We start from the raw sequence: 922,746 nt of genomic DNA on the forward strand, positions 1-922,746 counted from the left end.
AGTACCAGTGTGGGGGATCTCCCTCTCAGGACCCCTACCCATCGTTGCCTTGGTAAGCCGTTACCTTACCAACTAGCTAATGGGACGCATGCTCATCTTTCACCGATAAATCTTTAATATATAAATGATGCCATTCATATATACTATAAGGTATTAATCCAAATTTCTCTGGGCTATCCCTTTGTGAAAGGTAGATTGCATACGCGTTACGCACCCGTGCGCCGGTCTCTGCTCCCTAAGAAGCATACCCCTCGACTTGCATGTGTTAAGCCTGCCGCTAGCGTTCATCCTGAGCCAGGATCAAACTCTTCATCGTATATTGTGTGCTTGAATTGCTTCAAGCTATTGTTATTCGACTAAATTCTAGTGGTTTTTTCAAATCTTTCGATTCTATTACTCTTTATTCTTTTGTCTTGAAATCTCTTTCAAAACGGCTGTCAATTCAATATGTCTAGGAACGTGTTCTTCTTTTTTATAAACTGAATTCTATTCAGTTTCTTTACTCATCGTAACACTCATTAAAGTGTTTCTCAAAGCGGGTGCAAAAGTGCAACTTCTTTTCTTAACCGGCAAGAAATATTTGAAGTTTTTTTTGGAAATTTTTACCTCCTTTTACTTCTTCTTTTCTTATCAGTTTATCAAGGAACTTACCTGTTTTGCGGGGTGCAAATGTAACAAGCGTTTTCTAATCTCACAAGCTTTTTTGAATTTTTTTCGAAAATAAATTCTCTAGTTTAATTCGTATTACTTGTCAGTTTGTTAAAGAACGTCTGCGTTGTTGCGGGTGCAAAAGTAGCCCCTTTATTCGCTTTATCAAGCTTTTTTAAAGCTTTTTTTTGACGTTTTCTTAACTTTATCTTTAAATCCCTGAAAACATGTGTCTTGAAACGAAACTATTTTCCTCTCCCCGGCCCTCTATGAAGGAGAGGGTGACTAAATGGATAAAAAACATGGATGTTATTATGTATAGACAGTAGAAATATAACATTCTAAGCACACAGCCCACTCCTATACATACAAGGTAACACATAAGTAATGTTACTCAGATTTCTCCTTTGTCGAAATGACAAGCTCTATTGAAACGCTACCCGCGTTAGGGATAGCAGCGGAAAGACCGCAGTCCCGCCTTTTTTTTGCGGGACGAGGACTTGAAGCGCATAGCCCGACCCATTATAAAAAAAGAGGCAACTACACATGATGATAATTGCCTCTTTTTTTATAATGGGGAACGCCCAAATAACTATTTAATCAAAACGTATGGCTTTCACCGGTGAAATTTTGGTTATTATGTAGGAAGGAATTAATAATACAAAGAAACAAACGGCGACTGTGAGCAAATTCAATAAAAGGATGTATCCCCAATTTAAATAGACCGGCGCTTGATTGACATAATAGTTTTCGGGATTCAACTGGATTATACCGAATTGCTGCTGGATTAACAATAACGAAATACCAATTAAGTTTCCCCAGAACAACCCTCTCACTATAAGGTAAAAGGCATTGTAAAGAAATATTTTGCGAACTGACCAATTATTGGACCCTAATGCTTTTAAAATACCTATCATTTGGGTTCGCTCCAGGATAAGTACTAAAAGTGCGACAACCATATTAATGGTAGCAACAAGTATCATGACTACTAATATAACAATGATATTGAAATCAAATAACTGAAGCCACTCGAATATGTAACTGTATTTTTCGATTATGGTTTTACTATCCAGTGTTGACGATGTTTGTTCATAGACTTGTTCTCCAATAGACTTAATATTATTAAAATCATTTACAAAAACTTCAAAAGCACCTACCTGATCTGGCGCCCATTTATTAATGCGCTGCATGTGGCGAATGTCGCCAATTACGTAGGTAGCATCGAATTCTTGAAAACCGGAGTTAAAAATTCCTTTGATTTGAAATCTTCGGATGTTGGGTAATTGATTTTGACTTTCCTTTATAAAGAATGTATTGAAGGAATCGCCTACTTTTAAATTCAATCTATTTGCAAGGAATTGTGAAATCAATACTTCTTGATTGACATTTTTTGAAAAATCAGGAAGTTTTCCAGAAACCAGATACTCCTTTATATTATCCCATTTATAATCACTACCCACTCCTTTGAAGATGATTCCCTCAAAAGCAGTTTCGGTTCTGATAATTCCGGCTTTACTAGCGATAGCCTGAACATGACTTACTCCAGAAACAGCTGTGAATTTTGGATAAAAATCTTGTTTTTTAGAAATTGGAACTAATGTGACTTCGGATTGATTGTTGTCGTAATTCGAAATAATGATATGTCCGTTGAAAGCGGAAATTTTTTCTCGGATCTTTTGCTGTAACCCTATCCCAGTCGCTACCGAAACAATCATCATAATCATACCAATCGCAATTGCCGAAATAGCAATTTTTATAATTGGAGCAGAAATGCTACTTTTATAATCTTTAGCAGTGATGAGTCGTTTGGCTATGAAATATTCTAAATTCAATTTGATTCGATTTCTAATTTGGATTTGCTTCGCCAGTTCGCGTCGCTTGTGCCAAAAATACAGTTAAAACACGAATTACACTAATTGGCATTAATTTTATTTGAACCTATACATATGATCCCATTTTTCAAAATATCGCTTTATTTTGTATCTTTAATAATCATTTCGACTTCATGTTCCGCTAGAAAAAAAGATTTAAGAGGAAATGTAAAATCGGATTTAGAAAATAGTAAAAACAATTCAGCAATAGAAATAAAGACTGGAGCCGATAATTATGACAAATATCTACCATTATTAAAGCACAAGAAAATTGGAATTGTAATTAACCAAACCGGAATTCTCTCCAACAAAACACATTTAGTAGATTTTCTTTTAGAAAAAAACATTGACATTCAGAAAATATTTGCACCCGAACACGGTTTTCGCGGCACTGCAGATGCAGGTGAACATGTAATTGATGGAAAAGATTCAAAAACTGGACTCGCTATTATTTCATTGTATGGTGACAATAAAAAACCGAAATCAGAGCAACTGGCTGGCATTGACCTTATGGTTTTCGACTTGCAAGATGTTGGAGCGCGATTTTACACTTATATTTCTTCGTTACATTATATTATGGAGGCTTGTGCCGAAAACAATATTCCGCTGATAATTCTTGACAGACCAAATCCTAACGGAAGTATTGTTGACGGACCTGTTTTAGAAACCGCATTTTCAAGTTTTGTAGGCATGCATCCAATTCCTTTGTTACACGGAATGACCATTGGCGAATATGCTAAAATGATAAATGGACAGAAATGGCTGAAGAACGATGTGCAATGTAAACTGACCGTAATTCCATGTATTAATTACAACCGAAAAATAAATTATAGTTTACCTGTAAAACCTTCGCCAAATATCCCGAATGATCAAGCCGTAAATCTATATGCTAGTTTGTGTCTTTTTGAGGGCACGAATGTAAGTGTGGGGCGCGGAACTGAAAAACAATTCCAAATTTACGGCTCTCCTTACCTGCCAAAAAATGGCTTTAGTTTTATTCCGAAACCAAATTTCGGGGCTCAAAATCCAGTTTACAATGGTATCGAATGCTATGGAGATGATCTATCAAAACATTCAAGAGTAAAACAATTAGAATTAAAGTGGTTAATTAAAGCCTATCAAACCACAACCGACAAATCAAAATTCTTCAATCCCTTTTTTACAAAATTAGCAGGAACTAAAAAACTGCAACAACAAATAGAAAATGGAATATCCGAAAAGGAAATCAGACAAAGCTGGCAGAAAGGACTTATCGAGTTTAAAGAAATGAGAACGAAATATTTGATTTATTAGTCCCCAGCCCTATCCAAAGCTGAGGAGGCCAGACACAAATGTATTATTGTAAACATTAAATTACAGAGGTAATTTCTTTTTCATTTCCTCTACAATATTGAAAGCAGCCGGGCATATCGCTACGTTTTTCAACGTTAAATCCGTGATTTGCTGAAACTTTTTTCGATCTGTATGCGGGAATTCTCTACAAGCTTTAGGACGCACATCATATATCATGCACGCATTCTCATTATCAAGAAAAGTACAGGGTACGCTTTGCAACACATAATCCCGGTCTTCATCGATTTGAAGGTATTGCTCAATAAATTGTTGTGGCTTTTGGCGTAGGTATTTTGAAACACGCTCAATGTCGGCATCCGTAAATAAAGGTCCTGTCGTTTTACAACAATTGGCACACTTTAAACAATTCGTTTTCTTGAATTCGGCATCATGCAAATCTTGCATCACGTAATCTAAATTCTTTGGTGTCTTCTTTTTCAGCTTGTCGAAATACTTTTTGTTTTCGATATGCTTATCTTTGGCTTCTTTAGGAAGATTGTTTATAATCGTATTCATTCGTAGCTTTGTTTTTCGGTTATTCGATAAAACATTCTGCGAAATTACTTAAAACAAATCAACTAATAACCAAATTAACACAGCAACTCTAATGAAAGACCTTTTTGGCAAAGCCATACTTGATTTTCAAACCAATAATTCTCCCGAAGATTTAATAACGGAAACCACTATTTCTGAAGAAGACGAAATGAGCGTCGCCTATTTGTTTCGTTCTTACGATGAAATGCCACAAATGGAACAAAAAGCGTTACAACTTGCCAAAGGTAAAATCCTGGATGTAGGTTGTGGTGCAGGAAGTCATAGTTTATCTTTGCAAAACGAACGCAATTTAGACGTTACTTCTATCGATATTTCTTCGAATGCTATTCAAGCGTGTACCCTTCGCGGACTTAAAAAAGCGAAAGTTCAGGATGTACTGACATTAGAAAACGAGAAATACGACACGATACTCCTATTGATGAATGGTGCTGGAATGTGCGGAAAACTGAAAAACATCCCAAATTTCCTTTTAAAACTAAAATCATTATTGAATCCTGGCGGACAAATTTTGTTGGACAGTTCAGATATAATTTATATGTTTGATGATGATGATGAAGACGGCGGAAAGTGGATTCCTTCCCAAAATGAATATTATGGCGAAATTATTTTTAATATTTCATACAAAGGCGAGAAGGAAAAACCATTCGATTGGATGTTTATTGATTATAACACTTTACAAAATGCTGCTTTAGATAATGGATTTCAATGTGAGTTGATTCTTGAAGGCGAACATTATGATTATTTAGCAAAACTTTCAATTTAAAAAGACCAATTACATATGGAAAATTCAGCACTGGAAAAATTACGTTATCCCATTGGGAAATTTGTTCCGCCGGAAAATTATTCAACCGAATATCTCCATAATAAAATAGCAGCAATCGCAAGTTTCCCAGAACGATTAAAAAAAGAAGTGATTAATTTAACCGAGGAACAACTAGAGACACCATACCGCCAGGATGGTTGGACGATTCGTCAAGTAATTCACCATTGCGCCGATAGTCATATGAATTGTTTCCTTAGAATCAAATGGACATTAACTGAGGACAAACCTGTAATAAAACCTTATTATGAAGATCTTTGGGCGGAATTACATGATAATTTGATGATGCCCATTCAGCCCACACTTTCATTCCTGAATGGATTGCACTTCCGTTTAGCTTATTTAATGAATAGTCTTACCGAAGCTGATTTAGAAAAGTCCTTTATTCATCCGGAACATAACACAACATTTCAATTGAAGACAATAATTGGAACCTATGCTTGGCATGGAAACCACCACTTAGCACATATCATCGAATTGAAAAAACAAAAAGGCTGGTAATTTTAGGAGCTATTTCCAGCTATTCGCTATATCTTTTTTGTCCCATAAAAAAATGAGACAAAAAAGGATGCCGCTGCTATCTGGGCTAGAGGATAGGATTATAAGAAATAACTGAACTATTCATTAATTCAAGACCCCAAACAACAATTAGTTATTTGGGGTTTTGAAGTTTTAAGGAATATTCAAATATTTATGTGTTTGCAGCGAGACGCGCCATTTAGGATTTTTCATTACATAATCAACAATTAACGGAGTCATTTCTTCTTTTTTACTCCATTCTGGTTGAAGGAATAAAATAGCATTATCATTGACTTTTTCTGCTTGCTCTTCGGCAAAAATAAAATCATGTTTGTTGTAAATGATTACTTTTAGCTCGTGTGCATTATCATAAACCGTTTGAGTTGGCAATTTATTCTTCTTTGGAGACAAACAAATCCAATCCCATGTTCCTGTCAAGGGATATGCTCCTGAAGTTTCTATGTGAACTTTTCTACCATTTTGCTTGAGTTTTTGCGTTAACAAACTCATATCCCACATTAAAGGTTCTCCACCAGTAACCACAACAGTTTCTGAATACTTGCTCGCATTAGAAACTATCACATCAATTCCAGTAGGAGGATGTAATTCGGCATTCCAGCTTTCTTTAACATCACACCAATGACAACCAACATCACATCCGCCTATTCTAATAAAGTATGCGGCTGTTCCTGTATGAAATCCTTCTCCTTGAATGGTGTAAAATTCTTCCATCAAAGGGAGCATTGCGCCTTTATTAACTTCTAATTGTATTTCTTTTGATAACATTATTTAATTTTAAAGTGCAAAGATAGTTAATTAGAAAATGAGTAATTTGAAATTTGGAAAATGCTTGCCGAAAAATTACTATTAACAGCTACTTGCCCGATAAAAACGGCAACCTTTTTTAATCCATTTTTTGACCTAAAAGCAAAGCGAATAGCGCGACTAATCACACCAACCAATCCTAACGAATATACTCAAAAAAAAAAAAAAAACCGATAGTTCTTTAGGAGCTATCGGTTTTAATATTTAAAAAATTCTTTTATTTCAAAGTTTGCAATGATTTAGTAGCATACTCATTTGTTGGATCCAGGGCAAGGGTTTTGTTAAAGTATTCAATCGCCTTAGCTTTGTTTGTATTAGCATAACTTGCTGCCGAGTTATTATAAGACTCTATAACTTTTGCTTTTACTGCCTTTTTTTCTATTTCTTCAGGACCTTTATCAGTAACCACTTTGATATAATCTTCATAATATTTCACCATCATGTCATCTTTTTCCAACAATCTATTAGTTCTTGCTCTAAAGATATAAGCATCCTGAGTAGCAGGAGAAGCTTCAATAACATTTCCAAAAGCTAGGTCAGCTTTTTGCAATGCAATAGGATCAGGTTTCACAACATCTTTTCTAGTATTGTCATAATATAATGAGTTTCCTAAATAAAAATTGTCAAGTAAATAATTTCTAGATTCTTTATTCATTACAGCAATTTCATAAATCGCACCTGCTTCTTTGAATAGTCTTTGTTCATACAATTTCTTTCCTATATCAGCTAGATTATTAGTGATTGTAATTTCCATTTCAACAGCTTTCTTAACATCTAAAATACCATTATTAAAAAGAGTTGGGTCAACTGTTTTACCATCAGCACTTATTGCCTTTTGAATTTTCGCAAAACCTAAATATTGATAATCAACGGCAAGTACTTTATTTCCAGGATTTCCAATGAAACTTTCTAATGATTGAATTGCCACATCAGCATTTCCATTTTCATATGCTGCGAAACCTAAATAACGTAAAATTCTAGGATTTACTTTATCTAATTCTTTCATTTTATTAGCTTCAATTTCTAATGCTTTATAATCACCGGCTAAGATTAAAAAGTCAGCATGACGCATACGAGAGGCCAAAGAATAATCTGTCAAACTCATGTATTTTTCATAAAAATCTAATGCTTTTTGAAGGTAATCTTTACTTTTAGATGGTTCATTTCTTCCCCATAAGTAATAAGTCTCGGCTAATTCACGGTAAACTGGTCCGTAATTTGCATTTGTAGCAATTACATTATCATAAGCTTTTACCGCTTCAGTATATGCTTTAGCCCCTTTCAGTAATACCCCTAACTGCATTTTTGCTCTTATCAAAGTTGGATCAACTTGAAATGCATCACGATAAGCTACGTAAGCTTCATTCTGATTTTTATCACCATAAAAAGCATTTCCTAATTCAAGTAGAACTTGCCCATCTTGAGGATTATTAATTTTGGCTCTACTTAAAACAGATAGTGCACTTTTATAATCAGGTTTATTCGCAGCCATGTAAGCTTTGGCGATGTAGATATATTCTTCTACATCTTTCTTTTTCATATCTTTGGAAGCCAAAGCAAAATTAGCTTGTGCAGCAACAACATTTCCATTGTCTAAATCCAATTGACCTAATCCAATATAATTAAGTTTAGCACTTTCAGTACCACTCAATCCTTTTTGAAAATAGATTTTAGCACTGTCCGATACGTTTTGTGTAAGATAAACATTCCCTAAAAGAAAAGCCGCTTTTCCATTAGATGGTTTAGAATTTATAATTGATTTTAAAATCGATTTTGCACTATCGAATTGTTCTGCGTCAATTGCTTTCTTTGCCTGATTCAAATCTTGAGCTTGACTTACGGTTACCGAAGCCAATAAAGCAACACTAAAAAATTTAAATTTATTCATCTTTAATTGTAGTTAATTTATTTTTTATCGTTTTCAATTTGTTTTCTAATTTTAATATTCCTGCTGGGTATACGAACAGGAAGCAAACCAGATTTTAAAATTATTCTTTGTCCAATATCCCCTGCAACGAATGAAGCAAAGCCCATTCCTAAACCTGAATATCCTTGACAATTGATTATGTACAAATCGCGTGCCAAAGTGTACTTGCCTTCGGCTATATTATTTTGGGAAGGAGTGTAGGACTTATCACTTTTATCTCCTATTACGCCTAAAGTATTTACATTATCGACAAATTTTTGCATCGCTGGCATAGGTTGAGAAAGCCAATTAACTCCTACGACCCCAATCATACCATCATTTTCAGAGACATATTTAATAACGTCATCATTAGTTTTAAATGAAAAAACACCTTTTTCAGGTATTGCGTTTAATCCTGCAAGTGAGTTCATATATCTTACTGTGCTAGAATTTGGGTTATCAAAGACCAATCCTTTAATGGATGCAACTTGTTTTCCTTGCATAAACTTTATAACATCTTTCAACGCTACAATAGTATCCTTATTATTTTTATTAGAGATAAAAGCAATTGCGTCTGTAGCAAACACTGTTACTTTAGGAATAATTTTTCTCTGATCAAAAATACTAAGTTCCTTATTTGTCAAATTTCTTGACAAAATAGCAATTGCCGCTTTTTTGTTAAATAAAGAATTAACTGTTTCAGATTCTGATTTTGAAATAAGTTTTATTTTAGCTTCATAATTACTTTCAAAAACGGCTACTTGATCTTCAACAATAGGAGTCAAAGTTTCATCAACATAGATCGTTGTAGTGCCTTTAATAATGGTTTCCTTCTCTTTTGAACTATTAGCTTGATTACAAGCAAACAATAAAAAAATTACTGCAAAAAAAATAAAATACGGAAGTTTAATATAATTTTTCATAATCTAGTTTTTATTATCATTTATAATTCGAAAAAATCTTATAGAAGAGTATACGATAAGTAAAACACCAAAAGCAATTCTATAAGTAGGTTGAATTGTTAAAGGAAAATTCTTCATAAAGATAATCAATAAACCTAAAACGAGATAAACTAGAAAAAACAAAATTCCTAAAACAAGAAGAAATCGCTCTTTAAGCGATTTCTTCTTAATATTATTTACTATGTTATTTAACATTATTCTGCAGTTTGAATAGTAATAGGAAGAGAATAAAGTACTCTTACTGGTTTACCATTTTGCTCTCCAGGTTTCCATCTAGGACATTTGTTTAATACACGGATAGCTTCTTTTCCCGTACCGTAACCAATATCTCTGATTACTTTGATGTCAGTTAATGAACCATCTTTTTCTACAACAAAAGTAACATAAACTTTACCTTTTAAGCCTTCTTCTTCTGGAGTTTGATAATTTTTACCAACATATGCGTAAAACTTTTCCATTCCTCCTGGAAAATCTGGTTTAACCTCGATACCTGCAGTATTATAAATTTGATTATCCTCAGCAATTACTGCACTCGGACCATTACCAACTGGCTCAACAGATAATTCAGCATCTGGATCTCCTTTAATAGTTTCAGCACCTAGTTTTTTGTCTTTTATTTCAACAATTTTTGGTGGCTCTTCAGTAACCTCATCTGCCTTAGCTACAACTGGCTTAACAAATTTAACCTGATCGACTTTTGGAGGAGGAGGAGGAGGAGGAGGAAGATTCTTTTTAACTTCTTCTTTCTTAGGTGGCAACTTTACCGTAGTAATTTTAGTATCTAAAACCTCGGAATCATCTGAAGTATTAGGAATAAGACTCATGATAAGCGGGGCACTGACAGCAAGAGCGAAAACAATTGCGCCAAGCACAAGAGCTTTAACCATAGTCTTGTTATTTGATTTTCTTAGCTCATAAGCGCCATAGGCCTTATTACGACCTTCGAATACAATATCAAGCCATTGGTTTGTGAAAATATCTAATTTCATTTTTCTTAGTTATTAGGTTATTAAGTAATAAGATAAATCTTATTTACCTTCTAACAATTTTTGTTCCTCTGGAGTAAAATCATTTACAATTGCATAAGTTGGAACGTCAACAATCGCCATTTCATCTAGAATATCTACTAAATTGCGGTAATTTGATTTTTTGCTTGGTTTGATAATTACAATCATTCCTTTATCTTTCTTACCTGTGTATTCTAAAACTGATTTTTTTCTCTTCAATAATTCTTTACGAATCCCTTCTTTACCATAAGAAATATCGCTAGGACCAGCTATTGGAGTTGCCAATAAGCCCATATAATATGTCATTTTATCATTATCACCTAATAATACAGTCATAGTACGGTTCTCATCAACTTTAATTGGCTTTTCCTTCTTTTCATCGTCTTCTTTATCCGGCAAACCCAAAGGCATTGATTGTGGTTTAGATAGCGTAGTTGTTAGCATAAAAAAAGTAATTAACAAGAAAGCTAAATCCACCATAGCAGTTAAATCTACTTTTGAATTTGATTTTTTACTTCTTACTTTTCCACCTTTTTTGCCACCACCGTCGCCAGTATTTAATTCAGCCATTTTAGTGTATTTTTTTTAGTTTTTTTCTTTTGCTCTTAAACCCGTAACTAAGTTGAAGCTATTGATTTTTTGATCTTGTAAAATATCCATAACTTTTAATATAGCTGGATATTCTTCTTTTGCATCACCTTTTATAGCAAACTGCAATTCCTTGTCATCGACCTCAATATTTGCTATACGTGCATTGTAGATCCATTCTTTCAATTGATTATCAAGTGAATCTTTAGGAATACCCGGCTGCAACCCTTCTTTACTTCGCTCAGCGGTTTTCATTGCAATAAGCTGCTTTAAATTAGAAATTGGAACACCAATTCCTTCCATTAATGCAAATTTTGATGATTCATCATCTGTAAATGCAACACCGTATTTTTGCCCCATCAACTCAAGTGTTCTTTTACGAACTTCTCTACCTTTCAAGTCAAAAAATACTTTTCCTTTTCCAACAGTAATAGTCGCTAAATCCGTATCCGGCAACTTTGACTGAACTGTTGAAGCAGGCGTATCTACTGGTAACGCTTCTGGAATCTTAGCTGTAGCTGTCAAAATAAAGAAAGTCAGCAAAAGAAAAGCCACATCACACATAGCGGTCATATCAATAGACGCTGCTTTTTTGGACATTTTTATAGCCATTAATATATTTTTTTACATTTATAAGAAAATAGCTCTTTCAAAAAGACTGCTATTTTCTTACAAACTAAATTATTAATTATTTTTGTGTACTTCTGTAGTGTCTGTAAGTATTTACAATTGTATTACCTGCCTCATCAATAGAATAAGTCAAAGTATCAATTTTAGAAGTAAAAAAGTTGTAAGCAACAATTGCTAATGCTGAAGTAGCAATACCTGTTGCAGTGTTGATCAATGCTTCAGAAATACCGTTTGCAAGCGCAGCTTGATCTGGAGTTCCAGCAGCAGCCAAAGCACCAAATGCTTTAATCATCCCAGTTACTGTTCCTAACAAACCAGCAAGTGTTCCTAGTGAAACTAAAGTAGAAAGAATAGTCATGTGTTTTTCTAACATTGGCATTTCTAATGAAGTAGCTTCTTCAATTTCTTTGTGGATAGTTTCAGCAGCAGCTTCGCTATCTAAACCTTCTTTTTTAACATCTTGATATTTTAACAAAGCTGATTTTATTGCATTTGCTACAGACCCTTTTTGTTTATCACACAAAGCAATAGCTCCATCGATATCCCCTGTAGTAATGTTTCCCTGAACATTTTTCATAAACTGATCAAGATTTCCTTTACCAGAAGCTTTTGAAATTACTGCAAAACGCTCAAATGAAAACACAATAACCATTAACAAACATCCCAATAAAATAGGTACGATAGGACCTCCTTTATATACCATTGCTAAATAATTCCCAGGGATTGGGTGACCTGTGTTGACACCACCTTCAAAGTTAGCACCATTACCCATTATAAAATTCCAAATTATCCATCCAACAAAAACACATGCTACAATAATGATTCCTGAAATCATTCCTCCACCTTTTGAACCGTTTTCTTTTTTAACGTTTGCCATTTTTTTTAATTTTAATAGTTTTAAATAATTTAAACTTTTAGTTATAATAAACTTGTAGTGGAGCAAATTTATATTTTTAGTTTAAATAAAAAAACTTTTTTTAATTTTATTATAATTAATTTTATTCCCAACAAATATTCGTTGATTTAAAATTTGCATTTATATCAAAATTCACAAGTTAATTAGCTATTTCATAAAAAAAAACACACTGTTTTATGATATATTAATATAATATTTCAAAATCTAGATTGAAACAGTTGAAAATATTTTTTTTTATTATTAACAGTAAAAAAGCACGAAAACTGCAGTTAACACTTTATTAATAGATATTGTAAAAATTTATACCTTACAAATGATTTAAATTTATCCTTATTATGAGCAGAAAAGAAGATTTTATACAACATATAAATAATGGCTATATTTCTAAAGGAGAAAGCCTTATTTTGGGCGGAGCGATGCTTGACGGAGAGGCTTTGGCTGATACTCCTGTAAAAATACCATTAAAATCCTTGAACAGACATGGATTGATTGCCGGAGCAACTGGGACTGGAAAAACTAAAACTATTCAAGTACTTTCAGAACAGTTATCCTCCTTTGGAATTCCTGTACTAATGATGGACATAAAAGGAGATTTTAGCGGAATTGCAAAAGAAGGGGAAGAAAAACCTTTTATTATTGAACGCCATACTAGAATTAACATCCCTTACAGTGTGTCAAGCTTTCCTGTTGAACTATTGACCCTATCAGAACAAAACGGAGTTCGTCTTCGCGCAACAATATCGGAGTTTGGACCCGTATTGTTTTCTAGAATATTAGGATTGAATGATACCCAAGCCAGTGTAATAGCAGTAATTTTTAAATATTGTGATGATAACAAAATGCCTATATTGGATCTTAAAGACATTAAAAAAATAATTAATTATATCACTGAAGAAGGAAAAGAAGGAATTTCAGCTGATTACGGGAAAATTTCTACTTCAACTACCGGGATTATTCTTAGAAAAATAGTTGAATTGGAACAACAAGGAGCTGACTTTTTTTTTGGAGAAATGTCTTTTGACATTCATGATTTAATGCGCATTGATGAAAATGGCAAAGGGTATGTGAATATCTTGCGTTTGACTGACATTCAGGATAAACCAAAATTATTTTCGACATTTATGTTGAGTTTGCTGGCTGAAATCTACCAACGAATGCCTGAAAAAGGAGATGTGGACCAACCTGAATTGGTGATTTTCATTGATGAAGCCCATTTAATATTTAATGAAGCCAGCAAAGCATTATTAGAACAAATAGAAACAATCATAAAACTCATTCGTTCGAAGGGAATTGGGATTTATTTTATTACCCAAAATCCTATGGATATACCAAGTGGTATTTTGGCACAATTAGGTTTAAAAATACAACATGCCTTAAGGGCTTTTACGGCAAATGACAGACAAGCGATAAAACAAACAGCCGATAATTATCCAACATCTGAATATTATAAAACCGATGAAGTATTGACTAGCCTTGGAATTGGAGAAGCCTTAGTTACCGCACTGAACGAAAAAGGAATTCCTACTCCGCTTGCAGCAACAATGATGCGTGCACCTATGAGCAGAATGGATATTTTGACTGAAAGTGAGATTCAAGAAATCAATGCTAAATCGAAACTGGTAAAAAAATACAGCGAACTTATTGATCGCGAAAGCGCTTACGAAATGCTCAATAAAAAAATCGCTGGTATCGAACACGAAGCTACAGAACAAGAGCAAAAAAAAACAACTGAGAAAGAAGCAAATAGTGGTCCAAGTACAGCAACTGTTGTAGGGAAATCCGTTTTGAAAGTATTGACAAGTGCTACTTTTATAAGAGGCGCATTTGGTATTTTAACAAAAATGTTCAAAAAATAAATTCTGCATACCCTTTTAGAATTAAATTTCTTAAAGCGTATTTCAAAAATAATATTAAAAATGAAAAAATATTTTATTCAAAAAACACCTTTTGTAGTTCCTACAACAGACGGTAAATTAATAGAAGAACATCACGGAAATGCAACCACAAACAATCCTGAAATTTCAATCGCACACATGATTGCTCCACCTAAGTGGAGTGAACCTTTCCAAACCCCCGAATTTGAAGAATACACCTATATTATAAAAGGAAAAAAGCAATTTATCATTGAAGATGAAATTGTTATTCTTGAAGCTGGCCAATCTATAAAAATTGAAAAAAACACTCGGGTGCAATATTCTAATCCTTTTAACGAACCGTGTGAATATATTGCTATTTGCAAACCTGCTTTCGATTTCACAAAAGTACACCGTGAGGAATAAGCACCGGCACAAGAGCGAAAAAACCATCTTAAAAACTATTGTAACAACTCCAAAATTTTATTCTCAACTACTTCGCTATTCCAAATTTTATCAATATTTTCCATTTTTAAAACTTCCTCCATAATAGCATTTTGATAGTCCCCAATCGCTAAAGCTTCGGCATAAGGACGATCACTAAAAGTTACTCTGCTATAAAGCGGAATCCATTTATCAGGATGTTTATCCGAAAATGATTTCTCAATTTTCTTTTGCAATAGGAATTTTTCGTCAGCTGTTTTGGAACTCATTTCCATAAAATTACGATATGAAAGTTCCGCAATCGCATCCGCATTTGGTTTACGGGATTTTTGATATTCCGAAAAAATGATTTTCCAGTCGTCGCCGTACTTTTCAATCATTTCATAAAGTATAGAAATATCTTCAAAACCTGCGTTCATTCCTTGTCCATAAAAAGGTACAATCGCATGGCATGCATCGCCAATTAAGGCAATTTTATCTTCATAAGTCCAAGGATAACACTTCATAGTTACCAAGGTACTCGTTGGGTTTTTGAAGAAATCTTCGGTCAATTTTGGAATCACATCAACAGTATCCGGTAAATTCTTTTCAAAGAAAGCTTCCACTTCTTTTTTATTTTTCAACGAGGTAAAAGAATTTTCCCCTTCAAATGGCATAAATAAGGTACACGTAAAACTACCATCTAAATTAGGTAATGCAATCAACATGTATTCGCCTCTAGGCCAAATATGAAAAGAATTCTTGTCTAATTTATGAGTTGCATCCGAATTTGCTGGAATATTTAATTCCTTATATCCTATGGGTAAAAATTCTTGTGAATAATCAAACATACTTTGACGTTGCATGCGGTGGCGAATTCTAGAAAAAGCGCCATCAGCACCAAAAACCATATCGTATTTTTTGTCTTCCCAAGCACCTCTTTCGGTTTCACCAATATGTAAAGTCGCATCGTCTAAGGTTACATCCCAAATTTTATGTTCAAAAAAGAATTGGGCTCCTGCGGCTTCCGCCAAATCAATCATCTTCCTATTCAGAGTTCCTCTCGAAATCGAATAAATAGATTCTCCTTCTTGTCCATAATTTTGAAAATTAAGTTTGTCTACAAGATGAATCGCCCGCTTATCCATAGGAATAGCAATTTCGCGCACCGCATCTCCCACTCCAACACCGTCCAGCGCTTTCCAGCCTCGGTTAGACATCGCTAAATTAATGGAACGGCCGGAGAACTCAATTTGTCTAATATCTGGACTTCTATCATAAACATGAACGACATGCCCTGCTTTACGAAGGTAAATAGCTAATAAAGATCCGACTAATCCGGAACCTACAACCGCTATTTTTTTGGGAGTTTGCATTAATTTCTTATAAAAAGTTAGGCAAAATTACTGATTTATTATTTTAAGAACTTTAAAAACTATTCTTTTTTATGCGGAATAAAGACCAATTTTGTTGAAGTTCTAACGATTTCCCTCTTGTTTAGTTTCATTCTTCTAAATTTTCCTGCATTGTATAGCTCTGCCTGATCACTATAGTGTGCACTAAATGGATTTCCGGATTGTCCCGTTGGTAGTATACTCCAGCTGTTTTCTATATCAGAAAAATCAATAATTCTTCTCGTAGAAGGGCCAGCTGAAACCTTATAATTACCATTTTCTGAAAATCCAAACATTTGATTATTGATTACCTCATTTGAACCTGAAACTTCAAAAGGCCCTACGTTAAAAAAATTTCTTAGCACCTCTATTTTTCCTAATGGGTGCTGATGTTCCAGCGTATGCACTTTATTCCAAGTCCAAGCCGGAACTGCATTTCCCAATTGTTTTTCTAAATCCGAAATAGCCTCTTTAAACGATTGTGACAGAATTTGACTTCTGGTTTCTTTTATATTTTTACTGGCAATATTGTCCCACCAAAGTGACACTGGATTTGCCATTTGTTTGGCAATTATTTGTTTCATAATATGAGTTGCCATAAATTGCTTAAAATGAACTTCTTCAAGTTCGTCTTCAAAAGTATTTTTCAAATACAAATAAACCCATTTATTATAAATCGTTGGTGATACATCTCCAAGATTATTAGATCCATTCCAAATTTTCAGAATATCGATCGCTTTTTTTTCGTTTTTAGAAAGTGTATTATAATTAACACACGAAATTAAAGTTCCAACTACTTCTGGAGCGACTGATGAAGTATTATCAAAAATCATTTTACTGACAGATTTTTTATCCCAATCTGATTTTGGGTTTAATAATTGCGTAATTCTTTTAGCTCTGTCTTCGGGAAGATAATAGCCAGGATACAAAAACCCATCAATTGGTTCGGGTTGATTATTAGCAGAATAAACATAATTCCAATTAGGATTCACCGCCGAAGGGTTTTTGGAGAAATCCAAATATTCAGCAATATCATCTTTACCATTGGCCCCATCCAGAATAAAATTAGTATTTACGCCTTTATTGTGTTTGTATAATTTCCCGGTTGCCCACCAAGCCACATTACCTTTGGCATCACCGTACATGATATTCAGTCCCGGCGCAGCTATTAAAGCTACTCCTTTTTGGAAATCGGTTATATTTTTAGCATGAGAAAGTCGGTATACCGCATCGAGTATCTGAATGGGTTGTTGTGTATAAATCCACGACATCGCAACTGGTTTATTTTTATTTAAACCATCAATTAAATCATTCATAATGGGACCATGACAGCTCACTTTTACATTCAAAACTACATCAACACTGTCTTTTACTTTTATAATTTTTTTTCTAATTTCATACGCATTGAAACCATTTGGCATTTTGTAAGCATTAGCATCTTTTGGATTATTTTCTTCTTGGTAGAAATCAATATCATCATTTTCAAACATCGTCAAACCATATGCATATTCACGATTGTGACCCAACAAAGGATACGGAGTTCCTGCCAAATAAGAGCCATACAATTCAAAATCAGGCGCTATAATATGTGCTTCATACCAAGTTCCCGGTTGCGAAAAACCAATATGTGGATCATTCGCAAAAATAACTTTCCCCTTTTTGGTTTTCTTCGGAGCTATAACCCAACTATTACTCCCAATAAAGGGAGGAATTGGTGATTGATCTAAAAGCGAAGCTATAGACTTTCCAATAGCGATATATTCTTGTGGAGTTTCTTTGGCATTTTTAATTCGGGTGCTATTGAAAGAACTATCAGTTCCAAAATCCTTTAGATACTCCATTCCGTATTTATTCCGAATATCTGTCAATAATGGATCCGTTTTTTGAGCCATCGCAAAACTAAAAGACATGTATCCAAAAATATTATAAACATCTTTTATGGTGAATTTCTTTTTTTCAACCCCGAATAAACTGAATTCTACTGGTGTTTTTCCCTCCTCCATGTATTGATTAATTCCATCCAAATAAGCAATCGTCAATTGATAACTTAGACTATTTTTATCCAATGCCGCAATCGCTTTTTGAGAAGCCTCTTCGATTCCGAGACCCGCAAAAAAGACATCATTTTTCAACGTTACCGAACCAAAAATCTCTGACAATCGTCCCGGAGCAATGCGTCGCATCAATTCCATTTGCCATAATCGATCTTGTGCATGTACATAACCCAAAGCTTCCATAGCATCCTTTGAGTTATTGGCATAAATATGAGGCACTCCAAATTCATCAAAATATACCGTTGTTTCTTTCTGAATATTTTTCAGTTTTACTTTACCCTCATATTTAGGTTTTAGATAAAAACCATAAACAATTAAAGTTATTATTATAATCATTACTACTGAAAGTAAAACCAGAAGGATTTTTTTAAGTTTTTTCATTTGGAAAAATTGGTAAACAAATATAGGATTTGAAAGTTATTTTAAATTATTTATTTTCATTGCTTTTGGATACTAAAATGTTGTTTTACAATTATTTTGTTTAGTTTGTTTTGTATTTTATTAAACAAAAAAAGTATATTTGTTTTAAATTTAAATAGATATGAAGCACATTTCTAGAGAGGCTATTACTCAAATGGAGAAAATCGCAAGATTGAACTTAATCAATTCTTGCACTGGATACAAATCAGCTAATTTAATTGCTACAAAATCCATCGAAGGAAAAACTAATGTGGCAATTTTTAGCAGCATTACTCATTTAGGCAGCAATCCTGCACTAATTGGATTTATAATGAGACCTACAACTGTTCCCAGAGATACGTACAAAAATATAAGAGAAACTGGATACTTTACGGTGAATCACATAACTGTTGACATGATTGAAGATGCACATCACACTTCGGCAAATTATGAATTAGGAGTTTCCGAATTTGACAAAACGAATCTTGAAGAAGAGTATAAAAATAATATTGAAATCCCTTTCGTAAAAGGAAGCCCTGTCCAGCTGTATTGTAAATATGTAAATGAATATTACATCAAGGAAAATGACACGATTCACGTTATTGCTTCGATTGAAAGTTTATTTTTTGAAGAGGAATTAGAACATAAAGATGGTTGGTTGCAGATTGACAAAGGAAATGTTGTGGCGTTAAATGGACTTGACGGGTATTGTTTACCCAAATTAGTAGATCGCTTCCAATATGCTCGAAAAGAAATGCCTACTGTTTCGTTTTATAAAAAACAACAATGAAAACACTTCGGTTAATCCTTGGCGATCAGTTGAATGCAAAGCATTCCTGGTTTCATAAAAATGACAAAAACATCATTTACGTCCTGGCCGAAATGCGTCAAGAAACGGATTATGTAAAGCATCACATCCAGAAAGTGGTGGCGTTTTTCTTGTCGATGAGGAATTTCTACTCAACGATACTCGCTCTGGGTCACCAAGCCGTTTATTTTCAAATTACAGATCCTGATAATCCACAAGATCTGGAAAAGATCATTGCTGCTTGTATCCAAAAATATGACATCAAAAAATTCGAATACCTGTTACCCGACGAATATCGACTAGACGAGCAACTCAAGACGATTTGTGCTAATCTTAAAATAGCGTCAGGAGTTTTTGATACCGAACATTTTTACACCACGCGCCACGAACTCTCTGATTTTTTTGAAGGTAAAAAACTATTGTTGATGGAGAATTTCTATCGTACTATGCGCAAGAAACACCATCTGTTAATGGATGGTTCTACTCCTGTAGGGAATCAATGGAATTTTGATGCGGATAATCGAAAAAAATACAAAGGAGAAGTACCTGTTCCATCAGAGAAAAATTTTCATAAAAACGCATCTGAAGTAGCTTCTCAAATCCAAGAAGCCGGTATAATTACTTTTGGAAATATTACTGAAACTGATTTCAGCTGGCCTACTTCCCGTGAGGAATGTTTGGAGGTTTTGGATTATTTCTGTAGGAATTTATTAAAACATTTTGGCGATTATGAAGATGCGATGCACACAGATGAAAAATTTCTGTTCCATTCTCGTTTGTCGTTTGCAATGAATAGTAAAATGCTTTCTCCAAAAGAAGTTCTGGAAACCGTTATTGCTTTTTATCATAAAAATGAATCTGAAATTTCCATCTCACAGGTAGAAGGATTTGTGCGACAAATTTTAGGTTGGCGCGAATACATTCGTGGAATCTATTGGAAAGAAATGCCCAATTATGCACAACTGAATGCTTTGGAAAATCACAATAAATTACCAAATTTCTTCTGGACAGGAAAAACTAAAATGAATTGTATGAGCCATGCCATCAATCAGAGTTTAGACGAAGCGTATGCACATCACATTCAACGCCTCATGGTGATAGGGAATTTTACCTTGCTGACACAAATTAATCCTGATGAAGTAGATGCCTGGTATCTTGGCGTTTACATTGACGCCATAGAATGGGTAGAAATGCCCAACACTAGAGGCATGTCACAATATGCAGATGGCGGAATTATTGCGACTAAACCGTATGTTTCCTCCGGGAGCTACATCAATAAGATGAGTAATAACTGTGCGAAATGCCATTACAATGTAAAAGAAAAATTTGGAGATAAAGCATGCCCGTTTAACACCTTGTATTGGAATTTTCTGGATGAAAAAAAAGAGTATTTCAAAGGAAACCAACGTATGGGTATGATGCTAAATTTATTAAAAAAAATGGATCCTGAAGAATTATACAAAATCAAAGTAAAAGCTAATGCCATTATTGAAGATATGGACTCGCTTTAAATGGAAACTACCCCCTAAATAAAAAGAGTGTTTAAATTCTATTTGAACTTAAACACTCTTATTGTACTATAGAATACATTTATTCATTCTTACTCCCATCTATAATTGCACCTGTCCCTGCACCAACTCCAGCGCCTGCAATACCACCAATTATAGCACCTTGAACTTTTTTCTTACTTATGATTGCTCCTGTTGCTGCACCAACACCAGCACCAATTACAGCACCTTTAGCCGTGCTGCTCCAGCCTTTCCTTTTTGTGGTAGTAGCTGTTGTTGTCGTGGTAGTCGTTCTAGGGGCTTGTTGATTAACAACAATAACTTCTTTTTGAGTTTCTATCTTTGCTGCTTCTATTTTAGCTATTTCAACCTGCATGGAATCAATAACGCGTTGTTTCTCTATTTCAACTTTCATAGAATCCACGGAAACTTGTTTGGCTTTCTGAACATCCATTTTTCCTTGATTTTGACAAGAAACAATAACAAGAGAAACTAGTATAAAATATAATGCTTTCATGATCTTAATTTTTTAAAATTACTAAGTCTACAAAGAAATACTAAAACCTTCTTGTAAAACTTATAGAATTCAAACTATTTCTTATATAATTCTGGCAACCGTTACCTTAAAATTCCTGCTTTTAGAATTTGTCCAAAACGATAGATATCTTCAAAAGAAGTATACAATGGAACGGGAGCTAATCGAATTACATTTGGTTCGCGCCAATCAGTAATCACACCATGCTTCATTAAATAATCAAATAAACTACGACCTTCTCCATGAAGCAATACGGATAATTGTGAAGCCCTTTCAGAGGGATTAGCAGGAGTAATTATTTCGAAAGTACTGTTTACTTCTTTGTCTATTTCTTTTAGTACAAACTCTAAATACGAAGTTATTTTATCCCTTTTTAAAATTAAAGCATCCATTCCTATTTCGTCAAATAATTCAATTGATGCTAAATAAGGCGCTAGAGAAAGTATTGGAAGATTACTTATTTGCCAACCGTCGGCCCCATGAATTGGATCAAAAGTTTGTTCCATCTTGAAACGGCGTTCTTTATTGTGTCCCCACCATCCTGCAAATCTTGGCAACTCTGGATTGTTATGGTGTATTTCGTGTACAAAGCATCCTGAGGCATTTCCTGGCCCGGAATTCATATACTTGTAACTGCACCAAGCAGCAAAATCTACCTTCCAATCGTGAAGCTCCAATTTTACATTTCCGGCAGCATGCGCTAAATCCCAACCAACATAAGCACCCGCTTTATGACCAGCTGCAGTTATTGTTTTCATGTCAAAAACTTGTCCCGTATAATAGTTAACACCACCAATTAAAACCAAAGCCAACTCCTCTCCTACTGCTTCAATTTTTGCCAAAACATCTTCTAAGCGAATGTTGTGTTCGCCTTCGCGACGCTTGATTTCAACAATAGCCTCTTCGGGTTTGTACCCGTGGAAATGCACTTGACTTTGAAACATATATTGGTCCGAAGGAAATGCTTTCTCCTCACAAATAATTTTATATCTGGTTTTTGTAGGTCGATAAAAAGAAACCATCAACAAATGAAGATTAACCGTTAAGGTATTCATCACGGTAACCTCACTTGGTAAAGCACCCACAATTTTACTCAAGGGATTAGCAAAACGTTCATGATAGTCCCACCATGGTTTTTCACTATAGAAATGACCTTCAACAGCCAAATTCGCCCAATCATTCATTACCTCATCAACATAGGCTTTACTACGTTTAGGCTGTAATCCCAATGAATTTCCAGTAAAATAAATTACCTTTTCACCCTCGATCCTAGGAAAAATAAATTCATCCTGATACTTATATAATTGATCTTGTGAATCCAGTAGTTTTGCAAATTCAAGAGTATTTTGAAAAGTCATATTTTGTGTTTTGTTTTGTAAAAGTAGTAAAAAAAGACAAATGGATCAGAGACTTTATCCTAGTGACCCGACCTATGCCGTTAAAATTACGAATGAAAAAAAATAGTTTCCGATTACTATATTGAATTAAAAACCAAATCTTTATTTAAGTACATTTGATTGATTTTAATAGTATAAAACAAAAAATCTCGCCAGTACTGACGAGATTTTGTTATTTGTAAAATCGGTTTCTAATTAGATAATCAACATCGCGTCACCGTATGAGTAGAATTTGTATCCTTCTTGGATCGCTTCTGCATAGGCTCTTTTCATTAAATCATGTCCACAGAATGCTGAAACCATCATTAATAAAGTTGATTTTGGCGTGTGAAAATTAGTAATCATACACGTTGGAATTGTAAATTCATGTGGAGGAAAAACGAATTTATTTGTCCATCCGTCAAAAGGATTCAATGTATTATTTGAAGACACCGAGCTTTCTACCGCACGCATAGAGGTAGTCCCTACGGTACAAATACGTTTCTTTTTAGCTTTGGCTTCATTTACAATATCACAAGCTTCTTGAGTAATTTTTAATTCCTCAGAATCCATTTTGTGTTTTGATAAATCCTCAACCTCAACTGGATTAAAAGTCCCTAGACCAACGTGAAGTGTTACTTCAGCAAATTTAATTCCTTTGATTTCCAATTTTTTCAATAACTGCTTCGAGAAGTGCAATCCTGCAGTAGGTGCTGCAACAGCTCCTTCTTCTTTAGCATAAATCGTTTGGTAACGTTCCGCATCTTCCGGCGTTACGTCTCTTGAAATGTATTTTGGAATTGGAGTTTCTCCTAGTTCTGTTAATTTATTTCTGAATTCTTCATAAGAACCGTCGTAAAGGAAACGCAAAGTTCTTCCACGTGAAGTGGTATTGTCTATAACTTCAGCAACTAACGAATCATCATCCCCAAAATATAATTTGTTTCCGATTCTAATTTTACGCGCTGGATCAACCAAAACATCCCAAAGTCTTTGCTCAGAGTTTAATTCTCTAAGTAAAAAAACTTCGATTCTTGCTCCTGTTTTTTCCTTATTTCCATACAAACGTGCGGGAAAAACTTTAGTATTATTCAAAATTAAAACATCACCGTCATCAAAATAATCGATAACATCTTTGAACAATTTGTGTTCTATGGTTTGCTTCTTACGATCAATAACCATTAGACGTGATTCGTCTCTGTTTTCAGCTGGATATTCAGCAAGAAGTTCTTTTGGTAAATCGAATTGAAAATGTGATAATTTCATTTGATAAAGTTATGAGTTATGGATTATGAATTATGTCCTTCAGGATGACAATCTTAATCCGAGTGTGCAAATATACGATTGTGAGATAGGCGTTGTCAAGTGTTTTGCTGTTTATTTTCAAAAGCGGCTGATTGACTACCCTTTACAACTCTTATTTTTCTGAAATTTCGAAGCCTAAACTTTTTAAATCATTCCAAAAATCAGGATATGATTTTGAAACTACTTCAGCATTTTCGATGATTATTGGCACTTTCAAAGCTAATGGTGCAAATGCCATCGCCATTCTGTGATCATTATAGGTAGCAATTGTTACATTATGATTGATTTCGTCTGAGGCCAAAAGCGTCAAACTATCATTGGTAACGGATATACTGGCTCCGAGTTTTGTTAGCTCAATTCGAAGCGCTTCCAGTCTGTCTGTTTCTTTAATTTTCAACGTATGAAGGCCTGTAAGATGGCAACCAATTCCTAACCCAAGGCAGGTAACTACTATCGTTTGGGCAATATCTGGGGTATTGTTGAGTTCAAAATTTACAGTTTGAGGAATAAAACCCGCTTGTTTGGTAAGAGTCATTTTATTTCCTACAAAATGCGTATCAACACCCATTTTTTTGTAGATTTCAACCAACCCAGAATCGCCCTGCAAACTAGTTTCTTTATAACTTGTCAATGAAACGGAAGCACTTTCGGCCAAAGCAGCCAAACTAAAAAAGTAAGAAGCAGAACTCCAATCGGATTCTACGGTCATTACTTTCGATTCCACTTCTTGTTTTGGATAAACCGTAATTACATTTCCTTCAAAACTGGTTTTAATATCTAAATCATTCAATAAAGCCAAGGTCATTTTGATATAAGGAATGGAAGTTATCTCACCCACTAAAGTAATTTCGATGCCGTTTTCCAGTTTTGGCGCCACTAATAACAATGCCGAAATGTATTGACTGCTTACATTTGCAGGAATGTTAACTTTAGAGGCCGTGATTTTTTGTCCTTTGATTCGAATAGGCGGATAACCAACTTCATTTTCATAAGAGATTTGCGCGCCTAATTGTTCCAATGCTTCCACTAAAACTTTTATTGGACGCTCTGTCATTCTTTGCGAGCCAGTCAAGACCACTTCTCGGCCCTCGTTAACCGCAAAATAAGCCGTTAGAAAACGCATCGCCGTGCCCGCATGATGAATGTCAACTATTTCCTCATTTCCTTTCAATGCTTTTTGCATCACTTCACTATCATCTGAGTTCGAAGTATTGGCCAAAGTAATATTAGGAAACAACGCCTGTAACAATAACAGTCGGTTGGTTTCGCTTTTTGAGCCGGTAACTGCAATTCGAGCTTGTAAATCAGATTGGGAAGTTTGTAACAGTAAATTCATGTTTTTAATTATGAGTTATGAATTATGAGTTATAGCTTTCGCTTTCGACTCAAATAATTTAGGGTGGCAATTTACCACTACTCGTTCACAATTCATAATTTACAATTCACAAATTATTTAAGTTTTTCGTTGTTTTTGTGACGGTCTTTGTCACGAATAGATTTTAAATCCATTTTCTTATCGAAAGCGGCTTGTAAATCAATTCCGGTTTGATTTGCCAGACACATAACCACGAAAACCACATCGGCTAATTCCTCGCCAAGGTCTTTGTTTTTATCGCTTTCTTTTTCGGATTGTTCTCCATAACGACGGGCAATGATTCGGGCGACTTCCCCTACTTCTTCGGTAAGTTGCGCCATATTGGTAAGCTCATTAAAGTACCGAACGCCATGTTCTTTGATCCAAGTGTCAACGTCTAGTTGGGAATTTTTTAAATTCATCTTATTCTTTATTTTTACTGTCAATTTGTATTGTTACCGGTCCATCATTCAACAAAAGCACCTTCATATCTGCACCAAAAACTCCCGTTTGCACTTTCTTCCCCAACTCTATTTCCAGACGTTTTACAAAATTTTCATACAACGGAATAGCTACTTCTGGTTTTGAAGCTTTTATATAGGACGGACGATTTCCTTTTTTCGTTGAGGCGTGAAGTGTAAATTGACTCACTACAATGATGTCGCCATTTATATCTTTAACAGACAAATTCATGACATCGTTTTCATCGCCAAAAATGCGGAGATTTGTAATTTTACCAACCAGCCAACTGCTGTCTTCCTGCGTATCGGCATCTTCAATACCAACTAAAACCAACAGTCCTTTTTGGATATCGGCTACAACTTTTTTATCTATGGTTACTGAAGCCGTGGAAACTCTTTGAATTACAACTTTCAAAATAATGGTGAATTATGAATGGTAAATTATGAATGGTAAATATTCATAATTATTATTTTTTAAATTATTTTTAGTTGAAACAACAATTGAAGCTAACATTTTTTAATCCCAGCTATATCAGAGTTTAAAGACTGAAATTGAGATTGTTTCAAATATTCAGATTGAAAAAACCAACCAATAATGAAAACTATTCTCTTGTTTTATCACTAATTATTCGGTCTTCATTATGAATATCAGTACGGTAATTTTCATCATCCCCTTCTAGAATCTTAAGATAACTTCTATAACGGGACCAAGCAATTTCGTCTTTTTCCAAAGCTGCTTTAATGGCGCAATTCGGCTCGTCTTTATGCAAGCAATTATTAAACTTACACTGATCTTTCAATTTGAAAAACTCAGGAAAATAACCGCTCACTTCTTCTTTTTCCATATCTACAATTCCAAAACCTTTGATACCGGGTGTATCGATGATTCTGGCATCAAATGACAAATCATACATTTCTGCAAAAGTCGTCGTGTGTTGTCCTTGTTTGCTAGCTTCAGAAATTGTTTTTGTTTTTAGATGCAACGAAGGTTCCATCGCATTTACCAATGTTGATTTTCCAACACCGGAATGTCCGGAGAACATACTTACTTTGCCAATCATCATTTCTTTCAACTCCTCGATTCCTTTCATTTCAGTAGAAGAAACGCGCAAACATTTATATCCAATTTCCTGATAGACATGCTGCATATACAACTGCTCATCAAGCGTGGCTTCGTCAAAAGTATCTATTTTATTAAAAACCAATATCGTTTCAATTCCATATGCTTCAGCAGTAACCAGAAAACGGTCAATAAAATTAAAGGTAGTTGGCGGATTATTAATGGTCACTAACAAGAAAACCCGGTCAATATTCGAAGCAATAATATGCATCTGATGGGATAAATTCACTGATTTCCGAACGATATAATTCTTCCTGTCATGAATTTTATGAATGGTTCCCGTAACCACATCTGATGTTTCTTCGAGTTCATAATCCACAATATCACCTACAGCAATAGGATTGGTACTTTTGATTCCTTTAATTCGGAATTTCCCTTTCATACGGCATTCGATAAAATCACCTTGTTCAGATTTTACGGTGTACCAACTTCCTGTAGATTTGTATACTAGTCCTGTCATTTTTCAATTTACAATTTACGAATTCGATTTTTTAATTTAAAACCTTAGACTTTGCAAAGATAAAGGATTTTTGATTGAAGATTAACGATTTTAGATTTCAGATTTAAAATCTAAGACTCTACGAAGATAAAGGATTTTTAATATTTGATATTAGAAGACTCTAAAAACAAAAAAATCCCAAAACATAACGTCTTGGGATTTCATGAAATTTAAATTCTGATCACCGATATCTAAAATCAGAAATCGTTAATTTTCAGTCCTAAATCATTTTATGCATTCAACACTTTTTCTTGGTGACCAATACTTTCTTGGTGAATGTTTTTGAATAATTTAACTATAAATTCTTCTGTCAATCCTTTTTTTCCACCTTCCAAAATCATTTTTTCTTGGATTTCATTCCAACGATTGTTTTGCAATACTGCAACGTTGGCGTCTTTTTTCACTTGACCAATTTCGTCAGCAACTTTCATACGTTTCCCTAACAATTCCAATAAATTAGCATCCAAAACATCGATATTCGCTCTCAATTTTGTCATTTTATTGGTAAATTCATCTGATGCATCGTCATGTTTTCTCACTTTCAAATCTTTGAAAATTTGTTTCAAAGCGTCTGGTGTTACTTGTTGCGCAGCATCACTCCAAGCATTGTCTGGATCATTATGCGTTTCGATAATCATACCGTCATAATTCAAGTCCAATGCTTCTTGAGTCACTTCAAGAATCATCTCACGATTTCCTGTAATATGAGATGGATCAATGATTAATGGTAAATCAGGAAATTTACTTTGCAATTCGATAGCAATCTGCCATTCTGGAATGTTTCTGTATTTTGTTTTTTCGTATGTAGAAAACCCTCTATGAATAACTCCTAAATTCTTGATTCCAGCAGCATATAAACGCTCAACTCCACCCAACCATAAAGCCATATCTGGATTTACAGGATTTTTAATCAATACAATTTTATCAGTACCTTTTAATGTATCAGCAATCTCTTGAACCGCAAATGGATTTGCAGTTGTACGAGCACCAACCCATAATACATCAATATCATGTTCCAAAGCTAATTTACAGTGCGCTGCAGTTGCTACTTCAGTTCCCATTAGCAAACCTGTTTCAGCTTTTGCTTTTTGCAACCATTTCAATCCTATTTCTCCAACACCTTCAAATCCTCCCGGACGTGTTCTTGGTTTCCAAATTCCTGCTCTAAAAACACTCACATCTGAATCTTTCAATTCATGTGCAATTTTCAATACTTGTTCTTCTGTTTCAGCACTACAAGGTCCTGCGATCACAAATGGATGAGTCAAATTGAATTCATTCAACCAATTTCTCATTTCTTTCTTGTTTTCCATCTTTTCTAATTTTTACTTTTTTTTTATTTTATTCTGTGTTGTTCTCTTTTACTGTAACCTGCTCCTAAAACTTCGGGATAATGCTGGTTACTTTTTTATGTTTATCCCGTTTAATATTTCTTTTATTTTATTCACACTTTGCATTTCATTGTAAATCGCATCGTAATCTTCTTTTTCTAATAATTCCTTAAACTTTGATAAATTAGAAATATACTCCTCCAATGTTTTCACTACTTGCTTCCTGTTTTGTTTAAAAATAGGCGTCCACATTGCCGGTGAACTTTTGGCCAAACGAACTGTACTTTCAAAACCAGAACCGGCCATATCAAAAATATCCTGTTCGTCTTTCTCCTTATTGATTACCGTTTTCCCAAGCATAAATGCGCTGATATGCGATAAATGCGACACATAAGCAATGTGTTTGTCATGTGATTTCGGATCCATATAACGAATTCGCATTCCCATAGCAGTAAAAAGTTGCAACGCTTTTTCCTGTAATTTGAAAGTCGTTTTCTCCACCTCACAAATAATATTCGTCTTCCCTTGAAACAATCCTTTTAGCGCTGCCGATGGTCCTGAAAACTCCGTTCCTGCAATAGGATGCGTTGCAATAAAATTTCTTCTCTTAGGATGATTGGCAACCGCTTCGCAAATAGGCGTCTTTGTCGAACCTACTTCAAAAACAATTGTAGCCTCACCAATAACATCCAGTACTTTTGGCAAAACACTTAATGCAACGTCAACCGGAACAGAAACGATTACAAAATCTGCATCAACTAAATCATCAAATGTCGCACCAGCATCAACAACTCCTAAAGCTATTGCTTCCTGCAGATGACTTTCATTAGTATCGATTCCATAAATTTTGGCTTCCGGATGCAGTGCTTTAATGTCCAATACCATTGAACCGCCTATCAATCCTATTCCTATTACGTGTATATTCATGTATTAAAATCTATCAATTGCCTCTTGTACTTTTTCCTCTTTTACACAAAGTGCAAATCGTATATATCCTTCGCCATTACTACCAAAAATGGTTCCCGGCGTAATGAAAATAGATTTATCATATAATATATCATCAATAAATTGCTCCGCCGATGTGATTCCTTCCGGCAATTTTGCCCAAACAAATAATCCAACACCTTCCTTATATACTTTACATCCTAATTTCTCTGCCAGTTGTTCAGTTAGAATTCGACGTTTTCTATAAATCGCATTCATCGATTCAAACCAAGTCTTGTCACTTTTCAAAGCTTCAATTGCTCCTTTTTGAATCCCGTAAAACATACCGCTATCCATGTTGCTTTTCACTTTCAGTACGGCATCAATACAAGCTGCATTTCCTAAAACCATTCCAACTCTCCAGCCTGCCATGTTAAAGGTCTTGCTTAAAGAATTCAATTCTAGAGCCACATCTTTTGCACCTTCCACTTGTAACAAACTCATCGGATTGCCATTCAAAACAAAACTATATGGATTGTCGTTGACTAATAATAGCTGATGTTTTTTGGCGAAAGCCACCAATTTTTCAAATAACTGTAAACTTCCTCTTGCTCCTGTTGGCATGTGCGGATAACCAATCCACATTATTTTCACTTTTGATAAATCTAATTTTTCCAAAACTTCAAAATCCGGCTCCCAATTATTTGCTTCTTTTAGATCATAATAAACTGGAACTGCTCCCACTAAATTCGTCACCGAAGTGTACGTTGGGTATCCTGGATTTGGTATTAAAACATGATCTCCTTCATTCAAGAAAGCCAGCGAAATATGCATAATTCCTTCTTTCGAACCCATCAAAGGCAAAATCTCAGTATTTGGATTCAACGCGACTTGAAAATTGTTCTGATAAAAATCAGCCATTCCCTTTCTCAATTCCGGTAACCCTTGATAACTTTGATATTGATGGGCACTTTCTTCTTGCATCGCCAGCACTACTGCATCAACAACTGCTTGTGAAGGTTGTAAATCCGGACTTCCAATTCCCATATTGATAATTGGTTTCCCTTCAGAAGCCAATTGTCTTACTTCTCTCAATTTTGAGGAAAAATAGTACTCTTCAATTATATCCAGACGTTTCGCTGTAGTAATCATGGTTTTGTATTTTTATATTCGCCTAAAACTTTAAAGTATTCGGCCATAATGATCAGTAATGCTTTTGCTTTAGCATAATCTTCGTATTTTTCGAAAGTAACATCCACAAAAAAGGAATATTTCCAAGGGGTTTCTATTTTTGGTAACGATTGTATTTTGGTTAAATTCAATTTACAATCACTCATTACATTTAAAACTGCCGCTAAACTTCCGCGTTTGTGATCCAATTCAAATTTGATAGAAGCTCTGTTTATTTCGTTTTCTTCCACAAATGAATTCTCCTTTTTAATAATAACAAATCGGGTCATGTTATTATTTATGGTCTGGATTTCCGGAGCTAAAATTTCTAATTCATACATTTCTGAAGCCGTTTTACTCGCAATTGCTGCTATTCCTTCCAACTGATTTTGATGTATTCTTCTGGCTGTTTCAGCAGTATCTTTGTCTTCAACTAATTTTATGTTTGGATATTTTTTCAAGAATTCCATACATTGTAATAAGGCCATCGGATGCGAATGTACTTCTAGAATATCTTCCATTTTTTGACCTTTCAACGCCATTAAATTCTGATGAATATCCAAATAATGTTCTCCAATGATGTGCAAATTATTTTTGTCAATTAAGGCATAATTCGGAATAATTGGTCCCGCAATAGAATTTTCTATAGCCATAACTGCCTGATCAGATTTTCCAGACAATAAACTGTCTACCAATTCTTCAAAAGACAAGCACTCATCTACTTCAACATTCTGATAGTAATAATCTTGTGCCACCTGATGATGGAAAGAGCCTTTTATACCTTGTATTGCAATCTTAGTTCTCATTCTAAGTTATTATTTAATTTTTTAAATGAAATTTACATAAATCATGATGTGTGTTCTTATCAATTTTTGTCATGCTTATTTCATATATACTCAAAAAAAAATCCTGATTTTCATCAGGATTGTATATTAGTTTTATTTGTTTGTTGTTTTTCAAATAACCATAGCACAATCCCTTACTTCCTAAAGAAGAAATAATAAGTGTTGCTAAAGTAAAAACGGTTATTAGACATTGTATTCTCTGTTTTTTAATAATTTCTATGCAAATGTATAACTTATTTCAAGTCAACCAAAAAAAATATTTAATTTTATCTAACAAAAAAAGAATTCTTTGTAGAACCTGCTTTATTTTGCTAAATATATAAAAAAAGCACTCATAAACCACTGCTTATTACCAATTTGAAAATGGATTTTTAGGAAAACCCCGTGCGAAAAATAATTTAAGCAGCTAAATTCACCGAGAGCCATTTTTTTCCCTCCGCTATTCGGGTTACCAGCATAGCCGAAACCAAATCTCCATTTGCATTCAATAGCGTCGCCATAGGATCTACAAGGGTCCCCACAATCATCGCCGCGGGCAAAGCTTGCTCCATAGGAAATCCATACACCGTTATTGCCAAGATTTCTCCTATATATCCCCCGTTTGGAATTCCGCCTTCTACTACTGAAACAATTACTGTAATTCCTAGCGCCATTAGCAACGTATTTGGATCAGTGAAATCTTTACCAAACATCGCAAAAATAACTGCAATTTTTATAATAGACGACATACTCGAACCATCTTTATGCAGTGGCGCACCTAATGGAATAACTACATTACTTATATGACTCGGAATATTCATGCGTTCCGCTCCCTCCAGATTGGCTGGAATTGTCGCAATACTGCTGCAGGTTCCCAATGCGGTCAATGATGGGGTTATATTATTTTTCCAAAAAATAGTGAACCCTTTTTTTCCACCAGCCATAAAAGCATACAGACTAAAAAACACTACGAAATAAAAAGCACAAACTGCATAATACAACCCCAAAGGCTTGGCATAAGCGCCAAACAACTGGGGTCCAAAAATCCCAACCTGATACGCAAAATAAGCACCCAGCCCTATTGGCGCCGTTTTCATAATCATGTGCAACAATTGTTTCATCACTTCGTTTCCTGAATTCAAGAACCGACTAAAATCTTTCCCTTTTTCACCAGAATTCAAGCTGGCAAATCCTATTAAAAAAGAAAATATAATGAGCGCCAACATATTCTTACGAGATAATAATTCAAAGAAATCATTGGCGGTAAGTAACTGTGTGATTTGTGTACCCGCTGAACTCACCTCAACAGATTCTAATGGGAGTTTAGAAGTAATTATATCTTGGTGAATAGGAAAAAGCAAAACACCGATAATCATCAAAATTGCTGAAATCAGTACCGTACTTAGAAAAACACTCATCACAATTCCAAATAATTTCCCAAGTTTTTCTGTTTTTTCTAAATTGGCAATTGAGGATGCAATGGTAAAAAATATCAAAGGAATTATCGCCGTAAACAGTAAATTTAGAAATATATCGCCCAAAGGTTTAATCACTTCTACTCCTTTTCCAAAAACTAAACCCAATATACTTCCTACCAGAATTCCGCCGAGTAGCAATAAAATACTTTTATAGTTTTTCAAGAAACTGCCCGATTGTATATTTTTAAAATTCATATTTATATAGTTTAAGGTAAATATATAAATCTAAAGGAGAATATCCTCTTGCTTAGTAAACTTTGACGAAGGTCTTTTATTTATTGAGATACAAAAACAATAAATCAATGATTATTCTGTTTACTTTTGCAATAAATAAAATTCCATGTCAATAGAAGTTAATAACATATCTAAAAGTTATGGTGCCCAAAAAGCACTGGATAACATTTCATTTTCCATTAATAAAGGAGAAATTGTTGGTTTTTTAGGTCCAAATGGAGCCGGGAAATCGACTTTAATGAAAATATTGACTACCTATATTAATGCCGATGAAGGTATTGCACTAGTAAATGGAAATGATGTAAACAGCCAACAAAAAGCCGTTCAGCTTTCTATAGGTTATCTTCCGGAACACAATCCATTGTATTTAGATTTGTATGTGAGAGAATATTTGGCTTTTAATGCCGATGTCTATAAAGTAGCTAAATCCCGAATTGAAGAAGTGATTCAACTGACCGGCTTAAGTACCGAAAGTCATAAAAAAATAGGGCAATTATCTAAAGGATATCGGCAACGTGTGGGCCTTGCCAATGCGTTATTGCACAATCCCGATGTTTTGATTCTCGATGAACCAACCACTGGTTTAGACCCGAATCAATTAATGGAAATACGTAATGTGATTAAAAACGTGGGGAAAGACAAAACTGTTTTCCTCTCTACACATATTATGCAGGAAGTGGAAGCGATTTGTGACCGTGTGATCATCATTAATAACGGTAAAATTGTTGCCGATAAAAAATTGGACAACTTAATTTCAGAGGGCAAAGAACAGGTTATTGAAGTAGAATTTGACTATAAAATCGAAGAACAAGCTATTGCTAAAATCGAAAATCTTATTTCTTATAAAAATACGCACGACATGATTTGGGAATTAACTTTTAAAGCTGACAAAGACATGCGTCCCGCTGTTTTTGACTTTGCGAACGCAAATGGCTTAAAAACGCTGCAACTCAACCAAAAGAATAAAAACTTGGAGGCTGTTTTTAGAGAGATTACGAAGTAGTGGTGTTAGTTATTGTAGATAAAAAAGCTCGTTTAAATCAATTTTAAACGAGCTTTTTTCATGAAATACGATTGGAAATTAAAAAACTTGACTTGCTATTTGTCGAATATTTTCTGATTTCCCCATAGAATAATAGTGCAACACCGGAACACCGGCAGCTTTCAATTCTATAGATTGTTGAATTGCCCATTCGATTCCAACTTGTCTGATGTCAGCATTATTTTTGCATTGATCTACCGCATGAATCAAATCTTCAGGCAAATCGATTCTAAAAATTTGTGGTAATACTTGTAAGTGTCTTTGCACTGCAATAGGCTTAATACCCGGAATAATAGGAACTGTAATCCCCATTTCTCTGGCTTTGGCGACAAACTCGAAGTATCTTGCATTGTCAAAAAACATTTGAGTTACCACGTAATCAGCACCTGCTTCTACTTTTTCTTTCAGTCTTTTTAAATCGGAAATTAAGGAGGGAGACTCCAAATGTTTTTCTGGATAACCTGCTACTCCAATACAAAAATTGGCTTTGTTATCAATATCCATCACATCATGCAAGTACTTTCCGCAATTCAACTGATTAATTTGTTTGACCAAATCAACTGCAAAATCATTACCTCCTTCTTTGGGCACAAAAGACTGCTCGTGCTTCATCGCATCACCACGCAATGCCATCACATTATCAATTCCTAAATAATGACAATCCACTAACATATACTCGGTTTCTTCTTTGGTGAAACCACCGCAAAGTAAGTGAGGAACGGTGTCTACAGTGTATTTATGTTTTATGGAAGCACAAATCCCAAGTGTTCCAGGACGCATTCTGGTTAGCCTTTTATCTAATAAACCATTGCCTTTATCAACATAAATATACTCCTCGCGAGAAGTAGTAACGTCTATAAATGGCGGTTTAAATTCCATTAATGGATCAATATTATCGTATAATTCCTGAATACTTTTGCCTTTTTGGGGCGGAATAATTTCAAAGGAGAATAAGGTATTTCCTTTGGCGGCTTCTATATGTTGTGTTACTTTCATTCTACAATTATGAGTTATAAATTATGAGTTATGAGTGAAAAATCTGAAATAAAAATTCGTTAATCAACAATCATAAATCAATTAATCTGCTATATTCGGGTTCAACCATTTCATGGCTACTTCGGTTGGAATACTTCTTCGTTTAGCATAATCAATAACTTGGTCTTCTTTTATTTTTCCAAGTCCAAAATACTTACTCTCCGGATTCCCAAAATAATACCCAGAAACGGATGAAGCCGGCCACATCGCCATACTTTCGGTCAAAGTCACTCCAATTTCTTCTGCAACATTTAGTAATTTCCAAATCGTTGGTTTTTCTAAATGGTCGGGGCAAGCCGGATAACCTGGCGCCGGACGAATCCCTTTGTAATCTTCAGCAATCATAGCCTCTGTACTCAAAGTTTCATCTGATGAATAGCCCCAAATTTCTTTTCGCACTTTTTCATGCAAATATTCCGCAAATGCTTCCGCAAAACGGTCTGCTAATGCTTTCACCATAATCGAATTGTAATCATCTAAATCTCTTTCGAATTCAGCCGCCCACTCATCAACACCAAAACCTGTAGTAACACAAAATACACCCATATAATCGGTTTTACCGCTGTCTTTCGGAGCAATAAAATCAGATAAAGCGATATTTGGAGCTCCTTTTGTTTTTTGTGATTGCTGACGTAACGTTAAGAATTTCTCTAACACTTTTCCGTTTTCATTACTCAATTCAATATCATCATCGTTGATTTGATTCGCTGGAAAAATTCCGTAAATTCCTTTAGCAGTCAGTTTCTTTTCTCTTAAAATAACTTCCAACATTTCATTGGCATCCGCAAAAACGGAAGTAGCTTGCTCACCAACAACAGTATCCGTTAAAATAGCAGGATATTTCCCGAACAATTCCCATGTTCTAAAAAAAGGCGTCCAGTCAATATAAGGAACCAAAACATCTAAATCGACTTCGATTGTTTTTACCCCAATAAAATTGGGCTTCATTGGGGTGTAAGTGTCCCAATCTAATTTTAGTTTATTGACACGAGCTTGCTCAATAGTCAAGAAATTTTTATCGCGCGAACGATTCAAAAAGGTCTCTCTAAAAGCATCATAATCAGCCCTGACGTCGCTTGCATATATCTTTCTATCCTTGTTCAATAAATTTCCGGCAACCGTTACGGCTCTCGAAGCATCATTTACATGAATAACAGTTTCTCTGTATTGCGGTGCAATTTTCACAGCAGTATGCGCTCGTGAAGTGGTTGCTCCACCAATCATTACAGGGATTTTTATGTTTCGCTTGTCTAATTCTTTAGCCAAATAGACCATTTCGTCCAATGATGGCGTAATTAATCCGCTTAATCCAATAATATCGACGTTGTGCTCAATTGCTGCTGCAATGATTTTCTCCGGCGCAACCATCACCCCTAAATCTATGATTTCATAATTGTTACAGGCTAAAACAACCGAAACAATATTTTTTCCAATATCATGTACATCTCCTTTTACAGTCGCCATTAAGATACGACCTGCAAAACTCGAAACTCCATCTTTTTCAGCTTCAATGAAAGGCAGCAAATAAGCTACTGCTTTTTTCATTACTCGTGCTGACTTTACCACTTGCGGCAAAAACATTTTACCTGAACCAAATAAATCTCCAACGACATTCATTCCCGTCATCAAGTTGATTTCGATAACTTCGATAGGTTTTACAGCTGCCAATCGGGCTTCTTCAACATCTAATTCTATAAATTCATCGACTCCTTTTACTAACGAATGTGTCAATCGTTCCTGAATGGTACCTGAACGCCATTCCTGTACCGCTTTTTCATTATTCTTTACATCGCCTTTTACATTTTCGGCAAAGTCCAACAATCTTTCGGTGGCATCATCCCGTCTGTTTAGAATTACATCTTCAACACGTTCCAAAAGTTCCTTTGGAATCTCATCGTAAATAGAAAGCATTTCAGGATTTACGATTCCCATCGTCATTCCGTTTTGAATAGCGTGGTATAAGAAAACCGAGTGCATCGCTTCCCGAACCGTGTCATTTCCTCTAAACGAGAACGAAACATTACTTACCCCTCCACTAATATGTGCATGCGGAAGATTTTCTCTAACCCATTTCGTACCTCTAAAGAAATCCAATGCATTCTCACGGTGTTCTTCCATTCCTGTTGCTACTGGAAATATATTCAAATCGAAAATAATATCCTGCGGAGGAAAACCAACTTTGTTTACCAAAATATCATACGAACGTTGGCAAATTTCTACCCGGCGTTCGTAATTATCAGCTTGTCCCGTTTCATCAAATGCCATAATAATTGCCGCAGCACCATACCGCTTAATCAATTTGGCATGATGAATAAATTGTTCCTCGCCTTCTTTTAAAGAGATCGAGTTTACGACGCTTTTTCCTTGCACCACTTTAAGTCCCGCTTCGATAATATCCCATTTCGAGCTATCAATCATGATTGGAACTCTGGAAATATCAGGTTCGGCAGCGATTAAATTCAGGAATTTTGTCATGGCATATTCACCATCCAGCATTCCTTCATCCATATTAATATCGATGATTTGCGCGCCGCCTTCCACTTGTTCTTTAGCAATACTAAGTGCCTCTTCGTATTTTTCTTCCTTGATTAATCTAAGGAATTTTCTAGAACCGGTAACATTCGTTCGTTCACCAATATTTACAAATACGCTTTCCGGCGTAATAATTAAAGGCTCTAATCCCGATAATACAAGGTTTCTTCTCTTTTCTGCGTGTGCCATTTTGTTTTATTTAATCCTTGCACCGTTTCAAAAACCGTGTAAGTCTAGCTTTTTTTGTTTATTTCTACCTTTTTTTAAAACGTGTAGTTCGTTTTGTTTCTTATTATTTTGGGCGTGACCCAAGGGTCGGGCTATTCGTTGCAAGCCCTCGACTAATTCCGTCCCGATAGCTATCGGGACTTCATTTGTCTGTGGGCTTTTCACTGCTATCCCTCACGCAAAACCCTGCATGCTATTACTATTCTTTTTACCCTCACCAACGGAATAAATTCCGTTGCTACAAAATGGGTCGTTCCTACGGAACTCGTACTTCGCTAGCGCGAGCGTCCCGCTCATGCCTATTCTAAATTATAATTCTATTATTCAAACCCTTTTTATCTTGTCTTTGTTTCTGGTTACGAGCTAAGGTATTTAATTATAAAATAGATCAAAAAAACAACTACCAAATCCAACGATTCCTATCACAATAAATAATAACCCTGATAAAAATACTTTCAGTTAAGTTGCAAAAAGCATGTCATCTCTATCATACTTATAAAACTCATTTTTTAAACAAATAACAACTCCAACTAAACAGAAAAATATCCCAGTAATTAATTTTAATATTGGATATATCGAAAAGATGTCTTCTTTCATTTTTAATTTTTTAATCCCTTTTATACCCTTAAAGCTAAAATTACAACTAGAAATCCTGTAATTTCATCCTATTCAACTATCCTGCAAGGTTTACAAAACCTTGTAGGTCTGTTTTTCCATTCACCACTTTCTCAATTTATACCTACAAGGTTAAAAAAAACCTTGCAGGAAAACTACTTTTCTGGCACGAGTAAAAACTCGCGTTAGTTAGTTGTTAGTTAGACGCGATAAATAGCGTCTTTACATTACATTGTCGCCGTTGAAACCCTTGGTTTATAATCCTTAGCGATATCAGCAATCAACTTGATATGTTCTGGCGTTGTTCCGCAACAACCCCCTATGATATTTACTAAATTATCGTCTAAATATTCTTTGATGAAAGCTTGCATCTGTTCTGGTGTTTCATCGTACTCCCCAAATGCATTTGGTAATCCTGCATTAGGATGTGCCGAAACGTTGAATGAAGTGTTTTGAGACAAGGTTTGCAAATATGGTTTTAATAAATCGGCTCCTAAAGCACAATTAAAACCAACACTCAACAATGGAATATGCGAAACCGAAACTAAAAAAGCTTCCACGGTTTGACCAGAAAGTGTTCTTCCTGATGCATCGGTAATTGTTCCGGAAACCATTATGGGAATGTCAATATTGCGTTCATCTTTGACTTCTTCGATCGCGAAAAGTGCCGCTTTGGCATTTAAAGTGTCGAAAATGGTTTCTACCAACAGTAAATCACTTCCTCCGTCAATCAAGGCTTCCACTTGTTGTTTGTACGCAATACGCAAATCATCAAAAGTTACTGCTCTATAACCCGGATCATTTACATCTGGCGACATACTTGCCGTTCTGTTTGTTGGTCCAATTGAACCGGCCACAAAACGAGGTTTCTCTGGATTTTTTGCTGTAAACTCATCGGCTACTTCACGGGCAATTCGTGCCGATTCGTAGTTGAGTTCGTAAACAACATCTTCGAGATGATAATCTGCCATTCCAATAGTGGTACTTGAAAACGTATTGGTTTCAACGATATCAGCTCCCGCTTCAAAATAGGCTGCGTGTACCGCACGAATAGCTTTCGGCTGCGTGATTGACAATAAATCGTTGTTCCCTTTTAAGGAATGTGGAAAATCTTTGAAACGTTCTCCACGAAAGTCTTCTTCGGAAAAATTGTAACGTTGTAACATCGTTCCCATTGCTCCATCGAGTATGAGTATGTTTTTTTTAATGGCTTCTTGAATACTCCCCCTAACCCCCGAAGGGGGAACTCCAATACTGTCTTTTATATGTTCTGACATATCTTGTTTTTTAAATATAATATGGTTTGGTTTGATTGTTGCAAAAACAACAATTAATCACCCTTTAGCCCCGATTGCAGCGCTATCCTTTTTTTATTTTACCCTATTAGGGCTTTGAACCCTAATAGGGTGAAATAAAAAAAGATATAGCGGAAAGCGGGAACAATGACGGCAAAAATTGCGCCAATCATTCGCTCCAAATACTGAAATAAATTCAGTTAGTAAATATCGATATGTTTGTCAAGAAAAGGTTTGAGAAATACTGTGGAAGTACTCTTGTGTTATCTATCTTAAATGCTGAAAAAAACCAGAATAAAGTAGAATGTAGCACCTTCTTTAAAGATAAAGGGTTGCTAAGGTTTCATCGGGTCTTTCCCTCCGCCTTTCGTGATAACTTTCAATAAAAATAGGAACACTGCAAAGTAAAGACATAGCGTTAATACTTGCAAGTATTAACGCTATATTTTTTTACTAGTTATATTATGGCTTTTACCACTGCTTTGGGAGCCTCTTTACGAGTTCCATCGAATCCGTCAACACCAGAAACTGTTGTATATTTCAATACATATTTCTTACCTGGATTGATGATTTGGTATGCTGCCTGACACATTAAAGTCGCTTCGTGGAATCCACAAAGAATCAATTTTAATTTTCCCGGGTATGTATTAACGTCACCAATGGCAAAAATTCCCGGAATATTCGTTTGATAATCCAATGCATTATTTACTTTGATTGCATTTTTTTCAATATCCAATCCCCAGTCTCCTATAGGACCTAATTTTGGCGTTAATCCAAAAAGTGGAATAAAATAATCCGTTTCGATAGTACGGTGCGCACCATTTTCCTCGATATCAATTGATTCTAAATGTTCGGCTCCATTCAAACCAATTACTTCCGCAGGCGTAATCATTCTTATTTTTCCTAAATCTTTCAATTCTTGTACTTTTTCAACAGAATCTAAAGCTCCTCTAAATTCATTTCTACGGTGAATCAAAGTCACCTCAGAAGCAATTTTAGACAAGAAAATACTCCAGTCCAAAGCGCTATCTCCACCACCGGCAATTACAACTCTTTTGTCTCTGAATTTCTCCGGGTTCTTAATGAAATATTTTACTCCTTTATCTTCGTAAAATTCGATGTCTTCGATAAGTGGTTTTCTTGGTTCAAAACTTCCTAATCCACCAGCAATCGCCACAACCGAAGCATGAAATTTTTTCCCTTTATTTGAGGTTACAATAAAACTTCCGTCTTCTTGTTTTTCTATAGTTTCTGCACGTTCACCAAGTGTAAAACCAGGCTCGAATTGTTTGATTTGTTCCATCAAGTTATCAACTAAATCACCCGCTAATACTTCAGGAAATCCTGGAATATCATAAATAGGTTTTTTTGGATACAATTCTGAAAGTTGTCCGCCCGCTTGTGGCAGTGCGTCTAAAATATGACATTTTAGCTTTAACAATCCTGCTTCAAAAACTGCAAATAAACCTGTTGGTCCGGCTCCTATAATTAATATGTCTGTTTTAACCATTTTTTTATTCTTTATATGTGTAATTATGCTAAACTATTTACTGCAAATTAACGATTGATTTTTACTGTTTTTAATGGCAAATATCATTCGTTACTTAGTGGCTCTTTTAATTCTTTATTTTTTAACGTTTCAGTGATTTCGTTCATTTTTTGTACTTTTTCCTCGAAATTCCCCTTCAGCGTTTTGCGATATTCATTTAGGTTTTCGACCATTTTATTAATATCGTCCGGAATTATTTCTTCGAAAAACTCCCGTAATCTTTTGGCTGTCGTCGGAGATTTCCCGTTTGTTGAAATGGCTATCTTGACATTTCCTTTGGTTACAATTCCACCCAAATAATAATCACATAATGGCGGTGTATCGGCAATGTTGCAAATCAAATATCTTTTTCGACACAAGTCGAATACGCGTTTATTAACTTTCAAATCATCGGTACAAGCAATAACCATGTGCCGTTTGCGTAGCATCCAGCGATTGAATTTTCTAGTTGTCAATTTCACAGAAGGATGTTTTTCTACCAATGCTTCCAATTCTGGCAAAAACTTTGGAGCTACGACCTCAACATTTGCATTGGGGCTGGATTTTAGCATAAACGATAACTTTTCTAAACCTACATTTCCTCCGCCTACAATAAGTACATTGAGGTTGTGTAATTTTAAAAATATTGGATATAATTCGTTCCTTTCCATTACTATCTTATTTTCTTCTCCCCAACCCACTCCGAAGGAGAGGGAGCCAGAGCTTGAATAATTTATACTTATTTTTTACGCAATGTCACTTAAAATAAATTCTTCGTAAAATCCTTTTAACTTACTACTTTCTTTTACCACTTCTCCAATAACAATTATTGCTGGTGAACTTAACTTATTCATCGCTACAACTTCTTGGATAGTGTTAATCGTTCCAAATCCCCCTTTTTCTTGTGGAGTAGTTCCGTTTTGAATAATCGCAACTGGAGTTTCGCCTTTGGATTCTTTTTGAAATAAAGAAACAATTTGCGATAGCTTACTCATTCCCATCAAAATCACAACTGTTGCTGATGATTGTGCTGCTAGCGCTACATCATTCGACAAATTCCTATCGGAAGTTGTACCTGTAATTACCCAAAAACTTTCGGAAACGCCTCTTTTTGTCAAAGAAATTCCTTGATAAGCGGGAACTGCAATTGCCGATGAAATTCCGGGCACCACAAATGTAGGGATTCCAAAACTTTCTGCATATTCTATTTCTTCGCTTCCACGACCAAAAATAAAGGGATCTCCCCCTTTTAACCGAACCACATTTCCATACGTAAGCGCATTGTCTACAATCAACTGATTGATTTGGTCTTGCGAATATTCATGTGCGCCAATTCTTTTACCCACAAATATTTTTATGGCCGTTTTTGGTGCGTGATTCATTATTTCTTCATTGGCCAGCGCATCATACAAAACCACGTTCGCTTCAGCAAGTGCTTTAACTCCTTTCAGAGTAAGCAAATCTGGATCGCCAGGACCAGCACCCACTAAAGTTACTTTTGGTTGTATTGTATTATGCATCAGCTAAATCTTTTGCTCTGTATTTTTCTATTTTATCAAAAAACGCAACTCCTTCTTGAATGTATTTTTGTGCAAATTCTGCCGAAGGCTCATTCGCTTTGATTTGATAAACTAACTCTTTAAAGCTTGAGTCCAATTCTATTTTTTTGCTTTCGATAAAAACAGTATCAAACAAATCGATAATTCCAGCGTGGTGATTTGTTTTTTGGTTTTCGGCCAGTAAAATTGCTTTGGCACCGTTTACAAAACCTGCGTAGGCTAAATAAATAGCATCCGCCCATTTTTCATCTTCAAAAGCTTCTTGTGCAAAAGTCATTTTATCTTTGGCTTCTAATATTAAAGTAGCCACTAAATCAATTACTACACCCGCGCATTCTCCTACTCCAACTGCTTTTACGTAGTTATCGGCATTTCCCCAATCTACAAAATCAGCTTCGGTAAGGTTTGTTATATCTGCTAATGGTTTCAAAAACTCATAGAAATATTTCTCTCCCTTGGCATCATAATAATTCAAGAATGATTGTCCGTTTCCATTGGCATCAAAATCATTTAAGATATAACGCAACGCATCGGGTCCTCTTCTACTTGGAATTTTAATCACTTTATCCGAAAATCTTCCGTTTCCGTTTCCTAAATTCCCTCCGCCCAATAATACCTGAAGTGCTGGAGCAACTAGTTTTCCTGCATTGATTGACATTCCTTGGAAACCAATTTCTGACATATTGTGTTGTCCACAAGCATTCATACAACCGCTAATTTTTATGGCGATTTGTTGGTTGTTGCTGTATTGTGGGTATTCTGTTTTTAATACTCTTTCTAATTCATCTGCAATACCAGTACTACTTGCGATACCTAAATTACACGTATCTGTTCCCGGACAAGCCGTGATATCTCCAATAGTATCATATCCTAAAGCAACAAAATCCAATTTGGCTAATTCTTGGTAAAAGAACGCTAGATTTTCTTCTTTAATATTACGTAAAACGATGTTTTGTCGTAATGAAAAACGCAATTCGTTAGCACCATAATTTTTAATCAAATCGGCTAATAATTTTGCTTTGTCTGTATAGAAATCTCCTAAAAGTACTTTGATACCAATAGCAACATATCCAGTTTGTTTTTGTGCAATCACATTCGATTTTTTCCAAGCTTCAAAAGCTTCAACATCCTCGATCGTTACTGCTGGTACTGCCAATAAAGGTTCAGTAATTGGGCCTTCAAAAGCGGTAGTATCTATCTCGTAAGTATGAAAAGGCAATGCTTTTTTCTCTTCGTCAACCAAACGCAAAAACTCTTCACGACCCAAGTCCTTGATTAAGAACTTCATACGTGCTTTCAAACGTTTTGCTCTTTCTCCGTAACGGTCAAAAACTCTGATTATTCCTTCGGCAGTTGGGATAATTTGGTTCACCGGTACAAATTCTGAAAGCAATTCAGCGTGACTTGGTTGAGAACCTAAACCACCGGCAAACATTATTTTGAACCCTTTTTCGCCATTTACAATTTTTGGAATAAATCCTAAATCATGCAAATAACTCAAAGCGGTATCTTTATCTGAAGAGGAGAATGATATTTTGAACTTACGTCCCATTTCTTGACAAATTGGGTTACGCAATAAATATTGAAACAAACCGTGTGCATAAGGCGACACGTCAAAAGGTTCGTCAACATCTACACCCGCTAATTCGCTTCCAGTAATATTACGCACGGTGTTTCCACACGCTTCTCTCAAAGTGATATCATCTTTGGCTAATTCTGACCAAAGTTCAGGTGTTCTGTCTAAACTCACATAGTGAATTTGAATATCCTGACGGGTTGTAATGTGTAAACGTCCTGTCGAATATTTATCAGACACTTCAGTAATACGCTTCAATTGTTCGCTAGTCACTTTTCCGTATGGTAATTTAATACGAATCATTTGCACGCCTTCTTGACGTTGACCGTAAATACCACGTGCCAAACGAAGACTGCGAAAACGCTCATCGTCAATTTGTCCACTTCGGAAGGAATGAATTTTTTTCTCTAAATCTATAATCTCTTTTTGGACTATCGGGTCTTCAATTTCGGTTCTAAAACTTTGCATCTTCTTTAGCTTTTAGCTATTGGCTTTGGGCTTTTAGCTGTTAATCTATATCTTTTAACTTATTTATTTTTTTAGCAAAAGCTAAAATTATTTTATAAAACCAACGCCAGCTGTTGTATTGGTTGCAGCATCTATTAAGATGAAAGCTCCGTTAGATTTATTATCAGTGTAAGCATCAAAATAAATGGCTTTGCTCAATTTGATAGTTACTTCTCCAATTTCATTTATCGCTAATTGAGTCGCTGGAGTTGTTCCTGAATAATCGGTTGCGATTACGTTTTTTACACTATCAATTTTTGCCAAAACTCTATTGCTGTTGTGTTGCACATAATATTTTGCACCTGCCACTAATTTTTTACTGTCCATCCAACAAACAGTTGTTGTGATGTCTTTTTCAATTTTAGGAAGTTCATTCGATTTTACAATCATATCGCCTCTGGTTACATTGATATCATTATCTAATTCGATAGTGATAGAAGAACCAGCCGTTGCTTCATCAAATTGTTTATCAAAAAAGTGAATATTCGTTACGGTAGATTCTGTTAAAGAAGGAAGCACCGTTACAGCATCTCCTACTTTAATAGTGTTCCCGTATAATTTACCGGCATACCCTCTAAAATCGTGATATTCCTCTGTTTTTGGTCGAATTACTGTTTGAACAGGGAAACGTGCGATTCCGTTTTCGTAGATATCATTTGGTTCCAATGATTCCAAATGTTCCAAAACCGTCTGTCCGGTGTACCAAGGCATATTCTCCGATTTATCGGCAACATTACCACCATTGATTGCACTTAGCGGAATGTAACTTACATTTTGTTCTTTGAAAGCACTTTTTGCATTTAATGCCTGAAAGTCTGCTTTGATTTTATTGTATACTTCTTCTGAATAATCAACTAAATCCATTTTGTTTACCGCAACAATCACATCTTTTACTCTCAATAAATTATTGATAAAAAAGTGACGGTAGGTTTGCTCAATAACTCCTTTACGAGCATCAATCAAAATGATTGAAACTTGTGAAGTTGAAGCTCCGGTAACCATATTACGTGTATATTCAACGTGACCCGGAGTATCGGCAATAATGTAACTTTTCTTTGCAGTCGAAAAATAAATATGAGCCACATCAATCGTGATTCCTTGTTCTCTTTCAGCAACCAAACCATCGGTAGCCAATGAGAAATCTAAGTAATCGTATCCTTTTTGCTTACTGCTTTTTTCTATTGCTTCAATCTTATCTGTAGTCAACGATTTTGTATCGTACAATAATCTTCCGATTAAGGTGCTTTTCCCGTCATCCACACTTCCTGCTGTTGCTATTTTTAAAACTTCCATTTTATATTGAGTTTAAATTTTAAAGTTTAAAAACTTTAAAACTCTTGTTTTTTTTATACTTGCTTACTAATTTTTAAAAATCAAATTCTAAAAATAACCTTGTTGTTTTCTTTTTTCCATTGCAGCTTCAGAACGTTTATCATCAATTCTGGCTCCTCTTTCAGAAATAGTCGAAGATCTAATTTCGCCAACTACTTCTTGAATAGTCGCTGCATAAGAATCAACAGCAGCAGTACAACTCATATCTCCAACAGTTCTAAAACGAACAATTCTTTCTTGAATTTCTTCATCTTCTTCTTGGTAAACAAAAGGAGAATGTGACCAAATCATACCGTCTCTCAGGAATACTTTACGTTTGTGTGAAAAGTAAATAGATGGAATTTCGATTTGCTCTTGTTCAATATAACTCCATACATCTAATTCAGTCCAGTTTGAAATTGGAAAAACACGAACGTTTTGACCATTTTCAATTTTTCCGTTCAAAAGATCAAATAATTCAGGACGTTGATTTTTTTCGTCCCATTGACCAAAATCATCACGAACCGAGAAAATACGTTCTTTGGCTCTTGCTTTTTCTTCATCTCTACGCGCACCACCAATACAAGCATCAAATTTGAATTCTTCAATAGCATCCAAAAGTGTTGTTGTTTGTAAACTGTTTCTGCTTGAATATTTACCCGTTTCTTCCACTACTTTACCTTCGTCAATAGCATCCTGAACATTACGAACGATTAATTCTAATCCTAATTCAGCTACCAATCTGTCTCTAAATTCAATAGTTTCCGGAAAGTTATGTCCAGTATCTACATGTAACAATGGAAAAGGAATTTTAGCAGGGAAAAAAGCTTTCTGTGCTAAACGCACCAATGTAATCGAATCTTTTCCACCAGAGAAAAGCAAAACCGGTTTGTCAAATTGAGAAATTACTTCTCTAAATATGTATATCGCTTCGCTTTCTAAAGCGTTTGTTTTTAATATTGAACTCATTTTATTTTTATTTATTCAAGGATTGAAAAATTCAAAAATTGAAAGATTGTTGTATTAATTTTAATTATTTTTGGTGTAACCCACATTCTTTATGACTCGATTCCCATGACCATCTTCCTGCTCTGATATCTTCCCCTTCGGCTATGGCTCTTGTACAAGGTGCGCAACCAATGCTCACAAATCCTTTTTTGTGCAATGCGTTTTGAGGCACATTATTATCATCAATATATTTTTGAACTTCGGCCAAAGTCCATTTCAACAATGGATTAAATTTGATGATATCAAAATGGGCATCGTATTCAAAGGCTGCCAAATCATTTCTGTTTTCTGATTGTTCTGCTCGTAAACCGGTAATCCAAATTTGATTCCCTTTTAATGCCTTAGTTAACGGAGCCACTTTTCGAATAAAACAACATTCTTTTCTATTCTCCACTGATTCATAGAAACTGTTTGGACCTTTTTTATTTAACAACTCTTCCACCGCAGTTGTTTCTGGAAAATAGGTTTTAATGTCTATTTTATATTTTTTTAGTGTTCTATGAAAAACATCATACGTCTCTTGAAATAATCGTCCGGTATCCAAAGTAAAAATGGTAATCGGCAAATCATCTTTAGCAATTAAAGCCGTAATCACTTGGTCTTCCTGTCCAAAAGAAGTTGAAAAAACTACTTTATCTTTGTATTCGTTAGCCAAAAAAGCAAGCGTTTCCTCAATGGAAAAATCTTTTGTTTTACCTAATAAAGTATTTACTATCTCTGTGCTCATCTTATTTTTGTTTTCCTCACCTACCCCTTAAAAGCGGGATTGATTTTTATTTAAACCTAATACCCTATCGGTTTAGTAGATTACTATACAAAAGTACTACTTTTTTCTAAATTACAAAATAATATTTGGCTTTTTTACATTAAAATCAACAACAAACTATACGTTTAAGATGTTTTAGAAAGTATATTAAATTTCGCCCCTTTAATTATCTTTCAAAAGCAAACCATATCTCACTTATGACTAGTATAATTTTGCTTTTTTTAAATAAATTTCATAAAGTCTACCATTTCTATAGGATAATTATAAAATAGTTTTTATTTTTGTCAAAAAATATTTTATGGATTTTCAATTAGGATTAATTGTTGCAGGTTTATTAGTTGGATTTATAGTTGGATTGACTGGTGTGGGAGGCGGATCTTTGATGACTCCAATTTTACTATGGTTTGGTATTCCGCCAACAACTGCTGTTGGAACCGATTTATTGTATGCAGCTTTTACTAAAATGGGCGGTGTATATATACATCACAAAAAAAAGAATATTAATTGGGCTATTACAGGTTGGCTATCTTTAGGCAGTGTTCCTGCAGCTCTACTGACTTTGTGGATACTCGATAGACTAAAAACAGATATTACAGAAATAAATCTCGTAATAAAATATAGCTTGGGCTGGGCGCTACTTTTTACTTCGATAGCCATTTTGTTCAAAAAGAAACTCTTAGTATTTTCTCAAAAACATGCTGGTGATAAATTTCATAGTCAGAGTAAAACTCAGAATGTATTAACCATTGCTATTGGTATAATGCTGGGAGCAACTGTGACCCTGACGTCGATAGGAGCTGGTGCTTTAGGCACCGTTACTTTATTTTTCTTGTACCCACTTTTACCAACTCCTCGATTGGTTGGAACTGAGATTGCTCATGCAGTTCCTTTAACTCTTGTTGCAGGGATAGGACACGCCTCAATGGGAAATTTAGATTTAGGACTTTTAGGACAGTTATTAATTGGATCACTTCCTGGAATTTTTATAGGAAGTATGTTGAGTGGAAAAGTACCCGATTTGTTTCTTAGAAATGCCATAGCGATAATGTTATTTTTCGTAGGATATAAATTGGTTTTTTAGGTTTATGATTAAAAAAAAACAGCCTAACAATACATTTTCGAACATATTAGCTCAAAAAAATGACCTTCTCATTGTAATTAGCACAATGAGAAGGTCATTTTTTTTAAGCTTTTTTTATTTAGAACGAGATAGACTAAAAAGCAATATCTGCCAAGGTATTATTTTCTAATATCATTAAAGTATTATCCCGAACTTCCATCATTAATTTCCGAACGGCACACAAGGATTCATCTTTACAATCGTCGCATTTTTCGTAAAAGTTATGGCTTGCGCAAGGCAACAAAGCAATTGGACCTTCTAGAATTCGGTACACTTTTGCCATATTAATATCCTTTGGATCTTTGATAAGATAGTATCCTCCACCTTTCCCTTTCTTAGCTCCAAGAAAACCAGAATGACGTAAAAGCAATAAAATACTTTCTAAAAACTTAACAGAAATTTGCTCTGCCTTTGCAATATCAGCAATAGCGACAGGAGTTTGATCTTCTTGGCGAGCCAAAAAAGTCAAAGCTTTTATTCCGTATTTAGTCTTTTTTGAAAGCATTTTAAAAAGATTGAAGATTAAAGATTTTTAAATTCAGATTTTAAAGTAATCTGAAGTCTACATATCTTTTATTGTAATAACAAAAATATACTTTTTGATTTAAGAATAACAAATGGAGATTAACGATTTTTGACATTTACTAAATCTGAATTCAAAAATCGTTAATCTTCAATCTAAAACCTCTAAGAAAGCGCTTGTTCTAGATCAGCAATTACATCTTTCACTGTTTCTAAACCTACTGAAACACGTACCAAACCATCAGTTATACTCACTGCCAAACGTTCTTCAACCGATAATTTACTGTGTGTTGTAGAGGCTGGATGCGTTACAATTGTTCTCGTATCACCAATATTTGCCGAAAGGGAACAGAGTTTTATTTTATCCAGAAATTGTCGTCCTGCTTCTATTCCGCCTTTAATTTCAAAAGCAATAATATTGCCTCCCAAAAGCATTTGTTTTTTGGCAATTTCATATTTTGGATGTGATTTCAAAAACGGATATTTCACGCTGTTCACATTTGGATTATTTTCTAGAAATTCAGCTACTTTCAAAGCATTTTCGCAATGTTTTTCGACACGAACTACCAATGTTTCTAAACTTTTGGATAAAATCCAAGCATTGAATGGGGATAACGCAGGTCCAGTATTTCTAGAAAACAAATAAATTTGACGAATCAAATCTTCGCTACCAACAGTTACTCCGCCCAAAACTCTTCCTTGACCATCAATTAATTTGGTAGCTGAATGCACCACTAAATGCGCTCCCCATTTTATAGGTTGTTGGATATAAGGTGTTGCAAAACAATTGTCGATAATCAATATCAAATTGTGTTTCTTGGCAATTGCTCCCAATAACTCCAAGTCTATAATATCCACCGCAGGATTCGTAGGCGACTCGGCATACAAAATTTTGGTATTTGGTTTAATGAAACTCTCAATAGTTTCTGGCTTATTAATATCAAAATACGAGGTTTCGATATTCCATTTTGGGAAATAGGTCATAAACAAAGCGTGCGTAGAACCAAAAACACTACTTGCAGAAACAATATGATCCCCTGAATTCAACAAAGCTGCAAACGTAGAATATACCGCAGCCATTCCTGTTGCAAAAGCATAACCGGCTTCAGCACCTTCCATTTTGCAAATTTTATCTACAAATTCTGTAGTGTTAGGATTGCTAAAACGACTGTAAATATTGCGATCTTTTTCTTCTGTAAAAGAGGCGCGCATGTCTTCGGCATCTTCAAATACAAAACTTGATGATAAATACAAAGGCACGGAATGCTCCTGATATTGCGATCTTTCTAATTGGGTACGGATGGCTTGGGTTTCAAAACCAAAATCTTGTTCGTTCATTTTTATTTTTTAGTTTAAAGTTTAAGTTTTAAAGTTGTTGGAATCGAAAAACACCAATACCTTTTATTTAAACTATAATGATTTATTATTCAAAACTACTTTATAATGTATCGTTGCGTTTGGTTCTAATGTTTTTGAAACCGAACAATATTTCTCGAAAGAAAGTTGCGCAGCTCTTGCTGCTTTTTCTTCATTAATTGGACCTTCCAGATAAAACACAACATGAATATCCTTGAATGGTTTTGCCTCTCCTACTTGAACGCGCTCTCCTTCAACCTCAGCTTTGAAAGAAGTAATTTCTTGTCTTTGTTTTTTAAGTATCGAAATCATATCAATAGCGCTGCAACCCGCAACACCCATCAATACTAATTCCATTGGACTTGCACCCATATCATTGCCGCCAAATTCAGGACGACTATCTACATTAACAATATGTCCACGTTCGTTTTTTAATTCAAAGTGAAAGTTGTCGTTTACTCTGTCTAATGTTATTTTCATCTTTTCTTTTTTTTATATCTTAAATCAAAAATCGTTACCCGAGCCTGAAAGAGCGAACAGGCGAAGCAATCTGCAATCTTAAATCATTACCCTTTATCCGATAATCTCAAAATATCTCCAAAAACACCTCTTGCAGTTACAGCTGATCCTGCGCCTGCACCTTGAATTACAATGGGTCTGTCACCATACGATTCGGTGTAAATTTCAAAGAAAGAGTCAGAGCCTTTCAAACCGCCCAAAGCCGTATCCGAAGGTACCGAAACTAATTTCACTTCAAGATTTCCTTTGTCGTTTTGCAAATCACCTGATAATTCGCCTATGTATCGCAACACGTGATTTGGTTTTTGTGCTGCCTTAATTTTATCATAAATAGGATCAAACTCCTTCAGTTTATTTAGGAAATCAGCAACATCACCTTCACGTAAATGCTCCGGAATTAAATTCTGAATATTGATTTCTTCAAATTCATTTTGCAAATCCAATTCTCTTGCCAAAATTAATAATTTTCTACCAACATCATTCCCACACAAATCTTCTCTTGGATCTGGCTCGGTATATCCATTATCAATCGCTTCTTTCAATATTTCACTAAACGGCACTTCTTTTGCAGAAAAATTATTAAACAAATAACTCAATGTTCCTGAAAAAACACCTTTGATTTTTGTGATATTTTCTCCAGAAAGGTGCAATAATTTTATCGTGTCTATCAGTGGTAATCCCGCTCCAACATTGGTTTCATACAAATAACTCTTTTGATTGTCCGCTAATACTTTTCGTATTTTTTTATAAAAGCTGTAGCTTAATGTATTCGCCACTTTATTAGAAGAAATCAAATCGAAACCATTCTCTATCAAAGGAATATAATTTTCGACAAATGCGGCACTTGCTGTGTTATCAATAGCAATTAAATTCTCTAAGTGATGCTCATTTGCGTAAGCGATAACATCATCAATTGTATACGAAAACCCATTGTTCTGGATTTCATTTTTCCAATTTGGAGTGACGCTATTTTTATTTAAAAGCACATTTTTAGAATTTGCAATTGCAAAAACATTCAGTTTTATATCTTTTCTTTTCTCAATAGCTGCAGCTGATTCCAGTATTTGGTTAATCAGAGTTCCACCTACTAATCCATGTCCAAAAATGGCAATATTAATTTTCTTAGAAACTCCAAAAATCTCCCCATGAATCACATTTAACGCTTTGTGAAGCTGTGATTTTTTAACCACTAAACTCACGTTTTTACCCGTAACCGTGTTATTGAAAAGTATAGGAACAATTTTATTTTTTATCAATGCCGTGTAAGGCTTATGGAACGTGCTTAAATCCTGCCCAATGATAGAAATCACCGAAACATTATCAGTAACCGTGATTTTATTCACATCCTTCGAGTAGAAATCATTTTCGAATTCTTTCTCTAGTTCAATCATTGCTTTTGTCGCTTTATCGGCATCAACTACTAACCCGATTCCTCTTTCCGAAGAACCTTGAGAAATAATACTTACGCTGATATCATTGTCGCCCATCACTCTAAAAATACGAGCATCAACACCCGTTTTTCCTAGCAAACCTCTTCCTTCCAGATTTACCAAGGACACATTTTCAAGAACTGAAAGTGTTTTAATTCCTTCTTTGTTAGAATCAGAAGTAATTAATGTTCCTTTATTTTCGTGATTGAATGTATTTAAAATTCGAAGCGGAATGTTTTTTTCCAATAAAGGAATAATCGTTTTGGCATGAAGAATCGTAGCTCCAAAATTAGCCAATTCATTCGCTTCGTTAAAAGTCAAATGGTCTATTTTTTTAGCATCAGGAACTAAATCCGGGTTGGCGGTATAAATCCCGTCAACATGCGTATAATTCTGTAGTTCTTCTGCATCAATATAATTAGCAATTAATGACGCAGTATAGTTACTCCCGTTTCTTCCTAAAGTAGTTGTGTCGTTTTTACTATTTGAACCAATAAATCCAGTAACAATATTTATGGTTGTTCCGTTATTTTGTTTGAAATAATTGATTACGTTTTTCTTCGAAACTTGTTCTAGAGGTTGTGCGTCTCCAAATTTTGAATCCGTTTTTATCAATTCACGTGAATCAGTAAAACGTGCATTTACTCCATTTTTAATTAAAATAGCCGTCAGTAATTTCGCAGAAAGCAACTCTCCTTTTGAAAGCACCTGATCTTTAATTTTATTACTGTAATCCCCTATTAAACTTACGCCTTCAAAAAGTTTTTCCAGCACATTAAACTCTTCAGACAAATCAACTTCCTGATAATCGTCTTGCTGGTATTTTTTGAAATCTTCAAATAGTGTTTTATAATTACCATTTTTAGAGGCAACTCCTAAAATTTCTTCCAATTCGTCTGTAGCATTTCCTCTTGCCGAAACTACTATAGCAATTTTTTCTCCTTGACTTACTTTATCAGTAATAATAGCAACTACTTTGTTAATTCCCTCGCCATTCGATAAAGATTTACCTCCAAATTTTAATATTTTCATTGTGTATTTTTTTATATGGTGTCACTCCTAAAAAATGGACGCCAGCAAATTATCTAATTGTTTGTATTCTATCAAAAAAGCATCATGTCCGTGAATGGAAACAATTTCTTGATAGGTGATATTATTTTTATATTTTTTTAATTCTTCATAAGTTGCTCTATTTTCACTTACCGTAAAAAACAAGTCTGAATCGATTCCAATAATGTGGATAGTAGCTTCAATTTTGGAAGCAATTGATTCAAATGAACCGCCATTTCGAGTTATATCTATTGTTTTAAGCAATTGATTCATCATTTTATAAGACGAAATTTGGAATCGTTTTTGGAGTTTTTCACCGTGATGACACAACCAGCTTTCAACATTAAAAATGGCTAATTCCGCATTAGTAGTTCTCTGAAATTTAGACTTGAAGGATTCTGGAGTTCTATAACAAAGCATCGCATGAATCCGAGCATCTTCAATAGGTTTCAAAGAATTATTGAGAATTTGCTCCTGCAAAAAGCAATTGGCAATCAACCAATCTGTCGATTTCCAATCGGTTGCAATAGGAATTAAATGTTGTGTGATTTTTGGTTCCAAAGCTGCTATTTCCCATGCAAGACCACCTCCTACTGAGCCCCCAATAATTGCATAGAATTGTTTGATTTCAAGGAAGTGAATCCCTTGGATAAAAATTCTGGCAATATCTCTAGTGTTAAAATCCAAGTAGTTTTCAATGATGGTATCATCAAAACCATTTCCGGGAACGTTAAAAGCCAGTACCGTGTATTTATTTGTGTCTATGGTTTTCTTTTCACCAATCAAATCATTCCACCAACCGTTTTCTCCCACAACTTGGGAATTCCCAGTCAATGCATGGTTTACCAAAACTATTGGAGCTGTATGTAAAGCTAGACCAAAAACTTGAAAACTTAAGTTTAGGGTAGCATAAAAAGCCCCACTTTCAGTGGTGAAATTTTGTAATGTGATAGGTGTTGGTTTATTTTCCAATTTCAAATCTTTTATGATTTTTGATTTGTGTCTGGAAATATTAGAAAGAAAGCTAGAAGTAAACTAGAAGAATTCTTAGTGTTATCTTTCCTTTAGCTTCTGAAAAAATTCAGAACAAAGGTAGAATGCAGCACCTTCTTCGATTTACCGAAGGGTTGCTAAGGCTTCATCGGGTCTAATCCCTCTGCCTTTCTTTATAACATTTCAATACGTTTTTGAACTTAAAGGCACAAATTAACTACTATTTTTTTTAACAACCAAATTTTATGTGAATTGATTCTAATTGTTTCATTGAAAGTCAATCTAGAAAAAGCAACTCACAATTGTCTTTTCAACGAAGGAAGAATCCCATTAAGTAGATTTTACCCTTCGCCGAAACAACAACTTTTAGTACGAATATCAAAACTGCTATTCAAATTCAATTTTTTAAATAAAAAGCTCTTCATTTTCTTTTGAATACATTAAAAATAGCAAAGAATTTGATACTTTTTTTTGGGTTAAAGAATCATTTTTTGATATTTCAAATCTTGGATGAATCAATTCGTTTCTTGAATCGGTACCGTTTTCTGTTTTGTTGCTGAAATTAATTTTCTTTAGCAACCGAAAGGTTCTTGGGAAATATTTTGCTGCACTCATAATTATAAGATATTAGATGTTATTTTTATTTTTAATTAGTTATGATTCTGAAACAATTCAGAATGAATGAAAAAACCTTTTTAGATACATATCCAAAAGGGTTTTAAGTTGTGTTATAAACTTATACTTTTGGAATCAACTGACATGAATACACATAATGACATTGGCAAAAAATCTATTTTTGACCTTCGAATTATTTGGTTTTTGTTGCTTTAAAGTATTCATTTTATTCTTGTTTTTTTGTTTAAAAATTACGCTCGATCGATTTAAAAAAAAAGCCTCCCGTTATCCGGGAGGCTTTTGCTATATAAATTTTTGATTTAAAATTAAGCAATATGCAACCCGCAGGATTTATCCTGAATGGCTTTTGACATATTGCACACATTAAATATCATCTTTCTGTTTTTTCTTATAACAAATATGCTAATTATTTTTGAATTTTCCAAATAAATTTTTAAAAAACACAAAGAAAAACGAGCCCAACATTTCCTTTTACATTTATATAAGTAGATCAAAAGATTTATCAGCAAAAAAAAGTTAAGATTAATTTGCAATTCAAAATCGTTTCATACATTTGCACCCGAATACAAGAGGAAAAATTTGAACTGATTGCAACCTCTTCATAATGAAACGAATTCATTATGAATACTGAGAATTTTTCAGTAGAAAAAATGCTAAAGCAGAAACTCTTCTTTAGTCCTTTTCAGCAATTATTTTTTCTCGCTTAATTTTAAACTAATAATTATTATGGCCTATTTATTTACGTCAGAATCTGTAAGCGAAGGACATCCAGACAAAATTGCAGATCAAATTTCAGATGCGTTAATCGATAACTTTTTGGCATTTGATGCTGACTCAAAAGTAGCTTGCGAAACTTTAGTAACTACTGGTCAAGTAATTTTGGCTGGTGAAGTAAAATCAAACACCTATTTAGACGTACAACAAATCGCTCGTGAGGTAATCAGAAAAATTGGTTACACTAAAAGCGAATACATGTTTGAAGCCAATTCTTGTGGAATTCTTTCTGCTATTCATGAACAATCTGCCGATATCAATCAAGGGGTTGACAGAAAAAACCCTGAAGAACAAGGTGCTGGAGATCAAGGAATGATGTTTGGTTACGCTACTAATGAAACTGATAATTACATGCCATTGGCACTTGATTTATCACATAAATTATTGCAGGAATTAGCCATTTTAAGACGTGAAAACAACGAAATCACTTATTTGCGTCCAGATGCAAAATCTCAAGTAACGTTAGAATATAGCGATGATAACAAGCCAACTCGTATTGACGCTATTGTAATCTCAACACAACATGATGATTTTGATGAAGAAGCTACAATGTTAGCAAAAATCAAAAAAGACATCGTTGAAATTTTGATTCCAAGGATTATTGCTAAAAATCCTGCACATGCACATTTATTCAATGATAAAATCCAATACCATATCAATCCAACTGGGAAATTCGTAATTGGAGGACCACACGGAGATACGGGACTTACAGGAAGAAAAATCATTGTGGATACTTACGGTGGAAAAGGGGCTCACGGTGGTGGAGCATTCTCGGGAAAAGATCCAAGCAAAGTGGATAGAAGTGCTGCTTATGCAACTCGTCATATTGCTAAAAACTTAGTGGCGGCAGGTGTTGCTGACGAGATTTTAGTACAGGTTTCTTATGCAATTGGTGTTGCAAAACCAATGGGTATTTTTATCGATACGTACGGAACCTCAAAAGTGAATTTAACCAATGGTGAAATTGCCAAGAAAGTAGAAGCTATTTTTGATATGCGTCCTTACTTTATCGAGCAACGTTTGAAATTAAGAAATCCTATTTACAGCGAAACTGCTGCTTACGGACATATGGGACGTACGCCAGAAACGGTTACTAAAACTTTCTCTGCTCCAGGTGGAAACGAAAAAACGGTTACTGTTGAATTGTTTACTTGGGAAAAATTAGACTTTGTAGCCCAAGTTAAAACAGCTTTCGGATTATAAGAATTACTATTCTATTTATACTAAAGACCCAGCTCAATTGAGCTGGGTCTTTATTTTAGCAATATACCTATCCAAAAACACAGCAAGTAGAAAAAATTTAACTTAACAGTAAAAACTAATAATTTTGCGTTTTTTTTGTAATTTGCTTCAATTATGAGAAACCTGAATCTATTCTTCTTCTTTACTACAATCTCGATTGCATTCGGACAAAACCAAAAATTACTATCTTCCAAGATAAATCACGTGACCATTGATGCTGATCAATTTTTAGGATACGATCAATTTGGATATTATTATACCCTTAAAAACAATGTTTTTTCTAAAATAAAAGACACCGAGACTCTAGAGTATAAGAACATTTCTTTGGGCAAAATCACGAAAGTAGATTTACTGAATCCATTGAAAATTGTTTTGTTCTACGAAAATTTTAATACCGTTATCTTACTTGACAATCAACTGAACGAAACTCAAAAAATAAACTTTTCAGAAAATACTATACCAATAGTTGCGACCGCTATTGGAATAGCTTCTCAAAATCAATTATGGGTTTACAATAGTTTGAACCAACAAATTGGACTTTATGATTATTTAAAAAAAGATTACAAAACCATTTCTACTTCATTTCCGGAAAGCATAAAATATTATCAATCTGATTTTAATACTTTTCATTGGATCGATAAAAAAAACAATTGGTACTCCTGTGACATTTTTGGAAAAATAACAAAGAAGGAAAAAATTTCTGATTTTGATTCGATAGAAATCATCAGTGACAACCAATTTATCATTTCAAAAGACTCAATTCTAACTATTGACAATGAAAAGAATCAAAAATTAGAAATTGAAATTTTAGAAAAAACGTTTAAAAAATTCTGCTACAAAGACCAAATTTTATCTATTTTTACATCAGAAGGAATTACAAATTATAAAATCATAATACCGTAATGCACATAGCAGTAGCAGGAAACATTGGATCAGGAAAAACAACATTGACGCGCTTATTGGCAAAACACTTCAAATGGGAACCTCATTTTGAAGATGTTGTCGACAATCCTTATTTAGATGATTTCTATCATCAAATGGAGCGTTGGTCGTTTAATTTACAAATTTATTTCTTGAATAGTCGATTTCGTCAAGTGATGCAAATTCGCGAAAGCGGCAAAAAAATAATTCAGGACAGGACAATCTATGAAGATGCACATATTTTTGCTCCCAATCTTTATTCGATGGGTTTAATGACGAATCGTGATTTTCAGAATTATTCGGCTCTTTTCGAATTAATGGAATCATTGGTAAAACCTCCCGATTTATTAATTTACTTAAGAAGTTCTATCCCGAATTTAGTAGGGCAAATTCATAAACGCGGTCGAGAATATGAAAACTCGATTTCAATTGATTATTTAAGCCGTTTGAATGAGCGCTATGAAGCTTGGGTCCATACGTATAGCAAAGGAAAATTATTGATTATTGATGTTGATAATATTAACTTTGTCGACAATCCTGAAGATTTAGGAACTATATTTAACCGCATCGATGCAGAGTTACACGGGTTATTTTAGAGAAAAACAATACGATAAATAAAATGCCTCACAAGAATTAATTGTGAGGTATTTTGTTAATCATATTTCTGGTTAATTATTTCAAGGCATCGATTTTCGTCTGAACTTCATCTTCAGTCCCTTCAAATTTTTGAATATCTACTTTACCGTTTATGGTTGTTTTAACTGTAGCTTTTACTTTTCCGTCAATATTAGTTTTTTCAATGGAAACTTCTTTAGAAACTGCGCCATTTAACGCTACAGTAGCATTCATATGATCACACGTTTTACTTGTACAGCCTTTTGCTATGCATTCCTCTTTGGACATTGAAGCACACATATCAGAAGTATCGCAACAAGAGGCGCTATCAGAAATAGTAGTACTTCCGTTACCTAAAATTGGTGCAATTACAAGACCAATTAAACAAGTCAATTTGATTAATATATTCATAGAAGGCCCCGAAGTATCTTTGAATGGATCGCCAACCGTATCTCCAGTTACTGCTGCTTTATGCGCATCAGAACCTTTGTACGTCATTTCACCGTTAATTAACACTCCTGCTTCGAAAGATTTTTTAGCATTATCCCAAGCACCACCAGCATTGTTTTGGAAAACTGCCCAAAGCACTCCAGATACAGTAACTCCCGCCATATATCCTCCTAACATTTCAGCAATTAACTGGTTATTCTCTCCATAAACTAATTTACCTAGTAGTACAATTGCTATTGGAAAACCAATGGTCAAAACTCCAGGCAACATCATTTCACGTAAAGCGGCTTTGGTCGAAATATCAACACATTTAGCATATTCTGGTTTTCCGGTCCCTTCCATAATTCCTGGAATCTCCCTGAACTGACGACGTACTTCATACACCATATCCATCGCTGCTTTTCCAACAGAATTCATCGCTAAAGCGGAGAAAACTACCGGTATCATTCCACCTACAAATAGCATCGCTAATACTGGGGCTTTGAAAATATTAATACCGTCAATTCCTGTAAAAGTGACATACGCTGCAAATAATGCTAATGATGTCAATGCAGCTGAAGCAATGGCGAAGCCTTTCCCGGTTGCAGCGGTTGTGTTGCCTACGGAATCTAAAATATCCGTTCTTACACGAACTTCTTTTGGTAATTCACTCATTTCGGCAATACCACCAGCGTTATCTGATATGGGTCCAAAAGCATCGATTGCTAATTGCATAGCCGTTGTTGCCATCATCGCTGAAGCCGCTAAAGCTACGCCATAAAATCCTGCTAAAGCATAGGAAGTCCAAATGGCAGCAGCAAATAATAAAACCGTTGGAAAAGTAGAAATCATTCCAGTAGCTAAACCTGCAATTACATTGGTTCCCGCACCAGTACTTGATTTTTGAACAATCGCCATAACGGGTTTCGTTCCTAATCCTGTATAATATTCCGTGACTGATGAAATGACTGCTCCAACGATTAATCCAACAAGAGTCGCATAAAAAACTCTCAAGGAAGAAATATCTTGAATCCCTTCTCCAAAGAAATTCATTTTCATCGTTTCCGGCAACATATATTGTACTAAAAAGTAACATGCTACCGCAGTTAATACGATAGAAACCCAGTTTCCAATATTTAATGCTTTTTGAACTTGAGCTTCTTTTGCATTTTCATCCGATATTTTTACCAGCATCATACCAATGATAGAAAATAAAATTCCAAAACCCGCAATTGCCATTGGCAGTAAAATAGGTCCGATTCCACCAAAAGCATCATCAATTTTTCCTCCCATGTCTTTAATAACATAATTACCCAGCACCATGGCTGCCAAAACTGTTGCTACATACGACCCAAATAAATCGGCACCCATCCCGGCAACGTCACCCACATTATCACCCACATTATCGGCAATTGTAGCAGGATTACGAGGGTCATCTTCAGGAATTCCAGCTTCCACTTTACCAACTAAATCAGCACCCACATCGGCAGCTTTTGTATAAATACCACCACCAACACGAGCAAACAAAGCAATAGATTCCGCTCCAAGAGAAAAACCTGCTAAGGTTTCCAACACTTTGGTCATATCTTCAGATGAAGTCCAAACCCCACCCATAAAAAGATTAAAGAAAACAATAAAGAATCCTGTTAAACCCAGAACGGCTAAACCGGCAACACCTAATCCCATTACTGTTCCACCGCCAAAAGAAACTTTTAAGGCTTGTGGCAAACTCGTACGGGCAGCTTGAGTGGTTCTCACATTAGTTTTTGTTGCTATTTTCATTCCCATATTTCCTGCGAAAGCGGAGAAAAAGGCACCAAAAATAAAAGCTACTACTATTAATATATTTGTTGTTTGGAATAAGAAAGACATTCCCGCTAAAACAATACTTGCACCAACAACAAAGAAAGCTAATAACCTATATTCTGCTTTAAGGAATGCTAAAGCACCTTCGTAAATATAATCTGAAATCTCTTTCATCTTACCATCTCCAGCGTCTTGTTTTAACACCCAAGCTCTTTTGACCCACATGAACAGAAGTCCTACAATTGCCATAATTATTGGCACGTAAATCATTATTGTATTCATAAATTTCTTTTGGTTTTTGGTTAGTATTAATACTGTTACGAAACGAATTTAAACAAAAAAGCAATACTCCTAACGGAATATTGCTCTTTTTGTAAAAATTATAGGTGAAAATTATTTAATACTAAATAATCCTTCTGGTTTGTTTTCGATTGCATCAAAACGATCCGTACACTCTTTGATAATCGCTTTTGCTTCGCTCAAATCTCCCCAACCTTCTACATCCACTTGTTTGTTTTCAAGGTCTTTGTATACTTGGAAGAAATGCTCAATTTCTTTTAATAAGTGTGGATTGATATCTGATAAATCGTTTAATGAATTCCAAATTGGATCAGAAACCGGTACACAAATAATTTTCTCATCCGGTCCTTTATCATCTGCCATGTGGAAAACCCCAATTGGTTTCACTTCTATAACACATCCAGGAAAAGTTGGTTCATTTATCAATACCAAAACATCCAATGGATCTCCATCTAAAGCTAAAGTTTCAGGAATAAATCCGTAATCAGCCGGATACATCATTGAAGAGAATAACATTCTATCAAAACGCATTCTTTTGATTTCGAAATCGTACTCATACTTATTTCTACTTCCTCTTGGAATTTCGATAAGAACATCGAAAGTGTTTATTTTGTCTGCAGTCATTTTAGTTTTCTTTTCTATATTTATGGGTGCAAAAATAAGTAAAGAATCCCTTTCAACAATGAAAAATTTAGGTTATCTGTTGATTAAATTGTAAGAAACAGCACTTTAGTAAACCACCGTTCGATTTCTTTTGTTCAAATAATGATGCCACAAAAGATAGGTCGCCACGGAACGATACGGGCTCCATTTTATAGTATGGACTTCCATATCTTCTTTATTGTGAATATCCAACAATTCTTTTATCGTATTTACTACCGCAATATCTCCCAATGGCAGCAAATCTGGTGCTTGAAGACAAAACATTAAATAGATATCAATGGTCCAGTTTCCTATTCCTTTGATTTTGATAAGTTCTTCTCGAACTTGCTCCGCTGTTTTGGCTGGCAAACTTTCTAAATCAATCTCTTTATTTAGTATTGCTGTTGACAATGCTTTGATATAAGACGTTTTTTGACGGCTTACGCCAAGAGTTCTAAATTCTTCATCCGATAAATTAAGAAATACCGCAGGTTCAAAGTTTTTTTCTTTGGCCTTTAACTTTAAAAAAGTCGCTTTGGCTGAATCTATAGACACTTGTTGTTCTAGGATTAACAATACCAAAGTTTCAAATCCTTCAGGTCTTATGGGAATAGTTGGCATCCCATATTTTTCAATAATTACTTTGAAAATAGTGTCTTTTTCTAAAAGGTATTCAATAGCTTTTTGCATCGTTTTATTTTTTTTAGCCCAGATGGGAACGGCATCCTTTTTATAAGGCGATTTTATTTCGCCTTATAAAAAGATATAGTGTACAGCTGGAAATAGCTTCAAATAAAAAAAGTACAATCGAATCTGAAACAAGTTTCCATTAGAAAAAGAATCCAAACGATCCTTTTACAGAGAAACGATTGGTATCCGGTGTAGTTACATAACTCCCCCTCCAAGCGAAGTCAATACGGAATACTTTGAAAATATTACCAACACCCGCATGGTATTCCCAATATACATTGTCAGGCGAATTATACGCTAATCCAGAAGCATTAATCGCTCTATTAGCATCTGATATTGTTCCATAAACTCCCTTTACCCCAATAATTTCCCTCCAATTGAGTTTTCTCATAAATGGAATTCTAGAAAACAATCTTCCTTGAAAATTATGATTCCATTGTAGTGTGGTATATTGATCCGATATAAACTCATAATAATTGAGGTTGCTAAAGGTGCTTTCGTTCGAGAAAAAGGTTTGGTTTCCTGGAATAACACTCATAAGCCCCAAAGGAATGGTGCCAAAGGTTTTCCCAACTTCAAGAATAATATTAGACCGTCCCAAAGGTCCTATTATTATAGGTTGTTTGTAATACAATTGAATCTTTTCATATTTAAAATCACTATTCAATAACCCTTTAAATCCGTGACTGTAATTGACAAAAATTTCGGTAAAAGGACTGTCTACATTATCTCTTTCTACGGCAAAACCAATAGTCTTCCTTTTTGGCGTGTAATCTATCCGAAGATTAAATTCCGATTGTCTCACATCGCTTTTAGTCATTGTTTGAGCTGCATCTGTATAGTAATCTAAACTAAATGTAGGCGACGCCGATTCTAAGGTTCGATATGAAAACCCGGTTTGAAAGGTTAGGTTTTTAACAGGTTCTATTTCTAAACCAACCGTGCTTAAATTAATGTTGGTCAGTTTACCATTACTCCCCGAAGAAAAAATCGTTGAGGAGGCATTACTTCGGCCCAAGACATCCGTTGATGAAGTCAAACTCGAACCTATTTGCTCTATGTCACGCCGGTTTCCTCCAGATAAAATAAGTCGGTTTTTCTTATCCACCATCCATTTTCCAGAAAACCCGTATTTAAATTTATCATCTTTAAAGCCATAAGCGGTATAGCCTTGTAAGCGCCAGGTATCAGCTGTACCAAAATAAGTTCTTGCCCCACTGCGCAAACGAACACCTTCAACTTCATTGTATCCAAATGTCGAAAAAATAGGACCATAATCGACATGACCAAATTGCACATAACCACTGGCCAGAACCATTACTGAACTAGTTATTTGTTTGAATTTTTTAACGCTCTTCAAAGTGTCAAGCATTTTATAAACGCCCAATTCATCTTTACTCAAGTTTTCAAAACGGTTCTCACTCCAAAAATCATCTGATTTATCGTAAACCGATTTATCAACATAATTAACCTCCTCTTTATAAAACGAAACCGGCTTCTCCTTATTAAATTCGTGGTTTCTGTAGAAAGAGGTTCGCTTTCCATAAAGTCCTTTTGATTTTTCTTTTTTGTTTAAAGCAAAATCCGACATCATATAATCTCGAGTCAAAAGAAAAATAGAATCATTCATTACTTCGAATTCCTGCTCTAAATAAATATCTTTTATCCAGTTGATGTTGGCACTTTTTGTAACCGCCATGTTAATTTTTTTGATAGCAAATGTGGAATCATTTACCCAAAAATCACCTTTAAAAGTCAATTCGTTTTTACGTCTTGGATAAAAAATAATATTATAACACCATTTTTTATCAACAACCGCACTATCTCTTAACACATAATTATAAACGTCAACGCCAGTAGTAGATAGCGGACTGGTAAAACTTTTATCAAAAAAAGTAAGGTGGTTTTCATAGACATTATAATCCGAATACAAATCTTTCACAAAAGTCAAAATTTGTTGATTTCCTTCAAAACCAGAGGTTTTATTGGCTTTCATTTTCTCTTTTACCTTCTTCAATTTATTATCCCCATACACATCATACAAAGATTCATTTATAAAAATAGGCAAATAGGTTTTCCCTGTAATCTTGGAAGTATCTACTTGATTAAAAATAAACTCCATGCCTTTGAAAAGCTTATTTTTCATAAAAGCACTATCAATGGTATTCATGTCAAACTCTACCTTCTCGTACTTTTCCATTTGGTATTGTGCAAATAAATTCAACCCGTTTTTACGCTTGTGTTCCCAAATTTTTCTAAGAATATCAAGTGCCGGATTATTTTTTTTAGACGTTTTACCAGTAAAAATCACTACTTCTTTGAGAGTTTCGGCTTCGTTTAATTGAATTTTAAAATTGTAATTCACCAGTTTATTTAAAGTAATCTCCTTCTCAGAAAAACCTACTGACGATATTAATAAGGTGTTATAGGTTTTGGCGGACTCGATGTAAAAACGCCCATCTTCATTCGAAACTACGCCTTCGTTTGAATCTTTAAAAACAACATTGGCAAAAGGAATGGGCTGATCTGTTTTGTCAACCACAATGCCGCTAACTTTTGTTTGTGCAAAAAGGATATTTGCTGAAACAAACAAAAAATATAGGATATATAAGTAACGTTTTTTCATAATCATTCAAAAAAAAACTCCATCAAATAAACAATTGATGAAGTTTCAAATATAGGTATTTAGAAATCTAGATTATTCTATAATTCACTGTTGACTGTTAAATTTTATTTAAAAATAAAATTTTAAAAAAATCTATTTTTTATACAATACTTTTTTAACTGCTTTTATAACATCACCTGCATTAGGCAACCACTCTTTCAGCAATACTGGAGAGTAAGGCGCTGGTGTGTCAGCCGTAGTGATACGCTGGATCGGTGCATCCAGAAAATCGAAAGCACGCTCTTGAACCAAATAAGTAATCTCAGAAGAAACACTTGCAAAAGGCCATGCTTCTTCAAGAATAACCAATCTGTTTGTTTTTTTAACCGAAGTCAGAATCGTTTCAAAATCCAAAGGACGAACCGTTCTTAAATCGATAATTTCACAGGAAATTCCTTCTTTGGCTAATTCATCTGCGGCGATATAGGCTTCTTTGATGATTTTTCCAAAAGACACGATAGTTACATCAGTCCCTTCACGTTTAATGTCCGCAACACCAATTGGAATAGTATATTCACCATCTGGAACTTCTCCTTTATCACCATACATTTGTTCTGATTCCATGAAAATCACAGGATCATTATCACGAATGGCTGATTTTAATAATCCTTTAGCATCGTAAACATTCGATGGAACTACAACCTTAAGACCTGGAGTGTTAGCAAACCAGTTTTCAAGTGCTTGTGAGTGTGTCGCTCCTAACTGTCCTGCCGAAGCCGTTGGTCCACGAAAAACGATTGGCACATTGAATTGTCCACCAGTCATCTGACGCATTTTGGCTGCGTTATTTATTATTTGGTCAATCCCCACTAAACAGAAATTGAAGGTCATATATTCAACAATTGGTCTGCAACCATTCATTGCTGAACCTACTGCAATACCGGTAAAACCAAGTTCCGCAATCGGAGTGTCTATCACTCTTTTTTCGCCAAATTCAGCAAGCATTCCTTTAGATGCTTTGTAGGCACCATTATATTCAGCAACTTCTTCACCCATTAAGTATATGGACTCATCGCGACGCATTTCTTCACTCATCGCTTCACAAATAGCCTCTCTAAATTGTATAGTTCTCATAGTTGTATGTTGTATATGTGTAATTTTCGAAAAGCAAAAATAAATATTTTAAACCACTTAAAAGCATAAATCACTTTAAAATAATCAGGAGCTATTTCCGGCTATACGTTATATCTTCCTGTGGTTAAAGGAACCACAGGAAGGATACCGCTGCTATCCGGGCTACGAAATCGATATAGCATGTAGAATTTGCACATTTCAAACAATTTATCCTATCTTATGTGGAAGTTAAACGACAAACTGAAAGCAACATTTTGATTTCTTTTTGTTGGTTTTTTTTCATTAATTCATTCGAATTAATAAACAATCAATCGCTTATTTAAAAAAAGGTTCGCTTACATAACAAAACAACGAAAACGTAATAGTATTAAAAAATATTATGCATGCATAATAAATTATTCGGATTATTATTCTAATTTTGTGGAACAAATTTCGAATAATAAAATCAATACTTATGAAAATATTAGTTTGCATCAGTCACGTTCCTGATACTACTTCAAAGATTAACTTCGTCAATGGTGATTCTGAATTTGACACTAACGGTGTACAATACGTAATTAATCCAAATGATGAATTTGGTTTGACACGTGCTATTTGGTTTCAAGAACAACAAGGAGCAACCGTTACAGTTGTCAATGTTGGAGGACCAGAAACCGAACCTACTTTAAGAAAAGCATTAGCAATAGGCGCAAACGAAGCCATTCGAGTAAACGCAACTCCTACAGACGGCTTTTTTGTTGCCAAACAACTTGCCGAAGTAATTAATAATGGAGCATACGACGTTATCATAGCCGGGAAAGAATCCCTTGATTATAATGGCGGAATGGTACCTGGAATGATTGCCGGAATCCTGGGTTATAACTTCCTAAATTCTTGCACAAGCATTACTGTTGAGGGAACTAATGTAAAAGCAGTTCGAGACATTGACGGCGGAAAAGAAACAGTAAGCACTACTTTACCTTTAATCATTGGTGGACAAAAAGGATTGGTTGAAGAAAAGGACTTGCGTATTCCTAACATGAGAGGAATTATGACGGCAAGAACCAAAGTATTAACTATCCTGGAACCAGTTGAAGCTTCAGTAAACACAAAAGCGGTGAAATTTGAAAAACCAGCGCCTAAATCAACTGTGAAATTAATTTCCCCTGACAATTTAGATGAATTAATTAATTTATTACACAACGAAGCAAAAGTGATTTAATGTTTTGATTGCTGACTGAAGATTAACGATTTTTGATTGCTGATTGCTGATTGCTGATTGCAAAAAAAATCTAAAATCTTAGTCTAATTTCTTAAATCAAAATTCTAAAATCGTTAATCTAAAATCTAAAATCATTATGTCAATATTAATATATGCAGAATATGCAGAAGGAAAATTTAAGAAAGTAGCTTTCGAATTAGCTTCTTATGCAAAAAAAGTAGCCGAATCATTAGGAACTACAGTTACAGCCGTAACCGTAAATGCTGGAGATGTTTCGGAATTATCAAAATATGGAGTAGACAAAGTTTTAAAAGTAAACAACGATAAATTATCAGGATTTACTGCAAAAGCATATGCGGACGTAATCAAACAAGCGGCTCAAAAAGAAAGTGCTAAATTGATTTTACTTTCATCTACCACTGACAGTATATACCTTTCATCCCTTGTGGCAGTAGCTCTGGAAGCTGGATTTGCGTCAAATGTGGTAGGTTTACCAGTCAGCACGGCACCTTTTCAAGTTAAAAGAAATGCCTTTTCAAACAAAGCTTTCAATATTACCGAAATTGCTACTGATGTAAAAGTGCTTGGTCTTGCTAAAAACTCCTATGGTGTTTTTGAAAATGCTTCCAATCTAACCGAAGAAGATTTCAACCCAACAATTGGAGACAATGATTTTGGTGTAAAAGTTGAATCTGTAGAAAAAGTTTCTGGAAAAGTATCCATCGCCGATGCAGATATAGTAGTTTCTGGGGGACGTGGATTAAAAGGACCTGAAAACTGGGGAATGATTGAAGAATTAGCTGCGGTACTTGGTGCTGCAACTGCTTGTTCAAAACCAGTTTCAGATTTAGGATGGAGACCTCACGGAGAACACGTAGGGCAAACAGGAAAACCCGTTGCCACAAACTTGTATATTGCAATCGGAATTTCAGGGGCCATTCAACACATTGCAGGAGTCAATTCTTCTAAAGTAAAAGTAGTAATCAATAGCGATCCTGAAGCTCCTTTCTTCAAAGTAGCAGATTACGGAATTGTAGGGGATGCTTTTGAAATTGTTCCTAAATTAATTGAAAAATTTAAAGCTTTTAAAGCACAACAGTCATAATTCAATAAATCTCTTCAAATTGCTGTCAAAAAAAAAGAAATTGTATCTTTGCTTTTGGGCAGCAATTTTTTTGATTAAAAAAGTGCACCTAATTTTTTTATTAAAAAAATAAGTACATCGTACTTTCCCATTTTAACAACTATGAGCTTAGTTAAATTATCCATAAAGGGGATTTCATACAGTCAAACCCAAAACGGAGCGTATGCGCTGATTTTGAATGAAGTTGACGGTGAACGAAAATTACCTATTGTCATAGGTGCTTTTGAAGCCCAATCTATTGCAATAGCTTTAGAGAAGGAAATCAAACCACCACGTCCTTTGACACATGATTTATTCAAAAATTTTGCTGAGCGTTTTGATATTATTGTAAAACAAGTCATTATTCATAAACTGGTAGATGGTGTTTTTTATTCCAGTATCATTTGTGAAAGAGATAAAATTGAAGAAATAATAGACGCACGAACATCCGATGCTATTGCTTTAGCATTGCGTTTCAATGCGCCAATTTATACTTATAAAAATATCCTGGATAAAGCTGGAATTTATTTGAAAGCAAATCCTTTGGAGGCCAATAAAGATTCTCAGGAAATAGATGATGTATTGTCTAATCCGGAAACCTTTGGTCATGAAGAAGAAACCAATCAATCAGGACATACGTATTCCAAACACAGTTTACAAGAATTGAATGAGTTACTAGATCAAGCTGTAGAACATGAAGATTACGAAAAAGCGGCTAAAATTAGAGACGAGATTTCAAAAAGAGAAGCGTAATTCATTTAATTGATTATTACCATCTATTTCCCGATTAAACTGTAACTGATTATCCGATTAACCCCCAAATAAAATGAAGCAATATTTAGATTTAGTGCAACACGTAATGGAAAACGGTTGTCAAAAAGGAGATCGAACAGGAACAGGAACAAAAAGTGTGTTTGGTTATCAAATGCGTTTTGATTTAAGTGAAGGTTTCCCAATGGTTACCACCAAAAAATTACATCTAAAATCTATAATTTACGAATTGCTTTGGTTCCTTAAAGGCGACACAAATATCAAATACCTTCAAGAAAATGGAGTAAAAATTTGGGATGCCTGGGCAGATGCCAACGGAGATTTGGGCCCTGTTTATGGTCATCAGTGGCGTAACTGGAATAGCGAAGAAATAGATCAAATCAGCGAACTTATAACAGAACTAAAAACCAACCCAAACAGCCGTAGAATGCTTGTTTCAGCTTGGAATCCTTCTGTACTTCCCGATACAAAAAAGTCTTTTGAGGAAAATGTAGCCAATAACAAAGTAGCGTTACCACCATGCCATGCCTTTTTTCAATTCTATGTTTCCGAGGGCAAATTATCCTGTCAATTATACCAACGAAGTGCCGATATTTTCTTGGGCGTTCCATTTAACATTGCTTCCTATGCATTGTTAACTATGATGATTGCACAAGTTTGCGCATTAGAACCAGGCGAATTTATTCACACTTTTGGTGATGCCCATATATACAACAATCATTTTGAACAACTGGAATTACAATTGTCCCGCGAACCAAAACCATTACCAAAAATGATTTTGAATCCTGAGATTAAAAATATTTTCGATTTTGATTTTGAAGATTTCACTCTTGAAGGTTATGAACCACACGCCCTTATAAAAGGAAGCGTAGCAGTCTAAAACAACATTTATTTAAGTTCAAACGGCAACAAATAAAAAATTAGTTTCATATACTGCATCCCAAACAATACCTAACTTTTGGGATGCAGTATATGAAACGGATTTTTTTATATTGATTAAATAGATAACACGCTATTCTCAGCACCAGCGAAATCATTCCACACAAATGAATCTGCTTCTGGCTCGTTAATGAACTCTCCATCTATTACGTATTTAAACTGATAAGACGCGTCTTTGTTTAAGTCGTAAGTTGCTTTGAAAGTTCCATTCTTCAATTTACTTAAAGCGCCTTCGGCTAAATTCCAATTATTAAAATCACCAACAACTGATGCTGATGTCGCTTGCTTTGCTTCTACTGAAAATGTAACTTTACAAACTGGTTTTGTTTTTACAAATTGTTTCTTTATTGACATAACTATTTCATCTTTAGAATTATGAGACAAAGAAAATAAATTCAAGTGAACTTTCAACAAAAGACATGAAGTTTTAGCATAATAATACAAATAATGTTAATTTTTAAATAAAATCGTAATTATCTTAATCTAAAACTTTATATCCTAAATAAGAAAACGTTTTCTTACTAAATAATCATCAATCAAAATAGTGCCTTTACAAAATAAAATTTATCTTTATAATCAAAATTTAACCTATGGAAAAACATCAACATGAACAATATGAGTATGCTAGACGCAGAATTAAGCAAAAAAAAAGACTCTATTTCCATTTTGTTTTACTCCTTTTAGGAAGTTTCTTTTTATTTATATCCAATAAATTTTTTGGAATTGATGTAGATTCTGACAGGTATATTTGGGGAATAACGATATGGCTTTTTATTTTCATTTTGCACTTTATAAAAGTATACATTACCGATCGTTTCATGAATAAAGATTGGGAAAGAGAACAAATAGACCGACTGGTTACACTTCAACAAAAAAAAATTGATCAATTGGCAACAAAAATCAACGAAGAATCCGCTATCTAAAATTAAGAGAACTATGATAATAATGATTGCGGCTGTAGCCGAAAATAACGCACTTGGAGAAAACAATAAATTGGTTTGGCATCTTCCTAATGATTTCAAAAGGTTTAAAACACTTACTTCAGGACATCATATTATAATGGGCAGAAAAACTTTTGAAAGTTTCCCAAAACCATTACCTAATCGAACTCACATTGTCATATCTAGGCAGAAAGATTACCATCCTGAAGGTTGTATTGTAGTAGATAGCATGGAAAAGGCCTTGGCAATTTGTCCAGAAAACGAAAACTCTTATATTATTGGAGGAGGAGAAATTTACACTCTGGGGCTGCCTTTTACTGACAAGATCGAAATTACAAGAGTTCATAATAGTTTTGAAGCAGATGCTTTTTTTCCTGAAATCGATCTTGAAAAATGGGAAATTACAGAATCTGAATTTAATAAAAAAGACGAAAAACACCTTTACGATTATACCTATCAAACTTTTTTCAGAAAAATCACTTAGATTTTTAACTTAAATTTACGTAAGTTTTCACACAAACAATTAAGATAGAATCATGTGAGTATAAGAAATGATAGTTTTGTATCCTTTTGAAGTAAAATATTCATTAGGATTTTCAGCTGTAATTGCCATCACAAAATCGCCTCCCCAAGCGCCAAGGCTTTTGACTACACCATTAAAATCCGGGAATAAAGATTCTTTAATAGTTTGCATTTCCAAAATATTACTCATTTCCAATTCGTGTTTTTCTATCGCTAAAGCAAATGATTGAAGCGTAGTGGCTTTTAGAACTTCTAAAGTTGTTTTGTCATTTAAAACAATAGTTCCGGATAGATTGATTTTTTTATTGATATTGTATGAAGCGATAGCATTCTTGCTACTTTGTTTTTTATTGAGATATATAAAATAGATGTTATCTGTAAATGTTGGGTTAAAGATTACTTTTTCAACAATAGGTTTTCCCTGTTCTAAATGGTATAAAATAGGAGTGTCATTTTGAGCACACGCAATATCATACCCGCTACCTCCAAAACTGTTTTTAAGCAGCGTAAAGGCATCAATTTGCAGCCATTGCGCAATATTGTTTATCAAAGTGGACGAGGTACCCAAACCCCAGCTTTTAGGGAATCCAAGTTCAGTGCTGATCGTGTATCCTTCGGAATTAGTAATGAAATCAGGATTTAATACAAAAGCTTCGTGTAAAATAGCTGTCAATGTAGCTTTAACGGATTCGCTTTCTGATTTTTTTTCATTTGAAATATCCGAAAATGAAATGCTGTCTTCAAACCAAATGCTACCATCAGCATCGTAGCTTTTCCAGATGATTTCTTTGTTGGTTCCTTTTCTTACAATCAGGTTTTGCCCCAATTTTGTCGGTAATGCAAAAGCTTTTGCACCATCTAAAACAAGATATTCACCTGTAATTAAAAGTTTTCCGTTGCTGTAGAATGTTTGTTTCATTTTTCTATTTTAACCCTTTCAGAGTTTTGAAATCCAGTAGGGTTGTCGAAAGTTAAAATTAGTTTCTTAAATTTTCAATAAAATCAACTACTGCACTATGTGAAATAGTATTTTTCTTGAAATATTTATGGATCAAAATTCGTTCCTCATCATTGGCTTCAAACTGATTGATGATGTTGTTTAAATGCATTTTCATGTGCCCTTCCTGAATTCCAGTAGTTGTCAAGGAGCGCAAAGCGGCAAAATTTTGTGCCAAACCGGCTACCGCGACCACTTGCATTAATTCCTTAGCAGATGGGTTTTCAAGCATTTCTAACGCTAATTTTACTAATGGATGCAAAGAAGTCAATCCACCCACTGTACCCAAAGCTAACGGTATTTCTAACCAAAAAGTAAATATTCCATTCTCTATTTGGGCATGTGATAAGCTGGTATATTTTCCATTTCGTGCGGCATAGGCGTGAATTCCAGCTTCTACTGCTCGGAAATCATTACCAGTAGCGAGTACAACTGCATCGATGCCGTTCATTATTCCTTTGTTATGCGTTACGGCGCGGTACGGTTCTACTTCGGCAATTTGAACTGCTTGTATGAAACGTTCCGCAAATTGCTGTGGATTTTGAATATGCTTTTCTTTTAAATCTTCAACAGGACAAGAAACCTCGGCTCTCACGAGACAATTAGGAACATAATTAGAAAGAATGCTCATTACTATTTGAATGTTTTTCTCCATCACAGAAAATAATTCGTAAATCGATGCTTCTTCTCTTAATGTTTTGGAAAATTGCTCTAAACACGAATTAATAAAATTAGCACCCATACTATCTTTGGTTTCAAATGTAGCATGAAGTTGAAAATAATTGGGCAATAAATCAGTTTTGTCTTTCAGGACAATATCAAGAATTCCACCGCCACGTTTTTGCATGTTTTTTGTGATGGATTCTGTTTCTAAAAAAAACTTAGCTTTGATTTGAACAAAAAATAATTTCAGTTTTGAAACGTCGCCTTCGAAAATAAAATGAACCTGACCAATTTTTTCGGTATTGATAACAGTCGCTTTAAAGCCGCCTCGGGTGGACCAAAATTTTGCAGTTTTTGAAGCAGCAGCAACAACTGAGCTTTCTTCAATTGCCATCGGAATGGCACTGTATTTGTTATTAATTAGGAAATTTGGAGCAACTCCTAGTGGAATATAGAAATTGGTTATCGTATTTTCTATGAATTCATCGTGTAATTTCTGTATTTTTTCATCTGAATTCCAATAGTTTTTAAGTAATGCTATTGCTTCAGAAGGAGTTGAAAAGTATTCTTTGGCAATCCAGTTTATTTTTTCTTCTTTGGATAATTTAGAAAATCCTGCTACGGCGTTATTCATTCTCAATAGATTATAATATATATAGGCGCAAAGATACGCTTTTAGCCGTTTTGTTTACTATCAGATTATCCTCAATAAATGGGTGTGTTTAATATTGTTTTTAACATTTAACACATCAAATGTGAAATAATTGTAAATTTTTCACTAAAATTGACGGTTTTTATATTCAGATAAAAATCGAGAAATGGTACTGATAAAAAAATAACAATATTGAATTAAAATGATGCCTCTTGGCGTATAACATATTTCCAAAATTTAATATCATCTAAATATGAATTCTAACAAAATTACGGCCTTACTTTTATTCTTGTGTTTTACTGTTTTTGGCCAACAAAAAATCACAATTGAGGAAATCTTTAATGGCACTTTTACTGCTAAGGGAATGGATGAATTACAGTCCATGAAAAATACCAATCAATATACGGTATTGAATTCTAACCAAATTTCAGGAAACACACAAATTGATTTATATGATTTTGCAACTTTAAAAAAAGTAGCTACACTTATAGATACAAAATCTCACAAAGATTTATCTAACGGCATTGATAGTTATACGTTTGATGCTTCTGAAAAAATGATTTTGTTAGCGTGTAATACCAATAAGATTTTCCGTCATTCTTTTACTGCCGATTATTATTTGTACGACATAGGGACGAAACAATTAACAAAGTTATTTGATTTTCAAATCCAGGAACCTACATTTTCGCCAGATGGTAAAAAGATAGCGTATGCAAAAGAAAACAATCTTTATGTATATGATTTAGCTTCAAACAAATCGACACCTATTACTACAGACGGAAAGAAAAATAACATAATCAATGGAATTACGGATTGGGTTTACGAAGAAGAATTTGCTTTCGTAAGAGCATTCGATTGGAGTAAAGACAGTGAAAAAGTGGCTTATATTCGTTTTGACGAAAGCCAAGTTCCTGAATTCTCCATGTCTATATTTGGAAAGGATTTATATCCTAAAATCGAAACATTCAAATATCCAAAAGCGGGTGAAAAAAACTCGTTAGTGTCATTGCATATTTATGATGTTAACAGCAACGCAACCAAAAAAGTAAATCTTGAAAATTACAATGATTTTTATATCCCAAGAATAGAATGGACAAACGACGCCAATGTTTTGTCTGCGAAAGTATTGAACCGTCATCAAGACAACTTGGATTTGTTATTTGTTGATGGAACAACTGGAGCAACAAAAGTGGTTTTAAATGAAAAAGACAAAGCTTATGTAGATTTTACCGATACTGATAACCTTACTTTTTTGAAAGACAATAGTTTTATTTGGACTAGCGAAAAAGATGGTTTCAATCATATTTACCTTTATGATAAAACGGGAAAATTAAAAAAACAAGTAACCAAAGGAAACTGGGAAGTGACTTCTTATTATGGATTTGATGAGAAAACGAATACTGTTTTTTATCAATCGGTAGAGAATGGATCGATTAATAGAGATGTTTATAGAATAGGCCTTGACGGAAAAAATAAAGTGCGTTTGTCTAAAAATGTGGGAACAAGCGCCGCCACTTTTAGTCCTAATTTCCAATATTACATCAATACGTTTTCTAGTACTTCGCAAGCATCAATTTATACTTTGAACGAAGCCAAGACGGGGAAACAAATCCAAGTTATTGAAAACAACGAAGCGTTATCAGCAAAACTAAAACCATACAGCTTACCTGTTAAAGAATTTTTTGTTTTGAAAACTGAAAAAGGAAATGAGCTGAATACTTGGATTATGAAGCCAAAAGATTTTGATTCTACTAAGAAATATCCAGTTTTTATGGTTCAATATTCCGGCCCTGGTTCACAGTCTGGAGCCAATCAATGGAATGCTTCCAATGATTATTGGGCTATGATGTTAACGCAACAAGGTTATATTGTGGCTTGTGTTGACGGTCGTGGAACAGGTTTTAAAGGTGCCGATTTTAAGAAGGTGACCCAAAAAGAATTAGGGAAACACGAAGTGGAAGACCAAATTGATGCAGCGAAAGTTATAGGAAATTACTCTTTTGTTGATAAATCTAGGATTGGAATTTGGGGATGGTCTTACGGAGGTTTTATGGCTTCTAATTGTATTTTGAAAGGAAATGATGTTTTCAAGATGGCAATTGCGGTGGCTCCAGTTACGAGTTGGAGGTTTTATGATAGTATTTATACCGAACGTTACATGCAGACACCTCAAGAAAATGCGAGTGGTTACGATGAAAATTCTCCAATAAATCACGTGGATAAACTAAAAGGGAAATTTCTTTTAATTCACGGTTCTGGTGATGATAATGTGCATGTCCAAAATTCGATGCAAATGATGGAAGCACTAATTCAAGCCAATAAACAATTTGATTCTCAAATATATCCTGATAAAACCCATGGGATTTCAGGGGGTAAAACCAGAATTCAATTGTATACTAAAATGACAAATTTTATAAATGAAAATTTAGGAAATAAAATTGTTTCAGACAAAGACACAATTTGATTGTCCAATCTTTAAAATAAAAGCCAGAATTAAATTGTAATTAAAATGACTAACTTTATCAAAGAAAATTTATAACCCAATTTTATGACACACGACTTATCGAATAAAAAAGATTTTTTTGGACATCCAAGGGCACTTTTTATATTGTTTTTTACAGAAATGTGGGAACGTTTTTCGTTTTATGGAATGAAAGCGCTTTTAATTTTCTATTTAACACGATACCATCTTTTTTCTGATACCAGTGGGAATTTATTAATAGGAAGCTATGCCGCCTTGGTATATGCTGTACCAGTAATTGGAGGTTTTATTGCAGACCGATATTTAGGCTTTAGAAAAGCGATAGTTTTTGGTGGAATAATGCTTGTTCTAGGACATATAGGAATGGCTTATGAAGGAAATGCAGCGACACAATCGGTCACCGGAGAAATTACTAGAGACGATGCAGCCTTACAAATATTTTATTTTTCGTTATCATTAATAATCGTAGGAGTTGGTTTTCTTAAAGCTAATATTTCTTCATTAGTTGGTGAATTGTATCAAATAGGAGATAAAAGAAGAGATTCTGGTTTTACATTATTTTATATGGGGATTAACTTAGGATCGTTTTTAGCTACTATAATTTGTGTTTGGCTCGGAGAAACGTACGGTTGGAGCTACGGATTTGCAGCTGCTGGTGTAGGAATGTTTTTTGGATTATTGACTTTTATCTCTGGAAGAAAATTGTTGATGGGAAAAGGAGAGTCAAAAGTCCCGGAATTCTTAGAAAAAAAATCTTTTGGATTGAAAAACGAATGGTTAATATACTTAGTTAGTGTTTCATCAGCTTTGCTATTTTGGCAAATGGTACAACGACATGAAGTAGTTTCTAATTCATTAATGATTGCTGGTGCAGTTTCATTTATTTATATAATTTATTACAGCATCACTCAATTGGATAAAAAAGCAAGAGAGCAATTAATTGCATTAACAATTTTAATCGTTTTTACAGTAATTTTCTGGGCATTATTTGAACAAGCATATACTTCGTTAAATTTATTTGCGGATCGGATTTTAGATAGAACGATCTTTGGTTACACAATCTCTGCGGGACAATTTTTAAGCTTTAACGCCTTGTTTATTATTTTATTAGCCCCAGTTTTTGCTTGGCTGTGGGTGAAACTCGGTAAGTACAATCCAAATACTGCAGTGAAATTTTCAATAGCTTTATTGTTTGTAGGATTAGGTTTTGGTTCTTTAGTTTTAGGGATTGGTTTGTCAGGTTTAGGAAAGGTGGCTATGGTTTGGCTAATTCTTACCTACTTTTTGCATACTTGTGGAGAATTATGTTTGTCACCCGTTGGGCTTTCAGCAGTTACTAAATTATCTCCTGTAAAAATAGTTGGGTTCATGATGGGAGTCTGGTTTTTGGCAACAGCCAGTTCTGAATTTATTGCTTCAATTCTAGCCAATATTGCCTCAGTAGATACATCAAATGGTACGGCACCGGATTTAAATTTAGCAAAACAGAGTTACTTAACGCTTTTTGAATATTTATTTTATACTGGATTAGGTTTCGGAATTATTCTTTTAGCACTTTCACCAGTAATCAAAAAATTAATGCACGGAGTGGACAAAGAATTAAACAATTAATATTATGAGTGAAAACACTACAGATCAATTTTTTAAGAGTACCGTTCTAGGGCATCCGGCGGGATTATTCGTTTTATTCTTTACTGAGATGTGGGAGCGATTTTCATTCTACGGAATGCGTTCTTTATTAATATTGTTTTTGACTACTTCTTTTACAGACGGAGGTTGGGAATGGACAAGAGAAAATGCATCCGCTTTATTTGGTTCTTACGTTGGTCTTGTTTATTTGTCAACAATGTTAGGAGGTTATTTTGCTGATAAAGTGATCGGTTTTAGATGGGCAGTCGTTGTCGGTGCAATTTTAATGACATTGGGTCACGCTTCTATGGCGCTTGAAACAGAATTTTCTATTTATTTAGGATTGGTTTTATTAGTTTTTGGAAACGGATTTTTCAAGCCTAATATGACTTCCATTGTATCTGAAATGTACAAAGACCGTCCGGAGAAAAAAGATGGAGCTTATACGTTGTTTTACATGGGTGTCAATGCTGGTGCTTTCTTTGGAATATTGCTTTGTGGCTATTTAGGGGAAAAAGTAGGATGGAGTTATGGTTTTGGTCTTGCCGGAATTTTTATGTTCTTTGGAATGTTACAATTTTGGTTGTCTCAAAATATCTTTGGCGATATTGGTTTAAAACCAAGTGCCGCAAGTAAAGCTAAAGCTGAGGCTTTGGATACTGATAAACGAAATCCATTTACACCTTGGCAACTTGGAATTATTGCGCTATCATCAATTTTAGGATTATTATGGATTTTAAATGATCCTGCTTCAAAAATTTCAGGAGGCAAAATAAATATTTTTTCTTTTCTTGGTGAAAACGGAAACGCAATTGCTATAGTTTCAGCTTTGCTTTTATTTATTATTCTATTAATTTACAGATTTACGCAATATTCAAAGATCACTAAAGAGAAATTAATCGCAGTAACATTTTTTGCCTTTCTAACAATTTTCTTTTGGGCCATTTTCGAACAATCACCCAACAGTTTAACCATTTTTGCTAATGATTATACGGATCGAATTTTAGTTGGGAATTGGAGCGTAGTGTTTTTAGTGGTTAATTCAATGATTACAATAATGCCATTAGTTATAATTACTTGGGTATTGTATTTGTTGTTTAAACAGACGTTCAAATACTATGCGGTGGCAAATATTATTTTGAGTGTAAGTTTTATTATAATATGGGCAATCGCAATTTGGATGTTGACCAAAGATTATTACACTGCAGGGTATTTATCTTTATCGGATTCCACTTTGGAATCATTAAAAATTGCAAAAGTAACAACTCCATTAACGGAGGTTCCCGCTACTTGGTTCTCCACATTAAATTCGTTGTTTATCATTTCATTAGCTCCATTGTTTTCAAAATGGTGGGAAAGTAAATACAATCCTTCCGCAAATTTAAAATATGGCATCGGAATGGGATTATTAGCGATTGGAATGGCATGTGTTGCTTGTGGTGCAAGTGGTATTGAGGCAGGTGCTAAAACAGCGTCGGTTAGTATGATTTGGCTTATTTTGGTATATCTTTTTCATACAATGGCAGAATTGTGTATCTCGCCAGTAGGGCTGTCTTATGTTAGTAAATTAGTTCCTGCAAGAATGATTGCATTTATGTTTGGAGTTTGGTATCTTGCAGTAGCAATTGGTATGAAAGGAGCGGGTATGTTTGGTGAGAATATTGATAAAATCGCCAACGAACATGGATTAAGTTATTTCTTTTGGATGTTGACAATAATTTCAATTGTTGTAGCTTTATTCTCTATTTTAATGACTCCTGTAATTAAGAAATTAATGCACGGTGTTAGGTAAATTTTAGGCACTATTATTGATTAAGTAATTATAAAAACATAAAAGATGAAGAAAATAATTGTAGGAGCATTTCTGTTTGTTGCTTCATATGCTGTTCAGGCACAAGAATTAGTGTGGGAAACCAATGTCAAAAAGGCAATGGAAGTTTCTAATAAAACCAAGAAACCAATGTTACTGTTTTTTACAGGTAGCGATTGGTGTGGTTGGTGTATTCGATTGCAAAAAGAAGTTTTGAAAACCCCAGAATTTGCTGCTTGGGCAAAGGAGAATGTGGTTTTGGTTGAATTGGATTATCCAAGAAGAACACCACAGACACCTGAAATTAAAACTCAAAATAATGAATTACAGCAAGCTTTTGGTATTCAGGGATTCCCAACTATTTATTTTGCCAATAGCACTAATAAAGAGGGGAAAGTAAATTTTGAAGGGTTAGGAAGTACCGGTTATGTTGCTGGCGGCCCAACGGCCTGGTTAGCTGTAGCTAATGGAATTCTGAAAAAGAAATAATTTTCAATTTAACGTATAGCATCCCTTTTCACTAATTGCGTGAAAAGGGATTTTTTGTTTGTTGGAAGTTGCTTTCCAGTATTTTTGTACTTTTTTATAATTTGATGCATCAGCGACAACCATTTTAGGTTGTACGTATTGAAATAAACGGTCTAAATTTATTTTTGGAGATTGTGTCAGTAACAAAATATCAGGTTTTATGTTTTTTGGATAAATCCCTAAACTATCCAAAATCAGAATTTTTTTTCCATTAAAAAAAGCGGCGTTTGGAATTCTTTTTTTAGCTCCCAAAGTGCTGAAATTCCCCACTAAATAAGAGTTTAGAATGTTATTTTTTAGAGAAGCTTTCAAAATACTGTCATTAGCATACAAAGTAACTTCTTCTCCGTTTCGCTCCGTAATCAGTGTGTTTTTTTTGGAATTGAAAACTATCCATTCTTTTTGGTTTTGTACATCCGATACGTTTTTTATATATGAAATTTGTAAAACGATTATCGAAATTAAAGCCATTACCAATTTGGTGAAACTTGGCTTTTTGAACCAAAGGATAGTAGTTATTATTAATAAGTAGAAACTAATTAAAAAATTTAAATTGAATGGGATGTTTTGAATTATAAATTGTTCCAGCGACGCAATCGAATTGATAATTTTATTCAAATAAAAGACACTCCACTCCAATGGTTTGGAAAAAAATAAAGGAACGTATCCGAATGCAGCCAGTACCATGACCAAAACGCCTAAAATCATTATGAGACTCAGCAATGGAATGATAATTAAATTGGTCACGAAGAATAAACCTGGGAATTGATGGAAATAATAGATGCTCAACGGTAAAGTACCAATTTGCGCTGCAAAGGAAACGGTGAGGATGTCCCAAATGTATTTCAAAACTTTATTTTTTGGCAACCAAATAGAAGCTAAAAGTGGTTGAACCCAAATGATAAAAAATAAAGCGATATAGCTCAATTGAAATCCAACATCAAACAAAAAGGTAGGTTGAAAAAGTAAAATAAGCAACATAGATGCCAATAAGGTGTGGTAAATATTTACACTTCTGCCTAAATGGCTACCTACTGCGATAAACGAAAACATAACCACAGAGCGAACTACAGATGGCGATAAACCAGCGATTAATCCAAATAAGGATAATGAAGCGAGGATAAGAATTAACTTGATGAAAGCGCCTTTTTTAGTATTAGGTAATGGTTTGAGTATAAAAGTCACAAAAAGCAATATGAATCCGATATGCAATCCCGAAACTGATAAAATATGTACCGCACCAGCAAATTGATAATCCCGAATAATTTCTGGAGAAATATCCTGTTGTTGTCCCATAATCAATGCAACTGCTACATTTAATTCGGTTTTATGGAAGTTACTTTTTTCTAAGTTATCAATGATTTTTGTCCTTAATCTGGACGTGTAATACCAAATGTTCTTTTCCATTTCAGAACTTATACTCATCTCTTCAACATCAGCATAGAGTTGGGCATAGATTTGTTTGTTCTCTAAATATTTGCTGTAATCAAATTGGCTGGGATTATTTGGCGGACTATTTTTATATAAAATGCCATTAATTCGTAGTTGAGTTCCAATTTCAAATCGACGCTTCAAACTGTCTTTACTGATATTAAGGAGTATTCTTCCAGAACTTTCTGTTTGATCAATGCGGTTAACAATTGCAACATAGCGATCATTAAAAGTAGAACTTTTTAATTTTTCACGCAGCGTGACTGATAATAAATATGGTTTTTCGAAAATAGAATCATAATGAATATAATTACTTTTCTTAAAATAATCGGTGTGCACAATTAGAGTTGTAGCTCCGATAAAAAAAGAAACGAGATAAGTAGAAATACCAAAATAAGTGTTTTTTGTATAATTTTTTTTGGATAAAAAATAAAAAAAGATAAAAGTGTTGACGGAAATAAATAGTAAGACAAAAACAATTTTAGGTTCCGGTTTTAAATAATAGGCCTGAAGAATCCCTAAAATGAAACCAAACGTGATTCTCGCTAAAGGAAATTGTAGCACTTTCATTTTTCTAAAGTACAAATTTTTTAGTAAGAAATAGCTTTATTTTTTTACAATAAAATGAACAGAATATTTATCGAATAATTCTATTCACTTGGGCAAATGAACTTTGATAATAAGGCTCTTTTGTTGAGGAAATTATTACGCCTCGGGAAGTAGAAGAGTGAATAAATTTCACATTATCGTCAGAAATGTCAATGACCATTCCTACATGATTAATTTGAGATTTTCTATTGGTTTTAAAAAATATTAAATCTCCTTTTTTAATATTATCACGGTCAATGATTAACCCCAATTTAGATTGTTCTAAAGAGGAGTGTGGTAGCTGAATTTTATAGGAGTTAAAAACGAAATAGAGCAGTCCAGAACAGTCAAAACCTGCTTTTGTAATACCTCCACTTTTATATTTGACACCAAGATTTTCAGAAGCGGAATGAATTAATTGCGCTATTAGATGCCTTGTTCTCTCTGTATTTACTTCAGTATTTTTTGAAGGAATAATTACTGAAGTTGATTTACATGCCGTAAAAAAAATAAGAATCAATAGAAGGTAAAGCAGGTGTTTCAAAGAGTTGTTTTTTTTAATATTTTAAAAGAATTGGAATCATTGTAAATCAGCTACAATTAATTTTGCTGTTTTTTCGCTGGCTCCTATTCCGCCAAGTTTTGCTTCTAGAACGTTATATTTCTCGAAAAGTTGTTTGCGATGATTCGATTCCAGAATTTTTTTCAGTTCTTCCCGAATGCGTTTCGTTGTACAGTCTTCTTGAATTAATTCGGTGACCACTTCCTCATCCATGATCAAATTCACTAACGAAATATATTTTAAAGTAATAATTCGTTTTGCAATTTGATAAGAGGCCCAGCTCCCTTTATAGCAAACTACTTCAGGAACTTTAAAAAGTGCTGTTTCCAGCGTTGCAGTTCCTGATGTAACTAATGCGACAGTAGCATTTTGCAATAAATCATACGTTTTATTGGATATGAATTTTATATTTTCATTGGATATAAACTTCTCATAAAATGAATATTCCTGACTTGGAGCGCCTGCAATGACAAACTGATATTCTGGGAAATCATTTACAACACTTAACATCACCGATAGCATTTTAGTGATTTCTTGTTTTCTACTGCCAGGTAGAATTGCAATAATGGGTTTTTCGTCTAATTTATTTGCGCTTCTAAAAGCGGTAGCTTCGATTGGGATTTGGTTATGGATTGCGTCAATCAATGGATGACCTACAAATTCAACAGGAAAATGATGTTTGTCTTCGTAAAAAAATTTCTCAAAAGGTAAAATCACATACATTTTGTCTACATCTCGTTTTATTTCAGTAATTCGGCTTTCTTTCCATGCCCAAATTTGGGGTGAAATATAGTAATGGGTTTTGAAACCCAATTCTTTTGCCCATTTTGCAATTCGTAAATTAAAACCGGGATAATCGATAAATACTAGTACATCCGGTTGGAATTTCAGAATGTCTTTTTTACATATTTTGATATTGCTTAAAATAGTTTTCAAATTGAAAATTACTTCAATAAATCCCATAAAAGCCAATTCGCGATAATGTTTCACCAAAGTTCCGCCAACGTTTTGCATCAAATCACCGCCCCAAAACCGAATGTTGGCTTTAGGATCTTCTTTAAAAAGTGCTTTCATCAAATTAGAACCATGTAAATCCCCTGATGCTTCTCCAGCTATAATGTAGTATTTCATGTATTTATGTTTTGGAGTTTTTCAATTTTTTAGTGTCAGTAATAAATTCAGAAACCTTTCTGTCAAATTTTTTATAATTCACATAGGCCTGACTATTGTTATTTTAAATAAATAAAGACACAAGTGTCATAATAATAACTGCTAAAATCACACCTCGCGCCATGAGTTCTTTATTTAATTTGAGTAAAATGCCAAAAGCTACTAAATCTAGAATGGATCCCAGAGTGATTATTTTTCCCAATTTTCCTTCTGATTTCATGATATGCATTCCATTGATAAAGTCAAATTCAGTGAACAAAGTGATAAAAAGATAACTACCTAATAGTGAAGCTAAAATTCCGATTATAAATCCAGTTAATAAATCTATTTTATTCATTCCAATTCCAAGTGTTAAGTTGTTGTGTCGCATGATGCGCGGTCAAGTCAAACTGGACTGGAACAATTGAAATATATCCGTTTTCTAAAGCCCATTCGTCAGTGTCTTCGCCATTGTCCTGGTTCACAAACTCACCGGTAAGCCAATAATAATCTTTGCCTTGCGGGGTTTTCCGTTTATCGAATTTTTCCATCCAAACAGCTTTGGCCTGACGGCAAATTTTGATTCCTCGGATGTCTTTTTCTTTCAATTTTGGAAAATTTACATTCAAAATTACTCCTTCAGGTAATTTATTTTCAAGAACTTCCAATGTTATTTTTCGAATAAATGACTTTATTTCTTCAAAATTAGCATTCCAATCATAATCTAATAAAGAAAATCCAATAGCTTGTATTCCTTCTATACCGGCTTCAACAGCTGCACTCATAGTTCCGGAGTAAATTACATTTATAGAAGAATTGGAACCGTGATTGACACCAGAAACGCACAAATCAGGTTTTCGTTTCAAAATTTCGCTGACTGCAAATTTCACACAATCTACAGGAGTTCCAGAACAACTGTATTCTGTTATGGCATCGTCTTCTTTCGAAATTTTATTTAGATACAGCGTGTCATTAATGGTAATTCCATGACCTGTTGCGCTTTGCGGTGCGTCTGGAGCAACAACAACAACTTCTCCTATTTCTGCCATTACGGCTATTAACGCCCTAATTCCCGGAGCAGAAATTCCATCGTCATTTGTAACTAATATTAAGGGCTTGGAGTGTTTTGTCATTTTATGTTTTAAGAAAGGATTTCTAATTAAAATATTTAAATAGCAAATGTAGTCACACAAAACCGTAATTTATAACAAAGAAAATAAAATTTGTCAACTTAGAATATTTAACCTAGATGAAAAAAAACAATTTTATATCTTTAACAAAAAATTATGCAGCCCTTGTTATACTTGGCATAGTTTTTACCGTAATTTAGTTTAAAAATTGATGAATACTATTATTGACTTTATGAAAAGAAATTATAAAATACTTCTTGTTGTTGTTTGTCTCTCAGCGACACTGTTTGCATTTAAAATTAATGCATCAAAGGAAGAAGATCCAGATAAAGATAAGTTGTTATTGGAATTATTAACCTTTGTAATTCAAAAAGGGCATTATAATCCTGCAGCTATAGATGACACTTTTTCCAAAGGAATTTACAAAGATTACATTCAAGCTTTAGATCCTTCTAAACGATTTTTCCTGCAGTCCGATATCGATGAGTTTTCGAAATTTGAAACGCAATTAGACGATGAATTGTTAAATAAAGATTTGACGTTTTTCAATCTTACGTATGATCGTTTGATGAAAAGAATGGAAGAAAGTAAAAAGATTTACAAATCGGTTTTGAGTCAACCTTTCGACTATAAATCGGATGAGAGTTTTAATACGGATTACGAAAAAGCACCTTATCCCAAAGATGTTAAAGAACTTACCGATAAATGGCGTAAACAAATCAAATTGTCAACGCTTTCGTCTCTTACCGATCGTTTAAAAATCCAAGAGAATAAAAGTAACGGTATTGTAGAAAAAGAGGCGAAAGATACTTTGGATCTATTGAAACAAGAAGAGACACTTAAAGTTGATCCGATTAATTCAGATAATGCTAAAAAAGATGAAATAATTGATACCGGTAAGCCAAAAACTTTTGTGGAGCTAGAAAAAGAGACTAGAGAAAGTGCTTTAAAATCTTTGGATGAATATTTTGGTTTCATGCAGGATTTAGACAGAAATGATTGGTTCTCTGTATACATCAATTCTATTACGTCACGTTTTGATCCGCACACTAATTATTTTGCACCAGAAGAAAAAGAACGATTTGATGTAAGTATCAGTGGGAAATTAGAAGGAATTGGAGCCCGTCTTCAAAAGAAAAATGATTTCACTGAAATTTCAGAACTTATTTCTGGGGGTCCAGCTTGGAGAGGAAAACAACTTGAAGCAGGAGATTTGATTATGAAAGTTGCTCAAGGAAATGCAGAGGCTATTGATGTTGTAGGAATGCGCCTTGACGATGTTGTTAAAAAAATTAAAGGGCCAAAAGGTACTGAAGTCCGTCTTACAGTAAAAAAAGTAGATGGAACGATTAAAATTATTTCTATTACTAGAGATATAGTTGAAATTGAAGAGACTTATGCTAAATCAAGTATCGTTAATAAAAACGGATTGAAATATGGGGTTATTTATCTTCCAAAATTCTACATTGACTTTGAAAATAAGGACGGAAGAGATGCAGGAAAAGATATCGCTAAGGAAGTAGAACGTTTGAAAAGCGCAGGGGTAAATGGTATTGTATTGGATGTACGCGATGATGGTGGAGGTTCATTGTCAACAGTTGTAGATATTGCAGGCTTGTTTATTGAGCAAGGGCCAATTGTACAAATTAAGTCTGCTGGCAGAAAGAAAGAAGTATTGTTTGATAAAGATAAAAAAATTGAATGGGACGGTCCATTGGTAATCATGGTTAATAGTTTTTCAGCTTCTGCTTCCGAGATTTTGGCAGCTGCAATCCAAGATTATAAAAGAGGAATTATCATTGGTAGTAAACAAACTTATGGTAAGGGAACCGTACAAAATGTAATTGATTTAAATCAATTTGTTCGTAATAGTGCTGTGGGTGATTTAGGGGCCGTAAAAACGACTACTCAAAAATTCTATAGAATTAATGGTGGTTCTACGCAACTTGAGGGAGTCAGCAGTGATATTGTTATGCCAGACAGATATGCCTATTTAAAAATGGGGGAACGTGATGTAGACAATGCTATGCCATGGGATAAAATCGACCCTGCGGAATATAGTTTATGGAATAAAAATGCAAATTTTAATCAAGCAATTTTAAATAGTAAAAAAAGAATTTCCCAGAGTTCACAATTCCAATTGATTGAGGAGAATGCTAAATGGATTGATAGCAGAAGTGAGGATAATACTTATAGCTTAAATATCGAAAAATTCAAAATGGCTCAAAGTGAAATTGAAGAAAAAGCTAAAAAATACAAACCTCTTTCTCAATATAAAAATTCCCTCATATTTACTTCTCTTCCATATGAAATTGCAGAGGTGAATAAAGACGTCGCTTTAAAAGAAAAAAGAGACAGATGGCATGAAGCTTTGTCTAAAGATATTTATGTTGAAGAAGCATTAAATGTATTGGATGATTTGCAAACTAAAACGGTCTTGAAAAAAAACACCTCTATTCCTACTAAATTGAAAAAAGAAAAATTAGCGAGATCATAAGGATCATTTTTTAATTACGTAGTTATTGAATGTACTAAAAAAACGTTCCAGAAATTCAAATAAGAATTTTTGGAACGTTTTTAGTTTATTGTATTTTTATTATATTTGATTTTTTTCTTCTTACAAAAGAATAGAGCCCTTCGTTAGGATGCTTTAAAAAGGAATTAAAGCAATTTTGATGTTATAAAAACATTCCCAAGATTTATCGGTTTTAAGTAAGCTTTTGAAGGTCCGTTTATTAGTTTTTTATTTTATCAAAGTGACCAGCGGAAGCTCTTGACAAAATAATTAAAAAACTTTAACGAGCTGAGAAACTTGAAATGAATAGCAGGATTAAGCTTCTAATACTTAAATCTTTTATTTACCACTCGTTTACTTTATTGGCATCCATTTTTATAAATATAAAAAGTAAAATTGTAAAGCCCCAAAGACCGGATCCACCGTAAGAAAAGAAAGGTAGCGGCACCCCAATTGTTGGAAATATACCTGCAACCATTGCGATGTTTACAAAGAAATGAATGAATAAAATTCCCGCAACACAATACCCATAGACTCTACTGAATTTCGTTTTTTGTCTTTCGGCTAAGTATATTAATCTTAAAAATAAACCCACAAAAAGGCCGACAACTACTAATGAGCCAACAAATCCCCATTCTTCGCCTACTGTTGTAAAGATATAATCAGTGTGTTGTTCCGGTACGAAGCCTCCTTTAGTTTGTGTACCTTCAAGAAAGCCTTTTCCTAGCCAACCACCTGATCCTATTGCTATTTCCGATTGATTTGTATTGTAACCAATCCCTTTCATGTCTACCGACTTCCCCAATAAAATATTAAAACGGTCCCTGTGATGTTGTTTGAAAACATTTTCAAATACGTAATTAACCGATAAAACGAATCCTGACATTAAAACGAATAAAATTCCGCTTAATAGCATATTTCTATCCGACAATCTAGATTTGAAATATACAATAACGATTACAATTAATGCGATTAAAATGACATATTGCGGCTGTAATATTAACGTTAGTACAAATAAAAGAATGGTTATAAAGCCAGTCCAGACATACCATGAAGGAAGGCCTTCGCGGTATAAAACAATGATGAATATGCTGTAAATTAACGCACTTCCAGGATCTGGCTGAGGCAATATGAGCATGACCGGTAAAAACACAATTGCTAAGGCTTGTATTTGGCGGTTAACATCCTTTAAATTAATTTGCGTGTCACTTAAATATTTGGCTAAAGCCAATGCCGTAGCAGCTTTAGCAAATTCAGAAGGTTGGATTGTGAAGCTTCCAATACCGTACCAACAACGTTGTCCGGCGATGGTTTTTCCGAATACAAATAATCCTGCCAATGATAATAGAGAAATACCAAAAATGATACTTGCATATTTTTCGTAAAATTTACCGTCTACAGAAAGGACAATGAATATTAATGGAATAGTTAATACAATGAATATAAGCTGCTTTTCATACGTATCTTCCATTGAAGATAATGAGGAAGAGTAAATGTTCAACCAACCCATTATTACTAATAAGCTATAGATAATGATGCATATCCAATCAAGATTGTTCGTTACGCTTTGGTTTTTCATTTGAAATAGTATAGTGTATTAGTTTTCTTTAGTTGTATCAATTATAACTGGAGCAAGAACAGGGACAACTGCGTTTTTACTTTTCAAGATAGAATCACTTCTTCTCAATTGTAATTTTACAATTTCAGAAAGACCACCTAGTTTAGCATATTGCCCTTGTAAACTGGTATTCAAAATTCGGGTTTCTAAATCCGTTCTTGTGATTTTTTTTCTGAGGTATTTCTCAATCATTAAACTGGCAATCGGACCAGCTATCGTTGCTCCAAAACCACCATTTTCCACTAAAATAGCTATGGCAATTTTCGGGTTATCCTTTGGCGCAAAAGCAACAAAAATGGAATGGTCTTTTAATTGTTCTCTTTTACCATTTATTTTGGCAAAATTTTCGGCGGTTCCCGTTTTTCCACAAATATCAATTCCTTCAACTCTTAGAGAACTAGCTGTACCTAAATTGTACACATCAAATAAACCACTAATCATTGGTTTGTAATACCTTTTATCTATTGTGGTAACATGTTTAGTAGTGAATTTTTTATCAATTTTTTGACCTTCAATTTTTTTTATAATGTGAGGTGTATAATAATATCCTTCATTAGCAACAGTAGCCATCATATTAGCAAGCTGTATTGGAGTCATTAAAACTTCTCCTTGTCCTATAGCATTAGATACGATTGTGGTACTGCGCCAGCCGCCGTTAGGATAGATTTTTTTGTATGTTTTTGAATCAGGAATATTCCCTTTTTTACCAGTTGGTAAATCATATCCCATGAATTGTCCTAAACCAAAGCTTTTTACGTGATTGCTCCAAACATCAACAGCATAAGCCGGCTTTGCATATTTGTTTATAGTTAACATATAGGCACTAGCAAAATAGGTGTTACAGGAATTGTAAATACCATTATGCAATTGATGCGGTCCAAAACCGTGGCATTTCATGAATCGGCCTCGCGCATAACTAAAACCGTGGTGACACATAAAAGTGGACTGTTCGTTTACTACGCCTTCTTGAAGTGCAACAAGCCCAGTTAGTATTTTAAATGGAGATCCAGGAGGATATTCGGCTAATAATCCCCTGTCATAGAGCGGTTTTGCAATAGAATCATGATACAATAAGGTGTAGTTTTTAGATCGCTGCCTTCCTACAAGTATTCCTGGGTCATAAGATGGAGCGGTAACAAGAGCTAGTATTTCGCCAGTTTTTGGTTCAATAGCAACTATTCCTCCTCTTTTGTTGATCATTAATTCCTCACCATACTTTTGAAGTTCGGCATCAATCGTAAGGTTTATATCTTCTCCTTGAACCGCAATAGTATCATATCTGCCTTCTTTGTAAGATCCAATTTCTCTATTATATTTGTCTTTTTGGAAATATTTTACACCTTTTATTCCTCGTAAGATATCTTCATAACTTTCCTCAACTCCTTGTCTTCCAATTAAATCTCCACTATTGTAATATGGATTTTTTGCAACTAATTTCTCGTTGACTTGAGTAATAAATCCAAATACATTGGCACCAAAATCTACTTCATAATCCCGTAGCGAACGTTTTTGAAAATAGAAACCTTCATATTTTCGAATTTTTTCTTGAAAGGCAGCAAATTCACTTTTGTTTAATTGAGGTAAAAAAACCGATGGTAATCTTGGGCTATATACCTTGGCTTTTGCCATTCTTTTTATAAAATCCTCTTTTGTAATGTCTAATAGGAGACAAAATTCTGCAGTGTCTATTTCTTTTACATCTCTTGGAATAACCATGATATCATAGGAAGCCTGGTTGGCTACTAATAATTTACCATTTCGATCATAAATATAACCTCTTTCGGGATAGTCATATTTTATTTTTATAGCATTATTGTCTGATTTTAGTTTGAACGAATCATCTATAATTTGTAAATAAAATATTCGTATCACTAGCAATGATGCTGCAACAATGATTAAGGAAGGCAGCAATAATTTTCTCATCTTTTGTTTGGCTTAATAAGATATATTATTATAATGCAAATTAGGATTGTAAATAGTGTACTCAATAATGCTCGAAGTAAAATATCCAAGATAAAGCTAAATTGGAAGGCTTCAAGTAGAAATAAAACAAAGTGATGAATTACAACCGACATTAATATAAAAGAGAACCGTTCGGGAGTTAAAACATCATTTAATTTAACGGTTTGATATTCGTAGCTCAGCCCAAATGAAAATTTAAAAATATAGGGTCTAAAATAAGCTAGAATGATACATGCTGTGGTGTGTATTCCTCCAGAATTACTGAACATATCCATAATGAGACCCAGTAAGAAACTAGCGATCAATAATCCAGATTTGTTGCCATTTACAGGATATAGTATTATAAAAAGCACATATGGAAATGGACTTATATAGCCCAAAAAATTCATGTTATTGAAAATGATAATTTGAACTGCCAATAACAGAACAAAACGGAAAATATTGACTAACAAAGTGCTATTCATCTTTTTTTCCTTTTTCTAAATTAATAAGTTCATCACGATTTTTACTTTTTATGATATAAACGTGACCTAAATTTGTCATATCATTAAAAAGTTTTACATCCAATGTGTAGTAGTTAGTTTGATTGTCAATATAAATTTTATCAATGGTCCCAATGTTAATATTTTCCGGAAATATAACTGATTGTCCACCAGTTACAATTGTATCACCTTTTCTGATAGCTGCCAATCTTGGCACATCTATCAGTTGAACAAAACCGGTACTTTTTCCATTCCAAACCAATGAACCAAAATGATTTGATTTTTTAATCTTTGCGTTAATTTGGGATTTTTTATTTAAAATACTGACTACAGTTGCATAATTTGGTGAAGTATTGTCAATAATTCCAACAATTCCTAAACTGTTTATCACACCCATATCTGATTTCAAACCTTGCAATTCCCCTGAATTCAAGGTTAAGTAGTTTTCGTAAACATTGTATGAATTGTGTATTACTTTAGAAACGATGATATCTTCTGCTTTTACGCCTTTTAAACTATCTAATTTTTGTATTGCAGTTGTATCTTTACGATTAAAGAGAAGACTTTTTAATTCCGCATTTTCTAGGGCTAGCGCATCGTTTTGAGTTTTTAAATTCAAATACTCATTTACTGAATTAACTTTTTCATAAACGCCCCCACTTAAAAAGTTTGCAGAACTAATTATTTTACTTCTATGAAAAGAATGGGATTGAATGGTGAGCACCAATGAAATACCCAAAAGCAGCAAAAACAGTAATCTATTACTGTTTTTAAATATAAAATTAAATATTTGCTGCATGTATTATTGGTTATTTTGTTTCAGGTTTTATTCTTAAATTTCTATTTGCAAAACTATAAGGAAGCTAAGCGTATAGAATTATTTAAAACCTTATTTTATCAAGATACTTTTAAATTTTGAAAGGTTTTTCAGTGCCATTCCAGTTCCTCTAACTACTGCTCTTAATGGATCCTCAGCTATATAAACAGGTAAATCTGTTTTTTGTGAGATTCTTTTATCAAGACCTCTTAACATAGATCCTCCACCTGCAAGATATATACCTGTATTGTAAATATCTGCTGCTAATTCTGGAGGAGTTTGAGATAAGGTTTCCATTACAGCATCCTCAATTCTTTGAATTGATTTGTCTAATGCTTTTGCAATTTCACGGTAGGATACTTCTACTTGTTTTGGTTTACCGGTAAGTAAATCTCTTCCTTGAACTGACATGTCTTCTGGAGGAGTTTCTAAGTCTTCAATTGCGGCTCCAATTTGGATTTTTATTTTCTCTGCAGTACTTTCTCCAACAAAAAGATTGTGTTGGGTACGCATGTAATATACAATATCATTTGTAAAAACATCACCGGCAATTTTTACCGATTTGTCACATACAATTCCTCCTAATGCAATAACAGCAATTTCAGTTGTCCCACCACCGATATCAACAATCATGTTTCCTTTAGGCTGCATAATGTCAATTCCAATACCAATAGCTGCTGCCATAGGTTCGTGTATCAAATAGACTTCCTTCCCGTTTACTCTTTCACAAGATTCTTTAACTGCTCTCATTTCCACCTCGGTAATACCGGAAGGAATACAAACAACCATTCTTAATGCGGGAGTAAACATTCTTTTCTTTAATGCTGGTATGCTTTTTATAAACATACTGATCATTTTTTCCGAAGCATCAAAATCAGCAATTACACCATCTTTCAGCGGTCTTATCGTTTTAATGTTTTCATGTGTTTTTCCCTGCATCATGTTGGCTTCTTTACCAACAGCAATGATTTTACCTGAAACTCTATCACGAGCAACTATTGAGGGGCTGTCAATTACGACTTTATCATTATGTATGATTAAAGTATTAGCGGTACCAAGGTCTATCGCGATATCCTCGGTCATGAAATCAAAAAATCCCATAAGTTTTTTAAGGGTTAAAAGTTATAAATTTGTGACGGGCAAAGTTAAACAAATTAATGTTTAAAATGACGAGTTCCTGTAAATACCATTGCAACTTTATTTTCATTACAATAATTAATACTCAATTCGTCTTTTATTGATCCTCCTGGTTGAATTACAGCTGTTATGCCAGCTTTTTTTGCTATTTCCACACAATCTGGAAAAGGGAAAAAAGCATCGCTTGCCATAGACGCACCATGTAAATCAAATCCAAAAGTTTTTGCTTTTTCAATGGCTTGTAATAGGGCGTCAACTCTTGATGTTTGCCCGGTACCTGATGCAATAAGTGTACCATTTTTCGCAAAAACAATTGTATTTGATTTTGTGTTTTTACAAATTTTGGAAGCAAATATTAAATCCTGAACTTCTAGTTCAGTTGGCGCTTTAACAGTAACGGTTCTTAACGCTTCTTTATTGTCGGTTATGCTATTTCTTTCTTGAACTAAAATCCCGTTTAAGCAAGTTCTTACTTGTTTTTGAGGTAAAGCTACTTCGTTTTGAACTAATATAATTCTGTTTTTCTTCTCCTGTAAAATAGCAGTAGCTTCAGTGTCGTATTCCGGAGCAATTACTACTTCACAAAATAATTTGTTTATTTCTGCCGCAGTCGCTACGTCAATTTTAGTATTGGAAATCAACACACCTCCAAAGGCTGAAGTTGGATCACAGGCCAATGCAGCATTGTAAGCCTCACTAATAGTCTTCCTAGTTGCTAAGCCACAAGCATTATTGTGTTTCAATATTGCAAAAGTAGGGCCGTCATTTTTAAATTCATTAATCAAATTCACCGCAGCATCTACATCTAATAAGTTGTTGTATGACAATTCTTTTCCGTGTACTTTTTTGAACATAGCATCAAAATCTCCAAAGAAAAATCCTTTTTGATGTGGATTTTCTCCATATCGCAAGACTTGACCGTGAGCAATACTTTGTTTGTAAACAGTTTCGTCAGTATTGAAATAATTGAAGATTGCTGTATCGTAATGTGATGAAACATGAAATGCTTTTGTAGCCAATAATTTTCTGTTTGCAAGAGTAGTAGCTCCGTTTTGATCTGTGATCAAATCCAAAAGCAAACTATACTCTTCAACCGAAGCCACGATTACAGTGTCTTTAAAGTTTTTTGCGGCAGCACGAATCAATGAAATACCGCCAATGTCAATCTTTTCAATACTATCTGATTCACTTGCTCCTGAGGCAACTGTTTTTTCAAATGGGTATAAATCAACTATCACTAAATCAATTTGCGGGATATTGAACTCTTGCATTTGTTGCACATCACTGTCGTTATCTTGACGGTTCAGGATTCCTCCAAAAACTTTTGGATGTAAAGTTTTCACTCTTCCACCAAGAATAGAAGGATATAAAGTTACATCCTCAACAGGAACCACAGGGATTCCTAAATTTTTTATAAAATCTTCGGTTCCTCCAGTAGAGTAAAGTATAACATTTTGTTCGTGCAGTTTTCTTATAATTGGCTCAAGACCTTCTTTTGAGAATACCGAAATTAATGCCGATTGAATAGTTTTTGTTGTGTTCATTGTGTAGTTATAATTATAAAGTGCAAAAATAGTTTTTTTTTGATTATAAAATTCAATGAATTTGTGTAACATTATTTTTAAAAAACATACCTATGGATAGGTGTATTTTTATTAAGTTTATGAATTAAATTTTTAGAAATTTACTTTAACGCAAAAAAGATTTTATGTTAGTTTATCTTCGATTATTAAAAGAAAGTTTTGGTTTTGCAATGAATGCTTTACAAAACAATAAATTAAGAACCTTACTTTCTTTACTAGGGGTTACAATTGGTATTTTTTCAATAATAGCAGTACTTGCGGCAGTAGATTCTTTAGACAGGAAAATCACTAAAGACTTAAGCAGCCTAGATAAAAACACTATTTATTTAATGAAATTTTCTTTTGGCCCTTCAGATGTTCCACAATGGAAGAGAGAGCAGTTTCCAAATGTAAAGTATGATGAATACACTTACATGAAAGGAGTTATGACTAACACAGACCAAATGGGGTACCAAATTTTTACCAAAAGAGAATCTATAAAATATGATTCAAAAACGGTAAGTGATGTCAATATTGTTCCCGTTTCATATGAATTCATAGACATTCAAGGGTTGGAATTTCAAGAAGGGAGATTTTACACTGAGTCTGAGGCTAATTCCGGAGCTACAGTAATTGTTCTGGGAAATGAAATTGCAAAATCATTATTTGAAAATACCGAACCTATCGGAAAAAATGTGCGTTTGTATGGAAAACGTTTTACCGTTATTGGTGTTTTGAAAAAACAAGGTGCTGGATTGTTTGGGGATAGCGATGACACCTCTGCTTTTATTCCAGTAAATTTTGTTCGTCAACTATATGGCGACAATAACACTTCATTGACAAACGTAATCATTTTTAAGCCTGAAAGCGGGGTTGATATGGCAGCTTATAAAAGCGAAATATCTCAAAAATTAAGAAGTTATAGAGGTTTGAAGGCAGGAGAAATTGACAACTTCTTTGTTAATGTGTTTTCTGGATTTACTGATTTCATTGATGGCATTTTAGGTCAAATGAATCTTGTGGGTTGGATTATCAGTGGATTTTCTTTGCTTGTAGGCGGTTTCGGAATTGCTAATATTATGTTTGTTTCAGTAAAAGAACGTACCAATTTAATAGGAATACAAAAATCATTGGGTGCCAAAAATAAATTTATATTGTTTCAGTTTTTATTTGAAGCCGTAATACTATCCGTAATTGGTGGGGTGATTGGACTTTTATTAGTTTGGATAATTTCAATGGTTTTAACAAAAGTATTAGAATTTGAATTTGTTTTAGGAATGGGGAATATTCTTTTGGGAACTGGTTTGGCTGCTTTGATTGGATTGATTTCAGGAATCTTGCCAGCCATTGCGGCATCAAAACTAGATCCAGTTGAAGCTATTAGAACGGGAATGTAATTTTTAAAGAAGAATCTAAAATTTATATAAAAACGGCTTTCAAAATTATTTGAAAGCCGTTTTTTATTTGATTGCATCTTAAAAGATAAAACTTGAATTACATAAAAAAATCTCGATTACTCGAGATTTTCATTTATCTGATGTTGTTGTTTTGAATCAAATCAATGTACAAATTAATCTTGTCTTTCAATTCTTTTCTTGGCGTTATAAAGTCTAAGAAACCATGTTCAAGAAGAAACTCAGCAGTTTGAAAACCTTCCGGTAAATCTTTACCTGTAGTGTCTCTTACCACTCTTGGTCCAGCAAATCCAATTAACGCACCTGGTTCAGAAATATTAATATCTCCCAGCATTGCATAGGAAGCGGTTGTTCCTCCAGTTGTTGGATCCGTACATAATGAAATGTAAGGTAATTTTGCTTCGGCAAGTTGAGCCAGTTTAACGGATGTTTTAGCTAACTGCATCAAAGAATAGGCTGCTTCCATCATTCTTGCCCCACCAGATTTAGAAATCATTACAAATGGTAATTTGTTTTGAATTGCGTGATCGATTCCTCTTGCGATTTTTTCTCCCACTACAGCTCCCATAGAACCGCCAATAAAAGCAAAATCCATACAGCAAATTACTAATTCTTTTCCCTTGGATTTTCCAACTCCAGTACGCACTGCATCCTTAAGTTTGGTTTTTTCCATAACATCTCTTAACCGGTCTGCATATTTTTTTGTATCTACAAAATGCAAAGGATCTTTAGAGGTCATGTTTTTATCTAATTCAACAAATTCATTGTTGTCAAATAAAATTTGGAAATATTCTGCACTTCCAATTCTAACATGAAAACCATCTTCGGGACTTACGAATAAGTTACGAGCTAGTTCATCGGCATCAATAATTTTTCCAGTTGGAGATTTGTACCAAAGCCCTTTTGGAATGTCCATCTTGTCTTCAGTAGCGGTAGTAATCCCTTTTTCTTTTCTTTTAAACCAAGCCATTTTTCTAGTGTTCAGTGTTCAGTAATCCGTTCCTGTAGTTTCTGGTTTAGATTTCAAATCCCGATGGCTACATCGGGATTTGAAAACTTTAAACTTAATTTTATTATAGTGTATTCACATTGTTTAAGTCAGCAAATGCTTGCTCAAGTCTTGTGTTGAAGGTAACTTCACTTTCACGCAACCATTTTCTTGGGTCGTAATATTTTTTATTTGGAACATCAGCACCTTCTGGGTTTCCAATTTGAGTTTTCAAATAGTCAATATTTTTAACCATGTAATCACGGATACCTTCGGTAAATGCAAATTGCAAATCAGTATCAATATTCATTTTTATTACACCATAGCTGATACCTTCTCTGATTTCTTCCAATGTAGAACCTGAACCACCATGGAAAACGAAATCTACCGGATTAGCTCCTGTATTGAATTTGTTTTGTACAAAATCTTGAGAATTTTTTAAGATTTTCGGAGTCAATTTTACATTCCCTGGTTTGTAAACACCGTGAACGTTACCAAAAGCTGCTGCAATTGTAAATCTAGGACTTACTTTTGAAAGTTCTTCGTAAGCGTAAGCTACTTCCTCAGGTTGTGTATATAATTTTGAGCTATCAACATCAGAATTGTCAACACCATCTTCTTCACCACCAGTGATTCCAAGTTCGATTTCAAGTGTCATTCCCATTTTGCTCATTCTTTCTAAGTAGCCTTTGCAAATTTCGATGTTTTCTTCGATAGGCTCTTCAGATAAATCAATCATATGAGAAGAGAATAATGGCTTTCCTGTTTTAGCAAAATGTGCTTCTGAAGCGTCTAATAAACCATCAATCCAAGGTAATAATTTTTTTGCACAATGGTCAGTATGTAAAATTACTGTTGCTCCGTAAGCTTCCGCCAAAGTGTGAATGTGTAATGCTCCTGCAATTCCACCAGCGATAGCTGCCTTTTCACCTGCATTAGAAAGTCCTTTTCCTGCATTAAATTGCGCTCCTCCGTTAGAAAACTGGATGATAACTGGCGCATTTAATTTAGCTGCAGTTTCAAGCACACCATTGATGGTATTTGATCCCGTAACATTTACTGCCGGCAATGCAAATCCTTTTTCTTTAGCATAGTTGAAAATTTCCTGTACCTGATCTCCTGTAGCTACGCCCGGTTTTATGTTGTGTGCCATTGTAATTCTTTTTAGTTGTTTTTTAGTTTTTAGTTTGCAAAAATAAGAATTAATTAGCATTAGAATGGATAATTTATTCCAAAATTTAAAACAGAGTGTCCAAAATTGTATTCTCGAAACCATCGTTTGTTAGTTTCATTGGCCGGATTGTACGTTTTAAATCCTAAATCAAATCGAATTACAAAAAAGCTTAAATCGTATCGCAACCCAAATCCGGAGCCTAAAGCGATGTCTTTTAAATCGTTTAGATTCTTAAAGGTAGACTTTTCATCCGTTACATTATCAAGTACATTCCAGATATTTCCGGCATCGGCAAAAAGAGCTCCTTTAAGACTACCCAATACTTTAAATCTAAATTCGCCGCTAATGGCAATTTTCATATTGGCTTCATTAAAATCATTTGTAGCACCACTGCGTCCCGGACCTAAACTATAAGGTTGCCATGCTCTGTTGTCATTCGAACCACCAGAAAAATAACTTCTTGAAAATGGAACGTTAACCGAATTGCCAAAAGGCATTGCGATTCCAAAGAAAGTTCGAACAGCAAAAACTTTCTCTTTCGTTAAATCCCAGTGTTTGATGTAGTCGAACTCCGTTTTTATATATTCTGAATATTCTAAATTAAATATGTCATAATTGTTGTTTGAATTTTTAGAAAAATTTGCCGTTTTCGAAAGTAAGGATAATAAAGTTCCAGCAGATTCGATTTTTGTTCTGAAGAGATAAAAGTTATTGTCCAGCACATCTGTTTTGGTAGTTTTAGAGAAGCTATAACTTGTAGCCAGAATAAAATCATTCTCGGTAAGTCTAACTCTTCGTTCTTCGATGCTTTTCACGTTTTTATAATTTTCATCTGATGACACTAATGACGTATTTCCATTCAAAACATCATTAGTGAATCCTAATGTTCCCTCTTCGATTATCAAATCTTTATCAATGGGATTATTAAAATAGTCTGGATTTGTATTATACGTTTTTCCAAGATCATTCAATGCATTGTAAGAAGATCGATACACATTGAAATAATTTTGTGGATTTAGATTCCGTACAAATTGTACGTTAAAAAGATCAAAACGAGCCGTATTGTTTCTCTTTGGCGTCCAATTATAAGATAATGCTCCGGTAAAATTCTCTTTGTCCAAACCAATATTTCTTTGCTTTGCGAAACCTGCCGTAATAAGAGTGGAAGGGATCATGCTTTTTGGAATGATTTTTTCAGTACCATAAGGCATAAAAATTCTTGGAAAACTTAGTTTTAAATCCAATCCATATTCTGAAACATTAAAAAAGGTATTGTTGGGATTTGCTAAATCTTTTGAGGAACCTATATTTCCACGAGCGGCAATTTCCAATGTTTCGGCACCATTAAAAACGTTTCTTATGGTTTCTGAAACGCTTAATCCTATACCAATATCTTGAATGTTAGAATGGGTAACATCTAGTGTGGTTCCAAAACTATATTTTTTTCTTGGAGTAAGATATACTTTTGCAATTAGGGATTGGGCGGTTGAGTCTCTGGGATCAACTTCATATTGAATCGATGGGTAATTAAAAATTTTCAGATTATTCAAATAACGAGTCGTAAGCACCGTTTTATAATCGGCAAATAATGTCCCTTTTGTAATAAAAATAGCATTTGTAATAGCACGAGGTTTATATTTTATTTTTTTGCGACCGTACAAATTAAAATTTTTATAGGAAATACTATCAGTTATCTTTCGGTCATTCCCATTTGGCAAATAATCGGTATAAATATTTACATCACTTATTTTATATAACTTGAAAGGTTCTGTTTTAGTGGAATCTTGTTGTTGATAAGAATAATTATTGATGATCAAATTTACATCTGCTTTATTTTCTTTTTTAATGGTGTCTAAATCAAAAGTGATATAGTTAGGTTGAAAATAATACGCGCCATTATTTCTAAAGTTAGTGGTAATTCTGTTTTTTTCATCTTCAAAATCGGCAGTTTTATATTGCACTCCTGACTTAATTAAAGTTTTAGACTTATTTATTTCATACAATGAGTCGAGTGCCGGAGTCAAAATGGTTGTAGTTACTGTATCCAATAAATAAGGCTCTTGTGTCGTTATAGCATATTTAATTTCGGCTCTTTTTGTTTTTAAAGTGTCAATTATGTAGCTGGCTTTAACGTTAAAATAGCCATTATTAAAGTAATAATACTTCAATCGTAAAATTGATTTGTCAGTTTTTGTTTGGTCAATAATCACAGGCGCTTCACCCGTTTTTTTTAGAAAATCATGAATTCCATGGTATAAAAATGATTTTCCGAGTCGATCAACTTGTTTCGCAGAAACCCAATTTGATTGTCTTTTGTATTTTTCGGGATTATTTGTAAACTTAGCTTGGTAAGTGGAGTCTGGATTTAGATTAGCCAAATTATACAAATTCAAACGCAAACGAAATCCCAATAATAAGGTACTATTTGGTTTTTGATACAATTGATTAAAAACAATTTCTTCTTTTGTTTTCTTGTTATTTACTAAAACTTCGTTTTTAGTAAGCAATAGTTTACCTTCTGGAACTCTTTTTTCAGCGTTACATGCGCATATAAATGTTGCAATTAGAATAAATGCTGTTATTTTTGTAGAAATGTTTTTCAAGTGTTCTAAAATATTTAATTCAAAAGTACATTATTTTATGGTTAGTAAAAACCAAATAAAACTTATAACGAGTTTACAGCAAAAAAAATATAGATTCACCAACAAATTATTTTTTGCTGAAGGCGTAAAAGTAATTCAGGAGTTATTGCACTCAAATTTTGAGCTGGAACATTTGTACACGACACAAAATGATTTTGAAGAAGTTTCAAATGAAAAAAAAACGGGTATTGATGTTAATGACTTAAAAAAAATAAGTGCTCTTTCAACACCGAATTCTTGTTTGGCAGTTTTTAAAATACCAGTTGAGAAAAAAATGATTGAATCTGGATTGATTCTCGCACTTGATAACATTCGCGATCCGGGGAATTTAGGTACGATACTGCGATTGTGTGACTGGTTTGGTATTCATCAATTAGTCTGTTCTAAAGAAACGGTTGATATTTACAATCCAAAAGTAGTTCAAGCTACAATGGGCTCTATTGCAAGAGTAAATGTTAGTTACATAGATTTGAATACTTTTGTAACGCATACTAAATTACCTGTTTTTGGGACTTTTATGGATGGAGAGAATATCTACAAAACCAGTTTGCCCCAGCAAGGCATCATCATTATGGGAAATGAAGCCAATGGAATTTCATCTGAAATTGAAAAACTAGTTCAAAACAGACTTGCAATTCCTCGTTTTGGAGAAATTCAAAAGACAGAAAGTTTAAATGTAGCTACTGCAGCGGCAATTATTCTTAGTGAATTTAGAAGAAATTCTTAATGAAATTTTTAAAAACAATTGATTTTAATGAAACGTGAAATTGATAAAAACAGCTCTGGATTTTATTGACTCTATGTTGCCAGTCCAAGGACTATTAGGGTCTTTGTCTCTAATAAGTTCATCTTTAAGACCAAAAACACCTCTTATCGAAGGAGAAAATATAAAGTAAGGGGAGAAGAAATCGATACCCAAGCCCATTTCATAATTTGTTGTCCAAGGTTTTACTCTAAAACGCTGTGCTGAATTATCGTCTATTGATTTTGAATTGCTAGATAAATTTAAGGTTGTAGACAATCCTCCCACAACGTATGGACGAATATTTCCGGTTCTAAGCGATAAGAATTTTAATAGTAATGGAAAATGAATATAAGTACTGTTTACTTCTCTCAGTATATCTTTTTTTGCTGTAAACCCAGGGTAATACAAATCTCTTTTAGTATAATACAAACCGGGTTCAAATCGCAAACTGATATATTCATGAAGTTTTAAATCCCCAACAATTCCCACATTAAAACCAGTTGTTTTCTTTACTTGAATATCAGGTCCAACGGTTTTATAATCAATTTTAAAATCATAAGAATTGAAGCCTAAAAAATATCCAAAATAGAGTCTTTTATTTTGAAAATTCTCCAAGTTAATTATAGGATCCTTACTAAACATGTTTTTATTAAACTGTGCGAATCCATTGAGATTGAAAGTTAATAAAACTAAAATAATTATTTTTTTCATCTTATTTTTTAGAAGCAGAATAAATGGTGGCCACGCCAAATGTTTGTGGCATTGCTATAACATCTATAAACCCAATTTTTCTTAATATATTGTTTAATACTTCACCATAAGGAAAAACAGCTGAAGATTCAGATAAATAACCATATGCTACATTATCTTTGGAAAATAATTTTCCTATTAGTGGCAGTATGTTTTTACTGTAAAAAGTATACCCTTGTTTGTAGGGGGTTTTTTCAGGCACAGAAGTTTCTAAAATTACAAAAACACCCTTTGGCTTCAAAACTCTTAAAATTTCAGACAAACCTTTTTCGAGAGTTTCAAAATTTCTTACACCAAAAGCAACTGTGATGGCGTCAAAATAATTATCCTCAAAAGGCATGTTTTCTGAGTCACCTAAAATCATTTCTATCGTATTTGATAAATTCTTTGCAACAATTTTTTTCTGGCCAACTTCAAGCATACCTGCAGAAATATCTAATCCTATGATTTTTTCAGCGTTAGTTTGCGCCATCAAAATAGCTAAGTCACCAGTCCCTGTTGCAATATCCAGAATTATTTTTGGATTGGACTTAGTAACAATTTTCAAAACTTTTTTGCGCCATTTGATATCAATACCAAAAGAAATGACCCGATTAAGATTGTCATAATTTCCAGATATGGTGTCAAACATTTTTGCAACTTGTTCTTTTTTGCCTAACGTTGAATTTTTATAAGGCGTTATGTTTTTCGACATTTTTTTAATTTTTACAAATATAATACAAAGTGTACAAACTAAAAATCAGTTTCTGTATTAGCGTTAAACTTTCTTTTGCGTAGAAAAAGAGTATTAAATTTAATGTTTGAAAGTAATTATAGATTCTTTACACTGAATCGTAAATATCACTAAAAGTGGGTATTGCAACAAATGTTTTTATAGTTCAATTTTACATTATAATTTTTAAACTATTTATCAATGACTAAGAGGGATTCAATGATCCAAATCAAATGGTTGTTTCTTGCGTTAACAATTTCATTTGTTCTTGTGAGCAGTTTTGAAACTACTATTTTACAAAATGGTATTGTATTTAAAGCGCAACATACGTTCTTAGGATTAAATTTGTTTTTGGAAATCTTGATTTTCTTCGTCTTTAGTACCTTCGTGGTATTTGGTATTAAAGGCTTTTTTGAAATGTACTCTCATAAATCATCAAATGTTGTCATCTCTATATCTGGAGTGTTACTAGTATTTGTGATTTTTATTTTGAGTTATCAAATACTGTTTCAAGAATAGATCAGTTTCCCCTATCATTGTTAAATAAAGAGGCTGTCCGAAAAGACAGCCTCTTTTATTTAAGTCAATTTTGGTTTATTTATGCTTTATTGAATAGTTAGAATCTATCATTAAAACTACTCGAAGAGGTTAGTCAATTCGTTTCAGAAGCTAAAAATAGATCTAAAATTGTACAAATGGACTTTTGCTACCCATTTAGAAAAGTTGTAAGTAAAAGCAATTAAGCCAAATTCAATATTTACTTTGATAAATTTGGTTAATGTAAAACATTTAAACCCCTTGTTTTTTAATATTTCCAAAAACGGATTCTGGTCCGATTTTCGAGTTTGCTCAATCCGACATATTACAAGAAATGAAAAAATCAACTTTGTTGCTTTAAAATAGTCAGTAATCTCTTTCTTCCATAGCCAGTAGGTTATTAATAGCTAGAAAGTTCCACTACTATGGTATTATGAGATAATATCAGGGATTTCTACTTTTTCAACAACAGAATCCATTAATATATTGGAATGATTTTCTGAGATTAAATCATTTAAATTCCATGAAAAAAGTTATTGTTAAAAAAAGGGATAATACTTGAAAATGGCTATATAATCCTTGTTTTTAGTAGTTATAAATACTAATACTCCAATTAATAAACAAAAAAAAACTGTCCGAAAATTACTTTTCTGACAGCCTCTTTTATTTTGAACAACAATTACTTATATCTAATTAGTAATTGAATTGTTTTCTATTGTCTTCAATTTTAGCATTCGCTTTCAATGCAGGAATAACTCTATTTACATCTGAAGCGCTTTGTGATTTCAATTTAGCTACATAGGCTTCATGACTTTTTAAAACTGGTGCTTTTACTGTGCTTATGTTTTTCACAACATACACACCTGTATTCCCTTCAATTGGAGCTGACAATTTATTAGCTGACAATGCAAAAGCATTTCCAACAACTTTAGGCTCTTGACCCGCACCAACTAACATTGGGTTTTCCATTGTAACAGCAGTAGCTTGTTGTACAGCTGAACCCGTAGCTTTTGCAATTACTTCTAAAGAAGTTCCTGTCATTTTAGCTTTGATCAATTCTGCTTTTTTCTTGTTTTTAAGAATTGGCTCCACATAAGGTTTGGCTAAAGTGATTGACACTAGACCAGATTTATCAATACTTTTGACTTTTGCAATAACATGACCAAGATTAGCCACTTCAAATCTTTTTACAGCACCAACTTTAGCGTCATCTTCAAATGCCCACCTAACTATTGTTCTTTGGTTTCCTAATGGGCCAAAAGTTTCATCCATTGCTTTAACAGTAACCGGAGCGGCTATTGTCAGTTTCAGGTCTTTTGCCACTTTTGCAAAATCGGCATCAGCAGCATCCATTTCAAATTTAGTTGCTTGTGAGAAAATTTTATCTGAAGTTGCTTCTGAAGCTTCAATTTTTTGCGCTACTGTAGCTAGACGAATTCCGTCTTGTTTATCTGTAATTTTGATAATGTGAAATCCGAAAGGTGTTTCAACTAATCCAATATTGCCAATTGAATTATTGAAAACGAAATCGTTAAAAGGTTTTACCATTTGGTTTGGGCCAAAATAACCTAAATCACCACCCTGTTGTGCTGATGAATCATCCGAATTAGTGAAAGCCAACATTAAGAAACTATCTGGATTTGCATTCACCTGAGCCAATATTGCTTCTGCTTTCGCTTTAGCTTGCTCTTTATTCCTTTTTTCTTTTTGATTAGGAACTTGTGTTCCTTCATAACTAATTAAAATGTGACTTGCTTTTGCATTTACACCTAATTTTTTACCCATAGATTTTGAAATACAATAGTATTTTCCAAACAGATAAGGCCCATATACTTCTCCTGGAGCAAGATTAAACAATCTATCCGCATCAACTGCAGGCAAATCTTTCTTAGCAACATAAGTAGAATCATAAGGGACATCTGAATTTGAGTTTACAAATTCGATATTATTTGTAGCATTTTTAAATCCTGGCAAAGTATCGTTTTTACCTTTAGCTTGATTATAAACCACACTTCCAGATAATAATCCGTTAATTTTAGATTTAACTTCATTCTCATCAGTAACTGAAGCTTTGTCTTCAATCAAAACATATTCTATTTCACGAGATTCATCTGCTTTGTATTTTTTCTCATTTTTCTTCATGAAATCTACAATCTCAGCATCTGTAACTTTAACTTCACTGTCTTTAATAGTAGAATATAAACCTGCAACGTAAGCAAAATTTACTTTATTAGCTTCCATTTCATATTTCAACTTTCCTTCGCTTTCAGTAGTATAAACCGCTGCTTTTATCAAAGTATTGTAAATTTGATATTTAGCATTCAACTCCGCATCTTTTTCTCTGTCTTTCAAGTATTGTCCTTGAGCTGGATTTGATTTAAAATATTCTTTGAATTTTGCAATATCAAACATACCTGCTGCATTCAAGAATAATGGATTTTTACCAATGTTTTCATCCCCTTTTAAAACCTCCAATAAGTGTTTTTCACCTACTCTTAATCCTAATTTATCAAATTCAGAAGTCAGTAACGCTACAGAAACTTCTTGATCCCAAACTCTGTTAGCTGCAGCCGTAGCAGTAATTCCTTCTTGACTTTTCTCAACATTGCTTACTTTGACTCTGAAATCTTCAAATGCGATGTCTTTTCCATCAATACTTCCTACATCCTTTGTGTTTTGACCAAGGCCACCTTTACCGATAAGATCTTGAATTATAAATGCAAATAATGCAATAGCAATAGCTGCTATTAATAAGGCGGAACGTTGTCTAATTTTTGCTAAAACTGCCATTTTTATTGTTGTTAATTTTTATATTCAGTTTGCGAAAATACAATTATCTAATTAATAATTATAGTAGTAGCGTTTTATTTTACAAGAAATTTCAATTTTCTAAAAAAAATCAGTCTCTTAGCGACATTTTAACTAATTCTATTTTCTTGTTTGTGGCTTCTTCTATTATAAAATGAAAGTTTCCTATGGTAATTACAGCTCCTTTTAGAGGAATTTCTTTGGTGTGGTCCACTATAAAACCACCCAGTGTACCGTAAGAATCGCTTTCTGGAATATGAAGCTTATAGGTCTGATTTAAATACTCCACATCGAGTCGGGTAGAAAATACATATGTATCGTCTCCTAGTTCATTTTCAATCAGCTCTTCTTCTGAATCATGTTCATCTTCTATTTCTCCAAAAAGTTCTTCTACAATATCTTCTATAGTGATAATTCCGGAAGTTCCCCCGTATTCATCCAAAACTACCGCTACGCTTTTTCTCTTTTTGGTCAACAAATTCATCGCATCTTTAATGTAAATTGTTTCAGGGACAAATTCAACAGAAATTACAATTTCTTTGATGGTATTCGGTTTTTTAAACAAGTCAAATGAATGTACATATCCAACAATATCATCTAATGAATTTTGATAAACAACAATTTTAGAATAACCAGTTTCAATAAACACCTTATTCAACACCTCAATAGAATCATATAAATCAATTGCTACGATTTCAGTCCTGGGACTCATAACATCCCTTGCTTTTACACCTGAAAATTCCAACGCATTTTGAAAAATTTGGATTTCAGAATCAACCTCTTCATTATCTTCAACGGTACTCATTTGTTCCGTAATATAATTTCCTAGTTCCACTTTACTAAAATAAAGCTGCGCTTGATCCCCTTCCGTTTTAAAAAATTTTCTCAAAACAAAATCAGAAACCCAGATAAAAAAAGTAGAAATGAAATAAAACAAGATGTAAAAAACATATGCCGGAACAGCAAAAAACTTTATTAATGTATTGGCATAAATTTGAAAAAACACTTTAGGCAAAAACTCTGCAGTAATCAAAACAATTAGTGTAGAAAGCAATGTCTGAAGAAACAAATTCAATAAACTTGAAAAATGAAATCCCAAAGTTTCAATCCAGTTCATTAATAATTCCCCCATAAAAAACCCATAAACGACTAATGCTATATTGTTTCCAATAAGCATGGCCGCTATAAATTTAGAAGGCTTTTCGGTGAGTTTTGTGAGTATTTCAGAAACGAAATTATCTTGTTTTTTTTCTATTTCAAGATAAATTTTATTGGAAGAAATGAAAGCGATCTCCATTCCTGAGAAAAAAGCACATAATATTAGACACAGTATTATAATACTAATTTCCATGTGCTAGGATTTTTTATTTCGTTCTTCAAATTTTTTAGCAAATTTCATTCGGAAGAAAAACATAAAAATTGCTAATCCTGCTATAAGAAAACTCAACCAGGGTGTCGACTCAGTCCCATTCAACTTTGTAACTCCATCATAAATGAAGTATGCTCCAAAAACAAGGTAAATGTAAGGTGTGTATTTTAAGTAGCTCATACTATAGTTTTATAAAAATTTATTCGGCTGTTTGAATCTCGCCGGTTATTCTTTGCGAATTAATCACTTTAAAATCTTTACTAAAATCGATTCCCTGACCGTTTGACGTTCCTTTAATATCAGTAAATTTAAACTTTTTTTCAGTAAAAAACCATTCATTTTTTTGATCGTAGTACAATTGTTCCGTTTCCATGATCTGACCGTTTTCCGATTTTATTTTCACCTTTCCCTGTAAATCAATAATACCGGTTTCTTTGTAAGAAACAGCATAATTTGAGGTTATAAATGTTTTTTTAGCTTTGTTATCATACAAAGTAACATTAATTCCTTTTGGAAATTCAGTAAACGGAAAATCTACACTTGAGAAATCTAACATTTTAGGGCTAACCAAAATCGCTTTAATCAGTCCCGAATCAGTATATTTCAAGTTCACATTATCAGCATCACCACTGGGAACAAACTCAGAAAAGTTTATTTTTTGCACCTCTTTAAAATTACTTTCACACCCAAAAAACAGAGTCACAGTGAAAACTGTGACTATTGGAATGATTCTATATTTTTTTAGTAAAAGCATATCCTGTACTTAAAAAAGCAGTTTAATTGTATATATATACTCGATTAGAGTTTTAGTTGAATTTTCGTTTATCAAACCATTTGTCATTAAGAGAAAAACCAACACTAAAATTAGCATAATTTTCTTGAATCAAATTTGCATTTGTAGTTCCTCTTTTTCCTAATTCGAAACCTAAATTTATATTGGAGAAACTTCCAGTTATAGGAAGTCCTAATCCAAGAGTTAATCCCATATCATTTATAGATTGAGAATTAATCATTAGACCTGTTTTTTCATATTTAATTCCCCCTCTATAAACAATTCTTTTTGCATAATTTGTAAACGAATTATAATTAGGAATGTAATAACCCCCTAAACTAACACTACCATATCTTCCATAACCAACATTACTTGCTTTATTATAGCTATTTTCCTGACCTGAAGCTTTTTGATATGAAATTTTTCCACCAATAAGCCATTTTTTTGCTTCTCCAATTCCAGCAGCAAATGCTATTTTGCTAGGCAATTTTACATCCATTTCTGTTTTTTGATCTGCAAGAGCATCTACAACTGCTACATTAAATTCCGAGTTATATACTACAGTTGCTATGTTTCTGGTATTTTGAGAAGTTAAAGTTCCTTGTACAGTATAATTTAAACTTGAGTAAGCCGTTAATTTTTTACTTATTTTAGTTTGGTACATCGCTCCAATATTAAAATTCACACCAGATAAATCTGCAGTATTCAATTCGCGAGTTCCCACCGGAACATTCGTAAGAAATTCTAAACTATTGGTTTCAATTTTACCAAAATTATAATGCACATCAGCACCAACACTGAAATTAGGAGCTATTTTATAACCTGCTCCCAAAAAAACTTTATTCAAACCGCCCATTCCACTTAAACGTCTGCCTGTTGCTCCTTCTTCTGAAGACAATGACTCAATTTTATAACCTACCGAAGAATAAGGAATCAATCCAAAACCTATTCCCAATTTACCTAAAGGCAAACCAATAGCTAAATAATCTAAAGTTGTTCGACGAGCACTAGCTGATCCTGAATTACTTTTTAAGTCTTTTGTACCATAAGTACCTCCCAAAGAAAAAGTAGTTAATTTCAGATTTGAATAACTGGCTGGATTTTCTAAATTGATATGAATACTATCCTGCTCAACTGCTACACCTGCCATAGAACGATTTTCGAGTGTTCCTTTGAATCTTATGTCGCCAATTCCGTAAAAAGAATAAGGGGATGAAGTTCCTTCTTGAGCAAAAGATATAAGTGAAAAAAGCAAACAGGCGCTTATTAAAAGTTTTTTAATCATTTTTAATTTTATATTGAAATGTTTGGTTCAAACTTTCTAAAAGAAAATTTGAATTGGCAAATATGGTATTTTTTAATCGTTTAGCCAAAAATTCTGTATCACCACCCGTTAAAATTATTATAAAATTTGAATACCGTGCCCTGTATTCATCGATGAAACCGTCAATCTCATATACTAACCCATTTGCCACACCAGAATGAATAGATTCAGAAGTTGATTTTCCAATCAAATCCTTCGGGTCTTCTAAAGGCAACAGAGGCAATTTCGCAGTATAGTTATGTAATGATTCGTACCGCAATCGCAATCCTGGAGTTATAGCTCCTCCAAGATAATTATTGTTCTCATCTGTAAAATCAAAGGTTACACAAGTCCCTGCATCAATAACCAATCGGTTCTGATTAGGAAACTGTATCGTTGCTCCTGCCGCAAGAATCATCCTGTCAACTCCTAAAGTTTTAGGGGTAGCATAGCAATTAATAAAAGGGAAAGGATTTTCATGGGATATAAAATGGACTTTTAAATCATTTTCAAACTCCAAAAATGATTGTTTTTCGACATCTCCTACGGACGAAACGACTAAATCCGTTATTTTTTTATATTTTTTTAAAATATTATGAATATTTTTTTGGAGCTCATTTTTAACAAATACAAAATTTTCCACGAGTATATCACCCTCAAATACAGCAGCTTTAATTCTGGTATTTCCGACATCAATGGCTAGAATCATATTTTATTTTTTGATGTTGCAAAGATACGAATTGATTTTTTTTAAAAATTGTTTTGGATAAACTAAAAATCATTCTATATTTGCACCCGCAACAGCGAGGTACCTTAGCTCAGATGGTAGAGCAATGGACTGAAAATCCATGTGTCCCTGGTTCGATCCCTGGAGGTACCACAAAACCCGAATAGAAATATTCGGGTTTTTTGTTTTTAATCTATTTTTGAAAATGCATTATTATTATATTCTATATTCAAAATCAGTTAATAAATTCTACATCTGAGAAACGCACAACATTTATAAAAGAATTATAAAACACAATAAGAATCACTACTTAGAATCCTTTACAAAATTGCTAATGATTGGGAATTAGTTCTTCTCTTTAGAGGAAGTCCCTTTTCTTGAAAAATGTATAAAGAAAATAAAAAGCCGAATTTTAGCAAAAAAAATTTCAGCAATTCCTCCACTCTGACAGATGTTCTAACAAAAGGGAAATAATAAGTGTCCCAGATTCTCCCGATCCCAAAGCTTTGGGAGGGGGCCGGAAGTAGAACAAAACCCGAATAGTCCTTCGGGATTCAGGTTTTGTGTTTTTATACCTTTTTCAAAATACCTTACATCTTCTCCAATCAAGAATTTACACCAAAGACAGGAGCGCATTTTCAGTTTTAACCACCATGACAGTCCCAAACCTTTTCTGCTATTTCAAAAGAAAGCTTACGTCTCTCTTTGTTTTGAAAAATTATTTCACCAAAACCCTCTTGGATTCTGAAAACGAAACGTTTCCTACAAAGGGCTTTACTAAAAACGCACCCATAATTCAATAAAAATAAATGTTTCGTATTTTTTTTCTAATATTTTTGCGAAATTCAAATAACAATAGTTGCTAAATTTATATATTTATGCAAAATTTATATATATGGAGCTTTTATCCTGTCCGAAATGCCAAGGAAACCAAATAATAAAAAGTGGCATAATCAATAGTAAACAAAGGTATTTATGTAAAAAATGTAACTATTTTTTTACGGTTAATAAAATTGGCAAAAAGATAGATGAATACTATGTTATCAAAGCACTACAACTCTACTTGGAAGGCTTGAGCTTCCGTGAAATTGAACGAATTATTGGAGTTTCCCATGTAACGGTCAGCAACTGGGTAAAAACCTACAATATAAAAAAACCTTCTCAAGCCAACTACCACCCAACCTATAAGATTTTTAACCACTTAGAACTGGTAGAATACTTAAAAAACAAACAATTGTTATCCGGAGCAGGTATGATCATTACCGAACTTGGAGACAAGTTTATGCTTATTAAATGGGAGCGATTCAAAGATTAACTATAGTAGTTTACATAAAAATATAGTAAACTTTTTTTCTAGAATTAAATAACTGAATTTGCGGGTTATTAACCAACCATTCAATAACCAAACCTTATTTATGAAAAAAATGTTTTTTACAGCGGCAATATTGTTATTGTCTCTAGAAGGATTTTCACAGGGCTCCACCGATTATGGTAGCGGAATGAAATTCAACTTGAACGAAGATGGTTCAAAATACATGCGGTTTATAGCCTGGAACCAAATATGGTTTCGTTCCAGCCAAATGAACCCAGGAACAATGATTGGAGGCGAATCGGCTTCCACTGGAACGGATATCGGAAACAGACGTTTGCGCTTTCTAGCGTATTCCCAAATATCCAAAAGATACATGATTGTAACCCACTTTGGTATCAACAACCAAACCTTTACAAATGGAGGTGCCGCAGGATCTTCAGGAACTGGCGGGTACGGAGCCGGGAAAAAGCCAGGAATATTTTTCCATGATGCCTGGAACGAATACGCCTTAGTTTTACCTGAAAAAGACAAGAAATTCAGTATGACTTTGGGTGGAGGATTGCATTATTATATGGGATTATCCAGAGCTACAATGGCCTCTACATTAAACTTTCTAACAATTGACGCCCCAATTTTTAACTGGCCATTAATTGAAAATTCTGATCAATTTGCCAGACAAATGGGTTTATTTGCAAAAGGTAAATATGGTAAACTAGAATACCGGTTAAGTTACAATAAACCATTTGCAACTAACTTAACGCCTACAAATGTGACTGTAGCGGATAATGCTGTAGCAGTTGACAATAGTGGAAATACCAAATGGTCTAAGGCGGGGTATTTCGAATACCAATTTTTAGAGCAAGAAGCTAATATACTCCCCTATAAAGTGGGAAGTTACCTTGGAACTAAAAAAGTTTTCAATATTGGTGCGGGATTTTACACAGCTCCTGACGCCACTAAATCCTCCGTTAATAACACCATTAGCAAACACAACATCAATCTTTTTGCCGCAGATGTTTTCCTAGATTTACCCGTTGGAAAAAAAGAAAACAAAATGGCTGTAACTGGATATAGTGTTTTCTACGATTACGATTTTGGACCAAATTATTTACGTAATGTAGCCATTATGAATATTGGTTCTGTTGACCCTAACTTTACAGGAAATAGAGCAATGGCTGGACCTGGAAATGCACAAGCTACCATTGGATCAGGGAATATTTGGTACACACAAGCTGGGCTTTTATTGCCCAGCAAAGCAGCCAAGCCTAAAGTACGCGTACAGCCATTTGGAGCTTTTACCTATAAAAATTTTGATGCTCTAGATCAGTCTAGCACCCAATTTGACCTTGGAACGAACTTCTTCTTGGACGGACAACACGCTAAAATCACAGCACAATACTCCACAAGGCCCGTATACACTACTCCCTCTACTATCTCAGGATCAAAAGGGGAATTCGTAGTACAACTACAAATCTATCTTTAACTAATAATAATTTTTAAAAAAAATGAGTACAAAATCAACAAAAGGAATCTGGAAAGTCATCTCGGCTTCCTCCATGGGTACAATGATCGAATGGTATGATTTCTACATCTTTGGAAGTTTGGCAGTTGTAATTTCAACCAAATTTTTCCCTTCAGACAATCCTACTGCAGCTTTCTTATCTACACTGGCAACATTTGCAGCCGGGTTTGTAGTTCGTCCGTTTGGAGCCCTTTTCTTCGGAAGATTAGGTGATTTAATTGGTCGTAAATATACCTTCATGGTTACGTTATTGTTAATGGGTGGCGCCACGTTCTTGATTGGGTGTATCCCAAGTTATGAAACTATTGGGTTTATGGCTCCTTTATTAGTATTAATTCTTCGATTGTTACAAGGTCTTGCGCTGGGTGGTGAATATGGTGGAGCTGCAACTTATGTAGCTGAGCACGCACCAGTAGGACAAAGAGGGTATTGGACTTCTTGGATTCAAACTACGGCAACGGTTGGATTGTTTATCTCTTTGATGGTTATTTTAGCCACAAGAAACATTCTTACTCCAGAACAATTTGACGAATGGGGTTGGAGAGTTCCATTTTGGGTTTCTATAATCATGGTATTTGTTTCCTATTTGATTCGAAAAAATATGGACGAATCACCCGTTTTTGCTAAAGCCAAAGCGGAAGGAAAAACAAGTACAAATCCATTGAAAGAGAGTTTTGGAAATCGTTACAATTTGAAATTTGTATTATTAGCATTATTTGGTGCTACTATGGGCCAGGGAGTTGTTTGGTACACAGGCCAATTTTACGCGATGAACTTCATGAAAACAGTAATGTCTATTGATTCCTCACAAGTCGATACTTTACTTGGAATTTCATTAATCCTTGGTACACCATTTTTTATTCTTTTTGGGTGGTTAAGTGATAAAGTTGGTAGAAAATACATTATGATGGGTGGTATGCTACTCGCCATCCTATTGTACAGACCTATTTACAAAAGCATGTACGAAACCACATCAGTAAAAAACAAAACTGAAATGGTAGAAAAAACAACTCTAATCACTGAGTTGAAAGAAAACAAGAAACAAACGATGGATTCTATTTACACCACAAACAAGGAGTTTGCTGATGGAACCACTTTGCTGGAAGTGAAAACCGTATCTTTAGAAAACGGTAAGGCTATGGTAGTAGATGGCAAAGCAAAAGTAGAAACCAAAACAACAATTAAAATTAACACTGCCGATCAATGGGCTTTGATCTTTTTAGTATTCGTACAAGTACTGTTTGTAACTATGGTTTACGGACCAATTGCAGCATTCTTAGTTGAAATGTTCCCTGTTAAAATTAGATATACCTCTATGTCGTTGCCATATCATGTAGGGAATGGAATTTTTGGAGGTTTACTTCCTGCTATTTCGACTTATTTTGTCATCAATGCAAAAGAAGCAGGAGATCCAGAATTTTATCTTGAAGGACTCTGGTATCCGATTGTAATCGCTTCCATCTGTTTTGTGATTGGAATGGTTTACATTAAAAATAAAGACAAAAACACTCACATTTAAAAAACGCAATTATGAATCAAATAAAAAGAATTTTAGGATTAGTTTGGATTGCATTAGCAGTTGCTGCTGCCTATTTTTGCATCTTCACTTTTGGATTGCCAAAATTTATGTCAGGCAAACAAGAAGATTTAGTATTCGGAATTATTATCCTTTTCATCCTTACACCATTAATAGTGTTAGGATTAGGCACCTTTGGGTATTATGCCCTGATGGGAGATTACGATGAAAAAAACAATTAATTAAATCAATTCCTAAAAACAATCTCTGCATTCATTTGTAGAGATTGTTTATTTTTTTACGATGAGAAAAAGACATGAACAAAAGTTGGTTATTCTTTCGGTGTTAATTCTATTAGCATTGAACATTCCGCTTTTGCTGTTATTTGACAGTTCAAAACCACTTTTTGGTTTCCCCATAATTTACCTCTACATTTTTTCGGCATGGTTATTTTCAATTGCTATTACGTACTTAATCATAAAAAGGTATTATGAATAGTATATGGCTTTTATTGATTTTAGCACTTTATGTCTCCATTTTATTTTACATAGCACATTGGTCCGAAAAAAGAAAACATTCTAAATGGACAAACAATCCTTATGTCTATTCCTTCTCACTAGCGGTTTATTGTACGGCCTGGACCTACTATGGCAGCATAGGTGTAGCGGCAGATACTGGATTGGGCTATTTGCCTATTTATTTAGGACCCATTATTATTATACCTACCTGGATGATAATCCTGAAGAGAATTATTCGAATTTCGAGAGTAAATAAAATCTCAAGTATTGCAGATTTTATTTCTTTACGATACGGAAACAGTCGATTTCTAGGAGCATTAGTCACAATGGTTTGTATTTTTGGAATAGTTCCTTATATTTCTTTACAACTAAAATCGATTTCAGATACCTTTCATATTGTTAGCAAAACGCAATCAAGCGATAATATTTTTACTGACACTACCACTTACGTTTGTATCGCTTTAGCGTTATTTGCTTCCTATTACGGAACACGTTATGTTGACGCCTCCGAAAAAAGACGCGGTATCGTAACCGCGGTAGCGATGGAATCCATCTTAAAGTTAGTTTTCTTTCTAATGATTGGCATCTACGTCACTTTCTTTGTATTTGATGGATTTGATGATATTTATCAAAAAGCGGCTGTCCTTAAAGATTTCGACAAAAAAAATACGATTGGCGGGATTACAAACGGAATCAACTGGTTCTTTCTTTGTATTCTATCCATGTTTGCTATTTTTCTTTTGCCACGACAGTTTCACGCAGCTATTGTTGAAAATAATAAAGAGAGTCATATCCGAACAGCAATGTGGCTTTTTCCATTGTATTTGTTACTTTTTAATGTATTTGTTTTCCCAATTGCCTGGGGAGGAAACATTCTATTTGAAGGGCAAGGACACAATTCCGACACGTATTCCTTATTAATCCCGCAATATTTCAATAATAATACACTAACTGTTTTAGTGTTTCTAGGAGGATTTTCGGCTGCCATATCGATGATTATCGTTTCTTCGATTGCATTGGCCACCATGCTAAGCAACAACTTATTAATTCCGTATGGATTTATAGGTTCGCTCCAGAATTCTTCTCAGGAAAAAAACAACAAGAGGATCTTAATTAGCAGAAAAATAGGGATTTTTTCCCTTATTATTTTGGCGTATGCCATTTATAGAATTTTCATTCTGGACTACTCTTTGGTATCTATAGGCTTAGTCGCATTTGTAGTTATAGCCCAACTGGCTCCCTCTTTTTTTGGCGCTATATTCTGGAAAAGAGGCTCTAAAAAAGGAGCAGTAACGGGTATTATTCTTGGTTTTCTAACCTGTTTCTACACCCTTTTAATTCCGTATGCTGTTGGGATAACTGAATCCACAAGCCTGTTTATTCAAGAAGGACCTTGGGGAATTGAATTACTAAAACCTTTTCAACTTTTTGGATTGGATTATTTAGAACCTATACCGCATGCTGTTTTTTGGAGTTTGCTAATTAATATGATGAGTTATATGGCCATTTCCGTAAGTTTCAAGGGAAATTATAGAGAACGCAATTATGCCGAAATGTTTGTAGATATTGACAAATACATTACCAACCACGAAAATGCTTTTGTGTGGAAAGGAACCGCTTACATCTCAGATATTCAAAAAGTGTTGCAACGATTTCTAGGCGAAGAAAGGACAAAACGCGCCCTTACAATATTCAATTCAAAATACAATATTGATAACAATATTACCACCGCCGATGCGCGTTTTATAAAGTTTGCAGAAAATCTATTGACCGGACACATAGGCACGGCTTCCGCCAAAATATTAATATCGAGTGTGGTCAAAGAAGATAAAATAAGTTTGCCCGAAGTATTGCGAATTTTAGAGGAATCCAAAGAAAACATCATCATTAACAAGAAGTTGACAGACACTTCGAATGAATTAAAAAAAATATCGGAGCAACTCAAAAATGCGAATCAGGAATTAGTAAACAAAGACATTCAAAAAGATGAATTTCTGGATACAGTTACCCATGAATTGAGGACTCCGATAACCGCCATCCGTGCAGCAAGTGAAATCCTTCATGACGATGATGACATTCCCGAAGAGTTAAGAAAGCAGTTTTTGCAAAACATCATTTCGGAGTCGGATCGATTGAACCGTCTGATTGATAAAATTTTGGATTTAGAAAAATTTGAAACCGGAAAACAAAAGATTTATTTGTCCAAAAACAACATTACAAAAACGATAAAAAACACATTGAATTCTGTACAACAATTAATAAAAAACAAAAATATTAATATTGAATTCGATAATTCTAACAAAGAGATAAAAGCTTTTTATGACGAAGAACGAATCATACAAGTCATTCATAATTTAGTTTCGAATGCTATAAAATTCTGTTCGGAAACAAATGGAAAAATAGTGATTTCCATTAACGAAAATAAAGACAATATCGAAGTCAGAATACACAACAACGGCAAAGGAATTAAGAAAGAAGATTTTGAAGCCATTTTTAATAAATTCTATCAATCCCGAAATCAAAACGTAAAAAAACCAATTGGAAGCGGACTGGGTTTAGCCATTTGCAAACAAATTATCGAACATCACAAAGGTAAAATTTGGGCTGAGGATAATGTAGTCGAAGGAGCGACCCTCATTTTTACATTACCCAATTATAATACAGCTGAAAAATAATTAAAAAGATGAAGAAGATTTTAATTGTAGATGACGAACCAAACATTGTAATGTCACTGGAATATACTTTCAAAAAGAACAATTTTGAAGTTTTCATAGCGCGAGACGGTCAGGAAGCACTGGATATTTTAAAAAAACAACTTCCGGATGTCATTATTCTGGATGTCATGATGCCCATGGTGGACGGTTTCGCCACATTGGAACAAATAAAAAAAGACGAAAGGTTACAGCATTGCAAAGTCATATTTCTTTCGGCAAAAAACAAGGAAAAAGATATTGAAAAAGGACTTTCATTAGGAGCCAATTTATATGTTGTAAAGCCCTTTTCAGTTAAAAAACTAGTCGATCAAGTTCATAAATTAATGCAATGAGAAACACCTTCAACACAATGACAGACAAGGAAATTTATAAGGGCCGGATTGAGTACCCAGAAAAATTATGGGCACATTATCAATCGCTACAAGAAAAAATTAACCTGGTTCGACACCAAATTGGAGCTGTTGCTTCGTTGAGAAATGTTGTAATTATTCAACGTTTACCAAAAATAAGGTCGGGAAGAAAATCCTCTGTAAACTGATGCGCAGTATTACTGATGGCGAGGAATACCAAATTCACGAATCCATTGTGGAGGAAATCAGTGCACTATTAAAAAAGTATAAAATAGGTGTTTAAAATATTAAAAATTTACCAAAATCATGAGTTACTACAAAATAAATAATTTAGAAGAATACTTTAAACATTACAAAAAATCAGTTCGTGAGCCAAGAAAATTTTGGGACAAAATTGCTTCTGAAAACTTTACTTGGTACCAACAATGGGATAAAGTTGTCGATTTTAATATGGCTGAAGCCGAAATTAAATGGTTTACAGGTGCCAAAGTAAATATTACTAAGAACTGTATTGACAGGCATCTTATTAAAAAAGGAGATACAACTGCGATTATTTTCGAACCTAATGATCCGAAGGAAGAAGCCTTGCATATTTCCTACAATGAACTGCACCAACGTGTTTGCAAAATGGCAAATGTGTTGCGAGAGCAAGGCATTCAAAAAGGAGATCGTGTTTGTATTTATTTACCAATGATTCCTGAATTAGCCATAACTACTTTGGCTTGTGCCAGAATTGGCGCTATCCATTCGGTTGTTTTTGCTGGATTTTCGGCTTCAGCAGTAACCGCCAGAATAAATGACAGCGATTGCAAAATGGTCATCACCTCAGATGGAGGTTATCGTGGTAACAAAACCATTGATTTAAAAGGAATTATTGATGAATCTTTAATTAATTGTCCTGGTGTTTCGAATGTTTTGGTAGTAAAAAGAACTAATACTTCGGTAAATATGAAAGAAGGCCGTGACCAATGGTTGCAACCGCTTTTAGACGAAGCTTCGGATAATAACGTCGCAGAAATCATGGATGCCGAAGACCCATTATTCATACTTTATACTTCTGGTTCAACCGGAAAACCTAAAGGAATGGTGCATACCACTGCAGGCTACATGGTTTATACCGCCTACACATTCAAGAACGTTTTTAACTATGAAGACAATGATATTTTTTGGTGTACCGCTGATATCGGTTGGATTACAGGGCATTCCTATATTCTTTATGGCCCATTATTGAATGGTGCTACAACGGTTATTTTTGAAGGCGTTCCCTCCTATCCTGACTTTAGTCGTTTTTGGGAAGTAATCGAAAAACACAAAGTAACACAATTCTATACTGCTCCAACAGCTATTCGTGCTTTGGCAAAAGAAAGTATCGACTATGTTCAAAAATATCCTTTAAAATCTCTCAAAGTAATTGGTTCCGTAGGAGAACCCATTAACGAAGAGGCATGGCACTGGTATAATGACCATGTTGGAGATAAAAGATGTCCCGTTGTGGATACTTGGTGGCAAACCGAAACCGGAGGCATTATGATTTCGCCAATTGCATTTGTGACCCCAACCAAACCTACGTACGCTTCTTTACCATTACCAGGAATTCAACCTGTATTAATGGATGAAAAACGCAATGAGATTGAAGGCAACCAAGTAACTGGGAGTTTATGTATTAAATTTCCTTGGCCTGGAATTGCCAGAACCATTTGGGGAGATCATCAACGGTATAAAGATACCTACTTTTCTACCTTTCCAGGCAAATATTTTACTGGTGATGGCGCTTTGCGGGATGAAGTAGGCTATTACAGAATTACGGGTCGAGTAGACGATGTGGTTATCGTTTCAGGACACAACTTGGGAACTGCTCCAATTGAAGATGCCATTAATGAGCATCCGGCAGTTGCCGAATCAGCGATTGTAGGATTCCCACATGATATAAAAGGAAATGCCTTATATGGTTTTGTAATTCTAAAAGAAACCGGTGAATATCGAGACAGAGAAAATCTGACCAAAGAAATTAATCAACAAATATCTAACAGCATTGGACCTATTGCGAAGCTGGATAAAATTCAGTTTGTTTCCGGTTTACCAAAAACCCGTTCGGGTAAAATCATGCGTAGAATTCTACGTAAAATAGCTGAAGGAGATTATTCGAATTTTGGAGACACCTCAACCTTGTTGAATCCAGAAATTGTCGAAGAGATCCAAAACGGTAAAATTTAAATTTTAATTGTGGTTGAAAACTGCTTCATTAATGAAGCAGTTTTTTTTATAAAAAAAACTGTCTTTTTACAGACAGCTTTTCAAATATTAAAACAAACACCATTTATTATTCTTTGATGAACTTCATAGTTTGAGTCCTATTATTTTCATCGTATGCCTTTACAATATAAAGTCCTTGATTCAAATCACTGACAGAAAATTGATGTCCTGCGGATTGATCTCCATCAAAACTTTTCACCAATTGTCCTGTAATTGAAAAAACTTGAACTTTTGAAGTATTCGTATTTAAAGTGAAATAATTATTGGCAGGATTTGGGTACAACAAAATTGTCGGCGTTTTTTCATAATCCGCAATTGCCAAAGCTGCTGTTTTATTTCCATAAATTCGGTATCCTCCTGCTGGGATTGTTATTGGATCATTGACATTACTAACGGTAATCGTAGTGTTATCCATCAAATTATACCATACCCCTGTATATGGAAATCCAGTAGCCACATTTTGAGTGATTACATTAAAATTTGCTAAGATCAATACATCTTTGAGTTGGCTTGATGCCAAAGCACTATTGGTAATTTTGATATTTGGATATAGAGAACTGGTATTTGCCATGGTTGCTGTTCCTGAAAAAACAGCCTCTACTGTTTTCATAGTAATCATTTTAGCCCAATCGTTGTAAATTGTACTTCTGTTCGTATCACCAAGCCAATTACTTGCCCATTGCGGTTGTGGTTTAGTATCTAACTTACAATCTCCTGAGATTGCATCTGAAGGTGAATTAACACTTCCATTATTACAAGTAAAAATAGACGATTCCCACCCTAATTCTCCAAATTGCCAAATCATTTTTGGCCCTGGGACTAACAATGAAACAGCCCCTAAGGCAGACATTCTTGACAATGCCACATTTAATGTTTTGACATTATGGGCCGCATTTGTACTATTGCCAAATTGTAAATTTTTGTACATCAGGCGTTCCTCATCATGACTCTCAGCATAACCCATCAATCTATTTGCGGTAAAACCATGGCTGGAACTATTCATACGAGAAATATTTCCGGAATACCCCATAGACAATTCATTGTATGGGCCGGTCATTATTCCCCACATCATAATCCCTTTGCTTGGTGTTTCGTTTAATCGGTAATTGGCCCAAAGTTGTTCTTCATCATCATTCCCTAAGTGTTCAAAAATAGTATAATGTGTTGGGTCTAAACTCCAAGAATAATCAGCATATTTTCGCAATACATCTACTCGATCTTGTTGTTTAACCCCGGTACAAGCTTCTTGACCACCAGCAACATTGGCAGGGCAGTTCTGAGTAAATCCTTTGGTTAAATCCCAACGAAATCCGTCAATTTTATATTCTTCCACCCATTGTTTAATGACACGCTGCACATAGTTTTGTGTTCTCGGCTGTTGATGGTTAAAATCCTCACCCACACTATAACTGTGCATAGCTGTGGTGTTAAAATAAGGATTTTCAACCGAAGGAGATCCCCAACCATCCCCATCAGGATCATTCATCCACATGCGTAGCATAGGGTTCCTTCCAAAAGCATGATTCAATGCCACATCAAAAATAACGGCAATCCCGTTTTTATGGCATAAATCAATAAATTCTTTTAACTTATCAGAAGTACCGTAGAATTTATCTAAAGCCATGTGAAAAGAGGTATTATAACCCCAACTTTCGTTTCCTTCAAATTCCATTACAGGCATTAATTCAATCGCATTTATTTTCAAATTTTTGAAATAATCGATTTTATTAATCAAGTCTTGATAACTTCTATTAGCATCAAAATCCCGGACCAATAATTCATAAACAACCAGTTTTTCTTTGGCTGGTTTAATAAAATTAGTTGTTGCACTACTCCAGGAATACGGCGCTTGCCCAGTTTGTAAAACGGTTACTTCTCTTTCCTGTCCAACTGGATATACCGGAAGATTTGGATATTTTACCGATGAAATCCCTGGATCATCAAAAGGGGATAAAACCAAAGTGGAATAAGGATCCGCAGTTTTCACTAAAGAAGGTGTTCCTGCAATAGGAGTAGCATCAACTACCCAATACTGATAGGTATAATTTGTACCTGAAACCAATCCGGTTAATTCTAACCAAAACTTACCCGAAGCAGGATCCTTTTTCATCGCAAAAGAACCTGTAGGCTGCCAATTGTTGAAACTTCCTGATACATAAACAAAATCTTTAAAAGGCGCATCTAGCACTAAAGTCGCTTTTGTAGCATCAGCAGTATTATAATTAATTCCGTCCAATAATCCCGCAGACATCCCTTCATTAATACTACCCGGATTAACAATTGCACTGAACTTTTTAGTAATCAACGTGATTCCCTGAGTAACCTGCAATTCGTAATTTTGATTCCCGATAATATTTGTATGATTGAAACTATAACTAGATGTACTAGTATTGGTATTGATAGTGTTTCCGTTTGCTTTCAATACATAGCTCGCATTTCCGCCTGTATTAGTAGCACCAATACTCAAACTTCCACCTGAAGCAATAATTGTTGCGCTATTTTCGGCAGGTGCTGTTAGGTTAACTTGATATGCGCCAACTTCAACAAAGTTGTCTTGGGATTTTTTATCTCCTGTTCCATCCTTTGCTTTGACAAGAAATCCTATTCTCCCAATTCCGGTTCTATTATAAAAGGCATTTGGAGTAAATGTTTTAACATAGGTATCTGAAGCTGAAGTGTAAGTAAACCTGTTTGCCTCGTTAGAAGCAGTCCAAGAACCATTTGTTGGACAGTCAACGCTATTGGCATCATTGATATCTAAAGACCAAGTCCATAAATATAAAGAATGATCGGTAATTCCCCAACTTGCTTCATTTACACTACTTCCAGCAATAGTTATCGTAATGGATGTTGATTCTTCAAAGGGATTAGGACTTATAGTGCTAGTTACTGTTTGTTGCTGAGCCAAGGAGATCAGTGACCAGAAAAGTAATAATAAAAGTATAGTTTTTTTCATAGCTATTTGGTTTTATAAAAAAAGGGCTATCCATGAGATAGCCCTTTTTACAGTAAAAAAATACTAGTTTTTTGTAAGCGAATATTTGTAATTTCTAGGAGAGCTTAAATCTAAGGTAATGGTATAATTTCCAGCAGAAGGAACTTTGATGTTATCGCTATTCAATTCTAATGTTCCATCAGCACCCTTATCACCATAATTAATGTCCCAAGCATTGTTGGCTCTAAATTTCATCTCTTTTTGAGTAAGATTTGCAGTAAGAGTCCATACTTTAGCTGTTTTGTTGTAAGTCATAGCAGTACTATTGTCCCATCCTCCAGGAGTTCCATCTCCAATGATTCCCCATAAAGTTGCTGTTGCTTTGTATGTTAATTTCTCTGTATCAACTACAATTTGATAATAACCAGCAGTTGGAATTTTAAAATTAGCTCCCTTCGGATCTAAAGTTCCAACAGTTGCTCCAGCACCAAATTCACCCTTCCATTCCGGAAAGCTTGTAAACTTATATTCAGCGTTAGCATCATTAAAATTAATATATCCTTCAAAATCTACTTTACCAAATCCTGAAGCAGAAAGTTGAGGAGACGTAGCGGGATCCCAATCTTTAGGATAACCTGAAGCAGCAGCATAACCACCAGGAACCCATAATTTAGGATTTTCTGTGGTGTAAGCGGTAACAACAATCCCTATTACACTAGAATACATGGCAGGTAAAGTTCCGGCAGTAGCTTTCACTCTCACTTCAAATTCAATTGGAGAAAAAGGAGTCGCTTTTAATACCAATGCAGCTCCATTCATAGACTCTACAGAAACAGAAACTTGATTTTCCGAAGGCAATGCACTTCCTATTTCTTTAGGCGTTTTAAATCCATTTCCTTTTTTATCCATTTCAACTACATAATTCACTTGAACATCTCCACCAAAATTAGCTGATTTCCAAGTAAAACGTTCTGCTTGTGCAGTAGCATTTTCTGGTTTTAACACATATCCAGCACCCGCGGTTGGAGCAGTCAACATTGGAGAATTTATTCCTTCGATAACAGGTCTGTCTTGTACATCTTCAACGCTGCAAGACAAAGCAACTACTGCAAATAAAGCAATTATTGATTTAGTTATATTTTTCATTTTTATTAATTTTTTAAAATTATTTAATATCCTGGGTTTTGTCGTAATTTATTATTTGATGCTAACGCTGTAGCAGGAATTGGAAACAAATCTCTAAACGCTTGCGTTGGAGATCCACCAGCAGATCCACCTTTGAAAGGCCATAAGTAGCTTCCGCCAGAAAATTTACCAAAACGAACTAAATCCGTTCTTCTTTGTCCTTCCCAGTGCAACTCTCTAGCTCTTTCATCAAGAATAAAATTTAAGGTTAATTCACCTTGAGTTACCGTAGCTCCTTTGGCTCTTGTACGCAATGCATTAACATACGTTACTGCAGTAGGAAGTGTTCCGCCCGCTCCTCTAACAGCACATTCAGCATACATTAAATACGCATCCGCTAAACGGAAAATTGGAAAATCAGAATCAGAGAAATTCCCTGCTTTATCTGAACCTTGTTTCCCATTCACATCAACATTTTTAAATTTTTGAATGGCATATCCATCGGTAAAAGATCCAATGTTTTTGATTTCTTTAGTTTGCCCGTTAGTGTAAAATTTCCCACGTGTATCCGTTGTATTGGGTGTAAATTTATCGACAAAGGCAGCAGTTGTTCTAATTCCAGCCCATCCACCATTAATTCCAAATTCACTTGCATTCATACTTCCTCCTACTGCCGCATGCGTCAAGAAAGTCGTTCCTCCATAAGTTTGGGTATGAATACCATCAAAACCTATAGCAAATATGAATTCGTTTTGAGCACCGTTCTTGTCATTATCAGCAAAAAACAATTGGTTGTAATTGGTATGCAAAGCATATCCTGATCCAATCACTTTAGTGATTAATGGGACTGCACCTGCGTAGTTATCGGTTCCAATATATACCTTAGCATTCATATACAATTTCGCCTGTAGCATCCAAGCCGCAGCTTGATCTACACGATAGGCTTCGTTTGTTTTTGGCACTTTCAATTCACTAGAAATTGCTGTTAATTCCTCATCAACAAACTTGTATAGTTCTGCTCTAGTAGCATATTCCGGATAAAAGAATGTGCTTGGAGAATTTTCAGTAACTAAAGATCCACCACCAAACATATCGATTAAGTGCCAATACGTCAATGCTCTTAAGAAACGTGCTTCTGCTCTGTAGGTTTTAATTTCTGCTATTAAACCCGCATCAAGACCTCTAGAAGCTAATTTCTCATCCGTAGTTTGTCTTAAAAACTCATTACAGTTTACAATTTGAAAAGAGAACCGTGCAAAAGTAGCTGTGATAAAACGGTCCAAAGAAGTCCATGTTTGAGAATGAAGATCTTTAATAGTTCCATCATTCCACCCAATAACTGCTTCGTCTGTAGTCAATTCTTGCATTAACCAAAATCCTCTGATATACTGACTTTCTCCTTCATCAATTCCGGAGATATCTGGAGATCCAGCTGCAGTTTGACCTGAAGTGGCAAATCCTGCATATAATTTAGCTAGATTTTGTTTGTACGATTCTGGGGTGCTAAAAAACTGCTCTCCCGGAATGGCATTGACACTCTCAGGAGCTTGGCTCAAATCATTTGTACAGGAAGGGAATGCCATCACCAACAGTAACAAAGAAATACCCAATAATTTTATTTTTGTCTTTTTCATTTTCTTGTTATTTGTATTAGAAATTAACGTTTAAACCTAACGTAAAAGTAATTGGTCTTGGGTATAAATTGTTATCAATACCACCCGAAATTTCAGGATCTATACCGGTGTAATCCGTAAACAACAAAACATTTTGAGCTCCTAATGTTAGTTTAACTAACGAAGTAGCATTTGCTTTTTGATTAAAAGTATAGCCAACACTTACGTTGTCTAGTCTAATAAACGAAGCGTCTTGAATGTAATAATCCGATTCGAATCTTTTTGTATCCTGAGTAGTAAATCCCGTTTCTAAAAGATTGGCAACACCATTAGACAAATCCGTCTCTCTTATTAATATATTTTGGGAAGAGCCCTTACTCGAATCTACGTTGTTGTAATTGTAATTACCCCACGATCCTCTCCAAGTCATTGCCATATCAAAATTTTTATATACTAAATTTGTATTCAAACCGAAAAAAACATCAGCAGCTGGTTTATGAAAACGGTATTTATCTTGCTCCGTAATAAGACCATCTTGGTTTCTGTCAATGTAGACACCATCAATAGGTTTTGCATCGGCTCCGTAGGCTTGTTCATACACATAATAAGAATTAGGAGAATAACCCACCTGGTGATTTTGTATGGTATTTCCAGTAGCTCCTGCATAACCACCTACATTAATGCCGGGAGTGTTGTCTAAAACTGTTGTCAGTTTAGTGATTTTAGAATCTTGAAACGTTACATTTCCTCCTAAACTCCATTCAAAATTATCCGTTTTAAAAGGCACTATTTCAGCAGCCAATTCGATTCCTTTATTTTCTATTGTTCCAATGTTATAATTGTCATAATTAGAGAATCCAAAAAATGATGGGTTCTGTGTGTACAATAATAGATCTTTTGTAGTTCTCTGATATAAATCAACACTACCATTGATTCTGTTATTTAAAAAACCATAATCAAGACCCACATTAGCGGTTGTAGTCTCTTCCCATTTCAGGTTACTGTTGTAAGGTTGTGGTCTAAATGTATTGTAAAATGCATTCCCAAATTGATATTGAGCAGCACTGTTAGACACTAAATACAATGGAATAGAAGGATAGCTTACTCCAATATCTTGTTGTCCAGTTACTCCCCATCCTCCTCTAATTTTTAAAGTAGATACACTAGCCACATCTTTCAAAAAGCTCTCTTCGTTTACTTTCCACGCTACAGCTACAGCTGGGAAATTTGCCCAACGATTCGATTCCGTAAATCTTGAAGTACCATCGCGTCTGTAAGACAAGGTTAATAAATATTTATCAGCGATTGAAATATTAGTTCTGGCAAAAAAGGACTGCAAGTTTACACGTGATGGGAATGACACCACATCAACAGTTGTTTTATTTTCAAAATTATAAGAAGAACCACCATTTGTATCTCTAAAATCCTGATACGAATACCCTCCAGTTACATCAAAAACAGTATTAATCGACTCTACTTTTTTGTTGTAATTCAAATACAAATCCATTAATTTATTGAATCTTGAATTTGTATTTTCATACGTATTATTGAATCCAGATCCTGGAACTCCATTTAAATACTTAGCATCCGTATTACCATAAGATCTACCTCTTAATTCATCATAACCAAAATTAGCTACTGCTTTCAACTCTGGCAAAAAATGTAGTTTATACTCTGTTTGGATATTTCCAATGCTTCTATATGAGGTTCCGTAGTTATTTTGTTGCTCAATTAATGATAGTGGATTTCTACCAGCCAATTGATTTAGTTCTTCCTTTCCATTATTGATGGAATACCATTCGTAATAATTACCATCAGATGCTCTTGTGACTCTTTGTGTTGGATCATAACTAATTGCTGCGCCAATTGCACCACGATTACTATAATTATTTTTTAGTAAAGACGTGTTATTGTTTACTTCAATTTTCAAATGATTGTCTAGAAAATTTCCGGTTACATTAACTCCTAAAGTTGATCTTTCCAAGTTATCTCTTTTCAGTATACCATTCAAATTAGTATATCCTACAGAAGCTCTGTACACTATTTTATCCACTCCACCACTCAATGCGATATTGTGATCTGTACCAATAGCGGTTCTAAAAATCTCATCTTGCCAATCTGTATCTGCATTGCCCATCAAAGCTTGTTGAGCAGGCGTCCCATTTGCATTGACAAAAGCTCTAAATTGAGTACTTGACAAAGCATCCACTTTATCTACTATTTCAGATACTTGAAAATTTCCATTATAATTTACTTTCATCTCACCAGCTTTACCTCTTTTAGTGGTAATGATAATTACCCCGTTTGATGCACGAGAACCATAAATAGCAGTAGCCGAAGCATCTTTCAATACTGATATTGATTCGATGTTATTCTGATTGATAGTTGTCAATGGATTTCTACCACCAGTTATACCACCTGCAGCAACAGGCACACCATCAATCACATATAAAGGATCGTTGTTTGCAGATAAAGAAGATCCACTTCTAATTCTAATAGTTGCCCCTTCTCCTGGAGATCCACCTCCATTGATGATTTGCAATCCAGCAACCTTTCCTTGGATCATTTGATCCGCAGAAGTTACAGGCCCTTTATTAAAATCTTTTGCTGTCAAAACGGTCACTGCACCTGTAGCATCTTTCTTTTTAACTGTTCCGTAACCTACTTGGATTACAACTTCTTTTAATTGATTAGCATCTTCTTCTAAAGAAACGTTTAATGATTTTTGGGCAGCATAATCCACAACAATATTTTTATATCCGATATAAGAAAACACGACTTTATCGCCTCTCTTAACATTTGACAACTGATATTTACCATCAAAATCTGTTGAAACACCATTTACGGCACCTTGTACATTTACATTTACTCCCGGAATTGGCTGTCCTGATGCTTTGTCAAGAACAACACCATTAAGAGTATTCTGAGCAAGAATACTAAAAGGCAGTAACAGTAATAAAAATAACAACTTTTTATAAATTGTTTTCATACTTTTTGTTTAAATTAATTTGAATTTTGATTGTTTAAGTTTTAATTTTACTTCGAATTTCAAAATTAAGTAAATATTAACATGTCCGACAGCAGTACTTTTCAATTAACTTACGAAAACGTGATAGTGTTGAAAACTTTGTGTTTTACAGTGACATTTACTGAGAAAATTACAATAAATAAAAAAAAATCTTACCTTTATTACGAATTAAATAGTGCAACAGTATTAACATGAAAAGAAAAGTCACCCTTAAACAAATTGCAAAAGAGCTTGACGTATCCATTTCAACAGTTTCAAAATCGCTTAGGAACAGTCCCGAAATAGGGGAAGAAACTAGACTAAAAGTTCAGGCATTTGCCAAATTCTACCATTACAAACCCAACAATATTGCACTCAGTTTAAAAAACAGAAAAACAAAAACTATTGGGATCATTATTCCGGAAATAGTGCATCATTTTTTTTCAACCGTTATTAATGGAATCGAACAGGTTGCAAATGAAAACGGGTACAGCGTCATCATCTGTTTGTCAGATGATTCCTTTGATAAAGAAGTACTTAATATGGAAATGCTTGCTAACGGGAGTATCGACGGATTCATTATGTCGCTTTCAAAAGAAACCCAATTCAAAGGTGATTTTCATCATATTACGGAAGTTATCGATCAAGGAATGCCCGTTGTAATGTTTGACAGAGTTACCAATGAAATTCTTTGCGACAAAGTAATAATAGACGACAAACTTGCCGCATACGAAGCAGTTCAAAGTCTAATTGATAAAGGAAGAAAAAAAATCGCTCTTGTTACAACTGTTGATTATGTAAGCGTAGGCAAACTCCGAACTGATGGTTACGTAAAGGCCTTATTAGACAATGACATACCATTCGATGAGAACCTAATCATTAAAATTGAAAATGTAGACACTTGCGAAATCACCATTGGAAAATTATTGGAAGATAAAGCCATTGATGCCGTATTTGCAGTCAATGAACTTTTTGCAGTAACTATAATTAAAACTGCCAATAAAATAGGACTCAATGTCCCTCAAGATTTGGCTGTAATTGCCTTCACAGACGGAATCATTTCTAAATATTCTACACCAACCATCACAACTGTAAGTCAAAGTGGAATAAAAATGGGAAATCGAGCAGCAAAAATGCTTATAGAAAGATTAGAAGCAGAGCAGGAGGAAGAGGATGAAGAAAACTATAAAACAGAAGTTATTGAAACCCATTTAATCGAAAGAGAATCTACCAATTAACAAACCGTATTCTCTAATTTATTCATTACTACAACCTTGTAGTTACTAATCTTTTACTTTATTTGTTTCTAAAAAGTAAAAGATTAGAATAAATTTTTATATTTACCCCTCAAAGCTTTTACTTTTACTTCGAAAATAAGATAAGTTTTGATAAGCAAAGCGCTTATCGTATAATAATTAAATTACGATAATGGAAAAGCGTAAATTAAGTTTCTGGCAAATTTGGAACATGAGTTTCGGTTTCTTAGGAATCCAATTTGGTTTTGCACTGCAAAACGCAAACACTTCAAGAATTTTTGAAACATTAGGTGCAAAAGTTGATGAAATCCCTATTTTATGGATTGCAGCTCCTGTAACCGGTTTGATAATCCAACCGATAATTGGTTATTTTAGTGATCGAACTTGGACAAAATTAGGCCGACGCAGACCATATTTTTTGGTCGGTGCTATTTTATCGTCGGTGGCTTTATTTATAATGCCCAATTCCCCATCTTTATGGATCGCCGCAGGAACTTTATGGATGATGGATGCGTCTATCAACATTTCGATGGAACCTTTTCGCGCCTTTGTAGGCGATAATCTACCCGAAAATCAGCGTACTTTAGGTTTTGCCATGCAGAGTTTTTTCATTGGACTGGGTGCCGTTGTTGGTTCGTTACTCCCTTATGTTTTTACGAACGTTTTTGGTGTAAGCAATACTGCAGCAGAAGGAATTATTCCTGATTCCGTAAAATGGTCCTTCTATATAGGAGGAATTGTTTTTTTATTGGCGGTACTGTGGACTATTTTTAAATCTACTGAATATTCTCCCGAAGAATTACAAGCTTTTGAACAAAAGGATAAGGATTCTAAAGATGTAGCTCCAATTGAAAAAGAGTCTGAAACTAAAGCTAATATCAAAAGACAATTCAATTTAGGATTTGTAATGACTTTATTAGGAAGCGTCATTTCGTTTATTATTTACGAAAATGAACTTACTAAAGAACTATATATTTTATTTGTCGGATTAATTTTTATTGGTATTTTATTCATGCTTACTGCCAGACTTAGAATAGTTCAAATAAAAAATGGATTCACCATCATCATGACCGATTTACTGAACATGCCCACCACAATGAAAAAATTGGCTTGGGTTCAATTCTTTTCCTGGTTTGCGCTTTTCTCCATGTGGATTTACACTACGCAAGCCGTTACCCAACATATTTTTGGAACAACGGATACCACTTCAAAAGTATATAATGACGCTGCTGACTGGGTATCTGTACTTTTCACTGTTTATAACGGAGTAGCCGCTGCTGTTGCTTTCTTATTACCGGTAATTGCAAAAAAAGTGGGAGTTCGATCCACACATTTATTGGCCCTATGCTCTGGTGGTGTAGGACTGCTTTCTATTTATTTTATTGGAGATAAATATTTATTACTAATTCCAATGTTTGGAGTTGGTATTGCATGGGCTAGTATTTTATCAATGCCTTATGCTATGTTATCGGGTGCTTTACCAGCTGCAAAAATGGGCTATTACATGGGCGTTTTTAACTTTTTTGTAGTTATTCCTCAAATTGTAGCCGCAACCATCTTAGGTTTTATTGTCAAACAATTTTTTCACAACGAACCTATTTACGCATTATTAATTGGCGGCGTATCGATGATATTTGCCGGATTACTTACACTTAGAGTAAACAACAGAACAAAAATTGAAATTCATGAATAATAAAAAAGCATTCATATTTGACCTCGACGGAGTGATTGTAGACACCGCAAAATATCATTATTTAGCTTGGCAAAAAATCGCAAATGAATTAAATATTGATTTCACACTGGAACATAACGAATTATTAAAAGGAGTCAGCCGTGTGCGTTCTTTGGATATTATATTAGAATTAGGAAAAGTGGAAGCTTCGCAAGAAGACAAGGACAAATGGTTATTTCAAAAAAACGAGGATTATTTATCCTATTTGGTTGATATGAACGAAAGCGAAATACTTCAGGGAGTTTTTCCCGTTTTGAAGTTTCTTAAAGAAAAAGGTCAACCGATCGCATTGGGTTCTGCCAGTAAAAATGCCAGACCAATTTTAGAAAAAACAGGAATACTATCCTATTTTGATGCTATTGTAGATGGAAATGATGTTACCAATGCTAAACCAGATCCAGAAGTTTTCCTGATTGCAGCTAAATTATTAAATATAAATCCTGAAGACGCTATTGTTTTTGAAGATTCAGTTGCTGGTGTTCAAGCGGCAAATATTGGAAAAATGACGAGTATAGGAATTGGTTCAGCAACGGTGCTGCACGAAGCAAAATACATCTTTAACAATTTTACGGAAATAGACACCAACTTCATAGAAGATTTAATTAAAGAATAGAGTCTAAAAGAAACAAGATTCAAAAAAGTAAAAAAAAGATTGTCTTCGCATCACAACAATTTTTAAATTAGAAAAAATGAACCAAGATTATATAAAACCAGACAACTGGTCTATCATAGAAGAAGGATTTGATGTAGAAAGTGTGAAATCATCTGAGAGCCTGTTCAGTATTGGTAACGGTGCCATGGGGCAACGTGCTAATTTTGAAGAAACCTATACTGGAAAAACATTCCAGGGAAGTTATATTGCAGGAATTTATTATCCCGATAAAACCAAAGTAGGATGGTGGAAAAACGGTTATCCGGAATATTTTGCCAAGGTATTAAATGCCCCAAACTGGATTGGAATCGACATCGAAATCAACGGAGAAAAACTGGATTTGAATACCTGTTCCGAAATCAAAAACTTTCGCCGTGAATTGAACATGAAAGAAGGTTGGTACAATCGTTCTTTTGAAGCGACTTTAAAAAATGGAACGGAAATTTCGGTAAACATTCGTCGTTTTCTTTCTATAGTTTTGGATGAAGTTGGAATTATTAATTACGAAATTATTCCCTTAAACAAAGATTCAAAAATAATTTACAAACCGTATATTGACGCTGGTGTAACCAATGAAGATGCAAACTGGGAAGAAAAATTCTGGGAACCGCTTGACGTGAAAAAATCTATAAATGAAGCTTTTGTAACGGCTCAAACGTTTAAAACACATTTCAAAGTAACTACTTTCATGCAAAATAGTATTTTGTCTAATGACGAAAAAACAGCTATTTCTCCTTCCAATATTGATGCAACTTCCGATAAAATTCAATTCAGTTATGATGTAATTGTGGCTCAAGGACAAAAATCATCCATCCAAAAAATTGGTGGTTATACCGTTTCATTGAATCATGAAAATACAATTACCGCTGCGGAGAAAGTGATTCAATCTGCGTTAGGAAAAGGATACAATCAAATGTTGCAAGACCAAATCGATGCTTGGGCAAAAATTTGGGAAATGTCAGATATTACAATTGATGGCGATGTAAAAGCACAGCAAGGAATTCGTTTCAATATTTTTCAGTTAAACCAAACCTATTTAGGAAAAGATTCCCGTTTAAATATTGGACCAAAAGGATTTACCGGAGAAAAATACGGCGGATCGACTTATTGGGATACCGAAGCCTACTGCATTCCGTTTTACATGGCTACCAAAGATCAAGAAGTAGCTCGAAATTTATTGACCTACCGCTACAATCAATTGGACAAAGCCATTGAAAACGCTGCCAAATTAGGATTTACTAACGGAGCGGCTTTGTACCCAATGGTAACCATGAATGGCGAAGAATGTCATAACGAATGGGAAATTACTTTTGAAGAAATTCATAGAAATGGAGCCATCGCATTTGCCATTTATAACTTTTACAGATACACTGGCGACTATAGTTATATCCCTGAAAAAGGACTGGAAGTATTAATAGGAATCGCTCGTTTTTGGCATCAAAGAGCCAATTTTTCGACTAATTTAAACCAATACGTAATTCTTGGTGTTACAGGTCCAAACGAATATGAAAACAACGTAAACAATAATTTCTACACCAATTATATTGCCAAATGGTGTCTGGAATATACCTACGAACAAATTCAAAAAGTGTCTTTAGAATATCCTTCGGATCATAAAAGAATTTCTGAAAAAGTAAAAATCTCGGATTCCGAATTACAATCTTGGAAAAAAGTTTCGGATAATATGTACTTCCCTTTTTCGGAAGAACATAATGTATACTTGCAACAAGACGGTTTCTTAGACAAAGAATTAGTTCGAGTAGCTGATTTAGACAAAAGCCAAAGACCAATCAATCAAAAATGGTCTTGGGACAGAATTTTGCGTTCTCCATATATCAAACAAGCCGATGTTTTACAGTGTTTCTATTTCTTCGAAGATCATTTTTCGAAAGACGAACTAAAAAATAATTTTGAGTTTTACGAATCATTTACGGTTCATGAAAGTTCACTTTCGCCTTGTGTGCATTCGATCCAGGCCGCTTTATTAGACAAAATGGATATGGCGTATACCTTCTATTTGAGAACTTCCCGTCTTGATTTAGATGATTACAATAAAGAAGTGGAAGAAGGGTGTCATATTACATCTATGGCCGGAACCTGGATGAGTATCGTGGAAGGTTTTGGCGGAATGAGAATTAAAGAAGACAAACTTCATTTTTCTCCAAAAATTCCAAAAGAATGGAACGCATATTCCTTTAAAATCAACTTTAGAAATCAAATTCTGACAGTAGCTATTAATCATGAGGAAACCATTTTCTCAATTGATGGTAATAAAGAATTAGCGATAATAGTGAATGGCAAGAACGTAGTAGTTACTACTGAAAATGCAGTTACGGTATAAAAGACAATTGTTAGAACTTGTAGTTACTCTATCATTTGACCCTGAACCTTGTTTGGTTCACAAACAATCCCAATAAATATTGGGATTGTTTAATTGATTAGCACGCTCTAAAGTCTTTTGGCCATTGCAAATTTAACAGCTATAAAAAAATATTAAATAACAAATAAAATCGGTTCGTTTCCGTTTATAAATATGTGCTTACTAAAAAAAATAACCTTATTCCTGTTTTTTATGTCTTTAACTTCAAATGCTCAAATTGACAGAGTTGAACCGCCATTTTGGTATGCGGGCATGAAAAATCCAGAATTGCAAATTATGTTTTACGGTAAAAACATAGCAGAATACCAAGTTACGGTTTCTAATGCTATTAAAATCACAACTATTAAAAGGACAGAAAATCCTAACTATATTTTTGTTACCATTGATACAAAAAAAGTATCGGCTACTGATTTAATTTTTACTTTCAAGAGTAACAATAAAGGATCGTTCACGCAAAAATATACTTTAAAGAAAAGAAGAGATAATTCAGCGCAACGCAAAAGTTACGATGCTTCGGATATGATCTATTTACTGATGCCGGATCGTTTTGCAAATGGAAACAGGAATAACGATAGCGAAAACGCCACCACAGAAAAATACAATCGCGAATTACCCGTAGGAAGACATGGTGGCGATATTGAAGGGATTATAAAAAACCTGGATTACATTTCCTCATTGGGCGCAACAACGATATGGAGTACGCCACTTTGCGAAGACAATGATGCTGCGTTTTCTTATCATACTTATGGTCAATCTGATGTTTATAAAATAGATCCACGTTACGGGACTAATGAAGATTATGTACGATTGTCTTCTGAAATGCATAAGAAAAACATGAAATTAGTGATGGATTATGTGACTAATCATTGGGGAATTGAACACTGGATGATGAAAGATTTACCAACCCGTGAATGGATCAATCAATTTGATAAATATACCCAAACCAATCATAAAAGAACCGTTATTCACGATACGCATGCGGCAAAAATTGATACAGAAACATGCCTTAATGGTTGGTTTGCCTCATCAATGCCTGATTTAAACCTGTCAAATCCTTTGGCCTTAAAATACTTGATTCAAAATGCAATTTGGTGGATTGAATATGCTGATTTGGATGGATTTAGAGTAGATACGTTTAATTATTCCGACCCAAAAGGAATTGCAAAATGGACAAAATCGGTTACTGATGAATACCCAAATTTCAATATTGTAGGTGAAGTTTGGATGCAAAGTCAGGCACAGATATCCTATTGGCAAAAAGACAGCCCAATAAGTAAAATACAAGACTACAATTCCAATTTACCAAGTGTAATGGATTTCACCCTATTTGAGGCAACCAGTAAAGTATTCAATGAGGATGACGGTTCTTGGGACAAAGGGATGATCAAATTGTATGATAATTTCAGCAATGACTTTCTTTATCCCAACACCAACAATATGTTGATTTTTGTCGAAAATCATGATACCAATCGTTTTAATCAGACTTATGGTAATGATATCAGAAAATATAAAATGGCAATGGCTTTAATGGCAACAGTTCGCGGAATTCCACAATTATACTACGGCAGTGAAATTGGCATGGCTGGTGACAAAGGAAAAGGCGATGCTGATATTCGCCAAGACTTTCCAGGTGGTTGGGAAGGTGATAAAAACAATGCGTTTATCAAAGAAGGAAGAACCACGGGACAAAGTGACTATTTTGATTACACATCTAAATTATTTAATTGGAGAAAAACAAAATCGGCAATCCATTTTGGGAAGATGACACATTACATTCCTGAAAACAATGTTTATGTTTATTTTAGGTATAATACTACTGAAACTGTTATGGTTCTCATGAACAACAGCAATGAAACTCATACCATAAATATGAATCGTTTTAAAGAAAACATCAAAGATTTTAAAACCGGAAAAGATGTAATTTCAGAATTAACATTTGATATTACAACCGACATACTAATTGAACCAAAATCGGTTTTGATTTTAGAACTGAAGTAATTTAAATCCTGTAAGGCATATAACAAAATATAAAAGTTCAAAGAAAAAGTAATAATCACTCAAACTTAAATGAACTTATAATTCTTATATGTTTCAAAAAAATCAATCATTTAATTATAAAAAATGAAAAAATATTCAATTCCGTTTTTACTATTAACCATAACAATTTTAAGCAGTTGTTCCAGTACAAAAACTGTTTCTGAGAGTGCTAAAACGCCTTTCGTTTGGGAAGGAGCGAATGTTTATTTCCTAATGACAGACCGTTTTAATAATGGTGATGCTGCAAATGACATAAGCTTAAACCGGACCAAAACAGCAGGAAAACTTCGTGGATTTGAAGGCGGTGACATCAAAGGAATTTCGGAAAAAATTGACGAAGGCTATTTTGACAAACTGGGAATCAATGCCATCTGGTTTACACCAATAGTGGAACAAATTCACGATGGCGTAGATGAAGGAACGGGATTAAGTTATGGATTCCATGGGTATTGGGCCAGAGATTGGACAAACTTGGACCCTAATTTTGGAACCAAAGAAGATTTGGCTGCACTGGTCGAAAAAGCGCATGCACACGGAATCAGAATTATTCTTGATGGTGTGATCAATCATACCGGACCGGTAACGGCTGAGGATACGGTTTGGCCGAATGACTGGGTAAGAACGGGACCAACATGTGATTACAAATCATTTGTGAATACTACCGTTTGTACTTTGGTCGCAAATCTTCCGGATGTAAAAACAGAGAGCAATCAAGATGTCGCTTTACCTCCTTTTTTAATCGAAAAATGGAAAAAAGAAGGACGTTACGAACAAGAAATAAAAGAATTAGATGCGTTTTTTGCTCGTACAGGTTATCCGAGAGCCCCAAAATATTACATCATCAAATGGTTGACCGATTATATTGCCGATTACGGAATTGACGGCTACCGAGGCGATACTGTGAAACACACTGAGGAAACGGTTTGGGCTGATTTCAAATCCCAATGCAACTATGCCTTTACAACTTGGAAGAAAAATAATCCGACAAAAGTTTTAGACAACAATTCTTTTTACACCATTGCGGAAGTTTATAATTATGGAATCAGCGGTGGGCAAACTTTCGATTTTGGAGATAAAAAAGTAAACTATTACCAAAATGGATTCAATAACATGATCAATTTCGAATTCAAATGGGATGCTCAAAAAGATTATGAATTTATATTTTCCAAGTATTCTGACAAGTTGAATAATGAACTGAAAGGATATAGTGTTTTAAACTATTTATCTTCGCATGATGATGGTGGACCATTTGATGCAAAACGTGTCAAAAGTGAAGAAGCAGGGACAAAATTATTACTGAGTCCAGGACTTTCACAAGTCTATTATGGTGATGAATCTGCGCGTTCATTAGTAGTTGAAGGAACTCAAGGCGACGCAACCTTGCGTTCGTTTATGAATTGGGATGCCATTCAAACGAACCCGGAAACACAAAAAACATTGCTGCATTGGCAAAAATTAGGTCAATTCAGAAAAAATCATCCTTCTGTAGGAGCCGGAATTCATAAGCAAATTTCACCTAAACCCTATACTTTTAGTAGAGCTTTTACTAAAGGAAGTTATTCTGATGCTGTAGTCATTGGTCTGGATTTACCGATTGGTAAAAAAGAACTCGCCGTCGGTTCCGTTTTTAAAGATGGAGCTAAAGTAAGAGATGCATATTCTGGAAAAACAAAAATTGTTTCTGACGGAAAAGTTTCATTTGACACTGATTTTTCATTATTATTAATTGAAAATCAGTAATATTTAGATTTTTATTTTCATAAAAAAGGGATTGTCTAAATTTAGACAATCCCTTTTTTATGAAAAACAATCTTTATTTTTTGGTAAAATCTCCAGCGTAAATTAATACTAACTTTTTCCTATCAAAATAGTTTCTCAAAGCTGCATTTACTTTATCTACATTCAACGCTTTTACTTTATTTTCATAGTCCGAATAATCCGTAAACGTTTTATTTTGATCTAAATATTCTCTTAATTGCCGAACTAAAAACTCATCGGTTCCAAGCATTGTTTGTCGCTGTTGCAACCACGATTTTAGTGAAGCATCAAATTCTACTTTTGTAAAACCCTTATCCAATGCTTTCTGAATTTCGTCTTTCAAGGCATTGTCTAATTTATCTTTAAACAATGGATTAAAGAAAGCGTAAACGCCCCAGCTACCTGTCTTGTCAATACCACTTCCGGAAACAAAAGAACCCGCACCATAACTCATCCCCTCTGCTTCACGCAACCTTTGCGGTATTCTGGAAGAAAGAAAACCACCTCCAAGCAATTCATTGGCCATATCGACGGCTGGATAATCCGGTTCGTTGATACCAATATTCAAATTAATTTTCCCAATAACAGCGGCATTGGTTTTGTCATTCACCTGAATTGTTTTATCCACCGATTTCACATCAAAATATTGCGTGGCAATTCTTGAATAAAGCTCTTTTGAATTCCAATTATCCAAAGTTTTAGTCATAAATTCTTTGATACTTTTTTTATCGATTCCACCTACAAATGAAGTGATACTATTATTTCCGTTATAGAAATCTTCGTAATACTTTTTCACGTCATCCAGTGTGATTTTACTTAATTCAACTAATTCTTCATCAACTGTTTTTGAATAATAGGGATGCGATCTTGGATACAATGCAGTTTCTTTCTCAACAGCTTCGCTGGCTAGTGACTGTGGTTCATTTTTGGAGGATTCCAACTCACTTTTAGTTTCTAATTTCATTTTTTCAAATTCAGAAGCATCAAATAACGGATTCCTTAAAATATCATCAACAAGAATTAAAGCCTTGTTTAAATTCTCTTTATCAGTACTCAATCTCAAATACATTCTATCCACAGTTGCTTGTAAACTCAAATTAATTTTATATTGATCTAATTGGTCATTAATGACACTTTTACTTCTTGTCTTCGTACCTAATTTAAGCATTTTGGCAGTTAAGTTAGCTATTAGATCTTTCCCTTCAAGTGCTTTTATATTTCCTATTCGAAGCATAATTCGGGCTTCAATTTTATTTCCTTTGGAAGGTTTTTCAAGTAATGCATATTTTCCTCCTGATGCTAATTTTCCTATTTCTGTCATTTTTAAAATATTACCGACAGAGGTCTCAAAAGTAGCCTTATTCATCTCTAAAGCTTTCCCTCTATATTCTTTTGTAAGAGCTGTAATGTCAGGAGTATCACTTACTTTTACACGTTCTGTATTATTTTCAGGCAGGAATCTTCCCCAGGTTCGGTTGCTTTGTAAATAATATTTTTTGGCAACATTTTGAATATCGGCAAGTGTCAATTTTTCAACATTATCTCTATCAATAAAGAATAAACGCCAATCTCCTGCACCAATATTTTCTGTCAATGCAATACTTAAATTGATTGTTTTATTGTAAGTGTTTTCAAATTGTTTCAACAATTCATTTTTGGCTCTTTTCAAATCATCTTCCGTGAATATGATTTTTGGAACGGCATTCATAGTTTGAAGAAAAGCATTTTGAGCCATTGTTAAATCTTTATCTTTAGGGATTTCACATTGAAAATAACTAAAACCGGGATCTCTCAAAGTCCTGGTATAGCCATACACACTAGTTGCAAGTTTCGTTTCGATCAAAGCTTTATACAAAACACCCGAAGGATTATTGGAAAGAATTGAAATCAAAGCATTGTTGGCAGCATATTCTTTGTCCGAAAAACTGGGCGTATGATACGCCATTGCTACATACTGAATATCGCCGTTTCTTTTTAACTCCACAAAACGCTCTCCATCTTGGGCTGGTTCTACAGTATAAGTTTGTTCAATAATTTGGTTGGATTTCGGGATAATCGCAAAATACTTTGAAATCAAATCCAATGTTTTCTTTTCATCAAATTTTCCCCCAACTATTAGTGTCGCATTATTGGGCTGATAGTATTTTTTGTAGAAGTTTTTAAGAGAAGATGCCTGAACTCTTTCGATATCTTCTTTGCTTCCTATCGTCGAATTCCCATAATTGTGCCATAAAAAAGCCGATGAAATAATCCTTTCTTCCAGAACACTCGAAGTAGAATTCTCCCCTATTTCAAACTCATTTCTAACTACCGAAAATTCAATGTCTAAATCCGATTGCAAAATAGAAGATGTTACCATTCTATCCGCTTCCATTTCTAATGCCCAATTTAAATTTTCGTCTGTAGCAGGTAGAATTTCATAATAATTTGTTCTATCACTCCAAGTAGTCCCATTTGCTATTGCTCCTTTATCGGCAATCGCTTTTTTTATTTCACTAAATTTTGACGAACGTTTAAACAACATATGTTCCAATAAATGGGCCATTCCAGTTTCGCCATACCCTTCATGTCTTGAACCTACATTATATACAATATTCACTACAACATTAGATAGTGCGGCATCAGGAATCAAAAGAATTCTTAGCCCATTTGGTAAGCTATATTCTTTAATTCCTTCAACTGAAGTAACTAACTTTGGTATCTGTGCAAAACTTGTCTCTAGAAACAATCCTATAAAAAGAATCGCCAAAATACTTTTTTTCATAAATGGTTGTTTTTAAGCTGGTTCAAAACTATTGTTTTTAAATTTTAATGTAAATATCTTATTATTCTTTCATTAACCCGTTTTTTTTTTATAAAAATCAACATTTTAAAGCTTTAACTTAAAAAATTGTTCTTTTTTTGTAATGAAAAAACACTCCATGAAAAAGATTGGTCATCGTGGCGTCAAAGGTTATGAACCGGAGAATACATTAGTTTCTTTCCAAAAAGCATTAGACATGCATTTAGATGGGATTGAACTCGATGTACATCTTAGTTCGGATGATGAATTAATGGTTATCCATGATGAAACAATTGACAGAACGACTAATGGAAAAGGTTTTGTAAATAAACTATCTTTGCGCGAATTGAAGACTTTTCGAATTGAGGACAAGCACCAAATTCCAACGCTCAAAGAAGTATTTGATTTGGTAAACCAAAACTGTTTTATCAATATTGAATTAAAAAAATATGATACCGCAGAGAAAGTCGTTTCACTCATCGAAAAATTTGTTGTTAAAAAAGAGTGGAAATACGACCGCTTTTTGGTCTCCAGTTTTGATTGGAATGCCTTACAGCAAGTGGTATTTTTGAATGATAAAATTCCAATTGGCGTTTTAACAGAAACTAATCTCGATTTAGCTCAGGCTTTCGCCAAATTTATTCAGGCGGAATCCATCCATCCTCATTTTCATTTATTGACAAAGGAAAATACAGCACAAATGCAGAAAAAAGGATTGCAGGTTTTCCCTTGGACCATTAATGAAATAGAAGACATACAAAAAATAAAAGCATTCAACGTAAACGGAATCATCACTGATTTCCCAAATAGAATATGAACCAGAATTTCGATATAATAATAGTTGGCGGAGGCGCAGCAGGTTTTTTTACGGCAATTAATATTGTAGAAAAAAATCCAAAGTTGAAAGTAGCCATTTTAGAACGCGGTACCGAAGTACTGAACAAAGTTCGCATTTCCGGCGGCGGAAGATGTAACGTAACGCACGCTTGTTTTGAGCCTAATGAATTGGTGAAATTTTATCCGCGCGGAGAAAAAGAATTACGAGGTCCTTTTCATCAGTTTTGTTCCGGCGATACGATTGAATGGTTCGAGAAACATGGGGTAGAATTAAAAATTGAAGCAGACGGACGCATGTTTCCAGTTTCGAATTCCTCGCAAACGATAATTGATTGTTTCCTGAAAGCCACACAAAAACTGGGAATTGCTGTGCTTACGGGACAAAGTGTACAATCCATTTTTAACAAAGAAAACACATGGAAAATAGAAACCCAAACTGAAAATTATCTTGCCGAAAAACTAATTCTAGCCACAGGAAGTAATCCTAAAGTATGGGAAATGCTACAAAATTTTGGACATGCGGTTGTCAGTCCGGTCCCTTCCCTATTCACTTTCAACATTAAAGATGCAAGAATAAAAGAATTACCCGGAGTTGCGGCACAAGTTACCGTAAAAGTAAAAGACACCAAACTCACATCAACAGGGCCTTTATTGATCACACATTGGGGAATGAGCGGTCCGGCGATTTTGAAATTATCCGCTTGGGGTGCTCGAATCTTGCATGACAAAAATTATCAGTTTACCATTTTCATAAATTGGCTTAATGATGCTGACAAGGAAGATATTGAAAAAAAATTAAAAGAATTAAAACAAGAACACGCTAAGAAATCAGTTTCAAAAAAATCTCCTTTCGAGTTAACAAACCGATTGTGGGAAAGTTTAGTACTCACTTCAGGAATAGAAACTGAAACTAAATGGGCTGATTTATCAAAAATTCAATTGCAGAATCTTGCGAATCAACTCACGAATGGCACTTTTCAAGTGAATGGAAAAAGTACGTTTAAAGAAGAATTTGTAACTGCGGGTGGAATCGATTTAAAAGAAATCAATTTCAAAACCATGGAAAGCAAATTAAACGAAAACCTTTATTTTGCTGGGGAAATCGTCAATATAGACGCCATTACTGGTGGATTTAATTTCCAAAATGCTTGGACAAGCGGGTTTATTCTTGCAAACAACATATAAAAAAAGCTCTCAAATGAGAGCTTTTTAAGTTTTATTTTTTTCCACCAATATGAGTATCTTGCCAATGTCTCAGCTCTTTCCATTTTCCTTCGAAGGCTAATTTTGACTGAAGCGGCCAAGTTTTCGGATCATGAACTACAAACCGTTCTCCAGACTTGTCCAAAATTTCCTGACATCGATTAACGGAAGTTTCTGAAAGTACTTCCCAAGTTGAAATTCCATTTTCATGGAACAGTTCTTCAATTTTTGGACCAATTCCTTCAATGATTTTTAAATCATTTTCTTTTACTTTCTCTCCAAAAACAGAAGACGCTAAATCCGTATCAAAAGGAACATAAGCCCCTATAAGTCCAGAATTAAGTACATGTGGTGCAACGAAGCTGCTGCTTTTAGCTTTTAAAGTTGATAACTCAGCCTTTAGCTTAGTCGATTTGGCTCTGCAATTGTCTAATTCTAACTGCAAGGCGCTTGTATTATCTTTTGCTGAAGAAAGTATTTTTCCAAGCAAATAGCCTAATACTGCACAAATTAAGCCTACTCCAACCGGGATTATTATACTAGATGAATACATAATTATAATTTATTAAGTTAGTTTGTTAGTCTATTTTAACAACAGATCGTGTGTTTTAGTTTGACCTTTTTCGGTTTAACTATCCTAAATAATCATTCACAAAATCAGTACGTTCCTGTCCGAAAAAGCTTTCAGAGAATAAACTACCAGATTAACTGAATCTGCAACAGGAAGGAGATACTTAAAGTAATTTTTTAAAAAGTCGGAAACTATCTTGTGTACTGAAGTCTATTCCATTTCCTTTTGAGGAGAATACATAAGATAAAAAAATAAAACAAACATTCACATTACTCAAAGTTACTAAAAATCAATTACTTATATTGAAAAAACAGCAAAAATAATTTAACCTATTTTATCTATTCAACCACCAAATACTTCCATTTAAAACGGCAGCAAAACTTACCCAAGCCAAATACGGAAGGAATAAATAACCCGCAATTTTATTGATTTTGGCAAATTGAATGTAGGTTTCATATATCATTAACCATAAAATAACAATCTCTAAACCAGCAAGCATAGGGTTATGCAATCCAAAAAATAAATAGGACCACAACGCATTTAATACTAATTGAATAGTAAAAAAAATCAATGCTTTTTTTACCGTTTCTCTTTCAAAATCAATTCGGTTCCAAACCAATCCTGCTGCAACTCCCATCATAATATACAACATGCTCCAAACGGGCGCAAAAACCCAATTGGGTGGATTAAAACTTGGTTTAACCAAAGTAGGATACCATGTTGAAATTGCAGAACGTGTAACCATTCCGGAGAAATAACCAATCGCAAGACAAGTAACAACAATTGCTAATATTCGGGTAATCTTATTCATTTTTATATTTTTCTAATGTGAGCCAAATTTACTTAAATCTTTCTAACCATTAAGCAGATAAACAAATTAACAAAAAAAGTATCTTTGCTTAAATTTTTAATTTCATGATTTCAGTAAACGATTTTATTCCATCAAAATATACGCATTCGGTTGAAGAAGGTAATTTCCAATGGAGCGCGCCCAGTAATATAGCCCTTGTGAAATATTGGGGCAAAAAAGACAATCAAATTCCTGCTAACCCTTCGGTTAGTTTTACATTGAATAATTGTAAAACCATCACCAAATTGGCTTTCGCCAAAAAGCAAAATGATGGTACATTTTCCTTTGATTTACTTTTTGAAGGAAAACCCAAAGAAGATTTCAAACCCAAAATCCAAAAATTCTTAGAAAGAATTGAAGTGTATTTGCCTTTTTTGAAAGACTACCATTTTACAATCGATACGGAGAATACGTTTCCCCACAGTTCAGGAATTGCGTCATCCGCATCTGGAATGGCGGCATTGGCGATGAACTTGATGAGTTTAGAAAAAGTATTGAATCCTAAAATGACTTCAGCGTATTTCTATCAAAAAGCGTCTTTATTAGCGCGTTTAGGTTCCGGTAGCGCTTGTAGAAGCGTAAAAGGAAGTGTTGTCGTTTGGGGAAATCATGCGGATATCTCCGGAAGCTCTGATTTATTTGGTGTTGAATTTCCAAATGTAATTCATGCAAATTTTAAGAATTTCCAAGATACAATTTTGTTGGTTGACAAAGGAGAAAAACAAGTTTCCAGTACGGTTGGACACGATTTGATGTACAACCACCCTTTTGCCGAAAGGCGATTTGCACAAGCACACGAAAATTTAGATAAATTAATTACCATCTTCGAAAGTGGTAATCTGGAAGGATTTATTCAAATTGTGGAAAGTGAAGCCTTGACTTTGCATGCCATGATGATGACCTCAATGCCTTATTTTATATTGATGAAACCAAAGACGCTGGAAATTATTAATGCGATTTGGAAATTTAGAAACGAGACCAAAATTCCCGTTTGCTTTACGCTAGATGCTGGAGCAAATGTTCATGTTTTATATCCTGAAAACGTCGCGGTTACCGTTTTGCAATTTATTAAGGACGAATTAGTTGGCTATTGCCAAAATGGTCAGTACATTTGTGACGAAATTGGAAATGGAGCTTTGTTGAATTAGTTTGTTTTTTGCCTACCTTTAAATTTTAAAGCGCTGAAAAATATGGATATTCAATCAGAGAAATTAGAATTGATAAAATTGTTATTAGAAACTAATGACAAGGACATAATCGAATCTATAAAAAACATTTTCAAATCAGAAAAAAAAAATGTTTGGAAAGAGTTATCTCCTGAAGAACAAGAAGAAATTGACCTTGGAATTCAAGAAGCAAATCGTGGAGATCAAGTCGATTTATAAAATTACCTACTAAAATACCTAATTATCAACCCCAAATTGCTAATTTATAATCTAATATGAAAGGACCTTTATTTTACTCAAAAATATTACTCTTTGGAGAATACGGAATTATTCGTGACTCAAAAGGATTGTCAATTCCTTATAATTTTTATAATGGTGCACTTAAAAGAGAGGAAAACCCATCTGATGAAGCGATAAAATCAAATGGGAATTTAAGACGTTTTGTTACTTATTTGGAAACGTTACAAAACGAGCAACCCAACTTAGTAACTTTTGATTTAGCAAATTTAAAAAATGATGTTGAAACTGGAATGTATTTTGATTCCAGTATTCCTCAGGGTTATGGCGTAGGAAGTAGTGGCGCACTTGTAGCTGCTATTTACGATAAATATGCTCAAAATAAAATTACGGTTCTGGAGAATTTGACTCGTGAAAAATTATTGCAGTTAAAAAATATATTTTCTCAAATGGAGAGTTTTTTCCACGGAAAAAGTTCTGGCTTAGACCCTTTAAACAGCTATTTGAGTATTCCGATTCTAATCAACTCTAAAGACAATATTGAAGCTACTGGAATACCAACACAAAGTTTTGACGGAAAAGGCGCTGTATTCTTATTAGATTCAGGAATTGTTGGTGAAACCGCTCCGATGGTTAATATTTTCATGGAAAACCTAAAAGACAAAGGATTTCGTGCCATGTTGAAAAATCAATTTGTAAAATATACGGATGCCTGTGTGGAAAATTTCCTTGGTGGTGACATGAAATCATTATTCATGAACACTAAGAAATTATCAAAAGTAGTTTTAAACAACTTTAAACCAATGATTCCAGAACAATTTCATGGAATCTGGCAACAAGGAATTGACAGTAATGACTATTACTTGAAATTATGTGGTTCTGGCGGCGGCGGCTATATCTTAGGTTTTACTGAAAATTTAGAAAAAGCCAAAATTTCACTAAAAGATTATAAACTTGAGGTCGTTTATCAATTCTAAAAAACTCTAATTCTTAAACCCATATCCTATAATGCTTAACGCAAGCTTATATAATGAAAATTATTAGTTTGTTCTTGTTGAGCATACATACCATTATTATTTCGAAGCAATTTGGTTTCTTATCTTATATATTGGCTACAATTTTATTATAAAAACAAAAAAATATTTTAACCGTTTTGATACAATAAAATTATTACTTGATCCCAAAACAATAAAATTTATAGTTAAATTATACTTCTTGACGAACTCCTAAAAACCAATGGTTTAAATTTTTCAATATAAAACCAAGATTAAATTAAATAAAATCTTACATTTTAAATAAAAACAACTTATATTTAAACATCTGAGTTTTTACTCTTTTCAATTATAAAAAAACTACATGTCTGAAATTAAAATTCCTGAATATTTTAAACTCCGCAATATTTTTATTCCCCTCATTATAGTAATTTTGTCTTGCTCTTCGTTGATTGTCATCAACTATTTAACTATTAAAATCCTGTCGGCATCCAGAGCGTATGTAAATGGAGAATCGCATTATTCTAAAGGACAAAAAGACGCAACCCGTCACCTTATCACCTACCTTTTTACTAAAGACCCCATTGAATGGAAATTATTTAATGAAGAATTGAGTGTTCCAAAAGGAGATAAGATTGCACGAATTGGCTTGACAAACAATGAATCGATTGAGACCATCAAAAACGGATTTCGAGCCGGTAGAAATAACGAGAAAGATCTTGATGATTTAATTTGGTTATTTAAATATTTTCATTCCGTTCCTTTTTTAGCTAAGGCAATTAATGAGTGGGGAAAAGGCGATTATTTAATTCAACAATTAGAATCAATCGGAAATGAGGCCAATAAAAAAATAAGTACTACCAATTTAAAACCAAACGACGAGCAAAAATTTTTTCAACAGTTAAATATCATTACCGATAAATTAACAAAAAACGAACAAAATTTCTCCGAAGCACTAGGCGAAGGAACCCGTTTGATTAAAAGCTACCTTCTTTTAACCAATATATTTTTTACTTTGATAATCATTGGGAGCGTTAGTGTTTACTACTCCGTAATGATTAACAGACTCAGACGCTCCAAAGACGAAACAGATGATAAAAACAGAAATTTAATCCTTGTTAATAAAGAACTTGACAAATTTGTTTATAGCGCTTCACATGATTTACGCTCTCCTATCTTGTCCCTAAAAGGATTAATAGAAATCGTAAAACTAGAGGAGGATTTAGAGCAAATTAAGTATTATTTAGACCTGATGCATGAGAGCCTGGATAAACAAGATGAATTTATCAAAGAAATAATAGATTATTCCAGAAATAAAAGAAAAAAAATAGCCATTGCTCCCGTTAGTCTAAATAAAATAATAGATGAAATTATTGCTCAACATCTATTTATTAAAGGTACAAATGAAATACACTTCAAAAAAGAATTATCCGTGGACGAATTGTTTAGTGATGGCTTGAGATTAAAAATTATTTTGAATAATTTAGTATCTAATGCTATCAAGTATTCTGACGAAAAGAAAGAAAAAAGATATATTTCAATTAAAACATACACCTTAGAAGACTTTTACAAAATAGAAATTGAAGATAATGGTATCGGAATTAATAAAGAATACCAACTCAAAATTTTTGAAATGTTTTTTGTCACTAATAATAACAATAAAGGTTCCGGATTAGGCCTTTACTTAGTAAAAGAAGCAATTGAAAATCTTAATGGATCCATAACAGTCGATTCGGAAATGAATATTGGGAGTACATTTATAGTTACTATACCGAAAGAATATGAAGCCCAATTATAAAACTTATTAATTGATTACCATTCAATTGATCAAATTGTAAACAATAGCCGAACCCTTATTTTGAATCCGATGAAATCAGAATTCCTATACATTGCAATTCAGAAATACTTTTACTATATAGTAATTTTTCAGCATTTTTATCTATGAACAATTCACATGCATGTTTTTTTGTAAAAAAATCAAGTTAATTTTAAAAACAAAATCTTAAATTTGAAAACAAATAAGCAAGTTTACTATAAATATACCCGAATAAAACTTGACAAAAACTACTACTAAAAATGTTAAGCAGACAACACAAGCTTCTTTTAATGAAAATTGCAAGTTTGTTCTCTGTAGTCAGAGGGTATAACATTCCAATAATTATTTTGGCGCAATATCTTTCGGCAATATTTATCCTTGCCCCCGAAAAAAGAGCGCTGGATATTCTACTCGATTTCAATTTATTTATACTTGTTTTTGCTTCTTCACTTGCGATTGCTTCGGGTTATATCATCAATAGTTTTTATGATAGGCAAAAAGATTTAATCAACCGACCTAATAAATCCATGCTCGACCGATTAGTAAGTCAAAAAACAAAATTAAGTGTCTATTTTGCGCTGAATTTCATAGTCGCCTTAATGGCTTTTTTCGTTTCCTGGCGCGTATTTTTATTCTTTTCAGCGTATATATTTTCCATCTGGTTTTATTCCCATAAAATAAAAAAATACCCAATAATAGGAAACCTAACAGCCTCTCTTTTGGCTGTTCTCCCTTTTTTTGCAATACTATTGTATTTTTATATTCAGATTCCATTTGAAGAAATTGAAAATTATAAAAGACAGCTTGCCGTAATATTTGCGCATGCCGCCTTTTTGTTCCTACTGATTCTTATTCGGGAAATGATTAAAGATTTAGAAAACCTAAAGGGTGATTTAGCCAATGATTACAAAACGATTCCGATTGTTTATGGTGAAGAAATATCAAAAAAAACGATTACTATTTTGACAATTCTGGCTGTAATTCCAGTCTATTTTTTAATCGAAATTTACGATGTAGGTTACATGGATATTTATTTTTATTCCTGCCTTATTATTTTGATTTTTTTCTTGGTTTACTTATGGAAATCAAACACCAAACCTCAATTTCTATTACTCCATAATCTTCTAAAATTCCTTATTGTTGCTGGAGTATTTTGTATTGTGCTAATCAATCCTAGTGTTTTATGGCACGGAAAAAAATTGTTGATGATGGTTTAGATTATTCTTTGGTCAGAATTATAAAAAAGGGTTAAACAATTTCCTCAAAAAACTCCAAATCTATCCATTCAGGTTAGCCCCGATAGCAGTGGAAATCCTTTCTAGTCCTGAACTTGTTTCAAGATCCTGAAACAAGTTCAGGACTAGAAAGATTGAAACGATAGCGGGAAATAGCTCCAAAAAACCACTCCAATGGCATTAATTGACTTATTAACTAGACAGTTAGCGTTTTTATAATTGGCTATTATTGATTGTCAATTATATAAATAGTATCTTTGCACAAATTATTGGAATATTATGAATAACAAGGAAGGCAATAATAAGAAAAGTGGTCCAAGAGCGAATAGCTCAAGACCAAGTTCAAATAAGCCAAAACCTGCCATGCAGAAGCGCGCCCAAGGGCCGAAAAAAATTAAAGTAGTTACTAAAGTTGCCGATATCGCTACTGATAAAGTAGAGAAAAAACCAAATCAAGCACCAAAGAGACCGAAAGTTAAAGATGAAATTCGTTTGAATAAATACATTGCTAATTCAGGTGCGTGCTCGCGTCGTGATGCAGATATTTATATTCAATCCGGGACGGTAAAGGTGAACGGAATCCCTGTAACCGAAATGGGATACATGGTAAAACCTGGAGATGTTGTGAATTTTGACGGTTCGACTTTGACACCAGAGAAAAAAGTGTACATCTTACTAAATAAACCAAAAAACTTTACGACGGCTATGGACGAAGGTCAGGAGTATCGTAATGTACTGGAATTAGTAAAAGGTTCTACAACTGCAAAAATTGGCGCTGTTGGAAGAATGGACAAGAATACAACTGGTTTGTTATTGTTCACGAATGATACGGATATGATTCGTAAATTTACGTTGCCAAGTCAAAAATCATCTAAAATATACCAAGTTTCATTAGATAAAAACTTGAAATATGAAGATTTAGAAAAAATAAACAAAGGTTTGACTCTTGACGGACACCGTGTTTTTGTAGAAGATGTAAGTTACATTGATGGTGAGGCGAAAAGTGAAATTGGGTTGCAATTAAGATCGTCTAACGTAAAAGTGGTTCGTTCTATTTTTGAACATTTTAGTTATGATGTTTTGCGTATTGACAGAGTTTCTTTTGCTGGTTTGACCAAAAAGAATTTGCCAAGAGGAAACTGGAGATTACTTACCGAACAAGAAATTATCAACTTGAAGAACGTTTAATATTTCTTTGAAATTATAAAAATAAAATCCCTTTTGCATAAAGTGAAATGGGATTTTTTTAATTAAAAATTCAATCCGAAAATACTATGACACCCGAAAAATTACAATCAATCGCTTTTAAATGGTTTGAAACTTTTAATAATAAAGAGTTAGAAAAACTATTGTCTTTGTATGATGAAGACGCCGTGCATTTTAATCCAAAATTAAAAATACACAAACCTGACACTAATGGTTTTGTTACGGGTAAAGAAGCTTTGCGTGAATGGTGGCAAGATGCTTTTGACCGTTTACCAAGTTTGAACTATAAAGTTAAATCGCTTACTGCAAACGGCGATCGTATTTTCATGGAATATATTAGAACCGTGAACGGAGAAGAAGATATGCTTATTGCTGAAGTATTAGACATAAAGGAAAATAAAATAATTGCTTCCCGAGTGTATCACGGATAATAGTCAACATTGAATAAAACACAAATCTCAATAGCTTTTGGCTAAATGGGATTTTATTTTTTCTAACCTATTGTATTTAAATACAAAAAGCATCTCGAATGAGAATAAAACTAGAATTATGAAACCGTGATTAATTGTTGTTTTATCCCAACCCAAAAGCGGAATCATTGCCAATTTATAATTACCATTATCAATAATAGTTGCCTGATGTCCTTTTACTTTAGCAATCGTCGTTTTAATTTCGATATCTAAAGAATTGGCCAATAGAAAAGCAAGATGTCATTATATTGGACGATTTTCGACTACAAGCACTAGATTATACAGGCTTGATAACCTAATGCTGTACCTAAATAATTTGTACCTATACGTACTTCCAGTTATTAAAATGTTTTCATTTTTTTCTATAAATTTACATTCTGCCAGACACAGTATTGTTTCGATCCAGATTACGGGTTTGATCAAAATTAATACTTTCAATATTTGATTTGTTTTATAACATGGTTATGCCACCATTTTTTGAAGGTAGCTGGTGATGCTACCGTGATTATTTATTTTTTCAAACTGATGATGGTATAGTTTAGGATACTTCATATAAAAAACAAGCCAAGTGCATTCATAAAAATAAACTTTAGCCGAATATAAAAAATTTAACAATCCTTATTATTGCTGAAGTCTTTAAGGATTAGAAATAATTAAATAAAATATGATAATAATATATTGGTGAATTGTGGACTAAAAAAATATTACGGTGATTAATCCGTTGAAAATGGTAATCACGAATTAATAATCTAAACGATTTAAAACAATTGGAGCTATTACAAATAATTTTCATTCGCATTAATAAAAAAATGAATGCAAAATAAAAACTAGTTACATAAGGTAATCAATCAAAAATAAAATGGTTCGGGGAAAATACGGGGGAAGGATAAAACAAAAAACCCTTTAAACGTTGTTACAACGAATAAAGGGTTTTTAAAGTGCGGATAATAGGACTCGAACCTACACGCCTTGCGGCACCAGATCCTAAGTCTGGCATGTCTACCAATTTCACCATATCCGCGCAATTGTGGGTGCAAAGATAAACATAACTTCCAATTTTCAAAGTAAAATTCACAAAAAATATTCATACTCTTTTTTGTACTTTTGAAATATAAACAAAATCAATAATGGAAAATATAAAATCATACGTTCAACAGCACAAAGATCGTTTCATAAACGAATTAATTGAATTATTGAAAATCCCATCCGTAAGTGCTGACACTGCTTATTCTCAAGATGTTATCGACACCGCTGAGGCAGTAAAAGTAAGTTTAGAAAAAGCAGGTTGTGATTTTGTTGAAATTTGTGACACACCAGGGTATCCAATTGTTTACGGTGAAAAAATTATTGATAAATCGTTGCCTACGGTTCTAGTTTATGGCCATTATGATGTGCAACCGCCAGATCCATTGGAATTATGGACTTCTCCCCCATTTGAACCCGTTATCAAAAAAACCGAAATTCATCCCGAAGGCGCCATTTTTGCCCGAGGATCTTGTGACGATAAAGGCCAAATGTTCATGCACGTAAAAGCATTGGAATACATGGTTCAGTCCAACACTTTGCCTTGCAACGTGAAATTTATGATTGAAGGCGAAGAAGAAGTGGGTTCCAAAAGTTTGAGTTGGTTTGTGGAACGCAATCAGGAAAAACTAAAAAACGATGTCATTTTAATTTCGGATACGGGAATGATTTCAAATCAGCAACCTTCCATCACAACTGGATTGCGTGGATTAAGTTATGTAGAAGTTGAAGTTACAGGACCTAATCGTGATTTGCATTCTGGATTATACGGGGGTGCGGTTGCGAATCCAATTAATATTTTGGCAAAAATGATTGCTTCCCTGCATGACGATGACAATCACATTACAATTCCGGGCTTTTATGATAAAGTTCAGGAATTATCGCTCGATGAACGAGCTGAAATGGGCAAAGCGCCTTTCAACTTAGAAGAGTATAAAAAAGCACTCGACTTAAAGGATGTTTATGGTGAAAAAGGCTATGTAACCAATGAAAGAAATTCGATTCGCCCTACACTGGACGTCAACGGAATCTGGGGCGGTTACACCGGAGAAGGTGCTAAAACGGTTATTGCGGGTAAGGCTTTCGCTAAAATCTCGATGCGATTAGTGCCTAACCAAGATTGGGAGAAAATCACCGAACTGTTCACCAAACATTTCATCAGCATTGCTCCAGCTGGCGTTACCGTAAAAGTAAAACCGCATCATGGCGGACAAGGGTATGTGACACCAATAGACAGCATAGGCTACAAAGCCGCAAATATGGCGTATACCGAGACTTTTGGAATTCCTGCAATTCCGGTGCGTTCCGGAGGAAGTATTCCTATAGTAGCCTTATTTGAAAAAGAATTGAAAAGCAAAACCATCCTGATGGGATTTGGTCTGGACAGCGATGCCATTCACTCGCCAAACGAGCATTTTGGGATATTCAATTATTTAAAAGGAATTGAAACCATTCCATTGTTTTATAAATATTTTGTGGAGTTGAGCAAGTAGTATTTTGCCACAAAGAAAATTCATCTAAATCCGTTCCGAAATGAGCGGATTTTTTTTGGCCATTACCTTCGGTCGGGCTTTCCATTACAATTTTTTTATTTTTAAAGAAAAAATAAAAAGGATTTTCATTGCAATCCCTAAAGCACAGTTCTGACTGCGAAAATGCTTTACAAAGTCTCTTGACTCATATCTTTCAAAAACTTTAAATATGGCATTTTCAACGGCTAGTTTTAGGTTTTTAGCGCCTGAACTTTCTGCTATTATTTTTCGGATTTGCCGAATCATCCCAAATACAAAACCAACTTTCCATCAAGCCTACTGTCCAAATCCGTTATAGTAGCTGTTAGCAGGCGTTGCTTTCACCGTTAAATTACTGTGATAAATTAAGATTTATGACACAAACTAACTATAGCGACAACTAAGGATAAAATTGAGACTCCAATTGGTAACCACCAAAACTTAATTGCTAATTCCTTTGATTTATTAATCTTCAAATCTCGATCAACAACTTTAATTAAATAATCATTCCATCCATTATATTTTTCAAACACTTCATAACCTTTTCGTTCTAGCTGTATTCCAAAATCATTTCCTGCTCCAGTTTTTAGGTTTCTTATTAAGTTTAATTCTTCTAAATAGTCAATGAATCTTTTTTCAGTTCTAATGACAGCTCTTTTAAGTGTAGTTTCTCCCATTGATATCGGATTATTAAATAATTTGGTCAAAACTTTTCCACATTCATTTCTAAATTCGACTTCAAAGGATTTAATAGTTTCCATAATTGTTAATATTGGGATAGTTTGATTTTAATGATGTTATTTTTGTGAGGCAATGTCTGCTAACTTGCATATAGGCGAAACAAAACTTCTCATATAAACCCAAATCCGGGTAGATTAGCGAAGGTTCGTTTCGTTTTATCTTTCTCCAAATATAATTAAATTTTCTTACAATTACCGGGACAACTTCGAACCAACCGGATGCTTTGCGTGAGGGATGGCAGCGAAAATCCTTTATGTTTATTCTTTAAAAACATAAAGATTGTAGCGTACAGCCCGACCCGAAGTTTTTACGGAGGGTCACGCCCAAAGAATACGTATTCAATAAATGAATTGTATGAAAAATTCGCAATTCTAGACGTTTATCAAGAGAAGCGGATTCAAATTAAAAAATATAAAAAAGAAACTACTAATTAAAATTTTTATCAGGATTGTATCCCAAGTAAGGCATTGTCTGTTCTTTAAAAACAACACCGTATTCTTCCAGCTCTTTCAAAATAGGCAAATACACTTCTTTACGAATAGGAAGCTGTACACCAGGAGTGGTGATTTTACCATTCAGTATTAATAAGGTTGCCATAGCAACAGGTAAACCAACGGTTTTTGCCATAGCAGTATAGGTCTGATCTTCGCCAATGCAAACCATTTTTGAATCTATTTGCTCTTTCTTGCCATGTAGCTCGTACCCAAATTTATGGTACATGACAATCATATCTTTATCATTCGGCTGAAGTGTCCAGCTATCACTTAATATTTTCTCCAGAATTTGCGCCGGAGTGGCTTTTTTCAAACCTACTTTTTTATTGCGATTGAATAAATCCAGTTCCAAAAGTTTGTCCCACATAATATCATCCTGGTCGATTTTAAGAATCAATCGCATTTTGCTTTCTACAGAATCCGTTGGATGATACGGCAAAAAAGAATTCACAAATTCTCGGTAACTCATGTTTTCTGAATCTTCCATACTATAACTGTCATCCGTCATACCCAATTGCACAAACATGTTCCATGCTTTTGAAAATCCTACTTTACGAATGGTGCCTCTGTAGAAAGTAAGGACATCATCGAGTCCATAAACACTGCGATATTTCAGTGAATCTCTATTGGAATAGGCTTCAAATCGACCGTATCCTTCTACTTCCAGAAATTCAGTTCTTCGAAATAAATTACAATACGGAATGTATTTATAGGTTCCTTCCTGAACAAACTTGGCTGCACCTCCTTGCCCAGCCAGGACCACATTCCGTGGTGCCCAGGTAAATTTATAATTCCAAAGATTAGTGTCAGACTCCGGTGCTACCAGTCCGCCGCAGAAAGATTCAAACAAAAGCATATTGCCTCCTTTATCCTTAATTTGATCAATAACTTTCATGGCGCTCATGTGATCTATCCCAGGATCCAGACCAATTTCATTCATGAAAACCAAGTTGTTTTCTTTTGCCAAAGCATCCAATTCCTGCATGGCATCACTAATATAAGAGGCCGTAACTAAGTGTTTTTTATAAACAATACAATCTCTTGCCACTTCAATATGTAAATGCGCGGGTAACATGGAGATAACAATACTGGCTTTTTGAATGGCTTCTTTTCTTTGATTTTTATCAAAAATATCTAAAGCTATTGGCGTTGCATTAGGGTGATTATTGGTTATCTTTTCAGCCAAATCCAATGATAAATCTCCAATAATCAGATGAAGTTGCTCTTTTTCTGATTTATTTAAAAGGTATTGTATCAACGATGATGCTGATCTTCCTACTCCAATGATTAAAATTACCCTCATAATTACATAAATATAACACAAATATACAATATTGTTGTATTTATAACAAATGATGTTTTACTAAAACATTCCGCTATTTTCACAAAGAAGCCCTAAGATCGCTAAGACATCCCGTTTATAAAAAAATAGAGCCTGAAAAAAGATTCTTGAGAATTTCTTTTACAATGAGTTGATAACAGATACTTTTGCATAGCAAATAAATTAAAAAAATGGACAAGAAAATAATTTCAACAGGAGCGATATTTGGGATGATAGCGATTATTTTAGGAGCTTTTGGCGCACATGCCCTAAAAAAAGTACTGTCTCTGGAACAACTTTCCACTTTTGAAACTGGAGTACGGTATCAAATGTACCATGCTGTTTTTTTATTATTTATTGGACTACAAAATGATCTGTCCCAAAAAGCAAAAAAAACGATCTATTTTTTAGTTCTTTTTGGGGTACTATTATTTTCAGGATCGATTTATTTATTGGCAACAAATAATCTCACCTCTTTTGATTTTAAGGCCATCGGATTTGTGACACCCATCGGCGGACTCCTATTAATACTAGCCTGGGGAGTTTTACTACTGAATATTATTAATAAAAAATCATAAAATTAAGAGAATCAAATCCTATCTGAAATATAATTTCTACTTTTGCAGTCTATAAAACAAACATACACAACATCAAATTTATGGACAACAACATCCTTTTCTCGCAATCGATTTCGTTAAAAGACTTAGGAATTGAAAATGCAAAAGTTAATTACCAATTATCGCCTGACGAATTACATGAAATCACAATAAAATCTGGCCAAGGAGTAGAGAGCTCAACGGGAGCATTAGCAATTAATACAGGCGAATATACCGGACGCTCACCCTTAGATCGTTTTATAGTAAAAGACAGTATAACTGAAAACCAAGTTTGGTGGGGGAAAGTAAATATACCTTTCGAATCGGATGCATTTGAAGCTTTATATAAAAAAGTTACGGCTTATTTATCCAATAAGGAAGTTTTCGTAAGAGACTCCTATGTATGTGCAGATCCAAATTACAGATTAAATGTCAGAGTTATCACGGAAACGGCTTGGGCAAACTTATTTTGCTACAATATGTTTTTGAGACCCGAACTGGAAGAATTAGCAAATTTTTCTCCAGAATGGACCTTACTTTGTGTACCAAGTTTCCTAGCAGATCCTGCAGTTGATGGAACACGTCAAAGCAATTTTGCCATATTAGACTTTACCAGAAAATTAGTGCTAGTAGGTGGAACAGGGTATACAGGTGAAATGAAAAAAGGAATTTTCTCTGCTTTGAATTTCATCATGCCTGTTTTCAAAAATACGTTACCCATGCATTGCAGCGCTAATGTTGGGGATGAAGGAGATACCGCTATCTTCTTTGGTTTATCAGGAACCGGCAAAACAACTTTATCAGCTGATCCAAAAAGAAAACTTATTGGAGATGATGAACATGGCTGGACGAATGAAAACACTGTTTTCAATTTTGAAGGAGGCTGTTATGCCAAAGTAATAAACCTTTCTGAAGAAAATGAACCCGATATTTTTAGAGCCATTAAAAAAGGAGCGATTTTAGAAAATGTAGTTTTCAAAGAGGGAACTAATGAAGTAGATTTTCAAGATGTTTCCATTACACCAAATACCCGAGTTAGTTATCCTATTTACCATATTGATAATATACAGCCTGGTTCTATTGGGAAAAATCCGAAAAATATCTTTTTCTTAACGGCAGATTCTTTTGGTATTTTACCTCCAATTTCTAAATTGACACCTGGTCAGGCGGCGTATCACTTTATTTCTGGATATACCGCAAAAGTTGCCGGAACTGAAGCAGGTGTAACGGAACCTCAACCTAATTTTTCTGCTTGTTTTGGCGCGCCTTTTATGCCATTGCACCCAACAAAATATGCTGAAATGTTAAGCAAAAAAATGAAAGATACCAATGTAAAAGTTTGGCTGATCAATACAGGTTGGACAGGCGGGCCTTATGGAACAGGGAGCCGAATGAAACTGAAATACACACGAGCCATGATTACTGCTGCTTTAAACGGAGAATTAGATACAGTAGCGTATGAGAATCACTCTGTATTTGGAATTGCAAAACCACAATCATGTCCGAATGTTCCTAATGCGATATTGAATCCAAGAAATACGTGGGAAGATCCGGAACTATACGATAAAAAAGCGGTTGAATTAGCACAGAAATTCACAGCTAACTTCGCCAAATTTGAAGAATTTGCTAATGCCGAAATTATGGCAGGAGCTCCTTTAGCATAAGTTATTATTAATTCAAAAACCAAAAAGTCGTTCTTTATGAACGGCTTTTTTTATGCATAAAAAATGCTAAACAAAAACAAACCAACTATTTATATCATTATTTGAAATTTGGCGTTAAATTTGTAATCATCAATCAATCAAAAAATAAATCATGTTAAAACAATTTTTTATCCTCTGTTCAGGGGCTGATAAAAACCTTCTTGAAGGTTGCTCCGAAGGCGAACAAACCAAATATGTTGGTATTGGTGCCACCGTTTTCTTCACTGCCGTCATGGCTTTTATTGCCAGTGCGTATGCACTTTTTACTGTTTTTGATAATGTGTATCCCGCTTTACTCTTTGGATTAGTTTGGAGTTTACTTATTTTCAATTTGGATCGTTTTATTGTTTCTACCATTCGAAAAAGAGACCAATTTGGAAGTGAATTTCTACAAGCAACACCCCGAATTATTTTGGCGGTAATTATTGCGATAGTCATTTCGAAACCATTGGAAATTAAAATCTTCGAAAAAGAAATTAACACCGTTTTATTGAAAGAGAAAAACGCCATGGCCTTAAACAACAAAAAGGAAGTGGCTAATTATTTCAAATCGGATTTAGACAAAAACAAAGCTGATATAGCCAGTTTAAAATTAGAAATCACCAAGAAAGAAAAAGAGGTCAATACACTCTACGAGACCTATATTACGGAGGCTGAAGGAACCGCCGGGACCAAAAAATTAGGCAAAGGCCCCGTTTTTAAAGAAAAAATAGCCAAACATGATTTGGTTAAGAAAGAACTGGATACTTTACAAAAAACCAACTTAGCCAAAATTGCTGAAATGGAGCTGAAATCCAAAACACTGCAAGCAGATTTAGACAAGAAAGTAACCGAAACCCAACCCATAATTGATGGATTTGACGGTTTAATGGCTCGTATTAATGCGCTGGATAAATTACCTTGGTTGCCGTCCTTTTTTATCATGTTGTTATTTCTGGCAATCGAAACATCTCCTATTATTGCCAAATTATTATCTCCAAAAGGAGAATATGATTTTAAACTGGAAGATTTAGAAACAGCTCTAAAAGCTACTTTGGACCAAGATAAATACCAACGAAGTTTACTGGTAGAAACCAGTGCTTCCATGCACGACAAAGTTTATGAAGATATTGCCAAGGATAAAAATCTATACGACTTACAACGCAAGAAAGCGACTGAATTACTAGAATTACAAGCCCATAATTTTGTAGAAAAGCAAAAAAGAACTTTATAGACTTTCTACTCCTCAAAGTTTTCAAAAACCTTGTAGAAAAAACAAACCCGACAAGCTTTAAACAGGTCGGGTTTTCTATTTTTTTAAAGATTTTGAATTTAAACTACATATAACTCAAAATTTCTTTTTTGAAAGTATCATATTCTCCTTGTAAAATCAATCCGTTATCCAGTAATTTTTTATAATTCTGTAATTTTTCAAAAAGTTCGTCTTGCGACAATCCACTTAATCCATTTTCTTTTGGAGTTTCAGCCGGAGTACTAAATTGCTCGTTTTGCATAATATAAACCGGCGGCGTAACGGGCATTATTTCGGCAAAAGTTGTAACCTCTTCCGTTTCCACTTCTTCGATAATTTCCACTTCTTCAATTGGAACCACAACTTCATCCATTAATGGTGCATTTAAAACAGTGCCCCCTTTCAAAATATCCAATTGCTCTTTGGCATAAGTGAATATTTTGCGAGCTTGAATTTTTGGGATGTAATCAATCGAAACCTCCATATTGGTTCTTGTCGTAAAAGAAAACTCTGAACCCAGAATATTTTCTTTTACAAAAGTTCCTTCTATCTCGTCCCAAGTGTAATCAATAAAATTCATGGAAAGTCCCAGGTTTTTTGGCTGGCAAATGATGATTCTTTTATTGGTCATCACAATACTATCTGGTAAAACGGTAATAGCTGGTTTTTTTTGAACAGCGATATAACCGATTTCTTCATTCTTCATCAATAAATCACTCAATTTTGAAGCGATTTTTTCTATGGCTTTAGGATCCTGTTCTTCGTTTAAAAACTTCTTAAATTGTTCTTTCATTTTTATGCTGAATTTATTCAGTATGTATTTATATTTTTATTCTAATTTTCCTCGCAAAAGTAATGCCTAATTTTCTAATTCTTGAATTTCGCTTTGCATTTTCTTTGTTAAACTTTTGAAAACCAATTCGTAGGAATGATCTATTAGTTCTTTGAAAAAGGCATCTTGTACATCTCTATTTACAGCAATCGTGTTCCAATGCTTTTTATTCATGTGAAATCCCGGTTGAATCGCATCGTAGTCAGCGCGTAATTCCTGAACACGCTCTGGATCACATTTCAAATTTACTGCTGGCTGTCCTTTTTCCCATTGGTTTAAAGACGACAAAGCAAATATTTTACCTCCTACTTTAAAGACTAAAGTATCTTCATCAAAAGGAAAATGTTCGGTTACTGCTTTTTTAGAAAGACAATATTCGTAATACGTTTCTAAGTTCATTTTTTGAAATTATTTCTAATTCAGATTATTTTCTTTTCCATCATTTTTTCTGGATTTTCCAATGCTGTAAAACCAAATTTCTTATATAAAAAATGAGCGTCTAATGTCGCTAATCGCCAAATTTTAACCTCTTTTAGTTTAGGTTCTGTAATCATACTGTTTATTAGAATCGAAGAATACCCTTTCCCTCGATGTTCTTCAGTAATAAAAACATCCATGAGATAAGCAAAAACGACATAGTCCGTAATAACACGTGCAAAACCAATTTGTTTGTCATTTAAATAAATCCCGAAACAAAACGAATGATCAATTGTAATTTGGACTTCATCTATTGTTCGTCCTGCAGCCCAATAAATATCTTTCAGAAAATGCTGAATAAACGGTACATCTAGTTTATTTTTATCGGTTGAAACGATTATCATATTTTATAAAGTATCGGTTTACTTGGACTCGCATCATTTTCGAAAGAAGCAATTTGCAAATTCAACAAATAACTCCCGTCTTTTACTTCATTTGGCACAAAAATCATCTCGGTAATCGTACAGTCCAATCGTGCATCTGCATTCAAATTATTGACATTTGTCACATTCCAAAACGCTTTATGCGCCAATAATTTCCCCTCGTCATGTTCTTTATCTACACTGGGCAAATCAATCAATAAATGCTTAATCCCACTTTCGCGAATGAAACGCGCAGCAGCTGCAGCCAGATAAGGCGGATTCGTATTCGAATATTTCAACTGTTTTTTTGATTCTAAATTGGGAATTGTTCGAATGATAATCGCTTCTCTTGGAACACCTAACTTCAATGTCACATCGAGCGCAGTCGTGATGCTATCCAAAGTAATCACCAAATCTTCCCCATGCATTTCCGGTTGAACCGAAATCAATTCCGTCAAGAAGAAAAACTGTTTCAACGACTGATTAATACTGTAAAATTCCCGTGTAATATGTCCCAGGCATTCAGTGTGGGTTCCATGCCCGTGCGGATTGAAAAAAATGTTATTGAAATTGGTTGATGACTTTCCTTCCGATACTTTCCCTATCCATTCCCCAAAAACAACGGGTTCAATGACTGGTTTCTCGATATACCAAGCAATTGGATTTTCATCGGTATTCGTTAACGGAATCGAAATATCAATAGGTTTTGATAGATCGACCTCAAAGGTCTGGTTGTTATGTTGGATTATTGCTAACATTTATGCTGAATTTATTTCAGCATCTCTTTGGAGATACTTTATAAGTTCAAATATAAATCTTTTAATTCAGGATTTGAAAGTTTTGCGACACTGCATTTCCAGTCTTTATGCCAATTTTTAAGTTATTTTCTCTGTTAAAAGCATCACTCAAATCATCAAACTCTTCAAAACAGATTAAAATTGTAGCATTATATTTTTTGAAAAAACTACACCTGTCCCATTTCTATGACAGTCAACTCTATTTTTAAGATTTTTGGTTGCTCCAACATATAAAACAGCAGCATTTTTATTAGTTAAAATATATGTAAATCCTTTTTTCCATACAAAAATCAATTAAAAATCAACAGATCCTGAAATTAGTTCAGGATAAATAAATCCGATGCAATTCCATCCGTCAAAAACTTTCCTTTTGGTGTTGGTTTTAGAATCTTATTTTCGATGAAAAGTAAACCATCATCAAGAAATTTCTGAGTCTGCTTATTAAGATACTCCAAATATACATTCCCAAACTCGCTTTCGATTCTATCCAAAGAAACCCCCCAAATTGTTCGCAAACCCGTCATAATATATTCATTATAACGATCAGCTGTCGAAAGAGTTTCTGTTTCATTCGGTACTTTATTTTCTTGAATAGATTTTAAATAAATCGAATTATTCGAAACATTCCAACTTCGGGAGATCCCGTTATAACTGTGCGCCGAAGGTCCAATTCCAATGTATTTTTTCCCTAACCAATACGCCGAATTATTTTTTGAAAAGAAATTAGCCTTCCCAAAATTCGATAACTCATAATGAATAAAATCATTCGCTTCGAGCGTTTCGACCAAAATAGCAAAATGCTCTTGGGCAACTTCATCTTTAGGAGCAGCAATTTTTCCGGTTTGGATTAATTTATTCAATGCCGTTTTTGGTTCCACTGTCAACGCGTAACTCGAAATATGCGGAATCCCAAATGACAACGCTGTTTCAATGTTTTCTTTCCATTTCTGGTTGCTCATTCCCGGAATTCCGTAAATCAAATCGACGGAAATATTATCGAAATACTGGGTAGCTTCTGCTAAACATTTCTGAGCCTCTGCCGAATTATGAGCTCGGTTCATCAGCTGTAAATCATCTTCAAAAAACGACTGAATCCCGATACTTAGGCGATTGATTCGGCTTTTGGATAATTCCACAATTCGTTCACTTGACAAATCATCCGGATTGGCTTCAAGCGTGATTTCAGGATTTTCTGAAACTTTATAATTCTTATACACTTCGGCAATCAGAAAATTAATTTCTTCGGAGGTTAAAACTGAAGGTGTTCCTCCGCCGAAATAAATCGTTTCGACAGTTTGCTTCGCCTGTTCGCTTTCGCTTGGGTCATTTTCAAACTCACTTTTACGCAATTTAATTTCTTTGGCAATAGCCAAGACCATTTCTTCTTTCTTCTTCATCGAAGTCGAAAAATGGAAGTCGCAATAGTGACACGCCTGTTTGCAAAAAGGGATATGGATGTAGATTCCGCTCATTAATTTAGTGTTCAGTCCAGTCGCAGTTTCCAGTTACTGAGACTGAAACTGCGACTGAAAACTATTTTTTAACCCTTTCTTCGTTTTGTTTTACAAAAGCATCCCAGCCGGTATAACTTTTCTCGCCAACCACTTTTCCGGAATTGAAAAAATGACAAACCGCTGCAGCTAATCCATCGGTGCTATCGAGGTTTTTAGGCAATTCCTTCATTCCTAAAAGTTGCTGGAGCATTTTGGCAACTTGCTCTTTGCTGGCATTTCCGTTTCCGGTAATAGCCATTTTAATTTTCTTGGGTTCGTATTCAGTAATGGGAATATCTCTTGAAAGTCCTGCTGCCATTGCCACGCCTTGTGCGCGTCCCAACTTCAACATCGACTGCACGTTTTTACCAAAGAAAGGCGCTTCAATCGCAATTTCATCTGGATTATGCGTATCAATTAATTCAATCGTCCGTTCGAAAATAATTTTCAGTTTCTGGTAATGGTTATCGTATTTGGACAATTGCAATTCGTTCAATTGCAAAAATTCCATTTTTTTATTGATGATTTTTATCAATCCAAAACCCATAATCGTAGTCCCTGGGTCGATTCCCAATATGATGCGCTCGTTTGCCAATTTAAATTTGTTATTTTGCAGTAATGATTTCAATTCCACACAAAACTAAGCAATTCCTCGTACTTCTAATCAAACTTTTGATTGTGGGCGGTGCGTTTTATTTTATTTACAATCAATTGGCGAACAATGACAAACTGGATTGGCAAAAATTCATCGTTTTATTCCAGAAAAATCAGTCGGTTGGTGGAATCGTCTTTATTCTATTATTGAGTGTTTTGAATCGGTTTTTTGAAATTTTGAAATGGCAGAATTTGGTCGAATTTATCCATAAAACATCTTTACGTGAAGCCACAAAACAAGTTCTTGGCGCTTTGACTGCAGGACTGTTTACACCAAATGGCGTGGGCGAATATGCCGGAAAAGCATTGTTTTTTGAAAAAAAAGACACAAAAAACGTCCTTTTTTTAAACCTGATTTGCAACGGAATCCAAATGATTTTGACCGTTATTTTTGGAATTTTAGGCTTATTGTATTTCAATGCACAATTCAATGTGATTACCTCAAAAACCGTTGGACTACTTTTTGGATTATTAATACTGGTATTTCTTGTTTCTTTTCTCTTGAAAAAATTCACTATTAAAGGCTATTCCATCGAAAGACTGATTCATAAGATTAACGAAATCCCAAAACCCATTCATCAAAAAAACATCTTTTTAGCGATTTGTCGTTTCTTGGTATTTTCCCACCAATATTACTTTTTATTTCTGGCTTTTGATGTTCATCTGTCTTATTTAATAGTGATTGCCACAATCACAAGTGTTTATTTTTTAGCCTCCTCCTTGCCTACTTTCCAATTTTTAGACTTTGCCGTAAAAGGAAGCGTCGCGGTGTATTTCTTTGGTATTCTTGGTGTAAACGAATGGATCGTGATTTTTGTGACTACGCTCATGTGGTTCCTAAATGTAGTTTTACCGGTGGTAATTGGTAGTTATTATGTATTTAATTTTAAAATCCTCTCCCCAACCCTCTTCGAAGGAGAGGGAGATAAAACTTAATAAAATAATTATGATTGCAATTGTTTTATTTTGGGCAGTTTTTATTTACACAGTTTTTATTGCACTTTTGATTTATGGTTTCACCAAAGTAAATACAATTGATTACATTGGTTTAAAGCCAAAAACAAAATTTTCGATAATAATTCCTTTTCGGAATGAAGCGAAAAATCTGCCCGTTTTATTAGATAGTCTATCGAAGTTGAATTATCCGATGGAATTATTTAACGTGATTTTGGTCGATGACGAATCTGAAGAAAGATTTCAAATTTCAAACTTCAAGTTTCAGGTCTCCATTATAAAGAATATTCGGGTTTCAAATTCGCCCAAAAAAGATGCGATTGTAACCGCAATGCAAATCGTAAATACGAATTGGATTATCACCATTGATGCGGATTGCACAGTCAATAAAAAATGGCTATTGACATTGGATAATTACATTCAGCTACATGACGTTGCTATGATTGCCGGGGCTGTAACGTATAATTGCAATGATTCGTTTCTGCATCATTTCCAACAATTGGATTTTGCCAGTTTACAAGGAGCCACAATAGGAAGTTTTGGAATTAAAAAAGGATTTATGTGTAATGGCGCTAATTTTGCCTACACGAAATCCATCTTCCAGGAACTAAATGGCTTTAATGGAAATGATGGAATTGCAAGTGGCGATGATGTTTTTCTGTTGCAAAAAGCGATCGCTCAATTTCCTGAAAAAGTCCATTATTTGAAATCTGAAAATAACATTGTCATCACAAAACCATTGAACGATTGGAAATCGCTATTCTATCAAAGAGTACGTTGGGCTTCGAAAACAGGTTCGTATCAAAGTAATTTCGGAAAAGGATTGGGATTATTGGTTTTCGAGGGAAATTTGTGTTTGGTTTTGAGTATTAGCTTTTGGGTATTTGGTGTAGTTTCGTTTCCAAATATATTTTTGTTATTCGTATTAAAATTTACTGTTGATGCTATTTTGATTTACAAGGCCAATCATTTTTTGAATAAAAGTAAAATCCGCTATTTAATATTTAGCAGTTTGTTGTATCCGTTTTTTAGCACGGCTGTGGCTTTGTATTCTTTGTTTGGTAAATATGAATGGAAAGGGAGAAGATTTTAGATTGCAAATTTTTGATTAACGATTTTTGATTAACGATTTTTGATTTTAGATGCACAGTACAGGCCAATATGCTTGGATTATGCAGTTTTCAGATTATTATTATCTATTAAAAATTTTTGAAATCAAAAAATATTACCCGACCCTGAAATTCAAATTGGTAAATCAATCCGAAATCAAAGATCGTTAATCTTCATTCAAAAATCTTTTTAAGAACTACTCTACTTTTAGAATAACTGGTAGAATAAATTGTGTTTTTACAGGAATTCCGCGTTTGATGGCTGGATTCACTTTTGGAAAATCGACTAAACGCGTTTTGAGGATACTGTCAATTTTGATTCTGTCGTAAGCCACGGAATCTTTTGGAAATTGTGGCTCAAATCGCATCGTGGCGTTAGGAAAAATGGTGACTTTTACTTCAATCGTGTCCAATTCCGGATAAAGAACCGAAAGAGTGTCAATGCTCAATTTTTCCTGAATCAATTGCGTTAAAACTTCAAAAAAACATTGCTGGCGTTGCGTTTTATTCTCAATTTTCTCACAACTTACAACCGATGGAAACTCATCGACTTCTTTCCAGTTAATCGATTTCAGTTCCTTTTGCAACAATTCCTTTTCCGAAGGCACTTGCTTTTCAAAATATTGGCAGGAATTAAAAAGTATAATTACAAAAAAAAGGTAATAGTGCTTCAAGGTTTTGTTTTTCAATTGAATATTTTATAAAAATACAATTATTTTTTTTGAGTTGCTTTAGAAAGCAAATAATCTTCGTACGATTCTGCAAACCATTTCTTTTTGTTTGCGGCAGCAATTTCTTTTTGGTCTGGATATAATGCCGCCAAGCGATCTGAAAAAATAGCAATCTGAATGGTGTATTTATAGAATTCTTCTTTTGTTAATACTAAATTGGGATTGGCTTTTTTATCGAAAAATTCAAAAAAAAGTGCATCAAACTGTTTCAAAGAAAAATTTGATACTTTTACTTTATTGGCTTTGTATAACGTTTCTTTCAAAAGGGCATCACCAGTATTCACCGTTTTATCTTGGGCTTGCAAGGATTCTGGAGAAACCATGAAAAATAGCCCAATTGAAAATACTAAAATTATTTTTCTCATATTCGTTTAGAAATAGACATTGCCTCTTTATTTTTCAAAATTACTAAAATAATGCTATGGATACATTACTTTTAATTCTTGGTTTTTCATGTATGATTACAGGCGTTTTCGGGAGCTTTTTACCCGTTTTACCTGGACCAAGTATCAGTTGGGCTGGTTTACTGCTACTCTATTTCACGAATGCTGTTCCGGCTAATTATTGGATTCTTGGAATTGCTTTATTGATTACTGTCGTTATTTCTGTTTTGGATTATGTCATTCCTTCCAGAGGAACCAAAAAATTCGGCGGCAGTACGTATGGTATTTGGGGAACGAATATTGGTTTGATTATCGGAATTATTGCTCCTATTCCTTTTGGTTTTCTTTTAGGGCCTTTTGTTGGCGCATTCCTTGGAGAACTTATTTTCGATTCTAAAGACCACAAACGAGCTTTAAAAGCAGCCGCAGGATCATTTATCGGCTTACTGGCTTCCAGTTTTATGAAATTTGTGGTTTGCGTGATGTATTTGGGATTGTTTCTTACGATTGTCTGGCAGTATAAATCAGCGCTGTTTTAATTTACAAACTTCCTGAAATCAAAAAAGCCTTTCAGTTACGAAAGGCTTTCTTAAATCTAGCGGTCTGGACGGGACTCGAACCCGCGACCCCATGCGTGACAGGCATGTATTCTAACCAACTGAACTACCAAACCTGCTTTCTTTTTAATCAAAAAAGCTATCCACAAAGTGGAAAGCTTTTCATTGGTCTAACTACTAAACCCGCTACGAGTTACAAATTCGCAGCAAACAACACAACTAGCTTTAGATACCTTATTGGGACAAAAAAGCCTTTCAGTTATGAAAGGCTTTCCCCAATATTAGCGGTCTGGACGGGACTCGAACCCGCGACCCCATGCGTGACAGGCATGTATTCTAACCAACTGAACTACCAAACCTGCTGCTTTATTGCGGTGGCAAAGATACAATAGATTTCCGTTTACACAAGCGTTTTTTGAAAAAATATTTGATAAAAATTCACCGTATCACCCAAAGTTTTGTTTTTCAACTAAGTATGTCATTAAAATTTTTTCAAAACTTTCACTTACACCTACCGGAATGTACTTTATTCGGTTTTGCGCGCAGGTTAGCGCTAGCTTCTTAAAGTAACTTTCTACCTGTTTTTCATATTCTTCTTTTACATTATCTGCAAAAACTGCTACTTCCTCACCCGATTCGACATCAATAAACTTCTTGGGTGCGTTGTCAAAGTCAAAATTCAACTCCGTTTTGTTATCCACAACATGAAATAAAACCACTTTATGCTTGTTGTGCTTCAAATGTTGCAGTGCATTAAACAACGCTTCTTCTCCCGACACGTCAGAACCGGACTGAAACATATCCGTAAATAAGATAATCATCGACCGACGGTGGATTTTTTCCGCTATTTGATGTAGAAATGTTACCGTGTCCGTGCTTTTTTTGATTGTAGGTTTTATCAGCAGCCCCTCAAGTGCATTCAAAATCATCCTGTGATGCCGATCACTGCCTCTTTCAGGCGCGTAGTACTCATATTTATCTGAAAAAACACTTAGTCCAACAGCATCGCGTTGCTTCTTTAAAAGATTCATTAAAACGGCCGAAGCCAAAACTGAGAAACCAATTTTGTTTTCATAGAATTGCTGAGTGTCATTTAATTTAGGATAATGCATCGAGGAGGAATTATCGATGATGATGTGGCACCGTAAATTAGTCTCTTCCTCAAATCGTTTCGTGTACAAACGATCTGTTTTGGCAAACAGTTTCCAATCGATGTGTTTGGTGCTTTCGCCTACGTTATAGACTTTATGCTCGGCAAATTCAGCCGAAAATCCATGAAACGGACTTTTATGCATTCCCGAAATAAAACCCTCCACAACCTGATTGGCCAGCAATTCAAGATGCTGAAAACTGGAAATTTTCTCTATTTGCGATTCGATCTTCATATCTCAAATGTAGTAAAAGATGGAATGATTTAAAAATTAAAAGATTACAGAAATAAAACCAAATCGAGAAGCTAAAATAATTTCAGCTTAAACAAAAAAAAGGTCTGACTTTCGCCAAACCTTTTATCTGAATCCGTACAGATTCTATGTAAATCATAATCTACCGATTACAACAAAGCGTCTAAACTATCCGCGTAGGTTTGTTTCGGAGCAACTCCTACTTGTTTCCCTACTACTTCTCCGTTATGAAAAACCAACACTGTTGGAATATTTCTCACTCCGTATTTTGCAGCAAATTCTTGATTTGCATCAACATCTACTTTTCCTACGACTACTTTCCCAGCGTATTCTTCGCTGATTTCATCAATGATTGGGCCAACCATTCTACAAGGTCCACACCATGCTGCCCAAAAATCCACCATTACCGGTTTGTCTGATTTCAAAACTACTTCATCAAAAGTAGCGTCTGTTATTGCTAATGCCATATTTTTTTATTTAAAGGTTTATAGTTTCAATCTTGAGTACAAATTTAGAAATTAAAAACTAATCAAATGCCATTCGTAAATTAGTTTTGATTATAAGTGTATTGTCAATTGCTATTTTCAGTAAATATTAGGAGCTTTTTCCTGCTATTCGTTTCAATCTTTTACAACCCAGTCCGGGTTCGAAACCCGGACTGGGTTGTAAAAGGATTTCCACTTCTATCAGGGCTATGGCATTGTGCTCTAATTCAACTTAAAGTTAATCTGCATTTTCTCTAACTCCACCAGCAATTCGTTGGAGATTTTAATTTTCAATTTTCTGCTCGGCATAGTCAATTTGGTTACAACCTTAATTTCTTCGACTTCTTCTACTTTTACTACAGTATTTGCCTCTGGAATTTCGAGAGCTCCCATTTCAGAATCTTCATTCTCGTCGACAAAAGCTACCTCTTCATTTTCTATTTCTACAGGAGCAACAGCAACAAGTCGTTTCGTTTTCTCCAATTCCATGATTTCAAAAGTAACCGTATTATCCCCTTTATTCTCTTGAAAAAGGTGGCTTAATTTATGGATAAAATCATTTTCTAAATCCTTTATATTTAATAGTACAATTAATTTTCTAGCGAAAGTCTCCAAAACATCTTGCAATTGCTTTACTTCCACAAATTGTAATCTTGGCTCCCCTTTTTTCCCGGTATCGCGGTCAGTCCAACCTTCTTTGACCAATACTTTCATGAAGGTAAAATTATTTTGAATAAAGAAATGGCGGAACTTTAAATACTCCTCCCCAAAAATTCGAAACTCATAACTTTCGTCATAACCCTCCAAAGTGAATATTCCCCAGCCTTTTCCGTTTTTGGCCACACGATGTTGCACATTATTGATAATCCCACCAAATGCGAGGTTTTTACTCACATGAAGTTCCATATTCTTTAATGATTCTAACTTGGCATTACAAAAATGTTTCATTTCAAATTTGTAATCGTCCAGCGGATGTCCTGAAATATAAATTCCAACAACCTCTTTTTCTTTGGCGAGTTTTTCCATCGTACTCCAGTCCTCACAGGGTGGCACCACCGGTTCTGCAATTTGTACTTCGCTGGTATCGCCAAACAAACTCACTTGCGATGAATTTTCATTTTCCTGAAACTTCGCCCCATACCGAATCGCTTTTTCATAAAAAGTAATTCCATCGCCATCATCATGAAAATATTGCGCTCGTGTCGTTCCTAAAAACGAATCAAACCCTCCAGCCAAAACCAGATTCTCCAATGCTTTTTTATTGGCTGCACGCAAATCAATACGTTTGGTCAAATCAAAAATCGATTTGTATCTTCCATCTTTTCTATTCTCCACAATCGTAGCCACAGCTCCAGATCCCACCCCTTTTACGGCACCCATTCCAAAACGCACCGCATAATCATCATTTACGGTAAATTTATAAAACGATTCATTCACATCGGGTCCTAAAACCTGTAATCCCATACGCTTGCATTCTTCCATAAAAAACGAAACCTGCTTGATATCGCTCATATTATTAGATAAAACCGCAGCCATATATTCAGCAGGATAATTCGCTTTCAAAAATGCTGTTTGATATGCAATCCATGCATAACAAGTCGAGTGTGATTTATTAAACGCGTATTCCGCAAAAGCTTCCCAATCTTTCCAAATTTTCTCTAGCTTATCTTCGGCATGCCCTTTGGCGGCAGCCTGACTGATAAATTTGGGTTTCATTTTGTCCAAAACGTCCTTTTGCTTTTTTCCCATCGCTTTACGCAAAACGTCCGCATCACCCTTGGAGAAATCTGCCAATTTTTGGGACAAAAGCATTACCTGCTCTTGGTAAACGGTAATTCCGTAGGTATCTTTTAGTAATTCTTCGCAGGCATCTAGGTCATAAATAATTTCCTCTTCACCGTTTTTCCTTTTTACAAAACTAGGTATATAGGCAATCGGCCCTGGACGATACAAGGCATTCATCGCAATTAAATCGGGAAAAACCGTTGGCTTCAATTCCTTCATGTATTTCTGCATTCCCGGACTCTCATATTGAAAAATTCCCACCGTTTCTCCTCGCTGAAAAAGCTCGTAGGTCTTCAAATCATCAATAGGAAATTCGTCGGGGTTCAGGTCAATTCCGGTTCTGTATTTTACTAATTTGACCGTGTCTTTTATTAGCGTCAGGGTTTTCAAACCCAAAAAGTCCATTTTCAACAAACCGGCACTTTCTACTACCGAGTTATCAAATTGCGTCACATACAGATCCGAATCTTTGGCTGTAGCAACCGGAACAAAATTCGTAATATCACTTGGCGTAATAATCACTCCACAGGCGTGAATTCCTGTATTTCTAAGATTTCCTTCTAAAACTTTGGCCTGCTGAATGGTTTCTCCAGCCAAATCACTCTCATTAGCAAGACCTATTAATTCTTTTATTTTATCGTATTCTTCGGGACGAACGGCCTTCTTGATTACATCTTCTTTTTCATTTAAAAATCGCGCTAAATTCCATTTGGACGGCATCATACCCGGAATCAACTTCGCAATTTTATCGGCTTCGAACAAAGGCAAATCCAGCACACGAGCGGTATCTCGAATCGCCGATTTTGTTGCCATTTTACCATACGTGATAATTTGTGCCACTTGTTTTGAACCGTATTTCCTGATCACATAATCCATTACGCTGCTTCGTCCTTCGTCATCAAAATCGATATCAATATCGGGAAGTGACACACGATCGGGATTCAGGAAACGCTCAAAAAGCAGGTTGTACATCAACGGGTCGATATTGGTGATTTTCAAACAATACGCCACCACCGATCCCGCTGCGGATCCCCTTCCCGGCCCTACAGAAACCCCCATACTTCTCGCTTCAGCAATTAAATCCTGCACAATCAGGAAATATCCGGGATAACCAGAATTGGATATTGTCAGTAATTCAAAATCCAATCGTTCCTGAATTTCTTCGGTGATTTCAGGATACCTGCGATTGGCTCCTTCAAAAGTCAAATGCCTTAAATACGCATTTTCACCTCGCACCCCACCATCAACTGCATCTTCGGGATTATTAAATTCAACCGGTATTTCAAATTTTGGCAATAAAACTTCCCGCGCCAAATCGAAAATTTCAATTTTATCCACAATCTCCGAAATATTCGAAATTGCTTCGGGTAAATTCGCAAAAAGCTGTTTCATTTCCTCTCCCGACTTGAAATAATACTCCTGATTGGGCAATCCATACCGATACCCACGACCACGACCTATTGGCGTCGTCTGTTTTTCTCCGTCACGCACACAAAGCAAAATATCGTGTGCATTCGAATTTTCTTTGTCTATATAAAAGGTATTGTTAGTCGCAACAATCTTAACATCATGTTTTCTCGCCAATGAAATCAAAGACGCATTCACACGATTTTCATCTTCCTGATTGTGACGCATCACTTCAATATAAAAATCTTCCTTGAACTCGTTTTTCCACCAAATCAAGGCTTCTTCGGCTTGGTTTTCACCAACGTTTAAAATTTTATTTGGAATTTCGCCATAGAGATTCCCCGACAAAACAATAATATCTTCTTTGAATTCCTGAATGACTTTCCTGTCGATTCTTGGCACATAATAAAATCCTTCCGTATAAGCGATGGAAGACATTTTGGCCAAATTATGATAGCCTTTTTTGGTCTTCGCCAAAAGTACTATTTGGTACCCATTATCTTTTACCGATTTATTTTTATGATCTTCACAAACAAAAAACTCACAACCTACAATCGGTTTCATTGTAACTTCGGTAGGTTCCTCACCATTTGCGACAGCGGCTTTATTCTTGGTTTCAGCGGCTTTATTATGGTATAAAATATCGCGAACAAAATGAAAAGCACCCATCAAATTCGCATGGTCCGTCATGGCAACCGCAGGCATTTTTTGTTGCGCCGCCGCTTTTACTAATGCCGCAATACTTATGGTCGATTGCAACACCGAAAATTGCGTATGATTGTGTAAATGCACGAAAGGCGTATCAACAAGTACCTTTTTATTCTCAGAAAGCGCTGCTCTGGAAACTGCCGGCGCTTGTTTTTCTCCAAACTGCTGCCTAATTTTATCCGACGCTTCTTTGAGATTAATATGCTTTAATCCAATCAGTTGAATTTCGTGTGGATTCTTATTTTGAAAATCTTTAAAATAGCCAATTTCAACATCGAGTTCCTCTTTAGTGAAAATATCGCGACGAATTAACTCTAAGAAACAACGCGTGGTTGCCTCCACATCGGCAGTAGCATTATGTGCCTCACCAAAGGGTTTATTAAAAAGATAACTATGTAATTCGGTTAAGGTTGGCAGTTTGAACTTACCGCCTCGACCACCTGGCAATCGCAATAAGGAAGCGGTAACTTCTGTACACGTATCCAAAATAGGCATCGAACTCATTTGGCTTTCAACTCCCATTCTATAAAACTCACAACCCATAATATTGATGTCAAAACCTAAATTCTGACCTACAATGAATTTGGCTTTGCCTAAAGCGATATTGAATTTTTCTAAAACTTCTGCCAACGAAATTCCGTCGGCTTCCGCCAATTCTGTGGAAATACCGTGAATTCTTTCGGCGTCATACGGAATATTAAATCCTTCTGGCTTGACCAAATAATCTTGATGCTCGACGAGTTTTCCCATATCATCGTGCAACTGCCAAGCGATTTGAATACAACGCGGCCAGTTATCGGTATCTAAAATGGGAGCGCCCCAACGCTTTGGTAATCCTGTAGTTTCGGTATCGAATATTAAGTACATATCTGGAATTGAAGTGTTTGTAATTCTTTAAAATCACAAAAAATGAATTTCAAATTTAGGATTTTTTTAGCTAGAATAACACCTAAATCAGAACAAAAAAAGTCAAAATAATCGTTAAGAATCACCCTACGAATCACTTCATCTTTCAGCACAAAATCGCTCAATAACGCCTCATTGAAAAGAAAAAGAAACGCACTGTGTGTTTTTGGATGTCGTAGTATTTCACCAAAACAAATCGAAATAAAAGCACAAAAAAAACACTTCTTTAGTTCTCTAAAAAGCAACAAAAAGGCGTTCTATAGAAAATAAAACACAATGCTAATTTTGTTAATTGTTACTATTTTAATTCGTTTTATTATGTTTTTTGAATTAAAAACCCCTCATTTACTACCAAAATAGCGATAAATTTGCAAATTATCAAATTGGACTTATTTAAAATAAAAATAGCTTTAAAAAGAAATTTAATATCAAAATAAAAAGAAGGCATTCAAACTACAAACCTATAACAGAAGAGGTAAGGTGTTGTAAAAACAGTTTGGGTATCGTATAAAATGAAATATTAAAATTGACAACCTTATTTCTTTTTTTAAATTTGTTCCCATTGTTACAACTTTATGCAAATAATTAAGGTTGCAAAAGAAGAAATACACTTAAAAAATATTTAAAATGAGTACTACATTATTTGACAAAGTATGGGATTCGCATGTTGTGCGTAAAATTGAAGATGGACCAGACGTATTTTTTATTGACCGTCATTTCATCCATGAAGTTACTAGTCCTGTAGCTTTTTTAGGTTTAAAAGAAAGAGGTATTACGGTTTTATACCCAGAACGCACTTTTGCAACTGCCGATCACAATACCCCAACTATAAATCAACACTTACCTGTTGAAGATGCATTATCTGCCAATCAGCTAAAAGCTTTGGAAGACAACGCAGCAGAATATGGCATTTCTCACTGGGGATTAGGTCACCAAAAAAATGGAATTGTACACGTAGTAGGTCCTGAAAACGGAATTACTCTACCGGGTGCCACTATTGTTTGTGGAGATTCTCATACTTCTACGCATGGTGCTTTTGGCGCTATTGCTTTTGGTATCGGAACTTCTGAGGTTGAAATGGTGATGGCTACTCAATGTATCATGCAACCGAAACCAAAGAAAATGCGTATCAACGTAAATGGCGAATTGAGTAAAGGTGTTGGTCCAAAAGACGTTGCACTTTATATAATTGCACAATTAACTACTTCTGGAGGTACAGGATATTTCGCAGAATATGCAGGAGATGTTTTTGAAAACATGTCTATGGAAGGCCGTATGACCGTTTGTAACTTGAGTATCGAAATGGGTGCTCGTGGTGGCATGATTGCTCCAGACCAAAAAACATTCGATTTCTTAGAAGGAAGATTATATGCTCCAAAAGGTGAGGCTTGGACAAAAGCGGTAGCGTATTGGAAAACATTAAAAACAGATGCTGATGCAATTTTTGATGCAGAATTAAACATCAATGCTGCAGATATTGAACCAATGATTACCTATGGTACAAATCCTGGAATGGGAATTGGTATCTCAAAAAATATTCCAAGCGCTAACCAAGTAGAAGGTGGCGCCGAAACGTATAAAAAATCTTTAGCTTACATGGGCTTTGAAGAAAATGACGTAATGATTGGCAAACCAATTGATTTTGTTTTCTTAGGAAGTTGTACCAATGGTAGAATTGAAGATTTTAGAGCTTTTACAGAAATTGTAAAAGGAAGAAAAAAAGCAGACAATGTTACCGCTTGGTTGGTACCAGGTTCTCACGTAGTAGAAGCACAGATTAAAGAAGAAGGCCTTTTGGACATTCTTACTGAAGCTGGTTTTGTATTGCGTCAGCCAGGTTGTTCCGCTTGTTTAGCGATGAATGATGACAAAGTACCTGCAGGAAAATATGCGGTAAGTACTTCAAACAGAAACTTCGAAGGTCGTCAAGGTCCAGGTTCAAGAACATTATTGGCAAGTCCAATTATGGCCGCTGCAGCTGCAGTTACTGGAAAACTAACAGACCCAAGAGATTTGTTTTAAAAGATTTGAGAATGTAGAGTAACGATTTTTGAATTCAGATTTCGCTAAGTCTACAAATTGTAGCGTCTTTTACAACATTCAGCTTAAATAATACAATTTAGATTATACAAAATAACATTAACGATTACGATTCCATTTCCCTTAAGGTAAATCAAAAATCATAAATCATAAATCGTTAATCAAAAATCATAAATAACAATGGCATACGATAAATTTAATATCCTTACCAGTAGTGCAGTGCCACTACCAATAGAAAATGTGGATACCGATCAAATCATCCCAGCACGTTTCTTGAAAGCTACGAAAAGGGAAGCTTTTGGAGACAACCTTTTCAGAGACTGGAGATACAACGGAGATGATACTCCAAAAGCAGATTTCGTATTGAATGACGCAACTTACAGTGGAAAAATATTAGTAGGCGGAAAAAACTTTGGTTCGGGTTCTTCAAGAGAACACGCAGCTTGGGCAGTTTACGATTACGGATTTCGTGCGGTTGTATCCAGTTTTTTTGCAGATATCTTTAAAGGAAACTGCTTAAACATTGGTGTTCTACCAGTACAAGTTAGTCCGGAATTTGCTGAAACAATTTTCAATGCTATTGAAGCTGATCCAAAAACAGAATTGGAAATAAATCTTCCGGAACAAACCATTACTTTAAAAGCAACTGGCCAAAAAGAATCTTTCGATATCTCTGGATACAAAAAAGACAACATGGTTAACGGTTTTGATGATATTGATTATTTACAAAACATCAAAGAAGAAATTGTTGGGTTTGCCAATAAGCTTCCTTACTAAAAACAAACAATAAAAATGCAGTTACTGTAAGCTCAACTTTATTGTTAGCTTAGTAACTGCTTTTTACTATTTTATAAAATACAACAACAAGATTTCAAATTACAGAAGTCGAAACCGCTTTTAGCATCAGATTTATAATGGAAAAAAGAAAAATTGAAATAATGGATACGACGCTCCGTGATGGTGAACAAACCTCGGGAGTATCATTTTCTGCTGCAGAAAAACTAACCATTGCGCAATTGTTGCTGGAAGAATTAAATATTGATAGAATTGAAATTGCTTCTGCACGTGTCAGCGAAGGAGAATTTCAAGGTGTAAAAGGGATAATGAACTGGGCTAATGAGAAAGAATATTCTAACCGAATCGAAGTTTTAACTTTTGTAGACGGTGGACTTTCAATAGATTGGATGAAAAAGGCCGGAGCTAAAGTCCAAAATTTGCTAACCAAAGGATCCCTCAACCATTTAACACATCAATTAAAGAAAACACCTGAACAACATTTTACCGAAATTGCTCAAGCCATTGCATTAGCTCAAGAAAACAATATTGAAACGAATGTCTATCTTGAAGATTGGAGTAACGGAATGCGTAATTCACCTGAATATGTGTTTCAATATTTAGATTTTTTGACCCAACAACGAATTAAAAGAGTCTTACTACCGGACACTTTAGGCGTTTTAATTCCTTCTGAAACTTTTGATTTTATTTCGAAAATTATAGCGCGATACCCCAATACCCATTTTGATTTTCATGCGCATAACGACTACGATTTAAGTATCGCTAATGTAATGGAAGCCGTAAAAGCGGGTATTCAAGGACTTCACGTAACCGTAAACGGAATGGGAGAACGTGCTGGAAATGCACCGCTTGAAAGTACTGTTGCCGTAATCAACGACTTTTTACCAGAAATAAAAATCAGCGTAAAAGAATCTTCATTATACTCTGTGAGTAAATTGGTAGAAACGTTCACAGGATATAGAATTCCTGCTAACAAACCTATTGTTGGAGACAATGTTTTTACTCAAACAGCAGGTATTCATGCCGATGGCGACAACAAAAATAATTTATATTTTAATGATTTGCTTCCGGAACGCTTTGGAAGAAAACGAAAATATGCATTAGGAAAAACTTCTGGCAAAGCCAATATTGAAAAAAACCTTCAGGAATTAGGGTTGAAATTAAATCCAGAAGATCTCAAATTAGTTACCCAACGCATTATTGAATTAGGCGACAAAAAAGAAACCGTTACCAAAGAAGATTTACCATATATTATTTCTGATGTTTTAGACAGCCAGACTTACGAAGAGAGAATTGTGGTCGAGTCTTATGTATTGGTTCACGCCAAGGGAATGCGACCTTCTACCACGCTCTGTTTAAAAATTGATGGAGAAATCATTGAAGAAAATGCTCAAGGTGATGGTCAATTTGATGCTTTTATGAATGCTTTAGCAAAAATTTATAAAAGTAAAAAAATGGAATTGCCTAAATTGATTGACTATGCAGTACGAATTCCTCCAGGAAGTAGCTCAGATGCATTATGCGAAACCATAATTACCTGGACTAATCATGGAAAAGAATTTAAAACGAGAGGATTAGATTCAGATCAAACAGTTGCCGCAATAATTGCTACGCAAAAGATGTTGAATGTGACTACTCCCCAATAACGATAAATAAAAAAAACGATATTAATTTAAAAAATACCTAATGAAATTTAACATAGCCCTTTTAGCCGGAGACGGAATTGGACCAGAAGTTATCAATGAAGCTGTAAAAGTTTCTGATGCTATTGCAAAAAAATTTAACCACGAAATCAATTGGACTCCAGCTCTTACAGGAGCTTGTGCAATTGATGCTGTTGGAGTTCCTTATCCTGATGAAACGCACGAAATTTGTATGGCTGCTGATGCCGTTCTATTTGGAGCTATCGGGCACCCAAAATATGATAATGACCCCAGTGCACCTGTAAGACCAGAACAAGGTTTATTATTGATGCGTAAAAAACTAGGATTGTTTGCTAATGTACGTCCTACATTTACTTTCCCATCTTTGATTGACAACTCTCCTTTGAAAAGAGAACGTATTGAAGGAACAGATTTAATCTTTTTAAGAGAACTTACCGGAGGAATTTATTTTGGTGAAAAAGGAAGAAAAGACGATGGTGAAACTGCTTTTGACACTTGTACTTACACAAGAGCTGAAGTACAACGTTTGGCTAAAAAAGGTTTTGAACTGGCTATGACCCGTTCAAAAAAATTATGTTGTGTAGACAAAGCAAATGTATTGGAAACATCCCGATTGTGGAGAGAAACAGTACAAGCTATGGAAAAAGAATATCCTGAAGTAACCGTAAGTTATGAATTTGTTGATGCTGTAGCGATGCGTTTAGTTCAATGGCCAAATTCTTATGACGTCTTGATTACCGAAAACTTATTTGGAGATATATTAACGGATGAAGCCTCAGTAATATCTGGTTCTATGGGATTAATGCCATCAGCATCAGTAGGGGAACATACCTCATTGTACGAACCTATTCATGGTTCTTATCCTCAGGCGACTGGATTAAATATCGCCAATCCATTAGCGACAGTTTTATCTGCTGCAATGATGTTTGAAGATGCTTTTGGATTAAAAGAAGAAGCAGAAGCAATCAGAGCAGTCGTTAACAAATCATTAGAGCAAGGTATTGTAACAGAGGATTTAGCTGGAAAAGATGCAAAAGCGTATAAAACTAGTGAAGTGGGTGACTGGTTAGTTGCAAATTTGTAAAACAATTATATAATTCTGTAGAAATGCAACGTATTGCATTTCTACAGAATAGCTATCAAACAAAAAAGGTGTCAATAAAATTGACACCTTTTTTTATATTGTAGAAAAAAATATTAATATCCTCCTCTGTTTCCACCACCACGGTTATCTCCACCACGGCTGTTTCCACCACCATAACCACCGCGTGAATCTCCACCACGACTGTTATTGTTAAAACTTCTTCTTTCACCTTCTGGCTTTGGCTCAGATTTGTTTACTACAATTGCACGACCTTGAACAGTAGCTCCGTTCAATTCATCTATTGCTTTTTGAGCTTCGTCATCATTTGTCATTTCAACAAAACCGAAACCTTTACTTCTTCCAGTAAATTTATCAGTAATGATTTTAACTGAATCAACTGCTCCGTAAGCCTCGAAAGACTCTCTTAAATCTGCTTCCTCAATACTGAATGGAAGACTTCCAACAAAAATATTCATATGTACTTATTTAAATAATAAAACAAATGTAATCTTATTTTTATTCTAATCTACTATAAATTAGCTTATTTATGTTTTTTATTTTAAATATAAATTGAAAAAGAATATCATAAAGCACCTAATTCAAGACTTTTAAGAAGACAACTTGCCTTAATCTATTGAACAAATGAGCTCACAGGAACTTTATAAAAAACACCTTGTTGAAAATTTAAAACAGCGCCAGCTAACGGATTATTGTAGGTGTTTTCTGCATTAAATTTAAACGTACCAGTAACCGTGTTGTTTATACCATCATAATCCGATATCACAATTTGACCGTCTCCAATACCAAAACCTGTAGAAAAAGTAATTAAAGCACCTGTGGCATCGGTTAGTACATAAGTTACTTTTTTGGATTCACTGGTTCCTAAAAAATAAGTCTGAGCTTTAGTAGAAGTTACTTTCAAAGATAAAGTTTCATTCCTAGTATAGGCTTCAATTAGCAAAGATCCATCTGAAGCTAATGTAGCTTTAGATTGAACTGCTCTCCATAACACATTGTCTTTTACGCCCTGCAAAGAAGGACTATTATAGCTAACATCTTCCTGACAAGAAACTAGAGAAAAAATTGCAGCAATGAACAAAAAATATTTTTTCATAAAAATGCATTTTTAAACAAACAAAAGTATGATATTATTACTAAAAAAAACAAAATAGCGTTGAAAAACACACGTCAAATCAACTCTAACACATTACCATTCTTTAAAATACCAATCGAATTAGTATTTATAGATAAAAAATGTATCTTTGCACCCTTAATTAATCGAGGTCGAGTACCTCAAAATTTAATCAAAAGATTATGTCAGTAAAAATTAGATTACAAAGACACGGTAAAAAACAAAAACCTTTTTACTGGGTTGTAGCAGCAGATGCTCGCTCAAAAAGAGATGGTAAATACTTAGAGAAAATAGGTACTTACAATCCAAACACTAACCCAGCAACTATCGAATTAAACCTTGATAGCGCAGTAAAATGGTTGCACAATGGTGCACAACCAACTGATACTGCTAAAGCAATTCTTTCTTACAAAGGTGCTTTATTGAAACACCACCTTGATGGAGGTATTCGTAAAGGAGCTTTAACTCAAGAACAAGCTGATGCAAAATTAGCTGCTTGGTTAGAAGCTAAAGCTGGAAAAGTGGATGCTAAAAAAGAAGGCTTGACTAAAGCTCAAGCTGCTGATAAAGCAAAAGCTTTCAAAGCAGAACAAGAAGTAAACGCAAAACGTTTAGCTGCTGCTGCACAAGCAGAAGCTGATGCTATTGCTGCTGCAACTCCTGCTGTTGAAGAAGAAGTTGCTGAAGTTGAAGCTGAAGAAGCTCCAGCTGCAGAAGAAAATAACGAAACAACTGAAGCATAATTTTAGAAGGCGAACATGCGTAAAGAAGATTGTTTCTATTTAGGTAAAATCGCTAAAAAATTTAGTTTCAAAGGAGAAGTTCTTGCCTATTTAGACACGGACGAACCTGAGTTATACGAAAACTTGGAATCAGTGTTTGTTGAATGCAACAAACACTTGGTTCCTTTTTTTATTGAAAGCAGTTCACTGCACAAAAACGACTTTCTTAGAATTCGTTTTGAAGACATGAATACCGAAGAAGATGCCGATGCTATTATAGGCAACGCCATTTATCTTCCTCTAAATATGTTGCCAAAACTTACCGGCAATAAATTCTACTTCCATGAAGTAATTGGTTTTGAAGTTGAAGACAAACGCCTTGGCGTTGTTGGAAAAATCCAATCCATAAATGACACTACTGCCCAACCTCTTTTTGAGGTTTTAAACGGTGATGTAGAAATCCTTATTCCTATGATTGACCATTTTCTTGTGAAAATTGACAGAGAAAACAAAAAGGTTATCATGGATTTACCTGAAGGACTTATTGAAATGTACCTGTAATAAAGTTTATACGGTGATTTGTTTATTTGGTTATTTGAAAATCTGAAGTCAAAATCGTTTAATCCTCAATCTTAAATCATTATGTTTTCATTCAAGCAATTCTCAATACAACAAGACCGTTGCGCAATGAAAATTGGGACCGACGGTGTTTTACTTGGCGCTTGGACACCAATTGAAAATAATCCATTTAGCATTTTAGATATTGGAGCCGGAACAGGCGTTATAGCATTAATGCTTGCGCAAAGAAGCAATGCAGAACAAATTGACGCTTTGGAAATCGACGAAGAAGCATACGAACAATCTGTAGATAATTTTGAAAACTCTCCTTGGAGTGATCGTTTATTTTGTTTTCATGCCGGTTTGGATGAATTTGTTGAAGAACCTGAAGATGAATATGATTTAATTATTTCCAATCCTCCATTTTACACCGAAGATTACAAATCCGAAAATGAACAGCGCGACTTAGCCCGTTTTACCGATGCAATGCCTTTTGAAGATTTAATCGAAGCGGCCGCTTTACTACTTTCTAAAAACGGTATTTTCTCCGTCATAATTCCTTTTAAAGAAGAAGAATTTTTTTTGGCTCTTGCCGCAGCATACGAATTATATCCTTTAAAAATTACTCGGGTAAAAGGAACTCCAATTACCGAAATCAAACGCAGTTTATTAGCTTTAAGCCGAAATGAAACCCCTACCATCACTATTGATGAATTGATTATCGAAACTTCGAGACATCAATACACCCCGGAATACATCGAATTGACAAAAGATTTTTACTTGAAAATGTAATTGGGAATATTATCCAAATACGCCAACTCCCTTATTTAAAATAAATTCCAAACGAATTAGCTATTTTATTGTAAATTAGTAGTCCATGATTTTACCTTTAAAATCATACTTTAACAAACACTTTATTTGATTGTAAAATTTCGTTATTTTGAATAAAATTAAAAAAATATAACATTTATTAATGCTTTTGTTATATTTCTTTGTGTAAATTTGTGACACATAAAAATTACCAAACCATGAAACCAGACTTATTTCAAGCTCCAGATTATTATAACCTAGACGATTTACTAACAGAAGAACACAAATTAGTCCGTGATTCTGCTCGTGCTTGGGTAAAACGTGAAGTCTCTCCTATTATAGAAGAATATGCCCAAAAAGCTGAATTTCCAAAACAAATTATAAAAGGTTTGGGGGAAATTGGTGGTTTTGGTCCTTACATTCCAGAAGAATATGGTGGAGCAGGTTTAGACCAAATATCATACGGTTTAATCATGCAAGAAATTGAGCGTGGCGATTCTGGCGTTCGTTCCACTTCATCCGTACAATCCTCTTTGGTGATGTATCCAATTTGGAAATACGGAAACGAAGAACAACGTATGAAATACTTACCAAAACTGGCCACCGGAGAATTCATGGGCTGTTTTGGACTGACGGAACCTAATTATGGTTCTGATCCTGGAAGTATGATTACGAACTTTAAAGATATGGGCGATCATTATCTCTTGAATGGTGCCAAAATGTGGATTTCCAATGCTCCTTTTGCTGACATTGCTATTGTTTGGGCAAAAAATGAAGAAGGAAGAATTCACGGTTTAATTGTGGAAAGAGGAATGGAAGGTTTTACCACTCCAGAAACACATAATAAATGGTCGCTACGTGCCTCTTCTACAGGGGAATTGATTTTTGACAATGTGAAAGTTCCCAAAGAAAATTTATTACCAAATAAATCTGGATTAGGAGCGCCGCTGGGATGTCTTGATTCAGCGCGTTACGGAATTGCCTGGGGTGCTATTGGTGCAGCAATGGACTGTTATGATACGGCACTGCGTTATGCTAAAGAAAGAATCCAGTTTGACAAACCTATCGCAGGAACACAATTGCAACAAAAGAAATTAGCTGAAATGATTACTGAAATTACCAAAGCACAACTATTGACTTGGAGATTAGGCGTTTTAAGAAATGAAGGCCGCGCAACAACAGCTCAAATCTCTATGGCCAAAAGAAATAATGTAGATATGGCGATTCACATTGCTCGCGAAGCCAGACAAATACTAGGTGGAATGGGAATTACCGGAGAATATTCTATTATGCGTCACATGATGAATCTAGAATCCGTAATTACGTATGAAGGAACGCACGATATCCATTTACTGATTACAGGAATGGATATTACTGGAATTTCAGCTTTCAAATAATATCGAACGACTATTAAAGTATTTATAAAATTGATGACAAAAGCTTCTTGGAAACAAGAAGCTTTTTTATATTTACACAAAAATACCACCGATGAATATTGAAACAGTCAACAATAGGATACAGCCCCAAAAAGAACTATTGTTACAACACCCCTTGTACAAAAAAGTAAAAACTATTGAAGACTTACAGTGTTTTCTAGAATGCCACGTGTATGCAGTTTGGGATTTCATGTCCTTATTAAAAGCGCTCCAATCTAAGTTAACTTGCACAACAACTCCGTGGTTTGCAACAGAAAATCCAGAAACCCGATATCTAATAAACGAGATAGTCCTTGCTGAAGAATCAGATTTGACTATTGACGGTCGTCGCCAAAGTCATTATGAAATGTATATTGAAGCGATGATAGCTTGTGGTGCAAACACAACAGGCATTAAACAATTCTTATCAGAAGTCAATTCGCTTAAAAATATATTTGTAGCTATTAAAAAAAGTAACTTACACCCTAATATTAAAGCATTTTTAGATTTTACTTTCAGAGTTATTGAAGAAGGAAAATCACATGAAATTGCCGCTGCTTTTACTTTTGGAAGAGAAGACTTGATCCCGAGTATGTTCACCGAAATTTTAAAAAACTTTCAAGAAAATTTTCCTAAAAAAGATTTGAGTAAGCTGATTTATTATTTCGAAAGACATATCGAACTAGATGCTGATGATCATGGTCCTATGGCTATGAAAATGATAACGGAACTTTGCGGAACTGATGCACAAAAATGGTCAGATGTAGAAGAAATTTCGATTTTAGCTTTAGAAAAACGCATCGGTCTTTGGGATGCAATCGAAGAAACCATAATGATGAATGTGGAATTAGCTTAAGATATGCTTCGAGATTAGCTTGCAGCTATACCAAATAAAAAAAGGGCCTCGTTTTGAAAACGAGGCCCTTTTTTTTAATTAATTTTCCGGAGCCAACTCCAATTCTAATCCTTCTAGGCTTTCGGTTATTGGAATTTGACAGCCCAAACGGCTATTTGATTTCACGTAGAACGCTTCAGAGAGCATCGCTTCTTCATCGTCGCCCATTTCTGGTAATGCAACATCATTTAGAACATAACACTGACAAGAAGCACACATGGCCATTCCGCCACAAGTTCCTTCAACAGGCAGTTCATACGCTTTACATAATTCCATGATGTTCATGGCCATATCTGTAGGAGCCTGTAATTCATGCACTACTCCTTCTCTGTCTTTAATTTTTATTAATACATCCATTTTTTACTATTTGGAATTGGTTGGTTAATCAATTGTATCTTTTCCTATCCAGATTTTTTTTGCGTGAGGGATAAAAGCTAGCTACCAAAGTAGCGCGGATAGCCCGACCATTTTGAGAAAAAAGGCAAATACCCGTTATCTAGAGTAGCCTTTTTTCTCAAAATGGTCACGCACTAATCATTTATAGAATATTTACAACCGTTTCTATTTGGGGAGCAAACTTTTTGATGGTGGTTTCCACACCGGCTCTCAATGTCATTTGGTTTACACTGCAACTGGTACAAGCTCCTTCAAGACGCACTTTTACGTGTTTGTCGTCTTCGATGGAAATAAGCGTAATATCTCCGCCATCAGAGTTCAAAAAAGGTCTGATTTCTTCGAGTGCTTTTTGAACTTCTATTGTTAATTCTTCTGTTGTCATTTTCTTTATTTAAAGATAATTTCTATTTTTTTACTGCTGAACAACCGGCCATAGTTGTAATTTTAACAGCTTCGGTAGCAGGTAAACTTTCGTTTCTGCTTACTACTTCCCGCACAACATTTCTCGTGATTTCTTCGAAAACAGTTTCGATAATTGAACCTGTTTGCATCGCTGCAGGACGACCATAATCCCCCGCTTCACGGATTGATTGCACAATTGGCACTTCTCCAAGAAATGGAACTTCTAAATCTTCTGCAAGATTTCTGGCTCCTTCTTTTCCAAAGATGTAGTATTTATTTTCAGGTAATTCTTCCGGTGTAAAATAGGCCATGTTTTCAATAATTCCCAAAACAGGAACATTTATGGCTTCCGACATAAACATAGATACTCCTTTTTTAGCATCGGCCAAAGCTACAGCTTGTGGTGTGCTTACAATTACAACGCCCGTGATAGGTAATGATTGTACAATTGAAAGGTGAATATCACCTGTTCCTGGTGGTAAATCAACCAACATAAAATCTAATTCACCCCAGTCTGCATCAAAAATCATTTGGTTTAATGCTTTGGAAGCCATAGGTCCCCTCCAAATTACCGCTTGACTTGGCGCTGTAAAAAATCCTATCGAAAGAATTTTTACTTCGTAGCTTTCCACTGGTTTCATTTTTGATTTTCCATCTACCATTACGGAGACTGGTTTTTCATTTTCTACGTCAAACATGATTGGCATCGATGGTCCGTAAATATCGGCGTCAAGAATCCCTACTGAAAAACCCATTTTGGCCAATGATACTGCTAGATTTGCGGTAACGGTAGACTTTCCTACTCCACCTTTACCAGAAGCAACACCTATAATATTTTTTATTCCAGGTATTAATTTTCCTTTAATTTCTGGTTTGTCCGCAACCTCAACTTTACTATTGATTTTGATTTTAGCATCGGGAGACACTAATTCAAGAATTGTTTTTTTGATATCGTCTTCCGCACGCTTTTTAATGTGCATCGCCGGTGTGTGTAATACTAAATCTACTACAACCTCATCGCCAAAAGTAATTACATTTGCTATTGCACCACTCTCAACCATGTTTTTTCCTTCTCCAGCTATAGTAATCGTTTCTAAAGCTTTAAGAATATCTTTCCTATCTAATTTCATTTTTAGTTTATTGTTTTCTATTGACACTGTAGTGCCAGAATATTATCTTTATTTAAACTGATTTCAGATTACAAAGATACTATGAAAAGTTCTTATTATAAAGGTTTAATATTGCATTTATTGATGTGGAAATTGACGGTAGTTATTAGCCAATTTCAGCATCCTAATTTTCCAATATCAATCCTCACGAGTAAGCAATATATCTTTCAATTTATTTAAAAAACAACCTCATTTAACCCAATAAACCAAAATTTATAATCTAAATTTATAAGAAAAAATTATGGGATTAAGTTTTCATTATAAGGGAGCACTGAAAAATCCAACACTTTTAAAAAAAATGGTTGAAGAGGTGGCTGACATTTCACGGGCAAACCAATGGAAATTTCAAGTTTTTGAAGAAGCATTTCCAGGCCATGCTTTTACTATTGACTCCTATGATGATTCCGTTTACGGCATTTGTTTTAATCCACCCCATTGTGAAGTCGTTTGCTTGACTTTTCTATCCAATGGAAAAATGTGTGCTTATTATAATTTCGAATCTTCGAAGGCTTCCATAAATGAGTTGGACGATACTTATTTGTCAGTAAAAACACAATTTGCCGGTCCTGAAATTCACAAACAGCTAATCACTATTTTTGATTATTTGAACAAAAAATATTTTGAAAATTTTGATCTTACCGATGAGGGAAATTATTGGGAAACAAAAAACGACCAATTACTTGAAGATACATTTGAGAAATACACCAATTTAATTAATGGATTTAACAGCTTATTGGACACCATTCCAATTGGAGAACGGGAAACCATCGAAGCCTATTTAATCAGAATCGCCGAAATAAACAATAAAAAGAACGCAAACAATAACGACAGTGAACTTCCAAAATTGTAAAATTACTCTTGCCTGACCTCGGGTTGCCAAAAAAAATTTTCGAAATCCACAATTTGGTTATCCACAACTTCTATCCCTTCGTTTTCCAATAATTGTTGCATCAGATTTGTTCCGTCAAAATGAAGTTTTCCGGTAAGCAACCCTTTTCTATTAACTACCCGATGTGCCGGAACATCTTCCATATTGTGTGACGCATTCATCGCCCAACCTACCATTCTGGCAGAGCGCGCAGTTCCTAAAGCTCTTGCAATAGCACCATAAGAAGTGACTTTTCCATAAGGAATTTGCCTAGCGATGGCGTAGACTCGTTCGAAAAAATTATCGTTTGACATGATCAGGAATCTAATAAAATGGCATTACTTTTTAGACTTTAAAACTACCTCAAATAATATCGTATGATATTAATTAAAGTTACTAAAGCTATCAATCCGGTTATAGATCCTATAATCGTATTCATATTTTTAATGATATAATCCGTCTTATTTTGTATTTTTTGGAAGAACGTGATGTAACAGTAAAAAACTAAAGAAGATCCTATTACCACTCCAGTAACAAAAACAAAAATATAGGTCATTGTATAAGAAAACAGACTGTAAGACGACAACGTGACACTTACAAAAACGTAATATGGAATAGGAAAAAAATTAAGCCCAGAAAGCAACATTCCTAGAAAAAACCTTTTTGTGCTACTGTATTTTTTTATTTTCCCTTTTTTAATCTTTGGCTTTTTGGCAATCCAAAGGAAATAAATGGTTAACAATGTAAAAACACCAAATCCAGCTTCACGCAACAAAATTAAAATATCTGGACGATCAGCAATATAGTGAGAAAACAATACCGCAAGATAGGCTTGAAAAAATATTATAAATACAGCACCTGAAACGAACCATGTTGCGCTTCTTTTTCCTTCTTTTAAATTTACTTTAGCAGCTGTCATATTGAGCAACCCTGGTGGAGTAATCCCAATAAAAGCCGTAGCAAAACCCAAAAACAAAGATGTGATTAAATTCATAGGGAAATTTTTTGCATTCAAAAAACAGAAACTATTCAAGTTTTAAACGTAATACTATTCTTTAATTTTGAATCTAATATACGTAATTGCTTTATTAATTTCCAAATATTGTTTTTCGTAAAAGGTCTGAAAAGCAGTGACTTCCTCCGGACTTCCCTCGTTTACGTACACATTATGATTCGCGTACAAAACTTCATGTCCTTCACCGTGCAACAATCCTAATGTGTAACCGTGCATGAACTCACTGTCGGTTTTTAAGTTTACAACACCCTCTTTTTTTAGTATTTTTTTATACAATTGCAAAAACTCTGAATTGGTCATTCTGTGTTTAGTACGTTTGTATTTTATTTGTGGATCTGGAAAAGTAATCCAAATTTCGTCCACTTCGTTCTCCGCAAAAATATGATTGATTAATTCGATTTGGGTTCTAATGAAAGCCACATTATGAAGTCCTGTATCAACCGCAGTTTTGGCACCGCGCCAGAAACGCGCTCCTTTGATATCAATTCCTATAAAATTTTTATTTGGGTATCTTTCGGCTAAACCTACTGAATATTCTCCTTTTCCACAGCCTAATTCCAGCACCAACGGATTCTCATTTTTGAAGAACTCCGAGTTCCATTTTCCTTTAAGCGGAAATAAATCCCCTACCACTTCTTCTCTTGTTGGTTGAAAAACGTTGTTGAATGTTTCGTTTTCCTTGAACCTTTTTAATTTATTTTTGCTTCCCACTTTTTCAGAATATTTCGGCAAAATTAAGGAAATATATAAGACCGAATGATTTGCTGGCGAAAAAATGAAGAAAATCATGTCGAGAATAGAACCATTGTGATTTATACTCTGAGAAACTTTGTACTCCAAGTCCAATTCTCATTGGGTTTTTACAAAAAAGCTGTTTTTTCTACCCTTGTATAAAATAATCATGCTATGAGAAACTTTGTTTTTTCAATCACAATTATTTTATTTGGCTTTTCACATGCCTCCGTTTAACCCTAATAGAAATGAGACCCCTTATTCCGATAAAGAAAATCCCGGTTCACATTGATTATTTCACGAGTTGAATAAACGATTCGGGGAAATTAGTTCTTATAATGACATTTACGTCCTACCCTTGGCTGAACTATTGATTGCTGCTGATTCCAAATAAATACAGCAACGCATCTTTTATAAACGCTTATTTTTCATGGTTTTTATTCCATTTGATTTTTACCTTCCCATCTTCATCAACAGCCAATAAATAAAGAACAATTCCTTTATTTCGGCGATCGGCAATTTCTATTTTATCCGTAATGTTTTCATCTCTTTTTGGGTTTCTCAGCGGAATTGTCAATGCTAATTTTGTGCCTCTGTTAAAGGAATACACGCCTTTTATATCCAAGTTCAAAACACTGGAACTTACTTTTAGATTATTGACATTGACTAAATCTCCATCTATCCTAAAATCTCCGGATAAATCACTAAACACGATATTGTTGACATCTCTGAAAGGGAACGCAAGGTTGCCTATTTTTTTTATTGGTTCGAAGTCGACTAAAACGCCTTTATTTACATCAAATTTGGCCACGCCCGCAAGAGAATTTGTCTTTAATTGACCTCCGGAAAGCAGCGTGCCTTTAACTGAAGCCGAAGCAGAAAGATATCCTTTAATGTTTTTTGGTTGAAAGGATTGAATCCCAAAATTATTCAATGAAGTCAAAAATTGTGTAATATTCACCCGGTCAATTTTTACATCGGATTCTAAGAAGAAAAGATTGTCTTTTGGCACCAATTGTCCATCAAAAGCAATTGTTCCTCCAGAGCTTTGTACCCATCCATTTTTTACGGTTAATTTATTATTGACCAATACAACTGTAACCTTAGCCTTAGTTGCTTCCAATTTACTATACACCATTTTATCGGCTTTTAAATTCAGGACCACTTGGCATTTATCAATAACTGAAGACAGTTTATTAGAAAAATCATCCGTTTTATTTTTCTTTTTTACCGCTTTTTGACGGGAACGTGTAATAATTCCCAGAAACTGTTTAACATCCAGAAAAGGACAATATATATCCCAGTTAACTACCATTTTTTCTGGATTATCATAATATAAAGGAAGGAAGTTGTTTACGTTTCCTTCCATAAAAACCGTATTCTTGCGGTTTTTGAACTTAATCTTTTTGATCAACAACGCTTTCTCGGTAAAATCAAGTTGAATGTCTGTTTTTTGAAAAGTTACATTCCGAGGTCCATAATTTACTGTAGCATTTTTAATGGAAACATTTCCGGTAAACATTGGTTTTTGTATTTCTAAATTGACAATATCAAATTTATACTGCAAGTTCACTTTGGCTTGGCCGCCGGAAAAACGCATGAAATCTTTATTAACTATTGCGTTCAATCGGGGAACATCAAAATCAGATTTAAAACTTCCGGCTGCAGTCGTTTTTTCAAAATTTGATATGGTTCCAATTGGAATTGTAAAAGGAATCGTTTTATAAGTACCTGAAAAGTTCGTTAGTGTAATCGTGGAATTGACATCATTGCAGCCTTCTCCTTTTTTATAATTGTTAATAAAGCTGGCATCAAAACTACAATTAGAAAGCAGTCCGTCCGGTATTTGAAGTTCATTATCTTTAGTTTTAGTTTTCACGACGATTTCAGGATCCCCAGTGGAATTCATGTCCCCTATAATCGTGCAACCTACTTGTATCGGGTTTTTCAAATTAAATCGTTTGATTCTGGAACTGATATTCTCACTCATTAAACTTGAAGCATCTTGCCATAAAATGTCAGTTTTAATAGCAATAGTGAAAGGTGATTTATTTTTAGACAAATTAAAATGACCGTTGATAACAAAAGAATTTTTCCCAATTTCGAGATCCTGAGTAGCAACACTAATTTGGTTTTTTTCGTTGAAAAAGTCAACTACTAAAATACCTTTCACTATTTTATCTTTAATAAAACTTCCTCTTTTTGTATTGAAAGCCATACTTTTGGCTAGCGTTTTAAGATAAAGCTCAGTATGCCAATTGTAGTTATCGTGTTTTATTTTACTTTTAAAAAAAATAACATCAAAATCAAATCGTTTATTGCCCAGCTGATTTTCTGACACGAAACGGACTTGATTTAATACTATTTCATCAATAGTCGATGTGGTGGAACTTTTTGGTTTCGCAACTTTTGGTTTGGATCTGAAAATATCAGTGTTGCCAATTCCATTTTTACCCTTAAACAAATACAGCGTAGCTTCCTTAATTTCGATTTTATCTATATTGATCTCGTTTGCCATTAAACTCCAAAGACTCAGACGAATTTCAATTTGTGCTGCTTTTAGCAACGTACGTTTGTGGATGGCCCACAGACTATCTTTTAATTCCACTTGGCTCAAGGCCAAAGTGACATTGGGAAAACCCGTTAACAACTTGTATCTAATATCCCCAATATGAATTGTTCCCTTTATATTTTCGTTAATTTGGGTATTAATTTGGGCAACGATTTCCGTTTTATTGTTGTCAAAATAAATCGCAAAAACTCCGGAACACAATAAAAAAAAAAGCAACACTAGCTAAAAAGAAATAACCAACTTTTTTGATTATTTTTCTAAAGTTTGTGGTTTTAAAATACCGTATGTTTCCCCAAAACTGACTCATCTCATTTTAGTTATCAATTAAAATAAAGATAATCTAAAAATAATCTTTTATGAAACTATTAGTACAAAAACCACGTTAAGCGCATTAAAAATTGAACCCTATAAAACCATAGAATTTGATTTAAATCTGTTCCCAACAGTCAAAATTTATTGTTATTAAAACTTAAAGTTATTTTAATGCGTTTGACCTTTACAAAAGAACTAGATTCAGTACTCCTTTGAAAAGTTAAAAATCAGTATTGGCAAACTAAAAAAACGAACCTCCGTTTCCTAAATCGTCCGTTTTTCTAAATGCTTTTGGGTAACAAAAATAGTATCGTAGTCATCTTCAAAAACATCGGAACACTCAATAGGAAATAGTGTTTCGTCATGCTGCGACAGGTCTAATCCCATAATTTCAGCTTCTTCAGAGACGCGCATTGGAATAATTCTATTGGTGATTTTAAATAAAAGAAAAGCACCAAAAAAAGTATAAATCGAAACAAGAACCAATGCCATCATGTGATGTCCAAAAACATTCCATCCACCATGAAGTAAGCTGGCATCTTCACCGTGCGCAAAAATTGCCGTCAGAATCATTCCCATAATTCCGCCCACACCGTGGCAGGCAAAAACATCTAACGTATCATCAATTCCTTTTAAAAATTTAGCATTAACAACCCAATTTGAAACAAGGGCGGCGATAAAGCCAAAGAACATACTTTCTGGAACGGATACGAAACCAGCCGCCGGTGTAATAGAAACTAGCCCCACTACTGCCCCAATACAAGCTCCTAGTGCCGATACTTTTCTACCGTTTATTCGATCGAAGAAAATCCAAGTTAGCATTGCTGCTGCCGATGCAGTTGTAGTCGTAGCAAAAGCCATCGCAGCAACTCCATTGGCCTCCAAAGAGGAACCTGCATTAAAGCCAATCCAACCAAACCAAAGCATTCCGGTTCCCAATAAAACAAAAGGAATATTAGTAGGAACATGTCTGCTGTTCTTTCTTTTTCCTAAAACAATAACACCCGCCAATGCGGCAAACCCGGCACTCATGTGTACTACAGTTCCTCCTGCAAAATCTTTAACCCCAAAATAAGAGCCCAAAATTCCCGTAGGATACCAAACCGAATGACACAAAGGCGCATATATGAACAATGTAAATAAACAGATAAAAAGCAAATAGGATATAAAACGAACGCGTTCCGCAAAAGACCCTGTGATAATTGCAGGAGCAATAACAGCAAATTTCATTTGAAATAAAGCAAACAACATAAAGGGAACGGTACTTGCTATTTTTTTATGAGGCAACACACCAACATAATCCATAAAGGTGAACGAAGTGGGATCACCCACAAAACTATAAAAACCAGAACCAATATGGATTCCTAATGGTTCTCCAAAAGCTAAACTAAAACCAACTACAACCCATAATAACGTGACTACACCCAAACAAACAAAACTTTGCAACATGGTTGAAATCACATTTTTTTTCCCTACCATTCCGCCATAAAAAAAAGACAATCCTGGGGTCATTATTAACACTAGACAACAGGAAGTTAGCATCCACGCAACATCGGCAGGAATAATTTGATCGATAGTTCCAAATTGTGAAAGAACAACATCAGTTGTAGTTACTGCTGGCCACAACATTCCAGTGATACAAACTAAACTTATAATGACAAAGGATATGATCCAGCGTTTTTCTATTTTCATTTTATTTACTTAACCCCATTTTATTAGGGGGCAAAGTTAAAAAAAAATTAATTTTGGACCATAAAACAATTTAAAATAGGGGCTTGCCAAACGATTATCGCCGAATTAATAATTTTAAAGGCAATTTTTTAGGTTTATGTAATTTAACGACTGCAATATTGGCTATTTATTAAAGAATAAATTTTAATGAATTCTTCAGATAAATTAAAAATGGAATATAATTACTACTTATTTTGAAGGTTCTTTACGAGCGCCTCTTCTATGGGTACTTTTATTTTGACTCAGGAATAGTATCGTTAGGAAAAGCCATTGACAAAACATAGTGTTTTATTTTCCACTCCTTCCCTGTTTTTACCAGCACTCCCGAACCACCGCAAATTTTAATTTGGGAATTCAACAAGTCATCAAACCAAGCCGTTTTCCCGATTTTATCAAAATAAATATGCCGTTACCAAAACTTTGAAGGCAGTTTTATTCCATTTCTTCATTCAATTAAAATACGAATTGTAGTTGGCTTCGGCGGAAGATTTATGCCAAGCATCAAGTGTATTACTGATTCTTTCTTGCTCTTTATCAATTTCTTGATCCATTGAAGTAAAGGCCAAAAGCAGTAAAATACTTAAATAAAATGGTATTATTTTTTTCATAATTTTTGGATTTTTAGAAAATTATCTAAAATAAAATGTTGAATTGAAAATAAATTTAATGTTTAAAATATTGATAAACAAACACTTAACTATATTTTTTATTTTATTTATACCTCAAAAAGTAAAAATAGGATTTAAACCCCAAAAAAGGCAGCTTTTCACAACAGGTAGTAAAGAGTTCAATTTGACGTATTTTTACATTGCCTTAAATGAATTATTACGCATCAAAATTTAACCTATGAGAAAGTTATTTTTACCAATACTAATTATTGTTTTTACAATAGTATGTACCACCGTTTCCTGTAAAAAGAAAAAAGATAAAGATGCTATCAAAAACACCAGCGTATCAGTAGACAAACCTTTTGACAGCATCCAAGTAAAAACTTTTTTTGGGAAATATCCAAAATTAAAAAATTACCAAACTGATGTAGAAAAATTATATCGCAAACATCGATTTCATTACATCTGGTTTGACAAAGATGGGCTAAATGAATTTGCAGGTGTATTATACAATAAAGTTAATAATTTGAGTCAAGAAGGAGTTCAAACCGTTATTCCTTACAAAGAAAAATTAGACGCAATTTATGACAATCCTGAAGATATTCAAAAAGCAAATCTTGATATCGAACTGTTGAGTTCTGCATTGTACTTTTTTTATACTAAAAAAGTGTATGATGGAATCGACACCAAAAAAATCAAAGAAATTGGATGGTATTTACCTCGAAAAAAGCAATCTTATGTTAGTTACTTAGATTCGCTTTTAATCAATCCTTCCTTAATCAATAAGGATGAAAAAGGTGTATTAAAACAATATTACCTATTAAAAGATGTATTGCATGAATACCGTGAAATTCAAAAAAAGGGTGGATGGAAAACTATCGCTTTGGATCCATCGGTCAAATCATACAAGCCAGGAGACAGTGCTGCTGCAATTGCACAAATCAGAAACCGTTTATTTATCACTAACGATTTATCCCAAGATTCAAAAAGTCCAGAATATGATTCCGAATTAGCTACTGGGATTTTGAAATTCAAAAAAAGAAGTGGCAATACTATCAACAAGACAATTTTGCCGGAACACATCAAATATATGAATGTATCTGTTGCGGACCGTATCAAAACCATCATGGTCAATATGGAACGCTGCCGATGGATTTCGAATGACATTACCAAATCCAAAGAATTAATTGTAGTTAATATCCCTGCGTATGAGTTAACCTTTTTTAGAGATGGAAAACCCGCGCTACGTTCTAAAGTAGTTGTGGGAAAAGCCATGCACAAAACAGTTATTTTTAGTGCGCCAATGAAATATATTGTTTTCAGACCGTATTGGAATGTACCCGCCAGTATTTTAAAGCGGGAAATCCTTCCTGCGATTGAGGAAAACCCTAATTATCTGGAAGAACATGACATGGAGTGGAAAGACAATTATGTAAGACAAAAACCAGGTCCTGAGAATTCATTAGGATTAGTGAAGTTTTTGTTCCCGAATTCGAATGCTATTTATTTGCATGATACGCCGTCAAAAAGTCTATTCGGTCAAGAAGACCGCGCTTTTAGTCACGGATGCATTCGTGTGGCCAAACCAAAAGAATTGGCCTATGCTATTATGAAAAATGACAAAAACTGGAATCCTGAAAGAATTGAAACTGCCATGAACAGCGGGGAAGAATATTGGTACACACTCAAAAACAAAATCCCGGTTTACATTGGTTATTTTACCGCTTGGGTGGATGCCGAAGGCATTATCCATTTCTATGAAGACGTATACAACAGAGATGAGACATTAGCCCAATTGCTGTTTGATAAATAACCTTTAGTTGGTTTCTAAATAATTACAAACAAAAAAAATGACACTTTCTTATTTAAAGATTGTGTCATTTTAGTTATATAGATGTTTGCGCAAAGGCAACTATTTAATACGATTTTTGTTTTTCGAAAGTCGTTTCCAACACTTTTTTGATTTTATCTAACGCTCCTTGAAATGCTTTTTCGATAGTATCGGCATGATTCGTTACCGCTACTGGCTGCATATTTACAGGACGTGCTTCAATTAAACAACGCTTGTCATTACCACCTGACTTCTCATTGTTCTCGTCTCCAAGATGCACTTCTAAACGGGTTACTTTTTCTTCAAAACGGGCCAAAGCTGTTCCCAATTCGTCAGAAATATACGATTTCAAACGGGCGTGTCCTTCTACATTATTGTCTGTGTTGATTTGTATTGTCATAGCATTATTTATTTATGATTGTTTCTCAAACTTACCGATTGTTATATGAAAAACCGAGTGAATTAGTAAAATTTTGTGATAAATAATAATCATCCAGAATTAAAATAAGTAATCGAATCGTAATTTAGTTATGGATTGGTTGGGCAATTGGTATTGCTTTCCTTACGCGCTATGGTATCTACTTTTATCTTTAGAATTAAAATCTTTTTTCCTATATTCATCCTACCATTCAATTCCTTTTATGAACAGAGACACGAGTATTGATTTTCTCAACCAAAACAACATCACCTGGGATATCATCATCATTGGCGGTGGTGCTACGGGACTAGGTATTGCATTAGACGCCGTGTTAAGAGGATATAAAACGCTATTAATGGAACAATCCGATTTCACCAAAGGAACTTCCAGCCGAAGCACGAAACTAGTCCATGGAGGCGTGCGGTATTTAGCCCAGGGCAATATCCGATTAGTACTTGAAGCGTTGCACGAGCGGGGATTGCTCTTTAAAAACGCCCCGCATCTCACCCAAAATCAATCTTTTATAATACCCTCTTTCAGTATTTTTGGAGGTTACTTTTTCACTTTAGGCTTAAAAATATATGATTTGATGGCAGGCCGATTGAGTTTGGGCAATTCGGCTTTTATCAATGCACAGCAGGTTCAAGAATACTTACCCGGGATTAAGTCAAAGCACCTGAAAAACGGGACACTATACCACGACGGACAATTTGACGATGCCCGTTTGGGGATAAACCTGGCGCAAACCAGTGTCGAAAATGGGGCACATCTACTCAATTATATGCAAGTAACCGGTTTAGGAAAAGATGAAAATGGAAAAATAAATCAAGTGCAGGCCATTGATTTAGAAACAGGAAAATTATATTCCCTAAAAACCAAAACGGTAATCAATGCCACCGGCGTTTTTGCCGATGCCATTCTTCGTATGGATGACGTGGAAAAAAAAACCATGATACTGGCCAGTCAAGGGACGCATCTCGTTTTAGACCAATCCTTTCTCCCAACCGATTATGCCCTGATGATTCCTAAAACCAGTGATGGAAGGGTATTGTTTGCCATTCCGTGGTACAATAAAGTAGTGGTAGGAACAACAGATACCGTTGTAGACTTGGAAAGTCTGGAACCTCGGGCACTAAAAAAAGAAGTCGATTTTATATTAAGCACACTCAACCAATACCTTGTTAAGACCGTGACCAGAGCCGATGTCTTATCGGTATTCAGCGGTTTACGCCCTTTGGCCAGACCACAAAAGAAGCATCAAAAAACCAAAGAAATCTCAAGAGGCCATAAAATAATTGTATCCAAAAGCGGATTAATCTCCATCATAGGCGGCAAATGGACCACCTACAGACGCATGGCCGAAGACACACTGGACCGTGTTATAAAAAAAGGAAACTTAAGACCAAGCAAATGCATCACCAAAGAATTTAAAATACATGGCTACACCCAAAACCAAGACCTTAAAGATCCGCTGCATCAGTATGGATCGGATGCGGAGGGAATACGGGAATTAGCGCTCGAAAATCCAAAATGGGCCGAAAAACTGCATCCCGCTTATCCTTTTATAAAAGCCGAAGTCATCTGGGCCGTACGCCATGAAATGGCACGTAATGTCGAGGATGTACTTGCACGAAGACTCCGAATTCTTTTTCTGGATGCCCGAACAGCCTTGCTGATGGCTCCCGAAACCGCACAACTCATCGCCACCGAAAGAGAAAAACCGGATTCTTGGATACAGGAACAAATCAAAGATTTTGAGGTTTTGGCAAAAGGGTATTGGTTGGAGTAAATATCATCTACTTACACATTATCCAATGGACATTTTAGCAGATTCTTTCCAAAGATAATTTGGCATTGGCTCACTAAGTTCCCATTTAATACTCATAGGTTTTGAACCTTCTGTATCTTTAAAAATTCCTTCTCCAATAAAAACATAACCAAGTGTGTTTCCATTTTCGTCTTTTCCTTTTTCTCTCACAAAAAGTAATATTTTTTTATTGTTTTCATGATGATTTATATATGACACCCCTTTAGTTGTTTCTGGTCCATAGGCATTATGCGATTGCCAGTGAAATAATGTTTCGCTTATTGCATAATCATCATACATAGTTGTTGGTGAAAAGTTATCCTCTGACTTAATTAAATTAATGAAAAGTATTTCTGTATTTAAACTTTTATTTTCGGCAGCACCTTCTCTATTAGATGATTTTTTTTCAAAAGTACTCAAGCCAAAAGCTGCTAAGATTTGATCTCTTGTATAACGAGCATGTAATTTTAAAGGCTGATTATATGGTAAATCAATGTTAATTTCTTTAAAACCAATTTTATCAATCAATATCTCTAAAACTTCTATAATTTCATTAGCGAGAATTTTATTTTTTCCTATTTGGATTATACTTTTTTCTAAAGAATCGAATCCTCCTGCGTTCTGCCATACATCATAATGCAACATCAACAACATGGTCTTTTGATTTTCATCAAAATCCTTGACTTTAATATTAAAACCTAGTTTTGCTATCTTCAAAATAAAATTGAAATAGCTAGTAGAATTGGTTGATATCCATTTATTACTAATAGCTGAATATATTTGCTTTTCATTTACAAATTCAAAATCTTCAATTACTCCAGCTCTTTGACATAATCTTGACCAACTATCTTTTTTGTAAATAGTTTCAATTGAAATATGGTTTAACTCTATAAAATTATTTAATGTTAGAGGTAAAGCGGTTTGATGTTGAAAATTTATTATTTTAGTTATTAGTTTATTTACATTTAATGAAGTCGCCTTTCTAATATTTTCAAGAATTGTTTCTTTTGTTCTTTTCTCTAAAACAATGGAACATCCCAATGGCAAATGTGGAAAATCATCTTCTATTTCTTTTTGAACCGAAGTTGTTGTTTTTCCAATTAACGCTCTAAACTTACTTTCAAAATCATATTCAGGTCTTGAATTACCAACAAAATCTAAAACTGTCAAACAATCTTTTCCTTCTGACAAACGCAACCCACGTCCTAATTGTTGAAGAAAAACAGTTAAACTTTCTGTTGGCCTTAAAAACAAAACCGTATCAATTTCAGGAATATCTACGCCTTCATTAAAGATGTCAACTACGAATAAATAATTGAATTCTTTTTTCTTGAATTGTTCTCTAATTCTATCTCGCTCGCTTGCGTTTTTCGCCGTCAAACATTCCGCTTTTAAACCAGCTAAATTGAATTTTTCAGCCATAAAATTGGCATGCTCAATTGTTACACAAAATCCAATTGCACGAACATCGTTTATATCATTTGTATACTTATCAAGGTTGTGAATTATCTCTCCAACTCGTATGTCATTTTTAGTATACAAACTTGTCAATTCACTCGCTACATATTTTCCTTTCTCCCATTTTACACTAGTTAAATCAATGCTGTCCGTTATCCCGAAGTACTGAAAAGGACTTAATAATTTTTTATTTAATGCTTCTGGAAGTCTAATTTCAGCAGCTATACGATTACAGAAATCTTCTAATATATTTTCATTATCCATTCTTTCAGGAGTTGCAGTTAATCCTAAAAGTATTTTTGGTTTAAAGTAATTTAGAAACGGTCTATAACTAGAAGCAGGTCCATGATGGGCTTCATCTAAAATAATAAAGTCAAAATAATCAGGTGAAAGTCTCAAATCTTTCAATCTACTATTTAAAGTTTGCACAGAAACGAAAAGATATTCATTTGATGTTGGTTCTAATCCATCAACCCACAAATCCCCAAAATTATTATCTTTTAAAACCCCTTGGAAAGTGGCTTTTGCTTGTTGTAAAATTTCCTTTCTATGAGCCACAAAAAGTAATTTTGATGATTTATTATTACTTCTAAAAATTTTATAATCAAATGCAGAAATAACTGTTTTTCCAGTTCCTGTAGCAGCAACTAAAAGATTTCTATATCTATTATGAACCGATCTTTCAACTTCTAATTTTTCAAGTATTTCATTTTGATAATGAAAGGGTTTTATATCAAAATAAGCTGTTGTAAATGTGTATTCTTTTGAAAACTTTCCTTGTTTTAAAGCTTCGACTAATTTTACAGAATGAATATTTTTATCAAATAATTCAAATTCTGTATTTTGCCAGTATGCCTCAAATGTTTTCTTAAATTTATCAATAATATGACCCACTTCTTTAGTAGTCACTTTTAAATTCCATTCTAAACCGTCGGTTAAAGCAGAACGCGAAAAATTAGAAGAACCTATGTATGCCGTATGAAAACCTGTATTTCTTTGAAACAAATAAGCTTTTGCATGTAATCTTTCATTACCTGTATTATATGAAACTTTTACTTCTGTATTTTCTAAAGAGGCTAAAAAATCTACCGCTTTAGCATCTGTTGCTCCAATGTAAGTAGTTGTAATTACTCTTAATTTTCCGCCTCGACTAGTAAACTCTCTAAGTTCACGCTCTAAAATTCTAATTCCTTTCCATTTGATAAAAGAAACTAATAAATCAATTCTATCTGAGGATAAAATCTCTTTTCTCAATTCGCTTTCAAGAGTTGTCCCTGAATTTCCACCTGTGAAAAGTTCACTGTGAATTAATCTTGTATAAGGAGTAATTTCTTTTAAATGCAAATCCAAATCGGTGAAATGAGCATCCACTTTTGTAAAAACAGCTTTCAGAATTTTACCTTCCGTTTCTATTAAATCATCTTCAAACTCTTCCTTCTTCAATTCTTCTTTTAGAAATAAAATGATCTTGTTAGCTATTTCTATTTGTGTTTCTACAGCGTCATCTCCTTTAATCAAAGTAAAAGCGTGTCTGATTGTTTTACCGATATGTTGCGATAGCAACTGAGCTGCTTCTGCTTTGTCTATTGAAGTTTTCTTTACTTGAAAAGTATCTTTATCTAATTCGTTTAATTTGAAGTTTACTAGTTTTGTAACTAATTCTTCATACAATCCTTGGTTCATAATTCAAGTTTTAAAAATTCTTCAACAATTGGCAAATCTGCTTCCGCCCAGTCAAGATTTAACAATTCTGTTTTTTGCAACAATTTGTAATCTTTGTGTTCTGTTAATTTAATCTCACCAAGAATATGTTTCGCCATAAAAGGAATTAAATTAATTTTAAAATTTCCATAATCAAAAACACTACTAGAAAGTTTTTTTACAACTTCAATATCTATGTTTATCTCCTCTTTGATTTCTCTTTTAATGCAATCTATTTCAGTCTCATTTTCTTCTAACTTACCTCCTGGAAATTCCCATTTTAAAGGTAATTTCATTTTTTCACTACGTTGAGTAACTAGAATTTTATTTTCAATCACGATAATAGCACAAGTGACGTTTATAATGTTTGACATTTTGTGAGTAATTATAAAGAGTACTGTTTAATTTACACGAAAGATAGTCAGTTTTTACATCACTATTTCTAAAATAAAATTTGACTCACAAGAAAAAACGCTACTCTTTCGAATAGCGTTTTTTGAACTTCTTGTGTGTTTATCGGGATGAGATTCCTCCTTCGTCGGAATGACAAACTGGAACGGAATGACAATCGTCTGGGGAATCCAACGCCATAGCCCTGATGGAAGCGGCATCCTTTTTCTTGCTTCTTTAGCAAGGAAAAGATATAGCGTACAGCAGGAAATAGCTTCTGAAATAAATCCTGAAATAAATTCAGGATAAATCCGGGACAAGCCCTAATGATCGCTACTTTTTCAATTCCGTTATGCCCATATTGTACAACGTAAATGCCTGAATATCGACATTTTCCTGAATGGTTGCCGCCACGGATTTTCCTGCGCCGTGTCCTGCATTGATGTCAATTCGGATAAGGGCTGGGTTTGTTCCGGTTTGTTTTTGCTGTAATTCGGCAGCAAATTTAAAACTGTGCGCCGGCACTACTCTATCATCGTGATCGCCCGTGGTGACCATCGTGGCCGGATATTGAATCCCTTTTTTTATGTTGTGTACGGGAGAATAGCCCTTGATATAGTCAAACATTTCCTTGCTGTCTTGCGCGGTTCCGTAATCATACGCCCAGCCCGCGCCAGAGGTAAAGGTGTGGTAGCGCAACATGTCCATCACGCCTACGGCCGGCAAAGCGACTTTCATCAGGTCCGGACGCTGGTTCATCGTGGCGCCCACGAGCAATCCGCCGTTTGACCCGCCACGAATGGCAAGAAATGGTGAAGACGTATAGTTTTTGGCAATCAGATATTCGGCAGCGGCGATGAAATCATCAAAGACATTTTGTTTTTGCATTTTGGTTCCCGCATCGTGCCATTTTTTCCCGTATTCGCCACCGCCACGTAAATTGGGCACGGCCAAAATGCCTCCATTTTCCATCCAAACGGCATTGGCAATACTGAAACTTGGCGTCAAGCTCACGTTGAATCCTCCGTAACCATACAGCATCGTTGGGTTTTTACCGTCCAGTTTCAATCCTATTTTATGGGTGATCAGCATCGGGATTTTGGTTCCGTCTTTGGACGTGTAAAACACTTGTTTGGACTCGTATTCCTCGTTGTTGAAATCTACTTTTGGTTTTTGATACACCGCAGAAGTTCCTGATTTTGGTTCAAATGAGAAGATAGAACCCGGAGTGATGTAATTTGTGAACGAATAATAGAATGTTTTTTCTTTTTTCTTTCCGCCAAAACCACCGGCAGTTCCTACACCCGGCAATTGAATTTCACGAACCAGTTTTCCGGAATAATCGTATTGTTTCACCACCGAAACGGCATCTTTCATGTAATTGGCAAAGAAATAACCACCGCCAGTTGTTGGTGCCAAAACATTCTCGGTTTCGGGAATGAAATCTTTCCAGTTTTCCGGTTTCGGGTTTTTGAAATCCACGGTGACAATGCGTTTGTTGGGCGCATTCCAGTCGGTTTCTATGAATAATGTCGTGCCTTCGTTATCAATAATGTTGTTGTCGCTCTTGAAATTATCCACAAGGGTCACAATAGGGCTTTTGGGCTTGGTCAAATCCTGGATATACAATTCGTTCCCATAGGTCGAAGTTGATGCCGTGATGATCAAATAATGATCGTCCTCGGTAACACTTCCTCCAACATAGCGTCGTTTTTGGTCTGCACCAAAAATCACTTTGTCTTCTTTTTGCGGCGTTCCCAACTTGTGGAAATACAGTTTGTGTTGGTCCGTTTTTGCCGATAATTCGCTTCCTTTTGGTTTGTCATAACTGGAATAATAGAATCCTTCGTTTCCTCTCCAAGACACACCGCTGAATTTCACATCAACTATCGTGTCTTCTATAATTTTTTGGGTGATGGCATCCATGATAATAACTTTTCTCCAGTCGCTTCCGCCTTCTGAAATGGCATACGCCACTTTCGAACCGTCTTTGGAGAAATCCAGTCCGCCAAGCGATGTGGTTCCCTCTTTAGAAAAAGTATTGGGATCCAGGAAAACTGTTTCGGTTCCTTTGGCGTCTTTTCTGTACAACACCGATTGGTTTTGCAAGCCGTTATTTTTGTAGTAATAGGTATAATTCCCTTCGATAAAAGGCGCGCCTATTTTCTCATAATTCCACAGCTTTTCCATTCTTGTTTTTAACGCATCGCGAAATGGAATTTTGGATAAATAACCGTACGTCACTTCGTTTTGGGCTTTCACCCAAGCACCGGTTTCAGCTGATTTGTCGTCTTCGAGCCAACGGTATGGATCGGCAACTTTGGTATCAAAATATACATCGACTGTTTCCCCTTTATGGGTTACTGGATATTTTATAGGATTTTGGTTTTGTCCAAAGGATGCTATTGTGGTTGAAACTGCCATTATTAAAAAAGTATTTTTCATTAAATTCTGAATTAAATCATTACAAAAATAGACAAATAGTTCCTGTTCCGGATATAAGTAACTCTTTCAAAACAGCACAAAGGAATTCTTAAAAAGAATTAGTCGCACGAATGCCGTTTTTATTACTGTTCAGTGAATGTCGCAAATTAAAATCAATACTTATCTATTGAAAAACACAAACCATATAAGAAATAAAGTTAAAGCAAAAAACGTCACTCTTTCAAATAGCGTTACCTTTAAAATAGCTTGTTACGAATGACACTAATTCAAAACGAATTTCAAATTCAATTCTTATATGGACTTATATCCCTTATATGTTGAAAAATACAAACCATGTAAGAAATATAAGCTCATTTAAGTTAAAGTCAATTATGTCCGCAGTGTAGAGATAATTAAAATAATAAAATCAATTCTTAAATGGACTCATATCTCTTATATGTTGAAAAAACAAACCATGTAAGAGAGATAAGTTTATTTAAGTAAAAACCAAAAACGCTACCTTTTAGAATAGCGTTTTAGTTTTTTTGGCAAAGCAAATGAATTACAAATTAAAATTCACGCCCAAAACCACGTTTCTCCCTATGTTAGGAATTCCATCCGTTTTCAAGCGGGAAAGGTGCGCGATGTATCTTTTGTCTAGTAAATTATTCGCGTTCAGGCTGAGATCAAAAAACGTTTTTCCCAGTTTTACTTTTCCTCCAAAACCCAGATTCACCAAAGAATAGCCATTGGATTTGGTCTCAAAACCACTCACGTTATTTTGATTGAAAGTCGTGGAAAGGTTCATAGTGGCAAAACCATCTTCGAGCCAGTTTTTGATATTGAATTCGGTTCTAATGGTGTTATTCCAATTATTTGCAGGAACCAAAGGCAGGAAATCGCCATTTTCTTTCTTCCCGGTTACAGTTTCAAAACTGGTTTCGTAATGCAACCAATCCAAAGGATGCGGGTGAAAATGAAGCCCTATTTCGCCTCCGTACAACTTGGCATTATTCTGAATGTAGTCGAAAACAGCATTATTATCAATCACTGCTCCTGTTGGCGAAGTGTAGATGTAATTGTTGATGTGGTTGTAAAATCCATTGACAAAAAACTCAAAATGGCTGTTTTTATATTCCAAATTTAGATCGCTTTGTACGTTTTGTTCCGTTTTCAAATCGCTGTTTCCTACTTCATAGCGATTCGTTCCTTCATGAACCCCATTGGAAGTTAATTCGGCCAGGTTTGGTGCTCTAAATCCGGAAGCGAGATTCAATCGCAAGGTCCAATCATCGGCAAGATTAGTTTTGTAACCTAAGGAGGCATTGAAACTGTCGAATGATTTATCAATGGCTTTAAAATAGCCTTCGGAACCGGCAATCCCATGTTCTATCGTGGTAATTTGTCTGTTATCGAAACGCAATCCGGCTTGCAACACATTGGTTTTCCATTCATAATTAGCGGTTCCAAAAACACCAAAATCATTGCTAGTAGCATCCGGAATCAAATATTCTTCCCCAGAATTCGTGTTGGTTTGGTGCATGCCCTGGATTCCAAAAATTGATTCCACTTTACCTATTGTTGGTAAATGATATTTCGCATCGTAATTGAATGTTTTAAGTTTCATGTGCAAACCAGCGACATTGCTGTCTACGAACTCGCTTCGGTCATTGGCAACATAACCCAAATCAACATCCAGTTTCGATTTTTGGAAAAAGAAAACATTGTTTAAACTCAGCAAATGATTAAAAACGCCTTGTCTTGGAAATCCTGTTTCCTTACTGCTCGTTTGTTCTGCAATGCCATCTTCCGGGATTCCTAAATCCAGCTTGTTGTAATTGTAACGCAACACACTGGAGAATTTGGCATTGCTATACCCAATTCCTGTTTTGAAATCGGTTTCATTGTAACGGGTATTCGTTACTCGCTCGCCATTGGCAATTTTATAATCGGAATGTGTATTATAACTTCCACGAGCGAGAAATTTCCAATTATCAGTTGATGTTTTCAGTCCCAAAGAAGAATTACTTCCCAGCGTATTCGAGAATAATTTTTGACTAAAATTAGCTTTGAATGTATTGGTTTCGGCAAATTTTTCGGGATTAAAATACAGAACGCCACCCAAAGCATCTGAACCGTACAACAACGAAGCCGGTCCTTTGATAACCTCAACACTTTCTAATCCCGAATCGTTTAGTCCCAAACCGTGCTCGTCGCCAAACTGCTGATTTTCGATTCGAACGCCTTGTGAATAGACCAAAACCCGATTACCGCTCAATCCACGAATTACGGGTTTCCCAATGGAAGTTCCTGTAGAAACCTGCGAAACTCCCGGAATCGTTGCCAATCCTTCGATTAACGTGACAGTTCCTTTTCGCTGCAATTCTTTCATGGTTTGGTGTTCCACTTTCATCACGTTTTGAGATTGTATTTTATTGAACGCGGTGGAAACAATCACTTCATCCATTTGGAATATCGTTTCTTCAAGGATTACATCGAGTATGTTTTCTTTTTGCAAACTGGCTATGGTTTTATTTTGTGTTCCAAATCCTACGAATGTAAAAGTCAGTTTTAAGTTTCCATTAGGCAGATTGGTAAACGTATATTTCCCATTTTCGTTTGTTGCGGTTCCGTTGTGTAATTCTGCGACATACACCGAAACGCCTTTTATGGGTTGGTTATTCCTATCGATTACGATTCCCGAAAGGGTATTTTGCGCATGAAGCATTGCTGAAAACCCCAAGAATAGGGCTATAATAAATTTTTTCATTGAAAATGAGGTATTGTTCCTCTCCCCGGCCCTCTCCATAGGAGAGGGAGCCGAGACTGGAATTATTTAGTAAATAAATTGTAGTTCCAAAATCACTTTGAAAAGTGAATTGAAATTCAAACCAAATCAACAAAAAAGCTGAAATGAATTTTGTTTATATACAAATAGGTGGTCCGCGATGGGAATATAAACTTCCGGAAAACGAGAGAACCGTTTCCGTAGCAGTAAAGAAATAAGGAATTTCTTTGTAACTGGAATGTAATTGATAGGAGAATTTTTTTGGCGAAATGCAACTCCCAAAAGTAAAATCACAGACATAACAATGATCAAAATTGTGGTGTTGATGCGTTATCTCTTTATTGGTAATATTATATTTATGATGGCATTGCTTTTCGGAAAGCTGCTGCTCTAAATGTTCATAGGTATGAAAGGACTGAAACAGTATTGAAAACAATACCGCAATCGCCAAAGAAAGACTTACTATGAGTTTATTCTTTTTCATCCTTGGCAAAGGTAACAAAACAATTTAGAAAAAGGAACATGGTCTTTCTACCATGTAAGATATTTAAGGAAACTAAGTTACAAAGAGCTTTTCTTAAATGAACTTATACTCCTTATATGTTTTAAAAATCAACTGTTTTTATTGGTTATTAAAGACTGCAAAAAAGAAAAACCATTTGTTCTGACAAATTATATTTTGACAAAACAAATGGTTTTAATTTGAATTAAAAATCAAGTATTACACCAATTTAGCAGCAATCAAATATTCTGCAATTTGTATCGTGTTTGTAGCGGCTCCTTTTCTGAGGTTATCAGCAACAATCCACATATTCAAGGTGTTTTCCTGGCTTTCGTCACGACGAATTCTACCTACAAAAACATCATCTTTTCCTTGTGCGTACATTGGCATTGGGTACGTATAAGTATCATTGTTGTCTTGAACCACAACGCCATCGGTATGATGTAAAATATTTTGCACTTCGCTAATATCAAAATCATTAGTGAATTCAACATTTACCGCTTCACTGTGTCCACCAACGATTGGCACACGTACAGCAGTAGCCGTAACTGCAATCGAATTATCACTCAATATTTTTTTAGTTTCACGCACTAATTTCATTTCTTCTTTAGTGTACCCGTTGTCTTCGAATGAATCACATTGTGGAATTGCATTTCTGTGAATTGGATATTTGTAAGCCATTTCACCTTGAACTCCTGCGTATTCGTTTTCTAACTGTTGTACTGCTTTTACACCCGTTCCAGTAATGGATTGGTACGTAGAAACAATAACACGTTTAATGTTGTATTTTCTGTGTAATGGAGCCAAAACCAAAACCATTTGTATCGTAGAACAGTTTGGATTTGCAATGATTTTATCGGCTGCTGTCAATTCAGACGCATTGATTTCAGGAACGATTAATTTTTTGGTTGGATCCATTCTCCAAGCCGATGAATTATCGATAACCGTTGTTCCCGCTGCTGCAAATTTTGGAGCCCATTCCAGTGAGGTATCACCTCCTGCAGAAAACAAAGCAATATCCGCTTTCATGTCCACAGCAGTTTGCATACCAACCACTTTATATTTTTTACCTTTATATTCTATTTCTTTACCCACTGATCTTTCAGAAGCAACCGGAATTAATTCTGTTACAGGGAAATTTCTTTCTGCCAATACTTTTAACATTACTTCGCCAACCATTCCAGTAGCGCCTACAACTGCTATTCTCATAGTATATTTTTATTATTGAGTACTTAATTTGAAAAGCAAAAGTAAGTAATATTCAAATTAAAACAAGCGTGTTCACAAAAAACAACAAAATGTTACAAATACAACAATTCATTATTTTGCATTTAAACAAAAAGAAAAAACGCCTCCATTACGAAGCGTTTAGTCCTGAAATCAATTCAGGATAAATTTTAGAAAAAATAAATGTAGCGGCATTATTTTTTCAATAAATCTCTAATTTGGGTAAGCAATTCCACTTCTGTAGGTCCAGCTGGAGCAGCAGAAATAACTATTTCTTTTTTTCTGGCTTTTTCAGCGGCTCTTAAAATGACAAAAATAAAGAAGGCAATAATAACGAAGTTGATAATCGCCTGAACTAAGTTACCATAAGTAATTACGGCAGCTCCAGCCGCTTTTGCTGCAGCTAAATTTTCATAACTGTTTCCGTCCAGTGTGATGAATTTTTGTGTAAAATCAATTCCACCTGTTATCAAACCAATAATTGGCATAATAACATCATCTACTGCAGAACCAATAATTTTACCAAATGCAGCAGCAATAACTACCGCAGTGGCTAAAGTCAATACATCACCTTTCATTAAAGAGGCTTTAAAATCACTGAAAAATCCCATATTTATTTTTTTTAGATTAAAAATATATTTGCAATCCGAATTTAATAAAAATTTTAATAATTAACAGACGTTTACCCATTAATTACTCCCTGTAAAACACCCGTTTTACCCGTTGCGAAATGCTCGTAAGAACTTCGTATGGTATCGTATTTAATTTTTGGGCAATAAAATTGACCGTTGGGCTTTCGCCAAAAATAATTGCTGCATCCCCTTCTATACAATCAATTTCGCTGATATCTACCATTAACATATCCATGCAAATACTGCCAAGAATGGTCGCTTTTTCATTTTTAATAGTCACAAAACCCAATCCATTTCCCCAAGCTCTTGAAATTCCATCCGCATATCCAATAGGAATTGTGGCAATTTTTGTTGGTTTCTCCGCCATAAATCGCCTGCCATATCCCACACTTTCACCGGCAGGAATGGTTCTGATTTGAGAAATCACTGACTTGAGGGTTCCTACATTTTCTAAGTATTTCTGTTCATCACTGTCATTTGAAACGCCGTAAAGACCAATCCCCAGGCGAACCATATCATATTGCGCATCGGGAAAATTACTGATTCCTGAAGTATTTAAAATATGCCGAATGGGTTTTATTTCTAATTCAGTCATTAATTTTGATGATAATTCCTCAAACAAATCAATTTGTGAATGTGCAAAATCCTTGTGCTCTATATCGTCGCTCGTCGCCATGTGAGACAAAACACTTTTCACTTTAACGGTTTGATTTCCTTTTAAAGTTGCAATCAAATCATCCATCGTATTGTTTTCAAAACCCAAACGGTGCATTCCGGTATCGAGCTTTATGTGAATAGGGAAATGTTTTAACTTTTTTTGTTCGGCAATTTTCAGGAACGCACGCAATCCCTTCAAGCTATAAATTTCAGGTTCTAACTGATGTTGAATAATCGCTGCAAAACTGGTTGTTTCCGGATTCAATACCATTATTGGCAAATTAATCCCACCATTTTTTAACGATATTCCCTCATCGGCGAAAGCCACGCCCAAGTAATCCACTTTGTGATGTTCCAGCAATTTGGCAATTTCAAGACCACCGCTTCCATAACCAAAAGCTTTTACCATCACCATTATTTTAGTTTTGGGTTTTAACTTTGATTTAAAAAAATTCAAGTTATGGCTAATGGCATTCAGGTTAATTTCAAGAACAGTTTCGTGTGTTTTCTCTTCCAATAAAGCTACAATTTCTTCAAAATGAAACGTACGCGCCCCTTTAATCAAAATTGTTTCATTGTTAAAATTCAAATCATCGAAATTGGAAATAAATGCTTCCGTATTTCTGAAAGTAACACAGTTGAAGAATTTATTTTCGAATGATGAAATGGTTTCTCCAATCCCGATAACTCTCGTAATTTTGTTAGAAACTATCAATTGGGAAACTTTCGAATATAATGCCTCATTAGACAAACCACTTTGAAAAATGTCCGATAATATTAATGTCTTTTTCTGACGTTTATTTTGACTCTCCAGAAAATCCAAGGCGATTTTCAGCGATTGGAAATCGGAACTGTAACTGTCATCGATAATACTGCAATTATTAATTCCGTTTTTAACTTTCAGACGCATTTCAACCGGATATAACAATTCCATTCGGTTTTGAATGGTCTTTTCGTCATATTTAAAATGCAACAAAACCATCAAACACGAAATCGCATTTTCAATGGACGCTTTGTCCTGAAATGGAATTGTTAATTCGCACGAATCGGCTTTGTATCTGTATTGAATGGTTGTGCTGTCGTTTTTAATTGCTGAATTAGAAACAAAAACATCGGCATCTTTAGAATTAAAACTCCACGTAAATGCTTTTGTTTTTTTCGAAATTAAGGAATCCACCATTCCATTCTTTTGATAAATAACCACTTCGGAATCCTCAAAAAGCAGCATTTTTTCTTTTATTTTGTCTTCTAAACTTGTAAAACCTTCGTCATGTGCCGAACCAATATTGGTTAAAATTCCAATCGTGGGTTTGATAATGGTTTCGAGTTTTTCCATTTCTGAACCGGTAGAAATCCCGGCTTCAAAAATCCCAAGATTGTGTTGCTCATTGATTGCCAAAACGGACAAAGGAACTCCAACCTGTGAGTTGTAACTTTTTGGACTTCGAATAATATTATAATCTGGACTTAACAGGAAATTGAGCCATTCCTTTACTATCGTTTTACCATTACTTCCGGTCAATCCAATAATAGGAAATTTAAAAAGACCGCGATAATACGCAGCAAATTGTTGCAACGCCTGCAACGTATTTTTGACAACCAGGAAATTGGCTTTGCTTTCACAATCTTCAGGAATATGGGTAACTACGAAGTTCTGAACTCCTTTTTCAATTAAATCTTTAATGTAACTGTGCGCATCATTATTGGTTCCAACCAAAGCAAAAAATAAGGTTTGAGAACCATTTTGCAACGAACGGCTATCGATAGAAATAGTATCAATTGAAACGGCACTGTTGTCGCCTACAAACTCAGCCTGAATTTGAGTGATTATACTTTGGATTTTTAGACTCATTGTTTTAAAACGCGAATGACGCCGATTTTATTGATTGACATGAAATAGTAAATCGAAAGGAAAGCTGCTTAACTTTTGCGAAAGCGCAGTAATTAATTGGTTTCTTCCAAAAACTTGCTCAAAAATAACACTTCTTTTCAAAATGAAGACTTCGAAACGCTACAATTTACAGCTATTTTAGTTTATTAAAACTCGACCGAGAAGCCTTTTTAAAATATTATAAAAGTAAAAAACACCATAAACTTGCACTTAGTATTTTATCAGAATCGTTATATTTGTTTATCCAAATAACACTCGATATCTTGAAAAAAATCCTGCCGATATTCTCTTACATTTTCCATCCGATATTTATACCGTTAATGGCAACGCTTATTTATCTTTTTTACAATGTTTCTTTTATTATAAATCAAGAAAAACTTTTCATTTTTTCCCAAATATTAATCATCACGGTAATCGTTCCTGTGCTGGTGTTTTTTATATTACGTGCTGCCGGAAAAATTGATTCTATAATGGTTGCCGAAGTCTCACAACGTAAAATTCCTTTGCTCCTTCACTCGTTTCTACTGATTCTATTGGTTCGAAAAAGCATTACTTTAGATCGATATCCCGAATTGCATTTCTTCTTTTTGGGAGCGTTGATGAGTACTTTACAAGCCTTAATTTTGTCATTTTTCAAGACAAAAGCCAGCTTACACATGATGGGCATTAGCTCCTTAACGGTATTTGTTATTGGAATAAGTATGCATTATCAAGTTCAAAGCACTTTACTGATTGCGTTTCTGATTCTCATGAATGGTTTAGTGGCTTCATCCCGTTTAGAAATGAAGGCGCATACGACTACTGAACTGATTATTGGATTTCTTTTAGGAAGTGTGTCGCAACTGCTTTTGTTGTATTTATGGTTATAAAATATAGAAAATAATTCCAATATTCAAAGAAGTCATATCAATAGGCTTGCCATCAATTTTTGCAGATTTAAACAAAGAATTCAAGCCATAGTACGCATATACATTGATCGTATTGTATCCCGATGAAATGTAAGCTCCGTATAAAAATTTATTAAAATCTTTGTTGCCTGAAATAACTATTTTATCTTGATCATCACTATAAATAGAGCGGTCATAAATTAAATAACTGAATTTAATTCCACCGTAAATTCTCCAAAACTTATAACTTTCATAGGTTGACGTCCTCCATCTGAACTCCAAAGGCACATCTACTAATAGCTGTGAAAATTTATTTTTACTAAAGGTTGTTTCGGCATCAATAATCGAATAGACAGCCCTTTGGTCCGTTTTGTAAATGGCGAGATTTTGGTTGTAATTATTATACGAAAAACCAATTCCTGATGCAATTGCAATGGTTCTGTTTTTATTTATTGGCATATCTCTAAGAAAACCAGCAGAAAAACCAGTTGATAGTTTACTCTGGGACAAACCTTCCGGTTTTTTCGTCAAAGTATTGTATGTAAATCCAAAATAAAACTGATCTTCTCTGTATAGCGAATCAATTTTAACTTTTGGATTATTTTCAGCAATCACATTTTCTTGAGAAAAAACAGGAAAAACACATAAGAAAAGAAAACAACTCAGATATAATCGCATATTCTTTGGGTTTAAAATTGCTGAGGGATGATTTCAAACAAAGATTAGTTTTCTCTTCACATTTCAGCCTTACAAATATACCCTTTTGATAGTTTTATTATATCTAATGCTGCTAAAATAAACTTTTAACGCACTAAATTAATGGAAGAATTTAAAAAGGAGATTTAAAGAAAACCCAGAATATTCGATTCCCTTTAAATCTCCTTCTTTGATCTTCCCATTGGCAAACCCCTGTCTTTTGACAATAATCGTTTGAATCCACTCTCTTTCTCAGTTTCTGCCCACTTCAATATTTTTAAATCGAAACAAACAAAACGTACTTTATCAAAATAAAGAGTTATGGTTCCGTATTCCTGTTTTTAAATAAATCAATATGAACCCCGTCAATCACGTGTGTAATCCGAAGCTCTATATGTAATGATCTAAATCATCAATTGAATCCAATGTTCAGACTTCTCCATTAGCGTTACGCAACTATTTTCTTCCAGTTGCACAATGGCTTCTATTCTGCTTTTTTCTTTAATAAAAATCGTTATCTCCTTTAAAATTAATCAAGCGCAATAATAAGAATCTAATTTTGTAGAACTATCCTGTTGCTATAATTATATCAAAGTCATTAAATTAAACCGACTCAAATTAATCTATTGGTTTAAAGAAGTTTAAACATTTTTCAAAAAAATTGCTTGTTAAAAAATTAAAACCAATATTTTTACTTTAAAAATTTTTAACGATTACTCGAAAATGTCTTCAAATCAGACTTAAAACAATACAACGATGCAAATTGGAATTATAGGATTAGGAAAAATGGGCTTTAACCTTGCCCTTAACTTACAACGAAATGGTTACAAAGTAGTAGCCCAAGATGTCAATACTGACTTTGTAACAAAAATTGGTCAGGAAGGAATCACAACTGCACATTCCGTGAAAGAATTATGTCAAAAACTGAACGACCGAAAAGTGATTTGGCTAATGGTTCCGGCAGGAGAAATTGTAGACGGAGTGATCACTTCATTGCTTCCTTTTTTAGAAAAAAACGACATTATCATTGACGGAGGAAATTCTAATTATAAAGATTCAAAACGTCGTTATTCGCAACTCAAGGAACTAGGCATTGACTTTTTAGATTGTGGAACTTCGGGAGGAACTTCAGGTGCCTTGAATGGCGCTTGCACAATGATTGGCGGTGACGCGCAAGTATTTGAATATATCGCACACGTTTTCAAGGCTATTTCTGTCGATAACGGACATTTATATACTGGTGCAGCAGGAAGCGGACATTTTACTAAAATGGTTCACAACGGTATCGAATACGGAATGATGCAATCTATTGCTGAAGGTTTTGAGGTTTTTGAACACTCTGAATTTGATATTGATTTCGAAAAAACGGCTAAATTGTTCAATCACGGCTCTGTGGTCCGCAGTTGGTTAATGGAACTAACCGAAAATGCTTTTTCGAAAGACCCTAAATTAGATGGCATCAAAGGAATTATGCATTCCTCTGGCGAAGGAAAATGGACACTCGAAACAGCCTTAGATTTAGGCGTTCCTACTCCAGTTATTGCACTTTCAATCATGATGCGCTACCGTTCCCAAATGCAAGATACTTTCTCCGGGAAAGTCGTAGCAGCACTTCGCAATGAATTTGGAGGTCATGCAGTAGAGAAAAATGAGTAACCTGACTACTCCAATACCCGAAACCAATTCGAAGCTAATTTTTAATTTTTCAAATTCAAGTACATGTCAATATTGATCTTAATTGCAAGTATTCTTTTATTACTTGTCTTGATATCCGCAGTAAAACTCAATGCGTTCCTTTCATTGATTATCGCTTCTTTTTTTGTGGGAATTACCAAAGGCATGCTCTTTCCTGACATCATAAATTCCCTTCAACAAGGAATAGGAAGCACACTAGGTTCTTTGATTTTGATTATTGCCCTTGGAGTTATCTTGGGAAATATCCTTTCAGATAGCGGCGCAGCACAACGAATAAGTTCGGTAATGATTCGGTCTTTTGGTATAAAACACATCAAATGGGCGATGTTGCTTACGGGTTTTGCAGTAGGGATTTCGATGTTTTACAATGCCGGATTTGTGATTTTGATTCCAATGGTTTTCGCTGTGGCAAAAACTACTAAGCAACCCATTATTTATCTTGGAATTGCCATGGCATCGGCACTTTCTGTAACACACGGTTTTTTACCACCTCATCCTGGACCAACAGCCATTGCCGTGATTTTTAAAGCTGATATTGGAAAAACATTACTCTATGGATTAATAATTGCCCTTCCTACTTTAGTGATCGCAGGGATTATTTTTCCAGAATTCATTAAGAAAATTATCGCCAATCCACCCAAAGGATTATTCGAGAGCAAAACATTTGACGAAAAAGAAATGCCATCTTTTGGCATCAGTTTCCTGACGGCGCTAATTCCTGTCATTTTAATGGCATTGGCAACAACAAGTGAATTAACCCTACCCGAAGAATCCTCTTTACGTCATATTCTTGGATTCATTGGAAACCCAACCACTTCAATGCTTATTGCGGTCTTGTTTGCGATTATTTTTTTAGGCATTAATCACGGAAGAAAGATGCAGGACATTATGGATAAATCCAGCTCGGCACTGAGTTCTGCTACCATGATTATTATGATTATTGCTGCAGGTGGCGCTTTCAAGCAAGTATTAATTGACAGTGGTATCGGCACTGATTTAGCTGCTTCTTTCGAACAATCAACTCTTTCTCCTTTACTTTTAGGTTGGTTAATCGCAACGATTATTCGCATTGCATTGGGTTCAGCAACCGTAGCAGGATTGACCGCAGCAGGAATTGTACAGCCTTTAGTTGCTAGTTCAGGAATAAATCCTGAATTAATGATATTATCAATTGGAGCTGGAAGTTTAATGTGTTCCCATGTGAATGACACGGGTTTCTGGATGTTTAAAGAGTATTTCGGAATTAGTATTTCGGATACTTTTAAAACATGGACCGTCATGGAAACTATCATTGGAATAATGGGATTAATTGGTGTTCTATTGCTGAATTTACTGGTGGGATAAAAAATAATTAAACTAAAAAAATGAAGTCATTTTACATAGGAATAGACATTGGTACCACAGCAACAAAAGCCGTGTGTTTTGACATAACTGGAAAAGTGATTCGGGAATGCAATCAATCTTATCCAATGTATCATCCAAAAGGCGATTGGAGCATCCAAAAACCCGACCAAATTGTAGCAGCTGTTTTAGGATGCATCCAAGAAATCACAAAAGGGATTCAGCCCCAATTCATCAGTTTTAGTTCGGCTATGCAAAGTATAATGGCAATAGATGATACCGGGAAACCGCTCACCGATGCCATATTGTGGGCAGACAATAGAGCACACTTATTAGCTGAATCATTAAAAAAATCAGAGCAAGGACTCCATTTTTATCAAAAAACAGGCATTCCTATTCATACTTTTTCTCCTATGACTAAAATTGCTTGGTTGAAAGAAAACGATGCTACAACTTTTTTAAAAGCGTATAAATTTATTAGCATTAAAGAATACATTTGGCACCATCTTACTGGCGACTACGTAATCGATTCCGCCATGGCATCAGGAACGGGCTTGATGAATATTCAGACACTGCAGTGGGAACCGGATATTTTGGATTATTTAAAAATAAAAGAATCTCAACTTTCCATTATTGTTAGTCCAACCCATCAAAGTAAAGGGCTTTCGGATGGTTTTGATTATATTCTAGGTGGCGGTGACGGAGTATTGGCAAATTTAGGAACCGGAGCTATGGAAACTGGACGTATGGCATTATCCATTGGAACCAGCGGTGCAGTCCGTTTACCAGTTGACAAACCTTATATTGATTCCTCAATGCGAACGCAATGTTACCATTTGATGGACAATCAATACTTAAAATTAGGAGCGGTTAACAATGGTGCAATTGTTTTGCAATGGCTGAAAGAATCCATCTTAAAAACAGACGAATCTTTTGAAGAATTATTTGAACAAGCTAAAATAATTCCTGCGGGATCCGAAGGATTGCTTTTTGTTCCTTACTTATTGGGCGAAAGAGCTCCTATTTGGGATGCTTCTGCTCAGGGAACACTTTTGGGTATCCGAATCATCCATACCAAAGCCCATTTGATTCGAGCAACTTTGGAAGGCATTTTATTTGGACTATTGAGTATTACTGAAATCTTGCTTCCTGATCCGGAAGAAAGACACCAAACAACTATCATGGCAAGCGGAGGTTTTGGAAAAAGCGAACTTTGGCTACAAATGGTGGCTGATATTTTTCAAATGAAAGTAATCGTCGCCGAAACAATTGAAGCCTCAGCCTGGGGAGCTGTTGTAATTGGATTTAAAGCCACTGGCATTAGTAATTCCGTTCATAACCGAATTGAAAAAACCTTTGTGCCTTACGAAGGCTACAAAGAAATATACGAACAGCGTTTTGAGAAATTCAAACGAGTTTATCCTTTGTTGAAAGATATTTAAACCGAATTTTTTAAATTAATTTGAATGTGTGCTGTAAAAAAAATCTAAGCTGTAACTAGAGATTACCTACGGTACCCAAAAAGAAGCTTCTCACATAGAAATCAATGCTTGGCATTTCATGCCGTGATGCCTTTTTGCATTACAAGCTTAGGCAAAAAGTTTATCACGCTACAAAACAAAAAATGCTCCCCTTTCGGGAAGCATTAATTTCTTTAGCTTATGCAACAATCGAATGCTTTGACGATAACTCTTCCCGGTAATGCGCTGTATGTCATTTGGGTAGATACATATTCTCTTTGGTTCAGTTTTCATACACTATCTATACTGTTGACTAGGCTTTGAGTAGCTTTAAATGCGCAATTAGCAATATGATCGCCTAAGTCAATTTGATTAGGCTTGATGATATAAGTACCTAGAATCTCTCCATTGTCGCCAATGGCAACAAATGTAAGTTCGCAAACCAATTTTTGCGCAATAACTCTTTAGGTGAATTTGAATCAAACACATAAGCATCTCCTGTTTTAATCACATTTAAAAAAATTACCTTACCCATAAAATTAGTGCTACTTATTATATATCTGATATTGCTAGTTACTTCAAATTAGTCCTATAAAAATTGAACTAAATGAAATATACTAAGCATGGTATAACTTCTTTTTTGATTATGCTACTTAAGCATCATATATTTTATTATTTCCTTTTCTGAAATTTCAGGATTAGCCCCCTCGTGACCAGCTACTAAAGCCCCAACTGCGCATGCATAATTCAATGCTTTTTGTGGCGATTTACCTCTCAATAATCTAACTATCAAAAAGGCCAGAAAAGAATCTCCTGCACCAACGGTATCAACCACTTTTATAAAATAACCACTGTTGTAATAAAATTTTTCATTAAAGTACAAAACAGCTCCAAATGCACCTTTAGTAACACAAATTTGTTTTGTATTTGTTTTTTCAGCTATGAATTTGATATTCTGCTCAAAAGAATTATATGGCGACCCTAATATTTGACTTATTTCCCATAATTCTTCATCATTAAGTTTAATGAAATCAGCTTTTGACATCAATTCCTTAAGCACTTCTGTAGTATAATATGGTGCTCTTAGATTAGCATCCAAAATTTTGTATTTAGCGTTGTCCAAAAGGTCATACAAAGTAGATCTGGAAACTTCATCACGACATATTAAACTCCCGAAAACAAAAGCATCTGATTCCGAAACTTTTTCATTCATTTCATTTGTTCGTGTAATTTTATCCCAGGAAGACGGATAATGAATATCATAAGAGGCATTCCCTTTCTCATTAATCATCACATTAACGACTCCAGTTTTATATTCTTCCCCTACTTGTATAAAATCTGAACTGACATCCATATTATTAATAAAGGATATAATTTCATCACCATCTTCATCATTACCCACTCGACTTATAATAGTTGAATTAACTCCTAAAGAATTCATTCTAAGAGCAACGTTCAGTGGAGCACCTCCAATTTTTTTATGAGATGGAAACACATCCCATAAAACTTCCCCAAAAGTTACAATACTTAAAGTATATTTTTTTTCCATATTTATTAAAATTAAGAGCTGGTAAAAAAAATTCACAAGCTCATCTTATTTATATTTTTTATTTTTATTAACATCAAGCTCCCCTCATTTTTCTCATATCCCAATATATAGAATTGAAGAAACGTAAAAAAACCTTTCGTAAAAGTCAATACTAGCATTTATTTGACAAAATAAAATTATTTCACTTCGTTTATCTCCAAAACCACACTGCTTCTTTTTAAAGAAACATTAGGATTGATTCAGGCTTTCATCAAGAAATTCCCGGAGTAAATTTTGTAAGAATCGATTGTTGAAGTAATGCCAGGAAACAAGTTAATTTCTTTTACACTATACTTTTTATTTGGATTCAATTCGTTTAATACTACTGGTCGTTCAGTTGCTGTTAAATTAAATCGGTTATTTACTAAATAGTTAAAAACAATTGCTTTGTTTTTTTCTGGATTTACATACATCAAGGCTGCAATATTATTTTCATGAGGGTTCACCAAGCGGAACATATCGCCATGCCAAACGACATCTTTAAAAGAGTGGTAATTTGTTATCGCTTGTTTACAAAATAATTTATCCTCACTATTTAATTTACTCGCTACAATATCAAAACCCAGTTTACCCATAGAAGCCACATCTACTCTAAATTTTAATGGTTGTTTCCCCCAGTCGGTAACATGGTTGTCCGAAGAAATGGAAGGAAAGAAATATGAGTAATCCCATTGAACAAAAATTCTTTCTAAAGGTTCTGTATCATCTGTTGGCCAAAACTCGGTAAAATACTTCAGCAATTCATAATCGCCGCGACCACCACCACCGGAACACAACATCATTGGAACTTTTGGATATTTTGCCCTGATTCGTTCAAGTACTTTATACAAACCTCGGGTATAATCTACATACAAATTTGATTGAGGCAATCCTGTTTTATGCAGATAAGCCGAATAAGCATTATAAATAACCGCATTACAATCCCATTTTATAAACGCCAATTCCGGGTTTTTCACAAAAAGATTGTCTACAATTCCAAAAACGAAATCTTGAACTTCAGGATTAGACAAGTCTAAAACCATTTGATTTGTATAGTAAATCTCCGGTCTTTCAGGTTGTCGGATGACCCAATCTAAATGTTTTCATACAATTCGCTTTTTGGATTTACCATTTCTGGTTCTATCCAAATCCCAAATTTAATACCTTCTTTTTTAGCTTCTTTTACCAAATAACCCAAACCACTTGGTATTTTTTTTTTGTTTTCCTGCCAATCGCCAAGCCCAGCATCATCGTTATTTCTCGGATATTTATTACCAAACCAGCCGTCATCTAATAGAAATAGATCACCTCCCAAATCTTTGGCATCTTTAAATAAGTCTACTATTTTATTTTCATCAAAATCAAAATAGGTGGCTTCCCAATTGTTTAGTAATGTAAGCCGTTACCCTTGTCCATCTACAAGTCTGTATTTTCTTGACCAATCATGTAAATTCCTACTGGCTGCACCTGTGCCATGATTAGACAAGGCATAAATTAAAGAAGGTGTTTTGAATAGTACGTTTGGAGCTAATGAGTATTCAGATGTAAACGGATTAATTCCTGCAATAAATCGAAGGTTTTTATTTGAATCGATTTCGAATTCCAGTTTAAAGTTGCTACTCCAACCTAATTGACCAATAATCACAGTTCCTTCATTTTCTGAGGCGGGTTTACCAAAAGACACCATAAAATTAGGTGTTTGTAAAAGCATTGCTCTTGTTCCTAATTTTGAATCTACCGTTCTGATGCCTTGCACCAATTTAGTTTCAACTGGCTGCATCTCTTTTAGATATTCTCCTTGAAAACTGGTGAGATAAAAATCTTTGCCTGCAAAATATAAATTTGCAGAAGCATATTTTTGCAAAAGCAATGCTTTCTTCTCTTTGTTTTTTATCTCGGTCCATTGTTCGATTATGTTTTCTTTGGCCCAAACTTTATAAAATAAAGTTACCTCAAAAGGATAGATAGGGTCTTTAAGAACGATACTAGTGGTAGAAATATTGGCGTCTATTTTTTCGATTTTATGACTTACATATTTTAGTTCCAAAGAAGTGTTTCCATCGGCATGTTTTACTTGTATGGCTGGTTCAGAAAGGTTCCATGTCCCTGAAAAAGTATAGGATGAATTGTAAATTCCTTGATTCGAAAGATCATAATTATACCCTGCTGAAACAGCTACATACTCACTTTCAATTTCAAGTGGTTTTCCAAAATAAACAGTCCTTAACCTATTATTGCTATCCGTTTGTAGCAATATCATATTGTTTGAAGTCACAATAGGAATGGTTACGGTTTGCGCAGATAAATTAATGATTGTTATTAAACTAAATAGGAATAACCTTTTTTTGTAAAAATAATGGGTGATTTTATTTTTCATAATTCATATTAAAAAACTATTTTTTCTGATTTAAAAACTTAATTATTAAACATTTCTGTTACAAAAACATATTTAGCAAAAGTATTTCAGTTTCGATACTAAAAGTTAAAGGCAAGTAAAAATACTTGCCTCCAACCGAATTTACTAACCAAAACTTATTTTAAATTCTATTATTAATACTTAGGATTTTGTTTGTATAATCCTCCAGTGAAATCAATTTCTCTTTGAGGAATTGGATAATACTCATCTCTACCTGCCGTAAATTTGGCATTTGAAAGGAAATCTCTTTTTGTTTTCTCAACATTAAGGTAGGCATTCAAAACAGGTTCAGCGATGCCCCATCTTACTAAATCAAAGAATCTTGGTCCTTCCATTCCAAACTCCAATCGTCTTTCAAACATTAATGCTTTCATTGCGTAGTCTTTTGAAGGGAAAGAAGCATACGGTTGAACTTTATAAACATTTGAAGCTCCTGCCGCTAAAGTCATTGCAGTACTGGCTGCAGCTCTTGCTCTAATTTGATTAATTATTGGCAATGCTTCAGCAAATCTGTTTAATTGTATTAATGCTTCGGCTTTGAATAATAAAACATCCGAATAACGTATAAAATCAACATTCTTTGAAGTCCCAATGAATGGCCCGTTCTTCACATAACAAGAACAGTCGGGAGATTGTTGCTCTTTCATGTTTCCAAAGTATCCATAAACTCCTGGATCTCTAGCCCAACTCAATTTGTAGACCATATCTCCTGAAGTTTTCAAAGTATTTTTATATTTAAATGGTCTTCCCGGAACACCAACAGTATGGTCAATTCTTGGGTCTAAAGTAACTCCGGCTGCTAATGGAGCATTACCATTGGTTATTGTATTAAAAATATCTGAATTATTGAAAGTATCTAATAATGGTAAGCCATTAGCATCCGTTCTAAATGCATTCACCATATTTTGGCTTGCCATATGAAAGCCACAACATCCGTATAGAGGCGTTCCATGAGGAGAGTTTAATCCTGTAACAAAACTTACTCTTCCTGTATTGGTCCCGTCATTTATAGAGAATTGTACAGCCCAAATAGATTCTGAACCATTATCATGACCATCTAAAAAATTATTTCCAAAGTCAGGCTCTAAACTTCCTGTCACTTTATCAGCATAATCTATTACTTTTTGCAATTTTGCTGCATCTATACTAGTTACTTGATGCGCATCATTTTGCTTGTATGCCTGATATAAACTTAATTTTGCTAAGTAAGCAGCTGCAGCATTTTTATCGGCTCTACCTACCTGATCCTGGCTCTGTTGTAAATTATCAAATGCAAATTGAAAATCAGCTGCAATTTTGTCCCATAAAGCATCACTTGACAAATCATTTGACGTTTTTAATATGTCTTCTTGAGTAAGCTCTTCTGTGATATAAGGAACTTTATTAAACAATAACTTTAGCATAAAATGAGAATGGGCTCTTAAAAAACGCAATTCTGCTTGTCTCACTTTTTTTAATGGGTAATCCGCATCTGGAATTGCATTGATAACGGACAAGGCAAAGTTAGCTCTAGAAATCGCTTTATAATGATTTGTCCAAGTTCTAGGTAACATCCAGTCACCGTAATCTGCAATAGTTGTATTGTATTGTTCATAACGGTCAATTACATCAACATCGCCACGACCACCACCTCCTTTATAGGCATCATCAGATCGTACACTTCCGTACACCCATTGGTTTGTTATTGGGCCTACCATTTCGTCATTCCCTATTGCAGCATAGGCAGCGTTTACAAGTGCTTCCGCATTTGTAGCTGTCGCAACATTTACAGAAGACAATACTCCTGTTGGTTCATAATCTAAAAAATCGGAGCTACATGATGTCAAGAATAAGATTGACAAGCAAAGGGTAACTATAGTATTATATTTCTTCATGATAATTGATTAAAAATTAAAGTTTACACCTAATGAAAATGTAGTTGGTACTGGTATTCTATTAACATCTGTTCGTTCTGGATCGGAACCAATATATCCTTTTGGAGTAAACCAAAATAAATTTTCTCCTTGAGCATAGATTCTACAACTTGTAATGAATCCCGATTTTTGAACTAACTCATCTGATAATGAATACCCAATTTGGATGTTTCTGACTTTGAAATAAGAATTGTTTCTCAAAATATAATCTGACATCTGAGTATCATTATTAGCTAATGAAAGAGAAGGCACATTTGTATTAGTATTAGTAGGAGTCCATGCATTTAATGTTCCTGGACCTGCATTATCTCTTCCTTGAACAAAATTATTCCAAAAAATATACGGATCAACTCCAACTCTTCCAGCTACACCAGAACCAAAAATGGAGAAATCAATATTTTTATACGCTAAACTAATATTAATACCGTATTCTAATTTTGGAAGTGTTGTACCAATAAAAGTTCTATCATCTGAATTAATCACATTATCTCCATTGATATCAACAAATTTAATACCTCCCAATCGAGAACCAACTTGAGTAGCATGAGCGTCTATTTCAGCTTGATTTTGAAATAAACCTTCTGTTTTATATCCAAAAACTTCGAATTGTGAATGCCCAATTATTGAATTAGCTGCAGTTCCTGGATACGCTGCTCTTACCTCTTTTGGCAAATCTGTGATTTTATTTTTAGTCGCACCAAAATTTGTGGTAACATTATAAGACAATCCATTATCTAATTTATCTGCATATCCTACTGTAAGTTCCCAACCTTTATTTGCAGTCGAAGCACCGTTGACAAACCGTTGCTGACCTTCTCCAACAGCAGATGCAACTGGCGGTCTAATCAAAATTCCAACTGTCTTTCTTGAGAAATAATCAAATGAACCTGATAATTTATTTTCGAAAAAACCAAAATCCAAACCTACGTTAACCTCTTTGGTAGTTTCCCATTTTAACCCTGAATTCGCCGCTTGTATAGATACAAAACCCGAAGCTAAATTTCCAGTATTAGTTCCATTTAAATCATAAGCAGTTCCAACATTATAATAAATATTGAAAAAATCTGGATAATATACATTTTGATTCGGACCGTATCTAGCTTCGTATAAACCAAAACGGGCATTATCTCCAATAGATTGATTTCCTACTTCTCCATAACCAGCACGTAGCTTCAAGTTTGAAACTGCTGTTACATTTTTAAGGAATTGTTCATTATTGATTCTCCATCCTGCAGTAATCGCTGGAAAAATACCATATCTATTGTCTTGACCAAATCTTGATGAACCATCTCTACGAATAGTGAAAGAAGCTAAATATCGGTCAGAGAAAGCGTAGTTAAATTTTCCAAACTGAGAAAGTAGTCTACTTCCAGTTGAAATTCCATTGTTTGTTCTAGCTCCAGTAGCCGCAGATAGTGTAAAATAAGATTCTGATTCAACTGCGAATCCCTCAGCACGAGCATACAAAGTATTCAAATCCGTTTTGGTTGATTCAGTTCCAATGAGGATCCCTAATTTATGTTCAGAAATAGTAAGATTATAATTTAAAGTATTTGAAATTGTTAAACTAGAATACTTATTGGTATCAAAAGTTAAACTATTATTGCCTCTATTAACAAATCCATTTTTCACAATTGGTTCAATGTCTTTTCTGTTGAAATCATTAAAATCCATCCCAATACTATTTCTAAAGGTCAACCCTTTTAAAATGTCAATTTCAGTAAAAACATTACCGTACAAAGCCATTTTTTTGCTATTATCCCATCTGTTCAAATATTGCATTAGTAAAGGGTTGTTTCTATCGGAATAACCAGATCCTAATGGCCCAGCATAATCTCCAGATGCAGTGTAAACTGGAATCGTTGGCGCAAGGGTTATTGCTAAACCTGGTGTTGGTGCGTTTCCAACATCATTGGCAGCAGCTCTTTCATTTGACTGTGTAAATTGTGAATTAACACCAAATCTTACTTTGTCATTGAACAACTTGAAATTGGCATTAAGTCTTGCTGAATATCTCTCATAATTAGTATATTTTAGCATCCCAGAATTATCTAAATACCCCATATTCAATACTACATTTGCTTTATCAGATCCTCCAGATACAGATAAATCATTATTGATAAGAAGTCCAGTTTTGTATACAGTATCTTGCCAATCTGTATCACCAGAAGGGACATTAGTATCTCCACCTACATATGGCTTTACACTTACACTATTCAATACTGGATTACTGAAGTCATTATTCCAATCAAAATTATAGATTTCTCCATATCCACCAGACGGACTTGCACCATCGTTAACAGAAGCTTGCCATAAAACTTTTCCTCTGTCTAAAGCATTAAGCATTTTGTATCGTTGTTTTTTCTCTGAAAGAATAGAAACGTTTGTGCTGTAAGATACTTTTGTTACTCCACCTTTTGCTGCATTTTTAGTAGTAACGATGATTACCCCATTAGCAGCTCTAGACCCATAAATAGAGGAAGCTGAAGCATCCTTTAACACTTGAATAGATGCAATAGCGCTTGGACTCAAACTCGCAAAAACCTCAGGTCGTACTGTAGGAACACCATCAATAACATACAATGGATCTGTATTACCTAGTGTACTTACCCCTCTAATTAATATTCTACTACTTCCTCCACTTGGATCTCCTGATTTCTCTATAGTCAAACCAGCAACTCTTCCTTGCAAAGCTTGCATAGCATTTCCAGAGCTCATGGTTTGCCCAGTAATAGGTTTCAGTTCTACTACCGTAACTGCACCGGTTAAATCGGCTTTTTTCTCTTTACCATAACCCGTTACAACAACCTCTTGCAGTTTTAAAGACTCTGCTTTTAATGCAATTTTTAAAGTAGTTTGTCCATTAAGTTTAACAGACTGAGATTCATATCCAGTAAAACTGAATACTAAGGTTGCATTTTTATCAACATTAGTAATCGTAAACTGACCGTCGAGATCAGTTGAAGTTCCGATTTTAGTTCCAGAAACCATTACTGACGCACTAGGAAGAGACATTCCGTCTTCGGAAGAAGTTACCACTCCTGTGATTCCTATATTTTGGGCCGATACAGAAAAAAACGACCCCATCAGGATTAAGTAAAGAATAATTTTGTGTTTCATAATTTAGTTGCTTTAGTTAAAATTTAGTTGGTTAATAATTAAGTTTTCAATGGTATATTCCGTATTAGCTTTACTAACTGAAAAATATTCCATTGGTTTATCTGGAAAAAATATTTCAGTCATAACTGTTTTTCCATTGTTATAAAAAATTTCTATTGATGTTTTATCAACAATTATTCTTACTTCCATCGTATTGAAATCTTTCGTAAATGGAGCTTTTGAAATTGTGTGAGCAAATAAATCTGAAAAAGCTGTATTCCCAGATTTTGTTCTGTCAATGAAAAAATAGTTGTCTTTTTTATTGATGCCAAATTGTATAGTATTAGTACTTTTATTGGAAAAAGAGAAAGTATAAACGTCCTTTTTTAAGTCCTTTAATGTAAAACGAATTTCTACTTTTGATAAGTCTACCAAAGATTGATCAGTTATTACTGTTTCCTTGTCTATTTTAAGAGATTCTTTTTTGATAGTCTTAGCAATATAATTTTGTAATTCCTTTACAGGTTTAGAGGAAACAATATAATGACCACCATCATTTACAAGTACTAATTCTCGTGGTATAGTCATACTGCTTCTCCATGTTTCTGTTGGCACTTTTTGTGCATATTGCCAATTTGACATCCACCCTATGAATAATTTTCGCCCATCAACCTCAGAGATGTTAGACCAAGTAACTCCTGCATAATTATCTCTTCCATAGTCGATCCAAAGCCCATTTTGTTGTTTTACATCTTTTGAAAAAGTATCATCAATAGTAAATGTTTTCCCATCGAAATCACCTACAAAATATTGTGTAGCAGAACCACCGTTAGGTCCCCCTGGATTAATGCTTAACAGCATAACCCATTTGTAATCATCTGTACCTTCAACTAGCATCGGGAAAAAATCTGGACATTCCCAAACACCACCATGAGCCCCAATGTCTTTTCCAAAATCTGACAGTAGCTCCCAGTTTTTCAGATTTTTAGACCTGTAAAACATCGTTTTATCTCCCGCTGCTAAAACAACTAACCATTGCTGGTGAATGGCGTCCCAAGTGATTTTCGGATCTCTAAAATCTTTTAGATTTGGATTTTTAATAATTGGATTTGCCTCATATTTCGTCCAAGTCAAGCCTTCATCTAATGAATAAGCGATACCTTGAGATTGGTAATTGCTTTCTCCAGCTTTTTCTTTTTTCATGTCATGATACGTAAACATGGCTATAATAGGCGGATTTTCTAAACTACCAAAACCCGAAGTGTTTTTTATATCAACAACTGCACTTCCCGAAAAAATATATCCTTTTTCGTCCGGATAAAGCGCAATGGGTTTTTCAGTCCAGGTTATAAGATCTGTACTGATGGCGTGACCCCAGTGCATGGGCCCCCAAACATTTGAATCCGGATAATATTGATAAAAAAGATGGTAATACCCGTTGTAGTAAAACATCCCATTAGGATCATTCATCCAACCCTTTTTAGGAGTGAAATGAAAATTAGGCCGATACAATTCTTCTTCAGTATATTTCTTGTTTGCTAAAGAACCATCTTTACAACTAAATATCGTTGTAAAAATCATTGTGCAACTTAACAATCCAACATATTTAATAATTTTTAATTTGCTCATAATTTTATTCGTTTATTAAATTTTTACTTAACTCCTCTAAAGAAATTCCTTTGGTTTCTGGCATCATAAATCGAACAAACAAGAGTTGAAAAACCATCATCACTGCGAAAAACATAAATACTACTCCAGGTCCAACCGTAGAAAATAGATATGGTATTAACGATGGAATGATAGCCGCCAAAACCCAATGTGTGGTACTACCAAATGATTGGCCTGAAGCTCTTAGATGATTTGGGAAAATTTCTGATATAAAAACCCAAATTACAGCACCTTGACCTATCGCATGTGCAGCAATAAACAGGAATAAGAAAACAGGAACAGCCATTCCTTCCCAATGAAAAAGGAAAGCCATTGCAACAAGTGAAAGTGATATAATATACCCCACAGAGCCTATATACATTAATACTTTACGCCCTAATTTGTCGATTAAGAAAACGCCCAATAGTGTGAAAAGTAAATTCACCACTCCTATTCCAATACTACTTAGTAAAGCGGTACTTTCACCAAGACCCGCCTCTTGAAATATTCTGCTGGAATAATATAAAAAAGCATTAATTCCAGATAATTGATTAAAAAAAGCCATTAAAAAAGCCAATACTAAAGGTGTTCTGTATTTCTTTAAAAATATAGTATCATTAACCTTAGAAGCATCTTTATTATCTCTATATATCTCTTCTTTTATTTTTTCATAATCAGCTTCTTGCCCTATTAATTGCAACACTCTTCTAGCTTCGTCATTCTTGAGTTTGGACAATAACCATCTTGGGCTTTCAGAAATCGAAATAATTAATAAAATATAAATTACAGATGGAATTGCTTGTACTCCCATCATCCATCTCCACGAATTTTCACCCATATCGTTTAAAAGATAATTAGACAAAAAAGCCATAAGAATCCCTAAAACAATATTGAATTGATAAAAAGCAACCAGCTTCCCTCTATCTTTTGCAGGAGCAATTTCTGATATGTAGGCGGGTGCTGCAATTGTTGATGCGCCAACTCCAAGACCACCAACAAATCTAAATGCGGCAAAAACAAATGGACTATTTGCAAAAGCAGATCCAATTGCAGAGAACAAGAATAAAATACCTATCCATAATAACGTATTCTTTCTCCCAATCTTATTAGTAGGAATTCCACCAAATATGGCCCCAAGTACGGTTCCCCATAATGCCATCCCCATAACTACTGTTCCATGGAAAGCATCAGAGGAATTCCATAAACCTTGCAGCTTTTTATCAGCTCCTGAAATAACAACGGTATCAAACCCAAAAAGAAACCCTGCTAGTGAAGCAATCAGAGACCAAACAATAATTTTTTTCATTATCAAAAAATATTAAATTAGATTGCTAAGATATCCGCATAAATTTTACTTATATTTTAAGGATGTTACAATTTCATTTAATACGGTTTCACAATATCGAATAAAGAATAAAATACTTATTATCAGATATTTGTAATTTAAAATAAACAAATAACTACTTCGTTGTAGTTCGATTATGTTACACGTGTTACAATCATGTTACACGTATTTTTAAAAAAAAATGGATATTCAGGAATAAAAAAAGTCACTTGATGGATTTTATTCGATTAATAAAATTTTAAATTTATTTTTATAGAAAGTTTAAAAAAAATCGATAAAAAAAATGAATTTATTAAGAAATTCTATATTATGAAGTATTCTTAAGCTTATAAGAAAAATTACACAGATGAAATGCAATGTGAGCTCAAGATTCAGGGATGTTTTTATACCTGAGTAAAGGAATTACAACAAGAATAAGACAACTTATATTAAAACAATCCCAATAGATCTTCTACTCGGTTTTATTACGCAAAAGCCACTCGAACCCAGATTCCCTATAGTTACATACAGCGTGGAAAGCAGCAGAATTATTGCATTGAAATAAAGCCATAAAAAAAACCATCAAAATCTAATTTTGATGGTTTTGATTTTGACATTACATAAATAAGAAATATAAAAAAAATAGAATTAATTTTAATTACTAAACCTTTATAGAAACTAGCGTTATAATAAAGATTAAAGTCATACTTTTCTTTACTCCTCTTATTTAAAAATTTTTAAGTCTGAAAAAGTGACTTCACCATTATCAGCAAAAATAGCCCAAGCATTTTGATTCATTTTATAGATACGGTTTGTAAAAGCGATTTCGTCATTAATGTATATCACACATACCGAATTTTCAGAAATGATTGTAACATCAAACTCTTTATTAGCCGGGACATTTAGCGGAAGCTGCGTTAGATTTAGGGAGGACGCATTTTTTATAACCTTATCTAATCTTAATTGATTTTTGGCTAAATCCAATACAATGGCAAATACTTCATTTCGCGTTTCACACGCTCCAAATTCAAAACCAAATTGAGTGGATGATGTCGCTTTTATATGTGTTTTAATTTTAAATGCGCCCGTTTTTCTGTCAAATACTGAAAATGCTTTTTTAGCCCCATTACCCTTCAATGTATAGGCATCTCCTTGCTTTGTAGTTCCAAAGCCTATTTTCGCATTTAAAACTTCATTAACAATAAAATTGTTGTCTACACCATTGGGTATCGCAATACCTAATGTTCCATTTGGATGCTGAACAAGTCGATGCGTTACAAGCGATCCAGCCCAATCAAAATTAGCGGCATCACTGTTTTTGTTTTTAGTAGGACACCATCCTGCTATATACCGGTTTATGCCATCGGTGACTGTTTTTCCAGCATAGTAATCAATTCCATCTAACGCACTATTTACAGGAGTAATCCAAGTATTGGCTGTCAGTAAACGGTATTTATAGTGTACCATTCGATCATCAATATTTGAGTAAATCAAATACTGATAATCACCCATCGTGAACACATCAGGACATTCTGTTATAAAGGTAGTTGTATCCTCACAAAATGGCTTTTCCAAAGTCCAATCTCTCAAATTTGCAGAACTGTATTGCGCGATTACTGCTCGCCATGGCACAGTACTATTAGAAACTATACCAACCTCAGAACGTGTCGCAATCAACATTTTATACGTTCCTGTACTTTTATCTTCTATGACGATTGGATCTCTAAATTCATTGCGATCATATCCCCAAGAAGCCTGCAATAAAAAGGAAGGATCTTTGGTCCAATTTTTTAAATCCGTAGACGTTGCAAGCATAACTTTTTCTTTAGGATCAAGATTTCCGTTATGACCTGTATAGAAAGCGTAATAAATTCCATTCCTTTTAAAAACGGATCCTGTACCCAATGCACCATCCTGCTGATTCTCAGTTCCTGTGGCAATCATTTCACTAGTGTCGGTGAACGTTGCAAAATCAGACGTAGTTACCTTATACCATGGGTGAAACGTGGGCATTGTATTTCTTGCATCGTACAAATAGAAAAGATGGAAGATACCATTTTCATAAAATGGTATGGGAACACCAACCCAACCCACAGAAGGCTTAAAGAATGTCCGATACGTATTATTCGATTCATTAGGAGTTTGACACGCCGGAGCGTTTGTTTCTACAATAAGGGTTTCAGTTGGTTTATCCTCTTTGGTGCAATTATTAAATAATGCTAAACAAAGTGGAAGACATAAAAACGTGCGATTTATTTTCATATTGAATGGTTTACGAGAATTATAAGTGCGCAAAAAGATTTGATACACTCAGATTAAATACTTTTTATCAGCAAAACGAAATCAATTAAAGGAAATAAAAAATTAATTATGTTTAGATCTTAAATTCAATTACTAAGATATTTTTAAAAAATCGGCTTTTATATCAAGAATGGTGTGGTTTAACACAATGCTTTATAAAACAATTCAAAATATTAATTATCAATACATTAGACATAAACAAAAAAAGCAACTACTTCGTTGTAGCTGCTCTTATGTTACATAAAGTACAATTATGTTATGCTATTTTTTATTAGGAAGAAAATGGCTACATAGAAAATATCTACTTTTTACTTTTATATTCTTTAGGTGTAACTCCAAATTTATTTTTAAAGGAAGTTGAAAAATAATTTGGTGAGGAGAAACCAACCGCATAGGCAATTTCTGAAATGTTTAATTCTGACTTTTTCAGCAGCTCCTTTGACTTATCTAATCGAATATTATTAATATGGTCACTGACACTAATTCCTAATATAGCTTTCACTTTTCGATACAATTGCACCCGAGAAATAGTTAAACTTCGTGCAAGATCTTCAACAGTATAAGCAGAATTATCCAAGTTTTTTTCAATAAGATCATTCAACTTTCTTAAAAAATCTTGTTCAGAAACACCAAAATCACCATCCTCAATATTTAAAATATTATTGGTATAATAAAACCGAAGTTTTTCTCTGTTAAAGAGCAATCCTTTAATAGATTGCGCCAATACTTTTAAATTGAAAGGTTTTGTCAAAAAGATATCGGCACCACTTTCTAGAGCCTTCAAATAGGAATCTTGGTTATCCGAAGCGGTAAGCATTATAATAGGAATATGTGACGTTCTTAAATCTTTCTTGAGTATTTCACAAATTTGGAAACCATTCTTTTCAGGCAAATTCAAATCACAGATAATAATATCTGGAATTAATTCCAATGCTCTTTCAATTGCATTGGTACCATCAGATGCAAAAAAAGTATACTCTGCAGAAAATTTATGAGACACAAAATCTAAAAGCTCGGAATTGTCCTCTATATAAAGAATCGAATATTTATCTTCGGTGTTTTTTGGTTCAACACTTTGAATAAACTCGGAATCCAAATAATCCGGTTCATGAACAAAATCTACTATTGGCTCTTTTATTATATATTTTTCATCAAGATGCTCTTTTCCTAACGGTAAAGTAATTATAAATTCTGCTCCATTTTTTGAATTGATATCTATTTTCCCTTTATGCAGATCAATAAAACTTTTTGATAAATAAAGCCCTATTCCAGAACTGTTCCTGTAATTATTTGAACCTTGATAAAAAGCAGTAAAAACCTCCTTCAACTCATTTTCGGGAATCCCTATACCTGAATCTTTAAAGTGAATTTTAACAATGTTATTGGGTTTATCTTCTTTTATTACAATCGAAATTTTACCCTTTTCAGGAGAGAATTTAAAGGCATTTGACAACAAATTAAAATAGACTTTATCCATAAGATTTCGATCCATATAAACTTCTAATTCCGGATTGTTAGTTGTCAATGAAAAATCAATATTTCTTTTCTTCGCTTCCCGATCAAAATCACTAATAATACTTTTTGAAAAATCTAAAATATTAGTTTTTGATGCTTTTAAAGTAAATTTTTGATCTTCTGTTTTTCTATAGTCTAATAATTGATTAATTAACCTGAGTAACCTTCTGGAGTTGTTATACATCAAGTTAATTTCTTTGTTTACTGAACTACCTTTGGTCTTTAATTCACTGCCTAATGATTCTACTGAACTTAAAATTAAAGTCAAAGGCGTTTTGAATTCATGAGACAAACCTGTAAAAAAATTAAATCGTGCTTCATTACTTAGTTTTAATTCTTCAGAAAATTTTTCAATTTCATTTCTTTGGCTAACAATTTTTTTATTTGTCTCTTCCAATTCTTTCTTCTTACGACGAATTGTAATTCCCGAATAAATACTATATATCGCTAAACTTAGTACAATTATAAATAAAGAAATTAAAAGTTTCAGAAGATTACTCTGAGTCGAATATTTCTTTTCCTGATTTTTAATAATCTTTTGTTGTTGCTCAATATCAGATTGTTGGATTGTTATCTTATCAAATTGATTACTCATAATATCTGCATTAAGAGAGTCAATTAATATGGTGCTAAGGTTGTTGTTTTTAGGAACAATCTCTTTATTAGCTATTTTCAATGCTAATTTAATAGCTTCACTACCTCCTGTAGGATATAAAACAGTGGATTCTAAAACTCCGTCTTTAACAAGTTGAATACCCCCATTTGGCCCATTAATTCCATCAACGCCTATGAATTTTATTTTGTTATTTGGTATATATATTTTTGTCTCTTTCCAAGCCTGATATGCAATTACATCATTATAAGCAAATACATAATTGATATCGGAAGAACTTTGTAAAATTTTCACAAATGCTTTTTTGGGCAATTGATCTTTTTGCGCATCTATGGTAATTACCTTAATATTAGGATATTGATTTATAATTTGATGAAAACCCATACTTCTGTCTAAACCAGGTGATGTATAGGAAGCTCCTTGAATTTCCATTACATTTGCCATCCCCTTAGACAAAGAAACAATATGCCGCCCAGCAATTCGTCCTACTTCAACATTATCTGCACCTAAATAGGCCGTATAATTCGAAGTATTTACTTTTCTATCAATTATAATTACCGGAATCCCTATAGCATTTGCTTTCTCAATAACTGGAATTATAGAATCTAATTCAAAAGGAGAAATGATAATAACATCTACTTTATCAGATATGAATTTTTCGATATCCTTAATTTGCTTTTTTTCTTGACGATTAGCATTGTAAATAGTTAGTTTAACCTCTGAATGAAGTGCTGCTTCTACCTCCATAGCATGATCCATAGATTTTCTCCAAATATCATGATCTATGCTTTGTGAAAAACCAATAGAAATAGTATGTAAATCCTCATTACGAGAATTACACGAGCACAATAAAAGTATATTACTAATTAGAATTATATAACTAAGTTTTCTTAGCATTGGTTTTTATTAAATAGTTTATCCTTTAAGCCACAACAAAAACATTAAAATTATATATTGTTGAAATGGAGTGTTATTTTAAAAGACAATTGATTTTTATTTATGACTAATTTTTATAAATCGTTTTAAAAATGTAAATATATAGAAAAGCACTTTACGTTAAAAACATTCAACCTATAAAGTTAATTCCTTTGCTACTTATCTTCTATTATTAAAAGATACAAAATAATTAAAAGACTATTAATTGATTATGCCATAATTAACAATTTTCCAGAATAGATACTAAAACTTAACATTATTTATTGGATTTAAACACAATATGCTGACCCCAAAAATTCGGACAATATTCCGACTAATTTAGATAGGAATAAAAACCTTAAATTAGCAATAATATGTCAAGAACAAGAAGAACCTTCGGAAAAGACTTCAAAGCCAAAGTTGTTTTTGGAAACCTTAAAAGAGAAAGATAACATGGAGGTATTAGTAAAAAAATACGAGTTGCTGCCCAACCAAATTAGAGTAAAGTTTCATAGCGTTCATATTTTCCAGCTGCAACTCCAAACCAACTAGTTCTTATATTTTGCGGTTGTGTTCTTTGAAGATAGGAATCAAGAGTCGTTCTCTTTGTTTTGTTCACAGAATTCGGTTTTTAAATTCCTCGATATTTAACGAAATGTTATCTTTTAAAAGTTCGAACTGGATATCGTTTATTCGGTTTTTCATGAAGTCAAGTAAGTTGTTTATTGAACAAGCTTCTTCTGAATTGCCATTCATCCTACTCAATTTGTTCGACCATTTTGATGGCTGGATGAATTTTTTGGTACTGTATTCGAATCTTTTTCCGTCGACAGTTAGTCGCACATAAATTGGGAATAGCCCTGCTGAATTGGCTTTTGTTGATTTTATATAGAAGTGCAAGGTGGTTTTTACTTTCATTTGGGTAACCTTTAAGTTATACATTAATTTACTGTAAGGTTTGCCACAAAACAAGATGCTCATTTATTGATATAGTTATTGAATTGATTGCTGCTGTTGATATAAGCATAATAGCAATTCAACATTCTTTCAATTTAGGGAGACTCTAATGATGACGATTTTCTAGGATCTCGATTAAGTACCTTGATTTATAATAAACAATGAATATTTTGGAAGGGTGTTAAACGAAAAAACCCCGAAAAACGTAAGGTTTTCGAGGTTTTGAATTATTTTGAAGGGTGTTTCAGCAGAGAGGAAGGGACTGCAAATAACTCAAAAATACAAAACACAGCAATCTCTTTTTTTATTCAAAACACCTCCTAAAGTCAATAAAAATAAACACTTATTGACATTTAAATATTTGATGTAAATTGAACTGTTTTGGGGCAAGTTGGATTTTACCGTACAAATATCGTACAGATTACATATATTTGTATGGCTTAATTATATCAAAAGATGGCTACCATTAATTTTTTATACCGCTCCACAAAGGAAAATGCGAATTTAATTTTACGATTATTGTTTCGATTTAATGAGACTGACTATGTTATTGGTGCAAGCACTAAACTAGAAGTTTCAAAAGACTATTGGAACAAACTACATAAAAAAAATACGAAAGATGCTGACTTAAGAACAAAACAGGTAGATATAAACAAAGACCTCAATGAAATTGAAAACCACATCTTAAAAGCATTTAACACGACAGTCCCAGAGGAAATTTCTAAGGATTGGCTTAAAATGCAAATGGATTACTATTACAATCCGCCTCAAAAAGCCAAAGCACTTCCATTAGAACTAACTAAATACTTTGCCTATTATATTGACTACCGTAAGCATGAGTTAAAAAGCACATCAGTTCAAAAATTCAATGTTATTAAACAAAAATTAGAAGAGCTCCAGAAAATAAGAAAGCATGTAATTCTTATAAAAGATGTAAACGAAAACTTAAAAAAAGAATTCGTAGATTTCTACAAAAAAAACAATTACGCACAAAATACTATACAAAGAGAATTAACATTTGTAAAAACAGTTTGTAGACATGCACGTTTTTCAGGACTTGAAACAAGTCCACAATTAGATGGCTTACGTATAGATAAAGCAAAAGTTGAAAAAATATACCTGAACTTTGATGAACTGGAAAAACTAGAAAATATTGAGAAAGATAAATTAACTGATAGTTTAACAAATGCCAGAGATTGGTTAATAATTAGTTGTTATACAGGTCAAAGAGTATCTGACTTTATGAGATTTAGTGATAGCCAAATAAGAATTGAAAATGACAAAAGTCTAATTGAGTTTACTCAAAAGAAAACAGAAAAAGTTATGACAGTTCCTCTTCACAGTAAAGTATTAGAGATATTAGCTAAAAGAAAAGGTAAGTTTCCTTATGCTATATCAGACCAAAAGTATAATGCCTATATAAAAGTCGTTTGCGAGATTGCGAAGATAACCCAAATGGTAAGTGGAAGCATACAAAAAGAGACTGCACCTAAAAGCAAAATATTTCGCAAAGAAACTGGAATATATAAAAAAAGTGACCTTGTTACATCACATATTGGTAGAAGGTCATTTGCGACTAATTTTTATGGAATAATACCCACATCTTTACTGATTTCTGCAACAGGACACTCAACAGAAGTGATGTTCTTAAACTACATAGGAAAAACCGACACACAAAAAGCAAAACAACTTGCTGATTACTTTTAATATTAAGAATTATGAAATCAGAAAAATTAGAAAAATTAGTTATTAAAGAATTAAGTACATGTTCAAATATTAATGAAAATATTTGTTTTTACGAGGGTCAAGACCGTGAAATTATTGACACATTTGGAAATGTTCAAAAAACTATAGATAATCAAAGTGGCTACGAAATAAATTACAACATTTTTAAAAATGAAGCACATAAAAAAGAAATTTTATCCACTTCAAAGTCTTTGATTGGAGAATATTTAGAAGACTTATTTAAAATAAGTAAAGAAGAAAATTATTTCTGGGAATTATGCAGTTTTACTGTGTACAAAGACCACTACAATAAGAGGCTAGAAAATTTTCTTTTTAAAAATGACAATGAATTTTTTGATGAAATAACTTTTATTGAAATGGAATTAAAAATTTTAAATAATTTACATAAACAACGTTTTTATGACTTTTTAAGAGTTCCGACTTTAGAACTAATAAAAAAAGCAAGCTCAAAAAAAATATTTTTTTTGAATGAAAAACTTTCTATGCAAAAACAATCTGATGACATTGTGCAATTATTAGATTTAGACAAAATTTCAGGTATTGAAAAAATAATCTATCTCCAAAAACTTGGAATTATCGACTTTTTAAGTAAAAAACAACCTTTTATCTCTTCCATTAATAGTCTTGCAAATATTCTAAGTATAATAACTAGTGTCAAATCAGGAACAATACAACCTATGATAAACCCAATTATCAATAACGACACCACTTCAAAAAACCACCCATTAAACTCCAAAAAAAATGTCCAAAAGATAGAAACACATTTAATAAAAATCGGTTTTGATTTAAATGAAACGAATTAGGGAATCCCTAAAAATTCCCTAATTCTACTTGCATCATAATTATAAAAAATTAAAATTATGACAAGTACAATCATGATACATAACTTAGATGTACCACAATTCGAAGAGCTAATTAAATCTACTGTAAAAGAACAGATAGATGAACTAAAACAATCCTTAAACAAGGATAATCAAGACGAACTCCTAACAAGAGAGGAAACCTACAAACTTCTTAAAATTGATTCAAGCACACTTTGGGCTTGGACTAAGATGGGAAAATTAAAAGTTTATGGAATTGCCAACAGGCGTTATTATAAACGAAATGAAGTATTGGATTGTCTAATCTTAGTAAAACAAAAGACGACATGAAAAATAGTAAATTTTGGTTTATGAAAATTAATGGTTTAACCTGTAAGATTAATTTCGAAAAACTACTAATACAAAGTGAACTTTTAGGTTTTTACACTTTTAACAAAGCTCTAGTGCAAGTTGTTAATAATGAAATTTACTTTCGAGATGAGAATTTTTTCTATAATTTCCTAAAAGCTATAATCAGCGAAAAAAACAAAGTTCAGCAAGATGTAGCTAAAGACAAATTTGAAAGAGATATGCTCTCTCAAGGAAGAAAATTAATTACTCGACTTAGAGAATTAGACAAGTCACTTATTCTAGTAGATGAAAGAGAATCAGCAGTTAAGTTTTTCAGAAATGGCTATCTAACAATTACTGCAGAATGCATTATTCTAAACGATTATAATAGTTTAGGAAATAAGCTTATTTGGCATTACAGAAAACAAGAGAGAGATTGGTCTTTAGAAAACATTACAGACTCCCTTTTTAGATCTTTTGTTGATAATTCAATAGGTATTTCTGATTACACAAAACTTGTTTTAGGATACCTGACTCACGATTTTAATGAGGAAGGAAAAGGGTACTTGGTTGTCTTAACAGACAAAACCCAAAACCGGATAGAAGGAGGAGGAACCGGTAAGAATTTACTTTGTACTATTTTGGAATTAACCATTTCTAAAACGGAAGTGTCAGCAGAACAACTTAAATACGATTCTAGTCTTTTGCAATCTTGGGATTTTCAAAGATTATTTATTATTTCAGATGCTGGAGCAAAATTTAATTGGCTTTTTCTTAAAAATTTAATTACCGGTAATACTCAACATAAAAAACTATATCAAAATGAAGAGCAGATTTCTTATGAAGAAATGCCAAAATTTGTTGTTTCAACAAATCATAGTGTCCCCGAAGATGATGGCGGATTAAATAGAAGATTTAGGATTTTAGAATTTTCTTCTTTTTACAAAGAACATGGAGGTGTTGATGTGTATCATGGAGGAATGTTTCCTTCTATATGGAGTGATACAGATTATTTTGGTTTTGATCAGTTTATTGCTGAATGTATTCAGCAGTATTTTATTAATAAAGGTCAAATTAAAGAAGCAGACATCAGTGAAAGTGGTAATATTAAGAGGTTTATAGGTAACTATGGAGAAGACTTATATGACTTTATTGATTCAAATTTTGAAAATTGGTTAGAGAAGGGAATGTTCACAACTCAGGAATTTAACTACGAAATAAATAAGTTTTTAAATCAAAAAAGTAATCAAAAAGATTTCAGCAATGCTAAACTGAATAATGCTATTGAAAGTTTTGTTGTTCTAAAAAATGGAAAAGAAACGGAATTTAAATATGCCTATTATAAAAGCAATAAAATCAGCAATATAAGATACCGAGTATTTGCAAAAAAACCAATTGGGGAGCTAGTAACTAGTATTAATCATTTGAACTCAAATTAAACATTAGGTTACTCTTATAAATTTTTGTAGTACAAGAATACATACTTTTTATATATAAACTATATTGAAAATATAATATACTAAAAGAGTAACGACCATTTTTCTTTGGATTTATGTCCAATAAAATCTTCTTAAAAGCGACTATCATAACATATTGTGATAGTCGCTTTTTCATTTTAATCTAAACAAACTTAAATACAACTCTTTAAAATTATAAATCATGGAATTAAAAAAATCAGAAAGAAGTAAAGCCAAAATAAAAATGGCGTTGCAGGCTCCATCAGGAGCAGGAAAGAGTTACAGTGCTCTATTATTAGCTCAAGGTCTAACCAATGGAAATCTTTCTAAAGTAGCTGTCATTGACACAGAAGCAGGTTCGAGTAATTTATATGCTCATATAGGTAGTTACAATGTTTTGAACCTAGAGTCTCCTCATTCTCCTGAAAGATATATTGAGGCAATAGACTTATGCATTAAGTCGGGGATGGAAGTGATAATTCTTGATAGCATCAGCCATTGCTGGGATTTCTTATTGGATTATCATGCTTCTTTAACAGGAAATTCATTCACGAATTGGAACAAGATAACTCCAAGACAAAAATTATTTGTAGAAAAAATCCTTCAAAGTAATATTCATATCATCTGCACTATGAGGGTGAAACAAGACTATGTATTGAGTGAAAGAAATGGGAAAATGGTTCCTGAAAAAGTAGGACTAAAAGCCATTCAAAGAGATGAGATTAGCTACGAGTTTACCATAGTATTTGACATCGATTATAAACATTTTGCAACAGCTTCCAAAGACAGAACCAATTTGTTTGAAGGGAAACCTCAGTTTGTTATTAACTCAAATACAGGTAAAAAGATTTTAGACTGGTGCAACAGCAACATGACTAAAGGAGAGTTACAGGTTAAAGTAAGTGAATGTAATAACCTTTCAGAGCTTACAAACCTTTATAATGCAAACCTAGAATTGGCAAAAACTATTGAACAGGACTTTGTAGCCAAGAAAAACCTTTTACAACAACTAACCTCAAATGTATCATCAAATGGAAATGGAACTCACTAAAATCAGAAACGAGGAGACTCTTTCACAAGTACCTGGAGTCTTTAAACAGATAATATCTCCAGGTTTAAGTGACTCTTCACAAATGCACATAAATAGTTCTTTTACTGAATCTAATTCAGAAAATAGAAGTACAAATTTTGGAGAAGATAGACAAGTTTCACCTGTACCTGTATTCCTTAACTATATAGAGGATCCAGGTTTACACGAATCTTCAAATATCATACATAAATCACCTTTTATAGAGGCTAACACAGAAGAGGTTAGCCTTTTTCATTTAAAAGAAAAATGTGTGATTCCAGTTTTTACAAAGGATAATGAAATTACTTTAAGTCATCAGGAATTTATAGAAACTGCACTATCAGCTATTGGTAAGATGTTCCCAAATGAAAACCTAGATACTCCTGAAATTAGAGTAAGCCACCAAATTAAAGGAAGAACTCCTGATGCTTTACATATTGCTGCTAAAGATTTGGAAGAGCATCAGAGAACTTCTTATTTTGAGAGGATGGCTTTTATTATACGGGTTCCAGGTATTACTGAAACCATAAATGGCAACAAGTTATCACTGACAATAGGAGGTGTAAGAAGCTACAACCTAGAGAACCTTTATAATAAGAAAACTTATGAAAAGTTCAAATTCTTTATAGGTTTTCAAAATATGGTTTGTTGCAATCTTTGCGTCAATACAGATGGTTTCCAAAGTGAAATTAGAGCCATGAGTTATTTAGACCTTGAGGATAAAATGCTACAAGTAATTCAGGGTTATAATGCCAATCAGCATTTAAACACTATGAAAAACCTATTAGAATATTCTCTTTCTGAAAGGGATTTTGCTCAAATTATTGGTAAAGCTAGATTGTATAATTACCTGCCTAAAAAAGAAAAAGCACTACTACCTGAACTGCTCTTGAATGATGGACACATTAATACTGTAGCTAAAGACTACTACCAAGATGAAAGCTTTTGTAGAAATGCTAATGGTGATATAAGTATTTGGGAGTTTTATAATTTGTTGACTGGCTCTAATAAGACCAGTTATGTAGATACTTTCCTTGAAAGAGGAGTGAATGCCTTCAACTTTTCTGAAGGTGTCTCAAATGCACTGAGTGATAGTTCTACCAACTATTCTTGGTTTTTGAGTTAATGCCACCCAGCCTCTTTAGTTAGGGGTTGGGTTTTTAAAATATAGTTATTCTAAAATATAAGAAAAAGATTAATTTTTTTTTAATTCTTTAAATAAGTTGTATATATTTGATAATATATCATGTTAATTATTATTTAACAAAAAAAAATAAAACACAGACAATTTCTATGAGTAATGAAGCATTAAAATTACAAGTTGACAATGAAATACAGAAATATTTAGAACTTCCAACATCTGAATTATTAGATTTATTTGGCCAGGGCAGTCATATTCCAGGTTCAGGAAGTGCCGCAGCACTGTCTGCATTAATTGCAATTGAATTATTGAAAACTGTATGTATTTTAACTCGTACAAAAGAAACATATTCAAATGTTCATATTCAAATGGACTATATCAAAGAAGAATTAATCACTGTTTATAAACCAAAATTAATCGAATTATTTTATAAAGATTCTAAAGAGTTTGCAAGGGTTTCAGAATTAAGAATGTTAAGGGATAATGAACAAAACCAAAAACAGAAAGAGAAATATGGAAGAGAGGCAATTGATCAGTTAAGAATTGCAACTGAAATTCCAATTGAAATGTGTAACACGTGTATTAAATTAATGGAATTTGCATTGTCTATATTTGACAATGGTTATAAAGCAACAAGAGGAGATGCAGGTGTTGCAATAAGTAATTTACTTGCAGGAATTTCAGGAACACTATTTGTTATATTATTAAATATTAAAGTTTCTAGGAAAAGTAATTGGACAGAAACTAAAAGAAAAGAAGCAGAAGAACTTGCTTTAAAATATATCAAGATTCAAAACGATGCCTTTTCAAGAGTTGTAAGTTTATATAAAGATGGTATGCCAGATGGACAAACAGAAATTCCTTTTATATAAAAAAAATAACCATTCAGCAGGTTTCATTTTGTTCTTAATAATCTATTTATGATATGGCAATAAATTTTGGTGATTTAATTTCAATAGATAAAAATTGGGTTGATAAGGAACTAACTCATCACTATGATGAATATATAAATGATAAACTTAAAGTTCGACTTTATACCATATCTCCATCAGGAACAACTATAGATTCTATTTCTTTGGCTAATGCCTTACTTGATTTGTTACCTGATTACTTTAAAACTAAATCTGAAATTAATAAACAAGTCCAAAGAAAAGTAGATGAAACAATTCAAGAAGGCACAACAGCTTGCGATATTGATTTAAGAGAGCAAGCCATAAAATTAATAAGTAATAGAAACTATAGGAAAGCAGCAAAGTTTTTTAAGAAAAAAACATGTGATTCCAAGAGCGGAAAATATGGCGAACTTTTATTATTTGGATTAGTGGAGTCAATTTTTAATTGCAAAATGATTGCTCATAAAATTACTAATATTACAAACTATCATGATGAAATCAAAGGGGGGGATGGAATTTTTCTGGGGGACTACACATTAAAAAATGGCACTAAAAACCCAGCCTATCTAATTGGAGAATCTAAGGTTTGGAAAGACTATACAGGAGCAAAAAAAGATGCTCTAGACTCAATAAATAGATTTTATGATACTGATTTTCAAGCCAATTTTAAATCTTTAGAACTGTTTATTGCTGAAAAAGATATTGATAAATTCTGTGGAGAAAATGATATTGATGAACTTTATGGAAGGTTGAATCCAAGTTCAAGTTTATTTAAAAGCCAAATAGCTGTTCACCCAATTCTGATTATGTTTGAAACAAAAAGTTACGATAATTTAATGATTAAAGCTTCAAATAATTCGGATCTAATAGATTTGATAAATAAAGATATTATAAAAAAAATAGACAAGACTTTAACGAGTATATCTAAAAAGGTAAAACAGTATCCCGAACTTGAAAAAGTTTTTTTAGATTTTATTCTAGTTCCTACGAATAGCATTGAAAATTTCAACAATACTATGGACAGTTTGATATAATGAAAAAAGAAAATCTTTCAGTACAAGCTTATAACCATAAAATTTTAAACAAACTTATTTATGATTTTTCATTAGTGATTTTGTCTGAAAAATTTAATTCAATAAGAAAAATTACAATAGAGGAAGAAGTATTAAAAAAAGGAATTTGGTTAGCTTCAATTCTATGCGATAGCATTGAAGAACATCATAGAAGAAAAGGTCAGCTTTTTTCTTCATTATTATTTTTAAACTTTAAAGACGATGTTAGTATTTTACAAGCTTGTTATATTCTTTTTTCAAGATTAGGTAATTTAACCGCCACAAAGTTTTTAAATGGATTATATGAAACTCAAGAAAAGAATCCAATTGATTTTAGAGCTAAATATGAATTTGGAGATTTTATTACAAATGAACTTATATATGAGAGGGAAAGCAGAATAATAGAAGCACAAGACACTTCATATCTCATTACCGATTTTCAAAAAGAACTTTGGAATGCCCTGAATAACCAATCCGAAATTGCAATTTCTGCCCCTACCTCTTCAGGAAAATCATTCATCATTAAACAATTTTTAATTAATGAGTTCTCAAATGGAAAACCATTCAAGGTCCTATATATAGTCCCTTCACGAGCATTGATAAACCAAGTTAATGAAGAATTTAAAATTGAAATTAGTTCTGATGTGCATGTCAAAACATCCTTTGTTAAAGAAAATGAAATCTTTGAAAAAGAGATATATGTATTAACACCTGAAAGATGTATAAAAATTTTAAATAGTAATATTGAAATCGATTTTGTGTTTATTGATGAAATTCAAGGAGTTGAAGATATTAATGGAAGAGGTTTAACTTTTGAATATGTATTTAATGAAATTTAAATAAAATATCCAAATGCAAAGTTTGTTACTGCAGGACCCAATATTGAAAATCCCCAAAATACTTTTTCAGAAATTTTCAATAGAGACTGCTTATCAGTAATGACCAAATTATCCCCTGTTTTTCAATTTAAAATTATCCTAAAAAATAATGTAGAGAATATTTTTGAAATCGAATTGCAAACTGAAAAAGGTAAATCACAAACCTTTATCCATGAGTTTGATTATAATTTTGCTAAATCAACTTCTTTAGGAAATAAAATGGCTAATTTAGTTAACTGTATAGCTCCAAATGACTTCAATATAGTGTATGTTCATAATGGAGATTTAGCTCAAAACTGGGCTATGAAATATGCGAAAATTAAAGTATTTGACACGGAAATTGATGATGAAGTTAAAGAACTTATAGATTTTATAAGAGAAGATATACATAAGAAATACTTCTTAATTGAATGTTTACAAAAAAAGATAGCTTATCATCATGGAAGTCTTCCTGATATTGTTAGAAAAGAAATTGAGGATTTGTATATTAATGAAAAAATATCAACAATTTTCTGTACATCTACATTGCTTGAAGGAGTTAATTTACCAGCAAATAATCTTTTCACTTTTGAGCCTAAAAAAGATAATACACCATTAACCAAATTTGAATTTGGAAATTTAATAGGAAGGGCAGGTAGATTAAAATCATCTTTATATGGAACAGTCTATTATTTAGAAAAAAGCAGTGATAAAATTAAGGCTAGTGAGTATTTTGAAGCTGACTATAATAAAGAAATTGAACTGTTTTCATCCAATGCATTAAATGATTTAGAAGTAAATGATTTAAATACACCAATCAATTTAATTCAAAAAGACACTCCGAGTTTAACTTCTAAAACCAAACAACTTTCTATATTCTTAAGACACAAATATTTAAAAGGTGAAAGTTTTGCGTTAAAATATTTACAGAGTAAAAACTTCAGTAAACCTGAGATTAAATTAGCAATGAAATATTTAGAGAATAGTTTATCAAACATAACAGTTCCAGAAAATATTTTAAGAAATAATCCTTCAATTGACCCATCCTTACAGAATCAACTTTACCAAGCAGTAAAAGAATCGGATATAAGAGAGTGGGTAATAAATAAGAACCCAAATTATAACGAGTACCTAAATGCTAATGCAGCTTGTATTCTTCCTGTTCATAATAGACCTTTTTATTGGCAATTAGTTAGTATTGTTGAAAAATTAGATGCAATTTTCGAAATAATAGAAGAGGGGAAAACAAAATATCATAAGTGGGTTTCCGCTAAATCAATGTGCATACATGCTAAGAATTGGCTAAATAGTAATCCAATTGGTCAAATTATAAATGATAATATTAAATATAATTCTGAAAAAGTTGATGAAAGATATAGAATTGACCCTGACAATTTGGATGATATAAACAAAGTAATTAATGCAACAATAAAATACAATTCTTCCATCACTACTTATTTGTTGCCTAAATATATAAAAGTATTAACGGATATTTTAGAAGTAATTCTTACTGAACCTCAAAAGGAGGAATTTAAATTAACTTTAAGTTTGCCAACAATGTTAGAACTGGGAACACAAGAACCTGTAGTTATTCAGCTAATATCTTCTGGAATTACAAGAAGTGTTTCAATACAAATATTTAACATATATAAAAAAAATACATCAAAAGAGTTTAGAGACACTAATGATGTTTTGATTTGGCTGTCTACTAAAACACACATAGGAGAACTAAAACCTATTTACAATAGGTACTTAAGAAGATTAAAGATACTTAAATCAGATTAAATAAGTTGAATCAAAATTGATTCTTTTTAAAAATTTAATTTTTTACTAATAATATATTTTTGAAGAAATTAGATTACAAATTTAAAAAAAATTATTTTCTTTTTGTTACTATTTTAATATCCTTATCATCATGTTTATCTGATGAAATATTATGATAATAAACACTTTTTAAGTTATCTATAAATTCAGTATTAATAGCATTCTTTTCAATTTTAAATTCAGTCCATTTATTTAATATTTCAGAATACGGATTACCTAATTTGGATAAAATGTTTTCAAGTTTAGTAATGTCATTTTTAAACAAATCGAAATAAATATTAAACAACAATATATTGTTCTTAATGAAGGTACTCTTGTCAATAAGTGATGATAAAAATGGATAATCTATTTCTATTTTTTTATTATTTGATAATATTCCCGTTACTATATTACTTAAGACCTTATTAGCTCTTATCTGTTCTGCCTCTAATTTTAGTATTAAATCAATTTTGTTATTTGAGGTTAACTTAGGTGAATTTAAAATAGAGATATATTCATTTATTTCAAGTTTAATTTCTGTTTTTAAATATTCACTAAAATTAAGCTCAACTAATAAGATTTGTTTGCCTTCAGAGTTTTCTTTAACCAATTCAAAATTTTCTTTATCTAAAACAATAATTTTTGCTGTAATTAACATGTGTATTTTTGTATCATCAATTTCAAATAAATCTAAGTCCTTATAACTATTAGAAACACTCTTTAATAATAAAGAATACGATTCGTCATCTATTTTATTGTTTAAAAGGAGAGCTCTAATGAAAGTATGGTTTACAGTTTCTTCAAATTTGGTGTCTGCAATTTTTGACTCTGACAGTATTTTTGAATTTTCTAAATTATTTAAAAACGAAATAAGATTATCATCAAACTTAAATTTTGAAAAATAATTTATTAAATTATCCCAATTAGAAACAAATTTGTCTATAGCAATTAAATCCTCCCAAAGAGTGTCTATTACTTCTAATACATTATTAATTTTTACATTTTCCTTGTGTGCTATTTTGATTTTTAAATCGTTATTTAAAATTTTATGGTTTAGTAATTTAATTACATTCTCTTCCACTTCTTCAGTATTCTCTTCTATTTGAAGAAAAACATTTGAAATGTAATTGTTAATTTCACTTTCAATATATGTTTTTAAGTAATCGCATTTAGAATTTTGGATTGTAGTGTAATTTGCAAATTTCAACACATCTATTTCATTTTTACCTCCATTTCCTTTTACTTTCAAAATAAATTCAATCATTATTTCATTTAATTTATATAAATTATTCTCATATATATAATTAAATAAATTCTCTTTTTTCTCAATTTCTAAAGGCTGTATAAATTTAATTTTCAGCAGTATTAAATTTTTAATAATTTTCTCAACACCTGCGCTATCACTGCCTATAAAATTTAAAAAAGTATTTTTATTTGAAATATATTTAGATAAATTTCCATTAGTATTTTGTTTGATGATTACTTTACTTTCTACATTTAATAAAATTATCATTAAAATTTTATCTTTTAAATCAATGGCATATTTACTCTCTTTATCAACATCAAGATAGTCCCAAAATTCTATCCAAGCGATACATATCTTTTTAATGAATTTATCTAAATATTTCCCTTGATGAATATATAAATTGATGAAATTTAATTTTCTTTCTGATTTAATATGAAATAAAGAAAACAAATCTGTAATTTGATCATTAATCTTATTAGTAAATAAATAATCTAACAAATCAAGATTTAGTATAATTTCTTTATCAAAGTCATTTGAAACCTTTTTTAAAATTCTATCAATATTATTTAGTTTATAATTTAATTCACGTGGTTTTTTATTTCTTATTCCTAGTATGAAATTTTGATCATTTTTGGATAATCCATTTTCTGTTTCATGGAATAATGAAATGTAGTTCCAGTAGTTTTTATCAATTAATCCATTTCTTAAAAAATAAATTAATATATCTTCTTTTGCAATACTTATATTCAATCCAACTGTAGATTCTGATATTAATTCCCCTAAAGTTAATTCATTTGTTTTTTTAATATTATAGTCCTTTTGTAAAATATCTTGTTTTAATTTTTCGAATGTTTCATCTGATTTATTCTTTATTATTGATTCCCTTTCAATATAAGAATAGTCATTTCCTATTTGTTCTTCAATTTCATCAAATGATATATTTTGGCGTTGATTATCCCATCTTGCATGATAACTATTATATAATACATGAGTATAATTAACCATTCTTGTTTTAATTAATTCTTCAAATACTACATCAGAGAGTAAATTATTAATGTCATTATAATGGTAGTTCCTATCTAGATTAATGGTTGTAACTTTTTGATCTTTAGGGAAATTTTCTATAATTTTTAATATATACAACTTCCGGAGATTATCTATATTTTCAATTTGAAAATTTTCGATTTCAACTTTTTTTAATTTAATTTGCTCAATTTCATTCTGATATTGTGATATTATGTTTTGCTTGATTAAGTGTTCATCTGTATTAAATACCTCGTAAATTATACCCTCATTATAATGAAGTTTAGCAAAATCTTCTGGATATTTATTCTTATATATAATAAATGATAAGAGCTTACTTTTGTCTAAATCAATGATTGTTAATTTTTCTTTATAAATTTTAAATTCATTTACGATATTCTTGAGTAAACGCATATCATCAATATATAATGAAATATCATCTAATAATTGATCATTAATATTTTCATGTTTTAATTTTTCACATAATAAATCATATGAGTTTGATGGATTAATAATTGGGATTACCGGAACTATAAAATCAAAAAACTTAGTTCTATTTCCATCCTTAAACATTTCATCTTTGAGGGCATAAATGAAAGTTATATGTCTATTGACTTGTTTGGAATTATTAAGTAAAAGATTGATTTCCCTTAGTTTTGTGAAAATCTCAGGCTCTTTGAATCTGTCTAAATCTTCAATAACCACAACATTATAATTTGTTTTCTCAAAAAAGTAGATGATTTCATCCAAATTTTTATTTAAAATAGAATTATTATCTACTTCGCGATTAAGTTCCACTTCACCTTTTAGATTAATTTTTTGAAACTTAAAATGATATAATGATTTAATAAAGCTTTTCAAAATAAACAAAGCCCCAATACTTAAAATGATTAAAGAGCTTAACTCAATTGTTATTTTTATTTCTTTAGAGATAGATTTATAAAAGGTTAAGTTTTTAAATAATTCTTGATAAAATAGATATGTGAAGCTTAATCCAACAAAAAATCCAACAATTGTAGTTAGTACTAAGGAATAGTTTTTAAGATTTCTTATCCTTTTAAATCTTGAATTAGGTAAACTACTGCTTTTTTCAAGATATAGCATTTGTTGAAGAATACTGAGTTCAATTTTTTGGTTTAATTCTTCTCTTTTTATTTTCATTTATTTGGTCTACTGTTATTAAATTTTCACTATCTATTTTATCAACTTCTTCTTCAAAAGTTGCTAAAGAAATATTTAAATAATTATATTCTGGATGCTTATATTTCAATGTTTTCAGAATACTACTTTTTCCTGAACCATAAGAACCAGTGAGTGCAATATTATTTACGCTTGAATTTGTTAAAGCCCAGTAAAGAGAATCTATATATATTGTATCATTAACAATTGATGGTGTTAAATCATCAAAGTTTTTTGGGTTTTTTGAAAGTGGATATCCTAAACTCCTATCAAATGCATTTCTTTTCTTTTTGAAATAACAAAATATGGTTTTTAAAGATTTGTTAAAGATGATTGCTAAGTAGATATACATGCTGTTTTTTAAGATTGATGTTTTTATTTTTGAAAAAAATCTAAAAATTAAAGATTTTGATTTAATAAAATATATAGTAATTATTTTTTTATAGAGATTAATTTTTTCAATTATGCAGTATTTATTCATGTAGTAAAGTAAAAAAATTAAAGTTATTTTTATTTCAATATCTAAAATATTCAAAGAATCATCTGCTAGCTTTAATCTTCTTTCTGAAATGGTTTTTTAAATCAATCTGATTGTTCCAGATTTAATTTAGAATATGTTACCAACTTTATTTTAGTGCAATTTCCGTTTTGAAATATTATTTTTAGACATGATTTTAACAAATATTCATTCCTTACAATTGTTACAGTAAGAATATCTAAATATTAATTTATTAAAAGTAATAAAAAAAAAACCTACATATTTTTTTTTGGACTCAAAATTACTCGTGCATAAACTACCTTGACACCACTCGGGTCTCCTACTAACCCCAACTCAATACCCCCACCCATCACTAGCATATCAGAAAATTATCCCCGTAGATATATTTACAAGTTGATAGCTGTATTTTAGCTACAGGTTTATGTGTTTGAATGCTAAAATGTTTAACTCAAAAAAAATCAAGAAAATGGTAAGAATTTTTAACTACAAAAAAAGAGAAACAGAGGACGGGAAAGAATTCTTTATACTCGAACTTCAAGGCGGAATTGAAATGGTTAAATCCAAAGAAACAGGCAAATTCTATGTTACTGCTAGAAAAGCATCTATCTCTTCAACCTTTGATGAATTAACTTGTCAAGCTTTAATCGGAACTGAATTACCTGGAAAGGTGGAAAAAGTAGAGTCTGAAGCTTACGAATATGTAATCAAAGATACTGGAGAGGTTATTACCTTAACCCATAGATTTGAATATATGGAAGAAGAAAAAGCAACTACTCCTAAAGTTGAAATGAGCAAATTGTCATTTAATGATGTTATGAAAGACAGTCAAGACGAAAACTCTTTTTCAAGTAATGGTCAATTGCAACATTAATTTCATTTAAAATATCCTCTATTCGTGTAAACCTGGATGGTTAAAATGTATAGAGGGTATTTAATTTATTTTCAAATTTTCTAAATACTTCCAAATTATGACAACAACCAGCTCCATAAATGAATTAGCAGAGATACAGGTTTACTACTCTACACAAAATATACAAAAGGAGAAGATTAATTCTGTTCAAACTGCTTACGAATTCTTATTGAATTCTTGGGATATAGGTACACTGGAACTACAGGAAGAATTTAAAGTAATCCTACTCAATAGAGCCAATGAAGCTCTAGGTATATATTCTTTGTCTAAAGGTGGAATTACTGGAACTGTAGTAGATGTTAGATTACTATTTGCAGTAGCTCTCAAGTGCAATGCTTGTGGTATCATCATTTCACATAACAACCCATCTGGCAATACAAAACCAAGTGATGCTGATATTAGTTTAACAAAGAAAATTAAAAAATGTTCAGATTTCCTTGACATAACTTTAATAGACCACTTAATAATAACTAAGAATGTTTTTTATAGCTTTTCAAGTGAAGGAATGTTAACGCGAAAGTGTAAACTAATAAAAGGTACGTCTTGAAACATCTAAATTTTGAAGATTTGCTTTTTTACAGATTACTATTAATAGCGTTTTACTTAATTTGACGCATAATTTCCCTTGAATATTTCACATATGGTTATCTATGTTATTAATTAAAATAAAGTAATTTAGTTTTTTATATTTCTCAATTTTGAAATATAAAGGAATATTTATATTTACGATTTTAACGTAGAACAATATGGCTAATCTTCAGGATTATTTTGCAAACTTGAGAATTGAAAAGTTTGATAGTTTTAAATTTAACAACAGCTTATCTAGCTTTAATATAGAACAAAACGCTATTATCTTCTTTGACTTAGAGAATAACCCGGAGATTAATAAATACATTAAAAATCAATATTCAGTATTAAATAAAAAATTTGCTGAAGGTGGTAAAAATTTCATCTATTTATCAAATTTAGGTTATCCCAAAGACATTAGAAGTCTTTTAAAATTCTACTCCCCTTATCTATCCGCAACTGATCTAAAACAATTCTATTCTGAAAAGCATATTGCTTTAACTTTTACAAAGCAAATCACAGAATTATTTAATGAAGAACCAGATGTTTCTTCTTTCCTATCAGAATATCAAAGCATATTAGATTACATAGGTTATACAGGGAATATTAAATGTGGTTTTCTATTTTTTGATAATGATACTACTTTAATTTTAGAATGTAATGACTTTGTTGTCACAGGTAATACTGAAGTATTCTTCAATGATTTAATAGCCTTTTTTAAGCATGTAAAAGGGGAGATTGAGGAATCTGATTCCATGATTGGAAATACTCAGGCATATGACCCTTATGAAAATCTCGATGAAGATGCTAAAGAGAAGATAAGAGGAATACAAATTCAATTAAGAGAATTAAAAGATAGTGGACAATTATTATTTGCTTTACCAATTCTTAAAGACATTTTGAATAATGAAGCCAATAAGATTAACCTGGATTCTACAAACACCATAGCAATTAGTTATGACTATAGAATTGTATTGCCACATTTTGATAATTTAGAAATACAGTTAAGTCACTTGACAAAAGCTGTTTACATTTTGTTCTATAATAATCCTTACGGTATAAATATTAAGGAACTCTATAACTACAAAAAGGAACTGGAGAATTTATATTCCAAAATTTCTAATCAATTGGATTATGATAAAATGATGCAAAGTGTTGAAGACTTAGTTAAGCCCGAAAGCAAAGCCATTTATACTCATATTTCAAGAATAAAGTCAGCATTTTATAAACAAATGGATTTCGTTTATGCTAAAAACTTTATTGTAGCGGGAGGAACTTTTGGGGATGATTTCAAATACATTTCAATAATAAGACCTAAAATAGTTTATGACCCCGAATTTGATGATTGAACTTGCAAATTTGCAACTCTACAAACTGAATTCAACTAGACTATACATTTGCTCTACCTTAATTTAAAAAGTGTAGCAAAATGAAAAGATTATTATTTTTAGTGTCGTTTATGTTTATTTCTGGGATTGTGTTTTCTCAGACCAATACGAAAACCACCTATCAACAAGGTTATATAAAACTAAGTACAAGTACTTATGTTCAAGGACATTATAAAACAGTTTCCAATAACACCAATACGGATAATTTTTCTACTACAGGAAATACAAATATTTACACAGGTACATCTGGGACAAAAGCTAAAGATTATTCTACCCAAGCTACAAATTACGGTAGCGAAAAGGCAATTTACACAGGGTCAAATGGAGGTCAATATTACATAAACAGTAACGGTAATAAAACCTATCTGCCAAAACAATGAATGATTCTTTATTTTGTAGAAGGTATACTTACTAAATCTTGAACTGAAACACCTAATGCTTCGCTTATTCTATAAAGAGTATAAACTGTGGGATTGGTTCTCCCAGATTCTATTCTTGAAATATTAGTTGTGTCAATGCTGCCTTCAATTTTACCAACTAAGTCAACTTGAGACAAACCCTTGCTCACTCTAATATCCTGTATGTTTTTACCAATAATTTTAAGCAAATCAGACTTCTCCATACTTGACATATTTGACAAGTCAAAAAAAGAGGTTATATTCGCTTTAGTTAATGCCATATATGACAAGTTTTATCGAAATAAATAACTTGTAATGTGTTAATAGTTGGTAATTAAGCTACACTCAATGATGTTGAATGAATCTTATTAAATCAAAACTTATTTAAAAAAGCTATGAAAAATTTCATATTGTATAATTACTTTCTAAATCAGACGAATCTCAGTTTTTTGGAGATGTTAAATATCAGGACTCAATTAAGACATGAAAATCCTTTCGAGAATGTTGGTTGTTTTGAATTATGGAAAAAGATATATGGAAATAATCGCGATTACATTTATCAGTTAAAAGAGGAAGATTTAGAACAAATCAAATTCGTAATTATTGATGATTTTTATTTTGATGGGAATCTTGATTTTTTGAAAAAGTGTGTCAACCTGGAATTCATATATGTATGTGGTATTAATGGAAAGGGTAAAACAAAAGATTTGACACCGTTACAGAATCTAAACAAAATTAAATACTTGGACATAAATTATTCTTTAATAGATGATTTAACTCCGATAAGCAACCTAACAGAAATTGAAGAACTATACCTATTGGAAAATCCTTTAACAACCATAAAGCCAATATGCAATTTTAAAAAATTAAAAAAATTAAAACTCCATTATAATAGTTTAAATTATGATGACCTACAATCTTATGCTTTTGATGAAAATGAGATTTTAGAATTAAAAAGTAATTCCCCCAACTGCAAAATAAACTAAGCTCATTTAAGAGAGCCCTTGCATTGTTATTTTCTTTTTCAAAATGAGGAAAACCGTAAAGAACTTAACCTGGGGAAGCGTTGATTTGTAAATTATATTATTAAGCTTTAAAACCAATTACTTATGTTAGACTCTTTTTATCCGCATTTTATTTTAGTTCAAGAAAACACCTTATAACTCCTAATTTTTAACATATATTTCAAAACCATTATGACAGATATTACACAATTTTTTTTGCCCTTTTTTAGTTCCGTTTTATTCAATCACTCAAACCTAGCATTAATTGAACTATCTTTTTTTACATCAATATTAATGTTTGGGACAGTTGGGAAATTGGTAAACCAAAAGCCTGAGACATCCTTTGCTTCAATAGGATATTTAGTTTCAGTATCGTTATTCTTGAGTGCTGGTTATCTTGCATTCCATGAGCTTACTTGGTGGAAATCCACAATAAACATTATAGTAAGCACTATTGTTTTTCTGATAGTATCAGAATTAATTTTATTTGTCTTTATCCTTTTGTTTTCTGGTTTATATAATTATAATCATCAATCTTCTAAGAATGAAATAACACTAAAGAGAAGTGCTGCTTTATTCATTGCGACTATTACAATTATTGCCATTGCTTTATCGGTACTTCTTGAAAAACAAATATTTTAAACTAAGGAAAGATAAAGATGTGATTCCAGAAAGGAATCGCTTTAAAAGACCTCCAATAATTCAGTCAAAATGAAAAATTTATTATTAAGCTTTGCTCTCTTCTTTAGCTATGTCATCGTAGCACAAGAAAGCAATACAATTAAATATGGAAATCTATTGGAATTTAAAATTCCTGAAAAATATGAATTAAGAACAAATGCTGAACTAAATAGAAATAAAGATTTAATATTGAAAGAATTAGATTTCAAAGGTTCTCAATCACAGTATATTCTTCAGCCTAAAGGGATGAATAAAACGGCTGGAAAAATTGATTATTATTCAAAAATTTTAATTAAAATTGAATACGGCAATTTTGAAAGCAACAACAATATTGCAGAATATACACAAGAAAAATTAGACAATCTTGAAAAATACTTTAAGTCTGCAATAGAAAAATTGCCTAATACTCGCAATATTTACATGTCCCCGGTCAAAAAAATTATCCTTAAAAACAAAAACTTTATAGATTTTGAAACTTTAGGCGTAACAAATCAGGATCCTTTAATTTCAGATAGAATAATGACTTTTATGGACAAAACTTATTTGATTCGTTTTACAATAAGCTATAGAGTTAGTGAAGAGGAATATTGGAGTAATGATATTCAAGAATTTTTGAATAGTATAATTATAAAAGATAAAGTAATAAAAAGAGTTTTGCCTCAAAAGGTGCAAAAGGTGCAAAAGAAGAAATTAACTCCGATGCAACTAAAAGTGTTGCAAGATTCTCAAAATCCTAATAATGACGCTTCTTTAAGAAGTATGCAGAGTATAAATAAACAAAACATCTAGATAATTGGTAATTATACAATTGTTAAGAGTAATAAAAAAATAAATATTTTATGAGAAAATTAATGAAAATTATGTTAATAATTTTAGCTTTCATTACAGCAATAATTCTAATTACTGTAACTGCAGGAATTTTTAGATTTGTAATATTTAATGCATTTAAATCAAGCGCAAAATCAATTTGGGAATATAATCCGGAAGAAAAAATAGAAGAATCTACCAATGCTGATAAATATGAACTTGATAAAAGATAACTTAAATGTTTGTAAATTATTATGCTCTTTTGGAGATTGATGAAAAATCAGTTGCTAAAGAAATTAAAATAGCTTTTAAAAAACAAGCTTTAAAGTGGCATCCAGACCGTAATTTAGGAAATGACACTAACAAAAGAATGCAAGAAATAAATGAAGCATATTTAATTCTTAATGACCTTGAAGCAAGAAAAAGGTACGATATTGAATATCAGAATTTTAAACAATTCCTACAAAAAAGTAAACATAAAGATTTAGAAAGCCAGAAAAGTGAAAAATCTTATGAGTATTCTAATTATGAAGTAAAGGATGAGATATTAAACAAATGGATAAATCGTGCTAAAAAACAAGCAATTGAGCTAGCAAAACAAACAATTGAAGATTTTAAAGGTATGGTATCTATTGGGGTTAAATCGGCTACAGATGAAATAATAAAAAGAATTGTCCCTTACTTAATTATTGGAATTGTCATATCTCTCATTTCAGTATTATATAAATCTTGTAGCAAATAATCTTTATGAAAGAAATTAAATACTTTGTAGTTTTAATCATGGTCCTGTTTTTATGTAATAGCTGTAGCTATTTTACAAATGATAAGGAAGAAAAAAGAAAAGCAACGAATTTAAAATATAAAAAAGAAGAGGAAATTTCAGAGAACAAAAACTATCAATATCTAAGTCAATTAGTATCGTTTAAAAATAACATTTCAAAAGACACTGTAGATATTGTTTTAAAAGAATATTACAAAACATATAAAGGATTTGTCTTCAATAATGATACAGGTAAGTTAGAAGAAATGGGTACGTTTTCTGAAGATGAAATGCATAAACTAGATTTTTTACAGGATATTGTTGAAAAGTATAAAATCTCTGAAAAAGCAGCATATCTTATCTTGTATGAAATTGATTCTATGTTTAGTATGGAAAGCATGAAAGATGATATAGAAACTATAGATTATACTGTAGATGAAATAGAAGCAAAATTACCAGAAAATTAAACTACACTAAAGATAACTTGCCCTTTTTAAACATCTGATTATAAAAATGAAATAGAATAAGTAAAAAGAACAAAACTTAGAATCTTTAAAAGTAAATTTAAGCGATTTAAAACCTTAAAAAAATATTTGCCAGAATCAACTCCTAATTCATAAACTAAGTTAAAACATACATCAGAATAGCGATTAAAGCACATTGTCCCCCAACCCACAGATAAAATTTAATCATATACTAAAAAATCTTGGATATGATATTTATCTTAAAAAAGAATATACTAAAGGAAAAAATAAGGTAAACAAAATCACAGCAATACAGAAATCGTACAACTATTAAAAACAAAAAACCGTAAAAGCTTGTTTTGCAGCTAATTACGGTTTTTTTAAGCAGAGAGGAAGGGATTCGAACCCTCGATATGTTGCCATATACACGCTTTCCAAGCGTGCGCCTTCAGCCACTCGGCCACCTCTCTATTTTCATTCAAGGTTGCAAATAACATAAAAAAAACTGACTTAGAAAAGTAAAATCTTAATATTATGCTATTTCACCTCGCAAAGCCGTTTCAAATATAGTTTTGAAGTCTTTTGGAGCTATTTTTTGGCTTAACAAATACATTAATTTTGTGACTGCCGCTTCGGTAGTGATGTCTTTACCTGAAATCACACCTATTTTTTTCATTCCTGTACTAGTTTCATAATGCCCCATGCTAACACTTCCTCCTGAACATTGAGTAACATTGATGATGTGCAATCCTTTTTCAATGGATTTCCTTAAAAGCGCTATAAACCATTCTTCGGTAGGAGCATTTCCAGATCCGTAGGTTTCTAGGACAATACCCTTAAGACTTTGAATATTAAAAATAGCTGACAGAACTGTTTCGTTTATTCCAGGAAACATTTTTATGATAACCACATTATTATCTAAAGTTTTATGAACCTTTAATTTTCTGACCCTTGGTATAGGTAAAAATAATTCGGGATACATATTTAAATGCACACCAGATTCTACCAAAGAAGGATAATTTGGGGATGTAAATGCCTTGAAATTTTCTGCATTTATTTTTGTCGTTCTATTACCACGGTATAATTTGTATTCAAAATAAAGACAAACTTCTCTTATAACCGATTGTCTGTTTTCACGTAAAGAAGCAATTTGGATGGCCGTAATCAAATTCTCTTTAGCATCTGTACGCAAATCTCCAATAGGCAATTGTGATCCGGTAAAAATGACTGGTTTTGATAAGTTTTCCAGCATAAAACTCAATGCTGATGCCGAATACGACATGGTATCCGAACCATGGAGTACTACAAATCCATCAAATTCAGTATAATTTTCTTCGATAATCGAAGCTATTTTAGCCCACTCTTGAGGATTCATATTGGAGGAATCGATGGGGTTTTCGAAAGAAATCGTTTCGATCTCACAATCCAATTGTTTCAATTCCGGGATTCTCTGTAATAATTTACTAAAATTGAAGGCCTTAAGCGCACCTGTTTCAAAATCTTTCCTCATACCAATGGTTCCACCAGTATAAATCAAAAGTATTTTGGGTTTAGATAACATTATGGTATTTTAATTTATTCACAACCGGATTGGCGTACATGGCTAGGAAACCTTCCAATGCAATAGGATTATCATGATCAATACGCATTTCTAATCTACGCTCAAAAAGTGATTTTTCGTTTTCTGTGTATAAATGCGAGTAAGTATTGGTTTTATTTACAATATCATAAGCAATGAAATTCGTTGGCCACAATTTGTAGTTACTCAATACCGCATCATCAATAACTTGGGCCAATGCGACTATTTGCTTATTACAATTTTCATTTTCAGCAGCAATTACATCTATTTCAGTATTTAAAACTTTCCCTATGTGAATATGAATTCTTTTCTTTTGTCCCAAAGCACCACTAAGAATTGTCATGAAATCTTCATTTTTTTCTTTAATGTAAACTTCATTATTTGCTTCGGCCATCAATTGAGGCATTTTCAACGCATCCGTCGGATCGTATTCATAGGAAATAGAAACGGGTACGATTTTGATTTTTTTGAAATAATCCATCAAATTCTTTTCATCAGAAGCCATTCCCAACATTTTCAAAACACCCGGATTTGTAGCATCATTTCCGTCTTTAGTCCTTCCTTCCCGTTGTGCAATCCAAACCGAACGGTTTTCATGAAGTAACAAGTGTCCTATATATTCTGACAACAGTTTTGAACTCTGTAACATTTCCCTGGGCGTTAAGCCACGTTGTACCAGAAAATTACGATTCAATTTGGCTAGAGTCTTCAGGAAAGATTTCTTTACTAAATTATCTCCTATTGCAGATGCTGTCATCACTAATCCATGCTCAAATAAAGCAGAATTTAATAATGTGGTATCCAAAAGAATATCCCGATGATTCGAAATAAACAAATAAGAAGTATGAGCTTCTAAATTCTCGAACCCTGAAGTGGTTAGCCCTTCCGAACTTTTTTCTAATACTTTCTGAACAGAATTGTAAATAAAATTACATTGAAAATCACGAATAGAATGCGTTTTTCTGAGTTGTTCTTTCCAAACTTCGTCAGCAACATCTGGAAAAGAAAAATTCATTAATGCTTTCATCATCGGATGATGAATCACATCTTGAAGTGCTTCGTTTATCTCGGAGTCATAAAATGGCCGAATAGCGTCAAATTTCTGCATTTTTAGTTTTCTATGTTTATGTGGGCAAATGAACAAAAAAAATATGAAAGTTAAGTCAATTCTATTTTAAATACCAAAAATAGCTTTAGAATTTTCAGTGGTTATTGTTGCAATTTCATTTGCCGAAAGGTTATAAATTTGCGCTAACTTATCGACTACTTTAATTATATAACCACTTTCATTACGTTTCCCTCGAAATGGAATGGGTGCTAAATACGGTGAATCCGTTTCTAAAACGATATGCTTCAAATCTATTTGATTCAAAAATTGATCTATTTTCCCGTTTTTGAAAGTAACTACTCCGCCAATTCCAAGTTTCATATTATAAGAAATCGCCTGTAATGCTTGCTCATAAGTCCCTGAAAAACAATGAAAAATCCCAAATAAATCCTCAGATTTTTCTTCTTCCAAAATTTCGAATATTTCATCAAAAGCTTCGCGACAATGAATCACGATTGGTAATTTATAGTGTTTTGCCAGTTGAATCTGCCTTCTGAAAGCAATTTGTTGCTGAAGCAAATGCGTTTTATCCCAATACAGATCAATTCCGATTTCGCCAATAGCATAGAATTTTCTTTTAGCCAACTCTTCTTCCACATGTTGCAACTCTTCCAGATAATTTTCTTTTACATAAGTAGGATGCAAACCCATCATCAAGAACACATTATTTGGATATTTATTCTCTAAATCATACATAGATTCTGTACAAGTAGAATCGATTGCAGGAATAAAAAACCGGGAAACTCCAGCATCAATGGCTCTTTGAATCATTTCGCTACGGTCTTTATCGAATTCCTCTGAATATAAATGCGTATGTGTATCCGTGATTATTGCGTTTGTTTTCAAGTGTAAAGTTTAAGGATACAAAATTACAAGAATAAAGTTGTCGAAAAAATGGTTTTGAAAAGATTTGAATAGAAAAAAAAATTCTTATGACTGCTTCAATAACTACATGTATCTTTGTGAAGAACAAAATAATTTACTGAAATAAATTCAGCATAAATGAAAAACCTCCACGATATTCTTAAGAAAGAAAACTATAAAAAAGTAAAATTTAAGATTACCAAAACACAGCATTTATTAATAAAAGCAAAGATTAACGGCGTACTAGGCAACTTTATTCTTGACACAGGCGCTTCAAATAGTTGTGTAGGATTTGAGAGTATTGATTTGTTTTTATTGGAAGCAAAAAAATCCAAAACCAAAGCATCCGGTGCGGGAGCAAACGGAATGTTCACTCAAATTGCTTTTAAAAATCAATTGCAACTGGGCAACTGGAAAGATGCAGCGTTTGATCTTGTAATTTTCGATTTATCCCATGTAAATGAAGCACTCCTGCAACACAAATCAAAACCCGTACATGGCATAATAGGTGCCGATGTTTTAATGAAAGGAAAAGCGATTGTGGATTATTTTAATTATTGCTTATATTTACAATAATAACCGTCATTTAAACCTCAAAGAAACATGAAAAATATTTTCAAAAAACTATTGATATTTACGGCATTATTTTTATTTTCTTGTTCTCCCGATACTATAACCAACGAAAATGAAACAATAACTAATTCAGATTCCAAAAATCCCAGTATTTTGAAAACCAGCACTTTGAAAATTTCAAACACAACCACTTCAAAAATTTGGAACTTCGATAATTTAACGGAATGGGAAGATGCTACCCAAGTTGGCAATCCAAATTACTGGATTGAAAATGGAAATTTGCGCATTTTCACCAATCCAAATACTTGGGAAAGATCAAAAGTAAAAACGATTTCAAGTTTTGCCGCAGGAACCTACCGTTGGACTGTTTTTGTGCCCGAAATGGGTGTTGGCGACATGGCAAGCATTGGAGCTTTTTTATACAATAACGACACACACGAACTTGATTTTGAGATTGGTTACGGAAAGCAAGCCGTCCGAGATCAATTAGCGGCACAACCAGACGATCTTATTGTATATATGACCTCACAAGGCTATCCATTTCAATCTGTTCAAAAGAAAATCAAAAGAGGGCAATCGTACAATCTCACGTTACAATTAACACTAACCGCAAACGGGCGTTATACTGTAAGTTGGAAAATCAATGATGCAATTATGGCAACTGTTCAACTTAGTTATGGTAAAACCACCAAATTTAAGATCTATTGCAGTGTAGAGAATTTACAATTTATAGGAGAACACATTCCACAAAGCCAAAACTATGCTCTTTTTGATGCGGTGGAATTTAAAGGGATCTAAAAAAAATCCCGTTTAGCAAAACTAAACGGGATAGAGATTCTTCCTTCGTCAGAAAGACAACGTATAAGTAATTACAATTCTAATGCTTTTTTAGGATTGTTATCCAACAATAATTCTAATGGATTTTCTAGAGCTTCTTTTACCGCTACTAAGAAACCAACAGACTCACGTCCATCAATAATTCTATGATCATACGATAAAGCTACATACATCATTGGGTGAATTTCCACTTTGCCGTTTACGGCAATTGGACGTTCTATAATGTTGTGCATTCCAAGGATTCCAGATTGTGGAGGATTGATAATTGGCGTACTTAACATACTTCCAAAAACACCACCGTTAGTAATCGTGAAGGTTCCGCCAGTCATATCGTCAACTGTGATTTGCCCGTCACGCGCTTTTAATGCTAATCTTTTAATATCCGCTTCAACTCCACGGAAAGTCAAGTTCTCCGCATTACGAACTACAGGAACCATTAATCCTTTTGGTCCTGAAACTGCAATTGAAATGTCACAAAAATCGAAAGCAATCTTATGATCACCATCCATCATTGAATTTACATCCGGGAATAATTTTAATGCTCTGGTTACTGCTTTAGTAAAGAAAGACATGTAACCTAAACCAATTCCACCATGTTTTGCTTTAAACGCATCTTTGTATTCATTACGAATCAAGTTGATTGGCGTCATGTTTACTTCATTGAAAGTAGTCAACATCGCTGTTTCGTTTTTAGCAGCAACTAATCTTTCTGCCACTTTTCTACGCAACATCGATAATTTAGTACGCTCTGTTCCACGAGATCCACCTGTAGGTGTTCCCATAGATGGAACTGCATTTACGGCATCATCTTTAGTGATTCTTCCGTCTTTTCCAGTTCCTGTTACTGAAGCTGGAGCTATATTTTTTTCGTCTAATATTTTTCTTGCTGCTGGAGATGGAGTTCCTGAAGCGTAAGTTGCTGCTGGAGCTGCTGCTACCGGAGCCACTTTTGGTGCTTCAGCTTTTGGAGCTTCTACTGCAACTGCTGGTGTATCACCTGCTGGTTTTGCAGCGCTAGTGTCAATTAAACAAACTACTGCTCCTACTGCTACAGCATCGCCTTCTTCTGCTTTTAATGTAATGATTCCGCTTGCTTCTGCAGGCAATTCTAATGTTGCTTTATCAGAATCAACCTCAGCAATTGCTTGGTCTTTCTCTACATAGTCTCCGTCTTTTACCAACCAAGTTGCAATTTCAACTTCTTTTATAGATTCCCCTGGTGATGGGACTTTCATTTCTAAAATCATGTTCTATTATTTTAAATTATGAATTTTAAATTTTAAATTGTTCTAAAAACAACCTGCTTATTATATGTACCATTTTAGCTCAGATGGAAGCGGCTCCTATTATCTAAATAAGTTTTTATCGAATACCATTCGTATCGCATCGGCCTGACGGCGTTTTGCTCTGGTGTAACTTCCTGCTGCCGGTGCTGCATATGCTTTTAGTGAAGCCAATCTCCATTTTACTAAATCGAAATTCATCAACATATAACTGTAAGCCCCCATGTTTTTTGGCTCTTCTTGTGCCCAAACATAATCATCAGCGTTTGGATATTTAGCGATAATGGCTTTTAATTGCTCTACCGGTAATGGAAATAATTGTTCGATTCTAACTACAGCAACATCATTACGACCGTTATTTTCTCTTTCGGCAGTGATGTCATAATAGAATTTACCCGTACAGAAAACTAATGTTTTCACCTCCGATTTATTTACTGTTACATCATCAAATGTTTCTTGGAAACTACCCGTTGCAAATTCTTCAACAGAAGAAACTACCCTTGGATCACGCAATAAACTTTTTGGAGTGAACACAATAAGTGGTTTACGGAAAGTCGTTTTCATTTGTCTTCTCAACAAGTGAAAAAAGTTGGCAGGCGTTGTACAATCAGCAACATACATGTTTTGTCTGGCGCATAGTTGTAAATAACGTTCCATTCTGGCAGAGGAATGTTCCGCTCCTTGTCCTTCATATCCGTGAGGCAATAATAAAACAATACCATTTTGATTGTTCCATTTATCTTCTCCACAAGAAATGTATTGGTCAATCATAATTTGGGCTCCATTACTGAAATCTCCAAACTGTGCTTCCCATATTGTAAGTGTATTTGGGTTTGCTAGGGCGTAGCCATAATCAAAACCTAAAACACCATATTCAGATAAAAGAGAATTGAAAATATTGAATTTTCCTTTTTTACCTTCTAAATTATTTATTAAAACCACTTCTTCTTCTGAATCCTCCACTTTTACAACGGCATGACGATGGGAGAAAGTACCACGCTCCACATCTTGTCCAGAAATACGAACATCATATCCTTCTTGTAATAATGTTCCATAAGCTAAATGTTCGGCCATAGCCCAATCCAACTTATTGGTATCGAAAAACATTGTTTTTCTGTCGTTAATCAATTTCTGGATTTTGCTGATAAACTTTTTATCCGAAGGTAAATTACAAATAGCATTTGCAACTTGTGTAAGTCCTGCTGCAGAATACGAAGTATCTACATTTAAAAGCATTTGTGTATCCGTTACTTGCTCAAAACCTTTCCATTCATTTTTCATAAATGGAGTAATAATTGTCAAGTCTTTTTTACGGGATGCCTCAAGATTTACTTCAAGATTAGATTTGTATTCTTTTTCTAATCCGTTCACATAAGTAGCGTCAATAATTCCTTCTGATAATAGCTTTTCCGCATAAATATCTCTTGGATTTTGATGTTTTGCAATAATTTTATACAAAACTGGTTGAGTGAAACGAGGTTCATCACCTTCATTATGTCCGTATTTTCTATATCCTAATAAATCGATAAATACATCACGACCAAATTGCATTCTAAAATCCAACGCAAATGACATGGCGTGTACCACTGCTTCTGCATCATCTGCATTTACGTGTAATACCGGTGAAAGTGTTACTTTGGCAACATCCGTACAATAAATTGATGAACGAGCATCCAGATAATTAGTTGTAAAACCTACTTGATTGTTGATTACAATGTGAATTGTACCTCCCGTTTTATATCCGTCCAATTGTGCCATTTGCACTATTTCATAAAGAATTCCCTGACCAGCAATTGCGGCATCACCGTGAACAGCGATTGGCAATACTTTAGAGAAATCATTAGGAAAATATTTATCTTGTTTTGCTCTTGTAATCCCTTCAATTACGGCACCTACTGTTTCAAGGTGAGAAGGATTTGGAGCTAAATTAATATTTATCTTTTTTCCTGTACGGGTAACTTTATCCGCTGTAAGGCCTAAATGGTATTTTACGTCTCCGTCAAAATATTCCTGATCGTAATCTTTACCGTCAAATTCTCCAAAAATGTCTTGGGTAGATTTGCCAAAAATATTTGCCAAAACATTCAAACGACCTCTATGAGCCATTCCCATTACAAATTGTTCCACTCCTTTTTCGGCCGCTTTTTCAATCAAAGCGTCCAAAGCTGGAATTACTGATTCTCCTCCTTCAAGCGAAAATCGTTTTTGACCAACATATTTTGTATGCAAGAAATTCTCAAAAGAAACGGCTTGATTCAATTTATCAAGAATGGATTTCTTTTCATCAGCAGAAAAATTAGGCTGATTGTCATTAATCCCAAGTTTTTCCTGAATCCAGTCCACCACTTCTGGTTTTCGAATATACATATACTCGATCCCAATATGCTGACAATAAATACTCTCCAAGTGCATTATAATTTCCTGAAGCGTACAAGGCTGAATACCGATTACCTTTGCCGCATCAAAAACAATATTTAAATCAGCTGCCGAAAGCGAAAAGTTTACAATGTCCAGTGTAGGCAAAGTAGCTCTTCTTTCTCTTACGGGATTTGTTTTTGTAAACAAATGTCCGCGAGAACGGTACCCGTCAATCAATTTTAATACGTTAAATTCTTTTTGAAGTTTTTCCGATACATTTGTACTCTCCATGTTCCCAGAAGCTACATTTGCGATGTAGGTTACGGGGTTTCCCTCATTATAAGTAGTCATTCCAAAGTCGAAACCCTGAAAAAAACCTCTCCAACTTGGCTCTACGCTATCTGGATTTACTAAATATTGATCGTATAATTGTGCGAAAAATTCGGTGTGTGCTGCGTTTAAAAATGAAAACCTATCCATAATGCTAGTGAATATACTTTTTGTTAAATAGTTTGACAAAAGTACAATAATCAATTCTATCTAAATCGATTTTTTACGTACTTTTACGTAAAAATTTGTTAAAAAAACCCTTAAAACATGAAAAAAAATCATCAATTAGCGATTTTAAGAACTTTTTTAATTTCGATAACCTTATTCTCTTCCGGTTTCTTATCAGCACAACAACAAACGATTGATTCCCAATCACAAAGTGATTTTTGGAAAAAAGTTCAATTTGGTGGTGGAATCGGATTAAGTTTTGCCACTGGTTACACTGATATTTCCTTAGCCCCAAGTGCCATTTATAATTTCAATCAATATATAGCTTTGGGTCTTGGCGCGCAATACATTTATGTAAAACAAAAGAATTATTATGCATCTCACTTATATGGAGGCAGTGTTATAGGACTCTTTAATCCTATTAACGAAATTCAACTTTCCGCAGAATTAGAACAATTAAGAGTCAATGTAGATTTAGATGGTTCCAATAGCAATTCACAAGATTACTGGAACACCGGTTTATTTCTTGGTGCCGGCTATAGAACTGGGAATGTAACTATTGGCGCTCGTTACAATGTATTAAATGACAATAACAAGGTTTATGGCAACGCCTTCACGCCTTTTGCAAGGGTTTATTTTTAATTCCTCTCCCCAACCCTCTCCAAAGGAGAGGGAGCCAAAACCATAGAAAAAGCGATTAACGGCACTTATTACGGAATTTTGGAAAGAACACAACCCTGAAAGAACAATGATTCCCAAAGAAAAAGCGTAATCAACGATATTTATTACGAAACCACACTTTTTGCCATTCTCTTTTTAGAATTAGAAAAGCAACTTCTTCGGCAAGAATTACTAAATCTGAACCATCCAGCTTTTTTATTTGTTCTTCAGAAACATCAATTATGTAAAGTAAATTGAGGTATTCGGCAAATTTATATTGAATTAGTCTGTAAATTTTTTCATGTAATTGCAGTTTCAATTCATCAGGAGAAGTACTCAACGGAAAATCAATTCCCTCATTAGCGAGATTAAAATCCTTATTAATCTGTTCAATTAATTTCAAATATAGATTTTCTCCTTCCGCTTCGACAAGCAGTAAATCTGCATTTTTTGGAGCTACAAACATTTGATTTCAGATTAAGAATTAACGACTTTATATTTTTGATTTTAAAACTGCTCTAAATTTTTAATTTTTTGAATTAGACTGATTTTTGAAATAAATCATTTTTATCCGAAGTAAAACTTCTGCAATCAAAAATCGTTAATCTGGAATCAAAAATCTACACTTTTCTTCCCATTAAATTCTCCCCAAAAGCCCTTAGTATTGCTTTTTTATCAGCACTTACATTCATTTTGTCTAATGTTTGGAAAGCCTTAAAAGTATATTCTTGAATGGCATCTTGTGTTGCTTTTGAAGCACCTGAACTATTAAAAATTTCTTTTACTGCATTAATTTTATCTGAATTATCTTCTGGCTGAATAGAAAACCAATCCATCAGTTGTTGTTTCTCTTCTTTTGCTGAAAAAGCTACTGCTTTTAGATACAAATAGGTTTTTTTATTTTCAATAATATCGCCACCAACTTGTTTACCAAACGTTTCCGGATCTCCAAAAGCATCTAGATAATCATCCTGCAATTGAAAAGCCAAACCTAAATTTAGTCCAAAATCATAAATTAAATTTGCATTTTCCTTTGTTGCATCTGCAATAATCGCACCCATTTTCATTGCTGCAGCAACTAAAACGGCTGTTTTACATTCAATCATTTTAAGATATTCGGCAATCGTAACATCATCTCTAACTTCAAAATCTACATCCCACTGTTGCCCTTCACAAACCTCAAGCGCCGTTTTACTAAATAGTTTTGCTAAATCTCGAAAAACAATTGGTTCATATTGTTCAAAATATTGGTAGGCCAAAATGAGCATGGCATCTCCAGATAAAATTCCGGTATTTATATTCCATTTTTCGTGAACGGTTTCCTTGCCTCTTCGCAAGGGAGCATCATCCATAATATCATCATGAACTAACGAAAAATTATGAAAAACCTCAACAGCTAAAGCCGCTGGTAATGCTTTTTTATAATCTGCATCAAAAACTTCGGTGCTCATCAATGTAAGTACCGGACGCATTCTTTTCCCTCCAAGATCTAGAATATAATGTATGGGTTCGTATAAATTTTTGGGCTCTCTGGCTTCATATTGGGCTTGTAAATAATCCGAAATGAACTCCTGATACTGATAAATGGTATGCATAAATTAATTTTTGGCTAATTTACAGTATTCACTCTTTATTCCAAACTACGTTTCTTAATCAAATGTTAAATAATTACAAATACAATGGAAACTATTTTGGTATTCAAAGTTTCCTGTCTACATTTGCACCGAAATTGAAAATTCAATTAAAAACATTTCAAACCGTCCTGAAATGAAAAATCCAACCTAATTAAAACCCCATATTATGACAACAACCTGGACCATTGATTCAACCCAATCTGATGTTCTGATTAAGATAAGACACTCCATAATTGCATATTTAGCAGGAACAATCAACAAGTTCAAAGGCCATATAGACATTCAGAACAATGAAATTGAAGACGCTTCTATCGAATTTTCCTTAAACGTAAACAACACCGATACAAGAGTGGAACAAATTGATTCACATTTAAAATTGAATGATTTTTTTGATATAAATGAATCTCCAATTATAAGTTTTAAATCTACATCATTTCAAAAAGTCAACAGGAACATTAATTTTTTAAAAGGGAATCTAACCATCAAAAACATCACAAAAGTGGTCGAACTTGATGCAGCGTTTGTTGGAATTAACTCTTACAATGGAGATCAAAAAGCTGCATTTGAAATAACTGGAGATATCAATCGAAAAGATTTTGGTTTAACATCAAATGCATATACTCAAACTGGTGGAATAAATCCAAGGCAAGACATCAAACTTATTGCAAATTTAGAATTCACAATTTAGTTCGTTTATGTAAATGTTAAATAATCACAAAAAAAAAGGAAACTATTTTGGTGTTCAAAGTTTCCTTGTTATATTTGCAGTCGAAATTTAACATATTTCTATAAATTAAATAACCGGTAACAGGTTAAGAATAAATAAAATGAAAGAGAAAATTATATCAAAAGCAAGTGAGATGTTTTTAAAGCTAGGTTTTAAGAGCATTACAATGGATGATATTGCAGGAGAAATGTGCATTTCAAAAAAAACGATTTACAAGTATTTCTGTAACAAGGAAATACTCATTGAGGAAAGCACTGCAACAATTCATAAAGAAATACACCAGATTATTGACGCTGTTATTTTAAAAAATTTCAATGCAATTCAGGAAAACTTCGAGATTAGAAAATTGTTTAAAGAAATGTTTAAATCATCAGATACTTCTCCGATATATCAATTAAAAAAGCATTACCCAGAAATATACGAAAAGGTAATGTCCAGAGAAATTAACGAATGCAACACTATTTTCAAACAAAATATTGAGAAAGGGATTCAACAAGGATTGTATCGAGAAAATGTAACTATTGCAAGCTATATCCGATTTTATTATCTGTTAGTTTTTAGCATTAAAGAAACTACCAGTTCTGAAAAAGAAGCTCAAAAATTAGAACTTGAAATTTTAGAATACCATACCAGAGCTTTGGCAACACCAAATGGAATTATTGAACTTGAAAAACACATACTAAAACCTAATGTATAATGAAGAATATAATTTTAACCACTCTCTTAATTTTTGCAATCACTGCAAAATCACAAGAAATTAAATCGTTAACGCTAAAAGATGCGATTACGTATGCTTTGGAAAATAAAGCAGATGCAAAAAAAGCAAAATTAAAAGTAGAAAACAGCGAATATCAAATTCAAGAAGTACGTTCTAGAGCACTGCCGCAAATTTCTGCAAATGGAGGATTAACATACAACCCAATTTTGCAAACTACTTTCCTCGACGCAGGTTCTTTTGGCGGAGAACAAGGATCAATTATTCAAGCTAATTTTGGCCAAAAATGGAATTCAACGGCGGGTGTTTCTTTGACACAAACTCTTTTTGACCAATCTGTTTTCACTGGTTTGAAAGCCGCGAGATCAACCCGGGAATTCTACCAAATTAACGAACAATTGACAGAAGAGCAAGTAATTGAAAGAGTGGCAAATAATTATTATCAAGTCTATGTACAACGCCAACGATTAAAGGTACTGGACAGCAATTATGTCAACACCAATAAAGTGAAAACCATAATTAAAGGACAATTTGATAATGGTCTAGCTAAAAAAATTGATTTGGATCGGATTTTAGTGAAAATTTCAAACATTAACACCCAGCGCCAACAAGTTTTAAATGCAGTTCAATTGCAGGAAAACGCTTTGAAGTTTTACATTGGAATGCCAATTGAAACTAAAATCAGCATTCCTCAAACAGAATTTCAAGTCACACCTGAAGCATTAGCTGAAGCACCAAATACGGCAAACAGAACGGAATATTTGCTTTTGAAAAAACAAGAACAATTATTAATGTTTCAAAAGAAAGCAGATGAAGCGGCATATTACCCAACGCTTTCCCTTTCGGCGGGTTACAACTATATAGGACAAGGTCCAAAAATGCCTTGGGGAGCAAAACCGTCTGAAGGTGTTTATTGGTCTGATTTCTCTTCAATTGGTTTGAATTTAAAAGTGCCCATTTTTACAGGATTTTCAACTCGAGCAAAAGTGAGACAAGCAGATGTCAATTTAAGATCCCTGAAAGAAGACATAAATGACACCAAATTAAGCCTTGATTTAGCTTATGAAAATGCAAACATTCAAATTAATAACAGCGTCATTACCATCAATAACCAAAAGATAAATGCACAATTAGCACAAGATGTTTTAAGCAACACCAGAAATAATTACGTGCAAGGTTTAGCTTCATTAACTGATTTATTGGATGCGGAAAATTCATTGACAGAGGCACAAAACAATTACACTTCTGCAATATTAGATTACAAACTGGCAGAAATTCAATTAATCAAATCAAAAGGGCAATTAAAAACTTTAATAAACAACTAACAACATGAAAAAAAATATAATAACCGGAATAATTATTTTAGGCGCAATAATAATCATCGCAGTAGTTTTAACAAACAATAAAAAAGAAAATGAAGCAAAAACAGCTATTGTAGCCGAAAAAAACGCCAGTGTTTCTGTTAAAATTGAAACGGTGAAAACGGAAGAAGTTTCACTTGATTTTTCAGCAAATGGAAATTTTGAGCCATTACAAGAGTTGAGTTTTTCTGCAGAAAAACCAGGAAGAGTAGTGCGTGTTTTAGTAGATGAAGGATCGACAGTGCGTGTAGGACAAACCTTAGCCATTATAAGAAGTGAACAGATTTCTTCGGACTTAGAAACAGCGCAAGCTTCCTATCAAAATGCATTAAGTGATTACAATCGTTTTGAAAATGCATACAAAACGGGAGGTGTTACAAAACAACAATTAGATCAGGCAAAATTAGGGTTAGTAACTGCAAAATCAAGATTACAACAAGCTAAAGTTAATATAGGTGATACTAATATCAAATCTACCATTAACGGGATTATAAACAAAAAATATATTGAGCCAGGTTCCGTTCTTGGAGCGGCAACTCAAATGTTTGACATTGTAAATGTTACTAGATTGAAATTAAAAGTTAGCGTGAATGAAAACCAAGTTGCCAGCTTAAAATTAGGAAACAATGTAAATGTTAAAGCAAGTGTCTATCCGGATGCTACTTTTTCAGGTAAAATTACTTTCATAGCCCCAAAAGCGGATTCCCGTTTAAACTTTCCTGTAGAAATAGAAATTGCTAATAATTCGTCTAATGATTTGAAAGCGGGTATGTATGGAACAGCTGAATTTGCTTCGAGCCAACAAAAAAAATCATTGATGATTGTTCCTAGAAATGCATTTGTAGGAAGTGTAAGCAGCAACCAAATATTTGTAGTAGAAAATGGAATCGCTAAACTAAAAACGGTTACTGCTGGAAGAATACTTGGTGATAAAGTAGAAATTTTAAATGGTCTTTCTGATGGTGATACCGTAATTGTTACAGGACAGATAAACTTACAAGACGGATATAAAGTAGATATTATTAAATAATTATTAATGGCAACAATGGTTCGTTAAAAACAATTGACCTTGAAATTATATGACCATTAATACTTAATAATCAACAATAAAACATATGAAATTAGCAGAAATATCTATAAAGCGTCCCTCCTTAGTAATTGTATTGTTTACAATGCTAATTTTAGGCGGACTGTTCAGCTACAGCCAACTGGGCTACGAATTAATTCCTAAATTCGAACAGAATGTAATTACCATTGCAACTATATATCCTGGAGCTTCTCCAAGTGAAGTTGAAAATACGGTAACCAAAAAAATTGAAGATGCCGTTGCTTCTTTAGAAAACATCAAAAAAATTGATTCTAAATCCTACGAAAGTTTATCTATCGTATCGATATCTTTGACTTCAACAGCCAAAGTTGACATTTCGATGAATGATGCACAACGAAAAATAAATGCTATCATCAGTGATTTACCAGATGATGCCAAGACGCCTTCGTTATCCAAATTCTCGTTGAGTGATTTACCAATTATGACTATTGGTGCCAACGGAAAAATGGACGAAGTAGCTTTTTATGACTTAATAGACAAAAAAGTGGCTCCCGTTCTTTCTAGAGTTGCAGGAGTTGCGCAAGTAAACATTATTGGAGGACAAGAACGTGAAATTCAAGTAAATCTTAATGCGGTAAAACTGCAAGGGTACGGACTTTCGGTTCCGCAAGTGCAACAAACTATTTTGAGTTCAAATTTAGATTTTCCAACAGGGAATATTCAAACTCGTGATCAAAAAATATTAATTCGTTTAGCCGGGAAATATAAAAATGTTGAAGAATTGCGACATTTAGTAGTCTCGTCCCAAAACGGAGTCCAAGTTCGACTTAGTGACATTGCAGATGTTCAAGATACCCAAAAAATTGCTGAAAAAATATCGCGTGTCGATCAAAAAAGTGCTATTGTTTTACAAATCATTAAACAATCTGATGCCAATGCGGTTGCCGTAAGTGAGGAATTGGTTAAAACCATTAATAAACTTACAACCGATTATAAAAAGAATGGATTAGAGCTTCAAATAGCTAAAGATAGTACCATTTTCACACTCGAGGCAGCTGATTCTGTTGTCCATGATTTACTTATTGCAGTACTTTTAGTTGCCTTTGTAATGTTGTTTTTCTTACACAGTATTAGAAACGCACTTATAGTAATGGTTTCTATTCCAGCATCATTAATTGCTACATTTATCGGGATTTATTTAATGGGATACACTTTAAACTTAATGAGTTTACTTGGACTATCTCTGGTAGTTGGTATTCTGGTCGATGATGCGATTGTGGTTCTCGAAAATATTTACAGGCACATGGAAATGGGTAAAAACCGTGTTCGTGCTTCCTACGACGGAACAGCTGAAATTGGCGGAACAGTAGTATCAATCACTTTAGTTATTGTGGTTGTGTTTTTACCAATCGCCATGAGTTCAGGTTTAGTTTCTAACATTATTACACAGTTTTGTGTAACCGTTATTATCTCAACATTATTGTCATTGGTAGCTTCGTTTACCATTATTCCTTGGTTGTCTTCTCGTTATGGAAAATTAGAACATATTGAAGGCAAAAATCTTTTTGGAAGAATTATCCTTGGATTTGAAAGCTATTTAACCCGTTTCATCAACTGGATTTCAAGTTTATTGACCTGGAGTTTAGACCACTACAAAACCACCTTAGCGATTGTTATTGTTCTGTTTTTCGGATCAACCATGGGATTGGTTGGTGGAGGTTTTATTGGTGGTGAATTCTTTGCAGCGTCAGATAGTGGTGAATTTTTAGTTCAAATAGAAATGCCAAAAGATGCGTCATTAGAGCAAACCAACTTTATGACACAAAAAGCAGAAGCATTTTTGAAAACGCAAGAATATGTTCACAGTCAAATTACAACGGTTGGTCAAACCAGTGAAGGCTTAGGAGGCTCCCAAGCAACAGCTTACAAAGCCGAGATTGATGTAAAAATGATTGAACAAAAAGATCGTACTGATGGAGCATCCGTTTACGCAGCAAAAATCAAACGAAAACTAGAAAAAGTACTGGTTGGTGCAAAAGTAAAAACGGTTCCGGTTGGTATTTTAGGAACAGCTGAAAATGCCACTTTAGGTTTAATTGTAACTGGACCAAACGTGGAAAGTGCCATGAAATTTGCCAAATTAGCAGAAGCTGAATTAAGAAAAATTCCTGGAACAACTGAGATTAAACTAACTGTTGAAGATGGAAATCCTGAAATTAATGTACAAGTTGACAGAGATAAAATGGCCCTTCTTGGACTTTCTTTGCAAACTGTTGGTTTAACCATGCAAACGGCTTATTCCGGAAATACAGATGGAAAATTTAGAGCAGGAGAATACGAATATGACATTAATATAAAATACAATAGTTTTGACAGAAAAAGTATTGAGGATGTTAGTAATCTAATTTTCATCAACGCTTCGGGTCAGCAAATTAAATTATCTCAATTTGCAACAATCAAGGAAGGTTCTGGACCAAGTCAGTTAGAGCGTAGAGACAAAACCCCTTCAGTAACGGTACAAGGTCAAAATGTAGGTGTCCCTTCTGGAACAATTGTAAATCAATGGCAAGAAAAGCTTGACAAGCTAGAGAAACCAACTGGTGTAAACTACATTTGGGGTGGAGATCAGGAAAACCAAAGTGAAGGTTTTGGAACATTAGGAATTGCATTATTAGCAGCAATTATCTTAGTTTATCTTGTAATGGTTTCTTTATATGACAGTTTTGTGCACCCATTTGTGGTATTGTTTGCTATTCCGCTTTCGTTCATCGGAGCAATGTTAGCCTTGGCGTTAACTAATAATACTTTGAATATTTTCACCATTCTAGGAGTAATTATGCTTATTGGTCTAGTGTGTAAAAATGCGATTATGCTAGTCGATTACACCAATCAGCGAAGAGCTGCAGGAGAATCAATAAGAACGGCATTAATTCAGGCCAATCATGCGAGACTTCGTCCAATTTTGATGACGACCATTGCAATGGTATTCGGTATGTTCCCAATTGCATTAGCATCTGGAGCAGGAGCCGAATGGAAAAATGGTTTGGCATGGGTAATTATTGGAGGATTGATTTCATCATTGTTTTTAACCCTGATTGTTGTTCCGGTGATATACGAAATTATGGAGAAATTAATTTCTAAATTTAGTAAAGGAGAAAAAACAGATTACGAAGCTGAAATGGTAGCCGATTATGTCCATACAGAATTGAGTGAAGATGGTTTTAATCCAAAACACACCGTGTAATCCTAATATTTAAAATCTCGTCCTAAAAAACGATACTCATTAATTAAACCGTTGCAAGAACATTCTTGCAACGGTTTTTTGTTTCAATATGATTTTGGCATTGTAAAAAGAATAAATATTTTCATGTTTCAGATTGTGTCTAATTAAAAACCCTATTTTTGTGACGAATTAATGTCCCTGTTTTTATTCAACTCCGATCAATATTTTACTCAGTCAATAACTAAGAGAACCCATGAATGACGTTTTTTCGATAAAAGAAGCCATCCATAAGATAGAGCATTTTTGTGCCTATCAAGAAAGGTGTCATCAAGAAGTGGTGCAGAAATTACGAACGATGAAGATGGATTCTGAAGAAATTGACACTATTATGGTGCATCTTATCAGTGATAATTTTCTCAACGAAGAACGTTTTGCCTGTAGTTTTGCAAGAGGCAAACACCGCATAAAACATTGGGGGAAAATCAGGATCGTAAACGAATTAAAGTCAAAAAAAATAACACAAACTCTTATCAATATTGCTCTAAAGGAAATCGCTCCTGAGGAATACGCGACAACATTTCACACATTGGCAGAAAGACATTGGGAATCTGTACGAGAAACTAATTTGATGAAAAAACGTAAAAAATTCTGTGATTATCTGTTACGCAGAGGATTTGAAAGCAATTTAGTCTTTGAAAAAGTCAAAGAACTGGAAATTTTAAAAGAAGAGTAAAAAGCAATTCATCCTAACTATAAACTCAATAGCACGCTTACCGCATTCCCACCAAAACCTACAGCATTAATTAATACTTTTCTAATGGGTTTTGTCTGTAATTGTGCTTCCACAAAAGGGACTCCGATGAACCTATTGTGTTGCATCATCATAATCGCCAATTCCATACTGAGTATTCCTGAAGCGCCAAAAGTGTGTCCAATCTTCCATTTATTGGTCGTCAATAAAGGAAGTTTTTCACCAAAGACTTTCTCAATAGCTTTATATTCTGTCAAATCACCTTTTATCGTTCCTGGAGCATGCATGACAATCACATCAACTTCAGATAAATCCGTATTTTGCAAAGCCATTTTCATTGATTTCTGGAAACAGGTCGCTTCTGCCGAAATGGAAATATTATGTTCCAAAATTTCTGTCGCATAACCAATACCTTCGATATAAGCCAATGCATTTTCTTTTTTACCTATTTCGAGACAACAAACTCCGGCACCTTCGCCAAGAATCATGGTGCTTTGTTTCTTTTCTAAGTCAAGCGCGCGATTGGGATACGTCTCGTCACTATTCGAATAAATTTTGAGCGCCCGCATTTGCGCAATCGTAAAATCAGTTAAAGGCGCTTCGCTACCACCAACCATAAATTTATCCGCCATTCCGGAGCGCAACCAAGCCACGCCATTCAGCACAGCGTGTAAAGCAGTCGAACACGTAATGGAATGTGAAATTTCCGGTCCTGAACTATGCAGATCATGGCTCACCCACGAGGAAATATTCCCCAAAGTAGTTGTAGGGGAAGCTAGTGTATGGGCTTTTCCTGTTTCTAAATATTCTTGATAGTGTTTTTCGAATAAATCTGTTGCACCGCGAGAAGAACCAATGTTGATTCCGAAAACATCATTTTGAGTCCAACCTGCATTTAGCATCGCTTTTCTTGAAGCCGCCATCGCATATAAAACGGACTTATCTAACGATTTGTATTTGTTATCTGATTCTCGTAATTCGTCAACAACTTGTTCTGAAGTAGTATCTAAAGTTGCTACAAAAGTTTTTTTATTATCTAAATTATGCTCCGTAAAACAATGATTTTCGTTGAGATAATTTTCCCAAATCACTTCTGGTGTAATTCCTAAAGGTGAAATGGAAGCAATAGCAGTTATAGAGATTGTTTGAGACAAAATAGTGTTGTTATTTAAGCGCAAAGGTCGCAAAGTTTTTGCAAAGTTCACGAGGGTTTGAAAATTTATACATTCAAAATACCGCTTTATTGTTATAAATTTAAGCTATTTCTAAAGCCTTTTCGACCACTTGATATACTTTTTGCAATTGCGTATCGGTAATAATATAGGGTGGTAAAATATAAACTATGTTCCCAACTGGACGCAGAATTATCCCGTTTTCAATAAAAAAATCATAGAGCTTGTTACGCAAGGTTCCATAATAACTGGCAGTACTCTCGGTTTTTATTTCTAAAGCAAAAATCACTCCGAGTACACGAGTGGTAGTTACTTTTGGATGGGTTTTTATATGTTGTTGAAAATCCAAATGCCTTTTATTTACTCGAATAATATGAGCTTGCATTGCATTGGTTTGCAACAACTCAAAACTTGCCAAAGCCGCCGCACAACCCGTAGGATTTGCCGTGAAAGTATGTCCGTGAAACAACGCTTTATTGATATCATCATCATAAAAAGCCTCAAAAATGTCTTGGGTAAAAGTGGTAATGGCCATAGGAATTGTCCCCCCAGTCAACGCTTTTGACAAACACATCATATCTGGTTTTTCTACCTGATAATCTGTAGCAAACGTTTTTCCTGTTTTTCCAAAACCGGTCATTACTTCATCAGCAATGGTTAGCACTTTATTTTGCTGACAAATTCGCATCAATTCATCTAACGCTTCCGGCTCATACATCACCATTCCTGCCGCTCCTTGAACCAAAGGCTCGTAAATAAAACCAGCGCAGTTATTATTTTTTATAACTGATTCTAATGCATCATAACTTTCCTGTTCTTCTCCTTCTACCGGAACCGGTATTCGAACTACATCAATGAACATCCCTTGAAAGGCCTGCGTATAAAACGAAATTCCGCTTGCCGCCATTGCTGCAAAGGTATCGCCATGAAAAGCATTTTCGAAAGCAATTATTGTAGTTCTCTTTTCCCCTTTATTGAAAAAATATTGCAATGCAACTTTAATTGCTACTTCAACCGCCGTAGAACCATTATCAGAAAAAAATATTTTTTGTTGGTTTTTTGGTAAAATTTCCATCAACTTCTCGGCAACCAAAATAGCCGGCTCATGTGTAAATCCACCAAAAAGTACGTGTTCTAATGTCGTGAGTTGTTTGTAAATCGCATCGGCAATGAATTTATTCGAATGCCCATACGGATTCACCCACCAAGAGGCTATTGCATCAATATATTCTTTATCATTTTCGTCCCACAGCAAAGCGCCTTCGCCTTTTTTAATGGCAATGGGTAACGCTGCAGTTTTGTGTTGTGTATAAGGATGCCAAAGATATTGGTTGTCTCTTTCGGTTAAAGTCATTTGAATTTTTGATTAACGATTAACGATTTCAGATTTTAAAATTAGAAGTTACAACTCCAACAGTTTCTCCCGAAACAAATCAGCATATTCTTTTATTACATTTTGGTCAAAATAGGGTTCTTGTTCAATTCTTCCAATGCATTTTATACCTGTTTTATTCAAAATTATTGTTTCCGTAGCTTTGTTTTCTTCTCCACTAAAGATGATTCCCGCAATGTTTATTTTTCGGTTCTGCAGCGCTTCAATCGTGAGTAAAGTGTGATTGATACTTCCCAAATAATGTCGGGAAACAACAATTACTTTATAATCGGGTTGAATCAAATCAATAACCAAATCCTTGTCGTTCAACGGGACGAAAACACCTCCAGCTCCTTCAATTACTAAATGATTAGCTGTCTCAAGCTCCGTAATTTTCTTTAAATCAATAACAATTCCGTCTAATTCTGCTGCTAAGTGTGGACTTGCTGGCGTGTTCAAAGCATAACTATTAGGATGGATTACCGTCTTTTTATTAGACAAAAACGATTTGATTTTATGACTGTCCGAATTTTCTAAATCGCCAGCTTGTATGGGTTTCCAATAATCCGCCTCTAAAGCTTCTGTTATAATGGCTGATGCAATGGTCTTGCCGACATCGGTTGAAATTCCTGTAATGAATAGTTTCATATATTATAATTTTACCTTTCAGGGTTTGAATCCTTATAAGGTGTTTTAAACTAAAAAACAAAGGTACTCAACAAACGCAACACTTCAGAGATTTCTTCTTTTGAATTAAAGCTGTGCAAACAAAATCGCAATCGTTCCTGACCTTCGGGAACGGTTGGTGAAAGTATCGCCTTTACATCAAAACCTTTTTCTTGTAATTTTTGGGCTATGGATTTAACATTTTCATTCCCCGGAATAATAGCGGATTGTATGGCTGATTTACTTCGAACAAACAACTGTTTTAACCCCAATAAATTCTTCTCCTGATTGAAATGAATAATATTTTCTCGAAGCAGTGCTATATTTTGTTTCTCTTTGTCTAAATAGTGGTAACCCATCAAAATTGTGGCCACCGAATGTGGTGAAAGTCCCGTAGTGTAAATAAAACTTCTGGAAAAATTTACTAAATAATCCCTCAATTCTGGAGAGCCTAAAATGGCAGCGCCATGACATCCCAATCCTTTTCCGAAAGTCATAATCCGGGCGAATACCTGATCTTGCAGATTTAAATTCTGAACCAATCCTTCCCCTTTTTCTCCAAAAACACCCAAGGCATGCGCCTCATCAATAACTAAATAACAATTGTATTTTTGGGACAGATGAACTAATTCTTCAAGATGGGGCGTATCCCCGTCCATCGAAAAAACAGATTCGGTTACAATATAAATGACTGTGTTTTGATTTCGAAGAATTAATCGTTCCAAATCCTCAAAATCATTGTGATTGAATTTATACCCTTTGGCATTCGACAATTGAATCCCATCTCGAATGGAAGCGTGACATAATTCATCAAATATAATTAAATCCCCTTTTTGCGGAAGCGAACTAAAAAAACCAATATTAGCGTCATAACCTGAATTAAAAATTAATGCCGATTCAGATCTATGAAACTGTGCTATGAAGTTTTCGGTTTGGGTATATAGCTTATGATTTCCAGATAATAATCTGGAACCAGTCGCACCATTTTGAATCTCATTGTTGTCAATTAAATACCGGTGTGTTTCGTGAAAAATAGTTTCTAATTTGGATAATCCGAGATAATCATTGGAAGCAAAATCAATCCCTTTACTCGATAAAGGCAATTGTCGCAAAGCATTGTTTTGCTTTCTATTCTCCAATTTAGCGGATAGATTTTTTGGAAATTTTCTCATACTTCACAAAAATAAGCATCTTTTCCGGTTTATATATTTTGTACCATTTTTGTTTTATACATTTTTAAAATTAAATTAATTTTAAGGTATTGATTCTGTTTTTAAATCACATTACATTTTTCATAAAAATTAAATTCTTTAAAAATTAACAACTAAAAAATAATAGTCGAAACATAATTAATAAAAATTTACGAAAACGGTTTCGATTCAACCTATTGTTAAAAATATGTTAAAATTATATTAAAATTTACTTCAAAAATATTTCATTGTAAAATAGTTTTCTACTTTCGGCGATTATGAAACGAATTCCATCACTTTTCTTATTAGTAACATTGTTTTACAATGTTCTGGGATACTATCTGATGTTTGCTTATCAAGAAGAGCAAGCATGGGTGACCCGTATGGAAAAAGCACCTAATTCAGAGATGCATGTAATACAATTAAATGCTACTTTATATTCTTTCATTGAAGACACTGATTTTGAATATGTAAATGAAGATGTCGTTATTAACCATAAAAATTATCATATTTTTAAGAAAAGAATTCAAAACAACATTCTAAGCCTCTATTACCTTCGCAATTCACATCAAGATGCAATAGGGAAAGACTTAAAAGACATTGTTGACAATCAATTATTCAACGGATCTTCTTCTAAAGAGACACCTTTAAAAAAACTGATGAAATCTTTTCTACAAGATTACATCCCAAACAATTCTGTCGCGGTTGATTTTTCTCCAAAAACAGCTATAGGTTCTATTATACCTATCATTTTGCCAAACCAGGCATTAGATTCCGGATACATTTCCTTATCGTATTCTCCACCAGACATCGCTTAATTTTTCTATTTTTTTAGTGAAACAATTCCCTTTATTTGGCATTTTTTTAGTCAAGATAATTCATGATTACTTTAGCTAAGACCGTACACTTATTACAATTTTATTGAAAATTAAGCCCATTACAAATACAAAACAGTCTTTTTGTATTTTCTTAAATCACTTTTTTAAAAGGACTCACAGGCGTATTTTACATTTAAATTCTGTTTTATTTTGTATGACTAGGTTTCAGAATCATGGGTTAAATTCATTTCCAAATTCAAAAATGAATTTCTAAAGGAGCTGTTTATTTCTAAAGAATCACTCTTTTCATTTTTCCGCGTAAAATCAAACGAAACTTTTTGGGCGAAAGCCAAAAAACAAATCTTGTTTTACAACAATAACACTATCAATTAACTTCTGTTTTTTCAACAACAATCCTTTTAGCAAGAAGTGGTTGTTGGCATATTTAACACTATTAACCATTTTAAAAAAACAAACCTTGAAAAATTTATCTGCTATAAAATCCGCTTATATTTTTATCTTATTCCTTACAATTGCTTTTAGCACCCAAAACATGACTGCACAAGGTTGTGTAGCTGTGCGCCAAATGGGAGGTCAAAATTTAAACACTTCAAATTCTTACAATCTTGATAGTGGTGCATTTCAAGTAGGAGCAAATTATCGCTATTTTCACTCTTGGAGACACTTTATTGGTAAAGAAGAACAACGACAACGTCAACTAACAGGTGGTGGATTTGATGCAAACGGAAAAGAACGTGGAAATGCAGTAAATATCTATTCTCATGCCGTTGATTTAAATATTTCTTATGGATTAACCGACCGTATTCAGCTAAACGCAACATTACCCTATGTAAACAATGAGCGTTCTCAAATACTGAGACAAACAACACCTGTAAAAAACACATACCGTTACAGTGTTTATGCTGAAGGAATTGCTGATGCTCGTTTAAGCGTTAACTATTGGGTTGTTGATCCAAAAAAAGCCGAAAAAGGAAATATTATGGTAGGATTGGGTGTAAAATTAAACAATGGTAGTCATGACCGAAAAGACGATGCTCCACAAACTGATGGAACCACCAAAAGTGTTGTAATGGATCAAGCCATACAACCTGGAGACGGAGGCCTAGGTTATTCAATAGAACTTCAAGCATTCAGACAATTAACAGGACGCCTATATGGTTTTGCTAACGGATATTATTTGTTTAATCCAAGAGAATCAAACGGTACATTTAAATCAGCCCCAAAAGCAGGTTTGGAAGGATACAATATTTATGCATCTCCTGATCAATATTTTGGTCGTGCAGGTTTTATGGCTGCAGTAGATAAAAAAGAAAATTTCACTATATCATTAGCTGGACGATTTGAAGGAATCCCTGCTTACGACGCTTTTGGCGGCCAAGTGGCGTATCGCCGTCCTGGATATGTTATTGCAGTTGAATACGGCTTTTCATACCGAATAGGAAAACATGGTTTCAGTTTTTATATTCCTTATAATGTTGTGAAAAATCGTATTCAAAGCGCTGCCGATATTGCTGATCAAAATTTACAGAATTCAGTAATTACAGATCCAAGTAAATATGTACACATACAAGGAGATGCGGCATTTGCAGACTACTCAATCAACGTAGGTTATTCGTATCGTTTCAATTTAAATAAAAAAATGAAAGTAACTATGAAGCATTAGATTAAAGTTAAAAACAGAAGACAAGGCGCCTTACTTATTCTTTAGAAAAAGATTTAAAATCAAAAGATTACATATGCTATTTTATAATTAAAATATTTATTAAAATGAAAAAAAAATACCTGCTTTACCTATTATTAGCGCCTATTTTCATCAATGCCCAAACAGATATTGACGGCATCATGATGAGCAAAAATAATTTTTGTGTAGGAGCAATATATCAATACAGTAGTTGGGATCAGTACTGGGAAGGCAATTTTAAAAGAGAGAATCTAAATCTTGGCACCGTATCAACAAAATCAATTAGTCTTATGGGAAACTATGGTATCTCTGACAAACTGAATGCAATTTTCAGTGTGCCGTATATAGAAACCAATGCTTCAGCAGGAACCATGAAAGGTCAGAAGGGAATACAAGATCTTTCGCTTACGCTAAAATACATGCCATTAGAAAAAACAATTGGCCAAGCAACTTATTCCATTTATGCTTTAGGAAGTTTTACTGCTCCTTTATCCAATTATTCTGCTGATTATTTACCGTTGAGCCTTGGTTTAAGGAGCAAAACAGCTTCATTACGTTTAATGGGAGATTATCAGCGAGGAAACTTCTTTACGACAATATCAGCTGCTTATGTAAAAAGAGCAACTATAACTATCGATAGAAATGCGTATCTCACTGACGAAATCCATTATACAAATGAAGTAGATATGCCTGATGCTATTTCGATAAATTTTAGAACTGGTTATCGCTCTACTAGGTTAATTGCCGAATTTGTAATAGACAATTGGGTAACTCAATCTGGAGGATTTGACATTACAAAAAACAATATGCCTTTTCCAAGTAATACTATGAATGCATTAAAATATGGCATTAATTCTAAATATACATTTAAAAAAATACCCGAATTATCTCTTGTAGGTGGATATAATTATATAGTAGAAGGAAGAAACGTGGGAAAATCAGACACCTTCTATGGCGGTGTATTTTATGTGATTAATTTTAAAAAATAAGCAAACAAGATGAAAAATAATATACAAAAAACAGTCTATACTACTCTTTTAGCTTTATTCCTTGCCTGTAGCTATTCGTGTAGTGATGATATTACGGAACGAAACGAAGAATTTCGCGCTTTAAACCCAATAAATACAGACGATTTAGCGGGAACCTGGAAAACTTTTTTATTGACTGCCCCAAACGAATTTGCACTAGATGTACCCGTTGCCACAAACACACCAGCTTTTACCAGAGAAATTAATGAAATAAAAAGTTACCAAGTCAACATATCAGCAGATCAAAAAAGATTTATAAAATATTGGAGCGCTGGTGGTGTTTTACGTTGGAATGAAATCATGCGAACTTTAGTAGCTAGACATAATCGTCCTCCTTATCAAAATGAAGATGGAACTTATCCTGCACCATCGGGGGCAAATCCATTTGCAAATCCCCAATTTCCTTTTTCAAATCCACCATATGCAGCTAGAGCCTATGCCTATGTAAGCGCAGCCCAGTATGATGCAATGATTGCTACTTGGTACTATAAAAAATTATACAACAGAGCAGCTCCTTTTAACGTTGACGCAACTTTACAAGTTTTAATTCAAAAAAGCACTATGCCTTCCTATCCTTCCGAAGATGGTGTCCTATCTGGTGTCACAGTTGAATTATTAAAATTATTGTTCCCAACTGAAATTGCATACATTAACGAAAAAGCGGAAGAACAAAAACTATATCGAATTATAAGCGGCGCCAATGTTCGCAGTGATGTAGAAGCCGGCATCATTTTAGGAAGAAAGATTGCAGCAAAATTTATTACCAGAGCTGGAGCAGATGGAGCTGCGGCTGCGATAGGAAACCAGGCCCTTTGGACACAATTAGAAACACAAACTGCAGCTACTGGAGAAACGCCTTGGCGATCATTAGATTTACCTGCAAGACCGCCAATGCTACCCTTATTTGGCAAAGTAAAATCGTTTCTCATGACTCCTGAAATGGTTCTTGCCAGCCGACCTATTCCACCTCCAGCTACAAAATCAGAACAATTTGCAAAAGAATTAACTGAAATAAAAAATTATAGTACTAATCCATCTCGAAAGAACATGGAAATTGTTACTTTTTGGGCTGATGGTGTAGGAACTTACACACCACCTGGTCACTGGAATGCTATTGCATCAGAGACATTTGTAGATCAAAATTATAGTGAAGTACGATGGGCAAGAAATATGGCATTATTGAATATTGCAATGATGGATGCTGCTATAAGCTGTTGGGATGCTAAGTATACTTATTTTAATCCAAGACCATCACAAATGGACCCTTCTATAAAAACAATTACTGGAGTTCCTAATTTCCCCTCCTATGTGTCGGGGCATTCTACTTTTAGTGGTGCAGCCTGTGTAGTTTTATCCCATTTCATTCCTGCAAAAGCGCAAAATTTCATAAACATGGCAAAAGAAGCATCTGATTCTAGAATGTTTGGCTGTATTCATTACAGAAGTGATTGTGAGAAAGGACTTGAATTAGGCAAAAAAGTAGGTGCCTTTGCTGTTGCAAGAGCCATTACGGATGGTGCTGAATAAAATAATTAAGGTTGATAATTTATTTTAATGGTTGTTTAAATATCTCATTTTATCAATTACAGCCTAACAGACGTTGGAAATCTATTAGGCTTTTTATTTTTCAGATTTAAAGTTTAAAATAGAAAAAATATTTTCTGATCAAAAAAAAAGAAATACATGACCTAAAATTTCATTATGAAAACAACATTCAACTCGTTTTATTTTAGATTTAGTAAAAAAATGGAAAAACACAGTATCAATATAATGCGAATTTCTCTTGCTATTGTTTATGTCTGGTTTGGTGCTTTAAAAATTTTCGGTATAAGCCCTGCAGGTGAATTAGTTGAAGAAACTGTGTATTGGTTTAAACCAGAAATATTTATTCCAGTTCTTGGCATTTTTGAAGTAATTATAGGTCTTGGTTTGCTCATAAAACGATTCATACCTTATACAATTGTATTGTTATTGATGCATATGGCAGTTACCTTTTTTCCAATTTTCATACTAAAAACAATTTGTTTTGACGCTTTTCCATACTGTCCTACTCTAATCGGCCAATACATTATTAAAAATCTTATCTTAATTTCGGGAGCCTTTGTAATTGCAGCAAAATATAATGAAAAGTATTATGCCGAAATGAATTCGAAACTACTTATAAAATAGTTGTCAAAACATAACTTCTAAATAAAACCTTTAAGGGAGTTTATAATCGGACATAAAAAAAGCCTAACGGTTGCGTTAGGCTTTTACTTATTATAATGTAAATTTCTTTAGTCTGCTAAAATGATAACTTTATTATCTTTCATTTCAATTGTTCCTGAAATGATCGCTAAGGTATAATTTTGATCATCTAATTTCATGAATTTACTTGCGACTTCTTTTGCGAAAGCAAAACTAGAAGCTGTAATTTTCACAACACCTTTTCCTAATATAGAAACGATTGGCGCGTGGTTATTCAAAATTTGAAAGCTTCCATCCACTCCTGGCAATGTAACCGAAGTCACTTCTGCTGAAAATAATTTTGCTTCTGGTGATACTATTTCTAATAACATAATTATGAGTTTTGAATTATGAGTTATGAGTTTTCAAAATTTGAAAGAACTCATAACTCATAACTTATAATTTTTAAGCTTCCGCTAACATTTTTTCTCCAGCTTCGATTGCTTCTTCAATAGTACCTTTAAGGTTAAAAGCTGATTCTGGCAAGTGATCTAATTCACCGTCAATAATCATATTAAATCCCTTTATAGTATCTTTAATATCAACTAAAACTCCTTTCAATCCTGTAAATTGCTCCGCAACGTGGAAAGGTTGAGATAAGAAACGTTGTACACGACGCGCTCTTGAAACGGATAATTTATCTTCTTCAGATAATTCTTCCATACCAAGGATCGCGATGATATCTTGTAATTGTTTGTATTTTTGTAAAATTTCTTTTACTCTTTGTGCACAGTCATAATGCTCATCACCTAAAATTTGAGGAGTAAGAATTCTTGAAGTTGAATCCAATGGATCCACTGCAGGATAAATACCTAATTCCGCAATTTTACGAGACAAAACTGTTGTTGCATCAAGGTGAGCAAAAGTTGTAGCTGGAGCCGGATCCGTTAAATCATCCGCAGGAACGTAAACCGCTTGTACAGATGTAATAGAACCTTTGTTTGTTGATGTAATACGCTCTTGCATCGCACCCATTTCAGTAGCCAATGTTGGTTGGTACCCTACTGCAGATGGCATACGACCTAAAAGTGCCGAAACCTCAGAACCTGCTTGTGTAAAACGGAAGATATTATCCACGAAGAATAATACATCTTTACCTTGATCAGTTCCTGCACCATCACGGAAATATTCCGCAATAGACAATCCAGAAAGTGCTACACGAGCACGAGCTCCTGGAGGCTCATTCATTTGTCCAAAAACGAAAGTAGCTTTAGACTCTCTCATTCCTGGCATATCTACTTTAGATAAATCCCATCCTCCATTTTCCATAGAGTGCATGAATTCATCCCCGTATTTTATAATTCCTGACTCTAGCATCTCACGAAGTAAGTCATTTCCTTCACGTGTTCTTTCTCCTACTCCTGCGAATACTGAAAGTCCACCGTGGCCTTTTGCAATATTGTTAATCAACTCCTGAATCAATACTGTTTTACCAACACCAGCACCACCGAACAATCCAATTTTCCCCCCTTTTGAGTAAGGCTCAATTAAATCAATTACTTTAATACCTGTGAACAAAACCTCAGAAGAGGTCGATAAATCTTCAAATTTAGGTGCTTGTCTGTGAATAGACATTCCGTTTTCACCTGTTTTTGGCAAGTTCCCTAAACCATCAATGGCATCTCCAATTACGTTGAATAAACGACCGTAAACATCGGCGCCGATTGGCATTTGGATAGGATTTCCTGTTCCAACTACTTCATAACCCCTACTCAAACCATCTGTTGAGTCCATCGAAATGGTACGAACGGTGTTTTCACCAATGTGAGATTGCACTTCAAGTACCAATAAAGTACCATCTTTTTTTGTGATTTCTAATGAATCATAAATTTTTGGAAGTTCAACATCCTTACCGTTGAAAACAACGTCAACTACTGGGCCAATGATTTGGGCAACTTTTCCTATTACTTTTGACATTACTTATGTATTTATTAAATAGCTATTTAGGTTTATGAAATAATCCCAATCGAAACTTATCGATTAGACACTTTTTTCAGTGCGCAAAGATAATTTTTTAAAATATAAAATCAATATTTTTTTTTATAAAAAACAGCATAATTTTAATGCTTTGTATTTAATATTGTTTTAAAACAAACAAAAATCTATTATTTGGATAAAAATAAAAAGCCACACGTTATAAAACGGGTGGCTTTTCAAGTCTGACCAAAATACGATTATTGAATTATGGCTGGGTATAATATTGGATAACGACTTAAATCAACCGGTTTTAATGTTGAAGAATATTTAGCATTAATGGCAGCCATAAATGCATTTGCTATCAAAGCATACCCTCTAGGGCCGGGGTGAACACCATCAAGCGAGAATGCTCCACCAGTTACATACGTAGACGTTAATGTAAAACTATTACTTACAATTCCACCACTTGATAATTGAGTCATAATCACTTTTGTATCAACAAAAGCCAATCCTTTAGCATCAGCGATTGTTTTTATAGAGACATTATAAGCATCAGTAGCAACTTTAATTTCGGCAACTTCAGTTGGCACTAACACATGCTTATCTTGTAATGGATAGGTAATTCCGAATTTATTTAAAGGTGATGATGGCGACATTCCAATACCAGAATCAGTTGCAGTAGGAGCTACACCAATTGCAGATTGTGTTGGCAAAAGCACTAAATCTGCAGCAGTAGCTTGACGAGCTTGTCCAAAAACATTTCCATAAAAAGTTGCAGTAGCCTCACCCAAACTTGGAGTAAAGGCTGCCTTTAATTGAGCCGACAAATTTACCAAAAACTCATCTTTTATCAACATTGGATTAGCAGCTGTTGCAGAAAGAAGGTTAATTCTATCTCCCGCTCCAAATTTCGTTAAAACTTGATTTAATGGCCCATACAATTGAGCATTCAAAGCAGCAATCGTAGCCTGACCTATAACTTCGCTACCTCCACCAAGAACTTTAGCCGTCAATGGATTGTAAGGAACCGTCGTAAAATACGGAAGCGTATTTACATAAGGCAGGTTTGCAACTACTCCTTTTGAGCCATTCGCCGTTAAATTAGTAACTAAACCAGAATAAACATTTGCAAAAACAGTAGGATCTGTTATATCATTACCACCATAAGTCGCTGGATTTAAATTTCCGGTTTGATTTACACCAATACCTCCAGATGTCGCATAACCCAAAACATCATTACCACCAATCCATAAAGAAAAGAAAGTAGGCGCTTGAACCAAAGCATCCGCTAAAACTGTTGTTCCAGAGGCAGTAGCAAATCGCGCAAAATAAGGATTTGCAGCACCAGTAGCAACACCTGCAACATTTCCATATCCTGAAGCCAAAAGATGATAACTTTTTGCCCCAGGAACTCCTAAATTATTAAATGGCCCTGTAATCTTAGTCGTCACTTGAGTCGTAGGAGTCCCACTAACCGGCACAGGCCCTTTACCGTTAAAATACAAACGAACACCAGCTATTACATTTCCCCCTAAAAGCAACCCTCCAACATTATCCGATGTAAAAGGCGTCTTAAATTCACCCCCTCCAGCTGCTGCAAATTGTTGCGATAGTATAGTAACATAAGAACCCTCTTGTCCTTTTTTGAAAAGGGCCCCATCACTATATCCAGCAGCAAATGAATCCCCTAACGCTACATATTTTGAAAAACTCGCTGTTCCAGAAGTGACTGGCTCTTCAACAACTACTGTATTGTCATCATTATTACATGCTACAAAGCTTAAAGAAACCAATAGTAGCCATTTGAAATTTTTTATCATGGTTGTGTTTTTTATATTATTGACTTCATTATGGGTTGATTGTCCAAGAAGCAAAAAATTGCTGCCCAATTAAACCCGCACCTAATACTTGAGTATATTCTTTTCCACCAATATTCGAAGCTCCTAGTTTAAGCGTTGATTTTAGTTTTGGCATATTGTAATTAACTTGCGCATCAATTACTGTAGCTGAAGCAATCATACCATCAACCATTGTAGATTGCCACAAATACGCGGTATTCCATCTTCCACTTACGTTAAATCCAAAATTACTGAATAATTTTTCGTTTCCAAATGATGCTTTAACTCTGTGTTTTGGTGTATTAAAACCTGCTTCAAAGCTTGGATCTTTTTCTTGATCGAATTTAAATTCCGCATAATTATAGTTCACACCAACTTCAAAATTTCTATATACTTTTTTAGAAAGCCCTAGACCAAAACCAAGTGATTTAATCTCTATGTTAGTATTCGTATACAATTGATATGCTCTGTAATTACCATTTTGAAGTGCATGCAAAGATTGAGCTCCCGAATCTGTAGGCCCTGCTAAAGGATTTGGAGAATCTGCTGCTGTACCGTAAAAAGGAGCTACAACATTTAAATTTCCGATAAAATCATTATAAATATTATAATATCCATTAACGTCAATAGACACATCTTCTATAAAAGAACGATATCCAATTTCAAATGCCTTAACCTGTTCCGGTTTTACATAATCCACATTTGTTTTTCTCAACAAAGCCGATCCAGCCACAGGATTACTGGCCGCTAAAGCACTAAATGCGTTTACAGAGGAAGCCGTATAGGAATTATTATACGCATTCAAACCAGTCATAACAACCGAAGTTCCACCAGCAAAAGCTTGCCCGGCAACTGTAGAAACTGGCAAAGTTTCGCTGTATCTCGTTAGATTATCTGGAGCGGAACCAAGTAGTATAGCACTTCCTACATTAAACCCAATGTATTGATCTTGTGTTGATGGATTTCTAAAGCCTGTTTGAAAAGACGCTCTAAAGTTATGTTTCTTGCTTTCACCGCCAGAATATACTAGAGATATTCTAGGAGAAACACTACCATTGAAATTTTTTGATTTATCATAGCGAACAGATCCTGTAAATTTCAATCTATCTTCTATAAATCTTTTTGTCAATTGCGTATAAGCACCATATTCATTGTAATTAATAGGACCATTTGCATCGGTATAAATTCTACCGTGAGAATTTAATTCATAAAGTCTAAAAGACCCTCCAACTTGGATCTCAGCAAATTTTATAATGTCTTTAAAATTATAATTAGCGTCACTATGATATATTTTAGAATTATCAACTAGTCTTGAACCAGTAAGTACACTTGGCTCATTAATTACACTATTAAAAGCAGCTTTAAATTCAGGAGTACCAGGAAGAAATCTTCCGGTATCAGCCGTATTTCTTGCTATTATGTGTGCATTTTCAGGCGCCATTCCTGCTAATGTAGATTGAATATAAGCTCCTGCATATTGCCCAAACCACGTTTTATCATCTTTCCATTTTCTATTGATGTTTATTCCCGTAAAAAGCATATCATACGATTTCCCTCCATCCTCATTAGTTGTATAACCTCTTACAAAGAAGTTTTTCCCTTTTATTTCTAATTTATGCTGTTGCATAAAAAAATCATTCAGATAATATCTATTGGCTCCTTGATATACTGCGTTTCCGAAACCAAATTTACTTTGCCAAATAACTTCTAAATTTTCATTCCCAAAAGGTCTATAATGAAGAGAGAAATCAATTTTAGTATTACTTGCTTTGTTATCTGTTAAATCCACTTCATTGTATCCTGTTCTACTAACATTATAATTTGGAAGTAAATTAACAGCTCCTGCTGGTATTAAACCCAAAGAGGCTAAAGATTGTCCAACTCCTTTTATATTAGTCGTAACTTCATCACCATAAACATTAATACCATCATAATTTACGTTGCTTCTATCTCTTCCCGCAACCTTCTTGTCATCATAGTTTGTAGCATGCCAATCCGTACCATGCATATAAGTGAAATTAACTTTTCCAGCTAATTTCGGACTAAACGCATGCGCCATTCTCACTCCATAATCAACGAAATCGTTTGACCCTGCAGCATCTTGAACAGTCTGTCCAAACTTTGCGTAAGCAGTAATTCCCTGACTTGTAAAAGGGTTTTTACTATTCATAAACAAAATACCGTTAAAAGCATTTGCACCATATAATGCAGACGATGCTCCAGGCAACAACTCTACGCTTTGAACATCAATTTCAGAAACACCAATCATATTTCCTAATACAAAATTTAATAATGGTGAAGAGTTATCCATACCGTCAACCAACTGCATAAAACGGGTATTTGCAACAGTAGCAAAACCACGTGTATTTATTGATTTAAAAGACAAACTACTCGTATTCATTTGTACTTCCTTCAAGTTTTCCAAACCATCATAAAAAGTTGCAGATGCACTCTTTTTAATATCCGCAATGCTCATTCTTTCAATTGTAACTGGAGATTCTAATACTCTTTCTGGGGTTCTTGAAGCAGAAACTACAATCTCATTCAGTTTTGTTTCTTCATCAGCAAGCTTAACCATAACTTTTTGATTATTTGACGAAACAGTTATTTTTTTAGAACCATAACCTACGCTGGTAACATAAATCACATAAGGTGGCTTTAATGATGAATTTAAAGTAAATTTTCCATCGATGTCGGTAATACTACCAGCTGTTTCTCCAACAATTTTGATGTTGGCTCCAGGAATCGGTTGATTGCTACTGTCTGTAACAATACCTGAAATTGAATTTTGAGCAAAAGTAAGGCTACAAAAAAACAATGACAAAAAAAGTAAATACACTCTCATTCGGTTATAATTTGTTGGTTTATAATGCCAAAGTACAAATATTTTTGATATTATTAAAAAACTGCCATTAAAATTTAATAATTATCAATGATTTTGACTCATTTGAACTTATTCTACATTTTACGTATTCTGTATTTTGTAAAAAATTAAGTAAAAAAATCAAAATAACATTATGCATGCATATAATAAATACATTAATCTTAATAATTTTATTAATTATTAGCTATTCAATAAAAATGAACAGATCGAAAAAAAAAATGATTTTTAAAGATGTTTTTTAAATTAGCCAAAACAAAACATAAAAAAACCTCGAAAGAAAAATCTTCCAAGGTTTTATCTATTTAAAATAAATAATATCTTACTATTCTACTGTGACTGATTTAGCTAAATTACGCGGTTGATCTACATTACATCCTCTCATTACGGCAATATGATAGGATAAAAGTTGTAAAGGAATCGTAGTGATTAGCGGAGACAATGCATCTGAGGTTTCAGGTATTTCAATTACATAATCTGCCAATTCACGAACCTGAGTATCCCCTTTGGTTACTATTGCAATAATCTTTCCGCTTCGGGATTTAATTTCTTGAATATTACTTACAATTTTATCATAATGACCCTGTTTTGGTGCAATAACGACAACAGGCATATGTTCATCTATTAATGCGATCGGACCATGTTTCATTTCAGCAGCAGGATAACCTTCGGCATGAATATAAGATATTTCCTTAAGCTTCAATGCCCCTTCTAGAGCTACCGGAAAGTTATAACCTCTTCCTAAATACAAACAGTTAGGTGCATCTTTAAACACAGCTGCAATTTCCTTTGCCCTGTCATTTGTTTCTAAGGCTTCTTTAACTTTTTCAGGAATAATTTCTAATTCTTGCAAATACCTGTGGAAATCTGTGTTTGACATTGTACCTTTAGCTTTCGCCAAACGCAACGCCATCATTGTCAACACAGTGATTTGTGTGGTAAATGCTTTTGTGGAAGCAACCCCTATTTCAGGTCCCGCATGAGTATAAGCCCCTGCATTTGTTTCTCTAGAAATAGAAGAACCTACAACATTACAAACCCCAAATACAAAAGCACCATTCTCTTTTGCTAATTTTATCGCAGCCATTGTATCAGCCGTTTCTCCTGATTGCGAAATTGCAATAACGATATCTTTACTATTTATTATAGGATTTCTATATCTAAATTCAGAAGCATATTCTACTTCTACCGGGATTCTAGCAAACTCTTCAAATATATATTCTGCTACTAAACCTGCGTGCCAAGAAGTACCACATGCTACTATTATTATTCTGTCAGCATTTAAAAATTTTTCTAAATTATCCTCAACTCCTGACATTTGGATAATTCCTTCATTTGCATGAAGTCTTCCACGGTAAGTATCTTTTATAACATCTGGTTGTTCGTAAATCTCTTTCAACATAAAGTGATCGTAACCTCCTTTTTCAATTTGCTCCAAGTTCAATTGAAGTTCTTGAATATACGGATCAACTAAAGAATCATCTTTGATTTTTCTTACTTTCATTGGTTTATGCAGCCTGATATTTGCCATCTCACCATCTTCTAAATAAATAGCATTAGAAGTATATTCAATAAATGGAGAAGCATCAGAAGCTATAAAATATTCCCCTTCTCCTACACCAATTGCTAGCGGACTTCCTAAACGTGCCGCAACAATTTCGTCAGGATTCTTTTTATCAAAAACAGCAATTGCATAAGCACCAACCACTTGATTCAGAGCTACCTGAACTGCTTTACCAATTTTAAAATTTTCTTTTTTCTGAACTTCTTCTATAAGATTTACAAGAACTTCAGTATCCGTGTCAGAATGAAAGACATATCCTCTTTTCATTAACTCCTTTTTTAATGGAGCATAATTTTCAATAATTCCATTGTGAATTATAGCCAAATCACCTGAATTAGAAAGATGGGGATGCGAATTAACATCGTTTGGAACTCCATGTGTTGCCCAACGGGTATGTCCCATTCCTATAGTTCCATTTATTGAGATTTCTTTAGTAGCCCTCTCTTCTAAATCTACAACTTTACCTTTAGTTTTAGAAATTTTCAAGTTCTCGCCGTCATATAACATAACACCAGCACTATCATAACCTCTATATTCTAATCTTTTTAGCCCTTTTATGACAATAGGGTAAGCTTCTCTATATCCGATATATCCAACAATTCCACACATAATTTTTACTTAATTAGGTTTTGTATAAAAAATTTCAAGTTTTAATCTTTTGTCCTCCGGAACTGTTGCTTTTCCCCCATAAAGAATGGTTCCTAGTGGATTCATCACGCTTGCTTTTGGAGCTTGAGAGATAAATGCATTTGGAGTTTTCATTTTATAAGAAGCAATAGTAGTTATATCTTCCGTAACTACAATACCTAATTTAACATTTGTCGAATCGGCATTTCTAATAAGATTTCTGATCTGATTTGTAATTCTGATTTTATATGTCAATCCTCTTTTAGATGTAACATCTGTATTTATATTACCATCAAATACTAATTTTGATTGTTTAGCATTAATACTTGTGGTCGCATCATTATAATAATCAACAACAGGTCTGTTATTTGTTAAGTCATACAAGTAAACTCTTTTTGGCTCATAACTATTTGCCATTGCACTTGCATCTATATGGAAAACTAGATTCGCTTCATTAACCAACCAACCTTTACTTTTTATGTTTTCAAGTTCACCGGCAGTACTAAAAAGATTTAAAACAGCAAGAGAACCTTCTCCGCCCTTTAAATATAATTTTTCATCCCCAGCTGAAGTACTTCCTGTATTTGGCAACGCATTATAAGCAAGCCCACTGCTTCCAAAATTATTATTTAACAAACTCACGGAATTTCCAGTCATATTAAGAACTATACTTTTTTTAACTCGTGTTACTGTTGTAACACCACTTACTGTAGTAGATAAATCCTCATTATAATTGATGGTGATTTTTCCAGCTTTAAAATTTAACATAGCTAAATTTCCGGCGCTACTTCCTGATTTTTCCATTTTAAAGTACAATCCTCTAAAGTACTCCTTGAAAACATCATTTGTCGCTAACTTACCTGCTGCGACAGCGTCAATAATTCTAGTTTTAAAATAGCTTTTATTCAAATTTAATTGCATTCCCGGAGGTGTTCTTGCCGTCGTAACAACTTTTGTAATAGAGTCAGTTGAAGTTACAACATGTTCCGCAGAGTCAAAGAAGAAATTATCGTTCTGAGCCAAATTCGAATCCGTATTTAAACGACTTCCAACTTTCACATTGTCAAAATCTGCGTTTTGATTTGTAAAATATTTTTGAGTTTGTTGAAATCCACCTACAGGATCAGTATCTCTCATGTAATACCCGGACTCATGCACACTTAATTTCATTGGTGCCTTATCCGCTCCATAAATCGAATCTAATGTATAAACATGGCTACCATCTGTATTTGTAACTGTTTTTGAGGTATTATAATAATATGGTATTGTCAAAACCACGCTTACCACATGAGGTCTGGTGCTAACAGCAGTTAAAATAGATGACAAAATCAATTGCGTATTAAAATTGGCAGTAGTTTCACCAAAATTAGGATTATTGTAAATTCCTAATGGATTTACAGGAAGATCATTAGACTGAATAGGTCCAATTTTCTGATTGTAAGCTACTACACTTGATGTATACTTGCTAAGATCAAAATGGTTATCACCAATTAAATCACCGCCAATAACATTATAATCTTTATCACATGAATACAAAAGAATAATGCTAGCCAAAACCAGCATTTTCTTGAAAAAAGAATTATTGTACATATTTAATAATAAAAGTTTAATTTTAAAGAACTTCGTTTTTATAGAAATTAGTATACGCTTCCGCGAATTTGTCTTTCGGGACGAAAGATAAAAAAGGTTTACCCGAAGATTCTATAAATTTTGTTAAACTTGAAGACAGGTTCTCTGAAGCAATAATTACAGCATCAGAATGCATGACAGTTGCTTTTATGATATTCTCATAATCCGGAATTTCTAAATCCGCAATTGCCTCATTAGGAATGCCGTCAAATTTTACCTTATTAATCATTTCTACATCCAAAGTTCCTTCAAAAGACTGACTGTAAACCGACGTAACTATCTTTGTTTCTGAGAATAAAGCTTCATTTTTATAAAAATGTTTCAGATAAATTGGCAACATCGCCGCCATCCATCCGTGAACATGAATAATATCCGGAACCCAATTCAACTTTTTTACAGTTTCTACAACTCCTTTTGCAAAGAAAATAGCCCGTTCATCATTATCTGGATACATAACGCCTTCCTCATCGGCAAATGTGGCTTTTCGCTTAAAATATTCGTCATTGTCAATAAAATAAACCTGAATTCTTTCTTTAGGAATTGAAGCCACTTTTATAATCAATGGCATATCTAAGTCATTTACTACCAAATTCATCCCCGAAAGTCTTATTACTTCGTGTAATTGGTGTCTTCTTTCATTTATATTTCCATATCTTGGCATAAAAATTCTTATCTGTCCTCCCTGATCATTAATCATTTTCGGAACGTCATAAGACATTAAAGAAACCTCATTTTCAGCGAGATAAGGCACCACTTCAGATGATACATATAATATCCTCTTATCTTTCATATTGTAATTTACTTAGTTTATTGGTAATAAAAACCATGCAAAATTACAAAAATTTATGGAGTTATTAACTAAAATATTATGTTTGCATTTAATTTTAATAATACCACCATGCATATTTTCTATGGAAAAGCAGCTTTGAGAGATTATTTGAAATCTATCAGAACTGCTGATTCCACCATTGGATTTGTTCCAACTATGGGCGCTTTACATGAGGGTCATCTGGCTTTAATGCAAAAATCGTTACTGAAAAATGAATATACTGTAGTGAGTATTTTTGTAAATCCTACCCAATTCAACAATCCGGAAGATTTAGCAAAATATCCAAGGACTTTAGAAGAAGATGTGAAAAAACTTACTGCATTGAGTCCAAAAATTATCTTGTATGCTCCAACTGTCGAAGATATTTATGACGGACAGCCCCTGTCTCAATCTTTTGATTTTGACGGATTAGAAAATCAAATGGAAGGAGAATTCAGACCCGGACATTTTAATGGTGTCGGGACTATTGTAAAACGTCTTTTTGAAATTGTAGCACCTACAAATGCCTACTTTGGCGAAAAAGATTTTCAACAATTGCAAATTGTCAAAAAAATGGTTGCAAAAGCCAACTTGAAAGTAAATGTAATTGGTTGTCCAATTTACAGGGAACCCAACCATCTAGCAATGAGTTCCCGTAACGAACGTTTATCCCTACAGGAAAGAGACGAAGCCGCAATAATTTATAAAACACTAGCTATTGCAAAAGAAAAATTTAAAACAGAAACTCCCGAATCCGTAACGGAATGGGTTAAAAAAGCTTTCGAAAACAACACTCTCTTCACATTAGAATACTTTGTAATTGCTGATGAGGAAACACTATTGCCTGGCGTAATAAAAGATACAAATAAGAAATACCGTGCTTTTATAGCCGTTTTTGTCAACAATATTCGTTTGATTGACACCATTTCATTAAATTAATTTACTTTTGTAGCATGCAAATTCAAGTCGTAAAATCAAAAATACACCGAGTAAAAGTAACTGGAGCCGATTTAAATTATATCGGAAGTATTACTATTGACGAAGCTTTATTAGCGGCTTCTAACATCATAGAAGGTGAAAAAGTCTCTATTGTAAATATCAATAATGGCGAGCGTTTTGATACCTATGCTATCAAAGGCGAGAAAAATTCAGGAATTATAACGCTAAATGGTCCGGCAGCCAGAAAAGTGCAAAAAGATGATATTATTATCATCATATCCTATGCAACTTTAGAATTTGAAGAAGCCAAAACCTTCAAGCCTTGGATTATCTTTCCAAATGAAAATGACAATTCACTGACCTAATTGTTTTAGAAGTTTATACACTAAAGGACTCTTTTATACTCTTTTTTAGAAATATTGTAACCTATATTTTCCAAAATTAAGCGCAAGCCAAATAAGTTCTGGAACTGTAGTATTATTTGCTATTTCTATTTTAATAAAAGTATTATATTGCTACTCCATTTAGAATAATTTAAATTTCTAAAACACTCCAAAATCATGAAACAGACATTACTCATACTACTCTTTTCTATTTCAGTATTTTCTCAAAAAACAACCCAACAATTCGATTCAAATAAACTAGGCGAGACTCGGGAAATCACAATTGGCTTACCGCCATCCTATGAAAAAAAACCAAACAAAAGATATCCAATCTTGATTTTACTTGATGGGGATTACCTCTTTGATCCATTTTACGGAGCTTTAAACTATGGCGCTTATTGGGATGATTTACCTGAAACCATAATCGTTGGCATCACTCAAAATAAAAAAGACGAGCGCACAGAGGACAGTACTTATGATGCTACAAATGGTGTTCCATCAGGAAAAGGGGCGCAATTTTTCGAATTTATAGGTGGTGAATTACTCCCATATCTTGAGAAAAAATATCGTACGGCGCCTTTCCGAATTATTGCAGGACATGATACCACAGCAGGTTTTTTAAACTTTTTTCTATACAAAGACACTCCATTATTTAACGCCTATATTTCTTTAAGTCCGGAACTTGCTCCTGGCATGGAAAACCATATTCCAGAAAAACTTTCAAATATAAAACAACCCATTTTTTATTATCAATCCACTGGAGATGGCGATGTAAGACAACTTCAGGAACCTATAAAAAAATTAGACGAAAACATGAAACTGGTTACAAACCCGTTAATCAATTATAAATTTGATAATTTCAAAGGAGCCTCACATTATTCACTCGTACTTTATTCGATTCCAAATGCGCTCTATCAATTTTTCGACTCGTATAAACCAATTTCATCAACGGAATACGCGGATAAAATTGCTGTCCTTCAAACTGGTTTTGTTGATTACTTGACAAATAAATATGACGTTATGTCAAAAAATTTAGGCTTAAAAATCCCCATTCGAATCAATGATTTCAAAGCAATTGAAGCCGCAATTCTAAAAAATAAAGCCTATCCAGAATTGGATAAATTATCTGATATTGCCAAGAAAAACTACCCGAAATCGATGCTTGCCGATTATGAATTGGGACTTATGTATGAAAAAACAGGTGACACAAAAAAAGCCGCAAAATCATATCAAACAGCATCCCAATTAGAAGAAATTGGCACTTTAACAAAAGACATGATGTATCAAAAATATGAAGATATGAAAAGCCTAACACCAAAAAAATAATGTCAAAAGTAAAAACTACTTTTTTTTGTCAGAACTGTGGAGCCCAATATGCCAAATGGCAAGGACAATGCAATTCCTGCAAAGAATGGAATACCATAGCGGAAGAAATCATTCAAAAACAAGAAAAAGTAGCTTGGAAAAGCGAACCAACTTCCACCAACAAAGCACCAAAACCATTACGAATAAACGAAATTGATTCCACTCAGGAAATCCGTATGGACACTACTGATGGTGAACTCAATCGCGTACTTGGTGGGGGAATAGTTCCCGGTTCTCTGATCCTTTTAGGTGGTGAACCCGGCATAGGAAAAAGTACCCTTTTACTTCAAATCTCCTTAAAATTACCCTACAAAACCTTGTATGTTTCGGGAGAAGAAAGTCAGAAGCAAATAAAAATGCGTGCCGAAAGAATCACCCCAAGCGGAGATAATTGTTATATTCTTACCGAAACCAAAACCCAAAATATTTTCAAACAAATTGAAGCCATACAGCCTGAAATCGTCATTATCGATTCCATTCAAACGCTTCATACCGATTATATCGAATCGACACCCGGAAGTATTTCTCAAATACGGGAAACCACAGCCGAACTAATAAAATTTGCCAAAGAAACCAATATTCCCGTGATTCTTATTGGTCATATTACCAAAGATGGAAACATTGCCGGACCAAAAATATTGGAACACATGGTGGACACCGTTTTGCAATTTGAAGGTGACAGAAATCACGTGTACCGTATTTTACGTTCGTTAAAAAACCGTTTTGGTTCCACTGCTGAAATTGGTATTTATGAAATGCTGGGCAATGGTTTGCGAGAAGTTTCCAATCCGTCAGAGATCTTAATTTCGCATAAAGACGAGGAATTATCAGGAACGGCAATCGCCTCTACATTGGAAGGGATGCGCCCTTTGATGATCGAAATTCAATCGTTAGTGAGTACCGCTGTTTACGGAACTCCACAACGCAGCACAACAGGTTACAATGCCAAAAGATTGAATATGATTCTGGCAGTTTTAGAAAAAAGAGCCGGTTTCAGGCTTGGCGCCAAAGATGTTTTCCTCAACGTAACAGGAGGAATTTCGGTAGACGATCCTGCAATTGATTTGGCCGTTGTGGCAGCCATTTTATCATCGAATGAAGACATTCCCGTAAATAAAGATTTTTGCTTTGCAGGTGAAGTGGGTCTTTCCGGAGAAATACGTCCTGTTAACCGCGTAGACCAACGCATTCAGGAAGCAGAAAAACTAGGATTTTCGACCATTTTTGTTTCAAAATACAATAAAATTGCGCTGAAAAATACTGGAATTAAAATTCGATTGGTAGCCAAAATTGAAGACATCGCAAGTGAATTGTTTGGGTAGAATTTCTCTTTATAAAAAAATTACACGATAAAACACATATATTATGAATCTGAAAATTAAATGCATTGGGTTTATGCTATTGGCAATCCCCTTCTTTTCCATAGCGCAACATGCCGAAAACCCAAATGCTTTCCCTGTTCAAATAACCACTTCAAATGGAATAATAGAAGGTGAATTTGATGTGAAAACAAATATTCAAAGCTTCAAAGGAATTCCCTTTGCACAGCCACCAGTGGGTAATTTACGATGGAAAGCCCCTCAAGCTTTAACGAATTGGACTGATATAAAACGAACTAAAAAATTTGGACCAAGAGCAATCCAATCCTACATATTTGGCGATATGGGTTTTAGAAGTGACGGGACGAGCGAAGATTGCTTATATCTTAATATTTGGTCTCCAGCTAAATCTGACAATGAAAAACTTCCTGTTTTAGTCTATTTTTACGGGGGTGGTTTTGCCGCTGGCGATGGTTCCGAAAATCGTTATGATGGCGAAAACATGGCCAAAAAAGGAATTGTAACCTTAACCGTAAATTATAGATTAGGGATTTGGGGATTTTTATCCCACCCGGAATTAACCAAAGAATCACACAATCACGCATCTGGAAATTACGGATTATTAGATCAAAATGCTGCTTTAAAATGGGTACAGGCCAATATTTCAAAATTTGGAGGTGATCCAAAACGCGTGACAATCGCAGGAGAATCAGCAGGTTCTATTTCGGTGAGCGCTCAAATGGCTTCTCCATTATCAAATGGACTTATCGCAGGAGCTATTGGCGAAAGCGGTGGTTCCATCTTCCCTACATTATCTCCGGTCCCTTTGGCAGAAAGCGAAAAAATAGGCCTCGAATTTGCCAAAAAAATTGGAGCTTCATCCTTAAAAGACCTTCGTGGAATGTCCACTTTTGAACTGTATCAAAAATCATTGGGAACAAGTCTGGGCGTTTTCAAAATAACTATTGACGGTTATTTTTTGCCAAAATCGTTACCGGAAATTTTTGAAGCCAAACAACAAACTATGGTTCCTTTATTATTGGGATGGAATTCAGAGGAAATGAACTACCGTGCTTTAATAATGGGAAAAGATCTAGACAATGAAAGTTATATCCAAAAAATAAAAGAATTATACGGCAACAAAGCGGATGAAGTATTGAAATTATATCCCACAGGAACTCCTCAAGTAACCGAGCAATCTGCCACCGATTTGGCTGGAGACCGTTTTATCGCATACAGTACTTGGAAATGGTTTGATTTGCATCGAAAAAACAGCACCCAGCCTGTATATCGTTATTATTATGTGCATCCAAGACCCGAAATACGCGACAATGAACTTGAAGCAGCTCTTGCAGGAGGCGTCATTAAAAAAGACAAAAACACTCCAAGAACTCCGAAACCAAAAGGGGCGGTTCACTCTGCTGAAATAGAATATGCAATGGGAAATTTAGCATCTAATAAAAATTATGCTTGGACTGACGATGATTACAAAGTTTCGGATACCATGATGAACTTTTTTGCCAACTTCATTAAAACAGGAAATCCAAACGGTGATAAACTTCCTGTTTGGCCTATCGCAAAAAATGAAGAAAGTCCAGCGATTATGGTTATTGATGTAAATTCAAAATCAATAAAAGCAGAAAATGAAGCGCGTTATCTTTTTTTAGAAAAAGAATATTCGAAAAAATAATTTTTTCTGCTTTTGCAAAAAAGAGGATGTCATTAAAAACGGCATCCTCTTTTTTATGCCTCATATTATAATTCGCAAGAAGCCATAATTAACCCGAATCATTTAAACAAAAACTTTTATTTTACCTGAAAATCAAACGATTATATTTTATAAAATAAAAATATCGCTCAATAAAAAATTAAAATCTAGAATAGGAATCATTATTTTGTTGTAAATTTATATATTGTTTTTTATCTAAAGATTGAAAAATGAAACCATCGCACCAAACCATGATGCATCTCTATGAACACTTAGGAAAAGTGTTTTATTGTATTGCGGCCATAGATAAAACCATTCGTGAAGAAGAAATAGAACAACTCAAAGAAATTGTAAAGACAGAATGGCTTCCGTTTGAAAACACTTTTAATGAGTTTGGGGACGATACCGCCTATGAAATCGAAATTATTTTTGATTGGTTTAAAGAGAGCAATTGGGGCTTTGAAGAGGTTCTTCCTGACTTCAAAACTTTCAGAAAAGAACACAAAAATCTGTTCACCCCGCAGGTTAATGCTCTAATACGAAATACTGCCAAAAGCATTGCGACTTCTTTTTCGGGGAAAAATAAATCGGAACGCGTTTTTCTAAGTCAATTAAATACTATTCTGTCACAACAAGATTAAATCAATATTGAAACCCTATTATTCAATCAAATTTAAAGCTGTTTGAAAACAGTCCTTTTAACATAAAAAAATAAAGACATGAAAAAGCAAACCGGCATCTGGATTGATACCTCAAAAGCAATTATTGTTACTCTTGATGGTGGAAAAGAAAAAATAATGGAAATTGAATCCGACATTGAAAATCGTATTCATCATAATGACGAAGGGAACAAAGGAACCTTCTCGGGAAGTCATCATGGAAATAATGAAACAAAATTAGAGGAAAGAAAAAAAAATCAAATGAATCATTTTTTAAAAGATGTTTTATCGCATGTCCACGGATCAGATGAACTTTTTGTTTTTGGTCCTGCTGAAACCAAAATAGAACTAGAAAAAAAAATAAAAGAGGATAAATCCATCAACAACAAACTAAAATCTGTAGAAACAACTGATAGCTTGACATCAAATCAAATTGTGGCTAAAGTGAAAGATTTCTATAATCACACCTAAAATGCTATAGTGAGATTTTGTCAGCTTGTATCCTTATCTACAAATTTAAAAAACTACAATATCAAAAGTATTGTAGTTTTTTTATGCCCTAAAAAAGACGAAATCTAATCGAAATTATAAAGAAAAATATAAAATTACATCTGTTAGGAATATTTTTCCTTTTCTTTATAGATAAAGATTGCAAACCAATTGATCTTAGGCCTGCTTCCCAATTTATCAAACTGTTTATGAGAACCGGAAAACAAAAAATAATTCTAGTGGCAAAAATACTTTGTGTATTATTTGTGGCTCTAATTGTTGCTTTTTACATCTTTCGTGATGCGGTTTTACAGCAGACCATTGCCAATGTTTCTAATGAAATGGAAGTCGATTACAACAGTACTTTTTCAGTAAAAAAAGCTTCTTTTGACGGAATCTTAGGTGTAAATCTTTCCGATGTAGTATTAGTGCCGAAAAATGCCGATACCCTTTTTAAAATACAAAAATTGAAAACAAGTGTCAATTTATGGCAATTAGTAGTCGGTGATCTTCAGCTTGGGACTTTAGAAATCAAGAATGGCTTTGTGCAATTAGTGAAAAAGGGAAAAGTGAGGAATTTTGATGCTTTTCTAAAAAAAGACAAACAAACAGAAATAAGCAACGAAAAAAGAGATTACGCCCAATTTGCTTATAGAATCATCTCGAAAGCGTTGGATTTAGTTCCAACAGATATGGTTATGGACAATCTTTCGTTTCGGCTGGATGACAACGGAAAAAAAGCGCTGATTAATTTCCAAAAATTACGATTGGTCAACAAGAAGCTTGAAACTTCGATAAAAGTCCAAACCAATACTTTTACACAACGCTGGAAAATCAAAGGTTTTGCAGATCCAAGAAATAAAAAAGCCGATATTCGGTTCATAAATATTGACACTGGCGCCATTAAAGTTCCTTATTTTGATGAACGTTTCAATTTAAAATCGAGCTTTCAATCCATCCGGTTGAATATTGAAAATATCGATAAAGATGGTGATGAACTTCACATTGATGGTTTTATGGCTATTGCCAATTTAAAAGTAAATCATCCAAAAATTGCCAATAAAGATGTTGTCATCAAGAATGCTAAATTTGATTACCGATTCTTATTGGGTTCTGATTTCGTTTCAATAGACAGTACTTCAACGGTCCAATTCAACAAAGTGAAATTCCATCCCTACGTCGCTTACGAAACTGAGGAAGATACCATTTACAAACTCAAAATAGCTATCCCAAAAATGAAAGCGCAGGACTTTATCTCTTCACTTCCTGATGGTTTATTCACCCATTTTCAAGGGATGAAAGCGGAAGGTAATTTTGACTACAACTTGAATTTCGTATTCAATAAAAACAAACCCAATAAACTGGTTTTTGAGAGTAAATTGAATAAAGAAAATCTAAAAATAACAAAATATGGAGAAGCCAATCTGAACAAACTCAATGGAGAATTTGTATATAGGGCACTTATAAAAAACGTAATGCAACGACCTGTACTTGTTGGCTCAGCGAATCCAAACTATACGACTTTAGACCAAATATCCACTTATTTAAGAACGTGTGTTTTAACAACTGAAGATCCTTCGTTCTTTTCGCACCATGGTTTTATCAGCGAAGCATTCAAACAATCCATCGTAAAAAATATAAAAACCAAAAAATTTTCCCGTGGTGCCAGTACCATCAGCATGCAGTTGATAAAAAATGTATTTCTTACCCGAGAAAAAACAGTATCGCGCAAACTGGAAGAAATTTTACTGGTTTACATTCTGGAAAACAACAGAATCGTAAGCAAGGAACGCATGCTAGAAGTGTATTTTAATATCATAGAATGGGGGCCAAATGTATATGGAATTGGTGAAGCGAGTCGGTTTTATTTTCAGAAAAGCCCGTCTCAATTGAACTTAAATGAATGTCTTTATCTTGCCCGAATTATTCCAAGTCCAAGAAAATTCATGTACCAGTTTAATGACCACGGAATGCTAAAAGATTTTGCCATGAAACAAGAATCTTTTTTAACGAATATCATGTTTAGAAGAGGGCTTTTGAATCCTGATGACACCATTTACAAAACACAACCTATAATTATTTCAGGGCCTGCAAAATCTTTTCTAATAATAAAAACACAAGACACGACGCAAATAAAAATCGATTCTTTGGCAGTCGATGAAGAATTTGATCTTTAAAATCTGATTTGTGAACTCCTATAAAAGGCAAAGACAAGCTTTCCGAAGTATTTTACAATTTGGCTTGCTACACTAATTCTATTTATACTACTAATAAACAGCAAGTTAAACGATTTGAGAATGAATTTATTTGTAAATTTGAGTTTAATATAAATCTGCTTGGATTATGAAAACAGCACTATTATTGCTCACATCGTTTTGTTTAAATTTTTCTAGTGCCCAAACCATTGCTTTGGAAACTTTCGCGTCAGGTTTTACAAGTCCTGTTGAAATTACAAATGCTGGAGACAGTCGCATGTTTGTTGTAGAAAAAGTAGGCAAGATCAAAATATTAAATGCAAATGGAACTACAAATACCACCTCTTTTCTCGATATTACTGGTCAGGTAAGTACGGGTTCAGAGCAAGGGTTGTTAGGCTTGGCATTTCATCCCAACTATTCTGCTAATCGTGTGTTTTTCATCAATTACACAAACTTATCCGGAAATACTGTAATTGCCAAATACACTGTAGATAGTGGAAATCCTAATATTGCCAATGCTTCTAGTGGAAGCATTATTTTAATAATCGTCCAACCCTATGCAAATCATAATGGAGGAAGCCTAAAATTTGGTCCAGATGGTTTCTTATATATTGGTATGGGTGATGGTGGGGGTGCAGGAGATCCGGAAAACAGAGCACAAAACAGCAACGTATTATTGGGGAAAATGCTTCGTATAGATGTAAATATCGGAACACCATATGGCATTCCGAGTGACAATCCGTATGTTGGAATTACAGGAGCCGATGAGATTTGGGCTATCGGATTACGAAATCCATGGAAATTCTCCTTCGACAAAATCAAGAACAATTTATGGATTGCCGATGTGGGCCAAAATAATATTGAAGAAATCAACATTGCGGGTACTACCCAAGCAGGATTAAACTATGGCTGGCGTTGTTATGAAGGCGATGCGCCATATAACACCACAGCTTGTCCATCACAAGCATCCATGAAGTTTCCAACATCCGTAATAAACCATTCGACTGGAGCCTGTTCTGTTACGGGCGGTTATGTTTATAATGGCATAACCTACCCGAACTTTAAAGGAATGTATTTTTTTTCTGATTATTGCAATCCACAAATAGGAATGCTGACTACAACTGGAACAGTTGCCTATTCCCAAGTTTTCACCGGAAACAATTTTTCGACTTTTGGAGAAGATTCTAATGGGGAACTGTATATTGCTGCTATAAATAGCGGCACCGTTTTCAAAATCAAAGATTCTGCGTTAGGCGTAAACACTCCTGAAATCTCCCAATTTATAATTTACCCCAATCCAACGAAATCGGAAATCGTTATCCAAAAATCAAACAAAAATTATCCCACAGAAATTACCCTTTTTGATTTGGCCGGCAAAATGTTACTACAGCAAAAAACGGGAGATAAGACCGTAAACATTGTCAAAACAAATAATTTACCCAAAGGCTTTTACATTCTAACAATTAAAAATGACCAAGGAAACCTTTCCACACACCGATTGATTATCGAATGATTACGGAGCCGGATCTGGAATTACAGCGTGAACTTCGTCAATTGCTTGTAGAATTTCATCTGAAAGTGAAACACCAATTGTATCTATATTTTCCTTTAGTTGTTCCAATGTTGTAGCGCCAATAATCGTACTGGTTACAAACGGCTGTTGTTCTACAAATGCCAAAGACAATTCAGTCAACGTCAGTCCATTTTTCTTAGCAATTTCCTGATACAATCGAGTAGCTTCGGCACATTGTGCGCTATTGTAGCGTGAAAATTGCGGAAATAAATTAATTCTGGCGTTTGGATGACTTTCACCTGTTAGGAATTTACCGGATAAAACACCAAAAGCCATAGGCGAATAAGCCAATAACCCAACATTTTCTTTCATACAAATTTCAGCAGAGCCTGCTTCAAAAAGTCTGTTTAGTAGCGAATATGGATTTTGGATCGTTTTTATTTTTGGCAAATTATGGTATTTACTTTCTTCCAGAAAACGCATAATTCCCCATGGCGTTTCATTAGAAAGTCCAATATGTTTGATTTTTCCTTCTTTGACAAAACTGTCTAAGGTTTCGAGAACATTGTGAATGTTGTCTTCCCAAGCATCTTCTTGCACTTTGAATCCACGTTGTCCAAAAAAGTTGGTTTTACGTTCTGGCCAATGCAATTGATACACATCCAGATAATCGGTTTGTAAGCGCTGTAAACTTTGGTCTAATGCAAACTTGATACTGGCTGGCGAAAAATCATTTTTCTCGCGCATGTACGTAAAATTAGGATTTGGTCCCGCAATTTTTGAAGCCAAAACTATTTCTTCTCTTTTACCGGTTTTTTTAAACCAGGTTCCTAGTATTTTCTCCGTACTTCCGTAGGTTTCCTGACGCGCTGGAACAGAATACATCTCGGCGGTATCAAAAAAATTGATTCCTTTTTCCAAAGCGTAATCCATTTGAGCATGACCGTCTGCTTCAGTGTTTTGTTGTCCAAAAGTCATGGTTCCAAGGCAAATTTTGCTGACTTTTATATCAGTATTCGGTAAAGTAGTGTATTTCATAAGTAAGGGAATTGTATTTTAATTTTCGAAAACAAAGATAAAATTAGTTTATCGTTTTGGCTTCCAGTTAACAGAAATTTTGGAAAGGTTTACAGGATGTTAAAAAAATAACCGCAAATTCGCAAATTAAAAACTTTCAATCGAAAGATAAAATTAGATTAGCGGTTAAAAAAAGAGACTTTTTTCAAACCATTTAGAAATTAAACTTATTAAGAATTAACGCTTATCAGTACTTAATTCCTTAATGATAAAACTTAAAAAAGATGTTTTAACCTTAATTTATCTCATTCAACATTTCGGCAATTTCATCTAATCTTGGGGTAAGAATAATTTCGATTCTGCGGTTTTTCGCTTTTCCTTCAGCGGTTGAATTACTCGCCAAAGGAGAAAATTCTCCTCTACCTGCAGCGGTTAGGTTTTCCTTATTGATTTTCTTGTTTTCACTCAAAATAGCAACCATTGCGGTAGCTCTTTTAGTGGATAAATCCCAGTTATCAGCAATTGGCCCTGAAGCCGTAAAAGCATCATCATCTGTGTGACCTTCAATAAGAACAGAAATATCCGGGTTATCACCCAATACTTTGCCTACTTCAATCACTGCTTTTTTTCCTTCGGAACCTACTGCCCAACTTCCAGAATTGAAAAGCAATTTATTTTCCATAGAAACATATACCTTCCCGTTTTTTTGTTCCACTGTCAATCCTTTTCCTTCAAAACTGTTCAACGCTTTAGATAACGTTTCTTTTAGCTTTTTCATGCTGGCTTCTTTGGCAGCAATCAAAGATTCCAACTCATCTAAACGTTGTGCACTTTTATTTAAACGCTCTTGTTCTAATGCTAGCGCTTTCCCTTTTTCGTCTAATTGTTCCAGCAGATCACGATTTTTCTTCATGTTGATTTGCAAAGCATCACTGCTATTTTTTTCTAAAGCTGCGTAGGAATCCTGCAATACTTTAAATTTATTTTGAGCGGCCGTATAATCTGCTTTCAATTTATCCAGCTCTGATTTTGATTTGCTCAAATCAGATGTTAAAGCACTTCGATCCAGTTCTAATTGATTTTTAGCTTTTAAAAAATCCTCATTCTCATCGGTTAATCTTCTATTTTCTTTTTTGGAATCGGTGTACTTGCTTTCTAAATCATTGTATATTTTTTTGGACACACAGGAGGTTGAAAGTGCCATAACTAGTAATCCGATGGAAACTTTTTTAATCATTTTGTTTTATTTATGTTGTTTCTATTGTTGTTTTGAAAGCAAAAAATCAAATTTATACTCGAATGCCCTAGCCCCGATAGAAGTGAAAATCCTTGTTGTTTTTTCTTTAAAAACAACAAGATTGTAACGGATAGTGGGAAACAGCTCCTGAAAATGCTATTCGATTTCTACCAAAATTGGACAATGATCGGAATGTATTGCATCTGGAAGGATAACGGCTCTTTTTAGTTTATGTTTTAGGGAATCGCTGACTAAATTGTAATCGATACGCCAACCCTTATTGTTTCCTCTTGCTCCGGCGCGATAACTCCACCACGTATATTGATGCGGCTCACTGTTGAAATGGCGGAAACTATCCACAAATCCAGACTTCATGAAGCCGTCGAGCCAGGTTCTTTCTTGTGGTAAAAATCCCGAAACGGTCTTGTTTCTAATGGGATCATGAATGTCGATTGCTTCGTGACAAATATTGTAATCACCGCAAATAATTAGATTTGGTGTTTCTTTTTTGAGTTCGTCAATGTAAGTCTGAAAATCATCCATAAACATAAATTTATGGTCCAATCGCGCGATATTTGTTCCTGATGGCAAGTACAAACTCATTACGGAAAACCCATCAAAATCAGCCCGAAGATTTCTTCCTTCGAAATCCATGTGGTGAATTCCGGTTCCGTGAACTACATTGTTGGGTTTAATTTTGGAAAGAATGGCCACACCACTATAGCCTTTTTTGGTTGCTGAATAATAATATTGATAGGGATATCCTGCATTTGTGATAGCATCTACCGGAATTTGCTCTTCGGTTGCTTTAATTTCCTGAAGGCAAATAATATCAGGATTTGCGTGTTGCAACCAGTCAATAAAGCCTTTTGAAATAGCGGCTCTGATACCGTTGACGTTGTATGAAATAATTCTCATTAAAATATTTTTTGAATTTCTTTCGAAAAAATTATATTGTTTTCATGTAGGTTTCAAATGTAATAAAAAAGTATAAGTTTGATTCAGAAAAAGAGAGAAAATGGAGTTTTTTGCTATCTTTGTTTCTTGCTCAAAAAAAACAAAAATACATGGGTTTAGTAACCGCCAAAGAAGTTGCCAAAGCGATAAATGTAGATAAGTACGGAGTTTTAGGTACTTTTTCCGGATGGATGCTGATGAAGGTGCTAAAAATCTCTACCTTAAATAAAGTATACGACAGAAATAAACATTTGAAAGATGTTGATTTCCTCAATGGAATATTGGATGATTTACAGATAAAATTCGAAATTCCGGAAGAGGATTTAAAACGTTTACCAAAAGAAGGTGCTTATATCACGATTTCAAATCATCCGTTGGGAGGAATTGATGGGGTTTTATTATTGAAATTAATGCTTGACAAGGAACCTAATTTCAAAATTATCGCCAATTTTCTTTTACATCGAATTGAGCCCCTCAAAAAATACATTATGCCGGTGAATCCTTTTGAAAATCATAGGGATACTAAATCTAGCGTTGTTGGAATAAAAGAAACGCTGCGTCATTTAAGTGATGGAAAACCCTTAGGAATGTTTCCTGCAGGGGAAGTCTCTACCTATAAGGATGGAAAATTAATGGTAGACAAACCTTGGGAAGAAGGCGCTATAAAAGTAATTAGAAAAGCGCAGGTTCCGGTTGTGCCTATTTATTTTCATGCTAAAAACAGCCGATTATTTTATCTTCTTTCTAAAATAAGCGGAACTTTTAGAACTGCAAAATTACCTTCTGAAGTTTTTAGCCAAAAACACCGCGTGATAAAAGTACGAATTGGCAAACCGATTTCGGTAAGTGAACAAAATGAGTTCTCAACGTTAGAGGAATATTCAGAATTTTTAAGAAAGAAAACGTATATGCTTGCGAATCCTTTCGAAAAAGAAAGCCCTTTTTTACCAACACCAACTTTAAAGATTCCTAAAAGTCCGAAGAAAATTGTTACTGCCGCCAGTCAGGACAAAATGATTAAGGAAGTGGACGCCTTGCGAAGTACCGATTGCCGACTTTTACAAAGTAAAAATTACGAAGTTTTCTTTTCGAAAGCATCTAAAATTCCCAATATTTTACATGAAATCGGACGACTTCGAGAAATAACCTTTCGAGAAGTAGGCGAAGGAACAAATGAATCGATTGATTTAGACAAGCACGACCAATATTATCATCACCTATTTTTGTGGGATGCCGATGCCAATAAAATTGCGGGTGCTTACCGAATGGGATTGGGTTCAGAAATTTATCCCAAATACGGAATAAATGGTTTTTACCTCAACGATCTTTTCCGATTTGAACCTGAATTGCATGATATGATGCACAAATCCATAGAAATGGGACGCGCTTTCATCATCAAAGAATACCAACAGAAACCAATGCCACTTTTCTTGCTTTGGAAAGGAATTATGCACACCACATTACGTTATCCAGAGCATAAATTTTTACTGGGCGGCGTAAGTATCAGCAATCAATTTTCAGATTTTTCAAAATCACTGATGATTGAATTCATGAAGTCGAATTATTATGATCCCTATATTGCGCAATACATTCACCCGAAGAAAGCCTATAAAGTGAAACTAAAAGACGCCGACAAAGATTTTATTTTTAATGAAACCGAATCGGATTTGAACAAGTTTGATAAAATTATCGATGAACTGGAACCAGGAAGTTTACGTTTACCAGTGTTGATTAAAAAATACATCAAACAAAATGCAAAAGTGGTTGCTTTTAATGTGGATCCGCTATTTAACAATGCCGTTGATGGACTAATGTACATTCGAATTGCCGATATTCCAGAAAGCACCATGAAGCCCGTAATGGAAGAATTTCAGGCTGAACTGGAAAGAAAACTGAGCGAAAAGGAAGATTGACTGCAGCATGCCGAATTATAAAAAAATCCCGAATTAATTCGGGATTTTTTATGCTTTAAAACCAGCCTTTTTTACCTACTTGATAGGTCTGATAAAACTCTTCGTCTGATTTTATCAAATAAATTACACCTTCAACAATTCCGATTAAAGCTCCTAAACCACATAAAAAACTAAGCAAAAACTGAATAATTCCTTCTTTGGTATATCCTAAAATAAATTTATGAATACCCAATCCCCCTAAAAGAATAGCAAGAAGCCCTGCTGCTACTTTTTTATTATCTTGCTGAACTGGCCGTGGATTATTCCATATTTCATTCTTCGAATTTTCCATAATTAATTGTTATTAGATTGTTTTTCAGTGATTAAAAATATAAAAAAATTATTGAAATACTTTATCAATTGATTCCCAGAGTTCTATCTTATTTCCTTCGACATCTAAAATCCAACCAAACTTTCCATACGCATAAGACTCCATATCGCCCACAATTGACACCCCTTCCTCCGATAATTTTTTTAATAATTTTTCTAAATTATCAACTCTAAAATTTTGCATGAATTGTTTTTCGCTTGGCGCAAAATAAGTAGTATCATCATCAAACGGTGACCATTGGGTAGAACAATCATTCCCATCTTTATCTTTCCACCAAAAGGTAGAACCATATTCATCCGTTTTTAAACCTAAATGTTTTCCATACCATGCCACTAGTTCTTTTGGTTTTTTAGATTTAAAGAAAAGACCGCCAATTCCCGTAACTCGTTTCTCCGGTTCCTCATCTTTGGCTTGACCAAAATATTTTGCCTTGATTTTATCTACAATTACTTGCGCCAAACGCTCATGACTTTCGAATGTCCAACCGGCAATATGTGGACTAAGAATTACATTCTTCGCTTGTAACAAATATTGAAAAGCCTCTGGCGTATTTTTATCTTGAAAAAGGGTTTCGAATGATAATTTTTCATATTCCAAAACATCCAAACCGGCTCCAAGTATTTTCCCGGATTCCATCGCCGAAACTAAATCGGCAGTTACAATATTCTTGCCACGAGAGGTATTTATAATCCAAAAAGGTTTCGCAAACCCATCAATAAAATCAGCATCAACCATTTTATCGGTTTCTGGTGTCCACGGAATATGAAGGCTTACCACATCAACTTTTTGCTGGAATTCTTTCAATGAAACTTGCCTAGTATTACTATCTCCAACATTTTCTTGAATATCATAACACAATACTTCGACATCAAAACCACGAAGTTTTTTAGCAAATGATTTTCCCATATTCCCATAACCGATAATACCAACGGTTTTACCATCGAGTTCATGACCGCGATTGCTTTCCCTGTTCCAGTGACCAGATCGTATTTCACTATCTGCTTCATTCAATTTATTAAAAAGAGATAAAATCATGCCCAATGTATGTTCGGCAACAGCATTTCTATTTCCTTCCGGAGCTGCAATAAGCGTAATGTTTTTTGACAGAGCGTATTCACAATCGATACTTTCTAATCCTGCTCCCACACGCGCTATAAATTGCAAACCAGTTGCTTTGTCTAAAAATGTTTTGTCAATTTTAAATCGGCTTCGGATAACAATTCCCTGATAATCTTGAATTTTAGCTTCAATATCTTCTTTGGATGAAGTAAAGTCACTGTGATTAATAAATCCGGAATTTTGCAATTGATCCCAAAGTAAAGGATTATTACTATCGATATGAAGGATTTGGATGTCCATAAAAAAGGTTTCTAAGTTTAGTACCCCAAATTAACAAAAAAATAGTTCCCAAATGTGTAAATTAGCATGCTTTATATTTTCAGGAAATTAAAGCTATTTATAAAAAATTCAAAAATGAAATTAACAAAAACATTCAAGGCATTCTTTAAAAGTGAAAAAGCCGGAGGATTACTTTTGCTTTTTGTAACCATTTTATCGCTTTGTCTTGCTAATTCCCCATTTCAAAAGGAATATATTGCTTTTTGGGAAATACAATTGGGTGACCACTCTATTACCCATTGGATTAATGATGGATTAATGACTATCTTTTTTCTATTAATAGGTTTAGAACTCGAACGCGAAATTTATCAAGGTGAGTTGTCCAGTATCAAGAATGCTGCATTACCAGTTTTTGGTGCTTTAGGAGGTATGCTTGTTCCTGCCGGAATCTTTCTAGCTTTGAATTTTGGGACTGTAACACAAAACGGAGCAGGAATTCCTATGGCTACGGATATTGCTTTTGCCATTGGAATTTTATCATTATTAGGAAATCGCGTTCCTACTTCCTTAAAAATATTTCTAACTGCACTAGCAGTAATTGACGATTTAGGTGCTATAATTGTCATTGCCATATTTTATACCTCAACAATAGCTTTCGTGAATTTATTCATAGCTTTAGGTATTTTGGGTGGTTTGTTTATCCTAAATCGAATGAAAGTTCATAGTTTATTCCCGTACTTAATGGGCGGTGTTATCATGTGGTATTTCATGCTTAATTCGGGAGTCCATGCTACTATTACTGGGGTTTTATTGGCTTTTGTGATTCCATTTGGTAACGGAGACAAAAAAACTTCCTCTTATAAAATTCAGCATTTTTTACACCAACCCGTAGCCTTTTTTATTCTGCCTTTATTTGCTGTAGCAAATACCTGTATCGCCATAGATCCCAATTGGCATGAAGGACTGAATCATCCCAACACAATAGGAATTATAGCTGGACTTGTGATTGGAAAGCCACTTGGAATTTGGATTTTCTCCTTTTTAGGCGTATCCCTTAGACTTTGTATTATGCCCAAAAATTTACAATGGAAGACTATTTTTGGCGCAGGAATGTTGGGAGGAATTGGCTTCACCATGTCTATTTTTATAACACTGCTTGCCTTTAAAAATAATGGCCAGGAAGTAATTACCTATTCTAAAATTGCCATTCTGATTGCTTCATTTATTGCTGGAATGGCTGGGTTCTTTTGGTTGAAATACACCTTAAAACACCAATTAAAAAATGAAGGTTAAACCCATCATTTAATTGATTTGTCTAATAAAAAAGGGTGTTTAGCTTTTACAACTAAATACCCTTTTTATTAAAACTTATGATTGTAATTGAGCAATTAGTTATCTAAATCCGCTTTCCTTACATGATCGTCCTATTACTTCTTAGCCCAATAATCAAACACCGTGACTTTCTCAGGAGCAGGATTTAACAGCGCTACAAAGGCTTTGTGATCCGGATGAATCAGATAGGCATCTCTATCACTCTCGCTACTGAAAGTAAGTATAAAGCAATGTGTCAAACCATTATTCAAGTTTTCAGGACTGTTATTGGTTCCCCATTCAAGTGATTTAATGGTTGGGATTTTATGCTTCAAATCATTCAAAGCTGTTACCACTTTAGTGATATAAGTGGCATCCGTTCCTTCTTTCCATCCAAATAGCACTACATGGCGAAGCACTTGTTTTTGTTTGGTTTGTTGGGCATTTACGGTATAGTTAGAAAGTAAAATAAGGGTAATTAGCAATAGTTTTTTCATGATAATTTTTTTTGAAATATACGAATTATTTGATTTGGATTTGCATGATCAGGTTAACGCTGGCGCAAAATTTGCCATGCAAGAAGGATACTAGCAACCTACTATGTAGCGAATAGCCCGACGCTATAAAAAAGTGGGAAGCCAAATGCCGTTTACCCCTTGATTTGTTTCAAAGAAGTTTTGATTCCTCGTATCAATGACGAACTGAATCCGTGCATTTCCATTTCGTTCAATCCCGCAATGGTGCAACCTTGTGGCGTTGTCACCCGGTCAATTAATTGTTCTGGGTGTATTTGTTCTTCCATGATCATTTCGGCAGCTCCTTTTACCGTTTGTGCCGAAATTGCTAATGCAGTTTGCCAGTCAAATCCTATTTCGATTCCAGCTTGCATCGATGCACGAATATAACGCAAGGCAAAAGCTGTTCCACTAGCTGCCAGTACAGTTGCTGCATCCATCAATTTTTCATCTATAATAGGAGCAGTTCCTAAATCTTGAAAAAGAGCCACCGTATATTGTGCTTTTTCTTTGTTTTTTTCATGAAACGCGATACAGGTTGCAGAAGCGCCAAATTGTGATGCAATATTTGGCATTATGCGAACAGCGCTATTCCCTTCGCCTATCTTATTTTGTAAGTTTTCTATTGACAATCCACTCACTGCCGAAGCGATTACTTTATTAGAAATTACAGGAAGAATTTCGGCCAAAACGGTATCTACCTGGTACGGTTTTATAGTAAGAATGATAATATCTGCATCTTGAATTTGATCCGTGTTATCTGTAGAAACTGTTACTCCTAATTGTTCTAAATAAAGAATACTCGTTGTATTTCTTCTGGTTACGGTGATTTGATTTCCTTGTGAAAATTTTGATAATCCTTTTGCGATAGCTACGCCTAAGTTTCCTCCGCCAATTATGTGTACTTTCATGCTGATTTTGGTTTTCTTCTCCCAGACCCTCTTCGAAGCAGAGGGAGCCGATATGGAAAGTGTTGCTTATAATTTTTATGAATTAAAAATCCGTGTTAATCTGTGCCATCCGTGTTCTTTTTTTAATTATTATCTTTTGCGGACAACTATAGTATATTTTTTTTTAATTTTAAATTCCTAAAATAAGATTGGCAATTCCGAAGTAAATCATAATTCCAAAAACATCATTTGTGGTTGTAATAAAAGGGCCTGTTGCAATGGCGGGGTCGATATTGTTTTTATGCAGGAAAAGTGGCACCAAAGTTCCTAGAGTAGCAGCAAATAATATAACGACAACAATAGATATCGAAATCGCCATTCCTACCTGAAATTGTCCATACATAAACGTATGATAACCCAATACCAGCAGTGCGATTATAGTCCCGGAAATCATCGCAACCGAAATTTCTTTACTGAAATAATTACGGCTAAATTCTTTCAAAGTACCATTTGCCAAACCTTGAACAATAATTGCCGAAGCTTGTACCCCAATATTTCCTGCTGTTGCCGATAGCAATGGCATAAAAATAATTAGTGTATAAAATTTTTGGGAAGTGGCTTCATTTCCTTTAATAACATAGGACGCAATAAGTTCAATAAACATTCCGATTAACAACCAAGGCAAACGCGCTTTTGTATGTTCGTAAATGCTATCGTTCGTTTCAACGTCTTGGGTAATACCTGCAGCCATTTGGTAATCTTTATCCGCTTCGTCCTTAATTACATCTATAATATCATCAATGGTGATTCGGCCTACAAGTCGTCCCAATTCATCAATTACAGGAATAGCCTCTAAATCGTATTTTTGCATGATTCTCGCCACCTCAACATCTTCGGTATCTACATTTACCGAATTTAATTTCCGGATGTACACATCACTTATCGCGGTTCTGGTTGAAGTCGTCAATAAATCCTTTAGCGATAGACGTCCTTTCAATCGGTCTTCATCATCTACCACATAAATAGAATGCACCCGAGAGATATTTTCTGCCTGGATTCGCATTTCCTTTACACAAGTTAGCACGTTCCAATTTTCGTTGACCTTAACCAACTCTTTGTGCATAATTCCGCCCGCTGTGTCCTCATCATAACGCAATAAGTCAACGATATCCTTCGCATGTTCAACATCCTGAAGTTCTGATATTACTTCTGCTTTAATTTGTTGCGAAAGTTCGGCAATAATATCGGCAGCATCATTCGTTTCTAATTCATCCAGCTCTTCCGCAATTTCTTTTGGCGAAAGCCTGCTTAATATATTTTCCCGCAAATCATCTTCTAGTTCAAGAAGAATCTCTGCCGTTTTTTCACTGTCTAATACTTTAAAAATGTAAGTTGCTTCGTCAAAATCAAGCTCGTCAAGAATTTCAGCAATATCAGCATGGTGCATGTCGTTGAGTAAGGTTTCCAATTCCTTATCATTTTTATTAACAATGTGTTGCTCTAATTCCTGGATTAGCGTTTTGCTGATTTTAAACTCCATCGGCTTCTATTTTTTGAGTGAGTTCTATGAACTGTTCTACATTTAATTGCTCAGGTCGAAGGTCAAAAACTTTATCTTCTCTTAAACTATCAGACAAATTTAAGGTTTTTAAACTGTTTCTCAAGGTCTTTCTGCGTTGTTGAAAAGCCGTTTTAACCACAGTGAAAAATAATTTTTCACCGCAAGGCAAACTGTAATCTTTTTTTCTGCGCAAACGCAACACGCCCGATTTCACTTTTGGTGGCGGAATAAATACATTCTCGTCTACGGTAAAAAGATATTCGGCATCATAAAAAGCCTGAACCAAAACCGACAGAATTCCATACGCTTTCGTTCCCTTTTTTTCACAAATACGTTGGGCCACTTCTTTTTGGAACATGCCTGCAAATTCAGGAATCTGATTGCGATATTCTAATGCTCTAAAAACAATTTGAGTCGAAATATTATACGGAAAATTCCCGATTATAGCGAATTGCTTTCCTTCAAAAATCTCATTGATGTTGTATTTCAGGAAATCCTTAGAAATAATCTTATCCTTCAATTTTGGATAATTTTCGTCTAAATACGTTACTGATTCGGTATCGATTTCTATCACATACGTAGTGATTGGTTTGTCCAACAAATATTTTGTCAAAACACCCATTCCGGGACCTATTTCTAATACATCATCATATCCATCTAAATTCAGTGTGTCAGCAATATCTTTTGCGATGCTTTCGTCTTTCAAGAAATGTTGTCCGAGGTGTTTTTTGGCTTTTACTTTTTCCATTTTGTTTGTTTTTTTGCCACAAAGGCACAAAGTATTTTATATGTTTTTGTTTTGCCACGAAGGCGCAAAGACACAAAGCGTATTTATATTTTTTTTAATATTGGAGGTCGCAATTTGCGACCTCCAATATATCTTTTTTTAAAATCCGAAGTTGATATCGTAAATTAATAATTCAAGATTTTGATTCAAAACGATACCTGAATGTGATTGCTTCATTGCCCGCAATGACTCTAATAATCCGAAATCAACTCCAATTCCGTTCTAAAAGCGAGCATTTTATCTCCAAACAATTTCACTCCTTCTTCGCGAAAAGCGGGTGCATCTTCCTGATAATATTTCTCCAAAGTTTCTTTGCTGTCCGTCGTGTATTGCACAGAATAAGTCACTCCGCCCATTTCTTCTTCAATTAAAACCCGCACCATTCTAGCCGAGGAAAATTTCCTGGTAGCCAAAATTTCCGGAATGTGCTTGTGTTGCATCCAAATCATCCATTGATCGTGAACGCTTTCATGTATGTTTGTGGTAACGTTGTATATTATCATTTCTTACTATTTAATTGTTGATTTAATTAATCCGCTAACAATTAACCGATTAAAGATTACTTATAAATTCGTATCACCCCGCAATTGCCTGAATTTTTTTCGGGCTTCCACAAAATAAATACTGTCTTCGTGACTAAAAATAATCTTTTCGTATAATGGTTTTGCCTTTTCGGGCTGATGCAATTGTTTGTTATAAATTTCTGCCGAGAAATATAAAGCCTCATCAATATAAATTCCGTCGCTATGCTTGTCTATTATATTTTGATATTGGCTTAAAGCCAAAGTAAAATCACCTGTTTTTTCATAAATTTTACCCAAACGCAATAACGTCACCGCCTCTATTTCCTGTCCATTATAGTTTTTCAGAATCGTTTTAAACTGCGTTACCGCTTCATGATTCCTGTTTTGATATAACAGGTAATCTCCTTTTGCAAATTGCTTCAAAGCCGTTTGTGTTGAATCGGCAACGGTGTTGTCATTTATCAAAAGAAAATATTCCAAAGCATCATTTGCGATCAGTTGCGTATTCGCTGATTTCAATTCCTTGAATTGTTTCAAAGCCCAAATAAAATCTGTTTTGAAATAACTTGTTTTAGCGGCTTTCAAACTCGCTTCATGCGCTACAATATCATTTTTCAAATCTAATTCTATCTGCGAATAATAGATTAAAGCCTGATTGAATTTTTCTTCGTAAAGCAAAATATCCGCCAACTCCATTTTGGCCTGAGCCACTTCATAATCGTTCAACTGTAATTCGAGTGCTTTCTTGACTATTGCTTTTCCTTCCTCCGGTTTTTTCGAATTGAAAGCTACAAAATGCGCCTGAATCAGCTGCAAAGATAAGGTAAAAGGACTTATTTCAAATTGTTTCAATAAACCCTCTAATTCCGTATTGATAGCAGCATACTCTTTTTCTTGCGCTTTTTCAATTTTCATTTTAATCAAATAGGAATTCGCCTGAATCAGCAGCTCTAAATCTTTTGTGTTTTCCAATACAAAACCCAGAATTTCTTTGGCCGCTTCCTGATTGTCTTCTTCAATAGCCAATTGTCCTAAATTCACAATATTAGAAAGCGATTCCGGATCGCGTTTGTAAATGGCTTTTTCCTGAATAAATGCTTTTTCGAACTCTTTTTGTTGGATATAAAACCAACTCAAATAATGATTCCAAAAAAGATCTTGATTTTTTTGAGCCCTTATAATTAATGCTTTTCGAAGTATTTCGCTAAAATTAGCATCGCCCTCATCAACCATAAAACGAGACAGTTGATTTTGAATCTGTATCGAGTTTTGGGGATTCGCATAGGATTCATTCAGAAAGGTATTAATCATCATTTCCTGATTGCCTAATTGACCATAAAGCAATCCGATTTGATAATTGAAATTTAAATTCGATTCTAATTCTGATGCCGCCTGATAGGATTTCAAGGCATATTCCAACAATACTTTTCTCTCAAAAGAATTGGAAATACCATATACTTCATTTGGATTTTTTTTGATTCTGTCTAATGCTTGCTCATAGTAAATTTTGGCTTTAGCATCATTTTTTTGCAACTGGAAATTGTATCCCAATTCGACCAAAAGATTCCCTTGTTTGTATTTGTCTAATCGGTCCAGTATTGCTTTTTCGGTAACAGAAAACTGCTGTAATTGTTGGTAACAGTCGATAGTTCTTAAAAAATACTCTGTATTTTGCGGCAGGTTTTCCAGTAATTCTTCATAACTGATTTTTGCTTTTTCAAAATCGCCCTTGTCATAATAATACTGCGCCAATTGTTCGTTTTGAGCAAACGCAAATAGCGATAAAAATAGGTGTATTAAGAGAACGATTTTTTTCATTTTTTATCTGTTTTTCTAATTCAGATTTAGGTTTTGGAATAAACATTTGGTGTCTTTATTCATTTCCCTTTTTAATCCATTTTCCAACTTCCGGTGCGGTGTAATTTTCCATTTTGTTCAGCAATTCCTGCGCATTATCACTGACCAAAATCATCTTTTGATTGATTTCTTTTAAAAAACCGTTATCGACCATTTTTTGAATAAATTCCAATAACAAATCATAAAATCCATCAACGTTTAGAATCCCAATGGGTTTCTTATGAAGTCCGAGTTGCCCCCACGTCAGCATTTCAAAAAACTCCTCTAAAGTTCCAAATCCACCAGGCAATGCAATTACGCCATCGCTTAATTCATTCATTCTGGTTTTTCTTTCATGCATGCTTTCTACAATGATTAATTCGGTCAAATTATCGTGAGCCACCTCTTTAGACATCAAAAAACGAGGTAAAACACCAAATACGTTTCCGTTTTCACTCAAAACACCATCTGCAACCGCACCCATTAGACCAACTTTTGCGCCACCGTAAACCAAATCAATGTTCTTCTTAGCCATTACCTTTCCCAGTAAAAAAGCTTGAAGCTCATAATTTTTTTCATTCCCAAAACTGGAGCCACAGAACACCGTAATTCTTTTCATCAACAAAATATTTTTCAGTAATGCTTTAACTAATTGATACTATCAAATCCGCAATATGGACGCAAAACCTCAGGAATTACAATGCCTTCCGGAGTTTGGTAATTTTCTAAAATTCCAGCCAAAACTCTTGGCAAAGCCAATGAACTTCCGTTTAAGGTGTGTGCTAATTGATTTTTTCCGTCTTTATCTTTAAAACGTAATTTTAAACGATTCGCTTGAAAAGTTTCAAAATTTGAAACTGAACTGATTTCTAACCAACGGTCTTGCGCGGTAGAAAACACTTCGAAATCATAGGTCAAAGCTGCTGTGAAACCCATATCTCCACCACAAAGACGCAATATTCGGTATGGTAATTTCAACTCTCGAAGAATATTTTTAACGTGTTCTACCATTTCATCCAAAGCTTCATACGATTTATCCGGATGCTCTACACGAACAATTTCCACCTTATCAAATTGATGCAAACGGTTCAACCCACGTACGTGAGCACCATAAGAACCCGCTTCTCTACGGAAACATGGCGTGTACGCCGTTGTTAAAACTGGTAATTCATTTTCGTTAAGGATTACATCCCGAAACAAATTAGTCACCGGAACTTCAGCAGTTGGAATTAAGTATAAATCATCGGTTTTATCATGGTACATTTGCCCTTCTTTGTCCGGTAATTGTCCCGTTCCGTATGCCGATGCTTCATTTACCATGTGCGGAACCTGAACTTCATTATACCCTGCAGCGGTATTTTTATCTAAGAAATAATTGATTAAGGCGCGTTGTAATCGTGCTCCTTTTCCTTTATACACCGGAAATCCTGCACCCGTGATTTTCACTCCAAGTTCAAAATCGATGATGTCGTATTTTTTTACCAATTCCCAATGCGGTTGTGCGCCTTCGTGCAAAACTGGAATCTCCCCTTCTTCAAAAACGTTTAGGTTTTCCTCTGGTGTTTTCCCATCAGGAACTATATCAGCAGGAAGATTGGGTAACGTATATAATTTCTCTAAAAGTGCTGCGGCAAGTACATCAGCAGTTTCAGCTAATTTCTTGCTTTTTTCCTTTAATACAACTGTTTTTTCTTTTAAGATTGCGGCTTTAGCTTTCTCTCCAGCTTTCATCAATTCGCCAATATCTTTGGATAATTTATTAGATTCGGATAAAATTCCGTCTAACTCTACTTGCGTAGCGCGACGTTTTTCGTCCAGTTGTACCACTTCTTCAACAACACTTGTAGCATCGATGTTTCTCTTTGCCAAAGCGGTGATTACTTTTTCTTGATTCTCTCTAATAAATGCGATTTGTAACATAGTTGATTTTTTTAACGCTAACTTATATAATAATGGAAGCAAATTTAAGGAAATGTTTGATAGAAATGAGGGAAAGTTTGTCCAAAAGTCTCAAGTCTTAATGTCTTAAAGTCAAACGCACCAATTAGTACCCGATTAGTATCGCAGGTTATTTACAATCAATAGAATGAAGTCAACAACCAACTAAACGCAATAAAAATGATCCTTTAAGACTTTAGATTAGCCTCTTTTAATCTCATGCCCTACAAATTCTTCTAAAGTGGCAAACATGTCCTCTACAGAAAGGACTTCGAAATCTGGGTGGGTTTTAAGAAAATCAGCATTCAGCGTAATTAGGTTTTCTTCTATTTCAAAAAAAGCGTCGTTGTTAAGTAAATCTCGAATAGGATTTACGCCTTCCAATTTTCCTTTTAGGAATTTATTCAGCTTAACACTGCTCATTAATTTTACTTTTTTGGACTGCTGTTGGAACAGTTCCAAATGCTTTTCGGCGCCAATCAATGCCAAACCTTCTTCAATCAATTCGTTCAGTTCTTTGTCCCAACCCGAATTATATACAAATTGAGCAAAATTTCCTTCGGTATATTGCGACGTATAATAATCTAAATAATAACTCATTATAGCATCTTCATGAATCAAATCATCCTTTACGCCTTCCTCACGCATTAAGTTGATTACCGAAATATTAGAGTGAATTACATCTTGGAGATTTTCACTGTTCATTGCTGTTTCTGAAATAATTATTCTACCGAATTCCATAGGTTTTGTGTTTGGATATTTGCTGCAAATTTCGGGTAAATAAAAACAGAAAAGAAATACAATTTGATTTATATGCTATCCGATTCGTTACTATTCTTTTTCTGATTCATTTTTGTAACCAAAGCTTTTAAGCGTGCTGCTTTTTCTTTATTTTCTTCTTGAAGTTTAGCCTTCTTTCGATTTAGCAATTTGGTGTGCAACGCCTTATTTTTGGTGTTTTTTTCGGGTCCTTTTGGCATGATTTATAATTTTTTGAACTCATTATATAATTCAGTCGACAGCAAATTATATGACTCAATATACCTATCTAGTTCTTTCAAGTTTATAAAATCTGATTTAAAATAGGGATGTTTTTTAAAAAGAAGCACCCATTTTAAAAGCCCGGTAGGAAGCCTTTCTTTTATTATAAGAATTGAATCTAAATTATTATGCAAATCCAAATGAAGCTTACTTAAAAATTCTCCTATAAAAATATTTTTTCCACTTACGGATATTTCAAATTTCCCATCAATATCAATGTTTTTCAAACCGTTTAATTGTTTCTTTTTGCCAATTATAAATACTACATCATTATTTATAATCCTTTTGATTACTTCAGAGTTACGTCTTTCGGGTAAATACATATTTATATAATAAAACATATAGCCCGCAACATACGCTAATGATAAATTATACATTACATATTCAAATTTCTCTGGATTTTCCACTAACGATGGAAGTTTATATGGAATGTAATCAATCCAAATAACTAGCATTATTGACATCAATAAACAATAATCTATTTTTCTCATTTTTCCAACAAATAGTTAGTCTGCCGCATAGACTATTTTTAATTTTCCAAATATAATCTTTTCACACAAAAAACATTAATTATCATTTTATTTCAGCAGAGAAAAGAGCTTTACAATGAATTCACCTTTAACATATATTTATTAAAAAAAATAGGTTGCGTAATCTCAAAATTATTGCAACAGGAAATATCATATAAAATCAATAGTTCATATTCCTCCTAAGCTGGAATAAAAAACATCATCGAAATCCCAAATGCCCTAGCCCCAATAGCAGTGAAAATCCTTTTACTTTTTTCTTTAAAAAGTAAAAGATTGCAACGGATAGCGGGAAATAGCTTCAAATAAAAATTCTATTGCTTATTTTTGCACCCAATAAAATTGAATCATGATACAGAATCCAAAAAGATATACGATTACAGCAGCATTGCCTTATACGAACGGACCGATTCACATTGGCCATTTGGCGGGTGTTTATGTGCCTTCGGACATTTATTCCAGATATTTAAGATTGCAAGGAAGAGACGTTTTGTTTGTTTGCGGAAGTGATGAGCACGGCGTGGCGATTTCGATGAAAGCCAAAAAAGAAGGCATTACACCACAGGAAGTAATCGATAAATACGATGGAATTATCCGGAAATCATTCTCTGATTTTGGAATTTCATTTGATAATTACTCCCGAACTTCGGCTAAAATTCATCATGATACCGCTTCTGAATTTTTTAAAAAACTGTATGATAAAGGTGATTTTATCGAAGAAGTAACCGAGCAATTGTATGATGCAAAAGCGGATCAATTTTTGGCAGACCGTTTCGTGGTGGGAACTTGCCCAAAATGTGGCAACGAAGAGGCCTACGGCGATCAATGCGAAAAATGTGGCTCTACATTAAACGCTACGGATTTGATTAATCCAAAATCGACAATTACAGGAGAAACTCCGATTATGAAAGCAACGAAACACTGGTTTTTGCCTTTGGACCGTTATGAGGATTTCTTGAAAGAATGGATTCTTGTTGGACATAAAAATGACTGGAAACCGAATGTTTACGGGCAAGTAAAATCGTGGATTGACGGCGGATTAGAACCTCGCGCGGTAACTCGTGACCTCGACTGGGGAATTGATGTTCCCGTTGAAGGTGCCGAAGGGAAAAAATTATACGTGTGGTTTGATGCGCCGATTGGCTATATTTCATCTACGAAAGAATGGGCTTTGCGCGAAGGAAAAGATTGGGAACCGTACTGGAAAGATCAGGACACAAAACTGGTTCACTTTATTGGGAAAGACAATATTGTTTTCCATTGCATTATTTTTCCTGCGATGTTGAAAGCCGAAGGAAGTTATATTTTGCCGGACAATGTGCCTGCAAATGAGTTCTTGAACCTGGAAGGAAACAAATTATCTACGTCTAAAAACTGGGCGGTTTGGCTGCACGAATATTTAGAAGAATTCCCAAATCAGCAAGACGTGTTGCGTTATGCTTTGACATCGAATGCACCGGAAACAAAGGATAATGATTTTACTTGGAAAGATTTTCAAGCGAGAAATAATAATGAATTGGTAGCGATTTACGGAAATTTCATTAATCGTGTAGTCGTTTTAACCAATAAATACTACAACGGAATTGTTCCGCAACCGAATGAACTTTCGGAAGTGGACGAAGCGACTTTGACCGAATTGAAAGCGTATCCGGCTGTGATTTCAAGTTCTCTGGAGCGTTATAGATTTCGTGAAGCGTTGAGCGAATTGATGAATGTAGCTCGTTTGGGAAATAAATATTTGGCCGACGAAGAACCTTGGAAAGTAATCAAAGACTATCCGGAGCGCGTGCAAACCCAAATGTATGTGGCGTTGCAAATTTCAGCTGCTTTGAGTTCACTTTGCGAACCGTTCTTACCCTTTACAGCTACAAAATTATCAAGAATTCTAAAAATAGAAAGTCCGTTGAACTGGAATACTGTTGCTCAAAATTCTGATTTGATTCATGCTGGACACCAAATTGGAGAAGCGGAATTATTGTTTGCCAAAATTGAAGACGAAGAAATCCAGAAACAAATAGACAAACTTGAAGCGACTAAAACGGCTAATAAAGCAGAGAATAAAGTAGCAGAACCACAGAAAGAAGCGATTCAATTTGAGGATTTTGCCAAAATGGATATCCGTACAGGAACGATTCTGGAAGCCGAAAAAATGCCAAAAGCCAACAAGCTTTTGATTTTGAAAGTTGATACTGGAATTGATGTTCGCACCATTGTTTCGGGAATTGCGGAAAGTTTTAAGCCGGAAGATATTATTGGTAAAAAAGTTACTGTTTTAGTGAATTTGGCACCAAGAAACCTTCGGGGTGTGGAAAGTCAGGGAATGATTTTGATGACAACAAATGCCGAAGGAAAACTGGTTTTTGTAAATCCGGATACGGATGGTGTTGCGAATGGAGAGACGATAAATTAAAGAAAATCAGAACCCTTTTAGGTGTTAAAACCTTAAAAGGGTTAATATATGTATACTATGAGCCTAAAAGTAATTGCTTTCGATGCCGATGATACCTTATGGATCAACGAGACCTATTTTGACGAAACCGAGAAGAAATTCTGTGGTTTGATGGAAGATTATTTATCACATCAGGGAATTTCTAAAGAACTCTTCAAGGTGGAAATCGATAATTTAAGATTGTACGGTTATGGAATCAAGGGCTATATTCTTTCGATGATTGAAGCGGCGATGACTATTTCAAACCACACACTTCCTATAGAAATCATTGAAAAAATCATTCAATACGGAAAAGAATTACTGGAAAAGCCTATTGTTTTACTGGATGGAGTGGAAGAAACTTTAGAAACTTTACACGGTAAGTACAAATTGGTTGTTGCCACTAAAGGTGATTTATTAGACCAACGCCGAAAATTGCATAATTCCGGTTTAGGACATTATTTTCACCATATCGAAGTGATGTCAGACAAGCAGGAAATTGATTATTCTGATTTAATAAAACGATTAGAAATAAAACCAGAGGAGTTTTTTATGATTGGAAATTCTTTAAAATCAGATGTTTTACCGGTTTTAGCCATTGGCGGGTATGCCGTTCATATTCCTTTTCACACGACTTGGGCACACGAGAAAATTGATCACAAAGTGGAACATGAAAACTTCAGCGCTTTTGAAAAAATAACTGATGTTTTAAAAAGATTATAATAGCTGTGAGAGTAAGATAGATAACTAAGCTAATATCAAATTAAGCATTTAGAAAACGGGTAAAAAGATCAAATCAGTTGTTTTTTAATCCAAATAATATCTATAATTGATTAAATAAGGGCTAAATTAGGTGATTTTTCAATTATTTTTTTATTTTTTTTAAAAGAATAATTTTTTTATTTTTTTTTAAAATACTATAAATCAGTGATTTACATAGAAAAATAAGTTTTTTCTATTGTGAAATTAATATTAATTCTTACATAATTAACAGTTTAAATTTTTTAATTAAACTTTGTGATGTAATTTTGCATTAAATAAAAATTGAAACAATATGAAAAAAATCATACTTACTTTAGTATTTGCTTCTGCAATGACCACTATGAGTGCTCAAACAGAAACTGTAAAAAGCACAGAAGATGGCTTTAACAAATGGTCAGTTGAATTAGCTGCCGGTTTTAATAAACCACAAAGACCAATGACTCCGGGTTACTCAACTACATTAGTGAGCCCTTATGTTGTTGACTTGGGTGTGCGTTACATGTTTAACAACAAATTTGGTTTAAAAGCTGATGTTGGTTACAACAGTTTTGAAGGAAGAAACAATTCTAAGGATTTTGACATGAAGTACTACAGAGTAGACTTACAGGGTGTTGCTAACTTAGGAAGAATCATGAGTTTTGAAACTTGGACTAACACCATTGGATTATTAGGTCATGCTGGTTTTGGTTTATCTCAAATGGAAAGTCAAAAATCATCTCTGAAAGATAGAATGGGTAATTTTATGGCTGGTGTAACTGGTCAAATAAAATTAACTAACAGAATAGCATTAACAGGAGATTTCACAACAATTCTTAATGCGAAACAAAATGTTGCTTTTGATGGCGCTAGTTCTTCTAGCACTAGAGGATTTGGTGGAATCCTTTTTAACGGTACCGCAGGTATAACAGTTTACTTAGGTAAGAATGTAAAACATGCTGACTGGGTTCTTGATAACGAGGACAGATTCATTGCTATCGAAAATAGACTTTCAACTATCGAAACAAAGATGGCTGACACTGATAATGATGGAGTAGCTGATTATTTAGACCAAGAGGCTAACACTCCTGCAGGTGCAATGGTTGACACTAAAGGTAGATCAATTGACAAAAATAACAATAACGTTCCTGATGAAACGGAAGCTTATATTTTGAAAAATTATGCTAGCAAAACTGGTGATACTACTACAGTATACGATAACGAATTAATTAAAAGTTTAATTAATGGTGGTTATGTTGCTGTTTATTTTGATTTCGATAAATCTAAACCAACTAATGTTTCTACTGAAGGTATAGATTTTATTTTAACTTACTTAAGAAACAATCCTTCTGCTTCAGTTGATATTACTGGTCATGCTGACGAATTAGGAAGATCTGCATACAATGATAAATTATCTAATGCAAGAGCTGCTAATGTAAAAAACACTTTAGTAAAAGCGAATGTTGATGCATCAAGATTGAATGTAATTGGTGCTGGTGAAGATACATCAGTTGATAAAGTTTCAGAAAATGCAAGAAAATTAGTTAGAAGAGTTACTTTCATAGTAAAATAAGCTACTTTTTTTATAATCAAAAGCCTTAGAAGAAATTCTAGGGCTTTTTTTATGCTTAAAAAGTTTCGTTTTAAGCAGTACAAGATACCTATTTCATTACCCCTTTTTTTTCTGCAAAACAATTAAAATGGATTGTATTACAGCCCGACAGCATAAAGCGCTAAAACTTCCTTTCTAACCTTTTTGCTCTAGGATTTCTAACGGCAAAATCCGAATTATGCCTTCAGTATTGGTTCTGCTTCTTTACACCGTAAAAACAGCAGCTTTTAATTTTTATTAATTGAACTCACTTTTAATTTCACTGATTTTAGACTAACCCTTCAAAAGCAACAGAACGAATTCAAAACACGACTGCTATTTTTTATCCCATAGGTAAAATTATTTGTAAACCGTTTTTTTGGTTGTTCTCTGTTTCGATTTTATTCGTTATCTTACCTGAAGCTATTTCTTTGTTACAAATCCCTCCGATTTCCATCCTCCCTGACCATCCTAGATTAATGGCAATTGGGAAATTAATTTCAAGAGATTATTAATCCGCAAAACTAAGTTTTTTGTAACTTTACTAAAAACTCACTCTCATGCTATCAAAAAATATAGAACTCGCGCTTAATCATCAGATTCGCATTGAGGCCGAATCATCTCAAACTTATCTTTCTATGGCATCTTGGTCAGAAACAAATGGTTTGGAAGGAATTTCAAAATTTATGTATGCCCAATCTGACGAAGAACGGGTACACATGCTTAAATTGGTCCGGTATATAAATGAACGTGGTGGCCATGCAAGAGTAAGCGAATTAAAAGCTCCGAAAATTAGTTATGAAACATTCAAGGAAATGTTTGAAGAACTTTATAAACACGAAATTTTTGTTTCTGAATCGATTAACGAACTGGTTCACATTTCGTTTTCGGAAAAGGATTATGCCACCCATAATTTCTTGCAATGGTATGTAGCCGAGCAAATTGAAGAAGAAGCCCAAGCTAAGCTTATTTTAGACAAAATAAACCTCATTGGGGATGACAAGGGTGGTCTTTATTTGTTTGACAGAGATATTCAACAAATGGCAAATAGCTCTACAACCAAATAATCTTTTGCATTTATAAATAAATAACTTGATTTTAATTCTTTGAAAAATTGAGTAAAAAGAAAAAAAATAAGGAAAAGAAAAAGAATGTTCCTAAGGACAAACTCAAATCAAAATGTTGTGAAAATTATAAAAAAGGGGAAGACAAGCGTTGCAAGCGTTGTCCTAGATTTGATTTGGGCAAAAAATAAAAATAAAAAGTGTTCAGTCACAGTTTACAGTCGCAGTCCACAAAATTTAAAAAAACCACCGATGACTGTCGATGGTTTTTTTGTTTGGTTTTCAGTCACAGTTTGCAACATTACAATAACTACAAACCGGGTAGCGATTTCTCTTTCTTCTCAAGGGAGAAACAACAAAATGGTGTTGAAATAATAAACTTTAAATTGAGACCGAAAACCGGGACTGCTCACTGGATGTTATTTGCCTAAAAGAAGTACATCATTGACAACCACTTCCGTAATATAACGTTTTTCTCCGTTTTTATCATCGTAACTTCTGTGGGTCAATTTGCCTTCAATCGCAATTTCTTTTCCTTTAGTAACGTAATTTTCAATAATTTCAGCTGTTTTTCCCCAAGCTACTAGTTTGTGCCATTGGGTTTCTTCTACTTTTTCTCCTTTGTCATTTTTATAGCTTTCGTTTGTGGCTAAAGTGAAATTGGCTAATTTTTTTCCTCCGTCAAAAGTTTTGATTTCCGGATCATTCCCTACGTGTCCAATTAACTGTACTTTGTTTCTTAATGCATTCATGGCGTGTAAAATTTAAATGTTAGTGTGTATAAGTTATTTGGTTAATTATTGTTTCAAATCAACACTGCAAAGATGCTGCGGGTTCAAAAAATTATTCGGTTGGTAACTATTTACTTTCGGTTGTAACTATTTGTAAACGTTTGTAAGTGGAAATATTTGATTATATTTGGGAGGAATAGTATTGTAGCTATTTTAAAAAACATTAAAAAATGATAAAGAAAGCTTTAGTTACAATGCTTCTTAGTTTGATTTTTAGCAAAACTTATTCACAAAAATTTAATGTAACAAAACTTGACAGTTTATTCAAAGCTTTAGACGAAAAAAATATGTTTATGGGAAGTATTGCCGTTTCGAAAAACGGGAACATAATTTACTCCAAATCTATTGGTAAAGCAGATATAGCAACTAATAAAGGCTTGTCGCTTAAAACAAAGTATCGCATTGGCTCCACTACAAAAATGTTCACTTCTGCATTAGTATTGAAAGCCATTGAAAAAAACCGAATAACACTGAATCAAACTATTGAAAAGTTTTTTCCAACTATTGAAAATTCAGAAAAAATAACAATTGAAAATTTATTAAAGCACCGTAGTGGAATAGCAGATTTTTTAGGAGCAGATGATTTTGCTAATGGCTATACTGAAGCTAAATCAGAAGAAGAAATGATTGGCATTATCAGTAAATTGAAAAGTGATTTTAGTCCCAACAGCAAAGCAGTTTACAGCAATTCAAATTATTATTTATTGAGCATAATTCTTGAAAAAATATATGCAAAATCATATCAAGAGCTATTAGATGAACAAATCATAAAACCATTAAAGTTAAGAAAAACTTATTTTGGAGGTAAAATAAATTTGCAGAATAGTGAGTGTTATTCGTATTATTTTTCAGATAAATGGGAAAAAGAAGCAGAAGGCAATACCTATGTTCCATTAGGTGCAGGAGGAATAGTTTCAAATCCATCTGATTTGACCGTATTTATTGAAAAACTATTTAAAGGAGAAATCATTACTCTTAAAAGTCTAAAAAAAATGACACAAATTCAAGAAAAATTTGGAATGGGTATTTTTGAACTTCCTTTTTACGGCGAAAAAGGATTTGTACATAGAGGTAAAATCGATGAATTTAGAACTGTATTGTGTTTCTTTCCAAAAGAAAAATTAGCCATTGCAATTACATCAAATGGAATGGTTTACGAACCAAAAAAAATCATAAAGGCAGTATTAAGTAATTATTTCGACAAACCATTTAAAACTACATTTAGTAATATTGTACTAAAAACAGAAGAATTGGACGATTATTTAGGTCAATATTCCAGTCCTGATTATCCATCAAAAATAACAATTACAAAAAATAACACAACGCTATCTATACAATCTATCGGACAGTCTTCATTCTCCGTTGAACCAACTGAAAAAGATCAGTTTGAAAATATATGGGAAGGGATTCAATTACAATTCAAGCCTAATCAAAACCAACTAATCTATGAAGAAGGAGGTAAAAAATTCACATTGTCAAAACAAACACAAAACCATAAATCTTAAATACCCTAATGGAAGGGAAAATCCTTTTTTGTCTCGTCTTTTTCGAGACAAAAAAGATTGGAATGACAGCAGGAACCAATATTCCAAAAAAAGCCTAATGACTGGATCAAAAAAAGAAATGATGATGTTTTAAACTAATTATCATATAAAATTCTCTATTATCATGCAAACGAAAATAAAAAAAGTAGAATTACGAAATCTGGAACTTGAAGACTACAAGGAATTAAAAAAATCAATGGTAAAGTCTTATCCAGAACTTGCAGATTCGTATTGGAAAGAAAAAGATATTGAAAGATTACTGGACTTATTTTCTGAAGGACAATTCGTAATTATTGCAGATAAGAAGGTGGTAGGCGCTGCCTTTTCATTAATTGTAGACGAAGTCTTAGTGGATAAAAATCCGGATTACGCTAAAATAACAGGAAATTATACTTTCTCTACACACAATCCAAAAGGCGAAATATTGTATGGAATTGATGTATTCATTCATCCTGACTACAGAGGTTTGCGACTTGGCAGACGATTGTATGATGCCCGAAAGGAATTGTGTGAAAAACTGAACCTGAAGGCTATCGTTTTTGCCGGAAGAATCCCAAATTACAGTAAATACGCCCAAGAATTGACTCCAAAAAAATATATCGAAAAAGTAAAACTAAAAGAATTACACGATCCTGTGCTTTCCTTTCAGTTGAGTAATGATTTTCACGTAATGAAAATTATGAAGAATTATCTCCCTGGAGACATCGATTCCAAAGAATTTGCTGTATTATTAGAATGGAACAATATTTATTATGATGAAAGCCCACAATTAATAAATACCCAAAAAAGCATAATCCGAATTGGATTAATTCAGTGGCAAATGCGTCCGTTAATAAATTTAGACGCCTTATTTGAACAGGCAGAATTTTTTATTGATGCCATATCGGGTTATAAAAGTGATTTCGCCCTTTTTCCAGAGTTATTTATTGCCCCACTTATGGCAGATTACAATCATTTAGCTGAACCCGATGCTATTAGAGAGCTTGCGAAATATGCAGACCCCATTCGCAAAAAATTTCAGGAACTTGCCATCTCTTATAATATTAACATCATTTCAGGAAGCATGCCCTATTTAGAAAATGGCGCTTTATACAATGTTGGATTTCTTTGTAAAAGAGACGGAACCTCTGAAATGTATTATAAGATTCACATCACCCCGAATGAAGTCTCACATTGGGGGATGAAAGGCGGTTCACAAATTAAAACTTTTGATACCGATTGCGGAAAAATAGGAATTATGATTTGTTATGATGTCGAATTCCCCGAACAATCAAGACTAATGGCCGATGAAGGAATGAATATTTTATTTGTGCCCTTTTTAACAGATAACCAAAGTGGTTACATAAGAGTCAAACATTGCGCGCAGGCCAGAGCCATAGAAAACGAATGTTATGTCGCCATTGCCGGATGCGTTGGAAATCTTCCAAAAGTGAACAATATGGATATTCAATATGCACAATCTGCGGTTTTTACGCCTTCAGATTTTGCATTTCCAAGCACCGGAATAAAAGCGGAAACCACTCCTAATACTGAAATGACTTTGATTGTAGACGTGGATTTGAATTTACTTAAAGAGCTTCATGAACATGGAAGTGCCAGAATCTTAAAAGATCGCAGAACTGATTTATACGAAATCAAAAAAATCAATCCATGAACAAAACCTGCTTAGAATGTGGAGAGAAAATTGTAGGTCGAGAAGACAAAAAGTTTTGCAGTGACGGTTGCCGTAATGCCTACAACAATAAAATAAACAAAGACAGCACTAATTTTATGCGCAACATCAACAATAAGCTGCGCAAGAATTACCGTATTCTATCCGAGCTTAATGTTGAAGGAAAATCAAAAACCACTCGAGCGAAACTCCTGAGCAAGGGTTTCGATTTTGAATTTTTTACCAATATTTTACAAACTAAAACAGGAAACACCTACTATTTTCTATACGACCAGGGTTACCTACTTTTGGACAATGATTTTTATATGTTAGTCAAAAAAGATATTTAATACCACAACCCATAATCTATCTTACCCATAATGAAAAAAGATTATTCCTCTATTTTTGCCAGTTTATTCATCCTATTAATTCTGGGTTTGATTTACTTTACGATGATGCCACATTGGACTTCGAATGATAAGAGTCCACTCTCTGAATTTTCTACCAAAAGAGCTTTGATTCAAGTGGAAGCGATTTCAAAACAACCCCATTATGTAGGTTCCCAGAATCATGAAGTGGTAGCAAACTATCTCCAAAAAGAACTCAACAAGTTAGGACTGGAAACTTCCATTCAGGAAGGATATACCTTGAGTGATTGGGGAAATTTGGTGAAATCTAAAAATATATTGGCCCGGATAAAAGGCTCTAATAGTTCTAAAGCCTTGCTGTTGCTTACACATTATGACAGCGCACCGCATTCATATTCTAAGGGAGCGAGTGACGCAGGTTCCGGTGTTGCAACAATATTGGAGAGTGTCCGTGCTTTCTTGTATAACAAAACACCACATAAAAACGACATCATCATTCTATTTTCTGATGCGGAGGAATTGGGATTAAATGGCGCAGCACTTTTTGTAACCCAACATCCATGGGCAAAAGAAGTGGGCTTGGTGCTCAATTTTGAAGCACGCGGTTCTTCCGGCCCGAGTTATATGTTGATGGAAACCAATAAGGGAAATACAGGTTTGGTAAAAGAATTTGCTGCAGCAAAAGCAACTTTTCCTGTTTCTAATTCCTTAATGTATAGCATTTATAAAATGTTGCCCAATGATACCGACTTGACCGTTTTTAGAGAACAAGGTAATATTCAAGGCTATAATTTTGCCTTTATAGATGACCATTTTAATTATCACACGGCTCAGGATGACGTCAATCATTTGGACAAAAACACCTTAGCACATCAAGGCTCCTATTTAATGCCTTTACTAAATTACTTTTCGAATGCTGATTTGCTTAACACTCAGGTCACTGATGACAATGTTTATTTTACCATTCCATACACTTTTATAAGTTATCCTTTTAGTTGGGTTTTACCAATGGTTGTAATCGCATTGGCACTGTTTATTTTACTGCTATTTTTGGGAAGAGCCAAACGCATTTTATCATTCCGGGAAATAGGGAAAGGATTTATTCCTTTTTTAGGCTCCCTAATCATTACTGGATTAATTACTTTTTTTGGATGGAAAGCATTGTTAAAAGTATACCCACAATACAACGATTTACTCAATGGATTTACCTATAATGGACATGCTTATATCGCTGCATTTGTACTTTTAGCTCTAGCGATAAGTTTAGCATTTTACACCTACTTTTCGGCTAAAAAAGTCACGATGAATCATTATGTGGCACCATTACTTTTTTGGATTATCATCAATGGAATTCTTGCTTTTGTTTTACAAGGTGCGGGATTCCTGATTATTCCAGTTTACTTTAGCCTTTTTATTTTTGGTGTTTTTATTGTAACCCAAAGATCTAATAAAACACTAAATCTTGTTTGTAGTATTCCCACTTTGATTATAATAGCACCCTTTATCCAAATGTTCCCTATCGGTTTAGGATTAAAAGTACTGTTTGGAAGTGCGATTCTTACCGTATTATCCTTTGGCTTATTGCTGCCTGTTTTTGGAGCTTTCGCCAAAAAAGGAATTTGGTCATTCGTTTTTTTTGTACTCGCTATCGGCTTTTTTGCGAAAGCACATTACAGTTCAGACTATGAATTTGGAAAAGCCAAATCCAACAGTTTGTTGTATATCTATAATGCCGATACGAACAAAGCCAACTGGGTAACGTATGACACCAATCTTGATTCCTGGACCAAAGATTATTTGGGTGAAAACCCGGAAGTCGCAACTGAGATGAATGAAACTCCTTTATTCAGCAAATACAATTCCGGGTTTACGTATCAAACTGAGGCTCCCATAAAAGTATTAGAAAAACCAACCATAGCATTTCTTGAAGATAGCATTGTGGGCAATCAAAGATATTTGAAAATACGCATCTCACCCAACCGAAAAGTAAATCGGTATGATATTTTTGCCAATGAAAAAATGGTTTTTCATAATTTCAAAGCAAATGGTGTAAGTTCTTTAGGTCAGAAAAATTCCTTATACCAACGAAAAGGAAAAAAAATATTGAGTTACTATGTAGTTGATAATGCCCCTTTAGAATTACAATTCACTATAAATACTTCTACCGTTTTAGACATGGAGTTAATGGAAAGTTCTTTTGATTTAATGACTAATCCTTTATTTGGAATGGCAAAAAGAGAGAACTGGATGATGCCAACGCCTTTTGTTTTGAATGATGCCGTGGTAATTAAAGAAAAAATAAAACTAAGTCCAGTAGCACTTGTAAACACTTTGAATAATGACATTGTAACTCCTGTTGTAAAAGATAGTTTGATGATTGGGAGAGACAGTTTGAAAGTCAAATAATTTAAAAAATAAAATGACAAAAATTAGCATTCTAGGTTGTGGTTGGTTGGGTTTGCCTTTGGCGAAAGCTTTATTAGGAAAAGGATCTTCAGTAAATGGATCAACGACTTCAGTGGAAAAATTATCAGTATTGGAAAATGCAGGAATCAATCCTTTTTTAATTGCGCTTTCAGAACGTAAAGTTGACGGAAATATAGCCGATTTTCTGAAGAAATCTGAAATTTTAATAGTTGATGTTCCTCCTAAGCTTCGTGGTCCAGAAAAAGAAAACTTCGTTTCAAAAATTAGAAATGTGATTCCATTTATAGAAAAATCTAACATCAATAATGTGATTTTCATAAGTTCCACATCGGTTTATGGTGATACACATACTGTCGTTTCAGAAGAAACAACACCTCACCCGGATACCGAAAGCGGCAAACAATTACTGGAAACAGAACAGCTTTTGCAAAGCAATAAAAATTTCAAAACTACTGTGTTGCGTTTTGGTGGTTTAATTGGTAAAGACCGGCATCCTATAAAATTTCTGGCTGGCCGTGAAAACCTCGATAATCCGGATGCACCTATAAATCTAATCCATCAGGAAGATTGCATCGGTATTATTCTAAAGATTATTGAGAATAATTCTTGGGATGAAATTTTCAATGCGGTAACATCTTCTCATCCTTCACGAGAAAGGTATTATACCCAAAAAGCTATAAATTTGAATTTGCCTTTACCCAAATTTAATCATTCGACGCCATCAATAGGGAAAACCATTTTGAGTACTAAAATAGAGAGTATTTTAAACTATACTTTTACCAAACAAAATTTATAAAGTGAGAACTAAAATTAAAAACGCTTTTTCATCTAAAATTAACGCAATTGGATTACCCATATTAGCGTTATGTTGGGTTAGTTTTTTTTGGGGCACCACATGGATTGCTTCAAAAGAAGGGGTAAAACACATGCCCGCGATACAACTTGCCGCCATCAGACAATTTATAGCTGGGTTTCTTTATATTTCCTTTTTTATGTTTAAAAAAACGCCTTGGCCAAAAGGAAAACAGTGGAAAACAATTATCATTCTCAGTATCCTTAATTTTGTTTTAAGCAACGGATTAAGCACTTGGGGTGTAAAATACATTAGTAGTGGCCTAGGCGCCATTATTGGGGCTCTTGTGCCTTTATGGGTTGTCATCATCAGCTTTTTTAGAGGCGAACGATTGGCACGATTAGCAGTTATTGGTTTGATTGTTAGTTTTGGCGGTGTCTGTGTCATTTTCTACGATCATTTAAGCGATTTCCTACTACCTGATTTTAGGTTTGGAATTTTTATTTCGATAATTTCCACTTTAACTTGGGCATTTGGAACTTTATATACTAAAAAGAAAGCTGCTAGTTTTAATCCTTATTTTAGTTTAGGATTGCAAATGTTCCTGTCCAGTATTTTGCTTTTTGCAATTACAGGTGCAACTGGCACATCCGTCAGTTTAAGCTCTATTCCTATGATTTCGTGGTTATCCATTACTTATTTAATTATCATTGGTTCTATTCTTACATTCATTGCCTTTATCTATGCGCTTCAAAACTTACCGGCAGAAATAAATAGCATTTATGCTTATATCAACCCAATCGTGGCCGTAATTCTAGGCACAATTATTTTTGGTGAATCGCTTACAACTGCAATAGCTATTGGCGGTACAGTAACATTAACAGGGTTATATATGGTAAATTATTCCTTGAGAAAAGGCCGTAAGATATTATAAACAAAAAGTCCCATCTGAATAATTACCAAATGGGACTTTTTATCTCTAACTAAATTTAATCTTTTACCAAATTTTTACTCGATTTTCCGGTTCAATAAACATACCATCTCCTTTCTGAATTCCAAATGCTTTATAAAATGCATCTAAATTTTGAATTGGAACATACGCACGGAACATTCCTGGAGAGTGCGGATCTGTTTTCACCTGACTTTTTAAAGCTTCCTCTCGCATTTTTGTACGCCAAACTGTTGACCAAGAAATAAAGAAACGTTGTTCAGGTGTGAAACCGTCTATTAATCCTGGATTTCCGTTTTCTTTTAAATACATCTGCAATCCATCATAAGCAGCATTTACACCGCCTAAATCACCGATGTTTTCTCCTAAAGTGAATTTTCCATCCACATGAATTCCGGGCAATGGTTCTAAAGCATTGTATTGTTCAGCCAAAGCCATCCCGAGAGTAGTAAATTGTTTTAAATCCTCCGCTGTCCACCAGTCTACAAGATTTCCGTCGGCATTGTATCGCGCTCCTGAATCATCAAATCCATGAGAAATTTCATGTCCGATTACAGCGCCAATTCCACCATAATTTACTGCTTCATCTGCTTGATAATTGTAAAAAGGGGGTTGTAAAATAGCTGCTGGAAACACAATCTCATTATAAGAAGGGTTGTAATATGCGTTTACCGTTTGCGGTGACATACCCCATTCTGTCTTATCAACTGGTTTATTGAGTTTATGTAACTCTTTTTGAAAACTCCAACGCGAAAGGTTTTTTACATTTTCAAAATAACTACCTCCTTCAGATGGGCTAATTATTATTAAAGCCGAATAATCTTTCCATTTGTCTGGATAACCAATTTTTACCGTGATTTTATTTAATTTTTCAATTGCTTTAATTTTTGTTTCGGCAGACATCCATGTCAAATTATTTATTCTATTTTTATATGCCAGAATAACATTTTTAATCATTTTCTCCGCTTTGACTTTGGCTTCAGCCGGAAACATTTTTTCAACGTATAATTTCCCTAGTGCCTCACCTATCGTATTATTTACCGTTTGCAAGGCTTTTTCTTCACGAGGTCGTTGCTTTTTAGCTCCGGTTAAGGCTTTGCCATAAAAGTCGAAATTAGCCGCTTCTATAGCCGCTGTCAATTGTCCGGAAGAATTATTTAATAAAGACCATTTCAAATATTCTTTCCAATCTGCCACTTTATTTTCTTTGAAAATAACATGAATGGCTTTCATGTATCGTGGTTGGGTAACGATTATGGAATCCAATTTTGAAAAGCCAATTCCTGCAAAATAATTTTCCCAATTGATTATTGGTATCATTTTTTGCAAATCGGCAATCGTCATCGGATTATATTGCAATCTGCTGTCTCTTCTTTCAACACGGTCTAATCTGGGTTGTGACATTGCCGTTTCTAATGCCAATATCTTGATTGCACTTGCTTTTGCCTGCGCTGGTTTTTCACCAATAAACTGGAGCATTCGCTCTACGTGAAGTACATATTTATCTCTTTTTTCTTTAGAATCTTTATCATCTGAAGTATAATAATCTTTGTCAGGTAAACCTAATCTTCCAACTTCCAGACTAACGGAATTCTTAGTACTATTCTTGTCATCAGCACCTACGCCTACGCCAAAAAAACCAACACCACCAATCGGCTCCATTTCAATCAACAATTTTTGTAAATCTTGAATGTTTTTTACGGCATCAATTTTTACCAAATATTTCTTTAAAGGTTTTATTCCCTCTTTCTCTCTCGCTACTGTATCTAGGATTGATTTGTAAAGATTGACCGCTTTTCCTTGATCTGTATTTGACTTGTAAAGAGGATTCAATGAAGCCTCTTTCAGGATGGTTAATGCATCTTTATCGGTCTTTTTTAATAACTCATTAAAACTTCCCCATGAAGTTCTGTCACTTGGAATTTCTGTTTTATCAAGCCATGTTCCATTTACATATCTAAAAAAGTCATCGTTAGATCTAACTTTTGTATCCATATTAGAAAGATTAATTCCGGGTTGCCTATGTACTGGGACATTCTGCGCATTACTAATACTGAGTCCAAATATTGCGGGAATCACAAAAAGAAACTGTTTACTAAATTGTTTTTTCATTTTTTATAATGGTTAAGACGTATACACAAACTTATCAATAATATTTGTTAAATTTCACATTCGAACAATATTTTGTTAAATACAAAAAAAGATCTTTTTTCGTATTTAACATCAAATTACTTTTTCCTTCGTGTTTCAATTTTACTACTCTAAATTTCGATTGTAACCAATAGGCCATTTTTGAAAGCTTCTTCTTATCCACTTTTATCAAAAAAAATAGCCACTGAAAACGAAAAATTCACTAACTATATTATATCCAAACCAAAAAAAGTATCAACATCGAAACCAATAAAAACACTGAAGTATAGACTACTTCGTCGTTTATTTTTAAAAAAAGGCCCAAGATGGAGTCCGACTTTGACGCTTGTTACTTGCTCGATACATCAGATAATAAAATTATTTTTAAATAAAAGAAGAAAACCCAAAACTTCGAGCTATAATAAGGTACACACATATAAATTTAAACACCAGTTACCATCCAAACACTATACTTAGAGCAAGAAGAACACTTATACTGAGGCATTAAAATCGTTTTTGGTATTCTACTCAGCATGCTTTCCAAATTACAAATGCTACAAACCTATTTTTTAAGACCGTTTTATCAAAAAAATAGAAATTGAGCCAAATCGATCAAACCGTGCCAGAACCAGTAGTTATTAAAGGCAACAGAAAAAAATATTTCATAGCGTTGATTGAGATTAGTACGTTTTGTCTGTTTTAACCAATTATGAAAAAAGAAATCTTATTTGTCATAAAATACAAGTGATTTTAATTTTTTTGACATTGAAATTTGATAAAATTAAAAGAGATTCTTTTTTAAAATTACCTTTTCGTATTTTTGTGCCAAATTACTTTTATGAAATCTATTTTTTATAAATACCGAAAATTCTTTGGTGTTTTATTAGTCTTCTCCATCATAACAATTTACTTGTTTTATGTGGCTCTTAAACCCAGCAAAACACTACCTATTTTTAATCCCGCAGATGTAAACCCGGAATTAGTCGATAGTACCGTTCAATATATCAGTAAATACCACACCATTGCTGATTTTTCATTTGTAAACCAAAACGGAAAAATCATCACTCAAAAGGATTACGAAGGAAAAGTATATGTTGCTGATTTTTTCTTTACTACTTGCGGTTCTATTTGTCCAAAAATGACAACTAATTTAGCCGAAGTTCAAAAAGCCATTATTAATAATCCAAAAGTAATGTTGCTTTCCCATACCGTTTTTCCAGAAACAGACAGCGTTCCTGTTTTGAAAGCGTATGCGCTAAAAAACGGAGTTGTTGACAGCAAATGGAACTTGGTTACCGGAGACAAAAAAGTCATTTATACGATGGCAAGAAAATCCTATTTGGCAGTCAAATTAGGAAAGCCAGAACAATTATATGATATGGTTCACACCGAAAATTTTGTTTTGGTCGATACTAAAAGACGCGTTCGTGGTTTTTATGACGGAACTAAAAAAGAAGACATGAAACGTTTAATAGAAGATATTAATTTTTTGTGTACCGAATAAAATTCGATTAAAAAACTAACTCCCAGCTCCTTTCTCTCATTATCATTCCAATTTACGGAAGTAATTTACCTTGTTTAATTTATCCAAATGAGTTACAAAAATGATAATTATCATTTGTATTGGTATTATAATATGTACTTTTACAATCTTAATTCAATCTAAATAAGTCTTGCGAACAACGATACAATCCCTCAAAAAAGGCGAAAAAGCCATTATCAAAGATTTTGATATTGATATCGTTCCTTTAAAACTATTAGAAATGGGTTGTTTACCCGGAAATATGGTAGAATTACTTCAAGTTGCTCCTTTCGGAGATCCCTTATATATAAACATTAACGGTTCACATGTTGCTATTCGTATTGAAACCGCTAGAGAAATCGAAGTTGAAATTATGAAAACCAACTTATGGTAAGCAATCGAAACATTAATGTCGCTTTAATAGGAAATCCTAATGTAGGTAAAACTTCGGTTTTTAATCAATTGACAGGTTTAAACCAACAAGTTGGTAATTATCCCGGAATTACGGTTGAGAAAAAGATTGGATTTTGCAAATTACCCAACAATGTAAAAGCCAATATTCTAGATTTACCAGGGACTTATAGCTTGAATGCCAGTTCCATTGACGAGAATGTTGTTATTGAATTGTTACTGAATAAAAACGACAAATTATATCCAGACGTAGCTCTTGTAGTTACCGATGTAGAAAATTTGAAACGTAATTTACTTCTTTTTACACAAATAAAAGATTTAGAAATCCCCACTATTCTAGTCATAAACATGGCTGATAGAATGACGTATAAAGGGATAACACTAGATATTCCTTATCTTGAAGAGCATCTTAAAACTAAGATTGCATTGATCAGTTCTCGAAAAGGTTTTGGAATAGATGAATTAAAAAAATTGATTGTCACTTTCAAAACAATTTCAAGCGAACCTTGTTTGAATGCATCCAGTATTGACCCTGAATATTTCAATACACTTCGCAAAACATTCCCAAATCAATTGTTGTATAAATTATGGTTAGTAATTACACAAGATGTGAATTTCCTGAATTTAGATCGTAATGAAATCCGTAGCTCGTTGACTAAATCACATTCGGATTTGAAGCGATTGCAGCAAAAAGAAACCATAAAGCGGTATCAGTTTATCAATGATGTGCTGAAAGTAGGACTAAAAGTAGATGAAACTGTCGCTAAAGATTTCCGAAGCAAACTGGATCGTGTACTCACGCATAAAGTGTGGGGCTATGTAATTTTCTTTTTAATCTTATTTGTCATTTTTCAATCTATTTTCGAATGGTCTAAAATCCCTATGGATTTCATCGATAGCACTTTTGCCTCTTTGAGTTCTTTGGCTGCTAACAATTTACCAGCTGGAGTTTTAACCAATTTAATTTCGCAGGGAATTATTCCCGGAATTGGTGGAATTTTGATATTTATTCCACAAATTGCCTTCTTGTTTATGTTTATTTCCATTCTAGAAGAAAGTGGCTATATGAGCAGAGTAGTTTTCCTGATGGACAAAATCATGCGAAAATTTGGTTTGTCCGGTAAAAGTGTTGTACCACTTATTTCAGGAACAGCCTGTGCAATTCCAGCGATTATGGCAACTAGAAATATAGAGAATTGGAAAGAAAGATTAATCACCATACTGGTAACGCCTTTTACAACCTGTTCTGCCAGATTACCTGTTTACGCCATCATTATAGCACTGGTAATTCCTGATACGCGTGTTTTTGGGATTTTGAATACGCAAGGAATGACCTTAATGTTATTGTATCTTTTGGGTTTTGGAATGGCGATTTTTTCGGCTTACATTTTAAATAAGATTCTAAAAATAAAAGGGAAAACATATTTTGTTGTTGAAATGCCCAATTATAAATTACCCCTTTTTAAGAATGTGGGAATTAATGTAATCGAAAAAACAAAAGCATTTATTTTTGGCGCAGGAAAAATCATATTAGCTATTTCTATTGTTTTATGGTTTTTAGCTTCATATGGACCTGGAGAAAAATTCAATAATGCAGAAACTATTGTAGTTGAAAAAACCAAAGAGAAACCGTTGTCAAAAACAGAATTTGAAAATGCAGTTGCCTCACAAAAATTAGAAAATTCTTATATTGGTTTAATGGGAAAAACCATTGAACCTGTTATTTCCCCTTTAGGTTATGACTGGAAAATAGGTATTGCCATTATCAGTTCATTTGCGGCCCGAGAAGTATTTGTGGGAACATTAGCGACCATATATAGTGTTGGTGGCAGTGATAATGAAGTCACCATAAAGAATAAAATGGCTGCTGAGATCAATCCTGAAACAGGGAAGAAAATATTCAATTTCGCTTCAGGGATATCGTTATTGTTATTTTATGCTTTTGCACTGCAATGTGCAAGCACACTAGCTATTACCAAAAAAGAAACCAACAGCTGGAAATGGCCATTAGGACAACTTATATTCATGAGTGGCTTTGCCTACGTTGTAGCACTGATTGCCTATCAAATTCTAAAATAAAGATTATGGATATTCAGGAAATTATAGCTTTTGTAGCACTCGCAATTGCACTTGCTTTTTTAATCCGAAAATTCTTTTTCAAAAAGAAAAAATCAGATAAAAATTGTGGTAATGATGATGATTGTGGCTGTCATTAAAATTATTTTATAAATTCATTCATTTCTAACTTTAAGAATGAAGAGACAATTAAACTGGATAATTTAAAAAATAAAATCCGGCCATTTATTTAAACTATTTGATTTAAATTAACTAAATTTACATAGCATAAAGCGTGTTTTAGTCTTAAAATGAGTCACTTCCATTTTTATTTCAAAAAAAAATGTATTCTGATTTTTACTTGGATTAAGATGCCTTTTGATCATAATTTCAGGACTTTTAGCTTTACTCCTACCCAGCAATTGGAATTATAGAACCCCTACAAATTGGTAATCGGTATCTTTTAATGATTTAAAGGAGAAACTACAAGCAACCTCGATATAGCACCTATTCGTTATAAAAAAATAACCTGTCTTTTTTCATAATTATTCATTTCATTGGCTATTTTTTAAATAAAAAATGGGTTAAGAGCCTAATTAAAGCTTCTTACAGTTATTATGTTTCAATTGATTTCACTTTAGCCAATTGAAAACTTTATTTAGCTTGTCATTAAGCTATAAATTCTAATTTTAGAATTTATAAAAACACATATAGAATTAATGTTTACAAATCATGCCGAAACTTCGTTAAAAATAAAATGTCATGACACTTAAAAATCACATCTTTTATTGGGGAGCAATTATCATACTGATGGGAGGAAATCCATTAGCAGCCCAAGGAAATGCCGGAGGAAAGGAATACGCTTTAAAAGCTGCTTTTCTTTATCGTTTTATAGATTATGTAAATTGGAAAGATTACCCTAAAAATCAAGTTTTTAAGATTGCAATTCTGGAAAAAAGTCCAATTACCGCTTCACTGCTTGAGATCCCTAAAAATAAAAAAATTGATATAAAGGAATATAACAGTTTGGACGAGATCAGTTTTTGTAATATTCTGTTTGTTCCTTACAATAGTACCATCCCAATTGAAACCATTCTTTCTAAATTTTCTGGTAAGCCAATATTGATCGTAACAGAACGAAATGGTTATGGCAAAAAAGGGGCACAGATGAATTTTATTGTAGTAGAAAATAAATTAAAATTTGAAGTAAATCTAAAAGCAATAAATAAATCGGGAATTGGAATCAGTTCGTTCTTACTGCAACATGCAATTATAGTGCAATAATCGGCTTAAATTACACATTTGTGAGTGAATTTGAAAGACGCAAAAAAGTGACTTTACAGCGTATTTATAGGATGCCAAGTACTCTATTTTAATATTAGAAAACAACAAACAAATGATAAATCTTCGCAACATCTCCATTAAAAATAAGCTGGTACTCATGCAGGTTTTCACCTCCGCATTTGTATTAGTGCTTTGTATTACAGCTTTTGTTCTAATAGACATAAAAGGGTTCAAAGACCGGAAAATGGTAAGTTCAATAGCCATTGCACAAGTGGTAGGTTTTAATAGTGTTTCCGCTCTTGAATTTTTGGATAATGCAGCCGCTAAGAAAATTCTATCCGAATTAACAGTACAAAACGATATTTTAAATGCAAGTATCCTCGACAAAAAAGGTCATGTTTTTGCATCCTACACTAAACCAGGCGCCAATCCTAAATTTCGGTTTGTTGTACCTGCGATGGATCAGAAAAGTTTTCTGTTTACCAATAAAAATCTTTTTGTCTACAACAAAATAAAAAAAGACAATAAACCAATAGGATTAGTTTGCATCAACTTTGAACTATCAGAATTGAATAAAATAAAAATGGATGTTTTACATCTGGGAATCGTATTATTAATTGTCGGAATCGGACTCGCCTTTTTAATTGCCATGATCATTAAAAAATACATCTCAAAACCCTTGTTAAACTTAGTAACAGTCATACAACAGGTAAAGGACACTGGTGATTATAAAACCCGCATGGATGTTGAAGGAAAAGATGAAATTAGCATCCTTTCTGTGGGACTTAATAATATGTTGGAAAATATTGAAAAGAGAGATAATGAAGTGGCACAGTCCAAAGAACAGCTGAATAAACAAAACACTCTTTTACAATCGGTTATACAAAATATGGGTGATGGCTTAATCGTTACTGATGAAAACAACAAATTTATTCTCTGGAATGCTGCCAGTGAAAAAATAATTGGAATTGGCCCCTTGGATATTCCTATAGAGAGATGGACTGAAACCTATGGTTTTTTTATGCCCGATTCCAAAACAGTTTTTAATACTAATGAACTTCCTTTGGTAAAAGCATTAAATGGCGAAGAAGTGGATAATATGGAACTATTTATTCAAAATTACAAAAAACCTGAGGGCCTTTCTGTACTTGTAACTGCCAGACCTTTAAAAAATCCTGGCGGTGGAATAACTGGCGGAGTTCTGGTTATTCATGATATCACCGAAAGAAAAACTTCAGAAACCGAAATTAAAAACCTAAATGAAGAACTGGAACGAAAAGTAACTGAACGTACCGCACAATTAGCAGAAGCCATAGAAACCCTTCGCAAAAGCGAAGAAAAATATCGTGAAATCGTGGAAAACATCAGTGATGTAGTCCATACTTCTGATTACAAAGGTTATTTTACTTACATCAATCCTGCATGTAAAAAACTAACGGGTTACAATCAAAATGAAATTATTGGAAAACATTTTTCTGAAATCCTTGCTCCGGAATGGAAAGACCGTGTGGCTGAGTTCTATTTCAACCAATTTAAAAATAAAACAGATGAAACATTATTCTCATTTCCCATCCTTACCAAATCCAGAGAAGAAAAATGGGTAGAACAAACGGTGATGCAGTTAAGAGAAGGAAATAAAATAACCGGACATAAATCTATTATGAGAGATATTACGGAACGCAAAGCAGCCGAACAAAAATTAAAAGAAAGCGAAGGTCAATTGCAAACCATATTTAATGAGGCACCAGATGCTTTAATTGTAATAAATGATGAGGGAAACATTATTAGATGGAATCCACAAGCCGAAAAAATATTTGGATGGTCATTAATCGAGGTTATGGGAAAACCCATGCATACGTTAATTATTCCTCCACAGTACAGAGAAAATCATATTAAAGGGCTTCAAAATTTTCTTATTACAGGTGAGGGAACTATTATTAATAAAACAATAGAAATCACAGCCCTTAACAAAAATAATGTTGAATTTGAAGTTGAATTAACTATATCGCCAGCCACTATTTTAGGTAAATATATTTTCATTGCTTTTATCAAAGATATCTCTTTGAGAAAAAAAATGGAAAATGAAAAAAAAGAAACTGATAAGTTAGTGCATCTTAATGAGCTAAAACTTAAATTAATTCTAGAAAATATTGGCGAGGGAATTATTGTAACTGATAACCAAAAAAGAATTGTTTTATCCAATCACATGGCGGAAGAAATCATAGGAATAAAACAAGATGCTACAGCCCCCACAACACTAGATTGGTCAACTAAATATGAATTATATTATCCAGACGAAAAAACCATTTTTCCTGCCCAGAATCTTCCACTGGAAAAAGCACTAAAAGGAGAATCAACGGATGATGTTGAGATAATAATCGAAGATTCTGAAACTAAAGAAAAAAAACGGGTTATCATTAGCGGTAGACCAATAATAGATGAAAACAACTATGTAATAGCAGCGGTTGCTAATATAAAAGACATTACCTCTTACAAAGAACTTGAGGTCGCTTTAGAAGAAAGCGAGCAAAAATATAGAAAATTAATTGGTTTTAAAAAAGGATAAAAAGAGTCATACTTGCTGTTGTCCTACACTTATTTCAAATACCCGATTTTGATAAGATAGTCTTTTTTAACAACGGTTACGCCATGTTTTGGATAAGGAAAAACACCCGTTTTTTTTATTTTTCTTTGTTTCTCAGGCAGATATTTAGCAAACCATAGGTTATTTTCTTGTTCATTTTTTAGAGAAAAAACGATGGTTTTATCCTCAGCAAATTTAGAATTTTTGTACACGGAAATAACTGCTGAAGCTTCACCAGCCCATACACAATTAACTCCTTCCGGACAACGGGAATCAGAAATAACTTCTTTCAAGACCAATTGATATCCTGTTTTTTTAAGGCATATTTTTTGAATAATATTTACGTGTTTTATGTTTTTATTATTGGTGTTTTGAGCAAAAACGGAAACATAAAAAATAAGTAAAAAGGCTAACAGACTATTTTTCATTTGATTTTTCTTATAATTATAGTGCCTTTGATTAGACAGTTTTTACAAAAAGATTGCTGGCAATTTTATTCGAAATGGTTAAATCCTTGTGATCCACTTTTATTTTTAAGGACAAGTCAAAACTTTCTTTACTGATTATTTCAATTTTAGAGCCCAATGCGATTCCTTGCTTGTCCAGATACTTAAGAAACTCTGAGGATGTGTCTTTTACACCCACACATATTCCGTTCTCATTTTCATGTAATTCAGAAAGCAGCTGTTTTTCAATTTTAATCATGCGCCCGTTGGCATCCGGAATGGGGTCTCCATGTGGATCTTCGGTAGGGTTTCCAAGAAAATCATCCAATTTGTTGATCAGTTTTTCTGATTTTATGTGTTCTAATTGTTCTGCAATATCGTGAACCTCATCCCAGGAAAAGCCTAATTTGTCCACTAAGAAAACTTCCCAAAGACGGTGTTTTCTCACTATCATTTTAGCCGTTATTTTTCCGTGTTCTGTTAAAGAAACCCCTTGGTATTTTTTATAATGGACCAAATCCTTTTCGGATAATTTCTTAAGCATATCGGTAACCGATGATGCCTTGGTTTCCATCATTTCAGCAATCGCATTAGTGCTTATTTCTGAATCAGAAAGAATCGTTAGATGAAATATGGTTTTGAGATAATTTTCTTCTGAAAAAGTCATTTTGTTATAAGTTTTAAGACTACAATTATTTTAATAATGCTGGCTCTATAACTTTTTGCCAGATAGAATATCCTTGCGCATTCATGTGCAAATTGTCTTTTAAAAAAATTGTTGATATGGGTTTTTTATTGGCATCAAGCATTTTTTCCCAAACAGAAAGAAAGACAGTATTATCTTGCCTTTTGATAAATTTTCTTATTTGTTCATTTCCATCAATTAGTCTTTCGTTCATTTTCCACCTACTTGGACTTGGCTTCATGGAGATATAAACAACTGCTGTTTTGGGAAATTCCTTTCGAATGTCCTGATATAATATTTTAAATCTTTCAAAAACAATTTTCCCAGTGATTAAATCGGACGAAGCGATATCATTTTCTCCACAATAAATTACAATTTGTTTGGGCTTATAAGGAAAAACAATATCGTTTTCATATCGGATAACATCCAACAAAGTTGACCCTCCGAAACCTCTATTAATAATCGTATGATTTGGAAAATAAGAGGAAACATCGTTCCATTTTGTAAATGAAGAACTTCCGATAAGCAGGATAGCATCACTAGGCGGAAACAAAATCGAATCCTGCTTTTTAAATGCTAAAATATCGGCCTTAAATTCTTGGGAATGTACTGTGTTCAGAAAAAATACAGTAAGTAAAAAAACGATCCATTTCATTTTTAAATTCATAATTTTTTGAAATTTAATTTTTAACGATCAGCAAAGGTATCGAAATTTTATGGCGTAGTTTATCAACAGTAGTTCCAAAGATTAAATCTTTGAATCCAGTATGTCCGTGTGTCCCCATGACCAAGATATCAAAATTTCCTTCATTGATTATGTTAGGGATCACTTTACTGGGTTTCCCAAATCCCAATTTTGTCTGCACTTTAAATCCTTTTTCCGATAATATATTTTTGTATTCGTTTAATAATTTTTCGTCTATTAAAGTTTCATGATCATCAATTTTTTCGCCATATACTTGTGCTCCAACACTTTCTACCACGTGAATTAAGGTGTATTTCGCATCAATTCCACCTAGTTGAAAAGCGTTGTTTAATGCTATTGCATCAGCGCTGGAAAAATCTACCGAAACAGCAATTTCCTTTTTACTATAGATTCCAGTTTTAGAAAATTGCAATTTTAATTTGTGCGGCGAATGGTTTAGAATGCTGGTTTTTGTTTTGACAATAAATGGTTTGAATACAATATAAAGCAACAAAATCAAGAAACCAAATGCTAAAGGAACTACCGTAAACCATAATATAATTGGATTATTAGAAGTTTCAAGCCAACCGTTTATTTCATCAAAAACTAATTTTGCATTCAGCGAAACGATAATGGTTGCCACAATCCAAGAAGTAACTTGGGTAACCTTACCAATGTGAAATCCCTTCATTTTTGATTTGTCGCTTACAAAATGAATCAGCGGAATAATCGCAAAACCCAATTGCAAACTCAAAATCACCTGACTTAAAATCAGTAATTTTCCCGTGACGCTTTCGCCAAAAATAGAAATTACAATTACGGCTGGAACAATGGCAATTAAGCGGGTGATTATTCTTCGAACCCAAGGTTGGATTCGTAAATTCAAATAGCCTTCCATAATAATTTGACCGGCTAATGTTCCTGTAACGGTCGAACTTTGTCCTGCCGCAATCAAAGCCACCGCAAATAATATTGGTGCCCATTTACTCCCTAAAAGTGGAGCTAAAAAGCGGTGCGCATCTTGAATTTCGGCGACTTCGAACATGCCGTTTTTATAAAATGTGGCTGCAGCCAATATTAAAATAGCGGCATTTACAAAAAAGGCCAAATTTAACGCAATAGCGGAATCAATGAAATTGTATTTTAAAGCCTGCTTAATACCCGCATTGCTTCTATCGAAATTTCTGGTTTGCACCAATGAGGAATGCAGGTACAAATTGTGTGGCATAACCGTTGCCCCAATAATCCCGATTGCGATATAAAGTGCTGCTTCGTTAGGCATGGAAGGAATCAATCCTAATAAAACCTTGTCCATCTCAGGCTGGGCAAAAATCATCTCAAAAATAAAAGAGAACCCAATGATTGCAACCAATACAATGATAAAAGCTTCCATTTTTCGGATGCCTTTATTGATTAGAAAAAGCAATAAAAAAGTATCTAAAACGGTTATAAGCACCCCTTCTATTAGCGGAATATTGAACAATAAATTAATCCCGATGGCCATTCCCAAAACTTCGGCAAGGTCACAGGCAGCAATAGCGATTTCGGCAAGAAAATACAGGATGTAATTGATAAATGGGGAATAGGTTTCCCGTGAGGCTTGCGCCAAATCGCGTTGGGTTACAATTCCCAGTCGTGCGCTCAAGCTTTGCAACAACAAAGCCATTATGTTACTCATCAATAAAACCCAAAGCAAGGCATAACCAAACTGGCTTCCACCGGCAATATCAGTAGCCCAATTTCCCGGATCCATATAACCAACACTGATTAAATAGGCTGGTCCAAAAAAGGCTAATATTTTTCTGAACACTGATTTTTTATCCTGTGTAACTACCGATCCGTGAACTTCTTCTAAAGATTTTCCCATGGCTGTTTTTAAATTATTGATACAAAAGTAATTAAAAAATTTGTTTTGCAAAATATAATTTTTAGCTTTGTCTAAATTTAATTTAAGCATCGTGAAAAAAATATTTATTTTATCCCTTTTTCTTGTTGTAGACTTCAGTTATGCACAAGAAAAAACTTTTATTTCAGGATTCGTCTCATCAGAAAAAAAAGCGATTCCTAATGCAAGTATTGTTATAATGGGAACTAATTATAAAACTAAATCCGATAGCTTAGGCAACTATACATTAAACAATATTCCAGAAGGCACTTATAAAATTCAGGTTGTAGCCAACAGTTTTCAAATATCCAGAAAAAATATAATCGTCAAAAAAGAGGGAAATACAATTGTAGATTTTGAACTCTCCAATACTGAAAACCAACTGAACGAAGTAGTTGTTTCAGGAACTTTAAAAGCGGTAAAAAGACTGGAAAGTGCCGTCCCAGTCGAAGTTTATTCCCCTATATTTTTCAAAAAAAATCCTACTGCAAGTATTTATGAAGCACTTCAAAACGTAAACGGAGTCCGGCCACAGCTTAATTGTGGCGTTTGTAATACCGGTGACATTCACATTAACGGACTGGAAGGTCCTTATACTTTGGTTTTAATAGACGGGATGCCCATTGTAAGCAGCTTATCAACAGTCTACGGATTATCCGGAATCCCAAATTCCTTGGTAGAAAGAATTGAAATTGTAAAAGGTCCTGCATCTTCATTATATGGCAGTGAAGCTGTGGGTGGTTTAATTAATATCATCACTAAAAATCCAATAAATGCACCATTATTTTCCGCGGATGTTTTTAGTACTTCTTGGCTGGAAACCAATATTGACTTAGGTGTAAAATCGAATGTTGGTAAGAAAGCAACTGCGTTATTAGGTCTAAATTATTTCAAGTACAACAATAGAATTGATAACGATAACGATGGATTTACCGATGTTTCGCTTTCCGACCGAATTTCACTTTTTCAAAAATGGACTTTTGATAGAAAAGAAAATCGATTGCTCACTATTGCTGCACGTGCGGTCTATGAAGATCGTTTTGGCGGAGACATGCGATGGGAGAAAAAACACCGTGGTGGAGACGAAATTTACGGCGAAAGCATCTATACAAAACGGGCGGAACTTATAGGAAGTTATCAATTGCCATTTCAAGAGAAACTGATGCTTTCATTTTCTGGAAACGTCCATTACCAAGACAGTCGTTACGGCCTGACAAACTATATAGCCAACCAAAAAATTGGTTTTATGCAATTAACCTGGGATAAGAAATCAGGAAAAAATGACCTGCTCACAGGAATAGCAGCTCGTTACAATTATTATGATGACAATACTCCTGCGACAGCAGTTCTTGGAGATAACAATCCGGAGAGAACTTGGCTACCCGGTATTTTTGTTCAAGACGAAATCACTTTCACTGAAAAACACAAACTATTATTAGGAATGCGTTATGATTACAACTCCTTTCACGGAAGTATTTTGACACCACGATTAGCCTATAAATGGAAATTGAATGACAATAATATTCTTCGTTTAAATGCTGGAACGGGTTTTAGAGTAGTAAATTTATTCACTGAAGACCATGCAGCCTTAACAGGTGCCAGGGAAATTGTAGTGACCAATAATTTGAAACCAGAACAATCTGTAAACGCAAATTTGAATTACATCAAAAAAATAAATTTCGGCAATGGTACATTTATTGGAATTGAAACGGCGCTTTTCCATACCCGATTCAGTAATAAAATTGTTTCCGATTATAAGACAGATCCCAATAAAATAATCTATGACAACATCAACGGATACGCCATAAGCCAAGGAATTAGCACCAATATAGACATCAATTTCCCTAACGGATTAAAAATTATAACAGGTGCTTCCTTACTTAATAATAAAAATGTTGAAAACGGAATTAAAGAAACACCTTTTCTAACCGAAAATTTTACTGCAACATGGAGCGTATCCTATAAAATAAAAACTATCGATTTGAATATTGACTATACCGGAAATGTATATGGACCAATGAAATTACCTCTATTAAGTGCTTTAGATCCTCGAAGTGCTAATTCACCCAAGTATAGTTTACAAAACATACAACTTACCTATTCTGGTTGGAAAAATTTTGAGTTCTATGCCGGAATTAAAAACATTTTGAATTTTCTGCCAAAACAGAATAATCCATTTTTGATTTCCAGAACAAATGATCCTTTTGACAAAAATGTAACCTACGATTCTAATGGACAAGTACTGGACACACCACAAAACCCTTACGGATTAACATTTGACACTACTTATGTTTATGGGCCTAACCAAGGTATTCGGAGCTTTTTTGGATTGCGCTATAATCTAAAGAAATGAGAAAAAAACTTCTATTACTGTTGCTTTTATTTTTGGTGATTCCATCTGGTTTTGCACAGCTAAACTTAGTATCTTTTGAACAAATAGATAGTCTGCAAAATATTGAAAAAAGGAAAGTTGTCGTTTTCATTCATACCAATTGGTGCCAATTCTGCCATGCGATGAAAAACACGACTTTCAAAAACGAAAGCATCATAAAGGAACTAAACAATACTTTTTATTTCATTGCTTTTAATGCTGAAGAAAAACGGACAATTATTTTTAACAACGCTACTTTTAAGTTTAAATCTACGGGGAATACTTCCGGAATTCATGAACTCGCGATGCAACTAGGAACCATTAACAAACAGCTGAATTATCCTGCTTTATGTGTTCTAAACAGTAAAAACGAAATCATTTTTCAAGATAACAACTACATAAAACCAAAAGAGTTTAAACTCATTTTAGAGAAACTAAAAGAATAAAATGTCTATTTTTGGTGTAATTGTCAAAATTCCCAATGAAACACTTCGATTACATCTTTACTGGAACTGGGCTATCGGCTTTGATGACCATTTATAAAATGGTGCTTTCGGGAAAATTCCAAGACAAAAGCATGCTGCTCATTGATGAAAACGCTAAAAAAACGAACGATCGAACGTGGTGTTTTTGGGATCAAAATGGCACTATATGGGAAGATTCAATTTCAAAAAAATGGAATTCGGCTTTATTTGTCAATGAAGACTTTCGTCGGAATTTAAATTTAAAACCGTATCAATACAACATGGTGAAAGGCTTGGATTTTTACAACCAAGTATTTGATTTGATTTCGAAACAAGAAAACATCACTTTCGTCAATCAAAAAGTAATCGAAATTGAAGAATCCGAAAATATTATTTTGATACAAACTGATGCTGAAAGCTTCTCCTGTTCAAAACTATTCAATAGTATCTACAACAAACGAAAAGCCGAAAATCAAACTAAATATCCTGTTTTACAACAGCATTTTATGGGTTGGTTTATAAAAAGCGAACAGCCTGTTTTTAATCCTGGCCAGGCCACATTTATGGATTTTTCAGTAGAACAAAGAGGAAATACGCGCTTTATGTATGTATTGCCCACTTCCGGGACCGAAGCTTTACTGGAATATACTTTGTTTTCTCAAAATCATCTTGAAAAAGCGGAATATGAAACTGAAATCAAAAAATACATTCAAAATCTGGGTATAACTAATTACGAAATCATAGAAAAAGAACAAGGAAGTATTCCTATGACCTGTTATCCTTTCTGGAAATTAAACACCAAAAACGTAATAAATATTGGGACTTCCGGAGGATGGACTAAAGCCAGCACTGGGTATACTTTTAAAAATTCTAATAAAAAATCTACTGAATTGGTTTCCTTTCTTCAAAGGGAAACCGACTTTACCAAGTTTCATAAAAGAACCAAATTCTGGTTTTATGATTTATTACTTTTAGATATTTTAGACTGTAAAAACGAAATCGGCTCCACCATTTTTTCTTCATTATTTAAAAAAGGAAATCCGCAATTAATTTTTAAATTCTTAGACGAAGAAACTTCTCTTTCAGAAGACATTCAAGTAATTCTAAAGTGTCCAAAAACACCTTTTCTTCAAGCGTTATTTCATGTGGTTTTTAGAAAAAAAAGATAACAATAAAACTATAACAAAACTTTATAGTTCAAATAAACATGTTGATTTTAAACTTTGTAACTTTGTAACTTGAAATTATAAATTTTAATTTAAAAAATATGTATCCAGAAGAAATGGTAAAACCGATGCAAGCTGAATTAACAGCTGCAGGTTTTCAAGATTTACATAGTGCTGAAGCAGTTGAAAACGCAATGAAAGCGGAAGGTACAACACTAGTGATTGTAAACTCAGTTTGTGGTTGCGCTGCAAGAAATGCACGTCCGGGAGCAAAAATGAGCTTAGATGGGGCAAAAAAACCAGACCATTTAATTACTGTTTTTGCAGGAGTTGACAAAGAAGCTGTTGATGCTGCCAGACAACACATGTTCCCTTTTCCTCCTTCATCGCCAAGTATGGCTTTATTCAAAAACGGAGAATTAGTTCACATGTTAGAACGTCACCATATAGAAGGTCGCCCTGCAGAATTAATTGCTGAAAACCTTAAAGACGCTTTCAACGAGTATTGTTAATTCAATAAAAAGAAATAAAAACCACGATTTGCTTATGGTGAATCGTGGTTTTTTTTATAACTATTTCTTAATAAGAAAACATCAAGTAACAGTGTCGCCCCCTTTTCTAAAGCCAATTAACTGTCTGTACTTTAATTCTGTCTCTTTTAGTTCTTCTTCCATCTGTTTGTATTTGCTGATATCTTTTATAGTAACAACAGCTGCAACTACCTTATTATCCTGATCGACTAATGGCCTGCCGCTAATAAGAACCCTTCTCTTTTGTTGTGCAACAGGATTCCAAAGGACGACTTCAACATCATTAGTTTCTTCACCATCCAATGCTCGTTCCATTGGTAATTTTTGGGAAGGAAAAACAGTTTTTTCATCAGGAAAATACAACTCAAAATGATCTGTTAAATTAGATGATATTTTGTCATCCTCTTCAATTCCAAAAATTTCATTGGCCATATAATTTGCCATTACTACTTTCCTGTCAGCATTGGCAACTATAACACCCTCACTAATATTCTCTAAAATCAATCGTAACTTTTCTTTATTTTCATACAATTCGTCAACCGCTTTTTTACTTTCAGTAATATCTCTTACAAAACCAATAAAAAAATATTTTTCTCCCATTTTGATCGGTGAAACACTAATAGACACAGGAAATTCAGCTCCTTCCTTATTTACGGCTTCTATATCATATGTTTTATTTAAAATAGCTCCGATTCCAGTCGATAAAAAATGTTCCATCCCTGTCTTATGCTCTTGTAGGTAGCGTTCCGGAATAATGAAATCATAAAGGTGTTTCCCCATAACTTCGGTAATTTTCCATCCAAAAACCGATTCTGCCTTTGGATTCCACCTTACAACATTACTTTCACTATCAATGACTATAACTGGATCAGGAGCACCATCAAAAATGCTTTGTATTTGCTGTTCGTTATCTTTCAATTTCTGAGTATAATTATTTAACAAGTCTTCATCCAGTCTTTTTTGTGTGATATCACGTAAAACTGCATAAATCATTCCTTCTTTGATATCTGTTGATATTACTGATTCAGTCCATTTATAGGAACCATCTTTGCATAGTAATGGAAACATAACATCTGACGCTACTACTTCTCCTTTCAAACGTTTTTCCCTTCGTTCACTGACTATTTTTATATAATCCGGATGCAGCAAATCTAAAAGAGATATTCTCTCTAAATCATTTTGATCATAACCCAAAATTTTAGTGAATGCAGGATTAATTTTTATGATTTTATTTCCTTTTTCAACAAAAAAAGCATCAAAAGACATCTCAAAAAAATTATTGACTATTTTCAAGGATTGTTCATTTTTAACTTTGTCGGTAATATCCCTTGCAACAGAATACATTACCCCTTGCTGCATATCAATGGTACTGTGCCAGTCCAGCCATTTGTATGTCCCATCTTTACAACGAACTCGATATTCAAAATTAACAATTTCATCCCCTTTTAGAAGCTTAGCCAATACTTCATTAACTATTTTTTTGTCATCCGGATGGGTTAATTCCGTAAATTTTATACTCTTTATATCTGCTTGGGTGTAACCCAGTGTTTTGGTAAACGCTGGATTTATTTTTATAAAATGCTCTCCTTTTGAAACGACAAGCAAGTTATTAGACATATTGAAAAATTTATCGGCAACGACGAAAGAGTCTTCAATTTCTTTTTTAGCGGTAATATCACTGGCAATAGAATACAGTAACCCAGTTGAGGGGTCTGGATAAGTTGACCAAGAAAGCCATTTTATTGAACCGTCTTTACAGATATATCTATTTTCAAAATTCATTGTTGCGACACCTGTCTGAAGTTTAGCAACTTCTTTTTTTGTAACATCATTATCATCAGGAACAGTAAATTCCAGAAAGGGCCTACTCAATAACTCTTCCTCAGAATACCCTAAAATTCTACTGACCGCCGGATTAATTTTTATAAACTTATCCTTAGTAGCAATAACCATCATATCTAATGACATGTTAAAGAATTTATCTGCCGCTTTGAAAGACTCTTCTAATTTCTTTCTTTCTGATATATCAGTCGAAATTCCGCCAATCGCATAAATCCTCCCAGTGGAATCATATAAAGGAAATTTTACCGCGATATACGTATGAGGACCATCCGGTTGCTGGATGGTTTCTTCTGTTTTTAATTCTTTTAATGCTTTTGCCACTTCAAGATCAGAATTTCGATAAACATCAGCCACTTCCTTTGGTAGAAAATCATGATCAGTTTTCCCCACTATTTCTTCGTTCGGGATTTGAAATATAGATCCAAATTGTTTATTGACTAATAAATATTCTCCATTTATTTTTTTTATAAAGATGGGATTCGAAGTGTTATCAATGATAGACTGAATCAGTTGTTTACTTTCTAAGAGCAAGTTTTGGGAAATATTTTTAGCCCGTAATTGAGCCTTAATTATAAAATAGACGATAGTTAGTAAAACCATTGAAAGGACAAACAAGGAGAGTTCTATCCAATTTAATACGGAATCATTTGTCAGATCTCTATGCTTGTCAAGCCGAGAAATAAAAACCCATCCTGAAGCAATTACAACTAGTAAATTGATAATAAACCCTAATAATATTTTTTTTTCAAAAGAAATTTTCATGGTAAAAAAGATGTTAAATTTAACATTCATTAACCTTAATAAACTGAATAACAATATACTTATACAGATGAAAGTTAGTGAATTATATTCAATAATCAAAAACGATTTTAACATCTCCGCTTCGTCAAACTCATCATGGATTTTTGTTTGAACCAATTTTCCGTTATCCGTTATAAATGAAATTCACTGAGCTCGAATTAAAATAAAAGTATAGTGTTGTAATCTTTTTATTTAAAAAAAAATAAAGGATTTCCACTACTATCGCGGTAGGCATTTGAGATTAGGAAATTATTTCATTTCCAAATTATTTATTACTTTTGCACCGTTCAAGAAAATTCACTTGACTATTTTACCGAAAATAAATTTCTCAACTTAAAACTGTTTATAGCATGCAACTGTATAACACCTTAAGCGCAGAAGAAAGAGCCATCATGATTGATGATGCCGGCAAACAACGTCTAACGCTGTCTTTCTATGCTTATGCGCAAATCTCAGATCCAACACAATTTCGTAACGAATTATTTCTGGCTTGGAACGCACTTGAAGTTCTTGGTCGAATCTATGTAGCCCGTGAGGGAATAAACGCCCAATTGTCGCTTCCTGCCGATAATTTTTATGCCTTCAAAGATGCTATCGAAGTCTATGATTTCATGAAAGGAATGCGTTTGAATATTGCCGTAGAACAAGATGATCATTCGTTTTTGAAACTGACTGTTAAAGTCCGTGATAAAATTGTCGCTGATGGTTTAATGGACGAAACTTTTGATGCAACAAATATAGGAATTCACCTAAAAGCCAAAGAATTCAATGCACTTCTCGAAGATCCCAACACTATTGTGGTCGATATGCGAAATCATTACGAAAGTGAAATTGGACATTTTACCAAAGCCATAAAACCAGATGTTGATACATTCCGTGAAAGTTTACCAATCATAGAAGAACAACTTTCTGAACACAAACAAGACAAAAAACTATTGATGTATTGCACCGGAGGAATCCGTTGTGAGAAAGCCAGTGCATATTTCAAACACAAAGGTTTTGAAAACGTATACCAACTCGAAGGCGGAATTATAGAATACACCCGTCAGGTAAAAGCCGAAGGTTTAGAAAGTAAATTTATTGGGAAAAACTTTGTATTTGATCACCGCTTGGGCGAAAGAATTACGGATGATATCGTTTCACAATGCCATCAGTGCGGAGCACCTTGTGATGTCCATACCAATTGTGTAAACGAGGGTTGTCATTTACTTTTTATCCAATGTGACTCTTGCAAGGAAAAAATGGAAGGTTGCTGTTCTGCAGAATGTGTGAGTGTAATCCACTTGTCTGAAGAAGAGCAAAAAGCCATTCGAAGAGGAATAAAAAACGGAAATAAAATTTTCAAAAAAGGAAAATCAGACGTTTTGACTTTTAAAAACAACGAAGAAACGTACGGTGTTTTTGTTGCTGAAAAACCAAAAACTAGCGTCAAAAAAGAACCAAAAATCAAGAAAATTTATATTGGAAAAGGAACCCATTTTTTTCCAAAACCTAGTATTGGCCAATTTCTTATTGAAGAAAACGAAATCAAAACTGGCGATACCATTTTAATCAAAGGTGCAACAACCGGCGAACAAATAGTAGTCGTCGTAGAAATGCTCGTTAACGATTTGGCTCAAGAAAAAGCAGTTTCTGGAGACACTTGTACTTTTAAATTGCCGTTCCGGATTCGATTGTCTGATAAATTGTATAAGATTTTAGATTGAAAATTAGGATTAAAATCTCATGAAAAAAACCCATTACAATTTGATTTGTAATGGGGTTTTTTATAAAAATATTTATGATTTATTGGTGCTTTTATGCTTTGCGACTTAAAACTAAAAAATACTATCTTTACACATTAATCGTTTTAAGAACTTAAGTTGTGCCAGTCACAACACTATATATAAAATTATGGCATGTACAAGTTGTTCAACTTCTGATGGTGGCTCACCTAAAGGTTGTAAAAATAATGGGACTTGCGGCACCGATAGCTGCAATAAATTAACAGTTTTTGATTGGCTTTCTAATATGAGTTTACCTAATGGCGATGCTCCTTTTGACTGTGTTGAAGTACGTTTTAAAAACGGAAGAAAAGAATTTTACCGCAATACTGAGAAATTGACTTTAAGCATGGGCGACATTGTTGCTACTGTTGCTTCGCCTGGCCACGACATAGGAATTGTAACTTTGACTGGCGAATTGGTAAAGATTCAGATGAAGAAAAAAGGAGTTAATCATTTAAGCAATGAAGTTCCTAAAATCTATAGAAAAGCATCCCAAAAAGACATTGATATTTGGTCAACCGCTAGAGACAAAGAAGAACCTATGAAAGTTCGTGCTCGTGAATTAGCCATTGCTCAAAAACTGGAAATGAAAATTTCAGATATCGAATTTCAGGGGGACGGATCAAAAGCTACTTTTTACTACACTGCAAATGATCGTATCGATTTTCGTGCATTGATTAAAGATTTTGCTAAAGAATTCAGTACCCGAATCGAAATGAAACAAGTAGGTTTCCGTCAGGAAGCAGCTCGTTTGGGCGGAATTGGTTCCTGCGGACGAGAATTATGTTGTTCTACCTGGTTAACGGATTTTAGAAGTGTAAATACTTCTGCAGCACGTTACCAACAACTGTCTTTAAATCCACAAAAACTGGCAGGACAATGCGGAAAATTAAAATGCTGCTTGAACTATGAGTTAGACACTTACATGGATGCCTTGAAAGATTTTCCAGATTTCGAAACAAAATTAGTAACTGAAAAAGGGGATGCCATTTGTCAAAAACAAGACATTTTTAAAGGGCTGATGTGGTTTGCTTACACCAATAATTTTGCTAACTGGCATGTATTAAAAATTGACCAAGTCAAAGAAATTGTTGCCGAAAACAAACTAAAAAACAAAGTCTCTTCATTGGAAGATTTTGCAATAGAACTAATTGTTGAACCAGAGAAAAACTTCAATAATGCAATGGGACAAGAAAGCCTAACCCGTTTTGACCAACCCAAAGCAAAGAAAAAGCCTAATAAAAAACGCAAACCTGCCGGTGAAAATGCTATTGTAGCAAACAACAACAAACCTGCAAACACTAACAATCGCCAGACTCCAAATGAAAAAAAACCAGTAGCTGCTAAACCTACTGAACCAAGAAAACCTATAATTATTACTAAAAATGAGGCTAAAAAATAGCATTTTACTTCTTTTGGTGGTAATTCTTTTTTTTTCTTGTGATAAAAAAAGAGTGTTTGATGAATATAAATCTGTCGGAAGCGCATGGCATAAAGACAGTATTGTAACATTCGATTTACCGGAACTGGACTCTACAAAACAATATAATTTGTTTATCAATTTGAGAGACAACAATAATTATCAATTCAGCAACCTATTTTTGATTGTGGCGCTGGAAAAACCAAATGGGTATACAAAAGTTGACACTCTTGAATATCAAATGGCAGATCAAGACGGAGCCTTGCTAGGTAATGGATTTACGGACATCAAAGAAAGTAAATTGTACTTTAAAGAAAATGCAATGTTCAAAGGAAAATATAAAGTTCATATAAAACAAGTTGTTAGAGAAACTGGTAAAATTCCTGGTGTGACAGCTCTGGATGGGATTACAGAAGTAGGTTTTAGAATAGAAAAAAAAGATTAAGAAAGTATTATGGCTATCAAAAAAAATAACAATCAGACAAAAAACATTGATAAAGATATAACCTACTACAAAAAGAAATTTTGGAAAATTTTCTTATATGGAATGGGTGCCATCGGTTTGTTTTTCTTATTTGCTTCATGGGGAATTTTTGGCTCGATGCCTTCGTTTGAAGATTTGGAAAATCCAGATTCAAATTTAGCCACAGAAATCATTTCAGCGGATGGAGTGGTTTTGGGTAAGTATTTTGAAAAAAATAGATCGCAATTAAAATATTCTGACTTACCAAAAAACTTGGTTCAGGCATTGGTAGCTACTGAAGATGCTCGTTTTTATGAACATTCCGGTATTGACGGCAGAGGAACTTTGAGAGCCATTGCAAGTTTAGGAACAAGTGGTGGAGCGAGTACATTGACACAGCAATTAGCCAAACAATTATTTCACGGGGAAGGCTCTAAATTTTTGCCCTTTAGAATTGTACAAAAAATAAAAGAATGGATTATTGCTATTCGATTAGAAAGACAATATACTAAAAATGAAATTATTGCCATGTATTGCAACGTATATGATTTTGGTAATAATTCCGTTGGAGTAAGTTCTGCAGCAAAAACTTATTTTTCAAAAGAACCAAAAAATTTGACCATTGACGAGTCAGCAATATTAGTTGGAATGTTCAAGAATTCCGGTTTATACAATCCGGTAAGAAATCCGGAAGGGGTAAAAAATCGCAGAAATGTGGTGCTTTTACAAATGGAAAAAGGAAATATAATTACCGAAGAACAAAAAGTAAAATTACAAAATCTACCCATTAAATTAAATTTCAAATTAGAAACGCATAAAGACGGTACCGCTACTTATTTCAGAGAATATTTACGTGATTACATGAAAAAATGGGCCGAAGAAAATAAAAAACCGGATGGCTCTGATTATGACATTTACAAAGATGGTTTAAAAATCTATACCACTATAGACTCAAGAATGCAATTGCATGCTGAAGAAGCTGTTTCGGCACACATGGCAAACCTTCAGGAAGAATTTTTTATTCAATCTAAAGGCAATAAAAACGCACCTTTTGTCAACATCTCTTCAGTAGAAACACAACGAATTCTCAACCAGGCTATGAAATCTTCACACCGTTGGGAGGTTATGAAAGCAAATGATAAAAGTGATGAAGAAATTATAAAATCGTTCAGCGAAAAAGCAAAAATGACTGTCTTTTCTTGGAAAGGAGAAAGAGACACGATCATGACTCCATTAGATTCCATTCGTTATTACAAACACTTTTTACAATCCGGATTGATGGCTATGGAACCTCAAACAGGAAATGTAAAAGCCTGGGTAGGCGGAATTAACTATAAATATTTTCAATACGATCACGTAGGACAAGGAGCAAGACAAGTAGGATCAACGTTTAAACCCTTTGTATACGCCACAGCTATTGAGCAATTAAACATGTCACCCTGCGATTCTATTCTAGATGGTCCTTTTATGATTCGAAAAGGACGCCATCATGTTACCGAGGACTGGGAACCAAAAAACTCCGACAATAGATACCGCGGAATGGTTACCTTAAAACGAGGTTTGGCGAACTCTATAAACACCGTATCAGCAAAGTTAATTGACAAAACTGGCCCAGAAGCGGTTGTAGAATTAACCCATAAATTAGGAGTAAAATCCGAAATTCCGGTACAGCCTTCCATTGCTTTAGGAGCTGTAGAAATAACCGTTGAGGACATGGTAGCCGCTTATAGCACCTTTGCCAATCAAGGGGTTTACATGAAACCGCAATTTATAACAAGAATTGAAGATAAAAGTGGCGTAATAATCTACGAACCAATACCGGAATCACATGATGTTTTGAATAAAGACATCGCTTTTGCAGTCATCAAATTATTAGAAGGTGTTACCGAAGGCGGTTCAGGTGATCGTTTGCGCACAACAGGTGGCGGAAGCGGTGACAACCGTTGGACCGGTTATCCGTATTCATTCAGAAATCCTATTGCAGGTAAAACAGGTACCACTCAAAACCAGTCTGATGGTTGGTTTATGGGAATGGTTCCTAATCTTGTAACTGGAGTTTGGGTAGGCTGCGAGGATCGTTCGGCTCGTTTCAAAAGCATTACCTATGGTCAAGGGGCAACTGCAGCACTTCCTGTTTGGGGTTATTTCATGAAACTTTGTTATGCTGATCCAGGTCTTCACGTATCCAAAAGCGATTTTGACAGACCCACAAATCTTTCCATAAAAGTAGATTGTTATACGCCTCGAGCCGTTGTAAAAGACACTACCGATCTCCAACAAGACACAGAAGAATTTGAATTGTAAAATTTTTATTAGGAGCTATTCCAGCTGTACACTGTATCTTTCTAGTGCTGAATTTGTTTCAGAACATTGAAACAAATTCACCACTAAAAAGGATGCCGTTCCCATCTGGGCTAAAAAACACACTATGATCAATAAAAAAGTAAATACCGTTCAAGAGGCACTTCAAGGAATTGAAAACGGAATGACCATAATGCTTGGCGGTTTTGGACTATGTGGAATCCCAGAAAACTCCATCGCCGAATTAGTAAAAAAAGAAAACAAGGATTTAACCTGTATTTCCAACAATGCTGGTGTTGATAATTTTGGTCTTGGGTTGCTTTTACAAAAACGTCAAATCAAGAAAATGATTTCTTCCTATGTAGGAGAAAATGCTGAATTTGAACGTCAAATGCTTTCCGGTGAACTTGAAGTAGATCTAATTCCACAAGGAACTCTTGCGGAACGTTGTCGTGCAGCACAAGCTGGAATTCCTGCTTTTTTCACACCTGCCGGTTTTGGAACTGAAGTAGCCGAAGGTAAGGAAACACGCGAATTCAATGGAAAAATGCATGTTATGGAATTGGCCTTCAAAGCTGATTTTGCCATTATAAAAGCATGGAAAGGTGACGAATCCGGAAACTTAATATTCAAAGGAACTGCAAGAAACTTCAATCCTTGTATGGCCGGAGCAGCAAAAATTACTGTTGCCGAAGTAGAAGAATTATTGCCTGCAGGAAGTTTAGATCCAAATGAAATTCATATTCCAGGGATACTTGTAAATAGAATTTTTCAAGGCGTGAATTATGAAAAAAGAATTGAACAAAGAACGGTTCGTGCAAAAAATGAAACAATTTAGCAATTTTTCAATATAACAATTAATAAAAAATGGATAAAGAGAATATCGTTGTTTCTAAATCCATTGATTTTGCATTAGGTATTATAGCTTTTTGTGAAATATTAGAAAATAAACGCAAATTTATTATTGCCAATCAACTATTAAAATCAGAAACAAGTATAGGCGCTAATATTCATGAAGCACAGAATGCAGAAAGCTGAGCGGATTTTATTCATAAAATTAAAATTGCTGCTAAAGAACTAGAGGAAACAAAATACTGGCTTCTGCTTTGTGAAAAAGCAACCTCGTATCCTTTTGATGAAAGCCTAAAAATTCAAATTAATGAATTAGGATTAATAGTTTACAAAATCCTAAGCACTAGTAAAAAATAATAAGTAACATTGTCAAAATTGAAATATTGTTATATTTATAAATTGATACATTAAGATATGGCTTTAGATAAAAATCAAATTGCAAAACGAATTGCAAAAGAATTAAAACACAACTATTACGTGAATCTCGGAATCGGAATTCCAACATTAGTGGCTAATTATATTCCAGAAGGAATTGACGTTGAATTTCAAAGCGAAAACGGAATTCTCGGTATGGGTCCATTCCCTTTTGAAGGCAATGAAGATGCTGATTTAATCAACGCAGGAAAACAAACCATAACTACTTTGCCCGGAGCCAGTTTCTTCGACTCCGCATTCAGTTTTGGAATGATACGTGGGCAACATGTTGACTTAACTATCCTTGGTGCTATGGAAGTTGCCGAAAATGGTGATATTGCCAATTGGAAAATTCCTGGCAAAATGGTTAAAGGCATGGGTGGTGCGATGGATTTAGTGGCTTCAGCCGAGAATATTATTGTAGCCATGATGCACGTTAACAAAGCCGGTGAATCTAAAATACTTAAAAAATGTACGTTGCCATTAACGGGTGTAGGTTGCGTTAAAAAAGTAGTTACTGAATTAGCCGTTTTAGAAATAACGCCGCAAGGATTTAAATTATTGGAACGCGCACCAGGTGTAACCGTAGCACATATTATCGCTTCTACCGAAGCCGATTTGATTATTGAAGGCGACATTCCAGAAATGGAGATTGATTAACACCTGCGCTTAAAACACACAAAAACCACAATCCCAAATAAGTATAGAGATTGTGGTTTTTTTATACGCTGATATGCAACTCCATCCAGAAATCAAATGGCTTCAAAAATCTTTATTCTTAAAAGAACCAACTTGCCACAAAAATAGCCGTAACCACACAAATCAAATCGACTATAAGCATCGTTCCAAGTGCATAACGCGTGTTTTTAATATTTACTGAACCAAAATAAACGGCTATCACATAAAAAGTACTTTCGGCACTACATTGAAAAATACTACTTAATCTTGCTGTTAAGGAATCGGCACCAAAAGTATTCATAGAATCAATCAAAAATCCTCTTGATCCTGCAGAACTAAAGGGACGAAGTAGGGCAACTGGCAAGGCATCCGTAATTTGTTTATTTACGCCCATATTAGAAAAAATGAAAGCGATCCAATTGCTAATAATTTCAAATAAACCACTGTTTCTAAATAAAGAAATGGCAACCAGCATTCCCAATACATAAGGAAAAATAGTCACTCCCGTTTTTACACCATTATTTGCTCCTACCACAAAAGAATCAAACACAGTTGTACTTGCGGCAGCAAATTTCTTCTCATTAAGAAAGGAAAAAATCAAGGTAAAAGCTATAATTCCAATTAATATTAAAGCAGAAAGATTAGCCGTGAAATAGTTTTTCCCAATTAAATCCAAATGATTTACATACATCAACAAACCAACAATTGCAGCTATTAATGTTATCAATACGATCACCAAAGAAGCACTTTTGAAATTGATTTTTTGTTTTATTCCAACAATTAAAAAGGCTGCAATCGTACCGATAAAAGAAGTGATAATACAAGGCAACATCACATCAGCAGGATTGCTTGCATTTGCAGCAGCACGGTATCCTATAATAGAAGTAGCGATTAAAGTAAGACCCGAAGCATGCAAACACATGAACATAATTTGTGCATCACTGGCCTTGTCTTTATCTGGATTTATTTCTTGTAAACTCTCCATCGCTTTTAGACCAAAAGGAGTTGCAGCAGAATCTAATCCTAAGAAATTAGCAGCAAAATTTAAAGTCATATAAGAAATTGAAGGATGGTTTTTGGGAATACTCGGAAACACTTTTACAAATACAGGACTCAATGCTTTAGCTAATTTTCCAGAGGCTCCTGAAATGATTAAAAGTTCCATTAATCCACAGAAAAAAGCCAAATAAGCAATAAGCGGAATGATTAAATCCAGCAAAGTACTTTTACAAGTTGGCAATAAACCATCTGATTTTTGAACACCACTATATATTTTTACCGTTTTGTTTTTATAAACATAAGTCGTATCCGCATTCAGCGTATCACGATTGATAATCATGGTTTGTTTTGGTGCTTTTTTGATGCTGTCTTTAATAAAGGCAGGAAGTTGTTCTGCAAATTTCTCCGAAATCAGAATTGGATCATCTTTCTTTCCATTCAAAACATAATCAATGGTATAGGTATTGGCAGTAAACAAACTGAAAACAATAAAAATAATAGACGAAATAAAAATAACCAACCAAAATCTACTCAATACCATAATTTATAATTTTTGTAAATATAATAAATCAATGACAATAGCAATACCAAAAAGACAAGGTCAAATACAAAATCTAGATCTTTTGCCCAAGCATTGATTTTGAAATTGCCTTTGATTTTTTTTAAACATGAATAATTTCCTCCTCAATCAACAATTCTTCTCGTCGTAATCGCAAGAAAATCTGTGCTACGGCAATGGTGTCTTTCTCACAATAAGTTACAATGCGATCAATGTCTTTATCTACATAAAAAACATGTCCCACTTGACTGCCGTCAATATCACCTTTTGGAGAAGGGATTCCAAGCACTTTACACATTAATTTTAAAGAAGTATAATGTTTATAATCCCCAAATTTCCAAAGTTCTAATGTATCTAAATGTGGAATTTCCCAAGGTTTTTTTCCAAATAAATTCAGTTTGTTGGGGATGGCAATTTGGTTGATAATCATACGTCGGGCAATGAAAGGAATGTCGAACTCCTTGGCATTATGACCACACAAAACGTGTTGAGGCTGGTTAAAATGATTGTTAAGCAGATTGATAAAATCGTATAAAATTTTCTTTTCTTCTCCAAAAAAAGAAGTCACTCTAAAATTCCGAATGTCGCTTTTAATCGTAAAATACCCCACTGAAATACAGACAATTTTGCCAAATTCGGCCCAAATTCCGGCTCGGTCATAAAAATCTTCCGGAGTGTATTCGTCTTTGCGCTGGTATTGAGTTTTGTGTTCCCAAAGGTCTTTCATTTCAGCATCCAATTCATTGAAATCAGCTACTTCAGGAACCGTTTCAATATCAAGAAATAATATGTTATTGAGGTGAATTTTATCTATCATAATTCAGATTTTGTTTGACTTTTTAGATTTTAGACATTTTAGATTGTTAACTTATCAGACTTACTTGATCTTTTAAAATCTAACTTGTCTGCTCGCCAAAAAACCTATGATATCTGTTTAAAACAAACTTTGTTGTGTCGTTGGATTCTCATGTTCCAATAGCCATTTTTTTCGCCACAATCCGCCTGCATATCCTGTGAGTGAACCATCAGTTCCAATAACTCGATGGCAGGGAACGACAATCCAAAGCGGGTTTTTTCCATTGGCAGAAGCCACTGCTCGAATCGCTTTGACATCACCTAATTTTTTGGATAAATCCATATAACTACAGGTTTTCCCAAATGGAATTTCCAATAATCCTTTCCACACTTTTTGTTGAAAATCAGTTCCTTTAGGATTCAGTTCAAAGTCAAAATCGGTTCTTTTCCCCTCGAAATAATTGTTGAGTTGCGAGACCGCTTCTTGTAAAACAGTTGGGATTATTGTTGAAACAGTTCCTGCATCAGTAACTGAAATCACCGAAATACCATTTTCATCGCCACTAATTGTTGCCATTCCTAAAGGAGTTTTGATGTAAGCTGTTTCCATATTTTAAAGATAAAAAAATTAACCACAATGTTCATGAAGAATACACAAAGTTCGTAAAGAAATAAAAACTTCTATTGTATTAGAAATAAAAAAACCATTCGATTACACGAATGGTTCTTGTTTTATAGCCCCGATAAAGATCTATTTCAGATTTGAATACACATACGCTTCTAACGCCTTTAATTCTTCGTCGGTCATTGTTTTTGTAAGGACAATATTTGGTTGCATTAATGCATATTGAGCTGGATCTACAATAGGTTTGCTCTCCCCTTTCAAGAAAGTAACGATATTACCATTTTTTTCTTTGTACATTTTGGCAATGTCTTGTAAACTAGGCCCTATTAACTTTACATCTGTTTTATGACAAGAAACACAAGTCCCTTTTCCTTCAAAAATTTGCTTCCCTAATTGTTCTGGTGTTTGAATTTCTTCTGCCATTCCTTCAGAAGTTGCAGCTTCTGATGCTGTAGGTTCGGCTTGTTTCTCAGCTGGTACAGCTTCTTGTTTTTTACAAGAAAAAGCTAAAAATGCAATTGCAATTATTAATACTTTTTTCATTTTGGTTTTTTTAGTTTTTTCAAAAATAATTTATTTTTTGAAATTAAAATCAAAAAAAAGAATTAAAATTATTAGAATCAAAAAAATCTGAATTTATTTGTTTAAAAGTATAGCAGCTTCTTTGGCAAAATAGGTCGAAATCAAACTTGCCCCTGCTCTTTTAATGCACATTAATTGTTCCATCATGATTTTGTCATGGTCGAGCCAACCTCTATCGGCAGCGGCCTTAATCATTGCATATTCCCCCGAAACATGATACACCGTTACGGGAACATTTACCGCATTTTTCACCTCTCGAACGATGTCTAAATAGGCAATTCCGGGCTTTACCATCACCATATCTGCCCCTTCTTCTACATCCCACAAAGCTTCTTTGATGGCTTCAATGCGATTGGCATAATCCATTTGGTATGTTTTTTTATCTGTTGGAATATCATTTGCGTCAACTGGAGCACTGTCTAATGCATCACGGAACGGTCCGTAAAAAGCTGAAGCGTATTTTGCCGAATAACTCATGATTCCTACGTTATGAAAACCGGCAGCATCTAAACCTTCACGCAAACGCAATACGCGTCCGTCCATCATGTCTGATGGCGCTACAAAATCGGCACCTGCTTGCGCATGAGAAACAGCCATTTTGACTAAGGCATCCACAGTCGAATCATTTTCTATATCACCGTTTGCAATAATCCCGTCATGACCATAAATAGAATAGGGGTCCAAAGCCACATCAGGCATTACAATCATTTCCGGACAAACCGCTTTAATGGCTCGAATGGCATTTTGCATTAATCCGTTTGGATTCCAAGCTTCCAGTCCCGTATTGTCTTTTAAATTCTCGCTTACTTTTACATAAATATTAACCGCACGAATGCCTAAATCGAATAATTCACAGATTTCTTTTACTGTTAAATCGATGGATCTACGAAATATTCCTGGCATGGATGCAATTTCTACCTGAACATTTTCGCCCTCAGCGATAAACATAGGAAACATAAAATCCGATGGACTTAAACTAGTTTCACGAACTAAACTTCGGATGGATTCGTTTGTTCTTAATCTTCTGCCTCTGTGTAATGGGAACATATATTTTTGTTTAAAGTTTCAGGTTTAAAAGTGTGAAATTAAACCCATTTAAAATTTAAAATTCGGAATTTAAAATAAATCTAAAGCCAATCTCTAGGATTCTCTAATACGTTTACTAGTTTTTCTTCTTCGCTTCCCGCTTCGGGATGGTGGTCGTAGACCCATTGCACGTTTGGTGGTAAACTCATTAGGATACTTTCGATTCTTCCGTTGGTTTTTAAACCAAATAAAGTTCCTTTGTCATGAACCAAATTGAACTCTACATAACGACCGCGGCGGATTTCCTGCCACGTTCTTTGTTCGGGAGTATAGGCTAAATCTTTTCTTTTTTCTACAATTGGAACGTATGCGTCAAGGAAACTGTTCCCCACTTCTGAAACGTAATTGAACCAATCTTGCATACTCATTTCTGGAGTTTCTTTGCAATAATCGAAAAACAACCCGCCGATTCCTCGTGATTCATTTCTGTGAGCGTTCCAGAAATAGGCGTCACATTGTTTCTTATATTTTGGATAAAACTCGGAATTGTGTTTATCACAAGCGGTTTTACAGGTTTGATGAAAATGGATTGCATCTTCTTCAAACAAATAATACGGTGTTAAATCTTGTCCGCCACCAAACCATTGCTGGATTACATTTTCGTTGTCATCGTACATTTCGAAATAACGCCAATTGGCATGAACGGTTGGCACCATTGGGTTTTTTGGATGCATTACCAAACTTAATCCACAGGCAAAAAAATCAGCTGCGCCCACATTAAACATTTTTTGCATGGCTTCGGGTAATTTCCCGTGTACTGCCGAAATATTAACACCGCCTTTTTCGAAAACAGTTCCGTTTTCGATCACGCGGGTTCTTCCTCCTCCGCCTTCCGGACGTTCCCAAAGGTCTTCACGAAATTTGGCTTGGCCTTCAACTGCTTCCAATCCTTTACAGATTTGATCTTGGAGGTTTTGTATGTAGGTGTAAAATTGCTGTTTCATTGATTTTTATCAAGTTTTTTTAATTGATATCCTAAGACAATGCCACTTAATAACGTTGGAATAAATCCAAAAAACATTATCCAAAACATTGGTTTAATATAATAATCAAATAAAGATTTAAGTAAATCACCATTTTTTAAATAACTTGGAAAACCTTCCTCCAAAAAACCGACACTAGAACCAATCAGAGTTCCTACAATTAAAACTAAAAAAATTGCTAAAATTCCATGAACTATTTTTAAAGTTCCTTTTTTCTCTTTTATGATATTTAGTTTGTTTCCAATTATATATCCAATAAAATAGAGTCCTATTACTCCAAAAAGCAAGTTCATTTTCAAATCATAAATAAATCTAATTGTATTTTTAAAATCAAAATCTATAATTGCAGAAAATATTAAAAATGCAATTAATAAATTTATACTAATTATCAAAAAAAAATATTTGGTTGATTTTGTCAAAACTTCTTTTTTGAATTACTGATTATACTCCTTCACTGCATCAATAAACGCTTTGGCGTGATCCACAGGAATATTGGGTAAAATACCATGACCTAAATTCACGATGTATTTGTCTTTTCCAAATTCGTCAATCATTTCATGAACCATTTTCTTAATCACTGGAATTGGAGACAACAATCTGGAAGGGTCAAAATTTCCTTGCAACGTAATGTTTCCACCAGACAAGTATCTTGCATTTCTTGGAGAACAAGTCCAGTCAACACCTAATGCTGAAGCTCTACTTTTTCCCATTTCGTTTAATGCAAACCAACATCCTTTTCCGAAAACAATTACCGGTGCATCATCTGCCAAAGCTTCAATGATTTGGTTGATGTATTTCCAAGAGAATTCCTGATAATCCACTGGAGATAACATTCCGCCCCATGAGTCAAAAATTTGAACGGCATTTACTCCCGCTTTTACTTTTTCTTTCAAGTACATGATAGTAGTGTCCGTAATTTTTTGCAATAAAATATGCGCTGCTTCTGGATGTTGGAAACAAAATCCTTTGGCCATATCAAAACTCTTAGAACCTTTCCCTTCCACTGCATAACACATAATTGTCCAAGGAGAACCTGCAAAACCAATTAACGGCACTTCATCATTAAGCATTTCTTTGGTCAATTTGATTGCGTCAAAAACGTATCCTAATGTTTCATGAACATCTGGAACGATAACTTTCTCCACATCCTGAATCGTACGAATAGGATTTGGTAAAAACGGACCAAAGTTTTCTTTCATCAATACTTCAATTCCCATTGCTTGTGGAATTACCAAAATATCCGAAAACAAAATCGCAGCATCCGGAGCAATTCTTCGTATTGGTTGTACGGTGATTTCAGCAGCTAATTCTGGCGTTTGACAACGTGTGAAAAAATCGTACTTATCTCGCAAAGCGATAAATTCCGGTAAATATCTTCCTGCTTGACGCATCATCCAAACTGGTGGACGTTGTACTGTTTCTCCTTTTAGTGCTCTTAAAAATAGGTCGTTTTTGATCATTTATTTAAATTTTAGCAGATTGCTAGATGCTTTCCGGTGTATAATATTCAATAACTTCCTCAATCACCTCTTCGATAGTTGGTGTTTCGGCAATTACTATGTTTTTAATTTTCTTTGTTTCTAATGCTGATGCTGTGGTGTTGCCTACGCAAAAACAAACTTCATTCTTGATTTTATTATTTGTCAAATAACTTTCAACGGCAGATGGGCTAAAAAACATGATTCCGTCAAAATTTTCTTGGTCTGATATTTTAAAGGGAGCAAGTGTTGTTTGATACACTTCGATTTCGTTAAAAGTTATTCCTGCGCTTTTTAATGCTTCAGGCAACGTTTCTTTACGCAAATTTCCGCTCAAAAAAGTATAGCTTTCCTTATTGTAAATTAAAGTGATTATTTCGGCTAATTCTGAGGCGTAATCCAAATACACATCAACTGTAAAACCATGTAATTCAAGTAATTCTTTGGTTTTGATCCCTACACAAAAAACAGGTTTAGTCTTTAAAACTTCCCAACCGTTTTGTTCAATCAAACTTAAAACAGCATTTTGGCTACTAAAAATCAAGTTGTTGTTGATAGTCTTCAGTTCAAAAAGGTTGTTTTTTATTTCGATAAAATCTTGTTCTAAAAGATCAAAATTAGCATCAATTAATACTTGCCTTTGTTCTGCCGACAATGTTTTGGTGGATAAAATACTTGTTTGGCTCATTATTTCTTCAAATTATTTTTAATTTCTCTCATCAATTCTGCTCCCCCATTCTCTAAAATCTCTTGAGCTGATGCGAATCCTAATTTTTTCCATTCTTGCAAGGGAACCGTTTTTTCTATTTCGATTTTCTGCTTGCCATCAATAGAAAATAAAACGCCTTTAAACACTATTTCATCTTCTATAAATACTGCCAAAGCGCCAATTGGTGCCGTACAACCCCCTTCGAGCGTTTTTAGAAACTGTCTTTCGATATGCGTACATACTTCAGTTTCGATATCATTCAATTCAGAAACGGCTTCTCTGCAAAACTCATCATTTACCATGGCTACAATCACCATAGCGCCTTGAGCCGGTGCTGGAATCATCCAATCCAGATCGATATAATTGGAAGGTTTCAAATTGATTCTTTCCAATCCTGCTGCCGCAAAAATTGCTCCATTCCAATCGCTGTCCTGCAATTTCTGCAATCTCGTATTGACGTTTCCACGCAAATCGACTACATTGTGATTGGGGTATTTATTAAGCCATTGTGCCTGACGACGCAAACTTCCTGTAGCAATTGTACCTTTTCCATTAAGAAAATCAAGGTTTCCTTTGTGAACTAGGATATCTAACGTATTGGCTCTTTCCAAAACTGCTGCTTGTACAATTCCTATTGGTAAAGCCGTAGGAACATCTTTCATCGAATGCACCGCTATATCAACCTGACCATTGATCATGGCGATATCCAGCGTTTTAGTAAAAATTCCTGTGATTCCTAATTCGTAGAGTGGTTTGTCGAGAAGAATATCTCCTTGTGATTTTACCGCTATGATTTCGGTTTTGTATCCTAAATCGTTTAATCTTTTTTCGACAGTATGGGCTTGCCAAAGCGCGAGTTCACTATCGCGGGTTCCTATGCGTATGGTTTTATTCATTATTTTGTAGTCACTCCAATTTTAAAAACTTTTTCAATCCATTCGATGCTTTCATCTACCATAGTGTCATCATCTTTCAAATGATTGGCAAAGTGTGTCGTTATTTTTTGGATGATTCGGTTGCTGATGATTTCCGCTTGCTCTTCATTGAAATTTGAAATTTTCTTACTTTGAAAATCCAATTCAGATGTTTTTATCGCATTCAACTTTGCTTTTAAAGCATTGATTGTCGGTGCAAATTTTCTGCCTTTGGTCCATGTAATAAATTCTTCTTTTATTTCTTCTATGATTGCTTCTGCTGCAGGAACGTGTTTTTTTCTGTTTTCTAAAGTTTCATCTGTTAGTTGCGACAAATAATCCATGTGAATTAGCGTAACACCTTCAATTTCTTCCACATCTTCATTCACATTTTTCGGAATGGATAAATCCAGAATCAGTAACGGTTTCTTCAAATTCAGAATTGCTTTATCGACCGTAGGGTTTTGAGCGCCAGTAGCCACGACAACAACATCAGCTTTTTGCAGCTCCAGATGCAATTCCGAATAGTCTTTTACGATTAGATTCAATTTCCCGGCTAGCGCCTCTGCTTTGGCTTTGGTTCTGTTAATTAAAGTAATATGCTCGTTTTTAGTGTGTTTTACTAAATTCTCACAGGTGTTTCTACCAATTTTTCCAGTACCAAATAATAGGATATTTTTATTTCCAATGTCTTCTACATTCTTAAAAATATATTGAACCGCCGCAAAAGAAACCGAAGTAGCCCCAGAGCTGATCTCCGTATCGGTTTTTATTTTTTTACTGGCTTGTATAACGGCATTCACCAATCTTTCCATAAAAGTATTGGCTAAACCTGCAGCTTTTGATTGTGCAAAACTGGATTTTATTTGAGCAATAATTTCGAAATCCCCTAGGATTTGACTGTCTAAACCGGTTCCTACACGAAACAAATGACTAATCGCTTCTTGGTTTTTATAAACAAAGCCTACTTTTTGAAATTCTTCAACAGAACCTTGACTATTCTCGCAAATTAATTTGATTAATTGAAAAGGATGTTCCGCATACCCATAAATTTCAGTACGGTTGCAGGTAGAAGTAACTATTAAACTTTCTATTCCTTCATTCTTAGCTTGTTCCAGTAAACGCGTTTTTGCAGCTACGTCTAAACTAAACTTACCTCTAATCTCAGCATCCGCTTTTTTATAACTCAATCCAACTGCGTAAAAATAGTGATGCTTTGATGTAATATTTTTTTCCATATTTGTACTTTTCCAGAAAGTGGAACAAAATTATCACTATACTATTTATAAAAGTAACGCTAGAAGTTCTTTTTGTGTCGCTAAGTGATTTTTTAGTACTAAATGCTTATTTTATGGTAAAAAAATCTATTTTTGTAGTGAAAACAAGTTGTTTGAAGCACTTTATCTAGAATCGTTCTAAATAAAATAACTTGATAAATATCATTTTCATTTTAAAAAAATATCGCTATGGGTTCTCAGGAAATTATAAAAATTGAGGATGATTTTACCCTGATTCGTTTTCAAAATGATAGTATTGATACTTTCAATGCACAACGCGAAGTAGGCAGCGGTTTGATTCAGTTCCATTTTGGATTAAAAGGGAGTGCCAAGTTCATCTTCAATCAGGGTAATTATGCTTTGGAATTGAAAGAAGAAAAATCATTACTTTTATACAATCCTCAGAAAGAATTGCCTTTAAATCTGGAATTAGCGCCAAATTCCTGGGTGATTTCTGTGATTATATCTATTAAAAAATTTCACGCCTTGTTTTCGACAGAAGCGGATTATATCACTTTTTTAAGTGCCGACAATAAGGACAAGAAATATTATAATGAAGGCAACATCAGTCCCTCGATGGCAATTGTTTTATCTCAATTGTTTCATTACAATTTGCATCCGTCCATAAAAAACTTGTATTACAAAGGCAAAGGATATGAATTATTGAGTCTGTATTTCAATAGAACCGAAGATCCAAATGCAGAACAATGTCCGTTTCTAATTGACGAAGATAATGTCATGAAAATTAAAAAAGCCAAAGAAATCATCATTGCCAAAATGGCCGAACCGCCAGGATTACAGGAATTGGCGGATGAAATAGGTTTGAATCTTAAGAAACTAAAAATGGGTTTCAAACAAATTTATGGTGATACGGTTTATGGATTCCTATTTGACTATAAAATGGATTTTGCCCGAAAATTACTAGATAGCGGCTCCTATAATGTAAACGAGGTCGGATTAAAAATTGGCTACAGCACCGGAAGTCATTTTATAGCGGCTTTCAAAAAGAAATTTGCAACCACGCCAAAGAAATATTTGATGTCAATCAACCCAAATATGCAATAAAGAATTGATTTTTTATATTAAACAATAAATAAAAAATAGTTAATCCCAATTTATAAAAAAGTAAGTTTATTTACTTTTGTACCCAAAAAAAAAGATAACATGAAAGGTGTATTATTAGTAAATCTTGGTTCTCCAGAAAGTCCAACTCCAAAAGACGTAAAACCATATTTAGATGAATTTTTAATGGACAAATACGTAATTGACGTTCCATTTTTGTTACGAGCATTATTAGTTCGGGGCATAATTTTACAAACAAGACCTAAAAAATCAGCCGCCGCTTACGCCAAAATATGGTGGGACGAAGGCTCTCCTCTTGTGGTTATCTCCAAAAGAATGCACGAGAAAGTAAAACAACTGGTTGATATTCCGGTTTCCTTAGCGATGCGTTATGGAAATCCATCTTTATTATCTGGTTTACAAGAATTGCATGATAAAGGTGTGAATGAAGTGTTGCTTTTTCCATTGTATCCACAACATGCAATGGCTTCTACGACTACCATTCTGGTACTGGCCGAAGAATTGCGTAAAAAGCACTTTCCAGAAATGAAATTTACTATTGTTCCTGCGTTTTACAACAAACCAGATTATCTCAAAAACTTGGCAGATTCCATTAAAGGTCATCTAGAAGGTTTTGATTACGATCATTTATTATTCTCCTACCATGGAATTCCGGAGCGTCATATTCGCAAAACTGATATAACAAAATCACATTGTAAAATTGACGGTTCATGCTGCAACACGCCGTCGCCGGCACATGAGTTTTGTTACCGCCATCAATGTTATGAAACGACCAAACAAGTTGTAAAATTGCTGGGAATTCCAGAAGGAAAATACAGCCAGACCTTTCAATCGCGTTTAGCGGGAGACAAGTGGTTGACGCCTTACACGGACGTTGAAGTTAACAAAATGCCGGAAAAAGGAATTAAAAATCTTGCCGTTGTAACGCCTGCTTTTGTATCTGATTGCTTAGAGACTTTAGAAGAAATAGCCATGGAAGCCAATCATGAATTTAAGGCTCACGGAGGAGAAAATTTTAAAGCGATTCCATGTTTGAATGATGGGGACGATTGGTGTAAAACCGTGAGTAACTGGATTACGAATTGGTCTAACGCATCTTCGTCAGTTAAACTTGACTCCGAAAAAACAAACGCTTAAATGGCTGTTAGCGCCGATGAATTAGGAACACAAGGCATCAAAAAACTCTTGATAAAGCAAGCGGTTCCGTCCTCTATTGGTATTTTATTCATGTCGGTTAATATTTTAATCGACACCATTTTTGTTGGACAATGGATTGGCTCTTTAGCCATTGCGGCAGTAACTGTTGTATTGCCCATTACCTTCTTGATTTCCTCTTTGGGAATGGCAATTGGCGTGGGTGGAGGATCTGTTCTTTCCAGAGCATTGGGAGCGAATCACAAGGAAAAAGCATTGCACACTTTTGGGAATCAAATTATGATGACGTTTTTATTGTCCTCTATTTTTGTGATTATTGGTGTGTTTTTTAGTGATGAAATGCTGTTGCTTTTTGGTGCCAAAGGTGAAATAATAAAACCCGCCAAGGAATTTTTCTTTCCAATACTCATCAGCGTTCCTTTTCTTGCACTTTGCATGATGGGAAACAATATAATCCGGGCAGAAGGCAAAGCCAAATTTGCTATGATTGCCATGATTATCCCTGCTTTTGTAAATATTATATTGGACATTCTTTTTATAAAAGTGATGAATTTAGGCATGTTTGGGTCCGCATTGGCTTCAGCAATATCCTATTTTATGTGCTTTATATTTGTGTTATGGTTTTTTATTTTTATAAGCGAATTAAAATTAAAAGCGAGACATTTTAAATTTAAAATCCCCATTGTAAAAGAAATTACAGAACTCAGTTTTGTGACTTTTTCAAGACAAGGCGTAGTGAGTATTTTAGCTATAATCATAAACCATACTTTATATTCCTACGGAGGTGAACATGCTATAGTAATTTATGGAATTATCAGCAGAATGTTGATGTTCGCATTATTTCCGATTCTGGGAATTACGCAAGGTTTCCTGCCTATTGCAGGCTTTAATTATGGTGCTCAAAATTATGATAGAGTTAAAGAAAGCGTATTGCTTTCCATAAAATATGCTGCTTTTTTAGCCACGCTTATTTTTGTTGTTATTTTGATTTTTGCCAAACCAATCGTGGCTATCTTTACCACAGATCCTCTCGTTATTGCTCAAACTCCCGAAGCGTTGCGCTGGGTGTTTGCGGCTTCACCAATTATAGCAATCCAGTTAATTGGAGCTGCCTATTTTCAAGCTGCAGGAAAGGCAAAAAAAGCAATCCTTTTAACGTTAAGCAAACAAGGATTTTTCCTAATTCCATTAGTGCTGATTCTACCAAATTTTTTAGGTATTTTTGGAGTATGGATTGCATTCCCAATCGCCGATATTTTATCAACGATTCTCACTGGTTATTTTTTAAAAAAAGAAATGAATACAAAATTGATTCAAACTAACGATGGAATATTATAATTACCTAAAATCTTTACACCTCATCTTTGTAATTACATGGTTTGCAGGATTATTTTATATTGTTCGCTTGTTTGTTTACCAAATTGAAGCGGCACAAAAACAATCGCCAGAGAAAGAAATCCTGCAAAAACAATACAAAATAATGACCTATCGCTTGTGGTATATTATCACTTGGCCTTCGGCTGTTTTAGCGAGTATATTTGCCTTTTCATTACTTTATCTGAATCCTAGTTTAATTCAGTTAGATTATATGCAAGTAAAATTTGGCTTTGTTTTTGCACTTTATTTATACCATGGAAAATGCCAGCAAATTTACAATCATTTGCAAAATGATGAAATAAAATACAGTTCAAACTTTATGCGGTTGTGGAATGAAGGTGCGACCATAATTTTATTTGCAGTCGTTTTTTTAATCATTGTCAAAGATGCAGTGAACTGGATTTATGGTGTAATTGGAATCTTTTTGTTTTCCATTTTAATTATGTTGGGTTTTAAATTTTACAAACGGATTCGACAAAGAAATCAATCTTAATTATGCTTAATAGTTTCAAAACAACAATGCTTTCATTGCGGGTTAGGATTTTCCTTTCTATGATTGTATTGATAGTTATGGCTTCCATTCTATTAGCTACTATTTCTATTATTCAATTTAAAAACGAAGCCAAAGAATACCATCAAGAACGTTTAGAACGCAATGAAAATGCAGTAAAGCAACACATAAATTATGTTCTTTCAACAACAACTTATCCACTAACAACACAGAATTTAGGTCTGATTTTTAAAGATAAGATTCATGAATTAGCTCAAATTCACAATATTGAAATCAACATTTATAGCCTAGATGGAAAACTGCTAAAATCATCTAAAGAATCCTTTTCAGTTGATAAAGTATCGCCTTCAGTCCCAAAATACATCCTGAAATTAGTTCGTTCTTCTATTGAAAAAAGGTACGTTGATATCAAAACCATTAACGGTGTTAAAAATCGGTCTTCGTACAGTCAAATAAAAGACGACAAATTTAAACCACTTGGCATTTTGAATTTACCATACGTTGAAGGTGACGAATTTTATGAAAATGAATTAAATAGTTTCCTTATCCGCTTAGGACAAGTTTATTCCTTTATGCTACTTGTTGCTTTTGCGGTTGCTTATTTTCTTTCTTCTTATATCACAAAATCTCTTAAAACAATTTCAGATAAATTAAGTGAGACTAGTCTGTACCAAAAAAACGAGAAAATTGTATTAGAGGCCAATAGCAAAGAAATTAATTTATTGATAAAGGCATACAACGGAATGGTTGATGAATTGGAGAAAAGCGCCATAAAACTAGCGCAAAGTGAGCGAGAAGAAGCTTGGCGCGAAATGGCGAAACAGGTGGCTCATGAAATCAAGAATCCGCTTACGCCAATGCGACTGACGGTACAGAGTTTTCAAAGAAAATTTGATCCAAATGATACTGATATAAAACAAAAGATGAAGGATTACTCCGAAACTTTAATACAACAAATTGACACAATGAATGCGGTTGCATCGGCTTTTTCCAATTTTGCATCAATGCCGGCGCAACAAAATGAAACCTTGAACGTGGTGCAAGTAGTCGAACTGGCCATGGATATTTTCAATGAAGAATATATTGTGTTCCAAAGTGATTCCCCCGAAATTATTTCGAAAGTAGACCGAACTCAACTCATCCGTATTATTACAAATTTGGTTAAAAATGCAATTCAGTCTATTCCTGAAAACCAAGAAGAAAAATCTATTATTGTAACGATAAAAAAAGATTTAAACAACGTTCTGATTACTGTTATGGACAACGGCATCGGGATTCAACCTAAAGACATCAGCCGCATATTCGAACCAAAATTCACCACTAAAAGCAGTGGAATGGGTCTTGGCCTTGGTATTATTAAAAACATTATCGAAAATTATAAAGGAACAATTACCTTTGATACTGAATTTGGAAAAGGAACCACTTTCACGGTTTCACTTCCAATAATTAACTCCTAAAATTACCATCATGAATTACGAAAATCTTTTAATTACGACTGAGAATAATATCGCAACGATAACCATAAATCGCCCTACAAAACTAAACGCTTTGAACAAAGCTACCATTACTGATTTGAACAAAGCTTTCAAAACATTGGCAAAAAACAATGAAATTCGTGCTATTATTCTAACTGGAAGTGGTGAAAAAGCTTTTGTGGCTGGAGCTGATATTGCTGAATTTGCTAATTTTTCCATTGAAGAAGGAATGCAATTAGCGGCTGAAGGACAAGAAAAATTATTTGATTTTATAGAAAATCTAAAAACTCCTGTTATCGCAGCTATTAATGGTTTTGCATTGGGAGGCGGATTAGAACTGGCGATGGCGTGTCATTTCAGAGTAGCTTCCGAAAATGCAAAAATGGGTTTGCCTGAAGTTTCCCTTGGACTAATTCCTGGTTATGGGGGAACGCAACGTTTACCGCAATTGATAGGAAAAGGACGCGCTATGGAAATGATCCTAACCGCAGGAATGGTAACCGCACAAGATGCCTATAGAACCGGGCTGGTAAATCAGGTGGTGCCTGATGCTGAACTTTTGGATTACTGTACTACTGTCGCACAAAGAATAATGAAAAACTCCCCATACGCAGTTGGTAAAGCTATAAAAACCATCAATGCCAATTTCAAAGAAGGCAAAAATGGATATGAAACGGAAATCAAAGCTTTTGCAAAATGTTTTGGGACTACCGATTTTAAAGAAGGAACAACGGCATTTTTAGAGAAACGAAAAGCAGTGTTTACAGGAAAATAATAACACATAATCTCCAAAAAGACGGATTCTTTGATTTACAAAACTTAATTTTGCACACCCGTCTCGCGGAAATAATCCACCATAAAAAAATTTGACTATGTCCTTCCAACCCGTATTTGCCCAATTTTGGGAAAAAGTAAAAGAAAGCATCGAAAATAAAACCTACGCCAAATTAACGCTAGCAAAAACTATTGGCGACACTGAATTGAAAAATATTTATGTGCGTCCTGTGTTGAACGATGACGTTTTTAGTCTTTCGGTTACGGCGCGTTATAAAACCGAAGAAGTAGAAAGTTTCCACACACTTGACGAGGCTTTTATTGTATTGGCTCCCTATATGAACAATCCTTTTTTGACTGCTTTGCTTTTTACTACTGAGAATGATATCACATTCAAACTTAATAAAAAAAGAGTCGGAACCATTATTGAGCAAGCGCCAACTTTTAAAAACGCTTCGGATGTGATTGTGGAAATGAAAGCAAAAGGAATTTCGATTTAAAATTATCAATCAGCAATCAAAATCTTATTTCTCCCCTTCCCATTCCGCATAAAACTGCGAAGTGAAACCTTCCATATAACGGTGTCTTTCCTTTGCAATTTGTTTTCCGGTTTCGGTATTCATTTTATCTTTTAAAAGAAATAGCTTTTCATAAAAATGATTGATCGTTGGAGCATCGTTGTTCTTGTATTCTTCCTTTGTCATTCTGGTATTTGGCGCAATTTTAGGATCATAGAGTGTTCTGTTTTTAAATCCGCCATAATTGAATGCTCTTGCAATTCCAATGGCGCCAATAGCGTCTAATCGATCCGCATCCTGAACAACATCGAGTTCAATTGAAGAGAATTTCTTTTCAAAATTACCGCCTTTATAAGAAATATTAGCAATGATATTCACCACATGAGCGATAATTTCTTTGGTAACATTTTCTGATTCTAGGAATTTTCGTGCTATTTTAGGGCCAATGGTTTCATCTCCATTATGAAATTTACTATCTGCAATATCGTGAAGCAAAGCACCAAGCTGAACAATCGTTGTGTCACAAGCTTCGTTTTTGGATATCAAAATAGCATTTCGATATACTCTTTCGATATGAAACCAGTCGTGTCCACCTTCGGCATTTTCTAGTTTTGTTTTTACAAAAAGAATTGTTTTACTAATTAAATCGGGGTTATTCATTGTTATTTTTTGTAAAAAAAATGTTGATTTCCGAAGACTACCTTCAAAAACCAACATTCATTATTCTTAAATCAAAAATTTAAAGTCTCGCTGGCTCTACCCATTTGAAAATATGAGATTCCTGTGGAATAACTAATCTTTCCGATATTTTTGCCATTCTACCTGGTAATTTCATCAAATAATCACGCGCTTTCTCTGCTTCATCAGTCAAACCGGTAATCTTGTCAATTTCCCATTTGTCAATTAATTTTTGCATAATATCTACATAATCCGCTGCTGTATAGACCCCAATCCTTTGTGCCGAATCAGAAAACTGTTCGAAAGCTGTACTTATTTTTTCACCTGATTCTCTCAAGAAATGCGCTGGCATAACGATTTTTGCTTTCATCATATATTGAAATGCAAGCATCATTTCGCTTGGATCTACCTGAAAAATACGGTTTACAAATTCGCTATACGCATGATGATGACGCATCTCGTCACCAGCAATCATTTTGCACATTTTAGACAATTTGTTATCCCCATATTTCTTAGCCATTTGTGCTACTCTGTTGTGAGAAACATAAGTTGCCAATTCTTGAAAACTGGTATATACAAAGTTTTTGTATGGATCTCTTCCGGTTCCAATATCAAAACCATCGTTGATCAGGTGTTGCGTTGTCATTTCTACTTCGCGCATGTTGACACGACCTGATAAATACAAATATTTATTAAGCATATCACCGTGACGATTTTCCTCTCCAGTCCACTGTCTGATCCATTTAGACCAACCGTTTCGCTCCACATTATCAATCCCCTCTACATCCATTAACCAGGATTCATAGGTTGGTAAAGCTTCCTCTGTAATAGTATCCCCTACTAAAGTCACCCAGAAATCATATGGTAATTCTTTTGCAATTTCACGTAATTCTTTGACCTCATCAAAAAAAGTATCGCTTTGAGAATTAGGCAAAAAATCCGTTGGTTGCCATATTTTTTCTACTGGAATTAGATACTGATCGACAAAGCTATCTACGTTTTTTTCTAAAAACTGCATTACTTCTAATCGAATGTTTTTTATTGACATTATATATAAATTAAATTTTTATTCCTTGAACAACTGCGGTTTCTGTTTTTTCCATTAATTCAGCAAAATTATATTCTTTAACGGCTAATGGTTTATGTACTACAAAGGTAAGGTGATTTCCTAAACCTAAAGGAAAAAATCCGTATTTAACCATTTTCCAAGAATTATTTATGCTTATTGGAACAACATATGCCGATGGCGCATATTTACACAAAATTTTAAAGCCGCTTTGCGCAAACTCCTTTGGCTTTCCTGTTTTACTTCGCGTTCCTTCCGGAAAAATAACTGCCGTACGGTTGTATTTTTCAATATATTCTGACAATCCTTTGATGGCTGGAATGGCTTGTTTAGGGTCTTTTCTATCAATAAGAACAGAACCACCATGACGCAAATTAAAAGATACACTTGGAATGCCGCTTCCTAATTCTTTCTTACTGACAAATTTACAATGAAATCGACGGAAAAACCAAATCATAGCAATAATATCATACATACTTTGATGATTGGAGACAAAAATCAAAGGTACATCTTTAGGAATGCTTTCTATATTTTCAAATTTATAGGTTGTTCCTAAAAGATTCGTACATTTTAATAAGAAAAAATTCAGATAATCAACACTTATTTTATGGGCTTGGTAGCCAAAAAAACGAAAGCAAACCCACTGAATCGGGTGAAAAATAACCAAGGTAAGACCAAAACATAAATAATAAATTATGGATATGGGATACGAAATTAGTTTTTGCATGCTTTAAAAATTTGGCACAAAAGTAAGAAATATATTTTTAGCCCGATTTAAATCGGAAACAATATACAGGCTCAACGTTTAATTGTAACTTTGCCAATCAAAATCTATGTCTTTTTTTTATTAAAATGAACTTCACTTACCCAAAAAACGAAAAGCTAAAAAGTAAAATCACCATTGGATTGTTGTTTTCTGAAGGGAAATCAGTTTCTAAATATCCGTTGCGATTGGTTTACTATTCGGGTGCTTTGACTAAGCCTGAAAAAACAGATGAAAAAATTAAAATGGGAGTTTCCGTTTCTAAAAAACACTTTAAGAAAGCCGTAGACCGCAATTATTTCAAACGTGTGTTGCGCGAAACCTATCGCCTCAACAAACATTTACTGATTGATAGCTTAGACCAGCCTCATGCTTTTATGTTTTTTTACCAAAGCAAGGACCGATTGAGTTATGAAGAAATCAATACCAAAACCATTCAACTGTTTGAAAAATTTTTGGCACAAAACAACAAAAAAGCTTTACTAGAAAGTGACTCCAGTTTAGAAATTAAATAATTCCAATTTTACTAAATAAGACAAAATTGTATTTCCATTTAGTCTTGTATTTTTATTGTTGATTTATTGTTAATTTAGTACTCTCAAATTTAGTCCAAAAAGCCATGAACTTCTTTTTCAAAAAAAAATTCATAATCCCTGTTGTCGCTTCGGCATTTCTTTATGTTGGTGCCAGTTTCAAAGACGATTTTTTTGAAATCGCCAAACAAATAGAGATTTTCACTACTCTTTTCAAGGAATTGAACAAAAACTATGTCGATGAAACTAATCCTGGGGACCTAATGGATAAAGCCATTAAAGGCATGTTAGCCAGTTTAGATCCGTATACCGTTTATTTTAATGAGCAGGATGTGGTCAGTTTTAAAATAAACAATACCGGAGAATATACTGGAATTGGCGCTTTACTTACCCGAAAAGACGGCAAACTCATCGTAAAAGAACAATACAAAAGTTTTCCGGCAGACAAAGCGGGACTTAGAGCCGGTGATGAAATTATTCAAGTAGGAGATATTCTTTTATCTGATTTTAGAGATGATGCATCAGAGTTGTTTAAAGGTGCAAAGAACACTAAAATTGACATCAAATACATCCGTCAGGGAAGACCCTACACCACCCAAATTGTTCGTGATGAAGTGGAAATTAAATCGGTTCCTTTCTTTGGCAAAATAGATGCTGAAACTGGTTATATCGTTTTATCCCATTTCAATAACAAAGCTTCTATAGAAACCAAAATGGCATTGGAACAGCTAAAAAACGAAGGTGCTAAGCGAATTGTTTTGGACTTAAGAGGCAATCCCGGAGGACTTTTGGGTGAAGCTGTAAATATTTGCAATCTCTTTGTTCCAAAAAATGAAATTATTGTAACTACAAAATCAAAGATCGAAAAATACAACAACACCTATAAAACGACCAAAGAACCAGTTGATACTGAAATTCCTTTGATCATTATTGTAAATGGAAAAAGTGCTTCGGCCTCAGAAATTGTTTCGGGAGCGTTACAGGATTTAGATCGTGCTGTGGTTTTGGGAAGCCGTAGTTTTGGAAAAGGGTTGGTGCAAAGACCTGTTGATTTAACGTACGGAACCCAACTAAAAGTGACTATTTCTCGTTATTATACGCCTTCTGGCAGATGCATTCAAGCTTTGGATTATGCCCACAAAGACAAAAACGGGTTGGCTATAAAAACAGAAGAAAAGAATTTTAATGCTTTCAAAACCCGCAAAGGAAGGACGGTTTATGACGGTGGAGGTATTCAGCCCGATGTGGAACTGGACGAAACAAAATTAAGCCCGATAACAAATGCTTTGGTAAAAAACGATGGGATTTTTAATTATGTGACGAGTTATTATTACAAAAATCCAACTCTAGGCAATACCATACCAATTATTTCTGATGCGGATTTCTTAGACTTTAAACAGTTTTTAAAGGCACAAAAATTCTCTTTTGACACCGAAACGGAATTGGCATTGAAAAACACTTTGGCTGTAGCCAAAAAAGAAAAAATAGACGGATCCATCACTGCTGAATACCAACAATTGCTCTCTACTTTACAAAAAAGCGAAGATGCTTTATTGGATAAAAATCAAAAAGAAATCAAGAATTTGATTTTAGAGGAAATCATTAAACGCTACCAATATCAGGAAGGTTTATATCAATATTACATAAAAAATAATTCTGAGATTAAGAAAGCCGTTAGTATTTTAAGCAACACTTCCGAATATAAATCTATTTTGAAATTGTAATGCTTAAATACTTTAAAATAATATTCTTATTGCTTTTTGGACATCTTTCAGCCCAACAGATACCAGTACAAACAGTCTATTTTGATTTTGATAAATATGATCTTTATGATTCACAAATTAAGGCCATAATCGATTTTGCAAAAAAATCAGACACTACAAAAATTGAATCTATACAAATTTATGGCTATTGTGACGACAGAGGTGATAAAGATTATAATTATCAATTATCGACAAGCCGGGTGAAAACAGTTCAGGACCTACTCACTTCCAATGGTTTCAACAAAAATAAAATTGTTGTTATTGAAGGTAAGGGACGCGTGATCTTGAACAAAGACATTGAAGAAAACATCAATGAAACCAGATCTAAAAACAGACGCGTCGATTTGTTTATGGTTAAAAAAAATAGTTTCGGAAAAGGCATTTACAATTCTTTCCAGGACAAGCATAAAGTTGGTGATCGTGTTTATTTAGAAAACATACTGTTTGCTCTTGGAAGCAGCGCCTTGCCATTAGATTCGAAAAAAGAACTAGACAAAATCGCAGCAATACTCCAAAAAAACCAAAAACTAGAATTTGAAATTATAGGGCATGTATGCTGCACCCCAAGTTCTTATAAAGATGCAATAGATGAAGCTACTCATGAAAGAAAACTTTCGTGGAACCGTGCCCGAAATGTCTATTTTTATCTAATCTCCAAAAAAATTAGTCCACAACGAATGACCTACAAAGGTTGCGGGAATAAATTCCCCTTAGGAAAAGGAGAAAAGCTTGATAGAAGAGTTGAATTTGTTATTACCAAACTATAAATTATATTCTCAACATCTCAATATGCGGAATATCATCTTCTAAATACATTTCGCTAGTTTTCACAAAACCTTGACTTTCGTAGAATTTTTTCAGATACAATTGGGCACCGATAGTGATTTTACTTTCGTCGAAATGAAGAAAAATTCCTGCAATAGCTTCTCGCATCAACTCATGACCCCATTTCCTGTTGCGGTAATTTGCATCAACGGTTACTCTTCCAATAGAAGCATTATCAAAACTGATTCCTGCTTTAAAAAGCCGGGCATGAGCCACAATTTTCCCCTCAAACTCGCCAAAGAGATGCAGCGCCATTTTATCCTTACCGTCAAGATCAAGATAAACACAGTTTTGTTCTACTACAAAGATCTCACTTCTTAGTTTGAGTATATCATATAGTTCATGAACAGTAAGCGCCTCAAAAGGCTTAATTTTCCATTCTAATGCCATTTTATTATTCCTTATTTAATTTAAATTAGATTACCTTTTCTCAATTTCAACCGATTTTATAATGGATTCCAATTCATGCATCAAGTCTCGTTTTTCCTTTGAAGGCGCATAACATAAACCTTCCAAAACTAGAACTCTATTAGATTCCTTGTCTATAATGGCATAATTTATAAAAGGGCCCGCCATAAAATCATTTTTCAACTCCCAAGTTCCTTTGGTCTCATAAGCAACTTTTCCGTCAAAAGTAATCTTTGAAAGATAAGGGGCATAAGCTTCTTCGGTAATCATATTCGTATTGGGTTCTGTTCCGCTGATATATAAATTACCTATTGAATCTCGCATTTTTATGATATTTGAAATCAAATTTTGGTTCTTTTTAATGGAGTTTAAAGGAACCTGGTAAATTAGCAAACTTGTATTTCCACCGATGATTTCCTTTTTTAACCACATGAAATTGTTTTTGTGAAGTACATACATATACCCAGAAGGAATCTTTATGGAGATCTGGAATTTATTACTGATCAATTGTGGGTTAAGTAGCAACTGACTATTGATTCTCTGGCTTTCGGCTATTTCTGCCTGCTTGATCAACTGGATCATTTGGGGAGCATTTTTTTCTAAGCATGCTATAATATCAGCCCCAGTTTTTCCTGAAATGTGAAACACATTTTGAGGCGATGCGTATTGGTTTTTCTTTATTTCAAATTTATTTTGCTGTGCCTTCTTTACTACAATAATCGCTCTGGTATCTGTCATGAATCCTTCCAGAAGTTTAACCGGATATTGATTTATAGTAAAAAGTGGTTCTTCTTGTGGTAATCCGATTACTGGCGATGCAAACTTATTTCGAATACTGTCTCCTATCTCACCATTCCATAACTGATCATCAATAATTACTGAAATAGTATTGATTTTACCCTCCGTTTTACGATGTAAATTATCGTTCTTCTTTATACAAGAAAAAAACAAGAAGGGAACAAGAAGGTACAAAAAATGGATTCTATTCATTGATTCGGTTGGGCTATAAAAATGTTAATTACCAAACAAAGAGAAAAAACAGCAACTTTTATAGAAAAAAGCAAAAAACTATTTGTGGCTTTTTTTTAATTGAATGTTCCTAAAATCAATTGGTGAACCTTCATAATTTAAAGAAATCTTTCCTTCTTTAGAAGATACCTCAACACATTCATTTACTAACTTTCCGTTCAAATATTGCGTACATTTTCCGTTGAATGATCGAATGAGAATCGTATTCCATTCTCCATAAAAATTCTCATTACTGCTAAATTTTGGAGAAACTACACTTGCACCAGCCTCAATCATTTTTCTGTTTACTTTTGCTGTTACATTATCTAAAAAAATAAAATCTCCGGTACTATTCTCTTTAATTTGAAATTGAATTCCTTTAGGCCAAATGTGATTGGGTGAATTTATGGGTATGTTGTACATAACTCCACTATTTTTTTTCCCGTCTCCTCTATAAAATTCCTTTTCTATATTCCATCTGAACTCTAAACTTAACTCAAAATTTTTATAAGAACTATTCGTCATTAAATAGCCATTATTCTCGCCATGCATTCTAATCATTCCATCCGTAAACTCATATGCTTTTGATGGTGCTATTCTTTCGTTGCTGTTTTTAGTATACCCATACCAATCATTCATTGAGAAGTTTTTTTGCTTAACAGCACATGAGTTTAGGAATATAAGACCAACAAAAATTATTTTTTTCAATATTACACACTTTATATTTAAAACGGAAAATTTACGCTATTTTATTAGCGGTTGAAATTAATAAAATGAAACTTAAACCATTCTAATTTATCCATTTATTTTTAACTTCATTCCTGGTTTAATATATCCATCTCGAATATCATTCCATTTTTTAATATCTGAAATAGTTACACCAGGATATTTTTTAGCAATGCTAAATAAAGAATCCCCTTTTTTCACACAATACTCTGCTGCCTCTTTTTTAGAAACCGAAGCTATATCTTTTTTCTTAAAAGAACTAGAAGAGACTTTATCCGCCGAAATTACAATTTCATTTTTGGCCACAATCAAAATAGCACCCAAAACGATATTGTGATCTGACAAATTATTCCATTGCTGTAAATCAGTTAAAGTAGTATCAAATTTCTTAGCGATATTCCCTAAATTATCTCCTTTTTGAACCACGTATTCAATGTTTTTTCGTTCTGGATTAGAAGCCAATTCTTCTTCTTTATTAGCTTTAACCTCAGAAATCGCTGCTCTTAAACTTTCAGAAATTGGTTCTAAAGGAACTGTTTTCACTTTTGGTTCTATCCTAACTGTTCTTACGACACTTTCTTTAGAAATGATTTTTAAACTTTTACCGTAAGCAACAGCATTGCTTCTCAATTTATTCCATTTTTTAATATCAGAAACGGCAACGTCATATTTATTGGCTATTTCACTCAGATTATCTCCGCGTTTTACTTTGTAATATTTTGTTTTAGGAAGCATAATCCGTTTGGTGGTATAATTCATGGTATCCCGCGCAGCAATCGCTTTTGCAATCTGAAATGGTTTTTCTCGAAGGTTTAATTCGTGTTCAGCATACCCATAAATTCGGTCTTCATTTGAAACAAAAACAGCAATCTTATCTTGCGGCAATCTTAAAAAATGATTTTCATCATGATAAAACGGAATCACATTTAACTTATACGATGGATTCAGCAACTGCAATTGTGCAACGGGAACATCTAGCAAATCTGAAATTTGTTTAAACGACATTTGCTTTTTAATCCGGATCGTATCTGTTGCAAAATGCTTAATCACCGCTCGGTCCGGTTTTATGCCGTGTTCCTTGTGGTATTCATAAATGTACATGGTTGCTATAAAAGCAGGTACATATCCCTGTGTTTCTTTTGGAAGATTTTTTCTGATGTTCCAATAATTTTGCTGGCCACCTGAACGTCTAATCGCCTTAGAAACATTCCCTGGTCCAGAATTATAAGAAGCTAATACCAAATCCCAATCGCCAAATATTTTGTACATATTAGACATATATTGTGCTGCGGCTTCAGAAGATTTCAGAGCATCACTTCGTTCATCAATATAGGAATCAATCTTTAATTTATATTGTTTTCCGGTTTGATACATAAACTGCCATAGTCCCGTGGCACCAACTCTTGAAACAGCTTTTGGGTTTAAGGCGGATTCTACAACTGCTAAATATTTTATTTCTAAAGGAACATTTTGTTTGGCAAGCGCTTCTTCAAAAAGCGGGAAATAATATTCGGAAATACCCATTAATCGTTCAAAAGATTTCTTTCTGTATTTTAAAAATGATTTGATCATGTTTTCCAGACCTTGGTTGTACTCAATATTAAAAGGTGATTTCGCATCCATCGCCGCCAATCTTTCTTTCAAAAGTTCCGTAGGCAATTCATAATCCACTTTGTCATCGATATTGTTGTTTTTTATATCATCGGTGATATTGTTGTATAAATCTAAGTGAGTCAATTCCTTCATCCAAAGGCTATCAACACGGGATGCAATTTCATTTTTTACGAAGGTTTTCTTGATGGAATCTAAATAAGATAATTTGGGTTCTACTTTTAGAATTTCGTTGTTTTCGACAATTTCTTGGGAAAACATTGCGGTTGACAACAATAGAAAAAACGATGCGGCTGTATTTTTTATATTCATATTTTAATGATCAAATGCCTATATTTCAAACGATTACATTAGTGTTTTTTACAAACATAATAGGTTAAAACTGAAAATTTATTTAAATATTGTTAAAAATGCATTTTACAGTTCATTTATCAAGAATTTTCTGTGATTTCATTATAAAAATTACTTTTAAAACACAATTCATTAAATTTTTAAAACTAAAAAAAACCTTAGCGACAAATAGTTTATCGCTAAGGCTTCTTAGTATTATAGATACGGTATTTTTAAATCTGGATTACAGCTTAAAAGAAACCCTTTTTTAATCAATTTATTAGTCCAATATCGCAGCAATTCCTGGCAATACTTTTCCTTCAAGCATTTCTAACATGGCTCCTCCACCAGTTGAAACATAACTCATTTTCTCTTCTAGTCCAAATTGTTTTACTGCTGCTACTGAGTCTCCTCCACCTACAAGTGAGAAAGCGCCGTTTTCAGTTGATTCAGCGATAAAATTTCCAAGTGCAATTGTACCATTGGCAAAACTTTCCATTTCAAAAACGCCTAATGGGCCATTCCAAAGAATAGTTTTAGAATCCATAATTACTTTTTTGAAGTTTTCCAATGATTTTGGTCCTGCATCAAGTCCTTGCCATCCGTCGGGAATTTCTTTAACATCTACAATTTGAGTATCGGCAGTATTTGAAAAATCATTTGCTGCAACAACATCAACAGGAATGTGAATTTGAACTCCTTTTTCTTTTGCTAATCTCAATATTTCCAGTGCCAATTCTAGTTTGTCGTCTTCACAAATTGAATCACCAATTTTACCTCCTAGTGCTTTCACAAAAGTAAATGTCATTCCACCACCAATAATCATGTGGTCTACTTTATCAAGAATATTCTCGATAACGGTAATTTTAGAAGAAACTTTAGATCCCCCAAGTACTGCTGTTACTGGCTTTTCACTGTTTTTCAAAACTTTGTTCAAACTTTCGATTTCTTTAGCCAATAATAATCCGAAACATTTTTCAGTTGGGAAGAACTGAGCGATAATTGTAGTTGAAGCGTGTGCTCTGTGTGCCGTTCCAAAAGCGTCGTTTACATAAATATCGCCTAATGACGCTAATTCTTTTGCGAAAGCAACATCTCCAGCTTCTTCTTCGCTATGAAAACGTAAATTTTCCAATAATAAAACTTCTCCAGCTTGTAATTTTCCCACAGCAGTTGCAGCTTCCACACCAACACAGTTTGAAGCAAACTGAACTGGTACTCCAAGCACTTCTGAAGCTGTTTTTAGAATGTGTTTTAATGAATATTTTTCTTCAACACCTGATGGTCTGCCTAAATGCGACATCAAAATTACGCTTCCGCCTTGAGCAAGAATAGCATCAATTGTAGGTTTTGCAGCTTCGATACGAGTGGCATCTGTTACATTGAAATTTTCATCCAATGGCACATTAAAATCAACACGTATTATTGCTTTCTTAGTTGCAAAATTAAAATCGTTTAAAGTTTTCATTAAGTATATTTTTAGTTTGTTTTTTGAAAGAATAACAAATATAGAACTTTTCAGGAACTAAAAAATAAGAATAGTTTGAAAATTAGGGGGATCCACTAACGAAAACGTTGTAATTGTCTCAAATTATTTGTTTTTTAGAATTAATTTTAAAAAAATTCCGTCCCTAAAATGGTTCCTTTATGGAATTTCTAAAACGGTAAGAAGCGTATTTTCGGATAACGCATTCCTTTCTAAGGAGAAAATGCATGCGTTTTAGATGAGATAAAATAAGTGGTAAGATACATTCCCAAAAACGTACAAAATTGTTGATCTAATTAATTTCTTTATCCAAAGTAAAAATTACGTTCCCGCAAATGCAATGCCTATTAAGGAAATGTTTTTTTCATGAATCAATTTTAAAACTCTAACCAATAGCATTCAAATTATTACGGTGAAAACGTTAATTATTAATGTAATTGCAAATTATCTTAACCAAATACGGTAATTGATTATAAAATTCAACCGCTTTTTAAGAATCATTTTGTTAACTTCCTAACATGAAACTTTGCATCCTAAAGTTTTAGACTAAACCATTTTCTTCTATCTTTGCTTCATGCAATTTTCAGAAATTTTAGGACAAGAACACATTAAAAGTCATTTGACAAAAAGTGCTGATTTGGGCAGAATTCCCCATGCACAATTGTTCGTTGGACCTGAGGGAAGTGGAACTTTACCCATGGCAATTGCTTATGCGCAATATATTATCTGCAGCAATCAAAACTCAGAAAACTCGGGTTCAAACGAAGCTTGTAACATCAAATTCCACAAAACATCCCATCCGGATTTGCATTTTATTTATCCAACCGTAAGTACCGAAGATGTAAAAACGAAACCCAAAAGTATCGATTTCATCACGGAATGGCGGGAGTTTTTAAACCAAAATCCGTACGGTAGTTTGTTCGACTGGTACCAAATGTTAGGTGTTAAAAACAAACAAGGTGAAATAAGGGTAGATGATGCTCAGGAAATCTTAAAATCGCTCGCTCTAAAATCCTACGAAGGCGGATACAAAATAATGATTATTTGGATGGCCGATAAATTGAATATTGCCGCTTCCAATAAATTATTAAAACTACTCGAAGAACCTACGGACAGAACGGTTTTCATCTTGATTTCAGAAAACGAAGAAGATATTATTCAAACCATTCGTTCCCGATGCCAAGTGCTGCATTTTAATGGTTTGAGTGAAAACGTTATCTCCGATGCCCTTATTTCCAGAGAAAATATAGAATCTAAAACCGCTATAAAAATAGCACATCAAGCACAAGGAAATTATAATAAAGCACTGCAATTATTGCAACCAGATAGCGAATCTGTTTTTTTCGAAAAATGGTTTGTTGACTGGGTCCGAGCCGCTTTTAGAGCCAAAGGAAATGCAGCTGCCATTCAGGACTTGATTCAATGGAGCGAGCAAATTGCCGGTTTAGGAAGAGAAACCCAAAAGAAGTTTTTACATTTTTGCATCGATATGTTCCGTCAAGCCTTGTTGCTCAATTACCAAACGGAAAGCTTGGTTTACATAGAACCACAAGTGGAGAAATTCAAGCTTGAGAATTTTGCGCCTTTTGTAAATGGAAACAATATCAATGCTATTTTCAAAGAACTTTCGGATGCCATGTATCATATTGAACGCAACGGAAATGCGAAAATTATTTTAACCGATTTATCTATAAAACTAACCCGTTTAATTCACAAAAAATAAAAACATGAACAACATTACTTCTATTTTAATTTTGATTTTTCTGGCAATTACTTTTCTGCAATCCGGTTATGACAAACTCTTTTATTGGAAAGATAATGTGGACTGGTTAAAAGAACATTTTGCTAAAACCCCATTAAAAAACCAAGTGCCTTTGGCGCTATTGAATATTTTAATTTTAGAATTAATCTCCGGTATTTTAAGTATTGTTGGCTGCATCGAATTATTGGTAAACAATGGAAGAATCTTTGGGTTTTACGGAGCAGTTTTCTCTTGTATCACTTTATTGATGTTACTTTTTGGCCAAAGATTAGCCAAAGATTATGATGGTGCCAGAACGATTGTTATCTATTTCATACCCGCTATATTGGCCGTTTATTGGTTAAACTAGGAACTACACTATATTTAAAATAATACTTACTTTTTATACAAAAAATGACTCCAAAACATCCTTCAGAATCTCTGACGATATTAACCGATTTGGTTTTACCGAGCGAAACCAATCCTTTGAATAATCTTTTTGGTGGCGAATTGTTAGCCCGAATGGATCGTGCAGCAAGTATCGCAGCCGGAAGACATTCCCGAAGAATAACCGTAACGGCATCCGTAAATCACGTTGCGTTTAACAGAGCTATTCCACTGGGAAGCGTTGTAAATGTTGAGGCAAAAGTCTCGAGAGCTTTCAAAAGTTCAATGGAAATATTTATTGATGTTTGGGTTGAAGACCGACAATCCGGAAACCGTACCAAAGCCAATGAAGCTATTTATACTTTTGTAGCTGTTGATGATACCGGAAGACCTGTAGAAGTGCCGCAAATAGTACCAGTAACAGAACTGGAAAAACAACGTTTTGATGCAGCCCTAAGACGAAAACAGCTGAGTTTAGTTTTAGCAGGAAAAATGAACCCGCATGATGCAACAGAATTAAAAGCTTTGTTCACATAACAATCTTAGCATGTTGTTTTTTATTGAAAAATAGATTTTAAAATATTCTTGAAAGAGAAAATTTACATTAAAAAAAGAAGTATTTTTACGAAAATAAATGTTTTACATAAACGAAATTTTCAGGATAATTAGTCATTCTGTCAGTTTCTTATAGTTATAAAATAATACAAATAGATGAAAGAAAAGGTAAAAGAGAAGATGAGTACAGAGAAAGAATCTAAATTAAAAGCGCTACAACTTACGCTTGACAAACTAGACAAAACATACGGAAAAGGAACCGTAATGAAGATGGGAGATAAAGCCATTGAGGAAGTAGAAACTATTTCTTCCGGGTCTTTAGGAATCGATTTAGCATTAGGGGTTGGAGGATATCCAAGAGGAAGAATAATTGAAATATACGGGCCAGAATCGTCTGGAAAAACAACTTTGACGCTTCATGCCATTGCTGAGGCTCAAAAAGCGGGTGGAATTGCTGCTTTTATTGATGCAGAACACGCTTTCGATAGAAATTATGCAGAGAAATTAGGCGTTGATATCGAAAACCTAATCATTTCTCAACCTGATAATGGAGAACAAGCTTTAGAAATTGCTGAAAACTTGATTCGTTCAGGTGCAATTGACATTGTTGTAATTGACTCGGTTGCTGCTTTGACTCCAAAAAGTGAAATTGAAGGTGAAATGGGAGATTCTAAAATGGGTCTTCACGCCCGTTTAATGTCTCAAGCATTGCGTAAATTAACAGGAACTATCAGTAAAACAAATTGTACTGTTTTCTTTATTAACCAATTAAGAGAGAAGATTGGGGTAATGTTTGGTAATCCGGAAACTACAACCGGTGGAAATGCATTGAAGTTTTACGCATCGATTCGTTTAGATATTCGTCGTTCTACTCAAATAAAAGATGGTGATAACGTACTTGGAAACAGAACCAAAGTAAAAGTGGTGAAAAACAAAGTCGCTCCGCCATTTAAAATCGCTGAATTTGACATCATGTATGGTGAAGGAATTTCAAAAACAGGAGAAATTTTGGATCTTGCAGTAGAATTTGAAATCATCAAAAAAGCGGGATCTTGGTTCAGTTATGGCGAAACCAAATTAGGACAAGGCCGTGATGCTGTAAAGTCTTTAATAAAAGACAATCCTGAATTAGCGGATGAATTAGAAGAAAAAATTAAAGCTAGAATAAAAGAATTAGCAGAAGCATAAAACCTAAAACCCGAAAATTTTTCGGGTTTTTTTATTTTTATACCCAAAACCTTTTTTTAAAAATTTGTATCTACTTTGGAAACTATAAACCAGTTTTTATTGGGTTATACTCTGGTATAAGTTATGCTTCTTAGTTTTATCAAATACTATTAATTGACTATAAATTGTCTCCCGAACTTCTTCCCGAATTTCTTTTCGTTCTACACATTTTTTGCCCAAAGTTTCCACATGTGAATGGATTTTAACCCGCATGAGTCCGGGACTCCCACTAAAAAATTTATAAGAAAATCTTTTTTTATTGTCTGCAAAAGTAATAGGGACAATTGGTATTTCATGTTCTATTGCCAATCGGAAAGCACCATCTTTGAAAGTATCCAAAATTACGGATTCATCATCCGGAATGCCCCCTTCAGGGAAAATACAGATACTCAATCCTTGATTTATTCTATTTTGTGCTCGATTAAAAACTTCTATTTTACTTTTGGAACAATTTCTGTCTACTAAAATACAGGTTCTTTTATAGAAAAATCCAAATAAAGGAATTTTTGAGAGTTCTTTTTTACCCACAAAAACAAAAGGGTTTTTAATTATAGCGAGCATTAGCATAATATCAGTCATAGAAGTATGATTAGCCACGATCATATAACTTTTATGAGATTCCAATACTTGATTTTTATCTATTTTATAATAAAATCCCATTCCAAAAAGAATGAATTTTGCCCAAATACGAGCCATCTTAAAAAAATAAGGATAGCCCCTTTCAGACAAGATTGACATAGCCAGAAAAGGAAACATTACTACTATGGGAATGGTCATCAAAACATAAAACCATATGCGCCAAAGTGTCCAAAAAATAATTTTCAATCCTCTCATAAGGTCAAAAATAAGGAATCCTATGATACTATTATTAAAAAAATTTAATTTGAAAACGATAAGTAACAGAAAAACTTAGAAAACCTTGCAAAATTTGCGAAAATCTTTGCGAACTTTGCGGTCAAGCAAAAATATATAATGGCAAAAATACTTACAGGCGTTCAAAGTACAGGAACTCCGCATCTGGGAAACTTACTTGGCGCAATCATTCCCGCAATAGCATTATCTAATAATCCCGAAAACGAATCGTTTCTTTTCATCGCCGACTTACATTCCATAACGCAAATAAAAAACGGAGAAACTTTAAGAACAAACACATATAGTACTGCCGCCGCTTGGCTTGCCTGTGGCTTAGATGTAGACAAAGTAGTTTTCTACAGACAATCAGATGTGCCACAAACAGCAGAATTATCTTGGTATTTGAGTTGTTTTTTCCCTTTTCAACGCTTGACATTGGCGCATTCTTTCAAAGATAAAGCCGACAGGCTCGAAGATGTCAATGCCGGTTTGTTCTCCTATCCCATGTTAATGGCTGCCGATATTTTATTATACGATGCCGAGTTTGTTCCCGTAGGAAAAGACCAGTTGCAACACCTCGAAATTACACGTGATGTAGCGTCTCGTTTCAACCACCAAATGGGAGAAACTTTTGTACTTCCTGAAGCCAAAATTCAAGAAGACAGCATGCTTATTCCTGGAACCAATGGTGGGAAAATGAGTAAATCAGCGAATAATATTATCAATATTTTCTTAGACGACAAAGCGTTGCGCAAACAAGTCATGACCATTGAAACGGACAGCACGCCGCTTGAAGAACCTAAGAATCCAGAAACGTGTAATGCTTTTGCTATTTATTCATTATTAGCAAATGAAGAACAACAAGCCATTATGAGAACCAATTATTCGGGTGGAAATTATGGTTACGGTCACGCTAAACAAGCGTTGTTTGAACTGATTACAGAAACTTTCAAAACCGAAAGAGAAAAATACAATTACTACATGAATAACCTTCCTGAAGTAGACGCTTTGTTAAAAATTGGTGCCCAAAAAGCGACAGTTGTTGCCAATGGTGTTTTGAGCAGAGTGAGAGAAAAACTAGGGTTTGAAGTTTAAAAAAACAAACAATTCTATCAGTGTTTGAAACGCTGGTAGAATTATATCGCCTCAAACAATTTCCCTGGTAAAGGTCGAATCACACCCTTGAGTTCCATGTTCAATAGCATTCCTGAGATTTTATAAATAGGAAAATCACAACGCAAGGCAATAATATCCATTAACTCTTTTCCGGTTTTTAAGAGGTAATCATATACTTTTTGTTCGTCTTCTTCTAAAGTTACAAACAATTGTTTTTGTACTGGTTTTGACTCTTTTTGAATATCCCAATTCAAGATATAAATTAAATCGGCGGCGCTGGTGAGCACATTTGCTTTTTGGGTTTTAATCAGGTTGTTGCAACCCTGGCTGTATTTGTCAGTAACACGTCCCGGAACGGCAAAAACATCTCGGTTGTAATCATTGGCCATGTTGGCCGTAATCAATGAACCTCCCCTGTCTGCTGACTCAATTACAATGGTTGCTTCAGTCATGCCGGCAACGATTCTGTTTCTTTTTACGAAATTTTCTTTGTCCGGATTCGAGGAACTCCAAAACTCGGTCATGAATCCTCCGTTTTGTTCCACTTTGGCAACGTATTTCTTATGCGTTTTTGGGTAAATTTGGTTCAAACCATGCGCAACAACTCCAATCGTTTGCAAATTGTTTTCCATCGCCAATTGATGCGCCACAATATCTACCCCATAAGCAAAACCACTTACGATGATAGGATCTAACGGTGCCAAATCTTCAATCAGTTTTCTACAGAATTCCATACCATACGAGGTGATTTGACGCGTACCCACAATGCTGATTATCTTTTTGTTTTTTAAATTAATATTCCCCGAGGTGAATAATAAAAGTGGTCCGTCGATACAATGTTTCAACCGTTCGGGATATTCTTCGTCTTGAAAATAAACCGCGTTTATAGCATTAGATTTTATAAACTCAAGCTCCAGATTGGCTTTTTCGAAAACTAATTTATCCTTTAACTTTTTCAGTAGCATAGAACCCACACCATCAATAGCGGCGAGCTGTCCTGTCTTTGTATTGAAGACTTCTTCGGCACTTCCGCAATGTGTAATCAGTTTTTTAGCCATAATATCCCCAACACCTTCTACTCTTTGTAGAGCCAATAAATAAAATAAATCTTGTTCTTTCATATGTAGATTATGCTTGTTTTTTATTGGAATATGGAATACCCCAGTTTAAAGAAAATCTTTATTTATGTTTGTCTTACGATTAAACATGGCTATTTCATGCTAATCATTTGTGAGTGAAATGTATAAAATATAAAGCGGATTGTTAATAAAAATTGTGAATAAAATTTTGATAACTATTTTCGTTGTATAACTTTGTAAGTATGAAAATCGAACTTTATATCGCACAGCTTTTATACCGTTATCAATGTGTAACCGTTCCGGGTTTCGGAGCTTTTTTAACCCAAATTCAATCGGCTCAGTTGAATGAAAGCACAAATTCATTTTCTCCTCCAAAAAAAATGATTTCTTTTAATGCTAATCTAAAGAATAATGATGGCTTATTAGCGAATCATATTGCTCAAATTGAAAAAACATCTTATGAATATGCCGTAAGTGCTGTTCAATATGAAGTTTTTACGTGGAAAAAAGCATTAGAAGAAAACAACATTTTTTCTTTAAAAAACATTGGAGATCTTTGCTTGAATTCCGATAATAATTTGGTTTTCACGCCTTACGATCAAACCAATTATTTGGCAAGTTCTTTTGGTTTAGCTCCTTTCGTTTCTCCTCTTGTAAAAAGAGAACTCTTCGAAAAAGAGTTGGAAGCAATCGAAGAAAAAGAATCAATTCAATTTATTCCTGAAACAAGAACAGCAAGCCCCTATTTAAAATATGCTGCAATTTTTGTATTAGGATTAGGTCTAACAGGAAGTGTGGGTTATTCTATTTACCAAAACCAGATTGCCTCAGAAACAATGATTGTTGAAACTGCTGTTCAAAAACAAGTACAAAATAAAATCCAAGAAGCTACTTTCTTTATCAAAAGTCCAGTTCCAGCTGTAACACTATCCGTTAAATCAACCACTAAGGAAGTAAAAATGCCGTATCACATTATGGCTGGGGTTTATAGAGAGGAAAAAAATGCAGATAAGACATTTAATCAATTAATTCATTTAGGATACAAAGCCCGTCGCGTAGCCCCTAATAAACATGGATTGTTTCCTGTACTGTACGGAAGTTATACCACTTTTGCAGAAGCGCAAAAAGCGCAATCTGAAATTCAGAAAAAGCACAATCCAGAAGCTTGGATATTAATTCAATCCTTATAAAATGTAAAAAACCTATTCAAATCGAATAGGTTTTTTACATTTTATAAACTTCAATGTTTAATTCAAACTCGCTTTAAACATTTTCAGTTCATCCCAAGTAAACTTCTCGCCTACTTGTTCCTTCAAATTATTCAAAGATTCCTCTTTGTAGCCTCTAAAAGCTTCGGCTAGTCCCTCTAGCTTATCTTCTGGTAAAACATCTGTAATGGCAATGGTTCCTGCTTGAATAAGCCGTACTAAATGCCCGTCAATGGTTTGTATGGTTAATTTTCTAATTGCAGCGATTTCAGCAACCGAATTCTTCTCCAGCCACAATTCATAGGTTTCCTGCACGGTAGATTTCTTAGGGTCTTTTTTATCTGAATTCTTTTTTGAAGTATACCGTTCAACATCTTTATCACCATCAATCAAAGTGATATTTAATTTCTTAAATTGATTTTGAATCGCTTCCGTTTTTCGGCTGATGTAATTTTTAATTTCTGATGAAGTCAATTTCTCTTTCGAAATGGTTTCACCTGCAACAACGGTTTCAATCAATAATTTGGCTTTCATTAATCGCAAGACGGCTTTAGACTGCAATTCTTCCAATACGATTAATTCATCATAAAAGGCTTTTACTTTCTTGATTCGTTTTACTTCTTCCAGTTTCCAAAGGATTTCAAAAACCAAATCATCCATTGGCTCCAGAAAATAACCAAATGCCGCTTGTATTCTTTCTGAAATATGGTTTAAATCGGCGGTTTCTTGGCTGAAAAGCTTATTCAATTGGGATATGAATTTTTTGGATGGATCCAAAAGTTGTTCAATGACATCCGTTTGCTTTTTGGCCCAAACGGCATGTTTGGATTTCTCTGAATTTTCGGATTTTTCCGAATAGCTGAATCTATGATTGCGCCATTCCTGAGCCAAATCGCTCCAATCGAAGCTGTTAATCAAATAATTGTGGATGAAATTCTTAGTTTCAAAATGCAGTGCATTTTCTAAAAATGAATCCGAAGCTTTGTTCAGCGAGTAGTCCATTACATCCTGGTCGTTAGAAATTCCATTCATACGCAACGGAGAAAGTAAAATAAGCCCTTCTAACGAGCGCAAACGCGACAATGCCACATACGCCTGCCCTGGAAGAAAAACCTGCGAAACATCAAGCGCAGCTTTGTCAAAAGTCAATCCCTGGCTTTTATGAACCGTTATCGCCCAAGCTAATTTTATCGGATAATGAACAAAAGTTCCTAAAACCTCTTCTTCAATTTCTTTAGTCATTTCGTCTACTTTGTAACGAATGTTTTGCCATTCGTACTTTTCGACTTCTATGGTTTTGTTTTCTTCTGGAAAATAAACCAAAATTTCCTGGCTGGAAAGTGATTTGACAATCCCCATTTTTCCGTTGAAATAGTTTTTATCAAAAGATAAATCGTTTTTAACAAACATGATTTGCGCCCCTACTTTTAACTTCAATTGTTCTTCAACAGGGAATATTTTTTCTGGAAAGTCTCCCACAATTTCTGGTTTATAAATCACCGACTTTCCTTCTAGATCTTCCAAAGCCTGCGCATTCATGGTGTCGGCTTTGGCGTTATGGGTAGTTAAAGTGATATACCCTTTATTCGCTTTTAAATCGAAATCCGGTTTTACGTATTGATTTAAAGTCAGAATATCTTCTTGAGTAATTTGGTTGTTTCGAAGGTTGTTTAAAACTGCAATAAAAGTATCATCCGTCTGACGAAAAATTTTAGATAATTCAATGTATAACGGTGGATTTTGTTGCACAACATGGGAATGGAAAAAGAATTTTCCTTTGTAATATGTTTTTAAGGTTCTCCATTCTTCATCCCGAATCACCGGCGGTAATTGCAATAAATCACCAATAAACAGTACTTGAACGCCACCAAAAGGAGTACTTTTTTTACGTACCGTTTGCATCATATAATCCATAGCGTCCAATAAATCCGCACGAAGCATACTGACTTCATCAATTACCAACAATTCCATATTGCGAATTACGGATTTCTTCAAACCGCTCATTTTGAAATGCCTGCGCAAAGTAGCTTTGGTTTCAAATTTAGTGCTTTCAGAAAATTGAGGCGATGAATTATCCGGAATAAATCCACCAAACGGCAACTGAAACATGGAATGTATCGTTACTCCACCCGCGTTTAACGCAGCAATTCCTGTAGGTGCAACAACAACGGTATTCTTGTGCGTAGTTTGGATAATTTCGCGTAAAAGTGTGGTTTTACCAGTTCCTGCTTTTCCGGTAAGGAAAACGGATCGATGGGTTTGATTGATGAATCGTAAAGTGTAAGCGGCTGCTTCTGAAATTGTTTGCATTAGGCGTGTATATATAAAGCTAAAGTATTGAAAATAGGATTCATATTTTAATTTTCGAAAGACAATTTATGTCTTGATTCCACATTTTTTTAGCCCCGACAGCAGCGAAAATCCTCGAGATTTAGAAAGTGATTTTTTCTAGCCGGAAAAGAGCGACCGCAGGAAGCTCCTTTTATGGGTAAGAAAAAACGCTTTCTAAACGAGAGATTACTTCACTATACTTTTATTTTAATTGGAGTTCAGTGAACTACGTTTAAAGTGAAAGCGGGAAATAACTTCAAAAAAAATGCCTCCAATCTAAATTTTAGACGAAGGCATTCATTTGAATTAATGTGAAAAATTATTTTTTAACTTCTTCCTTTGGAGTTGCTGATTTGTATTTGTTGTTCAACTCTTTAATGATTTCTTTTGTAATATCATATTTATCTTCTGCATACAAAATTGAAGCTGCGTCGCCTGTTCCGTAGATATAAGTGTATCCTTTTTCTTTACCGTAGGTTTTGATAAATTTTTTTACACCGCTAACCAACGAATCCATTTCTTTTCCGCTTTCTTGTTGTAACTCTTGTGCTAATTGTTGTTGTGCAGCACCTAATTGTTGTTCTCTTTTTTGCAATTCAGCTCCTTTTTGTTGTGCCCAAGCTTGGCCGTTTGCCTGCGCTTGTGCTTGAAAACCTGCCGCTTCTTGTTTGAAACGATTAATTTCAGCTTCTAGCTGTCTTCCTTTCTCTTCTGATTTTGCTTTATATTTTGCTTCTAGGTCTTTTGCTTCTGTATATTCTTTCATCAACACTGAAGTATCTACGTAAGCTGTTTTTACTTCCTTAACTTCTGCGACTGGTTTGTTACAAGATACAATTGAAATTGAAAGTGCGATAATTACTAATGCTATTTTACTCATATTTTTAAAATTTCTTTTTTGGTATTCGTGAATCTTCGATTTCATTTTGGTGAATTTCTAGTTTTAAGTATTGGTGACAAAAATATAAAAAAATAGATAGCATTGACATAAAGTTTGAAAAATGCAAAATATTTATGATATAAGATTTTATTATTGTAATTGATAAATGTATAATTTGTGACTATTAAAAACAGACTTCATATCTTTTAAATAAACGAACTACTTTAAAAATCCGACAAACAGTTCGTTTCGCCTAAAAAACGTCGTTTAAATGTGCTTAAAATAGATTTTAGCTGTTTTTTAGGATGTAAATGTGCGAAGAATACTCAAAATCACTCGTTGCGTCCCAATTGGATTGTAATCCGATAAAAAAGGCTTTGATGAAATTCATTTTCCCTGTTTTGTATTTTTCAGAAAGCAAGCTCACATAAAAAGAATCAAATTTCATAGGAAGTACTTTTACCAATTGCATTTCCTCTTTTTCGAAAAGCATTTTTATTGCCTTTTTCGAAAAATGCCAAAAATGAATCGGTACATCATAAGCTGCCCAAAACTTCCCATAATATTTTGCATCAAAAGATTTGAAGTTTGGAACCGCAATTATTAAAGTCCCATTTGGTTTTAACAATCGTTTTAATTCTTTTAGTTGCTCATCTAAATCAGGAACGTGTTCTAAAACATGCCACATCGAAATGATGTCAAACGAATGACTTTCTAATTCGCTCGTTTCGTCAATAAATGAAACCCCTTTCTGTTTTGCAATCGCTTTGGCTTTATCACTTGGTTCCACCCCTATCGTGTGCCAACCGTTTTCTTTGGCCACCGATAAAAAATCTCCAGTTCCTGCGCCAATGTCCAAAATGCTTCCTTTATTTGGCTGCAACGAATTGATTAAATTCAGTTTGTTTTTTAGCGCGATGCTTTTTACAAAATGATACGCTTTTTCAAACAAGGATCGCTTACTGTCTGTATGAGAAATGTAATCCACACTTTCGTAATACTTCCCTAAATTTTCTAAACTGGGTTGCGGATAAGTGATTAACATATCCAACTCCTCGTCATGATATAAATCAAATGTTTCTTTAGAAACGGAATAATCTTTAACGGTTAAAAAATGCTTTTTGTTTGAAATATCCATATTGTTAGTTTTCAGTTTTCAGTCGCAGTTTACAGCTGAATCCCTTTATATAATGCAAATTTGATTTTGTTTCACGTGGAACGTATTGATTTAAGAACAAAGATTAACGATTTCTGATTTCAGATCTTTTGCAAATCTACAATCAAAAATCGTTAATCAAAAATCTACAATCCTTAACGTCCCATATAAATCAGCAACACCGAAACATCACTTGGTGAAACACCGCTAATCCTAGATGCTTGAGAAATGGTTACCGGACGAATCTTAGTTAATTTTTGTTTTGCTTCAATTGACATTGATTTTATCTTATTATAATCAAAATTTTCAGGAATTTTTACATCTTCCAAACGTGTCAATTTATCAGCATTGTTTCTTTCTTTTTCAATATAACCGGAATACTTTACTTGAATTTCGGCCTGTTCTAAAATTTCTTGGTCTACATCATTTGCAGCAACGTAATCTGCTACCTTTTCAAATTTCATCATGTCATCCAAATCAATTTGCGGACGAGAGAAAACTTTAAACATCTTATCACCTTGTGTAATCAAGGCGGTATCTTTTGACTCCAAAATAGGATTTGCTTCTGCAATAGAAACACTCGTTTCTTTGAAGAAGGCAACCATTTTTTCAGATTCATTCAGTTTGTGTTCCATCCTGCGCAAACGTGCTTCAGAAGCCAAACCAATTTCATGCGACACAGGCGTTAGTCTAAAATCAGCATTATCCTGACGAAGTAACGTTCTGTATTCCGCACGAGAAGTAAACATTCGATAGGGCTCTTCGGTTCCTTTAGTGATTAAATCATCTATTAAAACACCGATATACGCTTCGTCTCTTTTTAAAATTAACGGTGCTTTTTCATGCACTTTTAAATGCGCATTGATTCCAGCCATTAGTCCTTGAGAAGCCGCTTCTTCATATCCGGTTGTTCCATTTATTTGTCCGGCGAAATACAAACCTTCAACAAGCTTTGTTTCTAAAGTATGTTTTAATTGTGTCGGCGGAAAATAATCGTATTCGATTGCATAACCCGGACGAAAGAATTTTACTTTCTCAAATCCTACAACCGAACGCAACGCTTTGAATTGAATATCCTCAGGCAGCGAAGTTGAAAAACCATTTACATAAACCTCACAGGTATTCCATCCTTCCGGCTCCACAAATAATTGGTGTCTTTCTTTATCAGCAAAACGATTAATTTTATCTTCAATTGACGGACAATATCTTGGTCCAAGACTTTTTATTCTACCGTTAAACATTGGCGAACGATCAAAACCTTCTCTCAGAATATCATGAACTTCAAGCGAAGTATACGTCATGTGACACGATTTCTGATGAACCAATGGTGACGTTATATCCGAATACGAAAACTTATCCGGCTTAGCATCTCCTTTTTCTTCATTCATATTGGAATAATCCAAAGAACGTCCATCAACTCTAGGAGGCGTTCCTGTTTTCATTCTTCCTGCTTGAAAACCTGCATTCACTAAATCTTCAGTAATTCCATAGGCAGCACTCTCACCAGCTCTTCCTCCACCAAATTGTTTTTCGCCAATATGAATCAAACCATTCAGGAAAGTTCCATTAGTCAACACAACCGATTTAGAGCGAATCTCCACTCCAAGCGAAGTGCGAATCCCTTTTATTTTTCCGTTTTCAATAATCAAACCTTTCACCATCTCCTGATAAAAATCAAGATTTGGAGTTCCTTCCAGCATCATTCTCCATTCCTCAGCAAAACGCATCCGGTCACTTTGAACACGTGGTGACCACATCGCTGGTCCTTTGGACTTGTTCAGCATCTTAAACTGAATAGCAGTTCTGTCCGAAACAATTCCGGAGTATCCGCCCAATGCATCAATCTCGCGCACAATTTGTCCTTTGGCAATTCCGCCCATTGCAGGGTTGCATGACATCTGAGCTATGTTCTGCAAACTCATTGTTACCAATAAGGTTTTAGAACCCAAATTTGCAGCAGCGGCAGCAGCCTCAGAACCGGCATGTCCAGCGCCAACAACTATCACATCATATTCATCTAGAAACATCTTTTCGTATAATTTAATCCTTCAATTGTATTCCGGATTCTAATTTTGAAATCTATTTTATTGTTTTGTTCCACGTGAAACATTGCGTTGTAACTTTCGTCGACTGTAAAAATGTTCCACGTGAAACACGACGACCTTTTTTCTAAAAGCAAAACTATTGTTCCACGTGAAACAACACTAGCTTTTCATCTTCTTTATTTCTCATCAATAATTCATCAGTATCCCCTTTGTCTTTATATCCACAATAGTGTAAAACTCCGTGAACCAGAACACGTTTCAATTCATCTTCAAATGGAACATTGAAATCAACAGCATTGTCCTTTACTCTTTCGATTGAAACAAAAATATCGCCGCTCAACTCATTCCCCAACGAATAATCAAAACTAATGATATCCGTTAATGTGTCATGATTAAGGTATTCTAAATTGATTTTATGCAAATACTCATCGTCGCAAAAGATGTAGTTTATCTCTCCTTCTTTCTTGTTTTCTGAAATAATAACAGTAGTCAACCAAGTAGCAACTGCTTCTTCGTTGTCTAAGGTAAAGTCGGTTTCGTAATTAAAATTGATCATTTTTTATTAAAATATTCTTGAACCTTTTGATTAAAATTCGAGCGCAAAGGTAAGGATTGTCTATTTAATATTTCTATGCTATTCAAATAATCTAATAAAGCAGCTGGCAGTGCATTAGATTGATTATTAAACACCTTTTTATTGGTTTCTGATTGGCGTTTATTTTCTTCTCCTTGTTGCTGTAAAGCTGTATTTAATTTTAATAATTCCTGCTTCACATTAAGAATTTTTTGAAGCGTTTCATTTTTAAATCCCTTGTTTAATAACTGCTTTTCGATTTGCTTCATTTGATCCAAAGTACTTTGTCCATTGCCGCCCATCCCATGTTTAATAAATTCGTTTTCCAAAGCTTCTCGCAACTGCTTTTGTTCTTTATAAATCTCCATTATGGATTGGGCATCTCCTTCTCCTTCGCCATCCTGACTTTCACCTTTACCCGGTTTTCCTTCTTTACCGCTTTCCCCTTTTGGACCATCACCGGGTTTTTGACCTTTCTTAATTCCTTCTTTCACCTTCTCCCCTAAACCTTCCTGTTTTTTTATAATATCTGGCAATTGCATTCCCTGCCCTTGACCCGATTTTGGCTTTCCTGAACCCATTCCAGACAATGACAATTGCATCGTGTTAAGCATATCGCTAAGCATATCAGCTAATTTATTGGCAGCAGCTATAGAATATTGCTGATGGGATAATCCTTTAGGAACTTGAGCATCGGATAAACTCTCTAAAGATTTGTCAATATTGTAATGGACATTACCAACTTCTTTAGTCACGTCTTCAGCAATTTTAGGGTTTCTTAAAGACATGGCAAACAAACTGTCATCCACATGTTTGAACTGCTGTTTTAAATCTTGTTGGATTTTAATGTTTTTATTATAACCTGGAGAACCCGCTTTATGCCCTTTAAACTGATTCATTAAATCTTCCTGTGATACAGAAAATGCCAATAAATTATCCAGAATTTGTCGCAACATAGCAACATCCTCTTGCAGCTCTTCCTTCTCATTCCCTTCCAAACTTTCTGCCATCTTTGACGCCATCTCTTTCATCTTTTTCGAAGCGCTTTTTTGATTTGCCTTAGCCTTTGCTTTATTATCCTTCTTTAATTCCACAGAGGCTTTCTTTAAATCTTCATCGATACCTTTTTCATTAGCATCATCTTTAGGCAGATCCATAGGTGATTTTAATTCTTCATTTTCCTTTTCTAAATCTTTTAAATCTTCTTGAATCTTGTCAAAATCAGCATTGATATCTTCTTGTTTGTCCAGTTTGTTTTCCTTTTCGTCATCCGATAATTTATCTTGCTTTTCAGAAAGTTTGTTTAATTTATCGCCTAATTGTTCCGCTTTCTTTTCGACATAATACTTCTTGGTTAACTCGACTAATTGTTCTAAATTTTTAATTTGATTTTTACTGTTTTGTTTAAACTTATCTAATTTGGAAAGCAACTCTTCGTTTTTAATTTTATCATTCAGCTCTTTTAATTCATCCAACAATTTTTGGTTTTTATCAAAATCTTTATCGGCTTTGTCCATTCGCTTTTCTAACTCTTCTTTTAATTCGTCCTTTTTAACGGTTTTAAATTTATCTAAATTATCCTTCATTTTCTCCGCAAACTGTTTCATCATTTCATTTTGTAGCTTTTGACGTTTGATAAAATCATTTACTTTCTGTTGGTCTTTGAATTCAAGATTTTCTTTCTCTTTACCTGTTTTTTGTAATTTTTCAATTTCGACAATTTGTTTGTCTTGGTTTTTTAACGACTTTTCTAAACCATTAATATTATCATTTTGCAGTTGCAAAATTTCATCATCTTTCTCTTCATCTGTAGAAACACGAATGGAAAAAACCGAAGATTTTGTGCTTTTAAAATGATGAATAGCGTCGTTATCATACACTTCAAAATAATATTCATACGAAACACCTTGTTCTACGAGAAGATTACTTGGGAACGAAAATACAAATTGATCGACTGCAGCTTTTTTAACAGCAATTGTTCCACGTCTGACAAGCTTTGGTTTATTTCTTTCATAATACACAATCTGAAGTTTAGACAATCCATAATCATCGGAGATTTGTCCTAATACATAGTTCCTACCCACCTTCAAACTGTCCGGCGCATTGTCTACCGTGATCGCAGGAAACTGATCTTTAACAATAGTAAACTGATAATTCAGTTTTTCGTAGTTTTTTACCTTTTTATTTGAAGTAAGAATTTGATAATCTGTGTTTTGAAATATATTTCTAGATAAAGTAAAAGTGTTATCTGTTTTCGAAAAAGGAAAATTAGACTTTTCGTCCATCCAATCCACTTTTTGTGTGGCTTGTGTATCCATTTTCCAAGTTACACGCGTTCCTTCGGGAATAATGGCGTTACCAGTTCCTTTGATGTTCTCCTGTTTTTTATTCAAATAAGACGGAAAGTTCAATTGCATTTCGAAATTAGCTATCGAAGGAACCATAATCACTTTCAATACATAATCCAATGAAGAAACGGCATTTCCCTCCACGTGGAACAAAATGTCTTCAGTAGGCTTTATAATTTTAAATTCAAACTCCCCTCCTTTTGAGTTTTCCATAAAGTAACTTTCGTCACCAATAAAAATCATCGCATTTTCCGGAACAATTTTACCCTCAGTTTTAACTCGAAGTATAAAATCTTTTCCTTGTTCTGTTTGTAAATTCGAATTTAAAACCCGAAACTTAAAAGGAGCCGGCGGTAAAAAGACCGAATTGAAATGCACTACTCTATTCAAACTTTGCGAAATCACATTACTGTTACCGGAAAAATAAAAGAAAGCAAAGAATAAAACAGGAATTAGTGCTAACGGTAAATATTTATGGTTTGTATTGAAGTTAATGGCATTGCCAAAAGGTATAGGTTGTAACGAGTTCGCTTTTTGTTCAATTGAAGCCACAAGCAATTCCGATTTATTTTGATGATTATCCAAATCTACCAATTGCAAAAAATTCGTCAGCTTATCACTCACTTCCGTAAAATGATTTCCAATAATAGCCGATGCCTGTTTGTAATTAATTCCTTTTTGGAGTTTGAATAATTTAAATATTGGAAATAAAATAAATCGAGACAATAAATACACTTCAACGCCCACAAAACCAAAAAATAAAATCGTTCTTCCCATTGGTTTGAGCCAAAGAAAATGTTCAACAAAAAGCGTGAATAGAAAATACAACAATCCTAAACCGATAAAGAAAATTATTCCCCGTATCAATTCATTCGTGTAAAACTTTCTGATAAAAGCTTCCAATTTCTGATAAATAATATTTGAGTGCTCCAAAATTTACAACATGTTTTTATAACCAATAAAAGTAACCATTTTTAAATTCAGTCCATGTTAAAAATACAATAATCAAAAAAACGTGGCTAATTAGATTTACTGCTTAACCATAAAGTAGCTAAAGTTTACAAAAAATTAAACAATACATGGAATTTAAGATCGTATACTATTTGTATTGATATACCTTATGTAGAAATTAAATAAAAAACAACTTTGTGTCTTTGTGACTTCATGGCGAAAAGAACTTCTTATCTTTGCAAAAAAATTACAGCAATGTCTAAACAAGTTCGTGTGCGTTTTGCACCAAGTCCAACTGGACCATTACATATTGGCGGAGTACGTACCGCATTATTCAATTATTTGTTTGCCAAAAAAAACAATGGTGTTTTCTTTCTAAGAATTGAAGACACTGACCAAAACCGTTTTGTTCCAGGAGCCGAAAAATATATCATTGAAGCACTAGAATGGCTAGGAATTGCTCCAGATGAAACTATTGCAAAAAACGAAAAATTTGGTCCTTATCGTCAAAGCGAAAGAAAAGATTTGTACCAACAATATGCGGATGAATTAATCAATTCCGGTAATGCCTATTATGCTTTTGATACCGCAGAAGCGTTAGACGCAGAAAGAAAATTAGAAGAAGAACAAGGAAATACTTTTATATACAATCACCACAACAGAGAAAAACTAGATACTTCTTTAGTTATTTCTGCTGAAGAAACTGCCATAAGAATTGCTGATGGTGCTGCTTATGTGATCCGTTTTAAAACTCCTGTAAACGAAACCTTGCATTTACATGATATCATTCGTGGAGACGTAAAGTTTGAAACGAGTCATTTAGATGATAAAGTATTGTTTAAAAGCGATGGAATGCCAACCTATCATTTGGCTAATATTGTAGATGATCATTTAATGGAAACGTCACACGTAATTCGTGGTGAAGAATGGTTGCCTTCTATGCCTTTACACGTTTTATTGTACAGAGCATTTGGTTGGGAAGCCCCCCAATTTGCACATTTGCCATTGATTCTGAAACCTGTCGGAAACGGAAAATTATCCAAACGTGATGGTGACAAGATGGGATTTCCTGTATTTCCATTGGATTGGAAAACAGCCGAAGGTATTTCTTCAGGGTACAGAGAAAAAGGATTTTTTCCAGAAGCAGTTGTTAACTTCTTAGCTTTATTAGGTTGGAATGATGGAACAGAAAAAGAATTATTTTCGCTGGAAGAATTAGTTCAAGCATTTGATTTAAAAAGAGTTCACAAAGCTGGAGCTAAATTTGATCCAGAAAAAAACAAATGGTTCAATCACCAATATTTGGTTAAACAAAAAGATATCAATTTGGCGAAATCCTTTGCTCCTATTGTCGAATCTAAGAATGTTAACCGATATTATTCTTTAGTAGAACTGACAAAGATTGTTTCTTTAATTAAAGAACGAGCCCATTTTGTCTCTGAATTTTGGGAATTAAGTGATTTCTTTTTTATGTCACCAAAATCGTATGATGAAAAAGCACGGAAAAACTGGAAGGAAGAAACACCAACATTGATGCAAGAATTAATTTCTGTTTTACAAGAAATCACTGATTTTACTTCAATGAATATCGAAACCATCGTAAAAGATTGGATGACGAAAAACGAAATTGGAATGGGTAAAGTAATGCAACCATTTCGTTTGAGTTTAGTTGGTGCATTGAAAGGTCCTCACCTATTTGATATCGTTGAAGTAATTGGAAAAGAAGAAACGATTAACAGAATTCAAAAAGCTATAGCTACTTTATAAAAAATAACCCTTTCAGAATTTAAAACTCTGAAAGGGTTTAATGATAAAAAGCTTCTAAACCTCAATCTGAATTGGAATCTTTTTTTATAAATAAAGAATCAAATCTCCATTGATAATTCCCGGATTACCTTTGAAATTTACTCCTAAATTTTTAGTGTTCAAATTACCCAGCATATTATTGATTCCATATTGATACGAAATAGCAGCCCTAAAATGGCGAACGCCAAAAGTTATTCCAACTGTTGGATAAAAATTAAACTTTGAAATATCTATAATATCTTTGGCTAATAATGTGGTTCCAGAAATGTTGTTATTTTCTTTATTAGAGTCAATTTTAAACTTTCCGTTTACTTGAACCAAAGGTCCAAACTCAACACTCAAATGATTTTCGATCAATTTATAACTTAATTGCAATGCTATTTGAGCAGAAGGCAGTTTATAATTTACATCTTCATTTACTGAAAAAAAGTTTTTTGTGGCTACTGAAAAATTATTTTCGCTGAACTGCATTGCGTAAACCATGTCCCAATTATTGTAAAAATTTCCTCGCATAGAAAGTCCTGCATTCCATCCTATTCCAGGTTTAGTCTGGAAATTAGTAGTGCTCATCGTTAATTGATTAACACCAAAACTGATACCAATTCTGTTCGAATCTCTGTATCCATATTGTGAAAAAGCAGTTATGCTAATTAAAATAAAAACTAAAGTAATATATATCTTTTTCATAAAATTTAAATTAAACAAAGGCAAACCTAAAGATTTTTTGTAATTTAACCCTAATTTTTTAACTAATTTATTCATACTATGGACATTCCGTTGATTATCTTTATTGTATTTGCGTTATTTATTTTACTTTCCTCCTTTTTTACTGTCAAGCAGCAAACCTCTGTTGTTATTGAACGGTTCGGTAAATTTTTAAGTATTAGACAATCAGGCCTCCAACTTAAAATTCCTTTAATTGATAGAATTGCCGGACGTGTTAATCTAAAAATCCAACAGTTAGATGTGATCATCGAAACCAAAACCAAAGACAACGTTTTTGTTAAACTGAAAGTTTCAGTTCAATTTATGGTTGTAAAAGAAACCGTTTACGATGCTTTTTACAAATTGGAATATCCACACGATCAAATCACTTCGTATGTATTTGATGTGGTTCGTGCCGAAGTTCCAAAACTAAAGTTAGATGATGTTTTCGAAAGAAAAGATGATATCGCTGTAGCTGTAAAAAGAGAATTAAACGAAGCAATGACCACTTATGGGTATACGATCATCAATACATTGGTAACCGATATTGATCCTGATATTCAGGTGAAAAATGCGATGAACAGAATCAATGCTGCCGACAGAGAAAAAACTGTCGCAGAATTTGAAGCAGAAGCATCCAGAATTAGAATTGTTGCCAAAGCTAAAGCAGAAGCAGAAAGCAAACGTCTACAAGGACAAGGTATTGCTGACCAAAGACGTGAAATTGCCAGAGGTTTGGTAGAAAGTGTTGATGTTTTAAATAAGGTTGGTATAAACTCTCAGGAAGCTTCGGCTTTGATTGTGGTTACGCAACATTATGATACCTTGCAAGCTATTGGCGCAGACACTAACTCCAATTTGATTTTATTGCCCAATTCTCCTCAAGCCGGAAGTGATATGCTGAATAATATGGTAGCTTCATTTTCTGCATCAAATCAAGTGGGCGAAATGATGAAGAAAACCAACAGAAAGGCAAAACTAAAAACTCAGGAACATACTAGTTATCAAGCTCCGCAACCTCCAGAAAATCCTGAAATAGAAATATAATATTTGAATTGTTTTAAATAAAAAGAGGCTTAATTGCCTCTTTTTCTATTTGATAACCAATTTTTAATAAACGGAACTGCTTTCGAAACAAATGGAATAGCTTTCGTAACGTATGGAATTGCCAGATTAATTAGCGTTCCATAATTTCCAGAAAAAGCATGTAAAGAGGAACCTATAACTCCACTTACAATATTTTGCGGAGTAAAACTCTCCTTGGTTTTTTTAATTCCGAAAACGAGTTTTTGATAACTGATTTCTTTTTCAATTTTCAAAATTTCTAGTTCCCTATCAATTTGAGCGTAGGAAGAATATTTTTTGGTTTCCATAATTTAGTCGTTAAAAAATATTTCAGAAAATTTTTCTAGTACTGATCCTTCAAAAAATTTATCTCTAATTGTAAATAAAAGACCTGTTAACAAAAGGTATATTCCTCCTATAATTAAAAATCCTAAACAGTACGAATCTAAATAATTTCCAATTGCTAAAGCACCCGCTACAGAACAAAATAATAAAACCATACTAAAACACAAAAAAATCAATGTAAACTTAAGAATCATGGTAGTAGATTTCATTGCTACTTTAAAACCCCATAATTTATAATAAGAAACATTGCTTTCAATGAAAGCTTGAACTTGCTCTTGTATATTTTCCGTATTTTCTTTTAATTCTTCAAAAGCCATAATTTTATTTTTTTAATACCAATTAGAAAAAATAACCAATATTATTTTTGAAACTTAGCATTCTGTTCTTTCAATTCAGTCAATTTTGATTCTAAAAAAGAAATTACATCTTCCGCTTTATGACTTACATTCGAAATCAAATCATCGTATGTTTCTTGTAAATCATAATTTTTAGTAAAAGCAAGTTTACTTCTTAGTTCATCTGATGCACTATCGAATTTATCTTTTAAACCTTTTTTAGCATCATCGTAACCATCTTTAAATTTTTCTCTTGTTCTGGAACCTTTATCAGGAGCAAACAAAATTCCTATCCCAGCTCCTATCACTGCACCCGTTAATAGAGCAATTAATGTATTTCCTGCGTTATTCGACATGTTATTGATTTTTGATTGTTAATAATCTAAAATTACAAATTTTATTTAACATATAGCTGTTAACAAGCCGTTAATTTATTTTGAATAACTCTAAAAAACGAAATGAAACCCGCTACTGAAACGAATCTTTAACAGCTGTATAAGAAGTCATAAATCTTAAAAAAAGGCTTTAAATATGATTTATTAAAGCCGTTTTAATTGATAATTATTATGATAATTTAAAATTGTAATACTAAATAACAATCATAAGAAAAGCGCCTTACAAAAGACGCTTTTAATCAATAAAATCTATACCGTAGATTTAGTTCTAAAATTTTAGTTCGTTTAATAATTCCAAAACTTTTTCGTTTTTTTCATTCTTTTTTAATTCTGAAAGCTGAATTTCGAAAAGACTGAAATTATTCAAATCATTTTGTAAATACTGAATTGCCAAAATTCTAACGGCAGCCATTTGACTTTTTAATGACATCGTGTATAATTTTGTCAAAGATTCTTCTTCAATATCTTTAACGTGTACTTTATCTGAATGATGTAAAATTAAATTAGAAAACAACAACGAGTTATTATCATTCTTAATATTTTTAACAATAGTCTGAATAATTAAACTATAGTTATCAATACTTTTTATGTTTTCAATAATCGTATTCAATATTAAATTAGCACTCTTTTCATCTTTTTCCTTTACATATTTATTGATTTCTTTTTGAGTATTCATCAATAAATTTTCTTCTTTTTTGCCTTTTTCTTCCCAAGCATCCTTCAATCCAACGGTTTTATTAAAGACAATTTTACCTTCGGTTGTGTCTTTATCAACATTGAAATAACCCAAACGTTGAAACTGGAATTTCTCATCGGATTGTACCGTTGCCAAACTTGGTTCTACAAATCCTTTTACAATTTGTAACGAATCAGGATTAATAAACTCCAAGAAATTTTTCTCTTTATGACTGTCTGGTGCTTCGTCAATAAACAAGCGATCATACAAACGAACTTCCGTTTCAATTGCATGTTTTATAGAAACCCAATGCAAGGTTCCAGCCACTTTTCTTTGACTGGCTTCACTCCCGCTTCCGCTGCGACTGTCTTCATCATAAGTCACGTAAATTTCAGTAATAGTTCCTGCAGCATTTTTTACAACACTTTCTCCTTTGATGATGTAGCCATTTTTTAAACGTACTTCTCTGCCTAAACTCAATCGGAAAAATTTAGCAGGAGCTTCTTCTAAAAAGTCATCTCTTTCAATGTATAATTCTCTCGAAAAAGGTACTTTTCTAAATCCTGCACTTTCATCTTCTTGATTATTTTCGGCTTCTAACCATTCTTCTTTATCTTTAGGATAATTAGTAATTACTAATTTAATTGGATCTAAAACTGCCATAACTCTTGGCGCCGTTTTATTTAAATCTTCCCGCAAACAAAATTCTAAAAGTGAAAAATCAATAACATTTTCTCTTTTGGCAACACCAATAATATCACAAAACTTACGAATAGAAGCAGCTGTATAGCCTCTTCTACGCAATCCTGAAATAGTTGGCATTCTGGGATCGTCCCAACCATTTACAATATTTTCCTGAACCAGTTGCAATAGTTTTCGCTTGCTCATTACCGTATAATTCAGGTTCAAACGAGCAAATTCATGTTGATGTGGCCTTACTTTTGATTCATCATAAATCTGGTCTAAAAACCAATTGTATAATTCCCGATGCATCACAAATTCAAGTGTACATATAGAGTGCGAAATTTGCTCTATATAATCACTTTCTCCATGTGCATAATCATACATGGGATAGATATTCCAATCATTTCCGGTTCTATGATGATGACGGTGCAAAATACGGTACATTAATGGATCACGCATCAACATATTAGTTGATTTCATATCAATTTTGGCACGTAAAACATGACTTCCTTCCTGAAAATCTCCATTTTTCATTCCTTCGAACAAAGTAAGATTTTCTTTAATCGAACGGTTTCGATAGGGTCCATCAACTCCAGGCTGTGTTGGCGTTCCTTTTTGAACCGCCATATCTACAGAAGATTGACTGTCAATATATGCTTTTCCGTTTTTAATCATGGCAACCGCCCAGTCGTATAACTGCTTAAAATAGTCTGATGAATACAATTCTTCAGTCCAATTAAAACCCAACCATTTCAAATCTTCTTTGATAGCATCTACATATTCCTGCTCTTCTTTGGCGGGATTAGTATCATCAAAACGCAAGTTAACTGGCGCATTGTACTTTAATCCTAAACCAAAATTTAAGCAAATAGATTTGGCGTGACCAATGTGTAAATACCCATTAGGCTCCGGCGGAAAACGAAAACGTAATTTATCTTGTGGGAAACCATTGGATAAACTGTCTTCAATGATTTGTTCTATAAAATGGAGTGATTTTTCTTCGGTTGACATTTTTTTGTTTAATTTTAGCAAAGATAAATAAATGGTTTAAAATTTACTGTTTAAAGTTGACCAGAGATAGCTTTAAGCCTAAAAAATTTTGAACAAAAAATTAAAAAATGGGATTTATAAAATTAAAAAATATCCGAACCTACTCCTACCACGGTTGTTTGATTGAAGAAGGAAAAATTGGTTCTGATTACTCAGTTGATTTAAAAGTAAAAACAGATTTAAGGAAATCTTCCATCAGCGATAACCTGGCTGATACAGTTGATTATGTGTTGTTAAACCAAATTGTGGTTGAAGAAATGGCTATCAGAGCTAACTTATTAGAAAATGTTGCACAGCGTATCATTGCCAGAATTATGAAAGAAGTTCCAGAAATTTCAAGAGTTATTCTGAGTGTTTCAAAATTGAATCCTCCTATAGGTGGTGATGTCGAAGCGGTTACAATAGAAATGGAAGAATATAGAAGTTAAATTAAAAACGTTTTAAAGGGCTTACGAAATATTTTTTGAAATTTTTAAACTTTAAACTTTTAAACTTTAAACTTTTTAGTTACTTTTGCCATCCGTTCAACTACGGCGTCGTGGCCGAGCGGCTAGGCTGGGCTCTGCAAAAGCTCCTACTCCGGTTCGAATCCGGACGATGCCTCTAAAACCTTCAAAGCAATTTGGAGGTTTTTTTTATGTCTAATTTTTAAGAAAAATATAGAATTTAATACTACTCTTCTAAAACTTTAATGAACTTATATTCCTTAAATGGTTTCGAATTTTAAACATATAGAGAATATGAGTTCATAAAACAAATAGTATAATTATTCAGTTGTTACAAAAAAAGTCTAAATCTGAATTTTTCTATCAGATTTAGACTTTTTTTATTTTTTAAAACAAAAATACCTTTACTTATTTCTCAATCTTCTCAAATGCATTTTTAACCATTTCTTTTTCTTTTGGAAACCATCCTTGTGTGATCAAAACCACTCCGAAAATCATCATCACGATGCTGATTCCTTTCTTAATTTTAAGAATATTAGTAGGTGTTAATTTAGTTTTTAATTGTTTGGCTAGTACTATTTTAATACAATCAATTAATAAATAAGAAAGTATTACACTGATAAAAAAAGTAATCATTCTGGACGTTTGCATTTCTAATTTTGGCCCTACTGAAATAATAATAGCCAGCCAAAAACCAAGTACTCCAATATTGATAATATTTAAGAAAAATCCTTTTATAAAAAGACTTCCATAATTCTTTCTGATAATCTCATTGTCTATTGCTTCTGTATTTATTTTTTCTTCTTTTTTTAGCCTGACAAAAGAAATTATACCATAAACTAACATCAAGATTCCACCAAAAATAAAAAGGGCAGGTTTATCTTTTAAACTTTGGATTAACCTGTAACTACCTAAATAAGCAATTGCGATAAAAACAATATCTCCTAAAACAACTCCTAAATCAAAAACTAAAGCAGCTCTAAATCCTTTTATAATACTAGTTTCAAGTAATATAAAAAATACGGGACCAACCATAAAACTTAAAAAAATTCCCCAAGGAATACCGGATAAAATATCGTTTATCATTAAAATTTAAAATTTATATGAATAGAAATGCAAAACTATTATTTTTCTAGGATTGTTCCACCAATGAAAACTTCTTTATTAATTTGTTTTGGTTTACCATAAATGTAAATAGAGCCTCCGGCCTTCACTTTTGCATTAACCAATGTAGTGGCATAGATTTCAGATTTTCCTCCTGCAGCAACGCTTATTGATGTTTGAGTCGTATGTAAATTGGTTGCTTTTAGAATTCCACCAGAAGTAATGACTACATCTTGATTTGTGGCTTTACCTGATACATTGATTATTCCACCTGCACTAGCCTTTACATTGACTTTCTCAACATCTATTTTAATGTTTATCGTTGCTCCTGATTTTGCATTTAAATCCAACATCGTTTGCTTAAAATCAGTTTCACTTGAAATAGAACTTCCCTCACTTGCACTAATACTTTCAATACTATTAAAAAACAATTTTACTATAATGTTATTGCCTGATAATAATTGTGGAAAAGGCATTCTTATTTTTAATTCCCCATTTTTATTAACCGTTTCAACTTCATCTGCTCTATCTCCAGTTATGACCACTTTATTTTCTGAGGATGAAATTAATTTTACATTAATTTTATCAAATACTTTTACTTCATCAAAATCTCCTAAATTTCTACTTACCTGTGCATTTGTTATTTGGCTTAAAAATACAAAGGCAATAATCCCTAATTTTTTCATTTTTTTATTTAATTGGTTCTTCAATTCTTCTTAAAAAATTAAAATCCAGTTGTTTTTTAACTAAATCGGCATTTTTTACTTTAACGTAAATTTCATCTCCTAATTGTAATAGTTTACCAGAAGTTGCGCCAGTTAGTGCATATTGTTTTTCATCAAAGGTGTAATAATCGTCTTTTATATCGCGTATTCTACACATTCCTTCACATTTATTCTCTATAATCTCTACATAAATTCCCCATTCCGTCACACCAGAAATAACACCTAAAAACTCTTGATCCTGGTGATCTTGCATGTATTTTACCTGCATGTATTTGATAGAATCCCGTTCAGCATTAGTAGCTAAACCTTCCATTGTGGAAGAATGAACACATTTAGTTTCATATGTTTCTTCATCCACTGATTTTCCACCATCCAGATAATGCTGTAATAATCGATGCACCATTACATCTGGATAACGACGGATTGGCGATGTAAAATGGGAATAATAATCAAAAGCTAAACCGTAATGTCCTATGTTATCTGTAGAATATTTGGCTTTACTCATACTTCTAATCGCAAGAGTATCAATTAAATTCTGTTCTTTTTTACCATTTACTTCTTCCATCAAAGCATTCAATGATTTAGAAATATCGCCTTTATTACGGAAATCAATTTTGTAACCAAACTTAGCAATTACCGTTTGCATGGCAATTAATTTATCTTCATTTGGCTCATCATGGATTCTGTAAATGAAGGTTTTCTTTTGTTTTCCAATGAATTCTGCCACTTTTTTATTGGCCAAAAGCATGAATTCTTCAATCAGATGATTGGCATCTTTAGAAACTTTAAAATAAACTCCTTGAGGTTCACCTGCATCATCTAAATTAAATTTTACTTCCACTTTATCAAAAGAAATGGCTCCATCGGCCATTCTTCTTTTTCTAAAAATTTTAGCTAATTCATCCATTTTTAGAGTCGCTGAGACAATTTCATTAGAAACTTGATACGAACTTCCTGTAATCGAAATTTCTTCCGGAATCACATCTTCTTTCGTTTCTATGATATACTGCGCTTCTTCATATGAGAATCGTTGATCAGAAAAAATTACAGTTCGACCAAACCATTCATTCACTACCTGAGATTTTTCAGTGATTTCAAAAATAGCCGAAAACGTATATTTTTCTTCATTTGGACGCAACGAACAAGCAAAATTTGATAATACTTCAGGTAACATTGGTACTACTCTATCTACTAAATAAACGGATGTCGCTCTTTGATACGCTTCATCATCAAGAATGGTTCCTTCTTCAAGATAATACGAAACATCGGCAATATGAATACCAATTTCGTAATTTCCATTCTCTAATTTTTTAAATGATAAGGCATCATCAAAATCTTTGGCATCTTTTGGATCAATGGTAAAAGTCAATGTATCGCGCATGTCACGACGTATGGCAATTTCACTTGCTTCTATCGATGTATCTATTTTTTGGGCATAGGTTTCAACTTCAATAGGAAATTCAGCTGGTAAGCCATATTCAGCAAGTATAGCATGAATCTCTGTATCGTGTTCTCCTGGTTTCCCTAAAACTTTTATAACGGAACCAAAAGGACTATCCGCTCTGGCTGGCCAATCTTCGATGTGAACTAAAACTACATCTCCTTGCTCTGCCTCGCCTAATTTATCTTTTGGAATAAAAATATCAGTATACATTTTTGGATTTGCAGTAGAAACAAAAGCAAAATTAGCTTGAATATCAATTACACCAACAAAATCGGTTTTATTTCTTTCAATTACTTCAATTACTTCGCCTTCAGGTCGTTTCCCTTTTCTTCGATTGTAAACATAAACTTTTACAATATCTTTATCTAAAGCGTGATTTAAATTATTGGTGGGAATGAAGACATCTTCTTCTAACTCTGAACAAACAAAATAGGCTGTTTTACGACCTGTCATATCAATCTTACCTTCGTAATAGTCTTTGCTTACCGCTTTTACTAAATACTTTCCAGGTTCTGATTCTATAATTTTATCTTGAGAAGCAAGAATCTTCAAATCTTTTATAATTTGATTTCTACTTTGGGTATCATCAAGTTCCAGTTTTGCTCCTATTTGTTTATAATTGAATGCTTTATTAGCACTTTGAGACAATATTTTTAATATTTTATCAGAGAAATCTTTCTCTTTTTTGATCGGCTTTCTTAATCTTTTACTCATACATCTTTTCTTATAGCGTATAAAATTACGAAATAGTTAATCGTTATCAATAACCGGCTAACAGTTTTAAAGAAAATATAACTTTACAGAATAGTTGTATCTTTATAAAAACAATCAAAATGGAAGATTTTCAAACAATTGCAAGTTTTAATTATTCGCATGAAATTATTGTTCTAAAACATATTTTAGATCAAGAGGGAATTTCTTATTTTTTTGAAAATGAAATGACTTTATCCGTTGCTCCTTTTTATTCGAATGCTTTAGGCGGAATTAAGTTAAAAGTACATTTAAACGATTTTGAAAAGGTTCAGCAAATTTTAGATCGTTTGAATAACAATCTAACCATCGTTTAATTCAATTTGAAAGTTTTATTTTTTCAAAGTTGTCAACATATATTAATATAAACAAAAAGAAAAATTAAATTTAAATTATTTTTTGGTTGTTATTATAGCTTGTTAATAGCTACAATAAATTTATTTTTAAAGGTATTGAAATGAAGTTTAAAGTTGTTATACTGACTTATCAACAATGCTGTTTTAGGGTAAAGGATTAGTTTTAAGTTGTTTTTAGATTTTAATTAACAATGGTTAATAATTCAAATAGAATTGATTTTGTAAATAAGTATTTTTGAATTTTTGTTAATAAACTCTTTTTTTGTAATGATAACTATTCCAAAAATTCATCAAACAAAATTAGGATTTGTAATGTGGGTTTTGGATTAGTTATTTTAAAGTTAGAACCAAAAAAAACTTCTAATATTCTATCCAAAGTTATGAACATGTTTTGTTAATTTAAAGTTAACTGAATATCAAGTGATTGTGTTTTACTATTAACAATGTAAAAAATTAACATTTTAAATATAAAAAACACATTGATTAACAGTTACTTATATATTCATTAGAATTGTTAATAAAGCATAATCAAATATTATTCTGATAGTTATAGCATCTATTTTACTTTGATTTTTAAAGACTTATTTGAATTGAGTTATGCTATTAAAGAAAGCGAGATTTAAATTCAATAAAACTAAATTTCTTTATTTAAATTTGCACCACACAACTTATATATAGTAAAAATGAAAATATCCATAGGAAACGATCACGCTGGTCCAGAATACAAGAAAGCAATCGTTGAAATGCTTAAAGCAAAAGGACATGAAGTAACTAATTACGGAACTGATTCTGCAGATAGTGTAGATTATCCTGATTTTGGACGTCCGGTTGCTATAGATGTTTCTGAAGGGAAAGCTGATTTTGGAATTGTAATTTGCGGAAGCGGTAACGGAATTTCTATGACAGTAAATAAACAGTCTCAAGTACGTGCTGCTTTATGCTGGATAAAAGAAATTGCAGTATTAGCCCGTCAGCATAATGATGCTAATATTATCAGTATTCCTGCGCGTTATACTTCAATCCCACAAGCAGTAGAAATGGTGGAAGCGTTCCTGAACACAGAATTTGAAGGTGGAAGACACCAAACAAGAGTAGATAAAATTAGCTGTTAATAATTATTTAAAGGAATATCTTTTCATAAAAATAAAATAATCCAACAGCAATTACAATTTGGATAATTACAATTCTGTAAAACTTAAAAAGATAGTATTTCTTAGAAGTTTTATGATTGAAAATATACATGGCTAATGCCGAACCAATTGTACCACCAACAGCAGCAAATGTTAAAAGGGTTTCTTCGGAAATCCTTTTTTTATGATCAATAGCCAAACGTTTATCATAAGCAGTAATTATAAAAGCTAAAATATTCAACGTTAAAAAACTATATAATAAAGTCATAAATGATATAAATTTCAAGTTTAAAGCTATTATTTTAGCTGAAAAATTAATTAGACAATTTCATTTTTTTCTAATTAAACATTTTCAATATTAAAATATTTAAAATTATCTAATTAGAGGATGACCAATATACAATTTATAGCTAAAACTGTTCCAACAGCAGCAATTAATATACAGAAAACCGTTCAATTATTACAAGAGGATTGTACAATTCCGTTTATTTCCCGGTATCGAAAAGATACAACAGGTAATCTTGATGAAGTGCAAATAGAACAAATTGCAAAACTTCAAAAAGAATATGAAGTGATTGTAAAACGAAAAGAAGCGATCTTAAAATCCATTGAAGAACAAAATGGACTTTCGCCGGAATTAGAAAATAAAATACAGCAAAGTTTTGATTTACAGGAACTAGAGGATTTTTATCTACCTTATAAAAAGAAGAAAAAAACGAAAGCTGATGTTGCTCGTGAAAACGGATTAGAACCTTTGGCAAAAATCATCATGACACAAAATAATGATGCAATAGATTTTATTTCAACCAAATTTTTGAATGAAAATGTGATTAATGAAGATGCCGCTTTACAAGGTGCCCGAGACATTATTGCCGAATGGATTAATGAAAATATTTACGTTCGAAAACAACTTCGAAGATTGTATCAACGGAAAGCCACAATTACAACAAAGGTTGTAAAGACCAAAAAAGAGGATGAGAAAGCACAAAAATTTGATCAATATTTCGACTGGTCCGAACCGTTAAATAAAATACCATCTCATCGTTTGTTGGCCATGCTTCGTGCCGAAAATGAAGGTTTTGTGAAAATGAAAATCGAAGTCGATACGGACGAAGCCTATGCTATTATTGATGCTTTAATTCTAAAAAACTCAAATAGTACAACACCTCACGTACAATTAGCCATCGAAGATAGTTACAAACGATTGTTAAATCCGGCAATTTCAAATGAAACTTTGCAAGAGGCAAAAGCTAAGGCTGATGCCAATTCTATTCAGGTTTTTGCAAATAATCTTGGACAGTTATTATTAGCACCTCCTTTGGGTGAAAAAAGAATTTTGGCGATTGATCCAGGATTTAGAAGTGGTTGTAAAATAGTTTGTCTGGATGAAAAAGGCGATTTGTTGTACAATGAAACGATTTATCCGCATGCGCCTCAAAAAGAGGAAGCCATGGCAATGAAAAAAATCCGCTCGATGGTGAATTCATATAAAATTGATGCGATTTCCATAGGAAACGGAACAGCTTCTAGAGAAACGGAATTCTTCATCAAGAAAATAGCTTTCGACAAACCGGTTCAAATTTTTATCGTTTCTGAGGCTGGTGCATCCGTTTATTCTGCATCAAAAATTGCAAGAGAGGAATTTCCCGATTATGATGTTACGGTTCGTGGTTCGGTTTCTATCGGGCGGCGATTGAGCGATCCATTGGCGGAATTGGTAAAAATTGATCCGAAAGCCATTGGCGTAGGCCAGTACCAACACGATGTGGACCAAAACAAGTTAAAAGAGGAACTAGATAATACGGTCATTCGCTGCGTAAATTCTGTTGGGATAAACATCAACACGGCGAGTAAACACTTGTTGGGTTATGTGAGTGGAATAGGAGAGAAGCTAGCCGAAAATATTGTGCAATATCGATCTGAAAATGGTCCTTTTCAAGACCGAAAACAACTCAAAAAAGTGCCGCGTTTAGGAGAAAAAGCCTATCAACAAGGGGTTGCATTTATCCGAATTTCAAATGCTAAAAATCCTTTGGACAATTCAGCAGTGCATCCGGAAGCATATGGAATTGTAGAAAGAATGGCCGAAGATTTGAAATTAACTGTGCATGATTTAATTGCCAACAAAGAAAAAACGGCTTTAATAAAACTAGAAAATTACATTACGCCAGAAATAGGGTTACTAGGTTTAAAAGATATAATAAAAGAACTCGAAAAACCAGGATTAGACCCAAGAAAATCAGCAAAAGTATTCGAATTTGACCCCAATGTAAAAACAATAAAAGATATAAAATCTGGAATGATTTTGCCAGGAATTGTCAATAACATTACCAATTTTGGTTGTTTTGTTGATATCGGAGTAAAAGAAAGTGGCTTGGTTCACATCTCGCAACTCAAAGCAGGTTTTGTAAGCGATGTAAACGAAGTCGTAAAATTACACCAACACGTTCAGGTAAAAGTAACTGAAGTGGATGAAGATAGAAAACGCATTCAGTTGACGATGATTATTTAAATAAAATAAAAAAAAGGCTTTTCAAATTATGAAAAGCCTTTTTTTATTTTATTTCTTCTTCTTCTTTTTTATCAGCTGGCTGATTGTCTTTGGCTGCGTTTTTGAATTCTTTAATTCCGCTTCCTAGGCCTTTCATTAGTTCTGGAATTTTTTTACCTCCAAAAAGTAATAAAACGATTGCCAATATAACAAGGATTTCTGTAACACCTATTCTTCCCATGATTGAATAATTTATTGCCGAAGCAAATTTGTAATAAAACTGTCTACAAATGTAATTAGAATAAGTTGATATGAATTCATTTTAAGGCAATTATTTGGTTTCAATAACGTTAAAAATTTATTAAATCAAATTTACATTTCATAAAACAGGATCAAAGGACACTAATACAATCCCTACTATAAATTGATTATATTTGTTCAATAATCAAATTGTATGTCCAAGAAAAGACAGAAACGAAAAAAACTTAAAGAAAATTTATTCAATAAAAGACGTTTAATAGTTCTAAACGAAGACACTTTTGAAGAAACTTTTTCGTTAAAACTCACATTGATGAATATTTTTGTATTCGCTACTTTGGGTGCAATAATTATAATAACGATTACTACATTTATTATTGCTTTTACGCCTTTACGGGAATTTATTCCGGGGTATTCTTCTTCTAAACTTAAAAAAGATGCCACCCAATTGGCTATAAAAGCAGATTCTTTGTCGTTTGCTTTAAAGAAAAATGAAGCCTACATCAAATCCATTCAAAAAGTATTAACGGGAGAATTGGAATATGCAAAATTCAATAAAGATTCCATCCTTGCAGCAACTGAAGAAGTTTTACCTCCAATAAATTTATCTGCTTCTAAAAAGGAAATGGAATTAAGAGCACAAGTGGAGAATGAAGAAAAGAATACCCTCCCAGCCTCCCCGAAGGGAAGGAGCCAAAAATAAAAACAGTAAAATAGGTTCATTTAAAGTGAAAAGGGAGTCTTATTAGAGCTCAAAAAATCAAAATATAAATTAAGAAATGTCAATAAAATCAGTTGCCGCAAAACTATTTGCACTTAAAATTTATAAAAAAACTCAGGCTTGGGCCACTAATCCTGTTCCAACCCAAAACAAAGTTTTACTGCAGTTAATAAAAGAAGCTAAGGAAACACAATTTGGAATCGATCATCATTTTGATACTATAAAATCAAGTACCGATTTTGCGAATCAGGTTCCGGTTCGGGATTATGAAGCGTTAAAACCATATGTTGATAAGGTGGTAAAAGGCGCTGAAAATATTCTTTGGAAAGGGAAACCTTTGTATTTTGCAAAAACATCGGGAACAACATCTGGAGCTAAATATATTCCGTTGACCAAGGAATCCATGCCTTTTCATATTGAAGCGGCTCGAAATGCGATTTTGCATTACATCCATGAAACAGGAAATGCAGATTTTATTGACGGAAAAATGATTTTCCTGCAAGGAAGCCCAATTCTGGAAGAAAAGTACGGGATTAAGTTGGGTCGGTTATCTGGAATTGTAGCTCACTTTGTTCCAAAATACCTGCAAAAAAACCGCATGCCTTCTTGGGAAACCAATTGTATTGAAGATTGGGAAACCAAAGTAAATGCGATTGTCGAAGAGACATTCAACAAAAACATGACGGTAATTTCAGGGATTCCATCTTGGGTACAAATGTATTTTGAAAAATTACAGCAAAAGGGAGGGAAGCCAGTGGGAGAAATCTTCAAAAACTTCAATTTGTTTATTTACGGAGGCGTTAATTATGAGCCGTATCGCGCCAAATTCGAAAATTTAATTGGTCGAAAAGTAGACAGCATTGAGCTATTTCCTGCTTCAGAAGGTTTTTTTGCGTATCAGGATTCTCAAAAGGAGCGTGGCATGTTACTGCTTTTGAACTCTGGAATTTTTTATGAATTTATTAAGTCAGACGAATTTTATACCGAAAAACCAAGACGGTATACCATTGGTGAGGTAGAATTAAACGTGAATTATGTATTGATTATTTCTACTAATGCGGGACTTTGGGGCTATAATATTGGTGATACCGTTCAATTTACTTCATTGAAACCCTATCGCGTGATTGTTTCGGGAAGAATCAAGCATTATATTTCGGCATTTGGAGAACATGTCATTGGAAAAGAAGTAGAATGTGCGTTGCAAGAAGCAATGATTGGAACTAATATTAGGATAAATGAATTCACCGTTGCACCTCAAATCACACCAACCGAAGGATTGCCTTATCACGAATGGTTCCTCGAATTTGAGAATGAACCAGAAGACCCCGTTACTTTTGCGGAAGCGATAGACAATGCCATGAGAAAGCAAAACGTATATTATGATGATTTGATCGTGGGACACGTATTGCGAAAAGTTGTGATTACGAAAGTGGCCAAAAACGGTTTTCAGGAGTACATGAAGTCGATAGGCAAGCTGGGCGGACAAAATAAAATTCCCAGACTTTCTAATGACAGAGCCATTGTGGATTTATTAAACAAAAAATAAAAGGGTTACATTTGAGTTTTAGAAAATATAATAAATGAAAGATAGTAAACATATATCACGTACGAGAGCACAAGAATCATCAGCAGCCATTGAAAAAATGTACATCACGATGCGTCATTTGTTCAACAGAGGATTTTATAAACCAATGGGAGTTTCAGGCGATACTTTGAGGGAAGCTTTACTGGCTTTGCGACCAGAAATTTACGGCAATATTGGCGAAGAAAAAGTGGAATTGAACGGTCTTTTATACGTTATTGAGCGTTTGCCAGTAGGAATTGAAGAATGTAGATTCATCAATTTAACTTCGGATGAAGGCTATTCTAAATCCCATTTTCAAGCGATTGTTCCACCAAAAAGACGTCGTAATTGTTATCGAATTGATGAGGAACAAATGAATGTGGAGATTACGCGTGGACGTTCGGATATTTATGATATTTTGACGCATTTAACGTTCATTTTTATCGAATCCCATAAAATAAGAAATAGAGTTTTGCTTGACGATGCAGGCGAAGTTTCGCGTGATTGGTTTAAACTGGAACAAGCAGTTTCTGAAAATAAAAAACTGACTCTTGTAGAAAAAGAGAAGGCAATTTCGCATGCTTCAAATATTCTGGGAAGAACATTTGAGGACGTTTTAGAGATATACGATGCATTTGGGTCGGTAACTGCGCCAGATCGCTTCTTACATGTTATCTTTTGGTTGGGCAAATTAGCGATTGAGGAAGTGGTGGACAATAATAAAAGAACCATAACATTCAGTCCGATTTTGAGGGAACGGTTGGGGCATCATATTCATGGTGAAATTTGGGCAACGAACATTAAGGAAGTTTTAAAAGAGAATCAGCTCTTAGACCGTCCAATTCATGTGATAAGTGCCAATATGCACAGTGTAATGAACTCTATTTTTGCTACACCGGCTTTGAAAACGAAGTTTAAGGACAAATCAGATTTCTTTATTTATGAAGAATTGAGTAAATCCGGCTCGTATGACGTTCGCAATCAGGTGGAAGACATTGCATTGAAATACGGAATGATTTCTTTACCGGATACTTCAGGAACCAATATTGACGTACAAATTTTTGATACAGCCAAAATAGACTGGACTAAAACCTCATTTCCAAAAGCAACTATTGGTGACAAAAAACCGGTTATAATCGTCATGGATTATGCTTTTGGCGAACAAGCGTATGAAACAATTGATGAATTATTGAAACCCTATAAAAAAGAGACCTTACTGAATGTCGAATCGGTTTCCATTATGGGAAAAGCAGGAATTTTGGAAGGTGGAAAAGGAGACATCATGATTCCGAATGCGCATATTAATGAGGGAACGGCAGATAATTATTTTTTCCATAATGAATTGTCGGCGGAGATGTTTGAAGGAAATGATATCGCAGTTTTTGCCGGACCAATGGTTACGGTATTGGGAACATCATTGCAAAACAGGGATTTATTAAAATTCTTTCATGAATCGACTTGGGGTATTATTGGATTGGAAATGGAAGGTTCTTATTATCAAAAAGCCATTCAATCTGCATCCAAAATCAGAAAAAGCGTTCCTTTGGATATCAAAGTGAGATATGCTTATTACGCTTCAGATAATCCATTGGAAACGGGAAGTACATTAGCTTCTGGCGGACTGGGAACAACGGGTGTAAAACCTACGTATTTGATTACCATTAAGATATTGGAACAAATTTTCAACGTAAAATAAAAGTATAGCATGAATAAAAACGGACCCAATAATCAAGAGGATCAGGAGATTGATTTAACACAAATTTCTAAGAAAATCAGCAGTCTTTTTCAAAGATTTAATACTTTTTTATTCACATGTATTCAGTTTTTTGTAAAAAATATTATTGCAGTTTCGATTTTGTTGTTTGTTGGAGTAGGTTTAGGAATTTTATTAGACCAAACACAAAAAACCTTTGATAATCATATTATAGTTGAGCCAAATTTTAAATCAACGGATTATTTATATTCAAAGATTAATTTATTAGCGGCTAAAATTGCAGAAAAAGATACCGTTTTTTTTAAATCAATAGGTATTCAAAATTCTAAAGAAATCAATAAAATTACAATTGAACCTATTGTAGATGTATATAAGTTTATCAACAACAATGGGTTAAATCTAGAATTATTGCAATTAATGGCGCAAAATGGAGATTTGAAATCAGTAGTTAAAGAAACTACCACAAGTAAAAACTATACTTTTCATACTATTATTGTTTCGACAAAAGCGGTAACAGACCCCAAAAATACGATTCAGCCCATATTAAATTATTTGAATACGAGCCTTTATTTTGAGGAAGTTCAAAAAATTTCTATTAGTAATATTCAACAAAAAATAAAAGCTAAGGAAGGGATTATAGATCAAATCGATGGAATATTGAATGAGTATTCAAGTGTTAATGACAATCGTCAAAAAAATGATAAACTCATTTATTACAATGAAAATTTACAATTAAATGACATTATAAAAACCAAGGATTCCCTAACTAAGGATATTGGAACATTAAAAATACAGCTGTTTAATTCTAATAAAATAATAAAAGATTCCACGGTTGTAATGAATATCAAAAACACTAAATCCATAAATGACAAACTTAAATTCGTTTTGCCGGTGGTTTTAATTCTTGGGTTTATTTTTATAAGTTTTTTCATTTCTTTTTATAGAAAACAATCTTTAAAAGTCCAACAAAACGGGACAATTTAGGTTTTAGGAATAGTTGTCATTACCACTGATTCTAATAATTAATATGTTGAAAATATTCACTAACGATCTTCAAAAAATTAAAAATAACCCATTTATTCTACAAAGTTTAAACACATTAATTTTGAGAGTTTTGGGAATGCTAATTTTGTTTGGATTTACTTTATTTCTGACAAAGAATTTTAGCCCAAAGATTGTCGGACAATATGATTTCGTCCGATCTTTTCTATTGGTAATAGGCAGTATATGTTTATTGGGTTGTGACCAATCCATTTTATATTTTAGAGGAAGATTAAAAGGCGTAAATGGTTTATATTCCTTAAAAGAGATTTATATAAAAATGGTTGGAATAGTATTTTCAATGGCGATAATTTTATTTTTAATCGTTTTAGCTACCAATAAAGACTTTATTAATGCTTTTTTCTCTGATCAAGGAGTTTATTTAATTCTTTTAAAATCATCTGGAATCTTATTTTTTTCGGCTTTAACTACTTTAAATACGGAAGTTTTTCGAGCATTGGATCGTTTGTATGTTGCGGAACTATTTAGAAATGCAATAAAATATATTCCTTTAATTCTGGGCGCAATTTTACTGTATTACATCAAAAAAGAAATTTATTTAGTTGATGTTTTTCTTATTGGTTTTGTGATTCTGGCCGTGATTACCTCAATTTTGGTTTTTAATTATTTTAGCAAAGTAAAAACCAATACTATAAACGAGCCTAATACGTATAAAGAAATAATCGTTAAATCCTATCCCATTGCAATAAGCGGAATGGCTTTATTTTTATTGATGAGTTTTGATATTATATTCTTAAAAAAATACAGAGACGATGCAACCGTTGCTTTTTATGCTTTGGCAATGAAATTAATGACCATTTTATCAATGGTAATCGTTACAGTTAACATCACTGTTTCTACAAAAATTGCCGAATACTTTTCTACTAAAAACACTTTCGAATTAAATAAAATATTGAGAAATAGTTCTCGCTTAATTTTTATTTTGACACTACCAATCGCTTTATTGATATGTGTTTTCTCAGAATATATTTTGCAGTTTTTTGGCAAAGAGTATATTGTTGCGAGGAATGCATTACTTATTCTAATGATTGGCCAAGGAATTTGTTCCGCTTTTGGATCGGCACCTATTTATTTGAATATGACTGGAAGACAAAATGTTTTCCAAATCATACTTGTAATGGCGGTTATTATTAATTTTATTTTAAACAGATTTTTAATCCCGGTTTATGGAATGGGAGGAGCTGCATTTGCCTTTGTTGCTAGTTCATTTTTTTGGAACTTTATTTCCGCAGTAGTTATTTATAAAAAAGACAACGTAAAAGTATACTTGAATTAATTTAAAAAAGACAACGGTGAATAATCCAAATAAAAATGTTTTTTTTAGTATCATAGTTCCCGTTTACAATGTAGAGAATTATCTGGAGCAATGTATAGACAGTATTTTATGTCAAACCTATACTAATTTTGAAATTATTATGGTGAATGACGGGTCTACTGATTCTTCTTTAAAAATCTGTTCTTTATATGAAAAAAAAGATCCGAGAAATATAATTATCAATAAAGAAAACAGTGGTTTATCTGATGCCAGAAATGTGGGATTATTAAGGGCAAAAGGAGATTATGTTATTTTTACTGACAGTGATGATTATTGGGAGGGAAATAGCGTTTTAGAAGAATTAAACCACTTAATAAAAGAATCTTATCCCGATTTAATACTTCATGAGGAAAGTCGTTTTTTTTCAAAAAATCATGTAAAATGTAAGTATAACCAACAATATATTAATAATAAAGAAGGGGATTTTAAGAAAGAAGCTGAGCAATTAGTTTATTATGATTTATTTGCCGCTTGCGCATGGGATAAAATAGTAAAGAGAACGATATTAATCGAAAATGAATTGTTCTTTCCATTGGGAAGAAAATCGGAAGATATGGAATGGTGCAGCAGATTAATTAACCATATTAACACTTTTGCTATCTATCCAAAATCGTTTTATATATACAGACAGGGAAGACTTGGGTCAATTACTCTTCAGGTTAGTGAGAACCATGTTATGGATGTATATGAAATGGTGAAACACGGTTTAAATAACATCAAACATGATGAAAGTAGCTTAAATAAGGCCTTAAGAAACTATTGGGCATCGATTTATGTAATACTGTTAAAAGACTTCTATATCTTGTCTTCAAGTAACAGAAAAGCCATTTGGAACGATTTAGTTTCCTGGAAACACCTACTTAAAGAAGGACGTAATATTAAATTAGACAAAGTCATGAAGTTTTATAATTTCGTACCTTTTATGATGCTACCTAGTTTTCTATATATTTATAGGATATTTAATGTTTTACAAAAAAGATATAAAACTTTAAACTAGCGGAACCATGAAACAATTCCTTTAAATTTTTATGATGCAAATTAAAAAGAGTACGGCAATTTTTGTGGTGTTATTTATTGCCAATTTATTTGTGGCAGTAACAGCATTTTATATATTACCCAAACGCTTTTTTTACGATTCAGCCATTATTGCATTCGACAAAGGCAAAGAAATAGGTTTTTTAGGAAGTTACCCGCTTACCATATTATTTTATAAAGTAACCGGATTGCGTTATTTACCCTTTCCTCTAATTGCCTTGATACAATTTCCAATTCTAGCTTATGTATTGTACAAAATTGGAGTTCCAAATAATTTTTACAAGCTAAATGTAAAGAACATCCTTGTTTATTTAGGATTCTTTATGATGGCAATTTTCATGTCTATGCCTTCCAAAGAATTTATTACTTTTTTATACGTTGCAATTATTGTATTTCTTTACAAGAATCATAAAATTTCTTATGCTAAGTCAATCGCTTTATCGATGCTTCTTTTAGTTCTTTTTGGGATTTTTTATCGGCCTTACTTTCTTCTAATACCCCTTATAGCTTTTGTAATGTATGCGGTTAGTTTCATTAATTTTAAAAACAAAACGATTGTAACCCTTTTCTACGGACTATTAATTGTGATTTTTTTGTCATTAAGCTACGGGATGTTGGAAGGACATTATTTTTCGGAGAGTAGTAGAGAAATTGTAAATACGACAAGGGTAAATGCTTCGGATGCCAATTCCATGATTATTTCTCCTGTTAAACCAGATACTTGGTATGGCGAAACAGTAGCTATTGTCTATGGTTTTTTTGCAGTTAATATCCCGTTAAACGGTATAAAATATATTTTTTCCCCTCAAATTATTGCTTTTATAATTTGGCAACTGTTATTGTTTTATATACTTCTTGTGCGTTTCTCAAAATGTTTAAAGAATAGAGAAGAGTATAAATATGAGCTTTGGATATTGCTTATTTTGTTTGCTTATTTTATTGTTCAAGGAGTGTTTGAACCCGATTTAGGAACTGCGATTCGTCATAAAATAGGAGTTTTTCCTATAATTTATTATGCTTTATATTATGAATATTTCAGAAAAAAACTTCAATAGAATTTTCAATTTATTTTTATTTTTGATTGCCAGTATCATGATTTTCAGAAAACCATGTACTGACCTGATTATACTGTTTGCGGTGTTTAATTTATTATTTATAAAAAAATTAAAAACCACTAAAAAGACTATCTCGCTAGGATTTATTATTGCTTCACCGTTATTAATAGAGATTTTATTTTTTTGGAATAATGATTCTTATTTAATGGGTATAAAATCTATCGAAAAAAGTATTTCCTTGCTTATTTTTCCCATGTTTATTTTAAGGAATTATCAACGGGTACAATTTTATAAATTGCTTCAGTTTTATAGTATCACAACGAGCGGTATCGTGTTGTTTTTCTTTATTCGCTTTATTGTTTTTTATCCAAATATGATTGATAAATACGTCTTAGGAATTGATTTATGGGAAATAGGGTATGCGTTTTCTAATAGCATGGGCATACATGCGCCGGCGCTAAACATGCATTTGTCCTTTGTGGCAATTATTAATATTTATTTTATTTTTGATGCTTTTCGCCAAAGAAAAAGGGCTATAATTAAAAGTGCCAATTTTGTCATTTTTTCACTATCATTCTTCTTTGTTCTTTTTGTGAATACTCGAATGGCTTTGTTTAACATGCTTATTGGTTTTGTTTTGGTTTTTTACTATGAAGTGATCCGAAAATATAATTTTAAAAAGGTTGTTGGAATATCAGCTGTCGGATTGATTTTATTGGGTAGTATCTTTTTACTGTTTCTACAAAAAAACCCGTATATGAAAGAGAAGTATTCCTCAGTAACATTTGCTTACATGGATAAAGTAGGCAACCTCGATGCCATTAAAAATCCAGAAATAAAAGTATTTAATTCTTTTGTTACGCGTGTTTCTATTTGGAAATCAGCATGGGAACTTTCGTTAAAAAACCTGCCTTTTGGTGTTGGAGCTTCCGATGGGAAGTCAGAATTATTCAAATATTATGAACAAACGAATCAACATTTTCTGGCAAAGTATGAATTCCCCACTCACAATCAGTTTTTGGATTTTTTATTAAAATACGGATTTTTAGGTCCAATAATATTTTTTTTATACGTTTTTACTATTGGATATTTAGGGTTTGACATAAAAAACGCAATTATTATTGCATTCTTTTTTATCTTTTTTACCTCTAATCTCACAGATGATTTTCTATTGCGTTTTGACGGAATTGCATTCAGCGGATTTTGGTTTTCTATCTTCGGAAGTTACTGGTTACAAGAGAAAACTATTGTTTATAAAGAGAAACTAATTCAGTAAAATTTTTAGCGCTGTCGAATAAACTTTGACATCTTTCTAATCCTTTTTTTCCAAAATTGTCTCTTATTTTTTCGTCTTTCAGAATGTCGATATATTTTTCTAATTCATTGACATTATCAAAAAGGAAACCTGTTTCGTTATGCACTACCACATCTTTATTTCCGATAATATTCGTGGCCAAAACGGGTTTTTGCATTGCCATTGCTTCTAATACTGCAATTGGTAATCCTTCCCAAAGTGAAGTTTGAATATAGATATCAATTTTATTAAGCTCTTTTAACGCATCCTTTCTTTTCAAGAACCATCCTGTAATTCTTATATTTGGAGCGGTTATTTGTTGTTTTAATTCACCATCTCCAATCCAAACAAAATTATGGTTGGGATGTTTTAAAGCAATTGCGTTAAATAATTTAGGATTTCTGGCAGCAGTAATTCGCCCAACGATACCGATTGTCAAAATTTCATTTTTATTTTTCGAAACATTTTCATTAACCTCTATAATATCAATACCATTTCTTATAAGGTAGGATTTTCCTATTTTTTTGGCTATTTCGTATTCGGTATCCCCACAAGCAATGGTTAAACCGCCAAATATTATCTGAAAACTGTTCTCGATTAATCTGTATATTTTTTTATTAAAAGATGAAATATCTGTTCGAAGGAAAGAATAACCATGTGGAGTATAAAATAATTTTATTTTTTTAAATAATAGAAAACAAGCAATTCTTCCCAAAACACCAGCTTTTGAAGAATGAAGATGGATAACATCAGGATTTAATTTTTGAAGCTCTCTGGTTAATTTTACAAGAGATTTTAAATCTTGTAAAGGAGAAAAAGGCCTAACCATATTTAGTTCTATAAGAGAAATTCCTTTTGAAAAATCTTCTTTTATTCTTTTCGAATTAATTTCTTTCCGATTTCCACTATAAATGATGGTGGTGTTTATATTCTCATTTATTTCATGATTTCCAAAAAAAAAGGATAAATCTTTGAAATAGGTGTGAACTCCTCCGGCCAGTGCTTCAACAACATGAACAACTTTCAAAGTAGATGATTTATATTTATGTAAAAATATATAAAATTGATTAGTAATGACTTCAATTGGAGCCGTAATATTACCTTAATTTTAATTTTAATTCTAAATATTAATGTATTTAAATCTTGGGAAACCCTTACGTTCCTTCACAATTTGTGAAATGTTTTTTTTACCTTGCACCTGTAAAATTGACTTATGAAAAGAATACTTATTACTGGAGCTGCTGGATTTTTAGGATCACATCTTTGTGACCGTTTTATTAAAGAAGGCTATTTTGTCATTGGAATGGATAATCTCATAACAGGAGATTTGAAAAATATTGAGCATTTGTTCAAACTGGAAAATTTCGAGTTTTATCATCATGATATTACCAAATTTGTTCATGTTCCGGGTCAATTAGATTATATTTTACATTTTGCTTCGCCTGCAAGTCCCATAGATTATTTGAAAATCCCGATACAAACCTTAAAAGTTGGTTCTCTTGGGACTCACAACCTTTTAGGTTTGGCACGAGTAAAAAACGCCAGAATTCTTATAGCATCCACTTCTGAAGTGTATGGAGATCCATTGGTTCACCCACAAACCGAAGAATATTACGGGAATGTAAATACTATAGGACCCAGAGGTGTTTATGATGAAGCCAAACGTTTTCAGGAATCCATAACCATGGCGTATCATACTTTTCATGGTGTGGAAACTAGAATTGTTCGAATTTTCAATACCTATGGTCCAAGAATGAGGCTCAATGATGGTAGAGTTATTCCCGCATTTATAGGTCAGGCGCTTCGTGGTGAAGACTTAACTATTTTTGGAGATGGAATGCAAACCCGTTCTTTTTGCTATGTAGATGATCAAGTGGAAGGAATATTCAGATTATTACATTCTGATTATGTTCTTCCTGTAAATATTGGTAATCCAGATGAAATCACCATTAAAGATTTTGCTGAAGAAATTATGAAACTGACAGGAACCAATCAGAAAGTGGTTTATTTTCCTTTGCCAATAAACGATCCTTTGCAACGACAACCCGATATTACCAAAGCAAGAAAATTGTTAGGTTGGGAAGCCAAAGTGGATCGTGAAGAAGGAATGAAAATTACCTATGAGTATTTTAAATCATTGTCTACAGAAGAACTTTCCAAAGAAGAACATAAAGATTTTTCGGGTTATATTAAATAATGGAAGGAAGTATTTTTGAATTTATCTTTAAGTTAATAGTTCACTAATTATGACGGCATCACAAATAGGAAGATATTCAAAATACATACGGCCTATTAGTGTTTCAATTGATCTAATAATTATTTCAGTGCTAAGCTTGTTTGTATTCAAAGAACGAGATTTAGACATTGAATATTATCTTATTTATCAAACAATTGGATGGATTACTGCTGCCTTTTTCATACGATTTTACGAAATATATCGCTTTACAACTCCAATTGAAATTATTTCGAAAATAATCAAGCAAGGAGTTTTATTTCTTTTGATAATCATTGCTTTTTTTCCATTTTCAAAACAGGTTGTTTTTAGTGGAATTGTGGTTGCGATATTTATTTCTTCCTTAATGGTGTTGATTACTATTTCAAAATTTTTACTGTTTTATTATTTAAAAGAATACAGAATACTAACAGGAAGTAATTATAGGAGTGCGGTCATTATTGGTTATACGCCAGAAGCAATTCAATTGAAAAACCTTTTTGAAACAAGAAATGATTATGGATATCGTTTTTTAGGTTATTTTTCGGACAAGAAATCAAATCAAAATATTAAAGGAAAATTGGTTGATTTAAAACCTTTTATAATCGAAAACTGTGTTGATGAAATTTACTGTTCATTAAATGAAATTTCTAATGAGTATTTGAAAGATTTGATTGATTTTGCAGATGAAAACAATAAAACAATAAAATTTATACCAGACACAAAAGAAATTTTTTCTAAAAATTTAAAAATAGATTACTACGAATTTTTCCCCGTTTTGTCATTAAAGCGAACTTTGCTGCATGAGCCTGCGATAAAAGTATTTAAAAGGGTATTTGACATTATATTCTCTATTATAGTTATTGTTTTTCTCTTATCTTGGCTAGTTCCATTATTAGCGATATTAATAAAATTAGAATCCAAAGGTCCTGTTTTTTTCAAACAAGGAAGACCAGGAATTGATGAAAACGAGTTTTTTTGTTATAAACTTCGTTCCATGAAAATCAATAAGAAAACAGAAACAGAAGCCTCAAAAAATGACCCTCGGGTTACTAGAATAGGCAAGTTTATGAGAAAGACAAGTATGGATGAAATGCCTCAATTTCTAAATGTTTTACTTGGAGATATGTCAGTTGTGGGTCCCCGGCCCCATCTCTGGGCGCAAAATAAAGTTTATGGGAATAAAGTTAAAAAATATATGATACGGCATTATGTGAAGCCGGGAATCACAGGATTAGCTCAGGTTAAAGGTTTTCGTGGAGAAATTGAAACGGAATGCGATATGATTAACAGAATAAAATTTGATGTTTTCTACATCGAAAATTGGTCTCTTATCCTAGATTTAAAAATAATTTTCCAAACGGTAGTTAATATTTTTAAGGGCGAAGAAAAAGCATATTAAAAAAATTCTTTTTCTATTAATTCTTTTATTTGAAAATCAAGATTAAAGTTGTTTTTAGCATTTTCAAAAATCTGCTGTTTCATTATTTGAATTTGTTCTTTATCAATTTTTGAAATTTCGATTATAGTAGCATTTAGGTGCTGAAAATTTGTTACTTCTGCGACCCATCCTAAATTATTGTTAGATACAATAGTTTCACCTTCGCCACCACCAAAATAAAGTATGGGTATTCCTAAAGCACTATATTCAAATATTTTAGATGGAACTGAGCCGTAAATTCTCATTTTCAATGGAACTAAAGCAATGTCAAAGGCTGCTAATTTCGAAATCAATTCATTGCGTTCCAACATGCCATGGAAAACAATATTTTTTTTAGGATTATCCTTTATATAGCTTTCAATTTGAAGTTTTTCAGCGCCATCACCAAAAATATGAAATTCTAAATTTAGATTTTCCAGATCCATTTTTTCGCAAACTTCCAAAACACCTTGTGCTACACCGAGTAATCCTGCGTAAAATAATTTAATAGGTTGATTGTCAATTAAATTTAATTCGAAACTTTCAATTTTATGATCTGGAAAATTACGATACAAATGGCTTCTTTTTCCTGGATATAAAGAGAGAATATGAGCAATAATTTCATTGGACTGGCCTAAAATCAGAGTTGAATTTTTATAAATAAATCGTTCTAAAAATAATGAAACTTTATGTGAAAATGAATCTGACGAAAGGGCGTTCAATTTAATAGCCGCCAAAGGCCATAAATCGGAAACATTTAAAATGATTTTTTTCCGCTTTAGCGAAAGTACTAAAACGCTAATGAAAGATACTAATAATGGTGGAGATTGAACTATTACCTTTTTAGGTGTTTTTTTGAACACTAAATAAAAAAATAATCCAATAGAAAAAGACATTATTGAAACTATACGGACAAAGATATTTTTGCTATTACTTGGATAAATCCAAAGCCGCTTTACGGTTATATTTTGCATCATTTCTTTAGCAAAAAACTTTCCTTTGTATTCAGGGAATAATACTCCTTTAGGATAATTAGCCAACGGACAAATTACGGTTACTTTATAATTATTTTGATCTAGTTTCAAAGCCAACTGCTCAATTCTATTGGCTGCAGCACCCTTTTCTGGTGGATAATAATTAGAAATAATTAGAATTTCTTCCATTAGTTTTGGTGTAGTAAAATGTCAATAATTCGTTCGGAAGTTTTGCCATCCCAAAGTTCAGGAATACCACTTTCTCGCTTTCCATTTTTAAGAAAAGAGCTGTAAATTTGTGTCAATTTTTCGATACCGATTCCTACCAAAGTGTTGGTGCCAATTAATTGTGTTTCGGGTCTTTCGGTATTTTCACGCATTGTAAAACAGGGAATTCCTAAAACAGTAGTTTCTTCAGAAATTCCTCCCGAATCGGTAATTACTGCAAAACTGTTATTGATAAGGTACATAAATGCTAAATATCCTTGTGGTTCAACACAAATGATGTTTTTAAAATTTAATTTTTTTTCGCCTAAAATGGCTTTTGTTCTCGGATGAACAGGAAAGATTACTTTTTTATCACTATCTAAGGCATCAATACCCAGTAATAATTGTTGCAACGATTGTTCATCATCTACATTCGATGGGCGATGTAGGGTGAAAATGATATAATTTTCGAATTCTAATTGGTATTCATCCCAAAAAACAGGTTTTTTAATTCTATTTATATTTTGATATAAAGTATCAATCATTACGTTTCCTACGAAATGGATTTTTTCTTTTGAAATCCCATATTTCAAAAGATTTTCATTTGCCCAAAGTGATGTGGTGAAGTAATAATCCGAAATACTGTCCGTTACAATGCGGTTGATTTCCTCCGGCATTGTCATGTCACCAGAGCGGATACCGGCCTCAACATGCGCCACTTTGATATTCAGTTTTTTTGCCACAATCGCACAAGCCATTGTTGAATTGACATCACCGACAACCAAAACTAAATCACACGAATTTTGTAATAATTCCTGTTCAAAAGCTATCATAATCGCAGCTGTTTGCACAGACTGAGAACCACTTTTTACTTCGAGATTGCTATTTGGTAGCGGAATATTAAGTTCTTCAAAAAACGTATCGCTCAAGCTTTTGTCATAATGCTGGCCTGTATGCACTAGACGATAGGAAATTGACACACCTTCGTGTTGCTTTTTCTCTATCGCTTGGATAATCGGGGCGATTTTAATAAAATTAGGTCTAGCGCCTGCAACTATGGTGATTTTCATTCTTTGATTTCTTTAATTAGAGAAATAAATTGTTTTAATTTTCCGTTTTTATTACGCTCCAGTTTTTCTTTTCTACTGAATGAGAACGTCAAACCACTTTCTAAATAGATAGTAATTGCTTTTTCGATTTTTTGAATTTGTGTTGCCGTTAATTCATTTTCACTCACATATTCAATTTCAAAAGTGTCAATTTTTGTTTGCGTAATTATGAATTCTTTTACATTACCATCGTCTTCAATGATACTTTTTGTTACGTAGTAAAACGTTAATCCAGGAGATTTTTTTCCGCTTGGCAAAAGTGCAATATCATTTGTTCTTCCAATTAATTTCTTGAGAATAGGTTTTTTCAACGTACTTTTTTCGTCGAGAATCCCAATATCACCAATATCATAACGTATAAACGGATGCGCTTTATTGAATAAGGAAGTAATCACAATTCGGCCTGAAGTACCGTTTGGAACTGCTTGATTATTGTCGTCCAAAATCTCGACGAATAATGTTTCCGAATTCACTTGCCATTCTCCATTTGGATTCTGAAAGGCGATTAAATCCAGTTCCGAAGCGCCGTATTCATTGATAATTGGAATTCCAAATTGTTGCTCCAAAAGAATTTTATCTGTTTCAAAAAGCATTTCAGAAGTCACCATACATACTTTTAAAGTGGGACAGATTTCCTTTAAAATGATGTTTTTTTTCTTTAAATATTTGGCAAACAGAACAATTGAACTCGTGTAACCATTGATGTAATCGAATTTTTTATTCTGAAATTTTTTAAGAATGGTTTCTAATACCACATCTGACAAGTCAAATATTGAAAACCGAAAGCGATGGCTTAATAAATCTTTAAAACGCTCTTTTTTGTTGCTAATGAAATCCATTGGAATCCCATAAAAACGGGCTTGATACGAACAGTTAAAATCAATTCCGTACCAACCAAAACGATACATATTAGAAGCCCATGTTAAAGCATGACAGTATTTATCTTTGGCAAAAATAAAGGGATCACCGCTGGAACCAGACGTTTTATTCACGTAACTGTTTTTTGAAGAATACCCTTTCGAAAGCCTTTCTAGCAATGGTTTTTGTAAGTTTCTTTTATTTAAAACGGGTAAGTTGTCCCAATTGGGAGCATTTAAACCAATCAATTCTTGATAAAATGGATTATTCTGTAAATGAAAATTAACGATTTCTACTTTTTTATTTTCCAGGAAAGCTTCATGTTCTTTTTCGGATAAAGCTATAATTTTTCGCAATTCGGCTTTGGCTTCCTTCATGGGGAAACCATTTAGTTGCAGTGATAAGTCGAAAAGTGGAATCATTTTAAAGGTATATTTCATCAAAAATAATATTTACATAGAACTAATGACCAAGAACCAACAACTTTTTAAAAATTAATTATTTTTTAAGTTCAAAAGCAATTATTTTTGCGGTTTACAACTAATAACTACACCATGACAATTTTACTACTAGGTTCAGGCGGAAGAGAGCATGCATTTGCATGGAAAATGATTCAAAGTCCCCTTTGCGAAACACTTTTTGTAGCACCAGGAAATGCAGGAACTGCAACAATAGCGAACAATATTGATTTAAGTCCAACTGATTTTGACGCCATCAAAGCTTTTGTTCTTCAGGAAAAAGTAGAAATGGTTGTTGTAGGACCCGAAGATCCATTAGTAAAAGGGATCTATGATTTCTTTTTGAATGATGCCGAGTTAAAAGAGATTTCGGTTATTGGGCCATCAAAAATTGGTGCTCAATTAGAAGGAAGTAAAGAATTTGCCAAAGAATTTTTGATTAAACATAATATCCCAACTGCTGCTTACGATAGTTTTACAGCCGAAACAGTTGAAAAAGGATGCGAATTTCTGGAAACGTTGCAACCGCCTTATGTTTTAAAAGCAGATGGATTGGCAGCTGGAAAAGGCGTTTTGATAATTCAGGATTTGGCCGAAGCCAAAGAAGAATTAAGAAACATGTTAGTGCACCAAAAATTTGGTGACGCCAGTTCTAAAGTGGTGATTGAGGAATTCCTTGACGGAATCGAATTAAGCTGTTTTGTTCTTACTGACGGAAAAAATTATAAAATCCTGCCAACGGCGAAAGATTACAAACGCATTGGTGAAGGAGACACCGGATTAAATACAGGTGGAATGGGAGCAGTTTCTCCAGTTCCTTATGTTGACGCTGTTTTGATGGAAAAAATCGAAACACGCATCGTAAAACCAACCATTGATGGTTTCCAAAAAGACGGAATTCCATACAAGGGATTCGTTTTTATTGGATTGATTAATGTGAATAACGAACCAATCGTAATTGAATACAATGTGAGAATGGGTGATCCGGAAACGGAAGTGGTTATTCCGAGATTAAAAACAGATTTAGTGGAATTGTTTTTGGCTGTAGCCAATGAAAAGCTAGATGAAATCAAACTGGAAGTTGACGAAAGAAGTGCTACAACAATTATGGTAGTTTCTGGCGGATATCCGGAAGATTTCGAAAAAGGAAAAGTAATTTCAGGATTAGAAACTATTGAAGATTCGATTGTTTTTCACGCTGGAACTAAACTTGAGAATGGAAATGTTATTTCTAATGGAGGTAGGGTTCTTACAGTAACTTCTTATGGAAATGATTTCGAAGAGGCCATAAAAAAATCTTACCAAAACATAGATAAACTAAATTTTGATAAGATGTATTTTAGAAAAGATATTGGAAACGATTTAAAATAATTTCCAATTACTGTTCACTTTTTTTTAAATATTATTTTAAGAAAGAGTGAGCGGTAGTATCTTGATTTTCTGTTCCTGCGTCTTCAAAAATTTTCAATTGCAAAATCCAATATACCATTGCAGCTGCACAAATAATCATGAAAATCCAGTTGATAGTATTAGCAACAAACCAAGACTCAAGTTCTAATGCACGTAAGAAATCTAGAGGAGCAAATAAAATATTTACAAATAAGTATTGTATTCCTTCGAAAAATGCTTTCATAATGTATAAAATTAATTTATTAATTGTTTTAAAAAAAACTCTAGCTAGTAGAAAATTCTTATTTTATGAAGAATCTTTTTAAACTTGCAGGGTTTCCTTTTTAAACAAGTATTATATTTACAATCACAAAAGTATAAAATATCCTTATGATAACAAGTGTTTTTAAAAAATCTACACCATTAAATTTTTCATTGGTTGTAATTTTAATGCTGGTTTTCTTTTCAATCTACCAATTTCAGGATTTGTCTTGGACTAATTCGGTGTTATTAATTTTAAAAAAAGGAATGCTCTTCTGCATTTTATTAGCGTCCATCTTTATTACAAATTTTGTTGTCAAGAAGAATGGATTGAGCAAAGACAGTGCGTACACCGTTTTTTTTTACTTTTTATTTTTGCTTTTTTTTCCTTCGCTATTGGAAAACACCAACCTTATTTTTTCAAATTTCTTTATACTACTAGCCCTTCGCCGATTAATCTCATTGCAATCGCTTAAAGCTTCCAAGGAAAAAATATTTGATGCATCATTGTGGATTTTTTTAGCTTCATTATTTCATTTTTGGAGTATTATTTTTATTATATTGGTTTTTATATCCATAATTTTCCATGTTTCCAGAGATTATAGAAACTGGTTCTTGCCGTTTATTGCCTTTTTCACTGCTGCAATTATTTTCTTGTTGTATGCGGCAGTATTTAATGTGAATGTACTAGAATATGTAACGAGGAGTGTAACGATGGATTTCAATATTGATTATTTTACTAATAATTACCAAAACGCAGCTTTTTCAATCTATGCTACCATTGCCTTATTTTTTGTTGTTTCTATGTTTGCAACATTTTCTCATAGACCACAACTTTTACACGTTTCTTTCAAAAAAATAGTGGCTTCATTCTTTATTGGAATAGTAATTTTCTTGATTTCCTCAAATAAAAGTAATGGTTTATTACTGTTTACTTTTGCGCCATTAGCCATAATGGCAACAAGTCATATTGAAATTGTGCAGCTAAAATTGAAACAGGAAATCGTATTGTTTGTTTTTATTCTTTGCAGTCTTTTTGCTTTTTTCTCGCAATTATAGTTTGTCTCCAAAAGCTAAATCTCCTGCATCACCAAGTCCTGGAATAATGTAACGGTGTTCATTAAGTTTTTCGTCTAATGCGGCGATCCAAAGATGACAAGTATCCGGTAAATGTTGTTTAAGATATGCAATTCCTTCAGGGGCCGCAATTACAACTGCAATGTGAATTTTTTTTGGAGTTCCTCTTTCCATTAATTTTTTAAAAACAGCAACTATAGATTGTCCGGTAGCAAGCATGGGGTCAATCAATAGTACATTTTTATTATTTGTATCAGCAATCGCTTGATATTGAACTACAATATCAAAATAATCATCATTATTAGGATGGTGTCTGAAGGCTGAAATAAAGCCGTTTTCTGCATTGTCAAAATAATTCAAAAAACCTAAATGCAATGGTAATCCTGCACGCAAAATGGAGCACAGCACCAATTGGTCTTCAATTTCGGTAGTTTTCTTGATACCAAGAGGCGTTTGAATTTCTATGTTTTTGTAGTGTAATTCCTTGCTCAATTCATAAGCCATTATTTCGCCAATACGTTCAATATTTCTTCTAAAACGCATGCTGTCCTTATGAACATTCACATTTCGAATTTGTCCTAAAAAATGGTTCAAGACACTATTGTTTTCGGATAAAATATGGATTTGCATGGTTTTAATTTTGGAATTAAACTTCTAAAGTTTTTTTAATCTATAAAAGTATAAAAAAGTATCTTTGCCTTTTAATATATAAAGATATGTTTTCAAAATTAGCTTATTCAGTTTTCGAACAAAGTATTAAAGATTATCATCAATTTGATAATGTAGATCAGCCCATAAATAACCCTTTTCCGAAGGATAAATTCGAACATTTATTGTATCATAAAAACTGGATTGATACCGTTCAATGGCATTTTGAAGATATCATTCGTGATCCAAATATTGATCCGGTTGCCGCTTTGACTTTGAAAAGAAGAATTGACGCTTCGAATCAAGAGCGTACGGATATGGTGGAATATATTGACGGTTATTTTCTTCAAAAATACAGCCATGTAGTAGTAAAAGAAAGTGCAAAAATCAACTCTGAAAGTCCAGCTTGGGCTTTTGACAGATTGTCGATTTTAGCTTTGAAAATTTATCACATGAATGAAGAAGCGACTCGTGCAGAGGCTTCCCAAGATCACAGGGATAAATGTCAGGTGAAATTGAATATTCTTTTAGAACAAAGAACTGATTTGTCTACCGCAATTGAAGATTTAATAAAAGACATTGAAAATGGAGATAAATTCATGAAAGTGTACAAGCAGATGAAAATGTACAATGATGATGATCTAAATCCTGTTTTATACCAAAACAAGAAGTAATTCTCGTTTTAAATTGTCCCAAAAAATCAAACATATAACCGTTATGAGACTTTCCGCAATGGGAGATGTCGCCATGACGGTTCCTGTTTTACGCGCTTTCGTAAATCAGCATCCAGACGTTAAAATTACGGTCGTTTCCAGACCATTTTTCAAACCTTTTTTCGATTCCATTCCCAATGTTTCTTTTTTCGCTTTCGATGAAAAAGAAAGGCATAAAGGGTTTCTTGGGTTGTTGCGTTTGTTCCAAGATTTAAAAGAACTAAATGTTGATGCTTTCGCCGATTTGCACAACGTTTTGCGTTCTAAAATCGTCAGAAGCCTTTTTGCTCTAATCGGAAAAAAAGTAGCTTCAGTTGATAAAGGAAGAGTAGATAAAAAAGCCTTGACCCAACCCGAAAATAAAGTTTTCAAGCAACTGCCAACGATGTTTGAAAGACATTGCAGCGTATTTAAGGAACTGGGTTTCACAGTTGATTTATCTTCTCCAATATTCCCGGATAAACAAGCGTTAGATACTGAAATTATCAAAATTACTGGAGAAAAAAAACAAAAATGGGTAGGGATTGCTCCTTTTGCACAATATGATTCTAAAGTGTATCCGTTGGATTTGATGCGGGAAGTCATCAATCAATTGGCGAAAAATACAGACTGTAAAATACTGCTTTTTGGAGGTGGAAAAAAGGAAATAGAACTTTTAAATTCGCTTTGTTCCAACAAAGAAAACGTCATTAATATGGCGGGGCAATTCAAATTGCAGCAGGAATTGCAACTCATCAGTAATCTTGATGTGATGCTTTCGATGGATTCCGGGAATGCCCATATTGCGGCGATGCTTGGCGTGAAAGTCATTACGCTTTGGGGTGCAACACATCCTTACTCGGGATTTGCGCCTTTTAATCAACCGATGGAAAATGAGTTGGTTTCCGATAGGAATCAGTTTCCAAAATTACCTACTTCAGTTTATGGAAATAAAATAGTGGAAGGTTATGAAGATGCCATGCGAACGATTGCTGTGGAAGATATAATTCGTCTTTTGTAGTCATTGCGAGGAACGAAGCAATCACATAACGAGAGCATAGCAACAATTGTGATTGCTTTGTTCCTCACAATGACGCTACAAATAATTTTTTTGATCTTGGCAACGTTTCCAAAAACAAAAAAACTTCCCTTTTGAGAGAAGTTTTTGTTGTGAATATAGGAAATCTAATTTCTTGCGATTGTGCAAAAATTAAAATTAAGCCACTAAGTTATATTCTCTATCTTGATTAAGGAGGAAATAGCCTATCGTTTTATTTTTCTTTTTATCAACAACAATTACAACAAAATTATTTTCTTTTTCGGTAGTTAATAAAATGTGTTCAAAATCTTCCGTTAAATTTCTATAAACTTTATAGATCAATTCACGCTCTTTAATTTTTCGTGAGAGAATTTTAGCTGTTTTTAATTGGCTTACATACGGCCAGATGTTAAAAATCGTTATATCAGTGTTCTTTATTTCTAACATTTTCCCAATCATTGTTGAGCGATATTTTTCTTCATTAAGTAGTTTAGGTTCTTTTTTAGTTCTCATTGTTTTAATGATGATGAAGGCGCAAAAAAGTGAAGTTATTACAAATAGTAAAATAAAAGAGAGATGAAGAGGGTGAATTTGGTTAGGGATTGTCATAATATTTAATTTTTTTAAACTGGTTGACAAATAGGTTTGACTCTACAAATCTATCCTAAGTTTAGAAAGATTGCGATTATCGTAGTTTTAATACTAAGATAATAAAAATATAACATTTTTAAACAAAAAAACTTCCCTTTTCAGAGAAGTTTTTGTTATAATTAATTTACATTCTAAACGTCATCATAATCTACATAAATGCTTTCTGATGTTGGATGCGCTTGACAGGTTAAAATTAAACCATCGGCGATTTCACCATCCGTAAGAATAGAGTTTTTAGTCATTTCGGCAGTTCCGGATGTAACACGGGCCAGACAACTGCTGCATATTCCACCTTGGCAAGAATAGGGAGCATCAAGCCCTTGTTTTAAAGCTGCTTCAAGGATGGTTTGTTTTTGTGACATATCAAAAGTCTTTTCTTCATCATCCACCATAACAGTGATTTTCGAATGACCTTCTAATGATTTTTCGATTTTATGTTCTTTGGTTGAAGTAGTAAACAATTCGAATTTTATAGCCGATTCTTTGATGTTTTTTGCTGCCAAAACACCAGAAACGACATTAATCATTTCCTCAGGCCCACATAAATAGAACTTATCAAATTCTAATTCCTTGTGTTTGTTATTCAAAACAAAATTCACCGCCGATTTATCTATTCGACCAAATAATGCCTGTTCTGCTTTGGCTTGACTATACACATAATGTACAAAAAGACGGCTTACATATTGTAATTGCAAATCGTGCAATTCTTGATGAAAGATAGTTTCCTCAGGAGATCGGTTTCCATAAACAAGAACAAAAGAGCTTTTAGGCTCAGTTTTCAATACTGATTTCAGGATAGAAAGTACAGGTGTGATTCCGCTTCCGGCTACAAAAGCCACATAATTTTTTTGACGGTCAGCTTGTGGTTCAAAAGTAAATTTCCCTTCTGGTTTTCCTACTTCCAGCGCGTCACCTGCTTTCAATTTGGTATTGGCAAATTGAGAAAAAGCACCATTTTTTACTGCTTTTACTGCAATTCGCAATTCCCCACTTTCTGGAGCGGAACAAAGAGAATACGCACGACGAATTTCCTGATTGTCTAAGGTAAGTCGAATATTGATGTATTGACCCGCAATGAAAGTATAGTTCGGTTTTAATTCTTCAGGAACATTAAAAAGTATGGAAACAGCATCTTTGGTTTCACGTTTTACTTCTTTAATAATAAGTTTTAAAAAGGATGACATGTGATTAATTTTTTACAAAAGTAGGGAACGACAAATAAATTGGGATTATAATTGCGGATTTTTTTATATTAGATGTAACATTTCAATTATTTAACTACCAATTACGAAACCAAACCATAAAATATGTTCCAAAAATTCATCTATCTCGAATGGAAGGCTTTTACAAGATCAGCTTCCTTCGCAACAAATTTAGGTTTAAAGATCTTGATGCTTTTTGTGGCTATTTATTTTGCTTTAGTTTTTTTAGCTTTGGGAATTGGAGCCTTTTATTTAATCCAGAAAATGAATTTGGAACCATTGGTAACCGTCAATAAATTCCTGATTTACTACTTTTTGTTTGATTTAATTATTCGTTTGTTGTTGCAAAAAATCCCGGTAATGAACATTCTTCCTTTATTGATTTTACCGTTTAAGAAACATATAATTGTGCATTTTTCTTTAGGCAAAACCGTACTGTCTTTTTTTAATTGGGCACATGCTTTTTTCTTTTTACCATTTTCAGTAGTATTAATTATTGAAGGATATGATGTAGTAAGCGTATTGCTTTGGCATTTAGCCATGATTTCACTAATTTACATCAACAATTTTTTAAATATTGTATTGAATAATAAAGACAATTTGTTTGTCATTTTCGTTGGAATTATTATAATTATGGGAGGTTGTCAATATTATAAGTTTTTTGACATCACTAATTATACTACTTTATTTTTTGATGGATTGTTTCATACAAAATGGATGTTTCTCTTTCCGGTTTTGGCTTTAATGGGATTGTATTATGTTACTTTTCATTATTTCAAAAACAATTTATACCTAGATGCGGGTCTTTCCACCAAAAATAAAATCGCCAAAACCGAGGATTTGACTTGGTTAAACCAATTTGGGACTTTAGGAACATTTTTAAAAAATGATATCAAATTAATCAAAAGAAACAAACGTTCAAAAACCACTGTTATCATGAGTGTGGTGTTTTTATTTTATGGTTTTCTATTCTTTACCAATAAAATCGAGGCTTACAATAATCCCATCATGCACATTTTCGCAGGAATTTTTGTTTCAGGAGGTTTTTTATTCACTTTCGGTCAATTTGTACCCAGTTGGGACAGCTCTTATTACCAATTAATGATGACACAAAATATTCCGTATCGAGGCTATTTGAGTTCAAAATGGTGGTTGATTGTGATCGCAACAGTTATTTCGACGATTTTGTCTTCATTCTATTTGTATTTTGGATGGCACGTGTATCTGACAATTGTTGTGGGCGCCATTTATAACATTGGAGTTAATTCCCATTTGGTGCTTCTTGCGGGTGCTTACACAAAAACGCCCATAGATTTAGATTCCAGCAAAGGAGCTTTTGGAGATAAAAAAGCCTTTAATGTTAATACCATGTTGATTTCGCTGCCAAAACTGCTGTTGCCTTTGGCCCTTTATTGGATTGGTTTTAAAATAATGAATCCCAATTTAGGATTGGCCATGGTGGCTATAGCCGGGCTAATAGGTTTTGCTTTGAGAGATAAAGTTTTTTCTTTAATCGAAAAGGTTTATAAAACCGAAAAATATAAAACCATTGCTGCCTACAAGCAAAAGAGTTAACAGTCAATTTTCATAAAGCGATTAACCAAATCAACAAATAACCGATTAAACTTTTTTAAAATGATACAAGTAAACAATCTTTCAAAAATATATAACGGCACAACAGTTCTTAAAATCGAAAATCTGGAAATCCCAAAAGGACAAAGTTTTGGTTTAGTAGGCAATAACGGAGCCGGAAAAACTACTTTTTTCAGTTTGTTATTGGATTTAATCCAGCCTTCAACGGGACATATTATCAACAATGACGTTCAGGTAAACACCAGCGAAAATTGGAAACCTTTCACCGCATCTTTTCTGGACGAAAGCTTTTTAATTGGGTACTTGACACCCGAAGAATATTTTTATTTCATAGGCGATTTACGCGGACAAAACAAAGCGGATATAGATGCTTTACTGGCCAAACACGAGGAATTTTTTAATGGCGAAATCCTAAAAAACAAAAAATATTTGCGGGATTTATCCAAAGGAAACCAGAAGAAAGTGGGAATTATCGCGACTCTCATAGGAAACCCGGAAGTGGTAATTCTGGACGAACCCTTTGCTAATTTAGACCCAACAACAGTCAATAGATTGAAAAAAATCATCAAAGAATTAGCCGAAAATCCGGATATAACGGTACTGGTTTCCAGTCATGATTTGCTGCATACTGTGGAGGTATGCAATAGAATTGTGGCGTTAAACAAAGGCGAAGTCGTGAAAGATATTCAAACATCTACCGAAACGTTGCAAGAGCTGGAATTGTTTTTTGCACTTTAAAATTTAATTTGGGCGTGATCCGGAAAGAAGAATTCAGGTTTGGCTTCATTTCAAATAAAATAGAAGGAGGGAATCATCACCTAAAACAGCAATAATAAATACCTAACACCCACTGGCTGTTCTTCTCTTAATCTCAAATCTTACGCAAAACCTGCAATCAAAAAGAAACCTAATAATTTCCACGATAGCAAAAAGAAACGTATTTTTACAAGTCATTATACTAAATGCTATTTTTAGAAGTTAATTGATAAAAACGTTTACCATTGAAAACCAGGACATTCAAACATATATTTTCGCTAGGATTTTTATTGTTTTTGGTAGCGTGTTCTACTAAAAAGGACACTTTTTTGGCGAGAAAATCACATGCTTTGAGCACGAAATATAATATTTTATACAACGGGCAAATAGGTTTAGACAAAGGAGTTAATGGTATAAAAGCAAACAGTAAAGATGATTTTTGGAAGCGTTTGCCAATCGAAAGAATGCAAATGGAGGAAGATATTTCTCCTGATGGAAAACCTAAAAATGCTGATTTTGAATTGGCTGAGACCAAAGCCACCAAAGCAATTCAAAAACACTCCATGAACATTGGCGGAAGAGAAAAAAACAGCCAAATTGATGAGGCGTATTTACTACTTGGTAAATCCCGTTATTACGATCAAAGATTCGTTCCGGCACTAGACGCATTCAATTATATTTTATACAAATATCCAAACAGCAGCAGGATTTATGAGGCTAAAATTTGGCGTGAAAAAACCAATATGCGACTTGGGAATGATGCTTTGGTAGTTAAAAACATGACCAAAATGTTGAAGGAAAAAGAATTGAAAAAACAAGTTTTTGCTAATGCAAATGCACTTCTTTCAGAAGCTTTTTTAAACTTAGAAGAAAAAGACAGCGCTTTAGCAAAATTAAGAATAGCCGAAAAATATACCAAAGTAAATGCCGAAAGAGCGAGATACCGTTATATTCTTGGGCAATTGTACGAGGAATTAGGTAAAAAAGACAGTGCCATTTACAGCTATCAATCGGTGATTGATATGAATAGAAAATCCGAAAGAAAATATGTTATTCAGGCTTACGCCAAAAAAGCACAATTATTCGATTATAAAACGGGAGATACCACTGCGTTTTTAAAAACATACAACAAACTAATTGCCGACAGAGAAAACAGACCATTTCTAGATGTGATTTATCGAGAAAAGGGGGTGTTTTATGATAAAAACAACAAACAAAAAACAGCTTTAAATTTTTATAATGCTTCGCTAAAAAAGGCAACAACTGACCAATATTTGATTGCTTCAAACTATAGGGATTTAGGAAATATGTATTTCAAAAATGCGGATTATCCGATTGCGGCAAAGTATTATGACAGTACTTTAGTAAAGCTGGATATTAAAACCAGAGAATTCATTCGCATCCAAAAAACCAGAAAAGATTTAGATGAAGTAATACAACTCGAAGCTATTGCCAAAACAAACGACAGTATTTTGAATGTGGTTGCTTTATCAGAAACTGACAGGGTTTTGTATTTTGAAAATTATATCGAAAAGTTAAAAAAGACAGATGAAACTAATAGAATTTTAGAAGAAAAACTAAAAGCCAAACAAGAGAATATAGAAAGAAATACTAATACTGCTTCCATTGATCCGGCTTCCCCTAATCAAGAACCAGGAAAACCAGCCAAGAAATCATTAGCACCACCCACTATGGCCGGTATTTCTGGGCCACAGTCTGCTAGTGTTTTCTATTTTTATAATCCTACCACCATTGCTTTTGGAAAACTGGAATTTAAAAAAATATGGGGAGACCGATCTTCAAAAGGAAATTGGAGATTGTCAACCAATAAAACTGATTTTGTTGTAAAGGACTCCATTAATGGTGACAAAGTAATATTGGAAGACAAATTAGCCATAGACATGCCGGTTGAAAAATATAGTGCCGATTATTATTTAAAACAGCTTCCAACAAATCAAACCACGATTGACAATATTGCTAAAGAACGTAATTTTGCCTATTATCAACTTGGAGTTATTTATAAAGAAAAATTCAAGGAATATGAATTGGCCAGTGCTAAATTGGAACAATTATTGAAAAATAATCCAGAAGAAAAATTGGTTCTTCCGGCACTTTATAATTTATATAAAATTTACCAAATTACGAATGCGGCTAAAGCGGAGGCTATAAAAGATAAAATTTCGAACCAGTTTCCAAATTCTCGTTATGCACAAATAATAAACAATACCAATTTGAATGTCGTTTCAGATAATGAATCACCCGATAAAGTATATAATAAATGGTATAAATTGTATCAAGAAGAGCAATATATTGTTGTGTTAGCAAAAATTGATGATTTGATTAATCAGTTTTCGGGTGATGAAATTGTTTCAAAATTTGAACTTTTAAAAGCAACCACTCTTGGAAAACTTAGAGGATTATCAGCCTATAAAAAAGCATTGCAGGAGTTAGCGGATAATTATCCTAATAGCGAAGAAGGTAAAAAAGCGGTAGAGATCCTTACAACCCAAATTCCGTTTTTAGAAGAAAAGGATTTTAGTATTGTTGATACCAAGAATTGGAAAATTCTTTATAAAGTAGGGGCAAGAGCCGATAAAAACACAAAGGCAATTGAAGATAAATTAAAGTTGTTTATTGCGAATGAGGATTTTCAGGTGATTTCTTATTCTTATGATGTTTACACTGAAAAAGAAAATTTCGTTACCATTCACGGAATTAATTCGGAGCCTTATGCAAAAAATATTATTCAGGTTTTAAAAGAAAATATAAAATATAAAATTGAAGAACCAGCAATAGTTGTTTCCGCTGAAAACTACAAAGTAATTCAAATAAAGAAAAACTTGGAATCCTATTTAGCGCCTAAAAACCCATAATCATGTTTGATAAAAAGCCAAAATCATATACTGACCTTTTAGGGAAAACCAATAGAATAGTAGAGGGTACCACTATAAAAGGCGATATCATTTCTCAGGCCGATTTTAGACTGGATGGGGAATTAATAGGTAATTTCCAGTCTACCGGAAAAATTGTTATTGGGCCTGCTGGAAGTGTTACCGGTGATATAGTTTGTAAAAATGCGGATATAGAGGGGAAGTTCAATGGTAAAATTCATGTTACTGAAGTCTTGAATGTAAAGTCAAAAGCAAGTATTCATGGCGAAGTTTCAGTTGGGAAATTATCGGTAGAACCGGGTGCTGATTTCAGCGCTTCTTGTACAATGAAAGCCAATGTAAAAAATTTAATGCCACACAATGGAGAACAAACCCAAAAAAAAACAAGCTAGTAAGTGGCTTGCGCTGATTAATATACCAATTCAAATGGGAGCAATCATTTTTCTATTTTCCTATTTAGGAAATTGGTTAGATGAAAATCATCCGAGTCCAAAAGTATATTATACTAAAATTTTAGTGATGGTTGGTGTTGCGTTAGCGTTGTATAATGTGATCAGACAAGTCAACGAAATCAATAAATCACAATAATTTTTTAAAATAAGAAATCAGTAACATTGTGCGTTTGTGATAAATTAAATATAGAATAACTTTGCGCCTTCAAGCCAAAAACAAACCCAATGAATTTAAAAAATTACAAATCCCTTATAAACTTATTGTTACTTGCTGGATTGGCCTACATTCTTCATAAAATTGTTTTTTATGTTTTAAATATAAACGATGAAGCTTTTCACTATTCGTTAGAAACGCTCTATTTGCTATTTTTAGGGTTATCAACAATTGTGTTTATTGTTTTGTTGAAAGTCAAAGAGCGTAGTTTTGACAACGTAGGAATGTCATTTCTATTGAGTACTAGTGTTAAAATGGTTTTTTGCTATTTGATTTTAAGACCTTTATTGCAGGTTTCAGCTCAAAATAGTGCAATAGAAAGAAAGAATTTTTTCGGTATGTTTATTCTCTTTTTAGCAATTGAGACGATTTTAACGATACGTATATTAAACGAAAAGCAATAAATATGTTAGTTATGTGTCAAATGCTCCAAAAATAATTTTTTATATGCTTTTGGATATTAATAAAAAATGTACATTTGCACCAAATTTCAGAAACGTAATAAATTAAGATAATTAACTGTTATGGTGATTTCAAACAAACCACTTAGATTTATATTAGTAGCTTTAGTAGCGTGTCTACCATTAATTAGTTTTGCAAATCCTGAAGTGGATACTGTAAAAGTAAAAACGGAAGTGGCAGAAGAAGCTCATGCAGAGCCAACAGATGTAAAATCTAAAATCAAGGAATTTATCAATCATCACCTTTTGGATGCTCATGATTTTACATTATCTGTAAATGAAGAAACGGGTGAGCACTATGGTTTTTCTTTACCAATTATTCTTTGGGATAATGGTTTGCAGGTTTTTTCTTCTTCAAAATTTCATCATGGTGAAGAAACTGCAGAACACAATGGTAATTATTATGTATTACACCATGAAAAAATATACAAAACGGAGTCGGATGGAACTTTAAAAGAAGGCGAACACGGTCATCCTACTAATGCAACTCCACTTGATTTATCTATTACTAAAAGTGTTGTAGGGATTTTAGGAATAGCAATCTTGATGTTTGTATTGTTTACAGGTTTAGCAAAATCTTACGGTAAAAATAATGGAATAGCTTCTGGAGCCGGACGTTTTTTTGAGCCTCTTGTACTTTACATCAGAGACGAAATCGCAATTCCGAACATTGGAGAAAAAGGGTATAGAAAATACATGAGTTATTTGTTGACTATATTTTTCTTTATTTTCTTCCTTAATATATTAGGATTAACCCCACTTGGGTTTAACATTACAGGCAATATTGCTATCACAGCATCTTTGGCCTTGTTAACCTATTTAATCACAACTTTCACTGCAAATAAAAATTACTGGGGACACATTTTCTGGATGCCAGGTGTGCCAACTCCAATGAAATTTATTTTGGCTCCTATAGAATTACTAGGAACAATCATCAAGCCATTTTCATTAATGATACGTTTGTACGCTAACATTTTGGCAGGACACGTAGTTTTGATGAGTATTATTGGTTTAATGTTTATTTTTAAAAGCTGGATTGGAAGTACATTATCTTTTGGATTGGCATTTGCGCTTTCGATCCTTGAAATATTGGTAGCTTTTTTACAAGCGTATATTTTTACAATGTTGTCTGCACTTTATTTTGGAGCAGGAAATGAAGAGCATCACCACGAAGAAGCTCACTAGATTGCTGATTGTTGAATTAAGATTTTTGAATGCAGATTTGCGCTATTCTGAAATCTAAATTCGTTAATCTAAAATCTTTAATCAAATTGAATGTTTAATTTTTAATATATATATTATGCAAATTCCAACTATTGTAGGAGCAGGGTTAATTGTAATCGGAGCAGGTTTAGGTATTGGTAGAATTGGTGGTTCAGCAATGGATGCTATTGCTCGTCAACCAGAAGCTTCAGGAAAAATCCAAACAGCTATGCTTATCGCAGCTGCACTTATTGAAGGTATTGGTTTCGCTGCGTTATTCGCATCTTAATTAAAACACAAAAACAATAGTTGCAGCGGTTGGTTGTGACTATTGTTTTAAAATTAAAACATTAAAAATTTATAATAATATACAATGGATAAGTTAATAAATGATTTTTCGTTTGGTTTGTTTATCTGGCAAGTTTTAATATTTGTTGGATTAATAATCTTATTAAAAAAATTCGCTTGGAAACCAATTCTTGATGCAGTAAATGATAGAGAAGAAGGAATTAAAAATGCATTGCTTTCTGCTGAAAACGCTAGAAAAGAAATGCAAAATCTACAGGCAGATAACCAACGTATTTTACAAGAAGCAAGATTAGAGCGTGACAACATGCTTAAAGATGCTCGTGAAATGAAAGAAAAAATGGTTGCTGATGCTAAAAATGAAGCTCAGGCTCAAGGTTTAAAGATGATTGAGCAAGCGAAAGCAGCAATTGAAAGCGAAAAAAATGCAGCAATGGCCGAATTGAAATTACAAGTTTCAACTTTATCATTGAGTATCGCAGAGAAAATATTGAAAGACGAATTATCTAACAAAGAAGCTCAAACTAAATTAGTTGAGAAAATGTTAGGTGACGTAAAGCTAAACTAACAATTATGGCAAGTACAAGAGCAGCAATTCGTTACGCAAAAGCAATTCTGGATATGTCAGACGCTATTGGTGTAGCTAATGAGGTAAGTAACGACATGACTTTAATTGCTTCTACAATCAATGGAAACCAGGAATTGAATACTTTTATTGAAAATCCTACCATTAAAGTTGAAGTTAAAGAAAATGTTCTATTGGAAGTTTTTGCTGATGTGAATGGGGTAACAAAAGGGCTTTTTCATTTGTTGTTCGAAAACAAAAGATTTGAAATTCTTGAAGCGATCGCTTTAGAATTCAACAAATTATTTGACGAAATGAACGGTATTGAAGTTGCAAAAGTAACTACCGCTTTTCCATTGGACGTTGATTTGAAAGCTAAAGTTTTAGCTAAAATCACAACACTTTCGGATAAAAAAATTACAATAGAAAATATAGTGGATGCTTCAATTATTGGAGGATTTATTCTTAGAATAGGTGACAAGCAATATAACGCTTCAGTAGCCAACAGATTACAAGTATTAAAAAGAGAGTTAAGTAATTAGTTTTATTACACATTTAAGTGTCTAAATTATAAATTAAGATGGCGGAAATCAAACCTGCTGAAATTTCAGCAATATTAAGAAAGCAAGTAGAAGGTTTTGAATCTGGTGCTACACTAGAAGAAGTAGGAACTGTGCTTCAAGTTGGAGATGGTATTGCTCGTGTTTACGGGCTTTCGAATGTTCAATATGGAGAATTAGTTGAATTTGACAATGGATTAGAAGCGATTGTTTTGAATCTTGAAGAAGATAATGTAGGTGTGGTACTTTTAGGACCATCTACAGGAATCAAAGAGGGTTCAATTGCAAAAAGAACACAACGTATTGCTTCTCTTAAAGTAGGAGAACAAATGGTAGGTCGTGTAGTAAACACACTTGGTTTTCCAATTGATGGAAAAGGACCAATCGGTGGGGATTTATACGAAATGCCTTTGGAAAGAAAAGCTCCTGGAGTTATCTTCCGTCAACCCGTTACGGAGCCTTTACAAACAGGAATAAAAGCAGTAGATGCTATGATTCCAGTGGGTCGTGGACAACGTGAGCTAGTTATTGGTGACCGTCAAACAGGTAAATCAACTGTTTGTATCGATACGATCTTAAATCAAAAAGAATTTTACGATGCAGGAAAACCTGTATTTTGTATATATGTTGCAATTGGACAAAAAGCGTCAACTGTAGCAGGAATTGCTAAAATGCTAGAAGAAAAAGGCGCAATGGCTTACACCATTATTGTTGCTGCTAATGCTTCTGATCCAGCTCCAATGCAAGTGTATGCTCCTTTCGCAGGTGCAGCAATTGGAGAATATTTTAGAGATTCAGGTCGTCCGGCTTTAATTGTTTATGATGATTTATCTAAACAAGCGGTTGCATACCGTGAGGTTTCTCTTTTATTAAGAAGACCACCGGGACGTGAAGCATATCCTGGAGACGTTTTCTACCTTCACAGTAGATTATTAGAACGTGCTTGTAAAGTAATTGCAGATGATGGAATTGCTAAAAACATGAATGACTTACCAGATTCATTGAAATCAATTGTAAAAGGGGGTGGTTCATTGACTGCTTTACCAATTATTGAAACTCAAGCTGGTGACGTTTCTGCATACATCCCAACAAACGTAATTTCGATTACAGATGGTCAAATTTTCCTTGATGGAGATTTGTTTAACTCTGGGGTTCGTCCGGCAATTAACGTAGGTATTTCAGTATCTCGTGTTGGAGGAAATGCACAAATTAAATCAATGAAAAAAGTAGCAGGTACTTTGAAACTGGATCAAGCACAATTCCGTGAATTGGAAGCGTTTGCTAAATTTGGTTCTGATCTTGATGCCGTTACTTTAAACGTAATTGAAAAAGGAAGAAGAAACGTAGAGATCTTGAAACAAGGTTTGAACGATCCTTATACGGTTGAAGATCAAGTTGCGATTATCTATGCGGGTTCTAAAAACTTATTGAGAAATGTTCCTGTGAACAAAGTAAGAGAATTTGAGAAAGATTTCTTGGCATTCTTGAACAACAAACACAGAGCAACCCTAGATGCTTTGAAGGCAGGAAAATTAACAGACGAAATTACAGATGTAATCGAAACTGTAGCAAAAGAATTATCAGCAAAATATAACTAAAAAAGTTTTAAATTTTAAGTAGTATGTAGTAAGGTTTTCTTTATTACTTACTACTTAACAATTACTACTTAATACTTACAAAACAATGGCAAATTTAAAGGAAATCCGTAATAGAATTACTTCCGTTTCATCTACGATGCAAATTACATCGGCAATGAAAATGGTTTCTGCAGCAAAGCTAAAGAAAGCACAAGATGCAATCACAGCAATGCGCCCTTATGCCGAAAAATTAACGGAATTATTACAAAATCTTTCTGCAACACTTGAAGGTGATGCGGGTGGAGAATTTACTACACAACGTGAAATTAAGAAGGTATTACTTGTAGTGATAACTTCAAACAGAGGTTTGGCAGGTGCTTTTAATACTAATGCAATTAAAGGAGCTAAAAACCGTGTTGAATTTTACGCAGGTAAACAAGTAGATATTTTTGCTATCGGTAAAAAAGGAAATGATGTTTTGAGTAAAACACTTTCAGTAGTTGACAATCAAAGTGCTGTTTTTGACGATTTGACTTTTGATAATGTAGCTAAGATTTCAGATCTTTTGACTCAGAAATTCCTTTCTGGTGAATACGATAAAATTGAGTTGATTTACAACCAATTTAAAAATGCTGCGACACAAATCGTTCAAACAGAACAATTTTTACCATTAGCATCAATTAAATCTGATCTTACGGTTTCAACTGGTGATTATATTTTTGAACCTTCTAAAGAAGAAATCGTGTTAACTTTGATTCCAAAATCATTGAAAACACAATTGTATAAAGGAATTCGGGATTCATTTGCTTCAGAGCACGGAGCGCGTATGACCGCGATGCACAAAGCAACTGATAACGCAACAGAGTTGAGAAATCAATTGAAATTGACTTACAATAAAGCACGTCAAGCCTCTATTACTAATGAGATCTTAGAGATTGTTGGTGGTGCGGAAGCATTGAATGGATAGTAAATTGTTGATTCAAAATATATTCTAAGGGCCAACAGATGTTGGCTCTTTTTTTTGCTTAATTTTATACCTTAATAAACAATAAACTAATGTATTTAATAATTAAAGAACTGACCACGTTACAGGAAATGCTTAATAATATAGAAGTAATGCGGTTTTTATATCCCACATTTACTTTAGAAAAATATGAATCGTATTTGGTTGAGATGATACCGCATAATTACAAGCAAGTTGCTATATTCGAAAATGAGGTTTGTGTCGCGGTTTCCGGATTTTGGTCGGGAACAAAACTTTGGTCGGGTAAATACATCGAGATAGATAATTTTATTGTTCATCCGGAACATCGCTCCAAAGGGCTGGGCAAAATGATGACAGATTATATAGATGTAAAAGCTAAAGAAACGGGTTGTACCATGATTGTTTTGGACGCGTTTACGGGAAATTTCACGGCACATCGCTTTTATTACAACCAAGGATATGTCCCAAAAGGATTTCATTTTCTTAAAATTTTAAACGAAGAAGGATTAAGTTAAATTCCCAAAGATGATACGTTGTAAAAGAATAATACTCCTGTTTTTACTTACAATCAGCTTAACTTTTTGTGCCATGAAACTAGAACTTCAAACGGAATTTCCACAGGAAATTAAATCGGTTTATTTTAATAAATGGACTGGGGGACAGGAAGGAACAGCAAACGGAACGGATTTTCATATTGAATTCAAAAAACCGCTTTCCAAGGAAATTAAACTGGATAAAATCTATTTTAGAAATCAGGAATCCAATTTTGAAGAAGTTACTAAAAATACATTTATTGTACATTTTTACCAAAAAAATATGGATTTAATTTTAGACGGTGATACCTTGAAAGAATATGGTAATAAAGCGCCAGTTATAATCAAACCAAAATTTGATTTAAAACCAAATGAAGCTTTATTGGAATATACGATAAATAATGAAACCCAATTTTTTAAAATAATCGATACTAAAGAAAACCCAACTATTGCTTATCCATCAGTAAATAAACCAAAGAATTAGTTATTTTTGTTTTTATAAATATAAATAGATAAATTATTTTGGGATTATATAAAAGCCTTTTCAAACAAACAGCAATTTATGGACTAGCTACGGTTATACCTAGAATGTTCAGTTTTTTACTAGTTCCACTTTATACTGATTTATTGCCAAAAGCCGAGTATGGAAAAGTCTCCATAATTTTTGCTTGGATGATTTTTTTTAACGTTATTCTTGCGTACGGAATGGAAACCGCTTTTTTTAGGTTTTATAATAATGAAACCAATAAGAAATCCATTGTTGAAACAACAATGGTTTCAATTTTTTGGACCTCAATTTGTTTTCTGTTTGGTGCACTTTTATTCCGAAACACATTAGCACAATGGTCCGGAATAGATTCTCAATACATCACTTATACCATTTGGATTATAGCATTGGACGCTTTAGTGATTATTCCGTTTTCAAAATTGAGAGCCTACCAAAAACCGATGGTTTATGCTGCAATTAAGATTGGAAATGTTGTAATTAATCTTTCCTTAAGTGTTTTCTTTTTACTCTTTTTACCCAAAATCGTGGAATCTCATCCTAATGGTTTTTTAGGTTCTCTGTATATTGAAAACTTCCAGATCGGTTATATTTTTTTAGCGAATATTATAGCAAGTTTATTAACATTTGTGGTGCTGTCACCGGATTATTTTTTGTTAAAATGGAAATTCGACGCTGACCTTTGGAAACGAATGATGCGCTACGGATTGCCTATAATGATTGCGGGAATCGCTTTTGCAATCAACGAGCAGTTCGATAAAATTTTGTTGGGGAGATTATTACCGGCTAATATCGCCGAAGCCGAAGTTGGGGTGTATTCCGCCTGTTATAAATTAGGATTATTCATGGTTTTATATAGAACTGCCTATACTTTAGGAATAGAGCCTTTCTTTTTTAGCCATGCTTCAAATAAGGACGCGCCCCAAACCTATGCCACCGTTACTAAATATTTTGTCATTTTTGGCTCCTTTATTTTATTGGGAGTAATCGTTTTTGCCGATCTTTTAAAACAGCTTATGATTCGGGACCCCTCGTATTGGGAAGCCATGAAAGTGGTACCGCTTATTATTCTCGCCAATTTTTTTCTCGGAATTTATACGAATCTTTCTGTTTGGTACAAACTCATCGACAAAACCTATATTGGGGCGTATATCTCCATTGTGGGCGCCATAATAACATTAGTACTCAATTACCTGCTTATTCCAACCATGAGTTATTATGGTTCAGCAATTGCAACCATTGCTGCCTACGGTAGCATGATGTTTATCTCTTACTATTTAGGAAATAAATATTATCCAATTCCGTATGACATAATGAAAATAGGAGGGTATCTTGGTCTTTCAATAGGATTTTCGGCCATTTCTTTCTATGGTTTTCGAGAAAATTATTTTGTTGGAATTCCATTACTACTCACATTTATGTATTTTATATATTACAACGAAAAAGAAATGTTAACCCGAATTTTGAGCCGAAAAAACAACTAGAATTTAACAAAAATCAATTTTAGGAGCTATTTCCTGCTTTTTGCTGTATCTTTTCTTTTTCAAAGAAAAAAGAAAAGGATGCCGCTTCAATCAGGGCTATAACCAAAAAAATCCAAAACAATAGGTAACGGACAAACCTTGACTTGTCCCTTCAAAACAAGAAACAATGACAATAAAAATTATCAATAAATCAGAGCATGCTTTGCCAAACTATGAAACCATAGCTTCGGCAGGAATGGATTTAAGAGCAAACTTAACAGAATCAATAATCCTAAAACCATTGGAAAGAGCCATTGTAAAAACAGGTCTTTTCATAGAATTACCTATAGGTTACGAAGCACAAGTGCGCCCGAGAAGTGGTTTGGCTGCTAAAAAAGGAGTTACAGTTCTTAATTCTCCCGGAACAGTTGATGCCGATTATAGAGGTGAAATAGGAGTAATTTTAGTAAATTTATCCAATGAAGCTTTTGTAGTCGAAAACGGAGAACGCATCGCACAATTGATCATCGCCAAACACGAACGTGCCGAATGGAAGGAAGTTCAAGAATTATCAGAAACTTCAAGAGGTGAAGGCGGTTTTGGAAGTACGGGAGTGAAGTAATAATCAGTGTTCAGTCGCAGTTAGCAGTTTTGAAACGAGAAGATATTTTGTAACAAATTTGAAATAAAAATCCGGTTAATCTGTGGCCAAATAATATAAAAAACCTTCGTAAACTTTGCAGAAAATGCTGCAAAGTTTACGGTAAAAAAAATAACAAATGAAAATAATTGTACCAATGGCTGGGAGAGGTTCCAGATTAAGACCACACACTTTAACCATTCCAAAACCATTAATTCCTATTGCAGGCAAACCTATTGTACATCGTTTGGTAGAAGATATTGCAGCTGTCTTAAATCAAGATATCGAAGAAGTAGCCTTTATCATCCACGAAAGTTTTGGCAAAAAAGTGGAAGAGGAATTAATAGCTATTGCAAAAAAATTAGGCGCCAAAGGAACTATTTACTATCAAAACGAAGCTTTAGGAACAGGTCATGCTATTATGTGTGCCAAAGATTCTTTGAGCGGACCAGCTGTTATTGCTTACGCCGATACTTTAATTCGTGCCGATTTTGATTTAGATCAAAATGCCGACAGTGTTATTTGGGTAAAACAAGTAGATCATCCTGAAGCTTTTGGTGTGATCAACTTAAATGAAGCGAATGAAATAGTCGAACTGGTGGAGAAACCCACGGCATTTGTTTCGGACCTTGCCGTTATCGGAATTTACTATTTTAAAGATGTTGCCGTTTTAAAAGATGAACTTCAATTAGTATTGGATAATAATATTATTCACGGTGGAGAATATCAAATCAATGATGGAATAAAGCAAATGATGGGAAAAGGCATGGTATTTGTTCCCGGTAAAGTAGATGAGTGGATGGATTGTGGAAATAAAAATGTAACCGTGGAAACGAATTCCAGAATGTTAGGGTTCTTACACAATGACGGTGTACATTTGGTTGACTTTAATGTTAAATTAGAAAATTCAACAATTATTCCGCCTTGTTACATTGGGGAAGATGTCGTATTGATAAATACAACCGTTGGTCCAAATGTGTCACTAGGAAATGGATGTCATGTTTCAAACAGTACGATAAAAAATAGCTTGGTTCAAACCCATTCTCATATTAAAAATGCGAATTTGGATAATGCAATGATAGGGAATCACGCCACTTTTGACGGTAATTTTACAACTATAAGTATTGGAGATTATTCGGTGTTGGAATAATTACATCCAAAGTAACGTAAAGGCAAAAAACATTCAATGAAAAAAGTAGCTTTCATAATTCTATTTTTGGTTTTGCAATGCAATTCTACTTTGCTATTGGCGCAAACCGAACCGGAAGAAATTAAGCAAGAAAAAGATCAGTTTCAGGAATTTTTTTATGAAGCATTGCTTCAAAAGGGAATTGAGAATTATGACAAAGCGATTAAAGCTTTGGAACAATGTGTAAAACTACAACCCAATAATGCTATAGTTTATTTCGAATTAGGGAAAAATTATCTGGCATCAAAGGATTATGGAAATGCGTACAGTTCATTTGAACACGCCACACAAATTGATCCTAAAAACAAATGGTTTTGGGTTGGAATGTATGATGTGAGTTATGAAACCACCAATTATAATCAAGCGCTGATAGCCATCAATAAATTAATACCATTTGACGAAAAGTATAAAGAGGATTTAACATCACTTTATATGGGAACAAAGCAATTTGATAAAGCGCTTGATCTCATCAATGAATTGAATGCTACTTTTGGAAAATCTGAAAGAAGGGAATTATACAAAATGCAGATTTTATCGGAAGGTAAATTTCAAAATGTTGAAGAGTCTAATTTAATAGCACAGATTGATAAAAATCCAAAAGAAGAATCTAATTATATTGCATTGATTAATCTGTTTTCCAAGAATAATGAAACTGAGAAAGCATTTGATATAACAAAAAAGTTAGCCGTGGCAATTCCAAATTCTGAATGGGCGCAAGTGAGTTTATTTGAAGTTTATTTGGATAATAATGAAGCTCTTAAAGCTATAAATGCGATGAATATTTCTTTGGCCAGTGCCAAAATAGATTCAAAGATTAAACACAGAATGCTGAACGAATTTTTGATTTTTGTAGATAAAAACCCTCAATATTCCTCTGATTTAGATAAAGCAATTGCCTATTTTGATGCTGACAAAGAAGTGGATGTAGCCAAAGAAATTGGAAAATATTATCACAGTAAAAAGCAATGGACTAAAGCGATTACTTATTATGAAAGCGCATTAAAGAATGGTTCGGCTGAAGATATCGAAATGAATTTGCTTTTGCTTCAAGCGTATACCGAAGTGAAACAATTTGATTTGGTTGCCAAAAAAGCCATAACAATGATTGAAACATTTCCTACGCAACCGCAGTTTTATTATTATTTAGGTTTAGCAAACAATCAATTGCAGCAATTTAAAAAGGCCAAAGAAATCCTCGAAATGGGATTGGATTATCTGGTCGATGACATAACATTAGAAACAAATATCAATATCCAGCTTGGAGAAGCCTATAACGGTTTAGGAGATTTCAAGAAAAAAGAATTGTATTTCTCCAAAGCTAACGAATTATTAAAACAAAAAAAATAATGAAAAAATTTTCAATATTACTGGCACTTCTAACTTTTATGGCTTCGTGTAAATCGAAAGCTATTGTGGCTGAGGCGAGTATAAAATCAAACTATTTGACAGCGGATAAAATAATAGAAAATCATTATAACAATAAAAACAATTTTTCTACATTATATATTAAGTCGAATGCACGGTATGCTGATGACAAACAAACTCAGAATGTTACTGCCGAAATAAAAATAAAGAAAGACCAACAAATTTTGATTAGCATTCGGTTTTTAGGAATTACTATGGCTAAGGCTTTGATTACACCAACTGCAGTAAACTACTATGAAAAAATAAATGGAAGTTATTTTGAAGGAGATTTCAGAGGATTGAGTCAATGGCTTGGAACTGATTTAGATTTTAATAAAATTCAAAATATGTTGTTAGGTGATGCGATAGATGATTTGAATAAAGGAAAATATACAGAATCACTAGTGGAACAGACCTATAGATTGGATGATGTTTCGAATAACAATACTAAAAAATCGTTCTTTTTTGATGCCGATAAATTCTTGGTTAAAAGACAGGAAATAAAACAAACAGCTGAAGATAGAATGATTCAGGTGGCTTATTCCGATAATAAAGTGTACAATGAAGCAACATTGCCTTCAAATGTGTTAATAAATACAGTTCAAAAGAAAGGTAAAACGGAAATTAACTTAGATTACAACACTATCACATTCAATGAAGAACTTTCTTTTCCTTATAGTGTTCCAAATGGGTACAAAAGAATTATAATTAAGTAAATTTGCAAAAAATATTTTTTTAAGATGCCAAAATTTCTCCTTAGCCTAATTTTTATAAGCGTGACTTCACTAATGTGTGGTCAAGCAACACAGCAAGAAAAATTAGAAGAACGAAAAGCCCAGATTCAAAAAGAAATTCGCGAAAATGAAAAGCTATTACAAACCGTAAAGAAAAAAGAAAAAACGGCTGTAAATGTAATTGTTATTCAAAGCAATAAGATAATGCTGAAAGAAAAACTGATAACCACCACCGAAAAGCAAAAAAAGCTTTTGGGGAATGATATGTATATTAATCAGGTTAAAATTAATAAGCTAAAAAAAGAACTGGAAATTCTTAAGGCAGATTATGCTGAAATGATTATAAAGTCCTATAAAAGCCGTTCTGAGGAGAGTAGAGCGATGTTTTTGTTATCTTCTGAAAATTTTTTGCAGGCATATAAAAGGGCACAGTACATGAAACAGTACACGAATTACAGGAAAATGCAAGGCGAAGAAATAAAGACGAAGACGGGAGAACTTGTTGTATACAATGGGAAGCTGAATGTACAAAAAACGGCGAAACAAAAACTTATTGTCGAAAATGAAAAAGAGCGTTTGTCATTAGAAAAAGAGCGACAAGTACAGGAAAAATTAGTCAAATCCATTAAGAAAGATAAAAGTAAGATTCTTGCTGAGATAAAGAAAAAACAACAGGAATCCAGATCGATTGATAGACAAATTGATCGATTAATTCGTCAAGCAATTGCTGAAGCCAATAGAAAAGCCGCAATGGAAAGGGCGATGGAAAAAGCAAAAGCCGAATCGCTAGCCGGATCAAAAACAGAAACAAAAACAGAAATAAAAACACGGGCTAAAGAAATTGTTTCCTCATCCTCAGTATCTTCCTCAAAAATAGAACTGACTGCAGAGACAAAATTAATTGCTGATAATTTTAGAGCCAATAGAGGTAAATTGCCTTGGCCAGTAGAAAAAGGATTTGTGTCATTGGGATATGGAGATCAGGCGCATCCTGTTTATAAAACCTTAGTTATTCACAATAGTGGGGTAGAAATCACTACGGACCAAGGATCAAGCGCAAGAGCTGTTTTTGGAGGAGAAGTAACCAGCGTAATTGTTTTATCTCCAATAAATAAAGCGGTAATGATACAACACGGAGATTTTTTTACGGTTTATCAGAATTTAAGTTCTGTGTTTGTAAGCAAAGGAGATAAAGTAAGTACCAAACAGAGCCTTGGAAAAGTAAGAACCAATAGTGAAGGAAGAACTATAATTAAATTTTTAATTCTTCAAAACACCACGTATAACAATCCTCAAAGTTGGTTGTTTAATATGTAATAATAGATTGGAATCGAAGCAGATTCCAGTTTTATGTTTAGCTAAAAAAGCGAATCAAAAAGTAATAATTTGATTCGCTTTTTTTGTGCCGAGTATTTTGATTATTGTTGCTTTTCGAATAATTGACACGAATTAACATTTGGTACTCGATAGTTTTGGTTTATTTAAAATAAGTGGGGTATAAAAATAAAATCGTAAGAAAGTAATTTCTGTTATCCAAAAAAAAGCGTCAACATACAATAAATTGTAGGTTGCTGTTTATTCGAAATAAAAAAATCCCCGTTATTATAGATTTAATAACGGGGATTCGTATGTACTTTATGTAAATAACCGTGTCTGATTCTTTTATTTAAAAGAAGATTTTATGGCTTTCATTACACTTGGAGTAGACCATTGGCCCGCCACAATAATACGTCTGATTGTGTATAGCGGATCAATTGAATCTCTTTTAGTAGCCAATATAAATGCCATTTGGTATCCGCTCTTTTTTATTTCTGGTATTGCTTTTTTGTTCCACAAACCAAAAGGATAAGCAAAATAAGTCACTGGTTTACCAATGATGTCTTCGAGTTTCTTTTTGGGTTTTACCAATTGCGTATCCCAGTCTTCCCCAGCGTATTTAGTGACCATGTGATGGTCCCAAGTATGCGCTGCAACAGTATTTCCGCTGTCAGATAGACTTTTAATTTGCTCTTTTGTCAAATAGTTAGGGCGGTTGATAGAAACGGTCATTACAAAGAATACCCCTTTGAAGCCGTATTTTTTCATCTCGGGAGCGCCTATACTGTATTGTTCTCCACGCGTATCGTCAAATGTGATCATTACAGGATTTGCAGGTAACGGAGCATCATGAACTAAATATTCATACAATTGATTAGGTAAAATAGTATGATACCCTTCGTCAGACAACGCTTTCATTTGCTGGGCAAAATTGGTTGGAGTTACAGTATACATTCTTGTCATTTCACCTGCATTGGCATCTATATTCTTAATATTATGATAGCACAATATGGGCACTTCTTTTTTGGAAAGAATGGTCGCAGCATTAGCCATTGCTTTTTTAGGTGCTATTATTTTCACTGGAGTAGTAATAATGGGGATTTCCTTCGTTATTTTACGAGGTTCTGATTGACAACCTAATAATAAAAAAAGACCTATAAAAACTAAAAACGGAATATTTTTCATAATTGAATATTGTATTATTGGTATTGAATATAGATAGGTTTAGGAGTGAATTTCATCAATTCTGCCGGCGTGTACATTACCCAATTTTTTCTGATATCATTTTTATAGAATAATTTAAAACCGGTAAACTGAACGGGTTCTCTATAAATATAACTCCTGTAACTATCTTTTTTCAAGACCTTGTCGCCAAAACCATCCATATCCATCACAATTTGAACTTCGGGTACGGTTTTGATTTCTTTATATTTTTTTACCATTCCTTGGGTAAAACGGTGTACTACCAATACTTTGGGAGTTAATTTGTTTTTACGCACGATGTTTGCCAAAATGTCAATGGCGTCATTAATATCTGCGGCAGTAAAATACCCAATTTTAGAACCAGGACGTTCTCCGTTTTTCATCGAAAATTCGGGATCAATTCCTAAATGTACATTTGGTAACGCAAGATATTTCTCCAGTTCAGCTACTTCGGCTTTAACGGTGCTGTGTCCCACTTGAATATCTAAAAACACCAAGGCGTTAATTGGCTTAGCCCAACTCAATATAGTATCTATTTGTTTAAAAGGCATTCGCATTCTGTGTTTGTTATCCTTACCAGGCGCACCTTGAGCAGTGACTGCGATATAATGCAATGCAGGAATTGTTTTCACGGAAGGATCGACTGCCTGCCATTTGGCTATTTCACCTTGTAATTTTTTAATCATTTCATTTCTGGGAAGTTCACCTAAAATCCCCATTCTTGTGGAATATAAATTTCCGTAATAAGCAATAATACGGTTGTATGGCAAAAGTGCCCCTGGTAAAGGATATGGTGCTTTTACCGGCCATCTGCCAGTAGTATCATTATTACTTAATGCCACCATTCTTTTGTTATAGTCAGTGGTATCAATAGAAAGAACTTGTTTTTTGGCTAAGGTATCAAGCTGTTTTTCTGTTTTTTTTTCTTCTCCGTTTATTGAATCAGAGGCTTTGCCACGATTACAACTGGATACAAAAAATAAAAAGGGAAGTATAAGTAATGCGATAACTGGCTTTTTCATAAATAAATGGTTTTAGTTTTCAATACAAATATATAGTATTTTGTGTGCGGCTTGTCAATTATTAAGCTATCTAAAGACTATTTTTTTTATATAATTCACGGATTCAGTTTGCGAAATTTAGGTTGTTAGAATTTTAATAAGAATTGGATTGTAGAGAAAATTCATTTGGATTAAACATGTGTATTTCTTTTTTATACCAGTCTTCAATCTTGAATTAAATTTTAAAAACAATTAAAAATAGTTAATTAATACTAACTTAAAAGGATTTTTACAGAATAAATAGTTGTTTTTAAAACGTATTTATATAAATTGCGAATTACAATTAATTAAAGTGGTATGTCAGAAATAGATGCAGAACGGGCTCGGTTAAAATTAAGGAAGGATAATAAAGGTTGGAAAAAGTGGGGGCCTTATTTAACAGAAAGACAATGGGGAACGGTTAGGGAAGATTATTCACAAAACGGTGACGCTTGGAATAATATTACCCACGACATGGCACGATCTAAAGCGTATCGATGGGGGGAAGAGGGTATTGGTGGAATTTCGGATAACAAGCAACATATTTGTTTTGCTTTCGCTTTTTGGAACCACAATGACCATATTTTAAAAGAACGGTTTTTTGGTCTGACAGGAAATGAATCAAATCATGGGGAAGATGTTAAAGAATTATATTTCTATCAAGATTCTACGCCAACCCATTCGTACCAAAAAATGCTTTACAAGTATCCTCAGGCTGCTTTTCCCTATGAAAAACTGATTAATGAAAGTAAAAAAAGGACGCGTCTTGAACCGGAATATGAATTGCTGGACACAGGGATTTTTGATAAAGATGCCTATTTTGATATTTCTATTGAATATGCAAAAGCCGATGAACAAGATATATTAATTAAAGTTACGGTAGAAAACAGATCAAATATCCCAGCTCCCCTGACGGTTTTGCCAACTCTATGGTTTAGGAATACCTGGTGCTGGGGATATGAAAAATATAGTCATAAACCAATATTAACGGGTATTGGAAAGTCCATAATTGAAGTAAATCATCGATTAGTAGGACATTTTAAATTATACGCTGAAAAGGCAAAAGAAATTTTGTTCTGTGATAATGAAACAAATTTTGAGAGGCTATATAACTCTGCTAATCCCACAAATTATACTAAAGATGGTATAAATGATTATATTGTAAATAATGATAAAGAAGCCGTAAATCCAAATCACATTGGTACAAAAGCTTCGGTAAAATATGACGATGTAATTCCTGCTAACGGGAAAAAGGTCTATCGTATGCGATTTACGAATCAAACCCCAAGTGATGCTTTTGTGGATTTTGATTCTATTTTTGAAAAACGACTTGTTGAGGCCGATGAATTTTATGCCAGTCTTCAAAAAGGAATTGAAGAGGAAAAGTTGAGGTCTGTACAACGTCAGGCCTATGCTGGAATGCTTTGGACAAAACAATGGTATTATTACAATGTGCTGGAATGGATAAAGGGCGATCCATCCATGCCAAAACCGGATTTGAATAGAAAGGACGGACGAAATAGTTCCTGGAAACACATGTATACTTCCAATATTCTATCGATGCCAGATAAATGGGAATATCCTTGGTTTGCGGCTTGGGATTTAGCATTTCATACGTTGCCTTTAGCTCGTCTTGATCCTGAATTTGCAAAAAGACAATTGTCTGTTATCTTGAGGGAATATTATATGCATCCTAATGGTCAAATACCAGCCTACGAATGGTCATTTTCAGATGTAAATCCTCCAGTTCATGCTTGGGCAACTTGGAAGGTTTATGAAATAGACAAGGAAATGAATGGTGGAAAAGGAGACATTGTTTTCTTGGAACGTATTTTCCATAAATTGTTATTAAATTTCACATGGTGGGTGAATCTGAAGGATGAAGGTGGGAATAATATTTTTGGTGGTGGATTCCTTGGAATGGATAATATTGGAGTTTTTGACCGTTCAGCAGCTTTGCCAACTGGCGGACATTTAGAGCAAGCTGACGGAACAGGTTGGATGGCAATGTACAGCTTAAATATGTTGCGAATTGCTTGTGAAATCTCTCTTGAAAATCCTGTTTATCAAGATATGGCTTCTAAATTCTTCGAGCACTTTTTGCATATTGCAGGTGCAATGCAGGCCATTGGTGGCGATCAATTAAATCTTTGGGATGAAGATGACCAGTTTTACTATGACATGCTTCATAAAGAGAATGGCGAAGCCGAACTTTTAAAAGTGCGTTCCATGGTAGGGTTAATCCCTTTATTTGCGGTCGAAGTTTTAAATGCTGAATTGTTAGAAAAATTACCAGATTTTAAACGCCGTGTCGAATGGGTATTGAATAACCGTCCTGATTTAGCAAGTTTAATCTCCAGTTGGTATCAACCCGGAAAAGGCGAGACCCGTTTGCTTTCCATTCTTCGAGGTCATCGAATGAAAATGATCATGAAACGGATGTTTGATGAAACGGAGTTTTTATCCGATTTTGGAATTCGTTCGTTATCCAAATATCATAAAGAACATCCTTATAAATTTACGTATGAAGGAGGAACAGTTCAGGTCGATTATACCCCAGCCGAGGCTACAGGAGATATGTTTGGCGGAAATTCAAATTGGAGAGGCCCTATTTGGTTTCCAATGAATTATTTGATTTTAGACTCTTTAGAAAAATTCTCAAGTTATTATGGAAACGACTATGAAGTTGAATTCCCTACTAACTCAGGGCAAATGATGAGTATAAAACAAGCAGCAGAAGGAGTTTCTAAGCGATTATTATCTCTCTTTATTCCGGATAGCAACAAGAAAATTCCAATGTATGGCGAATATGAGAAGTTTCAAAATGACCCCGTTTTCAACAAAAACCACTTGTTTTTTGAATACTTTGACGGGGATACCGGTAAAGGTTTAGGCGCCAATCACCAAACAGGGTGGACTGGACTGATCTCAGAAATTATCCGACAGTTATATGTTAAATAAGAATTGAAGTCAAAAAATAAAAAGACGATTAGCAATGATCGTCTTTTTTTAATATATTATCCCGTCCTAAAATTTGGAATCAAAACCCTAATTTTATTCGGCTCAGCCAAATGCTGATTTGATTTACGGCTTAATTGCTGCCACTTCTTTTTCGGTAACTATTTTACTCTGTTTGTTGCTCCATGATTTCATTATATAATTCATCACATCAGCCACTTCTTGATTAGAGAGTCCCATGGCAGGCATGCTACTATTAAACTTCTTTTTATTAACAACAATTTCGCCACTTTGTCCAAATTTAATAGCACGGATACTTTGGACTCTTTTTTTTGTCAGCCAGTCAGAACCGTCTAGAGGAGGGAAATTTTTGTTGTCTCCTTTGCCATTTATACCATGACACTGTATACAAAAATCAGTATAGATTTCTTTTCCAGGTGTTTGGTTTTGTGCAACCACTTTATCTTTATTTGCATGATTGGCAATAATATAGTGGTTTTTAGAAATGGGATTTTCAAAATAAAATGATCCCAACAAAAGCAGGCTAAAGCCAAAAAATAGTTTACTTGTCAACATAGATTAATTAGGTATAATTTTGAGTATTCCTTTTCCTTCAACCGCGATGTAAATATAACCGTCCGGACCTTGTGCCACATTGCGCAAACGCCCAATGTCTGTGGCAATTTTTTGTCGTCCGATTACTTCGTCGCCTTTCAATTTCACCAATTCTAGATATTGAAATTTTAAGGATCCAACAAGTAAATGCCCTTTCCAATTAGGATAACGGTCGCTGGTTACAAATACCATTCCGCTTGGTGCGATAGATGGCAGCCAATAGTAAATGGGCTTTTCTATTCCCGGTTTTTCTTTTTCGGTACTAATAGTAGTTCCATCATAATCTATACCATAAGTAACTACGGGCCAGCCGTAATTTGCTCCTTTTTTTATAATGTTGATTTCATCTCCACCTTGAGGTCCGTGCTCGTGTGCCCAAATGGCTCCTGTTATCGGGTTTTTTGCCATTCCTTGCGGATTTCTGTGACCATTTGAATAGATCGCTTCCTTCGCCTCTGGCTGACCTACAAAAGGATTGTCCTTAGGGATGGTCCCATCATCATTTAATCGGTATATTTTTCCGCCATCGCGTTTGATATCTTGTGGATTTACAAAATGGTTACCACGCTCTCCTGCTGAGAAGTACAAATATCCATCGTTATCAAATGCAATCCGGGAACCAAAATGTTGGCCTTTTGTGGTGTTGGGAGTAGCTTTATAAAGTGATTCTATGTGGGTTAGACTTCCGTCCAGTAATTTTGCTCGAATGAGTTTGGTATTACCGCCTTCACCCTCACCTTCACTAGAGGAATAGGTCATATACAACCAACCATTTTTAGCATAGTTAGGATGTAAAACGATGTCTAATAAGCCACCTTGTCCACGAGAATATACTTTGGGAACATTTTTTATTTCAGTTTTTGTGCCGTTTTTGATTTGGTAAAGAACACCGCTTTTTTCTGTGACTAGCATCGTTCCATCAGGCAACCAAGTCATTCCCCATGGTATCGCAATATCAGAAGCAACAGTTTCAAGAGTATAATTTTTTACTTCTTCCTGAATGGAAATATCGTTTGGTTTTACTTGAGCTTCGCAACTGAAAAAAATGGAAGAAAGAATCGAAAGTGTAACCAGTGTGATTTTTTTTTTCATGAGTTTAATTTTAGTCCTGTTTGAATAGAAATCTTTTAAAGATAGTAAAAACAGGATCTATTTATGCCATCATTTTTAAACTTTGATAAAGAATGATTGCATAAGTAAGGATAAGTATTTTTATTTCAGTTTGTTAGATAGGAATATCACACAAAACATCAGATAAAATAATTTTAATTAAATAAACTTTTTTTGATTCCCATTTCTAATCCTCGTAATTCAGCAAGACCACGTAAACGACCGATTGCAGAATATCCAGGATTTGTTTTTTTATTTAAATCATCCAACATTTGATGTCCGTGATCAGGACGCATTGGGATTATATTTTTTGTTTCTTTTTCTTTGTTGAGTATTGCTTTTACAACAGCATACATATCCACATTACCTTCTAAATGATTGGCTTCATAAAAACTTCCGTCACTTTCTCTTTGGGTACTTCTTAAATGAATAAAATTCATTTTATCACCGTTACGATCAATGATACCAGCAAGATCATTATCGGGTCTTACTCCATAAGAACCGGTACACATAGTAAAACCATTTGAAGGAGAATCGACAACGTTTAGCATTTCAATCAAATCGACTTCGGTACTTACCACTCTCGGTAAACCAAGGATTGGAAATGGAGGATCATCCGGATGAATTGCCATTTTTACCTGAACACTTTCAGCAACCGGAATGATTTCTTTCAAGAAATAATAAAGATTTGCTTTTAGTGTAGCAGCGTCAATGTTTTTATAAGCGTCTAAAACTTTCAGAAATTCTTGAACACTATATGCTTCTTCGGCACCAGGTAAACCCGCAAGAATATTTTGCTGTAGTTTCACTTTGTCAGCGTCGCTCAATTCTTTAAAACTAGCAGCTGCAGCAGCAATTCTTTCGGCTGAATAATCTTTCTCTGTTTCGGGTCTTTTAAGAATAAATAAATCAAAAGCTGTAAATTGATTGATGTCAAATCGCAATGCTTTTGACCCATCAGGCATTTCATACTCTAAATCAGTTCTGGACCAATCCAATACGGGCATGAAATTATAGCATACTGTATGTATTCCGCAAGCAGCAAGGTTTTTGATACTTTGCTTGTAGTTTTCAATATATTGTAGGTAATTCCCTGTTTGTTTTTTAATATCTTCGTGAACCGGAATACTTTCTACAACTGACCATTGAAGGCCAGTTAGTGTACTATCAACATCAGAATTTTTAAAAGTAATTGTATCTTTTCTTTTTAAAATTTCGGCTATTTCCCATACTTCTCCATTAGGAATATGATGTAATGCAGTCACTATACCAGTAGCTCCAGCTTGTGCTATATCAGATAATTTAACGGTATCATTAGGTCCGAACCATCTCCATGTTTGTTCCATTTTTGGTGTTTTTTATTTATATTTTACTTGTTTATATACTTGTAACTCCAAATCCCCCGTCAACATTTACAATAATTCCGGTGATGAATTTTGAAGCATCACTACACAACCAAATTAGAGTTCCACCCAAATCTTCAGGATTACCAAATCTTCGCATTGGCGTTTGCTCGATGATTTTTTTTCCTCTGGCTGTCAAACCTCCGTCAGGTTCTAGCAATAAAGCTCTATTTTGCTCTCCAATAAAAAATCCTGGGGCTATCGCATTTACTCGTATTCCTTCGCCAAATTTAGTAGCCATTTCAACAGCCATCCATTTGGTAAAATTATCGATTGCCGCTTTTGAAGCGGAATACCCAACTACACGAGTCAATGGACGTTGCGCTGTTGCGGAAGAAATATTAATAATTACCCCTTGTTTTTGGTTCGCAAAAATTTCTGAAAAAACTTGTGTTGGCACTATAGTACCAATAATATTTAAGTCTACTACTTTTTGTAAATCTACAGTCTGCATATTAAAAATAGTACTATCCGGAGCTATAGTGGCTCCTGGAACATTTCCTCCGGCTGCATTGATTAAAATATCAAGGCGCCCGTATTTTTCTAGTATTAAATCTTTTACTTTTTCAAGTGATGGTTTATCAAGCACATTGGCAGCCACAGCAAAAGCTTCTCCACCATTAGCCTTTATTTTATTGACAACGATATCAGCTTTGGCTAAAGTTGATCCCATTATCACTGCTATCGCTCCCGCTTTCGCCAAGAATTCACCCATTTGACCTCCTAAAACTCCAGATCCTCCAGTGACTAAAGCTATTTTTCCTTTTAAATTGAATAAATTATCCATGTTATATTATTATTTTTATTGATCAAGTTTATAAAAAGTTGGCATGCCATACCAAATCAGTTTTTGTTCTTGAGTTGGTAATTGCGAAATATATACCTCCAGCGTTTTTACAACTAACTTATAATTTGCGACAACATTGCAAACGGGCTAATCAGAACCAAACATTAGGTTTTCTTTCAAAAATTTTTCATAAATTACATCGAAATATGGTTTTTTATCATCCGCTGTCCAGGAATACCAGTTCGCCTCAGTAACCATTCCCGAAATTTTACACATTACATTTTCTGCTTTCGCTAATTCCGTGATGTTCTCTTTCCAGGATTGAATTGTCCCTGATTTTATGTCAGGCTTAGCAATATGGTCCAATACAAAAGCTTGCTCCGGAAAACGATTGACCAGATTTATTGCTGATGAACTTCAGCTCCTTGCTTTGCGAATAAGGCTGAAATTACCTTTCCTATTCCGCGTCCTCCACCGGTAACCACTGATTTTTATTTTGTAATGAAAACATACTTTTTTTCTTAGATTTAAAATTTTAAACTTCTCATAGCGATTTTCCACATTGCTATGGAATAAAATCGTCTTTATTTAACTGCGCTGCTTTGGAACATTATCTGGAACTTTCCTGTAAAACACAGAAAAAGAATATACAGGTAATTGAAGATAAAGATCAGCAACCAATTTTATATTTGTCAAAAACACTTTTATTTCCGTAATCGATTGCATGATTACGAATAAAATATTTTAATAAAATTAATTAAGAATTTAGCAGGCTAAAGATATAAGATTAAATTATCTTTTTTAGTTCAAAATTAGTATTGTTTAATTATCATTGTTTTTTAACAAAAACTAAAAAATATCTTGTCAAAACGATTGTTTTTTTGCTTAAAATTACTATGATGAATTTTAATTAATCTTTTTAAAAAAAGTTTTTAAAAAAGAATAGCCTACTAAAAATTTGAGGACTGGGCCTAAAAAAACCACCTACGGAGTTATAGGTGGTTCAAATATAATTTATTAGATCTTATTATTTCCTAACGATGTATTTTTGGGTTCGGTTATCTTTGATTACTCCTTTCCAGTTTAATCCGAAACCAAAATCATACACATTTCCGTTAGTGTCTACATAAGGAGTCATGTCGTGAGGAACATCTTCCATTTGTTTTTCAACAGTAGACATGTTCAATGGCATTTGTAAAGGCAATAATCCAGAAGGTTCTGTTTTTCCAGAAATAATATCCATTAAAGCTTCTACTTGCACACCAAATTCACCCACTATTGCATCAACTTCTTTTTCAAATTCACCAAAAACCATTGGGTTAGAAATATTTACAGATACGAGTACCGGTTTCCCGTTCATCGCTTTTTTAGTTTCCAGGATCGTATTTAAATCGGGGTATGAATTTGATTTAGACGTTTTATTCAAATACGAGCGGTTTGTAATCGTTGGATCAATCACAGGATCTCCGGCAGCAATACTTTGCGCTCTGGCATCTACAGCCTTATACTCTTTTAACTGTAAACTAATTGGCACATATCCATTTCCACCGGCTTCTCTATCGGCTCTGTTGTATCCGCCACTGATAGGACTTTTGATAAATACGATGGCAAAATCAGCTTTTGCAGGATCATTCGTTACGGTATAATATTTTTTAATCAATTCTAAATTAATCGGATATTCAATTTTTTCGGGAGCTGGTTGTCCAAAAAAGTTGATTCCCGCAGGAGTAACTCTTTTCGGTATGTAAACGGTCTTTCCTTTTGCAATTGGTAGGGTCTTATTCTGATTTTTAATCATTACAATAGATTTCAACTGGGTGTCAAAACCGGCTTTCATAAATTCAGGTTGTCCTACTATTGCTTTGGTCTCATTAGCATCTAAATAAGAATTTTCGAATAATCCCACTCTAAAAATATTCAAAAGTAAACGAACTGCTGATTGCTCAAAACGCTTGCGCATAAATGGTTCTCCGTGTTCCTTTATACCCATTTGGTACGCTTCAAGCACGGGCTTGATGTCATTATTTCCGCCAAATTGATCCACGCCAGCCATCATAACTTTGTAATGTCTTTCGGCCACACTTAATTTTTCAACACCCCATGATTTACCCGCAAAGACATCAGGTGTAGGTCCTTCATTGGCAGTAATCAACCAATCGGTGCAAACCACTCCGTCGTAACCGTATTTGTTTCTTAATAAATCAGTAATTATGTATTTACTAAATCCGTTTCCAACATTCTCACCGTATTTTTTATCCTGACCATACGAAATCGTATAATACGGCATCACCGCCGATGCTTTTTTAGTTTTTCCATTCAATTTAAAAGCGCCTTCTAAAAAGGTTTTTAAGTGAGTTTCAAAATTATTTCCTGGATACACTGCAAATTTTCCATACGCAAAATGGCCATCACGACCTCCTTCCTCCGGACCTCCGCTTGGCCAATGTTTTACCATTGCGTTAACACTTTGATTTCCCCATCCTTCATAAACAGCAATTGATTTTGTTGAGGTTTGAAAGCCATCCACATAGGCTCTTGCCATGTCTGTAGCCAGTTTTGGGTCTTCGCCAAAAGTACCCACAAAACGATTCCATCTTGGTTCTGTCGCTAGATCAATCTGTGGTGATAAGGCTGTTGTAATTCCTAGTGCTCTGTATTCCTTAGCTGCAATGGATCCAAATTTTTCTACAATAGCAGGTTCAAAAGTTGCGGCTAATCCCAATTCTTCAGGCCATTGTGATATAGAACCACCTGATCCGGCATTGTATTCGGAATCTTTATTGGCTCCATTCCTTGGGTCAGAACTGTTATTGGATGGAATTCCCATTCCAATCCCCTCCACTAATGTTTGTATGTTGTTATTCCATTCTGCCGCAATTATCGGGCTCTGAACCGAAGTCATTAACACATGACGTAAATTATCTTTGGTTAAAAATGCAGTTTGTTGATCCGACAAATCCGAAGGTTTTGCAGCACTTTTAGAAAATGGTTTTTCATTATAGGTTCCGGTAAACATTCCTGCTTCCTGCGCGGGTATCGCTTGATGCCTGCTGTATAACATTAAACCCGCGATTTGCTCCACCGTCATTTTAGCAGCAAGATCCTTGGCACGTTCCGCTACTGGTTTTCTCCAATCTTCATAAATATCTAACCTGCCATTTTTGTTCAAATCTTTAAAAGCTAAACCATTCACTTGTATGATTTTAACTCCTGATTTGGGTGAATAGCCTAATGTTTGGCCTCCTTTATTTTGAATAATACTGTAAGAATTTTTAGGAGTTTCCGTCCATTTTTTTTGGGCATACATTTGCGTTCCCACAAGTAAAATTAACGCGGGTAATAGTATTCTTTTTCTCATATTTTGATTCTTTTATTTGGTAATTAAATAGCTAAATTATAGTGGTTTATGTTTTTTAATCCTGTTTTTAAAGGGCTAAATTGTAATCAAACTGCTTTCTGATTCTGTCGAATTAACGAAAACGATTTCAAATATAATAAATAATGTGTCGTATCAACACAATGAAATAAAAATATTTTTTAATTTTTATTTGGAACGTATTAAAAATAAACCTCTTAACGGTCATTTTCTCTTTAAATGTAATCCCAGATGCTTTCCCAGTTACGCCGAATTAAATGGAAGTTTTTTAATCATCTTTTTTTTAATCGTATTTTTATCCGGTTATAAAAAAAAGGAGATATGGAAGAAATTTTAAGACGACAAATTGAGAAAATTATACAATTAACAGATGACGAATTTCAATTGGTACTCTCTTACTTTTCGATTGGTAAATATAAAAAACATCAATATATAGTTCAGCAGGAAAATCCTGTTCCGTATGTTCATTTTGTTGTAAAAGGGCTGTTGAAATCTTTTTATGTAGACAAATCAGGGAAGAATCATATTTTGCAATTTGCCATGGAGGACTGGTGGATAACGGATAATCAGGGTTTTTATAATGAACAGAATGCCACGCTCAATATTGACTGTTTAGAAGACGCGCAAACTTATTATATCACACTTGATAACAGAGAAAAACTGTGTATCGAGTTGCAGAAAATGGAATTCTTCTTCTTGCAAAAAATGACCGCGGGTAATATTGCGCTTCAAAACCGAATCCTTTCGCTAATGAGCAAGAATTCAGAGGAACGATACACACAATTTATCCAATTATATCCTGATTTGATTCACCGAATTCCGAAAACTCTGATAGCTTCCTATCTTGGTATTTCACGAGAAACATTGAGTCGTTTATCGCATTGACGTGATATAGATCACAAATTATATGTGAGGTATGTCCTTTATAATCCATGGAATGTTTTCGAATTTTGTATTGTAAAAATTTTAAAACATACAAATGAAAAATATAGCGCTAGTAGTTGGGGCAACCGGAATAACGGGTGGTAATCTCGCAGAAAAACTTATTGCTAAAGGCTGGACAACTTTCGGTTTAGCCAGAAACCCACGAAAAGATATCGAAAACCTACAGCCAGTTGCTGCAGACCTTTTGGATCTGGAAAATTTAAAAATAGCTTTAAAAGACGTTTTACCCACTCACATCTACATTACAAGTTGGATGCGGCAAGATTCCGAAGCCGAAAACATACGTGTAAATAGCTTGATGGTGAGAAATCTTCTAGAGGCATTATCTTCTAAAAAATCAGTCCAACACGTAGCACTTGTTACCGGGCTAAAACATTATCTGGGGCCGTTTGAGGCTTACGCCAAAGAAGGTTTTTTGCCCGAAACACCTCTTAGGGAAGAGCAACCCCGTCTGGAGATAGAAAATTTTTATTACGCCCAAGAAGATGAAGTTTATGTTGCTGCAGCGCGAGATGGTTTTACCTGGAGCATCCACCGCCCGCATACGGTTATAGGAAAAGCAGTAGGCAACTTAATGAATCTTGGGACTACACTCGCTGTGTATGCCAGCATTTGTAAAGAAACAGGGAAACCGTTTCAGTGGCCGGGTTCAGAAGCACAATGGAATGGACTTTCGGATGTTACCGATGCCGGAGTATTGGCAGAACATTTAATATGGGCTTCCACTACAGAAGCGGCCCGTAACGAAGCATTCAATGTGGTTAATGGAGATTTTTTTCGCTGGAAATGGCTTTGGAACAAAATAGCTGTATCGTTTGGGATTCAAGCAATTGGGTATGATGGTACGATTCATCCTCTGGAGGAACAAATGAGAGATGAAGCTCTGGTTTGGAAAAAAATTGCCGATCAAAATGCTCTTGAAGAGTCTGATTTAAACAAACTGGCTTCTCCGTGGCATACCGATCTTGACTTGGGACGCCCAATAGAAGTCATGACTGATATGACTAAAAGTCGTGTACTCGGATTCCCTATTTTTCAAAGAACTGAAGATTCATTTTACGATTTGTTTGAACAGCTTCGTACTGACCGATTGATTCCGTAATTACCTAAAGTAGTATTCATAAAAAAGGGTTTCAAGATTTATTTCTTGAAACCCTTTTTTTAGTTGTGTTTCTCTTGTATTGGCAATAGCCACCTTTTCAATATTTACACATCTATGGCATCATAAACCAAGACCTTTTCCCATAAATGAGAACAGTTCTTTATAAAAGCTTGATGAAGTGGGTGGTCCTGGTATATTTTTTGCCCGGCTTCATCATCAAAAAACATGAGTTCAGAAACATCCCATGAGGTGTCTACAACTTCCCGTTTCTCTGTCGAAGCTAAAACGCCCACATGAATTTGGCGAATTGTTGGAATGGTCGCCAAAGTTTTTAAACCGGAAATTAATTGTTGCTTGTCAGCCTCGGATTGAGGGTTCTTCAACCAAAAAAACACATGGTGTAACAAAGGTTTTTTCTTTGGACGCATTGTAAAGCCCATAACACCTGCAACTCCAAATAAAGCTGCAGAACCAATAAATCTTCTACGTATCATCAATTATTTTTTTTAAAAGGTAAATATCGAAATTTAAAAAAGAAAAATAACGCTTTTTATTTGTTTGAATAGCCTCTCATAAAAAAAATTTCAAATTAGTGTCTTGAAACCTTTTCTAGTGTTACTCCGTTTTTAGGGGCTTATTTTATAGTGGCATACTTCCTTGGTTGTTTTGATCTCCTTCTTTAAGATCATCAATTTTAATTTTTTTTTGCGCGAGCGAAGTTCATTAAGGTAAAATTTTAACTGAATTTTATCTCCGCAGACTGATTTGAAATTCTGGTTGAATTTTTAGACTCTTTATAAATGACGATACCAAGTTAACTTCTAATAATCCCGTTGTGTTCTAAAATTGTTTTTGATTCCAATCACCATTAAATTAAAAGCGGGATTCTTGCCTTGAAGCATTAACAGATTTACTGAATCAAAAAACTGACCAGTAATCGTGGAAAATTATTAAATAAAAACCCAGTAGAAAAGAGGTTATTTGAAGGCATTTTAGTTATTTTGGAAGCAATTACTAAGATGTCAAAAACACTACAAATGAAAATAATTGATAAGCTCGCTTGGATTGAAATTAAAAACAATAAAATTCTATCTACAAAATCTTTTGGTAAAGATAAATATTATATTCCAGGAGGTAAAAGAGAAAAATCTGAGACAGACGAACAGGCGTTATGTCGTGAAATAAAAGAAGAACTTAGTGTAGTGTTAATTGCAGACACCCTAAAATTTATTGGAATATTTCAAGCACACGCTCATGGGCATTCTGAAAACACGATTGTCAAAATGACTTGTTATGCTGCAAGTTATACGGGTTTACTAAAAGCGGAATCAGAAATTGAAGAAATGATATGGTTGGCTTATTCCGATAAAGATAAAATATCAGAGGTTGATAAGTTAATTTTTGATTTTTTGAAAGAAAGCAATATGTTGGAATAAACAATTAGATACATAATAATTAGGAGTTCTAATGGGAAAGAACATTTGATATGTACACTCTTTAAAACAAAAAAGACCTTACATCACTGTAAAGTCTTTTTAAAAAGCTCCCTCTCTTGGGCTCGAACCAAGGACCCTCTGATTAACAGTCAGATGCTCTAACCAACTGAGCTAAGAAGGAAACTGTATATTTTTATTCTGGTAATGAATGAACGTTTTTGTGTGCTTATTAGTGTGGTTTGTTTCACTTGTAAAGCGGTGCAAAGATAGGGCTTAATTTGATTTCTGCAAGCAAAAATAAAACTTTTTTTATTTTTTTTTACTTCCCAAGAATTGCCTTGTAAATGTCGTTTCCATTAGCAAATAGTAATAGTGTTATAAGTAATACGAAACCAACCATTTGTGCATTCTCTAAGAATTTATCACTTGGTTTTTTACCACTAACAATTTCATATAATAAAAACATTACATGACCACCATCAAGTGCTGGAATAGGCAATAAGTTCATTACACCAAGCATAATTGATAATAAAGCCGTGATTGTCCAGAAAACTTCCCAGCTCCAAGTATTGGGGAAAATATCAAATATGGCTTTAAAACCACCTACCTGTTTGTAAGCACCGGTACTTGGACTGAAAATCATTTTCAGTTGTTTTCCATACCCTATTAATTGGTCTTTTCCTTTTGCTAATCCGACAGGAATAGATTCTAATAAGCCAAATTCCTGCTTGCTAATTTTGTAATAGCCTAGTTTTTCTAAAGATTCCATCCCTAAACCGCCAATTTGCACCCCTAGTTTTCCATCTTTGGAAACGATAACAGGAACTTGTACTTCTTTTTGATTTCTTAAAACAGTAGCGTTAATGGTTTTGTTTTTATTGTTTTCTAAAACTGTTTTGGCTTGGTCAAAGTATTTTGTTCTTTGACCATTTAGGGCAATAACAATATCTTTAGGTTGTAAAGCAGTATTTTTAGAATCTGCAGCAACTGCTCCAATAGCAAATGGCATTCTAATAGATACCAATGGTGCTTTTTCGTGTTTTGATAATTGATCCACAAAATCATTTGGCATTGTTATAGACTGCTCGGTTCCATTTCTGTCAATAAGGATTTGTTTCCCCATTACTACTTTGGCGTTGATTCCATTATCAAAACGTGCTACTTTTTCACCATCTATAGAAATAATTCTGTCACCGGTTTTGAAACCTGCATTTTGCATGGCTTTATTTTCAATCAAAAGACCGTCTTTCAAATCAGAGTTAGCAATGTAGGTATCACCATAAGCAAATGCCATTCCGATATAAATAATGAAAGCCAAAATGAAATTCACGGTAACACCACCAAGCATAATAATCAAACGTTGCCAAGCCGGTTTAGAACGAAATTCCCATGGTTGAGGTGGCAAAGCCATTTGCTCTTTGTCCATGCTTTCGTCAATCATTCCAGAAATTTTTACATAACCACCCAAAGGCAACCAACCGATACCGTATTCAGTTTCGCCAATTTTCTTTTTTAGAAGAGAGTATTTAACATCAAAAAACAAGTAAAATTTTTCGACTCTGGTTTTAAACAATTTAGCAGGAATAAAATGCCCTAATTCGTGTAGTATAATAAGTAATGATAAGCTCAATAAAAATTGAGAAAGCTTGATAACTATGTCCATTTTATAATTTTAGTTCTTTACAATTTACAAAAGTAAGGTTTTCTATTTGTTTAATTTACAATAATTGTTCCGTACCGTTTTAAATGTTTGTTAATTAATCAAATTTCAATTTTTACTTTCGGTTATGTCCCTTAACTTTACTTTTTTGAAACGGATTTTCCGTTGACTTCATTTAAAATTTATTAAAATATATCGTATGTCTTCAAAATTATTTTCTTCACTTCTAATAAAAAACACTACATTTAAAAATAGAATTATTATTTCCCCAATGTGCCAATATTCAGCAACAGATGGGTTTGCCAATGATTGGCATCTCGTGCATCTGGGCAGTCGTGCCAGTGGCGGAGCAGGATTAATTATTCAGGAAGCGACTGCAGTTTCTCCCGAAGGTAGAATTTCCCCAGGGGATTTGGGACTTTGGAAAGACGAACAAATTGAAAAAATGCAAGTAATTAATCGTTTTATTGTGAGTCAAAATTCGATTCCAGGAATCCAATTGGCGCATGCCGGAAGAAAAGCCAGTGCAGCGGCGCCTTGGGAAGGAGGCAGAAAAGTAGACGAAACCCAAGGCGGTTGGGATACTGTAGCGCCAAGCGCTGTCGCCTATCATGATAATGAAAAAACGCCTATCCCATTAGACAAAGCGGGAATCGAAAAAGTAATTACCGACTTTAAAGCGAGTACCAAAAGAGCCGTTCAAGCAGGTTTTCAAGTACTGGAAATTCATGGGGCTCATGGGTATTTATTGCATCAGTTTCTTTCGCCTTTGTCTAATTTACGTACCGATGAATATGGAGGTAGCTTCGAGAACCGAATCCGTTTTACGCTGGATATTGTGGAAGCGGTACAATCGGAATGGCCGCAAAACTTGCCTTTATTCTTTAGAATTTCTGCTACGGATTGGGCGGAAGGTGGTTGGAACATCGAAGAATCAGTACAGCTTTCGAAAATATTAAAAGAAAAAGGAGTGGATTTAATCGATGTTTCTTCTGGAGGATTAGTTTCGCACCAACGAATTACTTTGGAACCCAATTACCAAGTTCCTTTTGCAGAAAGAATAAAAAAAGAAACTGGAATACTCACAGGCGCCGTAGGTTTAATCACAGCATCCAGTCAGGCAGAAGAAATTATTGCATCCGGAAAAGCGGATTTGGTTTTGTTTGCAAGAGAATCGCTTAGAAATCCCAATTTAGGATTGACATTCGCCGAGCAACTTCAGGCCGATATTCAATGGCCAAAACAATACGAAAGAGCAAAAATTAAATAATTGCACCATTACCATTGAAAATACGTAGTTTTCTATGTCAAATCGAGCGCATTCGAGGTTCTTTTTAATATTTATATCGATAAAAGGTTCAAATGGGGATCAAAACCAATTCTTCAATGAACTTCCATCCTTATGTGTTTCAACAATTAATCATATAAGGAATGGAAGTTCGTTTAACGTTTAAATAAAAAGTTATAAATTCGTTTGCGACTAAAAAAAACAGCTCATGCAAAAAATAAGAACTGCTTTACTTTCTTACGGAATGTCAGGAAAAGTATTCCATGCCCCGTTTATATCATTTCATAAAGGATTTGAACTGATTGGTTCTTGGGAAAGAAGTAAAAAATTGATACGTGAGGATTATCCTTCGGTTAAAAGTTATGCCACATTGGAGGCTTTACTCGAAGACGATGTCGATTTAGTGATAGTAAATACGCCAGTGGAGACGCATTATGAATACGCCAAAAAAGTATTGCTTGCCGGAAAACACGCCATTGTCGAAAAAGCATTTACCACAACTGTGGCCCAAGCACAGGAATTAGCTGCTTTGGCAAAAGAAAGAGGAGTAAAGCTAGCCGTTTTCCAAAACAGAAGATGGGACAGCGATTTCAAAACCGTCCAAAAAATTATTCTGGAGAAGAAATTGGGTGATATTGTAGAAGCCGAATTCCATTTTGATCGTTACAATCCGCTGTTGAGTCCAAAATCACATAAAGAAACTGTAAATTCAGGCGCAGGAATTCTTAAGGATTTAGGCCCGCATTTAATTGATCAGGCTTTGTGTTTGTTTGGTTTGCCTGAATCTGTTTTTGCTGATATTAGAATCACGCGGGAACATTCTTTGGTAGATGATTATCTTGATATCTTGCTTTATTATCCTGATTTTAGAGTCCGATTAAAAGCGGGATTTTTTGTCAGAGAAACTGTTTCGTCTTTTATGATTCATGGAAAAAAAGGTTCTTTCTTAAAACCGCGTGGCGATGTGCAGGAAGACGATTTGAAACTTGGAAAAAAACCGAATCTTGACACTTGGGGGAAAGAACCTAAGAGTAAAGAAGGCACTTTACATACTGAAATGGAGAACGACATTTTTAACGGCAAAGTGGAAACACTTCAAGGTAATTATTACGATTATTTTGACGGCGTTTACAATTCCATTTCCAATGATACACCAGAGCCGGTAAACGCTCAAGACGGGGTTCATGTTATGCAAATCATTGAAGCCGCCATACAAAGTAGCGCCCAGAAGAGAGTAATTGATTTATAGTTCAGGAATAATTGTTCTTTAAAATTTTTGCCACAAATTAGACGAAAACCCACGAATTTCTTTTGTTTCCAAATATAAATTCATGAAAAATCAAAAAAGTTTGTGGCTAAAAACGCATAAATAGTAATGCTTTTTTTACCTAATTTATAAACAATAACGATATATTCCTGGGTAAATGTGTTGTTTCGACATAATGAATGCTTGCTTTTTGTACTTTTGACCCTAAGAAATTCTAAAACTGATTCTTTTGATAGATTTAAACTTTTTAGGCAGATTCAAAGCAAAGGGAAAATACAAGAAAACGTATAAAGACGCTAAGGTTTCCTATTTGAATAGAATTCGATGGGCGGTATCTATGTTTTATTTTGGGATGGGTTTGTGTTTTGCCACTTGGGCTAGCCGAATTCCGGATATCAAAACGGCATTGCATCTTAGTGAAGGCGATTTAGGAACTATTTTATTTGCCGTTCCGGTAGGACAATTAGTTATGATGCCCTTTTCGGGAAAATTGGTTACTCGTTTTGGCAGCCATCGCATTCTCCCTTATTCTATTATATTGTATGCTTTTAGCTTGACCACTTTAGGACTAGCGCAAAATGCTTGGCAATTGGGTCTTGGATTATTTTTCTTTGGAATCTTTGCAAACTTAACGAACATATCCGTAAATACCCAAGGAGTGTACACCGAAGGGCTTTTTAAAAGAACCATCATGTCCTCTTTTCATGGGATGTGGAGTTTAGCTGGATTTACTGGGGCTTTAGTCGGCTTAGGAATGTTGGCACTAGAACTCAATACCTATACCCATTTTCTGATTGTTGCGGCAATCGCAATTTTGTTAATGACTTTTAATTTCAAATTCTTAATTAAAGCCAAAGAAACCGTCAGAATCGAAAAGAAAAAGGGCTTCAGCAAACCAGACAGCTCCCTGGTTATGTTAGGAGTTATTGGGTTTTGTTGTATGGCCAGCGAAGGTGTTATGTTTGATTGGAGCGGGGTTTATTTCAAAGATATTGTCAAAGCGCCTGGACCATTAGTCATTTTAGGCTACACTTCTTTCATGATTATGATGGCAAGTGGTCGTTTTTTTGGAGATGGTTTAACGCATAAATTTGGACGAAAAACAGTAATGCAAATCAGTGGTTGTATGATCTCTATTGGCTTATTTACCGCTGTATTCTTCCCATTCATAATTCCGTCAACAATCGCTTTTATGGTTGTAGGATTGGGAGTTTCCACTATTATACCAACCCTTTATAGCATCGCAGGAAAGCATCCAACGATCCCAACAGGCGAAGCTTTAACAGCTGTTTCCAGCGTAAGTTTTCTTGGATTTTTAATGGGGCCACCCATAATCGGCTACATAGCCGAGGCATTTGGTTTGCGATTTTCATTTGCTTTCATCGGTATTTTTGGATTTTTAATTGCACTTATGGTTTCCAGAATCAAGGCAGTCCAAGACTAGTTTTTTAGGATCACAACATCCGAATTTTATAAAAGTATCCATACCCGCTGTACACAGTATCTTTTTCTCGTAAAAAAAATGAGAAAAAGGATACTTGCTGCCATCGGGGCTATTCATTGCGTTTTTAATTTCGAAGAATATTTTCAGACTATTAGGAATTTAAAAAATATATAAGATTTTTTCTATAAAAAATAACAACTTAATAGTTTTTTTCCTATTTTTAACATGAAATTTAAATAGTAAGCTATTTAAATTTCTAATACCACACTTTTAAGCCGAATTTTATTCGGTCTCAAATACCACTTTCCAAAAACAATTTTTTCCATTTTTCTGATTCTTTATTCTATTTAGCAATAATCGCTGCTGTTCAAAAAAAATCATCATTATCCGTAATGTTGATGCTCAAAGACTGTATTTGATTAAGTCGGAATAGAATAAAGAATTTTTATTCATTGGCATGTTCTAATTCGTTTATAAAGACCTCAATACGCTTATGATAAAAATTACCCTTATTGCCTTTTTTTTTGTTTCAATGCCTTTTGCTTTTGCACAACAAGAAACAGGGATTTCTGGTAAAGTTATGGATTCCAAAACGCAGCAACCATTGCCTTATGTAGTGGTTACCATTCAGAACACGAATTTAATGCAGCTGACAACAGTTGATGGAAAATTTAGTTTTAACACTGTTTCAGCAGGCGAACAATTGGTTTTATTTCACAGTCAAGGGTACAAAGATGCCTTATTTCCAGTTGAAATTATAGCGGGACAAATACTCGATCTAGACACAATACTATTAGAAGAAGATCAAACTTCTGAACAGCAAACCAGTTTAATTGCACTTTCCGCAAGTGATTTAAGCGATGACAACAGCGGCTCCGAAAGTACCTCTGGCCTTTTACAATCCTCCAAAGATGCCTTTCAGCAAGCTGCTGCTTTCAATTGGGGACAAGCCCGTTTTAGGATACGGGGATTGGATAGCGAACATTCCACGATGATGATTAATGGTGTTTCCATGAATAAATTGTATGATGGCAGACCGCAATGGGGCGATTGGGGCGGACTCAACGATGCGCTCCGAAATCAGGAGTTTTCCATAGGAACCGCTCCTTCGGATTATATTTTTGGCGGAATATTAGGCACTCAGGAAATCAATACTCGAGCTTCCATTTACAGACCCGGCACCCGAATTTCATTTTCCGGAACCAATACTAATTACAGTTGGCGTATGATGGGAACCTATGCTTCCGGAATGAATGCGCGAGGCTGGGCATTTGTAGTTTCGGCAGGAAAGCGATGGGCACAGGAAGGCTATTTTGAAGGAACTAATTACGATGCTAATTCCGCCATTATAAGTGTGGAGAAGAAATTAACCTACAATCATTCCTTAAACTTTACCGCTTTTTATACTCCAAATTCAAGAGGGAAAAATTCCCCTAATACCAACGTTACCCAATTGACAAACGGAAAATACAATTCCTATTGGGGTTTTCAGGATGGGAATAAGAGAAATTCAAGAATGAAAACCATCGAAGAGCCTATTTTGATGCTAAATCATTTTTTTAAAGTCAATGATAAAACAAATCTAGCCACCAGCTTCATGTATCAGTTTGGAAATATTGGGAACAGCAACATCGACTATCAAAATGCTAATAGTCCAGACCCTACGTATTATAGAAAACTGCCAAGTTATTACAGTTCGCATTACGATTCAGATAACGGGGGATTTTCAGGAGGATTTACACCAGATTTAGAGAATGCGGAGAAAAGCAAAGAACAATTTTTAGCCAATCAGCAAATCGATTGGAACGCGATGTACCAAGCCAATCAAAACCCGATTGTAGATGCAAACGGAATAATTTCGGGTTATCAACCAACCAAAAGCAAGTACGTTTTGTATGAAGACCGCACCGATGATAAAACAATAGTGGCAACATCAACATTCAATACACAGTTGACAGAAAATGTTATTTTGAATGCTGGTGGTTCTTTCAAAAACTTGAAATCACACAATTACCAAAAGCTTTTGGATGTATTGGGCGGTACTTATTTTGAAGATATTGATGGATTTTATAACGGAAACCAATCGCAATCAGACTTGAATAATCCAAACCGTCAAGTGGTTGTTGGTGACGAATACGGATACAATTATAATTATGTTGCAAATACACTTGATGCGTTTACACAATTCAAATTTTCGTATAACAAAGTTGATTTTTATCTGGCGCAAAGTTTCTCAAGTGCCAATTATCAAAGAGAAGGTTTGTACAAAAATGGAATTTACGAAACCAATTCCTTTGGAAAAAGCGAGAAAGCAACATTTGAAAATTTCGGTTTCAAAGGAGGACTAACGTATAAAATATCTGGAAGACAATTGTTGATTTTTAACGGAGCGCATTTAACAAAAGCACCATCAATCAGGAATACATTCCCCAATTCTCGATTAAATAATAGGATTATTGATGCGCTGGAAAGTGAAAATATCAGCAGCCTAGATGCGAGTTACAGCTATCGTTCTCCAAGATTCAAAGCCCGATTAACCGCTTTTTATACGTTGATAAAAAATGCGACACAAACTTCTTTCTTTTACGCCGAAGGAATTTTTGACGATGGTGCGGGATATAACAACACTAGCGCATTTGTGAGTCAGACGCTAACGCATTTGAATAAGAAGAATTTAGGTGTTGAAATAAGTCTGGAATACCAAATAAACGCAACGTTGAAAACTACTTTTTCAGCGGGTTTTGGAGAATATACCTATGATAGTAATCCAGATGTAATGGTCACTAATGATGCGGAAGCTTCAATAGAAAATACCAACCCTATTTTCGATTTTGGAACTGCAGCATTGAAAAAATACAAACAACCGGGTTCGCCGCAGCAAGCCTATTCGTTAGGAATTGAATATCGAAATCCTAAGTTTTGGTGGATTGGGGTGAATCTAAATTATTTAACAAATAGTTATATTGATTTTTCTCCCATTGCCAGAACAGATCACTTTTTTATCAATCCCGCCAGCGGATTTCCCTTTCCGGAAGCCACCGAAGAAAGAGGCAAGGAATTATTGCAACAGGAAAAATTTGCTCCAACAACATTGTTAAACATAGTTGGCGGAAAATCATGGCGTATTTATGGTAAGTATATAGGTCTTTTTGCCAGCATCAATAATATGCTTGATGTGACTTATAAAACGGGTGGTTATGAGCAAGCCAGAAACTCCAATTTCAGGCAACGAAATCAGGATGTTTCCAGCGGAACACCATCTTTTGGAAACAAATATTTTTATGGTTATGGAAGAACCTATTTCGTAAATCTTGCAATCAATTTATAAACTTGAAAAATGACTTATTATGAAAACAAATATCTGTAATCGATTTTTTTCTATAGCAATCACCATCCTTTTTGCAAGTTGTGTGAACGATGCCGTTGAAATTCCGAAACTAAGTTGTACGCAACCGGATTTAACCGTAAACCGAACCGTTGCTGAAGTTCGGGAAAATGCAAATGCAATAGTAACCCAATATAAGTATGATGACATTATAGAAGCGTATGTTGTTTCCAGCGATGAATCAGGTAATTTTTTTAAATCGATTTCCTTGCAAACTTTGGCAACAGCCACAAAGCCAGCTGTAGGTTTTAGTGTTCCTATCGATGCTACAAACTTGTATATTGACTATAGAATGGGTAATAAAGTATATTTAAAACTAAAAGACAAGTACACTGATATCTTATTTGGAGGCATGCGAATAGGAAGTATTTTTGTGAATTCATACAATGAAGGCGGAGTGGGGCGACTTTCCCAAAATGACTATAAAAAAGTGCTGAATGCTTCTTGTACAACCCTAAAGGAGGAAGTTCTTGTGAAGACAATTTCAATGGAAGATTTATTGAATGATTCTAATCTGAATACTTTGATCGAATTATCGGATGTTCAGTTTACGGCGGATGCTATTGGTCGCCATTATTTTGAAGAAACCAATAATGTGGGCGGCGCAACCAATTGGGGTTTGATGGATAAATTAGGGAATCAGGTGTATTTTAGAACCAGCAGTTTCGCTGATTTTTCCAGTAATTTAGTTCCGGACGGGAGTGGAAAAGTAAGAGGGATTTTAACAAAGTATGGAACTGATTACCAAATATTACCACGCTCTGCGAAAGATGTTGTAATGACAGGAAACAGAGTAGCTCCTTTTTTCTCTCAAGATTTTGAAACGGTGATAGATAAATCAAATTTGAGCCTTCCGGGATGGGCCAATATTGTTCAAAAAGGAGCGCTTTCCTGGAAAGGGACAGTATATTCCGGAAACGGGTATGCCGAATTTAATATTTCAGGTACAAAGGTAGTCTCGAATGTGGCTTGGTTGATTTCTCCAAAAATAGATATGGATAAACATACCAGTGAAATTATGACTTTCAGATCTGCCCAACATCATTTAGATGTGGACTCCCCATTAAATTCTTTGGAAGTTTATGTTTCCACTAATTTTGACGGATTGAATGTGGCTACGGCGAATTGGATTCCGATTTTGGCAAAATTACCTAAACAAGCCACGCCTTGGTATCAATTTATAGGAAGTGGAGCAATAGATTTATCTTCTTATAAAGGCAAAATTAATGTAGCGTTTAAATATATAGGTTCAGGGAGAGACCTTGCGTTGGATGGCGCTTTTCAGGTGGATGATGTGCAGATTTTTGAAAAATAATATTGATCACATCGCAGTTAAAAACCCAATTTATGTACCGTGTATTTTATATATTTGCAGCCTTACAAATTAAATTAAAATTTATGAAATCTATTTTATTAGCATTAGTTTCTATACTATTTGTTTCTTGCTTAACAGATGGTGGAGCATCTAAATCTGTTGATTATACGGCTCAAAATGAAAAAGAAATTGTTGATTATATCGCTAAAAATAATTTAACTGCTCAAAGAAGTGATTCAGGATTGTATTATGTGGTTAATGAGGCCGGCACCGGTGCGCAACCTACGGCAACTTCTAATGTAACAGTGGCTTACAAAGGTTATTTTACAAGTGGAAATGTTTTTGACCAAAGTAAACCGGAAGGTATTTCTTTTGGTTTGAATCAAGTGATAAAAGGTTGGACAGAAGGAATTCCTCATTTTAAAACAGGAGGAAGTGGGATTCTTTTAATTCCGGCTCACTTAGGTTATGGAAGTAATGCGAGTGGACCTATTCCTGCAGGTTCCGTACTCGTTTTTGAGGTTAAACTTATTTCCGTGAATTAGGTATTTGTTTTTCTTTATAAAACCAAAATAAAAAGGCTGTCTTTTCGGACAGCCTTTTGTAATTAATTATTTTTTGGTTTCAACTATACTAATGGCATAACCTCCGCCTGGAGCACTTAACTGTGCTAGTTTTGATTTGTTGGTCACATTCATTTTGCGAATTGTATACGCTTGCGGATTGGTTTTATAATGTGCATCTTTTGCATCTGCATAAATCGTGGCTATATATTTTTTTCCTTTCTCCAAGAAATCAAATTTGATCGCTGAGGTACGGGAAGTATCGCCATTTACATTACCGATAAACCAGTTGTTAGTCACTTTTGCTTTACGCGCAACGGTCACATATTGCCCTGGTTCTGCTTCAAGGTATTTGCTGTCTGACCAATCTACTGCAACATCTTTGATAAACTGAAAAGCATCAGGAAAGCGATCGTAATTTTCCGGTGTATCAGCTGCCATTTGTAATGGGCTGTACATCGTTACGTACAATGCCAATTGATTCGCAATCGTACTGTTCACATGAGAATTATTATCCGGATTCAATTTGTTTAAATCCATTTCGAAAATACCCGGAGTATAATCCATCGGTCCACCCACTAAACGTGTAAAAGGCAATACCGTTACGTGATTTGGTTTAGAACCTCCAAAAGCCTGGTATTCAGTTCCTCTTGCCGCTTCATTACCTATTAAGTTTGGATACGTTCTGGCAATTCCCGTTGGACGAACCGCTTCGTGCGCATTCAGCATAATTTTATATTCGGCTGCTTTTTCTAAGGCATATTGATAATGATTGACAATCCATTGGCTGTAGTGGTTTTCGCCTCTTGGCATAATATCACCTACATAACCACTTTTTACGGCATCATAACCGTTGTCTTTCATAAACTGATACGCTTTATCCATGTGGCGCTCGTAGTTACGCACAGAACCTGAAGTTTCATGGTGCATAATCATTTTAACGCCTTTTGATTTGGCATATTCATGCAATCCTTTGACATCAAAATCAGGGTATGGGGTCAGAAAATCAAAAACATAATCTTTCGAGTGTCCAAACCAGTCTTCCCAACCTTCATTCCAGCCTTCTACTAGAACGGCATCAAAACCGTGTTTAGCAGCAAAATCAATGTATTTTTTTACATTAGTGTTAGTAGCACCATGTTTTCCATTTGGTTTAGCTTTTGCAAAATCAGAAACGCCAAGTTGTACCGTAGGAAATTCATCCGTGTACGCCCATGTGCTTTTTCCAGCAATCATTTCCCACCAAACACCGACATATTTAACGGGTTTTATCCAAGACGTATCCTCAATTTTACTAGGGTCATTCAAGTTCAATGTCATTTTTGAAGCCAAAATTTCTCTTGCGTCATCACTAACAATGATGGTACGCCAAGGCGAGTGACTTGGAGCCTGCATGTATCCTTTGTCTCCTTTGGCATCTGGTGTCAACCAAGATTCAAAAACCATAGTTGCATCATCCAAATTCAAATGCATGCAAGAATAATTGATTAATGCCGCTTCGTGTAAATTGATATACAATCCATCCGTTGTTTTTAACATTAGTGAAGTTTGAACTCCAGTTGTAGAAAAAGACTTTTGAGAAACATTTGCGGTAGTTGCTTTTTCTGACAAACCTCTGATTTCTGACAATTTTGAAGTGGTATAATCATATTCTTGAGTGTCATAATCACCCGGAATCCAAAAAGCAGTATGATCGCCAGTCATTGCAAACTGCGTTCTTTCTTCTTTGATTACAAAATAAGTAAGGTTTTTTTGTGAAGGGAATTCATAACGGAATCCAAGACCATCGTCAAACAAACGAAAACGAATAACAATATGTCTGTCCGCTTCTTTTTGATTTAAGGTTACTGCTAATTCGTTATAATGATTGCGAATTGAAGCAACTTCTCCCCATACAGGTTTCCAGTTTTCATCAAAAGTGGCTGTCTTACTTTCAATAACAGTAAAATCATTTAACAATGACTTTTTATCATTTTTTAGCTCCAAACCTAATTTACTTGATTTTACAACTGCTTTGCCTTTGTAATTTAAACTGTAAGTTGGAGTTCCGTCATTTTGTAAGGAGAACTCCATTACAAATTTTCCATTTGGGGATTTTAACTGCTGTGCATTTGCAGTGTTAAAAAAAGCGAGCCACACAAGGGCTGTAAAAAGGAAATGTTTCATTTTTTAAAATAGAATTTAATAAATAATTTTTTCAGGTTTGGTAATAGAATTCGATTTTCACGAAATCGATTTATTGCAAAACGCAAAGTTTTCCAAATTTCGAGAAAGTAAAAGTAAACGCTTTTCACGCTACATATTTTTATCTTTATAAAATAGTAGATTAAATTTTTATTTTAAACATCTAATGTACTGTTTAAAAGTTTGTTATGTTTATTTATTGTTTAAAAAAAGTGGTGAATTTACAATAACAAATAGGTCTTCTAGATTATTTTAATCCCGAAGACCTCCTTTAAAATAGATTTTTTCTATTTTAAATTAGTTCCTATTCGCATAACTTTTGCTTCAAATTCCTCCCGGGGACCCGCTGCTTTATTTTTGAGTTGTGAACGGTAATTGTAAATCGTGGATACCGAATACCGAAGGAATATTGAAATTTTTGCGCTATCCTTTATGCCCAAACGGATCAGTGCAAAGATTCTTAGTTCCGTATTAAGCAGTTCTCCTTCCTTCAATTGTGTTGCTTCATCATCAATTAATAAAGCGCTGAATTCCGGTATGAAATTAGGAAACAGTTGCAAGAACGTCTTGTCAAAATTAGTATAAAACGCGGCGAGCTCCTTTTCGATAAACTGTTTCGATTTTACGGCACTCATAAGATCATTCATCTTTCCTGTAGTAACCATAACATTCAATTTTCGGCGGTATTCGTCTAACTTGCCAATGTAGTCTGAACACTGGTCCATGTAACGCCCAATGTATATTTCCTTCAAAAGATTGGCTTCAGTTAGTGTATAATTGGTCTCATTCAATTTCTCATTAAATGTATTTAATTCGGTATTCAATTCAGAAAGCCTAGAGTTGGCCAAACTTAAATCCTGTTTTGCTTTGGACAATTTCTTCATTTGCTTAAAAAGTAAAAAAAGCACCACCAACAAAAACACCGATAAGATACTGGCGCTTATCAAAAACAGCATTAATTGGAGTCGGTTGGTTTCATTTTGGTTTTGATACGCCTCGTTGATGATGGGCAGCATCTTAGATATTTCATACGTTCGTAAACGGGCATTACAAAAAAGGGCGTCTTCGAGGGAACGTTTTATATATTTATAAGCGCGGTCTATATCTCCGTTTTCATACATTAGAAAAGCCAAAGAACGCAACGAAATATATTCCTTTTTGGCCAACTGCAAATCAGAAATAGCAGAAATTGTCAACCATTTTTGCTCCTTTCTAGTATCTTTTTTTGCGCGATATGCCTGCGAAATAAGATAGGCGATAACCGCTTTGTCCGGACTATTAGAAGTAATATTCGGAAAATAATTTAGTAATAAATGCAGCGTTTCGTTGTGTTTTCCCACTTCAAGAAGTGTACTGGACTTCGCCATAATGTAGGCGCTTGATTGCGTTGGATAAAAATTTAAGGAGGAATCACGGTATTTTTTTGTCAGTAAAACATACTTTTCTTTTTCCTGAAGCGAAGCCGCATAATCAGACATATACCCATAAACCACGCTATTCACGGTAAAAAAATATCCTTTCAGGTCGGGAGTTGTATTGATGTTGATTGTATTAAGTATATCGGTCGCTTCCTTGTACATTCCTAATGTTCCCATTATGGAAGCCAGATTTAATCGGGCATCATTCAGCTTTCGGGTATCCTTTAATTTTTCGGCTATTTGAAAACTTTTTCTGGCGTAAATCAATGCCGAGTCGGACTGATACAATTTATATTCTGAATACAATTTTCCGTAAATAGCATATTTTTGAAGATCAGTAGCAGTGTATGGCAGCAGTGCTTTTAGTTTGTTTATTTCATTCTCCTTTTTATTCGAATACAATTGGTAATCAGTTACCGTCTTGTCTAACTCATCCAATAATGAATCAAAATTATTTTGCCCAAAAAGAAGGACGGGAAATAGCGATACAATAAGTATTGTCAGAAATCGATTCATTCAAATGGGATTAAATTCATGTAAAAATAATTAAAAATCTAAATTAACAACTAAAACACAAATGGTAATCACGTAATAAAATTAAGCTTTGCAAAGGATTAAATGATTTTAGTGTAGCATCAGTCGAAGCGCAATGGCAAGGAATAGTATTTTTGTTGATCTAAAAACTAACATTATTCACACCTTCTGATTTTTTATAAACGCAGAACTCGATAAGTCCCTCACAAATCATTAAATTTGTAACTTATTCAAAGACATGTTAGAAAAAGAAGTAATAAATTTCGAAAAAACGGCTATAGTTGGTGTTATAACTCAAAATCAAAGTGAAGAGAAACTAAATGAATATCTTGACGAATTAGAGTTTTTGACTTTTACCGCTGGGGGCAAAGTGGTGAAACGTTTTTCGCAAAAAATGGAACGCCCAAATCCAAAGACTTTTGTAGGAACAGGAAAAATAGAGGAAATCAATCTTTTTGTAAAAGAGAATGACATTTCGACTTTGGTATTTGATGATGAATTATCACCTTCTCAGCAAAAAAATATATCTAAAATAATTACGGAATGTAAAATTCTGGACAGAACGCACCTTATCCTTGATATTTTTGCACAACGTGCCGAAACTTCTTATGCGAGAACGCAAGTAGAATTAGCGCAATGCCAATATTTATTACCAAGACTTTCCGGAATGTGGACGCACCTTGAACGTCAAAAAGGGGGAATTGGAATGCGTGGACCTGGAGAAACCGAGATTGAAACAGACAGACGTATTGTTCGTGACCGAATAGCGTTATTGAAAGAAAAAATAAAAACCATCGACAAGCAAATGGGCGTGCAACGAGGCAATCGTGGCGCTATGGTTCGTGTGGCTTTGGTAGGATATACCAATGTGGGAAAATCAACCTTGATGAACGCTATTGGAAAAAGTGATGTTTTTGTAGAGAACAAACTTTTTGCCACTTTGGACACTACCGTTCGAAAAGTAGTTGTCAAAAACTTACCTTTCTTGCTTTCGGATACCGTAGGGTTTATTCGAAAATTGCCAACACAATTAGTTGATTCTTTCAAAAGTACGCTGGATGAGGTTCGTGAAGCCGATTTGTTATTGCATGTGGTGGATATTTCGCATCCTGAATTTGAAGATCATATCGCATCGGTAAATCAAACTTTATTGGACATCAAAGCGAATGACAAACCGATTATTATGGTTTTCAATAAAATTGATGCCTACAAACCACTGACTATTGATGAAGATGATTTAATGACCGAAAAAACACCGAGACATTTCACTTTGGAAGAATGGAAATCAACTTGGATGAGCAGAGTAGGAGAGCAAAATGCTTTATTTATTTCAGCTACCAACAAAGAAAATTTCGAGGAATTCAGAGAACGAGTTTACGAAGCGGTACGACACATTCACATTACCCGTTTTCCGTACAATAAGTTTTTGTATCCCGATTATAAAGATGCAGTGGAAAAAGAAGATAAAGACGAGGAAGAAATAGAATAATTTTCTCTAAACATAAAATACAGCAATCCCTTTTGACTTTTTCAAGAGGGATTTTTTTTGGGCATGCCCCAGCTTTCTCTGCGTTGCAGCTGCGTCAGGATCCCAAGGCTTCGGGATACTTCAATTTTTTATTTCGCTTCGCTACATAAAAGGATTTCCGCTGTCATCCCTCTTACGGGCTTTGGTCGATATAATTGCTATTTCGGGGTTTTAGACTATTTGTAAGAAAAAATCAATATATTTGATAATATCTACCCAAAAAATTGGGTGGCTTTGTATGATTTTGTAATACATATATACAAGTTAGCGGAAAGACTAAAAAAAACAAGACCATAAAATGGACTATATCATAAAAGACGAGAAACTCGAATTAAAATATGAACACGGAAAAGGTGCTTGGACTTATCATTTGCGAATTCCAAACTCAAAAAATATTGATGGAAAATGGGGCGATATAAAAGTGTCTGGTTTAATCGACAACTACAAAATTGAAGCTAGAAACCTTGCTCCGATTAAAGGAGAAGATAAAATGCTTTCTATAAATAGCGAAATAAGAAAAGCTATCAATAAAAAAGGTGGCGATATTGTTACAGTTTCACTTTATCTATTATCCAAAAAAGAAGAAATAACCGAAAAACAAATTTTAGAAACCTTCAAGGAATTAGGAGTTTTAGAAGCTTTTAAAAAATTAAACGAATTTGAAAAAAATGAAGTTTTAGAAACTATTATTTCTCAAAAAATCGAAGAGAAACAAATCAAGATAATTATAAAACACATAGATAAATTAAGTAAGTAAAATGATTAAGCAAACATCTTTAAACTTTTTAAAAGAACTAAAAAATAATAATTCAAGAGAGTGGTTTGAACAAAACAAAATAATTTATCAAGCCTACAAAGATGACATTATTTCGTTTACAGAGAATTTATTGTTAGAATTAGAAAAAATCGACTTGTCAATAGCAAATGCAAATTTAATTCCTAAAAAATGCTTAACAAGAGTAAACAGAGATTTGCGGTTTTCAAAAGACAAAACACCATATAAAAACTATGTTTTGGTCGTTTTTAATAAAAATGCTCCACAGGGAAATACAGCAGGATATTTTATTCACATCGAACCAGGCAATTGTATGGTTGGCGGTGGAATTTGGCAGACAACACCAGAATTTTTAAAAAAAATTCGGAAAGAAATAAGTTATTCATTTGAAAAAATTAACGAAATAATTTCAAGCAAACAATTTCAAGATATATTTCCAAGCGGTATTCAAGGTCAAAGTAAATTAAAAAAATTCACTAATTTATCCGAAGAAAGGGAACCAGTTATTGAATTGCTTAAAATGAAAGGTTTTTGTACCAAAGAATTGATAAGTGACAATGTTTTGACAAGTGCAGACGCAGTAAAAACAATTATTAACTATTTTAAAACTACAAAACCATTAATTGAATATCTAAATAAAGCTATAGAATTTGAAGAATAAAAACCCATCCGCTTACAGCCGTTTGGCAAGATTGCGAATTTTATGGTAAATTTAAGTTTACGTTTCACAAGAAATTTCACCCCACTGGCGCTCGTTTATCTCTGTTCTTTGGTGCTCGTCTGCGACGAGTACCTACTTAAATTAAGAAACAAATTATAGGGTTTGCAAGGCGGAAGGCTAAAAAAAGTTATTTTAAGGCGCGCTAGAATAATAAAAAATACTTTTTTTAAAAACCGTAATTAACGCCTAAACCAAATACTTCTCTTACCTGAACGGCTTGAACGGAATTATCATCGTAAATTGCCTGAACAGCTACATTTGCCGATAGGAATTTATTGATTTTCATTATGACATTCATTTGGTAATCGACATCAACGTTTTGTGGATTGTCTAAATAATTGGAATACAAATTCAATCGATTTTCTACAGATACATTTGTCATGATATTGAATTTGTAATAGGCTGAAATACTTGCTCCAAACTCAAATCGGGAAGGATCGCCTTGCAATACTCCAAAAGAAGGCGCGAATTCAGTAAAATGAGGATGAACAATAATTAGTTTAGCTGTCGCTGGAGAAAAATTGACACTCAGATTATTGCTTTTTTTCCAGAGCATTCCGGGTCCTAGTTGGAAATAAGCCGGAGAGAAAAAATGGGATATTTTTTCATCATTTTTGTCTAATCCTGTGTCCATTTGAGTCTTGAAATTAAAAAACATCGAATAGTACCATTGTCCTTTGGATTTCTTTCCCCAAAGAGAATTCAGTTCCAGACGATCGTCTGTTTTTGCGATTTTTTCATCTCCTTTTATTTTGGTTAAACCGTACGCTAAAATGAATTTATTATCCCAAACGATATCTTCTTTTTTATAATTGAAGTCGTAATTCAAACCAAAATTTCCCGCAATATTCGAAGTCCCACCGCCCAACCATTGCTTGTTGTATGCAGATTGATTAAAAAGCAATGAGATATTTCCTTTTTTGGTCCAAAACTTTGTAGTGTCTTTTGCTGTTTCTTGTGCATTAATGAAATTCGCAACTAGGAGTAACACTAAAAAAAACACAATATTTTTCATGGCTTTAGATTTAAATTCTACTTTAAAAGTACAAAATAAACATAAATAAACTACTCTTTCTTATGTGCTTTATACAAGGGAACAGCTGAACAGGCTTCGCCATACATAATACTTCGCGCAAAAGGGTGTAAATAATTGGCTGCCAATACATAAGCTCGCATCGGAACCGGTTTTCGGGAACACCCTTTTATAATAACGGGCTTATTTTCATAAACTGAATAATCAATTTTAGGCAATAACTCTTCATAAAGAGAAGCGTCTAAATCCTCTAAAGAACCATTGATGATTTTCTTTGCAAATGGTGCTAATTGAATGGCAACTAAAATAGAAGCCCAAGCAGGAACAATAGCATCGGTACTGCAATTAATGGCTACGTACTGATCTTGATATTGTGCCCAATCGTGATTTTTCAGCTGCTCTCTAAAGTCTTTTTCTTTCAATAAAAAACCTTCCAAAAGCCATTTCGAAATATCTATTTGCGCACGAATCCCCTTTGGATAATAATCTTCGAGATCGAAAACTTCCAAAACACTATTCGCAACTTTATTTATTATTTCTTCCATTTTTTTTAGTTTATAGTCGCAGTCGCAGTTGCAGTTGTAAAACTGAAAACTGCGACTGCAAACTGAATACTTTCTAAAGCATTCCTAATTCTAATTTTGCTTCTTCGCTCATTAAGTCTTTGCTCCAAGGCGGATCAAAAGTAATTTCTACTTCCGCATCTTTTACATTAGCAATCGATTTCACTTTTTCTTCTACTTCTCTTGGTAAGCTTTCTGCAACAGGGCAGTTTGGGGAAGTAAGTGTCATCAGGATTTTTACTTCGTAATCTGTATTGACCATTACGTCATAAATCAACCCTAATTCGTAAATATCTACAGGAATCTCCGGATCGTAAATAGTCTTTAATATTTTTACGATTGATTCTCCTAATTCGGCAGTGTCTATTTGTTGTTCCATTTTTTTTTTTTTAACAATTTATTTTTTATTATTTTTTAAACCACATAAGAAATATAAGTTCATTAAAGTTTTTTTATTCTTCCTCTAATCTTCTATATAATTCATTAACGTAGGTTTTTTGTCCTTCATTGTAAATATTTACAACATTATAATTTATCATTAATCCAATTGGCGCTTCCAAAAGATTCATATAAGACATTAATTTTGCAACGTGAACTGGTAAAATCTTGTCAGAGGCTTTAAGTTCTAATACTAAACATTTTTCAATAAATAAATCACATCTTAAATCAGATTCTAATTCTAAACCTTTGTACTCTATTGGAATTGTTAATTCAGATTGAAAATTAATTTCTCTCAAAGACAATTCCTTAATCATACATTTATGATAAATACTTTCTAAAAGACCAGGCCCTAAATGTTTATGCACTTCTATTGCAGCTCCATTAACTCGGTAAACTAAATCTTTCAAGTATTTTTTTGTAACCATATGTAAAATTAATTTTAAAAATCAACAAAAATTTATTTGGGTTTATGTTAGATCTCTATAAATGGGATAAACTTTTTAAGTTATTTACGATCTTCTTAAATGACCTTAAATTACTTATATGTTTAAATGAATCTAAATGTTTTAAGATTAATTCTGCGAGTTGAATGCCAAAGCATACATTTTTATATTTTTTATCATGGAAACCAATCCATTGGCGCGAGTAGGCGATAAATGTTCTTTCAAACCTATTTCGTCAATAAAACCCAAGTCGGCTTCCAAGATATCAGAGGCTTTTTGATTCGAAAAAGTACGAATTAATATAGCTATAATTCCTTTTGTCAAAATGGCATCACTATCGGCAGTGAAAACAATTTTATCGTCTTTTTTTTCACCCTGCAACCACACTTTTGATTGGCAACCTTTAATCAAATTGTTTTCTGTTTTGAATTCTTCTTTTATCAAAGGAAGATTTTTTCCTAATTCAATAATGTATTCATAACGTTCCATCCAGTCGTCAAACATTGAGAACTCATCAACTATTTCTTCTTGTATGTCTTTAATTTTCATAGTATGCTGAATTTATTTCAGTATTATTCTTTTTTAGCAAATGAAGTTATTTTGTTTACGAATTTTTTAATTTCTTTTGGTGGAAAACCATGATCGAAACCGGTCGTTTCATACGTTTTGTCTTTGTAGGTGATTTTCAAATTGGCAATTGCCGCACCGTCATAAAACCGTTTTTCAGTTGGCGCTTTTAATTTTGCTAAACTGTCCAATTTCACGCTTTTAAAAAATTCCACTAATTCTTTCCAATCAGCATCCGTTATTTTTGCGGGTACCGGTTTGTCGTTTCCATTTCTATCTTTTGAAACTGTTACTATCTGATTTTTTACCGTTATTTTTTGATATGAACCTCTAGTATTGGCGACATACTCAACTACAGCCGTTTCTATATCCTGTTTTTTTTGGGCTTCACATCCTTTTCCAAGAAAAATAGTAAGGAATAAAACAGATAGTATTTTCATGGTTTTAAATTTTTAAGACAACATGAGTTGCGCTTTTTTTATAGCTTCAACCATAGCGTCAATTTCTTCTTTGGTATTATAAAAAGCAAATGAAGCTCGTATCGTTCCCGGAATACAAAAGAAATTCATAATTGGTTGCGCACAATGGTGGCCGGTTCGTACGGCTATTCCTAATTTGTCAATTATCGTACCAATATCATACGGATGAATTCCTGCAATATTAAATGAAATTACGGAAGTTTTTTCGGCTGATGTACCAAAGATTTTTAATCCTTCAATTTCCAATAAGCGTTGTGTGCCATAAGCCAACAGCTCTTTTTCCTGTTTTTGAATGTTTTCGAAACCAACTTCATTCAAATAATCAATGGCAGTTCCCAGAACAATACCGCCGGCAATATCAGGTGTTCCCGCTTCAAATTTATGTGGCAAATCAGCATAAGTCGTTTTCTCGAAAGTCACTTCCTTAATCATTTCGCCCCCACCTTGATAGGGCGGTAATTTGTTCAACCACGCTTCTTTTCCGTATAAAATCCCAGTTCCAGTTGGACCACACATTTTATGTCCCGAAAAAGCATAAAAATCACAATCTAATTCCTGAACATCGGGTTTTAAATGTGGAACGGCTTGCGCGCCGTCAATTAAAATTGCTGCTCCAACTTCATGTGCTTTGTCAATCATGTATTTAATTGGATTGACTGTCCCCAATGCATTCGAAATATGATTTACAGTAACGATTTTAGTTTTATTCGAAAGTAATTTGTCATATTCGGACATAATCAATTCACCATCGGCATTCATTGGAATTACTCGTAAAGTCGCACCAGTTTTCTCGCATAACATTTGCCAAGGCACAATATTACTATGATGTTCCAATGCCGAAACTACAACTTCATCTCCTGGTTTTAAAATCGAAGCAAATCCATTGGAAACCAAATTAATTCCATGTGTTGTTCCTGAAGTAAATAGCACCTCATGAGCAAATTTTGCGTTGATGTGATTTTGAATTTTACCACGGGAAGCTTCGTAGGCATCGGTTGCTAATTGGCTCAAAGTGTGAACGCCACGATGAATATTGGCATTAATTTCCTGATAATATTTTGAAATCGCATCAATCACAACTTGTGGTTTTTGCGAAGTAGCTCCGTTATCGAAATAAACTAACGGCTTACCGTTTACTTTCTGGGAAAGGATTGGGAAGTCGGCTCTGATTTTATTTATATCTAACATTTTATCTACTTGTTTTTATTGTTTTTTATTGGTCAGATAGAACGCCAATATTTAACATTTTTTAGATAACCCAATTTGCTATTGGCGTTATATTATTTAGAATTTTTCTAAATACAAAAGTAGTGAAATTGGAATTAATTTTTGGCAAACACTTGTTAATAAACTTCATTTTCTTAATCCGACAACGGTTCAAAAAAATGTGACTCTTTTTTATTAAATTGCTTTAAATTAATTTTTTATGAAAAAACTTTTTAAGGTTGTTGGTTTTGCCTCTTTTGTAGGAATCTTTTATTTTGGGTTCACTACTTATCCAAAACTGGATTTGATTTCTGGCTTTTCAGCCAAAAGTATCGCTTCGGGACATTTTATTGATAATCGTTCCCAGGAAATGATTGAGAAAGGGGATAATGATATCGATTTGATTGATTTGGCCAAAAACAAAATTGAGGATATCGGACAATATGCTGCCGCTTCAGTTTATGGTTTGAAAGAACGAAAAGCGATTTACCGGGAAGGTTTGGGAGTGACTTTAATCAATGAAGATTTTGATGTTACCAAACCGTATTTGGTCCCCAAAAGAACAAAGATCAACAATGTTTTGGCTTTTCCTTATGGAAATAAAGAACCCAAAGACACGATTTTTAGTACTGTTGATTACGCCAAATTAAATTTGGCTGTCGGCAATGCTTTCGATAAAAAAGGGGAAATTAAGAAAAGAACACGTTCGGTTTTAGTGATTTATAAAGACAAAATCATTGCTGAAAAATATGATACGGGTTTCTACAAAAACAGTAAATTGTTAGGCTGGTCTATGACTAAAAGTATCACGAGCGCCTTATTTGGAATTCTTCAAAAACAAGGGAAATACAATATTTACAAACCGGCACCCATTAAGGAATGGCAAAATGATGAACGAAAAATCATTACCACCAATGATTTGCTCCACATGAATTCCGGTTTGGAATGGGAAGAGCAATATGATAAAATTAGTGATGTCACAAAAATGCTTTTTGAGGCCGAAGATATGTCACGCATTCAACTGGTGAAACAATCAGAGTTCAAACCGAATACACATTGGAATTATTCTTCGGGAACGACGAATTTGCTTTCCGGGATTTTACGACAACAATTCAAAACGCATCAGGAATATTTAGATTTCTGGTATTCCGCATTGATTGATAAAATAGGGATGAACTCGATGGTTGTAGAAACGGATATGGCAGGAAATTACGTGGGTTCGTCTTATGGTTGGGCAACTACACGGGATTGGTCAAAATTTGGGTTGTTGTATCTGCATAAAGGCAATTGGAACGGCGAACAAATTTTAGACAAAAGCTGGGTGGAATATACAGCAACTCCCACGAATACTTCAAACGGAAGATATGGCGGACACTTTTGGCTCAATGCCGGAGGAAGATTTCCCGATGTTCCTAGAGACATGTATTACTGCAGCGGTTTTCAAGGTCAGATGGTGGCAATTATTCCATCACTTGATTTAGTGATTGTACGTATGGGTTTGAAAGAAGAACCTGAATTTGATTTTAATGAAATGTTGAGTGGGATTGTGGGGAGTTTGCAAAAATAAAAAAAAACCTTTCAGAGTTTAAAACTCTGAAAGGGTTACTATGTAGTTTTTTTCTTAGGATGACTTTACAAATCAAATCCCAATTTCACGCCCAATTTATTGGCGATAATTGTAGTAATTCGTTTTTTAAGTTCCGGTATTTTTATGTTTTCGATAACGGCATTCGAGAACGCATACATCAATAACGCTTTAGCTTCTTTTTTAGGAATTCCACGTGCTTGCATGTAGAACATTGCCGTTTCGTCCAATTGCCCAACCGTACAACCGTGAGAACATTTTACGTCATCAGCAAAAATTTCCAATTGTGGTTTTGCGTTGATTGTCGCTTTGTCACTCAATAGAATGTTATTGCTTTTTTGGAAGGCATTCGTTTTTTGTGCGTCTTTCTCCACATACACTTTTCCGTTGAAAACTCCTGTAGAACGATCAGCATAAATTCCTTTATAATCTTGGAAACTTTCGCAATTTGGCGCCGAGTGTTTCACCAGGGTATAATGATCTACGTGTTGTTTTTCACCGATAATCGTAATTCCATTTAAAGTGCTTGTCAATCGTTCCCCAAAATGATAGAAATTCAAGTTGTTTCTCGTTAAGTTTCCTCCAAAAGAGAAGGTGTGAACAGAAACGTGACTTTCTTGTTTCTGAGAAACGTAAGTGTTATCAATTAAATTCGCTTCAAGGGTATCGTTTTGAATTTTGTAATAATCAACAATAGCACGTTTTTGAGCAAAAATCTCGGTAACGGAATTCGTTAACACTGGATTTTCGGTTAAACTTTGATGGCGCTCGATAATTTGAACATGTGAATTTTCACCCACTATCACTAAGTTTCTTGGTTGAACCAAAAGCGCCGCTTCATTTCCTGTTGAGAAATACATAATCTCAATAGGCTTGTCAGCCACTTTACTTTTTGGTACGTGGATATACGCTCCTTCATTGGCGAAAGCCGTATTCAGAGAAGTCAAACTTTCGTCAGTACTCGCTATTTTATTAAAATAGGTATCAATTACCATTTTGTATTTTGGTTTGTTCAGTGCTGATGACATCAAACAAACATCAATTCCTTCGTGTGTTGTTGACGATAAATGCGAACTGAAAATCCCGTCAATAAACACCACTTTATACGTGTCTATTTCGTGTAAAAAGTATTTTTTTACGTGGTTAAATTCAATTGCATTTTCTTGCTTTGGAAAAACGGTAAAGTCATTTTTTAAGATGGCGTTTAGCGATGTGTATTTCCAAGCTTCATCTTTTTTGGTTGGGAAACCTTTATTTTCAAAGTTTTTTATAGCTGAAGTTCTCACATCATGAAGTTCAGATTGAACATCGACACGCTCTTCGAAAGCCATAAAAGAGGATAGTAATTTTTCTTTCAATTCCATATTCTTTATTGTTTAAAGTTTAAGGTTTCAAAGTTTAAAGTTGTCTTGTGGTAACTTTAAACTTTGAACTTTAAACAAAATTTATGCTTCTTGTTCTTGTTTAATCCAGTCGTATCCTTTTTCTTCCAGTTCATGGGCTAATTCTTTTCCACCGGATTTTACAATTTTTCCATTGTACAATACATGAACGAAATCAGGAACGATATAGTCTAATAATCTTTGGTAGTGCGTAATAACTACGATTGCATTTTTGTCGCTTTTTAGTTTGTTAACGCCATTTGCAACAATACGTAATGCATCAATGTCAAGGCCAGAATCGGTTTCATCAAGAATAGCCAATTTTGGTTCCAACATTGCCATTTGGAAAATTTCGTTACGTTTTTTCTCCCCACCAGAAAATCCTTCGTTTAAAGAACGGGAAAGAAATTTTCTGTCTATTTCTAATAATTCTGATTTCTCCCGAATCACTTTTAGCATTTCGTTGGAAGGCATTTCTTCCTGACCGTTAGCTTTACGCGTTTCATTGATTGCTGTTCTGATGAAGTTAGTTACTGAAACTCCTGGAATTTCTACCGGATATTGAAAAGATAAGAACACTCCTTTGTGTGCTCTTTCTTCCGGTGCCAATTCAGAAAGGTCTTCACCGTCTAAAGAGATTTCGCCTTCAGTTACTTCGTAGTTTTCGTTTCCTGCAATGATGGAAGCCAATGTGCTTTTTCCAGCACCGTTTGGTCCCATTATCGCGTGAATTTCTCCCGCTTTTACTTCAAGATTGATTCCTTTTAATATTTCTTTGTCACCTATGGAGGCGTGTAAATTTTTTATTGATAACATAAACGTCTTGTTTTTATAAGGTCTTAAAAAGGTTATCCTACAGATCCTTCTAACGAAATTTCTAATAATTTTTGTGCTTCTACGGCGAATTCCATTGGTAACTTATTCAAAACCTCTTTGCTGAAACCGTTTACGATTAAGGCAATGGCTTTTTCGGTTGGAATTCCGCGTTGGTTGCAATAGAAAACTTGGTCTTCGCCAATTTTACTTGTCGTAGCCTCATGTTCGATTTTTGCCGATGGATTTTTACTTTCGATGTAAGGGAAAGTATGTGCTCCACAATTGTTCCCCATTAATAAGGAATCGCATTGTGAAAAGTTTCTGGCATTATCCGCTCTGGCACTAATTTGCACTAAACCACGGTAACTGTTTTGTGATCTTCCTGCAGAAATCCCTTTAGAGATAATAGTCGATTTAGTGTCTTTACCTAAATGGATCATTTTGGTTCCTGTATCGGCTTGTTGGAAATTATTGGTTACAGCAATCGAGTAAAATTCTCCCACTGAATTATCTCCTTTTAAAATAACCGAAGGATATTTCCAAGTTATAGCGGAACCAGTCTCTACCTGTGTCCAAGAAATTTTCGCGTTTTTCTCGCAAATTCCTCTTTTGGTCACAAAATTGAAAACTCCGCCTTTTCCTTCTTTATTTCCTGGATACCAGTTTTGAACGGTAGAATATTTTATTTCGGCACCGTCTAATGCAATTAATTCTACTACGGCAGCGTGCAATTGATTTTCATCACGACTTGGAGCAGTACAGCCTTCCAAGTATGAAACATAACTACCTTCGTCAGCAACTAATAATGTTCGTTCGAATTGTCCTGTTCCTGCTTGATTGATTCTGAAATAAGTCGAAAGTTCCATTGGGCAACGAACGCCTTTTGGAATATAACAGAAAGAACCATCAGAGAAAACTGCCGAATTCAGCGCCGCATAAAAGTTATCTTTCTGTGGCACAACCGTTCCTAAATATTTACGAACTAATTCTGGATGCTCTTTAATAGCTTCAGAAATACTCATAAAGATAATTCCTTTCTCTCCTAATGTTTTCTTGAAAGTAGTCGCTACTGAAACTGAATCTACCACAATATCCATGGCTACATTATTCATCATCTTTTGCTCATCAACAGAGATACCTAACTTTTTATACATTTCTAAAAGTTCAGGATCCACATCTTCCAATGTTTTATTGGGATCTACCGCTTTTGGGGCAGAATAATAAGAAATGGCCTGAAAATCAGGTTTGGTATAATGCACATTGGCCCATTCTGGTTCCGTCATTAGTTTCCAAGCACGAAAAGCCTCGAGACGCCAATCGGTCATCCATTGTGGCTCTCCTTTTTTGTGCGAAATGGCCCTAACGATATCTTCATTTAAACCAATAGGAAACGTTTCTGATTCTAATTCGGTATAAAAGCCGTATTCGTATTCTTTAGTTTCGAGTTCGATTTTTAAGTCGTCTTCGGTATATTTTGACATATTTTTTTATTTAATGTTTTACAAAGAAAACGATTCTCCGCAACCACAAGTTCTATTGGCATTTGGGTTGTTGAAAATAAATCCTTTACCATTTATTCCTCCTGAAAATTCTAATATTGTTCCGGCTAAGTATAGAAAAGATTTTTTTTCTACAGCAATGGTTATATCGTTGTCAACAAAAATCTTATCGTCTTCGTTTTTCGTTTTATCAAATTTTAAATCATAAGACAATCCAGAACATCCGCCGCTTTTTACACCAACTCTTACGTAGTCAGTTGCAGCATCAAAACCATCATCTTTCATTAAAACGATGATTTTTTTTCTTGCAGTGTCAGAAACTTTTATCATAGCTTATATTGATTTTGTCTAAATTAAGGACAAAGATAGTGCATAAAAATCTTTTTCCATAATTGATGACATTTTTATAGCTAATGTCAAAATAGAAAAAACCTATTCGAGACCGATTAAAGCGTTTGAATTCCTTAACTTTGATTCCTCTCGATAAAAGAAAATACATGAAATTATATCCTATAGAAACTGGGAATTTTAAATTAGATGGTGGTGCGATGTTTGGAGTTGTTCCAAAAGCGATTTGGAATAAAACCAATCCGGCCGATGAAAATAACCTGATTGATATTGCGGCACGATGCCTATTAATTGAAGATGGTAATAAATTGATTTTGATTGATACCGGAATGGGAAACAAACAATCCGAGAAATTTTTTGGCTATTATTCGCTTTGGGGAACCCATTCCATGGATAAATCGTTGGCTAAATATGGTTTTCATCGGGATGATATTACCGATGTTTTTATGACGCATTTGCATTTTGATCATTGCGGTGGAAGTGTGCAATGGAATACTGAAAAAACAGGATATGAACCGGCTTTTAAAAAGGCTAAGTTTTGGAGTAATGACAGCCATTGGGAATGGGCAACAAAACCAAATCCCAGAGAAAAAGCATCTTTTTTATCCGAAAATATTTTGCCTATGCAAGAAAGCGGGCAGCTCCACTTCATCCAAAAACCGGAAGGTGATTTCCTCGAAAAATCGGAACTGGGTTTTGGTATATTCTTTGCCGATGGACATACCGAAAAACAAATGATTCCACACATTCAATATAAGGAGAAGACCATCGTTTTTTGTGCTGATTTATTGGCAACAGCCGGACACATTCCAATTCCTTATGTGATGGGGTATGATACCAGACCACTTCTAACATTAGACGAGAAATCAAAATTCATGAACGCCGCTGCCGAAAATAATTACTATTTATTTTTGGAACACGATGCCCACAACGAAATCATAACTGTTGAAAAAACAGAAAAAGGAGTTCGGTTAGCGTCAGTTTTCACCTGTGACCAAATCCTAACATAATGTTAATCCTAAATATTTTTGTAACAAAATAATTTATTTTAGACTAATTTTTTAACTTTAAAAACGTACACATGAATAGCATTAAACCCATTTATATTTCTGTATTTGCATTATTAGCTCTTGCAGGCTGCGGTGCTTCTAAACAAATTTCTAGTTCTACAGCAACAGCCACTGCGATAAGTGCGCCGTTAAACATTAAAAAAGTGGTGTCTATTAGCGAAAACGATTTGAAACGTTGGAGTCATTTAGATATCGTAAAAGATACTATTCCGGGAATGAGTGTTGATAAAGCGTATGCTGAATTATTGAAAGATAAAAAGGGTGTAAAAGTGATCGTGGGGATTGTAGATTCTGGAGTTGACATTGAGCACGAAGATTTAAAATCGGTTGTTTGGACTAATAAAAAAGAGATAGCCGGAAACGGAATTGATGATGATAAAAACGGGTATGTAGATGATATTCACGGTTGGAATTTTCTTGGAGACCTTACTAAGGAACATTATGAGTATGAGCGAATTATCAAAAGCAAGAATCTTGTTGACGAAGTAACCTATCATGAAGCAAAAACTTTTAGTGATACTAAAATGGCAGATGCGGCTAAAGGAAAAGCGCGTTCGGAACAAATGTTAATGGCCCTAAACGAGAATGATGGCATTTTAGTGAAGCATTTTGGAAAATCGGTTTATACGATTGAAGAGGTAAAAGCAATTGTTTCAAAAGAAACGGAAATGCAAAAAAGTAAGGCTGCCATGGAACAAATGTTTTCTTATGGGATGCCTATAGCGGAACTGAAAGTTGCTGTTCAAAAACAACTTAATGGTTTTGATACACTATTAAATGGAGAAAATTTAAAGATAGATTACAGAAAAGTTGTTGGAGATAATCCTGAAGATATAACGGATACCAAATACGGGAACAATAATGTTATGGGGCCGGACAAGAATGGAATTCTTCATGGAACTCATGTTGCCGGAATTGTTGCTCAAACCAGAAACAACACAATAGGAGGTGATGGAGTAGCAAATAATGTTGAAATTCTAACAGTTCGTGCAGTGCCAGATGGAGATGAATATGACAAAGATATTGCACTTGGAATTCGGTATGCGGTTGATAATGGCGCTAAAGTAATTAATGGAAGTTTTGGAAAAAGCTTTTCACCTCACAAACAATGGGTTTATGATGCTATCAAATATGCCGAGAAAAAGGATGTATTAATTGTTCATGCAGCTGGAAATGATGCAAAAAATATCGATACCGAAAATAATTTCCCTAACGATTCTGATGATAAAGTAACTGAATTTGCAGATAATGTAATCACAATTGGTGCCTTAAATTTTGAATATGGAAATAAAGTAGTGGCGCGATTTTCTAATTTTGGAAAAATTAATGTTGACGTTTTTGCACCTGGCGTAAAAATTTATGCTACCACACCAAATGATTCTTATAAATACTTACAAGGAACGTCAATGGCTTCGCCAAATGTTGCGGGAGTTGCTGCATTAATACGTTCGTATTATCCAAAATTATCGGCAAAACAGGTAAAACATATTTTAATGGATTCAGGGGTAGCAATTACAACAGATGTTATTGTTGGTGGAAAACCAAATGATACGCGATCTTTTACTACTTTATCTAAATCAGGAAAAATAGTAAATGCTTACAATGCCTTATTGATGGCAGAAAAAATGGCTAAAAAATAATAAATCAGTTTATTTATAAATGGAAGGGCAATTTGTCCTTCCATTTTACATTTAATCCAGATAAGAATTTCCTCTGATAGCATTTCTTTACACGAACAAATCTTAATGGAGTGTTAATCCATTTAAATTCTGTCACAAAAAAACATAATTTAGGCCCACATTTAATTTAATTTTTTTATAAATGAACCATATCAAACCAATTTATTATTCTGCCGTTGCTCTTTTTGCATTAGTGGGATGTAATGCTCAAAAACAAGTTTCCAAAATAAGTACACCTATAACTATAAGTTCGCCGTTAATCATTAAGAAAGTTGCTCCTATAAGTGAAGCTGATTTAAAACGTTGGAGTCATTTAGATTTAGTGAAAGATACGATTCCCGGAATGAGTGTTGATAAAGCGTATTCCGAATTATTGAAAAATAAAAAAGGAGTAAAAGTTATTGTAGGGATTGTAGATTCAGGAGTTGATATTGATCATGAAGATTTAAAATCAGTGATTTGGACCAATACCAAAGAAATTGCCGCAAACGGAATTGACGATGATAATAATGGGTTTGTAGATGATATTCATGGCTGGAATTTCCTTGGAGATTCAGGATTTGAAAATCTAGAAATGACTCGTATGCTGAAAAAAGCAGATGATGGATCCGTAACATATAAAAATGCTAAAGCAGATTATGAAAAGAAATATAATGAAGCTTTAGAAGGGAAACAACAAGTAGATTTTCTTTTGAATACCAATAAAGTGATTCAAACCTATTTAAAGAAAGACGATTACACACTTGAAGAATTGAATGCAATTGTGAGCACTGATGAAGCTTTGAATAAAAGTAAAATGATTATGACGCGCGTTATTGGGCAGTCAGGACCAAAATTTACCGCCGATATCGAAGAATATAGAAAGTATATTTACGACCAATTGAATTATAATTTAAACAAAGAATTTAATGGAAGAAAAGTGGTTGGCGATAATCCGGATGATATAAACGATACCAAGTATGGAAACAATGTTGTTTATGGACCGGATAAAGAAGAAGCCTTGCATGGAACTCACGTTGCCGGAATTATTGCTCAGGTGAGAAACAACAATATTGGAGGTGATGGAGTTGCAAATAATGTTGAAATTATGGCTGTAAGAGCCGTTCCTAATGGCGATGAATATGATAAAGATATTGCTTTAGCGATTCGTTATGCGGTTGATAATGGTGCAAAAGTAATCAACGGAAGTTTTGGAAAAAGCTATTCTCCACACAAGCAATGGGTTTTTGATGCTATAAAATATGCTGAAAAGAAAGATGTTTTGTTTGTACATGCATCAGGAAATGACGGGAATGATATTGATTTGGAAAAAAACATCAATTTTCCAAATGATTCCGAAGACAATAAAATAGAGTTTGCCAATAATGTTTTAACTGTTGGGGCATTAAATAATGCGTATGGGGAAACGGTGGTAGCGCCATTTTCAAATTACGGTCCAATCAATGTAGATGTGTATGCTCCAGGAATGGAAATTTATGCTTCGGTTCCGAATAATAAATACAAATACGAACAAGGAACCTCTATGGCTTCGCCAAATGCAGCTGGAGTTGCCGCATTAGTTCGCTCCTATTATCCTAAATTATCAGCTAAGCAAGTAAAACAAATCCTAATGGATTCTGGAACACCTCTGCCGGCATCAGTAGAATTAGGGGAGAATAATGAAAAAAAATCGGCAACTGATACCTCAAAATCCGGAAAAATGGTCAATGCTTACAATGCTTTGATCTTAGCTGAAAAAATGTCTAAAAATTAAATTCAAATAGTTATTAATCTAATGGGAGGGCTTGAGCTCTTCCATTTTTTATTTTAAAAATGATGCGAAAACTCCTTTTACTGTCCTTTATAACGCTTAATTTTAGTGCTTTATTGGCGCAAAGTTCCACGTATTGGCAACAACATGTTGACTATAAAATGGACGTCACGATGGATGTGAAAAATTACCAATACAAAGGAAAACAGGAAATAGTGTATACCAATAATTCTCCTGACACTTTAAGAAAAGTGTACTACCATTTATTCAATAATGCTTTCCAACCCGGAAGTGAAATGGATGCAAGAATCCAAAGTATCAAAGATCCGGATGGGAGAATGGTCAGCAAAATAAAAGTGGACGGTAAAGAGGTCAAAGAAAGCCGAATCAAAACATTGAAACCTAACGAAATTGGCTATTTGAAAATCACTAATTTTAAACAAGACGGAATTGTCGCTTCCGCAAAAACGGTGGGAACAATTCTTGAGGTTACTTTGGCAAAGCCAATTCTACCGAATTCAAAAACTACTTTTACGTTGGATTTTGACGGTCAGGTTCCAGTGCAAATTCGTCGTTCCGGAAGAAATAATGTGGAAGGAATAGCATTATCGATGGCACAATGGTACCCAAAAATTGCCGAATTCGATTTTGAAGGGTGGCATGCAGATCCTTATATCGCCAGAGAATTTCAAGGTGTCTGGGGAGATTTTGATGTAAATATTACTATTGACAAGGAGTACATTTTAGGGGGTTCCGGTTATTTGCAAAACCAAAACCAAATTGGACACGGATACCAAGACGCAGGAGTTACTGTAGTTTATCCAAAAAAAACAAAAACATTGACATGGCATTTTATTGCGCCAATGGTCCATGATTTTACTTGGGCTGCAGATAAAAATTATATCCATGATGTGGTCAAAGGGCCTAATAATGTTGATTTGCACTTCTTGTATAAAAATAATCCAAAGACGATGGAAAATTGGAAACAATTAGAGCCATTGATGTTCCGTGTGATGGATTTTTATAATAAAAACATTGGAAATTATCCATACAAACAATACTCCTTTATACAAGGGGGAGATGGTGGAATGGAATATGCCATGTGTACGCTGATGTTAGGGGATGGTACTTTAAAAGGAATTTTAGGAACTGCAACGCATGAGTTAGGGCATTCTTGGTTTCAACATATCTTGGCTTCAAATGAATCAAAACATCCTTGGATGGATGAAGGATTCACCACCTATGTTGAGGATTTGGTATTAAATGAGATGGCGGTCAAAAAAGAAGAAAATCCATTCAAAGGAAATTATTCCGCCTATTATAAATTAGTAGAATCAGGGAAAGAGCAACCACAAACGACTCATGGCGATCGTTATGATGAAAATCGTCCCTATAGTATTTCTTCTTATGTAAAAGGTAGTATTTTCTTGTCTCAATTAGGTTACGTGATTGGTCAGGATAATGTGGCAAAAACAATAAAAAAATACTACCAAGATTTTAAGTTCAAACATCCCACGCCTAATGATATCAAGAGAACTGCTGAGCGGGTTTCAGGAGCGAATTTAGATTGGTATTTGGTAGATTGGACGGAAACGACTAATACTATTGATTACGGAATTGCAGCTGTAAAAGATAATGCCGATAAAACTGTTGTAACATTAGAAAGAATTGGGAGAATGCCGATGCCAATCGAGTTGGCGGTGGAATATACTGATGGAAGCACAGAAAGTTTCTACATTCCATTGCGCATGATGAGTTTCGAAAAAGAAAATCCAAATCCAGGCGTGAAAAGAACGGTTCTTAATGATTGGGCTTGGGCGCAACCCACTTTTGAGTTTACGATTGCTAAACCGAAATCGACCATCAAGAAAATCACGATTGATCCAAGCGGTTTAATGGCCGATGTGAAACAAGCGAATAATGTTTATGAAATAAAGTAATTTTAAAAAGCCCTGAAAAGGGCTTTTTTTTTTATGGAAGTTGAGGTTTAGATTAAAACACTAACCTTTTAGCGAGTTACCGTCTAAATTTGAAATATTCAGCTAAAGGGTGTTCTTTGTTTTTTAACAAATCAGAAATCATTTGCATTCCAATTACAGAAAAAGTAATACCATTTCCTCCAAAACCCAAAACAAAACAGGCACTAGGAAAATTAGGATGCTTACCTATGTAAGGCAATCCGTCTTTGGTTTCTCCAAAAGTTCCTGCCCAGACAAAATCGGTTCTGAAATCATAATTCGGTAATATTTTTTTTTAAATACTTTTCCAATTTATTTGATTTCTCATTTAGTAAAGAATCTCTTTTTTTGGCATTTACAAAATCTTCATCCTCGCCACCAATTAGTAATCGGTTGTCGTCCGTGGTTCGCATATACATATAAGGCTTGGTAGTGTTCCAAAAAAGAGTATTGTTAAGATGGGACTGGTTATCTTCAAATCTTTCTCCCACAATGGCATAAGTGGAAAGTAGTTTTACAAAATTGTCTTTAATGATTTCCACAACCTCAAAACCATTGCAATAAAGTATTTTCTTGGCGGTAATGGTATTGCCATATTCGGTGATGACAGTTACTCCATCTTGTTTGTATTCTACTTTTTTGATATCAGTTTTATCGAAAATTTTTAATCCTTTTTCATGATTAAAAGCCAAAAGATCGTGTGTTAATTTAAAAGCATCAATACTGGCACCTTGTTCAGAGAGGATTCCCTCATAAGAATTTTTAAGTTGATATCTTTTTTCTATTTCGTCACGTTCCAACCATTTTACAGGTATTCCAATTTTTTTTCGGGCTTCATATTCTTTTTTTAACCAAGTTACATCTTTTTTAAATGAAGCATAATAAAGCGATTCTTTTTTCTTGAACCCACAATCAGATTTTACTTCTTCTACTATTTTTTTCAAATCATCAATTGATTTATGACACGCCCAATAACTTTCAACAGCGGCTTTTTCGCCAATCATATCAATAAGCTGGTATAAAGGAACATCAATTTCATATTGCAGCATCGATGTGGTAGCCGAACTGCTTCCGTGGCCAATTTCTCTGCGGTCTACCAGTATGGTTTTGTATCCATCCACCATACATTGGTGTGCTATAAGACTCCCTGTTATTCCGCCACCTACGATTAAAATTTCGGTTTCCATGTCTGCTCTTAACGAAGGATACGAGTCGATGATTCCATTTTTAACTAACCAAAAGGGTTCGCTTGATTTTAGTTTCATGGTGCTGTGGTTTTAATCAAATTTAGGAAAAAATAGTTTTTAAAAGGCTACTTATGAAGGAACTATATTCAATGTATATAAATATAGGTATAAAACAAATCGGGTTTTAAAAACAAGAAATTTTTCTAATTTTTAAAACTCGACTATATTAAAATGGCAGTATTATGCTTTTTCTTTGCTTAAGTTTTTCAACATATCCACAGTCATGGATTCCAAATCAAATTTGTGTTTCCAATTCCAATCTTTTCTGGCTTCCGTATCATCAATACTTGCGGGCCAGCTATCGGCTATTTTTTGACGAAAGTCAGGTTGGTACGTAACAGTAAATTCAGGAATGTGTTTTTTGATTTCTGCGGCAATCTCTGTTGGTGTAAAACTCATCGCCGCTAGATTATATGAGGAGTGAATTTTTATTTGTTCAACTGGCGCCTGCATAATTTGTATCGTTGCAGCAATGGCGTCATCCATATACATCATCGGCATTTTGGTTTCGGAGGATAAAAAGCATTCGTATGTTTTGTCCGAAAGTGCTTTATGGAAAATATCTACCGCATAATCCGTAGTTCCGCCGCCAGGAGGGGTAGCCCAGCTAATTAAACCGGGATAACGAATGCTTCGCACATCAACGCCAAAAATATTGTGGTAATACTCACACCATCTTTCACCCGATTGTTTGCTGATTCCATAAACTGTTGAAGGTTCCATAATGGTATATTGTGGTGTGTTTTCTTTGGGCGTTGTGGGACCAAAAACAGCAATACTGGAAGGCCAGAATATCTTTTTTATTTTTTTGGCTTTCGCCAAATTCAAAACGTGAAACAAGGAATTCATATTCAGATCCCATGCAAAAGCCGGATTTTTCTCCGCTGTTGCCGATAACAGTGCCGCCATTAAATAGATTTCATCGATTTTGTGAATCTCTACAAGATGCTCAATTTGATTAAAATCCAGCGCATTTATGACTTCGAAAGGACCCGAATTGACTACGTCATTATTCAGTTTCCGGATATCAGAAGCAATTACGTTTTCGGTCCCATATATTTTTCGCAATTTATAAGTAAGTTCCGTTCCAATTTGTCCACAAGCGCCGATAATCAATATTTTAGTACTCATTTTGTCTGTTTTGAAATACAAAGATAACGTTTTCGTAAATAACACAAATTTGATATTAAAAGTTATGAATTTACTAAAATGGTATTTAAAATGAGTGTAAAATTCTTAATTTTTGTTTTTTTAAATACAAAAACAGCTTCAAGAATATTAGATTGTTATTCCGATGCCTTAATTCGTAATTGTAAATTTACTTCGTAACTTTGTACTTTAATAAAAATTAAAATGAAAGGAGCATAATGAGAATTTTATGCGGACAGTATGGAAGATGTAGGCGACTATATGTAACCACAAAAACAATAAATAGTTACAGATGAAATACAATATAACGATCTTCTTTTTTATAATTTTCATTTTGTTCTCGTGCAAAAATGACAATCAGAAACGCATTGCCGAGAATAGGAAAGAGATCAAAAAAAGAGAAATCATATTTAAAAACATAGAAAAAGGCTGGGATTTTTATGATACCCCTATAACCGAGGCTTCCGAAAAAAGCATCGCTACTTGGAATGAATTACGGATGTTTTTAGCTGAATTAGCTCAAAAGCCAAAAAAAACCATTGGTGCTTTTCAAAAAAAATCGAAAGAACTTTCTAAAAAAGCAATGGCTTTAAATGAGAATATTCCTTTAGAGTTTAGTAAGCCCCAGGTAAAAAGTAGAATTTCGACTTTAATCACTAAAGTGCGATTGCTGGAGTTATTCATTCATTTGGATAATATTCCTGATAAAAAAGTGTCACAGTTAGTTGCGGAAATTAATTTGGAATTGGTTTCCCTGCAAAGACAAATGGACAAAATTGTAGAAAAAAGCAAAATTCCTGTTGAAGAAGGAGAATCTGATTTATTGAAAATGATGGATACTACAAGAGCAATTCCTAATACACCAATCGACCCAAATCTACCCCGCGTTGAGTAAAAAAACCTTATATAACATTTACGATAATTCGCCAAAAACCCAGCAAATTGTCACTCGTTTATTGGAAAATAATCAAGTAAAAATGCACCTTTCCGGATTACTCGGATCGGCGCTTTCCTTTGTAATTCGATCCGTCTTTAAGAAATCGGAACTTCCTTTTTTGGTTGTTTTAAACAATAAAGAAGAAGCGGCTTATTATTTGAATGACCTCGAACAGCTGGTTGGTGACCAAGATGTTTTGTTCTATCCCGGTTCGTATCGTCGTCCGTATCAAATTGAAGAAACCGATAATGCCAATGTTTTGCTTCGCGCCGAAGTTCTCAATAGAATCAATTCCCGCAAAAAACCGGCAATTATTGTGACCTATTCCGAAGCATTATTCGAGAAAGTGGTGACTCGAAAAGAATTGGATAAAAACACTTTGAAAGTATCGGTTGGAGACAAAATTTCTATTGATTTTATCAACGAAGTATTGTTCGAATACGAATTCAAAAGAGTTGATTTTATTACGGAACCGGGAGAATTTTCCGTTCGTGGCGGAATTGTCGATGTGTTTTCTTTTTCAAATGATAATCCGTACCGAATAGAGTTTTTTGGAGACGAAGTGGAGAGCATCCGTAGTTTCGATGTAGCGACCCAATTGTCGATTTTACAACAGAAGAAAATTACGATAATTCCAAATGTGGAGAATAAAGTTTTTCAGGAAAATCGGGAAAGTTTCTTGGATTATATCTCAGAGAAAACAGTAATATTTATCCAGAATACCGATGATTTTTTATCGCAATTAGACAAACAATTTGGCAAAGCCGAAGAAGCTTTCGCAAAATTATCGCAGGAAATAAAACGATCTACACCTGAAGAATTGTTCTTGAATCAAGCGGAGTTTATTAAAAGAGCGTTGGATTTTTCCATTGTGGAATTGAGTTCGAAAGCTATTTTTAGGACCACCAAAAAATTCGAATTTCACATTCAGCCGCAACCGTCTTTCAACAAACAATTTGATTTGTTATTGAATAATCTGAATGAGAATCATTTTAATGGGTACAAAAATTATTTGTTTTGTTCAAATGATGCGCAAGCCAAACGATTTCATGATATTTTTGAAACGTTGGATGAAGCTAATTCAGAGAATATCAGAAAGCAATATCATACCGTTGTTTTGCCTTTGTACCAAGGATTTATTGACGAGGAAAACCAAATTACCTGCTACACTGACCATCAGATTTTTGAGCGTTATCATAAATTCAGCATCAAAAACGGCTATTCGAAAAAACAGAATATCACTTTAAAAGAACTGACGACATTATCTGTTGGCGATTACGTGACGCATATCGATCACGGAATCGGGCGTTTTGGAGGGTTACAAAAAATACAAGTCGAAGGCAAAACGCAAGAAGCCATCAAACTCGTTTATGCCGATAATGATATTGTGTATGTGAGCATTCATTCGCTGCATAAAATTTCCAAATACAACGGAAAAGACGGAACGCCGCCCAAAATTTACAAATTAGGATCGAACGCCTGGAAGATTTTAAAACAAAAAACCAAGGCACGCGTCAAACATATTGCATTCAATTTGATTCAGTTGTATGCCAAGCGACGATTGGAAAAAGGATTCCAGTTTGCGCCTGACAGTTATTTGCAAAATGAACTGGAAAGCTCGTTTATTTATGAAGATACGCCGGATCAAACCAAATCAACGGCAGAAGTAAAAGCCGATATGGAAAGTGACCGTCCGATGGATCGCTTGGTTTGTGGCGATGTTGGTTTTGGTAAAACCGAAGTTGCTATTCGTGCGGCTTTCAAAGCAGTAGACAATAGCAAACAAGTGGCGATATTAGTTCCTACAACCATTTTGGCATACCAACATTACAGAACTTTTACGGAACGATTGAAAGATATGCCGGTTTCTGTTGGGTATTTGAATCGTTTTAGAACGGCCAAACAAAAAGCGGAAACCTTAAAATTGTTAGCCGAAGGAAAACTCGATATTGTGATTGGAACACACCAATTGGTCAACAAAAATGTCGTTTTTAAAGATTTAGGATTGTTAATTGTAGATGAGGAGCAAAAATTTGGTGTCAACGTAAAAGACAAGCTCAAAACCATTGCGGCCAATGTGGATACGCTGACATTAACTGCAACGCCAATTCCGAGAACCTTGCAGTTTTCGCTAATGGCAGCACGCGATTTATCCGTGATTACAACACCACCGCCCAATAGATATCCTATTGAAACGAATGTAGTTGGTTTTAGTGAAGAATTGATTCGGGATGCGATTTCGTATGAAATTCAACGAAACGGACAAGTCTTTTTCATCAATAATAGAATAGAAAATATCAAAGAAGTCGCCGGAATGATTCAGCGCTTGGTGCCCAATGCCAAAGTTGGAATCGGTCACGGCCAAATGGAAGGAAGAAAACTGGAAGAATTGATGTTGGCTTTCATGAATGGAGAATTTGATGTTTTGGTGGCAACAACCATCATCGAAAGCGGATTGGATGTTCCCAATGCCAATACTATTTTCATCAATAATGCGAATAATTTCGGATTGTCTGATTTGCATCAAATGCGTGGTCGGGTGGGGCGTAGTAATAAGAAAGCGTTTTGTTATTTTATTTGTCCGCCGTATTCAGCAATGACAGATGATGCCAGAAAACGAATCCAGGCTTTGGAGCAATTCAGTGAACTAGGAAGCGGCTTCAATATTGCGATGAAAGATTTAGAGATTCGTGGTGCCGGAGATTTATTGGGTGGCGAACAAAGCGGTTTCATCAACGAGATTGGTTTTGATACCTACCAAAAGATCATGAATGAAGCCATAGATGAATTGAAAGAAAATGAATTCAAGGATTTGTATCCTGAGGAAAACAATTTGGAAACCAAAGAATACGTGAAAGACCTGCAAATCGATACCGATTTTGAGTTGTTATTCTCGGATGAATACATCAATAATGTTTCGGAACGATTGAGTTTGTACAATGAATTGGGTACGGTGAAAAACGAAGAAGAACTCATTATTTTCCAGAATAAACTGATTGATCGTTTTGGTCCTTTACCACCACGAGCCAATGCACTAATGAATAGCATTAGAATTAAATGGATTGCGACTCGCATTGGAATTGAGAAATTGGTGATGAAACAAGGCAAGATGATTGGGTATTTTGTGTCAGATCAACAATCGGATTATTATCAATCCAATCGTTTTCAGGATGTTTTGCAGTTTGTGCAAAAACACAGTTCTATTTGTAAAATGAAAGAAAAACAAACGCCAGCTGGTTTAAGGCTTTTGTTGACTTTTGACAATGTGAAGAATACTAGAATAGCATTGGAATTGATGGAGATGTTGGGCAAGTAAACGGCTTTTTCACCATTATCCTTTAGGGTTTAAATAATTGAATCCTTTTAAATCTGCAGAATCTTCGTGCCAATTTATTGTTTTCACGCAGATTTTGCAGATTTCTATTTTACCTTTTTAAGAATTGCTTATTGAATAACAACATTCAAGCACATAAAACAGTCAACCTTAAATGAACTTACATTTTTTATATGATTAAAAAGTATGATTTGAATTATGCAAATACTAGATTGATATTTACAATTGGATAACTTTACATCTGCACTAATTTTGCGGTATATTTATAATAAAATTATTTAAGATGGAATCAAAGAGAAACAAAATAACATTAGTAACCGGTGGAAGCCGCGGATTAGGGAAAGATATGGCTTTGAGCCTTGCCCAAAAAGGACTTGATGTAGTGTTAACCTACAACAGTAAAAAAGAAGAAGCGGAAGCGGTTGTAAAAGAAATCGAAAAACTGGGGCAAAAAGCAGCAGCCATTCAATTGAATGTTGCTGATGTGAGTAGTTTTGAATTGTTTTTTCAAAATGTAGCGAGTACTTTAAAAAACACTTTCGATACTGAAAAAATTGATTTTTTAATCAACAATGCGGGTGTTGGTCTTCACGAAAGTTTATTATCAACAACCACAGCTCAATTTGATGATTTGGTTAATATTCAATTTAAAGGGCCTTTTTTTCTAACTCAAAAAGCTTTAGGAATTATGAACGATGGCGGTGGAATTGTAAATATTTCATCAGGATTGACCCGTTTTTCATTTTCGGGATATGGTGCTTATGCAAGTATGAAAGGTGCGATGGAAACATTGACAAAATATCAAGCGAAAGAATTGGGAGAAAGAAAAATCAGAGTAAATATAGTGGCCCCGGGTGCAATAGCAACTGATTTTGGCGGTGGAGCGGTTCGCGATAATGAACAATTAAATCAATTTATTGCCTCAGTAACTGCATTAGGAAGAGTAGGTTTGCCTGAAGATATTGGAAGCGTAGTGGCCTTTTTATGTACAGACGATGCTAAATGGGTGAATGCGCAACGAATTGAAGTTTCAGGAGGAATGAATTTGTAATACCTAAATTATAAGTTTAAATGTTCAGGTAATTTTTAAACCCTATAAGATATGTAAGTTCATTTAAGTTGGACCATTTTGAATTTATAAATGGTATAATTGTGTCTTTACTTTTTAATGGATAATAAAAAAGGGTTTATGAAATCAATTCATAAACCTTTGTGTGTTTTTAAAGTAATTGTTTTTAGATTCGTATTTTATAATCACTTTTTTGGTAACGTCAAGATGATTCGTGTTAACATAAAAAAACACCTCGCGAGAGGTGTTTAAAACAAAACTCAAATTATATTAAAACTTATATTGTAATAAAATCTCATTTGTATTTTTAGCACTGGCCATCGTTGAAATAGTGCTCATTTCATAAGCATATCCAATGATAAATTTTTTGTTAAGAATGAAATTTGCCATTGCTGCATAGGCTTTATCAGTTCGATACAATGCACCAACTTCAAAATTGTTCTGTATTTGCAACATGGTGCTGAAATCAACAGAAAATGGAGCATCAGTAACATATCGGGCTAACACAGATGGTTTTAATACTAATGTACCTGCTGGATTAAGATTGAAATCATAACCTCCGCTTAAATAAACTCTAGGTTTATTGGTTTCTACTGTTGCATATCCATTATCATTTTTTGCGCTTTGGATATTCAGTAATTTTGGAACCGAAAGCGATACATAGAATTTTTCGCTTTTTAATAAGGCACCCGCACCAAAGTTGGGAGTAAAAGTGTGGATGGAACCAAAAGCAGGATCTGCTTCAACAGAATACAGTTGTAATCCAGCTGTATTTAGATTGAAATTAGTACTTCCAGCGTTGATGCCCAAATACAAATCGGTGCTTTGAGTCATTTTTACTTTATAAGATAAATTAATATCTACAGCCGTTTGTTTTTCTATAAAAGTGGAAGAATTGACTACTGCGATACCGAAGCCAAGATTATTTGCTATTGGCATACCAAAAGAAACTGCTTGAGTTTTTGGTGCATTGGCAATTCCGCTCCACTGATTTCTTAGGGAAGTTGTAATTACGGTTTGCTCATCAACACCTGCATAAGCGGGATTGATAACATTCATATGGTATTTGTAAAAAGCGAAAGAACCTTCTTGTTGGGCAAAAACCGAACTACCAATTAATAGTAATGCTACTGCCAATATATAATTTATTTTTTTCATGTTACTTTTTTATTTATAGATTATTTAGCAATGTAAAGCCACCCTTGTTTATCAATAGAACCATCATTACCTAAATCAATTTGATAGAAATAGGAACCTACAGCTACTATTGAACCGGTGTTTTTATGTTCTCCATTCCAATCATTTTGGTAATCATTAGAAAAATACACTTCTGCTCCTGTGCTGTTTAATACGCGCACAGAGGAATTAGGATGATGTATTAAATTATTTATAAACCAAGTGTCATTTTTACCATCTCCATTTGGAGAAAATCCTTCGGCTACATTTATTTCAACTAAATCACACGCATCGCCAGTTCCATCATGGTCAATATCTGCCTGATCTTGATTATATGTCGTAGGACAGTTATCATTTACATCCAAAACACCATCAAAATCATGGTCTTCATTATACACTTCGATTGTGAAATTCTTAGTAGTAGCGCCAATTAAATTAGTGGCAGTAACAGCATAACTGATTGCGGTTGTCTCCACAGTTGGTCTACCGCTTATTGCGCCTGTACTGGTATTAAAAGTCATTCCTGTGGATAAAGAAGGATTGATGCTAAAAGTCGATACTGGATTTGAAGTTACAGTTGGTACTACCGCTTCCATTACTATGTTTATTGGTAACCTAAGGTTTCCAGCATATGTTAAAGCAGTTGGTATTCCTTGTATTTCAATACTAATAGTTTTATTAGAAAAACCGTAATTATTAGTTGCTGATACTGTGTACGCTATTGCAGACTGAATGCTTGTTGGCGTCCCGCTGATGATACCTGTTACAGAGTCTAATCTAAGTCCTGCAGGTAATGCTGGATTTACAGTATAAACAAGATTGCCTAAACCTTCATTTACAGTAGGAACTAAGCTGGTAAAAGCTGTATTTGTAATAAAAACATTAGGAGTAATATAGTTTAATTTACTTGGTGCAGAAGGGATTAAAATACTATATTCTGCTGTCGTTTTATTAAAAATAATGTTATAAACACCGGTTTTCGGCACTGTTATAGGATTAGCATCAACTACCGCTGTTCCAGTTGGAAAGTTAGTTCCTCCCCAATTGTAAGGTAATGTCCAAGCATGATCTCCTCTGAATTTTAATGCTCCCGGTATTAATGAAACTCCATTAAGAGTATAAAGAATACCGTTTAAAGTTGTCATATCCGTGTCAGTTACCCAACCTCCTGGGGTTGCATCTCCAAAGATACTTATGGTTTGAAAGGTAAAACCATAAACTCCAGTCGTTTTATTAAAAGTGATATTATAAATACCTGTAGTTGCTATAGTTATAGCATTAGCGTCAACTATGGCTGTTCCAGTTGGAAAGTTTGTTCCTCCCCAATTGTAAGGCAAGGTCCAGGCATGATTTCCTCTAAATTTCAGTGCACCTTGTACCAGAGAAACTCCGTTAATTGTGTAGTGAATGCCATCTTTAGTTGCCATGTCAGTATCCGTATTCCATCCGCCAGGAGTTGCATCACCAATTAAACCTATTATTGTATATACTATTTGTGGGGTGGCAAATGAATAAGCTCCAGTCGTTTTATTAAAAGTAATATTATAAATACCTGCAGTTGCTATAGCTATGGGATTAGCATCAACTATTGCTGTTCCTGAAGGAAAGCTTGTTCCTCCCCAATTGTAAGGTAATGTCCAGCCGTGATCTCCTCTAAATTTTAATGCTCCTTGTGTTAAGGAAACTCCATTAAGGGTGTAAATGGTACCGTTAGTAGTTGTCATGTCAGTATCGGTTACCCAAGCTCCCGGAGTAGCGTCTCCAAATATACTTATCACTTGATAGTTTACCGGTGGAATCGCGATCGAATAGGCTCCAGTCGCTTTATTAAAAGTGATATTATAAATACCTGCAGTTGATACAGTTATAGGATTAGCATCAACGACCGCCGTTCCTGAAGGAAAGCTTATTCCACCCCAATTGTAAGGTAATGTCCAAGCATGATCTCCTCTAAATTTCAATGCTCCCAGTATTAAAGAAACACCGTTAAGCGTATAAGTAGTCCCGTCTGTAGTTGTCATATCCGTATCGGTTACCCAAGCTCCCGGAGTTGCATCACCGAATATACTTATAGTTTGAAAGGAAAAACTATAAACACCTGTCGTTTTATTAAAAGTAATGTCATATTTTCCTGCAGTTGGTACAGTTATAGGACTAGCATCAACTATCGCTGTTCCAGACGGAAAGCTTGTTCCTCCCCAATTGTAAGGTAGAGTCCAAGCATGATCGCCTCTAAATTTCAATGCGCCTGAAACCAAGTTAACTCCTTTTAGCGTGTAGGTAGTTCCATTGGTGGTTGTCATATCAGTATCGGTTACCCAAGCTCCCGGAGTTGCATCCCCAAAAATGCTTATTACTTGAAAGCTTGCTTGTGAAACGGCAAACGAATAAACCCCAGTAGTGCTATTAAAAGTAATATCATAGTTACCTGGAGTTGGTATCGTTATAGGATTAGCATCAACTACTGCTGTTCCTGAAGGGAAAGCAGTGCCTCCCCAATTGTAGGGTAATGTCCATTCGTGGTTTCCTCTAAATTTCAATGCTCCTGGAATCAAAGCAACTCCTTTAAGAGTATAAATCGTTCCATCGGTGGTAACCATATCAGTATCAGTCACCCAAGCTCCGGGAGTTGCATCTCCAAATATACTTATCGTTAGAAAAGCGGTACTCTGTTTTTCAACCGAAATAAGCGATGGCTTTTTTGCATTTGCAAAAGAAATTGTCAAAAGACAAATAATAAAAAAGAGTAATTTCTTTTTCATAGTTTTTGGTTTTTAAGTTAGTAATAGTAATTATTATTTTTGTGATTCTGTTTAATAAACCATATTACAAAACAGGTAATTTGCAATATGGTTTATGTTTTTATTTTCCCAATTATATTTTTTTCAAACTCTTCATTTCTGAAGTATTCCCTTCTTTTATACTGATGGCAGTACCTCCACCGGGAGCGATGTATTGTTTCAAAACACTTTTTGAAGTGATTATGATTTTTTGAATCGTATAATTTTGTGGTTTTTTGTTCCAACTGGCATCTTTAGCATCCGAATAAACTGTTGCGATGTAATTTTTACCTTTTGGAAGATAATCAAAAGCAATAGTTGCCGTTCTTGAGTTTTCATCAGTGATGCCACCCACGAACCATTCATTTTTACCTTTTGCTTTACGGGCAATAGTGATATAATCTCCCGGCTCAGCTTCTAATATATAACTGTTATCCCAGTCTATGGCAACATCTTTTATAAACTGAAAAGCATCTGGAAAACGGTTGTAGTTCTCCGGAAGATCTGCCGCCATTTGAATGGGGCTGTACATAGTCACGTAATACGCTAATTGTTTTACCAAAGTAGTATTGACACGTTGGTTTCCACCAGTTTTGTAATAGGTAAGATCAGTTTGAAAAATACCGGGTGTATAATCCATTGGTCCACCCATCAAGCGGGTAAATGGTAAAATAGTGGTGTGTTCCGGAGCTAGTCCTCCCATGGCTTCAAACTCTGTTCCTCGGGCTGATTCTTGCGCGACCCAGTTTGGATACGTACGGTTTAATCCCGTAGGACGTACCGCTTCGTGGCTGTCTATCATGATTTTATAATCGGCAGCGCGCTCCGCGACGTGTATGTAATGATTGACCATCCATTGACCGTCATGATGTTCACCACGCGGAATAATCTTCCCTACATATCCCGTTTTTACAGCATCATATCCATTGGCATTCATAAACTCAAAAGCACGATCCAAACGACGTTCGTAGTTTGTTGCAGCTCCAGAAGTTTCGTGGTGCATGATGATCTTTATCCCTTTTGCGGCAGCATAATCATGTACTGCTTTGACATTAAAATCAGGGTAAGCAGTTGTAAAATCAAATACTTCTTCTTTCCAATTGTTAACCCAATCTTCCCAACCTATATTCCAACCTTCGATAAGGATAGCATCAAACCCATTTTTTGCTGCGAAATCAATGTATTCTTTGGCATGTTCCGTTGTTGCTCCGTGTTTTCCATTTGGCGTAAGTTTAGTGAAATCTTGACCTAGTTTTACATTAGTCTCTTTTCCATACGCCCAGGTACTTTTTCCAGCAACGAAATATTCCCACCAAATTCCAATGTATTTCACTGGTTTTATCCAAGAAACATCTTTGTAACTTGTAGGTTCATTGAGGTTTAAGATTAGTTTTGAAGCCAAAATATCAGTGGCCTTATCACTTACTACAATAGTTCTCCAAGGGGTTTGCGCATCCGTTTGCATGTAACCTTTATTCCCCACAGCGTCCGGGGTAAGATGGCTGCTCATTTTGAAAGTACTCGCATCCACGTTTAAAGACATGGCTGGATAATTAATCAATGCCGCTTCGTGAATATTGATGTATAAACCATCCGAAGATTTCATCATGGAAGGCGTTTGTACCGCCAAATTTTTGATGGGAAATTGGGAATTGATTTCGATGGTCGCTTTTTTCATCAACGAAGGAATTTCGGAAATATTTGATGTAGTATAGGCATACTCATTCGTGTCATAATCTCCCGGAATCCAGAAAATTTTATGATCTCCTGCCAATTGAAATTCGGTATGTTCTTCTTTGATTACAAAATAATTCAAATCATTTTGTTTTGGGAATTCATATCTAAAACCCAATCCATCGTTGAACAAACGAAACCGAATTCGGATGTATCGATTGTTGTTTTTGACTTGCGCCAAAGTAACTAGCAGTTCGTTGTAATTATTACGAATCGTTTTTTGTTCGCCCATAACGGGATCCCAATTAACATCAACAGCCGCTTGAGTTGTATTGGTGATAGAAAATCCATCAATGAATGACGCTACATCTTTTGTTTCTAGCCCTAAAGTACTGGATTTGATAACCGGTTTTCCCTTGTAGATTAATTGGTAAGAAGGCACTCCATTTTCTCTCAATTCAAATTTTAGAACAAGATTTTTGTTGGGCGAATTGATCTCTTGTGCGAGCATGCATAATGGGCTTGCGCAAACGAATAGAAATAACACATGAAAACGTATTTTTGGAAGTCTAAAGTTCATATTTTTTATTTTATTTATTAATAAGGAGATGTTATTGTGGTTTAATAGTGTTGCTTTAATTTAGATTCTAGCCATTTTTGAATGCGCTGAATAGTTATGAATGGTTCTTGCGGAATTTTCACAGCATTGTGCGAAGAACATAAGTCCTACCTTAATAAGTTGACACAAAGGCACAAAGACACATCCGTTAGAAGTATTTAAAAAAACTATCAAATTGCTTAAAAGTGACAAAGTGATGTGAATTAAACCTTTTGCGCCTTTGTGTTTTACGGCAATAAATGGAATAATGTTTTGGCTAACGTGTGTTACCTAAAACTAATTTTCAGCATTAGTTTTTCAGTACTTTATATTGAAATGGCAATAAACTTATTTGAGTAGTTGCTGTTATTGCAGCACTGGTAAATCCATCTTTCCAAGTCAATTTAGATAATAAAACAGGAATAGTATAATTTACTGTTGCAGAGGTTAAGTTAGATAATACAAATACTTTTTCAGTACTGGTTTCCATGGTGAATGCACTTACAGCATCACTACTATATCCTTTGTAAGTTCCTTTTTTTAGGGCAGAGCTAGAATTTCTGAAAGCAATGATTTTCTTATATTCGGCTAGCATATCTAAATCGGCTGTACTCCAGTCAATAGGGGTACGGGTAAAATATCCGATTCTTTTATTGTACCCTACTTCTTGTCCGTTATAAATCATTGGTACTGAATTCATGTATGCTGCAACTACAAATGCTGCAATAGATCCTTTTTTTCCACCAAATAACTCTAATGGTGTGCCATCAGAAAGGTTAACATCATGATTGGTTGTATACCTTACAATTTTATTTTCAGGATTATAATTATTAGCATATTCGGTAGCATTAGAATCTTGTAAAGTAGTAGCAGATTTATTTTCTTTAAAAACTTTTTCTAAAGTACTGAAGAAGTTAAAACCAAAAGTATAATCAAAACCAGCAGCAAATTGATTTACTTTCGTTCCTTCTGCAAGCATTAATAGGTTTTGATTTTTTTTGATATTTCTTAAAGCGCTAATGGCTTCTGTCCAAAAATTCTGAGGGACAAAATCAGCATAATCACATCTAAAACCATCTATGTTTGCGCTATAAACCCAATAGGACATCGCATCAATCATCGCACTTCTCATTTCAAGATTAGTAAAATCTAACTGCGCTACATCATTATAATTAGTTCCAGGAGGAATAATGATATTTCCAGTAGCATCTTTTTGATACCAATCTGGATGATCAGTAATCCAGGCATTATCCCATGAAGTATGGTTAGCAACCCAGTCCAATATAACCGCCATGTTTTTTTTGTGGGCTTCTTCAACCAAAACACGTAAATCTTCCAAAGTTCCAAAAGCTGTATTTACAGCTTTATAGTCTTTAACAGCATAAGGGGATCCTAATCCGCCTGCTGATCGAACTACTCCAACAGGATAAATAGGCATTAAATAAATAACATTAACACCAAGTTCTTGAATAGAAGTTAGTTTTTCCTGAACTCCTTTAATAGTTCCCGCCTGACTAAAAGCACGAATGTTTACCTGATAAATGACCGCATCTTCTTTTTTAGGCATTTTTTCAAACCGTGTTCCATATTGTGGATAAGCCGGAGCTGGAGTTGACTCATTATCCGATGTATTGCATGAAGCTAGTACCGAAGAAAAGATAAGTACAAAAACGATGTTGATATATAATTTCATTTTTTTTGATTTTTAATAATTATCGTGTAAACTTAGAAATGGTTGCATCCCTCCCTCTTTTTCAGTAAAAAGGGATGCTTATTAAATTACTAAAAACCATTTTTATGCTAAACGAATATCTGTTTGTTAGATTTTTTTGACTGTATAAGTAGCAGTGGGAGGATAAAGTCCGGTTGTTGCGTCTTTTTCTTGTATAGAAAAGGTTACCTCATAAATCCCAGCTTCACTTATATAATGAGCGCCCGGATCGTCCAGATATACTTTCCCGTCATTGTTGTTTTTTGGACCATAATTTATTATCCAAGTGTTGTTAAGTCTGAATTTTAAATTTCCAACTTTTAAAGCGCCTTTAAATTTCCATATTTTTAGTTGGTGGTCATAAGACATATTGGTAGAGTTATCCCAACCTCCGTTAGTTGCATCTCCAACAACACCCCAAGAAAAAGGAGTAGCTGTCCATTTTGCAGTGTTTAGGTTTATAGTCATCTGATACGAACCCGCTTTTGCAATTTGAAAATCGGTATCACTACCATTAACGATATTTCCATTGGCGTCTGCTCCGTAATATTGACTCCAGCTTCTTTCATTGGCGAATTTAAATCCTAAACCTTGAGTTTCTGGAAAAGTCACAAATCCTTGAAAAATACCACTATCAATTGCTTTTAGTTCTGCAGCAGTATTTATATCCCATCCTTGGTAACTTCCCGGCATATAGATGGCTCCAAACACTACTTTTTTAGCAAAAGGGGTTATGCTTAATTCTATAGGATTTGAATATATTTTTCTATCCAAATTTGATTCTACACGAACGACTATTTTTCCTGCAACATCAACTGGAAGGCCTATTTTTATAGCCATTTTATTAAGGTCGCTTCCTGAAAAAGCTTTACTTAATACATCGACTCCAACTTCAACACGAACTGCTTTTGACCATGCTGAAGCTCCAATGGCATCTGCTGGAAGATCAAATTGTAATGCATACGTTACAGGTGCATTGACAGGGAATGTTACCGCAGGCCAGGATAGGGTTAGCACAGACAGATTTTCATTTTCTGTGGAAATTACGATAGCGTTTGACGAAGCCTCAATTGGACCCGAAAAATTTACTTCTTTTAAAGAGGTAAGTATGGCATCATTTTCACAGGATACACCAAGGAAAAGTAACGCGCAAATTACGAATAACTTGTTTATATATTTTTTCATAATAGTTCTATGTTTAGTAACCTGTATTTTGTTTTATTCCTTTGTTTGCATCCAATGCCGCTGTTGGTATTGGGAACAATTTTCTGTAATTAGCAGAGACACCTCTGAAATCATTTGCTAATAAGAATTTGTCAAAACGAATCATATCTTGTCTTCTGTGTCCTTCCCAATTTAACTCAAATCCTCGCTCATTATAAACATCGTTTAATGTAGGATTTGTAGCTAATATTCCAAGTCCGGCACGTTGTCTGATAGGATCTATGAATGGTTTTGCAGCAGCGGCATTTCCTAGTCTGACATTGCATTCTGCTTTCATTAATAATACATCAGCATAACGGTAGATAGGAAAATCATTTGATGCTCCACCACCGTCCATAGGGGTAACAGGATAAAATTTAGTATTACGAACACCAGCTTGTGGTGCGGCACCAGGGTTGTCTAATGACGCTACATCAATAGAATAATTTACTCCTCCGCCTTGGTCTCCATAACGAAATTGTTTTTTACGAATATCTTTATCATCGTATTTTATAAAGAAATCTTTCGGAACAATAGTACCATTCCATCCACTATAGCCAAACAAGTTTTTGGCGTCTGGTCCGTTTAGGCTACGAACCGTAAAAATATTTCGGGATACTACATTTGCAGTAACAAACATCGCTAATATGGTTTCATCATCCGGGAGTACATCTCCAAATAATTCATAATATTTGTTTCCCATTGGACTGGAAGCATTAGCTGCACTGGAATGAAGTGAGAATCCACCAGCATTTACTTTATCGCAAGCTGCCAAACATTTTTCCCATTCGGGAGTGCCTGTATATACTCCCGCATTCAAATATACTTTAGCTAATAAAGTGTATCCTGCCCATTTATTAAATCTTCCGTAATAGTTTCCACCTTTGGTAGCCGAAAGGGTTTCCACATTTTCTGTTAACTCCTTTACGATGAAATTATAAACCTCCTTACGGCTTGATTGTGGAATTTGATCTACAGTTATATTGTTATCCGTGTAGAAAGGAACATCTCCAAAATCATCTATCAATAAATAGTAGAAAAAGGCTCTCAATACTTTAGCTTCGGCAATTTTTGAAGGTTCAGCATTTGATTTTTCTAATTGGTTAACGGCTAAATTAGCATTGAAAATAGATTTGTACAACCATCTCCAAGTGTTGTTTATAAAAGAATCCGTTGGCAACCAATCGTGTTTGTATAAACGAGCAAAATCCAATTCCCAGTCACCTGTTGTTCTATGAGGAATAACTTGTTCATCTGAGCTAAAGCAGTTTAAGTCATACCAACCTCTGTCTGCCCCAGCATATCCTACACCATCCCAATTTCCGCCAACTTGGGCGTAAACACTTGCCAATGCAACATCGGCTCCTTGCGCAGATCCATAAAAGTCATCGGCTGTATATTTATCATATACTTTTTCATCAACATTGGTACAACCAACAAGTAATAAGAAACTTAGGCTTCCTATTAGCAATATATTTTTGATTTTCATTTTTCTTTTACTATTTAAATTTCACATTCAAACCAAAGGCAAAACTTCTGGTACGCGGATAAATACCATTATCGCCTCCAAAGCCATTACTACCACTCATATTTAGTTCGGGATCAATTCCTGAATAGGGTGTAATCAATAGTAAATTATTTCCGGTAAGAGAAAGGCGAACAGATTCAATATATTTTATCTTTTCAAAATGAAAATTGTAGCCAACAGTTACATTTTCTAATCGTAGAAAAGAACCATCTTCAAGCCATAAATCAGAGCCATATTTAGAAGTGAATAATCCTAAAGGAATGGCACTGTCTAAAATATTTGCTTTACCGATATTTTCTAAATAACTTAAGCTTGATCGAAGGCCATTGTATATTTTGTTTCCTCCTGATCCTCTCCATAACATAGAGACATCTAAATTTTTATGTTGGAAAGTAGGGTTAAATGCATACGTGTAAGTTGGTAAAGCGGAACCTTTTATCAAACGATCCGGGCTTGTATTCCCTTGATCTATGATTCCATTTTTGTCAACATCAAGTACAGTTTCAGAATTTGCATTGTCTTTTCCAGTATGATGTAAGATGTTGAAAGTCCCAATAGGCTGGCCCGCTATCAAAAATGAACTTGGTCCCCAAGACACATTATCAGTATTTAGCGGAACTCCATTGATGCTACCGCTTAAGTTTAATACTTTGTTTCTCAATAACGATACATTCCCGGCAAGTGTAAGTGTTGTGTTTTCTGTTTTTATCAAATCATAGCCTAAGGCAACCTCAAGTCCTTTATTTAATAGACTTCCTACGTTAGCTTTTATTGTATTGAAAGGAAATGGAGGTTGTGGAACAGTATAATCAAATAAAAGATTATCAGTAGTTGCTGTAAAAACATCAACAGTTCCTCTAATTCTGTTATTTAAAAGAGCAAAATCTACTCCGATGTTGGTTTGTTTTTTTGTTTCCCAACGTAAATCTGCATTGGCATTTTGAGTCACATTGAAATTGGTAATTTGTTGCCCTCCAAAATAAGTTACTCCAGATCCACCCACTAATGAAATAGAATTTTGTGGATACAACCCTTGTTGGTTACCGGTAACACCATATCCTCCACGTAATTTTAACTCGCTGAAAATAATTTGGTTAGCCATAAAAGGTTCCTTGTCTATTTGCCAAGCTGCCGAAGCTGAGGGAAAATCTCCCCATTTATTATTTACACCAAATACTGAAGAACCATCTCTTCTGATACTCGCCGTAAATAAATATCGTCTTAAAAACGTGTAATTTATACGTCCTAAAAACGAAACTAAGGTTCTGTCGTTTTTATATGATTGAATGTCACCTGGTTGTACCTTGGACAAATCACCTAATTGCAAGGCGTTATAAGTAGCGATATCATTGATGAAACCTTTGGCTTGGGCAAAATTACCTTGATAGGTTTGGTTTTGCCATTCGTATAATGCCAAAGCATTGATGCTGTGGTCTCCAAATACTTTTTTATACAAAAGACTAATATTCATTAATCTTTCATTTTGCCTGTTGTTACTAATGTTAGCGTATCCTTTTTGGTCTATTGCATAAGCATTAGTCGATTCAGCGGGAAGATAATATCCATTTGTACTATTCGTTTTTCTCCAACTTCCAAACCAACCTGCTGTTAAGCCTTTGTATAAATCTAAATCTGCTTTAAGGCTTCCAAATAAATTGTCATTTTGACCTTGATTAGTTACCGTTTGTGCTGCTGCATATGGATTTAGGTATTGAAAAACATTCGGATCTGTAAAATAACTTCCATTAGTATTATACACCGGATCCGTAGGGCGCATTACATAAGCATTTGTAATTAAATTAGATGTAAATGCTGCTCTCCCGATGCTTCCAATACTATTAGTTGCATTGGTAACGCCGCTGTTAAGATTGAAAGTCAATTTTAATTTATCATCCATCGCCGATTGAGTGGCTTGAATTCTACCGATATATTTTTGATTACTCGTGTTGATTACAACTCCATCTTGTAAAATTGCACTTATCGAAGCTCTATAACTAAACGTATCTGTTCCTCCACCAAAAGATAACGTATGCGTTTGAGTAGCGCCACTTTTAGTAAGAATACCATACCAATCCGTATCTGAACCATGATTGGCCGAGGCAGGAACGCCAACTAATTGCGCTTGTTGCCACCATTGATCCGCATTCAGCATGTCTAGTTTTTTAGGAATATAATCGATAGCCATTGAGCTGGAATATTCTACAGATGTTTTTCCAGCTTTATTTTTCTTGGTACTGACAATAATTACACCAGCAGCACCTCTAGAGCCATAAACGGCAGTAGCAGAGGCATCTTTTAATATGTCCATCGAGGCGATTTCACTTGGAGGAATTTGGTTTAATAAATCCATATTTCCTTGAACACCATCCACAACAACTAAAGGATCATTTCCCCCAATTAACGAAGATATTCCACGAATTCTTACACTTGGTGCCGTACCTGGCTCACTACCCGTTTGGGTAATATTTACCCCGGCCATTTTACCGGCAATTAATTGTAATGGATTCACAACTGCACCTTGATTCATGTCTTTGGCAGCGATTGAAGAAACTGCACCTGTAACATCTTTTCTGGTAGAAGATCCATAACCAATCAATACAACTTCTTGTAATGTAGTTGTTTCTGGGAAAAGTTGAATAACGCTATTGTCTTGATTTGCAGAAACTCTTCTTTGTTTATATCCTATATATGATATCAGAAGCATGGCTTCACTGTCTTCAACGGTTATTTCAAAATTTCCGTTAGCATCAGTAATAACTCCTTTTTTTGTTTTTTCTTCAATGATGGATGCACCGGGAAGGGGCATTCCATTTTCATCAGATACTTTCCCTTTGATGGTCTTTTTTAGATAAAACTTCTCATCTTTTTTTTCAATAAGAGGTTTTTTCAAAATAATTTGAGTATCCCGAACTTTAAAATCCGTACCAGTTCCTTTGAATAGTTTATCTAAAACGATATCAATTGTTTGATCCTTTACACGGATAGAAATGATCCGATTTAAATCAATATCATTCATTTTATAAATAAATCGAAAATCTGTTTTTTGCTCAATGGCTTCGATAACCGTTTCCACGGTTGTGTTGTTTAATTCTAAACTTACTTTTGTTTTTTGGGCATAAGTATTAGCTCGAATATTAAACATGGCCACCAAAAGAAGGAGAGTAGTTAGTTTCAATTTTAGGTTATTTTGGAACAATGGGAAATGGATCCCACTATTCTTTGGTTTTTTTTTCATAATTTTGTAAATAGATTGTATTTAATCAGTTAGGTTCAGTCACTTATTCAATCGGAAATTGTTCGTAGCTCTTTCCGATTTTTTTATACTTCAATAGTTAACTCGTCATTTTTCATTGGTTTTTAAGGGTTATTTAATTAGTATCTCATTGTTTTTTATAGTGTAATTAATGCCGTGAACATCATTAAAGTAACTCAGTACTTTCTCTATTGGTTCATCACCAAAACTGGCATAAAATTTCTCATTAGCCAATTTCTTGTTTTGGTTAACAATAGTAACATTGTAGTGTCTTTCCAGTTTTTTTGTTATGTCATTAAAGCTCAGGTTTTTAAATATCAACCGCCCTTCCATCCATGAAGTATAAACATCAGTAATAACAGGTTTTGTTTCAATATGATTGTCTTTTCTATTAAAACTACCGTTGTATCCGGGTTTTAGAACGGTGTTTTTATTGGCGTCAAATTTTTCATTTGCAGTATATAAACCTACTGAACCTTCTACTAAAACTACATCGGTTAAATTATCTTCAGGATAACTGGAAACATTAAAATGAGTTCCTAAAACACGAATGTTCAAATTATCTGCATTGACTATAAAAGGGTGTTTTTTATCTTTTGTCACATCAAAAAAAGCTTCTCCGTCCAAAAAAACCTGTCTGTTTTCACCAACAATAAATCGTACCGGATATTTAAGTGTGGTTCCTGAGTTCAGATGTACAATTGTTCCGTCAGATAATTCCAATTCAAATCGTTTTCCGTATGGAATCTTAATGGTATTGTAAATTAGTTTTTCTAAAGGGGTTTCAGTATCGTAGGCAATTTTATTTCCATTATGGGTTGCTACAACATTTCCTTCGGAGTCGGTTACTTGGGATTTATTACCGGCTGAAATAATTTGCACATCACCGTTTGCTAATTGCAAAGTGATTTCATTGCTATTTATAATTGCATCATTTTTTTGTTTGAAAAAACCGTGTTGATAAGACCATCCAATAGATAACAAAACAATAATCGATGCTGCAACAGAAATGTATTTGAACATTGGAAACTTTTTGGTTTCAATTGCTGTTGATTCCGTTTCTTTTGCATTAATTAATATTTTATAAAATATTTTATCTGCAGTCGCTTCATCCAATTCTGGCATTTCATTTACTAATATTTTTATGTCTTCAACTGTTGGAAAATCAGTAGTAAGTTTGTTTTGTCTGTAATAGTCAACAACTTCATTACCTTCTTCCAAATTGCATTGGTTTAAAATAAATTTATGAAGTAATTTTTGTATTTCTGAATTTTCATTCATTTCAAATTGGGTTTTTTGATCCTGTACTATATAATACAGTTGAAGTGAAGTTGACTACTACTCAAAAGTTGTGATTTTTTTAATTTTAACATAAAATAATTGCTAAAAAATAATTATAAGACCTGTAATCCCCTTGTCATTACTGATGTTGTTTGATTTTTTACAAAATAAAAATTTTTTAAAAAAAGCCAAAAAAAATCACCCAAAAAGAGTGATTTAGGGTTTAATTTTTTTTATTGATTTATAAGATGCCATCATGACCTTTAAAAAAAAGGCGCATTGATTCCAGTGCTTTGCTCATTTGGCTTTTTACGGTATTTACAGAAATGCCTAATTCACGGCTGATTTCTTCATAGGTTTTACCGTGTTTGCGCGACATTTTAAAAATTAGTTTGCGTTTGGGAGGCAGTTGTTTAATGGCTTGTTTTTTTAGTCTTTTGCAATCGGCTTCTCGAATGGAATAATCACCCTGATCATGAGATTTTTGACTTTTATAGAAAATCTCTTCTTTTAGAAGTTCATCATTGGCGGCTTTATTCAAAAAATTAAAGGCTTGATTTCTGGCAATGGTGAACAAATAGGATTTAAATGATTGCGCTAAATTCAAGTTTTCTCGATGCAACCAAACTTTCAAAAAGACTTCTTGAACGTTTTCTTCAGCTAATTCTTTTGACTTTAAAATACTAATACTATAGCCATAAATATCTTGGTAATAGAAATCAAAAAGGGAACGAAATGCTTTTTCGTTGTGATTTTTGAGTTCACTAACCAATAATTGTTCACTATAGTTTTTTGTTTCTGACATTAATTTGGATACCCTTTGTTTTTTGGAGAATATAATAAGATACTCTCAATTCTAGCCTCTTAATTGCTTAAAGAATTAGCAAATATATAAAAATATTATTCGCATGGATTCCTTTGAGTAAAAAAGGGTTTTTTAATTTATTCACATAACTTTGGAGATAAGTAATATTACAATAAGGAAGAATGGATTCAGTTTGCCTCAAAAATTAGACTTGTAATAAAAAAGCTTCCAGTCTTAAAAAAAGGCTGGAAGCTTTAATATAGAATAAGAAATATTAATTCTTTAAATCCTTGATTACTTTAAAGGCGACATCCACTTCATTTTCGCTAACCAAAATTGTAAACTCATTTGAAGTCGAAATTACTTCGTTGATGATAATTCCTTCCCAAGCCAAACGTTGGAAAATGAAATAGTAAATTCCAGGAACAACAATGTTTTCTTTGGGTAATTTTACCGTTATAGAAGCCAAATTGTCCAGTTTTTGAATCAATTTCTCACCAGCAAAATGTTTGTCAACTAGATGGTTGATGGTGTTGCTTACCACAATATTTGTTTCATTTACGCCTCTTGACGAGGTATAAAAAATATCTGGAAAAGCATTTAAATCGGTGATTAATTCTGCTTGTTTATTTAAAACCGTATCGGATGCTGCAAAAGTATAATCGGTTAGTTCAGAACGAACTGTAATTTCTCCAATGTTTTTTATTACTTTATTAATTTTATGATTTAATCTGAAATCCAACTCTTCCGTAAGTCTTTTTAGAGACATAACAACCGCTCCTTGTTTTACTTCTTTACCAAACTCAGATTCTAATTCCGTCATTATATTCCGTGATAACGAAGTCAAATTAATGATTCCTAGAGATAAAGCATTTAATAAAAAAGGCTTTGTTTTGATGTAATTTTCTACAATGGATGAAACAGTTTTCATAATGTATTAGGTATTTTTACGTATTTTCTACTTACTATTAGTATCAAAAATCTTTGCAAATATAGATAAAAAACAATTTGTTACAAATATAACATTATTTTTTTTTGTTAAAAATAATAAAAAGCATCTATAAGGTGTTCAATTACAAAAGATTTGCCTTCTTTATGTATCGCAATAATGTCAAAACGAACTTCAATGTCCAGATCTCTATTACTTACGAAAGCATCTACGGCTTTTACTAAAAGCTGAATTTTTTTTGGTTTTACAAAATCTTGGGGCAAACCAAATTCTAGGGACGAACGGGTTTTTACTTCAACAACAGCGAGGGTGTTTTCTTTTTGGGCAAGAATGTCAATTTCGGCTTTTTGGAAAGTCCAATTCGTTTCTAGTATGGTATAGCCCTCTTTTTGCAGGTATTCTACAGCCATTTCCTCTCCAAATTTTCCCAGTTCGTTGTGTTCAGCCATAAAAAAGTGTTCATTGGTCAGTTCGTAAACTTCTGCAATCGAAAATCGTTAATCAACAATCGAAAATCAAATTTTATTTTTTTTATTCAAAAACCACTGTACTTGAATTTTTGTCCAAATGCAGAGTTACTTTACTTCCTAAAATCAACGCTCTGTTATCATGAATATGTCCCGCCGGAAAATTGTAAATAATAGGAATGTTGTACTTTTTTGTAACATCCTCTATGATTTCAAGGGCATTTTTGCCCCAAGGAATATCATTGTCTTTCATTTTTGACATTGATCCAACAATAATTCCCTTAATGCTTTCTAAACAACCGTTGCGTTTTAAGTTCATCATCATGCGATCGATATGATACAAATACTCATCTAAGTCCTCTAAAAACAAGATTTTATCAGTGCAATCTATCGCTGATTTTGAGCCAAATAAACTATATAAAATAGATAAATTTCCGCCAACTAATTCACCGGAAGCATCACCCAATCGGTTCATTATATTAGGTTCAATTGTATATTGTAATGGTTTTCCAAACATAGCGATTCGTAACGTTTCAATGGCTTCAGGAGTTGCTTTTGGAATACTGATGGGCATTATACCATGAATAGATTTAAAACCCATTGTATTCAAATGATTGTGTAAAACGGTCACATCACTAAAACCAATAATCCATTTTGGATGCTGTTTAAATTTGGTAAAATCCAATAAATCGATCATTCTCACCGTGCCATAACCACCCCGAACACACCAGATTCCCTTAATATTTGGATTGTCTAATTGTTCTTGGAAATCAGCTGCACGTTGTTCATCCGTCCCCGCCAATTGATTATCATCTAAACCTATACTTTTTCCAATGACAACCTCAAGTCCCCAATTGTGCAATAAATCGATAGCAGGTTTAAGGTTATCGTCTATGTTTTTTCTGGCTGTTGCCAATATGGCTATGGTGTCTCCTTTTTGTAAAATTGGCGGTGTAATCATTGTAGTGTTGGCTTGAGAATTGAAAGATTGGAAAACAAAAATAAGAAATAGGAATTTATATAATACAAAATTGCTGTTTATAAAAGTAAATCGGGTAGCATGCATATTTATTGCTTTTTCTAAAATAAATCAAATAATAAGTTTTTGAAGACTAAAACAAAGATAGACAATTACAAAATAATTCTAAGTTCCGTATTCAAATGACTATTTTTACAATATTGGATACAAAAAGCAACCACATTTATGCTCGAAAATAAATTTATACTTATAAGAATTCCCTGCCTCATTTTATTGTTGTTTTTATTTTTTCCACTAATAAAATCAAATGCTCAGCAAAAGAATTATCTGATTCATACGGTTGCATTTTATAATTTCGAAAATCTTTTCGATACAATAAATGATCTTAAAACGAATGATGATGAATGGACGCCAACAGGAGCGGAACGATGGACATCAAAAAAGTACCATCATAAACTAGAAAACTTGGCAAGAGTTTTATCCGAAATTGGTTCAACCGAAAATTCAGATTCGCCTACATTTATAGCAGGTTCCGAAATTGAAAATAGAGAAGTTTTGGAAGATTTAATCAAACAACCCAAACTTATCGGAAAAGATTACGGAATTGTACATTTTGATTCCCCCGACAAAAGAGGAATAGATGTGGCTTTATTGTATCAAAAAAAGCATTTTCAGCCTACGACTTACAGCAACATTCCTTTGTATGTTTATAAAAATAATTTAAAAGCTACAACAATTTTAAAAACGGAATCCGATGAAAAAACCGATGATGTTTTGCAAGTAAGCACACAAAATAATCGAGTATATACAAGAGATCAACTCTTGGTAACTGGATTTCTCGATGGCGAAGAAATAAATATAATTGTCAATCACTGGCCATCACGTTCTGGAGGAGAGAAAAAATCAAGTCCTTTTAGGGAAGCAGCGGGCGTATTAAACAGAAAAATTATTGATTCCCTGCAAAGAATAAACCCAAATGCTAAAGTCATTACATTGGGCGATTTGAATGACGGACCTTATAATAAAAGTGTTAAAGTAGCGCTTGGAGCAAAAGCTAAAAAGACCGAAGTTTCGCCACTCGGGATTTACAATCCATTCGAAGACATGGCCAAAAAGGGGATGGGAACTCTCGCTCATCGGGATGCGTGGGATATTTTTGACCAAATTATGGTTTCACAATCCCTGTTAAAACCAGATTATTCCTCTTTTCGGTATTGGAAAGCAGGAATTTACAACAAATCATTTCTTATACAAACCAGTGGTCAGTACAAAGGATATCCGCTACGGCATTCCGCAACTGAAATAGGATTTAGCGATCATTTTCCAGTCTATATTTATTTAATAAAAGAAAAAAGGTAGTTTGCTATCATTAATATTCAATATATATATTCACTTTTTCTCAAACCCTTATGACATTTAAGAAAATATAAGTTAGCAGTTAATGTCATTATTAGTATAATTTATTCGCTCTTATATTTCTTACATGGTTTAATGATTTTATCTATTTTTTAATTTCATAACTTTACATTTAAAATTAGATAAAATGGCAATAGCAAAACCTTTCAACCTCAATAAATGGATAGACGAAAACCGTCATCTGCTCAAGCCACCAGTTGGCAATAGAAATTTGTATAGAGAATCCGGTGATTATATCGTGATGATTGTTGCGGGGCCAAATGCCCGAAAAGATTATCATTATAACGAAACCGAAGAATTATTTTACCAACTCGAAGGATCAATCAAAGTGGTTATTCAAGAAGATGGCAAGCGCAAAGAAATGGAGCTTCATGCCGGCGATATGTATCTTCATCCTGCGAAGGTGCCGCATTCTCCTGTTCGTTCGGAGGGTTCAATAGGTTTAGTGATCGAAAGAAAAAGAGTTGGAAAAGGTTTTACTGATGGATTGATGTGGTTTTGCGATAATTGCAATCATAACTTGCATGAAGTCTATTTTGAACTGCATAATATCGAAAAAGATTTCCTACCGCATTTTGAACATTTCTATAATTCAGAAAAGTTGAGAACCTGTGAAGAATGCGGAACTATTATGGAAACCGACCCTAGATTTGTTGCGCAAAAATAAATTTCAGGAGCTATTTCTCACTACTTATATCTTTGTAGTCCTGAATTTTTTTCAGGATACTAAAAACAAGTTCAGGACTAGAAAGGATGCCACTTCCATCGGGTCTAAAAATCGTGGACTGAACCATTTTTAAATTTGAGAAAGAAGGATTTTAGCCAATTAATGTTTTAAAAGAGTTTTTCGATTGATCAAAAAGACGTGTTTTGCACAATAATTTCAATGTAAAACAGTAAAATAAAAGTATAGAAGCAATGTTTAGTATTTCATGTTAAAACAATATATTTGTATAAAAATATAACAATTTTTAATAAAAAAGTTACAATGATAACAACAGCAAGTCAATTTGGAATAAAAGAAGCTCTAGAACAATTAGGAATTGTAGCCATAAATGAAGGAACATCGACCGGAGCAGACAATTTTGCAAACGGAAAAATAATTGAAAGCTATTCGCCGGCAGACGGTACTCTAATAGGAAAAGTGAAAACTTCTTCTAAAGAAGATTATGAAAAAGCGATGCAAAAAGCTTCGGCAGCTTTTCTGGAATGGCGTATGGTTCCGGCTCCTAAAAGAGGCGATATCGTTCGTCAGATGGGCGATGAATTAAGAAAATTTAAAGAACCTTTAGGAAAACTAGTTTCTTATGAAATGGGAAAAAGTCTTCAGGAAGGATATGGCGAAGTTCAGGAAATGATTGACATCTGTGATTTTGCCGTGGGTTTATCTCGCCAGTTGTACGGATTGACAATGCATTCGGAACGACCAATGCACAGAATGTATGAGCAATACCATCCAATAGGAACTGTCGGAATTATTTCGGCATTTAACTTTCCGGTAGCAGTTTGGAGTTGGAATGCAATGATAGCTTGGGTTTGTGGTGATGTTGTGATTTGGAAACCAAGTTCAAAAACTCCTTTATGTGGAGTCGCTTGTCAGAATATTATTAAAAGTGTCTTAAAGAGAAATAATGTTCCTGAAGGAGTTAGTTGTTTAGTAACAGGCAATGAATCTGGGGATTTAATCAATAATGATAAAAGAATCACGTTAGTATCTTTTACAGGGTCAACAAGAATTGGGCGTCACGTATCTAAAACGGTTGCAGAACGTTTTGGAAATACAATCCTGGAATTAGGAGGAAACAATGCAATTATCGTTTCGGAACATGCTGATATCAGTATGGTATTGGTTGGAGCAGTTTTTGGAGCAGTGGGAACAGCAGGACAACGTTGTACTTCAACCAGACGATTAATCATTCACGAAAGTGTGTATGAAAAAACCATCAGCGTATTGAAAAGCGCATACGGTCAATTACAAATTGGAAATCCATTGGACGAAAACAATCACGTTGGGCCACTTATTGACAAAGGAGCCGTTCAGGATTATTTGGATGCGATTGAAAAAGCAAAACTAGAAGGCGGAAAAATCATTGTGGAAGGCGGATTGATGGAAGGCGAAGGATACGAAAGTGGTTGCTACGTAAAACCATGTATTGTTGAAGCCGAAAATCATTTTGATATCGTTCAAACGGAAACTTTCGCGCCCATTTTATACGTTATGAAATACAGTACAATTGAAGAAGCGATTGCATTACAAAACGGAGTTCCACAAGGACTTTCTTCTTCTATTTTTACCAATAGTATGAGAGAAATGGAATTGTTCCTTTCTCAATCTGGTTCTGATTGTGGAATTGCTAATGTAAATATTGGTACTTCAGGAGCAGAAATTGGTGGGGCTTTTGGTGGTGAAAAAGAAACGGGTGGCGGACGTGAGTCAGGATCTGATGCTTGGAAAGCCTATATGCGAAGACAGACGAACACAATCAACTATGGTGCAAAATTGCCATTGGCACAAGGAATAAGATTTGATTTATAACACACCAAAACCAGCTTAAAATAAAAAAGACAATTTGAAAGTTAAATTTCTAATTGTCTTTTTTTTATCCAAAATTCCTAAGTGAACGCAACGAAAATGGGTTTTTTGTCTTTAAAACCGTTCTACATGTTATACGAAGCACCAATTAAAAATAAATTGGTTGTTTAAAATGATTAAAAATGTCAGAATTGCTATTGTGTTTCGCTAACGGAACCCAAAGTTTTTAAGTACTAAACTTAATCCTAGATAAACATCTAACTTTTCATCTACCTCTTTTTCATGCTATTGAGGTTTAATAATTTCATTCAAAAATATTTTTTTAAACTAATTTCTACCTTTTTCGTTTGAATATAAAGTCATTACGGGTTCGCTTTGCCAGAATTCTTTTGTATCAACATTCATAATGGTTAAAGGGCCTTTGAAAGCAGCACCAGTATCTAAATTCCAAACGCAGGCCATTTGAACCGGAATAGTTTTACCAATTCGAGAAACAGGTGTGTGGCCAATATAAATTTCATTGTATAATGTAAATCGTTTTGGATAAAATAAATCATTAGACTTTATGGTCTTATCTAACGCCAAAGCAGTTTCCCACAGGGTTCTGTCCCAGTAAAAAAGCCCAGGAAAATATTCGAAATCGACCCCATTCATATTGGTAAAACCAGCGTGAACAAACAGACGGTTTTGTTCATCCAGATAAAAATTATCTAATGACTGTAGGAATTCAACGTGTTTTAGCTTGGTTTCTGTATCAATAGTTTCATAGGCAATAACCGTTGCTTCCCCACCGTGCTTGTACCACATGAGATTGTCATTGCTTTTATTAAGCCATTCTAACAATAAATCATCATGATTCCCGCGAATACAAATACAGGTTTGTTTTTTTTGTAATTCAATTAAATAATCAATTACCTGTGGGGATTGGCTCCAGCCATCCACATAATCTCCCAGAAAGATTAAAGTGTCTTTTGTAGTTACGTTGGCTCTTTCCATAATTTGGTGCAGCGCATGTAAACCACCATGTATGTCGCCTATCACTAATGTTCTCATTTCTTGTCGTCTCATTAATTTGTATGCAAAAATAACAGAAAAGCATTTTCAACTCATAAAAATAGGTAAAAGAGTTAGGAAGAAAGAATTTTTAGGTTATTTTTTTGATTTCATTCAGGAATACTATTTTGAAAGGCAATTTTTAAGTTATTTGCGTTTTTTAAAAAATAGCATTGTACGTAAAGTTTTTGGAAGTGTTGAATATAACTACAGCGCTGTTCGATTGTCCACATTATGGGACAGTTAGGATCATAATTTTTATTCCGAGGTTAATGTAAAAGGGCGAACATTAAATTTAGTTATTTAAATCACTATTTCGACACAATAAAAAAAATCATTATTTTTGGTGATAGTTTGATAAAATATTTTAGGTTATTTTTACAAAAACTTTAAAACGTATAAGATGAATGCAGTTTTCGCTTTGTTGCTTCTATTGACCAGTTTTGTATGTCAAGTGATAAATGAATTCCTAGTTTGGTTAGCGACTTTGTGGTCTTAACACTAACTATGGGAATAAATACTTTATTTCTGCTTATCACTGCACATCATATTTCATCTTTCTCAAAATGCGTAATGCTTCTTTAAAGGACAAATACACTTGCGTGAAAGGTTTCAAAAGCAATTTGGCGTCAATCAGTTTTTGTTTGGCTTCTTCAAAACCGTTGAGGTAACAAATCATGAAGGTGGAGGGTAAGTTTTCTAAATCTTTGTGTTCTCTTTCGGATAATGAAAGCCCTTTTTGGAGTTTATTTAGTAAAGAAATATTGGCATTATAAATATGAAACAACATTTTTTTATTGAATTCCGGCGGCTGAAAAAGCATTTCTCTTTCAATTTTGTAATAGCCGTTATCATGAAAATGGATGGTTTGTTTTTCTAAAGGATAATAACTTGTTTTATCATTCAAACCTAAGGGAACATATTCAATAATCGTAAACGTATCCTCGTCAAAAGTTATTTCCACCACATCTTGAGCCGAGTAAAACAGCTTGATTTGTTCGTTTATCAGTTCAATATCCACTCGTGACAAATAGGTTTTATCACGCGACTTTTTAGTAGTTCCGGCCCAGCAAATCACAAATAACTCTTTGAATACTTTGTATTTCGGCGACATGTCTTTGTGCCTGAAATTCATAAAATCAATCACGCCGTCCAGTGTATATTCGATGCTGTTTCTTGAATTATTTTCGATGCCAATAACCGTTTCTGTGTTCTGATAATTTTTTTCGATTTCCCCTTCCACCGGCATTGTATTACTGCCGCGTCGTATAAAAACGCTGTTCACAAGAATAGTATGAATTCCTTTTTTGAAATGGGATGTTTTGCTCTTGGGTTTGATAGTTACTAATCCAATCACTTTGTCCTTTGGTAAATTAGGGAACGGTACATTTTCGTACTGAATTTTGGGTGGATTCTCTAGATACGCATTTACTAAATTCTGAATCCGGCTGTCGTCAAAGAAATCATCACCAACAATAGTGTTGTCTTGATCTTCGACACCCACAACAATATAGGAATTGTTCCTGGGGTTCGAATTGGATAAAGCACAAATGTGTTTCAAAAACTTGGCTTTTCCTTCTCGGGTATGTAAATTCAACTGGCGCTTTTTGTCATAAAAACTGCTCTCATCATTGTGAGCAAGAAGATTTTTGATAAGAATGCGTTTATTGATCATATTATTTTATTTCTATTGTAAGACTATTCGATTTTAGAAGTCGTTCCAAAATCGAATAGTCAGAAAATCTAATGGTCTAAAGATCTATTTAAAATAGTTGGAGAAGCTTGTGCCGTCGGGAATACAATCAAATCGGCAATATTTACATGATAAGGTCGGGAAACTACAAAATGGATAATGTCAGCTATATCCTCTGGTTGTAAGGCTTTGAAACCCTTATAAACACTAGCAGCCCTGTCTGTATCGCCTTTGAAACGCACTTCGCTAAACTCAGTTTCTACCGCTCCGGGATGAATAGCACCAACCCGAATTCCATAAGGATTCAAATCCATGCGCATGGCTTGGTTCAGGGCATCAACAGCATGTTTTGAAGCGCAATATACATTTCCGTTTAAATACACTTCTTTTCCTGCGATAGAACCAATGTTGATTATATGACCTGATTTTTGTTCAATCATTCTCGGAATTATCGCTTTGGAAACATACAAAAGACCTTTTACATTGATGTCAATCATCGCATCCCAATCATCTAAATTTCCGTTTTGGATGGAATCCAAACCGTGTGCATTTCCAGCATTATTAATTAAGACATCAATTTTAGAAAACGTTTCCGGCAAGGAATTGATGTTTTCAAAAACAGCTTTTTTATCCCGAACATCAAATGATAACGTATGAATTTCAGTAAATTCAGAAAGCTCTTTTGCAAGTGCAGTCAATCGGTCTTCTCGACGTCCACAAAGAATAATTTTATACTTATTTTTGGCTAATATCTGTGCTGTTGCTTTACCGATTCCGCTCGTAGCGCCAGTCACTAGGGCTATTTTATTCATAATTTCTATCTTGAAAAATGTAACCTTGATTTAATTGCGTTTTACAACTCTGTTTTTTATATCTAAAACCTAATTAGGGTACATTTTTACCCATGCTTTCTGCCCAGATAGCAAACCAATCTTCATTTTCTAATTCTAATTCGACCGCTTTCATCAACCCTTGAATTCTTGCGACATTTACAGTTCCGGCAATAGGAATCACTTTTGCAGGATGTTTCAAAATCCAGGAAAGCAAAATAGTATCGGAACCCAAATGGTATTTTGAAACTAATGTTGCCAGTAATTTTTTTAGTCTGTGGGTTTGAGGAATATCTTGTCTAAATACAGATCCCAACGGATTCCATGACATTGGACGAATATTATTGGTTTGCATATAATTGAAGCTTCCATCAACCATTGGTTCAAAATTGGTAGCCGAAAATTGCACTTGATTGTAGCTGATTTCAGTTTTCTGGCGAATCAATTCTGTTTGAGAAGAAGTGAAATTCGAAAGGCCAAAATCTATGATTTTCCCATCCGATTTTAGTTTTAAAACTGCTTCGGCAATTTCATCGGCTTCCATCAAAGGACTGGGTCTGTGCAATAAAAATACATCCAGATAATCCGTGTGTAAATTTTTTAAGGAATTTTCAACGGACCAAACAACATGTTCTTTCGAATAATCATAATGTTTAATGGTGTTATTACGGTTATTCGTCACCATTTGGATCCCACATTTGGATATCAGTTGTATTTTTTCTCGGGCTATTTTACTGGAAGCAAACGCTTTTCCAAACTCAGATTCAGTGGTGTAATCGCCATATATATCGGCATGATCAAAGGAGGTGATTTTATTTTCTAAACAGATATTAATCATGTTTTCCATTTCTTTGGTATTGAGATTTTTATCCCAAATTCCCCAATTCATGACACCAGCCACAATAGGTGATAATTTTGTTTTACTCATAGTTTTTATTTTTTATTGAAATAGGTAAATCTTCGAATTCAAAGCATATTTTTCAAAGTTCTTAAAAATATGAAAATTGTATCATAATTCGTCCTTAAAATTAAGTGTTTGGTCAAAGTTTTAACCATTTTTTAACATCTTACGTCTAAAAAAAAATTCAATTTGCACCATCAAAACGAAGGCATCAAATTTAAGGTTTTAAAAATAATAAAATGGAAGAAAATACAGCGACTTTAGACATTAGAGCAATCAATGAAAAAATTGAAAGAGAGAGTGCTTTTATAGACCTTCTTACAATGGAAATGAACAAGGTTATTGTGGGTCAGAAGCATATGGTGGAGCGTTTATTAATTGGACTTTTAGGTCAGGGACATATTTTGTTAGAAGGAGTTCCCGGATTAGCAAAAACATTGGCGATAAACACTCTTTCACAAGCTGTCCAAGGATCTTTCAGCAGGATACAATTTACTCCTGATTTATTGCCTGCCGATGTTGTTGGGACAATGATTTACAACATCAAACAAAATGAATTTTCGATAAAAAAAGGACCTATTTTCGCTAATTTCGTCCTCGCTGATGAGATCAACCGTGCACCAGCCAAAGTGCAATCGGCATTATTAGAAGCGATGCAGGAAAAGCAAGTGACTATTGGCGATACTACTTTTAAACTGGACAGACCGTTTCTAGTTTTAGCTACGCAAAATCCAATTGAACAAGAAGGAACGTATCAATTACCAGAAGCGCAGGTCGATCGTTTTATGTTGAAAACGGTTATTGATTATCCAAAAATGGAAGACGAGCGTTTAGTAATTCGCCAAAACCTAAAAGGAAGTTATGAAAAAGTAAATGCGGTAGTTTCAGTGGAACAAATTTTACGTGCTCAAGAAGCGGTTCGTGAAGTTTACATGGATGAAAAAATAGAGAAATACATACTTGATATTATTTTTGCCACACGTTACCCGGAGAAATATAAATTGGCTGATTTGAAACCATTAATCAGTTTTGGGGCTTCACCACGTGGAAGTATCAATTTGGCGAATGCCGCAAAATGTTATGCTTTTATCAAACGTCGCGGTTATGTAATTCCAGAAGATGTTCGTGCTGTTGTTCATGATGTATTGCGCCACAGAATCGGAATTACCTATGAAGCCGAAGCCGAAAATATTACTTCGGTTGATATCATTAACAAAATAATAAACGAAGTAGAAGTACCTTAAAAAGATTTTAGATTTTTGATATATGATTTTAGATTTTAGATCTGAAATCAGCAAATCGTTAATCAACAATCAACAAATCAAATGGATACAAAAGAGCTTTTAAAAAAAGTACGAAAAATAGAAATTAAAACCCGAAGATTGAGCGATCATATCTTTTCGGGAGAATATCACACTTCTTTCAAAGGGCGTGGAATGACGTTCAGTGAAGTGCGCCAATACCAATACGGTGATGATATTCGCGCGATTGATTGGAATGTAACCGCACGTTATAACGAAGCGCACGTAAAGGTTTTTGAGGAAGAGCGCGAATTAACCATGATGTTAATGGTTGATATTTCGGGTTCGGAAAGTTTCGGTTCGAAAAACCAATTCAAAAAGGATATTGTTACGGAGATTGCTGCAACAATGGCTTTTTCGGCGACTCAAAACAATGATAAAATAGGTTTGATTTTGTTTTCAGATGAAATCGAATTGTATATTCCGCCCAAAAAAGGAAGATCACACGTGTTGCGTATCATCAGAGAATTGATAGAATTTCAACCTAAAAGTCGTAAAACAGATATTGCCCAAGCCTTGAAATTTTTATCAGGAACCCAGAAAAAGAAAGCAATTGTGTTTGTGATTTCCGATTTTATGTCGGAAGATTACGAACAAACATTGAAAATAGCGTCTAAGAAACACGATATAACGGGCATTCGCGTGTATGATATTCGAGAAGAAAAAATGCCGAATTTAGGTATGGTTTCCATGCTTGATGCTGAAACCGGAGCAATCGAACTAATAAATACGGGGTCAAAATCAGTGCGAATGAATTATGAGAAACAGTATCACGATAAAGTGAACTATTTTAAAGAAACATTCAGCAAGTCAGGTTCAGGTGTCGTAAATACAAGAGTTGACGAAAGTTATGTCACTAAATTATTAGGCTATTTTAAATCGAGATAAAACGAAACCTAGCCCTATCAGGATTTTAAACCCTGACAGGGTTAACTAGATAAAAAATGAAAATTAGACTTTACCTACTATTATTGCTGCTTTCTACGGCTGTTTTTGCGCAACAAAAACAAGTAGTCACAAGTATTGACACGATTAAAAATAAAATTGGTGCTGAATTTAAACTGTCGATAAAAACCACGGTTGACACATCGTCTAAAGTGATTTTTCCAAAACTAAAAAACTTAGGTGCTTTAGAGGTGATTCAGTCGTATCCTGTTGATACCATAAAAACGGATGGTCGTTATGAATTGGTAAAAAAATACGGATTAACCCAATTTGATTCCGGTAGATATGTTATTCCAAGGATAAAAATCTTCATTAACAGCAAGCCGTTTCTAACAGACTCGCTTTTGGTAGAAGTTGCGAATGTTAAAGTGGATACTTTGAAACAAAAAATGTTCGATATCAAAGGCATTGCTCATGCGGATAATTCAATAGGGGATTGGTGGAAATATCTTTTGTTAATCGCCTTGATCGTTGGAATTGGAGTTTTGATTTATTGGTACATTAAAAAACGTCAAGAGAAAAAATTACAAGAAGAAATTTATAAAACTCCAATAGAGAAAGCGACCAGTTTGCTGGATACTTTAGAGAAAAAAGAGCTTTGGCAAAAAGGAGAAGTGAAGGCCTATTACAGTGAATTGACGGATATTGCCAGAAATTATATTGAAGAAGCAATAGAAATCCCAGCAATGGAAAGCACAACATCAGAATTGATTCAAGGACTTAAAGCGGCTTCTGTCAAAAAGAAAATGACGCTTTCTCAGGAAATAATAGAAAATCTCGAACGTGTTTTGAAGCAAGCCGATTTAGTGAAATTTGCAAAATCTAAACCGTTGGATTTTGAAATCACCGAAGATCGGAATAAGATTCAAAAAGTAATTCTGACATTAGACAATTCTATTCCCGTTGAAATACCGGTAGAAGAAGATGTTTTATTGAATGAGGCACAAAGGCAAAAACAGATCCAAATTCAATTACTAAAAAAGAGAAAGAAACGGATCGTTACTGCAGTAGTTTCAGTTGTTTTTTTATTGGTAGCAACGACCACTTTTTTCATTGTTCTCAAAGGATTTGACTATGTAAAAGATAATATACTAGGTAATCCTACTAAAGAATTACTAGAGGGCGAATGGGTGAAAAGTGATTACGGAAATCCGGGTGTTATAATAGAAACCCCAAAAGTGTTAAAGAGAGTTGATTTGACTAAAACGCTGCCTAAAGAAGGAATGGCATTAATTAAAGAAATGCAATCTTTTGCTTATGGAAGTGTTTCAGATCATTTTTATCTGATGGTTTCTACTTTAAAATATAAGAAAGAGACCGAAATAGATTTGGCAAAATCAATGGACGGTGCATTGCAATCATTAGAGGCTCAAGGGGCACAAAACATGATAGTAAAACAAGAAGATTTTGAAACTAAAGAGGGAATTAAAGGGCTTAAAGCCTACGGGACATTTCAGAAAATAGATGGAGATAATCAAAGCAGCGTGAAAATGTATTATGAAGCATTATTGTTCAGTCAAGAAGGTGGATTACAACAAATTTTACTCTTCCATGAAGAAGGAGACACGTATGCAAATAATATATCGGAACGCGTTTTGAATGCTGTCGAATTAAAACAAGCAAGTAAATAATGGCTAAAATAACTTTTTTAAACCCAGAATTTTTTTGGTTGTTTCTTCTTATTCCAATTGCTATTGCCTGGTTATTTTGGAAAAAGAACCAACAATCCGCAACGTTGAAAATAAGTTCATTACAAGGATTTAAATGTACAACTTCTTATTTAACAAGGCTAAAACCAATATTGAATGTGTTTCGAGTATTGGCTCTATGTTCTTTGATAGTTGCAATGGCAAGACCAAGAACAGTTGATATAAGCAATAAAACTAAAACTACGAAAGGAATCGATATTGTCATGGCAGTGGACGTTTCCGGGAGTATGCTGGCCAAAGATTTGAAGCCCGATAGGATGCAGGCACTTAAAAGATTAGCAGCAGATTTTGTTGAAGAACGACCAAACGACAGAATTGGATTGGTGGTTTATGCTTCTGAAGCGTATACAAAAACACCCGTGACAAGCGATAAAGCAGTTATTTTGGATGCTATCCAAAGTATAAAATACGATAGCGTTCTAAAAGACGGAACAGGAATAGGAATGGGCTTGGCTACTGCAGTAAACAGATTGAAAGACAGTAAAGCTAAAAGTAAAGTGATTATTTTGATGACTGACGGGGTTAACAACGCAGGATTTATTGAGCCAGATACAGCATCCGATATCGCCAAACAATACGGAATAAAAGTATATACCATAGGAATAGGAACAAACGGAATGGCAATGTTTCCATACGCAGTTGCACCAAATGGACAATTCCTTTTTCAAATGATGAAAGTGGAAATTGATGAGCAAATGATGAAAAAAATTGCAAACAATACGGGTGGAAAATATTTTAGAGCGACGAGCAATAGCAAGTTAGCCGAAATTTATGCAACAATAAACAAGTTGGAGACTACTGAAATCGAAGAACTAAAATTCTATGATTATGATGAAAAATTCAGGCTATTTGTATGGTTTGCAGGTTTTTTGCTATTACTTGAGTTAGGATTGCGAAATACAGTTTTTAAAAGCTTTATATAAAGACAGTCGCAAGCTGAAAACTGCGACTAAAAGATAAAAAATGGAATTAGACGAAAAAAAATATTTATACCTCCTTTTTATACTACCCATTGTGGTGCTGGTTTTCTTGGTTAATTTATATTGGAAAAGAAAAAAACAACGCGAATTTGGAGATTTAGAGATGGTGAAAAAACTAAGCCCGGAAAGCTCTGTTTTTAAACCAGTTTTGAAGTTAGTATTGTTATTATTGGCATTGCTTGGGCTGATTCTTGGATTGGTAAATCCAAAGATAGGTACCAAAATGGAAACCGTAAAACGAGAAGGAATTGACATCGTTTTTGCGATGGATGTCTCGAAAAGTATGCTGGCTGAGGATGTAGCGCCCAATCGTTTGGATAAAAGTAAGCAAATCGTTTCGCAAATTATCAATCAATTAGGGAGTGATAGAATAGGAATTGTCGCTTACGCCGGAAGTGCCTTTCCCGTGTTGCCCATTACCACTGATTATAGTGTGGCAAAAATGTATTTGCAAAGCATGAATACTGATATGGTTTCATCTGTAGGAACATCGTTCAACGAAGCAATCAAACTGTCTACGACTTATTTTGATGATAAAAAGACAAGTAAGTTATTGATTATGATTTCCGATGGTGAAGATCATGCCGAAGGAGCGGAAGAAGCAGCGGAAGAAGCTAATAAATTAGGTGTAAAAATCATCACAATAGGAATAGGAACTGAAAAAGGAGGCGCCATTCCTTTAAAGAGAAACGGCATTGTAGAAAGTTTTAAAAGAGACAATAATAATGAAGTGGTTATTACCAAATTAAACCAAGAAAGTCTAAACGCAATTGCAAAAGCCACAAAAGGCGGTTATGTGAACGGAACGAATACTAAAGAAGTGCTGGAATATATCAAGAATGCTTTGGATAAAATTCAAAAAACAGAATTTGAAGCTACAGAAATGGCCGACTTTCAATCGCAATTTCAATGGTTTTTAGGTTTTGCTTTTGTTTTCTTATTTCTGGATATTTTTCTTTTGGAAAGAAAAACAAGTTGGGTAAACAAATTGAATTTATTTAACGAGAATAAATAAAATATAAAGGGTAAGTATCTGGAACAAGCCTCCATTATTGGAACAAAAACAAAAAATACTTTGACACTTACATTTAAAAAATAAAATGAAGAACTTAATTTTACATCTTTTATTACTCCTTTCTTTTGTTGTAAACGCACAACAGAAAGACAGAATATTGCCTAAAGCAAATGAGGAATATGCTAAAAATAAATTTGTGGATGCCGAAGCTAATTATAGAATTTCGGATTCAAAATTTCCGAATAAAACTATTGCGCCATACAATTTAGGAAATGCTATTTATAAACAAAATCAAGTGGCGGAGGCTAAATTTGCGTACATAAAAGCACTGAAAAATGCTAAATCAAGACCGGACAAACATCAAGCTTTTCATAATTTAGGAAATGTTTTCATGAAAGAAAAGGATTATACGCAAGCAGTGGAAGCCTATAAAAACGCTTTGCGAAATGACCCTACAGATGAAGAAACCCGTTATAATTACGCTTTGGCAAAGAAAATGCTAAAAGAAAATCCACCAAAGGATGACAAAAAGAAAGACGATAAGAAGAGCGATAAAGACAAAGACAAGAAAAAGGACGATAAGAAAAAGGACGACAAGAAAAAAAACGGCGACAAAGATAAAAAAGACGATAAAGGCGACAAGGATAAAGATAATAAAGGTCCTAAACCAGATGATAAAGGAGAGCCAAAACCCCCGCCGGGCGGAATCTCTAAAGAACGTTTAGAGAATCTTTTGGACGCGGTAAATAAGGAAGAAAAGAAAGTTCAGGATAAAGTGAATGCCCAAAAAGTAAAAGGAAAACCGGTCAAAACAGAGAAAGATTGGTAATTCAATTAGATAATTTGAAAATGAAAAAATTTATAGCAGTACTAGTTTTAATAGTGTGTAACTCGCTTAGCGCTCAAGTACAATTTGAGGCTAGGGTAAGTAAAACCATACTAGGCTTAAACGAAAGACTTCGTATCGATTTTATAATGAATGTAGATGGGGATAACTTTAACCAACCTTCTTTTGACGGATTTAGAGTGATAGCTGGACCAAGTCAACAAGTGAGTCAGTCGTGGGTAAATGGAAAGAGTACTTTTGAAAAAGTGTATTCTTATTTTCTTTTGCCAAATCAAAAAGGATCGGTAGTTATTAAGCAAGCAGCGATCGAATACAACGGACAAATTTATAAAACATCGCCCGTAAGAATTAATGTTACCGCGGCAACGGAACAGCCTAGAGATCCAAACGACACCAGTGTTTCAGCGGATGATAATATTTATCTTGTTGCGGATATTTCTAAAACAAATCCTTACATAAATGAACCGATTACGGTGGTTTATAAACTGTATTTCAGTTATAATATTGGAATCACTAATTGGCGAGAACTCAACAAACCGAAGTACAATGATTTCTGGAGTCAGAACATCGATATCAAACAGCTCGTTGCCGAGGAAGGGATGTTTAAAGGACAGAAATACCGTTATGTGGTATTGAGAAAAACGGTTCTATATCCTCAAAAATCTGGAAAGTTAGCAATAGAACCTTTGTCATTAGACATTGATGTGCAGTTGCCTACAAACCGCCACGATATGTTTGGCCGTGTAATTGTTACTGAAGGTAGTAAAAGGGTTTCTGCGGGAACAAAAACAATTGCTGTCAAAGCACTTCCTGAAGCAGGAAAACCGGAAGATTTCTCTGGAGCTGTTGGTAATTTTAGTTTTAAAGTAATACCAACAAAAACCGATCTAAAAAACGGAGAAAGCCTTGATTTGGTTGTAAGCGTAACCGGGAAAGGGAACATGAAATTGTTCGGCTTGCCAAAACCAGTCGTACCCAATGCTTTAGAAATGTATGACGCCGTTCATAATGAGCAGGTAAATACACCGCTTTCCGGAATGTCCGGAAAAATTTCAGATAGTTATACTATTATCCCGCAGTACAAAGGGAATTACCCTATTAAACCCTTACAATTTTCTTATTTTGATTTGGGTTCGGGAACATATAAGACAATAAGTTCTAAAGAGATAATGATTAATGTCTTAGATGGTCCTACAGCTTCGGATGCTATCGCAGCTTCAAATTCAGACGACAAAAATAAAATAGGGAATGTAGAACAATTCAAATACATCAAATTAAAAAGCAATCTTTTGACAATGAATAAGAAAGATTTCTTTGGGTCTAATTTGTTTTACGGATTGGTATTTTTCCCGTTTCTATTATTGCCTTTGATTGTATTATTCAAAAAGAAAAAAGAAGCTATTGACGGTGATATTACTGGAAATAGAATCCGAATGAATAATAGACTGGCAAAGAAATATTTGTCGGAAGCCAAAAAACAAATCAACAACAAAGAGCTGTTTTATATTGCACTTGAAAAAGCGATGCATAATTTCCTGAAAGCTAAATTACATATTGAAACTTCAGAAATGAGTAAGGATAATATTCAGGAACTTTTGTTGTCCCGAAATGCAAATCCGGAAGCAGTAAATGATTTTATTGGACTTACCGAAAACTGTGAAGTAGCCCGTTATGCGCCATCGTCAAGTGTTATGATCCAACAGGATTTTGATAAAGCGGTATTTATAATCTCTGAGTTAGAAAAACAGATATAAATTTAGATTAACGATTAACAAAAAGTCAATCGACAACTTATAACTTTTGAAATGAAAAATATATTATACATACTCTTACTTTCAACCCAATTTTTCTTTGCCCAAAATGGCTTTGAAAAAGGGAATGCCTTTTACGAAAAAGGAAAATATGAGAAAGCCGTTAGAACTTATGAAAGCGTCTTGAAGGACAACAAACATTCGTCAGAATTGTATTTTAATTTAGGGAATGCCTATTATAAATTGAATAAAGTAGCGCCTTCCATTTACAATTATGAAAAAGCATTAGTGCTGCATCCAAGTGATGATGAAACTATAAACAACTTAAAATTTGCTCAAAAAAGAACCATCGACGAAATTAAGGTAGTCCCAAAAGTAGGTTTTGGGAAACTAGTCCGTGATTTCACGGGAATTTATCATTACAATACCTGGGCGTGGATTTCAGTAGGGCTTGCTATATCATTTTTGTTGTTTTTTCTAGGATATTATTTTTCAGAATTAACAGTGTCTAAAAGAATATTCTTTTTTGGAATGTTTGTTCTTATTTTTATGATACTAATAAGTGTTTCTTCAGCGATTTTTGAGAAAAGTCATTTCGATACTGAGAAACCAGCTATTGTTTTTGCAGAGATAGCGGAAGTAAAAAGCGAACCTAGAAATGGTGGTGCGGCAATCTTCGTACTTCACGAAGGGACTAAAGTGTACGTGGAGGAAATCATTGGAAAATGGAAAAAAGTGCAATTAACGGACGGAACCGAAGGTTGGATTAATAGTAGTTCTATAAAGGAAGTGAAGTAGCTTTAGTAGGCAGTGTTTGGTTTTTTAGTGTTCAGTTGTGATTACTAAATAAAACCGTCTGGTTCTTTCATTTTTTCATTAGTTAAAAAACAATAGCCCATTGTTTAAACTGCATTATTGATTTTTAAAAATGAATTGCTACTTTATCCTAAACAGAGTCTCCTAAAGGATTCAGAACTGATTGCTAAAAAACTGACTGTTATTTACTTGCCTTCACATACCATTTTTCTATTGAAGGGTATATAAATCGAGCTGTTTTTTGGATAGGATTGTAAAATAAAGATTTATCTAATGTCGCTTTTTTGGCTATAAAATTGTGATAATTTATTTTTTCGAAAACAGCAAATACAATACCTAATATTAAAACAGTTTTCAATACCCTAAAAAAACCACCGCCCAATTTATTAATCCAGCCTAAAAAAGCTAAATCTGCTATTCCGGTGAGGAATTTCCCTAATAATGATATTCCTATTACTACAAGGACAAAAGTGAGCATAAAAGCAATAATTTGAATGGTATATGGACTCCAATGAACAAAACCTGCCAACATTCCTTTTATAAGCGAGGAAAATTTTATAGCAAAATAAATCCCCACTATTAGTGAAACTAAGGAAGCTAATTCTACAAAAAGGCCATTTACAATACCTTTATACAAAGCAAAGGCAAGCAGTACACCCAAAACAATATCTAAAAAACTCATAATTACAGGTTATAATAAAAAGTGCAAATATAAAAGAATTGTTCGGTATCAATTGCCAAATTTCAAGTTCTTATCTTTGTCAAAATAATTCGATTACTATTTTTGAAATTCGGCAATCAAAAGTCATTAATCAACAATCATAAATAAAAATGGCAAGAGACACACAACTTAAAGAACGCTGGGAACAGCTTGTAAATATACTTTCTAATCAATTTTCTCAAGGAGAGGATTTAGATCTCGATGCTATTATTTATCTCATCGGAGTACAAGAACTGGGAAAAGTACATAGCGAATACAAAAAAGATGAAAAATTAAACCTGATGCACATTGCGATTTGCAGGTTATTAGAGCCTTACGGATTTTATGAATTTGAGTTTTTTGATGAAGAAGGATGGCCTCATTACAAAGTAAAAGAGGAGTTGCCACCGCTGAAAGCTGGAGAACAGTCGGTTTTAATGAAAGAAGCGATTGTGAATTATTTTATTGAAAGAGAACTAATTTCGTAGCTTGCAGTATCCGTCTCCCTTTTCGGAATGAATCTACTGAAAACGGAGACTGAAAACTGAAAACTTTTTCCTAAATTTGCACACTCAATTATTGGATGAAAATGATAGACAAGATAAAAGAATATATTGGTGAAGCACAAGCTTTCTCAACGCAAAATACAGCCGATTTAGAAACATTCCGAATTAAATTTCTCGGAACTAAAGGGCTTTTAAAAGACCTTTTCGCTGAATTCAAAAATGTTCCTAACGAACAAAAAAAGGAATTTGGACAAGTAATCAATTTGCTTAAAACTTCTGCCGAAGAAAAAGTAAAAACCATACAGGAAGCTTTAGAAAGTAAAGAAGAAATCAAAGGCTTTTACGGAGATTTGACGCGTTCGGCTGAACCAATAACTATTGGCTCCCGTCACCCTATTTCATTGGTAAAAAACCAAATCATTGACATCTTTTCGAACATAGGTTTCAACGTTTCTGAAGGTCCGGAAATCGAAGACGACTGGCATAATTTCACCGCATTAAACTTACCGGAATACCATCCGGCACGTGACATGCAAGACACGTTTTTCATACAAACGAATCCTGATATTTTGTTGCGCACACACACATCATCCGTACAAGTGCGTTACATGGAAGAGAATAAACCGCCAATTCGTACTATTTCTCCGGGAAGAGTTTTTCGTAATGAAGCTGTTTCGTCCCGTTCGCATTGTATTTTTCATCAAGTGGAAGGTTTGTACATTGACAAAGATGTTTCTTTTGCCGACTTGAAACAAACGCTTTTATATTTCACCAAAGAGATGTTCGGAAAATCAAAAATCCGTTTGCGTCCGTCTTATTTTCCATTCACCGAGCCAAGTGCCGAGGTTGATATTTATTGGGGTCTAAAAACAGAAACCGATTATAGAATCACCAAAGGAACCGGTTGGTTAGAAATCATGGGTTGCGGTATGGTAGATCCAAATGTTTTGAAAAATTGTGGCATCAATCCTGATGAATATAACGGTTTTGCATTTGGAATGGGAATCGAAAGAATCGCCATGTTGTTATATCAAATCGGTGATATCCGTATGTTTTACGAAAATGACGTTCGTTTCTTAGAGCAATTCAAATCAAGCATTTAATAATTTATGAATGTTGATCAATGATTTTTGAAGAGTTTAAAATCTAAATTCAGAAATCCTTAATATATCTAAAATCAAAAACATGAAATCCGACATCATCATCCCCGAAGTAGAAAACGTTTTCCTTGCTGCAGTTCAGGAATGGAGTGACGATTTCATGGAAAAAGTATGGTATGCCTATTTAATAAACGATAGTGATTACCTTATTGAAAGTGTCATGGTCGTTTCCAAAGCTTTTGGAACCATTGACGGCGAAATGAAAAAAACATCACTCTTGCGTCACGCTTTTGTAGAAGTACCGCCAGTTTCCGTGATTAAAATAGAAATGATAGAAAAAAGTGTTGTGGCACTTAACAATGAATTTATGTTGACTTATTTCATCGGAGATAAATTGCATGACAAAAAGTTTGTTTTCAAAGCGCATTCCATCCATGAGGATTTTGTGGAAGAAGTGCCTATCTTATTCGTTGATGGGGTTATCGTGAGATAGTTTGGTATTATTCTTATTTTTTTTTCCAATTCAAATATCCCAGCCAAAATAAAACAAAGGGTTCGGAGCAGCTTTTTTGGAGAAAAAAGCATCGTCAAAGACATTTTAAATAGGTCAAATGCAGACATTATAATAGAAACTATCAATCAACAGATCATCTCATTTTTAATCTGGTATTACCATCTTACATTCCTGAAAATTATTTAGCGGCTTGTTGTTTAACTTTGGATTTCCAGGTAAAATACCCTAAAACTAATATCCCGACAATAATGTAAGCACCTGCGCGAATGTAAAAATTAGGTGTAGCAATCTGTTCTGAAAAAGGAATTTCTTTAATGTCGAATAATACATTGAAAACCGTCATAAATACACCCCAAATTCCACCAGTTTTTATCTGGAATTTCCATCTTTCGCTCATGTAGTGATTGTGTTTTGTGTTAAATCTGTAGCTGAATTAATCTAATTTATCAGTCAGAGCCTTAAAAACAGTTTTAGCGTCTTTTCCTCCATACAGAATTTCATAAACGGCATCTATAATGGGAGTTTTGGCTCCGTACCCTTGATTGAGTTTATAAGCGCTTTTTGCAGCATAGTAACCTTCGGCAACCATGCTCATTTCAATCATTGCTGATTTTACCGTATAGCCTTTACCAATCATGTTCCCGAACATTCGGTTTCTGGAGAATACAGAATAACCGGTAACCAATAAATCGCCTAGATAAGCCGAATCATTAATGTTACGTTTCATTTTATGAACTTTTCTGATGAATTTTTTCATCTCCCGAATCCCATTACTCATCAATACGGATTGAAAGTTATCTCCGTAACCCAATCCATGAGCCATTCCGGCTGCAATTGCATAAATGTTTTTTAGCATGGCAGCATATTCAGTTCCTATAATATCATCTGTAATTTTCGTTTTGATATAATTTCCAGATAAATTTTTAGCGACAATCTTGGCTTTTTCGTCATCACCGCAGGCAATTGTAAGATAAGATAATCGTTCCATAGCAACTTCTTCTGCGTGACAAGGTCCTGTAATTACGCCAATATTATAATAAGGGATGTTATATTTTATATGAAAATGTTCGCCTACGATCAAACTCGTTTCGGGAACGATACCTTTAATCGCAGAAAAAATGATCTTATCTTTTAACGAAACGGTTAATTTTTCTAATTCAGTATCTAAAAAAGCAGATGGAATTGCAAAAATGATATAATCAGCATAAGTTACTGCCTCATTTATATCAGTGGTAAGTTTTAGTTTTTTGACATCAAATTCAACAGAACTTAGATAATTTGGATTGTGTTTGTAAGTTTTAATGTGTTCTACAGCAGCTTCATTACGCATATACCACGAAATCTCCGAAAGATTTACACATAGCATCTTCGCAATCGCTGTTGCCCAACTTCCTCCGCCAATCACAGCAAATTTTATGTTTTCGGTCATTTTTTTATCAAATTTAATCAAAAGTACTTAAAAAAGTAGTGATTATACAAATAAAATTGGAACAAGAAATTGGCATTCTAAGAGTTTTCAAAAGGATATTAGTAGTAACAAAAAAAATAATTTTAATTTTTTGTTTTTTAACACAATATATATATTCAATTTGCGTTATAAATGATTATAAATTAATTATTTAACAATTATAATGCATATTGAATTAGTTGGTTTTGTTTTAGTATTTTTAAAAGGCGTTCCCATCATAAATAGGAGAACGCCTTTTTATTTATGCCAATGTCAATCAGCATCATTATTTTAATTAATAACTCATTTCAACAATTGACTTCAGCTTTTCTAAAGTAATATTTTGTTTTTCTCCCAATGCTGTCCAACCTCTTTCTTCAAAACGATTGACAATAAAATCAGCCGTATGATCAAACTCATTGGTGTAATCGGATAATTTGGTTTGCATTCCCATAGTATGATAAAATTCAACCGTTTTATTGATGGCTTCATTAGCAATCTCATCTTCACTTCCGGTTAAATTAAAAATACGTTTCCCGTATTGGGCTAATTTTCCTTTTTTAGTTTCAAACATTACTCGGAATAAATTTGGACCTACAACTGCCAAAGTTCTGGCATGATCAATTTCGTATAAAGCCGTTAATTCATGCCCTATCATGTGTGTAGCCCAATCTGAGGGAACTCCTTTTTGAATTAATCCGTTCAATGCCATAGTACAACTCCACATAAAGTTAGAAGCCAAGGCATAATCTGTAGGTTTTTCAACAACTTCGGGGCCAACTTGTATTAAAGTTTGCAGGATGCTTTCTGCAATTCGGTCTTGAAGATATCCGTCATGCGGGTAGGTAAGATATTGCTCCAAAACGTGTATATAAGCGTCTACAACACCATTTTGTATTTGTCTTTTTGGTAACGAAGCGATAACGGTTGGATCACAAATAGAGAATTTTGGATACATGGCAGAACCACCAAAATCTAATTTTTCCTGAGTAGCTTCAATCGTAATTACTGCACCGGAATTCATTTCGGTTCCCGTTGCGGGTAAAGTTAAAATGGTTCCAAAAGGAACTACTTTTGCACCTTCTGTAAACATGATTCTCTTTTTAAGAATATCAATTGGATTTCCTTCAAAATGTACGGCTGCCGATATGAATTTCACTCCGTCAATTACCGATCCACCCCCTACAGCAAGAATAAAATCGATGTTTTGGTCCTTAATAATTGCAACGGCTTTCATTAATGTTTCAAAACGCGGATTCGGTTCTATTCCGCCAAATTCAACAACATCAAACCCTTTTAGATTGTTGATTGTTTGTTCGTGAATTCCATTTTTAAAAATACTTCCGCCACCATATGCTAAAAGGATTTTTGCTCCTTGCGGTACTAAAGTTGGTAATTTTTCAATTTGTCCTTTTCCAAAAATTAAATGTGTAGGATTGTATAATTCGAAATTTAACATGTTTTTATTTTTTTGAATTTAATTGGTTTAATAATTTTTCTGCAACTAATTTAGAAGAAGCTGGGTTTTGACCTGTAATCAATAAGCCATCTTCAACTGCATAAGGCTGCCAGTCGCCTGTTTTTGAATATGTTGCGCCATTCGCTTGCAAAGCGTCTTCCAGTAAAAAAGGGACAACATCAGTTAAGCCAACAGCAGCTTCTTCTGTGTTAGAAAATCCGGTTACTTTTTTGCCGTTAACTAAAAATTCTCCATTTACTTTTACGTTTTTCAATACTGCTGGTGAATGACATACAAAAGCAACAGGTTTGTTATTGGTATAAAATGCTTCAATTAATGCGCTTGAGTTTTTATCTATGGCTAAATCCCATAACGGACCGTGACCTCCTGGATAAAAAACGGCATCATAATCAGACTCTTTTACATCCGCTAATTTATGTGTATTTTTTAGTTTAGCTAATAGCTCCGTATCGGCATCAAATCTTTTAGTATCCTCTGTTGCAGCAGATGGATCTTCACTTTTTGGATCGATTGGTGGCTGCCCACCTAGTGGAGTGGCAATGTCAATGATTACACCTTTATCTAATAATTCGTAATAAGGTGCGGCTAATTCTTCTGTCCAAAATCCTGTTTTCTCTCCCGTGTTACCTAATTTATCGTGACTGGTAACAACAAATAATACTTTTTTCATACCTTTTTTATTTTGTGCTGTTGCAGAGATGCAAGCTGCGGTTAATGCTATAATGGTAAATAATGTTATTTTTTTCATTTTTAATTTACTATCTACAAATATAGTCCGAATATGTTATTAGTAAAAATAATTTAAATTATGTTTGTGATAAATATATTTATATCATGGTTAATCTGGAATGGTACAGAACCTTTAAATCGGTTTATAAAAATGGAAATTTTTCTTTAGCTGCCAAAGAGTTGTTTATTAGTCAACCTGCTGTAAGTCAGCAAATATCAATGTTGGAAGCGCATGTAGGTTATAAACTTTTTAATCGAAAGTCAAAAGGTGTAGAGCCAACAGAATATGCTAAGTTACTTAATAATCTAATCATTGAGGCTTTAGATCGATTGGAAAATGTAGAGAATGGTTTTCGTGCCAAAGCGTTTGATGCAAACCGATTGATTTCAATTGGAATTTCGAAACATTTGATGCGCTGTCTGGGAAGTTGTTTGATTTCAAAATTTGATTTTATCGATTTTAGCTTTCATGAAAATGACACGCTTTTTGAATTGGTAGATTCTAAAAAACTTGATTTTGCCGTTGTCACCAAAAAATACGATACGTTTGATACGATTCAGAAAAAGGTTGGTGAAATCAAGCAGGTCATCATAGGTTCAAACACTATTGATGCCTCCGAATTAAAATCAAATATTAAAATCAAAGATTTCACGGCAATCGAACATTGGTTAAACGATCAAAAATGGTTTAGTCACAATGCACAAATCCCACACATCAAATTATTTTGGTTGTATGTTTTCAACAAAAAAAGACCTTCGATGGTTCCCAATTATATTATTCCCTCCGAATATGAAATGCTCGAAATACTTTCTAGAAATACTGGAATTGGAATAGTTTGGGATATAAATGCAAAGGATTTTATTGCAGAAAATAGAGCACAATTATTATGGAACAGCAAGCAAATGCCGAGCACGGAAGTATTTTTATTGTCAGGAAAAAACGACAATTTGAATACTATTTTTGACAATATTCAAATGGAATTAAAAAGTGTTTTAGGTAATAGTAGTTCATACAAGGGCTAATTTTTCACCACATGTAATTTTGTAATAAAAGCAAGAGAAGCTCAGCTTTTTAAATAGTTTTCATAACTATGTGTGACAATTATTTTCTAAAATAATCTGCTTTAATGATTTTACTATGTGTCTATGGGATTAAATTTTTAGGCTACTTTGGAAAAGTATTTGATAAAGTTACTTTTTATAAAAATTATTATGGTCAATATATTCCCAAACTTTTGGTGCTAACAAAGGCTGCACATTTTTTCCTTTTTTGATGTTATCCCGAATAAATGTTGACGATATTTCTACAACCGGAGCATCAATCAGGTGGATTTTTGGATTATCTTTAAACATTAAATTCTCTGTTTCGATTGAAAGTCGAGGATAGACATAAATTTCATGATGTGCCAGAATAGCTTCGTAGTTTTTCCATTTGTGCAATGACTTGAGATTGTCTTCACCCATGATTAAGGAGAACTCGTAACCTGGATATTTTTCCTGTAAGTGAACTAAAGTGTTCACGGTGTAATTAGGCTGTGATAATTTAAATTCAATATCCGAAGGTTTGATTTTTGGAAAATCATCGGTGGCGAGATGTACCATTTGAAAACGATGGTAATCATCAAGTAAAGTACTTTTTTTCTTCAAAGGATTGTGTGGCGTAACCACCATCCACACTTGGTCTAAATCGGCATGTTCCGCCATGTGATTGGCAATGATGAGATGCCCAACATGAATGGGGTTAAACGTTCCGAAATAAAGACCTATTTTCATGAATTTAATTTAAAGATTACAAATAACTTTGAATTTTTCAATTCTTTAATTTTCAATCTTTTAATCCTTAACATAATTCTTTACTAATTGATACGCTTCTTCAAGAGCAATATCTAAATCGTAGTTTTTTATGATAACATCAAACTGTGGTGCAGTTGCCAATTCAACAGAGGCTTTTGCAATACGCATATTGATTTTGTCCTCGCTCTCAGTAGAACGTTCTTTGAGTCTTCTTTTTAGTTCATCCACACTTGGTGGTTTTACAAAAACGGCTAAAGTTTCTTCCTGAAATTTATGTTTGATACGCAATCCACCAGATACATCAATATCAAAAATCACATTTTTTCCTTTGGCCCAAATGCGTTCTACTTCGCTTTTTAAGGTTCCGTAGAAATTATCGCGATAGACTTCTTCCCACTCTAGAAAGTCTTCGTTTTTGATGTGTTTTTTAAACTCTTCGGTCGACATGAAATAATAATCTTTTCCATTTACTTCTTCGCCTCTTGATGCGCGGGAAGCTGCCGAAATCGAAAATTCAAGATTTAAATCTTCTTTGCTTAATAAATGCCTAACTATAGTAGTTTTTCCAGATCCTGATGGTGCTGAAAAAACGATTAATTTTCCTCCTGTACTCATGTTGTTATTTAAATTCTAGCCGCAATGAATGCTTCTGTCTTTATGCATAGAGACCCGATCAATTGCGTCTCTATCTAATATGTTTTACAATACGTTCAATACCTGTTCCTTAATTTTTTCCAATTCGTCTTTCATTTGAACGACTAATTTTTGCATTTGTGCGTGATTCGATTTTGAACCCATCGTGTTGATTTCACGTCCCATTTCCTGGGTAATGAAACCTAGTTTTCTACCATTGGCTTCGGTACCGTTGATGGTTTCAAGGAAATAATCAAGGTGATTGGTCAAACGCACTTTTTCTTCAGTAATGTCTAATTTCTCTAAATAATAAATCAGTTCCTGCTCAAAACGATTTTCATCTACATTCACTTTTAGTTCTGAAATCGCAGTTTGCAAACGGTCTTTTATCGCCTGAACACGTTCTGGATCAAGTGCCAAAGCTTCAGTCATGTATTGACGGATATTGCCTATTCGCAATTGAAATTCTTTTTCAAGAGACATTCCTTCATCTCTTCTAAAGGTCAAGATGTTTTGTAGCGCTTCTTCGATAACGGTTTGGATTTGGATCCAGTCGTTTTCATCGATTTCATCACGCTCTATTTTCATGGTATCCGGCATGCGAATGGCCATTTTCATTAGTTCCGTTTCATCAGCATCGGGATAGACTTCTCTCAATTGATTAATATACCCTTTTACAATTGGCACATTAACTTTCGTCGAAGTTTGTTCGGCTGTACTCTCGATAAAAATAGAAAAATCTACTTTTCCTCTTTCCATTTTTAGGGCAATTTGGTTGCGTAAGCCCAATTCCATTTCGCGGTACAGCGAAGGCATTCTCACATTCAAATCCAAACCTTTACTGTTTAAGGATTTTACTTCTACCGTGATTTTTTTGGTTGGTAATTGCAAAGTTGCTTTGCCAAAACCGGTCATTGATTGTATCATATAATTGTATAAAAGAGGTCAAAGATAAGTAAAAGCCACCGAACACCCAAAGAGGGGAATTACTGGTGGTTTTGTTCTAATTTTGATGGTTTTTGGTTAGGCCAAAGCTTTCATTACTTTCAGCATGTTTTGCTGTGTATTGCCAATATAAATGGTGTTGTTGATAATAAAAACAGGGCGACTCAAGAAGGTGTAGTGCTCCAGAATGTATTTCTTGTAATCATCTTCGGTTAAAGATTTATTCTTCAAATCCATTGATTTGTACAATTGTGCTTTTTTACTAAAAAGTGCTTCATAACTTCCGGAAAGTTCGCGCATTTGTTCCAATTCTTCTAGTGTAATTGGGTCTTGTTTGATGTCGTGAAACTTAAAATCATGGTCTTTTGGTAATGATTTTATGATTTTTCTACAGGTATCGCAAGAAGCGAGATAATATATTTTGTCCATGTAAATAGCGATTTCTTTGTGCAAAGAAAAATCATTTGATACGGAAAATGATTATTTTTATCAAAAAATTCAAAAAATGCATCAAACCTTCGTATTACTGAAAACAGTAGAAACACTTTGTCAAAATTTTTACAAGGATATACCTTAGAGCAACTCAACGCAATTCCAGCGGGCTATAATAATAATTTGATTTGGAATATTGGACATATTCTGGTGGTTCAGCAGATGTTGGTTTACAAATTGTCGGGTTTGCCTATGATGATTTCGGATGAAATGGTCGAGAAATATAAAAGAGGAACCAAACCGGAACAAGACGCAACACAAGTTGATGTAGAGGAGATTCAATCCTTACTTTTTGAAACCATCAATCAAACCAAAGCCGATTTAGAGAATAAAGTATTCAAGAATTTTCAGGAATTTTCCACCATGTCCGGTTATACGATAAAAACTGCCGAAGATGCTATTTCTTTTAACGTCTATCACGAGGCTGTTCACACCGGAATGATGATGAGTATCCGAAAGTTTATTTAGGATTTATGCAGATTAAATATCGACACTAATCACGAAGCGTTAAGGAGTACTCTTTTGTAATTTTTATAAAAGATAATTTACTTGATTGTCAAATAGTCGTTCACTTCTTTGTAAGACAATAACAATTCTTTTGGACCATCCGCATACGATGCCGCTTCATAGGTATTGTAATAAAGAAGCAATCCTTTATCGGTGTAAAAAATATTTTGTGGCAAATGAAATTTCTCGTCTTCAAACAGTAGTCCAGTTGCGTTTATAGATTTATTTTCCGGGATTTTATATTTGGCTCTGAACTTTTTTTCGGCGAAAGCCATAAGAGCATTCTTGCTTTTAAACAATTGATTGTTCGGAATATATTTTCCAGTTTCTGGATTAAAAATTAGCGAACGCAATCCTTCATAGCCATGAGCGCCACCGGTAAAGGTGTAATGCTTGATTTCGATGTTCAAAATACTATCCGATTGGTATTTTACACTTCCTTCAATTTTGCCTTCCCAACCAAAAGTATCTTTCGGAAATTCTTTCTGGAGTTTTTCATACGAATCAATAAACGAGGTTAATAATCCGTTATAATTAGTTGAAATATATGGCTTTTCGCCAAAATAAATAATCTCTTTTAATACTGAAAACACTTTTTTATTAATGCTGTCAGCAACAACAGGAACCTCTTTTGCAACAGGGATTTTCACAGTTATCTGAGGGCAATTTTCCTTGCAGGGCAAAGTCGTTTTTCTCTGAAAAGATTGCTCTTCAAAAACCAATTCGTTAGAACAACGGGCCACCGAAAAAAGGAATAATGAAAAAAGGATAAAGTGTTTCATTTCAAAATTGTTAATTCTATACAAAGGTATCAACTTGCGTCTTGGTTAGAATAAATTAAAAGGTAAATTTGTAAAACAATTCAGCATTTGAAAATTAAACGATATGAAATTTAATACCAAAGTTATTCACGGTGGGCAACACCATGATCCAAGTACGGGAGCAGTTATGCCTCCTGTGTATCAAACGTCAACTTTTGTGCAAACAAGTCCCGGACACCCGATAAATCCAGATTATGAATACAGTAGAGCTGCTAATCCTACAAGATCAGCACTCGAAAATGCATTGGCTAGTATTGAAAACGGCACACGAGGATTGGCTTTTTCGTCAGGATTAGCAGCCACAGATTGTGTTTTACGTTCTTTCAAAGCAGGGGACGAAATCATTGCGATGGACGATTTATATGGTGGAACGTATAGAATGTTCACGCGTATTTATAAAGATTCAGGAATAAAATTCCATTTTGTGGATATGAATGACATGGAGAAATTCAAATCATTAATCAATGAAAACACTAAATTGGTTTGGGCAGAAACGCCAACCAATCCATTGATGAAATTAGCCGATATTCAAGAGATTGCTAAAATCACCAAAAAGAAGAAAATTCTTTTTGCAGTCGATAATACTTTTGCAACACCTTATTTACAAAAACCATTGGACTTGGGCGCTGATATTGTCATGCATTCGGCAACTAAATATCTTGGTGGACATTCTGATGTTATTGCCGGAGCATTAATTGTAAAAGATGAAGCCTTAGGAGAACAATTGCATTTTCAACAATTTGCGACTGGAGCCACACTAGGGCCAATGGACAGCTTTTTGGTTTTGAGAGGAATAAAAACATTGCATTTGCGTGTGGAAAGACATTGTGAAAACGGTGGAAAAGTAGTAGAGTTTTTAAGCAACCATCCAAAAATTAAAAGAGTTTATTATCCTGGATTACCAAGCCATCCGTACCATGAAATTGCCAAAAAGCAAATGAGCGGTTTTGGAGGAATGGTTTCGTTTACTTTTGTTTCTGGTAAAAAAGAGGATGCGATTGACTTTCTGGAGAAATTAAAAGTTTTCACTTTGGCCGAATCTTTAGGCGGAGTAGAATCATTAGCCAATCACCCGGCTTTGATGACCCACGCATCGATTCCGGAAGATAAACGTGCAGCAATTGGAATTACGGATGATTTGGTTCGACTGAGCGTTGGTATTGAAGATGCCGAAGATTTAATCGAAGATTTGAAACAAGCATTAGCGTAAAAAATATTTATAAAAAACAAAATTCCAAAACTTAATAGAATTGGGGTTTTGTTTTTTATAAAGGATTGTAATTGCTATTGCAAATAATAGATGTAACCAACATTCAACCAAACCAACCAGTCGTTTGCTTTGTTCTCTTTGTAAAGTTCCGGATTTGGATTTAATCCGTCCACCCAATTGGAGAAAAAATATTGAAATCTTAAGTCAATCATTAAATCTCGTAAAGGGGTGAGTTTATAACGGGTTCCCACACTTGATACAACTGACCAAACCGATCCTCCTTCTGTAGAAAAACCATAATTACGTCCATCTGAAGGAGTTAAGTACTTAGGGAAAGTTGTCAAGGGAGTTCCTAATGGCCCCATAGTTGAATAGGCTTTGGTATTATAATAACTGAATTGCCCTCCAAGACTTATAAATGGTCCTAAACTACCTATGGTTGCCGTAAAATCACGAATGCTGAAAGGGAAATATTCCAGTTGCATTCCTATGTTAGTAATTGCAGTAGTTCCTCTCATGGCCCGTAATTGATTAGCTCCAAGAGAAGTTTTATTTGGCTGTACCCATTCTCCAAAATGTTTTAATTCGGTTTTATTATAAGAAAGTTCAGATCTTAATTTGAAATGGTCGTTAAAATAAGTTTCTGGAGTATAACAGTTACATTCAGCTTTGTAAGAGAAATTTAAATAATGAATAATCCCAATTCCTAAACCAGTATTTCCAGAGTTAGTATTTAAATCATAGCGTTCCCCATAATCAGATTGAAAGGCAATAGGGCCGGCTATAATTCCTACCTCATGCGAAAAACCAAATTGCGCATTTATATTATTTGAAAAACCAAATAATAGGAGTAAAGTAAGGATTGTTTGCTTGATCATTAGGTGTTAAATTTTCAAATCAGACAAATATATAAAAACATCAATCATTAAAACATCAATCATTAAAATTAAAAAATAAGTAAACAAATTCTTATTTGCTTGTGAAAACTACAACGATTTCGTTGTAAAAGGGGTTTTAAAAGCATATTTCTTTGTAATTGCTTAATAAAAAGATAATTCTATCTGTAGAACAAAAAAATAGACTTCAATATTTTTATAAGATGTATATTTGTATACACTAACGAAAACGTTTTCTTAAAAGCGATTATTATATTTAAGGAGACTATTAATATTAATTTTGTTTGAATAATTTATTTCAAGATGGAAAATAAAATAAATCAATTTATGGCTCAAGTTGAGTCAAAAAATCCAAATGAGCCTGAATTTATTCAAGCTGTTAGAGAATTTGCTGAAACTGTTATCCCATTTATTGCGGAGCAAAAAAAATACGATGGAAAAAATTTGCTTCTCAGAATAGCTGAGCCAGAGCGTTCTATTATATTTCGTGTTCCTTGGGTAGATGATAAAGGGGAAATTTTGGTAAATAGAGGTTTTAGAATCCAAATGAATTCTGCAATTGGACCTTATAAAGGAGGAATACGTTTCCATCATACTGTAAATTTATCGGTGCTTAAATTTTTAGCATTCGAACAAGTATTCAAAAATAGTTTGACCACTTTACCAATGGGTGGTGGTAAAGGAGGATCTGATTTTGATCCACAAGGAAAATCTGATGGAGAAGTAATGCGATTCTGTCAGTCTTTCATGACCGAATTGTGCAGGCATATTGGACCACAACTAGACGTTCCTGCAGGAGATATTGGTGTTGGAGCCAGAGAGATTGGTTATTTATTTGGCCAATATAAGAGAATAAGAAATGAGTTTACCGGAGTTTTAACTGGTAAAGGATTGGCTTATGGAGGTTCTTTAATTAGACCGGAAGCAACGGGTTACGGAGTAGTTTATTTTGCCGAACAAATGCTTAAAACTATTGGGCAAACTATTAACGGTAAAACAGTTTCTATTTCAGGATTTGGGAATGTTGCTTGGGGAGTAGCACTGAAAATAAACGACCTTGGAGGAAAAGTAGTCACTATTTCTGGCCCTGATGGTTATATTTATGACGAGGAAGGAATCTCTGGGGATAAAATTGACTTTATGCTTGAATTAAGAGCAAGAGGAGATAATAGAGCCGAAGCTTATTTAGAAAAATATCCTAACGCTAAATTCCACAAAGGCAAAAGCGTTTGGGAAGTAAAAGTGGATATTGCAATACCTTGCGCAACTCAAAATGAATTGAATGAGCAAGATGCAAAAAATTTAATTGCAAATGGTGTTATTTGCGTAACGGAAGCGGCAAATATGCCTTGCACCCTTGAAGCTATCAAACTTTTCTTGAAAGCGAAGGTGCTTTTTGCTCCAGGTAAAGCCGCAAATGCCGGTGGTGTAGCGGCTTCAGGATTAGAAATGACACAAAACTCAATTCGTCTAAACTGGACGAGTGAGGAAGTGGACTCTAGATTGAAAGAGATTATGGTAGGAATACACAATCAATGCAAAAAATATGGTACTGACGAAGAAGGTTATGTAAACTATGTAAAAGGTGCAAATATTGCTGGATTTGTAAAAGTAGCTGATGCAATGCTAGCTCAAGGAGTGGTATAAATCAGGTTTAATTATAATTTAAAATGCCTTCTGCCGATGTTACGGTTGGAAGGCATTTTTTTTGAGTAACAAAATTCTAATACTTTCGTTTTCTCTATATTTGTAAACCAATATTCATGCAAATAATGAAAAAGAACGTTTTATGTTTTTTGCTTTTACTTTTTATCCAAATGGGTTTTGCTCAAAGTAATCTGTCGTGGCAAGGATATTTCTCTTACAATGAAATTAAAGACATTTCAGAATCCACTACCGCAGTTTTTGCTGCTTCAGAAAACGCCTTATTTTCTAAAAATATAGTAACAAGCCAGGTTAAAACTACCAATACTATTGATGGCCTTTCTGGAGAAACCCTCTCAGCAATATACCACAGTGCAACATTTAATAAAACAATTGTAGGATACGAAAACGGATTGATTATAATCATCAATGAAACCGATGGAACCATGCTCAATGTGGTCGATATTATCAATAAACAACTTCCTTCAAACATTAAAAAAATCAATCACTTCATGGAATTTGAAGGTATTGCTTATGTTTCCTGTGATTTTGGAATAGTTCAATTCAATTTATTAACCATGCAATTTGGGGACACCTATTTTATTGGTACGAATGGCGCCGAAATAATGGTGAACCAAACAGCACTTTTTAATGGGTTTATTTATGCAGCTACAAATAGCGGTATAAAAAGAGCCACTATTTCCAATAAAAACTTAGTAGATTTTAGTCAATGGGGAACAATTGCTGGCGGAAACTGGTCTAGTGTAGCCACATTAGGAACAGATTTGTTTGCTGTTAATGCTTCAGGATATATCCATAAATATAATACGAACACGAATTCATTTACAGGATATTTAGCGCTTTCATCACCAGCTTTGGATATGAGAGCAACTGCGGGTTATTTGATAGTAACCACTTTAAACAGTGTATATATTTATAACAGTCAGATGGTTTTGGTACGCCAAATAAACACAAACCAAATTACTGGAAGCACTCCTAGTTTTAATTGTGCAACAATAATAGGCGACACTATTTTTATTGGAACAAAAGAAAATGGATTGATTGCTACTTCTCTTTCTTCAGTTACGGCTTTCGAAAACACGACTCCCATTGGACCTTTACGGAATAATATCTTTGCGCTTCAAGCCACATCAAATTCGCTTTGGACGGTTTATGGCGATTATACAGTAGATTATAATCCGTATGACTTAGATAGTTATGGCGTGAGTAAATTCAGCACAACAGGATGGTTGAATATTCCGTATCAGAAAGTTTTGGGAGCTAAATCTATGACCAGAATTACGGTAAATCCCAGTAAGGAAAATGAAGTGTATGCGAGTTCTTTTTTTTCAGGATTGTTGAAAATTGAAAATGATGAACCGAAAATTTTGTACAATCAAACCAATAGCGGTTTAGAATCTTTAACCTTTGCTGGTCCAAATTATATTGATATTCGGATAAACGGAGCAGCATTTGATAAAACCGGGAATTTTTGGGTGACCAATAGCAGAATAAAAAACGGATTGAAAGTTTTGAAAACTAACGGACAATGGCAAAGTTATGCGATGGAAAATATTCTGGATTCAGCCATTGATACTAATTTTGGAACAATTGCCATTGATAAAAACGATACCAAATGGCTTTCCACAAGTAGTGACGGTGTTATTGGTTTTAACGAAAGTAATAATAAATTCAAGAAAATAACCACAGGTCCTGATACAGGAAATTTGCCTATTGCTGATGTAAGAGTAGTTGCAGTTGATACCCGAAACCAACTTTGGATAGGAACTACAAAAGGATTGCGAATTTTGTCTAATGTTGGCAGTTTTCAATCTGAGGAGCAATTAACTGCCAATCCCATTATTATATTAGAAGATAACTTGGCCCAAGAATTATTGTATGAGCAATTTATTACTGATATTGTTGTTGATGGAGCAAATAATAAGTGGATTGGTACCGCGGATTCAGGTGTTTTTTTAGTGTCGCCAAACGGTCAGGAAACCAAGTATCATTTTACGACCAGCAATTCGCCTTTGCCCAGTAATGTTATAAATGACATTGATATCAACAGCATAACGGGCGAAGTTTTTATAGCTACCGCAAAAGGGCTGGTGTCTTTCAAAGGAGTCTCGACTGCAGCAAATGATGATTTAAATAATGCGTATGTGTACCCAAATCCTGTACGTCCTGAATATCAAGGAACCGTTAAAATTGCCGGATTACTGGATAAAGCGAATATTAAAATCACCGATATTGAGGGAAATCTAGTTTACGAGACGATTTCTGAAGGTGGGACTATAGAATGGGATACGACTGCTTTTGGGAAATACAAAGTAGCTTCTGGAGTCTATATCATTTTTATTTCGGCACAAGACGGAGTAGAAACTAAAGCTAAAAAAGTAATGATAATAAGGTAATTTAGAGGAATGAATTTTTCAATCTTTAAATTTTTCAATCTTTAAATTAAAATTGTGCTCGTAAAAACCAAAGCCATCGTGATTTCGGCATTAAAATTCCAGGAAAAAAGCTTGATTGTGAAATGCTTCACCTTGTCACATGGTTTGAAATCTTATTTTGTCCGGGATGCTTTTTCTTCGAGAAAGTCCAATCAGAAAATTGCTTATTTTCAACCATTGACCATTCTCGAAATTGAAGCGGTTCATAAGAACAAAGGTACTTTAGAAAATTTCAAGGAAATAAAAATCGATTCTCCTTTTCATTCCATTCATTCGGATATTTATAAAAGTACGATTGTGATGTTCATTTCGGAAATGCTACACCATTCCATTCACGAAGAAGAAAAAAACGAACAGCTGTTTACTTTTTTAGAAACGGCCATGCATTGGTTGGACAATCACGATGAAATAGCTAATTTTCATTTGATTTTATTATTGGAAATCACAAAATATTTGGGCTTTTACCCCGATATTTCTGATATTGATATGCCTTTTTTCGAAATGAACGAAGGTGTTTTTACGCCCTTTCATGCCATTAGTTCGCTCACGGAACATGAAAGTAATTTGTTTAAAAAACTAATCGATTTGAAATTCGATAACAATCAAAAAATATTCCATGTTATTGAAAGACAGATTGTTTTAAGAATACTGATCGATTATTACAGTTTTCACTTGGACGGCTTTAAAAAACCAAAATCTCTGGACGTTTTGAAAGAGGTGTTTTCTTGATATTTAGTTTAAATCATTGATTTAGATTAATAATTTTTAATTTTCGCTGTATTTAAATCAATTGAATTGGGTATGAATATTTTTTTGTTGATTTTATAGTTATAGGTGCTTTTAAAGAAGCTATAATTTTAAAATTTGATAATAATTAATTACTATATTTGATGTAATAAGTATTTATTTTATTTTTAACCTGCTAAAAATCAAAATTTTGACTAGCTCAAGTCTTTTTTAAGTAAACTTGTTAATATGTTGTTAGGTGCATTTTAAAACTCCATATCTAGATAATTTGTTACAGCAGAAGTCCCACTTTTTTTTGAATTCACTTACAGAGTATAATTATATCTTTAAATTTAAAATAGATCAGATGAAATCAAAATTAAAAAAAGTAGGAACATTATTGTTAGCAATTGCTTTCTCTAGTGAAGTGTCCGCACAAACAAAGGATGCTTCGAAGGATCCTAATATTGAAAGCAATATTAGAGGATTTCTTAAAGTGCTAAATTCGGGAACAGGCAAGCCGTTAGAGCAGTTGTCTCCTGTGGAAGCGAGAAAAGTACTTGTAGATGCACAAGCGTCTATCAAGGTTGATATGTCGGGTATAACAGTTACTGATAAGATAATTGTCGAGGACGGACAAAGCATTAAAATAAATATCGTGAAGCCTGAAAATGCAAAAGGCATATTACCGGTATTTATGTTTTTTCATGGAGGGGGCTGGGTGCTTGGGGATTTTCCTACTCATCAACGAATGGTTAGAGACTTAGTGGTAGCGTCTGGTGCAGCGGCAGTGTTTGTTAATTACACTCCCTCTCCCGAAGCGCATTATCCTGTTGCCATCACCCAAGCTTATAATGCTACAAAATGGGTAGCGGAACACGGTAAAGAAATTGGGGTTGATGGTAAACGCCTAGCAGTTGCTGGAAACAGCGTTGGAGGAAACATGGCTACTGTTGTTGCATTAATGGCTAAAGAAAAAAAAGGACCAGAGATTAAATTACAAGTTTTATTTTGGCCGGTGACCAATGCTAATTTTGAAACAGAGTCATATAACTTGTTTGCTAAAGACCGATTCCTGACTAAGAATTTAATGATGTGGATGTGGGATAATTATACAACAGATTCTAAACAGCGTAAAGAAATTTATGCTTCCCCTTTGTTAGCTACTACCAGCCAGTTGAAAGGATTGCCACCCGCATTAGTGCAAACTGCGGAAAATGATATTCTAAGAGACGAAGGAGAAGCGTATGCTCGTAAATTAGATGAAGCAGGAGTAAAAGTCACTGCAACTCGTTACAATGGAATGATTCATGATTGGGGTCTTTTAAATGCAATTAGTGCGATTCCCGGAACAAAATCAGCTTTGTTGCAAGCCGCTGCGGAATTAAAAAATGCACTTAAATAGCTTTATATTTTATAACAATAGCTAAATGTAAGTTTTATAAAAGAGCATCCTGAATCTTAAATTCAGGATGTTTTTTATATTTATCCGATGTCCATTTTTTCAGGTCCAGCTACTGAAATAGAAATTTATTGCTTTTTTATTTGGCTTTAAAAAAGTATTTACTACCATTTTATTTGTGCTGTTCATTTTGATTTTTATTCCTTTTAAACCTCATAGAAGGATTCCAATGCTTTCGCTAACGCAAAAAATCATCACTCATCACTCAAAACTCATAACTATTTATTACTTTCGCACCTCGATTTAGAAAAGGACAAAATGAGCGCAAAATTTACTGAATACAAAGGACTTGACTTACCAACTGTAGCGTCAGAAGTACTTGATTTTTGGAAGAAAGAAAATATATTTGAGAAAAGTGTAACCACTCGTGAAGGGAACCCACCATTCGTGTTTTTTGAAGGTCCGCCTTCGGCAAATGGATTGCCGGGAATTCATCACGTAATGGCGCGTGCGATTAAAGATATTTTTTGCAGATATAAAACTCAAAAAGGGTTTCAAGTGAAGCGTAAAGCTGGCTGGGATACGCATGGTTTGCCTGTGGAATTGGGTACTGAAAAAGAATTAGGAATCACCAAAGAAGATATTGGAAAGACCATTTCTATTGAAGAATATAACGAAGCGTGTAAAAAAACCGTGATGCGTTATACGGACGTATGGAATGATTTGACTGAAAAAATGGGTTATTGGGTTGATATGGAAGATCCATATGTGACGTACAAATCCAAATATATGGAAACGGTTTGGTGGATTTTGAAACAAATCTACAATAAGGATTTGATGTATAAAGGCTACACCATTCAACCGTATTCTCCAAAAGCAGGAACCGGATTGAGTTCACACGAAGTAAACCAACCGGGAAGTTATAGAGATGTAACAGATACGACTGTTGTAGCGCAATTTAAGGTGATTGATGCGCACAAAGAAGTGTTGTTTTCTAAGTTTTACGATTATATAAGTTCTAATAATTTACTGCATTACAAGTTAGAAGCTTTGGATTTAGAGGAAATCTTTATCCTAGCCTGGACCACAACGCCTTGGACTTTGCCAAGTAATACCGCGTTGACTGTAGGGCCAAAGATAGAATATGCTTTAGTAAAAACATTTAATCAATATACGTTCCGTCCTGCAACATTGATTTTGGCTAAGAATTTAGTTGGAAAACAATTTGGGAAAGGCTTCTTCGAAAGTGCTGATCCTGCTGATTTTGAAAACTTCAAGGAAGGCGATAAGAAAATTCCGTATCAGGTTTTGGCGGAATGCAAGGGGGCTGATTTAGTTGACATTCGATACGAACAATTAATGCCATTAGTGCTTCCGTATCAGAATGCTGAAAATGCTTTTAGAGTGATTTCAGGAGATTTTGTAACTACGGAAGATGGGACGGGAATAGTGCATACATCTCCAACTTTTGGAGCTGATGATGCCAGGGTGGCTAAAGAAGCTACGCCAGAGATCCCTCCAATGTTAGTTTTAGACGAAAATGGAACTCCGGTTCCATTAGTAGATTTACAAGGGAAATTCACCTCACATGTGGGAGAATATGCTGGTAAATACGTGAAAAATGAATATTATAACGACGGTGAAGCGCCAGAACGGTCTGTAGATGTTGAAATAGCTATTCGATTAAAAGAAGAAAATAGAGCGTTTAAAGTAGAGAAATATGTCCACAGTTACCCACATTGCTGGAGAACGGACAAACCTATTTTATATTATCCTTTGGATTCATGGTTTATAAAAATCTCTGAAGTTAAAGACAGAATGTTTGACTTGAACGAAACCATCAACTGGAAGCCAAAAGCTACCGGAGAAGGACGTTTTGGGAATTGGTTGAAAAACGCCAATGACTGGAATTTATCACGTTCAAGATTCTGGGGAATTCCATTGCCAATCTGGAGAACCGAAGACAAACAAGAAGAAATCTTAATAGGTTCTGTTGAAGAATTATACAACGAAATCGAAAAATCAATAGCAGCTGGTTTCCAACAACAAAATCCTTTCAAAGGGTTCGAAATAGGGAATATGGCAGAAGAAAATTACGATTTAGTGGATTTGCATAAAAATGTAGTTGATGAAATTACGTTAGTTTCTGCATCCGGAAAACCGATGACGCGTGAAGCTGACTTGATTGATGTTTGGTTTGATTCGGGTTCCATGCCATATGCGCAATGGCATTATCCTTTTGAAAACAAAGATAAAATTGACGAGAATAAAGATTTTCCAGCGGATTTCATTGCCGAAGGAGTGGATCAAACACGCGGTTGGTTTTATACGTTACACGCCATTGGAACATTAGTTTTTGATAAAGTAGCATATAAAAATGTGGTTTCTAACGGATTGGTTTTAGACAAAAACGGACAAAAAATGTCCAAACGTTTAGGAAATGCCGCAGATCCATTCGAAACATTAAAAGAATACGGTCCAGATGCAACGCGTTGGTACATGATTTCGAATGCGAATCCTTGGGACAACTTGAAATTTGACTTAGAAGGAATCGCTGAGGTTCGTAGAAAATTCTTTGGAACATTATACAACACGTACTCATTTTTTAGTTTGTATGCCAACATTGATGGTTTCAAATTTGAAGAAGCAGAGATTCCATTAAACGAAAGACCGGAAATTGATCAATGGATCATGTCAGAATTGAACACTTTGATACAAGAAGTGGATGATTTTTATGCGGATTATGAACCAACGAAAGCTGCTCGTGCAATTTCCGAATTTGTACAAGAAAACTTAAGTAACTGGTACGTTCGTTTGTGCAGGAGACGTTTCTGGAAAGGGGAATATGCACAAGACAAAATTGCGGCTTATCAAACCTTATATACCTGTTTGTTAACCATAAGTAAACTGGGTGCACCTATCGCTCCGTTCTTTATGGACAAACTTTATAGAGATTTAACATTAGCAACACAGTCGGAAAAATATGACAGTGTACATTTGGCGGAGTTCCCAATTTCGGTTGAAAACTATGTTAATAAAATGTTAGAGAGCAAAATGCAGAAAGCACAAACCATTTCGTCATTGGTTTTATCACTCCGAAAGAAGGAAATGATAAAGGTGCGTCAACCGTTACAAAAGGTAATGATACCAGTGCTTGACGAGAATCAAAGAGCTGAAATTGAGGCCGTTTCCGACCTTATAAAAGCAGAGGTAAACGTGAAAGAAATCGTACTTTTGGATGATGCCTCCGGCGTTTTGGTGAAACAAATCAAGCCTAATTTTAAGGCACTCGGACCCCGTTTTGGAAAGGATATGGGCTTGATTTCTAAGGAAATACAAGGGTTTTCAAAAGAGCAAATCAGTCAATTGGACAAAGAAGGAAGTCTGAATATTGTTATTGCAGGAAATAACGTAATTTTAACATTAGAAGATGTAGAAATTACATCACAAGATATTGAAGGTTGGTTAGTAGCCAACTCAAACGGAATAACGGTTGCGCTTGACATTACAATTTCACCAGTACTAAAACAAGAAGGAATTGCCAGAGAATTAGTAAACAGAATTCAGAATATCCGTAAAGATTCGGGATTTGAAGTAACCGATAAAATAAAAGTCCAACTGAAAAGAAATGGACTTTTAGAAGAGGCAATTCTTAAAAATGAAGCGTATATAAAATCAGAAACATTAACCAGCGATTTGGTTTTTGTAGATGAAATAGAAAACGGTACGGAAATTGAATTTGACGATATAAAAACAATGCTATTAATTTCAAAATAATATAAAAATGGTAGATGAAGCTACAAGATACTCTGAGGCTGATTTGGCGGAGTTCAAAGAAATAATCCTTAATAAAATTCAAAAAGCACAAGCAGATTTAGATTTGATAAAAAGTGCTTATATGAATGATTTGAATAATGGGACTGATGATACTTCGCCTACATTTAAAGCCTTTGAAGAAGGAAGCGAAACGATGTCAAAAGAAGCAAATTCACAACTGGCGATTCGTCAGGAAAAGTTTATTCGTGATTTGAAAAATGCACTTTTCCGTGTAGAAAACAAAACCTACGGAATTTGTAAAGTAACAGGCAAATTAATTGGAAAAGAAAGATTGAAAATCGTTCCTCACGCAACAATGAGTATCGAAGCAAAAAACTTACAACGATAAACTTCTAGTTGAACAACATTTAACGCTCCATAGGGAGCGTTTTTTTTGATTAAATTGTTACTTTTGCGCCATTAAAATTTATAAAATGTCATTACGAAAAGCGTATCTCCTTATTTTTATTATATTACTTGTTGATCAAGTCTCAAAAATATACATTAAAACTAATTTTATTTTAGGGGAAGAAGTTGAAGTGTTCAAATGGTTCAAAATTCTTTTTATCGAAAATGAAGGGATGGCATGGGGAACTAAAATCCCGGGGACATATGGAAAATTATTTCTGACGCTTTTTAGATTGGTTGCCGTGGGCGGAATTGGGTATTGGTTGTGGGATTCTGTTGAAAGAAAACACAATTCGAATTACTTAATTGTAGCCATTGCACTTATTCTTGCAGGGGCTTTTGGAAACATTATAGATTCTGTTTTCTATGGTGTTATTTTTGACGACAGTCATCAGCAATTGGCGACTTTATTTACAGATAAGCCTTATGGAACTTGGTTTCATGGTCAAGTTGTAGATATGTTTTATTTTCCTTTTTGGCATGGATATTTGCCAAGTTGGGTGCCAATTTGGGGTGGAAAAGAATTTACATTTTTCAACGCTATTTTCAATGTTGCCGATATGGCTATATCAACAGGAGTTGGGATTTTGATTTTTTTCAACAAAAAGGCATTTCATCATAAAACAGCCTAAATTTTCAATTAAGAATTCACAAAAATAAAAAAGACCTATTCTGTAATTTGAATAGGTCTTTTTTATTTGATTTATTTGTTTTGCCCCGGAGCATACCTTTTAGCACTTTTTCCACCATATATTTTTTTGGCTTGTCCCGGTGGTAATCTTTTAGTCTTGTAAGAGGCTCTGTTCGAGTTTGTCCCTACTCTAACTGCGCAGTTAGATAATGAAATGGCAAATACAGCAATTAAAAGAATTGTTGCAAATCTTGAGTATTGAATTTTTTTCATGGCTTTAATTTGGGTATATCTGCGAAAGTAGGCAATCAGAATTAAAAAGAGTGAATTAAATTTGGTGTCACACAATAATCCAGTTTCACGTCGCCTTCAAAAATATCGGTAATCAGTTCTTCAGAATCAAAAAAAGAAAGACCAATTTTGATTGTATCCGGTTTGCATCCCAATAAGAATTTGTCATAAAATCCTTTTCCATAGCCCACCCGATTTCCTTTTTTGTCGAATGCTAAAAGTGGTACAAATACGACATCAATTTTATGTGCAGGAACTTCAATTCCATCGACAGGTTCGGGAATATTGTATTCATTTTTCTGGATTTTGGTGTTATCTGTCAAAAGATAGTGAACCAAATTACACGTTTTAAAATCGCATTTGGAAAGAACGATTTCCTTGTCTTTTCCGGATAACAAGTGCAGAATAAATTCGGTGTTGACTTCCTTATGTTCAGTGATGGGAAGGAAAATATGGAAATAGGTTTTCTCCCAAATAGGAAGTTCCAGTACTTTATTGGCTATAGCCAAACTCATTTCTTCCAATTCGTGTTCCGAAAGTGAATTTCGCAAGGCTTTGTGCTTTAATCTCAATTCTTTTTTATTCATCATCTTCTTCGTTAGTATTCGACATGTGATAAATAGCATCGCCTTCATAGACAATGGGTGAATGATTGGCATTGATTACGTAGCCGTCATTTGGTGCTTTTACTTTTCGTTCAAATTTCCCATAAGGATCTGTTATGGTCGCAAGAATAGTTCCTTTTTTTACAAATTTCCCTATTGTTTCATAATCGTGTAACAGTCCGGAACATTTGGCTCTTATCCAACCGGATTTTTCAATATAAATGGTAGGTTTTTTCTGTTTAGTAACAAAATGTTTTGGGTCCAGCATGTCAAGGTGTGATAGCAAGCGCTTCACTCCATTTACCCCTTCGTCGGCAATAGCGTTATTAATATCAAGTGATTTTCCACCTTCAAAAAGTAGCATTTTCACATGCAACTTTTCACTCGAACTCCTGAAAGATCCTGAAATGTTTTTAGAATATAACGTAAATGGCGCATTGAAGACATCGGCCAGTATTTTTAATTCCTCATTATTTTGGGTAAGGCGAATTTGCGGGGCATTGAAACGGCTGGCTCCGCCAGCATGAAAATCCACTGCGTATTCTACAATTGGCATAATCTCCGTCAGAATATGAAAAGCGAATCGACTGGCTAAAGAGCCTGTTTTGCTTCCCGGAAAAACACGATTTAAATCCCTGCCATCAGGAAATTCTCTTGATTTATTGACAAATCCATACACGTTTATTATTGGAATACAGATGATGGTGCCTCTTTTTGGTTTGTTTATTTTTTTATGGATAAGCTGCCTGACAATTTCTACTCCGTTAATTTCATCGCCATGTATTCCTGCAGAAAAAAGAACCACGGGACCATCAATTTTAGAACGTCGGACAATTATAGGAATATTCAGTTTTGTTGTGGTATGTAATCTGGCAATTTCCACGTTAATGGTTTTACTTTCGCCGGGAATAATGCTTTCGCCAAAAAGAACTATGGGTGTGGTATTGATTTTTATCATATAATATTGAAATGATAAAAATAAGGATAATAACGAATTAGAAACTAAATTTCTGATAAAATTTTTATAGCAAAGATTTCGGGAGCATTGATTTGTATTTCGGGATTTTTGAGATTAACTTTGTTACATGAACCTAACATCTTTAGCCTTACAAATCCAGACCTTGCCTGATAATCCCGGCGTATATCAATATTACGACAAGGAAGGGAAAATTTTGTATGTAGGCAAAGCCAAAAATTTAAAAAAAAGGGTTTCTTCCTATTTTAATAAAATTCATGACACAGCCAAAACCAATGTGCTGGTTAAGAAAATTGTGACCATAAGACACATTGTGGTTCCTACAGAAACCGATGCGCTTTTATTGGAAAACAACCTTATAAAAACCTTGCAGCCCCGTTACAATGTGTTGCTGCGAGACGACAAAAGTTATCCGTGGTTGTGTATCAAAAAAGAACCTTTCTCGCGCATATTTGCCACTCGAAGAATGGTCAAAGACGGATCGGAATATTTTGGACCGTATACCAGTTTCAAAACGGTGAGTACTATTTTAGAGTTGATTAAAGAATTATATCCCCTTAGAACTTGTAATTATGATTTGAGCAAAAGCAATATTGATAGCGGAAAATTCAAGGTTTGTCTCGAATATCATATTGGTAATTGCATGGGGCCTTGTGAAGGTTTTGAAACTTTAGAAAATTATCAAAAGCAAGTTGATGCTATTCGCGAAATCTTAAAGGGAAATTTCAAAGAAAGTATGAAAGATTTCAAGCGGATCATGACGAATCTGGCTGCGGATATGCATTTTGAAGAAGCACAAAAAATCAAAGAAAAAATAGAAGTCCTGGAAAATTACCAATCACGCTCCACGATTGTAAATCCAAAGATTACCAACATCGATGTGTTTTCGATAGTTTCGGATGAAAGTGCGGCCTATGTGAATTTCTTACAAATTTCTCACGGCTCGATTATTCGTTCGCATACCATGGAAATCAAAAAAAAACTGGATGAACCCGATGAAGAGCTATTAGAATTGGCGATTATCGAATTGAGAGAGCGTTTTCAATTGTTGTCCAGGGAAGTCATCGTTCCGTTTCATGTTGACTTGGGTGAAAACATAAAGATCACCGTTCCGCAATTGGGAGACAAAAAGCAAATTTTGGATTTATCCATTCGGAACGCTAAGTTTTATCGCATTGAACAATTAAAACAACTGCAAATTGTTGATCCGGAACGCCATACCAACAGGATTATGGCACAAATGCAAAAAGACTTGCGATTGCCTGTTGAACCACGTCACATCGAATGTTTTGATAACTCAAATATTCAAGGAACAAATCCTGTTGCCGCTTGTGTTGTTTTTAAAGATGGAAAACCCAGTAAAAAGGATTACCGTCATTTCAATATAAAAACAGTCGAAGGACCGGATGATTTTGCATCTATGACCGAAGTAGTTTACAGAAGATACAAGCGATTATTAGATGAAGAACAGCCTTTGCCTCAATTAATTATTATTGACGGAGGAAAAGGACAATTATCATCGGCACTGAAAAGTATTGATCAATTGGGTTTGAGAGGCAAAATAGCTATAATTGGAATTGCCAAAAGACTGGAAGAATTGTTTTATCCGGGTGATTCTATTCCTTTATATTTAGATAAAAAATCAGAAACCTTGAAAGTAATCCAGCAATTGCGGAACGAAGCACACCGTTTTGGGATTACGCATCACAGAGATAAAAGAAGTAAAGCGGCCCTAAATTCTTCGATTGAAAGTATTCCTGGCATTGGAGAAAAAACGATGCTGACTTTGATTCAGCACTTTAAAAGTGTTAAAAGATTGAAGTTAGCGACAGAAAAAGAAATTTCTGACGTTATAGGTCTATCAAAAGCCAAAAAAATTACCGAATTTTACAAGGCAACAAATGAATAATTAATACCCTTTCGATTACCTACCAAATTGCAAATTATGAAGAAAATCGCGCTTTTATTCATTGTTTTATGTATGAGTTTAACTTTGTTTTCGCAGGAGCAAAAACGACCAAAAATCGGTTTGGTTTTAAGTGGAGGTGGAGCTAAAGGATTTGCGCATATTGGTGTTTTAAAAGTGCTTGAAGAGGCAGGAATCAAGATAGATTATATTGGTGGTACTAGTATGGGAGCGGTTGTTGGAGGGCTTTATGCTTCGGGATATAATGCAAGCCAGATTGATTCCATTTTTCAATCAACAAATTTTGATGAATTATTAAACGACTTCATTCCCAGATCTTCCAAAAATTTTTATGAAAGAAGAAACGACGAATTATACGCGTTGGTGCTGCCGTTTAATAAACTAAAAATTGGAATACCTGAAGCCTTGTCAAAGGGGATGTATAATTATAATTTATTGAGTAGAATTACCCGAAACGTCCGGCATATAAAGGATTTTAATAAACTTCCAATTCCTTTTTTATGTATCGGGACCAATATAGAAACAGGAGAAGAAGTTTTGTTGAATAAAGGAAATTTGGCTCAGGCTATGATTGCCAGTTCGGCATTTCCCTCTTTATTTTCTCCTGTGGAAATTGATGGTAAACTAATTGTAGATGGAGGCGTTGCTAATAATTATCCTATTGAAGAGGTAAGAAAACTTGGAGCTGATATTATTATAGGCGTGGATGTTCAGAATGATTTATTGGACAGAACCCAACTTAAAGATGCCACAAGGATTTTGGTACAAATTACAAATCTTCAGTCTATAGATAGAATGAAGAGGAATGTAAAAGACACTGATATTTATATAAGGCCGGACATCAGAAACTATGGGGTTATATCATTTGATAAAGGAAAAGAAATTATTAGAAAAGGAGAAGAAGCAACATTTTCTGTTTTTGAAAAATTAAAACTATTAGTTGATGAATTAAATCCATATAAAAAACCAGAGCTGAAAATAATCACCGATAGCTTACAAATTAAAAATATAAATTGTAATGAATTGGAGAATTATACAGAGGATTATGTTATTGGTAAATTAAGATTTAAACCAGGAGCAAAGACCACATACAATGATTTGTTGAAGGGGATAAACAATATCAATGCGACTCAAAATTTTAGTGCCATATCCTATTCTTTGGATGCTAATCAAAACGGTGATGATTTAAATATCAGTCTGAAAGAAAATTCGACGAAGACCTATTTAAAATTTGGATTGCATTATGATAATTTGTTTAAAAGTGCTGTTTTAGTTAACTTAACACGTAAAAGAACACTTTTTAAAAATGATATAGCTTCATTTGACATTGTTTTAGGGGACAATATTAGATTCAATTTGGATTATTATGTAGAAAACGGATTTAAATTGAGTTTTGGTTTTAAATCTCAATTCAATCAATTCAATAGAAATGTTGCTAAAGGAATAAGTAATTTGAATTTAAGTGAAGTGAATTCAATCAATGTTGATTTTACCGACTTAACAAATCAAGCTTATTTTCAATCTTTATTTGTACAGAAATTTCTAATAGGAGGAGGAGTGGAACTTAAATTTTTAAAAATAAAGTCAGAAACATTGGCTAATGTAGATCCAATAATTGATCAAAGTAATTATTTAAGTGTTTTTGGGTATATGAAATTTGATTCTTTTGATAATAAATATTTTCCTAAAAAAGGATGGTATTTTTCAGGGGATATTCAATCCTATTTACTTTCTTCAAATTACACGGGAGATTTTAATCCGTTTTCTATTGCAAAAGGCGATTTTGGAATAGCAGCAACACTTTTTAAAAATACGACAGTAAAATTTCAAACAGATGCGGGATTTTCTTTTGGGAAGGAAAGTGTAGCTTTTTTTAATTTTATTTTGGGGGGATATGGTTATAATCCCATAAATAATTTTAAGTATTTATACGGTTACGATTACTTAAGTGTGGCTGCTAATAGTTATATAAAATCAACTGCAACAATTGATTATGAGTTTTATAAAAACAATCATGTCAATTTTTCAGCAAATTTAGCTAATATTGGGGATAAAATTTTTGAATCAGTAGATTGGATTTCGATTCCAAAATATTCAGGATATGCGGTAGGATATGGTCTTGAAACGGTAATTGGACCAGTAGAAATAAAACATTCCTGGTCGCCGGAAACTGGAAAAGGATACACTTGGTTTAGCATAGGATTTTTATTTTAAATGTAATTTATTTCAATAATAATTTCGATATTTGTTATAATGAAAACAAAATGGCTAGGTTTGTTAGATTATCTTCAATTCCTTATCAAGAGAAATCTTGAGTGAGTGTTCTTTTTTTGATTAATCATAGCGCATTATAAAGTAATCTGAACTTTAAATTGTTACACTTTTAAACAAAAAAATCATGCCTTTATACCATAAATTAGGAAGTTTTCCTCAAAAGAGACACACACAATTCGAAAAACCAAACGGTGGTTTGTACTACGAACAACTTTTTGGAACCGAGGGTTTTCATGGCAATTCGTCCTTGTTATATCATGTTCACAGACCTACGCAAATAAAAGAAATTCTTAATTCTTACTCCGTTGAACCAAAAATTGCCATTGGGAAAAATATAAAATCGTTATTATTAAAAGGATTTGAGTTGAAACCCGAAGATGATTTTCTGGACAGTCGCAAACCCATGCTGGTCAATAGAGATTGCACCATTGGATTAGCTGCGCCAAAACAATCCTTGCGGACGTATTTCTATAAAAATGCCGATGCCGATGAACTGATTTTCATTCACAAAGGGAAAGGAAAATTGCGGACCATGATGGGAAATATTTCCTTTAAATATGGAGATTATCTGATTATTCCCCGTGGAGTAATTTATCAAATCGATTTTGATACTTTAGAAAATCGATTGTTTTACGTCGAATCTTTTGCCCCATTTTATACTCCAAAACGCTATAAAAACGAATCCGGTCAGCATTTAGAGCATTCTCCGTTTTGTGAACGTGATTTTATTTTGCCAAACGAGTTAGAAACGCATGATGAAAAAGGAGACTTTCTTATCAAAATCAAAAAAGAAGGCATGATCCACGAAATTGTATATGCCACACATCCTTTTGATGTTGTGGGTTGGGATGGTTACAATTTTCCTTATGGATTCAGCATCCACAATTTTGAACCTATAACAGGTCGCGTCCATCAGCCACCACCGGTACATCAAACATTCGAAACAGCGACTTTTGTGGTTTGCTCTTTCGTTCCAAGATTGTACGATTACCACCCAAAAGCGATTCCGGCACCTTATAATCACAGCAACATCGACAGCGATGAGGTTTTGTATTATGTAGATGGCGATTTTATGAGCCGCAACAATATTGAGCAAGGTCACATTACGTTACATCCAAAAGGAATTCCTCACGGACCCGCACCCGGAGCAATGGAGCGCAGCATTGGTCAAACCATAACGCACGAATTAGCCGTTATGGTCGATACATTTCGCCCGTTAATGGTAACCGAAGAAGCGATGGGATTGGATGATGGGCAATATTATAAATCTTGGGTAGAATAATAAGGAGTCATCAGGGCTAGAGATTTAGTGAAATACAACATTTTTTTTAAATTAATAAAATTCTGATAAATCAATTGTATCAGCGTCATTTGCGTCTCAAAATCAAATTTATCGAATCAAAAAATAAGTGCCATGTCAAAAGAATTAAAATCAGTAGAATACGGACTCGAAAAAATATTTGAAGGAGCTCAAGATTTCCTTCCTTTATTAGGAACCGATTATGTAGAATTCTACGTAGGAAATGCAAAACAATCCGCACATTATTATAAAACAGCTTTTGGTTACCAGTCATTGGCTTATGCAGGATTAGAAACAGGTGTTCGTGACAGAACGTCTTATGTACTCAAACAAGATAAAATTCGCATTGTATTGACTACGCCATTAACGCAAGATTCCCCTATACACGAACATTTGAAAAAACACGGTGATGGGGTGAAAGTAGCTGCGCTTTGGGTAGAAGATGCCACTAGTGCTTACATGGAAACAATAAAGCGTGGTGCGCGCTCTTTTATGGAGCCAACAGTGGAGAAAGATGAGTTTGGAGAAGTAGTACGATCCGGAATTTATACCTATGGGGAAACCGTGCATATTTTTGTAGAACGCAAAAATTACAATGGTGTTTTCCTGCCGGGATATAAGGAATGGAAATCGGATTACAATCCGGAACCAACAGGTTTAAAATACATAGACCACATGGTAGGTAATGTAGGTTGGAACGAAATGAATACTTGGGTTAAGTTCTATGAAGAGGTGATGGGATTTGTGAATTTCCTTTCTTTTGATGACAAACAAATTAATACCGAATATTCGGCCTTGATGAGTAAAGTAATGTCCAATGGAAACGGAAGAATTAAATTTCCAATCAACGAACCAGCCAAAGGAAAGAAAAAATCACAAATAGAAGAATATCTGGACTTTTATGGTGGACCTGGAATTCAGCATATCGCCATTGCAACAGATGATATTATTAAAACAGTATCCCAATTGAAAGCGAGAGGGGTAGAATTCTTGTCAGCTCCTCCACATGCCTATTATGAGGCGATTCCGGAGCGCTTGGGAGCCCATATGAAAATGATGAAAGAAGATTTAAATGAGATAGAGAAACTTGCTATTATGGTCGATGCGGATGAGGAAGGGTATTTATTACAAATTTTTACAAAACCAGTGCAAGATAGACCAACGTTGTTTTTTGAAATCATACAAAGAATGGGAGCCAAAGGTTTTGGAGCGGGTAATTTTAAAGCACTTTTTGAATCAATTGAGCGAGAACAACAATTGCGAGGAACGTTATAAAAGGGTGTTATTTTTATGTTGTATTAAAAAATAACCAGTAAATGGGCCGTTTTTATGCAAATGTTGTGTTAAACTTTATTTAGAAGCTTTAAAAACTAGTTTTATTAATTAACTTTGCACTCTCAAAACTGGAAGGGGTGGTTTCCTTCCTATATTGATATAAATTTCATAATTTATAGTTTTTTGGTTAGTTAATAGCATAAAAACTCAGTCATTATTTGACTGAGTTTTTTTGTTTTAATATATTTGGAACAAAATTTGCTATTACAGTCAATAAATTGACAAAAAGTAATGAAAAAAATAATACTATTAATACTATTTATAACAACCGTAAGTTTCGATTCTCAAAAAGAAGATGCTTATGATGTGGGCGAGTATTTTAAATTTAGAATTCATTACGGTATAGTGAATGCAGGTTATGCGACGCTTGAAGTCAAAGACGCCACTTTAAATAATAAAAAAACTTTTCATGTTGTTGGTAAAGGATACACTACCGGAATGTCACGTTTTTTCTTTAAAGTGGATGATCTGTATGAAAGTTATATTGATAAGGAAACTGGAAATCCATATCGATTTGTAAGAAAAATAAACGAAGGAGGCTATACTAAAAATCAAGAAGGTTTTTTCAATCAAACTACAAATAGAATTCTTATAAAAGATTATAAAAATAAAAACGAAAAGACAATCGTTATCCCCAAAAATGCACAAGACATTTTGTCCACTTTCTACTATTTAAGAAACTTTCCAAATATCGATAAAATCAGGCCCGGAGAATCAGTAGCTATTGATATGTTTTTTGATGATGAAGCTACAAAATTTAAGATGAAATTTATAGGTCGTGAAGATATTACAACTAAATTTGGGGTTGTTTCAACGATGATTTTCAGACCCTTAGTACAGTCAGGGCGTGTTTTTAAAGAACAGGAAAGTTTAACTGTTTGGATTTCGGATGATGGTAATAAAATACCCTTACGAATTAGAGCAAGTCTGGCTGTAGGTTCAATCAAAGCAGATTTAGATGAATTTAGGGGGTTGAAGAATCAGTTTAAAATAAAAAATAATAATGGACAATAATGATAATTCTGGGATAATTTTAAAAGAAATTGAGCTTAAATTCGAAGCAATAAACCAGAAAACCGAGACGCATTTAGAAGGACTACTTTGGTCTAAGCCGATTACGTATTGGGATTATATTCATACCGATGCATTGTTAAATCTTCAGATTCAAAGAACCACTCTTCCCGACGAAATGGTTTTTATCATGTATCATCAGGTTAATGAATTAATATTTAAGATGATACTTTGGGAAATGAATCAAATTTCATATTGTCAGGACATAAAAATTGATTTTTTCACGGAAAGGTTAATGAGAATTAGCCGTTATTTTGACATGTTGACAACTTCTTTCGGTATTATGGAAGATGGAATGGATGTAGATCAATACATGAAATTTAGAAATACCCTTACTCCGGCAAGTGGCTTTCAAAGTGCGCAATACAGATTAATAGAATTTTGTTCCACGGATTTAATAAATCTTATCGATTACCGTTATAGAGGTGCAATTGACACGAATACTCCTTTCGAATTTGCTTTTGAGCATTTATATTGGCAAGCAGCCGGAAAAGATTATCACACCGGTAAAAAATCATTTTTACTCGAAGAATTTGAAAGAAAATACAAAGGAATGTTTTTGAAACATATGGAGGAATACAACACCATAAATATTTGGAAAAAATTCAAGCAGCTTACAGCTTTAGATCAAAAAAATCCAGAGTTAATAAAAGCGATGCGCCATTATGACCATACGGTAAATATTACTTGGGTGATGCAACATTTGAATGTAGCCATAAAATATATAGATCAAAGCGGCAAAGGAAATGGAGAAGCTACTGGCGGAAGTGACTGGAAAAAATACATGCATCCAAAATACCAACGCAGGATATTTTTTCCGGAATTATGGTCGGTTGATGAGTTGGCACATTGGGGTGAATAAAATTAATTAGAATAAAAATAAATATAGTTTGAAACAAGTAGTAATAGCAATTATAGTGTTGTTTTCTTTAGTTTCTTGTAATAAATCTAATGATGTATTAGAAAAAGAAATTATAAAACCAGCAGCTAAGAAAATGGAGTTTGGGTTTAAGTATTCTGATTTTAATGTGGTTCAGGATACGGTAAAAAAAGGGGATACTTTTGGTACAATTATCGAAAATCAAAATATTGGGGATAAGAAAGTATATGACATCATTAAACAAGTAAAGGACACATTTGATGTAAGAACAATCAGGATAAATAAACCATATACGCTGCTAAGGTCAAAAAACAAAACTAATAATTTACAGGTTTTTATCTATCAGCCGGATGCATTGACTTATTATGTAGTCGATTTGCGAGATACGGCAGTGGTTGTATATAAAAAAACGAAACCGATTACTATTAAGACCCGTACAATAGGGGGATTATTAAAAGGCTCTTTGTCTGAAACGTTAGAAAATGCTAATGTTGAAGGTGCTTTGGTGAGTAAAATATCTAGAATTTATGCTTGGTCTATCGATTTTTTTAAACTTAAAAAAGGAGATCGGTTTGCTATTACTTTTACAGAAAGATTCATAAACGACTCCGTTTATGATGGAGTAGATAGTCTTAAAGCTGCTTTTTTTGAATACAAAGGAAAAATAATTTACGCATTTCCTTATGCGCAAAATCCTTCTTCCAATAAAATAGAATATTACGATGAGGAAGGGAAAACATTGAAAAATTTCTTTCTTAAAACACCAATAAAATTTAGCAGAATTTCGTCTCGTTTTTCAACTAATCGATTCCATCCGGTACAACAAAGATGGAAAGCGCATAAAGGAACCGATTATGCTGCGCCCTATGGAACACCAATTACAACTACTGCTGCAGGAATTGTAGAACAGACAGGTTTTACCGCAGGAAACGGGAATTTTGTAAAAGTAAAGCACAATGGAACCTATTCCACTCAATATTTACATATGTCAAGGATTTTGGTACGAAGAGGTCAGCATGTCACTCAAGGTCAAATTATAGGTCGAGTAGGAAGCACTGGTCTGGCAACGGGTCCTCATGTTTGTTACCGATTTTGGAAAAATGGCGTTCAGGTAGATGCGTTACGACTTAAACTGCCTAGTGGCGAACCAATGAGCGGTAGAAATAAAGAGCAGTTTTTAAAGGCTATTACTCCTTTAAAATGGCAATTAGATAGTGTTGCTAATTTGTAACAAAATTGATTTCGTAGATCATCGCCATTCTTTTCTACTTAATTTAAAGAATAATTGTAAACACATTTATCGTTAAAACTAATTTCAGTATTTTTGTCAAAAATTAACAAAACGATAATCCAAATATAAATGGCTTTAAATACAATAAACCCAACTGAAACAGTAGCTTGGAAGAAACTTCAACAGCATTATAGTGCAATGAAAAAAGCTTCCATGAAAGAAATGTTTCAAGCAGATGATTCAAGAACAGAGAAATTTAACTTGAAGTGGAATGATTTTTTAATTGATTATTCAAAAAATATCATCAACCAAGAAACGCTTGAATTATTACTGGAGTTGGCAAAAGAAACAGGACTTAAAAATGCTATTGCGGATTATTTTGACGGTGGAATTATCAATCAAACAGAAAATAGAGCGGTGCTTCATACTGCTTTAAGAGCCAAAGAATCAACTGTTATAAATGTAGAAGGGCAAAATGTGGTTCCTGAAATTTATGAAGTAAAAAATAAAATAAAGGCATTTACTAACGAAGTAACTTTAGGACAAAGAACTGGTTTTACAGGAAAACTGTTTACGGATATTGTCAACATCGGTATTGGTGGTTCAGATTTAGGACCTGCAATGGCTGTTGAAGCATTACAATTTTACAAAAATCATTTAAACGTTCATTTTGTTTCAAATGTTGATGGGGATCATGTAAATGAAATTATAAAAAAACTAAATCCAGAAACGACGCTTTTTGTTATTGTTTCTAAAACATTTACAACACAGGAAACATTAACTAATTCTGAAACAATCCGAAAATGGTTTTTACAATCAGCAAAACAAGAAGATGTTGCTAAACATTTTGTTGCGGTTTCTACAAATATTGCAAAAGTAACAGAATTTGGGATTAATCCTGACAATGTATTCCCTATGTGGGACTGGGTTGGAGGTCGTTTTTCATTATGGAGTGCGGTAGGGCTTTCCATAAGTCTGGCAGTTGGTTTTGAGAATTATGACGAATTGTTAAGCGGGGCCAATGAAATGGACGAACATTTCAAAACTACTGATTTTGATAAAAATGCACCAGTTATTTTAGCTTTATTAAGTGTTTGGTATAATAATTTCTTTGGTGCCGAAAGCGAAGCTTTGATTCCTTATACGCAATATTTACAAAAATTAGCACCTTACTTACAGCAAGGTACTATGGAAAGTAATGGAAAAAGTGTTGGTCGTGATGGAAAGCCGGTTAATTACCAAACTGGGACAATTATTTGGGGTGAGCCAGGAACGAATTCACAACATGCTTTTTTTCAATTAATTCACCAAGGAACTAAATTGATTCCTACTGATTTCATTGGATTCGTAAAACCATTATATGGTGATGAAGATCATCATGATAAATTGATGTCTAACTTTTTTGCACAAACCGAAGCTTTGTTGCACGGGAAAACGGAAGAACAGGTTCAAGCAGAATTCGATAAACAAGGCCTTGGTGCAGATAAAGCGGCGCTTCTTTTGCCGTTTAAAGTATTTGCAGGTAACAAACCTACAAATACTATTTTGATACAAAAATTAACTCCAAAAACATTAGGATCTTTGATAGCATTATACGAGCACAAGATTTTTGTTCAAGGAATTATCTGGAATATATTTAGTTATGACCAATGGGGTGTGGAACTTGGAAAACAATTAGCCAACTCAATTTTAGAAGAGATTCATACTGAAAAAGTTAAAAATCACGATTCTTCAACTACATTTTTATTGAATCATTTTCTTTCAAACAAATAAAATGGTTTTAAGTTTGATCTAATAATGAAGATTCGAAATAACACTTGTTAGTTTTAAATATTTAAAACCCCAATTTTTTTATAAAATTGGGGTTTTTTATGTAAGTAATTCAATGACAGCGTTTATTTTTGATGTTATTTTTGATTTTTGCATAAATTTGATTTGCGGTATTTTTATTGGATAAATAAAAAAAATCATATAAAAATAGTAATTATATTCTTTTTTAACAAGGAAGTTGCGGTAATCGCTTTAAAGTAAAGAATGAGGTTTTGAGGTGTTTTCTTAACGTTTCCATAACACTATGCGGTTTAAATGTTATATTTTTGCTAAAATTTAATAAATTAAACAAAAAACAAAAATGAAGAAAATTATTTTTATTTTGATTATTTTTTTATCAGCTGTTGGTCATGCGCAGGTTACTAGTTCTGCAATGTCTGGGACTGTTAAATCGAGCACGGGTGAAACGCTTCCAGGTGCTTCAGTTGAGGTTGTTCATAAACCTACTGGAACAAAATATTTTTCAACAACAGGTTCTAACGGAGGATATGCCGTTCAAGGAATTAGACCAGGAGGTCCTTACACTGTGAAAGTTACTTATGTTGGTTACAAAACAACAGAGATTACAGAGATCAATGCACCTTTAGGAAATAATATAATAGTGAATATTGTTGTAGATGAGGAATCTAATGCTTTAAAAGAAGTGGTAGTTGTTTCTACAAAATCAAAAGGAACTTTCAATAAAGGAAGAACCGGAGCTTCGCAACAATTTTCAAATAGAGAATTAACAGCTGTTCCTGTTACAGGTGCAAGATCGATTAATGCAATCACTAAGTACAATGCAAATGCAGGAGCTAATGGTAGTTTTGGAGGTCAAGATTCAAGATTAAACAACTTTACGATTGATGGATCTGTATTCAATAATGGTTTCGGTCTTGGAAATGATTCACAAGCTGGAGGAAGAACGGGTTCTACTGCGATTTCTTTAGATGCAATTGAACAGTTACAAGTTAATATTGCTCCTTATGATGTACGTCAATCAGGTTTTCTAGGTTCTGGAATAAATGCAGTGACAAAAAGTGGAACAAATGAAATTGAAGGTTCAGTTTATAATTCATTTAGAAGTAACAAGAAGGATTTTATAGGGACTAAAGCAGGAAATACTGTAATAGTGCCAGGTAAATTTAATGAAAAAATTTGGGGAGCTAGAATTGGAGCTCCAATCATTAAAAACAAATTATTCTTTTTTGGAAATTTTGAGACAATAGAAAATACAAGCCCGGCTACAACTTGGACTTCTGCAGGTTCACCACAGCCAAGTGCTCAAGTTTCTGCACCTACATTTGCACAAATGCAAACACTTTCAACTTTTTTGAAAGACAAATTTAATTATACAACAGGTCCTTGGGAAAACTATGACGCTGCAAAAGTTTCGAAAAAATTCCTTACAAGATTAGATTGGAATATCAACGACAATCATAAACTTACGGCTCGTTACGTGTTTCATAACTCTTCATCAGATGAGTTAACTTCAAACTCTGCCTCTTTAGGATTTGGTAATAGAAGAACTAGCGCACTTGCAATGTCTTTTCAAAATAGCGGTTATGTTATTCAAGATAATACGAGATCGATAGTCGTTGAATTGAACAGTAAATTAAGTAATTCATGGTACAATAATTTTATCGGAGGTTATGACAAACAAATTGAAGATAGAGCCTTACAAGGTGGAGGTTTGTTTCCTACTATTGATATAAAAAACGGATCAGTTAATCCTATTACTGGAGTTGTTACAGCAGGAACATCTAATCTTATTTCTGCAGGTTTAGATCCTTTTACTCAAGGGAATAAATTATCGTATTCGACTTTACACTTTACTGACAATTTAACTAAAACAATAGGTAAACACTCTTTATTATTTGGTGCTAACTTTGAGTACTTTAAATCAAGTAATTTGTTTTTCTCTGGCTCTAATGGAGTCTATGTTTTTAATTCGTTGGATCAATTTTATAAAGCGGCTGAACAATCAGCTCTTAATGGTGGTGCGCCATCTACAATTGTTTCCGGTATTGATCGTGTTCAGTTTAGATATTCAGCTTTGGCTGGTGCTGAAGAGCCTTTGCAAATTTTGAAGTCAAATAAAATTGACTTGTATACTCAAGATGAAATTAAAGTTTCGGATCAACTTAGAGTTACTTTAGGACTTCGTGCTTCAGCTGTTTGGTTTGCTGATACAGCACTTGAGAATCCTAAAGTTACAGCAATGACTTTTGCTAACGGAGAAAAATTCAACACTGGTGATATGCCAAATACTCAGTATTTGTTTGAGCCGAGAATCGGTTTTAATTTAGATGTAACTGGAGATGCTACAACACAGGTTCGTGGAGGTAGTGGTGTATTTACAGGAAGAGCTCCATCGGTTTTCTTATCTAATGCAATTGGTAATAACGGTGTTCTTACCGGTTTTGTTGATGTTAGTGGTGCTGCGATTGCTGCAGGTGGATACGGTTTTACACCAAATCCAAACAATTATTTCATTCCTGCTACACCTACGCTTCCTTCTACATTTGAATTAGCGTTTACAGACAAAAAATTTAAGTTTCCACAAGTTTGGAAAACAAATATAGCAGTTGATCATAAACTTCCTTTAGGTTTTGTAGGAACTATAGAAGGTATTTTCCAATCAAACATTAATGCGATTCATTACTACAATGCAAATTTTGAAACTCCACTTGGAAACTTCAGTGGTCCTGATACTAGACCAAGATATGCTCGTAATGACAATGGAGTTAGAATTAATGACAATGTTTCAAGTGCAGTTGTATTAACAAATACGAATAAAGGATATTTTTACTCTACAACATTTAAATTAGAGTATCCATACAAAAAAGGTCTTTGGGGTTCAGTAGCTTACACGCATTCAAGTGCTAATGATTTATTATCAGCAGGTTCTATTGCTTCTGGTTCTTGGACTGGTGCTAGATCAGTAAACGGTAATAATGATTTACCTTTATCTTTATCTAGTAATAATACGCCGCATAGAATTGTTGGTATATTAGGATATAAAATTGAGTACGGTGATAAACTTGGAGCTGCTACTTCAATTAACTTAGGTTACATTGGAGAACAATCAGGAGGGATTTCTTATGCTTATAATGGCGATATGAATGGTGATAGAGTAAATGGAAATGATTTATTGTTTGTGCCAAATAATGCGAATCAAATTCGTTTTCAACCATTATCAGTTACAAATGTTGTAAATGGAGCAAATGTAGTAACAGTATATACTGAAGCACAACAACAACAAGCTTTTGATTCATACATTAATCAAGATAAATATCTTTCTACAAGAAGAGGCCAGTATGCTCAGAGAAATGGAGCTGTTATTCCTATGTTGCATAGATTAGATTTATCAGTTACTCAGGATTTTTTCTTGAAAATATCTGGAAAAAAGAATTCTTTCCAATTCAGAGCTGATGTCTTAAACTTTACCAATATGTTAAATAAAGATTGGGGTGTTACACAAAGAGTTACAAATTCAAATGTTTTGAGCTACGTAACTACAACTGCAAATGTGCCTTTTTACCAATTAACAACTCAAGCGGATGTTGCAGGAACAAAAACTTTAATTAAAGATACCTTCCAGAAGAATGCTTCAACTTTTGATGTTTGGCAAGCACAATTTACACTTAGATATATTTTTGGGAAATAATACCTGAAAAAAATATCAAAAAATCAAAACCACGTATTACAGCGTGGTTTTTTTATGCCTTTTTTTCTTATATTTGTTAAAACAAAAATACAATTTATGTACGAATTTATTCAAAAATTTCATTCTGGTTGGGCTTATTTAGCGCTTTTAGTATTAGTGGTTGCAGTTGTTAATTCTTTTATAGGAATGTCTTCTAAAAAAGAATTTACTGCAAAAGATAGAAAAATTGCGTTGTTTGGATTAATAGGGATACATACACAATTATTGATTGGTTTAATTTTATATTTTGTTTCTCCATTAGGGTTTGCTTCGTTAGGACAAATGTCAGATAAGGCGTTGCGTTTAACGTCATTAGAACACCCATTAATAAATATTATTGCAATTACTTTGATTACAATAGGATGGTCAAAACATAAAAAATTAACTACTAGCGAGTCAAAGTTCAAAACGTTTTCTATTTTTTATGGTCTAGGATTATTGCTTATTCTAAGTAGAATTCCATGGTCAATGTGGTTTTAAAAATAAATTAAAGCTCTAGAAATAGAGCTTTTTTTTTCTGGGTATGGTTTTTGTAAAATAGATTTAACTAAAAAGATATAAATGAAAAAATCAATAACATTATTTTTTTTGCTGGCAATAATTGGCTTGGTTAGCAGTCAAAGTTCAATCTCAGATAAACAAAAATCTGCAATTCAAAAAGACTCTCTCAAAAAGAGTAGAATAGCAGTTGAACAGCAAGATGATAAATTAGACTCTTTAATTACTTCATTAGGGAAATTTAAAATCTATAAAAAACAGGCACATGCATCCTATTATGCTGATAAATTTAATGGAAAAAGAACTACAAGCGGCAGAAAATTTGATAACAATAAATATACTGCAGCGCACAAAAAACTACCTTTTGGGACAAAAGTAAAAATAACCAATGAAGCTAATGGTAAATCTGTAATTGTAGAAATTACCGACAGAGGTCCATTTGTTAGGTCAAGAGAAATAGACTTGTCTAAAAGAGCCTTTAACGATATTGCTTCACGTAAAGACGATGGAGGAATGAAAGTAACAATAGCAATTTTGAATAATTAAATCACCAGTTTTTATAAGGATTATTGCTTAAATAGGAATTGTAATAGCGTTTATCATGCGTCACTTCTGCGCCCAACCAACTGGGCTTTTCAAAAGTTTCGGTTTCTGAGCTAAGTTCAATTTCAGCAATGGTCAATCCCTCGTTTTCACCGTAAAACTCGTCGATTTCAAAAACGTGATTCCCAATTTTTACTTCAAAACGGGTTTTGTCAATAGCGCCTTTTTCGCACAACTTCAATAATTCCTTTGCTTCATCAACCGGGATTTCTTTTTCCCACTCAAAACGGGACAATCCTGATTCATTTGAAATTCCTTTTATAGTCAAAAATCCGTTCTCTCCTTTTAGGCGAACACGAACCGTGCGTTCCGGAACCGAACTTAAATAGCCTTGGGCAATATGATTTTGAAGGAAAGCGGTTGTCTTGAATGAATCGTTTTTAATTAGAAATTTTCTTTCTATTTCAATCATTTTCATATTAATTTTATTTAAGTATTTTTAGAATTTCGGGTTAAACGCTTCAATTCCTCAATCATAAAACTTTTTTCTATTTTAAAAAAAAAGCTTTTAAATCGCTTTTTTAAGAGAAAAATAGTTTTTTCAATCGAATATTTCCACTTCTATCCGGGCTAATCTCATGCCTCAAATATATTAAATATTTTCACTACAGTTAATTTATATCTTTAGGAGGTTTGTAATTGCTTGTCACAATTTATTTTTTTTATATGGTAAAATAATGTTGAAGGACAAAAGTTTAGATTTCAACGAAATTTTGTGTGCACTATTAAGACCGCTACAAGCATTTATTTATGATTAACTTAATGAAAGTTGTTGGGTCAATTTGTATTTTTACCAAAATTGAACCAAATAATGAGATCCTTTTTCAAAGTAAAACCGAAACCAACTCCAGCTGGGCTATTAACTGAATTTTTTGGAGAAAGTCAGTATTGGCGTGAGCAGGAAGATGATTTAGAGCCTTTAGTGGAGTTAATCAGGTTGATCCGCCCTTTGAAAACTAAAAATCTGGAAAGTATTGATTTGCAAGAAATACTTTCTTTTTTAAAGGACAATTATAATATTCGAAAACAGTTCTCCATTTATATCAAAGAAATTTTAAAAGATAAAAAATTCAATAAGATTCTTTCCGATGCAGCTATTTTACAAGATGTTGATTTTATTTTTGAAGTCAAAAAAAGGATTTTCGCTAAATTTTTGCCTTATCAGCCACAAAAAAACACATTAGAATATATTCTCAATCAGGTTTTTTACCGCGACGATGACACGATTTGGATCAACAAAATACCATTACAACAATTAGAAGAATTGTATGGTCTTTTAAAATTCAAGTCTATTTATGAAAACATGGAACTCAATTCGGTGTTATCTGAATTGTTATTTGGGATGCACTTAATTACACAGCGAATAAGTGGTCGTGCCATGGAAACGGACGTCATCAAAATGGTCCCGGAATTTGATGATTATGAAAGTCCTTTTTCGGCTTTTGAAAAAGAATTATTTCAAATTGAAGACAAAATTAAAAATTCTGAAAAGCATTTTATCAAGTCGAATGATTTATCGTATGCGCACCTATTGGTTTTGCATAAGCAGTGTGAAGAGTTTGTTGATAAAGCATTTCATAATACTTCAAAATATGGAATTTCACTTCGTGTAAACCAGAATTTATTAAAAATCAGACAGCAATTAGAACGGTTAAAATTTTTAATTCCGTTAATGATTGTAGATAAAGAGAACGATAAAAAGAGTAACGGAATAACATTGGCGTTGTATTTAATTAAATACAATTGCTACAAAAATAATGTTCGAAAGTTTATAGGTGAAAGTACCCAACTGATTTCTTATGAAGTAACGCAACATACGGCTAAAACAGGAGAACATTATATTACTGAAAGCCGAAAGGAGTATTTTAAAATGTTTCGAACGGCACTTGGCGGTGGATTTATCGTTGGAATAATGTGTGTCATTAAAGTATTGCTTTCTAAAGTCGATACGAGTTTTTTTGGACATGCATTTATTTATAGCATAAATTATGCTTTTGGGTTTATTGCCATTTATCTTTTGGGTTTTACCCTTGCTACAAAACAACCAGCCATGACAGCTTCGGCTTTGATAAAAGCTTTGGAGGAAGGTGTTGTGAAACAAGGTAAGAATGCCGAAAAGTATGGCGCTTTTGCTATACTTTTTGCACGTGTTTCTCGCTCGCAGTTTATAGCTTTTGTGGGGAATGTGATTATGGCTTTTCCTGTTTCATTACTTGGAATCTGGCTGATTGACTATACTCTGCATTATAACATCACTGCTACTAAATGGAAATCCTTACTCATTGACTTAAGTCCGATACATTCATTAGCGATTTTTCATGCGGCTATAGCTGGTGTATTTTTATTTTTATCCGGAATCATTTCAGGAAGTGTTGCCAATAGGGACAAACACAATCAGGTTTTTTTCCGGATAACTGAACATCCTTTGTTGAAAAAGAGTTTAGGAAAAGATAGAACGCTGAAATTAGCTAAACTATATGAAAAAAGATGGGCAGGAATTATTTCAAATTTCTGGTTTGGTATATTTATGGGAAGTACTGCGTCAATTGGTCTGTTTTTAGGGCTAAATTTGGATATACGGCATATTACTTTTGGAAGTGGAAATCTGGCCTTAGCGCTATACGGAGCGAATTATGTTGTGAGCGACTCGATGTTATTTTGGGGTATTTTTGGAATTGGTATTATGGGTTTGGTTAATTTTATGGTAAGTTTCAGTCTGTCATTAGGGCTGGCATTTCGTTCGAGAGCTATTTCATTATTTGAGTTGCGATTTGTTACGATTTCCATTTGGAATCATTTCAAATCACGTCCATTCAGTTTTTTCTTTCCTACCGAACAGAAAAACAAATCGGTAGTAGTTAAGAATTATTTAAGTACTGAAGAAAAATAATAATTTGGGGAATAGTAAACAATTCTAATAATAATTGGGTCTACAATTAGTTGAATATGCAGGAATTAATTCCAAATAGAAAAATCATACACGTTGACATGGATGCTTTTTATGCTTCGGTGGAGCAGATGGACAATCCGTTGTTGATAGGAAAGCCTATTGCTGTAGGAGGTTCTGAAAACCGAGGGGTTGTTGCTGCGGCGAGTTATGAGGCTAGGAAATTTGGCGTTCGTAGTGCTATTAGTGGAGTCATGGCCAAGAAAAACTGCCCAGAACTCATTTTTGTAAGGCCACGATTTGAAAGATATAAGGAGATTTCATCTAAGATTCACAAAATTTTTCAGGAATATACGGATATGGTGGAGCCATTGTCACTCGATGAAGCCTATTTAGATGTAACGAATAACAAAAAAGGGAATCCTAGCGCTAGTTTATTAGCGCAGGAAATAAGACAGCGCATTTTCAACGAAGTGGGTTTAACGGCTTCTGCTGGGATATCGGTTAATAAGTTTGTGGCTAAAATTGCCAGTGATTATAATAAACCCAACGGACAAAAAACGGTCAATCCGGACGAAGTCATTTCATTTCTGGAAGAATTACCTATTCGAAAATTTCATGGAGTTGGAAAAGTCACTACCGAAAAAATGTACCAACTGGGAATTTTTACCGGAGTAGAATTAAAAAGTAAATCTTTAGAGTTTTTAGAGAAACATTTCGGAAAATCGGGAAGTTTCTATTACCAGGTCGTGAGAGGAATTCATAATAGTGAAGTAAAATCAAATAGGATTACAAAATCAGTTGCAGCAGAACATACTTTTGATGTTAATCTGTCTTCTGAAATTTATATGTTAGAGCAGCTGGAGAATATTGCAACTACATTAGAGAGAAGATTGAAAAAACACAGTATTGCTGGAAAAACAGTCACTTTAAAAATAAAATATAGTGATTTCACACAACAAACCCGAAGCAAAACCCTGCCTTATTTTATTTCTGATAAAGCATTGCTAGTAGAAGTCGTAAAAGAACTATTGTATCAAGAACGAATGAAAAATTCCGTGCGATTACTTGGGATTTCTTTAAGTAATTTAAATACCGAAGAGAAGAAATTTGTTGTTGTGCAGTTAAAATTCGATTTTTAATTAATAATGAGTGCGTTCAACAATGGTTAAAGTCTAAAATTTGTTTTTTTGTTTTTATAAATAAAATTATATTTGGGTTTTTAATATAAAATACCATGAGTGATTTTCCACAATATGATGAAGCTATTGCCAAGTATCACAAATGCTTAAATATAAAAACAACACCAGTTTTTTCTTGGGATTTTCACCATGAGTTTTTACATGAATTGAAGAGTTCTTTTTTAGATTTAGATAAGCTCAAATTAATTGCTCTCCAAAACAAATGGAATCTTGACAACTGGGATTTAAAAACAAGATTAAAAGAGGAAGTAATAATTGTAACGGATGTTAAACGTACCATCGTTTTTGCCTCGCACAATATAGTAAAAATGAGCGGCTATAAAGCAGCAGAAGTTTTGGGTAAAAGCCCTAAGATGTTTCAAGGTCAAGAGACTAATTTAGTTACTTTGAATGAAATTCGAAATGCAATACAACTTCAGGAACCTTTTGAAAAAACGGTGTTCAATTATAAAAAGAACGGAACGGTTTATGCTTGTTTGATAAAAGGATTTCCTGTTTTCAACTTGCAAGGACAGTTAAGTCATTACATAGCTTTTGAAAAAGCGGCTTAAAATGAGAAAACCTCTCTAATTTAGAAAGGTTTTTTCATTATTCAATATTCTTATAGTAGTCTTAGTTTTTACTGTTCAACTTAGATAACAATCTTAAAAATTCTATATACAACCAAACCAGTGTAATCATTAATCCCATGGCGCCATACCATTCCATGTATTTTGGCATTTTTTGTTCTACTCCTTTTTCGATTCGATCAAAATCCAAAAACAGATTTAAAGCGGCAATTACAATTACAAAAACACTGATTCCGATACTCATCATCGAGTTGCCATAATGTACAGGGACAAAGCTGGTAAACATCGAAAACAACCAAGAGATCAAATAATAAGTCGCAATGGCAAGTGTGGCTGCCACAACAACTGACTTAAACTGTTCTGTTACTTTTACGATTTTATATTTATACAAACCTAAGCAAACCATGAACGTTACAAAAGTTGCCCCAACGGCTTGAATCACAATTCCGGGATACATAGCTTCAAATATTGCCGAAATTCCACCGATGAATAACCCTTCGAATAAGGCATATCCAGGAGCTAAATACGGCGAAAATTGCGGTTTGAAAGCAGAAATAACGACTAGAATAAGTCCTACAATAGCACCGCCTATTGCCGGAACCATTGGATTCATGCCATTAAAAGTCATCCACCAAATTACCATTGCGGATGCCGTAAGAAGTAAAAATAGAATTAAACTCTTATTGATAGTTCCTGACAAAGTCATTTCTTGATTGTAATCAATTAGAGTTGCTTGATGCACTTCGTCTTTTCTTGAAACTGCTGTTGACGAAAAAGTTTTATTATTTAAAAATGGATTTTTCGAATTGAAATTCATAATAGCTGCGATTATTGTTCCTCAAATATAAATTTTATTTTGCAGAAGAATGTTTAATTGTTCTTAATTTTTTTCCAATGAAAAATAGAGATGTAAAGTTTTTTTTAAATAATCAAAAAAAATCCGTCCAGTTTGATAACGGGACGGATTTAATATATTTAAGAACTTAAACTATTCTATTTCAGAAACTCTCAAGGTGTTCACCATTCCTTTTTCTTTTATAGGCATTGCTGCTAAATTGATAAGAAAATCTCCTTTTTGTACAAAACCTTTTTGTTTAACGATTTCGTTAATGTCAGTTACCGTATCATCAGTACTTACTGTTTTCTCATAGAAGAAAGATTTTACACCCCATAATAAATTCAGTTGTGTAAGGATTCTTTTATTAGATGTAAAAACTAAAATATGTGAATTTGGTCTCCAAGCCGAAATTTGGAAAGCAGTATAACCACTATTCGTCAAGGTACAAATTGCTTTTGCTTTGATAACATTAGCCATAGTTGCAGCATGATGACAAATTGTTTTTGTAATAAAACGTTTTGTTTTTATCTGTGGCGTATTTTGTGGTACTTGAATAAGCGGAGAATCCTCAACTGCTTCAATGATTTGAGTCATTTTTTGGATTACTTGAACCGGATAATTTCCAGTGGCAGTTTCTCCGGAAAGCATTACAGCATCAGCACCATCCATAACTGAATTGGCAACGTCATTCACCTCAGCACGTGTTGGTGTAAGAGAAGTGATCATTGTTTCCATCATTTGCGTAGCAACGATAACCGGAATACGAGCTGTTTTGGCTCTGCGAATCAATTCTTTTTGAACTAACGGTACTTCATGCGCAGGAAGTTCAACTCCTAAATCTCCACGAGCAACCATTAAAGCATCACAATAAGCAACAATTTTGTCAATATTTTCTAATGCTTCCGGCATTTCTATTTTGGCAATAATTGGAATTTTATATTCGGAATGTTCTGCAATTAATTCCTGTAAGTCTTGTAAATCTCTTGGTGTTTTTACAAATGATAGTGCGATCCAATCCACATTTTGCCCAATAGCAAAAATAGCATCAGCAATATCTTTCTCAGTCATTGCAGGAAGAGATATTTTTGTGTTAGGTAAATTTACTCCTTTTTTAGATTTCAATTCACCACCTTGAATTACTCTTGCTATAACTTCTGATTTTTTATCGGTCTCAACGATTTCAAAAATAAGTTTTCCATCATCTAGCAAAATTCTTTCTCCTGGATTTACATCATTTGGAAAGTTTTGGTATTTCATGAATACTTTTTTTGCAGTTCCAAGAATGTCTTCAGCTGTAGTAAATGTAATTAAGTCTCCGTCTTTTACAACAACCCCTTCCTCCATAACTCCTACGCGAAGTTTAGGTCCTTGTAAATCTCCAAGGATTGCAGTTGTGTAACCAAACTCTTCATTTAGACCGCGTATCAGATTTATTTTTTCTTTTACATCTTCGTAGTCAGCATGTGAAAAATTTACTCTAAATACATTTACACCTGCGTCAATCATGTCTTTTATGATTTCTCTTGTACTACATGCAGGCCCAAGTGTGGCTACAATTTTAGTTTTTTTGTTTGTAAGCATTGGTATTAAAAAATTAAATTGTTTTTTGATTTGATTTGATTTATATCTACGGTATAAAGTGTAGCTATATTATCGATTTTATTTAATATAGTCTGTATTGTTGATACGCTCGTTGTGTCTTCAATATTTTCTATTTTTAAGAAATAATCTACTTTTTTAAACTCAGGAAGTAAAAAGACTTTTGTTGCCACTTCCATTGTAACATTTGAAAATAAATTTTGCTTAATTCCTTTTTTATATTGAATAACCTCATTTTTATTTTGAATCAAATTCCAGGTGATTGCTTTTTTATTATCATAATAAAAGAATCTAGAAAATTTTGTTTCCCCTTCTTCTATATTAATTTGGATTTCATTCTTGCTTTTGCTTAGATTTATTGGCAATAATTGATTAATAAAAAAAGCCAATCTATAATCTTCTAATGAAGTGTGAATAGCAATTAGATAATAATCTATTTCGTCAAATTCTCCAAGATCCAGTTTATGAATAGCCATTTCATGAAAAAATAAGTTGTAAATATAGTATTTCTATCGAAGTTTAGACTACCTAAATAAGATGTTTGTGTTAATTTATCAACGAAAACGTTATAGGTTTAAGGATTTGATGTTATTTTCTATCCATTTTTTCTTGAAATGCAAAATAAGCACGTTGGGATGCTTTTTCTTCTGCTTTCTTTTTTGAAGTTGCCCTTGCTCTTGCAATTACTTTATCATCGATGCTAAGTTTAACCCCAAACAAGCGTTGTCCGTCTATTGCATTGTCTTCAAAAATATCATAATGAAATACTTTCTTCTCTTTTTGACACCATTCTATAACTAAACTCTTATAGCTAATTACCTTTCCTTCCAGTCTGGCAATATCTACATAGGGAATGATAACTCTTTTCTGAATGAATTTTTCACAGTAGACATACCCTCTGTCTAAATAGATTGCTCCCACTAGCGATTCGAAGATATTCCCATGTATGTTTTCGCCAAAATGTTGTAACGGCACTTTGCTCTCTATGTATTGAACTAGATTTAAATCCTTTCCTAATTCGTTCAAGTGGTCCCTACTTACAATTTTTGAACGCATTTTAGTGAGATAGCCTTCGTCTCCAGCAGGCGCTTTGCTGAATAAATGAGCCGCGATTACAGCACTTAGCATAGCATCTCCTAAAAATTCCAGTCGTTCGTAGTTGATAGGATTTCCTAAAACGTCAAGTCGATTTGAGGAACGGTGTGTGAAGGCTTTTTTATAATAATTTAAATTGATTGGCGCGAAACCCAAAATTTTCTGGATAGAATCAAAAAAAATCCCGTCTTCTGGAGAACGGGATTTCGAAAATATTTTTCTAATTATACGCATATAATTTAGATGTCTAATTTTTTCACTAATACACAAGCATTGTGTCCTCCAAAACCAAAAGTATTACTCATGACAACATTCATTTCTCTTTTTTGAGGAACATTAAAAGTGAAATTCAATTTACTGTCAATACTTTCATCATTAGTAAAATGATTTATTGTAGGGGGTACTATTCCGTATTTCATCGAAAGAATTGAAGAAATAGTTTCAATTGCCCCGGCAGCACCAAGTAAATGGCCTGTCATTGATTTGGTTGAATTCAAATTCATGGTATAGGCATGCTCTCCAAAAACATGTAAAATAGCTTTAGACTCCGCCATGTCTCCAAGAGGAGTAGATGTTCCGTGCATGTTTACACCATCAACATCACTTGCTTGTAAACCTGCGTCTCTTAAGCAATTAAGCATTACATTTTTAGCACCTAATCCTTCAGGATGCGGAGCTGTGATATGATGTGCATCCGCTGACATGCCGCCACCACCAATTTCACAATAAATTTTTGCGCCACGAGCTATAGCATGTTCGTATTCTTCAAGGACAAGAGCACCAGCTCCTTCACCTAGAATAAATCCATCTCTGTCTTTATCCATTGGCCTTGAGGCTGTTTTTGGATCATCATTTCTTGTAGATAGAGCATGCATGGCATTAAATCCACCCATTCCAGCAATAGTTACCGCAGCTTCAGAACCACCTGTAACCATAGCATCTGCATGACCTAATCTTATGTAATTAAAAGCATCAATAATAGCATTTGTAGAAGAAGCACAAGCTGAAACAGTTGTGAAATTGGGTCCTCTAAAGCCATATTTTATTGAAATATGACCACCAGCTATATCGGCAATCATTTTAGGGATGAAGAAAGGATTGAATTTTGGTGTTCCGTCACCAGCAGCGAAATTAAGAACTTCTATTTGAAAAGTTTCTAATCCTCCAATTCCAGATCCCCATATCACACCCACTCTGTCTTTATCTAATTTTTCAAAATTGAAACCAGCATCAAGTACAGCTTCATCAGATGCAACCATAGCATATTGTGCATAGCGGTCCATTTTTCTGGCTTCTTTTCTATCTAAGAAATCTTCGGCATTAAAATTTTTCAATTCGCATGCAAATTGTGTTTTAAATTTTGAAGCATCAAAATAAGTAATTGGTGCTGCTCCACTAATCCCGTTAATGAGGCCGTTCCAATACTCTTCAATATTATTCCCAATAGGAGTAAGAGCGCCTAAACCTGTTACAACAACTCGTCTTAATACCATAAATTCTTTATTTTGTTATCTTTAAACAAATAAAACCCATGCTTTCTTTATTGTATTATTCCTACAAAAGAGCCATGGGTATTACAATAAATATATTTTGATTGAAGTTCAATCTCGAATTTAATTTTTTAAAAAATAATAACACCCGCTTACAGGATTGCAAACGGGTGTAAAATTTATTATTTTTTAGCTTCCTCTATATAAGAGATTGCTTGACCTACAGTAGCAATGTTTTCTGCTTGATCGTCTGGAATTTGAATGTCAAATTCTTTTTCGAATTCCATAATAAGCTCAACAGTGTCTAATGAGTCAGCTCCTAAATCATTAGTGAAGCTTGCTTCTGTTACAACTTCGTTTTCGTCAACACCTAATTTGTCTACGATAATCGCTTTTACTCTTGATGCAATGTCTGACATAATCTTTAATTTTAGAATTTAATTTGTTGGCAAAAATAAAAAACTTTATTTGAAAACAACTATTTAGTTAATAAATGTGAGATCTAATTTATAAAATATATTTGATAAAGGTTTCTGAATGTTATTTAATTTCATTTTTTATGCCTTTTTTTGCGTAATTAAAATTGTTAGTTTATGAAAAAAATAGTGATTTTTGCCTCTGGATCGGGGACTAACGCTGAAAATATTATCAAGTATTTTGCTGAAACTGAAATTGCAAGAGTTGAAGCGGTGTTTACAAACAACCCAAATGCTAAAGTGATTGAAAGAGCCAGAAATTATGGGATTTCAACTAGTATTTTCTCAAAAGAAGAATTAAATGAAAGTAAAGTATTACAAATAATAAATAATATCCAGCCTGATTTAATTGTTTTAGCGGGGTTTTTGTTAAAATTTCCGGATAATATTATTGCGAAATATCCTGATAAGATAATAAATATTCATCCTGCATTGTTACCAAAATACGGTGGGAAAGGGATGTATGGTATGCATATTCATAGAGCAATTGTTGGGAATAAAGAAAAAGAAACCGGAATTACCGTTCATTATGTAAATGAAAATTATGATGAAGGGAATATTCTTTTTCAAAAAAATGTAGTCTTATCAGGTGATGAGACTCCAGAAGAAGTTGCTGAAAAAATTCATGAATTGGAGCAGAAACATTTTCCGGAAGTTATTGAAAAACTGTTAAATCATAATTTATAATTTTGAATACTCACGACGTGCATATTTATACAGATGGTGCTGCTAAAGGAAATCCGGGCCCCGGTGGTTATGGAGTTGTGATGGAATGGGTAGGCAAGCCTTATAAAAAGGAATTCTATGAGGGTTTTCGTCATACCACTAATAATAGAATGGAATTGCTGGCAGTAATTGTGGGACTTGAAAAATTAAAAAATTCAAATACCCGAGTTTTAGTGGTTTCGGACTCTAAATATGTGGTGGATTCCGTGGAGAAAAAGTGGGTTTTAGGTTGGGAAAAAAAAGGGTTTGTTGGTAGGAAAAATTCTGATTTGTGGAAACGTTTTCTGGTTATTTATAGAAAACATAAAGTCAATTTCAAATGGATAAAAGGACATAATAATCATGTTCAAAATGAAAGATGTGACCAGTTGGCAGTTATGGCTTCGATGCAAAAGCAACTTTCGATAGATACTTTTTATGAAAGTACGAGTGAGTAAGTATTATATTTGAGTAATTGCTAATTCGCTTTTTTTGTATTTATTTGAGATCAAATCTTTATTTATTGTACTGTGTATAATGTTGGCGAGCGCTTCAATTGTTCTAATTTTTGCATAGGGGCGATGATAAATAATACTCATTTCGCGAACCGGAATGGGTGCATTAAAAAAACTGACTTGTTTTTTTCTTTCGGAGGAAAGGGTGTTGTAATATAATTCAGGAATTAAAGTTAATCCGCCAAATTCGTCAATCATATTCAATAAAGTATCAAACGAACTTGCTTCTAATTTTAAATTTTCGACCATTTTTTCTTTTTTCTTTAAAGAGCATAATTTAATAAATTGTTCTCTAAGGCAATGACCTTCCTCCAAAAGCCAGATTTTATGATTTCTAATTTCATCGGGTAAAACATAGTTTTGCACCGGATCAATGTCGCCATACACCATTAAAGTCTCATAAAACAAGACGATATCTTCAATTTCGGTATCATTTAATGGGGTAGCAACAATTCCCATATCAAGTTGCCCTTCTTTCAGCTGTTTTGTAATAGATTTAGTTGTTTGTTCTGAAATTTCTAATTTTAAGTCAGGGAAGTTTTCTAAAATAGGTTTTATGATTTTTGGCAGTAAAGAGTTTGCTATTGTCGGGATGATTCCAATTCTAATCTTCCCCTCGATTTTTCCATTAGTCTTTTTGGCATTGTCTTTTAAAAGCTGGCTGTGAAGAACTACTTTTTTTGCGTTTTCAACAGTTTCCATTCCAATTTCGGTAGTCTCAGTTGGATTTTTCTTTCGGTCAAAAATAATTATTTCAAGCTCTGCCTCTAGTTTTTTGACCATCGTGCTTAATGTTGCTTGTGTGACATTGCAATACTCAGCAGCTTTTGTAAAATTTTTCAATCGATCTACAGCGATTATATATTCTAATTGTTGGATATTCATGTATATAGATGTTGTCAATGACAAAGATATAAACTTTCAGTTATGTCAATATGTTTTTTGTCGATATTTTTGCATTAATTAATAAATAAAATAGTCTTATGAAACAAAAAGCATTAGTCTTATCAATAGCAATGTTGATAACTCAGCTAACATTTGGTCAAACATTAACAACAAATTCTGGAGCTCCAGTAGGAGACAATCAAAATTCAAAAACAATAGGGCAAGATGGACAAGTCCTGCTGGAAGATATACATTTGATTGAAAAATTAGCTGCCTTTGACCGTGAACGTATCCCGGAAAGAGTGGTTCATGCTCGCGGAACTGGTGCTTTTGGAGAATTTGTTGCAGTCTCTGATTTTTCGGATGTTACGATGGCAGATTTCTTAAATAAAGCAGGTAAAAAAACCCCATTGTTGGTTCGTTTTTCAACTGTAACGCATCAAGCCGGTTCTCCTGAAACGTATCGTGATCCTCGAGGTTTTGCTGTTAAATTTTATACAGAACAAGGGAATTATGATTTAGTAGGAAACAACTTGCCAGTTTTCTTCATCCGTGATGCAATGAAGTTTCCGGACATGGTTCATGCCTTTAAGCCTTCTCCAATAACAAATGGTGCTTCAGATCCGAATCGGGTATTTGATTTCTTTTCAAATGTGCCAGAATCAACACACATGTTAACTTGGGTATTTTCTGATTATGGAATCCCAGCGAATTTTCGCCAAATGGAAGGTAATGGAGTGCATGCGTACAAATGGGTAAATGCGAAAGGCGAAGTTACCTATGTAAAATACAAATGGATTCCGCAACAAGAAGTGCGTAATTTATCGCAAGCTGAAGCCAATGCAATTCAATCCACACAAATTGAACATGCTACTTTGGATTTGCGTAATGAAATTGAAAAAGGGAATTTCCCAAAATGGGATTTGTATGTTCAAATGTTGAAAAAAGAAGATTTTTTGGCTTTAGATTTTAATGCCGTTGATCCTACTAAAATTTGGCCTGAAAAAATTGCTAAACTGATCAAAGTGGGTACGATGACTTTGAATCAAAATCCTTCCAATTATTTTCAACAAATAGAGCAAGCTGCTTTTTCGCCAGCAATTTTGGTTCCGGGAATTGAGCCTTCGGAAGATAAATTATTACAAGGGAGATTGTTTTCATATTCGGATACACAACGCCATCGTTTAGGAGGTAATTTTCAACAAATTCCAGTAAATATGCCTAAAGATGGAGTAAACACCTACAATGAAAATGGGTATATGTCGTTGCGCCCTCAAACAGGTGATGTAAATTATCAGCCTTCAACAAATAAACCGGAGGTAAAGGATGATGCAAAATTCAAATATTCAAAATCAGAATTTGCAAACGTAACAACAGTACAGTCAAAAATTTCGAAACCAAATGATTTTGCTCAAGCGGGCGATTTATACCGTTCTTTTTCTAAGAAAGATCAAGATGCATTAATTTATAATTTATCTGGAGCTTTAAAACAAGTAAAAAATAAAGTAATTGTTGCTAAAATGATTGCCCATTTTTACCAAGCGGATAGAGAATACGGAATGCGATTAGCAAAAGAGCTTAAAATGGATCGTAAAGAATTAGAATCTTTGATGATGCAATAATTGTAAGCAAGATTTAATAAAGGAGCGTTTTTAACGCTCCTTTACTTATTATTTAAAAAAATATGAAAAAAATAATTTTCACTCTATTGATTCTAATTTCTGGTTTTTTGAATGCACAAAACACAGCTGTTTTTGAAGCGGCAAGAACGAATGATTTAAAAACGATTGAAAAATTTATAAAGGAAGGAAGTGATATAAACGTATTAAATTCCTCCGGTTATAGTTTGCTTATTCTGTCCGTTTACAATAATAATTATGAGGTTGCAGCGTATTTGATTTCGCAAAAAGCAAATTTAGATATTCAGGATCCTTCGGGTAATTCCGCTTTGATGGGCGCTTGTTTCAAAGGGTATTCTTCGCTAACAGAATTGTTGTTGGTACACCAAGCAAGTCCAGACTTAGTAAATTATAATAATGCCAATGCGTTATTTTTTGCTGCAACTTTTGGACAGGTAAAATGTGCGGAAATTTTGTTGAAATATAAAATTAATACGCAACAAAAGGATGTTTTTGGAAAAACGGCATTGGACTATGCAGTGAATCAAGAAAATGAGGCTATTATTTCCTTGTTAAAATAAAGAAATTTTGATTAAATCTGTAGATTGTAAAAAATGAGATTTTTTATTATTTAAGATTTAAATTAGCAAAACTTTACAATTTAGACCCGTTGCAATTTTACAACTTATAAACTATCTTTGCGCCTTAATTCGAAACTCATAAAATGAATAAATTATTAATTGTTGGAAGTGTTGCTTTTGATGCCATAGAAACGCCTTTTGGCAAGACTGATAAAATTTTAGGTGGAGCGGCACCTTATATAGGAATTTCGGCTTCTTTTTTTAATTTACAATCAGCCATAGTTTCTGTAGTTGGCGATGATTTTCCACAAGAATATTTAGATTTATTAACAGCCAGAAATATTGACATTTCGGGACTTGAAGTGGTAAAAGGTGGGAAAACTTTTTTTTGGAGCGGTCTTTACCATAATGATTTGAATTCAAGAGATACATTGGCAACGGAACTTAATGTTTTGGGTGATTTTCAACCAAAGGTTCCTCAGGATTTTAAAAATGCCGATATAGTGATGCTAGGAAATTTGCATCCGTTGGTACAAAGTAGTGTAATTGACCAAATGGAAACGAAACCAAAGTTGGTAGTGCTCGACACTATGAATTTTTGGATGGATTGTGCTTTACCAGAATTATTGGATGTGATGAAGCGTGTTGACGTAATTACAATCAATGATGAAGAAGCAAGACAACTTTCGGGAGAATATTCTTTAGTGAAAGCGGCGGCAAAGATCCAGAAGATGGGACCTAAATACGTAGTAATTAAAAAAGGAGAGCACGGAGCACTTTTGTTTCATAATAAAGAAGTTTTCTTTGCACCAGCCTTACCATTAGAAGAAGTTTTTGATCCAACAGGAGCAGGAGATACTTTTGCAGGAGGTTTTGCGGGATATTTAACTCAAAGTGAAAATATCTCTTTTGAAAATATGAAAAATGCGGTTATATTCGGTTCTAATTTAGCATCCTTTAGTGTGGAGAAATTTGGAACAGACCGAATGATTGATTTAGATAAAGACGAAGTGCTGTCAAGACTGAAACAATTCAAGTCATTGACACAATTTGATATAGAATTATAATGCATGAAACCTCGGAAACGGGGTTTTTTTATAAATAAATTTGGCAAGAAATTACACGATTTAATTTTTGGTATAATTATGGATGATATTTTAGAGCATAATAATTAGTGTTAAGTATTAAAATCAACAAACACAACAACAAACAACAACACAATGAGCGACGCTTTACAACACGAATGTGGAATAGCACTAGTTAGACTACTCAAACCGCTTGAATTTTACAAAGAGAAGTACGGATCGGCTTTCTACGGAATACAAAAAATGTATCTCCTTATGGAAAAGCAACACAATCGCGGGCAGGATGGAGCTGGTTTTGCAAGTATTAAAATGGATGTTGAACCCGGTGAGCGATACATAAGTCGCGTGCGATCAAATCATTCTCAGCCCATTCAAGATGTATTTAAACAAATAAATGAAAGAATAAATGAAGAGATGGCAGCTCATCCTGAATATGCGGATGATGTTGTACTTCAAAAAGAAAATATTCCTTACATAGGGGAGTTGTTTTTGGGACATGTGCGTTACGGAACTTTTGGAAAAAATAGTATCGAAAGCGTTCATCCATTTTTGCGTCAAAGCAATTGGATGCATCGAAATTTGATATTGGCCGGAAATTTTAATATGACCAATGTAAAAGAACTTTTTCAAAACTTAGTAGAACTGGGCCAGCATCCAAAGGAAATGGCAGATACGGTTACGGTTATGGAAAAAATCGGACATTTTCTAGACAAAGAAGTGATGCAGTTGTATCAAGATTGTAAGGAAGAAGGTTTGTCTAAAAGAGAAGCTTCTCCTGTAATTGCAGAGCGCTTAGATATTGCTAAAATTTTGAGACGTTCTTCTAAAAATTTAGATGGAGGTTATGCTATGGCGGGACTTTTAGGACACGGAGATTCATTTGTGTTTAGAGATCCTGCAGGGATACGTCCGGCTTATTTTTATCAGGATGATGAAGTTGTCGTTGTTGCTTCTGAAAGACCGGTTATACAAACCGTTTTCAATGTGCCTTTCGAAAAAGTACAAGAAATAGAACCTGGGACTGCACTAATAATTAAGAAAAACGGTACGGTTTCAATGGAAGAGATTCTTCCTCCAACAGTTAAAAAAGCATGTTCTTTTGAACGTATTTATTTCTCGAGAGGAAGCGATGCTGAAATTTATCAAGAAAGAAAAAAATTAGGAAAATTGATTTTGCCTGCTGTTTTGGAAGCTATTGATGAAGATACGGATAATACGGTTTTTTCTTATATTCCTAATACTGCTGAAACATCATTCTACGGATTAGTTGAAGCGGCTCAAGATTTTTTAAATCAAAGAAAGAACAATTACATCCTTGAAAACAGAAATACATTAACTAAGGATTCCTTACAAGAATTGCTTTCGGTAAAAATCCGTACGGAGAAAGTAGCGATTAAAGATGCAAAACTAAGAACATTTATTACGGAGGACAGCAGCCGTGATGACTTGGTTGCCCACGTTTATGATGTAACTTATGGCGTTATCAAACCAACAGACAATTTGGTGATTATTGATGATAGTATCGTACGTGGTACAACGTTGAAAATGAGTATCATCAAAATGATGGATCGATTGAATCCAAAACGTATTGTAATCGTTTCTTCTGCACCACAAATTAGATATCCTGATTGTTATGGAATTGATATGGCTAAACTGGAAGGTTTGGTAGCATTTAAGGCAGCATTAGAATTGTTAAAAGAAAGAAACCTGTATCACATTGTTGATGAAGTATATTTGAAATGTAAAGCACAGGAAAACTATATAGACAGCGATGTTGTCAACTATGTAACCGCAATTTATGAGCCTTTTCAACCGCAAGAAGTTTCAAACAAAATTGCTGAAATGTTAAGCTCTCCTGAAATTAAAGCTGAAGTAAAAATAATATTCCAAACCGTAGAAGATTTACATATTGCTTGTCCTAAAAATTTAGGCGATTGGTATTTCACTGGAGATTATCCTACACCTGGAGGGAACCGAGTGGTGAATCGAGCATTTATGAATTTTTATGAAGGAAAAGATGCTAGAGCGTACTAGTAATGGAGTGAATTTAGTTCTTAATCGGTTTTATGTGTTGTTTGTCTAATTTATTTGTTTTGATTAAAAAACTGCTATAAATTTGAACCACCATAACATTAGTAGGTTAAGTTTATGGTAGATTTGGGGCAAAAAAGGTGGAAGAAATTCCACCTTTTTTATTGGAATAAAGTCAAAAAATAAGATAAACAAAAGCGCCGATTTCAAATTTTGAAATCGGCGCTTTTGTTTATCTTATTAAAGAAACAAGACAACATTTCTTTTGAAGTCTTGTTCTTTCCTCTTGATTCTATTTTTATTTCTCTAAAGCATATCTTCTAGATACTTCAGTCCAGTTAATTACATTGAAAAAAGCTTCGATATAATCTGGTCTTCTGTTTTGATAATGCAAATAGTAAGCATGTTCCCAAACATCCATTCCTAAAATTGGAGTTCCAGCACAACCTACACCTGGCATCAAAGGATTGTCTTGGTTTGGAGTTCCACAAACATCCAATTTTCCGCCTTTATGTACACACAACCACGCCCATCCAGAACCAAATTGAGTAGCTCCAGCTTTGCTGAATGATGCTTTAAATTCTTCAAAAGTTCCAAAAGCAGCTTCGATAGCAGCCAATAAATCCCCAGTTGGAAGTCCGCCACCGTTTGGTGTCATTACAGCCCAAAACAAGTTATGGTTGTAAAACCCACCACCGTTGTTACGGACAGCTGCATTTTTCATATCAAGATTAATCAAAATATTTTCAATTGTCTTACCTTCCATATCCGTTCCAACTATTGCGGCATTAAGATTGGTTGTGTAAGCATTGTGATGTTTAGAATGGTGAATTTCCATTGTTCTCGCATCAATATAAGGTTCTAATGCGTCATACGCATAAGGTAATTGAGGTAATTCGAAAGCCATAATTATAATTGTTTAGTGATTTATAAAAATTTTATCAAATTTATACATTTAACTTTGGAAACGGAAACTCTATTTTGTTATAATTTCATTAAAATAGTTACTGTATATTTTCTTTAATTAAGATTGAGCCATTGCCATACAAATAATGCTGATTTTTATACCGGGAATTTTCAATAGAGCATGTGAACACGCTTCTAATGTGGCTCCGGTTGTGATAACATCATCAATTAAAAGGAAATGTTTATCATGGTCTTTTTCGGTAAAAGTAACATCAAAAATAGTTTCAATTCCTTCACTTCTTCCCAATAAATTTTTCTTCGATTGCGTTTTTGAATACACATTCCGAATCAAAAGCGAATCATTATATTCTAAATTTAAACTTGAAGAAAGCGCTTTTCCAAAAGCTGTCACTTGATTGTATCCTCTTTCTTTTAGTTTCCTTCGATGCAATGGAACTGGAATAATTTCATCAACGGTTTTTAATAATTGGATATTCTTTAAATCTTCGGCGTACCATTCTCCCAAAATGGTTCCTATTTCTTGGTGTCCTTTGTATTTCAAATTATGAATGAGTTCTTGAACAATTCCCTTTTTATGAAAATAAAATAATGCCGAAGTATGAAGTACAGGGATTCTTCCGTAAAACTTTTTGAATGCATCATTCTCTGGATTCAAATGATGATTCGTCAACGGAATATCGTGTCTGCAAACGGTACAAATTACATTTTCGTTTATTACTAAAAAGGAACTGCAACCGGAACAGACTTTTGGAAAAAAGAGATTTATAATGCTTTCAAACATGTAATCAAGGATTTATTTATAAAAATAGACAAATCAATGCTTCAATCTTTAATAATTTTCTTTTTTTTAAGTTCACTTTTTATATTTTTGCACTATTATGGCAAAACAAGAAGATTTATTTAAGAATGTAATTTCGCATGCAAAAGAATACGGTTTTATTTTTCCGTCAAGCGAAATTTACGATGGTTTAAGTGCAGTCTATGATTATGCACAAAACGGAGTAGAGTTAAAAAAGAACATACGCGAATATTGGTGGAAAGCAATGGTTCAAATGAACGAGAACATTGTAGGTCTTGACGCGGCAATATTGATGCACCCAACCACTTGGAAAGCATCAGGTCACGTCGATGCTTTCAACGATCCATTGATTGACAACAAAGATTCAAAAAGAAGATATAGAGCCGATGTATTGATTGAAGATTATGCCGAAAAGCTAAATCAAAAAGCAATCAAGGAAATCGAAAAAGCGCGTGCTCGTTTTGGCGATGCTTTCAACGAACAGGAATTTGTAACAACAAATCCCCGAGTTATGGAGTATAAAGCCAAAGAAAGAGAAATTTTGGAAAGAATGGCTCGTTCGCTTGGTAACGAAGATTTGGAAGATGTAAAAGCTTTAATTGAAGAATTGGAAATTGCTTGTCCGGAATCAGGTTCAAGAAATTGGACCGAAGTACGTCAATTTAATTTGATGTTCGGAACAAAATTAGGAGCTTCCGCTGATACGGCAATGGATTTGTATTTGCGTCCGGAAACGGCTCAAGGTATTTTTGTGAATTTCTTGAATGTACAAAAATCAGGAAGAATGAAAGTTCCTTTTGGAATTGCACAAACAGGAAAAGCATTTAGAAACGAGATTGTAGCAAGACAATTTATTTTCCGTATGCGGGAGTTCGAACAAATGGAAATGCAATTTTTTGTACGTCCAGGCGATGAAATGAAATGGTATGAACATTGGAAAACAGCTAGACTGAATTGGCATTTGTCACTTGGTTTAGGAAAAGAAAATTACCGTTTTCACGATCATGAGAAATTAGCTCATTATGCGAATGCTGCGGCTGATATTGAGTTTAATTTTCCTTTTGGATTCAAAGAATTAGAAGGAATTCACTCGCGTACTGATTTTGACTTGAAAGCGCACGAACAGTTTTCAGGTAGAAAATTACAATATTTTGATGCTGAATTGAATCAGAATTATGTTCCTTATGTGGTGGAAACTTCAGTAGGATTAGACAGAATGTTCTTGGCTGTTTTTGCAACTTCATTAAAAGAAGAAACACTAGAAGATGGCTCTACAAGAACAGTCTTGAAATTACCGGCGGTTTTAGCACCCACGAAAGCAGCAGTATTCCCATTAGTTAAAAAAGACGGATTACCAGAAATTGCACATAAAATCATTGAAGATTTGAAATGGGATTTCAATGTGGCTTATGATGAAAAAGATGCTGTAGGAAGGCGTTATAGAAGGCAAGATGCATTAGGAACCCCTTTTTGTATCACAGTAGATCATCAAACTATAGAGGACCAAACCGTAACGATTCGTCATAGAGATACGATGAAACAAGATCGTGTAAAAATCACAGATTTGAAATCAATTATTGAAGATGAAGTTTCGATGAAAAATTGGTTGATGAAAATGTAATTATTTTTTTTCTTCATATAAAGAAAGGCTTTCCGATACGGAGAGCTTTTTTTTTAACTGTAACACTTATGGTGTTTATTTTTATATAAAGGATTATGCATTAAATTTTGGAGATCTCTAAATTAGAATTTATGCGCTTTGTCGGGTTTATTTGCACTTCATCTTAATGTATCAACATTTGCGGAAAACATATTAACAACAACTATTGAAAAGTGGTTAAATGCTTATTTTTAGACTGTTAAATATGATTTTTTAGGTCGAATTTTATGCTTTTCAATAATTTTTTTCTCAAAACCACCAGCATTGCTTAATAATTTGAAGTGCATTTTACTTTACAAATCGGATTTTGTACCTAACAGTTTTAGGAATAGCCATTAATGAATTACTCGTACATTATTATTGACGATGATCAAGAAAGTGTTTGGAAAACCAAAGCCATTGCTGATAGTTTTTCGGAGCTTACTTTTGTGACATCAGCAAATAATTACACGGATGGCTTAAATCTTATTTTAGAACACACTCCTGAATTGGTTTTTCTTGAAATTGACCCTGCTAATAAGGATAGTAATTTATCCTTATTACTCATTAATGAGTTGTACCGGTATCTTAAAGTAATTCCGAAAATTATTGTTACTACCACAAAGAAAAATTTCGCTTTTGAGGCTATTCAATATGAAGTGGCAGATTACCTATTAAAACCATTGAAGCGTATCGATATTGTAAAATCAATTTTAAAATTGAACAAATCGAATAACGAAGAAGAAGTTCTTTCTAAAAAATCACCAACTCTTGCTGAAAAACCCATAGTTTCCGTTAAACAAGAAACGCCACATCACGAGCAACCTCTTATTCTATGTGTAAAATCATATGGTGATTACAGGTATATTGATGCTAAAGATATTTGCTATTTCCAAGCGGATAATAATTCTACTGACATACACCTAAATAATGGTGAAATGATAACTGCTTTTAAAACATTGAAGCACTTTGAAGGAATTTTATCATTCCCTTTTATTAGAATTCACAATAGTTATATCGTAAACCGAAATTATATTTCTAGAATACATACTGGAAATACGGTATGTTATATTAAAAACACTACTACAAAGCTTCCTTTTTCCAAATCTTATAAAGCAAATGTAGACCTTATTATTTCTGATTTCTGCAACGGAAATTACTTAGAAATTTAAAAATAGTCATTTACCATAATTTGAGGGTCATTCACTATCAAACAGCTATGTTCTACCATATACGTCTTTTTTTGTAGGAATTTTTAAGATTACCTATGTAGTTTTACGAAACAATTTCCTGCAAAAGGGAATAAAAAAAGTAAAAAACATAACAACATAAAAACCCCAAATTATGAAAAAAGCAATCTTAACAATCGGTTTATTCTCTTTAGTATTGATCTTAACATCATTCACTACAACAGAAACAAATAATAATACTGTGAAATCTGATAATATCATTGGTGGTGGTGCAACAGGAGGAAATGTAAAAGTTGACATCATCGGTGGTGGTGCGACAGGAGGAAATGTAAAAGTTGATATAATCGGTGGTGGTGCAACAGGAGGAAATGTAAAAGTTGATATAATCGGTGGTGGTGCAACAGGAGGAAATGTAAAAGTGGATATAATTGGTGGTGGTGCAACGGGCGGAAATGTAAAAGTGGACTAATAATTTAAGTGCATTTTTAAATAATATTTAGGCTATCAACTATTTGATAGCCTTTTTTTATGTCAATAGTTTTATTTTACTATTTTTGGTAAAAATCATTAGCTGCTATTGAAAAATAAATACTACATATTTCTATTTTTGTTTCTAATTTTTGGTTATAGTTGTACAAAAAAAAATACAGAAAATATTCCTGTCACTTCTTCAGAAGACAGTCTTTCTGATTATTTTTCATTGGCAAATGATTTTACCTTAGCACGAGAAAGGAGACAAGAATATAGTCATAAAGCTTTTGATATCGTTGTGAATCAAGAGAATGATTCTTTAAATCGAGTAAGTCTATTCAAAGTTGCCAATCGCTATTATAACATAAATAATTGGAGAGATTTTAATAAAACGGTTCATCTTGTTTTGGAAAAGTCTGAAAGTGTCAAGGATACAATAAATATTACAAAAGCCTATACCTATTTAGGGGATTATTACGAATCGCAATCAGTTTCAGATAGTGCTTTCATGTTTTATTATAAAGCAGAAAAAATGTACGCTAAACTGGGAGATAATATTAATTTAGGTAAAACATTATTTAGTAAAGCAAATTTACTTTATAAAGCAGGGGATTTTTTAGGAAGTGAAAAATCAGTGTTCAATGTTTTGCGTATTGTCAAAGGAGAAAAGAAAATAAATAGTATTTTATATGATTCTTATAATCTTCTGGGGTTAATATATAATGAGCTTGGAGATTATGAATCTGCTATAGTTTATAATAATAAGGCATTGACTGTAATTGATGATGACATTATACCATTGGAATTTCAGTCCAGAGCCACTTCTTATAATAATATTGGCTTCCTCTATCTCAATTCACAAAAGTACTTACTTGCGAAAGAATATTTTCAAAAGGGATTAGAACAGAAAAATTTAATTGTCCAAAAACCATACGTTTATACAATGTTATTGGATAATTTGGCCTATTCTAAATTCAAATTAAATGAGAATGAAGGACTTCCAAAAATGTTTTATCAGTCGTTGAAACTGAGAGACAGTTTGAAACTAACTTCTGGGATATTTATTAATAAAATTCATTTATCAGAATATTTTGCTTCAAAAAAAGATATAATAAAAGCGTTACAGTATTCCAAAGAAGCATTATTACTTGCTAGAAAAACTAATATTTCACGAGATGTTTTAGTGGCTTTGAAAGAATTGGCTATTATAGAACCCGAAAAGGCTTCTGAATATACTAAGGAATACATTCGAATTAATGAAAATTTACAAAAAGCCGAGCGAAAAATGGGAGATAAATTCTCCCGTATAGAATTTGAAACCGATCAAATAAAAGGGGAGAATACAAGTTTGGAAACTAAAAACAGGAATTTGTTATTTGGGTTTAGTGTTTTTACTATGCTGGGTTTGTTTTTGTATATTATTAAAGCTCAAAAAACTAAAAATAGAGAGTTGTTGTTCAAACAAGAGCAACAAGAGGTCAACGAGGAAATTTATAATTTAATGATTTCACAACAAAGTACCATTGAGACTAACAGGGTTGTGGAGAAAAAAAGAGTTGCGCAAGAGTTACACGATGGGGTGTTAGGAAGGATGTTTGGAGTACGCATGAATTTAGATGGCTTGAATAAATTCAATGATGAGATTGCTGTTAATCAAAGAAATAGTTATTTAGCAGAGTTAAAAAATATTGAACAGGATATTCGTGAAATTTCTCATGATTTGAATAGAGAAAAATCAGAATTAATTAATAACTTCGTTGCCATTGTAAACAATTTATTTGAGGAACAAAAAAAGACATTTGAACCAAAATTAGTTGCGATCATTGATCCTGCTATAAAATGGGAGTCGTTAAGTAATGCGGTTAAAATAAATTTATATCGAATTATTCAGGAGTCACTTCAAAACATTAATAAGTATGCCAATGCGAATGTCATTAAAGTGGAACTTAAAATAAAGGAGAGCAATTTATTTTTAGCAATAAGTGATGATGGCGTTGGGTTTAATGTAAACAAAGCTAAAAAGGGTATTGGAATACAAAATATACAATCCCGAACAAATGAATGTGATGGAACGATAGAAATAAAATCAAATAAAGGAGAAGGAACAATCATTATAATTACGGTCCCAATAGAACAGAAACAAATACTTACAGAGAAATGACAATTGCCTCAACTCAAAAGACAATGATTCAAAATAATATATTAATTGTTGATGATCACCCTTTTATTATTGAAGGGTATAAGAATGCGATTACAAGATATAATCCTAAGGATTTTGAGTTTTTTATTAGTCAAGCTAAGGATTGTAAATCGGCATACGATATTATTACAAATCCAGATACTTTAGCTTTTGACATTGCTTTTTTAGATATTAGCATGCCACCTTATGAAGAAAAAGGTATTTATTCTGGAGAGGATTTGGCTAAATTGATTAATAAAACCATGCCTACTTGCAAAATTATTTTGCTTACTATGTATACAGAATTGCTTAAAATAAAAACTATTATAAGTACTATAAACCCAAACGGATTAGTAATAAAAAATGATCTAACATTTGACGAATTGCTTTTTGCCTTTGATAAAGTCATAAATAATAAAATTTATTATAGTCAATCGGTTCAAAAAATGTTAGACTTAGCAGAAAAAGATACAATAGAAATTGATCAATTTGATGAACAAATTTTATTTCATTTGTCAAAAGGAACTAAGCTCAATGAGATTTCACAATATATTCCTATTTCATTAGGAGAAATTGAAAGAAGAAAGCTAAATCTAAAAGAGTTATTGAAAATAGAGAATGATAGTGATATTGATTTAATACGCGAGGCAAAAAATCAAGGATTGCTTTTTTAAATGAATTTAAACAAAAACGACACTTTTTCAGGTGTCGTTTTTTATTTATGTTAGCGATTTCTATTCGCTCAAAGCATCCCAGCCACGTGCTTTTAAAGCAATTTTTGTATTGGCTCGAGTTACTAAATGAATTCCTTCACTTTCTTGTGTCATGTGACCAATAATCGTGAAATTTGGATTCCCTTTTATTTTTTCAAAATCTTCCATGGCAATGGTGAAAAGCAATTCGTAATCTTCACCTCCGTTTATAGCAACAGTAGTACTGTCGATATTGAATTCTTCACACACGTTAATAAACTGAGGATCGATTGGGAGTTTGTCCTCATATAAATTACAACCCACTTTAGATTGTTTGCACAAATGCATAATTTCAGAGGATAATCCATCAGAAATATCAATCATTGAAGTTGGTTTTATTTCCAAGGCGTGCAATAAAGTACGGACATCTTTACGCGCTTCTGGCTTCAATTGACGTTCTATCAAATAGGTATATGCATCTAAATCCGGTTGTGAATTTGGATTAACCTGAAAAACTTGCTTTTCTCTTTCTAGAACTTGTAATCCCATATAAGCAGCTCCAATATCTCCAGTAACCACTAATAAATCGGTTTGTTTAGCGCCGTTTCTATACACGATTTCTTCTTCGTCAGCTTCGCCAATGGCAGTAATGCTAATGATTAATCCTTTTTGAGATGAGGTAGTATCCCCGCCTATAACATCTACATTGTATTCACGTGCTGCATGCGTAATTCCTGCAAATAATTCGTCTAATGCTTCCAAAGGAAAACGATTAGATACCGCTACAGAAACTGTGATTTGAGTTGGTTTGGCATTCATTGCGCAAATGTCAGAAACATTGACCACTACAGCTTTATAACCTAAATGTTTTAAGGGCATGTAAGCCAAATCAAAATGTACACCTTCTATCAATAAATCGGTAGAAATAACTATTTTTTTAGCTGCAAAATCCAAAACAGCAGCATCATCCCCAATTCCTTTTAAAGTAGAAGGTTGATTGATTTCAAAGTTTTTCGTCAAATGGTCTATCAATCCAAATTCTCCTAATTGGGCAATACTTGTGCGTTGTGGGTTTTTATCTTCAATCATTTTTTTTCATTGTTTTGAGTTTGCAAATATACAAAGAAATATTGGCCGTGAATTACATCTATTTTCATGAATTTTATCCGACCTTTAGATTAGTTAAATTACATAAAATGAAGACATTTGATATCGTTACCCTTACCGTTAATCCTGCTTTAGATAAAAGCACTCATTTTAAAGGATTAGTCCCAGAACAAAAAATACGATGTGCTGAACCTCAATATGATGCTGGAGGAGGAGGAATCAATGTTTCTAAGGCAATCTCTCGTCTAGGAGGGACATCTTTAGCAGTCTTTACTTCTGGTGGACCAATGGGTAAAATGCTGGAGGAATTGGTGGCTAAGGAATCCGTTGAATTTAAAGCTATCGAAGTTCAAACTTGGACCAGAGAAAGTTTCGTCGCCGTGGATGACAACACTAATTCACAATACCGATTTGGATTTACAGGTGGTAAAATTTCAGAAGAAGAAACCAACAGAATTCTGGAGACCATAGCTGGTTTTAAATCAAAATTTCTAGTTGCCAGCGGTAGTTTGAATGAAGGTTTGTCAACAGATTTTTATCAAAAAATAGCAGAAATCGCAAAAAAAACAAATGCTAAATTAATTGTGGACACCTCTGGTGAATCATTACAAAAAGCATTAGAAATTGGCGTTTATATGATCAAACCCAATGTTGGAGAACTGGCAAAATTAATAGGCGTGGAGCGATTGGAACTGGAAGAAGTTAACGAAGCTGCAAAACAAATTATAGCCAAAGGTAGCGCCGAAATTGTAGTCGTTTCCCTTGGTCCGCAAGGCGCAGTATTGGTTACAAAAGATTCTTATGAATTTGTTCCTGCTCCTAATGTTGCCAAAAAAAGCACTGTAGGTGCCGGTGACAGTATGGTTGGCGGAATGGTTTGGGCGCTTTCGCAAAATAAAAGCCTGAAAGAAGTAATTCGTTGGGGAGTTGCTTGCGGATCGGCAGCAACGATGAATGAAGGAACACAATTGTTTAAATTCGAAGATGCCAAACGATTGTTTGAATGGTTAAAGGATAAATAAAAACAAAAAACCTGACAATTTTTACATCGTCAGGTTTCATTTATAATTTAAAATTGCTTCGCCAGTTTGCTTTACTCGGGTCAGAATTTAGAATAACTTTTAATCGTTCAACTTCAAAACCGCCATAAACGCTTCCTGTGGGATTTCAACATTTCCAACCAGTCTCATTCGTTTTTTACCTTTTTTCTGTTTTTCCAATAATTTACGTTTTCGAGAAATATCCCCTCCATAACATTTAGCGGTAACGTCTTTACGCAACGCTTTTATGGTTTCACGAGAAATTACTTTTACCCCAATAGCCGCTTGAACAGGAATGTCAAATTGCTGACGTGGGATTAATTCTTTTAGTTTCTCACACATTTTTTTACCAATGTGATACGCATTGTCGGCATGCATCAAGGATGATAAAGCATCCACAATGGTAGCGTTCAATAAAATATCCACTTTAACCAAATTAGAAGTTCGCATCCCAATTGGCGTATAATCAAAGGAGGCATATCCTTTAGAAACTGTTTTCAAACGGTCATAAAAGTCAAACACAATTTCAGCCAACGGCATGTCAAAAGTCAGTTCTACACGTTCCGTAGTCAAATACGTCTGATTGGTAATCAATCCACGTTTTTCGATACACAAACTCATTACATTCCCCACATAATCGGATTTAGTAATAATAGTTGCTTTGATAAAAGGTTCCTCCACATGATCTAAACGAGAAGGCTCCGGTAAATCCGAAGGGTTGTTTACGATAAGCGGCGTTGTAGGATCTTTTTTGGTGTAAGCCAAATACGAAACGTTGGGAACGGTAGTAATTACAGTCATGTTAAACTCTCTTTCCAATCGCTCTTGGATAATCTCCATGTGCAACATTCCTAAGAATCCGCAACGGAAACCAAATCCCAAAGCGGCTGAACTTTCCGGTAAAAATACCAACGACGCATCATTCAACTGCAGTTTTTCCATAGAGTTTCTCAACTCCTCATAATCTTCGGTATCCACAGGATAAATCCCCGCAAAAACCATTGGTTTTACATCTTCAAAACCCTTAATTATATTTGTTGTTGGCGTTTTTGCATCCGTCAACGTATCTCCTACTTTTACTTCTTTTGCTTCTTTAATTCCAGAAATTAAGTACCCAACATCACCTGCTGAAATGACTTGTTTCGGAACTTGGTTTAATTTTAAAGTACCAATCTCATCCGCAAAATATTCATTGCCCGTAGCCATAAATTTAATCTTCTGGCCTTTTTTAATCTGTCCGTTTTTTACACGGAAAATAACTTCGATTCCTCGAAACGGATTGTAATGCGAATCAAAAATTAATGCTTGTAACGGCTCTTCAACACTTCCTGATGGAGGCGGAATTTTTTCTATAATCGCTGCCAATATATTTTCTACACCAAAACCAGTTTTACCTGAAGCATGAATAATATCCTCCAATTTACAGCCAAGTAAATCAATAATATCGTCACTTACTTCCTCAGGATTCGCGCTGGGTAAATCCACTTTATTTAAAACCGGAATAATTTCCAAGTCGTTTTCCAAAGCCAAATATAAATTCGAAATTGTTTGCGCCTGAATACTTTGCGCTGCATCTACGATCAAAAGTGCGCCTTCACATGCCGCAATCGAACGAGAAACCTCATACGAAAAATCCACGTGTCCCGGAGTATCAATCAAATTCAGGATGTATTCTTGTCCTTTATACGTGTATTCCATCTGAATCGCGTGACTCTTAATCGTAATGCCACGTTCGCGCTCTAGGTCCATGTTGTCTAGCAATTGCGCTTTTTCTTCACGAGCAGTTACTGTTTGGGTAGCACCAAGTAAACGGTCAGCAAGCGTACTTTTCCCGTGATCAATATGTGCAATAATGCAAAAATTCCTAATGTGTTTCATTTTGTTGTTCATTCAATTTATTGGCCAAAATACCAAGCATTTAAGAAGGCAAATATACTGCAAAGTTTTTAACATTTTAGTTAATATTTAGTGCGTTCAATTAAGTATTAAACAAATCTTAAATGTTTATTGCTTTGTAAAAGAATATTCTTTTATAGCTAAATTTGTATTCCCTAAAATGTAAAAAATTGAACTACGAACGAGTAAAAGAAAAATTGGAAATTCTAGCGGATGCAGCAAAGTATGATGTTTCCTGTTCCTCAAGTGGTGGTAACCGAAAAAACACCAACAAAGGATTAGGAGATTCTTCTGCTTCAGGTATATGTCATACCTATACCGAGGATGGGCGCTGTGTCTCTTTGCTGAAAATTTTACTCACCAATTTTTGTATTTATGATTGTGCTTATTGCGTAACCCGAAAAAGTAACGACATACAGCGGGCAGCATTTACCGTTGACGAGGTTGTGGATCTAACCATTAATTTTTACCGCAGAAATTACATAGAAGGCTTGTTCTTGAGTTCGGGTATTTTTAAAAATGCCGATTACACCATGGAACGCCTGGTTCTGGTTGCCAAAAAACTTCGATTAGAACATAATTTCAATGGATACATTCATTTGAAAAGTATTCCGGACGCCAGTGATGAACTCATGCGCGAGGCAGGTTTGTATGCAGACAGGTTAAGCATGAATCTAGAAATCCCTACAGAATCCGGTTTAAAATTATTGGCTCCAGACAAAAATCATCAGCAAATGATAAAACCGATGGGTTTTGTGAAAAATGAAATTTTAGTTTACAAAGAGGAAAAGAAAAAATTTAAATCGACTCCGAAATTTGCCCCAGCAGGTCAGAGTACACAACTTATTATCGGCGCCACCCAAGAAACGGATTTTCAGATCATAAAAGTTGCTGATCATTTTTATAATGATTTCAACCTAAAAAGAGTGTATTATTCGGGATATGTTCCTATTTCTAATGATAACCGTTTGCCTCCATTGGGCTCTCAGGTTCCACTGATAAGAGAAAACCGATTGTATCAAGCGGACTGGTTGATGCGTTTTTATGGTTTTAAAGCTGATGAAATTTTAGAAAAAAACAATCCTTTCCTAGATTTAGAAGTAGATCCAAAATTAGGTTGGGCACTACGAAATATCGATAAATTTCCGGTAAACCTTCAATTTGGATCCCTTGAGATGATCCTAAGAGTTCCAGGAATCGGAGTCAAATCAGCTTATAAAATTATCAATGCTAGGCGTTTTCAAAGTCTTACTTTAGAACACATAAAAAAAATGGGAGTTGCAAGTAATAGAGCAAAATATTTTATAACAGTTGCTAATGTCAATAAAAGTCTTCAATTTTTGGATTCGATAAATTTGAAGAATATCATATTGAACGAAACAAAAAGTAAGTTCGAAAACCCTTTTAGCAATCAATTAACGCTACTGAATGACGATTCTTTTCTACGATAATACTTTAGAAGGTTTTTTTACCGCTGTTTTTGAAATATTCGAATTCAAATACGTGGACGTAAGTATTATGCCTTCTAATACTAATCAAAATTCCTTTTTCGCCACAATCATTCCAGTTTACACCAATATCGAAAAATCCGATAGAGTTTTAGCACGACTGGAAAAACAAGTAGGTAAAAACGGAATTAGAGAACTGTTGTATGCTTTTTTGTCGGAAACCGAAAATGTAGAGAATATTTTATACCGAGTTATAAAATATGCTGTTGAAAATCCGACCCTTAATGTTTTAAAAGATTTTTCCAATCCGAATGTTTTACAAGTGTCTAAGCTGGTTAAAAGTGTAGGCAGAGAAAAACATAGAATGGAAGCCTTTGTGCGATTTGAATTGTTGAAAGATGGCATTTATTTTGCAGCAATTTATCCTGATTTTAATGTGCTTACACTTATTGTCAGACATTTTAAAAATCGGTACCAAGACCAAAAATGGATGATTTATGATTTTAAAAGAGGCTATGGTGTATATTATGATTTGAAAACTACAGAGATAGTTACTTTGGATAACGACAAGCAAATTTTACTGCAAAAAGGAGATTCTATTTTTGATGAAAAAGAAATAAACTATCAAAAGTTGTGGGTAGAATATTTTGACCATACCAATATAAAAGAAAGGAAAAACACAAAATTGCATGTACAACACGTACCCAAACGGTACTGGAAATATTTGACTGAAAAAAAAATATTTTAATCAATAGCGTATAAACCTTATTTTTGCACCAAAATACATGAAGATGATCAAGATTGGCAACATAATATTACCCGAATTCCCTTTACTTCTTGCACCTATGGAAGATGTGAGCGATCCGCCTTTCCGCCGATTGTGTAAAGCTCATGGTGCCGATATGATGTATTCGGAATTTATTTCTTCCGAAGGATTAATCCGCGACGCCATTAAAAGCCGAATGAAATTAGATATTTTTGATTATGAACGTCCTGTTGGGATCCAGATTTTTGGTGGAGACGAAGAAGCTATGGCCATGTCGTCTAAGATTGTTTCTACCGTAAACCCGGATTTAATAGATATTAATTTTGGTTGTCCCGTCAAAAAAGTAGTTTGTAAAGGAGCCGGAGCCGGGGTTCTCAAAGATGTAGATTTGATGATTCGTTTGACTCAGGCTGTTATCAATAGTACCCATTTGCCAGTAACTGTAAAAACCCGTTTGGGTTGGGACGATAATTCGATAAATATTGATGAAGTTGCGGAGCGTCTGCAAGACATTGGTGTTGCCGCTTTAAGCATCCACGCCAGAACTCGTGCGCAAATGTACAAAGGCCATTCCGACTGGTCGCACATTGCCCGAGTGAAAAACAATCCAAGAATTACCATGCCTATTTTTGGTAATGGCGACATTGATTCACCCGAAAAAGCATTACAGTACAAAAACGAATACGGGATTGATGGCATCATGATTGGTCGTGCTGCGATTGGTTATCCTTGGATTTTTGACGAAATTAAACATTACTTTAAAACGGGAGAACATTTGCCAAAGCCTACCGTTATTGATAGAGTCGAAGCAGTGCGAAATCACCTCACTTGGGCCATGGAATGGAAAGGAGAACGATTGGGAATTGTTGAAACGCGTCCTCATTATACCAATTATTTCAAAGGAATTCACTCTTTTAAACCCTTCAAACAACAATTGGTAACTTTAGACCGACCGGAAGAGTTGTTCGCCGCTTTGAATGAAATCGAAGAAGCGTATGCGGGTTATGAGGTTGTTTAATTAGATATTTCACACATAAATTTCACTAATTAGCACAAATTATTTCGTGTAAAGTAGTGGAATTTCCGTTTTGGTTTTTTAAAATCTGAAATCAAAAGTCGTTAATCTTTATTCGAGCTTTTGCGAACTGGTGAAGCAATCTGAAATCTTACTCCAACAACTTTTTACTCACGCGACTACTTGCAATCAGTGAAGCAATAAAGCCAAGAGTGACAATTGTTCCCATAACTATCAATACGTTTTCAAGGGAGAAAACAACGGGATACGCCAGTGTAGGTGTAATCATAACTAGTTGAAAATGTTGTTGCAGTAACACAATTACAATCCCTAAAACCAACCCGATAATTCCGCCAAAAACACTCAATAAAGTACCTTGAAGCAGAAATATTTTTCGCAAATCTTTGATTTCGGTTCCTAGATTAAAAAGGGTTTTCAAGTTTCCTTTTTTGTCCAAAATCATCATAATTAATGCGCCAATCAAATTGAAAAGCGCCACAACAATCACCAAAGTAAAGATTAAATACACAGCAATATTCTCGGTATTCAGCATTTTATACAAGGATTCATTGAGTTGAGCCCTGTTTTTTACAGTGATTTTATTATTGAAAATAGTTTGGAGTTCGTCTGTAATGGCACTTTCATCCGCGACAGCTTTCACTTTTATTTCAATGCCAGAAACCTGATTGGTTTTATATTCTAATAATTCTTGTGCTAAACCTAAATCGGCAAAAACATATTTAGAATCTAAATCTTCGCTGATGGCATAAATTCCAACAGGAATAATATCGGTTTTATTAAAAGCTTGTTCCGGATTTTCAATTGCACCTTTTCCTGGTTTTGGAACTAAAACTTCCAATTGACGATTGAAATCGAGCAATCCCATCGAGAATTTCTGGGCAATTCCGTAACCAACCACCACTTGATACGTATCTGGTTTAAGCCATTGTCCGTTAAAAAGTTTCTTTTCAATAGCATTTACTTTACTAAAATTAGAATCAACACCTTTTAAGTACGTAACTTCCTGTTTACCGTCAAAAGTAAATAAAACTCGTTCTTCAATGATTTTGGTGTAGGAAACCAAGCCGTCGATTTTCTTGATTTGGATCTCCTGATTTGGAGCGATTAAAAAAGATTTCCCTAATGTGCTGCTTATTTTTAAATCAGGATCAATGTCATTGGTAAACGAAAGGCTAAAAACTTTCAGCCCACTAAAAACTGACAAAACCACGAACAACGCCATGGCACCAACAATAATTCCCATGCTGGCAATCCGATTGATGATGTTGATCGCATTATTTTTGCTGTTGCTGCGAATGTAGCGTTTGGCGATGTAAAGGGGGAAATTCAAGTTTTATTGAAATCTACGTTTGTCCAGAAGGTCTCTGTTTTCTATAGGATTATCTCTATTCGCTAAGGCATTGTCAATTTTTTCGATATAGTCCAAAGAGTCGTCGATAAAGAAAACCAAATTAGGTACTTTTCTTAATTGTAAACGTACACGCTGTGATAAATCATGTTTTATTGTTTTAGCATTGGACTTAACCGCTTCTAAAATCTCTTTTGCTTTGTCCTGAGGAAAAACGCTTAAATGCACTGTAGCTACAGATAAATCTGAAGTTACAACAACCTTGGATACCGAAATAATTAAATTAGCTACTCCGTTTTTTCTCACTTCACCTTGCAGAATGTCAACCAAATCTTTTTGGATAACCCCACCTATTTTTTTCTGTCTATTTGTTTCCATGCTGCAAAAATACTACTTTTAAGTTTTATACAAACAAATTTTAAATGTAACCTAACAATAGTTGTGTTTTTAGAAGCTATTTCCTGCTATTCGCTATATCTTATGTGCCGAACACCGGCACACAAGGATGTCGCTCCTATCAGGGCTAGGGGATTAAGGAACTATCAATTCAGATTAAATACAAACTAATTCCATCCTATCTCGCTTCCCTTTGGGGAGCGTTGGGGAGGGGAAAATCTAAAATCGTAATGCAAAGACCTTCATTCTCCATCTACGACGCATCAGCAGGTTCCGGAAAAACCTATGCGCTGGTCAAAGAATACCTTAAAATCATTCTTGTTGCCAAAAAAAATGATGCCTACCGAAACATTCTCGCCATTACATTTACCAACAAAGCGGTTCATGAAATGAAAAGCAGAATTGTAGGCAGTTTATCCGAATTTGCTAAAGACGAACCAAGTTCAAAAGCACAGGATTTAATGCAGGATTTATCCGTAAATACAGCGCTTTCTATCATTGAAATAAAAACCAAATCACAGCAAATTATCAAGCATATTATTCATAATTATGCTGCATTTGATATTTCGACCATTGATAAATTTACGCACAAAGTCATACGGGCTTTTGCCCATGATTTGAATTTACCTATGACTTTTGAGGTGACTTTAGATACTGAAAATTTATTAATTGAAGCCGTCGATGCCATCATCGCACAAGCGGGAGAAGATGAAACATTGACAAAGCTGTTAATCGATTTCACAATGGAAAAAACCGATGATGATAAATCTTGGGATATTTCCCGTGAAATTCTCGAAACGGGACGTTTGGTTCTTAATGAAAATAATAGAAATGAAATCACCCATTTTCAAGATAAATCCATCGCTGAGTTTGTCGAAATCAAAAATAAACTATCGGAAGCCTGCAAAGACTTAGTAACGCAAACTATTATTTTTTCAGAAGAAATATTGACTCTAATTGATAAGAACGGAATAGATGTAAAATCCTTTTCCAGAGGTACTTTTCCAAACCATATCAATAGTATTCAGCAAGGGAAATTCAATCCCAAGAATAAAACTTTTCATGAGTTTGATGATATTGCTATCAATAAAACGGCTAAAGATCGGGCGATTATCGAAAATCTTATTCCTGAATTTTTGCAAATACTGGCTAAGGTTTATGGCGCTTTTGAGAAGATAAATTTCTATAAAGCATTCTTGAAAAACATTACACCATTGTCATTATTGAATACGGTCAGTAATGAATTAGCCAAAATTCAAGAAGAACAAAATGTACTTTCTATTTCCGAATTTAATGCGATTATTCATCGTGAAATTCAAAATCAGCCCGCCCCTTTTATATATGAACGATTGGGTGAACGTTACCGTCATTTTTTTATAGATGAATTTCAGGATACGTCTGAAATGCAATGGCAAAATTTAATACCGCTAATTGATAATGCTACTTCCAGTGAAATTGATGGTGAAAAAGGAACTTTGATGATTGTAGGCGATCCCAAACAATCAATCTACCGTTGGCGGGGTGGAAAAGCCGAGCAGTTTATTGAGTTGAGTAAAGACCAAAATCCGTTCAATAATCCAGAGAAGGTTTTGGAGCATTTAGATAAAAATTACCGCAGCTATTCGCAAATAATCGAATTCAACAATGATTTTTTTCAATTGTTATCGAATGAATTCGAACATTTGGATTACAAGGATTTGTATGAAAATCACAGTAATCAAAAGATAAATGATAAAACGGGCGGCTACGTAAATATTTCTTTCATTCCAAAAGTAGAAACTTCGGAAGAAGATGAAGAAACGTTGGATAAAACCGATCTGTATGTTTTGGCGACATTAAATACGATTCAAAAATCACTACAACAAGGCTTTCAATACAAAGACATTGTTATTCTGACTCGTAAAAGAAGTCAAGGTATTGCGATTGCTAATTATCTGACCGAGCAAGGTATTCCGCTACTGTCATCCGAAACCTTGATGATCCAAAATGCTACGGAAGTTCGTTTGATTATTCATCTTTTAAAATACCTAAAAAATAGTTCTGATTTGGAATCTAAAGCAAATTTCCTTCAATATTTAGCGCAAAATAGTCAGGATAAATTACCGATTCATGATTTTATTGCTCAAGGAATGGCATTGTTTCAAGAAACGGAATTCGAAAATTGGTTGATGAGTTTTGATGTTTCACTTTCCTTTCAAAACATCAGAAAAAAATCATTGTATGAAGCGGTGGAAACGATAATAACTAAATTCCTCTCCCCGGCCCTCTCCAAAGGAAAGGGTGACGGAGTGGAAAACTCCGTGGATAAATTAGGAGATAATATATCTTTTTCTTTGGATAAAAATAGTCTTGTTGGGTCGGATAAATTAGGATACATGACGGGTGGAAATTATTCTCCTCTTTTAATTGAAAAAGCAAAAGAGAAGAGAAAAGAACCAACGCATGCTGAGAAAGTTCTTTGGATGGAGCTTAAATCTAAATCATTAGAAGATTATAAATTCAGGCAACAACATTTGATAGATGACTTTATTGTTGATTTTGTCTGTTTGTCAAAAAAACTGGTAATAGAAGTTGATGGTAATTATCATTTTACAGAAGAACAAGTTGAGTTAGATAATAATAGAACAATTACGCTACATAAATTAGGGTATAAAGTCATTCGATTTACAAATGATCAAGTGACAAAGACCATTTCAGAGGTTTTGAATAAAATAAAAGAAGAGTTAATTTTACAAGAAACTTTTCTAAACTCCAGTTCTCCGGTTATGGCTCCCTACCCTTCCGGGAGAGTTGGGGAGGGGAATGCCTACGTCCAATATTTCTTGGATATTGTTCTCGAGCGTGACATTCGCAACCAAGCTGGAATTTCGGATTTTTTAAATTTTTGGGACAAAAATGCAGAGAAATTCAGCATTCCTTCGCCGGAAGGTACTAATGCAGTTCGGATTATGACGATCCACAAATCAAAAGGATTGGAATTTCCGGTTGTGATTTTTCCTTTTGCCGAGGAAGATTACACTAGGAAACCCAAAGACAAGTTGTGGCTCAATGCAGAGGAACAAGATTTTGGTCTGCCAAAGGTTTTAATTGACAATAGCAGTGCGGTAGAAGGGTTTGGCGAAGAAGCTGCTGAGGTTTACAATCAAAAAAAGCAGGAAGAATTATTGGATAATATTAATGTTTTGTACGTGGCTTTGACTAGAGCGGAGGAACAATTGTATGTGATTTCGAATATGAATTTGTCCAGTAAAGGAGAAATTCCAAAGAATAATATGTGTAGTTTTTTTATTCATTATTTGGCCAACAATGGAGGATTCGATGAAAATAAATTGGAATATGAATTTGGGAATGCAACGAAATTATCTTCCGCAAAACAACACGTCGATACTTCAAAAACGATTCCTTTAGTTGCTGAAATTCTGAATCCAAAGAATATAAAAATTGCAAAGCGTGAAGCTTTAATGTGGGGTACACTACAACAGGAAGCCATAGAATACGGAAATGTAATTCACGAAATTCTTTCTTTTGTAAAAACTAAAAATGATATTGATTTGGCAATTACAAAATCAATTGAAAATGGATTAATTACCCTCAAGCAAAAAGAATTAGTTTATAAAACGATTCGGGAAATTGTGAATCATTTAGAACTTTCAATTTATTTTGCGGAAGGAAATGAAATTTTGAATGAGCAAACAATCATTCAAAAAGAAGGGAAAACAGTAAAACCGGATCGAATGGTTTTAACTAAAAATAAGGAAGTGTTGTTGCTGGATTATAAAACTGGAATACATAATGTTAAATACCAACAACAATTGGGAAATTATCAGGATGCTATTGAGAAAATGGGGTACAAAGTTGTTAAAAAGGCATTGATATACATAGGGAAAGAAATCGATGTAGTAAATTTGTAACCTTAATATTGAAATGAATAAATAACGGGCTTTAATAAACTTATATAATGTACGGAAAAATCAAAGAATACTTACAGTCAGAATTACAAACTATTGAAGATAATGGAATTTTCAAAAAAGAAAGAATCATCACTTCTCCGCAAGGAGCAGAAATCATTATTTCGACAGGTGAGAAAGTTTTAAATTTTTGTGCGAATAATTATCTTGGATTATCATCGCACCCAGAAGTGATTCAGGCTGCAAAAGACGCTTTGGATACGCATGGTTTCGGAATGTCATCGGTTCGTTTTATTTGTGGAACTCAGGATATTCATAAAAATTTAGAAAAAAAGATTTCTAAATTTTACGGAACGGAGGATACTATTCTTTATGCAGCAGCTTTTGATGCTAATGGCGGAGTTTTTGAGCCGTTGTTAGGAGAAAATGATGCGATAATTTCAGATAGTTTGAATCATGCATCCATTATAGATGGGGTTCGTTTGTGTAAAGCGGCTCGTTATCGCTATGAAAACAGCAATATGGAAGATTTGGAGCAGCAATTGATCAAAGCGACAGCGGCTGGAAGACGTTTCAAATTAATCGTTACTGATGGCGTTTTCTCTATGGACGGTGTTGTGGCTCCTTTGGATAAAATCTGTGATTTAGCGGATAAGTATGATGCACTGGTTATGGTTGATGAATGTCATGCTGCCGGATTCATTGGTGCAACCGGAAAAGGAACCCTAGAGGCAAAAGGCGTAATGGGAAGGGTAGATATCATTACTGGAACATTAGGAAAAGCCCTTGGAGGAGCAATGGGTGGATACACGACTGCTAAAAAAGAAATTATTGAAATATTGCGCCAACGTTCCAGGCCTTACTTATTCTCTAATTCCCTTGCGCCGGCCATTGTTGGGGCATCAATAAAAGTTTTGGAAATATTAGAAAGAGATACTGTTTTACGCGATAAGTTAGAATGGAATACAAATTATTTCAAAGCAGGAATGAAAGAGGCTGGCTTTGATATCATTGACGGGGATTCTGCGATTGTGCCTGTAATGCTTTATGACGCTAAATTGTCCCAAACTATGGCAAATGAGCTTTTAAAAAGAGGAATTTATGTTATTGGATTCTTTTTTCCAGTGGTCCCTAAGGATAAAGCAAGAATTAGAGTGCAACTGTCTGCAGCACATACAACAGCTCATTTAGATAAGGCAATTAGTGCTTTTATTGAAGTCGGCAGAATGTTAAATGTTGTATAATTTTGATTTGAAGTTATATAATTTCCACTTTTAGCGATTTTTACAGGTTTTTTTTAACATTTCATTTTGTAGTTAAAAATTTACGAGTTACTTTTGTGTGTAATTAACTAAATTGTAATTAAAAAAATTAAGTATGAAACATCTTAACAAACTTTTAGTTGCCGTAATGATGGTGATGGGTTTAAGCTCTCACGCACAAGACAGTAACAATCCATGGGCAATCTCTTTTGGAGTTAATGCCGTTGACACTAAAACTAGTGCTGGTGGTGGGCATAATTGGTTAGACCAACATTTTTCACAGCCTTTCGCTGTTAAAGACAACTGGAACATTCTTCCTTCTGTATCATACATTAGTGTATCTAGATACATAGGAGATAATTTCTCTTTTGGACTTACTGGTTCTGTAAACAAAATTGATAAATATGTGAAATTTGCTCCAACTGCTGTTGGTCATGATTCTCGCGGATACATAGTTTCTAATCCTGGAGACCTAATGTATTACGGTGTTGACGCAACTATTAAATACAGTTTGATGAGCTTAATCAACTCTAAAGTAATTGATCCGTCATTATCTGTTGGTGGAGGATATACATTCTTTGGAGACAGTAGTTATGGAACTCTTAACCCAGGTGCCGGTCTTACTTTATGGTTTACTGAAAACATAGGAATAGAGCTTGCAACAAAATATAAAAAATCTTTTGGCGATAGAGAAGATGCTTCTGGTACTCCTGACGCTCCATCACATTTTCAACATAGTGCAGGTCTTATTTTCAAATTTGGAGGTAAAGATACTGACGGTGATGGAATATTTGACAAAGATGATGCGTGTCCAGAAGTTGCTGGTTTAAAACAATTCAATGGTTGTCCTGATACTGACGGAGATGGAATTCAAGATAGTGCTGATGCTTGTCCAGATGTTGCTGGTTTAGCTGCATTCAATGGTTGTCCTGATACTGATGGAGATGGAATTGCTGACAAAGATGATGCTTGTCCAGATGTAGCTGGTTTAGCTGCATTAAAAGGATGTCCTGATGGAGATGGAGATGGAGTAGCTGATAAAGATGACAAATGTCCAACTGTTGTAGGTCCTAAAGAAAATGCAGGTTGTCCTTGGCCAGATACTGATGGAGATGGTGTTTTAGACAAAGATGATAAATGTCCAGACGTAAGAGGAACTGTTGCTAATCAAGGTTGTCCAGAAGTATCTGAAGAAGTTATGAAGACTTTGAATAACTATGGTAAAATAATCTTGTTTGATTCTGGTAAATCTACTTTCCAAAAAGGTACTTACACAGTATTACAATCAATCAGTTCAATCTTGAAAGAATATCCTTATTCAAAATTCATGATCGAAGGTCACTGTGATAGTGATGGTAGTAATGAACTTAACCAAACATTATCTGAGAACAGAGCAGCTGCAGTTAAAAATTATTTAATTGAAAACGGAATTGCTACTGATAGACTTAGATCTACAGGTTTTGGTGAAACTAAACCAATTGCAAGTAACAAAACTGCAAAAGGAAAAGCAATGAACAGAAGAGTTGAAATATCTTTGATAAAGGAATAATTTCTTTCTAAAATATTTATGGAAAACGCCTCGATTTATCGAGGCGTTTTTTTATTTTTATAGAATGACAAATACTTCTTTTTTAGATAAAATAGCCGCCGTTTTAATTGAAAACTATTCAGATAATTTTTCCAATACAATTGTAGTTTTACCAAACAAACGGGCTAAAATATTTTTGATTGAAGCGCTGAAAAATCAGGTAACCACAAATATACTTTCTCCTGAAATTATAAGTATTGAAGATTTTATTCAAGACATCGCAGGCATTCGTACTATTGATCCGATTGAGCTATTATTCGAATTCTATGAAGTCTATTTATCAATTACTGATAAAGCTCACCAACAATCTTTTGAACTCTTTGCCAATTGGGCTAAAACATTGTTACAGGATTTCAATGAAATTGACCGGTATTTATTAGAACCTTCCTACGTTCTTTCTTATCTGAAAGACATAGAAGATATTAAAAAATGGGGAATTGAGGTTGAAAACAAAACTAAATTATTAGAAAAATATATCGATTTTTGGAAATTACTACCCAATTACTATCAATCGCTATACACCCATTTATTGAATAAAAGAATCGGTTATCAAGGTTTGATTTATCGTGAAGCCGTAAATAACCTAAACCATTTTTCGAATTCAGTACAAAATAAACAATTCCTGTTTGCTGGTTTTAATGCACTGAATGCTGCCGAAGAAAAAATAATCCAACATTTAATTGCTTCTGACCAAGCTAAAATATACTGGGATGTTGATCAAGCCTTTCTAAACGATCCGTATCATGATGCAGGACTGTTTGTACGCCGTTTCAAAGAAAGTTGGAAACATTATAAATTGCATCCATTTGAATGGATTGTAAATGATTTTTCGCAAACTAAAAACATTCAGGTTATTGGTACTCCAAAAACGATTGGGCAGGCCAAAATCGCTGGAAGCATTATTGAAAATGTCATCAATGAAAATCCAGATGGGAAGCTAGATAAAGTGGCTATTGTTCTTGGTGAAGAAAATCTTTTGGTTCCGCTTTTATATTCGTTACCGTCAAGCGTTGGTGCTTTGAATATCACTATGGGGTATTCGAGTAAGAACAATCCAGCCCAGATTTTGATTGCCAAATTGTTTAAAATGCATACTAATGCTTTGTCTAGAAATGCCAAAAGTTATGTGTTGTATTACAAAGATGTTTTGGATATTTTGACGCATCCTTTGGTTGAACAATATGCAAATACGAATGGTTTAGTTAAGATCATTAATCAAAACAATTACACTTTTATTACCCATAATAAATTGTTGGAATTAAATGTAAATCCATCTGAGTTGTTTCTTTTGTTATTCCAAAAATGGGAGAATGGATCGATTCCAGTATTAGAGACTATTTCTACATTATTACAAACTATAAAGAATAATTTAAATAACGATAACGAAGAAGAGAAAATTACGAAAGCTTTTGTTTTTGCTATTTTTAAAGTAATTAATAAATTGATTAATTACTACTCAAAACACCAACACATTGATAAAATAGAAACGCTTTATGCTATTTACAAACAAGTAATTGATTTAGCCGAAGTTTCCTTTGAAGGAGAACCTTTGAATGGTTTACAGATTATGGGAGTACTAGAAAGTCGTGTTTTGGATTTTGATACCGTTATTGTTACTTCAATGAATGAAGGGAAATTTCCAGCAGGGAAATCGCAAAATTCTTTTATTCCGTATGATGTGAAACGCGAATTAGGATTGCCAACATTCAAAGAAAAAGATGCTATTTATACGTATCACTTTTATCATTTATTACAAAGAGCAAAGAACATTTATTTACTGTATAATACCGAAAGTGAAGGTTTAGATGCTGGGGAAAAAAGCCGATTCATTACCCAACTGGAAGTAGAAAAACAGGTCAATCATACTTTGTCACACGAAATCTATAATGCTGTGTTACCCGAAACGGCATATCGGCCAATGGTAATTCCTAAATCGGAAATTGTTATGATTCGTTTGAAAGAAATCGCTGAAAAAGGATTTTCCCCATCGGCATTGACGAGTTATATTCGGAATCCAATTCAGTTTTATTTCCAGAAGATTTTGCGCATCAGCGAAGTCGAAGAAGTTGAGGAAAATATTGCTTTGAATACGTTGGGAACTATTATTCACGAAACTTTAAAGGTTTTATACGAGCCTTTTATTGGTAAATTCATTTCCGAAAATGATATTTTAAATTGTTTTAAACAGATTGATGCTGAGGTCTTAAAGCAATTTAAATTAGTTTACAAAGAAGGCGAAATTAAAAAAGGGAGAAATTTATTGGCATTTGAAGTCGCCAAACGAAACGTTTCGAATTTCCTGAAAGTAGAGTTGGAAAGCATCAAAAATGGCGACTCTATAAAAATTATTGTTTTGGAAGAAACTTTTGAGCGGCTGTTGCAGCATCCTAATTTGCCTTTTCCGGTATTGATAAAAGGAAATGTGGATCGTATTGAAGAGCGCAACGGAGTCATTAGGATTATCGATTATAAAACCGGAAAAGTAGAAAAAGCAAGCGTCACTTTGAAATCCTGGAAAGGATTAACAGAAGGTATTAAAAGCGATAAAATCATTCAGGTACTCGCGTATGCTTATATGTATGAGAACGAAGCGAAAGGAAAACCAATTGAAGCAGGAATTATCTCTTTCAAGAATTTAAAAGCAGGCTTTCTTCCGTTTAATTTTAAAGAAGACAAAGAAATAAATTCAGTTATAAATGAAGAAATTTTAAGTAATTATCTGGAACAAATGGTTCTTTTGTTGAGCGAAATTTTAGATCAGAATATTCCTTTTGAAGAAAAAATAATTTAGATACTTTTGAAAAAAGCCAACAATACTTTCAATAATTCCTCCTGGTTCTCAATATGAGTCATGTGTCCGTCCGGAAAAGTTACCAGTTTAACAGTCGTGTTTTCGATTTGTTCTTTGGTTTCTTCGTAATTTAAAACAGGATCTTTTTCACCAAGAATTAATAATTTTGGATAGGGTGTCAGATGCAATAAAACTTCTCGGTCTTTTCTTATTTTCATTCCTTCGAGTGAGGCAACGATTCCTTGAAGGGGTGTTTTTAAAGCTTCTTTTTTTACACTTTCAATTTCTGATGAAAGCCGCTCTCGATTGGATTCGCTGAATAAATTTGCGATGGATAGTGAAACAAAATTAATGAAAGATTGCTTTACTGCTTTGATAGCCCGATCCCTATTTATTTTTCGTTCCTCGCTGTCGGCTCTTGCTGTCGAGTTTAATAAAACCAATCCTTTTATTGTATCAGGATATAATTCGGCGAAAGCCAGTGCCACATAGCCACCCATAGAATGCCCGACAAAAATGGCTTTCCGGATGCGCAATTCCGATAAAACAGTGTGAACCGCATCCGCATTATCTTCCATCGTTTGTAAGTAACTTAAACATTCCGTTTCGCCGTGTCCCAATAAATCAATCGTGATGACGCGGTTTTTTTTAGCAAACTCCGGAATATAAAAATCCCACATTCCTTTGTTTTCCAAGAAACCATGAAGCAAGACAATAGCGGTTCCTTTCCCGGTATCGGAATAAGAGATGTTGGTGTTTTTAAAGAGAATTTGTTTCAAAATGAAAATTTAGTCTACAAAAGTAATACTTTATTTTTTTATGATTTCACATCATAGTAACCGTTTAAAAGGTTGCCATGAGTTACATGAAAAAACACGAAGATAAAATTGTGAAAATCGTTAAAGAGAATAATTAAACAAGTTGTATTTTTTTAACCAATTAAGAAATATAAGTTCATTTAAGAATTACTATTATATTCTTGCATTTGTTATATGAAATAAAAAACGGCCTACATTGCTGTAAGCCGTTCGGGTTATAACTAGTTGAAAGGAGATTAACTGTTCATCAACGTTTCGATTTCGTCCAGTTCAATAGGAATGTTGCGCATCAAATTAAATGGTTCGCCGGTTTCCTGAACAATTACATTGTCCTCCAAACGGATTCCGAAACCTTCGGCTGGAATGTAAATTCCCGGTTCCACGGTGAAAACCATATTGGCTTGCATTGGTTCTGTCAGGATTCCATAATCGTGCGTATCTAATCCCATGTGGTGGGAAGTTCCGTGCATGAAATATTTTTTGTAAGCGGGCCATTCCGGGTTTTCGTTTTGGACATCGGCTTTGTCCAGCAATCCTAAACCAAGCAATTCGGAAGTCATGATTTTTCCCACTTCAAAATGATATTGTTTCCAAAGTGTTCCTGGGGTAAGCATTTTGGTTGCTTCATTCTTTACTCGTAAAACGGCTTCGTAAACAGCTGCCTGTCTGTCGGTAAATTTTCCTGAAACAGGAATCATTCTCGTCATGTCGCTCGAATAATTAGCATATTCTGCAGCTACATCCAATAAAATCAAATCGCCTGCTTGGCATTGTTGGTTGTTTTCGATGTAATGCAACACATTGGCATTGTTTCCCGAAGCAATAATTGGTGTGTAGGCAAAACCTTTGGAACGATTGCGAATGAACTCGTGAATCAGTTCGGCTTCGATTTCGTATTCGGTTACATTTGGTTTTACAAAGGATAATAATCTTCTGTATCCTTTTTCAGTAATGTTACAGGCATTTTGGATTAAATCCAATTCTTCGGTTTCTTTTACAGAACGAATGCGTTGCAAGATCGGATTGCTTTTTGCAACAGCGTGCGCCGGATATTTCTCTTTCCACCATTTTACAAAACGGGCTTCACGAGTTTCGGTTTCCACGGTGGCGCGGTAATGCTCGTTGGTATTGATGTAAATCGTATCCGAATGTGTCATCATTTCGAATAAAATTTTTTCGAAATCCTGTAACCAATGTACAGTTTTGATTCCTGAAACTTCAAAAGCGCGTTCTTTGGTCAGTTTTTCGCCTTCCCAAATCGCGATGTGTTCGCTGGTTTCTTTCAAGAATACCATCTCTCTTTGATGCTCGTATGGCGCATCTGGAAAAAGCAATAAAATGCTTTCTTCTTGATCTACTCCGCTTAAATAAAAAATGTCGCGGTGTTGTGCAAAGGGCATTGTGCTATCAGCACTTATTGGATAAATATCATTAGAGTTGAAAATAGCAACGCTTTTTGGCTTCATCTGAGCCATGAATTTGGTGCGGTTTTTTATAAATAAATCCCGGTCAATTTGATGGTATTTCATAGCAATAGGGTTTAAACTTTTAATTAATCAAAAATACTAAGTTTAAATCGTTTTTTATTGTGAATATGTCAAATTTTAAATAAAAAAAACACAAGATAAAAAAAACAGAAGTCTATCGCATTTTGTGTTTGTATAAAATAAGTTTTAAATGATCTAATCCACCCATTTGTAATAACGAGCTCCTAATAGATTTGGAATTTCTTTTTCTATTCGGTCTAAAACCCACTCGCTTTTGGGAAGTTGAATGCTTCGTTTTTGTTCTTTTTTATGCAGTTTTTCATACGTTTCAAAATCAATTTCAAAGCTTTGTTCTAAGGTTTCAAAAAGATTTATTTTGGTAATTGCACCTCTCCAATCGGGCTGAATTTCCCCTTCGAAAACTTTGGATTTAGAACCACTTCCGTAAGCTAAAAAGCCAAATTTTGAATTTGAAATTTCTTTTTTGGTGTCATAAAAATGTGACAAAGTAGAAAGTAATCCCATAAAAATAGAACCGGTATATAAATTACCAATTAATGAAGAAGCCAATTCAGCTGGTATTAATTTTTCAGTTACAAAATTTTGGTATTCTTCAGATTTGCTGATTCCTTTCAATTTATTTTGGTATTCTGAAGCATCTTCATCTCCGGATATTATTTTAGCGGATGCGTCCAAAGCATAAATTTCACATAACATGCGACGTCCTTGAAAAGCATAGGGCAAATGCATGATGATGCTTTCCCACGAATTATAGATAGTTTCAGTTGTGTTTTTTAATTTTTTTAACGAAAAATAGGCGTTTCTAGTGCGATCCATATAGCATTGGTTGGAATATTGTCCGTCAAAAACCGGTTGGTCTTTGTGGATTTCTATTTCGGCTTCCAGATTGTCAAACCAGGATTCGTTGGTTGCGTTTCCTGTAATTTCTTCTTTTGAAAGTGTTCTAAGCGGCTTAAAAAAGTCGAAAACTCCTTTTGTGCTTGTCGCCCAATTATTTTCGAAGGCAATAATTCTTGGGTTGGAAGTAATCAGCATTGCTAAAGCTCCTGCACCTTGAGTGTATTCCCCAGTTGAATTTAAATCGTATTTCGCAAAATCGGTGGTGACAACGATTGCTTTTTTGGGTGGATTCAGTTTTACAAAATCAATACAATTTTGCAATGCATCAACACCACCAATACAAGCAAAAGTAAAATCAACTACATCACATTCGGACAAAGTATTTTCTCCAAATTTTTGTTCCATTAATGCAATTAAAAAGGAGCTGACGGGTTTTGAACTGTCAATAGCGCTTTCGGTTCCAACATATATTCTTGCAATTTCATTCAGATTCAGATTGTTTTCTTGGATCAGTTTAGTCAAAGCGTTTGCGGCAAAAACTACGATATCTTGATGCGAATCTGGCAGTGTCATTTTGATTAATCCCAACCCTTTTTCTAATTTTTCAGGTTCAATATTTCTAGCTTTCGCTAAAGTTTTAATAGGTAAGTGTATTTTAGCAACATCAAAAGAGATGGAATCAATTCCTGTTTTCATTATTCAATTTTTAAGTGTAAAGTTAAAAACGCATTGTCTTGATACAATTGTTTTAGGAAATAAAATGAAAGTACTTTGTGTTTTTGTTAATTTAGAAATAAACAATAATAAAAATTATTAAATCGGTAATTTTAGTTTCTTTGAAGGTTGTTTTTTGGTAAATTTCATTATGTCTTATTTAAGATTTCTTTCTTATTTGTTTAACCGTTTGTTTTACTGTTTTTCGAATTTTGGTTGGTTTTTAAGGATTCCTTGGCGTTTTGTGTAAAACACTTTAAAATCATTATAAATAACAACGAAAAGGTTGTAGTTACTGTCTAATTGCTCTATTTTTGTAGAATTTTTTAAAACAAATTATATAAATCTTATGGCAAAATCTGTATTATTGAAATCGTCAATAGCAAAAAAAGTAGCTATGGCACTTTCAGGACTTTTTTTGATGTTGTTTCTAGCACAGCATTTTTTTATCAATATGACTTCGGTATTTAGCGCTGATACTTTTAATTCAATTTCTCATTTTATGGGAAACAATCCATTAGTTCAATTCGTAATTCAACCTATATTAATAGTAGGGGTAGTTTTTCACTTTATTATGGGTTTTGTTTTGGATTTTAAAAATAGAAGTGCGAGACCTATTGCTTACGCAAAGAATAATGGGGCTGCAAATTCTTCTTGGGCTTCAAGAAACATGATAGTTTCTGGTTCAGTTGTTTTGGCATTTATTGCGCTACATTTTTACGATTTTTGGTTTCCTGAAATGATTTACAAATATATAGATGTTAGTCCATTGGACGAAACAAGGTATTTTCATGAACTAGTAGCTAAATTTGAAAGCCCGGTTCGTACAGCATTGTATAGCCTGTCATTTTTATTATTGTCATTGCACTTGTGGCATGGTTTCAATTCCTCATTTCAATCAGTAGGTTTTAATAATAAGTATTCAAAATCTTTGCATACTTTAGGATATGCTTTTGCAATTGTAGTTCCTTTTGGTTTCATTTTCATTGCATTATTTCATCATTTTAATCATTAATATTAAATTATAATGGCATTAGATTCAAAAATTCCTAGTGGTCCGATTTCGGACAAATGGACAAATTATAAAGATCATATTAATTTAGTAAATCCCGCTAACAAACGTAATTTAGATATAATTATAGTTGGTACAGGTTTAGCTGGAGGTTCTGCTGCTGCAACATTGGCAGAATTAGGATATAACGTAAAAGCTTTTTGCTTTCAAGATTCACCACGTCGTGCACACTCGATTGCTGCACAAGGAGGGATCAACGCTGCAAAAAATTATAAAGGAGACGGTGACTCTGTTCACAGATTGTTTTACGATACTGTAAAAGGGGGAGATTATCGTGCTCGTGAGGCTAACGTACACCGTTTGGCTGAAGTTTCGTCTAATATTATTGACCAATGTGTGGCACAAGGTGTTCCATTGGCTCGTGAATATGGCGGGTTGTTAGATAACCGTTCTTTTGGAGGAACTTTAGTTTCTCGTACTTTTTACGCACAAGGGCAAACAGGGCAACAATTGCTTTTGGGTGCTTACTCAGCAATGAACCGTCAAATTGGTCGTGGTAAAGTAAAAATGCATAACCGTCACGAAATGCTGGATTTAGTAATCGTAAACGGAAAAGCAAGAGGAATTATCGCTCGTAACTTAGTTACAGGAGAAATAGAAAGACACTCTGCTCATGCTGTTGTTATTGCTTCTGGAGGATACGGAAACGTTTTCTTCTTGTCAACCAATGCGATGGGATCTAATGCTACAGCAGCCTGGAAAATTCATAAAAAAGGAGCGTATTTCGCAAATCCTTGTTACACACAAATTCACCCAACTTGTATTCCGGTTTCTGGAGATCACCAATCGAAATTGACATTAATGTCAGAATCATTGCGTAATGATGGACGTATTTGGGTTCCTGCAAAATTAGAAGATGCGCAAGCGATTCGTGAAGGAAAGAAAAAAGCTACCGATTTATCAGAAGTTGAAAGAGATTATTTCTTAGAAAGAAGGTATCCTGCTTTTGGTAACTTAGTGCCTCGTGATGTAGCTTCACGTGCGGCCAAAGAAAGATGTGATGCTGGTTTTGGAGTAAACAAGACAGGTGAAGCAGTTTATTTGGATTTTGCGGCAGCTATTCAACGTTACGGCAATGAGCAAGCGTATGTAAAAGGATTGGACACTAATGATACTAAACTAGTAACTAAATTAGGTACTGAACTGGTGAAAAGTAAATACGGGAACTTGTTCCAAATGTATTATAAAATTGTAGATGAAGATCCTTATACTTCTCCAATGATGATTTACCCTGCGGTACATTATACAATGGGTGGTACTTGGGTTGATTATAACTTGCAAACTACAATTCCGGGTTGTTTCTCTATTGGAGAATCTAATTTTTCTGACCACGGAGCAAACAGACTTGGAGCTTCGGCTTTGATGCAAGGTTTAGCAGATGGATATTTCGTATTGCCATACACTATTGGAGATTATTTAGCTCCGGATATTAAAATGGGAACAATATCTACAGATTTACCTGAATTTGTTGCTGCTGAAAAAGCAGTAAAAGATCAAATCGAAAAATTCATCAACAATAAAGGAACGCATTCTGTTGACTATTTTCATAAGAAATTAGGAAAAATTATGTGGGACAAAGTTGGAATGGCCCGTAATGCAAAAGGATTAAATGAAGCGATTGTAGAAATTGCTGCTTTACGTGAGGAGTTTTACAAAGAAGTAAAAGTTCCTGGTGATGCAAATGGATTGAATCAAGAATTGGAAAAAGCGACTCGTGTTGCCGATTTCCTAGAATTGGGAGAATTGTTTGCTAAAGATGCTTTACATCGTAATGAATCTTGTGGAGGACATTTCCGTGAAGAATACCAAACAGAAGAAGGGGAAGCACAACGTGACGATGAGAATTTCGCTTACGTAGCTGCATGGGAATACACTGGAAAACCAAGTGAAGCTGTTTTGCATAAAGAGCCGTTGGTATTTGATAACGTGAAATTAGTTCAAAGAAGTTATAAATAGTATTTCGAGGAAAATCTTGAAGATTACTCTTAATACTTAATAATTAAAAAAAGATGAAACTTACATTAAAAATATGGCGTCAAAAAAATGCCGCTACAGAAGGGAAAATAGTCGAATATCCTATAGATCATATTGAACCAGATATGTCGTTTCTTGAAATGCTTGACATTTTGAATGATGAATTAATCATGAAAGGGGATGAGCCTGTAGCTTTTGATCATGATTGTCGCGAAGGAATTTGCGGAATGTGTTCTTTGTATATCAATGGTGAAGCTCACGGGCCAGACAGAGGTGTTACAACGTGTCAATTGCACATGAGAATGTTCAAGGATGGCGATACCATTTTTATTGAGCCATTCAGAGCAAAAGCGTTTCCAGTAATTAAAGATTTAGTTGTTGACAGAAGTTCTTTTGACAGAATTCAACATGCGGGAGGATTTATATCAGTAAATACTTCTGGAAATACAATTGATGCCAATACAATTCCAATTAACAAGAAAGATGCTGATGATGCTTTTGATGCAGCTGCTTGTATTGGTTGTGGCGCTTGTGTTGCGAGTTGTAAAAACTCATCGGCAATGTTATTTGTCGCTGCAAAAGTATCTCAATATGCTTTATTGCCACAAGGAAGAATTGAAGCTACCGAGAGGGTTTTAAATATGGTTAGTCAAATGGATGCTGAAGGTTTTGGTAACTGTACTAATACTGGAGCTTGCGAAGTGGAATGTCCAAAAGGAATTTCTCTTGAAAATATTGCTCGTATGAATAGAGAATATATGTCTGCAAGTTTGAAAGGATAAAAAACGCATAAAATAAAATTAAGAAACGCATTCAATGTAAAAGTTGAATGCGTTTTTTTTATCTTTATAAAAATCATTTCAAATGAAAACGGCACTTATACAATCTTCCTTGTATTGGGAAAACTCAAAGCAAAATCGAGACTATTTCGAAGAGAAAATTAATTTAATTAATGATGATACTGATTTGATTGTACTTCCGGAAATGTTTACTTCCGGATTTACGATGAGTCCAGAAAATGTTTCTGAGACGATGCAAGGTGAAACGGTAAATTGGCTTAAAGTATTGGCAAAAACCAAAAAAACCGCTATTACAGGAAGTTTAGTTATAGAAGAAAACAGTAATTTCTATAACAGAATGGTATTCGTTTTTCCATCAGGAGAAATTCAATTCTATAATAAAAAACACTTATTTACGCTGGCCGGTGAAGACAAAGTGTATACAAGCGGAACCCAAAAAAGCATTGTGGATTATTTAGATTGGAAAATTTGCCTGCAAGTATGTTATGATTTAAGATTTCCTGTATTCTCAAGAAATGCTGAGGATTATGATTTGCTAATTTACGTCGCTAGTTGGCCGAGAATAAGAGTAAATGCTTGGGATGCATTGCTTAAAGCCCGTGCAATAGAAAATATGTGTTATACGATTGGGGTTAATAGAACGGGAGAGGATAACAATGGCTATCAATATACCGGACATTCACAAGTGGTAGATTTTCTTGGGAATTACATTGTGGAACCGGTTGAATCTGAAAGTATTTTATATGCGGAGTTAAATAAAGAAAACATGCTGCAAGCCAGACAAAAACTCGGTTTTTTAAATGACAGGGATACTTTTGAATTAAAAGAATAAAATATTTTTGATTAACGATTTTTGATTTCAGATTTTGTAGAAATCTGAAATCAAAAATCGTTGATCATCATACTAAAATCCCTACTTTTTATCTGTTTTCTTTTTAGGTTCCGGAATGTAAGGAATACTCAGATCAAAAATTTGGTTTACATCCCAATTAGCGCGAACATCTATTTCTTTAGAAAAATAAATCACTTCTTCTGCTTGGTATTTTTCTAAATAATTGCCCGAATCCCATTCTTTGTTTTTGTTTTCATCGTAAATGGCTCTAAGTGTATAAAGCCCGGGTTCAATTAAATTAAAGTCAACTGTTGTATTCTTTTCAGTGTATCCGGTAGCTAAAACTTCTCCTTTTGTATTGGTTAATTCTACAATCACAGGAAATTGTTTTACATTTTGTAAAGACACAGTAAGGTTTCCGTAATCCTCGGTATTTTTGGTGGTTATTTTATAAGATAGTGTGTCATTTGATTTTTCGAAAAAATCAGTTAATGCGCCAGGAAGAATGGAAATACTATAGTCTTCTGAGGGCTCTTTCTTAAAATCAAAATATAATTTCTGATTAAATTCATCATATTCAGTAGTAAAAGGTATAGAAATAGCTGCTTTGTTAACTAATTTTATTTTAGAATAGTTAAAAGTTACCAAAGGAGTGGCAGTTTCTAAAGAAAATCGGTCTTTAAGATTTAATCCGCTATTTTGTACAACAGTAATATTTAAAGTATCTTTTTTCTGGTCTTTAATTTTAAAGGAAAAATTTGCGCTGTATTTGTCTTTGTCTACAGCCAAAGTTAACGAATCGGTTTTTATTGGTTTGTACCATATTTGTAGCGAATCTTTTTTAGGTAGTTGCGTAACGATGGAAGGGATGATTTCATTGTGATTTTTCAAGATTATTTTAGGTCTTGAGTTGGCTTGACTTATTTTTCCTTCGTAGCCCATCAGTAATCGATTTCCAGACGCCTGACTTGGTTTATAAGCCTTGAATGGGAGAACTTGTCGGAATATTGATAATTCGTAAATGGTATCGTTTGGAATGGTAATGAATTGTTTGTTAAATCCAATTTTATCTTTTTTAGGATTGAATTTATTATTGTTATTGTAGTCTTTCATTGCTACCAGAAGGTATTTTCCGGCTTTAAGATTCTCAAAACGAAATGTTTTTAGACTATCCAAGGTACTCGTTAGGTATCTCGGATTCTTATTATACACTATAGAATCCTTAAAGGTGTCATTTACTTCATATAACATGACTGAAACGAATGATTCCACTTCCTTTTCATAGGCATCTTTTACAGTTCCGCTGAGGGATAAAGAATCGATATAGTCTCCAGTTGAAAATACATATTTAAACTGGTTTAATGGATTTTCTTCATTATTATCTGCTATACTCTGACCAAAGTTGAAACTATAAGTCGTGTTAGGTTGCAGTGTATCTTTTATTTTGATTGTAATAAATTTACTTACGGTTGTAGGAAGAATTAAAGGTTCATTTTTCATTGGTGGTGAAATAACCAATTGTTTATTTAGATTCTTTAATTTTATATTTTCGTCAAAGACCAATTTAATTTCATTTCCTTCGAAATTGGTGTTAAAATTCTTCGGAAAACTTACTTTTAAAACGGGTGCAATAGTGTCTTTTAAGCCTCCGGTAATGCTCCCTCTTTTTGCACAGCCAATTATAAGTAAAAGCAGAAATAAGGAAATGTATTTTAAATTGTTTTTCAACATATCAAATCAAAATTAGAATCTACAAAATAACAATTATAATTAATGTAATCGAAATTTTTTATCGAATTATTATGAGGGATTTAACGAGGCCTACTTTTATAATTCTTCTTGTTTTTTATGATTTTTAATGTTTAAATTTACATGGTTGTGAGGCTGGGGATTTTTAAAAATACAATTTTTCTGCCTTTAAATTTTATAAATAATTTTCAATTGAATATTTAAATAATGAAAAAAATAGAACATATTGGGATTGCAGTTAATGATTTAGAAACTTCAAATTTAATTTTCGAAAAGCTATTAGGTGTTCCGGCCTATAAATTTGAAGAAGTAAAAAGTGAAGGGGTAACGACCTCGTTCTTTAATGTTGGTCCTAATAAAATAGAACTTTTAGCAGCCACTAATCCCGATAGTCCTATTGCAAAATTTATTGCCAAAAAAGGAGAAGGAATACATCATGTTGCTTTTGAGGTAGAGGATATTGTCCTGGAAATAGCGCGTTTAAAAAAAGAAGGCTTTGTTATTTTGAATGAAACCCCAAAGAAAGGGGCCGATAACAAGCTAGTTGCTTTTTTACATCCAAAAAGTACTAATAGTGTTTTGATTGAGCTATGTCAGGAAATTCGATAATTTTTTTTGTTAAAAAAGATAGAATTCTAATCCTCAGTTGGTTTCAATTATAAATTTTTAAATAATGAAACTATCTGAAAATCTAGGGCAAAAATATTTGGAGCAAATGAAAAATAGTAGTAATATTGCAAACTCTTAACCGGTCCTATAGCTCAGTTGGTTAGAGCACCTGACTCATAATCAGGTGGTCCCTGGTTCGAGCCCAGGTGGGACCACATAAAAAAGCCTTTCAAAATTTTGAAAGGCTTTTTTTATAACAATATAAAAAGCAAAATTCATTTAAAAAAATCATACTTTTGTCACGAATACTGTTGTTTTTGTTAAAACGATATGGTTTTTTTGCAAAAGAATAAATATGATGGAAAAATATTCGCGTTAGATAATTATCTCTTATTTTTCTGAATTATGAAAGTTTTTAAAAAAGGTTTTTTCACTATAATCTTATTTGCGCTTAGCATTTTTGATGTTTTGGGTCAGGGTCCTCCTCCGCCAGCTCCTCCGCCGCCGCCGCCAGGGTTGCCTATTGATGAGGATATTTTTATGGGAATTATAATTGCGTTACTATTTGGGATTTATATCATTTATAGCTTTAGATTAAAAACAAAAACTCCAACTTAAGTTGGAGTTTTTGTTTTTAAAAGGGTTGTTGTGTTGTTTTATTTGTTGGTGTATAGTCTAGCGATGTATTTGCCTATAACATCAAACTCAAGATTAATTTTTGTGCCTACTTTAAAAGAATGAAAATTGGTATGTTCATGCGTATATGGGATAATTGCTACGCTAAACTGATTTTTAGTTGAGTTTACTACAGTCAAACTTACTCCGTTAACCGTTATTGAACCTTTTTCAATGGTAATGTTGTTTAGTGTTTCATCATATTCGAAAGTATAAAGCCAACTTCCATTAGTTTCTTCGGCTACTATGCAAGTTCCTGTTTGGTCAACATGGCCTTGGACTATATGGCCGTCGAGTCTGTCACCCAACTTCATTGCTCTTTCAAGATTTACAATGTCTCCTTCTTGCCAGGAACCTAAATTTGTTTTTTTTATAGTCTCGTCAATGGCTGTTACGGTATAGAAAGTGTCATTTAAGGCAACTACTGTCAAACAGATTCCATTGTGAGCTACGCTTTGGTCTATTTGTAATTCGCTGGTGATTGATGAATTCATTGTGATGTGAACGTTGTCTTTCTCTTTTTTTATTTCTTGGATTACACCAAGGGTTTCTATGATTCCTGTAAACATTTCTTATTTTATTTTACTAAATTTGCACTTCAAAATTAGCAATAAATAACGTGAGGTCATGATGAAAAAAGCAGAAAATATAATCGTAGGAATTTCTATAGGAGATTTGAACGGTATTGGAAGCGAAGTGGTACTGAAAACATTCGAGGATTCCCGCATGCTGGAACTTTGTACGCCAGTTATTTTTGCCAATGTTAAAATAATGTCATTTGTAAAAAAGAGTTTTGAATCTACTTCAATGCTTCATGGGATTGATAGGTTGGATCAAATTGTTCTGGGAAAGATTAATGTTTTTAATCTTTGGAAAGAGGGAATTGATTTAAATCCCGGCACGAATGATGAGAAGATAGGCGAATATGCTATAAAATCTTTTGTTGCTGCAACCAAAGCTTTGAAAGAAGAATTAATTGATGTGTTAGTAACGGCGCCAATTAATAAATACAATATACAATCAGAAACATTTAAATTTCCGGGTCATACGGATTATTTAAATCAAGAGTTAGAGGGAAATGCATTAATGCTGATGGTTCAGGACAATTTAAGAGTTGGTTTGTTGACAGATCATATTCCTTTAAATGAAGTCGCATCACATTTGACAGAAGAGTTGATTAAGCGAAAAATAGAAACTGTAAAGCAATCGTTGATCCAAGATTTTAGCATTAACAAGCCGAAAATTGCTGTTTTAGGATTGAATCCACATTGTGGTGATGGGGGAGTTATAGGTACAGAAGACGATTTGATAATAAAGCCAGCATTGAAAAAAATATTTGATAAAGGAACGTTAGTTTTTGGTCCTTTTGCGGCAGATGGCTTTTTTGGTAGCAATCAATATGAGAAATATGATGCTGTTATTGCAACCTATCATGATCAGGGTTTAATCCCTTTTAAAACATTATCATTTGGAAAAGGAGTGAATTACACGGCAGGTTTAAATAAAATTAGAACCTCGCCAGACCACGGTACCGCTTATGATATTGCAGGAAAAGGGGTGGCAGATTATAATTCATTTAAGGAAGCGGTTTATCTTGCTATCGATATCTTTCATTCGAGAAATCAATACAAGGAAATCAGTCAAAAACCTTTGAAAACAAAAGAAAAACAGTTGTGAACAAAAAAAGGTGAATAACATTATTAGATTTGTAATAATTTTATATCTTTGCACTCCCGAAGTTTAGGGTAAATTGTTGTTGAAATGAGCAAGACAAAAGAATATTTAATTCCTTTCGTAGGATTAAAGCTAGGGAAACATCAATTTGAATATCAAATAAGTAAGGCGTTCTTTGAAATCTTTGATTATAATGAATTTCAAAATTCAGACATCAAAGTAAATGTAGTTTTAGAGAAAAAAAGTACAATGCTGGAGTTGAGTTTAAAGCATAAAGGAACTGTAAATGTTCCTTGTGATCTTACCAGTGAAGATTTTGATTTGCCTGTTAAAGGTAAAATGAAGTTGATTGTTCGTTTTGGAGAAATGTATAATAATGACAATGAAGTATTGTTGATTTTACCACACGGAGAGTTTGAAGTAGATATTGCACAATATATCTATGAAATGATAGTGTTGTCCGTGCCTCTAAGACGAGTTCATCCAGGAATAAAAGATGGAAGTTTAAATACCGAAGCCTTGAAAAAACTGAAAGAATTGACAATAAAAGAACAGAAAAAAGAGCATAAACAAGAAGAAAAAGAAGAAAATATTGACCCGCGTTGGGACAAATTAAAGCAACTATTAACGGATAAATAATATAGTAAAATGGCGCATCCTAAGAGAAAAATCTCCAAAACAAGAAGAGATAAAAGAAGAACACATTACAAAGCTACTGTAGCACAAATCGCGACTTGCCCAATCACAGGGGAAGCACATTTATACCACAGAGCCTACTGGCATGAAGGGAAAATGTATTACAGAGGGCAAGTTGTTATAGATAAATCTGTAGCTGTTGCTTAATACATTTTTGTAAATGATATTCGAACTCTCACATCGTGAGAGTTTTTTTTGTTGTTTATAATTTTCATTAAATAAGAAGTTCTAAATCAATACGTTTTGGTATTTTTTTTGTAATTTTCAAGTCTTTTAAGAATTTTTCAAATGGTAGCATTTGATAAAAAATAATCGAATACAATGAATACAATTACCGCCGCAATTACCGCTGTTGGAGGCTATGTGCCAGACTTTGTGCTTTCAAACAAAGTGCTTGAAACAATGGTTGACACAAATGATGAGTGGATTACCTCTCGTACAGGAATAAAAGAAAGAAGAATCCTTAAAGATGAAGATAAAGGAACTTCCTACTTAGCCATTATGGCAGCAAAAGATTTATTAGCTAAAGCAAACATTGACCCTTTAGAAATAGATTTATTAATAATGGCAACCGCTACCCCGGATATGCCAGTAGCATCAACAGGTGTTTATGTGGCCACTGAAATAGGAGCTTTAAATGCCTTTTCTTATGATTTACAAGCGGCATGTTCCAGTTTTTTATATGGTATGTCAACAGCTGCAGCTTATATTCAGTCTGGTAGATATAAAAAAGTACTTTTGATCGGGGCAGACAAAATGTCCTCTATTGTTGATTATACTGATAGATCAACCTGTATTATTTTTGGTGATGGTGCTGGAGCAGTTTTATTCGAACCTAATTATGAAGGTTTAGGATTGCAAGATGAATATTTGCGTAGTGATGGCGTAGGTCGTGATTTTTTAAAAATCCCCGCTGGAGGTTCTTTAGTTCCTACAACTTTTGAAACTGTAAAAGATAATAGACACAATATCATTCAAGATGGTAAAACTGTTTTTAAATATGCAGTTACAAATATGGCTGATGCCAGTGAACTAATCTTGAAAAGAAATAATTTGACCAATGACGATGTAGATTGGTTAGTTCCACATCAAGCGAATAAACGAATCATCGACGCCACAGCAGGCCGAATGAATTTAGAAGATTCAAAAGTTTTGATGAATATAGAAAAATACGGTAATACCACTTCTGCTACGTTACCTTTAGTGCTTTACGATTTTGAATCTCTATTTAAAAAAGGGGATACCATTATTTTTGCAGCTTTCGGTGGAGGATTCACTTGGGGCTCTATTTATTTAAAATGGGCATACGATAAAAAATAAATTTAAACTAAAATAAATAATTATGGATTTAAAAGAAATTCAAAATCTAATCAAGTTTGTTGCAAATTCAGGTGTTGCAGAAGTTAAATTAGAAATGGACGATGTTAAAATCACCATTAGAACAACTTTAGAAGGGAATGCAACTGAGACTACGTATGTTCAACAAATGCCAGCTCAAAACGTACTTCCACAAGTAGCTCCGCAACAAATAGCTCCTGTTGTAGCTATTGTAGAAGCTCCAGTAGTAGAAAATTCTCATTATATCACTATAAAATCTCCAATTATTGGAACTTTCTATAGAAAACCATCACCAGATAAACCAATGTTTATTGAAGTAGGTAAAACTATTGCTAAAGGGGATGTGCTTTGTGTTATTGAAGCGATGAAATTATTTAACGAAATTGAATCTGAGGTTTCTGGTAAAATTGTAAAAATATTGGTTGACGATATGTCTCCGGTAGAATTTGACCAACCATTATTCTTAGTAGATCCGTCCTAAGAAATTTTGAATAATGAATTTTGAATGAAATTGTTTTTTCAATCATTCAAATAATTTATAATTTATAATTTATAATTTAAAATTTCAAGAAGATGTTTAAAAAAATACTAATTGCAAATAGGGGAGAAATTGCGCTTCGCGTAATTAGAACATGCAAGGAAATGGGTATAAAAACAGTAGCTGTTTATTCTACTGCTGATGCTGAAAGTCTGCATGTAAAATTTGCTGACGAAGCGGTTTGTATAGGGCCACCTCCAAGTAACTTATCCTATCTGAAAATGTCAAATATTATTGCCGCTGCCGAAATTACTAACGCAGATGCGATACATCCTGGGTATGGATTCCTTTCTGAAAATTCAAAATTTTCTAAAATTTGTCAAGAGCATGGTATCAAATTCATTGGAGCATCTCCTGAAATGATTGATAGAATGGGAGACAAAGCTTCCGCAAAATCGACTATGATTGAAGCTGGTGTTCCATGTGTTCCCGGTTCAGTAGGGATTTTAGAATCGTATGAGCAAGCTTTACAATTATCGAGAGATTTTGGTTATCCAGTGATGCTTAAAGCAACAGCTGGTGGCGGAGGAAAAGGAATGCGAGCAGTTTGGAAAGAAGAAGATTTGTTGAAAGCGTGGGAAGATGCCCGTCAGGAATCTGCGGCAGCTTTTGGAAACGACGGAATGTATTTGGAGAAATTAATCGAGGAACCTCGTCATATTGAAATTCAAGTAGTAGGTGATGCTTACGGAAAAGCCTGTCATCTTTCAGAAAGAGATTGTTCTGTTCAAAGACGTCATCAAAAATTGACCGAAGAAACTCCATCACCATTTATGACCGATGAATTGCGTCAGAAAATGGGAGAAGCAGCAGTAAAAGCAGCAGAATATATTAAATATGAAGGTGCAGGAACTGTAGAATTTTTGGTTGATAAACACCGTAACTTCTACTTTATGGAAATGAATACCCGTATTCAAGTAGAGCATCCTATTACAGAGCAAGTTATTGATTATGACTTGATCCGTGAGCAAATTATGGTTGCCGCTGGAATACCTATTTCCGGTAAAAATTATTTGCCACAATTGCACGCCATCGAATGTAGAATAAACGCGGAAGATCCTTATAATGATTTCCGTCCATCTCCAGGAAAGATTACGACACTTCATATGCCAGGAGGACACGGTGTTCGTATGGATACACATGTTTATTCAGGTTATACCATTCCACCAAATTACGATTCAATGATTGCAAAGTTAATTACTACTGCACAATCACGTGAAGAAGCAATCAGTAAAATGAGAAGGGCCTTGGATGAATTTGTGATTGAAGGTATAAAAACTACCATTCCTTTTCATAGGCAATTAATGGACGATCCAAGATATATAGCAGGAGATTATACAACTGCTTTTATGGATACTTTCAAAATGAACGATCCAGAATAGTAAAATATACAATTCTAAATATCAAAAAACCTCACTTTTCGTGAGGTTTTTGGTTTTATAAACATAATTTAAATCATAAGGTTTCTTTTAGCCATTTGAAAAATTCACCTTGCCAAACTTGTGCATTTTGTGGTTTTAGAACCCAATGGTTTTCTTCTGGAAAATATAAGAATCGACTCTTTATACCCCGTAATTGAGCCGCTTGAAAAGCTTCTTGCCCTTGTCCTATTGGTACACGAAAATCTTTACCACCTTGGATAATTAAAATAGGTTTGTTCCATTTCTCCACCCTATTTATTGGGTTGAATGTAGTGTAAGCTTTTTGTGCGACAGTATTGTCTTTTTCCCAATAAGCGCCATCAAAGTCCCAGTTGCAAAAGAAAATTTCCTCAGTGGTTCCAAACATGCTTTGGGTATTAAAAACACCATCGTGAGCAATGAACGTTTTGAATCTGTTGTTGTGAATTCCGGCTAAGTAAAAGACAGAATAACCACCATAACTGGCACCCACACATCCCAAATGTGCTGCATCAACATATGCTTCTTTGGTTAGATCATCAATAGCCGAAAGGTAATCATCCATTACTTGTCCTCCCCAGTCTTTACTGATTTGCTCATTCCATTCCACACCGTGGCCTTGCATGCCCCGACGGTTAGGCGCTACAACAATATAACCATTAGCGGCCATTAACTGGAAATTCCAACGAAAGGAATAGCCTTGTGTCAATGGAGCCTGTGGTCCTCCTTGACAAAATAAAAGTGTTGGGTATTTTTTTGACGCATCAAAATTAGGAGGGAGTATTACCCAAACCAACATTTTTTTGCCATCGGTTGTGGTAACATATCTTCTTTCGGTTTTGCTCAAGGCCAATGAATTAAAGATAGAAGTATTTACATTCGACAGTTGTTTCCAGATGTTTTTATCTAAATCAAAAGAAAAAATTTCTGATGCATGATTCATGTCAGTTCTAGTAATGATGACCTTATTGTCATAAAAACCAATTAAATCATTGACATCAAAATCACCATTAGTGATTTGGCAGACGTTAATTGCTTCCGAAACTTCGGGATTCGTTTTTCCCGAAAAATTAACTTCAAATAATTGTTTTGTTCCGTCAATTGGTGCAATAAAATAGATTTTTTGCCCATCATTACTCCAGATAAAATGATTCACCGTGCCATCCCAATTGGCTGTCAGGTTTATATTTATTCCTTCGAAACTAACAATTATATCATTTTTATCGGCTTCGTAACCGTCACGTTTCATTTGTAGCCAAGCCAGGTTTCCTGTAGGAGAAAATTGTGGAGCAGTATCGTAGCCTAGATTTTTTTCGGTTCGGTTAATGGTTGTTCCAGTTTCCAGATTGTATTCGAAAATATTAGTATTGGTAGAAATAGCGTATTCGGTTCCTGTTTTTTTCTTGCAAACATATAAAATGCTTTTGCTGTCTGGTGACCAGACATAGTCGTCATCATCACCGAAAGGTTTTTGTGGGCTATCAAAATGCTCTCCTTTCAGAATATCAATCCCTGCAGCGCCTTCTTTGTTTTCTTTGTAAAAAACATGGTTAAATTTTCCTTCGTTCCAAGTGTCCCAATGACGATAATCCAATCCATTGTAGATTTGAACTTCTGATTTTTCCAGTTCTGGATAAAAATCTTTTCCAAGAACTTTTTCTACCTTGACCTCTGCGTTATAAACAATATATTTCCCGTCTGGAGATATGTTCTTGTCATTTAATAGTGCTGCCGTGTCTTTTATTTCACTTGGATTTCCACCATTTATGGGTAGGTTGTAAAATGTAGTGTCCGATTTATTTTCTGTGACAGAGGGAGTCTCTACTTTATAAATTACATTTTTTTCGTCTTTGGAAATTCCTAAAGCGGTTATTCTTCCTAGTTTCCAAAGCAATTGGGGTGTCATTACATCTTGTACCATATCTTCTCAGCGATTAAAATAAATTTTTTTCTTAACCATAAAAATAGCCAATTTAATTTGATGTTTGTCGTTTTAACAATTGGTTTTTAGCCCCGATAATAGTGGAAATCCTTTTATTTTTTTTCTTTAAAAAAATAAAATATTGCAACGGATAGCGGGATTGGCTCCTAATATAAATTCAGAATTAATCCTAAAAATTATTATTTTTATATAAATATTTAGACATGGATTTGAGTTATTGGGAATTAAAAAATTGGTTTACTACTATCGATTATACCATTGTTGGGAGTGGTATTGTGGGCTTGCATGCTGCATTACGCTTGCGAGAAAAATTCCCTGAAAGTAAAATTCTCGTTTTGGAAAAAGGGATACTGCCGCAAGGAGCCAGTACTAAAAATGCCGGTTTCGCCTGTTTTGGAAGTCTATCGGAAATTATAGACGATTTAAAATCCCATTCGGAAGAGGAAATGGTTAATCTGGTTCAGAAACGTTGGAAAGGCTTGCAATTGTTACGAAAAAGACTTGGTGACGACACGATTGATTACAAACCCTATGGCGGTTATGAGTTGTTTTTAAATACAGATGAAAATAGTTATGGCGAATGCGCTGGAAAATTACCTTTGATCAATGAAATTTTAAGACCACTTTTCAAGGCTGATGTTTTTGCCAAAGAAGTAGATCGATTTAGATTTGGCGGCATTCAGGAATATTTGATTTTTAATCCTTTTGAAGCGCAGATTGATACCGGAAATATGATGCAAGCTTTACTGAAACAGGCTATTAATGTGAATATTTTGATTCTAAATCAACAAACGGTTACATCGTATTTAGATAAAGAAAATACAGTCGAAGTGGCGCTTGGTGATTTTAGTTTTGTCACTAAGAAATTATTTTTTGCTACCAATGGTTTTGCAAACGCACTTACCAATGGTGCGGTAAAGCCCGCCAGAGCACAAGTTTTGATTACAGAGCCAATTAAAAATTTAGATATAAAAGGAACATTTCATCTGGATAGAGGCTATTATTATTTCAGGAATATTGGTGACCGAATATTGGTAGGAGGTGGTAGAAACCTAGATTTTGTGACAGAAACAACAACCGAATTTGGTCAAACAGAAATCGTTCAAAAAAAATTGGAACAATTATTAAAAGAAGTAATTTTGCCAAATCAGGAATTCGAAATTGCACACCGTTGGAGCGGAATCATGGGGATTGGCAACAGCAAGAATCCCATCGTTTCACAAGTATCAGAGAATGTGTTTTGTGGCGTACGATTGGGAGGAATGGGAGTGGCAATAGGGAGTTTAGTAGGAACAGAATTAGCAGATTTAGTATAATGGCAACGAAAATAACACCAAAAAGATCAAAACAACCCGCAAAAAAAGAATCAACAACATTTATGAACAAACTAACCCGTTTTTTATTTACAGTTTTCTTATGGTTCATTGGGCTCTCTTTATTTTTTGTAGTAGTTTTTAAATTTGTTCCGGTACCGTTTACTCCTTTGATGGTGATTCGTGCTATTGAAAATAAAACAGCGGGAAATGAAAATTACTTCAGTCATGACTGGGAACCTCTTGAAAATATATCGGTGAATTTACAAAAAGCGGTGATTGCCAGTGAAGATGGAACCTTTCTAATACACAGTGGTTTTGATTTTACCGCGATGCAAAAAGCGTACAAAAGCAATGAAAGAGGACGCAGAATAAAAGGTGGTAGTACGATATCACAACAAACAGCCAAGAATATATTTCTATGGCAAGGTCGTAGTTATTTAAGAAAAGGATTGGAAGCTTATTTTACCGTTTTGATAGAAACCATCTGGGGAAAAAAACGCATCATGGAAGTGTATTTGAATAGTATCGAAATGGGCGATGGGGTTTATGGTGCCGAAGCTGCAGCACAACACTGGTATAGAAAAGATGTTTCAAGTTTGACGCCACAGCAAGCAGCAGGAATTGCAGCTATATTACCAAATCCAAGAAAATATTCGGCTACAAGTTCTTCATCTTATATCAATAATAGAAAAGCTAAAATTGCCCGTGTGATGCGACATGTGGGAAAACTTGAATATTAGATTCTTTGGTTAAAGAATATAATTACACAAAAACTAAAAAACCGTAAATTCTTAATTAAAAGATTTTACGGTTTAGTTTGTGGAGAATACCGGATTCGAACCGGTCACCTTCCCGAAGGCTTTCGGGACACTCTATTCAACTGATTTTTGGTATATTATAAATTCGATATATTTTCTACTTTTTTTTTTTTTGATTTCCATTTCTCTTTTTACAGCGAATGACCTAGAATCAAAATTTTCAAAATAAACTAGAATCCAATCTTTAGCCACTTTTGTATAAGTACTTCTGCTATTTAAATGGTCTTTAAGTCTGTTTTCAATATTTTCACAAGAACCAGTGTAGTATTTGTCCAAAGTTTTAGAGAAAATAATATAGGTGTAAAACATAGGCTATAAAATAAAAAAGCCTCACATTGCTGTAAGGCTTGGTATTACTGGTGGAGAATACCGGATTCGAACCGGTCACCTCTTGCCTGCCAGGCAAGCACTCTAGCCAAATGAGCTAATCCCCCGAATTAGATCGCAAATATAAGATATTAATAAAGCAAAAAGCAAATTTCATAAATACAAATCCATACTATTTGAAAAAAAAGCAAAAGCATCCTTAACTTTTTTTAACTTTACATCAAAATAGGTGCTATGGTAACAGAAATCCCAACAGGTTCGCTCATCACAACAATCGAAAATAAAATCGCAACAGTTGAATTTGGTCATCCGGCGAGCAATTCCTTTCCAAGAGAATTGTTAGACCGCTTAACAAAGGAATTCCATAGTTTGAGTACGAATCCTGCTGTTTCGGTGATTATTGTAAAAAGCGAAGGCACGGGCGCTTTTTGTGCCGGAGCATCGTTTGATGAGCTTTTGGCGGTTTCTAATCAAGAGGAGGGAACCAGATTCTTCTTGGGATTTGCACATTTGATCAATGCCATGAGAAATTGCTCCAAACTAATTGTTGGGCGCATTCATGGCAAAGCAGTTGGTGGGGGTGTAGGAATTGCTTCGGCTTGTGATTATACATTAGCAACAAAAAAGGCTTCTATCAAATTATCGGAGTTAGCGATAGGAATTGGACCGTTTGTAATTGAACCGGCAGTTTCCAGAAAAATCGGAAAAATGGCAATGTCCGAAATGACGCTGGCAGCGCACGAATGGAAAACGGCAGACTGGGCGGCAGCCAAAGGATTGTACGCCAATACTTTCGAAACCATTGAAGAACTTGATGTTGCTGTAGCTGATTTTAGTGCTAAATTGTCCAGTTATAATCCGGAAGCTTTACTGGAAATGAAAAAGGTTTTGTGGGATGGAACCCAAGATTGGGAAAGACTATTGCTGGAACGTGCTGCTATTTCTGGAAGATTGGTATTATCTGATTTTACCAAAAAGGCGTTGTCTCAATTCAAAAAGTAATTTTTTCAGAATTTATTCTGAATATTTCAGGAGCTATTTCCTGCTGTACACTATATCTATTGTGGCGAACCCCGCCACAATAGGATGCCGCTTCCATCAGGGCTAGATTTCAGTGGAATCCGAATGTGTTTTATTCGAATTAATTTTTAGGTTTATTTTTTGTTCCATTGGAAATATTCTAACAATGATAATAAAATTTAAAACATGTAAGGAATATAAGTTCATTTAATCTGAATCCATTGTGCTAAAAACGTAACTGAACTTATATTCCTTATGTGGTTTGCAAAATTAATCTGCGTTCTTAATAGTTAATTAGTGAAGTTTTGTACTCCTTTGCGTATCTCTAGTCAAACGGTGTAATAATTTCTTAAAAGCGTTTGCCCGCATTTAGAACCTATTTCTCATATCAATTTGCTAAATTTGCAATCAAAATTAAACTTCGATGAGCAATATCAGAATTACAAAACAATTTAGTTTCGAAACCGGTCATGCTTTATATGGTTATGACGGGAAATGTAAAAATGTTCACGGTCATAGTTATAAATTGTCAGTAACCGTAATAGGGAAACCAATCGAAAACCGTAATGACGTAAAGTTTGGAATGGTAATCGATTTTTCTGATTTGAAGAAAATCGTAAAAGAAGAAATAGTAGATCAATTTGACCACGCAACAGTTTTTAACGAAACCACTCCTCATATTGAATTGGCAAACGAATTGAAAAATCGTGGACATGACGTTATTTTGGTGGATTATCAACCAACAAGCGAGAATATGGTAATCGATTTTTCTCAAAGAATAATGAGAAGATTACCGGCAGGAATTAAACTTTTCTCGTTAAAACTACAAGAAACGGAATCTTCTTTCGCCGAATGGTTTGCAAGTGACAATATCGATACTGTAGCTTCATGAAATTACCGAACAACAAAAAAATATATTTCGCCTCCGATCAACATTTTGGAGCCCCAACACCAGAATTGAGTTTTCCAAGAGAACAAAAATTTGTGGCTTGGCTCGATGAAGTGAAAAAAGATGCGGAAGCTATTTTTTTAGTAGGTGATTTATTTGATTTTTGGTTCGAATACAAAACAGTTGTCCCAAAAGGGTTTGTTCGTGTTTTAGGCAAATTGGCCGAAATTCGTGACAGCGGAATTCCTATTTATTTCTTCGTGGGAAATCACGATTTGTGGATGGAAGATTATTTCCAGAAGGAGTTGAATATTCCGGTGTATCATGACAATCAAGAATATACTTTTGGAGATAAAACCTTCTTAGTCGGGCATGGAGACGGAAAAGGTCCAGGCGATATGGGATACAAGCGCATGAAGCAAGTATTTACAAATCCGTTCTCCAAATGGCTTTTTAGATGGCTTCATCCTGATATTGGAGTAGGACTGGCACAATATCTTTCGGTAAAAAACAAATTGATTTCTGGTGATGAAGACGTGACCTTTCTTGGAGAAGACAAAGAATGGTTGATTCTCTATTCCAAAAGAAAACTGGAAAACAAACACTACAATTACCTTATTTTTGGGCACCGTCATTTACCTATGAAAGTAACAGTAGGAGAAAATTCCGAATATGTGAATCTGGGCGACTGGATAACCTATTTTACCTATGGTGTTTTTGATGGAGATACATTCGAAATTAAAAAGTATCAATAAATTTTCAAGTATTTTATCGGCGTAGTTTTTTTAATGCTCAATTCATTCCCACACCACACAAATAACCATCTAAATTCCTTTTAAACAAGGGTCTTCCACCAAATCTTTTACGGAATTTAATTCTTTCATGGAAACGGCAAGAATTTGTGGTATTTGTTTTAAGTTCGCAATCGGCACTGCATTTATTTAGTATATTGTATGCTAGACTTAAAAAAGATGGAGTTCATGCTTTGTATAATAAAAGCCCGTATATAAGTGTTTTGAGAAGCTTTTTTAATTACCTTTTTCATGTTCGTCAATATCTTTTTGCAAATCCAGTTTTCTAAAGGCTGGCGAGAATATTCCCGTTCCAAGCACTATCAAAAGAGTCATGCTTCCTCCAAAAACAACTGAAGTTACCGTTCCCATAAGTTTTGCTGTCAATCCGCTTTCAAAAGCACCCAATTCATTGGAAGAACCCACAAAGATAGAATTCACTGCCGAAACTCGGCCTCGCATGTGATCCGGTGTTTTCAATTGCAAAATAGTCTGACGGATCACCACCGAAATTCCATCAACAGCACCGCTAAAAAATAATGCCAATACAGACAACCAAAAAATAGTGGAAAGTCCAAAAACAATAATGCATACTCCAAAGGCAAAAATGGCTGACAAAAGTTTTATTCCCGCGTTTTTATTCATTGGCACATAGGCTGAAATAATCAATGTTAAAAATGAACCAACCGCTGGCGCGGCGCGCAATACGCCAAAACCCTCGGGTCCCACTTTTAAAATATCCTGGGCAAAAATGGGTAACAACGCTACCGCTCCGCCAAAAAGAACTGCCGCCATATCCAGCGATAAAGCTCCTAAAATGGTTTTGTTATTGAAAACAAATTTCACGCCTTCTTTTAAACTTTCCATAATGGGTTCCCCAATTTTTGGATTCAAAATAGGCTTAGCGGCTATTTGTGACAAAGCGATTAAAGAAAAAAGGGAACATAAGAATACGGAACACATTGACCAGTGAACACCAATCAAAGTAATAGAAAAACCCGCAACTGCTGGTCCTAAAACAGCACCTATTTGCCAAACCGAGCTGCTCCATGTGGCTGCATTTGGATATACTTTTTTAGGGACAATCAACGATAAAAGGGAAAATATGGTTGGACCAAGAAAAGAGCGTACAATTCCACCCAGAAAAACCAGAAAATAAATACCATACAAAATTACTTTTGTAGAATACTCACTAACAATTTGCGGCCATGTTAAGACAAACAACCCAAAACTAATTGCCGAAAATCCTAAAATACACTTGAAAAGAAGCCCTTTTTTCTCCTTTTGATCCACAATGTGTCCTGCAAATAATGCCATGAGAACAGCAGGAATTATTTCCATTAACCCAATGATTCCTAATGAAAGTGGATCTTTGGTGATGCTGTATACTTGCCATTCAATAACAATAAACTGCATCGACCAAGCAAAAACCATTGCAAAACGTAATAATAAAAAAGTATTGAATTCTTTATAACGTAAGGCTGCGTAGGGATCGTGTTTTTTCATCGTGGGAACCATATTATTTTATATCTCTTAATCGTAGTTGTAAACTGACATTTCCTTTCCATTCGTTTTCATCGATAGAATAAACCATTTCAAAGGGTTGTCCGTTTTTAGTAGTATCTAATTTATTGCCTAAGCCAAAGCCAATTGCAGCAATGCCTTCGGAGTTATTTTGTTTTACAAACAGTTTTAAATGTTCCTCTTCTTGTCCCATTGGTTTTCCGTAACCGGTATCTTTTACATTCTTGGTCAGGAAAACAGGTGTCATATTTTGCGGTCCAAAAGGCTCAAATTGTTTTAGAATTCGAGTCAGTTTTGGAGTAATATCGGCAAAATTAATTTCGGCGTCAACCGAGATTTCCGGAGTCAGCATATCAGGATGAATGGTTTTTTCGACTTGTTTTTCGAAAGCATCTTTGAAAATCTGGTAATTTTCTGCCGCTAAAGTCATTCCCGCAGCATACATATGACCGCCAAATTGCTCTAAATGTTCGGCACAGGCTTCCAATGCATTATAAACATCAAATCCTTTTACGGAACGCGCCGAAGCTGCGTATTTATCGCCACTTTTGGTAAAAACTAAGGTCGGACGATAATAGGTTTCTATCAATCTTGAAGCTACAATCCCAATAACTCCCTTGTGCCAATCCTCTTGGAAAACAACGGAAGTAAAGCGTTCTTTTTCCTGGTTGTCTTCAATTTGGGAAAGTGCTTCTTTAGTGATTTGCTTGTCTAATTCTTTTCGATCCGAATTGTATTTTTCGATTTCAGAAGCAAATTGTTGGGCTTGTTCAAAATCAAATTCGGTCAATAATTCCACAGCATGATTGCCGTGTTTGATGCGGCCCGCAGCATTAATTCTTGGTGCGATGATAAAAACGACATCGGTAATATCTAAGGTTTGTTTTTTTACTTGGTGAATCAGAGCTTTAATTCCGGGTCTCGGTTCAGTGTTGATGACTTGCAATCCAAAATAAGCCAACACTCTGTTTTCTCCAGTCATCGGTACAATATCAGCCGCAATTGCAGCTGCCACTAAATCCAAATAGGGAAATATGTCTTCGATGGTTTCCTGACGATTTTGGCCTAAAGCCTGAATCAATTTGAAACCAATGCCGCAACCGCATAATTCATCATACGGATAGTTGCAATCATCCCGTTTGGGGTCGAGAACGGCAACGGCTTCTGGTAAATTTTTACCTGGTCTGTGGTGATCACAAATGATGAAATCAATGTTTCGCTCTTTGGCGTAGGCCACATGATCGATGGATTTTATACCACAATCCAAAGCAATAATAAGCGAAAATTCATTGTCATCGGCAAAGTCAATTCCTTTAAAGGAAATTCCGTACCCTTCATCATAACGATCCGGAATATAAGTGGCAACGTTAGGGTAATAAGTTCTTAGATAGGAAGAAACGAGCGAAACAGCTGTAGTTCCATCGACATCATAATCACCAAAAACAAGAATGTTTTCCTGATTTTCAATTGCTTTTTCGATACGTTCCACCGCCTTTTCCATATCTTTCATCAAGTATGGATCGTGTAAATCATCTAAACTGGGACGAAAAAAACGTTTGGCATCTTCAAAAGTTTCAATGCCGCGCTGCACTAATAATGTTGCCACAAAATCTTCCACATTCAAAGCTTGAGCGAGATGTTTCACGGTATCTTCGGAAGGTTTTGATTTAATGGTCCAACGCATGTAGTGTGGTTTTTTTATATTTAGAAAAGAGAGTTTTACAATTTCAGCAATGCTATTTTGAGATTAAAGCTATTCCATCAAATTGAATTCCTTTCCATCCTGTTTTCATGAAATTGCGAATGTTTTGGTGACCGGTTCCCTCTGGGTTTTTCAAAACGTCGTCATAATAATACGCTCCAAAACAGGATAATGTTTCCTTTTCGGTTAAGTTTTGTAATTGGGCAAAAGCAAATAATTTGCAAGAACCGGAATTTTCTCCTGCGGCATTGATTTGAGAACCGTTCTGAAAGGTAGTTGGAGTAAAAATATAGTTTTCTTCAATGGTTGCAATGGTTTCTGTAAATGCGATTGCTTCCGGAGTTTGTTTTAGTTTTTCTAAGAAAGATGTTAGGCTCATATTTATATTTATTCTTCTGATGAAAATTTTGATTTTTTAGGTTCTTTGGTAATTATTTTTCCACTTACCACCACTACAATTTCGCCTCTTGGTGCAGTTTTTTCAAAATGGGCTATGACTTCTTGGACTGTTCCACGGATGTTTTCTTCATGCATTTTTGATAATTCCCGTGAAACCGATATCTGTCGGTCTTCGCCAAAATAGGTAATGAACTCCGCTAAAGTCTTCACTAATTTATGCGGGGAAACATACAAAATCATCGTGCGTGTTTCTTCTGCCAAAGCTAAATACCGGGTTTGTCGCCCTTTTTTGTCAGGCAAAAATCCTTCAAAAACAAACTTGTCATTGGGTAAACCGCTATTGACTAGTGCCGGAACGAAAGCTGTTGCGCCAGGCAAACATTCGACATCAATTCCATTTTCGACACAAGCGCGCGTTAATAAAAAACCAGGATCAGAAATGGCAGGCGTTCCCGCATCCGAAATCAAGGCGATATTTTCTCCGGCTTTCAATCTCGAAATTAAATTTTCGATGGTTTTGTGTTCGTTATGCATGTGGTGGCTGTACATGTGTGTGCCAATTTCGAAATGCTTTAATAATTTTCCGCTGGTTCGCGTGTCTTCGGCTAGAATCAAATCGACTTCTTTCAGAATCCGAATTGCTCGGAAAGTCATGTCTTCAAGATTGCCAATAGGCGTGGGAACGATATATAATTTTGACATAATTAAAAAATTAAACACATCCCGAATTTTCGAGATAAGAAGTAAAACGGAATGAATTTTAAAACTTAAAATTCATTCCGTTTTTTTATTTTTGTTAAAGGAACAATTGAAACGGAATTACAGGAATTTTTTCTCTATAATATCCATAAAACGTTCCTCGTAGTCTTGTTTTCCCTCCCAGTTATTGTAATCTGGTTTTACCATTTCCTGAATAAAATCTCTGGTTTCGTAGAATGTATCAAACGTGATTAATTGATTTAAAACACGATTGTAATCCTCACTGCTGTTGCCAAAAAGGTGTTTTGTAAATGCAATGCGATCATTCAAATCAATATTGATGTTTTTCGCTAATTTTTCGTTTAAGGAAGCTGTTTTTGGCTCCACCGGTTCCGGTTTTACTTCTTCAATGGTGTCCAATTGTTTTTCTTCGAAATCAATGGTAATGGCAGTAGCAGTAGGTATATTTTCAAGAGTATGGACTTTTACAAATTGGGCATCACTATAATTTCCGCCTAATAAATCTTCGAAAGAAATCTGTACTGCTTCTGGTTTCTTTTGCGTTTCAATTTCAGTTACTTTTTCTTCTTCAACTTCCTCTTCTTCTGATAATTCGAAAGCAGGAAGGAATGGAGCAGTCTCCGGTGCGGTTGTTTTTTCTTCGATTGCGGCTTCTTCTTCAGTGGCTATTTCTTCTTCAATTACAGGTTCTTCTGCAGCAACTATTTCTTCTTTTTGCTCTAAAGGTGTTTCGATAGTCTCCTTTAAAATTATTTTTTCGGCAACTACAGATGCTTCTTCAGTTTGTTCTGCTGGCGTTCCTTCGACAGCTGTATTTGTTTCAGATTGTACTGTTTTTTTTTGGTCAAAAACTTCTTCAATTTTTTTCTCTATTTCAGCAATTCCAATAGTTGGTTTTGCGTCACTAAAATGCTCGTCTACAAATCGCAAGACAGAAAGTTTTTCATACAGTTTCTGCGTTTCCAGATATAATTGATTGATATCAGATTTATTTTTTAGTTGTAATATTCTGTGTGCAATGCTGATTAAATCGGCTTCCAATTTTTTTTTCATAACTTTGAAATTATAGTGTTTTAGGCGGGTCTTTTTCAATAAGTTTCTTCCTGAGTTTTATTTAGCATAAGGAAGAAGTAACCTTTAATAAAAATGTCATACTTTTGAAACGGTGTAAAAGTATAAAATTTTAAGTGGGTTTTATCTGGTACAAAGTAATAAAAACTATTCATTTTTTAAGTCAGAAAAATATAAAATGTTTCTCGAAAATACAGTAAATCATAAAGAACAATTTGGTTGGATTGAAGTCATTTGTGGCTCCATGTTTTCGGGTAAAACCGAGGAACTCATCCGTCGTCTGAAAAGAGCGCAATTTGCCAAACAAAAAGTAGAAATTTTCAAACCAGAAATTGATACACGCTACCATGACGATATGGTAGTTTCGCATGACGCTAACGAAATCCGTTCCACGCCTGTTCCTGCTGCTGCAAATATTGCTATTTTGGCACAAGGTTGTGATGTGGTGGGAATTGATGAAGCGCAGTTTTTTGATGACGAAATTGTCAAGATTTGTAACGATTTGGCAAACCAAGGAATCCGTGTCATTGTTGCAGGATTGGATATGGATTTCAAGGGGAATCCTTTTGGCCCGATGCCCGCATTAATGGCGACTGCCGAATATGTGACCAAAGTGCATGCCGTATGTACTCGCACCGGAAATCTGGCTAATTACAGTTTCCGCAAAACCGACAATGACAAACTTGTCCTGTTAGGCGAAACTGAGGAATACGAACCGTTGAGTCGTGCTGCCTATTATCATGCGATGCGGAAAGATCAGGAGAAGAAAGATTCTATATAATGTAAATCTCGACAGATTCTTTGGAATTTCTCGGGCTTTTCGATTTAAAACTCATCTACAATCTCTACAATTGCTTGGGCAAATGGACTTTCATCAATTTGCATTTGTAAGACTCTCCTGAAATTATTTAATTCTTTTTCTTCAATTAATTCTTGCATTTTAGTTCTTCCTTTAAATCCTTTTTGAAGGATTAACTCTATTGCATCATCTACTCCGGTTAATGTACTTGGCATATCGTACATTATTGCATTTGGTTTATTTTTTTGGTCAAATTGAAACCATAAAAAATGTGATCGAAATTTTGCTTTTATCTGATTTCCAATAAATCCATTTCTTTTATAAAACATTGAAGCCTTTTCTCGAATCATTCCTTTGAGATTTTTTGGGATAACAATTTTTAACTTAAAATCAGAATAAGTATTACCATCAATTTCAAGGTTTTCAACGGTTTGTAAACTTTCTACCAAATCAGCTACAAAATTTTTATAATAACCAATTGCTAAAGCAGTTGTTGGGTATAAACTTAAATGACCTAGCGAATAATGTTCGTTTATTTTTGCAATGTATGAATCACAAGCATTACTGATGCTTTCGTCACTTAATCTGTTAAAACGAGGCATATAAATACCATTAAAATCTGTTGGAAGTTTTAAACCTTCTTCAACCAATAAGAAAGATTTATTATGTCCCATTGCACCTAAAAATATTGACATTTCTAAAATGACATTATCCCGCGATTCAATTACTAATTTATCATTTGTTAATGTTAAATCATCTGCAGTTGCAACAAAAATGCCGAAATCAAAGTAATTTGACATTCTGATAAGATTATCAAATGTACTCCTATTTGGCTCCCAGATGTCTTTCTCTTTCCATAAAAAACAATTACCTGAAACGGATAAATAATTTTTAACTTTTTGAGCAATTGGCAAACCTGCTGTGGATGAACCGATAAATATTTTTGGTTTTAAATCTGTCATTTTTTTAATATGTTAAAAGAGCTTTTCGTATTATTGGACTATTAATCTCTTTTGCTGAATCTATAATTAAAGTGTCTAAGTCTATTTTTAATAATTTAAGATCGGAAATTAAATTATCATCTAAAAATGGATTCTCTGTTCCATTTGGACTTTGTATAGATTTTCTATGTGATGGATTTTCAATAATCAAATTTATTTCATCTGAAATAGCTTTTGCAATTAAAATTTCACTTCCAAATGTGTAATTTAAAGATGTATTTTCAATAGAATGAATTATCGATGTTAAGTGAAAACTAGATAAATTTATTTTTGTTTCTGAATCAGCTTTTAAGTTCTTTAAAAGCCTAACACCTTTTCTTGAACCATCTTTTGTGCTGTCGCCCTTATAATTAACATTGTTTATATGAGCAAATGGATAATCCAATATTTTTGTTTTGTTTGGAAAATCATATAAATAAATACCCTTGTAATGTTTGTTTTCAGCTTCTTTATATTCTTTTGAATGATACCAAAAACAAAAAACTACATCAACTTTTCTATTTAATGATTTGTTAAAAATTGAAATACTCTTTGCTCCAGTAGTATCTACTTCATCATAAATATTTTTTAATATTTTAATAGATTGTTCACGAAGTTCTAATATATCAGAATCAGGCGGTGTTTCTGTATACGGACTTGTTATAGGAACTCCTGGCCCGTTAAAATTGTATTTATCGATTATTGTCAATAAATCAAAATCGCTATGGACTTTAATGTTCGTATTTGTTATTGCAGAACCTTGAGTTTCAAAAATCCTATTAAAATGTAAATCATATCCATCTTCAAGATGTTTTTTTACTCTATTTGCTGCATCAAAAGTTTTACTGTTATATTTTTCATCAATTTTTCTCATTGATTCAGCCAAATATTTTATATTTTCTGGAATCTCATTTGAACTAAATGATTTAGAAATTACAGATTTATTTAATTCATTATCAAACTTTCTATTTTGAATATTTTGTAATCTTTTTGCGTAATTTAATGCAGCCATATTTTTTGATGTCTAATTTTTTTTTTTTTAGATTCCTAATATGCAATTTCAATCTTTTCAATTCACTATGCAATACCCACATTTAGTGATATTTAACGTCTTATGAATCAGTAAATTTACTCCATAAAAAAAGGGAAAACTTGTCTTAAACAAATTTCCCCTTTTTAGTATTTTAAATCTCAGTTTACATCTTCTTCCTCATTCTCGCAACCGGAATATCGAGTTGTTCCCTGTATTTTGCAATCGTTCTTCTCGCGATTGGATAGCCTTTTTCTTTAAGAATTTCGGCTAATTGATCGTCTGGAAGTGGTTTTTTCTTGTCTTCTTCTTCAATCGTATTCTGAAGGATTTTCTTGATTTCAAGTGTAGAAACATCTTCCCCCTGATCATTTTTCATCGATTCCGAAAAGAATTCCTTTATTAGTTTAGTACCGTAAGGTGTTTCCACATATTTGCTGTTGGCTACACGCGAAACGGTTGAAATATCAAGACCTACCATATCAGCAATGTCTTTTAGAATCATCGGTTTCAACTTGGTTTCATCACCGTCGAGGAAAAATTCTTCCTGATAATGCATAATCGCATTCATGGTTACAAAAAGCGTTTCCTGGCGTTGGCGTATCGCATCGATAAACCATTTAGCCGAATCCAGTTTTTGTTTGATAAACTGTACCGCATCTTTTTGCTGTGCTGATTTATCACGGGAATCCTTGTAGGTTTGCATCATTTCCTGATAATCTTTGGAAACATGCAGGGAAGGAGCATTTCGTCCGTTTAAGGTCAATTCCAGTTCGCCGTCCACAATTCTGATCGCGAAATCAGGAACTACATTTTCAGTAACTTTATTATTTCCGGTAAAGGAACCTCCTGGTTTTGGATTCAGTTTTTCTATTTCGTGAATTGCTTTTTTAAGCTGCTCATTCGAAACATTGTATTTTTGAATTAATTTATCGTAATGTTTTTTGGTAAACGCATCAAACTGATTTTCGATAATATCCGTGGCTAACTCCACGTATTCCGTAGGTGTTTTATGTTTCAATTGCAACAATAAACATTCCTGTAAATCTCGTGCTCCCACTCCCGAAGGTTCTAGTTCATGAATAACTTGCAACATTTTCTCCACCATTTTCTCATCGGTGTAAATTCCTTGGGTAAATGCCATATCGTCCACCATATCAGGAACGCTACGACGGATATAACCCATGTCATCGATACTTCCTACCAGGAATTCGGCAATTTCTCGCTCTTCATCATTCAGGATGAACGTATTCAACTGATTGATTAAATCTTGATGAAAACTTACAGGAGCAGCAAAAGGCGTTTCGCGGTCATCGTCATCGTCACTGTAATTGTTTACTTGTGTTTTATAGTCCGGTGTTTCGTCGTTGCTTAAATATTCGTCTATATTAATGTCTTCGGCATCAATTCGCTCTGATTCGGCATCATCATAGTCATCATAATCTTCATTTTCGAACTCGTCTTTCTCGTAATCCTCTTCCTCTTTTCCAGTTTCCAGTGCTGGATTTTCGTTCATTTCTTCCAATAAACGTTGTTCGAAAGCTTGCGTTGGCAATTGAATTAACTTCATCAACTGTATTTGTTGAGGAGATAATTTCTGGGATAATTTTAAATTTAAGAATTGCTTTAGCATTTTTATTGTTTAAAAGTTTAAGGTTTAAAGTTTAAGGTTGCTGAACTTGAAACTTTAAACGGGAAACAAATTTTTAGAACTCCGCATTCATAGGCGTTCTAGGAAAAGGAATTACGTCACGAATATTTGTCATTCCAGTTACAAACAGCACCAATCTTTCAAATCCAAGACCAAAACCGGAGTGAACAGCTGATCCAAATCTTCGGGTGTCAAGATACCACCATAATTCTTCTTCGTCAATTCCTAAGGCTTTCATTTTTTCTACCAAAACGTCAAAACGTTCTTCTCTTTGAGAACCACCTACGATTTCTCCAATTCCAGGGAAAAGGATATCCATCGCGCGAACTGTTTTTCCGTCCTCGTTCAAACGCATGTAAAATGCTTTTATATTTGCTGGATAATCAAACAAGATTACCGGACATTTAAAGTGTTTCTCCACCAAATAACGTTCGTGTTCTGATTGTAAATCAGCACCCCATTCGTTAATGATATAGTTAAATTTTTTCTTTTTGTTTGGCGTACAATCTCTTAAAATATCAATTGCTTCCGTGTACGAAACACGTTTAAAATTGTTTTCCAAAACAAAGTTTAGTTTTTCTAAAAGTGGCATTTCGCTTCTTTCAGCAACTGGTTTAGATTTCTCTTCATCCAATAATCTTCCTTCCAGGAATTTTAAATCCTCCGCACATTTGTCCATAGTATATTTGATTACATACTGAATGAAATCTTCGGCTAGATCCATGTTGTCATTCAAATCATTGAAAGCCACTTCAGGCTCAATCATCCAAAATTCCGCAAGGTGACGGGAAGTATTCGAGTTTTCGGCTCTAAAGGTTGGTCCAAAAGTATAAATCTGACCCAAAGCCATTGCAAAAGTTTCTCCTTCCAGTTGTCCTGAAACCGTAAGATTCGTTTCTTTCCCAAAGAAATCTTCTTTATAATTCACTTTACCGTCTTCGGTTCTTGGTGTTCCGTCAAATGGCAAAGCAGTCACTTTGAACATTTCACCGGCACCTTCCGCATCCGAACCCGTTATGATTGGCGTATTTACATACACAAAACCTTTTTCTTGAAAATAACTGTGAACCGCATACGACAATACCGAACGTACTCTCATAATGGCTCCAAACATATTGGTACGTACTCTTAAATGCGCATTTTCACGCAAGAAATCCAAGCTCGGTTTGTTTTTTGGCTGTATCGGGAATTTCTCTGCATCCGAATCTCCTAGGATTTCCAGTTTTGACACCTGAATTTCAAATTTCTGTCCGGCGCCTTTACTTTCCACCAAAGTTCCTGTTACAGATATTGCTGCTCCAGTGGTGATCCTTTTCAAAGTTTCGTCTGGAGTATTCTCAAAATCGACTACACATTGTATATTATCAATGGTCGAACCATCGTTTAAAGCAATAAATTGATTGTTTCTAAAAGTTCTCACCCATCCTTTTGCATTTACTTCATGAAGCGTCGTGGTACTGTTTAGTAAGTCTTTAACTCTTGTATGTCTCATTTTAATTTTAGATTTCTGATTTTTCAACAAAATCAATATTTCAATTCAAATGCAAATATAAATGATTTGTTTTAAAAGTCATTGCGAGAAATGGTGTAATAGAGGAGCTATTTCCCGCTTTTCGGCTTTATCTTTTTTGAGGCGAAGAAAAAGCGCCTCAAAAAAGGATATCGCCTGCAATCGTGGCTAACCTAATAGAGGCATTTGGAATTTTTCTAAAAATATTTTTTAAGGATATCCTGCACCGTTTTTTTTAACGTTGTAGGTTTGACATAAGTAAATGGTAATACCTACAAGGTTTTAAAAAAACCTTGTAGGATAAAAGTGTCAGTTAACAAAATAGATTATGAGTTACCACAATTTCCTAGCCCTGATTGAAACGGCATCCTTTACTTGTCTTTTTTTTTAGACAAGAAAAGATAGAGTGTAAAGCAGGAAACAGCTCCAAATAAAAAAATTAATTCACTATTTTGGCTTCTATAAGGTCTTCTTTTTTGGCTTTTTTCTTTTCAAAAGTCAATACTAACGCTGGTAAAACCAATAAGTTGGCAAACATGGCGAACAATAAAGTACAAGAAATTAAACCACCAAGGGCAATAGTTCCGCTAAAGCTCGAAAGTGTGAAAGTCGCAAATCCAAGAATCAATACCACCGAAGTGTAAAACGTACTAATTCCTGTTTCTCTCAACGCACTGAATACTGATTTTTTGACTTTTCCGTTGTTTTGCAGTAAATCGTGACGGTATTTTGCCATAAATTGAATCGCATTATCCACCGAAATCCCAAAAGCTATACTGAAAACCAAAATAGTAGATGGCTTCAACGGAATGCCAAAATACCCCATCAATCCGGAGGTGATGCAAAGCGGCAAAACATTAGTGATTACGGATGCCATTACCATTTTGCCCGATCTGAATAAATAGGCCATTAATAGTGCTATCAAGAAAATAGCGAAAATCAAAGATTCAATCAGGTTGTCAATTAAGTAAGAAGTTCCTTTTTGGAAAACCAGCGCTTTTCCGGTAAGGGTTACTTCGTAACGGTCTTTCGGGAAAACTTTGTCAATTTTTTGTTGCAACTGATGTTCCACTCTTGCCATTTCCACGGTTCCGATATCTTTCATGAAAGTGGTGATTCTGGCATATTGTCCAGTGGAATCCACATAGCTTTTCATCAGGTTTTCTTTGGTATTTTTAGTGGCATTTTTGGCATAGGAAAGGATGAATGCCTGCTCTTGCGAGGTAGGTAACTCGTAATATTCCGGTTTGCCGTTGTAATACGCTTGCTTGGAATATTTAACCAAATTTACAATAGAAATAGGTTTTGATAATTCTGGAATGCTAGCAATGGTTTCTTGTAATTCGTCCATTTTTTTCATCGTGGACAATTTCATAACCCCTTTTTTACGTTTGGTGTTAATCATGATTTCCAATGGCATAACGCCGTTGAATTCCTTTTCGAAAAAAAGAATGTCTTTAAAGAAAGAAGCGCTTTTTGGCATTTCGCCAATCAAACTTCCCGAAACTTTCATCTGTGAAACCCCAATTACACTAAATAAAAGTAGTAAAGCGTAGATGATATAAATCGTTTTTCGTTTGTATTTTACAATGTTCTCTACCCAATCCAACAAGGTTGAAATGTAGGTTTTGCTCAAGTGATACAGGTGTTTTTCCTTTGGTAAAGGCATAAAACTGTAAAAAATTGGTACTACAACCAGGGTCAATAAATATACGGAGATGACATTGATGGAAGTCACTAATCCAAATTCAAAAAGTAAGTCGTTCCCCGTAATCATAAATGTAGCAAAACCTGCAGCTGTTGTTAAATTTGTCATCAGCGTAGCAACACCAATTTTAGAAATAACACGTTGCAGCGCTTTGGCTTGATTATTATGTAGTTTTATTTCCTGCTGGTATTTATTAATCAGGAAAATACAGTTGGTAATCCCAATAACGATAATCAATGGCGGAATGATAGCCGTTAAAATGGTGATTTTGTAATGGAATAATCCCAATGTTCCAAAAGACCACATCACTCCAAAAAGTAAAATACAAATGGATATAAAAGTCGCTCGAAAGGAGCGGAAGAATAAAAAGAAAATTAATGATGTAATGAACAAAGCTGCACCAATGAAAAGACCAATTTCGCCTTTCATATTTTCGGCATTTATCGTTCGGATGTAAGGCATTCCGGAAACACGAAGGTCAATTCCGGTTGTTTTTTCGAATTTCTCGATTTTTGGAACCAGGTTGTCAATGATGAACGTCTTTCTTCCTGCCGTATTAACAATTTTCTTGTTTAAATAAACCGCTGAACGAATGCTTCCGGATTGTTTGTTGAATAATAATCCTTCGTAAAAAGGGAGGTTATTAAAGAGTTCGTTTTTTATTTTCTGTAAATACGCTGGGTTTACAGTTTGAGTTTGGTCGATAAGCGGCACCAATTCAAATTTTCCGGCAGCTTCGTTTTTTTGTAATTTTTTTAAATCATTCAAAGAAACAACTAGTTCCACTTCTTTGGAATTTTTTAAACCAGTCATTAATTCATTCCAGGCAGCAAAAGCTTTTGGAGTGAAAAAAGTGTTGTCTTTGAAGCCTATAACAATCAAATTGCCTTCTTCTCCAAACTTGTTTAAAAAATCTTCGTATTGTTGATTTACAATGTGTTTTTTGGGAAGTAAATTGGCTTCGGTATATGTCATACCTAGGTTTTTCCATTGCAATGCAAGAAAAACGGTTAGGGCAAGAATAACGCAAAGTATTGCGATTCTATTTTTAAGTACAATTCGGGCGATTAATTCCCAAAACCCTACTGTTATTTTCTTTTTCATAGCTATTTTAAAAATGCCTGTAAATGTAATCAAAACCGTTTTGAATCATAAAGGTTAAGTGAATTTTTTGTACCGTTGCTGATAGAACTCCTCGTTTTTTTTACATTAAGATAATTTATCAGATATAAATTATATATTTGATTTTTTCAGGAGATGACTAAGTCCACATAAAAATAAATATGAAAAACTATAAAAATGCATTATTTTATTTAGCTGTAACTGGAGGGTTCACGGCTTTAATGTATTGGATTATTAAAAAAGGGAAGCGCTTAGAAAGTAGTAAAAAAATCGCGATTCCCGGAATTGAAAATGGTTCGTGGAATGATTTTATGGCTTCTATGCAACATAATTTTCAAGATCCCTTAGCGATACTTTTAGTCCAAATTATAACCATAATACTTGTCGCCCGTTTTTTTGGTTGGGTTTTTAAAAAAATAGGTCAGCCTTCTGTGATAGGGGAGATTATTGCGGGTATTGTCCTTGGACCATCTTTATTAGGAATGTATTTTCCTGAATTTTCAGCCGCTTTATTCCCATTGGAATCGTTAGGAAATTTAAAGTTTTTAAGCCAAATAGGATTGATTCTGTTCATGTTTGTCATAGGTATGGAACTCGATTTGAAAGTTTTAAAAAACAAAGCCAATGAAGCTGTAGTTATAAGTCACGCCAGTATTGTTATTCCCTTTGCGCTTGGAATCGGGTTGGCTTACTTTGTTTACAATAGATTTGCCCCCGAAGGCGTAAAATTTCTTTCCTTTAGTTTGTTCATGGGAATTGCCATGAGTATAACTGCTTTTCCTGTTTTGGCACGAATTGTTCAGGAAAGAGGAATTCATAAAACTAGGTTGGGCGCGATTGTTATTACATGTGCTGCTGCTGATGATATCACTGCTTGGTGTATTCTGGCGGTGGTAATTGCGATTGTAAAAGCGGGTACATTTGTTAGTTCCTTATATATCATTTCACTGGCTATAATTTATGTTCTGTTGATGATTTTTATCGTAAAACCTTTTTTGAAAAGAATCGGGGATTTATATGGGACTAAGGACAGTATAGTAAAACCGGTTGTAGCCATCTTCTTTCTTGTTCTTATACTTTCATCCTACGCTACTGAAGTAATTGGTATTCATGCACTCTTTGGTGCTTTTATGGCAGGAGCTATTATGCCTGATGTTCCAAAATTCAGATCTATATTTATTGAGAAAGTCGAAGATGTAGCCTTGATCCTATTATTGCCTTTGTTTTTTGTTTTTACAGGTTTAAAAACGGAGATTGGACTTCTTAATGATCCATATTTATGGAAAGTGACGGGGTTTATTATTTTGGTTGCTGTAGTAGGAAAGTTTTTAGGGAGCGCTTTGGCAGCGAAATTTGTAGGTCAGAGTTGGCGTGATAGTTTAACCATTGGCGCCTTAATGAATACCAGAGGGTTGATGGAATTAATCGTGCTGAACATTGGATTAGAACTTAAAGTGTTGACTCCCGAAGTTTTTACAATGATGGTAATCATGGCACTAGTTACTACTTTTATGACGGGGCCGGCTTTGGATTTAATCAATTATATCTTTAAAACTAGAGATGGTATTGACGCTGAAGAAGAAGGAAGCCATAATAAATTCCGAATATTAATTTCGTTTGGCAATAATGAAAAAGGGAAGTCGCTTTTGCGATTGGCTAATAGTTTAGTAAAGAAAACAAAAGAAACGTCCACTATTACAGTTATGCATTTGTCTTTGAGTGATGAAATGCATCAATTTAATATGGAGGACAAAGAGAAAAATAGTTTTATTCCAATTGTTGAAGAATCTAAAATACTAAAACAGGAAATCACCACTATTTTTAAAGCGACGATTGATATAGAAACGGATATTGCTGATATTGCGAATCAAGGCGATTATGATTTATTGCTGATAGGCTTAGGAAAATCAATTTTTGAAGGTACAATCCTGGGGAAAGTAATTGGTTTTACGACAAGAATAATCAATCCGGATCGATTGATTGACAAGTTTACCGGAAAAGAGGGATTGTTTGAAAATTCTCCTTTTGACGAAAGAACCAGACAAATTATTTCTAAAACGAAGATGCCTATCGGGATTTTGATCGATAAGGATTTGCAAAATGTTGATGAAGTTTTTCTTCCAATTTTTTCTTCGGAAGATTCGTTTTTGTTAGATTACGCCCAAAAATTAATTTACAATAACAATTCTAAAATAATGATCTTGGATGTAAATAACCACATCGACTCCAATTTTGTAATTAAGAGTGCTATAAATTCTTTAGAACAAAAATACCCAAACAATATTGTTATAATCACTGACAAAATCGTTAAAAAAGAGCTTTTAGCCAATCAGAATTTAATGTTGATTAGTCTCGAAAGTTGGAAAACGCTGGTAGATTCAAGAAGTGTTTGGTTAAGTGGTGTTCCGTCGGTATTGATATTAAAACATTAAAAATGAACTGGATTTTATTGATTATTGGTGGCCTTTTTGAAGTAGGTTTTGCGACTTGTTTAGGCAAAGCCAAAGAAAGTTCAGGCATTACCGCTTCAATATGGTTGGGTGGATTTTTAGTTTGTTTGACCATCAGTATGGTGTTGCTTTACAAAGCAACGCAAACATTGCCTATAGGTACAGCGTATGCGGTTTGGACAGGAATAGGAGCCGTGGGAACAGTTTTAGTTGGAATTTTTATTTTTAAAGAACCCGCTGATTTCTGGAGGGTTTTCTTTATCACTACTTTAATAGCTTCCATTATTGGTTTAAAATTCGTGTCTAGTCATTAAATACAAAAAATGATTTTACTTTCTAAAGTGTTTTAAACATAAAACAGAAACCAAATCAAGAAAACAACGGCATGATTTATATGTTTTTAGGGATTATCCGATCCTAGTAATTGCCTTTGTTACCTCATTTATCGATCAATCCCTATCAGGAAAACCGAAAAAAAGTGTGGAATATAAATTCATTTACTTGAAATGAAATAATTTAAAGTTGGAAAAATTGTAATCCAATCCCAATCCTCATTTTTTAAAACACATTTCAAAAGGTGCCAATAGTTTACTCAAAAAACGAATTGGAAATGCGATTGTTACCGCAATGCATAGTTTGGATTGCATTGCTTTAATGTTGAAAGACTAGGAGGAGAAATATTTTTACCGATTATTTCTGAATCGAAAAATCTAAATCAAAAAATCATTTCCTTTTCAAAGTGTCAAATGATATAGATTCGGATATAACAGTTATGGCTAATCATTGTGAATATATCGGTTTTGATTAGTAAAGCATAAAAATTTTTAAACGTAAACAGGTAAAGTCCTGAATTTTTATAGAAACATGTAGGACTTTATTTTTAGTTTAAAGTGTTAAATTGAGTGCGTAGTTTTTGCAGAAAAAAAATAATTAGTGAGAAATTCATTAAAAGAGATCGTTTTAAAATTGTATTTTTTTTTCTTGTAAAGTAGTTCTTTGGATGGCGACAACTTTGGCAATATTATCTAGAAAAGTATTGAGAACATCACCAAAAGTATGCTCTTATTCAATAAGTAAACCCGTTTTTAACCGTTCAAATATTTTCAATATTCTGTCTGGAATTGGTTTTAATATTCACAAAATCATTCTTTTACAAAAAAACAGGAAGTAAAAAGTTGTTTTTCTATTCGGAGGATGTGTCTGATGTTTATCTTTTTAATATTAGAATTTTTAAGAGTGTAGAAAAACGGCTACACAACGAATATATATGCATATGAACGACTTTATTATGTTATGAAAATTTGTTTTTTTTATTTTGTTTTTTAATGTAAGCTTTTTCTTTTATAAAAAGCATGGTTTTAAAAATGAATTTATTAAAAATAATTTAAATACTTTTTATGAAAATATTTTTACCTAACTCTATTTTTTTTACAAGTATATTTTTGTTGTTTGCTTTTTCTGGTAATGCAATCGCACAATGTACTATAACATCAACCACTAATGCTAGTTCTATAACTTGTTCAAACGGAATTTCGTCACTTGGGAATAGTTGTGGAGGGATTTTATACATTGGAAATGGGACTGTAATGACTTTAATTATGGATGGTAATTTAGATCTTACTTGTTTAGGAGCGATTCAGCTAATTGTTAAAGATAAAGCAACTATTGATTTTTCATCCGGGAATTTTGATTTAAGTTTAGCTGCGGGATCTTCAATACAATTTCAGTCCGGATCAAATTTAAATGGAGGAAGCTCGTGCAGCTCTTCTGATAGAATTAAAATTGGAGGTACAGTAATATCAAACTGTCAAGGGAATGGTACTGGTGTTGTAGATTTTACGACATTAATAAATCTAGGAGGGTATAATGTAGTTACTCTCTCTCCTTCATCTGCCTCAATTTGTGCATCTCAAAGCGTTACTTTAACAGCAACGGCAACGCCGTCAACTGGATCAACAATTAAATGGTATACAGTTTCTACTGGAGGTGCTGCCATAACTACTGGTAATACATATACACTTACGCCATCTTCAACAATTACATGTTATGCTGAAGCTACTTATTCATCAGGATATATTACTCCTCGAAAAGGGGTTACTATTACCGTAGTAGCAAACGAAACAGTAGGTGCAGCTTCATCAACTCCAACATTGTGCATCAATACTGTATTGACGAGCATTACCCACGCAACGACTGGAGCCACAGGAATAGGTACAGCAATTAATTTACCAAGTGGGTTAACTGCAACTTGGGCGTCTAATGCGATAACCATAATTGGAACACCAACCGCATCTGGTACTTTTAATTATAGCATTCCATTGACAGGAGGTTGTGGTAGTGGAAATGCCACGGGAACAATAACAGTGATTGGAAACAATACCGTAAGTACAACTGCAACAACTTCAACATTGTGTATCAATACTGCATTGACGAATATTACTCACGCAACGACTGGAGCCACTGGAATAGGTGCAGCAATTAATTTACCAACTGGGTTAACTGCAGCTTGGGCATCAAATAAGATAACCATAAGTGGAACGCCAACCGCATCGGGTACTTTTAATTACAGCATTCCATTAACAGGAGGTTGTAGTAGTGTAAATGCTACAGGAACTATAACAGTAACTGGAAACAATACCGTAGGGGCAGCTTCATCAACACCAACATTGTGTATCAATAGTGCATTGGCAAATATTATTCACCCAACGACAGGAGCAACAGGAATTGGTACAGCAACTGGTTTGCCAGCAGGAGTAAACGCAGCTTGGGCATCTAATACGGTAACTATAAATGGAACACCAACGATATCGGGTACTTTTAATTACAGTATTCCATTAACAGGAGGTTGTAGTAGTGTAATTGCTACGGGAACTATAATAGTAAATCCAAATTCCAGTATAGCTTCCGTTGCAGGTACGACACAATTATGTATTGGAGGCACGGGAACATATTCAGCCAACACAGTAGTTTTGGGTGCTGGTACCGGTACTTGGGGCAGCAGTAAAACCTCAGTAGCAACCGTTAATGCTTCAGGAGTAGTAACAGGAATTGCAGCAGGAACTAGCAATATTATTTATACCATTACTGGGGGATGCGGAGGAACAGTATTTGCACAACAATCTATAACAGTTAACGCATTGCCCTCAGCCCCAACTTTTACATCGGGAGATATTACACAACCCAGCTGTTCGACAAGTACAGGTAGTGTTGTTTTGAGCGGTTTGCCGGCAACAGGCGTTTGGAATTTATATCAAAATGGTAGTGTGACGCCATTAATAACTTCAGGATCAGGAATTAATACCACTATTACTGGTCTTTCTGCAGGAACTTATACTTATATGGTTTCAAATGGTACTTGTATGTCGGTTGTTTCTGCCGATGTAGTGATAGATCCCGTAATCACTGCTACATGGAACGTTATTTCAGGTGTTGGATCTTGGACTAATGGACCTCCAACAAGTTCAAAAGCCCTTGTTTTTAATGGGTTATACTCTTCAGTTTCTAACGTTGATGGTTGTTCTTGTCAAGTGAACTCCGGGAATTCAGTAACTATTTTATCAGGAGGGACTCTAAAAATAACTAACGGGATTACTCTTTTAGGCACAGGGATATTAACATTCGAAAATACTGCCAGTTTAGTACAAATTAATGATAATGCAATAAATTCAGGAAACATAACTTACAGGAGAAGCAATTCCACAACTAGGGAGACAGATTACACCTATTGGTCTTCGCCAGTGGCAGGGCAAACATTGAAAAAGGTTTCTCCCAACACCCCATCGAATTTGTTTTATTCGTTTAATGCAGCTGTAAATGATTGGAAACAAGAAAATTCAGCTAATGTTATGACAATAGGTCTTGGTTACATCATTAGAGGGCCGCATTATACATCAATACCACCTCCAGGGTTCTATGAAGCTATTTTTCAAGGGGTGCCAAATAACGGAAATATTTCTATTCCAATTCCATTTGCAGGAAAAGCGACTTCGAATTTTTTAGGTAATCCTTATCCATCCGCTTTAAATGCAGATTTGTTTTTAACAACAAATAGTGCAGTATTGGATGGAACCCTTTATTTTTGGACACATAAAACAGAAATTGGTATTGGAGTTAGCAATCCTGGTACTGGAGTTTATGCTTACTCATCAGATGATTATGCTACTTATAATCTAACGGGAGGAACTGCAACAAGAACTGGTAACTTTGTAGGGCTTGTTGAGCAAATATCCAACAAACCTTCTGGCAAAATTGCTTCGGGACAAGGATTTTTTGTAAGTGGTATAGGTACTGGTAATGCAGTATTTAATAATAGTATGCGTATTTCTGGTGGGGCTTCGGGTATAAATAACACTCAGTTTTTCAAGGCAACTAAAAATTCAAAAACAATAAATACAATTGAAAAACATCGCGTTTGGCTTAATTTAACCAACATTCAAGGCGCGTTTAAGCAAACCTTGGTTGGTTATGTTACTAATGCCACTAATGGTTATGATGATGCTTTTGATGGGCAAAGTTTTGATGGGAATCAGTTTGTTGATTTTTATAGTATTAACGAAACTGAAAATTTAACAATACAAGGAAGAGCTTTACCTTTTGATGAAAATGATAAGGTTCCTTTGGGCTTTAGTTCTACTATAAACGGTGTTTTTTCAATAGCAATTGATGAAGTAGATGGATTACTAGCGTCTCAGGATATTTTTATTGAAGATAAGAAAATTAATTGTGTCAAAAGCCTAAAAGAGGGGGCATATAGCTTTTCAACAGAAGCAGGGGTTTTCAACGATCGTTTTATATTGCGATATACAAATGCCAATAAAACTTTACGAACCAATACTCTCAATACATTAGAAAATATAGTTTTGGTTTCTAAAGATAAAAATGAATTAAAAATAAAATCAGAACTTGAAAATATAAAACGAATTACAGTTTTCGATTTGCTTGGAAGAAAAGTGTTTGATAAACGAGGAATAGAAAGTAATGAATTTGATATCTTAAATAGTACTTTGAATAAGCAAACTGTAATAGTAAAAATAACTTTAACTACTGGCCAGATAATTTCTAAAAAAGTTATTTATTAGAAATATTTGATCAATTTAACAACGATTAAAAAATCCCATTCTGAATATAAAACAGAATGGGATTTTTTTATTTAATAAATAAAAATGGAGGACAGTCACTCCGTTTTCTGCCCATTCAGGTAAGTAATATTGAATTTAAATTCCTTAAGACCTTCTGCCGCTAGCGTGGCTTTCTCACAGAATATATTTTATAAAAAATAAAATCGTTAAATTTTGTAAGTAAATATCACTAAATGTAGGTATTGTGGAATGAAAACATTGTCTCTACTTTTATCTGTGTTGTTGAGATGAAAAACTACGGAAGATCTCACGATTCATATTGTAACCATAAATTCAATTTAAATTTTGATAGTAAAGCTGTATTTTTTCGTCATTTTGTTCAGTCTTTTTCTTATGAGCCCCATCTATTCCCAACAAGGGAAAGTAGATTTAACGTTTAATACCTTCGATGATGGACTTCAAGGGGATGGCTTTGATAATACAGTTAGAACTGTTTCTTTACAAACAGACGGAAAATTAATTGTAGGTGGAGATTTTTTGAATTTTAATGGTGCCGCAACCTCGTATTTATGTAGATTGTTTTTAGATGGATCTAAAGATATTTCCTTTGAATCAGGCTCCGGTTTTAACGGAAAAATATATTGTTCTCTATTGCTGCCAAATGGGAAAATAATTTTGGGCGGATCTTTTACCGCTTTTAATGGCTCAACTATTGGACGATTAATACGATTAAATAGTGATGGTTCTTTTGATGGCACTTTTAATACTTCAATAGCCGGAAACACTGGCATAGTCCATAATGCTGCTTTGCAAACTGATGGGAGTATAATTATTGTAGGTAGTTTTACTAAATACAATGGGATAAATGCAAATCATATAGCTCGTATATTGCCAAACGGAAATTTAGATACTTCTTTTATTACGGGTTCAGGTGCTAGTGGTGCGGCGACTGAAGTTCAGGTTCAAACTGACGGTAAAATAATTGTGTCAGGCTCTTTTATTGTATTTAATGGAGCTACCTGTAATAGAATAATCAGATTAAATGCTAACGGTAGTATTGATACAACGTTTGGAATTGGAACAGGTTTTAATGGTGACATTGGGGCTCTTTTTTTACAGTCAGATGGCAAAATTTTAGTTGGAGGTGATTTTGGAATTTTTAATGGGACTTCAGCGAATAAAATAATTCGATTAAATACTAATGGTTCCATTGATGGAAGTTTTATTTCCGGATCAGGATTTAGCACTGGTGGAGTCGAGATTATCAAAGTAAATTCTGTCGGTGCAATCATGGTTGCAGGTTCTTTTGCCAGTACTTATAATGGATCCGATGTCAACAGATTAGTTTTATTGGATTCAAATGGAGTTATTAGCCCGACTTTTGATATCGGATCTGGTCCAGCAACAGCAACAGTATATGCCTTGGTAGACGATTTAAATGATTCGTGGTATGTAGGCGGTTCTTTTTCTATTTTCGATTCACAAAATCAGGGACGTCTTGCTAAAATTGATGCCATCGGAACCTTAGATATTGGTTATCTTACCGCTGGTGTAGGTTTTGATAATTCGGTTTTAAAAGTCATTTCCTTATCGGATAATAGAACAATGGCTTTTGGAAGTTTTACTAAATTCAACGGAACGAGTACTAATAGAATTGCTTGTTTGCTGGAAGAAGGAGCTATCGATACCTCTTTTAATTCTTTAGGGGTTGGAGCCAATAATTTAATTAAGAGCGCTGTTATACAAACAGATAATAAAATTATTTTAGTAGGTAATTTTACAAATTATAATGGAGTTGCTGTTAACAGAATAACAAGGGCTTTATCCAATGGGGATTTAGATAGTTCATTTATAAATGGTACAGGGGCTAACAATCAGATCTATGCTGTAGCCCTTCAGCCTGATGGGAAAATAATTATTGCTGGAAATTTTACAATTTATAATGGTGTTTCTTCTAATAGGATCGCCAGATTAATGCCTGACGGAACTCTTGATTCGGGTTTTAATATTGGTTCGGGTGCGGATGCAATAGTAGAAACTATTTTATTACAATTGGATGGAAAAGTAGTTTTAGGTGGACGGTTTATAACTTTCAATGGAATTTCGTACAACCGAATCGTCCGCTTGAATAACGATGGGAGTATCGACTCTGGTTTTTCTGTTGGTGTTGGTTTTGATAAATTCGTATACACAATTGCCCTGCAATCAAATAATAAATTAATTGTTGGCGGAACATTTTTAAATTATGGAAGTGTTTCTGCAAAAAGAATTGCTAGACTGAATAGTAATGGTAGTTTAGATACTTCATTTTCTTCAGGAACAGGTTTTAGTAATGGAGAAATTAGAACAATTTTGGTTCAACCTGACGACCGATTGCTGGTAGGAGGAACTTTTTCTGGAACTTATAATGGTGTTTCTGTCAAAAGGATGGCTCGATTGCTGGCGACCGGAGTTTATGACACTACTTTTTTAGTAAATTTGAACAATACGTTGTATAGTATTTGTTTTACTCCAAATAATAAAGTGATGATTGGTGGAGATTTTAATTCTGTTTCCGGAGTAACAAAACATCGTGTTGCTCGAATTAAATTATGTACGAATAGCTCTATTTGGAATGGGACGGCTTGGAGTAATGGTTTGCCTTCGGCTGAAAAAACAATTGTATTCACCGGGAATTATCCTCTATTTAATTCTGCGAATGCTTGTTCTTGTTCAATAAGTGCGGGGAATACAGTTACAATACCAAATGGAAATACGTTGGGGCTAATTTTTGATTATTCAGGATTGGGGACATTAGTGTTTGAAAATAATGCATCTCTTTATCAATCCGAAGATCAAATAAGTAACACGGGAATTATTCGAATAAGAAGAAAAACTACTCCAATTCTTAAAACGGATTATACCTATTGGTCCTCACCAGTTTTAAATCAAAAATTGATTGATGTGTCTCCTAATACACTTGCAGATAAGTTTTATTCTTTTGATGCTCCCGCAAATAAATGGCAAAATGTAACACCAACAAATGGTATGGGTTTAGGAAATGGTTATATAATTCGAGGTCCTGAAAGTTTTTCAACAATAAATCGGGCTACTTATGAAGCTGTTTTTACAGGAGTTCCTAATAATGGAATCGTTTCAATTCCAATAACTTCAGCGAATACTTCAAATCTTATAGGAAATCCATATCCTTCAGCAATTGATGCTGATGTTTTTATAAAAATGAATGCCGGAATGACAAATGGAACTATTTATTTATGGACACATAATACGGCTATTACAAATAATGTATACACCTCTGATGATTATGCAGTTTATAACTTGTCAGGAGGAGTTGGAACCAGCGCAGCATTAAAATTAGGAGTAAATAATAGTAAGCCAGATGGTAAAATAGCCTCTAGTCAGGCTTTCTTCGTAACTAGTATAAGTGGAAATGGAGCCGCTGTATTTAATAACAGTATGCGTGTTATTGGGAATAATACGAATTTTTTCAAATCAAATTCAATTAAAAAAAATTACGGGTTGAATATAAAGAAAGATCGAGTTTGGCTGGATCTAACCAATAGTCGGGGAGCTTTCAAACAAATCTTAATTGGTTATATTGAAGGCGCCACTAATGATTATGAACCCGGTTTTGATGGAGAAAGTTTTGATGGGAATGCATATATAAATTTTTATAGTATTAATCAGGACAAGAATTTAGTGATTCAAGGTAGAGCTTTACCATTTAGGAAAACAGATATTGTTCCGTTAGGGTATAGTACCACTATTGAAGGTGTTTTTACAATTAATATTGATGCTGTCGATGGATTACTTTCCAGTCAGAGCATCCTTATTGAAGACAAGTTAAATAGTACAATCTTTGATTTAAAAAGTGGAAGTTATACTTTCAATACAAAAATAGGAACTTTTAATAACCGTTTTGTGCTGCGCTACACTGATAAAACCTTAGCCACAGATGAATTTGAAATAGAGAATAATTCAGTTTTGGTATCTAATAAAAATAAGCTGATACAGGTGAATTCTTCTTCGGATATAATAGATAAAGTTATCATTTATGATTTGTCAGGAAGAAAAATTTATCAAAAGAATAATATAAATAATCTCTATTTTTCTGTTTCTAATTTGGTTTTAAATCAACAAATTCTAATGTTAAAAATTGTATTTAAAGACGGGAAGATATTTAGTAAGAAAGTTCTTTATTAAGAGAAAGTGATATATAAAAAAACACCATCTGTTATTTTATAAGATGGTGTTTTTTTATTAAAAAAGATTATTTATCTTTTGTAGAGGCTTCAAGATTTCTGTCTATTGTGTGTCCTGGTCTTGACCATTTTGGTTTTTCTCCAAGAGGTGCGAATTGTGAGTCTGCCGCTTCAACCGTTTGAGGTTGAGAAACTTTTGTAAATGCTTTTTGAGGGTTTAAGCCCAGCATTTCAAACATTTTCATATCTTCATTTACATCCGGATTCGGTGTTGTTAATAATTTGTCTCCTGCGAAAATAGAATTGGCACCAGCAAAGAAACACATAGCTTGGCCCTCACGGCTCATATTCATTCTTCCAGCGGATAAACGGACTTGAGTTTCCGGCATAATAATTCGGGTAGTAGCTACCATTCGTATCATTTCCCAAATTTCTACTGGTTTCTCTTCTTCCATTGGAGTTCCTTCAACAGCAACCAAAGCGTTTATCGGCACTGATTCCGGTTGGGGATTTAGTGTAGAAAGTGCTACAAGCATTCCTGCTCTGTCTTCAATGCTTTCTCCCATTCCAATAATTCCACCACTACAAACGGTAACATTCGTTTTACGAACATTCTCTATGGTTTGTAAACGGTCTTCAAATCCGCGGGTTGAGATTACTTCTTTATAATATTCTTCTGAAGTGTCTAAATTGTGGTTATAGGCATATAAACCAGCTTCTGCCAAACGATGGGCTTGGTTTTCAGTAATCATTCCAAGGGTACAGCACACCTCCATGTCAAGTTTGTTTATGGTACGAACCATTTCCAGTACTTGATCAAATTCGGGACCATCTTTTACATTCCTCCAAGCTGCTCCCATGCATACGCGAGAGGATCCACTTGATTTTGCGCGTAATGCTTGTGCTTTTACTTGACTAACCGACATTAAATCGTTGCCTTCTACAGCGGTGTGATAACGGGCTGCTTGTGGGCAATACCCACAATCTTCAGGACAACCGCCTGTTTTTATGGATAATAAAGTCGAAACCTGAACAACGTTAGGGTCATGATGTTCTCTATGAGTAGAAGCTGCTTCATAAAGCAAATCCATCATAGGTTTGTTATAAATTGCGATAATTTCTTCTTTCGTCCAGTTATGTTTTGTAATGCTCATCGATACGGTTTTTTGATGCATCAAAAGTAGTCAAATTGTTCTAAAGAAGCAATGCAATAGTTTTAAAAGCTAGTGGAGAATAATTTAGAGCCAATGTTAATCAGTTGTAAGACGGTTATTCCAATATAGCATAAGCAACATTGTCACAATTACTGAAGAGGCTATCCCCTCAAATAGTAAACAAATAGAATACGTATTTACGGATGGATTTCCACCAAATAAAAATGTTTTTGATAAGGATTTTACATAGGCGTCTCCACCTTGCATGTAGCTGTAGACTACTAATCCGATGATGCTTAAAAACACTCCTATAAGTGATGTGATCATTGCTGATATCGCATTAGTAATAAAGGTTTTTTGACCTTGAGCAACATTCATTTCGATGGTTTTGTTAACGCCATAAAAAACAAAAAACACATTAACGATGCGTAAATAAAATACATCAGCGTAGCCTAGTGCATTCATTAACAAAAAATAAAGAGCGATTCCTGCAAAAATAATACCTCCATTTAATAATTCTTTTGGTAGTTTCATTTGTTTATTTTTAAATAAAAATAGAACACATTTCTTAATTATTTAAAGAATGTCTTTTTTGATAAATGAATAAGAGAAAGAAAAAAGCGTACGCTATAGTTGAAAATTATTTTTCTTTTCAATTAAATGCAGAGGAAAACTTTGATTTCTTATTGATTTAATGTTTATCTGAAGAGTATCGGCTTTCCCAATACAACAGCAACATAAATGTGACAATTACAGCCGATACGATTCCTTCAAAAAGTAGAGAAATTGAATACGTCATCACGGAGGGATTCCCTCCAAATAGAAAAGTTTTTGACAATGATCCTACATAGGCATCACCACCTCTCGAATAGCTGTAAATTATTAACCCAATGGTACTTAAGAAAATTCCTGTGAGCGATGTTGTTAATGCTGAAGCAGCATTGGGAGCAAGAAGAGTCTTGCCATCTTCGAAATTTGTTTTTAGCATTCTATTGGTTCCATAAAATACGAATAGGACGTTGAATAGACGCAAGTAAAACAAGTCAGCGAGACCTAAAACCTCCATTACTAAAAAGTAGAGGCCGATTCCGAGAAAAATTATAAATCCATTGTAAAATTCTTTTGACAGTTTCATATGATTAATTTTATAAGAGTTAAAAATAATACGGCTGTGATAACAATATCATATAAGTCAAATTTACAGAAAATATGACAATATTGTACGAAATGTGTTAAAAATAATTCTACAGAAGGCTAAATTTTATTAAGGTAGGTTAGTGCGGTTTCTTTGTCTTTTTCGAGTTGCTGTTTTAAAAGTACAACAGATTCGAATTTTTGTTCGGAACGAATTCTGTGTAACATGGAAATCCTGATTTTTTGATTGTATAAATCTTCATTGAAATTAAAATAATGAATTTCTATAGATTGACTTTGTCCTTCAACGGTAGGATTGAATCCAATATTCATCATGCCAAAAACAGTTTTTTGATTGATGGTACTTTTTATAATATAAACCCCGTTTTGCGGAATAAGCTTGTAGTTCTCTTCAATTTTCAGGTTGGCGGTTGGGAAATTAATAGTTCTTCCTAATTGTTTTCCTTTGATAATAATTCCAGTCAGGAAATAATCATATCCTAAATATTCATTGGCCAAAGCCATATCTCCATCTAGCAAAGCTTTCCTGATTTTAGTAGAACTCACAGAAATATCATTTATTTCCTGAACTGATATTTGTTCTACTTCAAAACCATATTGTTTTCCAAAATCAATAAGATCGTCAATATTGGCAGTGCGATTTCTCCCAAATCGATGGTCGTAACCAATAATTATTTTTTGAATATGAAAACGATCTACAAGAACGGTTTTGACAAACTCATCGGCAGTTAATCTCGAAAAAGTCTCGTCGAAAGGGTGGATTACAAGATTTTCAATACCTATTTCTTCCAATAAATCTATTTTTTCGTCAATGGTATTAAGTAGTTTTATATCGGAATCTTCCTGTAAAACCATTCTGGGATGAGGAAAAAAAGTAAGTACTAAACTTTCGTAATTCTCATTTTTAGTTTTTTGTATTACTTTTTTCAGAATTTTTTTATGACCAATGTGGACTCCGTCAAAAGTACCCAAAGTTAGGATTGTTTTTTTACTGGAACTGAAATCGTTTATAGAATGAAAAATCTTCAAAGCAAATGTTTTATAATGTCGCAAATTTATACTATCTATTTTAAAAGTAACGATATGAGGAATTGATTTTCGCATAGGTTTGTAAAAAAATGGCTTAAAAAACAAAAAATAGCCATTTAGAAACTAAGAATTCATTCAATATATTAGAGATTGGGTTGATACATTAAAATAATACTTTAATTTTGATGATAAAATGTTTTCAAATCATGAAAAAAATCATACTATTTTTTATTATTATTCTCTCCAATCCAATAGCACATGCTCAAGATGGTTCTCTTTGGAAAAGAATAGATCAAAATAAGGTTTCTTTTTCAGATAAAACCAGTACTAAACCAAGTGCTAATAATGAATTGTTGTTTAAAATAGACGAAGCTGCAATTAAACAATCTTTGGAACTACTTCATCATAATACAGAAAATAGAATTGAAATTTTTATTCCGAATATGAATGGTATTTTAGAAAAATTTTTAGTTTGGGAATCCTCTAATTTTGAGCCGGAGTTGCAAGCTAAATATCCTGATATCAGAGCTTATAACGGTATTGGAATTACAGATCGAAATGCATCCCTTTATTTCAGTTTTTCTCCAAAAGGAATTCAAACCATGATTCTAAGAGAAGGCAGTGGATCGGAATTTATTGAACAAGATTCTAAAGACAAAACAGCATATGTTCTTTTTAATTCCAAAAACAGAACCAGGGGCGGTCTTCCTTTTTCCTGCAAAACAGAAGATGTAGCTTTAAACAAACAATTATTAAATAAAATCAGTAAAATTACAGCAAATAATAAGATTTTTAAAACTTTAAGACTTGCGTTGTCTTGTACAGGTGAATATGCTGCCTATTTTGGAGGAACTGTAGCGGGAGCTTTGGCAGGTATGAATGCTACTATGACACGAGTAAACGGTATTTTTAATAAAGATTTAGCCGTAAAATTGAATATTATCGCAAATGATAACCTGATAATTTATACTAATGCAGCCACAGATCCCTATTCTGATGCCACTGCAGGAGCTGCAGGAGCTTGGAATCAAGAGTTGCAGGATAATTTAACTCTAGTTATTGGTAATGGGAATTATGATGTAGGACATTTGTTTGGTGCTACTGGTAGCGGTGGAAACTCGGGGTGTATTGGTTGTGTATGTGATGCGGGTAAAGGTAGTGCTTTTACGTCCCCTAGTGATGCAAAACCCCAAGGAGACACTTTTGATATTGATTTTGTAGCTCATGAGATGGGGCATCAACTAGGAGCAAACCACACTTTTTCTTATGCGCTTGAAGGGACAGGAGTAAGTGTTGAGCCGGGAAGCGGATCAACCATTATGGGATATGCAGGGATTACGGATTATGATGTGCAAGCTAATTCGGATGATTATTTTGCGTATGTAAGTATTAAACAAATACAAGATAATCTTTCTTCAAAAACTTGTCCTGTGAGTACAGCATTAAGTAATAATCCACCTACGATTAGTGCTGGTTTAGATTACACAATACCTAATGGTACGGCCTTTAAATTGACCGGAACGGGTTTTGATGTTGATGGAAATACTATTTCTTATTGTTGGGAACAAAATGACAATGCTACAACTACAAGCGGAGCAAACAGTATCGCTTTACCTACCAAACCTGATGGCCCTCTTTTTCGATCGATCTACCCAAGTAGTTCGCCTGTACGATTTATGCCAGCTTACAATACAGTATTGTCCGGTAAATTAACTACAACTTGGGAGTCAGTTTCGACAATAGCCAGAATACTTCATTTTACTCTAACCGGAAGAGATAATGCTGCGTTGGGTACCGCTCAAACGAATACAGATGAAATGATTGTAAATGTAAGCGGAATAGGGCCATTTGCTGTTACATCACAAAATACAGAGAATACAAGTTGGTTTCAAGGAACAACGCAAACGGTAACTTGGAGTGTAAATGGATCAAATGCTTTAGTTGGATCAGCGAATGTGAATATCAAGCTTTCTATTGATGGTGGATTGACATTTCCAACAACTTTAGTTTCGGCTACTCCAAATGATGGCTCTCAAATAATAACGGTTCCAAATTTTACTGCAAAAAAATGTAGAATTTTAATTGAGCCAACAGCAAATATTTATTATGCAGTAAACAGTAAATCATTTGCTATTGGATATTCGGTCGCTTCATCTTGTAATACCTATACTTTTGCAGCACCTTTTTCAATACCGGAATCAGCTACTTATACTTCTAAGACAGTTAATGTGCCTAGTTCATCAGGAACAGTCTCCGATGTGAATTTTGCAGTAAGCTTTACTCATTCGTATTTATCAGATGTACAAATAGAGGTGGTAAGCCCGCAGGGTACTACGGTAAGATTATTTGAAAGAAGCTGTGGGGACACTAATAATAGTTTACTATTGAATTATGATGATTTGGGAGGTATACTTGCTTGCGGAACTACTGCTGCTCAAACGATAGCTCCATTTGATCCATTGTCAGCTTTTAATGGGCAAAATCAACAGGGAGTTTGGACATTGAGAGTTCGGGATGCTTATCAGGCTAATGTGGGGACATTAAATTCGGCATCGATAACCATTTGTTCGGAAACCTTTACTTTAGCAGCTCCTGATTTTCAGATAAATGATGTAGTCTTGTATCCAAATCCAAACAAAGGAAATTTTAACTTAAAATTTACCAGTGATTCTACTAGTAGAATTAAAATACTAGTAGGCGATTTGTTAGGGAGAAAAATTTTCGAAAAAGAATATGGAATTCAACAAAATTTCAATGAAAATATCCAGTTAAGAAATGTTCAGTCAGGACTTTATTTGTTGACTGTGATTGATGGAGATAAAAAAGAGATAAGAAAAATAGTGATCGAATAATCAAAATAGAAGTTGCAAAAAAGGGAAACAGTTTAAAAACGTTTCCCTTTTTTTATTTCCCATTAAATGTTGTCATGGTATTTTCTAATCCTGCAGTTCCAAATGATTTTATAATTTCAGAAGCTAGTTCTAATCGCTCCGGGAGTGCTGTTTTTTCAGCATCGTCCCAGTCTCCGAGTACATAGTCAACTTGTTTTCCTTTTTTGAATTCATCGCTGATCCCAAAACGGAATCGAGTATAGTTCTGGGTATTCAAGACAAGATTGATATTCTTTAATCCATTATGTCCCCCGTCGCTTCCTTTTGGTTTGATGCGAATAGTTCCAAAGGAAAGGTTCAAATCATCCGTGATGACTAAAATATTTTCCAAAGGAATGTTTTCCTTGTCCATCCAGTATTGTACTGCTTTGCCACTCAGGTTCATATAGGTGTTGGGTTTGAGGAGTAAAAAAGTTCTTCCTTTGAACCTATATTCGGCAAGGGAACCCAGTTTTACGGTTTCGAAGTTGACTCCTTCTTTTCTGGCCAAGAAATCGACAATTTTAAAACCTACGTTGTGTCTTGTGTTTACATATTCGGCGCCAATGTTGCCGAGTCCAACTATTAGAAATTTATTACTCACGCTTTTTATATTGTTTTTTTTGTGTTCGTGAACCTCAGGTTTGATACAATCTGTAGTGTCGTCTGTTTTTGTTGATGAGAATAAATTTGAAATCCATTTTATCATGCTACAAAAATAGACTTAATTAGAGTATTGAACTATTAGATTTTTAGAAAATAGGTGTTGGGTGCTAAATATTTCTGGATAGCCCTGATGGGAGTGGCATCCTTTTTATCCTGAACTTGTTTCAGGATCCTGAAACAAGTTCAGGATAAAAAAGATAGAACGGACAGCGGGAGGAATGTTGTTGTGAAAACGCATAGCTGTGCTACTAAATAGAAACTGAAACACGTTCAGATTAAATAAAAAAAGCACCAGTTTTACAACTGATGCTTTCTTGAATGATTGAAAAAATATTATTTTTTCTTTCCTTTTACAGGAGCTTTTGCTGCTTTCGCTGCTTCTTGAGCTGCTTTCATAGCCGCACGAGAGATTCTTACTTGAGCAACAACAGTGTTTTCAGTGTGAATCAATTTGTAGTTGTCGTTAGCTAATTTAGTAACGTACAATTTGTTTCCCATTTCAAGTGTAGTAATGTCAGCTTCAATAAAATCTGGAAGATTTTTTGGTAAAGCTTTTACTTTAAGTTTACGTGTATTCAAACGTAAAACACCACCAGCAAGAACTCCTTTAGAAGTTCCAGTAACTTTTACAGGAACTTCCATAGTGATTTCTTTGTCATCAAATAATTGAAAGAAGTCAATATGTAAAATCTTGTCAGACACCGGGTGAACCTGAATGTCTTGTAAAATGGCGTTAAATGATTTTCCTTCACCAAGATCGATCTCAACTGTATGAGCGTTTGGAGTGTAAACCAAGTTTTTGAAAGCCATAACTTCTGCTGAGAAATGAACTGCCTGATTTCCTCCGTATAATACGCAAGGAACCAATCCAGCATTACGTAAGGCTTTAGTCGCAACTTTGCCCACGCTTTCTCTTTCTGATCCTTTAATTGTAATCGATTTCATTGTAAAAAAATATAGTTATTAAATAATATTACTTGTTTGGCTTTTAGCTTTAGGCTATCAGCATGACTTTATAACTTTACGCTATTGCGTTACATTATAAACTTTCCACTAATGGAATTGTTGTGGTGTACCATGTGCATAACTTCGGCAAAAAGTGGTGCACAACTCAATACTTTTATTTTGTTTGATTCTTTCTTCAACGGAATAGAATCGGTAACTATTAATTCGCTCAATTGCGAGTTTTCTATTTTCTCGTAAGCCCCACCTGATAAAATGGCGTGTGTACAAATGGCTCTTACACTTAAGGCTCCTTTTTCGATCATTAAATCTGCGGCTTTCGCCAAAGTGCCTCCGGTATCAATCATGTCATCTACTAAGATTACATTTCTACCTTTTACATCACCAATTAATTCCATGGTGTCGATAATGTTTGCCTCTTTTCTTTGTTTGTAGCAAATAACTACATCTGAATTTAAAAATTTAGAATACGCATAGGCTCTTTTAGAACCTCCCATATCTGGTGAAGCAATCGTCAAATTGTCTAAACCTAAACTTTCTATATACGGTATGAAAATAGTCGATGCAAAAAGATGGTCTACTGGCTTTTCAAAAAATCCTTGAATTTGATCGGCATGCAAATCCATGGTCATTACTCTTGTTGCACCTGCAGCATCTAGTAAATTAGCTACTAATTTAGCCCCTATCGGAACTCTTGGCTTGTCTTTTCTGTCTTGCCTTGCCCAGCCAAAGTAAGGAATTACTGCTGTAATGTGTCTTGCCGAAGCACGTTTTGCAGCATCAATCATCAGTAACAATTCCATTAAGTTATCTGCAGTTGGAAAAGTAGAACAAACAATAAAAACGCGTAAACCTCTGATAGACTCTTCGTAAGAAGGTTGAAATTCACCATCGCTGTACTTTGACATAGTGATTCTCCCTAACGGAATTCCGTATTGCTCTGCTATTTTTTCTGCAAGATAGACACTTTGTGAACAAGCAAAAATTTTAGCTTCTGGTTCTAGGTGTGACATTTAATTTGTTGTTTTGTAGTTAGTTGTGTGTTCCGTTTTTAGCGAGGTGCAAATTTATAAAATTTATTCAACTCTGAAAGAAAAAAATTAAGTATTTTTAGTAGAACATTTAATATTATTTTTTACATTTGCAGCGTGTTAAAGGAATTGATGGTTGATTTAAACACAATCACATCTTTTATTGCGTTTGAAGTAACTGTCGTTATTTCATGTCTAGCTAAGCCCGGATGGCGGAATTGGTAGACGCGCTGGTCTCAAACACCTGTGGGAAACCGTGCCGGTTCGACTCCGGCTCCGGGTACAAAAACCGCTTCGAAAGAAGCGGTTTTTTTGGTTTTAAATCATAACGAATTCAGGCGAATGGTATTTTGTTTGCTCTCGTTAGTGGGCATGGAATAGATTGGGCTATCAAACTAAAAATATATCTTCACGGTCTGGTTTCCAATATTAGGTTGTCTTTATTATTAAGTTATTTTTTAAATATTAACATTCCTTCACTATCTCGACTAGATATAGAGCAGTAAAAGCATCTGCAAAATCCAATTCTGTGTGTGCATTCTCTGCAAGGTACAGGTAGTAAATATGCATCTTCCATCGAAATAATTTTTCCATTCAATTTTTTGCAAGCTTCGCACGAATCTGTACACCCAACAATTTGGACTTTAAATTCTAAATCACTTAATTGAAAACTGTCTAATGTTGCTTTTGCACTTTGTTGCAATAATTTAAAATTGTCGTTCCCTTCGTCACGAAAAAATATAGCCATTGAATAGTAAATTTGACTCAAAAGATTAAAATCTGTTGCATTTTTAATTAATAATTCATTAAATATTGACCAAACAACACCATTGCTTTTGGTTTCAATTCCAGACTTTGAATATAACTCTTCTTTACATTTTAAAAACTCATCTCTTGTAACGCCGAATGACTCTAGTTTTTCGAATCCTCTATATTTTAAATAATCTTTTTCTCGTTCGATATCAATTTCTTGTGCTTGCTCTTCAGTTATAAGAGTTTTGAACTTCGAATCATGTAATCTCCTAACGAAAATAGATTTTTTACAATTAGAACATTTTGTTCTTCATTATTGGAAATTTTTCCAATGTACCTTTACAATATGGGCATACTGCTTCATGTTCACATTCAAAGTTTGTAATTTTGAAATCGTTATTTTCTTGACTTTCAATTTCTTTAACCTCGTCATTTTTCTTGCTAAAAAGCCATTTTAAAATTTCCATAGGAATATTTATTTTAAATTGAGGAATGCATATTAATTGAAATAGTGGTTTTTATTGAAACTACATACAAATCTCCCGAAACGCTTTTTTTACCATTCGGATTTAATTTTCTTCTTAATGGTGAATAGCTCTACTAAATGTGGATTTAACGTTTCTGTCAAATTGTAGCCTAATGATGATTCTCTAATTGTTTCATTCTTTTTTATTAAATACTTCTCAATTGTGAATTCCGAAATTGTTTGCATTGCGATTCCTCTCGAATATAAACCTATTGGGTTTACATAGAATATAATATTAAAAGCAGACACTCTATATTTTCCTTTTTTAGATTCAATCTTAAATTCTCCAGACATCTGATTTAGTTTTTGATCCTCAAAATTAGTTTTTTTAATGTATCCAGTTGAGTCTGTTTTAAATTCTAATCTTGGATTGTTTTTTAATTCTGAAATAGTTGTTGAGTCTTCGTAAACTAATTTCCAAATAATTAATTTATTGTCAATTGAAAAATTTTTTGTTTTGTGAAAATGAAATAGTTGTAATAAATATTAGTAACAACAATTTTTTCTTCATTTTTTTTAAATTTAGAGTTAATAGTATTCAAAAGTAGCCTATTAAAAATTATTCACTTTGCGGTTTTCCGTAAACCAACAATATTTTGATGATTTATTATGTTTGAAGTATCAACCTAAGAATTAACTAGCACTCTACTATTTCAACCACATCGTTTTTAAATTAATTTATTTTTGTATTCCTGTAAGTGGAAACTAAAAACTTAATTATAAAAAAGTAGTTTTGTTAGCTTTATTGGCTTTATATGCGGGAATATTTAATTTAACTTGAACAATATACCACTTTACGAAGAGTTCTTTGAAAACGGGGATGAACTACGAGTATTTCCGATTCATAGCTCATATGCTGTGTGAGAAGTTTCGCGTCTTCACAGGATAAAGCATAAAAAAAGCCCGAAAGTGTTATTTCCGGGCTTGCTAACTAATTCCATATGATAAACCAAACCATTCAACTTATTTATGGTATAGAAAAATAATCTATATTAGTTAGTTTCTTTTTATTAAATTTATTTTACTGAAAACTTAAATGTTGTTTTGGTTTTGTAATTCTCACCTGGGCTTAAAACCGTAGATGGAAAATCTTTTTGATTTGGGGAATCGGGATAATGTTGCGTTTCTAAACATAAACCGGTTCTGTGCGCATACGTCCCACCATTTCTCATTGGTAAAGTTCCGTCTAAGAAGTTTCCGGTATACAATTGTATTCCTGGTTGATCAGTGTACACTTCAAGCAATCTTCCGCTTCCTGCATCATATGCAGAAGCTGCAAAACGTTCCCCTTTACCTTGATTGTTCAATACCCAACAATGATCATAACCCAATCCTTTTTTCAACTGATCGTCTTTAGCTTCGATGTCTTTTCCAACCACTTTTGGTTTTCTAAAGTCGTAAGGCGTATTCGTTACATCGGTCAATTTACCTGTAGGTATTAAGGTCGCATCTACTGGAACTAATTTGTCAGCATCGATAGTAATTTCATCATTTAAAATAGGTTTAGAAAAATCAGCTGACAAGTTAAAATAAGAATGTTGCGTTAAATTAACGATTGTTTTCTTGTCTGTAGTAGCTTCATAAAGTACATCTAAGGAATTGTCGTTTTTTAGCGTATAGGTTACAAAAACAGTTAAGTTTCCAGGATACCCTTCTTCCATATCTTTACTCACATACTTCAATTTCAAAGAAGCGCTGTCTCCACCTTTTGCTTCATCGGCAGTCCAAACGACTCTGTGAAATCCTTCTGGTCCACCATGCAAGGCATTTGGTTCGTTATTGATAGCTAAAGAATATTCTTTTCCGTCCAAAGTAAATTTACCTTTTGCAATTCGGTTACCATATCTTCCGATAAGGGCTCCAAAATACGGATTGGGTTTCATGTATTGTTCCAAAGAATTAAAACCAATAACAACTTCTTCTGAAACTCCCGCTTTGTTAGGAACTTTCAGAGAAGAAATAATACCACCATAGGTAATAATATTTACTTCCATTCCTTTTTGGTTTTTCAGGGTGTAGCGATCAACTTGTTCGCCTTTATCCGTTTTACCATATGCCGCTTTTGCTATAGATACTGAATCTGTAGCTTTAGCGTCTAAAGCAGTTTCTTCTGCTCCAGCTTTTTTGTCTCCTTTACATTGAATATTCATACTTGCTAAACTCATAATGGAAATCCCATAAATACAACGTTTTACTATATTCATAATTTTAAATTTTTGGTGTTACATCCCATGTTGAAAAAGATGGTAATAGGCTTCGTTAGCATTGATTTGATCCTTGAAGTCTCTAATAGTAGTTTTCTCATCGATAACAAGCAATTCTATTCCTGCAATATCGGCAAAATCTTCCATATATTCCGTTGTAATTGCTTGGCTGTAAACGGTATGATGTGCTCCACCGGCAAGAATCCAAGCTGTTGCTGCGATGTCAAGATTTGGTTTACAATCCCATAAAACTCTCGCAACTGGTAATTTTGGTAAATCTGCTAATGGTTTAATGGCTTCAACTTCATTCACGATCATACGGAAACGATTCCCCATGTCAATTAACGACACATTGATTGCATCTCCGGCAGGTGAATTAAACACCAAACGTGCAGGATCTTCTTTGCCTCCAATTCCTAACGGATGTACTTCACATGAAGGTTTTGCATCTGCAATTGATGGACAAATTTCTAACATGTGCGATCCTAAAACATACGATTTTTCAGGAGTAAAATGATACGTATAATCTTCCATGAAAGAAGTTCCTCCATCAAGACCAACATTCATCACTTTTAATGCACGAACCATTGCTGCGGTTTTCCAATCTCCTTCTCCACCAAAACCATAACCATCGGCCATTAATCTTTGTGTTGCAATTCCTGGTAATTGTTTCCAAACTCCAAGGTTTTCAAATGTATCTGTAAAAGCTCCAAAACCTCCTTCTTCAAGGAAAGCTCTTAAACCTAATTCTATTTTTGCTGCTTCAACTAATGAACTTCTTTGTGCTCCGCCTTCTTTTAAAGAATCAGTTAAAGTATAAGAAGATTCATAAACTGCTAATAAATCATTTAATTGTTGATCCGTAACTTTCTCAATATGTTTTGTAACGTCCGAAGAGTCGAAACCATTTACCGAAAAACCAAAACGGATTTGGGCTTCGACTTTATCTCCTTCGGTTACTGCAACTTCACGCATATTGTCCCCAATTCTGGCAACTTTTAAGTTTTGGAATTCATCCCAACCTAAAACCACTCTGGACCAAATAGCTAATTTTTTTTGAACACGTTCGTCTTCCCAGTGTCCTACAACCACTTTGCGTTTTTTACGCATTCTGGACATGATGAAACCAAATTCTCTATCTCCATGAGCCGATTGATTTAAGTTCATAAAGTCCATATCCATTGAAGCCCATGGAATTTCAGCGTTGAATTGTGTATGTAAGTGACATAATGGTTTTTTAAGAATACTTAAACCACCGATCCACATTTTAGCAGGCGAAAAAGTATGCATCCAAGCCACAATACCAATACAGTTTTTGTTTGAATTAGCTTCTAAACATACATTAGTAATTTGAGATGGAGATTTTACCACATCTTTATACACGATTTTTACAGGTATGTGTGATGAAGCATCTAATCCTTTTGCAATGTGTTGTGAATGTTCCGCTACTTTTCTAAGTGTCTCTTCACCGTATAATTCTTGGCTTCCTACTACAAACCAAATTTCTTTTTGAGATATATCGATCATTATTTTATTATTTTATATATTATTGAATAACATTATTTCACCTATTCTTGGAATAACATTGTGTTATAAAATGATTTAATATTTTTGATTAACGATTTTTGATTTCAGAAGTTTGGACTCGTATAAAATGAGAAATCTAGTGCTGTGAAATCTGAAATCAAAAATTGTTAATCATTATTTAAAAATCTATTATTGTCCGTAATAGGAATCTTTTCCGTGTTTACGTTCGTAATGTTTTTTTATTAAGGAATCTTTTAGTCTTGGCGCATTTGGATTAATTAGTAATGTCAAGTGAGCCATTTCAGCGACTACTTCTAAAACTTTACTGTTATAAACCGCTTTTGCAGCGTTTTTTCCCCAAGCAAAAGGCCCGTGATTTCCGATTAGAATCATTTCGACTTCTTCGTACGAAAGGTTTTTTTCTTTGAAACAATTTAAAATTTGGATTCCGGTATTGTGTTCGTAATTTCCTTCGATAAGCGCATCACTCATTGGAGCTGCACAAGGAATATCGGATGTTAAGTGATCGGCATGTGTTGTTCCAAAGATTGGAATGTCTCTTAGTGATTGCGCCCAAGCCACAGAATAAGTTGCATGAGTGTGCGCCACACCACCAATGTTTGGCCAATTTTTATATAAATAGGCATGCGTTTTTGTATCCGATGAAGGACGCATGTTGCCTTCGATAATGTTGTTGTCAAAATCCACAATAACAATGTCTTCCGGTTTTAAATCTTCGTAAGGAACGCCACTCGGTTTTATGGCAAAAACGCCATTTTTTCTATCTACGGCACTTACATTTCCAAAAGTATATACTACTAAATTCAATGCGTTCAATTGCATATTTGCTTCGTAGCATTCTTGTTTTAAATCTTTATACATAGTGTTCTGGTTGTAGTTTTTTAAGAGACGGATCTGCAAAAGAGCTTAATTGGTCATACGCTAACAACAACTTGTTATAGGCTGCAACTTTGTCTAATTGAGGGAAATATTCCCCATCAAAATCACTTCCCATTTTTTGACTTGCTTCAATTACATTTGGATAAATTCCTGCGGCAACTGCGGCATAGATAGCGGCACCTAATGCAGGTGTTTGATCCGAAGCTGCAATTTTGATTGGCTTATTCAAAACATTAGCCAAAGTCTGCATGATATAAGGAGATTTTCTCGCTACACCACCGATTCCGATGACACTGTTTATTTTTACCCCTTCTTCTTCAAAACGGTCTACGATTTTCTTAGAACCAAAACAGATTGCGTTAACTAGTGATTTGAATAAATGAGGTGCTTTGGTTCCTAAAGACAAATTAGAAATGACACTTTTTATTTCCTGATTGGCATCAGGTGTTCTTCTTCCGTTAATCCAATCTAAGGCAATTGGAACGCTTTCTGATAATGGGATTTTCTCTGCTTCTTCCGTTAATTTTATAATTAAAGTATCGCTCATTTCCTCTTTTAGTTGCTCTTTTTGAGCGTCTGTCAAAAGAGTAGAAGTAGCTAATAAATGATCTGTTGGCCACAGTAGTAATTCTTTATACCAAGCCAATAAATCTCCAAAAGCAGATTGACCAGCTTCTAAACCAATGAAACCGGGAATTACTGATCCATCAACTTGTCCGCAGATTCCGCGAACTGATTTAGTTCCTATGGCCTCTTCCGAAGCAATAATAATATCACAAGTTGAGGTTCCCATAACACGAACCAAGGTATGTTCTTCTATTTTTGCTCCAACAGCACCAGAGTGCGCATCAAATGTTCCAACAGCTATAACAGTATTTGTGGTAAGTCCCAATCGGGTAGCCCATTCTTGGCTTAAATTTCCTGCTACAAGATCTGATGTATAGGTTTCATCGTACAATCTTCCGCGAAGTGCCGCAAGATAAGGGTGTAGTTTTCCTAGGAATTCTTCTGAAGGTAAACCGTTCCAGTCTTCATGCCACATCGCTTTATGACCAGCCGCGCAACGGCTTCTTTTAAACGATTTTAAATCTTTATTGTCAATCAATAAATACGTCATTAAATCACAATGTTCCATCCAAGTGTAAGCTGCATTTTTAACTGCATCATCTTGTTTGGTTATGTGCAAAATTTTTGCCCAAAACCATTCTGAAGAATAAATTCCACCAACATATTTTGTGAAATTTTCTCCACCCCAATTTGCGGCAAGTTCATTGATTTCATTTGCTTCATGTATAGCAGTATGGTCTTTCCATAACACCATCATAGCATTAGGATTATTCTCAAAACCTTTGGTCAAAGCTAAAGGTCTTCCGTCTTCAGTAACGGGTACAGGAGAAGAACCGGTTGTGTCAATACAAATACTTCGTATTAAGGAAGGATCCACATTGCTATTTTCAACAACATATTTTATAGTAGTTTCTAATCCTTCAATATGATCTAAAGGGTGTTGACGAAACTGATTTATGGATGCGTTACAATATTCCTTGTTTTTCCAGCGCTTGTATTGACATACATTTGATGCAATTTCTTGTCCATTTTCAGTGTCTATTAACATCGCTCGAACAGAATCTGTTCCATAGTCTAATCCTATAACATAATTTTTCATTCTCGATTCTTTTAATTGTAATGACAAATATAATATAAATAATTTATAAGTGTTTAAAAAACACTTAATTTAATTTAACAGTGTAATTTTTATTAAAACAGCAGTAAAGCAGCTGTTTACGAATAGAATAAATAATAAATATTTGCGATACATTTATTATATTGCGATTATTTCATCTTTAACTTCAAAACTGTTACTGAATAGGCTGGAAGGCTTGTTTGGGCTTTGTCACCTTTTAACTTAAATTCCCTTTCTGTAGGACTTATTTTTTTGGGATTAGCAAAAGAGTTTTCATCTTGTAAATTTGGACTTGTAAGTGTTATTACAGTTCCTTTTGATGCTAATTTACTTCCTTTTAAGTCTACATTTACTTCTTGTACCGTTGCAGCCGTGTTTACTAATTTCACGATTACTTCTTTGGTATTTAAATCTTTAACTGCTGAAGCAAAAAGGTTATTTTGTCCAGTTACTGGTTTTCCGTCTTTTGTGATGGCTATTAAATCGGTTCCTTTATTAGTTGAAAATAATTTTTGCACGTAATAATTTGCAGAACCATAGGCTTCTAAATTGTTGAACCAAAGTAAATCCGGCGTCCATTGCCAAGCTTCCTCATGTGCCATCAATGGAGCATAGGAAGTTAGGTTCACTACCTCGGCGTTTCTTTCTAAGCCAGTCATGAAAGCAGCTTCAGAGAATGCACATTCCCAATTGTTTTTATTATCAGGGCTTGCAATAGCGACACTTTGGGCGGCATATTCTCCTGCAAAAACTTTAGGCCCTTTTCGGTCGTATTTGTCATAACGAGTAGCGTTTTCTCTGAACCATTGTGGGTTTTTATAATAGTGTTCATCTACGATTTCGGCATTTAGCTTTTTAAGTTCCTGCATGCCATATTCAAAATAATCTCCTTCAGGAAATGGACCGGCTCCTGACACGATTGTCATTTTTGGATATTTTGATTTTATAGCTTTTTCAAATACTTTGAATCTTTCGATGTATTGAGGTCCCCATTGTTCATTTCCAACACCTATAAGTTTTAAATTAAAAGGTTTTGGATGCCCCATTTCAGAACGGATTCTTCCCCAAGGAGTTTCAATGCCACCATTTGCAAATTCAATTAAATCCAGAGCATCTTGCACGTAAGGATCTAACTCATCCATTGGAACTAATTCTCCAGTATTGAACTGACATGCCATTCCGCAACTTAAAATAGGTAAGGGCTGGGCACCAAGATCTTCGGAAAGTTGGAAATATTCAAAAAATCCCAATCCAAAAGTTTGAAAATAATCAGGAGCTGGTTTATGGTCAAACTCGGTGTTCCAACGGTTTATTAATGTCTCTCTTTTCTCCACATCACCTACGGTTTTTTTCCATTGGTACCGTTGTGCCAAAGTTCTTCCTTCTACAATACAACCTCCGGGGAATCTCAAAAATCCAGGTTTCATATCATACAAAAGTTGCACGATGTCTTTACGCAAACCATTTTTTCTATTTTTCCAAGTGTCTTCCGGGAATAGGGAAATCATATCTAGATCGATCGTTCCTGTTCCTTCGAAAGTGATTTTTAACTGTGCTTTTGCTTCAGTTTGATTAGCCGTAAATTGTGTAGAATAGGATTGCCAATCAGTAGCTGTTGGGACAATGATGGTTTCGCCTAAAACCTTTTTATTTCTATCAATAAATTGGATGATGATTTTTTTGATGGCTCCGTTGTGATTAGCTGCTTTTAGAGAAAGATTATAACGAGCATCTTTTTTTATTCCCATTCCTCTAAATCCTTCATTAATCATTTCAAATCCTTTATCATTATTTACAAGAACCCTGCAAAAATTTGGATTGGTTTTATTTTCCAATACTTTGATGGTTGTTGCAATCCCGGATTGATTGTTGAAAGAATGTTTGTCGCTATTCGTTTGTTTCCAGCCCATTAGTGGGGTTTCAAATTCGAAAGAACGATTTTTAATCATCTCAGCGTATAATCCACCATCCGCGGCAAAATTGATGTCTTCAAAAAAGGCACCATACATCGTAGGTTGAATTTTAGTAATTGTATTGGCAATATTAACTTCGAGATTTGTTTGCTGGGCACTAGAATAAAAGCCATTTAGTAAAAGCCCGCAAAGAGTAATTTTAGTGATTAAATTCGGTTTCATTTTTTATTTAGTTTAAATTCTAAATTCTAAAATTAAAATTTTTTTTATGGGATTTAATTTTGAACTTTATTGTGTTTATTAATTTGTTTTATTTCAATGGTTCAACAATGGGCCAAAGTGCATCGTCCCATTTCAATTGGTTTATTTTTAGAATAGGTCTTCCTTTTTGTTTGGCATCATAGGCATGAAAAACAATATAATCTTTCCCGTCAAAAGTATAAGCACTGTTGTGACCGGCTCCGTACCAGTTTTCATTTCCTTGGATAAGTAACGTTCCGCCTCCTTCTGTTAATAATTTTCCGTCTTTATCTGTATAAGGACCCGTGATGTTTTTTGATCTTCCCACGACTACTTTATAGGTACTTTTTTCACCGCGGCAACACAAATCCCAAGAAAGGAATTGATAATAGTACCCGTTCTTTTTGAATATAAAAGGAGCTTCCAAAGCACCATCTCCGGGATTGGTGTCGGCTAATTCAAAAGTTCTTTTGCGTTTCGATATCGTAAACCATTCTTCTGGTTGAGCCATTGATTTTAAATCAGATTTTAATTTCACCATTTTCAAACCATCCCAAAAAGAGCCAAAAGCCAACCAAGGAATTTTATTTTCATCGAATGTTAAATTCGGATCTATCGCGTTCCACATATCACGGTTAGGAACTGATTGGATTACAATTCCGTGATCGACCCATTTGTAAGCAGGATCTTTTGGGTCTAAAGTAATATTGGTTGCAACTGCAATTGCCGAAGTGTTTTTTGCGAAAGCAGAAACCGAATAATACAAATAATAGGTGTTGTTGTGAAATGAAATATCGGGTGCCCAAATATGATTTTTGAAATCAGGTACGACTGAATCTACCCAAACCGGTTTTTCTTTAAATATAGCAGGTTCCGGATTCCAGTTTTTCATATCTTTAGAACTAAAAACACTAATTCCTTGTCCCGTACAGTACAAATAATACGTGTCTTTTTGTTTAATCATCACGGGGTCATGAACGGTAATGTTTTGTGACCATGAAGGAATTGTCATTGTCAGCACAAGCAGGATCAATAGAGTTTGTGTGTTTTTATATAATTTCATATTTTACTTTTTTTAAACCATATAAGTCATTTAAAAAATAGAAGTTTCTTCTATTTAATGCTTTTACAGCTATTTTTGATTTCAACTTAAATGGACTTATATTTCTTATATGTTTCACTTTTTTTAAACCATGTAAGTCATTTAAGAAAAGGTAAGTTTAAATGGTTTTATTAATTGTTTTATGTTTAAAGCAATTCCTGAAAACTGCTCATTGCGTTATCCCTTCCGAAGTCATAATTACTCGTTTCATAGTTCCATCTTCATTGTAATACAAACGGTCTACACAAACGGATCTTCTAAAACTGCTACCGTTAGGTTGAATACCACCGTTGTGATAAATAAAATAAGAACCTCCTTTGAAATCAATTATAGCTTGATGATTTGTATTAGAATTTCCGGCAATTTCATTTAAAATTCCTTTGTATTCCCATGGTTCATTGATAGACTTGCTCATGGCATAGGCAATTTTTTCAGGAAATTGATAGGCATAGGACAAATAATACCAATTGTTATGTTTGTGAATCCAAGGTGCCTCTGTATAATTTGGCAAACTGATGGTTTGAATTGGGCCATCAAGTTCAATCATGTTAGCTTTCAATTTTGCATAATGGCATACCGTATTTCCCCAAAAAAGATACGCTTGACCATCATCATCAATTAGAACAGTTGGGTCAATATCATCCCAATCGATTTTGGTTTGTGTGGTCATATCATTGGTAATAAGCGCTTTTCCTAAAGCATCTTTGAAAGGACCCGTTGGACTGTCGGAAACTCCAACACCGATAGCTTTTCCATTGATAGTTCCGTGTGAAACAGTCACATACCAATAAAATTTTCCGTTGCGTTCAATGACTTGAGCTGCCCAGGCATCGGATTTTGTCCACGTAAAATCGGTAACTTTTAGCGGTACAGGATGTTCTTGCCAATGCACCATATCGGATGAGGAATATACCAACCATTCATTCATTTTATAAAAATTGAAATCATTTGGTGCTTCATCATGACCGGCATAGAGGTATACTTTGTCTTTGTATACTAAAGCTGCAGGATCTCCCGTGTATTTGTCTTTGATAATGGGATTATTCATTGTCAAAGTTTGATTTGCATTTACGTTGGCGGGAGCCGTAAACTCATCTGGCTTTATGGTATTGCAAGACGCAATAAGTATCAAAAGCGATAGGGTGGAGAATGTTTTTTTCATTTCTTTAAAGACGTTACAGCTCTTTACTGTGTTTGTTTTATCCAAATGCGCCCACTTTAAAGAAAGAGAAGCATTTTTCACTAACTAATCTGAATATTAAAAGAATCTATCAATCTATTTTTTTACCCCAAACCGGAACTCCCGCAGTGGTAAGTCCAGAATAAGAAATGGTTACTTTACGAGTGCTTTTTTCCCAGTCCCAAGCATCACTAACTTTACATTTTATGCCATTGACGGTTAGTGTTTTGTTAGTGCTGTCATACGACCAAGTTCCAGTAACTCCACCGCTTACTTTCTTGTCGGCGGTTAAATATACTGTAGTTGATTTTTGAATAACTGCATATTGATAATTCATCGTAATTTGTTCCCATGTTCCAGTGAATGACGCATCGCTAATGGTAGTTTCTGGTACAGCAGCATATCTTTCGGGATCAACTACAGGCCAGCCGTCTTCTGTCCATTTCATAGCGCGAACGTGTCCCATCATGAGGGCATTTGATGCATTGATACTTGGTACATCTTTTGGCAAGCGAGCCTGTGAGGCATAGTACCATTGTTTGGTATCTGGATTTTGAAAAACGGAACAATGTGCAAATCCAACCCATCCGGTATGGTTGTTAAATCCATAAGGATGCGTAAGCATTGGCCAGGCATCGGCTCCATTGGTTACATTGGCACCATTGATTCCCAGATAAGGACCTGTAATAGTTTTGGAACGGCAAACTCTGGTATTGTAAGGAACATCTAAACCATCATAAGCTAAGAAAAGATAATAATATTGAGTGTCCGGATTATAAATAATCTCTGGACCTTCGGAGCCTTGCCAGCGACTTGTGGCACTTCGAGAAGCGATGTGGGTTCCATAATCACTCAACGTTTTTAATTGATCTGGTTTTCCTGTAGTTGGATTCAGTTTTAGTGCTGCAATACCGGAATGCCAAGAGCCGTAAATTAAATAATGGTCGCCCTCTGGAGTAATAGTAAAAGTCGGATCGATGGCATTAAATTTGAAATAAGCATTTTCCCAATTTCTGTTACCTGTAAAAGAATACGGTTTTAATCCATCTGGTTCAGAGCATACTACCATTCCTTTATCAACCCAAACATTAGTGGCTAAATCGTCCGATTCTGCTAGTCCAATAAATGCTCTCTCTGACCATGAATAAGTAAAATCGGCACCTGTAATCGGTTCATCTACCACAATGCTGTAATACATTCGGTATTTGCTGCCTACTTTTTTGATGTAAGGCGCCCAATACCCATATCTAGGATTTGCAATTGCTGGTAAAGCCGGAACCATACGAGCCCTTTTATTATTCAAAGAATCTTTTATCCAAGCTGGTGCTGTTGTCATTGAAGGCCCCATATAGTCCCAATTTACAAGATCTTTAGAACGTCTGTAATGAAAATGTCCGTGTCCATCATGTGCGTTTCCATAAGAAGCATCTGTTTGGTACATATAATAATAATCGCCACATTTTTCGACAGAAGGGTCGTGTACGTTGGCTAAATTCCATTGCGAATTAGTACCCCATGCAGCAATGGAGGAATAATCATCAAGATAAGTAGGTCCTGCAAATGTTGGTGTAGGAGTCGGTGTAGGCGTTGGTGTCGTAGTTGGAGCAGGGCTCGGACTGTCATCGCTACTGGAACAACTACTCACGGATAGTATCAATAAAAAAAGTACTAAATAGGGTACTAACTTTTTAATGGAATTTGATTTTTTCATTTTCGTGTTTATTATTTCCCTTCTAGAGTTACAACAGAAAAAGGAGGAATTACTATTTCAAGTTTGCCTTTTTTTATTTCAAATCCTTTAAAAATTGCGGGTTGAATTTTTGTTGGATTGTCAAATGTATTGTGGTCTTGTAATTTTGTTGAAGTGATTATGGTTCCTGTAACATTTTTAATTCCAAGTTCCTTTACGTCAATCTCTATTTTATTTTCTTTTTTGGAGTCAATATTTACAAATGAAACATGAGTTAAGCCTTTAGCGTCCTTTGAAGCGGAAATATTTATGGCTGGTAAATTTTTGTTATTGAGTGTGTACAGAGGTGACTCAAATGTTAAGGGTATTAAAGTAGCGTCTTGGTGTACGCTATACATTTTCATTACATGATAGGTTGGTGTTAATAACATTTTTGTTTTATCGGTAAGAATAACCGCTTGTAATACATTCACGCATTGAGCTAAATTGGCCATACGAACTCTGTCGGCATGATTGTTAAAAACGTTCAGGGTAGTCCCCGCCAAAACAGCGTCTCTCATGGTGTTTTGTTGGTATAAAAAGCCAGGATTGCTTCCTTTTTCAACTTCGTACCAACCGCCCCATTCATCAACTACCAAAGCTATTTTTTTCGTGGGATCGTATTTGTCCATAATGGCGGAGTGTTTAGTAACGAGTTCCTCCATTTTTAATGCTTCTGTCATGGTTCTGAAATAAATGTCTTCGGTAAAGTCGACACCATCTCCTTTTTTGCTCCAATCAATTACGGAATAATGATGTAAAGCTACTCCGCCTAGCATATTACCTGGAATGTTTTTCATTAAGGTTTCAGTCCAGTTATAATCGGCACTATTCGCCCCAGAAGCTACGCGCATCAAGCCTCCTGTGTTGGACCAATCGGACATAAAGGTGGCGTATTTGCGGTATTCGCCTGCGTAATAATCGGCTGTCATGTTGCCGCCACAACCCCAAGCTTCGTTACCAACTCCCCATATTTTTACTTTCCAAGGTGCTGTTCTGCCATTTTTAATACGCAAATCACTCATTGGGCTTTTGCCACTAAAATTAACGTATTGTACCCAATCGGCCAATTCTTGAACCGTGCCACTACCCATGTTTCCGGCCAAATAAGGTTCGGTACCCAGTAGTTCGCATAGGTTTAAGAAATCGTGGGTTCCAAAACTATTGTCTTCGGTAACGCCTCCCCACCATTGGTTTACAATTGTTGGTCGTTCTTCTTTTGGTCCAATACCATCTTTCCAGTGGTAGGTATCGGCAAAACAACCGCCTGGCCAACGTAAATTAGGTATTTTTAAGTCTTTTAAAGCAGCTACAACATCATTTCGAACGCCGGCTGTATTGGGTATTTTTGATGTATCCCCAACAAAGAAGCCTCCGTAGATTGATCTTCCTAAATGTTCTGCAAAATGTCCGTAGATATTTTTATTGATAGTAGGTGCATTTGCAGTATTCTTTATAGAAAGTACTGTGGTTTTTTTTTGTGCAACCATAATTTGAGTGCAAAAAGTAAAAACAAGTAATAGTAATGATGCTTTTTTCATGTTGTCTTTAAGTTATAATATCACATGGTAAAATTTACCATGTGATATTAAAGTTTTAACTAATTCAAATAAATAATATTAATATCCGGTATTTTGAATGGTCCCTGGATTGTTATCCATTTCTAATTGTGGTATAGGGAAGTATTCTCTTCCTGTTGCATAAGAATTAAATTCTACGTCTCTTGATTTTAACCATGCTAATTTTACTGGATCTTGCAACCAACCCCAACGACGAATATCATCAAAACGGTGTCCTTCTAATGGAAATTCTAAGAATCTTTCGTGTCCAATTTGATCTCTCATGGTTACTTGTGTCAACCCTGGTTTTGCAGTAACTAAATTAGGCAAACCTACACGAGTTCTCACCATTTGAATGTACGTATATGCACCTGGAGTGTCGCCAGTTTCGTTTAAGCATTCAGCGTACATCAACAAGACATCAGCATAACGTAATAAACGCTCGTTTATACCCGAACGCCAGTCAAATTCATTCGCGTAAACTCCATCTGAATTTTGATATTTTCTACAAAATAAATCATTTAAATCTCCTGCATTACCTGCGTAAACAGTAGCGAAATTTTGTCCGTAAAGTTGCATTCCTCCAGGTTTATTATAGAACATAGTGGCATCTAAACGTGGATCCACTGTATTCGCAATAGTTTTTTCTTGTTGGAACTCATTAAATAATGTTCTTGTTGGTTGTACGTCTGTCCATCCAAAAGCTCTAGGTCCATAAGTAATAGCTCTTGCGGATGTTTTTCCCCAACCAGTGGCTGGTGCACCACCCCAACCTAAATCAACTCCACCTGCAGCTCTACTAAATTGTACCTCGAATAGTGATTCTGAATTATTTTCGATAGTGTCAGTAAAGTTATCACGGTAATTAGATACTAAAGAGTAAACCCCTAAATCAATGACTTGTTTGAATGCAACTTTCGCATTTGTGAAATCTTTGGTAAACAAGTACGCTTTTCCTAAATATCCTAAAGCGGCTCCTTTTGTGGCACGTCCTTTTTGACCTGCATCTAAACCAGTAACATTGCTGTATGAAGCAGGAAGCAAATCAGCAGCGGCTTTAAAATCTGCAATAATTTGTTTCCAACCTTCTGCTTCTGTTTTTTGAGGATAGAAAGCAGCAATTTCTGTTGGTAATGGTACGTTTTTAAACATATTTACCGCATGAAATAAATACAATCCTCTCAAGAAATAGGCTTGACCCAAGATTCTGCTTTTAAGAGCAGTATCGGCCATGTTTATGCTGGAGACATTGGTCAAAACTTGGTTAGAACGGTAAATACCTTGATAATAGGTTTCATAAGCCCATCCGTAAATTGCTGCGTCCGATACATTTGAATTAAAACGGCCAACGTTTTGCATGGCTCCCCATGGACTGTTACTTCTGGTATCATCCCCTTTTAAGTCTAATAATAATGGCGTACTTCGCATGTAAGTACCATCCGTTAATAAACTACCATAAGCGGCATTTATACCATCTATAGCGTCTTGATCCGTTTTCCAGAAAGAATCTGCAGCATCATTATTAGGGTCAAGCTGAATCAAATCTTCATTGTTGACACAACTTGTTGTTATAACTGCCAGTGAAAAGAAACCAGCTAGATAATTAAATATTTTATATTTCATTTTGATTCGTTTTAATTGGTTTTGTTATTTTTAAAAATTCACTTCAAGTCCTAAAGAAACAGTTCTAGGATTTGGGAATGAACCACCATCATATCCTCTAGAAAATGATCCGTCGTTGCTATTAAAATCAGGATCACTTCCTTTATATTTACTAATAGTCAATAAGTTTTGCCCATTTACATACACTTTTGCTTTTTGAATAAAACTTTTAGAAGGAACCGGAATTTGATATCCAATTTCCATAGTCTGAAGTCTTATATAGTCTCCATTTTCTATAAATCGATTAGAGTCTCTAGCGTTTGCATTAGGGTCGCCAATAATTGGGCGAGGAACGTTTGTATTGGTATTTGTAGGAGTCCAATAATTAAGAAGATCTGTACTGTGGTTTCCATATTGTCCAGCCATTAAATTGCGGTATATGCTATTGAAAACTTTGTTTCCGCCACTTCCTTGCCAAAACATAGCTACGTCCCAGTTTTTGTAAGAACCACTAAAATTAAAACCGTAGCTATATTTAGGAATCGTAATTCCTTGAAATGTTCTGTCTAGATCACTAATCATACCGTCGCCGTTGATATCTTTGAATTTAATGTCACCCACTCCGGCATTGGTTTGTGTTGGTGATGCAGCAAGATCAGCCGCGTTTTGAAAAATACCAGCGGTTTCATAAGCAAAAATTTCCCCTATAGACCTACCTACTACTGTTTTAGAAGCAGCACCATAGATTGGATTTCCATTGAGACCAATTTGTAATACTTCATTTTTCAACGTTCCTATATTGGCAGATATGCTGTATTTGAAAGCATTATCGTTGTTGTTGTACGTTGTAGAAAATTCAAAGCCTTTATTTCTCATTGCACCGGCATTTGTTCTAATTGATGCAGGGAAAGCACCTGTAGAAAAGGGTAATGGAACATCAACTAATAAATTTGTAGAGTTTTTTACAAAATACTCAGCAGTAAATTGCAAGTCATTGTTGAACAATCCAAGTTCAAGGGCTACATCGGTTGTTTTTACATCCTCCCATCGTACATTTGGATCCAAAGAAGCTACAACTGTTGTACCAGGAGCCAATTGATTATTAAAATCATACCCAGCAAAACTATTGATTGTTGTGGCGAAAAAATACGGAGGAATAGTATTGTTTCCTAATTTACCATAACTACCTCTTAATTTGATAGTATTTACCCATTCTGGTAAGTGAATAAATTTTTCGTTACTTAATTTCCAAGCTCCAGAGAAGGAGTAGTTATTAGCGGTATTGTTTTTTTCGCTAAAAAGAGATGTTTTGTCTTGTCTAAAGTTAGCTTGCAATAAATAACGATCGGCATAAGAATAATTGATTCGACTTATATATGATTTACCAGTTATAGTTACATTACTTTCTCCCGTACTGGTATCATCTGCATATTGTAATTTACTTATTTCACCTGAATCATAGCCTACGCCTCTTGACCAGTGATTGTAAGAATCGTTGCGTTCTTGTACCCAACCAGCCAAAATATCAAATTTATGTTTTTCGATATCTAATGAGTAGGTTAATGTGTTGTTAAAAAATGTTTTGTCATTGCTACCTGTTGCTATATCTAATGAAGCTTCTTCTTTGGTAGTAATATAATACCATCCTAAATCACTTTGTGGAATGTACCTTCTGTTTTCATAATCCAATCGGTCAAAACTGGCGTCAATTTTATATTTTAATCCTTTTACAATTTCATATTCTCCCCAGACATCCCCAATAAAGCGGTTTCTTTTTCCATTGTTTTCGATTAAGTTGTTGAATCCGATAACATTAAGTGATATGGCTCTTTGTGTTAAGTTGGTTGTACCTCCGTAACCACCCAATCGGTTTGCATCATAAACAGGCATTGTAGGAATGGCTCCAACTAAAGCCCCGACTGCATTTTCTCCTACATAACTATTAAAATTTTCTTTGTCAGATTGTGTATATCCTATTTTAGTACCGTATTTGAATTTCCCCTTTTTTCCATTCAAATTCATATTCATAGACAATCTTTCATAGTCTTGCGGAGATTTGATATAACTGCTGTTTTTGAAATAATCCATATTCATATTATAGGCTAATTCTTCAGCACCGCCATTAAAAGCTAACGAGTGGTTTTCTATAACTCCAGTTTCATAAGCTTCTTTTTGCCAATTAGTATCAACATTACTAATGTAAAGTGGATTTGTTGGGTCATTTCCTGGAGCTACACTTAATCCACCATTTTTTTCTGCAGCACTGGTAATGGTTTGATAACCTACTCTGTCAGTTACATCCCATCTTTTAGCCACATTTTGGAAACCAATAAGCGATTTATATTTGATATTTAGTTTCCCTGCTTTTCCTTTTTTGGTTGTAATAATTACAACACCATTTGCACCACGAACTCCGTAAATAGCCGCCGAAGAAGCATCTTTAAGTACTTGCATCGATTCGATATCTCCTGGAGCGAAATCAAACGGAGAATCTACAATCATTCCATCAATTACAAAAAGAGGGTTGTTGTTACTAAACGAGTTAAGCCCTCTAATTTTAATATTTACAAATCCTCCTGGCTCACCAGAAGATTGTACCGTTACACCAGCTACTTGTCCCTGAAGCATTTTTGCGGCATCATAGGTTACTGTTTTTTTTGCGGATTCCATATTTACAATTCCAACCGATCCAGAAAGGTCTGATTTTCTTTGTGTTCCGTACCCAATAACAACTACTTCGTCGAGTTTATTCAAATCATCATTTAATACTATGTTTAGTGGAGATTTGTTTCCAACTGTAATTTCTTGATTTGAAAATCCTATGTAAGAAAAAATAAGAACATCTTTTGGGGTGGCTTTTATTGAATATTCTCCATTAAAGCCAGTAACTGTTACTGTATTAGTACCTTTTATTGAAACATTTACACCCGGTAAAGACATTGCGTCTTTTGTTGATGTAACGGTTCCCTGAATAACCTTAGCTTCCTGAGCAAAAAGGGTATAAGTAGAAAATAGCATAACTACTATTGCTAGCAGCCATTCTTTTCTTGGCAGTAAAAAATTGCAATAAAAAAAAGATCGTTGGTTTGTTTTCATTCTGTTGTGTTTTGGTTAATTTATAAGTGTGTATTTTACATTTGTAAATTTAATTAAAAAAAAATTACAAAAACAAATTAATCTGCTAAAAAAAGAAGTAGAAAAAAATACATCTTATAATTTAAATGTAAAAACAACACTTAAATATTACATTTTTTTTAAAAAAAAGTAGATTTTCACAATTACTTTGTGTGAAATTCAAGCTTTGCTTCAAAAAACAAACAATTATATAAAAAAGCATCATCTTGAATTATTTAAAAAAAAAATACAAATAGTTAACTTTTAGATTGTTTGCGGATTGTCTTTTTTTTAAAATGTCAGATTCGACAACAATAAATCGTTAAAAACCATCTTAATCGATCGAAATTGAAAAAGTCAGATTACAAATCTGGATTTCCTGATTTGATTTTCGGAATCACTAAGTGTAAAATCTACATTAATAAAATTATGAATCCTAAAAGGAAGTTTATATATTTACCCTAAAAAGCGTAGTATGTTAAATAGTTATAGTTCTGCTGACAAGGTTTTACTAGCGGTAGATTGTATCATTTTCGGATTTGATCATGAAGGATTAAAAATACTTTTAATTAAAAGAGATTTTGAACCTGAAAAAGGGAAGTGGTCTTTAATGGGGGGATTTCTAAGAAAAGAGGAGGTATTGGATAGTGCAGCTATTAGAATACTAGATAACTATACAGGACTTCAAGATATATACATGGAGCAATTGTATACCTATAGTGAAATAAATAGGGATCCTGTGGAAAGAACCATTTCTGTCGCTTATTATGCTTTGATTAATATTGAAAATCATAATGCTGAACTGACTCAAAATTACCATGCACAATGGTTTAGTATTGCACAAGCTCCTAAATTAATTTTTGACCATGATTCTATGGTAGAACACGCTATTCGAAGATTGCGTTATAGAACTTCTATAAAACCTGTTGGATTTGAGCTTTTACCGGAGAAATTCACGATGCGTCAACTGCTGGAATTATACGAAGCCATTTTAAGTAAAGAACTGGATAAAAGAAATTTTATCAGTAAAATAAACTCGTTAGATATTCTTGTGAAATTAGAGGAGAAGGATATGATGTCTTCTAGAAAAGGGTCTTATCTGTATACATTTGACAAAGAAAAATATGATGCAAAATTATTAAATGATTTTGTTTTGAATTTATAAATAGTTAAATTATAATCTGGAATCAACTTTTTGAATAAGAAGATAGTTTAATAATTTCAGGAAATAAAAAAGGAAGCCTCCATTATGAGACTTCCTTTTTTTTGTGGAATTAAGTAAAAATGGGATAATCTTATTTTCTTTGATTTACTACAATTTCAAGATTTCAGATAATTCCTTAAGCATTAAAACTACCTTACTATTTAAATGGCTTAAAATAGGGCAGTCCTTAATGATTAAAAGTTTGTATTAACTATTTCCTCTATTATAATCTGCTAAAAAGGTAGCTAAGCCACTATCGGTAAGCGGGTGTTTTAATAGTCCTTCAATGGCGCTTAATGGACCTGTTATTACATCAGCTCCAATTTTAGCGCAATTTAAAATATGCATGACATGGCGTACTGAAGCAGCCAAAATTTGTGTTTCATAACCGTAATTGTCATAAATCAATTTGATTTCAGCAATTAATGCCATTCCATCAGTTGAAATGTCATCTAATCTACCAATGAAAGGCGATACATAAGTGGCTCCGGCTTTTGCAGCAAGCAAGGCTTGACCTGCTGAAAATACTAAAGTACAGTTGGTTTTAATTCCTTTATCCGAAAAGTATTTTATCGCTTTTATACCTTCTTTAATCATTGGAATTTTTACCACGATTTGAGGATGCAAAGCAGCTAATCTTTCTCCTTCGGCAATCATTCCTGCTAAATCAGTTGAAATCACTTCGGCACTAACATCACCATCAACCAACTCACATATTTTTATATAATGAGCAATAATATTATCAGGTCCCGTAATTCCTTCCTTCGCCATAAGCGATGGATTAGTGGTTACGCCGTCTAGAATTCCTAAATCATTGGCTTCTTTTATGTCTTTTAAATTTGCGGTATCGATAAAAAATTTCATGTCTTTTTATTGTTTAGTTTTTTGGTTATTTATTTACTTTCCTCAATATATCTGAGGATTTCGTCGCAGGCGTGTTCACTTGTAAATCCGAACTTTTCATCCAATACATTTGCTGGAGCGGAATAGCCAAAATGATCCAATCCAATCACTTTTCCACTATCGCCAATCAAGCCTTCAAGATTCACCGGAAGTCCGGCTGTAAGTCCAAATACCAATTTTCCCTTTGGAATAATACTGTCTTGGTATGCTTTTGATTGTTGTTTGAATAAGCCTTCGGATATAATGGAAACTACGTTTATTTTTAGATTTTTTTCTTTTTCTAATACAATGGCTGCTTCTAAAAGTGTGGCAACTTCTGATCCATTTGCGATTAAGGTAATGTCAGGATTTTGCGTGGATTTTACTAAATAACCTCCTTTTGTAGCCTCAGTTGCTTCTTTATATCTTGACGTTCCTTGCGCCGGAATGTCTTTAATATTTTGTCTGGAAAGAATCAGACCTGTTGGTGTTTTGGTATTGTTTAATGCCATGTTCCAAGCAACCGAAGTCTCTATTGCATCGGCTGGGCGTAGCGCCAATAAACTTTGGTCTCCAGAATGGTTTTTTATTTTTTCCATTAATCGGATTTGTGCTTCCTGTTCAATAGGTTGGTGCGTAGGCCCGTCTTCACCCACTCGGAAGGAATCGTGTGTCCAAACATATTTTACAGGTAGTTCCTGAATTGCGGCTAATCTAATGGCAGGTTTCATATAATCGGAAAATACAAAAAACGTTGCCACTACAGTAATAACACCTCCATGAAGTGCAATTCCATTAGCAATAGCTGTCATGGTCAGTTCTGCAACTCCAGCTTGTAAGAAGGCTCCACTGAAATCATTTTTTTGCAATATGGATGATTTTTTTAGGAATCCATCTGTTTTATCACTGTTAGACAAATCTGCCGATGAAACAATTATGTTTTCCACGTTTTCTGCTAAATACGCAAGTACTGCTGAAGAAGCATCTCTTGTGGCTGCGTTAGGTTTTTGGATAACACTGCTTAAATCTAATTCGGGGAGTTTTCCAGATAAAAACAAATCCATCTTTTGAGATAGTTCTGTATTCTCTTTCCTCCAAGTTGCAATTTGCAATTTTTTATAGGCTGATTTCTCCCCTTTTATTGTTAGTATTTTGGAATAATGCGTTTCAACTTCTTCAAAAATGGCAAATGGATTTTCAGGATTAGCATTTAGATTGATAAGTGTTTTTGTGTAATCTGCTTTGGTTTCACCAATTGGTTTTCCGTGCAATTCACATTCACCTTCATACATATCGCCGGTTGCAGTAACAGTGCCTTTTCCCATAATTGTTTTTCCAATTATCAAAGTGGGTTTTTCGGATTCTTCATGAGCCTCATGCAGCGCTTTCCTGATTTGTGCATGGTCATGACCATCTATAGTTATGACATTCCATCCCCAAGCTTCGTACTTCATTGAAGTATCTTCAGAAGTAACTTCATCCGTCATGGAAGAAAGTTGTACATCATTAGAATCATAAAACATAATAAAATTATTCAATCCTAAATGTCCCGCGATTCTTCCTACTCCCTGAGAAATTTCTTCTTGAACGCCACCGTCAGTTATGTAACCGTATATTTTGTGATTGAAGAGTCCTTTAAATCTTGCGTCTAAAAATTTAGCTGCAATTGCCGCTCCCACACCCATAGCATGTCCCTGTCCAAGAGGACCTGAAGTATTCTCGATACCTCTGAGTACATCTACTTCTGGATGACCTGGTGTAACAGAACCCCATTGTCTAAAATTTTGAAGGTCTTTTTTTTTATAATTACCCAATAAATAATATTGTGAATACATTAATGCGGATAAATGTCCCGCATCCATAAAGAAACGATCTCTAAAAGTCCAATCCATTTCTGTAGGATCAAAATTCAGATATTCAGAGTACAAAATGTGCATGAAATCCGCACCGCCCATCGCACCTCCAGGATGTCCTGACTTTGCTTTTTCTACCATCGAAATGGCAAGTGCTCTTATATTATTGGATGCTAATTGGTCAATTTTTTTATTCATAATTTAATTATAATAGTTTCTTGTAATTAAAAAAATACATGTCGTTTTAATCGTATTCATTCCAACATACAAATTGTAAAGTCTCTGAATTATTTTCAAAATGGTTAGCTCTGAAATAGTTGGGTCGAGATTAAATATGCTGATAGCTTTGAAAAAGTGTTGTTGTGTTTGATTATTTGTTGCCATTCATTTTTAAGTTGGTCAAATAAAAAGCTCTTTTTTTTGGGTTTAAAGTAGGAATTAATAATAAGTGTAAAAATTACATTTGCAAATGTATATAAATTTATTATACAATAACAAATAAATTATTTTTCTTATTTTTTTAATAAGAACCACATTTTTTTTGCCAATAAAAAATGGTATTTATAAATGCTAATAAGGGAATTGTTTTATAGGGAATTCCGAATAAGCAAGGCACTCTTGTTTTCTATTTGTTCTTTTTTTGCTTTCAAAATCATCTCAGCTAAAATTTTTCCCATGGCTACAAAATTTGTTGAAATTGTAGTTATTCCATTTTCTACAATTTTTTTTAATGGACTTTCATTATAGGAAATAATGCCAAAATCACTGCCTAGTTTTAGGTTTTGAAGTTTTGCTTTTTCGATTACAAGAACTAAATCCCTGTCGCTCGGAATGATATACACTTCGCCTTTTTTTATTTCCCGATTCTTAAATTCAGTTATAACTTCATAATTGAAAGCGTAGTCTTTGCAAAAATTATCAAAGCCCATTTTCATGCCTAATGGTTCCCTGAATCCTGGAAAAATCATAATCAATTTTTCATAGTTACTTAATTTAGATTTCCCTTTGAGTAACCCGTTATAAATATCTTTTTTATGATTCTGGTAAATAGCAGGATAGTCTTTTAATTCGGAATTGGTTTGGTCTAATATGATTACTTCATTTACTGGTAGGGTTTTTATAATTGAAGCGGCTTCAACTAAATTGGTAGGCATTATAATATATTTTGTGTAGCTGCCATTGCTGTCATTTATTAGTTTTCGGAAAACTTGAATATTAAAATGATGAAAGAAAATATCTACCTGAACGTCTTTTCCAATGTTTTCTAAAAAGGAATTATAAAGGTCTTCCTTGAAGATATTTAGTTCTTCAAAAAGTAAAAATATTCGTTGTTTTATTCTGACTTCCGTACTTTTTATATAGTATCCTTTACCAAGGATAGCGTAGATTATTCCTCTTTTTTTTAACTCGTCATAGGCTTGTAAAACAGTATCTCTGGATAATGAAAATTCGAGACAAACTTTGTTTATAGAGGGTAGTTTTTCATCTTTTTTTAAATAACCTTCTTCTATAGTCTTTTCAATGGAAGAAATGATTTGCTTGTATTTTGGTATACCTTGATTATTTTGAACGGTTATGATTTTCATAAAGGAAAGATTTTTGCAAATATATCAAAAACTGGTAGGTACTGGTATGTTAGTGTAGATAATTATTTTAATTTTGGTTTTTCATATTTCATAAAAAAATAATCAAAATAAAATACATATCACATTTTATGACTGAATCTGTAATGGAATTGTTTGGGTTCATGGTTGATGGCGGAGCTGTTGATTCGTATGAATTAAGGAACAAAAATGGAATGCAATTGAAGGTTGTCACTTATGGTGCTACCATCACATCATTGAAAATGCCATTAAAAAACGGTGAAATTGTTGATGTCGTTTTAGGCTTTGATACTTTGGAGGCATATATAAAATCATTTGATTTAGACAGTCCTCCTTATCTTGGGGCAACAGTTGGTAGGTTTGCAGGAAGAATAAAGGATGGTGCTTTTAGTTTGAACGGAAAAAGATTCCATTTAAATAAAAACAATAATTATCATTCGTTACATGGTGGAAATACAGGATTTAGCCAAAAAATTTGGAACGCCGAGAATGTAAATGAAGGTATAGACCCATCCATAACGTTATCGTATTTTAGTCCTAATAATGAAGAGAATTATCCAGGAGATTTATCAGTTGCGGTAACTTATACTTTATCGGAGGAAAACGAACTGATTATTGAATACAAAGCAAATACTACTCAGGATACCATTGTGAATTTAGCGCATCACAATTATTTTAATCTTGATGGTCAGGAATCCGATATCTCAGAACAGGAAATGATTGTAAATTCAGAAAAAATATTGGAGACAACAAATGAGAATATTCCAACTGGAGGGTTCATAAACACTGCCAACTCTTCTTTTGATTTTAGTAAACCAAAAAAATGTCCTTCAAAAATTGATACGACGTTTGTTCTGGAAAAAGAAAATGAATTTGCGATTTCACTTTTCAATAAAAAGAATAATCTAAAAATGACGGTTTATACGAATCAAAAAGGAGTTCACATATATGTTGGCGGTAATTGTTTCAATATTATAAAAGGGAAAGAAAATGTGGATTATCATTCGTTGAGCGGGATTTGTTTTGAAACACAAAATTTTCCTGACGCGCCGAATCATCAACATTTTCCAAGTTCCGTTTTGAAAAAAGAGGAGACCTATAATCACAAAACGATTTATAAGTTTCAATCTTTTTGATAAAAAAACTAATAAAAATAACATCAAGTTCCGATAGATTGCAAAAAGGAACATTTACAATTTCTAAACAATGAATGATATTTTAATTACAAAAACGACTTCTTTTTTTCAAGAAACATTTGGTACTGAACCACAAAAAATTGTGCTTTCTCCAGGAAGAATTAATATAATTGGGGAACATATAGATTACAACGATGGATATGTTTTGCCGGCAGCAATTGACAGAATTATTTGTTTTGCTTTCGAAAAAAGTAATTCGAATACATCAAGAATAATTGCGATAGATCTTGACGATGAATTTGAAATAGACGTTACGGCTTCAATGGAATTGACGGATAATGTTTGGACTAATTATATTCGTGGCGTCATTAATCAAATGAAAATAAATGGCTTTGATTTCGAAGGCTTTAACTGTGTTTTTAGCAGTAATATTCCCGTGGGTTCTGGTTTGTCATCTTCTGCAGCTTTAGAATGTGGTTTTCTGTTTGGAATTAATGAGCTTTTTAATTTGAATATAAAGCCAATTGATATCGCGTTAATGGGACAAAAAGCGGAGCATTGGGTTGGCATCAATTGTGGGATAATGGACCAGTTTTCGAGTGTTATGGGACAAGAAAATAAAGTGATAAAAATTGATTGCAGAACCTTGGAATATGAATACCATGATGCTAATTTCAGTGATTATTCTTTGATTTTATTCGATTCGAATGTAAAACATTCATTAATGACATCGGCTTATAATGAAAGAAGAGAGCAATGTGAAGAAGGTATCGCGATCATAAAAAAGAATTATCCAAAAATCAATAGTTTTAGAGATTGCACCGAAAATCAAGTGAATAGTTTGAAAGACAAAATGAGCGCTGCAGTGTTCAAGAGAAGCCTTTTTGTTGTAAAAGAAATCAATCGTGTTGTTCAAGCATGTAAAGCTTTAGATAACGGTGATATCGAAATTTTAGGCCAATTGATGTTCGAAACACACGAAGGATTATCAGTTGATTATGAAGTAAGTTGCGCCGAATTAGATATGATTGTTGATACGCTTAAAAAAGAAGACGCTGTAGTTGGTTCCCGACTAATGGGCGGTGGTTTTGGTGGTTGTACAATCAACTTAATAAAAAAAGGGCATGAAGAGAGGGTTAAAAACAAACTTTCGGCACTTTATTTTGATACTTTTGGGATAGAATTAAAAATTTATGATGTTAAAATTGGTAACGGAACATCACTTTATAACAATAATTAGAATGAAAAATTTCGACATCAACGAAGATCCGCACAGACGCTATAATCCGTTAATCAATGAATGGGTTTTGGTTTCTCCGCACCGTTCAAAAAGGCCTTGGCAAGGTCAAAACGAAACCGTTACATCAGATAGATTGCCAGAATACGACCCGACTTGTTATTTGTGTCCAGGGAATGTTCGAGCGAATGGCGAGGTAAATCCAGCGTATGAAAACGCTTTTGTTTTTGAAAATGATTTTGCTGCTTTGAAGCAAGAAGAAATTGCATTTGAAGAAAACAAAAACGAAAGTTTTTTTAAAGCACAGCCAGAAAGAGGAATCTCCCGAGTGGTTTGTTTTTCTCCAAAACACAATTTGACATTGCCCGAAATGCCAGTTGTTGCCATTGAAAACATCATTCAGACCTGGCAAAAAGAATATACAGATTTAGGTCATGTTGATTACATTAATCACGTTCAGATTTTTGAAAACAAAGGAAGCGTGATGGGTTGCAGTAACCCGCATCCACATGGGCAAATCTGGGCACAATCGTCCTTGCCAACCGAAGTGGAGAAAACACAAAATAATCTGAAAGACTATTATGATAAACATCAAAGCAATCTTTTACAGGATTATTTGAAAGAAGAATTGAAGCTAAACGAACGTATTGTAAGTGAAAATGATCATTTTGTGGCATTGGTTCCTTTTTGGGCAATCTGGCCTTATGAAACGATGATAATCAGCAAGCGTCATTTTGGAAAAATAACCGATTTTACTGTGGCGGAAACAACTGCTTTTGCGACGATTTTAAAACAATTGACTACAAAATATGACAATCTTTTTGAAACGTCATTTCCATATTCGTCAGGGATTCATCAATCGCCAACTGATGGAGAATCACACCCGGAATGGCAATTTCACATGCATTTTTATCCGCCTTTGTTGCGTTCTGCAACTGTAAAAAAATTCATGGTAGGTTACGAAATGATGGGCGAGTCTCAAAGAGATATTACTCCAGAAAAAAGTGCTACAGTATTAAAAGAACAGTCAGATGTTCATTATAAAAGTAAAATATGAAAATACTAGTTACGGGTGGTTTAGGTTTTATTGGTTCACATACTGTTGTTGAATTGCAAAATGAAGGTTTTGAAGTTGTAATTATCGATAATCTTTCTAATTCGTCAGAAGCAGTTTTAAAAGGAATAGTTGCTATAACAGGTAAAATGCCCATTTTTGAAAAGTTGGATTTGAGAGAGAAAACAGCGGTTCAGGATTTTTTCAAACGACATGCTGATGTGACCGGTGTAATTCATTTTGCGGCTTCTAAAGCGGTTGGTGAAAGTGTCGAGAAGCCCTTATTGTACTATGAAAACAATATTAATACTTTAATCTATTTGCTTCAGGAATTGCAACAAAAACCAGAGGCTCATTTTATTTTTAGTTCGTCTTGTACTGTTTATGGTCAAGCCGATACAATGCCTATTAATGAATCAGCACCAATTCAGCCTGCGATGTCGCCTTATGGAAATACCAAACAAATTGGCGAAGAAATTATAACTGATGTTGCTAAAGTAAGTGCTATAAACGCAATTCTATTGCGCTATTTTAATCCTATCGGCTCTCATCCTTCGACGGAAATTGGGGAATTGCCTATTGGAGTACCACAAAATTTGGTGCCCTTTATTACCCAAACAGGAATTGGATTGCGAAAAGAATTATCCGTTTACGGAGCTGATTACCCAACACCTGATGGAACTTGTGTACGGGATTATATTCATGTTGTTGATATAGCAAAAGCGCATGTTATTGCTTTACAAAGATTATTAAACAAAAAGAATTTAGCTAAAATAGAGACTTTTAATCTTGGAACTGGTACGGGAAGTTCTGTGTTGGAAGTAATTAAAGCTTTCGAAAAAGTAAGCGGACAAAAATTGCCATACAAAATTGTTGCTAGAAGGGAAGGTGATGTTGTTTCGGCTTACGCCAATACCGACAAAGCGAATAACGTTCTCGGATGGAAAACAAAGTCGACTCTGGAAGAAGGGATGGCAAGTGCCTGGAAATGGGAACAAAAAGTTAGAAATAATAATTAGTTTAATACTAGAAAGCTATTATACCTGATAAAATTAATTGATAACTAAAAATAGTTGTAAAAGAGCGCTATAAATTAGCGAGTTAATACATTAGTTTTATAATTTAACTTATTTAATAATAAATGTAAAAAACACATTTGTAAATGATGTATATATAATTTTTTATTTTACTTTTGACTTTCGCAATTCATAAAAAAATTATAAAATTAAAACACATATCGTAATTTACAATCAATTATGTAATTTATAATAATATTAGGCGTACGATGTTGAACAGCGATAAATATAAAGCAAATATAAAAACAGTTCAATTAATCATTAAAAAAGAAATAACCCACAATAATACTTTCATTTATTTATATTAATTTTCTAAAAAACAAATTACTCATGAACCAGAACCTTGCTTTTGCGGATTACGCAGTTTTTATTATCTATTTTATTGTGGTATCCACTTATGGCTATACTATTTATCGCAAACGTGAAAAAAATGAACACGATGCCAAAGCTTACTTTTTGGCCGAAGGAACATTGACTTGGTGGGCGATTGGAGCTTCTTTGATTGCTTCTAATATTTCCGCAGAACAGTTTATTGGAATGAGTGGTGAAGGATTCTTTTTAGGAATTGCTGTTGCTGCTTACGAATGGGTTGCTGCTATTGCTTTAATTATTGTGGCCGTTTGGTTTATTCCTGTTTATTTAAAAAACAAGATTTATACGATGCCTCAATTTTTAAAAACAAGGTACAATGAATCAACTGCTTTAATTATGGCTGTTTTTTGGTTATTCCTGTATGTATTTGTAAACTTGACTTCTATCCTATATCTAGGAGCTGTAGCCATTAACGGATTAGCCGGAGGTGAATACTTACATATTATTATGATTGGCCTTGCCGTTTTTGCTTTGTTGATCTCTTTAGGAGGAATGAAAGTCGTTGCTTATACTGATGTAATTCAGGTGGCAGTTTTAATAATCGGTGGACTAGTTACTTCTTATATCGCTTTGACTACGGTTGGACAATATTTTGGAGTTGGCGAAAATGCAATTGCAGGTTTCAAAGTATTGATGAGAGAAGCACCTGAGCATTTCAAAATGATTATTCCCAAACCAACTGCGACTTCATCTCAAAATGATATCAATAAATACCTTACTTTCCCTGGAATGTTGTCTTATTTGGCGGGTATTTGGATTATTAATCTTAATTATTGGGGTTGTAACCAATACATTACTCAAAGGGCATTGGGAGCTGATTTACAAACTGCCCGTACAGGTATTTTGTTTGCAGGTATTTTAAAATTATTAATGCCGCTTATTGTTATGTTACCAGGTATCGCAGCTTACGTTTTATACGAAAATGGACATTTACCTCAGTTGGTAGGAGGAAAAGATGGTGCTTACTCTGCAGTGTTAACTTTCTTGCCAACCGGTCTAAAAGGACTGTCTGTAGCAGCTTTAACTGCGGCGATTGTAGCTTCGTTAGCTGGTAAAGTCAATAGTATTTCCACTATTTATACGTTGGATGTACATAAAAAATACATTCAAAAAGATGCAACTGATAGAGCTCAGGTAAACATAGGAAGATATGCTATTTTTGGAGCAATGGTTCTCGCTGTTCTATTTACTTGGAATGATTTATTAGGTATTGGTGGTGTGGGTGGTTTTACTTACATTCAAAAATATACAGGTTTTATTAGTCCAGGAGTATTTGCTATGTTTTTCCTTGGTATGTTTTGGAAAAGGACTACGGGTACTGCAGCAATGGTAGGAGTTATAGCCGGTTTTTTATTGTCTGTTTTATTTAATGAATTTGCACCAGCTTTATTTGGTAGTGAAACATTGCTTTACACAGCTTACACAAATGGTAAAGGTGGATATGAAATCCCGTTTCATATCTGTATGGGATTGTCATTTATGTTTACCATGCTTCTTATGATTGCAATAAGTTTTGCAGGTCCAAAAGTAAATCCTAAAGCATTCGAATTAGATTCCGAAATGTTTAAGGTAAAACCTCAAACAACAGTATTGATAGTAATAACACTATTGATTATCTTTGCTTTGTATGCTAAGTTTTGGTAAAATTGTTTTAAAAAAGAATTAGTTTTTTGATTACTGTTGTAATCAGATCAATGCCGTTTAGTTAAGCTTTTCAGTTTGTAATTATCAATTGAAATGTTTAACTAGAGGGTTTTTGATTTTAAAGGGGTTTGAATGAAATTTAATTGGTATTATAGGGAGTTTAAAAGAAAATAATTTTTCATTTGCAGTTGATTGCATCATATTCTGATGGTCAGTATTTAAAATTGTTGATTATAAAGAGGAGTTTTGAGCTATTTAAAGGGGAATGGAGTTTAGTAGGCGGGTTTCTGGAAGATGATGAAAGTGCCGAGGCAACAGCGGTTCGGGCACTTAATGGGCTTGCCGGATTAGATGGCTTGTATATGGAACAATTAAAAGAGGTGGTGCGGAGCGAATTATTTCGGTGGTTTCTTTGCTTTAATTGATTGTTCAAAATACAATCAACAAATCAATGAAGATTATCATCCTGCTTGGTTTTGTATTAATCGATTGCCCGAATTAATTTTTGATCACTCTACTATTGTTGAGTTGGCGAAGGAAAAATTGCGCTATAAGGCTACCCTACTTTCTTTATTGTTTGAATTGTTACCGGATAAGTTTACTATGCCGCAATTACAAAGCTTTTACAAGGCCGTTTACAATATGGAATTTGATAAAGGAAATTTCAATAGGAAATTGTTATTTACAAAATTGTTGGAAAAATTAGAAGATAAAAATATGCTCTATTCAAAAAACGGGGCGTTTTATTACACCGTAAATTTAAACAAATATAGTGCTGGTTTTAAAACCTTTTTAAATTTTGTTTCCAGTCAATATATTAATGCATAATATTTTTGGGAAGATAGAAAACTAAAAAAGCTTTCGTTTTAGGCGAAAGCTTTTTTTATAAAGTAAGGAATTAGTCTTTAGTCTATGTTAACTATTGCTTCTTGTTTCCAGTTTTTAACAGAAGCTATTCTGTTGTTGGAATAATCAACTTCACTTAAATTAATAAAGCCATTGTCGCCTTTTTCAGACCAAAAAAACCATTTGCCGGTTTTTATTCCATTTGTATATTCACCAGACGAAGTTTTGTTTCCTTTTTCATCAAAAGAAACCCAAATACCTTCTAGTTTTCCATTTTCAAAAAAACCTTCTTGTTGCACTTGGCCATTTTCAAAAAAGTAAGTTGCTCTAACTTTTTTGCCAAAAGGTTCCAATACTGGTTTTGATTCTTGTGCAAAAATCATCCCTGAGAACAACATTGCAACTAAAATAATACAATTTTTCATATCTATAGTTTTAATATTTTATTTTTCTTTACCAAAATTAACAAATACTTTACATTAAAAAAACTTTTTGGTAACAATTTAGTAACATTGAGTAAAAGCTTAACATTGGAAAATAAATTGTAGAGAAAACAATAGTGTAAAAATTCATTATTCTGAATTCATTATTCATAATTAGTCCTAAATTTGCACCCGAGCCAAAAGGCCAAACAGATGAAATAATCTAAAATTTAGATCATGTATAGAAGTCATAATTGCGGCGAATTGAACGCCTCACATATTAATACAGAAGTTACGCTTGCCGGTTGGGTTCAGAAATCACGTGATAAGGGATTTATGAATTGGGTAGATTTGCGTGACCGATATGGAATTACGCAATTAATTTTCGACGAAGGTCGTTCTGATAAAAAAGTATTTGAATTAGCAAAAACCTTAGGACGGGAATTTGTGGTTCAGGTAAAAGGAACTGTTATTGAGCGTGAAGCAAAAAACAAAAATATTCCTACAGGCGAAATAGAAATTTTAGTTACTGAGCTGAATATTCTGAATGCTTCCCTAACACCTCCTTTTACTATTGAAGATGAAACCGATGGAGGTGAAGATATTAGAATGAAATATCGTTACCTTGACATTAGAAGAAATCCTGTGAAAAACAGTTTGCTTTTTCGTCATAAAGTAGCGATGGAAGTACGGAAATATCTTTCTGATTTGGATTTTTGTGAAGTAGAAACACCTTATTTGATCAAGTCTACTCCAGAAGGAGCAAGAGATTTTGTTGTTCCTTCTCGAATGAATGAAGGGCAGTTTTACGCTTTACCACAATCGCCTCAAACCTTTAAACAGTTGTTGATGGTAGGTGGTATGGATAAATATTTCCAAATCGTGAAATGTTTTCGTGATGAAGATTTGCGAGCTGACAGACAACCGGAATTTACACAAATTGATTGTGAAATGGCTTTCGTGGAACAAGAAGATATTTTAAATATTTTCGAAGGACTGACAAGGCATTTATTGAAAGAAATAAAAGGTGTAGCAGTAGATAAATTTCCAAGAATGACCTACGAACATGCCATGAAAACTTATGGAAATGACAAACCGGACATTCGTTTCGGAATGGAATTTGGTGAGTTGAATGAAGTTGCGAAAAGCAAAGAATTCCCAGTTTTTAATGCTGCGGAATTAGTGGTTGGCATTGCTGTTCCCGGAGTAGGGAATTATACCCGTAAGGAAATAGATGGGTTAATTGACTGGGTAAAGCGTCCTCAAGTTGGTGCGTCAGGAATGGTATATGTAAAATGCAACGAAGACGGAACTTATAAATCATCTGTAGATAAATTTTACGATCAAAATGATTTAAGCAATTGGGCAAAAACTACAGGGGCACAACCAGGAGATATGATTTTTGTGCTTTCTGGACCAGCTGATAAAACGCGTGGGCAATTAAGTGCTTTGCGGATGGAATTAGCAACACGATTAGGTTTGAGAAAGCCAGCTGAATTTGCACCACTTTGGGTTGTTGATTTTCCTTTGTTGGAATTTGATGAAGCTAGCGGTCGTTACCATGCGATGCACCATCCTTTTACTTCACCTAAACCAGAAGACATGCATTTGTTAGAAACAAACCCAGGAAAGGTTCGTGCTAACGCGTATGACATGGTTTTAAATGGAAATGAAATTGGCGGTGGGTCGATTCGTATTCACGATAAAGCAACTCAACAATTAATGTTTAAATATTTAGGGTTCACCGAGGAAGAAGCGAAAGCACAATTTGGATTCTTGATGGATGCGTTCCAGTTTGGTGCACCACCACATGGAGGTTTAGCTTTTGGATTGGATAGATTAGTGGCTATTTTAGGCGGTCAGGAAACTATTAGAGACTTTATTGCTTTTCCAAAAAATAATTCAGGAAGAGATGTTATGATAGATGCGCCCTCTGCAATTGACGAATCACAGTTAAAAGAGCTGCATATAAAAATTAATTTAGTGTAGTTTGTCGTTAAAATTTGTTAGAAAACGTTGAACATCAATATTTTTACAAAAAAAAAAGAGAAGTTAGCATTTCGTATTATATTAAATATTACATTTGCTCCATTATAAATTATTATTACTATTACAATGCGTACAGGTACAGTTAAATTTTTCAATGAATCTAAAGGTTACGGATTCATTACAGACGAAGAAACAGGAAAAGACATTTTTGTTCATGCATCAGGAATCAACGCGGAAGAATTACGCGAAGGTGACAGAGTTAGCTATGAAGAAGAAGAAGGAAGAAAAGGAAAAGTTGCTGCGAAAGTAGCAGTGATCTAAGCATAAAAAAATTAATTTTTTTTGCCTACGAATGTTTAAAGCGTTCCGATTATTCGGAACGTTTTTTTTTGTCTCATACTTTTGACTATTGAAATAATACACCTTTGTTTAAGGTTATCAAAATTTAAACGTTAAACACTTCGTAATATAATTTTTTCTTATTTATAATTAATAAAAATTGTAAATTTACAACGATATAGTGGTGATGTATTTTTAAATTTTCATTGTTATTTAATAATTTGAAAGTTATCTTTGTGCCTTATTTTTACTTAAAAAACAACTATAAATATGCAATCCGACCAATCAAGTTATATTCCAATTTTAATGCAGTTTATTTTAGCTGTAGGTTTTGTAGTAGGGACAATATTCATTTCGGGAAAATTAGGGCCTAAACGTAACTCTGAAATCAAAGATAAAAACTTCGAATGCGGTATCGAATCAGTAGGTAACGCAAGAATTCCGTTTTCAGTTAAATATTTTCTTGTTGCTATATTATTTGTTTTGTTTGACGTTGAGGTGATTTTTCTTTATCCGTGGGCAATTAATTTCAAAGAATTAGGAATGGAAGGGATGGTTAAAATGGTGATTTTTATGCTTTTGCTTTTGGTAGGTTTTTTCTACATTATCAAAAAGAAAGCGTTAGAGTGGGAGTAAAGATTTATTTTAAAAGCTGGATTCTAAAATTAAAATGGTGTCATTCTAATTTTTAATCTAAATTTTATAATTCAAAATAATAAAAAATGAGCGATTCTAAAATAAATATGGTTGAGCCACCTGAAGGTGTTGTTGGGGAAGGTTTCTTCGCTACAAAACTAAATGATGTTGTGGGAATGGCTCGCGCTAATTCATTATGGCCTTTGCCTTTTGCAACTTCTTGTTGTGGGATTGAATTTATGGCTACAATGGCTTCGCATTATGATTTAGCACGTTTTGGTTCGGAGCGAGTGAGTTTTTCTCCTCGTCAAGCGGATATGCTTATGGTGATGGGAACAATTTCAAAAAAAATGGCGCCTATTTTACGTCAGGTTTATGAGCAAATGTCAGAACCTCGTTGGGTAATTGCTGTAGGTGCTTGTGCTTGTTCGGGTGGAATTTTTGATACTTATTCTGTTTTACAGGGGATTGATAAAGTGATTCCGGTTGATGTCTATGTTCCAGGTTGTCCGCCAAGACCAGAGCAAATTGTTGATGGTGTTATGAAATTGCAGGAATTAGTAAGAAACGAATCTGTAAGAAGAAGAAGTTCTCCGGAATACCAAGAATTATTGGCTTCTTATAATATCAAATAAATAATGGCGCTAGAAACAATACAAATCCAAGAAAAATTAGTTGAAACATTTGATTCAGCTGTTTTTGAATTCAAGCAGGAAAAAGATATATTTTCATTTGAAGTCGCTTCCGATAAAATTACGGCGGTAATTCTTTTTTTGAAAAATGACCCAACATTACGTTTTCATTTTTTAACTGACCTGTGTGGGATTCACTATCCTGAAAATGATGTAGATCATCAATTTGCAGTTGTTTATCATCTGCATAATTGGTACGAAAACAAAAGAATTAAAATCAAGGCATTTATTAGCGGTGAAAACCCAGAAATAAAAACGATTTCAAACATTTTCTTAAGTTCAAACTGGATGGAAAGAGAAACGTATGATTTTTATGGGATAAACTTCATTGGTCATCCACAATTGAAACGTATTTTGAATATGGATGAAATGATTTCTTTTCCAATGCGAAAAGAATTCCCAATGGAAGATAGCGGAAGAACTGATAAAGATGACCGCTTCTTTGGAAGAACAACCGACAATTATTAAAAATACTCACTATTATAATTTTTCACATTAACTAAATGTCAGAACTATTATTACCACCAGAGCATCGCTATGCTAAAAGAATAAAGGAGCAACTAAACGAAGACGGAAGCGAGCTTTCTATACTGAATTTAGGACCTACTCACCCAGCTACACACGGTATTTTTCAAAATATCTTGTTGATGGATGGTGAAAGAATTCTTGAAGCGGAACCAACTATTGGTTACATTCACAGAGCTTTCGAAAAAATTGCTGAAAATCGTCCTTTTTACCAAATCACGCCTCTTACTGATAGAATGAACTATTGTTCATCGCCTATAAACAATATGGGTTGGTGGATGACATTAGAGAAATTATTAGATATTGAAGTTCCTAAAAGAGCACAATATTTAAGAGTAATTGTAATGGAATTGGCTAGAATCACGGATCATATCATCTGTAATTCGATCCTTGGTGTAGATACCGGAGCCTATACCGGATTTTTATATGTGTTCCAATTTAGAGAAAAAGTTTATGAAATCTACGAAGAAATTTGTGGAGCGCGTTTGACTACGAATATGGGAAGAATTGGGGGTTTCGAAAGAGATTGGTCACCAGAAGCTTTTAGAAAATTAGATGTGTTTTTAGAGGAATTTCCAGCCGCTTGGAAAGAGTTTGAAAATTTATTCGAAAGAAATAGAATTTTTATTGACAGAACGGTAAACGTTGGTGCTATTACGGCTGAACAAGCTATGGCTTATGGATTTACAGGTCCAAATTTACGTGCTGCGGGGGTAGATTATGATGTGCGTGTAGCGCAACCGTATTCTTCTTATGAAGATTTCGATTTTATTATACCTGTTGGAAAATCAGGAGATACGTATGACCGTTTCTGTGTTCGTAACGCTGAAGTTTGGGAAAGTTTGAGTATTATTCGTCAAGCATTGGCAAAAATGCCAGAAGGAAATGAGTTTCATGCAGATGTTCCGGATTATTACCTTCCTCCAAAAGAAGATGTTTATACAAATATGGAATCATTGATCTATCATTTCAAAATTGTAATGGGTGAAATTCCTGTTCCAGTTGCTGAAATATACCATCCTGTAGAAGGCGGAAACGGTGAATTAGGTTTTTATTTAGTTACTGACGGAAGCAGAACGCCTTATAGATTGCATTTCCGTAGACCTTGCTTTATTTACTATCAAGCGTATCCAGAAATGATTAAAGGGGCATTACTATCGGACGCAATTGTTATTTTGTCAAGTTTAAATGTTATTGCCGGAGAGTTAGACGCATAAAAGATATCAGATTGTTGATTAACGATTTTAGATTTCAGATTTAAAAAAAATGGAAAGAACTTATCACAAACAAGAAATAAATATGACTTCAGCATTGATGACTCGCATCAATGAATTGATTAGTCATTATCCTGAAGACAAAAGAAAATCGGCATTATTGCCTGTTTTACATGAAGTTCAAGATGCTCACGAAAATTGGTTGAGTATTGAATTAATGAATAAAGTAGCCGAAATCCTTTTGATCAAGCCGATTGAGGTTTACGAAGTAGTTTCGTTTTATACGATGTACAACCAAAGACCAGTTGGAAAATACATGTTCGAATTTTGTCAAACGTCTCCGTGTTGTTTGAATGGAGTCGAGGATTTAATGGATTACACCTGTGAGAAATTAGGTGTAAAAGTGGGTGAACCCACTGCGGATGGTTTGTTCGAAGTTAGAGGTGTTGAGTGTTTAGGGGCTTGCGGATACGCTCCGATGATGCAGTTAGGCGATTTTTACAAAGAACATTTGACTGCAGCAAAAATCGATCAATTAATTGCGGATTGCAAAAACGATACAATACTATTACACGATAAATAATATGTCACAAAAAATATTATTAGATAAAATAAATATCCCTGGAATTAAAACCTACGAAGTGTACCGTCAAAACGGGGGTTATGCTTCAGTAGAAAAAGCCATAAAAACATTAACACCGGATGAAGTGGTCGAAGAAGTAAAAACTTCAGGATTGCGTGGTCGTGGTGGAGCAGGATTCCCCGCAGGAATGAAATGGAGTTTTATTGATAAAAAATCAGGAAAACCAAGACATTTAGTTTGTAATGCGGATGAATCAGAACCAGGAACTTTCAAAGACCGGTATTTGATGGAATTTATTCCTCATTTATTGATTGAGGGAATGATTACATCGAGTTATGCTTTGGGTGCAAACCTTTCTTACATCTACATTCGTGGCGAATACATGTGGGTGTATAAAATATTAGAAAGAGCCATTAACGAAGCAAAAGCTGCTGGATTTTTGGGTAAAAATATATTAGGGTCAGGATACGATTTAGAACTTTATGTTCATTGTGGTGCTGGAGCTTATATTTGTGGTGAGGAAACTGCTTTGATTGAATCGTTGGAAGGTAAAAGAGGAAATCCTCGCATAAAGCCACCATTTCCTGCTATTTCAGGACTTTGGGCAAATCCAACGGTTGTAAATAACGTAGAGACGATCGCCGCAGTGCCTTGGATTGTTAATAATTCAGGTGCGGAATATGCCAAAATTGGTATTGGACGTTCTACAGGAACCAAATTGATTTCGGCTTCAGGACATATAAAAAATCCGGGTGTTTACGAAATTGAAATGGGTTTAAGTGTTTATGAATTCATGAATTCTGATGAATATTTAGGCGGAATGAGTTCTGATAGACCTTTAAAAGCTTTTGTACCGGGAGGAAGTTCTGTTCCCGTTTTACCTGCCCATTTAATTTACAAAACTGCCGCTGGCGAAGATCGTTTGATGTCATACGAATCGTTAAGTGAAGGTGGATTTGCAACTGGTTCTATGTTAGGATCGGGTGGCTTTATTGTTTATAATGATACTGCTTGCATCGTCCGTAATACTTGGAATTTCTCCCGTTTTTATCACCATGAAAGTTGTGGACAATGTTCCCCTTGTCGGGAAGGAACAGGCTGGATGGAAAAAGTATTGCACCGAATAGAAAATGGTCACGGTCGGGAAGAAGATATCGATTTGCTGTTGAGCATTCAAAGTAAAATTGAAGGAAATACCATTTGTCCATTAGGTGATGCGGCGGCTTGGCCAGTGGCAGCGGCAATTCGTCACTTTAGAGAAGAATTTGAATACCACATTCGTTTCCCGGAAAAAATAAAAAATAGAGACCATTTTGTTGCTGAACCTTTTGAAAAAGTAAAGCATTTAGTTTCTAAAGTAATCGTATAAAGTCAAGAATTTCAGAAAATGAAAGTAACCATAGACGGTCAAAGCATAGAAGTAGAACCAGGAACAACAATCCTGCAGGCAGCACGTATGATAGGTGGAGAAGTAGTTCCGCCGGCAATGTGCTATTATTCTAAACTAAAAGGAAGCGGTGGAAAATGCCGTTGTTGTTTAGTGGAAGTTGCCAAAGGAAGTGAAGCTGATCCAAGACCAATGCCTAAATTAATGGCATCTTGTGTCACCGGTTGTATGGATGGAATGGAAGTGAACAGTAAATCTTCACCAAGAGTAACCGAAGCCAGAAAATCAGTAACAGAGTTTTTATTGATCAATCACCCTTTAGATTGTCCGGTTTGTGACCAGGCAGGAGAATGTGATTTGCAAAATTTAAGCTTTGAGCACGGGAAATCAGAAAGTCGTTTTATCGAAGAAAAAAGAACATTTGAGCCCGAAAATATAGGTCCAAATATTCAATTGCACATGAACCGTTGTATTCTATGTTACCGTTGCGTAATGGTGGCGGATCAATTGACTGACGATCGTGTACATGGAGTAATGGATAGAGGAGATCATTCTAATATTTCGACTTGTATCTCAAAAGCAGTTGATAATGAATTCTCCGGAAATATGATTGACGTGTGTCCTGTAGGTGCTTTAACAGACAAAACGTTTCGATTTAAATCTAGAGTTTGGTTCAGTAAACCTTATGATGCACACAGAGATTGCCCTACTTGTTCTGGAAAAACTACCGTTTGGATGTTTGGTGACGAAATCCAACGTGTTACCGGAAGAAAAGATGAGTACCATGAAGTAGATGAATTTATTTGTAATGGATGTCGTTTTGATCACAAAGAGATTACAGATTGGACTATTGAAGGACCGAGAGCATTTGAAAAAGATTCGGTGATTAACCAAAATAAATACAACAGAAAATTACAAAAAGTGGAAATCGCTACCGAAGATCATATTCTTTTAGGTAGAGAAGAAGACCGTAAGAAAATAAGCATGGCCGAAATTCCATTGACCGAAGAAGACATTATTAATCAAAAAAGCTTGGGTAATAATGGATAGTACTATTATCATAGAAAAAAGTGTCATTATTGTTGCAGTTTTTGCTTTGACAATGTTGATGGCAATGTATTCCACTTGGGCAGAACGTAAAGTGGCCGCTTGGCTTCAAGATCGTGTTGGACCAAACAGAGCGGGTCCTTTCGGATTGTTACAACCGCTTGCTGATGGTTTAAAACTATTCTCAAAAGAAGAATTTGAACCTAATACACCAAACAGATTTTTGTTTTTTGTAGGTCCGGCAATTGCAATGAGTACCGCTTTAATGACGAGTGCCGTAATTCCTTGGGGAGACAGGCTGCATTTATTTGGAAGAGATATTTTATTGCAGGCAACTGATTTAAACATTGGATTGTTATACTTTTTTGGGGTTGTTTCAGTGGGTGTTTATGGTATTATGATTGGGGGTTGGGCATCTAATAATAAGTTCTCTCTGATTGGTGCGGTTCGTGCTGCTTCACAAATGGTGTCTTATGAAGTTGCGATGGGGCTTTCGATGATTGCTTTGTTGATGATGACCGGAACGTTGAGTTTAAGAGAGATATCTGAACAGCAAGCAGGAATGAATTGGAATGTGTTTTACCAACCGTTGTCTTTTATTATATTTTTAATTTGTGCTTTTGCAGAATCAAACAGAACTCCTTTTGACTTAGCGGAATGCGAAACAGAACTTATTGGAGGATACCATACGGAATATTCATCGATGAAAATGGGTTTTTATTTATTTGCTGAATATGCGAATATGTTTATTTCCTCTACGATTTTGGCGGTTTTATTCTTTGGAGGCTATAATTATCCTGGAATGAGTTGGGTTGTTGAAAATTGGGGGGTAAATATTGCGAATGTTTTAGGATTTGGCGCTTTGTTTATCAAATTATGTGGATTTATCTTTTTCTATATGTGGGTTCGCTGGACTATTCCAAGATTTAGATACGATCAACTGATGCATTTGGGTTGGAGGATATTAATTCCATTGGCAATCATTAATATCATCATCACCGGAATTGTAATTTTGCGAGTAGAAATTGCTACTTATTTAGGATTTTAATTAGTACCGAAAAAGCCCTAGCCCTGATAGCAGTGGAAATCCTTTATTTGTTTTTCTTTAAAAACAATAAAGATTGAAACGAAGAGCAGGATTAAGCTTCAAATAAAAATAAAAAATGTCAATAGAAAGTATATCCTTATCGGGAAGAAAAAAGCAGGTCTCTAACAAGGAGATGACTTTTTGGGAAAGAATGTATCTTATTGCGATTGTCAAAGGTTTGATAATTACGATTCAGCATTTATTCACCAGAAAAGTAACGATTCAATACCCGGAGCAGGTACGTGAAAGGAGCCCTGTTTATCGTGGCCAGCACATGTTGAAACGCGATGAGGAAGGTCGTGAGAATTGTACGGCTTGTGGTTTGTGTGCGTTATCGTGTCCTGCGGAAGCCATTACGATGAAAGCGGAGGAGCGCAGAGCAGATGAAAAACATTTGTACAGAGAAGAAAAATATGCGTCGATATATGAGATTAATATGTTGCGTTGTATTTTTTGTGGATTGTGTGAGGAGGCTTGTCCGAAAGACGCCATTTACCTGACGACTTCTAAAGTATTGGTTCCTTCGAGTTATGAAAGAGAAGATTTTATCTTTGGAAAAGACAAATTGGTCATGCCGTTGGAAATGGCAATGAAAAATGCTCAACTTAAAAACACTAACTAATGTCTACGATACTTATAATTTTTTGTGTTTTATCAGCGATAACTTTGTCAACGGCATTTTTGACGATTTTTAGCAGAAATCCAATTCACAGTGCTATTTATTTAGTGATTTGTTTCTTTTCGATTGCAGGTCATTATCTATTATTGAATGCGCAGTTTCTGGCAATTGTTCACATTATTGTGTATTCGGGAGCGATTATGATTTTATTTTTATTCACCATCATGTTGATGAATTTAAATGAGCAAAAAGAAGTTCATAGGCCTAGGATAACAAGATTAGGCGCTATAGTTTCTTTTTGTTTAATATGCGTTGTTCTGATTTTAATTTTTATAAATTCAAAACCAATTGTTGGAGAGTACGTTTCTACAGGAGAAGATTTTCAGTCTATAAAAGTATTAGGTAAAATATTACTAAATGAATATATGGTTCCTTTTGAATTTGCATCGATATTACTTTTGGTTGCTATGATTGGAACGGTGTTATTGTCTAAAAAAGAAAAATTGCAAAAATAAGATGAACAATATTTTAAACCACATTGGTATTGAAAATTATATATTCCTAAGCGTAATACTTTTTTGTATTGGCGTTTTTGGAGTATTGTACAGACGAAATGCCATTATCGTATTTATGTCAATTGAAATTATGCTGAATGCAGTAAATTTATTGTTTGTAGCATTTTCGACTTATCATCAAGATGCGCAAGGACAAGTTTTTGTGTTTTTCTCGATGGCTGTTGCTGCGGCAGAGGTTGCGGTAGGATTGGCAATTCTAGTTTCTATTTTTAGAAATCTAGGCTCAATTACTATTGATAATTTAAAAAACTTAAAAGGATAAATGGAAATGAATACCAATATAGCTTTAGTTTTAGTTCTTACTCCTTTTTTAGGATTTTTAATCAATGTTTTCTTCGGGAAAAGTCTGGGGAAAAGTTTGTCTGGAATAATTGGAACCAGTTCAGTTGTGGTTTCTTTTATTGCTACCGCTTATTTCTTCAATGGAATTTTGTCGCAACCCGAAGGAATCCACATTTCACTTTTTGACTGGATTCAAATCAGTAATTTCAAAGTTGATTTCGGATTTCAATTGGACCAATTGTCAATTTTATGGTTGCTGTTCGTAACCGGGATTGGATCTTTGATTCATTTGTATTCGATCAGTTACATGCATGATGATGAAAATATGCACAAGTTTTTTGCGTATTTGAATCTGTTTGTATTCTTCATGATCACTTTAGTAATAGGAAGTAACTTATTAGTCATGTTCATTGGGTGGGAAGGCGTAGGTCTTTGTTCGTATCTGTTAATTGGATTTTGGCATAAAAACCAAGATTTTAATGATGCAGCTAAGAAAGCATTCATCATGAACCGAATTGGAGATTTAGGTTTATTAGTTGGTATTTTTATTCTTGGAAGTTTATTCTCTACGTTAGATTTTGCTACATTAAGAACAGCAATTGCTACGGCTACCAATTTAAATAGTTATTGGATTGGTGTTGCCGCTTTTGCTTTATTTATTGGGGCTTGTGGGAAATCAGCTCAAATACCTTTATATACTTGGTTACCGGACGCGATGGCTGGACCAACACCGGTTTCGGCATTGATACATGCTGCGACAATGGTTACGGCAGGTATTTTTATGATAACCAGATTAAATTTTTTGTATAGTCTTGATTTACCAAGTATCAATTTGGTGAATGATATTATAGCAATTGTTGGAGCAGTTACTGCTTTGGTTGCGGCTACAATTGGATTGGTTCAAAATGACATTAAGAAAGTCTTGGCTTATTCTACGGTTTCTCAATTAGGATTAATGTTCTTGGCTTTGGGATTAGGTGCTTATGAAGTTGCCGTTTTCCATGTAATCACACATGCTTTCTTCAAAGCTTGTTTGTTCTTGGGTTCAGGTTCTGTAATTCACGCGTTGCACGGAGAACAAGACATGCGTAAAATGGGAGGTTTGAAAAAAGCGATGCCAATAACTTTTATAACGATGTTAATTGCTTCCTTAGCGATTTCTGGAGTTCCATTATTCTCCGGTTTTTTCTCTAAAGACGAAATCCTATTAGTGGCTTTCCATCACAATATTCCATTATGGGTTGTGGCTTCAGTTGCTTCTATCATGACCGCTTTCTATATGTTCCGTTTAATGTTCTTAACGTTTTTCCAAGAGTTCAGAGGAACAGAAGAGCAAAAGCATCATTTACATGAAAGCCCTTCATTAATCACTTTTCCTTTAATCGTTTTAGCAATTTTTGCAACAATAGGTGGTTTGATTAGCTTGCCAGGAAACAGTTGGTTGAATGAATATTTGACTCCAATTTTACCGAAATTAGCAAGTGCAGAACAGCATTTAGGAACTACTGAATATATCTTGATGGCCATTGCTGTTGTGGGTGGATTAGTAGGAATTGGTATTGCTTACGCCAAATACATCAAACAAAATACTGTTCCTACAGAAGATGCTGCCATTACAGGATTTTCTAAAGTGCTTTACAATAAATATTATGTTGATGAATTTTATGACGCTATTTTTGTTAAACCGATTAATTTCTTGTCTCGTTTTTTCAGAGATACTGTGGAAACTGGTTTGTCAGCTTTCGTTTTTGGATTCGGAAAAGTAACTAACGAAATAAGTTATCAAGGAAAGAAAATACAAAATGGAAGTATAGGTCTTTATCTTTTCGTTTTCGTTTTAGGGCTTTGTGCCATTGTTTCCTATTTATTTTTAGCTCAATAATTTTATACTATGAATGTATCTCTAATATTAATTATACTTTTAGTTGGTGCGTTTGCAACTTTCCTTGCAGGCGATAAACTAGCTTCAAAAGTAGCTTTGTTCTTTGGGTTGGCCGCTGCAGGCTGTTCTATTGTATTATTAAATCACTATAATTTAGGTGAAAATATCAGTTTCATCAAACAGTGGATTACAAAACCTACTATTTCTTTTGCTTTAAAAGCAGATGGACTTTCGCTAGCAATGCTTTTATTGACTACGGTTTTGACTCCAATTATTATTTTCTCTTCTTTTAGAAATGAATATAAAAATTCAAAATCATTTTATGCGTTAATCTTGTTTATGTCATTTGCAATGGCGGGAACATTCTTAGCATCAGACGGTCTTTTATATTATATATTCTGGGAGTTATCTTTAATCCCTATTTACTTTATTGCATTAATATGGGGTAACGGAAACACAGAAGAACGCAAAAAAGCAGTAGTTAAATTCTTTATCTACACGCTTGCCGGATCATTATTTATGCTGGTGGCTTTTGTTTATTTGTATCAAAAAGCAGGTAGTTTTTTACTAGAAGACTTATATAAATTGAATTTATCAGCAACCGAGCAATTGTGGATTTTTCTGGCTTTTTTCTGGGCGTATGCCATTAAGATTCCATTAATTCCTTTCCACACTTGGCAGGCTAGTGTATACCAAAAAGCACCAACTGTCGGTACGATGCTTTTATCGGGAATTATGCTAAAAATGGGATTGTACAGCGTAATCCGTTGGCAATTGCCACTAGCACCACTTGCTGCTAAAGAATACATGTTCCTCTTTATTGGACTTGGACTTGCAGGTGTAATTTACGGATCAATTGTAGCCTTGAGACAAAAAGACTTGAAGAAATTATTAGCGTATTCTTCTTTGGCTCACGTTGGATTAATAGCTGCCGGAACATACACGTTGACATTAGATGGATTGCGTGGAGCAGTTTTGCAAATGATCGCACACGGTTTCGTAGTTGTTGGATTGTTTTTTGTTGCGGAGATTATTTTCAGGAGATATCAGACAAGAGCGATTGCTGAAATGGGAGGTATTCGCACTCAAACTCCAAAATTCACTTCCATGTTTTTGATTTTGGTTTTGGCTTCTGTAGCATTACCAACTACTTTTAACTTTGTTGGAGAATTCACTGTTTTATACAGTCTTTCACAAATTAATATTTGGTTTGCCATTTTAGGTGGATCAACTATAATTTTAGGAGCCTATTATATGTTGAAAATGTTTCAACAAGCTATGTTAGGCGAAACCAATTCAAAACTTTTTGCTGATGTAACCAGCAATGAAGGAATTACTTTGGTAATTATAATTGCTGTCTTGTTCTTTTTTGGAATGTATCCAAAACCAATCATTGATTTGATCACACCAAGTCTGGAAGAAATTTTAACTCAAATAAACCGAATAAACTAAGTCAAATAAAAAATGAATACATTAATAGCTATAATAGGATTAGGTGTTTTATGCCTTTTATTTGAAATTTTTAATTTAAGGAAAGCCATTGTTCCAATAACGATTATTGGATTGTTAGCGGTTCTTGGTTTAACCATATCCGAATTTAATTCTACACAGAGTTACTACAACAATATGATTATTGTAAGTAAATTTTCAACTGTGTTTTCTTCTTTATTTATTGTGCTTACTATTTTTTTAGTGGCTTTAGGACATAATTTTTACGAAAATCATCAGTCTAAAATCTCTGATTTTATTGCCATAAAAGTGTTTTTATTAGCGGGAGCAGTGGCGATGGTTTCTTTTGGGAGCTTAGCGATGTTCTTTTTGGGTATCGAAGTATTATCGATATCACTTTATATTCTTGCGGCAAGTGATCGTATGAATTTAAAAAGTAATGAAGCGGGAATGAAGTATTTCTTAATGGGATCTTTTGCTTCGGGAATTATTCTTTTTGGGATCTGTTTAATTTACGGAGCGATGGGAAGTTTTGATGTTACTGAAATCAGTGAACTATCACAATCGGCTGAATTGCCAATTTGGTTTCCAATTGGTATTGTTTTGTTAACGATTGGAATGTTATTCAAAGTTGCTGCAGTTCCTTTCCATTTTTGGGCACCGGATGTTTACGAAGGATCTCCTGCCTTGACAACCGCATTGATGAGCACTTTGGCAAAAGTAGTTGCTATGGCGACTTTATACAAATTACTTTACGTAATGAATGCTGATATTTCAGAAGCATTCAAAATTATTGTGGTTGTTATTTCTATGGCTTCAATGACTGTTGGTAATATCATGGCCTTAAGACAAACGAACGTGAAACGTATGTTGGCTTTTTCAGGGGTTTCTCACGCCGGGTTTATGTTGATGACTTTATTGAGTTTGTCCACATCAGCAGGTAGTTTATTGTATTATTCATCAGCCTATTCTTTATCAGGAATCGCAGCGTTTAGTGTGATTTTATACGTTTGTAAAAATAGAGATAACGAAGATGTTGTGAATTTTCACGGTTTAGGAAAAACAAATCCTTTGTTAGCGGCGATTCTTACAGCCGCCTTGCTTTCTATGGCTGGTATTCCAATTTTTGCTGGATTCTTTGCCAAATTGGTTTTATTCAATCAAACGATTCAAGCGGGTTATTTGGCTTTAGTGATCGTAGCAGTTGTCAATTCAATTATAAGCGTTGGGTACTACTTTAAATTGATTTTGGCAATGTATACTAAAGAGCCAAACGAGGAAAGAAAAGGAACGCCGGTTATTATTTATGCCGTTGCTGTTATCGCGATTGTATTGAATATTGCTTTAGGTTTGTTTCCCTCTTTTGTTTTGGATTTACTAGGATAAGCCAAAGTTTTAAAAACATACAAAAACCATCAAGAGTAATTTTGATGGTTTTTTTGGTTTCAAAGGTTTTCTGTTTCCTTGATTGTAATAAATATTTACTATGCTGCTATCTAAAATAAAGTCTCAAAACTTAAAAAGCTCAAAACCGAATTGATTAATTTTGTCTTAATAGAAGTAATTTTGAATTTCAATTAAATAAATGAAGATGGGAAATACATTAAAAATACAAATCTGGTCGGATATTATGTGTCCGTATTGTTATATAGGAAAAAGGAGAATAGAAAGTGCCTTAGCGCTTTTTGAACATAAAGATGCGGTTGAAATTGAATGGAAAAGTTTCCAGTTAGACGCTACTTTTATAGCGTCTCCGGACGACAACATGGTAGAGCATTTAGCAGAAAAATATAGAAAAGATACAGATTGGGCTCAAAACATGCTGGACAACATGACTCAAAATGCAAAGGCGGCAGGATTGGATTTTCATTTTGAGAAATCTATTTTAGCCAATTCTTTGAATGCGCACCGATTGTTGCATTTGGCTAAAAAACACAACCTGGCGGATGATTTAGAAGAATTATTGTTTAAAGCGTATTTGAGCGATGGGAAGAACGTTAATGATTTGAATACTTTGAAAGCGTTAGGACTGGAAGTAGGGCTGAATGCTAAAATGATTGATGCAGTATTGCAGTCCGATGCCTACGCAAATGAAGTGCAGGAGGATATTAAAGAGGCGCAAGCTATCGGTGTTCAAGGGGTCCCTTTTTTTGTTTTCGATAACAAATATGCAGTTTCCGGTGCGCAACATGTGGAAACTTTTGTAAAAACACTCGAAAAAGTATGGGAAGAAGGCAAATTTGATTCAAAGGTAACCATATTGAATACTACTGATGGAGACAGCTGTGGCATCGAGGGATGTGACTAAAACGAAGAATAGTTTAAAACAAAAGTCCCGTTGATAATACCATCGGGACTTTTTTAATTAACCATTTTAAATAAATTAATTATCTTTTATCTATTCTAATATCTAAACTTCCTGTTACTTTAGTGTCTTTCTGGTTTTTTGTACCATCATTTTTATAGTAGTATTGATCCTGATCATTTGAATTTTGATTGTTTCCATAATCACGATTGTTATTATAATCGTTATTTTGATTATTATAATCTCGATCATTATTGTCATAGTTATTTTGGCTGTAGTCATTAGCTCTACGCCCATTTACACTTCCAACAATATCAACAATTTGACCACGACGGTTGTAGATAATTTGCAATCCACCTACTTGTTCTAAGGCGTAACGGTTGTAAGACATGTATATTGAACCGACTCGTTTAATTCGATCATTTGAATCATAGTTGATAAATACATTTCCAATACGTCTTACTTTACCAGAATTATCATGTTCCACTTTTACACCGTAATTTTGGTTTCTAAAATTTGTGGGTCTACCATACGTTTTATTTACAGCACTCGTTCTTTTTGATTTGTAATACATATCGTTATCAGTTGCTGGACGTGTATTAAAATCGAATTGTCCGTCAGGAAACACAAAAAAATCAATTCCTCTTTCGGTGAACACAATTGGTTCCGCATTTCTAAAATCAACAGGTAATCTTCTTTCAACTGAAAAATTAATTTTTTCTGTTGCATTCGCTACACCACCTCCAATAAGAAAGATACTAGCTACTAAAAGGGTAATTTTTTTCATAATCAATATAATTTGGGTTTTGCCTACTCTCGAGCTTTTCGGCTTACGCTTTTTTACTTATTTGAGTAGGTATATCCAAGTAGTGTGCCAGAAATTATAATCTTAATTTAGTGTTTTAGGCTATTATTTGGTTTTTAATTTTAAATAAATGAAGATCAATGTTTTAAAATTTTAAAAATGAAGTGATAATAATTTATTTAGAAGCTGTGATTCAGTGTTTTTTATTGTAATTCTTTTGTTAGTTTTTTTATTGTCATTTTCCGGAATAGAACAGTCAAAAATCAGTTGCGACTTTAAGGGTAATTACTAAAACTAAATGCTTTTTTATTTAAAATAGTTGTCAAAATACCTTGATGAATATTTTAGCTTCATTAGTTTTAAAACAAAAAAAGGCCATCCCAAAAGACAACCTACTCAATTAGAGATTTATTTAATCATTATTTGGCATCAATTGTTTTTACTAAAGTTTTTCCATTAGAAGTTATTATAAACGTATAGCTGTCTCCAAGCCTCTTACTTATGTCAAATATTTTACCCACATTCAATTCAGGAGGCAGGGTTTCATTATATAACACGGTATCATTGGAACTATAAATTTTAACGGTAATAGGAGTTTTTTCTAGGTTTAATAGATTAAGTGTTACTATTCCTTTTTTGTTTACCAAAACGGGTTTGTAAAATTCTGAAATGGCATCAGCAGATAATTTGGCTACTTTACCAACTACCTCAATTTTATATTTTGAACCGTCAAATCGTATGTTCTGTTACTAATTTCTCCGAAATCGAATTGGTTATATTAATGGAGGCTGCGGAAAATGGCATGTAGGAAGTCATATCTCTTAATATAACGACGGAGATTTTATATTAATTGGAAGTGATTTACCGCATTGCGGGTTTACGAATAAAGAAACGGGAAACAAAAAAGAAACGGTTATAGAAATGAAGCCTGACTTTCTTGGAAATGACTTTTTTGATATTTCCAAAATGGAAAATATTAGAAACTTGATTTAATCAAGCCAAATCAGGGATTTCATTTTTGGGAGAAACTAAGAAAGCTATTGGTATTAAAATTGAAGCAATGGAGGAGCAGTTTCAATTAGAGCAGTTATTAAGTATGTTGTCAATTTTAAATGAGCTGGAATTATCCAAAGAAAGTCTTGTTTTAAATGCAAAAAATTTCTCTCTGGAAATGCAGATACAACATAATGACCGTATCAATGCTGTTTTTAATTATGTAAAAGATCATTTTCAGGAGCACATTGCGCTTGAAGAAGGGGCTGTATTGGTAAGTATGACTGTGCCTTCTTTTTGCCGGAATTTAAAAATAATAGCCAATAAAAGATTTACGAAGTTTTTGTATGATTACCGTTTGGTTCATGCGTCTAAGTTATTAGCCGAAAAAGCCATAAGCATAACCGAAAATATGCTATGAAAGTGGTTTCAATAATTTCAATAAATCGTTCAAAGAATTCACGGGTAAAAGTGCTTCAGAATACCGTCAGGAACTTAGATCAATGCTTAAGTAAAATGATTCTAGCTGCTAATAGTGTTGCGCTAGAATCTTTAAAAAGCACAATGCCCCGGGTGGGCATAGTAATATACATAAGCCTAACAACGCAGATAAACGATTACGTCATGTGTTTTTGTTGAACACAGTTGTGTTTTTATTTCATCTGGGATTATAAATGAATGTTCCGTTTCTAATTTTAAATCGAAAATTCTAATCCTATTTCAATGCATTTAATCGGGTAGACCTTCTTAAAAATTACTTCCTTTAATTTTCACCGCTTTTACTTTTTCGAAAACATCAACAGGCAATATATGACCATCCTTGTCAAATAGCATCGGGGAAATACAGGTTTCGCGATTATAGCCATTGCCATTAGGTATTTTAAAACGGTGATACGCAATGTACCATTCGTCTTTGCCGGGAATTTTTACAACCGAATGATGTCCAGCACCTTTTACAATCCCTTTTCCTTTTAAAACCGGATACCCTTCTGCTTTTGTAAATGACCCCAAGGGCGAATCTGAAGTGGCATAAGCCACTGAATATCTTGGATCACGGGTATCAAACTCCGACCACATTAGGTAATATTTTCCGTTTCTTTTGAACACAAAGGAACCTTCGTTATAGCCTTTTGGCTTGATGGAGATGATTTTTGTCGCATCATACGTAATCATGTCGTCGTTCAGCTTTACGATGTTGCAATTGCCTTGGCCAAAATATAAATAGGCCGATCCGTCATCATCAACAAAAACCATTGGGTCTATCATTTGCCCTTTGAGCATGCCTTTTTTTACCAGCGGCGTTCCCAAAGTATCTTTGAAAGGGCCGGTTGGTTTGTCGGAAACCGCCACGCCAATATTCACGTCGGCCGAAAAATAGTAATAATATTTTCCGTTTTTGAAAGCTATGGCTGGAGCCCAATCCCGTTCTTTGGCCCAGCTGACATCTTTGGGTACATCCTGGATTACTTTTTCGTATTTCCATTTTACCAAATCTTTGGAGGACCAGCACGTAAAGTTGGTGGACATGCATCCTTCGGAACCATCGGTCGTTGGATAAATATAGAATTTCTTACCAAAAGCAGCAATATGTGGGTCTGCGTAAACATCCGGCAACACCGCTATGGGCGCATTTATGGTATCACTTTGAGAATACGAACTTACAGAAAGAAAGAGGTTCATTAGAAAGAGAATATTTTTTTTCATATTGTTTTAATTAAAAATCTAGTACCTACTCTGCATATCAATAATTTCCAATTGTCTCCTGCTTTAGCTGGAGGAATAGAGAATCAATGTAGGAATGGCTTTAGCCAAAAAGTATGTTTTGGGCTAAAGCCATTAAAAATAAACAAAATTTTATTCCTCCAGCTAAAGCTGAAGGCAATTAATATATTGAAAACAGCATAAGTTGAATACAGAATTTATTTGTTCCTCCATAAAATTTCTGGAACGCCTCCCCATTTTTCGTGGAGTCGTTTCGCTTCCTCGATAGTGATTCCGATAACGCTTCCGTGACGTGGTGAGAAATTTTTAACAAACGATTCTGATGTTGGCGTAAACTGGTATAAATCTTTGCTTAGTTGAAATTCATACCGGTGATTGGTATATAAATCATACATCAACACATAAGAATCGGATTGGTTCAATTTGAAGATACTCGATCCTTCGACCACTATTTTCTTATCGGAATAAGCATCAAGATAGTTGAAATTTTCTGTCCAAGGCCCTTGAAGGGTTTTTCCAATAGCCTGACGAATACCGTTTTTGAATTCTTTTCCGTTTTCGTCCTTGGTGTTTCCTTTGAAGAAAAAGTGATACGTGCCGTCTTTATAAATAATATCCCCGTCTATCGCCCCAAACTTTGGACTGAACATCAGCTTGGGTTCGTTCTCAAAACCGCTGAAATCTGCGTTGGCGTAAGCGGAATAAAAATCGAGTTTCAAGTCGTCTTTAAATTTTACCGTAAAATAGACTAAGTATTTATCTGCAGCAGGATCATAAATAGTTTGAGGCGCCCAAACCCATTGAATATTGGTAAATTTTGTAGGATAAATTTTTTCGAGATCAATAAACGAATGTTTCCAATTAATTAAATCCCCCGATTGCAGCATCACTATACCGGGATTATGTCCCCAACCATTTTTTGCCGTGTTCATGTCAGTGGCTACCATATAAAAACTTTTTTCGTTCTCGCTTCTCAAAATATGGGGATCCCTGATTCCGCCTGTCCCAGATATTTTTTCTGAAGATATAATGGGTTGGTTATTGTTCAAGGCAAACCAGTTTATCGCATCGGCACTGGCACCAAATCGTAACTGCTCGTCACTATTTCGTGGACCCGAACCTTCAAAATACGTAAACAAATAACCCTGAAATTCTTGTTTTGGATATGCCACCAAAATATCGAATGTCTTTTTAGTTTTTGATCTTCCAGCGGTGACAGTTGCCGTCATCGTAACCTTTATTTTTTTGCCTTTTCGGGGAGAGCGTTTCAACAGTTTTCCATCATTGGAAATGTATTTTGGTTTGCCCGATTTCCAACTGATGGTCGAACCTTTCGAACCAATGGAGTCGAGCAACAAATTCCAATGTAGATTTTTGGAATAACCTTCGGGAATGTGCAATGATTTTGCATCCAAGGCTACTTTCTCCATATCCGTTAAAACGGTTTTCTCTTGAGCAATCCCAATCGTTGACATCAAAAGGAGGATGCCAAGAAAGTAAGAGAAGCTAGATTTTATGTTTGTCATGTTTGTGAAATGTATTGATGTCCAATATTAGCATCGACTCAGATGTCGTCTGAATAGTTTACCAGTCAAGTTTCAAAAGCGACACAGCTTGTCTTGGCAAAACGATGTCAACCACCAAACTGCCTGCTTTCACGTCCAGTTTTTGTGAATTTCCAACGGTTTCCAATTGGCCCGCTTTTTCGAGTGTTGCAATTTGCGCAGCCGTAGGGTTTTGTGGCGAGCCCATTTTTTTCCAAACTTCGTATGAATTACTGTGTTTGCTGTCGATGGTGTAGTGGGTTAGCGTTACTTTTCTGGCTTTGACACCACTGATGCTTACCCGAACTGGTTCCGCAGTACCTAACTGGTCAAGGTCGTGGTAGTTCCACAACATGATACCTGCGGTTTTTCTGTCAACGCTGGCAAGGGCACCAATTTCAGACTTTTCGCCACGAACGCTGTTTTCTACAATGGTCTCCAATGGCGTCATTCGGTTGCTTTCAACAGTTACGCGTTTACCGCTCATTTTGCCGAACATCCGGAATACGTTCAGTACCGGTTTGTCTACCCCGTTGGTAGCTAAATCACGGAAACCATAGAACCAGGGTTGGTTTTCGAATTCGAGCGACCAAGAAACGGCACCCAGAAAATTGACGTCATATTTATCGGCCAACAAATATTTTCTGGCAAACGATGCGGCGGTATAACTACTGTACATCGTGCCGTTACGGTAGGCATTTTGCGGGTTGGTAGCCATGCCACAAGCAGCACAACCTTCGGGATCGCTTTCGCCAATGATGATGGGTAGATTCTTGACTTCCGGATAGGAAGATGCAATTCGGAATCCGGTAGAAATGTCCTTTAATTGTGGCGACATATCCATACGTACCATGCCATCTACTAATTTCGGATTTCCTTTTGCGTGAAAAAGAAAAGCATCCAGCGGTGCCCCTTTTTTGCCCGTTGCGTAATTAGTTCCGCTGATGCAATGCTCCAAAAAAGCGTTCGTCCACTTTTGGGCACCCTCGCTCCTTGTACCAGCGATATTAAGACCGCCAATCTTGGCTGTTGGAAGTGCTCTTTTCACGGCATCCGCTGAATAATCGTATAGTTTAAAGAATTCGTCCATAGTGCCTTTCCAGTACCCGTTGGGTTCGTTCCACACTTCCCAATACCAGCTTTCTACCTCTTTTTTGCCATAATGATTCACGCTGTGTTTTACCCATTGGTATACCAGTTCAGCCCATTTATTGTAGTCTTTTGGAGGATAAGCCCAGCCCGTCAGAATGTTGCCGTAGGGATCGCCCGGTTTCCAGAAATGTTTGTAGGGCTCTGGATGTGTACTCAAAGCCTGTGGCATAAATCCAATCTGGGCTAGTGGTTTTATGCCGCGTTTGATATAAGTATCAAAAATGCTGTCAACAATTCTCCAGTTGTATATTGGGTTGCCGTTGGCATCTTCCGTGTAAGCATTTGTGCTGCCCCATTTAAGGGCGGCAACTCCGTCTCCGCTTACAAGCAAACTGTGCGCCCGAACGTATACCGGAGTAGGTGATAGTGCCGCCAATTCAGTCAGTAGCTTCTTGCCATCTTTCATATAGGTGTAATTCGGTTCATCATAGCCAAACCACGCCCACATTGGATATATGTCACCCACTGGTTCGTCCAGCATTATTTTCACTTCGACTGTTTTTTCTGCAGTTTGCGAAAAAGCCGGTCTTAAACTGTTAGATAAAAATGCAACTGCAAAGGCAAGGACTGCCATTTTGTTTTTTACGATCATTTTGTGTTCTTCGTTAATCATTTGGCATCAGTTTAAATTATAGTAATAGAATAGGGAATAAAACTTTCGTATAGATTTGGATTGTTCTTCTACCTCAACAAGCGTACCTCGTAAATACCGGTAATGGTCGAATTTGGTTTTGCCTTAAATTGCACTTGCAAGATTTTAGGTTTCGCATTCAGTAGTGCAGCAGGAAGTTCGATTGTCTTGTCTATAAATTGATTTCCTTCTGATCCGTCCATATGTATGGTTGCTACCACAACAGCATTGACATAAATGTCGAAATTTTTATTCTTGTCGGCACCAAAATAGGTAATGCGTAATTTACGGGCTTCTAAAAGTGGATTTTTCAAATCATAGCTGAAAGAACCTTGGCCGTTCCGAAAATGACGTTCTTTAAACATTCCGGTATCTGTTTTTTCTCCTTTAAAATTATGGTCGGATTCCGGTTGCTGTTCTCCTGCGGTAACTACATCAAGGGTAATTGCTTCCAATTTCATTTGCGCTTCCTCTCGTTCTTTCATTGTTTTTTGTATTTTTGGCAATTTTTCTTTGGTAGTATAAGGCCAATACAGCATATATCTTGCATCATGAATTTGGAAGAACGGAACAAGTTGCAGGTTCTTGTATTTCTCCTGATAAATTATATCCGAAGCAGAAAAAGTAAACGGTTTGTTGGCTAAAGCTTTCAATGAAGCAGCTAAATCGGTGTTGTTGGAAACAAGTAAAGGTGCATCTTCTATTGGGTAAATTGGGCCGTTGGCAATATGTCCCATACGACTGTCATCTGCATGAAGGCCAACTAAATCTGTTGTGTCTGTAACTGCTGCAAGTACAATAGGTCCGTGTACAAAAGAAACCCAAGCCGATTTATCCGGAAGTTGCTCGGTTTTATTTTGCATTGGTAGCAACACTGCAATTACGTCTCCTGTTTTCCATTTTCGTTCTATGGATACATAAGAATTCAGGTCTTTTGTAAGGCTAATTTCTTTGTTGTTGACCGTGATTTTCATTTTGCCCTCTTCTACCCATGAAGGATAACGAAACTTAATGGCGAATTGCTGCGGTTTTTTTAACGTCAATCTGATGGAAGATTGTTCTTCAAACGGAAACTTGGTGTTTTGCGTAAGCGTAATTCCTTTTTCTTTCCAATTCAGGGTTGAAGGAATAAAAAGGTTCACATACAAATTTTGCTTGTCGTGCGCATAAATGAGTTCCCCATACTTTCCGTGATTTTCTAAACCAGAACCGACACAACACCAAAATGATTGTTGCGGTTCTGAATACACTCGGTAATGACGTGGTCGAATGGGTGTGAAATACACAAAACCACCATCCGGATGTTGGGATGACAGAATGTGGTTGTAGGTCGTGCGTTCGTAATAATCCATGTACTTTGAAGAAGGATTGGCGAGAAACAAATGCTTGCTTAATTTAAGCATGTTGTAACTGTTGCAGGTTTCAGGTCCTTCCCTGGATTCCAGCATCGACGAAAAATCAGTGGAAGGATTAAAATGTTCTCTCACGCTATTTCCTCCAATAGAAATGGTTCGGTTATCCACCACTGTGTTCCAGAAAAAGTTGGCAGCATTGGCCCATTCTTTATCTCCAGAAACTTCGGCTACACGCATAAAACCTATTACTTTAGGAATTTGGGTATTGGCATGAATGCCGTTAAGGGCATCAGTGTTTTTTAAAAGGGGATCAAGAATGACTTTGTGTGAGAATTTTTGAGCCAGAACCAGGTATTTTTTATCGTCCGTAATCACTGCCACATCGGCAAAAACCTCATTCATACCGCCGTGTTCGCTGCGCAGCATCTGTTGAATCTGGTCATCGGATAGCTTTGCGGTAAGATTCAGGCACCAGTCCGAAAGTTGGATCAGCATTTTTTTTGCTTTTTCATTCGCTGTCAAACTGTAAGCATCAATTAGTCCGGCATATACTTTATGAATGTTGTACCATGGCACCCATTTGTTGTTCAAGGAAAAGGTTCCAGCGTCAATTTTTCCTTTGGCAATCTCCTCCCATAATGCTTTGCTTCCGGGAACACCTCCAATGTATCCGTTTCCATTTTTTTGTTGGCATTTTTCGAGACCGTTGAGCATGTGATCGAGTCTTTCCTTTATTTGCTTATTTCCGGTTGCGGCGTACATCTCTGACAAAGCCGAAAGATAGTGACCTCCAATATGACCATCAAGCCCGGTATTTTCCCAGTTAGGATAATTTATTGCCTTGGATTCTATTCCGGCTTCTCTCAAATAAGGTGCCAACAGTCTGTCTGCATCAAGCGCTAAAATATACTTCATGTCGGTTTGTTGAGCCGCATTAAAAGGGCTTTCCAACAAACGAACCGAGGATAGTGGAAAACTTTGCAGTTGGGTGGACTGCCCGTAAAAGTTAGCAATCGAAACCAGAATAAGTCCGAAGCAAAGTGATTTTTTAATGCTGTTTGGTATCATCTTTTTTTGGATTTTATTTATTTGAGCCAATCGTTTTAATGCGGTATATCGTGAATGAATAAGCGGGCAGTTCAACACTATTCAACTCCGAAACGGAACAAGCAGTTTTTACGGGTCTTGCGTTTTTGTCGCTTGGATCTCCTCTCAATACGGTTTTTACCGTTTCTGGGTTTACAAAGTTGAAATTTTTCATGTCAAACGATGCATTGACGGCAACAGGCAGGAGGTTGACCAATTTTACGATCAGGTCGTTGCTTTTGGAATCCCGAACCACCGATATGGCAATGCGGTTTTTTACATTTTCCTGATGGTTCGAAAGGCTAATTTCGCTCGGGATATAGTGGTCGCCGGCGTTTTGACCATAGAGTTTTTGTACCTCATAACCTACCGTTGGTCGCACTTCCGTATTGTTGAAATAAATCAGGTTGGGATTCCATTGCGTGTGTTTGTCTTTTGCCAACAAAGGCGCATAAGAAGTCATGCTGACTACATCGCCATTGCGTTCCAAAGAAGTTAAATACAACGCTTCCGCCAAAGCTGTTTCTACATTGTTGGGTTTTCCAGGCAGGTGAGCGGCATATTCTCCAAGATATACTTTGGATTTCGAACGGTCATATTGGTCATAATAATCCTGATTATAAATAAACCAACCCGGCGATTGATAGTAATGTTCGTCAACCATAGGCACACCCAATTTTGTGGCGATGTCCCAGCCTTCTTGATAATCCGTCCCTTCAAACGATGGGCCAACCGTTCCAATGACAGTTATTTCAGGATATTTTTCTTTCATCGCCTTGAAAATCATTGTGAAACGTTCTTCGAAAATATCCGTGATGAGGTCTTCATTGCCTACGCCAATATATTTCAGGTTAAAAGGCTTCGGATGTCCTGCTTCGGCACGTTTTTTACCCCATTTGGTAGTTGTATTGCCATTGGCATATTCTACCAAATCCAGAATGTCTTGCACGTAATTGTCCATGTCACACATTGGAACACCTCCCTGATGACCGGCACCTCCTGTTGACGAATTTTGGCAAGGAACACCGGCCGCGATTACGGGCAATGGTTCGGCTCCTGCATCTTCGCAAAACTGGAAGTACTCAAAATAACCCAAACCGACAGTCTGATGGTATCCCCAAAGATTGCGCATGGGTTTACGCGACTCAAGTGATCCAATGGTGTTTTTCCAATTATAGATGTTTTCTATTCCGTCCCCGTGTGCAACACAGCCTCCGGGAAATCGCATAAATTTAGGTTTTAAATCAGCCAATGTTTGGGCTAAATCGGCACGCAATCCATTTTTATGACCTTTAAATGTTTTCTGCGGAAAAAGCGAAATCAGATCTAGATCGAGTGAGCCCGTCATTTGTGGAATGATTTCCAGACTGGCATTGGCTATGGTTGCTTTAGCCGTAAGAGTTGCATTGTGTTTTTTCCAATTGGCAGTAATCGATTGGGTTGTTGTTTCCCCTAAGATTTCTCCATTTTTGCCCACCAGACGCACAAGAAGTTTTCCTGCTTTACCATCAGTAGCACGGGCAAATATTGAGAAATCGTATTTTTCGCCTGCTTTGACTGCAATGCCATCAAATCCTTCGTTGACTAATGCTGTTCCAGCTTGTTTGATTGCCAGTTTTGCGTAATGTTTGCTGTTTGGATGTATTGGGTTTATTGAATCAATGGCAAATTTTGCAGTTTTATTGTTTAAGCGCCATGCTTTCGAACTGTTCCAAGTTGTGTCCCTGCCTTTTGTGTCCCTTACAGTATATTCAAAATCCCTGTTTTGAACCAGTTCGGCGTAAAGACCGCCATCGGCTGCATAATTGATGTCTTCGAAAAAGATTCCCAACAGCGTATTACTGATTTTTTTGCTTTTTGTTGCATCCAAAGTAAACTTTGCTTCTACAGGTTTCAAGTTGGCAAAACGTTCGGTGTCGGTTTTGGTTGTTTCTGACCAAAGTTGGGTTTTATAAGCCGACAATTGTTGGGTTTTAATCAAGCCATCAACAACATTCCAAGCCACTTTATTGATGGAGCCTGTTTGGGATTTTCCATCGATAAGGATAGTACTACGCGAGTTTTTGTATTCCGCTAATGGGATATTTTTGGCTTCCGAATATTTTGTGAAATCCTTGGTTGTCGTGCTCCAAGCTTTGGTTTCGGTTTGATCTTTACTCAGCCAAGAAATCGTGTATTCGCCTTTTTCTTTGTTGTAAGCTACTTCGGGTGTCAAGCAGTTTTTTTCGGTCATAACAACAGGATAAGATTGACGACCCCAATACAGCAGATCTTTCGACGAAGCGTGTGCAAATGTTCCGTCCTTTTCATTTAGGCTCCAAAGGCAATGCCACTGCCCATCAGCACCAGGAAATAATAAAGGTGAAACCATTCTTTTCTCGGATCCCCATCTTCCATAATCGGAATGGATATAATGATATTCCGGCCCGATCGGATGCCAATTGATTTGATCGATACTCCAAGCAAAATGAAGCCCATCGAAACTTTTTCCGGAAGTATAGGAGAATATATAAGCCTCTTTTGGATTACTGGCGAAAGTCGAAAACACCGAAAGACACACCAACAGTAATCCTAGAAAGTGCTTTTTTGGTTTTCGGAATTTGAAGATATTTATCATGCTACTATTTTATGTTTCAAAATTTTATTTCACATTTCCATTTTTTGGCTAATTTTCGGGCTTCTTTTTTAGTGATTTGAATAACCGCCGGATGCTTTGGTGACGAAAAATTGGTCGCTTTCATCACGCCTTCGTTGAAGTGTCCCAAGTTTTTAAAATTTACAAAATCGAAGGTTTCACTGAACCCAAAATTATGCGGATTGATGCGGTAAATATCATAAATAAGAACCCATTTATCCTCGCCAATGCGTTTGTAAATTGTTGGTGCCTCACAACCCACTTTTTCGGGGTCGTACCATTTGTCGTCGTATTGATAACCTGTATTGATCGAATCTGAAACCATCTGCTTGATGCCAGCTGTCCCGTCATGTGGTACATAGAACAGGTGGTATTTATTGCCTACTTTGGTAATGTCGGCATCGATATAGGCAACATCTTTTGGATATTCGAACAAAAGTTTTGGAGGTGTTTCGAGTTTTGTAAAATCAGCATTCATATACGAATAATACACTTTGTCTTTCTGTTTGCCAAAACGCATGGTAAAATAAATCATGGTCTTTTGCTTTTTGTCGTCATAGACCAATTCAGGAGCCCAGGCACAACCAATGTCTGCCAATTCCGGAAAAGCCTGGTCCACACGAAGTACACAATGTGACCAATGTATCAAATCGGGCGATTTCATTAAGACCAATCCTCGGTTGTTGCCCCAGCCGTATTGCTTGCCGTCGCGTTCCCACTCCGTGGTTCGAAAACCTGCTTTTTGGGCATAAATATGCAAATCGGTCAATGCCAAATAAAACATTCCGTCCGGTGCCCGGTAAATGTAAGGATCACGAATTCCTTTTTGCTCGGCTATTGTATCTCCGGCTATAATTGGTTTGGCATTGTTAACATCGGTAAAACTGTAACCGTCTTTACTCAATGCCATTTACAAACCGTGGGTGTCGTCTTTAAAATATACCATCAAATACCCTCCCATACTTTTCTCTTTGGGAACTTTGGTTTTCTGTGCGAAGACCGTTGTGCCGACAAAAAGTAGGATGCCAACAACAATTAGGGATCTCAATTTTCTCATATGTGATTTATTACCATTATAATGATTTTTTATTTTTTTCCTCATAGGAACTCACTATAAGTGTGTTTTTAACATTTGTAAATGTAATTTAAAAAAGCAAATAAACAAATCAGCTTGATAAACGGTTTATATCATTTCGATGCAGGAAAGATTTACATTAATCTCGGTTCGTGTCAAAATTTTTAAAACCGGTTGCGCTCCTGTTTTAAAGGAAATAGTGGAATTTGACTATAGTTTGAAGGCATCTGATTTGATAAAAACCTTATAATCCTTAATCATGCCAGCTGTTTTATTGTCAAAACGATGTAAGTATCTGAACCCTTTTATGGATTCCATCTGCCCCAAATCAATTACAATTTGATGAGGATGTGATGGTTTTGCACCTACGGATTGGCTTTGCCAAAAAGTGGATTCCTGCTGGTCAAAAATTTTATCTGCCGTATAGTTTCCTGCAGTCACTTCTTCACTGCTGGCATACACTATTTTCCATTTCAAGACAGGAATTATTTTTCCGTCGGCTCCGATTAATTCCAATTCGGTAAGCGTAGTGAGCGGATCATTGTTTTTTTGCGAATTCAATGCTTCCAGACAAAAATATTTCCCGTTAAATTGTTTAAAAAAGTTAATCTCTTTCCAGCCATTTTTATTGGTAAATGTCCCTGTATGTACAGGATTTTCTGCTGACAGATCCAGTTTTTGTCCTGCGGTTTTATGCAGTAAGGATTCGTCAATATTAATTTTGTCTAAAATAGGTTTAGACAAGCCCGCCACTTTTAGGCTTACTGGTTGGTCTACATCCAAAATGATGATTTCATTTTTTCCTTTCTTAAGCCATGCGCCCGGTACAAATAAAGTTTGTTGCGGACCAATTTTCCAAAAACGACCCAAGTTATTCCCATTAACCCAAACCATTCCTTTGCCCCAATTGCTCATGTCTAAAAAAGTATCGCCCGTCTTGGTCAGGTTGAATGAACCTTTATACCAAGCGGGACCTTTTGCTCCGGCAGTTGTGTATTTAACTCTTTTTTGGAATTTGTAATCCACGGGGAAATTATATACTTGCCAATTTTTTAATTCTTTGGTTATTTGACCATCGGTTAATGTTACTTTTTCTGTTATTCCTTTGTTGTCAAGAATTGCTTTTCCGTAGTTGACACGGCCAGTAGCTTCCACCAAAATGTCCAATTGTGCATTTTCAGAAACCGGCGGAATTTCAATGGTGTTGTCTCCTTTTCGGCGGTCTAACTTTCCAATGGGCTTTCCATTTATAAATACCGTTGCCCAATCATGAAGCTCGGTTATCATCATTTTTTGTTTCATGGTCGAAGCATTCAATTTCGTTCTGTAAAGAATGCGTCCCCAGCCCTGATCAAAGTTTTCCATTGGTTGGATGTTTGCTGTATTATGAGCAAGAGGCAAATTAGCAAATAACGAAGCACCTTCCTTCATCTCGAAAGTTGGGATTTCGATAATGGGCATGGCTTGAGGAATCTCTCCCAAAGTTTCATCTTCCTGCAAATAATTCTTTAACAGGTTACGAATAGCAAAAAATTTCTCGGTGGTATTACCTTGTTCGCCAATTGGTGCATTGTAGTCATAGGACGATACCATCGCAGAGTATGGAGCTGCATTTGCGCCACCCCATTGACCAAAAGAGGTTCCTCCATGAGCCATATAAAGGCTGAACGAAATTTCCCTGTCCATCATGTCTTTTAAACTTCCAATAAAACTGTCAACAGAACGGGTTTCGTGCGGTTTTCCCCAATGATCAAACCAGCCTGTCCAATATTCGCTACACATTAAAGGAGCAGTTGGATTAATTTCTTGAAAGGTTTTAAATTCCTTGTCGATATTGGCTCCAGCTCCAAAATTTAAAGTCGTGGCAACACCCTCTAATTTGTATTTATTAAAATTAGAAGACCAGTCACAGCGGAATAGTTGTACTTTATCGAATGCTTCTCTCACATTATCACGCATCGCTTCCATGTAAGCGCCGTCTGATCCATAAGAAGCATATTCATTCTCTACCTGAACCATGATAATGTTTCCGCCATTTTGTATTTGTAAAGGAGCAAGCTGTTTTCCTGCTTTTCTAAAAAACTTTCGGGTACGTTCCATAAAAAACGAATCCGAAAGACTACGCAAGCTTATGTCTTTTTTCTTTAGCAACCACCATGGTAAACCACCCATATCCCATTCAGCACAAACATAAGGTCCAGGACGGACAACGCAATACATTCCGTTTTTTTGTACTAAACGCACAAATTCAGCGACATCATTTTGCCCTTCAAAATCAAAGTGATCTTGTTTTTGTTCGTGTAGGTTCCAAAATAGATAAATACAAATGGTGTTCATTCCCATAGCTTTACAAAGTTGTATTCTTTGTTCCCAGTATTGTTTAGGAATGCGAGGATAATGCAACTCTGCCGCACGAATTATAAAAGGTTTCCCGTTTAACAAGAATTCTTTGTTTCCAAGAGTGAATGAATTATTTTGCTGTTGAGCAATTCCGTCATTCGTAAATAAAACGGATATTAAAATAGTAATTAATAGAATTTTTTTCATTTTTTATTTTTAAAAAGAGCCTTTGATAAAATTTTATAAGAGGGCCTTCTTTTATATTTAGTTGTTTATAGATTTACGGATTTTGCTTCCGTGGTAGATTATTGTTTTATTGAAATTGATTGTACTAGTTATTCCAAGTGTCAATTAATGCTTCAAAATGAATAATTAAATCGATCACCTAGACAGTTAATAACGAACTACAAAAAAAACTATTTCGATACTTTAACAATTTTATACAAGCCGGCACCGTGTGAATTGATTTCAGGTGCAAATTCTCCGGAATAGTTACCAAGTACTTTTCCTGACCATAAATCGGTTATTAAATAGTTTTCAGAAAGCCCTATGTTTTTCAAATTTATCGGGATTTTTACCCTCGGAGGAGGAGGAGGTCCAGAAGGGTTTTGGGTAAACATAAAAAATTTAACGGTAGCTCCCGTGTTTTGGGAAATACAAGCTTGATCCAAACCAACAACTGCTTTAAAACGAGTATAGCCTTCGGGCAAGTCAAATTCTATGATGGAATTGGAATGCGTACCGATGCCATTTTCATGTTTAATTTTATTGGTAATAAGACTATTGCCGGAAACACTTTGGTTAAGCTTTGGTTTTTGCCATCCGGATGTCGCTTTTTTCCATTTTAAGCTGGTCAGTTTAAGAGAGTCTTGTCCTTTATATAAAGTGGGCTCAATCCAGTTGGCATGATCCCAATCGGTTTTATCTCCGCCATCATTGACCACCAGATATAGTTTTTTGGTGCCCGAAATAGCAATGTCAACCGTTGCACTTTGACCCAAAGTTGTTTTTGAGATTAATCCGCTGCTCCAAACTGCTTTTTCTTCGGATACCATTTTTTGATCGGCTGTATTGAAAACTGCCAAGTATTTAGCTCCCGTTTTTGGTTCGTCAGCAATCCAGGCGGCTTGGTCTTTATGGGTGAAAAGCGGTTTGTTGTTTGTGCTTTCGTTCAGCACTTTCAGCACATCTTTATTCGTCAGCAAAGAAAGCGTGAAAGGATCATTGTCCGGAAGGTTGCCACCAAACATCAACGGGGATTTAAAAATACTCCATAAGGTCATCAAGGTATATTGTTCGTCCTTGGTAAATGCAGTCATCCTAGGGTCTCCTCTTTCTGCTCTGATTCCAATTCGACCAAGCGGCAACATATCACCATCTGGATAGGCACCATAGGAACGCCATTTGTTCCAGCGCTCAAAGACTTCAAAATGGTCTTTTAATTGTTGCCAGCTATCCCAAAAATCACCAACAGTACGCCACATATTCGCATTTTTTTGAACGTGGTCGGCTTGTGCGATGGGGGTTTCTCCGGGAGAAGTGCTCAATACAATTTTACGCCCGGTTCGGTCGATGGCTTTACGGATCATGTCGATTTCTCCTTCAAAATAAATAGGAGAAGAAAGATCATCAATCTTGACAAAATCAAGACCCCAAGAAGCATACAGTTCGAAAAGTGAATTATAGTATTCTTGTGCACCCGGCTTGCCTGGAATTACGGTGTACATATCGTGCAACCAACTGCACTGGTCTTTTTCCGAATAAATATCCCTGGCTGTCAAATTCGTGCCTTTAATGGGCAAGTTTTGTTTTACGGCTATTACAGGAATGCCGCGCATGATATGGATGCCAAACTTCAACCCTTTTTTATGAAGATAATCAGCGAGGGGTTTAAAACCTTTTCCTCCCGATGCAGAAGGGAAACGGTTTACTGCGGGCATAAATCGGCCGTATTTGTCCAAGACATAATCGGGATTTTTTTCATTGTATCCGTGAGCTTTATCGTTCCCCACATACCACCTAATATCTACTACAATATAATTCCAACCGTAAGGCTTTAAATATTTGGCCATGTAATCTGCATTCGCTTTTACTTCGGCTTCTGTAACTGTAGGTCCAAAGCAGTCCCAACTGTTCCAACCCATAGGTGGAGTTGCTGCCCAATTATGAAATTCTTTTTCAGCCTGAGATTGAACAGTATAGTTGAAAATGGAAAAGAAAAAGACAGAGAGCGCTATTTTGTTAAATTTAGATCGGGTCATTAGGGTGTTTTTTTTGTAATTGTAATTTACATATAAGTGTGTTTTTCACATTTGTAAATCTAATTAAAAAAAGAACATATAAACAAATGAACACAATAAAAAAACGGGGTGTTAATAGCGTATTGTATTTTAAGTTTGATTTAATACTTTTTGGTTGTCAACAAAACAGGAGTTTTTAAGAAAAAAAAGAAATTATCATCACACAATTTTTATTTAAGCGCATATTTCTGTTCCCTAGTATAAAAAAGGAGTTCGATTAAAAAATTGCTAATTGAGGAATTGTTGAAACTAAAGTTTCATTGAAGGTTTTAGCAAAATTAAGAGCAATTCGATTATACAATTATGGACAACAAGTAAGCAAAGCACGGCATTAATAGTAGTCATTTTGATATATATATATATATATATATATATCAAAATTCTTATTAAATATATTTTTTTACTTCTGATGAAGCTTTGTAATCCATAATTAGTTAGTTTATATGTCTCATTTTTCTGAATTAAAAAAAATAGGTTAAACTATGTAAGTGTTGTTTTTACGCTTAAAATCTGAATGCAGAAAATGGCTGAGTCCTAATAAATATAGGATTTTCATATTGTTATAATAACAGTTAATAGATTGTCAAATTGATATTTAATATATTATTTTTTTATAAAACACAAAAAAAACAGGATAGAACAGGATAGATGTAGTAAGCTGAACTTATAAATTTGAAAATGTTAAATATTCACAAAAAGAGTTAAAAAAAATATAAATGTCTGTTCACAATTTTATAAGTTAATCTATAATGAAGAAAAAAATACACTACTATTTACTTGTCCTTCCGTTTCTGGCTCTCTTGGCCAGTTGCAGTCAAGACGTATTTGATGAGTACTATGCACGTCCGGAAGGTCTGCAAGATCCTATTTATCAACAACTGGAGGCGCGTGGCAATTTCAGCAACCTGACGGCTCTAATAGGAAAAGCGGGATACAAAGATATCTTGAGCAAAGCAGGGTATTGGACGATGATGGCTCCTAATGATGAAGCGTTCGCAAAATTCTTTCAAGAAAAAGGAATTTCAAACGTGGCAGCAATTGATTCAGCTACTGCTGCTAAGATTGTAAGGTATGCGCTTATATACAATGCGTTTCGAGAAGAGCAACTTTCGGACTATCAATCATCAAGAGGATGGGTAGTAGATAACGCTTTTCGAAGAAGAACAGCATTTTATGATGGATTTCTGACTAAAACAATAAATGGTCAACCCAAAGTGATAGTAGGCTCTAACCGTAATGGTTCTCTTAACTATATTTCTGGAGATAATAATAATAAGTATATTACTTATTTTACAAAAGAATATTTTGCAGCTAAGGGTTTAAGTTCGTATGATTTTAATTATTTCTATCCTAGTAAAGAATATACAGGATTTAATGTTTTAGATGCGAAAGTAACTGAGGCGGATATTATTGCCGAAAATGGATTTATTCATGAATTAGATAAAGTAAATCTTCCATTACAGAATATAGATCAGTATTTAGAACAAAATAGTAACTACAGTGTTTTTCGTAAAATTATAGAAGATAATTTAATTAGTTATATTTTTAATCAAACTGCGACAACTACTTATCGTAATTATAGTGGAAAATCTGATGATGTTTTCGTTAAGGTCTATGATCCTTCTTTAGTATTTGCACCTAATAATGAAAATTATTTAAAAGCAGAAGATAATGATGGTCAAGCTGACGCTTATACTATGATTGTTCCTGAAAATGCTGTTTTACAGAATTTTATAAATACCGTTCTGCTTAAGAATTACCCTTCGATTGATAAACTGCCTAGATATGTTTTTCAAGATTTGATAAATGCGCATATGGTACAAGGTGCGGTGTGGCCAAGTATGAAAGGGAATTTTATTAATGGTTTAAAAGAAGATTTAAGATTTGATTTCAATACTAATATTACGGATAAAAAAGTTTTAAGTAACGGATTTTTTTATGGTTCTAATATAGTTCAAAAATCAAATTTATTTTTTAGTGTTTATACTTCTGCTTACTTAGATCCTAAGTATAGTTTTGCAACCAGAATATATAACGACGGTTCAGGTTATAGGGAAATGATTAGTAATATAAATAGAAAATTTACAATTTTCTTGCCATCTGATGCTATATTGAGAAGTCTGGGTTATGAATACGATGCGAACCGTTTATATTGGGTTTATGTTTCTCCAACAAATGGAGCAACTATAACAGGAAGTAATGCTAGAAATAGATTATTAAGACTTTTTTACAATTGTATCGTTTATACACCCAATGGAGAGTTAAATAATATTGCCACTACTTCAGGAATTATTCGTTCGGGAGATAGTGATCTTCCGGGAGAATACATAAAATGGAGCAATAACAAAATTTACGCAGCGGGTAATGTAGCATTAGGTACCGCGGTTAATGTTACCGGAAAAGAAGTGCAACAAAATGGAATAGCTTATTATGTAGATAATCTACCTCAATATTCGGAGGAATTACAAGGTTTGGTAATTAAGCGTCTAGCCGCAAGTAATACACAATTTAATAACTTTTATCAATATCTATTAAATTCTTCAGTATATAACGCAACTACTGGTAAAATTGAGGGAGTTGATTTAGGTACATCTTATACTTTTATAGTGCCCAATGCTTTAGCTATTGGAAGAGCAGTAACGGCTAAATTGCTCCCTGCTAATCCTGCTACAACAATACAGGGAGAAAGAGATTTAATTGCCGATTTCATCCGTTACCACATTATATCTAATAAGACAGCTTCAAGTGACGGACTTGTTACCGGGCTCTATGAAACATTAAGAAAAAATACTCGAGGCGATAAAACTTATGTTGAAATAATTAGCACACCTGGGACATTATCATTTAAAGATAATTCAGGAAGTAATCCAGCTGCTAATTTTATTTCAGCCAGCAGTAATAACTTAGCAGATAGATCCTTAATCCATTTAGTAGACAACTATCTTAAATTTACGGAATAAAATGAAACAAAAAATTACAAATATATTTTACAGTTTTACAATTGTCCTTGTTTTGCTGACAGCCATACCTGCATTAGCACAACAGCCAACCACAGCTACTTTGGTTCGTGGTCAGGTATTAGATGCTGGGGATAATCTAAGTATTCCTGGAGCAACTGTTGTGGAACAGGATAGCGAGAATCGTACTGTAGGAGGAGTGATAACTGATTCTGATGGAAATTTTGCATTACGTGTAAATCCAAAGAATAAATTATTTATATCAACTATTGGTTATAAATCTCAAAGTGTGCCTCTTAACGGAAGAGTGTCCATTAAGATTAAATTGGTTTCCAGTATAGAATCATTAAAGGAAATTGTTGTTATCTCGGCTAAGGCATCAGACAATGGAATAATGAAAATTGCTGATCGTGACCGAACGACCAGTGCTGTTAGTATCAATGCTGCGGATTTAGAAAATACGCAAGCAGCCTCTATCGATGAGGCTTTACAAGGGCGTTTGCCTGGTGTGGATATCACAGCCACCAGTGGAGATCCTGGTGCTGGTATGCAAATACGGATTCGTGGAACTTCTTCGATCACGGGTTCTTCTGACCCATTGGTAGTGGTTGATGGTATGCCATTCGAAACTTCAATTCCTCAAGATTTTAACTTTGGTTCTGCTGACGAACAGGGTTATGCGGCTTTATTAAATATTGCACCTTCAGATATTGAAACGATTACTATTTTAAAAGATGCTGCTGCTACTGCTATTTGGGGGGCTCGTGCTGCCAGTGGCGTTTTATTGATTACCACTAAACGTGGGGGAGTTAGCGCGCCAAAAATCACCTATACTTTTAAAGGAACTTATGCGGAGTTACCTCCAACTATTCCAATGTTAAATGGCGATCAGTACTCACAATTGATTCCTGAAGAATTTATGAATAGAAACGGAGTGCCTTTGAATACTTTAACGGTTAAAGAATTTCAATACGATCCACAAGAAGTTTATTTTTATAAGAACTATAGTCAAAATACCAATTGGGTAGATGCTATTTCTCAAGCAGCTTTTACGGGAGAACACAATTTGTCATTACAAGGTGGTGGACAAAAAGCAAGATATTTTAGCTCAGTGGGTTATTATAAAGGAAAAGGGGTGACTGTAGGTACTGGTTTAGAAAGAATGAATGCCAGATTAAACTTAGACTACGTAGTTTCAGATCGTATTAAATTTAAAACGGATTTGTCTTATACGTATACTGATACCCAACGTAATTATTCTAATTCAAAGGATAGTGATGACCGACTAAGAGGAGTTGCCTATACAAAAATGCCAAATATGAGTATTTATGAGTATGATGCAATGGGAAATCTTACTCCAAATTATTTCTCACCAGCTTCAAACGTTCAAGGTACTTTTGCAGGGACTTACAATCCGCTAGCTATGGCTGAGTATGCGACTAATGATCAAGTTGGAGTTCGTGTAGTTCCGCATTTTAATTTGAGTGTAGATATTATTCCTAATGTTTTAATGTCAACTTTTGACCTTCAATTTGATTTTAACAATACTAAGGCAAAATCCTTTTTACCACAAAATGCAACAGGTCGCCCTTTCACAGAAACAGTGGTGAATAGAGCTTCTGATGCTGATATTGATGCCTCTAATGTTATTACAAAGACGAATTTTGTTTATACACCCACTATAGGGAAAGACCAAACTTTTCAAACGGTTTTGTCATTACAATCGAATGATTATCGCTATACATCGCATCAAGCATTAACCTCAAATACTGCTTCGTCTCTATTAACAGATCCTTCAAATCCGTCCAGAACACAAAATTCGGATTTAACTTTGTCTACGAATAATAGTCAATCTAGAAATGTTGGTGCAGTGATAAGTGCTCAATATGGTTTGTTAGATCGTTATATTGTGAATGTTGGTTTGCGTGCTGATGGTAATTCAAAATTTGGTGCTAATAACAGATATGGTTATTTTCCCTCTGTATCCACACGTTGGAGAATTTCAGGGGAACAATTTATGCAGAAATTACATTTTGTAGATGATTTAAGTATGAGGCTTAGTTATGGACATTCCGGTAGAGCACCTCGTTATGATTATCGTTATTTTAATGTTTATGATAACTATGATAGTCAATATTTAGGAGTTAATGGAGTTGTCCCAACAAATATGGAATTAAGTAATTTACGTTGGGAGACAATAGTTGGTAAAAACCTAGGTTTCAACTTGCAATTGTTTAAAAAACGTTTGTCTATTGATGCTGAAATATATCAAAATACTACTAAAGATTTGCTTTTTGCAAATCTTGCTCTAAGTACCGTTTCCGGATTTGATAATATTTCTGATCAAAACGTGGGATCTATGGAAAACACAGGATGGGAAATAGGTCTTAATACTACTCCGTATAAATCAGGAAAGTGGAAAGTAGATTTTAATTTTAATATTTCGGGTAATAAAAATACGATTAAAGAGATTTCTGAGTATTATCCAAGTGAAAGTGGAAACACCGATAGAAATGGCGAGTTTAAGCGTTTTCTTCAAGTGGATAATCCTTTTGGGTCGTTTTATGGATATAAATTTAAAGGAGTTTATACTGATCTTGACGCAACAAAAGCCAGAGATGCTAATGGAAATGTAATTGTAGGACCTAATGGTCAAGAAGTATTGATGCGTTTCAATTATCCAAATACGGATTATGTGTTTCAACCAGGAGATGCTATTTATGAAGATATCAACAAAGATGGAAACATTGATAGTCGTGACGTAGTTTATTTAGGAAATAGTAATCCTAAACTAACAGGAGGTTTTGGACCGTCAGTAAGTTTTAATAATCAATTTAAAGTATTACTATTCTTTACTTATCGTCTTAACTACGATATTATTAATGGAACTGACATGAGAACTACCAATATGTATGGTTACAGTAATCAAAGTACAGCTGTTTTAGCTAGATGGCGTAATCCGGGAGATGTGACTAATATGCCAAGGGCTGTTTATGGTGCGGGATATAACTGGTTGGGTTCTGATCGTTATGTAGAAGATGCTTCATTTGTTCGTCTTCGTTCAGTTACCGTTAGTTATAGTTTAGGAAAGAATCTGTTGAAAAAATTAAATTTGGAAGATTTAAGATTTTATCTGACAGCTGATAACTTGTATACTTTTACAAAATACAAAGGACAAGATCCTGAGGTGAATTTAGGGGCTGGACCTTTTGGCATTGCGATAGATAATGCTGCTACACCACCTACTAAACGTTTCACATTTGGTCTTACAACTCGTTTTTAAATAAAAAATATTTGATTTATGCAAACTAAAATAAAAACAATATTAGCAATCTTAATCCTTTTTGTTTCGGCAAGTTCGTGCGATGATTATTTAGATTTACGTCCTCAGGATGGAATTGTTCGGGATGAATTCTGGAAAACTAAAGAGGATATACAAGCTGCCGTGATAGGAATCTATTCGTCGATGCTAAGCTCTCCTCCGGGAGTGGGTGATTTAACAATGACTCAATATTTATTTATGTATGGGGAATTGAGAGGTGGTATGGTGGTTGAAGATGTATTTGTAACCGAGGACGAAAGAGATATTATGAATACTAATATTCTTCCATCTAATGAGTTAACTAGTTGGGCTGCATTTTACAGAACGATTAATTATTGTAATACAGTAATTGATTTAGCACCTGGGGTTAAAAATGAGGATCCAACCTTGACGGATAAACAATTAAAACATTTTCTTTCGGAAGCATTGGCAATTAGAGGGTATTTGTACTTTACATTGGCTCGTACTTTTAAAGATGTACCATTAAAATTAACGGCTACTTTAAGTGATCAGGATAATTTTCAAATAGCAACTAGAACACAAAGTGAAGTTTTTGCTCAGGTAATTAAAGATTTGAAACTAGCTGATGAATATGCTGTTGAAGATTATGGAGATAATGCCTCAAACAAAGGGCGTATAACAACTTACGCTATTAATGCAATGTTAGCAGATGTTTATTTATGGACAGAAGATTATCCATCAGCGCTGGCAGCTACAAAAAAGGTAACTGGTTCAGGAAAATTTAAATTGATTGAGGCTTCGGCGAGTACTTGGTTTAATACCGTATTTGCTAAAGGAAATTCGACTGAAAGTATTTTTGAATTTCAATACACTACATCTAATCGAGGACCATTTCATAGTATTTTTTTACAAAGACCAGAATTCAAGGCTGATGGACTTTTGATGGATAATGTTTTTGGGATTGATTTTGATGATCCTGTTAATAAAAAAGATATTCGTGGGGATAGAGCATCATTGGTTGGCGCAACAGGTGAAATTTATAAATTCACTGGTTTAAATAGTGAAGATCGAAAAGCCTTACAAGACTCAGATACGCATTGGTTTGTGTATCGGTATGCTGATGTGATCTTGATGCAAGCGGAAGCTTTAGCAAGAATAGGAGGGGTAGATAACGGGTTAGCTGCGATTAAGAATATTACTGATATTCGTACGAACCGTAAAGCCCTTGCACAAACAGCACAAACTGTTGGTGCAAGTGATACTAATGGTATTATTGATTATATATTAGCGGAACGTGCACGTGAATTTGCTTTTGAAGGAAAACGTTGGTATGATCTATTGCGTGTTTCCCGAGCTAATAAATACGAACGCAAACAATTGTTAATTGATTTAGCTGTTGCAACTGCGCCAGCAAATCTACAACAATCAATTATTGCAAAATTAAGGGATTCAAACAGTCACTATTTACCTATTAATACGTATGAACTTTATACTAATAAAGCACTTATACAAAATCCATTTTATAAATAAAAAAAATTAAGTCATGAAAAGATTTTTAAGATTGCCTAGCCTGTTGAGACTTACTTTAGTGTTTTTTATAACTATAGTGTTTCTGAACTGTACACCTGAAAAAATAAAACAAAGTACGGATGATACTCTTAATATAACCGAATATTTAAGAGCTAATCCAGATTATTCTATGTTTTTAGAAATTCTGGATATTACTAATTATGCATCATTTATGAATACTTATGGTACGTATACCTTATTTCTTCCTACTAATGATGCTGTAAAGCAATATCTAACAGCTATCGGTGCTACTTCATTAAAGGATGTGCCATTAGTAGATTTACAAAATATAGCAAAACTGCATATTTTAGATAAAAAAATTAGTACTACTGATTTTACGGATGGAAAAATTGCGACGCCTACTTTACAGGGTCAATATTTAATAACAGGAGCAGCTAATAGCAATGACGTTTCTAGTATAACTATCAATAAAACATCAAATATTGTAGCCTCAAACGTAGCAGCAGGGAATGGTGTGATCCATGTTATTGATAAAGTGTTACGTGTTGCCGATAAAACTTTGGCTCAGACTATAGAAGCTGATCCAAATCTATCTTTGTTTACGGAAGTTTTAAAAGCTACTGGATGGTATGAGAAACTAAACCAACCGATTGCTTATGATGCTAATAAAGTCGGTAATTTTTTAACAGTGTTAGCACAATCTAATGTAGTATTTGAAAATGCTAAATGGATAAATCCGACAACTAAAAAAGAAATTACATTAAACACTTTAGATAATTTAAAACTAAGATATAGCCATCTAAAAGATCCCACGAAAGCTGAAGATAGTTTGAATTTGTATGTACAATATCGTATAATACCGAGTTTAAGTTATTTAGCCGATTTTGCAACAACTGCAGTGTTTGTTACAAAAGCCCCGTTGGAAGTAATTAGTTCAAAAATAGTTAAACAAGATATTTTATTAAATGAGGATATTTTTAATGGAGTACTTGAAAAAGGGATTGGTATTATAAGAAACAGTAGTGATGTCACTTCTTCTAATGGAGTATTGCATTATGTGGATGCGAATTTCTCCATTAAAAAGCGTGTTGCATCACCCGTTTATTTTGATTTATGTAATCAACCAGAAATGGCTGCCAATGTTGCTAATTACAGAAAAGTTGGAGGAGCATCTTTCGGTTTTGTATTAGGAGGACTTAGTAATGTTACCTGGACTGGAAACACAACCTATAATATGTCTTGGCAACCTTATGGTGGAGCAGTTAATGGGGATCTTCTTAATATTTTTCGTTTTCGTACGGGTACAGGAGGTTTGAATGATATTGAATTTAAGACCCCAGTAATTATTAAAGGCCGTTATAAAATATGGGTTTCTTATCGTGCAGCATCTTCTAAAGCTTCTACTAATACAAAGGTGTTTTTTGATGGTGTGCAAACCTCTAGAATTATCAATCATTTAGAATTTGCAAATGATCCTTCTTCTACTACAACGGGAATAGCTGATAGAGTGTTAGAGTCGCAAGGTTACAAACGTTATATATTTCCATTTGTTAAAGCAGATAATGTTAATTGTAGACTTGTAGGTATTGTAGAAGTACCTACGACAGGAAGGCATAAAATTAAATTTACTACAGATGCTTGTGCTGGTTGTAGTGCAGCTGATGCAGACAGGCTGGATATGGTTGAATTCCGTCCAGTGGAGATGGATCAAATATGGCCAAAATTTAGAAAAGGTTTTCCGGCAGTGGGGGTCAGTAATTTAGTGCAAAAAGCGGAAGCCACAAACGGCGATAATAGTAATAGTGGTTATTAAAATTATAAAAGTGTACAAGTACAAACTTAATCAAGTAAAAATGATCGTATTAAATTTAAATTATAAAAGACTATTGGTTAGCTTGTTAACTATAGCTTTAGTCTCTTGTTCTAATCCTTGGGATGATCGTCAAAACAATGGCGATGCTAATCTAGGTGTTAATCTGAGCGAGGCAATTGCAAATACAAATGAAGTATCCTTGTTTGGCGCGTTACTCGTTCAAACGGGATATGACAAAATCTTGGCTGAATCTAAGACATATACCGTTTTTGCACCTACTAATGAGGCTATCTATCAGTTGGATAAATTCATTCTGAATGATGCTAAGGCACTTAAACAATTTGTTGCAAATCATATTGCTTTAACCGCTTATTCTTCTGTAAGAAGTGGGGAGAAAACACAAATAAAAATGTTTAGTGATAAATACTTAACATTCAAAGGAAGTACTATGATTGATGACGCTTCTATTGTAACAGCGGATCATTATGCGGCTAATGGAGTGTTTCACATCATTAGTAAAGCACTTACCCCTAAATTGAACATTTGGCAGTATATCAATTCTAAAGCAGGTGTTTCGGCAACAAGCGATTACTTATTGAGCTTAAAAAATTTTAGTATTTATAAAGCTGATATTGATGCTAAAGTAGGTGCAGTTCCAGGATTTCTTGCGGATTCATTATCTAATTCGTATTTGAAAAATGTGTATAATTTGAATAACGAGAAAAATTCATACACTTTATTTTTAATGCAAGACGCAGGGTATAATGCTGAAGTGGATAAGATGAAACCTTATTTGATTAAAACATCAAACGTACCGACAACTGATTCAACAGCAATTTATTCTAAGTATTTTACATTAAGAGATATGGCTTTTCCTAAAGCTTATAAATTGAATGAATTGCCAGCCACTTTAACTTCAAGATTTGGTGTTGAGGTTCCTATTGACAAAACACAAATTGTAGGTGAACCAATACAGTTAAGTAATGGTATAGTTTACATCATGAAAAAAGTAGATGTTCCTCTAGCAAAACGTTTAGTTACTACAAAAATTGAAGGGGAAAACAATAATGTTGGTTTTATTAATGGACCACGTAGTGCCATTTATTATCGCGATAAAAAAGATCCGTTAGGTTTGTTCAATGATGTCATCGTACAAAACCCAGGTACGGCAATGTTTATGTTGGATTATGATGCGAAAGATTTATACAGTACTACCTATAAAGTGTATTGGAGAGCAATAAACGATTTCCAAACTAATGCAGTGTTACAAAGTTTAAGATTTGCTGGAAAATATGCAATTGTCAATGGTACTAGAACTGTCTCTGAGGGATATGGTACTTTAGGTCCCATAAGTGTTCAGCCTAATTTTTATGAACCCGTATATATTGGCGAATTCACACTAGATAAGGCGCGTAATATAAATTTGATTTCATTAATCGCTGCTAATACTTCCACAAACGGGAACAACTCCCTCACTCTTGATTATTTGAAATTTGTTCCTGTCCTTAAATAATATTCTATAAAAAATTAGTTATGCTAAAAATTATAAAACTAACCTGCCTAGTAAGCATGTTTTTTTCCGGGGAACTTTATGTGCCATTGTATGCACAAAAGACTCAGGATTCAATTACTACTGCAATCCCAACCAAAAATAAAAAAGTAAAAGGAATTTTAATAAAAGGCATTGTGAAAAATGCAAAAACCAAAGTTGCTTTATCCGGAATTAACATTGCTGTCGAGGGATTTTCGGCAGCCATTACGAATGATGATGGTAGCTTTGAGATTAGAGTGCCAAATTTAGATGCAATACTTAAAATTAGTGGTAGTGAAGATTTTCAAGCTAAAGTATACGCTCTAAAGAAACAAGTATCAGGAATAGAAATATTCTTAAGTGAGCCTTATTATGCTCCTGCTTATCAAATCGCTAATCTTCCGTCAGGAGAGAAAATGCAATATGATAATACGGGTGCAAATAGCGTAGTTAATTTTAAAAAAAATCAATGGTCTAGTCCTGTAAATGAATCTATTGGAGGTTTTCTTCAAGGAAAAGTGGCTGGTTTAAACACGGTTAGAAACTCTGGAACTCCAGGAGCGGGTACCTATTTATCATTACGTGGTTTTAATTCATTGTATGCTACTAACAAACCTTTGATTATAGTAGATGGAATGATTTATGATGATGAAGATTATGGCTCAGGAATTGTACAAAATAACATTTCTTCTCCTTTAACTAATATAGATGTTAAAGATATTGAGGATGTAACAGTTATTAAAGACGGATCATCTCTATACGGTACTAAAGGAGCTAATGGAGTAATTAATATTACTACTACTCGTGCTACTGAATTATCAACTAAAATTGATTTTACCATGTATGGAGGAGTAAATCAAGCTCCTGATCAGTTGCCTTTGCTTGATGCAAATGGCTATCGTACTCATCTATCTCAATTAGAAGCCTCTCGTGGTCTGTCACAACAGCAAGTAGCTGCGTTGCCATATATGAACGATAATGTAGGTTCTGTAGGGTATTATAAATATCACAATAATACGAATTGGCAAGATCAAGTTTTTAAGGGAAGTACAAATCAAAATTATTTCTTAAAAGTACGTGGAGGAGATGATATAGCAAAGTTTGGTTTGTCTGTAGGCTATGTTGACAGTAAGGGGATTGTTCAACAAACCAATACAACAAGATACAGTACTCGTTTAAATGCAGCATTACGATTAACTGAGAAACTTACTGTAGATGCTAACCTGTCTTTTATCAATAATACTCAGAATCAATGGGATCAAGGATTTGCTTACAAAACAAGCCCTATTTATTTAGCACTTACTAAGTCACCCTTTTTAAATCAGCAAAATATTGATGACGCTGGCGAAGTATCACCGAATTTGGCTGATGTAGATTATTTTAATGTAAGCAACCCAAATGCGATTTTAAAGAATGGTTTTGGAACGAATAATAATTACCGCTTCTTTGGTAATTTTAAATTAAACTATGCTTTAAATAAGGCTTGGAATATTAGTTCTATCTTAGGGTTAACATTTAATAAAGAAAGAGAAACGTTCTTTATTCCAGATTATGGTGTAGCTAATATTGTTCTTCCTACTGCTATAGGAACGAATCGTTCCGGAAGTGAAGTTCAAAGTTATAAAAGTCTTTATACAGATACCTATGCTAACTACTTTAAAAGTTTCAATAATGACAACAACTTAGAGGTGCGTTTTGGAGTTAGAACTCAAAGTAATACATCAGAAAGTGATTTAGGTTTAGGGTACAATTCTTCTACAGATGATTTTAAAAGTGTAGGTGCTGGATCTAACTTGCTACGTCAAGTAGGAGGAGTCTTAGGAGAATGGAATTGGTTAAATGTTTATGCCAGCGCAAATTACAACTATCGTCACAAATATTTCTTGACAACAAGTTATGCGGTTGATGGATCAAGTAGATTTGGAGATGAAAAGTCAAATGGAGCTGATAAATTGGCACTTATGACTTCCATAACGGGAGCTTGGTTAGTGTCATCTGAAGGCTTTATGAAAAATTTAAAGGCTATTGATTATTTAAAACTTAGAGCTAGTTATGGACATAGCGGTAATGATGATATCGGAAACTTTACTGCACAACAATACTATGTTTCTCAAAATTTATTGGGTGTACAAGGTCTGGTAAGAGGAAATATAGGGAATCCAAACTTAGAATGGGAAACAGTAAAAAAATTCAATTTAGGTGCTGATTTAGGTATATTGAATGAGCGTATTAATGCTTCATTTGATGTGTTTTCCAATAAAACGGAGAATATGATTACTTATGAAACAGTAAGTAATACAAGCGGATTTAATTATGCTGTTTCCAATAGTGGGGCAATGCGTACTTTAGGAGCCGAACTGGCATTGAAAGCACGTGTTATTAATTCAGCTGATTTTACTGTTGATTTTGATTTGAATCTAAGTCGCTACAAAAACGAAATTCAAAGCTTGCCAAGTGGTGATATACTTACTCAATTTGCTGGAGCTACTTATTTGACATCAGTGGGGAAAGATGCTAATTTATTCTATGGTTTAAATAGTAACGGAGTATATAGTACAACTGCCGAAGCTACTACAGCTGGTTTAAATAAACGTTTGTCAAATGGTGAATTAGTTCCTTTTACAGCTGGTGATATGCGATTTACAGATACTAATAATGACAAAGTAATTGATAACAAGGACCGTATGGTCATTGGGAATCCTAATCCAGATGTAGTAGGTAGTTTCTCGGCTAATATTACTTACAAGCGTTTTAGTCTTCAGGGATTGTTTAATTTTTCCATAGGAAATGAAATTTATAATGGATTGCGTTACAATCTGGAAAAAATGAGTGGATACGAAAACCAAAGTACTGCTGTTGCTAATCGTTGGAGAGCAGAAGGACAACTAACTGATATTCCAAAAGCAACTTGGGGAGATCCAATGGGGAATGCTGAATTTTCAAACAGATGGATTGAAGATGGTTCATATTTAAGACTTAAAACGGTAGTGTTAGGATATGATTTCGCTGTAAACGACAGGAAGTACATTAAATATATCAAGCTGTATGCCAGTGCTAATAACTTGTTTACGTTTACTAAATATCTTGGGTATGATCCTGAATTCAGTGCTACTTCCTCTATATTTGGCCAAGGAACAGATATAGGTTTAGCTCCTCAATTCAGAACATTACAATTAGGACTGCGTCTAGGACTTTAATTATTTACACTACAGAAATAACATACAGATGATAACAACAATTAAAACAAAAACAACAAAAAGCATCATGCCCATATTATCGGTTATGGTACTGCTACTTAGCCTAGGCTCTTGTCAAGACTATCTGGATGTGCAACCCGAGGATAAGCTTACAGGAGTTCAAGTATATCGAGATGTATTTGACGCTGATGCAGCTGTAATAGGGATTTATGGTAAATTCATGGCTCTTGCAGAAAAGCACGTAATGCTGAACGAAATGCGCGCGGATTTAATGACTACAACAAGCAATTCAAGTCCTTATTTAAAGGAATTGTCTGAGCATAATGAAACGGCAGAAAATCCATATATTAATCCGAAACAATTTTATGAAGTAATTCAAAATTGTAATGATGCGCTTAAAAATTTCGACATCATGCTCGCTAATAAAAAATTTACACAGGCGCAGTACGAGCAACGTTACGCCGATGTGGGATGCATTCGTTCTTGGGTTTACTTGCAATTAGGGATACACTTTGGAAGTGTGCCTTATATCACAGAACCTATTGAAACTTTAGATGATGTTAAAAATGTAAGTAAATATCCAAGGATTCCTCTTAATCAACTTGTAGATAAGCTGGTTACTTTTACAGAGGGACTTACGTATAAAAAACAATATGAAGCAGGAAGTAGTTTGGTAATTACTGTTGATGGGTATAATACTGCTAAATTCTTTATCAATAAAGAGTGTCTATTAGGAGATTTAGAACTTTGGAAAGGCGACTATTTAAAAGCAGCTTCACATTATAAAACCGTTTTGGAAACTGCATCTACTAGTGGAAGTGATACTGAGCGTTATGAGGTGTATCGGATAAGTAATTTTGCTGGAAGTGGTAATAATGATTTGCTTGTTAATTATACAAGAAGTCCAGATGTGACTACTTTGCTTAATACTGACACACAAGGCTGGAGGTCTATTTTTGCTAGAAGTAAAGATGCTGTATGGAATACCGAATGGATTTGGTCATTGCCTTTTGATAGTAGGTTTGCACCTGCAAATCCTTTTATCGCTATTTTTTCGAAAACGTCGGGGAATTATTTAGCGAAACCATCGCAACGTGCTATCTATCTTTGGAATAATAATACTCAAAGTAATGGCATCCCTTATGATGCGCGTGGTCCAAAATTTACTTACAAGACGGTAAGTGGTGATCCTGTGATTATGAAATACCTTTACAAATCTGAAACCGCAGCCGATCCATTTAAAACCGAAGGAGATTGGTTTTTATATCGTGCAGAAAAATTACATTTACGTTATGCTGAAGCGGCTAACAGAGATAGACAACATCGAATTGCAGATGCTATTTTAAATAATGGTATTAAAGCAGCTTATAATCGTGGGGCACTTAATAGTGCTACAGCTGATGTGACTAATGCGATGAAGACTAAGGAGGCTTTTCCTTACGATTTTGATGCTCGTCAAGGAGAATTTCCTTATTATAGAGCTAATTGGTATCGTGGTGGAGGTATTAGAAGCCGTGCCTATTTACCAAGAGCGGCAATAGTAGGAGACAGTTTAATTTCTATTGAAAATAACATCATTGATGAAGCTGCTTTGAATTTGGCTTACGAAGGAAACCGTTGGGAAGATTTAGTCCGTATCGGTTTACGTAGAAACGATCCTGCTTTCTTAGCTGATAAAATTTATGATAAACTTAATAGGGAAGGTAATTCACAAGCAAGTCAAGTACGTGCTAAATTAATGAATGTAAATAACTGGTATTTGCCGTTTAATTGGTAATAACAAGGAAGTTTTCTTTTGATTCTGATTGAGTTAAAATAATAAAAACCCATAAAATGCAACTCTAAGGATTTGCATTTTATGGGTTTTTTATTGTAATCCTATTTGTAAAAGAATTCACCTTTCATCATTATAATATCGATAATTTTAAGACGATCATTAACAATAGTGTTGGGAAGTATTTATAAATATATAGTGATGAATTTTGATGATAAAGAAGTAGCTTCTGTCTTGACCGCTATTCCAAATGAAAAATTATTGCTCATTGATTGGAATATACATTCAAAACCTAAAAATAATTATGTTTTTCAAGATTTTGGAAAAGCCTTTTTCGAATCTTTGAAAGAGGCTGTTGATTTATTTAGAAAATACAAAGAAATTAATTTTGTCTATCCAGCTTTTACAAATCACCCCTTAGAGACGGTTACTTTTTTTAAAAAATTTTGTAGAGAATTCGAGTTTGATTTTAAAATTATTACCAATGCCGATGATTTTAACATTGAAAAAACATAGCATATATTAGTGTAAGCGACAGAATCCTTGGGATATTCTTAGAACAATGTCGAGAAAAAAACTTTGAACCAGGAAAAGATGTAGGTTTCTTATCGTACAATGAAACCCCTATGAAGAAATTTATTTACAAAGGAGTTTCAGTCATTTCGACTGATTTTAAGGAATTAGGAACTAAAGGAGCCGAATTTATTACAAATGACGAACCGATGCAATATTATGTGTCAACAAATTTAATAATAAGAGAATCATTATAAATTATGTATTATATAGGGTATGATATAGGAAGTTCTTCCGTCAAGGTAGCCTTGGTCGAAGCAAAAACGGGTAAAAAAATAGTTGTTTTACACGAGCCTCAAAATGAAATGGAAATTGTGTCATTACACCCAAATTGGGCCGAATAAGATCCTGAAATGTGGTAGCAACATATATGCGCGGCAACAAAAAGAGCCCTTAAGGAATCCAATTTTGAAGCTTCTATGATAACGGGTATTGGTATCTCGTATCAAATGCATGGATTGGTTATGGTTGACGAAAAACACAACCCATTGCGGAATGCTATAATATGGTGTTACTTCATCTCCTTACGAAAAATTAAGAACGGAAAGATACAGTTCTTATGATTCTGGAAACGGGAAAGCTTTTGAGGAAGGAAAGTTAGACTTACAAGCGTTATACCGAATTGCTCAAGAGAATGGAGAACTTAATTTACAAAGCGGAAATCAAGAACTTTTTGAAAATATTATAAATCAATATATATAATTTAGTTTAGACTCTTTTATATGTCTTAGATAAAAATGAACCAATAGTTAGTTTCTTTAAAGTTTTAAAAACTACCTATTGTTTCATTTTTTTATGACCTTGTTTTAAAAATAAAAATAAGCTTTCTGATTTTTTTTTTATCAACAATCCCAAAATTAACTTTTATTACTAACTCGCATAAAGGCATATTGAGTAATTTTGTATTATGTATGCTTTAGTCGATTGTAACAATTTTTACGCTTCCTGCGAAAGGGTTTTTCAACCTCAATTCGTTGGGAAGCCTGTTGCGATATTGTCAAATAATGATGGTTGCGTGATTTCCAGAAGTAATGAAGCTAAGGCTGTTGGGATTCCAATGGGCGCTCCCGCTTTTCAGATCAAGGAACTGGTAAAAGAGAAAAATGTAAAATTGTTTTCTTCGAATTATGCCCTTTATGGCGATTTGAGCAATCGAGTGATGTCGATTTTAGATCAATTTACGCCGAATGTCGAAATTTACAGTATTGATGAAGCCTTTTTGAATTTTGATGGTCTGAACGTTTCCGATTATCATGATTATGGAGTCCAGATGAAAACCCGTGTGCAAAAATGGGTAGGAATTCCTGTTTGTATTGGTTTTGCACCAACGAAAGCATTATCAAAAGTAGCCAACAAGATCGCCAAGAAATTTCAGGACAGAACAGAGGGAGTTTATGTAATCGATACTGATCAAAAACGCATCAAAGCTTTGAAATGGACCAAGATTGAAGACGTTTGGGGGATTGGTTATCGCATGAATAAAAAGATGAAAGCCAAGAATATTACCACTGCATTAGATTTTATCGCTCCACAACACGAAGCTTGGATTAAGAAAGAAATGGGAGTTGTCGGTCTTCGGTTGAAATATGAATTAGAAGGAAAATCAGTTTTGGATTTAGAACCTCTTGTGGATCAAAAGAAAAGCATTGCTATTACCAGAAGCTTTCCAAAACAGATTTCTGATTTTGATTTATTGCGGGAACGCGTTGCAACTTTTGCATCGGTTTGTGCAGAGAAATTACGAAAACAAAAGTCTTGCTGTCATACGATTATTGTAATGCTAGTGATCGATAAGCATACGGTGCAAACGTCAAAATACTATTTTAATATGGCGGTTACGTTGCCTTATGCGACCAATTCTACTTTGACAATTTCAAATACGGCGATTGCTATTCTGAAAAAAATATACAAAGGAAATGAAAATATAAAATTCAAGAAAGCGGGCGTTATTGTTACGGAACTTATTGATGAAAATAGAAAACAATTGCAGCTATTCGATGAGGAAAATCCAAAACATTTGGAGTTAATGAAAGTGATGGATCGTCTCAATAATAAAATTGGAGACAAAAAAGTAAAATTGGCTACTCAAAATTTAAGTCTGACTTGGAATATGAACCAGAAGCATTTATCGCCTAAATACACCACTAATTTTAAAGAGATTCTCGAAATAAAATGCCAATAAACAAAGAACAAAAACTAACATTCTTTCTGCCTGATTTTGAAAGTGACTTAAAAGTCCCTTTCGTGTCCGAAGGTGTTTCGGCGGGATTTCCCTCTCCGGCTGCCGATTTTATGGAGGCAAATATCGATTTAAACAAAGAACTAAGCGAAAATCCTATGGCTACTTTTTATATCAAAGTCAATGGAAATTCGATGATTGATGCGGGTATAAATGACAAAGATGTTCTTGTGGTAGATCGAAGTTTAGAACCTCAAAATAATAAAATTGCGATTTGTTTTATTGATGGAGAATTTACTGTAAAGCGCATTCAGCTGGAGAAAGACTGTTTGTATCTCATGCCTGAAAATCCCAATTATTCGCCTATAAAAGTCACCGAAGAAAACCAATTGATCATTTGGGGAATCGTGACTTATGTGATAAAAAAGATTTAAAGTGCTAGTCGTACACCAAATTAAATGTGACAGTAAAAAGATTTTGGGATTAAAACCCCAAAAAAAAAACAGTTTCAAGAATATTCTTTAAACTGTTTAATTAATTGTTGTTTATCTAATAAAACTACTCAATTTTATTTAATTCAAGGCTTTTAAAAGTTAAACTTTCATGATTTCAGCTTCTTTCGAAACTAAAAGTTCATCAATTTTTCTGATGTAACTATTGGTTAAGTTTTGAACTTCCTCTTCGGCACTTTTACAAATATCTTCTGATGTTCCTTCTTTTTCTAATTTTTTAATATCAGTATTAGCATCTTTTCTTGCGTTACGAATACCAACTTTAGCATCTTCAGCTTCCACTTTTGCTTGTTTAGCAAGATCACGTCTTCTTTCCTCCGTTAATGCCGGAACACTTATGATGATCACATCCCCGTTATTCATAGGATTGAAACCAATATTTGCCACCATAATTGCTTTTTCAATTACATGCAGCATATTTTTTTCAAAAGGCTGTAAAGTAATCGTTCTTGCATCAGGAACACTGATTTTAGATACTTGTGAAAGCGGTGTTGCTGACCCATAATAATCTACAAAAACACTTCCTAGCATTGCTGGAGATGCTTTTCCAGCACGAATATTTAAAAATTCTTTTTCTAGATGCGCAATAGAACCGGTCATAGATTCTTTAGTACTATCTAATATAAATTCAATTTCTTCGGTCATTTTTTTAGGTTTTTAATTTCTTGGACTGTTGGATTTTTAGACTTTCAAGTATCTAATAATCTATTTATATATTTACTACTGTTCCTATGTTTTCTCCGTCGCAAATTTTCAACAGGTTGCCTACTTTATTCATGTCAAAAACCACGATTGGTAATTTGTTTTCTTGGCTTAATGTGAATGCTGTGGTATCCATTACATTCAATCCTTTTTTAAGAACATCTTCAAATGAGATGAAATCAAATTTTATTGCAGCGGCATTTTTCTCCGGATCGCAATCATATACTCCATCAACACGGGTTCCTTTTAGAATTACATCAGCATTAATTTCCACACCACGTAAAACGGCTGCGGTATCTGTTGTAAAATAAGGATTTCCTGTTCCTGCTCCAAAAATTACAATTCTTCCTTTTTCAAGATGACGATCCGCTCTTCTTTTTATATAGGGCTCCGCTATTGATTCCATTTTGAGCGCAGTTTGTAAACGGGTTTTCATCCCTTTTTCTTCCAGTGCGCCTTGTAATGCCATCCCGTTAATAACAGTAGCTAGCATTCCCATATAATCACCTTGCACTCTATCCATTCCTGCACTTGCCCCAGCAACTCCTCTAAAAATATTTCCACCACCTATTACAATGGCTATTTCTACTCCTCTTTCATGAATTTGCTTGATTTCGTCAGCATACTCAGCTAATCTTTTTGGGTCAATTCCGTATTGCAAGTCGCCCATTAAAGCTTCGCCACTTAGTTTTAGAAGAATTCTTTTGTATTTCATTTTTGTGTTGAGTTGATTGGTGCAAATATAGACATATTCTGTTTTTTAAAAAAAGTGTTACTTAAAATTTATAAATTAAGTTTTCCGTAAGATTTTTTTGCGGCTTCATAGCCAATGTTGAAGATGGCATCCATTTTAATCTTATTCGTTTCAAAAGTACTGTAGAGGCACAAATCCTTCGGTTCAATAACCCAATCACAAACGTTGAATTTGTGCATATTTGAATTTGCCGAAAGGATATCAAATGCGCGAGTAGTTACAGCTTTTATAGAGTTTAAATCTTTAGCTTCAATTTTTTGAAGCGGACTTACGTAAACTCCAATGACGGTATCACATTGTCCTTGTAAAATATCTGAAGGGAAATGATTTAATATGCCACCATCACTATATAATTTTCCTTTAATTTCATAGGGAGACAAAATTCCTGGAAATGCTGATGAAGCTAAAATAGCATCAATAATAGTTGTTTCAGGACCAAATATTTTTAGTCTTCCTCTAACCATATCAGTGGCTATAATATGAATTGGAATTTTTAGTTCCTCTAATAAGGCATCCTTGAAAATAGTATGAAAATAACTTTTGAAAGATTCAGAATCTATGATACCTGCTTTTGTAAAGGTAAAATGCTTCCAATGAAAAAGATAGATAGACTTAAAAAATTCCAAGATTTCGTCGGGAGTTTTTCCCCACGCATACAAGGCACCAACAATTGAGCCTGCACTTGTTCCGGCAATCCGAGAAGGATAGATGTTTTTCTCTTCCAAGAATTTAATTGCACCAGCATGTGCTATGCCTTTCGAACCTCCGCCAGAAAGTACCAGTCCTATTGATTTCGTTTTTAAATCCATTCTAAATATTTGATATAAAATTAGTCTTTTTGTAGAACGGAAACTGATATAAGTCCTGTTTTAAACCCAATTTTATGGTAACTTTGTGTAAATAAATCACTTATCATGAAAATTACTATAGCTAAGGCATTGTTTAACAGTCACTCGTATTCAGAATATAGAAAACTAGTTTCTGATTTGTTATTTGATGGAAAATCAACAGGGAATGAACAATCCGAAGATTTGACTCATTATAGTTCTTTGAATGAAACCCGTATGGATCGTTTGGATAAAACAATAAGAATTCCGGATGAAAGTATTCTAAAATTAAAAAATTTAAAAAACGAATACATCTGGTTAGTTATTGCCGAGGGTTGGTGTGGAGACGCAGCGCAAATACTGCCTATTTTTAATAAAATGGCCATTGCTTCCGAGGGTAAAATAGAAATGAAAATTGTTTTGCGTGATGAAAACGACGAATTAATGAAATTGTTTTTAACCAATAAAAAAAGAGCAATTCCCAAGCTGCTTATAATTGATAGAGAAACAGGAAGTCTACTTGACAGTTGGGGACCCAGACCAAAAAACGCAACGGATTTGATAAATGATTATAAAAAGAAATTTGGAGCTATTGATGAAAAAGTTAAAACGGAATTACAATTGTGGTATTTGAAAGATAAAGGATTAAATACTCAGCAAGAAGTGATTAATTTGATGTAAAATATCGGATGCGAAAATTTAAGTTTGGGGATACGTTTTTTTATATCAAAAAATTAATTTTTTTTTTGGTGTATCAAAAAAAATATTGTAATTTAGTGATTGCCAACCAAGTTTACTATTCTATTCACGATTTACTTTTTTTATTGGTGTTTAATATTGTTTCACAATTAAAAAAACATCGTTATGAAAAAGCTATTTGAAAGGTTTTATGATTATTTATCGCGCTTACTATTTGGAGGTAAAAACGTAAGTCATTATTAAAACCATTGGTACAGCCAAGTAAACACAAAAAAGTATGGATTAAAACTACTTTTAACTTTTTTTAGAAAAAACACATCGCAAGTTCAATTCTGTACTTGTCATGTGTTTTATTTTTGATTACAACTGAGGAGCCAGACTTTGTTCAAATGCTTCAACATCCATTCCCTCATTTACATTATAATCGCCAATTTTTGTTCGGCGTAAAGCGGTTAAATGCGAACCTGAATTCATGGCTTTTCCAAAATCAAAAGCCAGCGAACGAATATAAGTTCCTTTGCTGCAGACTACTCTGAAATCGACTTCAGGAAGCGCGATTCTAGTAATTTCAAATTCGTGTATGGTTGTTTTTCGCGTTGCGATTTCTACCGTTTCTCCTGCTCTTGCATGCTCGTACAAACGAACACCATCTTTTTTTATAGCGGAGTAAATGGGTGGCTTCTGGTCTATTTCACCCAAAAATTGTTTTACGGTTTCCTGAATTAAATCCGGGCCAATATGTTCGATGGGAAATGTTTGGTCCATTTCGGTTTCTAAATCATATGAAGGTGTTGTCGCTCCAATATAGAATGTTCCAGTATATTCTTTGGCTTGACCTTGAAGTTCCGTAATCCTTTTGGTGAATTTTCCGGTGCATACTAAAAGCAATCCGGTCGCCAAGGGATCTAATGTTCCGGCATGGCCGATCTTAAATTTTTTTGGGAGATTCAGCTTGCTAATCAAAGCCCACTTTAATTTGTTTACTGCCTGAAAGGAAGTCCAATGCAAAGGTTTGTCAATGAGTAAAATTTGTCCGTTTTGGAAATCTTCGGCTGTTTTCAATGGAAATTATTTTAAGTATAAAAAGTAGATCAATAAAAATACGCCTACTATAATTCGGTACCATCCCCAAGGTTTAAAGCCGTATTTTTTGATGATTTCAATAAAGAATTTAATAGCGATAATGGCAACAATAAAAGCAACAACATTTCCTATTAAGAACAATTGTATGTTTTCGTGTGACTTCAGAATCAATTCATAACCTTTCATTTGTGACGTTTCGTAGGTTTTCAAGAATACGGAGTAGCACGTTACTGCCATCATCGTTGGAACTGCTAAAAAGAAAGAGAATTCAGCTGCAGCGTGACGCGTTAATCCTTGTTGCATACCGCCAATTATAGAAGCGGCAGAACGACTTGTTCCTGGCATCATCGCTAAACATTGCCAAAAACCAATGGTTACGGCTTTTTTAATGGTGATATCTTCCTCTTGAAGAACCGTTGGACTTTGAAAACGACTGTCAATAAATAATAAAATGATTCCGCCTAAAATTAAAACTATCGCAATGGGAATAGGGTCTCCAAGAACTGCTTCAATCTTGTCATCGAATAGTTTTCCTAAAATCAATGCTGGAATTACGGCGCAAATAAGTTTAATGTAAAAGTTGATTGCGACACTTTTTGATGAGAAATCGAAAAATTTCTTCCAATACAAAGCGACAACAGCCAGAATGGCTCCAAATTGAATGGAAACCTGAAATAGTTTCACAAAATCATCCTGTTGAATTCCAAAATAAGAACTTAGAAAAACCATGTGAGCTGTTGAAGAAACAGGAAGGTATTCTGTTAATCCTTCGATAACAGCAATTAAGAATGCTTGTAATGTATTCATTTATGCTTTTTTGGGATTCTTAAGAATGGCATAAACAGTAATTCCAAAGCCAATTAAAACGGTAGTAGGTGCCAATCGAATTCTTCTGAAATTGAAGATATCTTCATTGAAAACATTTGGGTCATCACTTCCTCCGCCAGCCATTAGAATAAATCCTAAGGCAATTACTCCAATCCCAATTAATAGGATTTTATAATTTATTGTGTCAAAAAGAAATTCTTGTTTTTGGTCGTTATCTTTCATGCTGTTTTTTTAAATTGTGAAATCAAAAAATCGTTAATCTGCAATCTAAAATTAATAAAGCTCGTCCGTTCTTAAATTCAAAAAGCGTTGTGTGGCGAAGTAGGTGCTCAGCCAAGTAATTAAAATACCAATTCCCAAAACGCCTAATAAAACTAATCCAACCAGTAATTTGTCGTCAAGAATACCAAGATCAGGAAAGTTAGTTTGAACGTAAACCAAAACGCCAATCAATGCTAAAATGGCTAAACCCGCACCAATCATTCCCAATTTTATGCTTCGCATCACAAATGGTTTTCTGATAAACGCTTTGGTAGCGCCTACCATTTGCATGGTTTTGATGATAAATCGATTCGAATGTATCGATAAACGTAAAGAGCTGTTGATTAATAAAACGGCGATAACAGTGAAAAAACCGCTGATGATTAAAATCCACATACTCACTTTTTTGATATTGTCATTTACCAGATTCACTAATTGTTTATCATAAACAATATCCGATATCATAACGTTTTTGCGTAAGCGATTTTCGATTTTTGCAATACTGTCCTTGATTACATAATCTGCTTTTAAGTGAATGTCGTAAGAGTTCTGCAACGGATTTTCACCTAGAAATTCCATGAAATCTTCACCTATTATATCAGTATGTTCTTTAGCCGCATCTTCTTTGGTAACATAAGCATATGATTTTGCAAAAGGAGCTGTTTTTAATTCGGTTCCAAAAGCTTTTAAGATACTGTCATTAGCATCGTTTTTGAAAAACACCGTCATGGCAATTTTTTCCTTAAAATCATCGGCCAGTTTTTTAGAATTTATAATAAAAAATCCTAACATTCCTAATAGGAATAATACCAAGAATACACTTAGTACAACCGAAAAATAAGAGGAAATTAATCTGCGTTTTTGAAATTTATCAAAGGAAGAACTCATAGTTTACTTAAATTATGGGGTAAAAATAATAAAGAATTTCTTTATTTAAAGTTAATAACGCTCAAAGTTTTAACTTTCGTACAATAAACGTAAATTTGCGACCTGCAATTTTGCGACCTATTTCGGGTTCTGAAGCCTGAATGGGCTAAAATAAATAGCAAAACGACTTGAGTCTGCGAAAGCATGAATCCATAAAAGAACAATTAAGAAAGTAGAATGACTTGAGTGTGCGACAGCATGACTCCATTAAAAAACAATAAAAAAGGAATGAAATATAATCCGAACGAAATAGAGGCCAAATGGCAAAAATACTGGTTAGAAAACGAAACATTTAAAGCTGAAAATAACGCAACAAAACCTAAATATTACGTACTAGATATGTTTCCGTATCCATCTGGAGCGGGTTTACACGTTGGGCATCCGCTGGGATACATCGCCTCTGATGTGTATTCCAGATACAAAAGACATCAAGGTTTTAATGTGTTGCACCCCATGGGTTATGACAGTTTTGGTTTGCCGGCTGAACAATATGCCATTCAAACGGGTCAACGTCCTGAAGATACGACTTCGGTAAATATTGACGGAGGAACGGATAAAGAAGGAAATAAAATTGCCGGTTATAGAAAGCAATTGGACAAAATTGGATTCTCTTTCGACTGGAGTCGAGAAGTGCGTACCTCAAATTCGGACTATTACAAGCATACCCAATGGATTTTCATTCAATTGTTCAATTCTTGGTACAATAAAAACAGCGATAAAGCCGAAGATATTTCGACTTTGGTTTCCATTTTTGAGAAAGAAGGAAATGCAAATGTCAATGCCGTTTGCGATGAAAATATAGAAGTTTTTTCAGCAAATGAATGGAACGCTTTCACAAAAGAGCAACAGGAGCGAATCTTATTGCAATATAGATTGACGTATTTGGCCGAGACTGAAGTAAACTGGTGTCCGGGATTGGGAACTGTTTTGGCGAATGACGAAATCGTAAATGGTGTTTCAGAGCGGGGCGGTTTTACGGTTGTTCGTAAGAAAATGACGCAATGGAGCATGCGAATTTCGGCTTATGCGGAACGTTTGTTGCAAGGCTTAAACGATATTGATTGGAGCGAAAGCATCAAAGAAAGTCAACGGAACTGGATTGGGAAATCCGTTGGAGCAACGGTTTCTTTCAAAGTCGAAAGTCAAAATTCTACCCTCGAAAGGGAGCAACAATATATAGACGTATTCACAACGCGTCCTGATACAATTTTTGGAGTTACGTTCATGACATTGGCGCCAGAACACGAATTAGTTTCTCAGATTACTACTCCGGAACAAAAAGCAGCAGTAAAAGCGTACATAGTAAAAACGTCAAAACGTTCCGAAAGAGAACGTATGGCCGATGTTAAAACCATTTCGGGTGTTTTCACTGGAGCGTATGCCGAACATCCGTTCACGAAAGAACCAATTCCGGTTTGGATTGGGGATTATGTTTTGGCAGGTTACGGAACAGGTGCAGTTATGGCGGTTCCTTGCGGCGACGAAAGAGATTATGCTTTTGCGAATTTCTTCAAAGGTCAAAACGGAATGCAGGTAATCAAAAATATTTTTGCAAATGTGGATATTTCTGAGGTGGCGTACGGGTCAAAAGACAATGTGATTATCGCCAATTCTGATTTCCTAAACGGACTGACGTACAAAGAAGCGACTAAAAAAGCGATAGAAGAATTAGAAAAACTAAACCAAGGAAAAGGAAAAATTAATTACCGTTTGCGTGATGCTGTTTTCTCTCGTCAGCGGTATTGGGGAGAGCCGTTTCCGGTATATTATGTGAATGGCTTGCCGCAAATGATTGCCGCAAAACATTTGCCAATCATCTTGCCGGAAGTAGAGAAATATTTACCAACCGAAGACGGGCAACCGCCTTTAGGAAACGCTTTGGTTTGGGCTTGGGACAGTGTTCAGTGTTTAGTGGTTAGTACTCAGTTAGTCGATAATGTGACTATATTTCCATTAGAATTAAACACGATGCCGGGTTGGGCGGGAAGTTCATGGTATTGGATGCGTTATATGGATGCACAGAACGAAAACGAGTTTGCAAGTAAAGAGGCACTGGCGTATTGGGAAAGTGTGGATTTATACATTGGCGGAAGCGAACACGCCACCGGACATTTATTGTATTCTCGTTTTTGGAACAAATTCCTAAAAGACAAAGGTTTTGCACCGACTGAAGAACCATTCAAAAAACTGATTAATCAGGGAATGATTTTGGGAATGAGCGCGTTTGTTTACAGATTAAATTTAGTAGACTATACTGAAGTTATTAGTGACGTAATACCAATTAAATTTAGCGCTGAACAAAAAGCTAAAGTAAGTGAGTTTGTGGAGAAGTATAATAATAAGATCTTTATTTCTTTAAATGATGCAAAATCGCAGCTTAATCCTTCAATAGGTGAATTGACTAGTTGTTCTCATTTTCCAGGAATTGATTATGCTTTAAAGTTGAAATTTCCAAATTATGCTGATGTCATAAGTGATGGCGTTTCAATTGACATAGTCAAAATTCATACTGATGTTTCTTTCGTAAACGCTTCAGATGAATTAGATATTGAAAGATTTAAAAGCTGGAGAGAGGATTATGCAAATGCAGAATTCATTTGCGAAGAAAACGGTAAATACATCGTTGGTCGTGAAATCGAAAAAATGTCGAAATCCAAATACAATGTCGTAACACCAGATGATATTTGTAACGAATACGGAGCCGATACGTTGCGTTTGTATGAAATGTTCTTAGGACCATTGGAACAAGCAAAACCATGGAATACAGCAGGAATTTCGGGAGTTTTTGGATTTTTGAAAAAACTGTGTCGTTTGTATTTTGATGATAATGGTTTGATTGTTACCAATGACGCACCAACTAAAGACAACTTGAAATCATTGCACAAAACCATCAAAAAAGTGGCGGAAGACATAGAGAGTTTCTCTTTCAATACGTCGGTTTCACAGTTTATGATTTGTGTGAATGAATTGTCCGCGCAGAATTGCCATTCTCGTGCAATTTTAGAACCATTAGCAATTGTGATTTCGCCATATGCGCCACACATTGCCGAGGAATTATGGTCGTTGTTAGGGAATACGGGTTCGATTGCTACCGTTGCTTTTCCAGTGTTCGAACCGGCACATTTGGTCGAAAGTAATAAAGAATATCCAGTTTCTTTCAATGGAAAAATGCGTTTCACAATGGTTTTGCCTTTGGATTTAACCAAAGAACAAATCGAGGAAATCGTGATGAAAGACGAAAGAACCATCAAACAGCTGGAAGGTAAAACGCCAAACAAGGTGATTATTGTTCCGGGGAAAATCATTAACTTGGTAGGGTAAATTTTAACAACGTAATGTTGTAGAGACGCACTGCAGTGCGTCTCTACGTTGCGTCTCTACAAAATATATTAAATTCCAAATTCCAAATTTATTTTGGGATTTGGATTTTTTTATTTCCATTTCAGGAATGCCAAATTGACATTGTAAAAAATTGGTTCAGATTTTGATGATTCTTTTATAACTTTAAATAATAAAATTAAAAAACAAAAATATGGGAATGGGTTATTTGATTCTTGCCGGAGCAATTATGCTTTTCAGCTGGTTAGTTAGTTCAAGACTAAAAAGCAAATTTGAACATTATTCTAAATTACAATTACAAAACGGAATGTCCGGTGCTGAAATTGCAGAAAAAATGCTTGCTGATAACGGAATTCGGGATGTCAAAGTGATTTCGGTTGCGGGGCAATTAACAGATCATTACAATCCTTTGGATAAAACCGTGAACTTAAGCGAGGCGGTTTACAATCAACGAAATGCAGCTGCAGCAGCTGTGGCGGCACACGAATGTGGTCATGCGGTACAACATGCGGTAGGATATCGATGGTTGACCATGCGCTCTCAATTGGTTCCAGTTGTCAACGTCGCTTCATCATATATGCAATGGATTTTACTCGCAGGGATTTTGATGATGAAAACCTTTCCTCAATTACTATTGGTAGGGATTGTAATTTTTGCAGCAACAACTTTGTTCTCTATTGTTACTTTACCGGTAGAATATGATGCGAGTAATCGTGCATTAGCTTGGTTGGAAAATAAAAGGATGTTGACACAGCAAGAGCAAGCGGGTGCGAAAGATTCTCTAAAATGGGCTGCCAGAACGTACGTGGTTGCTGCTTTAGGTTCTATAGCTACGCTGTTGTATTATGTTTCGATTTATATGGGCGGAAGAAGAAATTAATTTTTCGCTTAAAAAATTATATCCGTCTTGTTTGAAAACGAGACGGATTTTTTTTGCAAAATAATCAAATGAACAATTAATCAAAAAACTACAATTGAATCTGTCGGTCAATTTGTTGGTCTAATGATATAAAGGTTTCTGTTCTGGAAACGCCTTCGATAGCCTGGATTTTCGTGTTGAGCAAATGCATTAAATGTTCGTTGTCCCTACAAATAATCTTGATTAATATTGACCAGTTTCCGGTAGTGTAATGGCATTCCAATACTTCGGGGATTTTTTTTAAATCTCTCACGGCTTCCGGGTTTCGAGCGGCTTTGTCTAAGTAAATTCCAACAAATGCCATCGTATTATAACCTAGAATCTTATGGTTTACCGTAAACTTAGATCCTGAAATCACGCCGGATTGTTCCAGTTTTCGCAATCGCTGGTGAATGGCAGCTCCTGAAATCCCTATTTTGTTAGCGATTTGAAGAATTGGTTTTCGGGCGTCTTCCATCAGGTCTCGTAAAATTTCTTTATCGATACCGTCTATTTCTACTATAAGGGAGTTGATTTTCATAAGTTGTTATTTTAAACTAAACTATTGTATTTAACTTGAATTGAAAATCAAATTTAAGAAAAAAACGATTAATGTTAATAGAAATTTAAGATTACTCTACTTTTTGTTAGTCTTAATGAACTTCCATTTCTTATATAATTTGTATTGATTGACTTATAAGAAATAGAAGTTTATTTAAAAAATAATGTAATTGTTTAATTTTGTCGCATAAAAAAAGCCATTCGGATTGCGAATGGCTTTCGATTGTATCTAAAAAATAATTTTCTATTTTCCTTTATTTGCTTCTACAATGTATTTTTCCAAAGCCATTGTCATTGAAGGTGTTGCTGGTGTTGGTGCAAGAATGTCTACTCTTAAACCATGATCCAATGCTTCTTTTTGCGTAGTGCTTCCAAAAACTGCAATTCGGGTCTCATTTTGCTTGAAATCTGGAAAGTTCATAAACAATGATTTTATTCCTGTTGGGCTAAAGAAAGCCAAAACATCATAATATACATCTGCTAAATCAGATAAATCACTCATTACTGTTTTGTAAAAAACCGCTGGAGTCCAGTCCACTTTTAATGCATTAAGCGTTATTGGCGCATCTGCATTTAATTGATCTGAAGCAGGTAATAAGAATTTTTCGTCTTTGTATTTTTTTATCAGTGGTGATAAATCAGCAAAATCTTTAGGACCTACGTAAATTTTACGTTTTCTGTAGACTACATATTTTTGCAAGTAAAAAGCAATTGCTTCAGATTGGCAAAAATACTTTAATCCTTCAGGAACTTTAAAACGCATTTCGTCAGCAACTCTGAAGAAATGATCAACAGCATTCTTACTGGTTAAAATAATTGCCGTGTAATGATTAAGATCAATTTTTTGAAGTCTAATCTCTTTAGCATTAACGCCTTCTACATGAATAAAAGGTCTGAAATCAATTTTAACTTTATGCTTTTGTTGAAGCTCAAAGTAAGGGGAATTTTCCACTTTAGGTTCGGGCTGTGACACCAAAATTGTTTTCACTTTCATATTTTAACATTTTCTAGGCGCTCCCTTTTGTAAGCCAATAATACATAAAGTAATAGGGGGCTATTTCAAGAGCGCAAAGATATAAAATAAAATAAAACAACTTACCTAATATTAAATTTTGATAGTTTTTTATTGAAATTGAATATGCTATAATGCTGATTGTCAACACTGTGTAAATAATAAATAATGGAATATTTCTTGAGATTGTGTCGTAATAGAACAGAATAATATTGATTGGCAGTATAAATAATCCAATATAGGTCCTATAAGTCACTTTTTGGAGGTTAAATTGCTCTACAAATTCTTCTATATCGAATGCTGTACCAATAATTTTTTCTATGAGATATTTCGATAAAATAAAAAATATAAGGAAAGTGATTATTTGAATGTAAAGGATCCAATCTGTTTTTGTAGCATATCCAAACTGACTCAACGAAAGTTGAATAAAAAATGCAAATGAAATAACCTGCACTAAAAATAAGGAAACAGTAAAGCCGCTTTTAAGATGGCTGCTGTCTCTATATATTTTGGTGTATTTATTTGAAAAAATTAAATTTGCAAAATCACCAAAACGATTTTCGAAAACAGATTTAGTAATAGCAATAATAGCAAACGACAACACAAATAAAAGTGTGGCCCAGTCTTTATTTTCGGTTATTCTTGGATGAAGTAGATGTTCAATCATAGGGACACAAAATTACTGATTTTTTACATCATTCTTTTTTATTATAAATTTATTATGAATCAAATGGCATAAAAAGTTTACTTTTGCGTTGAAATTACTCAAAATATGAACGATTGTATTGTTATAATTCCTACCTATAACGAAATTGAAAATATCGAAGGCATTATTAGAACGGTGCTTTCACAACACAAGCCTTTTCATGTTCTTATTATTGATGATAATTCTCCTGATTGCACAGCGGATAGGGTAATTATGCTTCAATCTGAATATAAAGACCGATTGTTTTTAGAAAAAAGAGCCAAGAAATCCGGATTAGGAACTGCTTATGTGCATGGTTTTAGATGGGCTTTGGAACGTAAATATGATTTTATTTTCGAAATGGATGCTGATTTTTCGCACAACCCAAATGATTTAGAAAAATTGTATAATGCATGTCATTTAGGAGACGCCGATTTGGCAATTGGTTCACGGTATGTAACAGGTGTAAACGTGGTTAACTGGCCTTTGAGCCGTGTTTTATTATCGTATTTTGCATCAGTTTATGTCCGATTTGTGACAGGAATGAAAATCCATGATGCGACAGCCGGTTTTGTATGTTACAAAAGAGAGGTGCTGGAAAATATCAATTTAAATAAAATAAAATTTGTAGGTTATGCGTTTCAAATTGAAATGAAATACAGGACGTACTGTAAAAAATTCCAAATTGTCGAAGTCCCTATTATTTTTACGGACAGAACAAAAGGACAATCCAAAATGAGTAATTTAATTATTAAAGAAGCTATTTTTGGGGTTATTTCACTTAGATTAAAAAAATTAGTCAACACATTATAAGCAGAAGATACGATGAACAGGATTTTAATTAAGAATGCCAAAATAGTAAATGAAGGAACGATTTTTGAAGGTGATGTACTAATTGAAGATGACTTAATTGTAGAAATTGCAGAAAGTATTAGCGCTAAATCTTCTCAATGTAAAATCATCGATGCCGAAGGGAATTACCTAATTCCGGGTGCTATAGATGATCAGGTTCATTTTAGAGAGCCGGGTTTAACGTATAAAGGCGATATAGAATCAGAATCTAAAGCTGCAGTTGCGGGAGGAATTACTTCTTATATAGAACAACCCAATACGATGCCCAATGCGGTTACCCAAGAAATTTTAGAAGAAAAATATAAAATTGCTGCGGATAAATCCTATGCTAATTATTCTTTTATGATGGGTGCAACAAACGATAATTTAGAAGAAGTTTTAAAGACTAATCCGAAGAATGTTGCGGGAATAAAAATATTTTTAGGTTCATCTACCGGGAATATGTTGGTCGATAATGAAGCTACTTTGGAAAAAATATTTTCTAGTACCCCTATGCTTATTGCGGTTCATTGTGAGGATGAAACCACCATCAAAAATAATTTAGAAAAATACAAAGAAGAGTTTGGAGAGGATGTTCCGGTAACGGTTCATCATCTTATCCGAAGTGAAGAAGCCTGTTATATTTCGTCTTCAAAAGCAATTGCTCTTGCTAAAAAGACAGGTGCGCGTTTGCATATATTTCATCTTTCTACAGCAAAAGAAATGGATTTGTTTACCAATAAAATTCCATTGGAAGACAAGAAAATCACTGCCGAAGTTTGTGTGCATCATTTGTGGTTTACCAATGATGATTATTCATCCAAAGGCAATTTAATCAAGTGGAATCCAGCGGTAAAAACAGCCAATGATCGAAAAGTACTGTGGGAAGCATTGCTTGACGACCGAATTGATGTTATTGCCACGGATCACGCCCCACATACGCTGGAAGAAAAGAAACTACCGTATCTAAAAGCTCCATCTGGTGGGCCATTAGTGCAACATGCCGTTGTGGCTATGTTTGAAGCGTACCATCAAGGAAAAATCAGTATTGAAAAAATTGTCGAAAAAATGTGCCACAATCCGGCTAAGATTTTCAAGATTGAGAAGCGTGGTTTTATAAAAGAAGGCTATTATGCGGATTTAGTTATTATAAATTCGGGTTTGCCATGGAGTGTCAAAAAAGAAAATATTCTTGCTAAATGTGGATGGTCACCATTTGAAGGATTTACTTTTAAATCCAGAATAACGCATACTTTTGTGAACGGACAATTAGTGTATACCGCTTTCAAAGTAAAAGATATTCGTGCTGGAAAACGATTGTTGTTTGACAGATAAAAGTAAAAGATGAAGAAAATAATATCACTTTTAGCGATTATTTCCCTATTTATAAGCTGTAAGGAAGAGGTCGTAAAACAACCAAATCCTCTTATAGAAAAAGAGGTTATGGTTGGTATTATGTATGATTTATCAGTGCTGGAAGCTATTAGATTAGAAAATCCAGCCTCTTTGGATACTTTTAAAATAAACCCTAAAAAATATATTTATAAAAAGTATAAAATTGACAGCTTGCAATTTATTAAAAACAATGCCTATTACGCTTCTGATTATGAAGCCTATGCGAGCATTATTGATCAAGTAAATAGTAAGCTGATTACAAATAAAGCAAGTGTAACTGCTTTGATTAAAGCGGAAGCTAAAAAGAAGAAGAAAAAGAAAAAAACGGTTGTAAAACCCGTTTCACCACCAACCAAACTAATAGACTCCTTAGAAATCAATCAAAGAAAAAGACTATAGTTACAAGTCTGAAATTTCTTTTATGTATTGATGAATATTTAAAAATTCAGTATTTAATTCAGTAATAATTTTTTGATTGGAATATTCATTTTTTGAATAAGACGCTTTTGCAACAGCGCTAGTTAGTTGTCTTTTTTGCATAAAAATATTCGATAGAATCCAGTCTATTTTCCAGAAAATTTCCATGAACAAGGGTTTCGCATGAATAGCAGGTCTTTTTACAAGAAGAGCATCGGCAATACTATTTAAGATATCTCGAAAAATGATATTTTTTGCAATTAATGTAAAACGTTCGTTATGAATTTCGCTTTGCATTAACTGGGTTGCGATTTGGACAACATCAGTCACGGCAACAAATCCTGAACTTCCCAAAGTGTAAAATGACATTCCTTTTTTTACTTTCATAAAAAGTTGTCCGCTTCCCTGTTCCCAAAAACCGGGACCAATAATCACGCCTGGATTTAGAATTATCACTTGCAATCCTTCCTGTTGGCCACGCCAAATTTCCATTTCGGCGCCATATTTAGAAATGGCATAATCACTGTGCGGCTTTTCCGGATTCCATTCGGTTTCTTCTGTGATGATTTTTTCGTGAGATGCTAAATCGCCAAGAGCAGCGATGGAACTCATATAACATAGTTTTTTTATGGCTTTGGCCACACAAAAATTGACAATATTCGCGGTTCCTTCAATATTGGTTTTTCGAATTAAATCTTCGTCTTTTGGATCGAAAGAAATCAAAGCGGCGCAATGATAAACAGAATCGATTCCTACAAAAGCTTTTTCTAACGCAGGAACTTCGGTAATATCAGCTTGAATCCATTCGATAGCATCAAATAAATTAGGCTTTTTGTATAAATTAAATAGGTTTTTAGTCTTTTCTATACTTTTTGCATTGCGATAAATAGCACGTACTTTTTCACTCCCGAGCCTTCGGGATTCCATTAAATGAAGTAATAAATGTGCGCCTACTAAACCTGTTCCTCCTGTAACTAAAATCATGCTACGAAAATACGAATAATTTTTTTCGAATAACCGAATAAACAAATAACCGAATCCACAATAAATTTTATCTTTGTGCAAATTGATTAAAAAAATGAAGAATTTTATTGAAGAAGTGACTTGGAGAGGAATGCTCCACGATGTTATGCCCGGTACAGAAGAACATTTGATGGAACAAATGCGTGTGGCGTATGTGGGAATTGACCCAACTGCCGATTCATTGCATATTGGACATTTAGTAGGCGTGATGTTATTGAAACATTTTCAACTATCCGGACACAAACCATTAGCGTTAGTGGGTGGTGCAACAGGAATGATAGGTGATCCATCAGGAAAATCGAATGAAAGAAATTTACTTGACGAAGCAACATTACGTCACAATCAAGAAGCTATAAAAGGGCAATTGGCTCGTTTTTTAGATTTTACTTCCGATGCGGCGAATGCGGCAGAACTAGTGAATAATTACGACTGGATGAAGAATTTTTCATTTCTTGATTTCATTCGGGATATTGGCAAGCACATCACAGTAAATTATATGATGTCCAAAGATTCAGTGAAGAAACGTTTGTCTTCTGAAGCTGCCGAAGGAATGTCATTTACGGAGTTTACCTACCAATTGGTTCAAGGATATGACTTTTTACATTTGTACAAAAATAAAAATTGTACACTACAAATGGGTGGAAGCGACCAGTGGGGAAATATCACCACAGGGACGGAATTAGTCCGTAGAATAGCTCAGGGAAAAGCCTATGCATTGACTTGTCCTTTGATTACAAAAGCGGATGGGACAAAATTTGGAAAATCAGAAGGGGGTAATATTTGGTTGGATTCAGCTCGAACTTCTCCTTATAAATTTTACCAATATTGGCTGAATACCTCAGATATTGATGCGGAGAAATACATTAAGATTTTTACATTCTTATCAAAAGAAGAAATCGAGATTCTAACCGAAAAACATAGAGAAGCGCCACATTTACGATTGTTACAGAAACGTTTGGCTGAAGAAACTACGGTAATGGTACATTCTTCGGAAGATTTAGAAAATGCAATTAAAGCTTCGAATATTTTGTTCGGAAATTCTACTTCAGATGATTTGAAACAATTGAATGAAGCGACTTTTTTAGATGTTTTTGAAGGTGTTCCACAAGCTGAAATTGCAAGAAATGAAATTGAAGCTGGAATTGATATAATTGCTGTTTTAAATGAAAAAACAGGTTTTATGAAATCTAATGGAGAAGCAAGACGTGCTTTGACTGCAAATTCTATTTCAGTAAATAAAGAAAAAGTTACCGAAGAGTTGGTACTCTCTGCCAAAGATTTAATCAACAATCAATTTGTATTGTTGCAAAGTGGAAAGAAAAATTATTTTGTATTGAGGATTGTTTAATTAGTTATTTGTTTAATCGAAACATCGGTTAATCGAATAAAAAAAGCAACAATTAAATTTATGAGAATCATCAAGTTGCAACCCAAATTGTAAAGATTATCAAAACGTCCCAATACCAGAAATGGAAGGGCTTAAACAAAATGAAGAATATTAATCCTACAATATAAAATTATTTTTTGGTTAGTAGTTGAAAACCTGTAAAGTTTAAAATCTTTACAGGTTTTTTAATGTAGCCAAACAATTTTTTTTGTATTTTAATTTTTCAAAAAGTAGAATACTTTGTTAAAATCAAGGTTTTATTAATAAATAGTAGCTTTATTGTAGGCTTTAATAAATAGATATGAAAAAAATACTTGTACGATTAAGATTGACTTTCATAGCATTAATGACTTTGACAACTTCTTCTTGTAGTAATGCGCAAAATTCAGAAATAACTCCTACGGTGCCAACAGTCGCAACAATACCAACGAATCCGGCAACTTTTGCCTTTTCAAAAGGGGCAGATGTGGGGTGGCTACCGCAAATGGAAGCTACAGGATATAAATTTTATGATACTGATGGTTCAGAAAAAGACTGTTTACAACTGTTGAAAGACAGGGGAATTAATACTATACGTCTTAGGGTTTGGGTAAACCCTTCCAATGATAAAGCCAGTGGACATTGTAGTCCGGCAGAAACGGTAAAGATGGCAGTTCGTGCCCAAAAAATGGGAATGCGCATCATGATTGATTTTCATTATAGCGATTCTTGGGCTGATCCCGGAAAACAAACCAAACCGGCTGCTTGGGCTAAACATAGTTTTTTAGAATTATTAAATGATGTTTATCAGCACACTTTTGATGTATTGTATGCGCTAAAATCAGCGGGGGTAACTCCAGAATGGGTACAGGTGGGGAATGAAATTCCAGGCGGAATGTTATGGCCTGAAGGGAGTACTTCAAATTGGACTCAATTGGCACAATTACTCAATAGAGGATATGAAGCAACAAAAGCAATCAATCCCTCGATAAAAGTTATCATTCATGTTGATGAGGGAAATAACAATGCCAGATTTAGAACCTTTTTTGATAATGCCAAAGTCAATAACGTAAAGTATGATGTGATTGGTTTATCCTATTATCCGTACTGGATAAAAAGTGATTATACAAAAACCATTGCAGATTTAGCCAATAATCTCAATGATATGGTTTCCAGATACGATAAAGAAGTTATGGTTGTTGAGGTTGGAGGGGATTATACTTTGGTCCAAAACACACGTGACATGTTAGTTGCTGTTATTGATGCGATAAAAAAAGCACCCAATAATAAAGGGCTTGGAGTAATTTATTGGGAACCTGAAGGAGAGAAAAGTTGGAGCGGCTATCAATTAAATGCATGGCAATCTGATGGAAAACCATCATCGGCCTTAGATGCTTTTAAATAAATATAATTATTGAAACTTATGAAAATAAACACTAATAAAATTATTTTTTCACTGCTAATTCTCTTGATTTTTTCTGTTGAAAAAGCCAAGTCTCAATCGAGAGTAAAAGTCAATTTTGGTTCGGACTGGGAGTTCAAAAGAGAATAAAATTTTGGTAGCCAAAGAAAAACCATTTGTAAACGGAAACACTGATACCTTGTAACATCTCCGTTTGTTTTTAAATTGGATCAATTTATGAACCTAGCGTGCCGAAAGTTTGTTAAAGGAATAAAAGAGGTTTCAAATAGTGTAAAAACGCCTGAAAGTGCTGTAAAAATGGAATTGAGTTATGATATTTCGTAAAAAGCAATCAATCCGACGGTGAAGCAGGAATTACTACGATTATTCTTAAAATTAAGAATTTAATGAGTTCGAAAACGATAACAACATTAGTAACAAATTTGAAAGCTGGTACTGTGAAAATTAAGTAAGGCAGGAAATATTATGGAGCTGTTGTCATATTAAAGAACCATCAAGTTACAACCACGAATATCAGAATTATCAAAACGTCCCAATACCTCGAAAGAGTTGTTGGGATTTTTTTTGCCTAAATCCTGCGTGGCGATAAAAGAACAGGAATTGATATTAGCCAAATCGATTACGTTAATTCCTCCTGTTTTTCCGTTTTGAATGTAGGTCAAAGCATCTTCTGTATCGCGAATGAGGATTTGCATCCAAGAAGGGCATTCAAATGCGCCATTTCCTAAAGAATAGGCTTGTGATAGTAATTCGGTCATCCCATATTCAGAATGAATCGCTGTGACGCCAAATCCTTTACACAGTTGTTCGTGTAATTCTTCCCGAATTATTTCTTTTCGTTTGCCTTTCATTCCACCCGTTTCTATGATTATGGTGTTTTGCAATTGAAACGGGTGTTTTTCAATTAAATCTAATAAAGCATAAGTGACACCGATTAAAATGACATTTTGTCCTGCTTTATCTAAAGCAATTAGTTTCGTTATAAGTTCGTCATGATTGTGCAAATAAAAACCACTTTCCGGATGATTAGAAAGTGCAATCAAATCCTCAACCATGTAAATTAACGAAGAGCCTTCTCTTTCAAGATAAGAAGGAAGTAAAGCCAAGACAACATAATTTTCAATAGTTCCATAAAATTGAGAAAAACTTTTACGGTAACTTTCCTCATATATGGAAGCGTCAGTGACTAAATGCTTGCTAGTAATCATTCCGGTTGTTCCGCTACTGGTAAATGTTTCTTCAATTGCATCTGTATTAGAAACTACTTGATGGCTCTTGAAAAACTGAATGGGAAGAAATGGAATTTGAGATAATGATTTTACCTTTTGGATATCGACTTTTAGAAAATCGCAAAATTCCTGATATACCAAATTGTTTTCGTATTGAAAACGAAACACTTTTAAAGCTATTTTTTCAAATTGCTTCTGGTTTGAAATTGCAAATATATTGGTAGTTGGAATCAAGAATTTTTTTTACAAAAGTAAGTAAAATTTTTGTAGGCACTTAAGCAATCAAAGTCTTTGCACGCGCTTTATTTAATTTGGTAAAAACCAGCAGCCTTTATTATAAAAAAAGCCCCAACAGAGTTGGAGCTTTTAAATTTGTCAATAATTATTATTATTATTATCGCACAATTAATTTTCTAGTAGCAGATGCATCATTTTCATTTATTTTGATGATATAAACACCTGGAGTTAGATTTGATACATTTAGTTCTCTTGAACTAATCAGTGTTTGGAGTACTTTTTTTCCTAAAACATCAAAGATAATTATTTCCTTATCTAATTCGTTTTTTGAAGAAATGTAAACCTTACCATTGCTTACGGGATTTGGGTACAAACTTAGACCCTCTATCGAAGCAGTTTCTTGTGTTCTTGGCTGTTGCTTATTCTCTTGAGCGGAGAGGCTCATCGAAAAGAAAAAAACCAATAAGATAGTACTATAAAAGTAGTTTTTTGCCATGATTAAAATTTGTTATGTAAATATATAAAAAATATTTCAAATATTGTACCACAAAAAAAAACACCTCTCATAAAAAAGAGGTGTTTAGGTAATTTATTTTATTCTTTTTAGTTCAAAAACTATTTAATCAAGCTTACGCCACCAACTGTTGACCATGTACCGGCAGTTAATGAAGCACCTGTCGCAGATGTACTAGATGTAAAATAACCAACTGGGAAATTAACTGTAATTCCAGAAGTCGCTCCTACAGGTATAATTTGTGAAGTTGAAGAGATGGTTACATTAGTTAATTTTATTTTTGATCCATTAACTTGATTAGTGTTTGTCGAAGCATCTTGAATTTTTACTGCAGCACCTTTGTAAATAGTTGTTCCTTCAGTATAGTCTCCGTATCCTGAGATAATGATATTGCTGTAATCTCCATTTCCTTCTTTTTTGAATTGGAAAGCATCAACTTGAACATCACCAGCAACTTCAGGTACACATCCTGCTTCTCTTTTTAAAGTAATATTAGTCACTTTTGGAAAGAAAGTATTGTTAATGTTAGAACATTCGATTTCCATTCCATAATTTCCTTTACCTGTTTGGTAAGCATACCAGTTAGAGTTGTTTTGACCTTGCCATCCATCTTGCCAGTCAAAAGCATCATCGTAGTTACCATAAGAAATAGCGTTTGTCATGCTTACAGTTCCTCCAAAAAATTCATATCCATCATCAGCACCTTTATAAGAAACCAAGTGATCTAATGTTGTTGCTGAACCTACTGAATAAAATGTAAATCCATTATTTTCTTTTGTTCCATCAGCTAATTTTGATCCAGCATATTCAACTCTGGCGTAGCTTAGTGAGCCTCCATTATGAACAGCATTAGCTCCTCCGTAAGACAATGCGTTTCCGTCTTCTGAAGTAGAAGTAGTAACCCCACCAATAGCTTTGATTGGCGCGTCACCGTACATGATGATTCCTCCCCATGAACCTGGAATTGCGGATGCTTCTGTAAATACAACTGGTTTGTCAGCAGTACCGTTAATGTTTAATTTTCCTCCGTTTAAAACCACTAATGCGTTGTCTCCGGTAGTTTTATTAGCCGTAATTATAGAACCAGCGTCGAAAGTTACCGTTACTCCTGGTGCAACTTTAACAATACCTTTTAAAGTATAATTTCCGTATGCAAAAGTTTTGTTTGCAGTTATTGTACCTGTGATTTCGCCTGTTGCTGGTGGTGTAACAGGAATTGGATTATCACTACTTGAGCAAGAATTTAGAAACAATCCTGTAGCAAGTGCTAAAGCAAAAATTTTAGTTTTCATAATTTATTGTATTGTTTATTGTTTTTTATTTTTGTCAAAATTACTCGGTAACTTTGTAAACTGTGTTAGCTCAATATTACATTACGGTTATCAAAAAATAATTTAAATGTGAAGAGAATGTTAAGAGTGTTACGGGAGTCTTAAGCATAAAAAAAGCCCTATAAATTAGAGCTTTTGGTTTTAATCGTATGTGTGTTAAAAAGTATATCCTAAGTTTATTGAGAACCCTCTTCCTTTTTTATAACTGTTTGTTATGGTTGAATTTTCAACTATAGTTGAAGTCCCGTTATTTCCCTGTTCGGATTTGCGTATAGGATCAAGTAGATTGTCAGCGCTAAATTTTAAATCAAAATGATTTGATAATTTACTGCTCCAAATAAAATCCAGCTGTTGAACCGGTAATTCATAAATATGGTCTAATCCACCAGTTCCAACTGCATAAATTCTTTTTCCAAATACTGAATAAACTAATGAAACGGTGTTGTTCCAAGTTTCGCTTAAGTCAAACTGGTACTTTAAATCAGAGTTGATGAGCCATTTTGACGCTCCTTGAAGTTCTCTGCTTTTAAATGTTTCGATTGATGTAGTAATATTACCTTCAGTATCAGTAGTTGTTGGCTTTACATCTACTTTTGTATGCATCAAAGAAGTGTTAAACCCAAAAGATAAATCGGATAAGCTTTCGTTTATTCTTGCAAAATCGAATAGGAATTCAATTTCTGCGCCATATAAAACCGCATTTTCAGAATTTAAATAAGTCGTGATAGTTGAATTCGCAGCATTAGAGATGAATGTTCTTTCAATAGGCTGATCTATTTTTTTACCAAACAATCCAAGTACAAAAACCTCTTTTGATGTTGGGAATAATTCGTATTTTAAATCAACATTATAGTTGCTACTATTTTTTAAAAATGGATTTCCTTTTGTCGAAGTTCCATCAGCGTTAATATATTCAATAGGATATGATTCCATGACTACTGGTCTCGTATATGTTTTTCCGGTGGCAAAACGTAGATTCGAATTCTCATTCAAACCGTATTTTACATTTAAAGCGGGTAAAACATACAAGTTGTCGTATTTTAAAGTTTTAAATGGATCTGAGAAGGAACCTTGAGTTCTATACTTTGTTTCTCTCATGGTGCTTTCTAAACGAATTCCACCATTTAATTCCCATTTTTCTCCAAATTTATAAACTAAGTTGGCATAACCGGCATTAGCACTTTCCTTTAATTTTGCTTGATACGTTGCATTAGAACTTTCTCTAAAACTAACAGCATTTGATGATATATAGCTATTTAATTGAGTGTCTACACTGTTCAGTGAGGTGGTGAAGCTGTTTGGCGCACTATTATTAATTGGTGTAATAAAACGATAGGATGATGTCATGTCAGACATGTTTCCATTATATCCAGCGGTAAAAATATTATTTTTTTCAGTTTTGCCAAATTTTAATGTGTACTCTGCTAATCCTGAAAAATAAGCATCACCAGAAATATCTAAGTATTGTTTGATGAAATTATTCCCAGCAACAGAAACTAAAATATCGTCTGTTCCTGATCTAGTTCCTGAAAAGAATTTTCTGTCCGGTTGCGCATATTTAGTAATCGCATACGAAACTGCGGCTTTTACATTTTGAGTTTTATCCTCATTCAATGCATATTCACCCAATAACTGGTTGTTTAAATAATTAGATTCGTCTAATTGATTGGTTCTAATTAAAGTGCTATTGTTGCTTGAGTTTGAATCAGCTACGCCAAATTGATCTTTAACTAAATTTTCAGTCGTTCTGATGAAAAGGGTATTGTATGAAAGTTTCAGTCTATCTGTAGTATAATTTAAGCCTACTAAAGAAGATAATGATGTTTTATAGCGGTATTCAGTGTTGTCAAAGTCATTTCTGTAAGTAAATCCAGAAGGGTTGTTTGTGAACGTTCTTTCAACACCGTTTCTAATCGAATAATTATTGTCAAAATTAATAGAAAGTAAATAAGAAAAAGTGTTATCATCTTTCAAATTAAATTTTTCTGAATGAAGAAAACCAATGCTTGAATTTAAAGGGCTTTTTATTGCTGAAACATCAAATCCACTTTTAAAAGATTTCAAAGATTGATCGGGAGTAAGTGTGTAGCTAGAAGGTATGTTGCCTAGTAATGTAGGAAGCTTTCTGTCGTTTCCCGTTAAGCCAAATAATCCTTTTGTAGAATGAGCATCTTTTGAAATTAAAAATCCTTCTAAATTGTTATTCATAGTATATCCAATTCCAACATTCAATTTAGTGACGCTTTTTGATCCCTTTGAAGTTTGTATATTGAAAGTTCCACCAGCAAAATCTCCATATATGTTAGGATTAAAAGTTTTGTATACTTCGATAACACCTACTATATCAGTAGAAAATAAATCTAACGGAATAATTTTTTTGAAAGGATTGTTAGTTGGAGCAGCAAGATCGTTTATCAGTAAGTTGTTGTATCGGTCTTCCAGTCCGCGTACAAATAAACCTCTTGACCCTACTTTTGTAATTCCTGTTATTTTAGTAAGCCCTTCCTCTACATCGCTAACTCCTTTACGAGCCATTTCTTGCGCACCAATGCTTTGTTTTATTACAACTGCTTTCTTTTGGTCGAGTAATAATGCAGTTTCTTTTTCTCTGTTTACATTGGATTTTATAATAACATCGTCTAGTTTATAACTTCCGGAACCAATAGCTTGGTTTAAAGTTACAGTTTCATTTGCAACTATAGTTACAGGAATTTCCACAGATTCATACCCTACAAAACTAAATTGAACTGTATAATTTCCGGCTGCCATAATGATAGAATATTTACCGTCAATATCAGTATTGGTCCCTAAAGTGGTTCCTTTTATAAGTACGTTTGCAAAAGGCAATGATTGGTTGTTAGCATCTTTATCACTTAAGATTCCAGAAATAGTACCTTTATTCTGTGAAAAAGAAAAAGTTGTAATTAACAATGCTATAAACAATATTCTAAATTTCATTTTTGTGTTTTTTATTTTTATGCAAAGTAATGGCTGTTTTGTAAAGTAAAAGTTAGTGGATCATTATCATTTAGTTTCGTGAATATTATTAAATCGTTAACATATTAAATTACGGTTAATGTGATTTCTAAACGGTTCTTTTATTGTTACATTTACAATCGGAATTGAAAATCACTGAGCATTTCAGGCGTAAATTCTATCAGATTAATATAATTTTTCTATCATGAAAAAAAGAAACACAAAGATTTTACTAGTTGATGATGAGCCGGATATTTTGGAAATTGTAGGCTATAATCTTACTCAGGAGGGATATCAGATATTTACGGCATCAAACGGTAAAGAAGCTATTATAAAGGCCAAAAAAGAATTACCTGATTTAATTATCATGGATGTGATGATGCCTGAGATGGATGGTATGGAAGCATGTGAGAATATTAGAAAAATACCAGAACTGAATAATGTCATTATTACTTTCTTAACAGCAAGAAGTGAAGATTATTCTCAAGTAGCTGGTTTTGATGCAGGTGCTGATGATTATATTACAAAACCAATTAAGCCAAAACTATTAGTAAGTAAAGTAAAAGCCTTGTTAAGGCGCTTGAATGAACAAGAGCAAAATAGTGAAACGCTTAACGTAGGAGGAATCGAAATTAATCGCGAAGAATATAAAATAAGAAAAGACAATGTAGAAATTGCCTTACCTCGAAAAGAATTTGAATTGTTTTATTTACTTGCTTCAAAGCCTGGAAAAGTATTTAAGCGCGATGAAATTTTAGATAAAGTCTGGGGTAATGAAGTCGTAGTTGGAGGAAGAACTATAGATGTTCACATTAGAAAATTAAGAGAGAAGATTGGGGAAGATTTATTCAAAACCATTAAAGGAGTAGGGTATAAATTTGAAGTGTAAGTCCTCTTTTAATAATAACAAATTGCAAAATTCAAATCGCTTTGAAAGCGAGGTGTGAAATCGATGAAAATAAATTTTAAGAAAACTTATAAGTTTGCCATAAAGTCTGCTTTATTCATTAGCCTTTTTGCTACTGGATTCGTCATGTTGATGGTGTTGTTATTCTTTGGTTCCAAAGTGACTAATTTGATGCTGTTTGGAATAGTTTGTCTCTTAATTATTTATTTATTTTCTTTTTTGGTTTTACAATATCGCGTCGAACGCTTTATTTACAGACGTGTAAAAAAAATATATGATGATGTGTCGCTGTTGGAATCCAGTACTTTTATAAATCAGCCCATTACTACTGATATGGAAACCTTGACGCGAGAAGTCAAGAAGTTTGCCACCGATAAAAAGCTTGAAATTGAAATGCTGCAGATTCGGGAAGAATACCGAAGAGAATTTCTTGGTAATGTTTCGCATGAACTTAAAACACCGTTATTTACGGTTCAGGGTTATATTTCTACTTTGTTGGATGGGGCAATGGATGATAAAAATATTAGGAAAAAATATTTAAAGCGTGCCGAGAAAGGTGTAGAGCGATTAATCTATATTGTGGAAGATTTAGATATGATTACAAAGTTGGAATCTGGTGATTTGAATCTGGATTTTTCTGAATTTGATATTGTAGAATTGATACAAAATGTTTTTGATTTATTAGAAATGAAAGCTGATAAGAAGAAAATTGCATTGGCTTTCGAAAATTATTACATACAGCCTATTATAGTACATGGCGATAAAGACAAGATACAACAAGTCGTTGAGAATCTAATAGTAAACTCGATTAAATATGGTAAAGAAGGTGGTTTTACCGAAGTTGCCGTTGTCAATTTAACTAAGAAAAAGGTCTTGGTTCGAATAACAGATAATGGAGAAGGAATTGAGAAGCAAAATATTCCAAGGCTTTTTGAACGTTTTTACAGAGTAGACAAAAGTGGTTCCCGTTCAGAAGGCGGTTCAGGTTTAGGATTAGCAATTGTAAAACATATTATAGAAGCACATAAAGAGAAAATATATGTGGAAAGCGAATTTGGAATTGGATCTGAATTTTCCTTTACAATTGAAAAGGCAGGCTTAAAAAAGCCAGAATTAAATCCGGAAGAAATATATAGTAAAAGTCTTAAAATTAATAAATTAAAAAAATAGTAAGTCTAGAAACGATCATAAGTAAATCCTACAAATAGGATTAATAACTTTAGCGAAGCAATAATTTATCACCAACATAATAATTTGTTAACATTAGCTTAACATAACTGGTTCACCTTTGCAAAAAAATTAATCATATAGTAAAGATGAAAAAAATTTTATTTGCAGTGATAGTTATGGCTTCAATTTTGGCTAATGCACAAGATGTTAAGAGTGATACTATTAAATTAGTACCTGTTGATTCTTTAGAAACAGCCAGTATTGATTCAGTTAAGACAGTAAGTGTAGAATCGTTGAAAGAATCCCTTGATGAGCATTCCATGAAATTTTCAGGTTTAGAGGAAAGACTTTCTATAATGGATACTGATTTGGGAAAATTGACCAAAATTAAATTTTCGGGATATATACATGCGCAATATGAAATGTATAATTTTCAAGATAATATTGGACCCGGACCATCTACAACTCTTGTGCCAATAAAGAATACTTTTTTTATCAGACGAGCACGTGTAAAATTGACTTATGAGCCAGTTACTGGTGCGGTATTTGTAATTCAACCGGATTATGCATTTGATAAGGTTACTTTAAGAGATGCTTATGTTCAGTTAAATGATAAGTGGCTTCAAACATTCAAGTTGTTTTTAGGACAGTTTAATAGAACGAGTTATGAAGTAGAGTTTTCTTCTCGTTCAAGAGAATTATTAGAAAGAAGCAGAATGTCAGGAATTTTGTATCCACAAGAAAGAGACTTAGGCGCTAAGATCGAAATGGACTTACAAACTAAATATGAAATTCCGTTTAAGTTTCAGTTAGCCGTATTTAACGGAAATTATGGAGAAGGTTCTTTGACAAATAATCTGAGAGACGTAGATAACAAGAAAGATGTCATGATTAGAGGTGTTTATTCTTTTGCGTTTCCTTCTAAAGGTTTGGGCATTGATGTAGGAGCTCATACTTATTTAGGAAATACAGCAGTTTTGCAAGCTGGGACATTCAGCGATGCAAATAATAATAATTTCACAGCCAAAGTAGGAGATAGTTTTCAAAAAAGATGGTTTGGTGGAGAGATGAGAGTTTACTATGATTTTCTTGGCGGAATGTCTCTTAAAGGAGAATATATTTCTGGAACAATATCAGGAGAAAAATCAACTACAGCATTGCCTGTTGCGAATAGTAATCCTAGTTTTAATTTTAATGGCATCCGTGATTTCTCAGGGTTCTATGCGACTTTGGTGAAAAACATTGGAAAAAGTAATCAGGTTGCAGTTCGATATGACAGTTGGGATCCAAACAGACATTTAGCAGGAAATACAGTGACTATCAAAGAAGATTTGAAGTACAACAACTGGTCATTTTCTTGGCAATATTTTTATGATGATAACGTAAAAATTGTTGCGGGTTATAGTTTACCAATTAATGAAAAAAGTACCACAGTTGGTGGCGATTATATAAAAGACAAATTAGATAATACGTTTACAATTAGAATTCAAGCTGGATTTTAATGCAATAGATTAGATTTTAATACAAAAAATAAAATAAAATGAAAACAACAAAAATTAAATTAGCAGCTATTCTATTAGTTGTTATGGCGGTAGGATTTTCTTTTACCTCATTAAATAAAATAACAGTGAAAGGTTCTGATACCATGGTCATCTTGTCACAAAAATGGGCTGAGGTGTACATGCAAAAACACCCAGGAACAACTATTCAGGTTACTGGTGGTGGATCTGGTGTAGGTCTTGCGGCTTTAATAAACGGTTCAACTGATATTGCAAATTCAAGTCGCCCTATCAAATCCACCGAAGTAGAAAAATTAAAAGCACGATACAGTACATTAGGTGTTGAGATTCCTTGCGCAAAAGATGGATTGTCAGTTTATTTAAACAAAGCGAATGGTGTTTCGGAACTTACAATAAAACAAATTGGTCAAATTTTTTCTGGAAAAATTACAAACTGGAAAGAAGTAGGTGGCATAGATGCCAGTATAAAATTGTACGGTAGAGAGAATAGCTCAGGAACTTTTGGTTTTTTCAAAGACAATGTAGTAAAAACTGATTTTTCGCCTAACTGTCAAACTTTGCCTGGTACTGCTGCAATTGTAAATGCAGTTAAAAAAGATAAATACGGAATTGGTTACGGTGGGGCTGCATATGCGGAAGGTGTTAAAGACTGTAAAGTTAAGAAAGACGATAAAAGTCCAGGAGTTTATCCAACTGCTGAAACTATAAGAAACAAAACGTATCCAATTTCAAGATATCTTTATATGTATTTAAAATCTAGACCGACAGGAGAGACTAAAGCTTTTGTTGATTGGATTTTAAGCGCAGAGGGACAAAAAATTATTACTTCGGTTGGTTATTTTCCTTTAAAATAATAAATTAATTTTCATCCCTTGCCAGCTATTCAGACAAGGGATATTTTTTGGTCTTAAATACCTAAAAAAAACAAAAAATGAAATCAGCAAAATTAAAATTAGTAGTTGCTTTATTGTTAGTAATGGCTCTCGGTTTTTCTTTTACGACTTTGAATAAGATAACGGTAAAAGGTTCAGATACAATGGTAATTTTGTCCCAAAAATGGGCTGAAGTTTACATAAAAAAACATCCAGGTGCTGTCATCCAAATTACTGGCGGAGGGTCAGGAGTAGGTTTAGCGGCTCTAATAAATGGTTCTACGGATATTGCCAATGCAAGTCGTCCAATAAAATCATCAGAAGTAGCAAAATTAAAATCGAAATACAAAACAAGTGGTATTGAGATTGCGTGTGCCAAAGATGGTTTGTCTGTTTTTCTAAATAAAGCAAATCCAGTTTCAGAACTTACGTTACAGCAGTTAGGTTATATTTTTTCCGGAAAAATCAACAACTGGAAACAAGTAGGTGGAGCGGATGCTAAAATTAGATTATACGGTAGAGAAAGTAGTTCAGGGACTTTTGAATTCTTCAAAGAACATGTGGTAAAAACTGATTTTTCACCAAAATGTCAAACGTTACCGGGAACTGCAGCTATTGTAAATTCAGTTAAAAAAGATAAATACAGCATTGGATATGGTGGAGCTGCTTATGCAGAAGGCGTAAAAGATTGTAAAATAAAAACAGATGCTAAAAGCAAAGGTGTTTTGCCAACTGCTGCTACTATAAAAAACAAGACCTACCCAATCTCAAGGTATTTATATATGTACCTTAAAGCCAAACCAACGGGAGAAACTAAAGCTTTTATAGATTGGATTCTAAGTCCTGAAGGCCAAAAAATTATTGTTAGTGTGGGTTATTACCCTATTAAATAATTATTTTTCAAATAGGAATCCTTATTTCAAGGAGTCGTGTTTTGTGTTGAAATACATATGAATTACTAAATAAATCAAATGAATTCCCAATTTCCAAGAAACCAAATTTTTACAAAAGAAAGTTTGAAAAAGCAATTCAGGCTTTCGGAGTTTTTAGCCGAAAAAATTATTTCAAGTGTTGCTTTTTTATCCATAGCAATAATTTTTCTAATCTTCATTTTTGTTTTTAAAGAATCACTTCCGATTTTTAATTTTGGGAAAGACAATAAATCAAAAACAGAAATAGGAACAACTTCTGATTCTGGTTCAAAACCAGAATCTTATGGTGCTGCACCTACTGAAGATTTAAAGCCGGAATCCTATGGTAGTGCACCTACAGAGGAATTGAAACCTGAAACCTATGGTTCAGAACCAGTAACTCAGGAAGATTTAAAGCCAGAAACTTACGGTTCAGAACCAGTAACTCAAGAGGACTTAAAACCCGAAACGTATGGTGATGTAAAAGCAGATTCTGCTATTGCATCCTCAGATGAAAAACCAGAAACGGTTGCAGCAGATAATGATGGAGCTGATAAAACGTGGAGTACTTTTTTCACAACAGAATGGGTTCCAGTTTCGGAACATCCTAGATTTGGTCTTTTTGGGTTGCTTATAGGAACTTTAAAAGTTACCATAATCGCCATGCTCATCGCAGGTCCTTTGGCAGTCTTGGCTGCACTTTATACTTCTTGTTTTGCATCCAAAAGAACAAAGGAGATCATAAAACCTATTATAGAAATGCTAGCGGCTTTTCCATCAGTGGTAATAGGTTTTTTTGCCTTGATGGTTTTGGCAACTTTTTTTCAAGATGTTTTTGGTTATGAATCAAGATTAAACGCTTTTGTCGGTGGAGTTGCTATGGCATTAGCAGCTATACCAATCATTTATACCATTTCAGAAGACGCGCTTTCTGCAGTGCCTAAAACATTTACTGAGGCAAGTTTAGCGCTGGGAGCTAGTAAATGGCAAACTGCTTTTTTTGTGATATTACCTGCAGCAACGCCAGGAATTTTTGCTGCGTTACTCTTAGGAATTGGAAGAGTTTTTGGAGAAACTATGATTGCATTAATGGCTACAGGAAATGCGGCTTTATTGTCTGCTAATCCTTTTGAAAGTGTACGAACTTTTGCAGCTACAATTGGAGCTGAAATGGCTGAAACTGTTTTTGGAGAAACCCATTATAGTGTGTTGTTTTTTATTGGGTCATTACTTTTCATTTTTTCTTTTGCATTAAATGCCGTTGCTGAGTTTTATGTAAAAGGAAAGTTAATCAAAAAATTCCAAGGGAAATAAATCATGAACACAACAATAAACGAAACAGAAAACTCTTTTTTTGCAAGTAAGAAAAAGGGTTCAGATATAAAAGGAAAATTAATTATTGGAATTACTCAATTAGCTGTTGTGCTAATTATTACAATTCTTTTTATTATACTGGGAATTATTATTTATGAAGGACGTGCAAAATTTTCATGGGAATTCATCAGCTCATTTCCAACAAATGGAATGACAGAAGGAGGTATATTTCCTGCTTTAATAGGGACCTTTATATTGGTTGTTGTCATGTCTATTGCTGCAGTGCCTTTCGGGACGATTACAGCGATTTATTTGACAGAATATGCGAAGGAAAATTCAAAATTTGCAGCTGCAGTTCGATTTTCTGTGCGAACATTGGCCGTTGTACCTTCAATAATATTTGGTCTTTTTGGTCTTGGATTTTTTATCCAATTTGTTGGAGGTGGAGTCGATAAAGCTTTTAATGGTGGTGAACTCCATTGGGGGCAACCCAATATTCTTTGGGCAAGCCTTACCATGGCATTACTTACTTTACCGGTGATTATTGTTTCTGTTGAAGAAGCACTAAAAACGATTCCCCGTGAATTGCGTGAGGCAAGTTTAGCATTAGGCGCAACAAAATGGCAAACAATAAAAAATGTGGTACTTCCAGGATCTATTTCTGGGATTATGACAGGTACTATTTTGGCTGTGAGCAGAGGTGCTGGAGAAGTAGCTCCTATTTTATTTACGGGTGCAGCGTATTACCTAGCGACTTTACCTGGATCTTTAAGTGACCAATTTATGAATTTGGGATATCATATTTATATTATGGCAACTCAATCTTCTGATGTAGAAAAAACAATGCCAATACAGTTTGCAACAACATTAGTATTGTTAATCCTTACTTTATCCTTAAACTTAGTTGCAGTAATTATTAGATCTAGAATTAGAAGAAGAGCAAAATAATTTTAAAATCTACCTGATAAATTATATTTTAGACATAACAAAAAAGACATGAAAGACATAAAAATACAAGTAAATGATTTGTCATTGTACTATGGAGAAAAAAAAGCATTAAAGGAGATTTCAATGCAAATTCCGGCTAATAAAGTAACGGCTTTGATTGGTCCTTCTGGTTGTGGTAAATCTACTTTTCTTAGATGTATCAATAGAATGAATGATCTTATTCCAGATGTGAGAATAACTGGAAATATGCTTGTGGAAGGCGTTGATATTTACAGTAAAGATGTTGATGTTGTTAATATCAGAAAAAAAATTGGAATGGTTTTTCAAAAATCAAACCCATTTCCAAAATCCATTTACGAGAATATTGCTTATGGCCCAAAAATTAATGGGATAAAAGATAAAACTCAGTTAGACGAAATAGTAGAAACTTCATTGAAACAAGCTGCTATTTGGGAAGAAGTAAAGGATAGATTGGGAGATTCAGCTTTAGGCCTTTCAGGGGGACAACAACAACGACTTTGTATCGCGAGAACATTGGCTGTAAGTCCAGATATTATCCTTATGGATGAGCCAGCAAGTGCTTTGGATCCTATCTCTACTTCAAAAATAGAGGAATTAGTTCATGAATTAAAAGAGCAGTATACTATAATTATTGTAACCCATAACATGCAACAAGCAGCTAGAACCAGTGATTATACTGCCTTCTTTTACTTAGGGGAATTGATCGAAATAGGTAAAACTAATGCTATATTTACTAAACCAGAGCAAAAACAAACAGAAGATTATATCACAGGAAGATTTGGATAAAAAGCGTAATTTGAAACAGACTTTTTAAGTCTTGTTTTGTTTTTGTGAATTTTATAAATCTTTAAATTTAAAATAAAAAAATATGGCATCACACTTTGAAATAGAATTAGAAAAACTTAGAAATGTTATCCAGAAAATAGGTGTTTTAGCGGAAGGTCAAGTAGGAGAATCAGTAAATGCTTTACTTTCAGAACCTTTTTCGGAAGGTAAAGAAGTGAAAAAAACAGAAAATAAGATTGATAAATTAGATGTTAAGATTGATGAAATTTGCCAAAGTATTTTTGCTTTACAGCAACCAGTCGCTTCTGATTTGCGTTTTATTATGTCAGCGATGCAGATCAGCAATGAGATAGAAAGAATAGGTGATTTAGCGATAAGCATCATAAAAAAAGCTAAAAATATTAATGACAAACATGATTTAATTGTTAAGTTTAATATTACTGATATAGCCAGACATGTTGAGGTGATTACAATTAAAACGAATGAATGTTTCTTGACTCGAGATGAAAATACGATTGGGGAGATCTTCGTTTTGAACAATACCATAAAAAATGAATGTGATGAAGCGATACATAATATCATCAATGAAATGAAGTCATATTCTAAAACAGTCGTTTCAGGAACAAATCTTGTGATTGTTTTAAAACATTTAGAGCGTATTTCTGAGCATTGTACGAATATTGCGGAGTATGTTTATTTTATGATTAATGCCAAAATTATCAAACACGAAAAATTTGGAGATAAGAAATTAGAAGATTAATCTGGTGCTGATAATCTAATTAGTTACCTTTTTTATAAAAAAAAACACCCTAATTATTTACTTTTAAAGTATTATAATTAGGATTTTTTTATAAAATAAAGTAGAATTATTGATTCTATTCAAAAACAGAAAATAATGCTTTCCAGTCTAATGCAGTATCTAATTGTGGCAGTCCTTTGTACAGGTCAATTTCTTCAAGGTTTTCGATTCTAAAATCATTTTGTTCCGCATATGGAACCAATCCTTCTTTTTTTAATTTTTTTGCCAGATATTCCTGTTCGTATTGACCGGGAGTAGGAATAAAAAAAGCTTTTTTATTCAGTTTAGCCAAATCCATAATGGTTGTATACCCTGACCTGCATAGTACAGTGTCACTTTCGTTAAAAGTTTGTTCAAGTTGTCTCGTATTCATGAAATTATAATAGGTAATATTCTCTATTTGTTCCTTTATTTGGTCTTTTTCTATGGTCCCTTTTATAAAAACTACATTCCCATTATATTTCAATACTTCAATCTTTAATTTATCTTCTAACATGCCTCGTTGTGGTTCTGGTCCGGACAAAATAACCATTAAATCATATTTTTTCGGAGTTTCGCGTTTATGCAATCGGCTTAATGGTCCAATGTATTTAGTCACAAAATCAGCTTTTTTTATATGTCCTAATTTACCTGTCAGATTTGGAGTTTCTTCCAGGTCTGGAATCCAGCATTCAGCATATTTTTTTATAATATGTTGATGGAGCCTACTGGTAATCCAAGTGGTATTGCCAGTCATCACATTCAATTGATGTGTCATAAATACTGAAGGTACTTTTTTACTAAATACGCCAAGCCGATTGTCAGATAGTATGCCGTCAATAGAATATTTCTTAATCCATTTTTTTACCAATTTTTTTTCAGCCCAAATGGCTTCAATCATTTTTGGACAATTTTGCAATAATTTCCATTTGAAATTTTTACCATTTTTAGAATATTCTATTTCGTAGGAGGGTAATTCGAGTATTTTTAGATATGGAAATTCTTTTCTCAATAATTCCAGAGCTATACCATCAGAAGCGATTATGGGGATGTAATTATTATCTTGTAGCGCCTTAATAATAGGAATGCATCGAGTAGCATGACCCAGCCCCCAATTTAATGGAGCAATCAAAATAGTCTTATTGTTGGTATTCAAATTCATTTAGCGATAAGATTCGTTTTTTTAATTTTGAAAGTTACGCAATGAATGGGTTTTTTATATTTCGAGCGCATTACTAAACTATTAATTTATTTCGCTAAATATTAGTAGCAATTTGTTAAATGTAAATAGGCTGCTCATTTTTTAACAGCCTATTTACATAATTAGATTAAAATATTACTCTTGGATATAAGTTTTGTTTCCATTAACGTTAATGTAATATTTACCTCCTCTTGGACCGCTATACACTTTTTTACCGTTGTATTCTCCAGTAACTCTGTCGGGTACTTTTGGTGCTTTTTCATTGGTTTCTTTAACTTTTACGGCAGTTCTTTTAGCCTTGGTCGTTGTGGTCTCTTTTTGTATTTTTTCTGCCTTTTTGTTGGTTTTAATAGCTTTTTCATTAATCGCTCTAGCTTTGTCTTTTGAATCGTTTTTTGCTTTCGCTATTTTGTCGTTACTTTCTGTAGCTATATCTTTTACATTTTTTTTTGATTTAGCAACCTTCTGTTCTTCTTCTTCTTTATCATTAGCTGTTACGTCATTTTTTGCTTTACTAACGTTCCTTTTTGCTTCTTTAGCCTCACTTTCCGCTTTAGCAGTCTTATCTTTTACATCGCTTTTTGCTTTTGTAATTTTCTCTTTTGCTTCTTTATTAGCTTTAGCGGCTTTCACTTGAGATTCTTGTTTTGCCTTAACAGCTTTTTCAGTTTTTGCTTTATCAGCTTTCTTTTCAGCGGCAGTTTGTTGTGCATAAAAGTTTCCAGATAAAATAAATACAAAACATAATAACAATAATTTTTTCATGATTTTTGTGTTTTTAAAGTTAGGATTCTTGAATTAATTTCAGATTAAAGTTAATAATTTTTTTCTTAAAATTAATCTAATAGTCTAGAAATAAGCTCTTAATTGTATGTTTCCTGTGTGAATGGTCTGAGTAGATTCACTTTTTCGTCCTTGATAATTTAAATTTATATCTAAAAATTGCGTCAGGTTTTTTTGGAATAGTAATCTCCAAGTCAAGTTTTGTCCCGTTTGCAATCCTTCTAGCATTTGAAATCCTACCGAAGAGAATTCATTTCCTTTGAATTTGTTTTGATAAAAGGAAACTTCTCCATTGATGGTGATTTTTTTATCCCCAGCATAAGAAAAGGAAATTCCTAATCGATTTTGAAGTAGTGTTTCTGAAATTCCAATTTTATTTTCTTTGTGCTGTAATTCATAAAATAAATCACAACTGGTATTTTTGGAGAATAAATAACTGATTTTTGGAGCCAATTGATAACTGCGAATACTATAATTTTTTTCAGAAAAATTTTCAGATTCAATTGCGGTTTGGATTGTTTTTGCAAAAAAATTGAACAGCCAACTTTTCTTGTATAAATTGGTATATTGTAGTTGATGTGAATTGTTTTTTGCCTCTTGTGCTCCTATTGATAATAAATTTTTTGTTTGATTTTGCAAATAAGTATAGGTTGTAGAATGTTTTTGTTTCCCTCGATTATAAAACAAACTATTCCTGAAACTGGAATTCAATCCCAGCACATTTTCTTTATAAGTATTAAAGGGGTTTAATTCGAAATTTTCGCCTTCGCTTTTTATTTTTCGATCAATTATAAAAGAGGCTTGATTATAAAAATAGGAAAGTAGTCTTTTTAATCCAAGTTCATTTTGCCATTGATTTGGATTTATAGTTATAGATTGGGAGAACTTGTTTTGATGCGTTTTTATATAAATTCGGTTCGGTAAGAATATCCGGATATATTTTGCTTGGTCGATAAATGGAGCGATTTCAAACTCTTGTAATTCCTGAATTCCGTTGCTATTGTAATCATTCCACGTATAAACGCCATGGCCAACCGGAACTTCCAAGTACGTGAATTCCTGTTGTGGAATACTTCCTGAATTGGTTTCATAAACAGTGGCACTTTGAATCAATTGATTGAAAAATCGATCTGAATACACTATTCTGGAATTTAATGACGATTCTTTTTTCTTTGTTTGATCAGCAAAATCAAGCACTCTATAATTTACATAAGCAGTTAAATCACTTTTCGTTGATTGAATTAATTTTGATTTCAAGTAGTACGTTTGCGATGCATTTACACGTTGTATGAATCCATTTTGTAAGCTGTCATTTTTTCGTCTCAAATATCCTAATTCGACAAAAACTTTAGTGCTGTCACCTCTTCCGGTAAAAAAACTATACTCCGTGAACCTTTGGCTTAAAGCCGAAAATTGATTTGTAGTTTTTATTTTTTCTTCATTATTTTCTAATCGTAGGCTAGTGCCAATCCAGTTCTTGTTAAAATGATAACGAGTATGCGTTTGATTCCTATAAAATTTAGAAGAGGATTCTCTTCCATCACTTTTTAAGAAACTGCCCTGATTTTCAATCGTCCAATTTTTCAATTTAAATGCTCCATTAACAGAATGTCTGCTGCCAGAAAAGCTTTCTGAGAAATCCAGTTTTTCAAATTGATAGTTTAGCAATCCTTTGTTTTGAGGATTTTTTTTAGGATTTAATTCAAAATGTAAGCCTGAAACCAACAAACTTTGATTTCCGATAGTAGAATTTCCTAAATTCCAATCTCTATCAAATTCAATATTATAAAGGCGTTCCACCGATTTGAAATTTCTCTGAATAAATTGATAACTGGCAAAAGCGTCACCATTCCATTTTTCTGAAAATAAGCGTTGCTTTGCATTTATTTTGGCTGCCAAACCACGGTTGTCAGAATCATCTGTAGCGGAGAAAAGATTTTTGTCATTGTTACTAATTCCTATTTCATAATCAAAGGCTGTTTTTTCCGTTGGTTTATATTTCCCTAAAAATGTTGCCACTTGAATTTTCGTTGGAGAAACTAATTGTATTACTGGCTCATAATTTCCTTGCGGAATAGCATTAATTGGTTGGGTAAATTCATAAATACGACCATTGGTCGATGCGTTTTTTAGGATGTAATTTCCCTTATTTATTCCCACAAAACTGAATCGAACATTGAACAATTCGTCTTCAGGATTGTTAGAATATTCGAAAACTTCAATAGAATTAATAGTTATTTTTTTATACAACACTTTATTATCCGAATACGAATCTGAATAAGCGGAAGGCCCTGTCATTAAATCAGGATTGTCACCGGCATTCACTAAAATTTGGGCTTGTTCTTGAGAAAGGTTTTGTTGTAGAGGTTGGTTTTTTAAATCACTTTCGGAGTATAAATAACTTCCAAAACTCCATTTCTCATTTTCATGCGAAGCTCCGGCATAGGTGATAAATCGAGAGTAATTCCGATCCGAATATTGGTATTCTATAGCAATTCGCATTTCGGAGGTAATAGTAAAAAGCGGCGTAAACACTATTTCTCCAGCATTGTAATCAATGGTGTAGTCATTGTTTTCACCTCGTTTCAATAAAATGCCATTAACATAAACCCGTTCCGAACCTGAAATAACCAGAACATACAATTCGCCATTTTGGCCTTTTAATTTATATGGGCCTTGATTGCCTTCCTGGCCAACAAAATTACTTTTAGCATATTGTCCTTTCACTAAAGCTACCGATGCAAAAATATTGGTTTTACTGTTTTCAGTTCCGAAGTCAAAATTAGTAGCAAGTCCTTGTACTTTTTTATTGAAGTTAAGGAACTGTGTTTTTTTATTTTCAAGAAAAACATCTCCGGCTCTAATGTTCCATTTGTCACTAAAAAGCTCCATGAAAACATTATCAAATTGATCTAGCTTCTGAGAATAACCTCCATCTTGTAACGGAATATTACTGTCTTGCAATGAAGCTCTGAGGCTCACTTTTTCAGATAGTTTTCCTGTGATTTGTAAATCCAGATTTGAATTTAAAACTGCATTTTGATTGTTGCCAATGGTTAGTCCTCGAGTGATGCTTCCGGAAGTGTTTAATCCGTCAAAAGGACTGTTTTTTTTGACTGGATTTGTTTCAATTTTATACAAATTTCCTGAAGCAGCTTCGTTACTGACTATTTGGCTTGAATCGTAAATACGATATTCTTTGGTTAGAATTTCTGGAAGTTTGAGGTACTGAATCGTTATGGAATCGGATGGTTGAATTGGATCTCCTTTAAAAATTAAGAAGGATTTTTGGAAATTTATTTTATAAAAAACGGTGTCTATTGATTTCCCATTAGCGTTAAGCACTTGGAAGAAACTAGAATTGATGCTTTCATTTTCAAGATGAATAGTGTCTCGGGTGGAAGAGATTTTCTTGGTTTTGTATAACGAGTTAGTTTCCTGGGCCTTAAGTCCGGAAAAACACATTATTAGAAGTAAAAACACTACTTTTTTTAACATAGATAGTTTAGGTCTATGCATCAAAAGTAGTGTATTATGTAAAAAAAGTAAGTACAATTGAGGACTTTACGGAGAAAAGATTTTCTAGCTTTCTTTCGTTACTATCTGCATGGTTTCGCGGCTCACTTGTTTCAATAAAACAGTTTTATTTTCTTCAACAGTTTCTGCGGCTTTATCATTGAAATGTCTGATTGTAAATAAAGTGACATTTTCGTCAAATTCTACTTTGAATTTTTTAGAAAGAATGGCGTTCAAATCTTTGAAATTTTCAAATTTGTCCTCAACACATACAGAGAAACTAATCGCAGAATTTTGAATTAGATTCACTTTTATTTTAAATTGGTGAAACAAAGCGAAAATCTCGCTTATGTGTTCTTCCATGATGAAAGAGAAATCTATTGATGAAAGCGAAATCAAGAGTTGGTTTCTTTTGACAATAAAACACGGCAAATAAGGTTCTAAATCGGCACCTTTGGCAACACGAGTTCCCGGTAACAAAGGATTAATAAACGATTTTACAAATAAGGGAATTTCCTTTTTTTGCAAAGGTTGTAAAGTTTTCGGATGAATAACCGTAGCGCCATAAAAAGCCAATTCAATCGCTTCGCGGTATGAAATCTGGTTCAGCAAACTGGCGTTTTCAAAATATCTTGGGTCAGCATTCATAACTCCTGGAACATCTTTCCAGATGGTTACACTTTCCGCATTTAAGCAATAAGCAAAAATTGCAGCAGTATAATCGGAACCTTCACGACCTAAAGTAGTGGTAAAGTTATTTTCGTCAGAACCCAAAAACCCTTGAGTGATATTTAATATTTTTCTTTTTACGTTTTTGGAAATATTCTTTTGTGTCAATTCCCAGTCTACTTCCGCATCTCTATAAGTAGCGTCTGTTTTTATAAAATTTCGCACATCTAGCCATTGTGTTTTTATTTCCATAAAACTCATAAAATGGCTCAGGATAGTGGTAGATATTAATTCACCATAACTCACAATTTGATCGTAAACGAAATTATAATTTGGCGATTTATTATGCGCCAAAAAATATTCTAAGTCAGAAAATTGATTGTTTACCGCAGTAAAAACTTCGTGCTTTTCTTCTTCAAACAAATCCATCAGAATTTGATTGTGGTATTTTTTCACTTCTTGAACGGATGAATTTAATTCAGCCGACTTGTCGAAATAGTTTTTTATTACTAACTCAAGTGCATTTGTAGTTTTTCCCATTGCAGAAACAACCAATAACACATCCTCATACCCTACTTTTTGTAAAACGTCATATACGTTTTTTATTCCCGCAGCATCCTTTACAGAGGCACCACCAAATTTGAATACTCTCATACTTTTAAACAAAAAAATTTGTAATTTTATTTTAATCTGTTATCTACAAAATAGTTAATTCCTGCTTCATCCATTTGCGCCACATACCAATCTTTTAGTACTTTTGCACCTGATTTTTCATAAAATTCAATTGCAGGTGTGTTCCAGTCAAGAACATGCCAGTCAATTCTTCGAACATTATCTTTTTTTCCTTGCTTGATGATTTCAGAATACAGAGCATAGCCCAATCCTGTTCCTCGCATTTCATCTTTTACCACTAAATCTTCCAGATGGATTATTTTTCCTTTCCAAGTAGAATAGCGATAATAATACAAAGCAATACCCACAATTTGCTTCGCCTGTTGGCTATCGCTCGGGCCTGATTCCACTTCGGCTACAAAAACATGAAATAAAGGGGTAGGACCAAAACCATCGCGGACTAAATCGTCAACGGTGATAAGAACTGCATCAGGCTCTTTCTCAAAGTCTGCTAATTCTTGAATAAGTCCTAAAACCGCTTCCATGTCTTCTGGATTTCCTTTTCTGATATTCATACGTAGTTTTTATTTATTTTTATTTGAATATGGAATTCGCATATCTTTATGGGTGTTTGCTTAAAACTCCCGGAATGCTTATCTCGTAAATTCTTATTTTTAATGGTTGAATTTTTCAAAATAAAGTATTTTCTACCCATTATTCAACTATTTTATAAGCAAATATACAATACTGTCAAACTAAGTAAATATTATTCAATTCATTTTCACAAAAAATCCGATATTTGTGACTTCAAACGAACTACAACGATTTCTTAATGGAAGAACGCAACAGAACACTAGGGGAATTTATCATTGAAAACCAAAATGCTTTTCAATATTCGTCAGGCGAATTGTCTCGAATTATCAATTCTATCCGTTTGGCTGCAAAAGTGGTCAATTATAAAGTTAACAAAGCTGGATTAGTAGATATTATTGGTGCAGCCGGTGAACAAAATATACAAGGAGAAGACCAACAGAAACTCGATGTATATGCCAATGATATTTTTATCCAAACGTTGATCAACCGTGAAATTGTATGCGGAATCGCTTCTGAAGAAAATGATGATTTTATTACAGTGGAAGGAAGTGATAAAAGCCATAATAATAAATATGTGGTTTTGATGGATCCTCTTGATGGATCTTCTAATATTGATGTAAATGTTTCCGTAGGGACAATATTCTCGGTATACAGACGTGTTACTCCAATTGGTACTCCAGTTACAATTGAAGATTTTTTACAGCCTGGAACTAATCAAGTTGCTGCGGGTTATGTGATTTATGGCACATCTACAATGCTGGTTTACACTACAGGACATGGCGTAAATGGATTTACATTAAATCCGGCAATTGGAACCTTTTATTTATCGCATCCAAATATGCAGTTTTCTAAGGATGGAAATATTTATTCTATCAATGAAGGAAACTATGTTCATTTTCCACAAGGAGTAAAAGACTATATTAAATATTGCCAACTTGAAGAGGAAGACAGGCCTTATACTTCACGTTATATAGGAAGTTTGGTTTCTGATATTCATAGAAATATGATCAAAGGCGGGATTTATATTTATCCAACAAGTTCTAAAGCTCCAAAAGGGAAATTACGTCTTTTATATGAATGCAATCCAATGGCATTTATTGTAGAGCAAGCCGGCGGTAAAGCCTCTGATGGTTTTGGAAGTATAATGGAAATTGTACCTACTGAATTACACCAACGCGTTCCTTTTTTCTGCGGAAGCTACAATATGGTAGAGAAGGCTGAAGATTTCATGCACAAAGCAAAATTGAGCAAGTACTAAAAACAATTATAAAAAAGCTCCCGAAATTTTTGGGAGCTTTTTTATGATTTTTATTTATGCATGTTTTGCATTTCGAAAAGGAAAGTATCTAAATCTACTTTTTTATCTACTAATGATAATGCTTTAGATATGATATAATTCACGTTTTCACCATTAAAACCTAATGCTACTCCAATTTTCCCTAATAATAATTCTTGTTTATCTCCTAAGTGATGATCAACATGAACCATTCGGGCTAAATCATACAAACGTTCCAATTTTTGCTCGTGCAGATAAGGAGCATTTATAGGATATTTCAATGGATTTTGTAAAATTTCGGTATATTCTTCTGGAGAAATTTCTAGTCTAACGGCCAGCTTATCTAAAAACATTTTTTCTTCTGGAGCAAATTTTTCATCTGCAAGTGCTACACGAACGATAGCTGAAAAATGACCTTTATTTCTTTGTTTGAATTCGCTATCAAATAAATCTGAAAATGACATAATTATTAGTTTTTTATCCTACAAAGATAAATCTATTTTTAAATTATTGATTTTAATTTATTTAAAATTATAATTTGTTAATCAAAGTATTTTAAATCCTTTTTTAAGGAATGATTTGTGTTTTCAAAACAATCATTTTCAAAATTAATCGTAAGTTTACAGCCCCTTATCAATTTAATAAATTACGTATGTCAGAATTTTGGATTTACTTTCAAATAGGGTTAAAACACGTTTTGGATATTCATGCGTATGACCATGTTTTGTTTTTAATAGCATTAGCTGTTCCTTTCTCTTTCAAGGATTGGCCAAGAATAGTACTTTTGATAACGCTGTTTACAATTGGACATACACTGGCTTTGCTGCTTTCCGTTTTTGGTATAATTGCAATAAAAGTGAATGTTGTTGAATTGTTGATACCAATAACGATATTAATAACAGCCTTGTTTAATCTTTTTACGGCTGGTAAATCCAGTAAAAAAGAAAGTATAAATTTGGTATTTTTTATAACACTTTTCTTTGGGATTATTCATGGTTTGGGTTTCTCAAACTATTTTAAATCAATTTTGGGAGGAAGTGCAACCTCTAAATTATTCCCTTTGGGCGAATTTGCATTGGGGATCGAAGCAGCTCAAATTATTGTAGTTTTTGTTGTGTTGGTATTGTCTTATATTATTCAAACTTTTTTTAGATTCTCTAAACGGGATTGGACTTTGGTGATGTCAGCCTTTATAATAGGAGTAATTTTGCCAATGATTATTGAAAATGAAATCTGGATTAGATAAAAATAATGGAATCAAAAAAATTAAATAAATACGATAAAGCGTATCTTAGAATTGCGACCGAATGGGGACTTTTGTCTTATTGTAAAAGAAAGCAAGTGGGGGCTATCATTGTAAGGGATCGAATGATTATTTCCGATGGTTACAATGGAACGCCAACTGGATTTGAAAATTGTTGTGAAGATGAAGAAGGGTTAACGCGTTGGGATGTGTTGCATGCCGAAGCAAATGCAATTCTCAAAGTAGCGCGATCTACACAATCTTGTGAAGGTGCTACATTATATATTACGCTTTCGCCTTGCAAAGAATGCAGTAAATTAATCCATCAATCAGGGATAAAACGAGTGGTGTATAACAATGGGTATCGCGATGATTCCGGAATTCAGTTTTTGATAAAAGCGGGAGTAGAAGTGGAGCATATTCCAGTATTAGAAGAATAAATGAAAAGCTATAATAAATACCTGCCTGTAATTATTAGTGTGGCTCTTGCCATAGGAGTTGTCCTTGGCGGGTTATTAAACGCTCCAAATCAAAATCATTTTTTCTCTAAAAACAGTTCCAAAAATAAACTCAATAAACTAATTGATTTTATCGATAACGAATATGTCGATAATGTCAATACGGATTCTATCGTAAATCTTACCGTTGATAATATTTTGGCAAAATTAGATCCGCATTCTGTATATATTCCACCAAGTGAGCAAGCTGAAGTTGTTGAGAGTATGAAAGGAGATTTTGTGGGAATAGGCGTCAATTTTTATATGTACAATGATTCTGTGGCGATAATAAAACCGGTTGAAAATGGCCCTTCGGCAAAAGCCGGAATAAAAGCAGGAGACCGAATTTTATATGCTGATAAAACTAAATTATTCGGACGTAAATTGCCTAATGACAGTTTGTTTTCTAAATTAAAAGGGACTGTGGGTTCCGAAATTGAACTTACCGTTTACAGAAAATCGGAACGTAAAGAAATTAAATTAATAGTAAAACGAGATGTTATTCCTTTGAAAAGTGTTGATGTTTCCTTGCTTTTGAAAAATAATACCGGTTATATAAAAATAAATCGATTTGCCGAAACTACTTATGGCGAGTTTAAAAGAGGTTTGGATGCATTGAAAAAACAAGGTGCTAACTCATTAATTATTGATCTTCGGGATAATGGAGGCGGTTATATGGAAGAAGCGATTGCAGTTGCGGATGAATTATTGAAAGACAAACAATTAATTGTTTTTACCAAAAATAAAAAAGGAAATACCGATAAAACTTTTGCAACAGAAAAAGGAAGTTTCGAAAGCGGAAATGTGTTTGTATTAATAAATGAGAATAGTGCGTCAGCAAGTGAAATTCTTGCGGGAGCGATCCAAGATAATGACAGAGGAACAATTGTAGGCCGACGTTCGTTTGGAAAAGGATTGGTACAACGCGAAATGGATTTTGATGATGGTTCAGCAGTTCGATTAACTATTGCAAGATATTACACGCCAACCGGTCGTTCTATTCAAAAGCCTTATAATGAAGGAAATGACGCATATTTTAAAGAATCAGATAGTCGTTTTGAAAACGGGGAACTGTATGAAAAAGACAGTATAAAAGTTTCGAATTCTTTAAAATTTAAAACTAAAAAAGGGAAAATTGTTTACGGAGGGGGTGGAATTGTTCCTGATGTTTTTGTGCCGCTTGAAGTGGAGCATGGGAATGAAAGTAGTGTATATTTATTGCAATCGGGCGTTGTTGGCCATTTTGTATTTGAGCAATTAGATAAAAATAGAAATACTTTTAGAGGTTTGACTTTTCAACAATTCATGACCAAGATGAATGGAACGGATGTGTATTTTAATTCGTTTCAAAAGTATATTTTGAAAAACGGATTGAATCTGAAGTTTGGGAAAAGCAAGTCGTTAGTAAAACGGTATGTTGCCGCAGAATTTGCCCGACAATTGTATGGTGAAAAATATTATTACGAAATTGTATTGAAAGAAGATGCAATGGTTAAAGCAGTTTTAAAAAGTCAATAGAAAAAAATTAGCACTGTTTTTAATTTTCACTGTCCCAATCTTTTCTATATCGAATGAGTTCTTTGTCGATAATGTCTTTAGAGGTGTTTAATAGATAAGTTGCATCTTTAGAATAAATAGGAGGAAAGAAAGTTATTTTAATCTCAGTGGTAAGTTTTCCAAAACATTTTAAAAAATGTGGAATAAAAGTGTCGTTTCCAATGAAGGCATCTGTTTTTTCTTTATAATCAATAGCAATTGGTATAACTGCGGATTCGATTTTAGTAGCCATGACAAATGAACCATAGTTGAAAGCTACAGTTGAAGGCAAATCATGAGTTGTACCTTCGGGAAAATTGATGATTGAATATCCTCTGCTAAGAACTTCTCGAATATTTTCGGCGGTATTTTGTCTGCTTTTCGAACATTTTCTGTCCACAAATAACACACCTGATATTTTACAGATGTATCCAATAAGTGGCCATGAAGCGACTTCTATTTTTCCAACAGGATAAGCATGGATTAGATTTACAATTACGATTGGGTCAAAATAAGACCGATGATTGGCTACAATTAACCCTTGTACGGTGGGCTTTTCTCCATAAACAATTGTGCGTATACCTAAAATTACATTTGATACTTTTATTAAAAAATCTCTTAAAAAAATTGCTTTTTTTGAATTATTTTCTTCACTCGAAAAGAAACTCATGAAATAGAAAATAATCGAAAAAAAGGAAATAAATACTATAAAAACGATGAGTCTTATGAAGCTCAATAACAGTGATAACATAAAAATAGATTAATGAAAGTGTAAACCTACCATTATTTTTCTAGAGATTTTTCACATTGAAATTCTATTTATCGAATACTATCATGACAATGTGTTTGTATGCCACCATTCCATAACGTTAGAATGTCAGTAGCAACGGCAGCGCCACTTCCTGCAGCAATGGCCAGTTGACTTCTCCAACCTGCTAGAGTTCCTATAACATAAATCCCATCAGTAACTTTGTGATCACTATTTTTAAGTTGGATTCTTTGTTTTTCAGGAAGTGCTTTTTGATGTGGGACTACATAATCCATTAATCCGTCTATTGCAAAAGTGTTTGCGGATCCAATGCCTATTACGATTGTTTTGGTTTTGTAAGCGTTTTTGGTTGTGGTTACTGTAAATTCAGGAAACAGGCCTTCAATTTTCAACACTTTTTCATTCGGAATTTGTTTAATGTGCGGATAGGTTTTTGAAAGGAGTTGAACACTCTCGGTCAATAATTCAGAACCTAGTTTACCCGCAGGGATTCCATAAGCATTATTAAACAATGCGTCTTGCAGAGCAGATGTTTTTTGATGAGTGAAAACACCAATTTTCTTTTCAGTAACAAAAGATTTGTTTTTTGCGGAACCCAAAACGAGCGCGCATGACATTCCAGAAACACCGCCACCAATAATTAGCACATCAAATAGATTAGTCATGCATTTTTTTTTCAATTTCTTTCGACATTCTAAAGATAACAAGGATTAGAACGGCGCAAAATGAAGCTGCAACGCCAATTAGAGCGTACATGCTATCCCCTTGAAATAGATGTTTAAAATCAAGACGTGTAATATTAAAAATAATTAGAGTAACTGCTAAAAATATCAAAATGTTAGTAAAGATTTTCATAAGATTTTTTGGTTTTAATATAAAACAGATGGTTAGGAATATTTCTTTTGGACATTTAAGTCCAAATAAAATCAAATTATTTTATATTGTTGCATTAGAGGGTAAATTTATGAAAATTTATTTTAGACAAACAAACCTTTAACATTAGCGGCGAATAATTTAACAGCAATGGCAAGAAGTACCACTCCAAAAGTCTTTCGGATAACTCCAAGTCCATTTTCTCCTAACATTCGTTCGATTTTCGCGGATGATTTCAAAACGATATAGACGAGAATAATATTTAAAATAATGGCTGCAATAATATTGATTGTCTGAAATTCTGCTTTCAGGGATAATAAAGTGGTCATGGTTCCTGCTCCTGCAACAAGTGGGAATGCAATAGGAACAATTGAAGCGGAACTTGCTGCTTCATCACGATACAATCGAATGCCTAATATCATTTCTAATGCTAAAAAAAATAAGACAAAAGAACCAGCTACTGCAAAAGAATTGACGTCGATTCCAATCAAATTTAAGAATTCTTCCCCTATAAAAAGAAAGACAATCATAATTGCCCCTGAAGCCAAAGATGCCTTTTCGGATTCAATATGGCCGAATTTCGCTCTTAAATCGATGATAATTGGAATTGTGCCAATGATGTCAATTACAGCAAAAAGGACCATGCTTACGGTAACAATTTCTCTGATGTCAAATCCTATCATAGCTTTTTATTTACAAAGTTAAACTTTTCGTCTCATTTAATGGATAAAATAGAATGGTATTGCGATTTATTTAAGTAGTTTTTTAAGATTGTACAAGAAGAATTTATCTTGTTATTTTATTTTTATATCACACTGAATATTAAATAGTTAGTATTTATTTGCCGTTCGGTTTTCTAATAAAGTTAAAGTTATTTTTATCTAAAAAAATACAATTTACTTTGACTATCTTTGCACTTTATAATCACAGTACCCCAAAAGAATGTTTCAATTAGGAAAAACCATCGTCTCAGAAGACATACTCAAAAAAGATTTTGTTTGTAATTTATCAGCCTGTAAAGGGGCTTGTTGTGTTGATGGCGATGCCGGAGCTCCGTTGAGCGTTGAGGAAACTAAGATTTTAGAAGAAATTTATCCTAAGGTAAAACCGTTCCTTCGTAAACAAGGAATTGCAGCTATTGAAGCGCAAGGAACTTGGGTAACAGGAACAGATGGTGATCTTGAAACACCTCTGATTGACAATAAAGATTGTGCTTACGTGATTTTTGACGGTAAAACAGCGCTTTGCGGTATTGAACAAGCGTACAATCAAGGAATAATTGACTGGAAAAAACCAGTTTCATGCCATTTATATCCTATTCGTGTAAAAGATTTTACCGAGTTTGCCGCTGTCAATTATGACAAGTGGGATATTTGTGATGCAGCCTGTTCTTTAGGTCAGGAATTAGAAGTTCCTGTTTACAAATTTGTTAAAGAAGCATTGGTTAGGAAATTTGGAGAAGACTGGTATGCAGAGCTTGAGAAAGTGGCGCTGGACATGAAAAAGTAATTTCAAAATAATTAAAAAAGTCCTTGTTTTTTATTTTTATAATCCTATATTTTACGGTACTTTACGTGCTTTTTTGTTTTTCAATGTACTGATATTCAGTTTTTTGAAAAAATAATCAAAAGTATTCCGGTTTATCTCATTTGTTAAAAACTAAGTCCGATTGTGAATAAGTTTGGCTTTTAAATTCGGCAATATTTCACAATCTTTGTAATCCACTAAATGCATAAAATTTCGTTAAATTTTCAAAAAAACAAACAATTATAATGGCGCAAGTTGAACCAATTTTACAAGAAAACAAGAATCGTTTCGTAATTTTCCCTATCAAACACCATGATATTTGGGAATTTTATAAAAGTATGGAAGCCAGTTTCTGGACTGCTGAAGAAATTGATTTGTCACAAGATTTAAATGACTGGAATAACAAACTTTCTGATGATGAGCGTTATTTTGTCAAGCATATTTTGGCATTTTTTGCTGCTTCAGATGGAATCGTAAATGAAAATCTAGCTGAAAATTTTGTAAATGAAGTGCAGTACGCAGAAGCAAAATTCTTTTACGGTTTTCAAATTATGATGGAAAACATTCATAGCGAAACTTATTCGTTACTGATTGATACCTATGTAAAGGATGAAGCGGAGAAAGATGAATTGTTCAATGCTTTAGAAGTTTTTCCGGCGATTAAGAAAAAAGCAGACTGGGCTTTGCAATGGATCGAGTCCGATTCGTTTGCGGAGCGATTGATCGCTTTTGCAGCGGTGGAAGGGATTTTCTTTTCGGGAGCATTTTGTTCTATTTATTGGTTGAAAAAACGGGGATTAATGCCAGGATTGACATTTTCTAACGAACTGATTTCTCGTGATGAGGGGGTTCATTGTGATTTTGCCGTGCATTTGCACAACCACCACTTGGTAAATAAAGTGCCAAAAGAAAGAATCAGAAGTATTATTGTTGATGCCTTAAATATAGAGAGAGAGTTTATTACTGAATCGCTACCTGTGAGTTTGATAGGAATGAATTCGGTGTTAATGACACAGTATTTAGAGTTTGTTGCTGACAGATTATTAGTGGAGTTAGGTTGTGACAGAGAGTATAATACTCCGAATCCTTTTGACTTTATGGATATGATTTCGCTTCAAGGGAAAACTAATTTCTTTGAAAAGAAAGTGGCTGAATATCAAAAAGCGGGTGTGATGAATACGGATGGGGATGCTCAAAAAATATCTTTTGACGCCGATTTTTAATTAGTCTTGAATCCTTAGATTTCTTCGTGCTACTGCTCTAATAGCCCAGCTAGTAATGAAAATCCTTTCTGGTCCTGAACTTGTTTCAGGATCCTGAAACAAGTTCAGGACTAGAAAGATTGCAATGGATAGCTGGAAATAGCTCCAAAAAAATAATACAAATAACGAAAAACAGCAAAGGGATTTTCTGTTTTGAAAACAAACAAAAGTATGTACGTAGTAAAAAGAGACGGGCGTAAAGAGCCTGTAATGTTCGACAAAATCACAGATAGAATTAAAAAACTATGTTACGGTTTGAATGATTTGGTTGATGCCGTGAAAGTCGCAATGCGAGTAATTGAAGGGCTTTATGATGGAGTTTCTACGTCAGAATTAGATAATTTAGCAGCCGAAACAGCAGCGTCAATGACCATTGCACATCCTGATTATGCACAATTGGCGGCGCGAATTGCAATTTCGAATTTGCATTCCAATACTAAAAAATCATTTTCGGAAACAATGAATGATATGTTTCATTATGTAAACCCGAGAAATGGACAAGATGCACCTTTGTTATCTGAAGAAGTGCACCAGGTGATTATGAAAAATGCTGAATTTTTGGATTCACATGTGATATATAACAGAGATTTTAATTATGATTATTTTGGTTTTAAAACCTTGGAAAGATCGTATTTGCTAAAAATAAACGGCAAAATAGTGGAGCGTCCGCAACACATGTTGATGCGTGTTTCGGTTGGGATCCACTTAGATGATCTAGATTCAGTGATTGAGACATACGACTTAATGTCGAAAAAATTCTTTACGCATGCAACGCCTACATTATTCAATGCGGGTACTCCAAAACCACAAATGTCTTCTTGTTTCCTTTTGGCGATGCAAGACGATAGTATTGACGGGATTTATGATACGTTGAAACAAACGGCCAAAATCTCCCAATCAGCAGGTGGAGTTGGGCTTTCTATTCATAATGTAAGAGCTACAGGTTCTTACATACGTGGAACAAACGGAACGTCAAACGGAATTGTTCCGATGTTGCGTGTTTTCAATGATACGGCGCGTTATGTAGATCAAGGTGGTGGAAAACGCAAAGGAAGTTTTGCTATTTATATCGAAACTTGGCACGCGGATATTTTTGAATTCTTAGATTTGAAAAAGAATACCGGAAAAGAAGAAATGCGCGCCAGAGATTTATTCTTCGCCATGTGGACGTCTGATTTATTTATGAAACGAGTTCAAGAAGACAGTTATTGGACGTTGATGTGTCCTAATGAATGTCCGGGTTTATATGATGTGTATGGCGAAGAATTTGAAGCCATGTACATTGATTACGAGAAACGTGGAAAAGGTAGAAAAACCATTAAAGCGCATGAACTGTGGGAGAAAATTCTAGAATCGCAAATCGAAACTGGAACGCCTTACATGTTGTATAAAGATGCCGTCAATAGAAAGTCAAACCAGAAAAATTTAGGGACTATTCGTTCTTCGAATTTGTGTACCGAGATTATGGAATTTACATCCAAAGATGAAATTGCAGTTTGTAATCTAGCCTCTCTTTCCTTGCCGATGTTTGTTTCTAATGGGAAGTTTGACCATGAATTGATGTATACCGTTACAAAACGGGTAACTAGAAACTTGAATAAAGTAATCGACAGGAATTATTATCCAGTAATTGAAGGAGAAAATTCTAATAAACGCCACCGGCCAATTGGTCTTGGAGTACAAGGATTAGCCGATGCTTTCATTATGTTGCGTTTGCCTTTTACGAGTGATGAAGCTAAAAAACTAAATCAGGAAATTTTTGAAACATTATACTTTGCTGCGGTAACCGCTTCAATGGAAATGGCAAAAGAAGAAGGTCCTTATTCCACTTTTGAAGGTTCGCCAATTTCTCAAGGAGAATTCCAATACAATTTGTGGGGAATGAAAGATGAGGAATTATCTGGTCGTTGGGACTGGGCTTCCTTGCGAAAAGAGGTGATGGAACACGGGGTGAGAAACTCGTTGTTAGTCGCGCCAATGCCAACGGCTTCTACATCACAAATTTTGGGGAACAACGAAGCATTCGAACCCTATACTTCTAATATTTACACCCGAAGAGTCCTTTCGGGAGAATTTATTGTGGTAAACAAACACTTGTTGCACGATTTAGTGGAGCGTGGTTTGTGGAATGAAACATTGAAACAAGAATTAATGCGAAATAACGGTTCAGTTCAAGACCTGAATATTCCGCAAGACTTGAAAGAATTGTACAAAACAGTGTGGGAAATGTCCATGAAAGACATTATTGATATGTCCCGTCAACGTGGTTATTTTGTGGATCAATCGCAATCGTTGAACTTATTTATGCAAAATGCCAATTATTCTAAATTGACATCGATGCATTTCTACGCTTGGCAATCCGGATTGAAAACGGGAATGTATTATTTGAGAACAAAAGCGGCAGTGGATGCGATTAAATTTACATTGAATAACGACAAGAAAGTGGAACCGATAGAAATTAAAGAGCAACCCATCGCTGTGGTAAGGGAAGCGGTAGAAATGTCCGCCGAAGAATACAGAGCCATGATTGAACTTTCTAAAAACGCAGGGCCGGAAGATTGTGAAATGTGTGGGAGTTAATTAATAGAATATAAAATGATAAAGGCCTCTTAGTGGAGGCCTTTTATAAAAATACTAACTTTAAATCGGGCGCTGAGGTAAAGAAAAACACTAATACGCATAAAAAAAGGGATGCCTGTGACATCCCTAACTTTGAAAAACTTAATAATAACGCCGTCGGAAGCTTTTTTAATTAAGTAGTATTAAGATGATGAGGTTACCTCACCTACTTATTTTTATGCTCCAAAAGTATAAAAAAATATCATCTTTCAAAGTTAAATTATTCACAGAATTTAATATGTTGATAAACTTTTTTTAACCCTCTGTTTTGATAAGGGTTGTAGAATTTATTAACAAAATCTATTCAAATAATTTAAATAAGAAAAATATGGTAAATTTAAATATTTACAGATTTAAGCTTTTAAATAAAGCAAAAGAACAACAAGTTTTGAGTTTTTATAATGAGGAAGAAGACTTGTTAGATACAATGAATAATTTTTGTGATTATATTCACAAAAACATACGAGATTATATTGATACTCAAGGAAAATATAGAACCTTTACCCTTAGTAATCGTCAAAAGAAAGATTCAGATAAAAGAATTATTTCAGGTTATTTTGATTCTTCTTATACTGGTGAAAAAGGAAAAATAAAAGATAGAAAGACGAATCAATTAAAATTTAATATCAAAGAAAAAGATTTATTTTCCAAAGAATTTTTCTATTTAATACATGTTCCTAAAAATTCAAAATTTGGATTTCTGATAGTTGAAAAGAAAGAAAATCATGGAGTGAAATCTATATTTGAATATGCTTTCAACAATTTTATGCGATCCAAGGGTGTTTCAAACTATTCATTAGAATTAAGACAGGCTCCACCTAGGTATTTCATTAAAAATTATCTTGAATTTGGAAAACTTAAAGAGTTTAGATTGATTGAAAACGGTTTGAATTCAGAATTAAATTCTATTGATCATAAATTAGGTAAAGAAGAAAGGGTTTTTAAATTAAACAACAACGTAACTGAAGGGCTAAACATAAAAAATGTTTTAGTTAAGTTATTCAATAATTTTCCTTTTTCAAATGAAAAGATACCTTTTTTGAATAAAGGTGAATTTGACGAAATTACTTTTGTATTAGGTATAAATGGTTCTTCAAAAACATTCTATATTAGAAATCAAGAAAAGATAAGATCAAATGTAGATGTTTCTAATTTAATTGAATATTACGATGGTGAACCTACCATTGAATCTTTAATAAAGGTTTCCTTAGAATTAATAAATTCAGCAGCATAGTATTCATTAAATTTATAATAAAGGGAGCATTTGACAATTCAAATGCTCCTTTTTGTTAATAGACATCAAATTAAGAGGATACATAAACCTTTAATATTTGATTAAAACTATAAGAATAATTCACTATATTTGAGATAGTTATCATTAGAAGTAATCGTTTTTTATACTAACTATTATGGAAAATAAAAAATTTACTGTAACAGATGATTTATTAGCTTCTAAAAGCCAGCGTTTCCTGAATTTCCTTATTGATGTATTGATTGTTTATATTATCGGAATTACTATTGGTACGACCATAACTATAATTGGAGACTTGGCCCATAGTTATGAGGCCTCAAATTGGGTTACATCATTGAGTTTAATTGAAAAGGTCTTTTTTGGGCTTGTAATCCTGTTTTTTTACTATGCATTTACGGAAATGTACTTCTCCAGAACCTTCGCTAAGTATTTTACCAAAACTATTGTAGTACGAGTTGATGGTTCCAAACCCAATACCAAAAACTTTATGATACGAACGGTATCCCGCCTTAATCCTATGGACCCTTTTTCATTTCTGGGTAAAACAGAAAGAGGTTTGCATGATACTTTATCCGCAACGTATGTGGTGAAAAAGCACGAGTTTGTCCAGAAAATGAAAATGTTTGTTTCAGTGGATGAAATAGGAGTATAATACTAGTTCTGAAAGTAATGATTCATTAGTTTTGTAGAGAACCTGCACGAGACAGTATGAGTAAAAAATTAAATATCCATTGTTTACAGCACGTTCCTTTTGAAGGTCTGGGTTGTATAGAGAATTGGATACAAGAGCACGGGCATTCCCTTTCGTATACCACATTATACCACAATCCTAAATTTCCGGATCTTGATACGATAGACGCCTTGATTATCTTGGGCGGTCCTATGAGTGTTCATGACGAAGCCAAATTCCCTTGGCTAAAAGACGAAAAAGAATTCATCAAATCCGCAATCGAGCAACGAAAAAAAATAATCGGAATCTGTCTGGGAGCGCAATTAATTTCAAATGTCTTGGGAGGAAAAGTTACGGATAATCAACAAAAAGAAATTGGCTGGTTTCCTGTTTCAATTTTAGATTCAAATGTTGCGTTATTGAAGGCTTATCCAAAATCATTTTCTGTTTTTCACTGGCATGGAGAAACGTTTTCGATTCCTGAAAATGCTATTCGCTTAATGGAATCAGAAGCCTGCGCAAATCAAGCTTTTTTATATAATGATCAAGTAGTGGGACTTCAATTCCATTTAGAAGTAACGGATGCCGCTATGAAAAAAATGGCTTTTCATGAGCAATCAGAATTAGTAAAAGACACGTATGTTCAAACCTATGATGAGATCGTAAGGAATACTACATTTATTAAAGAAAATAATCGACTGATGTTTTCGCTTTTGGATAATTTGTTTAAATAGAACCCGATTGTTTTTTAAAATAAACCCTAATAAATCGAGGATTTACTAGGGTTTTAATTTAGTGCTTACCTGAATTCAGGTTGTTAATCGATTGCAATGTTTGCGACAGCAATTCTCATTTCTTGAGCTGCGGCGACCATTTCGATTAGTGCTCTTTTAGTTTCGTCCCAATGACGGGTTTTTAAGCCACAGTCCGGATTTACCCAAAGCTGATCTACAGGAATCACTGCCGACGCTTTTTCTAATAATTTCACCATTTCGGAGCTAGAAGGAACACGAGGCGAGTGAATGTCATACACACCAGGTCCTATCTCGTTAGGATAATTAAAATCGGCGAAAGCATCCAGTAATTCCATTTGCGAACGCGAACATTCTATGGTGATCACATCGGCATCCATATCAGCAATATTTTGAATAATGTCGTTAAATTCACTGTAGCACATGTGGGTATGAATTTGGGTGTCATCTTTTACGCCACTTGCCGAAATTCTAAACGCTTTTACAGCCCAATCCAAATAGGTTGCCCATTCTTCTTTGCGTAAAGGCAATCCTTCTCGAATGGCGGGTTCGTCAATTTGAATAATCTTAATTCCTGCAGTTTCTAAATCGACTACTTCATCTCTAATCGCCAATGCAATTTGGATACAGGTTTCCGAGCGCGGCTGATCGTTACGGACAAAAGACCATTGCAAAATAGTAACGGGGCCGGTAAGCATTCCTTTTACCCATTTTGGCGTAAGCGATTGTGCAAAAGCCGACCATTTTACAGTCATTGGGTTGGGACGTGATACATCACCATAAATAACGGGAGGTTTCACGCAGCGGCTGCCATAACTTTGTACCCAACCATTTTTGGTAAACGTAAATCCGTCTAATTGTTCTCCAAAATATTCCACCATATCATTGCGTTCAAATTCTCCGTGAACCAATACATCGATTCCGGTTTCTTCTTGAAAACGAATCGTTTCTTCGGTTTCTTTTTGGAGTAAATCATCATATTGTTGTTGGTTTAATTCGCCTTTTTTGAACTTCGCTCTCCAGCTTCGTACTTCGGTAGTTTGTGGGAAAGAACCAATAGTTGTAGTTGGGAATAACGGAAGCTTTAAAACGTCTATTTGCTTTTTTCTACGGACTGAAAATGGATTTTCTCTTTGATCATCACCAGTTGTAATACTGGCAACCCGATTTTTTACCGCATCATTATGGATTAACTTTGATGTTTTTCGGTTTTCGTTGGCGGTTGTGTTTTCTTGAAATAGGACAGAATCAACAAGAGTTATCTCACCTGAAGCGAAATTTTGGAGCAGCACGACTTCTTCAATTTTTTGTTTGGCGAAAGCCAGCCATTGTTTGATTTCGGGAGTCAGCGTAGTATCATTAGTTTCTAAATCTAAATCACAGGGCGAGTGAATCAGGGAGCACGATGGCGCAATTAGGATTCTGTTTTCGCCAAGTGCGTCAGTTGCTTTCTGAATAAGGGCTAACGATTTTTTGAAATCATTTTTCCAAATATTTCTACCATCGACAACGCCTAGAGAAAGACTTACGTTGTCTGCTAATTGCCCTGATTCCAAGATATCATCCAATTGGGAATGACACCGAACCAAATCCAAATGCAAAGTGTGAACAGGTAAGGCAAGAACAGTTTCAAGATTTTCGCCAAAACAATCAAAATAGTTTGCAAGAATTAATTTGATTTTAGGGAAGCGTTTGTTGATTTCGGTATAGACATAAGTAATAGCGCTTCTTTCTTTATCGGTTAGATCCAAAGCCAAAATGGGTTCGTCAAATTGAATCCATGCTACATTTTCATTTTCCAGTTTTTGTAGAATTTCAAAATATACCGGCAGTAATTTATCAACAAGGTCTATTCTATGGAATCCTTCTTCTTTTTCTTTCCCAAGGAGCAAATACGTTACGGGTCCTAGTAGAACTGGTTTTGTTGCGATTCCTAAAGCATTGGCTTGTTTGAACTCGTCGATTATTTTTTCGGAGAATAATTTAAATTCTTGATCTTTTGTGAATTCTGGTACGATGTAATGGTAATTAGTGTCAAACCATTTTGTCATTTCCATGGCAACCACATCTTGTCCGTCTTTTTGCGAACCTCTGGCCATAGCAAAATACAAATCAATAGTGGAGTTTGTTTTTGCTAATTCTTGATAACGTTTTGGAATAACACCTAATGTAAGCGATAAATCCAGTACTTGATCGTAAAAGGAAAAGTCATTGGAAGGGATTAAATCGATTCCGGCTTCTGCTTGTAATTGCCAATTTTCCTTGCGGATTATTGCGCCTACAGTTAAAAGTTCTGCTACAGTAATTTTTCCTGCCCAATAGGATTCACAGGCTTTTTTTAATTCTCTGTTGCTACCAATTCTTGGATAACCTAGATTGTTTGTTTTCATTATATACAGTATTTTTTACTAGGCAAAGTTATTGTATTGGATATTTAAACTTAAATTAGCTTATTTTTTCAGTGAATAAAAGCATTATATAGATGTATGGTAGGTTTTAGTTCTGAATGAAACTTTAAAAATGATTTTTAACAGTAAAAAATACTATGGAAAATATCGACAGCATTGATTTGCAAATCTTAAAACACCTGCAAGAAAACTCGAACATCAATACTAAAGAGCTAGCAAGTAAATTATTTCTGACGGTTACACCAGTCTATGAACGTATAAAAAGACTGGAACGAGATGGCTATATTATGAAATATGTTGCCTTACTAGATAAGAAAAAATTAAATCTTGGGATGACTGTTTTTTGTAATGTTAGGCTAAAGGAACATGCCAAAAATGTGGGGAGTAATTTTGTAAAAGATATTGTTGCCCTTCCGGAAATTATCGAATGCTATAACATTGCAGGTGATTATGACTTTATGTTGAAAATATTGGTCGAAGATATGTCAAGCTATCAAGATTTTGTAATGAATAAATTATCAACTATTGAGAATATCGGGAATACTCAAAGTGTTTTTGTGATGGGAGAAATCAAGCATAGTACTGCATTATCCATTTGATTATTTACATTTTTGATTTGTCTTTCTGTATCTTTGAAACCAAATCCTAAAAACAAATCATGAACTGGGAACAACTTTTATCATTAAGAAGACAAGGCGACAAAGGCAAAAGATTACGTGTAGAACAGGACGATACCCGTTTGGGTTTTGAAGTAGATTATGATCGTATAATCTTCTCTTCTGCTTTTAGAAGTTTACAGGATAAAACACAGGTTATTCCATTGTCAAAAACTGATTTTGTGCATACCAGATTGACGCATAGTTTAGAAGTTTCGGTTGTTGGTCGTTCTTTAGGACGATTGGTTGGTAAGAAAATCATAGAAAAATATCCGCATTTAAAAGAAATTCACGGCTACCACATGAATGATTTTGGAGCGATTGTGGCCGCAGCATCCTTGGCGCATGATATTGGGAATCCGCCTTTTGGACATTCTGGTGAAAAAGCGATTGGAGAGTATTTTTCTATTGGGAAAGGACAACAATACAAAGACCAACTTACGGCAAAAGAATGGCAGGATTTAATTGATTTTGAAGGGAATGCTAATGGATTTTCAGTACTTACAGCAGGTCGTCCCGGAATTGAAGGAGGGCTCCGAATTTCGTATGCAACTCTTGGCGCTTTTATGAAATATCCAAAAGAAAGTTTACCGAAAAAACCAACCGCAGCTATTGCCGATAAAAAATACGGTTTCTTTCAAACTGAAAAAGCCTTTTTTCAGGATGTGGCTTCTGATATGGGTTTGATTCCAAATAAATCGGGAGACAATATAGGTTTTGAAAGGCATCCTTTGGCCTATTTGGTCGAAGCGGCTGATGATATTTGTTATACCATTATTGATTTTGAAGACGGAATAAACTTAGGATTAGTTTCCGAAGATTTTGCTTTAGAATATTTGATAAAATTGGTGAAAGATAGCATTGATACTTCTAAATACAAGACTTTAGAAACCAAAGAAGACCGAATAAGTTATTTGCGCGCTTTGGCAATCGGTAGTTTAATTAATGATGCAGTCAAAGTTTTTATCGAAAATGAAGCGTTAATTCTGGAAGGTAAATTCCCGTTTGCAATTATGGATAAAAGCAAGTACAAAGCACAAATGGATGATATTATCAAAATCAGCGTTAAAAACATATATCAAAGTCGTGAAGTCATCGAGAAAGAAATCGTTGGCTATCAAATTATACAAACTTTATTGGATAAATTCATAACCGCTTTCAATAATAAATTCAACGGAGAAGCATCAAATTATGATGCTCTAATCATGAAAATGTTGCCAGAGAAACATCATTTGGAAAAAGAAAATCTTTATGGAAGATTACTTCATATTTGTCATTATGTGTCTCTTTTGACTGATGGAAATGCACTCGAATTATTTGAAACGATAAATGGAAGAAAAAAATCTTAATTATTTAGAAAACATAAACTATTCCCACACCTAAAAGTTGTTTTAGTTGTGTTTTTGGACCTTCAGTAATTTGCTTGCCATCAATTTCTTTTTTTGTTTTTATATCATCATCATAGACTATTCTTGTTCCTATATTTGCTTTTACATACTGATTTACAACTAAGTCTAATGTTAAATCGCAATCGACATCAACATTGCCGAAATTATTAATGTAATCAGAGTATAAACTTAAGCGGTTTTCTATATTAATATTTTTGGCAATTTCTTTTTTATAAGAGCTAGTCACCAAAAAACCAAGTTCAGTTTTTGACTTTTTACCTTGAGATATTAAAAGTCCATTACTGTCATAAGTCGCTTTTTGAACACCAAAAGCACCTTGATCTGCTAATTTTTGATCTAAAACCAAGGTAGTTTTAAAAGTAAATGGCGAGATATAGAATATTCTATTTTTATCTTTATTGGTGTTTTCAGCTCCCATTCCCATAAACGCATACGCTGGAGCTAGAGGTTTGGATTTTGCAATTTCTTTGTTAGGATATGAATAACCATTTGAAAATTGTGAGTTCAAGTTAAATTTAGCAGTATGATACCAAGTAGAAAGGGTGTCATTTCGATAGCCAAATGAGGAATTAAACCGTATCACATCTTCGGTTTTTCTTACTTCTATTCCATCTTGTTTATTTAAACCATATCTGATAACAAGTTCGTTTACCCATTTGCGATTTTTTTTGGCATAAATTCTAGAAAAATCTCCTGTAATCAATCCTGATATGGAGCTTGTTCCACCAGCACTCCAATTGACAAAAGCAATTTCAGAGAGGTAGAAACCTAAACTATTTTTTTTTGTCCAAGGTGAAACCGTAATTATAGGGATTGGTGGGTATATTTTTAGTGCAACTGTCAAAGGTTCGAATGGAGTTACTTTTACAAGTGCAGTTGTAGGTATAAGCCCATCCATTAGGGGTATTATTTGCGTTTCTTGAGAAAAACTATTTATAGAAATTGTTAGTGAAAAGAAGAGCAGAGTATAGGATAATAATTTCATAAAAGCGTATTAATTTAAGGGCGAAAAATAATTATTTTAATAACTGGAAAAAAGGATTTCAAGACTTTTAACGTCAATTTTGCAATATTGTTGTAGTTCAGCAACAGTTCCCTGTTCGATAAATTCATCAGGAATCCCAAGAATAGTTATTTTTGAAGTATAATTATACTCTGATGCAAATTCGAGAATTGCACTTCCGAAACCGCCTTTGATAACGCCATCTTCTATTGTGATTATACTTTTAAATGTAGTAAAAATGGAGTGTAATTCATTTTTGTCTAATGGTTTAACAAAAGGAAAGTCGTAATGGGTAATGATTGTTGCATCTTTCATTTTGGCTATAGCCAAAGTAACAGTATTACCAATTGTTCCATTTGACAAAACGGCTACTTTCGAACCTTTTTTGATGCAAATACTTTTCCCGATTTCTATTTTTTCATACTTTCCAAGATGTTGAATTTGCCAATTTGCAATAACACCCCGACCTCTCGGATAACGAATCGCTATTGGATTATTTAAGCCCAATTGCGCGGTGTATAAAATATTTTGTAGGGCTATTTCATTCATCGGAGCATAAACAATTATGTTGGGAATACAACGTAAAAAAGCCAAATCGAAAACGCCGTGATGCGTTGCGCCATCCTCCCCCACTAAACCAGCTCTGTCTAAACAAAAAATTACTGGGAGGTTCTGTATGGCCACATCATGAATCACTTGATCGTAGCCTCTTTGTAAAAAAGTAGAATAGATATTGCAAAAAACCACCATGCCTTGCGTTGCCATTCCAGCGGCTAGAGTCACTGCATGTTGCTCTGCAATTCCTACATCAAAAGCACGTTTTGGGAAAGCGTCCATCATAAATTTCAAGGAACTTCCGGATGGCATAGCGGGCGTAATCCCTATAATTTTTTCATTTTTTTTAGCTAAATCTAAAATGGTCAATCCAAATACATCTTGATATTTTGGGGGTAAATTTTCTTCTGATTTAATGTGGATTTCTCCGGTTGCAGCGTCAAATTTTCCGGGTGCATGGTATTTCACCTGATTTTCTTCGGCTTGTTGTAACCCTTTTCCTTTTGTAGTAATAACATGGAGGAATTTTGGACCTTTTATTTTCTGTAATCGTTTTAATTCTTTTATAACTGCAAAAAGATCATGTCCGTCTATTGGTCCTGAATAATTAAAATTCAAAGACTTAATCATGTTGTTTTGTCTCGGATTTTTTCCTTCTTTTACGGCAGTGAGGTATTTTTTTAAAGCACCAACGCTTGGGTCAATGCCAATAGCGTTGTCATTTAGAATCACCAATAAATTAGCATCGGTAACTCCGGCGTGATTTAAGCCTTCAAAAGCCATTCCTGATGCGATGGAAGCGTCTCCAATCACCGCAATATGTTGTTTGTTGAAATCGCCTTTCAAATTAGAAGCAATTGCCATTCCCAAAGCTGCCGAAATAGAAGTAGAGGAGTGGCCTACGCCAAAAGGATCATAAATACTTTCACTTCTTTTTGGGAAACCGGAAATGCCACCCAGTTGCCTGTTAGTATGAAAATTTTCTCTTCTGCCCGTCAGTATTTTATGTCCGTACGCTTGATGTCCTACGTCCCAAATCAATAAATCATTTGGTGTTTCAAAAACATAATGCAAAGCAATGGTCAATTCTACAACTCCAAGACTTGCGCCGAGATGACCTTCTTTTACAGCCACAATATCGATAATGAAATCACGTAACTCTTGAGTGACTTGTGGAAGTTGCGCTTCGTCGAGCAGGCGTAAATCGGTTGGGTTATTTATGTTTGAAAGTAAATTATCTGACATAAAGCAAATGTACGAATTGAATTCTTATTTTTGCAGCTATGATAAATCCTTTCACCGACGAATATTTTATGAATAAAGCTTTACAGGAAGCAGAAATGGCTTTTGATAAAGGCGAAATACCTGTTGGAGCTGTTATTGTTGTTGATCATAAAGTGATTGCCAGAAGTCATAATTTAACCGAATTACTCAACGATGTTACGGCTCATGCCGAAATGCAATCCATCACGGCCGCAGCTAATTATCTTGGAGGAAAATATTTAATAGGATGTACACTTTATGTGACGTTGGAACCTTGTCAAATGTGCGCTGGCGCTTTGTACTGGAGCCAAATTTCAAAAATTGTTTTTGGTGCAACCGATGAAAATCGCGGTTTTACAAAAATGGGAACACAATTGCATCCTAAAACTACTGTTGTAAAGGGAGTGTTGGCTAATGAAGCTTCGGAGTTGATGAAACGATTTTTTGTGGAGAGAAGAAAATGATTAAATAGGACAACAGTTATTTTGCGTTATATCCTTCAAGCAAATAAACGAGCATATTTCTAGCATGCTTTTTATTTCTGAATTGTTGGATTATTACTGGGGGGTTAATTTTTTTAAACATCATTTTGTATTGCTGCTGCGGATCGCTAAAATTACTGGAAACTGTAATAAAATAGGCGTCATCACCATATTTTAGTTTTTTTCTATATTTATTTAGCCATTGATAGGTATGGATATCCTCTAATTTTCCTACGGCAATAAAATCTAAATGCATCGGTTGTGCAATATAATTGTCGATATGTGCACCTGGAAACCATTTGTTGTTAATGATAAAAGTAGTGGCCGTTTTTCCAGATTGAATGTCTTTTTTGTATGTTTTTTGAAATTCATTTTTGAAGAAATTCCAATCATACATATCTAATGTAACATCACCTTTACCAAATGTTTTTTCTTTTTTATCCCCAAGCGTTCCAGGAAAGTAATTGATTAACAGGATTCCAGAAATTGTTATTATCAGTATAAAAATACAAGATGAAAAGGCTAATTTATGCAATCTTAGATTTTTATTTTTTAAAGTTTGTACTTCGTCAGCAATGTAACAAGATGCGAGTATAATTAATGCTATAAATGCCGGCCCGGACCAATGAGGTAAAGTATCTCTGAATAATGAGACAAAAAGCAGTAAAAAAATTAATGGGATACTTATTAAAAGAAGTATTCTTTTAATAGGAGTTGAAATATTAATTTTGTTTATTTAAAGGGCAATTATTGATGTAAAAATTAAAAAATAATTAATTGGGTTGTTATAAAAAATACCTCCAAAAAATTCTCTAAAAAAACTACTCGGATTAATCCCATTATTAATGGAAACTCTATTGCTGTGAAAAGTATAGGTAATGAAATGATTATTAATATTCCAGATTAATACGGGTGAAATAATTAGTATGGTGATTAATACCGCAAGGTAGAGGTATTTATTAGCCAGCAGCACCCTTTTATAGCATAAAATATACAATCCAAAACCGAACCATAAAAATATACCATGAATCTTACTCATAATACACAAGCCGGCAACTAGTCCAAAAAGTAAAAGATTATATTTTAGATGGGTATCAGTTTTGGTAGTTGACACAATTTTGATAAGTAAAGAAACACAGATTATCCAAAAAAATAATTGTGGGGAATCAGGCATAATAAAAACACCTGCAATTATACTCGAATAAAAAGAACCGCTGAACAATAAAGCAGCTATAAAACCTGCTTTTTCATTCTTTATGTTTTTGCAAATAGTATAAATCAAATAGGTATTAACTCCTGCTAGAATAATAGGGCCTAAACGGATGAAAAGGTCGTTTGTGAAAAACAAATTGAGTGTTGTTAATCTGATAAGTAAGGCAACCATAGGTGGATGATCGAAATAATTCCACTGTAAATGTTGGGCATAAGTAACATAATAAACTTCATCGTTGCCCAGTCCTGTTGTAATTGCAATAATCCCTCTAACTAAAGTGGCGATAAGTATCAGTAAAAATAGCTTGTGCTTTTCTATCATTATAATTTAAAGGTATACAGTGTGTTGGCGGTGAAATTCCATACAACCACAATGATAGTAGCGATTACTTTGCAAACATAAAAATTGATTTTTGTATTTTTTTGAAGTAAATAAAGCAAAATTGTGTTTAACGTAAGACCTATGACTGAAATAATTAAAAAACTAAGAAACTGAGATGCAATATGGTTGTCGGTGTTATGAAAAGTAAAATATCTGTTGAGAATATAATTGTTCACAACGGCAAACGAAAATCCTAACGAGTTAGCGACATATTTATTTAGTCGTAATTTTTCTTTGCAAAACCATGTAATACAGAAATCGATTGCAAGACCTGTGAAACCAACCAATCCAAATTTTATAAATATAATGAAATCCATTTATCCGTTAGTTATTGAAGAGTTGGGAAAAGTAGTGCCCCAAGGTTTTAGTATCAGACGGCTTTGTTTAGTAACTATTTTGACGATTTTTAAACTAATTGTATCATACCAAGCTATAGATAAGGACGCAAATAAAATCCCTATTAGAACCCCGCCCAATACATCTATTAAAAAATGATGGGCTAAATATATTCTGGAATATGCTATCAAAAGCCCAAAGCCCAATGCTAAAACACTAACGCGTTTACTTGTAAAATAAGTAGAAAAAATTGTAGCCATTGCAAAGGCGGAAGCAGAATGGCCAGAAGGAAAACTTCGAAAACCAACTCTACTATTTACAAAAGTATCTAAATAAAATTTATATTTATGGACGGCAAAATACACACTTGGCCTAGGTGAAGTGATAATTGTTTTGAAAATTTGGGAAAATATACCTGAAACCAAATAAGCCAGTACTAAAAGCAAAGCTAGTTTTCTATGCTTTTTGAAAAAAACAAAAATTACTGAACTGACTAAAAAAGTGAATATGCCATCTCCCAAAAAAGTGATATTTTGAAAGAAGACGTTTAGGTTTTTTGTGTGAAAACTATTCAAAAAAATAAAACCGTCAGTTCTTGAAAGAACGCATAAAAAAACAATAATAGTTATTGTTAACAGCAAATTAATTTTATAGAACAAACTATTTTTATATAGTAAGGTTAAAAGTGTATCCATTTTCAAAAGAAATATTTCTACAAAATTAAGCGGTTACTGTATTCTTAATAGATATTAAATATTATAAAAATAAAATCAAATCGTAAAACGAATGTTAGCTAGTATGAGATTTCCTCTATAAATCCAAGGGCTGTATAGACTTAACACGACATCAACGATACGGAAAACCCAAATAGCATCTCAAAAAAAGACATAAAAAAACCGCCAATCTCACGAAAGGCGGTTTTTTATTCTAAATTTATTTCAGAATCTATTCTATAATAACATTTTCTTTTTTATCGTAGAAATGATATTCTAAATACGTGTAAGCGTCACGAGGTATGATTTTTACCCACTTTTTATGTTCAAGAAACCATTTTGAACGTAACGATGGAAAACCTTTGGTAAGGTATGCGGCTACAAATGGATGTACATTAAGTACTACTTCTTTGTGGTGTTTTAAAACTGTTTCTAAATCGGAAGCAATTTTATCAATGATTAATATTGGAGCTTCTATTTCTCCATTTTCATTGTTTGGATCTTCTTCTCTAGTTTTAATGTTTACTTCTGGTCTCACTCTTTGTCTTGTAATCTGGACTAATCCAAATTTGCTCGGAGGTAAGATTTTATGTTTTGCTTTATCATCGCTCATTTCTTCCCTTAGGAATTCGAACAAAACTTTACGATTTTCTGGATTAGACATATCGATAAAATCAACTACAATGATACCACCCATATCACGAAGACGCAATTGTCTTGCAATTTCAGCAGCAGCAATCATATTCACTTCCATGGCGGTATCTTCCTGGTTGGTAGCTTTATTAGAACGGTTTCCGCTGTTTACGTCTATAACGTGCAAAGCTTCAGTGTGTTCGATAATAAGATAGGCCCCTTTACTCATGGATACTGTTTTTCCAAAAGAAGTTTTGATTTGTCTCTCTATGTTATATTTCTCAAAAATAGGCGTGTCATTTGATTGATAAAACTTAACAATTGATTGTTTTGAAGGTGCAATTTCTTGCAAATAGTCCTTCGTTTGGTTGTACAACTCTTCATCATCAATTTGAATACCACTAAAGGTATCATTAAATACGTCTCTTAATATAGAAGAGGCTCTGTTGAGTTCTCCTAGTACTTTGGACGGATGATGAGCAGTCGGTAATTTTTTACACATTGCAGTCCATCTGCTAAGCAGGTTCTGCAAATCTTTTTCTAATTCGGCTGTATTTTTGCCTTCGGCTACTGTGCGAACAATAACACCAAATCCTTTTGGTTTGATGGATTGTACCAATCGTTTCAAGCGTTCTTTTTCCTTTTTGTCTTCTATTTTTTGAGAAATAGAAACGCGGTCAGAAAACGGAACTAAAACTATAAATCTTCCGGCAAGAGATAGCTCAGCGCTAATTCTTGGTCCTTTTGTAGATATTGGTTCTTTGACGACTTGTACTAAAATAGATTGATTAGCGCTAATTACATCAGTAATAGTGCCGTCTTTATCTATCTCTTTTTCAAACTGAAAGGTTTTTAGGGAGAAATCTTTTAATTTACCTGCGCTTACAAGTTTTATGAATTTCAGTTGGGAAGATAAATTAGGTCCTAAATCGTGATAATGTAAAAAAGCATCTTTTTCGAAGCCTACATTTACAAAAGCAGCATTAAGTCCGGCAACTGGTTTCCTTATTTTGGCAATAAAAATATCACCTACTTGGAAGTTGCTTTTTTCTTCTTCTTTGTGTAATTCAATTAGTTTTCCATCTTTTAATAAGGCAAAATCTACGGCTTCAGAACTAGATCTAATGATTAATTCTTTATTCACACTGTAAATTTTTTATCTATTCGCCAAGGCGAACAAATGGATTAAACAATATTTTAACAGGTATTGAACCCGGGGAGATTTTAGATTTCTGAGTTTTGATTCTTGATTTTAGATTTTTCAAATCTGCAATCTTAAATCGGTAATCTAGAATCTTAAATCTCAATTTCAATGAACTTTTAAAAAGAAAAAAGTAGTTTAAAACTACTTTTTCTTTTTGTGACGGTTAGCTCTCGCTCTTTTTTTACGTTTGTGAGTTGCTACCTTATGTCTCTTTCTTTTTTTACCGCTTGGCATATCTTGAAGATTTTATGATTAATTAATTATATTATTTTGCTTCGTTATTTATTTTTACTCCTTCTACAAAAACTTTTGCAGGTTTGAAAGCTGGGATATTATGTGCAGGAATTTTTATTGTTGTATTTTTAGAGATATTTCTACCTGTTTTTTCTGCTCTAGTTTTTACGATAAAACTTCCAAAACCTCTTAAATATACATTGTCTCCAGTTTCTAATGAATTTTTTACTTCATTCATAAAAGTCTCTACAGTTGCTTGCACATCTCCTTTTTCAAGACCTAATTTTTCTGAAATTTTTGCTACGATATCTGCTTTCGTCATTTTCTTTCCTATTTATTATGTTGTACTATTTTTTTGAGTTTGCAAATATAGGAATTTAAAAAACAATTATTCAAGCTAATTCATTAAATTTTAATAACATAAACTTTTACTTTTGCCAACAAATAATTAAAATATGATTTTTTCTAACGTATTAATACAATGGTACTTACGTAATAAGCGCGATTTGCCTTGGCGAAATACTACCAATCCGTATCCTATTTGGCTATCGGAAATTATGTTGCAACAAACAAGAGTAGCCCAAGGGATGCCTTATTTCCTGTCTTTTACAGAGGCGTTTCCCACTGTTTTTGATTTGGCGAAAGCCGATGAAGAACAAGTTTTGAAACTTTGGCAAGGTTTGGGATATTATTCTCGTGCCAGAAATTTGCACAAAACGGCTCAGCATGTAGCGGAAGAATTAGGAGGAGTTTTTCCTAGTACTTATAAGGACTTGTTACAATTGAAAGGAATTGGAGAATATACCGCTGCCGCAATTGCTTCTTTTTCGTATAATGAAGTGATTCCTGTTGTTGATGGAAATGTATTCCGGGTTTTATCGCGTTATTTTGATATTCAAACTGATATTGCTGCGGCTTCGGCCAAAAAAGAATTTGCTGCTCTGGCTTTTGAATTAATGCCAAAAGACAATCCCGCGATTTTCAATCAAGCCATCATGGAGTTTGGTGCCTTGCAATGCGTTCCTAAAAGCCCTAATTGTGGCATTTGTGTTTTTAACGAAAGTTGCGCCGCTTTACAAAAAAATAAAGTAGACCAATTGCCTGTAAAATCTAAGAAACTGAAAGTAAGGAATCGCTTTTTTAATTATTTGGTTGTCAATGACCAGAACGAAAATACAATAATTCAAAAGCGAACTGATAAAGGAATTTGGCATAATCTATACGAGTTCCCTTTGATAGAAACCGAAAAAGTGGAAGATTTTGATTTTATTACGCAACGTATTCAAAAAGAATTTTTTACTAATAATGATATTGTCAGTATAATGGAGTGTAATGAAAAGAGCATCGTTCATAAATTATCGCACCAACACTTGCACATTAAGTTTTGGAAAGTAAATATAAAAGGAACAATTGAAAACGGAATTGATGTTGTGAGTTTAAGAACATTCCCTTTCCCAATTGTGATTCATAATTTTATTGAAAAGGATTTATAAAGTTTCTAAAAAAATGTATCTTTGATAGAAATACAATTATACTATTATGAATGGAACATTGAATAAGGTTATGTTGATAGGTCATCTTGGTGATGAAGTCAAAATGCATTATTTTGATGGGGGAAATTGTATCGGTAGATTTCAATTGGCAACAAACGAAGTTTATATTAATAAAACGACTAACGAAAAAATTAGTTCTACAGAGTGGCATAATTTGGTTGTGCGCAATAAAGCGGCTGAACTTTGTGAAAAGTATCTTTCTAAAGGTGATAAAATTTATGTAGAAGGTCGATTAAAATCCCGACAATGGCAAGCTGAGGATGGCTCTACTAAATACACAACTGAAATTCAAGTAACCGAGTTTACTTTTTTAACCACAAAAAAGGATAACGAGAACAACAAACAAATTCAAAATTCAGAATCCGTAAAAAACACTAACTTTGACCCGCAAAACAACGGTTTGCCAATCAATGATTTGCCGTTTTGATATTTAACTAATCTTTTTTAATTTGGACCCAGAGCCCAGTTTATTTTTTGCGTACACCATAGACACTGACTTGGTGTTTGGTTTTGTTGGCATATTTGCCTTACTTTTTTGTTCTGCAATTGTTTCAGGAGCCGAAGTGGCACTGTTTTCATTGTCTCAAAAAGACATTGATGAAACATTACAAGAAAACGTTTCAAAAGGGAAAATTATCTCGGATCTATTAGAAAAACCCAAAAAACTTTTAGCTACACTTCTGGTCGCCAATAATTTCATTAACATTGGAGTTGTAATTTTGTTTTCATTTGTTGGAAAAAATCTCTTTGCCGCTGTAAATTCTCCTATTTTAAAATTCATTCTAGAAGTAATTGTAGTTACTTTTCTATTGCTGTTGTTTGGGGAGGTTTTACCAAAAGTATACGCAAGCAGAAATAATATTAAGTTTGCTAAGTTGATTGCGTATCCTATAGCAGCGCTTGATAAATTGCTTGCGCCAATAAGTTTGCCGATGCGTAAAACCACTATTTATTTGCATAATAAATTGGGAAAACAAAAGACTAATTTTTCAGTAAATCAACTGTCACAGGCACTAGAGCTTACAGATTCAGACGAAACAACTTCAGATGAACAAAAAATATTAGAAGGAATTGTGAGTTTTGGAAATACGGATACTAAGCAGGTGATGAGCCCCAGAATTGATATTTTTGCTTTAGAAATAGAGGAGCTTTTTTCAGCTATTTGCCCAAAAATCATAGAAAAAGGATATTCAAGAATTCCGGTTTACCGTGATAATATAGATCAGATAGAAGGCGTTTTGTTTGTGAAAGATTTATTGCCACACATTAACACTAATGAATTTGATTGGAAGTCATTATTAAGAGAACCGTTTTTTGTTCCAGAAAATAAAAAATTAGATAATTTGTTGAAGGATTTCCAAAGTATGAAAAGTCATTTGGCCATTGTAGTTGATGAATACGGAGGAACTTCCGGTTTAGTTTCTTTGGAAGATGTGATCGAAGAAATCGTTGGTGATATCAGTGACGAATTTGATGATGATAATATCAATTTTTCTCAAATTGATGATAAAAATTATCTTTTTGAAGGGAAAATAAATCTCAAAGATTTCTATAGAATTATCGATGTAGATGAAGAATTATTCGAAATTAAAAAAGGAGAAGCCGAAACATTAGCTGGATTTATTCTTGAGATTTTAGGGAATTTTCCCAAAAAAGATCAGAAAATCGCATTTGAAAACTGCCAATTTACGGTAGAAGCGGTAGATAAAAAAAGAATTAAACAAATAAAAGTAACGATTGAATAATTAAAAATGTTTAAAAAAATAATCACTTTTTCAATAATACTACTATCATTATTGAGTATTAGTTGTAAAGACGATGTTTTACCAAAACCATCAAGCTATTTGCGATTGGATTACCCAGAAGCAAAATATGTAAATTTCGAAAATGAATGTCCATTTGCTTTTGAGATGAATTCGGGGGCTGTTATCAAAGGAGAAAAAGATTGCGGATTTACCATTACGTATCCAAAAATGAAAGCCACTATTTATCTGACTTATAAACCAGTGAATGATAATATTAATAAATTGTTGCGTGATGCTCAAAAACTCACTTACGAACATGTTATAAAAGCAGATGATATATTGGAACAACCGTATTTAAATCCTAAACGAAAGGTCTATGGCATGTTTTATCAGGTAGATGGAAATGCGGCCACTAACTCGCAGTTTTATGCAACGGACAGTACAAAACATTTTGTAACCGGCTCTATCTATTTCTATGCTAAACCTAATTTTGATTCTATTATGCCAGCAGCGAGTTATGTCAAAAATGATATGCAAAGGTTGATGGAGACCTTGAAATGGAAATAGTATTTTATAAAAAAAGCTTCTCAAATTTGAGAAGCTTTTTTTATAAAAATGAAATAGTACTGATTACGATTTCATTTTCGAAACTTTATATGTTTTACCGTCAGCCGTTGCTTCGACAACTTTTGTCAGGCTTTCAGGATTTTGAACAGTTTTGTCAAAAGTTACAGTTGCCAGTTTTTTATCAAAATCTACTGTGGCTTTTTGTACACCATCCAGACCGGATAATTCGCTTTCTATTGTTTTTGCACAACCAATTGCACAAGTCATTCCTTCTACTTTAAAACTTGCTGTTTGCAAATTAGCGGATGCTATTTCTTTTTTAACTTTCGGAGTAGTAGTCTCTGATAAAGTTGCCTTATCAGTTTCTTCAGTGTTTTTTTTGCAACTTACAAATAAAAGACCTACAAGGGCTATCGCTGCTATTGATTTTGTAAAATTCATTTTTATTGGGTTTTAAATTAAAGGTCTAATTATCAGCTGCAAAATTAATGAAAAAAAGAAGTCCTATTTCATAAAATTATTACAATTTTGGGGCAAAATTAGATTTATGAATGCAAGACAATTGAAATGGGTTTACTTGATAATTCTTGCCTTAATCTGGGGAAGTTCATTTATATTAATAAAAAAGGGATTAGTGGGTTTAACTGCTTTACAATTAGGTTCTTTGCGAATCTTGTTTGCAGCGGTTTTTTTGTTAGTGATAGGTTTTAAAAGTTTAGCCAAAATTCCTAAAGAAAAATGGAAATATATCGCACTTACTTCGTTGTTTGGGACATTCACACCTGCGTACCTTTTTGCCATTGCCGAAACTGAGATTGATAGTTCTATAACCGCTATTCTTAATTCCTTGACTCCCCTAAATACTTTGATTTTGGGGGCTATGGCTTTTGGGATAAATTTCAAAAGAAGTCAGGTTTGGGGTGTTTTTATAGGTCTTATAGGTAGTTTGCTTTTAGTTTTTAACGGTGCTATAAATCATCCGGAGCAAAATTATTATTACGCTATTTTGGTTATAGTCGCTTCTGTTTGCTATGCCATAAATGTCAATTTATTAAAAAAATATTTACATGATTTGAGTCCGTTGAGTATCACTACCGGGAATTTTGCTTTTCTGTTGTTGCCAACATTGCTTATTTTATTTTTCTCTGGTTTTTTTGATGTAATTCATGTTGATGCCGTACAGCATTCAGTGTTGTTTATTATGATTTTGGGAGTAGTGGGAACTGGAATTGCTAATATTCTTTTCTTTAAATTAATACAGATGTCTTCGCCGGTTTTTGCTACTTCGGTAACGTACCTAATTCCAATAGTTGCTTTCTTTTGGGGATTATTAGACAATGAAATGTTGACGTCAGTTCAGTTCTTCGGTGCATTTATTATTTTGATTGGAGTTTATTTATCGGCAAAGAAGTAGAAATGAGTAGATAACAAAGAAAGCTGTCTTTCTGGACAGCCTTCTTTGTTATAAGTAAGAGAAAATAGAAATTATTAGTAAACTGGTCTTTCTACAGGATTTCCATAATTGTCAAAATAAAATATAGGGATATTTAATTTTTCTAATCCTGGAATTACTTCCGATCCTTTTCCGGCAATTATAATTCGGGTATTGTCTAAAAGGAAATACTTATCGGCAGCACGAAGAATATCACCTGCTGTCACTGCGTTTATGGTTTTGATGTAATTTTCATAGAAATCAGCAGGAAGATCTTCGGTTTCTATGTTTAAAGCGTATCGTGCTATTGCCTGAGGTTTTTCCACTTGCATTACAAACCGACCTATATATCCGGCTTTTACACTTTTAAGTAATTCAGGAGATACTTTCTCGGTTCTTATTTTTTTAATTTCTTTGATGAATTCCACAACAGCACTATCTGTAACGGTACTTTTTACAGAGGAGGCTGACTTTATTTTTGTTACGTATTTTCCAGAGCCAATGATTGCATTTGCACCATAAGTCCAGCCGTTTTTTTCTCTTAAATTCATATTGAGGTAACTATTGAAATCTCCGCCAAGAATATAAGTTGCAATAACTGCGGGGAAGAAATCAGGATCGCTCATTTTTAAATTCACGGTATTCACTAACGAAATCTCGGATTGAACGGCATTAGGGAGATCAATAAAATTGATTTGGGTAAAGGGTACGTTTTGCGGAGCTGCATAAGTCAGTTTTGGAGTGCTTCTTTTTTCCCATGAACCAAAAAGTCTTTCAACAATAGGTTTTACATCATCATATTTAATGTCTCCAATAATTACCAAATAGCCATTTTCGGGTACGAAGTAGTTTCGATAATTGGATTCCACATCAGCAAGCGTAACGTTTTTAATTGTTTCTTCAGTTATATACTCTCCAGAAGGATGGTTTTTTCCAAAGGCAAGTGCGTCAACCACTCTGTTCGCAATTGCAGGAACGCTTTTTTCTTGCGCTTTGAGTCCTTCTAATAATTTGGCTTTTTCTTTGTCGAATTCTTCTTGGGTGAATTTTGGATGCAATGCTCCGTAAGCCATGAGTTCTAAAATTCTTCCTGAATATCTAGAAAGAGAACTGGCATAAGCGCCTTGTGAGCTAAAGTTGATATTGGCACCCAAGAAATCAATTTCTTCGTTGAAAGCATCTTTTGCAATTTTTATACTTCCGTTTCCTATCAGGTTATTGCATAATTCATCAACGCCTTTTTTATTGCCTTCTGCAAATGGAGCGTTGTCTAATGCAAGATTAAAAGTCACTCGGGGTAATTTGTGATTTTCTACAATCATCACTTTTAAACCATTGTCTAAAATAAAGGTTTGTGGCTTTTTTATATTTACTACTGGAGAAGCTCCAGGTTTTGGTTGTGGACGATTTTGTGCTTGCATGATTCCTGTTATGAACAAAGTGAATAATAGAATAGTTGTTTTTTTCATGATTGAAAAGGTCTTAATTTTGAGCCTCCGCTTTTGAAGGAACATAATCCAAAATAAGTCTTTGATTTGGATTTAAGTATTTGTTGGCGACCGCTCTAATTTCTTCACGCGTTATGGAATGAAACAGGTCAATCTCTGTGTTAATCAAATTCACATCGCCATAAAGCAAATAGTAAGTTGCTAAATTTTCGGCGATTCCTTCTAAGTTTCCATTCTTATTCACAAAACGATTGTCAAACGTGTTTTTCAATTTTTGAAAATCTTTTTCAGAAATCAATTCGGTCTGGATTTTTACAATTTCCTCGTCAACTTCTTGTATTAAATCAGCAGAAGTGTGTGTTCCCATTGGTAAGCCATACAAAATATACATACCATAATCTTCCTGACTAAAACCAACAGCGTCTATTTGTAACGCCATTTTTTTCTCATCTACAATTTTCTTGTATAGTTTAGAACTTTTTCCATCGCTCAAGTAGGACGAAATTAAATCCAATACTCTGGCGTCTCTCGTCTTCATCGAAGGAGTTCTATAAGTAGCCACAACCATTGGAATCTGGATATTTGAATCCTCGTAGATTGCTCTTATAGTTTGTGTAATAGGTTCTTCGGTAAAAGTTTGTTTTTTTATTGCTGCCCCTTTTTGGATTGATCCAAAATATTTCTGAATCCATTCTTTAGCTTTGTTTTTTTCGAAATCTCCTGCGACTACCAAAACTGCGTTGTTAGGAATGTAAAACTTCTTATTAAAAGCCTGAAATTCTTCTAAAGTAGCGGCGTCTAAATGTTGCATCGAGCCAATTGTGGTCCAACGATACGGATGGTTCTTAAACATATTTTCCTTTACGGCTCCAATAATATTTCCATAAGGCTGATTATCATAACGACTTCTCTTCTCTTCTTTTATCACCCCGTTTTGAGTGTCAACGCCAATTTTATTGATTACGGGATGAATTAATCTTTCGGATTCCATCCAAAGTGCTAATTCTAAATTGTTTGATGGAAATACTTCATAATAATAAGTGCGATCATCTGAGGTGTTTGCGTTATTTATCCCGCCATTTGACGTGACAATTTTAAACCATTCGCCACGTTTAATGTTTTCCGTTCCTTCGAATAAAAGATGTTCAAAAAAATGAGCAAATCCAGTTCTGTCCGGTGTTTCATCTTTCGAACCTACATGGTACATTACAGAAGTTACTACAACGGGTGCCGATGGGTCGTTATGTAATATGACATGCATGCCATTATCTAAATCATATTCTTCGAAAGCTATTTTTTGAGCCGAAGCTATTCCTCCTAGCATAAGTGCAGTGCTTAACATTATTATTAATTTTTTCATACGGATTAATACATTTCTATTTACAATAGATAAAAACGAAAAATATTGATACTTCAAAAATACCTTTTTTTAATCATGATTGTTGGGAGATTTAAAGTTTCGGTTAATTTTAACAAATTATGACTAAATTAATTTTATTTTAAGAGTAGATAAACTGTTGAGAAACAAAGTTTAAAATAGATAGGCTATTTTTTTGCTTGAGGGATTGCGGGATAAATATTTAATTGTATATTTGCAACCTTAAAAATTATTAAAACAATTCAGTATGTATGCAATCGTAGAGATAGCAGGGCAACAGTTCAAAGTAAGCAAAGACCTAAAGGTTTACGTTCACCGTTTGACAAATGAAGAAGGTTCGAAAGTTTCTTTCGATAAAGTTTATTTGTTAGATGATAACGGTACAATCACAATAGGCGCCCCAGCTATAGAAGGTGCTTCAGTAGAAGCTAAAGTGTTACAACACTTAAAAGGAGATAAAGTTATCGTTTTCAAAAAGAAAAGAAGAAAAGGATACAAAAAGAGAAACGGTCACAGACAATATCTTACTCAAATTGTAATTGAAGGTATTACTGGTGTTGGTGCTAAGAAAGCAGCTCCTAAAAAAGAAGCAGTTGAAGCAACTACAGAAGAAGTAGAAGCTCCTAAGAAAAAAGTAGCTAAAGCTAAAAAAGAAGATACACAAGAATAATAACAAAATAAAACTAATACGTCATGGCTCACAAGAAAGGTGTCGGTAGTTCTAAGAATGGTAGAGAATCAGAATCAAAACGTTTAGGTGTTAAGATTTTTGGTGGTCAAGCTGCTATTGCTGGGAACATCATCGTAAGACAAAGAGGTTCAAAACATAATCCAGGTGCAAACGTTTACATTAGTAAAGATCATACTTTACATGCAAGAGTTGATGGTGTTGTTTTCTTCCAAAAGAAAAGAGATAACAAATCTTATGTTTCTATCCTTCCATTTGAAGTTGAAGCATAATTGATTTACTCAATTATTTAAAAACCCGTTTCGAAAGAAACGGGTTTTTTTTTAATATTTATGAAAAATTGATATTTGTGATTAATATTGAAGGTTTAGACTGCAAATTTTCGATATCTAAATGGGTTTGTATATTCATTTAGATGCTATAGAGTTATTGCTGTTTTATAATAAACTCAATCGGATCACAAATGAAAAATTAAACTTCTGATTGATTTATTCTAAGGTTCTGTATAAAATATAGAGATTCAACACAAAGTAGAAAAAGGCAGGTAAGGAAACCAATAAAGAATCTTTTATCTTTATTCTTACACACACGCCAAGCAACATCAATAAAGCTAATCCTCCTGAAGCAAGTATTAAAATAGTGTGGTTCTGGACACCAATAAACAAGCCTAGAGCACCTGTCAATTCCAAAATAGCGGTTAATGGACCAAACTTTTCTAGACCGAAGCGTTTGAATTCATTTTTCATATTTGTAGAAACAAAATATGCGATTCCATAGATGAGAAAGGAGGCTGCCGAAAAGAAAATAAGTACATTTAAAAAATTCATATTTTAATTATTTGGATGCGCATAGTGCGACAAAAAGGGATAATACCAAAAGGAATAAAGATGGAAAATGTTTAGACCAAGGGTTTTTTGCTTTAAAATGAAAAAATTGTGCACTTATCATTAGAAAGGCCATTATGAGTGCCGGTATAAATACTAATTCAGGATACCAAATTCCTGTTATTAACAAGGTTGATAAGGCTATTTTGGTGGCTCCAACGACATTTCTTGTCAAATCCGATATGCCGTATTGTTTAAATTCGTTAACAATGTTATCAAACCGAAAAATCCAAACATAACTTACAGAGAATGCGATTACAAGTTGGGCAATAATAGAATAAGTATTCATGGTTTTATAGTTTAGGTTGTTCTTTTCTTCGGTTTTATGAATAGGGTTTTTCAGTAGGTTTAATTTCCTGAAAAGAAATAATTTACTCAAATATACACAAACTTAAATTATAATGATTCCGTTACGGATTTATTAGTAAATAATAAACAGCGTTTCTATTGGTAAGGCTAACAGAACTTTTGTCTGTAAGCAATAATAGTTAATTAGATTTAGAATGGCATTTTCAAACTGGAGATAAGTCGGTGTTGTAGAGTTGGTGTGAATTATTAAAAGTGGTTCAATGAGGTTACGTCCAAAAATCAAAAAAACCCTGCATTGCTGCAAGGGTTCTTAATTTGAATTCATAAATCACTACTTCAAAATTAGTAATCTAGTATCTGTAATATTCTGGTTTGAATGGTCCTTCAACTGGAACACCAATATAATCCGCTTGATCAATACGTAATGTTTCTAATTCAACACCTAATTTTGCCAAGTGCAACATAGCTACTTTCTCATCTAAGTGTTTTGGTAGCATATACACGTCATTGTTGTATGCCGCGCTGTTTTTCCACAATTCTATTTGCGCTAGCGTTTGATTAGTAAAAGAGTTGCTCATTACAAAACTTGGGTGACCTGTAGCACAACCTAGGTTTACCAAACGGCCTTCGGCAAGGATAAGAATGTCTTTTCCAGCAATCGTATATTTGTCCACTTGTGGTTTGATTTCGATTTTTGATGCACCGTGGTTTTCGTTCAACCAAGCCATATCAATTTCGTTATCAAAATGTCCAATGTTACAAACGATAGTTTTGTCTTTCATTTTTTCGAAATGAGAACCCAAAACGATATCTTTATTTCCAGTAGTCGTAATGATAATATCAGCAGTAGCAATAACAGTATCTAATTTCTTTACTTCAAAACCATCCATTGCAGCTTGAAGCGCACAAATTGGGTCAATTTCAGTAACAGTAACAATAGAACCAGCGCCTCTAAAAGAAGCCGCAGTTCCTTTACCTACGTCACCGTAACCACAAACGATTACTCTTTTTGCAGCAAGCATAATATCAGTTGCACGACGAACCGCATCAACTGCAGATTCTTTACAACCGTATTTGTTATCAAATTTTGATTTAGTAACCGAGTCATTTACGTTGATAGCCGGCATTGGCAATGTTCCAGCTTTTACTCTTTCGTACAATCTGTGAACTCCTGTTGTAGTCTCTTCAGATAATCCTTTGATACCAGCAACTAATTCCGGGAAACGGTCAATAACCATATTCGTCAAATCTCCACCGTCATCAAGAATCATATTTAATGGTTTTCTGTCTTCACCAAAGAATAATGTTTGCTCAATACACCAGTCAAAATCTTCTTCGTTTAAACCTTTCCAAGCATAAACTTGAATTCCTGCAGCAGCAATCGCAGCAGCAGCTTGATCTTGAGTAGAGAAAATGTTACAAGAACTCCAAGTCACTTCAGCACCAAGAGCGATTAACGTTTCAATCAAAACCGCAGTTTGGATTGTCATGTGCAAACATCCTGCAATACGAGCGCCAGCAAGTGGTTGTTCGTTTTTGTATTCCGCACGAAGGGCCATTAAACCTGGCATTTCAGCTTCAGCTAGTTCAATTTCTTTTCTTCCCCAAGCCGCTAGAGAAATGTCTTTAACTTTGAAAGCCACAAAAGGCATAGTTGTAGTACTCATTTATAGTATATTTGTAATTGTAAAATTTTTTTGCAAATTTACGGAATAACTTTAGAATTTAACTGTTTTCTAAAAGATTTATGAATTGTTTAATTCGCTAATCTTTTGAACATTAACTAAATAATTTCATTAAGTTGGACTTGTTTCAGTTTCTGGAGCTATTTCCCGTTATTCGCTATATCTTTTTCCACGCAAAAAAGCCTGAAAAAAGGATGCCGCTGCTACCGGGGCTAAAAAACGAAACTAAAAAAACGATGCCGCTTTTCAAAACCATAAACTTCAATTCCACGACCCAAATTCTCGTTTGGAAAGTAACTGAATCCTTTACAGAATTATTTGAACAAGTCGTCTTAAATGATAGCAATCGCATGCGCTTTGACGGAATGAAATCCGAAATGCACCAGCGCGCTTTTCTTAGTGTTCGCAAGTTGTTACAGGAAACAGGCCACACCGATTTAGATTTGTATTATGACGAATTCGGCAAACCGCATCTTCATGGAGAGAAGCACATTTCGATAACACATTCCCATAATTTTTCGGCAATTATTATCAGTCATGAAACCGTAGGTATCGACATCGAATTGCAAAGAGACAAAATCATCCGAATCGCAGATAAATTCTGTGACTCAGAATTTCAATTCTTATCGCCAAGCTTTGAGACTGAAAAAAAACAAGATTACATTCGGAAATTGACCGTAATTTGGGGAGCCAAAGAAGCCATTTTTAAAATCCGAAACGAAAAAGGAATTAGCTTCAAAGACCATATAGTTGTCGAGGATTTTCAGATTAACGTTAAACAAATGGCAGCTAAACTTCATTTTAATAATTTGGTTAAGGATTTCAATATTTATTTTGAAGAAATAGAGGATTTTACTTTAGTTTATGCCTTTGAAAATTAGTATTCAATTAAATAATCCGAGTAAAATTAAAATTCCCATTACCTACGTGCCAAAAATGATAAATATTTATAACGAAATCATCCAGTCTAAAGTCGAAAGTCAAAAATTGTTGGCTATTCTTCTGGATCCTGATAAAATTGTTTGGGAGAATTTAGAGATCTTAATTTCAAAAATCAGTCATTCACCAGCCACCCATATTTTCATTGGCGGAAGCCTTGTTCTAACAACTATTCTTGAGGAGTTAATTGTACAAATTAAACAAAATTGTGATTTACCAATCATTCTTTTTCCCGGGAATCCATCTCAGATTTCTGATAAAGCTGATGCGATTTTATTTCTGTCGCTAATCTCAGGAAGGAACCCCGATTATTTAATAGAACATCAGGTAAATGCGGTTCCAATTTTAAAACAAACAGATTTAGAAATAATCTCGACTGGTTATATTTTAATCGAAAGTGGAAATGAAACTGCAGTAGGACGCATTAGTAAAACCAAACCGCTGGATCGGAATGATATTGATTATGTAATTCAAACCGCACAAGCAGGAGAAATGTTAGGAAGTAAATTGATTTATCTTGAAGCTGGAAGCGGTGCAAAACATGCTGTTCCTTTCGAAATGATTAAAAAAGTTTCTCAAAATATTGAAATCCCATTAGTTGTTGGAGGTGGAATTGTAGATTTGCAAGGAATTCAAAAGGCGTACAATGCAGGAGCCGATTTGGTGGTAATAGGAACGGCTTTTGAAAATGACATGAATTTTTTCAATCAATAATTTAAAAGATCTAATGATAGAATATTTTTTTTCTCAATATAGAGATTACCCAACATTCGACATTATTCTGGAAATTGTAGCGGTAATTTTTGGACTATTTAGTGTTTGGTATGCTAAAAAAGATAATATTTTGGTTTTTCCTACAGGGTTAGTGAGTACATTTATTTATGTTTACTTACTTTGGAAATGGACTTTATGGGGTGATATGATGATCAATGGTTATTATTTTATAATGAGTATTTATGGTTGGTACCATTGGACAAGAAAAAAAGGAGAAACAGTAGAGTTTCCCATTTCAATAATTTCTAGTAATGAAAAACGAATTGCGATAATTCTTTTTATATTTACGATCGCATTTGTGGTCTCAGTGTATCACTATTTTCATAAATTTACTACTTGGTATGCTTATGTTGATACCTTTATAACGGGTATTTTCTTTATCGGAATGTGGCTTATGGCCAAAAGGAAAATTGAAAATTGGATATTTTGGATTATAGGCGATGTAATTTCCATTCCACTGTATTTTATAAAAGGTTTTACTTTTACAAGTTTTCAGTATCTAGTATTTACAATTGTTGCCGTTTACGGCTATTTAGAATGGAAGAAAACCTTAAACAGTTCCCCAAAAATGGAACTACAGAAATCATAAAAATTGCTCTTTTTGGCCCTGAAAGTACGGGCAAAACTACTTTAGCAAAGCAACTCGCCGAATATTATAATACGGAATGGGTTCCTGAGTTCGCACGAGATTATCTTCAAGAAAAATGGAATAAAAATCAACTTATTTGTGATGTTGATGACATGCTGCCTATAGCATATGGTCAAACCCAATTAGAAAATAAAAGTCTTTTAATCGCTAATAAATATCTTTTTTGTGATACAAATTTGATGGTGACAAAGGTATTCTCTGAAGTGTATTATAATTATTGTGATCCACTATTAGGGGAAGCGGCTCTTGAACATGAATACGATTTATTTTTCCTGACTGATATAGATTTTCCTTGGGAAAAAGATGATTTGAGAGATAGTCCTGAAAAAAGAGAATCTGTATTTGCAGTTTTTAAACAATCTTTAATTGATAATAAAAAGCCATTTATAACGCTTTCGGGAGACAAGAATTTACGATTAAATAAAGCCATTTCAATAATTGATGACTTGACAGAGGCTAAGAAAATGGGTTTTTCTCCCGCTGATTTTGTGCAAGTTTACGAACAAGGAGTTCCATTAGAAAATATCAAACAACAATTGAGTTTTTTTAGAAAAGGAATAGAAAAGAGTAATCTAGTTGGACCCGCAACTTTGTTTAACGGTATTTTAAAATTATCTGAAAAATATTTTCAAGAAAAAGCAATATTTTTTGATAAAAACAAAACAAATTTAAAATTAGAAAAATTCGTTCCTGCATCGGGAGCAGCAAGTAGAATGTTTAAATTTTTGATTGCTTTCTTGAATGAGTTTGATATTGAAAATGAAAGTATTAACGCTTATATAAACAGGAAAAAAGATACGGAACTGTCTATATTTATAGTAGGCTTAGAAAAATTTCCATTTTTTGAAGCAATTGATGAAAAGTTGAGAGAAGAGTTCCCTGACTTTGATTCGCTTAATAGAGATAATAAAAACTATTATTTTATAAAGTTGCTTTTAGCTAAAGATTTCTTTGATTTTTCAAGTAAACCTAAGGGAGTGCTTCCTTTTCATAAATACAAGACCCATATAGCAACGGCTTTAGAAGAACATTTGTATGAATGTGCTTATTATTCAAGTTCAAATGACAATGCCCATTTGCATTTTACGGTTTCAGAAGTCCATCAAAATCAATTTGATAGTATAATTGATACTGTAAAAAAATCAATTGAAAACCAATCAGGCACAACAATAAGAGTTAGTTATTCCTATCAAAATAAGAATACAGATACTCTTGCAGTTGATTTTGAAAACAAGCCCTTTAGGGATGAAAATGGAAGATTATTTTTTAGACCAGGTGGTCATGGTGCTTTGATAGATAATTTAAATAACCGGGATGCCGATATTGTTTTTATAAAAAATATTGACAACGTCATTCAAAATAATATTCAAAAAATTGCTTTATATAAAAGAGCATTAGCAGGAATTTTAATAGAAATACAACAACGATTATTTAAGTATTTGTACGCAATAGATGCTGAAGAAATTCAACAAGAATATATTGATGAAATTTTACTTTTTTTGGAAGAAAAATTAAATATTAGAACTCCAAACGATTTTTACGAACTTAGTTTTGAGAATAAAGTTATCGAACTTAAAGTTCTTTTAAACAAACCCGTCAGAGTCTGTGGAATGGTAAAAAATGAGGGGGAACCTGGTGGAGGACCATTCTGGGTGAAAGATAAAAAAGGCGCAGTCTCGTTGCAAATTGTAGAAAGCTCTCAAGCGGATTTGTCAAATGAAAGTCAAAAGAAAATCCTTGATAACGCTACTCATTTCAATCCTGTTGATTTAGTTTGTGGGCTTAAAAATTATAAAAAAGAGAAGTTTGACCTAAGGAAGTTTGTGGATCATAACAGTGGATTTATTGTAGAGAAAAACACATTAGGAAAAACTATCAAATCATATGAATTGCCTGGTTTATGGAATGGTGCTATGGCAAATTGGATTACCATATTTGTTCAAGTACCTTTAATTACCTTTAATCCAGTAAAAAGCGTAAATGATTTATTAAAATCGGCACACCAGTCTCAATAAAATTGGAAAAAGAAAAAATCATATCAGAATTAACGTTGAAAGCCGTTCGAAGTAGTGGTGCTGGCGGACAAAATGTAAATAAAGTTTCTTCTAAAGTGGTTTTGACTTTTGATTTGAAAAAGTCACAGTCATTAACCCAAGAGGAGAAACTGCTGCTGGAAACTAAATTATCATCAAGATTAACGACTGAATTAGTTTTAATTTTGAACTGTGATGAAGATCGAAGTCAGCTTAAAAACAAGGAAATTGTTATCAAACGATTTTTGGAAATAATCAAAAATGGATTAATTATTCCTAAAGAAAGAAGAGCAACTAAAATTCCTAAATCGGTTATTAGAAAGCGAATAAAGAATAAAAAGAATATTTCTGAAGTTAAAAAAAACAGGAAAAAACCTAATTTAGACTAGGTCATTTTTACTTTTTTTTCTAAAACTTTAAATTTTGAACAAAAAAAACTACTTTTGCACCGTCTCAAAGGGGTGCTCTAAATAACGAGCTGAGATTATACCCAAAGAACCTGGACAAGTAATGTTGTCAAGGGAAAAAATGACAAAAAGATAGCGTGCACACTACCGATTTGTCATAGGAAACAATCATTTTAATTTAACAAAAGAATAATTCCCCCTTTTATTCGTAATCTTTTTACGGATGAACACTTTATTTTATTTTATTGGCCAGAAAGGCACAAAGGCGCAAAGTTCAAGATTCTTGCTGTCGATTATCTTTTCTCTATTATCCATTTATTCCTTTTCACAAGTCAAAGACACAACCAAAGTAAACCAACTCGATGAAGTATTGGTTTCGGCAGTTCGTGTTACTTCAAAAACTCCGGTTAGTTTTAGCAATTTAGATAAAAAAGAACTCAAATTTAGAAACTTGGGACAGGACATTCCTATTTTAATGAATTATTTACCGTCAGTTGTAACCACTTCCGATGCTGGAAATGGAGTAGGATACACTGGGATTCGTGTTCGTGGTAGTGATGCAACACGAGTAAATGTCACAATAAATGGAATTCCTTATAACGATTCCGAAAGTCATGGGACTTACTGGGTAAACATGCCCGATTTTGCTTCTTCGGTGGAGAGTTTGCAATTGCAACGTGGCGTAGGAACTTCGACAAATGGTGCAGGTGCTTTTGGTGCGAGTTTAAACATGTTGACGGATAGTTATGCTGCAGTAAGTAATGGTGAAATTTCTAATTCTTTTGGAAGTTTTAATACTAGAAAGCATACTGTAAAATTCAGTACAGGATTGATTAATGATCATTTTGAATTGGCGGGACGTTTGTCTGCGTTGAAATCGGATGGGTATATTGACAGAGCGGCATCAGATTTAAAATCTTATTTTCTTCAGGGAACGTATGTTGGTAAAACGACTTTAATTAAAGCTTTGGCTTTTGGAGGAAAAGAAAAAACATATCAATCTTGGAATGGAACTGATGGAGACACGATGAATAGCGACAGAACATTTAATTCGGCCGGAATTTTTACGGATGAATTCGGTCAAATACGTTATTATGATAATGAAACGGATAACTACCAACAAGATCATTATCAATTGCATTGGAATGAAAAAGTTTCCAATAATTGGAGTACGAACTTAGCTTTTCATTATACTAAAGGAAAAGGATATTATGAAAATTATAAAGAAGATGCGAAGTTTTCAAGTTATGGTTTGACTCCAATGGTCATTAATGGGGCAACGATAAATAAAACTGATTTAATCCGTCAAAAATGGTTGGATAATGATTTCTACGGAACTACATTTTCGGCCAATTATACCACGGAAAAATTGGACGTCATTTTTGGTGGTGGTTATAACAAATATGAAGGAGACCATTTTGGGAAAGTAATTTGGGCGCGCTTCGCTTCTCAAAGTGAATTGGGAGATCATTATTATGATGATTTTGCTGTTAAAACCGATGGAAATGTTTTTGCAAAAGCAAATTATCAAATAACAGAAAAAATAAGCTTATTCGGAGATTTACAACTTAGAAATGTACATTACAAAGTGAATAGTTATGAAACCGGTTCCGTAAATGATACCTTTATTTTTTTTAATCCTAAGACAGGATTGAATTTCGATATCAATGCTAAAAACAAGTTGTACTTTTCGTATGCAAGAGCGAATCGTGAACCAAACAGAACGGATTATGAAGGCGGAAATACTAAGCCAGAAAAGTTGAATGACTTTGAATTGGGTTGGAGATATCTTACTGATAAAGTACAATTCAATTCGAATGTCTATTATATGGCCTATAAAGACCAATTGATATTAACTGGAAAATTAGACGATGTAGGAAGCCCAATCCGTTCGAACAGTGAAAAAAGCTACCGTTTAGGACTAGAAGTAGATGCTACAATTGCGGTATCGGAACAATTTATCATTCGTCCTAATTTTACTTTAAGTGCCAATAAGAACATTGATTTAGCTGTTGAAGGGGAGCATTACGGAACTACTGATATTGCTTATTCACCATCAGTTATTGTTGGGAATATTTTGGTTTACAAACCAACAGCAAATTTTCAAGTATCTTGGATGCAAAAATTTGTTGGAGAACAATATATGAACAATATTGAATTACCGGCTGCAAAGTTGGCGGATTATTTTGTGAATGATTTGAATGTTGCTTACGAAATTAAACCAAAATCAGTTTTTAAATCAATTATTTTGACTGGTTTGGTTAACAATGTTTTAGACAAGAAATATGTTTCCAATGGTTATATGTGGGATGTTTATCCATATTATTATCCACAAGCAGGAATTAACTTCTTAGCTGGATTAACATTGAAGTTTTAGATCAGTATTAGTTATATTACTCGAAAATCCTGATGGTTTTACTTGTCAGGATTTTTTTTATGCTTTTAATTATATACTCGAAGTACGTTTCCGTTTACTTCTACACGGTATTGCTTTAATAGGTATTGTTTTCCCGTACTTTGGCCGGTAAATAAGCTGTATTCTGCATTATCACAAGGACATACTACGTTTATTCCTTTTAGGGTCATGGTAGAGCAGCTACTCAAAGCTTGATTGGGGCAAGCGGCATCGAATGCATTATAGCCACTTCCGGTATTGAATACAAATATCCCTTTGGCTCCCAGGCCAGAATAATAAATAGCATTACTTGGATACTGAAGATTAGAATAGGCGGGTAGATTCATGTTGATATCTTGAGTGAAACTATAATTAGGGAGGTATGGATTTTTATTGTCAAAACCATTGTTACTACAACTAAAGAAAAAAGAAATAATAAAGAAAAGTAGGATGTGTTTTTTCATTTTAAAATATAGTAAAAGAATTAGCGAAACAAATTTAATTTATTTAACTTTGAATTATATATGAATAACATATATTTATAGGCTAAAAAAAAATAATAATATCTTTGTGGAAAGAATCCCGTCCTGATGGGATTTTTTCTATTTATATAAATGACGAAATTATGAGCACAGTATCTTATTACACCGCGGAAGGATTAAAGAAGTTAAGAGAAGAATTGGATTATTTGAAAAGTGTAATGCGTCCTAAAGCATCTGCAGATATAGCTGAGGCAAGAGATAAAGGTGATTTGTCTGAAAATGCAGAATATGATGCCGCCAAAGAAGCACAAGGAATGTTGGAAATGCGAATTGCAAAACTGGAAGATGTGCATTCAAATGCTCGATTAATTGATGAAACGCATCTTGATGTTTCTAAAGTATTAGTTTTGTCTAATGTAAAAATCAAAAACCAAACCAATGGAATGGAAATGAAATACACATTGGTTGCCGAAAGTGAAGCGGATTTAAAAACAGGAAAAATATCTGTAACCTCTCCAATTGGTAAAGGTTTACTAGGGAAATCAGTAGGGGAATTTGCTGAAATTACGGTTCCTAATGGCGTTTTGAAATTCGAAATTTTAGAAATTTCCCGCGACTAAACCCAGATGCAGTTATTTAAAAAGCTAGTTTTTTAATGTTATAATCAAATATCATAAATCAAATATGTCAAGTATTTTTACTAAAATTATAAACGGAGAAATCCCGTGTTATAAAATCGCAGAGGATGATGATTTTTTGGCGTTTTTGGATGTAAATCCAAATGCAAAAGGACATACTCTTTGTGTCCCTAAGCAAGAAATCGATAAGATTTTTGATATTGAAGATGAGTTGTATATGGGTCTTATGCAGTTTTCAAAAAAAATAGCCGTAGCATTAGAAAAAACAGTTCCTTGTAAAAGAATTGGAATGGCAGTTATAGGTCTTGAAGTTCCTCATGCTCACGTTCATCTTATTCCTTTGAATGAAATGGATGAGATGCGTTTCCAAAATAAAGTGTCGCTTTCAAAACAAGAATTTGAAGCATTAGCAATAAGTATTAAAGCCAATTTATAATTTTTTGCCAATAAAATAAATTGGTACGGTTTTAGTTTAGAAAGGGAATAGATGAAAATCTATTCCCTTTTAATTTGTGAGTCTATTTGGTAAGATGAAAAACATTTATTTAATACTTTCTTTATTTTTATCCGTTTTAACTTTCGGTCAGGATAATGCAGGATATGCTTTAATTGACAAGAAAATGGCTGTTATCCCTTCCAGTTCCATCAATTCTACTGAGGCTATTGCCAAGTATATAAATGCTAACTTTAAAACAGATACCGATAAAATCCGTGCTGTTTTTTATTGGACTGCATCCAATATTAGCTACGATGTTGCTACGATGTTTACTGTAAACTTCAATGAAACTCCACAAGAGCAAATAACGAAAACCTTGAAAACAAGGAAAGGAGTTTGTATTCATTATGCTGAGGTCTTTAATAATATTTCGAATAAAATAGGAATACAATCATACATAATAAAAGGTTATACCAAACAATATGGAAAAGTTGCAAACTTGGCTCATGCTTGGTGTGCTGCAAAAATTGATAATAAGTGGTATTTATTTGACCCTACTTGGGGTTCTGGATATGTAAATAATGGAAATTTTTTTAAAAAATTAAATGAGAATTATTTTAAGGCAGAACCCACAAAATTGATTTCTTCTCATATTCCTTTTGATTATTTATGGCAGTTTCTGAATTATCCGGTTACCAATAATGAGTTTTATGAAGGAACTACCCAAATCAATAAATCGAAGAAATATTTCAATTTTGAGAACGAAATTGCCAAATACAATACTTTGTCAGAAATCGATAAATTATTTGAGTCTGCAGCAAGGATAGAAAAAAATGGAGTTAAAAATGCCATGATTTTAGAACGCCTAGAGGGGAAAAAGAAAGAGATAACCTATTTACGACAAAACTCCAATATTGAAAAATTGAATTCAATAGTCAACAATTACAACGAGGCCGTTGTCTTATTAAACGACTTTGTCCATTATAGAAATAATAAGTTTAAGCCCAGCATGTCTGACAATGAAATTAGCAGCATGATTCAAGCTCCAATTGAAAAATTAGTAAAATGTCAAGATGCTGTTTACACAATTGGTTCGGTTGGAACTGGAAATTCCTCTAGTTTGACTTCGTTAAAAAAATCGATCAATGCTGTTTTGGCACAAGCAAAAGAACATGAGTCATTTGTACAAGAATATTTGAGTAAGTCAAATAGCGTCAGAAAAACGATGTTTAGTACCGTTTCTTGGCTTTGAGCTCCGCTAAACTAAATTGCTTTTTTTAAAACTGACTTGCATAGTTGTTCCTTTTCCTATTTCGGAATTTAAGACTTTTATGGTTCCCTTGTGGTATTCTTCCACAATTCTTTTGGTTAAAGAAAGTCCTAAACCCCAACCTCGCTTTTTAGTAGTAAAACCAGGTTCGAATATAGTTTTGAATTGTTTTTTCTGGATTCCACCTCCGGAATCTATGATTTTTATGTTAACAGTATTGCCTTCTTGCTCAATTTCTAAAGCTAATTTCCCTCTTCCTTTCATAGCATCGATAGCGTTCTTTACTAAATTCTCTATAGTCCAACTGTGCAAAGTAGGATTAAGCGAAACGATGATAGGTGTTTTTGGTGCTTTAAATGAAAATTCAATTTGTTTCGAAAATCGAGATTGCAAATAATCATACGATTGAAGTGTTTCTTCTATAATATCTTTGTTTTCTAATTTTGGTTCCGAACCTATTTTCGAAAAACGATCTGTTATAGTCTGTAAGCGTTCAATGTCTTTTTCAATTTCGAAAGTAGTACTTTCATCTATGTTTTCGGCTTTCAAGAGTTCTACCCAGCCAATTAATGAAGAAAGTGGTGTTCCTATTTGGTGCGCGGTTTCTTTCGCCATTCCTGCCCAGAGTTTGTTTTGTGTAGCCATTTTGGTACTTCGATAGAAATTATAAACTAAGCCACCAAATAGTACTATAATGAGCAACAAAGCAATTGGATAATATTTTAGTTTGTTCAATAATGCGGAATTACCATAATATAGTTTTTGAAATTTTCCTGGGACATATTCAATTACAATGGGCTCATTTTCGTTTTTTAAATCGTGTAAAAAGGCATTAGCTTTGGGTTTGTTTTTTACAATGGCATCATCAACATTTACCGTGTTTATGATTCTGTCATTTTCAGTAAGTATTATGGGAATTGAGGTATTGTTACTAAAAATCTGAAGCGGAAGCTCTACGTCGGTATTTTCATCAGCATTGATAAGGGTCTTTTGTGCTTTTGCCCAAAGATTCATTTTTAAACGTTCTTCATTTTTGAAGATTTGAAAAAACGTATACGTGTTCCAAAGAATTAATGAAATTATAAAAAAAGAAGCGAAAATAATAATCCAACGGGTTGTATTTTTTCTTTCTGAAAATTGCATAAATTAAAATTTGAAGTATAAATATAACGAAATAGCAGCATTATTATTTTATTTTTTATCAAAGAATTATTTTGGTAAAACTATTCAAATTATTTGTTCTTAAATTGGTAATCGTTTTTTTAAATTTAAAACCATTTACTTACTTTTGTGGTCTAAGAAACGTATTTATATACAAAGAAAAAAGCATGATTAGTATTGATCCTAAAAGTATTGAGACGGCAAAGTTGCAAGGCTATTTACAAAGTTCAGTAGGACCAAGGCCTATCGCTTTTGCGAGTACAATTGGTGCCAATGGAATTCCTAATTTGTCGCCTTTTAGTTTTTTTAATGTGTTCAGCGCCAATCCGCCGATCCTAATATTTTCGCCTGCAAGACGAGTTCGTGATAATTCGATTAAACACACTTTGATCAATGCCGAAGCAACAGGTGAAGTAGTAATTAATGTGGTGAATTATGATATGGTCCAACAAACATCTCTTGCAAGTACGGAGTATGCCGCTGGTGTAAATGAATTTATAAAATCGGGTTTGACGCCTATTCCTTCGGATATTGTAAAACCCTTTAGAGTAAAAGAATCTCCAGTGCAATTTGAATGTAAAGTCACTCAGATTATTCCTTTGGGGAGTAAAGGAGGAGCAGGAAATTTAATACTTTGTGAAGTAGTGAGAATTCATATTAATGAAGCAGTTTTAGACGATAACGGAGCAATTGACCAGTATAAAATAGATTTGGTTTCAAGATTAGGCGGAAACTGGTATTCCAGATCAAATCAAGGGCTTTTTGAAGTGCCGAAACCACTTGCAACTTTAGGAATTGGGGTGGATGCTATTCCGGATTTTATAAAAGAAAGTCCCGTTTTTGATGGTAATGATTTGGGAATATTAGGTAATATTGAAACCTTGCCTACATTAGAAGAAGTTAGTATATTTGTAAAAAATAATTTTGCTGTAAAAGGAGTTTTAAGCGCTGATGATCAGCAAAAAGTACACTTGGAGGCGAAAAAATATTTGGATGACAATGATGTTTTGTCTGCTTGGAAAGTGCTTTTAGCAAAAAAATAACGTAAATAACAATAAAAAATAACGAAGATGGAAGTTACAGGAAAAATTAAAATGCTTGGGGATGCTAAAAATGTAGGAAACGGTAGTTTCTTAAAAAGAGAGCTTGTAGTAACAACGGAAGAACAATATCCACAACATATTTTAGTGGAATTTGTACAAGATAAATGTGATTTATTGAATAGTTTTAAAGTAGGTGAAGCGGTAAAAGTTTCTATCAATTTAAGAGGTCGCGAATGGGTAGATCCACAAGGGGTGACTAAATATTTCAATGCAATTCAAGGATGGAGAGTAGAAAGAGTAGCGGCTGATACGCCTAATGCGCAAATGCCTCCAATGCCAGCTGCTGAAGCATTTGCTCCAGCTACAAATTTAAACGAAGAAGAAGCAGACGATTTGCCATTTTAATCATATGATTTTAGATTCATAATAGTTAACAACCCGACAGTTATAATAGCTGTCGGGTTTATTTTTTAATAAAGAATGTATTATTTAACTGCAGCACTATTCTTTCCTCCAGTTTCCCAGACTAATGCTACGGGTATTCTTGCTCTTGGAGGAGATTTGTCTGCTGAACGTTTGCAACTTGCTTACAAAAGTGGAATTTTCCCATGGTTTGAATATGGAGAACCCATTACATGGTGGTCACCAAATCCCAGAATGGTGTTGTTTCTGGATGAGTTGATTGTTTCAAAAAGTATGCGTACTATTCTTAATCGGAATATTTTTAAAGTTACTTTCAACCAGAATTTTAGAGATGTCATTTCGAATTGCCAAAACATAAAACGCAGTGGTCAAAATGGGACTTGGATTACCAATGATATGATTGAAGCCTATTGCAAATTGAACGAATTAGGCATAGCAAAATCTGTTGAGGTTTGGCAAGACGATGTTTTAGTCGGTGGTTTGTATGGTATCGATTTAGGTGATGTTTTCTGTGGTGAAAGTATGTTTTCTACAGTTTCTAATGCTTCAAAAGTGGCTTTCATTGCTTTGGTAAGCCAATTAAAAGCAGCCAATTATAAATTATTGGATTGTCAGGTTTATAATCCGCATCTGGAAAGCTTGGGCTGCAGGGAAATTGAGAGAAATGAATTTATGAAAATATTGGGTAAATAGTGTTCAGTTTTCAGGCTGTAGACTACTTATTATCGATAACAGAAATGACACCGTATATCTATATAAAATTGCTGCTGTGACTTATTTTACTGCCAACTGCGACTGAAAACTTCTCCTAAAAAGTCAACTTTGTAAAACTCCAATCCAAAGTATTATAAAGTACCAATTCATTTTCTAATGTTGGTAAATCCATTATTAGTTTCAACGTTTCGTGGGCCATCATGGTTCCTATAATTCCCAGGAGAGTACCCATTACGCCATTAAAGTTGCAATTGGGAACATCTTTAGGATTGGGTGATTCCGGGAATAAATCCCGAAGATTTTTATTTCCATTATGGTTAAAAACAGCCATTTGTCCTTCAAATTTTAAATACTACTGTAAATCAATGATTTTCACAATGTTACGCAGGTGTTATTTACCAGATAACGGGTTTCAAAATTATCACAACCATCAACAATTACATCAAAATCCATGATAATTTGTGCGGCGTTTTCAACGGTCAGTTTTTCTTCAAAAGCAATAACATGAATTAATGGGTTTAAAGTTTCTAAAACCGATTTTGCCGTAAGTGCTTTTGATTTGCCAACTTGTTGCTCCGTGTATAAAATTTGACGGTGCAAGTTGTGCAATTCGATTTTGTCAAAATCAACTATTCTAATAGTCCCCACTCCGGCGGTTGCCATATATTGTAAAATAGGACAACCCAATCCGCCTGCGCCAATCACTAAAACTTTAGCTTTTTTTAGTTGTTCTTGCCCCGAATCGCCTATTTCCAGCAGCATCATCTGACGGTTATAACGTAAAAAATCTTGAATGGTACTCATTTAATTTTAGAAGGAAATGAAAATATTTCTTTTCCCCTTTCGGGATAATGTAATTAAAGTTGTGAAATTTTTGAATGAAGATTAACGATTTTTAAATTCAGATTTGGTGTTGATACGTACAAGATTGTTAATTTTAGTGGGTCTCCTACATCTGAAATCTAAAATCATTATTCTAAAATCTGCAATCATAACTTCTGTCCCAATCTTTCCAAACAGGCTGGTATCCTTTGCTGGAAATAATTTTTGCAATTTCGGCAGCGGAACGCTCATCACTGATCTCAAATTGCTCTAATGATTGTGGATCAACCACATATCCACCAGGATTAGTTTTAGAACCGGCACTCATACTGGTAATGCCAATAGGAATAATATTATCACGGAATTTTTCGTTCTCACGGGTTGACAGTGAGATTTCTAAGTCTTTATTCCACAAGCGATAGGCACAAATGAGCTGGGTCAAATCGGCATCATCCATGATAAAGTTTGGCTCAATGACTCCTTCAGCCGGTCGCAATCTAGGGAATGAAACCGCATATTTAGTTTTCGAATAGGTTTTTTGTAAATAATCCAAATGTAAGGCATTAAAAAAACTGTCCTTACGCCAATCTTCCAATCCTAATAAAACACCCAATCCAATTTTGTGAATGCCCGCAGTTCCCACTCGATCTGGTGTTTCTAAACGAAAATCAAAATTGGATTTCTTCCCTTTGGTATGGTACTGTTTATAAACTTCACGATGATAGGTTTCCTGATATACTAAAATCGAATAGACACCGGCGTCATGTAATTGTTCATATTCTTCTTTTGACAAGGGTTGTACTTCGGCTGAAATGGTTGAAAAATCATTTTTTATTTGTGCAATTGCCTTTAGAAAATAATGAATATTTACAGTGTGATTGGCTTCGCCAGTAACAAGCAAAACATGATCAAATCCCGCTTTTTTTAAGACCTCAATTTCTTGCGTAATTTCATTTTCCGTAAGTGTTTTTCGTTTGATTTTGTTGTCTAAACTAAAGCCACAATACGTGCAAATGTTTTGGCATTCGTTACTTAAATACAAAGGAGCATACATTTGAATTATTTTGCCATTTGCTCTCAGAATGGCAATGTATTCCATTTCGGGAGTGATGATTCCCTGTTTTGCATAATACAATTGGGAAACGTTGGCTCCTTTTTTGGCACGCATGGGTTTATGCAAATATTCAAAACGCAATTCGTTCAATTTTTCGTCGTTCAGACGTTTTTTTTCATATTCAGAAGAGATTTCAGTCAGTTCTTACACATCATTACGATCCAGAATCCATTGTTCCCGAATGCGGGGTAATCCTTTTCGAATGTCAATTTCGATATTTGGGTCGGTGAATGGACTGGAAGTATCGTAAACGGTTACAGGAGGATTTTTTTCTATTCGGCCATTTGACATTTTAGTGTCTGCTAATGCAATTTCACGCATCGCTACTTTTATAGGATGAATGGTTCCGTCTACGTAAATTTTTGTAGAGTTTGGGAAAGGAGTTCTTGATTTCTTTTCTTCGCTATTCATGTTTTTTTAATTGAAGGATTTAAGGATTAAAAAATTGAAAGATTTAAGAGTGGATTTGATAAATATTTTAATCCATAAATCTTTAAATTAAAATGGTTATCCTCCTTGCGTGGCAGAGATGATGAGAATATCGTCGGTTTCTTGTATAAGATGGGAATTCCAGTTCGATTTTGGATTAACGGTGTTGTTGATGGCTACGGCAATTTCATTTTGTTTGATGGGAATTTCCAAGTCAAGAAGTGCCTGAACAGTAAGACTGTCAGTTGCAAATTGTTTCGTTTGATTGTTGATTTTAAGCTCCATTCCTTTTGAGTTTAGTATACAGTTATACTTTAGGAATGGCTACAATGACATATAAATATGCACGGAAGTCATCTTACTTTTCCCTACGCTAGTATGAACTAGATCAGGTTCAGAGGGTAATTCTCAGCCTACAATATTGCAGACACCCCTAAAGTGTGGAGCAAAAACAGGATATTATTTAATAGGTGATTCTTAAATTTTGAAAAATAAATAAAACTTTTTAAACTTGTTTTGTCATTGATTTTTAAAAAATTACTGTTTTTTCCAGCACTCTTCCACATGATCGTCGACCATTCCTGTTGCTTGCATATGCGCATAAACTACAGTAGAACCTACAAATTTAAACCCACGTTTTTTCAAATCTTTACTGATAGCGTCAGAAAGAGGAGTAGTAGAAGGAACTTCTTTCAGGGTTTTTCGATTGTTATTTATTGGTTTTCCTCCGGTAAATTGCCAAATGTATTTGGAAAAACTGCCAAATTCATCTTGTACTTTCATAAAGGCAACCGCATTTGAAACTGCCGATCTGATTTTTAATTGATTGCGAATGATTCCCGTATCTTGAAGTAATTCCTGGATTTTATCTTCGGTATAAAGTGCAACTTTTTTATAGTCAAAATCATCAAAGGCTATTTTGAAGTTTTCTCTCTTTTTTAAAATGGTTATCCAACTTAATCCCGCCTGAAAAGTTTCCAAGATTAAGAACTCATATAATTTTTGATCGTCATAAACGGGAACTCCCCATTCTTCATCATGGTATTTTTCGTAAATAGCAATCCCAATACACCATTTACATCTTATTTTGTCTTCCATGATTATTCTGTTTCTTCTGATAAATATTTTTTTATTAAATGGTGTCCCAAATAAATTAGCGGTGTCAATAAAACTGCAATTCCCAGTTTAAACGTATAACCAATTAATGCAGAATTCAGAAAAGTATCAAAGTTGATTTTTCCGGGTAACCAAAATGCAATTCCTAAAACAATAAAGGAATCGAATAATTGTGAAACAACTGTAGACCCGGTTGTTCGCAGCCATATTTTCCGTTCTCCTGTTCTGTTTTTAAAAAACCAAAAAACGGTTACATCTATTAATTGTGAAACTAAAAATGCGATAATACTACCGGCAATAATCCACATACTTTGACCAAAGACGGCATAAAACTGAGAATCATTTACAGGACTAATCCCTTTTGCGGAGGGAACAAGTATAGCTAAAAGTAGAATGATAAAAGCATAAGCAATTAAACAAGCGGTAATATAGGATAGCTTTTTAACCCCTTTTTCTCCAAAATATTCATTGATTAAATCGGTAGTGAGGAAAACTACTGGCCATGGCAAAATTCCGATACTCATAACGAAAGGACCAACTTGTATCAATTTTCCACCAATTAATTCAGCGACAACAGCATTAGTGATAAAAATACCCGCGAGGATAACGAATACAAACTCTTTTTTGGTTTTAAACATAAAAAATAATTAATATTCAAATTTAGTATTTTAATTTCTTTTTAGATAATAAAAAAATCCCATCTTGTTTTTACAACAAAATGAGATTTTATATTTGAGTTCAGAAATCTAAAATAAATTCAGAGATTCTGTAGCAAGTCAGAATAAATTATCCTAACGCAGCTCTTTTGAAACCGGTAACGATAAGATCTTTATCTAAAGATTTAGCATAAGCAGCAACGCTCATTTTATTGTCTTTAATATAATCTTGGTTGACTAAAGTGTTATCTTTAAAGAAACGAGCCAATTTACCTTTAGCGATATTGTCTAACATTGCTTCTGGTTTTCCTTCTTGACGTAGGATATCTTTAGCAATTTCTATTTCTTTAGCGATAGTTTCAGCATCAACACCAGTTTCGTCTAAAGCGATAGGTGACATAGCTGCAGCTTGCATAGCAATGTTTCTTGATACTTCATCAGCACCTTCGATTTTTGCGGATAGACTAACTAGAGTAGCAATTTTGTTTCCAGAGTGAATGTAAGACCCAATGAAAGCACCTTCTAATTTTTCGAAAGTTCTTATCTCTAGTTTTTCACCGATAACTCCAGTTTGCTCGATTAATTTATCAGCAACAGTAACTCCGTTGAAGTCAGCAGCTAAAAATGCTTCTTTATTGTCAAAATTCAATGCCAAATTAGCCATTTCAGTAGCCATTTTTACAAAGTTTTCATTCATTCCTACGAAGTCAGTCTCACAGTTCAATGTGATCACAACACCAGCAGTTTTGTCAGCATTTACAACAGCAATTGCAGCACCTTCAGTAGATTCTCTATCGGAACGATTAGCAGCTACTTTTTGTCCTTTTTTACGTAAGTTTTCGATAGCTAAATCGAAATCTCCGTCTGCTTCAACCAAAGCTTTTTTGCAGTCCATCATTCCTGCGCCAGTGATTGTTCTTAATTTATTTACGTCTGCAGCAGTAATTGTTGCCATATGTATTATTTTTTAAGGTTAAAAGTAAAAAATTCCAAGTGTTAAATCCGATTTCCAATTTTATTAAATTATCAACTTTAGGTTTCTAATTTTTTATGGAGAGGAATTTAAAACTTGGAATTAAATGTTTATTTATTCTTCAGTTGCAGTTGGAGCAGCAGCTTCTACAGCAGGAGCTACTTCTACAGCTTCAGCAGCAGGAGCAACAACTTCAGTGGCAGCAGGAGCAACAACTTCAGCAGTAGCTTCGCCTTCTTTGTCAGAACCTCTATCAGAAAGTCCTTCAACAATTGCAGCCGTAACTAAAGATAAAATTTTATCAATTGATTTAGAAGCATCATCGTTAGATGGGATTACAAATTCAACCTCTCTTGGGTCAGAATTGGTATCCACCATTGCGAAAACTGGAATGTTTAATTTTTGAGCTTCTTTTATTGCAATGTGTTCCGCTTTGATATCAACTACGAACAATGCAGCTGGTAGTCTAGACATGTCAGCGATTGAACCTAAGTTTTTCTCTAATTTAGCACGAAGACGATCAACTTGTAAACGCTCTTTTTTAGAAAGAGTCATGAATGTACCATCTTTCTTCATTTTATCAATAGTAGCCATTTTTTTAACAGCTTTACGGATAGTTACGAAGTTAGTTAGCATTCCACCAGGCCATCTTTCAGTAATGTAAGGCATGTTTGCAGCTTTTGCTTTTTCAGCAACGATGTCTTTTGCTTGTTTTTTGGTAGCAACGAATAATATTTTTCTACCTGATGCAGCGATTTTTTTCAAAGCTTCATTAGCTTCTTCAATTTTTGCTGCAGTTTTATATAGATTGATAATGTGAATACCATTACGCTCCATATAAATGTAAGGAGCCATGTTTGGATCCCATTTTCTAGTCATGTGTCCGAAGTGAACACCTGCTTCTAGTAATTCTTTTACTTCTACTTTGTTTGCCATTTTGTTCTAGTTTACGTTCTGTTGATTAGCAATGCATAAATGGCGATTTCTCGGCTTTATACATTTAGATGCTAAACTATTTCCTACCTCGGTAGGAGAGCAACAACAACTGTTTTTTTTAATTTACGCTGAAATTTTTTCAGCATCTCTTTAATAATTTCAAATAATCTAACAATAGATACTGAAACAAGTTCAATATTAACGTTTAGAGAATTGGAATCTCTTACGAGCTTTCTTCTGACCGAATTTCTTACGTTCAACCATTCTTGGATCTCTTGTCAATAAACCTTCTGGTTTCAAGATAGCTCTGTTTTCAGCATTTACTTCACACATAACACGTGCTAATGCCATTCTTACAGCTTCTGCTTGACCAGTTGAACCACCACCGTAAACGTTAACTTTTACGTCAAAGTTGCTTACATTTTCTGTCATAGACATAGGTTGTAAAACTTTGTACTGTAAAGTTGCAGTTGGGAAGTACGTTTCGAATGCTTTTTTGTTTACAGTGATTACTCCTGTTCCTTCTGAAACATATACACGTGCAACAGCGGTTTTTCTTCTACCGATTTTGTGAATAACTCCCATTACTTAAGATCGTTAAGGTTAACTGTTCTAGGTTTTTGAGCGCCTTGTTTGTGCTCTGATCCTACAACAACATTTAAATTTCTAAAAAGTTCAGCACCAATTTTATTTTTTGGTAACATCCCTTTTATTGCTTTTTCTACTAGTAATGCAGGATTTTTTGATTGCAATACTTTAGCAGTTAAAGTTCTTTGACCTCCAGGGTAACCAGTGTGACGGATGTATGTTTTTTCATCCATTTTGTTACCTGTAAGGTTAATTTTTTCTGAGTTGATAACGATTACGTTATCTCCGCAGTCCACGTGTGGTGTGTAACTTGGTTTGTACTTACCTCTCAAAATCATAGCGACTTTTGAAGCAAGACGACCTAAGTTATGACCATCAGCATCTACAACGATCCACTCTTTTGTAACAGTGGCTTTGCTTGCTGATTGTGTCTTGTAGCTTAATGCGTCCATAATATTTTTTTAATTAAACATTCCATCCCCAATAAAGGGGTTGCAAAAGTACAATTAATTATTTTAAATACAAACACCTGTAAAAGATAATTTTAACGATGAATTTATAGATCTATATTTAGGGGCAAACCAAGGGTTGATTCTAATTAATATGATGATAAATAAAGTCTTATATAAAAAAACCATCTGAATTTAGAATTCAAATGGTTTTAATAATCAGTAAAAATTAATTTTACACAATGAATAAATTTGCGATAGCTACAGCTTGAGCTGTGGTTAGAGGTTCGTCAAAAGATTCTGATCCTGCTGCTGCACCAAATAACGCCGCTGTATTATAGCCCGCTTGTACCGTAATTTCTTCACCGTCATACACAGCTTGAGTTTGTGAAGGCATTCCAGCTCCTCTTTCATTTCCGGTAATCCACCCCTTTAATCCTCTTAGTCTTCTTACTTCAGAGGCATGTCGAGCTTCAACAGAGTGGATCTGTAATGCAGCTTTAAGTAAGTCGGGAGTTGAAATTAGATTCCCCGCTTGGCCTTTGTAGGCTCTTACTCCTGTATCTTCAAAGGCCTGAGCCAAGGCAAGAAATGTTGGGTAATCTGTAAAGGGACTAAAAGCACCGCCAACGGTAAAATCAAAAGTGGGTTTAGGTACAAAGTTTGCACTTGCTGTGCCTCCTAATCCTGCGATTAAAAAAGTCACATGGCTATTCTCGTGTTGAGAAATCTGTTCAAAAACTTTTCTATCACGTCCTAAATTTTCAAGTAATGGAATTACACTGGAATCTAAAGCCATCTGATAAAATTCTTTTTCAAGATATTCTAGTGTTAAGGCAAGCTGTAAAGCACCGATGGGCGTACTTGGTGTTGGCGAAATATCTGCCGCATAGGCAGAAGTTGATAGTGATGCTAATCCGAATGGAATCGCTGCTAAAGCTAAACCTTTTCCTAATTTACTAAATTGTCCAAAACTTTCTCTTCTGGAGCCTTTACTTTCCATTAAACTTTCATTAGCAAAAGACTCTATAAATTTTAATATGTTCATAATTTCTAAATTTAAAAGTTTAAGGTAAATACTGAGCAGTAAATTTTGTTGTGATAAAACCTCCAGCAACAGGAAGTACTTGGGATGGGTTATTTGCTACGTCTAATCCTGTTGTGAAATTTACAACATCGTCTCCGGCAAAATCTTTTGAGTTTGGATTGATTAAACTTCGGATAGCCGAAGCATGTCTTGCTTCAACAGAAACTATTTTTCCTGCTAATAAAAGATAATCTGGACTTGTAATTAATTTCCCCGCACCGTTATAAGCAGCTACTCCTGTATCTTCCAGGGCTTTTGCGGTAGCTAGAACTTGAGTTCGATTACTGAAATTTAAGGTCCCATAATCAAAAGCTAAGGTCGGCAAGAGCTGAGTACTTGGATCTGGTAAGGCTCCTGTTAAGGCAGTCTTGAAAAATTCTCGATGAATTACTTCATGATGGTACAAATCGGTAAGGACTGCTTGATCTTGCGCTGTGAAATTCGTTGTGAATCCAGAAGAGTTGACTACTTTGGTGTAAAAATCGGCTTCTAATTGTTCTAGTGCATAGGCATAGGTTAAGACACCAAAATCTCCGCCACCTAAATCAAAAACTCCGTTTCTTACTCCGGGGAACTGATTAATGGGATCATTCACATTATCGTTATTATTACAGCCTGCTAATAATAAACTTGTGCCCACAAATGTGAGGCCGCTAATTTTCAGGAAACTCCTTCTGTTTGTGAAAGATGGTTTTAGTTCTTGAATCGAAACTACATTTTTCATAATCTAAATATTATTAATAGTTAATTATATGTTAAGTAGGTTTAAACGATTTTGAGGAGTTCGGTTTAAAATTTTTAAGTTTTTTTATTAATTATATATAAAAACTTAATCCTTAATTTTTCGGGCAGCTAAGGAGTGATTTTTGGCTTTTACTGCTTGAATCAATATTACATTTTCATAATTTAAACATTTAAAAGGTTAATAGTTGTATTCTTCCTGATTAAGATTTAATATGTATATTTGCGATTGATGAATAAATATCACAAATATAATAATAAAATTAACACCTTACGTATTGATTCACAGTTATTTATACTGAAAATTTGGTTTAATTTTAATAGATATTATTATAGAATTGTTAAAATAATTTGTATAATTACCATATAATCGCCTCTTCCTGTTAATATTTTAAATTTATGAAAGCTAAAGCTACATTGAAACAAATCGCAAAAGAACTTAATGTTTCTGTCTCAACAGTTTCAAAAGCACTTAATGATAGTCCTGAAATTAGTGAATCAACAAAAATTAAAATTAAAGAATACGCAAAATTAAAAAATTACAAACCAAACGTTATCGGTTTAAATCTTAAAAACAGAAAGACAAAAACTATTGGGGTAATTATTCCTAATATTCTGAATTCTTTTTTTGCCAAAGTATTTAGCGGTATTGAGAAAGTTGCAGATGAAAAAGGATACAACGTTATTATGTGTATCTCTAATGAATCATTAGAAAAGGAAGCGCATACCCTTGAAATGTTGAGTAACGGAACAATAGATGGATTTATTTTGTCTGTTTCTGAAGAAGCACAAAAACTTCATGAATACCAGCATTTCAAAGAAATTATAAATGATGGTACTCCTATAGTTATGTTTGATCGAATAGCTGAAGGGGTAGAATGTGACAAAGTAATTGTAGATGATTTTGATTCGGCTTTAAATTCGACACAACATTTAATAAATTTAGGGTGCAAGAATATAGCTTTGTTTTCTTCTGTAGATAATTTAAGTGTCGGTAAATTAAGAGCTGATGGGTATCTCAAAGCATTGAAAAAAAACAATATTCCCGTAAATGAAAATTTAATTATTCGAACAGATTCTGAGGCACATTTGAAAGACAAAATCAAGGCAGTTTTTGATAATAATAAGATTGATGGAATATTTGCTTTAGATGAAAATGATTCTGTGGCTGCATTAAAAATTGGTCTTAAAAAAGGCTATAAAATTCCAAAAGAACTTTCTATTATAGGTTTTGCTGATGGAATTCTTGCTTCCAGAAGATTGTCACCAAGTTTAACTACCGTAAGTCAGCATGGTATAGAAATAGGAGAGGTCGCTGCTAAATTGCTTATTGATAGATTAGAATCAAAAGAAGAAAATTTGCCTTATGAGACGGTTGTAATCAAAACAAAATTGAAAGAAAGAGAGTCAACAAGAAAATTGTAATATCTTTAAATAAGTTTAAATATCTAAAAGCCATTCAAAATTTTGAATGGCTTTTTTGTGTCCTTTTTTACGAATAGTTTGGGTATAAGATTTCGAAAACAATAAATTCTAATGCGCTTCCAGCCAGTCTTTTCCCGCTCCTAAATCGACATCCAAAGGAACATCGAGTTTAAAGGCATTTTCCATCTCGTATTTTATCAAAGGTTGTATTTTTTCAAGTTCAGAATTATGGACATCGAAAACAAGTTCATCATGAACCTGTAATAACATTTTGCTTTTCCAGTTTTCTGCGGTTAGTTTTCTATGAATATTGATCATCGCAATTTTGATAATATCGGCAGCACTTCCTTGGATTGGAGCATTTACCGCATTTCTTTCGGAAGCACCACGAACTACTGCATTGGCTGAATTGATGTCTTTCAAATAGCGGCGACGGCCTAAAATGGTTTGCACATACCCATTTTCTCGGGCATATTCAATTTGTTCTTGAATATAGGATTTTAGTCTGGGATACGTTTTGTAATACGCTTCAATCAAAGCAGCACTTTCAGAGCGGGAAAGTGAGGTTTGATTACTCAATCCAAATGCCGAAACTCCATAAATAATTCCAAAATTCACCGTTTTTGCATGGCTTCGTTGTTCACGAGTTACTTCTTCCAGCGGAACATTGAACACTTTTGAAGCGGTTGATTTATGAATGTCTTCTTTGTTTTGGAACGCTTTAATCATGTTTTCTTCACCGCTTAATGCCGCAATAATCCGCAATTCTATTTGAGAATAATCGGCTGAAACGATCGTGTGATTTTCGTCTCTGGCAATAAATGCTTTTCTGATTTGTCGGCCACGTTCGGTACGAATCGGAATGTTCTGTAAGTTCGGATTATTGGAACTCAAACGTCCGGTTGCCGCCACAGTTTGCATATAATCGGTATGTATTCGATTGGTGATTTTGTCCACTTGGTTTGGCAAGGCGTCAACGTAGGTGTTCTGCAGTTTTATGAATTGGCGCCATTCGAGAATGTCTTTAACAATTGGATTTTCAGTAGCTAAGTAACTCAAGATTTCCTCGCCTGTAGCATATTGACCGGTTTTGGTTTTCTTTTGTTTGGCTCCTCCAATTTTTAATTTATCGAATAAAACTTCACCCAATTGTTTTGGAGATGCCAAATTGAATTTCTCGCCCGCAGTTTCATAAATAGACGCTTCCAAAATCTTAATGTCATCATCTAGTATTTTTGAAAGTGATTTCAAGAAATCTACATCCACACGAATTCCCTCCTTTTCCATATCAGCTAAGACTTTAACCAATGGAATTTCGATCTCTTCAAAAAGTTTCTTGGTGCCGGTTTTATCTAATTCCAAAGTAAATATTTCTTTGAGTTGCAAAGTGATATCAGCATCCTCAACTGCATATTCTTTAATTGCTTCCAATTCAACGTCACGCATTGATTTCTGGTTTTTACCTTTTTTTCCAATTAAAGCTTCGATGGATTTAGGCGAATATTTCAAATACGTTTCCGCTAAAATATCCATATTGTGACGCATATCTGGATTAATCAGATAATGTGCAATCATGGTGTCGAATAATTTTCCTTCTACTTTAATGTTGTAACTAGAAAGAATTTTTAAATCGTATTTTAAATTCTGTCCAATTTTCTCAATACGTTCATTTTCGAAAAAAGGAATAAATTTTTCGATTAAAGTTTGTGCTTCTTCTTGATTTTCAGGAAATGGAACATAGAATCCTTTACCTTTTTCATAGGAGAATGAGATGCCAACCAATTCCGCATGCAAAGCATCTAAACCTGTTGTTTCAGTATCAAAACAAACGGTAGATTGGTTTTGTAAATTTTGTAATAATAATTTCAGTCCTAAATCACCTTTTATAATCTGATAGGAATGTTGGGTGTTTTCTAACGAATTGTAATATTGATGACGCGTTTCTTCCGAAGTTTCATCTGGAATTGTACTCCCAAATAGATCAAATTGTTCTTCGTTTTTGGGTTGTGTTTTTTTATATAATTTTGCATCATCGACTGGTTTATTCGTCGTTGCAGTTCCGCCTTTTTTAAATATCGCATCAAATTGTTTCGCCATCCTTCGGAATTCTAGCTCGTTGAAAAGTGCATCCGTTTTTTCGATATCTGGAGTCGATAATTCATAATCGGTTTCATCAAAAATAACGGGGCAGTCCAGTAAAATAGTTGCTAAAGTTTTAGATAGTAATCCTTTTTCTTTGTTCGCTTCAATATTTTCCCTCATTTTTCCTTTTAGCTTGTCAGTATTTGCCAAAAGGTTTTCCATCGTTCCAAATTCTTTTAATAATTTCTTAGCGGTAACTTCGCCTACACCGGGTAATCCTGGAATATTATCAGCAGCATCGCCCATCATTCCAAGAAAATCAATCACTTGCTCCGGTCTTTCGATTTCGAATTTTTCCAATACTTCCGGGATTCCCCAAATTTCAATTCCATTACCCATTCGGGCAGGTTTGTACATGAAAATATTTTCAGAAACTAGTTGTGCAAAATCCTTATCTGGAGTAACCATAAAGACTTTGTAATTCTGTTTTTCGGCTTGTTTAGCAATGGTTCCAATTAGATCATCGGCTTCATAACCTTTGACTTCTATGATAGGAATATGCATGGCTTTAAGCAATTCCTGTATATATGGAATAGCAATTTTTATAGCTTCGGGTGTTGCGTCACGATGGGCTTTATACTCGGGGAATATTTCATTTCTCAGTTGACTCCCGCCATTGTCAAAAGCTACGGCCAAATGATCGGGTTTTTCCCTTTTAATCACATCCATAAGCGAATTCATAAATCCCATAATGGCAGATGTGTCCATTCCTTTAGAATTGATACGGGGATTTTTTATAAAAGCATAATATCCACGAAAGATTAAAGCATAGGCATCGAGAAGGAACAAGCGTTTTTGTTGTGACATACTGGTGATTTAATAAAGTTTTCAAAAGTACAAAACTTGACAGATATAGAAGAGGCTGTTTTGTACATTTCTTGTAATTCACATCTAGAAGACACTTTTGATAATTTAAAATTATCAAACAAGGTTTAAAAGTGAAATTTATTTAAAATCGAGACTGGTATAAATAAGTAAATAATATTTTAAATTAGTAAGATTATAGATACGAAATAGTGTTAAAAAAGTATTTTATCGATTAGATACGTATTTAAACAGCATTTTTTGTAGGTTTACCAATGAATTTACACTCCAGTAGAGTCTTTATATGTTTAATTTTTTTAATTTGTTTATTATGGAGAAAAAATACTCTGTTAAAAAGGTATTTCAAGCCTGCCTATTATTTTTCATGTTAATAACTACAAATGCCTTTTCTCAAGTTGGGATTGGGACTACTACTCCAGATGCAAGTTCTATTTTAGATGTTTCTTCCACTACTAAAGGAATGCTGGCACCTAGAATGACTACAGAGCAACGGGCTGCAATAGTATCCCCAGCCGATGGTTTAATGGTCTATGACACAGATTTAAAATCTTTTTATCACTATAATTCCTCTTTAACATTATGGAATGTACTCAATAGTGGGGGTAATGGTAGATCAAAATTCAAACGTATTAAATCTACGGATGTTTTAGCTACGGTACTATCCGCTGAAAAAACTGCTGGAGGTAGTACTAAATATCTTCTTGATGCAAATACTTTATATGAAATTAATGGCATCATTAATGTTGATTTACCTATTGAATTGAATAATGCTTACATAGTTGGTATGGATGCTGGTGAAGATAAATTGGTTAAGGCGTCAGGCGATCTTTTTACAGGAACAACAGGAGGGTCAGTTAAGATATTAACTTTGACAGCAACGAGTGGCAATGTTTTTAATGTTATTGGGACAGGATCAATAACATCTGGTACGCAAACACAAAGCTTAGTTCTAAGGGATTGTATCGTCGCGAGCTCTTCCAATATAGGTAAGATTGAAAATTTCGCATTAATTTTTGTAAGTATTGTACAGTATCTAGCAAATACTAATGGAATTGTATATAAAGATATCAATAAAGTTTTGCTTAGTAATGCTGCTTGGTTTGGAAACAATTCTGGAACCTATGAAACATTTCAAGGAACTTTTGGTTTAGTTGAAAAAAGTGGTGGATTTAGTGAAGTCAACGGAGCAGTTGTTGGTCTTGATGTCTCCAGTAACCCAACAATCACTGGAGATGCAGTAATAGAATCCACTGTTTTTACAGGTACTCTTACATCGGGTCTATATGTAAAAGGATATACCGTTGGAAACTATACGGGGTATAATTTTGATAATAGATGGGCAGTCAGATGTGCAGGAGTCCCAACGGAAGGGGACGCATCTGCAACAGGATTTTTATATGACAGCAACAACACTACTTCAACAAGAACAACCGCTACTGCTCAAAATACCGATTATAAAGTAATTACTAATGCTACAACGGTTTCTAATTTATATAGAGTTAAATCGGATGTTAGTGGGAGATTAACTTATACGGGTAAAAAAACAAGAACTTTTCAAGTTAATGCCTCAATTTCATTTGCTGAAGTTTCTGGGGGATCAAATGCAACCTATGTTTATTATATAGCTAAAATTTCTACCAATGGTACTACCGTAGTGCCCTTGCCAGAAACAGAGACCTATATTGATACTAATAGTGGTTTTGTGCAATCTTTTCCAGTTACAGGGACAGTTTCTTTGAATTCTAATGAATCAATAGAAGTTCATGTGAAAAGAATAAATACAGGCACAAAAATATATTTGGATGTACATTCGTTGAATTTGTCTATGAAATAAACCAATATTTATTTTATAATTTTAGGCTTCCTTTTTTTATTAAAAGTGAAGCCTTTCTAATTGAATTAAAATTCTAAAAACTTAATAATAAGTTAAATTTCTCTGCACAAGCAAATCTTCATTTTTTCTTCATATTGTAGGTATACATTTGATCTATAAATAACAAATGAATAATTTAAATTTTAGAAAACATGAAAAAAGTACTGATGTTAGTCGCAATTATGTTAGGAACAAGTGTTATGGTAAGTGCTAAAACAACTCCAACAAAAACAGCTCCAGCCAAAGAAGTGAGAATGGAAAAACATCCAAAACACAGAAAAGTTAAAGCAGAGAAAAAAGGGGCGGTTATGGGAACGGAAACTTCTAAAACAAAAAAATGAGCAACGTTTTTGTTTTGCTTCTGAGGAATGTAAAATGAATAGGCTAGATGAACAAAAAGGTAATTATTGAAAAAGCTGGTAAATAAATTTATCAGCTTTTTTATTACCAACTTTTAGTTAAATTTTTAGCTCTTTAAAAAATTTACAATCACATTATTTGTTACTTTGAATACTTTAACTACACAATTATTTTATGAATATTCTTATTGTTGAAGACAATCCTGAGTTAGCCATTGAGTTGAAAGATTTTCTTTCTATGAGTGGTTATATTTGTAAAATTTCTAAAAACTGTTCAACCGCATTAGAGGAAATTAGCAGTAATGATTATGATATTATGTTATTGGATTTGGGACTACCGGACGGAAGTGGTTTTGAGATATTAAAATCAGTTCGAAAAGTACAATCTAAAATGGCAGTCATAATACTAACGGCTCGTGGTGAACTCGATGATAGAATTAATGGTTTGCAGCTTGGAGCAGACGATTATCTTACAAAACCTTTTGCTTTAACCGAATTAGGAGCCCGTTTATTTGCCATAATTAGGCGAATACATGGTTTTGTGGTTAATGATTTAGATATTCATGACTTTAGTCTGCAGCTTCAAGATTATAAAGTATACTCTAATAGCATTCCAGTTAAATTGACCAAAAAAGAATTTGATATTTTTCAATATTTGGTTCTAAATAAAAACCGTGTTATTACCAGATTACAATTAACGGAGCATATTTGGGGCGACATTCTGGAGGTTAATTCTGATTCGAATTTTATTGATGTGCATGTTCGAAATCTCCGTAAGAAACTAGAGAAACATGCCGAAATAGCGTGGTTTGAGACTGTAAGAAGCGTTGGCTATAGGATAAACGATTAATTCATGAAAATAAAACACCAATTAACCATATTTAATGCTATAACCAGATTACTTGTAATTTTGGTTTTGTGGATGATGTTACCTGTTTTGGTTGAAAAAGTGGTTTACAAACATATTAATAAGAGTTTGTTAGAGAAAAAACAGAAGTTTATTGAACATTTAGATAAAAAGGAAATCAATGATTTCATTGTTAGAAATGACTCTGCCGAAACTTATGCGAGTTTTTCTACATTGCATAGTGAATTTCTAAAATTATCCAGAATTCCCCTAAATTCCAAAGCAAATAAAATGGTTTTTATTAATGAGTCTCGAATAATTGAAGGAGAAAAAGATAATTACAGGATTTTGCAATATCATTTTCTCTATGAGAAAACATACTACCAACTTGAAATAGGCAGTAGTTTGAGTGAAGTTGAAGAATTAACGTTTACGATTCGATTTTTTGTTCTAATCGTGCTGATCAGTATTCTATTAGTTACTTTTTTTATAGATACCTTTTATATTGAATACCTTCTGAAGCCTTTCTATAAAATAATCGATACTAAAATTCGTCGGGTGAACGAACCAGATACTTTTGACCATACTCCTATCAATTCACATTCTGCAGATTTTCAGGAATTGGATATGGTTTTAAACCAAATGATGAACCGAATAAGTGAACTTTTCAAGAAAGAAAAACAATTTATAGCCAATGTTTCTCATGAGCTCTTGACTCCAATGGCATTATTAAAAAATAAATTTGAAAATTTACTTCAGAATGATTCCCTAAACGATAGCGCTATTGATAAAATTGCTAGTTCTTTAAAAACGTTGGACATGCTCAAGAAAGTAATCAATAATTTATTGCTTATTTCAAGAATTGAAAACAATCAATATGAGTCTGATGAAACTATAAATTTAGATGAATTACTGGATAATTTACGGGAAGACTTAGAAGATCGTTTGGAAGGAAAAAAAATAACTCTTACGATGGATCTTCAAAATAGTTTTCAGCTGATTGGCAATAAAACCCTAATCCATATTCTTTTATATAATTTAATAGTTAATGCTATTAAATACAATAAAAAAAATGGGAGCATCACAATTACAGATGGGTTTTTGGATTCTAATTATTTTCTGTCCGTTTCGGATACCGGAATTGGAATGAACGAGAATCAGATAAATCAGATTTTCAGTAGGTTTTCTAGAATTGAAGGGAATGAAGAAGGGAATGGTTTAGGCCTTGCCATTGCAGATAGTATTGCCCTCTTCCATCATATAATAATAGAAGTTGTTTCAAAACTAAATGAAGGAACGACATTTCGTTTATGTTTCCCCACTACTGAAAAACTTAATAAATAGTTAAAATTCTCTCAGGGGCTAAATCTTCATTAAATCTTCATTTAGCAGTTCTACATTTGAGCTGTAAATAAATCAAATTACAAAAACAACTTCTTCAAAAGAAGTTAAAGCTACTAAAAAAGGAGAAAAGATAGCTAAAAAGGTAGAAATTAGAACAGCAGAACCTGCTAAAATGGAGGTTGCAAAAGCAAAAAAATAATTAATTATGCTTGTTTTACTTTCATAAATTGTTAAATAATGGGTAAAAGGTAGTTAGCAAAAAAGGGTTTAAAGGGAGAAAAGCTGATAAAGAAATTTATCAGTTTTTTTATAGAAAAGAGTTGTTGAAATAGATTTAGTGTGATTTTAGTTAAATTTTGATTAATAAAAACCTATCATGTTTCCTTAATTTGTTATTTTGTATAAAATATTAAAAAATGATTCTTCGCATACTGTTGTTATGTTTTGTGTTTCTTATTATTGAGCTTTATGCATTTCAAGCATTACGAACTTTAATAAAAGGGAAATGGATATTGGTCTCTTACCAGATTATTAGTTTCTTACTCTTTGTATTCATTATTTATTCTTTCATGCAATTTGATCGTTCTGTGGGACAAACCAAGCAAACGATGTTTACGATGGGTTTAGTGCTTTTAGTATACGTTCCAAAAATGGTTTTGGCTCTTGTTTTACTCGGGGAAGATATTTTTAGAGTTGGAGCGGGATCAGTAAATTATTTTATTCAGAATAATGACAATTTAACTTTTTTAGCCTCAAGAAGGAAATTTATAAGTCAGGTTGGATTAGGTTTGGCTGCAGTTCCTTTCTTGTCTTTAATATATGGGGTGACGGTAGGGAAATACAATTATAAAGTAATCAAACAACGCATCTTTTTTCCTGATTTGCCGGATGCTTTCGATGGTTTTACGATTACTCAAATTTCGGATGTTCATAGCGGAAGTTTTGATAATCCAGAAAAAATAAATTATGCAATAGATCTAGTAAATGAGCAAAATTCAGATATGATTTTGTTTACCGGGGATATTGTTAATACGGATGCCAAAGAAATGTATCCCTGGATAGAAAGTTTCAACCGTATAAAAAAACACCCGTATGGTAAATATTCTGTTTTAGGGAATCACGATTACGGTGAATATGTAACATGGCCGACGGAGGCAGCTAAAGAGAAAAATTTTGAAGATATAAAAAACCTATACGGACAAATTGGGTTTAAATTAATGTTGAATGAGCATACTTTTATCGAAAAAGGGAACGATAAAATCGCATTAATTGGGGTAGAGAATTGGGGCCAAAACTTTAAAAAAGCGGGAGATATTAACAAAGCGTCGCAGCATGTTAAGAAAGAGGATTTTAAAATTTTGATGAGTCACGATCCATCCCATTGGGATTATGAAGTGCAACATCACGAGAAGAATTTTCACCTTACCTTATCCGGACACACTCACGGAATGCAATTTGGGATAGAAATTCCAGGTTATTTCAAATGGAGTTTAGCACAATACGTCTATAAACAGTGGGCTGGTTTATATGAAAATGTAGGTCGGTATGTATATGTAAATAGAGGATTTGGCTTTCATGCCTATCCGGGAAGAGTAGGGATAATGCCTGAAATTACAGTCATCGAACTAAAAAAAGGCAAGGATGTGGCTTAATTCGTTTAAAATGTTACATTTGTATAATAATTATCTTTTTTTAGTAAATTTAGAAAATTAAATTCTTGCTTTTATGTCAAAATTTGGAGAACTTATAAACACACAAATACCTGTGTTGATAGACTTTTACACGGATTGGAACGAATCTTCAGTTTTAATGCATCCTGTTATTAGAGATGTTGCAGCTGCTCTTGGTGATAAAGCAAAAGTA

782 protein-coding genes, 10 tRNA genes, 1 rRNA gene, 5 pseudogenes and 3 riboswitches (1 of these 801 only partly in view) are annotated in these 922,746 nt (G+C 34.2%); of the genes and pseudogenes, 400 read left to right on the forward strand and 398 right to left on the reverse strand.

The window, feature by feature from the left end; all coding sequences use genetic code 11:
* Together ACM55G_RS00005 and ACM55G_RS00010 are read right to left on the reverse strand one after the other, a co-directional pair.
* Nucleotides 1-316: ribosomal RNA gene (locus ACM55G_RS00005) — 16S ribosomal RNA — on the reverse strand; the annotation flags it as partial.
* Nucleotides 317-1,244: 928 nt separating this feature from the next.
* Nucleotides 1,245-2,480 carry an ABC transporter permease gene (locus tag ACM55G_RS00010; protein WP_416841839.1) on the reverse strand — a complete coding sequence of 412 codons (1,236 nt, stop codon included), beginning with the start codon at nt 2,478-2,480 and terminating at the stop codon, nt 1,245-1,247.
* A 114-nt stretch (nt 2,481-2,594) separates the two neighbouring features.
* Here ACM55G_RS00010 and ACM55G_RS00015 point away from each other — a divergent pair, with 114 nt between their 5' ends.
* Nucleotides 2,595-3,812, forward strand: coding sequence for an exo-beta-N-acetylmuramidase NamZ family protein (locus tag ACM55G_RS00015; protein WP_416841840.1), 1,218 nt, complete (start codon nt 2,595-2,597; stop codon nt 3,810-3,812).
* A 60-nt stretch (nt 3,813-3,872) separates the two neighbouring features.
* On the opposite strand, the gene ACM55G_RS00020 is transcribed toward ACM55G_RS00015, so the two are convergent.
* Nucleotides 3,873-4,367, reverse strand: a complete 495-nt coding sequence (locus ACM55G_RS00020) for a YkgJ family cysteine cluster protein (RefSeq protein ID WP_416841841.1) — start codon at nt 4,365-4,367, stop codon at nt 3,873-3,875.
* Between the two features lie 91 nt (nt 4,368-4,458).
* Between ACM55G_RS00020 and ACM55G_RS00025 the strand changes: the two genes are divergently transcribed.
* Nucleotides 4,459-5,169 (forward strand): class I SAM-dependent methyltransferase, encoded by a 711-nt coding sequence (locus ACM55G_RS00025; protein WP_416841842.1) that lies wholly within the window; start codon nt 4,459-4,461, stop codon nt 5,167-5,169.
* 15 nt (nt 5,170-5,184) lie between these two features.
* Nucleotides 5,185-5,727, forward strand: a complete 543-nt coding sequence (locus ACM55G_RS00030) for a YfiT family bacillithiol transferase (protein ID WP_416841843.1) — start codon at nt 5,185-5,187, stop codon at nt 5,725-5,727.
* 171 nt (nt 5,728-5,898) lie between these two features.
* On the opposite strand, the gene ACM55G_RS00035 is transcribed toward ACM55G_RS00030, so the two are convergent.
* The 7 genes from ACM55G_RS00035 to ACM55G_RS00065 form a co-directional block, all read right to left on the reverse strand.
* Nucleotides 5,899-6,531: a 7-carboxy-7-deazaguanine synthase QueE gene (locus tag ACM55G_RS00035; RefSeq protein WP_416841844.1), complete on the reverse strand. Its 633-nt coding sequence runs from the start codon at nt 6,529-6,531 to the stop codon at nt 5,899-5,901.
* 256 nt (nt 6,532-6,787) lie between these two features.
* Entirely contained in the window at nt 6,788-8,458 is a 1,671-nt protein-coding gene (locus ACM55G_RS00040; protein ID WP_416841845.1) for a tetratricopeptide repeat protein, read from the reverse strand.
* 17 nt (nt 8,459-8,475) lie between these two features.
* Complete coding sequence (locus ACM55G_RS00045; protein ID WP_416841846.1) at nt 8,476-9,399, reverse strand: PstS family phosphate ABC transporter substrate-binding protein; 924 nt, start codon at nt 9,397-9,399, stop codon at nt 8,476-8,478.
* A 233-nt stretch (nt 9,400-9,632) separates the two neighbouring features.
* A complete protein-coding gene (locus ACM55G_RS00050; protein ID WP_416841847.1) occupies nt 9,633-10,427 on the reverse strand; it encodes an energy transducer TonB in 795 nt (264 codons plus the stop codon).
* Between the two features lie 39 nt (nt 10,428-10,466).
* Nucleotides 10,467-11,015, reverse strand: coding sequence for an ExbD/TolR family protein (locus ACM55G_RS00055; RefSeq protein ID WP_416841848.1), 549 nt, complete (start codon nt 11,013-11,015; stop codon nt 10,467-10,469).
* A 15-nt stretch (nt 11,016-11,030) separates the two neighbouring features.
* Nucleotides 11,031-11,645, reverse strand: a complete 615-nt coding sequence (locus ACM55G_RS00060) for an ExbD/TolR family protein (RefSeq protein WP_416841849.1) — start codon at nt 11,643-11,645, stop codon at nt 11,031-11,033.
* Nucleotides 11,646-11,721: 76 nt separating this feature from the next.
* Nucleotides 11,722-12,540, reverse strand: coding sequence for a MotA/TolQ/ExbB proton channel family protein (locus ACM55G_RS00065; protein WP_416841850.1), 819 nt, complete (start codon nt 12,538-12,540; stop codon nt 11,722-11,724).
* Between the two features lie 374 nt (nt 12,541-12,914).
* Between ACM55G_RS00065 and ACM55G_RS00070 the strand changes: the two genes are divergently transcribed.
* On the forward strand, nt 12,915-14,435 hold the full coding sequence (locus ACM55G_RS00070) for a helicase HerA-like domain-containing protein (protein ID WP_416841851.1): 1,521 nt from the start codon (nt 12,915-12,917) through the stop codon (nt 14,433-14,435).
* A gap of 60 nt (nt 14,436-14,495) precedes the next feature.
* Entirely contained in the window at nt 14,496-14,858 is a 363-nt protein-coding gene (locus tag ACM55G_RS00075) for a cupin domain-containing protein (RefSeq protein WP_416841852.1), read from the forward strand.
* Between the two features lie 35 nt (nt 14,859-14,893).
* Here ACM55G_RS00075 and ACM55G_RS00080 read toward each other — a convergent pair whose 3' ends face one another.
* Nucleotides 14,894-16,231 (reverse strand): FAD-dependent oxidoreductase, encoded by a 1,338-nt coding sequence (locus ACM55G_RS00080; RefSeq protein ID WP_416841853.1) that lies wholly within the window; start codon nt 16,229-16,231, stop codon nt 14,894-14,896.
* Between the two features lie 59 nt (nt 16,232-16,290).
* The gene (locus ACM55G_RS00085; protein WP_416841854.1) at nt 16,291-18,684 is read right to left on the reverse strand and encodes a penicillin acylase family protein; all 2,394 of its coding nucleotides are present in this window, start codon (nt 18,682-18,684) and stop codon (nt 16,291-16,293) included.
* 160 nt (nt 18,685-18,844) lie between these two features.
* On the opposite strand from ACM55G_RS00085, the gene ACM55G_RS00090 reads away from it, so the two are divergent.
* Together ACM55G_RS00090 and ACM55G_RS00095 are read left to right on the forward strand one after the other, a co-directional pair.
* On the forward strand, nt 18,845-19,492 hold the full coding sequence (locus ACM55G_RS00090; protein WP_416841855.1) for a flavin reductase family protein: 648 nt from the start codon (nt 18,845-18,847) through the stop codon (nt 19,490-19,492).
* Complete coding sequence (locus tag ACM55G_RS00095; protein ID WP_416841856.1) at nt 19,489-21,021, forward strand: cryptochrome/photolyase family protein; 1,533 nt, start codon at nt 19,489-19,491, stop codon at nt 21,019-21,021. The genes ACM55G_RS00090 and ACM55G_RS00095 overlap by 4 nt, the downstream gene beginning before the upstream one ends.
* 79 nt (nt 21,022-21,100) lie before the next feature.
* Here ACM55G_RS00095 and ACM55G_RS00100 read toward each other — a convergent pair whose 3' ends face one another.
* From ACM55G_RS00100 to ACM55G_RS00155, 12 genes are all read right to left on the reverse strand, one after another.
* Nucleotides 21,101-21,535 (reverse strand): YMGG-like glycine zipper-containing protein, encoded by a 435-nt coding sequence (locus ACM55G_RS00100; RefSeq protein ID WP_416841857.1) that lies wholly within the window; start codon nt 21,533-21,535, stop codon nt 21,101-21,103.
* A 101-nt stretch (nt 21,536-21,636) separates the two neighbouring features.
* Nucleotides 21,637-22,911: a kynureninase gene (gene kynU / locus ACM55G_RS00105; protein WP_416841858.1), complete on the reverse strand. Its 1,275-nt coding sequence runs from the start codon at nt 22,909-22,911 to the stop codon at nt 21,637-21,639.
* A gap of 234 nt (nt 22,912-23,145) precedes the next feature.
* Nucleotides 23,146-24,195 (reverse strand): tRNA preQ1(34) S-adenosylmethionine ribosyltransferase-isomerase QueA, encoded by a 1,050-nt coding sequence (queA, locus tag ACM55G_RS00110; protein WP_416841859.1) that lies wholly within the window; start codon nt 24,193-24,195, stop codon nt 23,146-23,148.
* A gap of 151 nt (nt 24,196-24,346) precedes the next feature.
* Nucleotides 24,347-25,570, reverse strand: coding sequence for a 3-phosphoshikimate 1-carboxyvinyltransferase (gene aroA, locus ACM55G_RS00115; RefSeq protein WP_416841860.1), 1,224 nt, complete (start codon nt 25,568-25,570; stop codon nt 24,347-24,349).
* A gap of 113 nt (nt 25,571-25,683) precedes the next feature.
* Entirely contained in the window at nt 25,684-26,010 is a 327-nt protein-coding gene (locus ACM55G_RS00120) for a nucleotide pyrophosphohydrolase (protein ID WP_379857188.1), read from the reverse strand.
* Between the two features lies 1 nt (nt 26,011).
* Nucleotides 26,012-26,464 carry a D-aminoacyl-tRNA deacylase gene (gene dtd / locus ACM55G_RS00125; protein WP_416841861.1) on the reverse strand — a complete coding sequence of 151 codons (453 nt, stop codon included), beginning with the start codon at nt 26,462-26,464 and terminating at the stop codon, nt 26,012-26,014.
* Nucleotides 26,465-26,651: 187 nt separating this feature from the next.
* Nucleotides 26,652-27,629, reverse strand: coding sequence for a ribosome small subunit-dependent GTPase A (gene rsgA / locus ACM55G_RS00130; RefSeq protein WP_416841862.1), 978 nt, complete (start codon nt 27,627-27,629; stop codon nt 26,652-26,654).
* Between the two features lie 269 nt (nt 27,630-27,898).
* Nucleotides 27,899-28,981, reverse strand: coding sequence for a chorismate mutase (locus ACM55G_RS00135; protein WP_416841863.1), 1,083 nt, complete (start codon nt 28,979-28,981; stop codon nt 27,899-27,901).
* Nucleotides 28,982-29,068: 87 nt separating this feature from the next.
* A complete protein-coding gene (locus ACM55G_RS00140; protein ID WP_416841864.1) occupies nt 29,069-29,926 on the reverse strand; it encodes a prephenate dehydrogenase in 858 nt (285 codons plus the stop codon).
* Between the two features lie 3 nt (nt 29,927-29,929).
* Nucleotides 29,930-31,075, reverse strand: coding sequence for an aminotransferase class I/II-fold pyridoxal phosphate-dependent enzyme (locus ACM55G_RS00145; RefSeq protein WP_416841865.1), 1,146 nt, complete (start codon nt 31,073-31,075; stop codon nt 29,930-29,932).
* A complete protein-coding gene (locus ACM55G_RS00150) occupies nt 31,072-31,899 on the reverse strand; it encodes a prephenate dehydratase (protein WP_416841866.1) in 828 nt (275 codons plus the stop codon). Before ACM55G_RS00150 ends, ACM55G_RS00145 begins: the two co-directional genes overlap by 4 nt.
* Nucleotides 31,900-32,336: 437 nt before the next feature.
* On the reverse strand, nt 32,337-33,590 hold the full coding sequence (locus ACM55G_RS00155; protein ID WP_416841867.1) for a dicarboxylate/amino acid:cation symporter: 1,254 nt from the start codon (nt 33,588-33,590) through the stop codon (nt 32,337-32,339).
* A 145-nt stretch (nt 33,591-33,735) separates the two neighbouring features.
* On the opposite strand from ACM55G_RS00155, the gene gldA reads away from it, so the two are divergent.
* Nucleotides 33,736-34,632, forward strand: coding sequence for a gliding motility-associated ABC transporter ATP-binding subunit GldA (gene gldA, locus ACM55G_RS00160; RefSeq protein ID WP_416841868.1), 897 nt, complete (start codon nt 33,736-33,738; stop codon nt 34,630-34,632).
* A gap of 78 nt (nt 34,633-34,710) precedes the next feature.
* On the opposite strand, the gene metF is transcribed toward gldA, so the two are convergent.
* From metF to ACM55G_RS00215, 11 genes are all read right to left on the reverse strand, one after another.
* Nucleotides 34,711-35,667, reverse strand: coding sequence for a methylenetetrahydrofolate reductase [NAD(P)H] (gene metF / locus ACM55G_RS00165; protein ID WP_416841869.1), 957 nt, complete (start codon nt 35,665-35,667; stop codon nt 34,711-34,713).
* An 81-nt stretch (nt 35,668-35,748) separates the two neighbouring features.
* Entirely contained in the window at nt 35,749-38,427 is a 2,679-nt protein-coding gene (gene metH / locus ACM55G_RS00170; protein WP_416841870.1) for a methionine synthase, read from the reverse strand.
* 498 nt (nt 38,428-38,925) lie between these two features.
* Nucleotides 38,926-39,063 carry a hypothetical protein gene (locus ACM55G_RS00175; protein WP_416841871.1) on the reverse strand — a complete coding sequence of 46 codons (138 nt, stop codon included), beginning with the start codon at nt 39,061-39,063 and terminating at the stop codon, nt 38,926-38,928.
* Nucleotides 39,064-39,308: 245 nt separating this feature from the next.
* Nucleotides 39,309-40,358: a homocysteine S-methyltransferase family protein gene (locus ACM55G_RS00180; protein ID WP_416841872.1), complete on the reverse strand. Its 1,050-nt coding sequence runs from the start codon at nt 40,356-40,358 to the stop codon at nt 39,309-39,311.
* A 278-nt stretch (nt 40,359-40,636) separates the two neighbouring features.
* A riboswitch (SAM riboswitch) is annotated at nt 40,637-40,755 on the reverse strand.
* A gap of 78 nt (nt 40,756-40,833) precedes the next feature.
* Entirely contained in the window at nt 40,834-41,886 is a 1,053-nt protein-coding gene (locus ACM55G_RS00185) for an NAD(P)/FAD-dependent oxidoreductase (RefSeq protein WP_416841873.1), read from the reverse strand.
* Nucleotides 41,887-41,969: 83 nt separating this feature from the next.
* A complete protein-coding gene (locus ACM55G_RS00190) occupies nt 41,970-42,575 on the reverse strand; it encodes a precorrin-2 dehydrogenase/sirohydrochlorin ferrochelatase family protein (protein WP_416841874.1) in 606 nt (201 codons plus the stop codon).
* A gap of 75 nt (nt 42,576-42,650) precedes the next feature.
* On the reverse strand, nt 42,651-43,424 hold the full coding sequence (cobA, locus tag ACM55G_RS00195) for a uroporphyrinogen-III C-methyltransferase (protein ID WP_416841875.1): 774 nt from the start codon (nt 43,422-43,424) through the stop codon (nt 42,651-42,653).
* Nucleotides 43,417-45,507 carry a nitrite reductase gene (locus ACM55G_RS00200; RefSeq protein ID WP_416841876.1) on the reverse strand — a complete coding sequence of 697 codons (2,091 nt, stop codon included), beginning with the start codon at nt 45,505-45,507 and terminating at the stop codon, nt 43,417-43,419. The genes cobA and ACM55G_RS00200 overlap by 8 nt, the downstream gene beginning before the upstream one ends.
* Nucleotides 45,508-45,594: 87 nt before the next feature.
* Nucleotides 45,595-46,839, reverse strand: a complete 1,245-nt coding sequence (locus ACM55G_RS00205) for a sulfate adenylyltransferase subunit 1 (protein ID WP_282728313.1) — start codon at nt 46,837-46,839, stop codon at nt 45,595-45,597.
* A gap of 87 nt (nt 46,840-46,926) precedes the next feature.
* Nucleotides 46,927-47,826, reverse strand: a complete 900-nt coding sequence (gene cysD, locus ACM55G_RS00210) for a sulfate adenylyltransferase subunit CysD (protein WP_416841877.1) — start codon at nt 47,824-47,826, stop codon at nt 46,927-46,929.
* A 64-nt stretch (nt 47,827-47,890) separates the two neighbouring features.
* The gene (locus ACM55G_RS00215) at nt 47,891-48,592 is read right to left on the reverse strand and encodes a phosphoadenylyl-sulfate reductase (protein WP_416841878.1); all 702 of its coding nucleotides are present in this window, start codon (nt 48,590-48,592) and stop codon (nt 47,891-47,893) included.
* A 337-nt stretch (nt 48,593-48,929) separates the two neighbouring features.
* On the opposite strand from ACM55G_RS00215, the gene ACM55G_RS00220 reads away from it, so the two are divergent.
* A complete protein-coding gene (locus tag ACM55G_RS00220; RefSeq protein WP_416841879.1) occupies nt 48,930-49,712 on the forward strand; it encodes a sulfite exporter TauE/SafE family protein in 783 nt (260 codons plus the stop codon).
* 133 nt (nt 49,713-49,845) lie between these two features.
* On the opposite strand, the gene ACM55G_RS00225 is transcribed toward ACM55G_RS00220, so the two are convergent.
* The 6 genes from ACM55G_RS00225 to ACM55G_RS00250 all read right to left on the reverse strand — a co-directional run bounded on the left by ACM55G_RS00225 (nt 49,846) and on the right by ACM55G_RS00250 (nt 56,236).
* Nucleotides 49,846-50,256 (reverse strand): RrF2 family transcriptional regulator, encoded by a 411-nt coding sequence (locus ACM55G_RS00225; RefSeq protein ID WP_416841880.1) that lies wholly within the window; start codon nt 50,254-50,256, stop codon nt 49,846-49,848.
* A 182-nt stretch (nt 50,257-50,438) separates the two neighbouring features.
* Nucleotides 50,439-51,611 carry a trans-sulfuration enzyme family protein gene (locus tag ACM55G_RS00230; RefSeq protein WP_416841882.1) on the reverse strand — a complete coding sequence of 391 codons (1,173 nt, stop codon included), beginning with the start codon at nt 51,609-51,611 and terminating at the stop codon, nt 50,439-50,441.
* Between the two features lie 72 nt (nt 51,612-51,683).
* The gene (locus ACM55G_RS00235) at nt 51,684-52,109 is read right to left on the reverse strand and encodes an OsmC family protein (protein ID WP_416841884.1); all 426 of its coding nucleotides are present in this window, start codon (nt 52,107-52,109) and stop codon (nt 51,684-51,686) included.
* 86 nt (nt 52,110-52,195) lie between these two features.
* Complete coding sequence (thrA, locus tag ACM55G_RS00240; protein ID WP_416841885.1) at nt 52,196-54,610, reverse strand: bifunctional aspartate kinase/homoserine dehydrogenase I; 2,415 nt, start codon at nt 54,608-54,610, stop codon at nt 52,196-52,198.
* 27 nt (nt 54,611-54,637) lie between these two features.
* Nucleotides 54,638-55,600, reverse strand: a complete 963-nt coding sequence (locus ACM55G_RS00245) for an alpha/beta fold hydrolase (RefSeq protein WP_416841887.1) — start codon at nt 55,598-55,600, stop codon at nt 54,638-54,640.
* A gap of 78 nt (nt 55,601-55,678) precedes the next feature.
* Nucleotides 55,679-55,803, reverse strand: a riboswitch (SAM riboswitch).
* Between the two features lie 223 nt (nt 55,804-56,026).
* Nucleotides 56,027-56,236: a hypothetical protein gene (locus ACM55G_RS00250; protein WP_416841889.1), complete on the reverse strand. Its 210-nt coding sequence runs from the start codon at nt 56,234-56,236 to the stop codon at nt 56,027-56,029.
* 747 nt (nt 56,237-56,983) lie between these two features.
* On the opposite strand from ACM55G_RS00250, the gene metK reads away from it, so the two are divergent.
* The 3 genes from metK (at nt 56,984) to ACM55G_RS00265 (ending at nt 59,790) form a co-directional block, all read left to right on the forward strand.
* Nucleotides 56,984-58,234 (forward strand): methionine adenosyltransferase, encoded by a 1,251-nt coding sequence (gene metK / locus ACM55G_RS00255; protein ID WP_416841891.1) that lies wholly within the window; start codon nt 56,984-56,986, stop codon nt 58,232-58,234.
* A gap of 153 nt (nt 58,235-58,387) precedes the next feature.
* The gene (locus ACM55G_RS00260) at nt 58,388-59,176 is read left to right on the forward strand and encodes a hypothetical protein (protein ID WP_416841893.1); all 789 of its coding nucleotides are present in this window, start codon (nt 58,388-58,390) and stop codon (nt 59,174-59,176) included.
* Nucleotides 59,176-59,790 carry a deoxynucleoside kinase gene (locus ACM55G_RS00265; protein ID WP_416841894.1) on the forward strand — a complete coding sequence of 205 codons (615 nt, stop codon included), beginning with the start codon at nt 59,176-59,178 and terminating at the stop codon, nt 59,788-59,790. The genes ACM55G_RS00260 and ACM55G_RS00265 overlap by 1 nt, the downstream gene beginning before the upstream one ends.
* Before the next feature lie 76 nt (nt 59,791-59,866).
* Here ACM55G_RS00265 and ACM55G_RS00270 read toward each other — a convergent pair whose 3' ends face one another.
* From ACM55G_RS00270 to ACM55G_RS00290, 5 genes are all read right to left on the reverse strand, one after another.
* Nucleotides 59,867-62,326 (reverse strand): sodium-translocating pyrophosphatase, encoded by a 2,460-nt coding sequence (locus ACM55G_RS00270; RefSeq protein WP_416841895.1) that lies wholly within the window; start codon nt 62,324-62,326, stop codon nt 59,867-59,869.
* Between the two features lie 111 nt (nt 62,327-62,437).
* The gene (locus tag ACM55G_RS00275) at nt 62,438-62,968 is read right to left on the reverse strand and encodes an inorganic diphosphatase (RefSeq protein ID WP_161644349.1); all 531 of its coding nucleotides are present in this window, start codon (nt 62,966-62,968) and stop codon (nt 62,438-62,440) included.
* 105 nt (nt 62,969-63,073) lie between these two features.
* Nucleotides 63,074-63,676, reverse strand: coding sequence for a DNA-3-methyladenine glycosylase family protein (locus tag ACM55G_RS00280; protein ID WP_416841896.1), 603 nt, complete (start codon nt 63,674-63,676; stop codon nt 63,074-63,076).
* A gap of 139 nt (nt 63,677-63,815) precedes the next feature.
* Nucleotides 63,816-66,302 (reverse strand): DUF5686 and carboxypeptidase-like regulatory domain-containing protein, encoded by a 2,487-nt coding sequence (locus tag ACM55G_RS00285; protein ID WP_416841898.1) that lies wholly within the window; start codon nt 66,300-66,302, stop codon nt 63,816-63,818.
* A 132-nt stretch (nt 66,303-66,434) separates the two neighbouring features.
* Nucleotides 66,435-67,415, reverse strand: a complete 981-nt coding sequence (locus tag ACM55G_RS00290) for a pyruvate dehydrogenase complex E1 component subunit beta (protein WP_416841900.1) — start codon at nt 67,413-67,415, stop codon at nt 66,435-66,437.
* Nucleotides 67,416-67,869: 454 nt separating this feature from the next.
* On the opposite strand from ACM55G_RS00290, the gene ACM55G_RS00295 reads away from it, so the two are divergent.
* The 4 genes from ACM55G_RS00295 (at nt 67,870) to ACM55G_RS00310 (ending at nt 71,390) form a co-directional block, all read left to right on the forward strand.
* Nucleotides 67,870-68,616, forward strand: coding sequence for an electron transfer flavoprotein subunit beta/FixA family protein (locus ACM55G_RS00295; protein WP_416841902.1), 747 nt, complete (start codon nt 67,870-67,872; stop codon nt 68,614-68,616).
* Between the two features lie 136 nt (nt 68,617-68,752).
* Nucleotides 68,753-69,721: an electron transfer flavoprotein subunit alpha/FixB family protein gene (locus tag ACM55G_RS00300; protein ID WP_416841903.1), complete on the forward strand. Its 969-nt coding sequence runs from the start codon at nt 68,753-68,755 to the stop codon at nt 69,719-69,721.
* 141 nt (nt 69,722-69,862) lie between these two features.
* On the forward strand, nt 69,863-70,492 hold the full coding sequence (locus ACM55G_RS00305; RefSeq protein WP_416841904.1) for a bifunctional nuclease domain-containing protein: 630 nt from the start codon (nt 69,863-69,865) through the stop codon (nt 70,490-70,492).
* Between the two features lie 73 nt (nt 70,493-70,565).
* The gene (locus tag ACM55G_RS00310) at nt 70,566-71,390 is read left to right on the forward strand and encodes a thymidylate synthase (protein WP_416841905.1); all 825 of its coding nucleotides are present in this window, start codon (nt 70,566-70,568) and stop codon (nt 71,388-71,390) included.
* A 116-nt stretch (nt 71,391-71,506) separates the two neighbouring features.
* Here ACM55G_RS00310 and ACM55G_RS00315 read toward each other — a convergent pair whose 3' ends face one another.
* On the reverse strand, nt 71,507-71,803 hold the full coding sequence (locus ACM55G_RS00315; protein ID WP_416841906.1) for an isoamylase early set domain-containing protein: 297 nt from the start codon (nt 71,801-71,803) through the stop codon (nt 71,507-71,509).
* Between the two features lie 236 nt (nt 71,804-72,039).
* Between ACM55G_RS00315 and ACM55G_RS00320 the strand changes: the two genes are divergently transcribed.
* Nucleotides 72,040-72,372 (forward strand): 2TM domain-containing protein, encoded by a 333-nt coding sequence (locus ACM55G_RS00320; protein ID WP_416841907.1) that lies wholly within the window; start codon nt 72,040-72,042, stop codon nt 72,370-72,372.
* 13 nt (nt 72,373-72,385) lie between these two features.
* Entirely contained in the window at nt 72,386-72,874 is a 489-nt protein-coding gene (locus ACM55G_RS00325; protein WP_416841908.1) for a dihydrofolate reductase, read from the forward strand.
* Between the two features lie 39 nt (nt 72,875-72,913).
* On the opposite strand, the gene ACM55G_RS00330 is transcribed toward ACM55G_RS00325, so the two are convergent.
* Both ACM55G_RS00330 and ACM55G_RS00335 read right to left on the reverse strand, forming a co-directional pair.
* Nucleotides 72,914-73,831 carry a GYDIA family GHMP kinase gene (locus ACM55G_RS00330; protein ID WP_416841909.1) on the reverse strand — a complete coding sequence of 306 codons (918 nt, stop codon included), beginning with the start codon at nt 73,829-73,831 and terminating at the stop codon, nt 72,914-72,916.
* Between the two features lie 58 nt (nt 73,832-73,889).
* On the reverse strand, nt 73,890-75,206 hold the full coding sequence (locus ACM55G_RS00335; protein ID WP_416841910.1) for a hydroxymethylglutaryl-CoA reductase, degradative: 1,317 nt from the start codon (nt 75,204-75,206) through the stop codon (nt 73,890-73,892).
* Nucleotides 75,207-75,477: 271 nt separating this feature from the next.
* On the opposite strand from ACM55G_RS00335, the gene ACM55G_RS00340 reads away from it, so the two are divergent.
* From ACM55G_RS00340 to ACM55G_RS00355, 4 genes are all read left to right on the forward strand, one after another.
* On the forward strand, nt 75,478-77,688 hold the full coding sequence (locus tag ACM55G_RS00340) for a S9 family peptidase (RefSeq protein ID WP_416841911.1): 2,211 nt from the start codon (nt 75,478-75,480) through the stop codon (nt 77,686-77,688).
* Nucleotides 77,689-77,772: 84 nt separating this feature from the next.
* Nucleotides 77,773-79,317 carry a peptide MFS transporter gene (locus ACM55G_RS00345; protein WP_416841912.1) on the forward strand — a complete coding sequence of 515 codons (1,545 nt, stop codon included), beginning with the start codon at nt 77,773-77,775 and terminating at the stop codon, nt 79,315-79,317.
* Between the two features lie 4 nt (nt 79,318-79,321).
* Entirely contained in the window at nt 79,322-81,127 is a 1,806-nt protein-coding gene (locus tag ACM55G_RS00350) for a peptide MFS transporter (RefSeq protein ID WP_416841913.1), read from the forward strand.
* Nucleotides 81,128-81,172: 45 nt separating this feature from the next.
* Nucleotides 81,173-81,634 carry a thioredoxin family protein gene (locus ACM55G_RS00355; RefSeq protein WP_416841914.1) on the forward strand — a complete coding sequence of 154 codons (462 nt, stop codon included), beginning with the start codon at nt 81,173-81,175 and terminating at the stop codon, nt 81,632-81,634.
* Nucleotides 81,635-81,637: 3 nt separating this feature from the next.
* On the opposite strand, the gene ACM55G_RS00360 is transcribed toward ACM55G_RS00355, so the two are convergent.
* From ACM55G_RS00360 to surE, 5 genes are all read right to left on the reverse strand, one after another.
* Complete coding sequence (locus ACM55G_RS00360; protein WP_416841915.1) at nt 81,638-83,674, reverse strand: ComEC/Rec2 family competence protein; 2,037 nt, start codon at nt 83,672-83,674, stop codon at nt 81,638-81,640.
* Between the two features lie 67 nt (nt 83,675-83,741).
* Nucleotides 83,742-84,236: a C40 family peptidase gene (locus tag ACM55G_RS00365; protein ID WP_416841916.1), complete on the reverse strand. Its 495-nt coding sequence runs from the start codon at nt 84,234-84,236 to the stop codon at nt 83,742-83,744.
* A 36-nt stretch (nt 84,237-84,272) separates the two neighbouring features.
* On the reverse strand, nt 84,273-85,385 hold the full coding sequence (gene lpxB, locus ACM55G_RS00370; RefSeq protein ID WP_416841917.1) for a lipid-A-disaccharide synthase: 1,113 nt from the start codon (nt 85,383-85,385) through the stop codon (nt 84,273-84,275).
* A 103-nt stretch (nt 85,386-85,488) separates the two neighbouring features.
* Entirely contained in the window at nt 85,489-85,794 is a 306-nt protein-coding gene (locus ACM55G_RS00375; RefSeq protein ID WP_416841918.1) for a hypothetical protein, read from the reverse strand.
* On the reverse strand, nt 85,754-86,536 hold the full coding sequence (surE, locus tag ACM55G_RS00380; protein WP_416841919.1) for a 5'/3'-nucleotidase SurE: 783 nt from the start codon (nt 86,534-86,536) through the stop codon (nt 85,754-85,756). The genes ACM55G_RS00375 and surE overlap by 41 nt, the downstream gene beginning before the upstream one ends.
* A gap of 208 nt (nt 86,537-86,744) precedes the next feature.
* On the opposite strand from surE, the gene ACM55G_RS00385 reads away from it, so the two are divergent.
* Nucleotides 86,745-89,030 carry a carboxy terminal-processing peptidase gene (locus tag ACM55G_RS00385; RefSeq protein ID WP_416841920.1) on the forward strand — a complete coding sequence of 762 codons (2,286 nt, stop codon included), beginning with the start codon at nt 86,745-86,747 and terminating at the stop codon, nt 89,028-89,030.
* A gap of 361 nt (nt 89,031-89,391) precedes the next feature.
* Here the strand turns inward: ACM55G_RS00385 and rodA are convergent, their stop codons facing one another.
* The 6 genes from rodA to purH all read right to left on the reverse strand — a co-directional run bounded on the left by rodA (nt 89,392) and on the right by purH (nt 96,608).
* Nucleotides 89,392-90,627 carry a rod shape-determining protein RodA gene (gene rodA, locus ACM55G_RS00390; RefSeq protein WP_416841921.1) on the reverse strand — a complete coding sequence of 412 codons (1,236 nt, stop codon included), beginning with the start codon at nt 90,625-90,627 and terminating at the stop codon, nt 89,392-89,394.
* 18 nt (nt 90,628-90,645) lie between these two features.
* Nucleotides 90,646-92,589 (reverse strand): penicillin-binding protein 2, encoded by a 1,944-nt coding sequence (gene mrdA / locus ACM55G_RS00395; RefSeq protein WP_416841922.1) that lies wholly within the window; start codon nt 92,587-92,589, stop codon nt 90,646-90,648.
* On the reverse strand, nt 92,586-93,092 hold the full coding sequence (locus ACM55G_RS00400; protein ID WP_416841923.1) for a rod shape-determining protein MreD: 507 nt from the start codon (nt 93,090-93,092) through the stop codon (nt 92,586-92,588). The genes mrdA and ACM55G_RS00400 overlap by 4 nt, the downstream gene beginning before the upstream one ends.
* The gene (gene mreC / locus ACM55G_RS00405) at nt 93,085-93,909 is read right to left on the reverse strand and encodes a rod shape-determining protein MreC (protein WP_416841924.1); all 825 of its coding nucleotides are present in this window, start codon (nt 93,907-93,909) and stop codon (nt 93,085-93,087) included. The genes ACM55G_RS00400 and mreC overlap by 8 nt, the downstream gene beginning before the upstream one ends.
* Nucleotides 93,910-93,999: 90 nt before the next feature.
* Entirely contained in the window at nt 94,000-95,028 is a 1,029-nt protein-coding gene (locus ACM55G_RS00410; RefSeq protein ID WP_416841925.1) for a rod shape-determining protein, read from the reverse strand.
* A 53-nt stretch (nt 95,029-95,081) separates the two neighbouring features.
* A complete protein-coding gene (gene purH / locus ACM55G_RS00415; protein WP_416841926.1) occupies nt 95,082-96,608 on the reverse strand; it encodes a bifunctional phosphoribosylaminoimidazolecarboxamide formyltransferase/IMP cyclohydrolase in 1,527 nt (508 codons plus the stop codon).
* A gap of 164 nt (nt 96,609-96,772) precedes the next feature.
* Here purH and ACM55G_RS00420 point away from each other — a divergent pair, with 164 nt between their 5' ends.
* A complete protein-coding gene (locus ACM55G_RS00420) occupies nt 96,773-98,023 on the forward strand; it encodes an ABC transporter permease (RefSeq protein ID WP_416841927.1) in 1,251 nt (416 codons plus the stop codon).
* Between the two features lie 133 nt (nt 98,024-98,156).
* On the opposite strand, the gene accD is transcribed toward ACM55G_RS00420, so the two are convergent.
* The 3 genes from accD to tamL form a co-directional block, all read right to left on the reverse strand.
* On the reverse strand, nt 98,157-99,011 hold the full coding sequence (gene accD / locus ACM55G_RS00425) for an acetyl-CoA carboxylase, carboxyltransferase subunit beta (RefSeq protein ID WP_416841928.1): 855 nt from the start codon (nt 99,009-99,011) through the stop codon (nt 98,157-98,159).
* 103 nt (nt 99,012-99,114) lie between these two features.
* Nucleotides 99,115-100,182 carry a class II fructose-bisphosphate aldolase gene (gene fbaA / locus ACM55G_RS00430; protein ID WP_416841929.1) on the reverse strand — a complete coding sequence of 356 codons (1,068 nt, stop codon included), beginning with the start codon at nt 100,180-100,182 and terminating at the stop codon, nt 99,115-99,117.
* A gap of 59 nt (nt 100,183-100,241) precedes the next feature.
* The gene (tamL, locus tag ACM55G_RS00435; RefSeq protein WP_416841930.1) at nt 100,242-102,806 is read right to left on the reverse strand and encodes a translocation and assembly module lipoprotein TamL; all 2,565 of its coding nucleotides are present in this window, start codon (nt 102,804-102,806) and stop codon (nt 100,242-100,244) included.
* A 37-nt stretch (nt 102,807-102,843) separates the two neighbouring features.
* On the opposite strand from tamL, the gene ACM55G_RS00440 reads away from it, so the two are divergent.
* Complete coding sequence (locus ACM55G_RS00440) at nt 102,844-103,572, forward strand: TrmH family RNA methyltransferase (protein ID WP_416841931.1); 729 nt, start codon at nt 102,844-102,846, stop codon at nt 103,570-103,572.
* A gap of 24 nt (nt 103,573-103,596) precedes the next feature.
* Here the strand turns inward: ACM55G_RS00440 and porT are convergent, their stop codons facing one another.
* The 8 genes from porT to ACM55G_RS00480 all read right to left on the reverse strand — a co-directional run bounded on the left by porT (nt 103,597) and on the right by ACM55G_RS00480 (nt 112,550).
* Entirely contained in the window at nt 103,597-104,301 is a 705-nt protein-coding gene (gene porT, locus ACM55G_RS00445) for a type IX secretion/gliding motility protein PorT/SprT (RefSeq protein WP_416841932.1), read from the reverse strand.
* A 1-nt stretch (nt 104,302) separates the two neighbouring features.
* The gene (gene ubiE / locus ACM55G_RS00450) at nt 104,303-105,034 is read right to left on the reverse strand and encodes a bifunctional demethylmenaquinone methyltransferase/2-methoxy-6-polyprenyl-1,4-benzoquinol methylase UbiE (RefSeq protein ID WP_416841933.1); all 732 of its coding nucleotides are present in this window, start codon (nt 105,032-105,034) and stop codon (nt 104,303-104,305) included.
* A 1,248-nt stretch (nt 105,035-106,282) separates the two neighbouring features.
* The gene (locus tag ACM55G_RS00455) at nt 106,283-108,379 is read right to left on the reverse strand and encodes a peptidylprolyl isomerase (RefSeq protein ID WP_416841934.1); all 2,097 of its coding nucleotides are present in this window, start codon (nt 108,377-108,379) and stop codon (nt 106,283-106,285) included.
* A gap of 109 nt (nt 108,380-108,488) precedes the next feature.
* Entirely contained in the window at nt 108,489-109,748 is a 1,260-nt protein-coding gene (locus ACM55G_RS00460) for a hemolysin family protein (RefSeq protein ID WP_416841935.1), read from the reverse strand.
* A 3-nt stretch (nt 109,749-109,751) separates the two neighbouring features.
* Nucleotides 109,752-109,946, reverse strand: coding sequence for a hypothetical protein (locus ACM55G_RS00465; RefSeq protein WP_416841936.1), 195 nt, complete (start codon nt 109,944-109,946; stop codon nt 109,752-109,754).
* A 19-nt stretch (nt 109,947-109,965) separates the two neighbouring features.
* Nucleotides 109,966-110,520: an LPS export ABC transporter periplasmic protein LptC gene (lptC, locus tag ACM55G_RS00470; RefSeq protein ID WP_416841937.1), complete on the reverse strand. Its 555-nt coding sequence runs from the start codon at nt 110,518-110,520 to the stop codon at nt 109,966-109,968.
* A gap of 52 nt (nt 110,521-110,572) precedes the next feature.
* Nucleotides 110,573-111,823, reverse strand: coding sequence for a hypothetical protein (locus tag ACM55G_RS00475; RefSeq protein ID WP_416841938.1), 1,251 nt, complete (start codon nt 111,821-111,823; stop codon nt 110,573-110,575).
* Complete coding sequence (locus tag ACM55G_RS00480; RefSeq protein ID WP_416841939.1) at nt 111,816-112,550, reverse strand: type III pantothenate kinase; 735 nt, start codon at nt 112,548-112,550, stop codon at nt 111,816-111,818. The genes ACM55G_RS00475 and ACM55G_RS00480 overlap by 8 nt, the downstream gene beginning before the upstream one ends.
* A gap of 98 nt (nt 112,551-112,648) precedes the next feature.
* On the opposite strand from ACM55G_RS00480, the gene ACM55G_RS00485 reads away from it, so the two are divergent.
* The 8 genes from ACM55G_RS00485 to acs all read left to right on the forward strand — a co-directional run bounded on the left by ACM55G_RS00485 (nt 112,649) and on the right by acs (nt 122,714).
* A tRNA-Phe gene (locus ACM55G_RS00485) sits at nt 112,649-112,721 on the forward strand.
* Between the two features lie 742 nt (nt 112,722-113,463).
* A complete protein-coding gene (locus ACM55G_RS00490; RefSeq protein ID WP_416841940.1) occupies nt 113,464-113,883 on the forward strand; it encodes a transposase in 420 nt (139 codons plus the stop codon).
* A gap of 100 nt (nt 113,884-113,983) precedes the next feature.
* Nucleotides 113,984-115,363 carry a porin gene (locus tag ACM55G_RS00495; RefSeq protein WP_416841941.1) on the forward strand — a complete coding sequence of 460 codons (1,380 nt, stop codon included), beginning with the start codon at nt 113,984-113,986 and terminating at the stop codon, nt 115,361-115,363.
* A gap of 22 nt (nt 115,364-115,385) precedes the next feature.
* A complete protein-coding gene (locus ACM55G_RS00500) occupies nt 115,386-116,921 on the forward strand; it encodes an MFS transporter (protein WP_416841942.1) in 1,536 nt (511 codons plus the stop codon).
* Nucleotides 116,922-116,932: 11 nt separating this feature from the next.
* Nucleotides 116,933-117,160: a DUF6814 family protein gene (locus ACM55G_RS00505; protein ID WP_131991377.1), complete on the forward strand. Its 228-nt coding sequence runs from the start codon at nt 116,933-116,935 to the stop codon at nt 117,158-117,160.
* A 248-nt stretch (nt 117,161-117,408) separates the two neighbouring features.
* Nucleotides 117,409-120,111, forward strand: a complete 2,703-nt coding sequence (locus tag ACM55G_RS00510; protein ID WP_416841943.1) for an ATP-binding protein — start codon at nt 117,409-117,411, stop codon at nt 120,109-120,111.
* A gap of 8 nt (nt 120,112-120,119) precedes the next feature.
* Nucleotides 120,120-120,482: a response regulator transcription factor gene (locus tag ACM55G_RS00515; protein ID WP_416841944.1), complete on the forward strand. Its 363-nt coding sequence runs from the start codon at nt 120,120-120,122 to the stop codon at nt 120,480-120,482.
* Nucleotides 120,483-120,806: 324 nt separating this feature from the next.
* Nucleotides 120,807-122,714, forward strand: a complete 1,908-nt coding sequence (gene acs, locus ACM55G_RS00520; RefSeq protein WP_416841945.1) for an acetate--CoA ligase — start codon at nt 120,807-120,809, stop codon at nt 122,712-122,714.
* Nucleotides 122,715-122,820: 106 nt separating this feature from the next.
* Here the strand turns inward: acs and ACM55G_RS00525 are convergent, their stop codons facing one another.
* The 4 genes from ACM55G_RS00525 to ACM55G_RS00540 all read right to left on the reverse strand — a co-directional run bounded on the left by ACM55G_RS00525 (nt 122,821) and on the right by ACM55G_RS00540 (nt 131,415).
* Nucleotides 122,821-125,709 carry an alpha-amylase family glycosyl hydrolase gene (locus ACM55G_RS00525; RefSeq protein ID WP_416841946.1) on the reverse strand — a complete coding sequence of 963 codons (2,889 nt, stop codon included), beginning with the start codon at nt 125,707-125,709 and terminating at the stop codon, nt 122,821-122,823.
* Between the two features lie 63 nt (nt 125,710-125,772).
* Nucleotides 125,773-126,834, reverse strand: coding sequence for a SusE domain-containing protein (locus ACM55G_RS00530; RefSeq protein ID WP_416841947.1), 1,062 nt, complete (start codon nt 126,832-126,834; stop codon nt 125,773-125,775).
* A gap of 23 nt (nt 126,835-126,857) precedes the next feature.
* A complete protein-coding gene (locus tag ACM55G_RS00535; protein WP_416841948.1) occupies nt 126,858-128,447 on the reverse strand; it encodes a RagB/SusD family nutrient uptake outer membrane protein in 1,590 nt (529 codons plus the stop codon).
* Nucleotides 128,448-128,463: 16 nt separating this feature from the next.
* Nucleotides 128,464-131,415 (reverse strand): SusC/RagA family TonB-linked outer membrane protein, encoded by a 2,952-nt coding sequence (locus ACM55G_RS00540; RefSeq protein ID WP_416841949.1) that lies wholly within the window; start codon nt 131,413-131,415, stop codon nt 128,464-128,466.
* 230 nt (nt 131,416-131,645) lie between these two features.
* On the opposite strand from ACM55G_RS00540, the gene ACM55G_RS00545 reads away from it, so the two are divergent.
* The 6 genes from ACM55G_RS00545 (at nt 131,646) to ACM55G_RS00570 (ending at nt 141,230) form a co-directional block, all read left to right on the forward strand.
* The gene (locus tag ACM55G_RS00545; RefSeq protein WP_416841950.1) at nt 131,646-132,671 is read left to right on the forward strand and encodes a LacI family DNA-binding transcriptional regulator; all 1,026 of its coding nucleotides are present in this window, start codon (nt 131,646-131,648) and stop codon (nt 132,669-132,671) included.
* A gap of 190 nt (nt 132,672-132,861) precedes the next feature.
* The gene (locus ACM55G_RS00550) at nt 132,862-134,382 is read left to right on the forward strand and encodes an MFS transporter (RefSeq protein WP_416841951.1); all 1,521 of its coding nucleotides are present in this window, start codon (nt 132,862-132,864) and stop codon (nt 134,380-134,382) included.
* Complete coding sequence (pgmB, locus tag ACM55G_RS00555) at nt 134,375-135,034, forward strand: beta-phosphoglucomutase (protein WP_416841952.1); 660 nt, start codon at nt 134,375-134,377, stop codon at nt 135,032-135,034. Before ACM55G_RS00550 ends, pgmB begins: the two co-directional genes overlap by 8 nt.
* Nucleotides 135,035-135,110: 76 nt before the next feature.
* On the forward strand, nt 135,111-137,414 hold the full coding sequence (locus tag ACM55G_RS00560) for a glycoside hydrolase family 65 protein (protein WP_416841953.1): 2,304 nt from the start codon (nt 135,111-135,113) through the stop codon (nt 137,412-137,414).
* 231 nt (nt 137,415-137,645) lie between these two features.
* Entirely contained in the window at nt 137,646-139,451 is a 1,806-nt protein-coding gene (locus ACM55G_RS00565; protein ID WP_416841954.1) for a glycoside hydrolase family 13 protein, read from the forward strand.
* Between the two features lie 123 nt (nt 139,452-139,574).
* Nucleotides 139,575-141,230, forward strand: a complete 1,656-nt coding sequence (locus ACM55G_RS00570) for an alpha-amylase family glycosyl hydrolase (protein ID WP_416841955.1) — start codon at nt 139,575-139,577, stop codon at nt 141,228-141,230.
* Nucleotides 141,231-141,303: 73 nt separating this feature from the next.
* Here ACM55G_RS00570 and ACM55G_RS00575 read toward each other — a convergent pair whose 3' ends face one another.
* Nucleotides 141,304-144,012: a M16 family metallopeptidase gene (locus ACM55G_RS00575; RefSeq protein WP_416841956.1), complete on the reverse strand. Its 2,709-nt coding sequence runs from the start codon at nt 144,010-144,012 to the stop codon at nt 141,304-141,306.
* A 157-nt stretch (nt 144,013-144,169) separates the two neighbouring features.
* Here ACM55G_RS00575 and ACM55G_RS00580 point away from each other — a divergent pair, with 157 nt between their 5' ends.
* Together ACM55G_RS00580 and ACM55G_RS00585 are read left to right on the forward strand one after the other, a co-directional pair.
* Complete coding sequence (locus tag ACM55G_RS00580) at nt 144,170-144,847, forward strand: glycerophosphodiester phosphodiesterase (protein WP_416841958.1); 678 nt, start codon at nt 144,170-144,172, stop codon at nt 144,845-144,847.
* Entirely contained in the window at nt 144,844-146,052 is a 1,209-nt protein-coding gene (locus ACM55G_RS00585; protein ID WP_416841959.1) for a BaiN/RdsA family NAD(P)/FAD-dependent oxidoreductase, read from the forward strand. The genes ACM55G_RS00580 and ACM55G_RS00585 overlap by 4 nt, the downstream gene beginning before the upstream one ends.
* Nucleotides 146,053-146,083: 31 nt before the next feature.
* Here the strand turns inward: ACM55G_RS00585 and ACM55G_RS00590 are convergent, their stop codons facing one another.
* Together ACM55G_RS00590 and ACM55G_RS00595 are read right to left on the reverse strand one after the other, a co-directional pair.
* Nucleotides 146,084-146,623 carry a hypothetical protein gene (locus ACM55G_RS00590; RefSeq protein ID WP_416841960.1) on the reverse strand — a complete coding sequence of 180 codons (540 nt, stop codon included), beginning with the start codon at nt 146,621-146,623 and terminating at the stop codon, nt 146,084-146,086.
* A 352-nt stretch (nt 146,624-146,975) separates the two neighbouring features.
* A complete protein-coding gene (locus ACM55G_RS00595; protein WP_416841961.1) occupies nt 146,976-147,452 on the reverse strand; it encodes a TspO/MBR family protein in 477 nt (158 codons plus the stop codon).
* A 104-nt stretch (nt 147,453-147,556) separates the two neighbouring features.
* On the opposite strand from ACM55G_RS00595, the gene ACM55G_RS00600 reads away from it, so the two are divergent.
* The 7 genes from ACM55G_RS00600 (at nt 147,557) to ACM55G_RS00630 (ending at nt 154,574) form a co-directional block, all read left to right on the forward strand.
* A complete protein-coding gene (locus ACM55G_RS00600) occupies nt 147,557-148,639 on the forward strand; it encodes a diphosphomevalonate decarboxylase (protein WP_416841962.1) in 1,083 nt (360 codons plus the stop codon).
* 42 nt (nt 148,640-148,681) lie between these two features.
* Nucleotides 148,682-148,876: a hypothetical protein gene (locus ACM55G_RS00605; protein ID WP_416841963.1), complete on the forward strand. Its 195-nt coding sequence runs from the start codon at nt 148,682-148,684 to the stop codon at nt 148,874-148,876.
* Between the two features lie 56 nt (nt 148,877-148,932).
* Complete coding sequence (locus tag ACM55G_RS00610) at nt 148,933-149,871, forward strand: mevalonate kinase family protein (RefSeq protein WP_416841964.1); 939 nt, start codon at nt 148,933-148,935, stop codon at nt 149,869-149,871.
* A 379-nt stretch (nt 149,872-150,250) separates the two neighbouring features.
* Nucleotides 150,251-151,684 (forward strand): sensor histidine kinase, encoded by a 1,434-nt coding sequence (locus ACM55G_RS00615; protein ID WP_416841965.1) that lies wholly within the window; start codon nt 150,251-150,253, stop codon nt 151,682-151,684.
* A gap of 278 nt (nt 151,685-151,962) precedes the next feature.
* Nucleotides 151,963-152,919, forward strand: coding sequence for a geranylgeranylglycerol-phosphate geranylgeranyltransferase (locus tag ACM55G_RS00620; RefSeq protein WP_416841966.1), 957 nt, complete (start codon nt 151,963-151,965; stop codon nt 152,917-152,919).
* Between the two features lie 297 nt (nt 152,920-153,216).
* Nucleotides 153,217-154,125, forward strand: coding sequence for a pseudouridine synthase (locus tag ACM55G_RS00625; protein ID WP_416841967.1), 909 nt, complete (start codon nt 153,217-153,219; stop codon nt 154,123-154,125).
* A gap of 86 nt (nt 154,126-154,211) precedes the next feature.
* On the forward strand, nt 154,212-154,574 hold the full coding sequence (locus ACM55G_RS00630; RefSeq protein WP_416841968.1) for a nuclear transport factor 2 family protein: 363 nt from the start codon (nt 154,212-154,214) through the stop codon (nt 154,572-154,574).
* Between the two features lie 27 nt (nt 154,575-154,601).
* On the opposite strand, the gene ACM55G_RS00635 is transcribed toward ACM55G_RS00630, so the two are convergent.
* Complete coding sequence (locus ACM55G_RS00635; protein ID WP_416841969.1) at nt 154,602-154,838, reverse strand: hypothetical protein; 237 nt, start codon at nt 154,836-154,838, stop codon at nt 154,602-154,604.
* A 714-nt stretch (nt 154,839-155,552) separates the two neighbouring features.
* Nucleotides 155,553-155,634 (reverse strand) — tRNA-Leu (locus tag ACM55G_RS00640).
* 106 nt (nt 155,635-155,740) lie between these two features.
* Here ACM55G_RS00640 and ACM55G_RS00645 point away from each other — a divergent pair.
* Complete coding sequence (locus ACM55G_RS00645) at nt 155,741-157,129, forward strand: dipeptidase (protein WP_416841970.1); 1,389 nt, start codon at nt 155,741-155,743, stop codon at nt 157,127-157,129.
* Between the two features lie 383 nt (nt 157,130-157,512).
* On the opposite strand, the gene ACM55G_RS00650 is transcribed toward ACM55G_RS00645, so the two are convergent.
* Entirely contained in the window at nt 157,513-157,908 is a 396-nt protein-coding gene (locus tag ACM55G_RS00650; RefSeq protein ID WP_416841972.1) for a hypothetical protein, read from the reverse strand.
* Nucleotides 157,909-158,314: 406 nt separating this feature from the next.
* The gene (locus tag ACM55G_RS00655) at nt 158,315-159,685 is read right to left on the reverse strand and encodes a saccharopine dehydrogenase family protein (RefSeq protein WP_416841973.1); all 1,371 of its coding nucleotides are present in this window, start codon (nt 159,683-159,685) and stop codon (nt 158,315-158,317) included.
* A 209-nt stretch (nt 159,686-159,894) separates the two neighbouring features.
* Between ACM55G_RS00655 and ACM55G_RS00660 the strand changes: the two genes are divergently transcribed.
* From ACM55G_RS00660 to ACM55G_RS00670, 3 genes are all read left to right on the forward strand, one after another.
* Nucleotides 159,895-160,281: a DUF423 domain-containing protein gene (locus tag ACM55G_RS00660; RefSeq protein WP_416841974.1), complete on the forward strand. Its 387-nt coding sequence runs from the start codon at nt 159,895-159,897 to the stop codon at nt 160,279-160,281.
* Between the two features lie 80 nt (nt 160,282-160,361).
* Nucleotides 160,362-161,963: a phosphoenolpyruvate carboxykinase (ATP) gene (gene pckA / locus ACM55G_RS00665; protein ID WP_416841975.1), complete on the forward strand. Its 1,602-nt coding sequence runs from the start codon at nt 160,362-160,364 to the stop codon at nt 161,961-161,963.
* 151 nt (nt 161,964-162,114) lie between these two features.
* Nucleotides 162,115-163,215 carry a DUF4407 domain-containing protein gene (locus ACM55G_RS00670; RefSeq protein WP_416841976.1) on the forward strand — a complete coding sequence of 367 codons (1,101 nt, stop codon included), beginning with the start codon at nt 162,115-162,117 and terminating at the stop codon, nt 163,213-163,215.
* Nucleotides 163,216-163,318: 103 nt separating this feature from the next.
* On the opposite strand, the gene ACM55G_RS00675 is transcribed toward ACM55G_RS00670, so the two are convergent.
* The 7 genes from ACM55G_RS00675 to ruvC form a co-directional block, all read right to left on the reverse strand.
* Entirely contained in the window at nt 163,319-164,026 is a 708-nt protein-coding gene (locus ACM55G_RS00675; RefSeq protein WP_416841977.1) for a PH domain-containing protein, read from the reverse strand.
* 66 nt (nt 164,027-164,092) lie between these two features.
* A complete protein-coding gene (locus ACM55G_RS00680; RefSeq protein ID WP_416841978.1) occupies nt 164,093-164,464 on the reverse strand; it encodes an MmcQ/YjbR family DNA-binding protein in 372 nt (123 codons plus the stop codon).
* A gap of 20 nt (nt 164,465-164,484) precedes the next feature.
* On the reverse strand, nt 164,485-164,886 hold the full coding sequence (locus tag ACM55G_RS00685) for a GNAT family N-acetyltransferase (protein WP_416841979.1): 402 nt from the start codon (nt 164,884-164,886) through the stop codon (nt 164,485-164,487).
* Nucleotides 164,883-165,662: a cyclase family protein gene (locus tag ACM55G_RS00690; protein WP_416841980.1), complete on the reverse strand. Its 780-nt coding sequence runs from the start codon at nt 165,660-165,662 to the stop codon at nt 164,883-164,885. The genes ACM55G_RS00685 and ACM55G_RS00690 overlap by 4 nt, the downstream gene beginning before the upstream one ends.
* A gap of 174 nt (nt 165,663-165,836) precedes the next feature.
* Complete coding sequence (locus ACM55G_RS00695; RefSeq protein ID WP_416841981.1) at nt 165,837-165,995, reverse strand: GIY-YIG nuclease family protein; 159 nt, start codon at nt 165,993-165,995, stop codon at nt 165,837-165,839.
* Nucleotides 165,996-166,018: 23 nt separating this feature from the next.
* Nucleotides 166,019-167,173 carry a radical SAM family heme chaperone HemW gene (hemW, locus tag ACM55G_RS00700; protein WP_416841982.1) on the reverse strand — a complete coding sequence of 385 codons (1,155 nt, stop codon included), beginning with the start codon at nt 167,171-167,173 and terminating at the stop codon, nt 166,019-166,021.
* Nucleotides 167,174-167,234: 61 nt separating this feature from the next.
* On the reverse strand, nt 167,235-167,789 hold the full coding sequence (ruvC, locus tag ACM55G_RS00705) for a crossover junction endodeoxyribonuclease RuvC (RefSeq protein ID WP_416841983.1): 555 nt from the start codon (nt 167,787-167,789) through the stop codon (nt 167,235-167,237).
* 23 nt (nt 167,790-167,812) lie between these two features.
* Here ruvC and ACM55G_RS00710 point away from each other — a divergent pair, with 23 nt between their 5' ends.
* The gene (locus ACM55G_RS00710) at nt 167,813-168,784 is read left to right on the forward strand and encodes a hypothetical protein (RefSeq protein ID WP_416841984.1); all 972 of its coding nucleotides are present in this window, start codon (nt 167,813-167,815) and stop codon (nt 168,782-168,784) included.
* Between the two features lie 10 nt (nt 168,785-168,794).
* Nucleotides 168,795-169,895 (forward strand): glycosyltransferase family 2 protein, encoded by a 1,101-nt coding sequence (locus ACM55G_RS00715; RefSeq protein ID WP_416841985.1) that lies wholly within the window; start codon nt 168,795-168,797, stop codon nt 169,893-169,895.
* A 213-nt stretch (nt 169,896-170,108) separates the two neighbouring features.
* Here the strand turns inward: ACM55G_RS00715 and ACM55G_RS00720 are convergent, their stop codons facing one another.
* Together ACM55G_RS00720 and ACM55G_RS00725 are read right to left on the reverse strand one after the other, a co-directional pair.
* Nucleotides 170,109-170,585: a hypothetical protein gene (locus ACM55G_RS00720; protein WP_416842764.1), complete on the reverse strand. Its 477-nt coding sequence runs from the start codon at nt 170,583-170,585 to the stop codon at nt 170,109-170,111.
* Nucleotides 170,586-170,623: 38 nt separating this feature from the next.
* Nucleotides 170,624-171,007 carry a hypothetical protein gene (locus tag ACM55G_RS00725; protein WP_416841986.1) on the reverse strand — a complete coding sequence of 128 codons (384 nt, stop codon included), beginning with the start codon at nt 171,005-171,007 and terminating at the stop codon, nt 170,624-170,626.
* Between the two features lie 56 nt (nt 171,008-171,063).
* Here ACM55G_RS00725 and ACM55G_RS00730 point away from each other — a divergent pair, with 56 nt between their 5' ends.
* Nucleotides 171,064-171,564, forward strand: coding sequence for a DUF456 domain-containing protein (locus ACM55G_RS00730; protein WP_416841987.1), 501 nt, complete (start codon nt 171,064-171,066; stop codon nt 171,562-171,564).
* A 60-nt stretch (nt 171,565-171,624) separates the two neighbouring features.
* Here ACM55G_RS00730 and ACM55G_RS00735 read toward each other — a convergent pair.
* The 5 genes from ACM55G_RS00735 to dnaE all read right to left on the reverse strand — a co-directional run bounded on the left by ACM55G_RS00735 (nt 171,625) and on the right by dnaE (nt 178,237).
* Nucleotides 171,625-171,698 (reverse strand) — tRNA-Asp (locus tag ACM55G_RS00735).
* 169 nt (nt 171,699-171,867) lie between these two features.
* A tRNA-Asp gene (locus ACM55G_RS00740) sits at nt 171,868-171,941 on the reverse strand.
* Between the two features lie 87 nt (nt 171,942-172,028).
* Nucleotides 172,029-172,967 carry a DUF58 domain-containing protein gene (locus ACM55G_RS00745; RefSeq protein WP_416841988.1) on the reverse strand — a complete coding sequence of 313 codons (939 nt, stop codon included), beginning with the start codon at nt 172,965-172,967 and terminating at the stop codon, nt 172,029-172,031.
* Nucleotides 172,968-173,134: 167 nt separating this feature from the next.
* The gene (gene trxA / locus ACM55G_RS00750; RefSeq protein WP_035668578.1) at nt 173,135-173,452 is read right to left on the reverse strand and encodes a thioredoxin; all 318 of its coding nucleotides are present in this window, start codon (nt 173,450-173,452) and stop codon (nt 173,135-173,137) included.
* Nucleotides 173,453-173,692: 240 nt separating this feature from the next.
* Nucleotides 173,693-178,237, reverse strand: a complete 4,545-nt coding sequence (dnaE, locus tag ACM55G_RS00755) for a DNA polymerase III subunit alpha (RefSeq protein ID WP_416841989.1) — start codon at nt 178,235-178,237, stop codon at nt 173,693-173,695.
* A gap of 666 nt (nt 178,238-178,903) precedes the next feature.
* Between dnaE and leuC the strand changes: the two genes are divergently transcribed.
* The 4 genes from leuC (at nt 178,904) to leuB (ending at nt 183,859) form a co-directional block, all read left to right on the forward strand.
* Complete coding sequence (gene leuC / locus ACM55G_RS00760) at nt 178,904-180,298, forward strand: 3-isopropylmalate dehydratase large subunit (RefSeq protein WP_416841990.1); 1,395 nt, start codon at nt 178,904-178,906, stop codon at nt 180,296-180,298.
* A 198-nt stretch (nt 180,299-180,496) separates the two neighbouring features.
* Complete coding sequence (gene leuD / locus ACM55G_RS00765; protein WP_416841991.1) at nt 180,497-181,093, forward strand: 3-isopropylmalate dehydratase small subunit; 597 nt, start codon at nt 180,497-180,499, stop codon at nt 181,091-181,093.
* 137 nt (nt 181,094-181,230) lie between these two features.
* Complete coding sequence (locus tag ACM55G_RS00770) at nt 181,231-182,757, forward strand: alpha-isopropylmalate synthase regulatory domain-containing protein (protein WP_416841992.1); 1,527 nt, start codon at nt 181,231-181,233, stop codon at nt 182,755-182,757.
* 40 nt (nt 182,758-182,797) lie between these two features.
* Nucleotides 182,798-183,859, forward strand: a complete 1,062-nt coding sequence (gene leuB / locus ACM55G_RS00775; protein WP_416841993.1) for a 3-isopropylmalate dehydrogenase — start codon at nt 182,798-182,800, stop codon at nt 183,857-183,859.
* 113 nt (nt 183,860-183,972) lie between these two features.
* Here leuB and ACM55G_RS00780 read toward each other — a convergent pair whose 3' ends face one another.
* Both ACM55G_RS00780 and ACM55G_RS00785 read right to left on the reverse strand, forming a co-directional pair.
* Nucleotides 183,973-184,335 (reverse strand): RNA recognition motif domain-containing protein, encoded by a 363-nt coding sequence (locus ACM55G_RS00780; protein ID WP_035668600.1) that lies wholly within the window; start codon nt 184,333-184,335, stop codon nt 183,973-183,975.
* A gap of 155 nt (nt 184,336-184,490) precedes the next feature.
* On the reverse strand, nt 184,491-184,973 hold the full coding sequence (locus ACM55G_RS00785) for a DUF6252 domain-containing protein (RefSeq protein WP_416841994.1): 483 nt from the start codon (nt 184,971-184,973) through the stop codon (nt 184,491-184,493).
* 200 nt (nt 184,974-185,173) lie between these two features.
* Between ACM55G_RS00785 and ACM55G_RS00790 the strand changes: the two genes are divergently transcribed.
* From ACM55G_RS00790 to ACM55G_RS00810, 5 genes are all read left to right on the forward strand, one after another.
* Complete coding sequence (locus tag ACM55G_RS00790) at nt 185,174-185,734, forward strand: 30S ribosomal protein S16 (RefSeq protein ID WP_035668607.1); 561 nt, start codon at nt 185,174-185,176, stop codon at nt 185,732-185,734.
* Between the two features lie 15 nt (nt 185,735-185,749).
* A complete protein-coding gene (rimM, locus tag ACM55G_RS00795) occupies nt 185,750-186,274 on the forward strand; it encodes a ribosome maturation factor RimM (protein ID WP_143387899.1) in 525 nt (174 codons plus the stop codon).
* 81 nt (nt 186,275-186,355) lie between these two features.
* Nucleotides 186,356-187,063: a tRNA1(Val) (adenine(37)-N6)-methyltransferase gene (locus tag ACM55G_RS00800; RefSeq protein ID WP_416841995.1), complete on the forward strand. Its 708-nt coding sequence runs from the start codon at nt 186,356-186,358 to the stop codon at nt 187,061-187,063.
* Between the two features lie 236 nt (nt 187,064-187,299).
* On the forward strand, nt 187,300-188,478 hold the full coding sequence (locus ACM55G_RS00805; protein WP_416841996.1) for an acyl-CoA dehydrogenase family protein: 1,179 nt from the start codon (nt 187,300-187,302) through the stop codon (nt 188,476-188,478).
* A gap of 91 nt (nt 188,479-188,569) precedes the next feature.
* Entirely contained in the window at nt 188,570-189,352 is a 783-nt protein-coding gene (locus tag ACM55G_RS00810) for a DUF3050 domain-containing protein (RefSeq protein ID WP_416841997.1), read from the forward strand.
* A gap of 78 nt (nt 189,353-189,430) precedes the next feature.
* Here ACM55G_RS00810 and ACM55G_RS00815 read toward each other — a convergent pair whose 3' ends face one another.
* From ACM55G_RS00815 to ACM55G_RS00825, 3 genes are all read right to left on the reverse strand, one after another.
* Nucleotides 189,431-189,748, reverse strand: a complete 318-nt coding sequence (locus tag ACM55G_RS00815; RefSeq protein ID WP_035668621.1) for a 2Fe-2S iron-sulfur cluster-binding family protein — start codon at nt 189,746-189,748, stop codon at nt 189,431-189,433.
* 181 nt (nt 189,749-189,929) lie between these two features.
* Nucleotides 189,930-190,169: a NifU family protein gene (locus tag ACM55G_RS00820; protein WP_073205171.1), complete on the reverse strand. Its 240-nt coding sequence runs from the start codon at nt 190,167-190,169 to the stop codon at nt 189,930-189,932.
* A 22-nt stretch (nt 190,170-190,191) separates the two neighbouring features.
* Nucleotides 190,192-191,319, reverse strand: a complete 1,128-nt coding sequence (locus tag ACM55G_RS00825; protein WP_416841998.1) for an Mrp/NBP35 family ATP-binding protein — start codon at nt 191,317-191,319, stop codon at nt 190,192-190,194.
* 280 nt (nt 191,320-191,599) lie between these two features.
* Between ACM55G_RS00825 and ACM55G_RS00830 the strand changes: the two genes are divergently transcribed.
* The gene (locus tag ACM55G_RS00830) at nt 191,600-192,208 is read left to right on the forward strand and encodes a hypothetical protein (RefSeq protein ID WP_416841999.1); all 609 of its coding nucleotides are present in this window, start codon (nt 191,600-191,602) and stop codon (nt 192,206-192,208) included.
* 2 nt (nt 192,209-192,210) lie between these two features.
* Here ACM55G_RS00830 and ACM55G_RS00835 read toward each other — a convergent pair whose 3' ends face one another.
* The 7 genes from ACM55G_RS00835 to ACM55G_RS00865 all read right to left on the reverse strand — a co-directional run bounded on the left by ACM55G_RS00835 (nt 192,211) and on the right by ACM55G_RS00865 (nt 199,196).
* Entirely contained in the window at nt 192,211-192,540 is a 330-nt protein-coding gene (locus tag ACM55G_RS00835; protein ID WP_416842000.1) for an MGMT family protein, read from the reverse strand.
* 44 nt (nt 192,541-192,584) lie between these two features.
* Nucleotides 192,585-193,220, reverse strand: coding sequence for a LysE family transporter (locus ACM55G_RS00840; RefSeq protein ID WP_416842001.1), 636 nt, complete (start codon nt 193,218-193,220; stop codon nt 192,585-192,587).
* A 54-nt stretch (nt 193,221-193,274) separates the two neighbouring features.
* Nucleotides 193,275-193,952: a tRNA (guanosine(46)-N7)-methyltransferase TrmB gene (trmB, locus tag ACM55G_RS00845; protein ID WP_416842765.1), complete on the reverse strand. Its 678-nt coding sequence runs from the start codon at nt 193,950-193,952 to the stop codon at nt 193,275-193,277.
* A gap of 442 nt (nt 193,953-194,394) precedes the next feature.
* Nucleotides 194,395-196,764, reverse strand: coding sequence for an AsmA family protein (locus tag ACM55G_RS00850; RefSeq protein WP_416842002.1), 2,370 nt, complete (start codon nt 196,762-196,764; stop codon nt 194,395-194,397).
* A 357-nt stretch (nt 196,765-197,121) separates the two neighbouring features.
* The gene (locus tag ACM55G_RS00855) at nt 197,122-198,549 is read right to left on the reverse strand and encodes an ammonium transporter (RefSeq protein ID WP_416842003.1); all 1,428 of its coding nucleotides are present in this window, start codon (nt 198,547-198,549) and stop codon (nt 197,122-197,124) included.
* A 271-nt stretch (nt 198,550-198,820) separates the two neighbouring features.
* Nucleotides 198,821-198,949 carry a nuclear transport factor 2 family protein gene (locus tag ACM55G_RS00860; RefSeq protein ID WP_416842004.1) on the reverse strand — a complete coding sequence of 43 codons (129 nt, stop codon included), beginning with the start codon at nt 198,947-198,949 and terminating at the stop codon, nt 198,821-198,823.
* 88 nt (nt 198,950-199,037) lie between these two features.
* On the reverse strand, nt 199,038-199,196 hold the full coding sequence (locus ACM55G_RS00865) for a hypothetical protein (protein ID WP_416842005.1): 159 nt from the start codon (nt 199,194-199,196) through the stop codon (nt 199,038-199,040).
* 238 nt (nt 199,197-199,434) lie between these two features.
* Between ACM55G_RS00865 and ACM55G_RS00870 the strand changes: the two genes are divergently transcribed.
* Nucleotides 199,435-201,009, forward strand: a complete 1,575-nt coding sequence (locus tag ACM55G_RS00870; protein WP_416842006.1) for a L,D-transpeptidase family protein — start codon at nt 199,435-199,437, stop codon at nt 201,007-201,009.
* Between the two features lie 103 nt (nt 201,010-201,112).
* Here ACM55G_RS00870 and ACM55G_RS00875 read toward each other — a convergent pair whose 3' ends face one another.
* Nucleotides 201,113-201,427 (reverse strand): HPF/RaiA family ribosome-associated protein, encoded by a 315-nt coding sequence (locus ACM55G_RS00875; RefSeq protein ID WP_416842007.1) that lies wholly within the window; start codon nt 201,425-201,427, stop codon nt 201,113-201,115.
* A gap of 241 nt (nt 201,428-201,668) precedes the next feature.
* Between ACM55G_RS00875 and ACM55G_RS00880 the strand changes: the two genes are divergently transcribed.
* Entirely contained in the window at nt 201,669-203,234 is a 1,566-nt protein-coding gene (locus tag ACM55G_RS00880; RefSeq protein ID WP_416842008.1) for a glycerol-3-phosphate dehydrogenase/oxidase, read from the forward strand.
* An 18-nt stretch (nt 203,235-203,252) separates the two neighbouring features.
* On the opposite strand, the gene ACM55G_RS00885 is transcribed toward ACM55G_RS00880, so the two are convergent.
* Both ACM55G_RS00885 and ACM55G_RS00890 read right to left on the reverse strand, forming a co-directional pair.
* Nucleotides 203,253-206,393 carry a DEAD/DEAH box helicase gene (locus ACM55G_RS00885; protein WP_416842009.1) on the reverse strand — a complete coding sequence of 1,047 codons (3,141 nt, stop codon included), beginning with the start codon at nt 206,391-206,393 and terminating at the stop codon, nt 203,253-203,255.
* On the reverse strand, nt 206,390-206,785 hold the full coding sequence (locus tag ACM55G_RS00890; protein ID WP_416842010.1) for a (deoxy)nucleoside triphosphate pyrophosphohydrolase: 396 nt from the start codon (nt 206,783-206,785) through the stop codon (nt 206,390-206,392). Before ACM55G_RS00890 ends, ACM55G_RS00885 begins: the two co-directional genes overlap by 4 nt.
* A gap of 187 nt (nt 206,786-206,972) precedes the next feature.
* Here ACM55G_RS00890 and ACM55G_RS00895 point away from each other — a divergent pair, with 187 nt between their 5' ends.
* A complete protein-coding gene (locus ACM55G_RS00895; protein ID WP_416842011.1) occupies nt 206,973-207,110 on the forward strand; it encodes a hypothetical protein in 138 nt (45 codons plus the stop codon).
* A 24-nt stretch (nt 207,111-207,134) separates the two neighbouring features.
* On the opposite strand, the gene ACM55G_RS00900 is transcribed toward ACM55G_RS00895, so the two are convergent.
* From ACM55G_RS00900 to ACM55G_RS00925, 6 genes are all read right to left on the reverse strand, one after another.
* Nucleotides 207,135-209,246 carry a prolyl oligopeptidase family serine peptidase gene (locus ACM55G_RS00900; protein ID WP_416842012.1) on the reverse strand — a complete coding sequence of 704 codons (2,112 nt, stop codon included), beginning with the start codon at nt 209,244-209,246 and terminating at the stop codon, nt 207,135-207,137.
* Nucleotides 209,247-209,787: 541 nt separating this feature from the next.
* Complete coding sequence (locus ACM55G_RS00905) at nt 209,788-211,995, reverse strand: TonB-dependent receptor (RefSeq protein ID WP_416842013.1); 2,208 nt, start codon at nt 211,993-211,995, stop codon at nt 209,788-209,790.
* A gap of 154 nt (nt 211,996-212,149) precedes the next feature.
* Entirely contained in the window at nt 212,150-212,497 is a 348-nt protein-coding gene (locus ACM55G_RS00910; RefSeq protein ID WP_416842014.1) for a hypothetical protein, read from the reverse strand.
* A 237-nt stretch (nt 212,498-212,734) separates the two neighbouring features.
* Nucleotides 212,735-213,724: an aspartate-semialdehyde dehydrogenase gene (locus ACM55G_RS00915; protein WP_039110375.1), complete on the reverse strand. Its 990-nt coding sequence runs from the start codon at nt 213,722-213,724 to the stop codon at nt 212,735-212,737.
* Between the two features lie 212 nt (nt 213,725-213,936).
* Entirely contained in the window at nt 213,937-214,353 is a 417-nt protein-coding gene (mscL, locus tag ACM55G_RS00920; RefSeq protein WP_416842015.1) for a large conductance mechanosensitive channel protein MscL, read from the reverse strand.
* Nucleotides 214,354-214,435: 82 nt separating this feature from the next.
* Nucleotides 214,436-216,883 (reverse strand): bifunctional UDP-N-acetylmuramoyl-tripeptide:D-alanyl-D-alanine ligase/alanine racemase, encoded by a 2,448-nt coding sequence (locus tag ACM55G_RS00925; protein WP_416842016.1) that lies wholly within the window; start codon nt 216,881-216,883, stop codon nt 214,436-214,438.
* A gap of 359 nt (nt 216,884-217,242) precedes the next feature.
* Here ACM55G_RS00925 and ACM55G_RS00930 point away from each other — a divergent pair, with 359 nt between their 5' ends.
* A complete protein-coding gene (locus tag ACM55G_RS00930; protein WP_416842017.1) occupies nt 217,243-217,791 on the forward strand; it encodes a hypothetical protein in 549 nt (182 codons plus the stop codon).
* Here ACM55G_RS00930 and ACM55G_RS00935 read toward each other — a convergent pair.
* Nucleotides 217,786-218,487 carry a porin family protein gene (locus ACM55G_RS00935; protein WP_416842018.1) on the reverse strand — a complete coding sequence of 234 codons (702 nt, stop codon included), beginning with the start codon at nt 218,485-218,487 and terminating at the stop codon, nt 217,786-217,788. The genes ACM55G_RS00930 and ACM55G_RS00935 overlap by 6 nt on opposite strands.
* A gap of 774 nt (nt 218,488-219,261) precedes the next feature.
* On the opposite strand from ACM55G_RS00935, the gene gnd reads away from it, so the two are divergent.
* The 3 genes from gnd (at nt 219,262) to ACM55G_RS00950 (ending at nt 222,983) form a co-directional block, all read left to right on the forward strand.
* A complete protein-coding gene (gene gnd / locus ACM55G_RS00940) occupies nt 219,262-220,161 on the forward strand; it encodes a phosphogluconate dehydrogenase (NAD(+)-dependent, decarboxylating) (protein ID WP_416842019.1) in 900 nt (299 codons plus the stop codon).
* Nucleotides 220,162-220,224: 63 nt separating this feature from the next.
* Nucleotides 220,225-221,544, forward strand: a complete 1,320-nt coding sequence (locus tag ACM55G_RS00945) for a gluconate:H+ symporter (protein ID WP_416842020.1) — start codon at nt 220,225-220,227, stop codon at nt 221,542-221,544.
* A 20-nt stretch (nt 221,545-221,564) separates the two neighbouring features.
* A complete protein-coding gene (locus tag ACM55G_RS00950) occupies nt 221,565-222,983 on the forward strand; it encodes a gluconokinase (protein ID WP_416842021.1) in 1,419 nt (472 codons plus the stop codon).
* Nucleotides 222,984-223,291: 308 nt separating this feature from the next.
* Here ACM55G_RS00950 and ACM55G_RS00955 read toward each other — a convergent pair whose 3' ends face one another.
* The 13 genes and pseudogenes from ACM55G_RS00955 to ACM55G_RS01015 all read right to left on the reverse strand — a co-directional run bounded on the left by ACM55G_RS00955 (nt 223,292) and on the right by ACM55G_RS01015 (nt 241,229).
* A complete protein-coding gene (locus ACM55G_RS00955) occupies nt 223,292-223,447 on the reverse strand; it encodes a hypothetical protein (RefSeq protein ID WP_416842023.1) in 156 nt (51 codons plus the stop codon).
* 203 nt (nt 223,448-223,650) lie between these two features.
* Nucleotides 223,651-224,550 carry a carbohydrate kinase family protein gene (locus ACM55G_RS00960; RefSeq protein ID WP_416842024.1) on the reverse strand — a complete coding sequence of 300 codons (900 nt, stop codon included), beginning with the start codon at nt 224,548-224,550 and terminating at the stop codon, nt 223,651-223,653.
* Between the two features lie 239 nt (nt 224,551-224,789).
* Nucleotides 224,790-225,047, reverse strand: coding sequence for a GH36 C-terminal domain-containing protein (locus ACM55G_RS00965; RefSeq protein WP_416842766.1), 258 nt, complete (start codon nt 225,045-225,047; stop codon nt 224,790-224,792).
* 63 nt (nt 225,048-225,110) lie between these two features.
* Nucleotides 225,111-225,913 (reverse strand): annotated as a pseudogene (locus ACM55G_RS00970) (glycoside hydrolase family 36 protein); the annotation flags it as partial.
* A gap of 57 nt (nt 225,914-225,970) precedes the next feature.
* A complete protein-coding gene (locus ACM55G_RS00975; RefSeq protein ID WP_416842025.1) occupies nt 225,971-226,945 on the reverse strand; it encodes a glycoside hydrolase family 36 N-terminal domain-containing protein in 975 nt (324 codons plus the stop codon).
* A gap of 173 nt (nt 226,946-227,118) precedes the next feature.
* Nucleotides 227,119-228,858 (reverse strand): RagB/SusD family nutrient uptake outer membrane protein, encoded by a 1,740-nt coding sequence (locus ACM55G_RS00980; RefSeq protein WP_416842027.1) that lies wholly within the window; start codon nt 228,856-228,858, stop codon nt 227,119-227,121.
* 9 nt (nt 228,859-228,867) lie between these two features.
* Nucleotides 228,868-232,017, reverse strand: a complete 3,150-nt coding sequence (locus tag ACM55G_RS00985; protein WP_416842028.1) for a SusC/RagA family TonB-linked outer membrane protein — start codon at nt 232,015-232,017, stop codon at nt 228,868-228,870.
* Nucleotides 232,018-232,029: 12 nt separating this feature from the next.
* Nucleotides 232,030-233,625: a glycoside hydrolase family 32 protein gene (locus tag ACM55G_RS00990; RefSeq protein ID WP_416842029.1), complete on the reverse strand. Its 1,596-nt coding sequence runs from the start codon at nt 233,623-233,625 to the stop codon at nt 232,030-232,032.
* Between the two features lie 4 nt (nt 233,626-233,629).
* Nucleotides 233,630-234,949: a sugar porter family MFS transporter gene (locus ACM55G_RS00995; RefSeq protein WP_416842030.1), complete on the reverse strand. Its 1,320-nt coding sequence runs from the start codon at nt 234,947-234,949 to the stop codon at nt 233,630-233,632.
* Between the two features lie 741 nt (nt 234,950-235,690).
* Nucleotides 235,691-237,229 (reverse strand): glycoside hydrolase domain-containing protein, encoded by a 1,539-nt coding sequence (locus tag ACM55G_RS01000; protein WP_416842031.1) that lies wholly within the window; start codon nt 237,227-237,229, stop codon nt 235,691-235,693.
* A gap of 340 nt (nt 237,230-237,569) precedes the next feature.
* Nucleotides 237,570-240,293, reverse strand: a complete 2,724-nt coding sequence (locus ACM55G_RS01005) for a substrate-binding domain-containing protein (RefSeq protein ID WP_416842032.1) — start codon at nt 240,291-240,293, stop codon at nt 237,570-237,572.
* 514 nt (nt 240,294-240,807) lie between these two features.
* A complete protein-coding gene (locus ACM55G_RS01010) occupies nt 240,808-240,930 on the reverse strand; it encodes a hypothetical protein (protein ID WP_416842033.1) in 123 nt (40 codons plus the stop codon).
* Nucleotides 240,927-241,229 carry an Arm DNA-binding domain-containing protein gene (locus ACM55G_RS01015; RefSeq protein ID WP_416842034.1) on the reverse strand — a complete coding sequence of 101 codons (303 nt, stop codon included), beginning with the start codon at nt 241,227-241,229 and terminating at the stop codon, nt 240,927-240,929. The genes ACM55G_RS01010 and ACM55G_RS01015 overlap by 4 nt, the downstream gene beginning before the upstream one ends.
* Before the next feature lie 495 nt (nt 241,230-241,724).
* Here ACM55G_RS01015 and ACM55G_RS01020 point away from each other — a divergent pair, with 495 nt between their 5' ends.
* From ACM55G_RS01020 to ACM55G_RS01065, 10 genes are all read left to right on the forward strand, one after another.
* Entirely contained in the window at nt 241,725-242,975 is a 1,251-nt protein-coding gene (locus tag ACM55G_RS01020) for a tyrosine-type recombinase/integrase (protein ID WP_416842035.1), read from the forward strand.
* Nucleotides 242,976-242,986: 11 nt separating this feature from the next.
* The gene (locus ACM55G_RS01025) at nt 242,987-243,817 is read left to right on the forward strand and encodes a hypothetical protein (protein WP_416842036.1); all 831 of its coding nucleotides are present in this window, start codon (nt 242,987-242,989) and stop codon (nt 243,815-243,817) included.
* Nucleotides 243,818-243,874: 57 nt separating this feature from the next.
* Complete coding sequence (locus tag ACM55G_RS01030) at nt 243,875-244,165, forward strand: helix-turn-helix domain-containing protein (RefSeq protein ID WP_416842037.1); 291 nt, start codon at nt 243,875-243,877, stop codon at nt 244,163-244,165.
* Nucleotides 244,162-245,604, forward strand: a complete 1,443-nt coding sequence (locus ACM55G_RS01035; protein WP_416842038.1) for a hypothetical protein — start codon at nt 244,162-244,164, stop codon at nt 245,602-245,604. Before ACM55G_RS01030 ends, ACM55G_RS01035 begins: the two co-directional genes overlap by 4 nt.
* A 220-nt stretch (nt 245,605-245,824) precedes the next feature.
* Nucleotides 245,825-246,673 carry an AAA family ATPase gene (locus ACM55G_RS01040; RefSeq protein ID WP_416842039.1) on the forward strand — a complete coding sequence of 283 codons (849 nt, stop codon included), beginning with the start codon at nt 245,825-245,827 and terminating at the stop codon, nt 246,671-246,673.
* A gap of 82 nt (nt 246,674-246,755) precedes the next feature.
* Entirely contained in the window at nt 246,756-247,817 is a 1,062-nt protein-coding gene (locus ACM55G_RS01045; protein ID WP_416842040.1) for a DUF3871 family protein, read from the forward strand.
* A 167-nt stretch (nt 247,818-247,984) separates the two neighbouring features.
* Nucleotides 247,985-248,704, forward strand: coding sequence for a cyclodeaminase/cyclohydrolase family protein (locus ACM55G_RS01050; RefSeq protein WP_416842041.1), 720 nt, complete (start codon nt 247,985-247,987; stop codon nt 248,702-248,704).
* A gap of 53 nt (nt 248,705-248,757) precedes the next feature.
* On the forward strand, nt 248,758-249,759 hold the full coding sequence (locus ACM55G_RS01055; protein ID WP_416842042.1) for a Hachiman antiphage defense system protein HamA: 1,002 nt from the start codon (nt 248,758-248,760) through the stop codon (nt 249,757-249,759).
* Nucleotides 249,759-250,616 (forward strand): DEAD/DEAH box helicase, encoded by an 858-nt coding sequence (locus tag ACM55G_RS01060; RefSeq protein WP_416842043.1) that lies wholly within the window; start codon nt 249,759-249,761, stop codon nt 250,614-250,616. The genes ACM55G_RS01055 and ACM55G_RS01060 overlap by 1 nt, the downstream gene beginning before the upstream one ends.
* A gap of 99 nt (nt 250,617-250,715) precedes the next feature.
* Nucleotides 250,716-252,419 (forward strand): helicase-related protein, encoded by a 1,704-nt coding sequence (locus tag ACM55G_RS01065; RefSeq protein ID WP_416842044.1) that lies wholly within the window; start codon nt 250,716-250,718, stop codon nt 252,417-252,419.
* Nucleotides 252,420-252,510: 91 nt separating this feature from the next.
* Here the strand turns inward: ACM55G_RS01065 and ACM55G_RS01070 are convergent, their stop codons facing one another.
* Both ACM55G_RS01070 and ACM55G_RS01075 read right to left on the reverse strand, forming a co-directional pair.
* Nucleotides 252,511-255,867 carry a YobI family P-loop NTPase gene (locus ACM55G_RS01070; RefSeq protein WP_416842045.1) on the reverse strand — a complete coding sequence of 1,119 codons (3,357 nt, stop codon included), beginning with the start codon at nt 255,865-255,867 and terminating at the stop codon, nt 252,511-252,513.
* Nucleotides 255,830-256,420, reverse strand: a complete 591-nt coding sequence (locus ACM55G_RS01075; RefSeq protein ID WP_416842046.1) for a YobI family P-loop NTPase — start codon at nt 256,418-256,420, stop codon at nt 255,830-255,832. The genes ACM55G_RS01070 and ACM55G_RS01075 overlap by 38 nt, the downstream gene beginning before the upstream one ends.
* 430 nt (nt 256,421-256,850) lie before the next feature.
* Between ACM55G_RS01075 and ACM55G_RS01080 the strand changes: the two genes are divergently transcribed.
* The 4 genes from ACM55G_RS01080 to ACM55G_RS01095 all read left to right on the forward strand — a co-directional run bounded on the left by ACM55G_RS01080 (nt 256,851) and on the right by ACM55G_RS01095 (nt 259,629).
* Complete coding sequence (locus ACM55G_RS01080) at nt 256,851-257,255, forward strand: hypothetical protein (protein ID WP_416842047.1); 405 nt, start codon at nt 256,851-256,853, stop codon at nt 257,253-257,255.
* A 97-nt stretch (nt 257,256-257,352) separates the two neighbouring features.
* Entirely contained in the window at nt 257,353-257,841 is a 489-nt protein-coding gene (locus tag ACM55G_RS01085) for a JAB domain-containing protein (protein WP_416842048.1), read from the forward strand.
* 199 nt (nt 257,842-258,040) lie between these two features.
* Nucleotides 258,041-259,210 carry a hypothetical protein gene (locus tag ACM55G_RS01090; RefSeq protein ID WP_416842049.1) on the forward strand — a complete coding sequence of 390 codons (1,170 nt, stop codon included), beginning with the start codon at nt 258,041-258,043 and terminating at the stop codon, nt 259,208-259,210.
* Between the two features lie 80 nt (nt 259,211-259,290).
* Nucleotides 259,291-259,629 carry a hypothetical protein gene (locus tag ACM55G_RS01095; protein ID WP_416842050.1) on the forward strand — a complete coding sequence of 113 codons (339 nt, stop codon included), beginning with the start codon at nt 259,291-259,293 and terminating at the stop codon, nt 259,627-259,629.
* Nucleotides 259,630-259,637: 8 nt separating this feature from the next.
* Here ACM55G_RS01095 and ACM55G_RS01100 read toward each other — a convergent pair whose 3' ends face one another.
* Nucleotides 259,638-259,928 (reverse strand): helix-turn-helix domain-containing protein, encoded by a 291-nt coding sequence (locus tag ACM55G_RS01100; RefSeq protein WP_416842051.1) that lies wholly within the window; start codon nt 259,926-259,928, stop codon nt 259,638-259,640.
* A 114-nt stretch (nt 259,929-260,042) separates the two neighbouring features.
* Between ACM55G_RS01100 and ACM55G_RS01105 the strand changes: the two genes are divergently transcribed.
* From ACM55G_RS01105 to ACM55G_RS01130, 6 genes are all read left to right on the forward strand, one after another.
* Nucleotides 260,043-260,633, forward strand: a complete 591-nt coding sequence (locus ACM55G_RS01105; protein WP_416842052.1) for a leucine-rich repeat domain-containing protein — start codon at nt 260,043-260,045, stop codon at nt 260,631-260,633.
* Nucleotides 260,634-260,843: 210 nt separating this feature from the next.
* On the forward strand, nt 260,844-261,293 hold the full coding sequence (locus ACM55G_RS01110; RefSeq protein ID WP_416842053.1) for a hypothetical protein: 450 nt from the start codon (nt 260,844-260,846) through the stop codon (nt 261,291-261,293).
* Nucleotides 261,294-261,362: 69 nt separating this feature from the next.
* Nucleotides 261,363-262,121 carry a hypothetical protein gene (locus tag ACM55G_RS01115; RefSeq protein ID WP_416842055.1) on the forward strand — a complete coding sequence of 253 codons (759 nt, stop codon included), beginning with the start codon at nt 261,363-261,365 and terminating at the stop codon, nt 262,119-262,121.
* 50 nt (nt 262,122-262,171) lie between these two features.
* Nucleotides 262,172-262,372: a hypothetical protein gene (locus tag ACM55G_RS01120; RefSeq protein WP_416842056.1), complete on the forward strand. Its 201-nt coding sequence runs from the start codon at nt 262,172-262,174 to the stop codon at nt 262,370-262,372.
* Nucleotides 262,373-262,377: 5 nt separating this feature from the next.
* Nucleotides 262,378-262,881, forward strand: coding sequence for a J domain-containing protein (locus tag ACM55G_RS01125; RefSeq protein WP_416842057.1), 504 nt, complete (start codon nt 262,378-262,380; stop codon nt 262,879-262,881).
* A 5-nt stretch (nt 262,882-262,886) separates the two neighbouring features.
* The gene (locus tag ACM55G_RS01130; protein ID WP_416842058.1) at nt 262,887-263,366 is read left to right on the forward strand and encodes a hypothetical protein; all 480 of its coding nucleotides are present in this window, start codon (nt 262,887-262,889) and stop codon (nt 263,364-263,366) included.
* A 382-nt stretch (nt 263,367-263,748) separates the two neighbouring features.
* Here the strand turns inward: ACM55G_RS01130 and ACM55G_RS01135 are convergent.
* The 4 genes from ACM55G_RS01135 to ACM55G_RS01150 all read right to left on the reverse strand — a co-directional run bounded on the left by ACM55G_RS01135 (nt 263,749) and on the right by ACM55G_RS01150 (nt 266,896).
* Nucleotides 263,749-263,833 (reverse strand) — tRNA-Ser (locus ACM55G_RS01135).
* 62 nt (nt 263,834-263,895) lie between these two features.
* Nucleotides 263,896-264,924, reverse strand: a complete 1,029-nt coding sequence (locus tag ACM55G_RS01140; RefSeq protein ID WP_416842059.1) for an asparaginase — start codon at nt 264,922-264,924, stop codon at nt 263,896-263,898.
* Nucleotides 264,914-266,050: a 1-acyl-sn-glycerol-3-phosphate acyltransferase gene (locus ACM55G_RS01145; RefSeq protein ID WP_416842060.1), complete on the reverse strand. Its 1,137-nt coding sequence runs from the start codon at nt 266,048-266,050 to the stop codon at nt 264,914-264,916. Before ACM55G_RS01145 ends, ACM55G_RS01140 begins: the two co-directional genes overlap by 11 nt.
* A 66-nt stretch (nt 266,051-266,116) precedes the next feature.
* Nucleotides 266,117-266,896, reverse strand: coding sequence for a TatD family hydrolase (locus ACM55G_RS01150; RefSeq protein WP_416842061.1), 780 nt, complete (start codon nt 266,894-266,896; stop codon nt 266,117-266,119).
* A 156-nt stretch (nt 266,897-267,052) separates the two neighbouring features.
* Between ACM55G_RS01150 and ACM55G_RS01155 the strand changes: the two genes are divergently transcribed.
* Both ACM55G_RS01155 and ACM55G_RS01160 read left to right on the forward strand, forming a co-directional pair.
* Nucleotides 267,053-267,490, forward strand: coding sequence for a retropepsin-like aspartic protease (locus ACM55G_RS01155; RefSeq protein WP_416842063.1), 438 nt, complete (start codon nt 267,053-267,055; stop codon nt 267,488-267,490).
* Nucleotides 267,491-267,517: 27 nt separating this feature from the next.
* Nucleotides 267,518-268,285 (forward strand): hypothetical protein, encoded by a 768-nt coding sequence (locus tag ACM55G_RS01160; protein WP_416842064.1) that lies wholly within the window; start codon nt 267,518-267,520, stop codon nt 268,283-268,285.
* Between the two features lie 71 nt (nt 268,286-268,356).
* On the opposite strand, the gene odhB is transcribed toward ACM55G_RS01160, so the two are convergent.
* Nucleotides 268,357-269,571: a 2-oxoglutarate dehydrogenase complex dihydrolipoyllysine-residue succinyltransferase gene (gene odhB, locus ACM55G_RS01165; protein ID WP_416842065.1), complete on the reverse strand. Its 1,215-nt coding sequence runs from the start codon at nt 269,569-269,571 to the stop codon at nt 268,357-268,359.
* Between the two features lie 99 nt (nt 269,572-269,670).
* Complete coding sequence (locus tag ACM55G_RS01170) at nt 269,671-272,445, reverse strand: 2-oxoglutarate dehydrogenase E1 component (RefSeq protein WP_416842066.1); 2,775 nt, start codon at nt 272,443-272,445, stop codon at nt 269,671-269,673.
* A gap of 117 nt (nt 272,446-272,562) precedes the next feature.
* On the opposite strand from ACM55G_RS01170, the gene ACM55G_RS01175 reads away from it, so the two are divergent.
* Entirely contained in the window at nt 272,563-273,105 is a 543-nt protein-coding gene (locus tag ACM55G_RS01175; RefSeq protein WP_416842067.1) for a hypothetical protein, read from the forward strand.
* Nucleotides 273,106-273,235: 130 nt separating this feature from the next.
* Here the strand turns inward: ACM55G_RS01175 and ACM55G_RS01180 are convergent, their stop codons facing one another.
* A complete protein-coding gene (locus ACM55G_RS01180) occupies nt 273,236-273,589 on the reverse strand; it encodes a hypothetical protein (RefSeq protein ID WP_416842068.1) in 354 nt (117 codons plus the stop codon).
* A gap of 154 nt (nt 273,590-273,743) precedes the next feature.
* Complete coding sequence (locus ACM55G_RS01185) at nt 273,744-274,718, reverse strand: polyprenyl synthetase family protein (RefSeq protein WP_416842069.1); 975 nt, start codon at nt 274,716-274,718, stop codon at nt 273,744-273,746.
* Nucleotides 274,719-274,923: 205 nt separating this feature from the next.
* Between ACM55G_RS01185 and ACM55G_RS01190 the strand changes: the two genes are divergently transcribed.
* The 6 genes from ACM55G_RS01190 (at nt 274,924) to ACM55G_RS01215 (ending at nt 282,564) form a co-directional block, all read left to right on the forward strand.
* The gene (locus tag ACM55G_RS01190; protein WP_416842070.1) at nt 274,924-275,445 is read left to right on the forward strand and encodes a YceI family protein; all 522 of its coding nucleotides are present in this window, start codon (nt 274,924-274,926) and stop codon (nt 275,443-275,445) included.
* Nucleotides 275,446-275,584: 139 nt separating this feature from the next.
* Complete coding sequence (locus ACM55G_RS01195; RefSeq protein ID WP_416842071.1) at nt 275,585-276,181, forward strand: TetR/AcrR family transcriptional regulator; 597 nt, start codon at nt 275,585-275,587, stop codon at nt 276,179-276,181.
* Nucleotides 276,181-277,524, forward strand: a complete 1,344-nt coding sequence (locus tag ACM55G_RS01200) for a TolC family protein (RefSeq protein WP_416842072.1) — start codon at nt 276,181-276,183, stop codon at nt 277,522-277,524. The genes ACM55G_RS01195 and ACM55G_RS01200 overlap by 1 nt, the downstream gene beginning before the upstream one ends.
* 4 nt (nt 277,525-277,528) lie before the next feature.
* Nucleotides 277,529-278,590: an efflux RND transporter periplasmic adaptor subunit gene (locus ACM55G_RS01205; RefSeq protein ID WP_416842073.1), complete on the forward strand. Its 1,062-nt coding sequence runs from the start codon at nt 277,529-277,531 to the stop codon at nt 278,588-278,590.
* 85 nt (nt 278,591-278,675) lie between these two features.
* Nucleotides 278,676-281,852, forward strand: coding sequence for an efflux RND transporter permease subunit (locus ACM55G_RS01210; RefSeq protein WP_416842075.1), 3,177 nt, complete (start codon nt 278,676-278,678; stop codon nt 281,850-281,852).
* Nucleotides 281,853-282,084: 232 nt separating this feature from the next.
* On the forward strand, nt 282,085-282,564 hold the full coding sequence (locus ACM55G_RS01215) for a regulatory protein RecX (RefSeq protein ID WP_416842076.1): 480 nt from the start codon (nt 282,085-282,087) through the stop codon (nt 282,562-282,564).
* Between the two features lie 17 nt (nt 282,565-282,581).
* On the opposite strand, the gene ACM55G_RS01220 is transcribed toward ACM55G_RS01215, so the two are convergent.
* The 4 genes from ACM55G_RS01220 to ACM55G_RS01235 all read right to left on the reverse strand — a co-directional run bounded on the left by ACM55G_RS01220 (nt 282,582) and on the right by ACM55G_RS01235 (nt 286,964).
* Entirely contained in the window at nt 282,582-283,736 is a 1,155-nt protein-coding gene (locus ACM55G_RS01220) for a beta-ketoacyl synthase N-terminal-like domain-containing protein (protein ID WP_416842077.1), read from the reverse strand.
* Between the two features lie 100 nt (nt 283,737-283,836).
* Nucleotides 283,837-285,108: an adenosylmethionine--8-amino-7-oxononanoate transaminase gene (bioA, locus tag ACM55G_RS01225; RefSeq protein ID WP_416842078.1), complete on the reverse strand. Its 1,272-nt coding sequence runs from the start codon at nt 285,106-285,108 to the stop codon at nt 283,837-283,839.
* A 48-nt stretch (nt 285,109-285,156) separates the two neighbouring features.
* On the reverse strand, nt 285,157-285,774 hold the full coding sequence (gene bioD, locus ACM55G_RS01230) for a dethiobiotin synthase (RefSeq protein ID WP_416842079.1): 618 nt from the start codon (nt 285,772-285,774) through the stop codon (nt 285,157-285,159).
* A 50-nt stretch (nt 285,775-285,824) separates the two neighbouring features.
* Nucleotides 285,825-286,964: an aminotransferase class I/II-fold pyridoxal phosphate-dependent enzyme gene (locus tag ACM55G_RS01235; RefSeq protein WP_416842080.1), complete on the reverse strand. Its 1,140-nt coding sequence runs from the start codon at nt 286,962-286,964 to the stop codon at nt 285,825-285,827.
* A 296-nt stretch (nt 286,965-287,260) separates the two neighbouring features.
* On the opposite strand from ACM55G_RS01235, the gene ACM55G_RS01240 reads away from it, so the two are divergent.
* The 5 genes from ACM55G_RS01240 to ACM55G_RS01260 all read left to right on the forward strand — a co-directional run bounded on the left by ACM55G_RS01240 (nt 287,261) and on the right by ACM55G_RS01260 (nt 292,699).
* Nucleotides 287,261-287,800 carry a hypothetical protein gene (locus ACM55G_RS01240; RefSeq protein WP_416842081.1) on the forward strand — a complete coding sequence of 180 codons (540 nt, stop codon included), beginning with the start codon at nt 287,261-287,263 and terminating at the stop codon, nt 287,798-287,800.
* 478 nt (nt 287,801-288,278) lie between these two features.
* Complete coding sequence (locus ACM55G_RS01245; RefSeq protein WP_416842082.1) at nt 288,279-289,484, forward strand: hypothetical protein; 1,206 nt, start codon at nt 288,279-288,281, stop codon at nt 289,482-289,484.
* A 104-nt stretch (nt 289,485-289,588) separates the two neighbouring features.
* Nucleotides 289,589-290,491, forward strand: a complete 903-nt coding sequence (locus ACM55G_RS01250) for a hypothetical protein (protein WP_416842083.1) — start codon at nt 289,589-289,591, stop codon at nt 290,489-290,491.
* A 9-nt stretch (nt 290,492-290,500) separates the two neighbouring features.
* The gene (locus ACM55G_RS01255; RefSeq protein WP_416842084.1) at nt 290,501-292,057 is read left to right on the forward strand and encodes a vanadium-dependent haloperoxidase; all 1,557 of its coding nucleotides are present in this window, start codon (nt 290,501-290,503) and stop codon (nt 292,055-292,057) included.
* Nucleotides 292,058-292,231: 174 nt separating this feature from the next.
* A complete protein-coding gene (locus ACM55G_RS01260) occupies nt 292,232-292,699 on the forward strand; it encodes a DoxX family membrane protein (protein ID WP_416842085.1) in 468 nt (155 codons plus the stop codon).
* A gap of 107 nt (nt 292,700-292,806) precedes the next feature.
* Here ACM55G_RS01260 and ACM55G_RS01265 read toward each other — a convergent pair whose 3' ends face one another.
* The 7 genes from ACM55G_RS01265 to ACM55G_RS01295 all read right to left on the reverse strand — a co-directional run bounded on the left by ACM55G_RS01265 (nt 292,807) and on the right by ACM55G_RS01295 (nt 304,002).
* Nucleotides 292,807-293,088 (reverse strand): FoF1 ATP synthase subunit delta/epsilon, encoded by a 282-nt coding sequence (locus tag ACM55G_RS01265; RefSeq protein ID WP_416842086.1) that lies wholly within the window; start codon nt 293,086-293,088, stop codon nt 292,807-292,809.
* Nucleotides 293,089-293,161: 73 nt separating this feature from the next.
* The gene (gene atpD / locus ACM55G_RS01270; RefSeq protein WP_073352327.1) at nt 293,162-294,673 is read right to left on the reverse strand and encodes a F0F1 ATP synthase subunit beta; all 1,512 of its coding nucleotides are present in this window, start codon (nt 294,671-294,673) and stop codon (nt 293,162-293,164) included.
* A gap of 257 nt (nt 294,674-294,930) precedes the next feature.
* Entirely contained in the window at nt 294,931-296,493 is a 1,563-nt protein-coding gene (locus ACM55G_RS01275; RefSeq protein WP_416842087.1) for a G-D-S-L family lipolytic protein, read from the reverse strand.
* Nucleotides 296,494-296,521: 28 nt separating this feature from the next.
* On the reverse strand, nt 296,522-299,356 hold the full coding sequence (locus ACM55G_RS01280) for a TonB-dependent receptor domain-containing protein (protein ID WP_416842089.1): 2,835 nt from the start codon (nt 299,354-299,356) through the stop codon (nt 296,522-296,524).
* Between the two features lie 361 nt (nt 299,357-299,717).
* Entirely contained in the window at nt 299,718-301,565 is a 1,848-nt protein-coding gene (glmS, locus tag ACM55G_RS01285) for a glutamine--fructose-6-phosphate transaminase (isomerizing) (RefSeq protein WP_416842090.1), read from the reverse strand.
* A 9-nt stretch (nt 301,566-301,574) separates the two neighbouring features.
* The gene (locus tag ACM55G_RS01290) at nt 301,575-303,173 is read right to left on the reverse strand and encodes a DUF4270 domain-containing protein (protein ID WP_416842091.1); all 1,599 of its coding nucleotides are present in this window, start codon (nt 303,171-303,173) and stop codon (nt 301,575-301,577) included.
* A gap of 22 nt (nt 303,174-303,195) precedes the next feature.
* Complete coding sequence (locus tag ACM55G_RS01295) at nt 303,196-304,002, reverse strand: glycogen/starch synthase (protein ID WP_416842092.1); 807 nt, start codon at nt 304,000-304,002, stop codon at nt 303,196-303,198.
* Between the two features lie 78 nt (nt 304,003-304,080).
* On the opposite strand from ACM55G_RS01295, the gene panC reads away from it, so the two are divergent.
* The 9 genes from panC to ACM55G_RS01340 all read left to right on the forward strand — a co-directional run bounded on the left by panC (nt 304,081) and on the right by ACM55G_RS01340 (nt 314,593).
* The gene (gene panC / locus ACM55G_RS01300) at nt 304,081-304,959 is read left to right on the forward strand and encodes a pantoate--beta-alanine ligase (protein WP_416842093.1); all 879 of its coding nucleotides are present in this window, start codon (nt 304,081-304,083) and stop codon (nt 304,957-304,959) included.
* Nucleotides 304,960-304,973: 14 nt separating this feature from the next.
* On the forward strand, nt 304,974-305,324 hold the full coding sequence (gene panD, locus ACM55G_RS01305; protein ID WP_416842094.1) for an aspartate 1-decarboxylase: 351 nt from the start codon (nt 304,974-304,976) through the stop codon (nt 305,322-305,324).
* 195 nt (nt 305,325-305,519) lie between these two features.
* The gene (locus ACM55G_RS01310; protein WP_416842095.1) at nt 305,520-306,668 is read left to right on the forward strand and encodes an alpha/beta hydrolase; all 1,149 of its coding nucleotides are present in this window, start codon (nt 305,520-305,522) and stop codon (nt 306,666-306,668) included.
* Nucleotides 306,668-308,029, forward strand: a complete 1,362-nt coding sequence (gene radA, locus ACM55G_RS01315; protein ID WP_416842096.1) for a DNA repair protein RadA — start codon at nt 306,668-306,670, stop codon at nt 308,027-308,029. The genes ACM55G_RS01310 and radA overlap by 1 nt, the downstream gene beginning before the upstream one ends.
* Nucleotides 308,030-308,072: 43 nt before the next feature.
* Complete coding sequence (locus ACM55G_RS01320; RefSeq protein WP_416842097.1) at nt 308,073-309,716, forward strand: carboxylesterase/lipase family protein; 1,644 nt, start codon at nt 308,073-308,075, stop codon at nt 309,714-309,716.
* Between the two features lie 248 nt (nt 309,717-309,964).
* Nucleotides 309,965-310,375, forward strand: coding sequence for a hypothetical protein (locus ACM55G_RS01325; protein ID WP_416842098.1), 411 nt, complete (start codon nt 309,965-309,967; stop codon nt 310,373-310,375).
* A 78-nt stretch (nt 310,376-310,453) separates the two neighbouring features.
* A complete protein-coding gene (locus ACM55G_RS01330; protein ID WP_416842099.1) occupies nt 310,454-310,864 on the forward strand; it encodes a hypothetical protein in 411 nt (136 codons plus the stop codon).
* 227 nt (nt 310,865-311,091) lie between these two features.
* A complete protein-coding gene (locus ACM55G_RS01335) occupies nt 311,092-313,059 on the forward strand; it encodes a transglycosylase domain-containing protein (protein WP_416842100.1) in 1,968 nt (655 codons plus the stop codon).
* Nucleotides 313,060-313,225: 166 nt separating this feature from the next.
* Nucleotides 313,226-314,593 (forward strand): PQQ-dependent sugar dehydrogenase, encoded by a 1,368-nt coding sequence (locus ACM55G_RS01340; protein WP_416842101.1) that lies wholly within the window; start codon nt 313,226-313,228, stop codon nt 314,591-314,593.
* On the opposite strand, the gene ACM55G_RS01345 is transcribed toward ACM55G_RS01340, so the two are convergent.
* The 3 genes from ACM55G_RS01345 to ACM55G_RS01355 form a co-directional block, all read right to left on the reverse strand.
* Nucleotides 314,594-315,631 (reverse strand): NADP(H)-dependent aldo-keto reductase, encoded by a 1,038-nt coding sequence (locus ACM55G_RS01345; RefSeq protein ID WP_416842102.1) that lies wholly within the window; start codon nt 315,629-315,631, stop codon nt 314,594-314,596.
* A 274-nt stretch (nt 315,632-315,905) separates the two neighbouring features.
* Nucleotides 315,906-316,847 (reverse strand): OmpA/MotB family protein, encoded by a 942-nt coding sequence (locus tag ACM55G_RS01350; RefSeq protein ID WP_416842103.1) that lies wholly within the window; start codon nt 316,845-316,847, stop codon nt 315,906-315,908.
* Between the two features lie 156 nt (nt 316,848-317,003).
* Complete coding sequence (locus ACM55G_RS01355; protein ID WP_416842104.1) at nt 317,004-317,765, reverse strand: exodeoxyribonuclease III; 762 nt, start codon at nt 317,763-317,765, stop codon at nt 317,004-317,006.
* A gap of 149 nt (nt 317,766-317,914) precedes the next feature.
* Here ACM55G_RS01355 and ACM55G_RS01360 point away from each other — a divergent pair, with 149 nt between their 5' ends.
* Nucleotides 317,915-319,717 (forward strand): GNAT family N-acyltransferase, encoded by a 1,803-nt coding sequence (locus ACM55G_RS01360; RefSeq protein ID WP_416842105.1) that lies wholly within the window; start codon nt 317,915-317,917, stop codon nt 319,715-319,717.
* Nucleotides 319,718-319,772: 55 nt separating this feature from the next.
* On the opposite strand, the gene ACM55G_RS01365 is transcribed toward ACM55G_RS01360, so the two are convergent.
* Complete coding sequence (locus tag ACM55G_RS01365) at nt 319,773-320,048, reverse strand: TM2 domain-containing protein (protein WP_416842106.1); 276 nt, start codon at nt 320,046-320,048, stop codon at nt 319,773-319,775.
* A gap of 459 nt (nt 320,049-320,507) precedes the next feature.
* A pseudogene (locus ACM55G_RS01370) lies at nt 320,508-321,446 on the reverse strand (2-hydroxyacid dehydrogenase); the annotation flags it as partial.
* Between the two features lie 114 nt (nt 321,447-321,560).
* Between ACM55G_RS01370 and nhaA the strand changes: the two are divergent.
* Nucleotides 321,561-322,718: a Na+/H+ antiporter NhaA gene (gene nhaA / locus ACM55G_RS01375; protein ID WP_416842107.1), complete on the forward strand. Its 1,158-nt coding sequence runs from the start codon at nt 321,561-321,563 to the stop codon at nt 322,716-322,718.
* Nucleotides 322,719-322,852: 134 nt separating this feature from the next.
* Here the strand turns inward: nhaA and ACM55G_RS01380 are convergent, their stop codons facing one another.
* The 11 genes from ACM55G_RS01380 to ACM55G_RS01430 form a co-directional block, all read right to left on the reverse strand.
* Entirely contained in the window at nt 322,853-323,233 is a 381-nt protein-coding gene (locus ACM55G_RS01380; RefSeq protein WP_416842108.1) for a Dabb family protein, read from the reverse strand.
* 152 nt (nt 323,234-323,385) lie between these two features.
* Nucleotides 323,386-324,162, reverse strand: coding sequence for a pyrroline-5-carboxylate reductase (gene proC, locus ACM55G_RS01385; protein WP_416842109.1), 777 nt, complete (start codon nt 324,160-324,162; stop codon nt 323,386-323,388).
* 169 nt (nt 324,163-324,331) lie between these two features.
* The gene (mgtE, locus tag ACM55G_RS01390; RefSeq protein ID WP_416842111.1) at nt 324,332-325,681 is read right to left on the reverse strand and encodes a magnesium transporter; all 1,350 of its coding nucleotides are present in this window, start codon (nt 325,679-325,681) and stop codon (nt 324,332-324,334) included.
* On the reverse strand, nt 325,671-326,450 hold the full coding sequence (rsmA, locus tag ACM55G_RS01395; RefSeq protein ID WP_416842112.1) for a 16S rRNA (adenine(1518)-N(6)/adenine(1519)-N(6))-dimethyltransferase RsmA: 780 nt from the start codon (nt 326,448-326,450) through the stop codon (nt 325,671-325,673). Before rsmA ends, mgtE begins: the two co-directional genes overlap by 11 nt.
* A 230-nt stretch (nt 326,451-326,680) precedes the next feature.
* On the reverse strand, nt 326,681-326,992 hold the full coding sequence (locus tag ACM55G_RS01400) for a DUF4286 family protein (RefSeq protein ID WP_416842113.1): 312 nt from the start codon (nt 326,990-326,992) through the stop codon (nt 326,681-326,683).
* Nucleotides 326,993-327,052: 60 nt separating this feature from the next.
* Nucleotides 327,053-328,831, reverse strand: a complete 1,779-nt coding sequence (locus ACM55G_RS01405; RefSeq protein ID WP_416842114.1) for a tetratricopeptide repeat protein — start codon at nt 328,829-328,831, stop codon at nt 327,053-327,055.
* Between the two features lie 55 nt (nt 328,832-328,886).
* Nucleotides 328,887-329,468: an LOG family protein gene (locus ACM55G_RS01410; protein WP_416842116.1), complete on the reverse strand. Its 582-nt coding sequence runs from the start codon at nt 329,466-329,468 to the stop codon at nt 328,887-328,889.
* A gap of 29 nt (nt 329,469-329,497) precedes the next feature.
* On the reverse strand, nt 329,498-330,769 hold the full coding sequence (gene serS / locus ACM55G_RS01415; protein WP_416842117.1) for a serine--tRNA ligase: 1,272 nt from the start codon (nt 330,767-330,769) through the stop codon (nt 329,498-329,500).
* Between the two features lie 219 nt (nt 330,770-330,988).
* Nucleotides 330,989-331,528, reverse strand: a complete 540-nt coding sequence (locus ACM55G_RS01420; RefSeq protein WP_416842118.1) for a DMP19 family protein — start codon at nt 331,526-331,528, stop codon at nt 330,989-330,991.
* A 68-nt stretch (nt 331,529-331,596) separates the two neighbouring features.
* Nucleotides 331,597-331,767, reverse strand: coding sequence for a hypothetical protein (locus tag ACM55G_RS01425; RefSeq protein WP_416842119.1), 171 nt, complete (start codon nt 331,765-331,767; stop codon nt 331,597-331,599).
* 3 nt (nt 331,768-331,770) lie between these two features.
* Nucleotides 331,771-332,319: a hypothetical protein gene (locus tag ACM55G_RS01430; RefSeq protein WP_416842120.1), complete on the reverse strand. Its 549-nt coding sequence runs from the start codon at nt 332,317-332,319 to the stop codon at nt 331,771-331,773.
* A gap of 385 nt (nt 332,320-332,704) precedes the next feature.
* On the opposite strand from ACM55G_RS01430, the gene metG reads away from it, so the two are divergent.
* From metG to ACM55G_RS01450, 4 genes are all read left to right on the forward strand, one after another.
* Nucleotides 332,705-334,765 (forward strand): methionine--tRNA ligase, encoded by a 2,061-nt coding sequence (gene metG, locus ACM55G_RS01435; RefSeq protein WP_416842121.1) that lies wholly within the window; start codon nt 332,705-332,707, stop codon nt 334,763-334,765.
* A gap of 57 nt (nt 334,766-334,822) precedes the next feature.
* The gene (locus tag ACM55G_RS01440; protein ID WP_416842122.1) at nt 334,823-335,506 is read left to right on the forward strand and encodes an HAD family hydrolase; all 684 of its coding nucleotides are present in this window, start codon (nt 334,823-334,825) and stop codon (nt 335,504-335,506) included.
* A gap of 331 nt (nt 335,507-335,837) precedes the next feature.
* Nucleotides 335,838-337,094, forward strand: coding sequence for an OmpA family protein (locus ACM55G_RS01445; RefSeq protein WP_416842123.1), 1,257 nt, complete (start codon nt 335,838-335,840; stop codon nt 337,092-337,094).
* Between the two features lie 578 nt (nt 337,095-337,672).
* Nucleotides 337,673-338,179, forward strand: coding sequence for a ferritin (locus tag ACM55G_RS01450; protein WP_416842124.1), 507 nt, complete (start codon nt 337,673-337,675; stop codon nt 338,177-338,179).
* 416 nt (nt 338,180-338,595) lie between these two features.
* Here the strand turns inward: ACM55G_RS01450 and ACM55G_RS01455 are convergent, their stop codons facing one another.
* Nucleotides 338,596-338,928, reverse strand: a complete 333-nt coding sequence (locus ACM55G_RS01455) for a single-stranded DNA-binding protein (RefSeq protein ID WP_416842125.1) — start codon at nt 338,926-338,928, stop codon at nt 338,596-338,598.
* A gap of 209 nt (nt 338,929-339,137) precedes the next feature.
* Here ACM55G_RS01455 and ACM55G_RS01460 point away from each other — a divergent pair, with 209 nt between their 5' ends.
* From ACM55G_RS01460 to ACM55G_RS01485, 6 genes are all read left to right on the forward strand, one after another.
* Entirely contained in the window at nt 339,138-340,472 is a 1,335-nt protein-coding gene (locus tag ACM55G_RS01460; protein WP_416842126.1) for a serine hydrolase domain-containing protein, read from the forward strand.
* Between the two features lie 163 nt (nt 340,473-340,635).
* Nucleotides 340,636-342,165 (forward strand): GNAT family N-acetyltransferase, encoded by a 1,530-nt coding sequence (locus ACM55G_RS01465; RefSeq protein WP_416842127.1) that lies wholly within the window; start codon nt 340,636-340,638, stop codon nt 342,163-342,165.
* The gene (locus tag ACM55G_RS01470) at nt 342,162-342,512 is read left to right on the forward strand and encodes a hypothetical protein (protein ID WP_416842128.1); all 351 of its coding nucleotides are present in this window, start codon (nt 342,162-342,164) and stop codon (nt 342,510-342,512) included. Before ACM55G_RS01465 ends, ACM55G_RS01470 begins: the two co-directional genes overlap by 4 nt.
* Nucleotides 342,513-342,614: 102 nt before the next feature.
* On the forward strand, nt 342,615-344,936 hold the full coding sequence (locus ACM55G_RS01475; RefSeq protein WP_416842767.1) for a M28 family peptidase: 2,322 nt from the start codon (nt 342,615-342,617) through the stop codon (nt 344,934-344,936).
* 13 nt (nt 344,937-344,949) lie between these two features.
* Nucleotides 344,950-345,753, forward strand: coding sequence for an SDR family oxidoreductase (locus ACM55G_RS01480; RefSeq protein ID WP_416842130.1), 804 nt, complete (start codon nt 344,950-344,952; stop codon nt 345,751-345,753).
* A gap of 1 nt (nt 345,754) precedes the next feature.
* Nucleotides 345,755-346,684: a DMT family transporter gene (locus tag ACM55G_RS01485; RefSeq protein ID WP_416842131.1), complete on the forward strand. Its 930-nt coding sequence runs from the start codon at nt 345,755-345,757 to the stop codon at nt 346,682-346,684.
* Nucleotides 346,685-346,747: 63 nt separating this feature from the next.
* Here ACM55G_RS01485 and ACM55G_RS01490 read toward each other — a convergent pair whose 3' ends face one another.
* Nucleotides 346,748-348,811, reverse strand: a complete 2,064-nt coding sequence (locus tag ACM55G_RS01490; RefSeq protein WP_416842132.1) for a M13 family metallopeptidase — start codon at nt 348,809-348,811, stop codon at nt 346,748-346,750.
* Between the two features lie 856 nt (nt 348,812-349,667).
* Here ACM55G_RS01490 and ACM55G_RS01495 point away from each other — a divergent pair.
* The 6 genes from ACM55G_RS01495 (at nt 349,668) to ACM55G_RS01520 (ending at nt 356,667) form a co-directional block, all read left to right on the forward strand.
* Complete coding sequence (locus ACM55G_RS01495) at nt 349,668-350,333, forward strand: SCO family protein (protein ID WP_416842133.1); 666 nt, start codon at nt 349,668-349,670, stop codon at nt 350,331-350,333.
* A 169-nt stretch (nt 350,334-350,502) separates the two neighbouring features.
* On the forward strand, nt 350,503-350,745 hold the full coding sequence (locus tag ACM55G_RS01500; protein WP_416842134.1) for a FeoA family protein: 243 nt from the start codon (nt 350,503-350,505) through the stop codon (nt 350,743-350,745).
* Nucleotides 350,739-352,841 carry a ferrous iron transport protein B gene (gene feoB / locus ACM55G_RS01505; protein WP_416842135.1) on the forward strand — a complete coding sequence of 701 codons (2,103 nt, stop codon included), beginning with the start codon at nt 350,739-350,741 and terminating at the stop codon, nt 352,839-352,841. The genes ACM55G_RS01500 and feoB overlap by 7 nt, the downstream gene beginning before the upstream one ends.
* A 5-nt stretch (nt 352,842-352,846) precedes the next feature.
* Nucleotides 352,847-352,978 (forward strand): FeoB-associated Cys-rich membrane protein, encoded by a 132-nt coding sequence (locus tag ACM55G_RS01510; protein WP_416842136.1) that lies wholly within the window; start codon nt 352,847-352,849, stop codon nt 352,976-352,978.
* Between the two features lie 601 nt (nt 352,979-353,579).
* Nucleotides 353,580-354,101, forward strand: a complete 522-nt coding sequence (locus ACM55G_RS01515; RefSeq protein ID WP_416842137.1) for a YfiR family protein — start codon at nt 353,580-353,582, stop codon at nt 354,099-354,101.
* 112 nt (nt 354,102-354,213) lie between these two features.
* A complete protein-coding gene (locus ACM55G_RS01520) occupies nt 354,214-356,667 on the forward strand; it encodes a PAS domain S-box protein (protein WP_416842138.1) in 2,454 nt (817 codons plus the stop codon).
* A 29-nt stretch (nt 356,668-356,696) separates the two neighbouring features.
* Here ACM55G_RS01520 and ACM55G_RS01525 read toward each other — a convergent pair whose 3' ends face one another.
* The 4 genes from ACM55G_RS01525 to ACM55G_RS01540 are packed head-to-tail and all read right to left on the reverse strand — an operon-like array spanning nt 356,697 to nt 360,368.
* Nucleotides 356,697-357,113 carry a hypothetical protein gene (locus ACM55G_RS01525; protein WP_416842139.1) on the reverse strand — a complete coding sequence of 139 codons (417 nt, stop codon included), beginning with the start codon at nt 357,111-357,113 and terminating at the stop codon, nt 356,697-356,699.
* Nucleotides 357,114-357,144: 31 nt separating this feature from the next.
* Nucleotides 357,145-357,798, reverse strand: coding sequence for a metal-dependent transcriptional regulator (locus ACM55G_RS01530; protein ID WP_416842140.1), 654 nt, complete (start codon nt 357,796-357,798; stop codon nt 357,145-357,147).
* 25 nt (nt 357,799-357,823) lie between these two features.
* Nucleotides 357,824-358,471 carry a GDSL-type esterase/lipase family protein gene (locus tag ACM55G_RS01535; RefSeq protein WP_416842141.1) on the reverse strand — a complete coding sequence of 216 codons (648 nt, stop codon included), beginning with the start codon at nt 358,469-358,471 and terminating at the stop codon, nt 357,824-357,826.
* Nucleotides 358,472-358,496: 25 nt separating this feature from the next.
* On the reverse strand, nt 358,497-360,368 hold the full coding sequence (locus tag ACM55G_RS01540) for an Nramp family divalent metal transporter (protein ID WP_416842142.1): 1,872 nt from the start codon (nt 360,366-360,368) through the stop codon (nt 358,497-358,499).
* A gap of 91 nt (nt 360,369-360,459) precedes the next feature.
* Between ACM55G_RS01540 and ACM55G_RS01545 the strand changes: the two genes are divergently transcribed.
* The 4 genes from ACM55G_RS01545 to ACM55G_RS01560 all read left to right on the forward strand — a co-directional run bounded on the left by ACM55G_RS01545 (nt 360,460) and on the right by ACM55G_RS01560 (nt 364,899).
* The gene (locus ACM55G_RS01545) at nt 360,460-362,739 is read left to right on the forward strand and encodes a TonB-dependent receptor (protein WP_416842143.1); all 2,280 of its coding nucleotides are present in this window, start codon (nt 360,460-360,462) and stop codon (nt 362,737-362,739) included.
* A complete protein-coding gene (locus ACM55G_RS01550) occupies nt 362,736-363,203 on the forward strand; it encodes a thioredoxin family protein (RefSeq protein ID WP_416842144.1) in 468 nt (155 codons plus the stop codon). The genes ACM55G_RS01545 and ACM55G_RS01550 overlap by 4 nt, the downstream gene beginning before the upstream one ends.
* A 35-nt stretch (nt 363,204-363,238) precedes the next feature.
* On the forward strand, nt 363,239-364,390 hold the full coding sequence (locus ACM55G_RS01555; RefSeq protein WP_416842145.1) for a lycopene cyclase family protein: 1,152 nt from the start codon (nt 363,239-363,241) through the stop codon (nt 364,388-364,390).
* Nucleotides 364,391-364,488: 98 nt separating this feature from the next.
* Entirely contained in the window at nt 364,489-364,899 is a 411-nt protein-coding gene (locus ACM55G_RS01560; protein ID WP_035668910.1) for a BrxA/BrxB family bacilliredoxin, read from the forward strand.
* Between the two features lie 81 nt (nt 364,900-364,980).
* On the opposite strand, the gene ACM55G_RS01565 is transcribed toward ACM55G_RS01560, so the two are convergent.
* Nucleotides 364,981-367,521, reverse strand: coding sequence for a PAS domain-containing protein (locus ACM55G_RS01565; RefSeq protein WP_416842146.1), 2,541 nt, complete (start codon nt 367,519-367,521; stop codon nt 364,981-364,983).
* A 389-nt stretch (nt 367,522-367,910) separates the two neighbouring features.
* On the opposite strand from ACM55G_RS01565, the gene trhO reads away from it, so the two are divergent.
* The 7 genes and pseudogenes from trhO to ACM55G_RS01600 all read left to right on the forward strand — a co-directional run bounded on the left by trhO (nt 367,911) and on the right by ACM55G_RS01600 (nt 375,436).
* Nucleotides 367,911-369,266 (forward strand): oxygen-dependent tRNA uridine(34) hydroxylase TrhO, encoded by a 1,356-nt coding sequence (gene trhO, locus ACM55G_RS01570; protein ID WP_416842147.1) that lies wholly within the window; start codon nt 367,911-367,913, stop codon nt 369,264-369,266.
* A 187-nt stretch (nt 369,267-369,453) separates the two neighbouring features.
* On the forward strand, nt 369,454-370,728 hold the full coding sequence (locus tag ACM55G_RS01575) for a PSP1 domain-containing protein (RefSeq protein ID WP_416842148.1): 1,275 nt from the start codon (nt 369,454-369,456) through the stop codon (nt 370,726-370,728).
* Nucleotides 370,712-371,191 carry a gliding motility lipoprotein GldH gene (locus ACM55G_RS01580; RefSeq protein WP_416842149.1) on the forward strand — a complete coding sequence of 160 codons (480 nt, stop codon included), beginning with the start codon at nt 370,712-370,714 and terminating at the stop codon, nt 371,189-371,191. The genes ACM55G_RS01575 and ACM55G_RS01580 overlap by 17 nt, the downstream gene beginning before the upstream one ends.
* A 9-nt stretch (nt 371,192-371,200) precedes the next feature.
* Entirely contained in the window at nt 371,201-373,513 is a 2,313-nt protein-coding gene (locus tag ACM55G_RS01585) for a penicillin-binding protein 1A (protein WP_416842150.1), read from the forward strand.
* A 124-nt stretch (nt 373,514-373,637) separates the two neighbouring features.
* Entirely contained in the window at nt 373,638-374,348 is a 711-nt protein-coding gene (locus ACM55G_RS01590) for a CoA transferase subunit A (protein WP_416842151.1), read from the forward strand.
* A gap of 29 nt (nt 374,349-374,377) precedes the next feature.
* A pseudogene (locus ACM55G_RS01595) lies at nt 374,378-374,719 on the forward strand (four helix bundle protein).
* 57 nt (nt 374,720-374,776) lie between these two features.
* The gene (locus tag ACM55G_RS01600; RefSeq protein ID WP_416842152.1) at nt 374,777-375,436 is read left to right on the forward strand and encodes a CoA transferase subunit B; all 660 of its coding nucleotides are present in this window, start codon (nt 374,777-374,779) and stop codon (nt 375,434-375,436) included.
* A 118-nt stretch (nt 375,437-375,554) separates the two neighbouring features.
* Here ACM55G_RS01600 and ACM55G_RS01605 read toward each other — a convergent pair whose 3' ends face one another.
* The 11 genes from ACM55G_RS01605 to hemA all read right to left on the reverse strand — a co-directional run bounded on the left by ACM55G_RS01605 (nt 375,555) and on the right by hemA (nt 385,422).
* Nucleotides 375,555-376,994 (reverse strand): nucleoside recognition domain-containing protein, encoded by a 1,440-nt coding sequence (locus ACM55G_RS01605; RefSeq protein ID WP_416842153.1) that lies wholly within the window; start codon nt 376,992-376,994, stop codon nt 375,555-375,557.
* A 121-nt stretch (nt 376,995-377,115) separates the two neighbouring features.
* A complete protein-coding gene (locus ACM55G_RS01610) occupies nt 377,116-377,829 on the reverse strand; it encodes a 3'-5' exonuclease (RefSeq protein WP_416842154.1) in 714 nt (237 codons plus the stop codon).
* 117 nt (nt 377,830-377,946) lie between these two features.
* Complete coding sequence (locus tag ACM55G_RS01615; RefSeq protein WP_416842155.1) at nt 377,947-378,417, reverse strand: methylated-DNA--[protein]-cysteine S-methyltransferase; 471 nt, start codon at nt 378,415-378,417, stop codon at nt 377,947-377,949.
* Nucleotides 378,418-378,558: 141 nt separating this feature from the next.
* Nucleotides 378,559-378,975 (reverse strand): c-type cytochrome, encoded by a 417-nt coding sequence (locus ACM55G_RS01620; protein ID WP_416842156.1) that lies wholly within the window; start codon nt 378,973-378,975, stop codon nt 378,559-378,561.
* A 93-nt stretch (nt 378,976-379,068) separates the two neighbouring features.
* Entirely contained in the window at nt 379,069-380,061 is a 993-nt protein-coding gene (gene hemB / locus ACM55G_RS01625; protein ID WP_416842157.1) for a porphobilinogen synthase, read from the reverse strand.
* Between the two features lie 80 nt (nt 380,062-380,141).
* Complete coding sequence (gene hemF, locus ACM55G_RS01630) at nt 380,142-381,044, reverse strand: oxygen-dependent coproporphyrinogen oxidase (protein ID WP_416842158.1); 903 nt, start codon at nt 381,042-381,044, stop codon at nt 380,142-380,144.
* Nucleotides 381,041-381,502: a hypothetical protein gene (locus tag ACM55G_RS01635; protein ID WP_416842159.1), complete on the reverse strand. Its 462-nt coding sequence runs from the start codon at nt 381,500-381,502 to the stop codon at nt 381,041-381,043. Before ACM55G_RS01635 ends, hemF begins: the two co-directional genes overlap by 4 nt.
* A 15-nt stretch (nt 381,503-381,517) precedes the next feature.
* On the reverse strand, nt 381,518-382,543 hold the full coding sequence (gene hemE / locus ACM55G_RS01640; protein ID WP_416842160.1) for a uroporphyrinogen decarboxylase: 1,026 nt from the start codon (nt 382,541-382,543) through the stop codon (nt 381,518-381,520).
* A 22-nt stretch (nt 382,544-382,565) separates the two neighbouring features.
* Entirely contained in the window at nt 382,566-383,249 is a 684-nt protein-coding gene (locus tag ACM55G_RS01645) for a uroporphyrinogen-III synthase (protein ID WP_416842162.1), read from the reverse strand.
* On the reverse strand, nt 383,249-384,169 hold the full coding sequence (hemC, locus tag ACM55G_RS01650) for a hydroxymethylbilane synthase (protein ID WP_416842768.1): 921 nt from the start codon (nt 384,167-384,169) through the stop codon (nt 383,249-383,251). The genes ACM55G_RS01645 and hemC overlap by 1 nt, the downstream gene beginning before the upstream one ends.
* The gene (gene hemA / locus ACM55G_RS01655; RefSeq protein WP_416842163.1) at nt 384,166-385,422 is read right to left on the reverse strand and encodes a glutamyl-tRNA reductase; all 1,257 of its coding nucleotides are present in this window, start codon (nt 385,420-385,422) and stop codon (nt 384,166-384,168) included. The genes hemC and hemA overlap by 4 nt, the downstream gene beginning before the upstream one ends.
* 228 nt (nt 385,423-385,650) lie before the next feature.
* On the opposite strand from hemA, the gene ACM55G_RS01660 reads away from it, so the two are divergent.
* The 7 genes from ACM55G_RS01660 to ACM55G_RS01690 all read left to right on the forward strand — a co-directional run bounded on the left by ACM55G_RS01660 (nt 385,651) and on the right by ACM55G_RS01690 (nt 392,336).
* The gene (locus tag ACM55G_RS01660) at nt 385,651-386,526 is read left to right on the forward strand and encodes a helix-turn-helix domain-containing protein (protein ID WP_416842164.1); all 876 of its coding nucleotides are present in this window, start codon (nt 385,651-385,653) and stop codon (nt 386,524-386,526) included.
* A gap of 99 nt (nt 386,527-386,625) precedes the next feature.
* Entirely contained in the window at nt 386,626-387,681 is a 1,056-nt protein-coding gene (gene hemH / locus ACM55G_RS01665; RefSeq protein WP_416842165.1) for a ferrochelatase, read from the forward strand.
* A complete protein-coding gene (locus tag ACM55G_RS01670) occupies nt 387,682-389,037 on the forward strand; it encodes an MATE family efflux transporter (protein ID WP_416842166.1) in 1,356 nt (451 codons plus the stop codon). It begins immediately after the preceding gene.
* Complete coding sequence (locus tag ACM55G_RS01675; protein ID WP_126563547.1) at nt 389,024-389,569, forward strand: CopD family protein; 546 nt, start codon at nt 389,024-389,026, stop codon at nt 389,567-389,569. The genes ACM55G_RS01670 and ACM55G_RS01675 overlap by 14 nt, the downstream gene beginning before the upstream one ends.
* Nucleotides 389,570-389,628: 59 nt before the next feature.
* Nucleotides 389,629-391,044: a sensor histidine kinase gene (locus ACM55G_RS01680; RefSeq protein ID WP_416842769.1), complete on the forward strand. Its 1,416-nt coding sequence runs from the start codon at nt 389,629-389,631 to the stop codon at nt 391,042-391,044.
* Nucleotides 391,045-391,054: 10 nt separating this feature from the next.
* Complete coding sequence (locus ACM55G_RS01685) at nt 391,055-391,837, forward strand: enoyl-CoA hydratase/isomerase family protein (RefSeq protein WP_416842167.1); 783 nt, start codon at nt 391,055-391,057, stop codon at nt 391,835-391,837.
* Between the two features lie 97 nt (nt 391,838-391,934).
* Nucleotides 391,935-392,336, forward strand: coding sequence for a hypothetical protein (locus ACM55G_RS01690; protein WP_416842168.1), 402 nt, complete (start codon nt 391,935-391,937; stop codon nt 392,334-392,336).
* Nucleotides 392,337-392,360: 24 nt separating this feature from the next.
* Here the strand turns inward: ACM55G_RS01690 and ACM55G_RS01695 are convergent, their stop codons facing one another.
* The 3 genes from ACM55G_RS01695 to ACM55G_RS01705 all read right to left on the reverse strand — a co-directional run bounded on the left by ACM55G_RS01695 (nt 392,361) and on the right by ACM55G_RS01705 (nt 394,825).
* Complete coding sequence (locus tag ACM55G_RS01695) at nt 392,361-393,014, reverse strand: HD domain-containing protein (RefSeq protein WP_416842169.1); 654 nt, start codon at nt 393,012-393,014, stop codon at nt 392,361-392,363.
* A 79-nt stretch (nt 393,015-393,093) separates the two neighbouring features.
* A complete protein-coding gene (locus tag ACM55G_RS01700) occupies nt 393,094-394,080 on the reverse strand; it encodes an acyl-ACP desaturase (RefSeq protein ID WP_416842170.1) in 987 nt (328 codons plus the stop codon).
* Nucleotides 394,081-394,090: 10 nt separating this feature from the next.
* The gene (locus ACM55G_RS01705; RefSeq protein WP_416842171.1) at nt 394,091-394,825 is read right to left on the reverse strand and encodes a lysophospholipid acyltransferase family protein; all 735 of its coding nucleotides are present in this window, start codon (nt 394,823-394,825) and stop codon (nt 394,091-394,093) included.
* A 125-nt stretch (nt 394,826-394,950) separates the two neighbouring features.
* Here ACM55G_RS01705 and rnpA point away from each other — a divergent pair, with 125 nt between their 5' ends.
* The 3 genes from rnpA to ACM55G_RS01720 all read left to right on the forward strand — a co-directional run bounded on the left by rnpA (nt 394,951) and on the right by ACM55G_RS01720 (nt 397,924).
* Nucleotides 394,951-395,376, forward strand: a complete 426-nt coding sequence (gene rnpA, locus ACM55G_RS01710) for a ribonuclease P protein component (protein WP_416842172.1) — start codon at nt 394,951-394,953, stop codon at nt 395,374-395,376.
* Between the two features lie 104 nt (nt 395,377-395,480).
* The gene (locus tag ACM55G_RS01715; protein ID WP_416842173.1) at nt 395,481-397,118 is read left to right on the forward strand and encodes a S41 family peptidase; all 1,638 of its coding nucleotides are present in this window, start codon (nt 395,481-395,483) and stop codon (nt 397,116-397,118) included.
* The gene (locus tag ACM55G_RS01720) at nt 397,118-397,924 is read left to right on the forward strand and encodes an OmpA family protein (RefSeq protein ID WP_416842174.1); all 807 of its coding nucleotides are present in this window, start codon (nt 397,118-397,120) and stop codon (nt 397,922-397,924) included. The genes ACM55G_RS01715 and ACM55G_RS01720 overlap by 1 nt, the downstream gene beginning before the upstream one ends.
* A gap of 1 nt (nt 397,925) precedes the next feature.
* Here ACM55G_RS01720 and ACM55G_RS01725 read toward each other — a convergent pair whose 3' ends face one another.
* The 5 genes from ACM55G_RS01725 to ACM55G_RS01745 all read right to left on the reverse strand — a co-directional run bounded on the left by ACM55G_RS01725 (nt 397,926) and on the right by ACM55G_RS01745 (nt 403,533).
* A complete protein-coding gene (locus ACM55G_RS01725) occupies nt 397,926-398,372 on the reverse strand; it encodes a GNAT family N-acetyltransferase (protein ID WP_416842175.1) in 447 nt (148 codons plus the stop codon).
* 30 nt (nt 398,373-398,402) lie between these two features.
* Nucleotides 398,403-399,380, reverse strand: coding sequence for a DUF4837 family protein (locus ACM55G_RS01730; RefSeq protein WP_416842176.1), 978 nt, complete (start codon nt 399,378-399,380; stop codon nt 398,403-398,405).
* 78 nt (nt 399,381-399,458) lie between these two features.
* Nucleotides 399,459-400,037, reverse strand: a complete 579-nt coding sequence (locus tag ACM55G_RS01735) for a 3-keto-disaccharide hydrolase (RefSeq protein WP_416842177.1) — start codon at nt 400,035-400,037, stop codon at nt 399,459-399,461.
* A 156-nt stretch (nt 400,038-400,193) separates the two neighbouring features.
* Nucleotides 400,194-402,047, reverse strand: coding sequence for a LysM peptidoglycan-binding domain-containing protein (locus ACM55G_RS01740; protein WP_416842178.1), 1,854 nt, complete (start codon nt 402,045-402,047; stop codon nt 400,194-400,196).
* Nucleotides 402,048-402,345: 298 nt separating this feature from the next.
* Complete coding sequence (locus tag ACM55G_RS01745; RefSeq protein WP_416842179.1) at nt 402,346-403,533, reverse strand: phosphoglycerate kinase; 1,188 nt, start codon at nt 403,531-403,533, stop codon at nt 402,346-402,348.
* Nucleotides 403,534-404,125: 592 nt separating this feature from the next.
* Here ACM55G_RS01745 and ACM55G_RS01750 point away from each other — a divergent pair.
* The 4 genes from ACM55G_RS01750 to recA all read left to right on the forward strand — a co-directional run bounded on the left by ACM55G_RS01750 (nt 404,126) and on the right by recA (nt 407,422).
* Nucleotides 404,126-405,274, forward strand: a complete 1,149-nt coding sequence (locus ACM55G_RS01750; protein ID WP_416842180.1) for a DNA polymerase III subunit — start codon at nt 404,126-404,128, stop codon at nt 405,272-405,274.
* Between the two features lie 4 nt (nt 405,275-405,278).
* Nucleotides 405,279-405,662: a DoxX family membrane protein gene (locus ACM55G_RS01755; protein ID WP_416842181.1), complete on the forward strand. Its 384-nt coding sequence runs from the start codon at nt 405,279-405,281 to the stop codon at nt 405,660-405,662.
* 44 nt (nt 405,663-405,706) lie between these two features.
* Nucleotides 405,707-406,216 (forward strand): acyl-CoA thioesterase, encoded by a 510-nt coding sequence (locus ACM55G_RS01760; RefSeq protein ID WP_416842182.1) that lies wholly within the window; start codon nt 405,707-405,709, stop codon nt 406,214-406,216.
* A gap of 198 nt (nt 406,217-406,414) precedes the next feature.
* A complete protein-coding gene (recA, locus tag ACM55G_RS01765) occupies nt 406,415-407,422 on the forward strand; it encodes a recombinase RecA (RefSeq protein WP_091203513.1) in 1,008 nt (335 codons plus the stop codon).
* A gap of 96 nt (nt 407,423-407,518) precedes the next feature.
* On the opposite strand, the gene ACM55G_RS01770 is transcribed toward recA, so the two are convergent.
* Nucleotides 407,519-408,295: a lysophospholipid acyltransferase family protein gene (locus ACM55G_RS01770; RefSeq protein WP_416842183.1), complete on the reverse strand. Its 777-nt coding sequence runs from the start codon at nt 408,293-408,295 to the stop codon at nt 407,519-407,521.
* 138 nt (nt 408,296-408,433) lie between these two features.
* Here ACM55G_RS01770 and trpS point away from each other — a divergent pair, with 138 nt between their 5' ends.
* Complete coding sequence (trpS, locus tag ACM55G_RS01775; RefSeq protein WP_416842184.1) at nt 408,434-409,408, forward strand: tryptophan--tRNA ligase; 975 nt, start codon at nt 408,434-408,436, stop codon at nt 409,406-409,408.
* Between the two features lie 41 nt (nt 409,409-409,449).
* On the opposite strand, the gene dprA is transcribed toward trpS, so the two are convergent.
* The gene (dprA, locus tag ACM55G_RS01780) at nt 409,450-410,550 is read right to left on the reverse strand and encodes a DNA-processing protein DprA (RefSeq protein WP_416842185.1); all 1,101 of its coding nucleotides are present in this window, start codon (nt 410,548-410,550) and stop codon (nt 409,450-409,452) included.
* 200 nt (nt 410,551-410,750) lie between these two features.
* Here dprA and ACM55G_RS01785 point away from each other — a divergent pair, with 200 nt between their 5' ends.
* Entirely contained in the window at nt 410,751-411,698 is a 948-nt protein-coding gene (locus ACM55G_RS01785) for an HU domain-containing protein (RefSeq protein ID WP_416842186.1), read from the forward strand.
* A gap of 57 nt (nt 411,699-411,755) precedes the next feature.
* On the opposite strand, the gene ACM55G_RS01790 is transcribed toward ACM55G_RS01785, so the two are convergent.
* The 6 genes from ACM55G_RS01790 to ACM55G_RS01815 all read right to left on the reverse strand — a co-directional run bounded on the left by ACM55G_RS01790 (nt 411,756) and on the right by ACM55G_RS01815 (nt 421,983).
* Nucleotides 411,756-414,026, reverse strand: coding sequence for a helix-turn-helix domain-containing protein (locus tag ACM55G_RS01790; protein WP_416842187.1), 2,271 nt, complete (start codon nt 414,024-414,026; stop codon nt 411,756-411,758).
* A 340-nt stretch (nt 414,027-414,366) separates the two neighbouring features.
* Complete coding sequence (locus tag ACM55G_RS01795; protein ID WP_416842188.1) at nt 414,367-414,927, reverse strand: OmpH/Skp family outer membrane protein; 561 nt, start codon at nt 414,925-414,927, stop codon at nt 414,367-414,369.
* 289 nt (nt 414,928-415,216) lie between these two features.
* A complete protein-coding gene (locus ACM55G_RS01800) occupies nt 415,217-416,065 on the reverse strand; it encodes a class I SAM-dependent methyltransferase (RefSeq protein ID WP_416842189.1) in 849 nt (282 codons plus the stop codon).
* Nucleotides 416,066-416,238: 173 nt separating this feature from the next.
* Nucleotides 416,239-418,110, reverse strand: a complete 1,872-nt coding sequence (gene mnmG, locus ACM55G_RS01805) for a tRNA uridine-5-carboxymethylaminomethyl(34) synthesis enzyme MnmG (RefSeq protein WP_416842190.1) — start codon at nt 418,108-418,110, stop codon at nt 416,239-416,241.
* A gap of 154 nt (nt 418,111-418,264) precedes the next feature.
* Nucleotides 418,265-418,684, reverse strand: a complete 420-nt coding sequence (ybeY, locus tag ACM55G_RS01810; RefSeq protein ID WP_416842191.1) for an rRNA maturation RNase YbeY — start codon at nt 418,682-418,684, stop codon at nt 418,265-418,267.
* Nucleotides 418,681-421,983, reverse strand: coding sequence for a hypothetical protein (locus tag ACM55G_RS01815; RefSeq protein WP_416842192.1), 3,303 nt, complete (start codon nt 421,981-421,983; stop codon nt 418,681-418,683). The genes ybeY and ACM55G_RS01815 overlap by 4 nt, the downstream gene beginning before the upstream one ends.
* A gap of 273 nt (nt 421,984-422,256) precedes the next feature.
* On the opposite strand from ACM55G_RS01815, the gene gltX reads away from it, so the two are divergent.
* Nucleotides 422,257-423,768 carry a glutamate--tRNA ligase gene (gltX, locus tag ACM55G_RS01820; protein WP_416842193.1) on the forward strand — a complete coding sequence of 504 codons (1,512 nt, stop codon included), beginning with the start codon at nt 422,257-422,259 and terminating at the stop codon, nt 423,766-423,768.
* An 84-nt stretch (nt 423,769-423,852) separates the two neighbouring features.
* Here the strand turns inward: gltX and ACM55G_RS01825 are convergent, their stop codons facing one another.
* On the reverse strand, nt 423,853-424,494 hold the full coding sequence (locus ACM55G_RS01825; protein WP_416842194.1) for an outer membrane beta-barrel protein: 642 nt from the start codon (nt 424,492-424,494) through the stop codon (nt 423,853-423,855).
* Between the two features lie 78 nt (nt 424,495-424,572).
* Between ACM55G_RS01825 and ACM55G_RS01830 the strand changes: the two genes are divergently transcribed.
* Nucleotides 424,573-425,559 (forward strand): SPFH domain-containing protein, encoded by a 987-nt coding sequence (locus ACM55G_RS01830; RefSeq protein ID WP_416842195.1) that lies wholly within the window; start codon nt 424,573-424,575, stop codon nt 425,557-425,559.
* Between the two features lie 29 nt (nt 425,560-425,588).
* Here the strand turns inward: ACM55G_RS01830 and ACM55G_RS01835 are convergent, their stop codons facing one another.
* The 4 genes from ACM55G_RS01835 to ACM55G_RS01850 all read right to left on the reverse strand — a co-directional run bounded on the left by ACM55G_RS01835 (nt 425,589) and on the right by ACM55G_RS01850 (nt 429,023).
* Nucleotides 425,589-425,885 (reverse strand): DUF6327 family protein, encoded by a 297-nt coding sequence (locus ACM55G_RS01835; RefSeq protein WP_416842196.1) that lies wholly within the window; start codon nt 425,883-425,885, stop codon nt 425,589-425,591.
* 3 nt (nt 425,886-425,888) lie between these two features.
* Nucleotides 425,889-426,239 carry a competence protein gene (locus tag ACM55G_RS01840; RefSeq protein WP_416842197.1) on the reverse strand — a complete coding sequence of 117 codons (351 nt, stop codon included), beginning with the start codon at nt 426,237-426,239 and terminating at the stop codon, nt 425,889-425,891.
* 41 nt (nt 426,240-426,280) lie between these two features.
* Nucleotides 426,281-426,613, reverse strand: a complete 333-nt coding sequence (locus ACM55G_RS01845) for a YtxH domain-containing protein (protein WP_416842198.1) — start codon at nt 426,611-426,613, stop codon at nt 426,281-426,283.
* 307 nt (nt 426,614-426,920) lie between these two features.
* Nucleotides 426,921-429,023, reverse strand: a complete 2,103-nt coding sequence (locus ACM55G_RS01850) for a glutamine--tRNA ligase/YqeY domain fusion protein (RefSeq protein WP_416842199.1) — start codon at nt 429,021-429,023, stop codon at nt 426,921-426,923.
* A 107-nt stretch (nt 429,024-429,130) separates the two neighbouring features.
* On the opposite strand from ACM55G_RS01850, the gene folB reads away from it, so the two are divergent.
* Entirely contained in the window at nt 429,131-429,490 is a 360-nt protein-coding gene (gene folB / locus ACM55G_RS01855; protein ID WP_416842200.1) for a dihydroneopterin aldolase, read from the forward strand.
* A gap of 104 nt (nt 429,491-429,594) precedes the next feature.
* A tRNA-Cys gene (locus tag ACM55G_RS01860) sits at nt 429,595-429,665 on the forward strand.
* A 251-nt stretch (nt 429,666-429,916) separates the two neighbouring features.
* Here the strand turns inward: ACM55G_RS01860 and ACM55G_RS01865 are convergent.
* Genes ACM55G_RS01865 through rnr form a run of 3 tightly spaced genes read right to left on the reverse strand, consistent with a single transcriptional unit; the run spans nt 429,917 to nt 433,495 of the window.
* Complete coding sequence (locus tag ACM55G_RS01865; protein WP_416842201.1) at nt 429,917-430,594, reverse strand: LysE family translocator; 678 nt, start codon at nt 430,592-430,594, stop codon at nt 429,917-429,919.
* Between the two features lie 38 nt (nt 430,595-430,632).
* On the reverse strand, nt 430,633-431,298 hold the full coding sequence (locus tag ACM55G_RS01870; RefSeq protein ID WP_416842203.1) for a head GIN domain-containing protein: 666 nt from the start codon (nt 431,296-431,298) through the stop codon (nt 430,633-430,635).
* Between the two features lie 4 nt (nt 431,299-431,302).
* On the reverse strand, nt 431,303-433,495 hold the full coding sequence (gene rnr / locus ACM55G_RS01875; RefSeq protein ID WP_416842205.1) for a ribonuclease R: 2,193 nt from the start codon (nt 433,493-433,495) through the stop codon (nt 431,303-431,305).
* Between the two features lie 119 nt (nt 433,496-433,614).
* Between rnr and ACM55G_RS01880 the strand changes: the two genes are divergently transcribed.
* Nucleotides 433,615-433,848, forward strand: a complete 234-nt coding sequence (locus ACM55G_RS01880) for a DUF2007 domain-containing protein (protein ID WP_416842206.1) — start codon at nt 433,615-433,617, stop codon at nt 433,846-433,848.
* 722 nt (nt 433,849-434,570) lie between these two features.
* Nucleotides 434,571-434,999, forward strand: coding sequence for a ribose 5-phosphate isomerase B (gene rpiB, locus ACM55G_RS01885; protein WP_416842207.1), 429 nt, complete (start codon nt 434,571-434,573; stop codon nt 434,997-434,999).
* A gap of 7 nt (nt 435,000-435,006) precedes the next feature.
* On the opposite strand, the gene ACM55G_RS01890 is transcribed toward rpiB, so the two are convergent.
* Nucleotides 435,007-435,285 (reverse strand): DUF1294 domain-containing protein, encoded by a 279-nt coding sequence (locus ACM55G_RS01890; protein WP_416842208.1) that lies wholly within the window; start codon nt 435,283-435,285, stop codon nt 435,007-435,009.
* Between the two features lie 120 nt (nt 435,286-435,405).
* On the opposite strand from ACM55G_RS01890, the gene ACM55G_RS01895 reads away from it, so the two are divergent.
* A complete protein-coding gene (locus ACM55G_RS01895) occupies nt 435,406-437,529 on the forward strand; it encodes a Tex family protein (RefSeq protein WP_416842209.1) in 2,124 nt (707 codons plus the stop codon).
* Nucleotides 437,530-437,572: 43 nt separating this feature from the next.
* On the opposite strand, the gene tatA is transcribed toward ACM55G_RS01895, so the two are convergent.
* Complete coding sequence (gene tatA / locus ACM55G_RS01900; RefSeq protein ID WP_416842210.1) at nt 437,573-437,749, reverse strand: twin-arginine translocase TatA/TatE family subunit; 177 nt, start codon at nt 437,747-437,749, stop codon at nt 437,573-437,575.
* Between the two features lie 213 nt (nt 437,750-437,962).
* Between tatA and ACM55G_RS01905 the strand changes: the two genes are divergently transcribed.
* The 8 genes from ACM55G_RS01905 to ACM55G_RS01940 all read left to right on the forward strand — a co-directional run bounded on the left by ACM55G_RS01905 (nt 437,963) and on the right by ACM55G_RS01940 (nt 447,508).
* A complete protein-coding gene (locus tag ACM55G_RS01905; RefSeq protein WP_416842211.1) occupies nt 437,963-438,469 on the forward strand; it encodes a peptidase in 507 nt (168 codons plus the stop codon).
* Nucleotides 438,470-438,545: 76 nt separating this feature from the next.
* The gene (locus ACM55G_RS01910) at nt 438,546-440,033 is read left to right on the forward strand and encodes a GH3 family acyl-acid amido synthetase (protein ID WP_416842212.1); all 1,488 of its coding nucleotides are present in this window, start codon (nt 438,546-438,548) and stop codon (nt 440,031-440,033) included.
* A 34-nt stretch (nt 440,034-440,067) separates the two neighbouring features.
* Nucleotides 440,068-441,747 (forward strand): DUF6909 family protein, encoded by a 1,680-nt coding sequence (locus tag ACM55G_RS01915; protein ID WP_416842213.1) that lies wholly within the window; start codon nt 440,068-440,070, stop codon nt 441,745-441,747.
* Between the two features lie 9 nt (nt 441,748-441,756).
* Nucleotides 441,757-442,749, forward strand: a complete 993-nt coding sequence (locus tag ACM55G_RS01920; RefSeq protein WP_416842214.1) for a hypothetical protein — start codon at nt 441,757-441,759, stop codon at nt 442,747-442,749.
* 121 nt (nt 442,750-442,870) lie between these two features.
* Nucleotides 442,871-444,103 carry an MATE family efflux transporter gene (locus ACM55G_RS01925; RefSeq protein WP_416842215.1) on the forward strand — a complete coding sequence of 411 codons (1,233 nt, stop codon included), beginning with the start codon at nt 442,871-442,873 and terminating at the stop codon, nt 444,101-444,103.
* 16 nt (nt 444,104-444,119) lie between these two features.
* Complete coding sequence (locus tag ACM55G_RS01930; protein ID WP_416842216.1) at nt 444,120-445,139, forward strand: glycosyltransferase family 2 protein; 1,020 nt, start codon at nt 444,120-444,122, stop codon at nt 445,137-445,139.
* A 31-nt stretch (nt 445,140-445,170) separates the two neighbouring features.
* Nucleotides 445,171-446,232 carry a hypothetical protein gene (locus ACM55G_RS01935; protein ID WP_416842217.1) on the forward strand — a complete coding sequence of 354 codons (1,062 nt, stop codon included), beginning with the start codon at nt 445,171-445,173 and terminating at the stop codon, nt 446,230-446,232.
* Nucleotides 446,204-447,508: an O-antigen ligase family protein gene (locus ACM55G_RS01940; RefSeq protein WP_416842218.1), complete on the forward strand. Its 1,305-nt coding sequence runs from the start codon at nt 446,204-446,206 to the stop codon at nt 447,506-447,508. The genes ACM55G_RS01935 and ACM55G_RS01940 overlap by 29 nt, the downstream gene beginning before the upstream one ends.
* On the opposite strand, the gene ACM55G_RS01945 is transcribed toward ACM55G_RS01940, so the two are convergent.
* Nucleotides 447,477-448,553 (reverse strand): glycosyltransferase, encoded by a 1,077-nt coding sequence (locus ACM55G_RS01945; protein ID WP_416842219.1) that lies wholly within the window; start codon nt 448,551-448,553, stop codon nt 447,477-447,479. The genes ACM55G_RS01940 and ACM55G_RS01945 overlap by 32 nt on opposite strands.
* Before the next feature lie 186 nt (nt 448,554-448,739).
* Between ACM55G_RS01945 and ACM55G_RS01950 the strand changes: the two genes are divergently transcribed.
* On the forward strand, nt 448,740-449,723 hold the full coding sequence (locus ACM55G_RS01950; RefSeq protein WP_416842220.1) for a UDP-glucuronic acid decarboxylase family protein: 984 nt from the start codon (nt 448,740-448,742) through the stop codon (nt 449,721-449,723).
* A 49-nt stretch (nt 449,724-449,772) separates the two neighbouring features.
* Nucleotides 449,773-451,140, forward strand: a complete 1,368-nt coding sequence (locus ACM55G_RS01955) for an undecaprenyl-phosphate glucose phosphotransferase (protein ID WP_416842221.1) — start codon at nt 449,773-449,775, stop codon at nt 451,138-451,140.
* On the opposite strand, the gene ACM55G_RS01960 is transcribed toward ACM55G_RS01955, so the two are convergent.
* From ACM55G_RS01960 to ACM55G_RS01970, 3 genes are read right to left on the reverse strand one after another with little or no spacing between them, the layout of a single operon-like run.
* Entirely contained in the window at nt 451,137-452,321 is a 1,185-nt protein-coding gene (locus ACM55G_RS01960) for a glycosyltransferase family 4 protein (RefSeq protein ID WP_416842222.1), read from the reverse strand. The genes ACM55G_RS01955 and ACM55G_RS01960 overlap by 4 nt on opposite strands.
* Nucleotides 452,321-453,409 carry a non-hydrolyzing UDP-N-acetylglucosamine 2-epimerase gene (gene wecB, locus ACM55G_RS01965; RefSeq protein ID WP_416842223.1) on the reverse strand — a complete coding sequence of 363 codons (1,089 nt, stop codon included), beginning with the start codon at nt 453,407-453,409 and terminating at the stop codon, nt 452,321-452,323. The genes ACM55G_RS01960 and wecB overlap by 1 nt, the downstream gene beginning before the upstream one ends.
* Entirely contained in the window at nt 453,406-454,728 is a 1,323-nt protein-coding gene (locus ACM55G_RS01970; RefSeq protein ID WP_416842770.1) for a phenylacetate--CoA ligase family protein, read from the reverse strand. The genes wecB and ACM55G_RS01970 overlap by 4 nt, the downstream gene beginning before the upstream one ends.
* Nucleotides 454,729-454,860: 132 nt before the next feature.
* Between ACM55G_RS01970 and purD the strand changes: the two genes are divergently transcribed.
* Nucleotides 454,861-456,135: a phosphoribosylamine--glycine ligase gene (purD, locus tag ACM55G_RS01975; protein WP_416842224.1), complete on the forward strand. Its 1,275-nt coding sequence runs from the start codon at nt 454,861-454,863 to the stop codon at nt 456,133-456,135.
* 31 nt (nt 456,136-456,166) lie between these two features.
* On the opposite strand, the gene ACM55G_RS01980 is transcribed toward purD, so the two are convergent.
* Nucleotides 456,167-456,397, reverse strand: a complete 231-nt coding sequence (locus tag ACM55G_RS01980) for a DUF6341 family protein (RefSeq protein ID WP_416842225.1) — start codon at nt 456,395-456,397, stop codon at nt 456,167-456,169.
* A 146-nt stretch (nt 456,398-456,543) separates the two neighbouring features.
* On the opposite strand from ACM55G_RS01980, the gene ACM55G_RS01985 reads away from it, so the two are divergent.
* Nucleotides 456,544-457,473 carry a DUF6427 family protein gene (locus tag ACM55G_RS01985; protein WP_416842226.1) on the forward strand — a complete coding sequence of 310 codons (930 nt, stop codon included), beginning with the start codon at nt 456,544-456,546 and terminating at the stop codon, nt 457,471-457,473.
* On the opposite strand, the gene upp is transcribed toward ACM55G_RS01985, so the two are convergent.
* Nucleotides 457,468-458,121 (reverse strand): uracil phosphoribosyltransferase, encoded by a 654-nt coding sequence (gene upp, locus ACM55G_RS01990; RefSeq protein WP_416842227.1) that lies wholly within the window; start codon nt 458,119-458,121, stop codon nt 457,468-457,470. The two genes, ACM55G_RS01985 and upp, sit on opposite strands and share 6 nt — an antisense overlap.
* 86 nt (nt 458,122-458,207) lie before the next feature.
* Between upp and ACM55G_RS01995 the strand changes: the two genes are divergently transcribed.
* Complete coding sequence (locus ACM55G_RS01995; RefSeq protein WP_416842228.1) at nt 458,208-458,813, forward strand: DUF4254 domain-containing protein; 606 nt, start codon at nt 458,208-458,210, stop codon at nt 458,811-458,813.
* A gap of 43 nt (nt 458,814-458,856) precedes the next feature.
* Nucleotides 458,857-459,852 (forward strand): glycosyltransferase family 9 protein, encoded by a 996-nt coding sequence (locus tag ACM55G_RS02000; protein WP_416842229.1) that lies wholly within the window; start codon nt 458,857-458,859, stop codon nt 459,850-459,852.
* A gap of 195 nt (nt 459,853-460,047) precedes the next feature.
* Here the strand turns inward: ACM55G_RS02000 and ACM55G_RS02005 are convergent, their stop codons facing one another.
* The gene (locus tag ACM55G_RS02005; protein WP_416842230.1) at nt 460,048-460,383 is read right to left on the reverse strand and encodes a hypothetical protein; all 336 of its coding nucleotides are present in this window, start codon (nt 460,381-460,383) and stop codon (nt 460,048-460,050) included.
* Between the two features lie 269 nt (nt 460,384-460,652).
* Entirely contained in the window at nt 460,653-461,705 is a 1,053-nt protein-coding gene (locus ACM55G_RS02010) for a 2Fe-2S iron-sulfur cluster-binding protein (protein WP_416842231.1), read from the reverse strand.
* Between the two features lie 123 nt (nt 461,706-461,828).
* Here ACM55G_RS02010 and ACM55G_RS02015 point away from each other — a divergent pair, with 123 nt between their 5' ends.
* The 20 genes from ACM55G_RS02015 (at nt 461,829) to ACM55G_RS02110 (ending at nt 481,071) form a co-directional block, all read left to right on the forward strand.
* A complete protein-coding gene (locus ACM55G_RS02015) occupies nt 461,829-463,298 on the forward strand; it encodes a DUF5687 family protein (RefSeq protein ID WP_416842232.1) in 1,470 nt (489 codons plus the stop codon).
* A 60-nt stretch (nt 463,299-463,358) separates the two neighbouring features.
* Nucleotides 463,359-464,054: an ABC transporter ATP-binding protein gene (locus ACM55G_RS02020; protein WP_416842233.1), complete on the forward strand. Its 696-nt coding sequence runs from the start codon at nt 463,359-463,361 to the stop codon at nt 464,052-464,054.
* Nucleotides 464,055-464,317: 263 nt separating this feature from the next.
* The gene (porW, locus tag ACM55G_RS02025; protein ID WP_416842234.1) at nt 464,318-466,945 is read left to right on the forward strand and encodes a type IX secretion system periplasmic lipoprotein PorW/SprE; all 2,628 of its coding nucleotides are present in this window, start codon (nt 464,318-464,320) and stop codon (nt 466,943-466,945) included.
* Nucleotides 466,946-466,947: 2 nt separating this feature from the next.
* The gene (locus tag ACM55G_RS02030; RefSeq protein ID WP_416842235.1) at nt 466,948-467,355 is read left to right on the forward strand and encodes a bactofilin family protein; all 408 of its coding nucleotides are present in this window, start codon (nt 466,948-466,950) and stop codon (nt 467,353-467,355) included.
* Nucleotides 467,324-467,551 carry an AtpZ/AtpI family protein gene (locus ACM55G_RS02035; RefSeq protein WP_416842236.1) on the forward strand — a complete coding sequence of 76 codons (228 nt, stop codon included), beginning with the start codon at nt 467,324-467,326 and terminating at the stop codon, nt 467,549-467,551. Before ACM55G_RS02030 ends, ACM55G_RS02035 begins: the two co-directional genes overlap by 32 nt.
* 89 nt (nt 467,552-467,640) lie before the next feature.
* Nucleotides 467,641-468,033 (forward strand): hypothetical protein, encoded by a 393-nt coding sequence (locus ACM55G_RS02040; protein ID WP_416842237.1) that lies wholly within the window; start codon nt 467,641-467,643, stop codon nt 468,031-468,033.
* Between the two features lie 120 nt (nt 468,034-468,153).
* On the forward strand, nt 468,154-469,275 hold the full coding sequence (gene atpB, locus ACM55G_RS02045; RefSeq protein WP_416842238.1) for a F0F1 ATP synthase subunit A: 1,122 nt from the start codon (nt 468,154-468,156) through the stop codon (nt 469,273-469,275).
* A gap of 115 nt (nt 469,276-469,390) precedes the next feature.
* Entirely contained in the window at nt 469,391-469,582 is a 192-nt protein-coding gene (gene atpE, locus ACM55G_RS02050) for an ATP synthase F0 subunit C (protein WP_007136870.1), read from the forward strand.
* 84 nt (nt 469,583-469,666) lie between these two features.
* A complete protein-coding gene (locus ACM55G_RS02055; RefSeq protein WP_416842239.1) occupies nt 469,667-470,167 on the forward strand; it encodes a F0F1 ATP synthase subunit B in 501 nt (166 codons plus the stop codon).
* A gap of 5 nt (nt 470,168-470,172) precedes the next feature.
* On the forward strand, nt 470,173-470,706 hold the full coding sequence (gene atpH, locus ACM55G_RS02060; protein ID WP_416842240.1) for an ATP synthase F1 subunit delta: 534 nt from the start codon (nt 470,173-470,175) through the stop codon (nt 470,704-470,706).
* 38 nt (nt 470,707-470,744) lie between these two features.
* Nucleotides 470,745-472,322 (forward strand): F0F1 ATP synthase subunit alpha, encoded by a 1,578-nt coding sequence (gene atpA, locus ACM55G_RS02065; RefSeq protein WP_416842241.1) that lies wholly within the window; start codon nt 470,745-470,747, stop codon nt 472,320-472,322.
* An 85-nt stretch (nt 472,323-472,407) separates the two neighbouring features.
* Nucleotides 472,408-473,268 (forward strand): ATP synthase F1 subunit gamma, encoded by an 861-nt coding sequence (atpG, locus tag ACM55G_RS02070; protein WP_416842242.1) that lies wholly within the window; start codon nt 472,408-472,410, stop codon nt 473,266-473,268.
* Between the two features lie 89 nt (nt 473,269-473,357).
* Entirely contained in the window at nt 473,358-473,801 is a 444-nt protein-coding gene (locus ACM55G_RS02075; protein WP_416842243.1) for a GNAT family N-acetyltransferase, read from the forward strand.
* Nucleotides 473,802-473,874: 73 nt separating this feature from the next.
* Nucleotides 473,875-474,303, forward strand: coding sequence for a hypothetical protein (locus ACM55G_RS02080; protein WP_416842244.1), 429 nt, complete (start codon nt 473,875-473,877; stop codon nt 474,301-474,303).
* 38 nt (nt 474,304-474,341) lie between these two features.
* On the forward strand, nt 474,342-475,808 hold the full coding sequence (locus tag ACM55G_RS02085) for a lipopolysaccharide biosynthesis protein (RefSeq protein ID WP_416842245.1): 1,467 nt from the start codon (nt 474,342-474,344) through the stop codon (nt 475,806-475,808).
* A gap of 166 nt (nt 475,809-475,974) precedes the next feature.
* A complete protein-coding gene (dut, locus tag ACM55G_RS02090) occupies nt 475,975-476,409 on the forward strand; it encodes a dUTP diphosphatase (protein WP_416842246.1) in 435 nt (144 codons plus the stop codon).
* 157 nt (nt 476,410-476,566) lie between these two features.
* Complete coding sequence (locus ACM55G_RS02095) at nt 476,567-477,577, forward strand: sugar phosphate nucleotidyltransferase (RefSeq protein ID WP_416842247.1); 1,011 nt, start codon at nt 476,567-476,569, stop codon at nt 477,575-477,577.
* Nucleotides 477,578-477,613: 36 nt separating this feature from the next.
* Nucleotides 477,614-478,963 carry a tetratricopeptide repeat protein gene (locus ACM55G_RS02100; RefSeq protein WP_416842248.1) on the forward strand — a complete coding sequence of 450 codons (1,350 nt, stop codon included), beginning with the start codon at nt 477,614-477,616 and terminating at the stop codon, nt 478,961-478,963.
* Nucleotides 478,963-479,736: a lipoprotein insertase outer membrane protein LolB1 gene (lolB1, locus tag ACM55G_RS02105; RefSeq protein ID WP_416842249.1), complete on the forward strand. Its 774-nt coding sequence runs from the start codon at nt 478,963-478,965 to the stop codon at nt 479,734-479,736. Before ACM55G_RS02100 ends, lolB1 begins: the two co-directional genes overlap by 1 nt.
* Before the next feature lie 24 nt (nt 479,737-479,760).
* Nucleotides 479,761-481,071, forward strand: a complete 1,311-nt coding sequence (locus ACM55G_RS02110; protein WP_416842250.1) for a murein hydrolase activator EnvC family protein — start codon at nt 479,761-479,763, stop codon at nt 481,069-481,071.
* A 345-nt stretch (nt 481,072-481,416) separates the two neighbouring features.
* Here ACM55G_RS02110 and ACM55G_RS02115 read toward each other — a convergent pair whose 3' ends face one another.
* Both ACM55G_RS02115 and ACM55G_RS02120 read right to left on the reverse strand, forming a co-directional pair.
* Nucleotides 481,417-482,256 (reverse strand): polysaccharide deacetylase family protein, encoded by an 840-nt coding sequence (locus tag ACM55G_RS02115; protein ID WP_416842251.1) that lies wholly within the window; start codon nt 482,254-482,256, stop codon nt 481,417-481,419.
* A gap of 14 nt (nt 482,257-482,270) precedes the next feature.
* Nucleotides 482,271-483,296 carry a hypothetical protein gene (locus ACM55G_RS02120; protein ID WP_416842252.1) on the reverse strand — a complete coding sequence of 342 codons (1,026 nt, stop codon included), beginning with the start codon at nt 483,294-483,296 and terminating at the stop codon, nt 482,271-482,273.
* A 336-nt stretch (nt 483,297-483,632) separates the two neighbouring features.
* Here ACM55G_RS02120 and ACM55G_RS02125 point away from each other — a divergent pair, with 336 nt between their 5' ends.
* The gene (locus tag ACM55G_RS02125) at nt 483,633-486,275 is read left to right on the forward strand and encodes an MGH1-like glycoside hydrolase domain-containing protein (protein WP_416842253.1); all 2,643 of its coding nucleotides are present in this window, start codon (nt 483,633-483,635) and stop codon (nt 486,273-486,275) included.
* Between the two features lie 123 nt (nt 486,276-486,398).
* Here ACM55G_RS02125 and ACM55G_RS02130 read toward each other — a convergent pair whose 3' ends face one another.
* From ACM55G_RS02130 to ACM55G_RS02155, 6 genes are all read right to left on the reverse strand, one after another.
* Entirely contained in the window at nt 486,399-486,848 is a 450-nt protein-coding gene (locus ACM55G_RS02130; protein ID WP_416842255.1) for a c-type cytochrome, read from the reverse strand.
* A gap of 3 nt (nt 486,849-486,851) precedes the next feature.
* On the reverse strand, nt 486,852-487,979 hold the full coding sequence (locus ACM55G_RS02135; RefSeq protein WP_416842256.1) for a PQQ-dependent sugar dehydrogenase: 1,128 nt from the start codon (nt 487,977-487,979) through the stop codon (nt 486,852-486,854).
* A gap of 173 nt (nt 487,980-488,152) precedes the next feature.
* Nucleotides 488,153-489,343: a mannonate dehydratase gene (gene uxuA, locus ACM55G_RS02140; protein ID WP_416842257.1), complete on the reverse strand. Its 1,191-nt coding sequence runs from the start codon at nt 489,341-489,343 to the stop codon at nt 488,153-488,155.
* A 31-nt stretch (nt 489,344-489,374) separates the two neighbouring features.
* Nucleotides 489,375-490,187 (reverse strand): SDR family oxidoreductase, encoded by an 813-nt coding sequence (locus tag ACM55G_RS02145; RefSeq protein WP_416842258.1) that lies wholly within the window; start codon nt 490,185-490,187, stop codon nt 489,375-489,377.
* A gap of 147 nt (nt 490,188-490,334) precedes the next feature.
* A complete protein-coding gene (locus ACM55G_RS02150; protein ID WP_416842771.1) occupies nt 490,335-490,592 on the reverse strand; it encodes an amidohydrolase family protein in 258 nt (85 codons plus the stop codon).
* A gap of 622 nt (nt 490,593-491,214) precedes the next feature.
* Entirely contained in the window at nt 491,215-493,545 is a 2,331-nt protein-coding gene (locus ACM55G_RS02155) for a glycoside hydrolase family 3 protein (protein ID WP_416842259.1), read from the reverse strand.
* A 339-nt stretch (nt 493,546-493,884) separates the two neighbouring features.
* On the opposite strand from ACM55G_RS02155, the gene ACM55G_RS02160 reads away from it, so the two are divergent.
* Both ACM55G_RS02160 and ACM55G_RS02165 read left to right on the forward strand, forming a co-directional pair.
* A complete protein-coding gene (locus ACM55G_RS02160; protein ID WP_416842260.1) occupies nt 493,885-494,448 on the forward strand; it encodes a Crp/Fnr family transcriptional regulator in 564 nt (187 codons plus the stop codon).
* 94 nt (nt 494,449-494,542) lie between these two features.
* On the forward strand, nt 494,543-495,610 hold the full coding sequence (locus ACM55G_RS02165; protein ID WP_416842261.1) for an SDR family oxidoreductase: 1,068 nt from the start codon (nt 494,543-494,545) through the stop codon (nt 495,608-495,610).
* A 104-nt stretch (nt 495,611-495,714) separates the two neighbouring features.
* Here ACM55G_RS02165 and ACM55G_RS02170 read toward each other — a convergent pair whose 3' ends face one another.
* A complete protein-coding gene (locus ACM55G_RS02170) occupies nt 495,715-496,104 on the reverse strand; it encodes a Dabb family protein (protein ID WP_416842262.1) in 390 nt (129 codons plus the stop codon).
* Between the two features lie 543 nt (nt 496,105-496,647).
* Between ACM55G_RS02170 and ACM55G_RS02175 the strand changes: the two genes are divergently transcribed.
* Nucleotides 496,648-497,046 (forward strand): NUDIX hydrolase, encoded by a 399-nt coding sequence (locus tag ACM55G_RS02175; RefSeq protein ID WP_416842263.1) that lies wholly within the window; start codon nt 496,648-496,650, stop codon nt 497,044-497,046.
* A 107-nt stretch (nt 497,047-497,153) separates the two neighbouring features.
* Here ACM55G_RS02175 and ACM55G_RS02180 read toward each other — a convergent pair.
* Nucleotides 497,154-497,227 (reverse strand) — tRNA-Asn (locus ACM55G_RS02180).
* A 138-nt stretch (nt 497,228-497,365) separates the two neighbouring features.
* Entirely contained in the window at nt 497,366-498,709 is a 1,344-nt protein-coding gene (gene rseP / locus ACM55G_RS02185) for an RIP metalloprotease RseP (protein ID WP_416842264.1), read from the reverse strand.
* 196 nt (nt 498,710-498,905) lie between these two features.
* Between rseP and ACM55G_RS02190 the strand changes: the two genes are divergently transcribed.
* The 6 genes from ACM55G_RS02190 to ACM55G_RS02215 all read left to right on the forward strand — a co-directional run bounded on the left by ACM55G_RS02190 (nt 498,906) and on the right by ACM55G_RS02215 (nt 507,950).
* The gene (locus ACM55G_RS02190; RefSeq protein WP_416842265.1) at nt 498,906-499,976 is read left to right on the forward strand and encodes an NADH:flavin oxidoreductase/NADH oxidase; all 1,071 of its coding nucleotides are present in this window, start codon (nt 498,906-498,908) and stop codon (nt 499,974-499,976) included.
* A 226-nt stretch (nt 499,977-500,202) separates the two neighbouring features.
* Complete coding sequence (locus ACM55G_RS02195) at nt 500,203-501,243, forward strand: Gfo/Idh/MocA family oxidoreductase (RefSeq protein WP_416842266.1); 1,041 nt, start codon at nt 500,203-500,205, stop codon at nt 501,241-501,243.
* Between the two features lie 247 nt (nt 501,244-501,490).
* Nucleotides 501,491-502,705, forward strand: a complete 1,215-nt coding sequence (locus ACM55G_RS02200; RefSeq protein ID WP_416842267.1) for an MFS transporter — start codon at nt 501,491-501,493, stop codon at nt 502,703-502,705.
* Between the two features lie 493 nt (nt 502,706-503,198).
* Nucleotides 503,199-506,033 (forward strand): carboxypeptidase-like regulatory domain-containing protein, encoded by a 2,835-nt coding sequence (locus tag ACM55G_RS02205; protein WP_416842268.1) that lies wholly within the window; start codon nt 503,199-503,201, stop codon nt 506,031-506,033.
* Nucleotides 506,034-506,052: 19 nt separating this feature from the next.
* Nucleotides 506,053-507,405 (forward strand): DUF5689 domain-containing protein, encoded by a 1,353-nt coding sequence (locus ACM55G_RS02210; protein ID WP_416842269.1) that lies wholly within the window; start codon nt 506,053-506,055, stop codon nt 507,403-507,405.
* Nucleotides 507,406-507,488: 83 nt separating this feature from the next.
* Nucleotides 507,489-507,950: an FKBP-type peptidyl-prolyl cis-trans isomerase gene (locus tag ACM55G_RS02215; protein WP_416842270.1), complete on the forward strand. Its 462-nt coding sequence runs from the start codon at nt 507,489-507,491 to the stop codon at nt 507,948-507,950.
* 66 nt (nt 507,951-508,016) lie between these two features.
* Here the strand turns inward: ACM55G_RS02215 and ACM55G_RS02220 are convergent, their stop codons facing one another.
* The gene (locus tag ACM55G_RS02220; RefSeq protein WP_416842271.1) at nt 508,017-510,134 is read right to left on the reverse strand and encodes a glycoside hydrolase family 97 protein; all 2,118 of its coding nucleotides are present in this window, start codon (nt 510,132-510,134) and stop codon (nt 508,017-508,019) included.
* A 305-nt stretch (nt 510,135-510,439) separates the two neighbouring features.
* Nucleotides 510,440-512,086, reverse strand: a complete 1,647-nt coding sequence (locus tag ACM55G_RS02225) for a DUF6377 domain-containing protein (protein ID WP_416842272.1) — start codon at nt 512,084-512,086, stop codon at nt 510,440-510,442.
* A gap of 256 nt (nt 512,087-512,342) precedes the next feature.
* Between ACM55G_RS02225 and hflX the strand changes: the two genes are divergently transcribed.
* From hflX to ACM55G_RS02240, 3 genes are all read left to right on the forward strand, one after another.
* Nucleotides 512,343-513,593, forward strand: coding sequence for a GTPase HflX (gene hflX, locus ACM55G_RS02230; RefSeq protein WP_416842273.1), 1,251 nt, complete (start codon nt 512,343-512,345; stop codon nt 513,591-513,593).
* A gap of 337 nt (nt 513,594-513,930) precedes the next feature.
* The gene (locus ACM55G_RS02235; RefSeq protein ID WP_416842274.1) at nt 513,931-514,389 is read left to right on the forward strand and encodes a DUF1905 domain-containing protein; all 459 of its coding nucleotides are present in this window, start codon (nt 513,931-513,933) and stop codon (nt 514,387-514,389) included.
* A 1-nt stretch (nt 514,390) separates the two neighbouring features.
* Nucleotides 514,391-515,068: a DUF2461 domain-containing protein gene (locus ACM55G_RS02240; RefSeq protein WP_416842275.1), complete on the forward strand. Its 678-nt coding sequence runs from the start codon at nt 514,391-514,393 to the stop codon at nt 515,066-515,068.
* A gap of 226 nt (nt 515,069-515,294) precedes the next feature.
* Here ACM55G_RS02240 and ACM55G_RS02245 read toward each other — a convergent pair whose 3' ends face one another.
* From ACM55G_RS02245 to ACM55G_RS02275, 7 genes are all read right to left on the reverse strand, one after another.
* Nucleotides 515,295-516,143, reverse strand: coding sequence for a DUF3078 domain-containing protein (locus tag ACM55G_RS02245; RefSeq protein WP_416842276.1), 849 nt, complete (start codon nt 516,141-516,143; stop codon nt 515,295-515,297).
* 50 nt (nt 516,144-516,193) lie between these two features.
* The gene (locus tag ACM55G_RS02250) at nt 516,194-516,706 is read right to left on the reverse strand and encodes a DUF2480 family protein (protein ID WP_416842277.1); all 513 of its coding nucleotides are present in this window, start codon (nt 516,704-516,706) and stop codon (nt 516,194-516,196) included.
* Nucleotides 516,707-516,779: 73 nt separating this feature from the next.
* Nucleotides 516,780-517,103 (reverse strand): SUF system Fe-S cluster assembly protein, encoded by a 324-nt coding sequence (locus ACM55G_RS02255; protein ID WP_416842278.1) that lies wholly within the window; start codon nt 517,101-517,103, stop codon nt 516,780-516,782.
* A 73-nt stretch (nt 517,104-517,176) separates the two neighbouring features.
* Nucleotides 517,177-517,590, reverse strand: a complete 414-nt coding sequence (locus ACM55G_RS02260; protein ID WP_416842279.1) for a GxxExxY protein — start codon at nt 517,588-517,590, stop codon at nt 517,177-517,179.
* A gap of 147 nt (nt 517,591-517,737) precedes the next feature.
* Nucleotides 517,738-518,157, reverse strand: a complete 420-nt coding sequence (locus ACM55G_RS02265) for a SufE family protein (RefSeq protein ID WP_416842280.1) — start codon at nt 518,155-518,157, stop codon at nt 517,738-517,740.
* A 23-nt stretch (nt 518,158-518,180) separates the two neighbouring features.
* Nucleotides 518,181-518,615 carry a hypothetical protein gene (locus ACM55G_RS02270; protein ID WP_416842281.1) on the reverse strand — a complete coding sequence of 145 codons (435 nt, stop codon included), beginning with the start codon at nt 518,613-518,615 and terminating at the stop codon, nt 518,181-518,183.
* A gap of 12 nt (nt 518,616-518,627) precedes the next feature.
* Nucleotides 518,628-519,842, reverse strand: coding sequence for an aminotransferase class V-fold PLP-dependent enzyme (locus tag ACM55G_RS02275; RefSeq protein ID WP_416842282.1), 1,215 nt, complete (start codon nt 519,840-519,842; stop codon nt 518,628-518,630).
* Nucleotides 519,843-520,080: 238 nt separating this feature from the next.
* On the opposite strand from ACM55G_RS02275, the gene ACM55G_RS02280 reads away from it, so the two are divergent.
* A complete protein-coding gene (locus ACM55G_RS02280; protein WP_416842283.1) occupies nt 520,081-521,427 on the forward strand; it encodes a serine hydrolase domain-containing protein in 1,347 nt (448 codons plus the stop codon).
* Nucleotides 521,428-521,492: 65 nt separating this feature from the next.
* Here ACM55G_RS02280 and sufD read toward each other — a convergent pair whose 3' ends face one another.
* The 4 genes from sufD to ACM55G_RS02300 all read right to left on the reverse strand — a co-directional run bounded on the left by sufD (nt 521,493) and on the right by ACM55G_RS02300 (nt 525,472).
* On the reverse strand, nt 521,493-522,809 hold the full coding sequence (gene sufD / locus ACM55G_RS02285; RefSeq protein ID WP_416842284.1) for a Fe-S cluster assembly protein SufD: 1,317 nt from the start codon (nt 522,807-522,809) through the stop codon (nt 521,493-521,495).
* Between the two features lie 81 nt (nt 522,810-522,890).
* Entirely contained in the window at nt 522,891-523,643 is a 753-nt protein-coding gene (gene sufC, locus ACM55G_RS02290; protein WP_416842285.1) for a Fe-S cluster assembly ATPase SufC, read from the reverse strand.
* A gap of 32 nt (nt 523,644-523,675) precedes the next feature.
* Nucleotides 523,676-525,124: a Fe-S cluster assembly protein SufB gene (gene sufB / locus ACM55G_RS02295; RefSeq protein WP_416842286.1), complete on the reverse strand. Its 1,449-nt coding sequence runs from the start codon at nt 525,122-525,124 to the stop codon at nt 523,676-523,678.
* Nucleotides 525,125-525,142: 18 nt separating this feature from the next.
* Complete coding sequence (locus tag ACM55G_RS02300; RefSeq protein ID WP_416842287.1) at nt 525,143-525,472, reverse strand: HesB/IscA family protein; 330 nt, start codon at nt 525,470-525,472, stop codon at nt 525,143-525,145.
* Between the two features lie 167 nt (nt 525,473-525,639).
* On the opposite strand from ACM55G_RS02300, the gene ACM55G_RS02305 reads away from it, so the two are divergent.
* From ACM55G_RS02305 to ACM55G_RS02320, 4 genes are all read left to right on the forward strand, one after another.
* On the forward strand, nt 525,640-526,500 hold the full coding sequence (locus ACM55G_RS02305) for an MBL fold metallo-hydrolase (RefSeq protein ID WP_416842288.1): 861 nt from the start codon (nt 525,640-525,642) through the stop codon (nt 526,498-526,500).
* 71 nt (nt 526,501-526,571) lie between these two features.
* Complete coding sequence (locus ACM55G_RS02310) at nt 526,572-528,200, forward strand: S8 family peptidase (protein ID WP_416842289.1); 1,629 nt, start codon at nt 526,572-526,574, stop codon at nt 528,198-528,200.
* A 181-nt stretch (nt 528,201-528,381) separates the two neighbouring features.
* Entirely contained in the window at nt 528,382-529,992 is a 1,611-nt protein-coding gene (locus tag ACM55G_RS02315) for a S8 family peptidase (RefSeq protein WP_416842290.1), read from the forward strand.
* Between the two features lie 62 nt (nt 529,993-530,054).
* Nucleotides 530,055-531,929, forward strand: coding sequence for a M1 family metallopeptidase (locus ACM55G_RS02320; protein ID WP_416842772.1), 1,875 nt, complete (start codon nt 530,055-530,057; stop codon nt 531,927-531,929).
* A gap of 290 nt (nt 531,930-532,219) precedes the next feature.
* On the opposite strand, the gene ACM55G_RS02325 is transcribed toward ACM55G_RS02320, so the two are convergent.
* Both ACM55G_RS02325 and ACM55G_RS02330 read right to left on the reverse strand, forming a co-directional pair.
* Nucleotides 532,220-533,212 carry an NAD(P)/FAD-dependent oxidoreductase gene (locus ACM55G_RS02325; protein WP_416842291.1) on the reverse strand — a complete coding sequence of 331 codons (993 nt, stop codon included), beginning with the start codon at nt 533,210-533,212 and terminating at the stop codon, nt 532,220-532,222.
* A gap of 162 nt (nt 533,213-533,374) precedes the next feature.
* The gene (locus tag ACM55G_RS02330) at nt 533,375-534,325 is read right to left on the reverse strand and encodes an L-threonine 3-dehydrogenase (RefSeq protein ID WP_416842292.1); all 951 of its coding nucleotides are present in this window, start codon (nt 534,323-534,325) and stop codon (nt 533,375-533,377) included.
* A gap of 310 nt (nt 534,326-534,635) precedes the next feature.
* Between ACM55G_RS02330 and ACM55G_RS02335 the strand changes: the two genes are divergently transcribed.
* The 3 genes from ACM55G_RS02335 (at nt 534,636) to ACM55G_RS02345 (ending at nt 539,665) form a co-directional block, all read left to right on the forward strand.
* Nucleotides 534,636-535,238, forward strand: coding sequence for a hypothetical protein (locus tag ACM55G_RS02335; RefSeq protein ID WP_416842293.1), 603 nt, complete (start codon nt 534,636-534,638; stop codon nt 535,236-535,238).
* Nucleotides 535,231-538,596, forward strand: a complete 3,366-nt coding sequence (gene mfd / locus ACM55G_RS02340; RefSeq protein WP_416842294.1) for a transcription-repair coupling factor — start codon at nt 535,231-535,233, stop codon at nt 538,594-538,596. The genes ACM55G_RS02335 and mfd overlap by 8 nt, the downstream gene beginning before the upstream one ends.
* A 301-nt stretch (nt 538,597-538,897) precedes the next feature.
* The gene (locus tag ACM55G_RS02345; protein WP_416842295.1) at nt 538,898-539,665 is read left to right on the forward strand and encodes an SDR family NAD(P)-dependent oxidoreductase; all 768 of its coding nucleotides are present in this window, start codon (nt 538,898-538,900) and stop codon (nt 539,663-539,665) included.
* A gap of 288 nt (nt 539,666-539,953) precedes the next feature.
* On the opposite strand, the gene ACM55G_RS02350 is transcribed toward ACM55G_RS02345, so the two are convergent.
* The 12 genes from ACM55G_RS02350 to ACM55G_RS02405 form a co-directional block, all read right to left on the reverse strand.
* Nucleotides 539,954-540,841: a PorP/SprF family type IX secretion system membrane protein gene (locus ACM55G_RS02350; protein WP_416842296.1), complete on the reverse strand. Its 888-nt coding sequence runs from the start codon at nt 540,839-540,841 to the stop codon at nt 539,954-539,956.
* Between the two features lie 20 nt (nt 540,842-540,861).
* Nucleotides 540,862-543,621 carry a T9SS type B sorting domain-containing protein gene (locus ACM55G_RS02355; RefSeq protein ID WP_416842297.1) on the reverse strand — a complete coding sequence of 920 codons (2,760 nt, stop codon included), beginning with the start codon at nt 543,619-543,621 and terminating at the stop codon, nt 540,862-540,864.
* Nucleotides 543,622-543,733: 112 nt separating this feature from the next.
* The gene (locus tag ACM55G_RS02360; protein ID WP_416842298.1) at nt 543,734-545,893 is read right to left on the reverse strand and encodes a glycoside hydrolase family 97 protein; all 2,160 of its coding nucleotides are present in this window, start codon (nt 545,891-545,893) and stop codon (nt 543,734-543,736) included.
* 328 nt (nt 545,894-546,221) lie between these two features.
* Nucleotides 546,222-547,604, reverse strand: a complete 1,383-nt coding sequence (locus ACM55G_RS02365; protein WP_416842299.1) for an alpha-amylase family glycosyl hydrolase — start codon at nt 547,602-547,604, stop codon at nt 546,222-546,224.
* A 126-nt stretch (nt 547,605-547,730) separates the two neighbouring features.
* A complete protein-coding gene (locus ACM55G_RS02370; protein WP_416842300.1) occupies nt 547,731-548,807 on the reverse strand; it encodes a SusE domain-containing protein in 1,077 nt (358 codons plus the stop codon).
* A gap of 13 nt (nt 548,808-548,820) precedes the next feature.
* Nucleotides 548,821-550,314, reverse strand: coding sequence for a RagB/SusD family nutrient uptake outer membrane protein (locus tag ACM55G_RS02375; protein WP_416842301.1), 1,494 nt, complete (start codon nt 550,312-550,314; stop codon nt 548,821-548,823).
* 10 nt (nt 550,315-550,324) lie between these two features.
* On the reverse strand, nt 550,325-553,588 hold the full coding sequence (locus tag ACM55G_RS02380) for a TonB-dependent receptor (protein ID WP_416842302.1): 3,264 nt from the start codon (nt 553,586-553,588) through the stop codon (nt 550,325-550,327).
* 129 nt (nt 553,589-553,717) lie between these two features.
* Nucleotides 553,718-554,887 (reverse strand): FecR family protein, encoded by a 1,170-nt coding sequence (locus ACM55G_RS02385; protein ID WP_416842303.1) that lies wholly within the window; start codon nt 554,885-554,887, stop codon nt 553,718-553,720.
* Nucleotides 554,888-555,128: 241 nt separating this feature from the next.
* Nucleotides 555,129-555,692 (reverse strand): RNA polymerase sigma-70 factor, encoded by a 564-nt coding sequence (locus tag ACM55G_RS02390; RefSeq protein WP_416842304.1) that lies wholly within the window; start codon nt 555,690-555,692, stop codon nt 555,129-555,131.
* A gap of 274 nt (nt 555,693-555,966) precedes the next feature.
* Nucleotides 555,967-556,623, reverse strand: a complete 657-nt coding sequence (locus ACM55G_RS02395; protein ID WP_416842305.1) for an aspartate kinase — start codon at nt 556,621-556,623, stop codon at nt 555,967-555,969.
* 107 nt (nt 556,624-556,730) lie between these two features.
* A complete protein-coding gene (locus tag ACM55G_RS02400) occupies nt 556,731-557,090 on the reverse strand; it encodes a YraN family protein (protein WP_416842306.1) in 360 nt (119 codons plus the stop codon).
* Between the two features lie 82 nt (nt 557,091-557,172).
* A complete protein-coding gene (locus ACM55G_RS02405) occupies nt 557,173-558,069 on the reverse strand; it encodes a S66 peptidase family protein (RefSeq protein ID WP_416842307.1) in 897 nt (298 codons plus the stop codon).
* A gap of 243 nt (nt 558,070-558,312) precedes the next feature.
* Between ACM55G_RS02405 and ACM55G_RS02410 the strand changes: the two genes are divergently transcribed.
* The 3 genes from ACM55G_RS02410 to amaB all read left to right on the forward strand — a co-directional run bounded on the left by ACM55G_RS02410 (nt 558,313) and on the right by amaB (nt 562,039).
* Nucleotides 558,313-559,446, forward strand: a complete 1,134-nt coding sequence (locus tag ACM55G_RS02410) for an endonuclease/exonuclease/phosphatase family protein (protein ID WP_416842308.1) — start codon at nt 558,313-558,315, stop codon at nt 559,444-559,446.
* A gap of 184 nt (nt 559,447-559,630) precedes the next feature.
* Complete coding sequence (locus tag ACM55G_RS02415; RefSeq protein ID WP_416842309.1) at nt 559,631-560,170, forward strand: 3-hydroxyanthranilate 3,4-dioxygenase; 540 nt, start codon at nt 559,631-559,633, stop codon at nt 560,168-560,170.
* Between the two features lie 321 nt (nt 560,171-560,491).
* A complete protein-coding gene (amaB, locus tag ACM55G_RS02420) occupies nt 560,492-562,039 on the forward strand; it encodes an L-piperidine-6-carboxylate dehydrogenase (protein WP_416842310.1) in 1,548 nt (515 codons plus the stop codon).
* Between the two features lie 324 nt (nt 562,040-562,363).
* On the opposite strand, the gene ACM55G_RS02425 is transcribed toward amaB, so the two are convergent.
* The 4 genes from ACM55G_RS02425 to ACM55G_RS02440 form a co-directional block, all read right to left on the reverse strand.
* A complete protein-coding gene (locus ACM55G_RS02425) occupies nt 562,364-563,089 on the reverse strand; it encodes a metallophosphoesterase family protein (protein WP_416842773.1) in 726 nt (241 codons plus the stop codon).
* A 535-nt stretch (nt 563,090-563,624) separates the two neighbouring features.
* Complete coding sequence (locus ACM55G_RS02430) at nt 563,625-564,764, reverse strand: ATP-binding protein (RefSeq protein WP_416842311.1); 1,140 nt, start codon at nt 564,762-564,764, stop codon at nt 563,625-563,627.
* Between the two features lie 68 nt (nt 564,765-564,832).
* A complete protein-coding gene (locus tag ACM55G_RS02435) occupies nt 564,833-565,594 on the reverse strand; it encodes an SDR family NAD(P)-dependent oxidoreductase (protein WP_416842312.1) in 762 nt (253 codons plus the stop codon).
* Between the two features lie 73 nt (nt 565,595-565,667).
* Complete coding sequence (locus tag ACM55G_RS02440) at nt 565,668-566,540, reverse strand: aldo/keto reductase (RefSeq protein WP_416842313.1); 873 nt, start codon at nt 566,538-566,540, stop codon at nt 565,668-565,670.
* Between the two features lie 212 nt (nt 566,541-566,752).
* Between ACM55G_RS02440 and ACM55G_RS02445 the strand changes: the two genes are divergently transcribed.
* From ACM55G_RS02445 to ACM55G_RS02480, 8 genes are all read left to right on the forward strand, one after another.
* Complete coding sequence (locus ACM55G_RS02445) at nt 566,753-567,757, forward strand: AAA family ATPase (RefSeq protein ID WP_416842314.1); 1,005 nt, start codon at nt 566,753-566,755, stop codon at nt 567,755-567,757.
* 81 nt (nt 567,758-567,838) lie between these two features.
* Nucleotides 567,839-568,702, forward strand: a complete 864-nt coding sequence (locus ACM55G_RS02450; protein ID WP_416842315.1) for a DUF58 domain-containing protein — start codon at nt 567,839-567,841, stop codon at nt 568,700-568,702.
* 56 nt (nt 568,703-568,758) lie between these two features.
* Nucleotides 568,759-570,390, forward strand: a complete 1,632-nt coding sequence (locus tag ACM55G_RS02455) for a hypothetical protein (RefSeq protein WP_416842316.1) — start codon at nt 568,759-568,761, stop codon at nt 570,388-570,390.
* Nucleotides 570,390-571,391 carry a vWA domain-containing protein gene (locus tag ACM55G_RS02460; RefSeq protein ID WP_416842317.1) on the forward strand — a complete coding sequence of 334 codons (1,002 nt, stop codon included), beginning with the start codon at nt 570,390-570,392 and terminating at the stop codon, nt 571,389-571,391. The genes ACM55G_RS02455 and ACM55G_RS02460 overlap by 1 nt, the downstream gene beginning before the upstream one ends.
* A 40-nt stretch (nt 571,392-571,431) precedes the next feature.
* The gene (locus ACM55G_RS02465) at nt 571,432-572,463 is read left to right on the forward strand and encodes a VWA domain-containing protein (RefSeq protein WP_416842318.1); all 1,032 of its coding nucleotides are present in this window, start codon (nt 571,432-571,434) and stop codon (nt 572,461-572,463) included.
* 85 nt (nt 572,464-572,548) lie between these two features.
* Nucleotides 572,549-573,292 carry a tetratricopeptide repeat protein gene (locus tag ACM55G_RS02470; RefSeq protein ID WP_416842319.1) on the forward strand — a complete coding sequence of 248 codons (744 nt, stop codon included), beginning with the start codon at nt 572,549-572,551 and terminating at the stop codon, nt 573,290-573,292.
* Nucleotides 573,293-573,312: 20 nt separating this feature from the next.
* A complete protein-coding gene (locus tag ACM55G_RS02475; RefSeq protein WP_416842320.1) occupies nt 573,313-575,064 on the forward strand; it encodes a BatD family protein in 1,752 nt (583 codons plus the stop codon).
* Between the two features lie 51 nt (nt 575,065-575,115).
* Nucleotides 575,116-575,859, forward strand: a complete 744-nt coding sequence (locus tag ACM55G_RS02480; protein WP_416842321.1) for a tetratricopeptide repeat protein — start codon at nt 575,116-575,118, stop codon at nt 575,857-575,859.
* Nucleotides 575,860-576,058: 199 nt separating this feature from the next.
* Here the strand turns inward: ACM55G_RS02480 and ACM55G_RS02485 are convergent, their stop codons facing one another.
* Nucleotides 576,059-576,559, reverse strand: a complete 501-nt coding sequence (locus ACM55G_RS02485) for a CvpA family protein (RefSeq protein ID WP_416842322.1) — start codon at nt 576,557-576,559, stop codon at nt 576,059-576,061.
* Nucleotides 576,560-576,708: 149 nt separating this feature from the next.
* Here ACM55G_RS02485 and ACM55G_RS02490 point away from each other — a divergent pair, with 149 nt between their 5' ends.
* From ACM55G_RS02490 to ACM55G_RS02500, 3 genes are all read left to right on the forward strand, one after another.
* Complete coding sequence (locus ACM55G_RS02490) at nt 576,709-577,065, forward strand: hypothetical protein (RefSeq protein WP_416842323.1); 357 nt, start codon at nt 576,709-576,711, stop codon at nt 577,063-577,065.
* 101 nt (nt 577,066-577,166) lie between these two features.
* Nucleotides 577,167-578,186, forward strand: a complete 1,020-nt coding sequence (gene pheS, locus ACM55G_RS02495) for a phenylalanine--tRNA ligase subunit alpha (RefSeq protein ID WP_416842324.1) — start codon at nt 577,167-577,169, stop codon at nt 578,184-578,186.
* Between the two features lie 82 nt (nt 578,187-578,268).
* Nucleotides 578,269-578,676, forward strand: coding sequence for a hypothetical protein (locus ACM55G_RS02500; RefSeq protein ID WP_416842325.1), 408 nt, complete (start codon nt 578,269-578,271; stop codon nt 578,674-578,676).
* Between the two features lie 199 nt (nt 578,677-578,875).
* On the opposite strand, the gene ACM55G_RS02505 is transcribed toward ACM55G_RS02500, so the two are convergent.
* The 4 genes from ACM55G_RS02505 to ACM55G_RS02520 all read right to left on the reverse strand — a co-directional run bounded on the left by ACM55G_RS02505 (nt 578,876) and on the right by ACM55G_RS02520 (nt 582,372).
* Nucleotides 578,876-579,094, reverse strand: a complete 219-nt coding sequence (locus tag ACM55G_RS02505; protein ID WP_416842326.1) for a hypothetical protein — start codon at nt 579,092-579,094, stop codon at nt 578,876-578,878.
* Nucleotides 579,095-579,130: 36 nt separating this feature from the next.
* Nucleotides 579,131-580,126 carry an NAD(P)H-dependent glycerol-3-phosphate dehydrogenase gene (locus ACM55G_RS02510; protein WP_416842328.1) on the reverse strand — a complete coding sequence of 332 codons (996 nt, stop codon included), beginning with the start codon at nt 580,124-580,126 and terminating at the stop codon, nt 579,131-579,133.
* Between the two features lie 313 nt (nt 580,127-580,439).
* Nucleotides 580,440-581,603 (reverse strand): iron-containing alcohol dehydrogenase, encoded by a 1,164-nt coding sequence (locus ACM55G_RS02515; protein WP_416842329.1) that lies wholly within the window; start codon nt 581,601-581,603, stop codon nt 580,440-580,442.
* Nucleotides 581,604-581,607: 4 nt separating this feature from the next.
* Complete coding sequence (locus ACM55G_RS02520) at nt 581,608-582,372, reverse strand: type 1 glutamine amidotransferase domain-containing protein (RefSeq protein WP_416842330.1); 765 nt, start codon at nt 582,370-582,372, stop codon at nt 581,608-581,610.
* Nucleotides 582,373-582,458: 86 nt separating this feature from the next.
* On the opposite strand from ACM55G_RS02520, the gene ACM55G_RS02525 reads away from it, so the two are divergent.
* On the forward strand, nt 582,459-583,376 hold the full coding sequence (locus ACM55G_RS02525) for a LysR family transcriptional regulator (protein WP_416842331.1): 918 nt from the start codon (nt 582,459-582,461) through the stop codon (nt 583,374-583,376).
* A gap of 168 nt (nt 583,377-583,544) precedes the next feature.
* Here ACM55G_RS02525 and nadD read toward each other — a convergent pair whose 3' ends face one another.
* From nadD to ACM55G_RS02545, 4 genes are all read right to left on the reverse strand, one after another.
* Nucleotides 583,545-584,126 (reverse strand): nicotinate (nicotinamide) nucleotide adenylyltransferase, encoded by a 582-nt coding sequence (gene nadD / locus ACM55G_RS02530; RefSeq protein WP_416842332.1) that lies wholly within the window; start codon nt 584,124-584,126, stop codon nt 583,545-583,547.
* Between the two features lie 60 nt (nt 584,127-584,186).
* Complete coding sequence (gene gmk / locus ACM55G_RS02535) at nt 584,187-584,762, reverse strand: guanylate kinase (protein ID WP_416842333.1); 576 nt, start codon at nt 584,760-584,762, stop codon at nt 584,187-584,189.
* 84 nt (nt 584,763-584,846) lie between these two features.
* Nucleotides 584,847-585,707 carry a YicC/YloC family endoribonuclease gene (locus ACM55G_RS02540; protein WP_416842334.1) on the reverse strand — a complete coding sequence of 287 codons (861 nt, stop codon included), beginning with the start codon at nt 585,705-585,707 and terminating at the stop codon, nt 584,847-584,849.
* A gap of 96 nt (nt 585,708-585,803) precedes the next feature.
* A complete protein-coding gene (locus ACM55G_RS02545) occupies nt 585,804-586,154 on the reverse strand; it encodes an arsenate reductase family protein (RefSeq protein WP_416842774.1) in 351 nt (116 codons plus the stop codon).
* Nucleotides 586,155-586,271: 117 nt separating this feature from the next.
* On the opposite strand from ACM55G_RS02545, the gene ACM55G_RS02550 reads away from it, so the two are divergent.
* On the forward strand, nt 586,272-586,685 hold the full coding sequence (locus tag ACM55G_RS02550) for a DinB family protein (protein ID WP_416842335.1): 414 nt from the start codon (nt 586,272-586,274) through the stop codon (nt 586,683-586,685).
* 77 nt (nt 586,686-586,762) lie between these two features.
* Here the strand turns inward: ACM55G_RS02550 and ACM55G_RS02555 are convergent, their stop codons facing one another.
* Nucleotides 586,763-587,506, reverse strand: a complete 744-nt coding sequence (locus ACM55G_RS02555; protein ID WP_416842336.1) for a DUF3298 and DUF4163 domain-containing protein — start codon at nt 587,504-587,506, stop codon at nt 586,763-586,765.
* Between the two features lie 103 nt (nt 587,507-587,609).
* Between ACM55G_RS02555 and ACM55G_RS02560 the strand changes: the two genes are divergently transcribed.
* Nucleotides 587,610-588,755 carry a cystathionine gamma-synthase gene (locus tag ACM55G_RS02560; protein ID WP_416842337.1) on the forward strand — a complete coding sequence of 382 codons (1,146 nt, stop codon included), beginning with the start codon at nt 587,610-587,612 and terminating at the stop codon, nt 588,753-588,755.
* 74 nt (nt 588,756-588,829) lie between these two features.
* Here ACM55G_RS02560 and ACM55G_RS02565 read toward each other — a convergent pair whose 3' ends face one another.
* On the reverse strand, nt 588,830-589,633 hold the full coding sequence (locus ACM55G_RS02565; RefSeq protein ID WP_416842338.1) for a THC0290_0291 family protein: 804 nt from the start codon (nt 589,631-589,633) through the stop codon (nt 588,830-588,832).
* 321 nt (nt 589,634-589,954) lie between these two features.
* Here ACM55G_RS02565 and gdhA point away from each other — a divergent pair, with 321 nt between their 5' ends.
* The 7 genes from gdhA (at nt 589,955) to ACM55G_RS02600 (ending at nt 600,735) form a co-directional block, all read left to right on the forward strand.
* On the forward strand, nt 589,955-591,298 hold the full coding sequence (gene gdhA, locus ACM55G_RS02570; RefSeq protein WP_416842339.1) for an NADP-specific glutamate dehydrogenase: 1,344 nt from the start codon (nt 589,955-589,957) through the stop codon (nt 591,296-591,298).
* 125 nt (nt 591,299-591,423) lie between these two features.
* Complete coding sequence (gene porZ / locus ACM55G_RS02575) at nt 591,424-593,712, forward strand: type IX secretion system anionic LPS delivery protein PorZ (protein WP_416842340.1); 2,289 nt, start codon at nt 591,424-591,426, stop codon at nt 593,710-593,712.
* A 54-nt stretch (nt 593,713-593,766) separates the two neighbouring features.
* On the forward strand, nt 593,767-594,480 hold the full coding sequence (recO, locus tag ACM55G_RS02580; protein WP_416842341.1) for a DNA repair protein RecO: 714 nt from the start codon (nt 593,767-593,769) through the stop codon (nt 594,478-594,480).
* Between the two features lie 364 nt (nt 594,481-594,844).
* Nucleotides 594,845-595,882 (forward strand): alpha/beta hydrolase, encoded by a 1,038-nt coding sequence (locus ACM55G_RS02585; RefSeq protein ID WP_416842342.1) that lies wholly within the window; start codon nt 594,845-594,847, stop codon nt 595,880-595,882.
* A gap of 315 nt (nt 595,883-596,197) precedes the next feature.
* Nucleotides 596,198-599,656 (forward strand): isoleucine--tRNA ligase, encoded by a 3,459-nt coding sequence (gene ileS, locus ACM55G_RS02590; protein ID WP_416842343.1) that lies wholly within the window; start codon nt 596,198-596,200, stop codon nt 599,654-599,656.
* A gap of 7 nt (nt 599,657-599,663) precedes the next feature.
* Nucleotides 599,664-600,044, forward strand: a complete 381-nt coding sequence (locus ACM55G_RS02595) for a TraR/DksA family transcriptional regulator (protein WP_416842345.1) — start codon at nt 599,664-599,666, stop codon at nt 600,042-600,044.
* Nucleotides 600,045-600,129: 85 nt separating this feature from the next.
* Nucleotides 600,130-600,735 (forward strand): lipoprotein signal peptidase, encoded by a 606-nt coding sequence (locus ACM55G_RS02600; RefSeq protein ID WP_416842347.1) that lies wholly within the window; start codon nt 600,130-600,132, stop codon nt 600,733-600,735.
* A gap of 71 nt (nt 600,736-600,806) precedes the next feature.
* Here ACM55G_RS02600 and ACM55G_RS02605 read toward each other — a convergent pair whose 3' ends face one another.
* The 3 genes from ACM55G_RS02605 to ACM55G_RS02615 are packed head-to-tail and all read right to left on the reverse strand — an operon-like array spanning nt 600,807 to nt 602,588.
* Nucleotides 600,807-601,007: a hypothetical protein gene (locus ACM55G_RS02605; protein WP_416842349.1), complete on the reverse strand. Its 201-nt coding sequence runs from the start codon at nt 601,005-601,007 to the stop codon at nt 600,807-600,809.
* A 41-nt stretch (nt 601,008-601,048) separates the two neighbouring features.
* Nucleotides 601,049-601,612 (reverse strand): 5-formyltetrahydrofolate cyclo-ligase, encoded by a 564-nt coding sequence (locus ACM55G_RS02610; protein WP_416842775.1) that lies wholly within the window; start codon nt 601,610-601,612, stop codon nt 601,049-601,051.
* A complete protein-coding gene (locus tag ACM55G_RS02615; protein ID WP_416842350.1) occupies nt 601,605-602,588 on the reverse strand; it encodes a succinylglutamate desuccinylase/aspartoacylase family protein in 984 nt (327 codons plus the stop codon). The genes ACM55G_RS02610 and ACM55G_RS02615 overlap by 8 nt, the downstream gene beginning before the upstream one ends.
* Before the next feature lie 127 nt (nt 602,589-602,715).
* On the opposite strand from ACM55G_RS02615, the gene uvrC reads away from it, so the two are divergent.
* The 11 genes from uvrC to ACM55G_RS02670 all read left to right on the forward strand — a co-directional run bounded on the left by uvrC (nt 602,716) and on the right by ACM55G_RS02670 (nt 619,186).
* Entirely contained in the window at nt 602,716-604,515 is a 1,800-nt protein-coding gene (gene uvrC, locus ACM55G_RS02620; protein ID WP_416842351.1) for an excinuclease ABC subunit UvrC, read from the forward strand.
* A gap of 36 nt (nt 604,516-604,551) precedes the next feature.
* On the forward strand, nt 604,552-606,747 hold the full coding sequence (locus ACM55G_RS02625; RefSeq protein ID WP_416842353.1) for a patatin-like phospholipase family protein: 2,196 nt from the start codon (nt 604,552-604,554) through the stop codon (nt 606,745-606,747).
* A gap of 184 nt (nt 606,748-606,931) precedes the next feature.
* A complete protein-coding gene (locus tag ACM55G_RS02630; protein ID WP_416842355.1) occupies nt 606,932-608,089 on the forward strand; it encodes a homogentisate 1,2-dioxygenase in 1,158 nt (385 codons plus the stop codon).
* A 132-nt stretch (nt 608,090-608,221) separates the two neighbouring features.
* Nucleotides 608,222-609,382 (forward strand): 4-hydroxyphenylpyruvate dioxygenase, encoded by a 1,161-nt coding sequence (hppD, locus tag ACM55G_RS02635; protein WP_416842356.1) that lies wholly within the window; start codon nt 608,222-608,224, stop codon nt 609,380-609,382.
* Nucleotides 609,383-609,673: 291 nt separating this feature from the next.
* Nucleotides 609,674-610,456 carry a DUF3108 domain-containing protein gene (locus ACM55G_RS02640; RefSeq protein ID WP_416842357.1) on the forward strand — a complete coding sequence of 261 codons (783 nt, stop codon included), beginning with the start codon at nt 609,674-609,676 and terminating at the stop codon, nt 610,454-610,456.
* Nucleotides 610,446-611,375 (forward strand): tryptophan 2,3-dioxygenase family protein, encoded by a 930-nt coding sequence (locus ACM55G_RS02645; RefSeq protein WP_416842358.1) that lies wholly within the window; start codon nt 610,446-610,448, stop codon nt 611,373-611,375. Before ACM55G_RS02640 ends, ACM55G_RS02645 begins: the two co-directional genes overlap by 11 nt.
* Nucleotides 611,376-611,403: 28 nt before the next feature.
* Nucleotides 611,404-612,624 carry a M23 family metallopeptidase gene (locus ACM55G_RS02650; RefSeq protein ID WP_416842360.1) on the forward strand — a complete coding sequence of 407 codons (1,221 nt, stop codon included), beginning with the start codon at nt 611,404-611,406 and terminating at the stop codon, nt 612,622-612,624.
* A gap of 129 nt (nt 612,625-612,753) precedes the next feature.
* The gene (gene pgi / locus ACM55G_RS02655) at nt 612,754-614,397 is read left to right on the forward strand and encodes a glucose-6-phosphate isomerase (RefSeq protein WP_416842361.1); all 1,644 of its coding nucleotides are present in this window, start codon (nt 612,754-612,756) and stop codon (nt 614,395-614,397) included.
* Between the two features lie 358 nt (nt 614,398-614,755).
* A complete protein-coding gene (locus ACM55G_RS02660) occupies nt 614,756-618,103 on the forward strand; it encodes a TonB-dependent receptor (protein WP_416842362.1) in 3,348 nt (1,115 codons plus the stop codon).
* 96 nt (nt 618,104-618,199) lie between these two features.
* Nucleotides 618,200-618,622: a hypothetical protein gene (locus ACM55G_RS02665; protein WP_416842363.1), complete on the forward strand. Its 423-nt coding sequence runs from the start codon at nt 618,200-618,202 to the stop codon at nt 618,620-618,622.
* Between the two features lie 81 nt (nt 618,623-618,703).
* Nucleotides 618,704-619,186, forward strand: coding sequence for a septal ring lytic transglycosylase RlpA family protein (locus ACM55G_RS02670; RefSeq protein WP_416842364.1), 483 nt, complete (start codon nt 618,704-618,706; stop codon nt 619,184-619,186).
* A 1-nt stretch (nt 619,187) separates the two neighbouring features.
* On the opposite strand, the gene ACM55G_RS02675 is transcribed toward ACM55G_RS02670, so the two are convergent.
* Nucleotides 619,188-619,655, reverse strand: a complete 468-nt coding sequence (locus ACM55G_RS02675) for a CYTH domain-containing protein (RefSeq protein ID WP_416842365.1) — start codon at nt 619,653-619,655, stop codon at nt 619,188-619,190.
* A gap of 399 nt (nt 619,656-620,054) precedes the next feature.
* Between ACM55G_RS02675 and ACM55G_RS02680 the strand changes: the two genes are divergently transcribed.
* The 3 genes from ACM55G_RS02680 to ACM55G_RS02690 all read left to right on the forward strand — a co-directional run bounded on the left by ACM55G_RS02680 (nt 620,055) and on the right by ACM55G_RS02690 (nt 623,883).
* A complete protein-coding gene (locus tag ACM55G_RS02680; RefSeq protein ID WP_416842366.1) occupies nt 620,055-622,133 on the forward strand; it encodes a recombinase in 2,079 nt (692 codons plus the stop codon).
* A gap of 56 nt (nt 622,134-622,189) precedes the next feature.
* Nucleotides 622,190-623,272 carry a DNA polymerase IV gene (gene dinB / locus ACM55G_RS02685; protein WP_416842367.1) on the forward strand — a complete coding sequence of 361 codons (1,083 nt, stop codon included), beginning with the start codon at nt 622,190-622,192 and terminating at the stop codon, nt 623,270-623,272.
* 95 nt (nt 623,273-623,367) lie between these two features.
* A complete protein-coding gene (locus ACM55G_RS02690; RefSeq protein WP_416842368.1) occupies nt 623,368-623,883 on the forward strand; it encodes a PAS domain-containing protein in 516 nt (171 codons plus the stop codon).
* A 61-nt stretch (nt 623,884-623,944) separates the two neighbouring features.
* On the opposite strand, the gene ACM55G_RS02695 is transcribed toward ACM55G_RS02690, so the two are convergent.
* The 6 genes from ACM55G_RS02695 to ACM55G_RS02720 all read right to left on the reverse strand — a co-directional run bounded on the left by ACM55G_RS02695 (nt 623,945) and on the right by ACM55G_RS02720 (nt 629,342).
* A complete protein-coding gene (locus tag ACM55G_RS02695; protein WP_416842369.1) occupies nt 623,945-624,718 on the reverse strand; it encodes a Bax inhibitor-1/YccA family protein in 774 nt (257 codons plus the stop codon).
* A 171-nt stretch (nt 624,719-624,889) separates the two neighbouring features.
* Entirely contained in the window at nt 624,890-626,320 is a 1,431-nt protein-coding gene (gene pyk / locus ACM55G_RS02700) for a pyruvate kinase (RefSeq protein ID WP_416842370.1), read from the reverse strand.
* Between the two features lie 5 nt (nt 626,321-626,325).
* Nucleotides 626,326-626,814, reverse strand: coding sequence for an IPExxxVDY family protein (locus ACM55G_RS02705; protein WP_416842371.1), 489 nt, complete (start codon nt 626,812-626,814; stop codon nt 626,326-626,328).
* Between the two features lie 112 nt (nt 626,815-626,926).
* Nucleotides 626,927-627,667, reverse strand: coding sequence for a ribonuclease III family protein (locus ACM55G_RS02710; RefSeq protein WP_416842372.1), 741 nt, complete (start codon nt 627,665-627,667; stop codon nt 626,927-626,929).
* 5 nt (nt 627,668-627,672) lie between these two features.
* On the reverse strand, nt 627,673-628,926 hold the full coding sequence (gene fabF, locus ACM55G_RS02715; protein WP_416842373.1) for a beta-ketoacyl-ACP synthase II: 1,254 nt from the start codon (nt 628,924-628,926) through the stop codon (nt 627,673-627,675).
* 179 nt (nt 628,927-629,105) lie between these two features.
* Nucleotides 629,106-629,342, reverse strand: coding sequence for an acyl carrier protein (locus ACM55G_RS02720; RefSeq protein ID WP_007137004.1), 237 nt, complete (start codon nt 629,340-629,342; stop codon nt 629,106-629,108).
* Between the two features lie 174 nt (nt 629,343-629,516).
* Between ACM55G_RS02720 and purN the strand changes: the two genes are divergently transcribed.
* On the forward strand, nt 629,517-630,086 hold the full coding sequence (gene purN / locus ACM55G_RS02725; protein WP_416842374.1) for a phosphoribosylglycinamide formyltransferase: 570 nt from the start codon (nt 629,517-629,519) through the stop codon (nt 630,084-630,086).
* 2 nt (nt 630,087-630,088) lie between these two features.
* Nucleotides 630,089-630,562, forward strand: a complete 474-nt coding sequence (rnhA, locus tag ACM55G_RS02730) for a ribonuclease HI (protein WP_416842375.1) — start codon at nt 630,089-630,091, stop codon at nt 630,560-630,562.
* A 3-nt stretch (nt 630,563-630,565) separates the two neighbouring features.
* Here rnhA and ACM55G_RS02735 read toward each other — a convergent pair whose 3' ends face one another.
* Nucleotides 630,566-631,522, reverse strand: coding sequence for a hydrogen peroxide-inducible genes activator (locus tag ACM55G_RS02735; protein WP_416842376.1), 957 nt, complete (start codon nt 631,520-631,522; stop codon nt 630,566-630,568).
* Between the two features lie 80 nt (nt 631,523-631,602).
* On the opposite strand from ACM55G_RS02735, the gene ACM55G_RS02740 reads away from it, so the two are divergent.
* From ACM55G_RS02740 to ACM55G_RS02755, 4 genes are all read left to right on the forward strand, one after another.
* Nucleotides 631,603-633,126 (forward strand): catalase, encoded by a 1,524-nt coding sequence (locus ACM55G_RS02740; RefSeq protein WP_416842377.1) that lies wholly within the window; start codon nt 631,603-631,605, stop codon nt 633,124-633,126.
* A 62-nt stretch (nt 633,127-633,188) separates the two neighbouring features.
* Nucleotides 633,189-633,704: an ankyrin repeat domain-containing protein gene (locus ACM55G_RS02745; RefSeq protein ID WP_416842378.1), complete on the forward strand. Its 516-nt coding sequence runs from the start codon at nt 633,189-633,191 to the stop codon at nt 633,702-633,704.
* A gap of 143 nt (nt 633,705-633,847) precedes the next feature.
* Nucleotides 633,848-634,771, forward strand: coding sequence for a PfkB family carbohydrate kinase (locus tag ACM55G_RS02750; RefSeq protein WP_416842379.1), 924 nt, complete (start codon nt 633,848-633,850; stop codon nt 634,769-634,771).
* A 153-nt stretch (nt 634,772-634,924) separates the two neighbouring features.
* Entirely contained in the window at nt 634,925-636,823 is a 1,899-nt protein-coding gene (locus ACM55G_RS02755) for an amidophosphoribosyltransferase (protein WP_416842380.1), read from the forward strand.
* Nucleotides 636,824-637,118: 295 nt separating this feature from the next.
* On the opposite strand, the gene ACM55G_RS02760 is transcribed toward ACM55G_RS02755, so the two are convergent.
* Nucleotides 637,119-637,727 (reverse strand): superoxide dismutase, encoded by a 609-nt coding sequence (locus ACM55G_RS02760; protein WP_416842381.1) that lies wholly within the window; start codon nt 637,725-637,727, stop codon nt 637,119-637,121.
* 117 nt (nt 637,728-637,844) lie between these two features.
* Entirely contained in the window at nt 637,845-638,528 is a 684-nt protein-coding gene (locus ACM55G_RS02765; protein WP_416842382.1) for a ComF family protein, read from the reverse strand.
* A gap of 97 nt (nt 638,529-638,625) precedes the next feature.
* On the opposite strand from ACM55G_RS02765, the gene ACM55G_RS02770 reads away from it, so the two are divergent.
* From ACM55G_RS02770 to ACM55G_RS02790, 5 genes are all read left to right on the forward strand, one after another.
* Nucleotides 638,626-640,167 (forward strand): glycine--tRNA ligase, encoded by a 1,542-nt coding sequence (locus ACM55G_RS02770; RefSeq protein WP_416842383.1) that lies wholly within the window; start codon nt 638,626-638,628, stop codon nt 640,165-640,167.
* A 377-nt stretch (nt 640,168-640,544) separates the two neighbouring features.
* A complete protein-coding gene (locus ACM55G_RS02775) occupies nt 640,545-641,357 on the forward strand; it encodes a LytR/AlgR family response regulator transcription factor (RefSeq protein WP_416842384.1) in 813 nt (270 codons plus the stop codon).
* Nucleotides 641,358-641,529: 172 nt separating this feature from the next.
* Complete coding sequence (locus tag ACM55G_RS02780) at nt 641,530-641,844, forward strand: 3-oxoacyl-ACP reductase (protein ID WP_416842385.1); 315 nt, start codon at nt 641,530-641,532, stop codon at nt 641,842-641,844.
* 138 nt (nt 641,845-641,982) lie between these two features.
* Nucleotides 641,983-644,007, forward strand: coding sequence for a tetratricopeptide repeat-containing sensor histidine kinase (locus ACM55G_RS02785; RefSeq protein WP_416842387.1), 2,025 nt, complete (start codon nt 641,983-641,985; stop codon nt 644,005-644,007).
* Between the two features lie 23 nt (nt 644,008-644,030).
* A complete protein-coding gene (locus ACM55G_RS02790) occupies nt 644,031-644,699 on the forward strand; it encodes a response regulator (protein ID WP_416842388.1) in 669 nt (222 codons plus the stop codon).
* A gap of 60 nt (nt 644,700-644,759) precedes the next feature.
* On the opposite strand, the gene thiL is transcribed toward ACM55G_RS02790, so the two are convergent.
* Nucleotides 644,760-645,806, reverse strand: a complete 1,047-nt coding sequence (thiL, locus tag ACM55G_RS02795; protein WP_416842389.1) for a thiamine-phosphate kinase — start codon at nt 645,804-645,806, stop codon at nt 644,760-644,762.
* 107 nt (nt 645,807-645,913) lie between these two features.
* Here thiL and ACM55G_RS02800 point away from each other — a divergent pair, with 107 nt between their 5' ends.
* The gene (locus ACM55G_RS02800) at nt 645,914-646,846 is read left to right on the forward strand and encodes a 1-phosphofructokinase family hexose kinase (protein ID WP_416842390.1); all 933 of its coding nucleotides are present in this window, start codon (nt 645,914-645,916) and stop codon (nt 646,844-646,846) included.
* A 99-nt stretch (nt 646,847-646,945) separates the two neighbouring features.
* Here the strand turns inward: ACM55G_RS02800 and lepA are convergent, their stop codons facing one another.
* Nucleotides 646,946-648,742 carry a translation elongation factor 4 gene (gene lepA / locus ACM55G_RS02805; RefSeq protein ID WP_416842391.1) on the reverse strand — a complete coding sequence of 599 codons (1,797 nt, stop codon included), beginning with the start codon at nt 648,740-648,742 and terminating at the stop codon, nt 646,946-646,948.
* A 188-nt stretch (nt 648,743-648,930) separates the two neighbouring features.
* Here lepA and ACM55G_RS02810 point away from each other — a divergent pair, with 188 nt between their 5' ends.
* Genes ACM55G_RS02810 through dusB form a run of 3 tightly spaced genes read left to right on the forward strand, consistent with a single transcriptional unit; the run spans nt 648,931 to nt 651,992 of the window.
* Complete coding sequence (locus tag ACM55G_RS02810) at nt 648,931-650,211, forward strand: putative DNA modification/repair radical SAM protein (protein WP_416842392.1); 1,281 nt, start codon at nt 648,931-648,933, stop codon at nt 650,209-650,211.
* Nucleotides 650,189-650,956, forward strand: a complete 768-nt coding sequence (locus ACM55G_RS02815) for a TIGR03915 family putative DNA repair protein (RefSeq protein WP_416842393.1) — start codon at nt 650,189-650,191, stop codon at nt 650,954-650,956. The genes ACM55G_RS02810 and ACM55G_RS02815 overlap by 23 nt, the downstream gene beginning before the upstream one ends.
* Before the next feature lie 43 nt (nt 650,957-650,999).
* Nucleotides 651,000-651,992: a tRNA dihydrouridine synthase DusB gene (gene dusB, locus ACM55G_RS02820; protein WP_416842394.1), complete on the forward strand. Its 993-nt coding sequence runs from the start codon at nt 651,000-651,002 to the stop codon at nt 651,990-651,992.
* 148 nt (nt 651,993-652,140) lie between these two features.
* On the opposite strand, the gene ACM55G_RS02825 is transcribed toward dusB, so the two are convergent.
* Entirely contained in the window at nt 652,141-653,340 is a 1,200-nt protein-coding gene (locus ACM55G_RS02825; RefSeq protein ID WP_416842395.1) for an ABC transporter permease, read from the reverse strand.
* 3 nt (nt 653,341-653,343) lie between these two features.
* A complete protein-coding gene (rbfA, locus tag ACM55G_RS02830; protein ID WP_416842396.1) occupies nt 653,344-653,736 on the reverse strand; it encodes a 30S ribosome-binding factor RbfA in 393 nt (130 codons plus the stop codon).
* A 248-nt stretch (nt 653,737-653,984) separates the two neighbouring features.
* On the opposite strand from rbfA, the gene ACM55G_RS02835 reads away from it, so the two are divergent.
* From ACM55G_RS02835 to ACM55G_RS02850, 4 genes are all read left to right on the forward strand, one after another.
* Nucleotides 653,985-657,665, forward strand: coding sequence for a UvrD-helicase domain-containing protein (locus ACM55G_RS02835; RefSeq protein WP_416842397.1), 3,681 nt, complete (start codon nt 653,985-653,987; stop codon nt 657,663-657,665).
* 47 nt (nt 657,666-657,712) lie between these two features.
* Complete coding sequence (gene kbl, locus ACM55G_RS02840) at nt 657,713-658,906, forward strand: glycine C-acetyltransferase (protein WP_416842398.1); 1,194 nt, start codon at nt 657,713-657,715, stop codon at nt 658,904-658,906.
* A gap of 133 nt (nt 658,907-659,039) precedes the next feature.
* Nucleotides 659,040-660,473, forward strand: a complete 1,434-nt coding sequence (locus tag ACM55G_RS02845; protein WP_416842399.1) for an OmpA family protein — start codon at nt 659,040-659,042, stop codon at nt 660,471-660,473.
* A gap of 64 nt (nt 660,474-660,537) precedes the next feature.
* Nucleotides 660,538-663,303 carry a PD-(D/E)XK nuclease family protein gene (locus ACM55G_RS02850; protein ID WP_416842400.1) on the forward strand — a complete coding sequence of 922 codons (2,766 nt, stop codon included), beginning with the start codon at nt 660,538-660,540 and terminating at the stop codon, nt 663,301-663,303.
* On the opposite strand, the gene ACM55G_RS02855 is transcribed toward ACM55G_RS02850, so the two are convergent.
* From ACM55G_RS02855 to ACM55G_RS02865, 3 genes are all read right to left on the reverse strand, one after another.
* Nucleotides 663,300-664,082: an alpha/beta fold hydrolase gene (locus ACM55G_RS02855; RefSeq protein ID WP_416842402.1), complete on the reverse strand. Its 783-nt coding sequence runs from the start codon at nt 664,080-664,082 to the stop codon at nt 663,300-663,302. The two genes, ACM55G_RS02850 and ACM55G_RS02855, sit on opposite strands and share 4 nt — an antisense overlap.
* Nucleotides 664,083-664,357: 275 nt before the next feature.
* On the reverse strand, nt 664,358-665,650 hold the full coding sequence (locus ACM55G_RS02860; protein ID WP_416842403.1) for an aminopeptidase P family protein: 1,293 nt from the start codon (nt 665,648-665,650) through the stop codon (nt 664,358-664,360).
* Nucleotides 665,651-665,803: 153 nt separating this feature from the next.
* A complete protein-coding gene (locus ACM55G_RS02865) occupies nt 665,804-667,165 on the reverse strand; it encodes a hydroxymethylglutaryl-CoA synthase family protein (RefSeq protein WP_416842404.1) in 1,362 nt (453 codons plus the stop codon).
* A 367-nt stretch (nt 667,166-667,532) separates the two neighbouring features.
* Here ACM55G_RS02865 and ACM55G_RS02870 point away from each other — a divergent pair, with 367 nt between their 5' ends.
* The 4 genes from ACM55G_RS02870 to ACM55G_RS02885 all read left to right on the forward strand — a co-directional run bounded on the left by ACM55G_RS02870 (nt 667,533) and on the right by ACM55G_RS02885 (nt 671,861).
* The gene (locus tag ACM55G_RS02870; RefSeq protein ID WP_416842405.1) at nt 667,533-668,198 is read left to right on the forward strand and encodes a succinate dehydrogenase cytochrome b subunit; all 666 of its coding nucleotides are present in this window, start codon (nt 667,533-667,535) and stop codon (nt 668,196-668,198) included.
* 12 nt (nt 668,199-668,210) lie between these two features.
* Complete coding sequence (locus ACM55G_RS02875) at nt 668,211-670,211, forward strand: fumarate reductase/succinate dehydrogenase flavoprotein subunit (RefSeq protein WP_416842406.1); 2,001 nt, start codon at nt 668,211-668,213, stop codon at nt 670,209-670,211.
* 53 nt (nt 670,212-670,264) lie between these two features.
* Nucleotides 670,265-671,011, forward strand: coding sequence for a succinate dehydrogenase/fumarate reductase iron-sulfur subunit (locus ACM55G_RS02880; RefSeq protein ID WP_416842407.1), 747 nt, complete (start codon nt 670,265-670,267; stop codon nt 671,009-671,011).
* A gap of 82 nt (nt 671,012-671,093) precedes the next feature.
* The gene (locus ACM55G_RS02885; RefSeq protein WP_416842408.1) at nt 671,094-671,861 is read left to right on the forward strand and encodes a nitrilase family protein; all 768 of its coding nucleotides are present in this window, start codon (nt 671,094-671,096) and stop codon (nt 671,859-671,861) included.
* A gap of 81 nt (nt 671,862-671,942) precedes the next feature.
* Here the strand turns inward: ACM55G_RS02885 and ACM55G_RS02890 are convergent, their stop codons facing one another.
* On the reverse strand, nt 671,943-673,592 hold the full coding sequence (locus tag ACM55G_RS02890; protein ID WP_416842409.1) for an Ig-like domain-containing domain: 1,650 nt from the start codon (nt 673,590-673,592) through the stop codon (nt 671,943-671,945).
* 225 nt (nt 673,593-673,817) lie between these two features.
* Here ACM55G_RS02890 and mce point away from each other — a divergent pair, with 225 nt between their 5' ends.
* From mce to ACM55G_RS02905, 3 genes are all read left to right on the forward strand, one after another.
* On the forward strand, nt 673,818-674,219 hold the full coding sequence (gene mce / locus ACM55G_RS02895) for a methylmalonyl-CoA epimerase (RefSeq protein WP_416842410.1): 402 nt from the start codon (nt 673,818-673,820) through the stop codon (nt 674,217-674,219).
* 141 nt (nt 674,220-674,360) lie between these two features.
* Nucleotides 674,361-674,434 (forward strand) — tRNA-Ile (locus ACM55G_RS02900).
* A 190-nt stretch (nt 674,435-674,624) separates the two neighbouring features.
* Nucleotides 674,625-674,837 carry a hypothetical protein gene (locus tag ACM55G_RS02905; RefSeq protein ID WP_416842411.1) on the forward strand — a complete coding sequence of 71 codons (213 nt, stop codon included), beginning with the start codon at nt 674,625-674,627 and terminating at the stop codon, nt 674,835-674,837.
* Nucleotides 674,838-674,875: 38 nt separating this feature from the next.
* On the opposite strand, the gene ACM55G_RS02910 is transcribed toward ACM55G_RS02905, so the two are convergent.
* Entirely contained in the window at nt 674,876-675,463 is a 588-nt protein-coding gene (locus ACM55G_RS02910) for a riboflavin synthase (protein WP_416842412.1), read from the reverse strand.
* Between the two features lie 58 nt (nt 675,464-675,521).
* Between ACM55G_RS02910 and pdxA the strand changes: the two genes are divergently transcribed.
* The 6 genes from pdxA to accC all read left to right on the forward strand — a co-directional run bounded on the left by pdxA (nt 675,522) and on the right by accC (nt 680,522).
* Nucleotides 675,522-676,571, forward strand: a complete 1,050-nt coding sequence (pdxA, locus tag ACM55G_RS02915; RefSeq protein ID WP_416842413.1) for a 4-hydroxythreonine-4-phosphate dehydrogenase PdxA — start codon at nt 675,522-675,524, stop codon at nt 676,569-676,571.
* Nucleotides 676,572-676,655: 84 nt separating this feature from the next.
* Complete coding sequence (locus ACM55G_RS02920) at nt 676,656-677,207, forward strand: YceD family protein (protein ID WP_416842414.1); 552 nt, start codon at nt 676,656-676,658, stop codon at nt 677,205-677,207.
* Between the two features lie 9 nt (nt 677,208-677,216).
* The gene (rpmF, locus tag ACM55G_RS02925; RefSeq protein ID WP_007137315.1) at nt 677,217-677,411 is read left to right on the forward strand and encodes a 50S ribosomal protein L32; all 195 of its coding nucleotides are present in this window, start codon (nt 677,217-677,219) and stop codon (nt 677,409-677,411) included.
* 174 nt (nt 677,412-677,585) lie between these two features.
* Nucleotides 677,586-678,584: a beta-ketoacyl-ACP synthase III gene (locus tag ACM55G_RS02930; RefSeq protein ID WP_416842415.1), complete on the forward strand. Its 999-nt coding sequence runs from the start codon at nt 677,586-677,588 to the stop codon at nt 678,582-678,584.
* A 22-nt stretch (nt 678,585-678,606) separates the two neighbouring features.
* Nucleotides 678,607-679,083: an acetyl-CoA carboxylase biotin carboxyl carrier protein gene (gene accB / locus ACM55G_RS02935; protein WP_416842416.1), complete on the forward strand. Its 477-nt coding sequence runs from the start codon at nt 678,607-678,609 to the stop codon at nt 679,081-679,083.
* A gap of 92 nt (nt 679,084-679,175) precedes the next feature.
* Entirely contained in the window at nt 679,176-680,522 is a 1,347-nt protein-coding gene (gene accC, locus ACM55G_RS02940; RefSeq protein ID WP_416842417.1) for an acetyl-CoA carboxylase biotin carboxylase subunit, read from the forward strand.
* Nucleotides 680,523-680,595: 73 nt separating this feature from the next.
* Here accC and ACM55G_RS02945 read toward each other — a convergent pair whose 3' ends face one another.
* A complete protein-coding gene (locus ACM55G_RS02945) occupies nt 680,596-682,461 on the reverse strand; it encodes a S9 family peptidase (RefSeq protein ID WP_416842418.1) in 1,866 nt (621 codons plus the stop codon).
* Nucleotides 682,462-682,685: 224 nt separating this feature from the next.
* Here ACM55G_RS02945 and ACM55G_RS02950 point away from each other — a divergent pair, with 224 nt between their 5' ends.
* Both ACM55G_RS02950 and mtgA read left to right on the forward strand, forming a co-directional pair.
* Entirely contained in the window at nt 682,686-683,798 is a 1,113-nt protein-coding gene (locus tag ACM55G_RS02950; protein ID WP_416842419.1) for an NAD(P)/FAD-dependent oxidoreductase, read from the forward strand.
* Entirely contained in the window at nt 683,798-684,538 is a 741-nt protein-coding gene (gene mtgA / locus ACM55G_RS02955) for a monofunctional biosynthetic peptidoglycan transglycosylase (protein WP_416842420.1), read from the forward strand. Before ACM55G_RS02950 ends, mtgA begins: the two co-directional genes overlap by 1 nt.
* A 132-nt stretch (nt 684,539-684,670) precedes the next feature.
* On the opposite strand, the gene ACM55G_RS02960 is transcribed toward mtgA, so the two are convergent.
* Together ACM55G_RS02960 and ACM55G_RS02965 are read right to left on the reverse strand one after the other, a co-directional pair.
* Nucleotides 684,671-684,925, reverse strand: a complete 255-nt coding sequence (locus tag ACM55G_RS02960; RefSeq protein WP_416842421.1) for a GIY-YIG nuclease family protein — start codon at nt 684,923-684,925, stop codon at nt 684,671-684,673.
* A 48-nt stretch (nt 684,926-684,973) separates the two neighbouring features.
* Nucleotides 684,974-685,050: transfer RNA gene (locus ACM55G_RS02965), tRNA-Ala, on the reverse strand.
* 127 nt (nt 685,051-685,177) lie between these two features.
* Here ACM55G_RS02965 and ACM55G_RS02970 point away from each other — a divergent pair.
* From ACM55G_RS02970 to ACM55G_RS02980, 3 genes are all read left to right on the forward strand, one after another.
* Nucleotides 685,178-685,945 carry an enoyl-CoA hydratase/isomerase family protein gene (locus ACM55G_RS02970; RefSeq protein WP_416842422.1) on the forward strand — a complete coding sequence of 256 codons (768 nt, stop codon included), beginning with the start codon at nt 685,178-685,180 and terminating at the stop codon, nt 685,943-685,945.
* A gap of 442 nt (nt 685,946-686,387) precedes the next feature.
* Nucleotides 686,388-686,855, forward strand: a complete 468-nt coding sequence (locus ACM55G_RS02975; RefSeq protein WP_416842423.1) for a 6-pyruvoyl trahydropterin synthase family protein — start codon at nt 686,388-686,390, stop codon at nt 686,853-686,855.
* The gene (locus ACM55G_RS02980) at nt 686,852-687,607 is read left to right on the forward strand and encodes a UDP-2,3-diacylglucosamine diphosphatase (protein WP_416842424.1); all 756 of its coding nucleotides are present in this window, start codon (nt 686,852-686,854) and stop codon (nt 687,605-687,607) included. The genes ACM55G_RS02975 and ACM55G_RS02980 overlap by 4 nt, the downstream gene beginning before the upstream one ends.
* Nucleotides 687,608-687,880: 273 nt before the next feature.
* Here ACM55G_RS02980 and ACM55G_RS02985 read toward each other — a convergent pair whose 3' ends face one another.
* From ACM55G_RS02985 to ACM55G_RS03005, 5 genes are all read right to left on the reverse strand, one after another.
* Nucleotides 687,881-689,149 carry an MFS transporter gene (locus ACM55G_RS02985; protein WP_416842425.1) on the reverse strand — a complete coding sequence of 423 codons (1,269 nt, stop codon included), beginning with the start codon at nt 689,147-689,149 and terminating at the stop codon, nt 687,881-687,883.
* A gap of 13 nt (nt 689,150-689,162) precedes the next feature.
* Nucleotides 689,163-690,851 carry a single-stranded-DNA-specific exonuclease RecJ gene (gene recJ, locus ACM55G_RS02990; protein ID WP_416842426.1) on the reverse strand — a complete coding sequence of 563 codons (1,689 nt, stop codon included), beginning with the start codon at nt 690,849-690,851 and terminating at the stop codon, nt 689,163-689,165.
* A 52-nt stretch (nt 690,852-690,903) separates the two neighbouring features.
* Nucleotides 690,904-691,248, reverse strand: a complete 345-nt coding sequence (locus tag ACM55G_RS02995; RefSeq protein WP_416842427.1) for a HopJ type III effector protein — start codon at nt 691,246-691,248, stop codon at nt 690,904-690,906.
* A gap of 8 nt (nt 691,249-691,256) precedes the next feature.
* Complete coding sequence (gene rsmI, locus ACM55G_RS03000; protein ID WP_416842428.1) at nt 691,257-691,970, reverse strand: 16S rRNA (cytidine(1402)-2'-O)-methyltransferase; 714 nt, start codon at nt 691,968-691,970, stop codon at nt 691,257-691,259.
* A 117-nt stretch (nt 691,971-692,087) separates the two neighbouring features.
* Nucleotides 692,088-693,041 (reverse strand): hypothetical protein, encoded by a 954-nt coding sequence (locus ACM55G_RS03005; protein WP_416842429.1) that lies wholly within the window; start codon nt 693,039-693,041, stop codon nt 692,088-692,090.
* Between the two features lie 196 nt (nt 693,042-693,237).
* On the opposite strand from ACM55G_RS03005, the gene ACM55G_RS03010 reads away from it, so the two are divergent.
* Nucleotides 693,238-693,840, forward strand: coding sequence for a thymidine kinase (locus ACM55G_RS03010; RefSeq protein WP_416842430.1), 603 nt, complete (start codon nt 693,238-693,240; stop codon nt 693,838-693,840).
* 44 nt (nt 693,841-693,884) lie between these two features.
* Here the strand turns inward: ACM55G_RS03010 and ACM55G_RS03015 are convergent, their stop codons facing one another.
* From ACM55G_RS03015 to ACM55G_RS03035, 5 genes are all read right to left on the reverse strand, one after another.
* Nucleotides 693,885-694,820, reverse strand: a complete 936-nt coding sequence (locus ACM55G_RS03015; protein ID WP_416842431.1) for an STING domain-containing protein — start codon at nt 694,818-694,820, stop codon at nt 693,885-693,887.
* A 4-nt stretch (nt 694,821-694,824) separates the two neighbouring features.
* The gene (locus ACM55G_RS03020; protein WP_416842432.1) at nt 694,825-695,850 is read right to left on the reverse strand and encodes a nucleotidyltransferase family protein; all 1,026 of its coding nucleotides are present in this window, start codon (nt 695,848-695,850) and stop codon (nt 694,825-694,827) included.
* Nucleotides 695,851-696,034: 184 nt separating this feature from the next.
* A complete protein-coding gene (gene rpoN, locus ACM55G_RS03025; protein WP_416842433.1) occupies nt 696,035-697,501 on the reverse strand; it encodes an RNA polymerase factor sigma-54 in 1,467 nt (488 codons plus the stop codon).
* Nucleotides 697,502-697,574: 73 nt separating this feature from the next.
* Entirely contained in the window at nt 697,575-699,011 is a 1,437-nt protein-coding gene (asnS, locus tag ACM55G_RS03030) for an asparagine--tRNA ligase (RefSeq protein WP_416842434.1), read from the reverse strand.
* 457 nt (nt 699,012-699,468) lie between these two features.
* Nucleotides 699,469-701,841, reverse strand: coding sequence for an efflux RND transporter permease subunit (locus ACM55G_RS03035; RefSeq protein ID WP_416842435.1), 2,373 nt, complete (start codon nt 701,839-701,841; stop codon nt 699,469-699,471).
* 179 nt (nt 701,842-702,020) lie between these two features.
* Between ACM55G_RS03035 and ACM55G_RS03040 the strand changes: the two genes are divergently transcribed.
* The 4 genes from ACM55G_RS03040 (at nt 702,021) to ACM55G_RS03055 (ending at nt 713,590) form a co-directional block, all read left to right on the forward strand.
* Nucleotides 702,021-704,291 carry a cation:proton antiporter domain-containing protein gene (locus ACM55G_RS03040; RefSeq protein ID WP_416842436.1) on the forward strand — a complete coding sequence of 757 codons (2,271 nt, stop codon included), beginning with the start codon at nt 702,021-702,023 and terminating at the stop codon, nt 704,289-704,291.
* Nucleotides 704,292-704,293: 2 nt separating this feature from the next.
* A complete protein-coding gene (locus ACM55G_RS03045; RefSeq protein WP_416842437.1) occupies nt 704,294-704,623 on the forward strand; it encodes a DMT family transporter in 330 nt (109 codons plus the stop codon).
* 1,083 nt (nt 704,624-705,706) lie between these two features.
* Complete coding sequence (locus ACM55G_RS03050; RefSeq protein WP_416842438.1) at nt 705,707-709,387, forward strand: T9SS sorting signal type C domain-containing protein; 3,681 nt, start codon at nt 705,707-705,709, stop codon at nt 709,385-709,387.
* A 393-nt stretch (nt 709,388-709,780) separates the two neighbouring features.
* A complete protein-coding gene (locus ACM55G_RS03055) occupies nt 709,781-713,590 on the forward strand; it encodes a T9SS sorting signal type C domain-containing protein (protein ID WP_416842439.1) in 3,810 nt (1,269 codons plus the stop codon).
* A 67-nt stretch (nt 713,591-713,657) separates the two neighbouring features.
* On the opposite strand, the gene bioB is transcribed toward ACM55G_RS03055, so the two are convergent.
* The 4 genes from bioB to ACM55G_RS03075 all read right to left on the reverse strand — a co-directional run bounded on the left by bioB (nt 713,658) and on the right by ACM55G_RS03075 (nt 716,927).
* Nucleotides 713,658-714,743, reverse strand: a complete 1,086-nt coding sequence (gene bioB / locus ACM55G_RS03060; RefSeq protein WP_416842440.1) for a biotin synthase BioB — start codon at nt 714,741-714,743, stop codon at nt 713,658-713,660.
* A 96-nt stretch (nt 714,744-714,839) separates the two neighbouring features.
* Complete coding sequence (locus ACM55G_RS03065; protein WP_416842441.1) at nt 714,840-715,277, reverse strand: hypothetical protein; 438 nt, start codon at nt 715,275-715,277, stop codon at nt 714,840-714,842.
* A 157-nt stretch (nt 715,278-715,434) separates the two neighbouring features.
* A complete protein-coding gene (locus ACM55G_RS03070) occupies nt 715,435-715,878 on the reverse strand; it encodes a hypothetical protein (protein WP_416842442.1) in 444 nt (147 codons plus the stop codon).
* Nucleotides 715,879-715,997: 119 nt separating this feature from the next.
* Nucleotides 715,998-716,927, reverse strand: coding sequence for a bifunctional riboflavin kinase/FAD synthetase (locus tag ACM55G_RS03075; RefSeq protein WP_416842776.1), 930 nt, complete (start codon nt 716,925-716,927; stop codon nt 715,998-716,000).
* A 206-nt stretch (nt 716,928-717,133) separates the two neighbouring features.
* Here ACM55G_RS03075 and ACM55G_RS03080 point away from each other — a divergent pair, with 206 nt between their 5' ends.
* Nucleotides 717,134-719,779: a zinc-dependent metalloprotease gene (locus ACM55G_RS03080; protein ID WP_416842443.1), complete on the forward strand. Its 2,646-nt coding sequence runs from the start codon at nt 717,134-717,136 to the stop codon at nt 719,777-719,779.
* A 52-nt stretch (nt 719,780-719,831) separates the two neighbouring features.
* On the opposite strand, the gene pth is transcribed toward ACM55G_RS03080, so the two are convergent.
* The 3 genes from pth to ACM55G_RS03095 all read right to left on the reverse strand — a co-directional run bounded on the left by pth (nt 719,832) and on the right by ACM55G_RS03095 (nt 722,439).
* Entirely contained in the window at nt 719,832-720,506 is a 675-nt protein-coding gene (pth, locus tag ACM55G_RS03085; RefSeq protein ID WP_416842444.1) for an aminoacyl-tRNA hydrolase, read from the reverse strand.
* 290 nt (nt 720,507-720,796) lie between these two features.
* Nucleotides 720,797-721,408: a 50S ribosomal protein L25/general stress protein Ctc gene (locus ACM55G_RS03090; protein WP_416842445.1), complete on the reverse strand. Its 612-nt coding sequence runs from the start codon at nt 721,406-721,408 to the stop codon at nt 720,797-720,799.
* An 89-nt stretch (nt 721,409-721,497) separates the two neighbouring features.
* Complete coding sequence (locus tag ACM55G_RS03095; protein ID WP_416842446.1) at nt 721,498-722,439, reverse strand: ribose-phosphate pyrophosphokinase; 942 nt, start codon at nt 722,437-722,439, stop codon at nt 721,498-721,500.
* Between the two features lie 221 nt (nt 722,440-722,660).
* On the opposite strand from ACM55G_RS03095, the gene ACM55G_RS03100 reads away from it, so the two are divergent.
* Nucleotides 722,661-722,740 (forward strand) — tRNA-Leu (locus ACM55G_RS03100).
* A 763-nt stretch (nt 722,741-723,503) separates the two neighbouring features.
* Here ACM55G_RS03100 and ACM55G_RS03105 read toward each other — a convergent pair.
* From ACM55G_RS03105 to ACM55G_RS03165, 13 genes are all read right to left on the reverse strand, one after another.
* Complete coding sequence (locus ACM55G_RS03105; RefSeq protein ID WP_416842447.1) at nt 723,504-723,677, reverse strand: hypothetical protein; 174 nt, start codon at nt 723,675-723,677, stop codon at nt 723,504-723,506.
* 89 nt (nt 723,678-723,766) lie between these two features.
* Entirely contained in the window at nt 723,767-724,030 is a 264-nt protein-coding gene (locus ACM55G_RS03110; RefSeq protein WP_416842448.1) for a hypothetical protein, read from the reverse strand.
* A 722-nt stretch (nt 724,031-724,752) separates the two neighbouring features.
* Nucleotides 724,753-725,940 carry an aldose epimerase family protein gene (locus tag ACM55G_RS03115; protein ID WP_416842449.1) on the reverse strand — a complete coding sequence of 396 codons (1,188 nt, stop codon included), beginning with the start codon at nt 725,938-725,940 and terminating at the stop codon, nt 724,753-724,755.
* An 18-nt stretch (nt 725,941-725,958) separates the two neighbouring features.
* Entirely contained in the window at nt 725,959-727,467 is a 1,509-nt protein-coding gene (araA, locus tag ACM55G_RS03120) for an L-arabinose isomerase (protein ID WP_416842450.1), read from the reverse strand.
* 189 nt (nt 727,468-727,656) lie between these two features.
* Nucleotides 727,657-728,349 carry an L-ribulose-5-phosphate 4-epimerase gene (locus tag ACM55G_RS03125; protein WP_416842451.1) on the reverse strand — a complete coding sequence of 231 codons (693 nt, stop codon included), beginning with the start codon at nt 728,347-728,349 and terminating at the stop codon, nt 727,657-727,659.
* Nucleotides 728,342-730,033, reverse strand: coding sequence for a ribulokinase (locus ACM55G_RS03130; protein WP_416842452.1), 1,692 nt, complete (start codon nt 730,031-730,033; stop codon nt 728,342-728,344). The genes ACM55G_RS03125 and ACM55G_RS03130 overlap by 8 nt, the downstream gene beginning before the upstream one ends.
* A 167-nt stretch (nt 730,034-730,200) precedes the next feature.
* Nucleotides 730,201-732,186, reverse strand: a complete 1,986-nt coding sequence (locus ACM55G_RS03135) for an alpha-L-arabinofuranosidase C-terminal domain-containing protein (RefSeq protein ID WP_416842453.1) — start codon at nt 732,184-732,186, stop codon at nt 730,201-730,203.
* Nucleotides 732,187-732,274: 88 nt separating this feature from the next.
* Nucleotides 732,275-733,267: an arabinan endo-1,5-alpha-L-arabinosidase gene (locus ACM55G_RS03140; protein ID WP_416842454.1), complete on the reverse strand. Its 993-nt coding sequence runs from the start codon at nt 733,265-733,267 to the stop codon at nt 732,275-732,277.
* Between the two features lie 208 nt (nt 733,268-733,475).
* Nucleotides 733,476-734,468, reverse strand: a complete 993-nt coding sequence (locus ACM55G_RS03145; RefSeq protein ID WP_416842455.1) for a glycoside hydrolase family 43 protein — start codon at nt 734,466-734,468, stop codon at nt 733,476-733,478.
* Between the two features lie 109 nt (nt 734,469-734,577).
* Nucleotides 734,578-736,197: an arabinan endo-1,5-alpha-L-arabinosidase gene (locus ACM55G_RS03150; protein ID WP_416842456.1), complete on the reverse strand. Its 1,620-nt coding sequence runs from the start codon at nt 736,195-736,197 to the stop codon at nt 734,578-734,580.
* Between the two features lie 11 nt (nt 736,198-736,208).
* Nucleotides 736,209-737,756: an alpha-N-arabinofuranosidase gene (locus tag ACM55G_RS03155; protein WP_416842457.1), complete on the reverse strand. Its 1,548-nt coding sequence runs from the start codon at nt 737,754-737,756 to the stop codon at nt 736,209-736,211.
* A gap of 78 nt (nt 737,757-737,834) precedes the next feature.
* A complete protein-coding gene (locus ACM55G_RS03160; RefSeq protein WP_416842458.1) occupies nt 737,835-739,397 on the reverse strand; it encodes a RagB/SusD family nutrient uptake outer membrane protein in 1,563 nt (520 codons plus the stop codon).
* A 30-nt stretch (nt 739,398-739,427) separates the two neighbouring features.
* The gene (locus tag ACM55G_RS03165) at nt 739,428-742,472 is read right to left on the reverse strand and encodes a SusC/RagA family TonB-linked outer membrane protein (protein ID WP_416842459.1); all 3,045 of its coding nucleotides are present in this window, start codon (nt 742,470-742,472) and stop codon (nt 739,428-739,430) included.
* A gap of 493 nt (nt 742,473-742,965) precedes the next feature.
* Here ACM55G_RS03165 and ACM55G_RS03170 point away from each other — a divergent pair, with 493 nt between their 5' ends.
* A complete protein-coding gene (locus tag ACM55G_RS03170) occupies nt 742,966-743,655 on the forward strand; it encodes an NUDIX hydrolase (protein WP_416842460.1) in 690 nt (229 codons plus the stop codon).
* Nucleotides 743,656-743,901: 246 nt separating this feature from the next.
* On the opposite strand, the gene fsa is transcribed toward ACM55G_RS03170, so the two are convergent.
* The 3 genes from fsa to ACM55G_RS03185 form a co-directional block, all read right to left on the reverse strand.
* Nucleotides 743,902-744,558, reverse strand: a complete 657-nt coding sequence (gene fsa, locus ACM55G_RS03175; RefSeq protein WP_416842461.1) for a fructose-6-phosphate aldolase — start codon at nt 744,556-744,558, stop codon at nt 743,902-743,904.
* A gap of 29 nt (nt 744,559-744,587) precedes the next feature.
* Nucleotides 744,588-746,627 (reverse strand): transketolase family protein, encoded by a 2,040-nt coding sequence (locus ACM55G_RS03180; RefSeq protein WP_416842462.1) that lies wholly within the window; start codon nt 746,625-746,627, stop codon nt 744,588-744,590.
* Between the two features lie 389 nt (nt 746,628-747,016).
* Complete coding sequence (locus tag ACM55G_RS03185) at nt 747,017-748,015, reverse strand: GntR family transcriptional regulator (RefSeq protein WP_416842463.1); 999 nt, start codon at nt 748,013-748,015, stop codon at nt 747,017-747,019.
* 128 nt (nt 748,016-748,143) lie between these two features.
* On the opposite strand from ACM55G_RS03185, the gene ACM55G_RS03190 reads away from it, so the two are divergent.
* The 7 genes from ACM55G_RS03190 (at nt 748,144) to ACM55G_RS03220 (ending at nt 755,380) form a co-directional block, all read left to right on the forward strand.
* Nucleotides 748,144-749,169 (forward strand): aldose epimerase family protein, encoded by a 1,026-nt coding sequence (locus tag ACM55G_RS03190; protein ID WP_416842464.1) that lies wholly within the window; start codon nt 748,144-748,146, stop codon nt 749,167-749,169.
* Nucleotides 749,170-749,239: 70 nt separating this feature from the next.
* Nucleotides 749,240-750,409, forward strand: a complete 1,170-nt coding sequence (gene galK / locus ACM55G_RS03195; protein WP_416842465.1) for a galactokinase — start codon at nt 749,240-749,242, stop codon at nt 750,407-750,409.
* A 1-nt stretch (nt 750,410) separates the two neighbouring features.
* Nucleotides 750,411-751,463, forward strand: coding sequence for a UDP-glucose--hexose-1-phosphate uridylyltransferase (locus ACM55G_RS03200; protein WP_416842466.1), 1,053 nt, complete (start codon nt 750,411-750,413; stop codon nt 751,461-751,463).
* Nucleotides 751,460-752,479 (forward strand): UDP-glucose 4-epimerase GalE, encoded by a 1,020-nt coding sequence (gene galE, locus ACM55G_RS03205; protein ID WP_416842467.1) that lies wholly within the window; start codon nt 751,460-751,462, stop codon nt 752,477-752,479. The genes ACM55G_RS03200 and galE overlap by 4 nt, the downstream gene beginning before the upstream one ends.
* 387 nt (nt 752,480-752,866) lie before the next feature.
* Entirely contained in the window at nt 752,867-754,552 is a 1,686-nt protein-coding gene (locus ACM55G_RS03210) for a sodium/sugar symporter (RefSeq protein ID WP_416842468.1), read from the forward strand.
* Nucleotides 754,553-754,740: 188 nt separating this feature from the next.
* Entirely contained in the window at nt 754,741-754,977 is a 237-nt protein-coding gene (locus ACM55G_RS03215; protein WP_416842469.1) for an NUDIX domain-containing protein, read from the forward strand.
* A gap of 157 nt (nt 754,978-755,134) precedes the next feature.
* Nucleotides 755,135-755,380 carry an NrtR DNA-binding winged helix domain-containing protein gene (locus ACM55G_RS03220; protein WP_416842777.1) on the forward strand — a complete coding sequence of 82 codons (246 nt, stop codon included), beginning with the start codon at nt 755,135-755,137 and terminating at the stop codon, nt 755,378-755,380.
* 77 nt (nt 755,381-755,457) lie between these two features.
* Here ACM55G_RS03220 and ACM55G_RS03225 read toward each other — a convergent pair whose 3' ends face one another.
* Entirely contained in the window at nt 755,458-755,823 is a 366-nt protein-coding gene (locus ACM55G_RS03225; protein ID WP_416842470.1) for a toxin-antitoxin system YwqK family antitoxin, read from the reverse strand.
* 234 nt (nt 755,824-756,057) lie between these two features.
* On the opposite strand from ACM55G_RS03225, the gene aspS reads away from it, so the two are divergent.
* From aspS to ACM55G_RS03310, 17 genes are all read left to right on the forward strand, one after another.
* Nucleotides 756,058-757,809, forward strand: a complete 1,752-nt coding sequence (gene aspS, locus ACM55G_RS03230; protein ID WP_416842471.1) for an aspartate--tRNA ligase — start codon at nt 756,058-756,060, stop codon at nt 757,807-757,809.
* A gap of 126 nt (nt 757,810-757,935) precedes the next feature.
* Entirely contained in the window at nt 757,936-758,130 is a 195-nt protein-coding gene (locus ACM55G_RS03235) for a cold-shock protein (RefSeq protein ID WP_007137066.1), read from the forward strand.
* A 288-nt stretch (nt 758,131-758,418) separates the two neighbouring features.
* Nucleotides 758,419-758,784 (forward strand): NADH-quinone oxidoreductase subunit A, encoded by a 366-nt coding sequence (locus tag ACM55G_RS03240; protein ID WP_416842472.1) that lies wholly within the window; start codon nt 758,419-758,421, stop codon nt 758,782-758,784.
* Nucleotides 758,785-758,870: 86 nt separating this feature from the next.
* Complete coding sequence (locus ACM55G_RS03245; RefSeq protein WP_035668744.1) at nt 758,871-759,419, forward strand: NADH-quinone oxidoreductase subunit B; 549 nt, start codon at nt 758,871-758,873, stop codon at nt 759,417-759,419.
* A 3-nt stretch (nt 759,420-759,422) separates the two neighbouring features.
* Nucleotides 759,423-759,944, forward strand: a complete 522-nt coding sequence (locus ACM55G_RS03250; protein WP_416842473.1) for an NADH-quinone oxidoreductase subunit C — start codon at nt 759,423-759,425, stop codon at nt 759,942-759,944.
* 35 nt (nt 759,945-759,979) lie between these two features.
* Nucleotides 759,980-761,218 (forward strand): NADH-quinone oxidoreductase subunit D, encoded by a 1,239-nt coding sequence (locus ACM55G_RS03255; RefSeq protein WP_416842474.1) that lies wholly within the window; start codon nt 759,980-759,982, stop codon nt 761,216-761,218.
* 49 nt (nt 761,219-761,267) lie between these two features.
* The gene (locus tag ACM55G_RS03260; protein ID WP_416842475.1) at nt 761,268-761,798 is read left to right on the forward strand and encodes a complex I 24 kDa subunit family protein; all 531 of its coding nucleotides are present in this window, start codon (nt 761,268-761,270) and stop codon (nt 761,796-761,798) included.
* 1 nt (nt 761,799) lies between these two features.
* Complete coding sequence (nuoF, locus tag ACM55G_RS03265) at nt 761,800-763,167, forward strand: NADH-quinone oxidoreductase subunit NuoF (protein WP_416842476.1); 1,368 nt, start codon at nt 761,800-761,802, stop codon at nt 763,165-763,167.
* An 18-nt stretch (nt 763,168-763,185) separates the two neighbouring features.
* Nucleotides 763,186-764,235, forward strand: a complete 1,050-nt coding sequence (locus ACM55G_RS03270) for an NADH-quinone oxidoreductase subunit G (protein ID WP_416842477.1) — start codon at nt 763,186-763,188, stop codon at nt 764,233-764,235.
* Nucleotides 764,228-765,280: an NADH-quinone oxidoreductase subunit NuoH gene (nuoH, locus tag ACM55G_RS03275; RefSeq protein ID WP_379851658.1), complete on the forward strand. Its 1,053-nt coding sequence runs from the start codon at nt 764,228-764,230 to the stop codon at nt 765,278-765,280. The genes ACM55G_RS03270 and nuoH overlap by 8 nt, the downstream gene beginning before the upstream one ends.
* Nucleotides 765,281-765,395: 115 nt before the next feature.
* Nucleotides 765,396-765,941: a NuoI/complex I 23 kDa subunit family protein gene (locus ACM55G_RS03280; protein WP_416842478.1), complete on the forward strand. Its 546-nt coding sequence runs from the start codon at nt 765,396-765,398 to the stop codon at nt 765,939-765,941.
* A complete protein-coding gene (locus tag ACM55G_RS03285; RefSeq protein WP_379851656.1) occupies nt 765,941-766,453 on the forward strand; it encodes an NADH-quinone oxidoreductase subunit J family protein in 513 nt (170 codons plus the stop codon). The genes ACM55G_RS03280 and ACM55G_RS03285 overlap by 1 nt, the downstream gene beginning before the upstream one ends.
* Before the next feature lies 1 nt (nt 766,454).
* Nucleotides 766,455-766,775, forward strand: coding sequence for an NADH-quinone oxidoreductase subunit NuoK (nuoK, locus tag ACM55G_RS03290; RefSeq protein WP_066079401.1), 321 nt, complete (start codon nt 766,455-766,457; stop codon nt 766,773-766,775).
* Nucleotides 766,776-766,781: 6 nt separating this feature from the next.
* A complete protein-coding gene (gene nuoL / locus ACM55G_RS03295; protein WP_416842479.1) occupies nt 766,782-768,677 on the forward strand; it encodes an NADH-quinone oxidoreductase subunit L in 1,896 nt (631 codons plus the stop codon).
* Nucleotides 768,678-768,686: 9 nt separating this feature from the next.
* Nucleotides 768,687-770,129, forward strand: a complete 1,443-nt coding sequence (locus ACM55G_RS03300; protein ID WP_416842480.1) for a complex I subunit 4 family protein — start codon at nt 768,687-768,689, stop codon at nt 770,127-770,129.
* A gap of 12 nt (nt 770,130-770,141) precedes the next feature.
* Entirely contained in the window at nt 770,142-771,512 is a 1,371-nt protein-coding gene (locus ACM55G_RS03305) for an NADH-quinone oxidoreductase subunit N (RefSeq protein ID WP_416842481.1), read from the forward strand.
* A 205-nt stretch (nt 771,513-771,717) separates the two neighbouring features.
* On the forward strand, nt 771,718-772,434 hold the full coding sequence (locus tag ACM55G_RS03310) for a DsbA family oxidoreductase (protein ID WP_416842482.1): 717 nt from the start codon (nt 771,718-771,720) through the stop codon (nt 772,432-772,434).
* A gap of 79 nt (nt 772,435-772,513) precedes the next feature.
* Here the strand turns inward: ACM55G_RS03310 and ACM55G_RS03315 are convergent, their stop codons facing one another.
* Entirely contained in the window at nt 772,514-773,218 is a 705-nt protein-coding gene (locus tag ACM55G_RS03315; protein ID WP_416842483.1) for a hypothetical protein, read from the reverse strand.
* A gap of 1,036 nt (nt 773,219-774,254) precedes the next feature.
* On the opposite strand from ACM55G_RS03315, the gene ACM55G_RS03320 reads away from it, so the two are divergent.
* The gene (locus tag ACM55G_RS03320; protein ID WP_416842484.1) at nt 774,255-774,650 is read left to right on the forward strand and encodes a hypothetical protein; all 396 of its coding nucleotides are present in this window, start codon (nt 774,255-774,257) and stop codon (nt 774,648-774,650) included.
* Between the two features lie 326 nt (nt 774,651-774,976).
* Here ACM55G_RS03320 and ACM55G_RS03325 read toward each other — a convergent pair whose 3' ends face one another.
* The 9 genes from ACM55G_RS03325 to ACM55G_RS03365 form a co-directional block, all read right to left on the reverse strand.
* Nucleotides 774,977-775,933 carry a family 43 glycosylhydrolase gene (locus ACM55G_RS03325; RefSeq protein WP_416842485.1) on the reverse strand — a complete coding sequence of 319 codons (957 nt, stop codon included), beginning with the start codon at nt 775,931-775,933 and terminating at the stop codon, nt 774,977-774,979.
* 215 nt (nt 775,934-776,148) lie between these two features.
* Nucleotides 776,149-777,477, reverse strand: a complete 1,329-nt coding sequence (locus ACM55G_RS03330) for an immunoglobulin-like domain-containing protein (protein WP_416842486.1) — start codon at nt 777,475-777,477, stop codon at nt 776,149-776,151.
* A 58-nt stretch (nt 777,478-777,535) separates the two neighbouring features.
* Complete coding sequence (locus tag ACM55G_RS03335) at nt 777,536-779,260, reverse strand: GH39 family glycosyl hydrolase (RefSeq protein WP_416842487.1); 1,725 nt, start codon at nt 779,258-779,260, stop codon at nt 777,536-777,538.
* Nucleotides 779,261-779,328: 68 nt separating this feature from the next.
* On the reverse strand, nt 779,329-781,701 hold the full coding sequence (locus tag ACM55G_RS03340) for a beta-L-arabinofuranosidase domain-containing protein (RefSeq protein ID WP_416842488.1): 2,373 nt from the start codon (nt 781,699-781,701) through the stop codon (nt 779,329-779,331).
* A gap of 13 nt (nt 781,702-781,714) precedes the next feature.
* On the reverse strand, nt 781,715-784,336 hold the full coding sequence (locus ACM55G_RS03345) for an alpha-L-arabinofuranosidase C-terminal domain-containing protein (protein WP_416842490.1): 2,622 nt from the start codon (nt 784,334-784,336) through the stop codon (nt 781,715-781,717).
* Nucleotides 784,337-784,352: 16 nt separating this feature from the next.
* A complete protein-coding gene (locus tag ACM55G_RS03350; RefSeq protein WP_416842491.1) occupies nt 784,353-785,264 on the reverse strand; it encodes a glycoside hydrolase family 43 protein in 912 nt (303 codons plus the stop codon).
* The gene (locus tag ACM55G_RS03355) at nt 785,265-785,411 is read right to left on the reverse strand and encodes a hypothetical protein (protein ID WP_416842492.1); all 147 of its coding nucleotides are present in this window, start codon (nt 785,409-785,411) and stop codon (nt 785,265-785,267) included.
* Between the two features lie 228 nt (nt 785,412-785,639).
* Nucleotides 785,640-787,976: a beta-galactosidase gene (locus ACM55G_RS03360; protein ID WP_416842493.1), complete on the reverse strand. Its 2,337-nt coding sequence runs from the start codon at nt 787,974-787,976 to the stop codon at nt 785,640-785,642.
* Nucleotides 787,977-788,185: 209 nt separating this feature from the next.
* Nucleotides 788,186-790,030 carry an NPCBM/NEW2 domain-containing protein gene (locus tag ACM55G_RS03365; RefSeq protein WP_416842494.1) on the reverse strand — a complete coding sequence of 615 codons (1,845 nt, stop codon included), beginning with the start codon at nt 790,028-790,030 and terminating at the stop codon, nt 788,186-788,188.
* 839 nt (nt 790,031-790,869) lie between these two features.
* Here ACM55G_RS03365 and ACM55G_RS03370 point away from each other — a divergent pair.
* The 14 genes and pseudogenes from ACM55G_RS03370 (at nt 790,870) to ACM55G_RS03435 (ending at nt 809,340) form a co-directional block, all read left to right on the forward strand.
* Complete coding sequence (locus tag ACM55G_RS03370) at nt 790,870-793,029, forward strand: fasciclin domain-containing protein (protein WP_416842495.1); 2,160 nt, start codon at nt 790,870-790,872, stop codon at nt 793,027-793,029.
* Nucleotide 793,030: 1 nt separating this feature from the next.
* Entirely contained in the window at nt 793,031-796,309 is a 3,279-nt protein-coding gene (locus ACM55G_RS03375; protein WP_416842496.1) for a SusC/RagA family TonB-linked outer membrane protein, read from the forward strand.
* Nucleotides 796,310-796,327: 18 nt separating this feature from the next.
* The gene (locus tag ACM55G_RS03380; RefSeq protein WP_416842497.1) at nt 796,328-797,839 is read left to right on the forward strand and encodes a RagB/SusD family nutrient uptake outer membrane protein; all 1,512 of its coding nucleotides are present in this window, start codon (nt 796,328-796,330) and stop codon (nt 797,837-797,839) included.
* 31 nt (nt 797,840-797,870) lie between these two features.
* Nucleotides 797,871-799,652 (forward strand): fasciclin domain-containing protein, encoded by a 1,782-nt coding sequence (locus ACM55G_RS03385; protein WP_416842498.1) that lies wholly within the window; start codon nt 797,871-797,873, stop codon nt 799,650-799,652.
* A 40-nt stretch (nt 799,653-799,692) separates the two neighbouring features.
* On the forward strand, nt 799,693-801,165 hold the full coding sequence (locus tag ACM55G_RS03390; RefSeq protein ID WP_416842499.1) for a fasciclin domain-containing protein: 1,473 nt from the start codon (nt 799,693-799,695) through the stop codon (nt 801,163-801,165).
* 20 nt (nt 801,166-801,185) lie between these two features.
* Complete coding sequence (locus ACM55G_RS03395; RefSeq protein WP_416842500.1) at nt 801,186-804,380, forward strand: SusC/RagA family TonB-linked outer membrane protein; 3,195 nt, start codon at nt 801,186-801,188, stop codon at nt 804,378-804,380.
* A 28-nt stretch (nt 804,381-804,408) separates the two neighbouring features.
* Nucleotides 804,409-806,157: a RagB/SusD family nutrient uptake outer membrane protein gene (locus ACM55G_RS03400; protein WP_416842501.1), complete on the forward strand. Its 1,749-nt coding sequence runs from the start codon at nt 804,409-804,411 to the stop codon at nt 806,155-806,157.
* Nucleotides 806,158-806,355: 198 nt separating this feature from the next.
* Nucleotides 806,356-806,670 (forward strand): hypothetical protein, encoded by a 315-nt coding sequence (locus ACM55G_RS03405; protein ID WP_416842502.1) that lies wholly within the window; start codon nt 806,356-806,358, stop codon nt 806,668-806,670.
* A 110-nt stretch (nt 806,671-806,780) separates the two neighbouring features.
* Entirely contained in the window at nt 806,781-806,924 is a 144-nt protein-coding gene (locus tag ACM55G_RS03410; RefSeq protein ID WP_416842503.1) for a hypothetical protein, read from the forward strand.
* Nucleotides 806,925-806,927: 3 nt separating this feature from the next.
* The gene (locus ACM55G_RS03415; RefSeq protein ID WP_416842504.1) at nt 806,928-807,071 is read left to right on the forward strand and encodes a hypothetical protein; all 144 of its coding nucleotides are present in this window, start codon (nt 806,928-806,930) and stop codon (nt 807,069-807,071) included.
* A 75-nt stretch (nt 807,072-807,146) separates the two neighbouring features.
* Nucleotides 807,147-807,290 carry an FGGY family carbohydrate kinase gene (locus ACM55G_RS03420; protein WP_416842505.1) on the forward strand — a complete coding sequence of 48 codons (144 nt, stop codon included), beginning with the start codon at nt 807,147-807,149 and terminating at the stop codon, nt 807,288-807,290.
* Nucleotides 807,238-807,429: pseudogene (locus ACM55G_RS03425) on the forward strand (xylose isomerase); the annotation flags it as partial. The gene ACM55G_RS03420 and the pseudogene ACM55G_RS03425, both read left to right, overlap by 53 nt.
* Nucleotides 807,430-807,634: 205 nt before the next feature.
* Nucleotides 807,635-808,909, forward strand: a complete 1,275-nt coding sequence (locus ACM55G_RS03430; RefSeq protein ID WP_416842506.1) for a Y-family DNA polymerase — start codon at nt 807,635-807,637, stop codon at nt 808,907-808,909.
* Nucleotides 808,900-809,340 carry a LexA family protein gene (locus tag ACM55G_RS03435; RefSeq protein WP_416842507.1) on the forward strand — a complete coding sequence of 147 codons (441 nt, stop codon included), beginning with the start codon at nt 808,900-808,902 and terminating at the stop codon, nt 809,338-809,340. Before ACM55G_RS03430 ends, ACM55G_RS03435 begins: the two co-directional genes overlap by 10 nt.
* Before the next feature lie 159 nt (nt 809,341-809,499).
* Here ACM55G_RS03435 and frr read toward each other — a convergent pair whose 3' ends face one another.
* From frr to ACM55G_RS03450, 3 genes are all read right to left on the reverse strand, one after another.
* Nucleotides 809,500-810,063, reverse strand: coding sequence for a ribosome recycling factor (gene frr, locus ACM55G_RS03440; RefSeq protein WP_416842508.1), 564 nt, complete (start codon nt 810,061-810,063; stop codon nt 809,500-809,502).
* 64 nt (nt 810,064-810,127) lie between these two features.
* Nucleotides 810,128-810,835, reverse strand: a complete 708-nt coding sequence (gene pyrH / locus ACM55G_RS03445; RefSeq protein ID WP_416842509.1) for a UMP kinase — start codon at nt 810,833-810,835, stop codon at nt 810,128-810,130.
* A gap of 68 nt (nt 810,836-810,903) precedes the next feature.
* Nucleotides 810,904-811,683, reverse strand: a complete 780-nt coding sequence (locus ACM55G_RS03450) for a patatin-like phospholipase family protein (RefSeq protein ID WP_416842510.1) — start codon at nt 811,681-811,683, stop codon at nt 810,904-810,906.
* Between the two features lie 105 nt (nt 811,684-811,788).
* Here ACM55G_RS03450 and ACM55G_RS03455 point away from each other — a divergent pair, with 105 nt between their 5' ends.
* Entirely contained in the window at nt 811,789-812,382 is a 594-nt protein-coding gene (locus tag ACM55G_RS03455; RefSeq protein ID WP_416842511.1) for a thioredoxin family protein, read from the forward strand.
* Between the two features lie 378 nt (nt 812,383-812,760).
* Here the strand turns inward: ACM55G_RS03455 and truB are convergent, their stop codons facing one another.
* From truB to ACM55G_RS03475, 4 genes are read right to left on the reverse strand one after another with little or no spacing between them, the layout of a single operon-like run.
* Complete coding sequence (truB, locus tag ACM55G_RS03460) at nt 812,761-813,462, reverse strand: tRNA pseudouridine(55) synthase TruB (RefSeq protein ID WP_416842512.1); 702 nt, start codon at nt 813,460-813,462, stop codon at nt 812,761-812,763.
* 6 nt (nt 813,463-813,468) lie between these two features.
* Nucleotides 813,469-814,290 carry an undecaprenyl-diphosphate phosphatase gene (locus ACM55G_RS03465; protein ID WP_416842513.1) on the reverse strand — a complete coding sequence of 274 codons (822 nt, stop codon included), beginning with the start codon at nt 814,288-814,290 and terminating at the stop codon, nt 813,469-813,471.
* A complete protein-coding gene (locus ACM55G_RS03470) occupies nt 814,291-814,533 on the reverse strand; it encodes a DUF3098 domain-containing protein (RefSeq protein ID WP_416842514.1) in 243 nt (80 codons plus the stop codon). It lies immediately after the preceding gene.
* A 51-nt stretch (nt 814,534-814,584) separates the two neighbouring features.
* Nucleotides 814,585-815,460 (reverse strand): cell division protein FtsX, encoded by an 876-nt coding sequence (locus tag ACM55G_RS03475; RefSeq protein WP_416842515.1) that lies wholly within the window; start codon nt 815,458-815,460, stop codon nt 814,585-814,587.
* 267 nt (nt 815,461-815,727) lie between these two features.
* On the opposite strand from ACM55G_RS03475, the gene ACM55G_RS03480 reads away from it, so the two are divergent.
* Both ACM55G_RS03480 and ACM55G_RS03485 read left to right on the forward strand, forming a co-directional pair.
* Entirely contained in the window at nt 815,728-818,820 is a 3,093-nt protein-coding gene (locus tag ACM55G_RS03480) for a class I tRNA ligase family protein (protein ID WP_416842516.1), read from the forward strand.
* A gap of 211 nt (nt 818,821-819,031) precedes the next feature.
* Nucleotides 819,032-819,718 carry a zinc metallopeptidase gene (locus ACM55G_RS03485; RefSeq protein WP_416842517.1) on the forward strand — a complete coding sequence of 229 codons (687 nt, stop codon included), beginning with the start codon at nt 819,032-819,034 and terminating at the stop codon, nt 819,716-819,718.
* An 88-nt stretch (nt 819,719-819,806) separates the two neighbouring features.
* On the opposite strand, the gene ACM55G_RS03490 is transcribed toward ACM55G_RS03485, so the two are convergent.
* The 3 genes from ACM55G_RS03490 to ACM55G_RS03500 all read right to left on the reverse strand — a co-directional run bounded on the left by ACM55G_RS03490 (nt 819,807) and on the right by ACM55G_RS03500 (nt 821,976).
* Nucleotides 819,807-820,277, reverse strand: a complete 471-nt coding sequence (locus tag ACM55G_RS03490; protein ID WP_143387568.1) for an Lrp/AsnC ligand binding domain-containing protein — start codon at nt 820,275-820,277, stop codon at nt 819,807-819,809.
* 264 nt (nt 820,278-820,541) lie between these two features.
* A complete protein-coding gene (locus ACM55G_RS03495; protein ID WP_416842518.1) occupies nt 820,542-821,291 on the reverse strand; it encodes a uroporphyrinogen-III synthase in 750 nt (249 codons plus the stop codon).
* A gap of 13 nt (nt 821,292-821,304) precedes the next feature.
* Nucleotides 821,305-821,976 carry a DUF4271 domain-containing protein gene (locus tag ACM55G_RS03500; protein WP_416842519.1) on the reverse strand — a complete coding sequence of 224 codons (672 nt, stop codon included), beginning with the start codon at nt 821,974-821,976 and terminating at the stop codon, nt 821,305-821,307.
* Nucleotides 821,977-822,081: 105 nt separating this feature from the next.
* Here ACM55G_RS03500 and ACM55G_RS03505 point away from each other — a divergent pair, with 105 nt between their 5' ends.
* From ACM55G_RS03505 to ACM55G_RS03515, 3 genes are read left to right on the forward strand one after another with little or no spacing between them, the layout of a single operon-like run.
* On the forward strand, nt 822,082-822,807 hold the full coding sequence (locus ACM55G_RS03505) for a polyprenol monophosphomannose synthase (protein WP_416842520.1): 726 nt from the start codon (nt 822,082-822,084) through the stop codon (nt 822,805-822,807).
* A 12-nt stretch (nt 822,808-822,819) separates the two neighbouring features.
* The gene (locus ACM55G_RS03510; protein WP_416842521.1) at nt 822,820-824,160 is read left to right on the forward strand and encodes a dihydroorotase; all 1,341 of its coding nucleotides are present in this window, start codon (nt 822,820-822,822) and stop codon (nt 824,158-824,160) included.
* Between the two features lie 9 nt (nt 824,161-824,169).
* A complete protein-coding gene (locus ACM55G_RS03515) occupies nt 824,170-824,619 on the forward strand; it encodes a DUF4296 domain-containing protein (RefSeq protein ID WP_416842522.1) in 450 nt (149 codons plus the stop codon).
* On the opposite strand, the gene ACM55G_RS03520 is transcribed toward ACM55G_RS03515, so the two are convergent.
* Nucleotides 824,620-825,621 (reverse strand): NAD-dependent epimerase/dehydratase family protein, encoded by a 1,002-nt coding sequence (locus tag ACM55G_RS03520; RefSeq protein ID WP_416842523.1) that lies wholly within the window; start codon nt 825,619-825,621, stop codon nt 824,620-824,622. It abuts the gene before it with no gap.
* A gap of 94 nt (nt 825,622-825,715) precedes the next feature.
* On the opposite strand from ACM55G_RS03520, the gene tyrS reads away from it, so the two are divergent.
* Together tyrS and ACM55G_RS03530 are read left to right on the forward strand one after the other, a co-directional pair.
* Nucleotides 825,716-827,008 carry a tyrosine--tRNA ligase gene (gene tyrS / locus ACM55G_RS03525; protein WP_416842524.1) on the forward strand — a complete coding sequence of 431 codons (1,293 nt, stop codon included), beginning with the start codon at nt 825,716-825,718 and terminating at the stop codon, nt 827,006-827,008.
* Between the two features lie 340 nt (nt 827,009-827,348).
* Nucleotides 827,349-828,431: a glycoside hydrolase family 53 protein gene (locus tag ACM55G_RS03530; RefSeq protein WP_416842525.1), complete on the forward strand. Its 1,083-nt coding sequence runs from the start codon at nt 827,349-827,351 to the stop codon at nt 828,429-828,431.
* Between the two features lie 500 nt (nt 828,432-828,931).
* Here ACM55G_RS03530 and ACM55G_RS03535 read toward each other — a convergent pair whose 3' ends face one another.
* From ACM55G_RS03535 to ACM55G_RS03550, 4 genes are all read right to left on the reverse strand, one after another.
* Nucleotides 828,932-829,912: a LuxE/PaaK family acyltransferase gene (locus tag ACM55G_RS03535; RefSeq protein WP_416842526.1), complete on the reverse strand. Its 981-nt coding sequence runs from the start codon at nt 829,910-829,912 to the stop codon at nt 828,932-828,934.
* A 160-nt stretch (nt 829,913-830,072) separates the two neighbouring features.
* Nucleotides 830,073-830,411: a T9SS type A sorting domain-containing protein gene (locus ACM55G_RS03540; RefSeq protein WP_416842527.1), complete on the reverse strand. Its 339-nt coding sequence runs from the start codon at nt 830,409-830,411 to the stop codon at nt 830,073-830,075.
* A gap of 119 nt (nt 830,412-830,530) precedes the next feature.
* On the reverse strand, nt 830,531-831,721 hold the full coding sequence (locus ACM55G_RS03545) for a hypothetical protein (RefSeq protein ID WP_416842528.1): 1,191 nt from the start codon (nt 831,719-831,721) through the stop codon (nt 830,531-830,533).
* 195 nt (nt 831,722-831,916) lie between these two features.
* Nucleotides 831,917-834,718 carry a TonB-dependent receptor gene (locus tag ACM55G_RS03550; RefSeq protein WP_416842529.1) on the reverse strand — a complete coding sequence of 934 codons (2,802 nt, stop codon included), beginning with the start codon at nt 834,716-834,718 and terminating at the stop codon, nt 831,917-831,919.
* Between the two features lie 223 nt (nt 834,719-834,941).
* Here ACM55G_RS03550 and ACM55G_RS03555 point away from each other — a divergent pair, with 223 nt between their 5' ends.
* The 9 genes from ACM55G_RS03555 to phoU all read left to right on the forward strand — a co-directional run bounded on the left by ACM55G_RS03555 (nt 834,942) and on the right by phoU (nt 843,945).
* On the forward strand, nt 834,942-835,625 hold the full coding sequence (locus ACM55G_RS03555) for a response regulator transcription factor (protein ID WP_416842530.1): 684 nt from the start codon (nt 834,942-834,944) through the stop codon (nt 835,623-835,625).
* A 63-nt stretch (nt 835,626-835,688) separates the two neighbouring features.
* On the forward strand, nt 835,689-836,813 hold the full coding sequence (locus tag ACM55G_RS03560) for an ATP-binding protein (RefSeq protein WP_416842531.1): 1,125 nt from the start codon (nt 835,689-835,691) through the stop codon (nt 836,811-836,813).
* A 146-nt stretch (nt 836,814-836,959) separates the two neighbouring features.
* On the forward strand, nt 836,960-838,315 hold the full coding sequence (locus ACM55G_RS03565; RefSeq protein WP_416842532.1) for a porin family protein: 1,356 nt from the start codon (nt 836,960-836,962) through the stop codon (nt 838,313-838,315).
* A 38-nt stretch (nt 838,316-838,353) separates the two neighbouring features.
* Nucleotides 838,354-839,187 carry a phosphate ABC transporter substrate-binding protein gene (locus ACM55G_RS03570; protein ID WP_416842533.1) on the forward strand — a complete coding sequence of 278 codons (834 nt, stop codon included), beginning with the start codon at nt 838,354-838,356 and terminating at the stop codon, nt 839,185-839,187.
* Between the two features lie 77 nt (nt 839,188-839,264).
* Nucleotides 839,265-840,098, forward strand: a complete 834-nt coding sequence (locus ACM55G_RS03575) for a phosphate ABC transporter substrate-binding protein (RefSeq protein WP_416842534.1) — start codon at nt 839,265-839,267, stop codon at nt 840,096-840,098.
* A gap of 78 nt (nt 840,099-840,176) precedes the next feature.
* The gene (gene pstC / locus ACM55G_RS03580) at nt 840,177-841,430 is read left to right on the forward strand and encodes a phosphate ABC transporter permease subunit PstC (RefSeq protein WP_416842535.1); all 1,254 of its coding nucleotides are present in this window, start codon (nt 840,177-840,179) and stop codon (nt 841,428-841,430) included.
* A 3-nt stretch (nt 841,431-841,433) separates the two neighbouring features.
* Nucleotides 841,434-842,378: a phosphate ABC transporter permease PstA gene (pstA, locus tag ACM55G_RS03585; RefSeq protein WP_416842536.1), complete on the forward strand. Its 945-nt coding sequence runs from the start codon at nt 841,434-841,436 to the stop codon at nt 842,376-842,378.
* A 48-nt stretch (nt 842,379-842,426) separates the two neighbouring features.
* The gene (pstB, locus tag ACM55G_RS03590) at nt 842,427-843,185 is read left to right on the forward strand and encodes a phosphate ABC transporter ATP-binding protein PstB (RefSeq protein ID WP_416842537.1); all 759 of its coding nucleotides are present in this window, start codon (nt 842,427-842,429) and stop codon (nt 843,183-843,185) included.
* Between the two features lie 82 nt (nt 843,186-843,267).
* Nucleotides 843,268-843,945, forward strand: a complete 678-nt coding sequence (gene phoU, locus ACM55G_RS03595) for a phosphate signaling complex protein PhoU (RefSeq protein WP_416842538.1) — start codon at nt 843,268-843,270, stop codon at nt 843,943-843,945.
* A 115-nt stretch (nt 843,946-844,060) separates the two neighbouring features.
* Here phoU and ACM55G_RS03600 read toward each other — a convergent pair whose 3' ends face one another.
* From ACM55G_RS03600 to ACM55G_RS03620, 5 genes are all read right to left on the reverse strand, one after another.
* Nucleotides 844,061-845,125 carry a glycosyltransferase gene (locus ACM55G_RS03600; protein ID WP_416842539.1) on the reverse strand — a complete coding sequence of 355 codons (1,065 nt, stop codon included), beginning with the start codon at nt 845,123-845,125 and terminating at the stop codon, nt 844,061-844,063.
* Between the two features lie 174 nt (nt 845,126-845,299).
* Entirely contained in the window at nt 845,300-845,929 is a 630-nt protein-coding gene (locus ACM55G_RS03605) for a hypothetical protein (RefSeq protein WP_416842540.1), read from the reverse strand.
* An 84-nt stretch (nt 845,930-846,013) separates the two neighbouring features.
* The gene (locus tag ACM55G_RS03610; RefSeq protein WP_416842541.1) at nt 846,014-849,445 is read right to left on the reverse strand and encodes a hypothetical protein; all 3,432 of its coding nucleotides are present in this window, start codon (nt 849,443-849,445) and stop codon (nt 846,014-846,016) included.
* 84 nt (nt 849,446-849,529) lie between these two features.
* Entirely contained in the window at nt 849,530-850,786 is a 1,257-nt protein-coding gene (locus tag ACM55G_RS03615; RefSeq protein ID WP_416842542.1) for an aspartate kinase, read from the reverse strand.
* Nucleotides 850,787-850,812: 26 nt separating this feature from the next.
* The gene (locus ACM55G_RS03620; RefSeq protein WP_416842543.1) at nt 850,813-851,319 is read right to left on the reverse strand and encodes a GNAT family N-acetyltransferase; all 507 of its coding nucleotides are present in this window, start codon (nt 851,317-851,319) and stop codon (nt 850,813-850,815) included.
* A 257-nt stretch (nt 851,320-851,576) separates the two neighbouring features.
* On the opposite strand from ACM55G_RS03620, the gene fbp reads away from it, so the two are divergent.
* Complete coding sequence (gene fbp / locus ACM55G_RS03625; RefSeq protein ID WP_039108650.1) at nt 851,577-852,596, forward strand: class 1 fructose-bisphosphatase; 1,020 nt, start codon at nt 851,577-851,579, stop codon at nt 852,594-852,596.
* Between the two features lie 50 nt (nt 852,597-852,646).
* Here the strand turns inward: fbp and ACM55G_RS03630 are convergent, their stop codons facing one another.
* Nucleotides 852,647-853,078 carry a tellurite resistance TerB family protein gene (locus ACM55G_RS03630; protein WP_416842544.1) on the reverse strand — a complete coding sequence of 144 codons (432 nt, stop codon included), beginning with the start codon at nt 853,076-853,078 and terminating at the stop codon, nt 852,647-852,649.
* 188 nt (nt 853,079-853,266) lie between these two features.
* Between ACM55G_RS03630 and ACM55G_RS03635 the strand changes: the two genes are divergently transcribed.
* Genes ACM55G_RS03635 through ACM55G_RS03645 form a run of 3 tightly spaced genes read left to right on the forward strand, consistent with a single transcriptional unit; the run spans nt 853,267 to nt 855,872 of the window.
* Nucleotides 853,267-853,860, forward strand: a complete 594-nt coding sequence (locus ACM55G_RS03635) for a HupE/UreJ family protein (protein WP_416842545.1) — start codon at nt 853,267-853,269, stop codon at nt 853,858-853,860.
* 5 nt (nt 853,861-853,865) lie between these two features.
* Nucleotides 853,866-854,297, forward strand: coding sequence for a deoxycytidylate deaminase (locus ACM55G_RS03640; RefSeq protein WP_416842546.1), 432 nt, complete (start codon nt 853,866-853,868; stop codon nt 854,295-854,297).
* Nucleotides 854,298-855,872 (forward strand): S41 family peptidase, encoded by a 1,575-nt coding sequence (locus ACM55G_RS03645; protein ID WP_416842547.1) that lies wholly within the window; start codon nt 854,298-854,300, stop codon nt 855,870-855,872.
* Between the two features lie 19 nt (nt 855,873-855,891).
* On the opposite strand, the gene ACM55G_RS03650 is transcribed toward ACM55G_RS03645, so the two are convergent.
* From ACM55G_RS03650 to ACM55G_RS03665, 4 genes are all read right to left on the reverse strand, one after another.
* The gene (locus tag ACM55G_RS03650) at nt 855,892-856,560 is read right to left on the reverse strand and encodes a lysophospholipid acyltransferase family protein (RefSeq protein ID WP_416842548.1); all 669 of its coding nucleotides are present in this window, start codon (nt 856,558-856,560) and stop codon (nt 855,892-855,894) included.
* A 149-nt stretch (nt 856,561-856,709) separates the two neighbouring features.
* Complete coding sequence (locus ACM55G_RS03655) at nt 856,710-857,324, reverse strand: FAD-dependent oxidoreductase (RefSeq protein ID WP_416842549.1); 615 nt, start codon at nt 857,322-857,324, stop codon at nt 856,710-856,712.
* A complete protein-coding gene (locus ACM55G_RS03660; protein WP_416842550.1) occupies nt 857,317-857,514 on the reverse strand; it encodes a hypothetical protein in 198 nt (65 codons plus the stop codon). Before ACM55G_RS03660 ends, ACM55G_RS03655 begins: the two co-directional genes overlap by 8 nt.
* A gap of 122 nt (nt 857,515-857,636) precedes the next feature.
* Nucleotides 857,637-858,215 (reverse strand): MarC family protein, encoded by a 579-nt coding sequence (locus ACM55G_RS03665; RefSeq protein ID WP_416842551.1) that lies wholly within the window; start codon nt 858,213-858,215, stop codon nt 857,637-857,639.
* 259 nt (nt 858,216-858,474) lie between these two features.
* Between ACM55G_RS03665 and ACM55G_RS03670 the strand changes: the two genes are divergently transcribed.
* The 6 genes from ACM55G_RS03670 (at nt 858,475) to ACM55G_RS03695 (ending at nt 865,596) form a co-directional block, all read left to right on the forward strand.
* Complete coding sequence (locus ACM55G_RS03670; RefSeq protein WP_416842552.1) at nt 858,475-859,041, forward strand: DUF3109 family protein; 567 nt, start codon at nt 858,475-858,477, stop codon at nt 859,039-859,041.
* Nucleotides 859,042-859,304: 263 nt separating this feature from the next.
* Nucleotides 859,305-860,282: a ribonucleotide-diphosphate reductase subunit beta gene (locus ACM55G_RS03675; RefSeq protein ID WP_416842553.1), complete on the forward strand. Its 978-nt coding sequence runs from the start codon at nt 859,305-859,307 to the stop codon at nt 860,280-860,282.
* 210 nt (nt 860,283-860,492) lie between these two features.
* Entirely contained in the window at nt 860,493-862,901 is a 2,409-nt protein-coding gene (locus tag ACM55G_RS03680) for a ribonucleoside-diphosphate reductase subunit alpha (protein WP_416842554.1), read from the forward strand.
* A 367-nt stretch (nt 862,902-863,268) separates the two neighbouring features.
* On the forward strand, nt 863,269-864,174 hold the full coding sequence (locus ACM55G_RS03685; RefSeq protein WP_416842555.1) for a hypothetical protein: 906 nt from the start codon (nt 863,269-863,271) through the stop codon (nt 864,172-864,174).
* A 175-nt stretch (nt 864,175-864,349) separates the two neighbouring features.
* Complete coding sequence (locus tag ACM55G_RS03690) at nt 864,350-864,844, forward strand: RDD family protein (RefSeq protein WP_416842556.1); 495 nt, start codon at nt 864,350-864,352, stop codon at nt 864,842-864,844.
* Between the two features lie 56 nt (nt 864,845-864,900).
* On the forward strand, nt 864,901-865,596 hold the full coding sequence (locus ACM55G_RS03695; RefSeq protein WP_416842557.1) for a type 1 glutamine amidotransferase: 696 nt from the start codon (nt 864,901-864,903) through the stop codon (nt 865,594-865,596).
* Nucleotides 865,597-865,679: 83 nt separating this feature from the next.
* On the opposite strand, the gene metE is transcribed toward ACM55G_RS03695, so the two are convergent.
* Complete coding sequence (metE, locus tag ACM55G_RS03700; RefSeq protein WP_416842558.1) at nt 865,680-868,004, reverse strand: 5-methyltetrahydropteroyltriglutamate--homocysteine S-methyltransferase; 2,325 nt, start codon at nt 868,002-868,004, stop codon at nt 865,680-865,682.
* A 155-nt stretch (nt 868,005-868,159) separates the two neighbouring features.
* On the opposite strand from metE, the gene ACM55G_RS03705 reads away from it, so the two are divergent.
* Together ACM55G_RS03705 and dgt are read left to right on the forward strand one after the other, a co-directional pair.
* Entirely contained in the window at nt 868,160-868,621 is a 462-nt protein-coding gene (locus tag ACM55G_RS03705; RefSeq protein ID WP_416842560.1) for an Lrp/AsnC family transcriptional regulator, read from the forward strand.
* Nucleotides 868,622-868,680: 59 nt separating this feature from the next.
* The gene (gene dgt / locus ACM55G_RS03710) at nt 868,681-870,027 is read left to right on the forward strand and encodes a dGTP triphosphohydrolase (RefSeq protein ID WP_416842561.1); all 1,347 of its coding nucleotides are present in this window, start codon (nt 868,681-868,683) and stop codon (nt 870,025-870,027) included.
* 4 nt (nt 870,028-870,031) lie between these two features.
* On the opposite strand, the gene ACM55G_RS03715 is transcribed toward dgt, so the two are convergent.
* Together ACM55G_RS03715 and ACM55G_RS03720 are read right to left on the reverse strand one after the other, a co-directional pair.
* Nucleotides 870,032-870,985 (reverse strand): DUF3078 domain-containing protein, encoded by a 954-nt coding sequence (locus ACM55G_RS03715; protein WP_416842562.1) that lies wholly within the window; start codon nt 870,983-870,985, stop codon nt 870,032-870,034.
* Between the two features lie 123 nt (nt 870,986-871,108).
* Nucleotides 871,109-872,890, reverse strand: a complete 1,782-nt coding sequence (locus ACM55G_RS03720) for a 1-deoxy-D-xylulose-5-phosphate synthase (protein WP_416842563.1) — start codon at nt 872,888-872,890, stop codon at nt 871,109-871,111.
* A gap of 38 nt (nt 872,891-872,928) precedes the next feature.
* On the opposite strand from ACM55G_RS03720, the gene ACM55G_RS03725 reads away from it, so the two are divergent.
* Complete coding sequence (locus tag ACM55G_RS03725; protein WP_416842564.1) at nt 872,929-873,372, forward strand: nucleoside deaminase; 444 nt, start codon at nt 872,929-872,931, stop codon at nt 873,370-873,372.
* A 16-nt stretch (nt 873,373-873,388) separates the two neighbouring features.
* Here the strand turns inward: ACM55G_RS03725 and ACM55G_RS03730 are convergent, their stop codons facing one another.
* The 6 genes from ACM55G_RS03730 to ACM55G_RS03755 all read right to left on the reverse strand — a co-directional run bounded on the left by ACM55G_RS03730 (nt 873,389) and on the right by ACM55G_RS03755 (nt 878,426).
* Entirely contained in the window at nt 873,389-873,925 is a 537-nt protein-coding gene (locus ACM55G_RS03730) for a hypothetical protein (protein WP_416842565.1), read from the reverse strand.
* A gap of 201 nt (nt 873,926-874,126) precedes the next feature.
* A complete protein-coding gene (locus tag ACM55G_RS03735) occupies nt 874,127-874,924 on the reverse strand; it encodes an ArnT family glycosyltransferase (RefSeq protein WP_416842566.1) in 798 nt (265 codons plus the stop codon).
* Nucleotides 874,924-875,301 (reverse strand): GtrA family protein, encoded by a 378-nt coding sequence (locus ACM55G_RS03740; protein WP_416842567.1) that lies wholly within the window; start codon nt 875,299-875,301, stop codon nt 874,924-874,926. The genes ACM55G_RS03735 and ACM55G_RS03740 overlap by 1 nt, the downstream gene beginning before the upstream one ends.
* Complete coding sequence (locus ACM55G_RS03745; RefSeq protein WP_416842568.1) at nt 875,302-876,015, reverse strand: phosphatase PAP2 family protein; 714 nt, start codon at nt 876,013-876,015, stop codon at nt 875,302-875,304. It lies immediately after the preceding gene.
* Between the two features lie 250 nt (nt 876,016-876,265).
* Entirely contained in the window at nt 876,266-877,810 is a 1,545-nt protein-coding gene (locus ACM55G_RS03750; RefSeq protein WP_416842569.1) for an Rne/Rng family ribonuclease, read from the reverse strand.
* Nucleotides 877,811-878,135: 325 nt separating this feature from the next.
* Nucleotides 878,136-878,426 carry an HU family DNA-binding protein gene (locus tag ACM55G_RS03755; protein ID WP_016989051.1) on the reverse strand — a complete coding sequence of 97 codons (291 nt, stop codon included), beginning with the start codon at nt 878,424-878,426 and terminating at the stop codon, nt 878,136-878,138.
* Nucleotides 878,427-878,559: 133 nt separating this feature from the next.
* On the opposite strand from ACM55G_RS03755, the gene mutY reads away from it, so the two are divergent.
* The 4 genes from mutY to gldD are packed head-to-tail and all read left to right on the forward strand — an operon-like array spanning nt 878,560 to nt 881,969.
* Nucleotides 878,560-879,597 (forward strand): A/G-specific adenine glycosylase, encoded by a 1,038-nt coding sequence (gene mutY, locus ACM55G_RS03760; RefSeq protein WP_416842570.1) that lies wholly within the window; start codon nt 878,560-878,562, stop codon nt 879,595-879,597.
* Between the two features lie 46 nt (nt 879,598-879,643).
* A complete protein-coding gene (locus tag ACM55G_RS03765; protein ID WP_416842571.1) occupies nt 879,644-880,084 on the forward strand; it encodes a single-stranded DNA-binding protein in 441 nt (146 codons plus the stop codon).
* A 22-nt stretch (nt 880,085-880,106) separates the two neighbouring features.
* Nucleotides 880,107-881,402: a gliding motility-associated protein GldE gene (locus ACM55G_RS03770; RefSeq protein WP_416842572.1), complete on the forward strand. Its 1,296-nt coding sequence runs from the start codon at nt 880,107-880,109 to the stop codon at nt 881,400-881,402.
* A gap of 6 nt (nt 881,403-881,408) precedes the next feature.
* Complete coding sequence (gldD, locus tag ACM55G_RS03775; protein ID WP_416842573.1) at nt 881,409-881,969, forward strand: gliding motility lipoprotein GldD; 561 nt, start codon at nt 881,409-881,411, stop codon at nt 881,967-881,969.
* Nucleotides 881,970-882,032: 63 nt separating this feature from the next.
* Here the strand turns inward: gldD and ACM55G_RS03780 are convergent, their stop codons facing one another.
* Nucleotides 882,033-882,410 (reverse strand): heavy-metal-associated domain-containing protein, encoded by a 378-nt coding sequence (locus ACM55G_RS03780; RefSeq protein ID WP_416842574.1) that lies wholly within the window; start codon nt 882,408-882,410, stop codon nt 882,033-882,035.
* 106 nt (nt 882,411-882,516) lie between these two features.
* On the opposite strand from ACM55G_RS03780, the gene ACM55G_RS03785 reads away from it, so the two are divergent.
* Nucleotides 882,517-883,383 (forward strand): DMT family transporter, encoded by an 867-nt coding sequence (locus ACM55G_RS03785; RefSeq protein WP_416842575.1) that lies wholly within the window; start codon nt 882,517-882,519, stop codon nt 883,381-883,383.
* 74 nt (nt 883,384-883,457) lie between these two features.
* On the opposite strand, the gene ACM55G_RS03790 is transcribed toward ACM55G_RS03785, so the two are convergent.
* Together ACM55G_RS03790 and ACM55G_RS03795 are read right to left on the reverse strand one after the other, a co-directional pair.
* Complete coding sequence (locus ACM55G_RS03790) at nt 883,458-884,870, reverse strand: M16 family metallopeptidase (RefSeq protein ID WP_416842576.1); 1,413 nt, start codon at nt 884,868-884,870, stop codon at nt 883,458-883,460.
* Nucleotides 884,871-884,883: 13 nt separating this feature from the next.
* Complete coding sequence (locus ACM55G_RS03795) at nt 884,884-886,209, reverse strand: M16 family metallopeptidase (protein ID WP_416842577.1); 1,326 nt, start codon at nt 886,207-886,209, stop codon at nt 884,884-884,886.
* Between the two features lie 265 nt (nt 886,210-886,474).
* On the opposite strand from ACM55G_RS03795, the gene rplU reads away from it, so the two are divergent.
* Complete coding sequence (gene rplU / locus ACM55G_RS03800) at nt 886,475-886,897, forward strand: 50S ribosomal protein L21 (protein WP_416842578.1); 423 nt, start codon at nt 886,475-886,477, stop codon at nt 886,895-886,897.
* A 23-nt stretch (nt 886,898-886,920) separates the two neighbouring features.
* Nucleotides 886,921-887,187 carry a 50S ribosomal protein L27 gene (rpmA, locus tag ACM55G_RS03805; RefSeq protein WP_086453627.1) on the forward strand — a complete coding sequence of 89 codons (267 nt, stop codon included), beginning with the start codon at nt 886,921-886,923 and terminating at the stop codon, nt 887,185-887,187.
* A 216-nt stretch (nt 887,188-887,403) separates the two neighbouring features.
* On the opposite strand, the gene ACM55G_RS03810 is transcribed toward rpmA, so the two are convergent.
* From ACM55G_RS03810 to ahcY, 3 genes are all read right to left on the reverse strand, one after another.
* Nucleotides 887,404-887,742, reverse strand: a complete 339-nt coding sequence (locus tag ACM55G_RS03810) for a DoxX family protein (protein ID WP_416842579.1) — start codon at nt 887,740-887,742, stop codon at nt 887,404-887,406.
* 7 nt (nt 887,743-887,749) lie between these two features.
* Complete coding sequence (locus tag ACM55G_RS03815) at nt 887,750-888,088, reverse strand: DoxX family protein (protein ID WP_416842580.1); 339 nt, start codon at nt 888,086-888,088, stop codon at nt 887,750-887,752.
* Nucleotides 888,089-888,458: 370 nt separating this feature from the next.
* Nucleotides 888,459-889,775 carry an adenosylhomocysteinase gene (gene ahcY / locus ACM55G_RS03820; protein WP_416842581.1) on the reverse strand — a complete coding sequence of 439 codons (1,317 nt, stop codon included), beginning with the start codon at nt 889,773-889,775 and terminating at the stop codon, nt 888,459-888,461.
* Nucleotides 889,776-890,029: 254 nt separating this feature from the next.
* Between ahcY and ACM55G_RS03825 the strand changes: the two genes are divergently transcribed.
* From ACM55G_RS03825 to ACM55G_RS03850, 6 genes are all read left to right on the forward strand, one after another.
* Nucleotides 890,030-890,674 (forward strand): 4'-phosphopantetheinyl transferase family protein, encoded by a 645-nt coding sequence (locus tag ACM55G_RS03825; RefSeq protein WP_416842778.1) that lies wholly within the window; start codon nt 890,030-890,032, stop codon nt 890,672-890,674.
* Nucleotides 890,675-890,729: 55 nt separating this feature from the next.
* Nucleotides 890,730-891,446, forward strand: coding sequence for a phosphoglycerol geranylgeranyltransferase (locus tag ACM55G_RS03830; protein WP_416842582.1), 717 nt, complete (start codon nt 890,730-890,732; stop codon nt 891,444-891,446).
* A gap of 13 nt (nt 891,447-891,459) precedes the next feature.
* A complete protein-coding gene (gene pnuC / locus ACM55G_RS03835; protein WP_416842583.1) occupies nt 891,460-892,095 on the forward strand; it encodes a nicotinamide riboside transporter PnuC in 636 nt (211 codons plus the stop codon).
* Nucleotides 892,044-894,170: a DUF4301 family protein gene (locus tag ACM55G_RS03840; protein WP_416842584.1), complete on the forward strand. Its 2,127-nt coding sequence runs from the start codon at nt 892,044-892,046 to the stop codon at nt 894,168-894,170. The genes pnuC and ACM55G_RS03840 overlap by 52 nt, the downstream gene beginning before the upstream one ends.
* 2 nt (nt 894,171-894,172) lie before the next feature.
* A complete protein-coding gene (gene arfB / locus ACM55G_RS03845) occupies nt 894,173-894,577 on the forward strand; it encodes an alternative ribosome rescue aminoacyl-tRNA hydrolase ArfB (RefSeq protein WP_416842585.1) in 405 nt (134 codons plus the stop codon).
* 241 nt (nt 894,578-894,818) lie between these two features.
* Nucleotides 894,819-896,972 (forward strand): TonB-dependent receptor, encoded by a 2,154-nt coding sequence (locus ACM55G_RS03850; protein WP_416842586.1) that lies wholly within the window; start codon nt 894,819-894,821, stop codon nt 896,970-896,972.
* A gap of 65 nt (nt 896,973-897,037) precedes the next feature.
* Here ACM55G_RS03850 and ACM55G_RS03855 read toward each other — a convergent pair whose 3' ends face one another.
* Nucleotides 897,038-897,454 carry a Rieske (2Fe-2S) protein gene (locus ACM55G_RS03855; RefSeq protein ID WP_416842587.1) on the reverse strand — a complete coding sequence of 139 codons (417 nt, stop codon included), beginning with the start codon at nt 897,452-897,454 and terminating at the stop codon, nt 897,038-897,040.
* 161 nt (nt 897,455-897,615) lie between these two features.
* Between ACM55G_RS03855 and greA the strand changes: the two genes are divergently transcribed.
* From greA to ACM55G_RS03870, 3 genes are all read left to right on the forward strand, one after another.
* Nucleotides 897,616-898,092 carry a transcription elongation factor GreA gene (gene greA, locus ACM55G_RS03860; RefSeq protein ID WP_416842588.1) on the forward strand — a complete coding sequence of 159 codons (477 nt, stop codon included), beginning with the start codon at nt 897,616-897,618 and terminating at the stop codon, nt 898,090-898,092.
* Between the two features lie 64 nt (nt 898,093-898,156).
* Nucleotides 898,157-898,546: an HIT family protein gene (locus ACM55G_RS03865; protein WP_416842589.1), complete on the forward strand. Its 390-nt coding sequence runs from the start codon at nt 898,157-898,159 to the stop codon at nt 898,544-898,546.
* Nucleotides 898,547-898,640: 94 nt separating this feature from the next.
* Nucleotides 898,641-899,798 (forward strand): transglutaminase domain-containing protein, encoded by a 1,158-nt coding sequence (locus ACM55G_RS03870; protein ID WP_416842590.1) that lies wholly within the window; start codon nt 898,641-898,643, stop codon nt 899,796-899,798.
* A gap of 6 nt (nt 899,799-899,804) precedes the next feature.
* Here the strand turns inward: ACM55G_RS03870 and ACM55G_RS03875 are convergent, their stop codons facing one another.
* On the reverse strand, nt 899,805-900,959 hold the full coding sequence (locus ACM55G_RS03875) for a sensor histidine kinase (protein ID WP_416842591.1): 1,155 nt from the start codon (nt 900,957-900,959) through the stop codon (nt 899,805-899,807).
* A 185-nt stretch (nt 900,960-901,144) separates the two neighbouring features.
* On the opposite strand from ACM55G_RS03875, the gene ACM55G_RS03880 reads away from it, so the two are divergent.
* The 3 genes from ACM55G_RS03880 to aat all read left to right on the forward strand — a co-directional run bounded on the left by ACM55G_RS03880 (nt 901,145) and on the right by aat (nt 903,136).
* Nucleotides 901,145-902,020, forward strand: coding sequence for a flavin reductase family protein (locus ACM55G_RS03880; protein ID WP_416842592.1), 876 nt, complete (start codon nt 901,145-901,147; stop codon nt 902,018-902,020).
* 27 nt (nt 902,021-902,047) lie between these two features.
* Nucleotides 902,048-902,425: a DUF3127 domain-containing protein gene (locus ACM55G_RS03885; RefSeq protein WP_416842593.1), complete on the forward strand. Its 378-nt coding sequence runs from the start codon at nt 902,048-902,050 to the stop codon at nt 902,423-902,425.
* A 75-nt stretch (nt 902,426-902,500) separates the two neighbouring features.
* Nucleotides 902,501-903,136 (forward strand): leucyl/phenylalanyl-tRNA--protein transferase, encoded by a 636-nt coding sequence (aat, locus tag ACM55G_RS03890; RefSeq protein WP_416842594.1) that lies wholly within the window; start codon nt 902,501-902,503, stop codon nt 903,134-903,136.
* A 115-nt stretch (nt 903,137-903,251) separates the two neighbouring features.
* Here aat and ACM55G_RS03895 read toward each other — a convergent pair.
* From ACM55G_RS03895 to ACM55G_RS03950, 12 genes and pseudogenes are all read right to left on the reverse strand, one after another.
* Nucleotides 903,252-903,961: pseudogene (locus ACM55G_RS03895) on the reverse strand (HesA/MoeB/ThiF family protein).
* 172 nt (nt 903,962-904,133) lie between these two features.
* Entirely contained in the window at nt 904,134-905,174 is a 1,041-nt protein-coding gene (thiH, locus tag ACM55G_RS03900) for a 2-iminoacetate synthase ThiH (protein WP_416842595.1), read from the reverse strand.
* Between the two features lie 63 nt (nt 905,175-905,237).
* Complete coding sequence (locus ACM55G_RS03905) at nt 905,238-905,504, reverse strand: hypothetical protein (protein ID WP_416842596.1); 267 nt, start codon at nt 905,502-905,504, stop codon at nt 905,238-905,240.
* A 96-nt stretch (nt 905,505-905,600) separates the two neighbouring features.
* Nucleotides 905,601-905,807, reverse strand: coding sequence for a sulfur carrier protein ThiS (gene thiS, locus ACM55G_RS03910; RefSeq protein ID WP_416842597.1), 207 nt, complete (start codon nt 905,805-905,807; stop codon nt 905,601-905,603).
* 63 nt (nt 905,808-905,870) lie between these two features.
* Nucleotides 905,871-905,967: riboswitch (TPP riboswitch) on the reverse strand.
* Nucleotides 905,968-906,059: 92 nt separating this feature from the next.
* The gene (locus ACM55G_RS03915) at nt 906,060-906,620 is read right to left on the reverse strand and encodes a DNA-3-methyladenine glycosylase I (protein ID WP_416842598.1); all 561 of its coding nucleotides are present in this window, start codon (nt 906,618-906,620) and stop codon (nt 906,060-906,062) included.
* 2 nt (nt 906,621-906,622) lie between these two features.
* A complete protein-coding gene (locus ACM55G_RS03920; protein WP_416842599.1) occupies nt 906,623-907,276 on the reverse strand; it encodes a queuosine precursor transporter in 654 nt (217 codons plus the stop codon).
* A gap of 148 nt (nt 907,277-907,424) precedes the next feature.
* On the reverse strand, nt 907,425-908,249 hold the full coding sequence (tsf, locus tag ACM55G_RS03925) for a translation elongation factor Ts (RefSeq protein WP_416842600.1): 825 nt from the start codon (nt 908,247-908,249) through the stop codon (nt 907,425-907,427).
* A gap of 132 nt (nt 908,250-908,381) precedes the next feature.
* Nucleotides 908,382-909,203 carry a 30S ribosomal protein S2 gene (gene rpsB, locus ACM55G_RS03930; protein WP_416842601.1) on the reverse strand — a complete coding sequence of 274 codons (822 nt, stop codon included), beginning with the start codon at nt 909,201-909,203 and terminating at the stop codon, nt 908,382-908,384.
* 198 nt (nt 909,204-909,401) lie between these two features.
* Entirely contained in the window at nt 909,402-909,788 is a 387-nt protein-coding gene (gene rpsI, locus ACM55G_RS03935; protein ID WP_066080508.1) for a 30S ribosomal protein S9, read from the reverse strand.
* A complete protein-coding gene (gene rplM / locus ACM55G_RS03940; RefSeq protein ID WP_416842602.1) occupies nt 909,788-910,243 on the reverse strand; it encodes a 50S ribosomal protein L13 in 456 nt (151 codons plus the stop codon). The genes rpsI and rplM overlap by 1 nt, the downstream gene beginning before the upstream one ends.
* Nucleotides 910,244-910,475: 232 nt before the next feature.
* Entirely contained in the window at nt 910,476-911,288 is an 813-nt protein-coding gene (locus ACM55G_RS03945) for a ferritin-like domain-containing protein (RefSeq protein WP_416842603.1), read from the reverse strand.
* A 19-nt stretch (nt 911,289-911,307) separates the two neighbouring features.
* Nucleotides 911,308-912,051, reverse strand: a complete 744-nt coding sequence (locus ACM55G_RS03950) for a ferritin-like domain-containing protein (RefSeq protein ID WP_416842604.1) — start codon at nt 912,049-912,051, stop codon at nt 911,308-911,310.
* Nucleotides 912,052-912,467: 416 nt separating this feature from the next.
* Here ACM55G_RS03950 and ACM55G_RS03955 point away from each other — a divergent pair, with 416 nt between their 5' ends.
* Nucleotides 912,468-913,493, forward strand: coding sequence for a LacI family DNA-binding transcriptional regulator (locus ACM55G_RS03955; RefSeq protein WP_416842605.1), 1,026 nt, complete (start codon nt 912,468-912,470; stop codon nt 913,491-913,493).
* 108 nt (nt 913,494-913,601) lie between these two features.
* Here the strand turns inward: ACM55G_RS03955 and polA are convergent, their stop codons facing one another.
* Complete coding sequence (gene polA, locus ACM55G_RS03960) at nt 913,602-916,442, reverse strand: DNA polymerase I (protein WP_416842606.1); 2,841 nt, start codon at nt 916,440-916,442, stop codon at nt 913,602-913,604.
* 328 nt (nt 916,443-916,770) lie between these two features.
* Here polA and ACM55G_RS03965 point away from each other — a divergent pair, with 328 nt between their 5' ends.
* The 6 genes from ACM55G_RS03965 to ACM55G_RS03990 all read left to right on the forward strand — a co-directional run.
* Entirely contained in the window at nt 916,771-918,294 is a 1,524-nt protein-coding gene (locus tag ACM55G_RS03965) for a hypothetical protein (protein WP_416842607.1), read from the forward strand.
* A 191-nt stretch (nt 918,295-918,485) separates the two neighbouring features.
* The gene (locus ACM55G_RS03970; RefSeq protein WP_416842608.1) at nt 918,486-918,674 is read left to right on the forward strand and encodes a hypothetical protein; all 189 of its coding nucleotides are present in this window, start codon (nt 918,486-918,488) and stop codon (nt 918,672-918,674) included.
* Between the two features lie 193 nt (nt 918,675-918,867).
* Complete coding sequence (locus tag ACM55G_RS03975; protein ID WP_416842609.1) at nt 918,868-919,542, forward strand: response regulator transcription factor; 675 nt, start codon at nt 918,868-918,870, stop codon at nt 919,540-919,542.
* Between the two features lie 3 nt (nt 919,543-919,545).
* Nucleotides 919,546-920,883 carry a sensor histidine kinase gene (locus ACM55G_RS03980; RefSeq protein ID WP_416842610.1) on the forward strand — a complete coding sequence of 446 codons (1,338 nt, stop codon included), beginning with the start codon at nt 919,546-919,548 and terminating at the stop codon, nt 920,881-920,883.
* A gap of 416 nt (nt 920,884-921,299) precedes the next feature.
* The gene (locus ACM55G_RS03985; protein ID WP_416842611.1) at nt 921,300-922,535 is read left to right on the forward strand and encodes a metallophosphoesterase; all 1,236 of its coding nucleotides are present in this window, start codon (nt 921,300-921,302) and stop codon (nt 922,533-922,535) included.
* A 73-nt stretch (nt 922,536-922,608) separates the two neighbouring features.
* Nucleotides 922,609-922,746, forward strand: the 5' end (the start) of a protein-coding gene (locus ACM55G_RS03990) for a thioredoxin family protein (RefSeq protein WP_416842612.1). The gene runs 159 nt beyond the window's last position; only the first 138 of its 297 coding nucleotides appear in the window; the start codon lies at nt 922,609-922,611; its stop codon lies beyond the right edge, outside the window.

Source organism: Flavobacterium algoriphilum (assembly GCF_048158655.1).
In the GTDB taxonomy this organism is placed as follows: domain Bacteria; phylum Bacteroidota; class Bacteroidia; order Flavobacteriales; family Flavobacteriaceae; genus Flavobacterium; species Flavobacterium algoriphilum.

Excerpts from the sequence above, each read along its gene's own strand:
- ACM55G_RS00205 (WP_282728313.1), bottom strand. The coding sequence starts at position 46,839 with ATGGAAGTTTTAAAAATAGCAACAGCAGGAAGTGTGGATGACGGGAAA.
- ACM55G_RS00510 (WP_416841943.1), top strand. The coding sequence starts at position 117,409 with ATGAATAGTATATGGCTTTTATTGATTTTAGCACTTTATGTCTCCATT.
- ACM55G_RS00875 (WP_416842007.1), bottom strand. The coding sequence starts at position 201,427 with ATGACAATACAAATCAACACAGACAATAATGTAGAAGGACACGCCCGT.
- ACM55G_RS01330 (WP_416842099.1), top strand. The coding sequence starts at position 310,454 with ATGAAAAAGCAAACCGGCATCTGGATTGATACCTCAAAAGCAATTATT.
- ACM55G_RS00830 (WP_416841999.1), top strand. The coding sequence starts at position 191,600 with ATGGGATTAAGTTTTCATTATAAGGGAGCACTGAAAAATCCAACACTT.
- ACM55G_RS01445 (WP_416842123.1), top strand. The coding sequence starts at position 335,838 with ATGAAAAAAATCATACTTACTTTAGTATTTGCTTCTGCAATGACCACT.
- ACM55G_RS02615 (WP_416842350.1), bottom strand. The coding sequence starts at position 602,588 with ATGATAAAAATCAATACCACACCCATAGTTCTTTTTGGCGAAAGCATT.
- ACM55G_RS00815 (WP_035668621.1), bottom strand. The coding sequence starts at position 189,748 with ATGGATGTATTAATAAAAATTAAAGACAGAGAAGGAGTAGTGCATGAA.
- pheS (WP_416842324.1), top strand. The coding sequence starts at position 577,167 with ATGATAGACAAGATAAAAGAATATATTGGTGAAGCACAAGCTTTCTCA.
- ACM55G_RS00900 (WP_416842012.1), bottom strand. The coding sequence starts at position 209,246 with ATGAAAAATACTTTTTTAATAATGGCAGTTTCAACCACAATAGCATCC.
- ACM55G_RS03865 (WP_416842589.1), top strand. The coding sequence starts at position 898,157 with ATGTCAAGTATTTTTACTAAAATTATAAACGGAGAAATCCCGTGTTAT.
- ACM55G_RS02165 (WP_416842261.1), top strand. The coding sequence starts at position 494,543 with ATGAAAAATATAGCGCTAGTAGTTGGGGCAACCGGAATAACGGGTGGT.
- recJ (WP_416842426.1), bottom strand. The coding sequence starts at position 690,851 with ATGCGTTGGACCATTAAATCAAAACCTTCCGAAGATACCGTGAAACAT.
- ACM55G_RS00770 (WP_416841992.1), top strand. The coding sequence starts at position 181,231 with ATGGAAAAAAGAAAAATTGAAATAATGGATACGACGCTCCGTGATGGT.
- ACM55G_RS02630 (WP_416842355.1), top strand. The coding sequence starts at position 606,932 with ATGCCTTTATACCATAAATTAGGAAGTTTTCCTCAAAAGAGACACACA.
- ACM55G_RS02440 (WP_416842313.1), bottom strand. The coding sequence starts at position 566,540 with ATGAGTAAAACAAAATTATCACCTATTGTGGCTGGTGTCATGAATTGG.
- ACM55G_RS03495 (WP_416842518.1), bottom strand. The coding sequence starts at position 821,291 with ATGAAAGTGAAAACAATTTTGGTGTCACAGCCCGAACCTAAAGTGGAA.
- ACM55G_RS01695 (WP_416842169.1), bottom strand. The coding sequence starts at position 393,014 with ATGAATAACCCCGATTTAATTAGTAAAACAATTCTTTTTGTAAAAACA.
- ACM55G_RS00050 (WP_416841847.1), bottom strand. The coding sequence starts at position 10,427 with ATGAAATTAGATATTTTCACAAACCAATGGCTTGATATTGTATTCGAA.
- dprA (WP_416842185.1), bottom strand. The coding sequence starts at position 410,550 with ATGAAAGAACAAGATTTATTTTATTTATTGGCTCTACAAAGAGTAGAA.
- ACM55G_RS01055 (WP_416842042.1), top strand. The coding sequence starts at position 248,758 with ATGGCAATAAATTTTGGTGATTTAATTTCAATAGATAAAAATTGGGTT.
- ACM55G_RS00215 (WP_416841878.1), bottom strand. The coding sequence starts at position 48,592 with ATGAGCACAGAGATAGTAAATACTTTATTAGGTAAAACAAAAGATTTT.
- ACM55G_RS00890 (WP_416842010.1), bottom strand. The coding sequence starts at position 206,785 with ATGTCAAACATTATAAACGTCACTTGTGCTATTATCGTGATTGAAAAT.
- hemW (WP_416841982.1), bottom strand. The coding sequence starts at position 167,173 with ATGAGCGGAATCTACATCCATATCCCTTTTTGCAAACAGGCGTGTCAC.
- ACM55G_RS01365 (WP_416842106.1), bottom strand. The coding sequence starts at position 320,048 with ATGGAAAATTCGAAGAATGAAATATGGAATAATCCACGGCCAGTTCAG.
- ACM55G_RS01725 (WP_416842175.1), bottom strand. The coding sequence starts at position 398,372 with ATGGCATTAGAATGGAAAATTAAGCCTTTTGAGGCGCTTACTGTTCAT.
- ACM55G_RS00825 (WP_416841998.1), bottom strand. The coding sequence starts at position 191,319 with ATGAAATTAGATAGGAAAGATATTCTTAAAGCTTTAGAAACGATTACT.
- ACM55G_RS02355 (WP_416842297.1), bottom strand. The coding sequence starts at position 543,621 with ATGAAAAAGAAATTACTCTTTTTTATTATTTGTCTTTTGACAATTTCT.
- rpsB (WP_416842601.1), bottom strand. The coding sequence starts at position 909,203 with ATGGCAAACAAAGTAGAAGTAAAAGAATTACTAGAAGCAGGTGTTCAC.
- ACM55G_RS02110 (WP_416842250.1), top strand. The coding sequence starts at position 479,761 with ATGCCAAAATTTCTCCTTAGCCTAATTTTTATAAGCGTGACTTCACTA.
- ACM55G_RS01880 (WP_416842206.1), top strand. The coding sequence starts at position 433,615 with ATGGAAGATTTTCAAACAATTGCAAGTTTTAATTATTCGCATGAAATT.
- pstB (WP_416842537.1), top strand. The coding sequence starts at position 842,427 with ATGAAAGACATAAAAATACAAGTAAATGATTTGTCATTGTACTATGGA.
- ACM55G_RS00145 (WP_416841865.1), bottom strand. The coding sequence starts at position 31,075 with ATGATTACTACAGCGAAACGTCTGGATATAATTGAAGAGTACTATTTT.
- ACM55G_RS00320 (WP_416841907.1), top strand. The coding sequence starts at position 72,040 with ATGGAAAAACATCAACATGAACAATATGAGTATGCTAGACGCAGAATT.
- ACM55G_RS02675 (WP_416842365.1), bottom strand. The coding sequence starts at position 619,655 with ATGATTGAAATAGAAAGAAAATTTCTAATTAAAAACGATTCATTCAAG.
- ACM55G_RS00550 (WP_416841951.1), top strand. The coding sequence starts at position 132,862 with ATGGAAAAGCGTAAATTAAGTTTCTGGCAAATTTGGAACATGAGTTTC.
- gltX (WP_416842193.1), top strand. The coding sequence starts at position 422,257 with ATGTCTAAACAAGTTCGTGTGCGTTTTGCACCAAGTCCAACTGGACCA.
- ACM55G_RS01535 (WP_416842141.1), bottom strand. The coding sequence starts at position 358,471 with ATGAAATGGATCGTTTTTTTACTTACTGTATTTTTTCTGAACACAGTA.
- rpiB (WP_416842207.1), top strand. The coding sequence starts at position 434,571 with ATGAAAATATCCATAGGAAACGATCACGCTGGTCCAGAATACAAGAAA.
- ACM55G_RS01260 (WP_416842085.1), top strand. The coding sequence starts at position 292,232 with ATGAAAACAACATTCAACTCGTTTTATTTTAGATTTAGTAAAAAAATG.
- ACM55G_RS01700 (WP_416842170.1), bottom strand. The coding sequence starts at position 394,080 with ATGTCAATAAAAAACATTCGATTAGAAGTAATGCAGTTTTTAGAAAAA.
- ACM55G_RS02410 (WP_416842308.1), top strand. The coding sequence starts at position 558,313 with ATGCTCGAAAATAAATTTATACTTATAAGAATTCCCTGCCTCATTTTA.
- ACM55G_RS01015 (WP_416842034.1), bottom strand. The coding sequence starts at position 241,229 with ATGAAAGTAAAAACCACCTTGCACTTCTATATAAAATCAACAAAAGCC.
- ACM55G_RS03280 (WP_416842478.1), top strand. The coding sequence starts at position 765,396 with ATGTCAATAGAAAGTATATCCTTATCGGGAAGAAAAAAGCAGGTCTCT.
- nuoF (WP_416842476.1), top strand. The coding sequence starts at position 761,800 with ATGTCACAAAAAATATTATTAGATAAAATAAATATCCCTGGAATTAAA.
- bioD (WP_416842079.1), bottom strand. The coding sequence starts at position 285,774 with ATGAAACTATTCATTACAGGAATTTCAACCGATGTCGGCAAGACCATT.
- ACM55G_RS00095 (WP_416841856.1), top strand. The coding sequence starts at position 19,489 with ATGAAAACACTTCGGTTAATCCTTGGCGATCAGTTGAATGCAAAGCAT.
- ACM55G_RS01005 (WP_416842032.1), bottom strand. The coding sequence starts at position 240,293 with ATGCTAAGAAAACTTAGTTATATAATTCTAATTAGTAATATACTTTTA.
- ACM55G_RS02835 (WP_416842397.1), top strand. The coding sequence starts at position 653,985 with ATGCAAAGACCTTCATTCTCCATCTACGACGCATCAGCAGGTTCCGGA.
- ACM55G_RS03115 (WP_416842449.1), bottom strand. The coding sequence starts at position 725,940 with ATGAATATAGTAAAACGTTGTATTTATGGGATTTCCATTATGAGTTTA.
- ACM55G_RS00455 (WP_416841934.1), bottom strand. The coding sequence starts at position 108,379 with ATGGCAGTTTTAGCAAAAATTAGACAACGTTCCGCCTTATTAATAGCA.
- ACM55G_RS01130 (WP_416842058.1), top strand. The coding sequence starts at position 262,887 with ATGAAAGAAATTAAATACTTTGTAGTTTTAATCATGGTCCTGTTTTTA.
- ACM55G_RS02790 (WP_416842388.1), top strand. The coding sequence starts at position 644,031 with ATGATTCAAAATAATATATTAATTGTTGATGATCACCCTTTTATTATT.
- ACM55G_RS02645 (WP_416842358.1), top strand. The coding sequence starts at position 610,446 with ATGGACAATAATGATAATTCTGGGATAATTTTAAAAGAAATTGAGCTT.
- wecB (WP_416842223.1), bottom strand. The coding sequence starts at position 453,409 with ATGAAAATCACCATAGTTGCAGGCGCTAGACCTAATTTTATTAAAATC.
- ACM55G_RS03250 (WP_416842473.1), top strand. The coding sequence starts at position 759,423 with ATGGCGCTAGAAACAATACAAATCCAAGAAAAATTAGTTGAAACATTT.
- ACM55G_RS00800 (WP_416841995.1), top strand. The coding sequence starts at position 186,356 with ATGTTTTCATTCAAGCAATTCTCAATACAACAAGACCGTTGCGCAATG.
- lptC (WP_416841937.1), bottom strand. The coding sequence starts at position 110,520 with ATGCTTTTACTAAAAAAATATAGAATCATTCCAATAGTCACAGTTTTC.
- ACM55G_RS00020 (WP_416841841.1), bottom strand. The coding sequence starts at position 4,367 with ATGAATACGATTATAAACAATCTTCCTAAAGAAGCCAAAGATAAGCAT.
- ACM55G_RS00610 (WP_416841964.1), top strand. The coding sequence starts at position 148,933 with ATGAAAGGACCTTTATTTTACTCAAAAATATTACTCTTTGGAGAATAC.
- ACM55G_RS02520 (WP_416842330.1), bottom strand. The coding sequence starts at position 582,372 with ATGAAAAAAATAACATTATTTACCATTATAGCATTAACCGCAGCTTGC.
- ACM55G_RS00960 (WP_416842024.1), bottom strand. The coding sequence starts at position 224,550 with ATGGAAAAAAAATATACTTTAAGTATTGTAACTTTTGGGGAAGTTTTA.
- ACM55G_RS03090 (WP_416842445.1), bottom strand. The coding sequence starts at position 721,408 with ATGAAATCGATTACAATTAAAGGATCAGAAAGAGAAAGCGTGGGCAAA.
- ACM55G_RS01690 (WP_416842168.1), top strand. The coding sequence starts at position 391,935 with ATGTCCTTCCAACCCGTATTTGCCCAATTTTGGGAAAAAGTAAAAGAA.
- ACM55G_RS01530 (WP_416842140.1), bottom strand. The coding sequence starts at position 357,798 with ATGACTTTTTCAGAAGAAAATTATCTCAAAACCATATTTCATCTAACG.
- ACM55G_RS02350 (WP_416842296.1), bottom strand. The coding sequence starts at position 540,841 with ATGAAAAAAATAAATTATATATTGGCAGTAGCATTACTATTAATTGGT.
- ACM55G_RS02560 (WP_416842337.1), top strand. The coding sequence starts at position 587,610 with ATGAAATTTAATACCAAAGTTATTCACGGTGGGCAACACCATGATCCA.
- kynU (WP_416841858.1), bottom strand. The coding sequence starts at position 22,911 with ATGACTTTTCAAAATACTCTTGAATTTGCAAAACTACTGGATTCACAA.
- ACM55G_RS03705 (WP_416842560.1), top strand. The coding sequence starts at position 868,160 with ATGGAAAATATCGACAGCATTGATTTGCAAATCTTAAAACACCTGCAA.
- porT (WP_416841932.1), bottom strand. The coding sequence starts at position 104,301 with ATGAAAAAAATAATTATTTTAGTTTTATTAACTTTCAATCTCAATGGA.
- ACM55G_RS01000 (WP_416842031.1), bottom strand. The coding sequence starts at position 237,229 with ATGAAAATAAATCGCACGTTTTTATGTCTTCCACTTTGTTTAGCATTA.
- ACM55G_RS03975 (WP_416842609.1), top strand. The coding sequence starts at position 918,868 with ATGAATATTCTTATTGTTGAAGACAATCCTGAGTTAGCCATTGAGTTG.
- ACM55G_RS01355 (WP_416842104.1), bottom strand. The coding sequence starts at position 317,765 with ATGAGAATTATTTCATACAACGTCAACGGTATCAGAGCCGCTATTTCA.
- ACM55G_RS01125 (WP_416842057.1), top strand. The coding sequence starts at position 262,378 with ATGTTTGTAAATTATTATGCTCTTTTGGAGATTGATGAAAAATCAGTT.
- hemA (WP_416842163.1), bottom strand. The coding sequence starts at position 385,422 with ATGGAAAAAAATATTACATCAAAGCATCACTATTTTTACGCAGTTGGA.
- ACM55G_RS00865 (WP_416842005.1), bottom strand. The coding sequence starts at position 199,196 with ATGAAAAAAATAATACCATTTTATTTAAGTATTTTACTGCTTTTGGCC.
- ACM55G_RS00835 (WP_416842000.1), bottom strand. The coding sequence starts at position 192,540 with ATGTCAAACGATAATTTTTTCGAACGAGTCTACGCCATCGCTAGGCAA.
- ACM55G_RS00150 (WP_416841866.1), bottom strand. The coding sequence starts at position 31,899 with ATGAGAACTAAGATTGCAATACAAGGTATAAAAGGCTCTTTCCATCAT.
- ACM55G_RS00030 (WP_416841843.1), top strand. The coding sequence starts at position 5,185 with ATGGAAAATTCAGCACTGGAAAAATTACGTTATCCCATTGGGAAATTT.
- ACM55G_RS00715 (WP_416841985.1), top strand. The coding sequence starts at position 168,795 with ATGATTGCAATTGTTTTATTTTGGGCAGTTTTTATTTACACAGTTTTT.
- ACM55G_RS02020 (WP_416842233.1), top strand. The coding sequence starts at position 463,359 with ATGATACAAGTAAACAATCTTTCAAAAATATATAACGGCACAACAGTT.
- ACM55G_RS01510 (WP_416842136.1), top strand. The coding sequence starts at position 352,847 with ATGGATATTCAGGAAATTATAGCTTTTGTAGCACTCGCAATTGCACTT.
- ACM55G_RS00725 (WP_416841986.1), bottom strand. The coding sequence starts at position 171,007 with ATGAGAAAAATAATTTTAGTATTTTCAATTGGGCTATTTTTCATGGTT.
- ACM55G_RS03135 (WP_416842453.1), bottom strand. The coding sequence starts at position 732,186 with ATGAAACCGAATTTAATCACTAAAATTACTCTTTGCGGGCTTTTACTA.
- gdhA (WP_416842339.1), top strand. The coding sequence starts at position 589,955 with ATGGAAAATAAAATAAATCAATTTATGGCTCAAGTTGAGTCAAAAAAT.
- ACM55G_RS03055 (WP_416842439.1), top strand. The coding sequence starts at position 709,781 with ATGAGCCCCATCTATTCCCAACAAGGGAAAGTAGATTTAACGTTTAAT.
- proC (WP_416842109.1), bottom strand. The coding sequence starts at position 324,162 with ATGAAAGTACACATAATTGGCGGAGGAAACTTAGGCGTAGCTATCGCA.
- rbfA (WP_416842396.1), bottom strand. The coding sequence starts at position 653,736 with ATGGAAACAAATAGACAGAAAAAAATAGGTGGGGTTATCCAAAAAGAT.
- ACM55G_RS03870 (WP_416842590.1), top strand. The coding sequence starts at position 898,641 with ATGAAAAACATTTATTTAATACTTTCTTTATTTTTATCCGTTTTAACT.
- aat (WP_416842594.1), top strand. The coding sequence starts at position 902,501 with ATGTATTATTTAACTGCAGCACTATTCTTTCCTCCAGTTTCCCAGACT.
- galE (WP_416842467.1), top strand. The coding sequence starts at position 751,460 with ATGAAAATACTAGTTACGGGTGGTTTAGGTTTTATTGGTTCACATACT.
- ACM55G_RS00840 (WP_416842001.1), bottom strand. The coding sequence starts at position 193,220 with ATGAATTTAATCACATCTTTGTTTTTGGGTTTTGCTACGGCTTTTATT.
- ACM55G_RS03070 (WP_416842442.1), bottom strand. The coding sequence starts at position 715,878 with ATGAAACTGTCAAAAGAATTTTACAATGGATTTATAATTTTTCTCGGA.
- atpH (WP_416842240.1), top strand. The coding sequence starts at position 470,173 with ATGGCAAGTACAAGAGCAGCAATTCGTTACGCAAAAGCAATTCTGGAT.
- ACM55G_RS03560 (WP_416842531.1), top strand. The coding sequence starts at position 835,689 with ATGAAAATAAATTTTAAGAAAACTTATAAGTTTGCCATAAAGTCTGCT.
- acs (WP_416841945.1), top strand. The coding sequence starts at position 120,807 with ATGAGTTACTACAAAATAAATAATTTAGAAGAATACTTTAAACATTAC.
- ACM55G_RS00515 (WP_416841944.1), top strand. The coding sequence starts at position 120,120 with ATGAAGAAGATTTTAATTGTAGATGACGAACCAAACATTGTAATGTCA.
- ACM55G_RS02595 (WP_416842345.1), top strand. The coding sequence starts at position 599,664 with ATGGTAGATGAAGCTACAAGATACTCTGAGGCTGATTTGGCGGAGTTC.
- trhO (WP_416842147.1), top strand. The coding sequence starts at position 367,911 with ATGCAACTGTATAACACCTTAAGCGCAGAAGAAAGAGCCATCATGATT.
- ACM55G_RS02260 (WP_416842279.1), bottom strand. The coding sequence starts at position 517,590 with ATGGTTACAAAAAAATACTTGAAAGATTTAGTTTACCGAGTTAATGGA.
- ACM55G_RS02115 (WP_416842251.1), bottom strand. The coding sequence starts at position 482,256 with ATGAAAAATATTCCGTTTTTAGTTTTTATAGGTCTTTTTTTATTATTA.
- ACM55G_RS01280 (WP_416842089.1), bottom strand. The coding sequence starts at position 299,356 with ATGAGAGTGTATTTACTTTTTTTGTCATTGTTTTTTTGTAGCCTTACT.
- hflX (WP_416842273.1), top strand. The coding sequence starts at position 512,343 with ATGTTAGAAAAAGAAGTAATAAATTTCGAAAAAACGGCTATAGTTGGT.
- ACM55G_RS00040 (WP_416841845.1), bottom strand. The coding sequence starts at position 8,458 with ATGAATAAATTTAAATTTTTTAGTGTTGCTTTATTGGCTTCGGTAACC.
- ACM55G_RS00615 (WP_416841965.1), top strand. The coding sequence starts at position 150,251 with ATGTCTGAAATTAAAATTCCTGAATATTTTAAACTCCGCAATATTTTT.
- ACM55G_RS00980 (WP_416842027.1), bottom strand. The coding sequence starts at position 228,858 with ATGAAGAAATATAATACTATAGTTACCCTTTGCTTGTCAATCTTATTC.
- ACM55G_RS03165 (WP_416842459.1), bottom strand. The coding sequence starts at position 742,472 with ATGAAAACAAACCAACGATCTTTTTTTTATTGCAATTTTTTACTGCCA.
- ACM55G_RS00785 (WP_416841994.1), bottom strand. The coding sequence starts at position 184,973 with ATGAAAAAATATTTTTTGTTCATTGCTGCAATTTTTTCTCTAGTTTCT.
- ACM55G_RS03610 (WP_416842541.1), bottom strand. The coding sequence starts at position 849,445 with ATGTTAAAAAAAGTAGTGTTTTTACTTCTAATAATGTGTTTTTCCGGA.
- ACM55G_RS02745 (WP_416842378.1), top strand. The coding sequence starts at position 633,189 with ATGAAAAAAATAATTTTCACTCTATTGATTCTAATTTCTGGTTTTTTG.
- ACM55G_RS00355 (WP_416841914.1), top strand. The coding sequence starts at position 81,173 with ATGAAGAAAATAATTGTAGGAGCATTTCTGTTTGTTGCTTCATATGCT.
- ACM55G_RS01610 (WP_416842154.1), bottom strand. The coding sequence starts at position 377,829 with ATGATAGATAAAATTCACCTCAATAACATATTATTTCTTGATATTGAA.
- ACM55G_RS03490 (WP_143387568.1), bottom strand. The coding sequence starts at position 820,277 with ATGAAAATCAACTCCCTTATAGTAGAAATAGACGGTATCGATAAAGAA.
- ACM55G_RS03605 (WP_416842540.1), bottom strand. The coding sequence starts at position 845,929 with ATGAAAAAATTATTGTTATTATGTTTTGTATTTATTTTATCTGGAAAC.
- trxA (WP_035668578.1), bottom strand. The coding sequence starts at position 173,452 with ATGGCATTAGCAATAACAGACGCTACTTTTGATGAAGTAGTTTTGAAA.
- ACM55G_RS01905 (WP_416842211.1), top strand. The coding sequence starts at position 437,963 with ATGTCCAAGAAAAGACAGAAACGAAAAAAACTTAAAGAAAATTTATTC.
- metK (WP_416841891.1), top strand. The coding sequence starts at position 56,984 with ATGGCCTATTTATTTACGTCAGAATCTGTAAGCGAAGGACATCCAGAC.
- accD (WP_416841928.1), bottom strand. The coding sequence starts at position 99,011 with ATGGCTTGGTTTAAAAGAAAAGAAAAAGGGATTACTACCGCTACTGAA.
- ACM55G_RS01830 (WP_416842195.1), top strand. The coding sequence starts at position 424,573 with ATGGACATTCCGTTGATTATCTTTATTGTATTTGCGTTATTTATTTTA.
- ACM55G_RS03640 (WP_416842546.1), top strand. The coding sequence starts at position 853,866 with ATGGAATCAAAAAAATTAAATAAATACGATAAAGCGTATCTTAGAATT.
- ACM55G_RS02055 (WP_416842239.1), top strand. The coding sequence starts at position 469,667 with ATGGATAAGTTAATAAATGATTTTTCGTTTGGTTTGTTTATCTGGCAA.
- ACM55G_RS03855 (WP_416842587.1), bottom strand. The coding sequence starts at position 897,454 with ATGAAAAAACACATCCTACTTTTCTTTATTATTTCTTTTTTCTTTAGT.
- ACM55G_RS00015 (WP_416841840.1), top strand. The coding sequence starts at position 2,595 with ATGATCCCATTTTTCAAAATATCGCTTTATTTTGTATCTTTAATAATC.
- ACM55G_RS00935 (WP_416842018.1), bottom strand. The coding sequence starts at position 218,487 with ATGCGATTATATCTGAGTTGTTTTCTTTTCTTATGTGTTTTTCCTGTT.
- ACM55G_RS02205 (WP_416842268.1), top strand. The coding sequence starts at position 503,199 with ATGATAAAAATTACCCTTATTGCCTTTTTTTTTGTTTCAATGCCTTTT.
- ACM55G_RS03500 (WP_416842519.1), bottom strand. The coding sequence starts at position 821,976 with ATGATTGAACATCTACTTCATCCAAGAATAACCGAAAATAAAGACTGG.
- ACM55G_RS02100 (WP_416842248.1), top strand. The coding sequence starts at position 477,614 with ATGAAAAAAGTAGCTTTCATAATTCTATTTTTGGTTTTGCAATGCAAT.
- leuC (WP_416841990.1), top strand. The coding sequence starts at position 178,904 with ATGAGTACTACATTATTTGACAAAGTATGGGATTCGCATGTTGTGCGT.
- ACM55G_RS03260 (WP_416842475.1), top strand. The coding sequence starts at position 761,268 with ATGGAAAGAACTTATCACAAACAAGAAATAAATATGACTTCAGCATTG.
- ACM55G_RS03465 (WP_416842513.1), bottom strand. The coding sequence starts at position 814,290 with ATGAATACATTACAAGCATTCTTAATTGCTGTTATCGAAGGATTAACA.
- ACM55G_RS01430 (WP_416842120.1), bottom strand. The coding sequence starts at position 332,319 with ATGAGAAAAATAGATTATTGTTTATTGATGTCAATAATGCTAGTTATT.
- ACM55G_RS02030 (WP_416842235.1), top strand. The coding sequence starts at position 466,948 with ATGTTTGATAAAAAGCCAAAATCATATACTGACCTTTTAGGGAAAACC.
- ACM55G_RS01085 (WP_416842048.1), top strand. The coding sequence starts at position 257,353 with ATGACAACAACCAGCTCCATAAATGAATTAGCAGAGATACAGGTTTAC.
- ACM55G_RS02170 (WP_416842262.1), bottom strand. The coding sequence starts at position 496,104 with ATGATACGTAGAAGATTTATTGGTTCTGCAGCTTTATTTGGAGTTGCA.
- ACM55G_RS00990 (WP_416842029.1), bottom strand. The coding sequence starts at position 233,625 with ATGAGCAAATTAAAAATTATTAAATATGTTGGATTGTTAAGTTGCACA.
- ACM55G_RS02135 (WP_416842256.1), bottom strand. The coding sequence starts at position 487,979 with ATGAAAAAAAAAATCACACTGGTTACACTTTCGATTCTTTCTTCCATT.
- ACM55G_RS03405 (WP_416842502.1), top strand. The coding sequence starts at position 806,356 with ATGAATTTTGATGATAAAGAAGTAGCTTCTGTCTTGACCGCTATTCCA.
- ACM55G_RS01575 (WP_416842148.1), top strand. The coding sequence starts at position 369,454 with ATGGCATGTACAAGTTGTTCAACTTCTGATGGTGGCTCACCTAAAGGT.
- ACM55G_RS02145 (WP_416842258.1), bottom strand. The coding sequence starts at position 490,187 with ATGGATAATTTATTCAATTTAAAAGGAAAAATAGCTTTAGTCACTGGA.
- ACM55G_RS03565 (WP_416842532.1), top strand. The coding sequence starts at position 836,960 with ATGAAAAAAATTTTATTTGCAGTGATAGTTATGGCTTCAATTTTGGCT.
- ACM55G_RS03430 (WP_416842506.1), top strand. The coding sequence starts at position 807,635 with ATGTATGCTTTAGTCGATTGTAACAATTTTTACGCTTCCTGCGAAAGG.
- ACM55G_RS00580 (WP_416841958.1), top strand. The coding sequence starts at position 144,170 with ATGAAAAAGATTGGTCATCGTGGCGTCAAAGGTTATGAACCGGAGAAT.
- ACM55G_RS00375 (WP_416841918.1), bottom strand. The coding sequence starts at position 85,794 with ATGCGACACAACAACTTAACACTTGGAATTGGAATGAATAAAATAGAT.
- ACM55G_RS03130 (WP_416842452.1), bottom strand. The coding sequence starts at position 730,033 with ATGAAAAATTATGTTATAGGATTAGACTATGGAACAGATTCTGTTCGA.
- metE (WP_416842558.1), bottom strand. The coding sequence starts at position 868,004 with ATGAAAACAAACAATCTAGGTTATCCAAGAATTGGTAGCAACAGAGAA.
- ACM55G_RS02005 (WP_416842230.1), bottom strand. The coding sequence starts at position 460,383 with ATGAGAACTAAAAAAGAACCTAAACTACTTAATGAAGAAAAATATCGC.
- ACM55G_RS02220 (WP_416842271.1), bottom strand. The coding sequence starts at position 510,134 with ATGAAACATTTCCTTTTTACAGCCCTTGTGTGGCTCGCTTTTTTTAAC.
- queA (WP_416841859.1), bottom strand. The coding sequence starts at position 24,195 with ATGAAATTATCACATTTTCAATTCGATTTACCAAAAGAACTTCTTGCT.
- ACM55G_RS02395 (WP_416842305.1), bottom strand. The coding sequence starts at position 556,623 with ATGAAAACTGTTTCATCCATTGTAGAAAATTACATCAAAACAAAGCCT.
- ACM55G_RS02765 (WP_416842382.1), bottom strand. The coding sequence starts at position 638,528 with ATGTTTGAAAGCATTATAAATCTCTTTTTTCCAAAAGTCTGTTCCGGT.
- ACM55G_RS00350 (WP_416841913.1), top strand. The coding sequence starts at position 79,322 with ATGAGTGAAAACACTACAGATCAATTTTTTAAGAGTACCGTTCTAGGG.
- ACM55G_RS01175 (WP_416842067.1), top strand. The coding sequence starts at position 272,563 with ATGAAAAAAAATCATCAATTAGCGATTTTAAGAACTTTTTTAATTTCG.
- ACM55G_RS00200 (WP_416841876.1), bottom strand. The coding sequence starts at position 45,507 with ATGCAAAGTTTTAGAACCGAAATTGAAGACCCGATAGTCCAAAAAGAG.
- ACM55G_RS01145 (WP_416842060.1), bottom strand. The coding sequence starts at position 266,050 with ATGCAGAAATTTGACGCTATTCGGCCATTTTATGACTCCGAGATAAAC.
- ACM55G_RS00535 (WP_416841948.1), bottom strand. The coding sequence starts at position 128,447 with ATGAAAAAGACAAAAATAAAATTATTGGGTATTTCTTTGTTACTGTTG.
- ACM55G_RS00080 (WP_416841853.1), bottom strand. The coding sequence starts at position 16,231 with ATGCAAACTCCCAAAAAAATAGCGGTTGTAGGTTCCGGATTAGTCGGA.
- ACM55G_RS01720 (WP_416842174.1), top strand. The coding sequence starts at position 397,118 with ATGCTTAAATACTTTAAAATAATATTCTTATTGCTTTTTGGACATCTT.
- ACM55G_RS00950 (WP_416842021.1), top strand. The coding sequence starts at position 221,565 with ATGAAGTCATTTTACATAGGAATAGACATTGGTACCACAGCAACAAAA.
- gldA (WP_416841868.1), top strand. The coding sequence starts at position 33,736 with ATGTCAATAGAAGTTAATAACATATCTAAAAGTTATGGTGCCCAAAAA.
- ACM55G_RS02280 (WP_416842283.1), top strand. The coding sequence starts at position 520,081 with ATGAAAAAACTTTTTAAGGTTGTTGGTTTTGCCTCTTTTGTAGGAATC.
- ACM55G_RS01295 (WP_416842092.1), bottom strand. The coding sequence starts at position 304,002 with ATGAAAGATAAGAGGATATTATATGTATCATCTGAAGTGGTGCCTTAT.
- ACM55G_RS00225 (WP_416841880.1), bottom strand. The coding sequence starts at position 50,256 with ATGCTTTCAAAAAAGACTAAATACGGAATAAAAGCTTTGACTTTTTTG.
- ACM55G_RS03555 (WP_416842530.1), top strand. The coding sequence starts at position 834,942 with ATGAAAAAAAGAAACACAAAGATTTTACTAGTTGATGATGAGCCGGAT.
- ACM55G_RS03505 (WP_416842520.1), top strand. The coding sequence starts at position 822,082 with ATGAACGATTGTATTGTTATAATTCCTACCTATAACGAAATTGAAAAT.
- ACM55G_RS00185 (WP_416841873.1), bottom strand. The coding sequence starts at position 41,886 with ATGGTTAAAACAGACATATTAATTATAGGAGCCGGACCAACAGGTTTA.
- ACM55G_RS01440 (WP_416842122.1), top strand. The coding sequence starts at position 334,823 with ATGAGCCTAAAAGTAATTGCTTTCGATGCCGATGATACCTTATGGATC.
- ACM55G_RS02775 (WP_416842384.1), top strand. The coding sequence starts at position 640,545 with ATGAATTACTCGTACATTATTATTGACGATGATCAAGAAAGTGTTTGG.
- metH (WP_416841870.1), bottom strand. The coding sequence starts at position 38,427 with ATGGCACACGCAGAAAAGAGAAGAAACCTTGTATTATCGGGATTAGAG.
- ACM55G_RS02760 (WP_416842381.1), bottom strand. The coding sequence starts at position 637,727 with ATGGCTTTCGAATTACCTCAATTACCTTATGCGTATGACGCATTAGAA.
- ACM55G_RS00065 (WP_416841850.1), bottom strand. The coding sequence starts at position 12,540 with ATGGCAAACGTTAAAAAAGAAAACGGTTCAAAAGGTGGAGGAATGATT.
- sufD (WP_416842284.1), bottom strand. The coding sequence starts at position 522,809 with ATGGAATTGAAAGAAAAATTACTATCCTCTTTTATGGCTTTCGAAGAG.
- ACM55G_RS03905 (WP_416842596.1), bottom strand. The coding sequence starts at position 905,504 with ATGAATAGCGAAGAAAAGAAATCAAGAACTCCTTTCCCAAACTCTACA.
- ACM55G_RS03480 (WP_416842516.1), top strand. The coding sequence starts at position 815,728 with ATGAAATATAATCCGAACGAAATAGAGGCCAAATGGCAAAAATACTGG.
- ACM55G_RS02505 (WP_416842326.1), bottom strand. The coding sequence starts at position 579,094 with ATGAGCGAAAGATGGAAATTCCAGATAAAAACTGGTGGAATTTGGGGT.
- cobA (WP_416841875.1), bottom strand. The coding sequence starts at position 43,424 with ATGCATAATACAATACAACCAAAAGTAACTTTAGTGGGTGCTGGTCCT.
- ACM55G_RS01105 (WP_416842052.1), top strand. The coding sequence starts at position 260,043 with ATGAAAAATTTCATATTGTATAATTACTTTCTAAATCAGACGAATCTC.
- ACM55G_RS00915 (WP_039110375.1), bottom strand. The coding sequence starts at position 213,724 with ATGAGAATAGCAGTTGTAGGCGCTACTGGAATGGTTGGCGAAGTAATG.
- ACM55G_RS00925 (WP_416842016.1), bottom strand. The coding sequence starts at position 216,883 with ATGAGTCTAAAAATCCAAAGTATAATCACTCAAATTCAGGCTGAGTTT.
- ACM55G_RS03915 (WP_416842598.1), bottom strand. The coding sequence starts at position 906,620 with ATGGAAGACAAAATAAGATGTAAATGGTGTATTGGGATTGCTATTTAC.
- ACM55G_RS01620 (WP_416842156.1), bottom strand. The coding sequence starts at position 378,975 with ATGAAAAAAGTATTAATAATTGCAATTGCATTTTTAGCTTTTTCTTGT.
- ACM55G_RS02995 (WP_416842427.1), bottom strand. The coding sequence starts at position 691,248 with ATGAGCCTAACATCTTTCTTAGAAAAACTAAAACAAACTCCGGAAGCA.
- araA (WP_416842450.1), bottom strand. The coding sequence starts at position 727,467 with ATGATCGATATATCTCAAAAAGAAATTTGGTTTGTAGTAGGAAGCCAA.
- ACM55G_RS02710 (WP_416842372.1), bottom strand. The coding sequence starts at position 627,667 with ATGCGTATAATTAGAAAAATATTTTCGAAATCCCGTTCTCCAGAAGAC.
- trpS (WP_416842184.1), top strand. The coding sequence starts at position 408,434 with ATGGCAAAAATACTTACAGGCGTTCAAAGTACAGGAACTCCGCATCTG.
- ACM55G_RS02245 (WP_416842276.1), bottom strand. The coding sequence starts at position 516,143 with ATGAAAAATATTGTGTTTTTTTTAGTGTTACTCCTAGTTGCGAATTTC.
- ACM55G_RS03160 (WP_416842458.1), bottom strand. The coding sequence starts at position 739,397 with ATGAAATATAAAATATTTAATTATCTAGCTGGTTTCTTTTCACTGGCA.
- ACM55G_RS03970 (WP_416842608.1), top strand. The coding sequence starts at position 918,486 with ATGAAAAAAGTACTGATGTTAGTCGCAATTATGTTAGGAACAAGTGTT.
- ACM55G_RS02375 (WP_416842301.1), bottom strand. The coding sequence starts at position 550,314 with ATGAAAATCAAAAATATATTGCTAATAGGAAGCCTAAGTTTCTTATTA.
- ACM55G_RS00505 (WP_131991377.1), top strand. The coding sequence starts at position 116,933 with ATGAATCAAATAAAAAGAATTTTAGGATTAGTTTGGATTGCATTAGCA.
- ACM55G_RS02950 (WP_416842419.1), top strand. The coding sequence starts at position 682,686 with ATGGATTTGAGTTATTGGGAATTAAAAAATTGGTTTACTACTATCGAT.
- mtgA (WP_416842420.1), top strand. The coding sequence starts at position 683,798 with ATGGCAACGAAAATAACACCAAAAAGATCAAAACAACCCGCAAAAAAA.
- ACM55G_RS01680 (WP_416842769.1), top strand. The coding sequence starts at position 389,629 with ATGATTGTATTGATAGTTATGGCTTCCATTCTATTAGCTACTATTTCT.
- ACM55G_RS00290 (WP_416841900.1), bottom strand. The coding sequence starts at position 67,415 with ATGAGAACTATACAATTTAGAGAGGCTATTTGTGAAGCGATGAGTGAA.
- ACM55G_RS02450 (WP_416842315.1), top strand. The coding sequence starts at position 567,839 with ATGGATACAAAAGAGCTTTTAAAAAAAGTACGAAAAATAGAAATTAAA.
- ACM55G_RS00810 (WP_416841997.1), top strand. The coding sequence starts at position 188,570 with ATGAATATTGAAACAGTCAACAATAGGATACAGCCCCAAAAAGAACTA.
- ACM55G_RS03790 (WP_416842576.1), bottom strand. The coding sequence starts at position 884,870 with ATGAAAAAAACAACTATTCTATTATTCACTTTGTTCATAACAGGAATC.
- ACM55G_RS01095 (WP_416842050.1), top strand. The coding sequence starts at position 259,291 with ATGAAAAGATTATTATTTTTAGTGTCGTTTATGTTTATTTCTGGGATT.
- ACM55G_RS01605 (WP_416842153.1), bottom strand. The coding sequence starts at position 376,994 with ATGGTATTGAGTAGATTTTGGTTGGTTATTTTTATTTCGTCTATTATT.
- pstA (WP_416842536.1), top strand. The coding sequence starts at position 841,434 with ATGAACACAACAATAAACGAAACAGAAAACTCTTTTTTTGCAAGTAAG.
- lolB1 (WP_416842249.1), top strand. The coding sequence starts at position 478,963 with ATGAAAAAATTTTCAATATTACTGGCACTTCTAACTTTTATGGCTTCG.
- ACM55G_RS03095 (WP_416842446.1), bottom strand. The coding sequence starts at position 722,439 with ATGTCACACCTAGAACCAGAAGCTAAAATTTTTGCTTGTTCACAAAGT.
- ACM55G_RS02325 (WP_416842291.1), bottom strand. The coding sequence starts at position 533,212 with ATGAAACTAAAATCAAGCGAACCCTTTTGGTTAGTTAAAAATGGAATC.
- ACM55G_RS03340 (WP_416842488.1), bottom strand. The coding sequence starts at position 781,701 with ATGATACCAAACAGCATTAAAAAATCACTTTGCTTCGGACTTATTCTG.
- ACM55G_RS01025 (WP_416842036.1), top strand. The coding sequence starts at position 242,987 with ATGAAATCAGAAAAATTAGAAAAATTAGTTATTAAAGAATTAAGTACA.
- ACM55G_RS03005 (WP_416842429.1), bottom strand. The coding sequence starts at position 693,041 with ATGAAAAAAAAATTGGAAGCCGATTTAATCAGCATTGCACACAGAATA.
- ACM55G_RS01275 (WP_416842087.1), bottom strand. The coding sequence starts at position 296,493 with ATGATAAAAAATTTCAAATGGCTACTATTGGTTTCTTTAAGCTTTGTA.
- ACM55G_RS03850 (WP_416842586.1), top strand. The coding sequence starts at position 894,819 with ATGAACACTTTATTTTATTTTATTGGCCAGAAAGGCACAAAGGCGCAA.
- ACM55G_RS02040 (WP_416842237.1), top strand. The coding sequence starts at position 467,641 with ATGAATTTAAAAAATTACAAATCCCTTATAAACTTATTGTTACTTGCT.
- ACM55G_RS01400 (WP_416842113.1), bottom strand. The coding sequence starts at position 326,992 with ATGATAATATACAACGTTACCACAAACATACATGAAAGCGTTCACGAT.
- polA (WP_416842606.1), bottom strand. The coding sequence starts at position 916,442 with ATGTCACAACAAAAACGCTTGTTCCTTCTCGATGCCTATGCTTTAATC.
- ACM55G_RS03395 (WP_416842500.1), top strand. The coding sequence starts at position 801,186 with ATGCTAAAAATTATAAAACTAACCTGCCTAGTAAGCATGTTTTTTTCC.
- ACM55G_RS03330 (WP_416842486.1), bottom strand. The coding sequence starts at position 777,477 with ATGACAAACATAAAATCTAGCTTCTCTTACTTTCTTGGCATCCTCCTT.
- ACM55G_RS02075 (WP_416842243.1), top strand. The coding sequence starts at position 473,358 with ATGTATTTAATAATTAAAGAACTGACCACGTTACAGGAAATGCTTAAT.
- ACM55G_RS00660 (WP_416841974.1), top strand. The coding sequence starts at position 159,895 with ATGGACAAGAAAATAATTTCAACAGGAGCGATATTTGGGATGATAGCG.
- fbaA (WP_416841929.1), bottom strand. The coding sequence starts at position 100,182 with ATGGCACACAACATAAAACCGGGCGTAGCTACAGGAGATCAGGTACAG.
- ACM55G_RS03695 (WP_416842557.1), top strand. The coding sequence starts at position 864,901 with ATGAGTAAAAAATTAAATATCCATTGTTTACAGCACGTTCCTTTTGAA.
- ACM55G_RS03650 (WP_416842548.1), bottom strand. The coding sequence starts at position 856,560 with ATGAGTTTCTTTTCGAGTGAAGAAAATAATTCAAAAAAAGCAATTTTT.
- ACM55G_RS02565 (WP_416842338.1), bottom strand. The coding sequence starts at position 589,633 with ATGATCAAGCAAACAATCCTTACTTTACTCCTATTATTTGGTTTTTCA.
- pckA (WP_416841975.1), top strand. The coding sequence starts at position 160,362 with ATGGACAACAACATCCTTTTCTCGCAATCGATTTCGTTAAAAGACTTA.
- ACM55G_RS00285 (WP_416841898.1), bottom strand. The coding sequence starts at position 66,302 with ATGAAAAAACGTTACTTATATATCCTATATTTTTTGTTTGTTTCAGCA.
- ACM55G_RS03920 (WP_416842599.1), bottom strand. The coding sequence starts at position 907,276 with ATGTTTAAAACCAAAAAAGAGTTTGTATTCGTTATCCTCGCGGGTATT.
- ACM55G_RS00385 (WP_416841920.1), top strand. The coding sequence starts at position 86,745 with ATGAATACTATTATTGACTTTATGAAAAGAAATTATAAAATACTTCTT.
- ACM55G_RS01265 (WP_416842086.1), bottom strand. The coding sequence starts at position 293,088 with ATGTTATTAGAAATAGTATCACCAGAAGCAAAATTATTTTCAGCAGAA.
- dnaE (WP_416841989.1), bottom strand. The coding sequence starts at position 178,237 with ATGTACTTAATATTCGATACCGAAACTACAGGATTACCAAAGCGTTGG.
- ACM55G_RS01760 (WP_416842182.1), top strand. The coding sequence starts at position 405,707 with ATGACTCCAAAACATCCTTCAGAATCTCTGACGATATTAACCGATTTG.
- ACM55G_RS03350 (WP_416842491.1), bottom strand. The coding sequence starts at position 785,264 with ATGGCATTGAGTAAAGACGGTTACAGTTTTACCGATGTTAACAATGCC.
- ACM55G_RS03355 (WP_416842492.1), bottom strand. The coding sequence starts at position 785,411 with ATGAGAAAATTGAGATCCCTAATTGTTGTTGGCATCCTACTTTTTGTC.
- ACM55G_RS01980 (WP_416842225.1), bottom strand. The coding sequence starts at position 456,397 with ATGAAAGCATTTTTCGAAGGAATACAATACTTATTTGTAAATATTTTA.
- ACM55G_RS02430 (WP_416842311.1), bottom strand. The coding sequence starts at position 564,764 with ATGATCAATAAACGCATTCTTATCAAAAATCTTCTTGCTCACAATGAT.
- ACM55G_RS00235 (WP_416841884.1), bottom strand. The coding sequence starts at position 52,109 with ATGAAAATAACATTAGACAGAGTAAACGACAACTTTCACTTTGAATTA.
- ACM55G_RS01080 (WP_416842047.1), top strand. The coding sequence starts at position 256,851 with ATGGTAAGAATTTTTAACTACAAAAAAAGAGAAACAGAGGACGGGAAA.
- ACM55G_RS01205 (WP_416842073.1), top strand. The coding sequence starts at position 277,529 with ATGAAAAAAAATATAATAACCGGAATAATTATTTTAGGCGCAATAATA.
- ACM55G_RS02255 (WP_416842278.1), bottom strand. The coding sequence starts at position 517,103 with ATGGAACAACAAATAGACACTGCCGAATTAGGAGAATCAATCGTAAAA.
- ACM55G_RS02010 (WP_416842231.1), bottom strand. The coding sequence starts at position 461,705 with ATGTCATCCTTTTTAAAACTTATTATTAAAGAAGTAAAACGTGAAACC.
- rseP (WP_416842264.1), bottom strand. The coding sequence starts at position 498,709 with ATGGACATAGTTATCAAGCTTTCTCAATTTTTATTGAGCTTATCATTA.
- ACM55G_RS02435 (WP_416842312.1), bottom strand. The coding sequence starts at position 565,594 with ATGAATAAAATAGCCCTAGTGACTGGCGCTACGAGCGGAATCGGTAAA.
- ACM55G_RS01020 (WP_416842035.1), top strand. The coding sequence starts at position 241,725 with ATGGCTACCATTAATTTTTTATACCGCTCCACAAAGGAAAATGCGAAT.
- ACM55G_RS02130 (WP_416842255.1), bottom strand. The coding sequence starts at position 486,848 with ATGTTGACAAGTAAACTATTTTTTGGCTTTAGCCTGCTTTTGTTGGGA.
- ACM55G_RS00595 (WP_416841961.1), bottom strand. The coding sequence starts at position 147,452 with ATGAATAAGATTACCCGAATATTAGCAATTGTTGTTACTTGTCTTGCG.
- ACM55G_RS02625 (WP_416842353.1), top strand. The coding sequence starts at position 604,552 with ATGAAGAAAATCGCGCTTTTATTCATTGTTTTATGTATGAGTTTAACT.
- gnd (WP_416842019.1), top strand. The coding sequence starts at position 219,262 with ATGCAAATTGGAATTATAGGATTAGGAAAAATGGGCTTTAACCTTGCC.
- leuB (WP_416841993.1), top strand. The coding sequence starts at position 182,798 with ATGAAATTTAACATAGCCCTTTTAGCCGGAGACGGAATTGGACCAGAA.
- ACM55G_RS03620 (WP_416842543.1), bottom strand. The coding sequence starts at position 851,319 with ATGAATATCAGAAAAGGAAATCCAGAAGACATGGAAGCGGTTTTAGGA.
- ACM55G_RS00495 (WP_416841941.1), top strand. The coding sequence starts at position 113,984 with ATGAAAAAAATGTTTTTTACAGCGGCAATATTGTTATTGTCTCTAGAA.
- ACM55G_RS03575 (WP_416842534.1), top strand. The coding sequence starts at position 839,265 with ATGAAATCAGCAAAATTAAAATTAGTAGTTGCTTTATTGTTAGTAATG.
- ACM55G_RS01195 (WP_416842071.1), top strand. The coding sequence starts at position 275,585 with ATGAAAGAGAAAATTATATCAAAAGCAAGTGAGATGTTTTTAAAGCTA.
- ACM55G_RS00315 (WP_416841906.1), bottom strand. The coding sequence starts at position 71,803 with ATGTCAATAAAGAAACAATTTGTAAAAACAAAACCAGTTTGTAAAGTT.
- ACM55G_RS00805 (WP_416841996.1), top strand. The coding sequence starts at position 187,300 with ATGAAACCAGACTTATTTCAAGCTCCAGATTATTATAACCTAGACGAT.
- ACM55G_RS00265 (WP_416841894.1), top strand. The coding sequence starts at position 59,176 with ATGCACATAGCAGTAGCAGGAAACATTGGATCAGGAAAAACAACATTG.
- ACM55G_RS03145 (WP_416842455.1), bottom strand. The coding sequence starts at position 734,468 with ATGAAAAAAACATTCTCCACCCTATCGCTTTTGATACTTATTGCGTCT.
- dut (WP_416842246.1), top strand. The coding sequence starts at position 475,975 with ATGACAATAAAAATTATCAATAAATCAGAGCATGCTTTGCCAAACTAT.
- ACM55G_RS01670 (WP_416842166.1), top strand. The coding sequence starts at position 387,682 with ATGGCTGTTAGCGCCGATGAATTAGGAACACAAGGCATCAAAAAACTC.
- ACM55G_RS01565 (WP_416842146.1), bottom strand. The coding sequence starts at position 367,521 with ATGAAAATTTCTTTTGAAAAAAAAATATTATTAGGGTTTATTATCAAT.
- panD (WP_416842094.1), top strand. The coding sequence starts at position 304,974 with ATGCAAATTCAAGTCGTAAAATCAAAAATACACCGAGTAAAAGTAACT.
- ACM55G_RS02750 (WP_416842379.1), top strand. The coding sequence starts at position 633,848 with ATGAATAAATTATTAATTGTTGGAAGTGTTGCTTTTGATGCCATAGAA.
- ACM55G_RS01515 (WP_416842137.1), top strand. The coding sequence starts at position 353,580 with ATGACACTTAAAAATCACATCTTTTATTGGGGAGCAATTATCATACTG.
- ACM55G_RS00325 (WP_416841908.1), top strand. The coding sequence starts at position 72,386 with ATGATAATAATGATTGCGGCTGTAGCCGAAAATAACGCACTTGGAGAA.
- ACM55G_RS03815 (WP_416842580.1), bottom strand. The coding sequence starts at position 888,088 with ATGAATACTTATTCTATTATTGCCCAACTTGTAATCGCATTCTCTGTA.
- ACM55G_RS00075 (WP_416841852.1), top strand. The coding sequence starts at position 14,496 with ATGAAAAAATATTTTATTCAAAAAACACCTTTTGTAGTTCCTACAACA.
- ACM55G_RS03715 (WP_416842562.1), bottom strand. The coding sequence starts at position 870,985 with ATGGATGGGCTTATACCTACAACTGCACTTGTAAAAGTAACTCCATTC.
- ACM55G_RS00230 (WP_416841882.1), bottom strand. The coding sequence starts at position 51,611 with ATGAACGAACAAGATTTTGGTTTTGAAACCCAAGCCATCCGTACCCAA.
- ACM55G_RS03270 (WP_416842477.1), top strand. The coding sequence starts at position 763,186 with ATGAAAGTAACCATAGACGGTCAAAGCATAGAAGTAGAACCAGGAACA.
- purH (WP_416841926.1), bottom strand. The coding sequence starts at position 96,608 with ATGAACACAACAAAAACTATTCAATCGGCATTAATTTCGGTATTCTCA.
- ACM55G_RS03255 (WP_416842474.1), top strand. The coding sequence starts at position 759,980 with ATGTCAGAACTATTATTACCACCAGAGCATCGCTATGCTAAAAGAATA.
- gldD (WP_416842573.1), top strand. The coding sequence starts at position 881,409 with ATGTTTAAAAAAATAATCACTTTTTCAATAATACTACTATCATTATTG.
- ACM55G_RS02120 (WP_416842252.1), bottom strand. The coding sequence starts at position 483,296 with ATGAAAAAGCCAGTTATCGCATTACTTATACTTCCCTTTTTATTTTTT.
- ACM55G_RS01455 (WP_416842125.1), bottom strand. The coding sequence starts at position 338,928 with ATGAATGCATTAAGAAACAAAGTACAGTTAATTGGACACGTAGGGAAT.
- ACM55G_RS01955 (WP_416842221.1), top strand. The coding sequence starts at position 449,773 with ATGACGGCATCACAAATAGGAAGATATTCAAAATACATACGGCCTATT.
- greA (WP_416842588.1), top strand. The coding sequence starts at position 897,616 with ATGAGCACAGTATCTTATTACACCGCGGAAGGATTAAAGAAGTTAAGA.
- ACM55G_RS03015 (WP_416842431.1), bottom strand. The coding sequence starts at position 694,820 with ATGACAGATTTAAAACCAAAAATATTTATCGGTTCATCCACAGCAGGT.
- ACM55G_RS01335 (WP_416842100.1), top strand. The coding sequence starts at position 311,092 with ATGAGAACCGGAAAACAAAAAATAATTCTAGTGGCAAAAATACTTTGT.
- ACM55G_RS03615 (WP_416842542.1), bottom strand. The coding sequence starts at position 850,786 with ATGAGAGTATTCAAATTTGGTGGTGCCTCTGTAAAGGATGCTGCGGGA.
- ACM55G_RS03745 (WP_416842568.1), bottom strand. The coding sequence starts at position 876,015 with ATGGATACACTTTTAACCTTACTATATAAAAATAGTTTGTTCTATAAA.
- ACM55G_RS02035 (WP_416842236.1), top strand. The coding sequence starts at position 467,324 with ATGGAGAACAAACCCAAAAAAAAACAAGCTAGTAAGTGGCTTGCGCTG.
- ACM55G_RS01600 (WP_416842152.1), top strand. The coding sequence starts at position 374,777 with ATGGCTTTAGATAAAAATCAAATTGCAAAACGAATTGCAAAAGAATTA.
- ACM55G_RS01950 (WP_416842220.1), top strand. The coding sequence starts at position 448,740 with ATGAAAAGAATACTTATTACTGGAGCTGCTGGATTTTTAGGATCACAT.
- ahcY (WP_416842581.1), bottom strand. The coding sequence starts at position 889,775 with ATGAGTACTACAACTATGCCTTTTGTGGCTTTCAAAGTTAAAGACATT.
- ACM55G_RS03570 (WP_416842533.1), top strand. The coding sequence starts at position 838,354 with ATGAAAACAACAAAAATTAAATTAGCAGCTATTCTATTAGTTGTTATG.
- nhaA (WP_416842107.1), top strand. The coding sequence starts at position 321,561 with ATGAAATTAACAAAAACATTCAAGGCATTCTTTAAAAGTGAAAAAGCC.
- ACM55G_RS00585 (WP_416841959.1), top strand. The coding sequence starts at position 144,844 with ATGAACCAGAATTTCGATATAATAATAGTTGGCGGAGGCGCAGCAGGT.
- ACM55G_RS03200 (WP_416842466.1), top strand. The coding sequence starts at position 750,411 with ATGAAAAATTTCGACATCAACGAAGATCCGCACAGACGCTATAATCCG.
- ACM55G_RS02665 (WP_416842363.1), top strand. The coding sequence starts at position 618,200 with ATGTACGAATTTATTCAAAAATTTCATTCTGGTTGGGCTTATTTAGCG.
- ACM55G_RS02215 (WP_416842270.1), top strand. The coding sequence starts at position 507,489 with ATGAAATCTATTTTATTAGCATTAGTTTCTATACTATTTGTTTCTTGC.
- ACM55G_RS02680 (WP_416842366.1), top strand. The coding sequence starts at position 620,055 with ATGAGATCCTTTTTCAAAGTAAAACCGAAACCAACTCCAGCTGGGCTA.
- ACM55G_RS02160 (WP_416842260.1), top strand. The coding sequence starts at position 493,885 with ATGGAAGAAATTTTAAGACGACAAATTGAGAAAATTATACAATTAACA.
- uvrC (WP_416842351.1), top strand. The coding sequence starts at position 602,716 with ATGAACCTAACATCTTTAGCCTTACAAATCCAGACCTTGCCTGATAAT.
- ACM55G_RS01935 (WP_416842217.1), top strand. The coding sequence starts at position 445,171 with ATGATGCAAATTAAAAAGAGTACGGCAATTTTTGTGGTGTTATTTATT.
- ACM55G_RS00420 (WP_416841927.1), top strand. The coding sequence starts at position 96,773 with ATGTTAGTTTATCTTCGATTATTAAAAGAAAGTTTTGGTTTTGCAATG.
- ACM55G_RS03635 (WP_416842545.1), top strand. The coding sequence starts at position 853,267 with ATGTCAGAATTTTGGATTTACTTTCAAATAGGGTTAAAACACGTTTTG.
- ACM55G_RS01065 (WP_416842044.1), top strand. The coding sequence starts at position 250,716 with ATGACCAAATTATCCCCTGTTTTTCAATTTAAAATTATCCTAAAAAAT.
- ACM55G_RS01750 (WP_416842180.1), top strand. The coding sequence starts at position 404,126 with ATGCAATTTTCAGAAATTTTAGGACAAGAACACATTAAAAGTCATTTG.
- ACM55G_RS02275 (WP_416842282.1), bottom strand. The coding sequence starts at position 519,842 with ATGTTAGATATAAATAAAATCAGAGCCGACTTCCCAATCCTTTCCCAG.
- ACM55G_RS03140 (WP_416842454.1), bottom strand. The coding sequence starts at position 733,267 with ATGAAATTATATAAAAACACACAAACTCTATTGATCCTGCTTGTGCTG.
- ACM55G_RS00895 (WP_416842011.1), top strand. The coding sequence starts at position 206,973 with ATGACAATCGTCTGGGGAATCCAACGCCATAGCCCTGATGGAAGCGGC.
- ACM55G_RS01910 (WP_416842212.1), top strand. The coding sequence starts at position 438,546 with ATGTCAATAAAATCAGTTGCCGCAAAACTATTTGCACTTAAAATTTAT.
- pth (WP_416842444.1), bottom strand. The coding sequence starts at position 720,506 with ATGATAAAATGGATTTCAAATTTATTCTCATCAACAAAAACAGACGAC.
- ACM55G_RS03210 (WP_416842468.1), top strand. The coding sequence starts at position 752,867 with ATGAACCAGAACCTTGCTTTTGCGGATTACGCAGTTTTTATTATCTAT.
- ACM55G_RS00060 (WP_416841849.1), bottom strand. The coding sequence starts at position 11,645 with ATGGCTATAAAAATGTCCAAAAAAGCAGCGTCTATTGATATGACCGCT.
- tyrS (WP_416842524.1), top strand. The coding sequence starts at position 825,716 with ATGAAGAATTTTATTGAAGAAGTGACTTGGAGAGGAATGCTCCACGAT.
- radA (WP_416842096.1), top strand. The coding sequence starts at position 306,668 with ATGTCAAAAGTAAAAACTACTTTTTTTTGTCAGAACTGTGGAGCCCAA.
- ACM55G_RS01190 (WP_416842070.1), top strand. The coding sequence starts at position 274,924 with ATGACAACAACCTGGACCATTGATTCAACCCAATCTGATGTTCTGATT.
- metF (WP_416841869.1), bottom strand. The coding sequence starts at position 35,667 with ATGAAAGTAACACAACATATAGAAGCCGCCAAAGGAAATACCTTATTC.
- ACM55G_RS00855 (WP_416842003.1), bottom strand. The coding sequence starts at position 198,549 with ATGAAAATAGAAAAACGCTGGATCATATCCTTTGTCATTATAAGTTTA.
- ACM55G_RS02890 (WP_416842409.1), bottom strand. The coding sequence starts at position 673,592 with ATGTTGAAAAACAATTTAAAATACATTTCCTTATTTCTGCTTTTACTT.
- ACM55G_RS03375 (WP_416842496.1), top strand. The coding sequence starts at position 793,031 with ATGAAACAAAAAATTACAAATATATTTTACAGTTTTACAATTGTCCTT.
- ACM55G_RS00560 (WP_416841953.1), top strand. The coding sequence starts at position 135,111 with ATGAACCAAGATTATATAAAACCAGACAACTGGTCTATCATAGAAGAA.
- ACM55G_RS00090 (WP_416841855.1), top strand. The coding sequence starts at position 18,845 with ATGAAGCACATTTCTAGAGAGGCTATTACTCAAATGGAGAAAATCGCA.
- ACM55G_RS01070 (WP_416842045.1), bottom strand. The coding sequence starts at position 255,867 with ATGAAAATAAAAAGAGAAGAATTAAACCAAAAAATTGAACTCAGTATT.
- rpoN (WP_416842433.1), bottom strand. The coding sequence starts at position 697,501 with ATGCTAAAGCAATTCTTAAATTTAAAATTATCCCAGAAATTATCTCCT.
- ACM55G_RS02800 (WP_416842390.1), top strand. The coding sequence starts at position 645,914 with ATGAAGACATTTGATATCGTTACCCTTACCGTTAATCCTGCTTTAGAT.
- ACM55G_RS01705 (WP_416842171.1), bottom strand. The coding sequence starts at position 394,825 with ATGCAAAAACTAATTTCGTATCCCATATCCATAATTTATTATTTATGT.
- ACM55G_RS01755 (WP_416842181.1), top strand. The coding sequence starts at position 405,279 with ATGAACAACATTACTTCTATTTTAATTTTGATTTTTCTGGCAATTACT.
- ACM55G_RS01960 (WP_416842222.1), bottom strand. The coding sequence starts at position 452,321 with ATGGAAGAAATTCTAATTATTTCTAATTATTATCCACCAGAAAAGGGT.
- ACM55G_RS02780 (WP_416842385.1), top strand. The coding sequence starts at position 641,530 with ATGAAAAAAGCAATCTTAACAATCGGTTTATTCTCTTTAGTATTGATC.
- nuoL (WP_416842479.1), top strand. The coding sequence starts at position 766,782 with ATGAATACCAATATAGCTTTAGTTTTAGTTCTTACTCCTTTTTTAGGA.
- ACM55G_RS01850 (WP_416842199.1), bottom strand. The coding sequence starts at position 429,023 with ATGTCAACCGAAGAAAAATCACTCCATTTTATAGAACAAATCATTGAA.
- ACM55G_RS00975 (WP_416842025.1), bottom strand. The coding sequence starts at position 226,945 with ATGAAAAATAAAATCACCCATTATTTTTACAAAAAAAGGTTATTCCTA.
- ACM55G_RS00175 (WP_416841871.1), bottom strand. The coding sequence starts at position 39,063 with ATGAAAGAAGACATCTTTTCGATATATCCAATATTAAAATTAATTACT.
- ACM55G_RS01410 (WP_416842116.1), bottom strand. The coding sequence starts at position 329,468 with ATGAAAAGAATTACGGTGTTCTGTGGCTCCAGTTTTGGGAATGAAAAA.
- ACM55G_RS00690 (WP_416841980.1), bottom strand. The coding sequence starts at position 165,662 with ATGTTAGCAATAATCCAACATAACAACCAGACCTTTGAGGTCGATCTA.
- ACM55G_RS00730 (WP_416841987.1), top strand. The coding sequence starts at position 171,064 with ATGGATACATTACTTTTAATTCTTGGTTTTTCATGTATGATTACAGGC.
- ACM55G_RS03660 (WP_416842550.1), bottom strand. The coding sequence starts at position 857,514 with ATGAAAATCTTTACTAACATTTTGATATTTTTAGCAGTTACTCTAATT.
- ACM55G_RS02860 (WP_416842403.1), bottom strand. The coding sequence starts at position 665,650 with ATGAAATACCATCAAATTGACCGGGATTTATTTATAAAAAACCGCACC.
- ACM55G_RS03740 (WP_416842567.1), bottom strand. The coding sequence starts at position 875,301 with ATGGATTTCATTATATTTATAAAATTTGGATTGGTTGGTTTCACAGGT.
- ACM55G_RS02960 (WP_416842421.1), bottom strand. The coding sequence starts at position 684,925 with ATGTTTTACACCTATATTATTTTCTCTAAAACTTTGGACAAATACTAC.
- asnS (WP_416842434.1), bottom strand. The coding sequence starts at position 699,011 with ATGAGACATACAAGAGTTAAAGACTTACTAAACAGTACCACGACGCTT.
- ACM55G_RS03945 (WP_416842603.1), bottom strand. The coding sequence starts at position 911,288 with ATGAACATATTAAAATTTATAGAGTCTTTTGCTAATGAAAGTTTAATG.
- ACM55G_RS02515 (WP_416842329.1), bottom strand. The coding sequence starts at position 581,603 with ATGTTAAATTTCGAATTATACAATCCTACACATTTAATTTTTGGAAAA.
- ACM55G_RS03670 (WP_416842552.1), top strand. The coding sequence starts at position 858,475 with ATGTTTCAATTAGGAAAAACCATCGTCTCAGAAGACATACTCAAAAAA.
- ACM55G_RS03755 (WP_016989051.1), bottom strand. The coding sequence starts at position 878,426 with ATGACGAAAGCAGATATCGTAGCAAAAATTTCAGAAAAATTAGGTCTT.
- ACM55G_RS02370 (WP_416842300.1), bottom strand. The coding sequence starts at position 548,807 with ATGAAAAAATATATAAACAAGTTATTCGTAATTTGCGCGTTACTTTTC.
- ACM55G_RS01290 (WP_416842091.1), bottom strand. The coding sequence starts at position 303,173 with ATGTACAATAATTCTTTTTTCAAGAAAATGCTGGTTTTGGCTAGCATT.
- ACM55G_RS01940 (WP_416842218.1), top strand. The coding sequence starts at position 446,204 with ATGAATATTTCAGAAAAAAACTTCAATAGAATTTTCAATTTATTTTTA.
- ACM55G_RS02360 (WP_416842298.1), bottom strand. The coding sequence starts at position 545,893 with ATGAACTTTAGACTTCCAAAAATACGTTTTCATGTGTTATTTCTATTC.
- ACM55G_RS01970 (WP_416842770.1), bottom strand. The coding sequence starts at position 454,728 with ATGATTCCACTTTTCGACTTATCACTGCAACTAAATGGTTTCCCCATG.
- ACM55G_RS00675 (WP_416841977.1), bottom strand. The coding sequence starts at position 164,026 with ATGAAAGAACAATTTAAGAAGTTTTTAAACGAAGAACAGGATCCTAAA.
- pnuC (WP_416842583.1), top strand. The coding sequence starts at position 891,460 with ATGATAGAATATTTTTTTTCTCAATATAGAGATTACCCAACATTCGAC.
- ACM55G_RS03520 (WP_416842523.1), bottom strand. The coding sequence starts at position 825,621 with ATGATTTTAGTTACAGGAGGAACAGGTTTAGTAGGCGCACATTTATTA.
- thiS (WP_416842597.1), bottom strand. The coding sequence starts at position 905,807 with ATGGAGCTTAAAATCAACAATCAAACGAAACAATTTGCAACTGACAGT.
- mce (WP_416842410.1), top strand. The coding sequence starts at position 673,818 with ATGAAAAAAATAGAACATATTGGGATTGCAGTTAATGATTTAGAAACT.
- ACM55G_RS03315 (WP_416842483.1), bottom strand. The coding sequence starts at position 773,218 with ATGAAAAAAATTACCCTTTTAGTAGCTAGTATCTTTCTTATTGGAGGT.
- ACM55G_RS03530 (WP_416842525.1), top strand. The coding sequence starts at position 827,349 with ATGAAAAAAATACTTGTACGATTAAGATTGACTTTCATAGCATTAATG.
- cysD (WP_416841877.1), bottom strand. The coding sequence starts at position 47,826 with ATGAGTTCAATATTAAAAACAAACGCTTTAGAAAGCGAAGCGATATAC.
- ACM55G_RS03155 (WP_416842457.1), bottom strand. The coding sequence starts at position 737,756 with ATGAAAAAAGCATCATTACTATTACTTGTTTTTACTTTTTGCACTCAA.
- ACM55G_RS02235 (WP_416842274.1), top strand. The coding sequence starts at position 513,931 with ATGGACTATATCATAAAAGACGAGAAACTCGAATTAAAATATGAACAC.
- ACM55G_RS00575 (WP_416841956.1), bottom strand. The coding sequence starts at position 144,012 with ATGAAAAAAAGTATTTTGGCGATTCTTTTTATAGGATTGTTTCTAGAG.
- ACM55G_RS00600 (WP_416841962.1), top strand. The coding sequence starts at position 147,557 with ATGATTTCAGTAAACGATTTTATTCCATCAAAATATACGCATTCGGTT.
- ACM55G_RS00790 (WP_035668607.1), top strand. The coding sequence starts at position 185,174 with ATGTCAGTAAAAATTAGATTACAAAGACACGGTAAAAAACAAAAACCT.
- ACM55G_RS01675 (WP_126563547.1), top strand. The coding sequence starts at position 389,024 with ATGGAATATTATAATTACCTAAAATCTTTACACCTCATCTTTGTAATT.
- ACM55G_RS03045 (WP_416842437.1), top strand. The coding sequence starts at position 704,294 with ATGAACTGGATTTTATTGATTATTGGTGGCCTTTTTGAAGTAGGTTTT.
- recA (WP_091203513.1), top strand. The coding sequence starts at position 406,415 with ATGAGTACAGAGAAAGAATCTAAATTAAAAGCGCTACAACTTACGCTT.
- ACM55G_RS02610 (WP_416842775.1), bottom strand. The coding sequence starts at position 601,612 with ATGAATAAAAAAGAATTGAGATTAAAGCACAAAGCCTTGCGAAATTCA.
- ACM55G_RS02910 (WP_416842412.1), bottom strand. The coding sequence starts at position 675,463 with ATGTTTACAGGAATCATAGAAACCCTTGGTGTAATCCAAGAAATAAAA.
- ACM55G_RS00745 (WP_416841988.1), bottom strand. The coding sequence starts at position 172,967 with ATGAAGATCGAATCGCAAATAGAGAAAATTTCCAGTTTTCAGCATCTT.
- ACM55G_RS00055 (WP_416841848.1), bottom strand. The coding sequence starts at position 11,015 with ATGGCTGAATTAAATACTGGCGACGGTGGTGGCAAAAAAGGTGGAAAA.
- ACM55G_RS02305 (WP_416842288.1), top strand. The coding sequence starts at position 525,640 with ATGAAATTATATCCTATAGAAACTGGGAATTTTAAATTAGATGGTGGT.
- ACM55G_RS02905 (WP_416842411.1), top strand. The coding sequence starts at position 674,625 with ATGAAAGTTTTTAAAAAAGGTTTTTTCACTATAATCTTATTTGCGCTT.
- ACM55G_RS01090 (WP_416842049.1), top strand. The coding sequence starts at position 258,041 with ATGGCTAATCTTCAGGATTATTTTGCAAACTTGAGAATTGAAAAGTTT.
- ACM55G_RS03020 (WP_416842432.1), bottom strand. The coding sequence starts at position 695,850 with ATGGCTGCATTAAATTACGCAAAAAGATTACAAAATATTCAAAATAGA.
- ACM55G_RS00780 (WP_035668600.1), bottom strand. The coding sequence starts at position 184,335 with ATGAATATTTTTGTTGGAAGTCTTCCATTCAGTATTGAGGAAGCAGAT.
- ACM55G_RS01685 (WP_416842167.1), top strand. The coding sequence starts at position 391,055 with ATGAATTACGAAAATCTTTTAATTACGACTGAGAATAATATCGCAACG.
- ACM55G_RS03470 (WP_416842514.1), bottom strand. The coding sequence starts at position 814,533 with ATGAAAGATAACGACCAAAAACAAGAATTTCTTTTTGACACAATAAAT.
- ACM55G_RS03150 (WP_416842456.1), bottom strand. The coding sequence starts at position 736,197 with ATGAAAAAATCAAATTCCATTAAAAAGTTAGTACCCTATTTAGTACTT.
- ACM55G_RS03450 (WP_416842510.1), bottom strand. The coding sequence starts at position 811,683 with ATGGATTTAAAAACGAAATCAATAGGACTGGTACTTTCTGGCGGAGGT.
- ACM55G_RS01740 (WP_416842178.1), bottom strand. The coding sequence starts at position 402,047 with ATGAATATAAAAAATACAGCCGCATCGTTTTTTCTATTGTTGTCAACC.
- phoU (WP_416842538.1), top strand. The coding sequence starts at position 843,268 with ATGGCATCACACTTTGAAATAGAATTAGAAAAACTTAGAAATGTTATC.
- ACM55G_RS00305 (WP_416841904.1), top strand. The coding sequence starts at position 69,863 with ATGAGCTTAGTTAAATTATCCATAAAGGGGATTTCATACAGTCAAACC.
- ACM55G_RS03735 (WP_416842566.1), bottom strand. The coding sequence starts at position 874,924 with ATGATAGAAAAGCACAAGCTATTTTTACTGATACTTATCGCCACTTTA.
- ACM55G_RS02175 (WP_416842263.1), top strand. The coding sequence starts at position 496,648 with ATGAAAATAATTGATAAGCTCGCTTGGATTGAAATTAAAAACAATAAA.
- tatA (WP_416842210.1), bottom strand. The coding sequence starts at position 437,749 with ATGGGAAGAATAGGTGTTACAGAAATCCTTGTTATATTGGCAATCGTT.
- ACM55G_RS03485 (WP_416842517.1), top strand. The coding sequence starts at position 819,032 with ATGGGAATGGGTTATTTGATTCTTGCCGGAGCAATTATGCTTTTCAGC.
- ACM55G_RS00525 (WP_416841946.1), bottom strand. The coding sequence starts at position 125,709 with ATGAAAAAAACTATACTTTTATTATTACTTTTCTGGTCACTGATCTCC.
- ACM55G_RS01035 (WP_416842038.1), top strand. The coding sequence starts at position 244,162 with ATGAAAAATAGTAAATTTTGGTTTATGAAAATTAATGGTTTAACCTGT.
- dusB (WP_416842394.1), top strand. The coding sequence starts at position 651,000 with ATGATCAAGATTGGCAACATAATATTACCCGAATTCCCTTTACTTCTT.
- ACM55G_RS02345 (WP_416842295.1), top strand. The coding sequence starts at position 538,898 with ATGGAATCAAAGAGAAACAAAATAACATTAGTAACCGGTGGAAGCCGC.
- rodA (WP_416841921.1), bottom strand. The coding sequence starts at position 90,627 with ATGAAAAACCAAAGCGTAACGAACAATCTTGATTGGATATGCATCATT.
- ACM55G_RS02865 (WP_416842404.1), bottom strand. The coding sequence starts at position 667,165 with ATGAAAACAGGAATTGATTCCATCTCTTTTGATGTTGCTAAAATACAC.
- ACM55G_RS02470 (WP_416842319.1), top strand. The coding sequence starts at position 572,549 with ATGAAGAACTTAATTTTACATCTTTTATTACTCCTTTCTTTTGTTGTA.
- ACM55G_RS03545 (WP_416842528.1), bottom strand. The coding sequence starts at position 831,721 with ATGAAAACTAAAATTTTTGCTTTAGCACTTGCTACAGGATTGTTTCTA.
- ACM55G_RS01800 (WP_416842189.1), bottom strand. The coding sequence starts at position 416,065 with ATGGATATTTCAAACAAAAAGCATTTTTTAACCGTTAAAGATTATTCC.
- ACM55G_RS01360 (WP_416842105.1), top strand. The coding sequence starts at position 317,915 with ATGGGTTTAGTAACCGCCAAAGAAGTTGCCAAAGCGATAAATGTAGAT.
- ACM55G_RS01555 (WP_416842145.1), top strand. The coding sequence starts at position 363,239 with ATGAAACACTTCGATTACATCTTTACTGGAACTGGGCTATCGGCTTTG.
- ACM55G_RS01770 (WP_416842183.1), bottom strand. The coding sequence starts at position 408,295 with ATGAGAGGATTGAAAATTATTTTTTGGACACTTTGGCGCATATGGTTT.
- ACM55G_RS03190 (WP_416842464.1), top strand. The coding sequence starts at position 748,144 with ATGACTGAATCTGTAATGGAATTGTTTGGGTTCATGGTTGATGGCGGA.
- ACM55G_RS01310 (WP_416842095.1), top strand. The coding sequence starts at position 305,520 with ATGAAACAGACATTACTCATACTACTCTTTTCTATTTCAGTATTTTCT.
- ACM55G_RS02015 (WP_416842232.1), top strand. The coding sequence starts at position 461,829 with ATGTTCCAAAAATTCATCTATCTCGAATGGAAGGCTTTTACAAGATCA.
- ACM55G_RS01895 (WP_416842209.1), top strand. The coding sequence starts at position 435,406 with ATGACCAATATACAATTTATAGCTAAAACTGTTCCAACAGCAGCAATT.
- ACM55G_RS00085 (WP_416841854.1), bottom strand. The coding sequence starts at position 18,684 with ATGAAAAAACTTAAAAAAATCCTTCTGGTTTTACTTTCAGTAGTAATG.
- ACM55G_RS00570 (WP_416841955.1), top strand. The coding sequence starts at position 139,575 with ATGAAAAAATATTCAATTCCGTTTTTACTATTAACCATAACAATTTTA.
- ACM55G_RS02510 (WP_416842328.1), bottom strand. The coding sequence starts at position 580,126 with ATGACCGAAAACATAAAATTTGCTGTGATTGGCGGAGGAAGTTGGGCA.
- ACM55G_RS00440 (WP_416841931.1), top strand. The coding sequence starts at position 102,844 with ATGGTTAGTAAAAACCAAATAAAACTTATAACGAGTTTACAGCAAAAA.
- nuoH (WP_379851658.1), top strand. The coding sequence starts at position 764,228 with ATGGATAGTACTATTATCATAGAAAAAAGTGTCATTATTGTTGCAGTT.
- ACM55G_RS00500 (WP_416841942.1), top strand. The coding sequence starts at position 115,386 with ATGAGTACAAAATCAACAAAAGGAATCTGGAAAGTCATCTCGGCTTCC.
- ACM55G_RS03785 (WP_416842575.1), top strand. The coding sequence starts at position 882,517 with ATGAATGCAAGACAATTGAAATGGGTTTACTTGATAATTCTTGCCTTA.
- ACM55G_RS00120 (WP_379857188.1), bottom strand. The coding sequence starts at position 26,010 with ATGAATTTAAAAAATTCCCAACTAGACGTTGACACTTGGATCAAAGAA.
- ACM55G_RS03880 (WP_416842592.1), top strand. The coding sequence starts at position 901,145 with ATGATTAGTATTGATCCTAAAAGTATTGAGACGGCAAAGTTGCAAGGC.
- ACM55G_RS03245 (WP_035668744.1), top strand. The coding sequence starts at position 758,871 with ATGAGCGATTCTAAAATAAATATGGTTGAGCCACCTGAAGGTGTTGTT.
- ACM55G_RS03040 (WP_416842436.1), top strand. The coding sequence starts at position 702,021 with ATGAAAAACTATAAAAATGCATTATTTTATTTAGCTGTAACTGGAGGG.
- ACM55G_RS00985 (WP_416842028.1), bottom strand. The coding sequence starts at position 232,017 with ATGAAACACAAAATTATTCTTTACTTAATCCTGATGGGGTCGTTTTTT.
- ACM55G_RS02300 (WP_416842287.1), bottom strand. The coding sequence starts at position 525,472 with ATGATAAAAGTTTCTGACACTGCAAGAAAAAAAATCATCGTTTTAATG.
- ACM55G_RS01155 (WP_416842063.1), top strand. The coding sequence starts at position 267,053 with ATGAAAAACCTCCACGATATTCTTAAGAAAGAAAACTATAAAAAAGTA.
- ACM55G_RS02600 (WP_416842347.1), top strand. The coding sequence starts at position 600,130 with ATGTCATTACGAAAAGCGTATCTCCTTATTTTTATTATATTACTTGTT.
- ACM55G_RS02390 (WP_416842304.1), bottom strand. The coding sequence starts at position 555,692 with ATGTCAGAAACAAAAAACTATAGTGAACAATTATTGGTTAGTGAACTC.
- ACM55G_RS01660 (WP_416842164.1), top strand. The coding sequence starts at position 385,651 with ATGGGTTCTCAGGAAATTATAAAAATTGAGGATGATTTTACCCTGATT.
- hppD (WP_416842356.1), top strand. The coding sequence starts at position 608,222 with ATGTCAAAAGAATTAAAATCAGTAGAATACGGACTCGAAAAAATATTT.
- ACM55G_RS03830 (WP_416842582.1), top strand. The coding sequence starts at position 890,730 with ATGATAAATATTTATAACGAAATCATCCAGTCTAAAGTCGAAAGTCAA.
- rsmI (WP_416842428.1), bottom strand. The coding sequence starts at position 691,970 with ATGTCAAAATTATATATCGTTCCCACGCCTATTGGCAATCTTGAAGAC.
- ACM55G_RS03180 (WP_416842462.1), bottom strand. The coding sequence starts at position 746,627 with ATGAATAAAAAAATTGACCAATTAGCATCCAATAATATAAGAGCACTT.
- ACM55G_RS00490 (WP_416841940.1), top strand. The coding sequence starts at position 113,464 with ATGGAGCTTTTATCCTGTCCGAAATGCCAAGGAAACCAAATAATAAAA.
- ACM55G_RS03840 (WP_416842584.1), top strand. The coding sequence starts at position 892,044 with ATGGAAGAAAACCTTAAACAGTTCCCCAAAAATGGAACTACAGAAATC.
- ACM55G_RS01235 (WP_416842080.1), bottom strand. The coding sequence starts at position 286,964 with ATGAGAAAATTTCCAAAAAATCTATCCGCTAAATTGGAGAATAGAAAG.
- ACM55G_RS02605 (WP_416842349.1), bottom strand. The coding sequence starts at position 601,007 with ATGAAAAAAATTCAATACTCAAGATTTGCAACAATTCTTTTAATTGCT.
- ACM55G_RS02380 (WP_416842302.1), bottom strand. The coding sequence starts at position 553,588 with ATGAAAAAAAAACCAAAGAATAGTGGGATCCATTTCCCATTGTTCCAA.
- ACM55G_RS01745 (WP_416842179.1), bottom strand. The coding sequence starts at position 403,533 with ATGAAAACTTTAAACGATTTTAATTTTGCAACTAAGAAAGCAATAATA.
- ACM55G_RS00565 (WP_416841954.1), top strand. The coding sequence starts at position 137,646 with ATGTCTTTAACTTCAAATGCTCAAATTGACAGAGTTGAACCGCCATTT.
- ACM55G_RS00035 (WP_416841844.1), bottom strand. The coding sequence starts at position 6,531 with ATGTTATCAAAAGAAATACAATTAGAAGTTAATAAAGGCGCAATGCTC.
- ACM55G_RS02945 (WP_416842418.1), bottom strand. The coding sequence starts at position 682,461 with ATGGTACAAGATGTAATGACACCCCAATTGCTTTGGAAACTAGGAAGA.
- leuD (WP_416841991.1), top strand. The coding sequence starts at position 180,497 with ATGGCATACGATAAATTTAATATCCTTACCAGTAGTGCAGTGCCACTA.
- ACM55G_RS00220 (WP_416841879.1), top strand. The coding sequence starts at position 48,930 with ATGGATTTTCAATTAGGATTAATTGTTGCAGGTTTATTAGTTGGATTT.
- ACM55G_RS01795 (WP_416842188.1), bottom strand. The coding sequence starts at position 414,927 with ATGAGTAAAATAGCATTAGTAATTATCGCACTTTCAATTTCAATTGTA.
- ACM55G_RS00680 (WP_416841978.1), bottom strand. The coding sequence starts at position 164,464 with ATGAACTTAGAAACGTATTACGAATATTGTCTTTCTAAAAAAGCAGTA.
- ACM55G_RS00885 (WP_416842009.1), bottom strand. The coding sequence starts at position 206,393 with ATGAACCAAGGATTGTATGAAGAATTAGTTACAAAACTAGTAAACTTC.
- ACM55G_RS00270 (WP_416841895.1), bottom strand. The coding sequence starts at position 62,326 with ATGAATACAATAATGATTTACGTGCCAATAATTATGGCAATTGTAGGA.
- ACM55G_RS02000 (WP_416842229.1), top strand. The coding sequence starts at position 458,857 with ATGAGACTTTCCGCAATGGGAGATGTCGCCATGACGGTTCCTGTTTTA.
- ACM55G_RS00655 (WP_416841973.1), bottom strand. The coding sequence starts at position 159,685 with ATGAGGGTAATTTTAATCATTGGAGTAGGAAGATCAGCATCATCGTTG.
- ACM55G_RS02195 (WP_416842266.1), top strand. The coding sequence starts at position 500,203 with ATGCAAAAAATAAGAACTGCTTTACTTTCTTACGGAATGTCAGGAAAA.
- ACM55G_RS03065 (WP_416842441.1), bottom strand. The coding sequence starts at position 715,277 with ATGAAACTACCAAAAGAATTATTAAATGGAGGTATTATTTTTGCAGGA.
- lepA (WP_416842391.1), bottom strand. The coding sequence starts at position 648,742 with ATGAAACACATTAGGAATTTTTGCATTATTGCACATATTGATCACGGG.
- ACM55G_RS00280 (WP_416841896.1), bottom strand. The coding sequence starts at position 63,676 with ATGCAAAAAGCTATTGAATACCTTTTAGAAAAAGACACTATTTTCAAA.
- ACM55G_RS01115 (WP_416842055.1), top strand. The coding sequence starts at position 261,363 with ATGAAAAATTTATTATTAAGCTTTGCTCTCTTCTTTAGCTATGTCATC.
- ybeY (WP_416842191.1), bottom strand. The coding sequence starts at position 418,684 with ATGATCAATTTTAATTACGAAACCGACTTTACCTTAGACAACGAAGAA.
- rnpA (WP_416842172.1), top strand. The coding sequence starts at position 394,951 with ATGAACTTCACTTACCCAAAAAACGAAAAGCTAAAAAGTAAAATCACC.
- nuoK (WP_066079401.1), top strand. The coding sequence starts at position 766,455 with ATGAACAATATTTTAAACCACATTGGTATTGAAAATTATATATTCCTA.
- ACM55G_RS03035 (WP_416842435.1), bottom strand. The coding sequence starts at position 701,841 with ATGAAAAAGAAAATAACAGTAGGGTTTTGGGAATTAATCGCCCGAATT.
- ACM55G_RS03780 (WP_416842574.1), bottom strand. The coding sequence starts at position 882,410 with ATGAATTTTACAAAATCAATAGCAGCGATAGCCCTTGTAGGTCTTTTA.
- ACM55G_RS01995 (WP_416842228.1), top strand. The coding sequence starts at position 458,208 with ATGTTTTCAAAATTAGCTTATTCAGTTTTCGAACAAAGTATTAAAGAT.
- accC (WP_416842417.1), top strand. The coding sequence starts at position 679,176 with ATGTTTAAAAAAATACTAATTGCAAATAGGGGAGAAATTGCGCTTCGC.
- ACM55G_RS01345 (WP_416842102.1), bottom strand. The coding sequence starts at position 315,631 with ATGAAATACACTACTTTACCGAATACTGATATAAAAGTCAGCAAAATT.
- ACM55G_RS03965 (WP_416842607.1), top strand. The coding sequence starts at position 916,771 with ATGGAGAAAAAATACTCTGTTAAAAAGGTATTTCAAGCCTGCCTATTA.
- ACM55G_RS01250 (WP_416842083.1), top strand. The coding sequence starts at position 289,589 with ATGAAAAAAAAATACCTGCTTTACCTATTATTAGCGCCTATTTTCATC.
- ACM55G_RS02240 (WP_416842275.1), top strand. The coding sequence starts at position 514,391 with ATGATTAAGCAAACATCTTTAAACTTTTTAAAAGAACTAAAAAATAAT.
- serS (WP_416842117.1), bottom strand. The coding sequence starts at position 330,769 with ATGTTACAAATCGCATTTATTAGAGAGAATCAAGAAAAAGTAATCACC.
- ACM55G_RS01495 (WP_416842133.1), top strand. The coding sequence starts at position 349,668 with ATGAAATCTATTTTTTATAAATACCGAAAATTCTTTGGTGTTTTATTA.
- ACM55G_RS00880 (WP_416842008.1), top strand. The coding sequence starts at position 201,669 with ATGAACAGAGACACGAGTATTGATTTTCTCAACCAAAACAACATCACC.
- ACM55G_RS02770 (WP_416842383.1), top strand. The coding sequence starts at position 638,626 with ATGGCAAAACAAGAAGATTTATTTAAGAATGTAATTTCGCATGCAAAA.
- ACM55G_RS01460 (WP_416842126.1), top strand. The coding sequence starts at position 339,138 with ATGATAAAGAAAGCTTTAGTTACAATGCTTCTTAGTTTGATTTTTAGC.
- frr (WP_416842508.1), bottom strand. The coding sequence starts at position 810,063 with ATGACCGAAGAAATTGAATTTATATTAGATAGTACTAAAGAATCTATG.
- ACM55G_RS01590 (WP_416842151.1), top strand. The coding sequence starts at position 373,638 with ATGATCAATAAAAAAGTAAATACCGTTCAAGAGGCACTTCAAGGAATT.
- mreC (WP_416841924.1), bottom strand. The coding sequence starts at position 93,909 with ATGCAGCAAATATTTAATTTTATATTTAAAAACAGTAATAGATTACTG.
- ACM55G_RS01185 (WP_416842069.1), bottom strand. The coding sequence starts at position 274,718 with ATGCATACCATTTATCAGTATCAGGAGTTCATTTCGGATTATTTACAA.
- ACM55G_RS02095 (WP_416842247.1), top strand. The coding sequence starts at position 476,567 with ATGAAAATAATTGTACCAATGGCTGGGAGAGGTTCCAGATTAAGACCA.
- sufC (WP_416842285.1), bottom strand. The coding sequence starts at position 523,643 with ATGTTATCAATAAAAAATTTACACGCCTCCATAGGTGACAAAGAAATA.
- rplM (WP_416842602.1), bottom strand. The coding sequence starts at position 910,243 with ATGGACGCATTAAGCTACAAGACACAATCAGCAAGCAAAGCCACTGTT.
- atpA (WP_416842241.1), top strand. The coding sequence starts at position 470,745 with ATGGCGGAAATCAAACCTGCTGAAATTTCAGCAATATTAAGAAAGCAA.
- ACM55G_RS01890 (WP_416842208.1), bottom strand. The coding sequence starts at position 435,285 with ATGACTTTATTATATAGTTTTTTAACGTTGAATATTTTAGCTTTTATA.
- ACM55G_RS00965 (WP_416842766.1), bottom strand. The coding sequence starts at position 225,047 with ATGTTCCGCTTGGTGAACCCTCATGAAAATAATATTGCAGCCTTGATG.
- ACM55G_RS02080 (WP_416842244.1), top strand. The coding sequence starts at position 473,875 with ATGAAACTAGAACTTCAAACGGAATTTCCACAGGAAATTAAATCGGTT.
- sufB (WP_416842286.1), bottom strand. The coding sequence starts at position 525,124 with ATGTCAAAATATACCGAAGACGACTTAAAAATCGAACTCGAAACTAAA.
- ACM55G_RS02555 (WP_416842336.1), bottom strand. The coding sequence starts at position 587,506 with ATGAAACACTTTATCCTTTTTTCATTATTCCTTTTTTCGGTGGCCCGT.
- ACM55G_RS01580 (WP_416842149.1), top strand. The coding sequence starts at position 370,712 with ATGAGGCTAAAAAATAGCATTTTACTTCTTTTGGTGGTAATTCTTTTT.
- ACM55G_RS02415 (WP_416842309.1), top strand. The coding sequence starts at position 559,631 with ATGGCAATAGCAAAACCTTTCAACCTCAATAAATGGATAGACGAAAAC.
- ACM55G_RS02405 (WP_416842307.1), bottom strand. The coding sequence starts at position 558,069 with ATGATTACACCGCCAATTTTACAAAAAGGAGACACCATAGCCATATTG.
- purN (WP_416842374.1), top strand. The coding sequence starts at position 629,517 with ATGAAAAAAATAGTGATTTTTGCCTCTGGATCGGGGACTAACGCTGAA.
- folB (WP_416842200.1), top strand. The coding sequence starts at position 429,131 with ATGGGATTTATAAAATTAAAAAATATCCGAACCTACTCCTACCACGGT.
- ACM55G_RS03305 (WP_416842481.1), top strand. The coding sequence starts at position 770,142 with ATGAATACATTAATAGCTATAATAGGATTAGGTGTTTTATGCCTTTTA.
- ACM55G_RS01825 (WP_416842194.1), bottom strand. The coding sequence starts at position 424,494 with ATGAAAAAGATATATATTACTTTAGTTTTTATTTTAATTAGCATAACT.
- ACM55G_RS02490 (WP_416842323.1), top strand. The coding sequence starts at position 576,709 with ATGGCAAGAGACACACAACTTAAAGAACGCTGGGAACAGCTTGTAAAT.
- ACM55G_RS03360 (WP_416842493.1), bottom strand. The coding sequence starts at position 787,976 with ATGAAAAAAATTCTATTAATTACTATTTTAATATCCGTTTTATTTACG.
- ubiE (WP_416841933.1), bottom strand. The coding sequence starts at position 105,034 with ATGTCGAAAAACATAACGCCTTATAAAAATTCAACGTTAGGCAAAAAA.
- ACM55G_RS00620 (WP_416841966.1), top strand. The coding sequence starts at position 151,963 with ATGTTAAGCAGACAACACAAGCTTCTTTTAATGAAAATTGCAAGTTTG.
- nadD (WP_416842332.1), bottom strand. The coding sequence starts at position 584,126 with ATGAAAATAGGTCTTTATTTCGGAACGTTTAACCCCATTCATGTTGGG.
- ACM55G_RS03655 (WP_416842549.1), bottom strand. The coding sequence starts at position 857,324 with ATGACTAATCTATTTGATGTGCTAATTATTGGTGGCGGTGTTTCTGGA.
- ACM55G_RS02480 (WP_416842321.1), top strand. The coding sequence starts at position 575,116 with ATGAAAAATATATTATACATACTCTTACTTTCAACCCAATTTTTCTTT.
- ACM55G_RS01200 (WP_416842072.1), top strand. The coding sequence starts at position 276,181 with ATGAAGAATATAATTTTAACCACTCTCTTAATTTTTGCAATCACTGCA.
- ACM55G_RS02970 (WP_416842422.1), top strand. The coding sequence starts at position 685,178 with ATGGTAACAGAAATCCCAACAGGTTCGCTCATCACAACAATCGAAAAT.
- ACM55G_RS01050 (WP_416842041.1), top strand. The coding sequence starts at position 247,985 with ATGAGTAATGAAGCATTAAAATTACAAGTTGACAATGAAATACAGAAA.
- ACM55G_RS00910 (WP_416842014.1), bottom strand. The coding sequence starts at position 212,497 with ATGAAAAAGAATAAACTCATAGTAAGTCTTTCTTTGGCGATTGCGGTA.
- ACM55G_RS03420 (WP_416842505.1), top strand. The coding sequence starts at position 807,147 with ATGATAACGGGTATTGGTATCTCGTATCAAATGCATGGATTGGTTATG.
- ACM55G_RS01160 (WP_416842064.1), top strand. The coding sequence starts at position 267,518 with ATGAAAAATATTTTCAAAAAACTATTGATATTTACGGCATTATTTTTA.
- ACM55G_RS03540 (WP_416842527.1), bottom strand. The coding sequence starts at position 830,411 with ATGGCAAAAAACTACTTTTATAGTACTATCTTATTGGTTTTTTTCTTT.
- ACM55G_RS01560 (WP_035668910.1), top strand. The coding sequence starts at position 364,489 with ATGTATCCAGAAGAAATGGTAAAACCGATGCAAGCTGAATTAACAGCT.
- ACM55G_RS00345 (WP_416841912.1), top strand. The coding sequence starts at position 77,773 with ATGACACACGACTTATCGAATAAAAAAGATTTTTTTGGACATCCAAGG.
- ACM55G_RS00275 (WP_161644349.1), bottom strand. The coding sequence starts at position 62,968 with ATGACTGCAGACAAAATAAACACTTTCGATGTTCTTATCGAAATTCCA.
- ACM55G_RS03455 (WP_416842511.1), top strand. The coding sequence starts at position 811,789 with ATGAAAATTACTATAGCTAAGGCATTGTTTAACAGTCACTCGTATTCA.
- ACM55G_RS00475 (WP_416841938.1), bottom strand. The coding sequence starts at position 111,823 with ATGATTAAAAAACTTTTAATAAGCGCCTGTTTGCTTTTTTCACTTATA.
- ACM55G_RS03400 (WP_416842501.1), top strand. The coding sequence starts at position 804,409 with ATGATAACAACAATTAAAACAAAAACAACAAAAAGCATCATGCCCATA.
- thiL (WP_416842389.1), bottom strand. The coding sequence starts at position 645,806 with ATGATTGAAGATAAAAACCCACAACGCACAAGTATTGCCCAATTAGGA.
- pstC (WP_416842535.1), top strand. The coding sequence starts at position 840,177 with ATGAATTCCCAATTTCCAAGAAACCAAATTTTTACAAAAGAAAGTTTG.
- ACM55G_RS03410 (WP_416842503.1), top strand. The coding sequence starts at position 806,781 with ATGAAGAAATTTATTTACAAAGGAGTTTCAGTCATTTCGACTGATTTT.
- ACM55G_RS02310 (WP_416842289.1), top strand. The coding sequence starts at position 526,572 with ATGAATAGCATTAAACCCATTTATATTTCTGTATTTGCATTATTAGCT.
- ACM55G_RS03810 (WP_416842579.1), bottom strand. The coding sequence starts at position 887,742 with ATGAATTTTTTAAATGTACTTATTTTCTTTTCGGCAGCCTCCTTTCTC.
- panC (WP_416842093.1), top strand. The coding sequence starts at position 304,081 with ATGTTTGCATTTAATTTTAATAATACCACCATGCATATTTTCTATGGA.
- ACM55G_RS03310 (WP_416842482.1), top strand. The coding sequence starts at position 771,718 with ATGGGAAATACATTAAAAATACAAATCTGGTCGGATATTATGTGTCCG.
- hemF (WP_416842158.1), bottom strand. The coding sequence starts at position 381,044 with ATGAAACAGCAATTTTACACCTACATACAAAACCTCCAAGATCAAATC.
- odhB (WP_416842065.1), bottom strand. The coding sequence starts at position 269,571 with ATGATTTTAGAAATGAAAGTCCCATCACCAGGGGAATCTATAAAAGAA.
- ACM55G_RS00335 (WP_416841910.1), bottom strand. The coding sequence starts at position 75,206 with ATGAATAACGCCGTAGCAGGATTTTCTAAATTATCCAAAGAAGAAAAA.
- accB (WP_416842416.1), top strand. The coding sequence starts at position 678,607 with ATGGATTTAAAAGAAATTCAAAATCTAATCAAGTTTGTTGCAAATTCA.
- ACM55G_RS02545 (WP_416842774.1), bottom strand. The coding sequence starts at position 586,154 with ATGGACAAAATATATTATCTCGCTTCTTGCGATACCTGTAGAAAAATC.
- ACM55G_RS02815 (WP_416842393.1), top strand. The coding sequence starts at position 650,189 with ATGACGATTCTTTTCTACGATAATACTTTAGAAGGTTTTTTTACCGCT.
- ACM55G_RS01100 (WP_416842051.1), bottom strand. The coding sequence starts at position 259,928 with ATGGCATTAACTAAAGCGAATATAACCTCTTTTTTTGACTTGTCAAAT.
- ACM55G_RS03690 (WP_416842556.1), top strand. The coding sequence starts at position 864,350 with ATGGAAAATAAAAAATTTACTGTAACAGATGATTTATTAGCTTCTAAA.
- ACM55G_RS02525 (WP_416842331.1), top strand. The coding sequence starts at position 582,459 with ATGGTTAATCTGGAATGGTACAGAACCTTTAAATCGGTTTATAAAAAT.
- ACM55G_RS00360 (WP_416841915.1), bottom strand. The coding sequence starts at position 83,674 with ATGAAAGTGCTACAATTTCCTTTAGCGAGAATCACGTTTGGTTTCATT.
- ACM55G_RS01420 (WP_416842118.1), bottom strand. The coding sequence starts at position 331,528 with ATGGAATTCGGTAGAATAATTATTTCAGAAACAGCAATGAACAGTGAA.
- ACM55G_RS03050 (WP_416842438.1), top strand. The coding sequence starts at position 705,707 with ATGAAAATATTTTTACCTAACTCTATTTTTTTTACAAGTATATTTTTG.
- metG (WP_416842121.1), top strand. The coding sequence starts at position 332,705 with ATGATACAGAATCCAAAAAGATATACGATTACAGCAGCATTGCCTTAT.
- ACM55G_RS02465 (WP_416842318.1), top strand. The coding sequence starts at position 571,432 with ATGGAATTAGACGAAAAAAAATATTTATACCTCCTTTTTATACTACCC.
- thrA (WP_416841885.1), bottom strand. The coding sequence starts at position 54,610 with ATGAAAATATTAAAATTTGGAGGTAAATCTTTATCGAATGGCGAGGGA.
- ACM55G_RS02930 (WP_416842415.1), top strand. The coding sequence starts at position 677,586 with ATGAATACAATTACCGCCGCAATTACCGCTGTTGGAGGCTATGTGCCA.
- pgmB (WP_416841952.1), top strand. The coding sequence starts at position 134,375 with ATGAATAATAAAAAAGCATTCATATTTGACCTCGACGGAGTGATTGTA.
- ACM55G_RS00685 (WP_416841979.1), bottom strand. The coding sequence starts at position 164,886 with ATGATAATCGTTTCAACCGATAAAAATAAACTAGATGTACCGTTTATT.
- ACM55G_RS02875 (WP_416842406.1), top strand. The coding sequence starts at position 668,211 with ATGGCATTAGATTCAAAAATTCCTAGTGGTCCGATTTCGGACAAATGG.
- ACM55G_RS03010 (WP_416842430.1), top strand. The coding sequence starts at position 693,238 with ATGTTTCTCGAAAATACAGTAAATCATAAAGAACAATTTGGTTGGATT.
- ACM55G_RS03680 (WP_416842554.1), top strand. The coding sequence starts at position 860,493 with ATGTACGTAGTAAAAAGAGACGGGCGTAAAGAGCCTGTAATGTTCGAC.
- ACM55G_RS01480 (WP_416842130.1), top strand. The coding sequence starts at position 344,950 with ATGACAAAAATTAGCATTCTAGGTTGTGGTTGGTTGGGTTTGCCTTTG.
- atpB (WP_416842238.1), top strand. The coding sequence starts at position 468,154 with ATGGTGATTTCAAACAAACCACTTAGATTTATATTAGTAGCTTTAGTA.
- ACM55G_RS02850 (WP_416842400.1), top strand. The coding sequence starts at position 660,538 with ATGACAAATACTTCTTTTTTAGATAAAATAGCCGCCGTTTTAATTGAA.
- ACM55G_RS02640 (WP_416842357.1), top strand. The coding sequence starts at position 609,674 with ATGAAAAAAATAATACTATTAATACTATTTATAACAACCGTAAGTTTC.
- ACM55G_RS01785 (WP_416842186.1), top strand. The coding sequence starts at position 410,751 with ATGAAAATCGAACTTTATATCGCACAGCTTTTATACCGTTATCAATGT.
- amaB (WP_416842310.1), top strand. The coding sequence starts at position 560,492 with ATGATAACAACAGCAAGTCAATTTGGAATAAAAGAAGCTCTAGAACAA.
- ACM55G_RS01110 (WP_416842053.1), top strand. The coding sequence starts at position 260,844 with ATGACAGATATTACACAATTTTTTTTGCCCTTTTTTAGTTCCGTTTTA.
- mrdA (WP_416841922.1), bottom strand. The coding sequence starts at position 92,589 with ATGAGAAAATTATTGCTGCCTTCCTTAATCATTGTTGCAGCATCATTG.
- ACM55G_RS02455 (WP_416842316.1), top strand. The coding sequence starts at position 568,759 with ATGAAAATTAGACTTTACCTACTATTATTGCTGCTTTCTACGGCTGTT.
- ACM55G_RS03665 (WP_416842551.1), bottom strand. The coding sequence starts at position 858,215 with ATGATAGGATTTGACATCAGAGAAATTGTTACCGTAAGCATGGTCCTT.
- aspS (WP_416842471.1), top strand. The coding sequence starts at position 756,058 with ATGTATAGAAGTCATAATTGCGGCGAATTGAACGCCTCACATATTAAT.
- ACM55G_RS01255 (WP_416842084.1), top strand. The coding sequence starts at position 290,501 with ATGAAAAATAATATACAAAAAACAGTCTATACTACTCTTTTAGCTTTA.
- ACM55G_RS03185 (WP_416842463.1), bottom strand. The coding sequence starts at position 748,015 with ATGAAAATCATAACCGTTCAAAATAATCAAGGTATACCAAAATACAAG.
- ACM55G_RS01835 (WP_416842196.1), bottom strand. The coding sequence starts at position 425,885 with ATGGAAACCAAAAAATATTCTTCCTACGCTCAAATTGATAGGGAACTA.
- ACM55G_RS03980 (WP_416842610.1), top strand. The coding sequence starts at position 919,546 with ATGAAAATAAAACACCAATTAACCATATTTAATGCTATAACCAGATTA.
- ACM55G_RS01735 (WP_416842177.1), bottom strand. The coding sequence starts at position 400,037 with ATGAATGATTGGTATGGGTATACTAAAAACAGCAACGAAAGAATAGCA.
- ACM55G_RS02670 (WP_416842364.1), top strand. The coding sequence starts at position 618,704 with ATGAAAAAATCAATAACATTATTTTTTTTGCTGGCAATAATTGGCTTG.
- ACM55G_RS01870 (WP_416842203.1), bottom strand. The coding sequence starts at position 431,298 with ATGAAAAAATTAGGGATTATTGCCTTTGTATTTTTAAGCCAAATAACA.
- galK (WP_416842465.1), top strand. The coding sequence starts at position 749,240 with ATGAATGATATTTTAATTACAAAAACGACTTCTTTTTTTCAAGAAACA.
- ACM55G_RS01045 (WP_416842040.1), top strand. The coding sequence starts at position 246,756 with ATGCACATAAATAGTTCTTTTACTGAATCTAATTCAGAAAATAGAAGT.
- ACM55G_RS02980 (WP_416842424.1), top strand. The coding sequence starts at position 686,852 with ATGAAATTACCGAACAACAAAAAAATATATTTCGCCTCCGATCAACAT.
- uxuA (WP_416842257.1), bottom strand. The coding sequence starts at position 489,343 with ATGGAACAAACATGGAGATGGTTCGGACCTAATGATACCGTTAAATTA.
- ACM55G_RS00710 (WP_416841984.1), top strand. The coding sequence starts at position 167,813 with ATGATTTCAATTCCACACAAAACTAAGCAATTCCTCGTACTTCTAATC.
- ACM55G_RS02265 (WP_416842280.1), bottom strand. The coding sequence starts at position 518,157 with ATGAAAATTAAAGACATACAAGAAGAAATAGTTGATGAGTTCTCAATG.
- rnr (WP_416842205.1), bottom strand. The coding sequence starts at position 433,495 with ATGAGTAAAAGATTAAGAAAGCCGATCAAAAAAGAGAAAGATTTCTCT.
- rplU (WP_416842578.1), top strand. The coding sequence starts at position 886,475 with ATGTATGCAATCGTAGAGATAGCAGGGCAACAGTTCAAAGTAAGCAAA.
- ACM55G_RS00045 (WP_416841846.1), bottom strand. The coding sequence starts at position 9,399 with ATGAAAAATTATATTAAACTTCCGTATTTTATTTTTTTTGCAGTAATT.
- ACM55G_RS01425 (WP_416842119.1), bottom strand. The coding sequence starts at position 331,767 with ATGCCAAAAGGACCCGAAAAAAACACCAAAAATAAGGCGTTGCACACC.
- ACM55G_RS03475 (WP_416842515.1), bottom strand. The coding sequence starts at position 815,460 with ATGAGTTCTTCCTTTGATAAATTTCAAAAACGCAGATTAATTTCCTCT.
- ACM55G_RS01465 (WP_416842127.1), top strand. The coding sequence starts at position 340,636 with ATGCAAACGAAAATAAAAAAAGTAGAATTACGAAATCTGGAACTTGAA.
- pyrH (WP_416842509.1), bottom strand. The coding sequence starts at position 810,835 with ATGAAATACAAAAGAATTCTTCTAAAACTAAGTGGCGAAGCTTTAATG.
- ACM55G_RS03630 (WP_416842544.1), bottom strand. The coding sequence starts at position 853,078 with ATGTCATTTTCAGATTTATTTGATAGCGAATTCAAACAAAGAAATAAA.
- ACM55G_RS01540 (WP_416842142.1), bottom strand. The coding sequence starts at position 360,368 with ATGGGAAAATCTTTAGAAGAAGTTCACGGATCGGTAGTTACACAGGAT.
- ACM55G_RS03685 (WP_416842555.1), top strand. The coding sequence starts at position 863,269 with ATGGTAAATTTAAATATTTACAGATTTAAGCTTTTAAATAAAGCAAAA.
- atpG (WP_416842242.1), top strand. The coding sequence starts at position 472,408 with ATGGCAAATTTAAAGGAAATCCGTAATAGAATTACTTCCGTTTCATCT.
- ACM55G_RS00465 (WP_416841936.1), bottom strand. The coding sequence starts at position 109,946 with ATGAGCTACTTAAAATACACACCTTACATTTACCTTGTTTTTGGAGCA.
- ACM55G_RS01170 (WP_416842066.1), bottom strand. The coding sequence starts at position 272,445 with ATGGATAGGTTTTCATTTTTAAACGCAGCACACACCGAATTTTTCGCA.
- porZ (WP_416842340.1), top strand. The coding sequence starts at position 591,424 with ATGAAAAAGAACGTTTTATGTTTTTTGCTTTTACTTTTTATCCAAATG.
- ACM55G_RS03950 (WP_416842604.1), bottom strand. The coding sequence starts at position 912,051 with ATGAAAAATGTAGTTTCGATTCAAGAACTAAAACCATCTTTCACAAAC.
- ACM55G_RS01380 (WP_416842108.1), bottom strand. The coding sequence starts at position 323,233 with ATGAAAAAACTATTGCTAATTACCCTTATTTTACTTTCTAACTATACC.
- ACM55G_RS01215 (WP_416842076.1), top strand. The coding sequence starts at position 282,085 with ATGAATGACGTTTTTTCGATAAAAGAAGCCATCCATAAGATAGAGCAT.
- ACM55G_RS03885 (WP_416842593.1), top strand. The coding sequence starts at position 902,048 with ATGGAAGTTACAGGAAAAATTAAAATGCTTGGGGATGCTAAAAATGTA.
- rpmF (WP_007137315.1), top strand. The coding sequence starts at position 677,217 with ATGGCGCATCCTAAGAGAAAAATCTCCAAAACAAGAAGAGATAAAAGA.
- ACM55G_RS00480 (WP_416841939.1), bottom strand. The coding sequence starts at position 112,550 with ATGATTCTAGCCATTGATGTCGGAAATACCAGAATTAAAGCTGCTGTA.
- dgt (WP_416842561.1), top strand. The coding sequence starts at position 868,681 with ATGAACTGGGAACAACTTTTATCATTAAGAAGACAAGGCGACAAAGGC.
- hemE (WP_416842160.1), bottom strand. The coding sequence starts at position 382,543 with ATGATCAAAAACGACCTATTTTTAAGAGCACTAAAAGGAGAAACAGTA.
- ACM55G_RS00025 (WP_416841842.1), top strand. The coding sequence starts at position 4,459 with ATGAAAGACCTTTTTGGCAAAGCCATACTTGATTTTCAAACCAATAAT.
- ACM55G_RS02885 (WP_416842408.1), top strand. The coding sequence starts at position 671,094 with ATGAAAACGGCACTTATACAATCTTCCTTGTATTGGGAAAACTCAAAG.
- fbp (WP_039108650.1), top strand. The coding sequence starts at position 851,577 with ATGGAAGAACGCAACAGAACACTAGGGGAATTTATCATTGAAAACCAA.
- ACM55G_RS01520 (WP_416842138.1), top strand. The coding sequence starts at position 354,214 with ATGATAAATCTTCGCAACATCTCCATTAAAAATAAGCTGGTACTCATG.
- ACM55G_RS02425 (WP_416842773.1), bottom strand. The coding sequence starts at position 563,089 with ATGAGAACATTAGTGATAGGCGACATACATGGTGGTTTACATGCGCTG.
- ACM55G_RS01715 (WP_416842173.1), top strand. The coding sequence starts at position 395,481 with ATGAACTTCTTTTTCAAAAAAAAATTCATAATCCCTGTTGTCGCTTCG.
- ACM55G_RS00625 (WP_416841967.1), top strand. The coding sequence starts at position 153,217 with ATGAATAACAAGGAAGGCAATAATAAGAAAAGTGGTCCAAGAGCGAAT.
- ACM55G_RS03080 (WP_416842443.1), top strand. The coding sequence starts at position 717,134 with ATGAAAAAAATCATACTATTTTTTATTATTATTCTCTCCAATCCAATA.
- ACM55G_RS01450 (WP_416842124.1), top strand. The coding sequence starts at position 337,673 with ATGCTATCAAAAAATATAGAACTCGCGCTTAATCATCAGATTCGCATT.
- ACM55G_RS02190 (WP_416842265.1), top strand. The coding sequence starts at position 498,906 with ATGTCTTCAAAATTATTTTCTTCACTTCTAATAAAAAACACTACATTT.
- ACM55G_RS03435 (WP_416842507.1), top strand. The coding sequence starts at position 808,900 with ATGCCAATAAACAAAGAACAAAAACTAACATTCTTTCTGCCTGATTTT.
- ACM55G_RS01920 (WP_416842214.1), top strand. The coding sequence starts at position 441,757 with ATGAATAAAAACGGACCCAATAATCAAGAGGATCAGGAGATTGATTTA.
- ACM55G_RS00140 (WP_416841864.1), bottom strand. The coding sequence starts at position 29,926 with ATGAATATACACGTAATAGGAATAGGATTGATAGGCGGTTCAATGGTA.
- ACM55G_RS00605 (WP_416841963.1), top strand. The coding sequence starts at position 148,682 with ATGGATATTCAATCAGAGAAATTAGAATTGATAAAATTGTTATTAGAA.
- ACM55G_RS03225 (WP_416842470.1), bottom strand. The coding sequence starts at position 755,823 with ATGAAAAATTGTATTATTTTAGTTGCAATGTTGTTCTCAGGGATGATT.
- upp (WP_416842227.1), bottom strand. The coding sequence starts at position 458,121 with ATGCAAATCCATATTTTATCCGAAAACAATAGTGTCTTGAACCATTTT.
- hemB (WP_416842157.1), bottom strand. The coding sequence starts at position 380,061 with ATGTTCCCATTACACAGAGGCAGAAGATTAAGAACAAACGAATCCATC.
- ACM55G_RS02985 (WP_416842425.1), bottom strand. The coding sequence starts at position 689,149 with ATGAAAAAACACGATCCCTACGCAGCCTTACGTTATAAAGAATTCAAT.
- rpsI (WP_066080508.1), bottom strand. The coding sequence starts at position 909,788 with ATGGGAGTTATTCACAAAATCGGTAGAAGAAAAACCGCTGTTGCACGT.
- ACM55G_RS00135 (WP_416841863.1), bottom strand. The coding sequence starts at position 28,981 with ATGGAAAACAAGAAAGAAATGAGAAATTGGTTGAATGAATTCAATTTG.
- rpmA (WP_086453627.1), top strand. The coding sequence starts at position 886,921 with ATGGCTCACAAGAAAGGTGTCGGTAGTTCTAAGAATGGTAGAGAATCA.
- ACM55G_RS02335 (WP_416842293.1), top strand. The coding sequence starts at position 534,636 with ATGAAATACAATATAACGATCTTCTTTTTTATAATTTTCATTTTGTTC.
- ACM55G_RS02445 (WP_416842314.1), top strand. The coding sequence starts at position 566,753 with ATGGAAGAAAATACAGCGACTTTAGACATTAGAGCAATCAATGAAAAA.
- ACM55G_RS00460 (WP_416841935.1), bottom strand. The coding sequence starts at position 109,748 with ATGGAAATTAGTATTATAATACTGTGTCTAATATTATGTGCTTTTTTC.
- ACM55G_RS03300 (WP_416842480.1), top strand. The coding sequence starts at position 768,687 with ATGAATGTATCTCTAATATTAATTATACTTTTAGTTGGTGCGTTTGCA.
- ACM55G_RS01340 (WP_416842101.1), top strand. The coding sequence starts at position 313,226 with ATGAAAACAGCACTATTATTGCTCACATCGTTTTGTTTAAATTTTTCT.
- ACM55G_RS01845 (WP_416842198.1), bottom strand. The coding sequence starts at position 426,613 with ATGTCGAATAACGCAGGAAATACATTAATTGCTCTATTAACGGGTGCA.
- ACM55G_RS00630 (WP_416841968.1), top strand. The coding sequence starts at position 154,212 with ATGACACCCGAAAAATTACAATCAATCGCTTTTAAATGGTTTGAAACT.
- ACM55G_RS03955 (WP_416842605.1), top strand. The coding sequence starts at position 912,468 with ATGAAAGCTAAAGCTACATTGAAACAAATCGCAAAAGAACTTAATGTT.
- ACM55G_RS01585 (WP_416842150.1), top strand. The coding sequence starts at position 371,201 with ATGGCTATCAAAAAAAATAACAATCAGACAAAAAACATTGATAAAGAT.
- ACM55G_RS02920 (WP_416842414.1), top strand. The coding sequence starts at position 676,656 with ATGAGCAAGACAAAAGAATATTTAATTCCTTTCGTAGGATTAAAGCTA.
- rsmA (WP_416842112.1), bottom strand. The coding sequence starts at position 326,450 with ATGGAAAAAGTAAAAGCCAAAAAACACCTCGGACAACATTTCTTGAAA.
- ACM55G_RS02330 (WP_416842292.1), bottom strand. The coding sequence starts at position 534,325 with ATGAGTACTAAAATATTGATTATCGGCGCTTGTGGACAAATTGGAACG.
- ACM55G_RS02720 (WP_007137004.1), bottom strand. The coding sequence starts at position 629,342 with ATGTCAGACATTGCATCAAGAGTAAAAGCGATTATCGTAGACAAATTA.
- ACM55G_RS03365 (WP_416842494.1), bottom strand. The coding sequence starts at position 790,030 with ATGACCCGATCTAAATTTAACAAAATAGCGCTCTCTGTCTTTTTCTTT.
- ACM55G_RS02660 (WP_416842362.1), top strand. The coding sequence starts at position 614,756 with ATGAAGAAAATTATTTTTATTTTGATTATTTTTTTATCAGCTGTTGGT.
- dinB (WP_416842367.1), top strand. The coding sequence starts at position 622,190 with ATGCAGGAATTAATTCCAAATAGAAAAATCATACACGTTGACATGGAT.
- ACM55G_RS03515 (WP_416842522.1), top strand. The coding sequence starts at position 824,170 with ATGAAGAAAATAATATCACTTTTAGCGATTATTTCCCTATTTATAAGC.
- ACM55G_RS02740 (WP_416842377.1), top strand. The coding sequence starts at position 631,603 with ATGAAACAAAAAGCATTAGTCTTATCAATAGCAATGTTGATAACTCAG.
- bioA (WP_416842078.1), bottom strand. The coding sequence starts at position 285,108 with ATGACTTTAACCGAAAGAGACAACCAATATCTTTGGCATCCTTATACA.
- ACM55G_RS01645 (WP_416842162.1), bottom strand. The coding sequence starts at position 383,249 with ATGAGCCAAACAAGTATTTTATCCACCAAAACATTGTCGGCAGAACAA.
- ACM55G_RS00530 (WP_416841947.1), bottom strand. The coding sequence starts at position 126,834 with ATGAAAAATATAACTAAATCAATAATTGCTTTATTTGCAGTAGTTGCT.
- ACM55G_RS02500 (WP_416842325.1), top strand. The coding sequence starts at position 578,269 with ATGAAATCCGACATCATCATCCCCGAAGTAGAAAACGTTTTCCTTGCT.
- ACM55G_RS01490 (WP_416842132.1), bottom strand. The coding sequence starts at position 348,811 with ATGAAAAAACAATTTAGTAAACAGTTTCTTTTTGTGATTCCCGCAATA.
- ACM55G_RS00155 (WP_416841867.1), bottom strand. The coding sequence starts at position 33,590 with ATGAATTTTAAAAATATACAATCGGGCAGTTTCTTGAAAAACTATAAA.
- ACM55G_RS03240 (WP_416842472.1), top strand. The coding sequence starts at position 758,419 with ATGCAATCCGACCAATCAAGTTATATTCCAATTTTAATGCAGTTTATT.
- surE (WP_416841919.1), bottom strand. The coding sequence starts at position 86,536 with ATGACAAAACACTCCAAGCCCTTAATATTAGTTACAAATGACGATGGA.
- purD (WP_416842224.1), top strand. The coding sequence starts at position 454,861 with ATGACAATTTTACTACTAGGTTCAGGCGGAAGAGAGCATGCATTTGCA.
- lpxB (WP_416841917.1), bottom strand. The coding sequence starts at position 85,385 with ATGAAATACTACATTATAGCTGGAGAAGCATCAGGGGATTTACATGGT.
- ACM55G_RS01350 (WP_416842103.1), bottom strand. The coding sequence starts at position 316,847 with ATGATTAAAAAAGTTTCCATCGGATTACTAGTTATGGCACTTTCAACC.
- ACM55G_RS03125 (WP_416842451.1), bottom strand. The coding sequence starts at position 728,349 with ATGTATAAAGATTTAAAACAAGAATGCTACGAAGCAAATATGCAATTG.
- ACM55G_RS00905 (WP_416842013.1), bottom strand. The coding sequence starts at position 211,995 with ATGAAAAAATTTATTATAGCCCTATTCTTGGGGTTTTCAGCAATGCTT.
- ACM55G_RS00250 (WP_416841889.1), bottom strand. The coding sequence starts at position 56,236 with ATGAGTGCAGCAAAATATTTCCCAAGAACCTTTCGGTTGCTAAAGAAA.
- ACM55G_RS02250 (WP_416842277.1), bottom strand. The coding sequence starts at position 516,706 with ATGGAAGAAATAATAAATAAAGTTGCGAATAGTGTTTTGGAAGTTTTC.
- ACM55G_RS00870 (WP_416842006.1), top strand. The coding sequence starts at position 199,435 with ATGAGAAAGTTATTTTTACCAATACTAATTATTGTTTTTACAATAGTA.
- ACM55G_RS01325 (WP_416842098.1), top strand. The coding sequence starts at position 309,965 with ATGAAACCATCGCACCAAACCATGATGCATCTCTATGAACACTTAGGA.
- ACM55G_RS02210 (WP_416842269.1), top strand. The coding sequence starts at position 506,053 with ATGAAAACAAATATCTGTAATCGATTTTTTTCTATAGCAATCACCATC.
- ACM55G_RS03600 (WP_416842539.1), bottom strand. The coding sequence starts at position 845,125 with ATGAATTTGAATACCAACAATAAGACTATTTTGATTGCTCCATTAAAT.
- ACM55G_RS00995 (WP_416842030.1), bottom strand. The coding sequence starts at position 234,949 with ATGAAAAAAATTATTGTTTGGTCTCTGATTGCTTCACTAGCAGGGTTT.
- ACM55G_RS02225 (WP_416842272.1), bottom strand. The coding sequence starts at position 512,086 with ATGAATCGATTTCTGACAATACTTATTGTATCGCTATTTCCCGTCCTT.
- ACM55G_RS00295 (WP_416841902.1), top strand. The coding sequence starts at position 67,870 with ATGAAAATATTAGTTTGCATCAGTCACGTTCCTGATACTACTTCAAAG.
- atpE (WP_007136870.1), top strand. The coding sequence starts at position 469,391 with ATGCAAATTCCAACTATTGTAGGAGCAGGGTTAATTGTAATCGGAGCA.
- ACM55G_RS02400 (WP_416842306.1), bottom strand. The coding sequence starts at position 557,090 with ATGGCTGAACACAACGAACTGGGAAAATTTGGAGAGGAAATGGCTGTA.
- ACM55G_RS02315 (WP_416842290.1), top strand. The coding sequence starts at position 528,382 with ATGAACCATATCAAACCAATTTATTATTCTGCCGTTGCTCTTTTTGCA.
- mutY (WP_416842570.1), top strand. The coding sequence starts at position 878,560 with ATGATTTTTTCTAACGTATTAATACAATGGTACTTACGTAATAAGCGC.
- ACM55G_RS01210 (WP_416842075.1), top strand. The coding sequence starts at position 278,676 with ATGAAATTAGCAGAAATATCTATAAAGCGTCCCTCCTTAGTAATTGTA.
- ACM55G_RS01985 (WP_416842226.1), top strand. The coding sequence starts at position 456,544 with ATGATAACAAGTGTTTTTAAAAAATCTACACCATTAAATTTTTCATTG.
- ACM55G_RS01060 (WP_416842043.1), top strand. The coding sequence starts at position 249,759 with ATGAAAAAAGAAAATCTTTCAGTACAAGCTTATAACCATAAAATTTTA.
- ACM55G_RS03105 (WP_416842447.1), bottom strand. The coding sequence starts at position 723,677 with ATGGAAATTTTAAAATGGCTTTTTAGCAAGAAAAATGACGAGGTTAAA.
- ACM55G_RS03415 (WP_416842504.1), top strand. The coding sequence starts at position 806,928 with ATGTATTATATAGGGTATGATATAGGAAGTTCTTCCGTCAAGGTAGCC.
- ACM55G_RS03345 (WP_416842490.1), bottom strand. The coding sequence starts at position 784,336 with ATGATAAATATCTTCAAATTCCGAAAACCAAAAAAGCACTTTCTAGGA.
- ACM55G_RS00180 (WP_416841872.1), bottom strand. The coding sequence starts at position 40,358 with ATGTCAGAACATATAAAAGACAGTATTGGAGTTCCCCCTTCGGGGGTT.
- ACM55G_RS00310 (WP_416841905.1), top strand. The coding sequence starts at position 70,566 with ATGAAGCAATATTTAGATTTAGTGCAACACGTAATGGAAAACGGTTGT.
- glmS (WP_416842090.1), bottom strand. The coding sequence starts at position 301,565 with ATGTGTGGAATTGTTGGATATATCGGATATAGAGAAGCTTACCCTATT.
- mscL (WP_416842015.1), bottom strand. The coding sequence starts at position 214,353 with ATGGGATTTTTCAGTGATTTTAAAGCCTCTTTAATGAAAGGTGATGTA.
- pgi (WP_416842361.1), top strand. The coding sequence starts at position 612,754 with ATGGCTTTAAATACAATAAACCCAACTGAAACAGTAGCTTGGAAGAAA.
- ACM55G_RS03110 (WP_416842448.1), bottom strand. The coding sequence starts at position 724,030 with ATGTCTGGAGAATTTAAGATTGAATCTAAAAAAGGAAAATATAGAGTG.
- ACM55G_RS02585 (WP_416842342.1), top strand. The coding sequence starts at position 594,845 with ATGAAATCAAAATTAAAAAAAGTAGGAACATTATTGTTAGCAATTGCT.
- ACM55G_RS03725 (WP_416842564.1), top strand. The coding sequence starts at position 872,929 with ATGATAAATCCTTTCACCGACGAATATTTTATGAATAAAGCTTTACAG.
- ACM55G_RS03675 (WP_416842553.1), top strand. The coding sequence starts at position 859,305 with ATGGCGCAAGTTGAACCAATTTTACAAGAAAACAAGAATCGTTTCGTA.
- ACM55G_RS02475 (WP_416842320.1), top strand. The coding sequence starts at position 573,313 with ATGAAAAAATTTATAGCAGTACTAGTTTTAATAGTGTGTAACTCGCTT.
- ACM55G_RS02365 (WP_416842299.1), bottom strand. The coding sequence starts at position 547,604 with ATGAAATTATATATCAACATCGTTTTTGTACTTATCTTTTCTTCGGTA.
- ACM55G_RS03795 (WP_416842577.1), bottom strand. The coding sequence starts at position 886,209 with ATGAAAAAATTAATAATAATGTTAAGCACTGCACTTATGCTAGGAGGA.
- ACM55G_RS03875 (WP_416842591.1), bottom strand. The coding sequence starts at position 900,959 with ATGCAATTTTCAGAAAGAAAAAATACAACCCGTTGGATTATTATTTTC.
- ACM55G_RS02705 (WP_416842371.1), bottom strand. The coding sequence starts at position 626,814 with ATGGCTATTCATAAACTGGATCTTGGAGAATTTGACGAAATAGATTAT.
- ACM55G_RS03510 (WP_416842521.1), top strand. The coding sequence starts at position 822,820 with ATGAACAGGATTTTAATTAAGAATGCCAAAATAGTAAATGAAGGAACG.
- ACM55G_RS00670 (WP_416841976.1), top strand. The coding sequence starts at position 162,115 with ATGTTAAAACAATTTTTTATCCTCTGTTCAGGGGCTGATAAAAACCTT.
- ACM55G_RS03380 (WP_416842497.1), top strand. The coding sequence starts at position 796,328 with ATGCAAACTAAAATAAAAACAATATTAGCAATCTTAATCCTTTTTGTT.
- ACM55G_RS02270 (WP_416842281.1), bottom strand. The coding sequence starts at position 518,615 with ATGAAAATACTATCTGTTTTATTCCTTACTATTTTTCTTGGAAAAGGA.
- ACM55G_RS00820 (WP_073205171.1), bottom strand. The coding sequence starts at position 190,169 with ATGACAACAGAAGAATTAACAATAGAAGTTCAAAAAGCACTCGAAGAA.
- ACM55G_RS00190 (WP_416841874.1), bottom strand. The coding sequence starts at position 42,575 with ATGGAAAGGAACGAATTATATCCAATATTTTTAAAATTACACAACCTC.
- ACM55G_RS01040 (WP_416842039.1), top strand. The coding sequence starts at position 245,825 with ATGGAATTAAAAAAATCAGAAAGAAGTAAAGCCAAAATAAAAATGGCG.
- ACM55G_RS03985 (WP_416842611.1), top strand. The coding sequence starts at position 921,300 with ATGATTCTTCGCATACTGTTGTTATGTTTTGTGTTTCTTATTATTGAG.
- ACM55G_RS02690 (WP_416842368.1), top strand. The coding sequence starts at position 623,368 with ATGAGTGATTTTCCACAATATGATGAAGCTATTGCCAAGTATCACAAA.
- ACM55G_RS03550 (WP_416842529.1), bottom strand. The coding sequence starts at position 834,718 with ATGAAATTTAGAATATTGTTTATAGCATTGTTAATTACAACTTTTTCT.
- feoB (WP_416842135.1), top strand. The coding sequence starts at position 350,739 with ATGGTAAGCAATCGAAACATTAATGTCGCTTTAATAGGAAATCCTAAT.
- ACM55G_RS00100 (WP_416841857.1), bottom strand. The coding sequence starts at position 21,535 with ATGAAAGCATTATATTTTATACTAGTTTCTCTTGTTATTGTTTCTTGT.
- ACM55G_RS01615 (WP_416842155.1), bottom strand. The coding sequence starts at position 378,417 with ATGGAAACAGCTTACATCAAAACTCCTTTAGGAATGGCAACAATTAGT.
- ACM55G_RS03235 (WP_007137066.1), top strand. The coding sequence starts at position 757,936 with ATGCGTACAGGTACAGTTAAATTTTTCAATGAATCTAAAGGTTACGGA.
- ACM55G_RS02460 (WP_416842317.1), top strand. The coding sequence starts at position 570,390 with ATGGCTAAAATAACTTTTTTAAACCCAGAATTTTTTTGGTTGTTTCTT.
- ACM55G_RS02755 (WP_416842380.1), top strand. The coding sequence starts at position 634,925 with ATGAGCGACGCTTTACAACACGAATGTGGAATAGCACTAGTTAGACTA.
- ACM55G_RS02975 (WP_416842423.1), top strand. The coding sequence starts at position 686,388 with ATGAGCAATATCAGAATTACAAAACAATTTAGTTTCGAAACCGGTCAT.
- ACM55G_RS00070 (WP_416841851.1), top strand. The coding sequence starts at position 12,915 with ATGAGCAGAAAAGAAGATTTTATACAACATATAAATAATGGCTATATT.
- ACM55G_RS02385 (WP_416842303.1), bottom strand. The coding sequence starts at position 554,887 with ATGAATGAAAATTCAGAAATACAAAAATTACTTCATAAATTTATTTTA.
- mnmG (WP_416842190.1), bottom strand. The coding sequence starts at position 418,110 with ATGTTTCTAGATGAATATGATGTGATAGTTGTTGGCGCTGGACATGCC.
- ACM55G_RS01790 (WP_416842187.1), bottom strand. The coding sequence starts at position 414,026 with ATGCAAACAATTTCAGAAGCAGCCGCTTACACTTTACGATTCATCAAT.
- ACM55G_RS00400 (WP_416841923.1), bottom strand. The coding sequence starts at position 93,092 with ATGAATAGCACTTTGTTAGTCAATATTTTCCGTTTTGTTCTGTTATTG.
- aroA (WP_416841860.1), bottom strand. The coding sequence starts at position 25,570 with ATGAATTTACTGTTACAAACTTCCCAATCTGATTTACAAGCTCGAATT.
- tsf (WP_416842600.1), bottom strand. The coding sequence starts at position 908,249 with ATGGCAACAATTACTGCTGCAGACGTAAATAAATTAAGAACAATCACT.
- bioB (WP_416842440.1), bottom strand. The coding sequence starts at position 714,743 with ATGAGCATTACAAAACATAACTGGACGAAAGAAGAAATTATCGCAATT.
- ACM55G_RS01030 (WP_416842037.1), top strand. The coding sequence starts at position 243,875 with ATGACAAGTACAATCATGATACATAACTTAGATGTACCACAATTCGAA.
- ACM55G_RS00545 (WP_416841950.1), top strand. The coding sequence starts at position 131,646 with ATGAAAAGAAAAGTCACCCTTAAACAAATTGCAAAAGAGCTTGACGTA.
- ACM55G_RS02870 (WP_416842405.1), top strand. The coding sequence starts at position 667,533 with ATGGCAAAATCTGTATTATTGAAATCGTCAATAGCAAAAAAAGTAGCT.
- ACM55G_RS02485 (WP_416842322.1), bottom strand. The coding sequence starts at position 576,559 with ATGAGTTTTTTAGATATTGTTTTGGGTGTACTGCTTGCCTTTGCTTTG.
- ACM55G_RS02540 (WP_416842334.1), bottom strand. The coding sequence starts at position 585,707 with ATGATACAATCAATGACCGGTTTTGGCAAAGCAACTTTGCAATTACCA.
- ACM55G_RS01320 (WP_416842097.1), top strand. The coding sequence starts at position 308,073 with ATGAATCTGAAAATTAAATGCATTGGGTTTATGCTATTGGCAATCCCC.
- fsa (WP_416842461.1), bottom strand. The coding sequence starts at position 744,558 with ATGAAATTTTTTATCGATACCGCAAATTTAAAAGACATAAAAGAAGCC.
- ACM55G_RS03765 (WP_416842571.1), top strand. The coding sequence starts at position 879,644 with ATGAATGGAACATTGAATAAGGTTATGTTGATAGGTCATCTTGGTGAT.
- ACM55G_RS00340 (WP_416841911.1), top strand. The coding sequence starts at position 75,478 with ATGAATTCTAACAAAATTACGGCCTTACTTTTATTCTTGTGTTTTACT.
- ACM55G_RS01865 (WP_416842201.1), bottom strand. The coding sequence starts at position 430,594 with ATGATAAACGATATTTTATCCGGTATTCCTTGGGGAATTTTTTTAAGT.
- hemH (WP_416842165.1), top strand. The coding sequence starts at position 386,626 with ATGAAAGGTGTATTATTAGTAAATCTTGGTTCTCCAGAAAGTCCAACT.
- ACM55G_RS01180 (WP_416842068.1), bottom strand. The coding sequence starts at position 273,589 with ATGTTTGTAGCTCCAAAAAATGCAGATTTACTGCTTGTCGAAGCGGAA.
- ACM55G_RS01475 (WP_416842767.1), top strand. The coding sequence starts at position 342,615 with ATGATGCCACATTGGACTTCGAATGATAAGAGTCCACTCTCTGAATTT.
- ACM55G_RS01525 (WP_416842139.1), bottom strand. The coding sequence starts at position 357,113 with ATGAAAAATAGTCTGTTAGCCTTTTTACTTATTTTTTATGTTTCCGTT.
- ACM55G_RS02845 (WP_416842399.1), top strand. The coding sequence starts at position 659,040 with ATGAAACATCTTAACAAACTTTTAGTTGCCGTAATGATGGTGATGGGT.
- ACM55G_RS01840 (WP_416842197.1), bottom strand. The coding sequence starts at position 426,239 with ATGGCTTTTGAAGAATTAAAAGAAAATACGGAAAATATACAAGAGCAA.
- ACM55G_RS01120 (WP_416842056.1), top strand. The coding sequence starts at position 262,172 with ATGAGAAAATTAATGAAAATTATGTTAATAATTTTAGCTTTCATTACA.
- ACM55G_RS03325 (WP_416842485.1), bottom strand. The coding sequence starts at position 775,933 with ATGAAAAAAAATATTCTCTTTCTAATGAACCTCTTTCTTTCTGTAAGT.
- ACM55G_RS03335 (WP_416842487.1), bottom strand. The coding sequence starts at position 779,260 with ATGATTAACGAAGAACACAAAATGATCGTAAAAAACAAAATGGCAGTC.
- fabF (WP_416842373.1), bottom strand. The coding sequence starts at position 628,926 with ATGGTATTAAGACGAGTTGTTGTAACAGGTTTAGGCGCTCTTACTCCT.
- ACM55G_RS00540 (WP_416841949.1), bottom strand. The coding sequence starts at position 131,415 with ATGAAAACAATTTATAAAAAGTTGTTATTTTTATTACTGTTACTGCCT.
- kbl (WP_416842398.1), top strand. The coding sequence starts at position 657,713 with ATGTACGGAAAAATCAAAGAATACTTACAGTCAGAATTACAAACTATT.
- ACM55G_RS01550 (WP_416842144.1), top strand. The coding sequence starts at position 362,736 with ATGAGAAAAAAACTTCTATTACTGTTGCTTTTATTTTTGGTGATTCCA.
- ACM55G_RS00650 (WP_416841972.1), bottom strand. The coding sequence starts at position 157,908 with ATGGAAACTATTAAATCCTTTGAAGTCGAATTTAGAAATGAATGTGGA.
- ACM55G_RS01140 (WP_416842059.1), bottom strand. The coding sequence starts at position 264,924 with ATGTTATCTAAACCCAAAATACTTTTGATTTATACTGGTGGAACCATT.
- ACM55G_RS02320 (WP_416842772.1), top strand. The coding sequence starts at position 530,055 with ATGCGAAAACTCCTTTTACTGTCCTTTATAACGCTTAATTTTAGTGCT.
- ACM55G_RS03825 (WP_416842778.1), top strand. The coding sequence starts at position 890,030 with ATGCCGCTTTTCAAAACCATAAACTTCAATTCCACGACCCAAATTCTC.
- ACM55G_RS00410 (WP_416841925.1), bottom strand. The coding sequence starts at position 95,028 with ATGGGATTTTTTGATTTCATGACCGAGGATATCGCGATAGACCTTGGT.
- ACM55G_RS02155 (WP_416842259.1), bottom strand. The coding sequence starts at position 493,545 with ATGAGAAAAAGAATACTATTACCCGCGTTAATTTTACTTGTGGGAACG.
- ACM55G_RS03645 (WP_416842547.1), top strand. The coding sequence starts at position 854,298 with ATGAAAAGCTATAATAAATACCTGCCTGTAATTATTAGTGTGGCTCTT.
- ACM55G_RS03390 (WP_416842499.1), top strand. The coding sequence starts at position 799,693 with ATGATCGTATTAAATTTAAATTATAAAAGACTATTGGTTAGCTTGTTA.
- ACM55G_RS02880 (WP_416842407.1), top strand. The coding sequence starts at position 670,265 with ATGAAACTTACATTAAAAATATGGCGTCAAAAAAATGCCGCTACAGAA.
- ACM55G_RS00330 (WP_416841909.1), bottom strand. The coding sequence starts at position 73,831 with ATGAAACAAACATTCTACAGCAACGGAAAACTTTTAATTACAGGTGAA.
- ACM55G_RS03170 (WP_416842460.1), top strand. The coding sequence starts at position 742,966 with ATGTTAAATAGTTATAGTTCTGCTGACAAGGTTTTACTAGCGGTAGAT.
- atpD (WP_073352327.1), bottom strand. The coding sequence starts at position 294,673 with ATGTCAAAAGTAATAGGAAAAGTTGCCCAAATCATTGGCCCAGTAGTT.
- ACM55G_RS00590 (WP_416841960.1), bottom strand. The coding sequence starts at position 146,623 with ATGTATTCATCTAGTATAATAATCCCGGTTGGAGTAGGCTTAATTTGT.
- rsgA (WP_416841862.1), bottom strand. The coding sequence starts at position 27,629 with ATGACAGGACTAGTATACAAATCTACAGGAAGTTGGTACACCGTAAAA.
- ACM55G_RS00945 (WP_416842020.1), top strand. The coding sequence starts at position 220,225 with ATGTCAATATTGATCTTAATTGCAAGTATTCTTTTATTACTTGTCTTG.
- ACM55G_RS01405 (WP_416842114.1), bottom strand. The coding sequence starts at position 328,831 with ATGAAAAAAATCGTTCTCTTAATACACCTATTTTTATCGCTATTTGCG.
- mgtE (WP_416842111.1), bottom strand. The coding sequence starts at position 325,681 with ATGGAGTTTAAAATCAGCAAAACGCTAATCCAGGAATTAGAGCAACAC.
- ACM55G_RS00300 (WP_416841903.1), top strand. The coding sequence starts at position 68,753 with ATGTCAATATTAATATATGCAGAATATGCAGAAGGAAAATTTAAGAAA.
- gmk (WP_416842333.1), bottom strand. The coding sequence starts at position 584,762 with ATGAGTACAGGAGGAAAATTAATCGTTTTTTCAGCACCATCAGGATCT.
- ileS (WP_416842343.1), top strand. The coding sequence starts at position 596,198 with ATGAGCGCAAAATTTACTGAATACAAAGGACTTGACTTACCAACTGTA.
- ACM55G_RS03285 (WP_379851656.1), top strand. The coding sequence starts at position 765,941 with ATGTCTACGATACTTATAATTTTTTGTGTTTTATCAGCGATAACTTTG.
- ACM55G_RS01240 (WP_416842081.1), top strand. The coding sequence starts at position 287,261 with ATGAAACGAATTCCATCACTTTTCTTATTAGTAACATTGTTTTACAAT.
- ACM55G_RS01915 (WP_416842213.1), top strand. The coding sequence starts at position 440,068 with ATGAAAGATAGTAAACATATATCACGTACGAGAGCACAAGAATCATCA.
- rimM (WP_143387899.1), top strand. The coding sequence starts at position 185,750 with ATGCGTAAAGAAGATTGTTTCTATTTAGGTAAAATCGCTAAAAAATTT.
- pdxA (WP_416842413.1), top strand. The coding sequence starts at position 675,522 with ATGATGAAAAAAGCAGAAAATATAATCGTAGGAATTTCTATAGGAGAT.
- ACM55G_RS00930 (WP_416842017.1), top strand. The coding sequence starts at position 217,243 with ATGGCAACGCTTATTTATCTTTTTTACAATGTTTCTTTTATTATAAAT.
- ACM55G_RS02695 (WP_416842369.1), bottom strand. The coding sequence starts at position 624,718 with ATGAATTTCAATTCGAAAAATCCATTTTTAAATAATAAAACTTTTTCG.
- pyk (WP_416842370.1), bottom strand. The coding sequence starts at position 626,320 with ATGCTTACAAACAAAAAAACTAAAATTGTAGCCACACTTGGGCCTGCA.
- ACM55G_RS01730 (WP_416842176.1), bottom strand. The coding sequence starts at position 399,380 with ATGAATAGAATCCATTTTTTGTACCTTCTTGTTCCCTTCTTGTTTTTT.
- ACM55G_RS01470 (WP_416842128.1), top strand. The coding sequence starts at position 342,162 with ATGAACAAAACCTGCTTAGAATGTGGAGAGAAAATTGTAGGTCGAGAA.
- ACM55G_RS02125 (WP_416842253.1), top strand. The coding sequence starts at position 483,633 with ATGTCAGAAATAGATGCAGAACGGGCTCGGTTAAAATTAAGGAAGGAT.
- ACM55G_RS00645 (WP_416841970.1), top strand. The coding sequence starts at position 155,741 with ATGGAAAATATAAAATCATACGTTCAACAGCACAAAGATCGTTTCATA.
- ACM55G_RS00260 (WP_416841893.1), top strand. The coding sequence starts at position 58,388 with ATGAGAAACCTGAATCTATTCTTCTTCTTTACTACAATCTCGATTGCA.
- ACM55G_RS03720 (WP_416842563.1), bottom strand. The coding sequence starts at position 872,890 with ATGTCAGATAATTTACTTTCAAACATAAATAACCCAACCGATTTACGC.